The 922,746-nt window shown below is 65.2% G+C and carries 662 protein-coding genes, 6 tRNA genes, 2 other RNA genes, 3 pseudogenes and 1 riboswitch (2 of these 674 running past the window's edge); of the genes and pseudogenes, 331 read left to right on the top strand and 342 right to left on the bottom strand.

What is annotated here, in order from left to right; translation table 11 throughout:
• From ACPDIT_RS03780 to ACPDIT_RS03740, 9 genes are all read left to right on the top strand, one after another.
• On the top strand, positions 1–122 hold the 3' portion of the coding sequence (locus ACPDIT_RS03780; RefSeq protein WP_423441690.1) for a hypothetical protein. It extends 67 nt beyond the left edge of the window; the window shows 122 of its 189 coding nt (coding positions 68–189); the start codon falls outside the window, past its left edge; it ends in the stop codon at positions 120–122.
• A 506-nt stretch (positions 123–628) separates the two neighbouring features.
• A complete protein-coding gene (locus ACPDIT_RS03775) occupies positions 629–1,159 on the top strand; it encodes a hypothetical protein (protein WP_423441688.1) in 531 nt (176 codons plus the stop codon).
• An 80-nt stretch (positions 1,160–1,239) separates the two neighbouring features.
• A complete protein-coding gene (locus tag ACPDIT_RS03770; RefSeq protein WP_423441687.1) occupies positions 1,240–1,572 on the top strand; it encodes a hypothetical protein in 333 nt (110 codons plus the stop codon).
• Positions 1,562–1,753: a hypothetical protein gene (locus ACPDIT_RS03765; protein WP_423441686.1), complete on the top strand. Its 192-nt coding sequence runs from the start codon at positions 1,562–1,564 to the stop codon at positions 1,751–1,753. The genes ACPDIT_RS03770 and ACPDIT_RS03765 overlap by 11 nt, the downstream gene beginning before the upstream one ends.
• Before the next feature lie 108 nt (positions 1,754–1,861).
• Positions 1,862–2,161, top strand: a complete 300-nt coding sequence (locus ACPDIT_RS03760) for a hypothetical protein (protein WP_423441685.1) — start codon at positions 1,862–1,864, stop codon at positions 2,159–2,161.
• A 186-nt stretch (positions 2,162–2,347) separates the two neighbouring features.
• Positions 2,348–2,695 (top strand): hypothetical protein, encoded by a 348-nt coding sequence (locus ACPDIT_RS03755; RefSeq protein ID WP_423441683.1) that lies wholly within the window; start codon positions 2,348–2,350, stop codon positions 2,693–2,695.
• A 14-nt stretch (positions 2,696–2,709) separates the two neighbouring features.
• Entirely contained in the window at positions 2,710–2,988 is a 279-nt protein-coding gene (locus ACPDIT_RS03750) for a hypothetical protein (RefSeq protein ID WP_423441681.1), read from the top strand.
• Positions 2,985–3,227, top strand: coding sequence for a hypothetical protein (locus ACPDIT_RS03745; protein ID WP_423441680.1), 243 nt, complete (start codon positions 2,985–2,987; stop codon positions 3,225–3,227). Before ACPDIT_RS03750 ends, ACPDIT_RS03745 begins: the two co-directional genes overlap by 4 nt.
• Before the next feature lie 1,053 nt (positions 3,228–4,280).
• Positions 4,281–4,532 (top strand): hypothetical protein, encoded by a 252-nt coding sequence (locus ACPDIT_RS03740; RefSeq protein WP_423441678.1) that lies wholly within the window; start codon positions 4,281–4,283, stop codon positions 4,530–4,532.
• 20 nt (positions 4,533–4,552) lie between these two features.
• Here the strand turns inward: ACPDIT_RS03740 and ACPDIT_RS03735 are convergent, their stop codons facing one another.
• Complete coding sequence (locus ACPDIT_RS03735) at positions 4,553–5,515, bottom strand: Ppx/GppA family phosphatase (RefSeq protein ID WP_423441676.1); 963 nt, start codon at positions 5,513–5,515, stop codon at positions 4,553–4,555.
• Between the two features lie 303 nt (positions 5,516–5,818).
• On the opposite strand from ACPDIT_RS03735, the gene ACPDIT_RS03730 reads away from it, so the two are divergent.
• Positions 5,819–6,850, top strand: a complete 1,032-nt coding sequence (locus ACPDIT_RS03730) for an aldo/keto reductase (RefSeq protein ID WP_423441674.1) — start codon at positions 5,819–5,821, stop codon at positions 6,848–6,850.
• A 158-nt stretch (positions 6,851–7,008) separates the two neighbouring features.
• On the opposite strand, the gene ACPDIT_RS03725 is transcribed toward ACPDIT_RS03730, so the two are convergent.
• The 3 genes from ACPDIT_RS03725 to lepB (ACPDIT_RS03715) form a co-directional block, all read right to left on the bottom strand.
• Positions 7,009–7,842 (bottom strand): SAM hydrolase/SAM-dependent halogenase family protein, encoded by an 834-nt coding sequence (locus tag ACPDIT_RS03725; RefSeq protein ID WP_423441672.1) that lies wholly within the window; start codon positions 7,840–7,842, stop codon positions 7,009–7,011.
• A 147-nt stretch (positions 7,843–7,989) separates the two neighbouring features.
• Positions 7,990–8,484 (bottom strand): hypothetical protein, encoded by a 495-nt coding sequence (locus tag ACPDIT_RS03720; RefSeq protein ID WP_423441671.1) that lies wholly within the window; start codon positions 8,482–8,484, stop codon positions 7,990–7,992.
• On the bottom strand, positions 8,481–9,035 hold the full coding sequence (gene lepB, locus ACPDIT_RS03715; protein ID WP_423441669.1) for a signal peptidase I: 555 nt from the start codon (positions 9,033–9,035) through the stop codon (positions 8,481–8,483). The genes ACPDIT_RS03720 and lepB (ACPDIT_RS03715) overlap by 4 nt, the downstream gene beginning before the upstream one ends.
• A 604-nt stretch (positions 9,036–9,639) precedes the next feature.
• Here lepB (ACPDIT_RS03715) and ACPDIT_RS03710 point away from each other — a divergent pair.
• The 9 genes from ACPDIT_RS03710 (at position 9,640) to ACPDIT_RS03670 (ending at position 20,489) form a co-directional block, all read left to right on the top strand.
• A complete protein-coding gene (locus ACPDIT_RS03710) occupies positions 9,640–10,302 on the top strand; it encodes a hypothetical protein (protein ID WP_423441667.1) in 663 nt (220 codons plus the stop codon).
• A 6-nt stretch (positions 10,303–10,308) separates the two neighbouring features.
• Positions 10,309–11,283 carry a 4Fe-4S dicluster domain-containing protein gene (locus tag ACPDIT_RS03705; RefSeq protein WP_423441666.1) on the top strand — a complete coding sequence of 325 codons (975 nt, stop codon included), beginning with the start codon at positions 10,309–10,311 and terminating at the stop codon, positions 11,281–11,283.
• Complete coding sequence (gene dsrP / locus ACPDIT_RS03700; protein ID WP_423441664.1) at positions 11,280–12,533, top strand: sulfate reduction electron transfer complex DsrMKJOP subunit DsrP; 1,254 nt, start codon at positions 11,280–11,282, stop codon at positions 12,531–12,533. The genes ACPDIT_RS03705 and dsrP overlap by 4 nt, the downstream gene beginning before the upstream one ends.
• Before the next feature lie 71 nt (positions 12,534–12,604).
• Positions 12,605–14,047, top strand: a complete 1,443-nt coding sequence (locus ACPDIT_RS03695) for a multiheme c-type cytochrome (protein WP_423441662.1) — start codon at positions 12,605–12,607, stop codon at positions 14,045–14,047.
• A 41-nt stretch (positions 14,048–14,088) separates the two neighbouring features.
• Complete coding sequence (locus tag ACPDIT_RS03690; RefSeq protein WP_423441660.1) at positions 14,089–14,358, top strand: chaperone NapD; 270 nt, start codon at positions 14,089–14,091, stop codon at positions 14,356–14,358.
• A complete protein-coding gene (locus ACPDIT_RS03685; protein ID WP_423441659.1) occupies positions 14,355–16,733 on the top strand; it encodes a molybdopterin-dependent oxidoreductase in 2,379 nt (792 codons plus the stop codon). Before ACPDIT_RS03690 ends, ACPDIT_RS03685 begins: the two co-directional genes overlap by 4 nt.
• 116 nt (positions 16,734–16,849) lie before the next feature.
• Positions 16,850–17,497, top strand: a complete 648-nt coding sequence (locus tag ACPDIT_RS03680) for a hypothetical protein (protein ID WP_423441658.1) — start codon at positions 16,850–16,852, stop codon at positions 17,495–17,497.
• A complete protein-coding gene (locus ACPDIT_RS03675) occupies positions 17,494–18,078 on the top strand; it encodes a hypothetical protein (protein ID WP_423441657.1) in 585 nt (194 codons plus the stop codon). Before ACPDIT_RS03680 ends, ACPDIT_RS03675 begins: the two co-directional genes overlap by 4 nt.
• Positions 18,079–18,434: 356 nt before the next feature.
• A complete protein-coding gene (locus ACPDIT_RS03670; RefSeq protein WP_423441655.1) occupies positions 18,435–20,489 on the top strand; it encodes an ATP-dependent helicase in 2,055 nt (684 codons plus the stop codon).
• A gap of 51 nt (positions 20,490–20,540) precedes the next feature.
• Here the strand turns inward: ACPDIT_RS03670 and mog are convergent, their stop codons facing one another.
• From mog to ACPDIT_RS03650, 4 genes are all read right to left on the bottom strand, one after another.
• Complete coding sequence (mog, locus tag ACPDIT_RS03665; protein ID WP_423441653.1) at positions 20,541–21,083, bottom strand: molybdopterin adenylyltransferase; 543 nt, start codon at positions 21,081–21,083, stop codon at positions 20,541–20,543.
• Positions 21,080–21,544, bottom strand: coding sequence for a cyclic pyranopterin monophosphate synthase MoaC (gene moaC / locus ACPDIT_RS03660; protein WP_423441651.1), 465 nt, complete (start codon positions 21,542–21,544; stop codon positions 21,080–21,082). The genes mog and moaC overlap by 4 nt, the downstream gene beginning before the upstream one ends.
• A complete protein-coding gene (locus tag ACPDIT_RS03655; protein WP_423441649.1) occupies positions 21,541–22,764 on the bottom strand; it encodes a molybdopterin molybdotransferase MoeA in 1,224 nt (407 codons plus the stop codon). The genes moaC and ACPDIT_RS03655 overlap by 4 nt, the downstream gene beginning before the upstream one ends.
• Positions 22,765–22,972: 208 nt before the next feature.
• Positions 22,973–23,467 (bottom strand): DUF1844 domain-containing protein, encoded by a 495-nt coding sequence (locus ACPDIT_RS03650; protein WP_423441647.1) that lies wholly within the window; start codon positions 23,465–23,467, stop codon positions 22,973–22,975.
• Here ACPDIT_RS03650 and ACPDIT_RS03645 point away from each other — a divergent pair.
• On the top strand, positions 23,387–24,823 hold the full coding sequence (locus tag ACPDIT_RS03645; RefSeq protein WP_423441645.1) for an SLC5 family protein: 1,437 nt from the start codon (positions 23,387–23,389) through the stop codon (positions 24,821–24,823). The two genes, ACPDIT_RS03650 and ACPDIT_RS03645, sit on opposite strands and share 81 nt — an antisense overlap.
• 13 nt (positions 24,824–24,836) lie before the next feature.
• Positions 24,837–28,136, top strand: a complete 3,300-nt coding sequence (locus ACPDIT_RS03640; protein WP_423441643.1) for a discoidin domain-containing protein — start codon at positions 24,837–24,839, stop codon at positions 28,134–28,136.
• A gap of 86 nt (positions 28,137–28,222) precedes the next feature.
• Here ACPDIT_RS03640 and ACPDIT_RS03635 read toward each other — a convergent pair whose 3' ends face one another.
• The 7 genes and pseudogenes from ACPDIT_RS03635 to ACPDIT_RS03605 all read right to left on the bottom strand — a co-directional run bounded on the left by ACPDIT_RS03635 (position 28,223) and on the right by ACPDIT_RS03605 (position 34,754).
• Complete coding sequence (locus ACPDIT_RS03635) at positions 28,223–29,038, bottom strand: GDSL-type esterase/lipase family protein (protein ID WP_423441641.1); 816 nt, start codon at positions 29,036–29,038, stop codon at positions 28,223–28,225.
• A gap of 73 nt (positions 29,039–29,111) precedes the next feature.
• Positions 29,112–29,690: a glycine cleavage system protein R gene (locus tag ACPDIT_RS03630; protein ID WP_423441639.1), complete on the bottom strand. Its 579-nt coding sequence runs from the start codon at positions 29,688–29,690 to the stop codon at positions 29,112–29,114.
• A gap of 153 nt (positions 29,691–29,843) precedes the next feature.
• Positions 29,844–31,118 (bottom strand): annotated as a pseudogene (locus ACPDIT_RS03625) (NupC/NupG family nucleoside CNT transporter).
• A gap of 90 nt (positions 31,119–31,208) precedes the next feature.
• Complete coding sequence (locus ACPDIT_RS03620; RefSeq protein ID WP_423441637.1) at positions 31,209–31,727, bottom strand: NUDIX hydrolase; 519 nt, start codon at positions 31,725–31,727, stop codon at positions 31,209–31,211.
• On the bottom strand, positions 31,724–32,533 hold the full coding sequence (gene rsmA / locus ACPDIT_RS03615; RefSeq protein WP_423441635.1) for a 16S rRNA (adenine(1518)-N(6)/adenine(1519)-N(6))-dimethyltransferase RsmA: 810 nt from the start codon (positions 32,531–32,533) through the stop codon (positions 31,724–31,726). The genes ACPDIT_RS03620 and rsmA overlap by 4 nt, the downstream gene beginning before the upstream one ends.
• An 11-nt stretch (positions 32,534–32,544) precedes the next feature.
• Complete coding sequence (locus tag ACPDIT_RS03610; RefSeq protein ID WP_423441633.1) at positions 32,545–33,885, bottom strand: aspartate aminotransferase family protein; 1,341 nt, start codon at positions 33,883–33,885, stop codon at positions 32,545–32,547.
• Positions 33,886–33,992: 107 nt separating this feature from the next.
• Positions 33,993–34,754, bottom strand: coding sequence for a radical SAM protein (locus ACPDIT_RS03605; RefSeq protein ID WP_423441631.1), 762 nt, complete (start codon positions 34,752–34,754; stop codon positions 33,993–33,995).
• A 246-nt stretch (positions 34,755–35,000) separates the two neighbouring features.
• Between ACPDIT_RS03605 and ACPDIT_RS03600 the strand changes: the two genes are divergently transcribed.
• Positions 35,001–35,654, top strand: a complete 654-nt coding sequence (locus ACPDIT_RS03600) for an LON peptidase substrate-binding domain-containing protein (RefSeq protein WP_423441629.1) — start codon at positions 35,001–35,003, stop codon at positions 35,652–35,654.
• 175 nt (positions 35,655–35,829) lie between these two features.
• Here the strand turns inward: ACPDIT_RS03600 and ACPDIT_RS03595 are convergent, their stop codons facing one another.
• Together ACPDIT_RS03595 and ACPDIT_RS03590 are read right to left on the bottom strand one after the other, a co-directional pair.
• Positions 35,830–39,501 (bottom strand): DUF5107 domain-containing protein, encoded by a 3,672-nt coding sequence (locus ACPDIT_RS03595; RefSeq protein ID WP_423441627.1) that lies wholly within the window; start codon positions 39,499–39,501, stop codon positions 35,830–35,832.
• 131 nt (positions 39,502–39,632) lie between these two features.
• On the bottom strand, positions 39,633–40,430 hold the full coding sequence (locus ACPDIT_RS03590) for a nucleotidyltransferase family protein (protein ID WP_423441625.1): 798 nt from the start codon (positions 40,428–40,430) through the stop codon (positions 39,633–39,635).
• 672 nt (positions 40,431–41,102) lie between these two features.
• Here ACPDIT_RS03590 and ACPDIT_RS03585 point away from each other — a divergent pair.
• The 5 genes from ACPDIT_RS03585 to ACPDIT_RS03565 all read left to right on the top strand — a co-directional run bounded on the left by ACPDIT_RS03585 (position 41,103) and on the right by ACPDIT_RS03565 (position 46,292).
• Complete coding sequence (locus ACPDIT_RS03585; RefSeq protein ID WP_423441623.1) at positions 41,103–42,065, top strand: exosortase/archaeosortase family protein; 963 nt, start codon at positions 41,103–41,105, stop codon at positions 42,063–42,065.
• Positions 42,062–42,817 (top strand): exosortase-associated EpsI family protein, encoded by a 756-nt coding sequence (locus tag ACPDIT_RS03580; RefSeq protein WP_423441621.1) that lies wholly within the window; start codon positions 42,062–42,064, stop codon positions 42,815–42,817. Before ACPDIT_RS03585 ends, ACPDIT_RS03580 begins: the two co-directional genes overlap by 4 nt.
• Positions 42,818–42,888: 71 nt before the next feature.
• A complete protein-coding gene (locus tag ACPDIT_RS03575; RefSeq protein WP_423441619.1) occupies positions 42,889–44,283 on the top strand; it encodes a sugar transferase in 1,395 nt (464 codons plus the stop codon).
• Between the two features lie 66 nt (positions 44,284–44,349).
• Positions 44,350–45,360 carry a UDP-glucuronic acid decarboxylase family protein gene (locus ACPDIT_RS03570; RefSeq protein ID WP_423441618.1) on the top strand — a complete coding sequence of 337 codons (1,011 nt, stop codon included), beginning with the start codon at positions 44,350–44,352 and terminating at the stop codon, positions 45,358–45,360.
• Between the two features lie 119 nt (positions 45,361–45,479).
• Positions 45,480–46,292, top strand: a complete 813-nt coding sequence (locus tag ACPDIT_RS03565) for a class I SAM-dependent methyltransferase (RefSeq protein WP_423441616.1) — start codon at positions 45,480–45,482, stop codon at positions 46,290–46,292.
• Between the two features lie 71 nt (positions 46,293–46,363).
• Here the strand turns inward: ACPDIT_RS03565 and ACPDIT_RS03560 are convergent, their stop codons facing one another.
• Both ACPDIT_RS03560 and ACPDIT_RS03555 read right to left on the bottom strand, forming a co-directional pair.
• The gene (locus tag ACPDIT_RS03560; protein ID WP_423441614.1) at positions 46,364–46,789 is read right to left on the bottom strand and encodes a secondary thiamine-phosphate synthase enzyme YjbQ; all 426 of its coding nucleotides are present in this window, start codon (positions 46,787–46,789) and stop codon (positions 46,364–46,366) included.
• An 82-nt stretch (positions 46,790–46,871) separates the two neighbouring features.
• On the bottom strand, positions 46,872–48,068 hold the full coding sequence (locus tag ACPDIT_RS03555; protein WP_423441612.1) for a glycosyltransferase family 4 protein: 1,197 nt from the start codon (positions 48,066–48,068) through the stop codon (positions 46,872–46,874).
• A 111-nt stretch (positions 48,069–48,179) separates the two neighbouring features.
• Between ACPDIT_RS03555 and ACPDIT_RS03550 the strand changes: the two genes are divergently transcribed.
• Positions 48,180–49,202 carry an FkbM family methyltransferase gene (locus tag ACPDIT_RS03550; RefSeq protein WP_423441610.1) on the top strand — a complete coding sequence of 341 codons (1,023 nt, stop codon included), beginning with the start codon at positions 48,180–48,182 and terminating at the stop codon, positions 49,200–49,202.
• Positions 49,203–49,276: 74 nt separating this feature from the next.
• Here the strand turns inward: ACPDIT_RS03550 and ACPDIT_RS03545 are convergent, their stop codons facing one another.
• Entirely contained in the window at positions 49,277–53,206 is a 3,930-nt protein-coding gene (locus tag ACPDIT_RS03545) for an ATP-binding protein (RefSeq protein ID WP_423441609.1), read from the bottom strand.
• Positions 53,207–53,741: 535 nt separating this feature from the next.
• Between ACPDIT_RS03545 and ACPDIT_RS03540 the strand changes: the two genes are divergently transcribed.
• The 3 genes from ACPDIT_RS03540 (at position 53,742) to ACPDIT_RS03530 (ending at position 58,887) form a co-directional block, all read left to right on the top strand.
• The gene (locus ACPDIT_RS03540) at positions 53,742–54,932 is read left to right on the top strand and encodes a Gfo/Idh/MocA family protein (protein WP_423441607.1); all 1,191 of its coding nucleotides are present in this window, start codon (positions 53,742–53,744) and stop codon (positions 54,930–54,932) included.
• Between the two features lie 365 nt (positions 54,933–55,297).
• Complete coding sequence (locus ACPDIT_RS03535) at positions 55,298–56,608, top strand: glycosyl hydrolase family 28-related protein (protein ID WP_423441605.1); 1,311 nt, start codon at positions 55,298–55,300, stop codon at positions 56,606–56,608.
• Between the two features lie 128 nt (positions 56,609–56,736).
• Positions 56,737–58,887, top strand: coding sequence for a right-handed parallel beta-helix repeat-containing protein (locus ACPDIT_RS03530; RefSeq protein WP_423441603.1), 2,151 nt, complete (start codon positions 56,737–56,739; stop codon positions 58,885–58,887).
• 154 nt (positions 58,888–59,041) lie between these two features.
• Here ACPDIT_RS03530 and ACPDIT_RS03525 read toward each other — a convergent pair whose 3' ends face one another.
• Positions 59,042–59,953: an ROK family protein gene (locus tag ACPDIT_RS03525; protein ID WP_423441601.1), complete on the bottom strand. Its 912-nt coding sequence runs from the start codon at positions 59,951–59,953 to the stop codon at positions 59,042–59,044.
• A gap of 459 nt (positions 59,954–60,412) precedes the next feature.
• Between ACPDIT_RS03525 and ACPDIT_RS03520 the strand changes: the two genes are divergently transcribed.
• Positions 60,413–61,933, top strand: a complete 1,521-nt coding sequence (locus ACPDIT_RS03520) for a sialate O-acetylesterase (RefSeq protein ID WP_423441599.1) — start codon at positions 60,413–60,415, stop codon at positions 61,931–61,933.
• 162 nt (positions 61,934–62,095) lie between these two features.
• Here the strand turns inward: ACPDIT_RS03520 and ACPDIT_RS03515 are convergent, their stop codons facing one another.
• The 6 genes from ACPDIT_RS03515 to ACPDIT_RS03490 form a co-directional block, all read right to left on the bottom strand.
• Complete coding sequence (locus tag ACPDIT_RS03515) at positions 62,096–62,746, bottom strand: acyloxyacyl hydrolase (protein WP_423441597.1); 651 nt, start codon at positions 62,744–62,746, stop codon at positions 62,096–62,098.
• Positions 62,747–62,982: 236 nt separating this feature from the next.
• Positions 62,983–63,975 carry a helix-turn-helix transcriptional regulator gene (locus ACPDIT_RS03510; RefSeq protein WP_423441595.1) on the bottom strand — a complete coding sequence of 331 codons (993 nt, stop codon included), beginning with the start codon at positions 63,973–63,975 and terminating at the stop codon, positions 62,983–62,985.
• Entirely contained in the window at positions 63,972–64,448 is a 477-nt protein-coding gene (locus ACPDIT_RS03505; protein WP_423441593.1) for a hypothetical protein, read from the bottom strand. The genes ACPDIT_RS03510 and ACPDIT_RS03505 overlap by 4 nt, the downstream gene beginning before the upstream one ends.
• A gap of 459 nt (positions 64,449–64,907) precedes the next feature.
• Positions 64,908–67,607, bottom strand: a complete 2,700-nt coding sequence (locus tag ACPDIT_RS03500) for an MMPL family transporter (RefSeq protein ID WP_423441592.1) — start codon at positions 67,605–67,607, stop codon at positions 64,908–64,910.
• Between the two features lie 99 nt (positions 67,608–67,706).
• Positions 67,707–68,435 carry a YebC/PmpR family DNA-binding transcriptional regulator gene (locus ACPDIT_RS03495; RefSeq protein WP_423441590.1) on the bottom strand — a complete coding sequence of 243 codons (729 nt, stop codon included), beginning with the start codon at positions 68,433–68,435 and terminating at the stop codon, positions 67,707–67,709.
• Between the two features lie 12 nt (positions 68,436–68,447).
• Positions 68,448–68,870: a YbjQ family protein gene (locus tag ACPDIT_RS03490; RefSeq protein WP_423441588.1), complete on the bottom strand. Its 423-nt coding sequence runs from the start codon at positions 68,868–68,870 to the stop codon at positions 68,448–68,450.
• A 227-nt stretch (positions 68,871–69,097) separates the two neighbouring features.
• Between ACPDIT_RS03490 and mqnC the strand changes: the two genes are divergently transcribed.
• Together mqnC and ACPDIT_RS03480 are read left to right on the top strand one after the other, a co-directional pair.
• Positions 69,098–70,237 (top strand): cyclic dehypoxanthinyl futalosine synthase, encoded by a 1,140-nt coding sequence (gene mqnC / locus ACPDIT_RS03485; RefSeq protein ID WP_423441587.1) that lies wholly within the window; start codon positions 69,098–69,100, stop codon positions 70,235–70,237.
• A 43-nt stretch (positions 70,238–70,280) separates the two neighbouring features.
• Positions 70,281–70,784 carry a tetratricopeptide repeat protein gene (locus tag ACPDIT_RS03480; protein WP_423441585.1) on the top strand — a complete coding sequence of 168 codons (504 nt, stop codon included), beginning with the start codon at positions 70,281–70,283 and terminating at the stop codon, positions 70,782–70,784.
• 23 nt (positions 70,785–70,807) lie between these two features.
• Here ACPDIT_RS03480 and ACPDIT_RS03475 read toward each other — a convergent pair whose 3' ends face one another.
• A complete protein-coding gene (locus ACPDIT_RS03475; RefSeq protein WP_423441583.1) occupies positions 70,808–71,374 on the bottom strand; it encodes a hypothetical protein in 567 nt (188 codons plus the stop codon).
• Positions 71,375–71,748: 374 nt separating this feature from the next.
• On the opposite strand from ACPDIT_RS03475, the gene ACPDIT_RS03470 reads away from it, so the two are divergent.
• The gene (locus tag ACPDIT_RS03470) at positions 71,749–72,867 is read left to right on the top strand and encodes an NUDIX domain-containing protein (RefSeq protein ID WP_423441581.1); all 1,119 of its coding nucleotides are present in this window, start codon (positions 71,749–71,751) and stop codon (positions 72,865–72,867) included.
• A 13-nt stretch (positions 72,868–72,880) separates the two neighbouring features.
• Positions 72,881–73,252 (top strand): dihydroneopterin aldolase, encoded by a 372-nt coding sequence (folB, locus tag ACPDIT_RS03465; RefSeq protein WP_423441579.1) that lies wholly within the window; start codon positions 72,881–72,883, stop codon positions 73,250–73,252.
• On the opposite strand, the gene ACPDIT_RS03460 is transcribed toward folB, so the two are convergent.
• The 13 genes from ACPDIT_RS03460 to ACPDIT_RS03400 all read right to left on the bottom strand — a co-directional run bounded on the left by ACPDIT_RS03460 (position 73,240) and on the right by ACPDIT_RS03400 (position 86,702).
• Positions 73,240–73,692 (bottom strand): CBS domain-containing protein, encoded by a 453-nt coding sequence (locus tag ACPDIT_RS03460; RefSeq protein WP_423441578.1) that lies wholly within the window; start codon positions 73,690–73,692, stop codon positions 73,240–73,242. The two genes, folB and ACPDIT_RS03460, sit on opposite strands and share 13 nt — an antisense overlap.
• 331 nt (positions 73,693–74,023) lie before the next feature.
• Positions 74,024–76,000 (bottom strand): Rne/Rng family ribonuclease, encoded by a 1,977-nt coding sequence (locus ACPDIT_RS03455; RefSeq protein WP_423441576.1) that lies wholly within the window; start codon positions 75,998–76,000, stop codon positions 74,024–74,026.
• On the bottom strand, positions 75,997–77,211 hold the full coding sequence (rodA, locus tag ACPDIT_RS03450) for a rod shape-determining protein RodA (protein WP_423441574.1): 1,215 nt from the start codon (positions 77,209–77,211) through the stop codon (positions 75,997–75,999). Before rodA ends, ACPDIT_RS03455 begins: the two co-directional genes overlap by 4 nt.
• Positions 77,208–79,220 carry a penicillin-binding transpeptidase domain-containing protein gene (locus ACPDIT_RS03445; protein ID WP_423441572.1) on the bottom strand — a complete coding sequence of 671 codons (2,013 nt, stop codon included), beginning with the start codon at positions 79,218–79,220 and terminating at the stop codon, positions 77,208–77,210. Before ACPDIT_RS03445 ends, rodA begins: the two co-directional genes overlap by 4 nt.
• A gap of 3 nt (positions 79,221–79,223) precedes the next feature.
• Complete coding sequence (locus tag ACPDIT_RS03440; protein ID WP_423441570.1) at positions 79,224–79,778, bottom strand: hypothetical protein; 555 nt, start codon at positions 79,776–79,778, stop codon at positions 79,224–79,226.
• 91 nt (positions 79,779–79,869) lie between these two features.
• Positions 79,870–80,679: a rod shape-determining protein MreC gene (mreC, locus tag ACPDIT_RS03435; RefSeq protein WP_423441569.1), complete on the bottom strand. Its 810-nt coding sequence runs from the start codon at positions 80,677–80,679 to the stop codon at positions 79,870–79,872.
• 43 nt (positions 80,680–80,722) lie between these two features.
• Positions 80,723–81,745 carry a rod shape-determining protein gene (locus tag ACPDIT_RS03430; protein WP_423441567.1) on the bottom strand — a complete coding sequence of 341 codons (1,023 nt, stop codon included), beginning with the start codon at positions 81,743–81,745 and terminating at the stop codon, positions 80,723–80,725.
• Positions 81,746–83,136: 1,391 nt separating this feature from the next.
• Positions 83,137–83,433 (bottom strand): hypothetical protein, encoded by a 297-nt coding sequence (locus ACPDIT_RS03425; RefSeq protein WP_423441565.1) that lies wholly within the window; start codon positions 83,431–83,433, stop codon positions 83,137–83,139.
• Positions 83,434–83,738: 305 nt separating this feature from the next.
• Positions 83,739–83,900, bottom strand: a complete 162-nt coding sequence (locus ACPDIT_RS03420) for a hypothetical protein (RefSeq protein WP_423441563.1) — start codon at positions 83,898–83,900, stop codon at positions 83,739–83,741.
• Positions 83,897–84,247, bottom strand: coding sequence for a hypothetical protein (locus ACPDIT_RS03415; RefSeq protein ID WP_423441561.1), 351 nt, complete (start codon positions 84,245–84,247; stop codon positions 83,897–83,899). The genes ACPDIT_RS03420 and ACPDIT_RS03415 overlap by 4 nt, the downstream gene beginning before the upstream one ends.
• A 43-nt stretch (positions 84,248–84,290) precedes the next feature.
• Positions 84,291–84,680, bottom strand: a complete 390-nt coding sequence (locus ACPDIT_RS03410) for a hypothetical protein (protein WP_423441560.1) — start codon at positions 84,678–84,680, stop codon at positions 84,291–84,293.
• A gap of 535 nt (positions 84,681–85,215) precedes the next feature.
• The gene (locus tag ACPDIT_RS03405; RefSeq protein ID WP_423441558.1) at positions 85,216–86,361 is read right to left on the bottom strand and encodes an RHS repeat domain-containing protein; all 1,146 of its coding nucleotides are present in this window, start codon (positions 86,359–86,361) and stop codon (positions 85,216–85,218) included.
• Positions 86,362–86,519: 158 nt separating this feature from the next.
• Positions 86,520–86,702, bottom strand: coding sequence for a hypothetical protein (locus tag ACPDIT_RS03400; protein ID WP_423441556.1), 183 nt, complete (start codon positions 86,700–86,702; stop codon positions 86,520–86,522).
• 656 nt (positions 86,703–87,358) lie between these two features.
• On the opposite strand from ACPDIT_RS03400, the gene ACPDIT_RS03395 reads away from it, so the two are divergent.
• A complete protein-coding gene (locus ACPDIT_RS03395) occupies positions 87,359–89,446 on the top strand; it encodes a hypothetical protein (protein WP_423441554.1) in 2,088 nt (695 codons plus the stop codon).
• A 592-nt stretch (positions 89,447–90,038) separates the two neighbouring features.
• Complete coding sequence (locus ACPDIT_RS03390) at positions 90,039–91,727, top strand: sodium:solute symporter (protein WP_423441552.1); 1,689 nt, start codon at positions 90,039–90,041, stop codon at positions 91,725–91,727.
• Between the two features lie 4 nt (positions 91,728–91,731).
• On the opposite strand, the gene ACPDIT_RS03385 is transcribed toward ACPDIT_RS03390, so the two are convergent.
• From ACPDIT_RS03385 to ACPDIT_RS03375, 3 genes are all read right to left on the bottom strand, one after another.
• A complete protein-coding gene (locus tag ACPDIT_RS03385) occupies positions 91,732–92,784 on the bottom strand; it encodes an alcohol dehydrogenase catalytic domain-containing protein (protein ID WP_423441550.1) in 1,053 nt (350 codons plus the stop codon).
• A 272-nt stretch (positions 92,785–93,056) separates the two neighbouring features.
• A complete protein-coding gene (locus ACPDIT_RS03380) occupies positions 93,057–94,850 on the bottom strand; it encodes a hypothetical protein (RefSeq protein WP_423441548.1) in 1,794 nt (597 codons plus the stop codon).
• A complete protein-coding gene (locus ACPDIT_RS03375; RefSeq protein WP_423441546.1) occupies positions 94,847–95,629 on the bottom strand; it encodes an ABC transporter ATP-binding protein in 783 nt (260 codons plus the stop codon). Before ACPDIT_RS03375 ends, ACPDIT_RS03380 begins: the two co-directional genes overlap by 4 nt.
• Before the next feature lie 365 nt (positions 95,630–95,994).
• Between ACPDIT_RS03375 and uvrA the strand changes: the two genes are divergently transcribed.
• The 4 genes from uvrA (at position 95,995) to ACPDIT_RS03355 (ending at position 101,717) form a co-directional block, all read left to right on the top strand.
• Entirely contained in the window at positions 95,995–98,961 is a 2,967-nt protein-coding gene (uvrA, locus tag ACPDIT_RS03370; protein WP_423441544.1) for an excinuclease ABC subunit UvrA, read from the top strand.
• Positions 98,962–99,071: 110 nt separating this feature from the next.
• The gene (locus ACPDIT_RS03365) at positions 99,072–99,866 is read left to right on the top strand and encodes a thymidylate synthase (protein WP_423441542.1); all 795 of its coding nucleotides are present in this window, start codon (positions 99,072–99,074) and stop codon (positions 99,864–99,866) included.
• A gap of 19 nt (positions 99,867–99,885) precedes the next feature.
• Positions 99,886–101,157, top strand: coding sequence for an aminotransferase class V-fold PLP-dependent enzyme (locus ACPDIT_RS03360; protein WP_423441540.1), 1,272 nt, complete (start codon positions 99,886–99,888; stop codon positions 101,155–101,157).
• Positions 101,127–101,717, top strand: coding sequence for a dihydrofolate reductase (locus ACPDIT_RS03355; protein ID WP_423441538.1), 591 nt, complete (start codon positions 101,127–101,129; stop codon positions 101,715–101,717). The genes ACPDIT_RS03360 and ACPDIT_RS03355 overlap by 31 nt, the downstream gene beginning before the upstream one ends.
• A 61-nt stretch (positions 101,718–101,778) precedes the next feature.
• On the opposite strand, the gene ACPDIT_RS03350 is transcribed toward ACPDIT_RS03355, so the two are convergent.
• The 4 genes from ACPDIT_RS03350 to rpmB form a co-directional block, all read right to left on the bottom strand.
• Positions 101,779–103,185: a cytosine permease gene (locus ACPDIT_RS03350; RefSeq protein ID WP_423441536.1), complete on the bottom strand. Its 1,407-nt coding sequence runs from the start codon at positions 103,183–103,185 to the stop codon at positions 101,779–101,781.
• A 722-nt stretch (positions 103,186–103,907) separates the two neighbouring features.
• Complete coding sequence (locus tag ACPDIT_RS03345; protein WP_423441535.1) at positions 103,908–104,882, bottom strand: dihydroorotate dehydrogenase; 975 nt, start codon at positions 104,880–104,882, stop codon at positions 103,908–103,910.
• Positions 104,879–105,679: a dihydroorotate dehydrogenase electron transfer subunit gene (locus tag ACPDIT_RS03340; protein ID WP_423441533.1), complete on the bottom strand. Its 801-nt coding sequence runs from the start codon at positions 105,677–105,679 to the stop codon at positions 104,879–104,881. Before ACPDIT_RS03340 ends, ACPDIT_RS03345 begins: the two co-directional genes overlap by 4 nt.
• A 174-nt stretch (positions 105,680–105,853) precedes the next feature.
• Positions 105,854–106,120, bottom strand: a complete 267-nt coding sequence (gene rpmB, locus ACPDIT_RS03335) for a 50S ribosomal protein L28 (RefSeq protein WP_423441532.1) — start codon at positions 106,118–106,120, stop codon at positions 105,854–105,856.
• Between the two features lie 323 nt (positions 106,121–106,443).
• On the opposite strand from rpmB, the gene ACPDIT_RS03330 reads away from it, so the two are divergent.
• The 3 genes from ACPDIT_RS03330 (at position 106,444) to ACPDIT_RS03320 (ending at position 108,367) form a co-directional block, all read left to right on the top strand.
• Positions 106,444–106,767 carry a hypothetical protein gene (locus tag ACPDIT_RS03330; RefSeq protein ID WP_423441530.1) on the top strand — a complete coding sequence of 108 codons (324 nt, stop codon included), beginning with the start codon at positions 106,444–106,446 and terminating at the stop codon, positions 106,765–106,767.
• A gap of 573 nt (positions 106,768–107,340) precedes the next feature.
• Positions 107,341–107,610, top strand: a complete 270-nt coding sequence (locus ACPDIT_RS03325; RefSeq protein ID WP_423441528.1) for a hypothetical protein — start codon at positions 107,341–107,343, stop codon at positions 107,608–107,610.
• A 466-nt stretch (positions 107,611–108,076) separates the two neighbouring features.
• Entirely contained in the window at positions 108,077–108,367 is a 291-nt protein-coding gene (locus tag ACPDIT_RS03320; RefSeq protein WP_423441527.1) for an alpha/beta hydrolase family protein, read from the top strand.
• Here ACPDIT_RS03320 and ACPDIT_RS03315 read toward each other — a convergent pair.
• The 3 genes from ACPDIT_RS03315 to ACPDIT_RS03305 are packed head-to-tail and all read right to left on the bottom strand — an operon-like array spanning position 108,352 to position 109,692.
• Complete coding sequence (locus ACPDIT_RS03315; RefSeq protein WP_423441525.1) at positions 108,352–109,119, bottom strand: hypothetical protein; 768 nt, start codon at positions 109,117–109,119, stop codon at positions 108,352–108,354. The two genes, ACPDIT_RS03320 and ACPDIT_RS03315, sit on opposite strands and share 16 nt — an antisense overlap.
• Positions 109,106–109,468, bottom strand: a complete 363-nt coding sequence (locus tag ACPDIT_RS03310) for a hypothetical protein (protein WP_423441523.1) — start codon at positions 109,466–109,468, stop codon at positions 109,106–109,108. Before ACPDIT_RS03310 ends, ACPDIT_RS03315 begins: the two co-directional genes overlap by 14 nt.
• Entirely contained in the window at positions 109,465–109,692 is a 228-nt protein-coding gene (locus tag ACPDIT_RS03305; RefSeq protein WP_423441521.1) for a hypothetical protein, read from the bottom strand. Before ACPDIT_RS03305 ends, ACPDIT_RS03310 begins: the two co-directional genes overlap by 4 nt.
• Before the next feature lie 533 nt (positions 109,693–110,225).
• Between ACPDIT_RS03305 and ACPDIT_RS03300 the strand changes: the two genes are divergently transcribed.
• The gene (locus tag ACPDIT_RS03300) at positions 110,226–110,615 is read left to right on the top strand and encodes an RbsD/FucU domain-containing protein (protein WP_423441519.1); all 390 of its coding nucleotides are present in this window, start codon (positions 110,226–110,228) and stop codon (positions 110,613–110,615) included.
• Positions 110,616–110,691: 76 nt separating this feature from the next.
• On the opposite strand, the gene ACPDIT_RS03295 is transcribed toward ACPDIT_RS03300, so the two are convergent.
• A complete protein-coding gene (locus ACPDIT_RS03295; protein ID WP_423441517.1) occupies positions 110,692–111,699 on the bottom strand; it encodes an NAD(P)-dependent alcohol dehydrogenase in 1,008 nt (335 codons plus the stop codon).
• Between the two features lie 708 nt (positions 111,700–112,407).
• Here ACPDIT_RS03295 and lepB (ACPDIT_RS03290) point away from each other — a divergent pair.
• The gene (gene lepB / locus ACPDIT_RS03290; protein ID WP_423441515.1) at positions 112,408–112,893 is read left to right on the top strand and encodes a signal peptidase I; all 486 of its coding nucleotides are present in this window, start codon (positions 112,408–112,410) and stop codon (positions 112,891–112,893) included.
• Between the two features lie 27 nt (positions 112,894–112,920).
• Here the strand turns inward: lepB (ACPDIT_RS03290) and ACPDIT_RS03285 are convergent, their stop codons facing one another.
• The gene (locus ACPDIT_RS03285) at positions 112,921–114,318 is read right to left on the bottom strand and encodes a tetratricopeptide repeat protein (RefSeq protein WP_423441513.1); all 1,398 of its coding nucleotides are present in this window, start codon (positions 114,316–114,318) and stop codon (positions 112,921–112,923) included.
• 332 nt (positions 114,319–114,650) lie between these two features.
• Between ACPDIT_RS03285 and ACPDIT_RS03280 the strand changes: the two genes are divergently transcribed.
• The 3 genes from ACPDIT_RS03280 (at position 114,651) to ACPDIT_RS03270 (ending at position 117,535) form a co-directional block, all read left to right on the top strand.
• Positions 114,651–115,676: a hypothetical protein gene (locus ACPDIT_RS03280; protein WP_423441511.1), complete on the top strand. Its 1,026-nt coding sequence runs from the start codon at positions 114,651–114,653 to the stop codon at positions 115,674–115,676.
• A gap of 779 nt (positions 115,677–116,455) precedes the next feature.
• Positions 116,456–116,869, top strand: a complete 414-nt coding sequence (locus ACPDIT_RS03275; protein WP_423441509.1) for an EVE domain-containing protein — start codon at positions 116,456–116,458, stop codon at positions 116,867–116,869.
• 6 nt (positions 116,870–116,875) lie between these two features.
• Complete coding sequence (locus ACPDIT_RS03270; protein WP_423441507.1) at positions 116,876–117,535, top strand: HAD family hydrolase; 660 nt, start codon at positions 116,876–116,878, stop codon at positions 117,533–117,535.
• A 7-nt stretch (positions 117,536–117,542) separates the two neighbouring features.
• On the opposite strand, the gene ACPDIT_RS03265 is transcribed toward ACPDIT_RS03270, so the two are convergent.
• Positions 117,543–117,618, bottom strand: a tRNA-Ile gene (locus ACPDIT_RS03265).
• Between the two features lie 388 nt (positions 117,619–118,006).
• Positions 118,007–119,038, bottom strand: a complete 1,032-nt coding sequence (gene cydB, locus ACPDIT_RS03260) for a cytochrome d ubiquinol oxidase subunit II (RefSeq protein ID WP_423441505.1) — start codon at positions 119,036–119,038, stop codon at positions 118,007–118,009.
• A 640-nt stretch (positions 119,039–119,678) separates the two neighbouring features.
• Here cydB and ACPDIT_RS03255 point away from each other — a divergent pair.
• Both ACPDIT_RS03255 and ACPDIT_RS03250 read left to right on the top strand, forming a co-directional pair.
• Positions 119,679–119,754: transfer RNA gene (locus tag ACPDIT_RS03255), tRNA-Ala, on the top strand.
• A 73-nt stretch (positions 119,755–119,827) separates the two neighbouring features.
• Positions 119,828–120,718 (top strand): MnmC family methyltransferase, encoded by an 891-nt coding sequence (locus ACPDIT_RS03250; protein WP_423441503.1) that lies wholly within the window; start codon positions 119,828–119,830, stop codon positions 120,716–120,718.
• Between the two features lie 31 nt (positions 120,719–120,749).
• Here the strand turns inward: ACPDIT_RS03250 and dnaG are convergent, their stop codons facing one another.
• Both dnaG and ACPDIT_RS03240 read right to left on the bottom strand, forming a co-directional pair.
• Entirely contained in the window at positions 120,750–122,564 is a 1,815-nt protein-coding gene (dnaG, locus tag ACPDIT_RS03245; protein WP_423441501.1) for a DNA primase, read from the bottom strand.
• A 1,347-nt stretch (positions 122,565–123,911) separates the two neighbouring features.
• Positions 123,912–124,424 carry an FmdB family zinc ribbon protein gene (locus ACPDIT_RS03240; protein WP_423441499.1) on the bottom strand — a complete coding sequence of 171 codons (513 nt, stop codon included), beginning with the start codon at positions 124,422–124,424 and terminating at the stop codon, positions 123,912–123,914.
• 376 nt (positions 124,425–124,800) lie between these two features.
• Here ACPDIT_RS03240 and ACPDIT_RS03235 point away from each other — a divergent pair, with 376 nt between their 5' ends.
• Positions 124,801–126,108, top strand: coding sequence for a 3-keto-disaccharide hydrolase (locus ACPDIT_RS03235; protein ID WP_423441497.1), 1,308 nt, complete (start codon positions 124,801–124,803; stop codon positions 126,106–126,108).
• Between the two features lie 26 nt (positions 126,109–126,134).
• Positions 126,135–127,475, top strand: coding sequence for a Gfo/Idh/MocA family protein (locus ACPDIT_RS03230; RefSeq protein ID WP_423441495.1), 1,341 nt, complete (start codon positions 126,135–126,137; stop codon positions 127,473–127,475).
• 171 nt (positions 127,476–127,646) lie between these two features.
• Here the strand turns inward: ACPDIT_RS03230 and ACPDIT_RS03225 are convergent, their stop codons facing one another.
• The 3 genes from ACPDIT_RS03225 to ACPDIT_RS03215 form a co-directional block, all read right to left on the bottom strand.
• Positions 127,647–128,567 (bottom strand): metallophosphoesterase, encoded by a 921-nt coding sequence (locus tag ACPDIT_RS03225; protein ID WP_423441493.1) that lies wholly within the window; start codon positions 128,565–128,567, stop codon positions 127,647–127,649.
• A 60-nt stretch (positions 128,568–128,627) separates the two neighbouring features.
• Positions 128,628–129,230 carry an OmpH family outer membrane protein gene (locus ACPDIT_RS03220; RefSeq protein WP_423441491.1) on the bottom strand — a complete coding sequence of 201 codons (603 nt, stop codon included), beginning with the start codon at positions 129,228–129,230 and terminating at the stop codon, positions 128,628–128,630.
• A gap of 112 nt (positions 129,231–129,342) precedes the next feature.
• Entirely contained in the window at positions 129,343–130,371 is a 1,029-nt protein-coding gene (locus ACPDIT_RS03215; protein ID WP_423441489.1) for an L-threonylcarbamoyladenylate synthase, read from the bottom strand.
• A gap of 400 nt (positions 130,372–130,771) precedes the next feature.
• Between ACPDIT_RS03215 and ACPDIT_RS03210 the strand changes: the two genes are divergently transcribed.
• The 8 genes from ACPDIT_RS03210 (at position 130,772) to ACPDIT_RS03175 (ending at position 148,621) form a co-directional block, all read left to right on the top strand.
• A complete protein-coding gene (locus ACPDIT_RS03210) occupies positions 130,772–131,605 on the top strand; it encodes a type II secretion system protein (protein ID WP_423441487.1) in 834 nt (277 codons plus the stop codon).
• 148 nt (positions 131,606–131,753) lie between these two features.
• A complete protein-coding gene (locus ACPDIT_RS03205) occupies positions 131,754–135,035 on the top strand; it encodes a hypothetical protein (RefSeq protein WP_423441485.1) in 3,282 nt (1,093 codons plus the stop codon).
• Positions 135,032–137,350 carry a pectate lyase family protein gene (locus ACPDIT_RS03200; protein WP_423441483.1) on the top strand — a complete coding sequence of 773 codons (2,319 nt, stop codon included), beginning with the start codon at positions 135,032–135,034 and terminating at the stop codon, positions 137,348–137,350. Before ACPDIT_RS03205 ends, ACPDIT_RS03200 begins: the two co-directional genes overlap by 4 nt.
• Positions 137,351–137,385: 35 nt before the next feature.
• Positions 137,386–138,969: an MGH1-like glycoside hydrolase domain-containing protein gene (locus ACPDIT_RS03195; RefSeq protein WP_423441481.1), complete on the top strand. Its 1,584-nt coding sequence runs from the start codon at positions 137,386–137,388 to the stop codon at positions 138,967–138,969.
• Positions 138,966–142,088 carry a DUF6298 domain-containing protein gene (locus tag ACPDIT_RS03190; RefSeq protein ID WP_423441479.1) on the top strand — a complete coding sequence of 1,041 codons (3,123 nt, stop codon included), beginning with the start codon at positions 138,966–138,968 and terminating at the stop codon, positions 142,086–142,088. Before ACPDIT_RS03195 ends, ACPDIT_RS03190 begins: the two co-directional genes overlap by 4 nt.
• A gap of 134 nt (positions 142,089–142,222) precedes the next feature.
• Positions 142,223–143,788, top strand: a complete 1,566-nt coding sequence (locus tag ACPDIT_RS03185) for a DUF5060 domain-containing protein (RefSeq protein WP_423441477.1) — start codon at positions 142,223–142,225, stop codon at positions 143,786–143,788.
• Between the two features lie 37 nt (positions 143,789–143,825).
• Entirely contained in the window at positions 143,826–146,528 is a 2,703-nt protein-coding gene (locus ACPDIT_RS03180; protein WP_423441475.1) for a hypothetical protein, read from the top strand.
• Between the two features lie 5 nt (positions 146,529–146,533).
• On the top strand, positions 146,534–148,621 hold the full coding sequence (locus ACPDIT_RS03175; protein WP_423441473.1) for a glycoside hydrolase family 127 protein: 2,088 nt from the start codon (positions 146,534–146,536) through the stop codon (positions 148,619–148,621).
• A 94-nt stretch (positions 148,622–148,715) separates the two neighbouring features.
• On the opposite strand, the gene ACPDIT_RS03170 is transcribed toward ACPDIT_RS03175, so the two are convergent.
• Positions 148,716–149,732, bottom strand: a complete 1,017-nt coding sequence (locus ACPDIT_RS03170; RefSeq protein ID WP_423441471.1) for a methyltransferase — start codon at positions 149,730–149,732, stop codon at positions 148,716–148,718.
• Positions 149,733–150,483: 751 nt separating this feature from the next.
• On the opposite strand from ACPDIT_RS03170, the gene ACPDIT_RS03165 reads away from it, so the two are divergent.
• Complete coding sequence (locus ACPDIT_RS03165; protein WP_423441469.1) at positions 150,484–151,347, top strand: sugar phosphate isomerase/epimerase family protein; 864 nt, start codon at positions 150,484–150,486, stop codon at positions 151,345–151,347.
• 305 nt (positions 151,348–151,652) lie between these two features.
• On the opposite strand, the gene ACPDIT_RS03160 is transcribed toward ACPDIT_RS03165, so the two are convergent.
• The 5 genes from ACPDIT_RS03160 to ACPDIT_RS03140 form a co-directional block, all read right to left on the bottom strand.
• The gene (locus tag ACPDIT_RS03160) at positions 151,653–152,081 is read right to left on the bottom strand and encodes a hypothetical protein (RefSeq protein WP_423441467.1); all 429 of its coding nucleotides are present in this window, start codon (positions 152,079–152,081) and stop codon (positions 151,653–151,655) included.
• A gap of 237 nt (positions 152,082–152,318) precedes the next feature.
• The gene (thiD, locus tag ACPDIT_RS03155; RefSeq protein ID WP_423441465.1) at positions 152,319–153,110 is read right to left on the bottom strand and encodes a bifunctional hydroxymethylpyrimidine kinase/phosphomethylpyrimidine kinase; all 792 of its coding nucleotides are present in this window, start codon (positions 153,108–153,110) and stop codon (positions 152,319–152,321) included.
• A 20-nt stretch (positions 153,111–153,130) separates the two neighbouring features.
• Positions 153,131–153,985, bottom strand: coding sequence for a prepilin-type N-terminal cleavage/methylation domain-containing protein (locus ACPDIT_RS03150; protein ID WP_423441463.1), 855 nt, complete (start codon positions 153,983–153,985; stop codon positions 153,131–153,133).
• 543 nt (positions 153,986–154,528) lie between these two features.
• Positions 154,529–155,458 carry a 2-oxoacid:ferredoxin oxidoreductase subunit beta gene (locus ACPDIT_RS03145; RefSeq protein WP_423441461.1) on the bottom strand — a complete coding sequence of 310 codons (930 nt, stop codon included), beginning with the start codon at positions 155,456–155,458 and terminating at the stop codon, positions 154,529–154,531.
• A gap of 20 nt (positions 155,459–155,478) precedes the next feature.
• Positions 155,479–157,317 (bottom strand): 2-oxoacid:acceptor oxidoreductase subunit alpha, encoded by a 1,839-nt coding sequence (locus ACPDIT_RS03140; protein WP_423441459.1) that lies wholly within the window; start codon positions 157,315–157,317, stop codon positions 155,479–155,481.
• An 805-nt stretch (positions 157,318–158,122) separates the two neighbouring features.
• Between ACPDIT_RS03140 and ACPDIT_RS03135 the strand changes: the two genes are divergently transcribed.
• The 5 genes from ACPDIT_RS03135 to ACPDIT_RS03115 all read left to right on the top strand — a co-directional run bounded on the left by ACPDIT_RS03135 (position 158,123) and on the right by ACPDIT_RS03115 (position 163,531).
• Positions 158,123–158,824 carry a YIP1 family protein gene (locus ACPDIT_RS03135; RefSeq protein WP_423441457.1) on the top strand — a complete coding sequence of 234 codons (702 nt, stop codon included), beginning with the start codon at positions 158,123–158,125 and terminating at the stop codon, positions 158,822–158,824.
• A gap of 76 nt (positions 158,825–158,900) precedes the next feature.
• The gene (locus ACPDIT_RS03130; RefSeq protein WP_423441455.1) at positions 158,901–160,223 is read left to right on the top strand and encodes an efflux RND transporter periplasmic adaptor subunit; all 1,323 of its coding nucleotides are present in this window, start codon (positions 158,901–158,903) and stop codon (positions 160,221–160,223) included.
• Between the two features lie 74 nt (positions 160,224–160,297).
• Positions 160,298–160,987 carry an ABC transporter ATP-binding protein gene (locus ACPDIT_RS03125; protein WP_423441453.1) on the top strand — a complete coding sequence of 230 codons (690 nt, stop codon included), beginning with the start codon at positions 160,298–160,300 and terminating at the stop codon, positions 160,985–160,987.
• Positions 160,984–162,213, top strand: coding sequence for an ABC transporter permease (locus ACPDIT_RS03120; protein ID WP_423441451.1), 1,230 nt, complete (start codon positions 160,984–160,986; stop codon positions 162,211–162,213). Before ACPDIT_RS03125 ends, ACPDIT_RS03120 begins: the two co-directional genes overlap by 4 nt.
• Before the next feature lies 1 nt (position 162,214).
• Positions 162,215–163,531: an ABC transporter permease gene (locus ACPDIT_RS03115; protein WP_423441449.1), complete on the top strand. Its 1,317-nt coding sequence runs from the start codon at positions 162,215–162,217 to the stop codon at positions 163,529–163,531.
• A 136-nt stretch (positions 163,532–163,667) separates the two neighbouring features.
• On the opposite strand, the gene ACPDIT_RS03110 is transcribed toward ACPDIT_RS03115, so the two are convergent.
• Entirely contained in the window at positions 163,668–165,683 is a 2,016-nt protein-coding gene (locus ACPDIT_RS03110; protein ID WP_423441447.1) for a DUF3472 domain-containing protein, read from the bottom strand.
• 727 nt (positions 165,684–166,410) lie between these two features.
• On the opposite strand from ACPDIT_RS03110, the gene ACPDIT_RS03105 reads away from it, so the two are divergent.
• The 5 genes from ACPDIT_RS03105 to arsM all read left to right on the top strand — a co-directional run bounded on the left by ACPDIT_RS03105 (position 166,411) and on the right by arsM (position 172,419).
• Complete coding sequence (locus ACPDIT_RS03105; protein ID WP_423441445.1) at positions 166,411–167,262, top strand: type II secretion system protein; 852 nt, start codon at positions 166,411–166,413, stop codon at positions 167,260–167,262.
• Positions 167,263–167,737: 475 nt separating this feature from the next.
• Positions 167,738–169,831 (top strand): elongation factor G, encoded by a 2,094-nt coding sequence (locus tag ACPDIT_RS03100; protein WP_423441443.1) that lies wholly within the window; start codon positions 167,738–167,740, stop codon positions 169,829–169,831.
• 507 nt (positions 169,832–170,338) lie between these two features.
• The gene (locus tag ACPDIT_RS03095; protein ID WP_423441442.1) at positions 170,339–170,485 is read left to right on the top strand and encodes a hypothetical protein; all 147 of its coding nucleotides are present in this window, start codon (positions 170,339–170,341) and stop codon (positions 170,483–170,485) included.
• A 1-nt stretch (position 170,486) separates the two neighbouring features.
• On the top strand, positions 170,487–170,726 hold the full coding sequence (locus ACPDIT_RS03090; RefSeq protein ID WP_423441440.1) for a CDGSH iron-sulfur domain-containing protein: 240 nt from the start codon (positions 170,487–170,489) through the stop codon (positions 170,724–170,726).
• A 379-nt stretch (positions 170,727–171,105) separates the two neighbouring features.
• Positions 171,106–172,419: an arsenite methyltransferase gene (gene arsM, locus ACPDIT_RS03085; protein ID WP_423441438.1), complete on the top strand. Its 1,314-nt coding sequence runs from the start codon at positions 171,106–171,108 to the stop codon at positions 172,417–172,419.
• Between the two features lie 108 nt (positions 172,420–172,527).
• Here arsM and ACPDIT_RS03080 read toward each other — a convergent pair whose 3' ends face one another.
• The 7 genes from ACPDIT_RS03080 to kdsB form a co-directional block, all read right to left on the bottom strand.
• On the bottom strand, positions 172,528–173,097 hold the full coding sequence (locus tag ACPDIT_RS03080) for a D-sedoheptulose-7-phosphate isomerase (RefSeq protein WP_423441436.1): 570 nt from the start codon (positions 173,095–173,097) through the stop codon (positions 172,528–172,530).
• Positions 173,098–173,201: 104 nt separating this feature from the next.
• Positions 173,202–173,672: a hypothetical protein gene (locus ACPDIT_RS03075; protein ID WP_423441434.1), complete on the bottom strand. Its 471-nt coding sequence runs from the start codon at positions 173,670–173,672 to the stop codon at positions 173,202–173,204.
• A gap of 25 nt (positions 173,673–173,697) precedes the next feature.
• On the bottom strand, positions 173,698–174,183 hold the full coding sequence (locus tag ACPDIT_RS03070) for an anti-sigma factor family protein (protein WP_423441432.1): 486 nt from the start codon (positions 174,181–174,183) through the stop codon (positions 173,698–173,700).
• On the bottom strand, positions 174,180–174,794 hold the full coding sequence (locus ACPDIT_RS03065) for an RNA polymerase sigma factor (protein ID WP_423441430.1): 615 nt from the start codon (positions 174,792–174,794) through the stop codon (positions 174,180–174,182). Before ACPDIT_RS03065 ends, ACPDIT_RS03070 begins: the two co-directional genes overlap by 4 nt.
• A gap of 37 nt (positions 174,795–174,831) precedes the next feature.
• Positions 174,832–175,494: an imidazoleglycerol-phosphate dehydratase HisB gene (gene hisB, locus ACPDIT_RS03060; RefSeq protein ID WP_423441429.1), complete on the bottom strand. Its 663-nt coding sequence runs from the start codon at positions 175,492–175,494 to the stop codon at positions 174,832–174,834.
• A 133-nt stretch (positions 175,495–175,627) separates the two neighbouring features.
• Complete coding sequence (locus ACPDIT_RS03055; protein WP_423441427.1) at positions 175,628–177,238, bottom strand: CTP synthase; 1,611 nt, start codon at positions 177,236–177,238, stop codon at positions 175,628–175,630.
• Positions 177,235–178,026: a 3-deoxy-manno-octulosonate cytidylyltransferase gene (kdsB, locus tag ACPDIT_RS03050; RefSeq protein ID WP_423441425.1), complete on the bottom strand. Its 792-nt coding sequence runs from the start codon at positions 178,024–178,026 to the stop codon at positions 177,235–177,237. Before kdsB ends, ACPDIT_RS03055 begins: the two co-directional genes overlap by 4 nt.
• A gap of 780 nt (positions 178,027–178,806) precedes the next feature.
• Here kdsB and ACPDIT_RS03045 point away from each other — a divergent pair.
• The gene (locus ACPDIT_RS03045) at positions 178,807–179,778 is read left to right on the top strand and encodes a ZIP family metal transporter (RefSeq protein ID WP_423441423.1); all 972 of its coding nucleotides are present in this window, start codon (positions 178,807–178,809) and stop codon (positions 179,776–179,778) included.
• 61 nt (positions 179,779–179,839) lie between these two features.
• Here the strand turns inward: ACPDIT_RS03045 and purM are convergent, their stop codons facing one another.
• Positions 179,840–180,922 (bottom strand): phosphoribosylformylglycinamidine cyclo-ligase, encoded by a 1,083-nt coding sequence (purM, locus tag ACPDIT_RS03040; protein WP_423441421.1) that lies wholly within the window; start codon positions 180,920–180,922, stop codon positions 179,840–179,842.
• 405 nt (positions 180,923–181,327) lie between these two features.
• Positions 181,328–182,035: a superoxide dismutase gene (locus ACPDIT_RS03035; RefSeq protein ID WP_423441419.1), complete on the bottom strand. Its 708-nt coding sequence runs from the start codon at positions 182,033–182,035 to the stop codon at positions 181,328–181,330.
• A 673-nt stretch (positions 182,036–182,708) separates the two neighbouring features.
• Between ACPDIT_RS03035 and ACPDIT_RS03030 the strand changes: the two genes are divergently transcribed.
• The 3 genes from ACPDIT_RS03030 to gatB are packed head-to-tail and all read left to right on the top strand — an operon-like array spanning position 182,709 to position 186,483.
• Positions 182,709–183,245: a DUF192 domain-containing protein gene (locus ACPDIT_RS03030; RefSeq protein ID WP_423441417.1), complete on the top strand. Its 537-nt coding sequence runs from the start codon at positions 182,709–182,711 to the stop codon at positions 183,243–183,245.
• Between the two features lie 32 nt (positions 183,246–183,277).
• Entirely contained in the window at positions 183,278–184,978 is a 1,701-nt protein-coding gene (locus ACPDIT_RS03025) for an NAD+ synthase (protein ID WP_423441415.1), read from the top strand.
• Between the two features lie 23 nt (positions 184,979–185,001).
• Positions 185,002–186,483 (top strand): Asp-tRNA(Asn)/Glu-tRNA(Gln) amidotransferase subunit GatB, encoded by a 1,482-nt coding sequence (gene gatB, locus ACPDIT_RS03020; RefSeq protein WP_423441413.1) that lies wholly within the window; start codon positions 185,002–185,004, stop codon positions 186,481–186,483.
• A gap of 961 nt (positions 186,484–187,444) precedes the next feature.
• Here gatB and ACPDIT_RS03015 read toward each other — a convergent pair.
• The gene (locus ACPDIT_RS03015; protein ID WP_423441411.1) at positions 187,445–188,287 is read right to left on the bottom strand and encodes a glycoside hydrolase family 16 protein; all 843 of its coding nucleotides are present in this window, start codon (positions 188,285–188,287) and stop codon (positions 187,445–187,447) included.
• A gap of 292 nt (positions 188,288–188,579) precedes the next feature.
• On the opposite strand from ACPDIT_RS03015, the gene ACPDIT_RS03010 reads away from it, so the two are divergent.
• On the top strand, positions 188,580–189,764 hold the full coding sequence (locus tag ACPDIT_RS03010) for an iron-containing alcohol dehydrogenase (protein WP_423441409.1): 1,185 nt from the start codon (positions 188,580–188,582) through the stop codon (positions 189,762–189,764).
• A gap of 71 nt (positions 189,765–189,835) precedes the next feature.
• Here ACPDIT_RS03010 and ACPDIT_RS03005 read toward each other — a convergent pair whose 3' ends face one another.
• From ACPDIT_RS03005 to ACPDIT_RS02985, 5 genes are all read right to left on the bottom strand, one after another.
• Positions 189,836–190,336 (bottom strand): hypothetical protein, encoded by a 501-nt coding sequence (locus tag ACPDIT_RS03005; protein ID WP_423441407.1) that lies wholly within the window; start codon positions 190,334–190,336, stop codon positions 189,836–189,838.
• Complete coding sequence (locus ACPDIT_RS03000) at positions 190,318–192,132, bottom strand: GAF domain-containing protein (protein ID WP_423441405.1); 1,815 nt, start codon at positions 192,130–192,132, stop codon at positions 190,318–190,320. Before ACPDIT_RS03000 ends, ACPDIT_RS03005 begins: the two co-directional genes overlap by 19 nt.
• Positions 192,129–193,244, bottom strand: coding sequence for an LptF/LptG family permease (locus ACPDIT_RS02995; protein ID WP_423441403.1), 1,116 nt, complete (start codon positions 193,242–193,244; stop codon positions 192,129–192,131). Before ACPDIT_RS02995 ends, ACPDIT_RS03000 begins: the two co-directional genes overlap by 4 nt.
• A gap of 127 nt (positions 193,245–193,371) precedes the next feature.
• Complete coding sequence (gene fabD / locus ACPDIT_RS02990; RefSeq protein ID WP_423441401.1) at positions 193,372–194,310, bottom strand: ACP S-malonyltransferase; 939 nt, start codon at positions 194,308–194,310, stop codon at positions 193,372–193,374.
• A gap of 370 nt (positions 194,311–194,680) precedes the next feature.
• Positions 194,681–195,664: a deoxyhypusine synthase family protein gene (locus tag ACPDIT_RS02985; RefSeq protein WP_423441399.1), complete on the bottom strand. Its 984-nt coding sequence runs from the start codon at positions 195,662–195,664 to the stop codon at positions 194,681–194,683.
• Positions 195,665–195,992: 328 nt separating this feature from the next.
• Here ACPDIT_RS02985 and ACPDIT_RS02980 point away from each other — a divergent pair, with 328 nt between their 5' ends.
• From ACPDIT_RS02980 to ACPDIT_RS02965, 4 genes are all read left to right on the top strand, one after another.
• Positions 195,993–196,853 (top strand): TSUP family transporter, encoded by an 861-nt coding sequence (locus ACPDIT_RS02980; RefSeq protein WP_423441397.1) that lies wholly within the window; start codon positions 195,993–195,995, stop codon positions 196,851–196,853.
• A gap of 32 nt (positions 196,854–196,885) precedes the next feature.
• Positions 196,886–198,175 carry a cellulase family glycosylhydrolase gene (locus ACPDIT_RS02975; RefSeq protein WP_423441395.1) on the top strand — a complete coding sequence of 430 codons (1,290 nt, stop codon included), beginning with the start codon at positions 196,886–196,888 and terminating at the stop codon, positions 198,173–198,175.
• Positions 198,176–198,441: 266 nt separating this feature from the next.
• Positions 198,442–199,365, top strand: a complete 924-nt coding sequence (grpE, locus tag ACPDIT_RS02970) for a nucleotide exchange factor GrpE (RefSeq protein ID WP_423441393.1) — start codon at positions 198,442–198,444, stop codon at positions 199,363–199,365.
• Positions 199,362–200,171 (top strand): WecB/TagA/CpsF family glycosyltransferase, encoded by an 810-nt coding sequence (locus ACPDIT_RS02965; protein ID WP_423441391.1) that lies wholly within the window; start codon positions 199,362–199,364, stop codon positions 200,169–200,171. The genes grpE and ACPDIT_RS02965 overlap by 4 nt, the downstream gene beginning before the upstream one ends.
• Before the next feature lie 33 nt (positions 200,172–200,204).
• Here ACPDIT_RS02965 and lipA read toward each other — a convergent pair whose 3' ends face one another.
• The 3 genes from lipA to gcvH form a co-directional block, all read right to left on the bottom strand.
• Positions 200,205–201,185, bottom strand: coding sequence for a lipoyl synthase (gene lipA / locus ACPDIT_RS02960; RefSeq protein WP_423441389.1), 981 nt, complete (start codon positions 201,183–201,185; stop codon positions 200,205–200,207).
• A 15-nt stretch (positions 201,186–201,200) separates the two neighbouring features.
• The gene (locus ACPDIT_RS02955) at positions 201,201–201,482 is read right to left on the bottom strand and encodes a glutaredoxin family protein (RefSeq protein WP_423441387.1); all 282 of its coding nucleotides are present in this window, start codon (positions 201,480–201,482) and stop codon (positions 201,201–201,203) included.
• A gap of 64 nt (positions 201,483–201,546) precedes the next feature.
• The gene (gene gcvH, locus ACPDIT_RS02950; protein WP_423441385.1) at positions 201,547–201,933 is read right to left on the bottom strand and encodes a glycine cleavage system protein GcvH; all 387 of its coding nucleotides are present in this window, start codon (positions 201,931–201,933) and stop codon (positions 201,547–201,549) included.
• 781 nt (positions 201,934–202,714) lie between these two features.
• Here gcvH and ACPDIT_RS02945 point away from each other — a divergent pair.
• From ACPDIT_RS02945 to ACPDIT_RS02900, 10 genes are all read left to right on the top strand, one after another.
• A complete protein-coding gene (locus ACPDIT_RS02945) occupies positions 202,715–203,419 on the top strand; it encodes a carboxypeptidase regulatory-like domain-containing protein (protein WP_423441383.1) in 705 nt (234 codons plus the stop codon).
• A gap of 30 nt (positions 203,420–203,449) precedes the next feature.
• Complete coding sequence (locus ACPDIT_RS02940) at positions 203,450–204,697, top strand: COX15/CtaA family protein (protein ID WP_423441381.1); 1,248 nt, start codon at positions 203,450–203,452, stop codon at positions 204,695–204,697.
• 3 nt (positions 204,698–204,700) lie between these two features.
• Positions 204,701–205,630: a heme o synthase gene (gene cyoE, locus ACPDIT_RS02935; protein ID WP_423441379.1), complete on the top strand. Its 930-nt coding sequence runs from the start codon at positions 204,701–204,703 to the stop codon at positions 205,628–205,630.
• Positions 205,631–205,661: 31 nt separating this feature from the next.
• The gene (locus ACPDIT_RS02930; protein ID WP_423441377.1) at positions 205,662–207,497 is read left to right on the top strand and encodes a cytochrome c oxidase subunit I; all 1,836 of its coding nucleotides are present in this window, start codon (positions 205,662–205,664) and stop codon (positions 207,495–207,497) included.
• A gap of 17 nt (positions 207,498–207,514) precedes the next feature.
• Positions 207,515–208,291, top strand: coding sequence for a cytochrome c oxidase subunit 3 (locus tag ACPDIT_RS02925; protein ID WP_423441376.1), 777 nt, complete (start codon positions 207,515–207,517; stop codon positions 208,289–208,291).
• A gap of 4 nt (positions 208,292–208,295) precedes the next feature.
• Complete coding sequence (locus tag ACPDIT_RS02920) at positions 208,296–208,616, top strand: hypothetical protein (RefSeq protein ID WP_423441375.1); 321 nt, start codon at positions 208,296–208,298, stop codon at positions 208,614–208,616.
• Positions 208,617–208,625: 9 nt separating this feature from the next.
• On the top strand, positions 208,626–208,835 hold the full coding sequence (locus ACPDIT_RS02915) for a hypothetical protein (protein WP_423441374.1): 210 nt from the start codon (positions 208,626–208,628) through the stop codon (positions 208,833–208,835).
• Between the two features lie 8 nt (positions 208,836–208,843).
• Complete coding sequence (locus ACPDIT_RS02910; RefSeq protein ID WP_423441372.1) at positions 208,844–209,116, top strand: hypothetical protein; 273 nt, start codon at positions 208,844–208,846, stop codon at positions 209,114–209,116.
• Complete coding sequence (locus ACPDIT_RS02905) at positions 209,113–209,865, top strand: cytochrome c oxidase subunit II (RefSeq protein ID WP_423441370.1); 753 nt, start codon at positions 209,113–209,115, stop codon at positions 209,863–209,865. The genes ACPDIT_RS02910 and ACPDIT_RS02905 overlap by 4 nt, the downstream gene beginning before the upstream one ends.
• 492 nt (positions 209,866–210,357) lie before the next feature.
• Positions 210,358–211,917: a hypothetical protein gene (locus ACPDIT_RS02900; protein WP_423441368.1), complete on the top strand. Its 1,560-nt coding sequence runs from the start codon at positions 210,358–210,360 to the stop codon at positions 211,915–211,917.
• A 6-nt stretch (positions 211,918–211,923) separates the two neighbouring features.
• On the opposite strand, the gene uxaC is transcribed toward ACPDIT_RS02900, so the two are convergent.
• From uxaC to lgt, 4 genes are all read right to left on the bottom strand, one after another.
• Positions 211,924–213,387: a glucuronate isomerase gene (uxaC, locus tag ACPDIT_RS02895; protein ID WP_423441366.1), complete on the bottom strand. Its 1,464-nt coding sequence runs from the start codon at positions 213,385–213,387 to the stop codon at positions 211,924–211,926.
• Between the two features lie 558 nt (positions 213,388–213,945).
• On the bottom strand, positions 213,946–214,527 hold the full coding sequence (locus ACPDIT_RS02890) for a thioredoxin family protein (protein ID WP_423441365.1): 582 nt from the start codon (positions 214,525–214,527) through the stop codon (positions 213,946–213,948).
• Positions 214,528–214,653: 126 nt separating this feature from the next.
• Positions 214,654–215,592 carry a tRNA (adenosine(37)-N6)-dimethylallyltransferase MiaA gene (gene miaA / locus ACPDIT_RS02885; protein ID WP_423441363.1) on the bottom strand — a complete coding sequence of 313 codons (939 nt, stop codon included), beginning with the start codon at positions 215,590–215,592 and terminating at the stop codon, positions 214,654–214,656.
• Positions 215,593–215,602: 10 nt separating this feature from the next.
• On the bottom strand, positions 215,603–216,394 hold the full coding sequence (gene lgt / locus ACPDIT_RS02880; RefSeq protein ID WP_423442566.1) for a prolipoprotein diacylglyceryl transferase: 792 nt from the start codon (positions 216,392–216,394) through the stop codon (positions 215,603–215,605).
• A 549-nt stretch (positions 216,395–216,943) separates the two neighbouring features.
• Here lgt and pyrF point away from each other — a divergent pair.
• Together pyrF and ACPDIT_RS02870 are read left to right on the top strand one after the other, a co-directional pair.
• Entirely contained in the window at positions 216,944–217,651 is a 708-nt protein-coding gene (pyrF, locus tag ACPDIT_RS02875) for an orotidine-5'-phosphate decarboxylase (RefSeq protein WP_423441361.1), read from the top strand.
• A gap of 1,038 nt (positions 217,652–218,689) precedes the next feature.
• Entirely contained in the window at positions 218,690–219,616 is a 927-nt protein-coding gene (locus tag ACPDIT_RS02870; protein WP_423441359.1) for a PEP-CTERM sorting domain-containing protein, read from the top strand.
• Between the two features lie 1,254 nt (positions 219,617–220,870).
• Here the strand turns inward: ACPDIT_RS02870 and trxB are convergent.
• The gene (gene trxB, locus ACPDIT_RS02865) at positions 220,871–221,800 is read right to left on the bottom strand and encodes a thioredoxin-disulfide reductase (protein ID WP_423442565.1); all 930 of its coding nucleotides are present in this window, start codon (positions 221,798–221,800) and stop codon (positions 220,871–220,873) included.
• A gap of 662 nt (positions 221,801–222,462) precedes the next feature.
• On the opposite strand from trxB, the gene ACPDIT_RS02860 reads away from it, so the two are divergent.
• Genes ACPDIT_RS02860 through ACPDIT_RS02815 form a run of 10 tightly spaced genes read left to right on the top strand, consistent with a single transcriptional unit; the run spans position 222,463 to position 233,593 of the window.
• Positions 222,463–223,131 (top strand): cytochrome c3 family protein, encoded by a 669-nt coding sequence (locus tag ACPDIT_RS02860; protein WP_423441357.1) that lies wholly within the window; start codon positions 222,463–222,465, stop codon positions 223,129–223,131.
• Positions 223,128–226,346 (top strand): TAT-variant-translocated molybdopterin oxidoreductase, encoded by a 3,219-nt coding sequence (locus ACPDIT_RS02855; protein WP_423441355.1) that lies wholly within the window; start codon positions 223,128–223,130, stop codon positions 226,344–226,346. Before ACPDIT_RS02860 ends, ACPDIT_RS02855 begins: the two co-directional genes overlap by 4 nt.
• A gap of 38 nt (positions 226,347–226,384) precedes the next feature.
• Positions 226,385–227,791, top strand: a complete 1,407-nt coding sequence (gene nrfD, locus ACPDIT_RS02850) for an NrfD/PsrC family molybdoenzyme membrane anchor subunit (protein WP_423441353.1) — start codon at positions 226,385–226,387, stop codon at positions 227,789–227,791.
• On the top strand, positions 227,788–228,336 hold the full coding sequence (locus ACPDIT_RS02845; protein WP_423441351.1) for a DUF3341 domain-containing protein: 549 nt from the start codon (positions 227,788–227,790) through the stop codon (positions 228,334–228,336). Before nrfD ends, ACPDIT_RS02845 begins: the two co-directional genes overlap by 4 nt.
• Positions 228,336–228,980, top strand: a complete 645-nt coding sequence (locus tag ACPDIT_RS02840) for a c-type cytochrome (protein ID WP_423441349.1) — start codon at positions 228,336–228,338, stop codon at positions 228,978–228,980. The genes ACPDIT_RS02845 and ACPDIT_RS02840 overlap by 1 nt, the downstream gene beginning before the upstream one ends.
• A gap of 2 nt (positions 228,981–228,982) precedes the next feature.
• The gene (locus ACPDIT_RS02835; RefSeq protein WP_423441347.1) at positions 228,983–230,260 is read left to right on the top strand and encodes a hypothetical protein; all 1,278 of its coding nucleotides are present in this window, start codon (positions 228,983–228,985) and stop codon (positions 230,258–230,260) included.
• A complete protein-coding gene (locus ACPDIT_RS02830) occupies positions 230,257–230,622 on the top strand; it encodes a hypothetical protein (RefSeq protein WP_423441345.1) in 366 nt (121 codons plus the stop codon). The genes ACPDIT_RS02835 and ACPDIT_RS02830 overlap by 4 nt, the downstream gene beginning before the upstream one ends.
• 24 nt (positions 230,623–230,646) lie before the next feature.
• Positions 230,647–232,101 carry a cbb3-type cytochrome c oxidase subunit I gene (locus ACPDIT_RS02825; protein WP_423441344.1) on the top strand — a complete coding sequence of 485 codons (1,455 nt, stop codon included), beginning with the start codon at positions 230,647–230,649 and terminating at the stop codon, positions 232,099–232,101.
• Entirely contained in the window at positions 232,098–232,991 is an 894-nt protein-coding gene (locus ACPDIT_RS02820; protein WP_423441342.1) for a cbb3-type cytochrome c oxidase subunit II, read from the top strand. Before ACPDIT_RS02825 ends, ACPDIT_RS02820 begins: the two co-directional genes overlap by 4 nt.
• Entirely contained in the window at positions 232,988–233,593 is a 606-nt protein-coding gene (locus ACPDIT_RS02815; RefSeq protein ID WP_423441341.1) for a c-type cytochrome, read from the top strand. Before ACPDIT_RS02820 ends, ACPDIT_RS02815 begins: the two co-directional genes overlap by 4 nt.
• Positions 233,594–234,007: 414 nt before the next feature.
• Here the strand turns inward: ACPDIT_RS02815 and ACPDIT_RS02810 are convergent, their stop codons facing one another.
• Positions 234,008–237,274: a DEAD/DEAH box helicase gene (locus ACPDIT_RS02810; protein ID WP_423441339.1), complete on the bottom strand. Its 3,267-nt coding sequence runs from the start codon at positions 237,272–237,274 to the stop codon at positions 234,008–234,010.
• A gap of 264 nt (positions 237,275–237,538) precedes the next feature.
• Here ACPDIT_RS02810 and ACPDIT_RS02805 point away from each other — a divergent pair, with 264 nt between their 5' ends.
• Positions 237,539–247,159, top strand: a complete 9,621-nt coding sequence (locus ACPDIT_RS02805; RefSeq protein ID WP_423441337.1) for a lamin tail domain-containing protein — start codon at positions 237,539–237,541, stop codon at positions 247,157–247,159.
• A gap of 89 nt (positions 247,160–247,248) precedes the next feature.
• Here ACPDIT_RS02805 and ACPDIT_RS02800 read toward each other — a convergent pair whose 3' ends face one another.
• Together ACPDIT_RS02800 and ACPDIT_RS02795 are read right to left on the bottom strand one after the other, a co-directional pair.
• Entirely contained in the window at positions 247,249–248,559 is a 1,311-nt protein-coding gene (locus ACPDIT_RS02800) for a class I SAM-dependent methyltransferase (RefSeq protein ID WP_423441335.1), read from the bottom strand.
• The gene (locus tag ACPDIT_RS02795) at positions 248,556–249,539 is read right to left on the bottom strand and encodes a zinc-dependent alcohol dehydrogenase family protein (protein ID WP_423442564.1); all 984 of its coding nucleotides are present in this window, start codon (positions 249,537–249,539) and stop codon (positions 248,556–248,558) included. Before ACPDIT_RS02795 ends, ACPDIT_RS02800 begins: the two co-directional genes overlap by 4 nt.
• 1,006 nt (positions 249,540–250,545) lie before the next feature.
• Between ACPDIT_RS02795 and ilvN the strand changes: the two genes are divergently transcribed.
• From ilvN to mpl, 5 genes are all read left to right on the top strand, one after another.
• Complete coding sequence (gene ilvN / locus ACPDIT_RS02790; protein WP_423441333.1) at positions 250,546–251,019, top strand: acetolactate synthase small subunit; 474 nt, start codon at positions 250,546–250,548, stop codon at positions 251,017–251,019.
• 91 nt (positions 251,020–251,110) lie between these two features.
• On the top strand, positions 251,111–252,208 hold the full coding sequence (gene ilvC / locus ACPDIT_RS02785) for a ketol-acid reductoisomerase (protein WP_423441331.1): 1,098 nt from the start codon (positions 251,111–251,113) through the stop codon (positions 252,206–252,208).
• Positions 252,209–252,401: 193 nt separating this feature from the next.
• The gene (gene metF, locus ACPDIT_RS02780) at positions 252,402–253,298 is read left to right on the top strand and encodes a methylenetetrahydrofolate reductase [NAD(P)H] (protein WP_423441329.1); all 897 of its coding nucleotides are present in this window, start codon (positions 252,402–252,404) and stop codon (positions 253,296–253,298) included.
• Between the two features lie 12 nt (positions 253,299–253,310).
• The gene (locus ACPDIT_RS02775) at positions 253,311–253,889 is read left to right on the top strand and encodes an HD domain-containing protein (RefSeq protein ID WP_423441327.1); all 579 of its coding nucleotides are present in this window, start codon (positions 253,311–253,313) and stop codon (positions 253,887–253,889) included.
• 729 nt (positions 253,890–254,618) lie between these two features.
• Positions 254,619–256,073 carry a UDP-N-acetylmuramate:L-alanyl-gamma-D-glutamyl-meso-diaminopimelate ligase gene (gene mpl, locus ACPDIT_RS02770; protein WP_423441325.1) on the top strand — a complete coding sequence of 485 codons (1,455 nt, stop codon included), beginning with the start codon at positions 254,619–254,621 and terminating at the stop codon, positions 256,071–256,073.
• Between the two features lie 491 nt (positions 256,074–256,564).
• Here the strand turns inward: mpl and ACPDIT_RS02765 are convergent, their stop codons facing one another.
• Both ACPDIT_RS02765 and ACPDIT_RS02760 read right to left on the bottom strand, forming a co-directional pair.
• Entirely contained in the window at positions 256,565–257,584 is a 1,020-nt protein-coding gene (locus ACPDIT_RS02765) for a DUF1638 domain-containing protein (RefSeq protein WP_423441323.1), read from the bottom strand.
• Positions 257,571–258,359, bottom strand: coding sequence for a DUF1559 domain-containing protein (locus ACPDIT_RS02760; RefSeq protein WP_423441321.1), 789 nt, complete (start codon positions 258,357–258,359; stop codon positions 257,571–257,573). The genes ACPDIT_RS02765 and ACPDIT_RS02760 overlap by 14 nt, the downstream gene beginning before the upstream one ends.
• Between ACPDIT_RS02760 and ACPDIT_RS02755 the strand changes: the two genes are divergently transcribed.
• A complete protein-coding gene (locus tag ACPDIT_RS02755; protein WP_423441320.1) occupies positions 258,343–258,822 on the top strand; it encodes a hypothetical protein in 480 nt (159 codons plus the stop codon). The two genes, ACPDIT_RS02760 and ACPDIT_RS02755, sit on opposite strands and share 17 nt — an antisense overlap.
• A gap of 465 nt (positions 258,823–259,287) precedes the next feature.
• Here ACPDIT_RS02755 and ACPDIT_RS02750 read toward each other — a convergent pair whose 3' ends face one another.
• The 3 genes from ACPDIT_RS02750 to lysS all read right to left on the bottom strand — a co-directional run bounded on the left by ACPDIT_RS02750 (position 259,288) and on the right by lysS (position 265,210).
• Positions 259,288–260,796, bottom strand: a complete 1,509-nt coding sequence (locus tag ACPDIT_RS02750; RefSeq protein ID WP_423441318.1) for a long-chain-fatty-acid--CoA ligase — start codon at positions 260,794–260,796, stop codon at positions 259,288–259,290.
• 106 nt (positions 260,797–260,902) lie between these two features.
• Entirely contained in the window at positions 260,903–263,530 is a 2,628-nt protein-coding gene (locus ACPDIT_RS02745) for a DNA translocase FtsK 4TM domain-containing protein (RefSeq protein WP_423441317.1), read from the bottom strand.
• Positions 263,531–263,665: 135 nt separating this feature from the next.
• Positions 263,666–265,210: a lysine--tRNA ligase gene (gene lysS / locus ACPDIT_RS02740; protein ID WP_423441316.1), complete on the bottom strand. Its 1,545-nt coding sequence runs from the start codon at positions 265,208–265,210 to the stop codon at positions 263,666–263,668.
• 107 nt (positions 265,211–265,317) lie between these two features.
• Between lysS and ACPDIT_RS02735 the strand changes: the two genes are divergently transcribed.
• Entirely contained in the window at positions 265,318–266,199 is an 882-nt protein-coding gene (locus tag ACPDIT_RS02735; protein ID WP_423441315.1) for a fumarate hydratase, read from the top strand.
• 45 nt (positions 266,200–266,244) lie between these two features.
• On the opposite strand, the gene purB is transcribed toward ACPDIT_RS02735, so the two are convergent.
• A complete protein-coding gene (gene purB, locus ACPDIT_RS02730) occupies positions 266,245–267,579 on the bottom strand; it encodes an adenylosuccinate lyase (RefSeq protein WP_423441313.1) in 1,335 nt (444 codons plus the stop codon).
• Positions 267,580–267,934: 355 nt separating this feature from the next.
• Here purB and ACPDIT_RS02725 point away from each other — a divergent pair, with 355 nt between their 5' ends.
• The 3 genes from ACPDIT_RS02725 to ACPDIT_RS02715 are packed head-to-tail and all read left to right on the top strand — an operon-like array spanning position 267,935 to position 271,733.
• Entirely contained in the window at positions 267,935–268,882 is a 948-nt protein-coding gene (locus ACPDIT_RS02725; protein ID WP_423441311.1) for a dihydrodipicolinate synthase family protein, read from the top strand.
• Positions 268,879–270,201: a DUF3748 domain-containing protein gene (locus tag ACPDIT_RS02720; protein ID WP_423441309.1), complete on the top strand. Its 1,323-nt coding sequence runs from the start codon at positions 268,879–268,881 to the stop codon at positions 270,199–270,201. The genes ACPDIT_RS02725 and ACPDIT_RS02720 overlap by 4 nt, the downstream gene beginning before the upstream one ends.
• Entirely contained in the window at positions 270,198–271,733 is a 1,536-nt protein-coding gene (locus ACPDIT_RS02715; RefSeq protein WP_423441308.1) for a sodium:solute symporter, read from the top strand. Before ACPDIT_RS02720 ends, ACPDIT_RS02715 begins: the two co-directional genes overlap by 4 nt.
• A 7-nt stretch (positions 271,734–271,740) precedes the next feature.
• On the opposite strand, the gene msrB is transcribed toward ACPDIT_RS02715, so the two are convergent.
• Both msrB and ACPDIT_RS02705 read right to left on the bottom strand, forming a co-directional pair.
• Entirely contained in the window at positions 271,741–272,151 is a 411-nt protein-coding gene (msrB, locus tag ACPDIT_RS02710) for a peptide-methionine (R)-S-oxide reductase MsrB (protein ID WP_423442563.1), read from the bottom strand.
• A gap of 225 nt (positions 272,152–272,376) precedes the next feature.
• Positions 272,377–273,132 carry a lipoate--protein ligase family protein gene (locus tag ACPDIT_RS02705; protein ID WP_423441307.1) on the bottom strand — a complete coding sequence of 252 codons (756 nt, stop codon included), beginning with the start codon at positions 273,130–273,132 and terminating at the stop codon, positions 272,377–272,379.
• Between the two features lie 164 nt (positions 273,133–273,296).
• On the opposite strand from ACPDIT_RS02705, the gene aceE reads away from it, so the two are divergent.
• Positions 273,297–275,963 (top strand): pyruvate dehydrogenase (acetyl-transferring), homodimeric type, encoded by a 2,667-nt coding sequence (gene aceE, locus ACPDIT_RS02700; RefSeq protein ID WP_423442562.1) that lies wholly within the window; start codon positions 273,297–273,299, stop codon positions 275,961–275,963.
• Between the two features lie 98 nt (positions 275,964–276,061).
• On the opposite strand, the gene ACPDIT_RS02695 is transcribed toward aceE, so the two are convergent.
• The 4 genes from ACPDIT_RS02695 to ACPDIT_RS02680 are packed head-to-tail and all read right to left on the bottom strand — an operon-like array spanning position 276,062 to position 278,128.
• The gene (locus ACPDIT_RS02695) at positions 276,062–276,604 is read right to left on the bottom strand and encodes a methylated-DNA--[protein]-cysteine S-methyltransferase (RefSeq protein ID WP_423441305.1); all 543 of its coding nucleotides are present in this window, start codon (positions 276,602–276,604) and stop codon (positions 276,062–276,064) included.
• A gap of 22 nt (positions 276,605–276,626) precedes the next feature.
• The gene (locus ACPDIT_RS02690; protein ID WP_423441303.1) at positions 276,627–277,175 is read right to left on the bottom strand and encodes a hypothetical protein; all 549 of its coding nucleotides are present in this window, start codon (positions 277,173–277,175) and stop codon (positions 276,627–276,629) included.
• A 44-nt stretch (positions 277,176–277,219) separates the two neighbouring features.
• Entirely contained in the window at positions 277,220–277,426 is a 207-nt protein-coding gene (locus ACPDIT_RS02685; protein ID WP_423441301.1) for a hypothetical protein, read from the bottom strand.
• 21 nt (positions 277,427–277,447) lie between these two features.
• Positions 277,448–278,128 (bottom strand): hypothetical protein, encoded by a 681-nt coding sequence (locus tag ACPDIT_RS02680; protein ID WP_423441299.1) that lies wholly within the window; start codon positions 278,126–278,128, stop codon positions 277,448–277,450.
• Positions 278,129–280,664: 2,536 nt separating this feature from the next.
• Here ACPDIT_RS02680 and ACPDIT_RS02675 point away from each other — a divergent pair.
• Entirely contained in the window at positions 280,665–281,315 is a 651-nt protein-coding gene (locus ACPDIT_RS02675; protein ID WP_423441298.1) for a hypothetical protein, read from the top strand.
• A gap of 842 nt (positions 281,316–282,157) precedes the next feature.
• Here ACPDIT_RS02675 and ACPDIT_RS02670 read toward each other — a convergent pair.
• On the bottom strand, positions 282,158–283,804 hold the full coding sequence (locus ACPDIT_RS02670; protein WP_423441296.1) for a hypothetical protein: 1,647 nt from the start codon (positions 283,802–283,804) through the stop codon (positions 282,158–282,160).
• Between the two features lie 738 nt (positions 283,805–284,542).
• Positions 284,543–286,351 (bottom strand): DUF5060 domain-containing protein, encoded by a 1,809-nt coding sequence (locus ACPDIT_RS02665; protein WP_423441294.1) that lies wholly within the window; start codon positions 286,349–286,351, stop codon positions 284,543–284,545.
• Between the two features lie 1,005 nt (positions 286,352–287,356).
• On the opposite strand from ACPDIT_RS02665, the gene ACPDIT_RS02660 reads away from it, so the two are divergent.
• Entirely contained in the window at positions 287,357–288,970 is a 1,614-nt protein-coding gene (locus ACPDIT_RS02660) for a LamG-like jellyroll fold domain-containing protein (RefSeq protein ID WP_423441293.1), read from the top strand.
• Between the two features lie 126 nt (positions 288,971–289,096).
• Here ACPDIT_RS02660 and ACPDIT_RS02655 read toward each other — a convergent pair whose 3' ends face one another.
• Entirely contained in the window at positions 289,097–290,047 is a 951-nt protein-coding gene (locus tag ACPDIT_RS02655; RefSeq protein WP_423441291.1) for a DMT family transporter, read from the bottom strand.
• 140 nt (positions 290,048–290,187) lie between these two features.
• On the opposite strand from ACPDIT_RS02655, the gene ACPDIT_RS02650 reads away from it, so the two are divergent.
• Positions 290,188–290,577 carry a rhodanese-like domain-containing protein gene (locus ACPDIT_RS02650; protein ID WP_423442561.1) on the top strand — a complete coding sequence of 130 codons (390 nt, stop codon included), beginning with the start codon at positions 290,188–290,190 and terminating at the stop codon, positions 290,575–290,577.
• Positions 290,578–290,674: 97 nt separating this feature from the next.
• On the opposite strand, the gene ACPDIT_RS02645 is transcribed toward ACPDIT_RS02650, so the two are convergent.
• The 6 genes from ACPDIT_RS02645 to ACPDIT_RS02620 form a co-directional block, all read right to left on the bottom strand.
• A complete protein-coding gene (locus ACPDIT_RS02645) occupies positions 290,675–290,833 on the bottom strand; it encodes a hypothetical protein (RefSeq protein ID WP_423441289.1) in 159 nt (52 codons plus the stop codon).
• 7 nt (positions 290,834–290,840) lie between these two features.
• Entirely contained in the window at positions 290,841–291,611 is a 771-nt protein-coding gene (locus ACPDIT_RS02640) for a hypothetical protein (RefSeq protein WP_423441288.1), read from the bottom strand.
• 255 nt (positions 291,612–291,866) lie between these two features.
• Positions 291,867–293,225: a chromosomal replication initiator protein DnaA gene (gene dnaA, locus ACPDIT_RS02635; RefSeq protein WP_423441287.1), complete on the bottom strand. Its 1,359-nt coding sequence runs from the start codon at positions 293,223–293,225 to the stop codon at positions 291,867–291,869.
• A 1,800-nt stretch (positions 293,226–295,025) separates the two neighbouring features.
• Positions 295,026–297,005, bottom strand: coding sequence for an ATP-dependent zinc metalloprotease FtsH (gene ftsH / locus ACPDIT_RS02630; RefSeq protein WP_423441285.1), 1,980 nt, complete (start codon positions 297,003–297,005; stop codon positions 295,026–295,028).
• Positions 297,006–297,128: 123 nt separating this feature from the next.
• The gene (gene tilS / locus ACPDIT_RS02625; protein ID WP_423441284.1) at positions 297,129–298,496 is read right to left on the bottom strand and encodes a tRNA lysidine(34) synthetase TilS; all 1,368 of its coding nucleotides are present in this window, start codon (positions 298,494–298,496) and stop codon (positions 297,129–297,131) included.
• 217 nt (positions 298,497–298,713) lie between these two features.
• Entirely contained in the window at positions 298,714–299,439 is a 726-nt protein-coding gene (locus ACPDIT_RS02620; RefSeq protein ID WP_423441283.1) for a glycosyltransferase, read from the bottom strand.
• Between the two features lie 357 nt (positions 299,440–299,796).
• On the opposite strand from ACPDIT_RS02620, the gene ACPDIT_RS02615 reads away from it, so the two are divergent.
• Entirely contained in the window at positions 299,797–300,465 is a 669-nt protein-coding gene (locus tag ACPDIT_RS02615) for a glutathione S-transferase family protein (RefSeq protein WP_423441281.1), read from the top strand.
• Positions 300,462–301,775 carry a PhoH family protein gene (locus ACPDIT_RS02610; RefSeq protein ID WP_423441280.1) on the top strand — a complete coding sequence of 438 codons (1,314 nt, stop codon included), beginning with the start codon at positions 300,462–300,464 and terminating at the stop codon, positions 301,773–301,775. Before ACPDIT_RS02615 ends, ACPDIT_RS02610 begins: the two co-directional genes overlap by 4 nt.
• A gap of 183 nt (positions 301,776–301,958) precedes the next feature.
• On the opposite strand, the gene ACPDIT_RS02605 is transcribed toward ACPDIT_RS02610, so the two are convergent.
• The 3 genes from ACPDIT_RS02605 to ACPDIT_RS02595 all read right to left on the bottom strand — a co-directional run bounded on the left by ACPDIT_RS02605 (position 301,959) and on the right by ACPDIT_RS02595 (position 305,045).
• Positions 301,959–302,600, bottom strand: coding sequence for an NAD(P)H-dependent oxidoreductase (locus ACPDIT_RS02605; RefSeq protein ID WP_423441278.1), 642 nt, complete (start codon positions 302,598–302,600; stop codon positions 301,959–301,961).
• Positions 302,601–302,811: 211 nt separating this feature from the next.
• Positions 302,812–303,714, bottom strand: a complete 903-nt coding sequence (locus ACPDIT_RS02600; protein ID WP_423441276.1) for a SphA family protein — start codon at positions 303,712–303,714, stop codon at positions 302,812–302,814.
• Positions 303,711–305,045, bottom strand: coding sequence for a TrpB-like pyridoxal phosphate-dependent enzyme (locus ACPDIT_RS02595; RefSeq protein ID WP_423441275.1), 1,335 nt, complete (start codon positions 305,043–305,045; stop codon positions 303,711–303,713). The genes ACPDIT_RS02600 and ACPDIT_RS02595 overlap by 4 nt, the downstream gene beginning before the upstream one ends.
• A 264-nt stretch (positions 305,046–305,309) precedes the next feature.
• Between ACPDIT_RS02595 and ACPDIT_RS02590 the strand changes: the two genes are divergently transcribed.
• From ACPDIT_RS02590 to ACPDIT_RS02580, 3 genes are read left to right on the top strand one after another with little or no spacing between them, the layout of a single operon-like run.
• Positions 305,310–305,462, top strand: coding sequence for a DUF5989 family protein (locus ACPDIT_RS02590; RefSeq protein ID WP_423441273.1), 153 nt, complete (start codon positions 305,310–305,312; stop codon positions 305,460–305,462).
• Between the two features lie 58 nt (positions 305,463–305,520).
• Positions 305,521–307,371 carry a carbamoyltransferase gene (locus ACPDIT_RS02585; protein ID WP_423441272.1) on the top strand — a complete coding sequence of 617 codons (1,851 nt, stop codon included), beginning with the start codon at positions 305,521–305,523 and terminating at the stop codon, positions 307,369–307,371.
• A gap of 3 nt (positions 307,372–307,374) precedes the next feature.
• The gene (locus ACPDIT_RS02580; RefSeq protein ID WP_423441270.1) at positions 307,375–307,776 is read left to right on the top strand and encodes a hypothetical protein; all 402 of its coding nucleotides are present in this window, start codon (positions 307,375–307,377) and stop codon (positions 307,774–307,776) included.
• 46 nt (positions 307,777–307,822) lie between these two features.
• On the opposite strand, the gene ACPDIT_RS02575 is transcribed toward ACPDIT_RS02580, so the two are convergent.
• Positions 307,823–309,244 carry an alpha/beta hydrolase family protein gene (locus tag ACPDIT_RS02575; RefSeq protein ID WP_423441269.1) on the bottom strand — a complete coding sequence of 474 codons (1,422 nt, stop codon included), beginning with the start codon at positions 309,242–309,244 and terminating at the stop codon, positions 307,823–307,825.
• 477 nt (positions 309,245–309,721) lie between these two features.
• On the opposite strand from ACPDIT_RS02575, the gene ACPDIT_RS02570 reads away from it, so the two are divergent.
• Positions 309,722–311,827 (top strand): hypothetical protein, encoded by a 2,106-nt coding sequence (locus tag ACPDIT_RS02570; RefSeq protein ID WP_423441267.1) that lies wholly within the window; start codon positions 309,722–309,724, stop codon positions 311,825–311,827.
• A 369-nt stretch (positions 311,828–312,196) separates the two neighbouring features.
• On the top strand, positions 312,197–313,654 hold the full coding sequence (locus ACPDIT_RS02565) for a CCA tRNA nucleotidyltransferase (protein ID WP_423441265.1): 1,458 nt from the start codon (positions 312,197–312,199) through the stop codon (positions 313,652–313,654).
• Here ACPDIT_RS02565 and ACPDIT_RS02560 read toward each other — a convergent pair.
• Positions 313,593–317,378 carry a putative Ig domain-containing protein gene (locus ACPDIT_RS02560; protein WP_423441263.1) on the bottom strand — a complete coding sequence of 1,262 codons (3,786 nt, stop codon included), beginning with the start codon at positions 317,376–317,378 and terminating at the stop codon, positions 313,593–313,595. The genes ACPDIT_RS02565 and ACPDIT_RS02560 overlap by 62 nt on opposite strands.
• A gap of 650 nt (positions 317,379–318,028) precedes the next feature.
• Between ACPDIT_RS02560 and ACPDIT_RS02555 the strand changes: the two genes are divergently transcribed.
• The 5 genes from ACPDIT_RS02555 (at position 318,029) to ACPDIT_RS02535 (ending at position 320,952) form a co-directional block, all read left to right on the top strand.
• Positions 318,029–318,436, top strand: a complete 408-nt coding sequence (locus ACPDIT_RS02555) for a hypothetical protein (RefSeq protein ID WP_423441261.1) — start codon at positions 318,029–318,031, stop codon at positions 318,434–318,436.
• Between the two features lie 105 nt (positions 318,437–318,541).
• Entirely contained in the window at positions 318,542–319,555 is a 1,014-nt protein-coding gene (locus tag ACPDIT_RS02550; RefSeq protein ID WP_423441260.1) for a hypothetical protein, read from the top strand.
• A 48-nt stretch (positions 319,556–319,603) separates the two neighbouring features.
• On the top strand, positions 319,604–320,212 hold the full coding sequence (locus ACPDIT_RS02545) for a MotA/TolQ/ExbB proton channel family protein (RefSeq protein ID WP_423441258.1): 609 nt from the start codon (positions 319,604–319,606) through the stop codon (positions 320,210–320,212).
• Between the two features lie 42 nt (positions 320,213–320,254).
• Positions 320,255–320,680: an ExbD/TolR family protein gene (locus ACPDIT_RS02540; protein ID WP_423441256.1), complete on the top strand. Its 426-nt coding sequence runs from the start codon at positions 320,255–320,257 to the stop codon at positions 320,678–320,680.
• 196 nt (positions 320,681–320,876) lie between these two features.
• A tRNA-Val gene (locus ACPDIT_RS02535) sits at positions 320,877–320,952 on the top strand.
• A gap of 1,494 nt (positions 320,953–322,446) precedes the next feature.
• Here ACPDIT_RS02535 and ACPDIT_RS02530 read toward each other — a convergent pair.
• A tRNA-Arg gene (locus tag ACPDIT_RS02530) sits at positions 322,447–322,523 on the bottom strand.
• A gap of 1,461 nt (positions 322,524–323,984) precedes the next feature.
• Between ACPDIT_RS02530 and amrS the strand changes: the two genes are divergently transcribed.
• A complete protein-coding gene (gene amrS / locus ACPDIT_RS02525) occupies positions 323,985–325,151 on the top strand; it encodes an AmmeMemoRadiSam system radical SAM enzyme (protein WP_423441254.1) in 1,167 nt (388 codons plus the stop codon).
• A 100-nt stretch (positions 325,152–325,251) separates the two neighbouring features.
• On the opposite strand, the gene ACPDIT_RS02520 is transcribed toward amrS, so the two are convergent.
• The gene (locus ACPDIT_RS02520; RefSeq protein WP_423441253.1) at positions 325,252–326,769 is read right to left on the bottom strand and encodes a M16 family metallopeptidase; all 1,518 of its coding nucleotides are present in this window, start codon (positions 326,767–326,769) and stop codon (positions 325,252–325,254) included.
• Positions 326,770–326,873: 104 nt separating this feature from the next.
• A complete protein-coding gene (locus ACPDIT_RS02515; RefSeq protein ID WP_423441252.1) occupies positions 326,874–328,463 on the bottom strand; it encodes a M16 family metallopeptidase in 1,590 nt (529 codons plus the stop codon).
• A gap of 630 nt (positions 328,464–329,093) precedes the next feature.
• Between ACPDIT_RS02515 and ACPDIT_RS02510 the strand changes: the two genes are divergently transcribed.
• Both ACPDIT_RS02510 and ACPDIT_RS02505 read left to right on the top strand, forming a co-directional pair.
• A tRNA-Pro gene (locus tag ACPDIT_RS02510) sits at positions 329,094–329,170 on the top strand.
• A gap of 224 nt (positions 329,171–329,394) precedes the next feature.
• Positions 329,395–330,009: a 3-keto-disaccharide hydrolase gene (locus ACPDIT_RS02505; protein ID WP_423441250.1), complete on the top strand. Its 615-nt coding sequence runs from the start codon at positions 329,395–329,397 to the stop codon at positions 330,007–330,009.
• Positions 330,010–330,081: 72 nt separating this feature from the next.
• Here the strand turns inward: ACPDIT_RS02505 and ACPDIT_RS02500 are convergent, their stop codons facing one another.
• A complete protein-coding gene (locus ACPDIT_RS02500; protein WP_423441248.1) occupies positions 330,082–332,004 on the bottom strand; it encodes a metallophosphoesterase in 1,923 nt (640 codons plus the stop codon).
• 1,493 nt (positions 332,005–333,497) lie between these two features.
• Here ACPDIT_RS02500 and ACPDIT_RS02495 point away from each other — a divergent pair.
• Entirely contained in the window at positions 333,498–334,250 is a 753-nt protein-coding gene (locus ACPDIT_RS02495; protein ID WP_423441246.1) for a hypothetical protein, read from the top strand.
• 558 nt (positions 334,251–334,808) lie between these two features.
• Here ACPDIT_RS02495 and ACPDIT_RS02490 read toward each other — a convergent pair.
• From ACPDIT_RS02490 to ACPDIT_RS02465, 6 genes are all read right to left on the bottom strand, one after another.
• Positions 334,809–336,011, bottom strand: coding sequence for a phospholipase A (locus tag ACPDIT_RS02490; RefSeq protein WP_423441245.1), 1,203 nt, complete (start codon positions 336,009–336,011; stop codon positions 334,809–334,811).
• A 514-nt stretch (positions 336,012–336,525) separates the two neighbouring features.
• Positions 336,526–338,103, bottom strand: coding sequence for a D-alanyl-D-alanine carboxypeptidase/D-alanyl-D-alanine endopeptidase (gene dacB / locus ACPDIT_RS02485; RefSeq protein WP_423441243.1), 1,578 nt, complete (start codon positions 338,101–338,103; stop codon positions 336,526–336,528).
• A 204-nt stretch (positions 338,104–338,307) separates the two neighbouring features.
• Positions 338,308–339,852, bottom strand: coding sequence for a Gfo/Idh/MocA family protein (locus tag ACPDIT_RS02480; RefSeq protein WP_423441241.1), 1,545 nt, complete (start codon positions 339,850–339,852; stop codon positions 338,308–338,310).
• A gap of 1,449 nt (positions 339,853–341,301) precedes the next feature.
• Positions 341,302–341,997, bottom strand: coding sequence for a prepilin-type N-terminal cleavage/methylation domain-containing protein (locus ACPDIT_RS02475; RefSeq protein ID WP_423441239.1), 696 nt, complete (start codon positions 341,995–341,997; stop codon positions 341,302–341,304).
• The gene (locus ACPDIT_RS02470; RefSeq protein ID WP_423441237.1) at positions 341,994–342,848 is read right to left on the bottom strand and encodes a hypothetical protein; all 855 of its coding nucleotides are present in this window, start codon (positions 342,846–342,848) and stop codon (positions 341,994–341,996) included. The genes ACPDIT_RS02475 and ACPDIT_RS02470 overlap by 4 nt, the downstream gene beginning before the upstream one ends.
• 425 nt (positions 342,849–343,273) lie before the next feature.
• Complete coding sequence (locus ACPDIT_RS02465; RefSeq protein ID WP_423441236.1) at positions 343,274–343,660, bottom strand: hypothetical protein; 387 nt, start codon at positions 343,658–343,660, stop codon at positions 343,274–343,276.
• 481 nt (positions 343,661–344,141) lie between these two features.
• Here ACPDIT_RS02465 and ACPDIT_RS02460 point away from each other — a divergent pair, with 481 nt between their 5' ends.
• Positions 344,142–345,284 (top strand): hypothetical protein, encoded by a 1,143-nt coding sequence (locus ACPDIT_RS02460; RefSeq protein ID WP_423441234.1) that lies wholly within the window; start codon positions 344,142–344,144, stop codon positions 345,282–345,284.
• Positions 345,285–345,513: 229 nt separating this feature from the next.
• Here ACPDIT_RS02460 and ACPDIT_RS02455 read toward each other — a convergent pair whose 3' ends face one another.
• The 4 genes from ACPDIT_RS02455 to ACPDIT_RS02440 form a co-directional block, all read right to left on the bottom strand.
• On the bottom strand, positions 345,514–348,966 hold the full coding sequence (locus ACPDIT_RS02455) for an autotransporter-associated beta strand repeat-containing protein (RefSeq protein WP_423441232.1): 3,453 nt from the start codon (positions 348,964–348,966) through the stop codon (positions 345,514–345,516).
• A 1,095-nt stretch (positions 348,967–350,061) separates the two neighbouring features.
• Positions 350,062–352,701 carry a DUF7594 domain-containing protein gene (locus ACPDIT_RS02450; RefSeq protein WP_423441231.1) on the bottom strand — a complete coding sequence of 880 codons (2,640 nt, stop codon included), beginning with the start codon at positions 352,699–352,701 and terminating at the stop codon, positions 350,062–350,064.
• 527 nt (positions 352,702–353,228) lie between these two features.
• Positions 353,229–354,140, bottom strand: coding sequence for a sugar phosphate isomerase/epimerase family protein (locus tag ACPDIT_RS02445; protein WP_423441229.1), 912 nt, complete (start codon positions 354,138–354,140; stop codon positions 353,229–353,231).
• Positions 354,141–354,221: 81 nt separating this feature from the next.
• Complete coding sequence (locus ACPDIT_RS02440; RefSeq protein WP_423441227.1) at positions 354,222–355,373, bottom strand: Gfo/Idh/MocA family protein; 1,152 nt, start codon at positions 355,371–355,373, stop codon at positions 354,222–354,224.
• 203 nt (positions 355,374–355,576) lie between these two features.
• Between ACPDIT_RS02440 and ACPDIT_RS02435 the strand changes: the two genes are divergently transcribed.
• The 7 genes from ACPDIT_RS02435 to ACPDIT_RS02405 all read left to right on the top strand — a co-directional run bounded on the left by ACPDIT_RS02435 (position 355,577) and on the right by ACPDIT_RS02405 (position 363,127).
• Positions 355,577–357,202, top strand: a complete 1,626-nt coding sequence (locus ACPDIT_RS02435) for a methyl-accepting chemotaxis protein (RefSeq protein WP_423441225.1) — start codon at positions 355,577–355,579, stop codon at positions 357,200–357,202.
• Positions 357,203–357,307: 105 nt separating this feature from the next.
• On the top strand, positions 357,308–358,567 hold the full coding sequence (locus tag ACPDIT_RS02430; RefSeq protein WP_423441223.1) for a chemotaxis protein CheW: 1,260 nt from the start codon (positions 357,308–357,310) through the stop codon (positions 358,565–358,567).
• A complete protein-coding gene (locus ACPDIT_RS02425) occupies positions 358,564–360,849 on the top strand; it encodes a hybrid sensor histidine kinase/response regulator (protein WP_423441221.1) in 2,286 nt (761 codons plus the stop codon). The genes ACPDIT_RS02430 and ACPDIT_RS02425 overlap by 4 nt, the downstream gene beginning before the upstream one ends.
• Before the next feature lie 311 nt (positions 360,850–361,160).
• Positions 361,161–361,625: a TraR/DksA family transcriptional regulator gene (locus ACPDIT_RS02420; RefSeq protein ID WP_423441219.1), complete on the top strand. Its 465-nt coding sequence runs from the start codon at positions 361,161–361,163 to the stop codon at positions 361,623–361,625.
• Between the two features lie 3 nt (positions 361,626–361,628).
• Positions 361,629–361,796 (top strand): 50S ribosomal protein L33, encoded by a 168-nt coding sequence (gene rpmG / locus ACPDIT_RS02415; protein ID WP_423441218.1) that lies wholly within the window; start codon positions 361,629–361,631, stop codon positions 361,794–361,796.
• 5 nt (positions 361,797–361,801) lie between these two features.
• Positions 361,802–362,068: a 30S ribosomal protein S18 gene (gene rpsR, locus ACPDIT_RS02410; RefSeq protein WP_423441216.1), complete on the top strand. Its 267-nt coding sequence runs from the start codon at positions 361,802–361,804 to the stop codon at positions 362,066–362,068.
• A gap of 615 nt (positions 362,069–362,683) precedes the next feature.
• Positions 362,684–363,127: an acyl-CoA thioesterase gene (locus ACPDIT_RS02405; RefSeq protein WP_423441214.1), complete on the top strand. Its 444-nt coding sequence runs from the start codon at positions 362,684–362,686 to the stop codon at positions 363,125–363,127.
• Between the two features lie 77 nt (positions 363,128–363,204).
• Here the strand turns inward: ACPDIT_RS02405 and ACPDIT_RS02400 are convergent, their stop codons facing one another.
• The 7 genes from ACPDIT_RS02400 to ACPDIT_RS02370 form a co-directional block, all read right to left on the bottom strand.
• Positions 363,205–365,607 carry an AMP-binding protein gene (locus tag ACPDIT_RS02400; protein ID WP_423441212.1) on the bottom strand — a complete coding sequence of 801 codons (2,403 nt, stop codon included), beginning with the start codon at positions 365,605–365,607 and terminating at the stop codon, positions 363,205–363,207.
• Complete coding sequence (locus ACPDIT_RS02395; RefSeq protein WP_423441210.1) at positions 365,583–366,689, bottom strand: MFS transporter; 1,107 nt, start codon at positions 366,687–366,689, stop codon at positions 365,583–365,585. Before ACPDIT_RS02395 ends, ACPDIT_RS02400 begins: the two co-directional genes overlap by 25 nt.
• Before the next feature lie 699 nt (positions 366,690–367,388).
• Positions 367,389–368,348, bottom strand: coding sequence for a sugar phosphate isomerase/epimerase family protein (locus ACPDIT_RS02390; protein WP_423441209.1), 960 nt, complete (start codon positions 368,346–368,348; stop codon positions 367,389–367,391).
• Between the two features lie 39 nt (positions 368,349–368,387).
• Positions 368,388–370,061: a polysaccharide lyase gene (locus ACPDIT_RS02385; protein WP_423442560.1), complete on the bottom strand. Its 1,674-nt coding sequence runs from the start codon at positions 370,059–370,061 to the stop codon at positions 368,388–368,390.
• Positions 370,062–370,169: 108 nt separating this feature from the next.
• Complete coding sequence (locus ACPDIT_RS02380; RefSeq protein WP_423441208.1) at positions 370,170–370,925, bottom strand: DUF3826 domain-containing protein; 756 nt, start codon at positions 370,923–370,925, stop codon at positions 370,170–370,172.
• Positions 370,922–371,962: a sialidase family protein gene (locus ACPDIT_RS02375; protein WP_423441206.1), complete on the bottom strand. Its 1,041-nt coding sequence runs from the start codon at positions 371,960–371,962 to the stop codon at positions 370,922–370,924. The genes ACPDIT_RS02380 and ACPDIT_RS02375 overlap by 4 nt, the downstream gene beginning before the upstream one ends.
• 161 nt (positions 371,963–372,123) lie before the next feature.
• Complete coding sequence (locus ACPDIT_RS02370) at positions 372,124–375,438, bottom strand: family 78 glycoside hydrolase catalytic domain (protein WP_423441204.1); 3,315 nt, start codon at positions 375,436–375,438, stop codon at positions 372,124–372,126.
• A gap of 219 nt (positions 375,439–375,657) precedes the next feature.
• On the opposite strand from ACPDIT_RS02370, the gene nikR reads away from it, so the two are divergent.
• A complete protein-coding gene (gene nikR, locus ACPDIT_RS02365; protein WP_423441202.1) occupies positions 375,658–376,092 on the top strand; it encodes a nickel-responsive transcriptional regulator NikR in 435 nt (144 codons plus the stop codon).
• Positions 376,093–376,604: 512 nt separating this feature from the next.
• Positions 376,605–377,912, top strand: a complete 1,308-nt coding sequence (locus ACPDIT_RS02360) for a glucose-1-phosphate adenylyltransferase (RefSeq protein WP_423441200.1) — start codon at positions 376,605–376,607, stop codon at positions 377,910–377,912.
• Here ACPDIT_RS02360 and ACPDIT_RS02355 read toward each other — a convergent pair.
• Entirely contained in the window at positions 377,905–379,074 is a 1,170-nt protein-coding gene (locus ACPDIT_RS02355; protein ID WP_423441199.1) for a threonine aldolase family protein, read from the bottom strand. The genes ACPDIT_RS02360 and ACPDIT_RS02355 overlap by 8 nt on opposite strands.
• A gap of 322 nt (positions 379,075–379,396) precedes the next feature.
• Positions 379,397–379,693 carry a YdcH family protein gene (locus ACPDIT_RS02350; protein ID WP_423441197.1) on the bottom strand — a complete coding sequence of 99 codons (297 nt, stop codon included), beginning with the start codon at positions 379,691–379,693 and terminating at the stop codon, positions 379,397–379,399.
• Positions 379,694–380,278: 585 nt separating this feature from the next.
• Here ACPDIT_RS02350 and hisF point away from each other — a divergent pair.
• Positions 380,279–381,094 (top strand): imidazole glycerol phosphate synthase subunit HisF, encoded by an 816-nt coding sequence (hisF, locus tag ACPDIT_RS02345; protein ID WP_423441195.1) that lies wholly within the window; start codon positions 380,279–380,281, stop codon positions 381,092–381,094.
• A 61-nt stretch (positions 381,095–381,155) separates the two neighbouring features.
• Here the strand turns inward: hisF and ACPDIT_RS02340 are convergent, their stop codons facing one another.
• The 6 genes from ACPDIT_RS02340 to ACPDIT_RS02315 form a co-directional block, all read right to left on the bottom strand.
• Entirely contained in the window at positions 381,156–381,779 is a 624-nt protein-coding gene (locus ACPDIT_RS02340) for an acyltransferase (protein WP_423441193.1), read from the bottom strand.
• Between the two features lie 532 nt (positions 381,780–382,311).
• Positions 382,312–383,043 carry a RibD family protein gene (locus tag ACPDIT_RS02335; RefSeq protein WP_423441191.1) on the bottom strand — a complete coding sequence of 244 codons (732 nt, stop codon included), beginning with the start codon at positions 383,041–383,043 and terminating at the stop codon, positions 382,312–382,314.
• On the bottom strand, positions 383,040–384,116 hold the full coding sequence (gene queA, locus ACPDIT_RS02330) for a tRNA preQ1(34) S-adenosylmethionine ribosyltransferase-isomerase QueA (RefSeq protein WP_423441189.1): 1,077 nt from the start codon (positions 384,114–384,116) through the stop codon (positions 383,040–383,042). The genes ACPDIT_RS02335 and queA overlap by 4 nt, the downstream gene beginning before the upstream one ends.
• 261 nt (positions 384,117–384,377) lie before the next feature.
• Positions 384,378–385,154, bottom strand: coding sequence for a Fe-S cluster assembly ATPase SufC (gene sufC / locus ACPDIT_RS02325; protein ID WP_423441188.1), 777 nt, complete (start codon positions 385,152–385,154; stop codon positions 384,378–384,380).
• A 414-nt stretch (positions 385,155–385,568) separates the two neighbouring features.
• Entirely contained in the window at positions 385,569–386,978 is a 1,410-nt protein-coding gene (gene hpnH, locus ACPDIT_RS02320; RefSeq protein ID WP_423441187.1) for an adenosyl-hopene transferase HpnH, read from the bottom strand.
• 18 nt (positions 386,979–386,996) lie between these two features.
• Complete coding sequence (locus ACPDIT_RS02315; RefSeq protein ID WP_423441185.1) at positions 386,997–387,191, bottom strand: hypothetical protein; 195 nt, start codon at positions 387,189–387,191, stop codon at positions 386,997–386,999.
• A gap of 454 nt (positions 387,192–387,645) precedes the next feature.
• On the opposite strand from ACPDIT_RS02315, the gene ACPDIT_RS02310 reads away from it, so the two are divergent.
• From ACPDIT_RS02310 to ACPDIT_RS02300, 3 genes are all read left to right on the top strand, one after another.
• Positions 387,646–387,909 carry a hypothetical protein gene (locus tag ACPDIT_RS02310; protein WP_423441183.1) on the top strand — a complete coding sequence of 88 codons (264 nt, stop codon included), beginning with the start codon at positions 387,646–387,648 and terminating at the stop codon, positions 387,907–387,909.
• Between the two features lie 448 nt (positions 387,910–388,357).
• Positions 388,358–389,056, top strand: coding sequence for an SCO family protein (locus ACPDIT_RS02305; RefSeq protein WP_423441181.1), 699 nt, complete (start codon positions 388,358–388,360; stop codon positions 389,054–389,056).
• A gap of 4 nt (positions 389,057–389,060) precedes the next feature.
• Positions 389,061–389,495 (top strand): DUF420 domain-containing protein, encoded by a 435-nt coding sequence (locus ACPDIT_RS02300; RefSeq protein WP_423441179.1) that lies wholly within the window; start codon positions 389,061–389,063, stop codon positions 389,493–389,495.
• A gap of 13 nt (positions 389,496–389,508) precedes the next feature.
• Here ACPDIT_RS02300 and ACPDIT_RS02295 read toward each other — a convergent pair whose 3' ends face one another.
• The 3 genes from ACPDIT_RS02295 to mutS all read right to left on the bottom strand — a co-directional run bounded on the left by ACPDIT_RS02295 (position 389,509) and on the right by mutS (position 394,609).
• On the bottom strand, positions 389,509–390,768 hold the full coding sequence (locus ACPDIT_RS02295; protein WP_423441177.1) for an AI-2E family transporter: 1,260 nt from the start codon (positions 390,766–390,768) through the stop codon (positions 389,509–389,511).
• Positions 390,769–390,796: 28 nt separating this feature from the next.
• Positions 390,797–391,624, bottom strand: a complete 828-nt coding sequence (gene proC, locus ACPDIT_RS02290) for a pyrroline-5-carboxylate reductase (protein ID WP_423441175.1) — start codon at positions 391,622–391,624, stop codon at positions 390,797–390,799.
• A 321-nt stretch (positions 391,625–391,945) separates the two neighbouring features.
• Positions 391,946–394,609, bottom strand: a complete 2,664-nt coding sequence (gene mutS / locus ACPDIT_RS02285; RefSeq protein WP_423441173.1) for a DNA mismatch repair protein MutS — start codon at positions 394,607–394,609, stop codon at positions 391,946–391,948.
• Between the two features lie 170 nt (positions 394,610–394,779).
• Here mutS and ACPDIT_RS02280 point away from each other — a divergent pair, with 170 nt between their 5' ends.
• The 8 genes from ACPDIT_RS02280 to leuA all read left to right on the top strand — a co-directional run bounded on the left by ACPDIT_RS02280 (position 394,780) and on the right by leuA (position 405,262).
• Positions 394,780–395,565 (top strand): hypothetical protein, encoded by a 786-nt coding sequence (locus ACPDIT_RS02280; RefSeq protein WP_423441171.1) that lies wholly within the window; start codon positions 394,780–394,782, stop codon positions 395,563–395,565.
• Between the two features lie 816 nt (positions 395,566–396,381).
• Positions 396,382–398,253: a DUF4914 family protein gene (locus ACPDIT_RS02275; protein ID WP_423441169.1), complete on the top strand. Its 1,872-nt coding sequence runs from the start codon at positions 396,382–396,384 to the stop codon at positions 398,251–398,253.
• A 55-nt stretch (positions 398,254–398,308) separates the two neighbouring features.
• Entirely contained in the window at positions 398,309–399,526 is a 1,218-nt protein-coding gene (locus ACPDIT_RS02270) for a 5-(carboxyamino)imidazole ribonucleotide synthase (protein ID WP_423441168.1), read from the top strand.
• Between the two features lie 10 nt (positions 399,527–399,536).
• Positions 399,537–401,234: a dihydroxy-acid dehydratase gene (gene ilvD / locus ACPDIT_RS02265; protein ID WP_423441167.1), complete on the top strand. Its 1,698-nt coding sequence runs from the start codon at positions 399,537–399,539 to the stop codon at positions 401,232–401,234.
• A 13-nt stretch (positions 401,235–401,247) separates the two neighbouring features.
• Positions 401,248–401,751 (top strand): 5-(carboxyamino)imidazole ribonucleotide mutase, encoded by a 504-nt coding sequence (purE, locus tag ACPDIT_RS02260; protein WP_423441165.1) that lies wholly within the window; start codon positions 401,248–401,250, stop codon positions 401,749–401,751.
• Positions 401,752–401,757: 6 nt separating this feature from the next.
• Positions 401,758–402,747 carry a sodium-dependent bicarbonate transport family permease gene (locus ACPDIT_RS02255; protein ID WP_423441163.1) on the top strand — a complete coding sequence of 330 codons (990 nt, stop codon included), beginning with the start codon at positions 401,758–401,760 and terminating at the stop codon, positions 402,745–402,747.
• Positions 402,744–403,046 (top strand): P-II family nitrogen regulator, encoded by a 303-nt coding sequence (locus ACPDIT_RS02250; RefSeq protein WP_423441161.1) that lies wholly within the window; start codon positions 402,744–402,746, stop codon positions 403,044–403,046. Before ACPDIT_RS02255 ends, ACPDIT_RS02250 begins: the two co-directional genes overlap by 4 nt.
• A 554-nt stretch (positions 403,047–403,600) precedes the next feature.
• Positions 403,601–405,262 carry a 2-isopropylmalate synthase gene (leuA, locus tag ACPDIT_RS02245; protein WP_423441159.1) on the top strand — a complete coding sequence of 554 codons (1,662 nt, stop codon included), beginning with the start codon at positions 403,601–403,603 and terminating at the stop codon, positions 405,260–405,262.
• 98 nt (positions 405,263–405,360) lie between these two features.
• On the opposite strand, the gene ligA is transcribed toward leuA, so the two are convergent.
• The 3 genes from ligA to ACPDIT_RS02230 form a co-directional block, all read right to left on the bottom strand.
• Entirely contained in the window at positions 405,361–407,778 is a 2,418-nt protein-coding gene (ligA, locus tag ACPDIT_RS02240) for an NAD-dependent DNA ligase LigA (RefSeq protein ID WP_423441157.1), read from the bottom strand.
• Between the two features lie 85 nt (positions 407,779–407,863).
• Positions 407,864–408,694: a trypsin-like peptidase domain-containing protein gene (locus ACPDIT_RS02235; RefSeq protein WP_423441155.1), complete on the bottom strand. Its 831-nt coding sequence runs from the start codon at positions 408,692–408,694 to the stop codon at positions 407,864–407,866.
• 12 nt (positions 408,695–408,706) lie between these two features.
• Positions 408,707–410,767 (bottom strand): PDZ domain-containing protein, encoded by a 2,061-nt coding sequence (locus ACPDIT_RS02230; protein WP_423441153.1) that lies wholly within the window; start codon positions 410,765–410,767, stop codon positions 408,707–408,709.
• A gap of 393 nt (positions 410,768–411,160) precedes the next feature.
• Between ACPDIT_RS02230 and ssrA the strand changes: the two genes are divergently transcribed.
• Positions 411,161–411,515: a transfer-messenger RNA gene (gene ssrA, locus ACPDIT_RS02225) on the top strand.
• Positions 411,516–411,808: 293 nt separating this feature from the next.
• Here the strand turns inward: ssrA and ACPDIT_RS02220 are convergent.
• Genes ACPDIT_RS02220 through ACPDIT_RS02205 form a run of 4 tightly spaced genes read right to left on the bottom strand, consistent with a single transcriptional unit; the run spans position 411,809 to position 415,836 of the window.
• Positions 411,809–412,882 (bottom strand): polyamine ABC transporter substrate-binding protein, encoded by a 1,074-nt coding sequence (locus ACPDIT_RS02220; protein ID WP_423441151.1) that lies wholly within the window; start codon positions 412,880–412,882, stop codon positions 411,809–411,811.
• Positions 412,879–413,640, bottom strand: a complete 762-nt coding sequence (locus ACPDIT_RS02215; protein WP_423442559.1) for an ABC transporter permease — start codon at positions 413,638–413,640, stop codon at positions 412,879–412,881. The genes ACPDIT_RS02220 and ACPDIT_RS02215 overlap by 4 nt, the downstream gene beginning before the upstream one ends.
• A 59-nt stretch (positions 413,641–413,699) precedes the next feature.
• A complete protein-coding gene (locus ACPDIT_RS02210; protein ID WP_423441149.1) occupies positions 413,700–414,656 on the bottom strand; it encodes an ABC transporter permease in 957 nt (318 codons plus the stop codon).
• A complete protein-coding gene (locus tag ACPDIT_RS02205) occupies positions 414,649–415,836 on the bottom strand; it encodes an ABC transporter ATP-binding protein (protein WP_423441147.1) in 1,188 nt (395 codons plus the stop codon). Before ACPDIT_RS02205 ends, ACPDIT_RS02210 begins: the two co-directional genes overlap by 8 nt.
• 707 nt (positions 415,837–416,543) lie before the next feature.
• Here ACPDIT_RS02205 and rpsO point away from each other — a divergent pair.
• Positions 416,544–416,801 carry a 30S ribosomal protein S15 gene (rpsO, locus tag ACPDIT_RS02200; protein WP_423441145.1) on the top strand — a complete coding sequence of 86 codons (258 nt, stop codon included), beginning with the start codon at positions 416,544–416,546 and terminating at the stop codon, positions 416,799–416,801.
• A gap of 229 nt (positions 416,802–417,030) precedes the next feature.
• The gene (gene pnp / locus ACPDIT_RS02195) at positions 417,031–419,409 is read left to right on the top strand and encodes a polyribonucleotide nucleotidyltransferase (protein WP_423441144.1); all 2,379 of its coding nucleotides are present in this window, start codon (positions 417,031–417,033) and stop codon (positions 419,407–419,409) included.
• A gap of 184 nt (positions 419,410–419,593) precedes the next feature.
• Here the strand turns inward: pnp and nadB are convergent, their stop codons facing one another.
• The 3 genes from nadB to proB all read right to left on the bottom strand — a co-directional run bounded on the left by nadB (position 419,594) and on the right by proB (position 423,411).
• Entirely contained in the window at positions 419,594–421,246 is a 1,653-nt protein-coding gene (nadB, locus tag ACPDIT_RS02190; RefSeq protein WP_423441142.1) for an L-aspartate oxidase, read from the bottom strand.
• Between the two features lie 56 nt (positions 421,247–421,302).
• Entirely contained in the window at positions 421,303–422,163 is an 861-nt protein-coding gene (gene panC / locus ACPDIT_RS02185; protein WP_423441140.1) for a pantoate--beta-alanine ligase, read from the bottom strand.
• A gap of 171 nt (positions 422,164–422,334) precedes the next feature.
• Positions 422,335–423,411 (bottom strand): glutamate 5-kinase, encoded by a 1,077-nt coding sequence (gene proB / locus ACPDIT_RS02180; RefSeq protein ID WP_423441139.1) that lies wholly within the window; start codon positions 423,409–423,411, stop codon positions 422,335–422,337.
• Positions 423,412–423,760: 349 nt separating this feature from the next.
• On the opposite strand from proB, the gene ACPDIT_RS02175 reads away from it, so the two are divergent.
• From ACPDIT_RS02175 to ACPDIT_RS02155, 5 genes are all read left to right on the top strand, one after another.
• On the top strand, positions 423,761–424,642 hold the full coding sequence (locus ACPDIT_RS02175) for a ThuA domain-containing protein (protein WP_423441137.1): 882 nt from the start codon (positions 423,761–423,763) through the stop codon (positions 424,640–424,642).
• A 166-nt stretch (positions 424,643–424,808) separates the two neighbouring features.
• A complete protein-coding gene (locus tag ACPDIT_RS02170; RefSeq protein ID WP_423441135.1) occupies positions 424,809–426,173 on the top strand; it encodes a Gfo/Idh/MocA family oxidoreductase in 1,365 nt (454 codons plus the stop codon).
• A gap of 31 nt (positions 426,174–426,204) precedes the next feature.
• The gene (locus tag ACPDIT_RS02165; RefSeq protein ID WP_423441133.1) at positions 426,205–426,909 is read left to right on the top strand and encodes a YceI family protein; all 705 of its coding nucleotides are present in this window, start codon (positions 426,205–426,207) and stop codon (positions 426,907–426,909) included.
• A 527-nt stretch (positions 426,910–427,436) separates the two neighbouring features.
• Positions 427,437–427,898: a cytochrome c nitrite reductase small subunit gene (gene nrfH, locus ACPDIT_RS02160; protein WP_423441131.1), complete on the top strand. Its 462-nt coding sequence runs from the start codon at positions 427,437–427,439 to the stop codon at positions 427,896–427,898.
• 6 nt (positions 427,899–427,904) lie between these two features.
• Complete coding sequence (locus ACPDIT_RS02155; RefSeq protein ID WP_423441129.1) at positions 427,905–429,368, top strand: ammonia-forming cytochrome c nitrite reductase subunit c552; 1,464 nt, start codon at positions 427,905–427,907, stop codon at positions 429,366–429,368.
• Positions 429,369–429,432: 64 nt separating this feature from the next.
• On the opposite strand, the gene ACPDIT_RS02150 is transcribed toward ACPDIT_RS02155, so the two are convergent.
• Together ACPDIT_RS02150 and ACPDIT_RS02145 are read right to left on the bottom strand one after the other, a co-directional pair.
• Positions 429,433–431,637: a response regulator gene (locus ACPDIT_RS02150; RefSeq protein WP_423441127.1), complete on the bottom strand. Its 2,205-nt coding sequence runs from the start codon at positions 431,635–431,637 to the stop codon at positions 429,433–429,435.
• A complete protein-coding gene (locus ACPDIT_RS02145) occupies positions 431,634–434,399 on the bottom strand; it encodes a PAS domain-containing protein (protein ID WP_423441125.1) in 2,766 nt (921 codons plus the stop codon). Before ACPDIT_RS02145 ends, ACPDIT_RS02150 begins: the two co-directional genes overlap by 4 nt.
• Before the next feature lie 935 nt (positions 434,400–435,334).
• On the opposite strand from ACPDIT_RS02145, the gene ACPDIT_RS02140 reads away from it, so the two are divergent.
• From ACPDIT_RS02140 to ACPDIT_RS02115, 6 genes are all read left to right on the top strand, one after another.
• A complete protein-coding gene (locus ACPDIT_RS02140; RefSeq protein ID WP_423441123.1) occupies positions 435,335–437,470 on the top strand; it encodes an IPT/TIG domain-containing protein in 2,136 nt (711 codons plus the stop codon).
• A gap of 311 nt (positions 437,471–437,781) precedes the next feature.
• The gene (locus tag ACPDIT_RS02135; protein WP_423441121.1) at positions 437,782–439,551 is read left to right on the top strand and encodes a glycoside hydrolase family 3 protein; all 1,770 of its coding nucleotides are present in this window, start codon (positions 437,782–437,784) and stop codon (positions 439,549–439,551) included.
• A gap of 350 nt (positions 439,552–439,901) precedes the next feature.
• Positions 439,902–440,528: a MotA/TolQ/ExbB proton channel family protein gene (locus ACPDIT_RS02130; protein WP_423441119.1), complete on the top strand. Its 627-nt coding sequence runs from the start codon at positions 439,902–439,904 to the stop codon at positions 440,526–440,528.
• Positions 440,525–440,971: an ExbD/TolR family protein gene (locus ACPDIT_RS02125; protein ID WP_423441118.1), complete on the top strand. Its 447-nt coding sequence runs from the start codon at positions 440,525–440,527 to the stop codon at positions 440,969–440,971. Before ACPDIT_RS02130 ends, ACPDIT_RS02125 begins: the two co-directional genes overlap by 4 nt.
• On the top strand, positions 440,968–441,753 hold the full coding sequence (locus ACPDIT_RS02120) for an energy transducer TonB family protein (RefSeq protein WP_423441116.1): 786 nt from the start codon (positions 440,968–440,970) through the stop codon (positions 441,751–441,753). The genes ACPDIT_RS02125 and ACPDIT_RS02120 overlap by 4 nt, the downstream gene beginning before the upstream one ends.
• A gap of 9 nt (positions 441,754–441,762) precedes the next feature.
• Complete coding sequence (locus ACPDIT_RS02115) at positions 441,763–441,987, top strand: hypothetical protein (protein WP_423441115.1); 225 nt, start codon at positions 441,763–441,765, stop codon at positions 441,985–441,987.
• Positions 441,988–442,001: 14 nt separating this feature from the next.
• Here ACPDIT_RS02115 and ACPDIT_RS02110 read toward each other — a convergent pair whose 3' ends face one another.
• The 5 genes from ACPDIT_RS02110 to ACPDIT_RS02090 all read right to left on the bottom strand — a co-directional run bounded on the left by ACPDIT_RS02110 (position 442,002) and on the right by ACPDIT_RS02090 (position 449,277).
• Complete coding sequence (locus ACPDIT_RS02110; RefSeq protein WP_423441114.1) at positions 442,002–443,474, bottom strand: M64 family metallopeptidase; 1,473 nt, start codon at positions 443,472–443,474, stop codon at positions 442,002–442,004.
• Positions 443,471–445,030 carry an arylsulfatase gene (locus ACPDIT_RS02105; RefSeq protein WP_423441112.1) on the bottom strand — a complete coding sequence of 520 codons (1,560 nt, stop codon included), beginning with the start codon at positions 445,028–445,030 and terminating at the stop codon, positions 443,471–443,473. Before ACPDIT_RS02105 ends, ACPDIT_RS02110 begins: the two co-directional genes overlap by 4 nt.
• A gap of 376 nt (positions 445,031–445,406) precedes the next feature.
• Complete coding sequence (locus ACPDIT_RS02100; RefSeq protein WP_423441110.1) at positions 445,407–446,006, bottom strand: RNA polymerase sigma factor; 600 nt, start codon at positions 446,004–446,006, stop codon at positions 445,407–445,409.
• 104 nt (positions 446,007–446,110) lie between these two features.
• On the bottom strand, positions 446,111–447,400 hold the full coding sequence (locus tag ACPDIT_RS02095; protein WP_423441108.1) for an argininosuccinate synthase: 1,290 nt from the start codon (positions 447,398–447,400) through the stop codon (positions 446,111–446,113).
• 1,067 nt (positions 447,401–448,467) lie between these two features.
• Positions 448,468–449,277: a DeoR/GlpR family DNA-binding transcription regulator gene (locus ACPDIT_RS02090; protein WP_423441107.1), complete on the bottom strand. Its 810-nt coding sequence runs from the start codon at positions 449,275–449,277 to the stop codon at positions 448,468–448,470.
• Positions 449,278–449,363: 86 nt separating this feature from the next.
• Here ACPDIT_RS02090 and pduL point away from each other — a divergent pair, with 86 nt between their 5' ends.
• The 11 genes from pduL (at position 449,364) to ACPDIT_RS02035 (ending at position 457,549) form a co-directional block, all read left to right on the top strand.
• The gene (gene pduL / locus ACPDIT_RS02085) at positions 449,364–450,044 is read left to right on the top strand and encodes a phosphate propanoyltransferase (protein ID WP_423441106.1); all 681 of its coding nucleotides are present in this window, start codon (positions 449,364–449,366) and stop codon (positions 450,042–450,044) included.
• Between the two features lie 53 nt (positions 450,045–450,097).
• On the top strand, positions 450,098–450,397 hold the full coding sequence (locus tag ACPDIT_RS02080; RefSeq protein ID WP_423441104.1) for a BMC domain-containing protein: 300 nt from the start codon (positions 450,098–450,100) through the stop codon (positions 450,395–450,397).
• 33 nt (positions 450,398–450,430) lie between these two features.
• Positions 450,431–450,709 carry a BMC domain-containing protein gene (locus ACPDIT_RS02075; RefSeq protein ID WP_423441102.1) on the top strand — a complete coding sequence of 93 codons (279 nt, stop codon included), beginning with the start codon at positions 450,431–450,433 and terminating at the stop codon, positions 450,707–450,709.
• 141 nt (positions 450,710–450,850) lie between these two features.
• Entirely contained in the window at positions 450,851–452,086 is a 1,236-nt protein-coding gene (locus ACPDIT_RS02070; protein WP_423441101.1) for an acetate/propionate family kinase, read from the top strand.
• A gap of 21 nt (positions 452,087–452,107) precedes the next feature.
• Entirely contained in the window at positions 452,108–452,392 is a 285-nt protein-coding gene (locus tag ACPDIT_RS02065) for a BMC domain-containing protein (RefSeq protein WP_423441099.1), read from the top strand.
• An 84-nt stretch (positions 452,393–452,476) separates the two neighbouring features.
• On the top strand, positions 452,477–452,797 hold the full coding sequence (locus ACPDIT_RS02060) for a EutN/CcmL family microcompartment protein (RefSeq protein WP_423441097.1): 321 nt from the start codon (positions 452,477–452,479) through the stop codon (positions 452,795–452,797).
• A gap of 75 nt (positions 452,798–452,872) precedes the next feature.
• A complete protein-coding gene (locus ACPDIT_RS02055; RefSeq protein ID WP_423441095.1) occupies positions 452,873–454,414 on the top strand; it encodes an aldehyde dehydrogenase family protein in 1,542 nt (513 codons plus the stop codon).
• A gap of 121 nt (positions 454,415–454,535) precedes the next feature.
• The gene (locus tag ACPDIT_RS02050) at positions 454,536–454,814 is read left to right on the top strand and encodes a EutN/CcmL family microcompartment protein (protein ID WP_423441093.1); all 279 of its coding nucleotides are present in this window, start codon (positions 454,536–454,538) and stop codon (positions 454,812–454,814) included.
• Positions 454,811–455,116, top strand: coding sequence for a EutN/CcmL family microcompartment protein (locus ACPDIT_RS02045; RefSeq protein ID WP_423441092.1), 306 nt, complete (start codon positions 454,811–454,813; stop codon positions 455,114–455,116). Before ACPDIT_RS02050 ends, ACPDIT_RS02045 begins: the two co-directional genes overlap by 4 nt.
• A gap of 13 nt (positions 455,117–455,129) precedes the next feature.
• Positions 455,130–456,200: a class II aldolase/adducin family protein gene (locus tag ACPDIT_RS02040; RefSeq protein ID WP_423441090.1), complete on the top strand. Its 1,071-nt coding sequence runs from the start codon at positions 455,130–455,132 to the stop codon at positions 456,198–456,200.
• A complete protein-coding gene (locus ACPDIT_RS02035) occupies positions 456,197–457,549 on the top strand; it encodes a hypothetical protein (protein ID WP_423441088.1) in 1,353 nt (450 codons plus the stop codon). Before ACPDIT_RS02040 ends, ACPDIT_RS02035 begins: the two co-directional genes overlap by 4 nt.
• A 16-nt stretch (positions 457,550–457,565) precedes the next feature.
• On the opposite strand, the gene ptsP is transcribed toward ACPDIT_RS02035, so the two are convergent.
• The 5 genes from ptsP to ACPDIT_RS02010 all read right to left on the bottom strand — a co-directional run bounded on the left by ptsP (position 457,566) and on the right by ACPDIT_RS02010 (position 463,461).
• Positions 457,566–459,353: a phosphoenolpyruvate--protein phosphotransferase gene (ptsP, locus tag ACPDIT_RS02030; RefSeq protein WP_423441087.1), complete on the bottom strand. Its 1,788-nt coding sequence runs from the start codon at positions 459,351–459,353 to the stop codon at positions 457,566–457,568.
• Positions 459,354–459,885: 532 nt separating this feature from the next.
• Positions 459,886–460,482: a flavin reductase family protein gene (locus tag ACPDIT_RS02025; protein ID WP_423441085.1), complete on the bottom strand. Its 597-nt coding sequence runs from the start codon at positions 460,480–460,482 to the stop codon at positions 459,886–459,888.
• A 411-nt stretch (positions 460,483–460,893) separates the two neighbouring features.
• A complete protein-coding gene (locus ACPDIT_RS02020; protein WP_423441083.1) occupies positions 460,894–461,817 on the bottom strand; it encodes a spermidine synthase in 924 nt (307 codons plus the stop codon).
• Complete coding sequence (locus ACPDIT_RS02015; protein ID WP_423441082.1) at positions 461,814–462,446, bottom strand: fused MFS/spermidine synthase; 633 nt, start codon at positions 462,444–462,446, stop codon at positions 461,814–461,816. The genes ACPDIT_RS02020 and ACPDIT_RS02015 overlap by 4 nt, the downstream gene beginning before the upstream one ends.
• A 166-nt stretch (positions 462,447–462,612) precedes the next feature.
• The gene (locus tag ACPDIT_RS02010; protein ID WP_423441080.1) at positions 462,613–463,461 is read right to left on the bottom strand and encodes an RraA family protein; all 849 of its coding nucleotides are present in this window, start codon (positions 463,459–463,461) and stop codon (positions 462,613–462,615) included.
• 275 nt (positions 463,462–463,736) lie between these two features.
• Between ACPDIT_RS02010 and sufB the strand changes: the two genes are divergently transcribed.
• Positions 463,737–465,185 carry a Fe-S cluster assembly protein SufB gene (gene sufB / locus ACPDIT_RS02005; protein ID WP_423441078.1) on the top strand — a complete coding sequence of 483 codons (1,449 nt, stop codon included), beginning with the start codon at positions 463,737–463,739 and terminating at the stop codon, positions 465,183–465,185.
• Positions 465,186–465,910: 725 nt separating this feature from the next.
• Positions 465,911–466,558 carry a hypothetical protein gene (locus tag ACPDIT_RS02000; RefSeq protein ID WP_423441076.1) on the top strand — a complete coding sequence of 216 codons (648 nt, stop codon included), beginning with the start codon at positions 465,911–465,913 and terminating at the stop codon, positions 466,556–466,558.
• A 181-nt stretch (positions 466,559–466,739) separates the two neighbouring features.
• Here ACPDIT_RS02000 and ACPDIT_RS01995 read toward each other — a convergent pair whose 3' ends face one another.
• The 9 genes from ACPDIT_RS01995 to ACPDIT_RS01955 form a co-directional block, all read right to left on the bottom strand.
• Positions 466,740–467,072: a MerR family transcriptional regulator gene (locus tag ACPDIT_RS01995; protein WP_423441075.1), complete on the bottom strand. Its 333-nt coding sequence runs from the start codon at positions 467,070–467,072 to the stop codon at positions 466,740–466,742.
• 78 nt (positions 467,073–467,150) lie between these two features.
• Entirely contained in the window at positions 467,151–467,864 is a 714-nt protein-coding gene (locus ACPDIT_RS01990) for a rhomboid family intramembrane serine protease (protein ID WP_423441074.1), read from the bottom strand.
• 7 nt (positions 467,865–467,871) lie between these two features.
• Positions 467,872–469,317, bottom strand: a complete 1,446-nt coding sequence (locus ACPDIT_RS01985; protein ID WP_423442558.1) for a phospholipase D-like domain-containing protein — start codon at positions 469,315–469,317, stop codon at positions 467,872–467,874.
• A gap of 234 nt (positions 469,318–469,551) precedes the next feature.
• Positions 469,552–470,559 (bottom strand): DnaJ C-terminal domain-containing protein, encoded by a 1,008-nt coding sequence (locus ACPDIT_RS01980; RefSeq protein WP_423441073.1) that lies wholly within the window; start codon positions 470,557–470,559, stop codon positions 469,552–469,554.
• 194 nt (positions 470,560–470,753) lie between these two features.
• Positions 470,754–471,818, bottom strand: coding sequence for an HPF/RaiA family ribosome-associated protein (locus tag ACPDIT_RS01975; RefSeq protein ID WP_423441071.1), 1,065 nt, complete (start codon positions 471,816–471,818; stop codon positions 470,754–470,756).
• A 28-nt stretch (positions 471,819–471,846) separates the two neighbouring features.
• Entirely contained in the window at positions 471,847–472,968 is a 1,122-nt protein-coding gene (locus ACPDIT_RS01970) for a M50 family metallopeptidase (RefSeq protein ID WP_423441069.1), read from the bottom strand.
• Positions 472,969–473,016: 48 nt separating this feature from the next.
• Positions 473,017–473,475, bottom strand: coding sequence for a host attachment protein (locus ACPDIT_RS01965; RefSeq protein WP_423441067.1), 459 nt, complete (start codon positions 473,473–473,475; stop codon positions 473,017–473,019).
• Between the two features lie 187 nt (positions 473,476–473,662).
• Positions 473,663–474,973: a citrate synthase gene (locus tag ACPDIT_RS01960; protein ID WP_423441065.1), complete on the bottom strand. Its 1,311-nt coding sequence runs from the start codon at positions 474,971–474,973 to the stop codon at positions 473,663–473,665.
• 793 nt (positions 474,974–475,766) lie between these two features.
• Positions 475,767–476,924: an outer membrane beta-barrel protein gene (locus ACPDIT_RS01955; RefSeq protein ID WP_423441063.1), complete on the bottom strand. Its 1,158-nt coding sequence runs from the start codon at positions 476,922–476,924 to the stop codon at positions 475,767–475,769.
• A 1,649-nt stretch (positions 476,925–478,573) separates the two neighbouring features.
• On the opposite strand from ACPDIT_RS01955, the gene ACPDIT_RS01950 reads away from it, so the two are divergent.
• Entirely contained in the window at positions 478,574–479,914 is a 1,341-nt protein-coding gene (locus ACPDIT_RS01950) for a glycoside hydrolase family 140 protein (protein WP_423441061.1), read from the top strand.
• A complete protein-coding gene (locus tag ACPDIT_RS01945; protein WP_423441060.1) occupies positions 479,911–480,903 on the top strand; it encodes a hypothetical protein in 993 nt (330 codons plus the stop codon). The genes ACPDIT_RS01950 and ACPDIT_RS01945 overlap by 4 nt, the downstream gene beginning before the upstream one ends.
• A 532-nt stretch (positions 480,904–481,435) precedes the next feature.
• On the opposite strand, the gene ACPDIT_RS01940 is transcribed toward ACPDIT_RS01945, so the two are convergent.
• Entirely contained in the window at positions 481,436–482,170 is a 735-nt protein-coding gene (locus ACPDIT_RS01940) for a PEP-CTERM sorting domain-containing protein (RefSeq protein ID WP_423441058.1), read from the bottom strand.
• A gap of 873 nt (positions 482,171–483,043) precedes the next feature.
• Positions 483,044–484,435 (bottom strand): DUF4832 domain-containing protein, encoded by a 1,392-nt coding sequence (locus ACPDIT_RS01935; RefSeq protein ID WP_423441056.1) that lies wholly within the window; start codon positions 484,433–484,435, stop codon positions 483,044–483,046.
• Between the two features lie 371 nt (positions 484,436–484,806).
• On the opposite strand from ACPDIT_RS01935, the gene ggt reads away from it, so the two are divergent.
• From ggt to ACPDIT_RS01875, 12 genes are all read left to right on the top strand, one after another.
• Positions 484,807–486,438 (top strand): gamma-glutamyltransferase, encoded by a 1,632-nt coding sequence (gene ggt, locus ACPDIT_RS01930; protein WP_423441055.1) that lies wholly within the window; start codon positions 484,807–484,809, stop codon positions 486,436–486,438.
• Positions 486,439–486,915: 477 nt separating this feature from the next.
• Positions 486,916–487,329 carry a hypothetical protein gene (locus ACPDIT_RS01925; RefSeq protein ID WP_423441053.1) on the top strand — a complete coding sequence of 138 codons (414 nt, stop codon included), beginning with the start codon at positions 486,916–486,918 and terminating at the stop codon, positions 487,327–487,329.
• 892 nt (positions 487,330–488,221) lie between these two features.
• Positions 488,222–488,533 carry an RNA recognition motif domain-containing protein gene (locus tag ACPDIT_RS01920; RefSeq protein ID WP_423441051.1) on the top strand — a complete coding sequence of 104 codons (312 nt, stop codon included), beginning with the start codon at positions 488,222–488,224 and terminating at the stop codon, positions 488,531–488,533.
• A 200-nt stretch (positions 488,534–488,733) separates the two neighbouring features.
• Positions 488,734–490,254: an alpha-L-fucosidase gene (locus ACPDIT_RS01915; RefSeq protein WP_423441049.1), complete on the top strand. Its 1,521-nt coding sequence runs from the start codon at positions 488,734–488,736 to the stop codon at positions 490,252–490,254.
• Between the two features lie 464 nt (positions 490,255–490,718).
• Positions 490,719–492,830 carry a flagellar biosynthesis protein FlhA gene (gene flhA, locus ACPDIT_RS01910; protein ID WP_423441048.1) on the top strand — a complete coding sequence of 704 codons (2,112 nt, stop codon included), beginning with the start codon at positions 490,719–490,721 and terminating at the stop codon, positions 492,828–492,830.
• Positions 492,827–493,030: a hypothetical protein gene (locus ACPDIT_RS01905; protein ID WP_423441046.1), complete on the top strand. Its 204-nt coding sequence runs from the start codon at positions 492,827–492,829 to the stop codon at positions 493,028–493,030. The genes flhA and ACPDIT_RS01905 overlap by 4 nt, the downstream gene beginning before the upstream one ends.
• Complete coding sequence (locus ACPDIT_RS01900) at positions 493,027–494,049, top strand: hypothetical protein (RefSeq protein ID WP_423441044.1); 1,023 nt, start codon at positions 493,027–493,029, stop codon at positions 494,047–494,049. The genes ACPDIT_RS01905 and ACPDIT_RS01900 overlap by 4 nt, the downstream gene beginning before the upstream one ends.
• 82 nt (positions 494,050–494,131) lie before the next feature.
• A complete protein-coding gene (locus ACPDIT_RS01895; protein WP_423441043.1) occupies positions 494,132–494,365 on the top strand; it encodes a hypothetical protein in 234 nt (77 codons plus the stop codon).
• Complete coding sequence (locus ACPDIT_RS01890) at positions 494,362–495,201, top strand: sigma-70 family RNA polymerase sigma factor (RefSeq protein ID WP_423441041.1); 840 nt, start codon at positions 494,362–494,364, stop codon at positions 495,199–495,201. The genes ACPDIT_RS01895 and ACPDIT_RS01890 overlap by 4 nt, the downstream gene beginning before the upstream one ends.
• The gene (gene motA / locus ACPDIT_RS01885) at positions 495,198–496,064 is read left to right on the top strand and encodes a flagellar motor stator protein MotA (RefSeq protein ID WP_423441039.1); all 867 of its coding nucleotides are present in this window, start codon (positions 495,198–495,200) and stop codon (positions 496,062–496,064) included. Before ACPDIT_RS01890 ends, motA begins: the two co-directional genes overlap by 4 nt.
• 12 nt (positions 496,065–496,076) lie before the next feature.
• Positions 496,077–496,853, top strand: a complete 777-nt coding sequence (locus tag ACPDIT_RS01880) for a flagellar motor protein MotB (protein WP_423441037.1) — start codon at positions 496,077–496,079, stop codon at positions 496,851–496,853.
• Positions 496,834–497,247 carry a hypothetical protein gene (locus tag ACPDIT_RS01875; RefSeq protein WP_423441035.1) on the top strand — a complete coding sequence of 138 codons (414 nt, stop codon included), beginning with the start codon at positions 496,834–496,836 and terminating at the stop codon, positions 497,245–497,247. Before ACPDIT_RS01880 ends, ACPDIT_RS01875 begins: the two co-directional genes overlap by 20 nt.
• 71 nt (positions 497,248–497,318) lie before the next feature.
• On the opposite strand, the gene ACPDIT_RS01870 is transcribed toward ACPDIT_RS01875, so the two are convergent.
• Together ACPDIT_RS01870 and ACPDIT_RS01865 are read right to left on the bottom strand one after the other, a co-directional pair.
• Positions 497,319–497,741 (bottom strand): VanZ family protein, encoded by a 423-nt coding sequence (locus ACPDIT_RS01870; RefSeq protein ID WP_423441033.1) that lies wholly within the window; start codon positions 497,739–497,741, stop codon positions 497,319–497,321.
• A 168-nt stretch (positions 497,742–497,909) separates the two neighbouring features.
• Positions 497,910–499,706, bottom strand: a complete 1,797-nt coding sequence (locus ACPDIT_RS01865; protein WP_423441032.1) for an exosortase/archaeosortase family protein — start codon at positions 499,704–499,706, stop codon at positions 497,910–497,912.
• 787 nt (positions 499,707–500,493) lie between these two features.
• Between ACPDIT_RS01865 and ACPDIT_RS01860 the strand changes: the two genes are divergently transcribed.
• Complete coding sequence (locus ACPDIT_RS01860) at positions 500,494–504,627, top strand: LamG-like jellyroll fold domain-containing protein (RefSeq protein WP_423441031.1); 4,134 nt, start codon at positions 500,494–500,496, stop codon at positions 504,625–504,627.
• Positions 504,628–505,424: 797 nt separating this feature from the next.
• Here ACPDIT_RS01860 and ACPDIT_RS01855 read toward each other — a convergent pair.
• Entirely contained in the window at positions 505,425–507,305 is a 1,881-nt protein-coding gene (locus ACPDIT_RS01855; RefSeq protein WP_423441030.1) for a radical SAM protein, read from the bottom strand.
• Positions 507,306–507,742: 437 nt separating this feature from the next.
• Here ACPDIT_RS01855 and ACPDIT_RS01850 point away from each other — a divergent pair, with 437 nt between their 5' ends.
• A complete protein-coding gene (locus ACPDIT_RS01850; protein ID WP_423441029.1) occupies positions 507,743–508,702 on the top strand; it encodes a glycoside hydrolase family 43 protein in 960 nt (319 codons plus the stop codon).
• 67 nt (positions 508,703–508,769) lie between these two features.
• Here ACPDIT_RS01850 and ACPDIT_RS01845 read toward each other — a convergent pair whose 3' ends face one another.
• Genes ACPDIT_RS01845 through ACPDIT_RS01830 form a run of 4 tightly spaced genes read right to left on the bottom strand, consistent with a single transcriptional unit; the run spans position 508,770 to position 511,769 of the window.
• Entirely contained in the window at positions 508,770–509,117 is a 348-nt protein-coding gene (locus ACPDIT_RS01845; RefSeq protein WP_423441027.1) for a hypothetical protein, read from the bottom strand.
• 26 nt (positions 509,118–509,143) lie between these two features.
• The gene (gene panB, locus ACPDIT_RS01840) at positions 509,144–509,938 is read right to left on the bottom strand and encodes a 3-methyl-2-oxobutanoate hydroxymethyltransferase (protein WP_423441025.1); all 795 of its coding nucleotides are present in this window, start codon (positions 509,936–509,938) and stop codon (positions 509,144–509,146) included.
• Positions 509,939–509,954: 16 nt separating this feature from the next.
• Positions 509,955–510,977 (bottom strand): D-glycero-beta-D-manno-heptose-7-phosphate kinase, encoded by a 1,023-nt coding sequence (rfaE1, locus tag ACPDIT_RS01835; RefSeq protein WP_423441023.1) that lies wholly within the window; start codon positions 510,975–510,977, stop codon positions 509,955–509,957.
• A 3-nt stretch (positions 510,978–510,980) separates the two neighbouring features.
• Positions 510,981–511,769: a thiazole synthase gene (locus ACPDIT_RS01830; protein ID WP_423441021.1), complete on the bottom strand. Its 789-nt coding sequence runs from the start codon at positions 511,767–511,769 to the stop codon at positions 510,981–510,983.
• Positions 511,770–512,096: 327 nt separating this feature from the next.
• Here ACPDIT_RS01830 and ACPDIT_RS01825 point away from each other — a divergent pair, with 327 nt between their 5' ends.
• On the top strand, positions 512,097–514,016 hold the full coding sequence (locus ACPDIT_RS01825) for a hypothetical protein (protein WP_423441019.1): 1,920 nt from the start codon (positions 512,097–512,099) through the stop codon (positions 514,014–514,016).
• Positions 514,017–514,132: 116 nt separating this feature from the next.
• Here the strand turns inward: ACPDIT_RS01825 and ACPDIT_RS01820 are convergent, their stop codons facing one another.
• From ACPDIT_RS01820 to ACPDIT_RS01795, 6 genes are all read right to left on the bottom strand, one after another.
• Positions 514,133–514,678: a YkgJ family cysteine cluster protein gene (locus ACPDIT_RS01820; RefSeq protein ID WP_423441018.1), complete on the bottom strand. Its 546-nt coding sequence runs from the start codon at positions 514,676–514,678 to the stop codon at positions 514,133–514,135.
• A gap of 20 nt (positions 514,679–514,698) precedes the next feature.
• The gene (gene hrpB / locus ACPDIT_RS01815; RefSeq protein ID WP_423441016.1) at positions 514,699–517,338 is read right to left on the bottom strand and encodes an ATP-dependent helicase HrpB; all 2,640 of its coding nucleotides are present in this window, start codon (positions 517,336–517,338) and stop codon (positions 514,699–514,701) included.
• Positions 517,331–518,368, bottom strand: a complete 1,038-nt coding sequence (gene tsaD, locus ACPDIT_RS01810) for a tRNA (adenosine(37)-N6)-threonylcarbamoyltransferase complex transferase subunit TsaD (RefSeq protein WP_423441015.1) — start codon at positions 518,366–518,368, stop codon at positions 517,331–517,333. Before tsaD ends, hrpB begins: the two co-directional genes overlap by 8 nt.
• 123 nt (positions 518,369–518,491) lie before the next feature.
• Positions 518,492–519,826, bottom strand: coding sequence for a S41 family peptidase (locus ACPDIT_RS01805; RefSeq protein WP_423441013.1), 1,335 nt, complete (start codon positions 519,824–519,826; stop codon positions 518,492–518,494).
• A 659-nt stretch (positions 519,827–520,485) separates the two neighbouring features.
• Entirely contained in the window at positions 520,486–520,920 is a 435-nt protein-coding gene (locus ACPDIT_RS01800) for a hypothetical protein (protein WP_423441011.1), read from the bottom strand.
• Between the two features lie 26 nt (positions 520,921–520,946).
• Positions 520,947–521,762 (bottom strand): type II secretion system protein, encoded by an 816-nt coding sequence (locus tag ACPDIT_RS01795; protein WP_423441010.1) that lies wholly within the window; start codon positions 521,760–521,762, stop codon positions 520,947–520,949.
• 583 nt (positions 521,763–522,345) lie between these two features.
• Between ACPDIT_RS01795 and ACPDIT_RS01790 the strand changes: the two genes are divergently transcribed.
• Together ACPDIT_RS01790 and ACPDIT_RS01785 are read left to right on the top strand one after the other, a co-directional pair.
• Complete coding sequence (locus tag ACPDIT_RS01790) at positions 522,346–524,730, top strand: carboxy terminal-processing peptidase (protein WP_423441008.1); 2,385 nt, start codon at positions 522,346–522,348, stop codon at positions 524,728–524,730.
• A gap of 20 nt (positions 524,731–524,750) precedes the next feature.
• Positions 524,751–525,341, top strand: a complete 591-nt coding sequence (locus ACPDIT_RS01785; protein WP_423441006.1) for a hypothetical protein — start codon at positions 524,751–524,753, stop codon at positions 525,339–525,341.
• Between the two features lie 13 nt (positions 525,342–525,354).
• On the opposite strand, the gene ACPDIT_RS01780 is transcribed toward ACPDIT_RS01785, so the two are convergent.
• The 3 genes from ACPDIT_RS01780 to ACPDIT_RS01770 all read right to left on the bottom strand — a co-directional run bounded on the left by ACPDIT_RS01780 (position 525,355) and on the right by ACPDIT_RS01770 (position 527,228).
• Complete coding sequence (locus ACPDIT_RS01780) at positions 525,355–525,801, bottom strand: lipid-A-disaccharide synthase N-terminal domain-containing protein (RefSeq protein ID WP_423441004.1); 447 nt, start codon at positions 525,799–525,801, stop codon at positions 525,355–525,357.
• A gap of 689 nt (positions 525,802–526,490) precedes the next feature.
• On the bottom strand, positions 526,491–526,907 hold the full coding sequence (locus tag ACPDIT_RS01775; protein ID WP_423441002.1) for a hypothetical protein: 417 nt from the start codon (positions 526,905–526,907) through the stop codon (positions 526,491–526,493).
• 48 nt (positions 526,908–526,955) lie between these two features.
• Positions 526,956–527,228, bottom strand: a complete 273-nt coding sequence (locus tag ACPDIT_RS01770) for a hypothetical protein (RefSeq protein ID WP_423441000.1) — start codon at positions 527,226–527,228, stop codon at positions 526,956–526,958.
• A 253-nt stretch (positions 527,229–527,481) separates the two neighbouring features.
• Between ACPDIT_RS01770 and ACPDIT_RS01765 the strand changes: the two genes are divergently transcribed.
• From ACPDIT_RS01765 to ACPDIT_RS01750, 4 genes and pseudogenes are all read left to right on the top strand, one after another.
• On the top strand, positions 527,482–528,180 hold the full coding sequence (locus tag ACPDIT_RS01765) for a response regulator (protein ID WP_423440999.1): 699 nt from the start codon (positions 527,482–527,484) through the stop codon (positions 528,178–528,180).
• Positions 528,181–528,325: 145 nt separating this feature from the next.
• Positions 528,326–529,835, top strand: a pseudogene (locus ACPDIT_RS01760) (cryptochrome/photolyase family protein).
• Positions 529,836–529,916: 81 nt separating this feature from the next.
• Entirely contained in the window at positions 529,917–531,494 is a 1,578-nt protein-coding gene (locus tag ACPDIT_RS01755) for a hypothetical protein (RefSeq protein ID WP_423440998.1), read from the top strand.
• Between the two features lie 266 nt (positions 531,495–531,760).
• Entirely contained in the window at positions 531,761–532,105 is a 345-nt protein-coding gene (locus tag ACPDIT_RS01750; protein ID WP_423440997.1) for a hypothetical protein, read from the top strand.
• 1,353 nt (positions 532,106–533,458) lie between these two features.
• On the opposite strand, the gene ACPDIT_RS01745 is transcribed toward ACPDIT_RS01750, so the two are convergent.
• On the bottom strand, positions 533,459–534,634 hold the full coding sequence (locus ACPDIT_RS01745) for a nucleoside-diphosphate kinase (protein ID WP_423440995.1): 1,176 nt from the start codon (positions 534,632–534,634) through the stop codon (positions 533,459–533,461).
• Position 534,635: 1 nt separating this feature from the next.
• Positions 534,636–534,830 (bottom strand): DUF5679 domain-containing protein, encoded by a 195-nt coding sequence (locus ACPDIT_RS01740; RefSeq protein WP_423440994.1) that lies wholly within the window; start codon positions 534,828–534,830, stop codon positions 534,636–534,638.
• Positions 534,831–535,393: 563 nt separating this feature from the next.
• Here ACPDIT_RS01740 and purN point away from each other — a divergent pair.
• The 3 genes from purN (at position 535,394) to ACPDIT_RS01725 (ending at position 537,867) form a co-directional block, all read left to right on the top strand.
• Positions 535,394–536,038 carry a phosphoribosylglycinamide formyltransferase gene (purN, locus tag ACPDIT_RS01735; protein ID WP_423440993.1) on the top strand — a complete coding sequence of 215 codons (645 nt, stop codon included), beginning with the start codon at positions 535,394–535,396 and terminating at the stop codon, positions 536,036–536,038.
• Positions 536,039–536,134: 96 nt separating this feature from the next.
• A complete protein-coding gene (locus tag ACPDIT_RS01730; protein WP_423440991.1) occupies positions 536,135–537,493 on the top strand; it encodes a dicarboxylate/amino acid:cation symporter in 1,359 nt (452 codons plus the stop codon).
• 32 nt (positions 537,494–537,525) lie between these two features.
• On the top strand, positions 537,526–537,867 hold the full coding sequence (locus ACPDIT_RS01725) for a hypothetical protein (protein ID WP_423440989.1): 342 nt from the start codon (positions 537,526–537,528) through the stop codon (positions 537,865–537,867).
• Positions 537,868–537,917: 50 nt separating this feature from the next.
• Here the strand turns inward: ACPDIT_RS01725 and eboE are convergent, their stop codons facing one another.
• Complete coding sequence (gene eboE / locus ACPDIT_RS01720; protein ID WP_423440987.1) at positions 537,918–539,090, bottom strand: metabolite traffic protein EboE; 1,173 nt, start codon at positions 539,088–539,090, stop codon at positions 537,918–537,920.
• Between the two features lie 465 nt (positions 539,091–539,555).
• Here eboE and ACPDIT_RS01715 point away from each other — a divergent pair, with 465 nt between their 5' ends.
• Positions 539,556–540,200 carry a site-2 protease family protein gene (locus ACPDIT_RS01715; RefSeq protein WP_423440985.1) on the top strand — a complete coding sequence of 215 codons (645 nt, stop codon included), beginning with the start codon at positions 539,556–539,558 and terminating at the stop codon, positions 540,198–540,200.
• A 142-nt stretch (positions 540,201–540,342) separates the two neighbouring features.
• Here the strand turns inward: ACPDIT_RS01715 and ACPDIT_RS01710 are convergent, their stop codons facing one another.
• Both ACPDIT_RS01710 and ACPDIT_RS01705 read right to left on the bottom strand, forming a co-directional pair.
• Entirely contained in the window at positions 540,343–542,319 is a 1,977-nt protein-coding gene (locus ACPDIT_RS01710) for a HEAT repeat domain-containing protein (RefSeq protein ID WP_423440983.1), read from the bottom strand.
• Between the two features lie 26 nt (positions 542,320–542,345).
• Positions 542,346–543,698 (bottom strand): Gfo/Idh/MocA family protein, encoded by a 1,353-nt coding sequence (locus ACPDIT_RS01705; RefSeq protein WP_423440982.1) that lies wholly within the window; start codon positions 543,696–543,698, stop codon positions 542,346–542,348.
• 286 nt (positions 543,699–543,984) lie between these two features.
• On the opposite strand from ACPDIT_RS01705, the gene ACPDIT_RS01700 reads away from it, so the two are divergent.
• The 3 genes from ACPDIT_RS01700 to ACPDIT_RS01690 all read left to right on the top strand — a co-directional run bounded on the left by ACPDIT_RS01700 (position 543,985) and on the right by ACPDIT_RS01690 (position 547,522).
• Positions 543,985–545,262, top strand: a complete 1,278-nt coding sequence (locus tag ACPDIT_RS01700) for a DegT/DnrJ/EryC1/StrS family aminotransferase (RefSeq protein WP_423440980.1) — start codon at positions 543,985–543,987, stop codon at positions 545,260–545,262.
• A gap of 279 nt (positions 545,263–545,541) precedes the next feature.
• Positions 545,542–546,669: a biotin synthase BioB gene (bioB, locus tag ACPDIT_RS01695; RefSeq protein ID WP_423440978.1), complete on the top strand. Its 1,128-nt coding sequence runs from the start codon at positions 545,542–545,544 to the stop codon at positions 546,667–546,669.
• Between the two features lie 52 nt (positions 546,670–546,721).
• Positions 546,722–547,522, top strand: a complete 801-nt coding sequence (locus tag ACPDIT_RS01690) for a M14 family metallopeptidase (RefSeq protein WP_423440976.1) — start codon at positions 546,722–546,724, stop codon at positions 547,520–547,522.
• Positions 547,523–547,624: 102 nt separating this feature from the next.
• Here ACPDIT_RS01690 and ACPDIT_RS01685 read toward each other — a convergent pair whose 3' ends face one another.
• Positions 547,625–548,068, bottom strand: a complete 444-nt coding sequence (locus ACPDIT_RS01685) for a hemerythrin domain-containing protein (protein ID WP_423440974.1) — start codon at positions 548,066–548,068, stop codon at positions 547,625–547,627.
• A 54-nt stretch (positions 548,069–548,122) separates the two neighbouring features.
• Positions 548,123–551,098, bottom strand: a complete 2,976-nt coding sequence (gcvP, locus tag ACPDIT_RS01680; RefSeq protein ID WP_423440972.1) for an aminomethyl-transferring glycine dehydrogenase — start codon at positions 551,096–551,098, stop codon at positions 548,123–548,125.
• Positions 551,099–551,524: 426 nt separating this feature from the next.
• On the opposite strand from gcvP, the gene ACPDIT_RS01675 reads away from it, so the two are divergent.
• Complete coding sequence (locus ACPDIT_RS01675; protein ID WP_423440971.1) at positions 551,525–552,040, top strand: hypothetical protein; 516 nt, start codon at positions 551,525–551,527, stop codon at positions 552,038–552,040.
• A gap of 532 nt (positions 552,041–552,572) precedes the next feature.
• On the opposite strand, the gene ACPDIT_RS01670 is transcribed toward ACPDIT_RS01675, so the two are convergent.
• A complete protein-coding gene (locus ACPDIT_RS01670) occupies positions 552,573–553,808 on the bottom strand; it encodes a class I SAM-dependent methyltransferase (RefSeq protein WP_423440969.1) in 1,236 nt (411 codons plus the stop codon).
• A gap of 56 nt (positions 553,809–553,864) precedes the next feature.
• Here ACPDIT_RS01670 and ACPDIT_RS01665 point away from each other — a divergent pair, with 56 nt between their 5' ends.
• From ACPDIT_RS01665 to ACPDIT_RS01635, 7 genes are all read left to right on the top strand, one after another.
• Positions 553,865–554,959: a type IV pilus twitching motility protein PilT gene (locus tag ACPDIT_RS01665; protein WP_423440967.1), complete on the top strand. Its 1,095-nt coding sequence runs from the start codon at positions 553,865–553,867 to the stop codon at positions 554,957–554,959.
• 3 nt (positions 554,960–554,962) lie between these two features.
• Positions 554,963–556,168 (top strand): type IV pilus twitching motility protein PilT, encoded by a 1,206-nt coding sequence (locus ACPDIT_RS01660; protein WP_423440965.1) that lies wholly within the window; start codon positions 554,963–554,965, stop codon positions 556,166–556,168.
• A 3-nt stretch (positions 556,169–556,171) separates the two neighbouring features.
• The gene (locus ACPDIT_RS01655) at positions 556,172–556,651 is read left to right on the top strand and encodes a hypothetical protein (RefSeq protein WP_423440964.1); all 480 of its coding nucleotides are present in this window, start codon (positions 556,172–556,174) and stop codon (positions 556,649–556,651) included.
• Between the two features lie 12 nt (positions 556,652–556,663).
• A complete protein-coding gene (locus ACPDIT_RS01650; protein WP_423440962.1) occupies positions 556,664–557,422 on the top strand; it encodes a TlyA family RNA methyltransferase in 759 nt (252 codons plus the stop codon).
• Positions 557,406–558,290 (top strand): NAD(+)/NADH kinase, encoded by an 885-nt coding sequence (locus tag ACPDIT_RS01645; protein ID WP_423440960.1) that lies wholly within the window; start codon positions 557,406–557,408, stop codon positions 558,288–558,290. The genes ACPDIT_RS01650 and ACPDIT_RS01645 overlap by 17 nt, the downstream gene beginning before the upstream one ends.
• Positions 558,291–558,292: 2 nt before the next feature.
• Positions 558,293–559,324 (top strand): LacI family DNA-binding transcriptional regulator, encoded by a 1,032-nt coding sequence (locus ACPDIT_RS01640; RefSeq protein ID WP_423440958.1) that lies wholly within the window; start codon positions 558,293–558,295, stop codon positions 559,322–559,324.
• A gap of 151 nt (positions 559,325–559,475) precedes the next feature.
• The gene (locus ACPDIT_RS01635; protein WP_423440957.1) at positions 559,476–559,886 is read left to right on the top strand and encodes a hypothetical protein; all 411 of its coding nucleotides are present in this window, start codon (positions 559,476–559,478) and stop codon (positions 559,884–559,886) included.
• Here ACPDIT_RS01635 and ACPDIT_RS01630 read toward each other — a convergent pair.
• Positions 559,784–561,100, bottom strand: a complete 1,317-nt coding sequence (locus ACPDIT_RS01630; RefSeq protein ID WP_423440955.1) for an RsmB/NOP family class I SAM-dependent RNA methyltransferase — start codon at positions 561,098–561,100, stop codon at positions 559,784–559,786. The genes ACPDIT_RS01635 and ACPDIT_RS01630 overlap by 103 nt on opposite strands.
• A gap of 325 nt (positions 561,101–561,425) precedes the next feature.
• Between ACPDIT_RS01630 and ACPDIT_RS01625 the strand changes: the two genes are divergently transcribed.
• Entirely contained in the window at positions 561,426–561,638 is a 213-nt protein-coding gene (locus tag ACPDIT_RS01625) for a DUF2905 domain-containing protein (RefSeq protein ID WP_423440953.1), read from the top strand.
• A gap of 159 nt (positions 561,639–561,797) precedes the next feature.
• On the opposite strand, the gene ACPDIT_RS01620 is transcribed toward ACPDIT_RS01625, so the two are convergent.
• The 3 genes from ACPDIT_RS01620 to ACPDIT_RS01610 form a co-directional block, all read right to left on the bottom strand.
• Positions 561,798–564,989 carry a PAS domain S-box protein gene (locus tag ACPDIT_RS01620; RefSeq protein WP_423440952.1) on the bottom strand — a complete coding sequence of 1,064 codons (3,192 nt, stop codon included), beginning with the start codon at positions 564,987–564,989 and terminating at the stop codon, positions 561,798–561,800.
• 400 nt (positions 564,990–565,389) lie between these two features.
• On the bottom strand, positions 565,390–566,316 hold the full coding sequence (gluQRS, locus tag ACPDIT_RS01615; protein ID WP_423440950.1) for a tRNA glutamyl-Q(34) synthetase GluQRS: 927 nt from the start codon (positions 566,314–566,316) through the stop codon (positions 565,390–565,392).
• A gap of 12 nt (positions 566,317–566,328) precedes the next feature.
• Positions 566,329–567,267 carry an SDR family oxidoreductase gene (locus ACPDIT_RS01610; RefSeq protein ID WP_423440949.1) on the bottom strand — a complete coding sequence of 313 codons (939 nt, stop codon included), beginning with the start codon at positions 567,265–567,267 and terminating at the stop codon, positions 566,329–566,331.
• 735 nt (positions 567,268–568,002) lie between these two features.
• Between ACPDIT_RS01610 and ACPDIT_RS01605 the strand changes: the two genes are divergently transcribed.
• The 9 genes from ACPDIT_RS01605 (at position 568,003) to ACPDIT_RS01565 (ending at position 577,514) form a co-directional block, all read left to right on the top strand.
• Entirely contained in the window at positions 568,003–569,040 is a 1,038-nt protein-coding gene (locus tag ACPDIT_RS01605) for an RHS repeat domain-containing protein (protein WP_423440948.1), read from the top strand.
• Between the two features lie 187 nt (positions 569,041–569,227).
• A complete protein-coding gene (locus ACPDIT_RS01600) occupies positions 569,228–569,413 on the top strand; it encodes a hypothetical protein (RefSeq protein WP_423440946.1) in 186 nt (61 codons plus the stop codon).
• A 376-nt stretch (positions 569,414–569,789) separates the two neighbouring features.
• On the top strand, positions 569,790–570,377 hold the full coding sequence (locus tag ACPDIT_RS01595) for a hypothetical protein (protein WP_423440945.1): 588 nt from the start codon (positions 569,790–569,792) through the stop codon (positions 570,375–570,377).
• Positions 570,272–571,015, top strand: a complete 744-nt coding sequence (locus tag ACPDIT_RS01590) for an RHS repeat-associated core domain-containing protein (protein ID WP_423442557.1) — start codon at positions 570,272–570,274, stop codon at positions 571,013–571,015. Before ACPDIT_RS01595 ends, ACPDIT_RS01590 begins: the two co-directional genes overlap by 106 nt.
• The gene (locus ACPDIT_RS01585; protein ID WP_423440944.1) at positions 571,012–571,527 is read left to right on the top strand and encodes a hypothetical protein; all 516 of its coding nucleotides are present in this window, start codon (positions 571,012–571,014) and stop codon (positions 571,525–571,527) included. The genes ACPDIT_RS01590 and ACPDIT_RS01585 overlap by 4 nt, the downstream gene beginning before the upstream one ends.
• A 491-nt stretch (positions 571,528–572,018) precedes the next feature.
• Positions 572,019–572,528 (top strand): hypothetical protein, encoded by a 510-nt coding sequence (locus ACPDIT_RS01580; RefSeq protein WP_423440942.1) that lies wholly within the window; start codon positions 572,019–572,021, stop codon positions 572,526–572,528.
• Complete coding sequence (locus ACPDIT_RS01575) at positions 572,444–573,772, top strand: RHS repeat domain-containing protein (protein ID WP_423440941.1); 1,329 nt, start codon at positions 572,444–572,446, stop codon at positions 573,770–573,772. Before ACPDIT_RS01580 ends, ACPDIT_RS01575 begins: the two co-directional genes overlap by 85 nt.
• Positions 573,773–574,110: 338 nt before the next feature.
• The gene (locus ACPDIT_RS01570) at positions 574,111–574,953 is read left to right on the top strand and encodes an RHS repeat domain-containing protein (RefSeq protein WP_423440940.1); all 843 of its coding nucleotides are present in this window, start codon (positions 574,111–574,113) and stop codon (positions 574,951–574,953) included.
• 1,442 nt (positions 574,954–576,395) lie between these two features.
• On the top strand, positions 576,396–577,514 hold the full coding sequence (locus ACPDIT_RS01565; RefSeq protein ID WP_423440938.1) for a redoxin domain-containing protein: 1,119 nt from the start codon (positions 576,396–576,398) through the stop codon (positions 577,512–577,514).
• 190 nt (positions 577,515–577,704) lie between these two features.
• Here the strand turns inward: ACPDIT_RS01565 and ACPDIT_RS01560 are convergent, their stop codons facing one another.
• Together ACPDIT_RS01560 and ACPDIT_RS01555 are read right to left on the bottom strand one after the other, a co-directional pair.
• A complete protein-coding gene (locus tag ACPDIT_RS01560; protein ID WP_423440936.1) occupies positions 577,705–578,418 on the bottom strand; it encodes a prolyl oligopeptidase family serine peptidase in 714 nt (237 codons plus the stop codon).
• 142 nt (positions 578,419–578,560) lie between these two features.
• The gene (locus ACPDIT_RS01555) at positions 578,561–579,532 is read right to left on the bottom strand and encodes a KpsF/GutQ family sugar-phosphate isomerase (RefSeq protein WP_423440934.1); all 972 of its coding nucleotides are present in this window, start codon (positions 579,530–579,532) and stop codon (positions 578,561–578,563) included.
• Between the two features lie 114 nt (positions 579,533–579,646).
• Here ACPDIT_RS01555 and ACPDIT_RS01550 point away from each other — a divergent pair, with 114 nt between their 5' ends.
• Positions 579,647–580,066: a secondary thiamine-phosphate synthase enzyme YjbQ gene (locus ACPDIT_RS01550; protein WP_423440932.1), complete on the top strand. Its 420-nt coding sequence runs from the start codon at positions 579,647–579,649 to the stop codon at positions 580,064–580,066.
• Between the two features lie 174 nt (positions 580,067–580,240).
• Here the strand turns inward: ACPDIT_RS01550 and ACPDIT_RS01545 are convergent, their stop codons facing one another.
• A complete protein-coding gene (locus ACPDIT_RS01545; RefSeq protein WP_423440930.1) occupies positions 580,241–583,021 on the bottom strand; it encodes a valine--tRNA ligase in 2,781 nt (926 codons plus the stop codon).
• 550 nt (positions 583,022–583,571) lie between these two features.
• A complete protein-coding gene (locus ACPDIT_RS01540; protein ID WP_423440929.1) occupies positions 583,572–587,696 on the bottom strand; it encodes a protein O-mannosyl-transferase family in 4,125 nt (1,374 codons plus the stop codon).
• Positions 587,697–588,122: 426 nt separating this feature from the next.
• Between ACPDIT_RS01540 and ACPDIT_RS01535 the strand changes: the two genes are divergently transcribed.
• The 5 genes from ACPDIT_RS01535 (at position 588,123) to ACPDIT_RS01515 (ending at position 594,052) form a co-directional block, all read left to right on the top strand.
• On the top strand, positions 588,123–588,476 hold the full coding sequence (locus ACPDIT_RS01535) for a competence type IV pilus major pilin ComGC (protein ID WP_423440927.1): 354 nt from the start codon (positions 588,123–588,125) through the stop codon (positions 588,474–588,476).
• Positions 588,477–588,875: 399 nt separating this feature from the next.
• On the top strand, positions 588,876–591,173 hold the full coding sequence (locus ACPDIT_RS01530) for a serine hydrolase (protein WP_423440926.1): 2,298 nt from the start codon (positions 588,876–588,878) through the stop codon (positions 591,171–591,173).
• A gap of 154 nt (positions 591,174–591,327) precedes the next feature.
• Positions 591,328–592,629 (top strand): NfeD family protein, encoded by a 1,302-nt coding sequence (locus tag ACPDIT_RS01525; protein ID WP_423440924.1) that lies wholly within the window; start codon positions 591,328–591,330, stop codon positions 592,627–592,629.
• Positions 592,630–592,711: 82 nt separating this feature from the next.
• Positions 592,712–593,500: an SPFH domain-containing protein gene (locus ACPDIT_RS01520; protein WP_423440922.1), complete on the top strand. Its 789-nt coding sequence runs from the start codon at positions 592,712–592,714 to the stop codon at positions 593,498–593,500.
• 306 nt (positions 593,501–593,806) lie between these two features.
• Positions 593,807–594,052 carry an FmdB family zinc ribbon protein gene (locus ACPDIT_RS01515; protein ID WP_423440920.1) on the top strand — a complete coding sequence of 82 codons (246 nt, stop codon included), beginning with the start codon at positions 593,807–593,809 and terminating at the stop codon, positions 594,050–594,052.
• A gap of 39 nt (positions 594,053–594,091) precedes the next feature.
• On the opposite strand, the gene ACPDIT_RS01510 is transcribed toward ACPDIT_RS01515, so the two are convergent.
• The 5 genes from ACPDIT_RS01510 to ACPDIT_RS01490 form a co-directional block, all read right to left on the bottom strand.
• Positions 594,092–594,778, bottom strand: coding sequence for a hypothetical protein (locus ACPDIT_RS01510; RefSeq protein WP_423440918.1), 687 nt, complete (start codon positions 594,776–594,778; stop codon positions 594,092–594,094).
• Between the two features lie 34 nt (positions 594,779–594,812).
• Positions 594,813–596,768 (bottom strand): biosynthetic arginine decarboxylase, encoded by a 1,956-nt coding sequence (gene speA, locus ACPDIT_RS01505; RefSeq protein WP_423440917.1) that lies wholly within the window; start codon positions 596,766–596,768, stop codon positions 594,813–594,815.
• Between the two features lie 92 nt (positions 596,769–596,860).
• Positions 596,861–598,042, bottom strand: coding sequence for an aldo/keto reductase (locus tag ACPDIT_RS01500; protein WP_423440915.1), 1,182 nt, complete (start codon positions 598,040–598,042; stop codon positions 596,861–596,863).
• Between the two features lie 30 nt (positions 598,043–598,072).
• The gene (gene accD, locus ACPDIT_RS01495; RefSeq protein ID WP_423440913.1) at positions 598,073–599,026 is read right to left on the bottom strand and encodes an acetyl-CoA carboxylase, carboxyltransferase subunit beta; all 954 of its coding nucleotides are present in this window, start codon (positions 599,024–599,026) and stop codon (positions 598,073–598,075) included.
• Positions 599,027–599,090: 64 nt separating this feature from the next.
• Positions 599,091–599,849 (bottom strand): ComF family protein, encoded by a 759-nt coding sequence (locus ACPDIT_RS01490; protein WP_423440911.1) that lies wholly within the window; start codon positions 599,847–599,849, stop codon positions 599,091–599,093.
• Positions 599,850–600,448: 599 nt separating this feature from the next.
• Between ACPDIT_RS01490 and ACPDIT_RS01485 the strand changes: the two genes are divergently transcribed.
• From ACPDIT_RS01485 to ACPDIT_RS01475, 3 genes are all read left to right on the top strand, one after another.
• Complete coding sequence (locus ACPDIT_RS01485) at positions 600,449–602,278, top strand: YhjD/YihY/BrkB family envelope integrity protein (RefSeq protein WP_423440910.1); 1,830 nt, start codon at positions 600,449–600,451, stop codon at positions 602,276–602,278.
• Positions 602,275–603,423, top strand: coding sequence for an alanine dehydrogenase (ald, locus tag ACPDIT_RS01480; RefSeq protein WP_423440908.1), 1,149 nt, complete (start codon positions 602,275–602,277; stop codon positions 603,421–603,423). The genes ACPDIT_RS01485 and ald overlap by 4 nt, the downstream gene beginning before the upstream one ends.
• Before the next feature lie 378 nt (positions 603,424–603,801).
• The gene (locus ACPDIT_RS01475; RefSeq protein ID WP_423440907.1) at positions 603,802–604,188 is read left to right on the top strand and encodes a thiol-disulfide oxidoreductase DCC family protein; all 387 of its coding nucleotides are present in this window, start codon (positions 603,802–603,804) and stop codon (positions 604,186–604,188) included.
• A gap of 9 nt (positions 604,189–604,197) precedes the next feature.
• Here ACPDIT_RS01475 and ACPDIT_RS01470 read toward each other — a convergent pair whose 3' ends face one another.
• Complete coding sequence (locus ACPDIT_RS01470; RefSeq protein WP_423440906.1) at positions 604,198–605,031, bottom strand: TatD family hydrolase; 834 nt, start codon at positions 605,029–605,031, stop codon at positions 604,198–604,200.
• Positions 605,032–605,379: 348 nt separating this feature from the next.
• On the opposite strand from ACPDIT_RS01470, the gene ACPDIT_RS01465 reads away from it, so the two are divergent.
• Positions 605,380–606,285, top strand: a complete 906-nt coding sequence (locus ACPDIT_RS01465; RefSeq protein ID WP_423440905.1) for a glycoside hydrolase family 5 protein — start codon at positions 605,380–605,382, stop codon at positions 606,283–606,285.
• Positions 606,286–606,459: 174 nt separating this feature from the next.
• On the opposite strand, the gene ACPDIT_RS01460 is transcribed toward ACPDIT_RS01465, so the two are convergent.
• Positions 606,460–607,290 carry an RluA family pseudouridine synthase gene (locus ACPDIT_RS01460; protein ID WP_423440904.1) on the bottom strand — a complete coding sequence of 277 codons (831 nt, stop codon included), beginning with the start codon at positions 607,288–607,290 and terminating at the stop codon, positions 606,460–606,462.
• A 707-nt stretch (positions 607,291–607,997) separates the two neighbouring features.
• Between ACPDIT_RS01460 and cas9 the strand changes: the two genes are divergently transcribed.
• From cas9 to ACPDIT_RS01440, 4 genes and pseudogenes are all read left to right on the top strand, one after another.
• Positions 607,998–611,093, top strand: coding sequence for a type II CRISPR RNA-guided endonuclease Cas9 (gene cas9, locus ACPDIT_RS01455; RefSeq protein ID WP_423440903.1), 3,096 nt, complete (start codon positions 607,998–608,000; stop codon positions 611,091–611,093).
• Positions 611,094–611,100: 7 nt separating this feature from the next.
• Entirely contained in the window at positions 611,101–612,006 is a 906-nt protein-coding gene (gene cas1 / locus ACPDIT_RS01450) for a type II CRISPR-associated endonuclease Cas1 (RefSeq protein WP_423440901.1), read from the top strand.
• Entirely contained in the window at positions 612,003–612,335 is a 333-nt protein-coding gene (gene cas2 / locus ACPDIT_RS01445) for a CRISPR-associated endonuclease Cas2 (protein WP_423440899.1), read from the top strand. The genes cas1 and cas2 overlap by 4 nt, the downstream gene beginning before the upstream one ends.
• An 822-nt stretch (positions 612,336–613,157) precedes the next feature.
• A pseudogene (locus tag ACPDIT_RS01440) lies at positions 613,158–613,445 on the top strand (DUF933 domain-containing protein); the annotation flags it as partial.
• Positions 613,446–613,566: 121 nt separating this feature from the next.
• Here ACPDIT_RS01440 and ACPDIT_RS01435 read toward each other — a convergent pair.
• The 3 genes from ACPDIT_RS01435 to ACPDIT_RS01425 all read right to left on the bottom strand — a co-directional run bounded on the left by ACPDIT_RS01435 (position 613,567) and on the right by ACPDIT_RS01425 (position 618,560).
• Entirely contained in the window at positions 613,567–614,451 is an 885-nt protein-coding gene (locus ACPDIT_RS01435) for a rhomboid family intramembrane serine protease (RefSeq protein WP_423440897.1), read from the bottom strand.
• Between the two features lie 117 nt (positions 614,452–614,568).
• A complete protein-coding gene (locus ACPDIT_RS01430; RefSeq protein ID WP_423440895.1) occupies positions 614,569–615,720 on the bottom strand; it encodes an aminotransferase class V-fold PLP-dependent enzyme in 1,152 nt (383 codons plus the stop codon).
• A gap of 296 nt (positions 615,721–616,016) precedes the next feature.
• Positions 616,017–618,560 (bottom strand): DEAD/DEAH box helicase, encoded by a 2,544-nt coding sequence (locus ACPDIT_RS01425; protein WP_423440893.1) that lies wholly within the window; start codon positions 618,558–618,560, stop codon positions 616,017–616,019.
• 85 nt (positions 618,561–618,645) lie between these two features.
• Here ACPDIT_RS01425 and truB point away from each other — a divergent pair, with 85 nt between their 5' ends.
• A complete protein-coding gene (gene truB, locus ACPDIT_RS01420; protein ID WP_423440891.1) occupies positions 618,646–619,401 on the top strand; it encodes a tRNA pseudouridine(55) synthase TruB in 756 nt (251 codons plus the stop codon).
• Between the two features lie 31 nt (positions 619,402–619,432).
• Positions 619,433–620,368, top strand: a complete 936-nt coding sequence (locus ACPDIT_RS01415; protein ID WP_423440889.1) for a bifunctional riboflavin kinase/FAD synthetase — start codon at positions 619,433–619,435, stop codon at positions 620,366–620,368.
• Positions 620,369–620,572: 204 nt separating this feature from the next.
• Here the strand turns inward: ACPDIT_RS01415 and ACPDIT_RS01410 are convergent, their stop codons facing one another.
• The 4 genes from ACPDIT_RS01410 to ACPDIT_RS01395 form a co-directional block, all read right to left on the bottom strand.
• Complete coding sequence (locus tag ACPDIT_RS01410) at positions 620,573–622,042, bottom strand: RDD family protein (RefSeq protein ID WP_423440888.1); 1,470 nt, start codon at positions 622,040–622,042, stop codon at positions 620,573–620,575.
• Between the two features lie 308 nt (positions 622,043–622,350).
• Complete coding sequence (locus tag ACPDIT_RS01405; protein ID WP_423440887.1) at positions 622,351–622,824, bottom strand: hypothetical protein; 474 nt, start codon at positions 622,822–622,824, stop codon at positions 622,351–622,353.
• Positions 622,821–623,381: an RNA polymerase sigma factor gene (locus ACPDIT_RS01400; protein ID WP_423440886.1), complete on the bottom strand. Its 561-nt coding sequence runs from the start codon at positions 623,379–623,381 to the stop codon at positions 622,821–622,823. Before ACPDIT_RS01400 ends, ACPDIT_RS01405 begins: the two co-directional genes overlap by 4 nt.
• A 101-nt stretch (positions 623,382–623,482) precedes the next feature.
• The gene (locus tag ACPDIT_RS01395) at positions 623,483–623,845 is read right to left on the bottom strand and encodes a hypothetical protein (RefSeq protein ID WP_423440885.1); all 363 of its coding nucleotides are present in this window, start codon (positions 623,843–623,845) and stop codon (positions 623,483–623,485) included.
• Positions 623,846–624,629: 784 nt separating this feature from the next.
• Between ACPDIT_RS01395 and rpmH the strand changes: the two genes are divergently transcribed.
• The 7 genes from rpmH to ACPDIT_RS01360 all read left to right on the top strand — a co-directional run bounded on the left by rpmH (position 624,630) and on the right by ACPDIT_RS01360 (position 629,799).
• Positions 624,630–624,767, top strand: coding sequence for a 50S ribosomal protein L34 (rpmH, locus tag ACPDIT_RS01390; protein WP_423440884.1), 138 nt, complete (start codon positions 624,630–624,632; stop codon positions 624,765–624,767).
• A gap of 7 nt (positions 624,768–624,774) precedes the next feature.
• The gene (rnpA, locus tag ACPDIT_RS01385) at positions 624,775–625,263 is read left to right on the top strand and encodes a ribonuclease P protein component (RefSeq protein WP_423440883.1); all 489 of its coding nucleotides are present in this window, start codon (positions 624,775–624,777) and stop codon (positions 625,261–625,263) included.
• A complete protein-coding gene (yidD, locus tag ACPDIT_RS01380; RefSeq protein WP_423440882.1) occupies positions 625,260–625,607 on the top strand; it encodes a membrane protein insertion efficiency factor YidD in 348 nt (115 codons plus the stop codon). Before rnpA ends, yidD begins: the two co-directional genes overlap by 4 nt.
• Before the next feature lie 37 nt (positions 625,608–625,644).
• The gene (gene yidC, locus ACPDIT_RS01375; RefSeq protein WP_423440880.1) at positions 625,645–627,468 is read left to right on the top strand and encodes a membrane protein insertase YidC; all 1,824 of its coding nucleotides are present in this window, start codon (positions 625,645–625,647) and stop codon (positions 627,466–627,468) included.
• A gap of 101 nt (positions 627,469–627,569) precedes the next feature.
• Entirely contained in the window at positions 627,570–628,034 is a 465-nt protein-coding gene (locus ACPDIT_RS01370) for a protein jag (RefSeq protein WP_423440878.1), read from the top strand.
• An 842-nt stretch (positions 628,035–628,876) separates the two neighbouring features.
• Positions 628,877–629,176 (top strand): hypothetical protein, encoded by a 300-nt coding sequence (locus tag ACPDIT_RS01365; RefSeq protein ID WP_423440876.1) that lies wholly within the window; start codon positions 628,877–628,879, stop codon positions 629,174–629,176.
• The gene (locus ACPDIT_RS01360; protein WP_423440875.1) at positions 629,173–629,799 is read left to right on the top strand and encodes a YceI family protein; all 627 of its coding nucleotides are present in this window, start codon (positions 629,173–629,175) and stop codon (positions 629,797–629,799) included. Before ACPDIT_RS01365 ends, ACPDIT_RS01360 begins: the two co-directional genes overlap by 4 nt.
• A gap of 193 nt (positions 629,800–629,992) precedes the next feature.
• Here ACPDIT_RS01360 and ACPDIT_RS01355 read toward each other — a convergent pair whose 3' ends face one another.
• Positions 629,993–631,324, bottom strand: a complete 1,332-nt coding sequence (locus ACPDIT_RS01355; RefSeq protein ID WP_423440873.1) for an aminopeptidase P family protein — start codon at positions 631,322–631,324, stop codon at positions 629,993–629,995.
• Between the two features lie 161 nt (positions 631,325–631,485).
• On the opposite strand from ACPDIT_RS01355, the gene ACPDIT_RS01350 reads away from it, so the two are divergent.
• Entirely contained in the window at positions 631,486–632,526 is a 1,041-nt protein-coding gene (locus ACPDIT_RS01350) for a TIGR00730 family Rossman fold protein (protein ID WP_423440871.1), read from the top strand.
• A 53-nt stretch (positions 632,527–632,579) separates the two neighbouring features.
• Here ACPDIT_RS01350 and ACPDIT_RS01345 read toward each other — a convergent pair whose 3' ends face one another.
• The 4 genes from ACPDIT_RS01345 to ACPDIT_RS01330 form a co-directional block, all read right to left on the bottom strand.
• Positions 632,580–634,739 (bottom strand): polysaccharide lyase family protein, encoded by a 2,160-nt coding sequence (locus ACPDIT_RS01345; RefSeq protein WP_423440869.1) that lies wholly within the window; start codon positions 634,737–634,739, stop codon positions 632,580–632,582.
• Between the two features lie 16 nt (positions 634,740–634,755).
• Complete coding sequence (locus tag ACPDIT_RS01340) at positions 634,756–635,499, bottom strand: DNRLRE domain-containing protein (protein WP_423440867.1); 744 nt, start codon at positions 635,497–635,499, stop codon at positions 634,756–634,758.
• 1,013 nt (positions 635,500–636,512) lie between these two features.
• Positions 636,513–637,640 carry a histidinol-phosphate transaminase gene (gene hisC, locus ACPDIT_RS01335; RefSeq protein WP_423440865.1) on the bottom strand — a complete coding sequence of 376 codons (1,128 nt, stop codon included), beginning with the start codon at positions 637,638–637,640 and terminating at the stop codon, positions 636,513–636,515.
• Entirely contained in the window at positions 637,637–638,698 is a 1,062-nt protein-coding gene (locus tag ACPDIT_RS01330; RefSeq protein WP_423440863.1) for a phosphate acyltransferase, read from the bottom strand. The genes hisC and ACPDIT_RS01330 overlap by 4 nt, the downstream gene beginning before the upstream one ends.
• A gap of 319 nt (positions 638,699–639,017) precedes the next feature.
• Here ACPDIT_RS01330 and argJ point away from each other — a divergent pair, with 319 nt between their 5' ends.
• Positions 639,018–640,331, top strand: coding sequence for a bifunctional glutamate N-acetyltransferase/amino-acid acetyltransferase ArgJ (argJ, locus tag ACPDIT_RS01325; protein WP_423440861.1), 1,314 nt, complete (start codon positions 639,018–639,020; stop codon positions 640,329–640,331).
• 4 nt (positions 640,332–640,335) lie between these two features.
• Positions 640,336–641,253, top strand: a complete 918-nt coding sequence (locus ACPDIT_RS01320) for an SMP-30/gluconolactonase/LRE family protein (RefSeq protein WP_423440860.1) — start codon at positions 640,336–640,338, stop codon at positions 641,251–641,253.
• A 1,411-nt stretch (positions 641,254–642,664) separates the two neighbouring features.
• Here the strand turns inward: ACPDIT_RS01320 and rplS are convergent.
• The 5 genes from rplS to ACPDIT_RS01295 form a co-directional block, all read right to left on the bottom strand.
• A complete protein-coding gene (gene rplS / locus ACPDIT_RS01315; RefSeq protein WP_423440859.1) occupies positions 642,665–643,090 on the bottom strand; it encodes a 50S ribosomal protein L19 in 426 nt (141 codons plus the stop codon).
• An 86-nt stretch (positions 643,091–643,176) separates the two neighbouring features.
• Positions 643,177–643,929, bottom strand: a complete 753-nt coding sequence (gene trmD, locus ACPDIT_RS01310) for a tRNA (guanosine(37)-N1)-methyltransferase TrmD (RefSeq protein WP_423440858.1) — start codon at positions 643,927–643,929, stop codon at positions 643,177–643,179.
• A gap of 33 nt (positions 643,930–643,962) precedes the next feature.
• Positions 643,963–644,211 (bottom strand): KH domain-containing protein, encoded by a 249-nt coding sequence (locus tag ACPDIT_RS01305; RefSeq protein WP_423440856.1) that lies wholly within the window; start codon positions 644,209–644,211, stop codon positions 643,963–643,965.
• A gap of 9 nt (positions 644,212–644,220) precedes the next feature.
• The gene (gene rpsP, locus ACPDIT_RS01300; protein WP_423440854.1) at positions 644,221–644,481 is read right to left on the bottom strand and encodes a 30S ribosomal protein S16; all 261 of its coding nucleotides are present in this window, start codon (positions 644,479–644,481) and stop codon (positions 644,221–644,223) included.
• A gap of 871 nt (positions 644,482–645,352) precedes the next feature.
• Positions 645,353–646,867 carry a TolC family protein gene (locus ACPDIT_RS01295; protein ID WP_423440853.1) on the bottom strand — a complete coding sequence of 505 codons (1,515 nt, stop codon included), beginning with the start codon at positions 646,865–646,867 and terminating at the stop codon, positions 645,353–645,355.
• 932 nt (positions 646,868–647,799) lie between these two features.
• Between ACPDIT_RS01295 and ACPDIT_RS01290 the strand changes: the two genes are divergently transcribed.
• The gene (locus ACPDIT_RS01290) at positions 647,800–649,212 is read left to right on the top strand and encodes a Gfo/Idh/MocA family protein (RefSeq protein WP_423440851.1); all 1,413 of its coding nucleotides are present in this window, start codon (positions 647,800–647,802) and stop codon (positions 649,210–649,212) included.
• A 256-nt stretch (positions 649,213–649,468) separates the two neighbouring features.
• On the opposite strand, the gene ACPDIT_RS01285 is transcribed toward ACPDIT_RS01290, so the two are convergent.
• Together ACPDIT_RS01285 and mqnE are read right to left on the bottom strand one after the other, a co-directional pair.
• Positions 649,469–650,221 (bottom strand): transporter, encoded by a 753-nt coding sequence (locus ACPDIT_RS01285; RefSeq protein WP_423440849.1) that lies wholly within the window; start codon positions 650,219–650,221, stop codon positions 649,469–649,471.
• Between the two features lie 663 nt (positions 650,222–650,884).
• On the bottom strand, positions 650,885–652,042 hold the full coding sequence (gene mqnE / locus ACPDIT_RS01280; protein WP_423440848.1) for an aminofutalosine synthase MqnE: 1,158 nt from the start codon (positions 652,040–652,042) through the stop codon (positions 650,885–650,887).
• A 2,017-nt stretch (positions 652,043–654,059) separates the two neighbouring features.
• Here mqnE and pilM point away from each other — a divergent pair.
• The 6 genes from pilM (at position 654,060) to ACPDIT_RS01250 (ending at position 662,958) form a co-directional block, all read left to right on the top strand.
• On the top strand, positions 654,060–655,127 hold the full coding sequence (pilM, locus tag ACPDIT_RS01275) for a pilus assembly protein PilM (protein WP_423440846.1): 1,068 nt from the start codon (positions 654,060–654,062) through the stop codon (positions 655,125–655,127).
• A gap of 4 nt (positions 655,128–655,131) precedes the next feature.
• Positions 655,132–655,812, top strand: a complete 681-nt coding sequence (locus tag ACPDIT_RS01270; RefSeq protein ID WP_423440844.1) for a hypothetical protein — start codon at positions 655,132–655,134, stop codon at positions 655,810–655,812.
• On the top strand, positions 655,809–656,390 hold the full coding sequence (locus ACPDIT_RS01265; RefSeq protein WP_423440843.1) for a hypothetical protein: 582 nt from the start codon (positions 655,809–655,811) through the stop codon (positions 656,388–656,390). Before ACPDIT_RS01270 ends, ACPDIT_RS01265 begins: the two co-directional genes overlap by 4 nt.
• 12 nt (positions 656,391–656,402) lie before the next feature.
• On the top strand, positions 656,403–656,885 hold the full coding sequence (locus tag ACPDIT_RS01260; RefSeq protein WP_423440841.1) for a hypothetical protein: 483 nt from the start codon (positions 656,403–656,405) through the stop codon (positions 656,883–656,885).
• A gap of 279 nt (positions 656,886–657,164) precedes the next feature.
• The gene (locus tag ACPDIT_RS01255; RefSeq protein WP_423440840.1) at positions 657,165–658,841 is read left to right on the top strand and encodes a secretin N-terminal domain-containing protein; all 1,677 of its coding nucleotides are present in this window, start codon (positions 657,165–657,167) and stop codon (positions 658,839–658,841) included.
• A gap of 163 nt (positions 658,842–659,004) precedes the next feature.
• Positions 659,005–662,958, top strand: a complete 3,954-nt coding sequence (locus tag ACPDIT_RS01250; RefSeq protein ID WP_423440838.1) for a hypothetical protein — start codon at positions 659,005–659,007, stop codon at positions 662,956–662,958.
• Positions 662,959–663,041: 83 nt separating this feature from the next.
• On the opposite strand, the gene ACPDIT_RS01245 is transcribed toward ACPDIT_RS01250, so the two are convergent.
• Entirely contained in the window at positions 663,042–663,341 is a 300-nt protein-coding gene (locus ACPDIT_RS01245) for a gamma-butyrobetaine hydroxylase-like domain-containing protein (RefSeq protein WP_423440837.1), read from the bottom strand.
• Between the two features lie 890 nt (positions 663,342–664,231).
• Between ACPDIT_RS01245 and ACPDIT_RS01240 the strand changes: the two genes are divergently transcribed.
• Both ACPDIT_RS01240 and ACPDIT_RS01235 read left to right on the top strand, forming a co-directional pair.
• Positions 664,232–667,783, top strand: a complete 3,552-nt coding sequence (locus tag ACPDIT_RS01240; RefSeq protein WP_423440835.1) for a M6 family metalloprotease domain-containing protein — start codon at positions 664,232–664,234, stop codon at positions 667,781–667,783.
• A 283-nt stretch (positions 667,784–668,066) separates the two neighbouring features.
• On the top strand, positions 668,067–671,702 hold the full coding sequence (locus ACPDIT_RS01235; RefSeq protein ID WP_423440833.1) for a M6 family metalloprotease domain-containing protein: 3,636 nt from the start codon (positions 668,067–668,069) through the stop codon (positions 671,700–671,702).
• Positions 671,703–671,945: 243 nt separating this feature from the next.
• Here ACPDIT_RS01235 and ACPDIT_RS01230 read toward each other — a convergent pair whose 3' ends face one another.
• Positions 671,946–672,974, bottom strand: a complete 1,029-nt coding sequence (locus tag ACPDIT_RS01230) for an agmatine deiminase family protein (RefSeq protein ID WP_423440831.1) — start codon at positions 672,972–672,974, stop codon at positions 671,946–671,948.
• A 304-nt stretch (positions 672,975–673,278) separates the two neighbouring features.
• Between ACPDIT_RS01230 and ACPDIT_RS01225 the strand changes: the two genes are divergently transcribed.
• Both ACPDIT_RS01225 and ACPDIT_RS01220 read left to right on the top strand, forming a co-directional pair.
• The gene (locus ACPDIT_RS01225) at positions 673,279–673,974 is read left to right on the top strand and encodes an O-methyltransferase (RefSeq protein ID WP_423440829.1); all 696 of its coding nucleotides are present in this window, start codon (positions 673,279–673,281) and stop codon (positions 673,972–673,974) included.
• 268 nt (positions 673,975–674,242) lie between these two features.
• A complete protein-coding gene (locus ACPDIT_RS01220) occupies positions 674,243–675,619 on the top strand; it encodes an APC family permease (protein WP_423440827.1) in 1,377 nt (458 codons plus the stop codon).
• On the opposite strand, the gene ACPDIT_RS01215 is transcribed toward ACPDIT_RS01220, so the two are convergent.
• Positions 675,604–677,352, bottom strand: coding sequence for a sugar phosphorylase (locus tag ACPDIT_RS01215; RefSeq protein WP_423440826.1), 1,749 nt, complete (start codon positions 677,350–677,352; stop codon positions 675,604–675,606). The genes ACPDIT_RS01220 and ACPDIT_RS01215 overlap by 16 nt on opposite strands.
• A gap of 218 nt (positions 677,353–677,570) precedes the next feature.
• On the opposite strand from ACPDIT_RS01215, the gene secA reads away from it, so the two are divergent.
• Positions 677,571–680,666, top strand: coding sequence for a preprotein translocase subunit SecA (secA, locus tag ACPDIT_RS01210; RefSeq protein WP_423440824.1), 3,096 nt, complete (start codon positions 677,571–677,573; stop codon positions 680,664–680,666).
• Between the two features lie 45 nt (positions 680,667–680,711).
• Here secA and ACPDIT_RS01205 read toward each other — a convergent pair whose 3' ends face one another.
• Entirely contained in the window at positions 680,712–681,344 is a 633-nt protein-coding gene (locus ACPDIT_RS01205) for a response regulator (protein ID WP_423440822.1), read from the bottom strand.
• Complete coding sequence (locus ACPDIT_RS01200) at positions 681,341–682,813, bottom strand: response regulator (protein WP_423440820.1); 1,473 nt, start codon at positions 682,811–682,813, stop codon at positions 681,341–681,343. Before ACPDIT_RS01200 ends, ACPDIT_RS01205 begins: the two co-directional genes overlap by 4 nt.
• A 662-nt stretch (positions 682,814–683,475) precedes the next feature.
• Here ACPDIT_RS01200 and ACPDIT_RS01195 point away from each other — a divergent pair.
• Entirely contained in the window at positions 683,476–685,422 is a 1,947-nt protein-coding gene (locus tag ACPDIT_RS01195) for a tetratricopeptide repeat protein (RefSeq protein WP_423440818.1), read from the top strand.
• Between the two features lie 618 nt (positions 685,423–686,040).
• Here the strand turns inward: ACPDIT_RS01195 and ACPDIT_RS01190 are convergent.
• The 8 genes from ACPDIT_RS01190 to atpB all read right to left on the bottom strand — a co-directional run bounded on the left by ACPDIT_RS01190 (position 686,041) and on the right by atpB (position 692,563).
• The gene (locus ACPDIT_RS01190; RefSeq protein WP_423440816.1) at positions 686,041–686,451 is read right to left on the bottom strand and encodes a F0F1 ATP synthase subunit epsilon; all 411 of its coding nucleotides are present in this window, start codon (positions 686,449–686,451) and stop codon (positions 686,041–686,043) included.
• Between the two features lie 15 nt (positions 686,452–686,466).
• The gene (gene atpD / locus ACPDIT_RS01185) at positions 686,467–687,876 is read right to left on the bottom strand and encodes a F0F1 ATP synthase subunit beta (protein ID WP_423440814.1); all 1,410 of its coding nucleotides are present in this window, start codon (positions 687,874–687,876) and stop codon (positions 686,467–686,469) included.
• A 12-nt stretch (positions 687,877–687,888) separates the two neighbouring features.
• Positions 687,889–688,767: an ATP synthase F1 subunit gamma gene (gene atpG, locus ACPDIT_RS01180; protein ID WP_423440812.1), complete on the bottom strand. Its 879-nt coding sequence runs from the start codon at positions 688,765–688,767 to the stop codon at positions 687,889–687,891.
• Positions 688,768–688,788: 21 nt separating this feature from the next.
• Positions 688,789–690,321 carry a F0F1 ATP synthase subunit alpha gene (gene atpA / locus ACPDIT_RS01175; protein WP_423440810.1) on the bottom strand — a complete coding sequence of 511 codons (1,533 nt, stop codon included), beginning with the start codon at positions 690,319–690,321 and terminating at the stop codon, positions 688,789–688,791.
• Positions 690,322–690,403: 82 nt separating this feature from the next.
• Positions 690,404–690,799, bottom strand: coding sequence for a F0F1 ATP synthase subunit delta (locus tag ACPDIT_RS01170; RefSeq protein WP_423440808.1), 396 nt, complete (start codon positions 690,797–690,799; stop codon positions 690,404–690,406).
• A gap of 33 nt (positions 690,800–690,832) precedes the next feature.
• A complete protein-coding gene (atpF, locus tag ACPDIT_RS01165) occupies positions 690,833–691,333 on the bottom strand; it encodes a F0F1 ATP synthase subunit B (protein WP_423440807.1) in 501 nt (166 codons plus the stop codon).
• 10 nt (positions 691,334–691,343) lie between these two features.
• Positions 691,344–691,550, bottom strand: coding sequence for an ATP synthase F0 subunit C (locus ACPDIT_RS01160; RefSeq protein WP_165105514.1), 207 nt, complete (start codon positions 691,548–691,550; stop codon positions 691,344–691,346).
• A 95-nt stretch (positions 691,551–691,645) separates the two neighbouring features.
• Positions 691,646–692,563, bottom strand: a complete 918-nt coding sequence (atpB, locus tag ACPDIT_RS01155; RefSeq protein ID WP_423440806.1) for a F0F1 ATP synthase subunit A — start codon at positions 692,561–692,563, stop codon at positions 691,646–691,648.
• 524 nt (positions 692,564–693,087) lie between these two features.
• Between atpB and aroC the strand changes: the two genes are divergently transcribed.
• From aroC to ACPDIT_RS01130, 5 genes are all read left to right on the top strand, one after another.
• The gene (gene aroC / locus ACPDIT_RS01150) at positions 693,088–694,167 is read left to right on the top strand and encodes a chorismate synthase (protein ID WP_423440804.1); all 1,080 of its coding nucleotides are present in this window, start codon (positions 693,088–693,090) and stop codon (positions 694,165–694,167) included.
• A 372-nt stretch (positions 694,168–694,539) separates the two neighbouring features.
• Positions 694,540–695,829 (top strand): phosphopyruvate hydratase, encoded by a 1,290-nt coding sequence (gene eno / locus ACPDIT_RS01145; protein WP_423440803.1) that lies wholly within the window; start codon positions 694,540–694,542, stop codon positions 695,827–695,829.
• A gap of 239 nt (positions 695,830–696,068) precedes the next feature.
• A complete protein-coding gene (locus tag ACPDIT_RS01140; protein ID WP_423440802.1) occupies positions 696,069–697,658 on the top strand; it encodes an ArnT family glycosyltransferase in 1,590 nt (529 codons plus the stop codon).
• A gap of 401 nt (positions 697,659–698,059) precedes the next feature.
• Positions 698,060–699,157 (top strand): 3-dehydroquinate synthase, encoded by a 1,098-nt coding sequence (aroB, locus tag ACPDIT_RS01135; protein WP_423440800.1) that lies wholly within the window; start codon positions 698,060–698,062, stop codon positions 699,155–699,157.
• A gap of 1 nt (position 699,158) precedes the next feature.
• A complete protein-coding gene (locus ACPDIT_RS01130) occupies positions 699,159–699,752 on the top strand; it encodes a hypothetical protein (RefSeq protein WP_423440798.1) in 594 nt (197 codons plus the stop codon).
• 37 nt (positions 699,753–699,789) lie between these two features.
• Here the strand turns inward: ACPDIT_RS01130 and ACPDIT_RS01125 are convergent, their stop codons facing one another.
• The 13 genes from ACPDIT_RS01125 to ACPDIT_RS01065 form a co-directional block, all read right to left on the bottom strand.
• Complete coding sequence (locus ACPDIT_RS01125) at positions 699,790–701,262, bottom strand: NADH-quinone oxidoreductase subunit N (protein ID WP_423440796.1); 1,473 nt, start codon at positions 701,260–701,262, stop codon at positions 699,790–699,792.
• The gene (locus tag ACPDIT_RS01120; RefSeq protein WP_423440794.1) at positions 701,259–702,881 is read right to left on the bottom strand and encodes a complex I subunit 4 family protein; all 1,623 of its coding nucleotides are present in this window, start codon (positions 702,879–702,881) and stop codon (positions 701,259–701,261) included. The genes ACPDIT_RS01125 and ACPDIT_RS01120 overlap by 4 nt, the downstream gene beginning before the upstream one ends.
• A 7-nt stretch (positions 702,882–702,888) precedes the next feature.
• On the bottom strand, positions 702,889–704,670 hold the full coding sequence (locus ACPDIT_RS01115) for a Na(+)/H(+) antiporter subunit D (protein WP_423440792.1): 1,782 nt from the start codon (positions 704,668–704,670) through the stop codon (positions 702,889–702,891).
• On the bottom strand, positions 704,663–704,923 hold the full coding sequence (locus tag ACPDIT_RS01110; RefSeq protein WP_423440790.1) for a hypothetical protein: 261 nt from the start codon (positions 704,921–704,923) through the stop codon (positions 704,663–704,665). Before ACPDIT_RS01110 ends, ACPDIT_RS01115 begins: the two co-directional genes overlap by 8 nt.
• On the bottom strand, positions 704,920–706,395 hold the full coding sequence (locus tag ACPDIT_RS01105; protein WP_423440789.1) for a monovalent cation/H+ antiporter subunit D family protein: 1,476 nt from the start codon (positions 706,393–706,395) through the stop codon (positions 704,920–704,922). The genes ACPDIT_RS01110 and ACPDIT_RS01105 overlap by 4 nt, the downstream gene beginning before the upstream one ends.
• 4 nt (positions 706,396–706,399) lie before the next feature.
• A complete protein-coding gene (gene nuoK / locus ACPDIT_RS01100; protein WP_423440787.1) occupies positions 706,400–706,720 on the bottom strand; it encodes an NADH-quinone oxidoreductase subunit NuoK in 321 nt (106 codons plus the stop codon).
• Complete coding sequence (locus ACPDIT_RS01095; protein WP_423440785.1) at positions 706,717–707,250, bottom strand: NADH-quinone oxidoreductase subunit J; 534 nt, start codon at positions 707,248–707,250, stop codon at positions 706,717–706,719. The genes nuoK and ACPDIT_RS01095 overlap by 4 nt, the downstream gene beginning before the upstream one ends.
• On the bottom strand, positions 707,247–707,696 hold the full coding sequence (locus ACPDIT_RS01090; protein WP_423440783.1) for a NuoI/complex I 23 kDa subunit family protein: 450 nt from the start codon (positions 707,694–707,696) through the stop codon (positions 707,247–707,249). Before ACPDIT_RS01090 ends, ACPDIT_RS01095 begins: the two co-directional genes overlap by 4 nt.
• 2 nt (positions 707,697–707,698) lie before the next feature.
• The gene (gene nuoH / locus ACPDIT_RS01085; protein ID WP_423440781.1) at positions 707,699–708,688 is read right to left on the bottom strand and encodes an NADH-quinone oxidoreductase subunit NuoH; all 990 of its coding nucleotides are present in this window, start codon (positions 708,686–708,688) and stop codon (positions 707,699–707,701) included.
• A 127-nt stretch (positions 708,689–708,815) separates the two neighbouring features.
• Entirely contained in the window at positions 708,816–709,943 is a 1,128-nt protein-coding gene (locus ACPDIT_RS01080) for an NADH-quinone oxidoreductase subunit D (protein WP_423440779.1), read from the bottom strand.
• Between the two features lie 4 nt (positions 709,944–709,947).
• Positions 709,948–710,481 (bottom strand): NADH-quinone oxidoreductase subunit C, encoded by a 534-nt coding sequence (locus ACPDIT_RS01075; RefSeq protein WP_423440777.1) that lies wholly within the window; start codon positions 710,479–710,481, stop codon positions 709,948–709,950.
• On the bottom strand, positions 710,478–711,008 hold the full coding sequence (locus tag ACPDIT_RS01070; protein ID WP_423440775.1) for an NADH-quinone oxidoreductase subunit B: 531 nt from the start codon (positions 711,006–711,008) through the stop codon (positions 710,478–710,480). Before ACPDIT_RS01070 ends, ACPDIT_RS01075 begins: the two co-directional genes overlap by 4 nt.
• A complete protein-coding gene (locus ACPDIT_RS01065) occupies positions 710,981–711,376 on the bottom strand; it encodes an NADH-quinone oxidoreductase subunit A (RefSeq protein ID WP_423440773.1) in 396 nt (131 codons plus the stop codon). The genes ACPDIT_RS01070 and ACPDIT_RS01065 overlap by 28 nt, the downstream gene beginning before the upstream one ends.
• A 611-nt stretch (positions 711,377–711,987) precedes the next feature.
• Here ACPDIT_RS01065 and ACPDIT_RS01060 point away from each other — a divergent pair.
• The gene (locus ACPDIT_RS01060; RefSeq protein ID WP_423440771.1) at positions 711,988–713,559 is read left to right on the top strand and encodes a hypothetical protein; all 1,572 of its coding nucleotides are present in this window, start codon (positions 711,988–711,990) and stop codon (positions 713,557–713,559) included.
• 35 nt (positions 713,560–713,594) lie between these two features.
• On the opposite strand, the gene ACPDIT_RS01055 is transcribed toward ACPDIT_RS01060, so the two are convergent.
• The 3 genes from ACPDIT_RS01055 to ACPDIT_RS01045 form a co-directional block, all read right to left on the bottom strand.
• The gene (locus ACPDIT_RS01055; RefSeq protein WP_423440769.1) at positions 713,595–715,139 is read right to left on the bottom strand and encodes a beta-galactosidase; all 1,545 of its coding nucleotides are present in this window, start codon (positions 715,137–715,139) and stop codon (positions 713,595–713,597) included.
• A 613-nt stretch (positions 715,140–715,752) separates the two neighbouring features.
• Positions 715,753–718,947, bottom strand: coding sequence for a sugar-binding domain-containing protein (locus ACPDIT_RS01050; protein WP_423440767.1), 3,195 nt, complete (start codon positions 718,945–718,947; stop codon positions 715,753–715,755).
• 231 nt (positions 718,948–719,178) lie between these two features.
• A complete protein-coding gene (locus ACPDIT_RS01045) occupies positions 719,179–720,066 on the bottom strand; it encodes a hypothetical protein (protein WP_423440766.1) in 888 nt (295 codons plus the stop codon).
• Positions 720,067–720,713: 647 nt separating this feature from the next.
• Here ACPDIT_RS01045 and ACPDIT_RS01040 point away from each other — a divergent pair.
• On the top strand, positions 720,714–721,043 hold the full coding sequence (locus ACPDIT_RS01040; RefSeq protein ID WP_423442556.1) for an HU family DNA-binding protein: 330 nt from the start codon (positions 720,714–720,716) through the stop codon (positions 721,041–721,043).
• Positions 721,044–721,952: 909 nt separating this feature from the next.
• On the opposite strand, the gene ACPDIT_RS01035 is transcribed toward ACPDIT_RS01040, so the two are convergent.
• The 8 genes from ACPDIT_RS01035 to ACPDIT_RS01000 form a co-directional block, all read right to left on the bottom strand.
• Positions 721,953–722,846, bottom strand: coding sequence for a PEP-CTERM sorting domain-containing protein (locus ACPDIT_RS01035; protein WP_423440764.1), 894 nt, complete (start codon positions 722,844–722,846; stop codon positions 721,953–721,955).
• A 150-nt stretch (positions 722,847–722,996) separates the two neighbouring features.
• Positions 722,997–724,373: a glycoside hydrolase family 28 protein gene (locus tag ACPDIT_RS01030; protein ID WP_423440762.1), complete on the bottom strand. Its 1,377-nt coding sequence runs from the start codon at positions 724,371–724,373 to the stop codon at positions 722,997–722,999.
• Complete coding sequence (locus ACPDIT_RS01025) at positions 724,370–725,533, bottom strand: substrate-binding domain-containing protein (RefSeq protein ID WP_423440761.1); 1,164 nt, start codon at positions 725,531–725,533, stop codon at positions 724,370–724,372. The genes ACPDIT_RS01030 and ACPDIT_RS01025 overlap by 4 nt, the downstream gene beginning before the upstream one ends.
• Before the next feature lie 161 nt (positions 725,534–725,694).
• Positions 725,695–726,552 (bottom strand): SDR family oxidoreductase, encoded by an 858-nt coding sequence (locus ACPDIT_RS01020; RefSeq protein ID WP_423442555.1) that lies wholly within the window; start codon positions 726,550–726,552, stop codon positions 725,695–725,697.
• A gap of 20 nt (positions 726,553–726,572) precedes the next feature.
• Positions 726,573–727,844, bottom strand: coding sequence for a lactate racemase domain-containing protein (locus tag ACPDIT_RS01015; protein WP_423440759.1), 1,272 nt, complete (start codon positions 727,842–727,844; stop codon positions 726,573–726,575).
• Between the two features lie 162 nt (positions 727,845–728,006).
• Complete coding sequence (locus ACPDIT_RS01010; RefSeq protein ID WP_423440757.1) at positions 728,007–730,979, bottom strand: alpha-L-rhamnosidase C-terminal domain-containing protein; 2,973 nt, start codon at positions 730,977–730,979, stop codon at positions 728,007–728,009.
• A gap of 1,889 nt (positions 730,980–732,868) precedes the next feature.
• Positions 732,869–733,525 carry an SAM-dependent methyltransferase gene (locus ACPDIT_RS01005; protein WP_423440755.1) on the bottom strand — a complete coding sequence of 219 codons (657 nt, stop codon included), beginning with the start codon at positions 733,523–733,525 and terminating at the stop codon, positions 732,869–732,871.
• A 1,105-nt stretch (positions 733,526–734,630) separates the two neighbouring features.
• On the bottom strand, positions 734,631–736,628 hold the full coding sequence (locus tag ACPDIT_RS01000) for a tetratricopeptide repeat protein (RefSeq protein ID WP_423440754.1): 1,998 nt from the start codon (positions 736,626–736,628) through the stop codon (positions 734,631–734,633).
• A gap of 67 nt (positions 736,629–736,695) precedes the next feature.
• On the opposite strand from ACPDIT_RS01000, the gene ACPDIT_RS00995 reads away from it, so the two are divergent.
• Together ACPDIT_RS00995 and ACPDIT_RS00990 are read left to right on the top strand one after the other, a co-directional pair.
• Entirely contained in the window at positions 736,696–737,718 is a 1,023-nt protein-coding gene (locus ACPDIT_RS00995) for a DUF362 domain-containing protein (RefSeq protein WP_423440752.1), read from the top strand.
• A gap of 381 nt (positions 737,719–738,099) precedes the next feature.
• Complete coding sequence (locus ACPDIT_RS00990) at positions 738,100–738,984, top strand: hydroxypyruvate isomerase family protein (protein WP_423440750.1); 885 nt, start codon at positions 738,100–738,102, stop codon at positions 738,982–738,984.
• 1,533 nt (positions 738,985–740,517) lie between these two features.
• Here ACPDIT_RS00990 and ACPDIT_RS00985 read toward each other — a convergent pair.
• The 14 genes from ACPDIT_RS00985 to ACPDIT_RS00920 form a co-directional block, all read right to left on the bottom strand.
• Positions 740,518–741,489 (bottom strand): NAD-dependent epimerase/dehydratase family protein, encoded by a 972-nt coding sequence (locus tag ACPDIT_RS00985; protein WP_423440748.1) that lies wholly within the window; start codon positions 741,487–741,489, stop codon positions 740,518–740,520.
• Positions 741,490–741,558: 69 nt separating this feature from the next.
• Positions 741,559–742,827 (bottom strand): glycosyltransferase family 4 protein, encoded by a 1,269-nt coding sequence (locus ACPDIT_RS00980; protein ID WP_423440746.1) that lies wholly within the window; start codon positions 742,825–742,827, stop codon positions 741,559–741,561.
• Between the two features lie 61 nt (positions 742,828–742,888).
• Complete coding sequence (locus ACPDIT_RS00975; RefSeq protein ID WP_423440745.1) at positions 742,889–743,842, bottom strand: glycosyltransferase; 954 nt, start codon at positions 743,840–743,842, stop codon at positions 742,889–742,891.
• A gap of 497 nt (positions 743,843–744,339) precedes the next feature.
• Positions 744,340–745,641 carry a glycosyltransferase gene (locus tag ACPDIT_RS00970; protein ID WP_423440743.1) on the bottom strand — a complete coding sequence of 434 codons (1,302 nt, stop codon included), beginning with the start codon at positions 745,639–745,641 and terminating at the stop codon, positions 744,340–744,342.
• Between the two features lie 480 nt (positions 745,642–746,121).
• Positions 746,122–747,549: a hypothetical protein gene (locus tag ACPDIT_RS00965; RefSeq protein ID WP_423440741.1), complete on the bottom strand. Its 1,428-nt coding sequence runs from the start codon at positions 747,547–747,549 to the stop codon at positions 746,122–746,124.
• 409 nt (positions 747,550–747,958) lie between these two features.
• On the bottom strand, positions 747,959–748,168 hold the full coding sequence (locus tag ACPDIT_RS00960; protein ID WP_423442554.1) for a hypothetical protein: 210 nt from the start codon (positions 748,166–748,168) through the stop codon (positions 747,959–747,961).
• The gene (locus ACPDIT_RS00955) at positions 748,110–749,105 is read right to left on the bottom strand and encodes a glycosyltransferase (RefSeq protein WP_423440739.1); all 996 of its coding nucleotides are present in this window, start codon (positions 749,103–749,105) and stop codon (positions 748,110–748,112) included. Before ACPDIT_RS00955 ends, ACPDIT_RS00960 begins: the two co-directional genes overlap by 59 nt.
• Before the next feature lie 166 nt (positions 749,106–749,271).
• Positions 749,272–750,582 carry a polysaccharide biosynthesis C-terminal domain-containing protein gene (locus ACPDIT_RS00950; protein ID WP_423440738.1) on the bottom strand — a complete coding sequence of 437 codons (1,311 nt, stop codon included), beginning with the start codon at positions 750,580–750,582 and terminating at the stop codon, positions 749,272–749,274.
• 47 nt (positions 750,583–750,629) lie between these two features.
• Positions 750,630–752,669 (bottom strand): FkbM family methyltransferase, encoded by a 2,040-nt coding sequence (locus tag ACPDIT_RS00945; RefSeq protein WP_423440736.1) that lies wholly within the window; start codon positions 752,667–752,669, stop codon positions 750,630–750,632.
• A 58-nt stretch (positions 752,670–752,727) separates the two neighbouring features.
• Positions 752,728–753,867 (bottom strand): non-hydrolyzing UDP-N-acetylglucosamine 2-epimerase, encoded by a 1,140-nt coding sequence (gene wecB / locus ACPDIT_RS00940; RefSeq protein WP_423442553.1) that lies wholly within the window; start codon positions 753,865–753,867, stop codon positions 752,728–752,730.
• Between the two features lie 890 nt (positions 753,868–754,757).
• On the bottom strand, positions 754,758–755,174 hold the full coding sequence (locus tag ACPDIT_RS00935; RefSeq protein WP_423440735.1) for a GxxExxY protein: 417 nt from the start codon (positions 755,172–755,174) through the stop codon (positions 754,758–754,760).
• A gap of 980 nt (positions 755,175–756,154) precedes the next feature.
• A complete protein-coding gene (locus ACPDIT_RS00930) occupies positions 756,155–757,273 on the bottom strand; it encodes a DegT/DnrJ/EryC1/StrS family aminotransferase (protein ID WP_423440733.1) in 1,119 nt (372 codons plus the stop codon).
• Positions 757,274–758,667: 1,394 nt separating this feature from the next.
• Positions 758,668–759,831 carry a hypothetical protein gene (locus tag ACPDIT_RS00925; protein ID WP_423440732.1) on the bottom strand — a complete coding sequence of 388 codons (1,164 nt, stop codon included), beginning with the start codon at positions 759,829–759,831 and terminating at the stop codon, positions 758,668–758,670.
• Between the two features lie 271 nt (positions 759,832–760,102).
• Entirely contained in the window at positions 760,103–760,648 is a 546-nt protein-coding gene (locus ACPDIT_RS00920; protein WP_423440730.1) for a GbsR/MarR family transcriptional regulator, read from the bottom strand.
• A 1,350-nt stretch (positions 760,649–761,998) separates the two neighbouring features.
• Here ACPDIT_RS00920 and ACPDIT_RS00915 point away from each other — a divergent pair.
• Positions 761,999–764,356 (top strand): heavy metal translocating P-type ATPase, encoded by a 2,358-nt coding sequence (locus ACPDIT_RS00915; RefSeq protein WP_423440728.1) that lies wholly within the window; start codon positions 761,999–762,001, stop codon positions 764,354–764,356.
• Positions 764,357–765,903: 1,547 nt separating this feature from the next.
• Here ACPDIT_RS00915 and ACPDIT_RS00910 read toward each other — a convergent pair.
• Complete coding sequence (locus tag ACPDIT_RS00910; RefSeq protein WP_423440727.1) at positions 765,904–766,470, bottom strand: hypothetical protein; 567 nt, start codon at positions 766,468–766,470, stop codon at positions 765,904–765,906.
• A gap of 2,472 nt (positions 766,471–768,942) precedes the next feature.
• Between ACPDIT_RS00910 and ACPDIT_RS00905 the strand changes: the two genes are divergently transcribed.
• The gene (locus ACPDIT_RS00905; protein ID WP_423440725.1) at positions 768,943–771,582 is read left to right on the top strand and encodes an immunoglobulin domain-containing protein; all 2,640 of its coding nucleotides are present in this window, start codon (positions 768,943–768,945) and stop codon (positions 771,580–771,582) included.
• Positions 771,583–772,089: 507 nt separating this feature from the next.
• Here ACPDIT_RS00905 and thiC read toward each other — a convergent pair.
• The 5 genes from thiC to ACPDIT_RS00880 all read right to left on the bottom strand — a co-directional run bounded on the left by thiC (position 772,090) and on the right by ACPDIT_RS00880 (position 779,091).
• Positions 772,090–774,072 carry a phosphomethylpyrimidine synthase ThiC gene (gene thiC / locus ACPDIT_RS00900; protein ID WP_423440723.1) on the bottom strand — a complete coding sequence of 661 codons (1,983 nt, stop codon included), beginning with the start codon at positions 774,070–774,072 and terminating at the stop codon, positions 772,090–772,092.
• A gap of 62 nt (positions 774,073–774,134) precedes the next feature.
• Positions 774,135–774,238: riboswitch (TPP riboswitch) on the bottom strand.
• A gap of 135 nt (positions 774,239–774,373) precedes the next feature.
• Positions 774,374–776,338, bottom strand: a complete 1,965-nt coding sequence (locus tag ACPDIT_RS00895; protein WP_423440721.1) for an alpha-L-fucosidase — start codon at positions 776,336–776,338, stop codon at positions 774,374–774,376.
• A gap of 31 nt (positions 776,339–776,369) precedes the next feature.
• Positions 776,370–777,242 carry an adenylyltransferase/cytidyltransferase family protein gene (locus ACPDIT_RS00890; protein WP_423440720.1) on the bottom strand — a complete coding sequence of 291 codons (873 nt, stop codon included), beginning with the start codon at positions 777,240–777,242 and terminating at the stop codon, positions 776,370–776,372.
• Positions 777,239–778,024, bottom strand: a complete 786-nt coding sequence (locus ACPDIT_RS00885; RefSeq protein WP_423440719.1) for a hypothetical protein — start codon at positions 778,022–778,024, stop codon at positions 777,239–777,241. The genes ACPDIT_RS00890 and ACPDIT_RS00885 overlap by 4 nt, the downstream gene beginning before the upstream one ends.
• Positions 778,025–778,041: 17 nt before the next feature.
• Positions 778,042–779,091, bottom strand: a complete 1,050-nt coding sequence (locus ACPDIT_RS00880; protein WP_423440718.1) for an NAD-dependent epimerase/dehydratase family protein — start codon at positions 779,089–779,091, stop codon at positions 778,042–778,044.
• A 185-nt stretch (positions 779,092–779,276) separates the two neighbouring features.
• Here ACPDIT_RS00880 and ACPDIT_RS00875 point away from each other — a divergent pair, with 185 nt between their 5' ends.
• From ACPDIT_RS00875 to ACPDIT_RS00820, 12 genes are all read left to right on the top strand, one after another.
• Positions 779,277–780,152 (top strand): AraC family transcriptional regulator, encoded by an 876-nt coding sequence (locus ACPDIT_RS00875; protein ID WP_423440717.1) that lies wholly within the window; start codon positions 779,277–779,279, stop codon positions 780,150–780,152.
• A 1,658-nt stretch (positions 780,153–781,810) separates the two neighbouring features.
• A complete protein-coding gene (locus ACPDIT_RS00870; protein ID WP_423440716.1) occupies positions 781,811–783,100 on the top strand; it encodes a citrate synthase in 1,290 nt (429 codons plus the stop codon).
• A gap of 988 nt (positions 783,101–784,088) precedes the next feature.
• On the top strand, positions 784,089–785,339 hold the full coding sequence (gene sucC / locus ACPDIT_RS00865) for an ADP-forming succinate--CoA ligase subunit beta (protein WP_423440715.1): 1,251 nt from the start codon (positions 784,089–784,091) through the stop codon (positions 785,337–785,339).
• 24 nt (positions 785,340–785,363) lie between these two features.
• Complete coding sequence (gene sucD / locus ACPDIT_RS00860; protein ID WP_423440713.1) at positions 785,364–786,263, top strand: succinate--CoA ligase subunit alpha; 900 nt, start codon at positions 785,364–785,366, stop codon at positions 786,261–786,263.
• 53 nt (positions 786,264–786,316) lie between these two features.
• Positions 786,317–787,210: a hypothetical protein gene (locus tag ACPDIT_RS00855; protein ID WP_423440712.1), complete on the top strand. Its 894-nt coding sequence runs from the start codon at positions 786,317–786,319 to the stop codon at positions 787,208–787,210.
• Positions 787,211–787,452: 242 nt separating this feature from the next.
• Positions 787,453–788,871, top strand: a complete 1,419-nt coding sequence (locus ACPDIT_RS00850) for a putative porin (RefSeq protein ID WP_423440711.1) — start codon at positions 787,453–787,455, stop codon at positions 788,869–788,871.
• A gap of 743 nt (positions 788,872–789,614) precedes the next feature.
• Positions 789,615–790,604 (top strand): AAA family ATPase, encoded by a 990-nt coding sequence (locus ACPDIT_RS00845; RefSeq protein ID WP_423440709.1) that lies wholly within the window; start codon positions 789,615–789,617, stop codon positions 790,602–790,604.
• 244 nt (positions 790,605–790,848) lie between these two features.
• On the top strand, positions 790,849–791,832 hold the full coding sequence (locus ACPDIT_RS00840) for a DUF58 domain-containing protein (protein ID WP_423440708.1): 984 nt from the start codon (positions 790,849–790,851) through the stop codon (positions 791,830–791,832).
• Between the two features lie 72 nt (positions 791,833–791,904).
• Positions 791,905–792,528: a DUF4381 family protein gene (locus tag ACPDIT_RS00835; RefSeq protein ID WP_423440706.1), complete on the top strand. Its 624-nt coding sequence runs from the start codon at positions 791,905–791,907 to the stop codon at positions 792,526–792,528.
• Complete coding sequence (locus ACPDIT_RS00830) at positions 792,525–793,523, top strand: VWA domain-containing protein (RefSeq protein ID WP_423440704.1); 999 nt, start codon at positions 792,525–792,527, stop codon at positions 793,521–793,523. Before ACPDIT_RS00835 ends, ACPDIT_RS00830 begins: the two co-directional genes overlap by 4 nt.
• Positions 793,524–793,607: 84 nt before the next feature.
• Entirely contained in the window at positions 793,608–795,464 is a 1,857-nt protein-coding gene (locus tag ACPDIT_RS00825) for a VWA domain-containing protein (protein WP_423440702.1), read from the top strand.
• 949 nt (positions 795,465–796,413) lie between these two features.
• Positions 796,414–796,593: a hypothetical protein gene (locus ACPDIT_RS00820; RefSeq protein WP_423440700.1), complete on the top strand. Its 180-nt coding sequence runs from the start codon at positions 796,414–796,416 to the stop codon at positions 796,591–796,593.
• Between the two features lie 792 nt (positions 796,594–797,385).
• Here the strand turns inward: ACPDIT_RS00820 and ACPDIT_RS00815 are convergent.
• Positions 797,386–800,841 carry a DUF748 domain-containing protein gene (locus ACPDIT_RS00815; RefSeq protein ID WP_423440698.1) on the bottom strand — a complete coding sequence of 1,152 codons (3,456 nt, stop codon included), beginning with the start codon at positions 800,839–800,841 and terminating at the stop codon, positions 797,386–797,388.
• A gap of 729 nt (positions 800,842–801,570) precedes the next feature.
• On the opposite strand from ACPDIT_RS00815, the gene ACPDIT_RS00810 reads away from it, so the two are divergent.
• Positions 801,571–802,104 carry a shikimate kinase gene (locus ACPDIT_RS00810; protein ID WP_423440696.1) on the top strand — a complete coding sequence of 178 codons (534 nt, stop codon included), beginning with the start codon at positions 801,571–801,573 and terminating at the stop codon, positions 802,102–802,104.
• Entirely contained in the window at positions 802,070–803,254 is a 1,185-nt protein-coding gene (gene queG / locus ACPDIT_RS00805; protein WP_423440694.1) for a tRNA epoxyqueuosine(34) reductase QueG, read from the top strand. The genes ACPDIT_RS00810 and queG overlap by 35 nt, the downstream gene beginning before the upstream one ends.
• 841 nt (positions 803,255–804,095) lie before the next feature.
• Here queG and ACPDIT_RS00800 read toward each other — a convergent pair.
• Both ACPDIT_RS00800 and ACPDIT_RS00795 read right to left on the bottom strand, forming a co-directional pair.
• Positions 804,096–807,269 carry a PA domain-containing protein gene (locus ACPDIT_RS00800; protein ID WP_423440692.1) on the bottom strand — a complete coding sequence of 1,058 codons (3,174 nt, stop codon included), beginning with the start codon at positions 807,267–807,269 and terminating at the stop codon, positions 804,096–804,098.
• A 42-nt stretch (positions 807,270–807,311) separates the two neighbouring features.
• A complete protein-coding gene (locus tag ACPDIT_RS00795; RefSeq protein ID WP_423440691.1) occupies positions 807,312–807,677 on the bottom strand; it encodes a hypothetical protein in 366 nt (121 codons plus the stop codon).
• Between the two features lie 686 nt (positions 807,678–808,363).
• Here ACPDIT_RS00795 and ACPDIT_RS00790 point away from each other — a divergent pair.
• Entirely contained in the window at positions 808,364–809,122 is a 759-nt protein-coding gene (locus tag ACPDIT_RS00790) for a type III pantothenate kinase (RefSeq protein WP_423440689.1), read from the top strand.
• Between the two features lie 28 nt (positions 809,123–809,150).
• Here the strand turns inward: ACPDIT_RS00790 and ACPDIT_RS00785 are convergent, their stop codons facing one another.
• The 5 genes from ACPDIT_RS00785 to ACPDIT_RS00765 all read right to left on the bottom strand — a co-directional run bounded on the left by ACPDIT_RS00785 (position 809,151) and on the right by ACPDIT_RS00765 (position 815,328).
• Positions 809,151–810,887 (bottom strand): GspE/PulE family protein, encoded by a 1,737-nt coding sequence (locus tag ACPDIT_RS00785; RefSeq protein WP_423440688.1) that lies wholly within the window; start codon positions 810,885–810,887, stop codon positions 809,151–809,153.
• A gap of 6 nt (positions 810,888–810,893) precedes the next feature.
• Positions 810,894–811,757, bottom strand: coding sequence for a hypothetical protein (locus ACPDIT_RS00780; protein ID WP_423440686.1), 864 nt, complete (start codon positions 811,755–811,757; stop codon positions 810,894–810,896).
• Positions 811,758–811,981: 224 nt separating this feature from the next.
• Complete coding sequence (locus ACPDIT_RS00775) at positions 811,982–813,088, bottom strand: LptF/LptG family permease (RefSeq protein WP_423440684.1); 1,107 nt, start codon at positions 813,086–813,088, stop codon at positions 811,982–811,984.
• 70 nt (positions 813,089–813,158) lie between these two features.
• Positions 813,159–813,929, bottom strand: coding sequence for an acyl-ACP--UDP-N-acetylglucosamine O-acyltransferase (gene lpxA, locus ACPDIT_RS00770; RefSeq protein WP_423440683.1), 771 nt, complete (start codon positions 813,927–813,929; stop codon positions 813,159–813,161).
• Positions 813,930–813,954: 25 nt separating this feature from the next.
• Positions 813,955–815,328 (bottom strand): bifunctional UDP-3-O-[3-hydroxymyristoyl] N-acetylglucosamine deacetylase/3-hydroxyacyl-ACP dehydratase, encoded by a 1,374-nt coding sequence (locus ACPDIT_RS00765; RefSeq protein WP_423440681.1) that lies wholly within the window; start codon positions 815,326–815,328, stop codon positions 813,955–813,957.
• A gap of 855 nt (positions 815,329–816,183) precedes the next feature.
• Between ACPDIT_RS00765 and msrA the strand changes: the two genes are divergently transcribed.
• The 3 genes from msrA to ACPDIT_RS00750 all read left to right on the top strand — a co-directional run bounded on the left by msrA (position 816,184) and on the right by ACPDIT_RS00750 (position 822,559).
• Positions 816,184–816,744 carry a peptide-methionine (S)-S-oxide reductase MsrA gene (msrA, locus tag ACPDIT_RS00760; protein ID WP_423440679.1) on the top strand — a complete coding sequence of 187 codons (561 nt, stop codon included), beginning with the start codon at positions 816,184–816,186 and terminating at the stop codon, positions 816,742–816,744.
• Between the two features lie 949 nt (positions 816,745–817,693).
• Positions 817,694–818,809, top strand: a complete 1,116-nt coding sequence (locus tag ACPDIT_RS00755; RefSeq protein ID WP_423440677.1) for a hypothetical protein — start codon at positions 817,694–817,696, stop codon at positions 818,807–818,809.
• 42 nt (positions 818,810–818,851) lie between these two features.
• Positions 818,852–822,559, top strand: a complete 3,708-nt coding sequence (locus ACPDIT_RS00750; protein ID WP_423440675.1) for a UvrD-helicase domain-containing protein — start codon at positions 818,852–818,854, stop codon at positions 822,557–822,559.
• A gap of 1,131 nt (positions 822,560–823,690) precedes the next feature.
• On the opposite strand, the gene ACPDIT_RS00745 is transcribed toward ACPDIT_RS00750, so the two are convergent.
• Entirely contained in the window at positions 823,691–824,242 is a 552-nt protein-coding gene (locus tag ACPDIT_RS00745) for a hypothetical protein (RefSeq protein ID WP_423440673.1), read from the bottom strand.
• 1,144 nt (positions 824,243–825,386) lie between these two features.
• Between ACPDIT_RS00745 and ACPDIT_RS00740 the strand changes: the two genes are divergently transcribed.
• Together ACPDIT_RS00740 and ACPDIT_RS00735 are read left to right on the top strand one after the other, a co-directional pair.
• A complete protein-coding gene (locus tag ACPDIT_RS00740; RefSeq protein ID WP_423440671.1) occupies positions 825,387–826,166 on the top strand; it encodes a glycosyltransferase family 2 protein in 780 nt (259 codons plus the stop codon).
• A gap of 82 nt (positions 826,167–826,248) precedes the next feature.
• Positions 826,249–829,251: a bifunctional fucokinase/fucose-1-phosphate guanylyltransferase gene (locus ACPDIT_RS00735; protein ID WP_423440669.1), complete on the top strand. Its 3,003-nt coding sequence runs from the start codon at positions 826,249–826,251 to the stop codon at positions 829,249–829,251.
• A 144-nt stretch (positions 829,252–829,395) separates the two neighbouring features.
• Here the strand turns inward: ACPDIT_RS00735 and ACPDIT_RS00730 are convergent, their stop codons facing one another.
• The gene (locus ACPDIT_RS00730) at positions 829,396–830,559 is read right to left on the bottom strand and encodes a glycerate kinase (protein WP_423440667.1); all 1,164 of its coding nucleotides are present in this window, start codon (positions 830,557–830,559) and stop codon (positions 829,396–829,398) included.
• A gap of 393 nt (positions 830,560–830,952) precedes the next feature.
• Between ACPDIT_RS00730 and ACPDIT_RS00725 the strand changes: the two genes are divergently transcribed.
• On the top strand, positions 830,953–831,882 hold the full coding sequence (locus tag ACPDIT_RS00725; RefSeq protein WP_423440666.1) for a sugar phosphate isomerase/epimerase family protein: 930 nt from the start codon (positions 830,953–830,955) through the stop codon (positions 831,880–831,882).
• A 303-nt stretch (positions 831,883–832,185) separates the two neighbouring features.
• On the opposite strand, the gene ACPDIT_RS00720 is transcribed toward ACPDIT_RS00725, so the two are convergent.
• From ACPDIT_RS00720 to ACPDIT_RS00705, 4 genes are all read right to left on the bottom strand, one after another.
• Positions 832,186–832,989, bottom strand: a complete 804-nt coding sequence (locus ACPDIT_RS00720; protein WP_423440664.1) for a response regulator — start codon at positions 832,987–832,989, stop codon at positions 832,186–832,188.
• A gap of 1,173 nt (positions 832,990–834,162) precedes the next feature.
• The gene (gnd, locus tag ACPDIT_RS00715; RefSeq protein WP_423440662.1) at positions 834,163–835,632 is read right to left on the bottom strand and encodes a decarboxylating NADP(+)-dependent phosphogluconate dehydrogenase; all 1,470 of its coding nucleotides are present in this window, start codon (positions 835,630–835,632) and stop codon (positions 834,163–834,165) included.
• A 48-nt stretch (positions 835,633–835,680) separates the two neighbouring features.
• A complete protein-coding gene (locus ACPDIT_RS00710) occupies positions 835,681–836,766 on the bottom strand; it encodes a PfkB family carbohydrate kinase (RefSeq protein ID WP_423440660.1) in 1,086 nt (361 codons plus the stop codon).
• On the bottom strand, positions 836,687–838,057 hold the full coding sequence (locus ACPDIT_RS00705) for a tagaturonate epimerase family protein (RefSeq protein ID WP_423440658.1): 1,371 nt from the start codon (positions 838,055–838,057) through the stop codon (positions 836,687–836,689). Before ACPDIT_RS00705 ends, ACPDIT_RS00710 begins: the two co-directional genes overlap by 80 nt.
• 309 nt (positions 838,058–838,366) lie before the next feature.
• On the opposite strand from ACPDIT_RS00705, the gene ACPDIT_RS00700 reads away from it, so the two are divergent.
• The 5 genes from ACPDIT_RS00700 to ACPDIT_RS00680 all read left to right on the top strand — a co-directional run bounded on the left by ACPDIT_RS00700 (position 838,367) and on the right by ACPDIT_RS00680 (position 844,283).
• Positions 838,367–839,797 (top strand): glycoside hydrolase family 28 protein, encoded by a 1,431-nt coding sequence (locus ACPDIT_RS00700; RefSeq protein ID WP_423440656.1) that lies wholly within the window; start codon positions 838,367–838,369, stop codon positions 839,795–839,797.
• Positions 839,798–840,010: 213 nt separating this feature from the next.
• Entirely contained in the window at positions 840,011–840,319 is a 309-nt protein-coding gene (locus ACPDIT_RS00695; RefSeq protein WP_423440654.1) for a FeoA family protein, read from the top strand.
• Positions 840,312–840,560: a FeoA family protein gene (locus ACPDIT_RS00690; protein ID WP_423440652.1), complete on the top strand. Its 249-nt coding sequence runs from the start codon at positions 840,312–840,314 to the stop codon at positions 840,558–840,560. Before ACPDIT_RS00695 ends, ACPDIT_RS00690 begins: the two co-directional genes overlap by 8 nt.
• A 3-nt stretch (positions 840,561–840,563) precedes the next feature.
• Positions 840,564–842,873 carry a ferrous iron transport protein B gene (feoB, locus tag ACPDIT_RS00685; protein WP_423440650.1) on the top strand — a complete coding sequence of 770 codons (2,310 nt, stop codon included), beginning with the start codon at positions 840,564–840,566 and terminating at the stop codon, positions 842,871–842,873.
• Between the two features lie 609 nt (positions 842,874–843,482).
• Entirely contained in the window at positions 843,483–844,283 is an 801-nt protein-coding gene (locus ACPDIT_RS00680; protein WP_423440648.1) for a hypothetical protein, read from the top strand.
• Positions 844,284–844,447: 164 nt separating this feature from the next.
• On the opposite strand, the gene ACPDIT_RS00675 is transcribed toward ACPDIT_RS00680, so the two are convergent.
• The 5 genes from ACPDIT_RS00675 to mtnA all read right to left on the bottom strand — a co-directional run bounded on the left by ACPDIT_RS00675 (position 844,448) and on the right by mtnA (position 853,683).
• A complete protein-coding gene (locus ACPDIT_RS00675; RefSeq protein WP_423440647.1) occupies positions 844,448–845,605 on the bottom strand; it encodes an HD domain-containing phosphohydrolase in 1,158 nt (385 codons plus the stop codon).
• Positions 845,602–846,807: an HDOD domain-containing protein gene (locus ACPDIT_RS00670; protein WP_423440646.1), complete on the bottom strand. Its 1,206-nt coding sequence runs from the start codon at positions 846,805–846,807 to the stop codon at positions 845,602–845,604. Before ACPDIT_RS00670 ends, ACPDIT_RS00675 begins: the two co-directional genes overlap by 4 nt.
• Positions 846,804–849,563, bottom strand: a complete 2,760-nt coding sequence (locus tag ACPDIT_RS00665) for a PAS domain S-box protein (protein WP_423440644.1) — start codon at positions 849,561–849,563, stop codon at positions 846,804–846,806. The genes ACPDIT_RS00670 and ACPDIT_RS00665 overlap by 4 nt, the downstream gene beginning before the upstream one ends.
• 329 nt (positions 849,564–849,892) lie before the next feature.
• Entirely contained in the window at positions 849,893–851,026 is a 1,134-nt protein-coding gene (locus ACPDIT_RS00660) for a glycosyltransferase family 4 protein (protein WP_423442552.1), read from the bottom strand.
• Positions 851,027–852,522: 1,496 nt separating this feature from the next.
• Complete coding sequence (gene mtnA, locus ACPDIT_RS00655) at positions 852,523–853,683, bottom strand: S-methyl-5-thioribose-1-phosphate isomerase (RefSeq protein WP_423440642.1); 1,161 nt, start codon at positions 853,681–853,683, stop codon at positions 852,523–852,525.
• A 1,273-nt stretch (positions 853,684–854,956) separates the two neighbouring features.
• On the opposite strand from mtnA, the gene ACPDIT_RS00650 reads away from it, so the two are divergent.
• The 9 genes from ACPDIT_RS00650 (at position 854,957) to ACPDIT_RS00610 (ending at position 873,358) form a co-directional block, all read left to right on the top strand.
• Positions 854,957–855,559, top strand: a complete 603-nt coding sequence (locus ACPDIT_RS00650) for a hypothetical protein (protein WP_423440640.1) — start codon at positions 854,957–854,959, stop codon at positions 855,557–855,559.
• A 465-nt stretch (positions 855,560–856,024) separates the two neighbouring features.
• Positions 856,025–856,564 carry a hypothetical protein gene (locus tag ACPDIT_RS00645; protein ID WP_423440638.1) on the top strand — a complete coding sequence of 180 codons (540 nt, stop codon included), beginning with the start codon at positions 856,025–856,027 and terminating at the stop codon, positions 856,562–856,564.
• Between the two features lie 1,374 nt (positions 856,565–857,938).
• Positions 857,939–859,606 carry a peptidylprolyl isomerase gene (locus ACPDIT_RS00640; protein ID WP_423440636.1) on the top strand — a complete coding sequence of 556 codons (1,668 nt, stop codon included), beginning with the start codon at positions 857,939–857,941 and terminating at the stop codon, positions 859,604–859,606.
• A 67-nt stretch (positions 859,607–859,673) separates the two neighbouring features.
• Complete coding sequence (gene guaA / locus ACPDIT_RS00635; RefSeq protein WP_423440635.1) at positions 859,674–861,266, top strand: glutamine-hydrolyzing GMP synthase; 1,593 nt, start codon at positions 859,674–859,676, stop codon at positions 861,264–861,266.
• A gap of 730 nt (positions 861,267–861,996) precedes the next feature.
• Positions 861,997–862,185, top strand: a non-coding RNA gene (gene ssrS / locus ACPDIT_RS00630) — 6S RNA.
• 1,155 nt (positions 862,186–863,340) lie between these two features.
• Entirely contained in the window at positions 863,341–864,258 is a 918-nt protein-coding gene (locus ACPDIT_RS00625; protein ID WP_423440633.1) for a type II secretion system protein, read from the top strand.
• Between the two features lie 1,163 nt (positions 864,259–865,421).
• Positions 865,422–866,930 (top strand): MraY family glycosyltransferase, encoded by a 1,509-nt coding sequence (locus ACPDIT_RS00620; protein ID WP_423440631.1) that lies wholly within the window; start codon positions 865,422–865,424, stop codon positions 866,928–866,930.
• Between the two features lie 727 nt (positions 866,931–867,657).
• Complete coding sequence (locus ACPDIT_RS00615) at positions 867,658–870,681, top strand: immunoglobulin domain-containing protein (RefSeq protein ID WP_423440629.1); 3,024 nt, start codon at positions 867,658–867,660, stop codon at positions 870,679–870,681.
• Between the two features lie 1,174 nt (positions 870,682–871,855).
• Complete coding sequence (locus tag ACPDIT_RS00610; protein WP_423440627.1) at positions 871,856–873,358, top strand: amino acid permease; 1,503 nt, start codon at positions 871,856–871,858, stop codon at positions 873,356–873,358.
• A gap of 39 nt (positions 873,359–873,397) precedes the next feature.
• Here ACPDIT_RS00610 and ACPDIT_RS00605 read toward each other — a convergent pair whose 3' ends face one another.
• From ACPDIT_RS00605 to ACPDIT_RS00580, 6 genes are all read right to left on the bottom strand, one after another.
• The gene (locus ACPDIT_RS00605) at positions 873,398–874,324 is read right to left on the bottom strand and encodes a cellulase family glycosylhydrolase (RefSeq protein WP_423440625.1); all 927 of its coding nucleotides are present in this window, start codon (positions 874,322–874,324) and stop codon (positions 873,398–873,400) included.
• 176 nt (positions 874,325–874,500) lie between these two features.
• Positions 874,501–874,971 carry a Uma2 family endonuclease gene (locus tag ACPDIT_RS00600; protein ID WP_423440623.1) on the bottom strand — a complete coding sequence of 157 codons (471 nt, stop codon included), beginning with the start codon at positions 874,969–874,971 and terminating at the stop codon, positions 874,501–874,503.
• 278 nt (positions 874,972–875,249) lie between these two features.
• Positions 875,250–876,323 (bottom strand): M42 family metallopeptidase, encoded by a 1,074-nt coding sequence (locus ACPDIT_RS00595; RefSeq protein ID WP_423440621.1) that lies wholly within the window; start codon positions 876,321–876,323, stop codon positions 875,250–875,252.
• Positions 876,324–876,464: 141 nt separating this feature from the next.
• Positions 876,465–877,931, bottom strand: coding sequence for an exodeoxyribonuclease VII large subunit (gene xseA / locus ACPDIT_RS00590; RefSeq protein WP_423440619.1), 1,467 nt, complete (start codon positions 877,929–877,931; stop codon positions 876,465–876,467).
• Between the two features lie 58 nt (positions 877,932–877,989).
• A complete protein-coding gene (locus ACPDIT_RS00585) occupies positions 877,990–879,138 on the bottom strand; it encodes a phosphotransferase (RefSeq protein WP_423440618.1) in 1,149 nt (382 codons plus the stop codon).
• Positions 879,135–880,481 carry a dTMP kinase gene (locus ACPDIT_RS00580; protein ID WP_423440616.1) on the bottom strand — a complete coding sequence of 449 codons (1,347 nt, stop codon included), beginning with the start codon at positions 880,479–880,481 and terminating at the stop codon, positions 879,135–879,137. The genes ACPDIT_RS00585 and ACPDIT_RS00580 overlap by 4 nt, the downstream gene beginning before the upstream one ends.
• A 488-nt stretch (positions 880,482–880,969) precedes the next feature.
• Between ACPDIT_RS00580 and ACPDIT_RS00575 the strand changes: the two genes are divergently transcribed.
• The 6 genes from ACPDIT_RS00575 to rfbB all read left to right on the top strand — a co-directional run bounded on the left by ACPDIT_RS00575 (position 880,970) and on the right by rfbB (position 886,806).
• Positions 880,970–881,887 (top strand): DUF6599 family protein, encoded by a 918-nt coding sequence (locus tag ACPDIT_RS00575; protein ID WP_423440614.1) that lies wholly within the window; start codon positions 880,970–880,972, stop codon positions 881,885–881,887.
• A 501-nt stretch (positions 881,888–882,388) separates the two neighbouring features.
• Positions 882,389–882,778 carry a hypothetical protein gene (locus ACPDIT_RS00570; protein ID WP_423440612.1) on the top strand — a complete coding sequence of 130 codons (390 nt, stop codon included), beginning with the start codon at positions 882,389–882,391 and terminating at the stop codon, positions 882,776–882,778.
• 635 nt (positions 882,779–883,413) lie between these two features.
• A complete protein-coding gene (rfbA, locus tag ACPDIT_RS00565) occupies positions 883,414–884,292 on the top strand; it encodes a glucose-1-phosphate thymidylyltransferase RfbA (RefSeq protein ID WP_423440610.1) in 879 nt (292 codons plus the stop codon).
• A complete protein-coding gene (rfbC, locus tag ACPDIT_RS00560; protein WP_423440608.1) occupies positions 884,289–884,837 on the top strand; it encodes a dTDP-4-dehydrorhamnose 3,5-epimerase in 549 nt (182 codons plus the stop codon). The genes rfbA and rfbC overlap by 4 nt, the downstream gene beginning before the upstream one ends.
• Positions 884,834–885,730, top strand: a complete 897-nt coding sequence (gene rfbD, locus ACPDIT_RS00555) for a dTDP-4-dehydrorhamnose reductase (RefSeq protein ID WP_423440606.1) — start codon at positions 884,834–884,836, stop codon at positions 885,728–885,730. The genes rfbC and rfbD overlap by 4 nt, the downstream gene beginning before the upstream one ends.
• A gap of 29 nt (positions 885,731–885,759) precedes the next feature.
• Positions 885,760–886,806 carry a dTDP-glucose 4,6-dehydratase gene (gene rfbB, locus ACPDIT_RS00550; protein ID WP_423442551.1) on the top strand — a complete coding sequence of 349 codons (1,047 nt, stop codon included), beginning with the start codon at positions 885,760–885,762 and terminating at the stop codon, positions 886,804–886,806.
• Positions 886,807–886,858: 52 nt separating this feature from the next.
• On the opposite strand, the gene mnmA is transcribed toward rfbB, so the two are convergent.
• The 3 genes from mnmA to trpS form a co-directional block, all read right to left on the bottom strand.
• On the bottom strand, positions 886,859–887,941 hold the full coding sequence (gene mnmA, locus ACPDIT_RS00545) for a tRNA 2-thiouridine(34) synthase MnmA (RefSeq protein WP_423440604.1): 1,083 nt from the start codon (positions 887,939–887,941) through the stop codon (positions 886,859–886,861).
• A gap of 170 nt (positions 887,942–888,111) precedes the next feature.
• Positions 888,112–888,993 (bottom strand): acetylglutamate kinase, encoded by an 882-nt coding sequence (gene argB / locus ACPDIT_RS00540; protein ID WP_423440603.1) that lies wholly within the window; start codon positions 888,991–888,993, stop codon positions 888,112–888,114.
• Positions 888,994–889,027: 34 nt separating this feature from the next.
• Complete coding sequence (gene trpS, locus ACPDIT_RS00535) at positions 889,028–889,993, bottom strand: tryptophan--tRNA ligase (RefSeq protein ID WP_423440601.1); 966 nt, start codon at positions 889,991–889,993, stop codon at positions 889,028–889,030.
• Positions 889,994–890,577: 584 nt separating this feature from the next.
• Between trpS and asnS the strand changes: the two genes are divergently transcribed.
• Positions 890,578–891,939, top strand: a complete 1,362-nt coding sequence (asnS, locus tag ACPDIT_RS00530) for an asparagine--tRNA ligase (RefSeq protein ID WP_423440599.1) — start codon at positions 890,578–890,580, stop codon at positions 891,937–891,939.
• Positions 891,940–892,890: 951 nt separating this feature from the next.
• Positions 892,891–892,966 (top strand) — tRNA-Lys (locus tag ACPDIT_RS00525).
• Positions 892,967–893,592: 626 nt separating this feature from the next.
• Here the strand turns inward: ACPDIT_RS00525 and ACPDIT_RS00520 are convergent.
• Both ACPDIT_RS00520 and ACPDIT_RS00515 read right to left on the bottom strand, forming a co-directional pair.
• Positions 893,593–894,159, bottom strand: coding sequence for a hypothetical protein (locus ACPDIT_RS00520; RefSeq protein WP_423440597.1), 567 nt, complete (start codon positions 894,157–894,159; stop codon positions 893,593–893,595).
• A gap of 644 nt (positions 894,160–894,803) precedes the next feature.
• A complete protein-coding gene (locus tag ACPDIT_RS00515; RefSeq protein ID WP_423440595.1) occupies positions 894,804–895,517 on the bottom strand; it encodes a VPDSG-CTERM sorting domain-containing protein in 714 nt (237 codons plus the stop codon).
• A gap of 1,056 nt (positions 895,518–896,573) precedes the next feature.
• Here ACPDIT_RS00515 and ACPDIT_RS00510 point away from each other — a divergent pair.
• Positions 896,574–897,878, top strand: a complete 1,305-nt coding sequence (locus tag ACPDIT_RS00510) for an aspartate aminotransferase family protein (RefSeq protein WP_423440594.1) — start codon at positions 896,574–896,576, stop codon at positions 897,876–897,878.
• On the opposite strand, the gene ACPDIT_RS00505 is transcribed toward ACPDIT_RS00510, so the two are convergent.
• Positions 897,875–898,846 (bottom strand): tyrosine recombinase, encoded by a 972-nt coding sequence (locus ACPDIT_RS00505; protein WP_423440592.1) that lies wholly within the window; start codon positions 898,844–898,846, stop codon positions 897,875–897,877. The genes ACPDIT_RS00510 and ACPDIT_RS00505 overlap by 4 nt on opposite strands.
• Before the next feature lie 391 nt (positions 898,847–899,237).
• The gene (locus ACPDIT_RS00500) at positions 899,238–901,088 is read right to left on the bottom strand and encodes an ABC transporter ATP-binding protein (protein ID WP_423440591.1); all 1,851 of its coding nucleotides are present in this window, start codon (positions 901,086–901,088) and stop codon (positions 899,238–899,240) included.
• 1,240 nt (positions 901,089–902,328) lie between these two features.
• Here ACPDIT_RS00500 and ACPDIT_RS00495 point away from each other — a divergent pair.
• Complete coding sequence (locus ACPDIT_RS00495) at positions 902,329–903,990, top strand: hypothetical protein (RefSeq protein WP_423440589.1); 1,662 nt, start codon at positions 902,329–902,331, stop codon at positions 903,988–903,990.
• Here the strand turns inward: ACPDIT_RS00495 and ACPDIT_RS00490 are convergent.
• From ACPDIT_RS00490 to leuS, 6 genes are all read right to left on the bottom strand, one after another.
• On the bottom strand, positions 903,966–904,676 hold the full coding sequence (locus ACPDIT_RS00490; protein WP_423440587.1) for a hypothetical protein: 711 nt from the start codon (positions 904,674–904,676) through the stop codon (positions 903,966–903,968). The genes ACPDIT_RS00495 and ACPDIT_RS00490 overlap by 25 nt on opposite strands.
• 413 nt (positions 904,677–905,089) lie before the next feature.
• Positions 905,090–905,614 carry a DUF2726 domain-containing protein gene (locus tag ACPDIT_RS00485; RefSeq protein WP_423440585.1) on the bottom strand — a complete coding sequence of 175 codons (525 nt, stop codon included), beginning with the start codon at positions 905,612–905,614 and terminating at the stop codon, positions 905,090–905,092.
• A 42-nt stretch (positions 905,615–905,656) separates the two neighbouring features.
• The gene (locus ACPDIT_RS00480) at positions 905,657–908,275 is read right to left on the bottom strand and encodes a M16 family metallopeptidase (RefSeq protein ID WP_423440583.1); all 2,619 of its coding nucleotides are present in this window, start codon (positions 908,273–908,275) and stop codon (positions 905,657–905,659) included.
• A gap of 124 nt (positions 908,276–908,399) precedes the next feature.
• Positions 908,400–908,834, bottom strand: coding sequence for a Minf_1886 family protein (locus ACPDIT_RS00475; RefSeq protein WP_423440581.1), 435 nt, complete (start codon positions 908,832–908,834; stop codon positions 908,400–908,402).
• A gap of 4 nt (positions 908,835–908,838) precedes the next feature.
• Positions 908,839–908,976 (bottom strand): hypothetical protein, encoded by a 138-nt coding sequence (locus tag ACPDIT_RS00470; protein WP_423440580.1) that lies wholly within the window; start codon positions 908,974–908,976, stop codon positions 908,839–908,841.
• A gap of 23 nt (positions 908,977–908,999) precedes the next feature.
• Positions 909,000–911,783 carry a leucine--tRNA ligase gene (gene leuS / locus ACPDIT_RS00465; protein ID WP_423440578.1) on the bottom strand — a complete coding sequence of 928 codons (2,784 nt, stop codon included), beginning with the start codon at positions 911,781–911,783 and terminating at the stop codon, positions 909,000–909,002.
• A gap of 968 nt (positions 911,784–912,751) precedes the next feature.
• On the opposite strand from leuS, the gene ACPDIT_RS00460 reads away from it, so the two are divergent.
• Together ACPDIT_RS00460 and ACPDIT_RS00455 are read left to right on the top strand one after the other, a co-directional pair.
• Positions 912,752–914,050 (top strand): FAD:protein FMN transferase, encoded by a 1,299-nt coding sequence (locus ACPDIT_RS00460; protein WP_423440576.1) that lies wholly within the window; start codon positions 912,752–912,754, stop codon positions 914,048–914,050.
• Entirely contained in the window at positions 914,047–915,165 is a 1,119-nt protein-coding gene (locus ACPDIT_RS00455; protein ID WP_423440574.1) for a response regulator, read from the top strand. The genes ACPDIT_RS00460 and ACPDIT_RS00455 overlap by 4 nt, the downstream gene beginning before the upstream one ends.
• A gap of 313 nt (positions 915,166–915,478) precedes the next feature.
• Here the strand turns inward: ACPDIT_RS00455 and ACPDIT_RS00450 are convergent, their stop codons facing one another.
• Complete coding sequence (locus ACPDIT_RS00450; RefSeq protein ID WP_423440572.1) at positions 915,479–916,669, bottom strand: phosphotransferase enzyme family protein; 1,191 nt, start codon at positions 916,667–916,669, stop codon at positions 915,479–915,481.
• Positions 916,670–917,053: 384 nt separating this feature from the next.
• On the opposite strand from ACPDIT_RS00450, the gene ACPDIT_RS00445 reads away from it, so the two are divergent.
• On the top strand, positions 917,054–918,268 hold the full coding sequence (locus ACPDIT_RS00445; protein WP_423440570.1) for an AGE family epimerase/isomerase: 1,215 nt from the start codon (positions 917,054–917,056) through the stop codon (positions 918,266–918,268).
• 73 nt (positions 918,269–918,341) lie between these two features.
• Positions 918,342–919,004, top strand: coding sequence for a PEP-CTERM sorting domain-containing protein (locus ACPDIT_RS00440; protein WP_423440568.1), 663 nt, complete (start codon positions 918,342–918,344; stop codon positions 919,002–919,004).
• Positions 919,005–919,204: 200 nt separating this feature from the next.
• Here ACPDIT_RS00440 and aat read toward each other — a convergent pair whose 3' ends face one another.
• From aat to ACPDIT_RS00420, 4 genes are all read right to left on the bottom strand, one after another.
• On the bottom strand, positions 919,205–919,876 hold the full coding sequence (aat, locus tag ACPDIT_RS00435) for a leucyl/phenylalanyl-tRNA--protein transferase (RefSeq protein WP_423440566.1): 672 nt from the start codon (positions 919,874–919,876) through the stop codon (positions 919,205–919,207).
• A 24-nt stretch (positions 919,877–919,900) separates the two neighbouring features.
• Entirely contained in the window at positions 919,901–920,380 is a 480-nt protein-coding gene (locus ACPDIT_RS00430; RefSeq protein ID WP_423440564.1) for a hypothetical protein, read from the bottom strand.
• A complete protein-coding gene (locus ACPDIT_RS00425) occupies positions 920,377–920,685 on the bottom strand; it encodes an ATP-dependent Clp protease adaptor ClpS (RefSeq protein ID WP_423440563.1) in 309 nt (102 codons plus the stop codon). The genes ACPDIT_RS00430 and ACPDIT_RS00425 overlap by 4 nt, the downstream gene beginning before the upstream one ends.
• Positions 920,686–921,055: 370 nt before the next feature.
• Positions 921,056–922,746, bottom strand: the 3' portion of a protein-coding gene (locus ACPDIT_RS00420; protein ID WP_423440561.1) for a SpoIIE family protein phosphatase. 334 nt of this gene lie beyond the right edge of the window; only the last 1,691 of its 2,025 coding nucleotides appear in the window; its start codon lies off the right edge, out of view; it ends in the stop codon at positions 921,056–921,058.

The raw sequence follows: 922,746 nt of genomic DNA, 5'->3' as shown, positions 1-922,746 counted from the left end.
GTGGGGGGACGGCAATAGCGTGTTGGATTCCCACCACGCGTGCCTGCTCGAAGAATCTCTGGATCAACGGAGTGTCCTGTAAGCTCTTCCATGAGGACGCTGATTATCGCTGGGTGACCTGAGCACTGCCGAGAACGTCAGGTTGGACACGCGTCTGGACGGACAGAGAGTGACCGCTGGTGTTTGTTCGAGTGTCAGGGCCAACCGAGATTCGTCCGGCTTTACACTTCAGCTTATCCCGCCGGCGGTCGATGTCTGGGACAAGAGCCAAACGTGTAATAAGGGAAGCAGTTTGACGAACGAAACGATCTTCGAATCCGCCTGCGGAGAGCCAGGACGGCTGGCAGGTCGAGCCCGCTCCACCTGATGTGCCTCTGGGGCCTCTCGATCCCCGGAGTGAAGCCCGGTGGATGCGCAAGAACACTCCTCGACAGGGCCGGGCAACTCCATTTAAACCAAGTCCCTACTCGCCTTGACCGCGTACATTTGGGAGACGACAGACAAGGGGTGGCGGTCCAGAACCGGCTCGGTCGAGACGGTAAGGTTGTATGACTTCTGCACCATGAACACATCGCAATGCCCTCGGCAGCTCCCCTGGCCCCGGTCGCGGATTACCATGGGCCCAGAGATGCGGAGTCAGAACCTTGGCAGCACTGCGGCCCGGTGGGCCTTGATCCTTCATCTGTTGGCTGCCGGGGCTGCCCTCGCAGTGGAGGGATCCGACAAGCCTTTCGATCCGAACCGTGAACCGGCCGTGGTCTTCCGCGAGTTTCTGGCTCGGACTCCGCCGATTCGGTTCATCGCCCATCGCCGATCCTTTTCGAGGTTTCTCATGAGCGTGGCTGACAGGCCAGGGTCCAAAGAGTCCATTCTCCGCCCGTTTGTGTTGGAGCGATTCGAGGCCGGCTGGCAGCCGGAAGGATGGTATTTGCGGGATCTGGGGACGGAAAAGGGCCGATGGCGTCCCCGGCGGGACGGTTCGATCACTTATCGCCCCATTTCGAATGGGATGGCGCGAGTTCGAGGGAGAAACAAGGATTACTACTGGTTTTTGTACGACGGCCACGAGAGACTTTCGATTACCTTTCGGACCAACACGCCGGGCGGGGTCAGGGTGCGTCTCAGGTCAATGTCATTACCCACAATGCGTAAGTGCTGAGCGATCTTCGGCTCGGATTGGATGAGCTTGGACCGGATCCATTACGCTGGGTTAGCGACACGGAGCTCGAGGTCGAACCCGTGAAGGCATTCCGATCCTACCCGGGTGGCTGGGCCAGGATCGAGCGGTTCGACGAATACGGCCGCCCGGCAGAGATTTCATATCAAACGAAGGATTACGACGGCCGCCGGCGGCTTTGGCGGGTCTCGTACGTGTACCTGCCGGAGCGACCGTTTCCGCCGTGGTTGTACATTGTGGAAGACCGGGACGAGCGGTGGGGGTTGTTACATCACACGAATTATGTTGATGACATCGAGTTTGAGGGTGGATCCCGCCGCACCGAAGGGCTATTTCCCGGAGATGTTTCGACGGAAGACGGAACCGCTGGTGAGGTTTCTCGTGGTGTCGAATGACGTTGACTACCTGGTGGATTTGGCGGGACGCTGGCACAAGGTGGAGGAAGAGCCGTACGAACCGTTGCCGATGTTGGAACCAAGGGGCTGGCGCCGGTGGGTGGTGGTGGCGGTGCTGATGGTGGGAGCCGCGGTGTTGGTGGGAGGACGGTGGAGGCAGCGGCGGCGGGCGGAGAATTGAGACGGGGAGGCCGGACGCGACGAAAACCGTGGGCGATCCGGGACCGGGGGTGCCCGGAGTTCTGCGCGTCCCAGCGTATCAAGGAGTGGGAATCCGTTGACGTGTGTTATGAGGCAGGCGCAGCAGGCTGACGGTGCGGGGTGCGGGGGACGGTGGTGGGATGTCCGCAGGGTGGTGCAGGTGGCGGGTTGCGGGTTGGTGGGGCTCGGAGTGGCGAAGCTGGTGGCCGTGGGTCTGGGGGAGCCGCAGCGGTTGAGTGGGGGGCCTGAACGTGTGTCCAGTGCCACGCACTGGGCCGTGGTGCAGGGGGTGGGAGAGATCGGTGCCGGCGCGGCGGCGATCTGGTTGCCGGCGCCGCTGAATTGCGCGGTGCTCACGGTGGTGGGATCCGGGTTCCTGGTGTGGTAACTTCTCGAGCCTCCGGACTCGGGTCCTTGTCCCTGTGTGATCGGGATTCAATCGTGGGCGGGCTGGGCGCGGGGTCGGGAACAAGAGTGGAGGGTGACCCTGGCGTCCTGGTTTTTTTTTGACCGGCTTGCTGGCCTGGCGGTCGCTTCCACGGCAGTCATGACGAGCGGGGTTTAAATGCGCGGCGTGGCGTGGGGTTGGGCTCTCATTGCGGTGGTGTTGGCGGTCGGTTATTGCCCGTTTCGCCATGCTTGGGGCCCGGGAGGGGGCGATGGATGGGAGGTGATGAAGATTCACTTTGCGGTGCGGCAGCCCGACCAGTTGGCGCGGGTTTCGAACGATCAGCCGTGGCAGCACACCTTGTTGAACGCCTGGTTGGTTCGCTGGTGCGGGGAGGGACCGCAGTGGCCCTGCCTGTTCAGCGTGGTGTCAATGGCGGCGATGTGGGCTGCAATCGCGTGCATGGGCGTCGGGTCCGGGGGGTGTGGGGATGATTACGTCGACGTTTGCTGTGGGCTTGGGGAGATGGGCTGACACTGACATTCAGTGTGATGCTCGAGCCTGTGGCGTGGGCGTGGGCCTGGGTGGCCGCGGCGGTCTTTTATGCGGAGGGCGGGAATCTGCCCTGGTGGCGGGCGGCGTGCTCGGGGGTGGTCATGGGGGCTGCGATGCAAATAAAACTGACGTCGGCGGTGGTCGCGCCGGCCCTGGTGCTGTTGAGCTTGCGGCTGTACGGGCTGCGGGGCTCCGTGCGCGTGGTGGGTCCATGGCTGCTGGGTTGGGCAGCAACCTTTGGGCTGATCGCGTGGCTGTCGCCGAACTTATGATGGACTGGTTGCTGGAATCGCACTGGGCGGCGAACCAGGCAGCACCGCTGGATCCGACCCGGCAGGGTGTGTCCGTGCCGCTCCTGACCGCTGAAACCCTGACGGCGTGGGTGGCTGGAGGATTTGGTGTTCTTGCCTTACGAAAACCGGGTTGGCCGCCGTTGGGAGTATTCGCCGTGGGTGTGTTGTTGGGTGGGTGGATGTTCAGATCCGTGGCAAACCTGTGGCGGTATTATTAAGGCCTGCATTTTGTGGTGCCCTTGTCCGTGCCGGGTGGGATGGCAGTGGCCGATTCAGTGCGGGTGCTGCAGCGGCACTGGGTGGAGGCGCGGGCCCGGGCCCAGACGGCGGGGACCAGGAACCTGCACGATCTCCTCCGACGGTGGCGGATGCGGTTCTGGGGCTGTCCACCGTGGGCGCGTTGTGCGCGGGCGTGGGCAGTGGAGCGATCCTGAAACGGTGGACGGCACTGACAAGGTTGTCGCCCCGGCCCGATCCGATTCTGGTGCAACAGTTGCGGACCGCTGCAGCTTCCAACGAGGTGTGCCACGCGTTGAGCACGTATTACCACGAGTTCCTGGTGGCGGGAGCGTTTCCCCCGCCGGAGCTGTTAATCCTGCCGTCGAAACGGCTTCTGAGCGGACGCATGACCTGGCCGGGTGTGGCGGAGCTTCTGGAGAGCAACCGGGCGCTGCGGCTGGTATTGGAGCGGAACCCGGGAGCTGGCTCAGCCGGGCTTTGTGAGCTGGCGGACGCAGCATTACGCGCTCGTGCAGGTTCAGGGAACTACAGAGGTCGGGCGGCGCGTGGGCCCCGGGGAAACGCCGCGGTCGGGTGTGGAGACACGGCTCGGACAGCCGTGACGGGCCACTCGATCGGCGGGCGACCCGACCGGGCTTGTGCGCACTGTCGGAGGAGTGAGGGGAGCCCGCGGCCCGGCGGGGAGGGCGGCGAATTCCCCGGGCCCGGCCAACGGACAGCCTCATGACCTTGCAGTCGGTTTTGGGATGACCCCGCTGAAGTCGCCCTGGTTCCTCGCTTGGATCGAGGATCTGACGGCTCAGCCTGCCAGTGTTGAGCCCGGGGCTGCGGTCCGGGAAACCCTCCCGATCGGCGGGCCGCCCGGCTCGTGATATCGTGAAATTGGGCAGGCTCAGCGAACCTTTGGGCGGGTCGATGGGTCCTTGGGGAGGCGTGTTGGCTCGGCCTCGTAGCGAGGCGCCTCTGCAGGGCTCAAGCAAGTTCGGAAACCCCTTGCCAGGCCTGCGGGGCTGTCTCATGCTTGTCGGCCCATGGTTTTGCCTGATCAACCGGTGACTCTGACGCCCGAACAGGTTGCGGCGCTGAACCAGAAGCTCTCCGCGATGCGCCACGACATCAATAATCACCTCTCGCTGATGATGGCAGCGGTGGAGATGATTCGACTCCGACCGGAGGACGCACCCCGGCGGTTGGCGACCCTGGCGGAACAACCGGCTCGGATTTCCCGGGCGCTGGCGGAGTTCTCGGCGGAGTTCGAGAAGGCGTTGGGGATTACCCGTTGAGCAGGGCGGTTCGCGGGGGCTCAGGACCCGGGAGGGGCATTCCGCAGCGCTTGGATGGCGCCGAACCGGAGGCCGCGCGTGCTGACGCGCCAGGCCTGGAGATCCAACTCAGCTTGAAGCTGTTCGTAGATCACTGCGCCGGTGAGGATGACGTCCGCCCGTTCCGGTGGGAGGCCCGGAAGTTGACGGCGCTGGGCCAGGGGCAGGGTCCAGAGTTGTTCGACGCGGCGCTGCAATCGTTCCGGAGTGAGGAGTACGGATTCGATCCGGTCGCGGTCGTAGCTGTCCATCTGGAGTTCCATGCGCGCCAGCGTGGTGGCGGTGCCACCGACGGCCACGGGCAGGGGTTGGTGATGTTGGCTGTGTCGGGCGGTTTCGCGTTGTAACGCGTCCAAAAGGAGGTGCAGCGCGTTTTGTTTCAGGAAGGATCGAACCTGTTGGCGGGCCTTGGCCAGCTCTGCGGGCTTTGGGGGATCGGACACTTCAAGCTGTTCCCAGAGCCGGACTGCGCCGAGAGGATAGCTGTCACGGAAACGAATCTGGTCCGCCTGCCCGACGAGGATCTGGGTACTGCCGCCGCCCACCTCCACCAGCACGATCGGCTCCGTTGCCCATTGCGGGTGGGTGCGCACGCCGTGGAAGGCCCACTCGGCTTCCTGTTCGCCGGAGATGACTTTCACCGGCAGCCCGGCGGCGGCTTCCAGGGCTCCGAGCAGCGCGTCCCGGTTCCGTGCTTCGCGGGCGGCGCTGGTGGCGAATACCTTGAGGCGTTGCGCCCCGGCCTTCCGGGCCTCATCGGCCAATTGCCGCACCGCGGCGGCCGTGCGGGCGATGGCCTCGGGCTGCAAGCGCCGGTCCGGGTAAAATCCCTGGCCCAGCCGTGTCTGAATGCCCCGCTCCAGGACCGGGCGGACGCCGTCGTCCAGATCGGCGACCAGCAGTTTTACGGAGTTTGTCCCCACATCGATGACTGCGGCTCGCACGGGTCGCACGGGTTGTATTAGACCTGGTTGCGGGCCCGTGACCAAGCGCTTTTCCCGCAGGCAGTTGGGTGAACCGCGGGCGGAAAAGGGTTTGGCGGTGCCCGGAAGAAAAACCCCTTTGGCGCCCGGCTGATCGCCGGAAGTTACTGGAGAGGTGCCGCGGAACTCGGCCGATGACCTCGGCCCCACCACCGAACCCCGCCGTGCCCCACGATTCTGTTTTAAGCCAAGTCCTGCTTGCACAGATCCTGTTTTCCGACCACCTTGGGGCAGATCGAAACGCACTCAACCAACCCCAGTCCCATGAAACGACGTGAATTCCTCAAGACGGTGGGCGGCGTCGCAGGTTGGGCCGCACTGGCCGGTCCTCAGGCGTGGGCCGCTCCGTTGACGGAGACCGTGGCGGGTTTGCCCCGACGCCGGTTGGGCCGCACAAACGTGAACCTCTCCATCGTCGGGTTTCCCGGCCTGGCGTTGATCCATTACGAGCAGGATCGTTGCACGGCTGCCGTGCGCGACGCGCTGGAGCGCGGGGTCAATTACTTTGACGTCGCGCCGGCCTACGGCAACGGGCAGTGCGAAACCAAGTTGGGGATGGCTCTGCAGGGCGTGGACCGCGCCCGCTATTTCCTGGCGTGCAAGACGAAAAAACGCGACGCCAACGGTGCGCGTCAGGAACTGGAGAACTCGCTGCGCCTGCTCAAGACGGATTACTTCGATCTCTACCAGCTGCATCATCTGGTGCGGCCCGAGGAAGTGAAGCAGGCCCTGGGACCGGGCGGGGCCATGGACGCCATCCTCAAAGCACGCGACCAGGGCAGGGTGCGTTGGATCGGGTTTTCCGCGCACACGACCAAGGCGGCTCTGGAGGCATTGCGGGGCTTTCCTTTCGATACGGTGATGTTTCCCATCAACTTTGTGGAATTCTACACGCGCGGTTTTGGCAGGGAGGTGCTGGCGTTGGCGGCCGAGCGGGGCGTGGCAGTGTTGGCGATCAAGCCGATGTCGTACGGCGCGTGGCCCCAGGGGATGGAGCGGACGCGTCAGTGGTGGTACCGGTCCGTGGAGACTCCGGAGGACGTCGAGTTGGCACTGCGGTTTGCGCTCTCGCAACCGGGCGTGGTGGCGGGCTTTCCTCCTGCGTTTCTCGATCTCCTGGATCGTGCCATTGAGGCGGCCAAACGCTTCAAGCCGTTGGACGAGGTGGCGGAGGCCAGGCTCAAGGCCATGGCTGCCAACTGCGGGAGCATCTTCCTGCGGGAGGAACAGCAGGTGGCCCTGGGTGGCGCACCGGCGGCCTCTGCCTGGCCCGGCTGCCCGTACGCCTGCGCGTGAAGCACGGCGGGGACGTGGGTGTCCGATCCTGCGACGGCGGGCGCTTTCGTGGGTGGAGCGGAGACCGGAGCCGGGCCCGGTGTTGTCTCCGTTGTGAGTAGCGACCTGAGATAAGGCGGTTGCTTCCGTGGCTTGCTTCAGCCTGCAAGAAGAGCGACTCACGCGCTTCTCGGGCGCCCAGAGGAGCAAGGCAGGCCGGTTGCAGTGCTCCATTCGACCGGGTCCCCGGGTCGCAGCCCGTATTTGTCGGCCGCAGAGCCGCCGTGGACGGCCAGTTCCCAAAACCCGCTGGAACCGGGCACGGCAACCGGTCGGCCCCGGGACACCGCGCCGTAGAAGGCGTGCGCGGGAAACCTTGCTGAAGACCGTTTCCTGACCATGAACACACCCCGGATGCGCGGGGCGCCCCGCGGCGACAGCTCGACCGGCAGGTTGGTGATGGCGTTGCCGAACCGGTCCACGTAAAGGACCTCGCCCGACGCGGCGTCGGCACCGGATCTGATCGGGTCCGGCCGTGGCAATCGAATCCAGTCGTCTGCTTCGGGACCCACGCGGGACATGCGGCCTCCCCGACAAAGATAAGCGGCCACCGGGGCAAAGATGTCGCGTCCGTGAAAGGTTTGGCTCACCGGCTGCAGGAACAGTTCGGAGTTCTCGATCCACCGGGCTTCCAACACTGGATCCTGGCTCACCGCCCAGCTCAGCACGCCATTGTCCGGCCCGACGTAAAAGGCGCGCCGGGTCCGCACGGCCAGTGCGCGGCGGGAACTGCCCACGCCGGGGTCCACGACCGCCAGATGTACGGTCCCCGGGGGAAAGTAACGATGTGCATTCATCAGCACGAAAGCTCCGGCGCGCACGTCCCCCGGGGCGATTTCGTGGCTTACGTCGATGAGCAGCGCTCGCGGGGCGCGGGTCAGAATCACGCCCTTCATGATCCCCACGAAGCCATCCCGGTGCCCGAAATCCGTGGTGAGCGTGATGCATTGCACGGTGTCAGCATAACGGGGCGGAAGCGGGCGGCCAACCCCTGGCGATGGGGGAACGGCTGCGGATGGAGGCCGGGACGCCGGCGGCGTGGTGCGGTCCTCTCGCCACCGGGCGGTGGATTTCCCACCACGGACGGCGTTGACTCTTCGTCATCGCAGGGGCTGGACCGTCTCCGCCTGGGCAATGCGCCACTGCCGCCCGTCCCGGCGGAGCCAGAGCTTCATTTCCTGCAACCACACATCGGATTCTCCGGGCAACCGCGCCTCCACGGTGAGGAACACCACGGCCGACGTGCGGTCGGGGCCGATCTCCACGCGGATATCCGGAAACTCCACGCGGGCCCCGTTGAAGCGCTGCCGATACACCATCAAGCCCTCGCGAATTTCTTCGCGACCGCGAACGGTGCGTCGGCCAAACCCCCGGGCATCCACCCGCACCTCGACGTCCGGGGTCAGATGCGCGCACAACCGGTTGATTTCGCTGAGGGCGTTCAGGGGCGGCTCGTTGGCCGGGAAGGACAACAACTCGGCCACTTCCTGAAGCTGCCGGCGGATGGTCCGTTCGTGCGAGGGCCACCCCAGCCAAACGAACCCGGCACAAACCAGGGCGCCGGCGACCAGCAGCCATGACAGGGGCAGCCTCATCGGACCAGTTTGCCCACGATACGCCAGCGCTCCGTGATGCCATGCATGTGATCTTCGCGCGGCATGCTGCGGTTGTCGCCCACGACGTAGTACTCGTCGGGCCCCAACTGTCGCTCGGGCTCGTTCCAGTCGCAGGGGGTTTTCACGTAGGGTTCTTCGAGCGGCCGGCCGTTGACGTAGAGACGGCCGTTGCGGAACCCGACGGTCTCGCCCGGCAGGGCCACGATTCGTTTCAACAGCATCACGTGTTCGCCGGCGGTGAAGCGGACGCAAACGACGTCGCCCCGACGCGGTTCCGACCAACGGTAGGCCAGCCGGTTCACCAACCCCCACTGGCGATCCTGGTAGGTGGGCCACATGCTGATGCCCTGCACCCGCACGGGCAGCAGCACGTAGCGAAACACGGCAATGGTAAGAAGCGCCAGCACCACCGCCCGGACCAGGGTACGGCGGGGGTGTCGCCCGACGGCCAGTCGGACCAGCCAGTGCTGGCCGGACAGGCGTGTCGCGGCGGAGTCCTGTGGACCCTGGACTGCTTGGCGTTGCTGCACGACCCTTGAGTGTCGATTCCTCCGGGATCACTGACAAGTCTCCAGCGTGAGGCCGGGTGGCAGGAGCTGCCACGGTGCACCCTGAACCCGCACCTTTGGGCTCGGCCGGGCAATCCCGGGTTCCGGACTTCTCATCCGGGGGAGTGGCGCCCGAAGCCGGGGAGTTGTCCGTTGTCTCCAGAATGCCTGCAAGGCGCGATCCCGAAAAAGGGCCTGCGCGACTGAAACCTTCCCACGGCCGCCATCTGCTGCCCTCTTCGTTTGCGAACACACCGGGCATGGACCGGGGGTGGCCGTGGTGGCCGGGGCGAGCCGCTGGAGTGGCAGGGGAGCGGTTGCGATTCACCATTCCTCCGGGGGGTGCCTCAATCCCGGGCAGGATTCTCCGGCGCAAGGCCCTTCATCGAGGCTTCGCAGTGCGGCTTGTCCGGGTTCGGCTCGACCGGGGATCTCTTTGACTTGCGTCAAGGACGGCATGCGCAGATTCGATGCATGGTGGAGGCGAATGAGGACGGGGATGCAACAAGAGCCGGAGCGGCCGGCTCGGGGCTGTCCTCGCATGACCCGCCAACGCCGCTGGTGCCTCGCGTGGGTCTGCGGGCTCATGTTGTTGGTTTGCCGCGGGGACAACACGGGCTCGGCCGGGGCCGTCCGGGCCGCGGAACCCGCGCGTCAGCCCGAGGCTTCCACCGCGAGCAGCCCGGCTCCGGGGGGGCTTCCCAAGCTGCCCGCGGTCTCGCGACCCTTGGCCTCCCAACCCCCGGTGGGGCTGCCGGACGATGCGCATCTGGATAAAACCCCGCCGCGGGCCACGAAGGGGTTGGACCTGGTGAAGCTGGGCTGGACGTACAACTGCATGGAGTGTCACAAGCTGCTGCCGGCCCGGTGGCATTACGACCGGCCGATGGTGGAACACCAGGACATCCGGCTGGAGCACGGCAACAATCGCTTTTGTCTCAATTGTCATCACCCGACCAACCGAAACGCCTTTGTCGACTACGACGGGTCGGAAATTGCCGAGTCGGACGTGGTACTCTTGTGTGCCAAGTGTCATGGCACGATTTATCGGGACTGGCAGGCGGGGGTGCACGGTCGGCACAACGGGTATTGGGACACGCGGCGCGGGCCGCGGACGAAACTGCGTTGCATCCAGTGTCATGATCCCCACCGGCCGGCCTTTCCGTCCATGCGTCCGCTGCCCCCGTTGCGGTATCCGCCCCGGGCCGCGCGGCCCTCGGCTTCTGCAGGGGGCGGCTCCGGTCATTGAGGCGCCATGAACGATCCAGGTCCAACCCCGGCCACAGCCCGGTCGCTCGAGGAGGTGTACCGGCCGATGACCCGCCGCACCTTTCTCAAGGGTGCCGCGGCGTCCCTGGTGGGCATGACCGGTCTGATGGCGGCGCTCCGCCCGCTGCTGGAGCTGGAACGGGGCGAGATCACCGTGGACGAGTTGTTGCAGCGGCACTACCGCGAGCTGACCCCGCAGGAGCTCGAGCGCATCCTGCGTGCGCTGGAGGAAAAGACCGCCCGGGAGTACGGGGTCCGTCCCCACATTCGCGACATTCGACCGCAGCCCGGCGTGGAGTTTGCCTACGCCCTGAACCTGACCCGGTGCATCGGTTGCCGCAAATGTGCGCATGCCTGCCTGCGGGAAAACAACCAGTCGAGGGAAACGCCGGACGACATCGAGATGTCCTACATCCGCGTGCTGGAGCTGCAGAAAGGGGCCATCAACCTGGAGACGTCGAACCTTTACTACGACCCCGAGCGGGTGCCGCAGCCCGACAAATACTACATGCCGGTCCAGTGTCAGCAGTGCCGGCAGTCCCCCTGCACGAAAGTCTGCCCCGTACAGGCGACCTGGCAGGAAGCCGACGGGATTGTGGTGGTGGATTACAACTGGTGCATCGGCTGCCGTTACTGCATGGCGGCATGTCCCTACGACGCCCGTCGGTTCAATTACAAGAAACCGACGCTGCCCCCGGAGGCCGTCAACCCCAACCAGAGTTATCTGAGCAACCGGATCCGACCGAAGGGCGTGGTGGAGAAGTGCACCTTCTGTTTGCATCGAACGCGGGAGGGCCGGTACCCCGCCTGTTTGGAGGTTTGTCCCACGGGGGCCCGGGTGTTCGGGAACCTGCTGGATCCCGACAGCGAGATCAGTTACGTGCTCCGGAACAAGCGGGTGTACATCCTCAAAGAGGAGGTGGGGACGCTGCCCCGCTTCTACTATTTCTTCGAGAAATGAAGGAGTACCTCGTCTTTCTCTATCGGGTGGCCCGGCTCTCCTTTTACGGGAGCGCGCGGTTTTATGCCTGGATGGGGTTTCTGACGGTGCTGGTGTTGTTGGGACTGCATGCCTGGGCCCGGCAGTTTGTCGAGGGCTTGCAGGTCACCGGGCTGACCAACCAGGTGAGCTGGGGGGCCTACATTGCGAATTTCACCTTTCTGGTGGGGGTGGCGGCCGCCGCGGTCATGCTGGTGATCCCCGCCTATGTGTACCGGCAGGAACACATGCACGAGGTCGTGGTCTTCGGCGAGCTCATGGCGATTGCGGTCATCGTCATGTGTCTTTGTTTCGTCATGGTCGACCTCGGACACCCGGAGCGCTTCCATCACATGATCCCGCCGTTCGGCATCTTCAACTTTCCCGGGTCGATCCTTTCCTGGGACGTGATCGTGCTGAACGGCTATTTGCTGCTGAACCTGCACATTGCGGGCTATCTGCTCTACTGCCGCTACCGGGGGCGCAAGCCGGCCCGGCCGTTTTACATTCCCTTCGTGTTCATCTCGATTGCCTGGGCCATCAGCATCCACACCGTGACGGCCTTTTTGTACGTGGGCCTGGCCGGGCGCAGTTACTGGCACCATCCGCTGGTGCCCTCGCGCTTCCTGGCCTCGGCGTTCGTCGCGGGTCCCGCGTTGATGATCCTGACCTTCCAAATCATTCGGCGGGCCACGGAGTATTTCATCGGCGACAAGCCCTTGTACACGCTGCGCATGATCATGACGGTGGCCATGATCATCAACATGTTCCTGCTGGGCTGCGAGTTGTTCACCGAGTTCTATTTTCCCACGCAGCATGCGGCGGCGGCGCAGTATCTGTATTTCGGCCTGCACGGTCACCGGGGGTTGGTGCCGTGGATCTGGACGGCGATTATTCTCGATACCGTCGGACTGCTGCTGCTGATCACTCCGGCCAGCCGTCGCATTGGGTGGCTGAACCTCGCCTGTGTCACGTGTTTTGTGGGCATTTGGATCGAGAAGGGGATGGGGTTGATCGTGCCGGGGTTTGTGCCGACGCCGCTGGGGCAGGTGGTGGAGTATCTGCCGACCTGGAATGAGACGCTGGTGTGTGTGGGCATCTGGGCGTTGGGGGCTTTGCTGTACTCGTGGATGTTGCACGTGGCGGTGCCGATCATGAACGGATCGCTGCGGGCGCGCCCGGCGGACGCCGCGTCGCTTCCGGGAGATGCCGCTTCCGTGGCGGCGGCGTGAGGCAACGGGGAGACGCGAATGCCGGGCAGGAAAACGCAAAGAGGCCGTATCGAAACAGGAGAGACCGGATTATGAGAACGCGTTGTGGTTCATGGTGGGTGACGGTGGCGGCTCTGCTGGCCGGCGCCGGGGCGCAGGCGGGATTCACCTTGAAGGAACTGTCGCCGCAGAGCGCGGCGTGCGTGGCCTGTCACAAGAAGGAGAGCCCCGTGATCTATGAGCAATGGGGCAGTTCGAAGCATTTCCGGGCCAATGTGGGCTGTTACGAATGCCACATGGCCACGGAGAAGGATCCGGACGCCTATGAGCACTACGGCCAGCTCATCGCGACGATCGTGACGCCCAGGGACTGCGCCCGCTGTCACGAGAAGGAGGTCCAGGAATTCAGTGATTCGCACCATGCGAAGGGTGCACGCATCCTGGGTTCACTCGACAACATCCTGGCGGAGGTGGTGGAGGGCAACAACGGCTTTCGGACGCCGGCGTTTCCCCACGGCAACAGTGCGGCGGCCGTGTTGGGTTGCTGGCAGTGCCATGGCAGCGAGGTGAAGCTGTTGCCCAACGGCCGACCCGATCCGGCCACCTGGCCGAACACGGGAATCGGGCGCATCAACCCCGACGGGTCGGAGGGCTCCTGCACCGCATGCCATTCGCGTCACGCATTCAGTGCCGCCCAGGCGCGCACCCCGGACACCTGTGGCAAGTGCCACATGGGGCCCGACCATCCGCAGATCGAGATCTACAACGAGTCCAAGCACGGCATTGCCTACCGGGCGAACGTGGACAAGATGGCCTTGAACAATCCCAAGTGGGTGGTGGGCGAGGACTATTCGGCGGCGCCCACGTGTGCCACGTGTCACATGAGCGCCACGCGCGATCAACCGATCACGCACGACGTGGGGATGCGCATCTCCTGGAACAACCGGCCCGAGATTTCGGTGCGGCCGGAGGTGGCCGATGCCAAGCTGGGATTGCCGGGCAAGGATGTCCCGTGGGAGAAACGGCGGGCCAACATGATGAATGTCTGTCTCAACTGCCACAACGCGAATTACGTGAACGCGTTCTATCAGCAGTACGATGCGCTGATCGAGCTGTACCATCAAAAGTTCGCCAGGCCCGGGCTGGCCTTGTATCAGGCCGCCAAACCCCTGCTTCCCGGGCCGCAGTTCTCGCACAAGATCGACTTCATCTGGTACGAGATCTGGCATCACGAGGGCCGCCGGGCCCGTCACGGGGCCTCCATGATGGGCCCCGACTACACGCACTGGCACGGGACCTACGAGGTGGCGAAGCACTTCTATTCGGAGTACATCCCGGAGCTCCGCGAACTGGCGGAAAAGAACCTGCACTCCCCGGATCCGGAGCGGCGGGCCGCGGCCGAGAAACTCCAGAAGCTGCTGGACGAGGTTCTCAACCACGACAACCACAAATGGTACCTCGGGAAGATGGATCCCGAGGAAAAGGCCCGACGCGAGGCCCAGATTCGGGAGTTCCAGAAACGATACAGCAAGTAAACGCGGGTCCGGCCGCGCCGGCCCAGGCGGGGGATTCTGCCATGCCCGTCTCGGCGTACATCCTGTTGTGTCCCGTGGCCGCTCAACCGGCGTTGCGGGAAGCGCTGGCCCGCTTGCCGGGGGTCGAGGTGGGAGCGGCTCATGAACGGGGCCTGGCCGTGGCGGTGGAGACACCGGACGAGACCGCGGCGGAGGCCATGGGACGTCAACTGGCGGCGCTTCCCGGCGTCCGCGAGGCGGTTCTGGTGTATCACCATTTCGAGGACTTCTGGAGTTCCAGTGCGCGTGAAGAGGTTCATTCAAGCCCATGAAAACGTTTCGTGACGACAAGCAGGGGGCTTCCAGCCGGCGGGAGTTTTTGAAGCAGATGGCGCTGGCGGTGGCCGGCAGCGTCCTGACCGGCGGCCGGATTCCGGTGGCCGCGTCGGCCTCGGCGGGCCCCGAGGGACTGACCTGGCAGAAGGCCCCTTGCCGCTTTTGTGGCACGGGTTGCGGCGTGTTGGTGGGGGTGAAGGACGGCCGGGTGGTGGCGGTGCAGGGCGATGTGGAGAGTCCCGTCAACCGCGGGCTGTTGTGTGCCAAGGGTTATCATGTGGGCCTGGCCCTGTACGGCAGGGACCGCCTGACCACGCCACTCCTCCGGCGCAACGGAAAGCTGGAGCCGACCACATGGGAGGAGGCCATCGACCGCATCGCGCGGGAAATCCTGCGGAGCCCGTCCACGTTTGCCTTTTACGGATCGGGGCAGTGGACGATTTGCGAGGGCTACGCGGTGATGAAGTTCATGAAGGGGGGGCTGAGCAACAATCACGTGGATCCGAACGCGCGGCTGTGCATGGCCAGTGCGGTGGTGGGGATGCTGACGACCTACGGCGTGGACGAGCCCAGCGGGTGTTACGATGATTTCGACCTGGCCGACACGGTCATTCTCTGGGGCAACAACATGGCCGAGATGCATCCGGTGCTCTGGTCCCGGATCGTGGACCGGCGCACCCGGGGCGAGAAGGTGGAGATCATCGACCTTGCCACGCGGCGCACGCGCACGACGGAGGAGGCCGACCACTACATCGAGTTCAAGCCCCAGGGGGATCTGGCCATCGCCAACGGCATCTGCCATCTGCTGATCAAGTCCGGTCGGTACGACCGGGAGTGGGTGACCCGGCACTGTCACTTCCGCAAGGGCGGCGACGCCGAGGGCGAGCCGATGACGTTCGAGGAGTTTGCCGAGTGGCTGGAAACCTACACCCCGGAATACGTGCGAAAGGTGGCCGGGGTGAGGCCGGACCAGTTGCAGTTACTGGCCGATCGATTTGCGGACCCGCAGCGGCGCGTGTTGTCGCTCTGGTGCATGGGGGTGAACCAGCACACCCGGGGCACGTGGATGAACAACCTCATTTACAACGTGCATTTCCTCAGCGGCAAGTTTGGCAAACCGGGCAGCACGGCCTTTTCGCTGACCGGTCAACCCAGCGCCTGCGGAACCTGCCGGGAGGTGGGCACGCTGGGCCATGCGTTGCCCGGAGGCCGGTTGGTGGCCAACGAGGAACACCGGCGCCAGTGCGAAGAACTGTGGAAGCTGCCGCCCGGTCGCCTCAACCCCACGCCCGGCCATCATGCCGTGGCCCTGTTCGAGGCCCTGGCGCGCGGCGAGCTGACCGGAGTGTGGATCCAGGTCACCAATCCCGCGCAGTCTCTGCCGCATCTGGGCAAACTGACGGATCGCCTGCGCGAACGGTTCGTGGTGGTTTCCGACGTGTATCCCACGGCAACGACGGAGCTGGCCACGGTGGTGCTGCCCTCGGCGATGTGGGTGGAGAAGAACGGGATGTACGGCAACAGCGAACGGCGCACGCAGCAGTGGTTCAAAATGGTGGAGCCTCCGGGACAGGCCCGGGACGATGTCTGGCAGGTCATTGCCGTGGCGCGGCGGCTTTATGAGCTGGGGCATCCCGGCATGAAAAATCGTGACGGCGAATTCCTGTTCACGTACCGGGACGAAACGGGCCGACCCCTGGAGATCTGGAACTGGGAGGTCTTCCGCAAGGTCAACGTGGATCGGCTGCTCTACGAGGAGTACCGGCCCTTCACGGAGATGAAGAAGTATTGCCTGGCCCCGTATGACGAGCTGGTGAAGGCCCGCGGATTGCGCTGGCCGGTGGTGCGCGACGCCTCCGGGCAATGGCGCGAGACGGCCCGCCGGTTTGTCGAGGGCGAGGATCCGTTCGTGACGCCGGGACGGGGCGTGGATTTTTACTGGGGCAAGCTCAAGGACGGCAGGGCGCTGATCTGGGCCCGACCCTACGAGCCGCCGCCCGAGGTGCCCGACGATCAGTATCCGTTCTGGCTGTGCACGGGCCGGGTGCTGGAACACTGGCACACCGGGACCATGACGCGACGTGTCCCGCAGCTGCATCGTGCCATGCCGGCGGCCTATGTGGAACTCAACGCGGAGGATGCGGCGCGGCTGGGAATCCGCAATGGCGACCGGGTCCGGATCCGTTCCCGTCGCGGGGAAATTGTGTTGCCAGCGCGGATCCACGGGCGGGGTTCCCCGGCGCGCGGTTCGGTGTTTGTGCCGTTTTTTGCGGAGGAATCGCTGATCAACCGTTTGACCCTGGAAGCCCACTGTCCGCTGTCCAAAGAGCCCGATTACAAGAAATGCGCGGTTGCGATCGAAAAGGTCTAGGCGCCGTGCCTCCGGCAGCGGTGGGGCGGAGGGCCGGTTCCGCGGGCGGGCCGGGCTTCGCCGGCTTGAGCCGGGCCGGGAGGCCACGGCGGCGGACCGTGAGAAACAATTGGACCATGCAACTTGCTGTGCGCATGTGGGCATTGGGTGGGTGTCTGGCGATGGTGATCGCCGCATGGGGAGTTCGCGCGGCGGACCCCGGGGCCGGGAGCTCGACGGCTGAAGGCTCGGTCGGGGGACCGGCCGCGGCTCTGGTGCAGCGCCCGGTGGGCAAGCCGGGGCCCGATTCGAGCGCGGATACCAACCGCTCTTCCACGCGTGCCTTTTGGGGAGCGCCGCCCCTGATGCCCCATGCCTTTGCCGGGGACCGCGACGGCCGTTACTGCCTGGAATGTCACGCCCGCGAGGACCGGATTGAGAAACGCCAACGGGCCATCGCGCCAGTTCCCCATGCGGAATTCACCCAGTGCCAGCAGTGTCACGTGAGCGGCGTCCAGCGCGACCTCCCCCCGTTCCGGGAGAATGTTTTCACCGGAAGGACGCCGCCGGGCAAGGGCAGCCGGGCGCATCCCTGGGCTCCGCCCACCGTTCCGCATGGACTGTTCATGCGGGAGAACTGTCTCAGTTGTCATGGCCCGGCAGGGCATCAGAGGATTGCCACCTCGCATCCGTGGCGGTCCCAGTGCCTGCAGTGTCACGTGGCCGAGGCGGACCGGGAGCCGGGGTTGCCGGTGATGGTTTGGCGCAGGGATTCCTTCCCGTGAACGAGGACCGGAGAAAGGAGTTCGAGACTTCTGCCGGGTCTGCAGTACCGGAGCCGGCGGATGCGGCGGCACTGCGGCGGTTGTCGGCGGAGCAACTGGAGGCGCTGGGACAGACCAGCCTTCGGGAACATTTGCGGGCTCAGGCGGTGGTGGCGCATGCCAGGTACGCACCGTTGACCGCCGAAAAGCTGCCGACGTTCCTGCGGGATCCGGACTGTGTCCGGTATCCGGTGCGGTTGGTTTTCGAGTTCGGCGAGATGGCGGCGCACCAGTTTGCCGAACCGGGCATGGATTTTCGGGATCCGACGGGGCAGGGCCGGGTGCTGTACTTGCGTCCCTGCCTTCGGGAACGCCCCGAGTGGGTGGTGCTGGCGGTGGCGTACATGATCCCGGTGATCAATTACGGACCGGTGATCACGGACGAGCACTGCCTGCTGTATGGGGCCACGTTGCTGGGCCTGATGGAAGAGGAGTTCTATCGTCGGGTCTGTGAAATGGCGGATGGGTGCGGTGTGGAAGCCCGGTGGCCGGAGCAACCCGGCTGCGGTGCCGGCGGGACGTTCCGGGGCTCCATGCGCTGAAGCCCCGGGCGCGATGTTGCTCCGGAGGGCAGACCGCGCACCCGGGCCCGCGGAGCGGATGGTGCCCAGGGGGTTCGGGCGATCCGTGTCCCGGACCGGCGCTCTGCATCCCTTCCCCGAGCGCCTGCCTTCCAGAGTTCGTGTCACCGGTGATGGACGGGGGACCGGAGGCACGGGTTTCGGCAGATGGCGTGTTGAGACCGCCCGGCGGGATTGAACACTCACGGGGACGGAAGGGCGTCCGCCGCCGGCCGGTCTTCGGCCAGGGCGCCACCGGGCCGAGCTTAGGGTTGCGGCGCGCGTCTGCGAGGCGTGGCTTGCCTTGGATGGTTCGGGATCTACACTCCGCGCCTCGCATGTTGGACCTGAGCGTGTTGAATCCGCAGCAGCGGGAGGCGGTGGAGACGTTGGACGGACCGGTGCTGGTACTGGCCGGGGCCGGCACGGGCAAAACGCGCGTGATCACCTACCGGATTGCCCATTTGATCGCGCGCGGCGTGCCGCCGGACCGGATCCTGGCGGTTACCTTCACCAACAAGGCCGCCCGGGAAATGCTGGAACGGGTGAACGAGTTGTTGAAGGCACGGCGGGCGGGGCGGGGCGGTCGGGAGACGGCCCGCGATGCGCGGCCGTTGCTCTGCACGTTTCACAGTTTTGGGGTGCGGCTGTTGCGGCGGTACATCGAGCGACTGGGGTACAAGCGCAACTTCGTCATTTATTCGGAATCCGATCAGTTGGCACTGGTCCGGAGGATCCTGGGCCGGTTTTCCGGGACCGGGCCGGCGGTCGATCCCGCGGCGGTCCTGGCCTGGTTGAGCCGGTGGCGAAATGGCGACCGGAGCGTGCCGGATCGACTGGGCGAGGAAACGCGGCCGCTGGCGGAGCGGGTTCGGGCGGCCTACGAGGCCGGGCTGCGGGCGTGCAATGCGGTGGACTTCGACGATCTGCTGTTGTTGCCGCTGCGTTTGTTTCGCGAGCAGCTGGACGTGCTGGCGGAGTGTCAGGAGCAGTATCGGTACGTGTTGGTGGACGAGTACCAGGACACCAATGCCGTGCAGTTCGAACTCCTGCGACTGCTGGCCGGGCGCCATCGGAATTTGTGCGTGGTCGGGGATGACGATCAGAGCATTTATGGGTGGCGCGGCGCGGAGCTGTCGAATCTGCTGGATCTGGAGCAGCATTTCCCCGGGCTGCGAGTGATCCGGCTGGAGCAGAACTATCGTTCGACGAACACGATTCTGCGTGCGGCGAATGCGTTGATTCGCAACAACGCGCGACGGCGGCCGAAGCAGTTGTGGTCGCGCAAGGGGGAGGGGTCGAAGATCAAGGTGCGGGTGTTTGCGAACGAGGAGGAGGAGGCGGCCGGCGTGGTGGAGGAGATCGAGGCGCGGCGGTTGGGGCGGCGGATACCATGGTCGGCACATGCGATTCTGTTCCGGACGAACACGCAGGCGCGGCCGCTGGAGACGGCGCTGCGGCGGGCGGGAGTGCGGTATCGGGTGGTGGGGGGGCAGAGCTTTTTCGATCGACGGGAGATCAAGGACGTGGTGGCGTGGATGAAGACGCTGGTGAATCCGGAGGACGACATCAGCCTGTTGCGCATTGCCAATGTGCCGCCGCGGGGGCTGGGGGAGGAGACGATGGAGCGGTTGTTGGCGCGGAGCGTGGAGCGGCATTGTTCGGTGTACGCGGTGTTGCAGGAGGCGGTGTCGGACGAGGCCCTGCCGGGTCGGACCCGGCAGGCGGTGCAGGGGTTGGTGGGCTTGATCGAGGGGGCACGGGCAGAATTGGCGGGGCTGGACGGGGCGGAGTTGCCGGAGTGGCTGCAGGGGTTTTTGGATCGGCTGGGCTATTTTGCGCTGGTGCGGCGCACGGAGAAGGATGCGGAGGCAGGGGAGAACCGGGTACGGAATGTGAAAGAGTTTCTGGCGGCGCTGGGAGAGCCGGAGAATTCGGGCAACGGGGCGCCGGAGACTTCGGTCGAGCGGCTGCAGCGGTTTCTGGAGGAGGTGAGTCTGGATGCGGAGCGGCAGGAGGAGGACGAGGCGGCTTCCGCGGGGGATGCGGTGACCTTGATTACGATGCACAGCTGCAAAGGGCTGGAGTTCCCGCACGTGTTCATCGTGGGTTTGGAGGAGGGGTTGTTGCCGCACAGTCGCTCGGTGGCGGAAGGCTCGATCGAAGAGGAGCGACGTTTGTTTTACGTGGCAGTGACGCGCGCCATGGAGACGCTGCATTTGAGCCATTGCAGCGCGCGGCGGAAGTACGGGGAGTGGACGCCGTGTCATCCGAGCCGCTTTTTGCGGGAGTTGCCGACGGAGCTGCTTGAGACGGAGTCGGGGCGGTCCAAGCCGGTGGATGCGGCGGCGGCGCGGGACTGGTTTGCCCGGATGCGCGAGGCGGTGGGCTGAAGGGGAATGCCCGGGGACGCGTCCCGGCGGGAGGCGTGGGGCGGGGTGCCTTCAAGGGGCGGCGTGGGGATCTTCGCCGCGCAGGTGGGCCAGGGCCTCGAGGATGGCGGGCCGGAGGATGTTCAGGCATTCGCGGACGGCGGTGGGTTTGCCGGGCAGATTGATGATGAGGCAACGGCCGCGTGTCCCGGCGGTGGCGCGCGAGAGGATGGCGGTGGGGACGCGGGCAAAGCTGTGGAGGCGCATGGCTTCGCCGAAGCCGGGCAGTTCGCGTTCCAGCACGGCGCGGGTGGCTTCGGGCGTGACATCGCGCGGGGTGATGCCGGTGCCGCCGGTGGTGATGATGAGATCGCAACCTTCCTGGTCGGCCCATTGTCTCAGGCAGGCGGCGATTTGGTCGGGCTCGTCGGGAACCACGGCCGCCAGGAACGTGCAGGGCATGCCGAGGGTTTCGCGGAGGATGCGTTCGATTTCGGGGCCGCTGCGATCTTCATAGATGCCGGCGCTGGCGCGGTCGCTGGCAGTGAGGCGGCCGATGCGGATCGGGCGGGGCTGCGCCGGCTGCGGGGGAACCTGGGCGTGGGGACGACTCATGACTTGGTTTTTTCCAAAAGTCGGATCTGGTCGATGCGCATGGTTTTGTCCACCGCTTTGCACATGTCGTAGAGGGTGAGAGCCGCGACGCTGACCCCGGTGAGGGCTTCCATTTCGACGCCGGTGGGTGCGGTGGTTTCGGCGGTGCAGGTGACTTCAATGCGGTCGCGCCGGACGCGGAATTCGACGGCGACGTGGGTGAGGGCGAGCGGGTGACAGAGCGGGATGAGCTCGGCGGTGCGTTTGGCGGCCTGGATGCCGGCGATTTGGGCGACGGTGAGAACATCGCCCTTGGGCAGGGCGTGTTTCCGGAGGGCGCGGATGGTGGCCGGTTGGCAGAGCAACACGCCGGTGGCGACGGCGCGTCGGTGTTGTGCCGGTTTCTGGCCGACGTTGACCATGTGGGCCGCGCCGGTGGCGTCCAGGTGGGTAAGGGCCGGTTTGGGTGGGGTTCGTTTCATACTGGGGCGTCCGGGAGAAAGGCCACGCGACTGCCGGCCTGTGGCGGCACGGTTTCTGCCGGCACGCGCAGCAGGGCATTGGCGGTGGCCAGGGCCGTCAGGTCGCCGGAGCTTTGCCAGCGCAACGGGACGATTCGGGCCCGACCGTCGGGGTCCAGTTCCCAGCGGGCCGGCCAGAAGACCTCATGGGCGCTGGTCGACTCGGGCAGGGAATCGGCAAGGGTGGCGGTTTGCCAGGGTTCGGGCACGGGCCGGGCGCCGTCCCAGGCGAGCAATGCGGTCCGGACGTAAAGGTGAAGGCAGACGAAGTGGGCCAGGGGATTGCCGGGCAGGCCGAAGGCGAGGGCCGGGCCGCGGCGGGCAACGATCAGGGGTCGGCCCGGTCGGGTGCGGATCTTGTGCAGGAGGATTTCGTAGCCGCATTGTTCGAGGAGGCGGCGGGTGAAGTCGTGCGGGCCGACGCTGGCGCCGCCCGAGATCAGGAGCAGGTCCACGGGTTCGGATTGGCGGCGGATGGGTTCGAGGGCGGCCAGCGCGACGTGCTCGTCTTCGGGCAGGCGCAGTTGGAGGGGCTCGATGTTCCAGCGCGCAAGAAAGGCGCGTACGAGCGTGGAATTGGAGTCGCGGATCTGGCCGGGGTTCGGTGATCGGGCAGGCTCGACGAGTTCGTTGCCGGTGACCAGGTGCCAGACCCTGGGGCGACGCGTGACCGTGGGTTGGAGGTGGCCGACGCTGGCCAGGAGGGCAAGTGTGCCAGGGCCGACGAGGGTTCCTGCGGGCGCGAGCAACCTCCCAGCCGGCGCGTCCTCGCCACGGCGACGGATGAATCTTTCCGCGGGACGGGATCGCAGGAGGATGGTGTCGCCGTGTTCCTCGACGAACTCGCGGGGAACCACCTGCAGGTCGGCAGCGGGGAGGGCGGCGCCGGTGGCGATGGCCACGGCCTGGCCCGGTTGGAGCTGGCGGGGGCGCCAGTCGCCGGCGCGCAGCCGATCCACGATTTGGAACCGTGGCCCGGGGTCGTCCCAACGGATGGCGAAGCCGTCCATGGCCGAGCGGTCGAAGGGCGGGAGATCTTCCGGAGCCAACACGGCCTGACGCAATCGCCGACCGAGCGCGGCTGGCAGCGGCACTGTTTCGGCGGGCAGGGGTGGGCAAAGCTCGACGAGCAGCCGTCGGACGGCATCTGCGGTCCAGTCCTGGGTGGTGCTGGAGGTCATGATCGCATCGTTGGACTTGCCCCGGGGCGCCGCAGCGGGCGTCGGGGTTGCGACGGTACGGAGAGCGGGCAGCCGAGGCAAGCGCGTGCGTCGTGGGAGGGAGCAGGCACGGGCTTTTGGTGGATCGGGCGCGTTTTCCGAACGGAGAAGCGCCGTCGGTGCGCGCGCGGAGTGGGCGCGGCCATGTATGGTCCGTGAGCAGCGGCCTTCAGACGTCGTATTTTTTGAAGAATCGCCTTCGGGACTCCGATTCGTCCTCCGAGGCCCGGGCCGGTCCGGTGGTGGATGTGGAATCGGCGGGGGTCGCAGAAGGGGCGGGCTGTCCGGGGGCGGGGGCGTCGGCCGGACCTTCGGGGGCTCGGGATTCCGTCTGGGCGCCGGCTTGTTCCACCGCATCCACGAAGGAGAGCCGCAGCTGCATGAGGGTGTCGCGGAGCAGTCGGGACTCTTCGGGCAAGAGGTTCCCGCGGGTTTTGACTTCGAGCATCTCGAGCTGGTCGATGAACATCTGGGCGGCGTCGAAGTCGCGGTGGGTTTGGCCGGTCTGGGGGTTGGGGACGCGTCCCATCATGACCATGGCCAAATCGGCCAGCTGGAGGACCAGGCGAGCGAACAGGGCGGAGTGCCGTTCGGAACCGGGCGACGACTCCCGTGGCCCCTCATCGGCATTTCCATTGTCGCGGCCAACATATCCACCGAGCAAATGGTGGGCATGGCCGGTCAGGCGGCGGGTGCGGTCGGCCTGGCCGTCAGCGCCTGGCAACTGGTGGGGTCCGTGGGGATCGTGATCATCGCCTGGACCCTCTGGCCCCGATTCTTGCGAGCGGGGATTTACACCATGCCGGAGTTCCTCGAGTACCGGTACAACGCCGCCGCACGGGTGCTGATGGCCACGCTGACCGTGCTGATCTACGCGTTGGTGATGTTGCCCGCCGTGCTGTATTCCGGGGGCGTCACCCTGCGCACGTTGACCGGACTGGATCTGCGAACCGCGGTTTGGACCATCGGCACGATCGGCGCCCTTTACACCACCCTGGGCGGCCTCCGCGCCATCGCCTGGGCCGATCTTGTGCAGGGTCTGGCTTTGCTCGTCGGCGGGCTGCTCGTGTTCGGTCTGGGCCTGCACGCCGTGGGGGGCTGGACCGCCTTTCGGGCCTTTCACGCCGAGCACCTGCACATGGTCCTTCCCGACAGCCACCCGGAACTCCCGTGGACAGGCATCGTCTCCGGCATGTGGATCGTGATCCTCTACTACTGCGGCCTCAACCAGTTCATCGTTCAGCGCAACCTGGCGGCACGCTCGGTCGCCGATGGCCAGCTGGGCATGATCCTGGCCGGCGGACTCTGGCTGTTGGTGCCGTTCGCCATCGTCATGCCCGGCCTGATTGCGCGCCAATTGTACGGGACGGAGTTGGGCGACCAACCCGACCGCGCCTTCCCCCTGCTCATTCGCGACCTCGTTCCTCCCGGCCTGCGCGGATTCATCTGCGCCGCCGTCGCCGGCGCCGTCATCAGCACGCTGGCCTCCCTGCTCAATTCCGTTGCCACCATCGCCACCATGGACATTTACCGGCGCTGGCTGCATCCCGGAGCCTCCCAGCCCACGTTGGTCTGGTGCGGCCGCCTGCTCACCGTCCTGAGCATGACTGTGGCCTGTGCCATCGCCCCGGTGCTGGAGGAGCCCCGCTTCGGCGGGGTGTTCCGTTTCATCCAGCAGTTTCAGGGCTATATCTGGCCCGGCGTGGTGGCAGCCTTTCTGTTCGGGTTGCTGGTGGAACGCGCGCCCGCCAGCGCCGGTGTGACGGCCCTCGTGGCCGGACCACTGTTGTACGGGCTATTCCAACACTTTGCCCCGTCCCTCCATTTCCTGATTCAGGTGGCCCTGGCCTTCAGCCTTGTCCTGGCCCTGATGAGTCTGTTGACTCTGTGGCGCCCACTGGCCCAGCCCCGCCGGTTGCCGGAACGACCCGACCTCGACCTCCGGCAGTCCCCGGCGGTCACCTGGGCGGGCTGGATGGTCATTGCCGGGGTTGCTTGGTTCTTTTTGGCCTTTTGGTAAACATGGATCGCCCATGACAAAGCCCCTGCTGTTTGCCCTGGCCCTGGGCCTGGTTCCGCTGGCCGGATCGGCGCAGGTGCACCACCTGAGCCTGGCGGGACGATGGCGCTTCGCTCTCGATCCGGAGGATGTCGGGGAACAACAAGCCTGGTACACGCGTGTCTTGCCCGACCGCGTCCGCCTGCCGGGAAATCTCCCGGCCCAGGGCATCGGCGACCCCATCTCCACCAACACTCCCTGGACCGGCAGTATCTTCGATCGCTCCTGGTTCCACGCACCCGAGTACGCGCGCTACCGCGAACCGGGCCGGGTCAAGGTGCCGTTCTGGTTACAGCCCGACCGCTACTACGCCGGGCCCGCCTGGTATCAGTACGACCTGCACATCCCGCAGCGCTGGTGCGGCCGTCATGTGCGCCTCGTCCTGGAGCGGCCCCATTGGGAAACCCGGGTCTGGATCAATGAACGGGCCGTGGGGACCAACCGATCCCTCAGCACGCCGCACGTGTACGACCTCGGACCGCTGCCGCCCGGACGCCACAGGGTCACCCTCCGCGTGGACAATCGCCGAATCGTGGATATTGGCGAGAACTCGCATGCCATCAGCGACCACACGCAAGGCAACTGGAATGGAATCGTTGGACGCGTCGAGCTCCAGGCCCTGCCCCCGGTTTGGGTGGAAGGGTTGCAGGTGTATCCCCAGGTGCCGTCCAGATCGGTGCGCGTCCGGGTCACGCTCACCAACGCCACCGCGACCTCGTTCGAAGGCACGCTGAGCCTGGAGGTTCGGCGATCCGACCGGCGTTCCGTGCCCGCCCGGACCCATCCCGTGCAATTCCGTGGAGCGCAGTGGGAGGCCGAGTTCGAAGTCCCCCTCGGGGACGATGCTCCTCTCTGGGACGAGTTCCATCCCGCGCTGCACACCCTTCAGCTCCAGCTCCGCGGCCGCCTCGGGGACCAGCCCCTGCACCACTCCCGCGCGGTGCGTTTCGGACTCCGCGAAATCCACACCGACGGCAACCGGCTTCTCATGAACGGGCGCCCGTTGTTCATTCGCGGCACGCTCGAGTGCGCCATCTTTCCCCGGACCGGCGATCCGCCCACTGACGAAGCAGAATGGCGCCGCATCATCCGGGTGGCCAAGGCGCACGGCCTCAACCTGTTTCGATTCCATTCGTGGTGTCCCCCCGAAGCCGCCTTCACCGCCGCGGACGAGCTGGGGTTTTACCTGCAGGTGGAAACCTGCTGGCCCAACCAATCGACGACTCTGGGCGACGGCAAGCCCGTGGACGCATGGGTGTACGAGGAAACGGATCGCATCCTGCAAGCCTACGGCAATCACCCGTCCTTTCTCTTCATGGCCCACGGCAACGAGCCCGGCGGTCGCAACGCCAACGCGTTCCTCCGCAAATACGTGGCCCACTACAAAGCCCGCGACCCCCGCCGACTCTGGACGAGCGGTTCCGGCTGGCCGCAACTGCCCGAAAACCAGTTTCATGTCAGCCCCGACCCGCGCATCCAGGCCTGGGGCGCGGGCCTCAACTCGCGCATCAACGCCCGGCCGCCGGAGACCACCACCGATTACCGGGACTACATCGCCCGCCGCTCCGTGCCGGTCATCAGTCACGAAATCGGGCAATGGTGCGTCTATCCCAACCTGGCCGAGCGCAGCAAATACACCGGCTATCTGAAGGCCAAAAACTTCGACATTTTCGAGGACCGTCTGCGCGAACAGGGCCTGCTCCCCCTGGCCCCTGCATTTCTCCACGCCAGCGGTCGCCTCCAGGCCCTTTGCTACAAGGAAGACATCGAAGCCGCCCTGCGCACCCCGAACATGGGCGGATTCCACCTGCTGGATCTTCACGATTTCCCCGGCCAGGGAACCGCGTTGGTGGGTGTCCTCGACCCCTTCTGGGAACCGAAAGGCTACCTCACGGCCGCCGAGTTTCGCCGCTTCTGCAACGCCACGGTGCCGTTGGCCCGGCTGGCCCGACGCGTCTTCACCACGGAAGATTCCCTGGAGGCGCATCTGGAGGCCGCCCACTTTGGCCCATCCCCCCTCTCGCAGGTGGAGGTGCGTGCCCGCCTCCTCACCGATCAGGGCCGGACCCTGCGCTCCGAAACGTTCCACCTCGCGCACCTGCCCCTGGGCAACGGCCTGCCCCTGGGACGGATCGAATGGACCCTCCATGATCTGCCCGCACCCGCACGGTACCGACTTGTCCTCAGCCTGGCCGGTCGAACCGAGCGGCCCGACGCGCGGAATCGACCCGCCGGCTTCGAAAACGACTGGGACGTGTGGATCTACCCTGCGAAGCCGCCCCCCGACCCGGACGGTGTCCTGGTGACCAACCGCTTCGACGCCACGGTCCGGGCCCACTTGGCTGCCGGGGGGCGTGTCCTGTTGACGGTACCCGGTCGCCTGGTTCGGAACTATGACGAGGCTCCTGTCAAACTCGGGTTTTCCAGCATTTTCTGGAACACGGCGTGGACGGGCCGCCAGGCGCCAACCACGCTGGGCATCCTCTGCAACCCACGCCACCCGGCCCTGGCCGCCTTTCCCACCGACAGCCACAGCAACTGGCAATGGTGGTACCTCGTGCACCGCGCCGGTGCACTCCGCCTGGATTTGTTGCCGCCGCAGACCGATCCCATCGTTCGCGTCATCGACGACTGGTTCACCGCACGGCCCCTTGCGCTGATCGTGGAGGGTCGTGTCGGTCCGGGTCGCCTCGTCATTTGCGGGTTCGACTTGACCGGTGCTCTGCCCGATCCCGTCTCCCGGCAGATGCGCGCCAGCTTGACCGCCTATCTGGCGTCCTCTCGGTGTCGCCCCCGCACGGAGTTCACGCCGGCGCAGATCGAGTCGCTGTTCCGACAGCCGCGGGACGAGGTCCTCTCCGCGGCAAGGATCTTCGCCTCCAGCGAACAGCCGGGTTACGAAGCCGCTCGCGCCATCGACGGGGATCCTGACACCTTGTGGCACACGCCCTGGGGTGAGCATGCGCCTGCATTTCCCCACGAATTACGGTTGGAATGGCCCACGCCACAACGCATTGCGGGAGTCACAGTGCTGCCGCGCCGGGACGGAAACCGCAACGGATGGATCCGCCGCTGGGAAATCTGCGTGCGTGAGCCGGGCCGGCATCAATGGAGTCCACCCCTCGTCTCCGGCCAATGGTCTGCCGATGCCGAGCCCAAAACAGTGCGCTTTCCCCGGCCTCTCGAAGTGGAAGCCCTGTTGCTCCGCGCCCTGGACGGACACGCTGACGGTCCCTGGGCGTCGCTGGCCGAGCTCACGGTCCTCGGCCCCTGACATCATTCCCCACGAAAGCCGGCGCCCGCCAGGGCACGCGAAACGGACTCCGGAGCTCGGGGCTCGGGACGGCGTCGTGGGACCTTTCAAGACGGCTTCTGGCCGGGTGCGGCAGCGGGCAATCCCGGCGACTCTCGCAAGATCGGCTCCAACGCCGCGGCCCACTTCGCGTAGCCCGCCGCGTTGGGGTGTAACAGGTCGGGAAACTCCTCCGGCCGGGCATTCCCCTCGGCATCTGCAAAGGGTGTCCAGGTGTCGCACCGACGACACTGTGGAAACTCCCGCACCAACTCATCCACTCGTGCGTTCAACCGTTGGATCTTGTCCGCCGGCCGTTGTCGGCTCGCGTGGCTCGGCATGACCTTGCACACGATCACCGGCATTTTCGGATTGGCCTTGCGACACGCCTCCAGAATCGCGCGCAGATTCGCCACCACGTCCTCCGGATCCGCGCCCAGACCGATGTCGTTGGTGCCGATCAACAACACAATCGCCGCGGGATCCAGATCCAGCACGTCCTCCTGCAGCCGATACAACACCCCGCGCGTGGTGTCCCCGCTGATCCCGCGATTCGCGCATTTCCACTGCGCAAATCGCCGGGCCAGGTCATTCCACCCTTGCGTGATCGAGTCGCCCAAAAACACAATCGCCCCCCGATCCGCCTCCCGGCGCGCCCGAAACTCGGCACGTCGCTGCGACCACACCTTGTCGAACCAGTCCCCACGCTGCACCGGGCCCCGACCCGGCAGCATTTCCGCAGTCGGTGCACGGTCCACGCCCGGCCGCAGCTCTGCCGGTGCCTGCGCCAGCGAGGCTGCCCCCGCCACAACCATCCATCCCGCCACGATCAGCAGCCGCCATGAACGGCCCCCGGTTTGTTTGCCCATCACGGTCGAGTTCATCGCATCTCCCTCTCGCACATCAGCCGGAATCGATCTTCCCAAACGGATCCGCCGTTGCCCGGCGCCGCGGAATTCATCCGCGAGGGGAATCCCGCCACGGTCCCGCGCTCGCATCGGGGTGGCCCGCCGGGGGTTCCTCGCGGAACTGAATGTCCACGATCAAATCCTCCGCGATCTGCTCGATGCTTTGTCGCAACGCATCCAACGGACATCGCGGCGGCAACGCCACCAGAAACGTGGCCTGGAAAATGGGTTCGCCGGACATGGCCGCGCTGCGGCATTCGCTTTTGAGTTCCTCCACGTTCACACCGGCTTCCGCCAGGGCATGCGCGATCTGCCGCACAATCCCCGGTCGATCCTGCCCCACCACCTCCAAATGTCCCGCTCGCCAGCCCGAAGGCCGCTCCAGGGACTCGTCCGCGTGCACCACCACGGTCAACCCCTGCTCCGCCAGATCGGCCAGCGCCCGTTCCAGGGCCGCCCGCTGCTCCACCGGCACGCTCACCCGCAGGATCCCGGCAAACTGCCCGCCCAGACGCGCCATCCGGCTTTCCAACCAGTTGCCCCCGTGCCGTGCAATCGCCTCGGCCACCGAGTCCACCAGCCCGGGGCGGTCCCGGCCCAACACCGTCATCACCAGCAGGGCCTGCATGGGTCCACTGGTAGGAGATGCTCCCGCATCTGGCAAGGCCGCAATCCCGCTGCCCATGATCCGCCGAACCCTCGGGTCAAGAGGCCGTGGGCCGCAGCAGAGGCCGCCCTTGCCGCTCCGACATGGCCGCAACCCGTTCGCATTCTGCAGCGCTCACAGCAGCATCCCCGCCACGCAGGCGGTCGAGTAAGTGGCCAGCACCCCGCCCAGCATCGCTCGCACCCCCAGCCGCGCCATCTCCGGCCGCCGTTCCGGTGCCAGGGAACCGATGCCGCCCACCTGGATGGCAATACTGGTGAAGTTGGCGAAGCCACAAAGCGCATAAGTCGCCAGGGTAAACCCGCGGTCGGTCAGTACCGTATCCGGGTGCGTCAGCGTGGCGTAGCCGATGAATTCATTCAGCACGATTCGCTCCCCCAGAATCCGTCCCACCATCACGCAATCCTGCGCGGGCACGCCCAGCAACCAGGCAAACGGCGCGTGCTACCAACCCAACAACCCCTGCAGGGTCACCGGCTGCTCCACCCCCAAGCGCGTTTGCGGCCAGGCCAGCAGTGCGTTCACCAGCGCCACCACCGCCACGAACGCAATCAACATCGCCAGCACGTTCAACGACAGCCGCAAGCCCTCTGCCGCTCCCTGGCACAGCGCATCCAGGCTGTTCACCGTGGTTCGGGGTGGGTCCTGCAGATGGCCCGCCGCCGTTTCGCTCACTTCCGTCTCCGGCACCAGAATCTTCGAAATCAGCAACGCCGCCGGCGCGTTGAGCACCGAGGCAGTGAGCAAATGGCCTGCCATCTCCGGGTGTCCCGCCTCCGCTCCCATGCGCGCATACACCGCCGCCACCCCGCCCGCGATCGTCGCCATGCCACCGGTCATCAAGCAAAGCAGCTCGCTCCGCGTCATCCGCGGGATGTACGGTCGCACCAACAAGGGGGCCTCGGTCTGACCCATGAACACGTTGGCCGCGGCCGACAGCGTTTCGGCCCCGCTGGTGCCCATCAGCCGCCGCATCCCCCACGCCATCGCCCGCACCACCCGCTGCAGCACGCCCCAGTGATACAACAGCGACGACAGACTCGAGACCAGAATGATCGTGCCCGACACGAGAATCGCAAACACCAGTCCCCGCCCGGCGAACACCTGGTTCATCGCCGCCGAATCCGCCAGGGGCCCGAAGACAAACCGACAGCCCTCCTCCGCAAAAACCGTCAACGCCCGAATAGCCTCCCCGGTCGCCCGAAACACCGCCTGTCCCCAGGCCGTCCGCAACAACAGCAATGCCAGGCCAAACTGCAGCGCCAGACCCCACAACACCGTCCGCCAGGGAAAGCGCCGACGCGCACTGGACAGTACCCACGCCAGCCCCAGCCAACACCCCAGACCCAGCAGGCTCACCAGCCTCAACCCCCAGGCGCTTTCGTCCATGGTCGATTCCCCGTCCCTCGCAACTCGCTTCGCCCGATCCGTCCGGAGGCCCCGCGGTCAGGCCGCCGGCCACCCGGCAGGTCTCCCGGTTCAGGGCTCCGCTCGCCCGCCCCGGCGCTCCACTTCCGCCCACAAATACCGAAACGAGCGCGCAAACATCGCTGGTTCCGTCCGCACCCACCGCGAAATCACCCCCGGATCGAACCAGGCCCCGTCCTCGATCTCTTCCGAGGACCACTGAAACGGCCCGCCATGTTCCAAACGGTACACCCAGACGAATTCCTGATCCGTCTCCGGACAGGCCTCGAGTTTGAACCATCGCTGCGGCGGCGCCGCCAACTCCACCCCCAACTCCTCCCGCAATTCCCGCACCGCCGCCGCGTCGTACGCTTCGCCCGCATCCACATGCCCCGAGGCCGAGGAATCCCACAAGCCCGGCTCCCGGTCCTTCCAACGCGACCGCTTTTGCAGGAACAACTGACCCCGTCCGTTGAACACCAGCACATGCACCGCCCGGTGTCGCAACCCCCGCGCGTGCACCTCCGCCCGGGGCGCCCGGCCCACCACCTCATCCCGCTCGTTCACCACGTCGAACCATTCCATGCTCATGCACTCAGCTCCCGCGCCAGGGCAACGTATTGCTCCAGCGTCACCGCTTCCCCGCGCACCTCCCGCGACAACCCCACCGCGTCGAACGCCCGTACCAGCAAAGACTCCGGCCACTCCGAACGCAACAATTTGAACATCTGCTTGCGCCGTTGCGAAAACGCACGTCGCACCAGACGCAAAAACACCCCGTGCAACGCTTCCGGCACCCGTTCGGGTTCGCACCGCTCCAAGACCACGCACGCAGAGTCCACGCGCGGCACCGGGAAAAAACATGCGGCCGGGATCCGGAACCGCTGCCGTGGCTCATACGAACGCTGCACCAACAGGCTCAACAGCCCGTAGGCCGACTCCCCTCCGCGCGCCATCAGCCGATCCGCCACCTCCGCCTGCACGGTCACCACCAGCCGGCGCGGCCGCTGCGGCAACCCCGCCATTTCCACCAGCAGCGGCGACGCCACCGAGTACGGCAGATTCGAGACCACCACCCACGGCCGCCAGTCCCGCTGTTCCCGCCGCAAAAACGCCAGCGCATCGTCCACCACCAATTCCAGCTCCTCCCGCGGCCCCAGCCGCTGCCGCAACAACTCCGCCAGACGCGCGTCCTTCTCGATCGCCAGCACCCGACACCCCTGCGCCAGCAAACGCTCCGTCAACGGCCCCAACCCCGGCCCGATCTCCAGCACGGGCGTGTCCGGCCGGAGTTCCGCCATCGACACCATCCGGTCCAGCACCCGCCCGTCATGCATGAAGTGCTGCCCCAGCCGACGCGTCAAACGCACGCCGTGCCCCTCCAACAACGCGCGCATCTCCGAACGCTTCATCGCCTCCCCCGCGTCCCCGCCGTTACCTGCCGCACCGCCTCGCGCAGCGATTCCTCCAGCGCCGTCACCGCCCGCTCCAACCATCGCTGCGGCACCGTCAGCGGCGGCGTCCACGCCAACACCTCGCCCGCCGCGCCCTCCGGCAACATCAGGAATCCCCGTTCCAGCATGCGCTTCAACGTCTCCACCACCACGGCCGTCGCGGGCCGGCCGTCCCGCCAGCGAAGTTCCATCCCCACCATCAGCCCCAATCCCCGCACCTCCCGTTCCAGGCCGGGCAGCCCCGGCAGCGCGCGCAACCGCTCCATCAACCACTCCCCCACACGGGCTGCGCGCGCCGCCAGCTTCAGCCGATGCAACTCCTCCAGGTGCGCCAGCGCCATCGCGCATCCCACCGGATGACCTTGGAAGGTACTCGTGTGCAGGGCCTCCCCTTCCGACGCCGGCCACGCCGCATCCATCACCTCCGCCCGCCCTACACACGCCGACAACGGAAAACCGCCCGTCAGGGCCTTGCCCAAACAAATCAAGTCCGGCACCACGCGGGAATGCTCACACGCAAACCACGCACCCGTCCGCCCAAACCCGGTGAAAACCTCGTCCACCACCAACAACGCTCCCCGCGCCTCACACCACTGCCGCAACATCGGCAAAAACTCCGGAGGCGGCACCCGAATGCCTCCCCGACCCTGCACCGGTTCCACCAACACCGCCCCCACCGGACGGCGCCGATGGGCCCGATCCAGTTGGACCCACACCTCGTCCAAATCCGCCGCTCGCCGAGGGTACGTCACGAACGACCCGAACCTCCGCAACTGCGCCTCGAACGGGCGCCAAAAATACTCCCGGTGCGTCACGTTCAACGCCCCATATCCCAGCCCGTGATAACTGCCCTCGAACGCCACCACCCCGGCGCGCCCGGTCGCCCGCATCGCGGTCTTCAACGCCACCTCCACCGCCTCGAAGCCCGAACAACCTAAGATCACCCGCCCGTGCGCCCGCCGCGTCGTCCCGCGCGTCCAGCGCTCGTAGGTCCAACGGCTCAACGCCCGCGCCAGTTCCACCTTCGGCGGATGCGGATGCACATCGCCCATGCCATGCAACAACCGCCGTGCCTGGGTGCAGGCCGCCCGCACCACCTTCGGGTTCGCATGCCCCGCCGCCGCCACCCCAAATGCCGCCGTCAAATCCAGGTAGCGGCGGCCCTCCACATCCCACACCCAGACCCCGCGCGCCCGCTCCCAGACCACCGGCCAACGCCCGTCCGGATCCACGAACGTCACATTCCGCGCCTCGTACCGCGCCAACCGCCTCAACCAATCAGCGTTGCCGCCCATGGCCGTGGTATTCAAAGCTCCGGTGGCCGCGTCCAGGACACGTCAATCCCCCGCCGACCTTCCGACCGGGGCCGCTCCGATGCCTGCATGAACACGCCTCCGCCACCCTACACGCCCCGTTGATCCGCGGGCCAGATCCACTTGTGCAGCTGGGCCTGAAATCGCACCGGCAACGCATCCGCCAGAATCCGCTCCGCCAACTCTCTCCGTGTCAGCGGCCGGTGCCCCTCCGGCACCGGCTTCAGGCTTGGGTCCATCTGCGCCGGCGTCAGCGGATGGACCCACGAAATCAACACCGGACAACGACGGGCCAGGTCCCGACTCCGGATTTGCTCCCGCGCCCACTCGTAATCCTCGACCGTCCCGATCACGAACTTGAGTTCGTCAGTGGGCCGCAGCCACTCCAGGTTCTCCCATCGATTCCGATCCAGCTCGCCACTACTCGGACATTTCACGTCCACGATCCGGTGCACCCGCGGATCCACCCGGGAAATGTCCAGAGCACCACTGGTCTCCAGCAACACCGTGAACCCGTCGTCGCACAGCTCCCGCATCAGAAGCAGCGAACCGGCCTGCGCCAGAGGTTCCCCACCGGTCACTTCCACCAGGGGCAGGCGCACGCCCGGGCCGTCCTCCCGACACACGCGCAACCCCGACCGCCGAAACGGCTCGGCCAACGCGTGCACCCGCTGGCGCACCTCGGCGCGCGTCATGCGGCGCCCCTCCCGAAACGCATAAGCCGTGTCACAATACGAACAGCGCAGCGGACAACCCGTCAGCCGCACAAACACACAAGGCAGCCCCGTCCAGCTGCTTTCGCCCTGGACACTGTAAAAGATTTCGTTGACCACCAGACTGTCGTCCGACATCGGCGCCTACTCTTCCGCAACCGCGGCCGGTTGACAACCGCGAACCCCCCGGGTGCACGCCCCACCGACAGGACAGGGAATCGACCCGCAGCCTCCGCGCCGGCGGCCCCGGTTTGGCGTTCCCACGCCGATCGACCCAGCCCGTGCCACAGCCCTTGCGCTCTGCCCTCGCACCGCCTCACCCCTTGCGCCCGCGGGCAGGTCCCCTAAATTGACGGAGTGAACGTGCCCTGTGAACTGCCGATTATGATACTGCCGGAAGCAACGCTGTTCCCGCAGTCGTTGCTGCCGCTGTACATTTTCGAGCCCCGCTACCGCCAGATGCTGGCCGACGTGTTGGCCACCCACCGCATGTTCGTCGTGGTCATGCAACGCCTCTACACCACGCGCGAGATGCCCCTGCCCGTCGGCGGGCTCGGACTGGTGCGGGCCGCCGTCACCCACCCCGACGGCACCTCGCACCTGATCCTGCAAGGGCTCAGCCGGGTCAGAATCTGCGAGACCGTCCGCTACAAACCTTACCGAATCCAACGCATCGAACCCTTCCCCAGCGAGCCCGCCCCCGCCGAAGTCCTCAAACCCCTCCTCCAACAAGTCCAGCACCTCGTCCGAAAGCAGATCCAAACCAATCTGGCCCTCAACGGTACCCCGTTCTGGTTTTCCAACGGAGAAAGCACCCCCCTCGGTCCCTGTTCCGAAGTCACCGCACGACAGCTTTTGGAATTCGTCTCCCGGTTGCACGACCCCGAATGCGTGGCCGACCTTGTCGGCGCCACTCTCGTTCGTGACCCCTGTATGCGCCAGCTGTTGCTGGGCACCGCCAACGTGGCCCAGCGACTGGAAATCCTGGCCGGGATCCTGCGCGAACAGCTCGCCCAGGGCCCGGGCAAGAAAGGCTGAATCCCCTCGTCGAGACGATGCCCGAGACCGAAACAGCTTCCCAGCACCAGCCCGAGGCCGGCCAAAAAGTAATCCACGCTGGTCCAGGAACTGCCCGGCGCGCGACGGCTTTTCCAGGTGCCGAGTCCCACCACGAGGGCAAGAAACCCCGCGAACGTGGCCAGATCCCAGAGGGTCAGCTGCATGGGGCACTCCCGGCTGGCATGGGGCACGTTCGGTTTTGCAACTCCTCCCACAGGTCGAGTGCCTCGGCCTGGGCGGGATCTTCGCGCAGGATGCGTCGTAGCAGAGTCCGGGCGCGGGCGGGATGGCCGAGCCCCCAAAGTGCCTGTGCCTCCATCAATCGGCCGTGATTGCGCTGCCGGGTCCGGAGGTCATCGACGAAAAGCAGCATGGTGGGCAGGGAGGTGGCGAAATAATCGATGCGCGCGGGCTGACGTTGGCGGCGGCGGGCATAATCGAGCAGCGCTTGCAACAGTCGGCGCGCGCGGTCGGGGTGGCCCAGGCGTTGCCATGCCAGCGCAGCGTAAACGGTTTTTTCGCTGAAGGGTTGGACGCTCATCTCCTGGAAATCCCGTTCCAAGGCCGCGGCTCGTCGCCAATGGCGCCGGGCCACCCCCGAATCGCCCAATGCGGCCCGGGCGCATCCCAGCCAGTAATGGACGTCCGCGACATTGGCCAGCAAATGACGCGCCTCGCCCAGGTTCGGCGGTGGTTCCAGAGCGGCTTGGAAGTGGGCGGCCGCCTCGGCCGAGCGGCCCTGGCGCAGGGCACGGCGCCCCAGGACCAGATGCGTCCGCATCCACTGGCCCAGGACCTGACCTTCGCCGCCTTCCCAGGGTTGGAAGCGTCGGCGTTGCAGAAGTGACAGCGCCGCTTCAGGCCGACCGGTTTGGTTCAAGAGGGCGCAGAGCTCCACGGTCAGGTCATCGCGCTGTTGGACGAGGGCCGGATGACGTTGCAGCTCGCGGAGGCGCCGACGGGGCGAGACGCGGAGGCGTTTCCAAAGTTGGTCGCGTTCGTAGAGCAAGCGGGCGTCCCCGGGGTTGAGCGAGAAGGCGCGCTCATAGGCGCTGCGCGCGCGCCCGGGGCGGTTTTGGACGTTGTAATAAGCAATGCCAAGGTTGCGCCAGACGATGGGAAAGCGGGGATCGAGCCGTGCACTGTGTTCCCAAAGAGCGATGGCTTCTGCGTAACGGCGGCGGTCGAACAGGAGATTGCCCAGGTAGTAAGGGGCCCGCGGGTCTCGTGGCGCGTGGGCCCGGGCGAATTCCAGGACGGCGATCTCTTCCAGACGTGCCGGGAAGCAGTACTCGGGCGGCTGTTTGGCCGCCTGACGGAGCGCTTGTCGGGCTGAGGCCGATTGGCCCTGTCGCCCGTGGAGCCAGGCCAGCGTGTAATACACCAGCGGCGCCACTCCCCAATTCTGGTCGGGCAGCCGGTCCGGCTGCGTTTGAGCCTCGAGAAGTGCGGGGAGATTGGCAGCCACGGCGTGCAGGAGTTCGATGGCTTCCTGGTCAAATCCGGCACGGGCCAGGTCGTGGACGATGTCGAGGGCCGCCTGGGCATCGCGGGTGAGTTCGCGGCGGTGGAGCCATCGAGCCCAGACGTCAAGCGGATCGAGGGCCAGCGTATCGCGGAGGATCTCGACCGCTTCACGATGGCGCCCCAGTCGGCGAAGGACCATGACCTTGAGATTCCGGGCACCGAGGCAGTCGGCATCGAGGCGCAGGCATCGATTCAACTGCTCCAGTGCCCGGTCCCAGGCATGGTTGCAGCAATCCATTTCGGCCAGGGCACGGAGCGCCGCGGCGGCCCAGGCCCCATCCCATGCGGCCTTGGCAAACATGGCCCGGGCTTCGTGCCGGAGGGCTTGCGGATCGGGGTCCGCACCTGCGGCGGGGCGGGCCGCCCTGCCGGATCGGGCCAGGCGCAAGTCGGCGGCAAACCGCAAGCAGAGCCCCAGATGATAGAAAGCTCCGGTGTCTTCGGGGTTGGGATTCCGTGTGGTAAGGCGTTGGATGGCACGGCGGAGGTGGGCGGCGGCAGCGTCGAATTCGCCACGGCCGAGGTGCCAGCGCCCCATGGCCTCATTGCATCGGGCATCGAGCGGATCTCGACGGAGTGCCTCGCGCCAGTAGAGCGTGGGACACCGCGTGGCGTGCCGGTATTGGTCGAGATGGCGGCCGGTGAGATAGAGTTCATCCGGGCTGCGAATCTTTTCCGGGGGTGGCGGTTCGGTCGCCGGCTGGGGAGGGGGTGTGTGCGGGGGCGGCGCCGGCGTGTACACGAGCAATTCCGCGCCGTGGGCATCCAGCACGCGCAACGTAAGATCCGTGAGCCGCGTGTCCGGCGGGAGGGCAACCTGTCGGAGGAAGGCCCGGTCCGGTGCCAGGTCGCATTGAAACCTGGCCCACGGCTTCGCCTTGCGTTCCAGCACGATTTCGAGTTTGGGGTGTGGGCGGGTGACGCAGACGCCGAGCTGAGCGAGGAGGGCGCCGACCCGGGTCGGGCCCCTGGCCCCGGCTGCGAGGTCCGGCGGGTTGGCTGCTTCCCGGGTTGGATGCAGATGCAGGGAGACCGCGGCCTGCAAGTTTGCCTTTTGCACGGGGCCGATGTCGCGAATCGGGTACCAGTACTGGCTCCAGGTCTTGGTCTCGCCCGGGCGGAGGAAACTGAAGTCGGGCTGGTTATCGGTGTAGACGCCGGCCATCAGCTCGATGTAAGGCGGGTAGATGCCAGATTCGTCCGGCTCGGTGAGGTTGCGGTCCCAGGCATACCCGAATTCGTGGTTGCCCCACGTCCACTGTTTCTTGCCGGGGGCGATGTGAGGGTCGGCAACGTGCACCAGGCCCAGGCCGGTGCGGTGGTCGTAGCCGCCGAAGAATTCCCCTTCAGACCGCAGGCACATGTAGCTGCAGGGAGTCGGAATGTTGGCGTACCACCTCAGGTCGTTGGGCGGGTAATCCGGCATCCATGGAGGTGTCTCGACGGCAGGCGCGCGCAAACAACTCCGGCAATGAGGCGGGACGAACTGGCGGGGGACTTCATCCGCGGGCACGCCGTGCCGAGCCCGGCGGGCGTAGTCGATCCCGTAATACGCGCCCCGGGCCAATGGATACGACACGACGGCACGTTTGGCGTGATCGGCCACCCAGGTGACATCGGGAGGAAAGAAGCTTTGATAAGCCTCGTGCACCCGAACCGCCGCGTTGGCCCACCAGAGGAAGGTTTGCACGAACGGCGTGCGATTGTGAGCCCGGACCTTCAAGTGCAGCACGGCCTGATCCGGGTGCAGACACACGCCATGCATGCCTTTCATCCGCTGGAGGGGATCATGGTCGCTGCACCACACGGTGACACTGCCGTCGGGGTGCCGTTCCACGGCGGTTTCCACGGGCAGAAACGTGGCGGGCCGATGGTGTTGGGGCCAGTTGAATTCGATGCCGCCCGAGATCCAGGGGCCGGCCAGTCCCACCAGTGCGGGTTTGATGACCGGCTGGAAGTAGATCAGATCGGCACCGGAGGTTTTGTCCCGGAGTCGGTGCACACGACCGCCCAGCTCGGGCAACACCCAAACCTCGAGCCATCGGTTCTCGAGTCGGACCACCTCCCAGGCCCGGCGGACAGGGGCTTCGGCGATGCGATCGGTGAACGGCAGGGGATAGACCCGACCACTGCTGCCCTGGTAGACGCGTCGTTCCAGAAACATGGGGTTGGGATCCGGTCGCGCGGGCAACCAGGTGGGCAGCTCCAGTCGGAACGAATCTACCCGGACGGCCGGGGAGGGAGTCTGAATCGAGGCCGGTTCGCAAGCGGTGGAGGGGAAGGCGGCGCGGGCCTTCATGGGCGGCGTTCGATTTTGGGTTGGGGCAAATCTCGGCTTGGATTCTTCGGACGCGGTTCAAACTTGCAAGGTCGGGGCCCGGGCGCAAGCCGCGCCCGGCCATACGAGTCGGTGGAGTCGGGGCATCCTCATCAGGTCCCGTGCGAGTCCGGCGTGTCCGTTGGCCGGGGTTGAGAGCGGTCCGAGGCCAACTGTCGGAACAACCGGTCGGCCTGCTCCAGGGATTCGCGGGAACCTATGTCGAACCACAGACCGGGCACGCGCCAGGTGTAAAAGGGGACCCGCGGATACATCCACTGGACCAGCCGACCGGGCTGATCAGGGTTGTTGCCTTCGGCGATGTACTGCTGGATCAGCGGGAGGCTGGCCCGGGGATAGAAGTACAGCGCAATGCCGGTGAGGGTGCTGCGGGGTTGGGCGGGTTTCTCCTCGAAGAACGTGATCCGGCCCTCGGCGTCGGTGCTGATGGCATTGTAGTGGCGGATTTGTTCGAGGTTGCCGACGTCATAAACGCCCAGCACCGGGGCCTGACGCGCCAGGCAGTATTCGCCGAATCCGATGAGGGGCTGGCTGAAGAGATTGTCGCCGGCGACAATGACGAGGTCGTCCTGGAGTTGGTGGGTTTGCAGGACGAAGTGGATGTCACCGATGGCCCCGCGCTTGTTGGCATCATCGGTGGTGCCGTCGTTGATGATGGTGCAGGGGAACGGGGTGCGGCCGGCCTGGGAGCGGGCCCAGGCTTCGAACTGGGGGGCGAAGCGGTCGTTGGTGACGATGTAAACGAGGTCGATTTGACGGAGCGGGGCCAGGGCGCGCAGGACGTGGTTGAGCATCGGTTGGCCGGCGATGGTCAGGAGGGGTTTCGGGGTGTGTAGGGTCAGGGGGTAAAGTCGGGTCGCGTAACCGGCGGCCAACACGATTGCTTTCATGGAGATGGATTAAGGGCTGGAGGGGCAGAAGAAATCAATGGCAAAGCTGCCGGTGGCGCCGCCGGACATCCGAGCTCCTGGAGGTCTTCACTCGAACTGGTGCGATCGCCGTGGAGAATGCCTGCAAGCCGTCTGGCGAAGGGGTCCCATCGCAGGGGATTGCACGGTTGACCCGGTCCCGTGGCGATGCGGCCGAGGGCCTGCGCGGTTTCACCGTCTGGGTGGGGATGGGAGTGCGCAGGGCATCGGGCCCGCGTTGGGGATTTGTGGAGAGGTCGGCCAGCCGGGGGTTCGGCCGGTGTGGCCGAGGGTTGATCAGATCGGTGGTGGACGACGTCGCGCCCGGGAGGCGCGTTCGGCTGCGGCCAGAGCGTGCAGGAGCTGGCTGAGCGCGAGCCGGCCCGGCGGCGGGCCGGGGGCCGGGGCTGGGGAGGGGCAGGACGGGGAGTCGGGTGGCGGGGCCGGCGGACCGCACGGTCGCCGGGGCAGGGGGTCAAGGGTGGGAGGGATGTGCATCGAGGAGCGGCCAGGGTGGCACCATCGAGCCGAGAGGGCGTCAGGGGAGGGTACAACGCCAACGCAGCGGACGCCCTGCCGTCCGGCCGGGGCGGCCAGAATGTGTTTGAGCGCGGCGCGCGGATGGGGTATCGGGTGGGTCTTGCATCCGAAGCGATGACCGAGTCGAGACAGCTGGGCGTGTTGGAGGAGTTCCGACTGGAATTCCAGTCGTACTGGCCCCGCATTCCGCGCAAGGGGCTCGTGGCAGCGCTGCTGGCGGGGTGGATCCTGCTGTTCCACCTGCTCGGCAATTCGACGTTCGGATACATCCGGACGCCCTCGTTGCTGGTGTGGATGTGGAACGCCTATGCGGCGAACGACTGGGACGAGGGTCACGGTCTGGTGATGCCGCTGGTGGTGTTGGGGTTGATGTGGTGGAAACGGCGGCAGCTGTGGGGCGGGCATTTGGAGATGTGGCCCCCGGCTCTGGGCCTCGTGGGCGGCGCCCTGGCTTTGCATGTACTGGGCTATCTGATCCAGCAGCCGCGGATTTCCATTGTGGCCTTTTTCCTGGGGATTTACGGGCTTCTGGGGCTCGCCTGGGGTCGAGACTTTTTGCGCGCGTGTGTCTTTCCGTATGTGCTCCTGGTGTTTTGCGTGCCGTTGGGGTCGCTGGCGGAAAACGTCACTTTCCCGTTGCGCATGCTGGTGACGTATCTGTCGGTTGGGATCGCCCAGTTCCTGGGGTTCGATGTGCTGCGGGAGGGATCGCTGATTTTCGATTCGCAGCGGTCTTATCGGTACGACGTGGCGCCGGCCTGCAGCGGGATTCGCAGCTTGATGAGCCTGCTGGCGCTGACGGTGATTTTCGGGGTGACGGCCTTTCGGACGGCGTGGCGGCGGTGGGTAATGGTACTGGCGGCGGTGCCGTTGGCGGTGGTGGGCAACGTGGCGCGGATCACGTTCACGATTCTGGTCACGGAGCTGTTTGGGCAGTCGTACGGGGTCCAGATCGAGCAGCGGTTTGGGTTTGTGACGTTTGCGGTGGCCATCGGCTGTTTGTTGCTGTTGGAGCGGGCCTTGCGAGAGCCGCCCGTGCCCGCCCCGGTGCATGCCACGGGAGGGGACCACGTATGAACCGGAGGATGTGGTTGTGGACGGCGGTGGCGGGACTGATGATGGTGGGCACTGCGCTGGTCCTGGCCCGATTGGACGCCGTGCAGCGGCTGGGACAGCCGGGGGTGCGGACCCGTCCGCTGGACGACGGCACGATTCGCGTGCAGGTGCTGTTGCCGGAGACGGTGCCCGGGTACCGGTCGGAATGGGTGGAGCAACAGAAAGAGGTGATCGAGGCATTGCCGCCGGACACCAGTTTTGGCCAGCGACATTACAAGGCCGACGACGGGTTCGAGGTGTTGCTGAACGTGGTGCTGATGGGGACGGACCGGACGAGCATTCACAAGCCGCAATTCTGTTTGACCGGCGCCGGTTGGCGGATCGAGGAGACGGTGCGCGATCGGGTCCGGATCCCGCGGCCGCATCCCTACGACTTGCCGGTGGTCAAGTTGGTGGCGGGTCGCGAGATGAGCGTGCAGGGGCAGACCGTGCCGGTGCGGGGGATCTACGTGTACTGGTTTGTGTGCGAGGATGGGCTGAGCGGGGAGCCGACGGGTTTCGAGCGGATGTGGTGGATGGCCCGGGAACTGGTGCGGCGCGGGGTGCTGCAGCGGTGGGCGTACGTGACATGCTTCGCCGTGTGCCTGCCGGGGCGCGAGGAAGCGACCTATGAGCGGATGAAACAGTTTTTGGCCCTGGCCGTGCCCGAGTTCCAGTTGGTCAGTGGGCCTTCGGTGACCGGGCCGGACCACGGGGAGGGATCGCCGCCATGAACCGGCACGGGGCCAGTATGGACCGGGGGCATGGCCGGGCCGGCCACGGTCCGACCGGGATGGGATGAGCCATGGCAGCGCGCGAACGACAGATCCGCTTGCTTTTGCATCAGTGGGTGGACGCCTGCCTGTTCGGCTTGAGCTTCTGGCTGGCGTACGCGTTGCGCACGCACCCGCGGGTGTGCGAGTGGTTGGATTTGCCGCCGGTACCGATTCCCTTCGATGCCTATTTGTGGGTGTATTTGCTGCTGATTCCGGCCGGGCCGTTGACGTTGGAGGCCCTGGGCTTTTATCGCCGGCCGGTGCTGGGCCCGCGCTGGCAGATGACCTGGTGTTTGCTGCGCGGGGTGGTGCTGGTGTGCATGGGGCTGACGCTGCTGCTGTTTTTCACCCAGTTGGTTACCCCGCGCTGGATGGTGGTGTGGTTTGGCGGGCTGGCGTTCGGGCTGGTGTACACCAAGCAGGAGCTGCTGCGCTGGATGTATCGGCGGCGGTTGACGCAGCCCCAGTTTCGTCGGCGGGTGGTGCTGGTGGGCGTGCCCTCCGAGTTGGCACGGCTGCGCCGGCAGGTGGAGGCGCATCCCGATGAGGGCATGGACGTGGTGGCGGAGCTGGACGTGACCCGGGAAGACCCGGCGCGGCTGGTGCAGTTGCTGCATGAGCACTCGGTCAACGGGGTGATCATCAGCGCGGAGCACACCCATTTCGAGCAGGTGCAGCAGGTGATCCGGGCCTGTGAAACCGAGGGGGTGGAGGCGTGGTTGATGGCGGAGTTTTTCCGCACGGAGATTTCGCGCACCACGTTGGACGATTTTTACGGGCGGCCGGTGCTGGTGTTCCGGGCCACGCCGGACAAGCCGGTCCAGTTGCTGTTGAAGCGGGTGGTGGACGTGGTGGGGGCGCTGGTGTTGTTGACGGTGCTGGCCATTCCGCTGTTGGGGGTGGCGCTGCTGATCCGGTTGACTTCGCCGGGCCCGGTGTTGTTCCGGCAACAGCGGGCCGGGCTGAACGGTCGGCCGTTTACGATGTACAAGTTCCGTTCCATGGTCACGAACGCCGAACAGCTCAAGCACGAGCTGGAACAGCTGAACGAGATGTCCGGCCCGGTGTTCAAGTTGACCAACGACCCGCGCGTGACGCCGATCGGGCGGTTTTTGCGGCGGTACAGCATCGATGAGTTGCCCCAGCTGATCAATGTTCTGCGGGGGGAAATGAGCCTGGTGGGGCCGCGGCCCCTGCCGCTGGATGAGGTGGCGCGGTTCGATGACGTGGCGCATCGACGGCGGCTCAGCGTCAAGCCGGGGTTGACCTGTCTGTGGCAGATCAGCGGCCGGAGTGAGCTTCGCGACTTCAAGGAGTGGGTGCGGTTGGACTTGGAATACATCGATCACTGGTCGCTCTGGCTGGATTTCAAGATCCTGCTGCGCACCATCCCCGTGGTCCTGACGGCCAAGGGGGCCAAATGAGTCGGGGGCTCGAAGGGTTCCGACGGCCCACCGGCCACGGCTTCAAACGGAATCCGACGTTCTGTTATGAAGAAGCAACCCAGTTCGGATAACAGGGGCAAAGGCGCCGCGTCCCGGTCGCGGCGGCGGTTGGGTCGGGAACCCGTCTCGGTGGTGACCGGGGCGGCGGGGTTTTTGGGCTCGCATTTGACGGATTATTTGTTGGCGCAGGGCCATCGGGTGATCGGCATCGACAACCTGATCACGGGCAGTGTGGCCAACATCGAGCATTTGGCGGGGGAACCGCGCTTCCGCTTCATCTGTCAGGATGTGACGGAGTATTTGTTTCTGGCCGGGCCGGTGGATTACGTGTGGCATTTTGCCTCACCGGCCAGTCCGGCCGACTACATGAACTATCCGATCCAGACGCTGAAGGTGGGTTCGCTGGGGACGCACAAGGCGCTGGGGTTGGCGCGGCACAAGGGCGCGCGGTTCCTGCTGGCGAGCACATCCGAGGTGTACGGGGATCCGGAGGTTCATCCCCAATCGGAGGATTACTGGGGTCATGTGAACCCGGTGGGACCGCGGGGCTGTTACGACGAATCCAAGCGCTTTGCCGAGGCGCTGACGATGGCCTATCAGCGGGAGCACGGGCTGGAGACGCGCATTGTACGGATCTTCAACACCTACGGGCCGCGGATGCGCCTGAATGACGGCCGCGTGGTGCCGAACTTCATCACCCAGGCTCTGCAGGGCAGACCTCTCACGGTGTTCGGCGACGGATCGCAAACGCGCAGTTTTTGTTATGTGTCGGATCTGATCGAGGGGGTGTATCGGCTCATGCTCAGCGACTACGGGTTGCCGGTCAACGTGGGGAATCCCACCGAGCTGACGGTGCTGGAGTTTGCGCGGGAGATCCTGCGGTTGACGGGTTCGAAGAGCCGAATCGTCTTCAAACCGCTACCCCAGGACGACCCGCGGCAGCGGCGACCGGACATCACGCGAGCGCGGCAGTTGCTGGATTGGTCACCCCGCGTGCCCCTGGAGGAGGGGCTGCGCCGCACGATTGAGGACTTTCGCAAGCGCCTGGGAAAATGACCGCGCCGGAGCCGGCAGACGTCTGGTAGGCGGGGGCGCCGGCGGCCTCCGTTTTTTCCGTTTCGTGACCCGCCTCACGTTGCGCAGCCGCAGTGCGTGGTTTATTGTGCCGGGCGAACATGCGAGCGCGCAGCTCCAGATACATCGAGCGGACCTGGGCCACCTCCCCGGCCGGTCAGTTGCAGCAGCAATTGCTGGAGGAGCGGGCGGCGCGCCTGGTGGCCCAGGCAGCGGCCAACGAAGCCGCCTGGCTGGAGCAGTTGCGCGGGGATTTTTCCCGAATCCTGGAGCACTTGCAGCACTTGTGGGGGCTGAAATTCCGGGGACGGATCCTGGAGATCGGCGCCGGGGCCTGTGCATTTAGTGCGGAACTGTCCAAGCTGCCGCAGGTCGTGGAAGTGGTGGCGACCGATGCGTCGCGCCGGTTGCTGCAGGAACTGGCGCCGCGGGTGTTGGCGCATCTGGGGGCGCAATCGGAAAAGATCGTGCGCATGCCGGCTGATTTTCATCGGTTGCCATTTCCCGAGGGCCATTTCGATTTCGTGGTTTGCTCGGCCACCCTGCACGAGACGGTGGACGTGGTGGGTGTGCTCCGGGAGGTGCGCCGGGTGCTCAAGCCCGGCGGTCGGATGGTGGCGGTGCGCGAACCGCGGCCGACGCGTGTCTCCGGCCGATGGCGCTGGGGGCGGGAGCAGGGACCTGCGGACGTTCGACGGTCCTACTCCCTGGCCGAGTACGAGGCCTTCTTTGCCGCGGCAGGCTTGCAGCTGCAGGCTCGACCTCTCTGGCCGGAAGGCGGGTTGCGCGCCTACGTGAGCGAGGTCTGGGAAGGGCTCGAGCGCAAGTCGTACGTGTTTGTGGCGGTGCGGCCACCGGAGCGGAGCCGGAAGCCCGCCCGGAGCGTGCCGGCCGCGGCGGGCCCTTCCTGGTGAAGCAAACGGCGGACGTGCCCGGGGCCTGTCCCGGTCCGGACTCATCGCGGGGGCGGGCCCACCCCACTGGTTCAGCCGCCGCCCTCGCCCAGCACGGTAACCAACACCCTTCGGTCGCGGGGCTTGATGTCGCACTCCAAATGGAAGATCTGCTGCCAGGGACCCAGGACCAGGCGGCCCTGGCGCACGGGCACGGTGAGCGAAGGTCCCAAGAGGGTGGCCTGGAGATGGGAGTGGGCGTTGCCGTCCTGCCAGGTTTGTTCGTGACCGTAGTGGCGGCCCGGTGGCAACAGTTGATTGAGCACCTGCGGCAGATCGCGTTGCAGCCCGGGTTCGAACTCGATGGTGCCCACGGCGGCCGTGCTGCCGATATTGAACACCTGCACCAGGCCCTGCGTGATCCCGGAGCGGGCAACGATTGCGGCGACCTGCTCGGTCAGGTCGTGCATCTGGCCAGCATGGGTGGTGCGAAGGCGGATCTCCTCCTGGTAGACCATGGAGACAGCTTAGCGGCGGAACACGCGTGCGGCGATGCATTTGCGCATCTCGGCAGGCCGACACGGACCGGCGCAGGGCTTGTCAGGGGGCGTGGCGGGGGACAGTCTGCAGCACATGTTGATAGGCCTCGAAGAAGCGCCGGGCCATGGTTTCCGGGGAAAGATACTCGCGCATCTGGGCCAGGGTCCCGGCCTCCACTTTGCCGTGGCGGAAGAGGGGATGGTGGCAGGCCTGACGCAAGGCTCGCACCAGTTCATCCAGGTTCCCCGGCTCGAGCAGCAAACCGTTGCGGTCGGGCACGACATAATCGGGGATGCCGCCCACCCGGCTGGCGACCACCGGGACACCGGCGGCCACGGCTTCCTTGACGGAATTGGGGCTGACGTCGACACGGGTGGGACAGACCAGGAGCGTGGCCCTGGCCAGCTCCGCGGCAACCTCTTGCGGCGTAAGGTCTCGGCGGAACTGGATACGGTCCCAAAATCCTGCGCCCAACTCCGAACGCAGTTGATCGGCCAGAGGGTTCAGCGGCGGGCCGATGTGCACGAGCTCAAGGGGGAGCTCCGGCTGCAGTCGGTGCACCGCGCGCAGCAACAGGTCCGTGCCCTTGGCGTAATGGAACCGAGCGTTGGCCACCAACCGGATCCGGTCGGGTGCCGGTGCACGCTGCACGCGATGGAACAGAGGGTCGGGCGCATGCTCGATCTGCATCACGGCCCGGGGACGGAAGCGACCGCGGATGAAGTCCACGGCGAATCGGGACTCGGTGGTGACCAACGGGGCCCGTGGCAGGCTGCAGCGTTCCAGCCATGCTGCGAGCCGGTTGTAAGGGGTGGCTTCGGGCACCACCCGGCAGTACCAGCTCATGAGTCCCTGGACCGTCACGAGGAAGGGCCAACCGAGTCGCGCAGCCACCAGGGCGGCCCCGTTTTCCGTGCCCCAGGCATGGACGAGATCCGGTCGGATGGCGCGCAGTACCTGGCGCACTTTCCAAGTGTCGTACCAAAACAGTGTGGGGGCGCGCAGGCCGCCCGTGGTGCGGACACAGTAGAAGCGGGCCGGCCCCACCCGAAACTGCAAGGAGCGGGGAAACTGCTTGCGCAGCGCCACAATGTGGAGTTCGAGGCCGGGATTGTTCTCCAGCCAGGAGCGCAAAAGGACCCGTTGCCAGGAGGCGGGGTGGTGCCTGGGCAGGTTGCGGAGTTCTTCCGGTGCCTCGGGCAGCCATTCCACCGGGAAATACGTGATCCAGGCAACCTTGATTGGCGGAGTCGTCATGGGGTTTCGGCACGGGCAAGGTCCCACGTCTTCGCGCGGCGGTTGAAGACGCGGCGGCAGATTCCATGCCCGGCCTTGCTGCGGTGCGTGCAGGTGGAGTAGAAGGTGCGCATGACGTTGGCCGGCAAGAAAAACCCGGTCCGGCTGTTGGGTCAAGCGCTTGGATGCTGGTGGGCGCTGCGCCGGACCGGGGCCTTCGAGTGGCACGATGCGTGGATGAACTGGCGGCATTGGCTGTTGCCCGGCCGGATCACCTATCGGGCGGCGGGTGTGGCCCTGGCGCGAGCGGTCGAAGCCACAGAGGTAGAGGCCGGGATTCATCGGGTAACGGTTCGACCGGCGGGGGTCACGGTGTTTTGGCTGGGCCCTTGGACGCCCAATGTATACCACGCAATCGCCCAGGAAATCGATCCCCGCCATCCGCATTGTTATACCACGCCCCCCGTGGTATTGCGCCCGGAAAGTCTGGTGCTGGATGTGGGAGCATGCGAAGGTTTGTTTGCCTGCCGGGTCCTGCGGCAGGGTTTGGCCGGGCGGGTGATCGCGTTCGAGCCCTCGGCGCGCACGGCGCGGTATCTGGCGGAGGCCGCCCGCGTCAACGGGGTGGACGACCGGCTGGCCGTGGAAGTAAAGGCGGTTACGGCGAAGTCGGGCCGGGTCCGATTTGTCGAGGGGGCCGCACCGGAGGCGAATCGGATCGAGGCCGGTTTTCCGGAAGTCGGGGAGGCAAGTGTGGAGGCGGTTGCGTTGGACGATTACTGTGACGCGCGGGGCATTCGGCTCGGGCCGTGGGACCTGATCAAAATCGACGCCGAGGGGGCGGATCTGGACGTGCTGCGCGGGGCGGAGCGGTTGTTGCGCGAGGGGGCGCCGCAGGTGGCGGTGACGACATACCACGTGGAGAGTCACGCGCGGGAAATCTGGGAATTCCTTCGCTCGGTTCAGCCGGCGTACAAGTTCCGCATCAAGGGGCTGTGGTTGTTCGGCACGGTGCGTTTTTTTGGTGGGGCCCGGTTGCGTCCGGTGCTGTTGCAGGCCGCAGTGCCCGTGGAACAGCGGGCCGAGTGGGCACCGGGGCCTGCCCGGAGTGTGGGTCGACCAGGCGAAGGGGTGCGGTCGATTCGAACCGGATAGATCTCCGGAGGGAAAACGGCTCCGGCGGGCGGGAGGACTTCGCGGGAGAACTTCTTCCCGCGGACAAGTGCAAGCTATCGGGCAGCGCGGTCCGTGCCGGCCAGTGCCGACTCGACCTCACCCAGGGGGCGGCCATCCAGGCACGCGCGGACGATTGCCGCCAGTTTTTTCGGCGTGTAGGGCTTGGGTAGAAACGCCCCGGCAAGATGTTCCAGACCCTCGGCGCTCAGCTCGTGGCTGTAACCGCTCGAGAAAATGACTTTCAGATCCGGGCGATCCTCGCGCAATCGGGCTGCCAGTTGTCGGCCGTTCAAGCCGCCCGGCATCACCATGTCGGTGATGACCAGGTCAATGCTGTCGCGGTGGGTTCGCCACAGTTCCAGAGCCTCCGGCCCGCTGGCGGCGGCCAGGACCTGGTAGCCGAGCCGGCGGAGTCCGTTGACCAACATCAGGCGCAGGGCGGGCTCGTCCTCCACGGCCAGGATGGTCTCCCGGCCCTTGTGCAGGTCGGCCGCCTCGGCGGTTTTGGCACGGGCCGCGGTGGCGGGCCCGGGCGGGAAGTACACGCGGAAGGTGCTGCCGCGCCCGGGCTGGCTTTCGACCTCGATCCATCCGTTGTGTTGTTTGACGATGCCGAAGACCGTGGCCAGACCGAGCCCGGACCCTTTGCCGAAGGGTTTGGTGGTAAAGAACGGTTCGAAGATGTGCCGCATCGTTTCGGCGTCCATGCCAATCCCGGTGTCGGTAACGCTGAGGCAGACGTGAACGCCCGGCACCGCTTCGGCGCAGCGCTGCAAGTGCGTGTCGGTGACGGTGACGCGTTCGGTCCGGATCGTGAGCGTGCCGCCTTCGGGCATGGCATCCCGGGCATTGACGGCCAGATTGACGATCACCTGCTCGATCATGGCGACATCGGCCCGGATGCTCGGCAGGTCCCGGGCCAGTTCCCAACGCAACTCGATGTGTTCTCCCAACAGGCGCCGGAGCATTTTGCCCATGTCGCTGACAATCTCATTGAGATTGGCCGCCTGAACGTTCATGACCTGCTTGCGACTGAAGGCCAGCAGTTGCCGGGTCAGATCGGCGGCGCGCGTGGCGGCGCGCTGGATTTCCTGAAGAGACTCCTGGACCGGAGCAGGCCATTCACCTTCGCTCAACAGCAGGCCGGTGTGCCCCAGGATGACGGTCATGATGTTGTTGTAATCGTGAGCGACCCCGGCGGCCAGTTGCCCGACTGACTCCAGCCGTTGCATTTGTTGGAGCTGCGCCTCCAGCCGTCGACGTTCGGACAGGTCCCGGGCGACGCATTCAAAGCCCACCTGATGCCCGTTTCGCCGCAACAGTTGCAGGTGCAATTCGAAAATGCGAGTGACGGAGCCGGAGGACGCGGCTCGGGCTTCGAACGGGGCGGCCGTTTTCCCTGCGCGCAAGGCCGCCATGACCTCTTCGATGCGCGACCGGTCGTCCGGATGAAACAACTCCAGGAACGGCCGACCCAGCAGGGCGGCCGCCTCGGTTTGGAAGGCCGCTTCCGCGGCGCGGTTGGCGGCCGTCAGTCGCCCGTCCGCATCGGTCACCAGGATCACGTCCCCGGCATGATCGAACAGGTCCTGGTACCGTTGTTTGAGCTCCAGCTCGTTGTGGTAGCGCTCTTCCAGTTCGCGGGTTTGCTGACGGACCTTGCGACGCAGGGCGATCACCCAGGCGAACGCCAGCGCGGCCGCGCCCGTGGCCGCCGCCCCTGCCCAGGCCATCTGACGTCGGGTGATCCGCGGGGGGCCTGCCAACAGCGCCACGTCCGTGCCCTCTGCGGCCCAGAGCCGAAAGGCCCGGGGCTGTCGCCATTCATCGGTTTGCACCTGACAGACGCCGGTGACCGCCACGCGACTGCCCGGCTTCAGGCGCGCCAGTTCGGGTCGGGGCGCGTCCTCGGCGAAAAAGACGTGGAACACCGTGCCAGCTTCCTGCAGGGTGAGGTACGGGCGGGGCAACTGGCTCAGATTCTCCAACAGGTGGCCTTCCACCTGCACGCGGCGTCCCTCCAATTCTCCACTCAGGAGCGCCTCGGGTGCGGCACGGACGGCCTCCGGGAGCCGGGCCGGACCTACGATCCGCAGGGCAGGCCTGTCGAGGGTGGGTGACAAGCTTCCGGGTACGGGGAATCCCACGACTTCGACGCGTTGACCCGGTGTCACCGACACGGTCGGCGATCGCAGCCACAGCCCGCCCGTTTCGTCCTGGAGGGCGATGGATCCGTTGGTGTGCGCGAAGGTGACCACCCCGGACACTTTCACCGGCCGGGGATTGGCCTGGTCGCTGCGAAAGGCGAGCAACTGGCTGATCGCTACGGTCTCACGGGCGAACGGGTCCGTGGGAACCGGCTCGAGAAACTCGAGCCACGCTTCTCCGGGGATGTGAAGGGTAATGCCGGTCAATTGACGTCGGGCGTTGGCGCGGGCCCCGACCACGCCAATGGCTCGGGCTTCGAGGCCGACCCAGGCCTCGGGCACCGGTTGGTTACCCCAGCCTTGCAACCAGGCGGTCAGTCCGCCCCGCCGTGTGGCCAGGTCGAGCTCCAGATTTGGCCCGACACGCCTGACCCCTCGCACGGTGGCCCGCAGCTCCACCCACTGGCAGTCCAGCAAGCCGGAGAGCAGACGCATTTCGCTCGGCTGCTGCGGAGGCGGCGGATCGCCCCGCCCCACAAAGGTGACTTCTGCTTCGGCAATGACGGGGGCATACCCACCAGGGGCGGTCACCCCGCGAATTCGAACCCGATCCCCCACGGCCAGTTTCGAAAGATTGCGAAGATAGCCGACGAAGACACCATGCCCCTGCTCAGCCACGAACAGTACCCGCCATTCCGGGTCGTGGTAGGTCACCACCGCCTCCAGGGCCACTGGCCATTGCGCCGCGGCCTGCTCCGGGCTGAGGGCGCGAATCTCCTCGATGGAGCTCAGAACTTTGTCTCTTCGCGGGGGAGGTGTCGTGGGAAGGCTGGAAACAAGGCGAAACATTGCCTCGTCGAGCTGGATGGCTCCCGACGCATCCGACGAGACATACCCCACGGCCTCGACCTCTGCGCCGTTGGTGATCAAGAGGGCTTCCGTGCTGCGGACCTCGACCCGGCCCGTGCCATCCTCCAAAAAGAACGAACGGCCGACCACCTGATCGAAGGCGCGCCCGCGCACGCGCCGCAAAGGCACGGGCAGGCCCGAGCCGCGGAGCGCGATCAGGTCCCGCACGGTAATCAACGGGGCGCGGTAGGGATCCTTGGGGCCGGCTTCGAGGACGGTTAAATCGTCCATCCCCAGCACGAAAAGTTGGACAGGTGCCAGATCGGCCTCGGGCTTGGGCAAGGGGAGGCGCAACCCCGTCACCTCCACAAACCCCCGGTGAATCTGCTCCAAATCGGTGAGGCTGGCATGGCGGATGTAGGCCCGCATTCGCACGGGTCCCAAATCCAGAACCAGTCGCCCTCGTTGGCCGTCCAAGGGTTCTGCAGTTCGCACCACACCCGTGACGCGGACCCGCTGCGCTTCGGACGTGGTGTTGGTGAGCAGATGGAGGGGTAGCCGCACGGGCGAAGGGAGCTCGGCCGGTCCCAGGTCCTCCACGCGCAGGTCGCGGATGTGCCGTGCTTCGCCTTCCACGGCCGTTACGCCAGTCAGTCGCACCTGGCGTCCGCCCGTCAAATCCGTCAGGTGCCGGGGCGGCGGCAGAAAGAGGATGCCGGTCTCGTCTTGGAACAACAGCATGGCCCACTCGGCATCTGCGTACAGAAGGAGCCCCTCCATGCGGACGGGATGGCCGCGGGCCATCTGATCTGGCGGGAGGGAATAGAACTGGACGACGGAGTTGACCAGGGGCAACGGGCTGGGGCCTGGCGAGCCTTCGGTGCCCGGCGCGGCCCGAGCACCGTGCCGCCCCAACAACACCCCCCACGCTACTGCCAGGAGCAGGGCGTGCCACCAACCCCCGCCAATCTTCCGGCCTGTGTTCAAGGTCAGTCGGTCTGTTCTGAGCCCGGTCAATCTCCATCATCGGCAGGCGAGGAGGGGAACTTGAGAAAAAAACAGAGCCCCGGCCAGGCACAGGGGCTCGGGAGGCACCGGCGACGGGCTCCCGAATGAGAACTCGGGAATCAGCGGTCGGTGGAGCGTGGATCTGTCTTGTTGGACCGCCGCGCGGGAAACCGACCAGGGAAAGGTGGGCCTGAGGGGCGTGGTCGATCGTTCGACCCCGTCGCGCGACCGCGGGGCGGGGGATCCGCGGAGGCTCTTCCTGCGGCCGTTTGGGTCGGAACTTCCCCGGGCCACTTGGCGCGGGTTGTGGGGGTGCCCGGCTGCGAACATCTCGACGGGTTTGGTCATTCACAAGCGGCGAACGCAGAGCGGCGGCAAGATGAAAAAATGTTTGGCAGTTTGGCGGCGGGCCCGTTTATTCTGCGGCCGCAGGACGCGCGGGCCCGGGCCGGGGCAAGGCCGGTCGCGCAGCCCGCATCAAAACCAATCACCGAGCACAACGAACCAGCAGCCTATGTCAAAGAGACCTCTCAATGTCGGCCTGGTCGGCGGTGGACGCGGCGCGTTCATCGTCCATCCCCATCAACGAGCCATTCACATGGACGGCACCCGACGGGTGGTTGCCGGTGCGCTCTTCCCCGATCCCAAGGTCGCGCTGGAAGAAGCCGCCAACTGGCCTTATCCGATCCGGGGTTATGGATCCTACGACGAGATGATCGCGGCCAACGCCTCGCTTCCGGAGGAGGAGAAGCTCGATTACATCCTGATTGTCACGCCGAATCACGTGCACTTTGACCCGGCGATGAAGGCCCTGAAGGCCGGCATTGCGGTCTTCTGCGAAAAGCCGCTGTGCCTGAACCTCAAGGAGGCCAATGCGCTCGTCAAAATGGTCCGTCAGACGGGCATCCCCTTCGGGGTGGCGCACACGTACCTGGGGCATTGGACCACCCGGCTGTCCCGGTACATCGTCCGCAGCGGATTGTTGGGCGAGATCCGCTGGGTGGACAGCTACTATCTGCAAGGCTGGCTGGCCACCAAGCTCGAGGCCACCGGTCAGCAACAGGCATCCTGGCGGGTGGACCCGAAACGTGCCGGCCTGTCCGGTTGCGGCGGAGACATCGGTACCCACGCCCTCATGCAGCTTCGGTATGTGACCGGGCTGGAAGTCACGCACGTGAGTGCGCAGTTGGAGACGTTCGTGGAGGGGCGGCCGCTCGACGACCACTTCACCGTGTATTGCCGGCTCAGCAACGGCGGCAAGGCCCTCGTGCGCGCCTCCCAGATCTGCATCGGGCACAAGAACGATCTGGGTATCACCATTGCGGGGACCAAGGGCACGTTGGAGTGGCGTCAGGAAGACCCCGAGCGGTTGGTCATCTACCTCAACGGGCAGCCGGATCGTGTGTACTGGCGCGGCGCGGTCACGCCGGGGGACGGTTTCCTGCCCAAGGACATGCCGGCGGATCTGCTGGCGGAGAGTACGTTGCCGTCCGGGCATGGCGAGGCCTTCCATGACGCCTTCGCACGCCTGCACCGTTGTTTCGAGGCCGATGTGCGTGCGTGGAAGGAGGGCAAGGAATTCAAGTGTGACGGCTCCAAGTACGCCAACGTGGAGGACGGCTGGATGGGCATCGCCTTCATCGAGACCTGCGTCAAGAGCAGCAAGAAGAAGGGGGCCTGGACGGCCATGCCCAAGAAGATCTGATGGGATGGGCCGCTGCGCCCCTGCGTGGCGGCCGGGTTCTTGTGGCCCGTGGGCGCTGGAGCTCACGGGCCTTTTTTGTGGCGGGCCCCGCGCGGCGTCGCGACCAACTCAGGGGTCGCGGGGAACTCTTGTCGGTGAACCTGTTCGGCCCCCGGGCACGGTGGCCTTTCCGGGCCGTGCGCATGGCCTTGATTGCCCGGAGTGGGCCTGACCTGCTTGCGCCGGACGCGAGTGTGCAGACTGAGGTTCGTGCGGGCATGGGGCCGGATCTTGAACCTCGCGAGCGCTGCCGGTGAGCGGGCCGGGCCCCGGCGCGGGGCGGTTGAGTTTGCCTGCCACGCCGGGCTCCCCTATGCTTCCGGGTCATGCGAACCAGTCCGAGACCGCTGCCTCGAGCTTGGGGGATCCTTCTGCTGTGGTCGGGTGCCGTGGGACTCGCGGCCGGCACCGATCTTTTCAATGTGCTGGACTTCGGGGCCGTGGCCGACGGCCAGACGGACAACACCGCGGCTTTCCAACGGGCCCTCGACGCCGCCGAGAAAAACGGCGGCGGCATCGTGTACGCGCCCCGCGGCAACTACAGATTTGCCGGTTCCCTGCGCGTGCCGCCGGCGGTCACGCTGCGGGGCGTGTGGGAATCCGTCCCTGCGCACAATGGCATTCGGGACCGCGGCCTGCCCCGGCCCACGGACGATGGAACGACCTTTTTGGTCACCGGTGGGGCCGGTTCCGAGGACGGTCCTCCGTTCATCACCCTTCATCACAACAGCACCCTCAAGGGCGTGGTGATTTACTACCCCGACCAGGATCCCGAAACCGAGCCGAAGCCGTATCCGTGGGCCATCGCCATGCGCGGCAAGAACCCGGCCGTCCTGGCGGTGGAATTGCTGAATCCCTACAACGGCATCGACGCTTCGCAGAACGAACGGCATCTGATTCGGGATGTGCACGGTCAGCCCCTGCGCCGGGGCATTTACGTGGACGCCATCTACGACATCGGTCGCATCGAGAACGTGCACTTCAATCCTTGGTGGAGCTTGCGGCCCAAAGTGCGGGCCTGGCAGCAGCAGCACGGCGAGGCGTTCATCTTCGGCCGCAGCGACTGGCAGTACGTGTTCAACACGTTCTGCTTCGGATACAGCGTGGGATACAAGTTCATCGCCACGAAAGCCGGCGTGTGCAACGGCAATTTCCTGGGCATTGGAGCCGACGACTGCCACACGGCGGTCCTGGTGGAGCAAAGCGCGCCCTATGGCCTGCTGATCAGCAATGGCGAGTTCGTGTCCTTCAACGGCCCGGACCCGACCATGGTGCGGGTGGAGAGCCGGCACACCGGGGCGGTGCGTTTCGTCAATTGCGCCTTCTGGGGCCCGTGCCATCAGATCGCCCGGGTGTCGGGACAGGGCACAGTGGGGTTCAGCGACTGCACCTTTGTGCAGTGGGACCGGAAAAACGAGGGCCGCGCGGCGTTGCAGTTCGAGAGCGGACGGGTTCTGGTGCGCGGGTGTGAGTTTCAGGCGGACAAACCCCAGGTGGAATTGGGCGAGGGAGTGCAACGCGCGGTCATCACGGGCAATCTCATGCGCGGCCGGCTGCAAATTCGGGCGCCGGAGCGACCGGGCATCGTCGTGCGGGACAACGCTGCCGAGGAGCCCGGCGACCGCGGCGGGCGCTGAGGATCGCCCTGCTGTGACGGGGAGTACGACGTATGAGCGGGTTGGATCGAAGCAGAACCATTGCGGGTGCGCAAACAGGCAGGCAGCGGAGGAGACGTCCGGGCCGCCCCGGTGCGGGCTGGCGGGCTGTGAGCTGGGCGGGCTTGGGGTGGGTGGGCGCGATCGGGCTCTTGAGCGGCGTTGCGGCCGGAGCCCCATCGGAGGGCAGCCGTATCCCCGACCCGGGCGCTCCGCGTCCCATCGTGTTTTACGTGGCCACCAATGGCAACGATGCATGGTCCGGCCGGCAATCGGTCCCGCTCCGGGGAGGTGAGGATGGCCCGTTTGCTTCGCTGGCCCGGGCCGTCCAAGCGGTGCGGGAGCTGCGCGCGAAGGACACGGCGGCTGCCCGTGCCCGCGCCGTGATTCAGGTGCGGGGCGGCACCTACTTTTTGCCAGAGCCCCTGGTGTTGACGTCGGTCGATTCGAACCTCGAGATCGTGGCGCACGGGAACGAGCAGCCGATCTTGAGCGCCGGACGGCGCATCCCCGAGTGGCAGGTGGAAGTGCAGGGGGATCGCACCTTGTGGATCGCGCCCGTGCCCGGGCTGCGCGAGAGCCGGGAACCCTTCCGACAGCTCTGGATCAACGGCCGCCGTGCTGTGCGTGCGCGCCATCCCAACCGGGGTTATCTGGCCGTGGAATCCCTGCCGGATCGGACTGCGCAGTGGCACGAGGGCCAGCGGCGCATCCGTTACAAGGCCGGAGACGTCCCGCTGGGGCCCACCCTGACCCTTGCCGAAGCGGTGGTGATGAGTCGGTGGACGGACTCTCATCTGCCGATTACGGAGGTGAACGCGGCCGAACGGATTCTCAGCTTTGGCAAGCGATCCGTGTTTCAGATGGACCCCGGCGACCCGTACTACTTGGAAGGAGCGCGCGAGTTTCTGGATGCTCCCGGCGAATGGTGGTGGGAGGCGGAAACAGGTCGACTCCTGTACCTGCCGCGGCCGGGCGAGACGCCCGTGGGCAGCGAGGGGATCATCGGTGGGTTGCCCGCGGTCGTGGAGATTCGCGGGCGGCCCGAGGCGGGGGAGTTTGTCGAACGAGTTCGATTCGCCGGGTTGACCTTCGCGCACACGGAGTGGTGGTTTCCGCGGGACGCCGAGGAGGCGCGCCGGTTGGCCATGGCCTGGCCGGCACCATCGCACGAGGTGGGCGGGTTCGCCCAGGCGGCGGTGGGTGTGCCGGCGGCGGTGCGCGCGACGGGCTTGCGGGACAGTCGCTTCGAGGGTTGCCGATTTGTTCAGCTGGGCACTTATGGCTTGGAACTGGGCCGCGGCTGTCAGTCGAACCGCGTCGTGGCCTGTGAGTTCGCCGACCTGGGCGCCGGCGGGATCAAGATGGGCGAGACTCAGATCCGCACCCGCGCCGAGGAAATCGCCCGGGCCAACGAAGTTGCCGATTGTCATCTGCATCACGGAGGCCGGATCTTCCACAGCGCGGTGGCCATCTGGATCGGCCAGTCTCCGGACAACCGGATCCTGCACAACCACGTTCACGACTTTTATTACACCGGGATTTCGGTGGGTTGGACGTGGGGCTACGATCCGCGGGCCCTGGCGACCAACCAGCTCGTGGCCGGGAATCACGTCCATCACATCGGGGTTCAGTCCGATGGCGACGGCCCCATCCTCAGCGACATGGGAGGCATTTACACGCTGGGCCGCCAGGTGGGCACGCGCATCGTGCAGAATCTCTGGCATGACATCGCGGGTTTGCGGTACGGCGGGTGGGGCATTTACTTCGACGAGGGCACGGCCGGGATCCTGGCCGAAAGCAATCTGGTGTATCGTACCACCCACGGGGGGTTCCACCAGCACTACGGCGCGACCAACGTGGTGCGGAACAACATTTTCGCCTTTGCCCGCGACCATCAACTGCAGCGCTCGCGCGAGGAGGAGCACATCAGCTTCATTTTTACCAACAACATTGTGCTGTTCGACCAGGGCGTGTTGCTGGGGGGCAGCTGGAACAACGATCGCTTTGTGATCGATGGCAACCTGTACTGGGACCTTCGGCCGGGTGCCAATTGGGAGAACTGGAAGTTCGGCAGCCGTAGCTGGGCCGACTGGCGGGCACGGGGCCACGATCGGCACTCGCTCTTTGGCGATCCCCTGTTCGTGGGTGCCCGCGAGGGTGATTTTCGTCTGGCTCCCGGCTCGCCCGCGCGCTTCATCGGCTTTCAGCCGTTGGACCTGCGCGGTGTCGGACCGCGATCAGCGCGGCGGACCTGGTGAACTTTGCCGGGGACCGCAGCCCGGGCGGGCACGGGAAGGAGTCCCGGGCCGTTGGCCGGTCGCGGAGCGCATGGCATGGACGGCTCGCGGGCAACGTTCAGCGGTGCCAACAGGAACGGAAGCCGGGGGCCACTCCACGGGGTCGCGCACGGGGTCAGGCCCAGCGCGCCAATTCGATCGCGCCAACCGGGACCGCGTCCCGGCCCAGGGCTGACAAGGCAATCTCCGGCCCGGGTCGAAACACCTCCATCAGGTGCCGGGGCAACGCGGAGGCAATGCCCGCCCGCAGCGGTTCGCCCAACCCGGAGAGTCCCCCGCCGAGGATGATGACCTCGGGATGGAACAGATGGACCACGTGAGAGAGTCCGAAGGCCAGGTCCTCGACGATTTCTCGCACCAGCGCCGCGGCCAGGGGGTCGCCGTCGGCCAGCGCGGCAGCCAGGTGCCGCGCTTCCTGTCCGGGATCCTCACGCACGCGGCGCGCGAGCGATCCCTCGGAGCCCCGGGCCACGGCAGCCCGGATGCGCTGGTCCACCGCCCAGCCGGAACAACGCGATTCCAGTGTGGTGCCCTCCCGGTCCAATCGGACGTGGCCCACCTCCGCCTCCCCGGGTGGCTTGCCATGGTAAATGCGGCCGCCCGTGACCAGGCCGCCTCCCACGCCGCTGCCCAGCGTGATGTAGAAAACGGGATCCCGATGTCGGCCGGCACCGTGCCATGCCTCGCCGAGGGCGGCCGTGTTTGCATCGTTCTCGATGACCACCGGCACTTTGGCGAGTTGATGCAGCCATTCCTGCAACGGGAATCCCGCCCAGCCTTCGATCTGGTGCGAACGCGCCACACACCCGCGTTTGCGGTCCACGGGTCCTCCGAAACCCACCCCCACGGCGCTCACCTGGTGTGTCTCCAGCAATGACGACAGCTCCCGGGCGATCCAGGCGCGGATGCCCTCCGCACCCTGCGCGGCCTCCACCCGCGTTTCTCGCCGCTCCAGAATGTGAAAGGGCGTTTCCGCGACGAGCATTTGGAGTTTGGTCCCGCCAATCTCGATTCCCAGGTACGGCATGGCCCCAGCCTAGGCAGGCTCCCCGGACCTCGCAACCGAGGCGTTTCGGTTGGGCGCGTTGGATCTTCCCCAGAGACGGTGCGGTTGTGCCGGGCGCCTCGTGGCGAAGCGGTGTTTGGGCAGCTCGGACTTTTCGGTCTGAAAGTGGCGGCCTGGGGCACCGCCGGGGACACTGCCCTGCGGCATGCCGTGGTTTCCAAGCCGGGTGCACCCGGGCCAAGGTTCGATCAGCCCGCGCACGGGAGCGTTTTCAACGCGTGGCCGGCGATCGACGATGAGGACTTTTCGAGGATGGGATGCTCTCCAGCGTGCACAGGGCCCGAGCCGAAGTTTCGGCGGTCCCTGTGGAGGCAATCCCGCCGGGAACTCCTCCCAAATCGCCGAAAGATTCGGGCTCCGGCGGATGCCGCCAACGGCTTTGACGTTGACACTGGCGGCCGTCCCGATAGCAGTGGCGGCATGAAACGAGCGTTCCAGTTTGTCCTCGGTACGACTCTGGGGTTGTGGCTGGTCTCCGGTCAGGGCGTGCGGGCGGATTTTCAGCTGGCTCCGGTGTTCACCGACCACATGGTCCTGCAGCAGGGGCAACCCGTGCCGGTTTGGGGTTGGGGCGATGACGGCGAGAAAGTCACGGTGCGCCTGGGCCGGCAGGCACGAAGCACGCGCATCGAGAACGGCAAATGGGAGGTGCGCCTGGCGCCGTTGCGGGCCGGTGGTCCCTACGAGATGGTGGTGGAGTCAGCCAGCCGAACGCTGCGGCTGACCAATGTGCTGGTAGGGGAGGTTTGGCTGTGCAGCGGCCAGTCCAACATGGAATGGCCGTTGGAGCGGAGCTTTCAACCGGAGGCGGACATTGCCTCGGCCACAAACACCTGGATCCGGTTTCTGGACGTGCCGAATGTGAAGGCGGACGCGCCCACGATCCGACTGAACGCCCGTTGGGAGGTATGCACTCCGGAGCGGGCCAGGTCCTTTTCGGCGGTGGCTTATTATTTCGGAAGGGCGATCCTGCAGGCGCGGCGGGTTCCCGTGGGTTTGATTCGATCGGATTGGGGCGGGTCGCCGGCCGAGGCATGGATGAGCCGTGAAGCCCTGGAGATGCGGCCGCGGTACGTGCGCGAGATCCTGGAGACCTACCCGGAGCAATACCGGCAGTACCAGGAGGCGCTCCGTGCCTGGGAACGCGAGCGGGACGAGGCGCGCCAGGCGGGCCGGGAATTCAAACGCAATGCACCCTGGCCGCCCTGGAAACCGTCGGAGTTGTACCATGGAATGATTTCGCCGCTGATTCCGTACGGCATTCGGGGCGTGATCTGGTACCAGGGCGAATCCAACGTGGGTCGGGCGGAGCAGTATCGGAGCCTGTTCCCGGACCTGATTCGCAACTGGCGTCGGGACTGGCGGCAGGGCGATTTTCCGTTTCTGGCGGTGCAACTGGCGCCGTTCCTGCCGATCAAGGACGAGCCGGCTGAGAGCGCGTGGGCCGAATTGCGCGAGGCGCAGATGCTGGCCATGCGGCAATTGCCGAAGGTGGGCGTGGTGGTGACCACGGATGTGGGCGATCCCAACGATATTCATCCGGTTTGGAAGAAGCCGGTGGGCGAGCGTCTGGCGCTGGCGGCGCGGTCCATCGCATATGGCGAGAAGATCACCTGGTCCGGGCCGTTGTATCGCAGTGTGCGTTTCGAAGGAGATCGGGCGATTGTCTCGTTCGACTTTGTCGGGCGCGGCCTGGAAGCCCGCGGCGGGCCGTTGAAGGGATTTGCGATCTGTGGAGAGGATCGCAAGTTCGTTTGGGCGGAGGCGCGCATTGTGGGCGACACGGTCGAGGTGCGAAGTCCACAGGTGCCGCGGCCGGTGGCGGTGCGCTACGGATGGGCGGATTGTCCGGTGGTCAATTTGTGGAACAGAGACGGTTTGCCGGCATCGCCGTTCCGGACCGATGATTTCCCCATGGTGACCGCCTCGCGGAGGCCGTGAGAGGGACCGGCGCATTTACCCCGCGGGCGGACGAACTGCGCCGAGGTTGGCAGCCGTTGCCGGGAGCTGGTTTTTCTGTCACGCGCTGCTCAACCGCCGCCGGGCGTGCGGGCGACCGGCTATGCGCCCCTTCGGGCCCGCCTGCCCGGCACCCGCACGTTCTCAGAATCGGTAGTACACGGTGAAGGTGTGGCTGTTGAGGCCGGGGTTGCTGGAGCTGAGGCTTGCGTTGGACATGTGTTCGAATCGGTACCCCAGGCCCCAGTGTCGTGAGATGTCCCAGTTCATCCCGGCGTAGCTGGTGAACTGGAATCCGATCCCGAGATCCAGGCCCCCGAAGGTATGCCGAGTGAGCACGGTCGGGCTGATGCCCAACTCGATCCAGAACGGGGCCCCGGGCGGTCGCAGGGAGAAGGCCGGTCCGGTGCGGAAACTGCCTGCGGTGGCACCTCGCCCTCCCAGCCAACCCAAGCCGGCCGTCAGGTGCGATTCCACCTGCCAGCCCGATCCGAGCGTCCATGCCCAGGGAAGCCGCCACCAGGCGAAGGCTTCCCCCGCGCCCATGTCCCGCCCGCGCTGATTGATGGCCAGGGAGGCGTGCCAACCCACGGAGTGCGGCTGCAGATCCCACGACTCGGCCCGGGCGGAACCTGTGCCCAAAAGGAAGGCCACCAGCATCCACACCGCGCCTCGCGGGAGGGCCGATCCGGTTGGGCACAGCCGTCCCACCGGGGTGGCTGCGGTCAGGGATTCCTCGGCGGGCCCGGGCTGGATCCGAAACCCGGCGATGCAGGATTTGGAGGTCTTGAGCATGGCCCCACCTTACGAACGCATCGGGTTCGGCGCAACAGGGGCAATTCACTGTTCGGTGCCTGAGCCACGACGGCGGTGCGGCAGAAACCCGCGCTGCGGGTCCGAAGTCCCTGTCGATCGACACTGCCCCGGCCGCCTTCCCGGAAACACGGTGCATCGGTGTCGGCCTGCCGGGGTCGGTCCGTGCCATGGGGCTGCGTTGGAGGCGGAGCCCCGACGCGGTGGGCGGGCGTCTGTCAATCTTCGGAATGGAGGGTCAACAAACGCTGCGCAGCGTCTCGGACCCGAAGCACGAGTTCGCGCGGTTGCAGAACGCGCGCCTGACCGCCCCAGCTCAGGACCCAGGGGGCGATCTCTTCGAGGCTGGTGAGTTCCAGGTGCAGTTCCAGGCTGCCATCCCGACGTTCGCGGATCCGCTGTGACTCGTGCCATTTCTTTTCGCGGATGTAATCCGCGGCCGGGGGGACGAAGTGCAGGACCACATGGTAATGCCCCGTGCCGGAACGAACGCCGAAACTGCCGCGCAGGATTTGGTCCGGGGAAAACCGGGCGGGTCGGGCAAACGTGCGGCCCGTGGGCCGGACTTCGAGGATGCGCGCCGGGACAAAGGTCCGCAGCGAACCGCGGAGGTGATCGTGGGCAAAGAGGTACCATTCACCGTTGATGTTGGCCAGGTGATAGGGATCGATGCGGCGGCGCTCGGCCTGACGTTGGCCGGGTTTGCGATACAGGATTTCGAGTTGCTGGCGTCGCGTCACCGCCCGGCTGAGCGCATCGAAGATCGCCAGGTCGAGCCGGGGCTCGGCCCGTTGACGGAAGGAGAAGGCGCGCTCCACTTCGGCGAGGTTGACGGAGATGGTGTCGGGCAGGCCCTGCTCCATTTTTTGGATGGCGCTGAGCAGGGGCCGCTCGAACGGCGTGCCCCGATATTGTTGCAGCGCTTTCTCGGCCAGCACGAGGGCGACCAGTTCACCTTCGCTGAGCTGCACGGTGGGGAAGGAATCCACCGGCTCGGTGTAATAGTACCCGAACCGGTGGGGATCGTAGGCCAGGGGCAGACCAAACCGGTCTCGCATGAATTCGAGATCGCGTTGGATGGATTTGACGCTGACCTCGAGCTGTTCGGCCAGGGTGGTGGCGTTGGGATAGCGACCGGCCTGGATCTCCTGATGAATGCGGAGCATCCGCTCCAGCGGCGGTCGAGAAGCTGCGCGACGCCTCGATTTCATGGCGATCCCCGGTGGCTCATCTGCGGGGATCCTGCCTGCGGGGTCAAGCGTGAATCGTCCAAAATCACCAGCCCGTCCACTTTCCGGACACCTTCGCCTCGCAAACAGACAACTCTCCGAAACCCTTCCGAAAAGAGCAGATCCTTCCAACCCTCGATCAGTCGGGTTCGTTCCTCCGCATTGTAACTGATGCCGATGATCACCACGGCCAGATTTCGATCCACCTGCAGGCGACGAAGGTGCTCGCTCAGGTTGGTTCGTGCCACCGGGACGAGAAAGCCCTCCTGCCGATAGTCCGGACGCAGGATGTGGGAATGTTCCCAGCTGTAAAACTGTACGATCAGGTTGGCCTGCGCGGCTTCATGAAACCGAGGCTGGGAGGTTGATTGCGGGTCCAGCGAGCTGCACCCGCACCAGCCCAGGCAGGCCAGCACCCCCAGGAAAGCGATTCGAGCTGACCAGGTGAATTTCATAAGTTTACCTCCACTCACGCTCGCTGCGAGCGAGCGAGACCCAGCAAAGCAAACCGCGGGCCAGCGCCGGCCCGGGGCTGAGGAACGGGACCGTCCAGGTCCCGGAGTTCACCAACTTTGATCCGTGGGCAGCAGGCGCTCCCCGACAGTTCGGGTCGTTCGGCGGAGGCTCGAACCGGATCGAGTCCGCCTCGCAGGCGGGGGCGGTTCGACCGGGTGTGCTCAGCCGGGGACTGGGACGGCACGCAACGTCCGGCCGGTGGGTCGGGGAGGAACTTGCGGACCGGGGTCGGTCCCCTTGACAAACCGCCTCGGCGTTGCGGCGCTCAAGACATCCTCTCGGTGCATCAGCCGCAACCGGTGGGCGAATGCCAGCCCGAGAGTCGGTGCCTTGCAGATTCCCGGGCACACTTCGGCAAGTCCGCGTCGCCGCAGTGGCGGGCTCGAAGCGGCAGGCCTTTACCGGCCGCGGGAGGAGCCGGGCCCGGCCAGCAACACGAGTAACGCGGGCAACACGGCCAGTCCGGCCACCATGCACGCCGTAACCCCGGTGCTCATCACAAAGCCCAGGCTGGCGATGCCCTGGTGATCCGCCAGCATCAGACTGCCGAAGCCGGCCACGGTGGTCAGCCCGGAAACCAAGACGGCCTTGCCGGTGCTTTTGGCCAGCAGACCTGGTTCCTGCTCCTCGGCGAAGCGATTGAGGATGTGAATGCCGTTGGTGACGCCGATGCCCACGACCAGGGGCAGGGTCATGATGTTGGCCGGATTGAACGGCACCTCACGCCATCCCATCCAGCCTGTCATCCAGAGCATGCCCAGGCCCACGGGCAGCAGCGCCAGCACCACCGCCAGCGGACTGCGGAAGTGCCATGCCACCAGCACCGTAATGGCCGCCAACGCATACCAGGCCGCCGTTTCGTAGCTTTGTTTGAGCAGCGTGGTGTACTCGTAAAGTTGCACGGGGGTTCCGGTGGCGTCCGGATCCACCGTGCGCAGTTGCCGAACGAATTGCTCCTGAGGTTGCCGCTGCCAGACGTCGTCCTTCGGAAACACCTGCAAGAGCAACTTTCCGCTTTTGCCCACGAACCGTTCCCTCAGGGCGGGAGGCAAATCATCCAGTTGCATCGGGCCGGAGGGATCTTGTTCCTGCAGGGCCCGGAAGGTCTGTTGCAAATCGGTGAAGAAGGCGCGTTGATAGAGGCCGAGTTTGCGGGCGCGGTCGGATTCGGGGCCCAGCGATTCATCGAGCATTGCCCGCCGCGTGTCGATCACGGTGTGGCGCAGGCGTTCGAGTTGAGACGCCAGGGCCGGATCGTTCGTGCCGACGTTTTCCAGGGCCAGACCGAGATAGCCGGACAAGCCCCAGAGGGTCCGGCTCAACTCGCCCAGCGCCACGGGGGTTGCATCCGGCGGGTTCAGCCGCACCGTGGCGGCCAGCTCGCGAATCTGGCAAATGAGGTTGGACTTGGGCCCCGGTTCTGCCGCCAGGAGAGGTGCCAAGCTTTCCACACTGGCCACGGCGGGCAACTGTTCCAGCTGCGCCTGGAGTCGCTGCGCTTCCGGCAGGGAGTCGGCAATCACGACTCCGTAGAGGAGCGAGCGACCGGCGGATTCGATCAGTTTTTTTTCGAAGACGACCGCGGGCAGGCTCTGGCTTTGCAGATTGAGCAGGTTGTAGTCGAACGGGACGCGGAGGGCCTGTCCGGCGGCCGCCACCGTCAGGAGCCCGCTGATGCCCAGGACGGTCCGGGGCCGCCTCAGCCAGAGTTGCTCGATGCGGGCCCGCACCGGTGGACGTACCGAGGTTTCATCCCAAAGGTTTTGGCGACCGGCCAACAGCAGTGCCGGCAAAAAGGTCAGCGTCGTCACCAGACAAATGAGCATGCCGCCGCCGCAGATCCAGCCCATCTCCTGAATGCCTTTGAACTGCGTCAGGCTCATCGCCAGGAATCCTCCCGCGGTGGTCAGGGCCCCGGTGCAAATGCCCTGGCCGGTGTTGACCATGGCGCGTTCGAGGGCCTGGACGCGGCCATGGCCCATCCGGAGTTCCTCCTCGTACCGTGTGACCAGGTGAATCCCGAAATCGATGGCCAGACCGACCAGGATCGGCACGAAGGTGATCGTGAGAATGTTGAGGTGCCCGACGGTGGCGGTGGCGAAGGCCAGGGTGTGGGCCACGCCGATCAGGAGCGTGGCCATGGCTTTCAAGGGGCGGCCCGTTTCGCGATAGCCCGCAATGAAGAGGGCCGCGCACAGCACCAGGGCCCAGACGCTGGCCTGCGTGGTGTCGCGTCGGGCCTGACGCATTTCGTCGTGCTCGAGCACGGTTTCGCCCGTGACGCCCACATTGACTCCGGGCACCTCCCGGCGGGTTTCCTCCACCAGCTGCCGCAGACGATCGATGGCTTCGACCTCTTTTTGTACGGAGGGCGGGTGGGTGGTCACCAGAAACAGGCGGCCCCCGTTGTAGGCCAGGTACTCGGCGTGCACGGCTTCTTCGCCGGCATTGAACAAAGCCGACACACCGGGGGAGGGCGGCAGGCCGGGGCGATGCAACGAGGCGGCCGCCTGGGACAGGATGCGTTCCAGCGCCGGCAGGGCCTCCAGCAACGCCTGCTGTTGTTCGGGGGCCGCGTTGCGCGAGGTCCGGAACCACGTGTTCACCTGGTCGAAGAGCGACACTAGGTTGGTGGCGCCGGCCAGGGACCGCAGAAACGGCTGATAGGCCTGCAACTGATCGCGCAGGGATTGCAGCTGGCTCTCCGACAGCAGATGAAGGGCTTTGTTGCCCAGCAGCTTGAGATCGCCCTTGTAAAAGACGCGGGGAAACAGCTCGGGCTCCCGCTCCAGCCGCGCGGCGAGGCGTTCGACGAACTGGCGATTGGCCTCGGCATCGTCGCTCTCCACCACCACCACCAGGTCGTCGGGCTTGGGGAACTCTTCGCGGAATCGCAGGAAGTTCTGGTGGTAGCGGAGTTGTTTGCCGACCAGGTTGCCGCGGCTGGTGTCGAACTGCAGATGCTGAACGGTGTACAGTACGCCCGCCGCGGCCAGCACCAGATGCGCGAGGAGAAACCAGCGGGGTTGGCGACAGACGGCGCCGGCCAACCGGTGCAAGAGCGAGGGCAGCCAGCGGTCCAGCCGCAGCGTCTTCATGGCCGGCAAAAACAGCGCAGGGCCCCGCGCCGCGGGTCCGAGCCGGAGCCGGGAGGGCGGGTCACCGGGCCGACGGGCATGAGGGGGAGAACCGGCGCTTTAGTTGAGGAACTCGGCGTTGGAATAGACCTCCTTGACGTCGTCGTGATCCTCCAGCGCCTCGATCAGGCGATTGACCGCGGCGATCGCTTCCGGATCCCGCAGGGGCACCGTGGTGATCGGCAGCTCGGTCACCTCGGCCACTTCGCATTTGATGCCGCGCTGTTCCAGGGCCCGGTGCACCGCCTCGAATTTCGAGGGTTCGGTGATGATTTCGTAGCCCTGTTCATCGGCCCGGAAATCCTCGGCCCCGGCTTCCAGCGCGATCTCCATGAGGGTGTCTTCCTGGGCGTTTTCCCGGGCCACGATGATCTGGCCCTTGCGCTGGAACAGGTGGCTGACGGCGCCGGTGGTGGCCATGGAACCGCCATTGCGCGTGACCAGACTGCGGATTTCGGCGGCAGTCCGGTTGCGGTTGTCCGTGCTCACCGGCACCAGCAGGGCCACGCCGTGGGGGGCGTAGATCTCGTAGGTGATCTCCTCATAGTTGCCCGATTCGGCGCTGCCCGTGGCCTTGGCGATGGCCCGCTCGATGTTCTCCTTGGGCATGTTGGCGGACCGACACTTCAACAGCACCATCCGCAGTCGGGGATTCATCTCGGGATCGCCGCCCCCCTGTCGGGCGGCGATCATGATCTCCCGCGCCAGTTTGGAGAACAATTTGCCCTTCTTGGCGTCCAGGGCGCCTTTGAAGTGCTTGACCTTTGCCCATTTACTGTGTCCAGCCATAGGCGTAACAATCTAATCCCGTTGCCCTCGGTTTTGCCAGTCGCACGATCCGCCGGTCAACGACGACGACGGAGTGCCGGTCACCGGCTCCACGCGCACCGCCGTCCCGTAGCACAGCACCTCTGTCACGCCCGAACCCAGCTCGGTGGCATCGTAGCGAACGCCAATCACAGCGTTGGCTCCCAACTGCCCCGCGTGGGCCAGCATCTGATCGAAGGCCTCTTGCCGGGCCCGCTCGCACAACCGGGTGTACAGCGTAATGTTGCCCCCAATCAGGGTCTGCAGACTGGCGCCCAGATTTCCGAACAGGCTTCGAGACCGGACCACAATGCCTCGCACCACTCCGTAGTTTTGGACCACCCGGTACCCGGGCAGTTCGAACGCCGTGGTCGTCATGGCATGGGTCTCACTCATGGTGCGCCCATTGAACATCATCCGCTCTCCGGAAGAAAGCACGTTCCCACGCAAAGCGGCCCGGCGCATTGCCCCCTGCACGGTGCCCTCGGCCGGGCCGCGCGGATGCGGGACCCGGTCCCCCAACCCCTCCGTGCCCGGAGGCCCGTCCGGCGTGCCCACGCTTCCCCGAACGCCCCGCTGCGGGACCGAGGGTGGCCAAGATGCGCGTTGCGCCCGGCGGGCGCACGGCTACATTCGAGCCTGGCATGGACGCGACCCCATTGGACACGTTGCTGCAGAAGGTCTGGAACGGCGAGCGCATCCAGCCCGAGGAGGCCCGGCGGCTTTACGACTTGCCGCTGCCGGAACTGGGGATGCTGGCCGACCGACGACGCCAACTGGCCAAGGCCCGGGCCTACGAGGGCCGCGGCGCCCAAATCGTCACCTACATCATCGACCGCAACATCAATTACACCAACGTCTGCAACGTGTACTGCAAGTTTTGCGCCTTCTATCGGACCACACGGGATCCGGACGCGTACGTGATCAGCTTCGAAGAGCTGGATCGCAAAATCGAGGAAACCCTGGCCCTCGGGGGCACGCAGATCCTGTTGCAGGGAGGCCATCACCCCGGATTGTCCAAGCAGTGGTACCTGGACATGCTCCATCACATCCACAGCCGCTTCCCGCAAATCAACATCCACGGATTCAGCCCGCCGGAATTCATTCACTTTCAGAAGGTCTTCGAGGAGCCGGTCGAACAGATCCTGCGGGATTTCCGAGCTGCGGGACTGGGTTCGATCCCCGGCGGGGGGGCGGAGATTTTGGTGGACCGCGTCCGCCGGCGCATCGCCCCGCTCAAAGCCACGGCGGAAGAATGGCTGCACGTGATGGAGACAGCCCACCGACTCGGCCTGTGTTCGACCGCCACGATGATGTTCGGTCATGTCGAGACGGTGGAGGATCGCATCGAACATCTGGAACGCCTGCGCTCGTTGCAGGACCGGTCCCTGCAACGGGCGGGCAACGCCCGTGCCACCGGCCCCGGGGCCCCCACCGGCGGATACTTCACGGCGTTCATCGGATGGACCTTTCAGCCGGAAAACACCAGGCTGCGATTGCCCCGGGCCGGGGCCCAGGAGTACCTGCGCACCCAGGCACTGGCGCGGATTTACCTCGACAACTTTGAGAATGTGCAGAGCTCCTGGGTCACCCAGGGGCCCGAGATTGGCCAGTTGGGTCTGCGTTTCGGCGCCAACGACCTGGGCAGCATCATGATCGAAGAAAACGTGGTGCGCCAGGCCGGGGCGGCCTTCCGGATGACCGTGGCGGACATGCACCGGTTGATCCGGGACCTGGGCTATGAACCGCGCCAGCGCGACAACTGGTATCGGTTGGTCAACTGAGCCGCATCACTCGCCTTTCCCTGCCGGCGTGCACGCAGACCGCATGGACGAGCTGGACTATCCCGACCGGCACCGGCTCACGGCGGCCCTGGGTTGGATGGAACTGGGCCGCCTCGAAGAGGCCGAACAGGAACTGCTGCCGCTGCTTCATCAGCCTCAGCCGCACCCGGATGTGCTGGAGTTGCATTGGGCCATCCTGGCCGCCCAACAACGGTGGGACGAGGCGGTGCAAACCGCCGAAGCGCTGGTGCAACGGGCCCCCGATCGGCCGAGCGGCTGGCTGCACCGGGCCTACGCGTTGCGTCGAGCGCGCCAGGGCGGACTCGAACGCGCCTGGGAAGCGCTGCTCCCGGCGGCCGAGCGATTCCCGCGGGAGGTCCTCGTCGCTTATAACCTGTCCTGTTACGCCTGCCAGATGCACCGGCTGGACGAGGCGCGGCATTGGCTGCGACGGGCATGGGCGATCGGAGATCCGGCCGAGCTCAAGCGCATGGCCCTGCAAGATCCGGACCTGGCGCAACTTCACGCAGAGATCGAACGTTGGTAGATGCTCCCGTCCGCCTTGCCCGCTCACCCGCGGGCCGGGTACCCGTTCCGAAACGCCCACAACGTTACCATGGTGAACGGCGCCAACACCGCGGCCAGAGTTGCCTCGGCCACTCGGCCCCAACATGCCCCCAGCCAGAGGAGGTTCCAACCCACCCACAGCAGAAACGCCCCGACCGGAGGCAACGAGGGCACGGGCCGTTTGTCCAGCAGTGCCGGCACCGCCCCCGCCAGGGCCAACAGATGCGCCAGCCACAACCCGGGCAACCAATCGAAGACAATGCCCTCCCACGCGCAGCGCGGCTGGCTCCACTCGTAGGCTCCCCACACGCGTCGGCAGAACAAATCAATGGCTGTCTGCGGGATCAACGCCAGGGTTGCTGCCACCAGCCAGAGTCGGAGGCCAGGATTCGAGCCCGCCCGGGCCCGGGCCAGGAGCCATTGAGCAGCGAACCGGGCCGACAAAAGACTCAAAGGCCAGGCCACGAGCACCAGCCCGGTCAGCTTCTTGGCCGCCACTGGCCCATCCAAGATTTTGCTGCCGAGGGGCCAGCCTCGGGCGCGATTCCACGTTTCCACACCCCAACCCACGGCTGCCATCACCAAAGCGGCGAGCAGTAGGTTCTGCAGCGGCAGCCAACCTCGTGAGGGCGTTCTGCCGGTCTCTGTGCTTTCGGGATCGTTTCCCATCGATAGCGACGCCCGTCACTTTGACGGGTGACACGGCCGAACGGCAACGGCGGAATCAAGGCTGTCGTCGGGCCGACCACGGCGGCTGTTGGCGAAAGTCCCCGGGGTGCCCTTTCCTGCAACGGCGCCCGGCACTCCAAGCCCTGTCGTGGCAACCAGGCCGGCTTGCGGCGGGGGCCCCGGCACACGACTCGGTCTCCGGCTTCCGCCACGAGGGAGCGGGGTGCGCTCGACCGAGGTTGTCTCGGTCCGAGCAGCGGCATTAGACTCGCTGCGTGATTCGGAACGTGATTTTGGACTGGTCGGGCACGCTGGTGGACGATCTGGAGGCGGTGTGGGAGGCGACGAATCATGTGCTGCGCCGGGCGGGCCGTTCGGAGATGGATTTGGAGACGTTTCGGGCCGAGTTCTGTCTGCCCTTTGTGCGGTTTTATGAGCGGCACGTGCCGGAGGTCCCGCTGGCACAACTGGAGCGTTGGTTTCACGAGCATTTCGGCCGGGCTCAGGAGCGTGTCGTGGCCCTGCCCCATGCGCGGGAGTTCCTGAGGTTTTGTCGCGAGGCCGGGCTGCGCACGTTCGTCTTGAGCACGGTCAAGCGCGAGTACTTCGAGGTGCAGGCGCGGCAGACGGGCCTGGAGCGCTGGCTGGACGCGGCCTACGTCGAGGCCTGGGACAAGCGTCTGTGGATTGGTCGGCTCTTGTCGGAGCAGCAAGCCGCTGCCGGGGAGACGCTCTTCGTGGGGGACATGCAACACGACATCGAGACCGCCCGGCATGGGGGCGTGGGGGCCTGTGCGGTTCTGACCGGTTACAACACGCTCCCCCAGCTGCAGGCGGCGAAGCCGGATCTCATCGTGGAACATCTGGGAGAATTGGAAGAGTACCTGGAGCTCTTCCAGTTTGCCTGGCCGCCACCGGCGGCATTTTCAGCCGCCCGCGGGCCCGTGGTGACGGTGGGGGCGGCAGTGTTCAATGAGCGGGACGAGGTCCTGCTGGTGCGCACGGCCAAGTGGTCCGGCCGCTGGGGCATCCCCGGCGGCAAGGTGCGGCGGCAGGAGCGTTGCGAGGAGGCGTTGCGCCGCGAACTGCGCGAGGAGACCGGCCTGGAGGTGAGCGGGATCCGGCTCGTGGGGGTGCAGGACTGCATTCGGCCGGAGGAGTTCTATCGGCCCGCTCACTTCGTGCTGCTTTGTTACACGTGTCGTGTGGTCGGCCGGCCGCAAGTGCGGTTGAACGGGGAAAGCCAGGCCTGGAAATGGTTGCCCCTGCAAGCGGCTCTGGAGGAGGATCTCAACGAACCTTCCCGGCGTTTGTTGCAAGCGCTGTGGCAACGAAGCACGGCCGACGCGGACCCCATGGACCGTTCCCCCTTGGCAGAAGGCTTGGCGCTTTGAAAGGGAACCGTGCATGGCCACGATTACGGTCACAGACCTGGAGGTTTTTTATCGTGTAGGCGTCACTGAGGCGGAACGCGCGCACCCGCAACGGCTGTTGTTGACGGTCGAGTTGGAGGTGGACGAATCCGCCGCCGCGGCCACGGATGACCTGGCCAATACCATCGACTACTACGAATTGACGCGGCAGCTGATCCGGTTTGGAGAGGGTCGGAACTGGCGGCTGCTGGAGCGGCTGGCCGCCGAGATCGCCGACTTCATCCTGACGCGCTACCGTCCGCTGGCCGTAACCGTGGAGGTGAAAAAGTTCGTACTGCCCGAGGCCCGGCATGTCTCGGTGCGGGTCGGCCGCCGCGGTCCGGCCGCTCCGGTTCAGCCGGGATAACCCCCTGCAATGTAGGTCTCCAGTTGCCGGATGGTCTGGCTCTGCTGATTGATGACCCAGTTGACCAGATCGCCGATGGAGACAATGCCCACGACTTTTTGATTGTCCAACACGGGCAGATGCCGGATGCGATGCTCGGTCATCAGGCGCAGTCCGTCCTCCACCGAGTGCTGCGGGCTGACGCAGATCACACGGTCGGAGAGAATCTCCCGCACGCGCGTCTCCTTGGAGGAACGGCCGCGCAGGGCGACCTTTCGGGTGTAATCGCGCTCGGAGAAGATTCCCACCAGCCGGTCCCCGTCCATCACCAGCAGAGCCCCGACGTTTTTCTCGGCCAGCCGCTGGATGGCCTCGAACACAGTGGCATCAGGCTCGATGGTCCAGACCTGGTGTCCCTTGTGATTGAGGATGTCGCCGATGGTGCCGGTGCACTGGATCATAGGCTGGTTCCGTGGTTGCGTGTGCTCGTGTTCGGGGGCTTGCCGCGGACGGACTCGCACTCCGCGGGCGGCCCACACGCTCAATCTAGTCCAGACCGCAAGGGCTGCCCACGAAAAAGTTCGTGAATTGGAAGGTACGAGCGGCCATCCCAAGGGCCCGCCCCCATGCCCTGCCCTCCGTCGGGCTGCCGTTCACGGCAACCGGTCCGACCGACCACCGGCCTCGGCCGGCTCGGGACCGACAGGGCAAAAGACGGGCCGGCCCGCGGCCCGGGGGTCTCGCGGGCCGCGGGCGCCCCGGCTCAAAGAAGTCGGCCGGGGATCGTCCGCTTCAGGACTGTTGCGGTGGCGTGATGTGGGCCAGTTCCTCGTTGGTCAGCGCGTTGAACACGCGGAATTCCTCCAGGTGCAACGAGGGATCGGCGCGGAAAGTAAGTTTTCCAAAGTAGCGTTTTTCGAGCTCGATGAGGAGCTTTTCGTCCTCGGTTCGCAACCGTTCCAGCACCTTGGGGTGGACCAGGATGCGCAACTGGAAGTCGGACTCGTCGCGGGGGCGACGCCGAAGGATTTCGGTCAGTTTGCGCTGGATTTCCACGCTCATGCTGAGGGCGCTCTTGACCTTGCCCCGGCCGCGGCAGTAGGGGCAGTCGTCGTAAATGGCCGCCTGAACGCTCTCGGTGTGACGCTGGCGGGTCATCTCCATGAGACCGAGCTGCGAGATGGGCAGGACGTGCGTTTTGGCGCGGTCCCGTTTGAGGCCCTCCTTGATCCGCTGGTAGACCGCCTGCTGGTCGCGCCGCGATTTCATGTCGATGAAATCCAGGACGATCAGCCCGCCCATGTTGCGAAGGCGCAGCTGCCGGACGATCTCGTCGGCGGCTTCGAGATTGGTGCGCAGAATGGTGGATTCTTGGTCCTTGCCGCCGAGCTTGTGACGGCCGGTGTTCACGTCGATGGCCACCAGGGCCTCGGTTTCGTCCACGACAATGTACCCCCCGCTCTTCAGGTGCACCACGCGGGCGAAGGCGGTCTCCAACTGCTTGGTGATGCCGAACCGATCGAAGATGGGCACCGGATCGGTGTAGAGTTTGACCTTGTTGACGGAGCGCCGCGAGATCCGGCCGATGAGTTCGCGGATGCGCTGCTCGGCCTTGGGGCAGTCCACCACGATGCGTTCCACATCGTCGGTCAGAAAGTCCCGCACGGTCCGCTCGATGAGGTCGGGCTCCTGGAACACGCAGGAGGGCGTGGGTTGGGTCTTGCAGCGTTCCTCGATTTGACGCCATTCCTCCAGCAACCAGGCCAGGTCCCGCACAAAGTATCGCTTTTGCTGGCCCTCGCCGGCGGTGCGCATGATCACGCCCATGCCCTCCGGGATGTTCAGCTCCCGCAGGATCTTCTTGAGTCGCTGACGTTCCTGGGGATTCTCGATCTTGCGCGAGATGCCGCTCTGATCGGCGTGCGGGAGCAGCACGAGGAACCGGCCCGGCAACACCAGATTGGTGGTCACGCGGGGGCCCTTGTTGCCGATGGGGCCCTTGGTGACCTGGACGATGATCTCGCTGCCGGGCGGATACAGACGCGGCACGTCCTTCTGGGTGATGCGCGGGCGTTCCCGTTTGCGACCCTCGCGCTCGACGATTTCGACCCCGCTGTCGAAGGGGTTCGGGATGATGTCCCAGTAGTGGAGGAAGGCGTTCTTTTCAAAGCCAATGTCCACGAAAGCCGCCTTCAGTCCGTCCTCGAGGTTGCGCACCCGGCCCTTGAAGATGCTGCCCACGAGCCGTTCCTCGGTATTGCGCTCGATGTTGAATTCCTCGAGCTGACCGTTTTCCAGCACGGCCACACGGGTCTCCAGGGCCTCGACGTTGATGATGATTTCCTTGTGGACCTTGGGCGCCGGCTTGATGAGGCGCTGCACCTTCTCGACGATCTTCCCGGCCACGGCCCGAATCGAATCGAGGATCCCCTGCGGCGGGGGCTCCACCGGGATGGGTTCATATTCTTTCTCCTCTTCGACCTGTTCGGGCACTTCGGGATGAGGCTCGCGAAATTCGCCGCCCAACGGTTTGGGTTCGGCCGGGGCCGGTTCCCCTTCTGGGGGCAGGCCATAGGCCAGGTTTTGGGCCCGTTCAATTTCCTGTTCGTGGCGTCGGTCGAAGACCCGTTCCGGTTCCGCTCCCGGCGTCGTGGCGGCCGCCCGGGCCTCCTGCGCCTCGGCCTGGGCCTTGGGCGAAACGGCTCCCAACCCGCCGGAGGGACGGAAACGCAAACTGCGGCGCCGACGTGAAAAACTGCGGTCACTCATGGTCCGTATCCTTTGCGATGGAGATAGACGTTCTGCAACAAGCCCGCCGCGATCAACGAGGTCACCACTGAAGACCCGCCGTACGAAAGCAGCGGCAGTGGCACGCCCGTCACGGGCATGAGCCGGATGTTCATGCCGATATTGAGGAAGACCTGGCTGAACAGGAGCGTTACAACACCCACTGCCATCAGCCGTCCCAGGCGATCGCGTGCCTGGCGGGCGATGTGCATTCCACGCAGCAACACCACCCCGTACAGCGTGAGCACCGTCACGCTGCCGATAAAACCCTTCTCCTCGGCAATCACGGAGAAGATAAAGTCGTTGTGCGCCGCCGTGCGCGGCAGAAATCCCAGGGCAATCTGGGTGCCCTGGCCCCAGCCCTTGCCCCACCAGCCCCCGGAACCCACCGCGATCAGGGCCTGGCGCACCTGATAGGATCGGGCTTCCTGCAAGGCACGGGCCCGCTGGCGCTCCTCCGGAGTGGCATCCGGCGGGGCAAAGTCCCGGCCGAAATACACAAGCAACCGTTGCCGCTGGTACTCCTCCAGCCGGATTTGCCAGGCCGGCGGGGCAAAGAGCACGTTCAAAACCAGCAGACCACCCACGAGCACGCAACCCGCCACCAACCGCTGGATATAGCGACGCGGCACCCCCGCCGCCAACAACATGGCCAACGTGGGCGGTACCAGCAGGAGCGCCGAACCCAGGTCGGGTTCCTTCAGGATCAGCACAAAAGGCAGGGCCATCCAGCCGAGCGCCTTCCACAACACCTCGGGACGGCGCAACTCGTCGGCGGGCCGACTGAGAAAATGGGCGAGCATCACAATGAGCACCAGTTTGGCGAATTCCGAGGGCTGCACCTGGAAGGGGCCCAGATCGAGCCACCGCCGCGCGCCGTACCGCACGGCCCCGATTCCCGGTACCAGGACCAGGGCCAACACTCCCATCAGGCTCCAGTAGGCCACGGGGGCCCACCGGGCCAGAACGCTGTAATCCACCGAACTCAGGGCGACCGCAGCCGCCAGGCCCACCCCGTACCAGATCGCCTGTCGGAACCAGCTACGATCCCAGAGCGCCAGCTGGTTGTGTTCTTCCGCGGGCGCGGTGGCACTGGCCACGAACAGCAGCCCCAGCACCATCAGCCCGCCCACGGCCAGCCAGAGCGGCCAGTCCAGGCGCGGGTTGCGAGGTTGGAGCGCAAGGTCACTCATGGCAGGAACCGGGCGGCGAGTTCGACGGGTTCGTGTTGTGCCCGCTGTTGCAGGGCGCGAAAGACCTCGCGAGCCACCGGGGCGCACGTGGCGCCGCCACTGCCCCCGTCCTCCACCATGACCGCCAACGCGTACCGCGGTTGTTCATACGGAGCGAACCCGATGAACCACGTGGTATACCCGCGCAAACGTCCCTCGGCATCCATCATTTGCGCGGTGCCGGTCTTGCCGCACACACGGAACCCGGGGACCGCGGCAGCCCGACCCGTCCCCTCGGGGTCCTCGGTGTCGGCCAACATGGCTTCGTGCAAGACGCGCAAATGCTCGGGCCGCAGCGTCAGCCGGTCCCGCACCCGACCGGCCGGGAAACGCTGGGGCGCTCGGCCGGGGTGCAGTTCCGGCGGTTCCAACCGATCCACCAGGCGCGGCCACAAGACCCGCCCACCGTTGGCCAGGGCGGCCGTCACCACGGCCATTTGAAGAGGTGTGACCGCCACCGGCCCCTGGCCAATGCTGAGATTGGCTGTATCCCCATGGCGCCACGATGCGGATTGCACCTGCGCGAACGTGGGGAACACTCCGGCGGTTTCTTGGCGCGTGGGCAGGCCGAAGGGTTGGCCCAGGTGCAATTGCTGGCCCAGTTGTACCAGGCGCTCCAAAACGCCGGGTCGAAGTCCCCAATGGACGAAGTAGCTGTTGCTGGACCGAAGCAGGGCGCGGCGCAAATCGTAGTCGCCAGGAGGTGCGGTGTCCCGAATCTTTCGGTTCCCAACGTATATGCAGCCGCGGTCGGGGCGAGCCGGGTCGGGCATCACCGTAAAGCGTGAGGCAGGGTCCAACCCGCATTCCAATGCGGCCAGGGCCACCAACGGCTTGAGAATGGAGCCCGGAGGATAGTGCTCCTGGGTGGCCCGGTTGATCTGAGGCCGCAAAGTCTCGTCCATGAGCCGGCGATATTCCCCGGGCGGAAATCCCGAGATGAAATGGTTCGGATTGGGCGCGGGCAGGGACACCATGGCCAGGACATCGCCGCTGTGCACATCCATTACGACCACGGCCCCCCGGACGTTGGCGCCCACGCGCAGCAGCGCCTGCTCGGCCGCCTGTTGAATCCGAAGGTCCAACGTCAACACCACGTGCCAGCCGGGCTCCGTCGGATTCCACACCTGTTCGGCCTGCTTGTATCCGAGGTGGTTGACCAGGACCGATTTGGCCCCTGCGCGCCCCCGCAATACCGCATCGTACCCGGCTTCGATCCCCACAACCCCGCGAAAATCCGGCATCCGATACGAGTAATCCGCGTCCTCCCCCTCCCAGGACCGGTCGTCCCGGGTCAGGTAGCCAACCAGATGCGCTGCGGTGGCCTGGTAGGGATACACGCGCAACGACTGCACATCCAGATCCGCTCCGGGGGGCAGCATCGGATACTCGGCCAAACGAGCGACCTGGTCGGCACGAAGGTTCATGAGCACCGGAAACGGCAGAGCCCGCTGGGTGAGGAAGTGCCGGCGAAAACGCTCTGCATCGAACGGAATCTCGTGATGCAGAATGCCACTGAGCTGATGAATCGCGTTGCTCACCACCCGGGTTCGTGCCTGCCATTCCAGGAGCTCGATTTGGTCCCTCGACAACCGCACCGACTGGGTCACCACGCTCGAACCGCCCACCCATCCGGCCCAGGCCACGTTGCGTCGTACGACGCGCACCGGGCGCAGCCGCTGGTACTCGGCCCGGAACTCTCGACTCAACTCCTCCAGGTACAGGCTCAGAGTGAACGCCGGCCGGCTGTCGGCCAGCACCACGCCATGCCGGTCCAGGATCTTGCCGCGCACGGCCGGAACACGCACGGTACGGATGGCCTGAACCTCGAGTTGGCTCTGGTAGGTGTGTCGAGACGCAATCTGGACCCACCACAGCCCCCCCAGCAGCACCCCCAGACCGGTCAGCATTCCCCGGGTCAGCCACCGCAGGCTTTGATCCTCGCGCAGGATGGGGTCCAGGATCTGCATGGTTCAAAAGCGCCCCCGTCGGATCTCCCGGTCGGGTCGAAATGCGCCCGGACCGACTGGGGAAGGGGCGAACCAGCTCTGCATGCGGCCGAACAGACGAAAGATCACCGGAGTGACTGCCGCACTCCAGGCGCTCAGCACCAGCCATTGCCAGAGACTGCCCCAGCCCAGGAGGGGCTCCCGCCCCAAGCTCAGCAGCAACACCACCGTCAGGGCGGGCACCGCCGCCCCTGCCCACGCTCCCAAAACCGCCTGGGCGAACAGTTGGTCGCGCAACACCAGTTCGCGCCGGAAATGCAGCAACAGCCCCACCGCCAGAAGCGGCAAACACGACACCCCCGGCGGGTTGGCCGAGAGAGTGTCGATCGTCAGTCCGCCAAAGGTGGCCAGGAGCACGACATTCACCAGGTTTGTCTGCAACGCGGCATGGACCATCAGGGCCGGCACAACGTCGGGTTGCACTCCCAGCCAGGGGCGCAAACCGTCCAGAGCAGCTTGGAGAAACAGTGCCAACCAGGCCACGAGAAGCGTGGCGACCACCTGAAACGAGCTCAGCATGACGAGGACATCGTTCTCCGGCGGGGCCGGCGGGTCCGGGTTGGAATGGGACGTTCGAATCGAACGATTCTGACGCAACAGGTTCTCGGTTTCATGGCCACAAGACCCAGACTTCGTGCAGGGCGTGCAATGGCGCCGCCAGTTTCACCCGGGCTTCCAGATACAGTCCGTTTTCCACCGGGCGCACATCCACCACGGTGCCGATGGGAATGCCTTTCGGGAACAAGCCGCCGAGGCCGCTGGTGACGACCCCCTGGCCGGGGCGAACCACCGCGGCCCGCGGCAGGTAGCTGAGGAGGACCAGGTCGGGGTCCAGAGGCCCCGCGGGAATGATCAGTCCGGTGTCCCCGGTTCCGTTGAGCACCTGGGCCGAGACCCGGCAGTTGGGATCTCCCACCAGCACGACCCGCGCATGAAACGGCCCCACCTCGGCCGTTCGACCCACCAGGCCTTCGGGCGTGAGGACGGGCAAGCCGGTGTGGACGCCGTGGCGACTGCCCAGGTCGATGGTCAGCGACCGCCACCACGGGGTGGGATCGCGCAACGTCACCCGCGCCAACCGGAGCCGATCCCTCCAGGGGGACTGTTCCTGCCAGCCCAACAGGCGGCGCAGTCGGGCGTTTTCCCGGGCCCATTCGGCCGCCTGCAGGGCCTCCAACCGCAGTTGTTGGTTTTCGCGGCGCAGCTGCTCGTTTTGGCGCAACAGCTCCCGGCGGCTGAGGAGCATTCCGGTGGCATCGGGAACGGCCTGCTGCGCGGCCCCGGCCAGCCCGAGCAACGGCAGGTAAAGCGCGCTCCAGCCAACCTTGAATCGGGCCGCCCATTCCTCGGGCAGGCTCAGCAAAGCCAGGCTGAGCCCGGCCACCAAGCCGAGCGCCACCGAGTGCGATCGCTTCCACATGCCGTTCCTTCGTCGCACGGTTCCGTCACCGAGCGCGAGGAACTCACCCGGAATGCGTGACGCGTTTGAGAAATTCCAGATGCTGCAGGACTCGACCCGTGCCCTCCGCCACGGCACTGAGGGGGTCTTCGGCCACGTGCACCGGCAGGCCGGTCTCCTCGGCCACCAGCCGGTCAATGCCTCGCAGCAAGGAACCGCCCCCCGCCATCACAATGCCCCGGTCCACCAGGTCACCCGCCAGCTCGGGCGGACAACGCTCCAGGGTGAGCCGGATGGATTCCAGTATGGCGTTCAGCGGTTCGCGCAGGGCCTCCCGAATCTCTTCCGAGCGGATGGTCAAGGTCTTGGGCAATCCGGTGCTCAAATCGCGTCCCTTGACTTCCATGGTCAGTTCCTGTTCCAGCGGGTAGGCCGAACCGATTCGGATCTTGATCTCCTCCGCTGTGCGCTCGCCGATCAACAGGTTGTAGGCGCGCTTCATGTGCGCAATGATCGTCTCGTCCATTTCATCGCCGCCCACCCGAAGGCTGCGACTGAAGACGATGCCCGCCAGCGAGATGATGGCGATCTCACAAGTGCCACCCCCGATGTCCACAATCATGTTGCCGGCCGGCTCGTCCACCGGGAGGCCCACCCCGATGGCCGAGGCCATCGGCTGCTCGATCAGGTACACCTCCCGGGCCCCGGCGTGCATGGCCGAGTCCTTCACCGCCCGTCTCTCCACCTCGGTAATCCCCGACGGCACGGCCACCACCACCCGCGGCGCAATCAGCTTGCGGTGATGCACCTGCTGAATGAAATGCCGCAACATGGCCTCGGTGATCTCAAAATCGGCAATCACACCGTCCTTCATGGGGCGAATGGCCACAATGTTGCCCGGCGTGCGCCCGAGCATCCGCTTGGCCTTCTCCCCCACCGCCAGGACATTCGTGGTCCCGGCCTCGATTGCCACCACCGACGGCTCGCGCAACACAATGCCGCGGTCACGCACGTAAACGAGGGAATTGGCTGTGCCCAGGTCGATCCCGATGTCGTTGGAGAACAGACTTTTCAGTTGCGCAAACATGAAATGTCGCCCACTGGGGTCCAACCTAGGGTTGCGCCTCCGGCGGGGTCAAGAGGATTAACGTTCAAAAACCTGCTCCGGACCATCAAGGCCGCTGTTCTCCAGCCCGGCACACGCCCCCGGGCATCGTCCCGGCACTCAACCGGGTCCACCGCTCGCCTTGTCCCGATTCGACCCGCGAAGTGCCGCTCCCCTGTCCGGTTCGCCCCGGACTTTGCTGAACGCATGCTCCATGCGCCGTCTCAGGTACGTCCCTGCCTTCATACGCCAGCGCTGCGCCACCGGCCATCGTTGGAACGATTCCCACTTGACCGAATCGGGGTCCCATCGGTGCGAACGGATCCCGCCGCTGCAGAGCCCTCGAGGGTCGCCCGTGACTGCTGGCCCGCAATGCAGTCGCTGGCACTCCGGAGACCCGGGATCTGACTCCTTCTACCCTGGGGCGGAGCCGTCTGGAGCGCGCGATGGAAACGGGCTTCCCACCCGCGCGCGGCAAGGGCCGGGGTGCCGACGGGTTCGCGGAAACCCTGGCGGAGTCGTTACCTCCGCGCCGTCGCAGGATGCAGCTTCGGCGCTCGCGTCCCCGGCTCGGACCGTTGCCAGAGCGTTCCCACCGGGCCGGCTCCTATCCGCAAGAAAGGGCAGGAACACCCCGCAGGCCTCGACCCTGCCCGAGAAATCCGCAGCTCCCTCGGGTCGGTCGTTTCTCCGACCTGCCCCACACCCCCACCGACCATTCCCTTCGGGTCCAGTTGCCAAGGTCCGGCCCCGCAGCTCCTGTCCACTGCGAGGCCACCGGCGGTGGGGAACGGCCCGCGGTGGCCGCCTTCCACCGGACCGGTATCCGCCTGACCGTGCTCAGCCCCGCCCGGATCCGGCCCTTCGCCCGGGCCCGGGCCAGCAGGCCCAAACTGACCGCTTGGACACCGCCGTCCCCGAACTCCTCAAACGAACACAGCGCACCTGGATTCGGCATTATGCGCCGGGGAGAGGTTCGGGACCCGGACCGGGCGGTCTGGAGGATCGGGACCGCGCAGGGTATTATTGCCGGCCTTGGAGTCCAAGGTTGGATGGCCCCATCGTCCACAAGTGGGTAAGGGTTTTCTTCTCCCCTTTCCCTGGTGAAGGCGCGGCCGATCCGGCACCCAAGGGCCGGGCTGAAGGAACGATACTCGTAAAAGGCCAACCCAGTGGCCGGGTGGATGCGTTCGGTGCTGAACCAGAAGGGCGTGAAGAGAGCGGCGGGCCGGGGGCGCGCAAGGGCTCGCCGAAGAAACCGTATTCACACCGCGCGGTCTCCGTGCTGGTGGAAGCAGAGACCAACTGCCAGACGTTCGCGTTGCCGTCGCAGGCGCAGAAGTGTGTGCCCGCATTCGATCCGGCGTGCCGCGTCAGCCACGGCAAGCCGCGTACGCCGCCAACGCCCATTGGCGCGTCGGGCATGAACCCACCCGTGGGTCGGATCGGCTCTCGAGCTTCACCGACCGATTCCCAGCGTCCCACGTGCAGGTCCGCCGCCCATTGCTGGTCAGATTCCCATCCGCGTCGTACGTAAAGGCTTCCGGCGTCTTGGGCACAAACACCTTGCCCGTGATGTTGCTGACCACGTATTGGCCAGAACCAACCGGCAGCACCGCCACATTCGTGATCCCCAGCCAGACGGGATTGGCCGAATTGTCCACCGCCAACTCCGCCCGGAAATAAGATGGGTCGGGTTCGTGTTCACCGACACGCTGGCTGCATTCGTCGCCTCACCGAAAATGATTATGTAGCCAGGGAATGTCTTGCTGCCAGGTTGGCTGACAGATCTCGTCGTGCGCTGACGAACAGTTCAAGTTCAATCTGATGTCGGTTAACACATTTCTCCCCCACTCTGCCGCGAAGACGCAGTGCCGGGGCTGTGCGGCAGGCGCGGGTGGCCGACTTGCTCACCGCGGCCTGAGCGGTGCTAAATTCTTTCACACCACTTAGGGGGACAGCCGAGGCGATTTGCTTATTGACCAACCAGATTCTTCACCGCGTTCAGCAACCACGTTCCGAACTTTCCGAACAGAAGCAAACAGACCACGAGCACAATGATAAACGCTTCAACGGCAATAGCTGGTCGCAAACCAAAAAAGCGTTTCCAATTGCTCTCGGGTGGTTGGTTTTTCATGCGCCGCCCTTCTTGCCAGTGCAGATGACAACAAGCTCGTCGTGGCAATCGCCGTTTTGGTCCTTCCAGAGATGCAATCGAACTGTGCCAGGCCCATTGCAATACGTTTCGATAGTGGCAGTGATTACAGCACTGAAGTGCGCGAGGATCGCCGTTGGCGTCCGAATGTAAGCCTCCTGACCTCGCTTAAACGCACAAACAGAATAAATCCTGACGCCAAATTCGATAGCGACTGACCCTGCAATGATGATGACGACGGGGGCGGCTGGAACTACTCTGCCATCCGGGTCGTACTTGTTGACCGGATCGTTAAGTGCAAAGCGGTAGAGGTTGTTTTCTTCCTGCAAGTTGAAGGGCTGAACCCGGCGCGTGAAAAGCTGGAAGCCCGGTTCATAAATGGGGTCTCTGTTTGGCCACCACCCCCGTGCTGGGCGAGTAAACGCGGTATTCGTACAGGACCAGGTCGATTGTGTCGTGCGTCCGCTTGGTTGAGAAACGGAAGAGGTTTTCTCTGGCCATCGGGCCAGTGAGCCGAATCGGCTCGCCAAACGGACCGTATTCGGAGCGGCCGGTCTCGGTGCCGGTGCTGGCGGAAAACAATTGCCCTGCGTTGCCGTTGCCGTCGCAGGTCACAAAATGCGTCCCCGGAGGCGGACCGCAGGCCAGCTGCACCCACAGCCATCCACCAACACCGCCTGTACCGCCAATTGTGGCATTTAGGTCCAAGCCCCAGGCGTAGGTGGACACGAGCGAGTTGTTGGCGCCGATCAATCCAGCCATGTGCTTATGAGAAAGAATCATTGGTTCTCAGAAAGAACCGCTATATATTAGAACTGGTTGTTCCAGTTATACATGAGCGATGTGTTGTTGGTAGTCTCAGTCAGGAACCCCCTCTTCGCATTGCGCCATTGGCCATGAACATGCGTTATACACGGAGGAAACTAATGGGCGGTAAGAATACGCAGTAATGACCCATAGGCAATACATACCACCAGCGGCAACAGGTATACAAAAACGCGCGCCCAAAGCCTAGACAAGATACCGGTCGCACTCCCAATGACATGCACCCCAATATCGACGGCGATGTAACAAGCTATTAAGCCGCCAATAGGAGAGAAGCGCCCCTCTGGATACTCACCGAAGCTCAATCCCGCAATGATCAATAGTTGGATAACAACTGTTACGAGTAACGTCTCTCGCGCCTGCTGTCGTGGAAGCCGCACACGCAGACTCTGCATTGTTATGGAATGTGAATGCTCTGTCCGTGTTACCTGACAACCTTGATTGTTCGTACGCTTAATATCCATGTGCTTCTTTACTGCTCCAGTAGGACCGATTCACTACCACCCATGGTCTCGTTCGCACAATTCTCCCCTCCCACGATCCAACAGCAATGATTAGCTAACTCGTGGATGAGAAGCGCAGCTATGCCGGCGGATCGATAACCGGTAAGGTTCGCAGGACATAGGCCAATCCCAAAACCCGGATAGGTCCACGCCAAGCCGCCAAAAAGACATACCAATGTGCATTTCCCATGGCACCGCACCGGATACTCCTCACCATGGGATCCATGGTCCCGAAACCATTTCGCACATTCCCCTTTCTGGATTGCACGATTCGCCAAAGCTATCGCACTCTCTACCGCCGAAAGTCCCTTGCAACTCTTCCCTGTGGATAAAGTAGGCGGATCCTGGTGCGGTGTGGCAGTATAGCACTTTCGGTACCACTGACCACACAATGGACATGTGGTTGCAGTGAAGCGACCGTCAGTGTCAACGTAATCCAAGAGGTCATTGGCGGGGAATCTGAAAAGATGGCTTCCCCCACCCTCGTAGCGTGGAGCGGGGCTCACCCACCGGCCGAGACCCGGGCTGCAGGCGCGGTATTCATAAAGGACCGGATGGGTCGTTTTACACGTGCGCCTGGTGGAGAAACGGAAGGGATGCTCTTTGGACATCGGCCCAGTGACACGAATCGGTTCGCCAATGGGCGCGTATTCGTACCGCGTCGCCTCCGTGCCGGTGCTGGCGGACACCAACTGCCACACGTTCCCGTTGCCATCGTAGGTCACAAAATGCGTCCCCGAGGCAGGACCGCTGGTCATTCGAGCCCAGAGCAGACTGCCCACGCCACCGGCACCGTCCATCGTCCCGCTCAGATCCAAACCCCACACGTAGCTGCGCACCAGCGCGTTGTTCGTCGCGTTCAGCTCCACAATGTGCCGGCCGAACAGCATTGGATCGCTCACGAATTTCAGGTCTTCCGTCACCACCCAGACCCCGTTGCTCAATACATAGCTTGTTTGCCTCGTGCGCCGGCCCAATGCATCGTACGTACAGTCCACCCGACGCCAACCGGCCCGATCGCTCGCCCCACAGATCATCCCCCGCAGCAGCCGGTTCTCAGCATCCCAACTGTACATCCGGGGCCCCAGCGGAACAAGTTTCGCGTTACCCGCCATGGACCAAGGCGGCGCATTTCGGGTTTTCCGAAAATCCCGAAAGCGCGGCGGAATGCCGGGCGTCACCGGCGCGGGAGGCTGAGGGACACCGGCATTTCCTCCGATACACGAATCCCGGGTTCAATTTGAAACGCGGCCGGATGCAGAGTTCAGGACCTCTACGCTTCAAAGTCCTGGCGCACCTCCGACTGTACCCGGCCCGGATTGCCCCGCACCACCCCCAGGTTCGTCACCACCACCCACACCCCGCCGGTCCGATTGTTCACCTGCGCCTCCCCGTACCAGTACCGCCCCTGCCGCACCGCCGGTGCCCATTCGTTGGTGCCCCACCAGAACGTCACCGTCGCATTCGTGGCCGCCTCCCCGGACACCGGCAAGGTACGGCGGCACCGTCCGACTGGTGTACTGGTTGAGCCGATTGACCGTGTTGGTGCTCCAGTGCAGGCTCTGGCCCCGTTCGTCCCCGCCCCAGGTCCCGGCCGTCCCGTTCCCCCTCGCATCGTGTCGATGCTCGAGCTGTCGGCCCGCCACGGGAGTAGCGCCGCCCCAATATTCCTTCTTTTGACCCGGGGCACCGGAGCACGCAATCCATCCGCCAGCGTTGGCATTGCGGGCGTTGATGCGGTGGTTGTCAGCTTTCCACCGGCGTCCATTGAGACAGCCCGGAGATCCGAGGCGGGTGTCCCAGCCCGCGACAGATGTCCGCCCATTGCTTTGCAGGGCGTTGAAAAAGAGCCGGAGTTCATGGAAGTCCCTGCGCAGCCTGTCGGTCTGGAAGCGGCGTTTCCTCGAGCTACCGTTTTTCAACCACCTGCGCGGGAGGCAGAATCGTCGTCATTGGTCGCTGCGTGCGCCGCTTGTTATGGGAACGTTCGGGCGATTCGGCAGGTCTCACTCCCACCAGGTTGGGCCTGTTCAAGGCTTGACGCCGCACCCGGAAGGGCCTACAACCCCCCTCGACAAGCCTGAATGAACCCAGTCCTTCGAACTCCATGCTATGAAAACCATCCCTCCTTGCCGTCCAACGGGCGCATCCTCCGCGAACAACCTCCGGGGCCGGAGCCGGCTTATCGGTTTCACCCTGGGTTGCCTGGGGTTGGTATGGTGGGGCATCGCGCCGCTCCAGGGGCAGCCCGTGATTCAGGACAACTTCGACTCTTATGGCACGGTTTCCGACATGGTGGCTGCCGGTTGGCGGCTGTCCGCCCTGAACCCGGCGCTGGTGACCACCACCTTTCCCGCATCGGGTCAGGGGAAGGCTCTGCGACTGCAGGCCAATCCCGTCCCGAACACGGCGCCGGCCGTAGGGATGTGGTATCGCACCAACGAGTACACCGAGTTCTTCGTGGCCGTGGACCTGGTGGACTGGCCGGGTACGGATAAGAACCAGGCCATGGTGGTGTTTGGGCATCTGACCGACGCCAACACGGGCACCATCCCGCCCAATCTCAACCCCGCCACGGCACAAGGTGTCATCTGCAACTATGACGCTTCGCAGTATGGAGAAAATCCGACCGACCGTCGCCAGGGACAATTCCAGATCAACGTGGTGAACGCGGGCTTCGCCACGCGTACGCTGGCCGTGGCCGAGGTCACGTTCGAGCCGGGCCGATCGTATCGGATCACTTTCAGCGGTCGGGCGGGTCGATATGTGGCCAAGGCCTATGATCATCACGATTTGACCCGGCCGCTGGTGGTGTTGGAGGCCGAAGATTATTCGTTCTCCTCGGGCGCATGCGGTTTCCTGGGGTTCAGCCGACAGGGCACGGTCGGCACGGTGGATGCCACCTGGGACAATTTCTACTGTGGGCCCTCGGATCCCAACACGGCCCCGGAACCGGCCCTGGCGCATCCGGTGCCCGGCACGCCCCAGGTCATCAGCCGCAACCCGACCAATCGGTTCACCAACTTCCACCCGGCATCGCAGGGGATCCGGTTTACCGCGTCCACGCTCTCGGACAACGCCATCAATGCCGCGGCGACCCGGCTCTACCTGAACGGGCAGGATGTATCGGCCGCCCTGCAACCCTTGCCCGCCAACGGGCCCACGCTGACCTTTGCCACTGCCCCCGGCACGCTTCAGCCCAACCAGGTCTACGCTGCGCGGATCGAGTTGCAGGATGTGTCCGGCACCCGAAGGTCCACCAACACCTTCTGGTTCGACACTTTCAGCGAGACGATTCTGGAGACACCGCCGTTCAAAACAGTCGAGTGTGAGGACTACAACTACGACAGCGGCCAGGCCCAGACCGAGCCCATCCCGTTGTCCGGATGGAAATCCGACGGATCCAAGGTCAACGGGGATGGAGTGGGGTACCTGGACCTGGTCGGCACGCCCGGCGTGGATTATTTCGACAACCGCACGTCGCCCGAGGGAGGATGGAACGATTACCGCTTCTGGGATGCGGTGGGCACTTCCACGGGCAATCAGGACATCAGCGACCTGACGCGAGCCATCCGCGACCCCTTGCCGCCCGAGCTGATCCGCTCCAAATATGCGGCGGTGGGATTGCAGGAGTACGTGGTGGCGCGAACCGAACCGGGCGAATGGCTCAATTACACGCGAACCTTCGTTTCCACGAACTACCTGGTCTATTTGCGGGTGGGCAGTTTCGGCGCCACCGAGGCCGAGCTGGGCCGCGTAACCAGCGATCCCACCCAGCCGGACCAAACCGTCGTCCCGTTGGGCCGGTTCTCGATTCCCAACAACCTCATGCACATCCACTACACGTACGTGCCGTTGATGGACGGCGATCGCCCGGCGAGGGTGGCCCTCGGGGGGCGGGAAACCCTGCGCCTGACCATGAGGGGCACGCCGGGTCAGGACAACCGGAAAGTGTACCTCAATTACCTCCTCTTTGTGCCGGTGCCCGCGCTGCCTCAACCGGTTTCGCTGGACATCCGTCGCCAGGGAGACCAGGTGCTTCTCTCCTGGCCCGACGGCCCTTGGCGGCTGCAAAGCAGCCCCACGCTGGATCCCTCCGCTTGGACAGACGTCACGCAGGGGATCAGCCAACAGGGTGATCGTCGGCAATTCAGCACGGTGCCCGAAGGTACGCGGTTCTACCGGTTGGTGGCGCCCTGAGCGCAGGGCTCCGTTCGGGGTGCCCCGAAGGCCGTGAGTTCTGCGTGCGCGGCTGGACGTTCGGACCGGCCGCGCATGCGTTTTTTCCTGGTGGTTCGGCGCCGCCGCGGTGCTACCCGGCTTCGGAGCCGAAGTGGCCGGCAAGAGTTCCGCTCCTGCGCCATGCACCACGCTCCTGCGCATGGGGGAGCAGCGAGGGAACGAAAACCGGCCCGAGCGGTCCCACGGTGGAACAGCGCGGAAGCGCATGAGAGGCAGGCAAAGGAGGTCGGGCGGCCCCGGTTCAGGCGTCGAAGCCCGAGCTTGTGGCGTCGGGTCGGGCGTGGGGATCCGGGCGCCGCGGAAGACGCGCGGGATTCGGGATTGACAGACTGCCGGGGAGTGGATGAACTGGGGCGGTCATTACTGTGGAAAGCTTAGAAATCGCCTTCCGACCGAGTCTTGGCCTGTTCCGCGCGGAGCGGGGCACGTGGTTCTTGCGCCTGCGGGCCGGGGGCGGAGCGCTTCTCCACAGACTCATCTGGCAGACACCGGGGCCCCTTCGGGGCGCTGATCATCCCGGCCATAAAACCCTGCAACCGGAGCACCTCCTATGCACTGGCTGGATTGGATTGTCATCGCGCTGTACTTCGTGCTGATCGGCTGGCTGGCGTGGTGGTACGGTCGACATCAGCGTGACACGGTTGACTACTTCCTGGCCGGACGCAATGCCGGTTGGGTCGTCATCGGTGCTTCCATCTTCACATCCAACATCGGATCGGAACACATCGTCGGGCTGGCCGGGCAGGGGGCTTCCACGGGGATGGCGATGGCGCACTGGGAGTTGCACGCCTGGTGCTTGATCGTGCTGGCGGGATTGTTCGTGCCCTTCTACTACAAATCCGGCGTCGCCACGATCCCGGAGTTTTTGGAGAAGCGCTTCAGTGCCCGGACGCGCTGGATCCTTTCGTGTGTGTCCCTGGTGGCCTACGTGTTTACGAAGGTCAGCGTGACGGTGTATGCGGGAGCGATCGTGTTTCAGGCGCTGTTGCCGGACACGTTTGGCAGTCCCCAGAACGCCTTCTGGGTGGGCGCGTTCACCACGGTGATCATCACGGGCATTTACACGGTGTTTGGCGGCATTCGGGCCATTTTGCACACCGCCACGCCCCAGGCGGTGGTCATCTTGCTCGGCTCCTTCATCATCACCGCCATCGGCCTGCACAAGCTGGGCGGCTGGGGTGAGTTGGTGGCCACCTGCAAGACCAACGCGGCCAACTTTGCGCTGTGGCGTCCGCTGAGCGACCCGGACTTTCCGTGGCTGGGCGTCGTGATCGCCTCCCCCATCATCGGATTGTGGTACTGGTGCACGGACCAGTACATCGTGCAACGCGTTTTGTCGGCGCGGGATTTGCCCACGGCCCGACGGGGTGCTTTGTTCGGCGGTCTGCTGAAGGTCTGGCCGGTGCTGATCTTCCTGATTCCGGGGATGATCGGCTGGGCCCTGCATCAGAAGGGCATTATCCAGCTGCCGCCGAAGATCGTGGGGGGCGAGATCGTCGCACCGATCGATGGGGATCAGGTCTTCCCCTCCCTGGTGAAGATGCTGTTGCCGCCGGGGATTCGCGGCTTGATCGTGGCCTGCCTGTTGGCGGCCCTGATGAGTTCGCTGGCCTCCCTCTTCAATTCGAGCGCCTCGCTCTTCACGGTGGACATTTACGAGAAGATTCGGCCCGGCCAGTCGGAACAGCACCTGTTGACCGTCGGCCGGATTGCCACGGCCACGGTGGTGGTCCTGGGGATCATTTGGATTCCGGTGATGGCCAAGGTGTCCGGGGGAGGCCTCTACCAGTACTTGCAAAGCGTGCAGGGGTATCTGGCCCCGCCCATTACGGCGGTGTTTTTCCTCGGTTTGTTCTGGAAGCGCTTGAACAGTGCCGGGGCCACCTGGGCTCTGGCGACGGGATTCATCCTGGGCATGTTCAAACTGACCGTCCAGGTCTTCTTCGGCGAGGGCAAGACCTTCCAGGAACCGGCCTGGCTGGTCTGGATCGGCGAGCTGAACTTCCTCTACGCCACCGGCATCCTGTTCGCCATTGCCGCCATCGTCATGGTGGTGGCCTCCCTGCTGACCCCGCCGCCACCTGAAGAGAAAATCCGGGGCCTGACCTATGGCTCCATCCACAAGGAAGCGGCCGACGAAATCCGCAAGAGTTGGGACGCCGGCAACATCGCCATGGCGACCATCATTCTTTTGGCGGTGGGCGGGATGTACCTGTACTTCAGCTTCTGGCTGAACTGAGGGGTCACCCGCCATCTGCCAGGGGGGACTCGGGACAGATCAAGATTTTGCCCAGGGCGCGCCGGTTCCGCAGCCGGTCCAACCCCTCCAGGGCCCTGGACAGGGCGAACACCGAGTCCACGACCGGTCGCAACCGGCCGGCGGCCGCCCACTCCAATGTACGCAAGAGCGAGGCACGGTTCCGGCCGTAACTGCCCACCAGGCGGTGCTGCTTCACGAAAAACGGCCAGAGGGCCAATGTCGGTTGCCGCCCCAGGGTGGCTCCGCAAGTGACGACCGTGCCGTTGCGGGCCAGGCATTGAAACACCTGTTCCAGGATTGGCCCTCCGAGGTGCTCGACCACCACGTCCACGCCCCGGTTGCCGGTGTGTTTGCGCACCGTGCGCGGCCAGTCGGGCTCCGCCGGGTCCACGGCCAGTTCCGCTCCCAACCGCAGTCCCAGCTCCCGTTTGGCGGCCGTGGAGCCGGTGGTGATGACGCGCGCGCCGAGCTCGCGCGCGATTTGAATGGCGGCCGATCCCACCCCACTGGCGGCGGCCATCACCAGCACCCATTGGCCGGGTTGCACTGTAATCCGGTGAGTCAGCATGTGCATGGCCGTGCTGGCCGCAAGGGTCAGGGCGGCCGCATCCCGGCAGGACAGCCGCTCCGGCAGCGGCACCAGCGCCCGGGCCGGAACGCGCACCCGCTCGGCCAGACCGCCATCCACATCCACCCCCAGCAGCCGGCCTCGCAGACAGGTTGATTCCTCTCCTGCCCGACAGAACTCGCACTCACCACAAAACAGGTTGGATTGGATGGCCACCCGTTGCCCGGGGTGCCAGTCCCGGACGTTCGCCCCCACGGACTCGATCACGCCACTGACCTCGGCCCCCGGGACCCGGGGCAGGGACACCGACACCGGCAAGGCCCCCTGTTCCAGCCAAAGATCCAAATGATTGAGCCCGCAGGCGTGCACGCGCACCACCACCTCGTCCGAACCGGGTTGAGGGTCGGGCAACTCCTGCCACAAAAACTGTCCGGGCCGACCATGCTCTACCAACTGCCAGGCTTTCATGCGGTTGTTCCGAGACGGAACCCGAGGTTGAGGCTTTCGTCAATCCGCGGTCAAGGAGGGGCCGTGGGATCGGTCGAGGAGACAAACTGGCTAACCGGGGTCCGGATGCAAGCCGGGGCCTGCGCGGCGGTGGGTGGGCGCGGGGATTCTGAGGGTGGGGAATCCGTTTGCCCGCGGAAAGCCATGTCTTTGCGAAGAAAAAAAGAAAGCTGAAGCATGCCGCCGTCGCTTGCGCGACGCAGCACGAGCCGAGTGCCTCGTTCGACCCCGACTCATTCGGCGCGAGTGGTGACGGCCTCCAAAATCCGCTCTTGGCGAGCGTGCAACATCCGCCCGAGGGCCGGCAGCAGGATCGCGTACAGGCCGGCTGCCAATCCGGTCAACACCAGAGACGCCAGAAGAAGCACCGCATCTTCGGCGGGCCAACCCATCCGACGCCACGCGGTGGCCGTTAACGGCGGCAAAAACAGAACCCCCAACGCCACGGGGGTCACCACCAGTTGCAGAAACAACGAGAGCCACCGGCTCACCACGGGCGGACGGGAGGGGAGCAATGTCCCCGGGCTCACATGGTACGGAGCCAAAATCGATGCCAGGTTGCCCACCACACACAGCAACAGAAACCCGGCAGCAAACAACGCGACCCCCGCCGCCCCGACGACCGGCGGAAAGCGCAAGAGCCAGCTCACCAGCGCCAGGACGGCGAGCGCAAACGGGAACAGGAGGCCGAAAAAGCCCAGGTTTTTCCCCAACAGGACTGCAGGACGGGGCGCCGGACACAGCATCAGTGCGCGAAACCCGTCGCGGTCCAGGCCGAACTGGTTGGACAAGAGAAGCACGGTCCCGAACAAAAACCACGCCACAAGACCCGCACACAAGAATGGCTGGAGTTCCGGATCCGGCGAGAACCGGCCGCGGAACAGGCCGAGGACCACCAGGCCGAGCAGGAGCAGCTGATGGGTGATGGTGTTCGCCCGGACCTCGGGGGCGCGGGTCAAAGAACGCAGTTGGGCAAGCGCCACGGCAGCCACCGGACCCGGGAGCCACGGCAACGGCCGCTCCAACCAGGTGCGACGCTGTGGACCTCCCGAAGTCCGGGAACGGAATCGACCCAGCGAAGCTCGTACCGGCTCCTCGGCCAGGTAGGCTCGCAGAGTCGAGCGCCAGCTCCAACGCAGGCCCAAGCCCGCCAACCCTGCCGTCGCCACCAGCAACACCGCCACCGGCCCAAACTCGTTGCGTGCGGCCGCCTGTGCCCCGTAGCCGGGCCACAGCAGGGGAATCCAGCGATGCAACGGGACGAGCGCTCGAGCGGCCGACTCGTTCAAGAACAGCGAATCGCCCTGCTCCCGCATCCGTTGGCTTTGCCCCCCAGGGTGGGGTTGGGGCGAGCCCTCCGCATCCACGGATGCTGCCGACCGAGAGGATGCGTTTTCTGCCACCCGACCACCAAGGACCCAGAGGTTGGGCAGTTGACTGACCAGCAGGAGGCTCAACCCTGCGTACGCCAGCACGGCCCGGCGCCGGCGCCCATCGCGCATCATCAGTCGGGCGAGCCACCCCCGCAGGGCAAACAACCACGCCTGCACCAGCACAATGTAAGCAACCGTCAGAAGCAGGAACGGGGCCATGCGGGGGCCATGCGCCAGACACAAACCCAGAGCCAGCCCGATCAATCCCGAGGTGAACACGAGAGCAACGGGCGATACCAACGTGGCCAGGAAATTCAGCAGGAAGACATCCCACACCCGGAGGGGAAGATACAAAAACCGGCTCAGATCGAAGGGCTCCGATTTTTGCACCTCCAACAAAACCCCCAGCACCAGATAGAAAGTGAAGAAGAAGGAAACGAGGTCCCAGACCAGCATGAGTGCCGTGGAGGTGACGTGCGGAAGCACGAGCCAGCCCACGGCCAGGCCGCAGACGGCGAAGAAGAGACCGCCCACCAGGACCATGGCCGTCCCGAACAGGTGGAGGAACTGCGCCAGTGGGCCCTCGCGGTAAAGGCGTCGCCACAGGAGGCGCCAGCGCAACCAGAGAACCGCCTTCCATTGTTCGCGGCTCATGTCTCTTCCAGCCAGGTGAGTCGTTGGGCCTGAAGATGCTCGCGACCCACGGTGGCGAGGAAATGGTCCTCCAGTGAGCCGGTCTGTCGAATTTCCTCCATGGTGCCCTGGAAGACGAGCCGGCCCTGGTGAATGATCGCCACGTCGGTGCAGAGCCGCTCCACAATTTCCAGCACATGCGACGTCAGGAACACCGTCGCCCCTCGCGCCACGCATTGTTGCAAAATGTCTTTGAGCAGACGGGACGAGACGGGATCCACCCCCTCGAAGGGCTCATCCAGAAAGAGCAGGTCGGGCCCGGGCAGGAGGGCGGCCGCGAGTGCGAGCTTCTTCTTCATCCCGTGGGAGAAGTCCAGGGTCAGCTTGTTGTCCTCCTTGGCCAGCCCCATGAGCGCCAGGAGTTCCTCGGTCCGTTGGGCCACCACGGGCAGGGGCAGGTCGTACATCCGGCCGATGAACAGGAGGTATTCGCGGGCGGTGAGGTAATCGAAGAGCGCCAGGTTTTCGGGCACCACGCCAATGCGGCGGCGCAATTGACGGGCACATTCCGGGTCGCTCGTGTCCGCGCCGAAGAGTCGGATGCGCCCGCGGCTGGGGGCCAACATGCCGGTGAGCATCTTGAGCGTGGTGGACTTGCCAGCGCCATTGGGGCCCAGGAAACCGAAGAACCGACCTTGCTCCACCCGGAGATTGAGATTGTCCACGGCGCAGACCGAGCCAAAGATCCGGGTCAGGCCCTCGGTTTCGATCACGCAATTGTGACCTGTCGAGGCAGTCATTCGGGCGTGCGGGCAGTTTGGACAGGGAACGGGGGTTTTGCAAGTCACGTTCGGCTCAGGCCCGTGTGCGGCTCGCTCGCAGCCGCCGGGTCGCTCCTCCGCATAAACTGCCCCCCCGCCCCGGGGGAGATGGGCGCAGGTGAGGCACATTTCACTGTCTGCGCCCGGGATTCAAGGGTTTCCGGGAAGCGCCCCTTTCCCTCCGTTTTCCCACATTCAGCATGGTTGATATTCCGCGAAGCCTTCGAAGGTCTTCCGAATTTGAAATCCGGCCGACATGCCCGGCCGCCATCTTCCCGGCCTTGCGCGCGGGAGGGTGGATTTTTAGGCTTCGAAGTTCCGGCCATCACAAAAACGGGCAGGCCATGGCAGAACGCTTCATACGAATCGGCGGCGCGCGGGAGCACAACTTGAAGAATCTGACCCTGGAGATTCCGCGCGACCGACTGGTGGTGATCACGGGGCTGAGCGGCAGCGGCAAGTCATCGCTGGCCTTCGATACGCTGTATGCCGAAGGCCAGCGCAAGTACGTGGAGAGTCTCTCCACCTACGCGCGGCAATTCCTCGGCCAGTTGCAAAAGCCGGACGTGGACTACATCGAGGGGCTCTCGCCGGCCATCGCCATCGAACAGCGCAGTTCCGGTGGCAATCCCCGTTCCATCATCGCCACCACCACGGAGATCTACGATTACCTCCGCCTGCTGTACGCCCACGTGGGCCAGCCCCACTGTCCGGAAACAGGGGGGCCGATCGTGACCCAGACGACCAGCGACATTGTGGACCGACTGCTGGCACTGCCGCGGGGGACCCGACTGCAGCTGCTGGCACCGGTGGTCACGCAGCAAAAGGGCGAGTTCCGCGACGTGCTGGAGCGACTGGCCCGTGAGGGCTTCGTCCGCGCGCGGGTCGATGGACAAATGGTGGAGCTGGGGGATCCCCAGCACCGGATCCGGCTGGATCCGCGTCAAACCCATACCATCGAGGTGGTCGTGGACCGGTTGGTGGTGGACGAGCGGGTGCGGGTGCGGTTGCAGGATTCGGTGGAAACCGCCCTGCGATGGGGCGATGGACAGATGCGGACCCTGCACCAGTTGCCCGGAGCCCAGGATCGTCCCGCCGGCAGCGGCACCGGCGCAGGGCGGAGCCAGGATTCGTGGATCGAAACGCTGCATTCGAACCGGCGCTTTTCACCGGCCACGGGCAAGAGCTATGAACCCCTGACTCCCAAGCATTTTTCGTTCAATGCCCCTGCGGGGGCCTGCCCCGTCTGCCATGGTTTGGGGCAGAAGATGGTCTTCGATGAGGGTCTGGTGGTGCCGGATCCTGACAAGTCCCTGGAAGCCGGGGCCATTCAGCCATGGCGCCGCGGGGGCAAGCGCATGATCACCTATTACAAGGCCCTTTTGCGCGGGGTGGCAGCCCACTACGGCCAAAGCCTGGAGACCCCGTACAAGGAGCTGCCGGAGCACTTCAAGCGCGTGTTGATGCACGGCTCGGGCTCGGAGGAAATCGAGTTCCGATTCTGGCGGGCCGGCACGCCGCAGGTGGTACGGCGGCCCTTCGAAGGGGTGATCCCGAACCTGGAACGGCTCTACGCCGAGACGGAAAGTGAATTCACCCGCAATCGTCTCAAGGCCTACATGAGTCCGCGTTTCTGCGATGCCTGTCAGGGCAAGCGACTCAAACCCGAGGTGTTGGCGGTGACCCTCACGGACGGGCGGCCCGACCGACGCACCCGGTTGGGGCCGGGCAGGCCCGAGATCCCGGGACTCTCGATCATGGACTTCTGCGCTTTGACGGTGGAGGACGCCGATGCGTTCCTGGCAAACCTCCAGTTGAGCGAATTCCAGTGGAAGATCGCCGGCGAGGTGGTGCGGGAGATTCGGTCGCGTCTGGAATTTTTGAAGAACGTGGGCCTGGGGTATCTCACGCTGGACCGCGAGAGCGGCACCCTCAGCGGTGGGGAAGCCCAGCGGATCCGGCTGGCCACCCAGATCGGGGCCGGTCTGGTCGGCGTCCTTTACATCCTGGACGAGCCGAGCATCGGACTGCATCCGCGGGACAACGAGAAACTGTTGCGCACGCTCGAACGGCTCCGGGATCTGGGCAACTCGGTGATCGTGGTGGAGCACGACGCCGAGACCATCCGACGTGCGGACTATATCATCGACATGGGGCCCGGGGCAGGGGTGCACGGCGGACAGGTGGTCGCCGCGGGGACGCTGGCAGAAGTGCTGGCCCATCCGAGGTCGCTGACGGCCAAGTATCTGCGGGGCGAGCTGAGCATTCCGGTGCCGAAACAGCGGGTGGCGCCGAGTGCGGAACGCGGCTGGCTGGAGGTGCTGGGGGCCCGGGAGAACAACCTCAAGAACCTCGATGTGCGGTTTCCCCTGGGCACGTTGACCTGTGTGACCGGGGTGAGTGGCTCGGGCAAAAGCACGTTGGTGGACGACGTCCTGCGGCGGGCGCTGATGCGCCGGTTCTACGGGGCCAAGGACCCGCCCGGGGCCCACCGCGAGATCCGCGGCTACGAACGGCTCGAGAAGGTCATCGTGATCGACCAGGCGCCCATCGGCCGAACCCCGCGGAGCAACCCCGCCACCTACACCGGAATCTTCAACGAGATCCGGGAATTGTTTGCCCGTCTGCCCGCCGCCCGGGTGCGCGGATACGGCCCGGGACGCTTCAGTTTCAACGTCAAGGGCGGCCGTTGCGAAAAGTGTCAGGGCGACGGTGTGCTGGCCATCGAAATGCATTTTCTGCCCCCGGTGTACGTCACTTGTGAGGCCTGCGGCGGCAAACGGTACAACCGTGAAACCCTCGAGATCACATACAAGGGCCGCAACATCGCCGATGTTTTGGCCATGACCGTGGACGAGGCCGTGACGTTTTTCCGCGCGGTCCCTTCGATTCACGAGGCCTGTCTCACCCTGGCCCAGGTCGGCCTTGGTTATTTGTGCCTCGGGCAACCGGCCACCACCCTCAGTGGGGGAGAAGCCCAGCGGGTCAAGCTGGCGGCGGAATTGGCCCGACGCTCGAGCGGCCGGACGCTTTACATTCTGGATGAGCCGACCACCGGTCTTCACTTCCACGATGTGGCCAAGCTGCTGGAGGTGCTGTTCAAGCTGCGGGACGCGGGCAACACGCTCATTGTCATCGAGCACAACCTCGACGTAATCAAGGCGGCCGATTGGGTGATCGATCTCGGTCCGGAGGGCGGCGCCGGCGGGGGCCAGTTGGTGGCCGAGGGCCCGCCCGAGGTGATCGCCGCCTGTCCCCGGAGCCACACCGGACGGTTCCTCCGACCTTTGTTGGGATTCCCTCCGGCCTGATCGCGGAGCCGGATTGTCGCAGGCCGATGGCCCGCGGGTTTCGATTGGCCGGCGACCGGCCGTTCTGCTACCACACTCGCCACGAACGAAAAGAACGGCGAGGCAAGCCCATGAAGCAGTACCTCGATTTGTTGCAGTATGTCCTGGAGCACGGCCGCTACAAGGCCGACCGCACCGGCACCGGAACGTATTCCGTCTTCGGTGCCCAGATCCGTTTCCGCCTGGACGATGGCTTCCCCCTGGTGACCACGAAGAAAATCCATTTCAAATCGGTGGTGTACGAACTCCTGTGGTTCCTGCGCGGCGATACGAACGTCCGGTGGCTTCAACAGCACGGGGTCACGATCTGGGACGAATGGGCCGGACCAGACGGCGATCTGGGGCGCATCTACGGCGCCCAGTGGCGGGACTGGCGCACCGCCGATGGCCGTTCCATCGATCAGCTGGCCCGGGTGGTGGAGGAAATCCGGCGCAACCCCGACAGCCGCCGTCTGATCGTCACGGCATGGAATCCCGGGGAGCTGGACCAGATGGCCCTGCCGCCCTGTCACACCCTGTTCCAGTTCTACGTGCTGGACGGCCGCTTGAGCTGCCAGCTCTACCAGCGCAGCGCGGACATCTTCCTGGGCGTGCCCTTCAATATCGCCAGCTACAGTCTCCTGACCCTGATGGTGGCCCAGATCTGTGACCTGCAGCCCGGAGAGTTCATTCACACCTTCGGCGACCTGCACCTGTACGCCAATCACGTGGAGCAGGCGCGTCTCCAGCTCAGCCGCACCCCCCGGCCCCTGCCGACCGTCCGGCTCAACCCCGCCGTGCGTCGACTGGAGGATTTTCGATACGAGGACATCGAGTTGATCGGTTACGATCCCTGGCCGGCCATCAAGGCACCCGTGGCCGTGTAGGGGTCGTCCGGAAAGATCCATGGAATTACCCCCCTTCTCTCCGACAACGGGCGCTTCCGGAATCCTTTCCGAGGCGGAGCTGACCCGGCGCTTCGGCGGTCCGGACTTCTGGGCGCTGGAACCGGGGATCACCTTCCTGAACCACGGCGCCTTCGGCAGTTGTCCCCGGCCGGTCCTGGCCCGGCAACGGGCCCTCCAGGAACAATGCGAACGACAGCCTGTGCGATTCTTCGTGGAGGAGTTCGAACGTTTGTGGGACGCCGCACGCGCCGCCCTGGCCGACTTCGTGGGCGCTCGACCCGAGAACCTTGTCTTCGTCCGCAATGCGACGGAGGGCGTCAACATCCTGCTGCGCGCGTTTCCGCTGGCCGAGGGCGACGAGGTGCTGGTGACCGATCACGAATACAATGCCTGTCGCAATGCCCTGGATCAGGTGGCTGCGGAACGAGGGGCACGCGTGCGGGTGGTCTCCCTCCCGTTTCCCTTGTCCGGGCCTGCGGAGGTTTTGGAGCGGGTGCAGCAGGGCATCGGGCCGCGGACGCGCCTGGCTTTGCTCGATCACGTGACCAGTCCCACCGGATTGGTGCTGCCGGTGGAGGATCTGGTGCGCACCCTGGGCGAGCGCGGCGTCGAGGTCATCGTGGACGGTGCGCACGGTCCCGGCCTGGTGCCCCTGGCGCTGGAACGGCTGGGCGCATTCGGGTACGCGGGCAATTGTCACAAGTGGCTGTGCGCGCCCAAAGGAGCCGGAATGCTGTACGTCCGGCCCGATGTTCAGCACCGGGTTCGTCCGTTGATCATCAGTCACGGCGCCAACAGCCCCCGCACCGATCGCAGTCGGTTCCTGCTCGAGTTTGGCTGGATGGGCACCATGGATCCGAGTCCGTGGCTGTGCGTGCCGGAAGCCGTGCAAACCCTGGCGACCCTGGTTCCGGGAGGGTGGCCGGCCCTGCAGGTGCGGAATCGCGCGCTGGCGCTCCGGGCGCGCCGTTTCCTCTGTGAACAACTGGATCTGGAATTGCCTGTGCCGGATGCCATGCTTGCGGCGATGGCCGCGTTGCCACTGCCCAAAAGCACGCCCGACGAAGTCCGCGCCATCCATCACGGCCTGGACCCGCTGCGGGACTGGCTCTGGCAACGGTATCGGATCGAGGTGCCCGTCTTTCCCTGGCCGCGGCCGCCGCACCGCGTCTTGCGCATCTCGGCGCACCTCTACAACGCGTGGCCGGATTACGAACGATTGACGGAGGCGCTGCTCCAATGGCGGAAGGAACGACCCAGCCAGTGTTGACCGTCGCATCTCCGGCCACGATGGTGCCGGCACCCCCTGCAGGGGATCGACCGTTCACGGCCATTGCCGCCATGGCGCAGAATCGTGTCATCGGCATGGGCAACCGACTGCCCTGGCATTTGCCCGAGGATTTCCGATGGTTTCGGCAAACCACGCTCGGCCACGTGCTGGTGATGGGACGGCGCACCTTTGAATCGATCGGACGGCCCCTGCCGGGGCGCGACACCATTGTCCTGAGCCGTCAGGCCGTCGGTTGGCCGGGCGTGCGCGTGGCCCGCGGTTGGGACGAGGTCCTTGCCTGGACGGTGGGACGTCGCGTGTTTATTTGTGGCGGGGCGGAGGTGTACCGGCAGGCGCTGGCGATGTGTTCCGATCTCTATCTGACGCTGGTGCTGCGCGACGTGCCGGGAGATGCATTCTTCCCGCCGTTCGAGGACCAGTTCGAGCTGGTGGGCGAGATCCTTGCGACCGAGGCGTTCCGCATCCTGCACTACCGGGCGCGGCCGGCGGGCCCGGCGCGGGCGGGGTCGCTCCCGAGTGCGGGAGAGCATGCCTCTTGAAAATGCCGCCGCCGGAACGCAAGAATCCCGGCGGCGGCCGGCCTTAGAATCTGTCGCCCGCTTACTTGGTCGCCTCGGCCAGCGGTCCGCTCACCGGGACCACCGGCGTTTGCAAGCCGGTCTTGGCAGCCGCGAAATAGACCACCAGGCCCACGATGAACGCCAAAACGGGCGCCGCCGGTATGGCCACGCCGAAGTTGGGCAGGATGCCCACGACGAACCCCAGGGCCCACGCCAGCCACCCGGCGGGGTTAAAGCCCGCGCGTGGCCCCGTCCACCGTCCATGGTTGAGCAGGTAATCGGCCACCATCGCCCCGCAAATGGGTCCAAACGAGGCCCCGATGATCGTGAACACGGGCACCACTTTGCCCGCCCAGCCGAACAGAGCCAGCACAATGCTCACCACGGTGCCAATGCCCACCGAAACGAACGGATTCACCTTCGGCAGCGTGGTCTTGAAACTGTTGGCGGCGATGAACGAGGAGAAACAGGCCGGCGGGAAGGCCGCCAGGGCCAGCAAGAGCCAAAAGATCTTGGCCGTGTTCGGTCCCATGATCGATTCCATCAGTCCCGTGGCCGTCACGGCCGAGGGCGGATTGGCCCCCGCCTGCCCGTAGGCGCCGGCGACAATCATCAGGCTCAATCCTGCCGTCAGGAGAATGGCCAGCCCAATGCCCACCAGGCCGCCCATCTGGACGTCCTTCTTATCCCGGTTGTTGAGGCCGAAGTCCACGCCCGCGGCGCCCGCGGTGGCAAAGAACCCCACGACATAGGTCAGCATCAACGCAATCACCCCGGCGGCACTCAGGGGTTGCGCAATCTTCTGCGAAGCGATCACCGTCTGCGGATCGAACCGGCCCACGCCGCTGACCGTTTTGGCGAACAGGATCAGCAGGATTGCCAGCGGCAGCAGCGGCAGATAGGTGGCCACCCGGGCCACGTACTGGATGCCTTTCAAACCCATGAACGCCGCCAGGGCCGCCCAGATCACGACCAACAACGCGTGCCCGGGCACCGGATAGGTGGAGTCGGGCGAAAGGGTTGTGCCGGCGAAGGTGTTGTAAAGCAGCATGGAGGAGAAAAACGCGTTCACGCCCAGCCAGCCGAACTGCAGCACCCCCATCAGGAATCCCGGCATGATGAAGCCGCCCTGGGCGCCGAAGGTGGACGTGCCCACGATGTACAACGGCAGGCCGGTGCGCATGCCGAACAAACCGGGCACCAGGTAGAACAGATAGTGGCACGCCAGCGCCGCCAAAAGCAGGCCCAGCAGAGCGGTGCCCAGACCTGCCGCCAGGGCCTGCCCGCCACTGGTCACCGGATCCCAGAACACGAACCAAAGGAAAATCCCCGCATACGTGGGAGCGGTGTTCTTGTACCACGGCGCCCGTTTCTCGGGCGGATTCGGACTGGCGCTGGTGATGTAGTTCGGCAACGAGGTCGCCGGTTGAGGTGTGGTAGCGTTCATGAGACGGGTGTCAGGTTGTAAGGATGTTCGGGACAACCTCCGTCATCCGCAGCGGTGCGGGTGCAGCCGAACGACGGATGCCGGGGATCGTTTCCATCGCGTTGCGCTTCCGATCGGGGCGCGGTCGAACTCGGAACCATCCCCGCGCCCGGTGAGCCTTTTCTAATGAGCCGGGTTCGAACTGTCAACCGAAAGCTGGGAGCAGGGCACTCGAAAGGCGCATTTCACCTATTTGGTGCCCCCACAAAAGCTTGGCGCGATTTCGGGCGTCCTCCACACCGAAGAGCCCGGGGAGAACGACATTTCCCTGAGATTCTCGAAGCCCGAACCCAAAGACGGGAACGCGCCCGGACGCGAAAGGCGCAGCCCCGGGAACCTGGCACCCGTCCTCGAAGAACTCGACATCCTGTCGCCAGAAGGGCCGGAGGCACGCATGACCGCAACTGCGGGGCCCACGAAGTCAACGGGATTCGACTGACCACCAGCCTGCGGCTGGCCACAAGGGCTGGCCACCCACGTCTTCACGCGGTGCCGGTGTCGGACCGAGTCCTTTCCGGCCGCGGAAGTTCAGGCGGCACGCCTCCCACAGATTGGCACGCCTCTCGGAGAGATGCTGATGGCGCTGCGAACCACGCTGCTTGTTGCCAGGATAAAGATCGCAGAAGCTGAAAGGACATCGCGTTGCGGGTTCGTCCTGCTCCGGGCCGCGTGATCCCGGCGTTTTATTGCTGCATCCGGGACTCTGCGGGAGTGCAGGTGTTTTCCGATGCCGCGGGTCCCGCTGCCCCGGGCATGTCCACCCGGCCGATGAGATCCCGCACATCGGTGAGGCCGTGCCGCTGCATGTAACGCTGAAGACCCTCGATCACTTCCAGGGCCGTGCGCGGGGCGTAGAAGTTTGCCGTGCCCACCGCCACGGCGGTGGCACCGGCCAGCAGAAACTCGATCGCGTCCTCGGCACTTTGAATGCCGCCCATCCCGATGATCGGGATTCGCACCGCCCGGGCCGCGTCGTACACGAGTTTGATCGCAATCGGCTTGATACACGGCCCCGTCAGGCCGCCCACCCCGTTGGCGAGCCGCGGCCGACGGGTTTCGATGTCGATGGCCATGGCGGGATAGCTGTTCATGATGCTGAGGGCATCGCTGCCCTCCTGCTCCGCCGCTCGCGCGTAGGGTACGATGCTGACGACGTTGGGGCTGAGCTTGGTGATGAGCGGCAGTCGCGTGGCCTTGCGGCAGGCCGCCACCACGCGCGCCAATAATCGGCAGTCCGTCCCGAACTGGGCGCCGCCCTCTTTGATGTTGGGGCAGGACACGTTGAGTTCGAGTGCTCCGACTCCTTCGAGCTGGTCGAAGCGGCGCGCCACTTCGGCGTACTCCTCGATCGTGGTGCCCCAGATGTTGATGATGGTCGGCACCCGGAGCTGGCGCAGAAAGGGCCAGTACTGACGGATGAACCCGTCCACCCCGGGTCCCTGCAGGCCGATGGCATTGAGCAGGCCGCTGGTTACCTCTGCCGTTCGCGGCGTGGGGTTGCCGCGCACCGGGCGAAGACAAATGCCCTTGACCGTGACGGCCCCCAGCTGGTTGAGGTCCAACAGACGGGCATACTCCACCCCGTAGCCGAACGTGCCGGACGCGACGGTGACCGGGTTTTGCAGGCGGAGGGGCCCCAGTTGAACAGACAGGTTCATGCCGGGATCTCCCAAAGGACCTGGCGCGCGTCGAACACGGGGCCCTCCGTGCAGGCCCGCTGGTATTCCCAGCCGCCATCGGTGCGCACGGGCACCACGCAGGTGAGGCACACCCCCATCCCACAGCACATGTGTTCGTCTAGAGAAAGTTCCGCCGGCAGGCCAAAGGCCTCGGCCAGCCGCGCCACGGCGCGCAGCATGGGCGTCGGCCCGCAGGCATACAACTTGCGGTGGGCGGCATGCCGTTGGAGCTCGACCTGAAGGGGTTCGGTCACCAGCCCGCGCACGCCGTAGCTACCGTCCTCGGTGGCCGGACGCACCTCCCAGCCGAGTGCGCGAAATTCCGCTTCGCACAAGATGTCGGTGCGTCGGCGACCTCCAACGAAAACGATCCCGCGACGCGGCGACCGCTCCGCCAGCAGGTAGAGAGCCGCCATGCCGTAGCCCCCGGCCACGAGAATGGGTTCGGGCCCGTCCGGGCTCGGCAATGCAAAGCCGTGTCCCAACGGCCCCAGGGCATCCAGTCGTTCCCCCGGCTGCATGCGTGCCAGGGCTGCGGTCCCTTTGCCGACCACCTTGTAGAGGATGGAAATCGTGTCTCCGCGGGCCTGATAGATGCTGAACGGGCGGCGCAGGAGGGCGTCAGGACGCGACCAGATCCGAAGATGCGCAAACTGGCCGGGCTGCACCCGCGGGGCGATGCCGGGCGCACGGAGGGTCAACAGGTAGTACGACTCGGTCACCCGCTCGTGGGCCAGAATCTCCGTCGATTCCTCGACCATTGTGGACGGCAACATGCGGGGCGAAACTCCGAGTGTCAACGGCGGGGCGGCTCGGGCCGTCGCCTGCCGGGCGCTTTGCCCGCGGCAGAAAAGCAAAAGGCGAAGCATTGGCTTCGCCCTTGTGCGAAAGCTCGTCCTCGTTCCGGTCGACCGAGATTACGCAGCGTTCGGTCCCACCGGGTCCCGGCGTCAAGCCTGCGCGGTCTCGGGCTTTTTCCAGTTGCGCTTCGGCGGCTTGACCACCAGGCCTTTCTTGATGGCACTGGCCGCCACACGGATGTAGCGCACCTGGCCGTTCACCACCGCCTTGACCCGCTGCAGGTTCGGGAAAAAGCGGCGTTTGGTGATACCGGTCACGTGCGTACCGATGCCCCCGGCCTTCTTGGGCTTGCCACTTCGCCAAATGATGCTGCCCTTGTGGGGCCGTTTGCCCGTCAATTCGCAAATCCGTGCCATACGTGTCCTTTTTCCATCCCGCGTTTCAGAGCAGTACAGCATAGCCAACGGCGGTCCTCGAGCAAGTCCTTTCCATATCCCGCCTCGAAGCGGCGTGCGTTTCAGGTTTGGGACATCCCCGAACGCTCGGCGGGATGTCGGGTGTCCCCGACACGGAATGACCCGGGGAAAGCGGCGTTTCCCTCGGATTCCTGAATCCGGGGCTCAAGAACGGAAATGCGCCCGGCTTCGGTGGCCGCACGAGGACTCGGACTTGCAGGTCAGCCGAATCAATCCCGGGTCGAGGGCGTACCTGCAAAACCAACCCATCCCGGGTCCCGCGTGTGGCCCGGGCGGCTTTTTCCAAGTTTGTGGTTTCCCTCAACTCACTGGCCGAGCTGCCGCCGCTGATTCCGCGGGAGGTGCAGTTCGGCAATCCCGAACGCGTCAGCCACAATTCGCCCGGGGGCAGACGCCCGGCCCGGGTGGCGCTGCTTACCAACAACCTGCTGCAAATCCGGGTCGGCATCCCGGGCCGAAACGATGACCGCATCGTCACCGCCGATCCGAGGCGCGCCATCCGCACCTCCACGGGGGCCGGGGACAGCCACACGTTGCGTTGTCCCTGGGACCCCACGAAGTCGAGAACTTTCAAGCTCACGGCGTGACTCTGGCCTCGGGCAATGTGCGCAAGCTCACCGCCATCCGAGGCGTGCGCGCCGGCATCGTCGGCACACAACCGGGTTTTCCCGACGCGGTCCTGGTCAGTCTCAACGCCCGCAACCGGACTGTCTTCGACGTGAATTGGGTGAACTGTCGGATCAGCGCGCGTCCTGGACACGTCGAACCCGGGCGACGTGGTGGGCTGGCGTTTGGATCCCCAATTCCGCATCCGCGCGGCCAGCGTCAGCACCCTGATGGCGGCACCAGGCTGCGCGTACATGACGATTCCTCCGCGTCCTGGCGCAGGGTGTTCAAGGTGGGTTCGGACTCAAACCACGGGCTCCATGACTTCGCCCCCGATGGCCAGGGAGCATTCCGCGAATCGTCCCACGCCCGGACGCGACCGCCGTCCTCGAAAAAGGCCCGGTGACCGGCAAGGAAAACTTGCTCGCCGCGTCCGAAGAAGTGGATGCCGGCTCGGTCAAGATTCACTCGGCTCGGCACGCGGGGGGCGGCGGTTTCCTTCGAGCCGGGCCGGGCCCCTTGGAAAGTGATCGACCCGGCTGTACAGGCGGGCCTTGAACATCCGGCAATTGCACGGCGACGATTCCCGGGTCGTCAGCCGCTCCCGGGCGCACGATCACTGGCGGGCCTGGTTTCATCGTGATCGCAGCTCGCCGCGCTCTCACCCTTGGGATCGCAAGCAACGCCGGTGCGAACTCCTGCTCATCGCTCGGCCGAAGCTGGACGACTGCATGCTGGCGCCGATGATGCCCATAGGTATCAAGAGCCGCCACGGCTTGAGCTTCCATGCCCATCTGACACGGCCCTTGGTGGCGCCGCCGTAGAACCTGCTCCTGGCCCGGCATGGGCATGGCCGCCCGTGGTGGCGCGACAGTTGGGGCTCAATCGCTGGGCCCAAACGGTGTGCAACCCGTTTGTTATGCGGTGTTGCAGGTGAGTATCCGCAGCTCGACCGATTAGGGGATCTTCAACACCGGGAGCCGCCCGTGGGACTTGGAGATGCGCGATGACCTCATCGGCGCGGTTCAGCGGGCCCTCTGGGAAGGCATAGCTGGTCAGGGGAAAGGGGCCATCACCGGCCGCTTGTGAGGCGGCAACGCAACGATGAGCGGCCCGGCGTTCGTGCCGAAGGTTCTCGTTCGACGGCCGGGCGTTGTCGGCCCTTCCAATCTTTGGCCCCTCCCGAACATCGATCCCCCTACTGGAAACCCATGCGCGCGATGTTCGACGTGCGCGTCGGCCACACGGACGACCCCAACGACGCCGACCTGAGCCGGAACGCATTGCCGTTTGTGCAGGGCTGATCGAACCGAGCGCCCCCTGCTCATCGCCCAGGGATCCAATGATCCCCGAGTCAAGCAGCGGGAATCCGAGCAGACTGTCGCGGCCATCCAAAAAACCGCGGCCGGGCCAGCTGCGTGCTGCATCCCCGACGGAGGCCATGACTTTGCCCGGCCGGAGAACCGGGTTGATTCCCGGGCGCGAAGGACAGTTCCCGGCCGAACATCCGGCTCATGTTCCCTCGGGCAGGCTCAAGGTTTCCGGCAAGTGCGAGCCGGTGCAACTCATTGGCCGGCGTGACGGGGTTGGCGTTCCCGCAACCGGTGCCGGTTGGCCTTCCCCAGAGAGACCACCGGCGCCCCCAGCTTCGGCAATACCCCCAACACCTCCGTTTGCGCCGCCGGATAGCTCTCGGGCAGGCGCCACAGCCCCAACTCCGGATCTCCCAGGCACACCAACCGCACCCCCTTCAGCCGCTCCACCGCGTCTTCCACCGTCAGCCCCAACGGCGCCACCCGCCGGTCCAGCGCCCGCGCCAGCTTCAACGCCAACCAGCTCACCACCGCATGCCCCCGCGTCCGGTCTGCCCGCCGCAGAAACACCGGCCGAAGCTTCAACAGCCCCGTCTTCAGCGTCCGAAAGTCCCGCTCCACCTGGCTCAAGCCCAGATACCGCTCCTGCACCGCCTGGGTGCTGGCTGCCGCCACCGGCAGGTCCGTCTCGGTCATATAGCATCCGTCCCGTTGCGCCTCGGCTTCCCGTGCCGCCGCCTCCTCCGTCCACACCACCTGCCGGCCCTCCAGCCGCACCTGCACCCAGCCGCCCAGCCGATAGCGGGCCAGCCGCTCCTGGGCGCCCCGCAGCGAACAGGCCGGGTCGCACCGCCCCGAACGGGCCACTTCGGCGTTGCGCGCCTCGATCCACTGCCGCACCCGCCGCCACGGGTCTTCCCGCCGTGCCCGCTCCCGCGCCCGCCTCTGCGGATTGCACCGCAGCACGTAGCGCCTGGCTCCCACCACCACTTCGGCCGGCTGCTCGTCAAACAGCTCCATCTGCAACCCCCCTTTGTTTCAGCAGCGCCCGCACTTGCGGCTCGGTCAGGGCCGTCACGTACCGAAAGCGCGCCTCCCCCAGCGCCGCCTTGCCCAGGGCCTTGATCATCCCCCGATCCCCCACCAGCGCGATCTCCTCCGCCCCAAAGCGCACTTTGAGCTTCTCCACCGCGTCCCGGAAGGTGGTCGGAGCGGCCGTGTGGCCCCGATACAGTTGAATCGACAGCGGCTCGCCCGTGCCGTCGGTCAACAGCCCCACCACCCGTTGCTTTTTGCCCCGTCGGCTGTCCCGACTGTAACCAAAGTCGACCAGCTCGTTGTGCTGCCCGTGGAAATACGCACTGGTCACGTCGTAGAGAAAGACCGCGCCCGGCGCCGGCCGGCCAGCGCGGCCTCAGTGGCGCCCTGGGGCTTGGCCAGGAATTCCAGCGCGGCGTAGAGGTCCTCCTCGTCAAAGGCGCCCACCCCCAGGACCTCGCGCACCGCATGGTCCTCACTGGCCCGGACGGCCGACAGCCGGCTGCCCCCGAAGGCCAGCCGTTGCAGGCGGGTGGCCTCGCCCACCGCACGCACGATCCCCAACTCGCCGGCCAGGGCGTGCAGCCCGGCTGGCCGACTCCTGCCGGGCGGGGCCGGCCGGCTCGGCCCGGCCGCGGCGGCAATACCCTTCGATCGAAGCGCTCCAGTGGGCCGGCAGGTGCGAGAGGTTGGCAAAGGGTTTCGTGGACCACCACCGTCTTGGGGTGGGAGGCCGGCGCGGGGCAGACTGGGCGAGCGTTTGGGCGGGAAGCGTTTGCCCTGGACCTCCGAGGACCCACTCATAGATCTTGCCGGCTTGCCTGGTGCGATTGCGTTTGATGAACACGCCGGGGCCGCGCGGTACCAGGCAGCGGGAGAGACAAGAGCCATGAGCAAGCGGTAGAGACAACAGTCTGACCGCGAGAGTCACCCCATTTTTTGGGCATCTTGCACCAATACTCGGCGGAAATGCGGAAAGGTCATCCGGAGTTCTGGTCAGCCGGCCGCTGACCAGGCTCGCGGGTGCGGCGGGCCGGCCGCCTGCGAAAAGGGCTGCGCGCAGCAGAGGCTTGTGATAAGGGGTGGCCATGCTGAAGACGGGAATCCTGAATCCGCACGTGTTGTCGCTGCTGGCCCGCGTGCGGCACACGAACACCCTGGTGATCGCCGACCGCGGGTTTCCCTATTGGCCGCAAATCGAGACCGTGGATCTGTCCCTGGTGGACGACATTCCCACGGTGCTGGACGTGCTGCGGGCGATCCGGCCGAATTTCCGGATCGGCCGGGTCTGGATGGCCGAGGAGTTCCGAAGAGAGAACAGCGCCGAGACCCAGGCCCGGTTTGCCGCTGCCCTGGACGGGTTGACCGTCCTGTTCGAGCCCCACGTCCAGTTCAAGTTGCGCGTGCCTCAAGCGATCGGCCTGATTCGCACCGCCGATACGGTTCAGTACGCCAACATGATCCTGGAATCCGCCTAAAGCGGTCCGCCCGGCTACGTCAGGCCCGGAAGCCGAACGTGGGCCGGCAGGTCCGGGGAACGAGCACCACGACTCGTCAGACCAGAAGCACGGCGCGGTACCGGATTGTGTTCTGGCGGACCTTTTCGATGGCCCGATTGACCTCGGCCAGCGGGAAGGTTTCCACCCGGGGTCGGATGCCAAACAGCGCGGCCAGTTCGAGCATCTCGCGAATGGTGGCCCGAGTGCCAATCGGGCTCCCCATGATCCGACGTCGTTTGACCAGCAGGGGCCACACGGGCACCGTCAGTGGCGCCGTCGGGGCTCCCACGTAACACAGCACGCCGTCGGACCCCAGCAGGTCCAGATAAACATCCACGGGCGTCGGCACCGGTACCGTGTTCAGCAGAATGTGCAAGGGCCGTGCCGGTCGGCGATCTGGTTTGCCGTCGCGAATGATGATCGCGTCGTGAGCTCCGAGCCGGGTGGCTTCCTGCGCCTTGGCTTCGGTGGTGGTGAAGGCGGTCACATGGTTGCCCAGCCGACTGGCAAATTGGATGGCCAGATGCCCCAGGCCGCCGACGCCGATGACGCCGATGCGCAAGCCGGAACCCATCCCGGCGGCGCGCAGGGCCGAGTACACGGTGATTCCCCCGCACAAGAGGGGGCCGGCGGCCTCGGTCGGCAATTCCGGGGGCAGGGGGAAGCAGTACCGACTGTCAATGACCAAATGGCTGGCGAATCCGCCATGGCCGTGCGTGATGACGCCCGTGCTTTCCTCGCACAAATGGTCCTGCCCGCGGAGGCAGTCATCGCACTGGCCGCAGGACGATCGCTGCCATCCCACGCCCACCCGTATGCCCGGGGTCAGATGCGCGACTCCCGGACCGCATTCCAGGATCTCGCCCACCACCTCATGGCCGGGCACCAGGGGGTACCGGGACATTTGCCAGTCATTGTCGATCATGTGGATGTCGCTGTGACAGATGCCGCAGGCGTGCACGCGGATCAGGACCTCGCCTGGTCTCAGCGACTCCACTTGATACGACCAGGGCTCCAGGGGTCGGCCCGGTCCCAACGCAGCGTAGGCTTGCACCTTTGTCATGAGGGACAAATTGGCGAGCTGCGGGTGGCGATGCAACTGATGTATGCCCTGACCCCGTGCGCAGGGTTGCCTGCTTGACGCTTTGCCGTGTCGGCACAGGGTCGAGAACAGGTCACCGAATCGAACAGGCGTGCAAGCCCTTCTTCGCGCAGCGGTGGGGGACCAGGTCGGATGAGGGGACCGTTGCCGAGATTTCAGGCAGGGTCAATCGGACAAGCTCGAGCCGCTCCCGGGCCCGGGAAAGTGCTCGGAGGAGAATGGGGCCCGGGGCTTGCGATTTGCGGGGCGACAGGCCGGTGGCTTCCATGTGCTCGCGTTGACCGGGCAGGACCGGATCCGCTCGAAGCCCTTGAGAATCGCGGTGCTCACCCGCGGCCCCCCGACTTGGTTGACAGGGCCGCAGAGTGCACTGGACCAGTGGGGCCCGTCGGGGTTTGGGCCATGCGTCGCGGGGTTCAACCGGATAAGAATCGTGGAATCCGGGCCCATCCGTAGAATGCCCGACAAGTCGAATCCGTGGTTTCCCCGGATTGAGCGCCCCGGGAAGCAGCGTCCACAGTATGGCCGTCCGTTTTGGGGGATCCGGTCCACGGGCCGGGTGCGACCAGACCCATGCGAACGCGAACAGAAAGGTGGATCCTGCGAGCCCTTGGCCCGAGGGGCATTGCCGGGCAGGGCAGGCCGCGGCGCCGCGCGCGAGGGGAGGCGATGCTGTTTTCTGTGCTCCTGCAGGGGCTGGCATTGCTGGCACTGGCGGCCGGTTCTTACACCACCTGCCGCACCTACCTGGTTCGGTCGGTTTGCGTCCAGGGCACGAGCATGCTGCCGACACTGCGTGAGAAACATTGGTACCTGGCCAGCCCTTTGGTGTTGCGGTGGCGGGAACCCCGTCCGGGGGACATTGTGGTGTTGCGGGACCCTGCGGAGGGCTCGTTGGTGGTGAAGCGGGTGATAGCGGCAGCGGGCGACCGGGTAGAGTTGCGGGACGGCGGGGTGTACGTGAACGGGCGACGGTTGGAGGAACCGTATCTCTTGCCGGGCACGACGACCTGGCCGGTGCGCCGGCAGTGGAGTCGTGTGACCTGCGGGCCGGGAGAGTATTTCGTGTTGGGGGACAACCGCGCGGTGAGCGCGGACAGCCGTGAATACGGGCCGGTCCCGCGAGAGGCCGTGTTGGGGGTTGTGCTTCGGTAGGTGCGGACCCGGGCCGCAGCCGTTCGGTCACTGGCTGGCATAATAGGAGTCCACCTTGGCTGCGACGTCCCGGTAACCGATGTCCACCTCGTAGATCTGTTTGAAGTACTCGATGGCTTCGTCGCGCTTCCCCATGGCCTCCAGCACGCAGCCGAGGTTGTAAAGGAGTTCCTTTTTTTCCTCGTCGAAGGTGAGCTTCTCCTTCAGGGCGTTCTGGAGGGTGCGGGCGGCGAGGTCGTACATTTTGCGCTGGGCGAAACAACGGGCCAGATAGTTGAGGGCCGCAATGCGTTTGTGGGGATTGTTCTGGGCCTTTTGGAACTCGGCGATGGCTTCGGTGATGCGCCCGGCTTCGAACAGCAACTGGCCGTACTCGAAACGAATGGTGAGGTCGGTGGGGTATTTTTCCACGCGTTTCCGACATTCCTCGAGGCGGAAGGCCTGTTTGGCGGCCTGGATTTCGGCGGCCCGCTCGGCGTAATCGGGGGCGGCGGGGTCGAGCTGGGCCAGCTGGTGATCGAACCGGCGGACGATGGTTTCGGCGATGGCGCGGTCGAGGCTGGGGTCCTGCCCGGCCTCGGTGTTCTTGAGCCGCTCGTAGTACTCGAGGGCCTTGTCGAACTGTTGTTTTTGGGTGTAGAGCTCGGCCAGGGAGCGGAGCAGGCGGAGGTTTTGAGGTTCGCGCGGAAGGCGCGCCTCGTACTCGCGGATGAGGCGGTCGGTGGCGTCTTCGGCCTTGTGGACCTTTTGCTCGTCTTCCAGGAGCTTGGCCTGTTCGGCGTCGCGAAGCACGTCGCGATATGAACCGGTGCCGCTTTCCAGGGCCTCGTAACCGGCTTCCGTGAGCGTTCTGCGGGCGGAAAGGTTCTTGAGTTCTTGGGCCAGCTCGGGGTCGCCGGGGTACAGACGCACGAGGGCAGCGAGGACCTGTTCGCCCTTGCTGATTTCCCCGGCATCGGCCAGGGCGTGCGCATACTGGACGGCCAGATCCCGATCGCGCGGATCATGGGCGAAGAGAACCTCGTAAGAGAGCAACGCCGTGCGGGTGAGGCCCGCGGCCCGGGCCGCCTCGGCGAAGATCTTATGGGCGGTCATGTTGTTCGGGTCGCTGTTGAGCACCTCCTCCGCCAGTTGCATGGCTTCCCAAGGGTTGGAGCGCAGGGCCAGGCGGGCGCGGGCCAGTTCGGGGGAAGCCGTCGCAGTGCCCAGGACCCGCTTCAAGAATCCGGTGCCCTTGGCCGCGGCCTTGCGCTGTTGGGCCTGGCGGAGGGCCTTGCGCGCCTCCAGGAAGGCGGGTTCTTTCGCGAGCACCTGGGTGAGGAGCATCTGGGCGTATTCAACATTATCCCGTCGGAGGGCTTCCAGCCCACGCTCGTACATTTCCCGGACTTCGCGGGAAACCTGACTGAGAGCCTTTTCGGACATCGTTCCCAGTCTAGGACACCGCGGGCCAGGGTGCCATTCAAAACCGGCGCCAGCTGGCTACTCGGGCGACGGTTTGGGCGGGGGAGGCGAGGGCTTGGTCCTGCTTCGGGCGCGCGCTCCTGGATTGGGGCGGGTTGTGAGGAGTCTCGTGCATCCTTCCGGCGGGGGTTCCGAGGCGTGGGCCTGCGGCCGAACACGCCTTGGCATTTTTTGTATTGGTTTTGGCAGGGATCCAATTCAAATCCCCAGCCGGTGCCGGTATCAAGGATGCTGTCAGTGAGTGCAAGCAACCCTGAACGAAGCGCGGTCAACGGCAACCGGACAGTGGTACCATGAAAAAGCAGCTCACTTGGTTGTTGGCAGGACTTCCCCTTCTTTTAGCATCCCCCACAGCACGGGCTGTCCTTTTGGCCTATGAAGGGTTCGATTATACACCGGGCTGGACCTTTGTAGGAGGAACCGGCGGGTTCGGGTTCGAAACTCCGTGGCTGGCGGCCAACAACAACATGGCCTCCAACGCCATCGTGGTGGCGGGGAGTTTTACATACACAGACGCCTTCGGCTTTAGCGTGCCGGTGTCGGGGCACCGGGCGTGGGTTACCGGCCACGGCACCGCAGACGGGGACAACTTCCCGGGTGGGGCGGCGGCCACCTCGAATCCGTGGCGCCGGCTTGCGTTCGCACGCGGACTGGATTCCACCCCGACGACCACGTGGGCGAGCCTGATTGCCATTCGCACCGGGCAGCCCTGGGCGTACACGAATGCCGGCGGAAACGTTGCGTACTTCGGGCGTGGCGTGGGGGCGCTGCAGTTCTTCTATAACGCAACCCCCGGGAGTACCGTGCAGGGCAACGAGATGGTGGGCGTCGGCCGGGGCTCCGAGAATACCTCAGGGATCAATCCCAACCAGAACGTGGACACATGGGCGATTCTGAACCGCGGCTCCGCGGCCCAGCAAAAGACTTCCACGGTCCACTTCACCAACGAGCCTCCCGACTTCCTGTTGATCCGCATCGATCACAACCCGGGGATCGGTCCACACACGAACGCAGCGGAGGCCGACCGGATTTACCTGTGGATCAATCCGAACAACCTGTTGCAGGAGCCGGACATCAACTCGGCCGACGTCACTCTGACGCCCATCGAGCTGTCGGCCAGCAATGACCGGGATTACATCTTCAATGTGATCCGTTTGTTCGGTGGGAACTTCAACACGACCGTGGGTTACAGCTCGGTTCAGGTGGACGAGATCCGGATTGGCACCGAGTGGATCGACGTGGTTCCGGAACCCTCCTCCGCGGCGCTGGCTTTGTTGGGTGGTTTAACCCTCTTGTTGTGGCGGCGACGAGCGGGTTGAGACGGCATCCTGGCTCCCTTGGATCCTGACCCGTTCTCGCTCCCAACTGGGTCACGGCCACGAGTGGCTGCATGGCTTCTCGTGGCCGTCTTCGTTGGAAGGGACGGGATTCAGGGGCGCCAACGGTGTGGGACCCTGCCGGAGGCACCGTCGCTGCCGTGAAAGATTGGGCCCAAAGGTGCAGGATGGATCCCGAACCCGAGTTCCCCGCCCGTCGGGTCGGCAGAGATGTCGCACGGTTGCCCCATTGGGCACGCCCATGTTTCCGACCTGACGGGAGGCGGGCAGGGCCAGGGTTCTCTCCGCTAAAGAAAGCCGCCGAGCGGCGCAGGACTGCCTCCTGGCTGCGGGCGAGACCAGATCTGTGCCAACGACCTTTTCAACGATTGGTCCAGGAGCGCCGTGAACAACGTGCACTTTGGCGGGCTCGGCAAACAGGTCCACGTGCCACGACGGCAGACGGCGCCCTCACCGGGTGGCGAACAGCTGCGGCTTTGCCGGCTCGTGCGGAGGCGCAGGAGGAGACAACCCAAGGGGGTGACCAAGGGGCGGAGGTGGAAAGGGCGTGAGACCGTTCGGGTACCACGTCACGCACAGGGCGGCGGGACGCCTGCCTGGCCGGTTCCGGAGCCGGCCCCGGGGCAATGCCGTGCTGCCGGTCCGAACGCCACGGTGCCCCAGGAGGCGGCCCTCTCCGGCCGGGGATTCGATTCCGGGCGATGCGTCCCTGAGGCGTTTCGGCGCTGACAGCGCCCGGCGTTTTGGGCAAGCTCGCGCCCGTGCAATACTGGTTGGTCAAGCAGGAGCCCGGCGAGTATTCATGGGCTGACTTTGTTGCCGAGGGTGGCACCGCCTGGACCGGCGTGCGGAATTATCAAGCCCGGAATCATCTACGGGCGATGCGAAAGGGAGATTGGGTGGCCTTCTACCACAGCGGATCCGAGCGAGCCGTGGTGGGGCTGGCCCGGGTGCGGCGGGAAGCCTATCCCGATCCCACGGCACGCGAGGGGGACTGGGTGGCCGTGGATCTCGAGCCGGTCAAGCCACTCGCCCGACCGGTGACCCTGGCGGAGATCAAGAGCGATCCCGAGCTGCGTAACATGGCGTTGGTGCGGCAATCGCGGCTGTCCGTCCTGCCGGTGACGGCGGCGCAATGGAAGCGCCTGCTGGCCCTGGCGCAGACGCAAGTGTAGGGGTTCATGGTGCCTGCGGCGGTCATTTTCGACATGGACGGCGTGATTGTGGACAGCGAACCGCTGCACGAACGCGCCACTCGCGAGACTTTGGCAGCGCTGGGTTACCCGGATGGGGGCGGAATCCGTTTCCGCGACTACGTGGGGCGATCGGACGGCGAATTGTGGGCGGACTTTCTCCGGCGGCACCGGCTGTCGGTGTCTCTGGAAGAATTGCTCGCGATGAAGCGCCGGCATTTGCTGGCCCTGCTGGCTTCTCGGCGACCGTTGTTTGGCGGCGCGGTGAACTTGGTTCGCCGCTTGCAGGGCCGGACCCTTCTGGGACTGGCGTCGGGCTCGGAGCGGCCGGTGATCGAGGCCGTCTTGGATCTGAGCGGCTTGCGGGATTGCTTTGCCGTCACGGTCAGTGGAATGGAGGTGCCGCGGGGCAAGCCCGCCCCTGATATTTTCCTGCACGTGGCGAACCGGCTGAAGGTGGAGCCGCAACAGTGCTGCGTCATCGAGGACTCTCTGCCGGGAATCGCCGCGGGCCGCGCCGCGGGCATGCGCGTGGTCGCCATCGCCAACACGCATCCCCCCGAGGAACTCCGCGACGCAGATTACGTCGTTCAGGATTACGAAAGCCTGGCCCGGTGGTTGGGGTTGGAGGACTCCGCGGACCGCTGAGAGAAGCTGGTGGGCCCAGCAGGATTCGAACCTGCGACCAAGCGATTATGAGTCGCCTGCTCTGACCCCTGAGCTATGGGCCCGCACCCCGTTCTACTCTGACCCGATCTTGGGATTCCCACAAGCCCGAAGGCCCGGGGGACAGTTCGTTGCCGACCGGACACTTCCGGGCCGGAGACCCCGGCGATGTACGCCCGGAGGCCCGGGGTCCGGGTGCGGCGGGCTGAATCATGAGTTCCGGCTGCGCGGAACGGAAGGATGCCCACGGACGTCGCACCCGGGCGCGGTTGGGGCCTCCGCTGCCGACGCACCCGACGTTTTTGCACCAGGGTCGCGCCCCGCATGCGGAGGGGATCCACCACACCGGTCCCGGCACTCACCGGGCGCCCGGGCAGGTGGGCGGCCCACAGGGGGTTCTGAGTAGAGCGCCGGGCCTCTGTCGGAGGCGAAAAGATCCGGCTTTGCGGAGCTTCAATAACTCATGCGGTCCAGCCGGACCTTGCCGCGGAAGATCCAGTAAATACTGACCGTGTAGGCCAGCACGATGGGCATCCCGATGGCGGCAATGATCAGCATGATCGTCAACGTCTTCGGGGACGAAGCGGCGTTGTAAATGGTCAAACTGTGGGCCGGTTCCGGCTGGCTGTAGATCAAGTGCGGATACATTTCCAGCCCGAACAAGCTCATCAGGGCCACCATGGCCACGCACGAGGACAGGAAGGCCCGTCCGTCGCGCCCGTGGTGAATCTCGCGCGGGATGTTGGCGATGGCCAGCATGTTGACCAGTGCCAGGCCAAAGAGCCAGGGATGGGCCCGGACGCGAGCCGCCATGTGCGGCACATAAATCAAGGTGGCCATGGTGGTAATGCCGTAGCAGATGATGAAGAAGATGATGCAGCGGGTGACCCAGACGCGCAGTGTCTCATGGAACGGCCCGTCGATCTTCAACAGGGCATAGATGCACCCGTGCATCATGAACAACGCCACCGTGGTGACGCCCAGCAACAATGCGTAGGGATGAAACAGGTTCCAAAAGCCGCCGATGTATTCGCAGTTTTCATTGAGGGGAATGCCCCAGGCGATGTTGCCCATCACCACGCCGAGCAAAAAAGCCGACCCAACGCTGCCCGCGGCGAACCCCACATCCCACATCTGCCGCCACCACGGCATGGGCTGTTTGCTGCGAAACTCGATCGCCACCGCGCGGAAGATGAGGGCGACCAGCAGCAGAATAAACGGAAGATAGAACCCCGAGAACACCGTGGCATAGACGTGCGGGAAGGCGGCAAACAGGGCCCCGCCGCCCGTGACCAGCCACACTTCATTGCCGTCCCATACCGGCCCGATGGCGTTGAGCAGGAGGCGACGCTCCTCATCCTTGCGGGCGAACAGATGAAGGCCGCCGATGCCGAGGTCGAATCCATCCAGCATCGCGTACCCTGTGAAAAGCACGCCGATCAGGATGTACCACACGGTCGGCAGGTGCAGCGACTCCCAGCTCATCGTCGGTTGCCTGTTTGTTGATCCTTGCGGTGTCCCGGGGGGCGGCCGCCTTTCCGAGGGGTCGGTGTGCCCGGACCGCAGACGCCTCCATGTTGGAGAGCGCTGCGGTTGCGGGCAAGCAGAAGCAAAACTGGTTTGGACATCCGTTACGATGGATTGCTTCTCATTGCAGCTGTCCTGGCGGAACGCGGGCCGGTCAACATGGGGTCGGCCCCATGAGGTCGCTGCATTTTCCGGGGCCCGGGCACGGGAGGAGCTCTTGGCGCGCTCGGGCTGTTCGAGTCCCGACAGGCAGCCCCGGGGGGATGAACTACGGGAGAACCGTCGGCACGTGAGCCTTGCATGTGCTATACCAGGCCGGCCTGCCCTCGCGCCGGCCACCGACGGGGCACTCGGAAGTACGTTGCGGGCGGGACGAAGCTGCAAGACCGCGGAGGCCGCCACCCCGAGATGCAGCCCGGGGCCCGGGTCGGCCGGTCCCTGAAAAGGGCGGGGAGCCGGGTGGCTCTGGCGACTGTCCGGCGGTAGGATTTGAAAGCACTTGCGCAGGGCTGCGGCTGGAGCATATTGATGAGCGCCGGTACGGACTTCTCGAAGGGTCCGTAGTGGCCGGAGCCGCTGCAGCGCGGCGGTCGAAGGTGGGGTCGTAGCTCAGTTGGTAGAGCGTCTCGTTCGCAATGAGAAGGTCAGGGGTTCGAATCCCCTCGGCTCCACCAATCTCTTTTTTTTTGAGGCTTCTTGGAACGGAGGCGGACACGCAAGGAACTGCCCCGGCCGGTCTTGTGTCAGATGAATCCCCAAGAAGGGCAACCTTCATTCGAGTTGGTCCGTTTGGCGTCCGGTGCCTGGGCCGTGCGGGACGAGGCGTTTGGCGAGATCATGCATCCGGGCTGTGGTCCCGCCGTGGAGGCCGCTCGATTGTACGTGGAGCAGTTGCGACTCGCGCAGCGGTTTGCGGCCCAGCAGGGCAGGGAAGTGGTCCTTTGGGATGTGGGGCTGGGGGCGGGAGCCAACGCGCTGGCGATGCTGCAGGCGGCATCAGCCTGGCCGGTGCGGGTGCGATTGTTGAGTTTTGACCTGTCGTTGGAGCCGTTGCGGTTTGCCCGGAGGCATGCCGGGCGCCTGGCTTATCTGGCGGGTTGGCAGGGGGTGTTGGACGTGTTTGTGGAGGGCCGGGGATGGAGCGGGACGATCGGGGAGGCAAAAGTCCAATGGGAATTCGTTTCCGGCGACTTTGCCGTTCGGATGGCCGAGCCGGACCTTGCGTTGCCGGCGCCGGATGGCATCGCATACGATCCTTTTTCGCCGCAGCGAAACCCGGAGCTTTGGACGGCGAGGCTGTTTCGGCAGGTGTTTCGACGGCTGGACCCGACGCGGCCCTGCCTGCTGGCGACGTACTCGCGGAGCAACCGCGTCCGTGTGGCCCTGCTGTTGGCGGGCTTCTTCGTGGGCCGCGGCTGTGCCGTGGGGATGAAGGAGGAGACCACGGTGGCCTCGAACCGCTTGGAATGGTTGGACCGTCCGCTGGATGTCGATTGGCTGGCCCGGGTACGTCGGTCCGCGACGGCCGAGCCCGCTTGGGAGCCGGGGGAGCCGCCGGGGCCGCTGCGACCGGCGACCTGGGAAGCCTTGCGGCGACACCCGCAATTCGCGGCCGGACCTGAGGGCGCTTCCCGATAGATGGAGCGAATCGTCAGCGGCGTGCCCCTCGTTACTCGATCAGGTTTGCGGGTAGCGGCAGGTCGGTCAGCTTCTGGGCACGCAGTTGTTGGATTTCTTGGAGACAAGCGAGCCGTTCCGATTCCGGGATGCCGGGTTGCGCGAGTCGTCGGGTGCGGTCCCGGATCTGTCGATCCAGATGGGCGTTGCGCAGCCGCAGGGTGACATCCCGCAGTTGCCGCGCCGGTTGTGGCAGGGGGCGATCGTCCACGGCACACGCGCTCACGAGCGATTGCAAGGCGGGTTCGGGCAGGGTCTGAATGAGGTCCGCCACTCCCGTCCAGCGTCGTTCGCGGTGGAGTTGGAGGCGCATTTGAACGGCCCTGCGCACGCCTTCGTGCTGGAGCCAGTCCGGAGACAGATGCTCTGCGACCCACTCCACGGCGGCCTCGTTCGTGAGCAGGAGCCGGAGCAGCCATTCCTCCAGCGGAGGGGGTGCAGCGGGGGCCGGAGGCCCTGCGTGCGTTTGGATCGTCTCCGGGGTTGCGGGTTCGACGCGATTTCGGCCGTGACGGCGAAACTCGCTCAGGACGGCATCGGGGCTTACGCCCAGGACATGGGCCGTTTTGCGCGCGTGCGTCTCGATGAGCAGGGCATTGTCGGTTTTGAGGACGGCTTCGGCCATGCCCTCCACAATGGCCAGGCGGCCGCGGTCGGTGTTGAGATCATATCGGCGACAGAGCTGTTTCAAGTGGTATTCAAAGAAGTCTTGGGCCGCGGCGACCAGGGCACGGAAGGCTTCGGAGCCATGGGTGCGGATGTAGCTGTCCGGGTCGTCCGGGGCCGGCACGACGGCCACGCGCACGACCATGCCCGCCTCCAGGAGGGGGTCGAGGGCCCGCACCATGGCTTTTTGACCTGCCTCGTCCGAGTCGAAACAGAGCACCGCCTCCTGAACGTAGCGGCGGAGCAGTCGTGCATGGTTCGAGGTGAAGGCCGTGCCGAGGGGGGCGACCACGTTTTGCACGCCGGCTTGATAGCAGGCGATCAGATCCAGTTGACCTTCGCAAATCACGGCGAAGCCGGCGTCGAGGATGGCGCGTTTGGTCTTGTCCAGCCCGTAGAAGATCCGGCCCTTGTTGAAGAGCGGAGTGTCCGGGGAATTGATGTATTTGGCGGTTGGGGCCTCGGCTTCGAGAACTCTTCCGCTGAAGGCCACCACACGGCCCTGTTCGTCGCAGATGGGGAAGATCAGCCGGCCCCGGAACCGGTCGTAATAGCCGCTTCCGTCTTCGCGGCGAACAATCAAGCCGGCTTGCTCGACCAGTTCCAGGTCGAACCCCTTGCTCCGGGCCCAGTTCACGGTGTCGTCCCAGGCCATGGGGGCGGCGCCCAGCCGGAACAATCGGATCATTTCCTCCGGCACACCGCGCCGGGCGAGATACTCGCGCGCCGGCTGGCCCGCGGCTTCGTTGGCCAGGACGTTTTGCCAGCGGCGCGTGATTTGTTCCAGGAGATCGTACAGCCGTTCCTTGAGCTGGCGCGTGGCGCGGGCGGCGTCGTCTTGGTCCCAGGCCAGCGGAATGCCCGCGCGCTCGGCGAGTCTCCGCACGGCCTCGGGAAAGGTCAGGTGTTCGATCTCCTGAACGAAGGTGAAAACATCGCCGCCCTTGTGACAGCCGAAGCAGTGGAAGATTTGTCGCTGGGGATGGACGTGAAAGCTGGGGGTTTTTTCCTTGTGAAAGGGGCAGAGCGCCACGAAGTTGGCGCCGCGCCGCTTCAACGGGAGGTATGCGCCGATGACTTCGACGATGTCATTGGCGGCACGGATTTGTTCCAGCGTCGTTTGCGAGAACACTCCAGCCATCGCACTGGCCCCGTGGCCGACCAGTCCGACGCACCTGCACGCCGAAAGCTGATCGTTCGTGAACAGAATCTGTGCGGCGTCGGCGGAAAGTCCAGTCTGGCGATGCAGCGCCCTGGGTTGCCGAAGTGGGCAGCGGGCTCGGTTCCATGAAGGCCCGGCAAAGTTGGTGTCGGGGAGGACCGCCCGATGGAGCCCAACAAATGAGCTCGCAAATGCCCGGGGGAGGTTGGGGCAGTTGGCAGGCCGGGGCTGCCGCGGGCGTAGCGCATTCAGCGGTCGCACGGGGAACGCGCCGCCCGATCCCGGACCATACGGACGGGGGCCGACCCGGGAAGCCAGAGGGCTCTCCCAAGAGTTGAGGGGTTGCGGGCTGCGTTTGCCGGTTCCGGAGCTGCATCTGCGCGGAGCGACCTCAAAGGTGGGTGCTGGCGGCATGGAGGCCCGTGGACCGAGCGCCGGTGGGTCGGCACCTGACGAGATCCTGCGTTGGGCCGGGGCGTCGTTCAGCGACCTGGGGCCGAACCTCGGGGTCGGGCTCGAGGGCTCGGTGAAATGCGCCTCCAAGCGGACGAGACGACGGTTATGGCAGAACACGTTTCGTTACCGGGGGCGATCCGATCCGCGCAAAGGAACGGGCCGGATCCCGAACGGATCCGGCCCGGCACAGAGACCCAAAGCACTCAAATTGTCTCGCGTTCGATGCGGCGCGGCAGCTCTACGCCTCTTGGCATGCACACGGTTTGCCCTTTTGCATCGCCAACCTGCCCCTACCTTAAGCCCCTCCGAGCAATGGCACAGTCCCCAATTCTGGTGACAAAGCCGCCGGCGGGTCGGACGGTCGACGCATCCGGGGCAGCTGGGAATTTCGCGTCGCGGTTCTGCCGCGGTTTGGGGACGCCCCGACCGGAGTGCCCTGGAGAGCGAAACGGCCCGGGCAAATCGCGAGCCGCAGGCGACACGGCAGGCACCGGTGATGGGGCGGAGCCTCTCTGCATTCCGTGCGGCGGACTCTCGCGCTCTCCGATGGGGCATCACTCTCGGACGGGTGACCCACGAGCGGCGGGCCATCGACTTGATGGAGAGTCGGCGGGAAGGCCGCGGACATCGACGGCTCGGGATCGGCCACCGGCGGATCGAATCGTTCGCGAGGACAGAGCCCGGAGGCGGATGAGTCCTTCGCGTCGGTCGCGGGCGGTTGTTGAGAACCAGGCCCCCGATCGACTTTGCTGGTGCACCCGCCCGGGTGGTTGAAGGCCGGCTTTCTCGAAACGGCGTTCTTCCAGCGGAGGCAGTTGCTCCGGCCGTTTCTTTGAGGCCCGGCCCGTGCGAACCGTCCCGCAAACGCGCTCAGTACTCGTAGAGACCTTCGTCGCGCGTGTAGCCGCCGAACCCGCCGCCAAATTCGTCCTCCTCGCCTTCCGGTCCGAGGAGGTCGCCCAGGACGTCGCCCATATCCTCTTCGATCTTCTCGGGGTCTTCCCCGGCTTCCAAACGTTTGATGGCCACGTCCAGTTCTTTGGGCACGCTGCCCGGCGGCATGAGATCCTTCATCTTGCGCATGACGTAGGCCATGTGGCGCGGATTGTTTTCGTCCAAATGCTCCATGTCCCGTTCCAGCTCCTGCATGACCCGTTCGACGCGGGGATCATCGAAGTCCGGACCCGGCGGCCCCTCCTCGGCATCAGCAGCCTTGCTGGTCGGTTCGGGGACCCCCTTCACGAAGGCGAACCGGCTGATCTGCTTGACCAGGTCTTTGTTGCCGCATTTCGGGCACACGGGTGTTCGGTCGGGGTTCACCCGCTTGGACAGGAAGCTGTAGATGCGCCGGCATTTGGGACAGGCAAACTCGTAAATCGGCATGGCAACTTCGATGTAAACCTGATTCTCAGCTGGCGGGCCGGGCCCGCCGACTTGTTTCCGGCAGCCGCCGGGCGGCTCCGGCATGAACAGGCCCACTTCTGTGGGCGGGCAATAGCATTGATGGAACGGCCGGGCTTTGCCAGGCAACAAAAATGTGCGGCCTGCAACAGGGGTGGGCCGGGCGAAACCGGCCGGGGCGGCTGGATTCCGTGGCCGGCGGCGCGCAGGTTCCCAGCAGGCTGGCCGGCAGTGCACCCCGCGGGTTTCGAGGCCGGCCTTGACTCTGCGGCCGGGTGCGCCCCAGCCTCTCCGGGTGCAAGGCCGTCACGGGCGAAGGGGCGGCAAGGGTCCGGAAGCGGCCAAGCCTACTGATTCTATGCATAAGAAATCTCCCAGGGTCGGACGGTGGGGTTGGTTGGCATTGGGGATCGGGGCCCTTTGCGTTTGTAGTTGTACCGGCCCGAGGGTCGAACCGGGATTCGAAGCGCTGTTCGATGGCCGCTCGTTGGATGGCTGGCAACACGTGGGCGGCCCGCCCGACGGTTACGTGGTGCAGGACGGAATCCTTCACTGCACCCCCCGGGGTCGGAACCTGTTTACCACGCGCCAGTTTCGCGACTTCATTCTGAGGTTCGACTTCAGGCTGGAGGAGGGCTCGAACAATGGCGTCGGCATTCGGGCTCCGCTGGAAGGCGATGCGGCTTATGCGGGGATGGAGATTCAGATTCTGGAGGAGACCGCGGCCTTGAAGGGCAAGTGGGGGCGGTTACGGCCCGAGCAGTTTCACGGTTCGATCTACGACGTGGCCGCGGCGCGCCGGGGGGCCCTGCGACCGCCGGGACAATGGAACACCGAGGAGATTCTCGCCGATGGCCGGCACATCCGGGTGCGCGTCAACGGGCAGACCGTTTTGGACGTGAACCTGAACGAGGTGCATGACCTGGACGTGCTGCGCCGGCATCCCGGCTTGTTCCGCGAGCAGGGTCACATCGGGTTTCTCGGCCACGGGGATCCGGTTCAATTCCGCAACATCCGCATCAAGGAATTGCGCCGCAGCGAATCCCGGGCCCGAGACGGGTTTCGCCCGTTGTTCAATGGCCGGGATCTGACCGGATGGAAGGGGTGGGTGGATCCGAGGGAGTGGGCCCGCATGACGGAGACGGAGCGTGCTGCGGCCCGGGCGCGGGCGGATGCCCTGATGCGCGAGAACTGGCGCGTGGAAGACGGTGCCCTGGTATACCGGGGCAAGGGATTCGACAATTTGTGCACGGAGCAGGAATTCCGAAACTTCGAATTTGTCTGCGAGTGGAAGATCGCGCCTCAAAGTGACAGTGGCATCTACCTGCGGGGCGTCCCTCAGGTGCAAATCTGGGATCCGTTCACACCCCCGGTGGGCGGCGGACGCGAGGTGGGCTCCGGCGGCCTTTATAACAACCAGCAACATCCTTCGCGACCCCGGCTTCGCGCCGACCGGCCCGTGGGGCAGTGGAATCGCTTCCGCATCGTCATGATGGGAGACCGCGTCCACGTTTTCCTGAACGACCAGTTGGTGGTGGAGAACACGCCCCTGGAAAACTACTGGGAGCGCGGCAAGCCGCTGCCACCCGCCGGGCCGATCGAGCTGCAGGCGCATGGGACGCCGGTGTGGTTCCGGGACCTCTGGGTGCGGGAACTGCCGGATTGACCAAGGATGACTGAGGAGGACGGGCGATGAAGGGACAACGGTTGAGTCGTCGGGAGTTTTTGCAACGCATGGCCGCCGTAGCGGCTGTCGTGGGAGGAGCGGGCTGTACCGGGCGGGGTCGGCTCCGTCGGGTGGCTCCTTCGGAGACCATCCTCCACGCTTGCATCGGCGCCAGTGGCATGGCGGCCAGCGACCTCAACAGCATCACGCATCATCCCTTCGTGAAGCTCGTGGCCATTGCAGACGTGGATCTGCCGCGGGCGGAGGCGTGGCGCCAGAAGTTTCCGGGCGTGCGGATCTACCAGGACTGGCGGCGGTTGTTGGAGACCGAAAAGGAGCTGGACACCCTCAACGTCTCCACGCCCGATCACATGCATGCACCGATTGCCATGGCCGCTCTCCAGCGGGGCGTGCATGTGTATGTGCAAAAGCCGTTGACGCACGATGTCTACGAGACCCGTCAGCTGACCCGGGTGGCACGTCAAAAGGGATTGGTCACCCAAATGGGCATTCAGATTCACTCCCTGCAGGAGTATCGACTGGCAGTTGCCCTGGTGCGCAGCGGCGTAATCGGCAAGGTACGGGAGGTCCATCTGTGGAGTGACAAGGACTGGGGCGATCCGGGTCCGCCACCGCAGCGAAGCGATCCGGTGCCGCCCGGGCTCGATTGGGACGGTTGGCTGGGGGTGGCGGCCTGGCGGCCGTACATTGGCGAGGGGTATTACCACCCGGGCAACTGGCGGCGGCGCCTCGATTTTGGCACGGGCACGTTGGGCGACATGGGCTGTCACATCTTCGATCCAGTGTTCAATGCCCTGGCGCTGACGGCGCCCGTGCGCGTGCGATCCGAAGGCGCTGCGCCCAACGCGTGGAATTGGGCCTCCAATGCGCGGATTCACTACACCTTTCCGGGCACCGCCTACACCGCCGAGGCCACGCTGCCGGTGACCTGGTACGACGGGACCCAGAAGCCACCCCCTGAGGTGCGGGCGCTCATCGAGGATGAACCCTGGCCGGCTCAGGGTTCGTTGTGCATCGGGACGCGAGGCGTCATGTTGTTGCCTCATATCGGGATGCCCAAGCTGTTTCCGCGAAAGCAGTTCGAGGGCTTTCACATGCCCGGGATCGAAGGCGCAAATCATTACACGCAATTCCTAGAAGCGGTCCGGGGCAACGATCGTACCACGGCCGGTTTCGATTACTCGGGGCCGTTGACCGAAACGGTGCTGCTGGGATGCGTGGCCACCCATTTTCCGCAGACCACCCTGGAGTGGGATGCGGCCGCGCTGCGCTTTAAAAACCTGTCGGAGGCCAACGCGTATCTGCGGCGCCGGTACCGTCCGAGCTGGGAGGTGCGGGGTCTGTAGGCCGGAACGGAGGGCCTGAGCGCGGCGTGGGTTGCGCAAGCTTGTGAACCGAGCGGCGTCGGCAGGCTCGACGCCCGTGTGCCGGGCGAAGCTCGGGAACCGGCTTCAAGGTCAAGGGGCGACTCGAGCCCTTGGGCAGGCCGGCAGAGGGAGAGACGCAACGGGCCCCGGTCAACCGGGGCGCCAGGTCAATTGAACCTCGCGGCCGTGCTCCGGATGCCGATCGTTGAGGCACCAAAGTCGGAGGTCCAAGCCATCGGTGCGCACCCGGGCTTCCACCCATCCGGAGGGGAACTCTTCGCGGAAGACATACGCGGTGGGGGGAAGATTGATCATGTGAATGCCGCTCTCGTCCCGGCTCAGGCCCCAGCGATGGGTGTGGCCGAAAATGCAGGCCTTGACCTGGGTTCTGGGCCGAATGACGGCCAGCAGGGCTTCCGTGTCCTTGAGCCCCACCGTGTTCGGTGCCAGGTCGGGGTGATGATGGAGGAGGATGATGGCGGGCCGGCGACGACGGGCGTCCAGAGCCCGGCCCAACCAGGCAAGTTGGTCGGGGCCCAGCAGGCCGGGCGTGGAGAGGGTCACCTCCAGAGAGTCGAGAATGAACCAATTGACGCGCGGGGAGGGCACCACGGCGCAACAGTGGGACCGCAAGGGACGGTCGGGGCGCACCGCCCAGGGGACGGCCTCCAGAAACCGGTCGCGGTGATCGTGATTGCCCAGGGCCAGGTGCACGGGCAGCCCTGCAGCACGGAGCGGTGCCAACAGGTCGACCAGTTGTCGGTAGTCGCCGGTCTCGCCCTGACTGAAGGCCAGGTCGCCGGCAATGAAACTTGCAGCGGGCACCGCGGGCCGGGTGAGGATTTGGCGAACGGTCCTCTCCAGGTGCTCGGCCATGACGATACCGCCGTGTTGCCGGGTGCGATCGGCGGCAATGTGGGTGTCTGCCATCAAGGCATACCGGTGGAGGTCCTGTCGGCGACGCCCGACACCCGAACTGGCAAGACACGGAGTGGTGGCCAGGCCGAGGCTGGTCCAAAGAATCCGGCGCAGGAAGGATCTGCGGCTGAGCGGGGGCAGATGGACGGGCATGGGTCGTGGATTACGAGGTGCCGGGGAGGACGGACACGCCACTCCTGCCATATCCCCGGCTCACGGTTTGGAGGGTGTGCTGCTCGTGGAGGCCGGGGCGTTGAGGTTGAGTTGATCGAGCACGGCCTGCGTGATGTCGTTGTCGCCACTGTTGTACAGAACCACGGGCGTGTTGCGGATGGAATCGGCAGAGACATCGATGACCAGCGCGTAGCCGGCGGCTTTGGCGCGGGATTGGATGACGGTGCGGATTTCGCTGAGGAGATTGTTCCGCATCCGGTTGCGTTGTTCCTCGATCGTCGCGCGGGCTTGGCGCTCGAACTGGGCGATCGACTCCTGAAGCTCGCGCATTTGTTTGAGCTTGGCCTCGGCATTCTGTTTGCGCCGCTCGCGTTCCTCCTCCGAAACCGCCTGGTCGCCGGCCGAGGCCAGAAGTTTCTGGTACTCCTCGTTATGTTTGCGCAGCTCTTCGACCATGCTCTTGTGGTCCTGCTCGAGCTCGGCCCCCCGCTTTTTCAGCGCGGCTTCGGCTTCCTTCGTTTTCCAGTAATTGTCGAACACGCGCGTCAGGTCCACGGTGGCGATGCGCCCTTGCGCCGCGGCAGGGAGCACACTCCAGGTCCCACAGGCCAGTATGCAAGCCAGAATCAACCCTCTGTTCATGCGGTCAGTTAATCAGAAAACCTCCTGTCGGCAATGGCAAACGGGGCAGCGGCGGTTCCAGACCGGGCGGTTTGGGTGCGGCCGGGCGACCGGCACCTTGCTCCGATGTTGCTCAGGCCGGAGGGGAAGCCAGACCCTCGGCGCGGCGGAGGCGGTCGGCGATTCCGGCCCACGCGGACTCTTCCGGGACGGCTTCCATGATGATGAGCCGCGCGCCCTGTTGGTCGCAGCGGTGCCAGGTGGCGTACAGGGCGCGGGCATAAGCCACCGGATCGCGCGGCAGGACCCAGACGTCGGCGAATGGACCCTTTTGGGGGATGGTGGTATGCGCCAAGACGTGGGCTGCGGCGGGATCGGCGCCGAGTTTACGCAATTGTTGACAAAGATGCTCGGGGCTGGTCCAGGAGAGAACCCGGACGGGCGCTGCCGGCGCGTAGTGCTTGGGGAAAAGGCCCGGGCTTGCGGGCGCACAAGCCTCAAGGGGCATGTGCGGTGCTTGCCCGAGGCCGGGCAACAGGGGCGCCAGGGCCTCGGCGTGGATCATGCCCGGGCGCAGGATGCGCGGCGGTTGACGGGCCAGGTCGATCACGGTGGACTCGATCCCGACCGCGCAGGGTCCTCCATCCACCACCAGTGGGATGCGGCCATTCAACTGGGCCAGAACGTGCTCGGCTGTGGTGGGAGAGACGCGGTTGGCCAGGTTGGCACTGGGGGCGGCCAAAGGAAACTGGCATTCCAGAATGACGGCCTGAATGAAGGGATGAGCGGGCCACCGAATCGCCACCGTGTTGCCACCCCCGGTGACCTCCGGGGGAATCGAGTCAGCCTTCGGCAACACCAGGGTCAGCGGCCCGGGCCAAAACGCGCGGGCCAGCCGCTCGGCCGTCTCCGGCCAGGCCGAGACACAATCCCGCGCCATCTCCAGCGAGGCCACATGGACGATCAGCGGGTTGGAGGCGGGTCGGCCCTTGACCTCGTAGACGCGGCGGACCGCCACGGGGTCCAGGGCGTTCGCGGCCAGCCCGTACACGGTTTCCGTGGGCAGAGCCACCACCTGGCCCTGCCGGAGCAGAGCGGCGGCGGCTTCGACCGCCCTGCGGAATTTCTCCGGGCTGTCGGCCTCGAGCCGTTGGGTTGTCATTTGCTCCTGCACAAGGCAACCGGAAACTCCTGCCCGCGCCGGGTTGGCGGTCAGGTGAACGGCCTTTTGGTGTCGGCGGCCGTTTCACAGGATGTCCGGTGGACGGCAAGGGGGGCAAGCCGGAGCGGGGTATTGCGGAAAATGCCCGGGCTTGTTGTCAGGATTCGCAAACCTTTTGGCGCGATTCACATTACCCGGTTTTCCGGACTCCGCTTATATTGCACGCGTGGTTTTGGTGGTTCGCCCAGGCCCAGTGGCGCAGTGCCGGCACGATTGGTCCGGTCGAAGGGGTGGTGTCTACTGTGCCGGGGTGGGGGCGGATCGGAGTGCAAGGCTGCCTTGGGTTTGTTCGAGCTTGTTCTCCATCGTGAAAACTTCCTTTTTCAGACAGTGCGTTTCCATGAAGTGCGGGATTGAATCGAGTCGGACGGCGCGGGTGGGGTTGCCCAGCGGCGGGGTGCAACGTTGCCGTCACGGGTTTACCCTGATCGAACTGTTGGTGGTCATTGCCATCATTGCGATTCTGGCGGGCATGCTCCTGCCGGCCCTCTCCCGGGCCAAGGGCAAGGCACAGGCCATCGCCTGCATGAGCAACACCAAACAGATCATGACGGGCTGGATGCTCTACGTTTCGGATCACGACGATCGCATGCCACCCAAGTTGGTGGCCAATGGAGTGGACTGGGGAATGAACCCCGACAATACCAACGCGTGGAAGCTGGTGGATCCGCAGCAGTCCCTGCTGGCGCCCTATGTGCAGCAGCCGGGCGTCTACAAATGCCCGGCCGACACGGTGCCCTCCGACAACGGTCCGCGCGTGCTCAGCATCTCTGGCAACGCCTTTCTGGGGGGCATCAGCGTAACGGTGTACAATCCCAACCCCTACGATCGAATCTACCCGGACCGCGGCTTTACCAAGGTGACGCAGCTGGTCAAACCGGGGCCGGCCATGACCTTTGTGACCCTGGACGAGCACCCGGGCAGCATTGACGATGCGGTCTTTCATTCGGTGGCGGGCGCGACCCTGGCCAATGCCGTGTTCCGCAATTTGCCGGCCAGCTATCATGCCGGGGGTGGCGCGAACTTTTCCTTCGCGGACGGCCACTCCGAGGTGCATAAATGGACGCATCCGGGCACCAAGCGGCCGGTGGTCAAGGGCGTGATCGAGCGGAACGTTTCCGCCCGGGGCAATCCGGACTATCTCTGGCTGAACGACCGGCTGCCGTACAACTGAGCCGGGGGACGCAAGGAACGGCCGGGCGCCCGGGGCGCGCTGCGCGCGAAGCTTACAGTGGAGGCGGACGAAGCATAACCGTGGAAAAGGAGGCACAATGGTGAGCGGCCAACGAACAGGAAGTCGTGGAGCCACGCGGCATCCGGACATGTTACCTGCATCGATGCGACGGTGGCTGATCGGATGGGCTCTGGCGGTGATGGCGGCGGGCGCCGGCTCGCTTTGGGCGCAGACGGTTCAGTTTCGAGCGGTGCAGTTGCGCCACACGGTGCCGGTCGGCTCGTCGGGCTCCATCGTCTGGTCCAATTACGCCGTTTTGACCGGGGTCACGGAACCGGTAAACGTGACGGTGGAAGGGCTGCCCACGGGGGCCACGGCCTCGGTGAATCCCGGTTCGTTGACGGCGTCCGGGGCGGTCTTGCTTACGTTGAACTGGGACAATGTGGCGGAAGGCGAGCATCCCTTCCGTTTGGTCGGATCGGGCGGCGCCACCAACGCCCTGATTCTGACCCTGCAGGTGGCCCGTTTCTGGGCGGGTGCCGATCAGGTGCAGGGCCGGTGGTCGGAGCCCACCAACTGGCTCGGCGGGCAGGTCCCCCCCGAGGGCGCGGAGATCGTGTTTGGCGATCCGGGCGGACAGACGGCCGCCTTTACCAACGTGGTGGTGGACCAGGACGTGACGGTGGCGTCGCTGCGTTTCGCCACGACGAACGCCACCCGCTACTACGGACTCTGGATCGAACCGCAGCGAACGCTCCAGGTGGTGGGCCCGGGCGGGCTCCGGATCCTCCGCGATTATGTGAACGAATGGGCCGGTTTGGGTAACGGGCCCACCGTCACGATTGCCGGGCCGCAGGGGCGTCTGGTCGTCAGCAACATGCAGGCGGAAATCGCCGTCACGTTGGACGGCCAGATCGCGCACGAACTGAACCTCTCGGGCCTGGGCACCCTGGTGGCCGATGTGTATCGGGTGGGCCTGGGGGATTATGCCAGTTATCCAAATTACTGGAATCTGCTGGACAACGGGTACACCGGCGCGCCCCGTCGTTTCGTGCCGAACGTGTACCTGGCCCGCACCAACATCATTCGCGCCCACTACACCGATCCGGAGAACTACCAGAACCCGGAGCGCCGGATCTTTTCCATGGCCTACATGCGCAGCGGCATTTCCGGTACGACGCAGATCCGGGACCTTTATCTGGGCGCGTACAATGAGTTTTACATGGAAAGCATTTGTTTCGTGGGGGCCAACCAGCAGGGACGGGTTCGTTTCAACGCTGCGTTCGCCAACGACAATCCGGTGGCGATTTTCCGGAACGTGGACGGCGGCCGCATGAAGGTTTTTGCCGTCTCGGACAACAGTGGCCCGGGCGGCGGGGTCAGCAACATCAAGAGCTGGCTCTACTTCGGCGACAACAACGGGAGCGTGGACATTCTGGCGGACCTTTTCTACATCGCCCGGGACCGTCCGTTCCTGAACGGTGACCCGAATTTCCAGGGGCAAATGTTCGTGGGCCGTGGCGTGGTGGATGTGAACCGGGCGGTGCTCGGGTTCCAGGACGGCGGCACGCGGACCAACACCGGGGTTTACCGCGGCTATTGCCAGGGGACTCTGGTCATCAGCAACACCGCCCTTTTCCGTGTCAACGAGGTGCTCGAGTTGGGGTACAACACCGAGACCAACCCGGGCGGCGAGCCATGGAACACTTGGGGTCGGCTGTTTGTGGGCCCGGGCGGGACGGCCATGATCAACCGCGTGGACGTCGGCGGGCCCGCCGGCTTGTCCGGCGACAATCAACTCGTGGTGACCAACGGCGGACACCTCATCTTGTCCAACACGATCGCGGGTCCCAACAAGAAGCTAACCCGGCTGACCCTCAACGGCGGCACGCTGACGCTGCACGTGGACGGGAGCCGAGGGGAACCCTACATCTACGTGACCAACTTCACCGCCTCCGGCACCGGCAACCAGATCCGTCTGGCTGAAATTCGCAACCTGGCCCAGGTGCCGGCCGAGATCCCGCTGATTACGTATGATTCGGCCACGGCGAATCTCACCTTGGACCTGCCGCCCGGTTTCTACGGATACCTGCTGGACGACCCGAGCCGAAAGCTGCTCGTGGCCGTGGTGGACACGAACCCGCCGGCCCAGGTGGTTTGGGAGGGCACGGTCAATGGGCAATGGGACCAAACCACGGCCAACTGGAGGGGCAATGCACGTTTCCTGAACGGTGCGCCGGCCGTGTTTGACGACACGGCCGCCGGAACCACCACCATCACAGTCGTGGGGAGCGTGGCACCGGGCCCGGTGCTCGTGACCAACCAGAGCAAAACCTACAGTTTCTCCGGCGGCACGATCGCAGGCACCAGTCAGATGACCAAGCAGGGCACGGGTACGATGATCATGGACGCGACCAGCCAGTTGCCGCTGGTGGTGGAGGCGGGCACGGTGCAGGGTAGCGGTTCGGTCGGCACCACCACGGTGGGCCCGGCCGGGACCCTGAACTTTGCGGGCACCATCAACGGCCTGGCCTCTTCGGGCACCGTGGTCAGCTCGGGCACGATCCGCAACGGGATCACGATCCAAGGGGGTACGTTCGACAGCAGTGGTCTCATCGAGGGGCCGGTTACGATCGCCGGCGGCACCGCTCGGATCACCGGCACGGTCAATGCCGTGGGCACCTCCACGGTGGAATCCGGTGCCGTGCTGATCCTGGACGGGCGCTTCGTCAACACCACCGCCCGGCTCAACATCAACGGCACGTTGATGGGGGAGGGTGTGGTGAGTGACCCGGATGGCTACAGCCTTGGTGCGGATGGTCGGCTGGCGATCAACAACGGCGGCGTGCTGTCGCCCGGCCACTCGATTGGCGTCTTTTCGGTGGAGGGCCGCTTCGACCTGAACCAAGGGGCCCGGCTGGTGATCGAGGTGGACATGAACCATCCGGCACGCAACGACGTGGTGGCGGTGGACGTGTTCGGAAACATCCGCGGGATCATCACCATGACCAACATTGGGAATGTGCCCTTCGCCGTGGGTCAGACCTTCCTGGTGGTGAGCAACAATTTCAACCTGCCCAACACCCCGTTGAATCCGAACATTGACTTTGTTTTCGAGCCGGCTTCGCCCGGCCCCGGGATGATGTGGGACGGCAGCGAGTTGGCCACCAACGGGATTGTGAAGATTGTGGCGGCGCCGCTGGAGCCGCCCCAGGTGCAGGTGGTGTGGTCGGCCGGTCAACTCACATTGCAGTGGCCGGACAGCCACATCGGTTGGGTCCTGCAGCGGCAGGTGCGCTCTCTGGCTGAAGGTCTGAGTCTGCGTCCGGAGGATTGGGAAACGATCGCCGGCTCGGGGCAAACCAATCGCTACACGGTCACAGTGGGCACGGCCGCAGAAGCGGTCTTCTATCGGCTGGTCCAGCCGTGAACGGGCCGGCGAAGGCGGTTCGCTCGTGTCCGGTGGGCAGTCCGGACGGGGACGACGCACCGGTTCGGCAGGGTTCACGCTCCCCGGGCCGGGGCGGCGCCGCAATCGCTGCGTGGGTTTTCCTGCTGCTTCTTGCGGGCGGAGTTCCGGGGCGGGCCGGGGTATTGCGCGTGGACTTGAACCCGGCCGAACGCCGGCGGGATGTGGAAGCCGTCGGTTGGCAAAGCTGGCCCTGGCAGCCCGGAACCGAGCAGCGCCGGAGCTTTGGCCCTGTGACGATCACCCTTCGCGCCCATCCCTCGAACCGCTTGGAAATGGTTTGGGTGAAGGGTTTCTTGGATGAAGGGGTGCGACTGGGATCGGATGGTGTGACCGTCCATGGCCCTTCGGGCCAAACGTGGCTGGAGCTGGTCTTGGAAGGTCTGCCGCCGGGCCGACACAGCCTGGCCACTTGGCACAACGAACCGCGGTCGATCGAGCCAACCCCGTTCGAGGTATGGGTGGGCAACGAAAAACAGACGGGCCCCATTCGACCCAGCAGCCGGGCACGGCACGACGATGACCTGGCCACGGCATGGGTGGAGTTCGCGGCCGAGGAGGGGCGTTCGGTGCTCGTGCGGTTTCAACCGGCGCACGCGGATGCGGGAGAGGCTGGAATCGTGTTGAATGCCTTCGCCGTGGACGTACCCGACCCGGCGCGGCAAGCGCGGCATCCCTGGCCGGAACGCGAGGATGAGCACGTTCCCGCAGAGGCCGGGGGAACCGTTACGCTCCGGTGGCGCCCGGGGCGCGAGGCCGTGGCCCACCACCTCTACTTTGGTACGAACCGCGCCGCGGTGGAGGCCGCAGGTCCGGCGGACCCTTCTCATCTGGGGCGGCTGACGAGGGCCGAGTACCGCCTCACGGGCCTGAGTCATTTCGCAGAATACTTTTGGCGGGTCGATTCCGAAGACGCGGCGGGTCGGATCACGCGGGGGGAGATATGGCGGTTTCGCATCCGTCACCGGGCCTTTCCCACGGCGGAGGGGTACGGAGCATTTGCCCGGGGCGGGCGTGGCGGCCGCGTGATCAAGGTGACCAACCTCAACGACGACGGTCCCGGCAGCTTGCGCGCGGCCGTGGAGGCGGAAGGTCCCCGGACGGTCATTTTTGATGTTGGCGGGACGATCACCTTGGAATCCCGGCTGGTGGTGCGGAATCCGTATCTGACCGTGGCGGGGCAGACCGCGCCGGGCAAGGGCATCTGTATTCGCGGCTACAACTTTGGCGTGCTGGGCACGCACGATGTGATCATTCGGTACCTCCGCGTGCGACCCGGGGATATTTCCGGGGAGACCCTGGACGGGATGGGCCTGGCTTCCAGCGACCACTGCATTGTGGATCACTGTTCGATCAGTTGGACGTTGGACGAGGGATTCAGTTCCCGCGGCGCGCGGGACATTACGCTGCAGCGCACCCTCATCGCCGAAGCGCTCAACGAGGCCGGTCACCGCAAGTACCCGCCCGGCACGCGCCACGGCTACGCCGCCAGCATCGGCGGGCACATCGGCAGTTTTCATCACAATCTGTTGGCCCACTGTGCCGGTCGCAACTGGAGCCTGGCCGGTGGCCTGAATCAGAGCGGCCGTCATGCCGGCTGGCTGGATATTCGCAACAACGTGGTTTACAACTGGCACCACCGCGCCACGGACGGCGGGGCAGCGAAGGTACAGTTCGTGAACAACTACTACAAACCAGGACCGGCCACGGAGTGGTTCTGGATTCTGCGGCCCCAGCGGGAGGGCGTCCCGAGATTCGGTCCGCAGGACTATTACGTCGCCGGCAACGTCCTGGAAGGTCGCGTGGGCCCCGAGGAAAAATGGGGTGGCGTGCGGTTGTGGCCGGGGGAACCGCCCGAGCAGTATTTGTTCGACCAGCCGTTTTTTGATCCCATGGTTCAGACGCACAGTGCCTTCGAGACGTTCACGAACGTGCTGGCAAATGTCGGATGCAACTTCCCGGTTCAGGACGACCTGGACCGGCGAATCTTGGAAGAGGTCAGGACCGGCACCGCCCGTTTCCGCGGCAGTCGGACCGGCTTGCCGGGTTTGCCCGACTCCCAAAACGACGTGGGTGGATGGGAAGAGTATCCGGAGATTCGCCGGCCACCGGATTGGGATTCGGACGACGACGGCATGCCGGACTTTTGGGAACGTCGCGCCGGGCTCGATCCCCGGGATCCAGTGGACGCCCAGCAGGATCGCAACGGCGACGGCTACACGAACCTGGAGGAGTACCTGGGCTGGCTGGTGGGCGAGTTTCCGGATCCGGACTGATCTCCGGCGGCCCGGCGAATCATTGAGAGGCACCCATGGTGCGAGCCCGATCCGTGCACCTGCGTTGCGGCAGCCGTTGGCTCGGCCTTCTGGCCGTGGCCGGGGGGCTCTGGCCAGGTTCGGCTGTGTGGGCGCGGGCATCCTCGCCGCAGGTGCTTCAACCGGATTCATTTCGGCCCTGGATTGAACGGTTCAACGCCCTCGACGACGAAACCGTCACCAACGCCATTCCCAACGCGGAGGCCTGGTCCTGGCTGGAGTCCCGCATCCCCTTCTTCGAATGCCCGGACGCAGAGGTTGTGCGGACCTACTATTTCCGCTGGTGGGTCTTCCGCAAACACTTGCGCCGGACACCGACGGGCTGGGTGGTGACGGAGTTTTTGCCCCCCGTCAGCCACGCCGGCCCCTACAACACGATCAGTTGCGCTCTGGGCCATCATCTGGCCGAAGGCCGGTGGTTGCGCGATTTCGAGATTCTGGATGGGACCCTTCGCTTCTGGTTGCGCGGACATCAGGGCGGACCCCAACCGCATCTGCACCGCTACAGCCAGTGGCTTGCCGCCGCGGTGTATGAACGTTTCCTGGTGGAGGGGGATCCGAGCGGCGCGCTGGTTTGGTTGGAGGATTTGGTGGAGGACCATCGACGCTGGGAGCGGGAGCAGGCACGGCCGGACGGCTTGTTCTGGCAGTACGATGTGCGCGACGGCATGGAGGAATCGCTGAGCGGGTCGCGCACGGAGCGTCATGCGCGCCTGCCGTTGAACTGTTACATGTACGGCAACGCGCGGGCCCTGGCCGCCCTGGCCCGCCTGGCGCGCCGCGAGGACCTGGCCCGGGAATTCGAACAGCGCGCCGACCGGCTGCAGAGTCTGGTGTTGGAGAAGCTCTGGGATGAGTCGGCCGGGTTCTTCAAGACCTTGCGGGAAGACGGTCAGCTTGCAGACGCGCGCGAGGCCATCGGGTTTCTGCCGTGGCGCTTCGGCTTGGTGCCGCCGGGCCGGGGGTACGAACGGGCGTGGCAACAACTCATCGACCCGGCCGGATTCCGGGCCCCGGCGGGACTGACCACGGCCGAACGACGGCATCCGCGCTTCCGCTCCCATGGCGTGGGACGTTGCGAATGGGACGGAGCCGTCTGGCCGTTTGCCACGGTCCAGACGCTGGATGCGTTGGCGCGCGTGTTGCGCCACGGCGCCTCCGTGCCCGTGCCGCCCCGTGCGTGGTTCGACGCCTTTTTGACCTACACGCGCAGCCATCAACATCGCGGCCGCCCGTGGATCGGGGAATATCACGACGAGGTTACGGGCGACTGGATCAACCGGGGGCGGGATCGCAGCAAGGACTACAATCACTCGACCTATGCGGACCTGCTCATCGCGGGCGTGGTGGGACTCGTGCCGCAGCCGGATGCCACGGTCCAGGTCTGGCCGTTGCTGCCCGATGGGGCGTGGGATTGGTTTTGTCTGGATGGCGTGCCCTATCACGGACGCTTGCTGACGGTGATCTGGGACCGGGACGGCTCTCGGTACGGTCGTGGGGCCGGGCTGCAGGTCTGGGCCGACGGCCGGCGCATCGGATCGGTGGACGGACTGCGACCTTTGGAGTGTTCCCTGCCATGAGCCGGAGCGGGCGGGTAACGTTGCGAGCTTGGATCGCGGCACTGCTGTGCGCCGCAGGGCCGTTGCTGGCGGCGGAGGCGGTTCGCGGACCCGATGTTTCGCTGGGACCTGACGGCCGCCTGAGTTGCGTACCGGACCCGCTCGGGAACCGGATTCCGGACTTTTCGCATTGTGGCTATGCCGGCGGGGACCGACCTGTGCCCGAGGTCCCGGTGGTGTGGGTCCTCGAGCCCCAACCGGGGGACAACACCGCCCGCATTCAGGCTGCCCTGGACGAGCTGGCTGCACGTCCCTTGGATGACCGGGGCTGGCGGGGCGCGTTGCTGCTGTTGCGCGGTCGCTACGAGATCGCCGGCCAGCTCGTGCTGCGTGCCTCGGGAGTTGTGCTCCGGGGACAGGGCATGGGCACCAACGGGACCGTGTTGGTGGCCACGGGAACGGATCGTCGCACCCTGGTGCGCGTCTGCGGAGCCGGGGATCGCACGTTGCGGACGAACGCTTCGTGGACCGTGACGGACGCGTATGTCCCGGTGGGCGCGACCGACTGCCGGCTGCGGGACGCGGCGGGGTTGGAGCCGGGCCAGAGGATTCTCGTGGTGCGTCCATCCACGCAGGCGTGGATCGAGAAGCTCGGCATGCAGGAGTTGGGCGGTGGTGTCGGCGCGCGGTGGAAACCCGGCAGTCGGGATGTCGCCTGGGAGCGCACCCTGCTCGCGGTGGAGGGGGATCGCATCCGGTGGGACGTCCCTCTCACTACCCCTTTGGAGGCGGAACTCGGCGGTGGATGGATCGCGCAGGTGGACTGGCCGGGGCGTTTGCGGAACGTGGGAATCGAGAATCTGTGCCTCGAACTGGCCCGGGGTCCCGAGCGGCCATGGGACGAAGACCATGCCTGGTGCGGGATCACGCTGGAGGCGGTCGAGGACGCGTGGGTCCGGCAGGTGACCGTCCGGTTTTTCGCCGGTTCGGCCGTGGCGGTGTACGAGACGGCACGGCGCGTCACCGTGCAGGATTGTGTGGCGCTGGACCCGGTCTCCGAGTTGGGCGGACACCGGCGCGAAACGTTTTTCACCGCAGGACAACAGACGTTGTTCCTCCGCTGTTTTTCGCAACGGGGCCGGCGGGATTTCGGGGTGGGTCATGCCGCGGCCGGTCCGAATGCGTTTGTGCTCTGCCAGGCCCTCGAGGCCCACGGCGACAGTGGTGCTCTGGGCAGCTGGGCCAGCGGGGTGGTGTTCGACAACGTCCAGGTGGATGGCGGCGGATTGAACCTGGGCTTCTGGCCCGGGAATCACCAGGCAATTGGATGGGCGGCGGCCTACTCGGTGTTGTGGAATTGCAGCGCGTCGGTGATCCGGTGTTGGAACCCGCCCGGGGCGTGGAACGTGTCGTTTGGTTCGTGGGGCGGGTTCGAGGGCAACGGAATCTGGCGGCAGTCCAACGAGTTCGTGCGGCCGGAGAGTTTGTGGCGGGCGCAGGTTCGAACCCGCCTGGGTCCCGAGGCCGCCGCGCAGGTGGCGTGGTGGTCGAAATCTCGTGAGGAAGTGACCAACCCGACGCCCGAACGGGCCGCGGAACTGACACGGCAGTCGCGAGAACCCGCAGGAACCTTGAGGTCATTCATCGAATCTTTGGCGGAAGGGAACCCCGGTCTTGCGGATCCGGGGGAGGCGCCGCGGTGGAGACGAGGACCGATCTCGGGCTCGGCCCCGTCGCATCCGGCTCGGCCCGTGCAGATCGTCCGGGGCTGGCTGGTGGTGGACGGTCGGTTGCTCACGGGGGGCATCCTCAAGACGGCGTGGTGGCGCGGGAGTTTGCGACCCGAGGAGGCGGCGCAGTCGGGACCCGCACTGACCCGGTTCGTGCCGGGGCGAATCGGGCCCGGCTGGACCGACGATCTGGACGATGTGCTGCATGCAATGGCACAGCAGGGCCGTCCCGTCTTCGAGCATCATCACGGCTTGTGGTACGATCGACGCCGCGACGATCACCAGATGATCCGACGCCCGGACGGGGAAGTGGTCGCGCCGTTTTTCGAGCAGCCGTTCGCCCGCAGCGGGCAGGGTCGCGCCTGGGACGGGCTCAGCCGGTACGACCTGACCCGCTTCAACCCGTGGTACTGGTCACGGCTCCGCGATTTTGCGGTTCGCTGTGAGTCGCGCGGGTTCGTGCTCCTTCACCAGCACTACTTTCAGCACAACGTCCTGGAGGCGGGCGCGCACTGGGCCGACTTTCCGTGGCGCACCGCCAACAACATCAACGACACCGGTTTTCCGGAGCCGCCTCCTTATGCCGGCGACAAGCGAATTTTCATGGCGGAGGCGTTTTATGACGTGACCCATCCGGTGCGTCGGCCGTTGCATCGCCGGTACATCCGGCAGTGCCTGGAGGCCCTGCGGGCCCGCGCCAACGTGCTGCATTCACCGGGGGCCGAGTTCACCGGGCCGGTCCATTTTGTGAGGTTCTGGCTGGATGTCGTGGACGAGTGGGCCGGCGAGAGCCGTGAGGACCCGGTGGTGGTGCTGTCGGCGCCGAAGGACGTTCAGGATACCATCCTCGGCGATCCCCGGTATGCAGCTCGCGTGGACGTGATCGACTTTCGGTACTGGTGGCGGACGGCGCAGGGCGAGTTTGCGCCGCCCGGAGGTCAGCATCTGGCGCCGCGCCAGTGGGAACGCCGGTGGCGCGGGGGGCGACCCCGCGACGAAGATCTCGCCGCGATAGCCGCGGAATACCGGCGGCGGTTTCCGGACAAGGCGCTTCTCTGTGACTTTGACACGGCGGGTTGGGCCTGGCTTTGCGCGGGCGGTTCCCTGCCCCGTCTGCCGACCTCCACGGATCCCGAATTGTTGCGGGCCGTCCCCCGCATGCTGGCCCAACAGGTTCAAACCGCCGCGCCGATGCATGTTCTGGTCGAGGCCGGGCAGCAGTGGCTGGTGTGGACTGCGGAGCCCGCCGTGTTCACTCCGGGCCGCGCCGGAGAGACCTGGGAACGCCGCGAGGTGAGCCCCCAAACCGGGCAGGTGGTCCGACGGGAAACTGTCGACGGCGCGGCGCGGCTCGAGCTCGGTCCGGGTACCGTGTGGTGGTTGGTGAAGCGATCGGATCCGAATTCGTGAGCGTGCGTGCGATCTCGAACCTCATGAAACCGACACGAGAAAGAATGGTTGGGATGGGACTCTCCCGGGGTCCGTGCCTCCGGAGATGGCGCACATTTGCGATCCTTCCGGCGGCCCGGGCGATGGAATGCTTGATGGTCGTTGCGTTCCTCCTTGGGCAGAACGGCACGGCGGCAGAGATGCCGCCCACCGTGGAGCAGTGGGGCATGCACGAAATCGTGTTGTCCGGGCCGCAGTCGGGCAACCCGTTCGTGGAGGTGCGTCTGCACGCTCGATTCCAGCAGGGCTACGAGGTCGTGGAGGTGGGCGGGTTTTACGACGGGGAGGGTCGGTACTGCGTGCGGTTCATGCCACCGCGGACGGGTCGGTGGCAGTGGCGGACGGAGAGCAATCGGCCCGAGCTGGACGGTCGGGCGGGAGAGTTGCTGGTGACACCGCCGGCCGCCGGGAATCACGGACCGGTCCGCGTCGCACACCGGTATCATTTTGCGTACGCCGACGGCACCCCCTACCGGCCCGTCGGGACCACGGTGTACGCCTGGATTCATCAGCCCGAGGGCTTGCAGCGCCAGACCCTGGAAACCCTGGCGCGCAGCCCGTTCAACAAGGTCCGTTTTTGCATCTTTCCCAAGCGATACGCCTGGAACACGAACGAACCGGATCTTTACCCGTTCGAGGGCCGGCCCGGGGCCTTCGATACGACCCGGTTTCACCCGCCGTTTTTCCGTCGCCTGGAGCAGCGGATTCTGGAGCTCCAAAAGCTGGGGATCGAAGCTGACGTGATTCTGTTTCACCCGTACGACGAGGGGCACTGGGGCTTCGACCGCATGACACCGTTGGAAGATGACCGGTATGTGCGCTATGTGGTGGCGCGGCTGGCGGCGTTTCGCAACGTCTGGTGGTCCCTGGCCAACGAGTTCGATTTCATGACGCAAAAGCGCGACGAGGATTGGGAGCGCATCGGCCAGTTGGTGGCTCGATCCGATCCGTACGGTCATCTGCTCTCCATTCACAACGGCAAGCGGCTGTTCAATCAAACCCGACCCTGGCTGACGCACGCCAGTATTCAGAACGGCTCGGCGGTGGAAACGGCCGCGGCCGCCGTGCTGTATCGCGATGCCTTCGAGAAACCCGTGGTGTACGACGAGATCAAGTACGAGGGGAATTTGCCGCGGCGGTGGGGGAATCTGTCCGCCGAAGAACTGGTGCATCGTTTCTGGAATGCCACCGTGGCCGGCACCTATGCCACGCACGGCGAAACCTATCTGAGTCCGGATGACGTCATTTGGTGGAGCAAGGGTGGGGTGCTCAAGGGACAAAGTCCGCCCCGGCTCGCGTTCCTGCGTCGCATTCTGGAGGAAGCACCCCCGGAGGGCATCGAGCCGGTGGACAAATGGCAAAACCCGGAGTACGGCGGCCGGCCGCCGGATTTCTACCTTGTGTATCTGGGCAAGGCGGCGCCCCGGGCCTGGCCCTTCCGGCTCCCGCGGCCTCCCCAGGGCATCGGCGGCCCGCCCGCGGATGGGATGCGTTATCAAGTGGAGATCCTGGACACCTGGAACATGACCGTCACGCCAGTGCCGGGGACGTTCACGATCACGCGCCAGGACGATTATTTCCATGCCGATCGCCAGGGACGGGCCGTGGAACTGCCGGGAAGGCCGTACCTGGCCTTGCGGATTCGGCGCGTCCCGGAGTGACAGGGATCAAGGAGGGAGGCTGGTGGGTGTGACGACGATGTCCGTGAGGCGAACGATTCAGGTCGGGTTGCTCGCAGCGGGGTTGCTGGGCGCGGGCGGCGCCTTCGGGGCGGATCCGGCAGGTGCGGCGCTGCGGCCGGGCCCCGGAGTGCGGGTCGAAATCCACGGGCCCGCAGACATGGGCCCGCGCGTGAGGTACGGGGTCCAGAAGCTTCAACAGGCCCTGGAGGCCCTGGGCTGCGAAGTGGGCGTCGCGAGCGCCTCCCCTTCCCGGGCCGTCCTTCACGTGAGGCTGGAACCCCCGCGGCGGCTGGCCGGCGTGCCCGAAAGCTTCGCCCTCGAGCCGGGGGAGAACGGCTGGCGGTTGCAGGGAGAGGACGAGACCGGCTTGTTGTATGCCTGTCTGGAGCTGGCGGAGAGATTACGCCGCGACGGAACCGGACCGGCGGAGCGTCTGTTCGACAGCCCGGCATTGCGGCTCCGGGGCGTCTGCGTGGGGCTGCAGAAAACCACAATTCTCCCCGGTCGCCAGGTGTACGAGTACCCGTGGACCCCGGAGTTGTTTCCCTGGTTCTACGACCGGGCGTTGTGGACCGAGTTTCTCGATTTCCTGGTGCGTCAACGCTTCAACACGTTGTATCTCTGGAACGGGCACCCGTTCGGCTCCATCGTGCGCGTGCCCGAATACCCCGAAGGAATCGAGGTTCCTCCCGAGGTGTTTTCTCGAAATGTGGACATGATGACGTGGCTGGCGAACGAGTGCGACCGCCGCGGCATCTGGCTCGTGGTGATGTTTTACAACATCCTCCTGCCCCAACCCCTTGCCGAAAAACACGGATTGCCCACGCAGTTGGATCGGCCCCATCCCGTTGCGGCCGATTACACGCGTCGGGCCATCGCCCGCTTCATCGAAAGCTATCCACACGTGGGTCTGTTGGTCTGCCTGGGAGAGGCCCTGCAGGGGACGGAACATCAGCTGGCCTGGGCCACGAACGTGATTCTGCCCGCGGTGAAGGAGGGCGCGCGCGCCGCGGGACTGCACGAGTTGCCGCCCCTGATCGTTCGCACCCATGCCACCGACGCAGAGCGGGTCCTGCCGGCCTGTTTTGCCCACTACACGAATCTCTTCACGATGACCAAGTTCAACGGCGAATCGCTGACGGTGGACCGGGTGCGGGGTCGCTTGCGGGAGCTGCACCGCCGCATGGCGGCCTTGGGGCCGCACCTGGTCAACGTGCACATCCTGGCGAATCTGGAGCCCTTTCGGTACTTCGCCCCGGCATTCATCCAGCGGTGTGTGCAGGGTGCGCGGGACGACCTGGGCGCGGCCGGTCTGCATCTGTATCCGCTGTGTTATTGGAACTGGCCCCATGCACCGGATCGTGTGACGCCGGCGCTCAAACAGTGGGAACGGGATTGGCCCTGGTTCGAGGCGTGGGCACGGTACGCATGGAATCCGGACCGTCCCGAGGTGGAGGAACGAGAATACTGGCGTGGCCGGATCATGGAGTGCTTTGGTTGCGACGGCGAGGCCGCGGACTGCATTGTCGAGGCGGGCAATGCCGCGGGGCTGGTTGCGCCCATGCTGTTGCGCCGGTTCGGCATTACCGAGGGCAACCGCCAGACCCTGGCGTTGGGGATGACCCTGGATCAATTGGTGCACCCCGAGCGGTACCAGCCCGTGCGCGATCTGTGGGAGTGCCTGGCGCCGGAGGGGGAACGATTGCAGGACTCCGTGGCCGGGCAGCTCCGCGGAGAGCCGGGCTCGGGGGAAACCCCGTGGCTGGTTCGGCTGGAGGCCGTCCAGCGGGCCCGGCGGGCGGTGGCGCTGGTGGAAGGGCTGGCCGAGCGGATCGGCCGCCATCGGGAGGAGTTTCTGCGGTGGCAAAACGACCTGCGCGCGTTGGAGGCCATGGCGCGATGTTACGCCCACAAGGCCGGCGCGGCCGAGATCGTCCTGCGCTCTCGGGCCACGCGAAACGCGCGAGAACTGCTGGCCGCAGCCGACCTTTTGGAGGCCAGCCTCCGGGCCTTCGAGGAACTTACTCACCTGGCCGGCCCGGCTTATTGGTTTGCCAACAGCCTTCAGACGGGTCATCGTCGCATCCCGTATCCGGGCGTGGTTCGCGGTGTGGTCACCAATTTTCACTGGTCGCACGTGCTGCCCTTGTACCGCGCAGAGCTGGAGCAATTCCGGGAGCGAGTCCGGCGTCGGCTGGCGGGAGCCGTGCCGGAAAACGCGCCACCCCCGGCACCCTGGCGTCCGGCCCGCGTGAAGGTGACAAGCGAGCGGGCCGAGACCTATGAAGTTCGACCGGGGGCCCGACCTTTCACGGACCGCAGCTATCAACTTGTGCAACTGGCGCCGGAGCTCGTGGGCCTGACGGGAATCCGGTTCTCGCACGAGGAAGCCAAAAACGGGCGCTATCAGCCGGTGGAGTTCGAGGTGGAGGAGCCGGTGCAGGTCTTGCTGGGCCTGTTCCGGGACGATCGGGAGATCTGGTTGCAACCCCCGAACGTCGATGCCGCGGCGCACTGGGCCGAACAAGGAAGCCCCGAGCCCGTACTGAGGTACGCGGCGCGCGTGGAGCAGTGTCCGGTTGTGGACGTCTATGTGCGAAGATTTCCCGCGGGACGCAACCGTCTGACCGTGCCCGGCAGGGGGAGTTTCGTGGTTCTGGGCGTGGTGCCGCAGACCGAGGTCCTGCATCCCCGGGATGTGGAGGAGGACTGGCCCTGAACAATATGCGACCTGGCACGAACGCGCTGCAGGAACTGGGAGGGGCGCGAGGTCAAGCCAAGTGCCGCGCGCGCGGGGGACTGCGCATCTGGACGGTGTTGGCATGCGCGCTTCTATCAATGGGCGGGGCTGTTACGAGGGGCGAACCCCACGCGAAGCTCGGCCTGCTGCCGACGGGCGCGGTACGATGGACGGAGGGTTTCCTGGCCCAGTGGTTCGAATTGTGCCGGACCCAGAGCGTGCCCGCGCTGGATCGGATCCTCTCCGGGACCAACTACAGCCATTTTTGGCGTAACTTCGAGATCGCCGCCGGACGTGCGCAGGGGCCCAACCGCGGCGCGCCCTTCAACGACGGCGAGTGTTACAAGTGGCTGGAGGCCGCGGTGGCCTTGCTGGCCGTGCAGCCGGATGCGGCTCTGGCACGACGGGTCGAGGTCTGCATCGAGACGATTCAATCCGCCCAGGAACCGAGCGGGTATTTGCATACGCGCATTCAGATCCGCGCCCGGCAGGGGCAGACCAATGCCGTGCCGTTTGCCGACCGGTTCCAGTTCGAGCTGTACAATCTGGGCCATTTGATGTCCGCCGCTGCCCTCCATGTTCGGGTCACCGGACAGACCTCGTTGCTGGCGGTGGCCGAGCGTGCCGCGGCCTGTTTGGAAGGGATCTTGACCAACCCGGCCCCGGAGGCCGTACGGCGCCCGGTTTGCCCCTCGCATTTCATGGGGTTGATGGATCTTTACCGGGCGACCGGCCGGCAGCGCTGGCTCGAACTGGCCCGACGCTGTTTTGAGCTGCGTCGGGGCGTGCAAGACGGAGGGGACGACAACCAGGACCGACTCCCCTTCGATGCACATGAGGAGGCCCTGGGTCACGCGGTGCGAGCCAATTACCTCTACGCGGGCGCGGCGGATTTGTATCTGGACACGGGGGATGCTTCGCTGCTGTCCCCGCTCCTGCGGGTTTGGTCCAACGTCGTGGAAAAGAAGCTCTATCTCACCGGCGGTTGCGGCGCCCTCTACGACGGGGCCTCCCCGGACGGGGCGCGGGACCAGGACCGGATCACCCGCGTGCACCAGGCCTACGGCCGGAATTACCAGTTGCCGCAGCTCACCGCTCATTGCGAAACCTGTGCCAACATTGGATGGGCACTGTGGAACTGGCGCATGCTGCGGGCCACGGGGGATGTGCGCTTCGCCGATGCCCTGGAACAGGCGCTGTATAACAGCGTGCTTTCGGGCATGAGCCGGGACGGCACGAACTTCTTCTACACCAATCCGCTGCGCGTGACCGAGCCGTTGCCGTTCGAACTGCGCTGGCCTCGCACACGAGTGCCCTTCCTGGGTTCGTTTTGTTGTCCGCCCAATCTGGTGCGGATTCTGGCCCGGTCGCCGGAGTGGGTGGCTGCTGTATCGGACCGGACCGTTTGGGTGATTCTCTACGGGGGCAGCCTCGTACGCGCCGTAATTGGCTCCGGGGAGGAATTCATCCTGCGTCAGCAGACGGAATACCCGTGGAGTGGGCGGGTGCGCCTGGTGGTGGAGAAGGCCCCCGAGCGACCGGTCGCGTTGCGGCTGCGCATTCCCGGGTGGGCCGATCGGGCGCACGTGCGCGTGAACCTCGGGGCCGCGCGTGCGGTGGACCGGTTCGGGACCTGGTGGGAGATCGAACGGATTTGGCACGCGGGGGATATCGTGGACCTCGATTTGGCCATGGAACCGGTGTGGGTGGAGGCCCATCCCTGGGTGGAGGAAACGTTTCATCAGGTGGCCGCCCGGCGCGGGCCCCTCGTCTATTGTTTGGAGTCGGCGGATCTGCCAGCGGGAGTGAGCCCGTTGGACGTGGCCGTGATGCCGGAACGCGATCTGCGCGCGCGTTGGGACGGGCGGTTGCTGGGGGGTGTGGTGGTTTTGGAAGGGATGGCATGGATGCGCCCTCGGGGCGACTGGTCGGGCCGCCTGTACCGCCGCTGGGAGGTTCGGGAATGGAAGCCGCTGCCGTTGCGGCTGGTGCCTTATCCGCTCTGGGGCAATCGCGGGCCCGGCGAGATGAGCGTGTGGTTGCGCGCATTATCCGCAGCTCCGCCGGAATAGAACCCGCGCAGGCGCGCGGTCGCGCTCGGTCTTTCGCAGTACACGGTGTTCTGGTAGGGGGGTGTCCGCCCGGGCCACGGACCACCTGTGCGGTTCATGGCGCCGGCTTGCGGGCCAGGACCATGGGGGACGGAGCGGGCACATTCAGGGTTTCGACAGCTTCAAACCCGGCCTCCTCCAACCAGCCTGTCAGTTCAGCCAGCGTATAGGTATCCCCGGCTTCGGTATTTACCAGCATGTTCACTGCGAACAGCAAGGGCAGCAGAGGTCCGCTGCGGTCGTCATCCGGGAGGAATTCCTGGATGGCGACAAGTCCGCCGGGCCGCAGGGCGTCGCAACTTCGCCGGAGCAGCGTTCGCACGCCCTCGACCCCTTCCGCATGAAGCACGTGTCCCAGTACGACCAGGTCATACCCGCGGCCGAGGGGCACCTCAAAGAAACTGCCCTCCACCCAGCGGAAGCGGTCCGAGACCCCGTAGGCGGCCGCCTTCTTCCGTGCGATGAGCAGGACTTCGGGCCAGTCCACCGCCGTGACCCACACCTGGGGCGCACCTTCGGCCAGTGCAATCCCCCACACGCCCGAACCTGCCCCGAGATCCAACACTTGAAACGGCTCCTTTCGACCGGCCAGTTGGAGGTGGCGTTGCAGGGCCTTGGCGGCGGGATAGTTCGACGCAAAAAGCGATTCCACGAATCCGGCGTAGCGATGAGCCGGACACTGAGGCTCACGTACGGGCCACCCGGTGCGCACCACCTCCGGCAGCTGGAGCCAGCGGGGCAACAGATGCTCCACATGATGCAAAAACAACCCTCCTCGGTACTCGGGTTGCTCCGGGACCAGGCAGGTCGCACTTTCCGGCGTCAACTCGAACCGTGAGCCATTGCGCCGCAGAAGACGCAAGCCCACCAAAGCCTGGAGCAGGATTCGCAATCCGCGTTCCGACAATCCGGTGCGCCGCACCAATTCTTCGATCGAGGCACCCCGGTGGCCAATCGATCCAAATAATCCGTAACGGACCGCCGTGGCGATCACCACCGGCGCTGCATAGCCCCAGGCAAGCTCCATCAACCGACCCGCATCCGCCGCGGCCCGGCCTTCCGTCCTTTCCATGCGGGGGACTTTAAATGCAGTGCGGACCTTCCGGCAATCTGCGTGTTTGCCGTGTCTCGGCAAGGGCGGGTCCCGCCGGCAGGAACGCGCAAACTTTCGAGGCGCCAGAAGCGCTCCAGACCGGATCTTTGCCATGCCCCGCGGGCTCTCCCTGCCCTGACTGCACCGTTCCTTTCGGGGGCTGCTGCCACTGCCGCGACTCGGACACGGGCCCGCGTCGGGGGGAAAACCGGACTGCGCTCCATCGCAGGGGCCGTCTCGCGAGGGGGCGGGGCTTATCGGATCGAATCCCGCCCTTGGAGGGCGGCATGCCCGGGAAAAGCCGGTTTTTGAGGGAATCCCGTCCCCCGGTCCGCGGCCCTGGGCTGGCAAATGGCCGCCCCCATGGTCGGATATGGGGCGCGCAAAAGAGGGTGCCAAGGGTCCGGGATCGCGCCATTCGCCTTTTGTCCATGGCACTGCGCTGGGAGAGTGCCTCTGCGCGTCATTGGGGCTAATCCACCGCGCGTCGAAGGCGCGAAACCGTGTCTGGTCGCCACCTGCCGGGAGACGTTGGGTGGTGCGACCTCTTTTCCCCGAAAACGGCGCGGTTCGTGCAACCGGTGCAGGCGACCCGAATTTTCTTGGACACAAGCCGGCCTTGCGGTAGCCATGAAGCACGGTTTTTTGGATGGTGAACCGGCCCGGCCGATCGCGGCCCTCGAAGAAAATGCGATCGGCAGGCCGCGTGCCATGGAAAGCGAGGCGTGCGATGAAGCTGATCCAGCAGTGGTGGACATGTGCTCTGATAACGTGGGTGGGCGCCGTGGGGATGCTCGGAGCCGGGCCCATTCCCGAGGAGGTCAAGATCGGCGGATTTGCCGTGGGATGCCAGGCGTGGACCTTCAACCGGTTCAGCGCCTTCGAGGCAGTGGAAAAGACGGCCCTTGCGGGCGGCAAAGTCATCGAGTTCTACCCCGGGCAGCGGTTGCGCCCGGACAGCGATGCCCGATGGGATCACCATGCCCCGGATGAAGTCATCGCCCAGATGAAGGAACATCTGGCCCGGCACGGCGTTCGTCCGGTCAATTATGGCGTCGTGGGCGGCCGGGATGAGGCCGAGTGGCGCCGTATTTTCGAGTTCGCCAAAAAGTTGGACCTTTATGCCATCACCACGGAGGACGTGGACAAGCTGGACCTGTTGGAACGCCTGGCCCGGGAATACGACATTCGCGTCGGCATCCACAATCATCCGCGTCAGCCCAACAACCCCAATTACCGCGTTTGGAGCCCCACCAACGTGCTGGAAATGATTCGAAACCGCGACCCCCGAATCGGCGCCGCAGCGGACACGGGCCATTGGGCCACCTCGGGAATTGTCCCTTTGGACGGTTTGCGGCTGTTGGCCGGCCGGATTGTCAGTGTTCACTTGAAAGATCGCACGGCGATTGGTCGGCAGACGGCCGACGTGCCGTATGGCGCCGGCGTGGTGGAGGTGGCAGCCCTGCTGGATGAACTCAAACGACAGGGATTTGCCGGCAACATTTCCATCGAATACGAGACCAAGTGGGAGAACAACGTCCCGGACGTGGCCCAGTGCATCGGGTTCTTCCGCGGTTACGCCAGCCGGCGTTGAACGGGGGCGCGACCTTGGCAACGGGGTTTCCGGGCAGGGCGGGTTCTCGACCTGAAACGCTCCCGCCAAGAAAAGGCTGGTGAAGCCTGATTGGCAGGCGGGGGTCACTTTGGTTGACATTCTCCGTTGCCCTTGTTGCGCGGCTCGGCCCTGGGGGGCCGGCAAAAGGAGGGCTCGGGGCGTTTTGCCGGGGGTAAACCTCCTCGACCGCGTCGTTCTGTTCGGCCAGGAATGGCTGCGACACGATGAGCGGCGGCTCCCGGCGACGGAGCCTCGGGAGCCAGTTCGAGAGGGCTCGCAGCCTGTTAGTCCCAGAGGCGGTACGGCAACGCGTTTTGTTCCATGATGACCCCGCATTTGGGGCAACAGTCCGGCCGGCTCCAGGGGCGGACGCTGTGCCAGGCGCCCTTGGGACAGAGAAGCGGGAACTCGATCCAGCGAGAATGCCGAACTCCCCGGGGCCACAGGCGATTGAGGGCCTGCAAAAACGGCGGCGGGTGACGGGGCACCGACGACGCCTGCCGGGTGAGTCGGGACAAGGTGGCCTGAACCGGCCAGCCGCGTTGGAGCGGCGGGGTCCACGGCACGCGCAGGCGGACCACCGCGTCGTGCAACTCCTTGCACTGCTGGCAAAGGATGGTTTGGACCGCGACGTGAAAACCACCATCCGCGCCACCGGCTACGTAGGCGCGGTACTGGCATTTCGGACACTCGAACACGAACGTTCGGCCCATGATGCGTGGTGTCCCGGTTTTCGACCCGCTTTTACGCTAGCCGAGCCGGTCGGGAAGGCCAAGTCGTGAGGCCCGGCATGCAGAGGTCGGGGCCGGACGCTTCGCCCGGGCCTGCGGACCGGCGATTTGCCAGCCCTGCAAGGCCCCGGGCAGACGCCACCGTTCCGGCCGGATCAACGTTTCGGATTGGCTTCCGGCCAAAGCTTGAGGCCCGCGGCAGGGGGACTTCCGGATGGCTCAAAGGGCCACGTGCAGCACGTCGTGATGGGCCGCACGGTAGGATCGCGCCAGGGCACGAGTGATGAATTGTTTCGCTGCCGCGACGGCGCGGGGCAGGGTGAGCCCTCGTGCCAGGTGCGCAGTAATCGCCGCGGCGTAGGTGCAACCGGTGCCGTGCGTGTGCAGGTTCCGAACCCGCGGCGCCAGCAGGAGCAGCTCCGTGCGGCCGTCGTAGTACAGGTCCACGGCTTGTGACACCCCCCGCAGGTGACCCCCTTTGAGCAACACGGCACACCCGAAGCGGCGGTACAGCGTTCGGGCACCGGCTCGCAGCTCGTCGACCGACCGCAACGGCGCCTGTAACAGAAGTTCCGCCTCGGGGATGTTGGGGGTAATCAGCGCGGCCCGCGGCAACAAGAGCCGGACGAGTGCACGCAGGGCCCGGGGGTGCAAGAGCGGTGCGCCGCTGGTGGCCACCATCACGGGATCGACGACCAGCGGCGGCGCTTCCGGGAAGCGGAACCGGGCGACCTGGCGAATGAGCGAGGCTGAATACAGCATGCCCGTTTTGACTGCGCGTGGCGGCAACTCCGCACACACGGCTTCCAACTGGGCCCGCAGGATCGAGGGCCGGACCGCCTGGACCGCGCGCACCTCGCGCGGGTTCTGCGCCGTAATGCAGGTGATCGCAGAAGTGCCGTGCACCCGCAATGCGGCAAATGTTTTCAGGTCGGCTTGAATCCCCGCGCCGCCCCCGCTGTCGGAGCCGGCGATGGTGAGTGCGATGGGCCAGCGTTCTCGGTGAGGCATGGTGGAGCGGGTGGGCAGAATTACCTGGGCACCGTGGCGTGCTGGCGCAGCCATTGAAGATCTCCAGAAGGCTGGAACGCCCAGTTGAGGTGGGTCACGAAGGGCGTGCGTGCCATTTGAAGGGTCCACGGGTCGCGCCAGCGGTGCGTGGTGACATGGCCGTCGGCAAACGAAAGCGGCGAGGCCGGTCCGTGCTCGACGCTGGGGAACTGGTAGAACACACCGATCATCGCGATGCCGAAAGCGGCATGACAGAGCCACTCCGGCGCCACGTCCACAAACTGCAAACGCTCGGCCGGAGACGCGGCGCTCACCTGTGAAAGCCGGGTAAAGTTCTGGTGAAAGGGGCTGAGCGGACATTCGCCTCCACCGTCGGGGAGGGCCCAGCCGAGGTAGCTGTTCAACGCGTAGGAGCGCACCTTGGGCTGGCCGTCGATCCGAAGTCGGTCCGCCGGGCACTTGTACACTTGAGCAGCCGGCAGGTACGGCGCAAACGCCGCGTAGCGGGAGTCGGTGAGCAACGCGGCGTTGGTGAGTGTGAGGCGGTGGGCCGCCTCGGCCCGGTGAGTTCCTCCCAGAACCCACAGCCGCGTGTCGGCAAGGGTCTCCGGCGTGGCATAGCCGTTGGGCACAAGACGGTCATTGGCGTCCTGGGCGTACATCTGCCAGGCCAGGGCAAGCTGTCGGAGGTTGTTGATGCACGCGACCCGGCCGGCACTGGCTTTCCCCCGCATCAGCGCCGGCAGCAGGAGTGCGGCCAGGATCGTGATCACCGCCAGAACCACCAACAGCTCGAGCAAGGTGAAACCGTCCGGCGGAACCGTCCAAGCACGGTTTCGGAGCTCCTTGCAGGTGTTGTGCGGGGCTTCAGGCACCTCGCAGCGAATATAACGGGGGCCGGCTCCCCCGACAACGGAACGGATCCCGGGCCGTGTCGTGCGCAGACTTCGCAACGTCGGCGCAGTGCAGGGGAGGATCCCAAAAACCCGCCGGGGGCGTTCGACGGACGAGGGACCTTCCGGGAAGAGCCGGAGGGCCGACGGCGTCCGGGGCGGCAGAGGCAACACGCCGTTCTTCAGGGTGAAGCGGTGTATGGCCGGGCCGAATCCGACGCCCGAGGCGGGCTCCAGGGGTTCGAGTTGCGGCCATATCGGACCCTGCTTCTGTCTCGTGAGCCGGCCCTGGACTCCGGTTGGCGCGAACGGCCCACCGGAAGTGACTTTGAAGTCCCGTGAGCCGGCGAACGGCTCCGCCAGGGGCGGAGGCGCGCGGTGCCCGGGAGGATGATCGACGGTCCGGGCGATGCGAGGTTCCGAGCCGAACAGAAGCAGGGCTCTCGAGTTGGCGGCAGGTCGCAAAAAAGCCCCGGTCGAACGCAGCGCGCCGGGGCCACAGAGCCGGGAGACCGGGAACGGCGATTATTTCATCCGGTCGAACGTTTGTTGCAGAATCTGCCAGTCCTGCAGGTGTTTGACCTTCTCGCGGGCGGCCTGAATGATTTCCTGCTCGCGCTGGTTGCGGGTGGGGCGTTTGACCTGGTAGAAGATGCCGAAATACCCGGGGAACGGTGCGTCAGCCAGCTGGTAGGCGGCCACTTCGTCGGTGACATCGTGATTGGCGGGGACGGTGTTGAACACGCCGCCCTTGCGCGGGTTGGCGGCATCGAAGGCGCCCTCATAAAACTCGACGCACTCGCTGAGGCACTCGATGAAGCTGAACCCTTCGTGCTGCAGGGCAGCTTCCATCATCTGCAGCAGGTGATTGGGGTTGGTGTGGGTGGTGCGGGCCACGAAGGTGGCGCCGGCGGCGATGGCCTGTTTGATGGGATTGAGCGGTTGATCCACTGCACCCCACGGATCGGTCTTGCTCTTGAAGCCGGGCGGCGAGGTGGGCGAGGTCTGTTTCTTGGTCAGGCCGTACACCTGGTTGTCCATCACGACGAGGGTCAGGTTCACGTTCCGGCGTGCGGCGTGAATGAAATGATTGCCGCCGATGGAGAACGCGTCCCCGTCCCCGCTGAACACGAACACGTGCAGATCGGGTCGGGTGAGCGAAACCCCGCTGGCAAACGGCAGGGCCCGGCCGTGAATGAAATGGGCACCATGGGCCTGGACGAAATACGGGAACCGGCTGGAGCAGCCGATGCCCGAGACGGTGACAATATTCTCGTGCCGGATCCTGGCCCGCTCCATCAGCTTGAAATAGATCGCCAGGACCGAAAAGTCCCCGCAACCGGGACACCACGTGGGGTGATCCGCGGCGAGTTCCTTCTTCGTCAGCGGCTTGGGCTCCTCGGCGGCGGGCGCCGGGGGACGTTGCTGATTGGTGGTGAGAGTGGCAGTGCTCATGGCTGTAAAAAGCGGTGAGGTCAGGCTTGAAGGGTCACCGGCTGGCCCTGCAGGCCGGCCAGTTTCTCCTGCAGACGCTCCAGAATCTCGCGCACTTTGAAGGTAAGGCCGTCCGTTTTGTTGATCCCGCGGATGTTCGGGTTGCAGTACCGCGCCCGAAGCAACGCGGCCAGCTGGCCGTAGCCGTACAGCCCTTCATCGTTCATCTCCACCACGAAAATGTGGCGGAACCCGGCGAAGATTTCCTCCAGTCCGTTCGGCAATGGGTTGAGGTACCGGAGGTGCAGGGCCGAAACGTTCAGACCCTGCGCACGCGCGCGGTCCACCGCTTCCCGGATGGGGCCGCGGGTGGAACCCCACCCGACCAGCAGCACGTCGCCCTGGGCGGGGCCGTAGGGTTGCGGCCGCGGCAGATTCCGGGCGAGGGCCTGGAGTTTGCGACGCCGTTTGGCGGTCATGGCCATGTGCATCTTGGGCGACGCCGAGGGATGGCCCATTTCGTCGTGCTCCAGCCCCGGCAGGACCGGGTACTTGCCGTTGAGGACCTTTGTGCCGGGGGGAATGTGGTGGGTGATCCCGTCGGGGGCGCTCAGGTCATAGGGCTTGTGCTCGGGCACGGGGGTGAAGTCCGGCGAAATGTCCTGGCAGACCTTTTCCAGCTCCGGTTCAGGGAAGGCCTCGATACGGGTTGCGATCGACTGGTCGCTGAGAATGAAAACGGGGACGCTGTACTGACGGGCGATGTTGACGGCCTCGATGGCGGTGTAAAAGCAGTCCTCGACATCCGCCGGCGCCAGGACGACCCGCGGCGCGTCTCCGTGACTGCCGAAGCAGGCGATGTACAGATCCGACTGCTCGACGTTGGTGGGCAGCCCGGTGGAGGGACCGCCGCGCTGGATGTCGATGATCACCAGGGGGACTTCGGCGTTGACCGCCCAACCCACCGCCTCGCTCTTGAGCGAAATGCCCGGGCCGCTGGAGCCGGTCACCGCGACCCGACCCGCGTAACTGGCACCGATGGCCATGGAAATGGCGGCAATCTCATCCTCGCACTGAATGAACATGCCTCCGTACTTGGGCAGCTCGCGGCGCAGGGTCTCCATCACGTCCGACCACGGAGTGATGGGGTAGGCGGCACCGAACCGGACACCGGCGGCGATCAGTCCGTACGCCAGCGCCTCGTTGCCGTTCATGACCACCTGCACCCGCTCCCGCTTCCGGCTCTCTGCCAACCGGAAGATGTCCTGCAGATGATTGGCCGCGTAGGCGTAGCCGGCATGAAACGCCAGCAGCGCATTCCGAACCACGCTTTCGTCCTTGCCGCGGAAACGTTCGTTGATGAGCTGCTCCAGCTTGGGGACGTTCAGATCGAACATCCGCGCCACCACGCCCAGGGCGAAGATGTTCTTGCCCTTGTCCCTGGCCGTGCCGCCGATGGCCTCGATGGTCTGCGTGGAAATGGGGACGCCAATGTGAACGTAATCCTTCTGCCACTCCGGCCTGGGCTCCACGTGATCGGTGTCATACAGCACGATGCCGCCCTTGCGCAGGGAGTGAATGTGCTCCTCGTAAGAGTGTTGGTAGAAGGCCAGCAAAAAATCCGCCTCGTCCCCCGCGCTGAGCACCTCGCCCGACCCGATGCGCAGTTGAAAGATCGAAGGCCCGCCCGAGATGGTGGACGGAATGGTCATGAACGTCATGACCTCCTGCTCGGTGCGGCCGGCCAGCCGGGCCAAGATGCTGCCCATGGCCTGAATGCCGTCCTGAGAGTTGCCGGCAATCCGGATGACGGCCTCCGGAATCAGATGCGCCCGGACCGTCGCCTCCGGTGACGGGGTTGTCTGCGTCGTTTCGCTCATTGTCCCTTGATTCCCTGTTTCTGGAGCCACGGATGCCCGGGGACCGCGTTGGGGTGGATGTCCCCCCGCCGCCCCGAGCCACCGTCGCAAGGTAGCCTACTCCTGCTGAACATCGTGTCAAATTCTAATGGATCGGCTGCGGCCTGCGCCGTCGCCGCTCCGCATGCCTCTCTTCGCTCCGGATGGATCCTCGGGGAGAGGCAAAGTTTCACGGGACCCTGGACTGGAAAGCGTTCTGCCGCGCAGGGGCAGCGGTCCAGAAAGCCCGGATCCCGGCACCGGAGGCCCGAGTGACTCGTCGACCCCCACTGCGGCGGAAGATCCCGGAAGCAGCACGGCAGGTGTCCGTGCAGAATCCCCGTTCCCTTTGGCCCATCGCACGTTGCGGAGAGGAAGGGCGTTGGACGGGCCGTTTTTGCAAACCTTCCAGGTTCTCCGGGCCCGGAAAAGCGGTTTGCCATCCGCAAGCCCCTTCGAGGTGCGCGGGGAGCAGCTTGCTAGGAAGCCGACAGGGACTCCCCAAAGACCGCCCCGGGGCCGGAGGGTGGGGCGGCCGGCCCTCTGCCACGGCAACTGGCGGCAGGTGCACCGGGCTGGCAGGAGATCGGGCCGGTCTGCAAGGTGGCAGGTGTCGCGTCTCGTCGGCTCGACAAAGGGTGTGCCCTTGAGTCATGGTGGTGGTCCCGCGACCGTGCGGCGCGCGGGTCAACCTCAGGGTATGTCGACGGACGAACCACCCGTGTTGGGGCCACAAACTCCTCGGACCGAGTCTTGGGAGCCGGCGTCCTACTCTGTGCTGGCGCGCATGGTGAACGTGTTTGCCGTGCCGGGCGAGGTTTTTGAAGACGTGCTTCGGTCCCGACCTGACTGGGGCAATTGGTTTTGGCCGGCGTTGCTGGCATTTCTGGTGGGATTCTGGGGTGGGTGGAAGCTGTGGCCCGACCCCGCGGTGCGTCATCAAATCGTACGGCAGCAGGAGGCGGCGCTGAACGCCCGGGTCGAGGCCGGCCGCCTGACCCGCGAACGGGCGGATGCGGCGTTGCAGCGTCTGGAGCAAGTGTTTGACTCGCCGCTCCTGCAGGCGGCGGCGGGCGGCGTGGCCGGCCTGGGAAGCAGCTTGCGCTTTGTGGTTTGGGCGGTGGCCTTGTGGGGCGTGAGTCGGTGGGCATTTGGCGGCAACGTGTCGTTCGGACGCGCTTGTGAAGTGGCGGGGCTGGCCAGTTTGGTGGGAGTGCTGGGCACCTGGCTGGAGTTTCTGCTCTGGACGCCCGGAGCGACGGCACCGCTCGGGCCGGAAGGGGGAGGGCCGGGACCGACGCCTGCGCCGCCGAGGCTGCCGACCACCCTGGTTTGGGTGCAGAGCATTTTCGGGTTCTGGCAGGTGGCGGTGATGGCCGTGGGGCTCTCCAAGTTGGCGCGGGTGCCGTGGGTGCGAGGCTTTTGGCTGCTGATGGGGTTGTGGCTGTTCTGGCTGCTGGTGTGGGCAATGGCCGGCGGGGCGCGGTGAAGAGGGCCGGGCCGCGCAATGCGACTGTAACCGAAACCGCTTCTGCGGTGTAAGAATGGGGAAGGGTGCATCCAATATGCATACACGGGGAAAACAACGGACCTGGTGGTGGCTGGGCGGCGCGGCCCTGGTGCTGGTGGCGGTGCTTACGGCGGCGTTTCTGTGGCGGCAGCGGGGCCCGGTTTATGTGGTGCAGACGGAAAAGGTGACCCGCCGGGACCTGACCGAGGTGGTGGTGGCCAACGGACGGATCCAGCCCGTGGTGCAGGTGAAGATCAGTGCGGAGGTGAGCGGGGAGATCGTGGAGCTGCCCGTCAAAGAGGGGCAGAGCGTGCAACAGGGGGATCTGGTGGCACGGATCAAACCGGACGTGTATCTGGCCAACCGCCGGTCGGCGGAGGCGTCGTATCAGGCCGCGCGGTCCGCCCGCGACCAGGCAGAGGCGAACCTTCGCAAGGCAGAGCTGGAGTTTCAACGGCAGGCACAATTGTTCCGGGAGCATTTGATTTCCGAGTCGGCGTTTCTGGAGTACCAGACGGCCCTCGATGTGGCGCGCGCCCAGCTGCAACATGCCGAACATCAGGTGGAGGTCGCCCGGGCCGCGCTGGCGCGGGCGGAGGAGGAGCTGGCCAAGACCACGATTTACGCGCCGATCAGCGGTACGATCAGCAAGCTGAGTGTGGAACGCGGGGAGCGGGTGGCCGGCAACACGATGATGGCGGGCACCGAGCTGATGACCATCGCTGATCTGAACAACATGGAGGCCCGGGTGGAGGTGGGCGAGGCCGACGTGGTGTTGCTGCGACCGGGCCAGAGGGCCTGGCTGGAAGTGGACGCCTTTCAGGGGCGCAGGTTCACCGGATACGTCACGGAAATCGCGAATTCCGCGCGCAATCTCAATCCCCAGGTCGGCTCCCAGGAGGCCACCAAGTTCGAGGTGCGCATTCGCATTCAGGAGAAAGAGGCCTTCCGACCCGGAATGTCCGTGACGGCGGAGATCGAGACACGGTATCGGACGAACGTGCTGACGGTGCCACTGGCCAGCGTGACCACGCGCCTGCCGCGGACCAACGACGTGGCCCGGGGAGCGTCCCGCCTGCAATCGGAACGCGCCGCTGCCGGCAACCCCGCCGAGGAGCCCGAACGGGCCGCCCACCGCAAAAGGAGTGAAACCGTCAAGCCCGTGGAAGTGGTGTTCGTGGTGGAGGGGACCCGGGTCCGCATGGTGCCGGTGAAACTGGGCATCAGCGATGCGGATTACTGGGAAATCGTGGAAGGGTTGAGCGAGGGGCAGGAAGTGGTTTCGGGCGGTTACAAAGTGATTCACCGGGACCTGGAAGACGGGGCGCGGGTGCGCGTGGTGCCCCCCGGAAATGCCGCGGGCAAGAAGACAGGGTAGGGAATCGCCAGGGCCGGCGGGCACGGCGGCCACGGGGGCCGGCCGTAAAGCCGGGCGGGCGCAAGCGAGGGAGCATGAGTCTGATCCGACTGGTTCAGGTGAGTCGATGCTATCGCATGGGCAGTGAGACGATTCACGCCCTGCGGGAGGTGAACCTCGAGATCGAGCGCGGCGAGTACGTGGCCATCATGGGCCCGTCCGGATCCGGCAAGTCCACCCTGATGAACATTCTCGGTTGCCTCGACACCCCGACGGCCGGCCGCTACGAGCTGGACGGAATCGACGTCAGTCAAATGGACGACAATCAGTTGGCCGAAGTGCGGAACCAGCGAATCGGTTTTGTGTTTCAGACGTTTCATCTGTTGCCGCGTTCGACGGCCCTGCACAACGTCGAGCTCCCCCTGATTTATGCGGGTTACCCGGCCGAAACGCGCCGGCGCATGGCCCTGGAGGCCCTGGCCCAGGTCGGCCTGGCCGACCGCGTGCAGCATCGGCCCAATGAACTGTCGGGGGGCCAGCGGCAACGGGTGGCCATTGCGCGGGCGCTGGTGAATCGGCCGGCGTTGCTGCTGGCCGACGAGCCCACGGGCAACCTCGACTCGAAAACGGGCGAGGAAATCCTGGCCCTCTTCGATGCCCTCTGGCGCCAGGGCCACACCATCCTGATCGTCACGCACGAGGAGGACGTGGCCCGGCACGCGCGGCGCATTGTGCGGATCCGCGACGGGCGGATCGCGGCCGACGAACGGTCTTGCGGCTCATGAAACTGGCCACCGAACTGGGGGAAGCGCTGCGCATGGCGCTGCAGGCGCTTGCGGCCAACAAGCTGCGCGCCGGCCTGACCACACTGGGCATCGTCATCGGCGTGGCCACCGTGACGCTCATGGGCACCGCCATCGAAGGCCTCAATCGTTCCTTCCTACAGAGCGTGTCCAAGATCGGGGCCGATGTGTTGTTCGTGGACCGGATGGACTGGTTCATCGAATCGCGCGAAGTCTGGCTGCGCATGCAGAAGCGGCGTCCGATTGATCTGGCGGATGCGCGGGCCCTGGCGCGGGAAGCGACCTTTGCCCCGGCCCTGGCCCCGGTGGCCCGCGCGTCTTTGCCCGTCCGATACGAGAACCGCCGTTCGAGCAGTGTGTTCATCGTGGGCACCACCGAACAGTATCAGGAAACCGCGGGCGTGCGCGTTTCTCTGGGCCGGTTTCTCAGCGCTGCGGACGTGGCCGGGGGCCGGCCCGTTTGTGTCATTGGCACCGAAGTGGCCACCAATTTGTTGCGCCGCGACCCGCCTCTGGGCCGTCGGCTCAACATCGGGGGCCGCACCTTCGAGGTGATCGGGGTCCTGGAGCGCCAGGGCACCTTTCTGGGCGCATTCAGTCTGGACAATCAGATCATCCTCCCGCTGTCGGCGTTCGTGGCTTCCTTCCAAAGCCGGCCGGAGCTGCAAATCCAGGTGAAGGTGGGCAACGTCGCCCATCTGGAGGATGCCCGGGAGGAGCTGCGTCAGGCGATGCGGCGGGTGCGCGGCCTGGCCCCCGGGGAGCCGGACGATTTTTCCATCAACCAGCAACAGCAGTTTGTGCGACTGTTTCAGCAGGTGGGCGGCACCATCGCGGCGGTGGGACTGTTCATCACCGGCCTGTCGTTGTTCGTGGGCGGCATCGGCATCATGAACATCATGTTCGTGTCGGTGGCCGAAAGGACACGGGAAATCGGCATCCGCAAAGCCGTGGGGGCCAAACGGCGGGCCATCTTGATGCAGTTTTTGTTGGAGGCGGCCGGCATTTGTTTGATGGGCGGCTTGTTGGCGCTGGGGATTGCCTGGCCGTTGACCTGGGTGATGCAGTGGTTCCTGCCGGCGGCGCTGTCGTTGCGAGTGGCTGCCCTGGCGTTGGGCGTGGCGGTGACCACCGGGTTGGTGTCCGGCTTCATGCCGGCCTGGCGGGCCGCGCGACTGGACCCGGTGGAAGCCTTGCGGGCGGAGTGATATGAATCCGGAGCTCCCGAGTCGGCACGCAGTCCCGCCGGTCCTGCCGGCTCCGGCCATCCGACGTTCACGGGCGTGGTCGTGGGCCGAAGTGGCGGAGAGTTTTCACATGGCCATGGCCGCGGTGGCCGCCCATAAACTGCGCTCCGGGCTGACCCTGCTGGGCGTGTTGGTCGGGGTGTTTTCCATCATGGTCACCATGACGGCCCTGCGGGTGCTGCAGCGCAACGTCGAACGAGAAATGAGCCAGTTGGGGGCCCACACGTTTGCGGTGCGCAAGTGGCCGGCGGTGTATTTTGGCGGTCCGGAAGGGTTCGAGAAATATTGGCGTCGGAAGCCGATCACGTGGGAACAGGGGCAACGAGTGGCCCGGCGGGCGACCCTGGCGAGCAGCGTGGGGTTGGAGGATGAGTTTTGGGCGGGCGAAGCCCTCAGCGTTTACGGGCGCACGCCGCCGACCGTTCGGTTGCTGGGCGTGACCCCGGGCAGTTTCCCGGCCCGAAACTGGGTGGTGGCCGAGGGTCGGGCGCTGATGGAGGCGGACGTGGAAAACGCGCGGGACGTCTGCGTCCTGGGCGATGCGCTGGCCCGGAGTTTGTTCCCACACGGTTCCGCCGTGGGCCAGACCATCAAGATGGACGGAGTCCCGTATCGGGTGGTGGGGGTGCTGGAGCCGAAGGGCACGACACAAGGAGGCGAACAGGACAACTTTGCGGCCATTCCCTTGAGCACGGCCATGAATCGGTACGGTCGCATGGGGCGGAGCCTGACCCTGTTGGTTCAGGCGCGGGAGGCGGCGGTGTTCGAGGATTGCGTGGAGCAGGTGCGGGGACTGTTGCGGCTGGCGCGAAAAGTGCCGCCCGGAGCGGAGGACGATTTTGAGATCTTTTCCAACGACTCGCTGATCCAGCAGTTCCAGGCTTTTACCCTGGCGGTGCGCGTGGGAGTGGCGGTCATCAGTTCCATTGCCCTGCTGGCGGCCGGCGTGGGCATCATGAACATCATGTTGGTGTCGGTGACCGAACGCACCCGCGAAATCGGAATCCGTCGCGCCGTCGGGGCCAAGAAACGCCACATCCTCGTCCAGTTCATTCTGGAGGCGGTTGTGTTGTGCGAACTGGGCGGGCTGTTGGGGATCGTGCTGGGGATTGCCGGGGGCAACTTGACGGCCTGGTACTTCAAAGTGCCGCCGGCGATTCCTCTGGATTGGACACTGATGGGTCTGCTGAGTTGTTCGGCCGTGGGGATCGTTTTCGGCACGTATCCGGCTTGGAAGGCGGCGCACCTCGATCCGATTGAATCGCTGCGGTACGAGTAGCCGGCCCGGGGCCGGCGTGGTGCCGGGAGCGCTCCGGACGAGGCCGCGGTTTCCCGGCGGTCCAACATCGAATGGCTTCCGCGTCCGGCCCCGACGTGTGCCGGGGCCACGCTGTATGCCCCGGGTCCATGCGACCTCAGCGAAGCAAGTGCGAGGGATCGACCGGTTGGACGCCCCAAGGCCCTTTCCGGGCCAGGCGGTCCAATTCGCTCAAGTTGAACCGAACCGTTACGATAAACGGGCTTTGGCCTTCGACCCAGTGACCGTACGAGGTGGCCACGATCGTGCCCTCGGGCAGGCAAACCACCCCGGCGTAACCGCAATCGTGACCCGAACGGTTGTCCAGGAGCCGGACCCGGTACTGCCCGGGCCGCCCATGGACCAAATCCTCCCAGGTTCCAACCCAGCCGACCCAGTCGCCGTGTGTGGGCGATCCCGGGGCCATGTCCCGAAAGCTGACGAATAGCCGACCGTCCGGCGCATACACCGCCACATGCCGGTCCCCGGTCAGCTCTCGGGGCAGTTCGCGCGGAACCGACCATGACCGTCCTTCGTCGGAACTGAACATGACGTGGGACAGGCGCACGCGCCGGTTCTCGCGCAGCAACGCCGCCAGCGTGGTCCCGTCCGGCGAACGCACGAGCCCGGGCTCGCAGAGGTGAATCGCGGTGTCGGAGTAAACCGGCTGCGGACGGCTCCAGGTGAGCCCGCCGTCGCGGCTGAACGTCTGGTACAGGGTCATGACGGCCGGGCTGTGGCGCTGCGGCTCGGCTTGGAAAAAGCGACCGTCGTCATGAAACATGGCCAGGCAGTGTCCCGGGCGTTCGCGCAGGGCAACCACGCTGCTCATGACGACGATGCCGCCCCAGTCGCCCGCAGGTCGAAGCTCGGACCAGCTTCGTCCGTCGTCCTCGGAAACAGCCAGGCGTGCGGGATACAGACCCGACCAGAGCAGAACCCTGCGCCTGCCCCCGGCGTCCACGACGCGGTGCAGGGTGGGCGTTTCCAGGCTGGTGGCCCATGAGGAGGGTGTGGCCAGCCGTTGGCTCCAGGTCCGGCCTCCATCCTCGCTGCGCTTGTACACGATGGCGCCACGGCCATGGCCCTTGGGATAAACGCACAGGATCGTGCGCCCGTCTTCCAACAAACAGGTGCTCGGATGGCCGAGGTACTGACCGGGCTCGCGGTCCACCACCACCTGCAGATCCGCCCGGGGGGCCAGGTCCAGCAAAGGAGTATTGAAGGAACGAAGGCCCAACAAGGGCTCGAGATCTGCGGGCGGCTGGTTCGTCTCCGCGGATCCGGTCAGGATGGAGCCGAGCGGCGGATGCGCGCGATCTTCGCCCCCGGTTTCCAGGAAAAAGCCGTTGGCGACCGTTCCGCCGCCGATGTTGTCGCGGGACTCCCACGGGGCATCGGAGGCGGTAAAACGCGCCCGGGTCACTGCATGCCAGCGGGAGTCCGCATCCAGGATCCACACGTTGGCGAACTCCGCGCGACGAAACTCGTGCACACTCCGGCCGTCCCGCCGGAAATCTTCCACGAAGGAGTAATACCCCCGCAGCCATTGTCCGCCCGTGCGCGTGCGAAAACTGGCCAGGTGTTTCCACTGCTTTCGTTCGGCCAACCAAAAATACGCTGCGTAGGTGGTCCAATCTTCACTGGGTTCGGCCCGCACGAAAAACCGATAGGTGCGGCCCGTTTCCCAGGCATAGGGCCACATGCACTGGGCACCGGTTCCTTCGCCGCCGAACCTGCGGATGCGTACGTCCGGGTCGCTGTGCCAAACCTGGACACGCTGGTCCTCGGGCACCGCGTTGGGGTCGTCGCCCCGGGTCGGATCCCACACCGAGAACAACACGACCCTGTTCGTGGCGGAGCTCAACTCCTGGATGCCGAAGTAGCCCGTGTTCCAGCCGCAGGCCATGAAATAACTGCCCCGGGTGGACTGGCGCACGGTCATTTCCAGGTAAAACCCGCGGCCTTCCGGTCCGTCCCAGCCCAGATGGACCGATCGCGCTGCCCGGATTTCCGGGGTCGCCCCGAAAGCCATGGACACCCCAAGAATCCAGCCGGTGGAAAGGAGCGCCAAGAGGCCGGGACCAAATGCCCGCGCACCGCAACGTTCCCGGACCCGTGGAACCTGGTTCATGGCGTGGCAGGGTACAACGTCTGCTGAACGGCTGCACGTTTGTTTGCGCCGGGTGCAGGAAAACGCTGCCGGCGACCGCTCCCGGTAACCGGCGCCGTCCGGCGGCGGCCGGGCGTCCGAGTAAGGAAAAACTTCCGTCGTGGGTGGTGGCGACCGCCGTAACGCGATGGCTCTCGCAGTGTCCGCCGCCTGGGGAGCAGGTGTCGTCGCAGCGGGAATGCGGTGAGTGGTATCCAGGTGAACTGCCCGCCGACTTTCATCGGCGACTACCTTGTCCGGCTGCCCATGGGGGATGGGGCCTCGTTCCAGAGCCAGGCCGGAATGGAGACGGTCGGTGACGGCGTTCCCACCAGCCGCGCAGATCGAATTCCCGGACTTGATGAAGAACGCCGCGTTTCCCTGAAGCACCTGCGAGAGTCGTGGATTTGGCAGAGCTGTCGTCCGAAAAAACCGGGTTTTCCAACTGCCCGATCGTCACTCGCGATGCATGAACAGGCTTTGAAACAACGGGATTTTCGGAACAGGACCGGCGACTCCTTGGGAAGATGCACATGCCGTTGGTCCGCGAAATGAGTTTTCGACCGCCCGTTCTCCGGGGTCCATCGGACGGTTGGCGCGCAATGCGGTCGGCCCGACGAAGTCCGGACTCGGACTTGACCGGTCAGAAACCGGGGCGTTAGGGTGAAACTGCATGGGCAGGCAGGCATCAGCGATCGCGAGGGTCCGAGTGCCGCGGTTTCCCGTTTACGGCCGGCCCACGAGGCGGGCATTCACGCTGATTGAGCTCCTGGTCGTCATTGCCATCATTGCGATTCTGGCGGGGCTGATGTTGCCCGCTCTTTCCAAGGCCAAGGTGCGGGGTCAGCGGATTCAATGCTTGTCGAATCTGCGCCAGCTCGGCACCGCCTGGGCGATGTATGCGGGGGATAATCTGGGTCGGCTGGTCGGCAACTACCCCATTCTCTCGGCAGGGGTGCCACACCCCGACAGTTGGTTTTGGGGCTATGCCTCGTGGCCGCATGATCCGTTTTACGGTCCGTTCCCGCAGTACAGTGCGACCAGCATTTGGTGCGTCACCAGCTCGAAGCTCTTTCCCTACCATGGGAGCATCGACGTCGCGCGCTGTCCGGCGGATACCCGCGTGGTGGGTGGTTTGCGGGTGGTCCGCAGCGTGTCGATGAACAGCTGGGTCAACGGCCGGTCCTTTGGCGATCCCACCGGAGAGTCCACGTATCTGACCCCGGCCCAGGACCGCACCCTGACCTACCGGCTTTTTCGCAAAGAGGCGCAGCTCATTCGGCCGGCGGAGACCTGGTTGATCATCGACGAGGACGCCAACCCGGCCAATCCCAGCATCAACGACTCGATGTTCGTGGTGGACATGGGGGCCGGCACCGGGCTGGCCGACCTCATGGCGCGCCGTCATGGCAACGCCTATGGCCTGAACTTCACGGACGGCCATTCCGAGATCTACCCGTTGCGCGATCCCCGCACCATCCGCGCCCCGGGGCCCCCGGTGCCCCGGCAAAACAATCCGGATTGGGCTGCCCTGGCCCGGGTCACCACGCAACGCAACTAGCCTCCCAAACGGGGGGCCGGGGCCGGGGGCAGCGCTCGTGCCGATTCCCCGGGCAGTTGGTGGTGCGTTCCGCCCACCCCTGGCGGGGAGGGGAGTGCCTTCCGCGCTCCGGGCCGGACCTCGATCGTGCGTCGGCACCAACCGAAACAGCGTTGGTCGGCTGGAGTCGAGGGGGAGTGGGGCCTCACCCTGGTTGCGGATGCAGGGGCGCACTCAACCCTCTCACCCGCGCCGTCAGGCCGCTGGCCGGAGCAGGAAAACCGCCCTTCGAGACTCGCGGCGTTGACGCGATCTGCGGGCGCGTCCTAAGCTGCGGGCGTTGTCGAAACGAACGCGGCGCCGCGGCGGACCCGCGGGCGGGAAAGCCCTTCCGGGCTCCGGCTCGGGGCGTGCCGCAGGGCGCTCGCATGGGTGGGAGTCTCCGGGTTCGCGGACCCGCAGATTCCCGGGGTGAGAGTCTCGAACGCAACAGGGCATGAAAACGTATCAACCTTCGGACATCCGAAACTTCGCCATCGTCGGCCACGCTTCCTCGGGAAAGACCATGCTCAGCGAGTGCATGCTGTTGTGCGCCGGTGTCATCAACCGGCTCGGCAGCGTGGCGCAGGGCTCGACGGTCTCCGACTACCACGAAAACGAGCGCGAGCGGAAGATTTCCATTCAAACCTCGATGCTCCACTTGGAGTGGCTGGGGCGGAAGTTCAACATCCTCGATTGTCCGGGGTACCTCGATTTCATCGCCGAGGCGCTGGGGGCCCTGCGTGTGGCGGACCTGGCTGTGATCGTGGTCGATGCCAAGGATGGTCCCGGCGTCGGCACCATGCAGGTGTGGGAATGGGCCACTCAGTTCGGACTTCCCAAGGTGTTCGTGATCAACGGCGTGGACAGGGAAAACGCGGATTTCGAGCGCACCCTGGCCCAGATCCGGCAATTTGCCGGCGAGCGCGTCTTTCCTCTGAGCCTGCCCCTGGAATCGGGACCGGGGTTCCAGAGGGTCCTGGACGTGCCGCGCAGCGAGATCATCACCTACGCCGCGGATGCCAGCGGCAAGTTCACCGAGGCGGCCGCCACCGGCGCCGAAGCCGAACGGGTCAACGCGCTCCACGAAAAACTGATGGAATACATTGCCGAGGCGGACGATTCCCTGACCGAAAAGTATCTCGAACAGGGCCGACTTACGGAGGAGGAACTGCGGGGCGGCCTGCACAAGGCCATCCTGCAGCAAAGTTTCATCCCCCTGTTCGCCACCTCGGCCGAACGCAACATCGGGGTGGCCCGGTTGATGGACTTCATCGCCAAATACGGCGCGGCCCCCACCGATCGACCCAAGGTCCCGGCACGGGATGCCAATGACCAGCCCATCGAGGTCAGCCTCACCGACCCCGAACCCGTGGCGTATGTGTTCAAGACGGTCAGCGAACCCAAGTTCGGCGAGGTCTCCTTCTTCCGTGTCTACGCGGGCAAGGTCGCCGTGGGCACCGAGCTGCACAACCCCCGCAGCCGGGTCACCGAAAAGATCGGCCAGCTTTACCTCCTGAACGGCCAAAACCGCGAGCCGATCAACGAGATCCCCGCCGGGGACATGGGGGCCACGGTCAAACTCAAGGGGACCCATACCTGCGACACCCTTTGCAGCCCCAAATTCATTTGCCGCCTGCCGGGCGTGCAATGGCCCAAGCCGAGCATCCACGCCGCCATCGAACTGAAGGTCAAGGGCGAAGAAGACAAGCTCTCCCAGGGCCTGGCCGCGTTGCACGCCGCCGATCCCACCTTCACGTACGTGGTGGATGCCGAACTGCGCCAGACCATCCTGTCCGCCCAGGGCGAGCTGCATCTGATGGTGATCACGGACGAACTGAAAAAGCGGTTCCGCGTGGATGTGGAGCTGTTGCCGCCCAGGATCCGATATCGCGAAACCATCAAGTCCAAAGGGGAGGCCAAGTACCGACACAAAAAACAGACCGGCGGTGCCGGACAATTCGCCGAGGTCTGGATGCGCATCGAACCCAGGCCCCGCGACAGTGGCTTGGAGTTCACCGAATCGCTCGTGGGGCAGAATGTGGACCGTGTCTTCGTCCCGTCGGTCGAGAAGGGCGTGCAGCGCGCGGCCATGGAAGGCATCCTGGCCGGCTACCGCGTCACGGACGTCAAGGTGGACTTTTACGACGGCAAGATGCACCCGGTGGATTCCAAGGACATCGCGTTCCAGATCGCCGGCTACGAGGCCTTCAAAGAGGCCTTCCGCTCCGCCAACCCGATTCTCCTGGAACCGATCCAGAACGTGGAAATCCGCGTGCCGGAGGAGTACATGGGCGCCGTCATGGGCGATTTGTCCAGCCGCCGGGGCAAGATCCTCGGCATGGAAAGCCTGGGCAACCTCCAGATCATCCGTGCCCAGGTGCCTGCCGCCGAGATGTACCGCTACGCCGTGACGCTTCGATCGCTGACGGGCGGCCGCGGAGTGCATTCCGAGGAATTCAGTCATTATGAGGAAATGCCCGCGGCACTGGCCCAGAAGGTCATCGAAGAAAGCCGGCGCCAGCGGGAACAACAAGCGGCGGAAAAATAGGCCGGTGCTTTGCGCCCGGCGGTTTTCCTCGCCCGCAGCGCTGCCTTCAGGCGGCGGTCCCTCGCAAGACCAGAAGATCGCATTGCCGGTCGAACCGGAGGACGGTCTCTTGCCGGGAAACGGGGCAGGGGCACCAGAAGGAGTCGGCTGCGTGATTCGGCCGGGCCTCCGCCACCGGAACTCCTCGGGTTGCACCCTTTGGCAGGGCGCGGCGGGTTTGGAGGAGGGAGTTCCCGGGACGCTGCCGCGGGTTGGTAGATTGGATGCACCTTCGGCGCGTGGCAGGGCCCGTGCGATCCGGGACTACGGAGGGCGCATTTCCGTTTTTGAGCACCGGATGCAAGGAGGCCGAAGCGAGGGTGCTTCTCCCGGTTTGCGCGTGGCGCACACGCCCGGAATCCGCCGACCCATCGAGGGCGTCCGAAACCCGAAATGCGCCGTTGGGACGGGTCGGGCGAGACCGCGCCTTTACATGGCGGATCGGGGGTTGCATCTTGAAGGGCGGTTATGGACAAGTTTTGGAGCATTTTTTGTGTGCCGATGGGTGTATTCCTTTGTTTCGGTCCGGCTTTGATTGCCTGGGTGTGGGCCGAGCGGAAAGAAGCACGCCAGGCCAAGGTCACCCAAGGGCCGGGCCGGTCGAACCCGCACTAACATGGCAGAGCCTCGGATCGCATCGCGCCAGCCGTTCGTGCAAAAGGTTCAGCCCGGCACCTACTGGTGGTGCGCCTGTGGCTTGTCCAAGGAGCAGCCATTTTGCGACGGTTCGCACAAGGGCACCGGCCTTGGCCCGGTGAAAGTGGAAGTGGACACGGAACGGACGGTGGCCTGGTGCGGATGCAAACACTCGGGCAGTGGGGCCTTTTGCGACGGCACTCACGCACGGTTGGGCTGAGGGAACCGGCATTTCGGCTTGGCGTCGCCCGGGTCGGGCCGACGCGTTTGTTCGCGTTCGAACCCGCGGCAGCAGAGTCGATTGCCACCGCCATGTTTCTTCAGGGGATGGGGGCCGACTTCTTCTCGGAGAGAAGGCGGGCCCTCGGGAGGCGTTTGAACAATCCATTTTGCGAAGGCCAAAACTGCGGATTTCCCCGAGAAGCCGAAGCTCGTTTTGGCGCACACGCCTCTTTCGGCGGCTTGTGAGAACCGCAGCAGTCGCTGTGCAACCGAGACCGCCTGCTGCGCCCGGGGTGCCGGGGGACGTGGACCGGTTGGAAACTTGGCGCTCTGCCGTTTCGGCGTAGGTTGATGGAAGCAAGGATACGAGGTCTGCGATGAAACCAACGGTGTTGATTTTGTGTACGGGAAACTCGTGTCGGAGTCACATGGCCGAGGGGATCTTGCGGGCGGCGGCAGGGGACATCTTGGATGTCCAGAGTGCCGGTTCGGAACCTGCGGGCCATGTCCATCCCCTGGCCATTGCCGTCATGCGGGAAATCGGCATCGACATTTCCGGGCATCGCTCCAAGTCGCTCAGGGAATTCCTCGGCCGACCGGTCGAAACGGTCATCACCGTGTGCGGCAACGCTGACCAGGCATGTCCCACCTTCCCCGGGCAGGTGAACCGTCATCATTGGCCATTTGACGACCCGGCCAAAGCCACGGGATCGGAGGAGGAACGCCTGACGGTGTTCCGACGCGTGCGGGACGAAATTCGGCGGGTCTTCGAAGCTTATGCAGCCGGGCGAAGAGACCAGCTTCGGGCCGGCTCAACCCGACCGGCGGCTCCCCCGGCACCTACGGTCGATGAAGTGCGGGAAACGGTTCGGGCCGGGTATGCCCAGATTGCCACCGGCGGCGGCTCGTGTTGCGGTCCGGCAACGTCCTGCGGGTGCGACGGGGCCGGGGCCGGCGCGGAAACGTTGGCGCGCCAGTTGGGATACCAGCCGGAGGAGCTGGCCGCGCTGCCCGAGGGCGCCAACCTGGGATTGTCTTGCGGGAACCCCACCGCGTTGGCGGGCCTGCGACCGGGCGAGGTGGTGCTGGATTTGGGTTCCGGTGCGGGCTTCGACGTGTTTCTGGCGGGTCGTAAGGTCGGACCGACCGGCCGGGCCATCGGGGTGGACATGACGCCGGAGATGGTCGCGCGGGCCCGGGCCGGCATTCCCGCCTACCGTCAGCGCACCGGATGGGACAACGTGGAGTTTCGGCTGGGCGAAATCGAACATCTGCCGGTGGCCGACGCGAGCGTGGACGTGGTGATCTCCAACTGCGTGATCAATCTCTCGCCGGACAAGGCCCGGGTCTGGCGGGAGATTGCCCGGGTGCTGAAGCCCGGGGGACGCGTGGCGGTGTCGGACCTGGCCCTGCTTCGGCCGTTGCCGCCGACCGTCGTACGAATGGTGGAGGCGTTGGTCGGATGCGTGGCCGGGGCAGTATTGATCGAGGAAACGGAACGGATGATCCGCGAAGCCGGCCTGGACGAGGTTCAACTGCGCACGCGGCCCGAGTATGTGCAGGCGCTGGAGAGTTTCGAGGATCCGCTCTATCGGAAGGTGGCCGAGCATCTGCCTCCGGGGACGAAGGTTTCGGATTACCTGGTGAGCCTGGAAGTGACCGCGCGGAAGCCGGAGCGCTCGAGCGCCTGAGCCGCGGAGCGAACCGGACGCAAGGATCCCTGCAGCTTCGAGGCTGGCTCTGCCGAACGCGGTGTCGGCCTCGGCACGGCAGCTGCTCGGCGCGAAAACCTCAACCGTTCAGGCCCCCCATTCCGGATGCTCCATGAACGCGTAGCAGGCCAGATGGAGAATGGTCATGTGGGCATCTTCGACGCGTCCGTAGTGGGTATCCGGGATGGCCAGCACCAGATCGGCCAGTTCGGCCAACCGACAGGGCCGGCCGCCGACCAGAGCCACGGTCCGCAGCTGGTGGTCACGGGCCCATTCCAGGGCACGCACGCAGTTGGGTGAGTTGCCGCTGACACTGAGCGCAATGGCCAGGTCATGGGGACGGGCGAAGTTTTGCAGGGGGCGAACGAAGACTTCCTCGTACGCATAGTCGTTGGCCAGCGCCGTGAGCCAGCTGAGGTTGTCGGTCAGGGCCATGACTCGAAAACGGCGGGCGAGTCGGTCGGATGCGCCTTTGCCCAGATCCGTGGCAAAGTGGGCGGCGGACGCGGCACTGCCGCCGTTGCCGAAAACGAAAACCTGTCGGTCGTGGCGAAGCGCTTCCTGCAGGAACTCGATGAGTCGCGCGACACCTTCGATGGGAATGGCCGCATGCGCGGCGGCCTGGGCCCGGAGATAACCACGGATCCATTCGTTCATGCGGGGGACACTCTACCGGGTGCCCCGTCGCGGGGGAAGGACGGGGCGCGGCGGGGGAACAACCCGGAAAGGATCGGAGGTCGGCCCGTGCCCGCCGCCGGGACCTAGTCCTTGCGCTGGAGCACCACGAACCAGGCAGTGTAGTTCGGTGCATTCCCGCCCAGGACCAGTGTCTCGCCCCGGGGCAGTTTCTGGGTGATGCGACCGACGCGCTTGCCCTTGCCGTAGAGGATCAGCTCGACCTGGTCGTTCTCGGCCTGGCGCACGCTGATTTCACACTCGTCGCTCATGGCGACGCGACGGGGTTGGTCACGGGGCACGGTGAATTCCTTGCGGTTGACCTCGAAGTAGTGGGACCACTTGAAGGGGAGGTCCTTGAGTTTCTTCGCCACCTGCGTCTCCACCGGTTTGTGCCGGGGATCGGGGGACTTTTCCTCGTTGGTGCCCCAAATGAGCAGGGCCTCCAGCTTCAATTCGCCGGCGAGGCCGGTGACGCAGGCCGCCAACAGGCAGAACAGCCACACGCGGACACGAAGGAGCCGACTCCGCAGGAACAGAATCGGGCGAGGACTCATGGGCGACGGGATCATGGGCGGAAGCTCAAGGGCTTTCGGGAGGGTAGCTGAACCACACCAGGGTCAGGAGCCGTTCGTCGTCGCGGTAGGTGGTCGCGTAGTTGTCGGCCTGGGAGACGTGGACCTCCGGGTAATCGGATTGTCCGTGGCCCGGCAAACTCAGGGTGAGCACCACGGCCAGGCTGGCCAGCACGGCTGCCGGGGCCAGCCACCGCTTCCACTCAAGCAGCCATTGCCACAAGCCGCGGGTCACCGGCGCCGGCGCGGGCGCCGGCCCGGCTCCGGCCTCGATGGCCCGCGCGATCCGGCTCCAGTAGAACTCGCGAGTTTCGGGCACGCGGAGCTGGCCTTCATCGAAGCGGCGGAGGGTGCCCTGCACGAGGCGCAGCTCCTCCAGGAGCGCCTGAGCCTGCGGATCCTCGGCCCAGCGGACCGCCCAGGCCTGGCGCTCGGACTCGGGCAGCTCCCCGTCCAACCAGGCTTGCAACTTGAGTTGTTCGTCGCGCGTCATGGTTTGGGTTTGGAATCTTCGGAGTCTTTCAAATCTTTCAGGAGCCTGGCCATGTGGCGACGGGCGTAAAAAAGCCGGGACATGACCGTGCCGATGGAACAGCCCATCACCTCGGCGATCTTGCGGTATTCCATACCCTCGAACTCATGGAGGATCAACACGGTCCGATGCGCCGCACTGAGCCGTCCCAGGGCCTGCCAGATCCGCGCCTGCAGCTCGGCCCGCTCCAGGCCGGCCGTCGGATTGACGGTGACCGGGGGCAGGATGGCATCCCGCAGGCCGGTCTCTTCTTCGAGCGCTTCGAGCGACTCGACCGGCAGCCGCTTTTGCCGGCGCAGATGGTCCAGACATACATTGATCACAATGCGCGTGATCCAGGTGGCGAAGCTCGATTCGCCCTGGAACTGCTGCAACCGTTGCCAGGCCTTGATCCAGGCTTCCTGGGAAAGATCCACCGCATCTTCCTCGTTGTGCAGGATCGTCAGGGCTCGCGCGTACACCTTGTCCCGGTGCCGTGCTACCAGTTCTTCAAACGCCTCCAGATGCCCCTGTTTGGCCGCCTGCACCAGCGCCTCGTCGGAAACCGAGGAGAGATCGCGGTTGTTCTGCATGGTTCGACGCGGCCGTCGGCCGGGCTATTCAACCCGTTCAAAGCCGGCCCTTGGTGCTGGGTAAAATGCCCTGCAGGCGCGGATCCCGCTGACAGGCCTGGTCCACGGCCCGGGCGAACGCTTTGAACAGGCTTTCCACAATGTGGTGGGGCTCGTCGCCATACAGCAGTTCCATGTGAAGATTGCACCGGGCCTCGTTGGCGAAGGCCTGAAAAAACTCCCGCGCCAGGCCGAACCGAAACGCGCAGGCCGAATCCTGCTGTTTCCAGTCCCGGGGCAGCCGGGCATAGGCCAGGTCATCGAGCCCGCGCCAGACCAGGAAGGGCCGGCCGCCGAAATCCACCACGCAACGGGCGAGGCATTCATCCATGGGCACGTAAGCCTCCCCGGTGAAAGGGTTTCGGGGATCGAACCCGGTGCCGTAGCGGCGGATGCCGGTTTTGTCGCCCAGGGCTTCGCGGAAGGCCTGTCCCAGGGCCAACCCGCAGTCCTCCACGGTGTGATGTGCGTCCACCTCCAGGTCTCCCTGACAGCGGAGCGTGAGGTCCATGACCGCATGCCGGGCGAACAGTTCGAGCATGTGGTCGAAGAAAGGGATCCCGGTGTGGACCCGGGCGGTGCCGCGTCCGTCCAGATTGAGGCGGAGGCGAATCCGGGTTTCCCTTGTCACGCGTTGGACACGGGCCAGCCGTGGTTTCATCGCGGGGCCATTAAAGCGGGCGGTCAATCGGCAACTCAAGGGGGAAACGTCACTGCCGGATCTGCCCGACCGCCGGGCAGGGGCCCCGGGGAGGCGCGGCGTTCCAGGAGCGGGTCGGACCCGATCTTGAACCTTAGCGCCCCTTCTGGGTGTGCAGCAGCGCGGCCCCCACAAACCCCCGAAACAGCGGGTGCGGCTGGTGCGGTTTGCTCAAAAACTCCGGATGAAACTGACTGGCCAGGAAGAACGGGTGGTCGGGCAGTTCGATGAGTTCCACCAGCTTGCCATCCGGGGACAGGCCGCTGAAGACCATGCCGGCCTGCTCGAAGGCCTCGCGATAGGCGTTGTTGAACTCGTAGCGATGCCGGTGCCGTTCTTGCACCAGAAATGCCCCGTACAGTTGAGCGGCCCGGGTCCCCACCTTCAACTGGCAGGGCTGGGCGCCGAGCCGCATGGTGCCGCCCTTGCGGGTGATTTGACGCTGTTCGTCCAGCAGCGCGATCACTGGATGCGGCGTGTCCGGGTCGAACTCGGTGGAGTGAGCCCCGTCCAAACCGAGCACGTGGCGGGCGAATTCGATGCAGGCCACCTGCATGCCCAAACAAAGGCCGAGATAGGGAATTCGGCGTTCCCGGGCGTACCGCACCGCCAGAATCTTCCCCTCGATGCCCCGTTCGCCAAAGCCGCCCGGCACCAGGATCCCCGCCAGATCCTTCAACAGCGCCTCCGGACCGTGTTTTTCGATTTCCTCGGCCTCGATGCGGGCGATTTCCACGCCGCAGTCATGGGCGATGCCGCCGTGGCTGAGGGCTTCGTACACCGATTTGTAGGCATCCTGGAGGCCAATGTACTTGCCCACCACCCCGATGCGCACCCGATGCTGCGGGGCGATCAGTTTGCGGAGGATTTCCTGCCAGTGGCTCATGTTGGCCGGCGGCGTGTCCAGGCGAAGCAGCCGGCAGACCAGCTCGTCCACCCGCTCGCGCTGCAGCATCAGCGGGACCTCGTAGATGGTGTGGTCCACGTCCTTTTCCTCGACCACCGCCTCCACCGGCACGTTGCAAAACATGGAGATCTTTTGACGCAGCTCCTTGTCCAGCGGTCGCTCGCAACGGCAGACGATGATGTGGGGCGTGATGCCGATTTCGCGGAGTTTCGCCACGGATTGCTGCGTCGGTTTGGTTTTCAGTTCCCCGGCCGCCTTGATGAACGGCACATACGTCACGTGCATGAAGATGGCATTGCCGGGCCCCACTTCGTGCGCAAACTCGCGAATGGCCTCCAGAAACGGCAAACCCTCGATGTCGCCGGTGGTGCCCCCGATCTCCGTGATGATCACGTCGGCGCCCGTGTGTTCGGCCAGCAGCCGGATGCGATTCTTGATTTCGTCGGTCACGTGGGGGATCACCTGGACGGTTTTGCCCAGGTATTTGCCCTCCCGTTCGTTGTTGAGGACGGTTTGATAGACCTGGCCACTCGTCAGGTTGTTGAGCCGGGTGAGCTTGGTGTGGGTGAAACGTTCGTAATGCCCCAGGTCCAGGTCGGTCTCCGCACCGTCGTCCAGCACATAGACTTCCCCGTGCTGGTACGGGCTCATCGTGCCCGGGTCCACGTTCAGGTAGGGATCGAACTTCTGCAGGGCCACGCGAAGTCCGCGATTCTCCAGCAGAGTCCCCAGCGCCGCGGCCGTCAGGCCCTTGCCCAGGGAACTGATGACGCCCCCGGTAATGAAAATGAATTTCATGGTGACACGCTCGAAAGGGGTTGGACCGCGGCGGCATCCGCAGCGTTACCGGCAGCGGCCAGAAGCTGTTCGACACGGGCCACATCCTCCGGGACATCCACGCCCACCCCGGCGTGGGCCACGCGCACAACGGCGATGGCCACATCGTGCTCCAGGGCGCGCAACTGCTCGAGCCGCTCCGCCTGCTCCAGGGCCGACACGGGCCAGCGAACCAGTTGCAACAGGGTGGCCCGGCGGTACCCGTACAACCCGACGTGACGCAGAAACGGAAACCGGCCCAGCTGGACCGGCACGGGCTGGTCTGCTGCATCCCGCAAATAGGGCAGGGGCCGTCGCGAAAAGTACAGCGCCCGACCCGACAGGCTGACCACCACTTTGACCACGTTCGGGTTGTGATAGTCCTCCGGTTGCTCCAACGGGGCGGCGGCCGTGGACATTTCCGCCGACTCCAGAGCCCCGGCCACCGCGTCCACCACCGCCGGGTCCACCAGGGGTTCGTCCCCCTGGATGTTGACCACGGCCTCGCACTCCAGTTTCTCCGCCACTTCGGCGACGCGATCGGTCCCACTGGGGTGATCCGCACGGGTCATCTCCACCCGGCAAAAACGCGCGGCCACCTCGGCGATCCGGGGATCGTCCGTGGCCACCACCAGGTCGGCCAGCCGCCGGGCTTGGCGACATCGCTCGATCACATGTTGCAACAACGGCTTGCCGGCAATGGGAACCAGAGGCTTGCCGGGAAACCGCGTCGAACCGTACCGGGCCGGGATGATGCCCACCGTTTTCACGCCCTTTTCTTCTAACCGAGGACGCATCCCTTTGCACGGAAGAAAACGCGCCGTTCGACCCGGGCGAGCCTGTGCCCCTGCCGTCCGAAGAACCGCACGGCCCGGAGCCACTCCTTGAGCGGGTTGTCCGTTGATCCAAGGCGTTTGACAGAAGTACGGCGGCGGCACGCTCCCGGTCTGCACCGGCGGAGACTTTGAGCCCGCTGCAGGTATGGGCACTCGCACGAGATGGGTCAGCCCCGGGCCGGCCTGTTGTCGATCGTTCCCCCACTGGTCTTCGTGGGAACTTGCACGCGTCGTCCGGGATTGTTCGTGCGGGCAGGTCCGGGGGCACTGTGACGTTCAGCCGGTGTGCCTCCTCGGAGATCCTGTGGGAGAGATTCGCGGGCAAACGCCGCGCTGGCGGAACGCGCCGTGAGAATCCAGCACAAGCAGAGTCGGCAGGTGCGGTGCATTCGTCGCTTTCCATGGAGCTCGGGACTCTCCGACGCATTTGAGGTTTTCGACCGCCCGAAGGCTCGACGGGATTTCGGGCCTCACCGACCCGGGAAGGCCGGGGGAGAATGTCATTTTGCCGGGATTCTTGAATCCGGGGGCTCGAAAGACGAAAGCCCCCATGACCCTTGGTGCCGAGGGAAAAGCCTGTTCCGAAACGGCGCCAGGCCATAGGATGACGCGGGTGCGGAGCAGGCCGGGACGCTGTTGACAGCGATCGTAACCTTGGTGGGCAAGGGCTGCCCGGGCTGGCGCAAGCCGGGTCGGTTTCAAGACGGGCAGGGCATGAGCGCGCCGCTGGGAAGCCGGGCAGAGGGTTGGGGGCTGGAGTCGGAGAACAAGACCATGAACGACATCGCCGTGTCACCGTGGGTTCAATTGCTGGTGTCCTGCGTGGTGGTGGGCGCTGCCTCGTTTGCGGGGGGCGCGGTCCCGTTTTGGCTGGCCCTGACGCATACACGGTTGCAGGTGGCGGTGAGCATGGTGGCGGGACTCATGTTCGGTTTGGCGCTGCTTCAGCTGTTCCCTCACGCGGCCGGGGCCATGGGGTCGGTCGAACAGGCGGCGGGCTGGTTCGTGGCCGGCTTCCTGGTCATGTTCGTCCTGCAAAGATTTCTGCCTTTTCATGAGCATGATGTGCTGGAGGGACAGCCCGCTTCGGCTTGCGGCCACGCCCACATGCCCTCCCTGCTGCGAAGCGGTCCGTTGGGTTGGATCGGCGTCGCTCTGGGCCTGTCGCTCCACTCGATTTTCGACGGCCTGGCGCTGGCGGCTTCCGTGGCGGCCGCCGATCACGGTCACGGGCATGGCCTGGGAGTGGGGACGTCCCTTGCGGTGGTGTTCCACAAGCCGTTCTGTGCGTTGTCCGTGACCACCCTGATGGTGGCGGCGGGCACGCAACGCCGTTGGTATGTGCCGGTGAATCTCGCGTTTGCGTTGGTGACGCCGCTGGCAGCCCTGGCGTTTTACTGGAGCGGACAGTCAGTGTGGGAAGCGCACCCGGCCTGGCTGGGAGCGGCTCTGGCGTTTTGTGCCGGTACCTTCTTGTGCATTGCCTGTGCGGACCTGCTGCCGGAGCTGCAGTTCCACGCCCACGATCGGACGAAACTGACCGTGGCTCTCGTGGTGGGCGTGGCCCTCGCGGTCTGGATCGGTCGGCACGCCCATCCGGAGCATGGATCCGTTCCCCATGCGCACGACCCGGTGGAATCCCCCCATTTGCCGGCTCCGCAGGGCTCCCAGGGCCACGGGCATTGAATCCCTCACTGCTCCCTTGCGGCCGGGGCGGCCCGCCCGAGCGCCCGCCCGCCGGGCTCCGCTATTCGATCCGTGTCCGCCCCTGCCCGCGAACCACTTCGCCGATGCACCATGCGGCGTGGCCGTGCCGACGAATGGTACGGACGATCGCATCGGCCTCTTCCGCCGCCACCAGCGCCACCAGACCGATCCCCATGTTGAAGACGTGAAACATTTCGGACTCGGGGATGCGCCCACGCTCTGCCAGGTAACGGAATACGGGAGGCACGTCCCACGTCCCCTTCCGGATCACCACGTCGCAGGAGTCGGGTAACACGCGGGGAATGTTGTCGATAAAACCGCCCCCGGTGATGTGGGCCAGGGCGTGAATCGCGCCTTTGTTGCGGGTGCGCGCCGTTCTGGAAGCCGTCGCCCCTGCGTTGAACTTGCGCAGCAGCGTCCGGATCAAGGGACCGTAGCTGAGGTGAACCTTGAGGAGTTCCTCGCCGACCGTGGTCCCCAACTCGGGCACGTAGCTGTCGGGACGCAGTTTCAATTGTTCGAAGAAGACTCGACGCGCCAGCGAATACCCGTTGGTGTGCAACCCACTGGAAGCCACACCCACGACGGCATCCCCTCGGCGCACCTGTCGGGGCCCATCGAGGATGGCGGCCTTCTCCACGAGCCCGACGATGGCGCCACACAAATCGTATTCGCCGGGGGCATAAAAGCCGGGCATTTGTGCAGTCTCGCCGCCGATGAGGGCGCAGCGGTTGGCGGCACACGCGGCGGCCAGACCGCGTACGAGCGCTTCGAACACCCGCGGTTCGAGTCGGCTGGTCCCGATGTAATCCAGGAAAAACAGGGGCTCGGCCCCCAGGACGGCGATGTCGTTCACACAATGGTTGACCAGGTCCTGCCCGACCGTGTCGTGTCGGTCCATCGCAAACGCGATCTTGAGCTTCGTGCCGACTCCGTCCACGGACGACACCAGCACGGGCTGGCGATAGCGCCGCGTGGGCAAGGCAAACAGTCCGCCGAACCCCCCGACCTTGCCCAGCACCTCGGGTCGGCGGGCCTGCGCCAGCAGCCGGGGCAGGTTGGCCTTCAGCCGGTTGCCCAGCGCAATGTCCACGCCTGCCTGTGCATATGCACTTCGTTTCATGGGGGCAGCAGTAAAGACCGCCGCCTCTCCGTTGGCCAGCGCAAAACGGGGAAGGGAGCGGAGAACGGCCCGCGTGCCGGATCTCCCGGTCGGTGAGCGGCGCAGAAATCGAGCCGGCAGAGGCGGTCACCCCGGGGCCGTATTCCAACAAGGCCGTGATCGCTTCCGGCAGTTGCACCAGCAGCACCGAGTGCGCGCGCTGCCATGCCTTTCTGTGGATGGCACCGACGAGGTGAAACCGGCGCGCTCAGAGGGTGATCTCGCGCCCGACATCCTGCCGCCCCGCTCTTCGCGGGCGTCTGGCGCGGGAAGGGTTCAGGGCTGCGCAATACAAGCGCTCTTTGACGCTTCTTCGAGTGGTGCGGCGGCGGAGCAACGGATGGGCAGATCAGGCGTGGCCGGGGGTCAGGCGGGTCGGCGGGCGTAACGCTCGGCCACGAATTCCCAGTTCACGACGTTCCACCAGGCGGCCACGTAGTCGGCACGGCGGTTCTGATACTTGAGGTAGTACGCATGTTCCCAGACATCCACCCCGAGAAGCGGATGCGCCTGCTCTGCCAAAGGGGTGTCCTGATTGGGCGTGGTCAGGATGCGCAACTGGCCGCGCTGCCACACCAGCCAGGCCCAGCCGCTGCCGAAGACGCGCAAAGCCGCGGCGGTGAACTGTTCTTGGAAGGCGGCCAGGCTCCCGAAGGCGGTTTCCAGTGCCCGGGCCAGTTCGCCCGCCGGCGAGGTTTTGCGCGGGCTCATCATTTGCCAGAACAAGGTGTGATTGTAGTGGCCGCCTCCGTGGTTTCGGACCGTGGTACGCACGGATTCGGGTACGCGGTCCAGATGGCTGAGCATTTCTTCCAGGGGACGTCCCTGCAACTCGGGTGTGGCGAGAACGGCCTTGTTCAGGTTCGCCACATAGGCGCCGTGGTGTCGCTGGTGATGGATTTCCATGGTTCGGGCGTCGATGTGCGGCTCCAGCGCGTCCACCGGATAGGGCAGTGGAGGGAGGGCGAACGGTTCGGCCGGGGCCGACGAGGTTTGGGCGCGCGTGTGGCTGGCAGCGGCCAGTCCCAAAAAGGCCATGGTCGTCCGTTTGAGGGCTTCCCGTCGTGTCAGCATGCCCGATAGTTAGATCGGTGGTTGCTGCGATGCAAGCGCCCGGCGTGCCCAAGGCCCGTTCAATTCGACAGCCGGGGGCAACGCGCCGAAAATTCGGTGCCCGAACCACGACCGCGCCCCGAACGGGCGCCCCTGGATCATCCCCGTCGCGAGGGCCCGGCCTGGCCCACCGAATTGCCTCCCGTTCAGGGCGCGATGGATTGCGCCAACCTGGGCACCCGGGTCCCTGCCCTGGGGGTTGCATTCTCGCCGCGTTGGCGCGCAGACAACACTCGGGAGGCGCGGCCATTCAGCCGCTGTTGAGGCAGCGGGGTTGCTCGAGGCGTCCCCCCTGGCGGATGCGTCCGCGCCGCCTTCGGGGCAAAAGCCACCACGTGCCGAAGACGCGCGTTTGGTGGGGAGTTGCCGGGGCGGGGTGGGAAGGCTTTTGCCCGAGCGTGGGTGCAGGCGGGTCCAGCGGCCGCCGCAGATCCGCTGTCCGACGCATTTCTTGTGTTGGACAGCCCCGAAAACTCGGCAAGATTCGGGCCACCTCGATCAGGGGAAACCGAGCGGAAGCGGCATTGCCCCGGTTTTTTTGGACCCGGGACCCAAAAAACGGAAATGCGCCCCTGCGGAGGCGCGCAGAGGCTTCGGTTGAATTGCGCAGGGGGATCCGTCATGCTGAGCGGCTGTGAGCCGTTGGATCATGGCCTGGACCGTGGTGGCGTTGGGATTGTGGGGCGTCGGAGCGGGTTGTGGGAAACCACCCGAGCCGGCGGGTTTGGCTCCAGAGGTGGACCCGGTGCACGGCCACCTGCTGCATGCTCAGCCGCCCCTGCCCACGGTGAAACTTTGGTTGGGCAGTCAGGAGCTGGTGGCCGAGGTGGCGCGGCGTCCGGTGGAGATCGCCACGGGTATGATGTTTCGGGAAAGCCTGCCGGAGGGCCACGGCATGTTGTTCGTGTTCCCGAATGCGGATCGGCGGAGTTTTTGGATGCGAAACTGTCGCGTGCCGCTGTCGGCCGCCTACATCGATCCTGAAGGGGTGATTTTGGAGGTGGTGGATTTGGAACCGATGGACGAGCGGCCGGTGCCCTCGCAGTCCGATCGGGTGCAATATGTTTTGGAGGTGCCGCGGAACTGGTTCCGGAAACACGGACTGGGGCCCGGGACGTTGATCCGCACGGAGCGGGGCAGTTTGCGCGAAACGTTTTTCGGGCTTCGATGAAGGGCGCTTTGGCGTCGAGGGGCGACCTGTATATGCGGCTGCTGCTGGCACAACTGAATCCCACCATCGGCGATTTCGCCGGCAACGTGCGCCGGCTGCTGGAAGTGTACCGGGAGGGGGCGGCCGCGGGCGTGGATTTGGTGGTGGCTCCGGAGCTGTATGTGACCGGGTATCCGCCGCGGGACCTTCTGTACGACCGCAGTTTTTTGGCTGCGAACCGTGCCGCATTGGAAGAACTGGCGGCGGCCGCGGGCACGACGGCATTGCTGGTGGGCTTTGTGGATGAAAGCGCCTCGCGTCCGGGGCGGGGTCTGGCCAATGCGGCGGCCTTGTTGCAGTCGGGCCGCGTGGTGGCGGTGCGACACAAGACGCTTCTGCCGACGTACGATGTGTTCGACGAGGACCGGTATTTCGATCCGGCGCCCTCCAACCCGCCGGTGGACTTCCGCGGTCGGCGTCTGGGCATCACGATTTGCGAGGACATCTGGAACGACGAGGATTTCTGGCCCGAGCGACGGTACCGATCCAATCCGCCGGCGGACCTGGTGGCCGCGGGCGCAGAGATCCTGGTGAATTTGTCGGCGTCGCCGTGGTGGCTGGGCAAGACCCGGACGCGGTACGCCATGTTGCAGTCCCTGGCGCGCAAGCTCCAGCGGCCGGTGGTTTTCTGCAATCAGGTCGGTGGCAACGACGAGTTGGTCTTCGACGGGCACAGTCTGGTGTTCGACGCGCAGGGACGCCTGATCGCCGAGGGCCGCGCCTTCGAGGAGGATTTGCTCTGGGTGGATCTGGAGGACGCGCAGCCCCGGGCGTTTTGCGAGCCTTCCGAGGAGGCCATGGTGTGGGCGGCACTGGTGCTGGGCACGCGGGATTACTTTCGCAAGTGCGGCTTCCAGCGGGCGGTGCTGGGGCTCAGCGGAGGCATCGATTCGGCCCTGACGGCTTGCATCGCCGCGAGGGCCCTTGGTGCGGAGAATGTCCACGGCTTGTCGTTGCCTTCGCAATACTCTTCCCCCGGCAGTTTGCAGGACGCGCGGGAGCTGGCCCGGCGGCTGGGCATTCGTTATGACGTGCTGCCCATCCAGTCGGTGTTCGAAGCGTGCAGGGCCCAACTGGCACCCCTGTTTGCCGGGCTGGCGGAAGATGTCACCGAGGAAAACCTGCAGGCGCGGATTCGCGGACTGTTGCTGATGGCGCTTTCGAACAAGTTTGGCTCGCTGCTGCTGACGACGGGCAACAAGAGCGAGCTGGCGGTGGGGTACTGTACCTTGTATGGCGACATGAACGGTGGGCTGGCGGTGATCAGCGACGTGCCCAAGACGATGGTGTATCGCCTGGCGCGCTGGGTGAACCGGGAGCGCGAGATCATTCCGGAGGCCTGTTTGACCAAGCCGCCCTCGGCGGAGCTGCGGCCCAATCAAACCGATCAGGACACCCTGCCGCCCTACGAGGTGCTCGATGCGATCCTGGAGGCCTTTGTCGTACGCGGGCAGACGATGGAGGAGATGGTGGCGGCCGGGTTCGATCGCGTCACGGTGGAACAGGTGGTGCGGATGATCCAGCGCAGCGAGTACAAGCGACGGCAGGCGCCGCCCGGATTGAAGGTGACCACGAAGGCCTTCGGCATCGGCCGACGGGTCCCGGTGGCCCATCGGTTCGATCCGGTGCAGGCCGCCCGGTTCCTGAAACCTGCCGGGGCGGGAACGGCGGCTGATTGGGTGCGGCCGGTCTGAGAAGGGCCACCTTTTCTGATGCCATGGAATACGAAGCTGTCATCGGCCTGGAAACTCATGTGCAGCTGAAGACCCGGTCCAAGATGTGGTGTGGTTGTCCGAACCAGTTCGGTGCCCCGCCCAACACGCTGGTGTGCCCGGTCTGTCTGGGTTTGCCCGGTGTCCTGCCCGTGCCCAACGAAGAAGCCATCCGCCTGACCCTGCTGACGGGCATGCTGTTGAACTGTGAATTGCCGTCGTACGCCAAGTTCGACCGGAAAAGCTACTTCTATCCGGACATGCCGAAGAACTACCAAATCACCCAGTACGATCGTCCCTCCACGCGGAATGGTTATGTCGAGTTCGAGTTCGAGGGCCGGGTGGTGCGCGTGCGGATTGCCCGGGCGCATCTGGAGGAGGACGTGGGCAAAAGCTTTCACTTCGAGCGGCACAGTGGGGTGGATTTCAACCGCGCCGGGGTTCCCCTGTTGGAGATTGTGTCGGAGCCCGATATTACCAGCGCCGACATGGCCTATGCGTATTTGACCGCGCTCAAGGAGATTCTGGTGCAAGGCGGTGTGAGCGATTGCGACATGGAGAAGGGCATGGTGCGCTGCGACGTCAACGTGAGCGTGCGGCCGCGGGGCAGCGACCGGTTGGGGGCCAAGATCGAGATCAAGAACATGAACAGCTTCTCGGGGGTGCGTCGGGCGCTGGAGTACGAAATCCAACGGCAGATCGCCGTGCTGCGCTCCGGAGGCACGCTGGTGCAGTCCACGCGGCGCTGGGACGAGGCCACCGGCACCACGGAAGAGATGCGCACCAAGGAGGAGGCGCACGATTACCGGTATTTCCCCGACCCGGATCTGTTGCCCCTGGTGCCGGAGCCGGCCTGGCTCGAATCCATCCGCGCCCGCTGCATCGAGCTGCCGCTGGCGCGCAAGCGTCGGCTGATGCAGCAGTACGGCCTGCCGGCCTCGGACGCGGAGGTGTTCAAGTCCGATCCCGCGTTGGCGGCGTATTTCGAGCATCTGGCATCGCGGACGCGGAATCCCAAGTTGCTGGCCAACTGGATCATCAACAATTTGCGGGCCAAACTGGCCGAGGCGCACGAGGCCCGGATCGCCGCGGCCCGCGCGGCCGATCCGGAGGCGCCCCTCCCGCCGCCGCCCGCCCTGGAGTCCCTGAAGTTCCCGCCGGAGGCCCTGCTGGAGCTGATCCATCTGATCGAGAACCAAACCCTCAGCAGCAGTGCGGCCCAACAGGTGTTTGCCGAGATGTTCGCCACCGGCCGATCCCCCGCGGCGATTGTCGAGGAGAGAGGGCTGGCCCAGGTCAGCGACGCCACGCAGTTGGAGGCCCTGTGCGATCAGGTGCTGGCTGCGCATCCGGGGCCGGCGCAGGATTATCGCAACGGGAAAACTGCTGCGCTGAACTTCCTCAAGGGCCAGGTCATGAAGTTGAGCAAGGGGAAGGCCAATCCGGTGCTGGTGGGCGAAATCCTCGAGCGCAAGCTCCGGAGTTGAGGTCGGTCGCGACGGGCGGCTCGACCGAGGGCCGGTGGAAGAAGGTTTCCTTGACCGGCGAGGGAGTGCCGTGGATCGGGGGGCCGGGCCTGTCCGGGGCCCGTGGCGAAAAGGGCAGGCCCTTCAGGGCTGGATTGCCTTGCAGGATTCGACGGGCGGATTCGAGGTGCGGAATTGTCGGCGGCGGGTCCGACGAAGCGAGGAGATCTTTTGCATGCGCAGCGGCCTGGTGCCCTCGTCGAGCTCGGGGACTGGGGAAACTCCAATCGACGGCGATGGCGAGGGCCTCGAGCTTGTCGCGGGTTGCGGAGGCGCGCGGAATCCATGATCTAGCTGCCAGCGGATCGGCCGCACCCGGGCCCTTGCCTGAGCCGACGCTTCCTGCCGATGGGCTCCCCAAGCGGCTCCTGCAAACCTCTCTCACCAAATCAGCAAGGGTCGGGACGATTTCGCGCCTTCGCCACGCCGTGGTTTTTGCTCCCAACGGGCCACAACGCACCGGCCAAGGACGGCGGCCCCGGGCAACGACATTGTCCCAATACCGGCTGAATGGCCGCGCCCCCTGCGTTGTCTGGGCGCCCCAGCGGGGCGTGAATTCACCAGCCCAGGGCAGCGCCCTGGGTGCCTTGGTTCGCACAATTCATCCCGCCCTGAAGGGGCGGAATTCAGCACGGCACACCCGACTCTCGAGAAGGGCGTCATCGGGTCGCGCCACTTCAGGGCACGGTGGGTTGTTGGGCACCAAATTGCTCCGGGCGTTGCCCCAAGCTGGTGGATCGGATGCACCTTCGGCGCGTGGTCGGCCCTGTGTGCTCCGTGGGCGGCGATGGGCGCATAGCCGTTGTCAGCTCCGGTGCCGGCATTTCAAGGAAATGCCCCGCGCTCGGGCCCTCGCGTGCCGAAGTGGCGTGAATTTCCGCCCAGCTCGGCGGGGTGCAAAACCTGGAATGCGCCGGGGCGGTCAGTTCGGAGACTCGACCTTTTGATACACCCGGACGTAATCGATCTCGTATCGCCGGGGAAAGATGGAGTCGTCCACGCCCTTCTGCCCGCCCCAGGTGCCGCCGATGGCGAGGTTCAGGATCAGGTACTGCGGTGCGTCGAAGGGCCAGGAGTCCGGGCCGGTGCCGTCGTTTTCCAGTGTGAAAAACTTGCGGTCGTCCACGAAGAAATCGAGACGTTGCGGGGTCCACTCGAGGGCGTACACATGAAAAGTCTGTTCGGCATCGGGCACGCGTATGCGCGACCCGCGGCCGTTGCCGCGCGTGTGGTTGAAACCGCGGGTGTGCACGTTGGCGTGGATGACACCGGGTTCGTGGCCGACGTATTCCATGATGTCGATCTCGCCACAGGCGGGCCAGCCCACCTGCCGGATGTTGGTGCCGAGCATCCAAATGGCGGGCCAGGTGCCGCGTCCGGAGGGAAGCCTGGCGCGGATCTCGAATCGACCGTAGGTCCAGGCGGCCCGGCCCTGGGTGGTCAGGCTGGCGGAGGTGTATTCGGCGTGCGGCCGGCGCTGCTGCCAGCGGCCTTCGGGGGCATCGGGTCGGTGCCGCGGATTGGGATGGCGTTCTTTGTGGGCCTCGATGATGAGGCGTCCGTTTTCCACGCGCGCATTGTTCGTGCGCGCCACGGTGTAGTACTGAAGTTCCTGGTTGCGGATGAAGCCTTCTTCGTAAGTCCATCGGGAGGGATCGGGCAAGCCGTCCCGATCGAATTCGTCGGCCCAAACCAGTTTCCACGTGTTGCCCGGACTGGTGAGGGCACTGGCGAGGACGAGCAGAATGCACCACGCATTGCGCATGGGCCCTACTCAATCACAGAACCGACGCGAGGTAAAGGCCGGCTGGCGAAGCGGGCCCGGGCGGAGATTCCACGGGAGGGCGGGGTGTCAACCGACAAGCCGGACGCCGGCAACGTCAGGCCGGGGCGGCCCTCCGAGAACGGTCTGTGGCGCCGGCGAGACCGGATTCGATGGACGAGGGCGTGTGATTCAGCAAGCGTGCGAGGTGGCCCGAGGGACGATCGCGCGGCCGGTGTCGCCACGGGGTGCACGCTTGACCGAGCTGCAGGCCCTGTTCCCAATGGTCGTTGTCATGGACAACGCGACTGGCACATCGAATCGCTTGCAGTTCGAGTTCGCTTCGGCGGGGCGCGTGTTGTTCGGATGCGGGGTGCGCGCGGAGTTGCCCGCAATGGCGCGTGCATTCGGGCGGCGTCCGTTGGTCGTCACGGGGCGGAATTACCGTCGCGCGGCCACGGTGCTGGAGATGTTGAGTGCCGCCGGTCTTCAGCCGGTTCGTTACGCAGTCGGGCAGGAACCCGAGGTGGCCACTGTTCGACAAGGGCTCGGGCTGGCGCGGCAGGAGCAATGTGATTTTGTCATCGGGTTCGGCGGCGGGAGTGCGCTGGACACGGCGAAGGCCATCGCGGGTTTGCTGCCGCAGAGCGGGGAAATCGAGGAACACCTCGAAGTGGTGGGGCCGGGTCGGCCGTTGCCGCGCCCCGGGGTTCCCTGGGTGGCGGTGCCGACCACGGCGGGCACCGGGGCGGAGGTGACGCGGAACGCGGTGCTGGCGGTGCCGGAGCAGCGGGTCAAGGTCAGCTTCCGGAGTCCTTTCCTGGTGGCGCGGGTCGCGTTGGTGGACCCCGAACTGACGATGGACTGTCCGCCGGAGGTCACTGCCGCGGCGGGGTTGGATGCTCTGACGCAGTTGTTGGAGGCCTGGGTTTCCCCGCGGGCCACGTTTTTGACAGATGCCCTTTGCGCGGAGGGCCTGCCGCGAGTGGCCCGCAGCTTGCAGAGGGCGTGGGCGGACGGACGGGATGTGGCGGCACGGGAAGACATGGCGTTGGCGGCGCTTTTGAGCGGATGGGCGCTCAGCAATGCCGGTTTGGGCGCCGTGCACGGGTTTGCGGGGCCGGTGGGCGGGCTTCTTCCGATTCCGCACGGTGTGGTTTGTGGCGCGCTGCTGGTGCCGGTGACGGAACGCAACGTGCGCGCGCTGCGGGAACGGGCCCCGGATCATCCGGCCCTCCAGCGTTATGCACGGGCCGCGCAGTGGCTGACCGGTCGTGCCAGGGCCCAACCGGAAGACGGGGTCGCCTGGTTGCGGGAGCTGACGCGGGCGTTGCAGATCCCGAGGCTGTCGCAGTTCGGGTTCACTGCGGAGCTCGTCCCGGAAGTGGTGCACCGGGCGGCACGCGCCAACAGCATGAAGACCAACCCCATTGCGCTGACTCCGGACGAACTCACCGGGGCTTTGATGGCGGCGCTTTAGGTGCCGGGCTTGAAAACGATCTCCGGGGACGAAGGCAGAATGCGTCCCTGTCGGGGGCTGCCCGGGCTGCCTCACCGTCGCAAGGGCATCAGCCCCACGTGCAGCACCAACCAGGCCGGCAGCGCGAACAAGACGACGGCGCCCAGCCGTTCCCACGTCCAGGTGAGGTGACCGGCTTGAATGGGAAAGATGGCGATCATGAAGTAATTGGCGAACCGGCTATGCCCCAGGAACCGGGTTCCGCGAAAGAAGCGCCGGCGCAGCCCGCCTGCCAGCGCCAGGGCACCCAGCGTCGCCACGCCCGCGGTCACCAGCAGGTTGAGCAGGGGCAACTGCTCCCACAGGTGCGTCAGTGTCCAGCTCCGCCCGGGTCGGACGTACGGATAGAGCCAGTGAGCCGCCGACCAAAGGAAGCTGAACCCGGTCTGGATGGCGGTCCGGAAGTCTGCCTTCGCCGGCGTGGTCTCGTTCAAAAGCAGCCCGAAGTACAGGGGCACGATTCCCCACACCAGCTCCGTGTGCCGGAAGGGCGTGACGATCAACTCCTGGAAGCTCAACCAGAGGGCGTGCATGTGGGCGCGGACCCCGGGGGATTGCCGGTCTCGGAGTCAACGGCGGCGGGCAGGATGACACGGACGCGCGTGCCCCCGGCCGGAGGCGATTCCAGCCGGACGCGTCCCCGGTGGGCCTCGACGATCCGTCCCACGATGGCCAGACCGAGGCCCGTGCCGCCGGGGCGACCGGTTTGCAGGACGGTGCGGAAGGCCAGCCGGCGCTGTTCGGGACTCATGCCGGGACCGGTGTCCTGCACCGTCACAACGACGTGCTGCGCTTTGCGCCGGGTGGCCAGCGTGAGGGTGCCACCCTCGCTCATGGCCTGGGTGGCGTTGAGCACCAGGTTCAGAAACACTTGTTCCAGTTGCCCGGCGTCGCCGTGGACCCTGGGATCGGTCGGGTCCGGCCGCCAAACCAGTTCGATGCGTTGTTGTCGCAGTTTGTGGCGCACGAGCCGGGCCAGTTCTTCCAACAGGGGGTTGATGGCCACGGGGGCGAAGCGCGGCTCGCCGGAGCGGGCCAGATCGAGGATCCGCTCCACATTGCGGTTGAGCTGCTCGATTTTGCGCCCGAGCACGGCGGCATCCTCGGCCCTCGGATCTCCGGGCGGAAACTTCAGGTCCAGGGAGTGATAAAGCATCTGGATGACCGTGAGCGGATTGCGCACTTCGTGGGCCACCTCGGCGGCCAACAGACCCAGGGCGGCCAGCCGTTCATTGTGCCGCAACTGTTCCTCCACCTGCAGCAGTCGCTCGTGCCATCGGGCACGTTCCAGCGCCTGGGCGGACAGATCCGCAAAGGCGCTGAGGACCGAGACCTCCAGGTCGGAAAACACATACGGCCGGTCCTTGTACACGTTGAGCACGCCCACGCAGCGTCCGGCGGAGATCAGGGGGACGCTGAGCAGCGCCACCAACCCTTCCTGTCGGGCCACGGCGGTGTGCTGGTATCGACCGGAGGTTTGCACGTTGGCGATCTGCATGGGTTGGCGACGTCGCACAACCACGCCAATGAAGCTTTCGGCGACGCTCAACCGGGGCTTGTTCCGGTAGGCCGGCCCGCCGCCCCAGGCCGCCTTCAGATCCAACCATTGCCCCTCGGCGTCCACAAGAAACAGAGAACAGAGTCGGGCTCCCATGAGCAGACCGGCTTCGCGGGTGATGGTGCCGAGAGCCTCCTCGAGGCTGTAGGCGGCATGCACCTTCGGGCTGACCCGGACGAGCGTCTCGAACATCTGCGCCTTGAGCTGGAGGCGTTCCAGGGCCCACAAGCGCCGGATTGTGCTGCTGACCTCCCCGGCGCATCCCTGCAACAGCGCTTCGTGCTCCGGGCCAAACGCCGCCGGGCGATCGGCCAGTATGGCCAGCACTCCCCGAACGGGATCGGCCACCTCCAGGGGCACGGCCAGCAGGGAGCGTGCGCGGGATCGCAACGGCTGGGCGCGCGGGTCGACGCGCAGGTCCGGGACCCACGCCGGCCGGCCGGTGCGCGTGACCCAGCCGAGGATGCCCTCGCTGACCCGCAAAGGCTGCTGCGTGACACGTCGCGGCAGACCCACGGCCGCCTGCCATTCCAGGAATCCCGTGGTCGGGTTCAACAGCACTACCAGTCCTGCTTCGGCCCGGGTGGCTTGCTGCAACACGCGCAGGACGGCCTCCAGTGCCGGTCCGGCGGTCTCGGCCTCGGCGGCGGCTGCCTGCACTGCGCGCAGCCACTCCAGCAACACCCGCCGACGCATCACCTCTGCGGGATCGCGCAGCAGCGGAGCGTCATCCGGCAACGGGGAGGCAGGGATGGACCCGGGAGAGTTCATCGAAAGCGCCAGATCATCCATGCGCCGGTGGCGGCAAACAGGAGGTTGGGCATCCAAGCGGCCAGCCAGGGGGGCAGGTGTCCTCCGGTGCCCAGGGCCAGACCCAGTTGTTGGGCCACGAAATAGGCGAAGGTGACAAAGATGCTGCCGGCCACGCCATGGAACACGTTGCGGCGACCCGGCGCGGCGCCAAAGGGCATCGCAATCAGCACAACCACCACGCAGGTGGCCGGCAGGGCCCATCGACCGTGCAGCTGGGTCTCCAGCCAGGCACGCTCCTCCGCAGGCAGGTCCGGATGCAACCGCTCATACTCCCGCAGCGTGCGGATGGGCAGATCCAGCTTGCGCGCCACACGTCGTTGCAGTCGTCCGCTGACCACGTGTGCGCTGCGCAGCATCTCCGGGGTCTCGTTGAATTCCGGCATCGGCAGTACCGGGGCACGCCGGACCGGCGTCAGCCAGGGTTCTCCTCGCGGATCGCTGTCGTACTCGCGCGCCTCGTAGAAGACCCAAACGCCGTTTGTATACACGGCGCGCGTGGCGAACAGCCAGCGGCGTGTACCCTCCGCGGTCCGGTAGTCCACCTGGGGGGCGGTCATTTCGCCGGTCAACAGGTGGTAGGCGTCCATGTGCCAGGAGCGCTGTGCGCGCCGGTTCATGAACCCGAAGTTGCGGACGAGGCCGGGATCGGTCTGTTGCCCGCTGCCCGGTCGCAGCACCTGTTCCGCCTTTGTGGCGGCCTCGGGGGCCAGCTGTTCGTTCAGGACCCACAGGCCGGCGCTCGAGATTGTGCCGACGAGCAAATAGGGAGCCGCGATGCGCCACAGGCTCCAGCCGGCCGCACGCATGGCGGTGATTTCATGATGGCGGCTGTGCCGGTGCAGGGCGTAAAGCAATGCCAGCAGCAGGGCCAGCGGCAGGACGACACCGAGGAATTCCGGCACGCGCCACAGGTAATACAGCGCGACCCGGCTCCAGGGGAGGCCCCGAGCCTGCAGATCCTCCATGCGCTCCAGAAGATCGGCGGTCACCCAAAAAATGAGAAACCCGGCCAGACAGGCCGCCCACGGCCCCAGAAGTCCGCGCAACAGATACCGGTCCAACAAACACACGGGCCGGCAGGCTACGCAGTGGTTTGCAAGCGGCGCAAGTCCCGGGGGCGCCGCCGCCGGAAGGTTCGGGACCCGGCGAGCCGCGGGCGCTCCATGACCTGCGCGGCGCCCCCCGGCCGCGCGAAGCTCAGGAGCCGTGCTGAATCGCCTGCACCGTCGCGGCCAGCGAGGCCGTGTCGGAGACGTTCAGCACCTGCACGTCTTTGCGAATCCGCTTCAGAAACCCGCTCAGCACCGTGCCGGGGCCCAGCTCGATGAAGCGGTCGAAGCCGGCTTCCAGGAGATACCTCATACCGGCCTCCCACAGCACCGGGGCCGTGACCTGTTCCACCAATCGGGCCCGGATGGTGGGCACGTCTTCGTGAGGACGGGCCGTGACGTTGGAAAGGACGGGCATGGTGGGCGGCGCCATGGGCACGGACTCCAGGGCTTCCCGCAAGGCCGGCTGCGCCGCAGCCATGAGAGGGGAATGATAGGCCCCGGCCACCTGCAGGGGCACAACCTTGCGTGCGCCGCGGGCACGGGCCAGTGCCCCGGCCCGTTCCAACGCCGTTTGCTCCCCCGAGATCACGATCTGGCCCGGACAGTTGAGGTTGGCCATGGACACCCCGGCTTCCTCGCAAACTTGTCGGGTGGTCTCTTCGTCCAATCCGATGATGGCCGCCATGCCGCCCTGGGTGGTCTCGCAGGCGTGTTGCATCCACCGACCCCGGATTTGGACCACCCGCAAGCCGTCCTCGAATCCGAACACGCCGGCCACGGTGAGCGCTGTGAACTCGCCCAGGGACAGACCCGCCACGGCGTCCACTCGCAAGTCCGGGCAGCGGCGACGCAACAGCTGCCATGCCACCCAGCTGACGAGGAAGATGCCCGGCTGGGCATGTTCCGTGCGGGTCAGGACCTCCTCCGGGCCCTCGAAGCAGATGCGGGCCAGGTCGTAGCCGAGCACCTGCTGCGCGCGATCGAACCAGCCTCGAGCCTCCGGTTCGGTTTCGGCCCAGTCACGGCCCATGCCCACGTATTGGGCGCCCTGGCCGGCGAATAACAGTGCGGTTTTGCCACTCATGACGGCCCTTACTGAATCCGAAAGCCCGCAGATGGAAAAGCCCGGAGTGAGGAGTGGCCGCGCCGACCGGACCCGGCCCCGCGCCGTTGGCCCGGAAGGTTCGCGTTTCTGTGCCCTGGACTAGATCGCCGGGCCCCGCCGCCCCTTGCGGAGCCGGTGGCCGGGGTCGCATCCCGGCCGGGTTGCACGCGCGGGCCGTTGCGGCGAACCACGGTGGGCGTGCGTTTTCGGAGACCGTGCCCCGGATGTGGAAGGTTGCAGAATCCGACGCGGGTTGGAACTCCGGGTCCCTGGTTGACGGAGCTCCCGCTTTTGCGAATTCGCAGGGTCGAGCCGGTGCGCAGAATGCCGCCCGCCCGGTCCGGACGGTTTACCATCCCAGCACGCGGGCGAAGATCAACGGGGCAATCACGGTGGCGTCGGATTCGATGACGAAGCGCGGCGTGTCCGGCCCCAACTTGCCCCAGGTGATCTTCTCGTTCGGGACGGCGCCGGAGTAACTGCCGTAGCTGGTGGTGGAATCGCTGATTTGACAGAAGTACGCCCACAACGGGACGTGGGTTCGTTTGAGATCCTGGCGCAGCAACGGCACCACGCAGACCGCAAAGTCGCCGGCGATGCCCCCGCCGATCTGGAAAAAGCCGATGGGGTGGTGCGCCGAGGTTTGCTCGTACCAGCGCGTCAGTTCGAGCATGGCTTCCAGGCCGGTGCGAATGCACTGGACTCCCTGGAGCGAGCCGTCGGCCACCCGCGCCACGAAGAGGTTTCCCAACGTGGAATCCTCCCAACCCGGGACGAACAACGGGAGGTTTCGCTGGGCGGCAGCCAGCAACCAACTGTGCCGGGGATCGGCCTGGTAGAGCGGCTCCAGCTCGCCGCTCCGCAACAACTCATAAACGTACTCGTGCGGGAATTTGCGCTGGCCGGCTCGTTCGGCCGCCTGCCACCGGGGCAGCAGCCGGTCGTGCACCTGCATCATCACATGCTCCGGGATGCAGACGTCCGTAACACGGTTCAGGCCGCGGCGCATCAGGGCTTCTTCCTCGCGCGGCGTCAGGTGTCGGTACTCGGGCACCTGCACGTAATCCCGCTGGCCGATGAGATTGAAAAGATCCTCCTCCAGGTTGGCTCCGGTGCAACAGATGGCATGGACCTTGTCGCGCCGGATCATTTCGGCCAGGGAGCGTCCCAGCTCGGCCGTACTCATGGCGCCCGCCATCGCCAGGAACATGCGGCCGCCCTGCGCCAACAGCTCCACGTATGCCTCGCCGGCGCGGACGACCACCGCGGCGTTGAAGTGCCGAAAGTGCTCCCGCACGAAAGCTCCGACAGGCCCCAGGGTTGCGGAAGTCATGTGGTTTTGCGCTTGCATTTGAGATCTCCTCCGACCTTTCGCATGAACTTCCGGCCGGGTTGCCCACCGGGTTGCTCCGGCCGATGCTGTGTGCGGATTTTTCCAAATCAATGGGAATTTGTGAATCAAAAGTTGCGCGCTCCGCAAAAAAAGCCGGGATGCCATGCGGTCCCGTGCGGCTCTCCGAACCAGATGTCGCAAACGAAACTCGCGCTGCGGCCCGCTGCCGTCGATCGAAGCAGGTCCGGGGCGGATCGAATGCCTCGTCCAGGGGCGCGCGCCGGGAGCGGAAGCGGAGCGGGGGTGTGGGGGTCCTCGAGGCCCGCGCATGGCAGGGTTTGCAATCCTCGGGGGTTTCACGAGCATGACGGGCATGGACGCATGGCCGTGGTTGCTCCTGGCGGGTGCTGCAGCCGGCTGGATGGATGCGATTGCGGGCGGCGGAGGGCTGATCACGGTTCCCGCGTTGCTGGCGTGCGGCCTGCCACCGCAAGTGGCCCTGGGAACGAACAAGCTCCAGGCCATCTTCGGTTCGGGCATGGCCGCCTGGCAGTACCGGCAGGCAGGTCTGGTGTCGGCGCGGGCCTGTGCTCGTGGCATCCTGCTGGCCTTTGCCGGAGCGGCCCTGGGAGCAGCAACGGTGCAAGTGTTGGGCGCCGACATACTGCGTCGGTTGCTTCCGTTGTTGTTACTCGGCGCGACCCTTCTGATCGCGCTGCGGCGCGACTTCGGCGCGGCGGTGGGGCGGGCCGGATCGTCGGGCACCCGCGTGGACCGAGTGGCGGCGCCCTTGCTGGGCTTTTACGACGGGTTTTTCGGGCCCGGGACGGGCACGTTCTGGACGGTCGTGCTGGTTCGGTGGGGAGGCTTGGAACTGACGCGCGCCACGGCGCGCACCAAAATGATGAACTTTGCCAGCAACGCCGGGGCCCTGGCCGTCTTCGCGGTGACCGGCGCCCTGGATGTGCGGATCGGGTTGCTCATGGGTTGCGCCCAGGCCGCCGGTGCACAGTTGGGGGCGCGGATGGCCGCCGCTCGTGGGCGGAAGTTCATTCGGCCGATCTTTTTGGCGGTGGTGGTGGCCCTCACGATTCGCGTGGCCTGGGACGCATGGCGCAGCTCACCCGGGGCAGAACCCCGCGGCGCGGAGACCTCCGGGAAAGTTTCCCGGGTGGCGCCGGCGCCTTGACGGCGCAGCCCGCCGCGAGTTGTGTAGGGGCCATGCACTGGCAACGTGTCCTCACCTGCCTCGGCCTGATGGCCCTGCCGGCCGCCGCGCAACTGCCCCCGCTGCGATTGCCGGAAGGCGTGGGCGTCAATATTCACTTCGTCACGGGTCACGAAGCAGACCTGGACCGTCTGGCGGCAGCCGGGTTCAAGTTCGTGCGCATGGATTTCACCTGGGAAGCCATCGAGCGGCGCCGGGGCGAGTACGACTGGTCGGGCTACGACGCGCTGACGGCCAACCTGGAACGGCGCGGCCTGCGGGCGCTGTACATCCTGGATTACTCGCACCGGTTGTACGAGGACGCGGTCCAGACCACCAACCCCATCACGGGTCGACCCGAGACGAATGTGGCCTCCCCTCGCAAGCCGGAAAGCGTCGAAGCATTTGCACGTTGGGCGGCTGCCGCGGCGGCGCGTTACGCGGGCCGGGGCGTCGTGTGGGAGATCTGGAACGAGCCAAACATTTTCTTCTGGCGACCGCACCCGAATGTGGACGACTACGTTCGACTGGCCCGCACCACGCTGCAGGCGATGCGGCAGGCCGACCCGCGGGCCACGGTGGTGGCGCCCGCCGTTTCGGGCTTCGATCCGCCGTTCATGGAACGCTTTTTGGCTTCCGGTCTCCTGGCCCAATTGGACGGCGTGAGTGTCCATCCCTACCGGCATCGCCGTCCGCCGGAAACGGCCGAACCCGAGTATCGGCGGTTGCGAGAGCAAATCGAGCGACACGCGCCGTCCGAGCGCCGCGGGCGGATCCCCATCGTCAGCAGCGAGTGGGGCTATTCGACGGATGGGCAGGATGTGTCCTTGGAAACCCAGGCCGCCTACCTGGCCCGTCAACAATTGTTCAATCTCTGGATGGGCGTGCCGCTGTCCATCTGGTACGACTGGAAGAACGACGGGCCGGATCCGCATGAGCGGGAACACAATTTCGGCACGGTTTATCCGGATCTGACTCCCAAGCCCGCCTACCACGCGGTCCAAACCTTGACACGCGAACTGGCCGGCTACGCCATTGCCGAGCGACTGCCCATGGAACGTTCCCAGGACTGGGTCTTGGTCCTGACCAATCAGACCGGCGAGACCAAACTCGCCGCCTGGACACTGGAGCCTCCATGGGCAGTGACTTTGGTCGTGGAGGGGCCGCAGCCGCCGGACGGCTGGCGGCTGGTGGAGGGCACCGGGCAAACGCGCCGACTGGAGCCGGATCAAAACCGGCTGCGATTGGAACTCGAGGCGATGCCCCGGTACATCTCGCTGGGACGGGGACGGGTCCGACGCTGATCGCCCGCAGCGGAAAACACGCCGGCGACGCGTCCGACGAGACTCGGTATCGGCTCCGGTGAGCGGCTCGGGTGAGCCGCTTCGGGGGAAGGGAAGTCGGCTTCTTCTTGCCGGTGTCGCTGCCGGCAACTCTGATTTGGGAGCGAGCGCCGATCCCTCTCGGGGTGGCATCGCGCACATCCGCACGCGCCCGGCTGCGGAGTCGCAAGTGGGCGGCCTTGAATCCGGTGCGGAGGCGGGGCAGACTCGCGCCCATGCAAGAAGACATGCCATGGCGGCTTCCCCGATGGGTGTTTTTTCTGGGGGACGCGGTTTTGCTGGGGGCCGGTGTGTATTGGATCCTGCAGGCGCAGGCTCCGGTGCCGGGCACGGTGATTTGGGGTAGCACGCTTTGCCTGGTGGCGGGCGCGGCCCTGGGAGTTTTGCCATACCTGCTCGAGCACCGCGCGCTGTGCCGACAAATCGAGGCAGCCACACTGGCGGAGGGATTGAGTCACGCCCGGCACGCCGAGACGGTGGCCCGGCGCATTGCCGAGGCCACCGACAACTGGCAGGCGATTCAGGAACAGGCGGCCAAAACCGCCGGACAAGCCCGGGAAATCGCCGAGCGCATGGCGGCCGAGGTCCGGGACTTCACCGCCTTCTTGCAGCGCGCCAACGATACCGAAAAAGCCACCTTGCGGCTCGAAGTGGAGAAGCTGCGCCGTGCCGAGGGAGAGTGGCTCCAGGTTTTGGTTTGGATCCTCGATCATGTTTTCGCCCTGTACACGGCGGGACTGCGCTCGGGCCAACCCCGCCTCATCGAGCAATTGACCCAATTCCAGAATCATTGCCGGGACGCGGCAAGACGGCTGGGGGTGGTGCCATTTGTCGTGGCCCCGGGCGAGGTGTTCAACCCGGAGCGGCATCAGACGCCGGATGGACAAGCGCCTCCAGAAGGGGCGGTGGTACGGGAAACCTTGGCCACGGGCATTACGTTCCAGGGCCGCCTGGTCCGGCCGGCCATCGTGGCCGTGGACCCCGCGCCCGGGGCCGGTACGGTGGCGACCTCACTCTCAGACGCAGGCCCCGCGGTACCGGGCACGGTCGGGTCCACGTCCCGGGAACCGGACTCGATGGGTCTCGCTCCGGAGACCGATCAGACCGCCGGCCCAACCGACGGCCGGTCGGCCCCCGACTCGCAGGTATGACCCAGTCCAGTCGCTACGTGCACGTGCTCGGGGCACCCTTGCTGGTTACCACCTATGCCGATCTGACGGCGCGGTGCGTGGACTGGGCGCAACAGCCGCGCCCCACCTCGGTGGCATTTTCGAACACGCAGATCGTCACCATGATGCGGCACGATCCGGACTTCCGCCGTGTCATGGACACCTTCGATTATCTGGTCTCTGACAGCACGCCCTTGACGTGGTGCATGAACTTTGCCGGAGCAGGGCTGCGCGACCGGGTCTACGGGCCGGCCTTCATGCGGTACTTCCTGGAACACGCCCCGGCGGGCAGCACGCATTACCTGTTGGGGGGGAGCGCCGAATGCGCCGAGCGACTGCGAGCGCGGTTCTCCGCGGTCAATCCGGGCTTGCGATTCGTGGGCGGTTATCATGGCCGCTGCGATGCGCAGGGGCGCCTGGATCCGGAGGAAGAATCGCGGGTGCTGGAGGAACTCAACCGGGTGGGGCCCGACTTTGTGTGGGTGTGCTTTGGAGCGCCCAAACAACAGCGGTGGACGGCCCACTACAAATTGCGACTCCGCCGCGGCGTGGTGTTGGTGGTGGGCTTTGCCTTCGAGGCCAACGCCGGAATCAAACCTGATGCACCGATGTGGATGCAGCGGGCGGGTTTGACCTGGCTGTATCGGATGGTCACCGAACCCCGTCGCCTGGGCCCGCGTTACATCAAGTACAACTCCCTGTTCCTCTGGTACCTTCTGCGCGATGGGTTGCGGGGCCGGGCGTGGGGAGCGTGGCCGACACCGGCGGAGGTCGGTGGACAGGGTTGAGCACTCGACTTGCGCGCCGGACGCAACGGGTCCTCAACACAAGGCGGTCGGGTCAGAACTTTCCCCCGGGGGTCGTGAGGGTTCCGCGCCGGGCGACAGGAGCGACTCCGGGAGCTGAAAGTCGTCCGCATGATACGAACTGCGCACCAGCGGCGCGCTCGCGACGTGCCGGAAACCGAGGCGACGCGCCTGTTCGGCATACCAGGCAAACTGCTCCGGGGTCACGTACTCGACCACCGGCAGGTGCTCCCACGTGGGCCGCAGGTACTGACCCAGGGTCACGATCTCACAACCCACCGCACGCAAATCACGCAGGCTTTGCAACACTTCGTCCGGGGTTTCCCCCAGCCCCAGCATGAGCCCCGACTTGGTGATGACGCGACCCTCGCCCAGACGGAGTGCCTTGGCAAGGACGCTGAGCGAGCGGTCGTAGGTGGCCCGGTGCCGCACCTGCGGGGTCAGCCGCCGCACCGTTTCCAGATTGTGATTGAAGATGTGGGGGCGTGCTTCAAGGACGGTGGCGATGGATTCGTCGCGGTCGTTGAAATCCGGCGTCAACACTTCGATGACGATCCCGGGATTGAGCCGGCGCACCGCCTCGATGGTTCGACGGAAATGCTCGGCGCCGCCATCGGCCAGATCGTCCCGGGCCACCGCGGTGATCACGACATGCCGCAGTCCCAGGCGGCGGGTCGCCTCGGCGACCCGCAGCGGCTCTTCGGGATCCAGGGGCTGGGGTTTGGCGGTGGTCACGGCGCAGAACCGGCAGGCCCGTGTGCAGCGGTCGCCGCCGATCATGAACGTGGCCGTGCCGCGGCTCCAGCACTCCCAATGATTGGGGCACCGGGCACTTTCGCAGACCGTGTGCAGGTTCAGCTCGCGTAGCAGCGCCTGCGTCCGTGCGAAGGTGGGGCTGGTGGGCAGGGGGCGACGCAGCCAGACGGGCAGGCGCGGTCCGGCCGGATTCGGGCCACTGCCGCAACCTGCCGGAGGAGGATGGATTTTGACAGCCATGGCGGGCGGCAACCATCAACGCGAGGAGCCCGGTCGGGCCTCGCAACTTCGGGCTTCCAACCCTTCCCAGAACCGGGCCAGTTCTTCCGGACCAAAGTCGGCCAGCACGGCGCCGTCCACGTCGATCACCGGGGCCAGCGTTTGCCCGGACAGCCGGACCATTTCATCCCATGCCCGCGCGTCGCGGCTCACGTCCAGCCGCTCGTACGAAATGCCGCGATCGCGCAGCCATTCTTCGGCGCGGTGACACCACGGGCACCAGGGCTTGATAAAGAGTCGAACCCGTTTCGGTTGCACAGGGGGAAAGTAGCAGGCTCGGCGCCGGCGGCAAATCCCCGCCCGGTCGAGCCGGTGGCGGGCCTCACACCCCTTCGATTTGCGCCCGGTACTCCTCGGGGCTGAGCAAACCATCCCACTCTTGCAGCTGACTGGGAGCCAGCTTGAACAACCAGCCCTGCCCGTAGGGATCCGAATTGATCCAGCCCGGATGATCCGGGAGGGCGCTGTTCACCTCCACGACTCGGCCGGTGAGCGGACTGTAAAGGTCACTGGCGGTTTTGACCGACTCCACCACGCCACAGGCCTCGCCGGCCCGCAACTCCCGGCCCACCGCCGGCAGCTCCACAAACACAATATCGGTCAGCTCCCGCTGCGCATGATCCGTGATGCCCACCGTGGCCACCCCGCCGTCCAGTCGCACCCATTCATGCGTTTTGGTGTATCGCAACTCGCCCGGAACGTTTGCCATGGCCCCATTCAGGCATTGAGCCGGAAAAGGGTCAATTCCCTTTGAGCCGAAGATCTGCCGGAGGAGTTTGTGGAAAGCCATGCCGCGGGAAGGTGCGGCATTCAACCCGCTTCCGCTCGAGGTCGGGTCGCGACAGACTTGCCGTCATGCTCGGTTCGGGCGCCTCCTGCGCGGCTGCGGGCGTGTTCGGCGCAGATGCATCCCCGGAGGAGCAGGCCTTTGGGATCGATTCCCGAAACGCGCGTACAAGGGACCTGCTGCTTGGACTCTCGCTCCGTTCAATGAGGTTCCGTGGGTCTTGGCTTCTCAGGGTGCCGGGGAGTTCGAGAAGGGCAGGGGAACCGGCGAGGCCCGCTTTTTTGATCATCCAAAGAGGCATACAGAGGAGGGCGGGTTGAAGGCTTGCGGGGAATCTGGCGCGCACGCCGAGGCGAAGAGCGGTTCGGAGTGGCGAACCGCCAGAGGGCCCCGTCCGTGTGAAGGAAACCCGCTCCGCGGCCTGCGCAGACAAGAGAAAAGCCTGAGACCGCCGGGAAGAGGCCCGGCGCCGGACGAATCTGCGGGTCTGAGGGCTCCGGACGCTCCCGGGGCGGACCACGAGAGCTGAATTGCGCAAATGCGCACGTGGCGGGCCAACGGCTTGGACGCCCGATGCTTGCGGCGGGCGCGGCAGGAATCGGGGCCGCGGAGCCGTACGGCTTCTGGGCCGGACCCGGCGTGTATCGCTTGACCCGCAGACCGCGGTGGCTACATTACCGGTCCAACAGGGCAAAATCTGCATATGAAAACGCAAAATCTGGGTCTTGTGGTGGCGACGGCGCTGGGATTGGCCATTCCGGCTGTCGCCGGGGAAATCCGGGGTAAGGTCACCTTGAAGGGCACGCCTCCGCCCAATCCGGTGGTTAAAGATCTCTCCGCCGATCCGAACTGTAGCAAGCTCGTCAAGGAAACCGTGCACGTTCCAATGTTCCGCGTGGGCCCCGGGGGTGAACTCGCGGACGTGTTTGTGACACTCGACGGCATCACGGGCAAAAGTACGGGCGCGTCGGCACCGCCGGCCGTGCTGGATCAGAAAGGTTGCCAGTACATTCCTTACGTGTTGGCCATCCAGACCAAGCAGACGCTTCTGGTGAAGAATTCGGACCCGTTGCTGCACAATGTTCACGCCACGCCTACTGTCCCGGGGAACAAAGAGCGCAACGAGGCCCAGCTGGCCGGGGGCCCCGATCTCAAGTTTACCTTTGACGCTCCGGAGAAATTCCTTCGTTTCAAGTGCGACGTTCACCCGTGGATGTTCGCTTACGTGTGCGTGTCGGATCATCCGTGGTTCGCCTTGACGGGCGCGGATGGCACGTTCGTCATCAAGGATGTCCCTCCGGGGAAATACACGCTGGAGGCTTCGCATCGAAAGGCGGGCACGCTCAAGAAGGACATCGAGGTCACCGACGGGGTGGTCGAGGTTGACTTCGTGTTCGAGCTCAAGTGACAAGACAAACTTTCGGGGCTGCCGCGGACGATGCGGTGGGGCCGCGGCGGTCCCTTCGGGTGTGTGGGGTACGTGGTGAGTTCGGATTTTTCTTCCCTTGCGCTGTACCGGTTTGCGGGGCTGACCGTGCTGGCCGTGTTGGTGCTGATCGGTGCCGGCGGCTTGGTCACGAGTCACGGCGCCGGTATGGCGGTGCCCGATTGGCCCAACACCTACGGTTACAACATGTTTTTCTTCCCGATCTCTCAATGGATCGGGGGGATTTTTTATGAGCACACCCACCGTTTGCTGGGGGCCGCGGTCGGGCTGTTGACCCTGGTTCTGGCCATTTGGATGCAGGGAGCTCCCGCCCGGCCCTGGCTGCGGCGAGCCGGATGGGCCCTGCTTGGCGGGGCGCTGACCGTGTCCCTGATTTGGCCGGCGCGGTGGCAGGACGCAGTGGTGTTGGGTGCGACCGCTCTTGCTGCGCTGGGCGCCTCGGCTTTCTGGCCGCGCTGTGCCCCGCAATCGGCCGTCTTGCGCAGGCTGGGCTGGATCGCCGTGGCGATGGTCATTTTGCAAGGCATCCTGGGCGGCCTGCGGGTGACTCTCTACAAGGATGAGTTGGGGATTGTGCACGCCACGCTCGCCCAGTGTTTCCTGGCGTTCATGGGCGTGATTGCCCTGATGTTGTCCCCCTGGTGGCGGAGGCGAGAAACCGCACCTGCGGCGGATCCCGAGGTCAGGTCCTTGCGCGGCGTTTATGCCCTGGCCACGGCCCTGGTTCTGGGGCAGCTCGTTCTCGGGGCCACGATGCGCCATGAACATGCAGGGCTGGCCGTGCCCGACTTCCCTCTGGCGTATGGTCGGCTCTGGCCGGCCACGGATCCCGAGTCGATCGCGCGCTACAACCAGCAGCGGTTGGAAACCCGCGCCCTCAACGACATCACGGCCACGCATATCTACGTGCACATGGCGCATCGTCTTCTGGCACTGGGGGTGTTGGGGGCGATCGGCTGGGCGTGGATTCGTACGCGTCGTTGCCTGCCGCGGGACCATGCAGTGCGTCGCCTGGCGGGTGTCTGGTTGGCGCTGGTGGGGATGCAGTTTCTCCTGGGCGCCTGGACGGTGTGGTCCAACAAGGCCGCGGATGTGGCCACATTGCACGTGGTCACGGGGGCCGTGACCTTTATGTCCGGTGTTTTGTTGAGCGTAACCGCGTTTGCCCCGCGGGTCCACGAACGGGTGCAACCGTGGGGTCGAGTGTCGTGGGCGGCACAGGCCGCGACAGGAGTTTGAGCCATGGATTCCAAAAGTTCCGCCAAGTTCGCCGCCTCCGTGCTCAGCCGGGGCCTGGCACGGGAGTCCGGCGCCCTCGCGATGTGGGCCGAGCTGGTCAAGGCGCGGCTGAACTCGCTGGTGCTTCTCACCACTCTGGTGGGCTTTTATCTGGCGGATGCCGGTCCTTTGAACTGGCCGGGCTTGATGCACGCACTGCTCGGGGTGGGCCTGCTGGCCGCAGGCGGGGCGGCGCTGAACGAATGGATGGAACGCGAGGAGGATGGTCGAATGCCGCGCACGCAGCATCGCCCGTTGCCTTCCGGCTGGATGCAACCGCGCACGGCCTTCGGCGTGGGAACGGGACTGGCAGCGGTCGGCCTCGGATATCTGGCGTGGACGTGCAACGGACTGTCCGCACTCCTGGGGGCGGTGACATTGGGCTCTTATCTGCTTCTGTACACCCCCTTGAAACGCAGGGTCTGGTGGAACACCTGGGTGGGCGCCATCCCGGGCGCGCTGCCCCCGGTGATCGGCTGGGCCGCTGCGCGAGGCAGCCTCGATGCGGGCGCCTGGGCGCTCTTCGGGATCGTGGCGTGCTGGCAGATGCCCCACTTCTTCGGCATCGCTTGGATGTACCGGGACGATTATGCGCGGGCCGGCTTCCGGATGTTACCCCAGTTCGATCCCACCGGGATCCGCACCGGCCGCCAGGCGGTGGGGTGGACGCTGCTGTTGTTGCCTGTGAGTGGATTGCCCTGGTACCTGGGCCTCACGGGAGATTTGTATCTTGGGGCCGCGGCGGTTCTGGGGTTGGCGTACCTTGGCGCGGCGTTGCAACTGGCCCGGCAACGAACCGACCGGGCGGCCCGGCGACTCTTTTTGGCGTCCATTCTCTATCTGCCCGTGTTGCTGGTGTTCCTGGTCCTGGACAAGGTGCGATGGACGCCCTGAGGTGCCGCGCAAGTGGAACACGGATACGACCATGCAAGCGACCAGTACCGTTCTCCCTCACCTGAAACACGCGGAGCACAGTGAAGCTCCCGGTGGTTTTTGGCGTACCTATGTCTTCTCCACGGACCACAAGGTCATTGGCATCCAGTACGGCCTGACCGCCTTGTGTTTCCTGTTGCTCGGGTTTTTCCTCATCCTGACCATGCGCTGGCAGATCGCCCACCCGGGCGAGCCGGTGCCCGTGGTGGGCTGGTTCCTCGAAAAGGTGCTGGGCAGCCCGGCCAGCAAGGGGGTGATGTCCCCCGACCTCTACAACATGTTCGGTGCCATGCATGGCACGATCATGGTGTTCCTGGCGATCGTGCCGCTGGCGGTGGGGGCCTTCGGCAACTACCTGATCCCGCTCATGATCGGCGCCAACGACATGGCCTTCCCGCGCCTCAATATGATGAGCTATCAGCTCTACTTCCTGGGGGGCGTCGTGATGCTGGCCAGCTTCTTGATCCCGGGCGGGGCCGCTCAGGCGGGCTGGACCTCCTACTCGCCGCTGGCCACGGTGATCCCGACCGACGGTCAAACGTTCTGGCTCATCGGGATGATCCTGTTGATTACCTCCTCGCTGTTGGGCTCGGTGAACATCATTACCACGATCGTCCAGCTGCGGGCCCCGGGCATGACCTGGATGCGCCTTCCGTTCTTTGTCTGGGCCCAACTGGTTGCCTCGTTCCTGTTGTTGCTGGCGTTTCCCCCCTTGGAAGCCGCTGGGATCCTGCAGCTGATGGACAAGGTAGCGGGGACGAGCTTTTTCCTGCCCACCGGTCTGGCGGTGGGCGGGGCCACGGCCAACATCAGCGGCGGGGGCAGCCCCTTGCTCTGGCAGCATCTGTTTTGGTTCCTGGCGCATCCGGAGGTGTACGTGCTGATTCTGCCTGCATTGGGCATTGTGGCGGAGATCCTGTCCAACAACATTCGCAAGCCCTTGTGGGGTTACCGGACCATGGTCTACGCCGTTCTGACCCTGGGCTTCCTGTCCTTTCTCGTGTGGGCACATCACATGTACCTGACCGGTATGGGAACGAGGATTTCGACCTTCTTCCAGACCACAACCATCATCATTTCCATTCCGTCGGTCATCCTGTTGACCTGCCTGCTGATCTCGCTGTGGGGCGGGAGCATCCGCATCAATACGCCGATGTTGTTTGCCCTGGCCTTTCTGCCGATGTTCGGGATCGGCGGGTTGACGGGCCTGCCCCTGGGCTTTGCCGCCAGTGACATCCAGTTGCACGATACCTACTACGTCATCGGCCACTTCCACTATGTGGTGGCTCCGGGGACCATCTTTGCCCTGTTTGCGGGCATTTATTACTGGTTCCCGAAGCTCACGGGGCGGCGGATGAACGAGTTCTGGGGGCGGGTGCATTTCTGGTGTTCGTTGTTGTTCATGAACGCGGTGTTCATGCCAATGTTCGCCCAGGGGTTTGCCGGGATGCTGCGGCGCATGTCGGACGGCGGCTTGAGTTACTCGACGCGGGTCGCCCCGGGCGTGGAGGGCACGTTGAGCGACTTCATTTTGGGACTGAACAATTACATCTTGTGGGCGGCGGTTGGCCTGGGGCTGGCGCAGATTCCGTTCATTGTGAATCTGTTCCGGAGCATTTGGCGGGGCGAACCCGTGCGGGACGACAATCCCTGGCAGAGCACCACGCTGGAGTGGCAGACACCCACGCCACCGCCGCACGGCAACTTCCTTCGGCCGCCGAGTGTGCATCGCTGGGCGTACGCGTACGGGCCCCGGGCGGACGGCACGGATTACCTGCCGCAGAGCGTTCCGGAGTCGGCCTTGTCGGATCAGGCAACTCGTTCCTGAGATTGGGGCATTGATCCATGGAAATCGCTTACACCGTTCAACCGCGGCCCGACACGGGCGTGTACAACGCCAAGTTGGGCATGTGGCTGTTTCTGGCCTCCGAGGTGATGTTGTTCGGAGGGCTGTTTTCGGCGTACGTGTTTTTGCGCATGGGCGCTCCGCCGGACACCTGGCCGCACGGCTGGTTGAGTGTCCCGCTGGGCACCTTGAACACGCTGCTGCTGGCGGCCTCGGCGGTGACGACCCTGTTGGCCTGGGCCGCCTGCAAGGCCCGACGGTTCGACCGGTTCAAGCTGCATCTGGGCCTGACCCTGATCCTGGGCACGATCTTCCTGGGCATCAAAGGCTACGAGTATCGCGACAAGTGGTTGCATTATGAGGTGCAGTTGAAGGATGGCCGGATTGCGGACGGTCACCTGGTCCGGGCTCGAACCACGGCGGAAACCGTTGTCCTGCATGGACGGTATGTGGCGGACCGCCGGGAACTGCTGGATGGACGTCGGAAGCACGGTCCGCACGAGGAACTGGTCATCCCTCGGGACCAAATCGTGCGGATGCAGAATTACGCGCCCCGCCACAACACGTTCATGGCGATTTATTTCACCCTGACCGGCTTGCACGGCCTCCACGTGCTCGGGGGCCTGGTGGTGTTTGCCTACCTCTGGGGGCCGGGAAGCCGGCTGTGGCATGTGGACCCCGAGCATTTCACCAACCGGGTGGAAGTGGCGGGCTTGTTTTGGCACTTCGTGGATTTGGTGTGGATTTTCCTGTTCCCAGTGTTGTACCTGACCTGAACCCATGAAAGAGGCCCTGTCGAAAGAAGATGTGTATCGAGCCGCGGTGGTGCGGTGTCGAACCGTGTTGCTGGTGGTGGCTGCGGTCACGCTGTGCATGGTGGGCGCCGCCTATGCGCCCCTGGCAGAGCCCGGCCTGCGGACGGGCCTGATCCTGGCCGCGGCGGGTTTCAACGCGTTCCTCGTGGCGGGACACCTGATGCACCTGCTCCAGGAGCGGAATGTCATCTACTCGCTGCTGGCCTTCACGGTCTTGTTTTTTGCGGCATTGATGGGACTTTGCATCTGGGCGCACGGCGACACGCCCGCCCCCGGAGGCGTCTGATAGGTGCCTATGTCGTTGAAGACGGTGCATGTGGTGTTTGTGAGCCTGTTGAGCGTGCTCTGCTTCGGCACCGCTGCGTGGCTCTTGGCGCAGGCGTTCGGGGAGGGCGGGCAACGGTCAGATTTATGGCTGGGATTGGCGAGTGGCATGGGCGGGATCGTCGTGGTGGTGTACGGGGTCTGGTTCCTGCGCAAGCTGAAGTCGGCAGCCTATCTATGAGCCCGAGCATGCGTGTGGTGAAGAGTCGGGGGGCAAAGGCCAGGGTCGGTACGGCGATGCTGGCCGGGTTGGCGCCCTGGTCGGGAATGGCTTGTGCCGTCTGTTACGGGGACCCGGGGGCACCGGCCTCGCGGGGGCTGGCCTGGGCGGTGGTGGCCCTGGTGGGCGTGGTGGCGCTGGTGTTGACCGGCGTGGTGGCATTTTTCGTTCACGCGGTGCGACAGGAACAACGAAAAGCCGGAGCGGTTACCGGCCGGGGGAACGTGGAGGTGCAACGATGACCAGGTGGTTGGGAATCCCAGAGGTGGCTTCGGCTCACGGGGTGGCCATTGACCGGTTCATCAGTTATGTGCACTGGCTCATGGCGATCCTGTTCGTGGGCTGGTTGATTTACTTCGTTTACGTGCTGTGGCGTTTTCACCAGCGGCGTCAGCCCCGGTCCGCGCCCGAGGGTCTGCGGAGCCATGTCTCCACCTATGCGGAGGTGGCCGTGGCCACGGTCGAGGGGTTGTTGCTGGTGTTCCTGGCGGTGCCGATCTGGGCGCGGGCGGTGGAGTCGTTTCCCTCCGAGAAAGAGTCCACGGTGGTGCAGGTGGTGGCCCAACAGTTCAACTGGAACTTCCGCTATCCCGGCCCGGACGGACAGTTCGGCCGGCAGGACATGAGGCTGGTGAACGAGACCAACATCTTTGGCGTGGACCCTTCCGACCCGGCCGGTCAGGACGACGTGGTGGTGTTGAACGAGATGCATGTGCCGGTGGGCAAACCGGTCATTGCCTACATCAGCTCCAAGGACGTCATCCATTCGTTCAAGATTCCCTCGATGCGCCTCACCCAGGATGCGATTCCCGGGATGCGGGTGCCGGTGCATTTCACGCCGACGCGGGAGGGACGGTTCCGCATCTACTGCGCGCAACTGTGTGGCAACGGTCATGCCGCCATGGCGCAGGGGGTGCTTGTCGTGGAAACGCCGGAAGCCTTCGAACAGTGGCTGGGCTCGCGGTCCGGAGGCTCGGTAAGTTACGAATAACGTCGGCTGGTCACGGGAGATTCTCCCCGGTCATCCGACGACTCGTTGTGCCAGCCGGGACTGGCCCACTTCCCGGACTGGATCCTTGATCTCGGGAAGGACTTCGGCAGGCATTCGGAGGACTTTCCCCCTGGGATGCCGGCGGTCCAGTGGACGGGGCCCAGGGAGGAGCTCCGGGCCTCACGGACGCGGAGCCGGGGCTGGCGCGGTTGGCGGGCGGGCAGCGCTGGTGCCGGCCCGAACCGGGATCGCCCGACCGGGCTTCCACCGGGCACGTGGAGGCTTCTATGCGATGGGGCGGGCGCATTTCCGTCATTCAGCCCCGGGTTCACGGATCCAAGAGAACTGCCGTTTCTCCTCGGCTTTTTCCTGCCGGGGGTGCCCGGAATTCCGCCGAGGGTCCGGGGTACCCAGAAGCGAGATGCACCGCGGTAGGGCGCAACCGCTTTCGCTGCGTTGACCTGCCTTTCGAGGGCCTGATAGGGTGCGCTTATGAAGTCCGATCCCCAACGTCCCCATGCCCGGCGCTGGCTGAAGCGCTTCCTGAGTCTCGTTGCAGTGGCCCTCTGCGTGCTGGTGGCCGGCGTGACCCTTCGAGCCCTGGTCGCGTTCCGAGATCGCAGCCCGGGATACGAACTGGCCCTGGCCCTCCCCCAGGAGAGGCCCGAGGCGGGTGCGCTGCGCGTGGGTTTTGGGAGGAGCCGAATTACACCGGAAGTGACGCCGGATGGTCGCCCGGTGTATCTGGCCGGGTTTGGGCAGAACCGCCGGGCCACACGGGTGCACGACGATCTGTGGGCGGTGGCCTGTGTACTGGATGACGGTCGGCGCCGGCTGGGGTTGGTCGCCCTGGATGCGATTGGCTTTTTCCATGACGACGTGGTGCGCGTCCGGAGGAGGCTCCCGGAATCGTGGCGCCTGGACTACCTGGTGGTTTGCAGCACCCACAATCACTCGACGCCGGATCTGATGGGGCTGTGGGGCCCGAGTCCGTGGCGGACCGGGGTGGATCCTGCATATTTGGAGCAGGTCCGAGGGGCCTGTGTGGCCGCGGTGGGCCAGGCCGTGTCGAGCCTGAGGGCGGCGCGGCTGGTATTGCACGAGATTCCCTGCCCGCCCCGGGGCCTGTTGACAGATACACGCCCGCCGGAGGTGTACGACGCCGACGTGCGCGTGATGCAATTTGTGTCGGCGGAGGAGGGGCGGACGCTGGGCAGCATCATCAATTGGGGCAACCACCCGGAAACGCCCTGGTCGCGCAATCAGGAGGTGACGGCGGATTTTTGCGGTTTTTTGCGCGAGGCCTTGGAACGGGGCGTCCGGCTGGGGGACCGGGAAGGGTTGGCTCCAGTGGGCGGGATTCATTTGTTTGTGAACGGGGCGGTGGGCGGGTTGATGACGACCTCGCCCGGGGTGACGGTGGAGGATCCATGGACGGGAACGCCGATTCGGGAACCCTCTCACGAGAAGTCGCGGGCCGTGGGGCATCAGTTGGCCGCGCGCATTGCACCGCGATTGCGGGCGGGCGAAGGCGAAGGGACGCCGCATGCAACCGTTGGGATTTGGGCGCGTACCATCGAGGTGCCGGTCTCGAATCGCTTGTACTGGTTGGCCGGATGGCTCGGGGTGTTGGACCGGGGCTATGTGCGCTGGCCGCGGGTGCGGAGCGAGGTGGCGTTGTTGCGCGTCGGAGATGCATCCCTGGCGTGTGTGCCCGGCGAATTGTATCCGGAAATCGCCAACGGCGGGGTGGAGGCGCCGGCTGGGGCCGACTTTGGGATCGCCCCCGTGGAGGTGCCCCCGTTGCGGGCTCTGATGCCGGGCCGGTTGAAGTTGGTGGTGGGTCTGGCCAACGACGAGCTGGGCTATCTGGTTCCCAAAAGTCAGTGGGACGAGAAACCGCCGTACACGTATGGGCTGAGCCGGCGACCGTACGGGGGAATCAATTCCTGTGGGCCGGATGCGGCCGCAACGGTGTACCGGGCCCTGGCGGAACTGTGTCGGGCCGCCGGCGCGGAGCCCGCAACGGGGGTGACGACCATGGACCGCTGAACCGGCTCAGCCCCGGACGCGCGACGGCTTGGGCCGGGTCGTGTCGTTCGGAGCAGAGTCGGGCAGGTCGTCGAACCCGAAGTAGCTTCGGGCGTTGCGGTAACAGAGGTTGCGAATCAACGGCCCGAGCAGCGCATCATCGTTCGGCAGTTCCCCGTTTTCGACGTCGCGCCCCAGGAGATTGCAGAGCACGCGTCGGTAATACTCGTGCCGTGGATAGCTCATGAAAGAGCGGGAATCGGTGACCATGCCGACGAAACGGGACAACAGACCGAGGTTGGAAAGCGCGTTCAGTTGCCACTCCATGCCTTCTTTCTGATCCAGGAACCACCAGGCGGGACCGAACTGGATTTTACCGGGGACCCTGCCGTCCATGAAATTGCCGAGCATGGTGCCGAAGACGTAGTTGTCGGCCGGGTTCAGGTTGTAAAGGATCGTGCGGGGAAGGGCGTCTTCCTGATCCAACCGGTCGAGAAACGCAGCAAGGTTCCGGGCCTGAGGGAAGTCGCCGATCGAATCGAAGCCGGTGTCGGGACCGAGCTGTTGGAAGCGACGGGTGTTGTTGTTGCGCATGGCGCCGAGGTGGAGTTGCATGACCCAGCCCTTGGCCGCGTTGAGCCGCCCGACATGGAGCATCACGTGCGTGGCGAAGGCATCGCGTTCCTCCGGTGTGACGGGCTTGCCGGCGCGGGCCTTGCGGAAGATGGCGCGGAGACGGGCCTCGGTGGTGAAGGTGGCAAAAGCGGTTTCCAACCCGTGATCGGAGGCGCGGGCGCCCAGCCGGGCGAAGGCCTCGTGGCGGCGGCTCAGGGCCTCGAGGAAGTCGTCCCAGGAGGCGATCTCGACGTCGGCGGCGGCGGCCAGTTTGTCCACCCACGCATTCCAGGCCTCGGTTTGATGGATCTGTAGGGCCTTGTCGGGGCGGAAGGTGGGGACCACTTTGAACGGCAATCCGGCCTGCGCCAGCTTCGCATGATGCCGGAGATCGTCGGTGGGATCGTCCGTGGTGCCGACGAGGCGCACGTTGAACCTGCACAAGATGCCCTGCGCAGTTAGTTGAGGCGTCGCCAGGCGGGCGTTGGCCCGTTCCCAAATGATCGGTGCCGTTTCCTCGCTGAGGAGCAGGTTGATGCCGAAGTAGCGTTTCAATTCCAAATGCGTCCAGTGATAGAGGGGATTGCGCAACGTCTGGGGCACCGTGCGTGCCCAGGCCAGAAACTTCTCATAAGGGGTGGCGTCACCGGTGCAGTAGCGTTCATCGACCCCGTTGGACCGCATGGCACGCCACTTGTAGTGGTCTCCCTCGAGCCAGATCTCGAACAGGTTGGCGAACCGCCGATTTTCGGCCAGGTCGCGCGGCGGCAAATGGCAGTGGAAATCCAGGATCGGCTCCGCCTCGGCGAACTTGTGGTAAAGCCGTCGGGCCGTGCGCGTCGTCAGCAGAAAATCGTCATGGATAAACGGTTTCATCCGGCCCAGCAAACCGCGGCGGGCTCCGCCGGGCAAGGGACAATTTGTGCACGGAACGATGGCTTTTTTGCACGACGCAGCTGCGCCCCGGCCCGGGGGCGGGCGACAGGGAGACGGCCCGCGTCGAGGTTGTTGGGCCCGCCGGGGAGGCAGTGAATCGGGATTCTTTTCCTCCGCCGCCGGCCTGAGTGTCAACCGCAGCGGTGTTACGCTCGGTTGGCTCGGCCGGGAATCTTCAAGCCCGACGCCGGTCGTGCGTGACGGCTGCGGCGGGTCGATCCCCCGTGGTGGGGCCGCTGCCAATTCCTCCCAGGGAGCGCCGGTCGGTTCGGGTGCGGGACCGACCGGGAGATGTGGATTCAGGCGGTTGGCCCGTGGGCGTGAACGCGTTGGGCCGGGCTCGTCCGGCCCCCAGTTGCCGGTGGATGTGGGTGACTCGGGCGAGCCCTTTCGCTGTTTCCCCGCTGCGACTTGCGCTCGGCCGCCGTGGAAACCCCGGGGGCGAGCTTCCGGTGCCGCGCGGGTTCGCGACGGCGCGGCGGGCCGAAGGGACCCGGGTTACTTGTAATAATCCGGCTCGTTCCCCGGCTTCCACTTGATGTTGCAACCCATGCTGGGTTTCTGGTCGGTGGGCACAGGGCGCCCCTCGAGTACTGCGTCCAGTGCGGCCCGGAGGTCCCGACCCGTGACCGGAACGCCGTTACCGGGCCGGCTGTCGTCGAACTGGCCGCGGTACACCAACTTGCGGTTGCGGTCGAACAGGAAGAAGTCGGGGGTGCAGGCTGCGCGGTAGGCCTTGGCGACTTCCTGGGTTTCGTCGAAAAGGTAGGGGAAGGTGTAGCCCGCGGTGCGCACCTCTTCTTTCATGCGTTCGGGGCTGTCCTCGGGATAGCGCTCGATGTCGTTCGAATTGATGCCCACGATGGCCACGCCCCGTTTCTGGTACTCCCGCGCAAATTCGGCCAACGCGCTGCGAATATGCTTCACATACGGACAGTGGTTGCAGAGAAACATGACCAGATAGGCCGCGGCTCCGGGAAAATCCGCCAGCGAAACCCATCGGCCATTGGTGTCCGGCAGGCGAAACTCCGGTGCCGGCGTGCCCAACGGCAACAACATGGTCGAAGGTGTCAGTGCCATGGCCCCAAAATTGTGCGCGATTGCCGTGGTTGTCCAGTGGTCTGCGGGTGCGCTGACAGGTCCGACACGGTCAGGGCAGCCGGGAATCCGGGCGCGCGGGATGTGTACCGCTCTGCCCGGCTCGGGCTACTGCTCTCGGCGCAACTCTGTGAGGATGCGGTCGGCGATTTCCGAGGGCGTGGCGCTGGCGGGTACGTTGATCCAGCGCAGCGGCATTTGCCCGCGGAACCAGGTTCGCTGGCGCTTGGCGAACTGACGGGTACGCAGCTTGACGAGGGCGACGGTCTCCGCCAGAGAGCGCCGTCCCTCCAGGTATTCCAGCACCTGACGGTACCCAAGCGCCTGCAAGGCGGTGGAACGGGGCGACACGCCCTGGTCGAGCAGCCGACGCGTTTCTTCGACCAGCCCGGCCTGGAACATGCGATCGACCCGGGCCTCGATGCGTTGTCGCAGGTCTTCCGGAGTTCTCTGGAGGCCGAACATGCGGCCCTGCCAATGGGCCGGCCACGCGTCGAGACTCCAACGGGCGCGTTGGTCCGAGAAGGGTTGACCCGTGAGGCGAATGACCTCCACGGCGCGGATGACGCGGCGGGGATTGCGTCGGTCAATCCGCGCGTAGGTGGCGGGATCGCGCAGGGCCAGTTCCCGGAGCAGATCGGCCAGAGGGGTGGCTTCCAACTCGGCGCGCAGGCGGGGATCCGGCGCGGGCGCCTCCCCCAGGCCCTGGGCCAGCGCCTTGAAATACAGGCCCGTGCCGCCGCACAGGATCGCCGGCTTCCCTCGTCGGGCCAGGTCTGCCAACACTTCCCGGGCCAGCTCCACGAACCTGGCCACATCGAACGATTCGCGGGGATCGACCACGTCCAGCAGGTGATGGGGCACACGCGCCCGCTCTTCCGGAGAGGGTTTCGCCGTGCCGATGTCCATGCCGCGGTACACCTGCATGGAGTCCACCGAGACGATCTCCCCGTCCAACCGTTCCGCCAGTTCCAGGGCCACCTCGGATTTCCCCGAAGCGGTGCAACCCGCCAGAACCACAACCGAGACGTCAGGCAGAGCCCCCATCGATCCCCACTCAGGACGCCGCAGTGCCGGAAGTCTTTCGAGCCGCGCGGGCCCGCCAACACAGCAGGCCAACGCCGGCCAACAAGATCCACACGCTGAACTGTTGCGCAGGTGTGAGGCCCAGCCGGATGTGTTCGGCCGGATAATCTCCCCGGAAACACTCCACGAAAGACCGCGTCACCGCGTAGCCGATCAGGTAGAGCGCGAACACCTGGCCGTCGAAACGACGTTTGTCAAAGACGCGCGCAAGCCCACCGTACAGGGCCAGGCTCAAAAGCGAATCGTAAATCTGGGTGGGGTGCACAGGGAAGGTCGGCGGGGACAGAGGGTTGTCCTCGGGATACGTCACCGCCCACGGCAGGGAACACGCGCGGCCGTAGCAACAGCCGTTCATCAAGCAGCCCAGACGCCCGATGGCATAGCCCAGCGCGATGCCGGGGGCCAGGACGTCTGCCATGCGCCACAGGGGCAGCCGCCGGCGCACCAGGAACAGCCACGCCGCCAGCGTGGCGCCGACCAGGCCGCCATAAAACACCAGGCCACCGTGGTGGACCATGAAAACCTCCCACCAGGGCGCAGCGGCGAACTGCTCGCGCCAGTAGCTCGCCACATACCACAACCGGGCGCCCACCACGGCCCCGAGGATCAACCAGGGCCCCAGATCCGCCACCGCCTCCCCGGGAAGCCCCGCGCGCGGTGCCCGCCGGGCCGCGTTCCACAACCCCACCAGAAACCCCAGGGCCACCAGCACACCGTACCAGTGGATCGTCAAGGGACCGATCTGTATGGCCACCGGATGCATCAACGGCGACCAGAGTAGCCGCAGCCGATCTGCGAGGAAGGAAATTTCCCATGGCCACCGGCGATGCGGCATTTCCCGCGCCGGTCTCGTTTTGCCGCCTTTTGCAGTCCCGGTATCCGGGCTCCGGGCGCGCCTCCCTTGGCCGGCAAGGCTGCGCTTTCTTTCGGAGGCGGGCCTGCAGCGCGGTCCAACCCGAGCTGGCGCTTCCGGTTCCTTCTCAGCGCCGAAACCTGTCGAGCAACACGGTGGCCCGGAAGACCGCGGAGGGTCGAGGGAACGATGGACCAGGCTTGGACCGGCTTTCGACCGCGCACAAACGGTGGCCGGTCCCTGGCCGTGAAAAATGCTGCACGGTTGCCCGCCGCGCTTCGGCCGGTGCAATCGCCTGCGCGGACCCGTCTGCTCGTGTAGTTTTTTTCTCGTTGGCTTGTGCAGTCGGCGGGTCGGGCTCCCGTCGGCCCGAGTGCGGGGCACGATCGTCCGCAACTCGAGGATCCGCATGACACTTGGCCATTGTCGGTGCGCTTGCCGGCGGCGCATACTCCCGGCATGCGCAACCCGGTTTTTGTCGCGCTCGACGTGCCCACGGCGGAGGAGGCGTTGGATCTGGTCCGCGAACTGGCGCCGGCGGTGGGCGGATTCAAGATCGGCAGCGAACTGTTCACGGCTGCCGGACCGGACATCGTGCGGGCCGTGCGGCGAACGGGCGCACAGGTCTTCCTCGATCTCAAATTCCACGACATCCCCAACACCGTGGCCCGGGCGGTCGCAGCGGCGGTCCGACTGGACGTGCAAATGCTCACCGTGCATGCCAGCGGTGGGTTGGCAATGCTGCAGGCGGCCGAAGAGGCCGCGCAGCAAACCGCCGCACAGACCGGTCGCAACGCCCCGCTGGTGCTGGCTGTCACGGTGTTGACGAGTCTCGACAGCGCCGCTCTGGCCGAAGTGGGCTGCGACGACCATGTGGGCCGGCAGGTCGAGCGGCTGGCGGCCCTGGCGGTGCGGGCCGGCTTGCGCGGCCTGGTTTGTTCGCCCTTGGAAGTTGCGGGATTGCGCCAAATGCTCCCTTCGCACGTGCAGTTGGTGACTCCGGGCATCCGACCCGAGGGCGGGGGTGCAGACGACCAGCGCCGCACACTGACCCCTCGACAAGCCCTGGAGGCCGGTGCGGACTGGCTGGTGATCGGTCGGCCGATCACCGCCGCGCCGCAACCGCGGTTGGCCGCCGAGAAGATTCTGCGGTCCCTGGAGCTTTGAGACGGACCCGCGGACGGGGCATCCAACCTCGCATGGTCGCCGGGCTCGTCTCCGCTCTTCATGGTCGCCAGTCGTCAATGGGCCCGCTGAGCGCCTTTGCCGGGAGGGAGGGGGCTTCTGTGTCAGTTTGTTGCTCGGGCCTCTGTTGTCAGGTTGCTCGGGAGGAAAGGGCGTCGTTTGGGGGATGATCGCCAGGGCGGTTTGTTCGAAAAGGGCTCTTTAGCCATGAAGGCACGTGGACAGGTGCAAAGCATCGAGGGTCGTTCTCGGACAACTCCGCTTTTTTCCGGGCGTGCGGGCCGGGGACAACTTCGCACGATTCTTGCTCGAACGCCGGCGGGGCCAGACGACCATTCGAGGAGGATTTGAATCCCGAATGGACTGCCGCTTCGACTGCCGGTGCGCCTTTGCCCTCCCGGCTGAGCCATGTCGGATTTCCTTCGCGAGTGAATGACCCGGGATCGTCGGCCGTTCCGACCTGCCGGGGCGTTGGTCTGTGGGCGTTTTGGGAGAAAGCCACCACTTCGGAGGTGGACGGGTCCCTTTCGCCGGATTGAGAAACGTTTCCGCCGCGAAATGCGTTCCCCTGTCAACGGATTGCGCGGGCGCGCTTCGGAAAAGCGACCCTTTTGGGACGTCCGGGCAGAGGGAACGAGGTGGCACTCGGTTTGGCGGCGTACCGGAGTCGGGAGTGCAGTGGTGACCTCTGCTCGTCTTTCGAGGTGTGGGCGGGCGGGTCTGTGCGAACCGGTCACACCGGAGACCCCGCCGGCTCGGGACTGCTCATTCGGGGACGGGCAGGGCGGTGGTTGTGGTCAATGTCCTCTGGCTCAACAGCTTCCGAGTCCGGGGAGGGTCGGCCTTGCGGACTTTTGGTACACGGCCGGGGTACGGTGATCGGGCTGCGGCCAAGGGTTGGGACCGGCGCCTCGGCGCAACGTTACGGTTTTGTAAAAAATTGTTGACGACCTTTGTGCCCTTCTCTACAAAGGGCGGCGTCAGCGCAAGCATCGGTCAACCCTGAACAATCGAGAGCATATGTGCAAAGTCCCCACGATCATCGGGGCCGTAGTCTTGGCAGCGACCGCGGCATTCGGGCAATACACGAACATTGCATGGATCAGTTTTCATCCGGGTGATAATCAGCCCACTACAAATGCTGCCGCGCGGGGCTTCACGCAAGCGCCGGATGCGGGCTATACGCAGCTTCTTGCCAATAACGGTTACAGCGTCACCAGATTTGTGACGCAGGACAATCCTCCCCAGAGTCTCATCGACCAGCTCAATACTTTTGACTTGATCATCATCAGCCGGTCGGTGAACAGCGCCCATTATCAGCAGCCCAATGAGACTCTCGCGTGGAATTCCAGCATCACAAAGCCTTTGATGATCCTGGGCGGTTATGTGTTGCGGGAGAGTCGATTGGGCTATGTGACCGGCAACACCATTCCGGACACCACCAACGCGATCCGCTTGCAGATCGAGCAGCCGTCCCACCCCATCTTTCAAGGGATTGCCCGCGACGCTCAGAATGTGATGCTCAATCCGTACGCTGACATCGTCACCTTGGTGGTGAGTGGCACGAATAATGTTCAGCGGGGCATTTCAGTCGTGACCGATCCCCTCGACGGCGGTGGCACAATTCTGGCAACGGTGGCCCCTGCGGACGCAGGGCCCGTGGGCGGAACCCGAATGATCATTGCCGAGTGGTCGGCGGGCGCGACTTTGACGCCATCCGATGGCGGGGCACGAAATGAGGTTCTGGGAAGCCGCAGGATGGTGTTCCTCACGGGCAGTCGCGAGAGTGCCACGGTAGGAACCTCTGAAGTGGCAGGCGTTTTTGATCTCATCGGCGATGGTCCGCAGCTGTTCTTGAACGCGGTGGCGTACATGATTCCGGAGCCGTCCAGTGCGGGGCTGCTGCTGTTGGGTGGGCTGCCCTTGCTGCTCCGGCGCCGACGCTAACGCAGCTTCCGATCAGCCCTTTCTTCCCTTCTCAACCGGCGAAGGTTTCTCCTTCGCCGGTTGCGTTTTCTGGGGATCCTCCCGTGGGGGCTTCGGTTGAGCATACCTGCGGCCCGGCAATACAGGGATGCAGGTGCGTTGCGCACCAGGCCCGGGTGCCGCGCGGTTTCTCACCTCGCAGCCCGCGAAGCCCGGCCCGGACTTGAACGCTGCCTTCAGTCTGGGCCCCACGAATGGCCGACCGGCCGGGAAAAACGCCAAGATGCCCCGGACGGTCCGCCGGCAATCGCTGATCGCGAGATCTTACGCGAAGGATTCGAACCGGTCGTCCGCATCGGGGCGCTCGGCTCCGTCGATCGAAACCGCGTAGGGCTGGCAACCCGGGACCTCGGGATTGTGGGTTTCCCTTGGGCGGACCGTGCCGAGCCTCCGAAAGCTCGACGGTCCGGGGGATGGACACGCCGTCAGTGGGGAACACGGTGACAGGGGAGCTCTGGGCCGAAGCCGAAGCAGCCTCAGACTCCCACGTCACGCATCTCGGGTGCGGAACTGGAACAGACACACGGACACTACGGATTTCTCATCGAGTGGGGGAGGGATCAGAAAAGCAGCGGGCGAAGCACGCTGCAGCGGGTCGAGGAATCCGCCTCTGGATGTCCCCGGATTCCACGAACGGCAGAGCATCGTGGGCGTGGGCTTGGGATCGGTCTCGGCGCCGGGCAAGTTCGGTTCCCCTGCCGTGCCCGGGCCTTCGCAGGTAAAGCAATCGAGGCCGGTCTCGAGCCCACGGTGGGCGGGGCTGCGAAGGCGGAAGCACGTCTTGCGCAAAGATCAGCCCCGAAGTCGATGGGCTCATGCAGATGGAGACCGTTTGGATTCGATCCAGGGGCCCGCCCGAACCGGGAGGGAACCTTGCCGCCTCTCGTCCGGCCGTCTTTGTCGGAGTGCGCGAGGGGTTTCAGGAGGATCGCGATGGGGCAGGCCCCAAGGGGACACGAGCCCTGCGCTTCGAGAAGCGGGCTTCCGACATTGAAGGGAGCAGGCTCTCCTCTGGGATCCCTCTGTCGCCACGGGGCTCTGGCGCTCCTCCAACCGGAGATTTCGCGAAGTCACGATGCGGGAGCCCCGGGGCGTGGATGCGGCTTGGGCGAACAGAGAATCTTCCCTGTTTCCGCCCGGCGTTGCACGGCGAGTCCGCGCCCGCCGACGTGGGATCCGGGAAGTCGCGGGCTGGCCGGTTGATGGAAGCCGGCCTCAGCGACTTTCGGCGGCCAGGAACCGTTCGGCCTCGATGGCGGCGGCACAGCCCATGCCGGCGGCGGTGACTGCCTGGCGATAGTACGGATCGGCACAATCGCCCGCCACGAACACACCCGGGACGCTGGTCAACGGACCGCGCCGGGTGAGGATGTAGCCGGCTTCGTCCATTTCCAGTTGGCCTTTGAACGGGGCGGTGTTGGGGACGTGGCCGATGGCGATGAACACACCGGCACACTCGAGCAGTCGTTCCTCGTTTGTTTTGACGTTTCGAAGTCGCACGCCGGTCACGCGGTCCTGTTGCACATCGAGGATTTCGGTGACGACGCTGTTCCAGACCGGTTTGATCTTGGGATGGGCGAGCGCACGATCGGCCATGATCTTCGACGCGCGGAGCTGGTCGCGTCGGTGGACAAGGTAGACCACGGATCCGAATCGTGTGAGATAGAGGGCTTCTTCACAGGCGGAGTCGCCACCGCCCACGACCACCAGGGGCTTGTTTCGGAAGATCGGGAGCGCGCCGTCGCAAGTGGCGCAGTAGGTGACGCCCTTGTTTTCGAGTCGGGCCTCGCTTTCCAGCCCGAGCTTCCGATGGGTGGCGCCCGTGGCGATGATGAGTGCGCGGGTCCGCAGTGTTTCGCCATCGACCACGAGTTCGAAGGGACGTGTTTGCAGGTTGGCGGCTTCCAGGGAGGCCATGCGGACGCGGGCGCCGAACCGCTCGGCCTGCTTTTGCATGCGGGTCATCAATTCATAGCCGTCCACACCGTCGGGGAAACCGGGGAAGTTCTCCACGATGGTCGTGGTCGTAAGCAATCCGCCGGGCAGATGGCCCGTCAAAACCAGGGGCTTGAGATTGGCGCGCGCTGCGTAAAGGGCCGCAGTCCAACCGGCGCAACCGGAGCCGACAATGACGACATCTTCCATGGCGCGGCAGGGTACAGGGGCGGTCGGCTGGTGCACAAGATTGAGCGGCGCGGGCAAACTTCCCCGACCTTCCCGGGCTTGGAGCAGGGCGGAGACCGGGGCGGCGAAGGTGCGATGACCGGCGGGCTGACCCTGGGAGGCGATCGTGCTGGATCGCACCGGCGGTGGGGCTGTCTCTTGGTGGGCCCGTCTCCGAGGAAACGGAACACATCGAATCGGTCGTGCATGGCCCGCGGCCCGGGCCGGACAGGGGCATTGATGGCTCGCGATGCACGGGCTGCAGCCCGGGCGGGCGGAAAACCGCTGAATCGCCGGCGAGAACCGGGCGAGGGTCGAGGCTGCACTCCTGGTGGAAAACAGGCGTCGACATCCGGCTGGCGCGGCGGGCGCTGGACATTTTTCGCTCGAGGTCCGTCCAAGGCCGTCTTTGCCTGCACTGCAATTTTTTTCGCCGATTTTGCTTGCGCGGAGCGACGGGACCCGAGTAACGTCCGGGGCTCGAACGTCGGGTGCAGGTGCGCACTGCCGGGGCTGGTCATCCCTCAACGTCCCAGTTGCGAGTGGTGTTTGACGCCGACCCGCTGCCGGGAAGGGTTGTTTCTCGGGCTTTGGATCACAGGTAGTGGAACCGGAGTTGCCCGTGGACTCGCGGGCTGCGACAAATGTCGGCCGTTTTTCCAAAGTGGACGAACCGGCTACCGCTGATGATCCTGACCGGGCTGGTCTTGGTCGGGGGCGGAGTGGTGGCGGGGGTTTGGTATTACTTCACACCGAAGTACACGCGGGTGGGGTATCAACCGCTGCAGCCGGTGGCCTTTTCCCACAAGGTCCACGTGGACCAACTGGGTCTGGACTGCCGCTACTGTCACCACGACGTGGAGCGGTCCTGGTTTTCGAACATCCCGTCCAGCAGCACCTGCATGAACTGCCACAACCAGGTGTTGAAGGATGATCCGCGGCTGGCTCTCGTGCGGGAAAGTGCCGCCACGGGACGTCCGATCGCCTGGGTGCAGGTGCACAAGGTGCCGGACTATGTGTACTTCAACCATGCCGTCCACGTGAACCGGGGAATCAGTTGCGTGGAATGCCACGGCCGCGTGGATCAGATGGACGAAGTGTTCCATGCCAAACCCCTGAGCATGGCCTTCTGTCTGGATTGTCATCGCGATCCGGCCTCGTTCGTGCGGCCGCTCGACAAGGTGACGGATCTGGCCTGGCGCTGGAGCGAGGACCCGGCTGAACATGCGCGGCAGCAACAATCTCAGGGCCGACGCATGGTCGAGCACTGGCGCATCGAATCCCTGCAGAATTGTTCCGCGTGTCACCGATGAAAACACCGCCTCCGCCCTGTCCCGAACCGGAAAGCGGGCGCCGGTACTGGCGCAGTCTGGACCAGCTGGCTCGCACCCCCGAGTTCCAGCAATGGTTGGAGCGGGAGTTTCCCGAGGGCGCCAGCGAGTGGCAGGACCCCGTCTCCCGTCGGCATTTCATGCGGATCATGTCGGCTTCGTTCCTGCTGGCCGGGCTGGGGTTGACGGGCAGCGGTTGCCGGCGGCCGGAAGAGCGGCTGATGCCGTTTGCGCAACATCCGGAAGGGTACGTGCACGGCCGGCCGGAGTACTATGCCACGGCCATGCCGACCCGCACCGGGGCGATCCCCCTGGTGGTCAAGTGGCATGAAGGTCGTCCCATCAAGATCGAGGGTAACGACCGGTATCCGGATGGCAACGGCGGCACCGACCGCTGGGCGCAGGCATCCATCCTGAGCATGTACGATCCGGACCGGGCCCGGCGGGTAACGCACAAGGGGCAAACGGTGCCCCGGCAGGAGGGGTTGGACTATCTGGCCCGGCTGGCTGAGGAACTGAAGGCCCGTCGGGGACGCGGACTGGCGGTCCTGGCCGAACCCTCCACCTCGCCGTCGCGGGCGAGGTTGCGTCGGGAGCTGCAGTCGCTTTATCCGGAAGCGACCTGGTACGAGCACGACCCGCTGGATCTGGCGGTCCACCGGCGCGCCGCCAGTCTGGCCTTCGGGCGACCGGTGCAGCCGCGGTTCCGATTCGATCGTGCCCGGGTGGTGGTGTCGCTGGACTGCGACTTCATCGGCACCGAGGACGATGCCTTCCAGCACATCCGACGGTTTGCGCAAAGTCGGAAATTGGAAAAACCCCAGGACGAAATCAGCCGGCTGTACGTGTTGGAGGCCCTGCTGACCCTGACGGGCGCGCAGGCGGACCATCGTCTGCGGCTGCCCGCCAGTCAGGTGGCGGCGGCAGCCGTGGTGTTGGCCCGCCACTGTGGGCTTCAGGGTTTGCCCGAACCGTCCATGGAAGGCCTCTGGATGGAGTGGCTGGAGGGATGCGCCAGGGATTTGATGGCGCATCGCGGGCAATGCCTGGTGGTCGCCGGACATCGCCAGCCGCTGGCGGTTCACCTGCTTGCCCATGCGATCAACCACGCCCTGGGGGCGGTGGGCGAGACCCTGGAGCTGGTGCCGGCCGAGCCCGCGTCCGAAGACGGGTTGGCGGCTCTGGCAGAGGCTTTGCAGCAGGGGAAGGTGGAAACCCTGGTCATCCTCGGGGCCAATCCGGTCTACACGGCTCCGGCAGATCTCAATTGGGCCGCGGCACAGCAGAAGGCGGGCACCGTGGTGCGACTGGGGTATTACGAAGACGAGACCTTTCCCTTTTGCCATTGGCATTTCCCGCAGGCGCACTTCCTGGAGAGCTGGGGCGACGCCCGGACCAGCGACGGCGCCTATCTGGCGATCCAGCCGTTGATCCAGCCGTTGTTCGGCGGGATGTCCGAGCTGGAGTTTCTGGCGCGGTTGTTGGGTCGAACAGAAGTGCAGCCGTACGAAATTGCGCGCGAGACGTTCCGCGCCGAGGCGCAGCCGGCAAATTTCGAGGAGGAGTGGAAGCGCTTTCTGCATGATGGTTTCTGCGGGGGTCCGGCCCGGCCGCTGGGTCGTCTGCCGCTGCAGGAGGTTGCGGTACGCCGGGCGGTGGCCGGGCTGGCAGTGGAGCGGCCGACGCCCGAGCGGCTGGAGGTGATCTGGCATCGGGACCACAGCGTGGATGACGGCCGGTATGCCAACAACGGCTGGTTGCAGGAGCTGCCGGATCCGATCACCAAGATCACCTGGGACAATGCGGTTTTGATGAGCCGACGCACCGCCGCGGCTCTGGGCATCCAGAACAGCGAGCTCGTCGAGGTGCGCGTGGGCGAGCGGGTGGTACAGGGACCGGCCTGGATTCAACCGGGCATGGCCGACAACGTGCTGGGGCTGGCCCTGGGTTACGGACGGGAACGGGCCGGCCGGGTGGGGCGTCGAGTCGGCTTCAACAGTTACGCGATTCGCCCGCACGGACAGCCGCATTTTGCGGTGGGGGCCACCGTCAAGGGCACGGGACGCAAGTATGTCCTGGCCTGCACGCAGGATCACTGGTCCATGGAGGGGCGGCCGATCATTCGGGAGGCAAACCTGGACCAGTTCCGGAAATATCCGGACTTCGTGAAGCGGCTGAATCTGCACGAGCCGCCGGTGGTGGCGCCCCTGTATCCGAATCCGCTCGACAAAGAGAAGCCGCGGGCGTTGCACCAGTGGGGGATGTCGATCGATTTGAACGCCTGCGTGGGATGCTCGGCCTGTGTGATCGCCTGCCAGAGCGAGAACAACATCCCCATCGTGGGCAAGGACCAGGTGCGCCGGGGCCGGGAGATGCACTGGATGCGGATTGACCGTTACTACGCCAGTCACCCGGACAAGCAGCAGGACAAGAGCGTCTGGCGCGACTCGCCGCATCAGTGGAAGGAGTCCTGGATCGAGGACGTGCAGGTGGTGATGCAGCCGATGCTTTGTCAGCATTGCGAGGCCGCGCCCTGCGAGAACGTCTGTCCGGTCAACGCGACCGTGCACGATCACGAAGGGCTCAACGTGATGGTGTACAACCGCTGCGTGGGCACGCGGTATTGTTCGAACAACTGCCCCTACAAGGTGCGGCGGTTCAACTTCTTCGATTACAACAAGCGTCCGCTGGACGGGCTGTACAAGGGGCCGTTCGCGCGGCGGCCGCAGGAGGAGCTGGACCTGATCAAGATGGTGAAGAATCCGGACGTGACGGTGCGGATGCGCGGCGTCATGGAGAAGTGCACCTTCTGCATCCAGCGGATCGAACAGGCCAAGATCGCACGCAAGGTGCAGGCGCGGGATTCGGGCGACGTGGTGGTGCCGGACGGGGCCTTCACGACCGCATGTGCCCAGGCGTGTCCGGCGGGGGCGATTGTGTTTGGCAACGTTGCCGATCCGAACAGCCGGGTTTCGCAACTGAAACGGCAGTTGCGCGATTACACGGTGCTGGAGTTCTTGAACATCAAGCCCCGGACGACCTACCTGGCGCGCATTCGCAATCCGAATCCGGCGATGCCGGATTATCACGAAATGCCGATGACCCTGGCCGAGTACACGCTGCGGTCGGGCGATCCGTTCGCGTCGGGGCACGGGGCTCACTCGTCGGGCGCGCCTGCGCCCGCCGGGGGCCATTGAACGGGGGGAAGCTTGCCATGGCCGAGGGAGTTCTTTCCATGACACCGCCACCGGTGCCGCGGGAACTGGAGCGGCCCCCGCTGGTGGCCAATCAGCGAAGCCTGGGTTGGATCTCGGATCACATTGCGGGTATTGCCGAGGGCCGGGCCCCGCTGTGGTGGTGGTTGGCCTTCATCCCGAGTTTTCTGATGTTCCTGTTGCTGATCGCGATGCTGGCGTACCAGATCAGCACGGGCGTCGGGGTCTGGGGCAATCATCACCCCACCATGTGGGGGTGGGACATCATCAATTTCGTGTGGTGGATCGGCATTGGACACGCCGGCACGTTGATTTCCGCCATTCTCTTCCTGCTGCGGCAGCGCTGGCGGACGGCGGTCAACCGTGCCGCCGAAGCCATGACCATCTTCGCGGTCATGTGCGCCGGCATCTACCCGGCGGTCCACGTGGGCCGCGTGTGGTTCGACTGGTATCTGTTCCCGATTCCCAACTCCAACGGGATCTGGCCGCAGTTCCGCTCGCCGCTGATGTGGGACGTGTTTGCGGTGTCCACGTACTTCACCGTGTCGGTCTTGTTCTGGTACATGGGCCTGATTCCGGACCTGGCGGTGATGCGGGACCGCGCGAAGACGCGGATCCGCCAGATTGTTTACGGGCTCCTGGCCCTGGGTTGGACCGGCGGGAACCGGCAGTGGACCAACTACGAGAAGGCCTATCTGATCCTGGCCGGCCTGAGCACGCCCCTGGTGCTCTCGGTGCACTCCATCGTGTCGCTGGACTTCGCCGTGTCGCAGCTGCCGGGCTGGCACACGACGATCTTTCCGCCGTACTTCGTGGCCGGCGCCATTTTCTCGGGATTCGGCATGGTGCTGACGCTGCTGGTGCCGCTCCGGAAGCTGTGTCACCTGGAGGACATCATCACCCTGCGGCACATCGACGTGATGTGCAAAGTGACCCTGGCCACGGGCAGCATCGTGGGCTACGCCTACGCCATGGAGTTTTTCATCGCCTGGTACAGCGGCAGTCCGTTCGAACGTTTTGCCTTCATGAACCGTGCGCTGGGCCCCTACTGGTGGGGGTACTGGCTGATGCTGTTCTGCAACGTGGCGGTTCCGCAGCTCTTCTGGTTCCGCAGTGTGCGGCAGAACCTCTGGCTGGTCTTCATCATCTCGATTCTGGTGAACGTGGGCATGTGGTTTGAACGGTTTGTGATCATCGTGATCTCGCTGCATCGGGAGTTTCTGCCGGCCAACTGGGGCTACTACATGCCGACGTGGGTGGACGTGGCCACGTTCCTGGGCACGTTCGGGTTGTTCTTCACCATGTTCCTGTTGTTCATGCGATTCTTGCCGATGATCGCGATCTCGGAGGTCAAGGGGGTGACGCCCTATGCGGATCCGCATCATCCGCTGGGGGGCGCCAAACCGAAGGGAGGTGGGCACGCATGAACAGCCATTCGGTCAGGGCCTACGGGGTGCTGGCGGAATTTGCCACGCCGGCCGATCTCATGCATGCCGCGGAGAAGGTGCGGGATGCCGGGTACACCCGTTGGGACGTGTACACGCCCTTTCCGGTGCACGGGATGGACCACGCCATGGGGCTGAAGAATTCCAAGGTCGGGTGGTTCGCCTTCCTGGGTGGTCTGACCGGCTACACCACCGGGATGCTGATGATCTGGTACATGAACGCGTGGGATTACCCCATTGTGGTGGGGGGCAAACCCATGTTCAGTCCCTTCTCCGCGTTTCCGCCCTCGTATGAACTGACGATTTTGTTCGGGGCGTTCGGGGCTCTCGGGGGGATGTTGATTCTGAATCGGTTGCCGCGCTGGTATCATCCGCTGCTGAAACATCGCCGGTTCATCGAACGCGGGGCCAGCCACGACAAGTTCTTCCTGGTGATCGAGGCGTCCGATCCGAAGTACGACGAGGCGGAGGTGCGGGCGCTGCTCGCCGGATTGGGGGGCCGAAACATCGAGCTGGTGGAGGAGTAATGCGCTACTTCCTGCTCATCTACGCCCTGGTGGTGGTCGTGATCGTGGGCATTGCGGGCACGCGCGGAAGCCTGTCGCGCAAACCGCCGATCGAGGTGTTTCCCGACATGGACCGGCAGTTGAAGCTGCGGCCGCAACAGCCCAACGCGTTTTTCCCGAACGGCATCAGCTCCCAACCTCCGGTGCCGGGAACGGTGCGACGAGCCAGTCCCATTCTGACGGCTGCCGGCCCGGTGCTTCCGTTCGAGGATGCGCCGGTGAACACGGGACGGCTTCCGGGTTCGACCAATTTCGTGGAGTTGAATCCGCTGCCGGTGACGGGGGCGTTGCTGCGGCGGGGGCAGGAGCGATTCAACATCTACTGCGCGCCCTGCCACGGGCCGCAGGGGGATGGCAACGGCATTACGCGCAAGCTGGGCATGACGGTGGTGGCCAACCTGCATGACCAGCGGATCGTCGAAATGCCGGATGGCGAGATTTTCCACACCATCAGTTACGGGAAGAATCTGATGCAGGGCTACGCGGCCCAGATCCCGGTGGAGGATCGCTGGGCGATCGTGGCCTATGTACGGGTGCTGCAGCGCAGCTGGCTGGGGCATCCGGAGGAACTTCCGCCCGAGTTGCGGGCACAACTGACGCGCTGAGCATGAGCGAGAAACACACAAGCCTGGGCCCGCCCTTGGACCTGGAACGGTGGCGAAGCCTGCCGGACAGGGCGATGTGGATCGGCGGTGCGCTGGCCCTGCTGGGAGCCCTGCTCGATCTGAAAGAGTTTGCCCATGCGTGGCTGCTGGGATTCATGTTCTGGCTCAGCATCGGACTGGGCGCGCTGTTCCTGGTGATGATGCATCACCTGTTCGATGCCGGGTGGTCGGTCCCGGTGCGGCGTCAGTGCGAACACGTGGCCACCCTGCTGTTTCCGTGGCTGTTGCTGCTGTGGATCCCGGTGGGGTTGCTGGCACGCCAGTTGTACCCCTGGATGAGCAGCGATCCGCAGACCGACCACGCATTGCATGCCAAATGGCCGCTGTTGACCCTGCCGGCGTTTTACGGGATCTCGCTGCTCTGTTTCGGCGCGTGGGGGTTCTTTGCCCATCGACTGCGGCAATGGTCGCTGCGACAGGACGAGACGGGCGAGGCGTTGTGCACCTACCGGATGCGCTTCTACTCGGCACTGGGCATCTTCGTCTTTGCGATCACGCTGACGCTGGGGGCCATTCTGTGGATGAAGGCGATGCAGCATCAGTGGTTCTCCACCATGTACGGCGTGTATTACTTCGCCGGCAGCGTCTGGACCACCCTGACCACCGTTTATGTGATCATCGCGGTGCTGAACCGTCAGCGCGTTTTGACGCATGTGCTCCACGATCATCAGTTCTACTTCCTCGGCACGTTGATCTTTGCCTTCACGGTCTTTTACGCCTACATCCACTTCAGCCAGTACTTCATCATCTGGAACGCGAACATTCCGGAAGAGACCTTCTGGTACGTGATCCGCGAACGGGGCGGCTGGTTCTACGTGGGGCTGGTGATCATCTTTGGCCACTTCTTTCTGCCGTTCCTGGCGTTGCTGCGAATTGACGCCAAGAGTCAATGGTGGCTGATGGCGCCGTTGATGGTGTGGGCCTGGCTGATGCACTGGGTGGACCTGGGCTTCAACATTTATCCGGTGATCCATCCGGAGGGCCCGCCGCTGCGGTGGTTGTGGCTGCCCCTGGGCTGCTGGGCGTTCATGGGCGGTTTGCTCGCGAAGGTGTACCTGGCGAAGTACGCGTCGGCGGCTCCCTATCCGGTCAAGGATCCCCGGCTGATCGAGGCGATGGGGATGTATCACCCGGTGCCCACGCAGATTTCCGGGGGCGAGCTGGATCAGGTGGATGATCTGCCGGATGCGCCCCCGGCGACGGAACGAGGTGCGTCATGATGGGGAACGGTCGAGGCTTCTGGAGCTACGTCCTGGCGGCCGTGGTGGCGCTGGGCGTGGTGGCGGTCATGGTGTGGGCCACGCGTCGCGTGATGACGCCGCCGCCCTTGAACGCCGAGCGCGTGGCGGAGCGGTACAAGGCCTTGGAAGAGGTGCGGGCCACGGCGCATCAGGTCCTCACGACGCCCGCATGGATCAACCGGGACAAGGGCATCGTTCGGCTGCCCGTGGACGTGGCGATGCAGGTGGTCGAGCGGGAATGGCGGGATCCGGCGGCGGCGCGGTCCAACTTGATCGAGCGGGTGCGAGCAGCCCACGCCGCGCCTCCTGCGCCTCCGGCCCAGCCCAGTCCCTATGAGTAGCAGGGAGCGTTTGCCTACGGAGTGATGAAACAGGCGTTGGAGGAGCCGATTCTCGTGGCCAGGTCCACCCCGCGCCCCGTCGCCGCCGCATCTGCGGATTTCTGGCCGGTGATGGCCTGGGCGGCGGGGGCCGCGTTTTGGTGGGTGGTGGCCGGAGCGCTGGCCCTCGTGGCCTCGATCAAATTCCACGGGCCGGGCTTTCTGGCGGATGCACCATGGTTGACGTACGGTCGCGTGCGCGTCGCAGCCACGCAGGCGGGCTGGTTTGGCGGTGTCATTCCGTTGGCGTTGGGTGCTCTGCTGGGCTGGTTGGCCTGGTCGGGTCGCTCGCGTATTGCCTGGGGAGGGCTCGCGTTTCTGGGGGCCAAGCTCTGGCATCTGGGGATTCTGGTGGGTGTGTTGGGAATCCTTTCGGGTGACGCCACCGGCCATGATGGTTGGGGATTGCCCGCCTACGCAGTGTGGGTGTCGGGGCCCGGGCTGGTGCTGCTGGGTGTGTCCGCCCTGGCCACGTTGCACCGGCGACAAGACCGCTTGCTGGAGCCGCCGCACTGGTTTTTGCTGGCCGGACTGTTCTGGATGGCCTGGGCGATCTCGACGGCCTGGGTGTTGTTGGGCTTGCATCCGGTCCGGGGCATGACCCAGGCGGTGGTCGATTGGTGGTTTCAATGGAATCTGCAGGGTGTCGTCGGAACGATGTTGGCGCTGGGGTTGGTTTGGGGTTGGTTGCCGATCTGGACAGGGCGGCCCTTGTACAGCCGGTACTACGCGATGCTGACGTTCTTCGGGCTGTTGGTGTTCACCAGTTGGGCGTGTGTGCCGCCGGGTGCGGCCGTGCCCGCCTGGTTGCCCACGGTGGGAACGGTGGCGGCGGTGCTGAGCGTGGTGCCCTGGCTGGCCGCCTGGCTGAACGGGTGGGGATCCACGCGGGAGCGTTGTGGACAACTTTGGTCCGATGGAGCCGGGCGGTTTGCCATGGCTGCGTTTCTGGCATTCACGGTGGCTTCGGTCATGAAGCTCTTGCTGCACGTGCCGGGTCCGGGTGCGGTGCTGGAGTTTACCTGGTGGGGCCTCGCACAACAGAACCTGCAGGTGCATGGCTGGCTGGGGTTGGCGTCCGTGGCTGCGCTGTACGCATGGCTGCGACATGCGTGCGGACTGCCCGGCGGGGGAGGCGGAGTGCGCTGGCACTTTTGGTGTGCCGTCGTGGGCCTGGTTGTGAGCGCCGGATCTCTGGCCGTGGCCGGGGTGCAACAAGGCCTGGCTTGGCAGGATGCCGCGGTCTCAAATGTGGAGGTGTTGAAGCGCACGCTGATGGCCCTCCGGATGAGCACGGTCGGTGATCTGGTTTGGTGGATGGGAACGCTGTTGTTTGCGGTGAACCTGGGGATTGTGATTGTCGGGGTGGCCGGGGCGCAGTGGAGACATTGGCGAGCCTTGGCGCTGGCACCGGTAACACAGGAGGAGGTGGGCCGATGAACCGGGGTGCGTGGGTGTTCGTCGTGTCCCTGCTGGGCCTCACCGGTTCCTGGTGCGGTCTGGTCTGGTATCCCCAGGTCCAACTGGGGCAGCAGAAGGAGACAACCACGGTGCCGGACAAGCAGCTTTATCCCGTGGCCCGGCCCGGTTTGGCGGCCCAGGGGCGGGAGGTTTACCGCTCCGAGGGTTGTTACACCTGTCACAGTCAGCAGGTGCGGCAGAAGGCTGTTTCGGTGGGGCTGGCGGTGACCGAAGCGGGGACGAATTTGACCGAGTTGGTCGAAGCGATTCTCACCGTGGCGCCGCAGTGGAGTCGCGTCCGCGTGGCCGAGGCGGTGACCCGTTTGCCCTTTCAAGTGCTGGAGGGTGTGGAGGTGGCCGAGGCGGACCGGGCCCGACGCCAGATCGAAGTCACCGGAGCGAAGGCGGTGGTGACCGTTCGGCCGGTGGGGCCGGATTTGGAGCGGGGCTGGGGTCGCCGTCGAAGTGTGGCTGCAGACTTTTTGTGGGACGACCCGGTAATGCCCGGGATGCTGCGGGTGGGACCGGATCTCGCGAATGTGGGCGCGCGAGTGCCTGATCCACGCTGGTTGCTGACCCACCTGTGGGATCCGCAGATTCAAAGTCCCGGCTCGATGATGCCCCCCTACCGGTACTTGTTCGAGGTGCGACCTGCGGGTGAGCGACCGAGCGCAGACGCGCTGGTGTTGCCGGCCGGCCATGGACCGGGGCCGGGCTGGGAGGTGATCCCGCGGCCGGAGGCGTGGGCGTTGGTGGCCTATTTGCAAAGTCTGAATGCCTCGCCGGCTTTGTTTGAAGCGCCGGTCCAGTTGCCCACGGCACGTCGGGCCGGCACGGAAACGAACACCGCGGTTTCGGCACAGCCATGAGCGAAGGGGTTTCGAGGGAAGGGACGGCGCACGAGAACGGGACGGGAGCGCGATCGGGCACGGTGACCGTGCCGATGTGGCTGGTGACCGTTCTGGCAGTGCTGGCTTACTGGGGGATGTTGTATTTCGACCAGCGCAGCGGGTGGTTTCATCCCCAGGTGTATGCGCCTTTTGAGTCGGTGACGGTCGTGGCGGCCCTGCAGCCGGCTTCGGACGCGGACGCGTTTTTGAACCGGGGTCGCGTAGTGTACGAGACGACCTGCGCGCTGTGTCACGGCGTGGATGGGGCGGGCAAGCCGGGTCAGGCACCGCCGCTGGCCGGCTCGGAATTTGTGGTGGGGCCGCCGGGCCGTTTGATTCGAATTCCTCTGCACGGTTTGGTGGGCCCGATCGAGGTTCACGGCCAGGTGTGGAATCTGGCCATGCCGGCCATGGGCGCCGCGTTGTCGGCTGAGGACCTGGCGGCCGCGCTTTCGTACATTCGGCAGGCGTGGGGGAACAAAGCTCCGGCGATCACCGCCGCCGAGGTGGAAGCGGTGAAAGCGGCGACCGCAGGCCGGAGCCAGCCCTGGACGGCCGAGGAATTGAAAGCGATCCAGTAGCGCAGGTGCCGCGATCGTGCGGGCCGGGGGCTGCCAAAGCCCACGCAGCGTCATCCAGCAAGCCTTCGGGGAGGGATCGGAAGAAGACTCATGTCGCCAGGCCCGCAGGAGCGTGCGTCATCGGTATCCTGCTCGGTTGCCCTGGCCGGGGTATTCCCAACCGCCGGGGCATTTCGGGAGAGAAAAGTCGGCCGCACTCCACCAGTCCAGGGTTGCACTGGCCTGCTGCGGGGCGACGCGAGCACCGGTTTTTCCCAGCCTGCCTGAAGGCTCATGGGAGGCCACGGGCCGGCGGGTCCGGTGACTGTGCCGCCATGTGAAGACTCGCAGGAGGGGCCCGGGTGTCCGTGGAAAAGGTGGCCCTGAAGTGCCGGATGGCTTTCGTGCCGGGCGCAGGTTTGCGAGGCGGTTCGTTCAATCCTCGGCGAAGAGATACTCGAGGTCGGCCTGGGTAAGGCTGCGGGCGAAGCCTTGTTCGCCCAGAACGTCGGCAATGGTCTGGGCCTTGCGTTGTTGGAGCTCCCAGATTTTTTCCTCGACGGTGCCGGGGGCGATGAGGCGGTACGCGTTGACGGTGTGGGTTTGGCCGATGCGGTGGGAGCGGTCGATGGCCTGGGCTTCCACGGCGGGATTCCACCAGGGATCGTAGAGGATGACGTAGCTGGCGCTGGTGAGGTTCAAGCCGGTGCCGGCGGCGCGGAGGCTGAGCAGGAAGACGCCGGGTTCCGAGTCGTTTTGGAAGGTGCTGACCAGTTCCTGACGGTTCTTGGTCTGGCCGGTGAGGAGGTATGTGGGGATCTGGTGGCTGCGGCACTCCTCTTCGAGGATTTGGAGCATCTGAACGAACTGGGAGAAGACGAGCACTTTCTGGCCCTCGGCGACGAGAGGGTCGAGCAGCTCGAAGAGAGTCTCCGTTTTGCCGCTGGGGGCGTCGCTGCCGACCAAGCGCGGGTGACAACAGATCTGGCGCAGGCGGGTGAGGGCGGCCAGCACGTGCATATGGCTTTTGTGCAGGCCCTGGGTTTCGACGGCCCGCATGACCTGGTCGCGGCTCCGCCGCAGTTCGGCCAGGTAGAGTTTGCGTTGTTCGTCGCCCAGGGGACAGTCGCGCCGTTGTTCGATACGGTCGGGCAGGTCGCGGGCGACGTGTTTCTTGAGGCGGCGCAGGAGCAGGGGGCGCAGTTTGGCGGCGAGACGGCGTCGGGCGATGCGCTGGGCAATGGCGGCTTCCTCGGAGCTGCCGGTGGGCTCGTAGGTTTGAAGGAAATGTTCCTGGGAGCCGAGGTAACCGGGCTGGATGAAGTCCACGATGCTCCAGAGATCGAGCAGGCGGTTTTCAAGGGGCGTCCCGGTGAGGGCCAGGCGGTAGTCGGCTTTGAGTTGTTTGACGGACTGGGTGACTTGCGCGCCCGGGTTTTTGATGAACTGGGCCTCGTCCAGCACGAGGGCGCGGAAGCTGAATTTTTGCAAAGCCTCCAGGTCGCGGCGGAGGAGGGCGTAATTGGTGACGATGAGGTCGTGGTGGGGGATTTGACGTCGGAGGTTGTGCCGCTCGGCACCGCTCTCGAGCACCAGGACGCTGAGCTCGGGGGTAAAGCGTTCGGCTTCGCGCCGCCAGTTGTGCAGGACGGAGGCGGGGCAGATGACCAGGGAGGGTTTGGGCGAGCGCGGGTGGCGTTCTTTGAGCCAGAGCAACCACGCCAGGGTCTGGAGGGTTTTCCCCAGGCCCATGTCATCGGCCAGAATGCCGCCGAGTTTGAGTCGGCTGAGGTGGCAGAGGAAGTCGAACCCGGCTTTTTGGTAGGGGCGCAATTCGGCCCGGAGGCCGGCGGGGACGGGTTCGCTGGGGATGCCCTGGAAGGACTTGAGGCGTTCCCGCAGTTCGCGGGCCTGCGGGGTGTCGGCAAAGCGCTGGAACTCTTCGTCGGCAAGGTGGGCGGCTTGTTCGAGCCCGATTCGCACGGGTACGGGGGCGAGGCTTTCCAGGCCCAGATCGGCCATCGTTTCGTGGGCTTGTTGGACGGCCTCGACGTCGAGTTCGACCCAGCCGGCGTTGGGCAGTTTGACGTAGCGCGTGGTGGCGGTGGCGAGGCGTTCGAGATCGGCCTGGGTGAGTTGGTAGCCCTCGGCTTCCCATTCGGCGGAAACGGCCAGCCAGTCGATGCCGCTGCCGCGAACCAGCAGGCGGGGGCGAAGTTTCCGCGGTTGCAGGAAGAGACGGTGGAAGGCGGGGTTGCCGAGGTACTCGGCCTCGGGTGGACGCTGGGGCCAGGCGCGGGCCAGGACGTTGAGAAAGTTTTCGTTGGGATCGCCGGTCCAGAGGCCGGGCTCGGGGGAGAACCAGTCCAGTTGTTTGAGCCACTGCACGGCGGGTTCCAGGCGCGGGTCATCGAGGATTTCCAGTTTGTCTCCGGGGGCCGGCGGGTTGAGCCGGCGCCACTCCGTGCCGGTCCAGGTCCACAGGCTGCCGTCGCGTTCGCTGCGGGCCTGGAGGCGGAGGCGCACGGAGTCCTCGAGCAGCTCGAAGACGAATTGCGGTTTGGCGGCGTGCGTGGTGAAGAGACTGTCCCAGTTGGTGCCGTTGCCCCGCTGCGCCTTGCGCAGGTGATGAAGGAGACGGTGACTGAGCTTGCGCACGGGGACGGAGCGCCGTGTGGCCCAGTGAGCCAGGACGCCGGCGGGCGGGACATTCCGCAACAGATAGAACTCGTGATCGGCCAGTACCAGGGGTGGTTGCTGGGTGAAGAAACAGAGTCCCTCGAGGGAATGGAGCCGGCCGTCGGGACACCGCAGGCGATGGGTGAAATGGAGTTCGCCGTTGCAGGGTTCCAAGTGGGGTTCGAGTTCGGCGACGGCTCCGTGGAAGCGCAGGGGTGTGCCATCGGGTGTCTCGAGCCGGCCGTTGTGGCCCCAGCGGGTGAGCCAGTGGAGCAGGTCGGTGTCGGACAGGACGAGGGGTTCTTCGAGGGGCCGACGTGGTTTGTAGGTTTGGGCCAGCCAGGTGATGAATTCCCAGTCCGAGGGAGCGAAGAGCTCTTCTTCGTGCGCGGCGCGGGTGTGGAGGTCGAGGATCTCCTGCAGGGAGCGGAGGCGTTCGCCGGTGCGGGGCCGGGTGAGGGCGAACTCGATGAGGAGCTCGTGTCGGCCGGGGGCGTTTGGGCGGGGTCGCGGCATGGCCAACACGCGGAGCCGGGCGCGGGGTTGGTCGAGGAGGGCGGGTTTACGGGGGGCCAGCCAGTTCTCCAGTTCCTGCACGAGGGCGGCTTCCTGGGCGTCTTGTTCAGCGCGGGCGAAACGTTCGGCGTTGGCGTGGGGTTGAAGTTCTTTGGGCAGGGAACGTTTGGCGCGCAGGAAGAGGAAGGCGAGCTGTTCGAGCCGGGCATGGTCGCGGGCCGCTAGCAGTTTGGGCCACCAGTCGTCGCCGGGAAAATCGCGGCGACTCAGCCCGAGCCGTTCGAAGTAATCCTCCAGCAGCAACCAGGCGCGTTGGGGATCGGGACAAGCGGCGAATTGGGAAAGCAGCTCGGTGCGTTCGGCCACCAGGGCCGGGGTGTCTGACAATTCCCGGCGCAGGTCGGCCAGGGCCCCGTAGGCCTGGGACAGGACCGAGTGATGTGCATCGTATTTGCTGCCGGCCGTGCGGCGCGGCCCGTTTCCGCTCTGACTGGCGTGTCTCGGCATTTCCTGCAATCTCAGACGGTAATCCCCTAGGGTCCTACCATCTCGGCACAAACCGAACAGTCCGGTCAATCTTAAATGGCAGGCGACGCGGAAGCCGCTTCCACGAACCCATGCGGTGCGGCAATTCGGGCTGGCTGGTTGCGCGGTTGTTGAGTAGATTTTCCCAGCCTGCGCACTGCCGGCCGGGGTGAGTCGGACCCCACCCGGCGCTGACAGGCCCAGGAGCCAGGGGGTGCGACAGTGCCCGCCAGAGACAAAACGCGTATGAGGAGACGACCGTTTCGGTGCCGGGTCGTGGCAATCGAAGGCTTGCTGTGGTTGTGGCTGGGGCTTGCGGGAAGCGGCATGGCACAGGGACTCCTCCGGGAGGTGTGGGAAGGGCTGCCGGGATCTTCGATTCCGGATCTGACCAACGCCCCCGCGTTTCCGAACAATCCGACCTCCACCAACTACGTCACGGACTTTTTTGAAGCGCCGGTGAATGCGCTGGACAATTACGGCCAGCGCATGCACGGGTACGTGTCCCCCCCGGTGACCGGCGACTACATATTCTGGATCGCCAGCGATGATCAGGGAGAACTGTGGCTCAGCACCGATACCTCTCCGGCCAATCGCCGCTTGATCGCCTGGGTTTCGGGCTGGACCGATTCCCGCCAGTGGGACAAGGAGCCGAACCAACAGTCTGCGCCGGTCCGCCTGGTGGCGGGCCAGTACTATTACATCGCGGCCCTGCAGAAGGAAGGAGGCGGCGGAGACAACCTGGCCGTGCGCTGGCTCCGCCCCGATGGGGTGGACGAAGGGCCCATCCCCGCGCGGTATTTCGTGCCCTACGGCATTGCACTGACGCCGCCCGTCATCCGGCAGCAACCGACCAACACGACGGTCATGGAAGGCCAGCGGGCTGTCTTCGTCGTGCAACTGGTGAATCCCGAAATGGTCAGCTACCGGTGGCAACGAAACTTCGTGGACCTGCCCGGCGCCACCGGGCCGGTGCTGGAGTACGGACCGGTTCGGTTGACCGACCACGGGGCGCAGTTCCGGGTGATTGCCACGAACAGTCAGGGCAGCGTCACCAGTGCGGTGGCCGTGCTCACGGTCACACCGGACACCATTCCGCCCCAACTCCTGGCCGCCCGCAACGAAGGGCGCACCCAGGTGCGAGTCTGGTTCAGCGAACCGATGGCGGCACCCGGGGCGACCAACCCGGCCAACTACCGTTTGGACCGCGGCCGTGGGGTGGTGGCGGCGCAGTACGGTGCCGATGCCAGTCAAATCCTGCTGATCACCACCGAGCTCGCGTATGGGGAGACCTACACCCTGACGGTCAGCAACCTTTTCGACCAGGCGGCCACGCCCAATCCGCTGCCGCCCGGATCGCAAGTGCAATTCACGGCCTATGAGTTCGTCCCGCAGAACATTGGCAACCCTGCCTTGCCCGGCAACACGGTGAGCGTGCCGGGCGGGGTGGACGTCAGCGGCAGTGGGAGCACCATTGGCGGTGCATCAGATCAATTCCACTTCGGCTGGCAGGAACGAACCGGCGATTTCGATCTGGAAGTGCGCGTGGCGGGCCTGACGGTGCCGGATCCGTTTGTCCGGGCGGGCCTCATGGCCCGCGAGACGCTGGAAGCGTCGGCACGGTTCGCCGCGGCCTTCGCGGGCTCGGTCCAGCTGGGATGTTTCTTCCAAGCCCGCCTTACCAATGGCAGCACGGCCATCCTCAGCTCGCCACGCAGCGGGGTTGCGGTGAATTACCCCTACACGTGGTTGCGGTTGCGACGGAGCGGCAGCACGTTGACCGGGTTTGCTTCCCTGGACGGCCAAACCTGGACGCAGTTGGGCACGGCCACCCTGTCGGGCCTTTCCAATCGGTTGTACGTGGGGTTTGCCGTGTGCAGCGACGCCACCAACGCGGTGGCCCTGGCCAGATTTCGTGACTTCGGCCCCACGCGGAGCCAGGTCACCGGTACGACCAAACTCGAGCGCGAACCGGTGGGCCCCTCCAGCCGGACCACGGGCCTGATCTTCAGCGAGATCATGTATCATCCCGCGCCGCGGACGGACGGACGGAACCTGGAGTTCATTGAAATCCACAACGCCCGTTCGATCTTCGAGGAACTGACCGGTTGGCGTATCGGAGGCGACATCGAGTACCGGTTCCCCGATGGGTTCGTGTTGCAAGCCGGCGAGACGGTGGTGATTGCGGCCAGTCCCGATGACATCCGGGCCGTGTATGGAATCACCAACGTGCTGGGGCCCTACACGGGCAACCTGCCCAATGACGGAGGCCGCGTGGTCTTGTTCAACAATGCCGGTGCGATTCGGCTGGCGGTGGAGTATTCCGATGAGCCGCCCTGGCCGGCCGCAGCCGACGGAGCGGGGCATTCGTTGGTGCTGGCCCGGCCCAGCTATGGTGAGAACGACGTCCGTGCGTGGGCAGCGAGCGAACTGCGGGGCGGATCGCCCGGTGAACTGGATCCGATTGTGCCCCTGCCCCAGAAAAGCGTGGTGATCAACGAGTTCCTGGCCCACACGGATGATCCGCAGCTGGACTTCATCGAGCTGTACAACCGCTCGAACCAGAGGGTGGACCTTTCCGGGTTGGTCCTCACGGACGATCCCTGGACGAACAAGTTCCGCATTCCGGATGGGACCTTCATTGAACCGGGATCTCACCGGAGTTGGGATCAGAATCAGCTGGGCTTTGCGCTCAACGCGGCCGGAGAGACGATCTATCTGCTCAGCCCGGACGGCTCGCGGGTGTTGGATGCGGTGCGCTTCGGCGGCCAGGAAAACGGGGTCTCCACGGGCCGTTCTCCCGATGGTTCGCCGGACTGGCGGCGGTTGGCCTGGCCCACGCCGGGTGCCGCGAACGGGCCCCGGCGCATCGAGCCGGTGGTGATCAACGAAATCATGTATCACCCGATCAGCGAGGATGACGATGACGAATACGTGGAACTGCACAACCGCGGTACGGAGGCGGTGGACGTCAGCGGCTGGCGCTTCGTGCAGGGCATCGATTTCACCCTGCCGCCCGGGACGATGATCGCTCCCGGTGGCTTCCTCGTCGTGGCTCGGAACAGAGACCGGCTGTTGAGCAACTATGCGCAACTGAATGCCGCCAACACCGTGGGCAATTACTCCGGCCGACTCAGCAATGGCGGGGAGCGTCTTGCGCTGGCCAAGCCGGATTGGATCGTCATCACCAACCAATCGGGCGAGGTGAGCAGCAACCGCATCTGGATCACCGTGGCCGAGGTGGCCTATGTCGATGGAGGCCGATGGGGACTGTATTCCGACGGCGGCGGATCGAGCCTGGAATTGATCGACCCTCGCGCCGATCCCATGCTACCTTCGAACTGGGCGGACAGCGATGAAACGGCCAAGGCGCCCTGGACGAGCCTCTCGATCACCGGCCGGTTCGACCACGCCAATACCAGCATCAGCGCCAATCGACTCTACCTCGGACTGCTGGAGTATGGAGAGTGCCTGGTGGACGACGTGGAAGTGCTCCGCTTTGGCCAGAGCAACGTCGTGGCCAACGGGGGCTTCGAGAGTGGCAGTACGGGCTGGGTGTTCAGTGGCAATCACAGCACTTCGCTGGTGGTGTCCACAGGGGCCGTCAGCGGGGCCAACTGTCTTTATGTGCGGGCCACGGGGGACATGGACACCGGTCCCAACGCGATTCGAACCAGTCTGACCACGGCTCTGACGCTCAACACCACGAATGTGATCCGGGCCCGGGCCCGTTGGCTGGCCGGCTCGCCGCAGATCCTCTTCCGCATCCGGGGCAATGGACTGGAGCTGGCCGGGGATCTCATCGTTCCCAAAAACCTGGGCACACCGGGTCTGCCGAACAGCCGCCGGGTGGCCAATGCCGGCCCGGCCATTTACGAGGTGCGCCACGATCCCCCGCTGCCCGAGGCCAACCAGATCGTCAAAGTGACCTGTCGTGTTTCGGATCCGGACGGGGTGTCCCTGGTGCGGCTGCGGTATCGCATCGATCCTTCCTCCTCGCTGACCACGGTGACGATGGTGGACAACGGCACGCAAGGGGACGAGGTGGCCGGGGATGGCATTTACACGGCGCAACTGGCCGGCCGCAGCGCCGGTACCCTCCTGGCCTTTCGGATTGTCGCCACCGACCTGGCGGGTGCCTCCTCCACCTTCCCGGCCCGCGCGCCCCAGGAGGAATGCCTGATTCGCTGGGGCGATCCTGTCCCCTTCGGCACCTTCGCCCACTATCACCTGTGGTTTACCTCCGCGACCGCCTCGGCTCGGACGAACGGACTCGACAACACCTGGCGCGACAGCACGCTGGTTTATGGAAACCACCGGGTCATTTACAACACCGGCTTCCGCGACAAGGGCAGTCCCTACCATGCCGGCCGCGGCGACATCACCGCCCAAACCCCGGCGGACGAGCCCCTGTTGGGGGCCTTGCGCCGTGTGTTTGCCTCCACGGGCAACGGAGGTTCGGAAGCCACCGGAATCCGCAGTCAACTGGCCGCCTGGTATGCCCAGCAACTCGGCATCCCCTACCTGCACGCCCATTACATGCGGCTCTATTTCAACGGCAGCCTGTTCCGCCCCGACATCATGGAGGATCTGGAGGAACCGAACCACGATTATGCGGAACTGTGGTTCCCTGCCGACAACACGGGCGACCTGTACAAGATCGCCGTCTGGTTCGAGTTCCAGGACAACAATCGGGATTTCAACGCCACCAGCGCCACGATCGAGCGGTTCGTCACCGTGGACAACCAGTACAAGCTGGCCCGGTACCGGTGGAACTGGCAGCGGCGCACCCGGGATGGCGATGCCAACAATTACCGCCAGTTCTTCGACCTGGTGACCGCCCTGAATGACACCTCTCCGAATTATGTCTCCGGCGTGTTGAACCTGGCGGACATGGAGCAGTGGATGCGCGTGCTTTGCTTCGATTTTGCCATGGGCAACTGGGACGCCTGGACCTACCGCGTCGGGCAAAACATGTACCTGTACCGGCCCGCGGGAGGGAGGTGGGTGCTGATTCCCTGGGACATTGATTTCACCTTCGGCCTGGGGGATTCCAGCACCACCGCCCTGCGCGGAGGTCAGGACAACACGATGAACCGGGCCTATGCCAACGCCACGTTCCTGCGGATGAACTGGCGGGCCTACCAGGACACGATCAACGGGCCCTTCCGGCCGGAACGGTTCCAACCCCAGATCGATGCACGGCGTTCGATCCTTTTGAAGAACGGCGTCACCGGGCTTTCGCATCCTTCGGTCATCACTTCCTGGATCAATGCCCGGCGAAGTTACATTCAGAGCCAGTTGAACGCCGCCGACACTCCCACCTTCGCCATCACCTCCAACGGCGGTAACAACTTCACGTCCAGCATTCCGGCCGTGACCCTGGATGGCACGGCGCCCATTGCTGTGGCGACCATTGAGGTCAACGGGATTCCCTATCCGGTCACCTGGACGGGGGTACGCACGTTCCGGATCCAGGTGCCGTTGACCGGGCTGACGAACGTGCTGCAGTTCGTGGGGCGCGACCGCCTGGGCAATCCGGTGCCGGGGGCCCAGACCAGCATCACGGTGTATTACCTCGGAGCCATTCCCCGACCCGAGGACTACGTGGTCATCAACGAGATCCATTACCAGCCGGCCGCCGCGGAGGCTGCCTCCAGTTTCCTCGAATTGTTCAACCGTTCAACGACGACCAGTTTCGATCTGAGCGGATATCGTCTGCGAGGGTTGAATTACACTTTCCCTGCCGGGTCCGTAATGCAGCCCGGGGCCTACTGGGTGTTGGTGGCGAATCGAACGGCCTTCGAGGCGGTGTACGGGGGCGGCGTTCCGATTTTTGATGTCTATCCCGGCGGGCTGGCGGATGAGGGCGAACGGATCGCCCTGGTGCGACCGGGGGCCCTTCCCGGGACGGAAGAGCTCGTCACGGATGTGCGGTACTGGCCACGGTTGCCGTGGCCCACCAACGCCGCCGGTCTGGGCTCCTCCTTGCAACTCATCGACCCCGCCCAGGGCAGTTGGCGGGTCGGTAACTGGGCGGCCACCCCGACGAATCACCCGAACCGAACCACCCCGGGCCGCGCCAACGCCGTGGCAGAGACGCTGGCACCCTTCCCGCCCATTTGGATCAACGAGGTCATGCCGGAAAACGTAAACGGTCCGGCCGATGGTGCGGGCGAGCGGGATCCATGGGTGGAACTCTACAACGCGGGAGACCAACCCGTGGATTTGAGCGGATACTTCCTCACCCACACGTACACGAACCTCACCCTCTGGACCTTCCCGACGGGCACGGTCGTCCCACCGCGCGGGTTCCTGCTGATTTGGTGTGACGGCCAACCCCAGCAGAGCCGGTCCAACGAACTGCACGCCAGCTTCCGTCTCACGCCCGGATCCGGCGCGGTTGCGCTGACGCGACGTCAGGGTACGGCCCAGACCCCGGCCGTGGTGGACTACCTGGAATACGAGCAGCTGACCTCGGGTCGATCCTTTGGCAGTTATCCCGATGGCGAGCCCCGACAGCGCCGGCCGTTCGTCCACACGACGGCCGGACAGCCCAACAATCCCGAGATGCCGCCCGTCACCGTGCGGATCAACGAATTCATGGCCAGCAACGTTCGTTCCGTGCCCGATCCGGCCGACGGGGACTACGACGACTGGCTGGAGTTGTACAACGCCGGCACCAACGAGGTGGATTTGTCCGGTTACTATCTCACGGACGACCTGGAAAGTCCGACAAAGTATCGCATCCCCGCCGGCACGCGCATTCCGCCCGGCGGCTTCCTGTTGGTTTGGGCGGACGAGGAAACCGGTCAAACGCAACCGGGTGGGCCGTTGCACGCGAACTTCCGCTTGAGCAGGTCCGGCGAAGCCCTCGGCTTGTTTGCTCCGGACGGCACGTTGGTCGACGGGTTCACCTTCGGTCCCCAACAGGACGATGTGAGTCAGGGCCGATTTCCGGACGGCGCGGACCTGCCCTTGTACGAGCTGACCCGGCCCACGCCGGGTGCGCCCAATGAGCTGGCCGGAGGAAACCGTCCACCCGTCTTCGATCCGCTGCCAGAGCTGACCGTCGACGAGGGCGGTCTGCTGACCTTCACCGTGGTGGCTCGAGATTCGGACTCCGGTCAAACCATAACTTATCAGCTGGGTGGAGATGCCCCGGCGACGGCAAGTTTGGATCCCGTCACCGGGCAATTCCGCTGGACGCCGGACGAGGCGGATGGTCCGGCCGTCCACACGTTCACGGTGTTGGCCGTCGACAATGGCACGCCACCCCGGACCGCCGCGCTCCCCGTGCGGATCACCGTGCGGGAAGTGAACGCGGCGCCGGTCCTTCCACCGGTGGCGGATGCCGTGGTGGACGAGGGGACCTTGTGGGTGCTGCAGTTGGAGGCGTTGGACCCCGATTTGCCGCCGCAGCGGCTGACGTTTTCGCTGGCGGAAGGCCCCGAGGGCATGGCGGTGACCGCGGAGGGACGCCTGAGCTGGGAGCCGGGTCTGACCACGGGAGGCCAGAGCTTCCGTGTCACCGTGCGCGTGGAAGATGATGGAACGCCGCCCTTGAGCGCCACGCGCAGCTTCACCGTGCGCGTGGTGGACGTGCCCAATCCGCCGGTGATTCCGTTCATTCCCGCCCTGCAGGTGGACGAGGGGCAGGTCTTCGACTTCACGGTTGCCGCGTATGACCCGGATGAACCGCCGAGTCCCTTGCGGTTCAGCCTGGATCTGGCACCGCCGGGGGCCACCATCGATCCGATCACGGGTCGAATCCTTTGGCCCACCACGGAAGCCGACGGCCCGGCCAATCACGTCTTCATTGTACGTGCCACGGAGACCCTGCCGCCGCAGGACAGTTCGGCTCGCACGTTCGCCGTTTGGGTCAACGAGGTCAATCAGCCGCCGCGGTTGCTCCCCCTGCCGCCGTTGAAGGTTGGCGAGGGCCGGTCCGTGGCCGTGCGCGCCATCGCCGAGGACGATGACCTGCCGCCGCAGCAGTTCTGGTTCGATCTGGTCTCGCCACCCCCGCCCGGGATGGCACTGGATCCGGTGTCGGGCTGGTTGACCTGGACCGTTCCGGCCGACTTTGGCGCCACGAACCTGGTGCTGACGCTGCGGGTTCAGGACGACGGACCGGGGCTGCTGACGGCCACCCAGCAATGGCAGTTGCAGGTCGAGGTCCAGCCTCACCTGGTCATCAGCGAAATCCATTACCGGCCGGCCCAGCCGGGGACCGAATTCATCGAAGTGATGAACAATTCGTCCCGCACTTGGGAACCGCTGGAGCAGGTGTTGCTGACGGGAAGCAACCTGGTCTTCCAGTTCCCCGCGGGCATGCAGTTGGGCCCCGGACAGCGCGCCGTGGTGGTCCGAAACCGCCCGGCGTTTGAGCAGTTCTACGGCACGGCCCTTCCGGTGGCCGGCACGTGGACGGGCACACTGGGCACGGCCGGCGATCACCTGCGACTCGTGCGCCGTCCACCGTCCGGCCCGCTGCAGATTCTGAACGAAGTGCGGTACGAAGCGGCGCTCCCGTGGCCGCAGGCGGCCAACGGCGGCGGTGCTTCCCTGCAGTTGATCGACCCGACCCAGAACAACGGGCCCGTGGCCAACTGGGAAGCGATCCCACCCTCGCCCGCGCAGCCCTGGCTGTTGTTCACCTACACGCAGGCCTGGCGGTACAATCAAACGGGCGTCGATCTGGGCGACGCCTGGCGAAGGCCCGAGTACGACGACAGCGCGTGGCCCGTCGGCGCCGGCCTGCTGTACGTGGAAAATGCCGCCTTGCCGGCGCCGAAGAGCACGCCGCTCACGTTGGGACCGACCACCTTCTACTTCCGCACTGCCTTCCATCACTCCGGACCCGTACTGGGCACGCGTCTCATCGCCCGGGTGATCGTGGACGACGCGGCGGTGATCTACCTGAACGGGCAGGAGGTCCTGCGGGTGGGCTTCAGTCCCGAGACGCCGGTCACTCACGGCACGCTGGCCGAGCGTACCGTGGGCGATGCCGCGATCGAGACCTTCGAACTGGATTCGACCTTGCTGCGGCGGGGCCGCAACGTAGTGGCCGCGCAGGTGCATCAGGTCAGTACCGGCAGCAGCGACATCGTTTGGGGCATGGAACTGGAGCTGCAGCTCGTGGCCGAACCGAGCACGCCGGGGCGTCCGAACTCCATCGCCCGCTCTCTGCCTGCATTCCCGCCACTCGTCCTGAACGAGGTGTCCGTGTGGAACACCCGGGGTCCGGTGGACAACCTGGGCGAACGCGAGCCGTGGATCGAGCTGCATCACGCCGCGCCCTGGCCGTTGAGTCTGGAGGGTTGGTACCTCTCGGACTCGCTGACGAACCTCACCCGCTGGCCATTCCCCTCGGGCGCGGTTCTCCCCGCGTATGGATTCCCCGTGGTGTGGGCCGACGGGGAGGCCCAGGAAACCACTGCGGAGCACTGGCATGCCAACTTCCGGCTGGGACAATCCTCGGTTGTTTGCCTGGTGCGTGAGCAACCGGGTGGGCCGGCAGTGGTGGATTACGTACGGCTGCCCGGGATGGGCGCAGACGAATCGTACGGTTCGCTGCCGGACGGACAGTCGGTGCAGCGCCAGCTCTTTTCAGCACCTTCGCCCGGACTGCCCAACGCGATTTTCACGCCCCCGCTGCTGGACGCGCGCGTGCCCGGCGACGGAGGCGCCGTGGAGGTCGGTTGGGTCACCCTGCCCGGCGTCCGGTATCAGCTCCAGGTCACCGACAGCCTGCAGCCGGCCCGATGGCGGACCGTCGCGGACCTGGTTGCGCCGGGCGAAAGCTTGTGGTTCCGGGAACCGCGCAGCCAGGGACCGCGGTTCTATCGGGTGATCCTGCCCTGAGCGCCGTGTCCCTGCAGGAGCCTTGCGGCAAGTGCCACCCAGATTGACACTGCCGGCAGTCCTCATCGAGCGCGGACCGGGCAGCAGGCTCACGGCGCACGACCCCTTCGCCGGACCGGACCGGTCACCTCCAGGTAGATGCACTTGAGGTACTCCGCCTCGGGAAAGCTTGCCGGATGATCGTCGGGCTGCCGGGTCGTGCCCAGCTCCTTCCAGCGGCGACCCGATTGCGCGGCCACTTCTCGCACCAGGCCAAAGAAGGTCTCGGGCCTGACATGAGCCGTGCAGGAGGCCGCCACCAGGATTCCCCCGGGGCGCAGCAGATGAATCGATGCGCGGACGAGCTGGCGATAAGCGCGCAGCGCGTTCTGCACGTCGGCCGCTTGCCGGGCCAGCGCGGGCGGGTCCACCACGATCAGGTCGAATTTCGCCCCGTGCGCTTGCCGGAGCCATTCGAAGGCGTCGGCCTGGATGGTTTGATGATGGCAACGACGCACCCCGGGATGGGATGCATTGAGCGCGAAGTGTCGGCGTGCAGCTTCCAGGGCCGGAGAGCTGAGGTCGAGGTCGGTCGCCGCGCAAGCCCCACCGGCGGCGGCGGCGACCGAAAAGGCCCCGGAAAAGCTGAACAGGTTGAGCATGTGCCGGCCGGCGGCCAGAGCGCGAACCCGTTGTCGGTTGTCGCGTTGGTCGAGGAAAAAGCCGGTCTTTTGGCCCCGGCACACGTCGGCTTCGAACCACAGCCCGTGCTCGCGAAAGAGAACGGGTCGATCGACGGGCGGACCGTACAGGACCTGGCCATCGGACAATCCCCGGCGCTGGTGTGCCAATGGCTGGAGGTTGCGACTGAGCCGGAGCACCAGGCTGCGCGGCTGCAACGCCTCGCGGATCAACGAGACGATCATGTCCAACCAGGGCAGCCAGGCGGCGGTGTAAAGTTTGAGCACCAGCACGTCGCTGTAGCGGTCCAGGACCAGCCCCGGCCAACCATCGCTTTCGCCGTGGATCCATCGATGGCCCGTGGTGTCGGAATCGAATCGGCCCTGCCTGCGTTGCAGGGCCAGATGCAGCCGTTGGCGCCACCAATCCGGCTGCACCGGCACGGGCTTTCCCACATGGAGTACGCGCACGCGCAGGGGGGAATCCGGATCGAACAAACCCAGGGCCAGAAAGCGATTCTTCCGGTCGTAGAGGGCCGCCAGTTCGCCGGGTTCCCCGGGCCGGTTCTGCTTCTGAATGCTCTGATCGAAAACCCACGGATGTCCGGCGCGCACGGCCTCCTCAGCGGCCGGTTTGAGGTGGATGCGCAGCCGGGGTGTGCGAGCGACGGGCGTCTCCGAATCCGCGGCCCCCTGGAGATCCTGTCCCGGAGGGGTTGTGGAGGAGGACGGGGAGCTCATGGCACCAGAACCGCGGCCCCGACCAGGCGTCCGGAGCGAAGTCGGTCGAGCGCTTCATTGGCCGCGGCAAGGGGAAGAACCGTGGTCTCCACCTGAAGAGGGCACTGGGCCACCAGCCGAAAAAACTCTTCGCCATCGCGACGAGTCAGATTGGCCACCGAGCAAAGGGAACGTTCTTCCCAAAGGTCACGATAGGGAAAGGAGGGGATGTCGGACATGTGAATGCCGCCGCAGACCACGATGCCGCCCTTGCGCACGGCCCGCAGGGCCCGCGGCACCAGTGCACCCACCGGGGCAAAGACGATGGCGGCGTCCAGGGGCTCGGGCGGCGACTCGTCAGACGAGCCGGCCCAGACGGCGCCCAGCCGGAGCGCCAGTGCCTGCGCAGCGGTGTCGCCGGGACGGGTGAAAGCGAAGACACTCCGTCCCTCGTGCCGGGCGATCTGCGCCACCAAATGCGCAGCGGCGCCGAACCCGTAGAGGCCGAGATTGCGAGCCGGGCCGGCTTTGCGCAGGCAGCGGTAGCCGATCAGCCCTGCACACAGCAACGGCGCGGATTTGACCGGATCGAGGTCCGGGGAAAGCGGGAAACAGTATCGCGCATCCGCGCAAGCGTACTCGGCGTAACCTCCATCCACGGTGTAACCGGTGAATCGGGCCTCGTCACAAAGGTTCTCCCGGCCCGAGCAACAATAAGGGCAGTTGCCGCAGGTCCGGGCCAGCCACGGGATGCCCACGCGCCGGCCCGGCTCCAGCCCGGTGACGCGTTCCCCGGTCTCCACCACCTCGCCCACAATCTCGTGCCCGGGGATCAGGGGAAGTTTGGGATGAGGCAACTCGCCGTCCACCACGTGCAGATCGGTGCGACAGACGGCGCACGCCAGGACCCGAACCACGACCTCGGTGGGACCGGGCCGGGGGCGGGGGACCTGCCGCAGTTCCAGGGGCCGACCGGGTTGCTCCAGCACCATGGCGCGCATCATGTTTTTCAACATGCGCCGACTGGTGGGAAAAGCAAACCTTACGGAGTCGGAGGGCTGCAGGGCGATTCCCGCAACTCCGGAGCAATCCCCAATCGAGACCGGGCCGGGTCGCTTGCTTCCGGTGTCGATGCCCGCGGCAAAGAATCGGCTCCGAACGCACAGGGGCGCGGTTCCGTATTGAACTCCGGACCCGGGAATCCCAAAGGAAGGGCCTTTTCCATCGGCCTTTCCCTTCCGAGGACACTCAGATTCCGCCGAGCTTTTGGAGCCGGGCAAAACCGGCAATGCGCCGTACAGCGGATCCGCGGCACCCAGGGCCCTGAGTGCGCCGCCGCTGCGAGCGACAGTCCTCCCAAGCAGCCCTTGGCAAAGCCATTTCCTCCAAGGCCGTCAAGGATCGAAAAAGGTTTCGCGTCCCCCGGAGTGCTGTAGGTTTGCCCAGCCGAGCAGGCGCCAGCCCAGGGCGCGGGCCGAGCACGACGGCGCACTGTGCGATCCCAGATCCATGGCTCCCCTCGGCAGCGCGCCGTGTGTCCGCCCCAGCGGAGCAAGGATTCATCAGCCCAGGGCAACGCTCCGGGTGGGCAGCCAAACCAGATTCACGCCGCCCTGAAGGGGCGGAGTTCAATGTAGCGTGCCCAACCTTTGCGATGGGGGCATCGGGTGGCGCCCTTTCAGGGCACGGCGAGTTTGCGGGACGGGGTGCTCGGCCCGCGGCCTGGGGCTGTCGGACGGGCTGCGCCGTGGGGGGCGTGGATGGGCCCGTGCGATCCAGTGGACAGCGGGGGGCGCGTTTCGGCGTTGGAGCCCTGGATGCATGAATCCCGAGGGATTCCGTTTTCCCAGGCTCACCCTTGGGGGATTGCGAAACGCTGGCGAGCTTGTCGGGGGTGTTCAAAACCTGAGTTCCCCCGACCAACGTGCTGCTGCGAAACACAATTTGACCCGCTGTGTCGGACCGGACTAAGCTGGAAGCCCGGTCAAGAAAGGACCGGCCAGGCGTATGCGACACACGATTTCCGTGCTGGTGGAAAACCGGTTTGGCGTGCTGACCCGGGTGGCCGGGTTGTTCAGTGGCCGCGGTTACAACATTGACAGTCTCAATGTGGCGCCGACCCAGGACGCCACCGCCTCGCGCATGACCATCGTCACCCGCGGGGACGATGCCACGTTGGAACAGATTGTGAAGCAGTTGCAGAAACTGCCGGACGTGATCGAGGTCCGTGACTTTCGCGAGGGCGAGTTCGTGGACCGCGAGCTGGTCCTGGTGAAGGTGCGGGTGGATTCCACTTCCCGCGCCGAGGTGATGCAGATTACGGACATTTTCCGGGCCAAGATCGTGGACGTGCAACCCCAGAGCCTGACCATCGAGGTGACAGGCGACGAGAGCAAGGTGGAGAAATTCATCGAGTTGATGAAGGCCTTTGGCATTCTCGATCTGACGCGGACCGGCCGGGTGGCCATGCCGCGGAACTGAAGGCCCGGAAGGACGGGTGCCGCGGCGCCTGGATCCCGTTCGGCACCCGGGAGGTCCCACAAGAACCATCGCAACATCGAGGAACCCACGTATGGCGAAGATTGATTTTGGCGGAACGATCGAAGAGGTCATCACGCGCAAGGAGTTCCCGCTGGCCAAAGCCCGCAAAATCCTCAAGGACGAAACGATTGCCGTCATTGGCTACGGCGTCCAGGGGCCGGCCCAGGCGTTGAACCTCAAGGACAACGGCTTTCGCGTCATTGTCGGAAGCCGTTCGGACGGCAAGGGCTGGAAACGCGCACAGGAGGACGGTTGGAAGCCGGGCAAGACCCTCTTTGACATTCCGGAGGCGGTCGAGCGCGGCACAATCATTCAGTTGCTGGTGGCGGATGCGGTGCAAAAGGAGATCTGGCCGGTGGTAAAGCCGCGGCTGAAGGAGGGGGATGCCCTGTATTTCTCGCACGGCTTCGCCATTGTGTATCAAAAGCTGACCGGCGTGGTCCCGCCGCCGTTCGTGGACGTGATCATGGTGGCGCCCAAAGGTTCCGGCACGTCCGTGCGGCGAAATTTCCTCAGCGGCGCCGGGATCAACTCCAGCTTCGCGGTGGCCCAGGACTACACGGGCCGTGCCCGGGAACGTTGCCTGGCCCTGGGGATTGGCATCGGTTCGGGCTACCTGTTCCCCACCACCTTTGAACACGAGGTATTCAGTGATTTGACCGGGGAGCGGGGAGTGCTCATGGGTGCCCTGGCCGGGATCATGGAAGCCCAGTACGAGGTGTTGCGTGCCCATGGCCACACACCCAGCGAAGCGTTCAACGAAACCGTGGAGGAGTTGACGCAGTCGCTCATCCGCCTGGTCGATGAGAAAGGCATGGACTGGATGTACGCCAACTGCTCCGCCACCGCTCAGCGAGGGGCGCTGGACTGGAAACCGCGTTTCAAAAAGGCCGTGTTGCCGGTGTTCAAGGAGCTTTACGAGCGAGTGCGCACCGGCAAAGAGGCGCGCCGCGTCTTGCAGGCCTGCGGCCGACCCGATTACCAGGAACAGCTCCAAAAAGAGCTGAACGCCATGCGGGATTCCGAAATGTGGCGGGCGGGCGCTGCGGTCCGCGCCCTGCGGCCCAAGGAACCTGCGCGCAAGCTCGGCAAGGGCGTCAAGGGCATCGCCGGCCGCGCCAGCAACTGAAACTCCCGCACTCGGCCGGGGCACGCCGGCGGCGGTGCGCGGCTTTCCCGCGCCGGCGCCGAGGTTCTGTCGTTTCCCGGGCCGGGGCCGAGGTCCGCGAACCCGTGGATCCCCCGCGCGGTCTGCGGCGCGCTCGGGACGCGACAAGGCACGGGCTTGAAATCCCGGTTCACCGCGACCAACTTGGCCCGCCATGCACGGACCCCTCTTGATCCGGGATGTGTTGGCGCAGCGCCAGGCGCAACGCCGCGCTGCGGTCTCCTTCGAATTCTTCCCGCCGAAAACCGAGGAAGGCGAACGCACATTTTTCGACGTCACACTGCCCCAATTGGCCGCCCTGAAACCGGACTTTTGTTCGGTGACCTATGGCGCCGGTGGCAGTACCCGCGACAAAACCCTGGCCATCGTGGAGACCATCCAGCGGCGCTACGGGCTGCCCAGCATGGCGCATCTGACCTGCGTCGGCTCGACGGTCGAGCAGTTGCGGGAGATCATTCGTCAGGCCCGGGCGCGTGGCATCGTCAACATCCTGGCCTTGCGCGGGGATCCACCCGCCGGCGCCCGGGAATTCACGCCCCCGCCCGGCGGCTTCACGCACGCGTGGCAACTGGTGCGATTGCTGCGGGAGATGGGCGACTTTTGCATCGGGGTGGCCGGCTTCCCCGAGGGTCATCCCGCCTGTGCGGAGGGCAAGTACGCCGACTGGCGGTATTTGAAGGCCAAGATCGATGCGGGGGCGGATCTGGTGATCACGCAGCTCTTCTTTGACAACGCCGACTTCTGGGAATTCCGGGATTACCTGACGCGACTCGGGGTGCGCGTGCCGATCCTCCCCGGCGTTTTACCCATTCTGGGGTTGCAGCAGGTGCAGCGACTGACGCAGTTGTGCGGGGCCCGGATTCCCGACCCCCTTCGAAGCCGTTTGGAGACCCTGGCCGACGACGAGGAGGGCTCGATTGCCTTTGGCATCGAATACGCCTCGCAACAGTGCCAGGACCTGTTGCGGGGCGGGGTCCCCGGCATCCATTTCTACACGCTGAACCGGGTGCGGTCCACGCGCCAGATTCTGGCCAATCTCGGCCTGGTGTGACATGCTGGGCGCATGACACGCACCGAGGCGCTCGCCCTGTTGCACGAGTGGGTCCACTCCGAGTCCCTGCGCAAGCACGCCCTGGCCGTGGAAGCCGCCATGCGCCATTACGCGCGACGCTTTCAAGAGGACGAGGAGCGCTGGGGCCTGGTGGGACTGCTGCATGACCTGGACTACGAACGTTTTCCCGAGCCTCCCCACCATACACGCGAAGCGGCCCGGGTGCTGCGGCAACGCGGCCTGGACGAGGAATTGGTCGGAGCCATCCTTTCCCACGCTCGCTGGAACCGGGACGAGTATCCCCTGGACCGTCCCTTGCGCCGCGCCCTGTTTGCGGTGGACGAACTGTGCGGGTTTCTGACCGCCGTCGCGTATGTGCGTCCGGAACGACTTCAGGGACTGACGCCGGCCAGTGTGCGCAAGAAGCTCAAACAGAAATCCTTCGCCGCGGGGGTCAGTCGGGAGGACATCGAACAAGGGGCCGCAGGCCTGGGACTGACCCTGGACGAGCACATTGCGGAGGTCATCGCGGCGATGCAGTCGGTGGCGGCAGAGCTCGGACTGGCGGCTCCGCCCGGCCCGACGGCCTGAGGCAATAGAAGGGAGGGCAGGGACACGGGGCCTTGGTGCCCCGCGTGGTCGAAACCGCCGCTTTTTGTTGTGTGTGCCAGGTCTCGGACGCGCAGGGAGCCGCCTGCCTCGAGGCACGGGCGCCGCCGACCGCGACGAGAACTTTACAGAGACGCTGGGGAACACACCCACTCCCGGGACGCGAGAAGGCGCCGGGTTTTTCGTCAAACCACCCGCGCAACTCGTGGGTGGGAAAGGGCGGTCCTTCGACGACACACGTCTTCACACCACCTGCTCCGGAGGGCGCAGGGTTGCGGTGTCCGGACCCATCCACTCCAGTAGTCTGATTCACCGAAGTGGGCCCCGGTTCCGGAAGACCCGACTCGGGCCGAGGAACGCCGCAGCGCTCGGTTGGCAGTTGGAAGCCTGTAGCCCAGGGATTGACCCGTTCTGAGGCCCGGGGGCGCCGGCGGCCGGCCCTCTGTGCCCAAACAGCCTCGGAAATCCGCGGCGCGGCCCACCGGCGGCAGAATCCATTGGCCCGGCAGCGGGGCAGGGCGGACCCCGCATCACTGACTTTCCGATTGGATCACAGGAAGAGTCCCCGCCCTCTCAAGGTCGTCCGTGGGCGGCCAAAAAGAGGCAGGCTCACCGGTCAACCACCCCAGCCGCGTGCGGATCCGGCCAACTTCGGTCCCGAAACACTTCCCGCTTTTCTGTGGGTCGGAATTGCCTACAGTGCCCGGACGTATGTGGGGCACGATTCGTTCGGTGCATTTTGTGGGGATCTGTGGGACGGCGATGGCATCCACGGCCGTGGCCTTGAAGGAACAAGGCCTGACGGTGACCGGCTCGGACCAGAATGCCTATCCGCCGATGTCCACCTTTCTGGCGGAGCACGGCATCGAGGTCATGTCGGGCTATGCCGAGGCCAATCTGGCGCATCGGCCGGACCTGGTGGTTATCGGCAATGCGATTTCCCGGGGCAACCCGGAGGCGGAATACTGCCTGGAGCACAGGCTTCGGTACTGTTCTCTGCCGGAGCTGCTGCGGGAGCAGTTCCTGCGCGGCAAACGCACCATCGTGGTGGCGGGCACGCACGGCAAAACCACCACCACGGCGCTGCTGGCCTGGGTCTTCGAGGTCAACGGGTTGAAGCCGGGCTTCCTCATCGGGGGGTTGCCCCTGAATTTTCAGCGCGGCTGCCGGTTCACCGACAGCGAGTGGTTCATCATCGAAGGCGACGAGTACGACACGGCTTTCTTCGACAAGCGGAGCAAGTTCGTTCACTACCTGCCGGAGTGCGTGATCCTCAACAACCTGGAGTACGACCATGCCGACATCTTTCCGGATTTGACGGCCATCCAGCGTTCGTTCGAACAACTCATCCGCCTCGTGCCCCGCAACGGGGTCCTGCTGGCCAATGGCGACGATCCGAATCTGGCACCCCTGTTGAATGTGCGGTTTTGCCCGGTCCGCCAGTTCGGTTTGGGCGAACACAACGCGGTCCGTGCCTTCAATGTCCAGTTGGGAGCCGGCGCCAGTACGTTTGAGCTGCCCAGCTATCGGTTCCACCTGAATCTCCCGGGCGAGTTCAATGTGCGAAATGCGCTGGCCGTGGTCGCCTGCGCCAAGCACTACGGCCTCTCGAACAAACAAATCCAGGCCGCCTTCGACACCTTCCTCGGTGTGCGCCGTCGCATGGAAGTGCGAGGGGTCGCCGACGGCGTGACCGTGGTGGACGACTTTGGGCACCATCCGACGGCCATTCGGGAAACCCTGGCGGCGCTGCGGCTGAAGTATCCGCGACAGCGTCTGTGGGCCATTTTCGAACCGCGCAGTAACACGACCCGACGCCGTGTCTTTCAAAAGGAGCTCGCGGAGTCCTTTGCGGGAGCCGATTGCGTGGTGGTCGCCCAGGTCGCGCGTCTGGAACAATTGCCCCCCGAAGAACGGTTGAATCCGGAACAACTGATTGCGGATTTGCAAGCCCGGGGAAAGACGGCGGCTTATTTACCCGACGTGGACGCGATTGTTTCGCATGTGGTGCGCCACGCGGAAGGCGGTGACGTCGTGGTGGTTTTCAGCAATGGAGGGTTCGGCGGAATCCATGATAAACTCTTGGACCGTTTGAACCGCCGGGCGGCCCAGAGTCGGGCCCTGGGCCTGGCGTCGCTCGAGCGAGCCCGCGGCCGCGGCCACTAGAGGGGCGGATGCGATGCGGTCTTCCGCGGGCGGGGAAGCCGGTCACAAAACGCTCGCGGCGCCTCGTTGCTCCCGGCTTGGGAGGGTTCCCGAGTGCTGAGTTGCCTCACCGGGTTGGTGCTGCTCGGTGGCCAAATGGACCGGGCCGTGGGGGAACCTAGGGCCTTCGAAAGCCTCCGAGACCGGGCTTCCTCGGAGGTCCGGAGGCCGCTGGTCATTCCGCGACCGATGAATCGGGCAAGAATGGGCAAGAAGCTGGCCAAGAAGGATCCCCGGCCATCCAAAGAAAAGACGAGAGCCGGGAAGGTTTCCCGGCTCAAGTGGTGATGAGGTTTCGACGCCGTCACCCCGGCGCTCAGAAGGGTGGTGCGGCCAACTTGGAGGGTCGCTGTTCGCACCGCACCACAAGTAAAACCTCTATACCAACCCTAAGCGAACAGCGAAGTCTTTCGCGCCGTTCAATCAGTTAGACGGACGAGCCGCCGGAACGTTCAAAATCCAGCGGGACCCCCGGTTGCAGGCTGGTCTTCCCGCCGCTGCGCTGTTGCGCTGGAGCCGCTTACGCCGACAGCAGCCGCTCCACCGTGGGTCACATCCGCCCCGGGTTCCGTAACGGGTTCGGCACGGACGATGTCCTCGTCGAAAGTTGCAACAATTCGATGGCCCGGCGGCACCATCAGGAATTCTTCCGGACGCCAATCACCCTCGAGCCAGCGGTGGAGCAGGCCGAGGTCCCCTTCCCATTCCTCGAACTGCCACCCTTGACGTGCGCAAATGGCTCGCACCTGCGCGGCCAGACCGAGCGATCGGGTGAAATCGAATTCGATGAGCACCCCGTGGGTGTAGTGGGCGGTCCATTCCCGGAGGACCTCCATCAGGGCTCTGGCCTTGCTCTCTCCGTGCTGTCGAGTCCAGGCCTCCCAGTTCGGGAGGGTGGCCCCTTGGGAAAGGATCGGGGTTGCGAGGGCGGATCCGGAGCCTGCCCGGGACCGTTTTTGCGCGCATTCCACCCAGCCGGACGTGAAGTAGTACGTGCCGGGCCGATGGAAAAAGGCCTTCTGGTACCGTTCCTTGGAACCGAGGAAGAAGGTGATACAGTCGTGGGCTCGCGGGACCACCAGGGGCGTGTGCCGGGCGGTGATCCCTTCCAAGAGTCGGCCGCAGAGGCCGTAGCCCAGGAGAATCGCGTCATAGACTCCCGGGGGCACCGCATCCAGCCGTCGCTGGACTTCCAGGCGGCCCCGGGCGGGATGGTCGTGGAGCCCTTGGGACACGAACTCCAGATCGAGCAGGTTTCGACTCCGCGCGGCCAGGTGGCAAATCTCGCGCAGCGCGATCTCACAAGCGATGACCCGAAGATGGCGCGGTGCCGAAGAGGCCGCCGGCACCGGGGGGGCACCGGCGCCGGCGACCGGGTTGGGGGACGGGGAGGAAGTCGCGGTTCCGGCCAGATCGGCCGGGTCTTGCGGGCCGCAGGGCTCGGCATGCGACGTGGGATCAGAAACCTGCATAGTTGGTGCGGGCGGCCTCGGTGACGGCCCAGAGATTGATCGGGATCAAGCTGCGACCGAATTTGAGGAACCGCACGCTGCCGTCAATGAAGGCAAAGTTCGAACCGCCGGAACGGGTCTGCGCACCGGCGCCGGAATGCCGGCTTTGTTCCACCTCCTCCACGTCGTTGCCGTTCCCCTCGTAGAAGTCCATGTAGTAGTGCGGCGAACGGGTCTCCTTTTCTCCGAAGAGAATGGTATCCGAGGGATAACGGACCCAGAGCTCCTTCAACCCCTGCGGATAGTTGGCTTGAACGTAAGCCTGCCAATCGGCCGCGCTCAGGACCGACTGAAAGTAGTCGTTAAACGCGTTGATGAGATAGCTCCGGGGCGCGCCGTCGGCCGGGTAGAGGTTGGTATTGGCCGGCTGGGTGGCCGGGTTGGGCCCGTCACTCGGGCAGACGAGCAACCGCAACTCGCGGTAGTACGGCTGGAGCCGATGCGGCCAACGGCCGTTGACCAACCGGGGCGGAAAGAATCCCTCGTGGTCGTCCACGTACAGCCTCGCGGCCAGGCCCAGTTGGCGCAGGTTGTTGTTGCAGGAGATGCGACGAGCGGTCTCTTTGGCCCTGCCCAGAGCGGGCAGGAGCATGCTGGCGAGAATGGAGATTATGGCGATCACCACCAGCAGCTCGATGAGGGTAAACGCCCGGGCGAGGCGATCCGCCGCTCGGCCGGCCTGAATAGATGTCCCGCGTGTGCGTCCATTCAGACAGGCCATGTCAACCAAGAACATCGTTCTCATCCTCGTCGTGGTGATGCTGTTGGGACTCACTGTCTACCAACTAATGGACTGGTTTCGGCCGGCGGATATTCAAATCGTGCACACGATCCGACCCAATCCGCGGGCCCAGGCCGAGCGTCCGGGGCGGCGGATGGGCCCCACGCGGCTGCCTTATCTGGTCTCCTTTGCGCTGGACCGGCCGGTCCGGCTCAAGGAAGTGCGAGTCGTCCCCACAAGTACACTGGCCACGAACAAATACGCGTCGGGCCTGTGGCACCTGGTGTCGGATTCGAACTCGGTTCCGGTGCGGGCCATCGTGTATGGGCAACCCATCCGCGGGATGCGACCCCATGTGCGGGGGGCATGGGCCGATCCTTTGCAGCCGCAGACAGACTACACGCTGCTGTTGGAATCGGATCAGGGTCGCGTGCGTTACGAGTTTCGCACCCCGGCAAACCTGCCGGTGCCCCGGTGAGACACGTCGGCTGCAAGTGGTGGTGCAAAGACCGGGAGGTTCAAAACGGTGCTTGCGCAGCTGGGCAAGCGGGGAGAACCGCTCCAAAGCTCCTCCAAAAACGCTGCGGGGGTGCCCCGCGACGGACATGTTCCGCCCCTTGCGGGGAAGAGGGCAGTTTTCCTCTCAGGCTGCTTGCGCGGCGGGCGAGCGGATTCGGTCGGGCGGATGAATCGCAGCTCTCTCATCGACCCGGAATTGGAGCCCCGTTTGGGCGGGGCCCGGACCCGGCAGAGCGGCGGCCCGGGGGTAGTGACGGGACCGCGGTGTCGGCCCAATGCGTGCGGGCCACCGGTGAGGGCCGGAGCCGGTGACGGCTGTCCGCGGGGATGTTGGCGGCGGCCCCATGCGCACTGGTGTGCTGCGGCGGACCCGATTTCTCGCTGAAAAGCGGGCGCTTTTCCGGACCGGGGACGCAGGATTGGATCAGCCGAGTTCCTCGACCGGCCCGACGTTGCTGGCCATCTGGCGAAGGGTGGTCTTGAGGATTTTGCCCGTCGCGTTGCGCGGCAGGGTTTCCATGAAAACGATCCGGCGCGGCACCTTGTAGTCGGCCAACCGATCCCGCAGGAATTGGACGATGGGTCTCTCTTCGAGGGTGACGCCTTCGGCCGGGGCCACAAAGGCCAGCGGTTGCTCGCCCCGGCGACGATCCGGAATCCCGATCACCGCGGCCTCCTTGACTCCGGGGTACTGGTAGAGGACCTCTTCGATTTCACGCGGGTACACGTTGATCCCATTGACCAGGATCATGTCCTTCTTCCGGTCGGTGATGTAGAAGTACCCGTCCGCGTCCTGATACCCGATGTCCCCGGTCAACAGCCAGCCGTTGCGCATGACCCTGGCGGTCTCCTCCGGCCGATTCCAGTAGCCCATCATGACGTTGCCGCCGCGCACGCAGATCTCGCCGACGGTGTGATGGGGCAGGAGATTGCCCTGATCGTCCTGGACGGAAACCTCCACGTTGGGAATGGGCAGGCCAATGGAGCCCGGTTTCCGGCGTTCGATGGGATTCTTGGTGACGACGGGGCTGGCTTCGCTCAGTCCGTATCCTTCGAGCAGGGGAATGCCGAACTTGGCCTCGAAGTCTTTGAGCACCTGGACCGGCAGGGGGGCGGCCCCGCTGATGCAAAGCCGCAAGGGCAACGGCGGTTCAATGGGCGCGCTGACCATGGCCCGGTAAAACTGTGGAATGGCCGGCAGAATCGTGGCCTGCCGTTGGAGAATCTCGGCCAGGGCATTCCGGGGCGGATGCAGGGAACGGACCAGCACGATGCTGCCGCCCACCAGCAGCGGCAGCAACACCCCCACGGTGATCATGTAGCTGTGGAACAGCGGCAACAGGACGGCGATCCGATCGGCTTGCACGGTGCGCAGGACCTGCCGACAGCTCTCGACATTGTGGAGCAGGTTGCCGTGGGAAAGCATGGCCCCTTTGGGACGGCCCGTGGTGCCGGAGGTGTAGATGAGCACGGCCAGGTCCTGCGTGGTGCGATTGGCGCCGGGGTTCTCCTGCCCGGCCGGGGCGGGGGCCAGCCAGGCAAACTGTTCGACCGGCAGCAGCTGCAGTTGCGGGTGCACGGCCTGGAGCGCGGGCGCCTGTCGGGCCAGTTCCTCCTCGGTGATGAGCACCCGGATCCCGGCGTCGCCGAGGATGTAGTTGACCTCGTCGGGCTTGAGAAAATTGTTGATCGGAACGGCCACGGCTCCGCTCTGGAGGATGCCGAACAGGGCCGTGATGAATTCCGGTCGGTTTTTGAGCCACAGGCCGACGCGATCGCCGGGCTGCACCCCGAGCCGGGTGGTCAGATGATGGCTGACGGCGCGGCTCTGGTGCCAGAGGGCACGGTACGGGATCTCTTCCAGCCCCCAGAAGACCGCAGTTTTTTCCGGGTGGGCTTCGACGGACGCGGCAAAGGCAGCAGGCAAATTCATATGCATCATGTAGGCTGGTGACACCGTGCCGGGCAAGCGCAACCGGCGGGATGCAGCGCCCGCGGAGGGGGACACGCCCGGGCCGGGCGCGTCACAAGGGAGGGCCTCACGCGGGCCCGGAGGCCGAGGAGGGATGGCCCGGAGCGCCCGGTGCGTCGAGGTCGATGAGGATGTCGCGCGGCTCGGCCCCTTTGCTGGGGCCCACGATGCCGCGTCGTTCCAGTTCGTCCATGATACGGGCGGCGCGGGTGTAGCCGAGGCGCAACCGGCGTTGCAGCAACGACACACTGGCCTTCTGTTCGCTGCGGATGACCTCGATGCATTGCTGGATGAGGGCCTCGTCTTCGTCCGCACCCTCTTCCGTGTCGAGGGCCGAGGTCGGCCTGGACAACTGCTCGTGGATCTCGAGGTCGTAGTTGGGTTTCCCCTGCTTGGCAATGAAGTCCACGATGCGCTGGATTTCCTCGTCCGTGATCAGGGCTCCTTGGGCCCGGATGAGCCTGGCCGAGCCCGGCGGCAGGTAAAGCATGTCGCCCTTGCCCAGGAGTTTTTCGGCGCCCATGGCGTCGAGGATGGTTCGGGAGTCCACGCGGGAGGCGCATTGGAAGGCGATCCGGGCGGAGATGTTGGCCTTGATGACGCCGGTGATGACATCGACGCTGGGCCGTTGGGTGGCCACGATGACATGGATACCCGCGGCCCGGGCCATTTGGGTGATGCGGGCGATGGCCATTTCGACATCGGCCGGCGCGACAAGCATCAGATCGGCCAGCTCGTCGATGATCACCACGATGTAACTGAGTTTGTCGGGGATGATGATGTCCTCCTCGCGGGGCACGACGATTTCCTCGTCCACCTCCACGGCGAAGCCGTCGGCGGCAGGCTCGATTTTTTCACGTCGCGCTTTCAAGGGCAGCTCGGGCTCGCGCTCCGGCAGGGGCTTGTGTCGCGGGCGACTGTTGAACGAGGCGATGTTCCGGACGCCGACGCGCGCGAAGATCTGGTAGCGCTTTTCCATCTCGTTGACCACCCACCGGAGGGCCAGGACCACCTTTTTGGGGTCGGTGACCACGGGCACGACCAGATGCGGCAGCACATTGTACTGTTGGAGCTCCACGACCTTGGGGTCGATCATGACGAACCGGAGCTGATCGGGGGTGAACCGGTAGAGCAGGGAGGCGATGATGGCGTTGATGCAGACGGACTTTCCGGAGCCCGTGCTGCCGGCGATCAGCAGGTGGGGCATCTCGGCCAGGTCGGCGATGATCGGTTGCCCGTACACGTCCTTGCCGAGGGCCAGCGGGATGCGTGCCTTGGTGTTGCGCCATTCGTCCGTCTCCAACAGGTCGCGCATCATCACCTTGGTCTTGACGCGGTTGGGCACTTCCACGCCGACGGAGCTCTTGCCCGGGATGGGGGCCAGCACGTGAATGCGCTCGGCCTTCAGCGCGGCGGTCAGGTTGTTGGTCAGGGCGGTGATCCGCTCCAGTTTGACTCCCGGCGCCGGGTGCAGCTCGTAGCGGGTGATCGTCGGACCCTTGGTGATGTCGCCCAGCTCCACGGGAATGTCGAACTGTGCCAGGGTCTGCTGTATGAGACGCGCATTGGCCAACAGCTCCTCCTTGGATTCGGTGGGCCGGGTCGAGAGATCCGGCGGATGCAAAAAGTCCAGGCTGGGCAACTGGTAATTCCCAATGACGGGCGGGGCGGCCACGGCCAGCGGCTTGGTTTTGCGTGGCCTGGCTCCGGCGGGCTGAGCCGTGGCGGCCACGGCAGGGCCGGGAGGTTCCTTGGCCGGTGTCGGCGGCGCTGCAGCGGCAGGGGGTTCCCCCGTGCCGGGCGCCACGGGCTCGGCGGAGGGGGACGCCGTGGCGGCCGGGGCTGGCGTTGTGCGGGCGGGTTCGCCGGATTCCGGAGGCGCCATTTGTGCCTCGACCGGCGCTGCGGCGGTGTCGGCACCGGCGTGTTCCTGGAGGGGCGCCGTAGCAGGCAGGGTGGCCGTGGGTTTGGGCTGAGGCACACTCAGGTCCCGAATGCGCGGCTCGCGCGGAGGTTTCCGCTCCGACTCCACACCCGCCCGCGCCAGTTCCTCTTGGAGGGCCTGTTTGCGTTCTTCGAGCTCTTGCGCGCGGCGTTCCAGGGCCGCCGCGCTGGTTTCGTAGCGCCGGCGCAGCTGAACCAACGCGTTTCGAATCCACTCGCCGATTTGGAAGTTGGTGAGGTAACAGAGGCTGGCGAGGTAGAGGGCGCTGTAAAGGATGGTGGCTCCCACCGGGCCCACGGTCCAAAACCCGTAATCGTAGCTGATCGACCCCAGCAAGCCCCCCGCGCTGGGGGCCCCGAGCGCCAGACGCCATGTCTTCAACAAGGGCCAACTGTCGGCCAGGTGCAGCAGCCCGGAACCCGACAGCAACAGCACAAGGGCCCAGAGCCAGCGACGCCGCAAAAAGGACAAGGGCGCCCACCAGCACCCCAGTGCCACAAGGAGCAGCGTGGGGGGCAACAGAAAGGCGGTCACACCCAGGAGGAAGAACGTGGCATTGGCCAGATGGGCACCGACAGGGCCGGCCAAATTGTGCACCGGTTGGTTGGGCGGATGGCGATGAATGGCCAGATCGTAGCGGTCGAATGACCACTGCGCGACCAGGAGCAGCAGTGCGAAGGCTGCCAGCACCAGGCCGAGGAGATCCCGCGGGACACGGGACGATTCTGGCTGAGCTGTTTTCCGCGCCATGCAGGCACGCTAGCACGGAAAGGGGGGCGGCGGAAGTCTCCGGAAGGGCTTGTGCCGAGGGCCCTTCTCACGGGGTTGAGCCCTGGTGGGGACCGAAGCTCCCGGCCGGTGTGCTGCGGGGACGGTGCGCCGGGCTCATCCATCCTCGCGGGATGTCTCCGGCTGGGGCCGCTCGGGTGTTGACTGGGATCCCGGGGCGGGTGTCGCGGGTCTTGCGGAGCCTCCCGCCGGCGCCCTGGGTCGTAACTGAGGAAACAGAATGACGTCGCGAATGCTTTCCTGACCGAGCAGGGTCATGCAGAGCCGGTCGATGCCCATGCCCATGCCGCCCGCCGGGGGCATGCCATGCTCCAGAGCCACAAGAAAATCTTCGTCGAGTTTTTGTCGTTCCCCGCCGGCCTGATGTTCGAGCCGCTCCCGTTGTTCGATGGGGTCGTTTTGTTCGGTGTAGGCCGGGGCCAGTTCCTGCCCGTTCATGCAGAGTTCGAAAACCTCGACCGTGGACGGATCCTCAGGCGAGAGTTTGGCCAGCGGGATGAGTTCCTTGGGCAGGTGGGTGACAAAAACGGGCTGGATTAGGGTGGGCTCGATGAGCTTTTCGAACACGGCCTGGGTGACTTCGAAGTCCTCGTAGTCGGGGCCGATCTCGGCACCCCACTGGAGAGCCCGTTCCCGGCGCTGCTGGGGCGTCAGATCGAACCAGTCGCTGCCCGCCCGCTCGCGCACCAGATCCTTGTAGCGGACGCGCGGCCACGGCGGAGTGAGGTCGATGGTACGGACGACCCGGCCCTCGGGGTTGCGGTGTTCCAGCCGCAGCGTGCCGAGCACGGTTTGCGCCACGTGCACAATCATGCTCTGGACCAGTTCCATCATGGTCTCGTAATCCCCGTAGGCCTGGTAGGCTTCCAGCATGGTGAACTCCGGGTTGTGCCGGCGCGAAATCCCCTCGTTGCGGAAGGTGCGGCCCAACTCGAAGACGCGATCGAACCCGCCCACAAGGAGGCGCTTGAGGGGGAGCTCCAGGGCGATGCGCAGGTAGAACTCGCAGCCCAGGGCATTGTGCCACGTTTTAAAGGGGCGCGCCGCCGCGCCGCCGGGGATGGGCTGCAGGATGGGGGTCTCGACCTCCACGTAACCCCGGCTGTGTAGAAAATCCCGGATGGTGCGGATGATCTGGCTGCGTTTGAGAAACAGGTCTTTGACCTCCGGATTGGCGATGAGATCGAGGTAGCGCTGGCGATATCGGATCTCGGTGTCTTCCAGGCCGTGCCACTTGGCCGGCGGCGGCCGCAAGGCCTTGGCCAGGAGGACACACTCCATGGCCTTCACGGAGATTTCCCCGGTGCGAGTGGTGAACAGGGTGCCCCGCACCCCGAGGAAGTCGCCGAGGTCCAGGTGCTTGAGCAGGTCGTAGGCATCGTCGCCGACGACGTTTTTTTGTGCATAGATCTGAATGCGCCCGCTGCCGTCCCGGAGGTCCAGGAACAGGCTCTTGCCCATGTCGCGGTGGGCCGTCACGCGACCGGCCACCGCCACGCTCAGACCCTCCACATAGTGGGTGCGGGCCTCGGCACAGGTGTGCGAAGGGCTGAACTTGTTGCGGAACGGGTCCAGGCCGCGCGCCCGAAGCGCGGCCAGCTTCGCCTTGCGCTGTTCGATCAGGGCATTGGTCTCGTCCATAGGCTGCCGGGGATGAAACACGAGTCGGACCGGAAAACCAAGTGCCGGGTGCGGGCGCGGGTTGGTGCATTGCGGCGGGAGGCGGCGGGCTCTACATTGAGCCGGTCATGAACGACGCACTGCAGGCTTCGTTGGTCGAGTTGATCCGGCGGACCTCGGCGGAAATGCCCGACGACGTGCAGCGGGCGATTTTGTCGGCGCTGGAGCAGGAGCAGAAGGGCACGATCGCCGAGTCGGCCATGAAAATCATCCAGGCCAACATCGAGCTGGCACGGCGCAAGTCCCAACCGATTTGCCAGGACACCGGCAGCATCCTCTTCTATGTGGATTGTCCGGTGGCGTACGACCAGATCGCCTTCGAGGAAACGGCCCGGGAGGCGGTGAAACTGGCCACCCGCAAGGGTTATTTGCGCCAGAACTCCGTGGACTCGCTGACCGGCAAGAACGACGGGACCAACGTGGGGCCCGGCTCGCCCACGATCCATTTCCACCAGCACCGCTCTCCGGAGATTCTGGTGCGGTTGATCCTGAAGGGCGGCGGCTGCGAAAACGTCGGCGCGCAATACTCGTTGCCTGACGAGAGCCTCCAGGCCAACCGGGACCTGGCCGGCGTGCGAAGGGTCATCCTGGACGCGGTGCTGCAGGCCCAGGGCAAAGGATGCGGTCCCGGCGTGTTGGGCGTGTGCATTGGCGGGGATCGCGCCACCGGCTACGAGTTCAGCAAGCAACAGTTCCTGCGCCGGCTGGACGACCGCAATCCGAACCCGGTCCTCGACCGACTGGAACAGGACATTGTACGCACCGCCAACGAGCTGGGCATCGGGCCCATGGGCTTCGGAGGACGCACGACGCTGCTGGGGGCCAAGATTTGTGCCGTCAACCGTCTGCCGGCGTCGTTCTTCGTCAGTGTCAGTTACATGTGCTGGGCGTATCGCCGACAGGGGGTCAAGCTCGACGCGGAGGGCCGGATCCTGGAGTGGCTGTACTGACCCGGTCCCTGCGGGGTCGGCGGGCCCGTGACGGAGGCGGCCGGCTCAGAGTTTCAAGGCCCGGAACCGCCGGGGCAGGTGCCGGAAGTGAAACTCCAGGGAGCAGAGCCGCTCCAGTTCACCCGGCTCGAAATGACGGGCCACTTCGGGATCGCTGCGCAGCGTCTTCAGAAAATCCGCGTCATCGCGCCCGGCCTGTTTGACCTGCCACGTCTTCATGGCGTTGCGCTGTACTAGGGCGTACGCCTCCTCCCGCGTCAGGCCCTTGCGAATCAGGGCCAGCAACACGGTCTGGCTGTGCCACATCCCCAGCGAAAGCGCCAGATTCCGTCGCATGTTTTCGGGATACACCTGGAGACCCTCCATGAGACGGCGCAGCCGGTCGAGCATGTAATCCGCGAGCATGCAGGAGTCCGGAAAGATGACCCGCTCGACCGAGCTGTGGCTGATGTCGCGTTCGTGCCAGAGGGCGACATTCTCCAGGGCAGCCATGGCGTTGGTGCGGAGGAGACGGGCCAGACCGGTGAGTCGTTCCCAGGTGATGGGATTGCGTTTGTGGGGCATGGCACTGCTGCCTTTCTGGCCGCGGCCGAAGGGTTCTTCCGCCTCGAGCACCTCGGTGCGCTGCAAATGCCGGAATTCGACCGCCCATCGCTCGATGCTGGCCCCCAACAGGGCCAACACGGTCTGAAACTCGGCATGCAGGTCCCGCGGGACCACCTGGGTCGCCACGGGTGCCGGTCGGAGACCCAGCTTGCGGCACACATGGACTTCCACGCGGGGCGGAAGATGCGCGCTGGTGCCCACGGCGCCGCTGAGTTTGCCGACCGCCACGGCTTCCCGCACCGACTCCAGCCGGCGCCGTGCCCGACGGAACTCGTCGTACATGCCGGCCAGTTTGAATCCGAAGGTGATGGGTTCGGCATGGATGCCGTGACTGCGCCCGATGCACGGGGTGGCTTTGTGTTCGCGCACACGGCGGGCGATGACAGGCAGCAGCGCGTCCAGGTCGGCCAGCAACAGGTCGGCGCTTTGCACCATCTGCACCGCAAAGGCCGTGTCCAGCACGTCACTGGAGGTCAGACCGTAATGCAGCCAGCGGCTGGCGCGGTGAGCGATCTTCTCCGCCACGGCCGTGGTAAAGGCGATCACGTCGTGCTGGAGCGTCTCTTCCAACTCGCGCTGCCGCGCCAGCAGCCCGGGGAGGTCCTTTTGACAAGCGCGACAGCCGGCGCGGATGCGTTCGAAATCGCTCGCGGGCACGATGCCCTCCCGGACCAGGGCCTCGGCCGTCAGCAGCTCGATCTCCAGCCAGAGCCGCAGCTTGTTTTCTTCCGACCAGATGGCCCGCATTTCGGGCCGTGAATAGCGCTCGATCATGCCGGCATGATCAGGAGAGGCAGCGAACGGGGCAAACGCGAAAGCGCAGCGTCGATGGGCCGGTCCTGTAGCCTCTCTCCAGGCCGCCTGTGGTCCGGCCCCGCGCCAGAAGAGCCACCCCGGGTGTGACCAGGTTGGTCCCGGACCGGACACGGGCAGCGAAAACACCGAGCCCGGGCTGCGCGGCTTTGGCGGATCGGATTCCCGCCGCTCGACGCGAGGTCGGGCGCCTCTGCGACGAGAGGACGGGCTTTTCCGCCAGGCCGCGGCCGCATTCAGGGCCCGGCCAGGGAGCCGATGCGCTCCGCGGGCTTTGCCCTTGCTGCCAGCGGAGGGTTGCGCTAGCTAGCCGGGCGTGGGCCGGACATTTTGGCAACCGGTGGAGGGCATCATTCCCCCCTTGGTCACGCCACTGGCGGGGCCGGAGACCCTGGACCACGAGGGATTGGCACGTCTGGTGGAGCGGGTGATCGCGGGCGGGGTGAGCGCCCTGTTTATTCTCGGCACCTCTGGCGAGGCACCCTGCCTGAGTTACCGCCTGCGGCGCGAGCTGATTCAACGGGTCTGTGCTCTGGCGCGGGATCGACTACCGGTGTGGGTGGGCATCACGGACACGGCCATGGCGGAGGCCGTTTCGCTGGGTCGGTTCGCGGCGGAAGCCGGGGCCCGGGCGCTGGTGACCGCCCCTCCGTATTACTTCCCGGCCGGTCAGCCCGAGCTGGTCCATTTCATCCGGCAATTGGTGGCACAACTGCCCCTGCCCCTGATTCTCTACAACATGCCGCAGATGACCAAGGTCCGATTCGAACTGGACACCCTGGCACAATTGATGGAGTTGGAACCGGTCGTGGGATTGAAAGACAGCTCGGGGGACATGGAGTACTTCGCGCGCGCCGTGGAGTTGGCTCGGCGCCGGCCCGATTGGCGGGTGTGGGTGGGCCCGGAGGAATGCCTCTGGGAGGCGCTGCGCCGGGGAGGACACGGCGGCATCAACGGGGGCGCCCAGATCGTTCCGCAATGGTTCGTGGGGCTCACCGAGGCCCACCGCGCCGGCGACGAGACCCGGGCTGCGGAGCTGCAACAAAAGATTCTCCGGTTGGGCGCGATCTACCGGGTGGAGCGACACGCATCGGCGGTGGTGAAAGGTTTGAAATGCGCACTGTCGCTGCTCGGTGTCTGTCGGGATGACATGGCGCCCCCGTTCGAGAGTTTTCGCCCGCCGGAACGCGCCCGGGTCCGGGCGATCTTGGAGGAACTGGGGCTGCTGGAGCCCCAGCCGGGCGCGATGCCGTCCAGACCATGAACGTCCGGGGCTTCGAACGACCAATCACTCGCGGACCCGGGGGGCGCATCCTCACCCACACCCGCGTCTGGTCACCGGACGGTCAATGGCTGGTGTACGACACCCGCAGCGATCCCGCCGGAGACGTGTTCGACGGCCTCACCATCGAGATGGTGCACGTGGAGACCGGCGAGGTGCGGGAATTGTTTCGGGCGCGAAACGGGGCGCACTGTGGTGTGGCCACTTTTCATCCCTTTGCGGACCGTGTGGTGTTTCTTGAGGGCCCGGAACATCCCACCGCGGACTGGTCGTATGGTCCGGCGCATCGGCAGGGACGGATCGTGGAGCTGAGTCAAACCGGCCGGGCGCTTCCGTTGGATGCGCGGGACCTGGGGCCGCCGTTTACCCCGGGAGCCCTGCGGGGAGGCACCCATCTTCACGTCTGGGATGGCCAGGGCGAATGGATCAGCTTTACTTACGAGGATCATCCGTGCAGCCGGTTCCCGAATCCCACCCCCGAGCAGGACGTCAACCAGCGGAACGTGGGAGTGAGCGTGCCGGTCCCGGATGGGGTGCGAGTGCCGCGAACGCATCCGCGGAACCACGATGGAACACACTTCAGTGTGCTGGTGACGCGTACGACCGGGCTGCCACGGCCCGGGTCCGACGACATCGTGCGGGCATGCGAAGAAGGCTGGGTCGGGGTGCGGGGCTACGTGCGGCCGGACGGGTCCCGGCAACGCCGCGCGCTGGCGTTTCAGGGCACCGTTCTGACTGCTGGAGGCCGGCGGGTGTCGGAGGTCTTCATTGTGGACCTGCCGGAAGATGTGACGCGGCCGGGAACGGGACCTCTGGCCGGCACGGAGCGACGCCTGCCCCGCCCGCCCGAAGGGACGGTCCAGCGCCGGCTCACCTTCACCACCGAACGCAGGTATCCGGGCCTGCAAGGGCCGCGGCATTGGCTGGAGAGTTCCCCCGACGGCTGCCAGATCGCCTTTCTCATGAAAGACGACGCCGGCGTGGTCCAGCTTTGGACGGTCTCTCCGTGGGGCGGGCCACCCCGACAGGTGACGCACAATCCATGGCCAATTGCCAGCGCGTTGAGCTGGCATCCGACCGGCTCGTGGGTGGCGCACGTCATGGACGGCTCGGTGTGCGTGACGAACGTGGCGACGGGCCGAACCTGCCGGCTGACCGGCCGAAGGGACGGTCCTGCCGCACCGCGGCCGGAGGCCTGCGTGTTTTCCCCGGACGGTCGGCGCATTGCCTTCGTGCGACCGGAACGAATATCGGACCGGTGGTACAACCAAATCTGCGTGGTGGAATGGGAGGTGGCATGAACGAACCGGGCCTGCCCGTCTTGGATCTGTGCGTCCTGGGGCTTTACCTGGCTGGAATGGTCGGGATGGGTTGGGCCTTCCGTCGGCGCAGTGCTTCCAGCGATCAGTTCATGCGGGCCGGGGGACGAGTGCCCGGATGGGCCGTGGGCCTCTCCATCTTCGGCACCTACGTTTCCAGCATCAGCTTTCTGGCGCTGCCGGGCAAAGCGGTGGCCGAGAACTGGAATCCCTTTGTGTTCAGTCTGAGCCTGCCCGTGGCGGCGTGGGTCGCCACGCGGTGGTTTGTGCCGTTTTTTCGCGCACGCGGGGAGGTGTCGGCCTACCATCACCTGGAGAGCCGCTTCGGACCCTGGGCCCGCTCTTACGCCGCCCTTTGTTATGTGCTGACGCAGCTGGCGCGGATGGGGACGATTCTGTATTTGCTGGCCCTTGCCCTGGCGCCGTTGACCGGCTGGAGCGTGCCCACGGTGATTCTGGTCACCGGGTTGGTGACGCTGTTTTATGCCTGGATGGGCGGGATCGAGGCCGTGGTGTGGGCCGACGTGATCCAAAGCGTGGTGCTGTTGGCCGGGGCGCTGTGCTGCCTGGTTTTGCTGGTGGTCGGACTGCCCGGCGGCGTGGGACAGCTCGTGCGCGTGGCGGCGGAACACGACAAGTTCAGCCTGGGCAGTTTTGGTGTCACGCCGGGGGAAGCGACGTTTTGGGTCGTGCTGCTGTACGGACTGTTCATCAACCTGCAGAACTTTGGGATCGATCAGAACTACGTCCAACGATACGCGGTGGCGTGCTCGGAACAGGCCGCCCGGCGGAGCGTATGGTTGGGGGCCTGGCTGTATCTGCCGACCTCTGCGCTGTTCTTGCTGATCGGCACGGCGCTGTTCGTCCGTTACACGGTTCAGCCGGAGCTCTGGGGAGACCCGACGCCGTGGCTGGCGCGGCCGGACGCCGTGTTTCCTCATTTCTTGCGCACTGGGCTGCCCGCCGGAGTCACGGGTTTGGTGGTGGCGGCGCTGTTTGCAGCGGCCCAGTCGACCCTGTCGAGTTCGATCAATGGCTGTGCCACGCTGACATTGTGTGACGGGTATCGGCGGTATCTCCGACCGGAAGCCGGTGAACGGGAATCGATGTGGGTGTTGCGGGGTGCCACCGTCCTGTATGGCTTGGGAGGCATCGCGACGGCGCTGGCCATGACCCGAGTGAAAAGTGCCCTGGACGCCTGGTGGCAGTTGGCCAGCGTGTTCAGCGGCGGGATGTTGGGGCTTTTTCTGCTGGGACTGCTGGCCCGTGGGGCTCGAGGCACCGCAGCCGCGGTGGGCGTGGGCGCCGGCGTGCTGGTGATCGCATGGATCAGCCTGTCGCGTTATTTGCCCGCCAGCTGGCGGAGTCCATTCCACGAATTCCTCGCCGTGGTTGCGGGTACCTTGGCGATTCTGGCCGTGGGATGGCTTTGGGGCATGGTGACCGGACGGGTGAGAGCCCGGCCGACTCCTGAGCAACCGGTTGCTTCGCCGGACGAAGGCGGCAGGTCGTAATCCCGGCTCAACGCTTTGCGTCGACCGCCTTCTCGAAGCGCAGGGCGGCCGAGTTGATGCAGTAACGCAGCCCGGTGGGCCGGGGACCGTCGGGGAAGACGTGCCCCAGATGACCCCCACACTTGGCGCAGAGAACCTCCGTGCGAATCATGCCGTGACTGTAGTCCGGCTGTTGCACGATGGCGTCGGGACTGGCGGGCGCATAATAGCTGGGCCAACCGCAACCGGAATCGTACTTGGTGTCGGAGGTGAACAGGACCGCGCCGCAGCCGGCGCACCGGTACACGCCCTTTTCCTTGTGATTCCAGTAGGCGCCGGAAAAGGCCGGCTCGGTCCCTTTCTGACGCAGAATGCGATACTGTTCGGGGGTCAATTGGGCACGCCATTCGGCGTCGGTTTTCTTGATGGGAAAGTCCATGGCTTTCTTGCGGGGCGGCGAAGCAGAACCCGGGCGGTTGGTGATCGGCTGGCCATGCAGGAGGCCGGCCGGCTCGGCGCCCAGCAGCACCGTCAGCAGCCCGATCGTCCAGAATGTTGGAATGCCGTGGACCCTCACGAGGTGCAATTTCTCCCAGAATGCGGCGGAGTCAACTGGGGGAGCCGCGATTGCGACGGTTCGCGGATTGCGCGACCGGTTTCCTCCTCAGGAGGGATCAGCGGCCGGCAGAATGGTCCAGTCGCCATGGAGGTACCGGCGGTAGAGGAAGTGCTCGACGAGGGCCGCGGGCGGCGGCAAGGCGGGGGCGTCGGCGTCCCAGGCCTGAATCAAGGCCTGCCGGACCCGGGAGGCGACCGCAGGCAGGGCTGTGAGGAATTCTGCGTGCGAGCGGTTCTGGCGATAGTCCGGTTGGCGGGAGGGCAGGGGCAGCACGGCCTCCATGAGATCCAGGGCGGGTTCGAGCAGGATCGTGCCATGAAAGAGCAGACAAGCACGTCGTCGTCGTTGGGCGTTGCCGGAGAATTTCCGGTTGTCCAGAGCCAGGTCCGTCTGCCCGCGCCATTGGACTCGGTGGTCGGCCAATCCGAGCATGCGGGCGAGGGCCAGGCGGTGTCGTTCGAGGATGAACTGGTTGGTGCGCGTGATGGATTCGGTGGGACTGCCGGGTTGGATCCGCAGCACCAGGGTGTAATTGAGACAGCCGGGCGTCTGCAGCACGGTACCGCCCCCGGAGCAGCGTTTGTACACGGGCAGGTTCAGGCGCCGGCAGGCCTCCAGGTTCACCTCCCGCTCGGGCTGTTGCCCGTAGCCCACGACGACGAAGGGTCGATCGGGGATCCAGAACCGCAGCCGCTCGACGTCGGCCTCCGTGCCGGCGTGGGCCTCGGCCCACTCCAGCAGCGCCTCGTCGGCGGCTAGGTTGGCCTCCGGGGTGGGCAGCGTCCAATCCAGATGTTTCATGGGCCCGGGACTGTGCTACGTTTGGGGCTGACAAGGCGCCCGATTTGGGTTTGCCTATCAGTCCGCTCCTGCGTGGACGCCGCGACGGCCGGACTGCGCGGCATTTGCGCGCGGAGCAGCAAGGGAATGCATCATACAACGTGAAAACGCCAGACAAAGTTCAGATGGCCGGTGCGCTGGCGGCGGCGGGCCGCCCGCGGCAATGGTACGAGTCGCTCGACACCGTGGTGGAAAAGGCCCTCGAACCGTACGGGCCCGAGGTGGCCGGTCGTTTCCTCCAGAGTCTGACCCGGCGGTTGATCCCCCCGGGGCAGAGCGGATTCCGCCCGGTCAGCACCCCCTACATCAACACGATCCCGCCCGAGGAACAGCCCGCCTACCCCGGCGATCGCGAACTGGAGCGACGCATCAAGAGCATCGTGCGCTGGAACGCCATGGCCATGGTGGTTCAGGCCAACATGCGCACCAACGTGGGCGGGCACATCTCCAGCTTTGCCTCCAGCGCCACGTTGTACGAGGTGGCCTTTAATCACTTCCTGCGCGGCCCCACGGAAGACTTCGTGGGCGACCTGGTGTTCTTCCAGGGGCATTCCGCACCGGGCGTCTACGCGCGGGCGTTCCTGGAGGGTCGCCTGACCGAGACCCAACTGCGGAACTTCCGTCAGGAACTGGCCCCGGGCGGGGGGCTCTCGTCGTATCCGCATCCCTATTTGATGCCGGATTTTTGGCAGTTTCCCACCGTCTCGATGGGGCTGGGGCCCATCGTGTCGATTTACACCGCCCGGTTCATCCGCTATTTGCGCGACCGGGGCCTGTTCACCGGCCAGGAACCGAAGGTGGTGTGCTTTGTGGGTGACGGCGAGACCGACGAGCCGGAAACGCTCGGTTCGATCTCCCTGGCGGCCCGCGAGCAGCTCGACAACCTGCTCTGGGTGGTCAATTGCAACCTGCAACGCCTCGACGGCCCGGTCCGGGGCAACGGCAAGATCATCCAGGAACTGGAAGCCGTCTTCTCCGGCGCGGGCTGGAACGTCATCAAGGTCATCTGGGGGTCGGACTGGGATCCGCTGCTGGCCGCCGACAAGTCCGGGCTCCTGCTGAAACGGATGGAAGAAGCCGTCGACGGCGATTACCAGAAGTATTCGGTCGAGCCCGGCAGTTACACCCGCCGACATTTCTTCGGCCGCTACCCCGAGCTGCTCGAGCTCGTCAATCATCTGACCGACGAGCAGATCCGCAAACTGATGCGGGGCGGTCACGATCCCGTGAAGGTTTACGCCGCCTACGCCGCTGCTTTCGCGCACAAGGGCCAGCCCACGGTCATCCTGGCCAAAACCATCAAGGGCTACGGCCTGGGCGAGGCGGGCGAGGGCCGGAACATCACCCATCAACAGAAAAAACTGAACGAAAAGGAACTGCGCGAGTTCCGCACCCGTTTCGGCATCCCCATCAGCGACGAAGAGATCGCCGAGATGCCCTTCTACAAGCCGCCGGAGGACAGCCCCGAAATGCGCTACCTCCACGAGCGGCGCCGGGCCCTGGGCGGATACCTGCCCCAGCGCCGCGTCGTACCCCAGACGCTGCCCGTGCCCCCGCGGGAGTTCTTTGCCGAGTTTTTCAAAGGCTCGGGGAATCTCGAGGTCTCCACCACCATGGCGTTTGTGCGCATCCTGAGTCTGTTGCTCCGGCACAAGGAGATCGGCCGTCGCATCGTCCCGATCATCCCGGACGAGGCGCGGACGTTCGGTTTGGACGCGCTGTTCCGCGAAGTGGGCATTTACTCTTCCAAGGGCCAGTTGTACGAGCCGGTGGACAAGAAATCGCTGCTCTACTACCTGGAAAAGAAAGACGGCCAGATTCTGGAGGAGGGCATTACCGAGGCCGGCGCCATGTCGTCGTTCATTGCCGCCGGGACCTCATATGCCACGCTCCGCCTGCCCATGATCCCGTTCTACATCTACTACTCGATGTTCGGGTTCCAGCGCGTGGGCGACCTCATGTGGCTGGCCGGCGACATCCGGGCCCGCGGTTTCTTGCTGGGGGCCACTTACGGCCGCACCACGCTCAACGGCGAAGGCCTGCAGCACCAGGACGGTCACAGTTTGTTGCTGGCGACCACCATCCCCACGTTGCTGGCCTACGACCCCGCCTTCGCCTACGAGCTGGCCATCATCATTGCCGACGGCCTGCGGCGCATGTACGTGAACAACGAGGACATCTTCTACTTCATCACGCTCTACAACGAGAACATGGCCATGCCGCCCATGCCCGCCGGCGTGGAAGAGGGCATTCTGAAAGGGCTTTACAAGTACAAGCCCGGCCCGGACGGGCTGAAACTCAGGGCCCACATCCTCGGCAGCGGCACGCTCATCCGCTCCGCGCTGCGGGCCCAGGAAATCCTGGCCGAGAAATACGGCGTGTCGGCCGACGTCTGGAGCGCCACCAGTTACAAGGCCCTGCGGACGGACGCACTCCGGTGCGAGCGCTGGAACATGCTCCATCCCACGCAGCCGCCGCGCAAACCGTACGTGGTGGAGCTGCTCGAACGCGAACAGGGTCCCTTCGTCGCGGTCTCGGACAACATGAAGATGGTACCCGACCAGATCGCGCCGTGGGTGCCCGGCGGATTGACCACGCTCGGCACGGACGGGTTTGGTCGCAGTGACACGCGACCGCGGCTGCGTCGTTTCTTCGAGGTGGATGCAGAGTGCACCGTCATCGCCACGTTGTGGGCGCTGGCGAAGAAGGGCATGGTCAAACCTTCGTTGGTCGAGCAGGCCATCAAAGATCTGGACGTGGACCCGGAGAAGGCGCACCCGGAGATCGTGTAGCAGGCAGCCGTGCCGCGCAGGGCGGACAAAGGCGATCCTTCGCCGGCGCGGGCCGCGCGCCGCGGCCTTCCGACGGCGATGGCACTGGAAGCGCCACCTCAGGACGGCCCGGGCACGGCACCCGGAACACCTTCCATCGCCAGCAACAATTGTTTCCACACCGGCCCCGCGCTGAAGCCTCCAAGTCCTCCGCCCGCCCGCACCACACGATGACACGGCACCAGCAGGGGGATCGGATTGGCCGCACAGGCCTGCCCCACGGCCCGGGCCGCCCCCGGCTTGCCGAGGGCCCGGGCGACTTGCCCATAGGTGCGCACCTCGCCGCGCGGAATCGCCTGAAGCGCTTGCCACACTCGTTGGTGGAAGACCGGATGGCCCGTCCAGTCCAGCGGGGGGAGGCCGCGGGGCCTTTTACCCTGCAAGACGGCCCGCACGGCCGAAACGGTCTGCCCATGCCAGCGCCGGACCTGTTCGGGAATCCGACGTACATCCGGCGCTGGAGAGCTCACCCGTCCCTTGGGGAACTCCAACCTGGCCAGCCCGCTCGGCGAGTACCGGGCCCGGAACACCCCCTGCTCCGTCACCACCGGCAGCTCCCAGAAGGGCGGGTTCGATGAATCCGCGGTCCGAGATGTTTTCATGCAAGACAATGGGTTCGATGACTCACGGGCTCCGGAAAATGGCCAGCAGAATCCCGGCGACCACCAGGGCCAGCCCGATCAACAGGGCAAGGGCCCGGTTTCGCGCAATTCGTTGTTCCACGCGGAGAGACCGCAACCCTGGCGCTCCGCCAGCGGCCAGCAACTGAACCAGTTCCGGGCTGGACGCCCGGGCACCGCGCAGTCTCTCCCGCCACCGACGCCACGCGGCGGGCAGGTCATAGCGCCGTACCCCGAACTCATTGTACAGTTCAGGGGTCGGTGGAGAGGAGGGCCCCAACCGGGGGCGCACCGGACGAATCTCAACCAACGCCGGCTCCTTTTCGCCGACGGCAGGTAGGGCTCGTTTGACCTCCCCGAATCTCGCGCCCGGATCTCCCGGAGGGGCATCCTCGGCCGAAGACGACGCACCGGAATCGCTTCCGACCCCACCCGCAGCGTTGCTGAGGCGCTGCTCCAGCAGGCGAATTTCCTGCTCCAGGGTGAGGATGCGGCTTTTCAGCTCGCGCTCGCGCGCCTTCCACGGATCCCGCTTGAATCTCCACCAAGACATGGGGACCTTCCGCATCCCAGGACCGTTCCTGCGCGGAGCTTACACTAGGTCATGGGTTCCGACGACTTCAAGGCGGCGCGTCGCAGCCACATGCCGAGCGCAAGCAGGCAAAAACCCGCCAGGCCTTGAAAATTCAGGAACATTTGCGAACGCGGCCAGGCTGAGGAGGGAAGGCCGGCCTCCAACAGGATGGCCGCGCCGGAGGCCATCAAGAGCCAACCCGTAACCAGCCGGATCAGACGGTTGCGCATATCTTGCCGAACCGCGCAGGTCTATCGCAGCCACTGAGCGACCATCCAGCCCAGGCCCAACAAGAGCAAGACCGCCGCCACGGGCCACGTGAGCGCCAACCCCAGGCGCGCCAATCGGCCCCAGCCGAGCTCGTCCAAGCTTTCGACCCAGGTGGGCGGCCTGCCGGACGCAGAGTCGGCCCGCGAAGGGGCACCCGAAGAGTTGAGGATCGGAAACTTGAGGCGGGCACTGTTCCATTCCATCCGGGCGTTTTCGAGCACCGTCAGGGCCCGCGTCAGCTGCAGGTTCAAATCCTCCGGTGTCCAATCTTCTTCCCGAATGGCACGGATTTTTTCCAACGCATCGCGGAAGGCTGCCAGCGACCTCGCCATTTGTTCGGCTTGTTGTCGGGCTTCCTGTTCGGCCTCTTCCAGCAGCCCAATGCCCCGGGTGAGGTTTTGAAGCATTTCCTCGCGGCCGGTGTGCCATTCGGTCTGCCGCCGACGCAGCTCCTCGAGGGCCGCCCGCTCTCGTTCGAGTGCTTCCTGCTGCTGTTTCAACTCGGCCAGCCGCTGTTGGGTCTCCAGGACCCGCGCTTCCACCTCCTCGCGCTTCACGGGACGGTCCGCCCCTGCCCGAAACGTCGCGGCCGTGCCGGCGCCCGGACGCCCCACCTGCATGTCCGGGTCCACGAATTCGGAAGGATCAAACGCCGCTGCCATGCCCGTGACTCTAGGTCTTCTCTGGCAACCAGTAAAGCGGGAGCGATGCATCCCAACGGACGCAGGCGCGTATCGCGTTTCGGGCACCCCGAGAGCTCCGCGGCATTCCGGGCTTCCCGGCACGGGAACGCCGCGGGAAAAGTGCATTCTCTCGGGATTCTTGGGTGCGGGCTCCAAATCGGAAATGCGCGCATCCCACACGAGACGGTCGAATGCCTGCAGGGCACGGAAGCCTCCACGGTGCACGACGCCAGCCGTAATTCCGATGATTCGCCGTCGTTGCTTTCTGATCGCAGCCGGCGCACGGGTGATCGAGTGTGCCGAAGCCACGACCCTGCACGGACACGGTCGGCGGTCGGGCGCGCCCGCTCCCTCTGCGATCCGGCGAGTTGCTCGGGCCGTCTCCGGGCCGCTGGACCGTGTGGAACAAAGCAGCTCCCCCGTCTGGCACGTCGTGACGGCCTCCAGATTCCCGCCTTTCAGTGGCGGTGGACTGGCGCGCGGACCCGGCCCCTGGGGGATCGAGCGGCTTGGGCGTCATCCCCGCTGCGAGGGATGGGGTCTGATGGCACCTGAGTGCCGGCGGCCACGCCGCGCAGGCCGCCCGTCCTGAACCGAGCCGCAAACGCCGTGCCGAGCTTGGACCGGATCCTGACCTCTGTTCTGGCCGCGACTACAATGGGCACCGCGGCCCCGTCGATCCCATGGCCCGGCCACAGGGAACATGGATTACATGGCCTACGCCCCGCCGCCGAAAACGGTCTGGGATCCCTGCAAGATTCTCGCGGACCGGAGTGGGCGGCCCGCTACAACCGCCGCCCCGTGTGCTGCGCCAAATCCGGGCCATCCTCCGTCGTGATGTTCTGCGCGCCCGGCTGATCCATCTTCGGGCCGAGCCCTGCACGCGGGTGGAAGCCGCTACCAGTCACCCGTTGGGGGCGCGGTGGTTCATCCCTGGTGCCCGCGCACCTCAGGCGGGACCACCAGGGCCTTTCCGGCCGGGTCAGGGAGAAGAGACTCACGTCGCACAAAAACCTGGTCAGTCTCTTCTTGCCTCTTTCGCCACGCAAGCCCGCCGTGCCCACGAGCCCCGCCTTTCCGGCGAAGAAAAACCGGGTATCCAGCCTGCCACGCCCGGCTGAGCTCCTGAGTTGCGCGTGTAAGCCAGTTTTCCCCGACTCATAAGATGCGGGTTTGGCTCGATACAAACTGTTCGGTGACGCGACGCGGCAAGACCAACACGCACCTGATGAAGTGGATTGTTCTCGGGAGTGCCCTGTTCCAAGGCGGGTGGTTCATGTTTGATGGCGGTCGTGCGCTGGTCATCGCAGATCACGTGACGCCGACCTCCGGACCACGTGCGGGCCAGCCTGGCCCTCGGTCACGGATTGGATCTGCGGTTGGGTTTGAGCCGCGGAGCACTTCGATCAAGTGCCTCCCCCTTTACCCGGGCATCGCGTGGCTCTTCGGCTTGGCCGCTTTCGTGATATGCCCGCGGACGGGCTGGTGGGTTGTTCTTTGCTGCGGCATTGCGAGGCTTGGGTATTTACCGATGGGCCCTTTCCTGAGCATTGCGGCAGTGGCGTTACTGCTCCCGCGGCAGCTTCGGAGTTCATGGTGGGAGGGTTTCAGCGAACATGATCAGTGACGCGGACAGACAGCCCGCTTCTCTCAATTCCAGGTTGGCCGGCTTCTGCCGGTCACGAGGCGGGGTCGCCCAGGGCGGGAGCCCCTCGATCCACTCACAGCCGCACACTCCAGCTTGCGACGAGCGCAGCCACGCCGTGGATCGTGGCTCGATCCGACGACATTCTGTGGCCGCTGCCGGAAGGGGGCGGATAATCCGGAGGGAGACCTTTGGCCGAGCGCCCGGCGCGGCTGGTTCATTGAAATCCGCCGACTTCCGCCGGCGGCCACGGGGCTGGAACTGGAATCCGTTGCCACAAGACCAAGGGCCGAGGATCCCAAGAGAGAGGATTGCACCGAATGGCACCCCTTGGGGCAACGAGGCGGATCGTTAGGAGATCCGCCGACTTCCGTCGGCGGCTACGGTGTTGAATTCGCACTGGGCTCTGGATTCCGCCCGAAGACCGGTAGAATTGGTTCTTAACCTTCTCAGCCAAGGGGAAGCTGCCCAAGTGGGACCCGACCTGCTTTCCAGAGGTCCGCCGTGCACATGACACTCGACTTCCGCTTTGCCATAAGGCGCGCACATCCGGTTCCCGGTGTGTTCAGACCACGCCACCTTTCCGAAAAGCATCCCGCAAGTCCCGGCCCTGGAAGGACCGTCAGCTTCAGAACAGGTCCTTCCACTGCCGGGCGGACCCCGGGCATGCAGGAGGCACCGGCGCTGCGCTTTGCGCTGGGGACTTAATGACGTTGGGGTTCACGACGGCTGGCATGATGTGTTGATGGTTCCCGACGCCCCGGGCGATGTTGTCTTGAACGGAGAGGCCGACCGGACTTATTTGGAGATCGCAGGACTTGTTTTCCCGACAGCCGGGCCGCGCGGGCTGTGGGACGAAGGCCGGACGTTATGCGAGCAGACAATTCAGTGCGCAGCTTCATCGAGTTCCTTTTTGACCGGCCCGTACCGTATGAATGGCCGGAGGAAAGGGACGCACACCCGCGCGAGCCGGAGCAGATCGCCCTCCTGATCGCGGAAATGTTCGAAAACTCCGGCCGGCTTCTGGAGCGCTTCTCCGATGCGCAGCTCGACCAGGGGCTGTGGTTCGTGGTGAGCGGGGACGGCTCCGAGTTCATGTTCTCATTGGTAGAAGAAAAGGTTCCTCTGGCGGTACGGGTCCGCGCGCTTCGATCCTTTGTTCCCCTCTTCGAGCAAGTGATGGCTCTGCGTTGCTCGCCCGTTTTGTGTCATCTGGACGAGCCCGGCGCAAAACCGCTCAATGACGTTTGTTACATGTGGTGGGATATTCTCCCGATCCATGGTCGTCCCGATCTGCCGGAGCGCAGAGCCTTCGATGCCGAGGTTCTTCTCGTACTTGCGCGACTCCTCGCCATTCCCCACGACGCCTGTCGCGAGAGCGCCCTCCATGGCATCGGCCACTGGTGCATCTATTATCCCGAGCTTGGCCGGGTCGTGGACGATTTCCTGGCACGGACTCCGGACCTGCGCCCGGAGCTTGTGGCTTATGCAGAGAGAGCGAGGGATGGATGTGTTTTGTGATCGTGATGCGACTGGCGCAAAGCGGCCGGGAACACCAGGGTGCGGTGTGGTCCAGTCCTTTCGGCACTTGTGGAGAGGTTTTGTGGGGTCCAGAGTTATCGAAGGAGCGGGGTCGGGGACGGTTGATCACCGGAACCATGACGAATCCCATGCCGAGGGAGGTCGAGTCATGGATCCCCACCGGGCATTTGAGGCTCCGGTTCATCTCTGGCCCGGGTCATGTCCCCGGTTTGGCATCGGGAGAAGAAGACGTTGGTTCATCGGGCGACCGGTCGGGAGCGTAATCTCGGATGTTCCATCTACCGAAGGCCTTCGAGCTTGGGAATTCGGCGCGGCGAGCGGGATGGTCATGCGGAGCGGGAACCGAGCATTGCGAGATGCCGTCGGGTTCACTGGCGCGAATTGAGCTCACTTCCCGATTCATTGGAACGCGGCTGGCGGGAGACGCTCTTCCTACGATCTTCTTCGCGAGGCTCAGGTTCGCTGAGGTGACTCGGCGGGTCAATCGGTTGGCTGCCGCAAAGATCGGGGACGGCGGAAGGCATGCCGTCGCGGAAGAAGCAGCTCGAGCCGCAGCGTCCACCCGAGGTGCAGTCGCTGCGCCGGCCCTCTTTGGCTGGAGCACGCCTGAACCGCTTCCCCGTCCCTTGTCGCACGGCGTCGTTCGGATCGGGGGGCACGGGGATCCCTGATCGTTCTCGAACCGCGAGGTTGTTGGGATCGTGGTTTCTCTTTGCTGACAGGGTCCCTTGTGGCTTCTCGACCGACTGGAGCGATGCCGTCCGGGCCTCAAGGCGCCATGCCCACGTCTGCCCTGACTCGCTTCGATCCGTCGTCGGGATTCATTGTGCCCTTTGGCTCGTGACAATGGGCACGTAGCCCACGTCCAGACCCGGTGGCGGCGTGACCAGCAGGCCGGGATCCAGCGATACCAGTTTGCCGCGCGTGGGCGGCGGCATGTAATCGCGATCCGGGGGCCAGCAAGCATGGATTCTCTCGACGAGCGCCTGGAGTTTTTCCTTCTTCTCGCGAGTCCAGTTGTATTGCTGGAAGGCGGGCTGATCGACGAAACGATACCACCAGTAGGTCACCACCGAACCGTCTCTGAGCCTGGCTGTGAAAGGGCCGAGCTTCGGGCCGGGCCGGGCCCAGGCGCCCGTGGCGGGTGAAGTGTAGGGTCCGCCCACCCTGGCCAGCGTGAACTGCTGCGCATGCAGCCGGCTTTCCGCTGGCACTTCTGCAGCCGGAATGGCGATGCGCTGGTCGCCGGTTTCCCTGTAGTATTGGGGGAACGATCCAGCGGGGGCGATGTCGTTGGTGAACCATTGCAGGCCCCAAACGTTACCCTCGAAGATGCGTGTGTCGAACACGCGCTCGATGCCTGCCACGCGTTTGCCGGCCTGGGTGTAACGAGGAGTGCGCGTGGTCAAGCGGGGTTTGAAAGCGCCTTTGAGATCGAAGCGGCCCGGGCAGTTGGCACCTCCGTCGCGCCAGGCTTTGAACGGGTCGTAGAGCGCCGCCTTTGAGTAGTAAGTGACGTCCTGGACCAGATACGCCCGGCCCTGAGCATCCACGGGCCACTGCAGCCGGGGAATCCTGGAGTAGGTCGTTCCCCGGCCGTCCCGGGCGTCGAAGCGCGGAACGGTGTTGATCTCCATTGCGCCTCCGCCCATGATGGCGGGTCGCGTATCGAGGCCGCGTCCGTAAAGAAAGGGATAACGGAAGAGCTTGCCAATCTTGCTCCACGTCTCGGGGATGTAATAGGCGATGGGGCCCTTGAAGTTGGCCGTGCTCAGGAAGCAGGTCCAGCTCTGGTCACCCGTCGGCGGGTCGTCGGAGGAGGGATCGGTCAAGGGCAATGCCATCCAGGAATAGCCGAAAAACTCACCGTTCGGATTGCCATCGAACGGCAGCCCGTCGGGCGGGATGAGAACGCGATTGCTGAGCTGGGCGATGCCGAGGCGGTCGTCCGGCAGGGCCTCGTTGCTCTGGAAAAACGACCAGCCGGGCGAACCGATTTCGTAGTCGTAGCATTGCGGGGTGCCGTTCATGCTGAACTTGGGTGGTCCGTAACGGAAGTGGTTGCCGGCCCAGTAGCCCAGGCCACCTTCGATGGTCTGGAAGACGGTACTCCACGTGGGCCCCCGCTCCTTCCATCTGCGGGCGAGCGTGCCCTCCGGGCACAGCGGCACGTCTTTGTTGTCCGAGTTGTCCGGTTGAATCCAGGAACTCGGCAAACCGATCTGGAAGTGGGCCAGCGGTTGGTCCACCAGGGTCCAGACCGCCACGTAGAAGCCCATGCCGGCGTGATAGCCGCCTTCGGCCGGCAACGGTTCATGGGCGAAACCGATGTAACCGTGCAAGGCCTCCGAATCGGAGATGATGTGGAACGACGCAGGCTCGCCGTCGCGATTCGGCTCCCCTCCCTGGGACCAGCAGGTTGCAGCCAGCAGGATCGAACTCAGGATCTCCAGAATCAACCTTCTCATAAGCAAGCTGGGAGCTTCGTAACACTTGCCCCACCCGCGATCTGGCTCCGGCTCATTCGCGACGTCGCTTCGCCGTATGCTTTCGCACTGTGCAGGAGACATCATACCATCCGGCTTCCTCGTTCGCATTGAAGCGTCTGGTTCCGGGTTCCAGGGGCATTCCGGGACGACCTGAGCCATCCTGCCCGTGCAGATTTCCAGCGCCCGCCTCCCGGCATATTTGGGCCCTGAGCAGCGGTCCTGATCCTTCCAGCTGACCTGCGTCAGTGGTCTTGCCCCCAACGCACTCTGGAACCTTAGAGGACGGGGAGGTTGTTCTGTAGGAAAGAGCTAACAAGGGCTTGAAAGCGGCACGCGTTTCCCCAGAGCGTATGCACAAGGCATTGTGGGAGGAGAGCTGTTTCTCCAGACCACCGTCTTGCAACCTCCTGGTAGCGAAGCGGAGCCGGATCGGATCTCCAGGGGCGGGCTCGTTCCAAACATGCCGACCGCGAGCAAGAAGGAGCCACATCCTCTGAGAAGAAGATGCCAGCCCGGACGCGCCGGGCCGCGCAGCTTCTGCGAATCTGACAGGGCCAAACCCGAGGTTGTCGAAGTCTCGCGCGGGCAACATCGTCGGGGGCGTGGTCATTACATGTCCAGGCGCGGGCAAGAACTGCGGGCCTGTCATGGCTTCGGTTGTCGTGGTTTTGTACACGGGATTGGCGTTGTGAGGTTGGTACCTGGTGGGAACACGGCTCATGGCTGCAGCAGCACCACCCAGTCCTCTTGTATGTCGGTGGGCGGCTGCCCCAGCGACACCCGGCCTCCCCCATGCACGCGCGTCACCGAACCAATCTGCAGGGAACCTCCGGCGCGAGGGTTGAACCACCGCACAGCGAACTTCCCCCCGACGCCGGTCAGGTCCAATTCGGCGGTGCCACCGCGGGGCAGGTACACCACGTATGGGCCCCCGGGTCGGGCGAGGCAGAATCGGGTGTTTTCGTTTCCGGGGTTGTCCACCAGGGTGTTGGCACTCCGCATGTCCCAGAAGGGGAGGTTGTGGTTACGGAAGAACTCCAGGGCGATGCGGCCGTAATCCCAGGAGCGCTCCCGGCTGCGCCAGTCCTGACAGAGCAGGTCGTTCTCGGGCAGTTCGTAGCCAAAGTAGTATTCGACACCTGTGCCGCCGGCCATGAGGTTCCCCCAGAGGGTAAGTTTTCGGATGTCGTTGAGGTCATAGCCCACTGGATGACCGTTGCGCCTCAGGCCGGCATAGCCCTGGTAACCGGGGTCCGGCGGTACCCCCGTGTCTGCGTTTCCCTGCTCGTCATTGGCAACCACCCAGGGGCGGCCGCTGCGCGCCGATTCCGTGACCCACCGGAGTGTCCAGCGATGGACTTGATGCCAGGCGCATTGGACGGACGCGCCGGTGAGTGCGGATTGTTCTCCCAAGAGAGGACCGTACACCTCCGCTTGCTGATGTGGGTAGGTGTGCAGAACGCGAGGATGTTGGTAGGGATCGGTCCGGCGAAGGAATTCCGCCATGGCGCGAATCTCCTCGGAAGTTTGTGTATTTTCTTCGCCGAGGTTCCAGTTCAGCGCCAGCAGATGGCCGAAACGGGCGATGAGTTCGCGCAGGTAAAGCTTGCGCTCGAGGCCCAAGCGGCCCCCGTCCAACGCTTCGGGCACACGTCCCGGGGTGCGCTCGGGCCCCAGACGTTCGTCGTCGTTCTCGGTTTCCTGGAGCTTGAAGTGGAGAAAAATGCCGAGGCGGATGGCATGGTCGAACACGATCCCCCATTGATCGAGTTTCGAGCAGTCGTAGTGCAGTTTTGCGTCTCGCGCCACGAATGGCCAGACGTTGTCGCCGTCGCCACCGGCGTTGTAGGTGAGGAAAGAGACGGCGTTGCCACCCCGGCTGGCGAGGTAGTTCAGCGCGCCGATGAGGCCCTTTCCCTTGACGTTCTTCCAGGTCGGATCGCCGGGGCGCCAGTCTTGTACATGGGGCTCCCACGTCTTCAGGGGCACGCCGTTTTTGCGAGCCTCGGTCCCGTCGAAGTCCGCATAGGCGAGCAGGGTCTCCGGGGAGTCTGCTCCGACTTTGAGGAAGTACGTACCCGAACCTGCGAACCGCAGGTGGTGGCGTCCGACATAAGCCAGGCGACCATGGGCGCGAAAATCCCGGCCGGTCTTATCCGTCGGCGTCACGGTGAAACTGCCGGTCTTGCCGTGATATGGCGCCAGGGGCTCACCTGTCGGCGTGTCATCGACGGCCACGAGCGGGCCTTTGAGGAGGGAAATGGTGTACGTCCAGACACCAGGCTTGTCGGGCGCGAGGTGGGCGCGCCATTTCGTGCCCGACTCGGCCGAGGTTTCGGCGGCCTGCCCATCGGCAGCGAAATAGCCGGGCACCAGGTAATCCGGTGCACCGGATTCGTGTCGGAAGCGCACGGCGAACCGGTAATCCGTAAATGGATTGGGCGAGGTGTCGCGTCCGTGTGCGAAGGGACCATCCAGCGTCAGCGTGACCTTGTGCCATTGCTTCAACTCGCCCGAAATGCTCACGGACCCGTTGCCGTCCGGTAGCCGGGGGTGGTTCAATTCGGAGCGGGCGACCCGCATCTTCCCCGGGGAAGCAGACGTTGTCCCGCCGTGCTCGCCGGGCGGACGCGTGTGAGAGGTCGTCCCGGTCGAAGTCTGCTGCGCCATCCAAGGTCCGGCGGCGCACTGACAAAGCCCCATCAAGATCGCCGCGCCCGGGCGGACCCAGGCAGCGATCCTGGTCAAGAACCGTAGACCCCTGGAGGTGGAGGCGCCGGAACATCGAAATGCTTTTTGTCGCCGGATCTCGCCCAGCGAAGATTCCCCGGGCTGGCAGGTCCGGGCGGTGGCGGACGGACCTTCGATTGCTGGCTGGAGGTGGGGATGTTCGTCTCGGGCCGGAGCCATGCCGTAAAGCTACGCGGAGTTCCCCCGGGCGTCCAAGTTGGGATTTTGCGCAGGAATCCGGTCTGTGTTCCGCAGGGATCCGGCGCGGCCGGCCGCGGATCGGGGTGCCACAAGATGGTTGGCTGAGCCTGCCCTGGCCGGTCGAGGCTTTCAACACCCTGGCGCAGGAGGCTGCCTCCGCATGCGCCGGTGAAAATGGGGCTCTTGGGCGGGGCGGGGCGCGATGACACAGGAACTGCGGTGTGACAGCGGACGGGCGTTCGGAGCGTGGGGCTCCGAAGGATTTTCGTTGCGTGGAATCCATCGCCCGCGGGCTGCGGGAATCTCGTGAAAAGGTCCCTCGCGCCTCTTGGGAAAGACACGGCAGCACGCGATGTGCTGGAAACCCGTAGATGGGTGTGCGGATGCAGGGTCAGATCCGATAAGCAGCCTGAGGGGGATGCGTTTCAGGGCAGCGGCCTGAGCCGGGGGCGGGAGTGTAGGGCGGCGCCGGACGGGCTCTTCCATTTGGCGCAGGGCAGGGATGCCATGGGTTGACCGGGCCGGGGATCCGGGTTAACGAGGTGGCGTCCCGTTTGCCTGAAACGATGCGAAGAGAGGGGGAAGAAGAACATGCCCTCGATGGTGGCAAGAAAAGGCTCAACACTTCAGATTTGCAGTGGTTGGGTGTGGATGCTGGTCGTTGCTGCGCAGATGCACGCGGCCACGGTGGCGTACTGGCGGTTCGAAGAGGGGCCTGCCGACGGGCTGGTGGTGCATGCCGGGGCGGATGGCGCGTTTCATGGCACGGTGCGGGATGGATCCGGGAACGGGAATCATTTGTCCGCGTGGACGCAGGGTGGATATGCCGGGTTTGCCTACCGCACGAACGTGGCTTCGGGGCGCGTACCGCAGTTCGGATGGACGAACCGCTTCAGCGTGCAGAACACGGGCAATTACCCGGCGATGTTTACTTCGGCCCAGCACAGCCGGCCGTCCGGGATCAATCTGGACGCGATCCTGCCGGTGCAATTCACCGTGGAGGCATCTTATCGAGCCGTGGCCAGCGGCGGCTACCGCACCGTGGTGGGTCGTGACGCGCGCAATGTATCGCGGTCGGATCCGAATTTGGCGGCCTTTTATTTGCAGGTGCGTCCGGATGACAGTGTCGCAGTGGTGTTCACCGATGTTTCGGGCTACACCCATCGGGCCTTTTCGCCGCCGGGCTGGGTGTATGGGATCAGTCCGGGTGGTGCGGAGGCGCCGTGGTATCACCTGGCGGCGGTCAGCGATGGCAACACTTTGAAGCTCTATGTGAACAATCTGTTGGTGGCGAGCACGGATCTGGTCGCCAGCGGCAGTCCGAATCGTGCACTGGTCCGGGGCTCCGGGACGGGGCCGGATTGGGTGGCGGGTGCTTGGTCCGTGGGACGGGGGTTGTACGCGGGTGTGCACACGGATCGGGCGTACGGCTTCATCGACGAGGTCCGGATTTCGGACCGGGCGCTGGAGCCGGGCGAGTTCCTTTTCGCGCCCCGGCCGGTAGCCTCGATGGGCGGCGTGGTTGCAGGGTCCGTTTCCCTGGAGGTTGCCCATGGTCCGCCGGGGATGAGTTTTCAGGTCTTGCATACCACCGACGCCCGTCTGCCGTGGAGTCGGTGGAGCAACCTGGGGACCCACGCCTTCGACGCGCAGGGCCGGGCTGTGGTGAGGGTGACCGGGCTGCCGGTGGAGCTGCCGCATTTTTATGCGATTCGGACCGCGGTGGTACCGCCGCCGCCAGGGCCGCTGACCTATTCGTTGGCGCCGGGCTGGCAGAACTGGCCGGCGGACATTCGGGAGCGCATCGTGTATGCCATGGAAGGCGCGGTGGCGCAGTACAACAAATGGGGCACATTCCGCAAGCATTTGACCGTGAATTACAATCCCGGGGTTCCCACGGCGCAGGCCAGTTACAGTGGCTGGATCGATTTCGGAGGTCAAATCGGGTACCGGACGGCGCTGCACGAGATTTCGCACACACTGGGGGTGGGCACGACGTGGCAGTGGCAGGCAAACCTTGCGGGTGGGGTCTGGCAGGGCCCGCATGGGCGCCAAAAGATCCAGGAATTCGACGGCCCGGGGGCGGTGATCTACTCGGACGGGACGCATTTCTGGCCTTATGGATTGAACTATGACAACGAGGCCAGCACGGAGAGCATTCGACGTCACGTGTTGCTGGTGGAGGCGTTTCGGAAGGACATGGGTTTGGAGTGATTGCGCAGGGCAGGGTGTCGCGGCACGGGCGGATCCCGCCTCGCGCCCGGGGCCGGGGTTGGCGAGGTCTGAATTCGCTGCCAAGGAGAACCGGCCCCTGAACAGGTGGGCCAGTGGGACAACGGTTCAGGGTGCGGCTGCCGGGATCGGTGGCTGGGGCCGACTTTCTTGCGGCGGGGCGGGTCGGGGGACGGGTGTCTGGCCCAGCCAAACTCCGCCCACGATGAGCACCAGTGCAAAGGCGAAGCGGACCGTGACGGGTTCTTCCAACCACCAGGCGGCCCAGGCCATGGTGGTGATGGGGATGAGGTTGTTGAAGAGGAGGACGCGGCTGGCCTCCCAGTGCCGGAGCGCATGGGTCCAGAGACCGAACGCGGCCACGCCGCCCGCAAGGACACAGTAGAGTTGGACGGCGATCAAATCCGGCCGCCAGGGGAGAGGGCGACTCAGCAGCTCTGCGGTGGACCAGGGCAGCAGCCACACGGCGGCGCGCCACATGCTGTGGGCCGTGACTTCCGCGCTGTTGAGGTGTTGGCCCAGCCAGCGGCACTGGCGGCCGAAGTGGGTCCACAACACGCTGGCCAGCAGTCCCAGGAGTTCACCCTTCCAGCCCCAGTGGTCCCGGGTCAGGGCCGGTGCGGTCAGCACGGCAACGCCGCACAGTCCCAAGAAGGCGGCCGCGTAGCGGCGCAGGATGTGGTGCGCGGTGGGTGTGCGGTGTTCCCACAGGAGCGCCCAGATGGGGGAGGCCGCCAAGAGCAATGCCACGTGAGAGGCGGAGGTGTGTCGCAGCGCCTCATTGAACACCACGATATAGGCTGCGAGGCTGAACCCACCGCGCCACCAGAGGGCTCGTTGCAGACGAGCCGGGACGGGTTGCCAGTCGCCCAGCCAACGGGTCCACCGCAGAACGGCCAACAGCAGCAGGCCGGCGGCCAGAAACCTCGTGCTGCCCGTGAAAACCGGCGGCCAATCGCGGACCAGGTAACGGACACCGGTGTTGTTGCAGCCCCACAACAACACGGCCACCAACAATCCCAGGACCAAGCGGCTTGTGGCGGGAGGGACGGTATTCATGGGGAGCCTTCGTGCGGGATGAAAGGACCGTGCGGTTGGCTATCGGAAGCGGGAGCCGCGGGGACAGGCCGGGAGCACCGGCGGCGGGGCGGCGCCGGGTGACGCTTGGAGAAACCGGCATGCGCACGTATGCTGTGGACATGAAGCATTCACCGGGCTTTTTGGCGCTGGTCAACGAGGCCAGGAAACACATTCGGGAGATCACGGTGGCCGAACTGCGTGCGCGCCTCGAAGTCAATCCGCAAGCGGTCCTGGTGGATGTGCGCGAGGATCACGAGTGGAACGCGGGTCATGCCCGGGGCGCGGTGCATTTGGGTCGGGGGATTTTGGAACGCGATATCGAGCGCCGGTTTCCGGACAAGGAGACCGAACTGATTTTGTATTGCGGAGGCGGCTATCGGTCCGCCCTGGCGGCGGAGGCGGCGCAGCGGATGGGCTATCGGCGGGTGGCTTCATTGATCGGGGGATATCGTGCACTGCTTTTGGCAGAGTGGCCCATCGAGTCCGGGGAAGCCCCGCCCCCGCAGTGAAGGTTCCGGGCGAACGCGGCCTTGGGGCAAGGGGCTCCGGCAGGGAGCGGTGAATGGTTGGAAACACCAGAGCCGCGGACCCGGACTCCGGTACGGGTCACCGGCCTTCCAGGATTGCGGAGGGCAGCCCGGTTTCCCACTGCTTGGGGGTGTTCCACGGCCGCGCTGAACGGTTGGCGGGGTCGGCGGAAGCACAACCCCAGCCCGCGGCCACGGCCAGCAGCAGGAACCCGGCTAGCAGCCAGGAGCCTTTCATGGGCGCATCACGAGGCGGGATGGGCCGGGAGGACTTCGTCTCCCTCCACGGGCTCGGCCAATTTCCACCCCGGCACGACGTTGGCGATGGCGCGATTCTTCTCGACAGTCCGCACCACCACCTTGGCCACGAGTTGACCGTTGCGACTCACCAGGAGTTCACCGTATTCGAGGACGCCGTTGGCTTCTCCGACGTCGACGACCACGAACTCCCACTTCGGATCATACGCCACCACCTTGCCGCGCAACTGGGCGGGCAGGCGCACCACGTAATCGCCACCGCCCAGGATGCGGGCCAGTTCGTTGGTGAGACGGGCATTGGCGCGGATGAGAGCCTGGATTTCCTCCTTTTGCACGTCCACCTGTTCCAGCAGGCGCCGGTTCAGGGCCACGACCTCTTTCACTTGCTGCACCGGGATTCCGAGGGCGGTCCATGCGGCCAGTTCGGCCTGGGCGTTGTCTCGTTCCTGGCGGGTTTTGTTCAGTTCGTCGTTGAGCTGGTTGGCCCTGCGGGTCTGGGCTTCCGCCGTGGCCACGGCTTCGTCACGTTCCTTGGTGGCCGTGGCCAGCTCGGTCTGCGCCTTCTTGAGTTGGGCGGTGGTTTGGTCCAGCTGCTGACGGGTGGACGCGAGCTCGGTTCGCGCTTGCTCCTTTTCGGCCCGTTCGTTGTTCCGCTCGGTTTTGAGGGTTTCAATTTTGTTCCGGACGGTGAACAGATTGATGCCCGCGGTGGCCAGTCCGGCGACCAATGCAATGATGAGACTGATTCGGATCAGCATGTGTGCGTCCTCTCCACAGCAAACGTCGGTGCGAGCCTAGGTCCGGGGACCGAAGGTGTCAATGTTGATTCCGACGGGGCGTTTGGTCGGTCGGCGGAAGGGTTGGCGCAAAAGGAGTCATCGGATTCGCGGGGCTGGACGCGCTCACTGAAGGGATGTGCGTTGCGTGCACCGGCGCGGGTACGGGGGAATGCCTCGGTGCGCTCTTGCGGCGGGCCCCGTGGCGCGACGACCGGGTGTCGGGGTGCGGCAAGGCTACTTGAGCAGATCGCGCTCCAGTTGGTGGACCTGCTGACGCACCTGCGAATCGACGTCCATGCGGTCCTTGACCAGGCGACAGGCGTGCAGGACGGTGCCGTGGTCGCGGCCCCCAAAGGCCTCGCCGATGGCGCTGTAGGAGAGGCCCGTCAGACGCCGGGCCAAATACATCGCCACCTGGCGGGGGAAGGCGATGTTCTCCGGGCGCCGCCGACTGGTCATGTCGGACAGTCGGATGTCGTACCGCTCGGCCACCACCTTCATGATCCGGTCGATGGTGACCGTGCTGCGGCCTTCTTCATGCAGGATTTCCCGCAAAAGCATCTCCACATTGGCCAGGGTCAGCGGCTTGCCGGTCAGGGAGGCGAAGGAGGCCACCCGGATCAACGCCCCTTCCAGGCGGCGGATGTTGCTGCGGATGTTGTTGGCCAGGAAATTGAGGATCTCCTCCGGCACCTGCGCCTCCATCAGGGCCGCCTTCTTGCGCAGGATCGCCAGCCGCATTTCCACATCCGGCGGTTGCAGATCCGCCACCAGGCCCCATTCGAAGCGTGAGACCAGACGTTGTTCCAGCCCCTGGATCTCGTTTGCGGGTCGGTCGCAGGTCAGCACGATCTGTTTGCGTGCCTCGTGCAATGCATTGAAGGTGTGGAAGAACTCCTCTTGAATCCGCTCCTTGCCGGCCAGGAAGTGGACGTCGTCGATCAACAGCACGTCCGTGTTCCGATACCTTTTTCGGAACTGCATCAGGCTGTTGTTTTGGAGCGCGTCGATGAATTCGTTGGTGAATTTTTCGCACGAGACGTACGCCACCCGGGCCTGCGCCTTGTGGGTGAGCACGTGCTGGCCGATGGCATGGAGCAGATGCGTTTTACCCAGCCCCACGCCGCCGTACAGGAACAGGGGGTTGTACGCTTTTCCCGGAGATTGCGCCACGGCGAGCGCGGCGGAATACGCGAGGTTGTTGTTGGCGCCGACCACGAAGGTCTCGAAGGTGTTTTTGGGGTTGAACTGCACCTCGCGGACTTCGGGCGGCCGGGCCGCGCGGGACCCCGGCGGGCGGGTCCGGGGAACGGAGGAGGTCACCGGCGGGGCCGGTGGGGGCGGATCGGCCGCCACTTGGAAACGGATCGTCATGCGCCGACCCGAAGCCAGTGCCACTGCATCTTCCAGGACCGAACGATAGTTCTCCTGCAGCCACACCTCCCGGAATTCGTCGGCCACCTCCAGGACCAGCAGGTCGTTCTCCAGGTTGACCGCGCGAATGGGGGCGAACCACAGGTTGTAAATGTCCGGCGCCAGAAGCGTCTGAAGATGCTTCTGGGCCGCCGACCAGATTCGCGCTGCTGCTTCCATGAGTCTGCCACAACCCGGCTTCAGCTGCCGGTTTTCCGCGGTTTTTATTCACCTGGCCGGTTTGCAGGCCACCGCGCCACCCAAACCGGCCCGGCACATAGCACCAAATCCGATTCCGGGCAACACAAAGATCCCTTTCCGGATCGAGGCCAAAAGACCCCTCCCTCGGCCTCTTTAACCTGTTGCCGTTCAACAACTTGGGAAACAGCCCTTCGCGGCCTGCCCACGCCTGTGCAGCGCCGTCGTGGCGCTGCGCTTCCTGCCGCGAAAGCGATGCCCCTTGTAGCTGAAGAAGGCCGGGATGGGAAGAGCAAGATGTCACGAGTTATTGACCGGTTGTTCACAGCCCGGGGCGTGTCTGCCCTCCGGACCGGCGGCACAAAAAGTGAGCCCAAGATCGGGCGATGCCCCTTTGTTGTCTGGCGGCGGCAACACGCAGTTCACAGCCTCGGGGAACAACTCGTTCGAGTTTTTCACCTGTCCATGTCTTGAAAGGGCGGGGGATGATCTGCGCGCGAACCCAGTCTGCGGCGCGGGCACGAAACACCGGCGATCGAACGCGGCACTCCATTCTTCGAATCCGTCCGCGCATGACCTTCATCTTCGGTGCGGCGATCGCCCTCGAAACCGAACCCGTGTGGGGCAAGACTTTCGCTGGGAGAACCCCCACTGTTGGTTTTCTCGCCGACCGTGCTTCGAGCATTGAGCAGTCACTGACCACTGTCGGTGAATCTGGACGAAGAACGCCACCGGACTTTGCGGATCCCGAGGCGGCGTGCGAGCCGGACGGAGGTTCTTCAGATCCCGGCGGCGAAGAGGCGGCGCGGCCGCGATCGCGTTTGCGCCCTGGGGCCACATGCAGAGCTCTCGGACGCACGAGACGCCGCGACCGGAGGGGCCGGCGTTTGGGAACGCGCGACGGTCAGCGGATCACGACCGGTCTGCTGTTGGTTTCGCAGTACTCGACTGTGGACGCGCTCGAGTTCCGCGTGTGGGCTTCGAGGCTACGGTGGCTTGTTGGTGGACGTCGAACGTTCTCCCACGTTTGCCCGATTGATGGAGTTGGGATTCGTGTCTTCGCCCTGCCGTGCGTTTCGCTCATCAGGGCGTGGATGCACCCGCCCGGGCCAGCGCCCCGGGCAGGTAGCCCCTCGAGATGGGGCCCACCCGTAGGGGGCCGAATTCAATGGGGGCGCCCGGCTCTCCCGGTGGGGTCATCGGGTTGGGCCCTTTCAAGGCGCGCCCGTAGTGGGGACGTAGTTCGCGGAGCGTTGCCCCGGGCTCACGGGTTGCAGCGCCTTCGACGCGTGGAGTGGTCCGTGCGATCCGTGAACAACCGGGATCGCAGCTCCGTTCTTGAGCCCCGGGGGCCAAGCCTCTGAGGAAAACGCCGTTTTCGCTCGGCTTTCCGCGTGCCGCGGCCGCCCAAAAAATCTCGCCGAGTTTTCGGAGGATCCAGAAGCTCGGGCGCGCCCGTCGAGAGCCGCTGCGGAGCAGAAGGCGGTTTCAGGACTTTCGGCCTGCAGCTTCTCCACGCGTGGACTCATGGGCTGCGGCCGGAGCAGTCCCGGCCCGGTGCAGGCCGTCCTGCAAGGTCGGTCGCGCTGGCAGGGCTGGGCGGTGTCTGTTCGTGTGGGATCTGGTCAGGTCTTCGCGTGCCGGAGGCGGGGGCCCTGCGCTCCGCTTCCGGCGCGGAAAGGGTGAGAGGTGCCCCTGTGTCGTGGAGGCGAAGTTACCGGTTTGCGCCGATTCGCGAATCTGGGATTGCTCCGGGCAGCCCGGGCGGCCAGCTGCCCTGCTTCAGGCGGTGGCGGGGGCGGGACTGCCCAAGCCGGGTAGCGTGGGGCTGGCGGGCTTGGGGGGTATCTCGGGCAGCGGCGTACCCGCGGGCGCGCCCATGGGTGGTTCTCCCCTGGGTGCGGGCGGCCGGACGGTGAGCCGGCCGGTGCGGATGATTTCCTCCACCTGGCTGCCGTCGAGGGTTTCGTATTCGAGCAGGGCGTTGGCGATCAACTCGAGTTTGTCCCGGTTGGCCTCGAGGAGTTGTTTGGCCACCTGATATTGTTCGTCGATGATGCGTTTGACTTCGCGGTCGATTTCCTCGGCGGTGCGTTCGCTGTACGGGCGGTGGCTGGCGATTTCGCGGCCAAGGAAGATGTATTCGTCGTCGCGGCCGTAATGGACCATGCCGATGCGCTCGCTCATGCCCCACTGCGTGACCATGGCGCGGACGATGTTGGTGGCCTGCTGGATGTCCCCGGCGGCTCCGGTGGAGATGTCGCCGGAGATCATTTCCTCGGCGATGCGGCCGGCCATCATCACGGCCACGGTGGCCAGCATTTCTTTGCGGCGGCGGTTGAGGACATCGTCCTTGGGGAGGGACATGGTGGCGCCCAGGGCCTGACCGCGGGGGATGATGGTGACCTTGTGAAGGGGCTGCGTGTGCGGCAGCAGCACGTTGACCAGGGCGTGGCCGGCCTCGTGCCAGGCGGTGCAACGCTTTTCCTCCGGGCTCATGGCGAGGCTGCGACGTTCGCGGCCCCAGCGAACCTTGTCACGGGCCTCTTCGAGTTCCTCCATGCCCACGGCTTTCTTGCCGGCGCGGGCGGCCAGCAGGGCCGCTTCGTTCAGCAGGTTGGCCAATTCGGCCCCGGAGTAGCCCGGCGTGCTGCGGGCGATGACCGACAGATCCACATCGGGGGCCAGTTTGATGTTGCGGGCATGGACCTTGAGGATGGCTTCGCGGCCGCGGACGTCGGGGAGGTTGACGACGACCTGGCGGTCGAAACGGCCGGGCCGCAGCAGGGCCGGATCGAGGACGTCGGGGCGATTGGTGGCGGCGATGATGATGATGCCCTCGGTGGTGTCGAAGCCGTCCATTTCGACCAGCAGGGCATTGAGGGTTTGTTCGCGCTCGTCGTTGCCGCCGCCCAGCCCGTGACCGCGGCTGCGGCCCACGGCATCGATCTCGTCAATGAAGATCAGGCACGGGGTGTGTTTGCGGGCCTGTTCGAACATGTCGCGAACCCGGCTGGCACCGACGCCGACGAACATTTCCACGAAATCCGACCCGCTGATGCTGAAGAAGGCGGCGTCGGCTTCTCCGGCGATGGCCTTGGCCAGGAGGGTCTTGCCGGTGCCCGGGGGCCCGACCATCAGCACGCCTTTGGGAATGCGTCCGCCGAGGCGCTGGAACTTTTTGGGGTCGCGGAGAAACTCGACCAGTTCGGCCACCTCCTCGATGGCTTCGTCGATGCCGGCGACATCTTTGAAGGTGGTTTTGTTGCGTTCCTTGGTCAGCAGGCGGGCTTTGCTCTTGCCGAAGGAGAGGGCGCCCTTGCCGGCCATTTTGATCTGGCGGATGAAGAAGAACCAGATCAGGAGCGCGATCAGGACGATGGGGAGGATGCTGAGCAGCACGTTCATGACGACCACGTTCTGCTCGTGCGGCTCGAAGTTGGGCAGCCGCAGCAGCCGATCCTCCATGGCCTCGGTGAGCCTTGCCCGGGCATGGAAACGGATCTCCTTGTCACGGCCGTTTTCCTGGATGCGGTTGCCGGAAGCGTCGGTGGCGTAGTAGGTGCCGACGATTTCCGTGAGGAAGGGGGACTGGGCGCTGTAGATGATTTTGGCGCGCGCAACGAGGTTGGACTCGACCAGTTGCAGGAAGCGCGCCTGGGAAATCTCCACGGCCTGCTCCTGGTTGCGATTCCGCAGGGTCATCAGCACGATCACGCCGGCGACGATCATGACCCACACCACCCAGGTGCGGGGTTGCATACGGAACTCCGGGGACCGGTGCGACCCGCTGTTATCGCCTCGGGTTGGATTGGACTCAGCCATGTTTGAAGTCGTTAATGCCGGGGCAACCTATCATGGCTGGCGAGGGGCTGCAACCAGGCTTTACCCGGCCCGAGACCACTGCCAACGCAGGCGGCGGCGGGTGGTGGGCGTGAGCTTGAACGATTCGCCCGGGGGCAGGCCCTCAACCCAGAAGATCTCTCCCCGGGCGGTCTCGGCCAGCAGACGCTGACGTCGCTCGGCGGGGGGGACACGTCGTGCGGTGAACAGGTCCTGGAGTTTGGCGGGCTCGGGCATGCCCAGGGGTTGAAACCGGTCGCCGGGTCGCCAGTGACGCAGTCGGATGAGGGAGCCGACGCGATCGGCGTCGAAGTACTCGAGACCGGGCTTCCCCAAGAGTCGCGGCGGGGCGGTGTGCGGCCGGATTTGCCAGCGCACCTGCACGTGGTCAAAGATGGCCTGTCCGCGTGCCGTCAGGGCCAGCGTCAATTCGGCGCTCCGGAACGGGCCGGGTGGACCGGCTTCGGGTCGGACCCGGCCGGCCGGGTCGCGGATGTACCAGCGCGCGGGGCCGGCGTTGATGCGCCGCTGCGGATACAGGCGCAGTTGTTCCACGAGATCCCAGGTCGGCGCTTGGCCGAGCCGGCGGAGTTGAAGGCGCAGGGCCGCACGCTGGACGGCCTCGGGCAGTTGGTCAAAGGCCGGCTGGCCGGTGCGAAGCCATTGTTCCGCCCAGATCCGTACCGCGGCCGCCTCGGCGCCGACCAGCTCCATGAGACGCAGGATCGCGGGGCGCAGGGCCGGTTGGTAGTGGGCTTCCAGCAGCGGCAGCAACTCGTGACGAATCCGATTGCGGAGGATCCGGGGCGAGCGGTTCGTGGTGTCCTCGCGGAAGGGCAGGGCGCGGAGCTCTGCGTAGCGGCGCAGGCTGGCGCGGGAAAGGTCCAGCAAGGGCCGAATCCAGAGAGGGCCGGGTCCGGAGGCTTCGGTCTCCGGAGCTGGAACCGGGGCGGGACTCTTCCAGCGCATGCCTTCCAGCCCTTCGCCGCCGGTGCCGCGCAGAAGCCGGAGAAAAAACAGCTCGACCTGGTCGTCGGCGTGGTGGGCCAGGGCTACGGCCGCAGCAGCCCACTGTCGGCCGGTGTCCGCCAGGAAGCGGAGTCGCAACTCTCGGGCGGCCATTTCGAGGGACAGGCCGTGTTGACGGGCCCAGCTGCGCACATCGCCCCGGCTGGAAAAGAAGGGCAGATTGCGCAACTGAGCCTGGTGGCGGACAAAGACCTCGTCGGCGTCGCTTTCCGCGCCGCGGAGTTGATGATTGAAATGCGCCACGGCGAGTTTCCATTCGTAACGCTCCGCCAGTCGGTGCAACAGCTCCAACAGGACCATCGAGTCGCACCCGCCGGAGACGGCCACCAGTACCTTTTGGCCGGGGGCAATCAGACCGTGGCGCTGGATGGTCGAGGCCACGTGACGCTCGAGGCTCTCCGGTTTTGAGAATGGCGCGGAGTGGCGAGCCATGGATCAACCCCCGGGCGCAGTTTTTCCCTGCAGGGCCGGGCCGGCGTGGGGAGGAGGTTCTCCGAGGTTCAGCCGCCTCGAACCTGCGGGGATTCGGCGGACGCGGTCTCGGCGAGGGCTGTTCCGTGTGGGCCGGGCCCCGGGCCCGGGGGCGCGCCCGGAGTTCTCAGCGACGTCCATCGTACCAGACGGGACAAGCATCGCGACAGGTCATGGTTTGGCGGGGCGCACGGAGGGCCTGCCACCAGAATCGGAGGTGTTCACCCGGGCCATAGAGCCGGACTTTGCGGTCCGAGGTCAGCAGCGGGTGGCGGTGAAGGATGACGATGGGCCGGCCCGCTTTTCGCGCCAGGCGCTTGAGCCGCTGCGTGAATTCAATTTCCTCCGCCACATAGAGAGCCTCGTTGAACCCGCCCAGCTGCCGGAACGCGGGGGTCTCGATGAAGATGAAGGCCCCGGCCAACCAACCACCCATGCGGCTGAGCAGATTCCAACCGGCCAGGATCCAGCGGGCCACGCGGTGCGAGGTTTGCATGGTGAGCGTGCAACCGCCGGCGATGGCGCGGCCGGCCTCGATGACGCGGGCCACTTCCTCGAACAGGGCACGCGTGGGTTGGGAGTCGGCGTCCAGGAAGATCAGCCAGTCGCCCGTGGCCGCGGCGGCGCCGCGATTCCGGGCACGCGCAATTTGGTTGACGGGCTCGAAAACGACGCGAGCGCCCGCGGCGGCTGCGATCCGGGGGGTGGCATCGGTGGAATTGTTGTCACAGACGATGGTTTCCCGGTCCCAGCCGCGCGTGAGGAAGGCCGCCGAGGCCTGTTGGACGGCTTGCAAGGTTCGGCCCAGCAGGCGCTCTTCGTTGAACGCGGGGATGACAACGCAGATACGCACCGCAGAAGAGTGTGACGCAGTGCGCCCTCGGGGACAATAGCGAGTTGGCCGGTGTCGCGGGGGCCGGGCACGGCTTGCAAAGCCGCGGCGAGGTCCTGCGCGGCCGCGTCGGCGGACGCCGGTCCGGCATCGAGGGACCGGTTGACCGTGCGCGGGTGCGAGCCGGCAATCCTCGGCATGAGGACGTGTCCGGCGCGGCGGTGTGGGCCGGCCGAGGTGTGTGCGGGGCGGGCTCTGGGGACGCACGGGGCAGGGGCTGCGTGGGGCCCGCCGGGCCCGGGGGCCGGGCAATGACCTTGTGGGGCGCGGCGGGTCGCACTAGAGTGCGGAATGCAATGGCGCAAAGGAAGCAAGGTCATGATCGAACTGATCCAGTTTCCGTGGAGCCCGTTTTGTCTGGTGCAGCGCCGCATCTTGGAATTTGCGGGCGTGCCCTTCAAGATCACCAACATCCCCAGCAACGATCGGTCCCTGGTGTGGAAACTGACGCGGGGCCGGTATTACCAGGTGCCGGTGGTGCGGGACGGGCGCACGGTGGTCTTCGAGGTGGCGGACGATTCCCAGGTTATCGCCAAATACCTCGACGTGAAACTGGAGCTGGGCCTGTTTCCGCGGGCGTGGGACGGTGTTCAGGACATCTTGTGGCGGTACATCGAAGATGCCGTCGAGGCGTGCACGTTTCGGTTGAACGACATTCACTGGCGCCGGTTTGTGCCCCCGGCGGAGCAACTGGACTTTTTGCGCTTCAAGGAACGGCGGTTCGGCCGGGGCTGCCTGGACCAGTGGCGTCGCGAACGGGCGCACTGGCAGCGTTTGCTGGTGGAGCGGATCCTGCCGTTTGAACGAATGCTGGAGACGCGCCCGTTCCTGTTGGATGCGCGGCCGCGCTTTGTGGACTTTGATTTGTGGGGGATGCTGGCCAATTACTTGTACTCGGGGCAGTACCGACTGCCGGCGCGTTGCCCGCGGCTGCGGGCCTGGTACGATCGCATGGAACGAGCGCAACTGCGTCAGTTTGAGCCGTGAAAACCTACGTTTTGGACACCAATGTGCTCCTGCATGATCCGCATTCCCTGCTGCAGTTCCAGGACAACCAGGTGGTGATCCCGATCGAGGTCATCGAGGAGATCGACCGCTTCAAACGCGAGCCCAGCGAGTTGGGACAAAACGCGCGGACGGTGTCGCGTCTGTTGGACAGCCTGCGCAGTCAGGGCCGGTTGAGCGAGGGGGTCCCGTTGCCCAATGGCGGGCGATTGCGGATCGTTTGTCCCAAGAAGCCGGCGCGCAACGGGCGCAACGGACGCGCGACAGAGATGTCGGTGGACGATCGGATTCTGGCGCTGTGTTTGCAGCTGCAAAAACAGGCGCCGCGGCATCCGACCATTCTTGTCTCCAAGGACATCAACCTGCGGGTCAAGGCTGATGCCTACGGACTGGCGGCCGAGGATTACGAGAGCGACCGTGTCTTCATCACGGACCTGTACACCGGCATGATCGAGCTCACCGTCAGCCCGCAGGAGATCAACCGGTTTCGCGCCAATGGGGAACTGGAGTTGCCGCCCGGACACCATGCGTATCCCAACGAGTACTGCACGCTGGTGGACGAAACCAATCCCAAGCGCACCGCGCTGGCACGGGTGGATGTCAGCGGCACGCGGTTGATCCCGATCCTGGACACGCGAGAGGGCGTCTGGGGCATCAAGCCGCGGAACCGCGAACAGCATTTCGCCTTCGATGCCCTGCTGGATGACCGCATCAAGCTGGTGACCTTGATGGGGAAGGCCGGCACCGGCAAGACGTTGCTGGCGATGGCGGCCGGGTTGAAGCGCACGGTGTTGGACCGGGAATTTCGTCGGGTGGTCGTGGCGCGGCCGACGGTTTCCATGGGGCGGGAGCTCGGTTTTCTCCCGGGCACGCTGGAGGAGAAACTGGCGCCGTGGATGCAGCCGATCCACGACGCGCTGGAGCTGTTGAGCGATCTGAACATGGGGCAGGACCAGCGGCGCAGCACGGATCTGCTGCGTTCCGGCAGCATCGTTGTGGAGGCGCTCAGCTACATCCGCGGCCGCAGCATCGCCAATCAGTTCATGATCATTGACGAGGCCCAAAATCTCACCCCGCTGGAGGTCAAAACCATTGTCACGCGGGTGGGCCCGGGGACCAAGATCGTGTTCACCGGGGACCCCTACCAGATCGACAATCCGTACGTGGATTCTTCCTCCAACGGGTTCAACTACATCGTGAGCCGGTTCCGCGAACAACCGATTGCCGCGCACGTCGAGTTGCAAAAGGGCGAACGCTCCGAGCTGGCCGAGCTGGCGGCCAACCTGTTGTGAGGGCCCGGGGAACGCCCCGTGCTGCGCGAATACCCCGGTGACGAGCTGGAGCCGGAGACGGTGCCGGCGCGTGCGGATCCGGTGCCCCCGTGGCACGGCCCCGGTCGCGGGCGGCAAGCCCCGCTCCAGACCCCCTCGGGCCGACATGCGATTCGCCCGGGGCCCACCCGACCTCCGCGAGCCTCAGAGATGGCGCACCAGCTCTTCCCTGGGCGCGCGCACCTTCGCCAGCCGCGCGTACTTGTCGGTTTCGTCGCGGTAGCCGAGGGCACAGCAGACCACGGAGGTGAAACCCTGCTCGGGGAGCCGGAGAATGCGATCGAACTCGGCCGGAACGAAGCCTTCGATGGGACAGGCGTCGATGCCCAGCACCGCGGCCGCGGTGAGCAGATTGCCGAGGGCCAGGTAGGCCTGTCGGGCGGCCCAATGCACCGCCATCGGTTGGAACGACGGATCCAGCAGCATGCCGGTCATCATGGACCGATAGCCTTCCAGGGATTCCCGCGACACCTTCCGGACCTCCACGATGCGGTCGAGAAACCGGTCAATGTCGGCCTCGGTGATCGAGGTGCGCACGGCAAACACCACCAGATGCGAGGCATCCACGATTTGGCGCTGGTTCCATGCATGCGGCATCAGTTGGGCTCGCAACGCCGGATCCTCCACCACCAGGAACCGGTAGGGTTGCAGCCCAAACGACGAGGGCGACAAGACCATGCAGTCTTCCAACGCCGACCAGATCTCGGCGGGGATTTTTCGGTTGGGATCGAACACCTTGGTGGCGTAGCGCCACCGCAACGCTTGGAGCAACGCTTCAGTCGTCATAATCCGGTTCCCTGCTTCTGCACCGGGCGGGGGACCCTTACGACGGGACAGCCGCGGTCCGTGCAGGGGCAGACGTCCCCACCCGGGGCTGATCGGTGTGGGGGCCTGCCCGTTTCTGGCTGCACTGCCGGTGCAGAGGCCAATCCGTTAGCCCGCGGCGCGGGTTCTGTCAAATGGTGCCGGGACGCGGCCGCTCGGGCCGCCCGCGCACTCAGAAGCGCCGGGTCAGAGTGATCACGCCGGTGTGACCCTGCAGCCGGTCCTCCGCCAGAAACTCGTAGTGATAGCGGATGGAGGTGAACAGGCCCAGCCTGGAGCAGAACAGCACCACTTCCGGGCCGATGCCGGCCACTTTGTCTTTGGCGGCCGAGGGCGAGTCGCTGCCGCGGTTGCGCGTGGTCTGGGTTTGGAAGTAACCGGCCAACCCGACGTCGATGGCCGGCGTCACGGCATAGCTCAGGCCGTAATCCACGGTGAAGACCTGACCGGGCCGGAAGTCCATGTCGCGCTTGTCGTGGTTGATCTCGTAGCGGCAGAGAGCCGCGAGGGCCCAACGTCGCTCGGGGTCCATGTACCAGGTCATGCCGGCAGTGAACAGGTGGGTCCAGAAACCGGCGCCGGGCGCCGTGGGATCCGTGGCGGACGAGTCGCCGGTGGGCGCCCAGGGCCCGTAGCCGATGGCAAAGTCAGCCTGGGGGAGATGCCACGAGACGGTGACCTCTGCGAAGAGGTCGCCCACGCCGAAGGTGCTGTCGTCGACGCGCCCACCCGGGGTGTTGATGCGCAGGTCGGTGTAGGTCAGAGGCAGGAGAGCATCCACACCCACGTGACCGCCCAGCAGCTTCCAGTCCGTGATCCACAACAGCCGGGGCACATTGGCGTAAATGAAGGCGCGCGGATCGGCCGCCGCGATTTCATCGCCCCCGGCATCATTGCGGCGGTCAGCGTAGTAGAACAGGTTGTAATCGCGCAGATAGACGCCGGGGGGCGGCAGGGTCCCTGCCTTGATGCCCTCGATCCCTGGCGGATAGTGGGCCGAGGGTTGGGCATGAGTGCGGGAAACCGCGACCGCCAGGAGCCCGGCGGTCCCGACCAGAAGCAGGAGGCGTTTCATGATTGGGCGTTGCCGTTGCCGTTGTCCGTGTCTTTCATCTGCCCGCTCAGGTAAAGGTCGTAGGCAGAAAGATCGAGCAGGCCATGGCCGCAGAGGTTGAACAGGATGACCCTGGGTTTGCCCTCCTCACGGGCACGAATGGCCTCGTCGATCACGGCGGCGATGGCGTGGGAGGGCTCGGGGGCGGGCACGATGCCCTCGGTGCGGGCAAAGAGCACCGCGGCTTCGAAGACGCGGGTCTGCGGATAGGCCACGGCGTCGATGAGGTTGAGTTTCTTGAGATGGCTCACCAGCGGGGCCATGCCATGGTAGCGGAGCCCACCGGCGTGGATCCTGGGCGGAATGAACTTGTGGCCCAGGGTGTACATCATGAGCAGCGGCGTCATCTCGGCCGTGTCCCCGAAGTCATACCGCAACTCGCCCTTGGTGAGGGAGGCGCAGGCGGTGGGTTCCACGGCCACGATGCGCGTCGTTTTCTTTTCGGTGATTTTCCGGCGCACGAACGGAAAGGTCAGTCCGGCAAAGTTGCTCCCGCCGCCGACGCAGCCGATGACGACATCGGGTTCTTCGCCCGCCAGTTCCATCTGCTTGAGGACCTCCTGTCCGATGACGGTTTGGTGCAGACAGACGTGGTTGAGGACGCTGCCGAGCGAGTACTTGGTGCCGGGATGTTGGAGGGTGTCCTCGATGGCTTCGCTGATGGCGATGCCGAGGCTGCCCGGGCAGTTGGGATCTTCCCGGAGCACGCGGCGACCGTACTCGGTCTGCTCACTGGGACTGGCGTGGACCGTGGCGCCCCAGGTTTGCATGAGCAGTTTGCGGTAGGGCTTTTGCTGGAAGCTGACCTTGACCATGTACACGACGCATTCCAGGCCGAAGAGACGGCAGGCAAAGGCCAGGGAAGAACCCCACTGGCCGGCCCCGGTCTCGGTGGCCAGACGACGCGTCCCGGCCTGTTTGTTGTACCAGGCCTGGGCGACGGCGGTGTTGGGCTTGTGACTGCCGGCCGGGCTGACCCCTTCGTACTTGTAGTAGATGTGCGCCGGGGTTTGGAGGGCTTGCTCGAGCCGCACGGCCCGCAGCAACGGGGTGGGGCGCCACAGCGCATAGACCTGCCGAACCGGCTCGGGAATCTCGATCCAGCGCTCGGGGCTGACCTCTTGTTGCACCAGGTTCTCCGGGAAAATGGCCGTGAGCATGTCCGGCGTCACCGGCTGACGGGTGGCCGGATGCAGGGGCGGGGGCAGGGGCTCCGGCAGATCGGCCAGCAGGTTGTACCAGGCGGCAGGGATTTCCGACTGTGGCAGGGTGAACTGAATGCGTTGACTCATGGATCGGTTGAGTTCAAAGGCCCAAAAAAATGTCGCCCGCCATCCATACCCGGCTGCCCGAGGGGACGTCAACGTGAATTTGTGAAGCCAGAAGCACCGACCTGCGCGGAGTCGGCGCAGCGGCACGGGGGCGGCCAGACTTTGGGTTGCGACGGCCAAGGTGGGGCCATGGCGTTCAGTGACGGCCGCTTGCGACCAAGCGGGGCGTGGAGAAGGGATGTCGGTTGTCAAAGGGAGGCCCAGGCCGTAAGGTGGGAGCGGTTCATGTGGGCGTTGCTCAAAGAGTTTCTGGCATTTGCGCGCCGCGAAAAGAAATGGTGGCTGGTCCCGTTGGTCGTGTTGTTGTTGGGTGTGGGTGCGGTGCTGATCTTTACCTCCAGCGGCGGAATCGTGTGGGCGTTGTATCCCTTCATGTGACGGTCCCGGGCGGCACGCGCGTGCGGCCGCCCCAGCCCGGCCACTGGAGATCCGTGCCGTGACAGCGGTCCCCCGCCATATCCTGGGCATTTCGGCGTATTACCACGACTCGGCAGCCGCCTTGTTGCAGGACGGCCGCATCGTGGCCGCCGCCCAAGAGGAACGGTTCAGCCGACGAAAAAACGATCCGGATTTTCCGCGCCAGGCCATTGCGTACTGCCTGCGGCAGGCGGGCCTGTCGGAGGCGGACCTGGACCTGGTGGTCTTCTATGACAAGCCGCTGCTCAAGTTCGCCCGTTTGCTGGAGACCTACCTGGCGGTGGCGCCCGGAGGGTGGCGAACCTTTCCCGTGGTTTTGTCCAGTTGGTTGAGCGAGAAACTGGATTTGCGCCGCACAATTCGAAGGGCCCTGCCCGGGCTGCGGCCCGACACGCCCATTGTCTTTACCGGGCACCATCAGGCGCACGCGGCCAGCGCGTTTTACCCTTCCCCGTTCCGGGAAGCGGCAATCCTGACGGTGGACGGGGTGGGCGAGTGGGCCACCACCACGATCGGCGTGGGACGCGACCGTTCGGTGGAGTTGTGGGAGGAACTGCGTTTTCCGCATTCGTTGGGACTGCTGTACTCGGCGTTTACGGCGTATTGCGGGTTCCGCATCAATTCGGGCGAGTACAAACTCATGGGGCTGGCTCCCTATGGCCAGCCGCGCTTTGTGGAGACGATTCTCCGGGAACTCGTGGATCTCAAACCGGACGGCTCGTTTTGGCTCAATTTGGAGTATTTCAATTTCCTGACCGGCACGACCATGACCAACGAACGGTTCCACCGGCTGTTCGGCGGCCCGCCGCGCATGCCGGAGGGGCCGATCGAGCCCCGGCACATGGACGTGGCGCGGTCGATCCAAGTGGTGACCGAGGAGATCCTGCTGCGCTTGGCACGGCGGGCGCGCGAACGGACGGGGCAACGGAACCTCTGCATGGCCGGCGGAGTGGCGCTGAACTGCGTGGCCAATGGCCGGATCTTGCGGGAGGCAGGTTTTGAACGGCTGTGGGTGCAACCGGCGGCCAGCGATGCCGGGGGCGCTTTGGGCGCGGCCCTGGAGGCCTGGCATCAGGCACAGGGACCCAGGTGGTACGAAGCCCTGCAGGATGCCGAGGAGGACCGGCTGGAGCGGGACGCCATGGAGGGGGCCCTGCTGGGCCCGGAATTCTCGGATGAAGAGATCGAGGCCGTGTTGCGCGAGCATGGAGCTGTGTACCGCCGACTCGACCGGGACGCTTTGCTGGACGCCACGGTGGAGCATTTGCTGCAGGAGAAGGTGGTGGGATGGTTCCAGGGCCGAATGGAGTTCGGTCCCCGGGCGCTGGGATGCCGTTCGATCCTCGGAGACCCGCGGTCGCCGCGGATGCAGTCGGTGATGAACCTGAAAGTGAAGTTTCGGGAATCGTTTCGACCCTTTGCGCCGGCGGTGCGGCGGCATCGGGTCTCGGAGTTTTTCGAGCTGGAGGTGGAATCGCCGTACATGCTCCTGGTGGCGCCGTTGCGACCGGAATGGCGTCGGCCCATCCCGGAGGGGTTGACCGGTTTGGAGTTGTTGAAGGCGGAACGGTCGGTGCTGCCGGCGATTACCCACGTGGATTATTCGGCGCGGATTCAGACGGTGGACGCCCGGCGGTTTCCGTTGTTCGATGCGTTGTTGGAGCGGTGGGAGCGGGCCTCGGGTTGCCCTGTCCTGATCAACACCTCGTTCAACGTGCGCGGGGAGCCGATCGTCTGCACACCGGACGACGCCTACCGCTGTTTTGTGAACACGGAGATGGACACGCTGGTCATCGGAAGTTTTCTCCTCGAACGAGCGGCCCAACCGCGCCGGCGGGTGGAACGGCGGGTGGCCCTGCAACCGGATTGAGTCATGCGCCTGGAGTATCGAGAGGATCCCCGGGAATGGCGGAAGTTCACGCTGCTGACGCTGCCGCCGCCCTGGTTGCTGAGCGGGTATGGTGCCTGGCGGGGTTGGATTCCCTGGGGACTTTGGGTGGGGATCACCCTGATCCTGGCGGGCGTGGCGGTGGTTGCGTGCGTGCGGCCCGAACGGTTCCGCGGGTATTATCGGGCCGGGGTGTGGGTGGGCTTTCAGGTTGCGCGGGCGCTGGGTTATGCGGTGCTGACGATGATTTTCTGGCTGGTGGTGGTGCCCATGGGATGGCTCCTGCGCCGTCAGGGTCGGGACTTGTTGCGTTTGCGGCGCGATGCAGGGGCTTCGTCGTACTGGCACAAATCGCCCCCGCCGACGTCGTTGGAACGGATGTTTTGAGAAAGGCCGCGGGTCCGGCCGCCCTTGCCGGTCGAGTCCGGACTGCTCAGCGGCGGAGGGTTTCGAACCAGGCCAGGGCGTCCAGCAGGCTGGGATACACGCAGGCGCCGTGATCGCCGCCGGGCAGGGGATTGAGCAGTTGCACGTGTGTGGCGCCCTGTTGATGGAAACTTTGCAGGGCCACGGTGGAGTTGGCGTAAATCACATCTCGATCTCCGGAACAATGGTAGAGTCGCAGGGGTCGGGTGGGGCGCCAGCGATGCAGATCGTTCTGGCGCAGGGCCAGCCGCAGGGGATGTTCCGGATCGGCGCGAAAGGCGGCCAGGACTTCCGGCTTGAGGATTTGCAGGGGATCGGAGGGCAGAATGGCGTTCAGCTCGCTGCCGCCGTAGTTCCCATTAAACAACGGTGGCAACAGCGTGTCATAGGGGGGCGCGAGCAGGTCGGCCAGCCGGTTGGTCAGTTGATACACGCTTTGGTAGGCGGCCAGCAGGTAGGCAAAGTAGTAGGGGTTTGGTTGGGGCCGGCCGCTGAGGACGTCGTCGGTGGTGACACCGGACAGGTCGTAGGCGCCGGCCATGGGGGCCGAGGCCGTCAGGTCAAATTCGTTGGTGTGAAAGAATTCGATTTCGCGGTGGAGGGCCAGAGTGGCGTGGCCGCCCTGGGAATAGCCGGCCAAAAAGAGCTGGCCGTTGAGGGGGATGGATTGTTGGGCGCAGAGCGTTCGGGCGGCCCGCAGGGCATCGAGGCCGGCGGTGGCCTCCGACCGGGCATGATGATACGGGTGCAGGCCGGGGGAATCGCCCAGCCCCAGATAGTCCGGCAGGACGGCGACGAACCCGCGCGCGGCGAAGACAACGCCGACGCCGAGTTCACCCGTGAGATTCATGCGCGAGGGGGCGTCGTTGGTCCGAACGATGGTGCCGTGCTGATAGCTCAGCAGGGGCCAGGCGATGCCGCGCGTGGCGGGGACGGCCAAAGCTGCCGAGGCAAGGGTGCGTTCGCCCCAGGGGCCGATGGTTTCGTACCGGAAGCTGTACAGGTGCACGTCGTGGAACGGGGTCAAGGGCACGCCCGCCAGTTGCAGGAGCAGACTGATCTCGAACCGACTCAGCGTGCGTTGAAACTGGCTGGCGAGCAATCGACCCCGGTCTGCCGCCGGAACCACCAGCAGCCGATAAAAGCGGCTCGACCGGGCGGCAACCGGGTCGGTCCATTGCGTGGATGAAACCGGCCAGTCGGTGGTGAGATCGGGCAGCAGCCAGAGCCCGCCTGCCAGGCGATCCCGGGCTTGGACGGTGTAGGCCAAGCCCGTTTCGACCCGGGTCCATCGCAGGGTGATTCCCTCCGGGGTGTGGGCCGGGGGGAGGAGCTGAACCTGTGCCGGCAGGTTTGCGGGCTGGAACAGACACATTAAGCCGGCGCTCAGGGCCGCGTGAGGGAGCCACGCGTGCAGGCTGCGTTTCATGAGGACCCATGTAGCCCCCGGGGCTGCAGTGTGGCAAGCCCGGGGATGCGATCAGGAGAGTCCTTGCGTCTCCGCGGGCGTCCCGCCGGCAGCCGTCGGTGCACAACCGAAGGGACACTGTGCACAAACGCATGTTTGGGACCCGCAGCACGGGGTGTAAATTCTTGTCTGCGAATGGCCGCGAAACCGCCTGCTGTTGCCACAAGGAGGAAAGCCTGCACGGCCGACAAACGGCCGGCTTCAGAGCGGGAGGATGCCCCTCCTCTCCCGCGTGGGGAAAGGCCGGGGCCCCGGAAGGCTGAGACGGCCGGCCCAGACTCGGGCGCGGACGAAACCGGGAATGTCGGGCCGCGGAGTGCTGTGGCAACCGAGAGAGTCGGACCCGGCACGCGGCCCGGGGGTCGCTGGCGAGCATGCCTGGTTTCCGCCCATGGTCGCTTTCTGCCCTGGCTGTTGGGCTGCGGGCTGGGGTGGGCGGTGGCCACATGGGCTCAGCCGGCCTTTCCGGGTGCCGTGGGGGCAGGGGCGGGCGCACGCGGTGGGCGGGGCGGGGACGTGTATTATGTGACGAACCTGGCCGATTACGTCAGCTCCAGTGACCCGCGCCGATTTGGAACGTTGCGTTACGGGATTGCGTCGGCCAACGGGCCGCGCACGATCGTCTTTGTGGTCTCCGGCACGATTACCCTCAGCAACGATCTGCGGATCAACAAGAGTTATCTGACCGTGGCGGGGCAAACGGCCCCGGGCGAGGGCATCACGTTGCGACGACGGTCCCTGATCATTACGGATGCCCGCGACGTGGTCGTGCGGTTTCTTCGGGTGCGGCCCGGGGACCTGGATCCCAGTTTCGAGGGGGACGCCTTGTCCATCGTGCGTGCCACGAACGTGATCGTGGATCATGTGTCGACTTCCTGGAGTGTGGACGAGTGCCTCTCGGTCACGCATTCCACGCAGGTGACGGTGCAAAACTGCTGGATCACCGAAAGCCTCAACATCTCGCAACACGACAAAGGGGCGCACGGGTACGGCTCGTTGCTGCGGTATGGAGACGGGATCTTGACGTTCTTCGGCAACCTGTATGCGCATCACAACAATCGGAATCCGCGGCTGGGCGACCGGCTTCGGGTGGAGTTCGTGAACAACGTCATCTACAACTGGGGCAGTCGGGCCGGCTATTCCGGCGACGACGCCACCGATCTGGCCGACAACCCGCAAGGGTTCACCAACCGGCTCGCTTACCTGGGGAATCATCTGATCGCCGGGCCGAGCACCCGCACGCCCTCCACCGCCTTCCAGGGCGGCACCACCAACACCTGGATCTTTCAACAGGACAATTGGATCGATGCGGATCGGGACGGGCGGTTCGATGGCGTGAACACCGGCTGGGGCATGTTCGGCGGACGGTACACGCGTCTCGATTCCTGGCCGTGGCCCCTGACAGTGACGGCTCAGGATCCCGGATCGGCAACGCTGCGGGTGCTCACTCTGGGTGGCGCCTCGCGGGCCCGGGACGCCGTGGACGCCCGGATTCTGGGCACGGTCAGGAATCAGACGGGCCGGCTGGTGGACGCGGTGGGGGATCCCTCTCAGACGCAAGATTACGAAGTGCGCACTGTCAATGGAACCGACCTTGTGTTTGTGCGGGGTTGGCCCGCGCTGGCCGGCGCCGAGGCCCCGGTGGACAGCGATCTGGACGGCATACCGGACTTTTGGGAGCTGGCACTGGGGTTGAATCCACGCGATTCGTCCGATCGCAACTTCATCGGGCCCACCGGTTACACACGCCTGGAGGAGTATTTGCACTGGCGGGCCGTGCCGCATGCCATCTGCCCGCGCAACGGTACGGTGGAAATGGACCTGACCGGGGTGTTGGGCGGCTGGACCGGGCTGCAGTTCGAAGTCCAATCGGGCTCCAACGGCACGGTGCGGCTGGAGGGCAACCGGGCCATCTTCGTCGCCGCTCCGACAGCCGTGGGCTTGGCAGATTTCCGGTTGTGGGCGACGGATCCGGCCACGGGCTGGCGACTGGGGCCGGAGACGGTGGTGGTGCTGATCAGCAGCACGAACGCGCCGAATCGGCCCCCGGCCTGGGAGCCGGTGCCTCCGCTGGAGTTGATGGCCGGCCAGCAGTGGTCGTGGCTCCTGCGTGCGAGCGATCCGGATCTGCCGGCGCAAAGTCTGCGATTCTCCTTGCTGAGTGCGCCCATGGGAATGGCGTTGGAGGAAGAAACGGGGTGGCTTCGCTGGCACGTTCCGGTGAGCCTGGGCGGCACCACTCAGACTGTCGCAGTCGCGGTCATGGACAACGGCGAGCCGCCCCTGTCCGCCACGCAAACGCTGACCCTGATCGTGCGGCCGATCCCGGAACCGCAACTGCAATTGGCGCGGGATCCCGAGGGTCGCCTGGTGTTGACGGTGGCGGGCGCCCCGGGCCCGGAGTACGGACTGGAGGAATCCCACGACCTGCAAACCTGGAGCCCGGTCCTCTGGACCAACCCGGTGGCCTTTCCATGGGGCTGGGAGTTGATCCCCGATCCCAACTCCGGGCCGCGATTTTACCGCATCCGACTTCGGCCGTGAGGGGTGCCGCGAACCGACACTGTGGTACGGTTGCCCGTGTTGTTGTCTGCAGGGTGGGCGCCATGCAGAGGGGCCGCGGAGCGCCCGGGCGGGCTCTTCGCATTCGTCCTTGCAGGCCCGCCAGACGCCGTTGCACGAGCCCGCCTTCTCACGGGCTGCTCGTCAAGAAGCAGGGCGGGGTCGCGGCTCCATCGGGCTTTGCGATTCCCGCCCGAAGGATCGGCCGCGTTCGCCTGCGCCGGCACGCAGAGCCCGGAAAAATCCCGCCGGCGGTCCTTTTCGGGCTCCGCGTCCCATCGGCCCAACGGCGCGGCGGCGGGCAGGGGCCGTTCTCGACTTTGAGCCCCGGGCCGGGCCATCGTGGCGGGGATGGAACGTTCGTTGCGCGAAGTGGCCCGTGGGATTGTGGAGCGCCTGCAAGCGGCAGGCCATGCGGCTTTTTGGGTGGGAGGCTGCGTGCGCGACATGTTGCTCGGGCTGGAGCCGGAGGATTACGACGTGGCCACTTCGGCGCGGCCCGAAGAGGTCGAGGCGCTGTTTCCCCGGACCGTCGCGGTGGGCAGGGCTTTCGGGGTGGTGCGCGTGATCGAGGGCCCGCACGTCGTGGAGGTGGCGACCTTTCGCGCCGAGGCAGATTATCAGGACGGGCGGCGACCGGGCCGGGTGACGTTTGCCGATGCACGCGCCGACGCGTTGCGACGGGACTTCACCGTCAACGGACTCTTTTTCGACCCCGTGCGCGGGGAACTGCATGACTGGGTCGGGGGACGGGCGGATCTGCAAGCGCGCCTGATTCGCACCATCGGCCGACCGGAAGACCGGTTTGCCGAGGACCACCTGCGGATGCTGCGGGCGGTGCGTCTGGCCGCGCAATTGGATTTCCGCATTGAGCCCGCCACCCTGGAGGCGATTCGCCATCATGCGCGGTTGCTGGAGCGAATCAGCGCCGAGCGAATCCGCGACGAGCTGGAGAAACTGTTCGCTCCCCGCTGCGCGGCCCGGGGACTGCGCCTGCTGCAGGAGGCCGGACTTCTGGAGGTGATCCTGCCCGAGGTGGCGGCGCTGATCGGCTGCGAACAACCTCCCGACCATCATCCCGAGGGCACGGTCTGGGAGCATGTCCTGAGGATGCTGGAAGCCATGCCTCCGGAGGCCGACCGGCTTCTGCCCTGGGCGGTGCTGTTGCATGACGTGGGCAAGCCGGTTACCGCGCAGCGCGACCCGGCCACGGGCCGGATTCGGTTTTTCGACCACGAGAAGGCAGGCGAGGAGATCGCCCGGAGCCTCTTGGAACGGCTGCGGTTCCCGCGAAAAGACATCGAAACGTTGGCCTTTGTGGTGCGCCATCACATGCAGTTCAAGGACGTCCCTCAGATGCGGAAGGCCACCTTGCGACGCCTGCTCTTGCGGCCGACCTTTCCGCTGGAACTCGAGTTGCACCGACTGGACTGTCTGGGCTCGCACGGGAAGCTGAACATTTACGACCTGCTGGTGCAGGAGCGGCAGGCACTGGAGGCACAACCCCGGTTGCGCCCCCCTTTGTTACGCGGGGATGACCTGATTGCACTGGGAATTCCGCCGGGGCCCGCGATGGGGCGGTTGCTGGCGGAGTTGCGCGACAGGCAGCTGGCGGAGGAGCTCACGACGCGCGAGGCCGCGCTGGCCTGGGTGCAGGACCGGTGGCGAGACCTGTGCTCCCGGGGAATTGAGCAGGCGGCGGCCCGGGAGAATCCGCCGAAGGCCGCACCCTCCCGCTCGCGCGAATCTACCAAACCGCCACCCGGTAATACGCCGCCGGCATCGCCCAGGGCGGGCTCGGATCGGTGACGATGACTTCGCCGCCCGTGCCCGCGAAATCCGGCGTGATTGCCTCCCAGCTCTCCAGGTCGGTGGACCGCTCCACGCGGTAGAACCGGCGCGCGGAGGTGGGGAAGGCGACCTGATGGAAGCTGACCCACGGCACGGCGGGGAGAAAGCGCAGGGCCAGGACGGAGCCGGCATCCCGCGGATCCGTGTCCGCGCGGTACTCCAGCCAGGTTGGCATCCCGTCCCCGTCGGGGTCGCCCAGCTCCGCGGCGGCGAGGTTGTTGGTGAAGCCGTGCAGGAAGAGCCAGGGCACCGGAGTTCCCAAGGGCAGTGGCGGATAAGCGCGGCTGAACTGGTTGCTGTTTTCGATCATGAGCCGTTGCGGGCCGGTGTTGGAGTACAGGGCATTGTCCACTTCGATAAACGCAAAGGCGTTGGAGAGACTGTCCAGTTCGCGGAAGGTGAATTGCAACAGGCTGCCGAAGGCGCCGTAGGGCAGGCTGGTTGCAAGGTTCGTCGGATTGGGGCTGCTCAGCAGGGCAATGCGCAAGCCGTCCGGTGCCTGCGTTTCGGCTAGGGACCAGCCATGGAGCAGTTGGCCGGGCTCCGTGGAGAGCAGGGAGACAGTGCAGGGCCAGTTGGGTCGGTAGCGCAACTGGATTTGGCGGATGAACCGCGGCAGGTAGAGAGCCCGCAGGGTGAGGGCGGGCTCGCCGTCGCGGTCATCGGGCACCAGACGGAGCCGTCCCAGCGTCACGTCGCCGGCGTGATCGGCGGGGATGAACCAGCCGATGATGTAGTTGGTCACAAGCGGATAATTGGTGGTGGGCGGCGTTTCGTTGGTGTCGATGATGGGGTTGTCGAAGTTGGTCCAGACCGGGTTGGTGGGTGAGTAGGCGATGAGTCCCTGGTAGTGCACCTCGAACGAGGGCATTACGGCGGTGGATCCGCGGCGGAGGCTGGCCCAACGAAGGATGTACTGGCCGCTGACGTCCTGCGCGAGCTGGCCGATCTGAGCGACCATCTCCTCGACATTGGTGGCCAGGACCAGTCGCCCGGCGGTCGCGGTGGTCAGCCGTTGCAGATCCGTGGGATCCAGTTCCAGTCCGAAGCCCAAACCATAAATCCGCACGTTGGCGTTGGTGGCGGTCGTGATCAGATCGTCGACCGTCGTGCTGCTGGACTCGTCGCGGCCGTCGGACACGAACACGACGTAATGCTGTTCGTCTGCGTTGGAGGCGCCCAGCATGGAGATACCCGCCGCAATGGCGTCCCACACGCGGGAGCCGGCGGGGAAACCCTGAACGTGGTTGGTCCAGATGCCGGCGATGGCGTTTTGCACCGACACCACGTCCGCGCTCAGGGGATGCACGATGGCCGGGTCCTGATCTTCCCGATGGAATTCGACGACGCCGACTTGGGAACCTTTGGGGAGTCGGGCGACCAGGTCGCGGGAGGCGGCCACCATGGCCTCCAGGGCGTCGGAAATGCCGTTGTCGTTGGTGTCACCGTTGGCCAGGGAGGCCACGCTCCAACTGAAGTCCAGCACCAGCGCCACCTTGATCAGCTTGCCCAGGCCCGCTCCCGGAGCCAGCAACCAGGCCGTCTCATTCGTGCTGATGGGTCGGTCGTTTTCCTTGGCGACCACCCAGAGGTTCGTGGGCGGCACCACCACGGGCCGGGCCACACTGGGATCGTCGCTGTCGTACAGGGAGAATTGAAAGTCCAACAAGTACGGTGTGCTGTACGTGTACGTCACGTTGGCGATGGCCAGGCCGGCCAGCTGCCGTGGGGCGATGCTGAAGCGAATGGTCGAGCGTCCCTCGCCCCACGGGTTGCGGGCGAACACGGTCACATCGAACTCGCCGGAGACGGCGGGCACCCCACGGATCTGGCCCGTGGTGGGATCGACCGCCAAACCGGCCGGCAGATTCTCCGCCCCGTAAAGCGTGGGCTGTTCGGTCGCGGTGATCTGGTAGGTGAAGGGCTGGTCTTCGGCCCCCTGGGCCAGGGGCGGACTGGTGATGACGGGTACCGAAGAAGCGATGCGCAGGGTCAACGTGGCCGTGGCATGGGTGCAGGCATTCGTGGCGCTCAACAGGACGGTGTAAGTCCCCGGTTGGGTGGGAATGCCGCTGATCACGCCGTTGGTGGGGTTGAGGCTCAGGCCCGGGGGCAGACCCCAGGCACCGAAGGACTCGGGCGAATACCGCGCGCGCACCGTGGCGGTGAACGGCACACCCTGTTTGCCATTGACCGAGGAGGGGCCGGTGATGGCAGGCGGCTCGACCCGGACTGTCACCGTGGCGGTGCGACTGGTTGCCGCGCCATATTCGCTGGTCACGGTTACCCAGTACGCACCCGCGGAGGCAGGAGTTACCCGCGGCAGCAGCAGCGTCCGGTTCGTGGCCCCCTCGAGGGGCGTTCCTTCAAAGAACCACTGGAACTGCAGGAGACCGGTCCCTTCCGCCGCGGTTTCGAGAAGGGTGCTCTCGCCACAGACCACCGAAGTATCAGAGGGCTGGAATACGATCGCAGGTGCCATGGGCCGGACCGTCAGGCGTGCCACCGCGCTGGTGACCGTGCCCAGCGCGTTCGAGACCACGGCGAAATAGAGTCCCTCGTGCTCGGGTGCGGCATTGTCGATTCGAAGACGGGAACCGGTGACATTCGACAAAAGGGTGCCGTCCTTGTACCAGCGATACTCCAGAGGGGCTTGGCCGGCGGCCATGACCGCAAGTTCAACCCGTTGGCCCAGCATCCCGGTGCGGGACCGAGGGGGGACCGTGATGACCGGGCGACCGTCTCCGACGATGGCCAGCGAATGATACAGCCCGCCGGAGATGGCCACCACGCTGCTCAGTCCCGGGGGTGGAGTGGCCTGGCCGAAAGTGTTGTCGCCCCATCCCACCACGGTGCCATTGGCCCGGAGGGCCAGACTGTGCGCACTTCCTGCGGCGATGGCCACGACATTGCTCAGACCGGTTGGCACCGTGGATTGCCTCTTGTCGTTCGCGCCCCAGGCCACCACGGTTCCATCGCTGCGCAGGGCCAGGTTGTGATGATCGCCGGCGGCGATGGCGACCACGTCTCGAAGACCGGGCGGAATGGCCAGCTTTCCGGCCGTGTTGTCACCCCAGGCCACGACCGTGCCGTCGTCCTGCAGGGCCAGCGAGTGCCCGCGCCCGGCGGCAATGGCCACGACATTGGTCAGCGGGCCGGGGAGCTCGGGGGCATTGCCCCAACTGACCACCGTGCCATCGGAGCGGAGAGCCAGGGCGTGATCATAACCGGCGGCCAGGGCCACCACAGAGCTCAAACCGGGCGGAACGCCCACGGCCGGACCAGTTCCCCAGGCCGCGACCGTGCCGTCCCGACGCAGCGCAAGGTTGTATCCGTAATTCGCGGCGATCGCTGCCACGTCGTCCAGGCCGGCAGGCACGTTGGTTTCGCCCAGGACATTCCAACCCCACGCCAGGACTTTTCCGTTGGCCCGCAATGCGATGCTGTGCAGTCCCCCGGCCGCGACCCCTACCACGTCGTTCAGGACTGTGGGAGGCAGGCTCTGTCCTTCGCTGTTGCTGCCCCACCCGCGGATCGTGCCGGAGGCAAAAAGCGGGACGCACGGACCGAAACACAGGAGCGCCAGCGTCAGGACCACCACCAACGTTCGATGGGAAGAGGCGCAACGGCGATCGTTGCTCCAACGAGCTTGATGCGGGGTGAGCATAACCTCTCGGGCCATTAGGGCATCTCAGGGCCAAGGTGGCAAGAAAAGAACTCGGGGAAGCGCAGCTGCGTCCGTATCCGCGAAGTCGCGCCCGGAAAGAATCCAATGCGCGGGGCCGGATCGCGTGCCTTTGAGGAGGACGCTCTTTGACCCCATGCCCGCTCGGAGACGCGGGGCCGGAGCCCGCCCACGGGCGTAAGAAGAACCCTCGAGGTGTGCGGCTTGGCGCCGGAGGGTCGGCACGGTCAGCCAACGACTGCAACCAGGCACGTTGGGCCCGAGTGAGGGTGTCTCCGGTCTTCGACAAGTATGAGTGCCGTTCGGCAACGCAGGCAAGAGTCGGACTGCCGCCTGTTGAATGACCGGGGCCGGGCTCAAAGGTCGGCTGGCGGAAGACTGCGAGTGGTGGCAGGGTTCCTCGAGGGGCGGCCCTCACCCGCGTCATGGATCCAGCGGGTCCTCCGGTGGAGCGGCCGCAAGCCACGGGTCATGCCCCCTGGTGGACCATGCGCGTCCCGGGCGGGTGGGCGACCGCGACGAAAAGCCGCGTAAGGTGTTTGAATTGGCATGAGGCACAGTTCGGTCCGCCCCGGGCGAACCGGGTGCCCGGACCGCGGGTCGGATGGCTGACCCGCGGCTTGGCAGGAACAGGCAAACACAGCGCCATGAACTGGAAATGCATCGTATCCCTGGCCGGCTGGCTGGCCGCAGCGGTGATGGCGCAGGCAGGGCCCGCGGTGCCCGCCGGGTTGGAGAAAAAGTCGGCCCCACCCGGCCCTCCGTCCGCATGGGAGCAGCACTTTCGTTCTTTGCGCGATCGGCTGCGTTCCTGGGAGGACCGATGGAAGCAGTGGGAGCGGCAATGGCGCAGCCGGCCGGAGACCCCGCGGGGGCCGTACTGGCTGGTGCCCCCATGGGAGCCGCCGGAGGGTACCGGCGGCCGAGTTTGGGAACCGCCGTGGAGGCCGCCTCCCCCGCCGCAAGGCCGCGTGTGGGGCTCGCGGACAGTCAATGGTTGGACCGTGTGGATCATCCCGTGCGGTCCCCACACGGGAGGGGCGGTAACCCGATAGAACCGCGCCCGCACAACTGCTTGCTGCCGTGCGGGTGACGAAGCAGGGCTGATCCGGAAGCCGACAGGTTGCGCCATCCCCGGAGCTCGGGCAAGCTATTCGGTCATGAATGGCGCGGCAGCAGCCGGACGTTGGACAGTGCGCTGGAGCCGCCGGGAATGGTCCCGGCTGCTGCAGGCCTTTGGCTTGTCGGTGCTGCTGCATCTGTTTCTCTACGGCGCCTACGCTCTTGCGCGGTACTGGCAACTGCCACCGGATTTCCTGCTCCCGGCCAGGCTTCGTCACACCCATCAACTGCAGCAGGCCATCGCCGCTCGGCGCGAGGCGCTCGAGCGGGAGGAGTCCCCGCTGGTGTTCGTGGAGGTCAGTCCTCGTCAGGCCACGGAAGAACCGCCTCCGGAGACCCGGTTCTACTCGGACAAGCATTCGCGCGCGGCCAATCCGGAAGCGGATCAGGACACCGGCCAGCCCAGGATCACGGGCACTCAGGATCAGGTGGCGAAAACCGAGACCGTACCCCCCGCCGAGACCTATGAACCCCTTCAGCCGGCGGTGACCCCGCCCCAGCCGGCGGAACCGCCGCCCCCTGCGCCGCCGTTGGTCACTCCCACCCTGCCCCGTCCGGAGGGCGATCTGGAGGTGGGCCGACCTGATTGGGTTGAGCGAAGAGGAGACTCGGAGACGCCGCGTCCGCGCCCGCGGACGTTGGCCGAGGCGCGAGCCCGCCAAAGTCCCGCCCTGCTGCCGGGCGAAAAAATGCGCCAGGAAGGGGGTGTGAAGAACCGGCTCGAGTTCTCGGCCCTCGACGCCAGGGCCACGCCCTTCGGGGATTATGACGCGGCCCTGGTGCGCGCCGTAGCGGATCGATGGTACGCGCTGCTGGACGCCAAACGTTACGCCGGCTATCAGCGGGGTCGGGTGGTCGTCCGCTTTTTGTTGCACAGCGACGGGCGCGTCACGGATCTGCAAGTGGTCGAGTCCACCGTGGGCCTGGACCTGAGTTTGATCTGCGAGATGGCGGTCCTGGATCCGGCTCCCTATGCTCCGTGGCCGCGTGAGTTGCGGCGGCTGGTGGAGGGGAACTACCGCAAAGTGCAGTTCACCTTTTACTACAATTGATCCCGGGCGGCCGGCCGCGGCGGCGCGCGTCCTGAACGAGAAGGTTTTATGGAATCGGTGGTGTATGGGTTGTTGGTGCTGACGTCGCTGGTCAGCCTGACGGTGATCATTGAGCGGGGTCTGGCGCTGCGCTGGCGCAAGGTGGTGCCGCCCGAGGTGGAAGCAGCCGTGGAGTCGTGCCAGGCCCGGGAGGACGTGCCCATGCTGCGTCGAGTGTGTGAACAGCACGGCTCGCCCCTGAGCCGGTTGTTGTTGCTGGCCATCGAACACCTCCATTTGCCGAAGGAAGAGGCGGTCAGTGCCCTGGAGACCCGTGCGCGGCACGAAGTGGTGCAACTGGAACGCGGGCTGGTCGTGTTGGAAGTGGCCGTCGGGGTGGCACCCCTGTTGGGGCTGGTGGGCACCATCGTCGGCATGATCACCTTGTTTGCGGACCTCGGCCATGCAGGGCTCGGAGACGCCGCGCGGCTGGCCCAGGGAATCGCTTTGATTCTGAACGCGACGCTGCTGGGCTTGTTGATCGCCATTCCCTCGCTGGTGGCCTGGTGCTATTTCAACCGGAAAATCGAGACCCTGTCCGTCGAGATGGAGACCTTGTGCGACGAATTCGTGCGCCGGCAGTACCGACTCCACGAGTCGTTGGCGGTTAAATCCTGAGAGCCCGGGGCGCGCCCCTGGAACACGAGGCTTCCGGAACGCATGCGGTTTTACGTCAAATCCCGGCGCCAGACCCCCACGGTGATCATCGTGGCGCTTATCGACGTGCTCATCGTGCTGATCATCTTTCTCATGGTCACCACGACCTTCAAACAACAACCCGCGGTGCGGCTGGCGCTGCCCGAGTCCACCCAGGCCCAGCGCCCCGGCGTGCAGGAGGATGCACCGCTGGTAATCGCGGTGGATGCCGAAGGGCGGTTGTGGTGGGGCACGGAGACCCTGCCGGTCACAGCCGAAAGCCTCGTTCCACGGCTGAAAGAGGAAGCCGCCCGGCGGCCCAACTTGCGCCTGGCCCTCAGTGCGGATGAAAAAGCGCCGTTCGGCCAGATCATCAAGGTCATGGACGCCGCCAAGGAAGCCGGTGTCCGGACGGTCAGTGCATTTGCCCGGGAACCCGGCCGACGATAATCCGCCGCCGCAAGGTTCTCCCCCAGGCTTTGTGGAACGCCGGCGGGTCCGAGTCTCCGACGCCTTGCAGGTCCTGAGTCGCAGGGGCCGCAGCGCCGGGCCTCCCGGGGGTGAAGCCGAACCCCTGCGGCCCCACGGGCGAGGATCCGCATGGCCGGTTGTCAAGCAGGCCGGCGCGGAGTAAGGTGGACCGCGTGGGCGCTTGGCGCAGCGGCTAGCGCATCTCCCTTACACGGAGGTGGTCGCAGGTTCGAATCCTGCAGCGCCCACCATTTGCTTTCCCGTGAAGTCGAGGCAGGCCTCCGCAAGGGATTTGGCAAATCCCACGGCGGACCCTGTAATCCCGCCACGACAAGTCACTCCCCACCAGGCGCTGGCTCCCCGACGCCGAAGCGGGCCATCGCCTGCCCGGCCCAAGGGGGCTTTGAAAACACCGATGTGCCGACAGTCAGCATGCGCAGCTCCTCGCAGAGTCGGGAGCGGGCTTCCGAGCTTTTTCGACCGCCCGGGAGAAGGCGGGCGAGAGATGAAAAAGCCAGCTGCCGACGAAGGGAAGCAGGAGCTTGGTCTGCGGACGGTGGATCGCTCCAGCCGCGATGGTGGGGGTTGATGTTCGCGGCGTCCGCAGGCTGGAAGCCGGCGATCCGGCCGGTCGGGAGACCCGCATCGCCGAGGTACGATGGGACTCGCTTGAGCAGAGGTGCTGCGGCAGGGTTCCCAAGGAGCTTTCCCGACGACTCACCCGGTTCTTGTTTTCTGCGCGCTCTGCACAATTCCCAGGTCTTTCGCTTCTGCGTGGTCTGTATGATCTGGGGGCTTTCCCGTCCGAAGCTACCGACGGGAATCAGCGTATAGATGCCCAGTCCGCCCTGCATGGGCATCCACCCATGGCGCATGGCGATGCGGAAGTGGCTGCCCTTCGGTTTTTGGGGCCGCTGATCGAATCAGTAGTCCGCCGCCTTACGGCGGCGGCTACCGGTTTCCGATTCCGTAGCCGCCGACGGAAGTCGGCGGATCGACTCCCAATCCGGCCCGCTTGGGGATCCACCCATGGTTCATGGCGATGCGGCGGTGGTTGTCCTTAGGTTCCTGGGGCTGCCGATTCGGATCAGTGGTCCGCCGCCTTACGGCGGCGGCTACCGGTTTCCAATTCCGTAGTCGCCGACGGAAGTCGGCGGACCCACCTCCGATCCGCCGCGAGTGGGAATCCATGGGTGGTCCATCGCGTGAGCGTGGTGGCTACCGTTCTCATCGCGGCTCCGGACCCGCCTCTCGAGGACCGGCGGCGCGCGGGGCATAAGACCCTCTGCGGCGGTGGACATACGTCCCGCGGCTGCGGGGCGCAACCGACCCCCAAAGCGCGCTCATTCTGCGCGGATTCGGACAAGGACGAGCCATCAAAATCCCACAGTTGGGAGGACAGCACTTTTTTCAAGCGCGGGCAGCGGCGACGGGGATTGCCAGAATCCGCGGGGGCCGGTGAGGCAATCCGCTTTGCTCGAAACCGAAGGCCCGGAAGCGTCCGGAGAGTACGGCAATGGAGCGAGCAAAGCCCGGGGGCGTGGGTGAGGGGCGAGCGCTGGGGTCGAAACGGCCAGGCGTTCGAGGATCGCGTCGGTGTTACCGCACTCCGCACATGACGGTCCGGGAAACGACGGATGGCTTCGACTCGATTGCACCCGCAGGCCGACCAAACCATCGAAAATCCAAAGGCCAGCCAATCGCGCGGGACGGCAATGGCCAAATGCAGGAAAACCGGAAACCATTGGCGCGCCCGGCAGGATTCGAACCTGCGACCACCTGCTTAGAAGGCAGATGCTCTGTCCAGCTGAGCTACGGGCGCGCTCCGGACCGCGGTAATTCGGTCACACCGTTTGACGCTGGCACCTTTCGTAGCCTGACCCGGGGTCGCTGGAAAGACGCGCGCTTCCTCGACCCCGGCGGCGCGGTCGACGGCCGAAGGCGATCGCAGCCATTCCGCTGCGGACCACAAGCCGGGCCACCTGCCTCCTTCACTATGGCCAGAAAATTCCGAAGGGCAAGGCTGCGATCCGTTGCCGGATCGGAACGCCCATTTCAGGTTCGGGAGCCCTCCAAAAGCTTGGCGGAGTTTGGGCGTGGCTCGGCTCGGGAAAGCCGGGGCAAACGGCTTTTCCCAGGGATCCTTGAATGCCGGCCGCGACACCAGAAATGTTTCCTCCCGTCTCCATGAATCGCACTGCCCCATCCCCGCGCCGGAGACGCAAGCCCTTCACCGCCCCGGGGGCTGCGCCCCGGCGAATTCAGCCCCCAGGAACTTCTCGTCCCCTGCAAGGGCGCCCCACCGGAGACCTCCCATCGCGAAGGCCGGGCCTGCCATACCCAATTCCGGCCCTTCAGGGCGGGACGAATTGCGGAATCGGGTCACCCAGGGCATTGCCCCGGTTTGTGGAACCGCCGGCCCCTTGAGGCGGAGGCCAAAGGTGCCAAAGCTGGAACCATTCATTTCGGTATCGGCTAACCCGGTGATGTCCCAGCCGTTGGCTAGAACCGGTGCATCCTCGCCCCGTTCGGGCAAACCCAGGGCGCGCCGCGAAGGCGCGAGACCTTGCCGACCGTTGAGGCGTTTGCGGGGACCGACTTCTCATAGGGCGGTTTTGGAGGATTGTCGCCTGCAGTGCAGGCGCAGGGAGGGTCCCCGGCACCGCGGGTCTCCTGCCGAGGCGCTTTTCAGGTTCTGGACATCTTCAGGAAGATCGGTTGCGTTTCGGGTGCCTCGGCAACTGATAGGCCGAAGAAAATGACAATTCCTGAGTTGGTGAATCCAGCGCGCAAGGACCGGGTTGCGGCGACTCCGAACGGGTCGACCCCGAAAGCGCCGGCACGTTTGCGGTGAGTCGGTGCCGTAACGGTGCAACGATTTCGTGGCGGTCTCCAGGAAAGCAGCAGCAAGATCGTGGATGGCGTGGCAGGCCTGGTGCGCCCGGGGGCGGCCCCCTAGAAACGTTGGGACCCGAGACTGCGCAAGCGGTCGCTTCGCCCGCCTGGAGACGAACTCGCGGGCGGGATCCCCGTTTTTTTCAGAGGTGCCGTGGCCCGCGCAGTTCAGCGGGGGAAAACCGACTCCAACACCGGCGGCCGGTGTGGCTGGCCCGCCGGCGGGTTGGGGCGAGAGAAACGGATGGCGGTGACCTGATCTGGGGTCGTCTGCCTCAGAGCGCCACCGGGTCCGCGGGACCTTGCGACGAACGGGCCGCTGCCCACAGCGCTTGCACAGGCGACGGGTCGGGCCTAGGTTGCTGCAAACCTTTTAAAAGCCGTTCGTATGAACAGCCCTGAAGTGTCCACGACAGCCGAGGGCAGCCGCAGCCGACCCGCAGGGGTGGCCGACGTGAGTCTGGCCAGCCTGTTGGATCGCCACACGGTCCCGGGGACCTTGTGGCGGCGGGAGGACGGGAAGATTCGGTGTGTCGCCTGCGGGCACCGCTGCCTGCTGGCGCCGGGCCGCCGCGGGATCTGCAAGGTGCGCTTCAATCAGGATGGCGAGTTGCGGGTGCCCTTCGGGTATGTGGCCGGGGTGGCCAGCGATCCGATCGAAAAAAAGCCCTTCTTCCATGTGCTGCCGGGGACGGATGCCCTCACGTTCGGCATGTTGGGATGCGACTTTCATTGCGCCTATTGTCAGAACTGGATTACGAGCCAGGCACTGCGGGACCCGGTGGCGCAGGCACCGATTCAAGTGGTGACGCCGGAGCAACTGGTGGCGGCCGCGGAACGGACCGGGGCGCGGTCCGTGATCTCGAGTTACAACGAGCCGTTGATCACCGCGGAGTGGGCAGTGGCCGTGTTTCAGCAGGCGACAGCCCGGGGGCTGATCTGCGGGTTTGTATCGAACGGCAACGCGACGCCGGAGGCGCTGGATTTTTTGCAACCCTGGATCCGGTGTTACAAGGTGGATTTGAAGACGTTCGACGATCGGAAATACCGCTCGCTGGGAGGCACGCTGGGGCACGTGTTGGAAACCATTCGACAAGTGCATGCGCGCGGGCTGTGGCTCGAGGTGGTGACCCTGGTGGTGCCGGGGTGGAACGACAGCGAGTCGGAGCTTCGTGACATTGCGCGCTTTCTGGTGTCGGTGAGTCCCGACATTCCGTGGCACGTGACCGCGTTTCATCCGGATTATCGCATGACCGAGCCGCGGGCCACGACGGCGGAGGATTTGGTGCGGGCGGCGGAGATTGGGGCTGCCGAGGGACTTCGCTTCGTGTATGCCGGCAACCTGCCCGGCCGGGTCGGGCCCTGGGAAGACACGCGTTGTCCGGACTGCGGTCGGACGGTGGTGGCTCGGGTGGGGTATACGGTCCGCCGATACGAGGTGCGACCGGACGGCACCTGTCCCGGCTGCGGCCGTGCACTGCCCGGCCTGTGGCACCGGGAGGTCGAGCCCGTGGTTTCGGCGGGCTGGCGGGTGCCGCGGGCGGTTCGATTATGACCGTGCAGGGCCCCGCGGGGGCACGGGTTCGCAGCGCCAGTCCCCCGGGCTGCGAATGTGCCCGACCTCCGGGCCCCGGGGATTTTCAGGATGGGGCGGGTCAGTTGCGGCCCGGAGTGATGCGAGTAGGTTGGCCCAAGGGTTTCATGGTCAACGGATCGCGCAGCGGCAACTCGGTAATGCCGCCAGGGGAAAGGTCGAAGAGGCTCACGGCGTGGTCGGGATGGCCCTGCAGGATTTCCTCCTTGTTGCCGACGATGAGGATGACCAGCCGGTCCAGGGGCAGGTGCGCCCGGGCTACGCGGAGCACGTCCTGTCGTGTGACGGCCTCGACGCGGGGACGAAAGCGTTTCCAATAATCGGGCTCCCGCTGGTAGCGTCCGGTCAATTCGTCCTGGGCGAAGACATTGGCCACCTGAGCCTTCGTAGCGAAGCGGCGCGGGAAGGTGTCGATGAAGGCCCGTTGCGCAGTGCGGAGTTCCTCCTCGGAGACGGGTTCCCGGGCGATCCGGCGCATTTCTTCGATCACCAGAGAAGTGGCATAGGCCACGGTCCGGGACTTGGTTTGGAACCCGGCGCGGAAGGGCTGCGGAAAGTAGATGCCCCCCGGCAGGCTGGATCCGGCGGCGTAGGCCAGGCCTTCGTCCGAGCGCACGCGGTTGACAATGCGCGAGGTGAACCCGCCGCCGCCGAGGATGTCGTTCATGATCATGAGCGGGAAAAAGTCGGGATGATCCCGGAGGACGCCCGGTAGCAGGAGGGAGACCCGGCCCTGCGGGATGTCCTTGGAAACAAGGTAAATCCCGGGAGACGCAAAGGAGGCGTTGGTGGGGATGGGCGGGGGTGGCTCCCCTTGGAACGGCCAGTCGGCGAAGAGTTGCTCCAGCTTGGCGATGAACGCTTCGCGGTCGAAATCGCCGCTGGCCGCAATGATGAAGTTGGAGGGCCAGAACCACCGGCGGTGAAAGGCGATCAAATCGTCGCGCTGGATGCGGTCGATGGAGGCCGCGGTGGGATGCCGATTGAGCCAGAAGGACTCCCCGTAGGCGAGAAAGCCGATCTCGCGTTGTTCGATGGCCGCGGGGTGATCGTTGCGCTCCTTCATCGTTTGCAGCAATTGTTGCTTGCGCAAAACCAGTTTGTCCTCTTGGAAGCGGGGCCAGGCGAGGACCTCCCGCAGGATGGCAAGTCCCTCGTCCAGATCCTTGGACAGCCAGTTGAGACTGACCGACCCCTGCGTGTCGCCCACACTGGCGTTCAACAGGGCCGCCAGGAACGCCAGCCGTTCCTCCAACTCATCCGCGGCCCGGGACCGCGTGCCCCCTCGGGCCAGCAAATAGCCGGTCAGATCCGCCAACCCCTCTTGTCCGGGCGGATCCAGATACGCACCCGCGCGGACGAAAACCACCAGGTTGACCAACGGCAGTTCGCGGTCCGGCACGACGTATGCCACGGGTCCGGAGCGCAGGGGAACCCGATACCGGGCCGGGTCTGGCGGCTCGTACACCAGGGGTGGGAACTGCAGTTGCTCGGGGCGGTCGGGGATCGGGCTGCCGGGGCCGGGGGACTGCGCGAGCGCGCAGAACCAGGGCACGACTCCGAGGATCCAAACCCACATGGCGCCCCGCGACCATTCGGGTGCAAAAAGCCGACGCGCGGTGTCCCGGAATCTTCGCAATGGACACCGGGACCGGGCAAAGATGCAAGGAGCAGGCTTCGAGGTCATGGTTGTGCAGGACCGGCTGAGGCGGAGTTCGAAGAGGCCGGTTTTCGCGTGTAGATCGCCACGGCCCGGGCTTCTTTCGTAAAATACTTGCGCGCGACGCGCTGGATGTCTTCCGCGGTCACGGCCTGATATCTGGGCCCGGCTTCATTGATCTCCCGCCAGTTGCCCAGTCCGTCATAGATCAGCAACTGAACGAGAATGGCGAAGTTCGAGGTGAGCTTGCGGTACTCGGCGGCGGCGAAGTTGTTCTTCACCTTCTGAAGTTCTTCCGGCGGGACCGGTTCGTTTTGCAGCCGTTCCAGCTCTTCGTAGATCGCCTTTTCGACGGTTTCCGGGGGATGCGGTTCGCGTGCCTCGGCCTCGATGAAAAAGTTTCCGGCCCACTTCTGGGAGTTCTGGGAGGCGCTGACCCGGGTGGCGACCTGCCGCCCGAGCACGAGACCTTTGTAGAGACGCCCCGTGCGGTGCGAAAGCAGCTCGGCCAACAACGCCAGAGGATACGAATCGCGGTGACCGAACGGGACCGTCAGCCATGCGATCTGGACCTGGGGATTGGCCTCGGCCTCGGCATACATGCGACGTTCGGCCACGGGCGGGACCTCCAGCGTGACAACTTCCGGCGGCAGGCGCGGTCCGGGCGGGATGCGACCAAAGTAGCGTTCGGCCAGGGCCACCGCGCGGGTCGGTTCGAAATCGCCCACCAGCACCAGGGTGATGTTCTGCGGAATGTAGTAGGTGGCATAAAACTCATCGGCCTGCGCCTTGGTAATGGCCGGGATGTCCGAGGGCCAGCCCACGACCGGCCAGTGATACGGGTGCGACTGCCAGAACATCGCATTGAACGCTTCTTCGAAACGTCCCAGGGGAGTGGATTCCGTGCGCAGGCGGCGTTCCTCGAACACCACATCCCGTTCCGCATAGAACTCACGGAACACGGGTCGGTACAGGCGTTCCGACTCCATCCACATCCACAGCTCCAGCTTGTTGGCCGGCACCGTAATGAAATAGGCGGTAAGATCTTCCGTGGTGAACGCGTTCATTCCGGAAGCACCGGCGGCGGTGTAAATGCGATCGAACTCGTTTTTCACCAGCAACTGTCGCTGCTCCTCCACCAGCTTCTGGAACGCCGCCTCCAATTCGCGCAGCCGGGGGGTTCGATGTTCCGGTTTTTGCCAGTCGTCGATTTCGCCGCGGCGCCAGGCTGCACGCAACAGGGCTTCTTCCTTTCGGATCTCCTCTCGCAGGCGCTCCTGTTCTTCGATGATCTGCAGGTCGCGTTCCGGATCCCGCGTCCCGATGGTGCGCGTGCCCTTGAACATCATGTGTTCGAAGAGATGGGTGATGCCGGTCATCCCGGGCCGTTCATTGGCACTGCCCACGTGCGCCACCCAGCCCCCGGCAATGGAGGGTTCATCGTGACGTTCGACCAGCAGCATGCGCATGCCGTTGGAAAGGGTGACTTCGACCACGGGCACGTGCTGGGCGAAGCCCGCGGACAGGGTTGCTCCCCAGAACAGGACCAGCCACCACAGCGGCGGCCCCGGCGGGCGAGGGCGAAGCCTTGGTTGACACTCTTTGTTGTGCACGGCAGCGAGCTTAAGGACCGACGGCTTGCGCGCAACAGGGAAACCCGCCGCGCCCTGAAAGGGCGCAACTCGAGGACCCCCATCGCCATGGTCGTGCCCGCTACCCTTGCATTCCACCCTTCTAGGGCAGGATGAATTCCGTGGACCCGGTCACCCAGGGCGTTGCCCCGGGTCAGGGAATCGCCGCTCCGTCGGGGCGGACACACGGCGCGCCGAAGTCGGAGCCAATCATTCGGTATCGGCGAATCGGATTCTGTCCAAACAGCTGGCTCGGGCCGGTTCATCCATGTCCCATTGGGGGCGAACCCGGGGCGCGCGGGGGGCGCGAGCCCTTTCCGCCCCTGGATGGGGTTGGCGGGGACGAATCTGCATGGGGCTGCTTGGGAGGATTGTCGCTTGGAACGATGGCGCTGCCAGGGCCCTCCGGCGCCCCACGTGTGCCGTCCGGCGCATTTCGGATTTGGACCCCCACCGATGGCCGGGGGATGGCGGCTCTCCTCGGCCCGAGAGAGCCGGGAAAAGGGCGTTTCCTCGAATCCCGGGCTCGAAAACGGAAAGGCCTCCGAGGCTCTGGGGGCGAAATCCGCGTTGCACGCAGCTGGGGAGCCGTGCCACTATACGTCCAGAGGTCGGAGCGTAGCTCAGCTTGGTAGAGCACCAGCTTTGGGAGCTGGCCGTCGCAGGTTCAAATCCTGTCGCTCCGACCAGTTCGTTTTCGAGCCATCGTGCACTTGCCCTCGGGGGGCGGCTTCGCGCAAGATGCGGGCCCGTGAACGCGGTGTTCGACCGTAAGCATGTGCGTGCCGCATGGAGCGGCTCCGGTCCGGTGTTCTCTCGAAGCACTCTGGTCCCCGTGGCGGGGGCACGTTTCGACCCCGACCCCACTGCGGCCCCATTCACCCGCCCGCGCGGTCGCGGAATCCCACGGCGAATGTGGATTGGATGCACCCTGGGGCTCCTTTGCATTTGGGCCACCCTCGCCCCGGCCCAGGAGTGGACCCCGCTTTTCAACGGCCGCGACCTGGCCGGTTGGAAGGTGCCGAATCCGAACCCCTTTTGGCGCGTGGTGGACGGCGTTCTGGTCGGGCAGAACGATCCGGCCCTCAAGGGGAACGTGTTGTGGACGGAGAAGGAGTACCGCGATTTCGAGCTGGAGTTCGAGGCCCGCTGGGACGGGGAGATTGACAGCGGGGTGATGTTGCGCAAGCCGGAGCTGCAGTTGCAGATCGGCGTCTCGCGCACCTTGAAACGCGACATGACCGGTTCCTTTTACACGGGGGGCAGCGAGCGCTACCCCGAGGCCGGCCAGGCCAAAGAAGCGGACAAGGTCCTCAAGCCCGGACAGTGGAACGCCTTCCGTTTGCAGGCGCGGGGCAACACGTTCACCGTTTGGATCAACGGCCGACAAATGGTGGAATACACGGACGGTCGGTTCGCCGACCCGGGGCCCATCGGGTTGCAGATCCATGCGGGCGTGGACATGCGCATCGAGTTTCGCAACCTGCGCATTCGGGAGCTCCCCGCGGCGGCGCCGTCCGGCTCCTGAACCGCCGCCCGGCGACAAATCCTCCGAGTTGACCCGCGGCTGCGGCCCCGCGGAGGGTGGGTTCGAGCTGCCTCACCTGAGCCATCGCAGCCGGAAGAATGCGGCGCCCGAGGTCCCCCCCGGACCGGGCACGGGCCAGGAGGTTTGATACTCGCCGGCCTCCACAGTTGCCACGGATTCCCAGGGCCCCTGGGGCGTGGAGGCACTCAACAGCTCGTAGCGTTGGCCGGGTGCGCTGTTCCAGCTCAATTGCCACCGCGGTCCCGGAACACCACTCCATCGCAGCGTGGGCGGGGCCACACGTGGCACCACGGCCTGGTCGAACACCACGCCAAAACGGTCCCGGGCCACGATGCGGAGTTCGTCCCCGACCACTTCGCACTCCAGATGATGAAAGCGCGCCTGAAAGAACTGGCTGAGCCGATCGCGCTCGGTCAAACCGTAGAGCACGTAGCCGCCGCCGCCGGAGACGAAAAAGTGGACACTTTGGACAGGGCCCAACCGTTCGTAGCTGTGATCGTGGCCGCTGAAAACCACCTGCACTCCAAAGCGTGTCAACAGGGGCAGCAACCACGCCTGCAGTTCCAAGCGGTCCTCCACGCCGTTGAAATTGAAATCGTCGAATCGGTGTCCGCCGGAGTGGAACAGCGGACTGTGCAGAAACACCACCCGCCAGGGCCGATCCGTCCGGGCCAGATCGTTGCTCAGCCAGAGCCATTGGGCACTCCCCGGCTCGATCGAGAACGCGGCGTGATCGCGAAAGGGCGTCAGCGTGGGCACAAACAGCGAAACGAAATGCGCGTCCCCGTAATCGAACGAGTAGAAATGCGACGTGCCCGTTACCTCGTTGGTGGGAAGCGACCAGGCTTCCCAGTAGGGCGTCAGCAGTTCCGGGCCATAAAGCTCATGATTGCCCACCGTGGGATACCAGGGGATGCGCCGCATCATCGGCGCGTACACGCTGAGACAACGCAGGTCGGCCAGTGCCCTCGTAAAGGCCGGATACCCCAAATCCCCCGTGTGCAACACCAAATCCACCGCGGCCGTGGCCAGACACGAGGCCACCTGCAACTGCGGCAGTGCGCCCGAGCCCGTGTCGCCCACGACGGCGAACCGTACCGGTCCCGAAAGAGGTGCCGTGCGGAACGACGCGGTCGGCGACACGGCCTCGTCATTTCCGGCTCGGACGCGTACGCGATAGAAGCACTCCGCACCGGCCGGCAGATTTGTCAGCCAAATGCGGTGCGCCATCTGCAGCTCGGGCTGTTCCACCCTCCAGGGCATGTCGGGGCCGGGGCCATACTCCACCACGGCAGTGGCAGGGACGACGGTGCGCCAGAGCAGATGCGCCCGATGCGGTTCGACCTGCTGCACGTAGGGGCCCCGCGAGAAATTCGCCCGCAGCTCGGCAACCAGGGCCAGGGCCGGGGCGGGCTGCATATAAGCGTGCACCTGGATGGCCAGCACGTTGGTGCCGGCGACCAACGTCGTTCGCGCCTCCGTCAGATCCCATTCCTCCGTGGCGTGCCGGCCCCGGAACGGCACGAGCTCGTCCCATGCGGGCGGTTCGCTCACCGGACCTCGTCGGGCCACCTCGCGACCGTTGAGCCACGCCACAAACCCGCTGTGGTAATCCAGACGCAGCAACAGCCACCGCACGGCGGCCGGATCGTCCAGCACAAAGCGCGTCCGAAAACAGGCGGAGACCAGGTTGGTTCCCGGGAGTACCGTGGCTTCGTCGCCTAGGCCGGTGCCGAAACCGGACGGGCCCGCCGGCCAGGCGGAATCATCGAAGTCCGCCGCCATCCAACGCTCCGGCGGGCCGGAGTCCCCCATCCGGTTGACCCAGAAACGCCACACCCCGCCCACCGGCACCAACACGGGATCGACAACGGGCGACCGGGCAACGGTTGCCAGGGGCACGACCCCGCCCGCGAGCCACGCGCAAAACGCCATTTGCCGCGTCCAACCGCGGAGGAACTCGCCCGCTCTCATGCGACTGAATTTGCGAAGAGCCGTGTCCACTCACAAGCGGACTCGATGGCCGGCGGGTCGCAACGCCCCGTTGGCTGTTGGAAGGGCGGAGCAGTTCGCCAGCCAGGCATCGAAGCGGCTGAAACGGAATGCCGATCCCCTTCCCCGGAAAGGCACAATTCGCGATGCATCCAGGTCGAGCTCAGGACCGGAGCACTTCCGCCAGTGGGCTGCGCTTGGTTTGCCGTTCTCTTATAGGTCCGCCGCCGCGGGCGCCGGGGTCAGGGCAGGTGTGCCGAATCCTTGCCCGGAAAACGACCTGCTCCGATTCCGCGTTGGCCCGGTTGTCACCTGCCCGCGGGAAACGTGGCGCCGGACACGCCCCCAGCGCCCCGGAGGCCGCGATTCAGGGGCAGTGCGGAAACACAGGCTGATTCGTCCCCGGCTCCGCCTTCAGCAGTGCGGTCGGTGTCCGACGAACGCAGAGCCTGGCTTTGCGGGGCCCGATATACGCGGCTCTTGGAAGTTAAAAGCCCCGCTGTCGACCTTGGCGATGGTCCCATGGGCAGAACTCCGGCCGCGATTGGTTACCCGGGCCCCTCCTAATGGGGTAAAAACCTTCTTGTGCAAAGAAGGCCTTGCAAATCCGCCCCTCGAACGCCGCACAACGGCCCTTTCCCAACAGACAGCGAACCGTTTGCTGAATCCTGTGTTCCCTCGAAACACGATCCCCGTGAATCAAAAACCTCGGAGGCTGCCTTTCGAAAGGGAGCCCCGTTTTCACCAGCCTGATGGCGTTCCAATCCACCAGGGTCAATCTCCCGTGCGAGCGTTTCGACAACCTGGCATGCCCGGGGTTGGGGTGCGCGGTCGGACCGATGGAGGCCGGTTTTGTTTCCTTCGCGCCAGGGAGCAGCGGCTGATGGCTGCAAGGTGAGCCGACGCGTCCGAGGGGAAAGACCGAAAAACGGGACGCTACAACCTTGCCGGGCATGGGTTGCGCGAGCTCATGGCCTTCGACAAGCTTTGCCCGGTGGATAGTCTCGCCAAAACTAACATCGAATCCCGTGAATCGATGCAACAGGCCATGTAACCCGATCGAAGACGACAATGTGGCCGCGATTCTCATCCGATGCTTGCGGGCCGAGAAGGGGCAAGATGCGCGACACGAGCGCTGTGCTGCATTGGGTTGACCGGCTCGTCGTCATCAAGTCCTGCAAGCTTCAGTGGGCATGCCAATGCGCCATGGATGCCCGGCGGCACGGAGGCAGCGCATCCGTTCAGCGTCCGCCGGAGAGTCGTTTCCGTACACGGTGCGGCAGATTGGCCGGCAGACCGGCGGCACAGGTGATGCTGCGTAAACAACTGCTCAACAATGGATTGGCGTCTTGACCAGACAGCCTTGGCTCGGAGGATCGCCATGGTTGACTGTCGGTGTACCATCCGCAGACGAAAGTCGTGGCAACGTCGAGCGAGGCGCGTTGCGGCGATGGTACTGGTAAGTCGCCACAAGCATGCAGTCGGCATGGGCGGGGTATAAAGCCGAAGGCGGGTTTGTGTATCGCAACTTTGTTTCAGCCTCGGAAGAGCACTTCCGCTTTGAAGTTCGGGGCGGAAAGAACGGATGGTTGATCATAACGAGACGGGATGGCGTCTTTCGCCAGTTCGGTCATCACGAAGTGGGTGGTGACGGTACCAACCTCTTTCGTGTTCTTTATTTGAATTCTGAGCCCTCCGAAACGGCCCGTGCGCCGACCAACCATGCCTTTGTGAACGGCTTGGTAACGCAGGGCATAGTGCCACAACCAGACCCTTCCCACGCCCGGTTTGTGTGGTTGGCGTTGGTTGCAGTGCCATCGCGCCGATGGTCGAATTCACTGCCGTGCCGTCTTTTCTACGACGGGCTTTCCCCTACTTGCACACTGCCGGCGAGGGTTTTGGAACGGGACGAATCGGGAAGGGGCGTCAAAACGATGCTGGTTCTCAATCGGGGCCTCATGGATCGTATCGATGGAGAGCCACTCCCGCTGCAGCCCCCATACGATGAGGGATACAAATTGTTCGAATACCGAGCGCACGCCACTGGGACTCTAGATGGTTTCTGCATCCCTCTGTCATGGGAACTGAAGCACTTCATCGCCAAAGCGGTCGGCGGCGTGGACTCTGAGGATCTGGATCCCGTTTGCGCGGTCGAGTTGCGGGTGGACACCGTCTCCTCGATTTCCGACAAGGTTGCTGTGGTGCCCCGATTGAAGATACAGCATTGATCTTTGATTCACGGAGACCTGATCCAATGGAGGTTCGCGAAGGGCATCTTTCGTTCAGGGGCTGGATTGATCTCCCTCCGCCCCGGTCGAAAAGGCGCGAGGGCTGCAAAAGCGAGCTTCGCAGGGGTCTCCCATGGTGCGATACGTAGTCCTCGGGGCGATGGCAGTGTTGAGCACCGCTGTCCTGTGGGCATGGGTAAAGAAACGGCAACAGGTCTTGAACCATGGCGCGAAGACGCAGGATTCTTGAGCCGAATGCAAGCCGGGCGGGTGAGGCACGGTTTTGTTCTTCGGTTGCCCATTGTGCCGGAACGGATTGGGGCTCGCCGGAATTGCTCGGGTGAGGACGAGCCCACGGCGGGGGCTGCTCGTTTCACCGGCTCCGCTTGTGCCTGGAGATTCGGTATCCCCGGGCTTTCAGAATGTCTCGGACCTCGGCGCCGCTCCCTGAGAGGCTAGCTGCGGTGCGCGCGCAACGCGGGATTACGCGATGGCGGCTGCGGGGGTTTCTCTGCAGCGTCCCGCCCCGCCAAGGAACCGGGGGGGGGAACGTTTCTTTCATCGATAGAGCGACAGCCCCACGCGGAACATTTCCGTGCGTTCGCGGTAGTCCAGAAGGCTCTCTCCGTATCCCGTGAAATACTGGGCATGCAAATACAGGCTGAGGCTGCCGGTCAGCACGCGCATCATGGGATACGTCAGGTCCAGTTGCAGACTGCCACGGTTGGCGTCATCGCCGAGGCGGCCCAGCGCGGAGATCTGCAGGCCGCGCGGCCAGCCCAGGACCAGGCGGAGATCCGCATATCCGCGGTAATCCGCCAGATCCGGATTCTCCTCCAGCCCACCCACGTACACCCACAGTCGCGGCTGGATCTTGAGTTGGAGGGCATCCGGCGGCCCCAGGGTCAACGAGGGACGAAGATAGGCGATGTTGAGACTGCGCGAGTCCGCCCCGGCTTTGCCGTTGGATTCGTGTTGCACGCCGCCCTGCAGGTCCAGGCGCATCCAGCCCTCTGCCCCTCGAACAGGCCCCACATCGTCCCAGCTCCAGAGCACCTCGGGCTTGTAACTGCTGTCGAAGAACGGCTTGGACTCGCTGTTCCAGTCCCACAGCGAGGTTTGCGTGTAGGCCAGGTGGAGTCCCTGCAACAAGGGCAGACGGGCGGCCAGTGGACCCTCTTCGTTGAGGACCCGATATTTGAAGCTGATCTGGAACTTGGCATTGGGCGACTCAGTGCCGGCGATGAAATAGAAGGGTTCATGCGCGAAGAAGTGCTCCTTGAAAAAGCGGCCCGGCTCCAGGGCGGTGCCCGCGGCCTCGGGATCCGCATCCCGCAACCAACGCGGCCAGGGTGAATCTTGTGGGGGAGGGGCGGACGCGGGCGCGATCACGGTGAGCCCGACCCGGGGCAGGTGAGGCCACGACCACTCCACCATGCCCGTGCCGCGCACTCCGGCGGGAACGACCACCCGATAACGCCGCAGTGCGAAGGAACCCTCTGACAGCGAGGCTTGACGACCCCGGTCCTGCTCCTCGACCTCGGCCACCAGCTCCCACTGCCGAACGTCCAGCTCCAGTCGGCCGATCAACTTCGCGGGAAAGGCGCAGGCGACTGGCGTGGGCGCCGGATTTAAGGCTGCCAGGGTAAACGCGAACGATTCTCCGGCAGCGACCCGGGCCGGCCAGTCCACGAGCGTCCAAGTTACGGAAGCAGGGCCGGATTCGTTCTGCGCCCCGACAAAGAAAGCACCGAGGAGCATGGACGCCATCCATGCCGTTCTGCAGCGAAACGTCTTTACGTGCATGCCGGGCACCATGCCCCGCAACGCTCGGCCCGTCAAAACACAATCCGTGCATCGGGTGGGCGCACCTCACCCGACGGCAGAGGACCGAGAAGGCTTGCGCACTGTAGGGTGGAACAAGTGCGAGGACCGGACCCGGCTTGAGGACCCCAGATCTCTCGCACAGGGGTTTCAGCCTCGGCGCGGCTGGTCCCGGAGCTGCAGATCGTGCCCATGGGTGCCCCACGGGGACTCGCCGCACCTCTCATCTCGGCCTTTCGGAGTCGGGCCGGAACCGTTGCCATCATTCAGGCTTCGATGGTGAATGTGGTTGCAAGGGCAAGTGCGGGGCCTGGTACAAACGCGGGCCGCAGGAGCGAGCGACGGGCCTCGTCAAGGTGGCCATTTGTACTCCCGACTTGGCCGGGAAGTGCGGGTTCTTCCCCGCCGACGCTGGTTTTGGACGGAAGCAGGCGCGGGATCAAAAAAGGCGTCACGGGATTGAATCTGACGAGATTTCGACCAGGCACTCCGCGAGTGCGTCCAACTCGGCCGGCGGCGATGGATCCGAAGGTCCGGAGGTATAACGGTTCAGCAAGAGGCAAAACACGAGAGGCGATCCCGTCGGGGGGTTGACGTAGCCGGCCAGCCCGTGCGCCCACCGCAACGTACCTGTCTTGGCGCGGACCCGACCTTCTGCAGGGCTCCCTTTCATCCGCCCGGCCAGAGTGCCGTCCACACCGGCCACGGGCAGGCCGGATTCAAATGTCTTGCCCGCGGGATGCCGGCGCATGGCTCGCAGGAGGGCCACCACGGCACGAGGAGTTACGAGATTGTTCCGCGAAAGGCCCGAGCCTTCCTCCAGGTGCACCTCATCGGCCGGGATCCCCAGAGTTGTCAGAAACCTCGAGAGTTGCGCCTGGGCAACCTCGTCCGGGGTCGAACCAGGGCGGGCCTGCGAGCCCTCGCACTTCAAGCCCACGGCTGTCCACAGGAGCGCCGCATGCACATTGCGCGAGTCTTTCAGCATGGTCCGGACCAAAGCCTCCAGAGGCGCCGATTCGGTGCGACCCAGTTCCACAAGCTCCGCATCCGGAACGACGTGATGCGTCGACAAGGGGTCCCTGTGGACGTCCAAGGGTCCGGCCACGCGGATGCCCTCTTGTTCGAGCGCCTGCCGGAACAGCTCCAGAAACAGGTACGCCGGATCCGGCACGGCCACGTCCGTTTCCCAGCCGGGATCGTCGGAGGGCAGACAGCCTGTGACATGCAGCGTGGGCCGCCCCGCCATGCGTCGCAGAGCGATCTTACGAGGCCCTCCAAGATCTACGGTCCGGGTCGCGTTTTGGATTTGAAGTCCCCCGGAAACCGGATGCAAACGAATGTCACAAGGTTTTCCGGGCCCGGCTCCCGGACGGACCCGGACTCGGACCTTGCCTTCGTTGGCCATTAGGCCGGACAGCGCGGCTCCGTAACCGTGAATCAGATCTTCCCAGGTCCAACCCGGCCCGAAACGCGGGCCGCCTGCGGGCGAGGAGGCGCGGTCAAATCCGTCCACCGCGACGATGCCTCCGCACAGTTCGCGGATACCGGCTTCGCGGAGGATCTCGACCAGAGGTTGAAAGGATCGCAACGGGTTCGGGGCTTCCTCCTCCCAGACGAAACCCGGGTCGCCGTGGCCCTCCACTATCAGCGGCCCGGCCAGCACCCCTTGAGCCAACCGCGCCCGCTCGCAGCGGAGGATCGTGGAGAAACGATGCGCGGGACCGAGTCGGTCCAGGGCCAGGGCGGCGGTGAACAGCTTGGTGATCGACGCAGGACTGAACAGCTGGTTGGCGTTGTGCTCGAAGACGGTTGTTCCGGAATCCAGACGCTGAACGCAAACGCCCCACTGGGCATGGGCAAAGCGCGGGTCTGCCAAGCGGGCACGCAGTTTCTCGACGAGCTCGGCCTTTGGTGGCTTCGCAGGGGTGATCCGGTTCGTTGTTTGCGGAGCTGCCGGGTGCGGTATCCCGCATGCCAGTAGCAGCCCCAGATATACGGTCGGGCCGATCCTCGCGAAGCGTTTCATCGTTCCTGCCGGCAACTTACCGGAACGGACGGCGATGCTCGAGCCTCATGCTTCCGCCGGTGGGGGCGCGAAGGCAAAAGAGTTGCCGGGAGGGCTGGACCGACGGGGAAGGCTGCTGCTTTCGCAAATGGAGCCGACGGCCGGGGGGCGAATCCGTGAGAACCGGGCCGAGGACGCATTCGATCGCTCGGGTTGCGGTCCGTTCTAAATGGCCCAGCCTTCGCGGGCGGGTGGGGCCACCCATGCCCGAGCCCGGGCTGATCCCCGCAACTGCAGCGTGGCGCTGTCCCATTCCAGAGGCTCGCCCGTGAGTACGGCGAGATTGCCCAAACAGAGCGCCTCGGTCACGCGGGCGCTGAACTCGAAATTCGCCCCGGTGCGTTTGCGCCGATCCAGAATGGCCTCGACCCACTCGCGCTCGTTGCCGGGCGAGCGGGGCAGCGTCCGGGGCGGCTCCCGGAACGACTGCCGGCGCGAGGCGGGCAACAACCGGGGACGTCCTCCGACAAAATCGCACAAGATGGAGCCTTCCTCGCCCACGAAAAGCAGCCCTTCCGCCTCCCAGGTTTGTCCCGCATCGAGCTCGGGCCGGCGCCAGGGGCGCAACCCACCGTCGAACCAGTGGAAAGTGACCGGAGAGCCATTCCCCCGGGCGGCCAGTTGCAGGGTCACCAGAGAAGCCTGGGGAAAGCTGGCCTCGTAGCGGTGTGTGAAGCTGGCCTCGGCGCGCAACGGCCCGCTCAACTCCAGCACCCGGTAGACCGTATCCAGGCTGTAACAGCCCATGTCTCCAAGGGCGCCGCACCCGAAGTCCACCCAGCCCCGCCATACGAACGGCAGGTAAGCGGGATGATAGGGACGCCATGCGGCGGGCCCCAGCCAGAGGTCCCAGTTCAGTTCCCGTGGAATCGGAGGGGCGTCCCGGGGAACCGGGATCCCTTGTGGCCATAGCGGGCGTGTGGACCAGTTGAGCACTTCGCGAACCCGTCCGATCGCCCCGGCCGCCACCCACTCTTGCAACCGCCGGGTATCTTCGGAAGCCTGGGGACCGACCGCCACTTGAGTTACCACGCCCGTTTCCCGCGCCACCTCCGCCATCCTTCGCGCCTCATGCAACGTGCGCGCCATGGGTTTCTGGCAGAACACATGCTTGCCGGCGCGCATGGCCGCCACGGACACCACGGCATGCAGGTGATCCGGCGTACCCACCACCACGGCGTCGAGGTCCTTTACGGCAGCCAACAACTCCCGAAAGTCGGCAAAACTGGCGCAACTTCGGGAGGAGACGAGGCCCTGACGTTTGGCATTCCATGCCTCCACGATTCGGCGGGCGGGTTCCCGACCGCAGACTCCGGCGGGCACCCGCAAGGTTGGCGTCAATTCCAGCAAGGGTTCGTTGGGGCTGAGCCACTGCCAGCCGGTCCCGGTCTCCAGGAGTTTATGGACGGCATCCGCGAACTCGTTCGGCGCCCACTGGTGGTAGTTGGAGGCCGATTCCACCGCGTCGCACACGGCCACGGCCTGTACCTCGGGCATCCGCAGAAACTGAAGCATCACCCGCAACCCCTGCGATCCGGTTCCGATGAAGGCCATGGTGATGCGACTGTTCGGCGCAGTATGTCCGTTTCGTCCCAGAACAGCCGCCGGGACGATGTTCAGGCCCGCCAGGGATGCGGCGCTGGCGACGAGGAATCGACGGCGGCTGCACGCCCCTCCGGAGAGGTGTTTGGAAGAAGGTCGAGGTTTCATACTGGCGCCGTCGAGCCTAGGCTCAAGCCCCGCGGCTGCCAATCCCGCAGTTGCTGCGGCCGCCGCGGCCCGGCCGCTGATGCAACTCGCAGTGTTGGGAGTCAGCACGAAAAGACTTGAAAAGATCCCGCAGCCAAGCTGCCGCTGTTCGGATCCACGCACGCGGGAGGCGTTGCAGCTCGTCAACGGCCCGCTTTCACCCCGCTTGTGCAGGGCACGCGCATGCTGTCGTCGGCCGCAAGAGTCCATCGGATTGGTTGTCCGGTGGAGGCCAGTCCCCTGCACGGTCATTCACCGCAAGCAGGAAGAGGGTGCATCGGACTTCCGCGATATGCGCCTCGGAACTCCGGGAGCTGCATGTCGGAAGCTCCGGGCAATGCCGATGGCAGCAGTCTTCGCTTGGCACAGGGGCGGATCCCCCAGTGCCGCGATGTATTGAGCGCGCAATTCGAGCGTGCGAAAGACCCTGATCCTGTGTCGCGAACCGGGCCTTTCCGGACAGGGCCGCGTCTGTGCCCACACGCGGAGGGCTCTGTGCAGGTGGTTGAAAAACCAGCTTCTTCGAAAAGCGGCGCTACAAAAGATGAGCGGATCCTCCGCACTCCACTCGCATTGCCGCGGAGGCGACCCTCCCGGGCGGGTCTGTTCTCCCATCCCTGGTCCGCCGCCGGACAGCGGCGGCTACGACGCCCCCAATCCGGAGGCGCCGACGGAGGTCGCTGCAAAGCCAGAGGATCTGCCCCCGTGTTGCTGCGGCGGTTACCGAACGCGGAAACGGCATCCCTGGGTGTTCCGGCGAATCCTCAGTCAAGTGCCCTGGTGGCGGCGGGGGTGTGGAGGGGTGCCGGTCCGAGTCGGGCAACTTTCCCTCGGAGGTGCGAAAGGCACCCGCCAGTCCACCAGCTCGCAAAGACGGTAGAACGTGGGCGCGAGCTGAACGGGGTGGCCCCCAATGGGAGTCGGCTGATCCCCCGGAGCCACTCACGTTGCTGCGGGGGCTGTGCTCCCAAGTGGGGCATCTGTCTTCGGCGTCTTTGGTCCGCCGCCGGACAGCGGCGGCTACGACGCCCCCCAATCCGGAGGCGCCGACGGGAGTCGACGGAAGGCTCTCCCGCGGATCGGCCGCCACGTTGCTGCAGCGGCTACGGTACAGCAACGGCATTCGTGCTTGTCCGACGGCGACGTCGGGCAAACTCGGAGGCATCACCCATTGGTCCACAAGGTTCGAAAAGTTGTTTGCAAAAGCGACCGCGCATGGCGTCGATGTCCATGGATGTTTTTCTCGAGAAAAGCCTTGTTCAACAGCCTGCTGGAGGCATTCCCTGGGCTGCGACTCTGGGATGGCCACGGCTCTGCGCCTGGTCGCCTGGCCGGCGAAAGAATCGGGGCTGCGCCTCGGCGGCCGCACCCGGGCAGGGCGCGAATTGGTGAACCCGGGGACACAGCCTGTCACCGACCTGGGTGCCACAGATCGACGCCCTGCACAGGAGAATAGGTGGTTTCCAGGGACGTCCGCTCGGTATGTCCGTCCACAAACAGATAGTTGGCGCGCCCGGCATGTCGCTGGTGGGCCACCTCGACGGCATCTTCGGGACGCGCCCAAAAGTTGGGCATGAGATGATCCGCCTGTGACCGATTCTCTGCGAACAGGATGGTCCGAGAGGGCCGGGTAACGGAACCGAATCGACGCCAGGTTTGTGGTTTGCCTTCGTAGTCGTCCTCCGGACCGAGTTCAAAGTACACGTTGATTCCGTAACTCCAGGCGCCGACGCGGGAATCGGACGGGCAGTGATACACCGTGGCCAACAACTGCGTCCAGGATTCCGTGCTTCCTCCCAGATAGGGAGCCAATGCGCTTCCCCAAGGTCGCTCTTTGTGGGCGAAAGCAGAGTGCTGGCTCCGCGGCAGGAAATCGTCGTGATCGGTCGCATAGAGCCGTACGGCGATTCCGAGCTGACGGAGTTGCCCGGCGCAGACGACACCCTGAGCCCGGGCCCTGGCACGGGCCAGGGCGGGCAACAGGAGCGCCGCCAGCAGACTCACGATGGCCAGGACCACCAGAAGCTCGATGAGGGAAAAGGCGCGGGCGCCGGCGGGCCGGTGCCCGCGCCAACGACCCATTCCCAGGGACGGGCGCGTTTTCATGGAGCCGGTCGGAGCCGATAGAACCTTGCTGCGGCCCGAGGTTCCACCCACACGGCCAGGGAGTCACCCTGTTGCACCGGCTCAACCGGGACGGTCACCCAGGCGCCGGAGTTCAAATCATCCGTTTGTTCCAGCACCCACGCGCCCGGCTCGGCGGTCCAGCGCAGCTCCACTTTCAGGGCGATCGCCAACGCCGGTCGTCCGTCGGGCACGTTGGTCCATTCGAGTGTGAACGGTCCGGTCGAGGAATGAGGAACCGGCGTCCCGGTGGCCCGGTGGACGAGATAGGCCTCGAACACCGCACGATACCGGTTCGTGCCCGGCGGCGCGGTTACCGCAGGGTGGAACATCATCCCGTTCCACTCGAGGGCGTCGGGCGACCCGGCGGTGCCAAAGATCGGCTGCCATAATTTGGGCGCGGAACCGGAGTACCGATAAAATCCGAGCTCCGGCGGCCCCTCGAGCTTGCGAAGGTAAATCACGGTCCCGTCCGGCAGTGGATCCGTCATGGTGTCCATCACGAACCCATAGCGCCGGCTGAACGAGAGCCCGCGTCGCGTGGGATCCAGATCGTCGAACCACGGATCCGCGGGATCGAATCGGTCACCGGAGTGACTCACCAGAAGTGGCGTCAATTGTGGGATCTCGGTCGGCATGGTTACATGCAGATGGCCGTGTTCGGCATGGTACGAAATCATGGGCATAACCATGCTTCCTTGCATCGGAACGGTCGTCAGCACGGCGGCCGGGCTGTTGGTGGCCAAGAGCCCTGCAACGAGCACGGCGCCCGCCAGATTCCTCTCACGTCGAGACAAACGATTCAGCAGAAGGTCCAGTACACTTCGTTTCATGGCTCCGTTACGCGTTTCACGGGCAGGCCGATTTACTTCCATCGCCAAAAGCAGCTTTTGCACCCTGGAGGCCGGCTTGCGGTCCCTGGCCTGCCCGGTGTCAGGGGACCCGGGAGCCCGCTTCCAAGGCCTTCACTTCGGGGCCGTGGCAGCTCTGCCCGTTGTTCGGAGGGGTCGACATTCTGGATCGCTCTCGGTGCGGGTTAAATGCGGTCATCGGGCTTGTATTCCCCGTGACCGAAGCCCCCGCGTGCAGCGATCGCGGCTTTTGGGCGCATGCCCACGGTTGCCGGGCTGTCGGGCCGGAGATCATCCAGGGAACCGAGTGCCAGGTCCCCGACGCTTGCGATGATGGAGTTTTTCCCGCCTTCAGCCGCGGCGCGGGCGGGCAGCCATGCCCGCTTCGAACCCGGGCAGAAACCGCCTCAAGCGCGGCTCCGAGGTGGGGGGTGAGGAGGTTCCCAGGTCAGCGTTGGGGGAGTCGGAAGCTCGATCATCACCAGGGGAGCCACCGAGGGCGGCCAGCAGGCAGTGTGGGTCAGGCCGGGAACGGCCGGGTCGAGTTTGGAACCTGCAAACCAGGGGACGTGTTTCTCTTTGTCTCGCTGCTCGGCCTTGCTCTGCGCGATAACTTTGCAGAGCGAGCAGGGATGTCGGCCGTCGAAGGTCTTGGCAATGGCTTCGGCCAGTGAACCCTCCCGGCTGTAACGGACGAGCATCCCGGTCCAGGCCACGGTCTGAAGCAAAGCCCAGTGCAGACCCAGCGAGAGGGTCAGCACCAGACAAATCCCGATCTTCGACCGTATGCTCACGCGGCGAAATGCTAGCGCAGGACGCATACTTGTCAAAACTGCACGGACTCCGGAGCTCGGCCTTGCCGAGGGATCTTCGGCCCTTCGGATCACGGATGAAAAAGTGGAGACAGGTCGCGTAGCGAATGGTCTGCGAACCGGGTCGCCATGGCGGCTCCTGCGCGGGTGCCTGCGGAACGTGTTTTCCGAAGTCGGCTTTCCGGGGTGCGCGGGCTTTTGTCGGCCGACCGACCCAGGCATGGACATTGACCTGCATCAAGCTGCAGAGCGGGGACGCGTCGTACCATGGTGCCAACGAACTGACGGGGACGGGCCGAACACCGGCTGTGAAGATGCAAATACAGTCCGGGCCCGGTAGAGTCAGAGCTGCGTACCGGATGGATGCCCCGCCGGCGCTTTCGACGAGGCGCGTTGTCGCGACGCAAAAGGTTGCATCCCCGGAATCGGAAACAGAAGGCGCCGACATGGAGCGGATATGGCCATGAGGCTCGAATGGACAAAGCGGCCGTGGGTACAGCGGGCCTTGCGGGTCATGCTGTTGTTGATGGGCATTGCCAGTATGGTGGCCGGTATTTGGGGCGGCTTGTTGCGCGCCATGCTCCCGCTTCCGCTGCCCGTGAACCATGCGAACTGGCTGACCTTTCATGGACCGCTCATGGTGTGCGGTTTCCTCGGCACGCTCATCGGCTTGGAGCGTGCGGTGGGACTGCGTGCGGGTTGGGCGTATTTGTCTCCCTTGTTGTGCGGCCTGGGGGGCGTGCTGGTCGCGGCCGGGATGTTGGGAAGCGGCCCCCGCTGGACCCTGACCGTGGGCAGCCTAGTATTTGTGGCCGTAACCCTCCGCATTTATCGGATCCAGCCGGCCTGGTCGAACGCGCTGCAGGGATTGGGGGCGCTGGTGTGGCTGTGGGGGAACCTGCAATGGGCCCGGGGACGGGAGATTCCCCAGGTAGTGCTTTGCTGGCTGTTGTTTTTGTTGTGGACCATCACAGGCGAGCGGCTCGAACTGACGCGGTTCCAAAAGCCCGTCCGCGGAGCACGGGCGTTGCTGGGCTTCTTTGTGCTCGTGGCGCTGGCAGGTTTGGCGATGGGCAGCTGGGATGCTCGCGGGGGCGGGATCCTCCTCGGAGCGGCGGTTGCCGCCACGGCCCTGTGGTTGACGCGATTCGACCTGGCATGGCGCACGCTGCGGTTCCCGGGTTTACCCCGCTTCATGGCGGTGTGTTTGCTGACTGGTTACCTCTGGCTGTTCCTGGCCGGCGTCTGGATTGCGCGCGTATGGCCCCTGAGCAGCGGGGTTGCGTACGATGGTGCGTTGCATGCCTTCTTCGTGGGATTTGTCTTTTCGATGATCTTCGGCCACGCCCCGGTAATCTTTCCTTCAGTGCTCGGCTTGCCGGTCGTGTTTCGGGCCTGGAGCTATGCCCCGCTGGTCGTTCTCCATGGGTCCCTGGGGCTCCGATTGATGGCGGATGCCGCCGGTTGGGCTTCCGGCCGCGCATGGGGTGCGGCGGGCAACGCGGTGGCGATCGGTCTGTTTTTCCTCACGATGCTGGGGTCCCACGCTGTGGGTGCCACCCGGCCGGCCAGGTCGCCCCAACCCCGGGAAACTGTGACAAGCTGAACCTGCGTCCCGCCGCGGGGCCCGACCGGGCCGGCCCCCGAAGAAGCCCAGGGGGACGCAGGATTATTCTCGAAGCCGGGCTCGGGGAGGCGCTGCGCTGCCGCCCCACTCGCAGAAATCTCGACGCCGAGGGCCGCGTCGTCCTGCCCGTGCCCCCGAAGGCAGACTGCGGGAGGCTAGGAGCGGTTTCGCCTGGGAAGGCTCCGGGGGCCTTTCTCGAATCTCGATTTCAGGCCCGGGGGATGTGTGGAAGCGTCTTGTTCCGTCGCAGCCTCCAGGCCAGCGCGCCGACCCCAATGAGCGCCACGATCGAAGGCTCGGGTACGACCAGTGCGATTTGGCGAGCGCCGTGGTAATTGTAATCGATCATGTAACCCGGGGGCAAACCGCGCACGTCCACGAACCGGCCCCACAAGCTTTCGTAGGACGCGAAGATATACGCCTCGTCATCCACAGGCCTCCATTCCTGGATCTCCAGGGTGGCGGTGGGACCGAGCGTGAGCGAGCCCAACACCGTCAGCAGGTCGGTGAAGCCCGAACCCGTGCCGTCCACCTCAATGCGCAAGGTGCCTGAGAGTGCGACGTCCCCCCAAATGGTCAATGTGCCAAGGGAAAGTCCCGGAGAGAGTACCGAGTCGGACTCGACGAAGACGGTTCCCTCCAGAATCCCGGTGCCGCCCAACCGGGCGGGCTGACCGAACCCGCCGACTCGATATTCTCCGCCTCCCTGGTTGTGGCCCTCGATCAGGAGGCTGCCCTGTTCCACCCGGGTCGGTCCTTGATAGGCGTTCTCCGTAGAAGCAAGAACAAGCACTCCGGGGCCCTGCTGGACGAGACCTCCGCCTCCCTGGATGGGAAAGTCGAAGCGGACGTCGTCTGCCCGGTTAAAGGCGATCGTGGCTTCGGCTTCCACGGTCACGGGTGTGGCAATCCAGCCTGAAGTGCGACCGTTGCCGATCTGCAAGGTGCCCTGCCTCACGAGAGTGACCCCCTCGAAGGTGTGGTCCCCGGTGAGTGTCCAGGTGCCGGAGCCCACCTTGGACAAAGTGATACCCGCTCCGAGAATCCGGCCGGAATATTCCGTGCTGGTGTCATTGGCTCCGACGGCCAGACCGATCGGTCCGCGAAGCATCAGGTCGCGCTCGCCCTTGAGACCCCCGAGGACAAGCGTTTGGCCCGGGGACAAGTCCACGTCCAAGGTGCCTTTGTCGCCGGCTTTCATCTCCAGGGTGCTGTTCTGGAGGGCCCGGGCATGTTGAACCCACAAGGTTCCGCCGAGCAACCGGGTATCTCCCGTGAAGGTGTTCGATGCCGCCAGGGTGACCGTACCCTCGGTGCTCTTGAGCAGGTCGGCGGGACCGCCCAATGTGGCGCGGACGGTGCCGCTCCAGAATTCAAACCGGTTCGTGCCGTGCAACCGACCGTCTCCTTCGATGCGCGCGCCTCCGGCCAGGGTCACGGACCCGACCGTTTCCGAAAATCCGCCCAGGTCCAAGACTGCTGAAGGTCCCTGCAGGACGAGTGCTTCGCTGGCCAGCGCGTCATCCGTGGCGTAGCGCAGGGTGCCTTCGAGAATGGTGGTCGGCCCGGTGAAGGTGTTTTTGCCCGCCAGCACCAGCGTGCCGGGTCCCACCTTGGTCAAGCCGCCGGTGCCCACGACAGCGCCGGCGAAGTTGCCACCGCCAACCGTCAAGGTGCCGGACCCGAGCCAGACAAATCCGCCGTCGGCCCCGCCCCCGGAGAGCGAAGCAAGGGTTTGGTTGAAGCTCTGCAAATCGAGCGCTGCGCCGGGCTGGTTGGCCAACACCACTGAGGTCCCCGGAGGCAGAGCGTTGACCGTCCCGAGCTGCACGACGCCATCATGGATCAGGGTGGGGCCGGTGTACTGGTTGGCGCCTCGCAAGGTCAGCACCCCCGGACCCGTTTTGGCCAGACCGCCCGCTCCTGTGATGACACCGGAAAAGTCGCCGCCGCCCACCGTCAGCGTCGCTGTGCCCAGGGCAATCGTGCCGCCGCCGGCCAGCGATCCGATCGCTTGCGGGAACCCATCGAGATCCAGCGTGGTTCCCAGGACTTCGCCAAGCTCGACGGTGGTTCCCGGGGGCAGGGCATTCGTGGCACCCAGGCGGAGCACCCCGCCCTCGAGCCTGGTCGGGCCCGAATAGAGATTCTGCCCCCTGAGTACGAGCGTGCCCGGACTCGTCTTGGTGAGACCTCCGGTGCCCGTGATCACACCTGCAAAATCGCCGAGACCCACGGTGAGATTGGCCGTGCCGAGGAGAACATGGCCCCCGGCGGCTCCACCGCCGCTCAGTCCGTTCAGCGTTTGGTCGTTGTCGTTCAAATCGAGGTAGACGCCCGGCGTGTTGCCGAGCGAAACGCCGGCGGAGGAGGCGATGGCATTGGCAACGCCGAGCCGAAGGACGCCCTCTTGCACCGTGGTCAGTCCGGTATAGGTGTTCACCCCGCGCAGCAGAAGTGTGCCGGGGCCAGTCTTGATCAGGCTGCCCGATCCGGCAATCACGCCCGCAAAATCCCCGCCCCCCACCGTGAATGTGGCGGCGCCCAAGATCACTGTTCCTCCGGCCGGGCCGCCACCCCACAACGAGTCGACGGTTTGCGAGTACTGGTTCAACTGCAGCGCGGTCCCGGGGGCGTTGGACAGGACCAGGGTCGTGCCGGAAGGCAGAGCGCCCGCGGCGCCCAACAGCAGAGTGCCCTCCCCGACGATGGTGGGGCCGCCATATGCATTCGCCGCATTGAGAGCCACCGCACCGGGACCGGTTTTGATGATGCCCCCCGGGCCTGTGATGACGTTGTTGAAGGAAACAGCGCTGCTGTCGGTGTTGGCGGAGACCAGGCGTGCATCCCGATGCAATGTGATGATGCCCGTGAAGCTCGAAGACCCGGTGCTCTGGTGGCCGCCCAGCACGGCGCGGACCTCGTGGCCCGGGTAACTGCGCACGGTGATGTTCTGGCCAATCTCAACTCCGGCGGCGTCCGTGAGCAAGCGGGCCCAGGCACCGTCGACGACGGACGCGTCCCCGCCGACGTCGAGGCTCGAGCCGGTCAATGCATTGCTGTGGCGGACCAGCAGCGTGCCCTGGCGGAGATAGAACGAGCCGGAGACCATGGTGCTCGGAGCGTCGAGACGCACGGTTCCGGTGTCACTGGCGGTGGGATCGAGCGAGTCGATGACCGGTGCGTAGCCGCCGCGCAATCCCCGGGCCAGCACCACCGTGCTCCCGGAAGCTGTCATTATGGCTTGCTGCGGCTCCAGGAAGTGCACCCAGACATCCAGCAGGTTCAGGCCAACGCCACGACTTACGATGGCCACGCCCGAGAAATAACGGCCGCTGTTGAAATACAGGGTGTTACTGGTTCCCGGCGTGTTCCGAATCCACCATCCGGCCGTATCGAATTCGAGCCTGCCAAGTCCACCTCCGAGGTTGCCCGCCACGTCCTGGTCCAGGAGCGGAGAGTTGTCCGCCGGCAACGTGTCAAAACGGGCCCGATCGGTTTCATCGTCCGGGATACCGGTCGCCCCGATCCAGTTGTCCGCCGAATGCCAGAGGAACCCGCCGGTCCCTGGATCCCAACGAAACTCGTTGGTGGCGCTCCACAGCGTGGCCGGCAGGCTCAAACATCCCCAGAAGATTCGCAGTAGGAGCGAGGTTTTCATCGTGGGATCCTCCGTGGTCCGAGTCTGGAAAGCGGGGCCGCTGGACGGGAGCAGTCGGTCGCTCCGACGGTGCGAGGGAAGGCGGGATCGGTTCCGGGTTGGTGCGTTCCTTCGTTTCCCCTGTCCGGACGAGCCCCCGATGATGGCTGAGCGGTTTCCATCGCCTGACCCCGGACCTTTCAGCTTGGTATTCGCAATGTGAATCGAACAGACAAAAATAGCAAGGAAAACTGTTCTACGGGCCGGCACCGCACGTGCCGCCCCGAGCATACCGGTTCCAAGGATGGAGAGTCGGGTAGCTCTGCCGGAATCTGCTTGGCGGATCCCGAACCCGGCGAGGTCGAACCGTGAGATCAGCTCGGGGGCCCCGAGGGACCCGTTCGGGAGGGGCGGCCATTCAGGTTGGAACTGAAAGACGAGCGGTGGTTGTGGCGGGCACCGTCGCGTTTGTGGCAGGTGAAGACCCGGGATCGGATGAGAACGGATACCCGGGAGCTTGCGTTGCCCGGTTCGTAGCCATGCTGGCCGGTTCCCGATGGGACAGGACCGGTACCCACCCTGCGTGCTCAAGTGCGGCCCACTACAATCCTCCCCGGGAGAGAGCTCGGGCAGTTCAGGAGACACGGGAAAGCCGTGCAGGGACGGCTTTGACGCCACGGGCCCGGGCCATGATTTGCCTCGGGAATTCGCTGGGAGGGACCACCGTACGTGCGCAATTCACAGCAACCAAGGCTGGCGGGTCATGGATCGACTCGATGCTGTTGGAGAGAGCCGACCGGACGTATGAGAGGGGCCGAGCGCTACGCGCTCGACAGGGACGTGGTGGACGGATCTTCGGGCTCGGCGAGTTGACGGAGTGGAACGGGCCGACGTTGCGAAGCGACGTGAGGTCGATCCGGTGGAGATCCGACTGCCTGGCAAACCCCGGCGTTGCGGCTGCCCATCGACTTTCTGCGGTGGACAGGTTTCGGGCTTCCAAGGGCGCGGCGCTGGGGGCCGTGGAATCTCCCGGCTCCTGCCCTGGGGACTCTCTGGAACCGGCCGGAGAGAACAGGCAGAAGGGCAGGCCTGCCATGGAAGGGCTCGAGAGCCGGATTAGAGGAGTTCAATGAGGTAGAAGCCCCCCGCCCGGCCAGGGTCCATGGGAACGTCGAGCTCAAAAGCGGCCGCTTGCGGAAAGGCATTGGTCAGGATCGGCGTCCACTGCGAGAAGGACGTATGAAGTTCCGGGCTGTAGCGCACGCGGTAAAGGGCACGAGGAATGTGACCTTCGCCGCGCAGACGCAGTCGATCGCTTTGGAGCAGGATCTGTTGAAAGGCGGGCCGGGGCACAAGTTCCGGCGGTACGGTGAGCAGGAGTTGGGGGCGCAGGAGGGGCTCGGGGTATTCGGAGGCGGCGTAGTCGGCATAACCGGTCGGGCCCGCGTCTTGGAGAGCCGCGATCTGGAATGCGAGCGACCGTGAGCGGCTCCACGCGCCCTGCACCCACGGGGTCAGACCCAACAAGACCGTTTGGCGCGGCTGCGGCAACCACGTGGCGATGCGGGAAGCTGCGGTCGGGCGGGTTTGCCAGGTGAGGCCGGCCGCGGGCCAGGTTTCTTCGGGAACCGGGGCCAGGGCATGTTCGACAGCGGTGCCAACGGTCAGCGGCGTCAATTGAAGGGCGGCGTGAAGCAGGTCGGGTGCCGGCGGGGCCGGGAGTTCGGGCAGCTGCCACCGAAGGTAAGCGAGACGCGTATAGCCGGGCGTGCGGTCGAGTTTGACCGCCAGCAGCGGCTCGGCGCCGAAGTGGAAGGTGGCAAAGGTTCCATCCCGAACATGGGCGTCCTGTTCCGGCAGGATGCGGAGGGTGACGGCACCGGCGGCAGCGGACAGGTGGAGTTCGAGCAGGGCCCAGTCCACGCCCCAGTCACCCTGCAAGGCCAGGTTCAGTTGCCCGTCCCTCAGTGTGTCGAGGGCCCCATCGAGGTCTACGAGATAGACCCGGGCACCATTCGTTTCGACGGGGCCGGGGATGAGCGAAGGGCCGGGCACGGCCCGCTCCAGTTGGTCGAGGTAAAGCTGTGGGGGCGGGCGGTTGGAGGTGGCGGGCTTGAGGCACAATTGGAGGGCTGCGGCGTGGACGACCCGACCGCGATCCAGGGCGAAGTGGAACGTGAACGCCAGCCATTGGGAGAGCCCCACAGTGTTGAAGGTGTTCCGGGGCTCTGCTCCGGCACGCGCGCGCACTGACGTCCGCCAGGCCGGATCGACCTCCACGATTTCGATCGCGTTGTCCGGCCCCCCGAATGCATCCCGCTGTCCGAGCCAGTATTCCCGGACCTGCACGTTGGGGGCGGACAGGCGGTTTTGCAGCTGGGCATAATACAGGCTTTGCGGAAAAACGTTGGAGCCGTGGCGGTCATACGTGCCGGGGTCGTGAGGGCCCACGTAGACAGTGCCGGTGCGCAGGTTGCCCACGGAACCGATGAGCCAGTTGCGGGCACCGGGCGGGTTTTGAACGACGAAGTTGCGGGCGCGGCAATTCCAGACGACGCAGTTGGCTCCGGCCCATCCATGGCCGCTGCCGAGATTGCCGCGGTTTTGCACGTTCAGGTCATGTCCCTCCACCTGAACGTTGTCCCAAAGCGCGCCTGTGGCCCATCGATGATGGGGGCCGGCGTCGGACAATGCATTCTCGCTGCGCCCGTCGACGAACACATTGGGGCCGGCGGTGAGGGACTGGGTGACGAACTGGTGCCGGTCGCTGCGCGTGACGCAATCGCGGACCAGGCACAGCTCGCAATCATCCATGACGAAGGCGTACCGTCGGCCCCCGGTGACCTGGGAAACGGGGTCCAGGCTGGTACAGTGACTGACGGTGACATGTCGGGCCCCCCGTCCCAAACTCACGGCGGCGAAGCCGAAATGTCGTGCGGTCACGCGCCGCACCCACGCATGCTCCACGGCCTGGAGGTGAATGAACGTCCAGGCATGATCCTCGTCTTCCGGGCCGGCGAAGTCAGAAATGCCTTCGAGGTCTTCAATCCCGACGTGTTGGATGCGGCCCGGCCACGAGTACAGTCGGAGGGTGCCGCCCGCGTACCGCTGCTCGATGGCGCAGGGGAGGGGAGCATCCAACACCACGGAGCGGCCCTCGATCGCAACAATGCCCCGGTCCAGGTCCATGTGGTACCCGGCCGGCGTCCATGGGTTCACGTCGGGCGGACAACACAGCAGGTCCATGCCAAGGTCATGGATCCATGTGTCGGTGGCGATGCGACGGATCAAAACCCTGTCTCCGACGGAGAGCCCGCGGGTGTGTTCGAGTTCAAGGCTGCGTGCACCCACGGGAACATAGGTGTCGGTCAGCAAACGCGTGCTTTCCGGGATGGTTTGGGGCGAGCCGCTGCCGGTTACCACGATCAGTGTGCGCTGGCCCGGGCCAGTGGCCCGGAGAACGGTGTCGTTGGTCCCCTGGCCCGCCCCCCGGAGCACGACACCGCTGGCGGTGATGGTGATCTGGTTGGAGATCTGGAACTCGCCGGCGGCCAGATAGACGGCGCCGCGGAAGCCGTCGGCACCCAGCGGCAGACGCTGGACCTGGTCAATGGCGCTCTGAATGCGCGCAGTGTCGTCTCCGGGGCCCGGGACGACCGTGACGCGGACGGGCACCTCGGGCGGCTCTTGAGCTCCGCCCCGATAGCCGACGACGGAGAAGTCGGGAATGCGGTTGCCAAGGGGGTCGGCCAGCATCCAGACCCGGCCACGGGGACTGACGTGGACCCAGGAACTTTGAGGGGGTGTGTCCTGGCCAGGGGCAATGCCCGTCCAAAGGCCGAAAAGAACCCCCGGGATGAGCCTCCCAAGCCTGGAGCAGAGCCGAGAGCGGAGCAGGCCGAAGCGATCGAGCAGTGCAAAAAGGGTCGGCGATGCTGATGCTGTGCAGTTCCGACCCGCGGCCGGCGCGCGTCGGGTTCGCTCTGAGGGGCCTGTCTTCACCATGCCTTGTGGTCTGTTCTCGGCTCAATTGTGGCGGGATTGTCCCGGTCCAGCCATCCGGCGTTTGTTGGAGGGACCTTGTCGGGGTGTGGGGAGGAGCGCATCCGGGCGTGCCAAACCCGGGCACCCGCGGGGGCACGGCGCGGGCTGCCACTCCGGGCAGGGCCCGGGGCTGATTGACGCCTTCCCTGTCGCCCGGGCCCGGTGCACGGAAGTGCGCGTCTGGCGAAGACGCCTGTGACGAGTCCAACGGGCGACAATGGGCCGACGCCGTGGGGCGTTCAGGAACGCCCGGCGTTTGCCTGGCGCAATTCCTGCCGCAATGCTTCGATCATGGCCTCGAGACGACGGCCATACTCGATGAAGTTACGTCGCAGGGCCTCGTCGTTGGCGGCTGCCGCGGTGGGATCGTGGAACACGACAACCATGTGCGGCTCGATGCTGATTCCGGCGTCATAACCGCGGGCCAGGGCGTCTTTCAGAATGTCGCGGACGCGTCCCTGACCTTCGCCCGGCCAATGGTAGGTGGCTTCGTTGCGCTCCGGCACCCAAGTGGCATCCTTGACGTGGATGTGCACCACGTGGTCGCGGATGTGTTCCCAGAACTCCCACGGGTCCTGTCGCGGCCAGGGTCTGGCCTTGGAGCGGTCGGGGTTGAGGATGGGGTTGGCGGTGTCGAAGACCCATTTCAGTCCCGGGCATTTGTCCAGCAATTCCAGCGCGTGTTGCCAGCTCATGCCGCCGTAGTTCATGCAGTTTTCGTGGACGGGCTGCAGCCCCTGGTCGAGAAACATCTGGGTGACTTCGCGCACGCGCTCGAAGACCTTGGTGGGGATCTTGTACTCGTCGTCGCCGGGCTTGAAGCTCATGATGCGGATGTAGCGGGCGCCGACGCGTTTCATGCGCGGAATGGCGCGGCGCACCTCGGCCAGGGTCACCTCGTACGGCGTGTCGATGGTTTTGGCCCAGTTCATGATGGTGGACCCGAAGCAGTATGGCTGGATGCCGGCCTTTTCGAGCTGGGCCACGGCCGCGTCGAAGGCCGGGTCGGGGATGTCGTGGAAGTTGCCCTTGGGGTATCCGGCCACCTCCACGGTACGGGGCTCGATGAAGGTCCATCCGAGTTCGCGCAGGGCGGCGATCTGACTCTCGATGCGCACGCCCGCCTCGTCACCAATTCCCATGAGTTTCATGGCTCTGTTGCACAGGGGTTGCGGCAGCGGTCTCGGCGACCCCGTGGGAGCACCATGCGGGCCGCGCACCGCCGCGCGGGTTCAACGTCGAAAGGATGCGGTAAAATCGGCGGCCTCGACCTGCACGACCCTCTTCTCCTTTTTGGACTGGGCGATCAATTCCCGGAGTTTGGCTTCCCAGGCGGCGCCGTCCATGGGCAGGTCGAGCGTTCGATCCAGCAGGGCGGAGAACACGATGGCATTGGCCAGCTCGACCGAATGGATGCCCTCGGGGCCCGGGGCGATGAGGGGTTCCCCGTCCAGGATGGCATTGACGAAGTTCTGGACCATGATGGCATGGGGCAGCACGGCGTCCGTGAAGGGGATTTCGACATTCCAGACGTCCGGTCGTGCAAACGCTTGTTTGGCGGTGCGACTGAACTCGATCATGTCCACTTCGTTGCGGGTGAAAAACAGACGGTTGTTCTCCAGAACCACCTTGCCCCGCGTACCTGCAATTTCCAGCCGGTTGGTGCCGGGGCTCTCGCCGGTGGACCCCAGGAAAACGCCGGTGGCACGGTTCGGCCACTCCAGATAGGCGGTGACGTTGTCCTCGACTTCGATGTCATGGTAGCGGCCGAATTGACAGAAGCCGCGGACGCGGCTCGGCATGCCGCAGAGCCACTGCAGGGTGTCCAGATTGTGAAGGCACTGGTTCAAGAGAACGCCCCCACCCTCGCCTTTCCAGGTGGCGCGCCAGCCGCCGCTGGCGAAATAGATCTCCGTCCGATACCAGTCGGTGTTGATCCAGTTGACGCGGACGATTTCTCCCAGCTCGCCGCTGGTGATGAGCCTGCGCAGTTTCTGGTAGCGCGGCTCGGTGCGGAGCTGGAACATGCCGGCGAAGACCAGGTTCGGATGTTGCCGGCTGGCGGCGATGAGGCGTTCGGCGTCGGCCTTGTGCGAAGAGATCGGTTTTTCGACCAGGATGTGAAGGCCGGCCTCCAGGGCGGCGATGCCAAGCGTGGTGTGCTGATAGTGGGGGGTGGCAATGAGGACCGCATCCACGCAGCCCGACCGGAACAGGGCTTCAGCATCCGTAAACCTCTGCAGCGCGCCATAACGGTCCAACGGAGCCACGGGATCGCACACCGCCACCAGTTCGCAGCGCTGGACCTTGCCCTGCAACAGATAGTCGGCATGGTAACGGCCGATGTTGCCCAATCCGATGATGCCCAACCGTACCTTCTCCATGTCGTGTACTGTAGGCCGGTGGGGCAACGAGCCCAAGCAAAAGCGTGGTCGGTGGGCCGGTCTGCCCCCAAAGAACAGGCTTGAGCTGCTGCCGCCAACCGGCCACTCTGACGCCGTTACAACCCCTGTCTCCGGATCGAGCTTGCGCGTGCCGATGTGGGACAGGCGTGCAGGAGCCGGGATGAAGCAAGAGTGACGCGGGCATGGTGGCGCAGCCCAGCAGCAACGAAGACCGGCGCCGGTTTGGGCCGCCCGATCGGGTGGGGGCCCTTGTAAGCGGTTTGGCTTTGGTGTTGGCGCTTGCCGCCGGGCTTTGGGCAGATCTTCGTCGTGCGCAGGTGGAAGGCGAGCTGCGTGAAGTGCAGCGCCTGGCACAACGCGTGCAGCTCTTCCAAACCCGGGTGGAGGCGGCCGGACGGGACCTGCTGCAGGGTGGGTCGCGTCCCGGGCCGGCGGTTTCCGAGGGGCCTGACTCGCAAGAGCTGGCGGCATTGCTGGCGCAATCGCAGGCGGACTCGAACTCGGACCCGGCGGTGCGGGAGCGACTGCGCGCCGCGCTGGAATTGATCCGGGAATGGATCGCCTCCCAGGCGCGAGTGCTGGCGACCGTGGAGGCCGAAGGCCCGGCGGCTCGCGCGCGGTACGCCGAATTCCATGGCGCTGCCGTGGAACGGTGGCAACGACTGCTGCCCGAGTTGCAGTCGTGGGAGCAGATTCACGCGGCCGCCCAAGAGGCAAGGCTCCGGCGCTTGCGATGGACGGGTTGGGGCGCGCTGGGATTGGCTGCCCTGGCGGCAGGAGGCCTTTGGTGGTCGGGGCAACGGGTGTCCCGACGCATCGGCCGGGCACTCACCGGTTGGGCGGAGGCAGTGGAGCAGGGGCAATGGCGCACGCCCTGGCCTGTCGTGGGCAACGGGCTCTGGGTGCGTGTGGGAGACCGGTTGACCCGCGCGGTGGGGCGCGCGGCTGAAATCCATGAAGCGGTTTGCGGCGCAGGCCGCCGGGTCAGGGATTTGCGTGAGGAATGCGGGCTGCGGCTCCGGGAACTGGAGGCCCAGACAGCGGAGGTCCGCACGCTGAACGGGCAGGCGCGGCGGACGCTGGAGGCCCTGGCGGCCGAGTTGAAAAGGTGGACTGAAGAACTGCAGGCCGCGGCGGAACCGGACAGCACACAGGCGGCTGTTGCCGCGCGCGCAGAGGCCCTTGGCGGAGACCGCGGGTTGCGGCGAGCCGGGGAAGACTGGATCCAGCTGCGCGGACGTCTGAACCGCCTGGTCCAGGCGGTCGAGTCGATGCAACGGGCCCTGGTGATGATCGCCAAGGCTGCTGACCAGTCCCAGTTACTGGCGGTCAATGCAGCCATCGAGGCGGAAAAGGCCGGTGAATATGGGCTGGGCTTTGCGGTCGTGGCGGCGGAGGTTCGGCGTCTGGCCGATCAAACGGCGGTGGCGGTGGGGGAAATCGAGCGGGCATTGCAGCAGGTGCGCGAGGACGCCGAAGCGGGGGCGCGGGCCTGCGAAAACGCGCTGCAGGCCGGCTTATCCGACCTGTCCGGACCGGACGCGGGCCGGACCATGCCCGACGATTCGGTTTCCCGCGCCGAAGCCGCAAAACGACTGCGGCAACGGGGACAGGAGGCGACTCTGCTGGCCGAGCGGTTGCGCGGGTTGGTCGAGCTGTGCGAACGCAGCACCGAAGCTTCGCAGCAGGCCGAACGGGCGGCCCGTGAAGCATGGCGCGTGGTGGGAGGGCTGGACGAGCTGGTCATGGTTTTGATCCGTTGTCCGAGCAGGGTCGACGAGCAGGAGGAGACAACAGGGACCCGGTGACGAGGTTTACCGGGGACGACCGGGGAGCGCGGGCGCTGGGCAGGTAGTGAAGCCTCCGCGCGAGGATCGGGAGTGGGCAGGCCCTGCGAGGGCGGGGAGTGCGCCATGGTGGGTTTGGAGTATCGGTTGGACGGGCACCGCTTTGTCGTCGAGGCAAAACGGATCGAGGGGGTGTTGCCCGGGTCGTGTCTGCTTCCGCAACCGGGGGCACCGGCGCCGTGGACGGGCTGGGTGCGTGTTCGCGACCGGTTTTGGCCGGTGGTGGACATGGGGGCCTGGTGGCTCGACCGTCCCACACCTGTGCGCTCGCGCTCGCGCATCCTGGTCGCACTGGTTCCAGACGGCACGGGTCGCGAGCACAGAGCGGGCTTTTTGGTGGACTGTGTTTGGGGCGTGATTCGGTGTCGGGCGGAAGATTTCGTCGAGCGGGACTCGGGTCGGAAGGATTGGCCCCTGGTGCCGCGGGTGGTGTTGGACGAACAGGGCTTGCTTCACTGGGTGCGTTGGGAAGAGCTTTGGGGCGCAGGGCTGGGGCATATGGTTCGCAGGGCCATTGAAGCCGGCCCGACTCTGAGGCCCCGCGCGTTGCGGATCGAACTCTGCACGCAACCGCTCCACGGAGGCCGATCGGGGCTGCCCCTTTGCCGCGGGCAAGGCGATTCCGCGCAGGTGGTCGCCGCGCAGGCTGTCAGCCTGCCCGGTTGTTGGCGGACGGAGGGCTCACTGGGCAGTGGCCAATGCCCGCAACTGGAACGCGTGCGGAACTGTACGGCCTGTGCGGTGTTTCAGGCGGCCGCCCAAGTGGTGTTGGATGCCCTGGCTCCGGCGGCGGAACCGGGGAGTTTCGAGGCGTGGCTGAGCCGGCCTTTGCGAGCCGGTCGCTCCCCCGCGACGGGCGTGGTGGTGTTTGCGTTGGACGGGGAATGGTGGGCCGTGCCTGCCCGGCATGTGGCCGAGATTACCGGGCCCCTGGCGATGCACCGGCTGCCCAGGTTGCGTCCGGGGGCGGTCTGCGGCCTGGTCCAATGGCGAGGGGCGGTGATCCCCTGCCTGTCGTTGCGATGGATGCTGGGTCGCGAGGATCCGGTGGTTCGTTGCGGCGGCGCGGCGGGCCCGTGGGTAATGATCGCGCAATCCGAGCGTGGCCCGTTCGCATGGCCCGTGGATCAGTTGGTGGACGTTGTGCGGGTGGGCATGGAGCAGATCCAAGAGGCGCCGGTCACATTGTCCGGTTCGATCGGGCGCTCCACTTGTGGCATGTTCCGCTACGCGGACCGGTGGGTGGGATTGTTGGACTGGGATCGGGCATCAGGGGAGCTGGAGATCGAATGGACTCAGGATCCACGAAGGCAGATTGGGCGATGAATCCCGAGGATCAGTCGCTGCTGGAACTGTTTGCCCGGGAAGCAGAGCCGCAGATGGCGCTGGTGGTGCAGCGTCTGTTGGAATTGGAGCAGGCCCCCGATTCCCAGCCGCTCGTGGACGAACTGTTACGAGCCTTGCATTCTCTGAAGGGAGCGGCGCGGGTCGTGGGATTGGATCCCATCGTGCGGGTGGTGCACGCCATGGAAGACTGTCTGGCTCTGGTGCGGGATCGGCGGTTGTCGGTGGGGTCGGGAGAAGTGGACGTGTTGCTGCGGGCGGCGGATGGCATCCAGGCCATGGCCCGGCAGGCGCCCAGGGATTTGGCGGCCTGGCTGGAAAGCCATCGTTCCGTGGTGCCGGACATTCTGGAAAGCCTGGCCCACCTGGTGGCGCAAGTGCGCGACCCGCTGAAGGTCCGCAAAACGGGCCCGCCCGGTGCCGGAGCGGCGGAGGCGGGCGCGGCGCAACCGCTGATGAGCGCCGGGACCGCCCCGATGCCGGCATCGTCTTCCCTGCCGCAACCCTCCTCGGAACCGGAGCCGGCGGGGATGGCCTGGAGCAAGCGCTGGGAGGCAGAGCGCCTCAATCGCCTGATGACTCTGGCCGGCCAGGCGCTTTCCGATGCTCGGTGGCTGGGACCGTTTGTCGACAAACTGCAGGCCTTGCGACGTCGTCACGCGGAGGGGGATCGTCTGCTCGGACAGTTGCGCGGTGCAGAACCGGGGACGGCGCCGAGCCCGGTCCCCGGGCTGGTGGAAGACCTGTCGAAGCTGTGGGCGGATTGCGCGGATTCTCTGGGATCGTGCTGCGAGGCCCTGCGGGAGCACGACCGCCGTACGGCGCAATGGTCGCACCGGTTGTACCTGGAGGTTTTGCTGGCCCGAGTGCGGCCTTTTGCCGAGGCGGTGCGCCGTCTGCCGCGGCTGGTTCGAGATCTGGCGCGCGCGACCGGCAAAGAGGTGCGCCTGGCGATCGAGGGACAAGGGACACGGATCGACTGCGAAATCCTGGAGCGCGTGGAACAGCTGCTGATGCACCTGGTGCGCAATGCAATCGACCATGGTTGCGAACTCCCCGAAGAGCGTCGGCGGGCGGGCAAACCGCTGCCGGCGGTCGTCCGTGTTGAAGCGGGTGTGGAGGCGCATGAGCTGTGGATCCGTGTGGCGGACGACGGGCGCGGAGTGGATCTGGCGCGATTGCGGGATTGCGTGGTTCGTTCGGGTCGCGCTTCGGCCGAGGCTCTGGCCCGGATGAACGAGGCTGCGCTGCTGGAGTTCTTGTTCGAGCCCGGGTTCAGCTTGAAGGAATGTGTGACCTCGGATTCCGGACGGGGCGTGGGCTTGGACGTGGTGCGCGAGGCCGTGCATGCGATGCGGGGACGCATCCAGGTGTTCACGCAGCCGGGTTGTGGCACGTGTTTTGAACTGCGCTTGCCGCTGACGTTGTCCGTGGTACGGACCCTGGTCGTGGAGGTGGCCACGGAAGTCTACGCGTTTCCGTTGGACCAGGTGGAACGCGTCACGCGGGTCATGCCGGAAGACGTGGACGGTCTGGGGGAACAGCCCTTCGTCCGGGTGCAGGGACAGACGGTGGCCCTGGTCAGCCTGGAAAGTCTCCTGGGATTGGAGCCGCGACTGTCCAGCGCCGGTCCCTGGTGGGCCGTGATGGTGCGAACCGCTCAGGGCATGTACGGCTGGTTGGTGGACCGGTGCCTGGGCGAGCGAGAACTTCTGCTGCAGCCCCTGGATCCCCGACTGGGTCGCTTTCCCGGGTTGAGCGGAACGGCGGTTCTGGAGGACGGCCGGCCCGTGGTGGTCCTGGCGCCGCTCGAATTGGCGGCGGCAACGCAGGGCGCCCGGAACTGGCGAATTGAAATGCGGCCGGCCCGTGCCGCCCACCCGCCCGCGGGACAACGGCGCATTCTGGCCGTGGACGATTCGGCCACGGCGCGAGAGATGACACGCCGTCTGTTGACGCAGCGCGGCTACCAGGCGGACGTGGCGGGGGACGGGTGGGAGGCCTGGCAGGCCCTCCACCAGCATCCTTATGACCTGGTCCTCACGGATTTGGAAATGCCCGGGCTGGACGGGCTCGAACTGATTCGACGAATCCGACGGGATCCGCGACTGCTGCATCTGCCGGTCATCTTGATGACGTGGCGGGCTGACGAGGCGGGCCGACGGCGAGGATACGAGGCCGGCGCCAACGTTTACGTCGTCAAAGACGGACAGGTGGCGTCCATGCTGATGGCTGCGGTGGAACGGTTGCTGGCCCCGTCCTGACGGTCTTCACCGCCTCCTGCGGCCCCGCGCTGAAACGCGCCCTGCGATCCGGGGACTTGGCCCGGCGGCGGATCCCTGCTACAAATTTTCTTCTGGCGTCCGATGTTTTCTTTGGTACATTCGCCCACCCTCCATGGGGCGGGGGCCCCGGTGGAGGAAGGAGTGAAGCGAATTCAACGGCTGGGTGTGTCCGAACCGTGACGGCGAAAAAGAAAACCACCAACAAGGCGGCTGCCACCGGGAAGGTCCGGGGGGCAGCCACGGCAGATGCCATTCTGGGAACGTCGCCGGCCCGTGGGGCCAGGGCGGCGATGCCGAAGATCAAACCGGAATGGATGAAGTATTATCAGCGCCTGTTGGACCTGCGGGAACAGCTCATCAAGCAACGGGACGGGTTGGCCAAGGAATCCGCCCAGGAGCTGCCCACCTACAGCCTGCACATGGCGGATACCGGCACGGACAACTTCGATCGGGACTTTGCCCTGAGCCTTTTGAGCTCCGACCAGGACGCCCTCTATGAGATCGAGGCGGCCCTCAAGCGCATCGAGAAGAACACCTACGGCATTTGCGAATTGACCGGCAAGCCGATCCCGAAGGCGCGGCTGGACGCGATCCCCTGGGCCCGCTACACTGTCGAGGCGCAGGCCCAGTTGGAGCGCGAAGGCATGGTCAAGCAACGTCGCCTGGCCTCCCTGGGCGCATTGGACCTGGTGGCCCCGACGGAGACGGAGAACTCCGAGGAAGAGGGCGAGGACAAGTTGAAAGAGAAGGAGTGAGCCATGCCCCGTGAGATTATCATTTTGGAGTGCACCGAGGCGGCCAAGGAAGGCAAGCCGCCCTCGCGCTATACCACCACGAAAAACAAGAAGACCAAGACCGAGCGGCTGGAGCTGAGGAAGTACAATCCGTTCCTCCGCCGTCACACCCTGCACCGCGAGATCAAGTAACCCGTATGCCTCGCAAAACCCATTTGGAATCCGAACGCCGGGTGGATCCCCGGACGCTGGCCTTGTTGCAGGAGCGCCGGCAGGCGCGGCCGAAGCCCAAGATCGACTTCACCATCGAGGCCCTGGACTACAAGAACGTCAACCTGCTGAAGCAATTCGTCACCGAGCAGGGTCGGATTCTCCCGCGCAAGTACACCGGTCTGCCGGCCCATTACCAGCGGCGGCTGGCCCGGGCCATCAAGCGCGCCCGGCAGATGCTGCTCATGCGTTGATCACCCCCGCCACCTCCGGATGCGACCACCCGGGGCGGGGAGGGAACAACGCATCGTGACGCGGCAGCGCAGCACTGCGGGGCGAGGCCCTGCCAAGCTGCGATCGCAGCGGCTTTCTCACGTCTTCCCCGCCACCAGGGGGACATGCTGATAACGCCGGCCAGGAAGTTTGGCGGTCGGCGGTTTCCTTCTGTTCCGGCAGATTCGCGCGGGTCGTTGCGGCCATGTCCGACGATCGGGTTTTCGGGCGGGAGTCGGCATGCATCAGCGCGGAGGCGTCCTTCAACCCCGACTTGTGATTCTTTCGCAGTAGCATCAGCGTCAGGACAGCGCCATCCGACTCGATCCCGCCTGAGCCGGTTTCTCCTCGCTCCGCCAAAAGGGGCAGATCTCGAGCGTCGGGGGCTGCGAGTGCACGGACCCGCCACCCCAAGGGACAACCTGTCTTTGTGAAGTGGATCAGGGCACCGGCGCCGGCCGGCCCCCACGTGCCCCCGGGCCCCCCTCTCGGATCGATTTCCACGAACCGGGGTCGCGGGCCTGGGTTCTTGCCAGCGTGCACTCGACAGTTCTGCCCCGGCTGTGCTCTGATCGCAGCGGGCAGGCGACCAGAACATGAAACCGACCTGTGTGGCCCCGTTCGAAATGACCGTGCGGGTGAAACCCGAGGACATCGATCCTCTGGGCCATGTGAACAACGTGGTGTACCTGCGGTGGGCGCAAGAGGTGGCCGTGGCCCATTGGCAGGCCCATGCGCCGGCAGAGGCACAAGCGCGGCTGGTCTGGGTGGTCTTGCGTCATGAGGTGGATTACAAACATCCGGCGCGACCGGGCGACACCGTCAAGCTGCGCACGTGGGTGGGGGCAGCGTCGCGATTTCGGTTTGAACGCTTCACAGAGATGACGCGGGCGCCGGACGGCAGGCTGCTCGCTCACGTCCGTACCTTGTGGTGCCCGTTGGACCGGGCAACCGGACGACTGGCCGAGGTGGGTTCCGAAGTCCGGAGTTTGTTCTCCACGGGGGCGGGTCCGGTCCGGGTGCAGCGCGAACCGGTGTGAACGGTCGGTGGTTGGAGGGGGGAGCCACACCGCGGGCCGGGCGAAGGAAAACGCCGCTGCCGGGCCCGGGGCGGCCGCTATGGCCCGGACTCGACCGTGGTGGCGACGGCCCCGGCGAGTTGCCGGGCCAGCTGGCGCACCGCGCAGAGGTCGAGTTTGCCACTGCCCAACAGGGGAAACGCCTCGACGCGATAAAACTGGTCGGGGCGGGGCTTCCACAGGTTGGGCAGGGCCTGCGTGGTGGCCAGCTCCTGCAAGCACGCCCGCAGCCGGGATTCCTCCAGGCGATGCAACACCACAAGTCGTTCACCGCGCGACTCGTCGGGGACACTGGTCACGACAAAGCAACGCTCGGTTGCACCGGCCAGTTCGTGCAAGACCTCCTCCACGCGCAGGTGCGGAACCATTTCACCCCCGATTTTGCTGAAACGTGCCAGCCGATCGGTCAAATACACGAACCCGTCCTCGTCCAACCGCGCGATGTCGGCCGTGACGTACCACCCGTCCCGAAAAGCCGCAGCGGTCAGGTCGGGCCGCTTCCAATAACCCTCCATCACGTTGGGGCCGCGGACCAGCAGCAGGCCGGGCTGGTTGGCGGGCAACGGCTCGAAACTGCCCGGATCCACCACGCGCACCGCCACCCCGGGCAGGGGCAGCCCCACGCTGCCGGGCTTGTGGCCCACTTGATGGAACCCCGGCGCCTGAAAGTCGGGCACGTTCACCGAGACCACCGGACCGCATTCGGTGCAGCCGTACCCCTCGAGGGGTTGGACGCCGAAGGCTTCTGTGAAAGCACGCGCCAGCCGCGCCGGCAGTTTTTCCGCGCCGGTGACCACCAACCGCAAGGTTTGAAAATCCGCGGGGTTCACACCCCGCAGGTAGAACTGCAAAAAGGTGGGCGTGGCGATCAGCAACGTGAGCTGCCAGCGCCGGACCAGCTCCCCGATCGCCCTGGCGTCGACGGGATTCGGATGAAACACCACCGGCACGCCCAGGAGCGCGGGGAGGGTCAGCCCCACGGTGAAGCCGAAGGAGTGAAAGAAAGGCAGGATTCCCAGCAGCCGATCGTTTCGATCCAGCGCGATCACCCGGGCCACCTGCTCGATATTGGCAAGGATGTTCGCCTGAGACAGCACCGCGGCCTTGGGTTCGCCCGTGGAGCCGGAGGAGAAAACGAGCGTGGCCATGCGCCGGGTCGCCGTGGATGTCCGCGGAAGCACCGGTTTCCCGCCCAGCCACCGTTCCAGCATCCTTGCCGGGAAAAACCACGCTGCGACCGCGGCGAGCATTTTTTCCCAGGGTCGGATCCCCGCCAGCACGGATTCCAGGCACACCACCGGCACGGAGAGTTGCACGGGCATTTTCTGGAGAAACCGCTCCGAGCTGATGACGAACCGCAGGCCCGCCTGCTGGACGCACGCGGCCAGCGTGTCGGCGGCCAGCGTGTAATTCAAGTGAACCGGGACCTTGCCCGCCAGGACCAGCGCCCAATGGACAAGGGCCGCGGGCACGCAGGGTGGCAGCAACACGCCGACCCGCTCCTGGCTGCCCCAGTGCCGGCGAAGACGCCGCGCCACGAGCACGGCCCCCGTCACGACACGTGCACAGCTCAGCGACCCGCTGCGTTCGTCTGCCATGGCCAATCGCCACGGATGCCGCCGCGCCCGGGCCAGGAAACGTTGCGAGAGAGACGACCCGTGTCGAAACCGCCACTGCCATGCCTCTGCCCAGGCTTCTTGCACGGCCAGCCGCACTTGAAAGGCTGTGGCATGGCCGGGTAATGGGCGACCGAACACAATCGTGACCGGCTGGAGGAGCCGACGCGGCCACTTCACCTCGGTGCGCCGGCGCTGGAAGCTGAACGGGCTCCCCCAAACGCCCTCGAGGGCCACGGGCAGAATCGGTGCGTCCAACCCTTCCATGATTTTTTCCAGACCTCTTCGGAACGGCAGCAAGTGGCCCGTCCGCGTCATCTGTCCCTCGGGAAAAATGCAGACCAGTTCCCCCGCACGAATGGCCGCTCGCGCCTGCTCGAGCGATGCTCGAAGTGCGCGGGGGCCCAACTGCGGTGCAACCGGAATGACCCCCAAAGCCCGGGCCCAAAACTTCAGCCAGGGCTGTTCGTAGTGCCCATGATACATCAGGAAGCGAATCGGCCGTCCCACCGCGGCCCGCAGCAGCATCCAGTCCACCAGCGATTGATGATTCGAGGCCAACAGGGCCCCGCCTGTCTGGGGCACGTTCGCCCGGCCGAGGACGTGAACCGGATGCAGGGTGTGCACCAGAATCTTCTCCGCCAGTCGAATGAAGCTTTCCGGCATGGCCCAGACGAAGGCCGCCAGCCCCGCAAAACTCAGGGTGGCGCCGACCAGGAAGACGCCGCGCGGCCCGAGTCCCAGACCCGCGGTGAGCACGTAGTACAGCGGGCCGCCGGCCAGGACGATGCCCGCCCAACTCAGCAGGGCTGAAACCGCCAGCACGCCCCCCGCCGCTCCGGCACCGGACGCGCCTGCAACAACGCGTTCAGGGGAACCACGTACAAGCCCCCGGCGAATCCGAGCCCTCCCACGGCCGCCACCGCACCGTAAAAACTCAGATCGGACATGCCCAGCACGGCGCCCAAAGCAGCCAGGCCCAGTGCGCCCACGGGCACCAGCGCCAGTTCGATGCGCCGCCCCGACACGTATCCCGCGGCCGCGCTGCCCAGGCCGATGCCCAGGGCCAGACCGGCCTGCAACAAGCTGGTGTGCCATTCCGTTCCCCGCAGCACGTCCCGACAGTAAAAGATGAGTGCCGGTTGGAGCAGGGCCCCCAGAAACCACAAGTAATCCACCGCCAGCACACAGCTCAGTAACACCCGGTCCTTTCGCAACCATCGCCATTGCTGGAAGAACTCACTCCACGGATTCCACTGCAGCGGGCGTTCCGGGGCTGCCGCGGGCAGACGGCGAATCCCCAGACTGGCCACGGTCCCCACCGTGGCCAGCCCGACCAGGAGCCACCCGGACGCCGCCTGGTGCGTGCCCCAAAGGCTCATGAGCCCGCCCGCGGCCATCGTGCCCAGGATGATCGCCAAGAAGGTTCCCAACCCGAGCCATCCGTTGCCCCAGGAGAGTCGGGACTCGGGCAGCAGCTCGGGCAGCAGACCGTACTTGGTGGGGCCGAACAAGGCGCTCTGCGTGCTCATGAGAAAGACCGCCACCAGCATGAGCGGAATCGAAACCCAGCTCAGCGCCGCAGTGGCCAGCAGCATGACCCCGATTTCGGCCACTTTCACGCCCACGCAGACCGTCCGCTTGCTGAACCGGTCGGCCAACCACCCGCCGAGCATCGAGAACACCAGGAACGGCACGGCAAACAGGGCATTCACCAGGGGCACGAACGCCTGTTCCCGGGCCTGCGACAGCCCCATCCCCAGCGCCAGATACAGAACCAGGAACTTGTGCAGATTGTCGCTGAAAGCGCCTTGGAACTGCGCGATCCAGAGGCAAATGAAACTGCGGCGATCCTCTTGGGGACCCACGGAGGAAGAAGGCGACGCCAACGGGCTCGGGGGGTTCATGAGACCAGGGCTTCGGCGCCGGTGTTCCGGGTGCAGCAGCCCGTCTCCGGGACGTGCCGAGGGAAAGCCCGGCGAGGAGGCCGACGACTCCGGCCGTCCGGCGACGCTCCCGTTGGGGCTTTGACCACGCCTTTCATAGGGAGTTGTCGCCGCATACATTAGCCCAGGCCGGGGCGTTTGGAAACCCCGGAGGGCTGTTGTACCTCGAAAAAAGCAGGTTCTCCAACTGCCGCCAGCTCCCGGCATGAGCCGGCGCAGCATGCGGAGGCCGCGTCGCGGCGCCCCCGGTGCCGGGCTCGGAGCTCAAGGACGCTGCTGTTGGATGGTGGGCTCTCCGCCGGGGTTCGCCAGGACGCCGGAAGACGCCTGCCACCTCGAGTCCGTTGCGGAATTCGAGCTCTCCACTCAACCCCGGACGATCCCGCGGCCAACCGGCTCGCCCCCGGAGGTGCACGCTCGGGCTTTGCACGTGGTCGAGCGCGCCCCAAAGACGCCGGCCCTCGCAGGTGGTCGCAGGATCGAACCTGGCGGGGGATGCGAATTTCGGCACCTGCAGAAAACCGCGGCGTGTTGTGGAAAGAGGAGGCTCGGTGGGCTCCGGGCTGCGTGCGACCTTTGACCCGCCGAACCCCGGAGGCTGCAGGTCCGGAGGCTCACGTCGGACGCGGCAGCGGGTTGTCAGGGACGGCCCGTCTGCCTTCAACGAGATTCCGACGCGTCTTGAAACACACGTTTCAAGTACGCCACGTTCGCGCCAAAATTGGCTCGCACATCGCGCGGGTTGCGGGCGTCCCGCGATCGTTCCACGACCAACCAACCCCGCCAGCCCAACCGGTCGAGGGCGCGCTTGATCCGCGGCAGGTCGAGCCCGGGGTCATGCTCGAGAAGCACGCCATCTTCGTTGGTGGCGTGGATTTGCACGAGCCGCTCGGCTCCCAGCGTCTCCAGTTCCGTGACCACGTCCCGCCCGTGCTTGAGCGCCTGGGCGAAATTGAAATAGCTCCGCACGGCCGGGGAGCCGACCGCTTCCAGCAGGCGCACTTCGTCCGCAGCAGGCAGGGACGTCTCCACGCCAATCACCACCCCGGCCGGCTCGGCAAGGCGGGCGGCCAGCCGAAGTCGCTCCACCACGGCCGGGCGAAGGTGCGGATTCTGTTGCAGGTCGGACGGCACACCCAGGGGCAGGAACAGCACGCGGACCCCCAACGCCCGGGCGGTGCGAACCGCGTCTTCGAGCATGCGCGCCACGGTGGGACGCTCGGCGAAGGACTGGGCGTAGAAGCCCGACATGGCGATGGAACAGATGGCCACGCCGTGCTCCCGGGCGGCAGCGAGGAACTCGGCTTGCACTTCCGGCCGCGCCAGCGCGTTGTCAAAGGTCTCCCGCTGCCCCAGCGGGCCCATGTCCACCTCCAGCCCGTCAGCGCCCAATTCGCGGGCCAGGCTGAACGCGCGCACCTTTTGGCGCTGGAGGATCATCCAGTCACATACCGCCACGCGATAGCGGGGCTTTGAAGCCGCAGGGGATTCGCCCTGACCCCCGAGGCGCGAGGCGGTCCAGCCCAGCAGGGTCAGGCCGCCGAGCTGCTTGAGAAAACGCCGGCGGGATGGCCCATGCGCTTCGGGGGAGAGAGGCACGGATTGCGGTTGCGGGTTCATGGACGGCTGGGACTGGAGAAGGACGGTTGCGGGGAGGCCTCACCGCGTGGGGTGCATTCGCGGGTCCAGATTGTTGCGGAGGTCGGTCCAATCCCGGGCAGGGGCGCGGGGGTCCAGACCGTTGATGAAGTCTTCAATGTTGGTGTAGCCGTCGCCGTTGAGGTCGTTGGTCGCGTCGGCGGGATCGCGCGGGTCCAGGCCATGGGCCAGTTCCCATGCATCCGGCATTCCGTCGCCGTCCGTGTCGACATATGGTTCGCCGCGGTAGTTGGGGTAACCGCCGACTTCGTCCGGGTGAGTAATGATGCCGAGGGGCACGAGTCGCTCGATGTTGGCGATCGTCGCCTCCGTGTATCCCACCGTTCGCAACAGCTCGCGCAGTCCGGGCCAGGGCCGCGCCCCGGAGGCTTGTCCGGACCGCACCATCCCGATGATTCGTGCGTCCACGGCATCGCGCCGGGGCAGGGTGGCGCCCGCGTGGCGCAACACCTCCTCGAACGCCTCGGCGGCCGATTGCACCCGCAGCGGGGCATGGGGAAAGGGTTTCTCCGTCCGGATGCGCCGCAACACCTCGGGCAGCGGATCTCGAACCGGATCCGGTTGGACGCCCCCGTGCCAATTGTCCCGCGTCACGCGCGGGTTGTCCTCGACCACGTTGCCCTGCACGAAGGCGAGGCCGAAGTTGTCCAGATTGGTCCGGCTGCGTTCGGACTCGGGTTTGAGAATGCGCCAGGCCACCGGTTGGTCGCGCGGCGTGGCCGGGCCCGGCTTGAAGTAATTGTTGAGAATGGTGAAGTAGCTCCGGTGATCGCCGCCATCGATGGTGCGGTGGACCCAGTTGAAGAGCACGTTGTTGACGAAGGTAAAATCGCCGTACATTCCCACACTGGGGTTGCGCCCGCTGTTACAGGCCCAGAGGTTGTGGTGGAAGGTGCTGTTGAGACCTCCCAGGGTGCTGCCGAACGCGTGATTGTAGGTGTTGAGGGCCTCGCTGAAGATGGAATACTGGATGGTCAGATTGACCGTGGGCAGCTTCAGCTCCGGGGTGGTCGGGTCGCCGTCGTGGTCATACATGTGACGATACAAGGACATGTTCTCGTCCAGCCCCCAGCTGGCGGAGACATGGTCGAGGATGATGTTGCCCACCGGATTCCCGCCCAGGGCATCGTCCCGTTCTCCCACCCAGACCTGGCCGCGTCGAAACCGCATGTGCCGGATCACCACGTCGTGGGTGTCAATGTGAACACTGGCCCCGGCAATGCACACGCCATCGCCGGGTGCCGTGTTGCCGGCGATGGTGATGTACGGCGCCCGAATGCGGACGGGCGATTCCAACCGAATGATCCCTGCCACGTTGAACACCACGATCCGCGGACCGCCCGCCTCGCAGGCCTCCCGGAACGTTCCCGGACCGCGGTCGGCCAGATTCGTCACCACGAACACCCTTCCGCCGCGGCCGCCGAAACTGTACATGCCGCCGCCCCAGGCCCCCGGGAAGGCGGGAATCCTGGCCTGCGGCAAATCCGCCGGCACGGCTGCGCCGGGTCGATACGGTTTGCCCCTGGCCGCCCATTCTTGCACCTCCGGCAGGGCCCGCTGCCAGGCTGCGTCTGCGAGTCGGCGGGCCTCGGCCTGACGCCGCTGGGCCTCGGCGGCCACATCGGCAGGAATCCGCGGATACTGCGCCGCAGCCCAGAAGCCGCTCAAGCCCACTGCGAATCCCAGCAACCGGGCCGGTGACGCAAAGCGCCCTGGCTTCGGATGTGACTTCGTTTGGTTCAGACCGCAGAAGGAAGTTGACCGGTGCATGACTGGATCTGCTTACTCCGCAGGGGCCGGGGCGGACGCCGGTGCCTTCGAGGCCTCGCGCAGTCGGCGTTCGGCCGCCTTGAGGTCGTAGCCGGCCGCGGACAGGTAGTTGTTGATGCGGCCCTTGTAACGATTGAACACTGCGTGTTTTTCGCGGGCCGTGCCCTCGTCCATGGCCAGTTCGCGGGCTTCCAGCAGCCACGAACGAATCTGCTGCTTTTGCGACTCGCTCAGTTCCGGCAAAAGACGGAGATACGCCCGGTAGGTCACCTCGACCAGATTGTAGGTCATGCCGTCCTTCACCTGATCCACTTGTGCGGGGGTGAGCTCGCGGGCCAGCGCCTGGACGAAGTTCGTGTGCAACGCATCCAGTTGGTGCCGCGTGGCCTGCCGGATCCGACTTTCTTCTGCGGCCCGGTCGGGGGCGCCCGGGGAGGCGTCTTTGAGGGATCGGAGCGCTACGTCGCGCTGATCATGGAGGTCGCGCAGGTTTCGATAGTGACGCATCAGAAGGGCGTGGACGCGGTTGGAAGTGTCGAGGTCCTGCAACTGCAGCGGCCGCAGAATGCGCTCGGCCCGGGTTGCGATGGTCTGACGGTAGGCCTCCTCCTCCGGTGCACCGGGAGCAGACAGGCCGGGTTCGGCGGCCCCGGCTCCGGCAAGCAATCGGCCCAGCAGAAACACGAAGCCGAGGATTCTTCCAGACCGGTGGCCGGGCGGAATCCGGTTTCGGCGGGGTTGTTCGCGATCGGCGGATACGAGTTTCATTCGGGCCACAGGAAGATCGTCTCCGTCATTGGCACCAGACGGAGGCGGTCCGGATCCAGGACGACGTGTTTGATGCGTTGGCGCTTCCATGTGTAGGTGATGTGGACAAGACCGTCACGGGTCTGAATCACTGCGGGATAGGCGAACCCGTTGGGCGCCGCGGGATCGTTTTCCAACACGAGGGCGGCAAACCAGCGCCGACCATCCGGGGAGACGGCCACGTTCAACGGCGAGCGCAGGTTCGGTCGGGCCGCATGGTTGTACACCAGCAATTGACGACCGTCGCGCAGGGTCACGGCGTCGGTGCCGGCGTTGGGGTTGGGCAGTGCGGTCAGCCGCATGCGGTCCCAGGTCCGGCCGCCGTTGCGCGACCAGATTTCGAACAGGCGTCCCTGTCGAGTCCGCCCGAGGGCCTGCAGGCGATCCCGGGAATGGACAAGGATGCTGGGTTGGATGGCGGCGATGGTCTTGCCGTCGTTGAGCGGTGGTGTGCGAGTCCAGGTCCGTCCCAGGTCCGGCGTTCGCTCGAAATGCACCCGCCAACCTTCCCGTCCCTCGGTGCTTGAACCGCACAAGAGCTCGCCGTTGGGCAGTTGCACCGGCTTGTTCTTGATGGGACCGAGAATGCCCTCCGGCAGTCGCTCCGGTTCCGACCAGGTGCGCCCCCCGTCGAAGGACCGTTTGAGCATGCCCCACCAGGTGCTGGGGCTGGGTCCGACCTTGTAAAAGAGCAGCAGGGGCCCGTCGCGGGGCTGGAACAGCACGGGATTCCACGTGGGGTAACGAACCGTGGGCGACTCGACTCCATTGGCCACTTCCACCGGAGGCGTCCATTGGCCGTTCTCGTGTCGGGACACCCAGATGCCCACGTCCGGATGCCGTTCGTGCGTGCCGCCGAACCAGGCGGCCACCAGACCGGAGGGGGTCTCGACGATGGTGGAGGCGTGACACGACGGAAACGGGGCCGTCTCGAAGATGAACTCCGTGCGCACCACGCCGGGCGGCGGATCCCCGGAGGATGCAGCCCACACTTGCATACACCAGCATAGCATCATTGCCGGGATCCATCCGGGCGGGCGACCCGCCGGGTGCCGGGGCCGCGCAGAGCCAAGGACCGTTCGCCGACGGGTTCCCCGGGACGCGCCGGTGACCGATTCGCCGCAACCGGCCGGGGCAGCGGAGGAAGGGATGCTGGATTTCATGGACAGACAATATGGTAGCGACCGCTGCCCACGCGCAATTGCAGGGTTTGGGCCTCGTGCGCCGACTGGAGCACACCCGGTGCTTCGTGAGGGGCGAGCCCGTTGACCCGCGCTTGTTCAGGCGCTCGAGTGGGCACCTCCAGACGCGCGAGGCTGTTGGGGGGCACCTCCACCTCCCATTCAAATCGGTCGGCGTGACGGCGCCACTCGCTGTGCACCCAGCCATACGGAGTGAGCCGGCGCGCCTTGACCCAGGCCAGACCGGGCACGGGATGCGGCCGCATGTGGAGCTCTTTGAAGCCGGGTGCGCCCTCGGCGGGAGCGATCCCGGCCAGGCATTCGTACAGCCACAGCACCAGGTCGCCCACCAGCATCACGTGATTGCCGGAGTTCATCGCCGGGTCGGCGGTGTCGCCATTCCACAGCTCCCAGATCGTGGTGGCTCCCTGGCGGACCATGTAACCCCAGCCGGGATACTCGGTCTGGGTGGCGATGCGAAATGCCAGGTCCGCACGTCCGAACCGGGTGAGCGTGCGCATCAGATGCTGGCCCCCGATCAGGCCGGTGCCGATGTGGCCCCGGGTCACCTCTTCGATGTTCCGGACCAGGCTGGCAAAAACCCGCGACCGCTCCCGCTCGGGCGCCAGGTCCAGGGCCAGGGGCAGCACGGATGAGGTTTGCGTGCCGTTGTCGTACTGCCCGCGCTCCGGATCGTAGAAGCGTTGATGGAAGGCCGCTTGCATCTGCCCGGCTTGATGGTCCCAGTCCCGGGCCTCGTCCTCGCGGCCCAGCATTCGGGCAAAGCGGGCCAGCAGCCGGAGATCGTGGATGAAATAGGCCGTGGCGATGAGCGTGGGATGGGTTCGGCGCGCCGGGTCACGCGAATGAATCAGGGTGGGGTCCTCGGGTGGGACGCACCAGTCACCGTAACTGTCCCGATGAACCAATCCGTTCGTCACGAATTGGCTCATGTAACGGATCCATCGCACCGCCGCGGGATACGTCTCGGCAATGAAGCGCTCATCCGCGTACTGGCGGTACAACACGTGCGGCGCAATCAGCAGGGTGCTGGGCCAGGTGACGTTGTCGGAGTAGATGGGCCAGTAGGCGGGGGCCACATCCGGCACACTGCCCGAGGGCCGTTGCGCATCCACGATGTCCTGCATCCATTTCCGGTAGAAGTTGGCCACATCGAAGAGATATGCCTCCCCGGCGCATTCCTCGGAACGATCCCCCAGCCAGCCCTGTCGCTCGTCCCGTTGCGGACAGTCGGTGGGGATGCTCCGGTAATTGCCGCGCACGCCCCAGACCACGTTTTGGTAGATTCGGTTGAGCAACGGATAGGAGCAGGCGAAATCCCCCGCCGGCCGGAGGTCGTCGTGAACCACACAAGCGGTCAGGGTTCGAAGGTCGGGTTGCCCCGGATACCCGGTCAGCTCGACGTATCGAAATCCGTGGTAGGTGAACCGTGGCTCGTAAACCTCCCATCCGCTGCCCCGCAACGTGTAGCGGTCGGTCTGACGTGCTCCGCGCAGATTGGCCATGTCGAGCAAACCGTCCGGACCCAGTCGCTCGGCGTGGCGCAACTGGACCGTGGTTCCCGCGGGGCCGCGGACGCGCAGGCGACACCATCCGACCAGGTTTTGCCCGAAATCGTAAATCCACACCCCGGGGCGTGGCTGGGTCAATCCCACCGGGGCCAGCTGCTGTGTGACGCGGATGGGCTCGATGGGCTGCGCCTGCAGCGTGCCCGGCCAGGGGGCGAGTCGTTGGGCAGGTTGCCAGCCGGTGTCGTCGAACCCCGGCTCGGTCCATCCGGGCCATTCGCGGCGGGCGTCATATGCTTCGCCGTCGAATTCGCTGTTGGCGCGGATCGGGCCCTGGTCGGTGATGCGCCACGTCTCGTCGCTGACGATTTCTGTGACCGAGTCGTCGGTGTGTTCGATCCGGAGATGCAACAAAAGTCTGGGGAACCCGAAACTGATGGTGCCCGCGTAAACCCGGCTCCGGTCGGCGTAGAACCGGCCGTTGCCCAAGATCACCACGAGGGCGTTCCGGCCGCGGCGCAACAGGTCGGTCACTTCATGAGAGACGTAATAGACACGGCGGTCGTACTGACTGAGCGCCGGTGAAAGCACGGCGTCGCCCACGCGGCGCCCGTTCAGGTAAACCTCGGACAGTCCCAACCCGGACCAGTGCAGCAGTGCACGTCGCACGGGGCGGTCCAGTGCGAACTCTTTGCGCAGGTAACGCGCCGGCAGGGTGCGATCTTCTGCTGTCCACACCGGGCCCCACGGGTCCATGCCCACCGGTCCCACAACCTGCGCATTTTGCCAGTGCCGGTCGTCGAAGTTCAGTTCCTGCCATCCGGGCTCCTCCCGGTCGCTGACCTTCCAATGCGCGTCGGTCGGTACGACCAGCGGCGGACCGGAATCGAACTCGACCACCAGGCGTCCCACGACGCCGGCGGGTTTGCCGTCCTGCTCGTTGCGTCCGGTCAGCCCGAGCACGTAGGTTTGGCCGGGGACGAGTCGCGTGGTCAGGTCGTTCCACTTGACGCGGCGGGGGTTGTTGCGCGCCCCCAGGTCACGACCATTCAGCCAACCCCGGCATTCGTTGTCGCCCGTGTACTCGAAGATCGCCCGGACAATACGGCGCCCGGCCGGCAGCGTGACCACTCGCCGGAACCAGTTGGTCCCGGCCGGAGCCTCGAGGGCGCGAGGCACCTGCGGGTGCCAGATCCAATGAGTTTCCGCCAGCCAGTTGGTCGTTTCCCGGCCCTCCAACCCGATCCAATGGGCGCGCCAACCGTCGGGGTCCAGGATTCCCATGGTCCAAGAGGCGGGTTGGCTCCAGGCCGAAGCACATCCGTGGTTGTCCCAGACGCGTACACGCCACCAAACGGTTTGATGCGAACCCAGGGGGCGGCCCTGATAGGGCAGATACAGGGATTGGTCGGAGGAGCACGGTCCCGTGTCCCACAAGTCCGGCCGGCCCGCAAGGAGCAGGTCCGGGCGCGAAGCCGCCTGGATGTGGTAGGCGGTTTGCAGCACGTTGGGATGGTCGGACTCGATGCGCCAGCTCAGTCGGGGCGCTTGTTGGTCCACACCGCAGGGGTTGCTGCGGCCTTCGCAGCGCAGGTCTACAACGCGCAGTGCTCCGGCGGCGCCCGGGGATGCCGACAGCCACACACCGGCGCAAACAAATCCGGCGTATCGAATCCACTTCCCCAGAGCCGACCGCCTTCCGGGAACGGCCGGAGTCCACGGCCCGGGCGCTGCGGGATCGGCGTCGGTACGGACGCTCCTCATGGGCTCATGAATAGGTCGGGACCACCCTTGGCCGCAACGCGCGATGGGCGTGGGCCGCTGCTATTTTTCATGCGGATTCTGCCACGTGCGCGCACGGGGCCCGGAGCCGGCAGCCCCCGGCAGCCCGCACAGCCCGGAGGGCGGGGAGTGCGCGGGACAAGGAGTTGTCTGCAGGCCGCCCGTTTGACAGCCGCGCCGATCTCCCGGACCATGAGAGGCATGGCAAGAAAGAAAGTCCCGGTGGCCCGCTTTACCGTCTCCGTGCCCGCGGAACTGCTGCGCGAGCTCGACCGGATGGCGGCCGAGAAAGGGTACAACAACCGTTCGCTGGCCGTGGCGGACATGATCCGTGACGAACTGGTCGAGCACCGTCAAAGAACCGGCCAGGGGGAAATTGTGGGGACCCTGACGCTGGTGTATGACCATCATACCCGGCACGTGCAGGAGACCCTGACCGAATTGCAGCACGAGCATCACGAGCGGATCATTTCCACCGTCCACGTGCATCTGGACGCGCACCATTGTCTGGAGGTCCTGCTCATGCGAGGACCGGCGCCACAAATCAAGCGCATCGCCGACGCCCTGATCGCCGCCCGCGGCGTGAAACACGGGAAACTCACGGTGACGACCACCGGACACGATCTGCCCGGCTGAACTCCGGTCCGGGGCGAGGGACACACAGGGAGTCCCCTGCCTGCCTCTGTTCCCGAGCCCAGCCGGCCTTCTCGCCCGGCCGTTCCGTCGCCCCGCGCCGGGATCGGTGGCGACCTCCCGCTGGTGAGCCGACCTGTCGGAGAGGTTGCCGAGCTGCCAGTGAACAGGCGCCCCCCGATTGAACACGAACCGCCCCGGTTTTTTTCCCGACCCGGGCGCCGGTGCTCCCCTCCGGGAGGGATTGGGCCGCTCTCGTCACGGGATTCGTCCGGCTGGAGGGGCTGGCAAGTCGAGGCAACCGGGCGTTCGGGTCAAAGCAGACCGGTAAACACCGGCCGTGCCCCGCCGGCGGTTTGCACCCGGGGCCGTTGTTTCAGACCGGGTCGTCGGACCGGGGAGCGTGCTCCGATCCGGCTTGCGCCCGGGCCGCCCGCGGCACCGAAGCGGCTTGTCGGGTGCAGGCGGGTCCTCTACAGTGCCGGTGGCCGCAGGACACAACACCGAGGTCGCCTATGCCGTACACCTCCAGACAATCCTACAATTCCAGCCAGGTGCTGGCCGTCGTCATGGGCGGCGGACAGGGTACGCGACTGTTTCCGCTGACCAAGTACCGGGCCAAACCGGCGGTGCCGTTGGCGGGGAAATACCGAATCGTGGACATCCCCATCTCGAACTGCATCAACTCGGGCATCCTCCGGATCTACGTGTTGACCCAGTTCAATTCCACCTCCCTGCACCGGCACCTGTCGCAGACCTACAAATTCGACCAGTTCAGCGGCGGCTTCGTCGAGGTGCTGGCCGCGCAACAGACTCTGACGGACAGTTCGTGGTACCAGGGGACCGCGGATGCCGTGCGGAAGAACCTCGTCCATTTCATGAACCACGAATGGGACTACCTGCTGATCCTGAGCGGGGATCAGTTGTACCGCATGGACTTCCGTGAACTGATCGCCCAGCATGTGGAGACGCGGGCCGACATCACCCTGGGCGTGGTGGCGGTGCCGAAGGAGGAGGCCCATCACTTCGGTATTCTGCAGGTGAGCGAGGACTGGCGGATCCACCGGTTCGTGGAAAAGCCGCGTGATCCGGCCGTGCAGGATTCACTGAAGCTGGACCCCGCCTGGCAGGCCCGGCTCAACCTTCAGACCCGCGGGGAGGTGTTGCTCGCCTCCATGGGCATCTACGTCTTCAACCGCGATGTCATCACGCGGGCGCTGGACAACACGCTGGTGGATTTTGGCAAGGATGTCATTCCGGCCATGATCAGCCAGTACCGCGTGTTTGCCTTCCTCCATAACGGGTACTGGGAGGATATCGGAACCATCCGCGCCTTTTTCGAGGCGAACCTGGACCTGACGGCGGACCTGCCGCGGTTCAACTTTTTCGACATGACGGCACCGATCTTCAGTCGGCCACGGTTCCTGCCGGGCTCGAAACTCAACAGTGCGCACGTGGATCACGCCGTGGTTTCGGACGGCTGCATCATCAACCATTCCCGCATTTCCCACAGCGTGATCGGGTTGCGCAGTCTGATTTCGGAGGGCTGCGAACTGCGTCGGGTCGTCCTGTTGGGCTGCGATTATTACGAGTCGGCCGAGTCGATTCGGGCTCATGAACAGGCCGGCATCCCGCGGATCGGCATCGGTCGCAACACGCGCATTGAAAACGCGATCATCGACAAGAATGCGCGAATCGGCGACAACGTGGTGATCTCGCCCGCCGGCAAGCCCGAAAACCTGGACCACGAGCTGTATTACATCCGGGACGGGATCGTGGTGATCCCGAAAAATGCCGTGATCCCGCACGGCACGGTCATTTGAGCGGACCTGTTTGCGGCGAGGGCGGCCGGTGTACCGACAGGTCCCTCGGCGCCGTCGCGGGCGCCGCGGTCAGGGGCTCCGCGGCGACCGCCCCGGGCAGCAGGATTTCCCGCAGGTCCGCCAGGAAACTGTCCACGTCCTCTTCCGTGGTGTCCCAGCTGCACATCAGCCGCGATTCTCCCGGGGAGATGACACCCGTGTAAAAGTGCCATCCCCGCCGGTGCATCGCCTCCACCACGCCGGGGGGAAATCGCACGAAGACGGCGTTGGACTCCACCGGGTAACAGATCTCCACGCCGGGAAGGGACCGCAGCCCTGCGGCCAGCCGTTGCGCCATGGCGTTGCTGTGACGTGCATTGCGCAGCCAGGTGTCCTGCTGGAGCAGGCCCAGCCATGGCGCGGACAGAAAGCGCATCTTGGAGGCCAGCTGCCCCCCTTGTTTGCAGCGGTAATCGAATTCCCGGGCCAGCTCCCGGTCGAAAAAGACCACGGCTTCCCCCACCGCCAACCCGTTCTTGGTCCCGCCAAAGCACAGCACGTCCACGCCCACCCGCCAGGTCAGATCGGCCGGCCGCACCCCCAGGTGCGCAACCGCATTGGCAAACCGTGCGCCGTCCATGTGCACCCGCAATCCAAATCGGTGTGCGGTCTCGCACAACGCCTGCAATTCCGCCACCGTGTACGCCGTCCCCAGCTCGGTGACCTGGGTGAGGCTGAGGGCCCGCGGCTTGGGGTAATGGATGTCGCTGCGCCGGGTCACGGCATGCGCCACGGCCTCGGGCTGCACCTTGCCCAGGGGGCCCGGCAACAGCAGGATCTTGCTGCCGTTGGCGAAAAACTCGGGTGCCCCGCACTCCGAGGTCTCCACATGCGCCAGCTCGTGGCACAGAATGCTGTGGTAGGACTGACACAGGGTGGCCAGCGCCAGCGAGTTGGCCGATGTCCCGTTGAACACGAAGAACACCTCGCAGTCCGTCTCGAACAACTCCCGGAGCCGGTCCGACACCCTGGCCGTCCAGGTGTCCTCCCCGTAACTGAATTCGTGACCGTGGTTGGCTTCCGCCATGGCCGCCCACGCCTCGGGACAAATCCCGGCATAGTTGTCGCTGGCGAACTGGCGGATCCGCCACGGACTGTTTTGGACCCTGCGTTGATTCGTCATGCGTACGTATGTACCGCCAGGGACGGTGTCCAAGAAAGCCTTATATTGTCGGCACTCTTCTGGAAAGCCGCCGTCCGGAACCACCTCGTCATCCCGGCAGGCCCGAACAGCTTCTCCCAATCAGGGGCGGAGAAATCGGTCGTGGGCACTGGTCTGCGGAAAAAAACGCGTTCTCCAGCGAGGGTGGGGAGAGGGATCTGAAAAGGGCCGCACCGGCCCCCTGTTTGACGGGGCGTCTCACTCGGCGCCACTGTTTCGCGACAGGGCGCGATCCCCTTTTTCCGCCCCGGTCGGGGCCGCGGCGTTCAAACGGGGCGGGCCGTCAGGGACGGGGTCCGACCGGGTTGGAGGGACGGGGCCCTCCGGCGGCCGGCCAAACCGAACCGGCGCGTCGCAGCATGTGGTAGATGTGGTCTTTCAGCTTGGCGCGACGCATCTTGAGCTCTTCCAGCTCCTGGTCGGTCGCGTATTCAATTTCTTCCTCGATCCGGTACACCGCGTCGTCGAGCCGATGATACTCCTCGTACATCTTCCGGAAGTGCTCGTCACAACCCTTGAGGTAGCGAATGGTGTCGCGGTACTCCGGGAACTCCTTGAGGATCGGATGGTGCAGGTCCATGGTACATCATCTCCGTTCCGGACCAATCGGTCGGCTTGTATCGTAACCGTTTCTCAACATTCGACAAGCCCGCATCGATTCGGTTCAAAAAGAAGGGCACATTTCAGGTTCCGGATACCCCCGACAGCTCGGCAGCGTTCTGGGCGTCGCCGGCACGGGAAGACACGGGAAAAGGGCATTGGCCCGGGTCCGTGAATTCGGGGCTCAAGAACGGAAATGAGCTCCATGAAGATGGTCGTTTGACTCCGAGGAACGTGGCGCAAAGCCCTCGGGTCAGGCTCACCCGCCCAAGAACGAGCGGGTCGGCCCGCAACCGGGTGCACTTCAGAGCGTTGCGTCCTCCACCCTGCCCGCCTCAGCCGCGCGGGCTCAAAAGACTTGCGGACCCTCCGTGAGGAGGACGTGCCTGTCCCTTTGAGCTCTGCAGACCGGCGTTCCTGCAAAGGGCGCTTCAACGAGAACTGCCGGGGTGGGCCCGGTCCGGCACGATTGCAGTTCCCGACCCCCCGCGACGGGGGCGTGCGGAAGCGGCCGGGCCCACTCTCGCGTTGCTCCCCGCCACAAAAGCCCGTTGAATGGAACGCGATGTTGGCAAAACGTGTCATCCCGTGCCTGGACGTGCACAACGGCCAGGTGACCCGTGGCGTCCGGTTCGGTCGGGCCGAAGCGGGCGAGCTGCGCAACGTGGGAGATCCGGTGGAGCTGGCCCTGCGCTACAACGAACAGGGTGCCGACGAGATGGTGTTCTTCGACATCACGGCCAGTGCTGAAGGGCGGGCGGCCATGGTGCAGGTCATCGAGCGGACAGCCGAACAGTGTTTCATGCCGCTGACGGTGGGCGGCGGCATCCGCACGGTGGAAGACATGTATGTCATGCTGCGGGCCGGGGCAGACAAGGTCAGCATCAACACCGCCGCGCTGGCTCAACCCGACCTCATCCGGGCCGGCGCAGAAAAGTTCGGCAGCCAGTGCATCGTGGTCTCCATCGATTGCAAACGGGTGGGACCCGACCAATGGAGGGTTTTTTCCCACGGCGGGCGCCGGCCCACCGAGTGGGAGGCGGTGGCCTGGGCCCGGGAGGCGGTCCGTCTCGGCGCGGGCGAAATCGTGCTCAACAGCATTGACGCCGACGGTACCCGCGCCGGCTACGACCTGGAAATCACCCGACGCGTCAGTGAGGCGGTCAACGTGCCGGTGGTGGCCAGCGGAGGCGCCGGTTCCCTGGAACACATGGCCCAAGTGCTCCTGGAGGGCCGGGCCGATGCCGTGCTGGCCGCCAGCATCTTCCACTTCGGCGATTACACCGTGGGCGAGGTCAAACGTTACCTGGCATCTCGCGGCATTCCCGTACGGTTGGAGCCGGAGATCGAACTCGACCTGCCCCGATCGCCTCGCGGCTGAAGGGCGAGTCCCCGCCCCTGTGCCATTGGACTCCCCGCAACCGAGGTGCGTGGTTCCCGCCTCAGGCGGTGTTTGCCGCGCGCAGGGGTCGCACCACGACCGGATTGCCCACCGCGAGATGGCCGGCTGGAACGTCGCGTGTCACGACCGCTCCCGCCCCCACGACGGCGCCGTCCCCGATGGTCACCCCCTTGAGCACGATCGCCCGCGCGCCGATGAACACACCGCGGCCGATCCGAATCGGTTCCGCGGCTTCCGGCCCCGCCACCGCCCATGTCCCGGACGGGCCGGGCACGTGAAAATCGGTGTCCATCAGCATTGCTTCGGCGCCAATGATCGTGCCCTCTCCCACCCTGATGGACCGTGCTGCGCACAACACCGCCGCACTCAAACCGCTGCGCGGCGCCAGATGAATCTCCGCCCCCGCATACAGCGTTCGCAACGTGGCCGGGCGAGTGCTCCCCAGCGGATTGCTGCGAAGTGCACTGTTGAGCTGAACGCCGTCCCCGAGCACGATGCGTGAGCCGGGCGCCCGCGCCAGACACGGTCGTCCCCGAAACCGCACCGCCCGGCCCAGGTCGACCCCCCGGAGGCGGGCTTCCAGCTTCCACAGCCATTCCCACCCGCGCCAACGAAGCTCCAGTATCCACCGGGCCGCGGAACGCACGGCACTGCCCGAGTTCATGAGCCGGATTGTCCGGGCAGCCCGCCCCCGGAGCAAGGGGAACCGCGCTCGGGGGTTGGCCCGGACGGCCGGCAGGAGCGGTGGTGGTGGGTCGCAAACCGTTGGCCGGCCGGATTGCGAAACCTCCATGCGCAGGGCCGTCGCCCGCCCGAGACGTGTTCACCCCTGCACAGTTCACCCGCTCGGAAACCGGCGGGTCGGCCCCGAAAAACCCCTGAGCCGAGCTTTCGACCCCCATGGATCCCGCGACCGGGGCCCCGGGTTCCCGACCGACTCCTCAGGGCTCGGGCGCCGGTTCTGTGCCAGGCCCTGCCGATTTGGGCGCACGGGGCGCCGCGGAGGGGTGCGTGGACGGAAGGATCCGGGATCGGGACAGGCTCGAGGCTTCGCAACCACCAATTTTGACGCCTCGCGGGGCTGGCTGACGGAATCGGGGGCGCTTCAGCAGCTTCGGGGTTTCTGTCTTGCGAGGGGTTTCTTCGCCCCGGCTTGCGCGGACGGCGCCCAAAGAAACCTGGCCCTCGCCGTGGGCTCACAGGTCTGCGCGAAGAAACCGCAAAAAAAGCTCGTCCCCCACCCGCTGCCGGCGAACACAGCGCAGGGCCAGGGCCTCGGCCAGGCCGGGGAAGCCGAGGCCGTCGCAGATCGTGGGGGCGGCGCGGCCGCCGACGATCCATGGACAGATCGTGAGATAAAGCTCGTCCACCAACCGCGCGCGGAACAGTCCGTCATTGACCTGGCCGCCCCCCTCGCAAACCAGGCGTCGCACGCCCCATGCTCGGTGCAGCCACCGCAGGGCCGCCGGCCAGTCCAGTTCTTCCTTACCGAACACCTCCACGGCGTCGGCCACCCTGCGCAGGCGGGCCAACCGCTCCGGCTCGATCCGCTCCGTGGTCAAAATCAGAATCGGCGAAAAGCGCTTGCGGAAGAGGTGAGCCCGGGTGGAGAGGGAACCGGATCCGCTCACGACCACGCGGAGGTTGTACTCGGCCAGGCCCCGGCGCAGGCGCAGTTGCCGAAACCGCCGCGGCCCGGGACCGAGATCGATGGCGCCGGACTCCACCGTGCGTGCCCCGGCCAGGACGGCATCTGCCGTGGCGCGCAGCGCCAGCAAATGCTCGTGGTCGGTGGCGCTGCCGAAGCTGGCAATGCGGCGGTTGGCCGTGGCGATTTTCCCGTCGGCCGACATGGCCATGTTGACCACGACCCACGGTCGATCGGGCCATGCGTTCCGCCGGACAGGGGCATGCACAAGCCGCGTCACAGAATCAGCATCGCGTCGCCGTAGCTGAAAAATCGGTACCGCAATCGAATGGCCTCCGCATAGGTCTCCAAAATCAGGTCGCGCCCCTGGGTGCCCCCCGGAGCGGCGAAGGCGCTCACCAGCATCAGCAGGGTCGAACCGGGCAGGTGGAAGTTGGTGATCAGCGCGTCCACGACGCGAAAGGAATACGGCGGGTAAATGAACAGCCTCGTGCGCCCGCGGGTGGGCCGGATCTCGCCGTCATACCAGGAAGCCACGGTCTCCAGGACCCGCACGGTGGTGGTGCCCACGGCGACGATGCGACGCCCCTCCCGCCGGGCCGCAGCCACGGCCTCGGCCGTCGCCTCGGGCAGCTCGAAGCGCTCCTCGTGCATGACGTGCTGCTCGATCCGGGGCACACGCACCGGGGCAAACGTGCCCAAACCCACGTGCAGCGTCAGAAAATGAATCCGGACCCCCTGGCGCCGCAGCGTTTCCAGGAGCTCCGGCGTGAAATGCAACCCGGCCGTGGGCGCGGCCGCCGACCCGGGGACACGGGCGTACACGGTTTGATATCGCTCCCGATCCCCGGGCTCCTCGGCACCGTCCTGCCGCTGGATGTACGGCGGTAGCGGCATGTGCCCGAGACGATCGAGCTCCGCGAAGATGTCAGCGACACCGGAAAACCGAACCCGGTGCTCGCCGCCTTCGCCTTTCTCGACCACCTCGGCAACAATGGAAGTGGGCCGGGCATGCACGTCCAGCAGCTGGATGCAGGTGCCGGGCCGGGCGCGCTTGCCCGGACGCAACAGGGCCTGCCAGTCGTTGCAGGCGTTCTGCTCCAGCAACAGCAACTCGAACGCACCGCCGGTGCGACGGTTGCGCCCTTGCAATCGCGCGGGGATGACACGGCTGTCGTTCAGCACCAGTACATCTCCGGCCCGCAGATAGGCCGGCAAATCGGCGAACTGGCGGTGCTCGCGAATTCCGGTGTGCCGATGCAGGACCAGCAACCGCGATGCGTCGCGACGTTCCGCCGGGTGTTGCGCGATCAGCTCCGGCGGCAGTTCGTACTGGAAATCTTCCACCCGCATCGGCTCCGATGCTAACGCCCCGACGGCCGGTGGATCGATGCCAAAGCGCCGGGCCGGGGCGCGGGGCCGAACGGCTCGGGACAGAAGGTTCGCCGCCGGCGACCGAACCTCCGCCGCCTCTTCGGAAAGCAACCGTCCCTACAGGGTTCCGCCTCCGCAGGGACCGTTTCCCCGGCGACCCAGACCGTCAGGGGCGGTCGGCCTGGTGCCGGCTGTCCGGCGCGGGACGATGGGCCGCCGCCGCGAAAGGGTGCGACCGGCTCAGGCCACGGCTGCCGCCTCGGATTTGACGATCCAGTCGTAACCCTTGGCCTCCAGCTCCAAGGCCAGTTGGCGATCCCCGGACCTGACAATGCGCCCGTCCACCAACACGTGAACGAAATCGGGGATGATGTAGTTGAGCAGGCGCTGGTAGTGCGTGATGACCAGCTGGGCATTGTCCGGCCGGCGCAGCTTGTTGACGCCGCTGGCCACGATCTTGAGGGCGTCGATGTCGAGCCCCGAGTCGGTTTCGTCCAGGATGGCCAGTTTGGGTTCCAGGAGCGCCATCTGAAAAATCTCGGCGCGTTTTTTTTCACCGCCGGAAAAGCCCTCGTTGACCGAGCGCTTGAGCAGTTCCTCGGGCAGGTCGAGCAGCTTGACCTTCTCCTTGACGAGGTTGAGGAACTCCATGGCGTCCAGCTCCGGCAGACCGCGGTGTTTTCGAATCTCGTTCACCGCCGCTTTGAGGAAGTAGGTGGTGTTGACGCCGGGGATTTCCACCGGGTACTGGAACGCCAGGAACAGCCCTTCCCGGGCGCGCTCCTCCGGGTCCATTTCCAACAGATCGCGACCGCAGTACCGCACCTCGCCACCGGTGATTTCGTATCCCTCGCGTCCGGCCAGGATGGCCGCCAGCGTGCTCTTGCCGCTGCCGTTGGGACCCATGATGGCGTGCACCTCGCCGGCGTGAATCGTCAGCGTCACGCCTTTGAGAATCTGACGTCCTTCCACGCCCGCGCTCAGATTGATGATCTCGAGTATCGGTTCTTTTGCCATGTTCGTGAATGCTCCCCAAAGCAAACCGGGCGCCTCGAGGCCGGCGTCCGCCGGCTGGAGCGGCGGGTTCCGTCCGGCCCGGAGAACCCGGAACCGCGGCCCTGACTCCGCGTGGTCACCACGCAGGCGCCCCGTGCACAGCCGCCTCTGCGGACACCTGCCCGCCGGCCGGCCGGCGACGTGAGCCGCATTTTGTCACAACTCCCGCCGGTGTGCAAATCCACGCTCAACAGGGGAACGACCCGGATGTATTCCACCGGTGGCGCTGTCCGTGGTCCGATGCTCCGGACACCCACGCCGGGCCGGTGGGGCGCCCTTCAGTTCGGGGAGCGGGCCGGCATGAAACGGAGCCGGTCCCTTGGGCGACGGACGTCGGCGCGGGGAAAACCCCGGTTCGGATCCGGGCGCTTGCCGTCAGGATCGGGGAGGGCTGGCGGGATCAGCCGCGGGTCGGGCGGGCGCACCCGCTTCGTGCGGCGCAGCCGGCGAGCGGTCGCCGCAAAACGTGCCGACATGAGGGGGGTGGCCGCCGTTGTTGCCCGCCGCAACCTGGGTGCGCACCTCGGCCGCCTTGCGCGCCGCGGAAAGATGTCCCCGCCCGATGGAACAGCCGTTGAAAGCCTGCACCCTGGCCCCGTCGGGCGACGGTTTGGGCCGGGGCCGAATGTTGTAGAGAAAATTCTTCCAGTGATCACCGCGGCGATAACTGGTGCCCAGAGCGCCGCTGGGATCGTAGCCGCAGTGGACCATGCAGTTCTCGCACCTGGGATCCCGGGCCACGCCGTTGACCACGCCGTACTTCTCCCAGTTCACCTTTTCCAGCATTTCGGCGTAGGTCGGATAATGCGCGTCGGTAATCAGGTAGCAGGGCGCCTTCCAGCCCTTGATGTTGTAGGTCGGGATGGCCCAGGCGGTGCAGGTCAGTTCCCGCAGCCCGGCCAGGAATTCCTGGTACACGGGCGTGCCGAAGATGTTGAACTGCCGGCCCCACTCCAGGATGCGGGCGAATTTCTGGCGCGTCATGGCGCGCGTCAAAAAGAATTCTTTCGGGTCCTTCCCCAGGCGCTTGATCATGTCCTTCTTGGCCGCGTCGTAGTCGTAGCCGGGGGAAATGGTGTGTCCGTCCACGCCCAGCCAGGAGAAGAACCGGAACATGTCCTCGATCTCCTGCACGTCGGTCTCGCGGTAGACCGTCGTGTTCGTGGCGACCTGGAACCCGAGGCGTTTGGCCATTTTGATGGCCGCCACGCATTCGCGGAAAACCCCTTCACGCTCGACGATCAGATCGTGAGTGTATTCCAGGCCGTCGATGTGGACGTTCCAGTAGAACCAAAGGCTGGGCCGGATGACCGGGCGCCCGTCGCTCTTGCCCTTGCGGATGGTTTCGCGCTGCGCCGGGGTGATGAGTTCCTCGGCCAACAGTTGCTCCAGCAGGGGCTCCTGGGCCGGACTGTAGGTGGCGGCCAGGTAATCGCAAAGTTTGCGACGCATGAACACGCCGTTGGTGCAGAGATACACGATGCGCCCCTGCTGCAAGAGGCCCTCCACCAGTTCCTCGATTTTCGGATAGATGAGCGGTTCGCCCCCGCAAATGGACACCATGGGCGCATCGCATTCGGCTGCCGCGGCCAGGCACTTTTCCAGCGGCACCATGTCCTTCAGGCTGGTGGAGTATTCCCGGATGCGCCCGCAGCCGGTGCAGGTGAGGTTGCAAGTGTGCAGCGGTTCCAGCTGCAGCACCATGGCAAACTTGGGCGTGCGCCGCAGTTTGTGTTTCAGGATGTGACCGGCAATCTTGAGCGTCAGAGGCAGGGGAAAACGCATACGGGCTCCTTGGAGGGTTCAAGACACCAAAGGCGACACCCGCGGGGCCGACTCCGGGCTGTCGACGACCGGCTCCGTGCCCGGCGCGGGCTGCTGGATGAACCAGAGCGGGGAGACGGGAACATTGGCGTTGAATCCCCCGCAACCGGTACCCAACCAGGCCACCAACCCCAGAGCCAGGGCGGTGATGCTGCTGATGTTCGCTCGCTTCACGTGGTGGCAACTATAGAACGGGAACGCGGGCCTGCAACCCAGAACTCGGGACGCAGCCCCGGAGACGCCGGTTTTCAGTTGCTTTTTGGGGCGGTCGGCCCGCTTCATGATGCGGATGTCAATGAGCGAGGAACATCAGGCGCATCCCAACGGGGAAACCCACGGCGTGTCAGACAGCCCGAATCCTTCCGGCCGGCGACGGCGTGGAGGTCGCGGCCGGCGCGGGGGTCGCCGCCATCGCGATGTTCAGGGACAAGCGGACGCGGAATCTGCAGCGGCCTCAACAGCGGGGAATGAACCTCCCTCGACGGTGAGCCAGGAACCACCGCCTGCGCTCCGCGAAGTGCCGGGGGACCGGCCCCCGGAAACAGAAAGCGAGCCTGCGGTGGCCGCGGGGGAACCTCCCGCCCAGCCGAAGGAATCGGTCCCCGGTTCTCCCCGCGCGGCTGTTCCTGTGGCCCGTTCCGGGTCCTCCGCCGCGCCGGGGCCCACCGCGGAGGCCCGCCGACCCGCAGCCCTCGACGAGGCCCTGCGTCGGCTCAACGACATTGTCCGTCAGCTGCGCGAAGTCCTCGAGGACATGGAAGAAGCGGCAGATTTGCTGGACATGGCGGCCGACCAGAAGCAGGCCACGGAACAGGAACTGGAACGGCTGCACCGGGCGCTGAACCACTTGCAGCGCTCCCGATCCAACGAACGGGCCGGAGCCGCCCGTTGATTGGCTCAGCCCCGGGCAGATCGCCCCGGAGTGCAAGAGACCGCGCACCGCTCCGGCCACGGCCCCGCCGCTCCGGTCCCATGGACTCTCGGAGGGCGACATGTGTAGACGCCCTGGCGCTGGCAGGTGCCCCGCCCGTGGGGTCGCCTGCTTTTCGTGAAACGGACTGCTGCCGCCTCGACCTTTCCGGACGTGAAGCCGTGTTGGTTCCGAAGTTCGTTGAATCAGGCTGGAGAGACTCCACTCCGGCAGTGGCGGGGGACGCAAGGCCGCGCTGTCCCGCACACGAACGGCGCATGGCTGCGCGCAGAAAGGTGGAACTGCGATGAATCCCCGCCCGAATGCCCGCGGGAACCGGCCCGAGCCCGCGGCCGCCGAGCTTGCCATTGGACAGCAGGCGCAACCTGGGTCATCATTCGGCACCGTTTGGTCCGGGGTGACCGGTTCGATGCAAAGCCAAAGGACAAGTGGGACACGGCTCGGTTCGCTGCACACGCTGACCATCGGCGTCGTGTTGCTGGGGCTGACTTTGATCCTGTTGCTGGCGCTGATGGTGATGAACCTGGGCAGCCGCCCGGCCCAACCGTTGCCCATCCTTTCCACCGTGCCGGACTTCGTGCTCACCAACCAGGCCGGCCAGGTGGTGCGGCGCGTTGACCTGCTCGGCCAGCCGTGGGTGGCGGACATCATCTTCACCCGCTGCGCCGGGCCCTGTCCCCTGATGACGCGCCGCATGAAATCGCTGCAGGATGCGCTCCCTCCGGATGCGCGGGTCCGATTGATCACCCTGACCACCGATCCCGCCTACGACACCCCCGCGGTGTTGCGGCAGTACGGAGAACGGTTCGGCGCGGACTTTCGGCGCTGGTGGTTCTTGACAGGGGCGCCCGACCAGATCGCGCGCCTGGCGATCGACGGCCTCAAGCTCACCGCCGTGCCCATCCCGGAATCCCAACGGACCAATCCGGCCGATCTTTTCATTCACAGCACCACCTTCGTCGTGGTGGACGCCGAGGGCCGTGTCCGCGCCAGCTTCGAAACGGTGGGAGAAGACTTCAACTTCACCCCGGTGCGCCGACAAATCGTCCGGACGCTGCGCCAGTTGGAACGGGAACCAGCGGACGCAGCCACAACAAATCGGCCTTGAGCCCATGAGTGTCCAGGACTTGCCGTGGGTCAATGCCCTGTTGAACGCCACCAGTGCCACGCTGGTGATTACCGGCCTGCGCATGATCCGGCACGGCCGCCGCGATGCGCACCGCGTCTGCATGCTGGCCGCGGTGGTGGTCTCGGCGCTCTTCCTGGTCAGTTACCTCTATTACCATGCACACGCGGGTCGAACGGTCTTCCGTGATCCCGCATGGTTTCGCCCCGTTTACCTCGGGATCCTCCTCACCCACACCGTGCTGGCCGCAGCGATTGTGCCGATGGTCCTGATTACCGTGACCCTGGCGCTTCGACAGAGGTGGGAGGCACACCGACGTTGGGCCCGCTGGACTTGGCCGGTCTGGTTGTATGTCTCCCTGACCGGTGTGCTGATCTATCTGCTGCTGTACCAAATCTTTCCGCAAACCGGCGGCGGGTGATCGGACCGGGGCTTCACGCCCGGCGGTTCGAATCCCCGGTTCGCGCCGCCCAGATATAGCGCATCAACAAGACGCGCAGCACCGCCGCCAGGGGAATGGCCAGGATCGCGCCCAGCAGTCCGCCCAGCAGGGTGGTTCCCGTCATGATCGCCACAATGATGACCATGGGATGCAGCCCCACCCGCGAGCCCAGGATGCGGGGCTGCAATACGTAGCCCTCGATGGCCTGCACGATTCCGAAGACCAGCAGGACCATCAGGGGATGTTGCCAGTCCCCGAAACTGACCAGCGCAATGATGAGCGCGGTAAAACAGGTCACGATGGCCCCCAGGAAGGGGATGATCGTCAGCACCATCGCCAGGGCGCCGATGAGAAACGCGTACGGCAGCCCGACCAGGGCAAACCCGATCCCGTACAGGACGCCGTCGCACATGGCCACCAGCACCTGGCCCCGGAAAAAGGCGATCAAATGCTCGTTGACCGAACGAAGGATGAACACCACTTCCTCCTTGAGCCGGGAATCCCGCAGCGGCAGGTAGCGGGTCCAGGAATCCGTGATCCGGCGTTTCTCCACCAACAGATAGAACAGGTAGATCGGAATCAGGGCCAGACCGGCGACGATGCCGAACAAACCGGTCAACCGGGAGAGTTGATCGGCCAGCCAGTTGCCCAGCGTGCGCAGGGCACGTCCGGTCCATTCAGCCACGCGCTGCACGGTGGAGGGGTCGAGCTGGTCCCACCAGCGGCCCGGCGGGGGCTCCGGCGCCGGACCGGGCGCGGGCGCAGGCGGTGGGGCCGACTGCGGGGCGGCCGGCTCAGCCGTGTCCGGCGGGCGGAACCAGGGCAGCCCGGCCCGACGCAGCGTCTGCTCCAACACCGCCGGTGGGTGGGTGGCCCAGTGTTGCAGCCGGGCTTCCAGCCGCGCCACAAACGTCGGGACATTCTCGATCAACTGCCGCGTCTGCACCACCAGCCGCGGCACGGCGATGCCCAGCACGCCCCCCAGCAACGTCACCGCCAGCAAAAACACCAGCAAAACCGCGCGCACCCGCGGGATTCTCCGTGCTTCCAGCCAGTCCACCACCGGATCGAGCAGGTAGGCGAGCACGCCGGCGACTGCCAGCGGCCAGAGCACCGGGGAAAGCACGTCCAGCACGCGGCCCAACGCCCAGATCAACGCGGCGACCAACCCCACCAGGGTCGCCAGGGCCAAACCGCTCAGAGCAGCCCAGATCAGCCGCGATTGCAGGGGCGTGGGAGGTGGCAGGGCCATGAAGCGTTTCGCGAAAGCGAGCTCCGGATCAGTTCGTCGAAGCCGTCTGCCCCAGCCGATGCGCCTTCTCGGCGGCCACACGCACGGCGTTCATGACCGTCCCATGGAAGCCGCCCTGCGCCAGGGCCTGCAAACCCTCGATGGTGGTTCCGCCGGGACTGGTGACCATCTCTTTCAACGTGGTCGGGTGCATGCCGGTTTCGACCAACATCCGCGCCGTACCCAACAGGGTTTGTACCGCCAGTCGCCGGGCCGTTTCGCGCGGCAGGCCGCAGGCCACGCCCCCATCCGTCAATGCCTCGACGAACTGGCAAACGTAGGCCGGTCCGCTGCCGCTCAACCCCGTGACGGCATCCATCAGACTCTCCTTGACCCGCAAGACCAGGCCGACCGCAGCGAACAATCGCTCCACCAGTGCCTCGTCCGCCCGGGTGGCGTGGCGCCCCGCGCAAAAGGCCGTGGCCGAGGCGCCCACCAGGGCGGGGGTGTTGGGCATCACGCGAATGACCCGTGACTGCGGGGGCAGGGCCGCTTCCAACCGGGCCGTCGGCACCCCGGCGGCAATCGAGATCACGAGATGACGCGGCGTAACACCCTCGCGCAGCTCCTGCAGCACCGGGCCGACCTGATCCGGCTTCGTGGCGATCACCAGCACCTGGGCGGCTTGGGGCAGCTCCCGGTTGCGCCCCACCACACGGGCGCCGGTGGCCTGGCTGAAGCGCTTGCGTGCCTCGGCACTCGGGTCGCTGCCCAGGATCTGGCTCGGACGCAGCAAACGGGCCTGGAGAAATCCCCGCGCCAACGCGGTCGCCATCTGGCCGGTGCCCACAAAGCCCAGGGTCAATCTGGCAGGCATGGCCGATCTTGTAGCAGGCCGGCCCCTCCGCGGCAAAGCGCAAAACGCGTTCGCTCGTTACCGGTCCTGGCCGCGGAATCCGGGGAAACGAACGTCGTCCACGCCAGCTCCGGCAAAGGCCGCCCGGGGACCCGCATAAGCGGGGCGCGCGAATCCTGGGAACCCCTGGAAGTTCCGGGATCGATGACGCGCCCCGGCCCTCGAAGTCGGCCCGGCCCGGGCCAGCCGTTCGCCTCCTTTGCGCGCCAGGCCACCTCCACCGGCACGCGGCGCTGCCGAGGCGGCCGGCGGGCGCGCACCGCGGCCGGTCCGGCGTTGCGGTTAGCCAAAGAGATCCAACTGCGTAAACGGCGCCAGTTGGCGCAGCTTTTCGCGATCCCGCTGGCGACGCGACATGGTTTTGGGCGTGCCGTCCGGATTGAGCTCGGCCTCTTCCAGATTGGCCAAGATGACCTTGGCCCGTTCGAGCACCGGCTGCGGCACGCCGGCCAGCCGGGCGACGTGAATGCCGTAACTCTTGTCCGTGGCCCCCTCGACGATCTTGTGCAGAAACACGATCTGATCACGCCACTCCCGCACTGCCACATTGTAATTCTTGAGCCGCGGCAGGCGGGCCGCCAACTCCGTGAGCTCGTGATAATGCGTGGCGAAGAGCGTCTTGGCCCCGATTTGGTTGTGGATGTACTCGACGATGCTCCAGGCCAGACTCAATCCGTCGAAGGTGCTGGTGCCGCGCCCGACCTCGTCCAGAACGATGAGGCTTCGCGCCGTGGCATGTCGCAAGATGTTGGCGGTCTCCGTCATCTCCACCATGAACGTGCTCTGGCCGCGGGTCAGATCGTCCGAGGCCCCGATCCGTGTGAAGAGCCGGTCCACCAGATCGATGCGGGCCGATCGCGCAGGCACGAACGATCCCGTGTGCGCCAGCAGGACCAGCAGAGCCACCTGCCGAATGTAGGTGCTCTTGCCGGCCATGTTCGGTCCGGTGATGAGCGCGATCTGGGGCGGGGCCCCGGCGGCCGGGCCTTCCGGGGCGTCCTGGGCCCGTCCGGCCGCCGGGCCGCTGGCCAGCCAGGTGTCGTTGGGGACGAACCGTTCGTCCAACAGCGTTTGTTCCAGCACGGGGTGGCGCCCGTCGCGAATCTGAATCAGGCCTTCATCCCGCACCTCGGGGCGGCAGTACTGGTGCACCCGGGCGGTTTCAGCCAGGGCGGCCAGCACGTCGGCTTGGGCCAGCGCCGCGGCGGCTTGTTGCAACGGGACCAGATGGGCCAGCACCCGTTCCCGGATCTGTTGGAACAGTTCGTATTCGAGTTTGAGACTGCGCTCTTCGGCGCCCAGGATGCGGGCCTCGATGTCCTTCAGTTCGGGCGTTATGAACCGTTCGCCGTTGGCGATGGTCTGCTTGCGCTGGTAATGCGACGGCACGCGGTCCAGATTCGCGCGCGTCACCTCGATGTAATAGCCGAACACCGAGTTGTATCGGACCTTCAGGGAGGGAATGCCGGTGCGCTGGATTTCCTCGGCCTGGTACCGGGCGATCCATTCCTTGCCCTCGCGCATCGCCCGGCGCAGCTCGTCCAGGGCGGGATCGAAGCCGTCGCGGATCAGGCCGCCTTCTTTGACGGACAGGGGCGGATCGTCCACGATGGCCTGCTGAATAAGATCCACCAGCTCGGGCAGGGGCACCAGTTGGCCGGCCAGGGTCTGGAGCAGGGGTGGCACGACGGGGGCGGGGGCGGGTTCGCCCAGCGGCAAGGCAGCCTCGGCCGAGGGAGCGCATCGCAGTCCGAGCAACTGCTCGCGCAGTGCGGGGAATTGCTCCAGAGCCAGGCGGAGGGCGACCAGGTCCCGCGCGTTGCCGCTGCCGGCGCTCAGACGGCTCAGCGTTCGTTCCAGATCCCGGACCTCCGCCAGTTGCCGGCGGAACGCGTCCAGAGTGCCGGGATGATCGAGGAAGGCCTGAATGGCCTGTTGGCGCTGATGAATGGGAGCCAGCGTGGCCAGCGGCTGCGAAAGCCAGTCCCGCAGTCGTCGGGCCCCCATGGGCGTGACGGTGCGATTGATCGCGCCGTAGAGGCAGGCCTGTCGGGGTGCATCCCGATGCAACGGCTCGAGCACCTCCAGGTGCCGCAAGGTTGCGGTGTCCAGGCCCAGGAAATCGCCGCGCTGGTAAAAGGACAGTTGCGTCAGATGCCGCACGTCGCGATGCAGATGCTGCGTCAGGTAATGCAAAATGGCGCCCGCGGCCCCGGTCGCCCAGGGGCGGCCTTTCAGACCGAACCCGTCCAGAGTGGCCACCCGGAAGTGGTCCCGCAGGGCAAACTGGGCGGTCTCGGGCGCGAAGGCCCAGTCTTCGTGCGGATTGACCACCCAGCCGAATCGGGTGGGTCGCGGTGCGCCGATCTCGGTGCCGGACCGGGACGGTGTCCCGGCAGAGGCGTCGACGGGCGTTTCCCCGAGCAGCTGCGCCCGCAGGGTGGCGGCCTCTTGCGGCAGGATGATCTCGGCCGGCCGCAGCCGTTCCAGTTCCGTCAACAGGGCCGAAAGATCCTCCAACTCGGTCGCGCGAAACTCGCCGGTGGTCAGGTCCACCACCGCCAGACCGAAGCGCTCGGTGCCGGGGCAGACCGCCGCCAGGAAATTGTTCTGCTCCTGCGTCAGCAGCCGTTCGTCAAAGTGGGTGCCCGGAGTCAGGATGGCGGTGACCTCGCGTTTGACCAGCTTGCCGGGCCTGGCTTCCTCGAGCTGATCGCAGAGCGCGACCTTGTATCCGGCCCGCAACAGCCGGCCGATGTAGGTGGACGCGGCATGGTAGGGCAGGCCGCACATCGGCACGCCGTTGCGACGCGTCAGGGCCAGGCCCAGAATGCGCGCTCCGACCTGGGCGTCCTCGAAAAACATCTCGTAAAAGTCGCCCAACCGGAACAACAACAGGGCGTCCCGGGGCAGTTCGCCCTTGATCCGGCGATACTGCGCCATCATGGGCGTAAGTGCGGTGTTGCCGACCATTGCTGCGATTTTTTCCCGGGGCAGCGGCCAGGGCAAGGCGATTGCCGGGCCGGTGGACGGAGCGCTGGCTGTTGCACCCGTGCGGTGCCGGATGGTACCTTGCGCTCACGGAGGACGCGGACGGACAACGGGATTGCAGAGTCATGCATTGGAGTGACTCCGATTTGCAGTTTGTCGTCGAAACCGTCGTGACGCACCGCAAGGACCACGACCGGGTGGTCGAGCTGCTGCGGGACAAACCGGATCTGGTGGCGCCGATGCTGGATGACCCGCGCCTGGTGGATCGCCTGCTGCAGGAGAAAGAGGCCCTCGTGCGCATCTCCCCGCGCCTGCTTTTCACGGTGTTGCTCCGCCGGGTGCGACGGGACCTGGAGGCGCACGGGCTGGTCTATGAACGGGACGCCGGCCATCGCATCCCGGTGTTTGCCGGCTCGCAAGCGCGGGCGCTGCTCGATCAGCCGGGCATCTTCGACTACCTTGTGGACCTGCTGTGCTCCTTTGTGCGGACGCACTCCGGCACGCTCTACTGGAAGGAGCGGGGGCTCTGGCGCAAACGCCGGTTCAGCGATCTCAACCTCGACGACATGGTAGCGGTCTGTCATCTGGTGGCTCCCGAGTGGCGTCCGCGGATTTACAAGCGCATCGGCGACCTGGCGCTGTTCCTGACGGGCGTCTTTCCGGATCACCTGTCGCAACTTTTGCAGGGGGTGCGCCGCCGTTTCTCCCAGGGGCGCTCTCTGGCGGACTACGAACGAGAGGGGCGATACTTTTACCGGTTGGCGGCGCGGCAGGCGGACGCGCCGTGGTCCTCAACGGTGCTGCAACAGTTGTCCGATCAGTTCACCCTGGCCCGCGAGATCCTGACCACCCTGAGCGATCGATACCTCCGCCCGCTCCGCGAGCACTACTTCGGGTCGCCCGCGGCGTGAACGGCAACCGAGCCGTGGGGCGAAATCACCGCGCAGGGGCGCGACCTTTGCAGGGCCAAAATCGAACACTCCGGGAAGGGGTCATCGCGGTCGGGGATTGTCGCGCCGGCTCGGGGTTCGAACCGTGGTGGGTTTGCGCAGCTCCGGCCCTGTAAGGGACGTGCAGTCTCGCCAATCGGCTGGTCGGTGGCGCGGGCCCTGGTGACCCGGCCCTCTGATGACAGTCCATTGAGGCTGCGGAGCGGGCCAGGGCTCGCCAGGCCGCGCGGACACCGCACCTGGCGCACCCTGCACCTCGAATCCGTGCGCCAACTGGCTTGCTTACCTTGGCAGTGGGGCTTTCGAGCTTTGGCGGGCTGAAGCCCGACAACCCGGCCGTCCTGGCTCAGGGCAGGCAAGACGGCCAGGCGTTTCCGAGAAGTGTCGTTCCCGGATGAGCCCGCCGGGCCCTTCGGCCAAGCGCCAGGAAAAGGCCCGACTCATCACCTGCCTCGGCCTTGATGCGCCGGCCAGGGCTCAGCGCGTGGGATGAAGGAGTCGCCGGGTCGGGCCGCGAGCCGGTGCCCGTAAATCAGACCGGAGGGATGCGGCGTTGGGAGGTGCTTCATTTGACAGGTTGTCCACGGCTGCGCTAAGCTCGGCGGCGGTTCCGGTCAGGGGACGGTCGCCGCGGGGTGTGGGGGCATCAGGAACGCTGCCCGGAGGGTGGACACTCATCGGTCCCGGTATGGACGGTGGTGTTGTGTCCGGGGCTCATCTTGCGCCGCCGGCGAGTTTCCGTGATCCTGACGAGGCTGGAGCAGGACGAAGAAACCCATGCGAGAGTTCGACGTGTATCATCCGCCGCCGGAGGCGGCCGAGATTCTGGCGGCCTGTCCGCGGCTGATCATCGCCGAGACGACGGAGGAGCTGGTGGACCTGGCTTGTGGCGGGCCGGGTTCGGACTGGTTCGAGGTTGCGTACGAGGTGCCGGGTCGGGGCAGGGTGGTGGAAGCGACGGTGGCCCGGGTGCGCAACGGAGTTTGCGCGAATTACACCGAGCCGTACATGCGCCGGCGGGATCCGGACTGCATGGTGATCGGCGATGACACCCCGACGGACAAGACCACCTTTCGGCAGCGTTTCGGGACCAGTTTTGCTCCGTTGCGCCAGGCGACGTTTGACTGGCTGAGGCAGCAGGAACTGGCGATGTTCGGCTTTCACGCGGGCGGCCCCGGGGTGGGACTGGATGCGCTGGTGATCGCGCCGGCCAACGCGGGGTTCTTCGCGCTGGGACTGGCCCTGCTTCAGGGAATTCTGCGCCGGGATGAACTCCGCCCGGACTTTCGCCCCCGGGCCGTGATTTACGTCGCGCCACCCTTTCGCCATACCCACTTCCAGGGCCGTCAGGTGGTTGTCCACAACCGGCGGGACGGTCTGCACGAGCTGTTTTCGTACAACCTCTATCCGGGGCCGAGTGCCAAGAAGGGCATCTACGGGGTCTTGCTGGGTCTCGGCGAACGCGAGGGCTGGGTGACCAATCACTGCTCGACGGTGCAGGTGATCACGCCATACGACAACGTGGTCACGATCATGCACGAGGGGGCCAGCGGGGGCGGCAAGAGCGAGATGCTCGAGCACATGCACCGGGAGCCGGACGGACGCCTGTTGCTGGGCGAGAATCTTCTGACCGGCGAACGCCGCTACGTCCAAATCCCGCGGGCCTGCGAACTGCGGGCGGTCACCGACGACATGGCGCTCTGTCATCCCTCCGTCCAGGGCGGGGATGGAAAGCTCACCTTGATGGACGCGGAGAGTGCGTGGTTTGTCCGCGTCAATCACATCGAACACTACGGCACGGACGTCCACCTGGAGAAACTATGTGCCGAGCCGCCGGTGCCCCTGTTGTTCCTCAACATCGACGCGGTGCCGCGCAGCCGGGCCCTGATCTGGGAACACATCGAAGACGCGCCGGGAGTGCGCTGTCCCAACCCCCGCGTGATCATCCCGCGCAAGATTTATCCGGGGGTGGTGGACGGTCCGGTCACGGTGGACATCCGGAGCTTCGGGGTGCGCACGCCGCCGTGCACGCGGCAGAAGCCCACGTATGGGATTCTCGGGATGTTTCACATCCTGCCACCGGCGCTGGCGTGGTTGTGGCGGCTGGTTTCCCCCCGGGGTCACGCGAACCCCAGCATCGTCGAGACGGAGGGCATGTCCAGCGAAGGGGTCGGCTCCTACTGGCCCTTCGCCACCGGGCGCAAAGTGGATCAGGCCAACCTCCTGTTGCGTCAGTTCCTCGACAGTCCCCGAACGCGGCACATTCTGTGCCCCAACCAGCACATTGGCGCCTGGCGGGTCGGGTTCATGCCACAGTGGATCGCCCGGGAATACCTGGCGCGCCGGGGCGTGGCGCGGTTTCGGCCCGACCAGCTCCGGCCGGCGCGGTGTCCCCTGCTCGGCTACACGTTGCATCAACTGCAGGTGGAGGGCGTCCCGATTGCCCGCTGGTTCCTGCAGGTCGAAACGCAGCCGGAGGTGGGCGAAGAGGCCTATGACCGCGGGGCGGCCATCCTGCGGGCGTTCTTCGAGAAGTGTCTGCGAGAGTTTCTGGTGCCGGACCTGGACCCGTTGGGCCGCGAAATCATCACCTGTTGTCTGGATGGCGGGCAGGTGGCGGATTTCGAAAAACTGATGCCGGGGGGCTGAGATGGGGCCGGGAAACGGGCCAGCGAACGTAACGGGTCCTTCGGAGCTTGTCCAAATGTCGGGAGCAATCCTCGCAACGGAGCGAGCGACTGCACGTGTCGCAGGCGACGTCGTCGGGGGCGCGGTGCCCCGGCTCGGGATCCTGGGCGGCGGTCAGCTGGCGAAAATGCTGGTGCAGGCGGCGGCGCAGCTGGGTTGCCGGACGGTGTGTGTGGAAATGGAGCGCGACTGTCCGGCGGGGTTGTTGACGCCGGTGGAGGTCGTTCCGGGCTGGGACGCAGCGGAGGAGGTGGCACGGGTCCTGGAAGCCCTGGAGGTGGTGACCCTGGAAAATGAATTCATTCCCGAGCGCACGCTGGCCCTGTTGGCCAGCCGGGGCCATCGAGTCCTTCCCGGCCCGGCAACCATGGAGCGCATTCGCGACAAGTTTTTGCAGAAGAGCACGCTGGCCGCCGCGGGCCTGCCGGTGCCGGCGTTTGCCGCCGTCGAAAATCCGGAGGAGCTCGTGGCGCGTGGCCGCGAGTGGGGCTGGCCGCTGGTGCTCAAGGCCCGGTGTCACGGGTACGACGGGAAGGGCAACGCGACCGTCCACGGGCCGGAAGACGTTCGGCCGGCCTGGCAACGACTGGGCGGAGACCGCGGCCGGGCGCTGTACGTGGAGGCGTTTTGCCCTTTCGAGCGGGAGCTGGCCGTGATCGTCACCCGGGGTCGGGACGGCCGGTGCGCCGTGTATCCCGTCGTCGAGACCTGTCAGAAGGATCACATCTGCCATCACGTGGTGGCTCCGGCGCAGGTGCCGCCGGCCCGCGCGGCGCGTGCGGCAGAGCTGGCCCGGGCGGCGGTGGAGAGCGTCGGTGGGATCGGCAGTTTCGGCGTCGAGCTGTTCCTGGGGCCGGACGGCGGCGTGTGGATCAACGAGTTGGCGCCGCGCGTGCACAATTCGGGCCATTACACGATCGAAGCGTGCGAGTGTTCGCAGTTCGAGAATCACGTGCGCGCGGTGTTGGGTTGGCCGCTCGGCTCGACCCGGATGCGCACGCCGGCGGCGGCCATGGTGAACTTGTTGGGACGGCGTCACGGCTCCGGACGTGTGCGGGGGCTGGAGCAGGCCCTCGCCATGCCCGGCGTCCACGTGCACATTTACGGCAAGACACGGTGTGCCCCCGGCCGCAAAATGGGCCACGTTACGGCGTTGGGTGCCACGCCTGATGAGGCCCTGGCGCGGGCCTTGGCGGCGGCACAGGTTCTGGATTTCGGCGATGTCCAGCCGTGAGGTTGCACCGATGAACCCGCTTCCTCGTCCCTATTCAAGCCGGATCTTCGACGGCCCCGAACGGGCCCCCAGCCGGGCGATGCTGTATCCGGTGGGATTCCGACCGGAAGATTTCTCCAAGCCCCTCATCGGGATCGCCTCCACGTGGAGCCAGGTGACCCCGTGCAACATGCATCTGGATCAGTTGGCGCGTGCGGCCGAAGGGGGCGTCAGTGGGGCGGGCGGTAAAGCCATCATTTTCAACACCATCACCATTTCCGACGGCATCTCCATGGGCACGGAGGGAATGAAGTATTCGCTGGTCTCGCGCGAGGTGATTGCCGATTCCATCGAGACGGTGGTGGCCTGCCAGGGCATGGATGGGTTGGTGGCGTTGGGGGGATGCGACAAGAACATGCCCGGCTGCCTGATTGCGATCGCGCGGTTGAACCGACCGGCCGTTTTCGTGTACGGCGGCACCATTCTGCCCGGTTGCCTGCCCGGGACGAATCAGCGCCTCGACATCGTGTCGGTCTTCGAAGCGGTGGGTGCACACGCCCGGGGCAGGATGCGTGCCGAAGAGCTGGCCGCAGTGGAGCGCTGCGCCATCCCGGGGCCGGGTTCCTGCGGGGGCATGTACACGGCCAACACGATGGCCAGCGCCATCGAGGCGCTCGGGATGAGCCTGCCCAACAGCTCGGCCCAGAACGCCGTGTCACCGGCCAAACTCGAGGACGCCCGGCGGGCCGGGGAAGCGGTGGTCAACCTCTTGCGTCTCGGGCTGTGCCCCCGGGACATCCTCACCCGAAAGGCCTTCGAGAATGCCATCGCCGTGGTCATCGCCCTGGGCGGTTCCACCAATGCCGTGCTGCACCTGCTGGCCATCGCCCATGCGGCCGGGGTGCGCCTGACGTTGGACGATTTCGATCGCATCGGGCGCCGGGTTCCGGTGCTGGCGGATCTCAAGCCCAGTGGTCGTTTCTGGATGAGCGATTTGGTGGCCATTGGTGGGATCCGGCCCCTGATGAAGCGCCTGCTCGAAAAGGGGCTTTTGCACGGCGACTGCCGCACCGTGACCGGCCGGACGCTGGCCGAAGATCTGGCCGGGGTGCCGGACTATCCGGCGGATCAGGAGATCATTCGGCCCTTTGACCGGCCCATCAAGAAGGACAGTCACCTGGTGATTCTGCGCGGCAATCTTGCTCCGGAGGGAGCCGTGGCCAAGATCACAGGGAAGGAGGGGCTGCGCTTCGAAGGTCGTGCGCGGGTTTTCAATTCCGAAGAGCAGGCGATGAAGGCGATTCTGGGCGGGCGCATCCGCAAAGGGGACGTGGTCGTGATTCGGTACGAGGGCCCCCGTGGCGGGCCGGGCATGCGCGAAATGCTGGGGCCCACCTCGGCCATCATGGGGCAGGGATTGGGTGCCGAGGTGGCCCTCATCACGGATGGCCGGTTTTCGGGCGGCACCCACGGTTTTGTGGTGGGGCACATCAGTCCGGAGGCGTACGTGGGTGGGCCCCTGGCGCTGGTCCGCAACGGAGACCGGATCGTGATCGATGCCCGGCAGCGCACCTTGACGCTTCTGGTCCCGCAGAAGGAATTGGCCGCCCGCCGGGCACGGTGGCGTCCGCCGCGGCCGCGTTATCGCCGGGGAGTTTTGGCCAAGTACGCGCACACGGTCAGCTCGGCCGCCCTGGGCGCGATCACGGACCTGCATCTGAATCCTTGAAGGTTGTTTTTGCATGAAAGCACCCCGCTCCGAAACGCCGCGGGTCGGCATCATCATGGGCAGCGATTCGGACTGGCCGACGCTGAAGGCCGCCGCCGAGCTCTTGGAGGAGTTCGGGGTGCCGCATGAGGTCCGGGTGGTCTCGGCGCATCGGACCCCGGACGACATGGCGCGGTACGGCCGCACGGCCGAGTCGCGGGGCCTGCAGGTGATCATCGCCGGGGCCGGCGGCGCCGCGCATTTGCCCGGCATGGTGGCCAGCCACACGGTCCTCCCGGTCATCGGCGTGCCGATTCCAACCCAGGCCCTGCACGGGTTGGATTCGCTGTTGTCCATTGTGCAGATGCCGGCCGGTGTGCCGGTGGCCACGGTGGCCATCGGGAATGCGCGCAATGCGGCCCTACTGGCCCTGCGAATTCTGGCCGTGCAGGACGAAAACCTGCGGCGCAAGTTGCACGAGTTCAAGGCGCGCATGGCGCGCGAGTCGCGGGCCAAGAACCGATCCCTGTCCCGGTAGCCGGTCATGGATTGGTGGGAAGGCGTCCTGGCGAACCTGGCCTCTCCTCCCATTGTGTTTTTCGCCCTGGGAGTTTTGTCGGTTTTGTTGCGGACGGACCTGCGCCTGCCCGAGCCCGTGTACACCGCGCTGGCCACCTATTTGCTGATGGCCATTGGCTTCAAGGGTGGCGTGGCCCTGGCGGAGTCCGGGTGGAGTCAGGTCTGGCGCCCGGGGCTGGCGGCGGTGCTGTTGGGGTGCTGCATCCCCTTGTGGTGCTACCCGGTGTTGCGCAGGCTGGTGCGGTTGAGTCCGGTGGACGCTGCGGCGGTTGCGGCCCATTACGGTTCGGTCAGCGCGGTGACCTTCGTGGCGGCGGTGAATTACCTCAACGAGCTTCGCGTGCCCTACGAACCCCATGCCAGTGCGTTTCTGGCGGTGATGGAATCGCCGGCCATTGTGGTGGGAGTCTTGCTGGGACGTCTGACGCAACCGCAGGCGGCGGCCGAGGGCGGGCTGCCATGGCGGCAGGTGTTGCACGAGGCGCTTCTGGGCAGGAGCGTGTTTCTGCTGCTCGGGGCCCTGGCGGCGGGAGCCATTTGCGGTGCACGCGGGGAAGAGGCCACCCGTGGCTTTTTCGTCGCGCCTTTTCAGGGAGTCCTGACGCTCTTTCTCTTTGAAATGGGCATGGTGGCGGCGCGGCGTTTGGGAGAACTTCGGCGGGTGGGGTTGTGGTTGATTGCCTTCGGGCTGGTCATGCCCATGGTGCACGGGGCGGTCGGGGTCGTTGCAGGGCATTTTGCGGGGCTCAGCCCCGGTGGGGCCTTTTTGATGGGCGTGCTGGCTGCCAGCGCTTCGTACATCGCGGCACCCGCAGCCATGCGACTGTCGTTGCCCCAGGCGAATCCCACGCTCTATTTGACCGCTGTCCTGGCCGTGACCTTTCCCTTCAACGTGACGCTGGGCCTGCCCCTGTACTACCAACTGGCCCGGTGGTGGCTGGGAGGTTTGCCATGAAAACGCACCCGATGAAGTTGGTCACCGTGGTTTGCGAGGCGCTGGCGCGGGTGCCCCTGTTGCAACTGCTCAAGTCCCACGGGGTGCACGGCTACACGCTTTTCCCCGTTGAGGGCACCGGTGCCAGGGGCGAGCGGCCCGCGGACATCGAAGAGTTTGCCAATATCCAGGTCGAGGTCATCGTCCCTGCGGCCGTGGCAGATGCACTGGTGGAAAAACTGCATCGCGATTTTCTGCCGCAGTTTGCCGCCATCGTGTACGTCACGGCGGTGGAGGTCCTGCGCCCGGAAAAGTTTTGACCCGTCGCGGTTCGAGGACCCCGGCCCTTGGCGAACGGGGAGGGCTCGAGGGGCCCGGAAAGCGGCGGCGGGCCCCCGGGTGGCGCCCTTCAAGCATCGGTTGGCTGCGAAAAATCGGCGGGGATGTTGGGCGTCCTCGGCGCGTGAAAGCCGAAGGAAAACGGCACTTTGGTGAGCCCCTCCCCAGGGCCGGGCCTGCCCCATCGAATTTCGCCCCTTCAGGGCGGGGTGAGTTGCGCAAACCCGATTCCCAGGGCGTTGCCTTGGGCTGGTGAATTGCCGCCCCGATGGGGCGGCCCAATGGTAAGACGAGCGCCGCGCGCTGGCGGGCAAGAATGCGTTTGACCCTGACGGCAGGGTGGGCTAGGCTGGGGTCGCAATGAACGGATGGCTGAACCTGCTGCTGTTGTCGGGCGCGCTGCGGGGTCGCGGCGCGGCAGTCGGGTTTTAGCCCCGGTTCTCGGATTCCGGAAAAACCCCCACTGCCGGCCCGGCGGTGGGGTTTGCGATTTTTTCCCGCCGCGGTTTCCCCGGCAGTGACCTTTGAAACGCGTATGCTCAAAGAACCCTGGACGAAATACCGACCATTCCCGCCGGTGCACCTGCCGGATCGACAGTGGCCCAACCGGGTGCTGACGCGGGCCCCCATCTGGTGCAGCGTGGATTTGCGCGACGGGAATCAGGCGTTGGCCATCCCGATGAACGTGAGCCAGAAACTGGAGATGTTCCAAGCCCTGGTCAAATGCGGCTTCAAGGAGATCGAGGTCGGCTTCCCGTCGGCGTCCAACACCGAGTTCACGTTCAACCGGCGGCTGATCGAGGAGAATCGAGTTCCCCCGGATGTGTGGATGCAGGTGCTGGTTCAGGCGCGGGAGGACCTGATCGAGCGGACCTTCGAATCGCTGGTGGGGGCGCGTCGGGTGATCATTCACATGTACAATTCCACCAGTCCGGCCCAGCGGCGGGTGGTGTTCAACATGACCCGGGAGCAGATCATCCAGATGGCGGTGCGCGGCGCCCAAATGATCAAGGATCGGCTGCCCCGGTTGAAGGGCACGGAAGTCCGGTTGCAATACTCTCCGGAGAGTTTTTCCGCCACCGAGGTGGAATTCGCCAAGGAAGTGGCCGAGGCGGTGATGGAGGTGTGGCAGCCCACTCCGGAGCACAAGATGATCCTCAACCTGCCGGACACGGTGGAGGTGGCCATGCCCAACGTGTATGCCGACCAGGTGGAATGGATCTGTCGCAACATCCGCAACCGGGACTCCCTGATCATCAGCGTCCACACGCACAACGACCGCGGCACGGGCATCGCCAAGACGGAGCTGGCGTTGTTGGCCGGGGCCGATCGTGTGGAGGGAACCCTGTTCGGCAACGGGGAACGAACCGGCAACCTGGACATCGTCACCGTGGCGCTGAACATGTACATGCACGGCATCGATCCGGGCCTGGATTTCAGCGACATCAACCGCTTGCGGGAGATTTACGAGCGTTGCACCGGCATGACCGTGCCGCCCCGGCAACCGTACGCCGGCGAGCTGGTCTTCACTGCCTTCAGCGGATCGCACCAGGACGCCATTCGCAAGGGCCTGCGCGAGTGGAACGAGGGCCGTCGGCAGTACTGGGATGTCCCGTACCTGCCGATCGATCCGCGGGACATCGGCCGCCAGTACCGGGAGGTCATCCGGGTCAACAGCCAGTCCGGCAAGGGTGGCGTGGCGTATTTGTTGGAGAACGAGTACGGCATCGAGCTGCCCAAGGAATTGCAGCGGGAATTTGGCCCGATCGCGAACGACGAGGTCGACCGGCTGGGACGCGAGGTCAGCGGCGCCGAACTGAAGGCGATGTTCTGGCGCGAATATGTGGAACGGACCCGGCCCTGGGAGCTGGTGGGCTTCGAAACGCAGAGCCGGGACGGGCGGGTTACCTGCCTGGCCCGGCTGCGCCGCAATGGCGAGCTGGTGGACATCCGGGGCGAGGGCAATGGTCCCCTGGCCGCCCTGGTCCATGGCCTGATCCACCACGGGGTGCCGCGCTTTGAGATCGTGCACTACAGTGAGCACGCCCTGAGCGCCGGCGAGGAGGCCAGCGCGATCGCCTACATTCAGATCCGGTTCAGCGACGGACGCACCCGTTGGGGGGCGGGCGTGGACACGAACATCGAGCTGGCCGGCGTCAAGGCCGTGCTGAGTGCGTTGAACCGCGCTTCCGCCTGAACCGGGTGTCCGGGCCCGGGACATCCCGAAGGTTCGGGAGAACGATTTGCCCGACAGCGGTGCCTGCGACCCAGGGGGCAGGCCAACGGGTTGCCAGGTCAAAAAAGTTCCGGTTGCGCTGAACCGCCGCGCGCGGGTGAAGAAGCCGCGCCGGCTTCTTCCAGGAGTCGCCGGAATTCTGCCTCGTTGAGCACGGGCACGCCCAGGGCCCGGGCCTTGTCGAGTTTGGACCCCGGATTCTCGCCCGCCACCACATAGTCGGTGTTTTTGCTGACCGAGCTGGCCACATGACCTCCCGCCTGCCGGATTCGCTCGGCGGCTTCTTCGCGCGTCCAAGCCGAAAGCGTGCCCGTCAGCACAAAGGTCTTCCCCGCCAAGGGGCCCGTGCCGGCCCGGCCCGGAGTCGAGCCTTTCGGGCGGATCCCCAGGGCGCGCAGGCGTTGCAGCACCCGGCGTCCCAAGGGGGAGGCAAAGTACTCCAGCACACTGCGGGCGGCGACCGGCCCGACCTTGGTCACGTAAGCGGGCAGCGGACCTTCGGATCGGGCGGCAGGGCGGGCGAAGCCGGCGGCCATCAACTCGCGGCCAATCTTTTCAACCTCCGCCCGCAACGCCTCGAACTTTTCGGCGCGATGCCGTCGCTCCGCTTCCGTCCGGGGCGGGTTCTTGCGCGAGTTGGGATTGAGGGCTTCGGCCTCCGCCCAGGCCTCGTCCAGCCGCACCACGCCGCGCAGCAGAGGCGACTCGGCCACGCTCTCCAGATCCGGATGGAACGCGGCGATGTCATGGGCGGTGACCTCGCCCACATTCGGGATGGCCAGAGCGAAAAGCCAGCGGGCCAGAGGCAGCGTCCGGGCTCGTTCCAGCGCTTCCAACACCTTGCGGGCATTTTTCTCGCCGAAGACCCGGGGGGCCTCCTCGGTGCCCAGGTTCAACCGCGCCAGCGTCTCGAGGTCCAGGTCGAACAGGTCCAGCGGCTCGTCCACCAGCTTTCGTTCCACCAGTTTCTCGGCCACAATGCCGCCGATGCCCTCGATGTCCAGGGCCTTGCGCTGCGTGAAAAACTCCAGGCGACGGATCTTTTGGGCGGGACAACCGGCGATGTTCTGGCAACGCCAGGCCACCTCTTCGCCTTCTCCGGTCGCCACTTTCTCCTTGGCGATGGGCCCGCCGCAGGCCGGACAGCGCCCGCCCACGTGCGCGTAAAGGTCGAACGGCCTGGCATCCGGCGGGCGTTTGCTCTTGACCACCTCCACCACTTCCGGGATGACCATGCCCGCCTTGCGGATGACGACCGTGTCCCCGATGCGGATGTCTTTGCGGCGGATCTCGTCCTCGTTATGCAGCGTGGCCCGCGAAATGGTGGAGCCCTGCACGAACACCGGCTCCAGTTCCGCCACCGGCGTCAGGACCCCGGTCCGCCCCACCTGCACGGTGATGCCCTTGAGCACCGTCTCGGCCGGCTCGATCCAGTGGATCGGTTTGTGCACGATGGCGTACCCCGGGGCACGCGCCTTGGCGGGAATCCGCGGCCACAGGGAGAGGTCGTTGACCTTGATGACAATGCCGTCGATTTCGTAGGGCAGGCGGCGACGCAGATCACGTTCTTCATCGTAATCGGCCACCACCTCGCGCCGGTAGATCTCCAACAGATGCTCCACGTCCCGGCAGAGCCACCAGTACGGTTGCGTGGGGAGACCGAACCGGCGCAACGACTCCAGCACTTCTGCATGGGTGCGGAACTGGATGCCCTCACAGAGGCCCAGTCCGTAGAAGACGGCGCGCAGGGGGCGCTGTGCGACCAGGCGCGGATCCAACAGTTTGAGGGTGCCGGCCGTGGCGTTGCGGGCGTTGGGGAACGGTTCCTCGCCGGCCTGCTCGAGCTGGCGGTTGAGTTTTTCAAAGTCCGCTTGGGCCATGTAGGCCTCGCCGCGCACTTCGAGATACGCCGGCGGATTGCGGACCTCAAGGACCAGGGGAATGGAGCGAATGGTCCGCAAGTTGGCCGTGATGTCGTCGCCCGCGGTGCCGTCGCCGCGCGTCACCCCCAGAACGAAACGACCCTTCTCGTAGTGCACGCTGATGGAGACGCCGTCCACCTTGGGCTCCATCACATACTCGAGCCGCTCGCGGTGCAGCAGCTTCCGGAGGTTCAGGTCCCAGTTCAGCAATTCACGCAGGGTGTTTTGGTCCTGGCGCTGCTTGCGCCGCGCCTCGTCCGGCTCCTCGGCCCGCGTGGGATGATCCGCGGGCCGCAACTTTTCCAGCGAGAGCATGGGGATGCGGTGCTGGACCCGGCGGAATCCTTCGAGCGGGGCGCCCCCGACCCGCTGCGAGGGGGAGTCGGGCGTCACAAGCTCGGGAAACTGTCGCTCCAGGTCCAGCAGTTCCTGGAAAAGCCGGTCGTACTCGCGGTCGCTGATCGTGGGGCGCGCCTCCACGTAATAGGCGTGGTCGTGGGCGCGGATCTCGGCCACCAACCGGGCATGACGGGCACGTGCTTCGGCAAGGGTCATGGTACCTGGGCGCAGCTTGCCGCGCGGCTTCCGACGGGGCAAGCGCGAACCCGAGTCGGCCCGGGCGCGCGCCGCGAAGTCGGGCCTACGGAGCTTCGGCCGGCGCGGGGGCCGGCACCTGACGCGCCACTTTCGCCACCTCGGCGGCGGGCAGAATCACCGCCGTGGTGCGGTCGGCGTGCATGCCCAGCAGGGACGATCCGCCACTGGCGCCGGGAACACTGCGCATGACGCAGAGACCCAACACCCGACCGTCCAACAGGAACGCCGGGGATCCCAACGTGGTGGTGGTGATCGTGTCGTCCGGGACATAGAACAGTCGCGGTCGTTGCACCACCGCGCTGATCCGTTCGTAGGAGGCCGCGTGGGCGCGCCCGCCCGCCCGTCCCAGCCTCGTGATGGTGATCACCGGTTCCAGCACCTCCGCCGTACCCGCCTGGTCCAGGTCCACGTGGGGCATGGGCCGGGCCGGCGGGGCTTTGGGCCGGATGAAGACCAGGTCCAGGTCGCGGTCGCGCAACACCACCTCCGCTGCCAGATCCGAACCGTCCTCCAGCAGGATCTTCACGTCGGTGATCTCCGAGTCCATCTTGAATCGGGATTCCTCGTCTCCCAGGCCGGCCATCAGGTTGCCCAGCAGGCTGGAGGGATCGGTGGCGGCGAGCGAAAGCACGGTCAGACCCGAGGGCGCGATGACGGTGCCGGTGGCTTCCTGGCGGGTTTCGCCGCTGGTCTGGCTGCGCCCGCCGAGGCTCATGCGGGTTTTCAAGACGATTTGGACGGTCACGACCGCCTGCCGGTGTTTTTCAAAGACGGGTCGGCCCAGCCGGGCAATGTCATCGGCCGGGGCTCGAAAGACCGAGCAGGTGAGACTCAGGACCACCAGGGCCAACCAGGAGCAGATTCGGGGAGGCATAACGTTGGGGGATCACCGATCCCATTTGGGTTCCAGTTCGAGATAACGCGTGTGAATGCCCCGCAACACTTTGAAGATGACGGGGCTTCGACGGGCCGCCGCGGCCTGTTCCAACCGTTGTCGAAGCGAGTCCACGTCCGTCACCGGCTGACCATCGACCTCGACGATCAGATCGTCCACCAGGAGCATGCCCAGATCGGCCCAGCCCCCGCGCCGCACCTCGGTGACGCGGACGCCGGTTTGATCTTCGGGCCACTGTTCCTCCGCCCGATCAAAGAAGGAGAGGTCGCGGGCGGTGAATTCGAAATCCGGGTTTCGATAGGTCTTCATTTCGCGGGGCAGCCGCGGCGAGGCCACCAGTTCGACCGGGACTTTCAGGGTTTGGCCGTTGCGCAAAAGGGTGAGGGTGACGGTGCTGCCGACATCGTACTGGCGGACGAGTGCGCCCAGTTCGTCGGCGTGTTCCGCGCTGCTGGCGGTCAACGGTTCGCCGTCCACCGCCACGATCAAGTCGCCGACCTGCAGACCCGCCCGCGCCGCGGTGGAGCGGGGATACACCCGGGTGATGTAGAAACCGCGCAGGTCCGGCCGCCCCAGTTGCTGCGCCAGCGGCCGCGTCAACACCTGCACTTCCACGGGCAGCCACGCCTTGGTGACCTCCCGTCCGGGATCTTCCAGCTCCGTAATGCCCAGTCGCACGACCGTGAGAAACCGCTTGTCGCCGCGCTCAAAGGTGGCGAGTACCGGCACGGGATCGGCGCGGCCCTGGGTGAGCTGCTCGGTGTGGCGCACGAGGTCTGCCAGACAGCGCACCGGTTGATCGTTGACCGCCACCAGCACATCTCCCTCATCGAGCGGCGGCCGCGCATCGCCGGCGGGCCCGCCGGCGCGCACGGAGGTGACCGCCACCCCGTTGGTGTCCGGCCGTTTCATCTCGCGCGCGGACAGGGGCGTCAGATCGCGGGCGGTGATGCCCCAGGCCTTCAGTTCCCGCGGCCGGGCCAGGAACTCGCCGCGTTCCGCGGGCACGACGTGAAGCGTGATCTCCCGCCCCGCGCGTTCGACCACACAAGGCACCGACTGGCCGATGGGCAGGCTGCAGACCAGTCGCATGAATTCCGGCATCTGTTCGTCGAAGCGAACATCCACCGGCCGGCCGGCAAGCGCCACGAGCAGGTCCCCTGCCTGCAGTCCGGCCTGCTGCGCGGGCGAATCCGGCAACACCCCGGCCACCAACACGCCCCGGCTGGCCTCGGAGCGTTTGAAGCGCGGCTGTACGTCCATGCCGAGCCAGCTCCGGCGCACGCGTCCCTCGGCGATGAGTTGTTGAGCAATCTCGCGGGCCAGGTTGATCGGGATGGCCCCGCTCAACCCCAAGCGCATCTCGTTGATGCCCACCACTTCGCCCTGCAGATTGACCAGGGGCCCGCCCGAATTGCCGCCGAAGATCGGGGCGTCATGCCCGATCCATTTCACCAGCGACCCCACATCCTCGCCATCGAGTCGCAGGCGCGCCGAGGGGCCCATGAACCGCGGCATGATCATTTCCGTGTTGCTGACGATGCCCAGCGTCACCGATTGCGACAGGGCCATGGGACTGCCCATGGCCAGCACCGGATCGCCCACGCGCAGGCGGCTCGAGTCCCCCAGCCGGGCCGGCGTGAAGCGCATCGGACGGTCGGGTTTCAGCTTCACCACGGCGATGTCGGTCAGTGCGTCGGTCCCCACCAGTTCGGCTTCGACCTCCTCCAGATTCCAGAGGGTGCAGAAGATCCGCGTGGCCCACCCGGCCACGTGATGGTTGGTGATGAGGTAACCGTCCTCCGTAATGATGACGCCGCTGCCCACGGATTGCGTTTTTACCTCGCGCCCGTCCACGTAGTCCGTGCTGACCACGCGAAGGCGAACCAGAGAGGGACGAAGTTGGGCGGCCACGCGATTGAGCTGGGCCTGGGTCAGCGTGGGCTGCCGGGCGGGCGTCACGCAGCCCGTGGGCAGCAGACCAACGGCCAGAATGCATACCAGCGCCTTGAAACGGCAGCCGGCAATGCGTGGTGCGGGCCAGCGGCTCATGCGCCCGTTTTAGCGGCCGCCCCTGGCAATGCAAGCCTGAAGGGCCGCGAGCGAACCATCTTCCGGCGCATTTCCGGTCCTGAACACTTCCCGCGCCCCGGGGATTGCAGGCGTCCTCGACGTCGCAATGCCGAGGGCAAACGGCCCTTGCTCGGGGTTTCCGAGTCCGCCGCTCGACCATCAGACGCGCCCAGTACTCCCGCAACCGGGCTGCTGCCCCACGAAAGGCGAGCGCGGGCGGCACGGTTTCCCAAGGAACGGGCTTTTTCCGGTCTCGGGACCGCTGCGAAAGGTGCCTGCGGCGTCGTTGACCGATGAAAGCCGTGGCGGCTGAAGGGTGGGGGAGGGCTTGACGAATCCCGGGGGAGGGGTATGGTCATGGTGCCGTTTCGTGGGGGCGATCCGGTTTCGACCTGGCCCGGACGCCAGAGGCGGCATGCCGAGGACGATGCGTTGGCCTCGTTAATCATCGCATCAAAAGAAAACTGCTAACGAAGAGTTGGCTCTCGCGGCCTGAAGTTGCCGCGACGTTCGCCGGCTGACGCCTGCTGGGCCGGACGAACGCCATAGCAGGCTGGGATCTGCGCGGAGACGGCGCGCGCGGGTCCGAGATCCTTCCCATGCTGTCTGGGGCAGTCGGATGCGGGTCCGCAGGCGACCGGCTGCCGACACCTACTGCGGACTAAGCATGTAGTCGCGGCTGGCTACCGAGTCAGGGACGGGGGTTCGACTCCCCCCGCCTCCACCATTGTTTTTTCCGGCAGTTCGTTTTCCCCACAAGGCCGATCGGGTCGCGTTCATGCCGTCCGCCCTTGGGAGGCCGATCTTATGCCACCCGCGGCCCTCCAAAGCCCGCACCGGCTCCGCCAGCTGGGGATCCCCGTTTTCGTTCTGTGCGCGCGCCGGATGGGCGGCGGGCATGGTTTTGCGAAACTCTCCCGGGCTGCGAAAAGGCGACCGACGGACCAAAAATGCCCGTCCGAAAACGTATCGGCTCCCCGGACGGGCCGCTGGGGCCGGCCGGGAGGAAAGCGACGAAGCTCAGCGCGCTTTCAGTTGCGTCCAGGCTTCATCGTACAGGCGCAGCGCCGGACCGAGGTCGCGGAGATACTCCAGCCGCGCGAACGCCTCTTGCGGCGGATAAATGGCCGGATTGTGAAGGTCGGCCGGGTCAAGGAAGGGCCGGGCGCCCTGATTGGAGGAGGCAAAGCGCGTGAACCTCGCGATCCTCGCGGCGTTGCGCGGGTCCAGGACGAAATTGAGGAACTGCTCGGCCAGTTCCCGGTGCGGCGCCCGCGCCGGAATGGCCAGGCTGTCCACCCACAGAACGCTGCCCTCGCGCGGCAGCAGGTAAACCAGGTTGGTGTCCATTTGCATGGCCCGGGCGGCCTCGCCGCTGTACACGATGGCGACGCGCACGGCACGACTGAGAACCTTGTTCATCCCGCCGACGCTGCCGTCGAAGCCCACGGCGCGTTTTTTTGCTTCCAGCAAAAGATCCCGGGCCCGCCGCAGGTCGGCGGCGTTGGTGCTGTTCAGGCTGGCGCCCTGGTAACGGAGGGCGGCCGCGAAGAGGTCACGGGCCGAGTCGATCAACACGAAGGGGCCGGGCTGGAGCGCGGGGTCGAACAGCAGCCCCCACGTATCGGGCAGGCTCTGCCCGGGCCGCGGCCGGGCCAGCAGTCCCATCGTGCCCCACAGGTACGGTACCGTGTAGCGCAGCTCCGGATCATGCGCGGGACGACGGAACTGCGGGTCCAGGTGAACCAGGTTGGTGAGCGATTCGTGCCGCAGCGGGGCCAGCAGTCCGCGCCGGATCATCACGGGCACCACGTTGTCGCTGGGCACCACCACGTCATAAAGCTTGTCGCCCCCGCTGAGCATGCGGGCCAGCATGCTCTCGGTGTCCTCGTAGAGGTCCATGATGACGCGACACTGGTACTGTCGCTCGAAGTCGGACACCACCGCCGGGTCGATGTACTCGGACCAGATGAACAGTCGCAATTCCCGGCGCGCGGCGGCGGATTCTCCGGCGCCCAAAAGGAAGGGGCAGAGGAGGAGCAACGCTCCGAACACCGGGTGCACCCGGACCAACGACAAACCGTGTGGCTTCATGAGGGAATGGGTGGTTTCCGATACAGGGCGGTCAGTGCCAGCGTCAACACCAGCGCCGCGAGGATCAGCAACGAAGACAGGGCATGGATCTCCGGGGACAGTCCGCGCTTCACCGAGGCGTGGATGAGGATGGGAAGGGTGGTCGCCCCGGGGCCGGTGGTGAAAAAGCTCACCACGAAGTCGTCCAGACTCAGGGTGAAGGCAAGCAGGGCTGCGGCCGCGACCGCCGGACTCAGCAAGGGCAGCGTCACGTGGCGAAACGTTTGCCAACTGGTGGCCCCCAGATCACGGGCAGCCTCTTCCAAGGTCGGATCCAAACCGGCCAGCCGTGCCCGCACGACGATGGCCACGAACGGGATTTGGAAGGTCACATGCCCCACGATCATGGCCGGCATCCCCGGCTCGAGACCCAGACCCAGCTCTTGTGCGGTGGCCACAGCCAACAGCAGCCCCACGGCCAACAGGATGTCCGGTACGAACACCGGCACCGATAACGACCTTTCGATCCAGTCCCTTCCGGGAAACCGCCATCGAGTCAATCCATAGGCCAGGGATGTGCCCAGGAACGTGGCGATCAGGGTGCTGACCGAGGCCAGGATCAAGGTGTTGAGGACGGCCTGCAGGGCGGGCTGATTGTGGAGCAACTGCCGGTACCAGTGCGTCGTGAACCCGACCCATTCGGTTCCGAACCGGGCGGCATTGAAGGACTGGACCAGCACTGCCAGCAGCGGCGCGTAGAGAAAGAGGTAGACCCCCATCACCCACCATTGCGCGGGCCAGCCGGTGAATCCGTGGCGCGTTCGGGGATGTCGGGTGTTCATGGGCGATGCGTTTCCTGTCGGGCTGCACTGCGCGCGCGCCACGCCAGCGCCAAAAGCATCAAACCCAGCGTCGCGGTGGCCAGCGCCGCGCCAAACGGCCAATCCCGGCTCGGGCCAAATTGCTGCTGCAGCAGATTGCCCAGAAACGCAAGCTTGGCGCCCCCCAGAAGATCAGGAACCACGAATTGTCCGGTGGCCGGCAGGAAGACCAGGATCGAGCCGGCGGCCACCCCCGGTCGCAGTTGGGGCCAGACGGCATGGCGAAAGGCCTGCCAACGATTGGCTCCCAGGTCCATGGCCGCTTCCACCAACGTCCAATTGAGTCGCTCCGCGGCCACGTAGATCGGCAGCACCATGAACGGCAAAAAGTCACAGACCATGGCCGTCAGCACAGCGCCCCACCCGGGGTACAGCCCGGCGCCCGACTGCCCGATGCCCACGGCGTTCAAGAGCCGGGTCAACGGGCTGTCCGGAGAAAGGAGCACCTGCCAGGCGTAGGTGCGCACCAGGAAATTGGTCCAGAACGGAATCACCACCAGCGTCAGAGCCATGAGTTGCCACCGCCTCGGCAGTCGGGCCAACCAGAGGGCAAGCGGCAGGGCGCTCAGCAAACAAAGCAAGGTGGTGGCGGCGCCCAACAGCAGGCTCCGACCCAGCACCACCGGATAGAACGGGTCGAAGCCAAGCTCTCCGAAGCCGAGCAACCTGCGGTAATTCTCCCAGGTCAGAGGCGGCGCAACCTCGCCGTCGGGACCGCGGCTGAAAAAGCTCATGACCGCCAGGCCGAGCAGGGGGAACAGAAAAAACAGCAGCATCCAGAGCACGGGGACGCCGCAGACAAGCGCAGCGGGCCCGAGCCCCTGTCGGAGCGGAGTGTCCGTGCCCGTTCGGTCGCAGACGGGGGATCCGCGCGAGACCGGGGCGCAGGGTGCGACGTAAGACGGCTCAGTCATCGAGGGGAATCAACGCTTCCGGCGGCAGTCGGCAGATCACGCGTTGCCCCGGCTGACAGGCCGCGGCCGGGCTTGCGTCGTTGGGGAGGGAGACCGTCAGGGTGCTTTGATCGGGCAGCACAACCCGGTATTCGACCGCGGCTCCCGTGTACACCCTGTCCTGGATGCGCGCCACAACCTGGTTGGGCAATGGCTGCCGCAAGGGGCCCGCGGGCAACAGCTGGATTCGTTCCGGTCGGATGGCCAGCGTGACGCGGTTGCGGCAGGAGACCCGGGGAGGAGTTTCGATCGTCTCCATCCTCCCGGTGCGGGCTCCGGGGGGCCGCACCTCCAGGAGTCCCCAGGGCGTGTCGACCCGCCAGTCGAAGGCGCTTTGCGGCAGGCACTCTCCCTCGATCAGGTTGCACTGGCCGAGAAACCGGGCGACGAAGCGGTTGCGCGGCTGCTCGTACAGTTCCCGGGGCGTCCCCAGTTGTTCAATGCGGCCGGCGCGCATGACCGCCACGCGGTCGCTCAGCGCCAGCGCTTCTTCCTGGTCGTGAGTGACATGAAGGAACGTCAGCCCGAGCCGACGCTGCAGCTGGCGCAGTTCGGTTTGGAGCTGGCGCCGCAGTTGCAAGTCCAGGGCGCCCAGGGGCTCGTCCAGCAACAGCACCAGAGGTTCGTTGACCAGGGCGCGCGCCAGGGCCACGCGTTGTTGTTGACCCCCGGAGAGTTGAGCGGGACGGCGATGCTCCAGCCCCTCGATCTGCACCAGGCGCAATGCGCTCCTGACCCGCTCCTCCACGTCGCCCGCGGCCACCCCCTTCATGCGCAGTCCAAACGCCACGTTGTCCCACACGTTCAAGTGAGGGAACAGGGCGTACGACTGGAACACCGTGTTCACCGGACGGCGGTGGGGCGGTGTGCGGGTCATCTCCACGCCGTCCAGACGCACCCACCCGGCGTCGGGCCGGTCCAGTCCTGCCAACACGCGCAAAAGGGTGGTCTTGCCGCACCCCGAGGGGCCAAGGAGGGAAAAGAACTCGCCCTTGCGAATCGCAAACGACACACCGCTCAGAGCGGTCACGGAACCGAACCGCCGCACCAGATTCTGACATTCCACCGCCGGGTGCGGCGGTTCCGGTTCTGCGCCCGCGGCCGGCTCCGAGCTCGCCACAGTCAAGGTCTCCTGCTGCACAAGCTGATATGTAGCAAACCCGGCGCGATTGCCAATAGGGGATCGAAGGACCGCCCCCGGATCGGCCCGGCGGGCGCCTCCTACGCCCCTGCAAGGGGCTCGATCCGACCGAGAGGCCGGCGGCGCGGCGGCCTGGGGCAAAGGATTCTTGGTAGGGCCAGCCGCGTGGCGACCCCGGCTTTCGACGGTTCTGCGGATTTCATGATCCGGCGACATGCTTTTCCGAGCGGTTGGTGCCGATGGCCCGTCCACCCACCGGCATTGAGCTGTTCGGTGGCGGGCTGCGGGTGTTGGGACGAGCCGGACCAACGGGAGGGAGGGCACCGGGCGTGGGGATGGGCCGACGCGCTGGTCGAGGACCCGGGCCACAACTCGCAGGAGGCCCGGAGGCGATCCACCCGGCCGCACCCGGTGCGAGCAGCGTTGACAGCCACGGCCCCGGGCCTTCGCGGCCGGGTTTGGAGATTCGAGAGACCGCCTTGCTCCGGGCACAGAATTGGAGTAAGAATGGTCGCCTGCGGCGCGGCCGCAGGCCCGAGCGACATTCGCAGCAATTGCCGGACTGAAACCCTGAAGCGCTGTGGAGTCGGGCAGGGACGCACTCCGGACCGGGGCCGGGCGCCGGAGCGCGCCGGGTCGGAACCGACCGGTGAAAGAGCTTTACACAGCGGAGGCGGCGGGCCTAGGTTTGCCGTGGAAAACGCGTTATGGATTGGAAGAAAAAGACGATCGACAGCTTCAAGCTGCACGAGCGCGACACCGGGTCGGCGGACGTGCAGATTGCGCTCTTGACGCAGCGGATCAACCATTTGACGGAGCACCTGCAGAAAAACAAGAAGGATCACAGCTCGCGTCGGGGGTTGTTGATGATGGTCAGCCAGCGGCGACGCCTGCTGGACTACTTGCAGCGGACGGCGTACGACCGGTACGTGGCGATCATCAAGAAGTTGAATTTGCGTCATTGACCCGGAGCGGTGTTGCACAGGCCGGCCCGCGCGTCGTGGGGACGCACGGGTCGTCGCATTTTCCGAAGCCAGCTTTCGGGATGAAGCGCGCGAGCATCCCGCAAGCCGGAGGACACATGCCTCGCGCAGAACCCGGCCCCGTTGCCGCGGGCAATTTCCCTCAGGTCCGAACGCACGGCGGGCTTGATGGAAGTTTCTCGGCGGCAACGGTGGCCTTCGCAACCTGGACATGCATACACAAGTGACGGCCCTGGTGGGCGAGGCGCCCATCGTGATTGAAACGGGCAAGATAGCCAAGCAGGCGGACGGCGCCGTGACGGTGCAGTTGGGCGAAACCATCGTCATCGTTGCCGCCGTTGCCGCCACCAAACCGCGAGAGGGAGCGGATTTCTTTCCGCTCACCGTGGATTATCGGGAGAAGGCCGCGGCTGCGGGGCGATTCCCCGGGGGATACTTCAAGCGGGAAGGCCGCCCCACCGAGAAAGAAATCGTTACCTCCCGCATGATCGACCGGCCGATCCGGCCGTTGTTCCCCAAGGGTTGGTTCAACGAGGTCCAGGTCCAGGCGATTGTCCTGAGTGCGGATGGCCAAAACGACCCGGACGTGCTGTGTGTCAACGGGGCCTCGGCGGCGCTCATGGTCAGCGACATTCCGTGGGCCGGACCGGTCGCAGCAGTGCGCATCGGCCGCATCAACGGCCGGTTCGTGGTCAATCCGACTCATGCCGACCTGGAGCGCAGCGACCTGGACCTGGTCTATGTCGGGACCGAAACCCAGGTCATCATGTTCGAAGGGTCCGCCAAAGAGATCAGCGAGGCGGACTTCAACGCTGCGTTGCAGTTCGGCCAGCAGGCCATCCAGCCCCTGATCGCCGCCCAAAAGGAACTGGCCGCCAGGGCCGGCAAACCCAAGCGACCCATCACCGTCCAGGTGGTGCCGGACGAAATCCTCAATCGGGCCCGTGAGCTGGCCGGAGATCGCGTGGTCCCCGCCCTGTTGACCCCCGGCAAGCTGGCCCGGGAAGCCGCCGTCAACGCCCTGTTCGAAGAGGTTTGCCAGAAGCTCACCGAGGAATTCGGCCCGGAAAAGATCACCGAGTTTGTCCGGCGCGAAGTCCAATACCACATCCAACGCGCCGCCATCCGCGACCTGATCCTCAACGAAGGAAAACGCCTCGACGGCCGTGCCATGGACGCGATCCGTCCCATCTCCTGCGAAGTGGGCCTGCTGCCGCGCGCCCACGGCTCGGCCCTGTTCACGCGGGGCGAGACCCAGGCCATGGTGCTGGCCACCCTGGGCACGGAAGAAGATGCCCAGGAATTCGACGCCTACACCGGCGGCGCCACCGAGAAACGATTCATCCTGCATTACAACTTCCCGAACTTCTCCGTGGGCGAAACGGGCCGGATCACCGGACCCGGCCGGCGGGAGATCGGCCACGGAAACCTGGCGGAGCGTTCCCTGGCGCCCTTGCTGCCACTGGATGACTACCCGTATGCCATCCGGGTGACCAGCGAGATCATGGAATCCAACGGGTCCACCTCGATGGCCACCGTCTGTGGCGGCTCGCTGGCGCTGATGGACGCGGGAATTCCGCTGCAGCGGCCGGTGGCCGGCATCAGCATCGGGCTCTGCACCGAGTACGACGCGGAGGGTCGCCTGACCCGGTACCAACTGCTGACCGATATCATCGGGGCCGAAGACCACTTCTGTGACATGGACTGCAAGATTGCCGGCTCCGAGCGGGGCATCACCGGGTTCCAGCTGGATCTCAAACTGCCCGGGCTGCCGTTGTCCGTCATTGCGGAGGCGGTGGAACGCGCCCGCGTGGCCCGACTGGCCATCCTCCAGGAGATGAACAAGGTGCTCTCGGCGCCGCGCCCCGAACTCAGCAAATACGCCCCGCGTATTCTCACCCTCAAGATCGATCCGGAAAAGATCGGCACCCTCATCGGCCCGGGCGGCAAGAACATCAAGAAACTGGTGGAAGAATCGGGTTGCGAGATCGACATCGACGACGATGGCACCGTGCGGATCTACTCCGTCTCGCCGGAGGGCATGCGCATCGCCAAGGAGGCCATCGAAGCGCTCTCGGCCGAGGCCGAAGTGGGCAAGATCTATCGGGGCCGCGTGGTCACCATCAAGGACTTCGGCGCCTTCGTCGAGTTCCTTCCGGGCAAGGACGGGCTGGTGCACATCAGTGAACTGGCCAACTTCCGCGTCAAGAAGACCGAGGACATAGTCAAGATCGGCGATGAAATCTGGGTCAAGGTGCTGGGCGTGGACGAGAAGGGTCGGGTGCGCCTCTCTCGAAAGGCGGCCATGAACGAGCGGGACGCGCAGATGGCGGCTCAGGCCGGGGGAACCACCGGCTCAGCGGGCTCCGGCACGGCGCCCGCCGAGGGATCCACCGCGGCCGGTCCCGAAACGCCTGCGGCCTCCGGCGAGCCTGCAGCCGCGGCGGCCACCCGGCCGGCGCCCGCCCGCAGTCAGGAATCCCGGCCGCAGCGTCCGGAGCATCGCGAACGTGGCCAGCGCCAGGAGCGTTCCCAGTCCCGCCAGCGCCACGGCAACCGGGGCGGTCACCGCGGTCGGGACCGTCGTTGAAGCGGGGTTCCCGACAAACTTCCAGCCCGGACAGGCGGACCTGTCCGGGCTTTTCGCTTTCCGGGATGCAGACCGTCGACGTCGCGTCGCCCGTGAACCCTGCCCCGGGCGGTTGGAAGGAGCGTCGCCGTCCTCGGAACCGCCCGGCATGCATCCCCGAATGGCGTGCCGCCGGGCCGGATGGTCAGCCGTCTCCCGAGGAGGAAGGTGCGGCGGCGTCCTGGCTTCCACTCCCGGGCTCGGGTTTGCGGACGATGGTGTCCCGCTGGGCCCATGCGGGGTCGGGATGCGGATAATCCAAAGTGTAATGCAGCCCGCGACTTTCCGGGCGTTGCAGGGCGCACTGCACGATGATTTCTGCCACAGTGGCAAGGTTCCGCAGCTCCAGAAGGTCAGAGGTGACGATGAAGTTCCAGTAATACTCCTGGATCTCCTGCTGGAGGTTGGTGAGGCGCTTTTGGGCGCGCAGCAGCCGCTTGGTGGTTCGCACGATCCCCACGTAGTCCCACATGCAGCGGCGGATCTCGTCCCAGTTGTGGGAGACCACCACCAGCTCGTCCGGGTTGGTGGCGTGGCCGGTTTGCCAGGGCGGAATCTCGAAGTCGACCGGAGGGAGGTCGGAACGGATGGCGTGCTGCGCCGCGCGGTGCGCGCAGACGACCGCCTCCAAAAGAGAATTGCTGGCCAGGCGATTGGCCCCGTGCAACCCCGTGCAGGCCACCTCGCCAATGGCATACAGGCCGGGCAGTTCGGTGACGCCATCCACGGTGGCCACCACCCCGCCGCACTGGTAGTGGGCCGCCGGCACGACCGGGATGGGCTCCTTGGTGATGTCGATGCCGTAGCGCAGACAGGTCTCGTAGATCGTGGGAAAGCGACGGATAATGAACGGTGCGGGTTTGTGCGTGATGTCCAGCAGCACGTAATCGGCCCCGGTGCGCTTCATGACGCTGTCGATGGCCCGGGCGACGATGTCGCGGGGCGCGAGCGACCCGAGCGGATGGACGTCCTTCATGAACTCGACGCCGTCCACCGTTTTGAGCACGCCCCCCTCGCCGCGGACGGCTTCGCTGATGAGAAAAGACTTGGCCTTGGGATGATACAGGCAGGTCGGATGAAACTGGATGAACTCCATGTTGGCGATCGGCACGCCCGCGCGGTAGGCCATGGCAACGCCGTCTCCGGTGGCGATGTCCGGGTTGGTGGTGTAGAGATACACCTTGCCGCAGCCCCCCGTGGCCAGCACGGTCACGCGGGCGGCAAACGTCTTGACCTGGCCGGTGGCTTTGTCGAGGACATACGCCCCCACGCAACGGTTGGGCCCGGGCCGGCCCAGCTTCCGCGTCGTGATGAGGTCGATGGCGAAGTGGTTTTCGAACAGGGTGATGTTCGGCTGCCGCGCCACGGCCTGGAGCAGGGCGCGTTCGATTTCCCGACCGGTCATGTCGCGGGCGTGCAGGATCCGGCGCTTGCTGTGGCCCCCTTCACGGCCCAGGTCCAGCTCCCGTCCCCCGTCCTCGCCGGGCGCTTCGCGTTCGCTGAACCGTACGCCCAGCTCCATGAGCTCGGCAATCCGGGCCGGCCCTTCCTCGATGACCGTTCGGACGACCTCCTCCTTGCACAGCCCGGCCCCGGCGTTGAGCGTGTCCCGCACGTGCAATTCGAAGGAATCCTCTTTGCTGGTGACCGCGGCAATGCCGCCCTGGGCATAGTTGGTGTTGGATTCGGCGCGATCTTTCTTGGTCACGACGGCGACGCGGCCGTGGGGCGCCACTTTGAGGGCGAACATCAACCCCGCAATGCCGCTGCCCAGCACCAGATAGTCGTAGCGTTCCATGGACATCTGCAGGTTCCGCGGGCGGTCGCCGGCTCGGGGATCCGGCCGGGCCGGGTTCAGAGTTTGGCGTTGTCGATCAGACGCGTGTTGCCGACGAACACCGCCAGGGCCATGTGGGTGCCGGGCCGAACCTGCGGGACCGGCTCCAGCGTGTCCGAATCGAAGAACTCCACATAGTCCAGCCGTGCCCGGGGTCGAGAGGCCACCAGCCGGGCAACGTCCTGTTTCAATTGGCGGGCGGGCTTCGGTCCCGACCGAACCTTTTGGCGGGCCAGCTGAATGGCCTCGAACAGAACGGTGGCCTGCCGGCGTTCGTCGGGATTCAGGTATGCGTTGCGGGAACTCATGGCCAGACCGTCCGGCTCGCGCACGGTGGGGGCCACAAGGATGCGCACCGGAAAGTTCAAATTGTCCACCATGCGCCGAATCACCGCGGCCTGCTGCCAGTCCTTGGCCCCGAACACCGCCACATCCGGCAGGACCAGGTGGAACAGTTTGGCGACGACGGTGGTGACCCCGCGGAAATGGCCGGGACGGGCGGCCCCTTCCATGCTCCGAGACAGTTGTTCCTCGACCACGTAGGTGCTGTAGCGGCCTTCGGGTAGCCCGGGATACATGCTCTGGTCATCCGGCGCAAAGACCACGTCCACGCCCGCCTCGCGACAGAGTCGCAGGTCCCGCGGCAGATCCCGAGGGTAACGGTCCAGATCTTCCCCGGGGCCGAACTGTGTGGGATTGACGTAGATGCTGACGACGACGCGGCCGCTGCGGCCCACGGCGCGGCGGGCCACCTGCACGAGGCTCAAATGCCCCTCGTGAAGATACCCCATCGTGGGCACGAAACCGATGCGAACGCCCTCCCGCTGCCAACGACGGGCCAGGCGCTGCATGACACCGGGCTGTCGGATCACCCGCATGGCGATCAAATTGCCCGAGGGTCCGGCGTCTCACAATGCCGTTGTCGAGGGGCGCCCGCGTCACCGGAGCGTTCGGGCCGGGTTCAACGGGCAGGCACCTGAGCCCCGCCCCTTGGGCAAGATCGGCGACAGCAGAAGCAAGAGGGTCGATTCCCGCCCCGCCCGGCGGCTTTACAGAATGACCAGGTTGTCCCGGTGCACCACCTCCACGCCGCGGAGTTGACGGGATCGGATCTGTTCCGCGCTGAAAGAGGCCAGCCCCCGCGCGAACTCGGTGCCGTCCAGGTCGCAGATACGCACCACGTCGCCGGCCTCGAATTCCCCTTCGCAGCGTGCAATGCCCGGGGGCAGCAGACTCTTGCCGCGTTCGCGCAGGGCCGTGCGCGCCCCGTCGTCCACATAGAGCGTCCCCTTGGGATGGTGAAAAAACGCGATCCACCGCTTCCGGCCCCGCAGTTTCGTGGCCGCCGGCACGAACAGGGTGCCTTCCACCTCGCCGGCCAGGATTCGTTCCAGCACGTTTTTTTTCCGACCGGAGGCGATGACCATGGGGATGCCGGAGCGCATGACGATTTTGGCGGCCTGGATCTTGGAGGCCATCCCGCCAACCGCGGTCGGGCTCTGGGTGCCGCGCGCAATCTTCTCCAGGGAGGCATCGATCTTTTCAATCACGGGCACCGTCCGGGGGTTGGCCTGGCCGAAGTTCTCGATCACACCGTCCACCGTGGTCAGAATCACCAGCAGGTCGGCGGGCAGCAGCACCGTCACGAGTGCAGAGAGGCGGTCGTTGTCGCCGAACTTGATCTCCGTGTAGGAAACGGCGTCGTTCTCGTTGATGATGGGCACCACGCCGTGACGCAAGAGGGTGACCAGCGTGTTGCGCGCGTTCAGGTGGCGATCGTGATGTTCCAGGTCGTCATGGGTGAGCAGGACCTGGGCGACGTGAAGACCGTGGGCGGCGAAGAGTCGCTCGTACATCGCCATGAGGCGGGATTGTCCCACGGCGGCACAGGCTTGCAGTTCGCTCAACTCCGTGGGCCGCCGCTCGTACCCCAGGGCGCCCATGCCCGCGCCCACCGCCCCGCTGGTGACCAGCAGCACCTCCCGGCCCGCCTTGCGTTGGGCGGCCAGCTGGGCGACCAGTTGCTCCATCTGGGCCGGGTCCGGCTGTTTGCGGCTGTCCGTCAACACCCCCGTGCCCACCTTCACCACCAGACGCGCGACGTTCTTGAGTTGATCCCGTTGCACAGGTTGCCAGAAAACGGCAAACCGTTTCGCCGCAAAAGTCGAAAAAATCGGGACCCGGCTTTCGGCTGCAGCCGGCCTGGATCCGGCCGGTCGGTGCGGTCCGCGGTGTGCGCGGTGCCAGCGCGGGGGCGGAGTCAGCAACGCCGGAGAGGCCTGAAGACCACCCCGAAGCCCCGGCCGGGCCCGGCGGCGCGGGTGCTGCGCCGGCCCTCGCTTCCCCCACGGCCGGATTTCGATCATGCGACGCAGGTCCGGGGCGTGAACCGTGCTTGACGAGGCCGCGAGGAATGAATCTTATGAAGCCCAAGGTCGTCCAACCCAACGGATGGCTCAACCACGAGGCCTTGACATGAAAACGGATGATTTGCATCGAAGCCGGCGTTTCCTGCGGAACTGGGGCTGGGCACTGGTCCTGAGTGTCGTTCTCGGCGCATCCGCGGCTCCGAAACGCGTGCTGGTGGTGGGAGTGACGGAAGGCTTCCGGCATTCCAGCATCGAAGTGGGGATGCAGGTGATTTCCCAGTTGGCGCACGACACCGGGTTGTTCACGGTGGACATTGCGAATGTGAATCCGAATGCCCCGGAGTTTCGCGGGCCGGACGGCAAACCGGATCGCGCCAAGGTGCAGGCGGCCAACAAGCGCCTGCTGGCCGAAAAGATGAGCCCGGCGGCCCTGGCCAATTACGATCTGGTGATCTTCAACAGTACCACGGGCGACCTGCCCATTCCGGACATGCAGGCCTTCCTGGATTGGATCCGCAGCGGCAGGGGTTTTGTGGGCGTGCATGCCGCCACCGACACATTCCGCGGTCATCGCCCGTTCCATCCCTACGTGCAAATGATCGGAGGTGAATTCAAGTACCACGGACCCCAGGTGGGGGTTGAGATCATCAATCAGGATCCCGCGCATGCCGCCTGCCAGCACCTGCCCAATCCCTGGAAGGTCTTTGACGAGATCTACATTTTGGACGGGTTCGAACGGGCGGCCGTGCATGGCCTGCTTACGTTGGACAAGCACCCGAACGAAAAGACCCCGGGTGACTACCCCATTGCCTGGTGCAAAACCTTCGGCAAGGGCCGCGTGTTTTACACATCGCTGGGCCATCGCGAGGACGTATGGGATCCGAACTGGCGGGATGGCAACGGCCAACGCGCCAATCCGCCCGAGGTCGCGGTGGCGTTCCAACGGCATCTGTTGGGAGGGATCAAGTGGGCCCTGGGCTTGCCGTGAGCAGGGCACGTTTGCCGGGGTGGTATCGCAAGCCATTCCCGGTCCGGTTGCTGCACGGGCTGTTCCGGGACACCTTGCACAGGGCAGGGGGCTTTCGCGCCGCAGGGGCAGCGCCAAAGGGCGCCAACCATGGACCGCGGTGCCGCCACACGATAGCCACAGAAATATGAGCGAGACGGAACGACTGTTGGATTGGAATCGAAGAGAGTTTCTGCGGGGCAGTTCCCTGATGGCACTGGCCACGCTGCTGGGCGGGGTTCGATTGATCCGCCCCGAGGCCGCCGCGGCCGAGCCGGAGCCGGCCCCCACGGAAAAGGTGAAGGTGGGATTGATCGGGCTGGGGCAGTGGGGTCGGGAGTTGCTGGACCAGCTGTTGCGGCTGCCGCAGGCGGAGGTCGCAGCCATCTGCGACAATTACCCTGCCATGTTGCGGCGCAGCGCCAAACGCGTGCCCGACGCCATGGCCACGGAAGATTACCGCGCTTTGCTCGAGAACAAGGAGATCCCCGCCGTGGTGGTGGCCACGCCCACCCATCTTCACAGGGACATCGTCCTCGCGGCATTGGAAGCCGGCAAACACGTTTACTGCGAGGCCCCGCTGGCCCATACCGTGGAAGACGCACGGGCCATTGCTCAGGCGGCCCTGAAACACAACCGGCAGGTTTTCCAGCCGGGCCTGCAACTTCGGTCGGATCCCCAGCGCCATTTCCTGCTGCCCTTTGTGCGCTCGGGGGCACTGGGCCGCATGGCCATGGCCCGCGCGCAATGGAACAAGAAAACCAGCTGGCGTCAGACCTCCCCCAACCCGGAACGCGAAGCCGCAGTCAACTGGCGCCTGGCCCGGGAGACCTCGCTCGGTCTGCTGGGTGAGGTGGGCATCCACCAGATCGACCAGGTGAGCTGGTTCTTTGGTGCGATGCCCACGGCGGTGCACGCTTTTGGCACGGTGGCGTTCTGGAGGGACGGTCGCGAGGTGCACGACACCGTCCAGGCCGTGGTGGAGTATCCGGAAGGATTGCGCCTGCTGTACAGCGCCACCCTGGCCAACAGCTTCGAATCCGAGGCGGAAATCTATTACGGCAGTGATGCGGCCGTGATGATCCGGGGCAGCAGTGCCTGGATGTTCAAGGAGGCCGACGCTCCGTTGCTGGGCTGGGAGGTGTACGCGCGCAAGGACGCCTTCTACAAAGAGACCGGCATCTCGCTGCGTGCCGACGCCTCCAAACTGCGTGCCCAGGGCGACCAGGCCCAGGCCCAGGCCGAGGCCACGGACCCGCCCGTTTACTTTGCGCTGCAATCGTTCCTGCGAAATTGTCGCGAGGTGAGCTCCGCCGTGCAGGATTTCGTTTCCCTTTACGGGGACAGTGATCCCCAGGCCCTGGCCGAGTACCTGGCCAAAGAGGTCCGGCGTCTGCCGGCCGCGGACGCGCTCGACGGGTACCGGGCCACGGTCCTGGCCATCAAGGCCAGTGAGTCCGCGACCACGGGCAGGCCGGTTTCCCTGCCGGCAGAACTGTTTGAATTGAGCTAGGGTGTTTGCGTCCAAACTTATGATGACAACGATGAAGCGAACATTGGCCCGTTTTGTCCGCCCCGCAGGTCGGGTCGGCACCTCCCGATCGCAATCCATGCTGGCGCATGCCACCGCATGGCTCCTGCTGTTGAGCCTGTCTCTCCAGGCAGCCGAGGGCTGGACGCGATTCGGGCCCAAACCCGGGGGCAAATCCAAGATCCGCATCGAGGGCACCTCCACCATCCACGATTGGCAGGTGGAAAGCAGCCTGGTGGGTGGGACCCTGGAGGTGGGGCCGAATTTCCCGAAGAACCAGGGTGAGGTTCAACCGGGCAAACTGGATGTGCGCGCCGAGGTGTTCGTGCCGGTCAGCTCCCTGAAGAGCATCAAAAAGGACGGCACCCCCTACAGCACTGCGATGGACGACATCATGCATGAAAAGCTGCTCAAAACCCAGCATCCGCGCATTGTGTATCGCTTGCAGGAGCTGACCCTGAAGGGGAGTGGAGGTGCCGCGGGCACGTACAATGCGGAGGCCGTGGGCGACCTCGTCGTGGCCGGAGTCACGAATCGGATCACCATGCCGGTGCAGGTGCAGGTCCATCCGGACAACCATCTGCTCATCAGCGGCGAGGTGGGGTTGAAAATGACCGACTTCAAGATTGACCCGCCGGCTCCCAAGGTCGCCCTGGGCCTGATCAAAACGGGCGACGAGGTCAAGGTGTTGTTCCAGTGGGAAGTGTTCCCACGGTGAAGTCAGACAGGGCCACGAGGGCTCTGCATCGGGATCGATTGGGCCCGGGTCGAACGCACGACCCGGGCCGTTTTTTGTAGGCTGGAAGGCGCGGGGGACATGCCGAAGGGCCGGAGTCATTACCGCACCGCCGACAAACATGCGCCCTGGCGGAGGCGAAACCAGGGCGCGAGTTACACCGACTCCGTTTCGTTTGCGCGGGCGCAAGCGTGCGGTTCTCGATCCCTGAGCCCCGGGGCGCGCAGCCTTGCCGCGGGACGCAACGCGGGGTGTCTGACCGGCGTCGCCGCCAACTCGCGCAGGCACACCCCCGGGCCACCCGTTGTGCGGAGGGCGTTTGACCGAGGGGGAGAGGCCCCGGGATGCCTTCGGCGGGGGGCGAGCGTCGTGCGGCCAGCTCCTGATCCTTCAAAACGGCGCAACGGAATTATTCATTACTCTTATCGAAATAGATGTTGACATAAGTCAAAAGGCTCGCTGCGGCGCTTCTTGCCGCAAACCTCGGTCTGGGCCAAATTGCGCGCGGCATGAAGGCGCAGACCTGGGCAGGGATCGCCGTGGGGGCCATGATGGGTGTGGCGCTGGGCACCAGCGCCTACACGTTTCTCTATGCCCGGGGGTATTCCTACCTCACCGAGGACCCCCGGGCATGCATCAACTGCCACATCATGCGGGAGCAGTACGATTCGTGGCTCCATTCCAGCCACCACGCGGTCGCCACCTGCAATGACTGTCACACCCCCTCCGGGTGGGTGGCCAAGTACTGGACCAAGGCCCAGAACGGTTTTTGGCACTCCTATTACTTTACGCTCGGCACCTATCCCGATCCGATTCGGATCACCGAGCGGAATCGCCGCGTGACGGAGGCGGCCTGCCGGAAATGTCACGCGGACATTGTTCACGGGATTGAGGGGCCCGGGGGCGCCGCGGATCCGGCGCAGCGGGCCTCCTGTCTGCACTGCCATCGGGATGTTGGCCATTTGCATTGAAGCACTATGAAGCGAATCCAATCCAACAACCTGACCCCGACTCCGCCTGGCGAGGTCCGTCACCTGCGCGGGGCACAACTCCTCAAATACGGTGTGGCCACGGGCGCGGCGGCGTTGCTCACGGTGGGGGCGCTGGCCCTGTTGCTGAACATCCTGGAACGCAAACGCGAGGCGCAGAACCCGTTCTTCCGCGTCGTGGAGTTGACGGACGACACGACGGATCCCGCCATTTGGGGGAAGAACTTTCCGCAGCAATATGACAGTTACCGGCGGACGGTGGATCAAGTGCGCACGCGCTATGGGGGGAGTGAGGCGCTGCCGCGGACGCCCACGGCGGCCGATCCGCGCTCCGTGGTGGCGCAGTCTAAACTCGAAGAAGATCCCCGCCTGAAGACGATGTGGGCGGGTTTTGCCTTCTCGCTGGACACCCGGGAGGATCGGGGCCACGCCTACATGTTGGACGACGCCACTTTCACCGGGCGGCAGGCGCGGCCGCAGCCGGGGGCCTGCCTCAATTGTCACTCCTCCGCCTATGCGGCTTACAAAAGCCTGGGCGAGGGCGACATCATGAAGGGCTTCGAGAAATTCAACGCCCTGCCGTTTGCCGAGGCTCGCAAACTGGTGGAGCACCCCGTGGCCTGCATTGACTGCCATGATCCGCAAACGATGCAGCTGCGGATCACGCGCCCGGCCTTCATTGAGGGCATTCGCGCCCTGAAGGCACGGGAGGGGATCCCGGATTACGATGTCAACCGCATGGCGACACGGCAGGAAATGCGTTCGTTCGTCTGTGCGCAGTGTCACGTGGAGTACTACTTCAAGGGCGACGCGAAGCGGTTGACCTTCCCGTGGAGCAAGGGAGTCAAGGTCGAGGAAATCCTGGCCTACTACGACGAGGTGGGCTTCAAGGACTGGACGCACGCCGAGACGGGCGCGTCGGTGCTCAAGGCCCAGCATCCGGAGTTCGAGCTGTGGAGCCAGGGAATTCATGCGCGGTCGGGCGTGGCCTGCGCAGATTGTCACATGCCCTATCAGCGCGTGGGCGCGTTCAAGGTCAGCGACCATCACGTGCGCAGTCCGATGCTCAACGTGCATCGGGCCTGTCAGACCTGTCATCCCTGGCCGGAAGAGGAACTCAAGGCCCGCGTGCAGACCATTCAGGATCGCACGCACCAGTTGCGGGACCGTGCGCTGGACGCGCTCATGGATCTGATCGCCGACCTCAAAGCCGCCCGGTCGGCCGGACACGGGGAGGAGCAACTGCGGGAGGCGCTGGATTACCACCGCAAGGCGCAGTTCTACATCGATTTCGTGGAGGCCGAGAATTCCAGTGGATTCCACGCACCTCAGGAGGCCGCCCGGATCCTGGCCGACGCGATTGACTTCTGCCGCAAGGGTCAGCAGGCGTTGCGGAAACTCGGGTCCGGGACCACGGGAGTCGCGGCCACCGCTGCCACTGCCGCGCCATAGGAACCCCATGCAGCCGTTGGCCGGGTGGCCGACTCCGCAGGCGACCGCGCCTCGCTTCAGCCTCCTAGGTGCAGGCGGCCGTGGCCGTCCGGGTCGGGCTGCGGGCCGCATCCGACGATTGGATTGCGCCGCTCAGACTTTGCTGGAGGGCCTGGAACAGGGCCTGCGGGTGGTACGGCTTGGGGAGGAACACCACGCCGGGCTCGCGCTCCATCGCCTCGCGGATCACGTCCGGGCTGTATCCACTGGTGTAGATGACCTTCAGGGCCGGGTTCAGGCACTGCAGGGTCCGGGCCAGGTCGTGGCCGTTCATGGTGCCCGGCATGACGACGTCGGTGAGCAGGACATCCGGCACCACCCCGCACGATTCCCAAATGCGCATGGCCTCGTCGGCATCGGCCGCTTTCAGGACACGGTAGCCACGCCGTTTCAGGAGTTCGGCGGTCAGATCCCGCACGGGCAGTTCGTCCTCGACCAGCAGGACGATGGGCCCCTGCCCCTGGGGAGGGCCGGCGGGGGAGAGGGCGGCCGGAGGCGGTGCTGCGGGGGGTTCGGCCTGGGGGGTTGCGGCCACGGGGAGGTACACACGAAAGCTGCTGCCCTGGCCGGGCTGGGTCCGGACTTCCACCCAGCCTTCGTGTTGTTTGACGATGCCATGCACGGTGGACAGTCCGAGCCCGGTGGCACGGCCGAAGCCCTTGGTGGTGAAAAACGGATCGAAGATGCGCGGCAGAACGTCCGGCGGGATGCCGCAGCCGTGGTCGGTCACCTCGAACCAGACGAATCGACCGGGGCGGGCGTCGGGGATCTGCGCGGCGGTGGCCTCGTCCAACTCGACCTGGCCGGTGGTGATCTGGATGGTGTCCCCCTGAGGCGCGGCGTCGCGAGCATTCAGGAGGAGCTGCACCAGCACTTGTTCCATGCCATGGGGGTCGGCCATGACCGGAGGGAGCTCGAGGCTGGTGCGTAACTGCAGGGTGTGTCGGTCGCCGAGAGCCCGGGCAAGCGTGGGGGCCAGTTTCTGCAGGGTCTGACCCAGGTCCACGGGTCTGGGCTGGAACCACTGTCGCCGGCTGAAGGCCAGGAGTTGTTGGGTCAAGCGTGCGGCACGCTGGGCGTATTCGGCCGTGCGCTCCAACAGGGCCGCTTGCAGGGCGGGGTTGACGTCTCCGCTTTGGAGGAGGGAGACGTTGCCGAGGATGACGGTCAGGATGTTGTTGAACTCGTGGGCGATGCCGGCGGTGAGCTGGCCCACGGCCTCCAGCTTCTGCGTTTGCCGCAATTGTTCCTCGAGCCGAATCTGGGCGGTGATGTCTTCGGCTGCCAGCAGCAGGCAGGGTTCGGCGCCCAGGACGAAGGGCTGGGTGCTCAGGAGCACACGGCGTTCCTGGCCATCGGGTCGCCGCAGCAGGCAGGGGTGTTGTCGGAGGGGTTTTTCCGGATCCATCCGAATCGGTGCCGCCGAAGGGCCCTGGGTCAGCCATTGCAACCGATCCTCGGTCGCGGCCATCAACTCGGCGCGCGAGGCACCGCACAACTCCGCGAAAGCCGGGTTGACATCCACGTACCGCCAGGGATTCGTTCGCAAGAGGGCCAGGGGCACGGGACTGAATTCGAACGCGCGGCTGAAGCGGGCCTCGCTTTCCCGGAGGGCCACCTCGGCCCGCAGGCGTTCGGCCACTTCGCGTTGGAGCTCCTGGTTGGCAGCGACCAGTTCCGCGGTTCGTTGTTGGACCAGTTTGTCCAGGTCGGCGATGCAGAGACGCGCCTGCCGCGCCAATTCCCATTTCCGGGTCAGCGCGTGCGCCAGTTGCAGCACCTCGATGGTTTCGAAGGGTTTTTTGAGGATCAGCAGGCTGTCCGTTTTCCCGAGCCGCCGCACGAAATCGTCCCAGGCGTAATCGGAATGCGCGGTGCAGATGACGGCCTGCAGATCGGGCGCCACCTGCCAGAGCCGTTCGAGGGTTTCGACGCCGTCCCACCCGGGTGGCATGCGCACGTCCACGAACGCGAGTTGGTAAGGGTCTCCTTCTTCGAGGGCTTTGCGCACCATCTCCAGCGCTTCCTGGCCCTGATGCGCGGAATCGAGTCGAAAGGCGTCTTGCGCCGTGGCGACCTCCGGCTCGCCGAAGAGGGCGGCCTCGGCGGCGTCGAGATGAGGCGCGGTCCCGGCCGAGCCACCCAGGATTTTGCGAAAATCCGCGTGGATCGCGGGGTTGTCGTCCACGATCAAAATGCGCGGGGGACGTGGGGAGGGCGAGGAAGTCATGGAGTGGCCTGAGGCTTTTTATAGGGAATGCGCAAGGTGAATCGCGCGCCCTGTCCGACGCCGTCGCTGTGCGCCTCCAGGGAACCCCCGAGGGCTTTGGCGGCCAGGGCACTGCTGTGAAGACCGAAACCGTGACCCGTGGGCCGCGTGGTAAAGCCGTGGGTGAAAATCTTCGTCATGTTTTCGGGCGGAATTCCGATGCCGTTGTCCTCGATCTCCATGACCAGCCAATCGTCGCCGTCGCGTCGGATCCGGGCCACCACCTGCTTGTCCGGTCGACCGGAGTCGCTCACGGCGTACTTGGCGTTGCGGATGAGGTTGACCAGGATCTGCAGCACCTTGTGCCGGTCCACCAGGATGGGGGGAGCGGACTCGAATTCCCGGACCAGCTGCACCGTGTGGCGGTTCAGGGCCGCCGCATTGATGCGGAGAGCGTCCTCCATGAGCTGCACGGGCTCGACCGTTTCCTCGACGCCGGCCATGCGGGCGTAGTTTTGCTGCATGGCGACGATTTGTTTGATGTGCTCCACGTGGTCGCGGAGCTGGGCCAGTTCGGCCAAAAGGAATTCCTGTTGTTCGGCCAGGGCCTTGCTGACCGCCTCCAGATACCCGGGCAGGTGTTTACCGCGTGGATCCTGCGTGAGGAACTCGTCCAGGTGACCCAGATGGGCTCGCAGCAGTTCGGGGACCCTGGCCAGATTGGCGAACCGATTCTGCCGCACGCGATCCAGGAGCAGCGAGCAGGAGACGTTGATGCTGGTGAGCACGTTGCCCACGTTGTGCAGGACGTCACTGGCGACCTCGGCCATGCCGGCGAGTCGGGAGGCTTCCACAAGGCGCTTGTGGGTGGCTTCCAATTCGGCCTCCGCCTGCTTGAGGGCGGTGATGTCCTTGGAGATGCCGAAGGTGCCGATGATCTCTCCCCGGGCGTTGCGCCAGGGCATCTTGGTGGTCAGGCACCAGGTGATGCGACCGTCCTTGTGGGTTTCCTTTTCCACCTTGCCGATGATGGGCTCGCCCGTGGCGATGATGCGCTGTTCATCTTCGAAGGCGGCACGGGCGTGTTCCTCGGTGAAGAGATCGAAATCGGTCTTGCCCACCAGCGCGTTGGGATCGTCCAACTGCATGAGCTTTCCGAAGGTGGCGCGACTGTACCGGACGAAACGGGACTGACGGTCCTTGAAATAGATGGCGTCGGGGATGTTGTCCAGGAGGGCCTGGAACAGTTCACGTTCGTAGCGCAGTTCATCTTCGACCTGTTTCCAGGCGGTGATGTCCTTGGAAATGCCGAAGGTGCCGATGATCTCTCCTTGCGCGTCGCGCCAGGGGACCTTGGTGGTCAGGGCCCAGGTCACCCGTCCGTCGGCATGCGTTTCCTTTTCCAGCTTGCCCACGATGGGCCTGCCGGTGCGCATGATCTCCTGTTCGTCTTCGAAGGCCGGCCGGGCGTGCTCCTCGGTGAAGATGTCGAAGTCGGTCTTGCCGATCAGTGCGTTCGGGTCGGTCAGACCGTAGCGCTCGACGAAGGCCCGACTGTAGTGTACGAACCGCGACTCACGATCCTTGAAATAGATCATGTCGGGGCAGTGCTCCAGGAGGGTCTGAAACAGGTTGCTGGTTCGCTCCAGGGCCGCCTGGGCCTCTTTGATGGGAGTGATGTCTTCGTAGCTGCCGAGCACGCCCACGATTTGTCCCTGGGCATCGCGGATGGGCACCTTGTTGGTGCGCAGCCACGCCAGAGAGCCGTCGGGTCGCGTTTGGACCTCCTCATAGCCCAGCTTGGGCTCTCCGGTCTTCATGACCTCTTGATCGTCCGCCACGTACTGGTTCGCCTGGTCCCGCCAGACCAGGTCGAAGTCGGTCTTGCCCACGATTGCGTCGGGGTTTGGCAGGCCGCAGTCCTGGGCAAAGGCACGGTTGCAGCCGAGGTACACGGAGTTCCGATCCTTCCAGAAAATGCGTTGCGGCGTGGTGTCCAGGATGGAGCGCAGCATCTGCGTCGAGCGGAACAGCTCCTCCTGCATCCGCTTCCGCGCGGTGATGTCGCGTCCGATGCACTGGACCGCCGCAGCGCCGTCCTGTGTCCGGGTCCGGCGCAGGGACAGTTCCAGACACAGGGTCCGCCCCTGCGGCGCGCGCAATTCGGTTTCAATGCGCAGGGGCGCGTCCGAAGCCTCCGGATCTTGCAGCAGGCGTTCGACGGTTTGCCAGCATTCCGGGGAGAGAACCTCGGCGGCGACCACCGTGCCCAGATGCTCCGGGATGATGCCCAGGGCACGGCACAGCGCCGGATTGGCGGAAACGAATCGTCCCTCGGCATCCAGGGCGAAAATGAGGTCGTGTGCTTGTTCGAACAGTTCCCGGAAGGAGCGTTCCAGGGCCAGCTCACGTTCCATGCGTTCCTGCAGCTGGCGGGTCTGGCGGGCCACCTGGCGGCGGAGTGCAAAGCTCCAAACACCCGTGCCCGCCGCCAGGGCCGAGAGCAGGCTGATGACCGTGACGGAATGATTCAAGGTCCATCCGGCCGGTACACTCACCTGTCCCACCGCCGCACCTGTTGGGTTGGGGGAGGCGGAACCTGGCGCTACTGCGTTTGTGGTCCCCGGGTGAGAAGCCCGTGCGCTTTGCACCAAGCCCGGTGCCTGGCTCCAGGCAACCATTAAGGACAGGCAGGCCGTGGCCGTGCCCACGATGAACCACCAGCGGCCCGGCAACGGGGCAATGCCGGGCTGAACTCCCGAAGTTGCACTCTTCCTGGCCATGTGGCGTTTTCCGGAAATGGGTTGTCTGGCCCTGCGGCAGGGCGGGCTCGCCTTCCGGTCCCTTACCCGCAGCCTGCCCCCGGTTCCGCCCGTCCGCCGCTCCGTGGCGGGCTGCCCGGATCCCCGCCGAGGACATGCGGCTGGCGCCGGATGAACGCCGCCCGGGCAGGCAGATTCCCCGTGGCTGTGGCCGGGGAAACCCGGTCATGGGCGCTCATGGCGTCACGGCCAGACACACAATGTCCTGCTAACGCAGCTATCGGCAGCCGGTTGGGGAACTTGAGCTGAAAAGGAGCTCGAGGTGGCAGGTGCAGGTTTGCCCGTTACCGCGGAAGGCCGGGTTGGCTTTTCCCCGAGCAGCATTCGTTCGCGGCCGGGTCCCCTGCAGGCCGGTTCGAGAAGTCGGGCCCGTCTGCTGCATGGACGGCATGGGCGGAAGAAGCTGGATTGTCCGCAGCGGCGCCCGAATTGTCCGGAACCCGCACTCGCCGGGACCGGCGCCCTCGGGTTGGTGGTCGGGCGTGTGAGTGGCAAAAGTCTCTCGGCGCAGATCGGCTGCCCACCGCGGCCCTGGTGGTTGCGCCCGCGCCGGATTGAATCCTGCGTGTGCGTGTCCGTGGCTCGCGGCCGCGGTCAAAAGGCAGTGCCCGGCACGCCCGGACGGCGGGCCGTACCGCGACCCGAGACCCTGCACGATCATGTCGGGCTGGCGGAAACGGGGAACCGAACGGCGAACCATGAGGCGGGCGCTGCTCCGAGCGCACTTGGGATGTGCGTCTTCCCCGGGCGTTTCTGCGGGGGGTGCGGCGCGTCTTGCCCGAGATCGGTCGTTGACGACCGACATGGAGACGCTGTTCCCGGTTGAGCCGGGATGGGGTTTGGTGTAAGCATGCACGGGCAGACACAGAGAGGTGGAGTACAATCAGCGGTCATCCATGCACTGGAACGCAACCCCATTCTTGAGTCGAAAGTTCCGAACTCTTGCGGCGGCCGGCGCGCTCTGGCTGGGCGGGAGCACGGCGCTGTTGAGCCAGGTCATTACGAACTTCACGCCTGCCTACGGACAACCGGGCACCTGGGTGACCGTGTACGGGAGCGGCTTTTATTACACCGGCTATACCGTGGATCCGGTAACAGCCGTGCAATTCGGCACGCGGCCGGCTCAGTTCAGTGTGACGGCCGACAATCAATTGGTCGCCATGGTCCCGACCGGGGCGACCACCGATTACATCCGGGTGGGCAAACCCGGACGCAGTTGGGTCTACAGTCCGCGCCCTTTTACCGTGATCGGCCCGGGGCCGTACATCACCGGTTTCTCTCCGGCCAACGGCAACGTGGGGACCCTGGTGACCATCGAGGGCGTGCAATTCACCGGAGCCACCACGGTACAATTCAACGGGGTGCCCGCGTCCGGATTCTTCGTGGCCAGCGACACGCTGATCCAGGTCAATGTGCCGGCGGGTGCCAGCACCGGACCGATTGCCGTCGGCCGGGCCGGGGTGGGGACCAACGTGAGCTCGACGTTCTTTTACCTGCCGCCCGTGATCGACCGGTTCGAACCGACCAATGGTCGGCCGGGCACGCTGGTCACCCTGTACGGGCGCAATTTGCGGGGTGCGACGGAAGTGCGCTTTCAAGCGACCCCTGCCACCTTCGAGCCCCCCACGACGAACACCATTTTGCGTGCGGTGGTGCCCCTGGGAGCGCGGACCGGGCCCTTGCGCGTGGTCACGCCGGGTGGGGTGTTCGTTTCCAGCAGCTCGTTCGTGGTGCGGCCGGCGATTACCGGGTTCAGTCCAACGGCCGGCCCCCCGGGCACGGTGGTGACCATCACCGGGGCGAACCTGGACGTGGCGCCGGTCTCGGTGCGGTTCGGGGACGTGGCAGCGACCGTGACACAGGTGAGTTTCGACCGTTTGACGGTGACGGTTCCGGCGGGAGCCACGACCGGCCCCATCACGGTGACCACGGCGGATGGAAGCGATGTGAGCACGGACCTGTTTTATCTACCGCCCCGGGTGGACAGTTTCCTGCCCACCAACGGGCCGCCGGGTACGCCCGTGGCGATCGCGGGGCAGAATCTGCTGGGGACTTCGGCTGTGTTGTTTGACGGCGTGGCCGCCACGTTTTTGCCGCCCACCTCCAGCACCGGCCTTGTCGCATATGTCCCGGCCGGGGTGACCACCGGGCCGCTCACGGTTGTGACGCCCGGAGGCTCGACCAACACGGGGTCGCGGTGGTTCTATGCCGCTCCGGTGATTCACAGCTTTTCTCCCATGCATGGCTTGCCGGGCACCAACGTGGTCATCACGGGTGCGAATTTTCGTGGCACGACCGCCGTGCGATTTAACGGCGTTCCCGCCAGCTTCATGCCTCCCACGAACAACACGACGCTGGTGACCACGGTGCCTGGCGGCGCGCAGACCGGCCCCATCGAAGTGGTCACTCCCGGTGGTCAGGCCGTCTCCGGAGTCCCGTTCGCCCTCGATTACACGGCGGACCTTCGATTGGAAGGGGCGCCAAATGTGATTGTTACCCGGTTGGGCAGTAATTTCACCGCAACCCTGAATCTGCGGAACACGGGGCCGTATGTGGCCACGAACGTGCTCTTCGAGATCCAGTGGCCTGCAGCCCTGCAATTGCGCTCCGCGACCGCCACGCAGGGCTCCGTTCAAGTCGAGCCGAATCGCGCGCGCCTGAGCGTTCCGTCACTGAATCTGGTCAATCCCGTGAGCGTGACACTGACTTGGGCGGCCCTGGGATGGGGATGGTTTACCAACCTGGCAACCCTCACCGGCGCCTACACAGATCCCACCCCGGACAACGCCCGCTGGGCCGTCGTGGTGCTGGTCGAACCCCTGCCGTTGTTGAGCGTGCAGGCCCTGCCGGATGCCCGGATTCGGGTCTCCTGGCCCGTGGCCTTGACCAACTACGTGCTGCAGTACCGTTCCCTGGTTTCACCCGGCGTCTGGTCCAATTACCCGGTGGCGCCCAGCGTGGGAACCAACGAAAGGTTTGTGATCGAGCCGATCCAGACCAACGGCCGGATGTTCCGGCTGCGGCGGCAGTGACGAAGACCGCCCAAGGAAGGGTGGCTCCTGAGCCGGATCTCCTCGGGTTGTCATTGCCCATGGTTTCCACCTCCCTCGACCGGAGACGGGGCGACTCGCCGGGGCGGGCCGCCGCAGGGGTCTCCTGCAAAAACCGTTGACCCGGAGGAACCCTCCCGAAAGCATTGGGCATGCGAATGCTCGAAGTGGACCGCGAATCCGCGGCTTGGGCCTCCACGGATCCACGGGTTGTTTCCGGCAAAGACGGGAATTGTCGCGCGCTCGGCGTCAGGCCGTTATGCGCGCTGCAGAGGTTGGCTCTGGTCTGGCTCATGGTGTGTCTGGCTGTCTCCGGTCTCGCTGCGGGAGAGGAAAAGCGCGTCGAAGATCTGCTCCGGCAAATGACCCTGCAGGAGAAGCTGGGGCAGATGACCCAGGTGGATCTGGGGGCCCTGAAAGATCGCACCGACATCGCGCGCCTGGGACTGGGCTCCGTTCTGTGCGGGGGCAACACGGATCCGGAAAACAACGAGCCGGCCACGTGGCGGCGCACCGTCGTTCAGTGCCAGCAGTTGGCGCTGCAGAGTCGCCTGGGCATTCCGCTGCTGTTCGGGGTGGACGCGGTGCACGGGCACAACAATGTGCTGGGGGCGGTGATCTTTCCGCATCAGATCGGCCTGGGCGCCACACGAAATCCGCGCCTGGTGGAGGAAACGGCTCGCGTGACGGCCCGCGAAATGCTGGCCACGGGCATTCACTGGGCGTTTGCTCCGTGCCTGGCAGTGGCGCAGGATCCGCGTTGGGGGCGCACCTACGAGAGTTACAGTGACGATCCGGAACTGGTGGGGCAGCTGGGCGCAGCCGCCGTGCGCGGCCTGCAGGGGGGAGCACGAGTCCGCACCTGGCGCGCGCTGGCCTGTGCCAAGCATTACCTCGGAGACGGCGGGACCACCGAAGGGGTGGATCAGGGCAACACCGAATGTGATGAGGCGACGTTGCGGCGCGTCCATCTGGCCCCGTATCGCGAGGCCATCCGGGCCGGGGTGGGTTCCCTCATGGCCTCGTACAGCAGTTGGAACGGAGTCAAACTGCACGGCCACCGGTATCTTCTGACCGATGTGCTGAAAGGCGAGCTGGGGTTCGAAGGCTTCGTGGTGTCGGATTGGGCGGCCATCGATCAGCTTTCCCCGAATTACAAGGAAGCCATCGAGCGAGCCATCACTGCGGGGGTGGACATGGTGATGATCCCCAACGGCCCGGGGCAGCCCAACAATTACCTGGAGTTCCTCCGGCTGCTGGCCGAGCTGGTAAACGAAGGACGCGTGGCGGAGAGCCGCATCGATGACGCGGTGCGCCGGATCCTCCGCACAAAAGTGCGGCTCGGGTTGTTCGAGCGACCGATGACTCCGGAGGGCCTCCTGTCCCGGGTGGGCGCGCCGGAGCACCGGGCGGTGGCGCGGCAGTGCGTGCGGGAGTCGCTGGTGCTGCTGAAAAACGAACGTGGTCTGTTACCGCTTTCGAAGCGTGCCCGGCACATCCATCTGGTGGGTCAGGCGGCCGACGATTTGGGATTGCAGTGCGGCGGCTGGACCATCTCCTGGCAGGGGAGCACGGGTGCGGTGACCCGGGCCGGCACCACGCTGTTGCAGGCTGTGCGCAGCACGGTCGGCCCGCGGACCCGCGTGACTTATTCCCGGGACCTGGCCGGGGGCACGGCGGCTGACGTGATCGTGGTGGTGTTGGCCGAGCCGCCGTACGCCGAAATGATGGGAGACCGCAAGGATTTGAGTTTGTCTGCGGAACAGCTCGGCCTGGTGCGTGAGGCGCGGGCCTCGGGCCGACCGGTGGTGACGGTGCTCTACTCCGGGAGGCCGCTGCTTCTGGGGTCCGCGTGGGAAGACTCGGACGCATTCGTCGCCGCGTGGCTGCCCGGCACCGAGGGACAGGGGATCGCCGACGTGCTGTTCGGGGATGCCCGTCCCACGGGCAGGTTGCCCCGGGTATGGCCGAAGGATCCCCGGCATCTGCGCAGCTCGGAAGCCGCCGCAGACCCCATGTTTCCGCGCGGGTTTGGGTTGACCTATCGGACCCGCGGGCGGTGATTCCGGGCGATTCCGCCGGGGTGCCCGGCGCCGCGGAGTGCTTGCAACCGCCCTCACAAGACCGGGGCCGCGACGCCTGAAGGACCTGCACGCCGGGCCGGTCCGGAGCAGGCGAGGGCAGATCGACCGATGGCCAGCGGCACGGGTGCTTCAGCCGGCGCGGTTATGTCGAAGAAGCCTCCCCCGGTTCCGGTCAGGACCGGTCGTTGGACCCTCGGCAGCAAGCGGCACTGGCAAGGGCCGGGGTCTTCGGCTCTCCGCAACGGTGCCTTTGTGCCGCGCCCGAGAACGAAGACGGCGCGACGGACTTTGCACTTTGAACGAGCGGAGTTCGTCCGTATAAGGGGCGTGTGTTACCGACGATCCTGAATCAAGGCGGGCCGGTGGCCATCCTGCTGCTGTTGCTGGCCGTGGTGGCGCTGGCCGTGTTTATGGAACGAGCCCTTCACCTGCATCGGGCACAGATCAATGTGGTGGAGTTTTTGAACGGGATTCGGAATGTCCTCCGTCGGGCGAACGTGATGGAGGCGGTGGCCATCTGCGACGCCACCCCCGGGCCCGTGCCGCGGGTGGTGAAAGCGGCGATCCTGGCCCGGGAACAGGGCCGGGAGCGGGTGCGGGAAGCGGTGCAGGAGGCCGGAGCCGCGGAGATTCCGATGCTGGAGCGGCGACTGCATTTCCTGGCGACGTTGTGCCAGGTCACCCCGCTGTTGGGGCTGCTGGGCACGGTGCTCGGGTTCATGGACGTGTTTGCCGAGCTGGAGCGGCAGGGGTTGTACGCGCACGTGAACCAGTTGTCGGGCGGCATTTGGCGGGCCATGATCAGCATGGGATTGGGTCTGGGCATCGGCATTCCGTTGTATGCCGGTCACAACTACCTGGTCAGTCGGGTTTGCGCGCTGGCCAATGACATGGAACGGGCGGCCATGGAGATCGTCCATATTGTGGCCGACGGCAACGGGGCGGCACAGTCATGAGGTTTCAGGTCACAGTTCGTGCCTTTCAATCTCCGTGGGAGCCGGCGGCCTGGGTGGGCACCTTCCTGCTGGTGGTGATGTTCGTACTGCTGGTGCCCCTGGTGTCCACCCCGGGCGTGCGGGTGGAACTGCCGATCGCCGACGACCTGCCGGGGGTCGAGGGACCGGTGCTGGCCGTGGCCGTGGACCAGTACAGCCGGTTTTATTTCCAGAATCAATTGGTGGACGAGCCGACGTTGCGGTCCCGGCTGGCGGAGGAAGCGAAGCGGTTTCCCGCGCCGCCGCCGCTGTTGGTGCAGGCAGATCGGCGAACGCCGTACGAAACGCTTGTCCGACTGACGGTACTGGCGCGGCAGGCGGGCCTGACCCGGGCGGTGATGGCGACCCTGCCGGCAACTGGAATCGGGATGCCCGGCAATCGCGCGGCAGAGGTTCTCCGATGAAGCCGGCGGCTGCTCGAGCCGACTCTTGGACCTGGCGAACCTGGGGGACGGTGGTGCTGGTGCTGCTTCTCCTGCATGGGGCCGGGTTGTGGAAGTTCGGTCGCGGCGATTTGCCGGCGCCCCGACCTATCGAGGCCGCGCCCGAGTGGAGTTGGGCCGACCGGGGCGCGGAGGATTGGGTGGCGTGGTTCGATCCAACCTTCTTCGTCCACGGACACCCGCAGAGTTTTTCCGGGCCCGGTTGGATGCTTCAACCACGGGTGGGTTACAGCGCGCCTCTGCCGTTGGAGCCCCCGCGATTTCTCGAACCTGCCCAGTTGGTGCGGGAAGATCCTCTCCGATTGCTGGTGCGGGCCGCTGCCTGGACGCCCTCGGTGATGAGTCTGCGGGCGAGCGCCTCCCCGCAGTTCGGCAGCCTGGCGCCCCGTGAGCCACTGACACTCCGGTCCTCACGTCTCCGCATTGTACCTGCCGGTCCTGCGCGGCGTTTGCGTCAAAGCCCGGAGCCATTGCCGGGTTGGCCTTCGGCAGAGCTGCTGACCAACAGCGTGGTGCGGTTGCTGGTGGACGGCGCGGGAAGGGTGCTCACGGCTGCTTTGTTGGTCTCCAGTGGACTGCCGGCAGCGGATCAAAAAGCTCTGGAAGTGGCCCGTCAATTGGAGTTCGAGCCCGACTCCGGGATGGCAATTGCTCCCAAGGAAACCCCGAATCTGACGCCGGTCCTGGCCGTGTTCGAGTGGCAAACGCTGCCGCCGGATCGCCTCGATTCCACCGCCCGTTGAAATCGGCCGATGCGCACGTCCTCGCTGATCCTGGCGTATGTCCTCCTGCTCTTGGGCGCCCTCGGTCTGCTCACCGTGATAACCGAGATGCGACGGCGCCGATTCGAACCCGCGCCGAATCGCGACCGCATCTTTCGGTGCGAACAGTGTGGCGCGGTGTACACGGACGACCCGGACGTGGATCTCTCCCGCTGCGCTCACTGCGGGAAGTTCAATCCGCCGTATGAGTTCTGATGCCCGCACCCGCCTCACGGCTGGCGGACCGCGCGATAAAAGGCGCGGCTGCTGCCCGGAGGGGGAGTGTTGGTGTAATCCCATCGACCCGACCACGGGGCATTGGTTGCCAGGCTCTGCCAGGTCCGCAGGTCGGTGGACATCTCGAGGACCAGGGAACCGCCGGCCGTTCCGAGCACCGTGAATCGCCATCGTCCATCGGGCAAAAACTCCGGATCGACCAGGCGCAGTTCGGGAATCGAGATCTGCACCTGCCACGAACGCGTCGCGCGCAAGCGGCCCTCGGGATCGGTGCGCACCCAGGGAGTGGGATCCCGTACCCACACTTCCACAGTGTGCGTCCCGTTGCCCAGGGCTTCCGGGGACAACTCGAGCTCCGGACCGGCCGCTCCCGGTACCCCCACCCCGTTGGTCTTCCACTCCACCGCCAGCGGGCTTTGTCGCGGCTGGACCAGATCCAAACGAAATCGCACAGGCGCCGCCGAGGTCCAGCTGATCACACTGGACGCGGGCTCCACACCGTCCCAGGGACGCACCCTGGCATAGATCGCGCGGATGATCTGTTCTCGGCAGACCTCGCAGAACGGCATGCCGAGGGTGCGCATCTTGCAGTCGAATTTCGGACGATACCATCCGGTGGCCTGGTATTGTGCGCCTTCGAACAAGCCCACCACGTCGGCCCACGACCCGTCGTTGGGCGTGGGCAGGGGAGTGGAGGGCTCGATCCACGCCCGCCAGGGGATCTCGTTGCGGTTGGTCCGCTGCGTGGCGTTGGGCGCCTCGACGGGCGTGTAGCCGGGGTAGGGATTCGAGTACTCGTCCACCAGACCGGCAAAAAAGTGGCCCGACTCGTGCACCACGATGTCGGAGTAGGGCCAGTAGGGATTCAATGCGGTGATGATGGGACGCCGATTGCTCACGCCGGTCGGGCCGCCGACGCCGGAGGACCCGCCGGGTTGGATGTCGTTCACCAGCAGGATGACGATGTCCGCCTCGGGCAGCCAGGTGTTGATCAGGTGCTCGACCCTGCCCTGGCCGTTGGCGGGGTTGGGGTCGAGCCCGTTCGGCGGAATGGTGATGACGTAGTCGTAAAACTCGTAGGCGCTGTTGAAGTAGGTGTTGCGAAACGGACCGCCGGTGGTGGGATGGTCGGAGCCCGACTCTGCAGAGGCAACGCTGATGGCGTAGGCATTGAAATGCTGCCGGTATTCCGCGTAGGGCGAGGCAGTCAGGAGGGTTTCCACCACGTTGGTGGCGTCCCGCAGGAACTGCGACAATTGCGGGGCGGTGTAACCCTCCGAAAGCACCACCACGTTGATCCGGTTCGTGCGCGGGCCGTGTACGAGCAACGGGGTGAGGGTTTGCGACCGGGCGGACGTCACCACCAACGCGCAGACCAGGAGCATGGCTGCGGCCCGGCCCGGCCGGGCAGCCCGATCGCGGGCAGAGCTGCCCAACATCCCGAGAAGATCCCTCGGACCGGTCATGGTTGGTTCGACGCAGGGGTTCCCGGATTGGGCGAATCGCCGGAGACCGCTGCGGGAAGGCGGTTGGTGGCTGCACCGCCGGGGGCCTGCACCTGGGGCGGCGGTCGAATGGGCCAATCCGGAGCGTCCACGCGAGCCCGGGCCAGCAAATCTTCGATTTTTGCGACAACGTCGGGATGTTGCTCCGCGACATTGCGCCGTTCGCCGGGATCTTCCCTCAAGTTGTAAAGCTCCAAGGGGCTGCCCCACTGCGGACGCACGGCCTTCCAATCACCCCAGCGCAGTGCCTGCTGGAAACCGCGCTCGTGGAATTCCCAATAGAGATACTCGTGCCGGTTCGTCTGGGTCTCCCCCACCCAGAGGGGAAATACGGAAATGCCGTCCAGTCCGGCGGGTGCATTGGTGCCGGCGGCCTCCGCCAGCGTCGGGAACAAATCCCAGTGGGCCCAGACAAAGTCGCTCACCTGACCGGGGCGGATCCGTGCGGGCCAACGGACAATCATCGGGACACGGATCCCGCCCTCGTAGAGGTCGCGCTTGATGCCGCGCAGCGGACCGGAGCTGCCCAGGAACGCTGGATCCACACCACCCTCGCGGTGCGGCCCGTTGTCGCTGGTGAAAATGACGATGGTGTTTTCCTCCTGACCGGACGCCTTGAGCAGTTCCATGATCCGACCGATGTCGGCGTCCATGCGCGTGATCATGGCCGCCTTGTTTTTTTCGGGCTGGGGCCAGGGACGGTCGGAGTACGGCGCGTCTGTGGGGACCTGCATGCCGTTGCCGGTGCGGCGGCCTTCCTCATTGTTGGCGTGCGGGGTGGTGTAACAGAGCATGAGGAAAAACGGCCGATACTGATTGTACCAGTCCGGCTTGTGGATCCGGATGAAGTTGGTGGCGGCCTTGGTGCAGAGGTCCGGAATGTAGGTGCGTTTGGCCCCGGCGAAGTTCTCGATCAGGGTGACTTTGCCCTCGTAAGGGGTGACCGGATCGTAGCGCCAGAGATACGTGGTGTAGTAGTCGTGCGCATGGACATTGTCCAGATAACCGACGAACTCGTTGAACCCCTTTTTCCAGGGCACCCCGGGCAGGCCTTCCTCGGCCAGGCCCCACTTCCCAATCAAGCCGGTGTGATAGCCGGCAGCCCGCAGCCATTCGGCCAGGGTCAGCTCGTCGGCTTGCAGAGTGGCGCCGCGCCGGTTGCCCCGGAGATTCAAGTGCCCCGTGTGTTTGCCCAGCATCAGGGCGGCCCGCGCAGGCGCGCAGACGGTGCTGCCGGCATAGAATTGCGTGAAACGAATGCCCTCGGCCGCCAGACGATCCAGGTTTGGCGTTTGAATGCGCGTGGACCCGTAGCAGCCCAGATCCCCGTAGCCCAGGTCGTCGGCCACAATGAGCAAAATGCTCGGCCGCCGCGGTGCCGGGGGGCGGGAGGGACGGGCCGTCTCGTTGGTGGCTGGCGGTGCGGAGGAAGGGAGCTCCGCCGAAAAGCCGGTCGCGGCCCACACTGTGGCCAGAGCGACCCCCACCACCTTGACTCCCACACTGAAGCAACGCATCAGGCCCGGATTGTGCGGACCGGGCGCTCCCGGTGGCAAGCCTTACCGGGGCCGCACATGCCCTTTCGGACTTCAACCCGGGTCAAATGCCTGGCGCTGGGCCCGCCCTTGTGTGCGGAGGACTCGCATTCGCAAACCTCGGCTGTCCGTGCCACTGGTTTGCGCTGCAGAGTTCGCCACGGGTTTCGAGACCTGGCTTGTCAGGGTCGGCCGGGAGGGACAGGTCGAACAGGGTGGCACGGATCGCGTTGCGCGGGCAGGGAGCGGGGCTGCGGGTCGGGCGCGCAAGGCATGACTCACGCCGGGGCCATCCCATCGGCTCCCTGCTATTGCGTCTTCGGGAATGCGGCCATGCCAGAGCCCGGCTGGCACGGGATTACGGTCCCCAGATACCCGAGCGCAAATAGGGCTTCAGACGCCGCTTGAGCGTCTCCCGGGCCCGGAAGATCAGCGACTTGGTCGCGGAAATGGAACATCCCAGCACTTGAGCGATCTCCTCGTAGGACCAGTCCCCCTGGCGACACAACAGCAACGCGGTACGCTGATTCTCGGGCAGGGCCGCGATGGCCTCTTCGATCTTTTCTTCGAGCTCGGCCTGAAGGAGGGCCTCGGTGGGTGGGGCCGCGTGCAGATCCGGCAGGGTTCGCTGCGGTGCCTCGGATTCTGCGGAGGGTGGCTCCAAGGGCTCGGCCGGATGCCGCGCGCGACGGCGCAGTTCGTTGAGACACAGGTTGCGGGCGATGGTGAACAACCACGTGCGAAACGGCGCAGTCGGCTCGTACCGGTGCGCCGATTTCCAGACCTGCACAAAGACGGCCTGCGTGATGTCTTCGGCTTCGACCGGGTCCTGCAGCGTGCGCGTCACCAGGTTCAGCACTGCCGGCGCATGACGCTGCAGCAGGGTCTCGAACGCCTCCCGATCCCCGCGCTTGACGCGCAGCATCAGATCCGCATCGGCGTTCGGGACCGAATCCATCGGAGCCCGAGTCTAGAGCCGGCCCGCGTGGGGAACAAGGTGCCCGCGGTGCGGTGCGGGGAGCGGAGCTGCGCCGCACCTGTGCATCCGGACCCTCCGACGGGTCAACGGGAGCGGCGCTTCCGCCCGGTGCCCCCTGGTTTGGCGGGCGCTTTGGCACCCGTGACTCCTGCGCCCAGACCTTGCACTTGCGCCGCAACCTTCAAACGCAGTGCGTTGAGGCGAATGAATCCCGTGGCGTCGTCCTGATTGTACGCCTGCGTGGGATCGGCCTCCATGGTGGCAATGGCGGGTTGATACAGGCTGACCGGCGATTTGCGCCCGGCGACCATGATGTTGCCCTTGTACAGCTTCAGCCGAACCGTGCCGGTCACGTTTTTCTGACTTTCGGTAATGAACGCCTGCAGCGCCAGGCGCTCGGGGCTGAACCAGTACCCGTAGTACACCAGCTCGGCATAGCGGGGGATCAGGCTGTCTCGAAGATGCATCACTTCCCGGTCCATGGTGAGCGATTCCATCTGCCGATGGGCGAAGTGGAGAATGGCTCCGCCGGGCGTCTCGTACACGCCCCTGGACTTCATGCCCACGTAGCGGTTCTCCACCATGTCCACTCGCCCGATGCCGTGTTTGCCGCCCAACCGGTTGAGCACTTTCATCACCCCCAGAGGCGTCAGACGCCGGCCGTTCACGGCCACGCATATGCCCTTTTCAAACTCCAGCGTCACGTATTCCGGCTGGTCCGGCGCGTCCTCCGGGGCGACCGACAATTTGAACATGTCCTTGTTCTCCGGGGCAAAGGCGTCCATCCACGGATCCTCGAGGATGCCCGCTTCGTAGGAGATGTGCATCAGGTTCCGGTCCATCGAGTATGGCTTCTTGGCGGTGGCCTGGACGGGGATGCCTTTTTGCTCGCAATACGCGATCATTTCGGAGCGGCCCGGGAACCGGCGACGGAACTCCGGATCGCGCCACGGGGCGATCACCTTCAAATCCGGGGCCAGGGCCGCCACCGTCAACTCGAACCGAACCTGGTCGTTGCCCTTGCCGGTCGCACCGTGCGCCACCGCCTCGGCCCCTTCGTTGCGCGCGACCTCGATCATCGCCTTGGCGATCAACGGCCGCGCGATGCTGGTGCCCAGGTAGTACTGGCCTTCGTAAATGGCCCCGGCCTGGATCATGGGGAAGATAAAATCGCGCGCGAATTCCTCCTGCAGATCCTCGATGTAGCATTTGCTGGCGCCGGTCCGGAGTGCCTTGGCTTTCAGCCCCCGCAGCTCTTCCTCCTGCCCAATGTTTGCGCAAAACGCGATGATTTCGGCCTGATAATGCTCCTTGAGCCAGGCCAGGATCACCGATGTGTCCAGTCCACCCGAGTATGCCAGCACGATCTTCATAGACCCGCCATGATGGCCGCCGCCTCTCAAGGGCCAAGCGCAAAATGGATGAGAATTCGGCGGGCGGCCCACTCCAGGTCCCGGGTGCCGGCAAAAGCTCGGCCTTATCCCCGACGTCCTCGGCACGGGCCGGCCGAGCGGAGAACAGCATTTTCCTCGGCGACCTTGAACCGGGGACCCGGCAAAGGAAATGGGCCCTGCACTGTTTACGGATCGCACTGGTCATGCACGCGCCGACAGAGCATCCCATCCACCTTTCCGGCGGAAACGCACCCGAGCAATGGGTCTCTCCAAACCGGCCGCGCCCTGAACCGGCGCAACCCGTGGCCTCCCATCGCGGCAGTCGGGCCTGCCACACCGGACCTGCGCCCCGTCAGGGCGGGAAGAATGGCGGAACGCGGTTAATCAAGTCGGCGCCCGGGCTGCTGAATTCCTACTCCGCGGGCGCAGACGTACGGCGCGCCAAAACCGGAACCATTCATCCCGGATCGAGCAATCCGGTTTTGTCCAGGGCGCTCGCTCGGGCTGGTGGATGCACGCCCCGCGGGCGCAAAGTTAGGCCTGCCGACGGCGCGAACACCTTCCGACCCGTGTTGGTTTTGGCGGGGATGAATTCGCATGGGGCGGTTTTGGAAGCGTGTCGGACGCACCGATGAGCAGGCAGCGGCCCCGGTGCCGCAGCTCCGCTGTGCGGTGCTTCACAGGTTTTGGCCGCTGCTCAGAGTCGGTGGAATCTGAGGGCATCCTCGGCCACGAAAAAGCCGGAAGAAAACGGCGTTTCGGCAGGATGCTTGAATCTCGTGCCCACCCACGGAAAGGCACCCATGGGAAGGCCCGGTTGTGCCGTGACTCTCGTCGGCGCGAATCCGGATGGCCGGACCCAAGGGGGCATGGATCACCGGGAGCCTGTTGCCCGCAGAGCGGAACACCGGCCGGCCTTGACCGTGAGCCCGCGGCCTTCGCTCCAAGAGCCCGAGGTCGAATTTGGTGTTAGCGGCTTCTTCGCGCGGACGGACCAATGCAAGCGATCGAGAGCCGGAGTTCGAAAGCCCCGCGCAACCGGGCGGTTATCCGCTCGACGAAGAGGCCGGTGGAGTGGCGGCCTCCTGACCGCCGGAAACCGGGGCCACCACCACTTCGATCCCCTTGCTGCGAAGTCCCTCCACAAGCTCCGCCGGGGCACCGCTGTCGGTGACCACCACGTCGATCGGCTCCAGGTCACACAGAAGTGCCAGCGACCGCCGACCGAACTTGGTGTGATCGAGACACATGATGACACGTGCGGCGGCACGAATCATCGCCCGCTGGATGTCGACCAACAGACTGTGCGAGTTGGTCAGGCCCTCCAAGGTGATGCCCCCGGCGCTCATGATCGCCACGTCTGCGTGAATCTTGGAAAAGGTCTCCACGGCCAGGGGCCCCACCAGGACCCCCAGGCGCGGATAAAGCACTCCGCCGCTCAAGACCAGTTCCACCCGGTTGGCGGAAGCGAACAAGTTGGCCACCGGCAACGAATTCGTCACGATCTGGGGGGCCTTCTCTTCCAGGTACCGGGCCACGTGATAGACCGTGGTCCCCGCATCCAGGATCAGGCTTTGATTGGGATGGACCAGCGCGGCACAGGCCTTCCCGATGGCTTCCTTTTCTGCCAGTTGATGCGTGTCGCGAGCGGAAAAGGTGAATTCGTCGCTTTTCGGGGTTAGAATGCGTGCCCCGCCGTGGGTGCGTTTGACCGTGCCGGCCGCCTCCAGCAACGTCAGGTCCCGGCGAATTGTGGACAACGAGACACCGAATGTCTTCGCCAGCTCGTCCAGGGAGGCAAACTCGACCTTCTGAAGGTACTCCTCGATGCGGTGCTGACGTTCTTGCGCAGTCATTCGTGCTCGAATCTGAAAGATTGTGCGAGATTATGCAAGAATTTTGTTGACAACTCCGCTCGTTCGTGCTGTAGTTTTGGCGGATTATGACAGGAGCCGTATCAGCGCCGCCGCGTGCGGTGGTTGAGCATTGGGTGCGCCAGGCCGTGTACACGCGCTTGGGCAAGCCTTTGCCGCGCATTGCTCAGGCGCCGAACCCGCTGGTGGTGAACATCAGCGCCCGACACTGTCACCTGACCCAGGAAGCGGTCGAGGCCCTTTTTGGCAAGGGCTACCAGCTGCGGGTCCTGAAGTGGCTTTACCAGGAGGGCCAGTTCGCTGCTCAGGAAACGGTGACCCTGATTGGCCCGCGCAGCCGCGTGATTTCCAACCTTCGGATCCTGGGCCCCTGTCGGTCCCTCAACCAGGTGGAGCTGGCGTTTACGGACGCCATTGCCCTGGGGTTCGACGTGCCCTTGCGGTTGTCCGGGGACATCAAGGGCACGCCGGGATGCATGTTGATGGGGCCGGCCGGGTTTTATGAACTGAAAGAGGGGGTGATCCGGGCCGCCCGACACGTGCACATGCATCCGGATGATGCGGCGTTCTACGGGGTCAAGAATGGCGACTACATGCGCCTGAAAGTGGGCGGCGATTGCGGTCTGGTGTTCGAGAAGGTGCTGGCGCGGGTGGATCCGGCCTTTCGATTGGAGGTGCATTTGGACACCGACGAGGGCAACGCCTGCAATCTGCAGCCGCACACGCCCTGTGAGCTTTTGAAAGCGTGAACCGGCGGGGGCCCGGGATGGGTTCCCGCAAGGAGGAAACCGGAGACGACTCTATGAGCGAAGCACTCGGCATGATCGAAACCAAGGGCTACGTGGGCAGCGTCGAGGCCAGCGATGCCATGGTCAAGGCGGCCAACGTGAGCCTGGTCAAAACCATCCCCATTGGCGGCGGACTGATCACGGTCCTGTGTCGTGGGGACGTGGGCAGTGTCAAGGCGGCGGTGGACGCCGGGGCCAAGGCAGCCGGCAAGGTGGGCGAGCTGGTCAGTGCCCACATCATCGCCCGACCTCACGAAGATCTGTTGGCCGTCTTTGTTGGGGAAACCTCCAACAAGACGGGCAAAGGTGGCTGAAGGGAACCAGGGACGCTTGGAGCAACAACGCTTATGGCACAGCAAGCAGTCGGCATGATCGAATGCAAGGGCCTCTGCGCCCTGTTGGAAGCGGCGGATGCGGCCCTGAAGGCTGCGAATGTCACGCTGACCGGTTGGGAGAAGATCGGCAGCGGATACGTCACCGCCTTTTTCCGGGGTGACGTGGCCGCGGTGAAAGCGGCTACGGATGCCGGGGCGGCCGCAGCGGCGCAGGTCGGCCAGGTCATCAGCGTCCAGGTCATTCCGCGGCCGCATGAGGGGTTGTCGGGACTGGGCAAGTGGCTGCAGTGAGCCGGGCCCGACAGCCCGTGGGCGGCGGCCCGGGTGCGTCGGGGCGTCCCCGGTGCGTGCGCTCGGGCTTCGGGCTCGCCGGCGGGCTGCGCCCGCGCAGGGAAAAATGCCTCTCGTGGCGGTGACTTCCTCTGGTGGCGCATGAGAATCCTGGTGGCCAATCTGGGCAGCACGTCGCTCAAATGGCGGCTGTTCGACCTTTCGGACGGCGCGGAGCGGCTGCTGCATCGGGGCGCCCTGGAGCGGGTCTCCGATTATGCAGGGGCCATCGAGACTTGTCTGCGGCAGTTGGCCGAAGCCGGTCACGTACGGTCGGACGGCGACCTGGCTGCCGTGGGGTTCAAGGCAGTGGTGGCCAGGGGCATCACCGGTTGCGTGCGGGTCACCGAGGAAGTCTTGCGCGCCATGGAGGAATGGAACTGCCTGGCGCCGGCGCACAATCCGCCCTACGTGCTCGGGATGCGCCTGTTCGGTCAACGGCTGCCCCAGGTCCCGATGGTGGCGCTGTTCGAAACGGCGTTTTACCAGTGGGCCCCGCCGGCGGCCATGGAGTATGCAGTGCCCGAGCGCTGGCGTGCGGCCGGGGTGCGGCGCCTGGGATTCCATGGAGCCAGCCACAAGTACATCGCGGAACGGTCGGCGGAGTTGCTGGGCCGGCCGGACGTGGCGGCTCGCGTGCGCAACCTCTACGTGGACGGCGGGCGCCTGCCCGTCTCCGGCCCGCCGCTGCGGGTGATCTCCTGTCATCTGGGTGGCAGCTCCAGTGTGACGCCCCTGCGGGACGGGCTGGCGCTGGGCAACAGCCTCGGGCTCAGCCCGCAATCCGGGCTGCCGCACAACAATCGAGTCGGGGACCTGGACAGCTTCGCCATCCCGTTGGTGATGCGCACGCTGGGCCTGAGTCTCGAGGAAGTCGAGCGTCAACTCTGCCGGGAAAGCGGCCTCAAGGGGTTGAGCGGGTTGTCCAACGACATTCGGGACCTGCTGGCGGCTGCTGCGCAGGGGCATGCGGGTGCCCGCCTGGCGTTGGATGTGTGGGTGCATTCCGCCCGCCACTACATCGGGGCTGCGCTGGCCCAGTTGGGCGGGGCGGAGGCCCTGGTGTTCACGGCAGGCATCGGGGAGAACCAACCCGGCCTGCGCGCGGCCATTTGCGAGGGCTGGGCGGAGCTCGGAATCGAGCTGGACCCGACCCGAAATGACCAGGTTCGGTCCGCGGAAGCCCGGATCAGCTCGGACCGGTCGCGCGTACAGGTCTGGGTGATCCCCACCAACGAGGAATTGGTGGTGGCGCGCGAGGTCAAACGGCACTTGGAATCCTGCGGTGCCGGCGGCCGGAGTTCCGCCCTCTCCGCGCGGATTTCTGCAACCAACTGAACTCTCAGCACAACAACACCTATGGCACAACAAGCAATCGGCATGATCGAAACCCGGGGCCTGGTGGCGTTGGTCGAAGGGACCGACGCGATGCTCAAGGCCGCCAACGTGGAATTGGCCGGGCCCATGATGCAGGTGGGCAACGCACTGGTGACGGCCGTGGTGGTCGGCGACGTGGCCGCGGTCAAGGCCGCCACGGACGCCGGCGCCCAGGCCATCAAGGCCATCAAGGGCGAGCTGGTCAGCGTCCATGTGATTGCGCGCCCCCATCCGGACGTGGACGCGGTGCTGCCCAAGAAGAAGTAGCGCAATGTTCTCCGCACCGACCGTCGGCGTCCGGGTGGGTGCGCCCCACCGGGTCGACCCGGCGGTCCCACCGGCTCCCAACCCATGTTCCTGGCCCGCGTCGAAGGCACGGTGGTCGCCACCAAAAAGGACCCCAACATGCAGGGTCGCAAGTTGCTCCTGCTGCGGCCGCAGTTGGTGGACGAAAAGGACCCCACCCGGTTCCGGCCCGGTGTCAACACCATCGTCGCGGTGGACAGTGTGGGCGCCGGGGTGGGGGAGATGGTGATGTTCACGCAGGGCAGTTCCGCCCGTTTGGCGCCGGGCATGCGCGATGCCCCGGTGGATGCGGTGGTGATCGGCATCGTCGACACCGTGGACGTCCTGGGCAAGGTGATCTACCACGCGCGAGCGGCCTCGGCGTGATCGTGGAAGCCCACGGCGCAAGCCCGCGGCGAAAGGTGCCACCGGCACCGAGGATTCGGAGAAACGAGAATCGCCATGAGCGCACTGAACGAAACATTGATCCGAGAGGTCGTGGCGGAGGTGTTGGGCCGGCTGGGAGGACCTGTACCACCCACGGACGGCCCCGGCCGCACCGGCACCCCCACCGGAGGGCCGACGGCTCCCGCAGAGAGCGTCTCGACCCCTGCCAGGCCCGCCTGCGGCTGTCCCGTCTCGAGCCCGAGCGGTCCCAAACCGAGCCGCGGTCGCTTTGGCGTTTTTTCCGACGCCAACGAAGCCTGCGCCGCAGCCCAGGAGGCGTTTCTGCAATTGTCTGCGGCCGGCGTGGCAGGGCGGCAGAAGGTCATCCAGATCGTCAAGGACATCTGCTGGGCCCGGGCCGAAGAATGGGGTCGGTTGGAACTGGAAGAGACGCGCATCGGCCGGCTGGACCACAAGATCGAGAAGCTCCGGGCGCAGCGGGCCGTGCCGGGCGTGGAATTCCTGCAACCGTACGGTCTCAGCGGCGACCACGGCATCACGCTGGAAGAGTATGCGCCGTTTGGCGTGATCGGCGCCGTGACACCCAGCACGCATTCCATACCCACGCTGGCCTGTAACATCATCAGCATGGTCGCCGCCGGCAACGCGGTCGTCTTCAACGCGCATCCCGCCGCCTACAAGTGTGCCGTGACGGCGGTGCGGACCTTCAACCAGGCGATCCATCGCGAACTGGGCATTGAGAATCTGGCGTGCATCATCGAACCGCCCACGCTGGAGTCCTTCCAGGCCATCGCGAAGAACGAACACGTGCGGTTGCTGTGCGTGACAGGGGGCCCGGGCGTGGTGAAGGCGGCGATGGCCAGCGGGAAACGGGCCATCTGCGCCGGGCCGGGCAACCCCCCTGTGCTGGTGGACGGCACGAGTTGTCTGGACCGCGCGGCCCGCTGTGTCGTGGAAGGGGCCGCCTACGACAACAACCTCCTGTGCATCGGGGAAAAGGAGGTGTTTGTGTTGGAACCGTTCTTCGACCGGTTCATGGCGGCGCTGGAAAAACACGGCGCCTTTCGGTTGAACGAGGCGCAGATCGAGCGCCTCACCCGTGCGGCCTTTGTTTTCCCGGCCGGGCAGGGCGCCGGCTGTCCGCATCCGACTGTCAATCGCGAGTTGATCGGCAGGGATCCCGAGGTGCTGGCGCGCGCGGCCGGCGTCCAGATTCCCGCCGGCACGCAGTTGTTGGTCGGGGAGACGCCCGCCGATCATCCCTTTGTGCTGGAGGAGCAGATGATGCCGTTCCTGCCGGTGGTGCGGGTTCGATCCGTTGAAGAGGGCATTGAAGCGGCCAAACGCGCCGAGCACGGGTACAAGCACTCGGCGATGATTCACTCGCTGGACGTGGCGCACATGACGGCCATGGCGCGTGCCCTGGAGACCACGTTGTTCGTCAAAAACGGCTCGTGCCTGGCCGGTCTGGGCAACGGCGGAGAGGGATACCTGAACTTCTCCATCGCCACCACAACCGGCGAGGGCATTTGCAATCCGCGCACGTTCACCCGCGTGCGCCGATGCGTGATGGTGGATCAGCTGCGCATTTTTTGAAGGGCGCCACCGGTTGGGAAAAATGGCCATGATCCGGAAGCGCAGTTCAAGGTTCGGAGCCGGACACCGCGCCCGGCGGTTTGCGCCCGGGGTTGGCGGTGGGCCGGGGGAGGGCTGAGCCGTGTTGCTGGCGCGTGTGGAGGGACACGTGGTGGCCGTGCGCAAACATCCCAGCCTGGAGGGCTGGCGGCTGGTGGTCTGCCAGCCCATCGGAGCCAGCGGCCAACCCGAAGGAGCACCCCAGGTGGCCATCGACGCCCTGGGGGCCGGCATGCACCAACAGGTGGTGATCTCCTCCGACGGGGCCGCGGCGCGACGGGCCGTGGGCGACGAAAAAAGCCCCGTCCGCTGGCTGATCATCGGGGTCGTGGACGAGCGGGTGCCGGGAGAACGCGTATGAAGCTGGGCCGCGTGATCGGTCGCGTGACACTGAGCCGGACCATCCCCTCTTTGCAGGGCGGACGGTTCCTCGTCATCAGCCCCTTCGGCCGCGAACAGTATGCCATGGGATTGGACGGCCCTCCTCGACTCGGACCGGATCCGAGCCTGGTGGTCTACGACAACCTCGGCGGAGCGGTCGGGCAGGTCATCGGCTACGTGGAAGGCCGCGAAGCCGCGCAGCCTTTTGACCAGCCAACGCCCGTGGACGCCATCAACGTGGCCCTGGCCGATGAACTCTTCTATCGCCCGTGGACGGGCTAATGCGCTTTCTGCCATGAAACAGGTGATCAGCCTGCGCGATCTGGAAAACCTCCTGCGTCAGGGACGGGATCTGCGGCAACTGCCCGCCGACGCCATCCTGACGCCGGCCGCCCGCGACTTTTTGCGCGACTGGGAAGCGGCCCAACAGCAGGGCCGCAACGCTCCGATACCCGCCACGGCCCCGGCCGCCCCCAAAACCTCCGGCTCCCCGGGCTCCCCGTCCGATCTTTCCTCCCAATCACCCGCAGCCGAGATTGAGGCCTTCTTTCATTCGGCGTGGTGTCAGGAATTGAAGGAACAGATGTGCGACATCGGCCGCCGCCTCTGGCTGCGCGAATATGTCGACGGCAACGGGGGCAACCTGGCCATTCGCGTGGGCAAAGATCTGGCGCTCTGCACGCCCACGCTGGTCAGCAAGGGGTTCATGAAGCCCGAGGACATGTGCCTGGTGGACTTCACCGGCCGTCAATTGTGCGGGCAAAAAAAGCGGACCAGCGAGATTCTGATGCATCTGCAGATCTTTCAGCGTCAGCCCCGCGCCGTGGCGACCTGTCACTGTCATCCCCCCTATGCCACGGGTTTCGCCGTGGCCGGACTGGTGCCGCCCACCTGTCTCATCCCCGAATTCGAGGTGTTTGCCTCCGTGGCCGTGGCGCCGTACCGCACGCCGGGCACGCCGGAAATGGGCCAGCTCGTGGCCGAGCTGGTGGATCAACACAACACCATCCTCATGGCCAACCACGGGGTGGTCAGTTGGAGTCACCTCGGTCTGGAGGATGCCTATTTCAAAATGGAGATTCTGGAGGCGTACTGCCGCACCGTGCTGGTGACCGCCCAATTGGGCAGGCCGCCCCAGACCATGACGCCCCAGCAGCTGCGGGATCTGCTCAAGATCAAACAGGAGCTGGGCATCCCCGATCCGCGCTTCGGGCTCAAGGAATGCGAGCTTTGCGACAACGACCAGTGGCGCCCGGGAGTGACCTGCACGGTCCCGCCCCGGCCCGCGCCGGAGGCGGACTTCGATCCTGAAGCCGAGAAGGCCGTCCAGATCATCACGGACGAGATCCTGGCCCGGTGGAAATGAGCTCGCCCGGCCCAGCTGCCTCCGCACCACCCGGTCCGGAAAAATCCCTGGACCGCAAACTGGCTGAGATCCGCGCCCACCCGCAGGGGCGAACCTTCATTCTTGCGGATGCGAAGGATGCCGACATGGCCTACGGGGTACGGGCCCCCGGCCCGCGCTCGTGGTTGTCGGCCCGCGGGGCCCGGCCCGCCCAGTTTTCCCCCGAAGTGTGGACACGCGAGGAATTCGGCTACCGCAATCTGCCGGAGTTTCTCGATATCATTCGCGAGATCGTGCACCAGGGGATCGTGGACATCATGTTGATGTCGCCCTATGTGAACGATCTCCTGACCATTCAGGAGGGCCTGTTTCGGCGGTCGACCGTCACTCCGGCCGCCCGGGCCAACGACACCACGGACATTTGGGCGGTCCGTCACGGTTGTTACACCGCCGAGCCCTCCCGCCCGTTCCGCACCGCCACCATCGATCAGATCCAGTGCGGCCGTGTCGAATGCGACCGGTCCACCCGCGACTTTCCCGGGGCCAACCTGGGCCTCTACTCCGTCACCTTCCTGAACGACCTCGAACGCGACCGGGAAACCCTGCTCGCGTACAAGGCCTTCCGCGAAGAGGCCGAGCGCAAACAGTTCCGTCACTTCCTGGAAGTGTTCGATCCCAACGTGGACCCGGGCCTGCCCCCGGAGAGGCTTGCCGAGTTCATCAACGATCAGATCCTTCGTACCCTGGCCGGCGTTCCGGTGGCCGGTCGGCCGCTCTTTTTGAAGATCGTTTACCACGGCCCGCGCGCGCTGGAGGAACTCGTCCAATACGACCCCAATCTGATCGTCGGCATTCTCGGGGGCGGGGCCGGCACCACCCATGATGCGTTCCTGTTGCTGCACGAGGCCCAGCGGCATGGCGCACGTGTCGCCCTGTACGGTCGGAAGATCAACCACGCCGAACACCAGTTGGCGTTTATCGAGATGTTGCGGCTCATCACCGAGGGACGCATCGGTCCGGAAGAAGCCGTGCGGGCCTATCACGGCGTTTTGCAGGCCAGGGGAATCCGGCCGCGGCGCACGCTGGAAGAAGACCTGCAGATCACCGAACCCGCCTTGCGGGCGGATCGCACCGGCCGGCCTCCTTCGGCTGTTTCGATCCGCAACAATCCGCTGGGACAGCGTTCGGCGGTCGATGCACGCAGTGCCGCCTCCGCTTCGCCAGGGATCCCTCGAAGGCATGCTCCCGAGGGCACGGCCCGTACCGGAGCCCTTGCCGGGCCTCCGGCCCCCGCGCCCGATTTCTCGCAGATGACTCCCGAGCAGCGCCGGGACTATCACCTGGAGCGGTTGCGGCGCCGGTTCGGCTGAGCCTCGGGGGGCTCCTTCAAAGGGTTACCGTTCGTGCCTCGAACAGCAGGGGGGCGGCTTCCCGCGCCAGATCCCGGCTTCGCTGCAGGATCTCTCTGGCCGACTCGCACTCCAGAGCCCACTGCGCCAGGGCCCGGGCCTCGGCCATCCGGATGCGGCGGATCACGTACTTGATGCGGGGCACGAGGGGAGGGGCGGCGCTGAGCTCATGGACACCGAGGCCCAGTAACAACGGCACCAGGACCGGCTCCCCCGCCATCTCGCCGCACACGCTGACCCGCAGCCCCTGGGCTTCGGCGGCTTCGACCGTGCGCCGAATCAGCCGCAGAATGGCCGGGTGGGTCGGTTCGTACAAATGCGCGATGCGCTCGTTCATCCGATCCACCGCCAGCGCGTACTGAATCAGATCGTTGGTCCCGATGCTGAAGAAACGCACCCGCCGGGCCAGTGCGTCGGCCACCAGCGCCGCGGAGGGGATCTCGATCATGGCCCCGATTTCGATGGACTCGTTGAACGGCTGGCCGCGCTCGCGCAGCTGGGCCTTGCATTGCTCCAGCAACTCGTTGGCCTGGCAGAGCTCCTCCAGCCCGGAGATCATGGGGTACATCAACTTCACGTTGCCCTCGGCGCTGGCCCGCAGGATCGCGCGCAGCTGCGCCCCGAACATCTCGGGCTGCTGCAGACAGAGACGGATGGCGCGCCAACCCAGGAACGGGTTCATCTCCTGTTGCGCGACCAAATGAGAGAGAAACTTGTCCCCGCCCAGGTCCAGGGTGCGCACGATGACCGGCTGGGGCCGCAGGGCCACGGCCACCTTTCGATACGCCTGGAACTGTTCCTCTTCGTCCGGAGGGTGATCTCGGTTGATGTACAAATACTCCGTGCGAAACAAACCCACGCCCTCGGCGCCGCTGAGGCGCACCGCCTCGACGTCCTCGGCCTGCTCGATGTTGGCCAGCACCCACACCCGGTGTCCGTCGAGCGTGACCGCCGGCTGGTCCACCACTTCCCGCAGCTTTTCCTCCAGCGTGAGTTGCCGGCGGACCAGCTGCCCGTACTCGAAGAGGGTTTGATCCGAAGGATGCAGAATCAGGAGCCCGTTGAACCCGTCCAGCAGGGCATACTGGCCGGTTTCCAGCTCCCGCAGGGCGTGGGGAATCCCCACCACGGCGGGCAGGCCCAGGGAACGGGCCAAAATCGCCGTGTGGGACGTCTGGCTGCCCACCTCGGTGGCAAAGCCCAGCACCTTGGACTTGTCCATCTGCACGGTGTCGCTGGGGGTCAAATCATGGGCCACCAGGATGACCGGCTCGTGCAGGTGCGCCAGCTCCACGCCGTGGGCCCGACCCATCAAATGACTGAGGACGCGGGCGGTGACATCGCGCATGTCGGCGACCCGCTCCCGCAGATACTCATCCTCCACGGCGGCCAGGGCGGCCATGTATTTCTGCGCCACCAGGTGGTAGGCGTACTCGGCGTTCAGCCTTTCCTCGGTAATCAGGCGGGTGACCTCGTCCACCAGGACGCGGTCTTCCAAAACCAGCAAATGCGCGTCGAAGATGCCCGCCTCCTGTGCGCCCATGACCTCGCGCACCCGTCGCTGCACATCCAGCAACTGCTGCCGCGTGGCCACCAGGGCGCGCTCCAGGCGTTCGATCTCGGCAGGGATTTCGTCCTCGCGCAGCTCCCAGTGTGGAACCTCTGCTTCTGCCTTGCGCCAGACCAACAGCTTGCCGCGGCACACCCCGTTGGACACAGGGATGCCCCGCAGCACGCGCTCGCCTTCGTGACTCACGGCCGCCACAAAACCCTATTAACCGAACCCGGTAGCCGGCGAAACGAAAATCTCCGCGGCTGCCCGGCTGCGCCGGAACTTAGCCGGGCTGTCAGCTTCCACGCAGCCCCGCGCTCCCTTGTGAACCCAAGCTGGCTGGTCGCGGCAGAGTCTCGCCGGCCTCTTGCCGGGCCTCTCGGCATCCCCGGAGTCGGCGACCGGAGGGTACAAACCAAGGGTCGACGGCGCGGGGGGATCGAGGACGCCTCTCGCCTGCGCAGGTGGATCCAACACCGGCTCCGGCCCGTCGAGGTTCGAGATGAGGCCTCGGTCAAAGAGGTTGCGAGCCGATGCGCCGGCATTCAGACCACCCTAGGGAATCCCTGCCGGCCACCCGGAGTCCAATGGCTCGGACGGGGATCTCGTGCGCCTTGCGCGCGTTTCCATCCACCGCCGGGACTCTTGGAGATCGGTCCTCGGAACGGACCGGAGCACAGGGGAAACGGGCACGCAAGCGGAGGGTCCTTCGGCCCCGCACCAACTCCGGCCGCGACTCCGCGGCTCACGCGCAGTGCGGATCCGGCACGCGCAGCTTGATTTCTTCGCCCACGGCGAATGCGCGCGCCACAAACTCGCCCAGCGCGTAATAGGCTTGTGTGTCCGGGGCAAAGGCCAGCGGCCGGAGCTTTTCCGGATCCGTGCGGCCCTCGCCATTGAGCACGGATTCGTCGGCTTTCACGTCGAGGATCTCTCCGATGAACAGCGTGTGCAGCCCCACTTCCACGCTTTGCAACAGACGGCACTCCAGCACCAGGGGAAACTCTTCCACATACGGGGCATCCACAAGCAGGCTGCGGGCCGGCGTCAACCCGGTCGCGGCGAACTTGTCCACGTCCCGCCCGGATGCCAACCCGAAGTAATCGGCGTAACGCACCTGGGTTTGCGAAGGAATACTGATGGTAAAGGCGCGACGCGCCAGGAGATTCTCGTACGTGTAGGTGGCGCGGCGCAGAGCCACGGAGACGCACGGAGGTTGCGAACAACACACCCCGGCCCAGGACGCGGTCATGACGTTCGGCCGACCCTGCGCATCGTACGTGCCCACGACGAACACCGGGGTGGGATGAACCAGTGTTTGTGCCCCCAAGGATCGTTTCATACCCTGCGCGGAGCTTAAGCCCGACGGCGGGGCAATCCAACCCGGAATTTCAAGGGGACGATCCCCGCCCGGGGTCTGGAACAGCCGCGAGGCCCGGGGCCGCACCCGGGGAAGGTTCCGATTGGCTGGCGAAGCCTCTTTTCGTACGCGGAGCCGTCCACCGCTCCATTTCGCATTCCGGTGCCTGTCGGGACGGCCCAGGTTGTCCCCGGATGGGGTCGTTCCGGCCCGCCGCCCGGGGCGGGGCCAGAGCCTGCGCGGCCCGGCTCCCGCCACTGAAACATTCGGTCCGGATTCAGAACCCATCCGCGTCCATGGCACCTCGGGAGCATCTGCTTCGCTGACGGGTTTTCCCGTCGCGGGGGGCGAGAAGGGGGTGGGCGGGCGCAACCGTGTGCCACTGGCACTTCTCTACCGCCCCCGGGTCAACAAACCGTCCACGGGGGCGAAGTCATCCGTCAGCACGCCGCATCGGGCGAAATGCCCGGGTGGTTCCTCGCGGAGGGCCCGCACGCGGCTGAGAAACCCCGGCATTCGAACCCGGCCCGACGTCTGCAGGACGCGCGCCATTTGTTCGAGTTCCAGCCGTGTCCGCCGCCGCGAGTCCCGGGTCGCCACCAGCACGATGTTCTGACTGGTTTGCGCCGGGAACAGATACACCTGGGGGAACACCTCGCGGAGTGTTCGATACAGGGAACCGATGACGTCGGACTGCCAGGCGTTCAAGGTGCCGATGGCGTTGTAGGCCACGATGCCGTTGGTGGTCAGGCGGTCGCGAGCCAGTTCAAAAAACTCCCGGGTGGCCAGATGATAAGGGATGAATGCGCCGTAACGGTTTTCCGTGTACGCATCCACCAGCAGCACATCCCAGCGTTGACGGGACCGCCGCAGATACATGCGCCCGTCCTCGACCACCACCCGTTGGTTGGGACCTTCGCGAACCCCGAAGTATTGCTGGGCCACCTGCACCACCAGGGGATCGATCTCCACGGTCTCGAAATAAACCTCCGGATAATAGGCCGCCCACTGACGCTGGGCGCTGCCTCCGCCAAGGCCGATCATCAACACCCGCGCAATCTGCGTGTTCCACAGCCACGGCAGGTGGAAGTACTCGATGTATTCGAAGTGTCCCTCCAGCGGATTCCGCAGGGACATGCGCGTCTGCAGCGTGCCGTCAAAGGTCAGGAGCCGCAGCCCGCCGCTGTCCTCCACGCGGATGTTGTGATAGGGCGAGGTGGCTTCGAACACCACCTGCGCCGTGGCAGAAGCCACGCTCAAAACGGCCACGAGCAGCCATCCCGGGCGCCCGGGCCCCACTTGGCTCCCTGGTCTCATGAAGATGTCTCTGGGGGAACTGTCTTCGCTCCCGGCTCGGCCCACCAACAGACCCCGCCCAGCAGCAGGATCAAACCGCCGGTCCACCGAAAAATCGCCGACAGTCCCAAATGGTCCACCAGAACGTACCCGGCCACAAAAACCCCTGCAATGCTGCCCACCGTGCTGGCGGCGATGATCAACCCACTGACGCGGCCCACATGGCTGAGTTGCTGACTGGTCAGTCGGATCAAATACGGCGACAACATCGCCAGGATGAAGCAGGGGAAGAAAAAGATCACCCCGCTTCCGAGGGCAGGATCCAGTTTCTGCCAGAGAGGGGGAATGGGCTCATCGGCGGGATGCCGGTTGACAATCCAGTCCAGCACCGGTGGGGCCAGCCACGGGATGGCGATGGTAAACAGGCCGGTGGGCCACAACAGCCAGGCCAACCGTCGCAGCTGCTGCCAGCGGTCCGCCAGGGCCCCGCCGACGTAGTAGCCCGCCGCCAGCGCAATCATCACCACGCCGATCTGACTCACCCACACATAGAACGAGCTGCCAAAATCCTTGGCCAAGTACCGGGCGCCCACGATCTCCAGCACCAGAATCGCAAACCCGCCCGTGGCGGCGATGGCGGCGGCCGGCAACGGACGGAGCCGTGCTCGCGGACTCGTAAGGCTGGACTCCGACGGTGCACTGCGCGGCAATGACGAGGTGCCTGCCCCCGGGAGGGCCGTGCCTCCGCGAGCACGGGTGCCTGGCGGGGCGTCCTTGGAACGATCGGGTTTTCCTGCCGACGGGCCCACGGCCGCATCACTCCACGGAACGATCTTTCGGCAGACCCAGCGCCTCGTACAGGCGCCGCCGGGCCGACTTGTCCTGTTCCAATGTGGCCCGTGCGTAGGCAGCCACCTCTTCCGCGCGGGCCCGCGGGACCACGATCACACCATCCCCGTCTGCGACGATGACGTCCCCGGGCCTGACCAGCACACCCCCGCAGACAATGGGCGCATTCACAGACTCGATCTCGTTGCGCCCCGGCCGGATGCCGCGGCCCGGCCGCTTGAAGTACAGGGGGATTCCCTGAGCCTCGATCTCATCCGTGTCGCGGGCCGTGGCGCTGCTGACCACGCCCACACAGCCGCGCTGTTTCCAGGTCAGGATGTTGTTGGAGCCGATCGAGCCGGTGTCATGGCCGTGCTCCTCGATGACCAGCACCGTTCCCGGGCGCAGCAGCGGCACAAACGGCTCGCTGCTCCGGTCCCGATACCACGTCGCCACCCACCGATCGAAATCCGCGGTTTCCCGACGTCCGGCCGGTGGTTCCTGCGTGGGCACATACCGGGCCGTGACCGCTATGCCCACGATCCGGTGCCGGAACGTGCGCGTGTCCTTCCACAGCGGACGAATCTCCGGATCCATCAGCCCGAGGTTGTGCAAGCCCGCCTTGTCCATGCCGTCACAGACGTCAGCCACGCGCAGGCCGTCGAACAAGCGCAGGATCCGGGCGTCGTCCTCCTCCGAATACACGGGGGTGGGAATGAAATGTCGGCCGCGTCGCAGTTCCGCGGCCGCATCTGCATTGGTTTGCGCCCATACCGCCGGCAACAGCAAAAGGCCGGCCCCGATCAATCCCATCCTGAAGCCGTTGGCGGTGTTCATGACGCCAGAAAAGGCGATCCCGGCCGTTTGCGCCAGTCTGAAATCCACGCGTGCGCCGGAGGCGCGGCGCCGGGCCCCGGGCCGCGATTCCGGCCCCGGTGGGCCGCAGCGAGCCGTAGACAGGAGCGGCACCCGGTTGGCGGAGGTCTGCTGAGGGCACGTTGACAGGGAGTTTTCGTGCACTAATTTGTGCTTGCGCGAGTCGCCGGCAGGACGTCAAGAGGGGCCAGTCCCCGTCTCGTCCTGCCCTCTCCGACTCGCAGGAGAGGCAACGCATGAGCACGGCGGTTGAGACCATCGAAAGTCTGGTCAAAAAAGAGTACAAGTACGGCTTTTACACCGACATCGAGACCGAGTCGGCCCCGCCCGGCTTGAACGAGGACATCATTCGGTTCATCTCGGCCAAGAAGCGGGAGCCCGAATGGCTGACCGAGTGGCGCCTGAAAGCCTATCGGCACTGGCTGACGATGGCGCCGCCCAACTGGCAGTTCGTCAAATACCCGCCGATCAATTTTCAGGAGATTGTCTATTACGTGGCCCCCAAGAGCCGGGCCGACGGCCCCAAGAGCCTCGAGGAGGTGGATCCCAAACTGCTCGAGACCTACGAGAAGCTTGGCATCCCGTTGCGGGAACGGGAACGGCTGGCCGGGGTGGCCGTGGACGCGGTGTTCGACAGCGTCTCCGTGGGCACCACCTTCCAGCGGCAGTTGGCCGAGAAGGGCATCATCTTCTGCTCCATGAGCGAGGCCGTGCGGGAACACCCGGACCTGGTGCGGAAATACCTCGGCAGCGTGGTCCCCTATACGGACAACTTTTATGCCGCGCTCAACTCCGCCGTCTTCAGCGACGGTTCGTTTGTGTACGTGCCCAAGGGCGTGCGGTGCCCCATGGAGTTGTCCACCTACTTCCGGATCAATGCGGCCAAGTCCGGCCAGTTCGAGCGCACCCTCATCATCGCGGATGAAGGCGCTTATGTGAGTTACCTGGAAGGCTGCACGGCGCCGATGCGCGATGAAAACCAGCTCCACGCGGCGGTCGTGGAACTGATTGCTCTGGACAATGCGGAGATCAAATATTCGACCGTGCAGAACTGGTATCCCGGTGACGAAGAAGGCCGCGGCGGCATCTTCAACTTCGTGACCAAACGGGGCCTTTGCAAAGGTCGGAATTCGAAGATCTCCTGGACACAGGTGGAAACCGGCTCGGCCATCACCTGGAAGTACCCCAGCTGCGTGCTCCTGGGCGAGAACTCCATCGGTGAGTTCTACTCGGTCGCCGTGGTCAACGGGCGCCAGCAGGCCGACACCGGCACCAAAATGATCCACATCGGTCGCAACACCCGCAGCACCATCGTTTCGAAGGGCATTTCGGCCGGACGTGGACAAAACGTCTATCGCGGGCTGGTGGAGATTCGCAAATCCGCTGCGTATGCCCGGAATTTCTCGCAATGCGACTCGATGTTGATCGGCGACAAGTGCGGGGCCCACACGTTCCCGTACATTGATGTGCGCAACTCCACCTCGTCGGTGGAACACGAGGCCACGACCTCCAAGATCGGGGAGGACCAGATCTTCTATTGCAACCAGCGCGGCCTCTCCACCCAGGACGCCGTGAACATGATCGTCAACGGGTTCTGCAAGGAGGTCTTCAAAGAGTTGCCCATGGAGTTTGCCGTCGAGGCGCAGAAGCTGCTGGGAGTCAGTCTCGAAGGCAGCGTGGGGTGAAGTCCGCGCCGGCACCCCCGGACCGGGCCATTCTTGCGCGAAACCGCACGGGCACGCACTCCGGGCAGGGCGGAGACGATCGGTGGGCGGCGTTGTGCCGACCCGGGCACATGCCGATGTGCCGGGGAACGGAGTCTCTTGGTTTCCCCGTCACCGGCGGGGAACCGGGATCGGGCGAACCGGGTCGGGGCGTCCGCCGGTAATGCAGATCTGAAACCCGCCGTTTGTGGCCGGGGCGACCCATTTGGAACCGGTCCACCCTGTGTGTTGCTTGCGTACGGCCAATCGGCGCATCCGCACGGATACGAGGCGGGGGATGGCACGTGACTTCCGCCGGCCGCGCGGGTCGAAACCGTCCGATTTGCCAGCCCATTGGCAGAACTCGTTCGACCTCCTAGTTTGCGGAAACTGCGTTCGAGAGGAGCCGGAGCAACACCCGGGACGATCGATTCTTTCGATTTGCACGCCCGTGGACTTGACGGAACCGGATGCACGTCCCAGCTTTCCGCAGGTTGGGCGTGGATGAGGCGAGCATTTGGCCGGCCGGCGTGAGCACACGAGGATTCTGCCGCCCATCGCGAAATTCGTTCGGGCGACGCTGCCGATGTGGAGAGCGCTGACGCGTCGAGCGGGGTGCCGGGGCGATCCCCACAGGGGAACCCGAACGGCAAAGCATCACCGAGGGCACGATCATGGAAAACCAATCCGCAGCGCATCCGAGGGGCATGGACACACAGGTTCGCCGACGGCGTCGGACCTGGCTTTGGTACGCCGGCCTGGCTCTTGTCGCATTGGCAGGACTCGGGCTCGCGGCAGTGACGGCTCTGTTTTTGTACTGGCGTTCGTTGGTGCAGACGTACACCACCCCCACGCCGGAGCCGCTGCCCGCAGTGCGCGGGACGGAAATGGACCGGACCGCCCTGGTGGTGCGGTGGTCGCTCTTTTTTGAAAACGTCCGGCAGGGCGTTCCCACCCCGCCTTTCGAGATCACTGCGGACGAAATCAACCTCCTGCTCGCTGCGGATCCGCAGGTCGGAGACCGGCTCCGGATCGAATTGACCAATGGCAGCGTGTTCGGTCGGTTCACCTTTCCCCTCGCTCAGAGTGGCAAGCGGGAACTTGCCCATCGGCATTTGAACGGCCGTGCCCGGCTGCAGCTGGATCTTACCGACGGCTGGCTGACCGTGACCGTGGCCGAAATGGAGGCGAACGGCCGGCCCATCCCGAACTGGCTGTTGCGCCGCCTTCAGAGGGAAAACCTGCTCCGGGACGTGGATCGTCAGCCGGAGATGCTGGAGTTTCTTCGACAACTGGCAGCCATCGAGGTGGTGGGGGATCGGCTGATCCTGCGACCCGTGGTCGCGGAGCCGTGAGCCTGCGGGGGCGGTCAAGCCCCGCGAGACCGCTCCTCGAACCCTCCACGTTTCCTCGCACGCACCCGGCCTTCCGCGGGTAACGCCGGTCCGGACACGGCTCTCACAGCTCAAAGCCAGCCCGGGCCTCCCCGGGGACCCGACGCCGGCAGGGGGCGCAACGCATCCGACCTTTGCGAATTCAGAATCCCCGCCAGAAGCGCAGTTCCCGCCGTAGCTCCTCGACCTCCTCCATCAGGTGAAGGAGGAGGCGGATGGCGCGCGGATTCATCCCGCACACATGGAAGAGATAATCCACGCGCCGTAACATGTGCAGAGCCTCGTCGTTGAAGAACCAGCCTCCCAGGGCGGGATCATGGACAGGGGCGACCAGCCCGTGGCGGTAATAGAGCGCGATCCGTCGACGCGGGATTTGCGTCAACTTCTCCGCCATCTCGATCGAGTAGAGCAGGTCAGGATCCGGCTGGTAAACCTCCACAGCCAGGGGTTCGGTGGCTCGCGGCTGGAAGTTCATGGTTCTCTCTCGGGTCTGCCGCAAGGCGCCCCGCGTCCGGATCGGAACCTCCGTGGGACCGTACCGGGCCCGTCCGGATTACCAGGGCATGTCCTCATCTTCGTAATGTCTGCGATAGAATCGCTTGACCTTGATCACGCTGCACAGCAGCGCGCCAAACACAAAACCGCCAATGTGGGCCCACCAGGCAATACCCCCGGCGGCCTCTGGATTGGACAGCAAACTGAGCGTGCCGTTGAAGAATTGCAAGATGAACCACCAACCCAGGAACACCACGGCCGGCACCACGAAATACGGCCCGAGGAAGAAGGGCGGGATCACCATTTCCACCCTGGCGTGGGGATAAAGCCGAAAATAGGCCCCCATGACGGCCGCAATGGCGCCGCTGGCGCCGATGGTGGGAACCGTGGACAGTGCGTTGGTGTGAATGTGCAACAGTGCCGCAGCCACCCCACCGGCCAGATAGAACCACAAATAACGCCAATGCCCCAGCCGGTCCTCCACGTTATCGCCGAACACCCACAGGGTCCACAGGTTGCCGAGCAGGTGCGTCCACCCCCCATGCAGGAACATCGAGGTGAGGAAAGGCATCAACTGTTCGGGCCACGTAAACAGCCGTGCCACTTCCGGCACGGTGTAGCGGACCGGGACGATGCCATACACCAGGAACGCATCGCCCAGGGCCGGGCCCAGGCTGAGTTCCCAGACAAAGGCAACCAGGTTCACCAGGATGAGGAGCCAGGTCACGATGGGGTATCGTCGGCTGGGGATGTTGTCGCGCAGCGGAAGCATCGGTTCCTCACAGGTACGGGGCAAAGAGGCGGGCCACGCCGTCGCGGAGCTTTACCGGCAGCGAACGGCTGTCCACCTCGGCCTTGGTAAGCGGTCGAGCCGTGGCACGGACCTGGTCAAAGAGCCGGGCCAGCTGGTTTCCCAACCGCGCATCATAACACTCCACGTTCAGTTCAAAATTCAACCGCAAACTTCGGGCGTCCCAGTTGGCCGAACCAAAGGTCGTCCAGTGCTCGTCCACCACCAGCAGCTTGGAGTGATCGAAGGGAGGCGGGCGAAGCCAGACGCGGCATCCATGTTCCAGCACCTGCCAGATCTGGGCCATGCACGCCCACTGTACAGAGGGATGATCCAAACGGGCCGGTAGGAGGATGTCCACTTCCACGCCCCGCAGGGCCGCGGCACTGAGCGCTGCCACCAGGGAGGGGTCGGGGACAAAGTATGGTGTCCAAACACGGATGGACTGGCGGGCTGCATTCAGGGCCCCCAGGAACACCCAGCGCAAGCGATCCAGACTTTCATCCGGCCCCGCTTCAATCGCGCGCGCGGGGGTGGTGCCCGTTGGTTTCGGTTCCGATTCCCAAATCTCCCCGGCCAGGGTTTCGCCCGTGCTGAACTGCCAGTCTTCCGCAAACACGGTGGTCAGTTGTTGCACCACCGGTCCCTCGAGTCGAAAATGGAGATCCCGTTGGGCCCGTTCCGGGGCTTCGGGACACCAGTACGGCGCGTGAACATTCAGCCCCCCCGTGAACGCCAGGCGCCCGTCCACCAACAGGAGTTTTCGATGATTCCGCAGGTGCGCGGCCTGGAGGCGCGCGGGGACGAGCGGGGGATTGAACACGGCCACGGGCACCCCTGCTCGCTGAAGCGGTCGGAACGCCGACCCGCGGGAAAACCGCACGTACACATCATCGATCAGCACGCGTACCGTCACGCCCCGCCCAACGGCCTCCGCCAGCGCTTGCACGAACTGCCCCCCGATTCCGTGCCCGTCGAAAATGTAACTGGCCATGGCGATCGAGCGGCGCGCCTCTCGGATCGCCTGCAACATGGCGGGAAAAGCCTCCTCGCCATTCACCAAAGGCTCGATCCGGTTGCAGGGGACCAGCGGCAGCGCAGTGACGCGGCCCACCAGGGCCGCCAGACCTTCCAACGACTCCGGCAGGCGAACCTCTGTCGGAACGCAGGGACCAGGAGCTTCGGCCGACGTGCCGGCGCTCGAACCCAGCCGGTGCTCGCGCAACGCGCTGGCGCGGCGACGGACCCGGTTGATCCCGAGCAACACGTACAGCAGCGGCCCCACCGCCGGCATCAACCAGATCACAATGACCCACAACGCGGCGGAACGAGGGTCGCGTTTGTAGATGACGGCGTGGCCGGAAGCCCAGACGGCCGCCGCCAGCGCCACCGTACTGCCCAACGCCGACCAAAGGGCCCAGGACGTCTCCAGAATCGCGGCGACCAGCGGCTCCGCGAGTGGGCAGGTTGGGGCTGGAAACCCGCGCATGGGCGGTCAGACGTTGTTCCAGAGCAGGTCGGCGACGCGTGACCTCGCGGCGAGTTCCAGACCTGTGGCCGGAGGGCGCATGCGTCGCGTGCTCGGGATCGAAATGCACCTGCGAGTGCCGGGGCGAAACCTTTCGCCCCTGGTTCGGCGCCTTGAATGCAGGGTCAGATGCATGCTCCGTCACTCACCCGTCGGTCTGGGTTGGAAGCGCGAGACCTGGCGGAGCCGTTCCCACAAGTCCCGTTCTTCCGGGGTCAAGTCTCCGGGCTCCGGAACCTGCACCGTGGCCACCACATACAAATCTCCTCGTTGGCCGGAACCGCCGCGAGGCAGGCCGCGACCGCGTACGCGCAACTGGCGTCCGGAGCCGGTCCCGGGTGGAACGCGGATGGTCACCGGGCCGTCGGGCAGGGGGATGGTCACCGTGCATCCCAGCACGGCCTCCCACGGTGCCAGGGGCAGATCGTAGTACAAATCGGACCCCCGGACGCGGAAATCCGGATGGGCCGCCAGGCGCACACGCAGATAAAGGTCTCCGGGCGGACCGCCGCCCCAGCCCTCTGCCCCTTTGCCCGGAACACGGATCATTTGGCCTTCTTGGACCCCGGGCGGGATCCGCACCTTGAACGTGTGCGTCTCTGTCTGCCCGGTCCGTGGATTCACCTTTTGCAGCGAGACCGTCCGGACTGATCCATGAAACACCTCCTCCAGGGTGACGAGGATGTCGCCCTCCACATCGGCCCCGCGTCGGGCAAAAGTGCGGTCCGTGAAATCGGGCCCCGGGCCCGGTTCTTCCGCAACAAAGGGTTCGAAATCCCGGAATCGTCCGCCGCCGAAGAATCGCTCGAAGAAATCGCTGAACCCGGTCCCGCCAAAATGAAACTCGAAGTGTTGCGTCCCATCCGGACTGGTCCAGGCGCGTCGCTCCCACCCGGGCGGGGGCGTGAAGGCTTCCCCTTCCCGCCAGTGCGCCCCCAGGGCATCGTATTTGCGGCGTTTCTCCGGGTCGCTCAGGACCTCATAGGCCTCGTTGATCTCCTTGAACTTCTCTTCTGCGGCCTTTTTGTCCTTTGCCACGTCCGGGTGGTACTGACGGGCCAGCTTCCGGAAGGCCTTCTTGATTTCCTCCTCCGAGGCGTCCCGCGGGACGCCGAGGATGGCGTAGTAATCTTTGAACTCCACTGGCATAGGCTTGCATGGCCGGTCGAATCCACGTCAGCCCTGTGGGCCTCAGGGCTCCCCGGGGTCCGCTCGCGGGTGCCGGCCGCTTTTGACCATGCCCGCAACGGCCGCGCCCTGCAACGGCGCTTCTGACCGGTGGAAGCCTCCCGGGCGGCGGTCCGGGCCCCGCCTGCGAACCCGCACGGGGCAATGGCCTTCGCTCACACCAACGCCAGATCGAGCAGGGCCTGTCGGAGTCGCTGTTGCACTTGTTGGACCAGGGCTCGGCCTTGCGCCGGCGATACACCCAGGATCATGGCCACCTCCTCCGGCTCGAATCCTTCCACGAAGTGCAGTTCGAAGGCCTCTCGTTCGGGCCGGGGCCACTGGCTGACCAGCCGGCGCATTTCCGCCAGCAGCTCCCGTCGGGCCACCGCCTGATCCGGGGGTTCTGTGCGTGGGTCGGCCACCAGCTCGGCCTGTGCGGCTACCGGCGGTTCGAGCTGGCGTTCGATCAGGTCCAGCGGTTGGTCCGGATCATAGCCTTCGGCCAAAAGCTCGTCCGGCAGCAGAGTCTCCTGCTCCAGGGGTACCGTCTGTGCCTGCTGAACCTGCAATGCCTTCCGGCGGCGTGCCAGTTCCTGACGCGCCAGCACGTACAACCACAACACCCAGTTCATGCCGGCGGGTTTCTTGCCCGGCTCCCGCAGGGCCCGCCGGGCCACGTCGTCCACCACCGCGCGGGGATCGATGGCCCCGGCCGGGATCTCGCCGGCCGTGATGTCGTGCCACAGCTGCCGGCGCACGAAACGCAGCAGACGGGCGTAATGATCGGCCAGCCACGCCCGAATCACGTCGCGCAGATTCTGCGGGCCCTCACCCTCGGGTTGCGGGCTGGGAGCGAAGCCGGCGGCTTTCATCTCATGCAACAGCGCGCGGCGCCCCCGGCGTTTCCAGAACATTTCCCGCCGCAATTCCGCCTTGAGGCTTTCCAGTTCCCGCAACAGCGTCTTGACGGCCTTGTCCAGGGCCTGGATGACGTCCGCACCGGCCTCCTCGGCCCGCAAAATGTTCGACGGAACACGCAGGGTCAGACCGGCGCGGTATTCCGGCCGGCGCGGATGCTTTTCCAGCAACACCTGCAGGTGCACCGTGCCGGGGGGGAACCGCCTCAAGTGCCGACTCAGTTTGTTGATCTTCTGGTGGAGCTTTTTCCGCAACAACTCGTGCCCGTGCAGATTGCGGGTGACGAGGTTCCAAGGAAGGGTGAAGGTTCGGGATTCCATAAGCGTTTCGAAGGAGCCGGGGGAAACTTCACAGGGGCCACGGTGCGGCGCGCCGCCAGGGCGGACGGGCCTCCCGCGGACGCAGGGCGTGCACCAGCATCAGTTCCCCCACGTTTTCGGGAGTAATCAGTCCCACAAACCGTCCGGTGCCATCCACGACCGGCAACGCCGGACAACCGCATTCCTGCATGCGCCGGAAGGCCTCCTCGAAGGGAGCGTAACTGTAGACCACCGGCAGGTCGCGCCGCATCACCTCGGTCACGGGGTGGTGGGGACCAAATCGTTTGAGCGCCGCGATCAGGTCGTCCCGCGTGAGCACCCCCAGCACTCTGCCGTCCGCATCGAGAATGGGAAACTCGTGCTGTGCGGTGCGGAGCAGGGCCTCCACGGCGTCGTCCAGAACGGCGTGCGGGGGCAGCGGCACCAGATGGGTGACCATGGCTTCTGCGACCGGCAGACCCCGGCTGATGTCCTTGATCTGTGCGGCGGCAGCCTCTTGCTGCGCACCCAGGAACACAAAAAACGCAATGAAGATCAGCATCGGATTGGTGAACAGCCCCACAAAGCCCAACACAAAGGCCAGTCCCTGCCCGATGGTTGCCGCGATCTGGGTGGCTCGGCTGTAGGGCAACGCCATGGCCAACAGGGCGCGAAGGACCCGCCCCCCGTCCATCGGGAAGGCCGGAATCAAGTTGAACAACACCAGCATGATGTTGACGGTGGCCAGCTTGGCCAGCAGTGCCACCCCGGGCACGTTCAGCCGTTCCAAATGCTCGAAGGAAAGCTGTTGACCCAGCAGGAAGATGAGCACTGCGGCAATCACCACGTTGACCAGCGGGCCCGCCACAGCGACCACCAGTTCCTGCCAGGGCTGGTCCGGCATGCGCTGCAGCCGCGCGACGCCTCCAATGGGAAGCAGCGTGATGTCGGGCGTGCGAATCCCGAACATCAGGGCGGCAAAGGCGTGCCCGAATTCATGCAGTAACACGCAGCCGAACAGGGCGAGCATGAACAGGATCCCCTGCCACGCGACCGCCGGCCCGCCGAGGTGGTAGTAGCTGGCTCCGATCCAGGCCAGAAACAGCAGGAACGTCAGGTGCAGACGCACCTCGATCCCCGCCACTCGGGCAATGCGTATGGACCATCGCATAAAAAACGCCCCCGGGGCCTGCCGGGCTTCCAGGCGTCGCCGGCTGCCTCAGGCGGTGCGCAACCTCGGAAATGCGGCCAGAACCTCGCGTTGGCTGGCCTTGGTCAGGTCCCGCGCGAGGTTGGCCTCCACCCGGGGCCGCAGGCGGGCCGGCAGCTCGTCCAGGATCAGATGATTGATCTCCGCGGGCGCGGCCAGCCACAGGGGGAGATCGGGATGCTGCTGCATCAGCTTCACGATCTTGCCCGCTATGGTTTTGACCAGACGCCGCCGGGTCTCCAACTTGAGATTGTGCGCGTCGGCCATGGGCGCACCCCAGTGTTTCTGGACCGGTGCGGCGTGCCGCCCCGCCAGGTCGGTGACCTTGTCCACAACCCGGTTGGGGTACAATTCAAGCCGCGTGTCCTCCAGCGGCTCCAGGCGCGGGGTCCCCCGCATCGTGGTTTCAAATCGGGCTGCCTTGAAGTGACCCAGGTCTGTCAGGACAACAAGTCGAGGTGCCTTCATAAGATTCTGTGAGACAGGTTGCCTGAGACGGCAAACCGCCGCGCTCAACTGCAACCAAATTGGCCGAAAGGAATGTCGTTTGCCAAGCTCGGAACCGACGTATCCAAGGGCTGTCCGGGCCGACCGCCGGGCGCGGGGAAAAAGCCGAGGCGTTCGGACGGACAGGAGGGTGGCTCCGCGACCGACCTCACCCTCGTTCCTCGATCGGTACATAGTGCCGCAGGGTCGGCCCGGTATAGATTTGGCGTGGACGGTAAATCTTGGGTTTTGGCGCCAGCAGGATTTCCCGGAAATTGGCGATCCACCCCGGCATGCGGCCAATGGCGAAGATGACCGGAAACATTTCCTTGGGCAGGCCAATGGCCCGCATGATGATGCCGCTGTAGAAGTCCACGTTCGGATACAGCTTCCGCTCGATGAAATAGGAATCGCTGAGCGCCGCTTCTTCCAGCCGCCGTGCAATGTCCAGCAGCGGATCCCGGATCTGCAGCGCGTTCAGCAGATCGTCGCACGCCTTCTTGATGATGCGGGCGCGCGGATCGTAGTTCTTGTAAACCCGGTGACCGAAGCCCATGAGACGTCGCCCGCCCTGCTTGTTCTTGACCGCTTCGATCAGTTCCCGGCCGTCGCCACCGGAGGCATGGATTTCCTCCAGCATTTCAATCACCGCCTGATTCGCCCCGCCGTGGAGAGGGCCCCAAAGGGCGCACACGCCCGCCGAGGCACTGGCAAAGAGATTCGCCTGGCTGGAAGCCACCATTCGGACCGTGGAGGTGGAACAGTTCTGTTCGTGGTCCGCATGCAACAGGAAGATCAGATCCAGCGCCCGCACCACCTCCGGCCGCAGCGGATAGTCCTCGTACACGTCCGAGAACATCATGTGCAGGAAATTGGCGGTGTACTTGTACTTGCGACGCGGGTAAATGATCGGCAGGCCGCGCGATTTGCGATACGCAAAGGCGGCAATCGTGCGCACCTGGGACAGCAGCCGTGCCGCGTGGACTTCGAACCGCTCCCGGTTGGCCGGACCCATCAGCCCCGGGTAAAAACAGCTGCTGGCGTTGATCATCGAGGACAGAATGGCCATGGGGTGCGCCGTGGCGGGGAAGCCTTCGAAATGATGCTTCAGGTCCTCGTGCAGATCCTGGTTCTCCGTCAGAAGGTCCGAGAACCGCTGCAGCTGTTGCCGCGTCGGCAGCTCGCCGTAAATCAGGAGCCAGGCCGTCTCGATGAAGTTGGATTTTTCCGCCAGCTCCTCGATGGGGATGCCCCGGTACCGCAGAATCCCCTTCTCGCCGTCGATGAACGTGATGGCGCTGGCGCACGACCCCGTGTTGGCATATCCGTCGTCCAGGGTGATGTACCCGGTCAGCTCGCGCAGGCGACTGATGTCAATGGCCTTCTCCCCCTCCGAACCGACGACGATCGGCAACTCGTACACCTGACCGTCCAGCTCCAGCTTGGCCACTCGCTTCGACTCCATGGGTTCGTTCCGCATCGTTGTTGAACTCGTTACATCCCCGGACTGTCCCGGGGGCTCTCGGCCTTATCCTCGACCGCTCCCGCGCGCGGCAGCCGCGGCCCACCACCATGCCGGGTGCCGGGTGCGTGGCCCGGGCCGGGAGATTGGAGGCTCGGCGGTCAAGGTTCGCATCACTCATTGCCCCGCCTTTTGCCTGCGTTGTCCGCCCGGACGATGTGGGCGCCCCCGCCGCACTTGCAGTCCGGATGGCGGAGCATTTCCGATCCCTCAAAAACCGGAGAGCACCTCTCCGGCAGTCCACGGGTCAACCAGCGCTCCGAAAAGGGAAAGGCTTTCGCTTTCCCGGCGTCCCGGCCCCCAGTCGCACGGCTCCGGACCGGAGACCTACAGGCTATCCACGGAGCGCGACATGTCAAACTTTCACCCCCGCCGGGGCAGCGGACCGCCGCATTTCAGGTTTTGAGCACCTCCGAAAGCCCGGCACAGTTTCGGGCGTTCCCCGGCCTGGATGGGCCGAGGGAAAAGTCCGTTCCGTCAGCATCTCGAATCCGGGGCTCAAAAACGGAAAGCGCGCGGTGAAGGGTCGCCGTCGAGAGCTGCAACGGGGGGACGAGGGATTCGGCACGGAGACCGGTTGGGACCTGCTTCCCCTGAGCTTCCGAAAGACAGGTCAGCCGGGCGGCGCAAGGCCGCGGGATCTCTTCCCGTCACCGTCGTCTTCCTGAGATCGAAAGCGTGAGCGAGGCGCGCCAAATGAAAACCCCTCCCGGTTGCACCGGGAGGGGTCTGTCAAATCAGCTCAACGAGGTTAGAACTTGTAAATCACGTTGGCTGCGAGCAGGACCGAGTTCCGGCGGTTGAAGCCGCTGTCGGACGAGAAGTAGGTGCCCTCGTCAGCATGATCCCAGCGCACTTCCGCCCGGGTCAGCACGTTCTGCCACAGGTCGTACTGGACCGTGCCGGTGAGAGACCACACCTGGTTGTTCTCCGCGCCGGAGGCAAGACCCGGCCACAGGTTCGCCACGGAAGTGGCCAGTTCGCCACGGACATGGAGGCTGAGCTTCTCGGTGGCGGCGTACGAGCCATAGACGCTCACCGCCCAGGCGTCGCCGGTTTGGTCATGCAGATCCAGCACGTCCCAAGCCGCCCCGAAGCGCAAACCTTCGATCGGGGTCGCAACGGTGGCACCCACGTACCAACTGGTCTGGTTGTCGTTGATGCCGGAGCTGAACCCGTTGACAACGCCGCCGTACAGCGTGGACCCCGCCAGGAAGCTCCAAGTGTCCGGGGCCGTCAAAGCGATCGAGCCCATGTAGGTCTTGTACGACTCGGCCTTGGTGGGCCAGGCGCGGCTGTTGATCTGCGGACCCACCGTATCGGCCACGCCCGCGGACAGGCTCACCAGCTCATTGACCCGGTACGAGGCCAGCACGCCGGTATGAGTGGTCGGCTCGATCGTCCGGCCATAGGACCGGGTGAAGTTCGGATTGTCCACGGCTGCGATGGATTCGTAGCCGATGACACTGTCGAACACACCCATCTTCAGATCCACACCGTTGCCGACCGGGGCGCGCAACGCGACGTAGGCCTGCCGGATCGCCAGATCACCCGAGCCCGTGCTCAGCGTGGACTGGGTTCCCAGGCTGTTGGCGTCCGGTCCCAGCCAGAGGTCCACCCGATATCCCGCCGCCCAGTCGGTCTCGTCCAACGGCTTGGAGATGGACAACTGGACCACATTCAGGTTGAACCCGTCGGCCTTGTCGACTCCTCCGAACAGCGGCGGCAAAACACTGTTCCCCGTGCCCGTGCCGAGGTTCCACTGGGCCGACGTGTCCACGTAACCGCTGATCACGGTGGATGAAAGCGCCGTCATCAGGGGGACAGACGCCTCCTCCGCCCGGACGGCCGAGGAGAGGCTGATCACCCCCATCGCCGCCAATCCCAACGTCCACTGATTCAGTTTCATTCGGTTCCTCCGTCTTCGGTTTGGTTCAATGGTTTCGATCGCACAGCAGGAAGGCCCTTCCGCCGGTCCTTCCTGCCCGAACTCGGTGCATCTGGCGCCTTGTTTATACGCCGCACCGGTTCGACGCAACATCTTTTTGGCCTATTCACGGCCTTTTTCGCATCCTCCCATCGAAGACAAACTCGCATGTGGGGCGCGTCCCGCCTGCAACGCGGTGGCCCGGAGGCAGCGCGTACGTCACCCGATCTCCCGCGGCTGGTCGGCGCCAACGAACGCAACGGCCGGGCCCGTGGCAGGCGAACAGGCGCCATGAGTGCACCTCATGGCCACCCGACTCTTGCCCCATCGACCGTTGTATGCGCAGCTGCCCGGCGGGATCCGGGCGGAACCCCTGTGGGGTGAAAGCACGGCAGATGGCTCGTGTCCATACAGATGATCTCGTCAGAGGGATGGTTCTTCGACTCGCCGGCTCGACTGCCTACCGCCTCCGCGTCGAGCCGGCACAGCACTTGGCGTGGACAGGTCAGCGGTGGTCGGGGCTGACTTTGCCCTCGACAGGGGCCGGCGGGAAAATGGCTCGAACCCTCCCGCAAAGCAAGGGACGGCCCGGCGAGGAATTTGCCCATAAACCTGAGGCATTGGAGCCTCTTTTGGGTGCCCGTGGGTCTCTGCAAGGTGCGGCGTCAAAAGCATTGTCCTTCCGGGGATGTCGCGCAAAAGGCCCACTGATTCCGCAGTTTGTCGGATTCTCATGCATTGCCGCGGGTTGAGAATCGCGCCCGGCGAGCGGACGGGAAGATGGACACACCCAGCATCATGGGGAACGCAACGAGGCTGTGAGGCAGGATCTTGGTCCGTCAGGGACTCGCGCGTCGGCTCCTGAACGATCGAGCCCTGCTGAACCCGTCTGATGGGTAAAACGCAGGTAGGGGCATCAACAGCCCACCCCGTTTGATGAATGACATGGGCGGCTCCTGAAGGGGCTGCATGGGCGGCCAAGGTGTCATCAAGTTTTCATTCCATGGCGCACCGCTCCGCGCCCAGGGTGTCTGGTATCGGAGAAGCCCAAGCCGGGCCTCGCAACTCGTAGCGCAGCGGAGGCGGGCTACCATCTCCCCTGGTGGGCCGTGCCTCCGGCCGCTGCCCGCCTCCGACAGGAACTTGGGCGCGGGGTCTCGCCGAGCCTCAACGGAGGCGCTCTTGCTGGCTTGGCCGGGCGCAGAGCTTCTGTGGCTGAAGCGAGTTTGCTCGGAACAGAATCTTGGGGACCGGGCCGGAGCCCTGGTGAAACACCCCAGAATGGTATCTGCCACCTGGACGCTCGTTTTGGTCCGGGGGGCTCTTGCGTGTGGGGTGCATGAACCGGCGGCACGGCTGGCGCGGCGTTTCCGCTTCCAGCCAGGTCGCGCTTGACACCTGCCGCGTGACTGACGATCTGGAGTTGCCCCGGGGCCGCATGCGCTGTGACGGCCTTGAACCAGACCTCGACTGAACGACGAAACCGATCGAATGCCATGACCCCAGCTGACCGCCGGTTCGACCTCGAGACTCCCTTCCCTGCCGGCCTGCACCGAGCAGGCGCGGTTCTCGTTGCTTGCGTGGCGATGGTGACCAGTGCCTTCCACGCAGCCGCGTCTTCTTTGCCTCGCTTGAAAGTTTCCGACAACCGCCGGTTCCTCGTGACCACCGACGGGCGACCGTTTTTCTGGCTGGGTGACACGGCGTGGGAGTTGTTCCATCGGCTGAACCGCGAGGAGGCGGAGCTTTACCTCAAAACACGCGCGGCCCAGGGATTTACCGTCATCCAGGCCGTGGCGCTGGCGGAACTGGACGGACTGAACACTCCCAATCCTTACGGCCACCGCCCGCTGGTCGAACATGATCCCACCCGACCGGAGGTGCGGGACGGCCCTGACAACGACTACTGGGATCATGTGGACTGGATCGTGCAGCGGGCCAACGCCCTGGGGCTGTACGTCGGGTTCCTGCCCACCTGGGGCGACAAGTGGAACAAGAAGTGGGGCGTGGGCCCCGAAATCTTCACGCCACAGAATGCCGAGGTCTACGGGGAATGGCTGGGCCGGAGGTATAAGGACGCGGGGCTGATTTGGATTCTGGGCGGCGACCGGCCCGTCGAAAACGACACGCACCGCGAAATCATTCGCGCCATGGCCCGCGGCCTGCGCCGGGGCGACGGCGGGGCCCATCTGATCACTTTTCATCCCATGGGCGGTCAGGGCTCGGCCCAGTACTTCCATGACGAGGAGTGGCTGGATTTCAACATGCGCCAGAACGGCCACGGCACGGAGTTCACCGGCCGCTACGACCAGACGCGCAAGGACTATGATCGCACCCCGGCGAAACCGGTGCTGGACGGCGAACCGATTTACGAGGATCACCCCGTGTCGTTTGACCCCGCCAAACTCGGGCACTCCATCGCCGCCGATGTGCGCCGGCCATTGTACTGGGACCTGTTCACCGGCGCCTTCGGCCACACCTACGGTCATCATTCGGTCTGGCAGATGTGGGCGCCGGGTCGGGACCCCGTCAACCATCCCCTCATGCCCTGGTCACAGGCGATTCATCAACCCGGCGCCGCCCAAATGCAGCATGCCAAACGGCTCTTGCTGTCGCGCCCGTTCCTGACCCGCATCCCGGATGACTCCATGATCGTGAGCGATCGCGTGCCCACCAGTGTGCCGGGCGCGGGCCGATATCGGTTCGTGGCCACACGGGATACCGACGGAACCTATGCCATGGTGTACGCGCCGGTGGGCCGGTCCTTCAAAGTGCGGATGGACGTAATTCGCGGCGCGAAGGTGCGGGCATGGTGGTTCAATCCGCGCGATGGCACGGCCCGGCCCGCGGGAACTTTTTCCAGCACCGGCCAACGCGAGTTCATCCCGCCGGACCCGGGCGAAACGCTCGATTGGGTCCTGGTGCTGGACGATGCGGTCGGGAATTATCCGCCCCCGGGGAAACGGCCATGAACGCTGGGGCTCAACTCTGCTTCCTGTGGCTGGCTGCCGCCGTGCTACCCGCCACCGCGGTGGCGCCGGCCTTTCGAATCGTCGAGAGTGCGGTCCAGTTGGAGGGCGTTGGTCCGGACAACCCGATCCTTTACGACAACGACTGGTGGTTCGACGTTTTCGACAACAACTATCTTTGGGCCCGGGTGTCGCTGGGCCGGGCCGATCTTCGCGGCAACATTGTCACCCGCGACATGTGGGACTGGGAGAAGGGTTACCTCTACAAAATGGAGCAGTGCCTGGACGATGCACGGAAGGCGATCGCGCTGGCGCGGGCCTCGGGCCTGCGGGGCATTCCCGATCCGGTGCGAGGGGCCGACGAGGTGTTGGTGCGGCCGGCCAGCGGCCGCATCGAGGATACAGTGCCCCGGGAATCGCCGGGGGCCCGGCTCATCATCGAGGAGGCGCGGCGGGCCTCGCCGCACAAGCCTCTGTTGATCATCGCGGGCGGTCCGTTGACCACCGCGGCCAGCGCGTTGCTGTTGGCGCCGGAAATCGCCTCGAACCTCGTGGTCTTCAACCTGACCGTCAGTTCATATGGCTACAACGGCAAGGACGGCTGGTCGGCTTACATCGTGGCGAAGAAGACCCGCTACGTGGACTGGGGCGGCGGTGCGTTTTGGGACAAAGATTCCGTGTTCACCGCCCGGGACTTCGAGAGGCTGCCGGAGAATCCCTTCACGCAGGACATGAAGCGGCTCATCCGCACCGATCTCGGCCGCGCCAACCAGCTCGGTGACGGCGCCCCGCTGGTGTGGCTGTGGCAACCCCGATGCTGGACGGCCGCCGAGGTCCGACGGGCCGAATTCCGGGGCAGGCCGGTCGAATTTCTTCAGGTCGAGCCCGGCCAAGCGGGCGACCTCTTGGTGATCCCCAAGTCAGCCACCGACCTGGCCGCCTGTCGCGAGGAATTCCTCCGCGTTCTGACCGATCCGAGATTGTTTCCCTGAACAGGCGCACACGCCGGCCGCCGCGGTTCCCCGCGCGGGGAGTCGTGGCTTCCGACGTGATCAGCAGCCCGGGTAGCACGGACCCACGCTGCTCGCGGTGGGGGCCCGGGCCAATCTCCAACCCCGCTCTCGGCTGAACCGTGCCGGCGGGTTGCGCGGGGCATGCATCGCAAATGCAATTCGGCGACCCTCCGGGCAGAGCGCGCCCAGATGGCACGCGCCGCCTGGAATCGAAGCCGATGAAGTGGCTCGACACGCCGGCCCGCTCGAACCGAACGAGGGGCCGTCCGTCCCGGACACGCGGGGGCCCTCGAACCTTTCCTGGGGACCTGCCGGCCCGGGTATCCGAGCCACGGCCACCGCCGGTTTGTGCTGCGCTCCAGTTCGCCTGCAGACCGACGGGTCTCCCAAGACGCGTCCGCAGGAGACCGGTTCGGGGGCAGCGGGTGCGCGGCCGGTGTCCGATGGCAGGAGCCGGATCGACCCATCCCCCTGTAGTTCTCTCGTACCGGTCCGGCCCTTGAAGAGCCGGTTACGGGCGACCACTGCGGAGTCGGCTCATCAGGCCCAGAAACCCGCCCCCGATGAGCAGCAGCGTCGCCGTGCCGGGTTCGGGAATGGGGGTGAAATCAACTGTCACGGCCACGCCGTTGAGGGAACCAACAGTCTGGCCGGCGGACTTCTGAAACTGGAACCGGAGCGTATCGCCGGCATTGACCGCCACATCATTGAGGGCGACGCGCCAGGGATTGTTGCGGTTGCTGTAGGAGGTCCGAGAGATGGTGGCACTGCCCAGCGGGGTCGAATTCAAGAAGATGCTCACCGCGTTGGCACGGTTGACCACGGAATGCGCGTACCAGATGTCGCTGGTGAAATCGATGGACCCTGCTTCCGGAGCAGTCCATTGAACCGTGAGGATGCTGGTGGCGCTGTTGGGGCTGTGAATCAAAATGTCGCCCTGAAGGAAGTCGGCATCGGTCTCGCCCGCGGACGAGCCGTTGACTCCGGCTTTGATGACCATCGGGGTGTCCGTGTTCAGGTTGGGCCCGGTGGCGAAGAAACGAGGAAGCACGGCCGGGTAGAGTGCGTTGCCGTTGTTGAGCGGCACCTGGTTGGGTAGAAGCGAGGAATTATTGAAATAGGACCAGCCGCCGGCGTTGGGATTGTTGTTATGATCAAAATCCCCGGACAGGCTGAAGACTTCGGCGGAAGCGCTCAGGGGCAGAATGCAAGACAGCAATGCCCACAGTCGTTGGATGCGTTTCACGGCGGATTCCTTTCCATCTCTGATTGGTTACGGTTGACAAATGGCAGGGGGAACAACGCCGTCCCTTCATCCTGCCCTCCCGGGGAGATACATGGTTCCATCCGCGGGTCATGTTGGCCCCCCAGCAGCGGCAGGCAACCTGGCCATTTGCTGGTGTGATGGCAAGAACAATTTTTCCTTGGCCTCAGTCTCGAAGCTTTCGGCGACTTCGTTGGAAGGGGAGTATTGGAATGGCAAATCACTGTCTTCGGAGCACCTGCCTGTGTGCAGCGGTTCAAGCAGGCCATAAGGTATCCGGACAAACCCTCGCTTCGTCTCCAGCCAGACTCCATAACTGCCCGATCCGCTGGAACCGGCAGTGATCCTGCGCACACGTCGCCTCCTTTGCCCCGCTACCCAACGGCTCCTTCCGCCGTTGCGCGCTCCGGTCGTCCGTCCGGCCGTGGCGCTGCCGCAGCGGGACATTCTCGTAGCCCCCGTTTCCCATGCGGGACTGGCCGCGCCCCGTTCGCCCGGCCATTCCTCTGGGACTGCCCGATTCCCTTCACCGCCGATTGTTTCGTCGGTTGGTGTTCCACGGCTCCAGCCAGGCCCGGGCGTCGGCGCTTCCCTCCCCACAGCGTGCCAGTTTCGCCGCCGCGAAGTGCCCGACAGCGCTCCAGGATATAAGCCGCCGCCGCACTTAGGTGCCGGTCCTCGACTCGCCGCCACAACCGTTCCGCTCGATCCTCGAGAGTGGGTATCCCGGCTGTCCCACCGCAGCCCGCGGCGCAACGCCCTGGGCTAATGTCGCACGCCGGATCGCGTGCACTTGATGTCGCCCGGCGGGGCCCGAATCCATCGCGGTCTTTCAGCTTGCGTGCCGACGGCTCCTCACGGTGGGAGCGTCCCAAGGGTCAGCCAGCCCTCCAGATGGCGGTCCTGTTCCTGATTGGCGAAGCGCAACGGCCGGCCGCCCGGCATGGGATTGAGTGCGCGCACCAGCAGACGAGTGCCCGGCGTGGCCCACGCGTCCTTCGGCAGATGGTGTTGCCACACGCGCGCCGGTTCCCCCGGCAGAATGCCGGTCAGTTTCCAGTCGGTTTTCCAAGTGGCCCTGATTCTGCCGGAGACGTCCAGGGCGCTCAGTTCCACCGGCCAGTCGTAGTAGAACGGCGCGACGCCGGTGTTCGTGACCCACAGCGTGACGGTGTACCCGCTGTCCGTGCGATCCGTGGTCGCGCGGAAGATGTGAACCTCATAACCCATCCGCCGGGCTGCACGCAGGGCGCGGTCGCGCGCAGGGCCCTGGAAGTCGGGGCGAAAGACGCCCTCGTTGCACAGCCACGAAACGTGCGTGGCTTGCACGCAGCGATCGAACTCCTGTCCCCGGGGTGCGCACGATGGCTCGTCGAACAAGCAATGCCAGACTTCCGGCCGGACTTCGCCGCCCATGGGTTGCGTTCGCCATTTGTTTGTGGCGCCCGCGCGTCGCAGGAGGGTTTCGAAGAACCACTCGTCTTCGCTGCGTCCGGTATGCACCGTGGCCCAGGCGAACGAATCGTCGTGGTAGCCCAGGGGACGGGTGCTGTTGTCGGCGTAGCGGGGGTGGTCGGGTCCGGCCGGGTAGCGGACCAACAGTTTTGTCCGGCGAAACGCCGCCTCGTACGCATCCAGCAGTTCACGCTGGACCGTTTTGGAGGCGAACCATTGGTGGTTGGGGTGGTTATGCCATTCGCCCCAGGTACCCAGCAGTCCCACCTGCACGAACGCCAGGCGCGGGTCGCCGTCGTAGCGCGCTCCGAAGGCGTGGATGAAGTTCGTCAGTGCGGTGCGCAGCCGCGGGTCCTCGTAGTCCGGCGTGTGATCCACTGCGGCCGGCCATGGTTGGGTGTTGGTGTTGGTCCAGGTACGCAGCAAAAGACCGGAATCGAGAAGAAACCGGGGCACGCCCGTGCTGCGGCCGGGCCATTCCAGGTAGAACCGCGCGATGAACTGGCAGCCGCGCGCCGCGGCCTGCTGCAGCTTTCGTTCGAAAGGGCCCCAATCGAAGTTCGTCGGACCGGTCATCACCGCTGCCAGGGGGATGTAATCCCACTCCAGGCTGCGCGGGAAACCGGTCTGTGGGCGAGGATACGAGACAAAGCCCTTGAGCGGATTGTCCGGCGGGGCCGGCGCATAATGAAGAAGGCCGGACGTGTCCTGAGGGCCCTCGCGCGGATCGACGGCTTGTCCCCGGGCCACAACGGTCAGCGCAGAGAGCATCAGCACCCTGAAAGGTTTCATGTTCATGCCAGGGGCGGGTGGGGAACATGGAGCGTCCATGCCCGTTATACGGATGCAGGTTCGCCGCGAGCTGGGTCACGATCAAGCATGATTCCGGTCCGCCGAGTGCGGGGAACGGCCTCCGGCCGGCTGCAGGCTGGTGAGCATGCGGACAGGTCTCGTGCCCCGCGGGCATGGCGCGACGGGGAGTCCCGGGCACCAGCGGCGGTCATTTCATGCATCGCAACGTCTGGTCCGGGCGCAGTGCCGGCCGCCCAACCCTGGGCTCGATTCGGGCTGGTTTCCGCGAACGTTTTGACCATGCTGGCAGCATGAAACAAACCCGGTGTGCTGCCCCCGCCGCGGGTGCGCTCGCGCTGGCGGTCGCTTTTATGTCTGCACTGCCGGCCGCCGCGGAACGGGTCCAGGGTCGTTCGCAGGTCATCTCCCGTCAGGGCATCGTCGCCAGCGAGCATCCGATGACTTCGCAGGCCGGGGCGCAAGTCTTGGCCGAGGGCGGCACCGCCGTGGACGCGGCCATTGCCGCCAACGCCGTGATGGGGGTGGTGGCCCCCATGACCTGCGGGATGGGTGGCGATCTTTTCGCCCTGGTGTACGAGGCCGGCACCGGCCGGCTCTACGGCTTGAACGCCAGCGGCTGGGCACCGGCGGGGTTGAACCCGGAGCTGCTTCGTACGCGCGGTTTCACCGACATGCCGGAGCGGGGCGTTTGGTCCGTCACCATCCCGGGCTGTGTGGCGGGTTGGGACGCGCTCCATGGTCGGTTCGGCCGCAAGAAATTCGCCCGCCTGCTCGACCCGGCGATTCGCCTGGCCGAGGAAGGCTTTCCGGTGTCGGAAATCGTGGCGGGCTACTGGAAATCCAGCGAGGCATTGTTGCGGGGGGACCCCGTGGCGGCCCGGACATTTCTGCCCGCGGGCCGCGCGCCGGAAGTGGGTGAGGTTTTCCGCAATCCCGACCTGGCCTGGTCGCTGCGACAAGTGGCGCGCGGCGGCCGACGCGCCTTCTACGAAGGTGCGGTGGCGGGCCGCCTGCTGGCCTGCGCCCGGGCCCATGGTGCGCCCTGGATGCAGTCAGACCTGAGCGAATTCCGACCCGAATGGGTCACGCCCCTGGCCACCACCTACCGCGGCTGGACGGTCTATGAGCTGCCGCCCCAGGGGCAGGGCATCGCCGCGTTGATGATGCTCAATCTGATGGAGATCTTCCCGCTGTCGGAGTGGGGCCGCGACGACGTTCGAACCTGGCACGTGATGATCGAGGCCAAGAAACTGGCCTACGCCGATCTGCTCCGGTACGTGGCCGATCCGCGCTTTGCGCGCGTGCCCGTGGCCGGTCTGCTCGACAAGGCCTATGCTCGCGAACGCGCGCGCCTGATCGACCTCCAACACGTCAGCACCCACGCGCCTCCCGGCCGGCCGCCCGCGGCGGGGGCCGACACCACCTACCTGTGCGTGGTGGATGCGAAGGGAAACATGGTTTCGCTGATTCAGAGCAACTACCGGGGGTTCGGCTCGGGGTTGGTGGCCGAGGGGACCGGTTTTGGCCTGCAAAACCGCGGCGGGCTGTTCACGTTGGACCCGGCGCATCCGAACGTGCTGGCGCCCCGGAAACGACCGCTGCACACCATCATTCCCGCCCTCATGGAGCGGGGCCGGGTGCGGATTGCCTTCGGCATCATGGGCGGATGGAATCAGGCCCAGGCGCACGCCCAGTTCGTGGCCAACGTGGTGGACTTCGGGCTGAACATTCAGGCCGCGCTCGAGGCGCCGCGTTTCACCAAGCTCACCTTTGACGGTGCGGATGTCGAGATCGAGACGCGGGTACCTGAAACGATCCGTGCCGCCCTGGCGGCCCGCGGCCATCAGATAACCACTCTGCCGCCCTTTGCCGACGCGGTGGGCGGCGGCCAGGCGGTCATGCGCGACGATGCGCGCGGGATCAACTACGGCGCCTCGGACCCGCGCAAGGACGGCGCGGCCGTGCCCGAGCCGATCCGATGATGCGGAGCGCCCAGCCGGCACAAAAGCTCATTCGTAGCGTGGAGGGAGCTGAGACGCGGCAACGGGCCAGCCCGCAGCCCGATCCGGGGGGCGGGAGGCCCGTCGCAGCCGGTCCAGGAGCGAGGGGGAAGGACCGGAATTCCGTCGCTGCCCGATCCGGCACTTGTCTCCAGAACTCTCGCAGGCACAGGATTGGGAGGCGGATCATGGGGAAGAAGCTGACCAAGAGGCCGTGCTGGGCCGTGGCAGTCGCTTTCGCTGCGCTTGCACTGGTGCTGACCGGGCTCCTGAGGTGGCGAGCCGCCTTTCCCCATGGGCCGAGCCACGCATGCTCCAAACAACTCGGGCTGGCACTGCGGCTTCATGCGGCTGACCACGGCGGGTGGTTCCCTTGTGGGGAAGCAATGCCGGAGGGGTCCATGGGGCTAATTGGCACGGTGGGACCCGACCGCTCCTGCGTTTCTCGGGGGAAGACACTTGGCGCGCGAGCTTGTCGAGCAGGCTCTGGCTGCGGGCGGGCTGGACCCGGCCAGTTGCGGTTGGCACTACGTGGAGGGGCTGCGCGACGATGACGACCCGGAACTGGCGGTGGCTTGGGATAAAGTGGAAGGGCTCGATCATAACGGCCAGCGTCGGCCGGGTTTGGCTCATGAGGTCGTGTTTGTGGACGGAAGTGTGCGATTGGTCACGGTGCGAGACTGGCCGAACTTCGCGGCGGAGCAGCGGGAGCGGCTGGCCCGGACGAAAGCGACGCGCTCGGCCGGAGCGCCGCGGATTCGCTGGAGCGACGAGGCGACCCTGGGACCGAATCCTGAAAAGGGGCGCGCCGATCTCCAGGAACGCAGCGACGCCGAACACGAAGCGAATCTGGCAGCGCTCGTGCCAAGGTGAAGCCGCGGGCGTGCAATAAAACGCGCGAAGCCGACCCCTGACCGGACCCGGGAGTCGGGGCAGGATTCAGCCGGGTTCCTTGCAGTTCCTACCCAGGGCAGCTGCTTACGCGGCAAGTCGTTCCGATCCGGGGTCATGGCTGGGAGTCAAGTGCAGCCCGGGCAGGGTGTTCGCTCCATTTGGGCCTCCGGCGGACCCGCTCCAGATCAAGACTCGTTCCCAAGGCGGTTCGGCTCTCTTGAGTCATCGAGGACAGGTCCCTCCGGTGATTGGCTGGGAAACACAGCCCCCGTCGGGGCGTAGGGTATTCCAGGGTTCCCCCGACCGTGGTGTCCGGCGACTGCGGACCGGGCTGCGACCCGTGCGGCATTAGCGTTGCCCTTCCAAGTCGATCCCGGGGGCACCGCACCGGCTGGCTTTGCCCCAACTCCGAAATACCGACATTGCACGCGAGCGAGTCGCTCCATGATGGAAGGCGTGGGAAAGTCGGAACCTGTATTCCCCGTATGACAGAAGGGACCTCTGAGGACAGGCTGGTTACGGGTCGGAGGTCACCGTTGGCGCCGTGCAGCCGATACGGCGAGGGGATTCGGTGGTTTGAAAAGGCTTTGGGGCAGGGCCAAGCATGCATGACAAGGGAGGTTCACGCGCCGGCCGAGGAGATTTTTTTTTTTAGCCCGTCGGGGCGATCCAACCGCTGATGATGGCCATGAAGGGACTTGACGAAGGGGGCCGTTGTGGTATGAAGGTCGCGTCTGTTCGATGGCCGAACAGAAGTCGGTGTCAGGTTCGACAGATTGTCCGCGAGTGAAGACAGTGTGACATTCCGCAGGTCTGCCGGTGCAGTCCTCCCACCTCCGTCCGGCACGTCGATCAGACAAGGTTCGTGACCATGAATCCCACCAGACTGTTCGTTGGGAATCTCTCCTATCAGACGATGGAGAGTGACCTGCAGGAGTACTTCTCCCAAGTGGGGGTGGTTACTTCGGTGAACGTGATGTTCGACCGCGTGACGGGCAAGTCGCGCGGATTTGCGTTTGTCGAGTTTGCCACTCCGGAGGAGGCGGCCCGCGCGGTGGAACAGCTGCACAATCGCGAGTTCCAGGGGCGGACGCTGACGGTAAACATCGCCCGGCCTCGCGAGGACCGACCCCCGCGGTCGGAGCGGCCCCGATTTGAACGGGGCGGCCGGGGCTCGCGTTGAGCGCATCCCATCGAACGTGAGGGGCCGGAGCGCCAGCTCCGGCCCTTCCGCATTTTGGGCCCGGCGCCGGCGCACCGGGGGCGCGGCGGGAAATGCGCCAGCGACCCCTCCCATCGACGGGCCAGATCGCTGGCCTGCAAGGGACAGGCGACTGCAGGTTTCGGTTGCACAGGGCGCTGCATGGTGGCAGTGAAGGGGCCATGAATGACTGGACGATCGGGCGGCAGGGTGGGCCGGGGCGGCGGAAAAGAATCGGACCCGGGGCAGTTTGCGCGGCGGCCTGGGTGGCGGCAGCAACCTTCGCCCCAGAAAGCTGCGCGGCAGGCCCGCCGCAGCCGTACGGGCCGACGCCCACGGAACGACAGCTGCGCTGGCACGAGATGGAGTTCTACGGCTTCCTCCACTTCGGCGTGAACACGTTCACGGACCGGGAGTGGGGCTATGGGGACGAGGACCCGGCCGTGTTTCACCCCACGGCGTTCGATGCCGATCAGATTGTCACCGTGGCGCGGGCGGCGGGCATGCGCGGATTGATTCTCACGGCCAAGCATCACGACGGATTCTGCCTGTGGCCCTCGGCCTACACGGAGCACTCCGTGAAACGGTCGCGCTGGCGGGACGGCAAAGGGGACGTGGTGCGAGAGATCAGCGAGGCATGCCGGCGGCACGGACTGAAGTTCGGCGTGTACCTGTCCCCGTGGGATCGCAACCATCCCGAGTACGGGCGGCCGGCCTACCTGGAGTATTACCGGAATCAACTGCGCGAGCTCTTGACGGGCTATGGAGAACTTTTCGCCGTATGGTTCGATGGCGCCAACGGAGGCGACGGCTATTACGGCGGGGCCCGCGAGACGCGCCGCATCGACAACCGGACTTATTACGACTGGCCACGCACCTGGGAGCTGGTTCGATCGCTGCAACCCATGGCCTGCATGTTTAGTGATGCGGGACCGGATTTCCGGTGGATTGGCAACGAGCGGGGAATTGCCGGCGATCCATGCTGGGCCACGCTCGATCTGACCAGGCCGGGCCGGTATCCGGGCGGCAGTGCCGAGGGTTTGCCGAACGGAGAGCGACCCGGGACGGCCTGGGTGCCGGCCGAGTGTGATGTGAGCATTCGGCCGGGGTGGTTTTATCATCCGGCCGAGGACGAGCGCGTCAAGAGCCCGGAACAGCTGCTGGAAATTTACTACGCGAGCGTGGGCCGGGGGTGCTGCCTCAATCTGAACATCCCCCCGGATCGGCGGGGCCGGATCCATGAGAACGACGTTCGTGCCCTCATGGCGTTCCGTCGAACTCTGGATGCGACGTTTGCGACCAATCGGGCGGCAGGGGCTCGAGTACGAGCCTCGGCGGTTCGGGGTCCGGAGCCTGCGTACGCTCCCGGCAACCTGTTGGACGGCCGGCGGGATACGTTTTGGTGCGCGCCGGACGAGGAGTTTACCCCGTGGGTGGAGTTTCGGTTTGGAGGTCCGGTCCGCTTCAACGTGGTGGAGTTGCGCGAGTATCTGCCGTTGGGGCAACGGATCGAAGCGGTCGCCCTGGACTGCTGGGAAGGCGACCAGTGGAAGGAGTTTGCCCGGGCGACGAGCATCGGGAATCGGCGGTTGATACGGCTGCCGCAGGCGGTCGAATCGGATCGGGTGCGCTTGCGCGTCACGCGTGCAGCTGCTTGTCCGGCGTTGTCGGAGTTCGGCCTCTATCTCGAGCCGGGCAAATGAAGCTTGGGACCGGGGCTGGGGGATAGAGGTTTTGGAGTCGGCTTAGGCGGAGGGATCCCGGTTGGCGCCTGCGCCACCAGATCGTCTACCGGGGACAATTCGGACGGCGGCGGCGACCCGGGTTCCACGTGCTTGCATACGACGCGGCGTGCCAGGTCACCGCACGGGCCTGCGGTGGAAAACGCTCTCTGGCAGTATCACCTTGCGACCCAAGGTGTTGCTGCAAGGGGCGCGACGGGGTGGGGGAATTCTTGATCCGCTCGCGGCGGGTCATCCTTACCGGGCGCCCAGCGGTGGGCGCAGGCACGCCGCTGATCCGGGTTTGGCTCAGGGATTCGAAGTTGGCCAGGTTCCTGCTTTGCCGCGGGCAGACCGTTGGACGTGCTCCAGGGTGAGGCGCCGGACGGGAGGTTCAAGGGGCGGACCTCGGGGCGCGCCAGCGGCACGGACGTTGGAACCTGGTCATGGGCGTATGGAGTGATCGGCTGCGCCGTCTGGCGCGATACGGCGATCTGTGGCTGGTCGTGGCCCTGTTCGGCACGATCCTGCTGCTGATCCTGCCCGTGGCACCGGCGGTGCTGGATTTGCTGCTGGCGCTGAGCATCAGCATCTCGCTGTTGACCTTGCTGGTGATTCTTTACCTGCGGCAGCCGGCAGATTTTACCGGTTTTCCCACCCTCTTGTTGTTCATCACCCTCTACCGGCTGGCCCTGAACGTGGCCTCGACCCGGTTGATTCTGCTGGACGGGTACGCCGGGCACATCATCGAAGCCTTCGGAAACTTCGTGGTGCGCGGCAATTACGTGGTTGGCTTGGTGGTGTTCTTCATCCTGGTCCTGATCAATTTCGTGGTGATCACCAAGGGCGCGGGGCGCATCGCCGAGGTGGCGGCGCGGTTTACGTTGGATGCCCTGCCGGGCAAGCAGATGGCCATCGACGCGGAACTGAATGCGGGCCTGATCAACGAGGCCGAAGCGCGGCGGCGGCGGCGTCAGGTGGAAGAGGAAGCGGACTTTTACGGGGCCATGGACGGCGCCAGCAAGTTCGTGCGCGGCGACGCCATTGCCGCGGTGCTGATTACCCTCATCAACATTCTGGGCGGATTTGCCATCGGGATCCTGCAAAAGGGCATGACCATGGCCGAGGCACTGCAGCGGTACACCATTCTGTCCATCGGCGACGGTCTGGTGTCCCAGGTGCCCGCCCTGATCACGTCGACGGCAGCGGGCGTGTTGATCACGCGGGCGACGGCGCGAAGCAGCCTGGGACACGAACTGGGGCGGCAACTGCTGTTTTACCCGCGGGCCCTGACGATTCTGGCGGTGATGCTCGGGTTCATGGCGCTGGTGCCGGGGCTGCCGATGTTGCCGTTCCTGGCGATGGCGGCCGTCACCGGATCCCTGGCGCACGTGCTGCACCGTCACGGCGGGCTGCAGCCGGCTCCGGACGAGGTCGCCGAACCGGGGGCAGCCGCGCCTCCTTCGGGCAAAAACGCGGCCGGAGCTGCCACGGCCGCCGAAGCACGGGCCCAGGAGAAACTGGAAGACCTGCTGACGTTGGACCCGCTGCAGATCGAGCTGGGGTACGGACTGGTGCCCCTGGCGGATCCGCGCAAGGGCGGGGACCTCCTCGAGCGCATCACGGGCGTGCGGCGCAATTTCGCCCTGGAGATGGGGATCGTGATTCCGCCGATCCGACTGCGCGACAATCTGCAGCTGAGCACCAACGAATACCGGTTCGTGTTGAAGGGCAATCCGGTGGCCCAGGGTCAGTTGATGCCCGGCCATTGGCTGGCCATGAACGCCAGCAACAGCAAGGTCACCCTCAAGGGGGTACCGACCGTGGAACCGGTCTTTCAGTTGCCGGCGACCTGGATCACGGATGCGGAGCGCAAAACCGCCGAGGCGGCGGGCTACACCGTCGTGGACGCCGCGTCGGTGCTGGTGACGCATTTGTCCGAAACCCTGCGTCGGCATTGTCATGAACTCCTCGGACGCCAGGAGGTCCAGCAACTGCTGGATCACTTGAAGCAGACGCATCCGGCACTGGTCAACGAACTCGTGCCGGCCCAACTGACGCTGGGCCAGGTGCAGCGGGTCCTGCAGAACCTTTTGGCCGAGGGCATCTCGATTCGGAACCTGGCCGGCATTCTGGAGAAGGTGAGTGACTATGCCGCGGTGACCAAGAACCCGGACGAGTTGTCCGAGTACGCGCGCCGGGCGCTGGGCCCGCAGTTGGTGCGCCCCTATCAGACGGAGCAGGGGACGTTGCGGGTGATCACGCTCGATCCGCGCCTGGAACAGCAGCTGGCCCAGGGGGTGCGCCAGACCCCCACGGAAATCGCGCTGGTGGTGGAACCCCGGCTGGCCCGGCACTTGATGGACCGCCTGACGAAGTACGTTCAGCAGATGCTGGCCTCGGGCCATCCGCCGGTGGTGTTGTGTGCGCCCCAGTTGCGCCTGGCCTTCCGACGTTTCTTCGAGCACACGTTTGGGGATTTGGCGGTGCTCTCGTACGCCGAGATTCCTCCCCGCGTGCAGGTTCAAAGCGCGGCCGTGATCCCCGCTCCCGAATGAAGCGATGGCGTTTCCAGATCCTGGATCGGCGCAGGCGGGCAGGGGCGCGCCCGGGGCTGGAGCTGGATTGGCGTCTGATGGCCGTGGGCTTGCGGGACTGTTTTGGCGGGAAACATGCCACGCACGGAGACCCGGCTCGAGAGGCCGCGCCTCGGGGTGAGGTGCGGCTGCCTTCAGGGATCGTATTGCGCAAGCCATGAAACTGGTCACGATCACGGCCGAGAGCACCGCAGAAGCCCTGGCGCGCGTTCACGCGGAGTTGGGGCCCGAGGCGGTCGTGGTCAATGTCCGACGCCTGCCCGTGCACGGGCTGGCGCGGTTGTGGCAGCGACAGGGCCCGATCGAGGTGGTGGCCTTTGCCCCGGACCGGGGCGAGCGGCATTGGCAGGCAGTGGCCGGACAGCCGGACGCCTACGTGCCGTTTGAAGATCCGACCCCACCCAGAGCGGCCGCAATGCAGGGGCGGCGATCCTGGCGCAGCATCGCCTGGTTGGAGTCCATGGGACTCTGGCGCGAGTATGCGGACCGGTTGGAATCAGCCGTGACCGCGCGTCATGGCCCCGAGCCCCCCGACATGCCGGTGGCGGAGTGGAGCGGAGTTCGGGAGGTGTTGTCCGGATTCTGGCGACCCTGTCCGCCGGTGCACCGGCAGTTGCCGGGCCCCCATGTATTCATCGGTCCTCCGGGGTCGGGCAAAACCACCGTGCTTTGCAAGTGGCTGACCCAGGCCGTGCTTGCTCAGGAGCGCCGGGCGCGGGTTTGGCGATTGGACGGGCTCACCACCAACACCGCTGAATTCCTCACGCTCCACTGCGAAATGTTGCACGTGCCCGTGCACCGCTACGGAGTGGAACCGGCCCGGGAGGAGGAGATGCTGTTTGTGGATTTGCCCGGGATCGATCCACATGATCCGCCTTCGGTGAGCGCCCTGCGGGAGCAACTGGCATCCCTGCCCTCGCCCTGCGTGCATCTGGTTCTGAACGCCGCCTACGAGACCGCCCTGTTGTTCGAACAGTGGTCGGCCTTTTCCGTGTTCCGACCGGTGGACCTGATCTTCACCCACTTGGACGAGGAACGGCGGAGGGTAAAGCTTTGGAATTTTGTGCTGGGGACGGATTGCCCCATCAGCTTCCTCAGTGCCGGGCAAAAAATTCCGGGCGAGTTCCGACCGGCCGAATCGGACCTGCTGTTTCCGCGCCCGGCCGGGGCACAACTGTAGAGGTCTTTTTTGAGGGAGGCAGGCCTTCATGACGCACAACGGGGTTTCTGGCAAAGCTCCTGCTCCGCGTCAGCCGGGTGCTATGAAAGCGCTGACGATCCTGGGGGCCATGATCGGGCTGTTGACCGGCGTGGGGCTGGCCCTGGCGGCTCAGAGTCCCTGGCCCGAGGCGTTCTGGCGCGGGATCGCAGCGGCGGTGGTCGGTGGGTGGTTGCTGCGCTGGTGGGGCCGGCTGTGGGTCGAGAGCTGGCAACAAACCCTCCGGGCACGTCAGCAGGCCGGGGCCAAACCTGCAAGTGAGACCAAGACCGTATGAACCGTGCCACATGCGATCCTCCCGCACCGTCGGAGCCCGCTCCGGTGCCGCGGCCCACTCCCCAGGAACTTTGGAAGCGGTACCATCGGCAGGCCGACAGCCAGACCGAAAACGCCCTGGTGGAGCAGTATCTGCCCCTGGTCATGAATGTGCTGGGGCGGCTGGCCATGACCCTTCCGGAGCACGTGGACCTCGAAGATCTCAAGAGTGCCGGGCTGGTGGGACTGCTGCAGGCGCTGCGTCATTACAATCCCGCCTGTGGCACGTCCTTCGAGACCTACGCGCGCACGCGCATTCGCGGCGCCATGTTGGACGAGCTGCGGCGCATGGACTGGGTGCCGCGCACCGTGCATGAAAAGGCCCGTCGTGTGCAGGACGCCATGGCCCGGCTGGAACAGGAACTGGGCGGACCGCCCACGGAGGCCCAGGTGGCCCGGGCCCTGGGGATGACGGCCGAGGAGTATGGCCGGCTGCTGGACGAGATCCGCCCCGCGGCATTTGTCTGTTTGGATGCCGCCGGTGGGGAGGACGAGACCGGAGCCTTGTACGATGTCGTGGCCGATCCGAACGGAGAGGGCCCGGACGAGGTCGCCGCACGGCGGGAACTGAAACAGATCATTCTCCAGCGCCTGCGGGAAATGCCCGAGATCCAGCGCAAGGTCCTGGCGATGTATTACGTGGAGGACCTGCGACTGCGCGAGATCGCCGAGGCGTTCGGGCTGACCGAGTCGCGCATCTGCCAGATTCATGCCCAGGCCATTCTTTCGCTGCGCGCGTATTTGCAGCGGTACGAGGCGGGCCTGGTTCAACCCTTTCGTGGACGCTCCGCGGCATGATCATTCTCATTGGTTCCATTGTCGTCGTGGTCTGCGTGTTCGGAGGGTTCGTCATCGGCGGCGGCCACCTGGGCGCCCTCTGGCACATCAACGAGCTCATCATCATCGGCGGCGGCGCGCTGGGCGGGCTGATCGTCATGTCGCCGAAAAAGGTCCTGGTCGACATGGTCAAGGGCTTTCTGGTTTGCCTGAAGGGTCGGCCTTATGACCGTGCGGCGTATGAGGAGCTGCTGAAGGTGCTCTACGAGTTGTTTTTGTTGGGCCGGCGCAACGGGATGATCGCGCTAGAAGAGCACGTGCTGGAACCGCAAAACAGCTCCATCTTCAAACGGTATCCCAGGTTTTACGCCAACAAACACGCGGTGGAATTCCTCTGCAACAGCCTGCGACCGATCATCGACGGCAAGATCAAGCCCGACCAGTTGCGGCTGCTCCTGGACACCGAGCTGGCACGACTGGAACAGGAACATCACGCACCCGTGCACGTGCTGTCCAAGACGGGGGACGCGCTCCCCGGCTTCGGCATCGTGGCGGCGGTGCTGGGGATCGTGATCACCATGGCCTCCATCTCGGGTCCGATCGAAAAGATCGGTGAACACGTGGCCGCGGCGCTGGTGGGCACTTTTTTGGGGATTCTCATGTCCTACGGATTTGTCAATCCGCTGGCCATGAACATGGAGTTCAACGGCGAGGCCGAGCTGGACTATCTGCGCTGCATCGCCGCCTGTGTCACCGGATTTGCCAGCGGCATGGCTCCCATCACGGCGGTCGAGCTGGGCCGGCGCGGCCTGAGCACCGACCTCCGACCCAGCGCAGAGGAACTGGAGGCCATGCTCAAGGGCATCAAGGTCGGCGGCAAGTAAGTCCCGGATCCCATGGCGGGCAAGAAAGGCCATCACGGAGGCGCATGGAAGGTTGCCTACGCGGACTTTACCACCGCGATGATGGCCCTGTTCCTCTGCCTCTGGCTGACGGCCCAGGACACCAAGATCAAAGAGGCCGTGGAACGCGCCTTTCGCAATCCGTTTTCGGCCGTGACCAAGGAATCCGTGGGCATCATCCCCAACAAGGACACCACCGCCACGTACAAGGCCGAGGGCGAATTCCAGTCCATTTCCGCGGTGGAAATCGAGACCATGCGTCGCATCAGTGAGGAGCTGGCCCGGATCCTCCAGCAGGAAGACGCCCTGGAAAACACGGTTCGTCTGGAGCTGACGCGTGACGGCCTGCGGATCAACGTCTTCGATCGATCCCAAAAGCCCGTGTTCGAGCCGGGCACGGACCGATTCACCCCGTACGGCGAGTGGGTCTTCAGCACGCTGGCCTGGGAAATCGCGCGGTATCAGTCCTTCAAGATCGAACTGGAGGGACATACCACGCGTGCGGCCCCGCAGGAGCGTGAGATGTTGCGCCCGTGGGAGCTGTCCACGGAGCGGGCCAACGCCGCCCGGCGTCAACTGGTGCAACACGGCGTGTTGCCCACCCAGATCTGCAAGGTCTCCGGCTTTGCCGACACCATGCCGATGGCCGACCTGCCTCCGGACAGCGAGGCCAATCGGCGCGTGACCATCCTGTTGAAACTGAAAGAGACGGCCGATGCCCTCTCGGCCGCACAGACCTCGGCGCTTTCCCATGCCGCCCGCGTCCCCTGACACGTTCGTTCCACTTTTCGAGATCAACGGCGGTGTGCCCGCCGCGCGGCCGGTCCGGCTCCGACTGGGCGCGGCCAACCTGCCGGTGCGTCCGCTGCGTGAATGGGGCAACGGTGAGCCGGCTCTCCGCCCGGGTGCCCCGAGCCCCCCGAGTGCTACGGCTTCGCCCTTGTCGGCCTCGACCGCAGAGACGCCCGCGGCGCCCCTGACGCCGGGGCCCTGCGCCAGTCCGTCGCAGCCGATGGTCACGGTATGTCGCGACGGCGACCGCGTGGTGGCCCTTCAGATCCGCTGTCGCTGCGGGGAGGTGATCAACCTCGTGTGCGCGTACGAGGAGGGCTCCCGGGAACCGTCCATCCCGCCTTCCTCCGGTTGCGGACCCGGTGGGGCGTGACGGCCCCGCCCTGCGACCGCGACGCGGTTCTTTTCCACCTCCGCAGAAACCACCGGACAGAACCTGCGGGCTCAGTGCACGGGCATGTGGTCGGAAGGATTCGGGCAGGTCGGCGTAGCCGGCAGGTGCCGGGGTTCTGAACGGCTCCGGATTCCCCACCCGACATGCCTGGGACCGACTCCATCGAGAAACAATTCCCATCCCAGGATCATCGCGCAGCCCAGGACCGCCCCCAAAACGCTGGCCGAGAAATCCCAAACACTGCACGTGCGACCCGACCAGGGCTGGGTCCATTCGTCCAATGCGGCAAACGCGGCGGCAAGGCACGTAACGGCGAGCAATGCCCGACCCCGTCGGGGCCACCAGGGTTTTGTGCCCCTGAGCAGGAGAGCCGCCCACGCGGCATAAGCCAGCAGGTGTCGCGCCTTGTCATCGCCCAGATTCACCACCCACGCCGGTACGCGATCGTTGGGGAGGTGAGACAGGAGCAGCATCGTCGCAGTAAGGAGCGCGGCCCCAACCAAACAAAGCACGGCTCGGCGCACACGGCGGTAATGCCCGGCGATCGGGGTATCCCTTTGGTTCTGTTCTACCACGTCTTTCTCGAATGTGCAGCGTTGTTCACCTGACTCGATCGAGCCTCGACGACCTTTTCTCGTATGTCAATCCAACGCACCGTCCCCGAGCCGCCCCGTTGCAGACGTGCTGTTCCCTGACGGCCGAAGTTTCACCCGGAGGCGGCCCGCCAATTCCTCGCGCAACCTTGCCTCGGCGGTTTCGAGCTCGCGGATGCCCCACACGGCCACCACCAGCACCCTCTGACCACGGCTACCCCGGCCCATCCACACGCTGCTCAATCGGCTCCACGGTCCGGCCGTTTCGTGGCTGAAACTTTGCCGGGCAGCCCCTTCGTCCCAACGCGAATACAGCACGTGCACCGGACCGGCCTCGGTTCCAAAGCGATAGAGCCGATAGGGAAGCTGCAACCCTTCCACCGGCAACAGACGCACGGGCGAGACAGATTCCACCGGATAACCTGCAGCGGGCATGCACACCAGCGGACTGTGGCTCTTGGCCAGGTAACCGGCCGCCCGGCCCGGCGCCCATCGCAGAAACAGGATCTGCCAGGAGGTGCCGTCGACATGGTTCCAACGCACCTGACGTGCCTCGTCGTACTGCAGGAGCTCCCGGGCGGCTTTCGCCATGGCTACTTCTTGGAGGGCCGGAGCATCGCTGGGCCAGTGGAGTTCCCAATCCGGCCCAGGGGTCAGGTCACGCTCGGTCCACCGGTACCACCCCGCGACTCCTGCGTCGACGAGGATCACCCAGAGCAACCAAGCCATGCCGGCACGGCCAAAGCGTTGAGTGAAGCGTGTTGCTGCGGGCCCCACCCCCACGGGGTCGGGTTGGGTTTGTGGATCCGACGGAGCCGCAGAAGATGCTTGCGTCGCCGTAACCGGAGCACGCGGCGGCGATGGCGGGGGCCTTGTGGAACGATGCAAGGCATGGGCTGCCCACCACACCCCGGCACAACAAAACAGCAGAATCGAAACCCCCGCCGGATCGTGCCAGGCCGCGATGGCTTCCTCGCCCCGGCGTGCCGCGACCATCGTGAGAGTTAGCGTCCGCTCCAGATTGCCTGTCAGGGCCAGGCCCAGCCCGATGCCGACAAGCGCGCACCGCCGCGCCACGCTCAGGAGATAGAACTCGCCAAAAAACAGCGACAGCATCAACGTTCCCTGGAGCGAGCGAATCCCGCTGCAGGCCTCGTCCACACCCACCTTTCCGGTGGCCAGCTCGATGACATTGCCATGTTGAACGGCGGGAATGCCCACCCACGCCAACACTTCGATGGTGAAGGTGGTGTTCCAGCGGGCCAGCGCCTGGATCACCGGCTCGGTGATCGTGTAGGGCCAGGGCACGGCCACCAGCAGAAACGCCACCGGGAAGACGAACTGGCGCCAATCCAGTATGCGCGAACCCGGACCGCGGCGGACGCGGAGTAGGTGACCGGCGCCCGAGAGAAACCAAAGCACCGTGCCCACGAAGGCCAAGGAGAGCATCCAATGCACCAGCGACCACCACGGATTGGCCTCTTGAAGCAGTCGCGCCGCAGCATAAAGAAGGGCCAGGCCACCGGCACACAGGCCACTCGCGACAGTCGGCCATGAAGTCGAACCCTCGGAAGCCGCCGGGCCGGTTCCGGGTCGGGCCACAACGACGAGCGACGGGCCCGGAGGGGATACCGAGCTGCTTGTCTCCGAGCGGGCTCGCTCCCATCGTTGCCAGGCCAGATACCCGCAAAGCACGGGCACCGCCCAACCGTAGGCGTACTGCGGATTGAGCGACCAAACCAGGCCCAGGCCTTCGAGCAGCCGGAAGGCCATCCACCCGACCGCGAGCAACGCAGGGGCCCAGAGAGCCGCATCACGGCGTTGGGCGCGTTCCAGCCAGGACATCGTCTCAAATCCAGTTCATGCAGTTGTCGTTTGGGGCGTACGCAGGCCCACGCCCGGCCCGCGTCCCGCTGGGCAATCCCTGCGAGCGGGGCTGTGAACCGGGGCGTCACCCCCGTGTGCCTGAAATCTTTCGCGAGAGCGCTCCCGCTCGCCAAGCCGAAAGCCCCGGCGACACGGACGGGTGAATCCTGAATGGATGGTCGCAAGAGGCTGCAGGGTGCAGGGGCCGCGCTTCACCACTTTTCCCCGGTGCGGCAGTTCCACATCCCGGAGCCCGGGGGATTGGTGGGGATCGCCTCTCTAACAGGGGCACGATTTTCCACGAGACCCAGGCCTGCCCGCTTGCCGCGGCCCTCACGCCATCGTGTGCAGGAGGCAAATCCTGCCTGGTACGGGTTCCGCGGGCGCACTCGGAGGAAAACGACGAGGGCCCGTGTGTCGTCCTCGAGGCATGCACCCGCGGATCGGATGTGCGCAAGGGAACGTTTCAGCCGAGGGGGGCGGGGCTGGTTGAGTCGCGATCCGGCGGTTTGCCACCACCCGGGGAGCGGTACGATCCTGCCGTAGCCTCTGATTCTCGCGCAGGCGACGGCTTGGATGTTCCGCAGCCCACGCACTTCCGCCCTTGACACTCCGCAAATCCGGTGGCATGAGTCCCATGACGATTTATATGTCAAATCAACCGCACTTCTGCACTCGGGGGACGCCTGGTTTCGTTCCTGCGGTCCCAGAGTTCCGAAATCCCTCCCGAACCACCCGTATCCTCGGTCTGTGTCTCGTCGGCCTGTTGCCTCTGGCCGGGTGGACGCAGCCGATCTCGTGCTTTCAAGTGCCGCCCGGCCTGGTGGCCTGGTGGCCCTTGGACGATGCTACGAACCAGACGGTGGTGCTCGACAACTTCAGTACACACCACGGCACGCCACGGGACAGTAACAACAACACCATTCCGGTGGGCATCCCCACGCTGTGGCAGTTGCCGGACCCGGCGGTGTTCAATGGAACGCTGTTACCCGTGGTGGTGGATCCCGCGACCAGTCCCCCACGCGGTGCGTTTTTCTATTCGGACACCTACGTGGAGGTGCCCCATCACGCAAACCTGAACATCGGCACCAACGGGTTGACGATCGTGCTCTGGGTTTGGCCCAGCCTGGGCAGTGGCGATCCCCAGCCGTTGGTCGAGAAATACGACCTGACCACTACGGACGGTTATTCGGTGTACCTCGATCCGTTGGGTCCGACGAGTTTTGTGGTGCGGATGAACCTCAACGGCACGGTGGTGACCGGGCCTACCATCTCCACGTCCATGACCCCCTCGGATTGGTGGTTTGTCGTGGCGCGAGTAACTCCCGGCGGAGCGGTGACCCTGGGAGCGTGTGACATGGCCGGCAATTGTACCAACATCTCGGCGGTGACAGTGCCGAACTTCCTGACGGCCAACACTGCGCCGCTCTGGCTCGGGCGCAGTGTGGTGGCCTCACCGACCGGGATGGATCTGCGAGCGATCCGCCTCGGCATGGACGAGGTGGAACTTTTCGGCCGGGCCCTGTCCCAGGCAGAGGTGCAGACGATTTATGCCGCCGAGGTGACAGGCTTGCGCAAATGCACCCCTGCACCGGGCAGCGGGCAGCTCTGCGTTCGCAAGTTTCATGATCTGGATGCGGACGGGACACCGGATCCGAACGAGCCGTCGTTGCCGGGCTGGCAGTTCGTGGTGACCGATGCGGCCAGCAACGTGGTGGGCGTGGTCACGAGCACCCTGTCGGGCACGGTGCCGGGCTGCCTGACGTTGCCCCCGGGCACGTATGTGATCACGGAAACCCTGTTACCGGGTTGGACCAACACGACACCCCTGAGCCAGACGGTCAGCTTGCAACCGGGCCAGACCACGAACCTGGTGTTCGGCAATGTGGGCTGTCTGGTGCCTCCGGTGGGTTTGGTGGCATGGTATCCGTTGGACGAGCCGGCAGGGGCGACTGCGGTGCAGGACATCGCACCGGCGCCCTTTTCGACCGTGAACGACACGGGTACGACCCAGCCGGGGCCCATCGGGGGGAGCGGCCCCACGCCGGTTCCGGGCAAGGTGGGCAGCGGCGCGCTGTACTTCTTCGGGCCTCACATACAAGTGCCGCACAGTCCGGACCTGGCCTTTGCCGGGGATTTCTCCATCGATGCTTGGATTCGGGTCGTGGACTGTGGCCATGGCCAGCCTCCGGGTGGAGTCTGGGCGCCCATTGTGGATAAGTGGGATCCGGCGACGCAAACCGGCATCGCATTCTTTGTCGATCAGCCGGCCCCGGCGACCGGCGTTCTCAAGTTACAATGGAACAACCTGGTCTTTACCAGTACGGGTACGTTGCCGGCCTCGGCCAATCCCCCGGCCAATGTGGGGCCGTGGGTTCACGTGGCGGTAACCGTGGATGCGACCAGCGGGCAGGGCGTCTTTTATATCAACGGCACGGCGGCGGGGACGTTTACCGTGCCTGCGGGGAGCGCGGCAAACACGCTGCCGATGTTGATTGGCGAGACTCGCCTGCCGGGGGGCCGATGCGAGATCGCCATCGATGAGCTGGAGCTGTTCGATCGGGTGCTGTCGTCGCAGGAGGTCCTGGCCTTGTACGCTTCGGACAGCGCGGGCAAGTGCCGACCGACTCCGAAGCCGGACGCGCAGATCTGCGTGGACAAGTTTTTGGATCTGAACGCCAACGGGACGTGGGATCCGAACGAGCCCCCGCTGTCGGGCTGGCAGTTCGTGGTGACCGATGCGGCCAGCAACGTGGTGGGTGTCGTCACCAGCACGCCCCCGGGGACCGTGCCCGGCTGCCTGACGCTTCCCGCGGGCAGTTATACCGTGACGGAGACTCTTCAGCCCGGCTGGACCAACACCACGCCCTTGAGCCAGACCGTCACCTTGCAGCCGGGTCAAACAACGAACCTGGTCTTTGGCAACATGGGTTGCTTCCAACCTCCGCCCGGCCTGGTGGCTTGGTGGCCGTTGGACGATGCCATCAACCAGACGGTCGTGCAGGAGTGGATAGGGGGGCTCAATGGAACTCCCAGAAACAGTGCCAACGTCACCATTCCGGTCGGCATCCCGACTTTGTGGCAATTACCCGATCCGGGCGTGTTCGGGGGAACCCTGTTGCCGGTGGTGGTGGACCCGAGCACCACTCCGCCGCGCGGTGCGTTTTTCTACTCGGACACCTTTGTGGAGGTGCCGCACCACGCGAATCTGAACATCGGCACCAATGGTGCGACCATCGTGCTCTGGGTGTGGCCGACCCTCGGCACGGGCGGACCGCAGCCGCTGGTGGAGAAGTTCGACGCCGCCTCGACCAACGGGTACGCGGTGTGGCTGGACAATCTGGGTTCGGGGACGTTCGGCCTGCGCCTGAATCTGAACGGAACTCTGGTGACCGGTCCCTCCTTCTCTGTGTCCATGCAGCCGTCGGATTGGCGTTTCATCGTGGTCCGGGTGGCTCCCGGAGGCGCAGTCGTGCTGGGCGCATGCGACATGGTGGGGAATTGCACCAACAGCGCGGCGGTGACGGTCGCGAATTACCTGACGACCAACACGGCTCCGTTCTGGTTGGCGCGCAGCGACGTGGCTTCGCCGGCTGGCACCGTGCGGGCCATCCGCGTGGGCATGGACGAGGTGGAGATGTTCAACCGCGCCCTGTCCCAGTCCGAGCTGCAGACGATTTACACGTCCGAGTTGGCCGGGTTGCGCAAGTGCGCGCCGCCCACGGGCGTGGCCGAGCTCTGTATTGCCAAGTTTCACGACTACGACGGCGACGGCATCCAGGATCCCAACGAGCCGGGCCTGGCCGGGTGGTCGTTCCTGTTGAATCCGGCCCCGCCGGGCCTTGGAACCAACGTGGTAACCACCGGTCCGGGCGGACTGGTGTGCATCCCCGTATTGGCGCCGTTCACCTACAGCATCGCCGAGATGATCCAAAGCGGCTGGACGAACACAACGCCCGGCACACAAACCATTACCACCGCACCGGGCCAGGCGACCAACGTGGTGTTCGGGAACATGCAGACGCCCACCGGAATGGCCGAGCTTTGCATCTTCAAGTTCCATGATTACGACGGCGACGGGGTTCAGGATCCGAACGAGCCGGGTTTGGCCGGCTGGCAGTTCGTCGTGAACCCCGCTCCCCTGAGCACCGGTACCAATGTGGTGACGACCCTGGCGGGGGGCGCCATCTGCATGGGGGTGAGCGCACCCGGGGTGTACACCATCACGGAAATCGCACAATCGGGTTGGACCAACACAACCGCGACGAACCTAACGATCGCGGTTTCGCCCGGGCAGTTGACGAACCTGTATTTCGGGAACGCGCTTACGTCGGGTCCCGCCCGGATCTGCGTGCTCAAGTATCATGACTGGAACCTGAATGGCGTGCACGATCCGGGTGAACCGGTGCTGCCGGGCTGGACCATTCTGATCAAGGACCCCCTGGGGAACACGAACCAGGTGGTGATTACTTCCACGAATTTTGTTTGCGTAACCGTTCCAGCCCCGGCCGTGTATCATGTGTCCGAGGTTCTCCCCCCGCCGATCGGCCCGTGGGTGCCCTGGACGCCGACCAGCCCGGCTTCGGGGACATATTCGAATGTCACGGTGGCCCCGGGACAGACGGTGAACCTGCTGTTTGGCAATCGCAAGAACATCAAATGGTGGCCGCCCGTGGTGAATCCCAGTCCGCTGCGGCTGATCCTGCGCGCGTCGGTCGAGCCGGGTGAAAGTTACCAGTTGGAGTATCGCGAGAGTCTCGATCCGGATGCACCGTGGATTCCGGTGGGCGAGCCGGTTTTGGCCAGCGAGCCGGAAGTGGTGTTCGAAGTGGCCATTCCAGCGGCGCAGCGCCAGGGCTATTACCGCGTCAAGGAGATGTTGAAGGGAAATCCGGATTAGTGGGCGGTTGTAGGGAGGCTTTTTCCCGGGCCGGTGCGCCGGGTGGATGGAGTGGGATCGAAACAGGCTTGCGCCCGTGCGCAGTTTGGCTCCTTGACACCGCCGAGCGGGGCACTCTTGGCTGCTGCCGGAGCGTTTGTCCCTGACGCCGCCAACCCCGCTGATTCCGTGCGGCCATTCGGAAACCGCCACGGCAATCCGGCGGATGTTCCGCCGGTGGAGATTCCGCCGATTTCCGCCGGCCGCTGCCGACTTCAGGGCAGGGTGGCGGCAGGTCGGAGGACCCCGGCGATATCCGCCGACTTCCGTCGGCGGCTGCTTTCTTGGGTTTGCGGTCCCTTGTAAGGACGTCTTGCGGCCGGGATTGTCGACTCGATGGCTTTCGCGCCGAAGGATCAGTGATCAGGGTCGGCCAGCCCGGTTCCAGAGCTCCACTGCCAGCGTGAGATTTGACAGTGGCTTTGTCTCGAAGCGCGCAGAACCAGGGCTCAGATGCTTGATAAAGAAAGAGACGTTCTTTCCAAAAGTTGCCTGCGCAGGGCCAAAAGCACCCGCGCAACTCCCCAGTGTGGCCCGGCTGAGTTCCAAAGCAACCGGCGTTTCATCGGCGGGTGGTCCGGGGCGACGGCATCTTCGGGTGCGTGGTCGGCGGGCGCAAGACGTGCGAGGGCCCATGGCACCGGGGAGGCAATCGGTCGGGTGAGGGCTGGTGGATTCCGCAGCCCAAAGGCTACCCTCGAGGTCCTCCTCGCATCCCGCGGATGCGAATCGTGTCCGGGAGGTCGGCGAAAGGTTCTTCACCCTTGGGCAGGCACGAGCGCCAGCTCGAAGCGAGACGAATCCACGTGGACGCGCTCGCGAAGATGCTCGTGGACGACGATCCGGATGCGATCTCCGTAGCGGGCCAGGCGTTGGAGCAATCGATCGAGCTCGCCGGTGTGGAGAGTGTGTAACTCCTCCAGGTAAAGGGTCAACCCGGCTCGCGACCGCCGGAGCCATCCTTCCAGAGGGCCCCGGATCCTCCGGAAGAGGGCTGCGTCTTCTGCGTGGTGGGTGCGGATGGACAGGATGAGTCGGGCGGCGGGCTCTTCCACGAGGGCCACGCGAAGGCTGCCTTTCTGTCGGAAATGATGGAGGGCGGCTTCCACGCGTCGCAACAAGACGGTAAGAGGTAGAGGGTTGGACTGTTCCGCAGAGGCGATGTGCCTGCGGACATAATCCTGCATGGACAGCCCCACGATCCAGTCTTCCACAGCGGCGGCCATGAGATGCGGTCGCAACCAGGGCAACGACCGAAGAAAATGCCACAGGCGTCGGGGCCCGCCGGGGAGCAGGCCGTGGCGAAGGAACCGGTGCAGAATGGAGCTGGATTCCCGGAGGCTGCGTCGGGGCCCCGGGGCCGGGTCGCGGAAGTAACGCAGCTTTTGACGGAGGCGGCCCGCAATGGCCGCATCCGTGGTCAACTGCCGGTAAAGGCGCCGGTAGCCGGTCACCAGCGTTTCGTAGGACATCTGCCTGGGCAGGACATTGGTGTCCGGACGCGTGTTGTCGACGGCGTGGAACTCGTTGCGCAGTCTGCCTTCCCGTTGGAGGCGCTGATGGAGCGGCGTGCGCGGGGCCGCGGTCAGCAGTCCCACCATGGCGGCCTGGGTTCCCGAGGCCTGGATGAACTCGTACTGGCGTTCAAAGGTGTCCACGGTGTCGTGGTCGAAGCCGACAATGAAGCCCGCGTACACCTCCAGGCCGTGTCGGTACAGCGTGCGCACGGACGCAAGCAGGTCGTGCCCGGTGTTCTGCAGCTTGCGGGTTTCCCGAAGACTTGCTTCGTCGGGGGACTCGATTCCCACGAACACCCAGCTCATTCCTGCCCGGCGAAAGAGATCCAGCAGCTCGGCATCGTGAGCCAGGTTCAACGAGGCTTCGGTGCCAAACCGGAAAGGATACGCGTGTTCACGCTGGTAGGCGCCCAGGAAGCGCAGCAATTCGCGGGCCTGACGTTTGTCCCCGACGAGATTGTCGTCCACGAAGAAGACATTGCGCGCACCCAGGGTTCGCAGGGCCTCCAGTTCGCGCCGGATCTGTTCGACCGACTTGGTGCGCGGCTTGCGGCCAAACATCACGATGATGTCGCAGAATTCGCAGAGGAAAGGGCACCCGCGCGAGAACTGGACCGTCATGGCCTGGTAGCGATCGACCTGGAGCAGATCGAAGCGTGGCACCGGGGAATCCGCCAGGGACACCACGCCGGTTTCCTGGTAAACGGGGGCGGGTCGGCCCGCTTCGAAGTCCCGGCAAAAGCGGGGCCAGATGTACTCGGCTTCTCCGCTGATGACCGTGTGGGCGAGGTCCTGGTAGAGCTCCGGGCACAGGGAGGCGTAACTGCCACCGGCCACGGTGTAGCAACCCCGGCTGCGGTAATAAGCGAGCAATTCTTTCTGACGTCGGAATTGCACGCCCATGCCGCAGATGCCCACGACGTCCGCGTTGGGATGCAGGGGGACCGACTCGATGTTTTCGTCCACGATCCGAACCTCCCAGCCGGGGGGAGAAAGTGCGGCGATGGTGGCCAGGCCCAGGGGTGGGTTGACGGTCTTGTGACCGGGCACGACGTTTTCAAGGGCCCATCGGAAACTCCAGAAGCTTTCCGGGAAGCGCGGATTGATCAGCAGCAGGCGCATGGATGCAGGCAGGTGCACGAGCGTTTTCCAGGCCAAGTTCGACCACACGGGAGACGTTGTCAACCTGCATGGGGTGCCCCGGGTGTGACCTGCGCAGCCGGCGGATGCGGTTTGGGCCACCGGCAGGCGCCGAGGCCGGGTGACGCGGTGTCGACAAATCGGAAGTCGGGAACCGAGGTTCCGACCGTTCCGAGAGGAACCGCGTGCCGCTCGTGCCCGGCGCCGAAGTGGAGAAGAGCAACGGAACCCGTCCACCCGGGGTGGGACACAGATGCGATGGGGATATGCGGCCAGAAACGGCGGCCTCCGCAGGCGTGTGGTGCCCGTGACATGGCGGAGACACGGAGGCAGTGGCTTGCGGCGCCCGAGGGGCGAGGGGTTGCGAATGGCCTTGACCCGGAGGTGGTGACGGTTTGAGATGCGGGCCGAGGGAGACGATGAGCTCGAGGCACCGGGTGCAATGCGTGGTTCTCAGCGGGCTGGTGAGTGCGCTCCTGCTGCAGGGGCGACTGCACGCGGCGGAGGCATTTCTCTTTACGTCCTTCCGAAACAACGGGGAGAGCGGACTGCACCTGCTTTGGAGCACCAACGGCTATCACTGGGCGGTGCTGCGGCAAGACCGACCGTTTTTGCGGCCCGAGGTGGGCGGCTATCGGCTCATGCGCGATCCGTGTCTGGCCCAGGGCCCGGACGGGACCTTTCATCTGGTCTGGACGACAGCGTGGACGGCCGACCGCGGGGCGGAGATCGGGTATGCCTGGTCGCGGGATCTCGTCCACTGGTCACCGCAGCGGGCGCTGCGTTTGATGGCGCACGAACCGCAGGTGCGCAATCTCTGGGCTCCGGAGCTGTTTTACGACCGCCGGCGCGGGGAATGGATTGTGTTCTGGTCCAGCACAATCCCGGGACGGTTTCCCGAGACGGACGACACGGGCGACGACGGCTACAACCACCGCATCTATGCCACGACCACACGGGACTTCGTCCATTTCACCCCGACGCGTTTGTTCTTCGATCCCGGTTTCAATGTGATCGACGCCACATTGCTCGAGGTGCCGGGCGGCTATTTGCTGGTGTTCAAGGATGAACGGCTGCGGCCGCTCCAAAAAAGGCTTCGTTACGCCTTCGCGTTGGATCCCCAGGGACCGTTCGGTCCGGTGTCCGAACCGATCTCGATCGACTGGGCGGAAGGGCCCTCGGCCATCCGGATCGGGGACGAGTTCCTGGTTTATTACGACCGATATTCCCGCCGTCGGTACTACGGCGCGTTGCGATCCCGGGATCTGCGGCATTGGGAGGACTGCTCCGCGGAAATGCGATTTCCCGCGGGGCACAAACATGGGACCGTACTGCGGGTGTCGCCGGAACTGCTGGAGCGTTTGCTGCGGATGGAGTAGCCGGACACGCGGGCGGTGAGATGGGTGGGCATGCCCGCCCGGGTCCGCTTCGAAGGGGAACGGTGTTTCAGGGTTGAATCTCGATGCGGTCGCCGGGCAGCAGGGCCCAGTCTTCGCCTTCGAGCAATCGGGCGGGGTCGATGGGGATGGTGATGGTGCCGCGATGGAGGAGGATCATGCGCGGCTCTTTTTCCGGGATGTACTCCGCGGCCAAGAGGGCCCGGGCCAGCGTGAGGTTCCGGTGCCAATCCAGGACGGGCCATCGGACCGGGCCGAGGATCCAGACGACGGGCTCGCTCAACGGTGGCAGGTTCGGCGGAGGTGAACCGGCCTGCGGGGTGGGAGACGCCGGTTGGGACAGGGGATGGGCACATCCTGCGCCGAGAAGTGTCAGCCATGCCGTGGTCAGGGCCATCCACCCCGTTGCCAACCACCGGGGGCTCATGATGCGGACGAGGCGTGTGGGGGATGCCTGAAGGTTTGGATCTCTTGATGCCAGCGGCGGGCGGTTTCGATGATGGTCTGTCCGAGCTCGACCATGGGACGGGCGTGCCGCAGGCGAACCCAGGGCAGCAACCCGAGCAGGTCATGGGTGACGAGAATCTGGCCGTCGCAGTGCGGCCCGGAGCCGATGCCGATGGTCGGGATGGGGAGCAGGCGAGTGATTTCCGCCGCCACCGGCGGTGTCACCAGTTCCAAGACAACCGCGAAGGCGCCGGCCCGGGCCAGCGCTTCGGCATCGGCCAGCAGTCGGAGGCGTTCTTCCTCGGTCCGACCCTTGACGTGGTACCCGCCTTCTTGGTGGACGGATTGGGGCAGCATGCCGAGGTGACCGAGGTAAGGGATGCCGGCTTCGACGATGGCGCGGACCTGGGGCAGGATGTTCCGGCCGCCCTCGGCTTTGACCGCTTCGGCGCCCGCGGCGACGAGGCGTCGGGCGCTGGCGACGGCCTGTTCGGGGGTGTCATAGGAGTGGGCGGGCAGGTCGGCGGCCAGGAGGGCACGAGGACGGGCGCGCGCCGCGGCCCGGACGTGGTGTTCCATGTCTTCGAGCGTGACATGGGTGGTGTCCGGATACCCCAGCAGCACCATGCCGAGCGAGTCACCCACCAGGAGCAGCGGAATCCCGGCCTCATCCAGCAACCGGGTCATGGGGTAATCGTACGTGGTGAGCGCGGCAATGATTTCGCCCCGCGACTTCATGGAGCGGATGGTTTCGGGAGAGATCTTGGCCATAGACGGAATCTCGGGCTCAGACGCCGCGGGCCGTGTAACTGGCCAGGAGTTCCTGTGGGGAGGCGGTGGCGGTGCCGAACTTGCCCACGACAATGCCCGCCGCATGGTTGGCCAGGCTTGCCGCCTCGGCCGGACTGGCGCCCGCGGCGATGGCCAGGGTGAAAGTGGCAATGACGGTGTCGCCGGCGCCGGAGACGTCGAACACCTCGCGGGCGACGGTGGGGATGTGGAGCGGCGGCTGTTGGCGATGGCAGAGCAGCATGCCCAGTTCCCCGAGGGTGATGAGGAGGAGGGCCGGCTGAAGCCTTTGCAGCAGGTGCTGAGCGACCTGCAGCAGCGGCGGGTCTTGCAAGGGCTGCGGGGCACGCACCGTGTCGCGCAGCCCGGCCAGTTCGAACGCTTCGCGCCGGTTGGGTGTCAGCAGAGACAGGCCGGTCAGATCCAGGGCATGGACCGGTTTGGGGTCGAGACTGAGCCACAGCCCGCGCTGGCGGCAGAGGGGTTTGAGCTGGGCCAGCAACTCGTCCGTGACGACCCCCTTGCCGTAGTCGGCCACGATGACGGCGTCGGCTCGGGCCAGCGCCTGGCGCAGTCGTTGCATCAGGGTTCGGGCGGTGCGCGCCTCCAGGGGACCGTTGCTTTCGCGGTCGAGGCGGACGACCTGCTGTTTTTGTGCGACGATGCGGGTTTTGACACTGGTGAAGCGGTCCGGGCAGGTCAGCAGGCCGCGGCAACCGATGCCCTGCTGTCGGAGCAGTTGGCGCAGTTGATCGCCCTCGGCGTCGGGCCCAACCACGCCGAACAGTTCGGCCTGACCGCCGAGGGCCACCCAGTTGCGGGCCACATTGGCGGCGCCCCCGGGCATGAAGCTTTCGCGTTCGAACTCCACCACGGGCACGGGAGCTTCGGGCGAGATGCGGGACACCTGACCCCAAATGAAGCGGTCCAGCATCACGTCTCCGACCACCAGCACGCGCAGTTGGCGTGCGCGCCGCAAGAGGACCCGGACCCGACCGGGCTGGAGAGGGTCAGCGGACATGGTTCAATCCAAAAACGCGGTGAGCGGGCTGGTGGGACTGGCCTCCCATTGGGCCGGGGCCAGGCCGATTTCATAAGCGGCCCGCCCGGCTTCGACGGCCAGTTTGAAGGCGCGGGCCATGCCGCAGGGATCCGGGGCCACGGCAATGGCCGTGTTCACCAGCACGGCGTCCGCGCCCATTTCCATGGCTTCGGCGGCATGGCTGGGGGCTCCCAGACCGGCATCCACCACCACGGGTACCGTGGCCTGTTCGATGATGATCCGGATCTGATCCCGGGTTTGCAGGCCGCGGTTGGAGCCGATGGGCGATCCGAGGGGCATCACGGTGGCGGTTCCGATGTCCTGGAGGCGCTTGGCCAGGACGGGATCGGCATTGATGTAGGGGAGCACGACGAAGCCTTCCCGAACCAGAATCTCGGCGGCCTTGAGGGTTTCGATGGGGTCGGGCAGGAGATACCGGGGATCGGGATGGATCTCCAGCTTGACCCATTTGGGCAGGCCGGCCGCGGCAGCCAGGCGGGCGAGTCGGACGGCTTCCTCTGCGTTCAGGGCTCCACTGGTGTTGGGCAGGATCAGGTAGCGTTCCGGGTCAATGAACTCGAGAATGTTGGCATAGGGATCGCGTTGGCCGCTCAGGTCCGCCCGGCGCAGGGCCACGGTGACGATTTCGGCGCCGCTGGCCTCCAGGGCATCGCGCATCAGTTCGGGCGAGGCGAACTTGCCCGTGCCCAGAATCAGCCGCGACCGGAACGTCCGGCCCGCGATCACCAGATTGGATCGGTCCTTTGACATCGCCGGGCAATGTAGGCGCAAAAATCCGGTGGTGTCGAGCCGTCGGGGGCACTGTTTCACGCGCCCCGGGTGCAAAGGCTTCGGTCCAAGTGTGTGGGGAGCCCAAATGCGAAGAGGGAGAGTCGCGACGGAACCTTCGAAGTCGCCCGCGCGGGGTGCCGGGTCCGGGCCATTTCGGACCCTGCGTGGAGGAGGGCGTTTGGGACGGGCCCGCAGGTCGAGCGGGCAAGCGCTTGAGCTGCGGGAGGCGGGTCGGACACATTGGCGGCGCCTCGGCAGGGGGAGAAAAGGTGCGCTGACAAGTCCCCGGGCGGGGGCTGGTGAATCATGAATCACGAGACGGTTCTCCGTGCGGCGGAACGATCGGCAGCCTTTCTGAAGGTGGCCGATCAGTTTCAGTTGGGTCATCTGCTCACCGAGAGTTGTCATCCGGTCACGGCCCATTTGAGCGAGGTGGCGAGGAACGACCTGGAAGAGGCACTGCGGCTGTTGTTCACGGTGGATGGGGAGGTGGTGGAGCGGTATCGCCAGGAGGTCGAATCGGGGCGGATTCTCCAGGTGGCGTCCGAGGTGGGAGCGGCACTGGAGCGGGGCGGGCGGCTTTTCTTCACCGGCTGCGGGTCCACGGGGCGGTTGAGCATCCTGTTGGTGGCGATGTGGCGCGACTTTTGGCAGCGCGTTCGTGCGACAGGAGAGGTGGACGCCGACCGGGCTCGGGAGTGGGAGGACCGGGCGCACGCGGTGATGGCGGGCGGGGATTATGCCCTGATCCGCGCCGTGGAGGGATTCGAGGATTATCCGGGTTTCGGACGCAAACAGCTGGCCGATCTGGGCGTGCGCGCCGGGGACGTGGTGTTCGCCATCACCGAAGGGGGCGAGACGCCTTTTGTGATCGGCACCGCATGGCAGGGGTTGGAAGCGGGGGCGACGGTTTACTTCGTGTACAACAACCCGGACGACCAACTGCGGGCCCGCATCGAGCGCAGTCGGGCGGTGTTGGATGAACCGCGCATTCGGAAATGGAACCTGACCACCGGGCCCATGGCCATCAGCGGCTCCACCCGCATGCAGGCCACCAGCATTCAACTGGCAGTGCTGGCGACGGTCCTGGAAATCGTGTTGCGCCAGCGTCACGGGGGCGGGCCCGGCTCGGGCGCCGGAGCTGCAGACGCCGTGGCGGCATTGCCCCGGCGAGTGCTGAGCGGGCTCCGGCAACTGCATCAGAGGCTGCTTTCCGATCCCGTGCGACGCGCCCTCGCAGATTGGGTGCGGCTCGAGAGCCGGACCTATGCCGCGGGTCGCAAGGTCAATTATTACGCCGATTCGCTGGCGACGGATCTTCTGACGGACACGACGGAACGGTCGCCAACTTATTGCGTGCCGCCCTTTCGGAAATTCGACGACCGAAACGCGGCCGACTCCTGGGCGTTCCTGTTCGTGCCGCGGGCCGATTCGGCCTCGGCCTGGGAACACGTCTGCAAGCGCCGGCCCCGTTGCATCGAATGGGCCGAGCACGAGGTGCGCGAATTGGTGCCGCGGGAGAATCTGGCGCGAACGTTGGAGACGGTGCGTCGCATCGGGTACGGCGAATTGATGCGCTACCGGATTGGCGAGGATGGCCTGGAGACGCGCCCGCTGCAGTCGGGCGACGCGGCAGTCGTGGTGATGGGAGGAGCTGATGCGGGCCTGTTGGGCGACCGCACGGGCTTTTTTGCCCGGCAGCTCGCTGCGGCGCAAGCCGCGGGTGCTGCGGGCTGTGTGGTCTGTCTGGGGGACGCGGGGGTTCTGCGTGAGGTCGGGCGTCTTTTGGACCGTTGGCCGCGCGGTTTTCTGACGCCCGTCTTGATCGAGACGCCGGCGATGGATCTGTGGCTCGACGGCCTGACCCACGTGGCGGCGAAGCTGGTTTTGAACGCCGTTTCCACGGCAACCATGGTTCGGCTCGGTCGGGTCATGGGCAACATGATGGTCTGGGTGGTGCCCAGCAACCTGAAGCTGGTGGATCGGGCGACCCGCTACGTGCAGCGCCTGACCGGCCTGGATTACGCCGCGTCCAACCGGCTGTTGTTCGAAGCCCTGGAATACGTGATGCCGCGCATGCAATCGGACCAGTCCCATCCTCCCGTGGTTGCGTTGGCAGTGTGGCGGCATCGCCTCGGACTGGATTGGGCTGAAGCTGAACGCCGGCTCTGGTCGGAGTTGGACCTGGCCGAACCAGGTGCGGCAGACCGGGGCTCGACGGGGTAGCCGCGGAGCGGAGGAATCCCGTTCCCGAGCGCCACGCCGCGCGGTGCAGGAAGGTGCGCTCGCTGCGGATGCGGGAGCGTGGCAGTGCAGTGCGAACCGCGGGACAAGACCGGGGTTCACGGGCGGCTCTGGGAACCACGCGGCTTCCGGACCGGGGCAAGAAAGTGGCGCTCCAGGGTTCGGGCCAGCCGCTGCACCGCCAGTAAAAGTCGGCGTCGGGTGGCCGCCGCACGCGGATCGGCCAGGTCCAGCGGTTCGGCCAGGGCACGCGCAACGCGTCGATGGAGAGGCAGGTGCGGGGCCGGATCGCCCGCGCTTCTCAGGGCTTCCAGTACCCGGGCCCATTGTTCTCGCGCTTGTGTCACGATGCCGCGGGCCGTGGTCAGGTCGATCCGGCCCTGCTGCAGGCGCTGGAGCAGGGAACAGGTGAAGGTGCGACAGCGTTCGGGGCGCTCGGCATAAATGCGGCAGAGACGGCCGTCGAAGCAGGAGCAGGGTTGCAAGAAACGTTGCCGCCCGGGTGGCCCGTGCAACCCCAGGCCCAACTGCGCGAGCCGTTCCGGGACATCACCCGGTCGCAACCGGACATCGCCGAACAACACCCCGTTGCAGCAAAAGCCGCAGTGCGGACAGAGGGCCCGCGCGGCCCGCGAGGGAGACATCGGCGCAGAAGACCCGGGGTTCAACGCCATTCGTGTTTCGGATAGCGTCGTTGGAGCTCTTGTCGGAGGCGCGGGTAATGCTCGCGCCAAAAGTTGTTCAGGTCCTGCGTCACCTGGACCGGTTTCATGCCGGGGCTGAGGATCTGGACGACCAGCGGCACGCGGCCCAGCGCGACCCGGGGCGCTTCCTGCACGCCGTAAAGTTCCTGGATGCGGAGGGAGATCCGGGGCGGGCCGTCGTTGCTGTAAAGGACACGCGGCGTCCGACCGTTGCTCAGGCGCACGCGTTCGGGGGCGTGCTCTTCGAGCAGGGCCTGTTGTTGCGGAGACAGCCAGGACCGCACCAGGGGGGCGACATCCCGCTCTTTGATCTCTTTGTAGCTGAACGCACCGTGGCAGAGGGTTTCGAGCACACTGCGGCGGGCTTCTTCGGTGAACGGAGGGAGCCCGAGCTCCGGACACGTGCGAGCCAAAAAGTTCAATCGGGTAATCCACTGTTCCACCGCATGGTCCCACGACTTGAGCGGCAGGCGTCCGGCGAGGAGTTCCTCAGCCAGGAGACGAGCCGCCTCTTCCGGGGGCGGTGGTTCGATCCGGCGCTGTGCCACCAGGACACTCCGGAATCGGGTTTGCGTTTCGGCGCAGACCCGGCGCGTGGATGGGTCGAACCAAACACGGGAAACTGTTTGCAGGTCTCCGGGAAACGCTTGCTCGATCCAGCCGGGATCGATGGGGGCCAACAGGGACAGCACCGTCTCGGTGGAGCCGTGGGAATTCTGGACTTCTCGGACCTCGGCGGCCACCACCCATGCCGAGGTTTGCACGACACTCTCCGGATCCAGGACCCCGCGCCGGCCCCCGGTCAGTTCGCAGCGTCGGCTGCCCGGGTCGAGTCGTCGGGCCAGGTGATCGGGAAAGGCCGTGAGCAGGGTACGGGCCAGGGCCGAATCCGGTGCGGGGGTCGATCGGATCTCGAGGCCTTCGCGGCGTGCGATTTCCAGGAACTGTTCGTAAAGCTCTTCCACCTGGAGGGCGGCCCCACGATGGACCCCCAGTCGCTCGCAGAGCTCGAACGGGTATCCCTGCTGCCGCACATACTCCCAGGCGCGCATCAGCCGGTGAAAATCGCTGCCGAACCGGGTGCCGAGATGGTCGTCGCGCGCCGCGGCCACCGCCGGAGGGGCGCCGCGCAGAAGGAGCTCGCGGCCCTGAGTGAGCGCAGCCGCGAGGCACGCCTCCCGGACACAGCCGTGGTCCTGTGCGGCCAGCAGCATGCGCGCATAGCGCGGATGCACGGGGAAGGCCAACATTTTCCGGCCCAGCGGAGTGATTCGTGTGATTCGATGCCCCGCGCGGGAGGCCGAAGTGGACGGCCCAGCACCGCAAGGGGACGGTGCCGCCTCCACCCACTCGAGAGCGCCCAGTTCGACCAGCAGGTCTTCTGCGCGTGCCAGGGCGGCGGCATCGGGCGGCTCCAGCCACCGAAACGAGCTCAAATCCGAGACACCGGTTGCCTTCAGGAGCAGCACGACCTCGGCCAGATCGAGGCGGCGGATTTCCGGTTCTTCCTGAGCGGGTCGGCGCAGATGGTCGGCGGTCGACCAGAGGCGGATACAGAGGCCCGGACCGGTGCGCCCGGCACGGCCGGCCCGTTGATCGGCGGAGGCGCGACTGATGCGTTCGATCCAGAGGGTGTTGATCCCGCGCACGGGATCGTACCGGGGGATGCGCGCCAGGCCGCTGTCGATCACCAGGCGAATGCCGGGGATGGTCAGGGAGGTTTCCGCCACGTTGGTGGCCACGACCACTTTTCGCCGCGCGGAAGGGCGCAGGGCGGCGTCTTGCTGGGAGGGCGGCAGTTGTCCGTGCAGGGGCAGGAGGGCGAAACCGGCGGACTCGGGCCGCCGCTCCAGCGCGCGCAGGGTCTGCTGGATTTCATAGGCCCCGGGCATGAAGACTAGGACATCGCCCTCGCCGCCCTGGCGCACATAGTCGGCAAAGACGTCGGCCGCTTTCTCCCACACAGGCGGTTCGTTTCTTCCGGGTGAGCCGTCCAGGTGCCGCACGTGGACCGGGAACAAGCCCCCCTCGGATTCGAGGACTGCACAGCCGGGTTGCCAGGGCGCAGGCGGCGGTTGTTGCCAGCGTTCCAAGTAGGGTCGGAGCAGGGTCACGTCGAGCGTGGCGGACATGACCAAGACCAGAAGGTCGGGCCGTTGTTGTTCCTGGAGGTCGAGGGCCCGGGCCAGGGTGATGTCGCCATACAGATGCCGTTCGTGAAACTCGTCGAAAATCAGGGCGGTGATCCCGGACAGTTCCGGTTGTTCGAGCATTTGGCGAAGCAGGATTCCCTCGGTGACGAAGCGGATGCGCGTGTGCGGGCCGCTCTGGTTGTCGAAGCGGATCGTGTACCCGACCTCGCGACCAAGACTGACGCCCAGCTCCTGGGCCACCCGGGCGGCCAACAGCCGCGCCGCCAGTCGCCGCGGCTGCAGAATGACGGCCTGGCCGTCCCCCAGCAATCCGTGCCGCAGCAGCATTTGGGGAATCTGCGTGGACTTGCCGGATCCGGTCGGCGCCACGACCAGTAGGCGTCGGCGTTGCCGGAGCTCCCGGATCAGGTCGGACTCCAGCTCATAGATGGGCAGCCTTTCAGGCATGAGCGGCCTCCAGATCCCAGTCCGGCAGGATCTCTGCATCCTCGTCGGTCGGCGGCTGGCCGAGTCGGTGCAGGTGCTCGGCCAGCACGGCCACCATCGCGGCGTTGTCGGTACAAAACGCCGGCTCTGCCAGCAGCAGGCGCAACCCGGCTTCGCCACAGGCACGGGACAGTTCGCGGCGCAGAGCCCGATTGCAAATGACCCCGCCGGAGGCAGTCACCAGGCCGACCCCGAGACGCAGCGCCGCGCGGACTGTCTTGCTCACCAAAACCTCCACGATGGCCGCCTGGACACTGGCACACAAGTCCCGGCGGGCCGCCTCGTTCGTGAGCACCTCCGGATGGTCCCGCAAATAATACCGCACGGCCGTCTTGAGTCCGCTGAAGCTGAAGTCGTCGCCGGGATCGTCGCGCAAGGGGCGGGGAAAACCGTGGGCGTTCGGATTGCCCCCTTCGGCCAGCCGGTCGATCCACGGACCCGCTGGGTAGGGAAGACCGAGCAGTTTGCCGGTTTTGTCGAAGCACTCGCCCGCGGCGTCGTCCAGGGTGGAACCCAGCAGCCGATGCCGGCCTTCGGCCCATACGTGCACCAGGAGTGTGTGCCCGCCGCTCACGATCAGCGAAACGTGCGGCTCGAAGTCCTCGAAGCTTGCGCGCGGCGGCCGACCCCGGATCCAGGGCGAATACAAATGGGCCTCGTGATGGTGGACCCCGTAAAAGGGCCGGTTCAGGGCGAAGGCCAGTGCCTGGGCGGCTCGCAATCCAATCAGAAGGGCGGTCGGCAGACCGGGTCCCCGCGTGGCTGCGACCAAATCCACCTCCTTCGGACTCAGGTCGGCCTCCCGGAGGGCCGCTTGCGCCACGGGAATCAGGTTGCGCAAGTGTTCCCGGGCCGCCAGTTCCGGCACGACACCGCCGTATTCGGCGTGCAACCGAATTTGCGAGGCCACCACGTTGGCCCGCACCAGGCCGCCCTGCACCACGGCCACGCTGGTTTCGTCACACGAGGTTTCGAAGCCCAAGACAGTCATGGCATCCGATGCTCCCGGGACGATGCGATTCACGGTGGAGCGGCCCGGCCGCGCGAGGGGTGCGCCCGGCGGTCACGGCGCAGTCGGCCGGGAGGTTGGGGAGGGCAGCGAGGCTCCACATGGTCACTGCACTGCGGGGACAGCCACGGCGGCCGCGGAGGTGCCGTTTCGTTCCAGGGCCAGGTGCAGAGCGCGCAGCAGATCCCGGGCCCGTTCCAACTGCGGATCGCGAGCCTTGCGGGCGCGCTCCTGGTCCTCGGGCGGCAGGCTTTCCAGCCCGCCGGGGGAACGCAGCAGCAGGACGTCCCGTTCTTCTTCCTCGCTCAACGGGACGACGATATCGGGCGTGATCCCGCGTTCGTGGATGAGCCGGCCGCTCGGGGTGTAGTACTTCGCGGTCGTCAGCCGCAGAGCCGCACCGTTGGGCAGGGGAATCACACTTTGCACACTTCCCTTGCCAAAGGTCTGTTCACCCAGGATGATCGCCCGCTTGTGGTCCTGCAAACAACCGGCGACGATTTCCGCGGCACTGGCCGTGCCGAGGTTGACGAGCACCACCATCGGGACCCCGGGCAATTGATCCCCGCGGCCCGTGGCAATGTGCGTCTGGTTCTGATGGGGATTCCGACCCCGCGTGGTGACCACCAGCTGGCCCGGGGCCAGAAACTCCTGGCTGACCGCCACGGCCTGCTCCAGCAAGCCCCCGGGATTCCATCGCAGGTCCAGAATCAACCCGCGCACCTGCTGGGCCTTCAGTTTCCGCAATGCCTCGCGCAGCTCCCGATCCGCTTTTTCTCCGAACTGCGTGATCCGGACATAACCGATGCCGTCGGCGGACACGGGAAAATCCTTTCGATTGTTCAGGTCCTTGACCATGTCCACCTGGATCACCGCACGGCGGAGGGTGAGCGTGAAGGTGTGATCCGTGGAGGGACGGTACAGGGTGAGGGTGACGCTGGTGCCGGGGGGACCGCGCAATTGACGCACCGCTTCCTCGAGGCTCATGCCCTCGGTGGACCGGTCTTCGATGCGCAGGATCCGATCGCCGCTGAGGATCCCGGCTTTAAACCCGGGGGAATCCTCCATGGGGGAGATCACGGTGAGCTTGCCCTCGCGAAGTCCCACCACCAGCCCGAGACCCCCGAATTCGCCCTGGGTGTCATCCTGCAGGTCCTGGAAACGGTCCGGATCGAGGAACTCGCTGTGCGGATCGCCCAGCGTATTCAGCAGGCCGTCCAGGGCCCCTCGCACCAGTGCTCGATACGTGAGATTGGTGCCGTCGGCGTAATCCCGACGTACGATTTCCAGCACCGTCGAAAACAGTTCCAGATGCGGGTAGGGCGAATCGTCTGCCGAGCGATGAGCCTGGCGGAACATCCGCGCGCCCACCACCAGGTTCACCGCCAGCAGGGCCGTCACCACCCCGTACAAGATCTTTCTGCGACCCGGGCCTTTCATGACCTCTCCGGAAGCCCCAACGCTAAACAGATTCCCTGCGGTTTTCGAGCAAAGTTTGGTCGGTGGCCCGGTCTGCGGAGCGTGGCGGGGTTTTGACACCCTGAAAGACCGGCGGGTAATCGAGCGTCCTCGGCCTGGGACGGCCGCGGGGAAACGGCGTTTCCTTGAATCCGGGGGCTCCAGGGATGGAAGAGCTCTCTGCGGTTCACGGGTCGCACGCGCCAAACCCCGCCGAGGGGGCATCGCGACGCTGAATCTTGGGCAACGGTCGCGGAGCTCCGGCTCCCCAAAGGTCTCCGCGCCCTGACAGGACGCACCCCAGTGCCTGCCAACACGAGGGCCGGGTGTGCCCCACTGGCTTCCGTCGCTTCAAGGCGGCGTGGATCTCGGTTTGGCCCGGGTGCACAGCCCGGGGCGACGGGCTGGTGCGCTTTCCGAGCGCTGGCACCGGCCTTTCCCGCAAGGCCCACTGCCGGGCCGCGGGTGTCCGAAAAGCCGAAAGGCGCGGCCCGGGTGGGGGAAAGGGTCTGTTTCTGCTCCCGGCCCTGGTGGCCCGGTCCCGAAAGAGATTCATCCCGATCGCCGCCGAGCACGCCCAAAGATTTGGGCGTCTGTGCCGTGGTCGTGGTCGTTCCCTCTCGGGCCGGCCCCCCGGAGTGTTAACGGACCGTTGCGGCTCGGCGCAGTCGTTCTGCCGCGGCTTTGGCACGGGGATCGCCTGCGGCAATGCCGGCGGCCAGGTCGGCCTGCAACTGGCGCATGCGCTCGTAGTAAAGTTGCGCCTGCTGTTCGGTGAGCGCACGCCTTTGTTGCTGGATCGCCAGCATGGCTTCCACGGCCTGTTCGTATTCCTTTTGCCGGGCGGCCAGTTCGGCCTGGCGCAGCCGTTCCATGGCGGCTTGCTGGGCCGCCAGATCCGCCGCGGTGGGACCGGCGGCCAGGGGATCAGGAGACGGCTGTTGAGGCTGATTCTCGGCGGTAACCGCCTGTGCGGTTGGCGGTGCCGGTGCCTCTGCTTCTTTCTTGGAGCAGGCGGTGAAGCCGAGGGCTGCAGCGGCGCAGGCAACGCAGAACTGGACAAACTTTCGCGACATATTCGTGGGTTGGGGGCGAAACGGGATTAGAATCGGCCCTGGGGATGCCCGGGGTTGTTCCAGGCCCGATTGGGCAGCATGGTCGGCGGAATCGAGGAGCCGCGGGCCTCTCGGGTTCCCGCAAATTCCCAGCTGTACCACCGGGCCACTCGAATGGTTTCGGTGCTTCCGCCAAACAGGGCCACCGTGGCGGATTTGCCATGGCGCGCGGAAATCCCTTCATCCGGATAGCTCGAGGTGTCGTTGAAGTAGAACGGCGTGTACTCGTCCGTTTCCCACATGAGGACGTAATGCGGTTTGAACGAGGTGATCTTGTACGTATTGCGCCGGCCGGGCGGCTGGTTTTGGAGGGCTCCATACCCGCAAACCGACCCGTTCCAGACGTAACTGGTGAAGAGGATGTTCCGCTGTACGTACAGGTTGTCGATCTTACTGTCTGCGGGGCACTTCATGATCTTCGCGTCACGCAGGTACTCGTAAAGCTGGCCACGCGTGAAGTAGACGAGCTGGTTCGACAAGGCCACCGGGAACATGGGGATGGAGGTGTTCCCGGGTGGGATCCCGGCGCCGTAGGCCCAGCACGGAACGCTGGTCCCCCAACCGGGGGAGGGCAGGTAGTCGTTGTTGTCGTTCACGTACATGTGGGTGGCCTGCAAAATCTGGCGGTTGTTGTTGAGGTCGGCAGTCTTCTGGGCCCGGTTTTTGGCCGAGGAAAGCGCCGGCAACAACATCGACGCCAGGATCGCAATAATGGCGATGACAACCAGCAGCTCGATCAGGGTGAACGCTCTCCGAGCCCGCGGAGGCTCGCACGTCCGCTTCAGCGTTGCATTGGGTTTCATGGAAACATCCTGCGGTTGCCCGGCCGAAGACCTTTGCTCACCTGGGACACGGCCCGCTTCGCTTTGCGCCGACTCCTCTCTTCTGCGCGCTCTGGCTCCGCGGTTCCATGCCCCATCGCCTGCCAGTTGCCCCGGCCCTCTGCGCCTGTTCTGGGGTTGCTTCAAGCCGGTCTCCGACAAGGGCCGTTTTTCGTTCGCACATTTTAGTTAACACAGCAGCATGCGGTTGTCACGTCCCCTTTTTGTTGGAGGCTCCGGGGGATCGGCGCGGGTTTCCAGCACGGAAAACACGGAGGAGTGACAGGGTGGCAGAAGACAGGCGAAGAGGTGGGCGCTGCCCGTTCTCGCCGGTGCGCCGGCCCGGGGCGCGGAGGTTGGCGCCTTGTGGGTCGAAGGGAATTCCGGGCCGGCGAATGGCTTCGAACGGGGCTGGCGATGGCTGAAGATGCGGCGCCGACGCCGGGGCTGAAGACGTCCCCGGCCGGCTCATTCGATGGCGTCGTGCATTTCATCCCTTTCAAGCTGAACAATTCGCGCTATAGTTGGGTCAAAGAACAGGCAAGGCATGCAACGCGACTCGGCAATGCGAAACGGAACCCGTCGGGGCGGATGGCTTGGCTTCTGGCCGTGGATCGGAGGGATCGGGCTCTCCTGCCTGGTGTGGCTGGGGCAGGGGGCCTCCGCCCCCGAAGTGCAGGTTGGCTCGGACCGGGCCGCCCCGGAGAAGCCGATTGTCCGTCCCCAGCTCAAGCCCACGCCGGCGGAGGGACGGATAGCGTACGTGGCAGCCCGTCTCTTGGAGAGTCAGCACTACACGCGGCAGGCGTTCGATGACACGGTCTCTTCGCGGTTCCTCGAGCGCTACATCGAATCGTATGACCCGCAGCACCTTCATTTTGTGCAATCGGATCTGCGGGAGTTCGAGTTCTACCGGCACCGTCTGGACGATTACATCCTGCGACGGCAGGACACCACGCCGGCGTTCGAGATTTTCGACCGCTTCTTCGAGCGCCTTCAACAGCGCGTCGCCTATGTCGAGGAATTGCTCCGGACGGAAACCTTTCAGTTCGACACCGACGAGCGTGTGCAGCTGGATCGGCGCAAGGCCCCCTATCCCAAAGATCTGAACGAGGCCCGGAAGCTGTGGCGGGACCGGCTCCGCTACGAATACCTGCAAGAGAAGCTCAACGGGGAGAAACCCCAGCAGATTACCAACACGCTGCTGCGTCGGTACCATCGGAACCTGCGCATGTTCGCCGAATGGGACAATGCGGACGTCCTCCAAGTGTATTTGAATGCGCTGGCGCACGTGTACGATCCGCACTCGGACTACCTGGGCAAGCAGCAAATGGAGAATTTCGCCATGGGCATGAACCTGGCCCTGGAGGGCATTGGGGCCGAGCTGACCTCGCCGGACGGCTATTGCACGATTCGCCGGCTCATCCCCGGAGGTCCCGCCGAGCGCAGCAAGAAACTCAAGGAAAAGGACCGGATCGTCGCCGTGGCCCAGGGAGACGGGCCGTTTGTGGACGTGGTGGACATGAACCTGAACAAGGTGGTTCAGTTGATCCGCGGCCCGAAGGGCACCACGGTTCGCCTGATGATCATCCCCGCCGACGCGCCCGATCCCTCGGTGCGCCGAGTGGTCACCCTGGTGCGCGACCGCATCCGTCTGGAAGACCAGGCGGCCAAGGCCCGCGTGGTGGACTGGCCGGAGGAAGGCGGCGGCACGCGGCGAATCGGGATCATCGATCTGCCCTCCTTTTACTCCACGATGGATTTCGTGGGGACCGAGGACCGGTCCGACTACCGCAGTTGCGCCGCGGACGTGGCCCGGTTGATCGAGAAGCTCAAGGCCGAGGGCGTGGAGGGGTTGATCCTGGACCTGCGCCGCAACGGGGGCGGGTCGTTGGAAGAGGCGATTCGCATTGCCGGGTTTTTCATCCCGCGCGGCCCCATCGTGCAGGTGCGCGACGGTGACGGCCGGGTGACGGTCAAGGAGGACCGGGACCCGCGCATGCTGTGGGAAGGGCCCCTGGTGGTGTTGACCAGCCGCTTCAGTGCCTCGGCTTCCGAGATTGTGGCGGCCGCGTTGCAGGATTACGGTCGGGCCGTGCTCGTCGGCGACGCATCCACGCACGGGAAGGGCACCGTGCAGGCCCCCAGTCTGCTGCGCAACTTCATGCGGCCGAGCACCATCCTCACGAACGATCCGGGGCTGCTCAAGTACACGGTCAGCAAGTTCTACCGGGCCAATGGGGAATCCACCCAGCTGAAGGGCGTCGTGCCCGACATCGTGTTGCCCTCGGTGCTCAATGTCTCGAAAGACATTGGCGAGAGCGCGTTGGATAATCCGCTGCCCTGGGACACGATCGAGAGTGCCAAATACGAACGCCTCGACTGGGTTGCCCCGTACCTGGAAGAGCTGCGCCGCCGGTCCGCCTCCCGGGTTCGTGCTTCCCGGGACTTTGCCTACGTGCAGGAGGACATCGAGCAGTTCTTGAAAATGCAGGAGGATCGCTCCCTCTCGCTCAACGAGCAGGCCCGGCTCAAGGAGAAGGAGGAACAGGAAGCGCGGCGCAAGGCGCGGGCCAGGGAACGAATGGCCCGGAACGAACCCGAGATCCCCGTGCGCGAGCTCACGCTGGCGGATGTGGACAAGCCGGGCTTGCCGCCGCCCATCTCCCGGACCAACCGGTTGAGCCAGGCTTCCGCCGGTTCTGCGGGCGGTGCGGACACCAACCATTTGGTGGCCGCCAATCCGACCGCCCCGGCCACTCCTGAAGAGACACCGGTCCCCGGGGAATCCGACGACTTGCTGGAGCCCGAGGAACCGTTGGCGCCCGCCGCCGATTTCGTGCTCCGGGAGGCGGAAATGATCCTGGTGGATTACCTCCGACTGTGGCCCAGGGAAAAAGCGCTCACCGCCCAAAAACCAGCCCCGGCCACGGCACCGTCCCAACCCTGAACCTTCGCTTGCCTCCAGCCATGAAACGCTTTCTTCTCATCCCCGTCCTGGCTCTGGGCCTGACGCTGCCCACCGGTTTGCTGGCTCAGGCAGCCGCCGTCATCGCCAAACAACGCGCCAAGGAGTTGCGCGACCAGAACAATGTGCGCCAGGGCGTCCCCACGCCGGCGGCATCGCCGAGCGCCGCCCCGAATGCGGGCGGAAACCCCGCAGCGCCCGGGGCCACCTCGAAGCCGTTGGAGTCGGCACTGAAACGCCTGGTCGGCCAGGCCAACCCTCCCAGTGGCGCCAAGGAGGCAGTTCTGCAACAGTTGCTGGCAGCGGCGCGCGGTCCCCAGAAGCCGGGTCGAGCGGCCCTGCAGGGGTTTGTGGACAGCCTGGCTGCCTGTCTGAGTACGGCGACCCTCGAGGACACCGAGGTTCAGCGGTTGGCGACCGACCTGTTTGCGCTGATGAACAGTGCCACCCTGTCGGCCGAACGGTTGCAACAAGTCCTGGCGGATGTTCAAGCCATCCTTCAAGTCGGCGGCGTGCGCCGTGCGCAAGCGGTTGCGGTGACCGGCCAACTCCGGCAGATTGCGCAGTCGCTGCAGCAGCCCGCCACGCCTTGAGGGCGGCCGCGGTTTACGGGGCGGCATCCGGATTCGGCTGGGGCGAGGGAGGCGCCGGGGCCCCGGGTCGATCGAACAGCGGAGCGCCGCAGGCCATGCAGAACCTCGACCCGGGCGGACACCGTTGTCCGCAGCCGCCACATTCCAGGTGCGCGTTTGCGTGTCGATAGTGGATGACCAGGTTGCGGATGTAGGGAATCCAGGTGAACAGGTAGGCGAAGATGAACACCGAATCGCGCTGCCGCAGCGCATAGACCAGCAACAGGAAGGATCCGGCCAGGCTCAACCACCAGAACGCCGGGGGGACCACCACTCGTTTCAGTTTCTCGGTCGCATACCACTGCACAAAGAAGCGCGAAAAAAAGATCAGATTCCCCGTCCAGCCGATCACCTTCCACACGCTCCAGCGGATGCCCAGGAACTGCCCGCCCGGGAACAGCACTTGGTCCAACCAGTTCATGGTGGGATTCTAGAGGTCATGTCCGCGGTGCTCCAAGTCTGCTCGAGGGCGGCGCGCACCGGAGGCGGGGCACGGTTCCGGGGCGCGGAGCGTTGTTGGGGAATCCCGCGGGGCTCTCGGGACCCGGTCGCGCGTGCCGCGGCCGGTAAGGAAGCAAGCCTTGCCTCTGTCTCCAGCTTCTTCGTTCTTGGGCCGGGTGAGGGGACCCGGCGCGGCCGGGACGCTGCCGCGTTCCCGGTGGGACCCCGGTTGCCCCGCCGGGGATGCACCCGTGTCGGCCCGTACCTGAAGCGCCGTCCGGGCGGTGTTCCGGTGCAGGACCGCTCTGCCAGCCTGAAGGAGTGTTCGCGAAAAGCCGGACTTCAACGGATGTTCATCGGCGCCAAAGAATGGTTCGCGGGTTCCGGCTTCGGTGAAAGGTCGAGACACGAACATTAGCCTGGCAGCAAGACGAGACCACCTCCGAGCGGCCGGCGGCGGGGCTCTGAACATCGCAATCTGCCCGCCGAATTCGGGGCTCCCGAGACTACACGGAACGGGCAGGGGTCGGGATAAACGGCGTGTTGGGCAAGCCGACAGCTTTGGCGGAAGCTGCGCCGCCGGTCAAATCTGCCGCGTATGGCTCCTGGACAGCGCCCGGGAAGAGGGCAGCCCGGCCGGAGTCAGACACCTTCTGAGTGCCTCCCCTCTCAACGCCGCGGTGAAGCGGTGGGCGGGGCTGAGCCGGTTGCGGCCGGGGCCGACGCCGGCGGGGCGCCCGTGCCCGGGATGACCTGGACCTGGTACCGGTTCAGGATCGGTTGAAAGTCTGGATGTTGGCGCGCAAACTCGGTCAGTTGCCCCAAAAAGGTGCGGGCGAGCGGGATGGTGACCTTGTCATAAACGGCCATCATTTGGCCCACTTGCGGTTCCAGGACGGCCACGTCTTTGCGCAACGCCACGTATTGTCGGAGCAGATAGATGTTCAATGCCCCGGTGATCATGATCAGCAGGATCAGAGTGGCCTGCAACTGAACCTGCAGGGTGGCCACCGCCTCGGCCAGGCCTTGAGGGGCGGTGGTTTCGGAGGTGGACGGTTGCGGCTTGACTTCGGGCGTCTCGTTCATGGCACGAACCGGAGTTGGCAGAAGTTGGGACGGCTCATGGGCGGCGGCTCAGCGGTTGCCGCCGGCCGGGTTGGTCGGGCCCGGCTTGAGCCCGACCGAAATGAGGATGGGATCGATGGCCCGGTTGGTTTGACTGTAGGCAATGGCGTCCCGGGCCAGCGCGTCCAGCGTCACACGTACGTTGTTGATTCGGTTGGCCACGTCCTGGAGGGAGCGGGCCTTGCGGATGAGCTGGACGTTGGCATACGTCAGGCCCAGGGTGCCCAACGCGAAGACCAGCAAAACAATCAGCAGCGCCGGTGTCAGCGCACTTTTTTTCATACGCAACGGGCGCACTGTAGCCGGTCCCGGATTCGCCTCCAAGCGATTTTGTGATCGTCCGTCCAACCCGAGGGCGGGCTCGGCCCCGGCCGTGGAGGCCGGGCCGGGCTGATCGCGTATGATCTGCGGTGTCGAACTGGACAGGCCCGGGAGCGACCCCGTTGCGGAGGGGCGGGAGCGGTTTTCAGATTGCAGGGGCTTCCGGAGTGAGGCAGGATGCCCACTGAGGTTGACAGCGGCGCTTGGAAGGAACATGACACAGCGGCATCAGGCCCGACCTGCCGGGAAAAAGGCCCGGATTCTACTGGTGGACGATCACGCCGTGGTGCGGTTCGGGATCGCGCAATTGATCAACCGGCAGCCGGACATGGAAGTGTGCGGGGAGGAGGAGGATGCCGGTGCGGCGCTTTCGGCGGCGGAGCGACTTCAACCCGACCTGGTGATCGCCGACCTCTCGCTGAAAGACAGCAGCGGGCTGGAACTGGTGCGCAACTTGAAGGCGCGCTTTCCGAACCTGCCCATCCTGGTGCTGAGCGTGCATGATGAATCCGTGTATGCCGAGGTGGCCTTTCGGGCGGGCGCGCTGGGTTACCTGATGAAGGACCAGGCCCTCGAGAAGGTTTTGGAGGCCATTCGACGCGTGCTCGGCGGGTCGGTGTACGTCAGCGACGCCCTGGCGGTGAAGCTTCTCCAAAAACAGTTGCAGGGCCATGGAACGGCCGGCAACTCGCCGGCGGAACTTCTGAGCGACCGCGAACTGGAGGTGTTCGAGTTGATCGGGCGCTGGAAAACCACCCGCCAGATCGCGCAGGAACTGCACATCAGCGTCAAGACGGTCGAGTACTACCGCGAGCAGATCAAGCGGAAGCTCGGGCTGAAGAACGCAGCCGAGCTCGCACAACATGCCACTGCCTGGGTGGAGCGGACCACGTCGCAGCCGCCTGCAGGGTGACAGGGCCGGGGCAGGGAAAACCCGCGCCGCCCTCCGTGTGGAACCCTCGAGGGCACCCGGCCGCCGCCGACCGTCTTGGAGCCCGGCGAGCCACCATGATTTGCGCTTTCCTCGTCGGGGTTGCTTCTGATCCTCTCCGGGCGCCATGAAGGTGCGTGTGGAAGAAAAACACCGGCCGGTCGTGGTGTGGTTTCGCCGGGACCTGCGGCTCGCGGATCAGCCTGCGCTGGCGGCGGCCCGGGATCGGGGCTGCCCGGTGATCCCCGTGTTTGTATGGGCGCCGGATGAGGAGGAACCCTGGCCACCCGGGGCGGCCTCGCGGTGGTGGCTGCACGGCTCTCTCGCGTCTCTGGACCACTCGCTGCAGCGGCTGGGGTCCCGACTGATCCTGAGGCGCGGCCCCACGGTGGACGCACTGCGCGGCTTGATCCAGGAGACCGGGGCCGGGGCCGTTTACTGGAACCGCCGCTCCGAACCCGCGGCGCGCCGACAAGAACAGCACGTGGAAACGGCCCTGCGTGCCTGGGGAATCGAGACGCAATCCTTCAACTCGCACTTGCTGTTCGAACCGGAGGGAATTCGGACGGGTTCTGGTCAACCCTTTCAGGTGTTTACCGCCTTCTGGCGGCGGTGTCTGACCACGGCGGGTCCGGAACGTCCTGCCGCGGCGCCCACGGGTTTGCCCGCGCCCACCCGATGGCCGGCCTCGGTACCGCTGGAATCGTTGGAGCTGTTACCCAGGCCCGACTGGGCGGCCGGCTTGCGAGCCACCTGGCGGCCGGGGGAGCAAACGGCATGGACCCGGCTGGAGCAGTTCCTGTCGCAGGTGGGTGATCGTTATGCCGAGCTGCGAGATCGGCCCGATCTCGCCGGTACGTCGCAGCTTTCGCCTCACTTGCATTTCGGGGAGATCTCACCGCGTCAGATCTGGCATCGGGTGGCCGAGTGGGCGCAAGGGCGGGGTGGCTCCCGCTCTTCGTGGCGAGACTCCGCCTTTCTTCGGGAGCTGGGCTGGCGGGAGTTCGCTCATTACCTTCTCCACCATTTCCCGCACACGGCGACCGAGCCCCTTCGCCCGGAGTGGAAGCGGTTTCCGTGGCGGAGCGATCCGGCCGGTTTGTGTGCCTGGCAACGGGGACGGACGGGATACCCGATCGTGGACGCGGGGATGCGTCAGCTCTGGGAAACGGGCTGGATGCACAACCGGGTGCGGATGATCGTGGCCTCGTTCTTGGTGAAGGACCTGCGAATCGGCTGGTGGGAGGGAGCCCGGTGGTTTTGGGACACGCTGGTGGACGCGGACCTGGCCAACAACACGCTGGGCTGGCAGTGGACGGCCGGGTGCGGCGCCGATGCCGCGCCGTATTTCCGCATTTTTTCATCCTGTCTTGCAGGGAAAGAAGTTCGATCCGGAGGGAAACTACGTACGACGCTGGTGTCCGGAGCTGTCGCGACTGCCGGCACGCTGGATTCACGAACCCTTCGAGGCACCGTCCGACGTGCTCCGAGATGCGGGCATTCGGCTGGGTGTGGACTATCCTCGTCCCGTCGTGGGTCATGCCGCGGCACGTGTGGCGGCCCTGGCCGCATGGCAAGCCTTGCAGACGGGGAGTTCCTCTGCGTCGGATTTGAATCTCCCCGGGATTCAGCCCTGAGCTGCCCGCGCGTTCGGGACCGGGACGGGAGGGGTTGGAAAATCAGTTGCCGCGCCTGCGGTCAGGGGTTTGACTGGGCGCGTGCTGTGGTGGGTTTTGGTGGACCGGGAACTGCGGGCAGCCGCTCGCCGCGCCGGCACCTGGTGGTGGCGCGTCGGAGGAGCGCTTGCGCTGTGCGTCGGGGCCCTGATGCCGGCCCTGCCTTTCCTTCATGATGCGCCGCCGGCCTTTCAAGGCGAAGTCCTGTTTACCGCGCTGATCATCCCCCTGTGGTTCAGTTGCTGGATGGCCGGGATGGTGTTGACGGCGGACTCTCTGGCCCGGGAGCGTCGGGAGGGCACTCTGGGACTACTGTTCCTGACCGACCTGAGCCCGGCTACGGTGGTGGCCGGAAAGCTGGCTTCCGGGTCGTTGCAGGCTTTGGGGGCGGTGGTGGCAGCGCTGCCTTTGCTGACTCTGCCCATTTTACTGGGTGGAGTGAGCCCGGGGCAGTGGTCGCGGGCCGCCCTGGTGTGTCTTCTGACGCTGTGGGTTTCCCTCAACGTGGGGTTGTTTTGCTCGGCATTGAATCTTCGGGTGGTGGATGCCCTGGGCTGGACGTTTGTGGTGCTGGTGATCCTGAGCGCCATCATTCCGATGGTTGTCGGAGTGAGCCTGGGTTTCCTGGATTGGCATGCGCTGGATTTTCTTCCCGCAGTGTGGACGCCGGCCGGGGGGTTGTTCCTGATCGGCGATACCGCCTATCGTTCGGGGCCCGGCTGGTTCTGGGCCTGGGCTGCCGTACAGTTCGCGCTGGGGCTTTGCGCGTTTACGGGCACCCGAATGTTGGTGGATCGATTGTGGCGGGAGACCGATGCACCTGCCCGGCTGGGCACGATCCGCAAGTGGCGCGCAGCCTTGCATCAGTGGATGCGGATACGAAATCCGGCGGAGCGAGCGGTGTGGCTGGATCGGGCTCCATATGCCTGGCGGTTGTTGCGCACGCGCGGGGATCGATGGATGCCCTGGTCGGTGCTGGGCAGCATGGTCCTCCTGTGGATCTGGATTGCATGGAGATGGGAGTGGACGGTAGGTGCCACCTGGGTCTTTCTTTTCGTAGGGGGCGCGCTGGTCAGAGCGGTGACCCTGAGTCAGACCATCAGCGTGCTTGCCGAAGACCGACGAGAAGGCGGAGCCGAGTTGGTGGCGACCTCTCCCCAGGGCCCGGAGGGCCTCTGGAAAGCGCACTGGTTGGCGCTGCGCCGCCTCTGGTTGTGGCCGTTGTTGCTCTTTACGTTGGCAAGTTGCCTGATGGGGTGGGGGCTGGCGCAGCGTGGAACCTCCATCAGCCCCCATTTCGCCACCTCGTTGGTTCTGGTGTGGGCGGATGTGGCGGCTCTGGTTTCCGCGGGCACATGGATGGCTATGTCGGGTCGCTCGGCGTTGCTGAGCATGGTCCTGACGGCGGGCCTCGTTTGGGGCATTCCATGGGCGCTCATGTCGGCGGCAGGAGCAGTCCTCTTTGTGGCAGATCTGATGTTCCGCAGCATCGGTCAGGGGGTGGGAGATTGGGTGTGGTCGCCGTGGATTTATTTTGGGATGCGGCTGGGGTTGGACTTTCTCGTTGGCGGCTTTGCCTGGCACCAATTGTGTCGGCGCTTTCGAACCTCGCTGGGTTGAGCAGCGCCCGGAGCGCCGGGAGCCCGGCCCGTGGCCCGCGGGTGCTTGGAGGGCAACCCCGGCGACGAGAAGAGGTGGGAAGCGGGTGTGCGTGGAAGAGGACAGCTTGGACGGAGCCGGGTTCGAAGTGTGAAGGCGAAAAGTTGCGTGAACGACGAGAGCCCGGGCAACCAGCGGGCCTGTGGGGAGGTTTCGCCGGGCTGAGGTGAGGGGATGAAAACCCATCTCCCCGGGTTTTTCGTGAATCGGCCCAAGCGTTTCGGGCCGTGGGTTGGTGCCTTGTAGTGGAGCGGGAATTGCGGGCGGCGGCGCGTGGGCCGGGGCTGTGCCGCTGGCGAGTGGCGTTGCCGACGGCAGTGGTCGTGCTGACGCTGCCCAACTTCATCGACTGGAGCAGGGTGGGGTCACGGCGCCGTGGGGACCGGGCTGGCGGCTTTTCGAGTTTTTGGAGTGGAATCTTCCTGGTGGTTTGCCGGTTCTCCGGGGTGGTCACTGGCGATTGCATCAGGCGGGAGCGCCGCGAGGGTACGCCGGGACTCCTGTTCTTGATGGAAGTGAAGCCGGGGGCGGTGCTGACGGGAAAGTGGTTGGCCCGGTCGCTCACGATCTAGTGGACCCTGAGGGTCTCCCACCCGCTTCTCACTCCGGCGATTCTGCTGGGCGGGGAGCGACTTCAAGAAGGGTTCGCTGCAGGGGCTGTTTGTTTTCAGGCGATGTTCCTCTCGCTCAGTGTCGGTCTCATGGTCTCCACGTTCTAGGAGGAGGCGGGAACGTGCCTGCTGGGCAGAATGGGCGTCATGGCTGCGTTGGCAGTTGGGCGCCCCATTTTTGGCGCACGGCTGCCTGCAACCGCTGTGTGGGAATGGCTGGACCGGTTGGCGGATTTGGTTTGGTTGGGCACGGCCATGTCGTTGGCTCGGAATCGCAGAGGGGCGAGCGGGGTTGGACCTCGAGTTCTGGTAGTGCCTGGGGATCTCGCATGCGCCGGGGTGGGCTGCGTTGTGGGTGGCATGGTTGCGGATGGGACGGATCTGGCGCGAGGCTCCAGGAATGGCGCACCCCGGGGTTTTGGGACCCCTGCGAGACTGGTATCGACGTCGTGTTCTCCGGCGAGATCCTCGGAGTCGGCATGCATGGCTCGACCGGGCTCCGTATGCGTGGCGGGTCTTGCGGACGCGGGAACACCAACTGGAGGCATGGCTGGTGATTGGAACAGCGACGGCCATGTTTCTTCTGAGTGCCGCCACCCGCCATGCACCCCCGTGGGAGGATAGTTTGCCCCCTCTTGATGGATTTGCATGCCAATGGTTGAAGGTTTTGTGCGCCATCGGGAGCATCGAAGGGTCGATGCGGGAGGGTCGAAGCGGGGCCCTGGAGCTGTTGGCCGCCACCCCGCCGGGGATTGCGGGTGTGTGGCGACAGCATTTCCGGGGTTTGATGCTCAGCTACCGGTGGTCCGTGGGATGGATGGCTTCCGTGGCGCTCGTTGCTTCGGTAGCGATTGAATCTCTGGATTTGTTCGACCCGGCCTTTTTGCTGTGTGCGACGGGGTGGCGCCGGCCTTGTTGGGGACCTGGCTGGCTTTACGGTGTCAATCGGTGGAGCAGGCCGCGGGGATTGCCCTGGGGGCCGTCCCGGGCCCGCCCTAGCTGACCTGCGCGATCATCGAATGGCACACCACGGGCGCCGATCCAGAGCTGGCACTGCTCTGCGTGGGATTCGCGGTGGATGTTGTTGCGGCTTTGTGGGCGTGGAGGCAGTTGACGCGTAACGCTCAGGCGACGTTGGCGCGGCCTTGAACTCGACTGGTCCTGCCAGCCCGGGCACCAGGCCGTTGGGAGAGCAAATCCGGGGCCGGCAACCCGGCGACCGAGAGGGGCATGCTCTCCGGCCCGGAAGCGGAGTTCTCCGAATCCGGGGCTTGCGATGAATGGGCGGCCCGCCGCAGCGGGCGGCGGCACGGTTCATACGACCGGGCCGTACGCCTGCTCGATTACCTGGCGGAAACGGTTTTCTTCCGGCCGCACGATGCGCATCTCGCGCTGCGCGTTTTCGGGCGAATCGCTGGCGTGCGCGGCGTTGACCATGACGTTGGACCCGAACTCGCGTCGGATGGACCCCGGCGGGGCCTTCGAAGGATCGGTCGGGCCGAGCACATCGCGGATCTTGGCAATCGCTTGATGCCCTTCGTAGACGAGGGCGATGCATTTCTCGGTGCCGGGTTCGTTCCACTGATCGCGGGGGCATTCGGAGGGCGCCCGGCCGGACATGAAACGGACGATGTTCTCGAACTGGTTGTCACCGAACAACGGCCCCAACAGTTCTCCCAGAGAGTTTTCGGTCTCTTGCGGAAGGGGGAAGCCCAGCTCCTTCTCCAGTGCGGCCCGGGCGCGGGCGCCCACCATGCCCTTGAGCTTGGTGCGGAGCACTTCCCGGACCGGGCCATAGAACTCCACCGCCTCGGCCACGCTCATGCGGTGCACCTTGATGGCAACGATGTAGAGGCCGGTGCGGGAGAAGAAGTCGATCACGTTGCCAGGCCGGCCGGTGGGGAAGCGGAAATTGTCGGGCTTGAGCAGGACCAATGTGCGTTCGGGTGTCTGGTCTGGCGGATACTCGATGACGTTTTCCAAAAGGCCACCATCGGTGTCGGAGTAACGCGCCCAGAGCTTCAAATGTGCTTCGGCCTGACGCGGGCTGACCGGCGCCAGGACCGCCGGTTCGAAGTACCTTACCTCACCGGCGTCGTCCAGGACCAGGTCTCCGTAAGTGTCCCGAATGGTTTGCCCGGCATAGCGGTTCCGCTGGAAGTAACCCACCACCTCGGAAAGCTTCCGCGTGGCCTCGGGGCCCTGAAATACCAGCATCATGACGCGCCGGCGTCGGCCGGTGCGGGCGTCCGGTGCAAGGTGGGTTCGCACGTACTGTTGCAGCAGCTGCTGGATGAGCGGCTCTTGGGGATCTTCGGGCGAGGGGATTTGTGCGGCGTATTCCTCGGCCAGTGCGGGCGAGGGGGCAAACATGCGCGCGGCGACGAAATCCAGCCCGGTTCGCGCGATCAGCCGGCTCAGAATGCCGCCGGTGCGGGATTTTAACAACGAATAGGGGGTGATGATGGCGTACGTCAGTTCCGTGCTCATGTCACTCGGTTGGATTGGGCAGAGACGAGGAAACCGGGGAGGTACTGGGCGCCTTGCCGCCCAGGATCTTGAACATCACGGTGCCACAGGTCGGGCACTTGCCCTTGATCGCCTTCCGACCCGTTTTGGTGGTTTCCTCAACGGCGTCGGCGATCTCCTTCTTGGCTTTGCACTTGATGCAGTAACCTTCTGCCATCGGAAATCCTTCGATGTTCCGGCGCCCCACCGCGGCCCGGATAGCGTTCCCAAGGTAGCGTTGGGTGGGGGACAGCGTCAACGTCAAAGGGCAGCGAGATCGGGCTGGTTGCCTTGCAAAATGTTGCTGTGCAACAGGTTATGCCGTATCCGGCACGGGCCTTCCAGGGAACGTCTCGAATCGCCAAGGCGCGAGAGGCCGGTGACGGCCCTCACAGCACCGGCCGTTTTGGCCGAACGGGGATTCACAGATGGGCAAGATGGCATGCGGTCCGATCCGCCGGTCTCTGAATGTGAGACGGGCGGGGCGAAGCCGAGTGGCCGGAGGGGTCTGGCCACACCGAGGGCGCTGTGGCGCCGTGAGATTCCGCCATTGAATTGGGACGCTTGGGGGTCGGGGCGGGAGCAGTAGTTTCCCAACAGCTCCCTCCCGAGTCGCCGTCTGGCGGGAGGCTGGCCGCTGCCAAATCGAATCGAGGTTTGGCTGAAAGCCGGGGCCGGGCCCGTCGGGCCGGGGGTCCGTGCCGGCTTGCGGCGGTTCCCGGGGGTGGCTACAACCGGGGCGTGCAATCGAACGAGGGCGAGGCCCGATTGGGCGTGTTGGGTTCCGGAGCCGGGACCAACTTTGTGGCCATTGCAGAGGCGTGCGCGGCCGGGCGCATCCCGGCGCGGGTGGCGCTGGTGCTCAGCGACGTGCCGGATGCCGGCATCCTGGAGCGGGCTCGCGAGCGGGGCATCCCTGCGCAGTACCTGCCGCCGGGACCGTTTCGGACCAAGTTGGACGAGGCGGCAGAAAGGGCCTACGTAGCGGCTCTGCAGCAGGCCGGTGTGCAGTTTGTGGTCCTGGCGGGGTTCATGCGCGTCTTGAAATCCACGTTTCTGGAGGCTTACCAGGGCCGGATTGTGAACATTCATCCCTCGTTGTTGCCCTCGTTTCCCGGGCTGGCTGCGTGGCGCCAGGCGTGGGAACACGGGGTGAAGGTGACCGGTTGCACCGTGCATTTCGTGGATGCCGGGGTGGATTCGGGGCCGATCATCGGACAGCAAGCGGTGCCCGTGCTGGACGAGGATACGCCTGAGACATTGCTCCAAAGGATTCATCAGGCTGAGTACGAGTTGTATCCCCGCTGCATTGCTGCGCTGGTGCGGGGGGAGCTGGTGGTGCAGGGGCGGCGGGTCCTGTGGCGGCGGAGCGGGCAAGGTCTGTGAGGCCGGGATGACGGCACGGACAGGAAGATGTCGGCATTCTGAAGCCTCGGCTGGCTGCGCCCGATCCTCCGCGTGCGGAAGGGAGGCATGGCCGGCATGATGGCAGAGCGAAAGCCAGCCGGTGACCGTGCCCGGCACTTGGGGTGGGGCCTGCTGATCGGGGTTGGCGTGGGGCTTGGTTTGCGCGCGGCGGCTGAGCAGGGGTGGGGAGGCGCAACCCTGCCGGAGACAGTGGCCCGGGAAGTGTTGGATCCGGCGGGCCAAATCTTCTTGCGTTTGTTGCTCCTGGCCGTGGTGCCGTTGGTGTTTGCTTCGATTGCACTGGGGGTCCTGGAGCTGGGGCGAAGTCGCGGCCTGGGTCGGATGGCGGGGCTGACCTTTCTTTTGTTTGGGTTGAACATGTCCGTGGCGGTGGGCTTGGGCTTGGTGGGGATGAACTGGGTCGAGCCGGGGCGGGGCGTCTCGGCCATGGAGGCCGGGGCGGTGGAGAGTAACGTGGGAGGGACCAGCCCCGATCGAGAGGGCCGAAGGCCGGAGCTTTCACCGTCGGCGCTGGTGGACATGTTCCTTCCCAAGAACTGGATCCGCGCGGTGGTGGACTTCCAGTTGTTGCCGGTCATCACGTTTGCGTTGTTGTTCGGCTGGGCCGCGCGCACTGTGGACGGCCCCTCTGCGGCCCGGGTGCAGGAGCTGTTGGCCGCCCTGGTCCGGGTGATGTTCCGGATGGTGGATCTGGCCATGGCGCTGGCGCCGGTCGGGGTGGCGGCGTTGGTAGCGGTGGCCGTGATGCGGATGGGTCTGGAGTTGTTGGCGGCTTTGGCGGGATTTGTGGCTGTGGTGATCGGCGCCATGCTCCTGCACGCGGTCGGGGTGCTGGGATGGGTCGTGTGGCGCTGGGGCGGCTGGTCACCCCTGCGCTTCTGGCGAGCGACACGACTGGCTTTGCTGACGGCCTTTTGTACCAGTTCGAGCGCGGCCACTCTGCCCACCAGCCTGGCGGTGGCCCGGGACCGGCTGGGCCTTCGAGCCGCCACGACGGCCTTCGTGTTGCCGCTGGGGGCGACGATGAACATGAGCGGCACGGCCTTGTACGAAGGCTGCGTCGTGCTGTTCGTGGCGCAGGTCTATGGTGCGGACCTGGCCTGGGTGGATCAGCTGACTCTCTTGGTACTCGCGGTCGCCAGTGCGGTGGCCGTGGCCAGCGTGCCGGGCGCTTCCCTGCCGGTCATCATGGGGCTCCTGGCACAATTCCGCCTGCCGCCCGAGGGCATTGCGCTGGTCCTGGGCGTGGACCGGCTGTTGGACATGGCCCGGACGACGCTGAACGTGGCGGCCGATCTGGTCACCGCCTGCGTCGTGGACCGTGTCACCGGGCGCGCGGACTCGGATGAGATGCAGCAGGGCCGGCCGGCGGATGTGGGATCCGGCTCGGATGCGGTGGCGGATCAGGGTTGACGGCCGCAGCAGCCCGCCTTTTGACTGGGGGCATGCAACGTGTCTGGGTCGCGGCACTGGCGCTGGCGCTGGCAGGGGTGACGGTTTCATGCGCTTCCTGGCGAGCGAAGAAGGCGGAGGGGCAAAAGCCATTGCTGGTGACTCCCGACCTCAGCCTGACGGGTCGGGTGGTTTCTGTGAACCTGGTGGGACGATTCGTCGTCCTGACTTTTCCCTCGGGCCGGTTACCGGCGATCGGCCAGGTCCTGTCGGTCTATCGTGACGGGCTCAAGGTGGGCGAGGTCCGGGTGAGCGGGCCGCAGCGCGACGATCACATTGTGGCGGACATCGCGGCCGGCGAGGTGCGTGTGGGCGATCAGGTCCGGTCGCCGTGAGCCGGGACAGGCGGCGAGTCAGGATCGTCCGGCAAGAGGGTCGGGAGGCTTCACAACACAGGGGTCACCCCGCGTTCGTTCAGACGGGTCAGGACCCAGGCGTAATCGGCGGCAATTTGGTCCGGCAGGGTTCGCTGACGATGCTCGGGGGGCAACACCTCCCATGTTTGGGTTTCGATCTCCAGGTGGCGACACAGGGAGGGTTCGGCGGCCACCAGGTCCAGCAACGTCAGCACGTGGTCCTGCGTCAACAGAAACCATTCGCCGTCGGGGCAATGGAGGGGAGCATGAAGGTGGATGCGGCACTCGACGGCGGGCAATCCGGCCCGGACGGCCAGGCGGGCCTCGGCCAGGGTGCGATAGAGGATGCGCTGTCCGTCGGGCAACCAGGCCACCACGTGGTGGTGATAGTCGGTTTCCCGCAAGGGCTCCAGGAACTCGCACAGCTCCGGGCTGGGGCAGACGCGGAGGGCGACCCCGAGCTGGATCTTTCCGAGTTTGATGTGATGTTCGCGGAAGGCGCTGACGACGGCGCCGGGATCTTCGTATTCCACGGCAAAATGCACCGCGTCGTAGGCAACTGTAAGGAACTCGATCAGGCGCGAGTCGTTCATGTGTTCGCGGCGGAACTGCAGGAAGAATTCGATCACCTCGCCGCTGGTCTCCAAAAGACAATAGGGCGTGGGCTCCAACGCCAGGCGGATGATGCGGCCGGTGCGCTCGCAGATCCGGCTCAGGTGTTCAATGCACTGCCAGAGGTGGTGACGGATCAGGGCTAGTTCCTCCTCGGAATAGAAGGCGCCCTTGACGGCGCCCGGCAGCGTGCTGATGGACCCTTCCACACCCGGGGGCAGCAGTTGGACCAGCAGGTCGCAGAGCATGTTCGTGTAGGCCGTGCGCTCCGGAGAGGTCCAGTCCGGCACGAACACACGCGGCTCCACCGTGCGGTCTCGAAAATGACCGCACGGAAAGCTGTGCACGCTGAACACGTAGGCGTGTTGCTGCTCGAGCCATTTGCGAAAGGACAGCAAGGTCGGAGGATCGGCCAGTTCGCGGGCCGCGCGGCCACTGAGGCGCAGGCTCAGGCCCAGCGGACAATCCGGAGCGATTCGTTCGCGGATGCGCGGCAGGTGTTGGGCCAGCCGGGTCCAGGTTTCCGCCCACGTATCCCCGCGGTACAGGTTCGTGCAGTAAGCCAGGTGCAGGCCCTTTTGGAGCTTCATGGCTTCCAAGCAACCATACGCCTGCTGGGGGAAATGGCAACCGGCGCGCTTCTTCGTTGCCCGCGGGGATCCTCCGGCCGCAAGCCCTCATGGCCCCGGAATCGCCCGGCCCCGGCGTGTGGGCGGGATTGCGGCCCGCTTCACCTCCGGATGGAGATGCCGGGTCGGGTCGATCACCGGCGCCGAGCCCGCGGCCACGGCGGGAGAGCCATGGCGCCAGCGCAACCCCGATCCGGCTTGCCCTTGCGGCTCGGTTGGGCATCGTCCGAACCCCGACGCCAGTGGAAACCCTCAGGAAAGGGAGAAGCCGGCCGCGATCGGAACATAGGCTTATTGGTGCCCCGACGTGCTTCCGAATCCACCCGGCAGCCGACGGTGAGCCCGGAGCGCGTGGTCCCGAATTGAGACGGCACGCCGCGAAGGGGGCTCGACGCGGGCCCGGCTGCGCCCTACGCTGAACCGAGCATGGATTTGAATCAGTTGATCGACGGCCTGATTCTTTATGTGGGCCTGCTGGTGTTGCTGACCTTCCACGAGTATGCGCACGCCTGGATGGCGTGGCGGTGCGGAGACGACACGGCGCGGCTGCAGGGTCGCTGTTCCCTCAACCCGTTGGTTCACATCGATCCCATCGGTACCGTGGTGTTGCCGTTGTTGATGATCTTCCTGCCGGGGGCGGGTCGGTTTCTGGTGGGCTGGGCCAAGCCGGTGCCGGTGAACCCGTACAACCTGGGTCATCCGAGGCGCGACGAGTTGCTGGTGGCGATGGCCGGGCCGGCCATGAACGTCATTCTGGCAGTCGTCTTGTTGGGCCTGGCCAGGGTCCTGACCTGGACGCCATGGACCGCCATGACGGAGTTCCTGATGTTCCTGGCGTATCTGAGCCTGCTGTTGTGCTTTTTCAATCTGATTCCCATCCCGCCACTGGACGGTTCTTATCTGCTGCGCCACTTCACCGGGATGTCCCACGAGACGTACCACAAGCTGGCGCAATACGGATTCTTGATCCTCATTCTCGTGCTGCAGGTGCCGGGCGTGCGGTCCACCCTGGCGGGGGTCACGAGCTTTACGTGGATGTTGATGGCTCGGGGCTGGGGGTTGTCGGCGTGACGGCTTTCCCCGATCGAACCGGCCGGGCATCTGGTTTTCCCGGGACGACGCGAGCGGGCCTGCGTGGGCAAGATCGGTGGAGGCGCGATCTGCAGGCGCCTCCGGTGTCGGCGCGACTTCGATTGGTTCGACGGCCGGGGCGTCAGGTTCCGGGGTTGCGGAGGGCCTGGGCTCGCTTGGCCAGTTCTGCATTGCTGGTCATGCGAGCCACGGCGTCGAGGGCCTGCAGCACGGGCTCTGGCAGTGCGCGGTTCTCGGAACGCTTGCGGAGCCGCTCGGCCACCGCGACCACGGCGGCACAGGCTTCTTCCCTGGTTTCGGGCGAATCCAACAGCGGGCGCACCAACGGGATGACCTCCCCCTGGCCAATCGTGCTGAGAGCGGCCAGGAGTTGTTTTTGACCGGCCGTGTCTTGGACGATGCGGTGGGCTTGGCGGCACATGGCCAGTCGCCGGTCCTCGGGCAGCTCGGGATCACTGGCCCACTGGAGGTAGCGGCGCAGCGCGTCCTGGCGGCGTCGGGGATCCCCGGCCTGCTCGGCAAACCACAGGAGTTCGTCAGCCACGTCCGGCGTTCGCCACTGCAAGAGCGCTTGGAAAGCGGCCGTTTGTTGTTCCGGGGAGCCGGTCCGGGCGGCGGCGGCGGTGACTTGCAACGGCTTGGTGCCGCCCAGTTGCGCCAGCAAGTGATAAAGCACGGTTGCCTGGGCGGGAGAGGCTCCATGTAAGGTCGTCAGAACCGCCTCGGTCTGCGGTCCCCCGGCACCAATCCGTTCTGCCAAGTTGACGAGGGCATCTCGCGCGGTGGCCAGGTCCTCCGGTGAGGAAAGCTTCCGAATCAGATCCAGCAGGGCGTTCCAATGATGGACGGCTCCCAGCTCACCGACTTGTTTGAGGGCCGCCTGGCGGACGGCCGGCTCCTCCGCGGTAGCCAGACGCAACAAACGCGGCAGGGCCGCGGCCAGGCGGCGCCGGGCAACCAAATCCAGCCCGGCCAATTGTGTGGCTGGATCGCTGCGGTCCAGCATGCCCAGGATGAGACGGTCCACTCCTGCCCCGGGCAGACTGGCCAACGCGGCCCGCGCCAGCTCGCGTCGTTCGGGGTCGGAATCCATGATCCAAGAGGTCAGGGGTCCGGCAGCGCGGGGGTCGCCCAGCTCGCCCAGGGCCCGGAAGGCCGTTAGCTGGACGGCTCGGTCGAGCGAGTTGGTGGCCCGCAGCAAAACCGGCAGCGCCTGTGCGTCCCGGCGCACCGCGAGGGTTTCCAGCACCAGCAGCTGCCGCTCGGGCTGCAGGCGCGGGAGTACGTCGGCCAGGGCCCGGGTGACCGCTGGGTCCGGCATCTCCATGGCCGCTCGCAGGCCGGCGTGCACCACGCTCAGCTCAGGGGACTCGATCGCCTGTTGCAGCACCGCAACCTCCCTGGATCCCCGCACGAGGATGGCTCCGCGCCAGGCGGCCGCCAGGAGAGGCGGTGGCAGGTCGGCCCGGGCACGGAGTTGTTCGTAGATGTTCAGGGCCGTGCGTCGATCTCCGTCGGACGACCGGCGCTCCGCGGCGCGCAACAGCCCCTTGACGAGGGACGCGCGCCCGTGCGCGTCCGCACGGACCAGTGCGGATTGCAAGGCGCCTACGGCCGGGAGCGTACCGATGTTGCCCAGTGCGAGAGCCGCGGCCTGCCGAATGTCCGGGTCCGAGGCGGACAGGAACGGCTGCAAAAGTGGCACGGCGTCCGCATCCCGACGTACCCCTAGCGACGTGATGACCCCGACCAAAGCGCGCCCTTTGGCCTGGGAGAGGGCTTGCCGCAACGCCTGATTCGCTTCTTCACCGGGCAACGGTTCCAGGGCATAGAGCGCCATGTGCCCCAACTGGGTGTCGGTCAGCAGTGCGGTCAGAACCGGCACGGCTCGCGTCGACCCCACGCGGGCCAGTTCGCGACATGCATCGGCCTTGTCTTTGAGGGAGGCGTCCGGGGATTGCAACGTGGCCAGCAGGGCCGCTTCTTTCGGGTGGGGTTCCCGGGGCGGTGGAGTGGCAAAGCGAGGCGGCGGCGCCGAGGCGCATCCCGCCACCCACAACGCCAGACCGAGATTCAACAGAGCAGGCAGGGTTTTCATGGAATGAGCCGGCGTGAAGACTTCGTTCAGATCGTCCAAGGTGCGCGCATGGCGCGGGACCGGAGCCGGTTGGCTTCCGGATCGTTGAACTCCTCTTTGACCGGATCAAACACGAGGTCGCGTTTGAGCCACATGCAGATGTTGCAGGCATGCACCGTGGTCATGGAATGATGCATGACGGCAGCGTTGGCCACGGGGAGGCGACGCGACTTTACGCAGTCGAAGAAGTCCCGCACGTGACTCATGGGCCGACCCGTCCGCGCCATGTAATCGCTCACGACACGCCGGAGTTCACCCAGCAATTTGGGCGAGGAAACCTCGGGCTTGGAATACCCGTCGGCGCAGGAGGCCCAACCTTCCGTGCCCTCGAAACGCATTCCACAGGAGCCGTGCCACCATTTGTCTCCCCGCGACAGGATCAGGCGCACTCCGTTGGCGAACTCGGCGACCATGCCGTCCCCCGTTTCGTTGGGAACGTAGTGGTAGTGGGTCGGGGAGGTGTGTTCCATCCCGATGCCGGCCTGAGCCTGGGCGAAGGTGTGAGCCCCCCACTCGCCAATGCAACTGGTATGAAAATCGTAGTGGCCGCGCCAGCCGCCCGCCACGTAGTTGGCATTGTAAGGGCGCCATGGGCAGGGGCCCAGCCAGGCGTCCCAGTCCACCTCTTCCGGCGGCGGTTCCGGTTGGGCCGGCAACCAGTCGTGACGCATTTCTGCAGCGTCCCAGGGCGCGATGTGGGCGTACACGGTGTGCACCCGACCCAGCAGTCCCTGTCGGGCCGCTTCGATGCAGAAGACGAAGTTGGCCTCGCTGAGCCGCTGGGTACCGGTCTGATAGATCCGGCCGTACCGGCGGGCCGTTTCGAGAACGGCACGCCCCTCGGCGATGGTCATGGAAGAGGGTTTCTCCACATACACGTCCTTGCCGGCCCGCATGGCCCAGATCGAAGCCAGCGCGTGCCATCGGTCCCCGGTGGCGATCAGCACCGCGTCGATGTCCGTGCGCTCGGCCAAGAACTCGCGAATGTCCCGGTACATCCGGCAGTCCTGGTTGCCGTAGTGTTGGTCAATGGTTCGCTTGACCGCCTCGCGGGCGGTCCGTTTGGCATCGCAAACGGCCACAAATTGGACGTCCTTTTCCGGGAGCATCCAGCGCAGCACGAACATTCCCCGGCTGCCAATGCCAATGGCGCCCATCACAATCCGTTCACTGGGAGCCACTGCACCGTTGCGACCCAGAGCCGAGGCCGGAATGATGGCGGGGCACCCGAGGACGGCGCCAACGGTGGCCACACGCTTCAAAAACAAACGTCGGGAAATGCCGGAGGCACGTACCGCGGCCGCGGTCGCGCGCGAGGTGGAGGACACCGGTTCTCGCATGCGCAAAGCCTACGGAATGCCGGGGCCGGGCGCCAGTGGAATTCTTGCGCGGTGCGGTCCGGGTTGCCCGGGGATGGGGGAGATGCAGCGATTTGGCGCGGTGCGAAATGCCGCGCCCAGGTTGGAGCCGGGAGCGGGGCGGGTCCGGCAGGTTCGCGCAGGCGTTCGCTGTTGAAGGACGGCATGGCTTTGCCGGGACCTGAAGCGGCGTCGCGCCGACGAGGTGGAGACCCGCAAGGGATCCACCGTGCTGGACATGGTCACTGTCTGCTCGGAGGATGGTGTCATGCGCGTTTTGAAAGCTGGCGAATTGGCGCTGTGGGGCGGTGAACCCGTGCGGCGGCGACCTTGGCCCGAGTGGCCCGAGCGCGGCCCGGAAGGGGAACGTCGGTGGATGCGCCTGGTCCGGGAGGGGCGCTGGATCCGCACCCGCGGGCCCGAAGTGGAATTGTTCGAGCGAAGGTTCGCCGGCAGTCACGGGTGTCGGCACGGGATCGGCTGGATCAGTGGCATGGCGGCGTGGCGCGCGGCCCTGCGGACGGCGGGTCTGGAGCCGGGCGCGGAAGTGGTCCTGCCCGCGTACGGTCCGGTGGAGCTTCTTGCGGGCGTAGTGGAGCTGAATCTCGTGCCTGTGTTTGCCGACGTGGAGTTGGGGACCGGAATGGTGACCCTCGAGCGGGTCGAAGGGGTGGTCAGCCCCCGCACTCGTGCGGTGGTGGTGGCCCATCTGGGTGGGCTGCCGGTGGACATGGCTCCGTTCCGAGAAAGGGCCGGCGCATCCGGCTGGCTCCTGATCGAAAGCGCCGGGCAGGCCGTGGGGGCGGTCTATCAGGACCGGCCTTGCGGTTCCTGGGGCGACCTGGCGGTTTTTGATTTTGGATCGCACGCGCCCTTGAGCGCCGGTTCCGGCGGCATCGTGCTCACCAACCAGGAAGCGTTGGCGGCCAGGGGTCGCGACTTGCAGAGGGCCGTGCTGCCCTCGACTTCCGGCAACGCCGGAGGTGACCTGCCGGCGGGAAACGAGGCCATGACCGAGTGGCAAGCCGCCCTGTTGAATGCCCAGCTTGATCGGCTCGAAGCGCGGGTCAAACGCCGGGACGCCCGGAGTCGCCACCTGGCCGAGCGACTGGCCCAGATTCCGGGAGTGCATCCCCAGGAACGAACCCCGGGTTGTTCACGACTCGGCTGCGGCGCTTTTGGCATCCGGGTGGACGCCGAAGAGTTTGGTGTGCCGCGAGACGCGGTGGTTGCCGCATTGACGGCCGAAGGGATTCCCTGTTCGGTCGGCGCCCCGGCGGCCCTGCCTCAACTGCCGGCCATACGAAACAGAAACTTTGGACCGTTCCTGCCCGGGGCTCTGCGCGAGGCGGTCCGAACCAGGCCTGCTCCGAATGCCCAGAAGTGGGGGCGGCAGGCGATCTGGTTGGAGCACTGGCTGCTGCTGGCCGACCAACGGGACATGGACGATATCGTCCGGGCGTTTGAAAAAATCCATGCGCAGCGACAGCGCTTGCGACAATGGGCCCGGGAGCGCGCAGATTCCGGCCGCCAGCCGCCGCCATGAGGCGAAGACACTGTCTCGGGGGGCCGGCCACCAACTTCGCCACCCCCGCGAGATTGCGAGCCCTTGGCCGGCGGCTCCGGGGACGCACCGAAGCCGACGCGGCGGCAGCCGGCTGCGGCCCCGGACCAGCCCGTGGTCCGAGGGGCGGGCCATGCGCGGTTTGGCTTCGGGCCAGTTTCGCAATGTCGGCCCTCTTCGGGGCGCGTCATGACCCGAGGGCCGGGTTCTTTGCCAACCGTCGGCTTGCCATGCCGGGATGCCTCGCTATGTTCGTCAACCGTGAACACGATCATGGTTGACGCCGGAAAATCGGAGCGCATCGCGGAGCTGGGCCGACGGGTGCTGGCCGGGGGCGAAATCACCCGGGCCGAGGCCCTGGAGCTTTTCCATCTGGAATCGAGCGCGGACATTTACGACCTGATGGCCTGGGCCAACCGGATTCGGGAACGGTTCAAGGGCAACCGGGTTCATCTCTGTTCCATCGTCAACGTCAAGGCCGGTGGCTGTCCGGAGAATTGTCGGTTCTGTGCGCAATCGGCACTGTATCAAACCGGCGCGCCAAGGTACGGCCTGCTGCCGCTGGATGAGGTGCTCACGGCTGCGGAGGAGGCCGGGCGGAACGGGGCCGTGGGGTTCGGTCTGGTCGCCGCCTGGCGGGGCCTGGAAGAAGGGCCGATGTTGGACGCGTTGTGCGAGCAGTTCCGGGCCCTGAAAGCCCAGGGCCGGGTGCGTCCGGATGCCTCCCTCGGGATCATCAAGAGCCCGGAGGTGGCCCGACGACTGAAGCAGGCCGGGTGCGAGTGTTACAACCACAACCTGGAAACCTCCCGCCGGTTCTTTCCCGAAGTCTGTGACACCCACACGTACGAGGAACGCCTCCAGACGCTTCGGTACTTGCGGCAGGCCGGGATTCGGATTTGCTCCGGCGGGATCATCGGTATGGGCGAAACGCGCGAGGATCGTTGTGACCTGGCTTTTTCGCTGAAGGAAGTCGGGGCCAGCATCGTGCCGATCAACATCCTGAATCCGATTCCCGGCACGCCGTTCGCCAATCGACCGCCCTTGCCGCCGCTGGAAATCCTCAAGACCATTGCCTGTTTCCGGTTCATCTTGCCGCGTCAGGAAATCATGGTTGCCGGGGGCCGGGCGGTGAACCTGCGCGATCTGCAGAGCATGTGTTTCATGGCGGGTGCCAGCGCCCTGATGATCGGGAACTACCTCACCACCGTGAACCGCCCCGTGGAACAGGATCTGCAAATGTTGCGGGACCTGGGACTCGATCCGCACTGGAAAGACGATTCCTTCAACGACACCGGTTCCGGGGAAGCGGACTCCGGGACAGCCGTGGGCAACGGGCCCGGGGCCGTCCAAGCCACGTTGGCCGCGTCAACCGCGGCCCTGCATTGACCAGGCGACACCGTGGCCCGCGTGCCGGACAGTTCCCGATGGCCTTCCGCCCATGGAACGGTTGTACCGTAACCGCGGGGGTTACCGCGGCGAGACAGTGGATCCGGCCGCGCTGTTGGCGGCTTGCGAGTCTGCGGGACGTCGCGAAGGTTGGCGAATCGAACACCTGTCGGTGGCGGGCCGCGACCACCCCCTGGTGGTGCTCCGGCGCGAGGCACGCCGCCAGCCGACCGCAGGGCCGAGCCGGCGCATCTACTTGAGCGCGGGCATCCACGGAGACGAACCCGCCGGGCCCCTGGCGGTGCAAACCTTGTTGGAATCGGGCACCCTGCCGGACACGCATGCTTTCTGGGTGGTGCCGTGTCTGAACCCGGCCGGGCTGGCCGCCAACCGTCGTGAGAATCCGGACGGGATCGATTTGAACCGGGACTATCGCCATCTGCGATCCCCGGAGGTGCGGGCGCATGTGGCTTGGCTCCTGCAGCAGCCCTCTTTCGACCTGTGTTTCTGTCTGCACGAGGACTGGGAGGCGTCGGGATTCTATCTGTACGAGCTCAACCCGGACGATCGCCCCTCTCTGGCTCCTGCGATGTTGCAGGCGGTCCGCGAAGTCTGTCCGCTGGACCTTTCGCCGGTGATCGAAGGCCGGCCGGCCCACGGGGGGCTGATTCGACCGGACATTCGCCCGGAAACGCGGCCGGAGTGGCCGGAAGCCTTCTGGCTGCTGCAGCAGGGCCACACCCGGTGGTCTTACACGCTGGAGGCACCCTCGGATTACGCGTTGCCCGTGCGTGTGCAGGCACTGACCCGGGCCGTTCAAGCCGCGCTGCACGTCTTGGGGAATACCGGCTGACGAAGCCGTTGCAGGCGCGGGCCCGGCGGCGGTGGGGCCACTCCGAGGATCCGGCTTCGCGCAACGGGACGGGAACGGATGGCCGCGTCCCGACGGATTGGGTCAGGCGGGAAGTGCGTCGCGTCGCTTCAACCACGCCTGCCCGAGCTCCTTGAGGGTCGACGCCTTCATGACCTTTTCGGCCAGCGGAAAGACGATGCGCTCTTCGTGGTCGAAATGTTTGCGGGAGTAGGTGACGGCATGCTGGAGCAGCCGGCGCGCCTCGGCCACTGTGCGGGCCTTGTGGACGCGCAACAAGTGTTCATCGATCTCGTGGTGCTCGTGCTCGAAGGTGTCGCGCTGTCCCATCTGTTCCAGACAGTGCTCCAACGGCGCCAGAACCAGATCGTCTTCCGTTTTCGAATGGCCGCGCAGGAGTTCCTCCAAAAGCCGGGCCAGGAGTCGGGCTTCGGCCACGGTCTTCAGCTGCGGAAGCTCCCGCTCGATGAAGTCGAAGATGTTGTGGAACACGATATGCTCGGCGAGCAGGATGTCGGTGATTTTCATGGCGCCAGAAATGGATCGTTGCCCGTTCTACTTAACCACAGTGCACCGCGTTGCTCAAGGATCGGCGGCAAAATCGGCCACGCTGCCACAGGCACAGACCGGGTGGCGGTCGCCGTACACGTTGTCCACGCGCGCCACCGCCGGCCACCACTTGTGCTCGCGCAGCGAGGCCACGGGGAAGGCGGCCTGCTCTCGGGAATACGCGTGGGGCCAGGTGTCGGCGGCCACCATGTCGGCCGTGTGCGGCGCGTTTTTCAAGGGATTGTCCCGGGCATCCATGCGGCCGGTCTCCACCGCCAGGATTTCCTCATGAATGGCTTTCATGGCGTCGCAGAACCGATCCAGCTCCGCCTTTGATTCGCTTTCGGTGGGTTCGACCATGAGGGTGCCCGCCACCGGCCATGACAGGGTGGGGGCGTGAAACCCGTAGTCCATCAGCCGTTTGGCGACGTCTTCGGCCGTGATGTGATGGAACCGCCGCAGGTCCAGGATGCATTCGTGCGCCACCAGTCCTGCCGGGCCCTTGTAAAGCGTCGGGTAACAGGATTCGAGCCGGCGGGAAATGTAGTTGGCGTTGAGAATGGCCACCTGACTGGCCCGGCGCAATCCGTTGGCCCCCATCAGGGCGATGTAGGCCCAGGAGATCAGCAGGATCCCCGCGCTGCCCCACGGCGCGGCGGAAACCGGCCCGACGCCGCGCGCCGGCCGCCGGGCGCCCGGCATCAGCGGGTGATCCGGCAGGAACTCTCGCAGGAACTCCGCCACGCCGATCGGACCCGCACCCGGACCTCCGCCCCCGTGCGGAATGGCGAAGGTCTTGTGGAGGTTCACGTGGCAGACATCGGCGCCCAAGTCCGCCGGGCGGCACAAACCCACTTGCGCATTCAAATTGGCGCCGTCCATGTACACCAGCCCGCCGTGCTCATGGACAATCCGGCAGATCTGGCGAATGCCCGGCTCGAACACGCCGTGCGTCGACGGGTAGGTCACCATCAGACACGCCAGCCGGTCCCGGTGCGCCTGGGCCTTGGCCCGCAAATCCTCCAAATCCACGTTGCCCTGGCGGTCGCAGGCCACGGCCACCACTTTCAGACCCGCCATGGCCGCACTGGCGGGATTGGTCCCATGCGCCGAAGTGGGGATCAGACAGACGTCGCGATGACCCTCCCCGCGATGTTCGTGCCAGGCGCGGATCACCAACAATCCCGCGTATTCGCCCTGGGAACCTGCGTTGGGTTGCAGCGAGATGGCCGGGAACCCGGTGATTTCGGACAGCCACTGCTTCAGCTCCTCCATCAGCTCGTGATAGCCGCGGGCCTGTTCGAGCGGGACAAACGGGTGCAGCCGCGCAAACTCCGGCCATGTCACCGGCATCAGCGCCGCCGTGGGGTTGAGCTTCATGGTGCAGGAGCCCAGCGGAATCATCGTCTGGCAGAGGGAAAAGTCCCGCGACTCCAGCCGGCGCAGATAGCGCAGCAGTTCGGTTTCCGAGTGATACCGGTGAAAGACTGGGTGCTGGAGGTAGTCCATCGGCCGGAGACGACTCTCGTCCAGCCCGGGCAGGAGCTCCTGCACGGCAAAGTCCACGGGGCGGTCGTCGTGAAACACCTGCCAGATTTCGCGGACGTCCTGCGGAGTGGTGGTTTCGTCGAGGGACAAACCGATGGTGGTGTCGTTCACGCGCCGGAAGTTCATGCCGTGTTCGGTGGCACGGGCGTGAATCGCCGCGGCCTGCGCGGGGGAGACCGTCACGGTGATCGTGTCGAAGAAGGGCAGGGGCGTTGCGCCCGATCGGGTCGGGTCCCCGCCGGAGGGCCGGGGACGGACCTCGTATCCAAGCCGCTCGAGTCCCAGCGCCAGCGCCCGGGTGAGCTTGTGGATCCGCAGGGCGATGCGACGCAGCCCGTGCGGCCCGTGGTACACGGCATACGCCGCCGCCACGATGGCCAGCAACGCCTGGGCCGTGCATATGTTGCTGGTGGCCTTTTCACGGCGGATGTGCTGCTCGCGAGTGCCCAGGGCCAGACGGAGAGCCGGCCGCCCCCGCGCGTCCCGCGAAATGCCAACCAGCCGGCCCGGCATCTGACGCTTGAACGCATCCCGGGTGGCCAAGAAGGCCGCATGCGGACCCCCGTAAAACAGCGGCACGCCCAGGCGTTGGGCGCTGCCCACGGCCACGTCGGCTCCCCAGGCCCCGGGCGGCGGCAGCAGCGTCAGCGCCAGCAGATCCGTGGCGGCCACCAGCAACGCACCCACTGCATGGACCGCCTCCGCAAACGCGCGGTAGTCGCGCACCGCGCCGTCGGTGGCCGGATATTGTACCAGAGCCCCGAAAAACGACCCGTCCAGGCCCACAGCGCCCACGTCACTGCAGACGACCTGGATCCCCAGCGCGCGCGCGCGGGTTTGCACCACGGCAATGGTCTGCGGGTGACAATCTGCAGCGACAAAAAACCGGTTGCGTTCCGGGCCACCCCGCAACCGGTGACACATCATCATCGCCTCCGCTGCGGCAGTGGCCTCGTCCAGCAGCGATGCATTGGCGATCTCGAGGCCGGTCAGATCCCGGACCATCGTCTGAAAATTCAGCAGGGCTTCCAGGCGCCCCTGCGAGATCTCCGATTGATAGGGAGTGTAGGCCGTGTACCAGCCCGGGTTTTCCAAAATGTTGCGCTGGATCACGGGCGGCGTGATGCAGTCGTAATAGCCGAGGCCAATGTACGAACGGAACACGCGGTTGCGACTGGCGCGCTGTCGCAGGCATTCGAGCACCTCCGCCTCGGTTCGGGCGGGCGGCAGTTGCAGGGGCCGCTCGAGCCGAATCTCGGGCGGGATGGCTGCCTCGGTAAGTTCGTCGAGGCTCTGAAAGCCCAGCGTGGCCAGCATCTCGGCCACGTCGGCCTCCCGGGGGCCGATGTGGCGTTCGGCAAACGGTTGAGCTTCCCACCCTGCTTCGTCATGGCGGGAGCCCCTGGTTTCCGATCCGGCCGCTGCTCCGGCCGATGCTCTCGTGGACGATGAATCGCGCACGGCGCGAAAGTAGAAGGAGCCGCTCCTTGCGCAAGCTTCCTTTCACAGGCGGCGCGGGCGGCGAAGCAAGGCCGGGCGCCGAAGTTCTCCGCTCTCGGCCCATGGGGGTGCGCACAGATGCGCCGGGCCGGGAGGCCGCTTCCGCAGACCTGCGAGCCGATAGGCACTTTGCGCCGTGACGCGGCCCTTGCATCTCTGGGACGTCCCCGGGCGCGGCCGATCCCGCCTCCGTGCCGGAGGAACCTGCGGCGCGGCGCATCGTTGTCCTTGGGGTGCCCGGCCCGGCAACCCGGCGGCCCGAGCGAGACAGTCCGGGCTTGCCACCGGCCGGGAAGCCGGCACCTTGAGCCCCGGGTCCCGCGGGTTGGTCGGCACCACCACCCGCGGATCCCTCCGGCGTCAACTCAACCAGAGCAAGCAGAACCTATGAAAAAGCTCCTGATCCTGACCACGTGTGTGTTGCTCGGCCTCCACTGCCACGCGCAGGCCCAGCGGTCCCTGGCCGATTTGGTGGCGGAAGCAGGTGCGGAATGGATGATCGGCGAATGGGTGGCCCACACCGGCAACGGGGACCCGATCACTCAGAAAGTCAGTTGGGACCTCGACAAGCACGTCGTGACCATGCACGTCCAGTCGCCCATGCTCGAGGTCAAGTCCATGACCGGTCTCGATCCGGCGACGGGCCAGGCCAGGTATGTGGGCTTCAGCAACCGGGGAGGCGCTCTCACTGGCACCTGGCAAGAGGAGGGTGGCTGGCCAATGCTTCGGCTCCAGGGGACCAACCCTGACGGTCGGGCGTGGAAAATGGCTCTGGTGTACAAGCGCGTGGACGAGAACACCATGGCGGTCGAGATCTACAGCTTGGACGAGTCCGACAACGTGGTCCGGCCGGCGCGGAACGTCACCGAGTTCAAACGCAGGGACAAACCGCCAAAGAGTTGAGTGGGGCCCTGCGGCCTTTCTTTGGTGGTGGGGCCGACCACCTCCGGCCGGGGACCGAAGAGGACGGCCCTTGCCGGGGCACTTCGTGGTGTCCGAACGGGCTGACGCGACCCCGGGTTGCGGAGCGTCGCGCCTCCGGCTTCCACGTGACAACGGAAACACGAATGCAAGGGGCGGGTTCGAGACTCCGCGCCTGAGCGCGACGGAACAAAGTCAGAGGAGAAGTGCTCCGCGGCTGAAGGGGAGCTTCCAACCTCCCATCCGAACGTGGGATAAGCGCCGCATTGCGGACGTCCTGGCCCGGCGTCGTGACGCGAGCCCTGGCTCCCTCGGTGCGCTGTTTTGCCTTACCCGGGCCGTGCCTCGTGCGGGGAACTTGAGGGCCCGGTCAGACGCCCGTTCCCCGGGGGTCCAACCGGCAGGGATCGGCCCTTGCCGTGGGGCAGTGACGGGTGCGCCTGCACCAGGAACCGTCGGCCCACGCTGGATCAAACGGGGACTCGTGTGAGACTGGCATCCACCTTTGCCCTGTTCATCGGGCCTTCGATTCTGGCGCCTCGGCGGTGCGGGTGGAGCTTTCGGGTTTGGACGGCATGGCGGCGTCCTCCAGCCCCGGAGTACATTGCACGAACACCTGAAAAGCACGGCCCAAATGTTCGGGGTGAACCAGCGTGTGGAACTGCCGGAGACGGGCAGGGTCCCAGGGCAGCCGGCCCCCTGCCCATGCGGCCCAACGCTCGGCAATGCGGATCAAGAACGACTCCTGGCGTTGCCACAGGACGGTGCACAGTCCGGCCGCTTCGCCGGCTCGCTGGAGCGCGCTGAAAATCACGTGTGCGGTCAGGTCTTGTTCTCCGGGGCGGAGCAGCGGATCACTCACCAGCCGGTGACGATAGTAGGCCCGGAGTGTCCCGGCGCGACGGTGGGGCTGAAAACATTCTTCTGCCGTCAGGCCATAATCGATCGTCATCAACCATCCGACCTGCAGGCTGCGGGCGGCGCGGCGCCACCAGTCAACCGCCCCCGGACTGATGTCCAGGGTGAAGCCATCCGGTAGAATCGCCTGCACTTCGGGGGGCGGCTCCAGTCCGAGCGCAGTCAACAACTGGAGGCGTTCCCGGGTGTGGTCCGGATTGTCTGGCATGCGGACTTGCACAAATCTGTTTTGTGCCCACGCCACCCCCCACTCGGACCACTGGCGGGCGCGGGCATCCCAGCACAACCGGCGTACGGGGAAGGCGTCCAGCAGTTCGTTGGAGAAGACGACGCCGGCGATGCTGTGTTGGGGCAGCGGGAGCCAGGTGGGTGCATCGGGATCGGACAGATCCGCCGGTTCTCCCGGCCAGTCCACCTGTTCGGCCCAGGGCCCGAGGGTCTTCCGTTGCCAGGCGCGACGGCGCTCGGACGGTTCCAGAATGACGTAACGGAGGCGTCGGCTCAGGTCGGGGCGATGCTGCGCAAACCACTCAAGGATCCGGCGCGCCAGCCGACCATCATGAGCGGCGGCTTCGACGCATCGGAGTGGTGCCTCGGGCTGCCGTCGGGCCAACACGGCCAGCCAATCGGCCAGTTGGAACGCAAGTAGCTCTGCGAACAGGGGGCCGACGTGAACGCTGGTGAAATAGTCGCCGTGCGGACCGGGATTGTCCGGTTTCTGTTCATAATATCCAGAACCCGGACAGTACAAGGCCAGGCCCATGAAACGGTCGAACCGCATCGGCGAGCCCTGGCGCAGCGATGCCAGAATCGTTGGGACAACCGTGTTCAAGGTTTGCAGGCGTCCGGACCTTGGGCTACCAAGGGCCGGGGCGCTGATGTCACGCTATGGCGAAGATTGACGCATTTTTCAACTTGATGTTCGAGCAAAAGGCCTCGGACCTGCACCTTTCCTCGGGGAACGTCCCGATGCTGCGCATCAACGGGGAGTTGCATCGCATTGACCATCCCCCTCTGGACCCGGACGAGCTCAAGCGCATGCTTTACGAGATCACGCCCGACTACAAGATCAAGATCTTCGAAGAAACGGGGGACGTGGACTTCGGGTACGAGATCCCCAACATCTCCCGGTTCCGCGCCAACTATTTCATGCAGAAGAACGGCATCAGCGCCGTGTTCCGCCAGATCCCCACCCGGGTGCTGTCCTTCGAGGACTTCGAGAAAATGGATGCCCCACTGCCGCCGGTGCTGAAGAAGTTCGCCATGCTGGAAAAGGGCCTGGTGGTGGTCACCGGCCCCACCGGCTCGGGCAAGTCGACCACCCTGGCGGCCATGATCGACTATGCCAACCGCAATCGCCGCGATCACATCATCACCCTGGAGGATCCCATCGAGTTCGTCCACGAGAGCAAGAACTGTCTGGTCCAGCATCGCGAAGTTGGCGTGCACACCAAGTCGTTTGCGGCCGGCCTGCGCGGCGCCCTGCGCGAAGACCCGGACATCATCCTCATCGGCGAGCTCCGCGATCTGGAAACGATCGAGCTGGCGCTGATTGCGGCCGCCACGGGGCACCTGGTGTTCGGCACCCTGCACACCCCCAGCGCCGCCAAAACCGTGGACCGCATCATCGACGTCTTCCCCGCCGAGCAGCAGAACAAGATCCGCGCCACCCTGGCCGAGTCCCTCCGCGGCATCGTGGCCCAGAACCTGTTCAAGCGCATCGACCGCAAGGGCCGCGTGGCGGCGTTGGAAATCCTGGTGTTCACCACGGCCATCGCCAACCTCGTGCGCGAGGGCAAAACCCATCAGATCCCCGGCATGATCCAGGTGGGCAAAAAGCTCGGCAACCAGCCGCTGGATGACGCCATCATGGAACACCTCCGGATGAAACGGATCTCGCCCGAGGAAGCCTACGAAAAATGCCTGGACAAGAAACGGTTCCGTCCGTTCCTGTCCCACCCACCCGACGACGAGGAGGTTTGAACCATGCGCCGCCCCGAGCTCGATTACATCCTGACCACCATGCTGCAGAGCCAGCCGGAGGTCTCCGACCTGCTCTTCACGGTGGGCAAACCGTTGCAGGTCGAATCCTATGGCGAGCTCAAGCCGGTGAACATCGACCCTCCTTTGGGGCCCTTGACGCCGTTCCAGACCGAGATGATCGCCCTGAACCTCATCGGGGACAATCCCTGGCACATCGAGGCGTTGTTGCGCCACGGCTCCTGTGACGCCGCCTACACCCTCGGGGATCTGGCCCGGTTCCGCATCAACGTCTTTTCCCAACGCGGGCATTACTCCGTGGTGCTGCGCAAGTTGAACACCAAGATTCCCACCCTCGACGAGCTCAAATTCCCCGAGGTGATGAAGCGCATCCCCGAGGAAAAGACCGGTCTGGTGCTGGTCACCGGCGCCACCGGCTCGGGCAAGTCCACGACCCTGGCGGCCATCCTCAACGAAATCAATCGGACCAAACCCGTGCACATCGTCACCCTGGAGGACCCGATCGAGTTCGTTCACCAGCACGACAAGGCCACGTTCAACCAGCGCGAGTTGGGCACCGACTTCGACACCTACGCCAACGGTCTGCGCGCCGCCCTGCGCCAGGCCCCCAAGGTCATTCTGGTGGGCGAGATGCGCGATCAGGAAACGGTCAAAATCGCCCTCAGTGCCGCCGAGACCGGACACCTCGTGCTGAGCACCCTCCACACCATCGACGCCGGCCAGACCATCAACCGCATCCTCGGCATGTTCGAGCCGGAGGAACAGGATCAAATCCGACCCCGCCTGGCCGACGCACTGCGCTGGGTGGTCAGCCAGCGACTGGTCCCGCGGATCGGCGGCGGCCGATACGCCCTGCTCGAAATCATGGGCACCAACCTCCGCGTTCAGGAGACCATTCGCCTGGGCGAGAGCGAGGGCAAGACGTTCTACGAGATCATCGAGGCCAGTCAGCCCTTCGGCTGGCGCACTTTCGATTACTCCTGTCTCGAGGCGTTCGAACAGGGGTATATCACCGAGGAAACCGCCATTCAGTACTGCACCAAACGCAGCGTCGTCAGCCGCGGCATCGACAACATCCGCAAGGCCCGCGGGGAACCCACCACCACCCTGACCGGCCTGCGCATGAAGATGCCCCAGGAGGGGGCCGCCGGCACGCCGGCGCCAACCCCCACCTTGAAACTCAAGCTCTGAACCATGGCCGAGACCTTTGAATTCATCAGTGCCACCGACAAACCCGCGCTGGTGGCGTTTTCCACCCCCGAGTGGCTGGAGGCGGTCCGCGCCGCCCTCCTGGAACTGGGCTACAAGGTCCACACGGCTGCCACCCACGGCGATTTCCTGGCCAAGTTCAGTCAGATTCGTTACCAGGTCGTGGTGCTGGAAGAGTTGTTTGCCGCCAACACCCTGGAGGAAAACCTCAGTCTGAAAGCCCTCCAGCAAATGCCCATGAGCCAGCGCCGGCACGCCACGGTGATCCTGCTGGGAGATTCCTTCCAAACCTTCATGCCCCTGCAGGCATTCCAGCAGAGCGTGCATGCCGTCATCAACAGCGCCGAAATGTTCCTGCTCAAGCAACTCATCGAGAAGGTCGTCGCGGACAAGGAACTGTTCCTGCACGCCTACCAGACCACGTTCCAGCGCGTCCTTGCCTCGCCCGGGACGACCCGTCTCTGACCCCTCTGTGCCGTGAAATCCACGGGCGCCACCCGCCTGGATCAGGCCCTGGTCGAGCGCGGCCTGTGTGCCAGTCGGCAGCAGGCGCAGCGCGCCATCCTGGCCGGTCGCGTTCTGGTGAACGGGCAGCCCGCGCGCAAGCCCAGCGACCGCGTGCACCCGGGCGACACGGTGAGTTTGCGGGAACCGGAACGGTACGTCAGCCGGGGCGGCTACAAGCTCGAGGCCGCCCTGCGCCAGTTCGGGCTGGATCCGACCGGCTGGCGCGCCATCGACCTGGGAGCCTCCACCGGCGGTTTTACCGATTGCCTCCTGCAACACGGGGCGCGCCAGGTCTATGCCGTGGACGTCGGGTGCGGCCAACTGGCCTGGAAACTGCGACAGGACCCCCGTGTGGTGGTCATGGAGGGCTGCAACGCCCGCCATCTCACCCCTGCTTCCTTCCCCGAGCCCTTTGCGCCCGTGGACCTGGTTGTGGCGGACTGTTCCTTCATCTCCCTCAAACTCATTCTGCCTGTTACCATTGCTTTGCTGCGCCCCGGCGGTAGAATCGTCGCGTTGGTCAAACCGCAGTTCGAGGCTGGCCGAAAGGAGGCCAGTCGCGGCCGCGGGGTAATACGCGACCCCGCCGTCCATCGTCAGGTGCTGGAGGAACTGCGGCGCTTCGCCGTCGAGCAGCTCCAGCTCCTCTGGCACGGCGTGATCGAGTCGCCCCTGCGCGGACCTGCGGGCAACGTGGAGTTCCTGGTGTCGCTTGAAAAGCCGCGCTGAACGCATCCGGTCCGTGGGAGTCCTGGGCAACGTGGAAAAACCCGACTGTGCCCGCGTCGTTGCCCAGGCCGCTCGTCTCGTCCGCCGCGCCGGCCGTCAGGTGGCCACCGATCAGGCCACCTACCGCCTCGCCCGCACCGACGGCGCCGTCTATCCCGATGCCGCCACCCTGGCCGAACGGGTGGACCTTCTGCTGGTGTGCGGGGGCGACGGCACCATGCTGCGCGTGGCCCGGGAAATCGCCGGCCGATCCACCCCCATGTTGGGCATCAACATCGGAGGACTGGGGTTTCTGACGGCGGTGTCCTCCCGACAGTTGCCCGAGGCGCTGCAGCGCGTCTGGGAGGGCCGTTACTCGTTCGAACGTCGCACCCTGCTGGAGGCCACGGCCCGCCACGCCGGCCGCCGATTCCACTGCCGCGCCCTCAACGATGTCGTCATCAGTCACGGCACCGAATCCCGCCTCGTCGAACTGGATGTCCGCATCGACGGCGACCCGGTCACCTGCTACCGGGGCGACGGTCTGGTGATCAGCTCGCCCACGGGTTCGACCGCCTATTCCCTGGCCGCCGGGGGCGCCATTGTGCTGCCCACCGCCGCGGTCATCGCCCTCACGCCCATTTGCCCCCACACCCTGAGCAATCGCTCGCTGATCCTGAACCACAACGCCCGCATCGAAGTCCAGGTTCTGACCCAGCGGCCCACCGCCATCCTGAGCGCCGACGGCGAGGGCATCACCGAGTTGGTGGCCGGCGACCAGGTCTTGGTGCGGCGCAGCCGACACACCATCCGGCTCATGCACCTGGAGGGCAGCTCGTTCTTCGAGGCGTTGCGATCCAAACTGCACTGGCGCGGAACCACCCTCTGACCATGGTGCGCTTGAAAGACATCGCGCTGCGCGCCGGCGTCTCGGTCATGACCGTGTCCAAGGCGCTCCGAGACGCTCCGGACGTGGCCGAAGCGACCCGCGCACGCATCCAGGCCCTCGCCCGCGAAATGGGGTACGTGCCGGATGCCGTGGCCCAGGGCTTGCGCACCCGTGCCACCCGCCTGTTCGGCGTCATCATCCCGGCCGTGACGCACCCGGTGTATGCGCGAATCCTGCTGGCCCTCGAAGAGCGAACCCATGAACTGGGATACGATCTGATCTGCGCGCACACCCTGAACCTGCTCGAGCGCGAAGAATACGCCATTCGCCGCATGCTGTCCCGACGCGTCGAGGGCCTGTTTCTCTGTCCGGTGCCCCGGCTGCAGGGCGAAGCACGCATCTATCAGGAGCTGGCCGCCAGCCAGACCCCGGTGGTCCTGTTGGGTCAGCCCCCGCCGCACTGCGAGCAGTTCCCCAGCGCCGCGGGGGACGACGTCACGGGCGCCTACCTGGCCACGCGCCACCTCCTCGAACTCGGCCACCGTCGGATCGCTTTCCTCGCCGGGCCCATCGCCGCCCCTTGGGCCCAGGAACGGCTGGAGGGCTACCGCCGCGCCCTGCGCGAGGAGGGCATCGAACCCGAAGATCGCCTCCTGTTTCCCGGGGGCACCACGATCGAAGACGGCGTGCACGCCGCGCAGCACCTGTTGACGGAGGCCCCGGATGCCACCGCGGTGTTCGCCTCCAACGACCTCACCGCCATTGGCTGCGGTCATTACCTGTTGGAGCACGGAGTGCGAATTCCGCAGGACATCTCCCTGGTGGGCTATGGCAACACGCTGGCCGCGGAGTACTTCCGGGTGCCGCTGACGACTCTGCGCCAGCCCAAACGGCGCCTGGGGAACGCCGCCATGAATCTCATGTCCCGACTTCTCCGGCGGCAGAGCGCCGAGTCGATTCGGCTGCCGGTCACGCTCGCCGTGCGCGCCAGCACGGCCCCGCCGCGCACCGGTCCGTTGCGCCCTTCCTCATGAGCAGCGGCACGCCCGGCCCGGCAAGCCCCGGGCCGGAAGCCCTTCGTGTCGGACAGCTTGCTCTTGGATGATCCGACGCCCGGACGGGCCTTCTGACCGACCCAACCCCGGCTCCGCAAGGTTTGGCATTCAACCTGCCTCTTTGGCAGGTGTGAAGAAGGTACTGTGGGCGATTCTGGCAGGCGCGGCCCTGTTGGGGGCCGGTTGGCAGTCTTTGCGGTGGTCGGCGCAACGCATGGATGCTCAACGGGCCAAATTCGTCGAAGACGCCGGCAACCTTTTGCTGGCCCTCCAGCAGTACAAGGAGTTCACCGGACATTACCCCACTGGCCAGAATCTGGACATTGCGCGGGCGTTGTCGGGACAGGGACCGGAGAAAGTGGTGATTCTGACGGTGCGCAAGAACGACCGAAACGCCAAGGGCGAACTGGTCGATCCATGGGGAACGCCCCTGGCCTTCTATTTTTCCGGCAATTCGGTGCTGATCCGCTCCGCCGGACCCAACAAGGTTTGGGAAGGCAGCGCTTCGCCGGGCTCGGACGACTTGTTCCGGTCGAACTGAGCAGAGCCGGAACCCGGCGCGGTGGGCTCGTCTGTCTTTCGGCGCCGCCAGGCGGCGATGAACATCCCGTTGCCGCCCGTGTCCTGCGGCCAGAGCATCAGGGTGGGCGTGTGCCAGTCCGGCAGCCCGGGCAGCGGCCAGCGCAAGGGCAGGGGCTCGAACTCCGGATGAGACGCTTGAAACGCCGCCACCACTTCGGTGGTCTCGGCCCGCGTCATGGTACAGACCGCATACACGAGCCGGCCGCCGGGCTTGACAGCGGGGGCGACGTGCTCGAGCAGCCGCTTCTGCAAGGCGCTCAGTTCCTGGACGTCCTCGGGCCGGGTGGTCCAGCGCGCGTGGGGATTGCGCTGCCACGTGCCGATCCCCGTGCAGGGGGCGTCCACCAGAACCCCGTCGAACAGAATCGTCATCGGCCGCTGCGGGCCGCCATCCCACACCGACGCCTGGTAGTTGAAAACCTTGGCCCGGGCGGCGCGCCGACGCAGCCGCTCGAGTCTCCACTCGGCGGTGTCCGTGGCCCACACCTGGCCGCGGTTTTGCATCAGATCCGCCAGATGCAGCGTTTTGCCGCCCTCGCCGGCGCAGGCGTCCCACCAGTTTTCCCCGGGCTGCGGTGCGCAGAGATGCCCGACAATCTGGGAGGCGATGTCCTGGATTTCAAAACGGCCGTGGGCAAAGTCGGGCGTGCGGAACAGGTCCTTTTTGCCCTCGTAGATGTAGGCGTCCGGAAGGTACGTCTTGCGCAGGTGTCCCAGGCTGTCCATCAGGGCCCGGCCCTGGCCGGGGCGGGCGCGAATGAACAGCCGTGGTTCCCGTTGCAAACTGCGCAGCCAGGCATCCGAAACGTCCATCACCTCGTGAACCCACGACGGCACCGCTTTGGCCCGCAGGGTTTCGGCGCGCAGGCTGAAGGGATTCTTCTCGAACCGTTCCGCCAGTTCCTCCGCCTTGCGGATTTTGCGCACGAGGCCCCGCTCGTCCTTCAACCAGCCCTTCCACCGGTAAAACTGGAACACCCACCGGCTCACGCGCGTGGCGCCCGCCTGCGAGAGGCTGGACTCCCGATGCAGTACCTCGCGCAGGACCCGATCCGCCGGGTGATCGCGGTCGGCCCGCTCCAACACCTCGACGGCCAGGGCCAACAGACGCTCCTCCGGCTCGATGCCGGTGGTCATTCGCGGCGCCCGATACGACATGGATCTCGAGTTCATGCCCGTTTGCCCAGACACGCGGCAGCTACGGCAGCCTCCCGCCCGTCTCCGGTGGGCGGGCCCGAGCAACCCGGTTTCGGGTGACTGCCGCTTTTCTCCGACGGGCCTCCTTGCCCGGGAGGACGTTACCGGCCCGGGCGGGGCCCCGGAGTTCGGATCAACCCGCGCCGGCGTTCCAAGTTGCTCGCCAAACGCACAAAACGCAACCCGTGAGCCGGGTGCCGGACTTGCCGGGGAGCGGATCTTCCGCTTTCTTGAAACGTTGTCCCGGCATGCAAGATGCCCGGACCCGTGGGGTCGGGGCCGGGGACAAGGACGGCGTGTTATGAATGAATTGGGCAAACTGCTGGTCATCGCGGGACTGCTCATGGCAGCAGTCGGCGTGTTGCTTTGGACCGGCTGGGATCGCGGCTGGCTGGGACGATTGCCCGGCGACATTCATTACACGCGCGGCAATTTCAGCTTTCACTTTCCCATTGTCACCTGCCTGCTTTTGAGCGCGGTGTTGACACTGCTCCTGTGGCTGTTCCGCCGCTGAAACGGGCGCCGGAGGGTGGTGGGAGCCGTGCCACACTGCCAAAAAAAACCGTGGGCAGGGAGTTGACCCAGAGGGACCGGTTTCTGAAGGGAAACGCCTTCCCGGGCTCCTGCTGCGAAACCTGCGCCTGCGGCGGAGGGAAGGATCCGCTCCCCTGGCTCAGGCCGCTGCTCCCGTGCCATCGAGCGTCTCCCGCACCAGTTGAGCGAGGCGCCCCGGCGGATAGGGTTTTTGCAGGTACACCAGGCCGGGACGCAGTACGAAATCCCGGCCCACCACGTCAGCGCTGTAGCCGCTGGTGAAGATCACCTTCAGCTCCGGACGATCCTGCCAGAGCCGCTCCGCCAACTGCCGGCCGTTCATCCGGCGCGGCATGACCAGGTCCGTCAAAAGCAGGTCGATCTGCGGGCCGTGTTGCTGCCACAGCTCCAGGGCCTCCGGGCCGTGCGCCGCCTGCAATACACGGTATCCGTGATGCTCCAACAGCGTGGCCACCAGCTCGCGCACGGAAGGCTCATCCTCCACCACCAGAATGGTCTCCCGGCCCTGCGGACCGAGCTGCGGCTCCTCGCGCGCCTCCGAAGTGGGTTGGCCGGGGACCTGATGGGGGAGAAAGACTCGAAACGTGCTGCCCTCGCCCACGCGGCTTTCCACCTCGATCCACCCCTGATGCTGCTCCACAATCCCGTACACGGTCGCCAGACCCAGTCCGGTGCCCTTGCCCACCTCCTTGGTCGTAAAGAACGGTTCGAAGATGCGTTTGAGGTTCTCCGGCGGGATTCCGCAACCGGTGTCGGTGACGCTCAGCTCCACGGCCGGCCCGGGGCGGGCCTGGGGATTGCGTTCGAGATGCTCGGGTGTGACCTCCACGATTCGGACGCTCACATCCAACTGGCCCCCTTCGGGCATGGCGTCGCGCGCGTTGACCACCAGGTTCAAGACCACCTGCTCCAGCATGCCCGGATCCGCCATCACCCAGGCCGGTTCGCGGGAGAACTGCAGCCGCAGGACAATGTCCTCGCCCAGCACTCGTCCGAGCATCCGACTCAGTTGATGCACCAGCTCGTTCAAATCCAGCGTGCGCGGTTGGAGGACCTGGCGCCGACTGAAGGTCAGCAACTGACGCGTCAGATTCGCCGCGCGTTCGGCGGCCTGACTGATCTGATGCGCAGCATGCCAGTGGGCAGGGGGCAGGTTGCCGGCACTCAACAGCAACGTGGCATTGCCCTGGATCACCGTCAGCAGGTTGTTGAAGTCGTGCGCCACGCCGCCGGCCAACTGGCCGATGGCCTCCATTTTTTGGGCGTGCCGCAGTTGCTCCTCCAGCCGGCGTTGTTCCGTCAAATCGCGAAACAGACTCAGCAGCAACGGCGGACGCCCCGGCGCCTCGATGAAGGTGTGGCTCAACTCCAGCTCGCGCACGGCGCCGTCGGGCAGCGTGAGCCGGTGGTGCGCGCGTTTCTCCAGGGTGCGAAGTCGGAAGCCGCGACGGTATTGCTCCAGCAGCGCCTCGGTCTCGGGTCCCTCGGGATACAGGACGGTCAGCAACCGGCCCTCCAGGTCCTTGCGGGGCCTTTGCACCAACCGGCAGAAGGCCTCGTTGACTGCCACGATCCGTCCGGCGCCGTCCGTCAACCGCATTCCGTCCACGGAATTCTCCCACACGGAAAAAAACAGCCGCTCCGATTCGCGCAGGGCCGACTCGGCCTGTTTGCGCGCGCTGACGTCGCGCACGTGCAGCAGGATGGACGGCTCCCCGGCGTGGTCCACGGGACGTGCCAGAAGCTCCACCGGCACACTGCGCCCGTCCACGCGCAACCAATGGCCTTCGGCATGATCGGGCGGACGCCCGCCGTTTTCCTGCTGCCAGGCCATGCGCAGGGCGGGCCGTTCCTCCGGCGGGACAAACTCCAGCCACGACCGCCCCAGCAGCGAGGCCACGGGGGCTCCCGCCAACTGCCCGGCCGCCGCGTTCGCATCCCGCACCCGCCCCTCCATGTCGAGCACCAGGATCGCGTCGGGCGAATTCTCGAACAGCCCGCGGTAGCGGCGCTCCGCCCGACGCAGGGCCTGCTCGGCCCGCAACCGTGCCAGAGCGCCACTGCAGTGGTCGGCCAGCGAGACCAGAATCCGCAGATGGCTTTGTTGATAGGCGGCAAACCGGTAACTCTGCACCGAGAGGAGACCCTCGACCTGCCCGGCGTGCCGGATCGGCGCCCACAAAAGCGAAGCCGAAGGCCGATCCACGTCGCCGAACATGTGGGTGTCGGTCGGATGCGTCAACGGGGGCTCCCGAAGCAACAGCAGCGGCCCCTCTTCTAGGACCCGGAGGGCCAGAGGGCTGGGGGACTGCGGCGCGGGATCGGGCGGGATCTCCACGCGTTGGCCCCGGACGGTGTCCACCGCCAGGACGGTGCTGAGCCGCTGCGACTTCGCATCCCACAACGCCAGCACGAACGCGTCCCAGGCCAGCAGGTCCGAGGCGGCCCGAGCGATGGCCCGGGCGGCCTCGAGGAAACTCGGTGCGGCGTTGAGCTGACCTCCCAGCCGGGCCAAAGTCGCCGCTTGAAGCTCGGCCTCCTTGCGCTCTGTGATGTCCCGACAGGTCATCACCAGACCCGCCAGATCCGGTTCCTCGATCCGGTTGCGAACCACGGCCTCCAGCAGGCGCCATTGACCGTTTCGGTGACACATGCGGAACTCCGTCCGGCACGTGGGCGTCTCCGCATGTTTGGCGGCTTCGAAGCAGGCCCGCAGCGGCCCCACGTCCTCCGGATGCACAAACTCGAACCAGTCCTGCCCCGCCAGTCCTTCATGCGGGTACCCCAGCACGAGCTCCGCAGACGGGCTTGCATAGGCAATTCGCCCGTGCCCGTCCAGGAGAACCACCAGGTCGAGGACGTTCTCGGTGAGCGCCCGCAACACGCGCTCGCGGCGTTCGACTTCCTCCTGCAAGCGCCGCAGGCGTTTGCGTTCCTGCGCCTGATGCAGCGCACGCCGAATCGTGGGCACCAGCCGATCAGTCCACTGCTTGAGAACGTAGTCCGTGGCCCCCTGCCGGAGACTTTCGATGGCCGCGGCCTCGCCCGCGGTTCCCGAGGCCAGCACGAAGGGCGTGTCGGGGCATGCCGTTCGGGCCACCGCCAGTGCATCCAAACCGGTGCAGCGCGGCAAATGGTAATCGCTCAGGATGAGGTCGAACTCATTCCGCTCGAGCGCCTGCTGAAAGGATTCGAGGTCCTGCACCGCCGTGATCTCCGCTGATATGCCCGCCTCCTTCAACCAGGCTGCCACCAGCGCTGCATAGTCCACGTCATCTTCCAGGTGCAGAATCCGCAGAGGTGCCTCCATACGCGTCGCCTTGTCGCCGCCCGTGCCATGTGGTTCCAGCACAAGCAAAAACGATACCAGCGACCTCCCGCCCCGGACGGTCCCGCCTTCGCCCGACTTTGGGGGCAATCCGACGCACTCCGAAAGAACCGCGCAATGTTGCGCCGACCCCATGTGTCCAGGAACCGGGCAGAGACGTCTTGTTTTAAGCCGGACCTCGCGACCCTGGCGAAATGCAGCGCGGCCGCATGCGCGCCGGGCCCGGGTTCCCCCGTGCAAACCCGGCGTGCCTCTCCACAGGCAAACCCGGTGCACTACCACACCTGAACGAACACGCCGCGTGCACGACGAAGAGGCGCATCCGATGGCCGGGCCCGCTCTGGCAGCAGCCCCGTGGAAACCGGGCGCCCGCGTCTCCGCCTCACGGCCCCTGGGCCTGCAGCAGGAGCGGCAGACCTGCGTCCGGTTGCGCCCACAGCGCCCGCAAATGCTCGGGGCGCCATCCCCGCTCCCGCAAGGTTCGCAGGCTCAGCGCCGCGTGGCGCTTGGCGAGTCGGCGCCCTGAGGCATCGGTGAGCAGCGGACAGTGATAAAAGCGGGGCGGATCCCAGCCGAGGGCTCGATAGAGAAGAAGCTGACGTGCCGTGGACCGGAGCAGGTCCGCACCCCGCACCACTTCCGTGATTTGCATGCACGCGTCATCCACGACGCAGGCCAGCTGGTAGGCCGGCACCCCGTCGCTTCGCCAGACGATGAAATCGCCGAAGTCCTGCCCGGCCACGAACCGTTGCGGCCCGTGACAACCGTCCTCGAACTCGATCACGTCGCCGTCGGGCACGCGAAATCGCCAATGGAACCGGCCCTCCGGCGAAGGTGCCACCCCGTCGGCTCGTGGCCGGCACGTGCCCGGATAGATCGGTTCATCCTCGTCCTCGGCATGGGGCGCACGCGCAGCAGCGGCCACCTCCCTGCGCGAACAACGGCAGGGATACACCCAGCCGCCGGCCTGCAGTCGTTCCAGTGCACGTTCATAGAAGGCCCGGCGCTCGCTCTGCCGGTAGGGCCCCCACGGCCCGCCGACGTCCGGACCTTCCTGCCATTGGAAGCCAAACCAGCGCAGGTCCTCGAACAAGGCCTCCATGAACTCCGGCTTGCAGCGCGGCCCGTCCAGGTCCTCCACCCGCAGCACCAGCATGCCCCCGGCCTTACGGGCCCGGATCTGAGCCGTCCAAAACGTCCGTGCATGCCCCAAATGGAGGTAACCCGTGGGCGAGGGTGCCAGCCGACCGCGATACGGACGTGGACCTTGCGCGGCGGCGGGCAAGATACTTTGGCAATGGCCCTCCATGGCCCTGCACGTCTAGAAGGAACCCGGGGGCTGCAGGGCCAGCCACTCGCGAAACTTCGGCATTGGCTCCCCCAGCAACGCCTCGGCTTTGTGGCAGTCCAGGGACGTGTCCGCCGGCCGGGGCGGACCCGCGTAGTCCCGGAGCGATTCGGGCTGCAGCCGCGGTCGCAGCTCCAGCCACCGCGCAGCCAGCAGACAGCCCAGCTCCCATCGCGACAGCCGTTCCCCGCCCGCCACGTGGAACGTCCCGCTCGCACCCCGCAGGATCAACTGCCAGACCCTGCGTGCCGTTTCCGTGGCCGCAATGGGACAACGATACTCATCCACAAACAACGTGGTTGTTTCACCGGCGGCCCACGCCCTGCACAACTGCTCGTTGAACCCCCGATCGCCCGTGGGCGAACGTCCCCCGTTCAGTGACGTCCGCACAATCAGATGCCGGGGATGGGCGCGCACCACCTGTTCCGCCGCCGCTTTCGTCTCCCCGTACACATTCAGCGGGTTCGGCGGATCTTCCTCCCTGTACCCGCCCTTCCGACCGTCGAACACCAGATCGCTCGAGAAAAACACGAAGACGGCCTCCCCGGCCAGTGTTACCAACCGGCGCGTGACCTCCACGTTTTGTTCCCAAGCCAGCCGGGGTTGGGCCTGACACACCGGCGACCGGCTCAGCGCGGCGCAATGAATCACCAGCGCGGGACGGTCCCGATTCCAGCATGCTTCCACCGATCGGAAATCCGCCAAATCGACCTCCTCTCGCGTCAACGGCCGCAGGATCCAGGGCACCCCGAGGGCCCGTCCCACCTCGACCAACGCATGGCCCAACAGACCGCCGGCGCCCGTGATCCACGCCGTTGGGAGGGACTCCCTGCTTTCACCGTCGGCTTCTTTCCGTGCCTCGTCGATCACGCGGAACACATCGAAGCACCCGCAACCCTCTGGCAAGTCCAAAGGCAACCCGCAAGGTTGGGAAGCCTGCGCGACACACCGGGCGGCTTGCACGCGTCCTTGAAAGGAGCCGACGAAGCACGTCTCCGGAAAGCCCACAGAATATACAGACTACACAGAAAACCCAGGATGAGCAGGGACCCGGGCGCGCCGGATCCGGGATGCATTCCAAGATGACTTCGGCATTTCCTGGCTTCTGTGTGTTGTGCGTGCTCTGTGGGCTTGAAAAACCTTCATGCTCCCGATGCCCGGACCAAGGGGTTGCGTTTGCTGCGGTTCGGCGGCTTGTCGGGGTCGGGCTGATAAACTGCTGCCCGCTGCCGGCGCGGGTAGGGTGCAAACCAGCGATCTGCGGGTGTGCGCCGCATCGGCGGGGTGTGGGTGGTGGTGACGAACCTGGGGGTGGTGCGGGGCAATCTGGACCGGGTGCAGCCGGAGGTGCGGTCGGACTTTGGGGCGTAGAGTCATGGGCCTTTCCTCTGGCCAGATTGCAGTTTTTGGGCACCGGCTCCGTGTATCGGAGGAACGCCGTTTTCCCATAGCCTTCCCGCGACGATGACGCCCGGACTCCATACCGCGCTTTCTGGCTGTTCGAAAAATCTGAATTCCCCCGGGTTGGTTCGTAAGGCTGACGAGAACCTTGTCCGCGACGCGCGGCTGATGTAAAGTTGGGACGCGGAGAACCGGCCGGTGCCGGTGATGAGCTAAGGGGCTGCGGATCGGGCCAGTTGGCGTCGGGTGGACTGGGCGTACGATGCGCTGGGCCGGCGCATCCGGCAGACGAGCTACATGCTGAGCAACGGGGTTTGGGTGGTGACGGAGGACCTGAAATTGGTGAGCGATCCGGTCTGGTTCGGCCGGCACATTGCGGAGCTGAACGCGACGAACCATGCGCTGGTGCGCAGCTACGTGTGGGGCCTGGACTTGAGCGAGACGCTGGACGGTGCCGGTGGCGTGGGCGGATTGCTGTGGGTGCGGCTGGCCGGTGGTCCGGCCTCGGGTGCGCATTTTGTCACCTACGACGGCAACGGGAACGTGTGGCAATTGGTTTCGGCCAGCACCGGCACGGAGACCGCGCATTACGAATACGGTCCCTTCGGCGAGCCCCTCCGCACCACCGGCCCCGCCGCTCCCTCCAACCCCTTCCGCTTCAGCACCAAACGGGCGGACCCGGCAATGGGGCTGGTACTCTACGAATACCGCACATACAACCCGAACCTTGGGAGATGGATTAGTAGGGATCCGATTGAGGACCAAGTTGTTCCTCGCCTGCGGCTAATCAGTCGTCCTTCACAAGTAGAGCCTATCTACGCGTATTGTTTAAACAGGCCAGCATGTGAAGTCGATCGGCTTGGGCTCAAAACTATAAAGGTTGCCAAATGTGAGATTATAGTCGCATTCGGCCATGGGCCGTATTCTGATCCGCACGAGTTTGTTTTTGACCACGCCTGTTCGGCTGGACATTTTGTCGGCTGCTGGAGCCAGAATACGAATGACAGAATACCTGAAGGGCATCGGATTCCTGGTGCGCCTTCGTCCGACAAGGAAGTTATGAAGGATTGTATGGCACCTGATGGAACGTATGACCCTGACGAAGATTTCTTCTGGCTATTAAATGCATCTTGGGAAGCTGCATCGAGACACGCCAAAGAGCTATGTAAACGATCCGACTGTTGTTGTAAATCCATAGTGGTGCGTACGAGGTGTATTGAGTCGTGGCTTACGTGCCTTTTTCAGTATCCCAGTGGACGGAAGAAAGAAGTGGTGTGCCGCTGAGGGGAAATCCTGAAATATGGAAATAAGGGCAAAGGCCTGGCCATTGATGGTGAGCATGGTCGTGTGCTCGTTAATTATGGCGTTTTTCACCTATGCAATTGCGCGGGTGGAATTTAATTACGCATGGTGGACGTTGAAGAGCGCTGGCGAGTTTCAGTTGCCACGTATCACTTGCTATTTAAAAGCTGTGTTCATTTACGTGTGGGCGCTGCCTGCATTCACGGGCGGGGTGGCGACGGCGGTGATCCTTCGCAAGGTGGTCAATGAGACATTGATAGGCACGCTTTTGGGGGTCATAGCGATTCTGCATGTGTTGTGGTTCTTTTTTTGGCTTAGTGGACTGTATGCCGTCCACCAAGTGTTCCACGGTTAGCGCGCTGTTGTGAAGCGAGGTCTCAATCAAAGCAGCTTGGGGTGGTTGAGAGAAGATGCATGTTTGTGGTTGGCAAAGTGACGTCTTGGGGGACCTGCTGGAGGGCAGCTGGGTGGAGGGGAGCGCGCTGGGACGAAGGGCGCGACTGTCTCGGCGAACGCGCGCATGGCGCATTGTAGGGATCCTTATTGCTGGCGGCAGCGGCGTTGGATGATGCGACGGGCGCCGTCTGGCTGGGCATTGGGAAGGTGGCGGGCGTGGCGGCTGGCTGTAGCTGATGTGCGGTGGCCAAGATCACGGGCAAAGTGTTGGCGGGCAGGGCGCCTGGAACGCTCAGCGACAACAGCATGGCAACCTTGTACGGGATGGGCGGTGGGTGTACAGTTGGGACGCGGAGAACCGGTTGGTGCGTGTGATGAGCTACGGAGCGGGCGATCGGGCCGGTTGGCGTCGGGTGGACTGGGCGTACGATGCGCTGGGCCGGCGGATCCGGCAGACGAGCTACGTGCTGAGCAACGGGGTTTGGGTGGTGACGGAAGACCTGAAATTCGTGAGCGATGCGGTGTGGTTCGGTCGGCACGTGGTCGAGCTGAACGCCACGAACCATGCGCTCGTGCGCAGCTACGTGTGGGGCCTGGACCTGAGCGAGACCTTGGACGGCGCCGGTGGCGTGCGCGGTCTGCTGTGGGTGCGGCTGGCCAGCGGTCCGGCGTCCGGGACGCATTTCGTCACGTACGACGGCAACGGGAACGTGTGGCAGTTGGTTTCCGCCAGCACCGGCACGGAGACCGCGCATTACGAATACGGCCCCTTGGGCGAACCCCTCCGCACCACCGGTCCAATGTCTAAAGAGAACCCATTCCGTTTCTCCACCAAGCGCACGGACAACGCAACGACCTCGTCCTTTACGAACACCGCGTTTACTCGTTCAGCACGGGAAAGTGGTCAAATAGAGACCCGTTAGGGGAACATGGGCGCAGCAATCTTTATGGGTTTGTCGGAAACTCACCGCTAAATCGAATTGATCCAACTGGGCTCAAAGGCATTGAGATCATTAGTGCATTTGTCAATTGTGGATTATCTTTATTATCCAACGCAATTGACAAGTGGCTGGATCAGCGGCTTGCATGCGCTGAAGTTGCAAAACGATCCCGACATGGGTCCGTGCCCAATCCGGGCGAACCTGATTCATACGATATTGACTTGTGCCAAGGGTTTTCCTTTCAACCGAACACCCTCATACCAACGCATAATCCAAAATCTCTTGCCAAGCTGCTCGGCGATTGCATATGGAAATCTCTGAAGGGTAGGGCAATTGAGGAGGTGCTCAAGGCGGAGGTCAGTGATGAGACGGAGCGAAAGATATTGGCAGCGCTTCTCAATGAGGTGTCGGATCTCAAAGCCGAGGCAAGGTTCACTGTTACCGTAAATGCAAAGTGCGATGGGCCAAGGCTGGTTGCGACCGCTGAGTATGCCATTACTGCCGAAGCGGGTGGTTTGGGCATGACTAAAGCAGTGAAATCGCTAGGACCATTTCGCTGCCGGGCCCTTGATCAAGATTGGTGTTCTTGTAAGTATAATCCGTGGAGGTATAATCAATGAAGCTCGTGGCGCTATTGCTATGGCTCTTCATGGCATGTGGATGCTGCTCTCACAAGCACTACCACCCCGCAGTGCGTGAGTTTCAGAGGAAGCATCCGGAGGAGTTCAAAGAATATGCATTTATTTATCCCATCACGCTGGCTACTCACATGGCACTGATAGCCGACAGGATTTCCGATGTGTGCCATATTGCGGAACGACTGCAGAGACAATTCGGCGGCGTGCCAGGGATCTCCGAGTTTGCGGAAGAGATTATTAAGCATGAACAAATGATTCGGCAAAGGGCTATAATAGAGGCACAGGAGATGGAACGACTAAAAGGCAGCAGCGGGGCCATCTGCCAGTTTGAGTGGAGCGACGGGTACACTAGGGAGGTGGGTTTATTAGTGCTCAGGGACGGAGATGTCGTGAAACGTGAAGTATGGTTTGAAGAATATGTGGGAGGGAAGGCGGAAGAATGGTTGAGGCGAGGGGTAGCACAGCCGAACAAGGGAGTGTCGAACAAACGGTGATGAGGAGGCAACATGGCAGTGGTAGTTGGAAAGTGGGCGGGCAGTTGCAGCTGACGCACCAGGTTTGTCGCTGAGGCTTCGGGGTGAAGTACGGAACGTGCAGAGCCACATGCTGAAGGCCGTCCCGGAGTTCCAAGCTTCTCTCCGGGTTGTCCGATGAGCGAGCCCCCGGCCGGTTTCAGTTAGCAGCCCGCGGGCAGGAAAGGGCAGGCGGGGCGTGCGGTCGCTGGGAGTAGGAATACTCGAGGAAGGAGCAGTTATTACGGCACTCAGTGTAGGCGAACGCAGAAACGGTGAGACAAGCGGGACGGGGGCACGAGGCGACTCGCGCCGGAGAGATGTGCGATCAAGGGCGTCGATTGGGAGCGGGCAGGCAGTGGGCTGCGCCGCAGGGCGCGCTCTGGTCGTCGTGAGCGCTCTTCGATTATGCCTCGGCCTCACCGATTTCGCGTTTTTGGATGCGCAGGTTACCCTGCTCACGACCACCGGTTGTGGCCACACAGAGGCGCAGGGCAGCAGCTCTTGACGCATTTAAGGAGTCAGAAGCGCCTACAGGGCTAGTCAGCCGGCTGCGCTGGACCTACGACGAACGGGGCCAGCGGGTGCGGGCCGACTGGGCCGACGGGAGCTGGTGGGTGTACAGCTACGACGCCCACGGGCAGTTGCAGTCGGGGCGACGCTACTGGGCCGATGGCAGCCCGGTGGCGGGGCAACAGTTCGAGTACCGGTACGATGCAATTGGGAACCGGACGGCCGGGGCCTGGGGCGGGGACGAACGGGGCCAGCGCCTGCACTGGAGCACCAACACGGTCAATCGGCTCAACCAGTACACCAGTCGGACGGTGCCGCCGTACCTGGCGGTCTCGGGCGAGGCAGCGACGAATGCGACGGTGACGCTGTGGTGGGGGACCAACGAATGGGCGCCGGTGGTGCGGCAGGGGAGGCACTGGTATGGGGAGGCGGTAGTGAACAACCGGACCGGTGGGTGTGCGTGGTGGTGACGAATCTGGGGGTGGTGCGGGGCAATCCGGACCGGGTACAGTCGGAGGTGCGGTCGGACTTTGTAGCGCAGACTCCCGAAACCCTGATCTATGACGCGGACGGCAACCTTGTTCGGGACGGGCGGTGGGTGTACAGTTGGGACGCGGAGAACCGGTTGTTGCGCGTGATGAGCTACGGGGCGGCGGATCGGGCCAGTTGGCGTCGGGTGGACTGGGCGTACGATGCGCTGGGGCGCCGGACGCGGCAGACGACGTATGTCCTCAGCAACGGGGTTTGGGTGGTGGTGGAGGACTTGAAGTTCGTCAGTGATCCTGTGCTTTTCGGCCGGCACATTGCAGAGCTGAACGCGACGAACCTCGCGCTCGTCCGGAGCTACGTCTGGGGTCTGGACCTGAGCGAGACGATGGACGGCGCCGGTGGTGTGGGCGGTTTGCTGTGGGTGAACCACCATTCCGGCCCAAACGCGGGCGCGCACTTCTGCGCCTACGACGGCAACGGGAATATTGTCGGCCTGATCGCCGCGTCCGACGGCTCGCAAACCGCCCACTACGAGTACGGCCCGTTTGGGGAGCCGATTCGCCACACTGGACCGATCGCGGAGGAAAACCCGTTTGGGTTCTCGACCAAACGGACGGACAACTCGACCGACCTGGTGCTCTACGAATACCGCGTTTACTCGCCCAACACGGGCTGGTGGCTCAGCCGCGATCCGATCGAGGAGTTGGGAGGAAGAAATCTTCATGGTTTCGTTCTCAATGATCCACTCAACAAACTGGACGGGGACGGACGGGCAATCGTAATAGGAATTCCGATTGCCGTCTTGATTAAGGCCACAGCGGAAGCCGCCGCGGTGCTGGTGGCGTGCGCGGCAGCCAAGGCGTGGTTGGAGACACCCCAAGGTAAGCAAGCGATACATGATATCGTTGTCGCGGCAACAAACTTGGCAGATGCGATCGCAAGGGCCGTGATAGAAGCCGACAAGCGCTGCAGTCGTTGTTTACGCAGGACCAAGGGTTGTTTGCCATGCGTTCCACCGGTCGGCACGATTATGGGAAAGGTGGATCCGAATCCTGGGCATGGGGTAGACGGACCACATGTAGACCTGTACTTGGTCATGCAGAGTCCGTACCCCGAATGTCGGTGCTTCCTTGACCGTCACTTTGCTCCACCTGTCCCTGGGAGTACCTTGCCTCCTGGCATTCAGCCGGTGCGGCCGGTTGTAGGCGGAGGACCAATGCCGTGAAAAGGCACCAACGCAGATTTGCGCTCAAGTATAAGAACGGCCAAAGGATGCGTGCGGGGGACATCGTGCTTGTGGATGGCAACCGCCGGGCGGTCGTGGAAGCGGTATTGAGACCTCGGAGCAAATGTGCGCGGGATTATTATGTTGAGCAAGAGGGAGGAGTTCTCCTACGGTTTGAAGATGGTAGTGTGGAGGTCTGGGTTTTGCAGCCCTGGTGGAACGTAGCAGACGAGATCGAATTCCTTGCGCGAGGCTAGCTGCATGTGGATCTCAGTCAAGGGCTCATAGGACGGCGTAGGTCATGGCGGACGAACTCCGGGTGGAGCAACGGAGTCTGGGTGGTGACGGAGGACCTGAAATTCGTGAGTGACCCGGTCTGGTTCGGCCGGCACATTGCAGAGTTGAACGCTACGAACCACGCGCTGGTGCGCAGCTACGTGTGGGGCCTGGACCTGAGCGAGACGCTGGACGGTGCCGGTGGCGTGGGCGGTCTGCTGTGGGTGCGGCTGGCCAGCGGTCTAGCGTCCGGGACGCATTTCGTCACGTACGACGGCAACGGGAACGTGTGGCAATTGGTTTACGCCAGCACCGGCACGGAGACCGCGCATTACGAATACGGCCCCTTCGGCGAAGCCCTCCGCACCACCGGTCTTGCCGGCGCTTCTAACCCCTTCCGCTTCAGCACCAAACGGGCGGACCCGGCAACGGGGCTGGTACTCTACGAATACCGGGCCTACACCTTCCACATGGGTCGCTGGACCACCACAGATCCACTCCCAGAGCTGGGATGTGAGGCGCAGTGCCGTAATCCCGCTTCGCGGAATGCCGGACAGGTGTCTGGGATCCATATTGTGTGGAATGATCCGATCCTGGTTGTAAATCGATTGGGTCTCCCTCACAGTATCACGTTGCGTTTCCTTGGATGCGTCAGGGCTGGCAATCCGCCATCGTTTTGCGCATCTGTCCTTGCTGCGGATTCGGAGGAATGCGACCAGAAGTATGGCGCGTGCATCGATGCGATCGGGAGGGCTCCGAATCCGAAAACCGGTAAAATTGAGGAGCGCAAGTGGGAGGACATTTGCAAGTGCGCATGCAGCGTGATGTTTCCGGAGGCGAATCAGGGGAAGAAGAAAGAGAAGTGCCAAAAAGCTTGCCTGAGGAGGTTTCCTACGTGTTTGTGAATCTGCTAAGTGGAGGAACTGCAATGAGCACATGGGCACAAAGGACTAGAGTTATCTTTGGGGCCCTTGCCAGCTGTCTAACGAGGTCAAGGTGCTGGCATGGGGTGGTAAGCGTGGTGTTCCTGACCGTAGGTCAGACGGGCTGGTGTCAGCCGGTCACACCCGAGTTCGCCCTTGTGGGCCGCAGCGGGCACAGCGGGGGCAAACTGTGGTCGGAGACGCTGCCAAACCCTCTTTTTCCCAGACAAATCGTTTTGGATGTGAATGAGAGCGGGACATTTTACGGCTTTGCGTGCGAGTATCGCTGGGAGGAGGGTGTATGGAGCCAGCTTCGAGAAACGATGGAGAGGAGGCCCGGGATGCAACGAAAGGCGACTGGCGGCACCTTTTGGGCATGGCGGGACGAAGGCAACAAACTAGCGATCTGCATGTTCCGTGATGCCGAAGCGGAGGCAATCAAACTTATCGTGGTATCCACGGACTCGAGCCTCAGAGGGCAGTCCTCGAAGGGCAGCGGAACAATCTCTCCCGGTCATGAGGGCGGGACGGAAGAGTCTCCCCGGAGGGCTCCTGGTGCAGAGACCATGCGTGAAGCTCCCTTGGGCCAGGGTAGTCCTGATTCTGAGGAGCCAAACAGCTTGTCTACAGGGAACGCCGCTGTGGAACGCCAAGGAGGACGGTGACGAGAAGTCCGAATGGCTTTCCGCGAAGTGCAGAATGGTGTGGTGTGGGATGGCTCTGTGGGACTGGTAGGCTACACCCGAGCCCCAGGCCACGTTGCGGCGGGCCTTGAACGGCTGTGGCGACGCAAGCTCCAATTCGCATTTGCGGCGCATCGGCCGGCGAGGGCACAGCACCCCTTGGAAGGCTCAGGCCACTGTTGATCGAACGGGACGAAGCAAACGTCCGACCCGGCATGCCCGCGTAGGGACTGTTGAGGTCAGTTTCCCGAGCGTGGTTTACCGTTTGTGCAGTCGGATGTGCGGTCGGACTTTGTAGCGCAGATCCCTGAGTCGGTCGGCGGCGAGAATGCGGCGGGCCGCTGCCGAACGGTGTGGGCGTTGTCGCGTACAGCATTGGAAAACCACAATCGGTGTCTTCTGCGGAATGTCGGTCATCGACGGCTCGGCAGGGAACGCGGCGGAAAACGGGAGGCAGCGGACGTGCATCGGCGATCCGGGCCTGAAGAGGCGTGGGGGCAGAGGGAGGTGAGACTGGGCGGGCGGCGGCACGCTCGAGGCCGGGACCGGGCTGATCTCGGGGCGTCGGTGGCGGTCCAGCATCAAACCGCCCAATGTCGTGGCGGGTGGAGAGAGAAGGTGGATTCTGCAGTCGACGGGCGGCGCGGTTCGAGCCGGGAGCAGCGCGGCAGGCAGCTGGTTTCATGGACTGGCGGGGTGGGAGACTTGCGCGGGGCGTCGGCGACACCGTAAGGTCGGGGCATGAAACGGATCTGTGCAGTGGGACTGGCGTGGTGTCTCGGCTGGATGGCGTGGGCGGCGGAGAATCCTCCTTCAACGTTGCCGCTGGGGGCGACAGCGCCGGATTTCGATTTGCCCGGCGTGGACGGTCGACGCTGGGCGCTGAAGGACTTTGCACACGCGCGGATCCTGGTGGTGGTGTTCACCTGCAACCACTGTCCCACGGCCCAGTATTACGAGCCGCGATTGAAGCAAATCGTCGAGGATTACCGACCGAAGGGCGTTGCGCTGGTGGCGATCAGTCCCAATGCGCCCGACGCGGTTCGATTGGACGAGCTGGGTTGGTCGGACATGGGCGATTCCTTCGAGGAAATGAAGCTCCGGGCCCGGGAGCGCCAGTTCAACTTTCCCTATCTCTATGCCGGGGATGCGGAGGAGACGGCGCGTGCGTACGGCCCGGTGGCCACGCCGCATGTTTTCGTGTTCGATGAGCAGCGACGGCTCCGGTACGTGGGCGCGGTGGACGATTCGGAACGGGTCCAGAACGTGAAACGTCATTATCTGCGGGAGGCGCTGGACGCGCTGCTGGCGGGGCAGGACCCACCGGTCAAGCAAACCAAGGTGGTGGGTTGTTCGGTGAAGTGGCCGGACAAGATCCCGCAGAACCGGGCTTTCCTGGAGAAACTGGCCCGGGAGCCGGTGAGTCTGGAGCCGGTGGACGAGGCGGGTTTGCGCGCGCTTCGGAGGAACGAGGGGACGGGCAAGTTCCGGTTGGTGTCGTTTTGGGCAACGTGGTGTGCCCCGTGCGTGGCGGAATTCGGAGATTTCATCACCACCTGGCGGATGTACCGCCACCGGGACTTCGAGCTGGTCACGGTGTCGCTCAACCGGCCGGAAGAACGACCGCGGGTGTTGGACTTTTTGCAGCGTCAGCAGGCTTCGTGTCGCAATCTGATTTTCGCCAGCGAGAATCGCGAGGTGCTCATCGACGCGTTCGATCCGACCTGGCAGGGGGTGGTGCCGTATACCGTGCTGATCAATCCCGAGGGACAGGTGATCTGGCGGGAGACGGGCAGCGTGGATTTTCTGGCGTTGCGGCGGCTGATCGTTCGGTCCATGAACGAACGCAAGCCGTGGTAAGGTGACCCGGAAGAGGCGGCGAGAGTTGCGCAGCCGGGGCGGGAAGCTCGCCGGCGGCCGGGGAAGCTCGGGAATCGTGGGCAGGGTGTTGAAAAAACCGCGCTTTTCGGAACCCTCCGGTGCCGGTCCCGGATTCGAAAAGCCGCCTTTCCCGAAGAAAACGTGCCTCGCTGCCTTGTGAAGGGCCTTGTTAAGGAGTCCCCGGCCAGTCGGCATCGGGTCGGCGGTGCTCCAACATCCAGCGATAGACTTCGGGGTTCTCGTAAGTGACGGTCCAAGAGTCGTGTTCGGCCTCGGGATAGACGGTGAGCCGAACCTCGCGGGCACCGGCGTCCTTCAGAGCTTGGACCATGCGCTCGGATTCGCTCAAGGGGACCACGGGGTCCCTGGCACCGTGGAAGGCCCACACGGCAAGGCTGCGGAGTGCTTCGACCCGGCTGCGAGCCGCCAGGCGGACATCGATCCACTCTCCGCCGCCGCAGATGGGGACAATGGCCGCAAAGCGATCCGGGTAGGTGAGGCCCAGTTTCCAGGTGCCATAGCCGCCCATGCTCAGGCCGGTGACGTACACGCGGGTGGGGTCCACGGGCAGCCGATGCACGAGGTGCTCCAGCAACGCCATCAGGCCGGGCGCGTCCCACCGTTGGTCCTCGGGACACTGGGGCGCCACCAGAATGAAGGGGAAGTTGGTCCCGCGCTGGACCAGGGCCGGAGGACCGTGAACGGTTACCCGGCGCAGATCCTGACCCCGTTCGCCGGCGCCGTGGAGAAAGAGTACCAGGGGCCAGCGCCGCGCAGGCGACGCGGTTTCGGTCCCGGCCGAGGCGTCGCGGGGAAGGCTGAGCAGGTAACGGTACCGAATGTCGCGTGTGATGCGGGTTTCGAAGAGATTCTCTTGAAACATGGAAGTTGTCGAAGCAGGGGCCGCGAAAGCGGGCAGCCAAGCCAAAGCCAGGCACAGAAGCCACCGGGATGGAGTTGGACGGAGCCGGGAGCAGACGTGCGCGTTCATGAGGGCGAGCGATTCGTCTCGGGCCCGTGGCGGGCTACATGAGCTTGAGCCTGGGCAGGTCCTGGGAATCGACCAGGCCGACCGGTTCGCGTTTGGCATTCACGACGATCAGATCGTCGATGTTGCGTTCGTTGAACACCTTCAGGGCTTCTGCGGCCAGGGCGTCCATGCGGATGCAGACGGGGTTGCGGGTCATGACCTCGCGCAGGGGCCGGGTGAGGAGATGATCGTCTTCGGGGATGCGTCGTCGAAAGTCGCCGTCGGTGAACACACCGACCAGTTTGCCGCGCTGGTTGACGATGCTGAGGCAGCCGGATTTGGCGCGGGTCATGAGCAGGAGCCCGTCGCGCACGGAGAGGGTCTCGGGGGCGACGGCGTGGCGGTTGCCGGTCCGCATGATGTCGGCGACGCGCAGCAGCATGGCCCGGCCGATGGCCCCGGCGGGGTGAAGTCGGGCGTAGTCGCTCTTTTTGAACCCGCGGGCATGGAGCACGGCCATGGCGAGCGCATCGCCCAGGACCAGCATGGCGGTGGTGCTGGTGGTGGGAGCGAGGTTGAAGGGACAGGCCTCGCGCGGCACGTGCACGTTCAGGACCACGTCGCTGTATCGGGCCAATGTGGACCGTGCGCTGCCGGTGAAGCTGATGAGCCGGATGGAAAACCGGCGCAGCGCCGGCAGCAGGTTGATCAGCTCGTCGGACTCTCCGGAATAGCTCAGGGCCAGCACCACGTCCCCGTCCGTGACGATGCCCAGATCGCCGTGCAGCGCGTCCACGCTGTTGAGGACCACGCTGGGCGCCCCCGTACTGGTGAGGGTGGCGGCGATCTTATGGCCGATGTTGCCGGACTTGCCGATGCCGACCACGATGATTTTGCCGCGGCGCCGGAGCGTTTCCACGATGAGCTCCACGGCGCGGTCGAAGGCTTCGTCCAACCGACGCCGGACGGCTCGCAGGCCGGCAATCTCGACGTCAAAGACTTTCCGAGCGTGAGCAAGATGACCCACGGCGCGCAGCTTGCCAGACCCGGTTCGGCCGGGCAACGTTGGGGTGGGCCGACGCCGTGCAGGCGGGCGCTCGGCGGCCCCAGGGCGGTCGGGCACGGAACCTTTCGAGGACGCATGCGCCAATGGATGCACGAATTCATCGTGGCCACCCGCGGACGCGGGTTCTATGAGCTGACGCGCGACGTGGCCGCCTGGGTCGGGGACATCGGAGTTCGGCAGGGCCTGTTGACTCTGCACATCCAGCACACTTCCGCGTCGTTGTTGATCCAAGAGAACGCCGATCCCGAGGTGCGCCGGGATCTGGAGAGATTCTTTGCGCGGCTGGTGCCCGATGGAGATCCCCTGTTTCGGCACACGGTGGAGGGGCCTGACGACATGCCGGCGCATGTGCGGAGTGCTCTGACGGCCGTGAACCTCAGCATCCCGGTGCGGGACGGGGCTCTGGCCCTGGGGACGTGGCAGGGGATTTACCTGTGGGAACACCGACACGAGCCGCACCGGCGAAGCGTGTTGGCCCATTGCATCGGGGAATGAGTTCCCGGAAGGCCCGAAACGGCCGTTGCGGGGTTCCCTGAGGGTGGCCGGGGCGCGCTCTGCTGCCGGCGCAGGATTGGAGGGGCGAACCCGGCAGCAGCGTCTGTGCGCCATGTCCCTCGAGGTCGGGAGCCGGTGCGGATCGCTGCGCCGGGGCGACAGGATCGGCCGGGTCTAGGATTGCAAGAGCGCGAGTGCGGCGCGGGCGTGATCGGCCCGATCGCGCCACTCGGCCAGTCGCCGCCGATGTTCGTCCAGGACGTGGGACGGCGCCTTGGCGGTGAAGTGCGGGTCTCCCAAACGCTGCTCGATCCGGGCGATTTCCGCCTGGATTTTCTCCAGTTCACGTGTGAGACGGGCGGTTTCGGCGGCGACGTCCACCACGCCCTCCAAGGGCAGGAACAGATCCCCGAGGGCGGTGCGGCAGGTGGGGGTGCCCCGCCGGGGTTGCGCCCGGGGATCGAGTTCCAGGGACTCCGCCTGCAACAACAATTGCAGCACGGCGCGGTCGTGGTCGTCGAGTTCGCGCGTCGGTTTGAGAATGAAGCGGACCTTGCGATTGGCGGGGATGTTGGCCAACCGGCGGAGGTTGCGGCCCTCGGTTACCAGCGCGTAGCGGGCATCGACGAAGGCGGCGACAGCCTCGTCGAGTCCGTGGCGGAGGCGGAATTCCTCGCTGAAGGGCTGGGGCCAGGGGGCGAAGAGGATGGTGCGGCCGCCGCGGTCTTCGGGGTGCTTCCGCGCGAAGCCCAGTCCGTGCCAGAGTTCCTCGGTAATGTGGGGGAGAAAGGGATGGAACAGTCGCAGCGTGTGATGGAGGACGAAGTCCAGCACGGCCAGGGTCTGCTGTTTGCGCTCGGGGGAGCTTCCGTACAACACCGCCTTGGAGGCTTCCACGTACCAGTCGCAGTACTCGCTCCAGAAAAAGCGGTAGAGGGTTTGGGTGACCTCGCTGAACCGGTACTCGGCGAAGGCGGCATGGATTTCGCGGATGGCGGTGTCGAGTTTGAGGAGGATCCAGCGATCGTCCACGGTGAGGCCGCGGGGCTCGAGGGAAGCGTCCGTGGGCGGGCCCTGAAGCTGGCGGAATCGGCACGCGTTCCAGAGTTTGTTGCAGAAGTTGCGACCGAGCTCGACGTCCTTCTCATCGAACAGAACGTCCTGTCCCAGAGGTGCGCTGCGCATGGTGCCGAACCGGAGTGCGTCGGCCCCGTACCGGCCAATCAGGTCGAGCGGGTCGGGCGAGTTGCCCAGGCTCTTGCTCATCTTGCGGCCCAGTTTGTCCCGGATGATGCCGGTGAAATAGACGTTGCGGAAGGGCACCGCGTCCATGAAGCGCAATCCGGCCATGATCATGCGGGCCACCCAGAAGAAAATGATGTCGGGTCCCGTGACCAGGTCGGTGGTGGGATAGAAGCGCTGGAGCGTGGGGTTTTGGCGGTCGCGGGCGGGGTCGCCGGTCCAGCCCATGGTGGCGAACGGCCACAGCCAGGAACTGAACCAGGTATCGAGCACGTCCGGATCCTGCGTCCAGCCCTGTTGGGTGAGCTGGTGTTGGAGGGATTCCTCGGCGGTGGCCGCGTACAGGGTCAGTTGGTCGCGTCGGATGGCCACGGCGGGTCCCCAGGTGGCGAGCTCGCGCTCGGCGGCTTCGAGACTGGCGACATCGGGAAAGCTGCGGGTCCAGACGGGGATTCGATGACCCCACCAGAGCTGCCGGCTGATGCACCAGTCCTTCAGGTGAGTCATCCAGTGGGCGTAGGTCTTGACCCAGCGGTCCGGATGGAACCGGATCTCTCCCTGTTCCACGGCGCGCAGCGCACGTTCGACCTCCGGATAGCGCAGAAACCATTGTTCACTGAGGCGCGGTTCGATGGGGACATGGCTGCGCTGGCTGTAACCCACGCGGTGGGTGTAATCCTCGACCCGGGCCAGCAGTCCGAGCTTTTCGAGATGCGCGACCACGGCCTTGCGCGCCTCCATGCGATCCAGGCCGGCGAAACCATCGCCCGCCTCGGCCGTCATGCGTCCATCGGGCCCGATGACGACGGTCAACGGCAGGTGATGTCGGACGGCCATTTCGTAGTCGGCAGGGTCATGCGCGGGGGTGACCTTGACGCAGCCGGTGCCGAATTCGGGGTCCACCGCCTCGTCTGCGATGACCGGAATGGGCTTGTTGCGCAGCGGCAGAAGGACCCGGCGACCGATGAGGTTCTGGTAACGTGGATCGCCCGGGTGAACGGCCACTGCCTCATCCCCGAGCATGGTTTCCGGGCGGGTGGTGGCCACCACGACATACTCCCCGGACGAGGGCCGGCCGTCTGCGTCCAGAAGCGGGTACTTCAGGTGCCAGAGGTGACTTTTTTCCTCGACCCACTCCACTTCCTCGTCGGACAAGGCGGTTTGCGCGGCCGGGTCCCAGTTCACCATGCGCAGCCCCCGGTAGATGAGCCCGTCCCGGAACAGCGCCACGAAGACCTTCTGCACACAGCGGGAATACTCCGGATCCATCGTGAACCGGAGCCGGGTCCAATCGCAGGAGCAGCCCAGTCGTTTGAGTTGCTGGATGATGATGTCGCCGTGCTTTTCCTTCCAGGCCCACACGTGTTCGAGGAACCTTTCGCGGCCCAGATCGTTGCGATGCTTCATCAGGCCCTGTTTGCGCAGCGCTTTCTCCACCACGGCTTGGGTGGCGATGCCGGCGTGATCCGTGCCCGGCAGCCAGAGCACTTCGTAGCCCTCCATGCGGGCTTTGCGGGCCAGGATGTCCTGAATGGTGTTGTTGAGCACGTGGCCCATGTGCAGCACCCCGGTGACGTTCGGGGGCGGAATGACGATGGAGTACGCCGGCTTGGGCGAGGCAGGGTCGGCGGTGAAAAAGCCGCTGCGCTCCCAGGTGTCGTACCATTTTTGTTCGACCAGCCCGGGTTCGTAGGCTTTTGGAATCTCACTCATGGCCCGCGCACTGTAGCAAAGCGCGCGTTGGTGCGGCAATCTTGGGTACGTGCGGCGCAGCCCGCGTCGCTGGTCACGCGGGCGCCACGGCGCGTCGAATCAACGATCTTCGGCCGAGGAGGCCCGGAGCCCTGCGGGTTTTTCCGGGCGAGGGGGAGGGTGCCCCGGCGGAGGACCGGAAGGCCACCGGGCATGGCGCGGGTCCGGTGGAAGAACCACGGTTGCGCCGGCAAGCTCCGAGGCGCTGCCGCCCACGGTTCCGCCGCGCGAGTGCGTGCGTCGTCGGGGGAGGGCTTCGGAACGGGTGCATGAGCGCCAACGGCGCGTGCGTCGGTGACAGGTTCTGGACCGCGCCGTGCTGGCTCGTATCTCCCCGAAACCCGGCAGGTCGTCCCGGGCCCGCCTCTCGCTCGGGTTCTCCCCAGCGGTCCGTTCCCCCGGACCGTGGGTCGTGTGGGGCGGTCGGTGCCAATCGGCCCGGCTCAATGTGCGTCGGGCCGTTCCATCAGGGGAACCGAGCTTTCGGGGCCCCGCCCGGGGGGCGAGGGCTTCACGGGGGCGGCGTTTCCAAGAGGCTTTGGAACGCAGGGTTCTGGCGGAGGTGCTGGAAGCGCGGATCTTTTCGGAGTTCATCTCGCAGGTTGCGTTGCTTGGGATCCGTTTTGAGTCGGGCGTCGCTGAGTTCGAGGGCGCGGCGGAGAGCGGGGATGGCCTCGGCAGTTTTCTGGAGGATGGCTTTCATGGCGGCCAGGTCGTACCAGGCTTCGGGCTGGGTGGGGCTGAGCTGGACGAGGCGTTCGAGGGTGGTTTCCAGGCGCGGGTAATTGCCGAGGGTGACGTAGGCCTGGGCCACGGCCAGCACGGCGCCGGCATCGGCCTGGGGATGCTTCACGATCCCGTCGAGGATTTCGAAGGCGCGATTGCTCTGGCCCAGGGACAGGTAGGTGGCGGCCAGGTCCAGAGCCGTCTGGAAATTGGTGGGATGTGCGGCCAGGGCGCGTTCCAAGCCGGCGATGTCGGGGGCAGCGGGCAGAGCAGCGGCGGGCGTGGCGTCCCGAACGGTTCGAAGCCGGCGCGCCAGATCGTCCACCTGCGCGTTGTAGGGGTCGAGTTTGCGGCAGGTTTCGGCGATCAGGTAGGCATCCTCGTAACGCTGCAAGGAGATGAGTAACTGGCAGTAACGGAACACGGCCTCGGGGCTGTACGGGCAGAAGGCAAAGGCCTGGCGGAAGGCGAAGTCGGCCTCGCGGATCATCCGGTCGCGCACGGCGGTCCAGTGGGCCAGCTGCTGTTGTTGAGCGACCGGATCGGGCAGGGGCCGTGCGTGCAGTTCGGCCAGTTTGGCATTGGCCTCGGCCACGCGCCAGGCGTACACCCCCCCGATGGAACTGCGGAGTTTGGAGAACGATTTTTGCGCCTGGTCGTCGCGCACGAATTTGGGGTCACCCTTGAAGCCCTTGAAATTGCGGCGCAGATAGACACGTTCGGCAAACTCGACGATTTCCCGAACCGGGGTGTCGTATGTGATCCAGTTGCCGATGAGACGTTCGGAGTAATGCGACCAGAAGTGATGATCCCGCGCCACGATTTCCTCGGTGAGCTCCGGCAGCGGCTGGCGATTGACCTTCATGATGATCCCGAACGGCGTCAGATAGGGATACATCCATTCCAGGGGAAAGCTTTCCTCCACGTAGAACTCGTGCTCCGGATTCTTGTCGAACATGACCTTGGCGATGAGGGCATTGATGGCCATGACGGAGACCTGACCGGAGACCTGGACCTTTTGCTCCGCCCCGCTGCCCACCAGCTGGACGTTTTCTCCCGGCCGGAGCTGGTTGAGTCGCAAGCGGCGGGCGGCGTCCTCGATGTATTGGTTGAAACACTGTTGGGATTCCTCCGGCGTGGCGATGTGGATTTCGAGGTCGGGGTATACACCGCCCTTGCTGCGGGCCAGCAAGCCGGGATAGGCCTCCTCGAGGAGCAGTCGGTTCAGTCGGATCCGGCTGTGGAGCCGGGGATTCTGGCGGAGGAACCGCTGCACATACGGCGACAGCTGGACGTGAGCGAAGCGGGCCGGCGTGTAGAGGGGTTCGGTCCGTTCCAGGGTTTCGATCCGCTGCTGCAGCGCTTCGCGTTGCCGCTGCTGCCGCGGCGTGGGCGTAAGGCCCAGGAGGCGGTCCTCCAGGGCGGCCCGCTGGGCGCGGAGTTTTTCAAGTTCGCGGAAGACCCTCCAGTCGCGTTCAATCACCGAGTTCAAATCCCGCGCCAGCGCCTTGAGGTCGGGTTGGGTCTCGAGGCTCTGCCGGGTGCGCTCGGTCAGGTTGGTGTAAAGAAAGGCCGAAAGGGGATCGGCCCGGGAACGAAGTCGCTCGACGAAACCGGGGAGGAAGTCGGCGGGGGTAAAGTACGAGGAGCCCGCACGACGCCGCTTCTCCACCGCATCGCCCAGGGCGCTCAGCGGCCGGTCGATCAACCGACAGGCCAGACGTGCCAACAGGTTGGTTCGGTAATTGAGCCGGGATTCCTCTTCGCTGCGGAAGAGTTCCTGGAAGAAGGGCGTGTCGTACTTGATTTGCTCGCTCTTGTTGTAGTGGGCCCGGATGTACATGAGGTATGTGCCGTCTGCGAGGGCGTTCTGCGTAATGATGTACACGTCGCGTCGGTCGAAGTTCGGATCCCGCGGTTTACATTCCGGGGGAATGAAGCTTTCGCAGAAGATCGTGTAGGTGGGGCAAAACCGTCCCGGATCGGTTCCTCCATACAAGACCGCGTGGCGGGCCATCTCGGGGTAAACGAATTTGCGCTTCTCCGGATCCTGCAGGTATTGGGCCCGCAGTTCCGGATCGTAGGTCAGCCTGCCATCGGGTCCCACGAAGGGCGGGCTGAACATGTCGTGGCCGAACCAGTATCCGAAGAGGTGACCGCGCTGCTCGTTCTCGAACCAGTTGTTCATGAACGAATAGCCGGGCATCAGGGCGAACATGGCCAGGGTGATGGCCAGGGGCGCGCGATGTCGGTACAGGGCGCAGCCTCCGATGAAGGCCAGGGTCATGCCGGCCAGCATGAGTCCGGCATAAATGGGCAGGCCGTATTGCTCGGGCTCGAAAGCCTGAACAAGGCCGCCGAGAAACACCTGCAGGGGGCTCTTCTTCGGATCGCCGCCGAAGAGCTGGTCGGTCTTTTGGGCCAGGGAAAAGACCGCCAGGGCAAACGCCACGCCACCGCCCAGCAGGCCCCAGCGACGGAACTGGGCGAAGTGGGTGGCCATGTAGGCGGCAATCAGGGTCAGGCCATAGCCCACCAACAGCGCCACGCAAACGTGCGAAGCCGTGAAAAACACCCGCACCAGTTCACGCGCGGCGCGATCCGGGGGCGGATTCAGCAGGATCATCAGCAGCACGCCCAGGCAGAGGTAGATGGCCGTGATGCCGATGATCCAGGCACGTTCGCGCGGCTGCATGCGGCGCAGGAAGAAAAACGGCACCAGTGCGATGAACATGAAGACCCAGCTGAATTCCTCCGCGACGCCCTCGACCAACATGCCGAGCTGGGTCAGGAACCGCAGCGGGTCGTTCAGGAAATTGGTCGGATTGGCCTTTTCGTACTGGCCGCGGGTCAGTGCGTGCCAAAAACCCTCCTCGGTCCGGGGATACCCCCACTGCATCGGAGGGTTGGTCATGCCGGCGATGGGCATGTAAAGATAGAACGAGACGCCCAGGAAAAACAGCAGCCCACAGATCAGTACGGGCTTCCATTCGGTACCGAGCTTCTGCGTGCGCACAAAGAGCCAGGCCAGTCCGCCCAGCGAGGCCAGCCCCACCATGTTGAAGATCACGAACATCATGTTCAGCTGGCCCGGCGGGCTGGCGAACGTGGGCAGTTTGCCCATGGCGTAGGCCAGCAATCCCAGCAGGTACACCAGTGTGTTGGCCAGCAGGAAGTCCCGGCCCAGGGCAGGCCTGGCGGCGATGATGGCCACCTCGATGCCCATGGCCGCCACGAGCAACGACTGGTGGTTGGTGAAGCAGATGCCGAAGAGGAAAAAGGCCCAATAAAGATAGCGGCGCTGTTCCGGGGCGTAGATCCAACGCAGCAGGAACAGCAGAACCAGAACCAGCGACAGCACGCTCAGGGAGTACACCTCGACGATCACCGACTGGCTCCACATGAATCCGTTGAAGCCCAACAGCCCCCCGGCCACGAACCCTGAAACCATGCAGATGGCGCTTTCCCATCGGCCGGCCATGGCCTTGAGCTCTTCCAACCCCTCCATGAGCATGCTGCTGCCCCGCGAGACCAGCAGGGCCAGGAAGCCGCAGGCCAACGCCCCGGCAAACGCGCTGGCCAACGCCACGCGCCAGGCGATGTTCGACCACGGCAGGTGCGTCCAAAGCCACGTGTACAAGGTCCAGACCGGATAGCCGGGCGGGTGGGGAATGCCCGCGTAATAGCTGGCGACCGCCAGTTCCCCGCAGTCTTCCAGGGTCAGATCCGGAGCCAGGGTCCAGAGGTAACCCACGAGGACTGTCACCGTGGTGACCGCGAACGTGGCCCAGTCGACCGCACGGAACAGGGGCGGCAGAGTCGGCCGGACATCTGCCGTGGCGGGGGCCGTTGAGGTCGACACGGGTGCACTGCCCCCGGGTTTGGTGCCGGTTTGTTTGGTCTTTTCCATGCCGTAAGCCGATCGTTGGCTCGATGCCCAAGAACGATGCATCACTACAATGGACCTGCCCCGGTCTTGTCCATTCAAAACTGGCCGGGCGATCGGGGAGGGGTAGGGTCTGCGTCGAGGCCGCATGCGACGCCTGTTACGGTGCACCGCTGACGCTTGGAAACCGTCGGAGACGCGACAACCCGCCCGACAAGGACGGCTGTGCCGGGGGTGCGGATTCGAGGGCGGATCCGGCAGGCCGGCGAACGGGAACCGTTGCACCACCCAGGACCGGCGCGACTTTTGGCGGGAGGAGGGTTTTTCTTTTGAGGAACGTGGCGCTCCGTTAAAGTCGGTGCCGCCAAACGCGCTGATCGCAGCGGTTCCGGCGGGGGAAAGGTCCCGGGGCCGCTGTGGGTGGGAAACATTGCCGGTAGGAAGCGAGCCATGAAAATGCTGAATCGCCGCCAAGCGGGCTTCACATTGATCGAGATCATGATCGTGGTGGCCATCATCGGTCTGTTGATGGCGGTGGCCATCCCGAACCTGGGGCGCGCACGTCGAACCACGCAGACCAAGGTGTGCGTGGCAAATCTGCGCATGATCCAAAGCGCCAAGCAGCAGTGGGCCCTGGAGAACGGCAAGAGCGACAGTGACACGCCCACGGAGCAGGAGCTGTTGCCTTTCATCGAGAACGAGGTGTTCCCCAAGTGCCCGGCGGGCGGGACGTATACGATCAATCCGGTCGGGACCTACCCGACTTGCAGCAAGGCCGCGGATGGGCACGTGGTGGGCAGGTGAACGGGGCGGTATGGGCCGCACCCGCGCCGGCTTTAGGACGGGCTCGGGCCAGCGCGGGGCCCGGAGTCAACCCGATGCGACCCCGCGGGAGATCGCACGATAACGGAGGAGAAACGCCCGGGCGCTGGAACCGGGTTCGGGGGCGCGGCCCGGCCCGGGCTGACAGCGATGGCCGCCCTCGGCCAGGGGTGCGGTCTCGGTGCGGGACCGGAGCCGTTTCGATGGTGAGACAGGGGAAGCATTCCCCGGGGTCGCCGACCTTGAGAAACGGAGACCCCTGATCCCCAACTGCCGAGGGTCGAGGGTTTCGGCCCGCGTTTGGGCCGCCGGAGGTGCGGGTGGGCTTCTTGCTGTGTCGGGTTTGTCATTTGGGCCGTAGCTTGGGCGGGGGACCCGGCCATGGCGCAGGACGGCGCAGAGGCGGTTTTCTTTTCGGAGAAACTGCGGCAGATCGACGAGGCGATCGAGACCGCGATTCGCGAGGGCCGGATTCCCGGTGGTGTGCTGTGGTTGGAACGCGCAGGCCGGCAGTACGTTCGCGCCTACGGTCAACGGGCGCTGGAGCCCGCGCGGGAGGCGATGACCGTGGATACGATTTTCGACGTGGCTTCGTTGACCAAGGTGGTGGCCACGACTCCGGCGGTGATGTTGCTGATCGAGGATGGCCGGCTGGCCCTGGATGAACCGGTGGCGCGGTATTGGCCCGAATTTGCGGGCGGGGGACGCGAGGAGATTACGATTCGGCATTTGCTCACGCACACATCCGGATTGCGACCGGGCCTGCCGCTGCAGCCCGAATGGTCCGGCGCGCCAACGGCGCTGGCGATGATCACCCGGGAAAAGCCGCTGGCCCCGCCGGGGACCGCGTTCGTTTACAGCGACCTGAACTTCATGATCCTGGGCGAATTGGTGCGGCGGATCAGCGGGCAGGGCCTGGACGTTTTTTGTCGGGAACGATTGTTTCGGCCCCTGGGCATGGTGGACACGGGATTCTGTCCCCCGGCCGAAGTTTGGTCGCGCGTTGCCCCCACGGAGCGTTTGCCCTCGGGCCAGGTGTTGCGGGGGACGGTCCACGACCCGACGGCTCGACGCATGGGCGGAGTGGCGGGGCACGCGGGATTGTTTTCCACCGCGGCGGATTTGGCCCGCTTCGCACGGATGTTGTTGGACCAGGGGCAGCTGGACGGCCGCCGCATTTTTCGGGTGGAGACGGTGCGTCTCATGACCACGGTCCAGACGCCGGGCACCGTGCCTGTGCGGAGGGGGCTGGGCTGGGACATCGACTCGCCGTACAGCGTGCCCCGGGGTCGTTGGTTTCCGCTTGGGAGTTACGGACACACCGGTTGGACGGGCCCGAGTTTGTGGATCGACCCGTTTTCCGGGACGTTCGTGCTTTTCCTGTGCAACCGGAATCACCCCACCGAGCAGGGCAGCGTGCGGGATTTGCGTTACGAGTTGGGGACCTTGGCGGCGGAGGCCGTGGTGGGATTCAACTTCGCCCATGTACCCGGCGCGTTGCCCCGGCGCGAGGCCGGGGTTCCGATGCGGACGCGCGCCTCGCGGGCCGGCACAGAGCCGGTGCTCAACGGGATCGACGTGTTGGCCCGGGAGGGATTCGCTCCTTTGCGCGGCAAACGGGTGGGCCTGATCACGAATCATTCCGGGCATGATCGGAACCGGGTGCTGACGGCGGTGTTGTTGAAGGCTGCCCCGGAGGTGCAGCTGGTTCGCCTGTTCAGCCCCGAACATGGCTTGCAGGGCGGTCGTGACGGACCTGTGCCGGACGAGATCGATCCCGTGACCGGACTGCCGGTGGTCAGTCTTTACGGACCGAATCGAAGGCCGCGTCGGGAGCACCTGATCGATCTGGACGCGCTGGTTTTCGATGTCCAGGACATCGGGAGCCGGTTTTACACGTATGCCGCCACGTTGGGCCTGGCGATGGAGGCTGCGGCCGAGCTCGGCAAGGAGGTGGTGGTTCTGGACCGCGTGAACCCGATCACGGGCCGGCATGAAGAAGGGCCCTTGCTTGGGGCGGCTCCCACCTTTGTGGGGTTTTATGATGTGCCGATCCGTCACGGGCTGACGGTGGGGGAATTGGCAGAGCTGTATCGCCATGAGCAAGGGTTGCCGGTACCCCTGACGGTGGTCCGGTGTCGGAACTGGCGGCGCAGCCAGTGGTTCGACGAGACGGGTCTGCCGTGGACGAATCCCTCGCCCAACATGCGCAGCTTGACGGCGGCGCTGTTGTATCCCGGCCTGGGATTGCTGGAGCAGGCCGTGTCAGTGGGACGGGGGACGGACCGCCCCTTCGAATGGATCGGGGCGCCGTACATCGAGGACGTCCGGTTGGCCGAGGAGCTGAACGCTGCGGGGCTGCCGGGCATTCGATTTGTGCCCGTGGAGTTCACCCCCACCGCCAGCGTGCACGCCGGGGAGCGCTGTCGCGGCGTGGCTTGTGTGGTGACCGACCGTGAAGCGGTGCGGCCGGTGTTGGTGGGGCTGACCGTGGCGTCGTTGCTGGCGCGGTGGTATCCGGAGCAATTCCCGGTGGCCAGACTGGAATCGCTGCTGTTGCACCCGCCGACGCTTGCGGCGGTGAGGCGCGGTGCATCCCCGGAGGAGATTCGGTTGCTGTGGCAGCCGGAGCTGGAACGGTTTCGGCAGCGCCGCCAGTTTTCCCTGCTTTATGATTGAGCCGCGCCCTCGCCAGAGGAACGGATTCCTGCGCGGAGGATGCCCGGGACGTGGGAACGTCCTTGCGAGGGGACTTTCCGGGGACGGGTTTGTGGGCCGACCGATTCCCCTTGCTCCGAAGGGCCAAGGGCTTATGTTGGCCTCAGAAAGATCCATGAGAATCCGGCGGACAGTCGAAGCGGTCTGGTTGACCCTGCTGATGGTTGCGGGGTGGGCGGGGAGCGTCCCGGCCGCCTCCTCCACCGTGGGGTTGATCCGTGTCCAGGGCGCCATCGGTCCGGCCACGTCGGGATACATTGCCCGCGCGATCGAAGTGGCGACCGAGCGGGGCTACGAGGCTTTGATTCTCCAGCTGGACACGCCCGGCGGGCTGCTGGACTCCACCAAGGAGATCGTTCAGGCGTTTTACGCCTCGCGCGTGCCGGTGGTGGTGTATGTGGCGCCCGAGGGGGCCAACGCGGGCAGTGCCGGCTGTTTCATCACGCTGGCGGCGCACGTGGCGGCCATGGCTCCGAACACCAGCATCGGGGCGGCGCATCCCGTGGCGCTGAGCCCGGTGGGTGGCAGTCAGGGCACGGACGAGGTCATGAAACAGAAGCTGGAGAACTTCGCGACCAGCTACATCGAGGCCATCGCCCAGAAACGCGGGCGGAATGTGGAATGGGCGAAGGCGTCGGTCCGGGAAAGTGCTTCCATCACCGCGGAAAAGGCGCTGGAACTCAACGTGATCGAGATCATCGCACGCGATGTGCCGGATTTGCTGCGTCAACTGGACGGGCGCAGCGTGGAAGAGCGCACTCTACGGACCGCCGGAGCCGAGGTGGTGGAGATCCCCATGCTGGCGCGAGAGCGCTTGTTTCAGCGGTTGTGGCGGCCGGAGGTGATGTTCATCCTGATGCTGATTGCCATTTACGGCATCATCGGGGAGTTGAGCAATCCGGGTGCGATCTTCCCCGGGGTGGTGGGAGCGATTGCGCTGATCCTGGTGCTGTACATGGCCGCCATTTTGCCCGTGAACCTCGCCGGCCTGGCGTTGATTGCCCTGGCGATTTTGTTGTTCATTGCGGATGTGTTTGCCCCGAGTCATGGCGTGTTGACGGTGGGCGGGGTCGTGGCGTTTTTGCTGGGGGCGTTGATGTTGTTCAACCGGGCGGAGCCGGGTTTTCGGCTTTCCTTGAGCTACATCGTTCCGGGCGTCATTCTCACCACGGCGTTCTTTGTCTGGGTGGTGGCGGCCGGGCTGAAGGCCCAGTTCCTGCCGGTGAAGGTGGGTCGGGAGAGCATGATTGGTCTTCGTACGACGGCGCTGACGCGGATCGACGCCTCGGGGGGCAAGGTGTTTGTGGAGGGGGAGTACTGGACGGCCGTGAGCGACTCGCCCGTGGAGGAGGGGACTCGAGTGGAAATCGTGGGGGTGGAGGGACTCACACTGAAGGTCAAACCCGTGACCGGTTGACGGTTCCGCGGCCGGTGCGGAGCGAGAGGCTCCGGCCGAACCGGGGATCCGGAAGCCCGGTCCAAACGCAGGAGACACGCTTATGGAAGAGCTGATCGTTCGTCTACTCAACCTGGGGTCGTGGGTGGTGCCGGTGATTCTCCTGGGGGCCCTGGCACTCCCGCAAATGTTCCGGGTCCTCCGCGAGTACGAGCGCGGGGTGATCTTTCGGTTGGGCAAGCTCATCGGGGCCAAGGGACCGGGCCTGGTGATCCTGATTCCGCTGGTGGACCGGATGGTGAAGATCGACCTGCGCGTTGTCACCATCGATGTGGCCAAGCAGGAGATCATGACGCGCGACAACGTGCCGGTGACCGTGGACGCGGTGCTGTATTTCCGGGTGGTGGACCCGGTGGCCGCCGTGGTGAAGGTGGAGAACTTCTGGAAGGCCACCGCGTTGCTGGGGCAGACCACGTTGCGCAGTGTTCTGGGCCAGGCCGAGTTGGACGAGTTGCTGGCGCACCGGGAGAAGATCAACCAGAAGTTGCAGGAGATCATCGATCGCCAGACCGATCCGTGGGGCGTGAAGGTGACCGCGGTCGAAGTCAAAGACGTGGCCCTGCCGGACGGGATGAAGCGGGCCATGGCCAAGCAGGCCGAGGCCGAACGGGAGCGGCGTGCCAAGATCGTCAATGCCGAGGGCGAATTCCAGGCAGCCGAGAAGATGGTGCAGGCCGCCCAGATGATCGCCAAGGAACCCATCGCTCTGCAGCTGCGGTATCTTCAGACCATGCGAGAAATTGCCAGCGAACACAGCACGACCACCTTCATCCCGCTGCCCCTGGAACTGTTCTCCACGTTCACGAATCGCAGGCAGGGCTCGGGCTCCTAAAGGCAGGCGGGTCGGACCGGGCCGCTGCGCCGAGCCCTGGCGCGATTGCAACCTTCGCCGGTGCCCGGCAGGGCAGGATGGTTCGATGGAAGTCCAGTCTGTTCCGGCCCGCGCCGGGTCGGCAGTGCAGGGAAACCCGTCGGAGCTGGACCGCGGCGGTCGGCGATCAGACGCTTCCCGGGGACCAGGAGGCTCATGACGGGCCGGAAAGAGGGTCCCTCACGGTCGCCCCGCTGCGCCTTCTCCGGTTGCATTTCCGGCGGCCCCGGCCGATGATATGTGCCGGGGAAGAGATCCTAGGGGTCTATGCCACTGTACGAGTACGAGCTGTGCGAAGGTGACTGCGCCGTGTGCGGCGGGCGTTTCACCCTGATGCGACCGGTGAACGCCCCGGAACTGACGCGTTGTCCGGCCTGCAAGCGGCCGGTGCGCAAGGTCATCAGCACGTTCAACACCCCGCAAAAACTCAAGCCCTTGTCGATTGTGGATGCCAAAAAGGCCGGATTTACGGTGTTCAAACGGATCGGCAAGGGCGAATACGAACGCCAGTAGGGCGGTTCGGAGCCGATGGGGGAAAGCGGGGCGGGGGCGTCAATTCGTGCCGGCCCGGCGGAGCAGAGCGTTCCAGGCGGCAGCCTTCGTTTTCCACAGCAGGGCCAGGGTCATGGCCAGCGGGGCCAGGAGAAACACCACCCAGAAAAGGAAGCTGTGCCGATCCAGGACGGTGGCAATCCGAAGGGCTGCGGGGTGAGCGGTCTGGAAATGAGAGATCGCTTCGGCCAGGAGCAGCAGGCCCAGGCCCGCCCGTAGCCAGGCCCGGTTCCACGGCACCAGGACAGCCATTTCCTTGTGCAGGCCGGGGTCGGCCAAAAGGGGGGCCAGTTCGCGCAACCAGCGGTTGAACTGCAGAAGGAGGAGGACCCCCACCACCGCGGCCACCAGCACCATGGTTTCGAACCAGGGCTGCTGCGGTAGGCGACCGTGCCAGTAGAGGAAGGGACTCGAACCCCAGGCTATCAAAGCCAGCAGCCGGATCTTCTCCAGGGTCGGAAGCCCGGCGTGGCACGACTCGATTTGGGCGAGCCGGTGAACCGCACCCCACACCAGACCGGTGGTCAGGACCGCGGGCCAAAGCCCCCAGGCCCGGAGCCAGTCCGTGCGCGCGGTCTGGACACAGATCACCACGGCCAGCGGCAGAGCCCAGCAGAGAAGGGACAACCCCTGGATCAGTGGGCCCAGTGCGGCCGGCGGCAGGGTGGAAGGGGGGCCCGAAGTCATGGTCCGGCATCCGCCGAAGCGGCGCGTGAGCTCCTCAGAAGGAGAGGTACGTGTACTCGCGCAGGCCGCGCTCGTATTCGTCCAACAACCGCATCGCCTCGGAGGGTTTCATGCGGTCGGAGCGGATGGCCTCGTCCACTTGCGCCTTCATCTGCCGCTTCAGCTCGTTTTCGTCGTACTGGACGGAGGCCAGGGACTGGACGATGGTGGTTCCTTCGATGATTTCCTCGATGTAGTAGCCGGCGGGTTCATCCGGATCCAGGAAGACATGCACTTCGTTGACCCGACCGAAGAGGTTGTGCAGGTCGCCCATGATGTCCTGGTAGGCTCCCATGAGGAAGAAGCCCAGGTAATAGGGCTCGACCGCGCCCGGGCTGCCGTTGGGTCCGTTGCGTCGCTGCAGGGCGTGCAAGGGCAGCGTGTCGCGCACGTCCTCCAGATCGATGAACTGTTTGACCTGGCCGTCGGAATCGCAGGTGATGTCCACCAGGGTGGCTTCGCGCGTGGGCCGTTCGTTGAGGCGGCTGATGGGCATGATGGGGAAAAGATGGCCCAGGGCCCAATGATCCAGGAGTGACTGGAACACGGAGAAGTTGCACAGGTACTGGTCGCTGAGGCTGTCTTCCAGTCGGCGGATTTCCTCGGGCACGTGAGGGCGGCCCTTGTAGTGGGCCACGACGGCGCGGCTGATCTCCCAGTAGAGCGTTTCGATCTTGGCCTTGTCCGGCAGGTCCATCAATCCGAGGATGAACATGTGGTGCGCGTCCTCGCGGCGCTCCTGGGCGTCGTGGTAGGCTTCGAGTTTGTTGAGCCGGTCGAGGTTGCGTCGGATGTCGAGCAGCTCGCGCACCAGGGGATGTTCCTGCTCGCCGTATTCGAACCGCGCCTCGGGCGGGCATTTTTCGATGGCTCCGAAAACCTCCACCACCAGCACACTGTGATGGGCCACGATGGCGCGGCCGCTTTCGCTGATGATGTCCGGATGCGGCACGCCCTCGGCGTCGCAGACATCGGCGATGTAGTAGACGACGTCGTTCGTATACTCCTGGAGCGTGTAGTTGGTGGAACTTTCGAAGGTGGAGCGGCTGCCGTCGTAATCGACCCCGAGGCCGCCGCCGACATCCAGGTATTGCAGCGGGAACCCCATTTTGCGGAGTTTGGCGTAGAACCGGGCCGCCTCCTGCACGGCTCGCTTGATGGTCAGGATGTCCGTGACTTGCGAGCCGATGTGGAAGTGCAGCAGCCGGAAGCAATGCGCCAGGTTCTCCGAGCGCAGGATTTCGCAGGCGGCGAGAATCTCGGCCGTGCTGAGGCCGAACTTGGCGTCTTCGCCGCCGCTGCCGGCCCAGCGTCCGGAGCCCTTGGTCACCAGGCGCACCCGCAGGCCGATGATGGGTTCGACGCCGGTCTGGCGGGACTGGGCGATGATGTGACGGAGTTCCTCCAGTTTTTCCACGACCAGGATGACGGTTTTGCCGAGCTTGGTACCCAGCAGGGCCATGCGGATGAACCCGGCGTCCTTGTAGCCGTTGCAGACGATCAGGCTGCCAACGGCCGGCTGGAGCGCCAGGCCCGCATACAGCTCGGGTTTGCTGCCCACTTCCAGGCCGAAGTCGTACGGCCGCCCGGCATCCAGGATTTCCTCCACGACCTCCCGGAGCTGGTTGACCTTCACCGGGAAGACCCCCCGGTAGCGGCCCTGGTAATTGAACTCCTGAATGGACTGTTGGAAGGCCTTGTTGATGGCCTCGACGCGGTGGCGCAGGATGTCCTGAAAGCGGATGAGCAGGGGAAACTTCAGGCCGCGTCCGCGCGCCTCTTCCACCACGTCGGTGAGGTCCACGGCGGCCCCTGCCTCCTGCAAGGGACGCACGATGACGTGCCCCTCCTCGTTGATGTCGAAGTACTTCGCCCCCCAACGGTCTATGTGGTACAGCTCCCGGGCCCGGGCGATGTCCCAGGGCTGCCTCTCATCGGTCGGTTGGCTCATGTTGTTTGTTCCGAACGGCACGCACTATAGAAAGCCGTGGCAGGAATTCAATCCGGCGTCGCATCGGCGACGGAGGGAGTCGGCCGATCCGCTCAGGCGCGGCTGAGGCGCCGGGCGGGCTTCTCGTAGAACAGGGCGTGGGCTTCGCGCAAAATCCCGGGGATGCGGTCGGCGAACGGGCTGTCCCGCAGGCATTCGCGCAGTGCGACCTCGTCCAGCTGCGCGGCATTGTTTCCGGGAAACCAGTGATCGGCCTGTCCCAGCAGGTTGTAACGCATGCGTGCCCAGGCGAGCAATCCGAGCGGCCTGGCATAGGTCCAGAGCCGCAGGATTTCGAGCACATTGATCTGGCCGGGTACTTCCGTGTATTCGGGCAGGCCCTCGAACCAGCGCGCGCACCAGTCGGCGCCCAACTCCGCCTTCATGGCGGCGCGGATCCGAGCTTCGATCGGGGCCACCACTTCCCGGATTCGTTCGTAGTGTTGCAGGGCCTGGACGTGTTCGTCGAAATCGCCCGGCCGCGCCACGCCACAACTGAGGGTGTGCACCTCGGGCCGCGCCAGACAGTAAAGGTCGTTGAACTGCATGGGGGTCAACGGCGCGCAGAGGGCGCGCATGCGATCGGAAGCCTCGTACAGCCTGCCGCCTTTGTCGTTGGGACTGATGATGAAAACCCCCAGGTCTCGTTCGGCCGCCGCGCGCACCGCCGGCCAGGTCAACGGATTGACGAAGTACCAGTGCAGGTTGACGTAGTCGAACTCCCCGGTCTGAATGGCCTCCACGATCAGGCCCGTGGGGGCGTGGGTGGAGAAGCCCACAAACCGCACGCGGCCCTCTCGCTGCAACTGACGGGCAGCGGCCAGACAACCGCCCGGCCGGAGGGTTTGGTCGAGCAACTCCCGGTTGTTGATCCCGTGAATGGCCAGCAGATCCACGTATTCCAAGCGCAGATTCCGGAGCGAAGTCTCGAACTCCCGCAGGAAGGCCCGCGCCGAGGGTTGGGGGGCCACCTTGGTTTGCACCAGGATCCGGTCGCGGGGCAGTTGCGGCAACACGCGGCCCAACTGCAGTTCCGAAGTGCCGTAGCCGCGGGCGGTTTCGAAATGGTAGATGCCCAGCTCGTACGCCCGCCACACACACGCCTCCAGGTTCTCCTGGTTGTCACGGGGAATCTGCAGCGGATCGACATCCTTCCAGGCGTGCTGGAAGCGCATCCCGCCGCAGGAGAACACCGGCATCTGCAGGCCCGTACGACCAAAGCGGCGGTAGTACATGCAATGGGGTGGCGGCGCCGGACGGCCGGCTCAGGCCGCGGCCGGGGCGGAACGGCGCGAGGCGGTCAGGTAGTTCAAATAGGTGATGAGGCGCGAGCGCAGTTGGGGACGGGGCACGATGGCGTCGATCAGTCCGTGTTCCAGGAGGAACTCTGCCGTCTGGAAGCCCGGGGGCAATTCGCTTTGCGTGGTGTCCTTGATCACGCGCGGCCCGGCAAACCCGATCATCGCGCCGGGTTCGGCCAGGATCAGATCGCCCACAGTGGCGAAGCTGGCCATCACGCCGGCGGTGGTGGGGTGGGTCAGAACGCTGATGAACGGCAGGCCGGCGCGGGCATGGTAGGCCAGCGCCCCGCAGGTCTTGGCCATTTGCATCAGGCTGAAGAGTCCCTCGTACATCCGGGCCCCGCCGCTGCTGGAGACGATGATCAGGGGCAGCTCACGATCCGTGCAAACTTCGATCAAACGGGTGAGTTTTTCGCCCACCACGGAACCCATCGACCCGCCCAGGAATCCAAAGTCCATCACGCCCAGCCCGCAAAAATGCGGGCCAATCCGGCAGAGACCCGTGACCACCGCATCTTTCAGTCCCGTGGCGCGCTGGTATTCCTCCAGCTTGGCGGTGTAGCTGGCGGTTCCCGTGAATCCGAGGACGTCCACGCTGGCCAAATCGGCGTCCATCTCCTCGAATGTGCAGGTCTCCACCAGCGAATGGATGCGTTCCCGCGCGCTCATCTGGAAATGATGCCCGCATTTGGGACACACCTTCAGGTTCTCATCGAGTTCCTTGTCGAAGACCATGGCCTGGCACTTGGGACACTTGGTCCACAACCCTTCCGGGATGTCGCGTTTGCGTCCCTTGCTGGCCAACTTGGGCTTCCGCACGAAGGTGGTCCCGGGGTCCCCATTGGGGGAAGACGCCTGGGGAACCGCATCCTTGGGTTCCGGCCCCACGGGCTTGCGCGTGAAACTGGTCGTCGCCATGGGCGATTTTCGTTTGGATGTTGACACAACGTTGCGCCGCTGCAATCGGGACCATTCTAGCGGATTACAGCCCGCGTGCAACCGTCCAAACACAGACCTCTGCCGCCCCGGCCCTCCGGAGCGCCAGGGCGCAGGCGCTGGTCGTGGCTCCGGTGGTCAACACATCATCCACCAGGATGATGCGGCGACCCGACACGACGGCGCCGCGTCGCACGCGAAAGGCCTCCCGGACGTTCCGTTGCCGTTCGTCCCGACTCAACACGGTTTGGGTCGAGGTGGGTTTGCTGCGTTCCAGCCAGCCGGATTCGACGGGCAACCCTGTGGCCCGACCCAGCCACTGCGCCAGCCGATGCGCCTGGTTGAACCCGCGTTCCCGCTGCCGCACCGGGTGCAACGGAACCGGCACAATGGCGTTCCAACCCTCTCTTTGCACCGGACCGGCTGCGGCCCGCACCAGCAGTCGGGCCAGGAATGGCTCGAACCACAGGGCTTCCTGATACTTGTATCGATGGATCACTTCCAGGACCACGCCGTCGGCGGCGACGGCCGCCCGCGCATAGCGAAAGTGGAGAGCCAGCTCCCGACAGTTGGCACATTCAAAGGGAACGGTGGCCTCTCCCGGGATGGGCAGCCCACACTTTGCACACCAGGGCGGCCGGAGCCACCGCACCTGCTGACAGCAGCGTCGGCCCACGTAACCCCGGCCGGGCCCGGCTGGCTCCTGCCGACAGACCTGGCAAACGGGCGGATACACCAGACCCAGCAGGGCTTCCCAATACCGCTGCCACCTTCTCCATGTCGCCCCTGGTTTCTGGCTCCACATCGGCCTTGCGAAGCGGGAACGCCCGGCAACGGTTGGAACGCCCGGCGACGGTTATCCAGAGTTTCGGCGCGCACTGTACCGGGCATCCCCGGCAAGGCAAGTGGGATCCACGGGTGCCCGGTCGGCCACTTCTCGACGCGGGTTTCGAAGAACGGAAAACCTGGGGATCGGTTGCGGCCGAGGATCGTTGCGATGAATGGGCGCGATGCTGCATTCGCTCCGGTGGTTTCTTACCTGCCCGCGCGGATTCGTTGGTTTTGAGGGTGGACTGGCGGAGGCTTTCCGGCCGGTCCGCGGCCGGCTGTCGAATCAGCCCTTCGACGGCTCGAAGCGCGGGGCGCGCACCGTCCTGGCCGGCGTGTGGCCGGGAATGAAGCAGCCGACCCCTTGGGTGAGCCTGTTCTGCCGCCTCGGGGGTCACTGGCCGGCTCCCGCTGGGTGGACTTGGGTCCGCGCTGCCGGGTTGGGCGAAGCTCTTCGGCAGCGGTTATAGGCTCGGGGGACGTTGCGCGTGGAAATCGCCAACAGGACTTGTCACCGAGTCCGCAGCGCTCGGCCGGCTTCGTTGACAGGGCTTTCGGGTTTGTTAGGGTCAACTCGTGCACGCCCGAGGAAAGGAAGGGAGCGCGACCGAATCCTGGACCGGCCGACTGCGTCAGACATGGATCGGGGAAGCCGACGCGGGATTTCACACGCGCGCCTGGTGGGAGCGGACGGCGCAGTTCTGTGTGCTGGTGGTGCGGGGGTTTTTGGAGAATCGCGGGCCGGTGCGGGCGGCGGCCTTGTCGTATGCCACGCTGTTGTCGCTGGTCCCTTTTTTGGCGGTGGTGCTGGGCGTAACCAGCAGCCTGCTCAAGGGCCGAAGCGAGGCCAGCATTGAAGCCTTCGTCGATCGGCTCGTGCATGCCGTGATTCCGCCGGCCCCGACCACGAATCTCCCCCCCAGCGCCCAGTACAGCCTGTGGTTTTCTCAGTTGCATGCCGGCTTGTGGGCGCCGGGACTGGTGGGGAGTGTGGAGCCCTCGGATGCGACCTCCCCCGCCGCGGGAGCGACCGCCGTCGGTGACCCGGTGGCCGTCGGTGGTTCTTCGGTTGCCGATGCGGGGGCGGCCCGGACGGCCGTGCCCGTGGCATCCACGTCGGAAATGCGGGATCTGCGCCGTGCGGTGGCCCAGCGCATCCGCGCGTTCATCCATCAAACCCGCAGTGCCGAGCTGGGTGTGACCGGGAGCATTGCGCTGGTTCTCATGGCCATCCTGCTGCTGGCCCGGGTGGAGAACACGATGAATGACATCTGGGGCGTTCCGCAGGGGCGGCCCTGGTTTCTCCGGGTGGTTCTGTACTGGTCGTTCATGACCCTGGGCCCGCTCCTGGTGATTGGAGCCATTGCTCTGGGCTCGGGGCCCTATTGGGAGGCGACGAGTGCGTGGTTGGCCCGCATGCCCCTGGTCGGGGGACTGGTGTTTCAGGCGCTGCCGGTCTTGCTTCTTTGGTTGGTGTTTGCCGGATTGTACAAACTGGTCCCCAACACGCGCGTGGAGTGGTCCGCGGCCCTTCTCGGAGGACTGCTGGCGGCGGTCTGTTGGCACCTGAACAACCTGCTCAACGTGTTGTACGTTTCGCGCGTGGTCACCAATTTCAAAATCTACGGCAGTCTGGGGTTGGTACCCGTGTTCATGGTGGGACTTTATGTGGCGTGGGTGATCCTGCTGTTGGGCGCGCAGGTGGCCTACACGTGGCAGAATCGTCAGGCCTATTTGCAGCAGCAACTTTCCCGCCGGATCGACCAGCGGGGCCGCGAGTTTCTGGCCTTCCGCATGATGGCTTGTTTGGGGCAGGCCTTTCAAAACGGCGAGCCGCCTCCGTCGGTGAGCGGCCTGGCGGCAAGCCTCGGAGTTCCGCCGCGCCTTTGCCGGGAGATCCTGGGACAACTGCAGAGGGCCGGATTGTTGTGGGAACTGGCCGGTCCCGAGCCCGCGTACGTGCCGGCTCGTCCCTTGGAAACCATCAGTCTGCACGATGTGCTGCTGGCCATGAGAACGGAGAACGGCAGTCCCATGGCGCCCGCTTTGGAGCCGGCCGGCGGGGAGATCTGGGGCGAGTATCAGCGGATTCAGGCCGCCGAGGAACAAACCGCCGCAGCCATTACGCTGCGGGAACTGGTCCATCGCCTGGGCGCGCGGCCCGTGCTTGCGCAGGGGATCGTCCCTCCGCTGAAGCTGGCTCAAGAGGCCGGGTCGGGCGCACCGACACAGGCCGGAGGGGGCGAACAGCCGCCGCTTTCGGGGTCTGGTGTCCCCGGCGGGGCGACCGGCGCCGAAACGGCCCAGCCCGCCGATTCCCCAGACCCCGGTCCGGCCCGGGTTCCGCCGGGCTCCCAGGGCTCCGCGGCGGCGATCCCGGAGGACGACCGCGGCTTTCCCTTATGACCATTGGCGTGCCCAAGGAAATCAAGCGGCAGGAACACCGGGTGGCCCTGTCCCCGTCGGCGGCTTATCAGTTGTGTCGGCGCGGACATCGCGTGGTGGTGGAGCGGGACGCCGGCGTGGGCGCCGGGTACTCCAACGCCGAATACGAGCAAGCCGGCGCCGTGCTGGTCTCCGAAGCCTCGGCCGTGTACGCCGAAGCCCGGCTGCTCGTCAAAGTCAAGGAGCCCCAGCCCGAGGAATACCCCCTGTTGCGTCCGGACCTGATCCTGTTTTGTTATCTGCATCTGGCGGCCGATCGCACCCTCACCGAGGTTCTCCTGCGCTCCGGGGTGACCGCGATCGCCTACGAGACGGTGGAGCTCCACGGACGATTGCCGCTGTTGGAGCCGATGAGCGAGATCGCCGGACGGATGTCCGTGTTGGTGGGCGGGTACTACCTGGCCCGCCATCACGGGGGCAGCGGCGTCCTGCTCGGCGGTGTGCCCGGCGTGCTGCCGGGTCGCGTGGTGGTGCTCGGGGGCGGGACGGCCGGCGTCAACGCGGCGCGCATGGCGCAAGGGTTGGGGGCCGACGTGACCATCCTCGAGGTCGATTTGGAGCGGATGCGTTTCCTGGACATCACGCTGCATACGGCGCACACGCTTTACTCCAACGAAGCGCATTTGATGGACCTGTTGCCTTCAGTGGATCTCCTCATCGGGGCCGTGCTGGTGCCGGGCGCCCGGGCCCCGCGGTTGATCCGACGCGACATGCTTCGTCGCATGCGACCGGGGAGTGTTCTGGTGGATATTGCCATCGACCAGGGCGGCTGTGCCGAGACGTCCCGTCCCACGACGCACGACGACCCCGTGTTCGTGGAGGAGGGCGTGATTCATTACTGTGTCACCAACATGCCGGCCGCCTACGCCCGCACGGCCACCCAGGCGCTCACACACGTCACGTACCGTTACGTCGAAGCCATCGCGGATTTCGGACTGCCGGAGGCCTGTCAGCGTCATCCCGGCCTCCTCAGGGGCATCAACATCATGGCCGGCCGGGTCACTCATCCGGCCGTCGCCGAAGCGCATCAAATGCCCTACCATCCACCGCCCATCCATGTGGATCCCGACCCGTACCGGCCCGACGCGGGCACTTGCCGACCTTGAAACCTGCGAGGAGCCTCCCTGCGTGATTTGCCGCCGGATCTTCGGTGGCCATGCAGGTCCCTCGAGAGATGCGTGGTTTCGATCCCGGGCGGGGATGCGGAAATCCAGCGCGACTCCGAGAGCTGGGAGGTGCGCTTCCCAGGTCGCGACGTTCGTTCTGACCCCGGAAAAGCCCGGCCCCCTTTGCCTGCATGGCCGCCTCGACCGCCGTGGACCCCGTGCCGGTCGGTCGCACCGGCCGAGGGGCTCTTGCGTTCCCGGGCCCCTCAGACGCGGAGAGAATCAAGTGCGCGCCGGCTTCACACGGGTGCTTGCCGGGTCCCGTCTCGACCCGGTTACGCCGGAGGCGGGCGCGGCGTCTCTGGGACCTGCACAGGCATGAATCTCGACCCCCGATCCACACCGCAGGGCTGGATTTACTACGATGCCCAGTGTCGATGGTGCACGCGATGGGTCCGCCGCATGGGTCCCGTGTGGATCCGGCGCGGTTTTCAATTCGAGCCGCTGCAGAGCGCGCGAGCACGGGCCGCCCTGGCCGGAAGCGCAGCCGCCGCGGATGAACTGAAAGTCCGGACGTCCGACGGACGCATTTACGGAGGCGCGGATGCTCTCGCCCACCTGTGTCGCGCCGTCTGGTGGCTGTGGGCGTGCGGATGGCTCATGAGCCTTCCCGGCATTCGAAGCCTCGCCCGTTGGATGTACCGCCAAGTGGCATGCCGGCGGCCGACCGGCTCTTGCATGCGTCCGCCGGCCCTGTCCGGCTGAGGCGCCTGCTCAGTTTTTCTGTCGCATGCGCGGAAAGAAACGTTCGGCAGTGGCGCAGGTGCAGCGGCTCAGTTCGTTCAGGGTGATTCCCTTCACCGCGGCCACGGTGCGAGCGGTTTCCACCACGAAGGCCGGTTCACAACGTTGTCCTCGAAAGGGCTCCGGTGCCAGGTACGGGGCGTCCGTTTCCAGCATGAGCGCGTCCAGCGGAGTGGCGGCCACCGTGGCCCGCAAGCCGTCGTTTTTCCGGAAGGTGGTCATGCCCGTGTAACTCACGCGGGCGCCGAGCGCCAGCAGCCGCTCCAACGCGGCGACCGGTTCGGCGAAGCAGTGAAACACGGCCCGCACCTGCGGCGCATACTCGGCATAGACGGCCACGGTCCGATCGAAAATGGCTCGTTGGTGCACCACGCAGCCCAGCCCGGTCTCGGCCGCCACCTCCAGATGCTGTCGGAAAAGCCGCTCCTGAATGTGCAACACCGGTTCGCGTTTGGTCGGATCCGCCGGCAGCCGGAAGGCATCCATGCCGGTTTCTCCGAGCGCGACCACCTTGGGGTGTGTTGCCAGTTCGCGCAGGGCGGGGCGCAGGTCCTCCGGCGCCTCTGCGGCATGATTGGGGTGCCATCCCACCACGGCATACAAATCGGGATGACGCTCGGCCAGTTCGATGCAGCGGCGGCTTTCCGTCAGGTCCGTGGCAATGACCACCATGCCGCGAACGCCAGCAGCCCGGGCCCGGTCCAACACCGCCTCCAAATCTCCGGCAAAGGCCGGATCGGCCAGGTGACAATGCGTGTCATAAAACACCGCCTGCTCGATCGCAGTTTCCACGGGGTCCAGCATGGCTGTTCGTGCGGTTCCGGGCAACCTCCGGGCATTCGAGGTGGCAGCAACTCCCAGTGAAATCCGCTCGGCCGGGGACAGGTTTGGGGTGCCGATTCGATTTCGGCATGGCGGGCTGCGATGCCCGAGGCCGCCGGTGATTCGGGCCCATGGGCGGTGTCCGGGCCCCTGTCAGGGCTGGGCCGGGCGAGTCGGCTGCCTCCGTTGAATAAACCGGCCCGTGCGCGCGTCTGGCCCGGCATGAGACCAGTCCTCGTGGCCTGCCTTTTGTCAGCACTCGCGACAGTCATCCCGGGTCCGGCGCAGCCTGCGGATGCATTCGCGCAAAACCAGCGTCTCGGACGGGGCGTGAATATCCTGGGTTACGACCCCATCTGGCGGGATCGACAACAGGGGCGCTTTCAGGAGAAGCATTTTCGCCTCATCCGGGAGGCCGGATTCCAGTCCGTGCGCATCAACCTTCATCCCTTCCGCCACATGGATGCGGGTGCTTCCTGGGCCCTCCGGCCCGCCTGGTGGGACACCCTCGAGTGGGCCATCCGCCATGCGACCGGGCAGGGGCTTCAGGTGATTCTCGATCTTCACGAGTTCAACGCCGTGGGTGAGGACCCGGAGGGCACGAGGGAACGGTTCTTGGCCTTTTGGCGGCAGATTGCCGCCCGGGGAACGGCCTGGCCGGATTCCGTGATGTTCGAATTCCTCAATGAGCCCTGCAAGAAGCTGACCCCTGCGCTTTGGAATCAGTGGCTGCGGGACGCCCTGGCCATCGTTCGACCGCAGCATCCGCATCGGACGGTCATCATCGGACCGGCGTTTTGGAATTCGGTGGATCATCTGCACGAGCTCGATTTGCCGGCCTCCGATCGCCAGATCATCGTCACGGTGCATTATTACAAGCCGATGGCCTTCACCCATCAGGGCGCTGCCTGGACGGGCCAACAGAATCAGGTCGGCATCGATTGGAAGGGTACGGAAGAGGAAGTGGCCGCCATTCGACGCGACTTCGACGCGGTCGCGGCGTGGGCACGGGAACACCGACGGCCCGTTTTCCTGGGCGAGTTCGGCGCTTACGACAAGGCCCCCATGGAGGCCCGCGTGCGCTACCTGCGAACCGTGGCCCGCGAGGCCGAAGCGCGCGGTTGGAGCTGGGCCTATTGGCAATTCGACAGCGATTTCATTCTTTGGGACATGCAGAAAGACGACTGGGTCCGGCCGATTTTGGAGGCGCTGATTCCGGAATCCAACAAGCGCTGAATAGGTCGTCCCGTCGAGCGACACGGCGCCCGGCGTTCCGATCCTGGCCCTTGGGCTTCATCGACCAGGGGGCGTAGACTCTATGGGGGCGCGGCCATGCCTCGGGGCGTAGCAAGGCTTGGATTGGTCGCACCGACGGCCCATCAGAATACCCGGGCACCGGGCCGGCCTTCGCTAACCACCTGGCCCCTCGTGGCGGACCGGGGAGAGGGCCGCGTATCTTCGCAACTGCTTCACGGCCGCTTCGAGGTCGCGGGGCCAGGGCGCCTCGATGCTCACCGGTTGACCCGAGACCGGGTGAAGGAACTGCAAACGCTCCGCGTGCAGCGCCAGACGCGACAGCAAGGGGCGTTCGGGCTCCCCACGTTTGAACCGGTATCCGGGCTTGATCCGCGACAGGTACAAGGGCTGACCCCCGTAGAGTTTGTCGCCCACCACGGGCCATTGCCGATGGGCCAGATGAACGCGAATCTGGTGCGTCCGGCCGGTCAGGGGCCGACATTCCAGCAGCGTGTAGCCACGATAGCGCTCCCGCACCCGGAACTCGGTGACGGACAACTTCCCCCGTTTCCGGACCACCAGAATCCGTTGAGGCTCTCTGGGGTCGGGAGCCAACCGGACTTCCACGCGGAACGTCTCCTCGTTCACTTCGCCGTGGATGAGGGCTACATATTGTTTTTCCGGGTTGCCGAGCTCGAACTGTCGGGCCAGTTGGACCAGGGTCTCGCGGGTCTTGGCCAGTAGCAGCACTCCGCTGGTTTCGAAATCCAGCCGGTGCACGTTGGCCAGGTAGGTCAGCCCGCGAGCCGTCGCCCAGGCTTTGCCCTGGGCAATGCCCTCATGGAGCAGTCGCATCAGATTCGGGCGCTGCGGATCGTATCGGTCGGGCGAGCTCAACAGCCCGGCCGGCTTGTCCACCGCCAGCAGGTGGTCATCCTCGTAGAGCACGGGAATTTCCCAGAACTCCCGGGTGTGCGGAGAAGACAATTTGATGGGAGGGAACACGGGTTCGGCGGGATGGTGGTTCAGGGGATTCGATGACCCCGGGAGGCGACGCAGAACACGGTCAGGGGGCACAAAGCCCCGCTCTGGACTTCTTGCAGACACGGCTGGAGTTGCCGACCCGAGCGGTCTCGGGGCCGGTGACGGGAGACAGTCATGGATGCCGCCGACCTAGTGTGTACGCTCATCACTCTGGAGAGCATGCTGGCCACGGGCGGGCTGGGCAACCCCACGCCGATTGTCTTCTGCTTCGGGGTACGTGCTGGGAGGCGCTGTGTGTTCGGGCCTTACGGTCATGGAGGCCCACCTTCACCTGAACGAGTCTCTGGACCAGGTGGGTAGGACGAAACGGGGTGGGGTGGGAATTCCGTCCATTGGGTCCACTCTTTCTGTGGGGGTGGGGCTGCTCTCACTATTTGCGCCAGGGGATGAACGGTAGCGCTGGCTGTCAATGAGACTTCGAGCTTTCGGCTCGGTTGAAGAATTCCAGTAAGCTTTGCCTCGTCAGAAAACGAACTTCAAAGAACACGCGGCTCCGGCCCGGGGATCATGCCCCGGACGCGAAGCCGCTACCTGGTCCCATCAGAGGACCACAGTTCCGGGACCAAGGTCCCTTGCTGTGAATGCAGGACACTTGGCCGCTCTGATACACTCTGGTAAGTTTTCTACGCAGTCTGTGCAACTTGTCAACAAAAGAATGCAACCACCATATGCTCATCCCGAATGATTCCCTGGTGCTCGGGTTGGACATTGGGTCCTCGTCCGTTGGGTGGAGTTTGATTCAAAATCGCGGTGAGGCCGTGGAGATCGTTGCGAGTGGAGTCCGCGTGTTTCCTTGGACGGTAGATGAGCAAACCCTGATGTCCCGTAGCGTGGAGCGGCGGAGGGCGCGACAGCGTCGGCGGCAGCTCGAGCGGCGGGCTCGCCGCCGTCGGTTGGTGGCCAGCTTGCTGCAACGCCAGGGGTTCCTGCCCCCGGGCCCGCCCGATCATCGCGATCCCTCGTGGAAGGCGGTCCTGGCGATGGATCCATACGAGCTGCGCGGCCGGGCGTTGGAGACGCGCCTCGAGCCCTGGGAGTTCGGCCGGGTCATGTATCACCTGGCCCACCGGCGAGGCTTCGCTGGTTCTGGTCGGGGCGCTGACGATTCGGAGACCGGAGTCATCCAGGAACAGATCGAAAAGACCGCACGGGAGATGCAAAAGGTCAACGCCCGGACCCTCGGGGAGTTTCTCGCTCAGCTCGATCCACGTGAACGTCGCCGTCGGGGATGGCACACGGCTCGAGAATGGTACCGAACCGAATTTGAGGCCATTGTGCAAGCCCAGCAACGAATGGGTCTGAACTTGGATCCCGACTGGGTCAAGCGGCTTCGTCGCGCGATCTTCTTTCAGCGCCCCTTGCGGACCTCGCCCCGGGCCGTCGGGCGTTGCGGTCTCGTACCGGGCCGGTTGCGGGCTGCATGGGGCCTTCTGGAGGCCCAACGTTTTCGGTACCTGCAAAAGCTCAACGACCTGAGGGTCTTATTGCCCGACGGCCAGGTTCGGCCTCTGACCCCTCAGGAACGGGAGCTTGTTCGTGGAGAGTTGGAACGATCCGAACGGTTGACCTTCGACCGGCTGCGCAGGCTGTTGTCATCTTGCGACCCGTCCGAGGCGTTGGGCGAACCGTCAACCGGGAAGGCGGGGAATTGCGATGAAGATCCGGGGGCTCGCTCGACCTCGGACTTTTCGCGCCAGAAGGCGGGGCTTGCGTTCAACCTGGAGTGTGGCGGGCAAGATTGCCTCCCCGGGAACACGACCGCAGCACGAATCCGGAGCGCCATCGGTCAAAAGTGGGACCAGGCTTCCGAAGACGTGCGTCGTGCCATGGTGGAGCTGCTGCTCGGAGTGAAGGACCGGAAGCTCCGGGCGCGCCTGGCTTTACGGCGAAAAGAGTGGGCTTTGAGTGATTTGGAAGCCGAGCGTCTGGCCCAGGTCAATTTGGAGCCGGGCCGTTGTCGGTTCTCCTCTGCTGCTTTGCGGCGGTTGGTTCCGCATTTGGAGGCGGGTTGTGCTCTGACCGAGGCGATTGCACGGGAGTTTCCCGAGCATGAAGCCCGCTTCCGCACCGAGGCCGATCCCCCGCCGGAGACACCGGTGACCAACCCACTGGTTCGCCGTGCCCTGGCCGAGACACGCAGAGTGGTCAACGCGATTGTCCGGACATGGGGCCTGCCGGGTCGGATTCACATCGAGCTCGCGCGTGAATTGCGCAAACCCCTGAGGCGGCTGCGGGAGCTCCTTCGAAGAAATGAAGAACGCCAGCGGCAACGGAAACATGCGATAAAGTACCTGATAGAGAAGGGTATCCAGGATCCCCGCCCCGATCAGATCGAGAAGTTCCTGCTTTGGGTGGAATGCAAGCAGATCTGTCCGTATACCGGCCAGTCCATTTCCGACGTCGACCTGTTTGGCCCGCTCCCGCGGTTCGACGTGGAACACATTATTCCCTGGAGCCGCTGTCTGGATGACTCGTTTGCGAACAAGACTTTGTGCGAGGTGGATCACAATCGAAATCGGAAGCGCAACCGGATGCCTACCGAGGTGTACAGCCAGGATGAGCTGAGCCAGATCCTCCGACGCGTTCGAGCCTTCCAAGGCCCTTACAGATTTGAAAAGCTGCGGCGCTTCCAAATGACGGAGGCCGATCTGACCACGGAAACAGGGTGGCTTTTGCGGGGCGATCAATTGCAGGCGACTGCGCATGCCGCGCGGTTGGCCGGACGGCTCCTCGGGCGTTGGTATCCAGCGGAAGAACGGCTTTCGAGGATCCAGATCACGAACGGGGCAGTCACCAGCTGGCTTCGCGTGGCCTGGGGTCTGAATCAACTGCTCGGAGTGGCCGACGAGAAGAATCGCTCGGATCATCGGCATCACCTCGTGGATGCCACCGTGATCGCCCTCACGACCGCCGCGACGGTGAAGGCCCTGACGGAAGCTGCTCGTCGCTCTGCTCGACCCCGGCGCTTTGTCGACATGCCCGTGCCTCCGGGGCTTGTGGACAGCCTCAGGCAGCAGCTGGAGACCGTCATTGTGTCGCATCGGGTCGATCGCCGGGTTCAGGGCCCCCTGCATGAGGAAACATTTTACGGTCGCATTCAGACGCCCCCCACTGGCGAGTCCCGAACCGTGGTGCGAAAGCGCATCGATGCTCTTTCGGCGACCGAGGCCCAGCGCATCGTTGATCCGCGGGTTCGTGAGCTGGTTGCGCAGGTTTGCAACGGCCGCGCGCCGAAAGAGGTTTTCCGCGACCCCAGCCTGATTCCCGAGGTGCCCTTCGGATCGCGCAAGGTCCGGATCCGCCACGTTCGCATCTGGGTGAGCGAGAACCCAATCTCGCTGAAGGATGGGGACCCGAGACTCGTCCTGCCCGGGTCGAATCACCATCTCGAGATCTTCGATTGTCGCGAGGGCCCGCGGCCGGGTTGGCGCTGTGTTGTGGTGAGTCGTTGGGAGGCCATGCGGCGGTTGCGAGCCGGCAAGCCGGTGGTGCGCCGGTTCGATGAGCACGGTTGTCCTCTGGTCTGCTCCCTGGCCCGGGGGGAGACGGTGAGGCTGAACCTGCCCGGCGGGCCCGTCATTGCGGTGGTGCAAAAGCTTTCCCAGGACGATTACAACTTTCGCTTGCACACCGACGGACGGCGGGCAGCGGACATTCCCGCCAGCGAGAGAATCCGAATACGCAGCAGCAAGGCGTTGAAAAAGTGCCTGGGTTGCAAACTGGTTGTGGATGTTTTGGGGCGTTGCCATGTCAGCCGAGATTGAAAGGATCATGGATGTTTCCGAAGGACCGGCCCGGTTGCGACTGGAGAATCGCCTGCTGGTGTTGGAAGGGCCGGAGAACCGTTGTTGGAGTGCGCCAGTGGAGGAAATCGCAGTGGTCGTCTTGAGTACGGAATGGGTGCGATTGAGTGCACCCGTCCTTACTGCTCTGGCGGCGCATGGCGGCGTCCTGATCGCGTGTGACCGGCGCGGGCTCCCTGTGGCCACAACTCTGCCCTTGCGTGGGCACACGCTGTTCCCGCAGCGGCTGCGCTTGCAAATCGCCGCCGGGCGACCGTGCCAGAAACGGGCGTGGAAGGCGTTGGTGCGGGCCAAGATTCGGGCGCAGGCGGGTGTGTTGCGACGCTTGCATGGCGAGGACGGCGGGTTGGAGACCCTGGTGGAGAAGGTGCGGTCCGGGGATCCGGAGAACGTGGAAGCGGAGGCTGCGCGTCGGTATTGGCCCCGCGTGTTTGCCCTACCCGAGTTTCGGCGGGACCCGGATTCGGCCGAGGCGCCCAACAACCTGCTCAATTACGGGTATGCGGTTTTGCGGGGTATGGTGGCGCGGGCACTGGTGGCGGCCGGCTTGACTCCCGCGTTGGGGTTGCATCATCGGCACAGGGAAAACGCCTTCGCTCTTGCGGATGATCTGATGGAGCCTTTTCGGCCGATCGTCGATGAGCAGGTCGCGCGAATTCTACGAGGGACGGGGCGTGAGGTCGGCCTGGACCAGGAGATCAAGCGGCGCCTTTTGGAGCCCATGGTGGGGCGATATTTTTATGAGGGGGCCTGGCGCAAGCTTGCCACGATTCTGCATTGTTTGGCGGCGCGCCTAGTGGACGTCTTTGAGGGTCGGGCCAATAAGGATTGGCCGCTGCCCACCTCGTGGGATGGGGTGTGGCGATCGGAATGATGAGTTTTTCCGCCTACAAGGGCATGTGGCTGATGGCGTTTTTCGATTTGCCGGTCGACACGCCCGACCGGCGGCGGCAGTACGCCCGCTTTCGGAAGGCGTTGGTCCAGGACGGTTTCATGATGCTGCAGTACTCGGTGTACGCGCGCTATTGTCCAAACGAGGATTTCTGTCGCATACATGCCCGCAAGGTTCAGGAGGCGGTACCGCCGGATGGGGAAGTTCGGTTGTTGCGGGTCACGGAGCGGCAGTTTGGGGGGATGGAGGTGTACTGGGGAAAAAAGCGTGTGCCGGCAGAGGAAAAGCCGGTCCAGCTGGAGCTTTTTTGAAAGTAAAACAGGCGTAAGGCCCGTAACCCCAAGAGGTTACGGGCCCACTAGTGTATCAGAGCGGCCAGTCCCTGCCAATCACAGCCGAGCATGCACGCAGCGTGTTGGTCGCGGCAGTGTATCAGAGCGGCCAGTCCCTGCCAATCACAGCGAGAGCCAGGAAAACATCTTCGACATCGAAGTGTATCAGAGCGGCCAGTCCCTGCCAATCACAGCGAGTGCCGGCGTCGGAGGCGGGCCGTGATGAGTGTATCAGAGCGGCCAGTCCCTGCCAATCACAGCACAAGAGGGGCGGTTGCTCCCGCAAGCTCCAGTGCACCAAAGCCGCCAGACCTTACCGATCAAAGCATGGCAAGGTCGGCCTTGACTTGAATGCTCCGGTTGCCGCGTAATGCGCCCCCTCGTATGAAGATTTGTGCACTGGGCATCCCGCAACTGGTCGTCGGACGGCACAACGTGAAGGACCCGCGTCTGGACGCGGCCGACCGACTGGTCGAAGCCAAGAAGAAGACCTACGTCCAGGTGGATGTGGTGGGAGAGGACGCGTTGTCGACGGCCGACGTGTTCGTGGTGGCGCCGGAGCGCCGCCCCGATCTATTGCTGCAGGACCTGGAGTTCGTCGAGACGCGGCTGGGCCGAACGCCTTCCGAAGTGGAGCGCAGCGCCCTGCTGAAGCTGAAGGCCGCCTTGGAACAGGATCGGTCGGCGGCCGAGGCGGCTTTGTCCCCGGACGAACGCCAGGCCATGGCCGTGCATGCGGGACTTTTGACGGCGCGGCCCTTGGTGGTGGCGACCCCCGAGGAATTGGAACGACCCGAGCTGCTGGTCTTGCGGGCCTACGCGGCCGCCGGTTACATCAGCTTTTTGACCGTGGGCGGCAAAGAGAATCGCGCCTGGATGATCCGTAAAGGGGCCACGGCTTGGGAAGCGGCAGGGGTCATCCATTCCGACATCCAGCGGGGCTTCATCCGGGCCGAGGTGATCAGCTACGACGACCTGATTGCGTACGGCGGCGAGACCGGGGCCAAGCGCGCCGGGAAACAGCGGTTGGAAGGCCGGGATTACGTGGTGCAGGACTACGACGTCATGCACTTCCGCTTCAACAAGTAGGCGCCTCGACCGCCGCCGGAGGCAGGGCCCGAGTGGCAGGGACCGCGGTGCGGGGGTGCGGTGCCACGGGGCATCCACCCCCGGGGCTCCAAAGGCGACGCTGACTCCGGCGAGACGCGAGTCAGCGAAGCGCCAGATACCACGCCAGGATGGTGAGTGTGGCGGCGATCCAGCCGGCCAGCAGATTGAGCGCGCCGCTTCGTGTGCGGGTGAGGTGGGGCACCAGGACACCGCCCAGGAGCAGTCCGGCACCGAAGCCGCCGCCGTGGGCCAGCAGGTCGCTCTCGGGCGCCGCGCCCAGCAACACGAACAACATCAGTCCGGCGGCCAGTGCCGCAACCGCCCAGCGGGGTCGCACGTGGACGCGGCGGGACCACCACACCCCCAGGGCGGTGAGCAGTCCCAGTGCACCCAACACCATCCCGGAGGCTCCGAGGCTCCGATGTGCCGGTCCGGCCACCGCGAGTGCGGCGGCGTTCCCGAGGATACCCGCGAGCAGGGCTGCCAGGAATCCGCAACCCGAGCCGTAACCTCCCATGGCCAGGGCCAACAGGGGAATGCCGAAGCTCAGGTTCATGGCCAGGTGCGCGGCGTCGGCGTGCAACCAGATGGCGGTGAGCAAGCGCCACCACTGCCCCTCCCATACCGCGGCGCCGTCCAGGAAACCTCGTTCTCGAAGCAAGGGGAACCGATCGGCCAGCAGGAAAAAGGCGATCGCCACGAGCGCCCATGCCACGGATGCCCAATCGAAGATCAGTCCGGTCCCGTAAAGTTCCCGTTGCCAGGGTCGGGGCCGGTTTTCCGCCTCGTACCTGGCCAGCACGGTTTGTGCGGTGGACAGCGATGCGGCCGGCACGCGCAACCGCCAGCCTTCCGGTGCGTGGACGATCACGCATTCGATGCCCTGGCTGAGCAGCACCAGGCTCCAGTCCATGGCCTGCGCCGCGGAAGCGGCCGGCAATTCTGACCAGCTCTCGGTGCCGGGGTCGGCAGGTGTATGCGTCACGGCTTAGGGCTGCAGATGTTGGACCAACGGGTCAGGCTCGAGAGATTTGCTTGGGCGCTCAATGCCCGCCAGAAACGCGCCGGGTCGGGCGCGCAGGCCTTCCGGCGACCCCCGGGGTCACAGCAATTCGAGGAGCCGATGCAGTTCGGCGTCCGTGTTGTAGAAATGGGGGGAGACGCGGATGTAGCGCTGTCCGGAGCGGTCCGTGCGCAACGAAGTGACGATCTTGCGATCCAAGAGCTTTTGGTGAAGGTCTGCCATCTCCGCGCCCGGTTTGTGGAAGCTGACGATGGCGCTGGCGCGTTCCGGTGGTGCGTCTGCGTGCAACACCACATAGCCCCTGGCCTGCAGGGCCGGCACCAGCCAGGCCCGCTTGCGCAACAATTCCCGCGCGATGTTTTCCACCCCCACTTCGAGCAGCAGTTCCAGGGCGGCTTTCAGGCCGACCAGACCCAGGAGATTGTACGTGCCCGGCTCGTAACGGGCCGGGCCGGACCGGAACTGGATCTCCTCCTGGGCGATGAAATTCGGGCAGCGCACGTTGTTCCAGCCGTACCAGTTGGGGCGGAGACGTTCTTGCAAGTCCCGCCGGACATAGAGCAGACCGGCGCCGCACGGGCCCAACAACCATTTGTGCGCGTCCGCGGCCAGGAAATCTGCGGCGCTGGCGGGTGTGGGAAACGCGCCCAGCGTCTGGATGGCGTCCAGGCAAAGCAGAATCCCGCGCTGCCGCAATTGGCGGCCGATGGTTTCGTGATCGATGCGGTAGCCGCTGACGAAGTGGCAGGTGGCCAGGGCCACCAGCCGCGTCTGTTCGTCCACCTGGCCCAGCACGTCCACCGGTCGGATCCCGCCCAGCGAACGGGTGTTCAGCAGCCGGACTTTGACACCGCGTTCAGCCAGGGCCATCCACGGGTACACGTTGGAGGGGTAATCGTCGAAGTAAACGACGATGTTGTCCTGTCGGCGCCAGGGCCAACCGGCGGCCACCAGGCTCAGGGCGAGGGAGGTGGGCCCCACGAAGGCCACCTCGTCGGCCGAGCACCCCAATAACCGTGCGGCCAGGTGCCGGGTTTCGCTGAGGATTTCCGGATAGACGATGCGCTCCTGATCATACTCGGCCGCGGCGCGGGCATATTGCGCGAGGGCCTCGGACACGCGACGGGGCAGGGGACAATCCCCCGCGTGGGCCAGGAACACGCACTTGGCCGTCACCGGAAACTCGTGTTGGCGCAGCTCCTCGTTTTGGAGGATTTCCTCGATTGTCATGGGCGGGAAAGTAACGGCAGTTCTACCCGAGCGAAAGTCGGCAGGCCACCACGGTGCTGCGGACGCAAGGTGCCGCGCCGGCCGGGTGTTTTGCTGGACCCCTGGGCTGTTTCGGATGCTCAAGGAGGCCGGGGAGGGCGGCGGCAGGTACGGGTCACGGCGGGCGGCTCAAAGATTCCTTCCGAAGTGACAACGTGCGTCGGGGCTTCCGGACGGCTCGGCCTGTGTGGCCCGGTGACCGGTTGCGGTTCGATTTGGTGCGGAGCGAGCGTCGGCGGGTTCCGCGGCGACCGGAATCAGTGCCTGCGCAAGATGAGCCGGTGATCCACACGCCGTGTCTGGTGCGGCTCCAGCGGTGGCAGGTCGGTCAGCGTGGGAGAGTTGGTCTCTTGGAGGATGCTGCGGGCCAGGGCCTGGAGGGCTTCCCATCGTGGCCAGGGCAAGGCCGGGGCATGGGAGATCTGGCGCAGCAGGCTGCGCCATTCGATGATCATGCGGTCGATGTCACCGATGCCCACGGATTCGTTGACCCAGCCGTGTTTGCTCTGGGGGTCGCGGTGGACCGAGGCGGCGATTTCGGCCGCGCCGGCGCCGTACTTTGGGGGCACGCCGTGCTCGAGGTAGCCGGGGATGGTTTGGAGACCGTAGCGGTCGCGGCAGACGGCGGCGAGTCGGCCGCCCCAACGATTGTCCTCCCCGGCGAAGCGGTAGCCCGCATCCAGGTTGGCCAGATCGTACACCAGTTCCTCCAGCGGATAGGACTCGTCTTCGAGGGCGGCCGCGAGGGCCAGTCCGTGGCCTTGAGAAAAGAAGCTGACCAGACGCCCGCGCAGGGTGGGTCGGCCGTGCTCATCGATCAGTCCCAGTCGGCGCCAGATCCAGACGGTGGCCGTGGCGGGGGAGAGACTCTTGCAGGTTTGGACCCAGGCGCAGCGGGCACAGTCGTAGGGTTGCACTTCGCGGACCAGGGGACGCCAGAGGGGCACGCCGTGTCGATCCACCGGAACGCGCAGCGTCAGTTCGGCGAGGCTGACGATTGCGAGGAGTCGATGTTCCTGCTGCGCGATGCGGAGGAGCGGGGTCCGCCGTTCGGCCAGCCGGCCCTCCAGTCGGGGGAGAATCTGTTGCTCCCAAACCGCGCGGGCCACCTGGCGGGCATTCCAGCCGACCAGACGGCGGACCCATTTCTGGAGCACGACCCGGTCGTTGGCCAGTTGCTCCGCCACGGTCAGCGCGCGACCGTAGATCCGGCCGTGCGGGGTTTCCTCGATGGGGATGAGCGTTCCGGTGCCGAGTTTTTCCAACGCGGCAGGCACGGTGAGTGCGGGGACGAGGGAAAGGGGGCCGTTGATGGTTGCGGCTGCGGTGGCGTTCGGGGGTGGCACTCCCGCGGGCAGCCCGGGCAACGCGGGCACCTGCACCTGGCGGACGGGCACTTCCCGGGGCGGCGGCACGGGTTCCCATTCGCCGGCACTATTGAGCATTTCCCGGATGCGCCGCCGCACGTGCCGGGCTCGCTCGGTGTCGGTTTTGAGTCCGCAGGGGGCGTCGGGATGCCGCAGCGCAAACTCCACGCCCAGGGTGATGGGTTGAGTGGTGAACAGGCGCTCCTGCAGGCGGACTGCCTCGGGAAGGGGATCGCGACCGGCGTCGGCTGCGGCGCTCATGACGCTGAGCAATGCCGCCCAGTCCACCAGCCCGCACCGGTGAAGATGGACCGGGGCGGCGTCGCGCAGGCGCAATTGGTTGCTGGTCACCAGGATGAACCCGGTGGTGTCCAGCCCGCGGCGGCCGGCGCGACCGAACATCTGCAGGATTTCGTCCGGGCGCAGAGGGGTCTCGACCTGGTCACGCCGATAGGAGTCGGCGGCCAGGGCCACGCTGCGCAGGGAAAAATTGATGCCGGCGGCCAGACCCATGGTGGCCACCACCACGCGCAGTTGTCCGGCCTTGGCCAGGGGTTCCACCACTCCGGCCCGGGCGGCGTAACTGAGGCCGCTGTGATGGTAGGCGATCCGGCATTTCAGCAATCGCGCGAGGTGTTCGCCGACGAGCTGCTTTTGCGTCGGGCTGAGGGTGAGCGGGTGGGGATTCGGGAGTTGCCGGGCCAGCTCCACGGCGAGGGCCTCGGCGGCCTGGCGGCGCGGGGCAAAGATCAGGATCGGTCCCAAATCTTCGGCCAGGGCTTTGGCCACCAGACGCGGCCAGTAACCCGAGATTTCCGACGGAACGTGATAGCTGAGCTGGTGGGGATCGACCTCCTCGAGCGGGACGGGCCGTTCGTCGTGGCGGATGAGCACGGCCCGCCGTCCCAGCCGCTCAAGCCAGCGGACGACGTGATGGGGGTTGGCCACACTGCCGCTGAGCAACAGGAGTCGCGTATGCGGCGGCGCCATCGCAATGGCCAGCTCGTAGTTCAGTCCGCGGTCCGGATCGGCCAGCATTTGGTATTCGTCCACCACCAGCAGGTCGGGGCCTTCGCCCCGGAGCAGCCGGGCTTTTTGGGTTTCCAGGGTGGCGACCAGCACCGGGGCGGTGAGATTGTCGGACAGGTCACCAGTGGTGATGCCCACATTCCAGCCGCGGGCCCGCCATTCGGCGAGTTTGTCGTTGGCCAGGGCGCGCGTGGGCACCGTGTAGATGGCCTGTCCGCGGCATCGGCCGTGGTTGGCCCAGAGCTCGAAGATCAGTGTTTTGCCGGCGCCGGTCGGGGCCTGAACGACCACATCGTGGCCCGCCCGCAATGCTGCCACGGCCTGTTGTTGCCACAGGTCCGGCACGACCATGGCATTCCAACCCGCGCTCGCAGCCGGCCATCCCTGTTCTGCCAAGGACTGCACGGCTTCAAGATACGGCAGGCGGGCACGGCCGCGAACCAGTTTTTGCTTCCCAAACTCCGGACGGGCGGCAACTTTAAAGCTTCCGATGATGCAGACATTGACGCCTCTGGACGGCGCCTTGTTGGTGGACAAGCCGGTGGGGCCCACGTCGCATGACGTGGTGGCGGCGGTGCGCCGGCGTTTTGACCTCAAGAAGGTGGGGCACTGCGGCACGCTGGACCCGAATGCCACGGGTCTGTTGGTGCTGGTGTTGGGCCGGGGCACCAAGCTGGCGGAAAAACTGATGTCCGACGACAAGGTGTACGAGGGCGAAATCAAGTTCGGAGTGACCACGGACAGTTATGACGCCGACGGCACGGTCACGGCGACCGCTCCGGTGCCGCCGTTGACGCTGGAACAGCTGAACCGATGGGCGGCGGAGTTCGTGGGGGACCTGATGCAGGTGCCGCCCATGGTTTCGGCCGTCAAGAAGGGCGGCGTGCCGCTTTACAAGCTGGCGCGCAAAGGGCTGGAAGTGGAGCGAGAACCGCGGCTGGTCCACATCTACCGGTTTCGCTTCCTGGAATACCGCGAACCCATCGGGCGTTTCGAGCTGGCCTGCACCAAGGGCACGTATGTGCGCAGCATCGCGCATGAAATCGGCCAAAAAGCCGGCTGCGGCGCGCATCTGGCCACCCTGCGGCGGGTCCAGTCCGGCAACTTTCACGTGCGCGACGCCACGCCGCTGGACCGGGTCCTGCAGTGGTCGAAGGAGGAACTGGAGCGTCACGTGATCCCGCTGCTTCAATTGGCGCAGGCGGCGGGGCTGTTTCCGCCCAACCCGGCGCAGGTGCGGCCCTGAGACGAACTCTGGCCGGCGCGGCGCGATCTCCATGGCCGAGCCTCTCGTGATTTCCAGCCCCGGGGCATTGCCGCGGCGTGACGAACAACCGGTCTGCGTGGCGCTGGGATTTTTCGATGGCGTCCATCTGGGCCATCAACAGGTCATCCGGCAGATGCTGGCCGAGGCACGCCAGCACGATTCGCTCGGCGTGGTGATCACCTTCGACCAACATCCCAACACCGTCGTGGCCCCGCAACGGGTTCCCCCGTTGCTCCAGACGCTTTCTCAGAAGCTTCGCTCGCTCGGCGCCCTGGGGCCGGACGCCATCTGGCTGATGCGCTTCGATCGGGCCCTGAGCCGGCTGAGCCCGGAACAGTTCGTGCAGCAGCTCCGGGAGGGTCTGCCTCGACTGCGCAGCGTGTATGTGGGAGCCAACTTTCGATTCGGCCACCGGCGGGCCGGCGATGTCGCGCTCTTGCAGGCGCTGGGGCAACGATTCGGATTTGCCGTGCATGGTTTGTCCGTGCTGGCCCTGGACGGCAGCGTCATCAGCAGCACCCGGATTCGCCAGGCCATCGCCACAGGCCGGCTGGAGGCCGCGGCGCAAATGCTGGGCCGACCCTACGCGCTGGCGGGCCGGGTTGTCCGGGGCGACGGGTTGGGTCGTCAACTCGGGTTCCCCACGGCCAACCTGGACACCACGGGCCTGGTGTTGCCCCCGCGGGGTGTGTATGCCGCGCGTTGCGAAGTGGATCAGCAAGCGTATCGGGCCGTGCTGAACATTGGGACGCGCCCCACCATCACACCTCATGCACAGACCTGGCGCGTGGAAGTTCACCTGCTCGATTTCACCGGAGAACTGTACGATCGCGAAATCGAGGTGGTGGTGCTCGACAAACTGCGCGAGGAGCAGCGGTTCCCGTCCCTGGAAGCCCTTCGCCAGCAGATCGAAGCCGACGTGGCCCGGGTGCGGGCGGATCGGTAGGACGGCAACGCAGCGTGCAAGGGCGCAATCAACGGCTGGGAGAGATGCGAGAGCGCACGCCGCGCGGACCGGCCCTTGCCCACTTTTCGCGAGCGGCTTCTAAAAGCATTCCCGGGAATCCGTCCCCCCGTCACCCTGGCCACGTCGCTGGCCCGGATCCCCGCAGGAGAACACCGGATGCCTCGAGCGCCGTCCCCCACGACCTCAGAAGCAGACCAGGGGTGGGTTTTGGGGAAGCCGCACCACCACCGTGCCCGCCAGCTTGTCGTGCCACGCCTGTCGATCTTTGTCCCATGCAATCCAGAGGAAGCCCAGAAACACCACCAGCATCGACACAATGGCGCCCAGTGCGCGCACGAGGGCCACTTGGAACTGCAACGGCTGCCCATCCAGCCGGACGACTTTGAGCTTGAGAATCACGCCCCCCAGCGTGGTGCCCCGCCATGTCCACAATCCCACAAAATAGGCCAGCGCGACCAGCCAACCCCACGGCGGCCCTCCCACCAGCGCCATCAACAGGGAGACCACCACAAGATCGAGCAGCCCCGCGGCCATGCGCTCCCAAAACCCGGCGCGCGGAAACGCCCACGCCTCCGGAACCGGCGGCGCGGTCGTCACAGGCGGGGGCATGGACAGCGAAGAGACGACGTTCTCCCCGGGAGGGAGGCCGGGGTTGCCCGGGGACACTGTCAGTGGCGACGCCGACGCGGCACCACTTGTGGACCCGACGCTTCCGGCAGGCGGTGCCGGGGCGGTGTAGCCCGCTTCGGAAGAACTGTCGGTGCGGCTTGCCGGCGGCAGAGACCCGGGCAGCCCCTGGCTCGAACGGACTTCCTGCCGGACCCCGGCCCACAGCGCCGTCGCCGCTGCGCCCAGGGCCCACAGCCCGGTCAAGGCCAGCGTAAGGAAACCGATCACCGGAACCAGATACAGCCCCGTGACGAACGCCCCTCCCGCCACGAACGCTGCGAACAAGGGGGCGGTTTTCCAGCCCAGCAGGCCCAGCAGTCGGCGTCCCAGGAACACCAGCAGCCCGACCTTGCCAAAGATGCCCGCGGCCATCACCACCACCAGGATCAAGGGCAGAATCAGCAGGCCGAGCCCGGTCAGGAGCAAAACGAACCCCACGACGGGCACGAGCATCTTCGTCAGCAAACCCACCAACAGGGTCGTGACCGGCCGGGCATCGACGGCCCGGGCGCAGGCGTCCACCCCGCGCGGGAAGATCAGCAACAGCAGCACATAAAACAGGTAAACGACACCGAGCGCCGGCCAGACCCAGCCGACCCGGAACGACAACGGTCGCAGCTTGAAGACGCACTCGTGCAACCATGTGGACAGCCCCGTCCATTTCAACGGGCCCAGCGCCACTTCGTGCATCTGGCCACGGACTTGAGCTCCGGGTTCCAACACCACCTCGCGGCCCACGCTGACCACGTCCCCCTGCACCGTGGCTCCCGGCCGAAGACGTACGGAGCCCCAAACGGCCACCACATCGCCCCGCACGTTACCCGAGACCTCGGCGTCGCCCCCCACGGCCACCACGGTGTCCAGCACGCGGCCCTCCACGCGGGCATTGCCCAGAATGGCGACCACCACTTCCGCGGTCTGATCCGCCGGCAGTTCCGCGTCGCTGCCGAAGGCGACCACGGTGTCCCGACGGATTCCACGCATGGCAGATTCAGCCGGAGCTGCCACCTCCGCAACGGCTTGGGTGGATGCGGGGCCCGACGTGTCAGACGACGGCGGGGGCACAGGCTCCTGCGCCGTCAAAAGGAACGCCAGCCCCAGGAACAACGCCCCTGCCAGCCAGCGAAACTTTTCTTTGCGATTCCCTTGCGCCGCGGTTCCGGGGTGCCGGATGGCACGCGGCCGTCTCCGGCCCGTGGAGCAAGAACCGGTTCGCGGTGAGATGGCACCCGCTTGCCCCGTGTACAGGCCGGGGCGGGTGCGGCGAGCTCTCGCACTCAGCGCTGGAGTTTTCATACAGAGATTCCTTTCTCCATTGGTGTGGTGAATTGCAGCAGTCGAACGTAACAGGAGCCGAGCAACGCGGTCAGGGCCACGGCCAAACCGGCGAGGGCAACCGCGGAGTACCACCACAGGGGCGGCAGCGATTGTGCCTGTGTCAGCATCGCCTCTGCCATCACGACCACCGCGCGGCCCGCGGCCCACAGCGGCTTCAGGGTCGCCCCCAACTGGGCGGCCGCCGGCTGCAGCACATACAGGGTCAGTGCCCAACCCGCGGTCGTCGCAGCCCCGGCCAGCCCTGCCAGGGCGGGCCACCGAATCCACACAGGCCACGCAGGCCAACCTCGAACCGCTGCGACCGGCCGCGTTTCGGGCAGGGCCGCCATCACGCGGCCCACCAACGTGGGCGGCGCGGGCACCGGACGCAGCCCTTCCAGCGCTCGGCGCACGGCCGCTTCCAAGCGGGCATCAGGTTCGGGCGTCATGGGTTGGATTCCTCCAGTTCATTGCCGAAATGAAGGCGCAGCTTGCGCCGCAACGCCTCGCGGGCGCGATGGATGTCGGTCTTGACCTTGCCCAGGGACACGCCCAGGTGACGGGCAATCTCCTCGTAGCTGCAGCCTTCCAAATGATAAAGCACCAGGGGCACACGTTGATGGTCGGGAAGGGTCAGAAGCGCGCGGTGCACGATTTCGTGTCGATCCGCCTGCTCGGAGGCCGCGCCGGCGTCCCGTGCATCCGCAAACTGCGGCGGCCCGGAAGCGCCGTCGTCGTCTTCGGTTTCGGTAAACTCGGAAAAGAACATCCAGCGGCGTCGATACCGCGTCAGGTGGTTGAGTGCCAGCCGGGTTGCCACCGTGCGCAACCACGCGCCGGCTGACGGACTGGCCCGGAGCTGATCGAAATGCTGATACGCACGCAGGAACACCTCCTGGGCGACGTCCTCGGCTTCGGCGGGCTGGGCCAACAAACGCAGCGCCGTGCTGTACACCAGGTCCTGGTACTGCCGCACGAACCCCTCGAATGGATGGGCCTCGCTCATCTCGGCCACCGACGCTCCGGGTCATGAGCCTAGGACGACGGCTGCACCGCCGGCAAAGTCCAAATCTCTCTTCGCTTTGATGGATGTTCCATGACATGATCTCATGCTCCCCACAAACGCCCCACCCAGGCCTCGAACACGGGCCAGTTTTGCAGCCGCAGCCACACCTCCAGAAAGGCCCACACCACGGCGCCCATCCCGCACAAGGTGAGGACGGCCAGCATCATCCGTTCCGTAAAACATTGGGCCGCGGCGCGTTGCCACGCTTCCCGCAGCGAGCCGGCAGCCGTCGGCGCGCGGTCCGCCGGGAAAGGAGCCGTGCGGGCCCGCCGCGCCGGAGAGGGCCGGAGATTCGCGGATCCCGGCCGGCTGGATGCGTGTTTTGTGGGCCGGTTCCACGGCTGGGGAATGCCGGGCGCGGTTTTGCCTGCCGCCTGCGTCCAATCATTTGCAATTGCGCTCATGCCCATGAAACCCGCGGGACGGTTCGAAAGTTTCAGTTTTTTGCGGTGGACGGGAGGGCTTGCCCCGCCCGGCTGGTGAGCGCGGCGGGACCGGCCCGGCCATGCCCGTGGCAAACCGGAATGGACGCCCCAGAGCGTGAACCCTGTTCCAGATCGAGGAACATTGAGAGCATCGAGAGATTCTCTGTTGCGGTGGCGACGCACCTGGCGGCGCCGATTCCGGCAACACCCTCGGGCCGTCAATCGCGGGCCAGGCGAGGACGGACCGACGGGCGGGCGACGTACCAAGCGCTGCTCCGGGCCGGCCAATCCCGCGTCCGTCAGGGCGCCCAGCGCATGAAAGATTGGCGGGATCGGGGAGCGGAGGCGGCTGCTGCTTCGGAAAAAACCGTCCTGCTGCGGCCCCTGGCCGGGTTCGGCCCAATGGATCTTCTTGTTCCGGTTCGAAGGTCGTATTCTTTTGCCGGCTCTTTTCCAGGGGCACCTTGAGGGCGGACCGGGCTTCGCGGAGAAGCGCGCATTTCGGCTTGCGCGTCCCGAATTGCCGATCCCGGGGAAATGCCGTTTGCCTCGGGTTTCGCGGTCCGAGGGCGCTTGAGATTCCGCCCGGCTGCCGGGAAGCCAGTAGCTGAGGTGCGCCGGCTTCGTGGAAGGATGAGCCGGGGTTGCTTGACAGGTGGAGGGTGATGGGTAGCCTGAAGAGCTCCGGACCACGAGGCGGGCGGTGCGGCCGGTCGGCTTTGCCCGCTTTCCCTGCCGGACTGGTCGGAGGAGGCAAGCGTGTATGAAGCGAACCTACCAACCATCGAGGATTTGTCGGAAACGCCAGTACGGGTTCCGGGCACGGAACTCGACCAAGGGAGGGCGCGCCATTCTGCGCCGACGACGTCGGAAGGGTCGGAAACGGCTCACTCCGGTCTGAGGCATTCATGTCTGCCGAGGTCTCGAGGCGATTTCGGCTGGGGGCAGCCCAGCGCTTGCGATGGAGCCGGGAATTTGCCCGGATCCGGACCGCCGGCAGACGGATCGTTGCAGGGTGCCTGATTGTAAACTGGGCGCCGACCGAAGGTCCCGCCCGGGGCTCGCGCTTGGGCGTGGTGGTGGGCCGCAAGCTGGGCAAAGCGACCGTCCGCAACCGGGCGCGCCGACTCCTGCGCGAGGTGTTTCGACTCCATCAGTGGGATTTGGCCCGGCCGGTGGACCTGGTGCTGGTGGCGCGGCCTTCGATCGCAGGCAAAGGGTATCGGGAAGTCGAAGCCGACTTTCTACGGGCCTTGCAGCAGGCGGGGTTGCTGCGCCCGCAGGAGAGGCCGACCGCACATGCACAGAACGAACGCCCGGGGCAGCTTGATGGGGCTCGCGCACAAGCGAACACCCCGGGTTCCTCCTCAGACCCGCCGGAACAACCTGTGGCGTGAATCCGGTTCGATCCATCGTAGTGTGTGGCCTGCGACTGTATCGGTGGGTGGTCTCGCCGGTCCTGGCGGCTTTGGCCGGACCTGGCCTGGGTTGTCGGTTTCATCCCACCTGTTCCGCCTACGCATTGGAGGCGGTTCAGCGGTTTGGTGTGTGTCGGGGTGGATGGCTGGCCGCCAAACGGCTGATGCGCTGCCACCCCTGGGGCGGCTTCGGGGAAGATCCCGTGCCCGAACGCTTCTCTCTCCGCAACCGGACGCGCGGTCCGTGCGGAATGGACACTCGACAAGCCGCAAATCGGTTGAACAAGCATGGGAGTCCTGGTTTGCAAGTAGAGTCGGCCTGAGGGTTTTCGAGACGGGCATCCAACACGAGAACGTTTCATGGATCGAAAGTCGATAGTCATTTTGGCGATTTGTTTGGGGCTGCTGTTGTTGTGGCCGACCATCGTCGCGCGACTGTATCCACCGGTCCCCCCTGCGCCACACTCTGATCCCGGCACTTCCGGCCCGGCCTCCCACCTGACGGCCCCGTCCACCTCGGCGCCCGTGGCAGAACTTCAGGCGGCTTTGACCTCGGCCCCTCCGATCCTGAACGCCCTGACCTCCGCCCCTGTCAGCGCCCTCCCGCCGGGGGAAGAGGAGACTCTGGTGGTGGAACTGCCGGAAGTGCGATACACCTTCACCTCCCGGGGAGGCGGCCTGAAGCGGGTGGAACTGCTGAAATACCCCGAGACCCCGGGGCGCCGCAGCCGCGTCAACGGCCGAACCAACGAGGTCGCCGAGCTCAACGGCACTGCCAGCATCCCCATGCTGGCTCTGCTGGGCCATCCCGGCTGGATCGAGGATGGGCAATTCCGGCTCGCACAAACCGGCTCGGTGGTGCGCGCCGAGAAAACGCTCGCGAACGGTGTCCGGGTGGTCAAGGAATTCGAACCGGGCAGCAACTACCTCCTCAAGGTCCGTTTGCGGCTGGAGAATCTCCGGTCGGAACCGGTGACCTTGCCCCCCCAGGAGTGGGTCGTGGGCACGAGTGCGCCCATGGGAGCGGACGACGATGGCAGCCGCGTGGGGTTGATGTGGTTTGATGGATCCGACACCCACGAAGTCCTGGAGCCGTGGTTCCAAAACCGCGGTTTCTGGTCGTGCCTGGGGCTGACCCGACCCCAGCCGCGATCGGAGTATCGGGGCGGCGAAAGCAACGTGGTCTGGGTGGCAGCGCAAAACCAGTTTTTCGCCATGGTGCTGATGCAGGACCAGCCGGCCGTGCGGGTCGTGGGCCGACATGTGCAGCTGCCCGTGTTCGAAGCCGTGGACGGCCCGGTGCGGGCACGGCCTCCCCCGCATGGTTGCCAGACTGCGGTGGTGTATCCGGAGGAAACCCTGGCTGCGGGTGCCGTGCGCGAACGTCAATGGCACCTCTACGCCGGGCCGAAGGAGTATCGCACCCTGGCCCGCATCGCCAATCGGTTCCAGAACGAAGTGGACCTGATCATGGGGTATGGCGGCTTCTTCGGGTTCTTCTCGAAAATGCTGCTGCTGTCCATGAACTGGCTGCACCATGCGCTCGGGTTGTCCTACGGCTGGGCCATCATTGCCATCACAGTGATCATCAAGATCCTCTTTTGGCCGCTGACCCAGGCCAGCATGCGCTCCATGAAACGCATGGCCGCCCTCCAGCCGCAAATGCGGGCACTCCAGGAGAAGTACAAGGACGACCCGGCCAAGTTGAACAAGAAAATGATGGAGTTCTGGAGGGAGCACAAAATCAACCCCATGAGCGGGTGCCTGCCGCTGCTTTTGCAAATGCCGGTGTTCATCGGGTTCTTTTACATGATCCAGAGTGCCATCGAACTGCGCGGAGCGCGGTTTTTGTGGGTCGCCGATCTCTCGAAGCCGGACACGCTGTTCTATGTCTTTGGCTTTCCCATCAATCCGCTGCCGTTGTTGATGGGGGCCACGATGCTGTGGCAGTCGCATTTGACGCCGCCGTCGCCCGGGATGGATCCGGTTCAGCAAAAGCTCATGCGCTGGATGCCCTTGCTCTTTTTGGTGTTCCTCTACCATTTTTCCGCCGGTTTGACGCTTTACTGGACGGTGCAAAACCTGTTAAGCATCCTCCAGATCAAGCTGACACGGGCCATGGAACCCGCTCCAGCCCCGGCCCCGTCCACCCCGACGGGTTTGCCGCCGAAGAAACGGAAATAGCCGGAAGATGCGCCTGCATCGGTCAAAGCCCCGGGCACGCCGCCGGCCCGCTACCGGGAAGATGCCCGGCCCCGGTGGACGCGGCGCGGCCGATGAGATTTATGCCTGCCAATCCTAAAGCCACCCTGGAACGACTGCTGACCCTGCTCGGGTTCGAAGCCACCGTGGAGGAACGGCAGTTGCCCGAAGGTCTGATGCTGGAGGTGCATACGCCCGACGCGGGGCGCCTGATCGGGCGACAGGGCCAGGTGCTCTCGGATCTCCAATATTTGACCAACCGCCTGTTGTATCAGCAGGACCCGCAGGCGCCCAAGGTGACCGTGGACGTGGGAGGCTACCGTGCCCAGGCACGCGAGGCACTGGTGCGAAAAGCGCGCGAGGCGGCCGAAAAGGTGCGCCGCTGGGGGGACATTGTCGAGCTGGAACCCATGAACGCCTACGAGCGCTGGGTCGTACATCAGGCCCTCAAAGACGATCCCTCCGTCGAAACGTCCAGCGTCGAAGTGGAAGGCTCCGATTTGAAGGCGGTGCTGATACGGCCCCGCCGCACTCCGGCCCAGGCCTGAGCCGCAGCTTGTCCACGATCCAGCCGGACCGGGTTGCGTCCGGTCCGATGGGCCGAAGCCGGGTTTCAACCGGGTCCTGAGATCGTCGGTTCCGGACTTGCCATCGCAGCGCCGGGACGGAAGAGCGCCCCGCCCGGATCTGGGTCGGACCTGCAGACGGACAACGGAAAGAATCGACCATGCATCCACCGTGGATAATACCCGGACGCGCCAGAGTCTCTCGGACGGTCTCATTCGCATTTCCACACAGTGTCCATCCGGATCTGCGCGGGCTCGTTTTCCAGGGGCCTGCTCAGTTGGGCGTCCACTTTCGGTGTTGGTCCAGCCTTCCTGATTGTTCGTTTTTGGTGAGCCCATGGAGGAGGCTCTCTTTTGGCGCTTCCATGCGCAGAATGACTCGATTTGCGAAGGGGAGTTTCTCGTTGGTTCCGGCCGGAAGACGTCCACGAGACCTTGCAGAAAGGCTGTAAAGCCGGGGCAAACCCCGCCAGAGGACATCGAGTAAGTCCGTACCCGTGGGACGCAGCCCGGTTGCGGACCTCGACGGGACGCCGCGGAATTCGACTCGAGCGTTTGGGTTTTCCCCCCGGACTTTGGCAATGCTTCCGCAGGAAACCTCATGGCAACGCCCGTGCCCCGGCCGAGAGGCATGCACCATTTGGACTTTTCACCGGCTACTGTTTGGGACTCCGGCCGGGCCCGATGCAGAAGGCCCGGATTGCAACCCGCGAATTCCGCGTGGGTTCGGGGCGGCTGCGCCGATCGGAACTCCGAGACCTGCAAAGGCCCGAACGCCCGAGCCGTTTGCAAGTGCCTCTGCCCGCGCTATGTTTGGCCGCCTTATGAAGCGTCGGCCGAGCTGGCGGAGCCTGTTGCGCACCGTGGCCCTGGGGATGGCGATGGTCGGTGTGGGCATGTGGTGGGCCGGGGGTGCTCATTGGGGATGGACGCAAACCAGCGTGCCGGTCCGCACGTTGGACGAGGTCACCGGACTGGAAGCCATTACCTACCGGCCGAAGTTCGTGCCGGGCGTGGATTTTCTGGCGGCCAGTCTGGTGGCCGCCGGCCTGGTGGCCGGTGCGTCCTTTGTCATCCGCCGCGACGCCAATGTTGGTGCCAAATCGGAGGTGGATTCACCATGATGGGCAGGTTCCCGAGCATGCGGTGGGTATTTGGAGCATGGGTTGTGGCCGCGAGCGCCTGTGCGGCACCGATCGAGTTCGATTTCAAGGATCCCAAGGGGGTCAACAACGTGGTGTTCCGGTTGGACGCGCCCCTGGAGTCCATCAGTGGCAGCGCCACGGGCATTTCGGGCAAGGTCGTGTTCGATCCGGAGAACCCGGCGGCGACACGAGGCCGTTTGGTGGTCTCCGCCGAGTCCCTCCATGTACCGAACCCGATGATGAAGCAGCACCTGCACAGTGGACAGTGGATGGATGTGGCCAGGTACCCGGAGATTGTGTTTGAATCGACCGCGCTGGAGGACGTGCAGGCCCGGGGGGATGAAGTAACGGCCCGGGTGCGGGGCCGGCTGACCATCCGCGATGTGACCCGGGAATTGGTTGTGCCGGTGCGGCTGACCTACCTGAAGGATAAACTGGGCGCCCGCTCCAACGGTCAGATGCAGGGTGACCTGCTGGTGATCCGATCCCAATTCACGATTCGGCGCTCCGATTTCGGCATCAACCCGGCGGCGCCCCAGGACAAAGTGGCCGACGAAATCGAGCTGACCTTCAGTCTGGCCGGCATCGCGCCCCGGAAGTGAGCCGGACCCGTTGAGCCGGACGTCTGCTCCGTGGAGGACATCCCCCGGGTGGGGGCCGCCCGGTGGATTTCACACGGTGCCCGGCTTCCCGGCATGCCGAACGCGCCGGCCGGGATGCCCGCGGACCACATGGGCTCTGCCCGGTCCGTGGGGTTGGGTCAGACGAAGGACGGGAAGCGATCGCTGCCGGGCATCAACCTGTCGAGAGAACTCTGCGGGAGCGTTTGCCGGGTTGCCGGGGCCGCATGAGGGCCTCGATGGCCTCGGGCTCGATCGGAATGTCTTCCATGAGATCCTCGGCCCCGTGCTCGGTGATCAGGACGGTGTTCTCGAGTCGGATGCCGAAGCCCTCCCCGCGAATGTAGATGGCCGGTTCACAAGTCATCACCCAGCCCGCGGCAATCTTCTGGCCCGGCTGGAGCACGTCGTGGACGTCGAGCCCAATGGGGTGGGCCACCCCGTGCATGAAGAACGCGCGCACGGGGGACTCGTCCGAGTCGGTCCGGCGCCGTGTGCTCCGGCCCAGTAAGCCCAGCTTCTTGCACTCCTCGGCGATGAGCTGTTCGGCTTCCTCGCGGAGCTGGTCGAGGGTTTTCCCGGGGACCATGCGGGGCAGCATCTGTCGAAACACCCGGAGCACGGCCTCGTATACCTCGCGTTGGCGCCGAGTGAACGTGCCGCTGACGGGCACCGTGCGCGTCAAATCCGAATTGTAGCCTCCGTAATTGGCTGCCACATCCAACAACAGGAGTTCACCCGCACGGCATTCGCGGTCGTTGCGGGTGTAATGCAGGACGCAGTTGTTCGGTCCCGAGGCGATGATCGGGGGATACGCGAAGGTGGCCCGTTGCCGGAGGAAGGCGCGGGCGAACTCGGCCTCCACTTCGGCTTCGTTCACCCCCGGTCGCACACAGGGAAGCACCTGGCGGAACGCCTCGCCCGTGATCCGGCAGGCCCTGCGGATCAGATCCACCTCCAGCGGCGACTTGACGGTGCGCAGCCGGTGCATCAAAGGGGCCAGGCGGCGGTACTGGTGCAGCGGGTACTGGCGCTGGCACTGGCGGATGAAGCGCTCGTCCCGGGTCTCGACCTGGGGCATGGCGCGATAGTGCTCGTTGCTGTTGAGGTAAACGAATTCCATCTCGCACATGAGCTGCCGGAACACGACGGGGAACTCGTCAAGCCACCGCACCTCCTGGATCCCGGAGATGCGCCGCGCCTCCTCGCGACTCAGCTTTTCACCTTCCCAGATCCGGGTGTGATCGTCCGGTCGGCGCAGGAAAAGGATTTCGCGATGACGCGGGTTGCTGGCATCCGGCGCCAGCACCAGGATGGTTTCTTCCTGCAAAATGCCGCTCAGGTAAAAGAGATCGGCGTTCTGCACAAAGCCGAGCGTGGCATCGGCGTTGCCCGGCATCACGTCGTTGGCGTTGAGCACGGCGAGGGATCGTGGCGGCAGCAACTGGCGCAACCGCTCTCGATTCTGCTGAAACAGCTCTGCGGGGATGGGTACGGGTTTGATCATACATTGCCGTTGGGCCCGAGGGGCCGAACGCCCGTCAGTAAAGGCCGAGGGGAGCGGTGGGTCAAGCGGGCAGAACGATCGAACACCCGCGCAGGCGGGTGCCACCGGGGGGGAACCTGCTCGGCCGTTGCGGTCGGCCCGAATCTGCTTATCCTTGGGCGATGCCTGTGACGGAAAAACGAGAGAAACCGCCGCCGGATCCCGAACTGCAGCGCCGGATCCAGGAGCTGATCCGCTACAAGGGCGGGGGGTACAACGAGGCCGCGGTGGCGGACATCATCGAGAACGCGCTGAAGCTGCTCACGGACGTTGCCCACAGCGGCGACGTGCGCGTCATTCAGATCGCCAACCGGGAGCTGCGCTACGCGTTCCGGCTGTTCGCGCCCTACGCCCACGTGCGCAAGGTCGCCGTGTTCGGCTCGGCCCGGACGGCGCCGCACAAGCCCGAATACCAGCAGGCCGTGGAATTCGGCCGCAAGATCGCGGCGGCGGGTTACATGGTAATCACCGGGGCCGGCCCCGGCATCATGCAGGCGGCTCACGAAGGCGCCGGCCCGGAGATGAGCTTCGGCGCCAACATCCAGTTGCCCTGGGAACAGAATCCCAACCCGGTGATCCGCGAAGACAAAAAGCTGGTGACGTTCAAATACTTTTTCACCCGAAAGTTGATCTTTATTCGGCATGCCGATGCGGTGGTGTTGTTTCCGGGCGGGTTCGGAACGTTGGACGAGGGGTATGAGGCACTCACCCTCATGCAGACCGGCAAAAGCCAGTTGATGCCGCTGGTGTTGATCGATCGCCCCGGCGGCACGTACTGGAAAACGTGGGACCGACATGTGCGGGAACATCTCCTGCGTGATGAACTCATTTCGCCGGAGGATCTGAATCTTTACCGGATCACGGACAACGTGGACGAGGCGGTGCGGATCATCACACGGTTTTATCGCAACTTCCATTCCACGCGGTTCGTGAAGGATCTCTTTGTCATCCGCCTCAAACACCCGCCCACGGATACCGCGCTGGCCGCGTTGAACGAGGACTTTGCCGACATCATCACCGGGCCGCCCATCCAGCGGATCCCGCCCACCCCGGAAGAACAGGAGGACCAGGACCACCTGGAGCTGCACCGCATCGCCTTTGGCTTCAACCGAAGGGACTACGGCCGGCTGCGCCAAATGATCGACGTGCTCAACAGCCTGTAGGCGGCTGGGCCATCGGGCCACGCCGGCCGACCCGCACGCCGTGGTTTGCAGGCTCAGCGAAGGGGCCTTGTTCCTTCTGCGGGAGACCCCGCCCTTGTGTCGCCCGGTTCGTCCAGCTCCAGTCGCAGATAGTCATACAGCACCCCCTGGGTCCATGACCGGGCCGGCAGATGCAGAGTGATCCGGTTCTCTCCGACCCGGAGCAGGCCGGCGTCGAATGCAATCCGGCGCTCCGTCCAGTATCCCTCGATCCCGTCGCGGTGCATGGTGCTGGTGGGGGGAAGCCAACCAGTGTCTCCCACGGGCTCTCCATTGACGGCCACCTCGATCCGGCAGCCGGGGCCGGCCCCGCAAAACGCCATGCGCAAAAACGCCCGACCCCGCGGGGTTTCCGACAGTTGAAACCGAATGGTCCAGGTGGTCGGGAGGACCTTGACGCCGACCGCGTTGGAAGAACCATTCCCCGGGGATGCTGTTTCGGAATGTTCATCCTCTTCGCCGAGAGCCACCTCGGGCGATTCCAGAATGCGCGGCGGTTGAACGTAGTTCCAATCCACGCGCCAGTCGCTGCGGCCGATTTCGAAATCCACGTCGTTCGGGAACTCTTCCGGGTATCGCAGGTACAGGCCCCATTGCCAGTAATGGTCGCCGTGTCGAAACTCCCGCGCGGTGCGGTCCGGCACCCCGATTTCCCACAGGGTCCGTCCCAGCCGGGTTGGCCGCCAGATCAAGGTCCCCAACTCGAGCCTGGAGCCGGACGCCACGGCCACGTTTTCAAGCACGAACTCTCCGAGCACGCCGTCGGCGATCGCATGCAGGGTGTAACGGCCGGGCCGCACATGGCGCAGTTCGAAGCTCCCGTCCGGACCTGCGCGCGTCCAGAACTGGTAGTGTTTGGCGTCTCTCTGCCAATCCACCAAAGGGGGGAAACCGCCGAAGGGAGGCAGCCCCGGGGCATTCGTCCCGCCTGCGGCTCTATGAACAGGCGGGCGCAATCCGGCTCCGACGGTGCGTGGACCCCGCCGTCCAAAGGTCACGGGCGGTGGTGCATAGTCCGGCGCGGTCAAGCCCACCCAGAGATTGCTGATGGAATCGAGCCGCAACAGAGGATCCTGCAGCCGGATCTGCCCCCGAACCGTGGCCCGCTGCGCTGCCGGCGGATACTCGGGGTCCTGCACCCAGTCGTAGGGCCAGCGTTCAGCCTCGTCGCGGGCCCGGTCCAAAGCATCCTTCCAAAGCCCCTCGGGGTCTTTGCCCTCATTGCAGTAGAGCACCAGGGGACCGATCATCTTGCTCCACGCCTCGTTGGTTCCCACCACCAGCGAACTGCCGCCGTAATGGCTGCCGAGCCACATGTGCAAAAGCGTGGGCGTGCCGCCCGGATTCACGTCCAGGTGCCCGGTCAATTCCACCTTGGTCGGCCCCCCCGCGATGAACTCGAAGCCGGGCTGGACGATCCACAGTCCCACCGCGTGCCGGGTGCTGCACCAGCCATAGGCGGGGATTTCATACAGTCGCGCGGCGTAGTCGTACTTGTGCTCGACCGTGCCGGCGTGCGCGCCGGTGACCAGGCGCCGCGCCTCCTTGAGATTGGTGGGCTGGCCCCGGTCCCAATCCTCCGGGCGCGGCATCTGGCGCTGGCGGCGCGCGTCCACCGAAAGGAAATCGAACACCTCGGGATGCAGTTTCAGGGCGTAACGGGCTTCACCGACCCGAAAACCCGGGTCCCCGGGACGGTGTCGCCAGACCGAACTGACATAGAGGCAGGGCTCGCCCCGGCGCAGGGCATAGCGGTGACTCATTTCGACCGCCGCGGGCGGACGCGCCGGATCCTGCAGGAACTCGGTGGCAACCTCTGCCAACTCCCCGCCGTTGTGGGTGGGGTCGATCCGCACCCGGGGCTCTCGCCGCGGGCCCACGGTGATTTGTCCCACCCAGGACCAGTAACCGCCCAAAGCGCCTCCGCGACTCTGCTGCGCCAACAGTTCGCGCCCCTTGTACTGAAGAGAGACCAGCACGCCCGAGGTGGATTCGATCCGCGCCGTCACCAATCCGTTCTCCAGCACAAACCACCGGTCCGTCACCGTCAGGGTCACGGGCGCGGACTCCCCCGAGCCGGAAAATGAAAAAATGAACCACCCGGCCGCCGCGATCCCTGTTGCGAGGGACCGGGTCAGCCGGGCGGTCCAGCGGGTCCTTGCCCAACGTTTCAATGTGAAGCGGTGCGGGCTATCGGAGCCGTCGATGCCATGCCAGGAGCAGCAGCCCGCCCAGGGTCAACAAAGCAGGCATGCTGGGTTCGGGAATCCAGGCCACGGTCAGTTGCGGGCGCGCATCCGGATTGCTGTTCTCGCGCGAGCCAAACGCGAATCCGCGTCCGCCCTCGGTGGTGGCAAAGTCCACGATGAACGTGACCAGCCCGCCGGCGGCCAGCCGGCTGCTGAGAAAACTCACCAGGTTCGGCCCGCCGATGGAGGCGATGCCCGTGGTGTTGTCCGCGACCTCATTGGCTCCGTCCAGATCGGTCACGCGCGTGGTGTCATAGGTGTTGGCGGAAACCCACTCGGAGCCGATCGTGTTGAAGGTCAAGGTCAACTCGTCCCAGGTCTGAGGTGTGTTTCCGGCCACGTCGTTTAGACCCAGGACGCGGAATCGCCCCGTGGTGAGCGTGTCGTTGCGCGTGCCTCCGGCCACCTTGGTGAATCGCAACGTTGCATCGAGCAGTTGCGCGTCCTGCGGCAGCGAGGACAAGTCGAACCGCACGTACGCAAAATAATCGCGCGCCGTACCGTTTCCGTAGAGATCCAGGAATTCTAACGCCCCGTAGTTGACCTCTTGGTTGATCCCGAACCGGACAAAGGTGTCGGCACTGGGAAGAAAGGCATTGGTGGTGGCGGCCTGAGTACGGCAAAGGCCCCAAACAGCCAGCAGCACCGCCCAGGCAATCCTCGGGCTCCGCACAGGTCGTGTCATGGTCTTTTGCATCGTCGTGTGTCGGGTTCGAAACTACGCCAGCTCTGATGTTCCAAAGGTCGAGGACCCATTCAGGTCCCATTTCATTGGGAAGTGTGCCCCATTGGATCTCCGGCTGGCCATGGCCAATTCTGGTCAGGGCGAGCCCTGTGGTTGCGGCCGCGACAGCCGAAGCCTGCTTTGCCCTGGTAGCCCGTATGACGTTCAGCATCACCAGCTTGTGGACGAGCCATGAGTCCGGGGAGCCCTTGGAGGGCGTTTTGCCCGGTGTCCACGCATGGGATTGTCGCATCCATGGGTTGCTTCTAGCGAAGGCGATGCCCGCGGTCCGCCACGCGAGCTTCCTTTCAGAGGTCTGCTCACTCTTTGTCGCGGTTCGAGCCCGCGGTGCGGCCGGGGACTTTGGGAGAACACCGCACGGGCGCAGCTTGCGAAGACCGCGTGGTCAATTGGTCCGCGCCGCTCCGCAATGCCCCGGCAGAGCGCTGGATCCGGTGAGGGCAATCCAGTGGAGCGCGACTGTGCCGGCGTCGGCAGGAGCCGAAGCTGTCGCATGTCCGGGGCGGCACAAGGGCCTCGATGGGACCCGCGGATTTGTTTTCTCGACCCGAAGGTTGAAAAGGTCGTTTTGCCCGCGATGCCATGTTCCATGAGAATCCAGGCTCCTCCTCGCAACGCAGCCACTTTTCCAACAGACTGCCACCCTGCGCACATGGGGCAGGGGAGGTACTCAAGCTGCTTGGTGGCCCCTTGACTGCTGGACGGGCCTGTGCGCGTGCGCATGGATCCGGGGGCCAACCCGGGTCAGAGTCCAAGGCTGTGCCGGGAAACTGCTGGTCACATGCTGTTCGAACTCTTTAACTCCAGACCCGGCTTCGCCGCTGGCTGCCTGCGATGGATTCCGTGCTTCTCTCGCCGCGGCGGCGACAGAGCAATGGCCACGCCCGAAAGTCCCCCTTGCGTCCAAGGAGGCTTCCGAAGAAGGACGATGGTGTCCGGACGAATGGGCCGGCTCAGTCCCTAGTGGTGGCGGCGGACCCGTTGCGCAGCACTTTACGAAGAGCCTCCAGGCATCGAGCGTTTTCTTCCGGCGTGCCCACCGAAATGCGAATCCATTCGGGCAGATCGTACGCGCCCATGGGGCGAACGATGACACCTTGGCGTTGCAGGGCCTCGAAGACCGTGGCGCCGTCCCCGACGCGTACCAGCAAAAAGTTCGCGGCCGAGGGAATGTAAGGGAGACCCAGCTCGCGGCAGCCGGCCTGCAGCTGCTCCAGTCCTTGGCGGTTGTTGCGACGGGTCCGCTGCACATGCTCCTCGTCGTCAAGGGCCGCCAGGGCGGCCACTTGAGCGAGCCGGTTCAAATTGAAGGGTTGCCGGACTTTTTCCAATGCCGCGATCAATGCGGGCACGCCGATTCCGTAGCCCACGCGGAGTCCGGCCAGACCGTAGATCTTGGAAAACGTGCGCAGCAAAAGCAGGTTGGGCCGTGCACCCGTGCGCAGGTCCGGCAGAAAGTCCGGGGGATCCTCGAGGAACTCGATGTATGCCTCGTCCAAAACCACCAAGACGGTGGGCGGAATGGATTCCACGAAGGCCCGCAACTCTGCGGCCGGCGCCCATGTGCCGGTCGGATTGTTCGGGTTGGCCAGAAAGACCACCCGCGTCCGCGGGGTGATCGCTGCGCGCATGGCGGCCAGGTCGTGGGCGTGGTTTCGCGCGGGGACCGTGACAAGGTTGGCTCCGAACATCCGGGTCACCAGCGGATAAACAGCAAAGCAGTACTGGGACACGACCACATCGACCCCGGGTTCGAGGAGAACGTGTCCGATGAATTCGAGTAATTCGTTGGAGCCATTGCCAAAAATCAGGTGCTCGGGGGTCACGCCGAGCTTTGCGGCGAGTCGTTGGCGCAGCGCAAAGGCGTGTCCGTCCGGGTACAGGTGGACGGTCTCCAGGGCCTTTTGCAGTGCCTCCCGCGCGCGGGGCGAGGGACCCAGTGGGTTTTCGTTGGACGCCAGCTTGACAATCCGATCCGGGTCCAACCCGTATTGCCGGGCGACCTCCTCGATCGGGCGGCCCGGCTGATACACGGGCAGATCCTTCAGGTGAGCCAGCAGGAGCAGGGACAGCGAATTCATGAGCGGGTCTCGCCGGGAAGAGAGGCCCCGGCACCGGGATAGAGCACTTGGTAATGAATGGCCTGCACGCCGACAATGGCGGCAGCGCCCAAAATGTCCCAGGCGGTTGAACCCCGGGGCACGTTGGCCGCAGGCCGGTCCAGTCCCAGCAGGACCGGCCCGTACAGCTCGGCGCGGGCCACGTGATGCAGCAACCGCGCGGCAATGTGGCCGGAGTTCAACTCCGGAAAGATCAGGACATTGGCCGGGCCGGGCAGGGCCAGGTCCGGACACTTGCGTCGGCCCAGCTCGGGCATCAGAGCGGCATCGACCTGCAATTCCCCGTCAATGGCTGCCTCCAGTTGTTGCTCGCGCGCCTTCTGCCGTGCCAGCGCCGTCGCGGCCTGGACGCGTCCGACCGACTCGTGCTGGGCGCTGCCCTTGGTGGAAAACGACAGCAGGGCCACGCGAGGTCTGGTGCCGAGCAGATGGCGCGCCAGCCGGGCCGTGGAGACGGCGATCTCGGCCAGCTCCTCCACGGTCGGTTCGGGGATGACTGCGCAATCGGCCAGAAAGAGCACGCCCTCCTCGCCGAAACGCGGATTCTCCAGCTCCAGGACCGCACAGCCCGCCACGGTTTTTGTGCCCGGGGCATGGCCCACGATCTGGAACAGGGGCCGCAGCACGCTGGCAATGGTATGAGCCGCGCCACTGACCAGGCCGTCGGCATGATGCATGGCCAGCATCATCGCCGCGAAGTAGTTGGGTTGCAGCATCGCCTCGCGCGCCTCGGCGTCCTGGAGGCCCTGGGCACGGCGCAGGCGATTGTAGCGAACGACGAAGTTTTCCAGGTCGTCGCTTTCGGCCGGGTCCAGTACGCGGATGCCGTCCAGCGAAAGTTGATGCTCCAGAGCCACCTGCTGGATCCGGGCGCGATTCCCCAACACGATGGGAGCACCCAGCCGCAACGCATAGAACTGGCGAGCCGCCTGAAGCACCGACGGCTCGGTGCCTTCCGGAAAGACAATGCGCTTGGGATGTCGCTGCAGCTTTTCGATCAGGCTGGCGATGAAACGCATGGGGCTCAACTATCCGAGGCACCGGCAAAATGCAATCGGCAAACGCGGCCGCTGCTGCGTGCGGGGCCATGGTTCCAGTCCCCCCGGCAGAAGTTTAAGGCAGCTTCCTGCAGCGAGGCTGCCGACCAAGACGGCGCTTGCAGGGATGACCATCATTGCCGTTTACTGCCGCTGCCGCACGGCGCAGAGGGGCGGCCCCCGGTTTCGCGCACCCCGGAGATTCTCGAGCTCCGGCCCATGGAACGCGCGGGACAAAAACGGGAAACGGATCCCGTCCCGGCAATGTCCGTGCGTGCCGTTTCCAGGCTGCTTGGCGATCATGCGTCAGATTGAAGGGTCCATCGTTGCGCCGCAGGGTTATCGGGCGGCGGGAGTGTTTTGCGACATCAAACGACTGGGCACGGGCAAGGGCTCGGATCGCGGGCCGAAGCGCGACCTGGCACTCATCGTTTCGGACAGGTTGGCCGTGGTGGCGGGCATGTTCACCACCAACCAGGTTTGCGCAGCACCGGTGAAGTGGTGCCGGGAAGTGGTCCGACGCGGACGCGCGCAGGCCATCGTGGCCAACTCCGGTAATGCCAACGCCTGTACGGGGCCGCAGGGCCTTCGCGACGCCCGGGCGATGGCCCGGGAGGCGGGTCGAGCCCTCGGGCTGCAACCCGAACACGTGTTGGTGGCCAGCACCGGGCGCATTGGTGTGCCGCTGCCTATGGCCAACGTTCGCTCCGGCATCCGGCAGGCGGCCGGGATGTTGAGCAGCGAGTTGGCTGCCGCGGCGGCGGCGGCGGAAGCCATCATGACGAGTGACACCCGGCCCAAGCAGGTGGCGTTTGAGTTCGAAGTGGGAAGGCGCGTGGTGCGATTGGGCGGCATCGCCAAAGGGGCCGGAATGATTCATCCGGGAATGAGTCCCACGGGACGTCGCCCGGCCTCGCGCCCCCGGCACGCCACCATGTTGGCGTTTCTCACCACCGATGCCGCAGTGGAACGGACCGCACTTCAGTCGGCGTTAACCGAGGCCGTGGCGGCCAGTTTCAACCGCATCACCGTGGACGGAGACATGAGCACCAATGACACGGTCCTGTTGCTGGCCAATGGCTGTGCCGGCCACGAACCTTTGCGGCGAGGGGACCGGGCGTTTGCCCGGTTCGAGGCCGTGTTGGCCGAAGCGTGTCTGCAATTGGCCAGGATGATCGTCCGGGATGGCGAGGGCGTCCACCGCGTCGTCACCGTGCGTGTGTTCGGGGCGCGGACCCCCGCCGAGGCCGATGCCGCGGCCCGGGCCGTGGCCAACAGTGCCCTGGTCAAGACCAGTTGGCATGGCGGCGACCCGAACTGGGGTCGGGTCATGGACGCCCTGGGCTACAGCGCCGCACGCGTGCAAGAGGACAAAGTGGATATCGGATACGCCCCGCCCGGTGGCAAGGTCACCGTCTGGAGCGTGCGCCGTGGTCGGCCGACGGGCGTGCCGTTTGCCCGTCTTTGCGAGGCGGTGGCACCCGCGGAGTTCGAGCTCCACATCCGACTCAACCTGGGGCGGGCCGGGGCCGTGCTTTATGCCGCGGACTTGACCGAAACCTACGTAGAGTTTAACAAGGGCAACGTGAACGACCCCTCCAGTCTGGGCGGCTGAGTTTATGAAGACCTCCCTCGACCTCCTTGTCCTGCTCTCTCTGAGTCTGGCGGCGATCACCCGGGCAGAAACCAACGATTCCCTTGCTCGGGTTCTGGCGCCCGAAGCCACGGTCCAAAAGCTCGCCGGCGGCTTCAAATTCACCGAGGGCCCCACTTCCGACGCATCCGGCAACGTCTATTTCACCGACCAGCCCAACGACAGGATCATGAAATGGAGTGTGGACGGGCAACTGACCACCTTCCTGCAGCCGGCGGGTCGTGCCAATGGAATGTGTTTCGACCGGCAGGGCCGGTTGATCGCCTGCGCGGATGAAACCAACGCCCTCTGGCGCATCGACGTTGACCGTCGGACGGTGACCGTCCTGGCCTGGCAGTACGAAGGTCGGCCCCTCAATGGTCCCAATGACGTCTGGGTGGCGCCCAACGGCGATCTCTACTTCACCGACCCGTACTACCAGAGACCGTGGTGGAAACACAAGGAACCCCCTCAACGTGGCCAGCATGTGTACCGCCTGAGCGCCGACGGCCAAAGGTTGACCCGGGTGGCCGACGACCTCCAACAGCCCAACGGCATCACCGGCTCCCCCGACGGCAAAACCCTTTACGTGGCCGACATCCGGGCCGGACGTACCTACGCGTACGACATCCAGCCCGACGGCTCGCTGACCAACAAGCGTCTCTTCTGCGAGGCCGGCTCGGATGGAATGACAATCGATGCAGCCGGAAACCTTTATCTGACCGGTCGGGGGGTGCTCGTCTTCGACCGAACCGGCAAGCGCCTCGGGACCATCGAAGTGCCCGAGAACTGGACCGCCAACGTGGCGTTCGGTGGCCCGGACCGCCGCACGCTTTTCATCACCGCCAGCACGGGACTCTACTCCATCCGCACGCGCTTCCCCGGCGCCAATCCGGGCAAGTAAAGCCTCCGCGGCGCGGAGGCGCATGGGTTGCAGCCTCGGACCGGCCTCATCGGGAGCAGGTGAATGCGACCACCGCTTCTCGGGGCGCGAGACACCCTCCGACCGTTCCCCACCGGGCGCATTTCCCCTTTTGAGCCTCAGATTTGAGGGTCCGAAGGGAACGCCGTGATCCCTCAGTTACCCGGTGGCGCGCATGTTCAAAACCCCGCTGGGTCTTGGACAAGCGTCGCAAAGCCTCGAAAGTGGGCCGGACAGCGGATCGAGGGGTCTGAGGCCCTGCTTGCGGCACGCTGCAAGCGACCCGCTTCCAACACGGCCCCCTGCACAATCTTTCCCGGCCATCCTGCCGAGGGTCGGAGAGGTGTTCACGCCCAGGGGGTGCCGTGGGCTTGCCCCAACGGGGCGAGCATTCGCCAGCCCAGGGCAACGCCCCGGGTAATCGGGTCCACGTGAATCATTCCGCCCTGAAGGGGCGGGATTCGGGTATGGCGTCCGGCCCTCGCGATGGAGGTCCACGGGTTGTGCCATTTCAGGACGCAGTGGTTTCTTGCGAGCCGAATCCGCGGGGCGTTGCCCCCGGCTGACGAATTGAATGTGCCTTTGTCGCCCCGTCTTTCCGAGGCCCCCCGCGAGCCGGTGGCTGGGATGCGCCTCTGGCGCGGGGCTTGCCCCGTGTGGTCCGTCAATAACCTATTTGGGCACTGGCAAGCCCGGACTGCCCGCGCGCCGCAGGGGACAATACTTCAAAGCAGCCCCGGGCAAATCCAGTTCCTCCAAACGCATCGAAGATCGAAAGGGTTTCGCGCCCTCGGGGCGTCGAAGGTTTGCTCCAGCGAGGTGCGGAGGCGCCGGCTCAGGACACGGGCCCAGCCCGAAACCCCATTGCGCAATACGGAATCCATGGCTCTACCGCCGACGCGCTGGATCCGCCCCAACGGGGCGGGATTCATCAGCCCAGGGCAACCCCTGGGTCACCCGGGTTCCGCAATTCACCCCGCCCTGAAGGGGCGGAACTCGAGTGTGACAGGCCCGGCCTTGACGATGGCGGTCATCGAGTTGCGCCCTTTCAGGGCGCAGCAGCTTCTTGCGGGCCCAAAGCCCGGGGCGATGCCCCGGGCTGAGGAATGGATGCGCCCGTGCGGAACCGGGGACAGCACAGCGGCGCATCTCCGTTTTGGAGCTCCGGATGCGAGAATCCAATACAAGGCCCTTCGCGCTCGGCCTTGCCGTGTCAGGCACGTCCCAGATTTCGCCCAGCTTTCGAGCGATGTCCAAAAACGGAAACGCGCCGCTTCCCACCTCTTTTCCCGAGAGGGAGCCGGTGGACAAGGAGAGGTCACCTCCGGGAACTCCCGGCCCGGAAGGGGCGGGTGCCCTTCGGCTGCTCCTCAACCCCGCAAACCAGAGGATTTCAAGCCGACGCGCTCTTGGAAGACTCGGCCTCGCCCGGGGAAGTCGAACCGGCTTTTGCGGCCGTTTCCTTGGCGCTTTCCTTTTCCCGCACCAACAGGGCGCTCTTGCCCACGCGTTTGCGGAGATAGGTCAGCTTGGCGCGTCGAACTTTTCCGCGGCGTTCGACCTCGATCTTCTCGATGCGCGGCGAATGCAGCGGGAAGACCCGTTCGACGCCCTCGCCATAGCTGATGCGCCGGACGGTAAAGGTCTCGTTGATCCCTCGGCCCCGGCGGGCGATGACCACGCCGGTGAAGACCTGAATTCGTTCCTTGTCGCCCTCGACGACGCGGGTGTGCACCCGCACCGTGTCGCCCACGGCGAAGTCCGGTTTGTCCTTGCGGAAATGCTCCGCTTCGATTTTGTCAAGCAGTGCCTGGTTCATGGTAGCTCACTCGTGCATTAGACTTCTCAGGCGCGGAGACCGGTCAACCGGGGACGGCGCCCACGGACCGCACTCGATGGGCCTGCTCAGCCGGGATTTTCGGCTGCCCCTTGAGAACCCGTACGGGTTCGGGAGCTGTCACCGGCTGCGTGTTCTGCCAGCCATCGTGCCCAGAGATCGGGCCTTCGTTCCGCGGTACGGCGCCGGGCCTGTTCCGCTCGCCACTGCGCGATGGCCGCGTGATTCCCGGACAACAGCACCTCGGGCACCTTCATGCCACGAAACTCGGCCGGTCGCGTATATTGAGGGTACTCGAGCAGGCCCTGGCTGAAGGATTCGTCCAGGGCACTGGCTTCATCCCCGAGAACCCCGGGCAGCAGGCGCGTGACGGCATCGATGATGACCATCGCGGGTAGGGCGCCATTGGTCAGTACGTAATCGCCGATGGACAGTTCGTCGTCCACCAGCGCCTGCCGAATGCGTTCGTCCACGCCTTCGTAGCTGCCGCAGATCAGCAACAGTCGCGGCCGCTGCGCCAGTTCCCGCGCGATGCCCTGATGGAACACGCGGCCGGCCGGGGACAGCAGGATCACCCAGGGCGGCTCTCCCTCGGCCTTCAAGGTCTCCACGGCTTCAAAGATCGGTTCGGGCTTCAGGACCATGCCTGGCCCGCCGCCAAAAGGGCGGTCATCCACTGTGCGGTGCCGGTCATGGGTGAAGTCCCGCAGATTGTGAATCCGCAGGTCCAGCTTCCCCGTGGCCCGGGCCCGCTTCAAAATGCTCTCGTCCATCGGGCCGGTGAACATGCCCGGGAACAACGTCAGCACATCGATGCGCATGGTTGTGTCCCGGCTCCCCGCGGCCCGGGAGGCTCACCCTCCGGTGGGAGGGGCCTCGCTGATTTCCACCGCACACCGCAGGCCGCGCTTGCCGCTGCCGGCCTGCAGCAGCGAACGGATCGCGTTGATGGTTACGCCGTTTTTGCCAATGACCTTCCCCATGTCGACCGGGTCCACGGTCACTTCGTACACCGTGGTACCGGCCCGCTTGACCGGGTGAATGGTCACGGCCTCCGGCCGCGAGACCAACCCCTTGATCACATATTCAAGGAATTCCTGCATGGGCCTCCATCAGCCCTGCGCAACCTGCGCCGCCTTGTGCCGCAGACGGCGGATGAAGCTGGCCACCGTGTCCGTGGGTTGAGCCCCGCGGCTCAACCAGTAGTCCACCCGTGCCAGGTCCAGCTTCACGTTGTCCCCCTTCTGAAGAGGGTTGTAGGTGCCAATCTCTTCCAGGCACTTGCCGTCCCGACGGCTGCGGCTGCCCGCCACCACAATCCGATAGGCGGGTTTGTTCTTGGCCCCAATGCGCTTTAACCGGATTCTTACCATAACCAAAAGCCTTCCCCACAACGTCCGAATCCAGGCCCTCGGCCCGGATCCCTCATCCTTTGGGTTTAAGGGCCGGGCACCATAGCGTGAGCGCCTCCCGGTGGCAAGCCTTGTTTTTGGAGGCTTCGCAACGCAGTTGCCCATGCTTTCTCAGCCCGGGACTTGCAAGGATCCCAAGGGGGTGACCTTTCCCCCGGCCTTCCCGGGCCGAAGGACGCCCGGAATTCCGCCCGGCTTTCGAGGTTGTCCGGAGCCCAAAGTACAGCGGACAGCGGGACTCCGACGTAAGGGCCCCAGCCCAGCGACACGCTACAAGCGGCAATTCGCCAAGGCAGCCCCGGCAGTCCATTGCCCCCCAAACCCATGGAGGATCGAAAAGGTCTCGCGTTTTCGGCGCGCTGGAGGTTTGCCCCAGCGAGGTGCGGAGGCGCCGGCTCAAGACACGGGCCCAGCCCGAAACCCCATTGCGCAATCCCGAACCCACGGCTCTATCGTAGACGCGCTGGATCCGCCCCAACGGGGCGGGCATTCGCCAGCCCAGGGCAACGCCCTGGGTGACCGGGTCCGCGCAATTCATCCCGCCCTGAAGGGGTCGAACTCGAGTGTGACAGGCCCGGCCTTGACGATGGGGTCATCGAGTTGCGTCCTTTCAGGGGACGGCGGGTTTTGGGGTCCGACTGCCAGGGCGTTGCCCGGCACTGACGAACAGATGTGCCTTCGACGCGCCCTGGATCCATCCCGTCAGGGTGGGGAATTCACCGGCCCGCGGCTTTGCTTGCGCGGCTGTAAAGCATGTTAAGCGGCGCAAACGGTTGCGCCTTCGGTGCGTCGGGTGTCCGCCCTGTTGGGGCAGCAATTCACCAGCCCGGGACTACTTGAATTCCAATGTAATCCCGTGCCGTTCGAGCGTGCTCCCTTCGGCCTGGGCCAGCAGCGCCAACGAACGACGGTACTGCACCAGGGCGCTGATCTCGTCGGCGCGGGCGGCCGTCAAATCCCGCTGGAGTCGCAGCACGACGAAACTGGTGCTCTTGCCGCTTTCCAGCTTTTTCTGCTCTGCGGCCAGCGCGGCTTCGGCATATGCCCGGGCTTCGCGGGTGGCCGCCACCCGTTCATAATTGGCCTGGGCCAGCTTCACCGCGTTGTCGATCTCGATCATGATGTCCTGCTCCAGCTTTTTGAGGGCCAGAAGTCGCTGTTCGTACTGGGCCTTGCTGGCGCGGTAGGCGTTCAGCGCCGAGCGATTTCCCAGCGGATAACTGATCTGGCCGCCGACAAACCAACGGGGTTGATCGCGCTCGGCGATGTCGCCGAACACGCCACTGAACTCGGCTGTGGACCCGGCATAACCACCCCCCACGCGCAAATCGACCTGGGGGTAGAGCTGATTGCGGTTGATTTTGACCTGGTAGCCCTGTTGTTCCAGATCCAACTGGGCCTGCAGGAAATCCGGTCGCAGACTCAACCCTTTGGCCCAGCTATCCTGCACGTCCAAAACGGGCGGAGGTGCGTCCAGTTCGGCCGAGGGCTCCAGCCGGACGTGCGCCCAAGTGGCAAAATCGTCCGTGAGAAGTTGCTTCAGATTGTTTTCCAGAACCGCCAGATTGCGCTGCGCCGCAATCAGGTCGGCCCGGCGCGCCGCCACGTCGGCTTCGGCCTGTTTTTCGTCGAGTGGAGCCAGGGCGCCGACTTCGACGCGTTTGCGGTTTTCGGCCAGGAGTTGTTCGGCCAGTTGGAGGGCTGCCTGTTGAACGCGAACGTTTTCGTACGCGGCTTTCAGATCGTAGTAGGCCAGTTCGACGCGCGTGGCCAGGTCGATCATGCGGGCCCGCAGACCCTGCTCGCTCCACTTGAGGCGGTTCTTGAGAATTTGGATTCGGAGCCGGGTCGGGTTGTACCAGAAGTCCCGCAGCAGGGGCTGGGTCACGCTGATGTCCACCGACCCGCTGCTGTCTGAAAAGGGGAATTCCACAATGCTGTTGCCCGGACCCAGCCCATAGCGAATTCCATCCGTATCGCGTGCGCTGAGACTGATATTGTAGAGGGTTCCCCAGGGCAACTGACCGCTCAATCCGCTGCTGATGCTGTTGACCTCAAGCTCGCGGCCGGGAAGGGTGAATGTGCCTTCCAAGAGCGTTTCGCCGGCCTTGTTGTAATCATGCTGGACCGAGGACCGGAAGACCGGGTCGTAGGCACCGTAGCCCGACCGCAGGTTGAAGAGGGCCAGCTCGGGGTTGTAGTGTTCGATGCGCAGCTCGAGGTTGTACTCCAGACACTGCTGAATGCAGTCGGTCAACGACCAGCGGCGCAACTCCACCCGGGCTTCCTGGCCCGTCACCATCAGAAACGTTGAGAACACCCCGGCGATGATCCACCTCGTTTTCATCGGACGCCCAGCTTGCGCCAAACCCCGCCGGCGCGTCAAAAGCAAATGCTTCCGGTGTTGGGCCAATGGCGCATTTCGTCAGTTGAGCTCCGAAGTCGGGAATCCAAAGGAAATGCCACCGCCCTTCGGCTTTCCCGTACTCCGGACGACCGGGGTTTGCGCCGGTCCTTCGGAGGTCTCCAAAACTTGAAATGCGCCGGAGCGCGAATCCGCGGCGTTGGTGGCCCTGCCTGCGCCAACGCTGCGAGGGAGGATCCTCCGAAGAAGCTGTTGCGTCTTGATTCTTGCGCAACCCATCAAGCATCGGAAGGGTTTCGCTCCGGGCACGCCGTGGGTTTGCCACCACGGGGTGCGAATGAACCAGCCCAAGGCAAGGCCCGCGGCGACCGGGTTGCCTCGACCCCGGGTGAATGTTTGCGCCTCCAGCGCGGTGTATCGCTGCCCCATCGGGGCCCGAGTTCAACAACGCTGGCCAACGCCCTGGGCAATCGGGTTTGCGCATTTCCTCCCGCCCGAAGGGCGCCTTTCGACAGGACAGGCCCGGCCCGCGCGATTCGTGTCCTCGGGTTTCGCCCTTTCAGGGCGCGGCGGGTTCTGATGGCCGGCTCCGGAGGCGTTGCCCCGGACTGGTGGATAGGATGCGCCTTCGCAGCGGACGTGGCCTCGTGGGAGCCGGGGACAGCAGAGGGAACAGTTCCGTTTTTGAGCCCGGATGCAAGCGACAATGCCCTTTTCGCCGGCCCTGCCGCGCCGGGGACACCCGGCATTCCGCCGGGCTTTCGCGCGAGCCCGAAACCTGAAATGCGATCCCCTCCGCGCGGCCCGGGAATTCTCCATTGCGTCTCTCGCGCGCGGCGCTAGCTTGGTTGCACGAGGCGGCCCAACCAGTCGCCCGGGCCGCGTCGCCAGCAACCAGGAACCATGTCCCAACCATGAAAGACCCGAACGCACGCAAACTCAGTCGTCGTCGTTTCCTCCAGCAGAGTGTCGTGGCCACCGGCTTGATGATCCTTCCGGCCCGGGTGTTGGGGCGGGACGGCGGCCCCTCGGCGAACAACCGACTCAACATCGCCGGCATCGGCGTGGGAGGCCAGGGCGCCGCGGATCTGCGTCAAATGGAGTCCGAGAACATCGTGGCCTTGTGCGACGTGGACTGGAGCCACGCGGCCGGTACGTTCAAGCGGTATCCGAATGCCCGCCGCTTCAAGGACTACCGAAGAATGCTGGACGAGGTGAAGGAGATCGACGCGGTGGTGGTGGCGACACCGGATCATCATCATGCGTTTGCCGCCATGGAGGCCATCCGCCGCGGCAAGCACGTGTACTGCGAGAAACCCCTCACGCATTCGGTGTGGGAGGCGCGGCGTCTGGCGGAGGCGGCGCGCGAGGCCAAGGTCGTCACGCAGATGGGCAACCAGGGCCAGGCGTCGGAGGAAACCCGGCTGCTCTGCGAGGCGGTCTGGGCCGGCGCCATCGGGCGGGTCCGCGAGGTTCACATTTGGACGGACCGCCCTTCGCGCGGACTGTTCGACGAATACTGGCCCCAGGGCGTGGATCGGCCCAAAGAGTCGCCACCCGTGCCTGAGACGCTGGATTGGGACCTTTGGTTGGGTCCCGCGCCGGCACGGCCCTACCATCCCGTCTACGCCCCCTTCCGGTGGCGGGGCTGGTGGGATTTCGGAACCGGCGCCCTGGGCGACATCGGCTGCCACGCGTTCGACCCGGTGTTTCGCGCGCTGAAACTGGGTGCACCCCTCACCGTGCAGGGCTCCTCCACCCGCGTGAACGCGGAAACATTCCCCCTGGGCTCCATGGTCACCTACCACTTCCCCGCACGGGATGCTTCCGTGCAGGCCAACAACCCCCACATCCGGGGTCTGAGCGGGCCGGGCGCCGGTGGGATTCCCATGCCGCCGTGTAAACTGGTCTGGTACGACGGCGGCCTCCGTCCGCCCCGACCCGAAGGTTTGCCGGACGGCCGGCTGATGGGCGACAATGGGCGACTGCTGATCGGCGACGAGGGATTCATTCTCGGCAACACCATCTACCCGGAATCCCGGGCGAAAGAAGTCGGTCCCATTCCCAAGACCATCCCGCGCTCGCCGGGCCATTACATGGAATGGATCCAGGCCTGCAAAGGCGGGCCCCCGCCGGGATCGAACTTCGATTGGGCCGGACCGCTCACCGAGACGGTCTTGCTCGGCAACATCCCGCTGCGCGTGCAACTGCGCGAGGATCTTACCCGGTTTACCCTCCGGTGGGACCCGGTGGCCTTCAAGTTCACCAATCTCGAAGAGGCCAACGCCTTTCTGCGGCGCGAATACCGACCCGGGTGGAACCTGTAGTCCCACGAGGGCGAGTTACGGCTTGAGGCCCCCCAGCGTTTGCAGACGCGGGTGTGGACGCGACGCACGCCTGCGTGGCCTCAGCGGACGACCCCCGTGGCGAGCTCTTGCCTGAGACGGTTCGCCGGTCGGCGTCCTTTCTACGACGTCGGACCTCCCATTGCGAACTGCTGCAGGCCGGTTGGGCACCGATGGAATGCGACGCGCGCCGCATCCCGGGCATGGCGTGGAAGGATGCGGCACGGCGGCCCCTGCTTCAGCGGGGCCGCCACAGCAGGTGTTCCACGGAAAGATACAAGAACACGCCGTAGTCCGGAGCAGATCCCGTCAGACCGACCGGCGCCGCCAATCCGAAGACGACCTGCATGTTTTCTGACGGGTTCAGGGCACACCGAATCCCCGGCGAGATCCAGGAAATCCACTCATGACGGCGCTGCCCTGCCGCATTGAGTCCATGCTCCCAAAGGCCCACCCATTCGAGGAGCACGTGCAGGTCGCGATGCAGAGCGTAATTGAGCGCCGCAGCCAGAGTGTAATGCACCAGGTCGCGGTCCCGGGCGGAGGCCGCGTCCGGCAGGGCGGTCAATCCGGCGTTGGCATGCAAAAAGGCGTTCTCCCCAAGGAGCGTGCTGAACGGGAGGTTGAACTCGGCCCCCACGGTCTCCTCGCCCAGATCCCGGTCTGCGTCGCCCGTCGGCAGGATGACACTCGCCCGGGGAGCCAGGGCGGTGTACCGGTCGGGGCTCAGCCAGACTTGACGGCGATAATGAATCATGATGTCTCCCCAACCATCGATCCACCGACCCTGTTCGCGGCGAAACAGGTAGGGAAGCGTGTAACTCAATTGATGATCCTGGCCGTGGATCGGCCATTCCTGGGTGAAAGCGAGGTGCCAGAGCTGAACATCCGGCCCTGCTGCGCGATCCACTTGGTAATTGCCCGTGGTGATGTGTTGGACCACGCCGGGTTCCTGGTTGTAGGCTTCTTCGACAAAAAAGGAGTTGTCCATGATGCCCGTGGCACGGGGTTCCCCGGCCGGGAGCACACCCGGACCAGCAGTAAGAGCCATCACCAACCCGGCCAGAGCCCGAACTCGCTGAAGCGCCGCTTTTCGGGAACCCGTGCCTCTCGGGCGCCGCGCCGGTGCGTTCAGGGTTCCCAGACCTGACTGCTCTCGGCCCGCCCTGCAGGAACCAATCCCGGGTTCTCTCCGGCGATGGAAGGCGCGGTCCCTCTTCGGATCAGGGTTGCTCCTCTCGCGCATACGTCATGGTCCTTCGTGTGAACTTTTGTGGGTGCTGCACCAGCCCCCACATCCGGCGCCGTGTAACTCCCTTGCCGCGCCGCCTCTCCCCGCCCCAACCGTGCGCGTCGTGGACAGCGACGCGGCGGCATCTTAAAGACCCCGGGTTCCTGTCGCAACCGTGGCGGAAGCCGGGTTCCGAGCCATGCCCGCACAGCTCTGCGGCGGCTGCGAACCCCCACTCGGTAGCCGCCGACGAAAGGCGGCGGAAAGTCCCCCTGGGGGTATCTGCCGTGTTCCTGCGGGAGGTGCTGAATGGCTGCCGAGGACCGGCGGTGGGGAAATGTGTCATTGCAAAAGGCGAAGAAGTAACCCGGAAAAGTGCGCACTCGAGATGGGTCCGAAAAGCCGCGCGTTTTCCAAAACCTGTCACTGCCGGTTCAGAGAGGCAGCCGCGAGCGCAGGGACCGTTGCGGGATGCTCCAGATGCCGAGGGGCATCCTCCAAGGGTTCGTAAAAGGTGTTCCTTCGCACGGGAATCCGTCCGGCCTCGCGAATGACGCGGACCAGCTCTGCCTCCGGCAGATGCTGCGGCGACCGTGCCCCGGCCATGTGAAAGATGTGTTCCTCCACAATGGTACCGTGGAGGTCGTCGGCACCGTAGCTGAGCGCCACCTGGGCCAGCTTGGTGCCCAGTCCCACCCAGTAGGCGGTGAGGTGGTCGAAGTTGTCCAGGTACAATCGGCTGACCGCCAGCGTCCGCAAGCTGTCATGGCCGGTGGGCGGGTGACGGACCTCCAACTGGTTGTTCTCGGGCTGGTAGGGCAGGGGAATGAACGCGACAAAGCCACCGGTCTCGTCCTGCAGCTCCCGCAGGCGCCGCAGGTGATCCACCCGATCGGCCAGCGTCTCCACGTGCCCATACAACATCGTGCAGGTGCTGCGTCCGCCCATCCGATGCCAGGTTCGGTGCACTTCCAACCATTCTTCGGCCGATTCCTTGCCCCGGGCGATCGTCTGCCGGACGCCGGGCGCGAAAATCTCGGCCCCGCCACCGGTCAGGCAATCCAGACCGGCCTCGCGAAGCGCCATCAGCGTGTCTTCCACGGACTTCCGTGCCAGCCAGGCCAGATGCAGCACCTCGATGGCCGTGAAACATTTGAGCTGGATGCGCGGATCGAGGGCCTTCAGGGCGCGCAGCATGTCGAGATAATACGAGAAGGGCAGAGAGGGATGCAGACCTCCGACGATGTGCAGCTCGGTGATGCCGAGGGCAAGCGCCTCCCGCGCCTTGGCCACGATCTGCTCCACGGTCAACTCGAAGCCGTCCGCATCCCGTTTCTTTCGAGCAAACGAGCAAAAGCGGCAGGAGAGGATGCAGTAGTTGGAGTAGTTGATGTACCGATTGACAATGTAGGTGGCACGATTGCCCACCTTGCGCGCCCGGACGCCGTCGGCCAGCGCCCCCAACATGTGGAGATCTCCGCTTTGCCAGAGCCTCAAGGCTTCGGTCTCATCCAGGCGCCGACCGGATTCCACCTTCTGGATGATCTCGCGCCATTCACTTTGTCGCCAGACCCACTGCATCGACGTCAGAATTAAGCACTTTCGGCAATCCGAGGCAAACTTCGTCGGGCCCGGCGATTTGGTGCCCTCGCGAAGGCCGCGGCAGACACCGGCCGGTCGAGAAACATGCACGTTCGCTGGCTCTGACCGGTGCCGCGCCGAGCGAAGCCCGCGTCAATGTCCAGGCCACCACGATCCGCACTGCCCGCCATGATACCCACTACCCCGGGGGTCCGCCCCCCGGCGCAAGACTCCCGCGGAGGACCCCGGATCGTCGGCTTCCGGTTCGGCGTAAACAGCGCATGGGAAGCGACAGCCATTCCCAGGTCAAAGATCGGCACACCGATCTGTGGCGAGCGGTCACTGCCTCTTGGCGACGAGGAGACCGGTGAAACCGCAAAAGCGCACCAAGAGGTCTCCGGGAAGGCAGCCGTCCGATGACCGGTTTGGTTCCTCCAGCTCATCGATCACCCCGGGCTGGGCGACGGCCGTGCGGTGGCGGCGCTCGAGCTGCCGACCGCAACTTTCACGGCGTTGAGCGGCCGGGGCACAGGCTCCTGAGTTGTGATTGGCACCACGCGCCAGCGCACGCGGGCGCCCTTTGGCCCTGGGCGCGGAAACCGATTCTCACGCAAAAACCCCTAAACCCCACCGGGGGTTGGACTCAATCCGTTGCATGGCTGCGAGACTCCGGACCGGATTCGCGTTCTTCCAGCCTTTCCGCTGGAGCGCGCCCGGCAGGAGTGTGTTCCTCGGACGAGTGACAACCCTGTCCCGCTTTCGGACGGACACACAGGCGTTCAGATGTATGCGCGGGCGCCAGGGAACTCGCGCGCAGCGAACGAAAGTCGCGCTTTTTCGTTTGGATGGTCGGGACGAGGGCCGGCCCACGAGGGTGCACCTGCGCCCGGGCTTTCGAAGCCCTTGCCATGGAAGGCAAGGAACTCAGGCCCGCATTCGTCGAAGTCGCAGAGGGTTTGTGTCTCCGTGTCTCTGGGGGTTCGCAAACAGCCTCCCGATCCTCGCACGCAAGGGCAACGAGGATGGCCGTGACTCGCCTCGAGCCGTGACTGGAAAGTTGTGTTTAGCTTTCCCCCGGGTTGCTCGACCGAAGGCGCGGTTTGCGACTTCTGATTCGGGCCTTGGGACCCTCGGGGGTGTGGCCCTGCTCCGAACTGAGAATGCCCGGGCACGAACCTCCTCAGAGGACTGTGGACTTTTGGCCATCCGGAGGATGCAGATTCCAGCAGGCGAAGAACCTCATTCACGAGCCCTACCGGCCGGTTTGCCAACACGGTCCGGCAAGCGACGAAGCTTCATGCCGAGTCGAGACCGGGCCCGCAGCCCACTGGCCAGCAGCGATGGAGCACTCTTCTTGCGACGCGACGCGACGTCAGGAAGGTCAAACCGGCCGTGCCGGGAATACTTTGCACTTTAAGGGCTGCCTCCAAGGCAGCTTTTGCCTCCTAAAGGGACTCGAAGGTTCTGAAGGGGCAAAAATTGCCCGAGCATCGAGGCTGGAGAGGAGGGCTTTGGATCTGTGTGTGAGTGTCGGACCCTCAGAGGACTGGCTCATCATCTTTACAGGGGCGGCCATCAAGAATGTGCAGAGAGGGTTGAAAAGTCTCGGGCCCACTGTTTGAGGAATCCCGACTTCCGCCGTGCGACACGAAGGGAGCTAAAGTGTCCAGATTTGGGATGGAGGTTGGGCTGAGGCCTCTGACCCACTCGGGTGTTGTGGCTTCGCTGCTGGCGTGACTCGGCTGCGCCCGGCCAAGGAGATCAATCTGGCACCGGCTCCGGAGGCAACAGTGGCGTCGAGTCGCGTCCGCCCGAGGCCCGATCCTCCAGGATTCGCGGCAGACCTGCCTTGGGAAGCTGATCTCCGAACGGAGCCAGGTTGTCCGGAGACCCGTGGGCGTTGTGCCCACTGCGGGTTGGAACGCCGGGCCCCCGGACTTGGCCCGCCACTTGCTCTGCTGGAAGCCGATTCGGTCGAGTACATCGATCGTGGACGAAGCTGACCTGAGGACACGGCATGGCACTGGCGTTTTTCCGACCCCGTTCGCAGCGACGGGATGAGGTGGTGGCAGTCGACCTGGGGGCCCGCTGCTCCAAGGCCGTCTGGGTACAAACCCGTCCGGACGGGTTGGCTCTGCTGCGGTATGCCATCCTCGATGCGCCGGTGGCAGAGAAGGAGCCTTCGACAGCGGCGCTAGCCGAGCATCTCCGCAGCCTCCTGCAAGCCCTGGAGACCCGCTGCCGTCTGGTCTCCTTGGCCCTGGGGGTAAACGACGCCATCGTTCGGTACGCCGAGCTGCCTCAGATGCCCCTCGCCGACATGCGGCAGGTCCTCAAAACCAGCAGCAAGCTGTATTTGCAGCAGGAGCTGCCCGGTTACGTGTTCGATTGTTGGCCCGTCAACGGCGCCGAGCGGGCCCCTGCGGAGAAGACCAAAACCTCCACAGTGCCCAAGCAGAAGGTCCTGGTGGCGGGAGCTCGGCAAAGCTGGGTCGACACGCTCTATGAGGCCTTGAAACAGACGGGTTGCACCGCCGGGAATGTTCTTCCCGGTTTGGTGGCTCCCATCAATGCACTCGAAAGTGCCCAGCCGGAGTTGTTTCGGCAGGAAGTGGTGGCCCTGGTGAATCTGGGGTTCCGGCACTCCAGCATATGTATCTTGCAACAGGGCGAACTGGTGCTGAGTCGGGTGCTGGGCATGGGCGGGGATCATGTCACCCAGGGACTCGCCAATATGATGGGCATCAGCTACGCGGAGGCCGAGGGCATCAAGCTCGGAATGCCGGGCGAGGTGCGCGAACAGCTTCAATCTCTGCTGGCTCCCCTGGCTCGCGAACTGAAGGCCTCGATCGACTTCTACGAACACCAGAACGACCGGCCGGTCAGCCAGGTGCTCGTGTCGGGCGGCAGCGCCCTTTCGGACTGTGTCCTGCAACTTCTCCAGGCCGAACTGGTCACGGACTGCCGTCCATGGGATCCAACGGCCGGACTTCAGAGGTCGTTGCCTCCGCAACAACTGGCCGAGTTGGAACAGCTGGCCCCCCATCTCACGGTGGCCATCGGTACGGCCCTCGCCACTCTTTGAGCATATGCCGATTCGATTGAATTTACTGGCGGAAGCGCTGGAGCGGGAAGAGGAACGGCGCAAAGACCCGGTAAAGCGCGCCTTGTTGGGGGCGGTGGGGATCGTGATCGCAAGCCTCCTCGGAAGCCTGCTGTATTACTCGCAGCTGCTGGTCAAAAACAGCGAATTGGCCCGCCTGCAAACCGAGTGGGAACTGCTGCGCAAAGAGTACGAGCAAACCCGGGAAAACGAGAAGAAACTGGCGGACGTGCGGCAGCGCCTTGCCGCGCTGGAGCGGCTCGCCACCAACCGTTTTCTCCACGGGAACCTGCTCAACGCATTGCAAAAGGCGGCCATCCCGGAGGTGGCATTGACCCGGTTCAAAGTGGAGCAGTTTTATACCCTGACAGAACCCACGCCGGCCCGAACCAACGCCGCCGGCCGGGTTACGCAACCGGCGAAACCGGCCACGGCCACCGAGCGCATCCTGGTCACCCTGGACGCCCGGGATGAGAGCCAGCGGCCGGGCGACATGGTCACCGACTACAAAGACCGCATCGCCTCCGTCCCGCTCTTCCGGGAACTCCTCGGAACCAACGGGGAGGTGGTGCTCCGCAATTTGTCGGCACCCCTCCAGGACACCCGATCCGGACAATCGTACGTCACGTTCAGCCTGGAGGTGCGCTTTCCGGAGAAAAGCCGATGAAACGTCTCACGCGTGAGAAAAAACAGCAGTTATTGTTGGTGGCGCTGGCCACCCTGGCGGCACTGACCGGCGTTTGGTTTGGCCTCGTGCGCCCCCAGCGCGTCGGATTGGAGCGCGTGGCCCGGGAGATTCTGCAGGCACAGCGTCAGTTGGACGAGGCACGGAAACTGTTGGCGCGCGCGCCTCAAATCCTGGAGGAGTTGGACAGCGCCTCAACAGTGCTGGAGCAACGAGAAGAGCAAATGGCCGCGGGCGATTACTATGCCTTCGTCATCAACCGCATCCGGCAGTTTCGGCTCGACTACGATGTGGACATCCCGCAGTTCGGCACCATCATCGGCCCGGCCCCGGTGGATTTACTGCCGCGATTTCCCTATCAGCAGGTGAGTCTCACCATTGCGGGGAGTGGTTTTTACCATGAGATCGGCCGTTTCATCGCGGATTTCGAGAACCGGTTTCCCTACTGCCAGATTCGCAATGTGGAGTTGGAAACGCCGGGTGGGGGGTCGTCGGATCCGACGGGAGAGCGGCTCTCGTTTCGCATGACCCTCGTGACCCTGGTTCGACCCGGATCTTGATGGAGGATGGCCATGGTGCGTGCGTCGAAACAACGCCGTTGGCAGGGACTGGTGATGCTCCTTGCGGTGCTGAGCTGCGGTGCGGCTGGAAGGGCGGCCGAAGCCTCGAGTGGCAGTCCCACCCCGGCGGTCCCGGCACCGATCATTCCCAGGTCTGTCTTCGAGATTCCCGGTGATCCGTCCCAGGGCCGGGACCCGTTCTTTCCACGGTCCCAGCGGCTGTTCGCCGGTCGGACCGGCAGCACGAATGTAACTCCCGTGGCCCGGATCCAGTGGACACTGCGAGGCCTGGCCGGCACGCCCCAGCAGCGCCTGGCCACGCTCCGTACCAGCGGGGATCGCCCTCGTACCCTCATCCTGGCCGAAGGGGAGGAGACCAGTCTGCCTGCGGCCGGCGGGGAGGTGCGCGTCCGTTGCGTCCAAATTCGGGACGACACGGTCGTCATCGAGGTCAATGGTGTGCAACAAGAACTGCGTCTCAGAGAGGGTTTCTGAGGATGCAAAGGCTCCCGCAGGACGGTCGGCGGCTGTTCGCACCCTCACGGAAGGGGCAAAGGGGAAGGTGGAAGCCCGTGTCGCTTTCATGTGGCCTGCAAATTGCTGCCAACGGCCGCAGGAGGCGTGAGACAGGAATCCCATGGAATGGGACACGCCTTTAGAACCGATGCAAGAGGCAGGTTTCATACGCAGTCAAGTGAACGGAGTTGCAATCGACCTGACAGGATGCCCGCGCCTCCGGAAGGGGGCGGGAGAGATCGCAGAGCAAGCCAACGTATGAAAACGAAATCGTGGAATCGCCGCACGACATGGGCGCTGGCGCTGGCCTTCACCCTGGGCGTCGCCTCTGTCCGTGCACAAGACACCAACGAACAAGCCGAGACAGCGGCCTCCGGGGCCACGACTTCAGCGAATGCCGCTCCGGCCGGGGAGACGGCCACGCCGGCGGCGGCGTCCGCAACCAAATCCGGCCGGGCGGCGGAAGTCATTCCACTGATCGTGATGGACGACCTCCCGTTGACCGACGCGATTCGGAACCTGGCACGTCAGGCGGGGATCAATTACCTGATCGACCCCAAAGTGGCCTATGGCGCGCCGGGCCCGGATGGCAAAGTGGTCCCCATGCCGACGGTTTCCATTCGGTGGGAGAACGTCACCGCCCAGCAGGCCCTCGAGGCATTGTTGAACAATTATGACCTCCAACTGGTTCAGGATCCCAAGACCGGGATTGGCCGCATTACGGTGAAAGATCCTTCGGCCCCTGAACCGTTGGTGACTCAGATCATCCAGCTGAAATATGCAAGTCCCACCAACGTGGCGCTTGCCATCCAGGGCGTACTTATGGATCGCCGCAGCAAGGTGATCCCCGACGTTCGCACGCGACAACTCATTGTAGCAGCCACGGAACAGGAGCACCGTGCGATCGAAGACATCGTGGCCCGACTCGATGCACAGAGCAAGCAGGTGCTGATTGAGGGGAGATTACTGGAGGTGTCAGTGTCACCGAAGTCCATTAAGGGCATCGACTGGTCGGGCACCTTGGGAGGCCAGCGGGTTGTTTTTGGGAACGGTACCACGATTGCACGATCCACGACAACCATACCTGGACAAACCACCACCACGACCCTGCCGGGTGGACGGACGATCACCTCCCAGTCGCGTTACAGTGAGCAAACCGAAATGCAGACCGTTTTCGATCCCCTGGCAGGCGGCGGCCTGTCGCTCAACACCTTCCGGGGTCTGACTCCCAACATTGGTTTTCTGAGCGCGGACGGAGTCAGCGCTGTTCTTTCCTTTCTGAACTCGCATGCAGAGTCCCGGGTGCTTTCGGCTCCCAGAACGGTCACCCTGGACAACGAACCGACGTTCATTGAAGTCGGTCAGATGTATCCCATTGTGAATGTGACTCCGGGGACGGTGCAGACAGCCGGGGGCTCCCAGGTGACGTACAGTAACCTCACCCTCCGCCTGGAAGTCACGCCGAGCATTTCTGCCAACAACGTCGTCAACCTCAAGGTTCGGCCGAGCATTCTTCGACTCGGCCCCAGGTACACCACAAAAGTGGGTGGGGTGGAAAATGAGGTGGACTCGTTCTTCAAGCGGGAAATGGAGACGCGGGTGCTGATTCCCAGCGGACATACTCTCGTCCTGGGGGGGCTGCTGCAGGATCAGATCTCTTCTGGAAGCACGAAGGTGCCGGTCCTGGGGGATCTGCCGCTGTTGGGCGCGGCGTTTCGCAGCCGCTCGAAGGATCGCGACAAAATGAATCTCCTGATCTTCATCACGCCTACGATTGTCGAGGACAAGGATTACCAGGAAACGCCCACAGATTTTCTGTCGACGCGTCCACCGGCGGGCGAGGCCCTGGAGGATGATTGGTCGGCTTGGGACAGCGGCGAGCCACTGCGGTGGAGCAAGCGTCCGGAGCGAAGCGGAGGCAGGGTTACTCCCTAGGCCCGGTTGCGCAACACAAGGCGCAGCTGTGCAGCACTCAACGAAGGACCAAAGGATTTCGTGTATGAAGCGCATGCGATCCGGAACTGTGCAGAGGCGTCCCCAGCCTGCGAGCTCGTTCTGGGCTACAATGACCGTTTGCGGGCTGTTTGGGGCGATGTGTATGCGGGGATGGGCCTTGCCGGAAGTGCACACCGTAAGCGGCGGGCCAAAGCAGGGCACCTGGACACCCCATGGATATGCCGACGGACGCGCCACCACGGACGCGCAGTTCCATCGACCGGTGGCCCTGGCCTGGGCCGAAAGTGGAGCGGCAGGGGGTCGGCTTTACGTGGCGGACGAAGGAAACCATGCAGTGCGGGTGCTGGAGGAAGGCTGGGTTTACACCTTCCTGCCGAACGATGTGGTGGGACCGACATGGATTCGAGGCCCGATTGGAGTCGCGGTTGACGGGGAGGGCGTCGTTTACGTTCTGAATCGCGGTGAGTCGGGCAGGGGCTGGCTTCTGCGGGTGGACGCCCACGGACACCCCGCCGGCGCTTCGTGGATCGTGGCCACAAATCTGATGCATCCGCAAAGTCTGGCATTGGATCGCAGGGGAGGAGCTTACGTTGTGGTCGGAGACAGGCAAATCCTGTGGATCGGTCTGCGGAATGAAGGTTCGAGGCTGGTGGCAACCGTGAGCGCGCCGGGCGCCCAGCTTCGAGGTTTGACAATGCGACCGGATGGGATGCTGGCGGTTTGCGATGCGGGTCTGCATGGCATCTGGCTGGTCAATCCGACGAACGGCAGTGTGATGCCGTTGACCGGCTTCAACGGCCCTGGCGATCGCTTCGGGGCGGCCGCTTACGCCCAGTTTCGGTGCCCTGAGGGCATTGTGGCAGCAGGGAACAATGCCGTGGTGGTTACCGACCGTGGAAATCATCGGGTGAAGGTCGTAGATCCGGCTGGCGCGGTGTACAACCTGTACGGGGTGTGCTCGAATCTCTGGGTGGGGCCTTATAATCCGACGGCGGGCGTCTTCCCAGGGTGGTATGATGGCGTTGGCTGCGTGACGATCCATGCTTGTGACATGTGTGCCAATTATGCGGAGGCGCGTGATCCCCACGGGATTACGTTTGCGCGTGACGGAACGCTGTTTGTAACCGAAACGTATTATCATATTTTGCGGCAGGTCAGCAGTGCAGGTCTACCCCCTCCACCCCCGTGGCCGCCAGCCGCGCCGCAGGAGGTTGTGGCAGAAGCCACTGTTGACGGAGTAACGGTCGACTGGAGGCCCGTACGAGGCGCAGTGCGCTATCGGGTGAAGCGATCCACTACTGCGGGAGGCCCTTACAGCGTGCTTTCAGAAGTTGTGTCGCCGCCATTCCGGGATGCTGGCGTGCTGCCGGGCACGACCTATTACTACGTCGTCACTGCCCTCAACGACGGAGGCGAAAGTCTCCCATCGGCCGAGGTGAGGGTGAGCATACCGAGACCTCCGGTACAGGATCCTCGTATCGGCTATGTGGAATTTCCATCGACGGCGAGCCCTCCATACACGTCGGTATTTCGCGCGGGCCAGTCGTTTGTCTTCAACAATGACGTGCCGATTGTGATTGTAGGCGAGGCCGGCGCGCAAACGTTCTACACCTATTCAAACACGTTGGACCTGGCTCAGGTGGCCAACCCCACCGACGAATCCGCAACAGCCCCCGCGGGATATCGAGATGGCTTGGACCCGGTCGATGTGGCCCGATTCGCGGTAGTGCCGGTGCAGCCGGTCGTTGCAGTGAAAGCTGTCAGCAAGAAAACAGATGGAAGTCCGGACAGTCAAATTGTGGGCGCCGTCCTGCAGTTCGTGACTGCGAACCCGGTCGTGGAGGGGGACAATCCCGCGGATTTGCGGGTACGCGTGGCAACGGCGTGGGCAAGATTGTTCTACACGCTCGACGGATCGGATCCCGGGCCAGAAAATCTGCGGGCCGTGGATGCAGGGCTGGTGGGTGATCCTCGCGAGGGATGGTCCCTGCGGCTGTTCATCAGCAGCAACACGATGCTGAGGCTGCGGGCGTACAAAACGAATTATCAGCCCAGCGCCGTGGTGAGCAAGCTTCTCAGCCCAACGAATCTCGTCGTCAATCGAATTGGCTTTGGATTCGAGCGAGGTGTGGGTGCCACGGAGTTTATTGCGGCTCCGGGGCAGCTGTTCTATGCGCCAGTGACCATGACCGTGTTGCCGGATACGAGCATCTATAGTTTGCAGTTTTCCCTGATGGCGACCAATGCCGGTCCACTTCCCGGACCGCCCATTCCGCGGAACGGCTTTACGTTCGAATCCCTTTTGGTGAAGCCGCGAGAGGGAGTTGCGGGCGCCTTCGAGCGGATCCCGCCGCTCATGTACGTGGCCAGGAATACAAATGGAGTGCCGGACGTGATCACAAATCGCGTCGTCGCGTATAACAACGGCTGGTTCATGGAGCTTGTGTTTACGAACTCCGCGATGAACCTTTTGGGCGTTGGATGGCTCGAGAGGCGGTGGCAATTCGGCACGAACCTGTACAATACCACCGCGCAGGATCTGATCAGCTATTCCATGGCGCATGATACGCTGCTGGTGAAGTCGGACGGAAGGGTTCTGGTCGGTGCCTACGGCATTCGGGTTCCGAGCAACGCAAAGCCAGGGCAGACCTATGTGATTCAGGTGGATCGGCCCACGGCAACATCTGACGGTATTGGAGCGCCCGGGTCTGATGTTTACATCGAAGCGCCCGCCTACGGCGTTTTGGGGAAGGGCCCGTTGAACGGGGTCAAGGTGTTGACCGTGGGTCAGCCGGGCTACATCGTGGGTGACGTGTATCCTTTCCGGTGGTTCAACGCGGGCGACTTCGGCAAGGGATGGTTGGCAAATGCTGATGTCATGCAGGTATTCCAGGTGATTGCCTATGGATTCAACGCACCGCCCGCGGGGAGTGATCTGTTTGATGCGATGGATTCGTGTTGCGGAGTTTTCACCAACGCGTCATGGGACACGAATCTGTTGGTCAAGGTGGGGGATGGATCGCAGCCCATCGTGCGGGAATCGCTGTTTGACGGGAACGATACGGATATCAATCGGATCGCTTTTGGCGACGGGCAGCTCGACGTCTGTGACCTCTTTGTGACGTTCCGACGCTCTCTGGACCCGTCCTTGGCGTGGTTCAAGCGACTCTGGACCACGAACGGGCAGGTGGCGGTCGTGGCGACAAACAACTTCCGGGGACGCTTGGACCCGTGGTTGGGCCCATGGGATTTGGGACTCGAGGACAGCAGCCTGAGCGGGGAGCCACCGGCGGTGGTGATCGAAGGTCGGGAAGTGATCGGTCAGGCAGGAGCGTTGGTGGAGGTCCCCGTGGTCGCCAGTGTTTTTGGGCCGCATCCGCTGCGTGTCCTGGCCATCACCTTGCGCGTCGTGCCGGCGGATGGCTCTCCGTGGCTGGAGGAACCGGTACGGTTCGAGCCTTCCGTGTTATTGGGAGCGCCGACTTTGGTGGATTCCTCTCGAGGGGACACCTATGCTGCAGCGTGGTTGCGCAACGACGGGACGGGAATCGTGGGCACGAACGCGATCGTGGGCTGGTTGCGCTTGCGAATCCCGGCATCGGCCAGTGGCAACGCCGCTTATGTCATCCAGATGTTGCACAGCTCGGGGTCGCCCAACGGGTTGGCGCCATTCTCCACCCGGGCGCGCAACGGCGTGGTTGCTCTCCGAGATCGCAGCGGCTCGTCTTGGGGAGACGGTATCCCTGACTGGTGGCGTCTTCGGTATTTTGGATCGATTGCGGGGATCCTGGGGGCTGCGGATGCCGATGCCGACGGGGACGGAGTTCTCAACCGGTCAGAATATGAGACCGGCACGGATCCCACAGATCCCACAAGTCATACGCGAATGACTGTGCTCCCACGAGGGCGTGGCGATGCGCTGCTGCTACTCTGGCCCAGCATCCCGGGACTGGAATACATCCTCGAGGAGGCCGTGAATCTAGGGGGCCCGTGGACGCCCGTTTTCACGCAGCGGGCCACAGGATGGAAGATGAGTTACCAACCGTCAGCGCAGGAGGGGCCCCGGAAGTTCTATCGGGTTCGTTTCAACCCCTGAACCCGAACGGGTGAGGCTCGGATGGAGCCCCAGTTCGAGGGGGGATCATATTGTGCTCTGGCGCGTTTTGCCGGGGCCCCGGCTCATATGTCGCCGAGCCGACGCAGGTATTCGAAGCTGTAAATGCCCGTATGATGGCCATCGGCCCAGAGGGGCTGGAGTCCGTACGCGCCCACGGGTTGGATCCGAATGAGCTGAAAAGAGGCCGGTCCCAGCGGGGCCGCCGGGGCGCGATGCAGCCGGCCCAGGACATCGCGTTCCCCCTGACAGCCGGCACAGGGACAGGCCCTCCGCAGTTTTTCCAACGAAATGAAAGTCTCGGTGCCATCTGACCAGCGGATGGCGAGTTCTGTCCCAATCACTTGGATGTCTTCCGGATGCATGGCGCGAGCATGCCTCAGGCGCGCCCCTGCGTCCACTCGGCCCGGTCGCCTCACGGCCACGCCGGCTCCCGGCGACCCGGCGAGTCGTTCGAACCCATTGGCAAAGTGCCTCTCCCCGTTCATGCCGTGGCGGGGTCAGGAGCCGGGCCCTTTTCCATCACCCTCGAGGTAGAAAGGCCTTGATCGTCGGCGGCAGGCGTGCGGCGGTGCCCTGCGGGTGAGCCGACCGGGTGGTTCTTCGTCGGGGTGGAGTGTCATCCGCGGCTCCCGCGGATGTCCGCCGCCTTCCGGGAGGGGTGCCCATGGTGCCGGGTGCATCAGGTCGCTTTGGGGAAAGTTCAGCTTGGACTCGTCGCGGGATTTCCGCAGTCAGCTGGAGATGGAGGAGCCAAAGCGGGTCGCGGCCGCTTGCGATTGGACCGGCCCCGGGATCGTGTGCGCGGTTACAGGCTGCGCAGACGCGGTCGAGGTGAGAACCGGTGTCGATTGCGGCACGGCTTTGAAAAGGTATTGCCGGGCGCGGCGCAGGCGCGCCGTACCGAAGCGCCCGGATCCGCCCGAGTGGCTCGCGGGTCATTCACAGGTCTGGGACCAGCCGGAGGCTCGGTGGTGCTTCGGGCGTCTTCGGCATGGGTAAGCCGAGGCAGGGCGGCATTTCGTTGGGACTTCTGGAGTCGGGGCTCACAACCGGACGCGCGGCCCTCGGCTTGCGATGCTGGGAAAGGACTTGATGCCGCCAGAAAGGCGGGATTAATTGACCGTGATGCTCCATGCACAGCGTTGAACGCCGCAAGACTCGGTGCCGGTGGTTTCCCGGCCTGCCTTTGCCAGGGAGGTGGTTGCTCGGCCAGGGGGGACGGTGGCCGTGGTGTCTGCTGCTGGCCTGTTCTTTGGGCGCTGCACCGTTCAAGGGCACCTTTGAATTCCGGCAGCCGGACGGCACTCTCATTGTCGTGCGGGGGGAAGGCGACGAGTTTTATGCGCACTTCGAGACGCCGGACGGCTACACCGTGACTTTCGATCCCGCCCTGCGGGCCTACTGTTACGCCCGCGTGTCCCCCGAGGGCCGCCTGGTGTCCACGGGAATTCCGGTGCACCTGGCGCGGCCCGCCGAATTGGGATTGGAACCCGGCTTGCGGCCCGACGCCGCCGTCATTCGTACCGAAGCGCAGGAACGGCGGCGGCGCTGGGAGGAAGCCATGGAGATCGACGTGCGCTGGGAAACTCTCAAAGCCCTGCAACGGGCAGCTGAGGCAGGCGGGCCCGAGGATGCGCCGCCCACCGCGCCCACGCTGGGTGTGAAAGTGGGTCTCTGCCTGTTGATCGATTTTCCGGACGAGCCCGCCACCGTGCCGCGTTCCGAGATCGAGGCGTTCTGCAATGCCGACCAGTACTCCGGCTACGGGAACAACGGTTCGGTCAAGAAATATTTCCAGGAGGTATCCAACGGTCTCCTCATTTATTCGAACGTGGTGACGGTGTACGTTCGGGTGCCGCAGCCCAAGAGTTATTACAATGACGTCACGAAGGACAGCGGCGAACAGGCGAACGAGTTGATTCGTGACGCAGTGGCGGCGTTGAGGAGCCTTCCCAATTTTCAAACGGAGGTCCTGCCCATGTTGCAGGGCTTGACGGTGGACAATCAGAATCGGGTGGTGGCGTGCAACGTGTTTTATGCCGGCGACAACGGCGGGGTTTGGTCCATGGGCTTGTGGCCCCATGCGTGGACGCTGGTGAGGGTGGGAGCCCAGGAACTTTGGCCGGGCGGCAAAAAGATTTGGCGATACCAGATCAGCAACATCGGTCAGCAGCTCGAGTTGGGAACGTTTGTCCATGAGAACGGGCACCTGCTGTGCGGTTTTCCGGATCTCTATGACTACGACTACGACTCGAAAGGCGGCGCCGGAGTTTTCTGTTTGATGGGCTACGGGTCCTTTGGGCCGAATCCCGTTCAGGTATGCGCCTATCTGAAGCGTGCGGCGGGTTGGGCCACGGTCACCGACTTGACGCGGACTTCGGCCCTGTTGGCCACGGTGACGGCCACCCCCGGGCCGGGATTCAATCACTTTTACCGGTACCGCAAGCCGGGTTCGTCGACGGAATACTTTTTGATCGAAGCACGGTTCCAGACGAATCGAGATGCCCGGTTGCCGGCATCCGGGGTGGCCATCTGGCACATCGACGAACTGGGGAACCGGGACGACCAGCGCCGCGATCCCAACACCCGCCATCAGAATTTCGAGGTAACATTGATCCAGGCCGACAACCGCTGGGATCTCCATCGCAACGTGAACGCGGGAGACCGCGAAGACTTGTATTATGCCGGCAATCCCGCCTCCGGGTATCGAAACGTTTTTTCGGACGGCTCCGCTCCCGCGGCGCGGTGGTGGGACGGGACGTCCAGCGGGTTGCTCCTGCAGCACTTTGGTCAGCCGGCACCGACCATGGAATTTGTGGTGGGGAATCCCCAGCTGGCACCGCGAGTGGTTGTTGCCCCGCAACCGCAAGTGGTTCGGGAGGGGACCAACGTGGCGTTTCGTGTTCAAGCGGAGGGCATCGAGCCTCTGAGTTATCTTTGGCGCAAAGACGGCCAGCCTGTTGCCGGTGCGACCACCAGCCGGTTGGTGCTCGATCCGGTGCGCATGGAAGACGCGGGCTTGTACAGTGTCGCGATCAGCAATCGGTTTGGCGGCGTGACCAGTCCGGACGCGGAACTGGTGGTGTTACCCGCGATGAGTCTGGCGGCGGCGCTCGATGCGGAGGAGCTGGACTGGCAAACGGACGGTGCGTTTGGCTGGTACGGACAGCATTGGACCACAAGTGACGGCGACGACGCGGCAGCCAGCGGGTTTCTGAGAGACGGCGAGGTCTCCCGCCTCTGGACGGTGTTGGCGGGTCCGGGGACGCTGACGTTTTGGTGGCGAGTGTCCTCGGAACCGGGACGGGATCAGTTGCAATTCCTGTGGAATGGCACGCCGCAAGGGGTGCTTTCCGGGGAGGTGGACTGGAGCCGGGTGTCCCTGGAACTTCCGCCGGGCTGGCAAACGGTGGAGTGGATCTACCGCAAGGACGGGACCGGGCGAGCAGGTGAGGATCGGGGGTGGGTGGACAGGGTCACCTTTGTGGAGCGGCCGATGCCCCCGGTGATTCGGTCCCAACCCGCGGATCAGGGAGTTGTACGTGGTTTTCCGGTGACGCTCACCGTGGTCGCAGAGGGAACGCCGCCGCTGCACTATCAGTGGTTCCGTGAAGGCGGCCCCATTGCCGGCGCAACCGCCTCTGTTCTGGCGTTTGCGGAGATGAGCGAGCGCGAGGCCGGCAGATACACCGTGGTGGTCAGCAACCGGTATGGAACGGCCCTCACGACACCTGCAGCCGTGACGGTAACCCTGACAGGGACCACGGGGGATCATTCCCTGGGACAACGGAGTCTTCCGGCGGGCGCGACGGAGGTGGTCGCCGTGGCGGCCGGCTTGTGGCACTCGGTGGCGTTGCGTGCCGACGGTCGGGTGGTCGCGTGGGGTTACAACCATCACGGACAGTGTGAGGTGCCCTCCGGAATAACGAACGCGGTCGCGGTCGCCGCAGGGGGGTATCACAGTCTGGCCGTGCTTGCGGATGGAACGGTGGTGGGTTGGGGCGCCAACGGGTCCGGTCAGGCCAGCCCCCCATCGGGCTTGCGCGGGGTGGTCGCCGTGGCGGCCGGGCACTGGCACAGTTTGGCGTTGACCGAGGAAGGGCGGGTGGTCGCATGGGGCGATGGAAGTGGGGGACAGCTGCACATCCCGACGGGGCTCCGGGACGTGGTGGCGATAGCGGCGGGAGCGCGACACAGCCTGGCCCTGACGCGCCAGGGACGGGTGGTGGCCTGGGGCGACAATCGCAACGCATTCGGTCAGTGGGTGGGACAGGCCACCGTGCCTGCGGGCCTGTCTGATGTCGTCACGGTGGCGGCCGGTGCGTATCACAGTCTGGCGGTTCGCGCAGATGGCCGCGTCGTGGGCTGGGGGGACAATTCGCAGGGCCAGCTCGCCTTTCCCTCCGATTTGAGAGGTGCCGCCGCGGCTTCGGCGGGAGTGGAACATAGTGTGATTCTGCTGCGGGACGGGTCGGCGATTGCATTGGGAAACAATTGGCGCGGCCAGTGTGATTTGCCCGCGGGCCAGCGGATGGCCTGGGTGGCCGCGGGGGGATATCACACGGTGTATGTGTTGGAGTCGGTGCAGGTGCCGCGGCTGGTGCGCTATGGGCGTGCGGACACGGGTTTCCGGCTGTGGGTGCAAGGCTCGCCGCGCTGGCGTTATGGATTGGAATACGCGGAACGTTTGAACGCGCCGAGCTGGACGGCGCTGCCGGCGGTGCGCGGGCAGCCGGGCCTGGTGGGTTTGGAGGACCCGGGTCCGCTGCCGAGCCAGCGATTCTACCGCGTGCGGCAGGAGTAAGCCTGAGGTTCATACGTCGGGTGCGGTGCGGCGAAGGGCAGAGTGGGCTGTTCGGGCGCTGCATCGAGGCAAGAATCACCGGAAAAATTCCGTAGGGTCTTTGGGGAATGTCCAACCCGGGTTGCTGCGCCTCAACTAGCGGAGCGCGGTGGCGGGCAAGACTCACGCCCAAACCATAGAAGTTCGGGGGTCCGATTTCCTCTTGACTTGGGGTTGCAGACTCCCTACAAGCGGGGCACGGCTTTAGGTGGTGCTGTCGAAAGGAACCTTCACGGACTCTCCCATGGCTGGATTACCTCGATTCCTCGGGCGAACCCACGTGGCTGGGCTGGCTTTTGTCGTGGCGGGTTTGATGCGGGTGGTCGGTGCGCCCTTTGCGGGTGAGTTTCAGTTCCGCCAGCCGGATGGCACTCTGATCCGACTGTTGGGCGAGGGTGACGAGTTTTATGCCCATTTCGAAACGCCGGACGGATACACCGTGGTGTTCGATCCCCGCTTGCGGGCATACTGCTACGCCAGATTGTCGCCACAGGGGACCCTCGACTCGACGGGAGCCCCGGTGCATCTCGTGGCGCCGGAGAGCCTGGGTTTGGTACCCGGCCTGAGGCCCGCCATGGAGTCGGTTCGCGCCCAGATTCGGGAGCGGCGGCGTCTTTGGGAAGAAGGGATGGAGATCCAAACCCGCTGGGAGCAGTTGAGATCCCTGCACCGTGCTCGAGAGACCGCGCAAGGCGAGTATGAGCCCCCGACTTCACCCACGGTGGGCACCTTCGTGGGGCTTTGCTTGCTGGTCGATTTCCCCGATGAACCGGGAACGATTCCCCCGTCCGAGATTGAAGCTTTCCTGAACGCAGATCAGTACACGCGTTACGGCAACAACGGATCCGTCAAGCAGTACTTCCGCGATGTGTCCAATGGAAGGCTGACGTATTCCAACGTGGTGACGGTGTATGTCCGTGTCCCACGACCCAAGAGCTACTATGACGATCCAACCAAGGACGACGGGGAACAGGCGAACGAGCTGATTCGGGACGCCATCGCCGCGTTGAAAGCGTTGCCGAATTATTACACGCAGATTTTGCCGCGGTTCCAGGGACTGACAGTGGACAGCCAAAACCGAGTGGTCGCCTGTAACGTCTTTTATGCCGGCGGAAACAGTGGCGTGTGGAGCCAGGGGCTCTGGCCGCATGCCTGGGCCCTGTACAGGGTGGGTGCCCAGGAGCTCTCCCCCGGCGGCAAAAAGATTTACCGATACCAGATCACGGACATGGGGTGGGAACTTGAATTGGGGACATTCGTGCACGAAACGGGCCACCTGCTCTGCGGATTCCCCGACCTGTATGACTATGACCAGGACTCGCGAGGCGGCGCAGGCATGTTCTGCCTGATGGGCTATGGAAGCCACGCGCAGGGGGGAAAGAATCCGGTTCAGGTGAGCGCCTATTTGAAGGTGGCGGCAGGCTGGGCGACGGTGACGGATTTGACGCAGAGTTCTGCCATGCTCGGCACGTTGACCGCCGTGCCGGGCAGCGGTTTCAACCATTTCTACCGCTACCGGAAACCGGGAGTGAGCACGGAGTATTTTCTGATGGAGTGCCGTTATCAAACGAATCGAGATGCAGGGCTTCCCGGATCGGGCATTGCGATTTGGCACATTGACGAGCTGGGAGATCGAGACAACCAGAGTCGGGTGCCCAACACAAGGCATGAAAACTTCGAGGTTACTTTGGTGCAGGCGGACAACCGATGGGACCTGCACTACGATGTGAACTCCGGCGACCGCTATGACCTCTGGTACCTGGGGAATTCCTCGTGGGGCTATGCGAATGTGTTTTCCGATACCTCGGCACCGGCCGCCCGGTGGTGGGACGGGACGGCCTCCGGACTCTATTTGCATCAATTCAGTGCGCCGGGCCTGCGCATGGAATTCGTGGTGGGGAATGTGGACCTGGCCCCGAGGATTCTCTCGGCGCCGTCGGACATGGTGCTCTATGAAGGCACGAATGTGACCTTGAAGGTCACGGCTACGGGTTTGGCTCCCTTGTCCTATCAGTGGCATCGGAACGGCGCGGCGCTGGCGGGGGCGACGACCAGTGAGTACCGGTTGCAACCGGCGAGCTTCTCCCACTCGGGGCGGTACAGCGTGATGGTGTCCAACCGGTTTGGGGTCGCATGGTCACGAGAGGCTGTCGTCACGGTGGTTGCGGCCACGACGTTGGAGAACGCGTTGGATACAACCGGGTTGACGTGGCAAACGGATGGGAACGCTGCGTGGTACGGCCAGCTGTGGGTGACCAAGGATGGTGTGGACGCCGCAGTCAGTGGCGTCATCGGCCCCAACCAGTTCTCGCGCGTGTTCACGACCGTGGCGGGACCGGGGACCGTGAGTTTCTGGTGGAAAGTGTCGTCTGAACCGGGTTTTGACCTGCTGCGGTTTCTGGTGAACGGGCAAGAGTGGGCGGTCATCTCGGGCGAGATCGACTGGACAGCTCGGTCTTTTGAACTGGGGCCGGGCCATCAGACGCTGCAATGGGAATACAGGAAGGACGGTTCGGTAAACGGGGGACAGGATCGGGGATGGCTGGACCGCGTGGTCTTCGTGGCGCGGCCCATGGCGCCGGTGATCCTTGCCGGACCGCGGAGCCAGGGGGTTATGCGGGGCGGGTCGGTGACCATGGAAGTCCTTGCAGAGGGTACGCCACCCTTGTGGTATCAATGGTTGCGGAATGGAAGTCCCATTGCCGGAGCCACTGCGGCGAGGCACGTGGTGACTTCGGTGTCGGACGCGGACGTCGGCGTTTATGAGGCTTTGGTCCTGAACCCGTACGGCGTGGCTCGCAGCGCTCCGGCGCATTTGTGGTTGATCCTCGTCGGGGCTGTGGGGGACGGGTCTCTGGGACAAACCAACCTTCCGGCCGAGGCGGTGGAGGTGCGGTCGATCGCAGCAGGACTGTGGCACAGTTTGGCGCTACGGGCCGACGGGAGGGTGGTTGCGTGGGGATACAACCAGCAAGGCCAGTGCGATGTCCCGGCCGGGCTGAGCAACGTCGTGGCGATCGCCGCGGGGGGTTACCACTCTCTGGCACTGCGCAGGGACGGGACCGTGGTTGGATGGGGCGCGAACGACGTGGGCCAGTCACGTCCTCCGGGCGGTCTGAGCAATGTGGTGGCTGTTGCTGCCGGTTTGTGGCACAGCCTGGCGCTGACGGAGGATGGGCGGGTGGTGGCCTGGGGCGATAACGGCGTTGGACAGTGTGCCGTTCCGCCGGGGTTGAGCAGTGTCGTGTCCATCGCAGCCGGCGGCACCCACAGTGTGGCCCTGATGCGCAACGGGAGGGTGGTCGCCTGGGGCAACAACCGCAACGCGCGGGCCGAATGGGTGGGGCAGGCGATCGTGCCGATTCACGTGACAAATGCCGTCAGCATAGCTGCCGGCCACTATCACAGTGTGGCCGTGTTGGCGAACGGTCGGGTGGTGGCATGGGGGGACAACAGCCGGGGGCAGCTCGGGCTTCCCGCCGGTTTAACCAACGCGGTTGCGGTTTCAGCGGGGGCGGAGCACAGCGTGGCACTGCTCGCGGATGGAAAGGTTCTGGCGTGGGGGGACAATCGCTGGAGCCAGTGTGATTTGCCCGCGGGCCAGCGGATGGCCTGGGTGGCCGCGGGGGGATATCACACGGTGTATGTGTTGGAGTCGGTGCAGGTGCCGCGGCTGGTGCGCTATGGGCGTGGGGACACGGGTTTCCGGCTGTGGGTGCAAGGCTCGCCGCGCTGGCGTTATGGATTGGAATACGCGGAACGTTTGAACGCGCCGAGCTGGACGGCGCTGCCGGCGGTGCGCGGGCAGCCGGGCCTGGTGGGTTTGGAAGACCCGGGTCCGCTGCCGAGCCAGCGATTCTACCGCGTGCGGCAGGAGTAAGTGCGGGCCGCGGAACCCGAAGATGCCATCGCGGTTCCCCCGCCCGTGACCCCTTGCTGCGCAAGACCGGATGCCCCGTGAGCGTGCCAGGGCCGGGGCCCGGTTCGGCGCCGCAGCTTTTTCGAGACTGTTGCCCGGCCCCCCGGCCGGCTGTCGGGTCACGGGATGGATCGCCCGCCGCATGTCGGGCCCCGGCCTCGGGTGGCCTTGTAAGTTTGGCAGTCGCGGGACGCGGTCCCGGTCTCAAGCGGGCTGTTGCTGAGTGAGGCAGTGCAAGGTGCCGAGCCCGAGGACCAGGTCTGCCGCGTGGATCCCGATGACGGGACGGTCCGGAAAAAGTTCGCTCAAAATGCCCAGGGCGACGCGGTCCTGGGGATCGTTGAAGGTGGGAACCAGGACGGCTGCGTTGGCGATGTAAAAGTTGGCGTAGCTGGCCGGGAGACGCTGTCCCTCGAAGAACAGGGGCGCAGGCATGGGCAGGGCAATGAGCTCGGGGCGGGAGCCGTCGGGGAGCCGAAAGCCCCTGGCGATGTCCCAGTTTTCTTCGAGGATCCGGTGATTCGGATCGCGGGGATTCGGCTCGCGGACCATGACAAGGGTGTGCGGGTTGACGAAACGGGCCAGGTCATCCACATGGCCGTGAGTGTCGTCGCCCTGGATCCCCCGTTTGAGCCAGAGCACTTGTTGCACGCCCAGGTAGGATTGGAACACGGCCTCGTAATCCGCCCTCGTCATTCCGGGGTTGCGGACCTGGACTTCGGGATCGAGCAGGCATTCCTCGGTGGTAAGCAGGGTGCCCCGGCCGTTGACTTCGATGGCACCGCCTTCGAGTACCACGGGACGTCCTTTGTGGATGACGGGGAAGAGCGGTTTGCGCAAGAGGCGCGCAGCCACCACCGGGACCTGACGGTCATGGCGCCAGTTCGGGTACTTTGCCCAGCCGTTGAAATGGAACTGCAGGATCGCGTGCCGGGGGCGGGGTTCGGGGCGGCGGACGAAGATGGGACCGGAATCGCGCGTCCAGCTCCGGTTGGTGGGGTGGTGCACGAAGCGCACGCGTTGGAGCGGGCAACCGGCCTGTTGGAGATACCGGCGGGCGAGTGCTTCCTCGTCGGCATGACGCACCAGCAAATAGACGCGCTCGCCCGGCACCAGTTTGCGGATGATTTCGGTGTACACCCACCGGATGGTGTCGAGCTTGCCGGGCCAGTCGGAAGCCAGGTGAGGCCAGGCCAACCAGGTGGCCTCGTGCCGTTCCCATTCGGCCGGCATGGCATATCCGAGTTCCGAGGGCGCAGTTGTGTCCCTCGCGACCGATCCGTTCGACTTGGTGCGCATGGCGGGCCCCAGCATAGGAACGCCCGGGGGAATGCCAAGATCGGTGCGCGACACCCCGCACCACTGGCTGCGATGGCAAGCGAAGCGGGAGTCCATCGGTGCGGTCAAGGCGGGCTTGGCCCCCGGGGCCGCAAGATCGAGGTGCGGGAGGGGGGAAGGGAGATGGTGTGGGGAAACGTCGATTGCAGGATCTGCGTTTGACGTGCGGCCGCGGGATGGGGATGATGGCCCCGGTCCTATGAAAACGAGTTGCATTTGCTGGTGGGCATCGATGCTGGTGGCAGTGTGGAGCACGACTCCGGTGGTGGGCCAGCCGGGACGGGGACCGGGGCGGGCAGAGCGCGAACCGTTCGTGGCGCAGACCCTGCCGAAGGACGAGTCGGAGGAGCGGATCTTGTCCGTGATCGAGGACGTGGGGCGCAACCAGCGTCAGGGGACAATGATTGTGCCCGAGCAGGACGGTCGGATTCTGCGGGTCCTGGCGGAGTCCATCGGTGCGAAGCACGTGGTGGAAATCGGGACCTCGGTGGGTTACTCCGGCCTCTGGTTTTGTTTGGCTTTGGAGCGGACCGATGGGCGACTGACGACGTTCGAAATCGACGAGGGCCGCGCGGCCCGGGCGCGGGAAAACTTCCGGCGCGCCGGGGTGACCAACCGCGTGACCATCGTCATGGGGGACGCCCATCAGACGGTTCTGCAGCTCAAGGAACCGATTGACCTCTTGTTTTTGGACGCCGACAAGGAGGGCTATGTGGATTACCTGAAGAAACTCCTGCCGCTGGTACGGCCGGGCGGTCTGGTGGTGGCGCACAATATCACGCCGGGCATGGCGGATCCCCGCTATATTCAGGCGATCACGTCGGATCCCAATCTGGAGACGATCTTCCTCAACCTGCATGCCTCCGGGATCAGCGTGAGCCTGAAAAAGCGATGAACCCACCGGAGCGGGGTACGCGCTGCCCAACCGACAGGCAAGATACCCTCGAGCGGTCGCAGGGGTTCCGGGCCGGGCAGAATTCCACTGCACCCCCACGACCGGAAGAGATCGGGCCGGCGGCGATGCAGTCGCCCGTCTGTCCCGGTTCGGGCAGCCTGGTCGGCAAGCTTTCCCGCCCCTGGCCTGGCGCGGAGCTCCGGAGAGGAAGGCCCGCGCGGTTTGCGTCCGGACCGGAGGTCATTTGTAATTGAGCCCTGGAGGGATCATGTCCACGCCTGCGCAGCCCAAACCGGTGTTGAACCTGCTGGATTCCACCTGTTTGATCGTGGGGATCATCATCGGCGCGGGGATTTACCAGATGGCGCCCGAAATTGCCCGGGGCGCGGGTGGGCCGTGGGGACTGATGGGACTGTGGCTGTTGGGCGGGCTGCTGTCATTGTGCGGGGCGCTGTGTTATGCGGAGCTGGCCGCGGCCTACCCACGGGAGGGGGGTGACTATGTGTATTTGAGCCGCGCCTACGGATCGTGGGCGGGCTTTCTGTTCGGATGGGCACAGTTGACGGTGATCCGGCCGGGCGACATCGCCGTCATGGCCTTTGCGTTTGCCCTGTATGCACGGGAGCTTTTCGGGGCCTGGACCGCCGGCTGGGGATGGAGCGCGGAAACGACTCTGAAGGTGTATGCCTGTGCGGCCGTGGGGGCGTTGACATGGATCAATGTGCTGGGGGTCCGGGCCGGAAAATGGACGCAGAACCTGTTGACGTTGGCGAAGGCCCTGGGATTGCTGGCAATGGCGGCAGCGGCGGTGGCCGCCGGGCCGGCCGGGTCCCCGGCGGAGCAGGCGGCTTCGGTGGATCCCATTCCGTGGACGCTGGCGCTGATTTTCGTCCTGTTCACCTACGGGGGCTGGAACGAAATGGCCTACGTGGCGGCCGAGGTCAAAGATGCGCGGCGTAACATCGTGCGCGCGATGGTGCTGGGCATGGCGGCGGTGACCGGCCTGTATCTCGTCGTGAATGCGGCTTTTTTGTACACGCTGGGGTTTTCGGGCCTGGCCGGTTCGCAGGCGGTGGCGGTGGATGTGGTGCGGGCGGTTTGGCCCGAGCAGGCGGCGGCGCTGGTTAGTTTGTTGATTTGCATCTCGGCATTGGGCGCGGTCAACGGACTGGTGCTGACGGGGGCGCGGATTTCCTACGCCTTGGGGTCCGACTACCGGGTCTTTCGTTGGCTCGGCCGGTGGCATCCCCGCTGGGGCACCCCCGCCGCGGCGCTCCTGGTGCAGGGCGCGCTTGCGTTGGGACTGATTCTGGTACTGGGCGATTTTGTGCAGACCGTGTTGTATACGGCCGCGGCGGTGTACACGTTCTACCTGGGGTCCACGCTGGCCGTGTGGGTGTTGCGGAGGAAGGAACCGACGGTCGAGCGACCCTATCGAACCTGGGGTTATCCTTGGACGCCCTGGCTGTTTGCGGTGGTCTGTGGGGCATTGATCTACAGTGCGGTGACATACAAGCCGCTGCTGGCCGGGGCGTCGGTTCTCCTGATCCTCACGGGGCTGCCGGTGTGGTGGTGGAGCCGAAGAACCGCGCAGCGAACTTCCGGCACCGACCCGGCAGAGGCCGAAAGTCAGACGGGTTCTTGAAATCCCCACCAGCTTTGCCACGGCTCCAATGCCAGTTCGGTCGCACCCGCGGGGTGGCCGAGGCTGCGTCCGTCGGTTCCATCGAAGCATGTCACTGGCAGCCGGTGCCAGGAGGTGGGCAGGGAACACCTCACGGGCCGGGGAGAAACGTTGTGGAGACAAAGTACCGCGTGGCCCGAGTCGGGGTCGAGCCGTTCGATCACAAACAGGCGCGGGTCCAGATCGTGGATTTTGAAGGGCGCGGCCGGGGCGAATGCGGGCGAGGCTTTCCGCAGGCGGAGCCACCGGGCCAGGGTTTGGTACACGCGCGCGGGCAGATAGTCAGGGCGATCCAGTTCCCGCTCGAGGGTGCGGCGCTGCAGCTTTTGCCGGTTGATGCGGCGCGGGATGCCGGACGCCAGCGCTCCCTCACGATCGCCCCGGGATCCGAAGAGCGAGTGGAAGTACAGTGCGGGCATCCCGGGCAGGCTCAACACAATGGCATGAGCCGTGGCAAACTTGCGGACGGCGACCGGGTCGGGTTCACGGGCCGGCGGCGGACTCAGTGCATCCAGGTAGTTGATGTTGAGCTCGTAGGGGACCCGGGATCCATCGGGCGTGGCTCGTTCCGAGACAAAGCCCCCTGCCTCGCGGGTCAACCGTACCAGCGAGTCGATCGCGGCGGGGGCCAGAATGCCCCGAGCGGGGTTGAGTCCGATGCCGTCGTGCGAGGCGAGGTAGTTGAGAAAGGCGGTTTCCGGGGACGGCGTGACGAGTTGGCGAGCCCACTCGGTCAGCTCGCGGGCCTGGCCCGTACGAAAGCTGTGGAGCACCAACGGGGGCAGCGCGAAATTGTAAACGAGATGGGCCTCATTGGTGCCGTTGCCAAAATAGGCAACGTTCTCGGCATGGGGAACGTTGGTCTCGGTGACGAGACGGACATCCGGGGCCAGGTCTGCCAAAAGCGTGCGGAAGAGTTGAACGATCCGGTGGGTTTGGGGCAGGTGGAGACAGGACGTGCCGGGTTCTTTCCAGAGGAAGGCGACCGCGTCCAGGCGCAAAAACCGGGCGCCGTGACGGACGTATTCGAGGAGCACGCGAAGCATCTGCAGAAGCACGGCGGGTTGCCGGTAGTTGAGATCCACCTGGTCGGCGCTGAACGTGGTCCAGACACGGCGCAGGCCGGTCGGCGTGGAGAACGGGGTCAACAGCGGGGTGGTACGGGGCCGGATGACGGCGGTGAGGTCGGGCTCGCCCTCCACGGTGACGTAGAAATCCTGATAGGCCGGATCGCCTTCCAGGAACCGCTGGAACCACTCACACCGGGTGGAGGTGTGGTTGCACACCAGGTCGAACATGAGGTCGAACCGGTCGCCCAGACGTTCCACGTCGCTCCAGCGCCCGTATCGCGGGTCGACCGCCAGATAGTCCACCACGGCAAACCCGTCGTCCGAGGTCCAGGGATAGAAGGGCAGAAGGTGAACCGCGCTGACGAGCCCCCGGATGTGTTGGTCGAGGAATGCTCCGAGGGCACTCAGTGGGGAAAGCCCGTCGTCGAGGACCTGGTCCGCATAGGTGATCAACAGGCTGTCATGCTGGGTGAGGGGCCGGTATGGCCGGGGCGGCACGGTGGCGCGGTAGGATTCCAGGAGCTCGAGGAGCGCGGGAATGAGCCGGGGGCCCCGGGAAGGACCGTAGAGGAAGGCGAGATGATCGCCGACCTGTTTCTGGAAGTCAGCTTTGGGAGAGGTCATGGAGGTGCGAGGGGTGGAGGACCGGGCGTGGAAGAGGCCGGGGCCATTCAGGGGACCGCCGCGGATTCCCGACGACCGACGCCCGGCGGACCGGCGAGAGTGCAGGAGGGAGGCCGGCCGACCCGAAGGGCGCAGGATTGCCGGGGTGGCTTCGCATTTGACGGTGTGCCGGGCTTCTCGTAGCGTTGGCACTGCCTGATTTATTCGCGGGAACAAGCATGATCGGCTTTATAGTCAAAAAACTCATTGGGTCCAAGAACGACCGGGAGATCCGGCGACTCCGCCCGCTGGTGGCGAAGATCAACGAGATCGAGGCGGGGCTGAGCGCGTTGTCGGACGATGACCTCCGCCGCAAGACGGCGGAATGGAAGGCGCGGCTGTCGGCGATCCGGGACAACGCCGAGCTTGCGGCCGCGCTGGACGCCCTGCTGCCGGAGGCCTACGCCGTGGTCAAGAACGTGTGCCGCCGCCTGACGGAACGGCGGGCCGAGGTGGTGGTGCGGGGTCACACCATCGTCTGGGACATGATCCCGTTTGACGTGCAGTTGATCGGGGCGATTGCGTTGCATCAGGGCAAGATCGCGGAGATGGCCACGGGCGAGGGCAAGACCCTGGTGGCCACCATGCCGGCCTATCTGAATGCCCTCACCGGCCGCGGCGTCCACATCGTGACCGTCAACGACTACCTGGCCCAGCGAGACAGCGAGTGGATGGGGGCCATCTACCGGTTCCTGGGGTTGACGGTGGGCTGCATTGTCCACGACCAGCCGCCGTCCGTGCGACGGGAGCAGTACAACTGTGACATCACCTACGGGACCAATGCCGAGTTCGGCTTCGATTACCTCCGGGACAACGGCATGGCCCTGCGCAAGGAGGATCAGGTTCAGCGCGGTCACTACTATGCGATCATCGACGAGGTGGACTCGATCCTCATCGACGAGGCGCGCACGCCGTTGATCATCAGCGGACCGGCGGTCCGAACCTTCGACGATCAGTATCCCCGGTGGAAGCCCGCGGTCGAGGCCCTGGTGCGGGCGCAGCAGCGGTTGTGCGACCAGTTCCTGGAGCAGGCGCGCGCGTTGATCCGGCAGTTGCATCCCCCGGACGGCCGACGCCCGGAAAATGCCGAGGAACTGGAGATGGAGATCGGGCTGTTGCTCTACCGGGTCAAGATGGGTCAGCCCAAGTCCGAGGGCCTGCTCCGGTTGTTGGAGGATCCGGAGAACCTGAAGCTGATGCACCGGGCGGAACTGGAGCTGCACAAGGATCAGCGCAAGGTGGAACTGTTCCGGCAAAAGGAGGAACTCTACTTCGCCATCGACGAAAAGACCCACGAGGCGGACCTGACGGAGAAGGGGCGGCAGTTCCTCAGCCCGCACGATCCGGACGCGTTTGTGTTGCCGGACATCACGGTGGCCCTGCACGAGATCGACAGCGATCCGAAACTGGATGCCCGGGGCCGGCTGGAAGCCAAGACCCGCCTGCAGCAGCAGTTCGAGACCAAGGCCCAAACGATTCACGCCATCTCCCAGTTGCTGAAGGCCTACTGTCTGTATGAGCGGGACGTGGAATACGTGGTGCAGGACAACAAGGTGATCATCGTCGATGAGCACACCGGCCGGTTGATGCCGGGCCGGCGGTGGAGCGATGGCCTGCACCAGGCGGTGGAAGCCAAGGAGGGGGTGACCATCGAGCGGGAAACCCAGACCCTGGCCACCATCACGATCCAGAACTACTTCCGCATGTACCAGAAGCTGGCGGGCATGACGGGCACGGCGGAGACGGAGGCGCAGGAGTTCTGGGACATTTACAAGCTGGGCGTGCTGGTGGTGCCGACGAACAAGCCGGTGCGCCGGATCGATTACAACGATTCGGTGTACAAGACCAAGCGCGAGAAATTCGCCGCGGTCCTGCGGGAGATCAAGGAGATCCACGCGCAGGGCCGACCGATTCTCGTGGGTACGATCTCCGTCGAAGTGAGCGAGATGCTCAGTCGCATGCTGCAAAAGGAGCGCCTGGTGCACTCGGTGCTGAACGCCAAGTATCATCAGCAGGAGGCGGAAATCATCGCGCGGGCCGGTCAGCGGGGTGCCATCACCATTGCCACCAACATGGCCGGCCGCGGCACCGACATCAAACTGGGCCCCGGCGTGGCCGAGCTGGGCGGACTCCATGTGATCGGCACCGAGCGGCACGAGGCCCGGCGCATCGACCGGCAGCTGCGCGGACGTTGCGCCCGGCAGGGCGACCCCGGCAGCTCGCATTTCTTCATCTCGCTGGAGGACGATCTGATGCGGCTGTTCGGATCGGACCGCATCGTCAAGTACATGGAACGCATGGGCCTGGAAGAGGGCCAGGAGTTGCAGCACCCGCTGTTGAACCGGTCGATCGAGCAGGCGCAAAAGAGGGTGGAACAGCACAACTTCCAGATCCGCAAGCGGACCCTCGAGTACGACGACGTGATGAACAAACAGCGGGAGGTCATCTACGGCTTCCGCAACGAAGTGCTGCATGCCGACAGCGTCCGGGACCGGTTGCTGGAGATCATGGAGGAGGTCGTCGTTCAAAAGGTCCAGCAGTTTACCAACGACGAGGCGGACTTCAGCGGCTGGAACGTGCGCGGGCTGGCCGACTGGGTCAACCTCACCTTCCCGCTGGGCCTGCCGGAGCAGGAGATCTTGAACGTGGCCCAGCAGGCCCACGAGCGGCCTCCTTCGGATTCGATCTATGATGGTCTGAGCCCGGCGCAGTACGCGGTGGCCCGGTTCATCGTGCAGGGGGTGCGGCGGGCCTACGAGCTGAAAACCAGCTTCGAGGATCCCGAACAGCTGAAGGTGCTGGAGCGCTACACCATCCTGAGTGCGGTGGACCGGTTGTGGCAGGAACATCTCTACGAGATGGACAGCCTGCGGTACAGCATCGGGCTGCGGGGCTACGGTCAGCGGGATCCCCTGATCGAGTACAAGGCCGAGGCGTACAAGCTGTTCCAGGATCTCATGACCAACATCAAGTCGGAGATCTGCCACAACATCTTCCGCAGCGCCACCAGTCTGTTGGCCTTCGAGAATTTCCTCCAGAGCATTCCCAAGCAACTGTTGCATCAGAGCACCAGCGCGTTCGGGCAACCCGCCCCGGCCGCGGCGCCGGCCACCAGTTCCAAGGCCAGCGAAGTGGTGCGAGAGGCGGCGGCAGTGGCCGAGAAAGTGGCGGCGGCAGAGAAGGCCCAGCCCGTCCGCGTGGGGCCGAAGGTGGGCCGGAACGACCCCTGTCCCTGCGGCAGCGGCCGCAAATACAAACACTGCCATGGACGTTGACTTCGAAGCCGTCCAGGGCCGAAGGGTGCGCCCCGCGGGGTGGCATCAGGGCCAGAGCCTTGCCTGGCGGGCGTAGGCGGCCAGATCGCGGGCGGTTTTGAGGCCCAGTTTGCGGAGGAGGCGGGTGCGATAGGTAAGGATGGTTTTGGGTTGGACCCCCATGTGCCGGGCCATGTCGGCCACCGTTTCCCCGGCTGCAGTCCGGCAGAGGACTTCGAATTCACGATCGGAAAGCGACTCATGGGGCGCGGCGGTGCGTTGTCCGGCGGCGTGATCGCGCAGTTGTTGCAGGAGGGTCGGGCTCAGGTACGTGTCCCCGGCGTGCACCGTGTGGATGGCCCGGACCAGTTCGGCCGGGGCACTTTCTTTGTTGAGGTAACCATTGGCCCCGGCCCGGAGGAGACGCAACGCAAACTGCTCCTCGGCGTGCATGCTCAAGATGAGCACCGGCATGCGCGGCCAGAGCTGGCGGACTTCTTTGAGGACGTCCAGGCCACTGCGCCCCGGCAGACTCAGGTCGAGGATCAGTACATCCCAGGGCCGCTGACGGATTTGAGCGAGCGTTTCCTCGCTGGTGGCCGCCTCGCCCGTTACGACAATGTCGGGGGTTTCGGCCAGGATCTCTCGGAGACCGCGGCGGACCAGGGCATGATCATCAGCGATGAAAACCTCGATCATGGGCGGGGTGGCGGCGTGCAGGGAGCCAGGGGAATCGTGACCCGAATGCGGGTGCCGCGACCGGGCTGGCTTTCGATGCGGCATTCGCCGCCGAGGCTGTGGGCCCGTTCGTGCATGCCGAGCAGGCCGAGACAGCCGGGGCGACGCAACTGAGCGGGCGTAGCGCCCTGTCCGTTGTCCTGGATTGTGAGCTGCAAGGTGGTTCCGGAGGACTCGAGCCGGATGTGGACCTGGGTGGCATGCGCGTGTCGGGCCACGTTGGTGAGGGCCTCCTGCACGATCCGGTAAAGCGCGATTGCGGCGAGGCGATCGGGGGGCGCGGTCACACCGGGGGCGGCTTCGAACCGACAGGCGATCCCTGTGCGGCTGTGGAACTGTTGCGCTTCCCATTCGAGCGCCGCCGCCAGGCCGAGCGTGTCGAGCATGCCGGGACGCAATTCATTGGCGATGCGGCGCACCGTCTGAACGGTTTCATCGAGCAACTGCGTCATGCCGCGCAGCCGGCCCTCCAGACCGGCGTCGGCAGTCGGGGCCAGCCGGCGCTCGAGCCAGGCAAGATCCATCTTGAGCTTGGTGAGCATCTGTCCCAGCTCGTCGTGAATCTCGCGGGCAATTCGTCCGCGTTCGTCCTCCCGGGTGGTCTCCAGATTTCGCGCCAGGGCGCGAAGTTGCTGTCGGGACTCTTGCAGCGCGGCTTGATAGCGTTTGCGTTCGGTGACGTCGCGGAAGACGAGGACCGTTCCCAGCAATCCGTGCACCTCGTCGCGGAGCGGAGCCCGGGTGACCTCGACAGGAATGGTTTCATTCCGGGCCGTCAGGAGGAGCGCTTCCGTGGGCGGAGGGACCGCGGGCCGGTCCGAGGTCATCTCCCGGGCACGGAGGAAGGCGGTGTCGGATTCGGGTGCGGCGTCTTTTTGTTGAAACACCCTGGCCAGGGGCTGACCAATGGCCTCTTCCCAGGACCAGCCGGTAAGGCGCTCGGCGGCAGGATTCAAGTACGTGATCCGCTGTTCGGGGTCGGTCAGGATGACCCCGTCGGCAGCGCAGCGAATGGCGGCGGAAAACGCCCGTTCCAACCGGGCCAGGTGCGATTCCCGGGCGTGCCGTTGGAGAGCCAGCTCGAGGCACGCTTTCAATTCCTGGGGGCGAAACGGCTTCAGGAGGTAACCGAACGAGCCGGATTGGCGGACCTGCTGCAACGTGGCCTCGTCACTGCGCCCCGTCAGGAAAATGCTCGGGATGTCGAGTTCCTGCCGGAGCCGTTGGGCCAGTTCAAAACCTTCGGTGCGCCCGTGCAATTCGATATCGAGCACGGCCAGGTGGGGGCGGGCCGAGGCGGCCAGGGCAAACCCCTGCTGTGCGGAGTCGGTCACCCCGACCACGTGGTAACCGAGGCGTCGGACGGCCGCCACGATCATTTGCGCCACCGGCGCTTCGTCCTCAACGATCAAAAGACGGTGTGGCTCCATGAGACCCAAACCCCGCCCTTCCACACGGCTGCTCCCCGTTTAGAGGAAACGGCGCAGATGGCAAGTCGAATCGCCGTTGAACATTCGTGACAAGCGCATCCGCAGCGGCGTTTCGCACCTCGGAAGAGAACAGAGGACGGTCGGGCGCGGTTCGATGTCCGGGCCTTTGGGAGCCCCGATGTTGCCCGCACTGATCAACCATTCATGGCCTTGAGCCGCTGAAGAAACCTCGAATTTTCGGTCGCTCTGGGCTGCCAGGGAGACCGGCCTCCTTGCCGACCCCGGCGAGCAATCTCCGTCCCCAGCATGGACGCGTCCTTCCCTGGTCCGCGCGCCGGCCGGACCTTCCCGTACCCATCAAGGGCAGCTGCATGGGAACCGCCGCCCTGCCATCCTTTCGCGACCGGGAGGGAGGAGCCGCGCGCGTCCATGGGTCGCAGGTCGATGCGGAGAAAAGGCGCGCCACGGCAGCAGTCCCGGTCAGGAGTCCCTTGTCAAGGCCGCCGGATCCACACCACTCTGGGCCCATGAGCGGGCAGACGGGATCTGCAGAACCTGCAGCACTGCGACCGTTGGCCGATGTTTTCGCTCGATGCCGGGCGTGGCTGCGGGCTCGGGGCTCCCGTGACTCAAGGATCGACCTGTGCCTGATCGGCACGACCTTGCTCCTCTACGCACCCGTGCTGGCCCGGGGCGACTTTGTCTGGGACGACACGGTGTTGCTCGATCGCAACTCTCTGGTCACAGGGGAGGCCACCCTGCGCACGGTTTGGACGCGGGAGGATTTTCCGCTGAGCCTGGCGGTGCTGGCCGGGCTCCACGCATTGTGGGGGAAATCTGCGTTGGCCTTTCACTGGTTCAACGTCCTGCTGCATGCCCTGGCCGCGGTGCTGGTGCGCCACGTCCTTTCGAGGATGGGCCTCCCGGCGGCCACGGCAGCGGCGATCTGGTTTGCGTGGCATCCGGTGGCGGTGGCCTCGGCGGCGTGGATCTCGGAAGTGAAAAACACCCTGTCGCTCACCCTGGCCCTGGGAAGCGCGCTTGGGTGGATCGCATTCAGCCGGCGATGGCTCCCAGAGGGGGCCACGGTGCCGGAAAGGCAGAGCAGGTTCAAACAGGCATCCAGCCTGGCCACGGCCTGGACGGCTTTTGCCCTGGCGCTTCTGGCCAAGACGTCGGTCGTGGGCTTGCCCGTGGCGCTCCTGGCCTGGGTGTACTGGAGAACGGGGCGGTGTCCGAAGTGGGCCATGGCGGGATTGTTGCCGCTGTTTGCCCTGGCATTGGCCATGGGATTGCGGACCGTGTGGCTCCACACCCACCAGGTTTTGGCCGGGGCCGTGTTGCCGGAAGCCGACGGAATGCCGCTGGGGCTTCGGGTAGCCCGGACCTGGTGGTTTTACGCAGTGCAAGCGCTGTGGCCGGCCGAGCTCTGCCTGATTTATCCCCAATGGGAGAGGGGGGTCTCGGGCGGGATCGTGGCGTGGCAGTTGGCCGGGCTTGTCGCGCTGGCGGCGGGGGCGCTGGCGGCGGCATGGCGCGGGTGGCGGGGATTGCTGGCATGGCTCGGGGCTTATACGGCGAGCGTGTTCCCCTTCCTTGGCTTTTTCCCGATTTATTTTTTTGCCATGGCGCCGGTGTCCGACCACTTCGCGTACTTCAGCCTGGCGGTCGTGGCTGCTGGGGTGTCCGGTGTGTTGTCCTCGGGCGCGCGCTGGGCCTCGGAGTTCTCGGGCAAACGGATCCGGCGGGTCGGGATGGTGGGGCTGGGCCTGGGACTGGTGTTGCTGGCCGGGCTGAGTCACCGGCGGGTTCAGTTGTTCGTGGACGACTTTACGTTGTGGCAGGCCACGTTGCGTTGCAACCCGCGGGCCTGGGTGGCCCACAACAACTTGGGGACCTTTTTCGCGGAACGGGGAGATCTGGGACGAGCCGCGGAACATTTTCGGCGTGCCCTGGAGATTTATCCGCACAACGCGGCCGCCCAGCAAAACCTGGGTCGGGCGCTGGCGGCTTTGGGGCAATGGGGCGAGGCAGCGGAGCACTACGGCAGGGCGGTCGCGCTGCAGCCACGCAACGTGGCTGCGCGGCGGGGATGGGCGGAAGCGCTCGAGCAACTCGGGCGACTTGAGGAAGCCGCTCGGGTGCTTCGTGAAGCCCTCGGGATGCAGGACGATGTGGCCATTCGGCTGGATTTGGCTGCCGTCTTGCGCAGGGCCGACGACCTGGCAGGCGCCGTCGCGGAGTTGTCTGCTGCCCTCGCAACGCATCCCGGGGATGCCGACGTGATGAACAACCTGGCCTGGTTGCTGGCGACGGCTCACGACGCGCGGCTCAGAGATCCGGCCCGCGCAGTGGAGCTGGCCACGCGGGCTTGTGAGCTGGATCCGGACAATCCCCGAATGCACGGCACACTGGCGGCAGCCCTGGCGGCGGCGGGCCGGTTCGACCAGGCCGCGGCGGAAGCAGAGCGTGCAGCCGAACTGGCGCAACGGCGCGGGGACGGCATGTTTGCAGAGTTGAATCGGCGACTGGCCGCGCTTTACCGGCAAGGGCGTGCTTATGTGGACCCGCCGGTGCGGCGCGTAGATCGGCGATTTCCCACGCAATAATCCCTCGGGCGGTGTGTCGACGGAGCGAGCCGCGGGACGCCGTCGAGGGAGGTGTTTCCGTTTTTGCGTGCCGGATTGGAGAGTCTCGATGAAATACCGGGTTACTCCGGCTTGCCCGCGGCGACGGCGGCCGAGATGCCGGCGAGGTTTCGGGGGCGTCCAACAACCTGAGATGCACCGGCTGTCGAGGGCAGGGCACCCCTTACCTGCAGGGCGGGCGTCACGGGAAATTGAAAAGGGGCGAACTCGCAACACGCGAGTGCACAGGCAGCTGTTGTGCACACCTGTGGTTTGGGCGAAAGGATCCTTCCAAAACTTCTCAGGATCCGCATGGCCTTGACGGGCCTGCTTCGAACTTTGCGGGACCCGGGTGACGAGGCACGAGAGCAGTGGCAAAAACCGCCTGGCGAGCCTGGCAGGCCGAGCTCTTTCGAGCCGTGGAATGGTCCGAGCACCTGTTCAAGCCAGGCAGGCCGGGCAGGGCCACGTCGGGCGGCTGCCCTGAGCGGGTCGTACGGGATGGACACGAGACCGGATCACCATGAGCGTCGAGGGGCGGGGCTGAGCACCTGACCCGCCGAATGGGACAACACCCGAGCGCAGGGCCCGGCGTGGGTTCTATCGCTTGCGCGCTCGCTTGACCTTGAGCTGCGCGGTGGCACGGGCGAGGGTGGCCTGGACCAGGGCGGCATCCTCGGCACTGAGTTTCTCGGCCAGGCGCGCTTCTGCGCGGCGTCGGGCCTCCTCCACGGCCGCCTCGTCGATGCTGTCGGCCTCGATGGCCATGTCCGTGATGATGGTCACGTGATCGCCGGTGATTTCGGCGAAGCCCTCGCCCACGGCCATGTGGGTTTCCTCGGTGCCACGGCGCAGGACCAGTTCGCCGGGCTCGATCTGAGTCATGAGCGGGGTGTGCATGGGAAACACCCCCAATTCTCCGTCCACGCCCGGGAGAGTGACCATGTCCACCTCGCCGGAGAAAACCTCGGCTTCAGGAGTGACGATGGTGAGACGCAGGGTGTTGGCCATGGCACGGCGGTGAGCTTAGGACTCCTGCAGCACTTCGTCGATGCCGCCCTTCATGTAGAAGTTGGCCTCGGGGACGTCGTCGTATTTGCCCTCGAGGATCTCCTTGAACCCGCGCACGGTTTCCTCCACGGGCACCTGTTTGCCGGGACGTCCGGTGAAGACTTCGGCCACCGAGAACGGCTGGCTGAGGAAGCGCTGGATTTTTCGCGCGCGGAAGACGGTCAACTTGTCTTCGGGCGACAGCTCGTCCATCCCGAGAATGGCGATGATGTCCTGGAGGTCCTTGTAGCGTTGGAGGACACGTTGGACCCCGCGGGCCACTTCGTAGTGTTCGCGTCCGACGATTTCCGGGGTGAGCGCACGGGACGTGGAGGCCAGCGGGTCCACCGCCGGGTAGATCCCCAGCTCGGTGAGACCGCGGTCCAGCACGATGGTGGCGTCCAGGTGGGTAAAGGTGGTGGCCGGAGCCGGATCGGTGATGTCGTCGGCGGGGACGTAAATGGCCTGGAAGGAGGTGATGGAACCCTTCTTGGTGGAGGTAATCCGCTCCTGGAGGTTCCCCATTTCGGCGGCGAGGGTGGGTTGGTAGCCGACGGCGCTGGGGGTGCGGCCCAGGAGCGCGGACACCTCGGAACCGGCCTGCGAAAACCGGAAGATGTTGTCGATGAAGAGCAGCACGTCCTGGTTGCGTTCGTCGCGGAAATACTCCGTGATGGCCAGGCCGGACAGAGCGACGCGGAGACGGGCGCCGGGCGGCTCGTTCATTTGTCCATAGACCAGGGCGATCTTGGACTTGCTCAGGTCCTTGAGGTTGATGACGCCGGCCTCGATCATTTCGTTGTAGAGGTCGTTGCCTTCGCGCGTGCGCTCGCCGACGCCCGCGAAGACCGACACACCGCCGTGGAGTTTGGCGATGTTGTTGATGAGCTCCATGATCACCACGGTCTTGCCCACTCCGGCGCCGCCGAAGGCCCCGACCTTGCCGCCCTTGAGGAAGGGACAGATCAGGTCGATGACCTTGATGCCGGTTACGAGGACCTGGGGCGAAGTGGACTGCTCCGTCAGGCTGGGCGGAGGACGGTGAATGGGATAGCGCTTTTCGGCCTGGATGGGGCCGCGTTCGTCCACCGGGTCCCCGGTGACGTTGAGGACGCGTCCCAGGACGGCCTCCCCCACCGGCACGGTGATGGGCCCGCCGGTGTCGATGACTTCATAGCCCCGCTTCATCCCGTCGGTGGAACCCATGCAGACGGTGCGAACCCAGTTGTCCCCGAGGTGTTGCTGCACTTCGAGCACGCGTTTGACGCGGCCCTCGCCCGGCACGTCGTATTCGACGGTCAGGGCATTGTATATGGCCGGGACCTGCCCCGGGAATTCGACGTCCACGACCGGACCGATGACTTGGACGATTCTGCCTTTGTTCATGGGGAAGTGGGATCAAGACATGGCCATTTGGGCGGTGGCGATTTCCAGGAGCTCCTTGGTAATGCCCGCCTGGCGCAACTTGTTGTACTGCAGGGTGAGGTCTTTGACCAGTTGGTTGGCGTTTTCGGTGGCGTTCTTCATGGCCACCATGCGTGCGCTGTGCTCGCTGGCTTTCGCCTCGAGCAGCACCTGGTAAATGCGAAAGTTGATGTAGTGCGGTAACAGGGCGCCGAGGACCCGTTCCGGACCGGGCTCGAAGAGGAATTCCGTGGCTCCCTTGAGCAGCTCTGTTCCCAGTTCGGCTCCCTCGGGCTCGGAGCTGACCCCGCGAATCTCCCGCAGGGGCAGCAGCGGCAGCACCTCCGGCCGCTGGATCAGCGTGGAGACAAAGTTCATGAACAGGACGTCCACGCGGTGGAACTCGCCTTTGAGGAAACCTTCCTGGAGGAAGCGGGAGATGGCGCGCGCCTCGGCGAACTGGGGGTGGTCCTTGTAGGAGAACTCCGCCAGCAGCGTGCGGCGGGCGCGGGCCAGGAATTGGGCCGCCTTGCGGCCGGCCGCGACAAACACGGTTTCCCGGGGATCGAACTTGATGGCCTCGCGGAAGAGCGTGCTGTTGAGCGCGCCGCAGAGCCCCTTGTCCGTGCTGACCAACAGCACGCATCGCCGGCCCCCGGGGCGTTCCTCCATCAATGGGTGGGTGAAATCGGTGACCGTGGGCAGGAGCTCGGCCAACATGCGGTTCATGGCCCGGGCGTAGGGGCGCCCCGCCAGTGCGGCCTGTTGGGCCTTGCGCATTTTGGCCGCGGCCACCATCTGCATGGCCTTGGTAATTTGGGCCGTGCTCTTGATGGAGCGGATGCGGCGGCGGATGTCACGGAGACCAGCCATGGCGGCAAATCGAGCAGGGGATCAATGCCACGTTTGTTTGAACTCGGTGACGGCGGCCTTGAGGTCGGCCACCGAGGCGTCACTGAGAGCCTTCTCGCGGAGAATCCGGCCCAATAGTTCGGCCTTCCGAGTGGTCAGGTAGTCCACCAGCCTGGCCTGGAATTCCTTGATGCGCTCCACGGGCACGTCGTCCATGAAGCCGTTCTGGACCGTCCACAGAACGGCCACCTGGATCTCGACCGGGATGGGATTGTACTGCTCCTGCTTGAAGACCTCGACGATCCGCTTGCCCCGCTCGATCTTGGCCTGCGTGGCCGCATCGAGGTCGGACCCGAACTGCGCGAAGGCGGCCAGTTCACGGAACTGCGCCAGCTCGCCCTTGATCCGGGCGGCCACCTGTTTCATGGCCTTGATCTGCGCCGAGGAACCGACGCGCGACACCGACAGACCGACCGAGATGGCGGGGCGAACGCCCTGGTAGAAGAGGTCGGTCTCCAGATAGATCTGGCCGTCCGTGATCGAAATGACGTTGGTGGGAATGTAGGCGGACACGTCGCCCAGCTGGGTTTCAATGATCGGCAGGGCGGTCAGCGACCCGTTGCCGTAGTTTTCGTTCAGGCGGGCGGCGCGCTCCAAGAGGCGGCTGTGCAGGTAGAAAATGTCGCCGGGATACGCCTCTCGACCCGACGGCCGTTTCAGGACCAGGGAGACCTGGCGGTAGGCGACGGCGTGCTTGGAGAGGTCATCGTACACAATCAGGGCGTCCATGCCGTTGTCCATGAACCACTCGCCCATGGCACACCCGGCGAAGGGAGCCAGGTATTGATTGGTGGCGGCATCGGAAGCGGAGGCCACCACGACGATGGTGTAGGGCATGGCCCCGTGCTCCTCCAGCACGCTGATGATCCGGGCAATGTTGGACTGTTTTTGCCCGATGGCGACGTAAATGCTGTAGAGGGGGCGGTAGGAGGTGTCCCCGGCCTGTTCCGCGGCGCGGTTGAGCCGGGCATTGTTGATGATGGTATCGATGGCAATGGTGGTTTTGCCGGTGGACCGGTCGCCGATGATGAGCTCGCGTTGCCCCCGGCCGATGGGGATCATGGCGTCGATCGCCATGATGCCAGTCTGCACCGGCTGGTTCACCGAGCGGCGTTTGATGATGCCGGGCGCGATTTTCTCCACCGGATAATACGTGGTCGGCTGAATGGGACCTTTGCCGTCCAGGGGACGACCCAGAACGTCCACCACGCGGCCCAAAAGTCCCTTGCCCACCGGCACCTGCAGGACCTTGCCGGTGGTGCGAACCTCGTGTCCTTCCCGCACGCTGGTGAAATCGCCCAGCAGGATCGCGCCCACCTCGGTTTCCTCGAGGTTCAGGGCAATGCCCATGATGCCGTTGCCGAAGTCCAGCATCTCGTTGAGCATGGCGTCGTCGAGTCCCTCGATGCGGACGACGCCGTCGCCGACTTCGCGAACGATGCCGACGTTCTGGCGCCGGGCCGTGGTTTTGGCGCCGGCAATGCGGGCTTCGATCTCTTGTAACAATTGGCTCATACGGTTGTTTCTGTCGTTTCCATGGCCCCCGGGTCAAGGGGCCGGTTCCCGGGCCGGGTCCCGGGACTCATCCAAGGCCCATTCAGTCGAAACTCTCAGCCAGCTCCCGGAGCCGGCCCTGAACACTGGCGTCATAGACGTCGCTGCCCACGCGCAGCCGCAGGCCGGCGATCAGTTCGGGGGCAACCTGGTACTCCCACAGCAGGCCCGGGCCGTACCGTTGGTGAACCCGCTCCTGCAAACGGGATTGCAGCTCCGGATCCAGCGGCACGGCGCTCTCGACGCGCGCCGTGCGACGCTGGAGCTCCAGTTTGACCAAACGGTGAAAATACGCCAGCAGGCGCAGGTAGCCCCGCGGGCGCTCCGCCAGCACCAGGTCCAGCACCTGTCGAACCCTCTGCTCGTCCAGCCGCCCCTGCACCAGGCAGGCTCGGTAGAGTCGTTTGGCGTCGCGTCGAATTTGACGGGTGCTCACCATGGGATCGAAAACGCGCGGTGGCTGCCCGGCTGCTCAGGCCGCCACCTGCCGGGTCGCCTCCTCCAGAATGCGCCGCTGGTCTTCCGGCGTCAGGACCTTGCCCGTGACGGCGGCGGTGGTTTGCACCACCAGCCGCCCCACCTCTCGCTTGAGCTCGGCCAACATCCGGGCGCGGTCCAGCGCCGCCGCTTCGCGCGCCTTGGCCAAAATCTGCTCCGCCGTGGCCACCGCCCGCTGGGTTTCCTGGGCGTGGAGCCGGGCCGCCGCCTGCCGGGCCTCCTCGATGAGCTGCTGCGCCTGGGCATGGGCCCGCTGCAGGATCTCCTGACGCTGTCGCTCCGTGGCCTCCAGTTCGGCGCGGATTCGCTCCGCCTGGGCCATGCTCTCCGCGATCTTCTCCCGGCGCAGTTCCAGCATCCGCAGGACGGGCTGGTAGGCCCATTTCCAGAGGACGAACAGGACGATGGCAAAGTTGATCGTCTGCGCGATCAACTTGGGCCACTGAATGCCCAGCGTCTGAAGCGTTTCGCCCATAACTCAGCCATTACCGGGGCACGACGAAATAGATCAGAATCGCCAGACCTTCCGCCAGCGCCATGCCGATCAACGCCGTGGTAAAGACCTTGCCAAAGGCCCCCGGGTTCCGACCGATGGCTTCCGACGCCTTGGCGGCGGCGATGCCAACGCCCAGGGCCGCTCCCATGCCCACCAGGCCGATGGGCAGATTTCCGGACAATTCTGCGAGCATCATAGGTGTTCTCGTTCTCCTGTTTCGTGGTTGATGGTCCTGTGTTTCCCGGCAGCCGTCCGCGCGTTGCACGGTCCCGTCTGCCCAAAGCCGTTCCCTCAATGTTCCGCCCCGTGCGCGTGTCCCTCCTCTTCCACGTGCGAACACAGCGTCCCGATGAATGCGATGGACAAGAGGGTAAACACGAGGGCCTGAACCACGGCGACCAGCAGTTCCAGGAAATAGAACGGCAGCGCCCCCAGGCCCAGGGGCGAATGGGTGAGCATGATCGTCAGCACGCTTTCCCCGCCGTAGATGTTCCCGTACAACCGCATGGCCAGCGCCACGGGACGAATGCAGATCGAAATGACCTCGATCAGTCCAATGAACAGAAAGATCAACGACAAAGGAATGACAATCCACCCGGTCATCCCGCCCTTGACGCCGAAGATGTGTTTCAGCAGACCAACCGGGCCGTTGTAGCGGATGGCCCACCAGGTGCTCATGATGAAGAACACCGCCGCCATGGCCACCGTCATGTTCGCATCCGCCGTCGGCGGCCGCAGCAGGGGACGATCCACGTGCTCCACCCCCAATGGCCCCCCGCCGGCAGGTCCCCAACCAATACTACCCACGCCCGGCAACAGGCCCATCAGGTTCGAGACCACGATGAAGAGGAAAAACGTCGCCACCAAGGGGAAGGTCCAGCGAGCCACTTTCGGTTCCAGAAGCCCCTTGGTCAGTTCTTCCAGACTCTCGACCGCGGTCTCGATGACGTTCTGAATGCCCGAGGGTACTTCCTGCATCCGGCGGGTGCCCAGGCGCACCACCAAAAAAATCACCAGGGCGATGATCCAGGTGTACACCATCGAATTGGTTACCGGCAGCGGGCCGACGTGGAACAAAACCGGTGCGTCCGGACTCACCGGCGGCGCAGCCCCCGTGCCGTGGTGACTTCCGGCTCCGGCCGCTGTCGCCCACCAAGGCAACAGCCAGACGCAAAGAGCCAACGCTGGTGTGAACCCTTTCCGCAACATTCCGTGTCAATCCCCGGTGTAACAACCGAATGGACAATCCGCCGGCGAACCCGATGTGGACGCGCCAAGCGGCAAAGCGGCTGCGAAGCTGGAGCAGGCAACAGATTTTCTCAAGTCTTTTCTTCGACTTCGGTGCAGTTTTTTGCGCGCCCCCCATGCGACCCTCTTCCCGTCACACCTGCCGAGGGCTGCACCCGGGTTCGGCTGCGGCCCGTGGGCATGCTTGCCCCCCTGGAGGGCCGACCAGGCGGCCTCCGCCCCGTGGTGCCCACAGGTCTTCAGTCGTTCTTATGGTCGTAGGTGAACCGTAACGGGCTCCGAATTATCCCGAATCGTCGGGCCGCCTCCTGCCTCGCCGTGCGCATGGGAACGGCACCGCGGCACGGAGCCTGCCCGGGCACAACGCTCCAACACGGTCGCCGCGGCGGGGGACGTGGCCCCTGGCCGGACCCATCCGGCCCAGTACGGATCCCGCCGTTGGCGGGTTTGACCGTGCAGGAAGGTTTGCGCATGCTGGGTTTGACATGGGCAACACGTTTGGCCACCTGTTCCGCGTCACCACCTGGGGCGAATCCCACGGAGGCGGCGTGGGCGCCGTCGTGGACGGATGCCCGCCGCGGTTGCCGTTGACCGAGGCGGACATCCAGCCGGAGCTGGACCGGCGCCGTCCGGGCCAGTCGAATCTCGTGTCGCCACGCAAGGAGTTGGACCGCGTGGAGATCCTGAGCGGCACGTTCGAGGGACTGACACTGGGCACGCCCATTTGCCTGTGGGTGCGCAACGAAGATGCCCGACCCGAAGCCTACGCGGAGATGGCGCGCAAGTTCCGCCCCTCCCACGCCGATTTCACGTACCAGGCCAAATACGGCATTCGGAACTGGCAGGGCGGCGGCCGCAGCAGTGCCCGGGAAACGGTGGGCCGGGTGGCGGCCGGGGCCATCGCACGAAAATGGCTGCGCTGGACCTACGGGGTGGAAATCGTGGCCTGGGTCGCCCGGGTCCACCGGATTACCAGTCGCGTGGACCCGGAGCATGTCACGCGCGAGGCAGTGGACGCCACGCCGGTGCGTTGCCCCGATCCCGAGGCCGCGCGGCACATGATTCAGTTGATCGAAGAAGCGCGCCGCGCCGGCGATACGGTCGGGGGCATCGTCGAGTGCTATGTGCGCGGTGTGCCTCCCGGGTGGGGCGAACCCGTTTTCGACCGACTCGAAGCGGACCTGGCCAAGGCCATGCTCAGTCTGCCGGCCTCCAAGGGATTTGAAATCGGCTCGGGCTTCGCCTGCGCGGAGATGACCGGCCGCGAGCACAATGATCCCTTCCGCGTCCGCAACGGCCGCGTGGTGACCACCACGAATCACTCGGGCGGGGTCCAGGGCGGCATTTCCAACGGGATGCCCATTCGATTCCGCGTGGCCTTCAAACCGGTGGCCACCATCATGCAGGAACAGGACACGGTGGACGTGGACCTGCAGGAGACCACTCTGCACGGTCGGGGTCGACACGATCCGTGCGTGTTGCCGCGGGCCGTGCCGATTGTCGAGGCCATGACGGCGCTGGTGTTGGCGGACCATGCCCTGCGGCACCGCGCCCAGTGCGGCTGAGGTCCGGCCAGCGGTTCCTGCATGTACGGCAATCGGCTTGCGCGGCAGCCCTCCCGTCGCTCCCCGGCGACAATTTCCAACCAACCACGTCAACCCCCTGCCGGACCGGAGCCTGGCCCGGCAGCCGGATGCTTCGGACGCGCGGTTTCTTGGGGATCGACACCCGATTCGTTGCGCCCGGGCGCACCTGCAGCCCGGCCCGCCCCCGTCCATCCTGCGAGTGGAATCGGCATGCACCGGGCGGCACCACCCGTTGGCGCCGGGGCAACGCGCCGGCAATCGTCGGGGACTCCGGCCTTTCCTTGACCGGATGTCCGGCCTGCTTATCATGCGCCACGTTTTGCAATTTCGTTCGAAAACCAAAGGATGATTATGACCAACATCGAGAACATACGGGCGCGGGAGATTCTGGACTCGCGTGGCAATCCCACGGTGGAAGTGGACGTGACCCTGACGTGCGGCGTTGTGGGCCGGGCCGCGGTGCCCTCGGGCGCCAGCACCGGCGAACACGAGGCCCTCGAACTGCGCGACGGCGACAAAAAGCGGTACTTGGGCCGGGGCGTGCGCAAGGCGGTCGAGAACGTAAACAAAAAAATCGCGCCCGAACTCCTCGGGGTCGATGCACTGGACCAGTTGACGGTGGACCGGATCATGCTGGAACTGGACGGCACGGAAACCAAGTCCAAGCTGGGCGCCAACGCCATCCTGGCCGTTTCGTTGGCCACGGCCAAGGCCGCCGCCGCGGCCCTGGATCAGCCGCTGTTCCGCTATCTGGGAGGTCCCAACGCCAAAATCCTGCCCGTGCCCATGGCCAACGTCATCAACGGCGGTGCCCACTCCGATGCCCCGATCGATTTCCAGGAGTTCATGATCATGCCGCTCGGACGGCCGACCTTTAGCGAGGGGCTCCGGGCCATTACCGAAACCTTCCATGCGCTCAAAGGAGTCCTCAAACAACGGGGCCTGAGCACGGCCGTGGGGGACGAGGGGGGCTTCGCTCCCAAACTCGACAGCGTGGAGGACGCGCTCGAGGCCATGATCCAGGCCATCAAGCTGGCCGGTTACAAACCGGGCAAGGACATTTACCTGGCGCTGGATGTGGCGGCCTCGGAGTTCTACGACGGGAAGGGCAAGTACACCTTCAAAAAGAGCACGAAGGAAACCGTGACCGGCGACGACCTGGTCGACCTCTACGAGAAGCTGGTCGCAAAATATCCCATCGTCAGCATCGAGGACGGTTGCAGCGAGAGCGATTGGGACACTTGGAAGAAACTGACGGCGCGCCTCGGCAGCCGGGTGCAGCTGGTCGGCGACGATGTGTTTGTCACCAACGTGAAGTTCCTTCGCAAGGGCATTGAAACCGGGGTGGCCAACTCGATCCTGGTCAAGGTCAACCAGATCGGGTCGCTGACCGAGACGCTGGACTGCGTGGAGCTGGCCAAGACCCACGGCTACACCGCCGTGATGAGTCACCGGTCCGGAGAGACCGAGGATGCCACCATCGCCGACATCGCCGTGGCCACCAACTGCGGCCAGATCAAGACCGGCTCGTTGAGCCGCTCCGATCGGCTGGCGAAGTACAATCAGCTCCTGCGCATCGAGGAACTGCTGGGACCGAACGCAGTGTACGCCGGGACCAGTGCCCTGCCCAAGGGTGCCTGAGCCCGCGTCGTTGGGACACCCCGTTGGGGGCGCACCCCTCCGCCCCGGCACAACAACGGTTCCGGATTCGAAGCGCCTGCTGGACACCCTCCCGCAGGCGCTTTACGTTTGCCCACCCGCGCCGCGGACCTGGTGTCGCGGCGAACCCGATTCCAATGAAGCAGCCCATCTCCAGCAGCATCGAAACGGGCCCGGCCCCCGACGCAACAGGACGCCCCAGCGCAAGCGGAATGAAGCCCGTGCTTTGGCTGACAGGGGCACTCGCTCTCACGTGGCTCTCCGGATGGGCCCGCGCCCTCGGCTGGCCTTTGCTGCCCGTGGACGAAACCCGGTACCTTTCCGTGGCCTGGGAGATGTGGTTGCGGGGAGAGGTGTGGGTCCCGCACCTCAACGGAGCGATCTACACGGACAAGCCCCCGCTCTTGTTCTGGCTGATCCACTTGGGCTGGGCCGTGGGGGGTGTGGGCGACCTATGGCCCCGGATGCTTCCCGTTTTGGCCGCGACCGGCGCCGTGCTGTTGACGGCGCGCCTGGCACGCGTGCTCTGGCCCCGAGAGGCACCGGTCCACGCTGCGGTCTGGATTCTGGTCACCAGCGGGTTGTGGTTTCTCTGGAGCGGACTGGTCATGTTCGATCTGGTCTTGACGGTCTTTGTGCTCTTGGGCTGGAACGCGTTGGTCCATCCGCCCCGGGGACAGGCGCGGTGGTGGTGGTGGGCGCTTGCAGTCGCAGGGGGAGTGCTGACCAAGGGACCGGTGGTCCTGCTGTTTCTCCTGCCGCCGGCGGCCTTGGTCCGACTGTGGCATCCTCGCGCGTCTCACGCCGACTGGCATCGTCGATGGCTCACTGCCACCGGGGTCGGCCTGCTGCCGGTGTTGATCTGGCTCATGCTGGCGGTGCGGCGGGCCGGATGGCACTACGGCCTGGCCGTCGGCTTCCATCAAACGGCCCACCGGGTGGTCCACAGTTACGCCCACCGCCGACCCTTTTGGTGGTACTTGCCCTTGCTACCGCTGATCACGATGCCCTGGGGTCTCCGTCTGCTGTTGTTTTGCAATGCTCCATGGCTCCGCACAGCTGCTTCCGATCCGGGCTTGCGCTTCCTGGCCGCGGCAACCTTGCCGGCATTTGTGATGCTGAGTGCCATCAGCGGCAAACAGGTGCACTACCTGCTCCCTCTGTTTCCCGCCCTGGCGCTCGCCCTGGCGCGTCACGCACACGCCTGTGAGTCGGGGTGGTCCCGGATCTGGCGATGGGCGTGGGCCGGTCTGTTCACCTTTCCCCTGGTTGCGTGGCTGGTGGGGCGGTGGGGACCGGTTCCGACGATCTGGCTCCAATGGGTGTCCGGACTCCCGGCCTGGTCTGTGGTGCTACCTGCGGCTCTGGGGACAGTGATGACCATGATTTCACGGCGGCATCGAAGTTTTCGGATCGAGACCTGGGCATGCACAGCAGGGGTGGCGATGTGGATATGGACCCTCGGGGCCGGGCCGTCCTTGAAGGCGCATGTTCAGCTCGATGCGCTGGCACAGGAGGTGCGCCTGCTGGAACAGCAAGACCGGCCCGTCGCGTGGATGGGGCATTATCAGGGACAACTCCATTTCCTGGGACGTCTCGAGCGACCGCTGCCCGTACTGGGGACCGAAGAAGTGGAAGAGTGGATCGCCGCGCATCCGGACGGTGTGGTGCTGGTCTCCCTCAAACACCGGCCGCAAGCGGATCTACCGGAGGGAATCCGCTGGTTCTGTGTAGAACCTGGCGGCATTGCCCTCGTACCGGCACGGTCGTGGGGGCAAATTGCCCCGGTTGTCTGCCCGGGACTGCGCTGACGCTTGGGCTGACGGCGGTTGGGCCACAAAGACATCGGTTTTCAACCCCGGGAGGATGGTACTGGCTACGACGTGACTCCGATGGGCTGCCCCGCGGCGTTTCGGCTTCGCGCTCTCGGAAAAACGGGTTGGGGCTCGCCACCTTTCCCCAGAAACGATTCCCCGGGCGGCAAGGAGCTGCATCGGATCCCAGTGAGTCCACGGTCCAATTCGATGTAGCCAAGCCGGGATTGCGTCCGGCTCCAGGAGCGGGAACGGCCCCTGGCAGAACCAACGAAGCGCATGGTGCTTCGCCTTGAAGATCGGAAGCCGTGCGCCAGTCCTTCAGCGGCCTCAAACGGACCCGTCGAACCGGCCCCGCCTGCTTTACAGGTCCGGGTGGGCCTTCCTATGCTGAGCGGGTGCGTAATGTCCGTGTTTCCCTGGGCGCGCGCAGCTACACCATCCGCGTGGGCACCGGCTTGCTGCGGGAGCTGGGCCGGGAGTGCCAACGGCTGGCCATGGGCCGTCGTTGCGCAGTCATCACGGATTCCAACGTGGCTGCCCTTCATTTGCCGGCCGCCCTGGACTCGTTGCGAGAAGCCGGATTCGAACCGCTGGCCGTGACCGTACCCGCCGGCGAACCGGCCAAGCGATTGTCCGTGGTGGGAAGCTGTTATGATCAGCTGGCCGCTGCGCGACTGGAACGCCACTCTTTCATCGTGGCCCTGGGGGGCGGGGTTGTGGGCGACCTGGCCGGTTTTGTGGCGGCAACGTATCTGCGCGGCATTCCATTCGTCCAGGTGCCCACCAGCCTGCTGGCGCAGGTGGACAGTTCCGTGGGCGGCAAGGTCGGAATCAACCTTCGGGCCGGCAAGAACCTGGTCGGAGCCTTCTACCAGCCCCGGCTGGTGTTGGCGGATCTGGACACGCTGCGGACCCTGCCGGAGCGCGAATACCGTTCCGGGCTGGCCGAGGTCATCAAATACGGCCTCATTGCGGATGCGCGGTTGTTTGCACGTTTGGAGCGCGACCTGCCGCGGGTGCTGGCGCGTGACCCCGAAATCTTGGAGAGCGTCGTGGCGCGGTGCTGCCAGATCAAGGCCGAGGTGGTGGCGGAAGATGAAACCGAGTCGGGCCGACGCGCCATCCTGAACTTTGGCCACACGGTGGGCCATGCGTTGGAAGCCATCACCGGCTACGGCCGGCTTCTCCACGGCGAGGCCATTGCCATTGGCCAGGTCGCCGAGGCCCGCCTGTCCGCTCACCTGCTCGGGCTGCCGTCCCCGTGTGTGGACCGAATTGAGCGGCTCTTCGGCGCGGCCGGCCTGCCGACGCGTACCCGCTGGACACCGTCGCGCTGGCAACGCCTGCTGGCGGCGATGCGCCTGGACAAAAAGGTTCGGGACGGCCGGATTCGGTTTGTCCTGATTCCGGCCATCGGCCGGGCCACTTGGGGCCACGCAGTGGAAGAGGCAACGCTCCAGCAGGTCATCGGGCCCGCGACCTCCGCATCGTGATATGGCCAGCGTGACCGAAACCATCGTACGGGAGTATTTCGAGCACCTGGGATTCTTGGTGCGACAGGAGCGCAAGTATGTTTCGCCCGCGCGCCGGGACGAGGAGGACGGGGATTTCCTGGTCGTTCATCCGCAGCCCCGGCCCGCCCCGGAGAGTCGGCCATTTGTCCTGGATTCCGCTTCTCTGCAGAGCGTGGCCCGGGCCGTCGTCGGCGTCAAAGGCTGGCACACCGAGGTGATCAGTCCGGCCCGTCTGGAAACCGCCCCGGAGATCCTCCGGTTTGTCGAAGCGCCGGCCTGGCGGCGCGCGTTACGTGCCCTGGGGGCCGAACCGCCGCCTTTGAAAATCCTGGTGCTGTCGGGCCTGCCCCGCGCAGAGCGCGCCCGACAACAGACCATCGAGCTGCTGCGCAGCAAGGGCGTGGACGGAGTCCTCCCCTTTCGCACGATTCTCGCCGACCTTGTCGCAGCTGCCGAACCCAACCGGAATTATCTCAAGTCCGATCTCCTGCAGACCCTCCGGATTCTGAAGCGCTACGGCTTCTTGGCGCCGCCGCAGTTGGAATTGTTCGGCCGTCGCAGCGCCCCGGGTTGACGCGCGCCCCGGTCGCCCGCTTGGCTCGTGCCTCCGGTCAGGGATTCGGTGCGCCCGGCGCCGAGGGACCGACCAGAGAGGGGACAGCCGGACGCGCCCCGAGCGTCGCCACCACACCGTCCGACAGGCTCTGGAAGACTCGTCCCGGCGCCACGCCCAGCCCCACCGTCACCACGATCAGCCCCAGGCACAGCCCTTTGGTCGCCGGACTCAACGGCAACGGCACGAGGGCTTCCGCGTCGCGGAAACAGGCTTCCCGCACCAGGACCAGATAATAGTAGGCGGCGATGGCACTGTTGATCACCAGTGCGATCGCCAGCCAAACATGCCCCTGCGCCCAAATCGCCTTCAAAATCGCCAGTTTGCCCATGAACCCGACGAAGGGCGGCACGCCGGCCAGGGCAAACACGCCCGCCAACAGGGTGACCATGAGAAGCGGGGCTCTCCGGTGCAGGCCGGCCAGCTCGTGCACGGCCAGGTTGGCGCCATCCGTGGAGACACGGCACACAACCACGAAGCAGGCCAGCACCATGAACACATAGCCGGTCAAATAATAGAGCGCCGCCGCATAGCCCGCTTCGTTCCAGGCCACCAGCGCCGCCACGGCATATCCCGCCTGCGCGATCCCCGAAAACCCCAGCAGCCGCTTCACGTCCGTCTGCCACAGAGCGATCAAGTTTCCATAAAGCATCGACGCCACCGCCAGCACTGTCAGCAACACAACCAGCGCGTGCGAGTCGGGCGAAGTGAGCGCGGTCAACCGCACCAGGACGGCCGCGGCACCCAGTTTCGGCAGGGTGGCCACCAGGGCTGCCACCTCGTGCGCCGCTCCCTGATACACGTCCGGCGTCCAAAAATGGAAGGGAAACACCGCCAGCTTGTAGAACAACCCGCCCCAGGTCAGGACCAGGGCCACCCAGACCAACGGCTCATCCAGCCACGGCTCCAATCGGCCGGGCATTTCCAACAGGGAGGTCGTGCCCGTGAACCCGAACAGGTAACTCATCCCGAACAACAGGATCCCCGTGGCCGTGATTCCAAAGACCATGTACTTCATCGCGGCTTCCATCTGGGCGCGCCGGCCCTCGGCCTCTCGTCGCATGGCCACCAGCGCGTACAGCGGAAAGGAAGAAAGCTCCAACGCCACCACCAGGGCCACCAGATCCACACAGCTCACCAGCGTAACCAGGCCGGCGACACAAACGGTCGCAAAGAGGTAGAACTCTGCACGCACATCCGGACGCACATCGGGCAGTGCGTCGCTCAGGAGAACCCAGGCCCCATACCCCGCGCCCAGCACCAGCTTCAAGAGCTGGGAGAACAGGTCCACCCGGTACGCCCCGTCGAACAGCAGGCCCTCGCGACCCAGCGTGGCCGCGGCGGCCACGACCACACCCAACGCGGTCAAACCCGCCACCCGCCGCGCCCATCGGGCCCGGTCGTCCCCCAAACACAGGACAAACAAGGCCAGCAGCCCTGCGGACAATGCGAGTTCAGGCAGAAAGTTCATAACCCGGGGATCTTCTCATGTGCCAGGCCGGTCCCGCGCCCGGTGGACTGGGGGCGGAAGGCCGTCTGTGCGGGGACCGGGCCGCGGCTTGCCACCGATGGACCGTCCCCGACACGCGTGACCTCCGCGCGCCGGAGCAGATGTTCGACGCTGGCCTCGGTCATGCGCAGCACCGGCTGCGGGTGAAGTCCGATCCACACTACCGCCGCCAGCAGGGGCAGCAGCATTGCGATCTCGCGCAAACCGAGGTCCGGAATGCCGCGATGATCCGGATTTTGCGGGCTCCCGTAAGCCACGCGCTGCAGCATGCGCAGGTTGTACGCGGCCGCCAGCACCACCGCGGGGATGAACCCGACCAGCAGTCCCAGCATCCATCCGGCCGGCTCGGATCCAACCCATCGAACGGCACCCGTCAACACCAACCATTCTCCGATGAAACTGTTGGTGCCCGGAAAGGCCATGGAGGACAGGGCAAAGATGCCGAGGAACGCCGCGAAGACCGGCATCTGGCGACCCAGCCCGGCCGCCCGATCCAGTTCGCGCGTATGCAACCGCTCATAGATCAGCCCGACCGCCATGAACAACGCTCCCGTGGTCACGCCGTGATTGATCATCACCAACATCGAGCCCTGAATGCCCTCCGGGTTCAGGGCAAAGATTCCAAAGGTGGCAAATCCCATGTGCGCCACGCTCGAATAGGCCACCAGGCGTTTCAGGTCACTCTGGGCCAGCGCGGCCAGCGCCCCGTACACCATGGCCACCACCGACAACCCCAGCACCCACGGGCCCCATTGCCGGGTCGCCTCCGGCATCAGCGGCAGACAAAACCGCAGGAACCCATAAGTGCCCATCTTCAGCAGAATGCTGGCCAGAACCACACTGCCCGCCGTGGGTGCCTCGACATGCGCCGCCGGCAACCAGGTATGCAGCGGAAACATCGGGACCTTCACGGCAAAGGACAAGGCAAAGGCCAGGAACACCCAGGACTGAAACGCGGAATCGAACCGGTGCAGCATCAGATCGGGCACCGAGAAGGTCCCGGTGCGAACATACAGGGCCACGATGCCGACCAGCAGGAACACCGAACCCGCCATGGTGTACAGGAAGAATTTCAGCGCCGCATAAACCCGGCGCGGCCCGCCCCAGATCCCGATCAACAGCGCCATCGGGATCAGCATCGCCTCCCAAAACACGAAAAACAGCACCAGATCGAGAGCGGTAAACACCCCGACCATGGCGCTTTCCATCACCAGCAGACACACAAAGAACTCCTTGACCCGGCTCGTGATGTATCGCCACGAACACAACACACACAACGGCATCAACAAGGTGGTCAGCAGCACCAGACAAACACTGATGCCGTCCACCCCCACGAAATACTCGGCGCCAAGCCACGGAATCCATCGCGCCCTCTCGACCCACTGAAACGCCGCCGTGGCGCGGTCGAACCCCCACCAGAGTTTCAGCGAAAACACGGCCAGCGCCAGCGTGGCGGCCAGCGCACCCGCACGGATCCACGACTCCCGGCGCAGCACCGCCAGAAGCAGGGCGGCCGCGAGCGGACCGAAGATCAACACCCGCAGCACGGGAACGGTTTCCTGGGAGAACTGGAGTTCCATGGATCCCTCAACGCCACAACCACCACACCAACAACACCCCTGCCGTCAGCACGGCCAGGCCCACCGTCAGACTCTCCTGCACGGGACCCCGCTGGAGCGTCCGCAGCCGGCTCCCCACCCAGCCGATGCGCACCGCCAGCCCGTCCACCAGCCCGTCGATCACCACCTGATCGAAGGCCCGCACCCAGCCCGCCACCACCTTCAAACCGGCCAGCCCGCACCGCCGGTAACATTCCGAGAGCCGGTCATCCCAGGTGCGCACCGGATGTCGGGCCCACCGAAGGAACACACGCCCGCCCATCCGGTAAAACCAGTCCATGTCCAAACTGATCGTCGCCTCGGGTTCCAGTTTCCGGAGCAACAGAAAGAACCCCACGGCGGTGAACAGGAGGAGCTGGAGCGTCTCGGAAACATGATAGGCGGTGTACGGTTCATAGTGCACCGGGTGGGGCAGCATCGAATAGAGATAGGGCGTGTAGGTGCCGATGAAGATGCACAGGAACGAAGCCACGGCCATCGCCAGGTTCATGTTCCAGGGTGCCTCCCGGGCGCGTTCCCAGGTCTCGGGTCGGCACCGGTTCTTTCCGAACCAGATGAAATAGGGCACCTTCAGTCCCGTATGGAGAAACGTGCCCACGGACGCCAGCATGAGAAGAAAAGCCGCCAGCGCCCGGTGATCCTCGAACGCTGCGGCCACCACCATCGACTTGCTGACAAACCCGCTGAACAACGGGAAGGCCGAAATCGAAAGACCCCCCACCAGCGTGAACACGAATGCCCAGGGCATCTTTTCCCACAGCCCGCCCAGCTCCGTGAACTTGCTCTGGCCCGTCATGTGGAGCACGGCCCCGCACCCCATGAAGAGAAGCCCCTTGTACAGGATGTGGGCGAACGCATGGGCACAGGCTCCGTTGATGGCCAGTTCCGTGCCGATGCCCACGCCGGCCACCATGTATCCCACCTGGCTGATGATGTGATAGGCCAGCAACCGACGACAGTCGTTCTCCAGGACGGCATAGACCACGCCGTACAGCGCCATGATCACTCCCAGGGGCACCAGCACCTCCAGCCCGGCAAACCCCCGACACAACGCGTACACGGCGGTCTTGGTGGTCAGGGCACTGAGGAACACCGACCCGTTGAACGTGCCCTCGGCATAGGCATCCGGAAGCCAGGCATGCAGCGGCGGTACGGCCGCATTCAACAGGAAACCGACCAGAATCAACCACTGGGCCGGGCCGGGCGAGGCCACGTCGAACCCCTCGAAGGCCAGACTTCCGGTGCGGCCGAAGTGCCAGATGATCCCCGCCAGCAAACTCACCCCGCCGGCCAGGTGCACCAGAAGATAGCGATAACCCGCCTCCAGGGAATGCCGGGTGCGCCGGTACCAGATCAAAAACACGGAGGCCAGGGCCATCAATTCCCAAAACAGGAACAGCGTAAGCAGGTCACCGGCCAGGATCGCCCCCAGCGACCCGGCCGCATAGGTCCACGCGGCCACGTGTTGCCCGCGTTCGCGCACGTGCAACCCGTACAGGGTCGCCACGCCGGTCATCAGCGCCATGATGTAGGCAAAAAGCCGACTCAGCGCGTCCACGCGCCCGAAGACCAGCGTGAACCCCAGGGCGTCCACCTGCCCGAACTCCCCCGGCGTCAGCGTCAATACCCGGGCGAAGGTGAGAAGCGGGACCGCCATCAGCCACGCGGGTATCCAACGCCGCGGAAACACCGACAACAGCGCCGCGCCTCCCAACAGGATCCACGAGGGATGCAGCCAGAAGTCATTCATCGTAGTAGTCCTCCCGCTGCATGATGCCGGCGTGCCCCAGCCACTTGGAAACCACGATCAGAAGGACGCACCCGAGAAAGCCGAACACCGCCCAGAACCCCGGCCACCGTTCCACCGCGGTGTGAGCGTGCTCCTTGTTCACCACGCCCGGGATCGCGTCCACAATCACCAACAGCGCCAACAACAGACAACTGCCCTGCACCACGCGGCGCAGGTGACGGCGCAACCAGGCAAGGAAAAGAACCAGGTTCATGGCAACACACGCTGGGTCAGATTCAGGATCCAATCCGGATAGAACCCCAGAGCCACGGAGATCAGCGCGGTGAGCACCAGCGGGATCACCATGGCGGGCGACGCCTCCCCATGCGGATGCGGCTCCTGCGCGGCCGGTGGCTCTCCGAAAAACGCCTGATACACCACCGGGGCGAAATACGCGGCATTCAGCAGCGTGCTGGTCAACAACACGGCCATGATCCCGAGCGATCCCGCCTCCCAGGCACCCAACAGCAGGGACCACTTCGAAACGAAGCCCCCCACGGGAGGCGCCCCGATCATGCTCAGAGCCGCCAGCGCAAACGCGCCGAACGTCCAGGGCATGACCCGTCCCAGGCCGCGCATCTCGGAGATGTTCTTGCGGTGGCTGGCCACGTAAATGGCCCCGGCACAGAAGAACAGCGTGATCTTTCCGAACGCATGCGCGGCAATGTGAAACAGGCCGCCCTCGATCCCGGACGGGGTGAGCAGCGCAACGCCCAGAATGATGTAGGATAGCTGGCTGACGGTGCTGTAGGCCAGCCGGAGCTTGAGATTGTCCTGGGTCAGGGCGATCACGGAGGCCAGCAGGATGGTCGCCGACACGAACCAGGCCGTGGGCAGGGCCAGGCCCAAATCGGCGATTCGCTCCAGACCGAACACATGCAGCATCACCCGCACCGTCGAAAAGACGCCCACCTTGACCACCGCCACCGCATGCAGCAGGGCACTGACCGGGGTGGGGGCCACCATCGCTCCCGGCAGCCAGTGGTGCAACGGCATCACCCCGTTCTTCGCGAACCCGAGCAGGAAGGCAAGGTACAAGCCGGTCTGGAGCACGCGGGAAACGTCCGCGGGCAGGATGCCGGGGCCGGCCGTGGTGGCAAAGTCGAGCGTGCCACAGAGGACATACACAACCACCAGAGCCGGCAACAGCAACGCCTTGGCCGTGCCCGTCAAATACACGAGATACTTCCGGCCCCCTTCGTACCCCTCGTCGTCCTGATGATGCGCCACCAGGGGATACGTGGTGATGCTGACCACCTCGTAAAAGAGGTAGAGGGTCAGCAGATTGTCGGCAAACGCGCATCCAATGGCCCCGAACAGGGCCAGGGCAAAACAAACATTGAACCGCGTCTGACAATGCTCCTGCAGGCCGCGCATGTAACCGGCCGAATAAAACACGGTCACCATCCAGAGAAAGGAGGCGCTCAACGCAAAGATCATCGAGAGCGCGTCGGCCCGCAGCGCCAGGCTGAGGCCGGGCAACAACGGCAGCAGGGTCAGGCGCAGGATACGGCCCTGCAGCACCGCCGGCAGGAGGGAGGCCACCAGACCGAACAACGCCGCCGCCGCCAGGAAGGAGCAGGCCTCCCGAAGATTCGGGCGCCGTCCGGTCGCCATCACCAGGCCGGCGCCGACCAGGGGCGCCAGTAGCGCCCAGAACAGTCGCGGCTCTTGGATGACCTCCATGGCTTCAGCCCTGCAGTTCGGAAAGTTCCCTGGCGCCGATGGATCGGTAGTTGCGGTAGACCCCGATGATGATGCTCAGGGCCAGGGAGACCTCCGCCGCCGCCAGACCCATGATGAACAGGACGAACACCTGTCCCACGGTGGGATCCGCGACATAGAACCGGTTGACCGCCACGAAATTCAGCGCCGCCGCCGAAAAGATGAGTTCCCCGGCGATCAACATGCCGATCAGGGTGCGGCGCCGGATCAGTCCGAACAAACCACACGCCAGCAAAAACACCGCCGTGAGCAGATATGGATCGGGCTGTCGATAGTCGAGCGTCATGGTCGGGTCCTCCCGTATCGGGCCACCAGCAAGGCGCCCAGAATGGCCACCACCAACACGACCGAGATCAGTTCGAAAGCGAAGCCGTAGGTCGTCAAAAGCGCCACGCCGAGGTCGTGCAGCGTACCGTCCCGAAGGCGGTGGGGGGGCGACGGCCATGGATGATGCCGCACCAACCAGCTCAGGCCGGCAAACAGCAGGACCCCGAGAGTGCCGGCGATGGCTCCCCAGGCGCGGGCCGCCCGGCGACTTTCAGCCGGCGGCAATTCATCCGGCTCGGCCAGCATCACGGCAAAGACAATGGTGACGCACACGGCCCCGATGTAGATGAGAATCTCCATCAGGGTCAGAAAGGGACTTTCCAGGAAGTAATACAGCCCGGCCAGCCCCAGGCAACAGAGCGCCAGGCCGCACACGCTGCGAATGATCCGTCGCGTGGCCACCGCCAGGATCGCCCCCGCCACGGTGGTCAGAAGGGCCAGGCCGAACATGGCCTGCACGATCCGTTCCGCTCCCGGCATCCCGCTCATTGCTCGCTCCCCTCCATGACCTGCTGGTAAAGGTCAATTTGATAAAAGGCCGTCTTGGTGGTGCTGGCCAGATTGTATTGTTTGGAGAAGGTGATGGCGTCCACCGGGCAGACCTCCACGCACGAACCGCACAGACTGCACCGCGTGAAGTCCAGTTTGAACTCGGTGACCGACTTGCGCTTTTCCCCCTCCCGTTTGATCCCTTCCACCACAATGCAATCGCTGGGACAGGCCTTTTCGCAGGACTTGCAGGCGATGCAAAGGGCACGACCCGTCTGCGGGTCGCGGACCAGGACAATGTGCCCGCGATACCGCGGAGAAATCGGCAGCGTCCGGTAAGGGTAGGGGACGTTCACCGTGGGCCGGAAAAACTGGCGCAGGGTGATGCCCATGCCCACCAGCAGGCTCTTGAATCCCGTCCACAGTTCTCGGATGGCGCGCCCCATGGTCAGAAGAGTTTCAGCATCACCGCCGTGAGCATCAGCGTGCCCAGGGAGATGGGAATGAGGGTTTTCCACGACAGATTCAACAACCGGTAGAACTGCGTGCGGGGAAACGTCCAGCGCACCCAGATCACCGTGAATACGAGCAGATACAGTTTCAGCAAAAACCAAAACAGACCCGAACCGAGGCCGATGGGACTGTCCCAACCGCCGAAAAACAGGACGGTGGCCACGGCACAGCCCACGACGATGTTGGCATACTCGGCCATGAAGAAGACGCCGAACCCCATGCCGGCGTACTCGGTGAAGGCCCCCGCCACCAGTTCGCTCTCCGCCTCCGCCATGTCGAACGGCGCCCGGTTGGTCTCGGCCAGCAGACAGATGAAGAAGATGACAAAAGTGACGGGCATCAGCGGATTGCTCAGCAGGCGCAGGATGTTCCATCGCCAGAAGCCGCCCGTCTGTTGCTCGACAATCTCGCGCAAGTTGGTGGTGCCCGTGATCATCAGCAGGGTGATGACCACCAGGAGCATGGGCACCTCGTAGGCCACGTTCTGGGAGACCACCCGCGCGGCGGAGATGATGGCGTATTTGTTCCGCGAGGACCAGCCGCCGATCATCAGGGCCAGGACATTGATGGCCCCGAAGGCAAACACAAGCAACAAACCCAGGTGGAAATCGCGGGCGCCGAGACGTGCCCCGAAGGGAATGGTGGCCAGGCAGATCAACGCCGGCGCCATCACCAGCAGCGGCGCCAGGCGAAACAGCAGCCGGTCGGCCTCGGGCGGCACCAGCACCTGCTTGCTCAGCAGCTTCAAAGCGTCGGCGATGGGTTGCAACAGCCCGGCCGGACCGACCTCCGTGGGGCCCGGCCGGCGTTGGAACCGGCCGGCCGCTTTCCGTTCCACCCACACCAGGTAGGCCGCGTTCAATCCCACAAAGCCCAGGATCCCCACCAGGTAGGCCAACAGCCGCCAGGGTTCGGGCAGGGTCATGGCCACCTCCTTTCCGGAACCGTCACGGTGTCCCCCCGGGCGCTGGCAGCCGTACGGGCCAGCCCCGGCGCCTCGACGTCGGCGGGGCGCGGCATCCATCCCATATCCGGGTTGAGCGCGACGGCGTTCATCGGTCGATGTCAGGGATCACCAGATCCAAACTGCCCAGGAGCGCCAGGGCGTCCGGTAACAACATCCCGCGCACCGCCTCGCCGAACAGGCTCAGGTTGCCAAACGACGGCGTGCGCAGGCGCACACGATAGGGGATTTCGGAGCCGTCACTGACCAGCCGCACCGCAAACCGTCCCCGGGCGGCTTCCACGGCAAAGTAATAGTCGCCGGGCGGGGGTTTGATGGTTTTGGGCACCTTGGGATTACGATAGGGACCGTCCGGCAATCGTTGGAGGGCCTGCTCGATGATGCGCAAACTCTGGGCCATTTCTTCCATGCGCACCAGGTATCGGGCCATGCAGTCGCCCTCCGGATGGGTGGGGATGTCGAATTCCAGTTCCGGATACACCGAGTAGGGCTCGGTACGCCGGACATCGGCCGGGACCCCGGAACCGCGCAGGACCGGTCCGGTGGCGCCGTACTTGCGACACAACTCGACGCTGATCGGTCCGATGCCCTCCAGGCGTTTGCGCAGGATGACGTTGTCGGTGACCAGCTTGTGGTACATCTCCAGACGTTTGCGCATGTACGGGACGAACTCACGGGTGCCGTTGAGAAACGCCTCGTCCACGTCGTTGTACAGGCCCCCGAAACGATAGTAGCAGTAGGTCAGCCGGGCCCCGGTGATCCCCTCCAGCAGATCCAGAATCTTCTCGCGGTCGTCGAACGCGTAAAGCAGCGGAGTAAACCCGCCCAGGTCCAGCAAGAAGGCGCCGAACCAGACCAGGTGACTGGAAATGCGGTTCAGCTCGGAAGTGATCACCCGGATGTACTCGGCCCGCGGCGGCACTTCGATCCCGGCGGCCTTTTCCACCACCGCCACCCAGGCGTGGGTGTAGTGCATGGCCGAGAGGTAGTCGATGCGGCTGGTGTTGGGGAGGAACTGGGCGTAGGTGCGGTTTTCGCCCATTTTTTCGTGCATTCGGTGGATGTACCCACAGACGGGCTCGGCCTCCAGAATGTATTCCCCGTCCATGGTCAGCTTGACCCGCAACACCCCGTGCGTGGCCGGATGTTGCGGCCCCAGATTCAACACGAACGTTTCGCGACCCGGCTGGGTCGCGGATCCGTCCGACGTTGTCACCTTCTCAAGCAGCACCTTGAAAGTCCTTTCGCAAGGGGTGATAGGTGGCGTCTTCGGGCAGCAAAAACGGCGTCAAATTCGGATGGCCGAGGAAACGAATGCCGAAGAACTCATGAGTTTCGCGCTCGTGCCAGTTGGCGCCCGGAAACACCTGGTGAATCGACGGCAGCTCGGGTTGTTGCCGGGGCACCCGCGTGCGAATCACCAACCGCCAGCCCTGAAGCCGGTGATGGAAATCGTACACGATCTCCATCTGATCTTCCCGGATCCAGTCCACGCCGGTGACCGCGTCAATGGAAAAGCCCAGCCGGTCTGCAATCTTCGCTGCCTCCACCACTTGGTCGGGTCGGACGACCACGTCCAGGTGATACCCCTCCCGTGTAAACTCCGCTTCTCGAACACGGGGCACGAGCACGGTCGCCACCGGCGGCTCGGGCGTCTGCTCCGGACCGGCCGACGGAGTATCCGCAGGGCCGGCCGGGGCACCGGCCAGCCACTGTTCATAGGCCGCTTTGACCGTGGAGAGATCGGAATTCATTCCGGTTTCACCCTCGGCCAACGGCGTTTGCCGGTCAGCTTCTCCTCGAGCGTGAGAATCCCCTCGATGAGAGCCTCGGGGCGAGGCGGACACCCCGGCACGTACACGTCCACCGGAAAGAGCTGGTCCACCCCCTCGACCACGGCGTATTGCCCGGGATAGACGAACGGCCCTCCGGAAATGGCGCAATTGCCCAGCGCAATGACCCACTTGGGTTCCGGCATCTGGTCGTACAGCGTCTTGACCGCCTGGGCCATCTTTTTGTTGACGGTCCCGGCCACGATCATCACATCGGCCTGGCGCGGGGAGGGACGAAACACTTCCGCACCAAAACGAGCCAAATCGAAACGCGACGCCCCCGCAGCCATCATTTCGATGGCGCAACAGGCCAGCCCGAAGGTCAGCGGCCAGAGCGAATTGGCCCGCCCCAGCGCCAACAACTGTTCCAGCCGGGCAAACCGGACCAGCGGCGAGCAATCCGGCGGCGGCTCCGCAATGGTTATCGTACCTCGCTTTTCCTGCGCCATTCGAAAAACCCTTTCTTCCACGCGTACACGATCACCAGCGACAGAATCCCCACAAACAGGGCCAACTCGATCAGATCCCGCCAGGCAAACACGCGGTCATACACCACCGCCACCGGGATCAGAAACAGGACGTCCACGGCAAACGCCACGAACACCAGGGCGTACAGGTAATACACGGCGCTGTAGCGAATCCACGCATCGCCGATGGGATCCACCCCGCATTCCACCGGCTGTTCGGTTTTCCGGGCCACGGAACGGGTGTGACGGGCGGCCAGCAAATGAACCAGGACAAACGGCCCGGCGGCGAACAGCAGGCCGCCCAGGCCAAAGGCCGCCAAATAGATCAGGTCCAGTTCGAGACGGTTCATACCCACTCCAACACCCGAGCGTAATAGAGCCGGAAACGGGCCCGGTTTCTTGCCTTTGGTTGGTCAATCCTACTCATCTTTTGGCCCGGACAGGGCAGCCGCCGGATGGCTGATGTTGTCACGAGATTGGATCGGCAACGTCCGGACGACATGGAGAGACGGGCGGTGGGGCTCCACCCCGGCACCCGCCACACGCGAACCTTTGGTCGGATCGGCGGAGGTTCGGACCCGGTGCTGCCCGACGGCTCCAATGACCTGCCCTGGGAGGTCGGGCGATGTCGTTGCTTCGGGACCGGAACCCTGAGGGGCCCCGTTGATTCTCATCGGCCGAGGCACTGGCGCTCTTGGGAGCACCCCGCTTGGTCGAGTGGGACCGGAGGGGGTTGGAACTGGCGCCCGACGTTCGCACAGCCCCCGGGACACCGACAAAGGTCCGTGGCAGACCCGGGATCCCAGGGCCACCGGAACCCGGCACGCAGGTCCGGCGCCGCAAAAAGCGCACGGATCTGGAAGGATGGTCCGGCGCCGGCCGTGAAATTGTAAACGGAAGACTGGAAAGGTTTTCATCCCCCCTTTAAGCTTGGCCGAAAACTGGTCGAGTAGGGAACTTCATGACTGACCCGCGAACGGTAGTACGGTCGGCGCTGGTGTACACCATCTGCCTGCCCTTGGCGGCAGTGCTGGGATATTTTTTGGCCAGCCCGTTGGATTTCACCTCGTTCCTGGTATTGGGGGCGGTGTTCTTGGTGCTCCTGATCCCGGTCCTGCTCCAGTGGCACCAGCCATTGTTGATCCTCTCCTGGCACACGCTGGCAGTGGTGCCGTTCCTGCCGGGACGACCTCCGCTGCGGCTGGTTCTGACCGCCGTCAGCCTGGTGATCATCCTGCTGATGTATGCGTTGGACCGGCAACAGAAGCCCATCTGGGTGCGTTCGGTAAGCTGGCCCCTGGTCTACCTGAGCGGGGTGTTGCTGGTGACGATGGCCCTGACCGGAGGCGCGGGATTCGGATTCTTGGGATCGGAACTGGGCGGGGGCAGCCGTTACGTGATGCTGGCCGGCGCGATCCTGGGGTACTTCGCCATCAGCGCCAGGCCCATCCCGCCGGAGAAGGCCATTCGGTACACGGGGTACTTCTTTTTGGGGGGCCTGACGCTGGCCCTTAGCAGCGCCGTCACGGTGATCCCCGAGTGGCTCCGCTACATCTACTACTTCTTCCCGGTGGAACGCTCGGTGTTGTACGCGCCGACGCCCCACGGGATGCAGGTGGGCCGCTTGTACGGCGTGGCCACCGCTTCGTTGTGCGGTCTCTGGTATATGACGGCGCGGTACGGGTTGCGGGGAATTTTCGATGTGCGGAAACCCTGGCGACTGGCCCTCGTGATTCTCTTCAGTCTGGGCGTGGCCTTTGGCGGGTACCGCAGCTTCGTGGTGCTGGCGGCGCTGATCCTGGCATTCCAATTCTACCTCGAAGGGTACTTGAAGGTGCGGTACCTCCCCCTTTGGGTCGCCCTGTTCGGACTGTTTGTCTCGCTCCTGCCCATCTCCCACAAGTTGCCCTACCAGGTGCAACGGTCGCTGGCATGGATCCCCTGGCTGGGCATCGAGCAGGTGCGCGAAGACGCGCGATTGTCCACGCAGTGGCGGTTGGATCTCTGGCGCCGGGTATCGGTCGATGTCCCGAAGTACTTCTGGCTGGGCAAAGGGTATGCGTTGAACGTGCGGGAGCTGGAGCTTGCCCAGTTCCGACGCTTCGACCCCTTGCGCGGCCGGGGTGAATTGACACCGGGCGAAGTGGCCGAGCTGGCGGGCGATTACCACAGCGGTCCGCTGTCCATCATCATTCCCCTCGGCGTATGGGGCGCAATCGGCGTGGTCTGGTTCTGGTATGCAGGATGGCGCGTGTTGGTGCAGAATTACCGATACGGACCGCCCGAGCTCAAGACGCTCAACACGTTCCTCCTCGCGCTCTACTGTGCGCGGGTGGTCCATTTTCTGGCGGTCTTCGGCGCGTTTTACGCAGAATTTTATTACTTCACGGGTCTGGTCGCCTTCAGCGTGGCAGTGAATCGCGGCGTGGCGGTGGCGCAGCCGCAACCGGAGCCGGTCCGGGTCGAGCCTGCGCCGGCCTCGACCCCGTCTCTGCCGCCCGTACCCGTGCCCCCGGTGCCGGTGCGGATGTAATGGCTTGATCGGTAGGGCGGTCGCGGCTCCAGCCGTTACCTATGAGGTTCTGCCCCGGTATGGGGCGCTCCCCGAGTCGCGTCCGTCGGCGAAGGTTGCGTCGGGCGGGACAGAGCCCCCTTGCGAATCTCGTGCCACTCTTGCAGGAACCGCCGCGCAGCCGCGGTGCTGGTGAGGCAGTCGTCCCAAGCGAGGAGGGGACCCTGCCGCTCGGGCGGTGCGGGACAGGGTTGAGGCGCCGTGCGCTCGGCCCATCGGGCAAAAACACGGCCCCACTCTTTCACCCTTCCGGTCGTTGTCCAAAGGCCACTCAACTGCGTGACGTCTCGGGCTTCCGGATGGTCATAAAGCCCCCAGTTGAGCCAGCCGCAAACCCAAGGGCTGCTGACCTCCAGTACACGCCCACACCAGCGCGCCTGGTCGGTCTCCGAGGCCGGGGGGTGATTGCCGAAACTGAGAGCTCCGCCCCCGTACCAGCCGAATTCGGCCAGCACCACCGGCTTTCCGGGCGCGGCCACTTCGCGGACGACCGCTTCCAGATAGGCCAGGTTGAGGATCTCGTCCTGCGGGTCGTACCGATAAAAGCCGGCGGCCAGCGGATAGAAATGGATCTCGAGGAAATCCAACCAGGGCGCCACGCGTTCGGGACGAAACCCGGAATAGTGCCAGGGCCCGGCCAGCGCCAACGGCACCGACCACTGTATCAACCCCACGGTGACAAGGGCCCGGGGATCGGCCTTCCGAATCGCAGCCGCCTGCCGGCGCGTCCATTCGACGGCGAGGTCTTCCCGAAAGCGTTGGAAATCCAGGAGCCGAGGGCAGCGCGGGCATTCTTCTCGAGGGGGCACACCGATGCGGCCAAAGGCCACTTCACCGGCGGGCAACCCCCAGGCTTCTGCCAGGCGTTCGACGGTTCCATATCGCCCTTCGAGCCAGCGATTCCAACGCGTCCGAAGCGCCGGCGTGTCCCACGGGATCTCGGGTTCATTCAGCAGATCATAGGCAAAAAGGACGGACCGGTCGCGATAACGCGCGGCAAATTCGCGCCAGAAAAACTCCAATGCGTTCAAAACGGTCTCCTCCCCGTAACGGTCCCTGCGCGCCCAGTCGGGCAGCCCTTCCCAGTGATCCGGACCGGTCGGATGCACGTAAATGCCGGCCTCCTCGGCGATCTCAAGGAACCGGTCGAACTTCGCGAGCCCCTCGGGATCCAGCCGATTCGGCTCGCGCAAAAACGAGCCGAACGTCAGAAAGACGCGCACACAGTTGAAGCCCTGCTCCCGAAGCCGCCGCAGGTCGCTCCGAGCGGCTTCCGGGTCGAACCGTTTCCACAACTGAGGCGCCCATCCCGTGCCCGGCCGAAAATAGTTGACGCCGATCGGACAAAACGGTCGGCCGTGCTCATCCCGGAAACAGCGAGAGTCAGAATCCACTCGAATCCGCGGCAGGGACGGCCGGCGCGGCGCTTCGGGGGAGGGATCCTCCGCAGCTTGCGCGGCCCCGGGTGCGGTGGCGAACCCGACCACCAAGATCAGCCCGACCGTGACCAGACGAGTTTTCCTCGGGGGAACACTGAACATGTCGCATTTCAGGGAACACCCCTGCGGCGTCCAAAGCAAGGCAGCAGCCAACACGAGAAGGAGCGCGCACCCATGTTGGGCTCCGGACTCGAGAACCCCCAAAGAATCACCGATGTGGCTCGACTTCTCCGTCCTGCAGACGCCCCAGACGCTGCCGAGTTTTTCAGGGCTGCTCAACAACGGAAAAACGCCGCACAGCGGACCTGCGGGGCCGAGGGTCCCTGCCTGCGCCGACGCTGCAGGCGACATTCCTCCAAAGCAGCCTCTGCCAAATGCGTCCCCGCCAAAAGCCGTCAAGGGGCGGAACCCCCGCCAGCGCGGCATATGGCTGCCCCATCGGGGCAGCAATTCGTCAGCCCAGGGCAGCGCCTTGGGGAGCAACGCCCTGGGCAGGGCACCGGATTCCCCAAGATTGATCCCGCCCTGAAGGGGCGGCAATCGGCCTGGGCATGCCCGACCCTCGCGATGGGTCGTCGTGTTTGGCCCTTTCAGGGCGCGCTGGGGATTTGCGGGCCGTGAACCCGGGGCCTTGCCTCGGCTGGCGAGGGTATGCGCCTTCGGCGCGCTGATTTGCTCCTGCGATTCGTGGACGGCGGAGGTCGCGTTCCCGTGTTCACGGCGTCCACCGAACAAGCGCAGGCAACTCCGCCAACGGAGCCGTCCCCAGGTACACCGGGCGGAAAATCCCGCCCGCTCCCTGCCAGTCCACCACCCGCACCGCGAGCAGAACGGGCCCCTCCGGAAGCACAAAGGGATCGATCCGGTGACTGCGAACCTCGCTCAGGGCATCCCGCCGTAGAACAGGGTCACCCCCGCGGCCGGCCCACTGTCCGTTCACGTACAATTCATAGGCGTCGTCCACGCCGGTAAAGGTCACGTAAAGACTTTTGCCGGCCCACTCGGGCGGGAGCTTCAGCGTGCAGTAGTACCAGGCGGCTCCGTCAAGGGAAGGGTACCCTTGCGATTCCCACCATTGCCCGATGGTCACGGTGGGGAGCTGCTCCAGGGATTCCCCAGTGGGACAAGCCCGGGCGGCATCGGCAGGAGATTCCGGCGTTTCCGGACGGAACCGCCACGGTGCCTCGTCCAGAGGCCGTTGCTCCGAGGCCAGCCCGCGCCGGAGGGCCTTCCAGATGCGGTCCGGCAGACCTTGTCGGGGCTGCGGCCCCGACAGCAGTTCCCGCGTCCAGAGATCGAGGAGCCAGCGCCCGGCCGCGTTTCCCGCACCGTCATGGCGAAGGGCACTGACCCAAAGGGCACCTTCGCCCACGCGCGTTCCGAACACGAGCCCGTGCGTCACCACCGTGTCACGGTCGTGTGTGTCCCAAAGCAACAGCACCGGATCGAATGCATCGAGGGGTTCCAACGCCGGCACGACCGGACCGGCCAGGTCGAAGTGTTGGAGTTCGATCCAGAACTGCCGGGGAATCTCCGTGGTCCACGGCGTGTGAAAAACCACGGGTGCACCTCGCAAAAACCAGTGGTCTTGCAATCGCACACTGTGCAGCCCGCCGTCGGGGAGCAGCAACACACGCCCGCCACGCTCCAGCCAGGTCGCCAGCTCCGCGTCCAACCGGCTCGCCAGAACGAGCGAGTCGCGCGGTGTTTCCGGGCCGAATTGCGGGACGCCGACCAGTTCGGACCGAACGGGATGCATGGCCATCGAACGGTGCTGCACCACGCGCGGCCGGGCCAGCGGCCGGGGCCGCGGCACCACCCAGAATGACCACGTGTTCGAGACAAGCCCGCCGCGATGCTGCAACTGCACTTGCAAATAAATCGGCGTCGGCTCGTCGCAAGCGGGGAGGGGCCAGTCCAGATCGGCCGCGACGCCCAGGGTCCCGATGTTCTGGCGCGGATGCGCCCGGGTTGCGTGCCCCAGGAGCGCGCCTCGCTCGTCTGCAAGGGTGGAGACGAGCACGGCCCTTTCCAGCGGCTCGGATCCGAAATGGCTCACGAACACCCGTGCGCGGAAGCGTTCGCCGGAGAAAAACGAGCGTCGATCCTCCGGAGTTTCCAACAAGCACACCGTGTCGCCCTGGAACGTCCAGCCGTCCGCATCCCACTTGGGCTGTCCCGTGTAATCGAGCAGTCCCATGGAAGCCTTGGGGATGTCCCGAAGCACGCTCAGGACATAACCGCTGTACGGCAGCTCTCGGCGGAACACCTCCACCTGGAACTTGCGCATCAGCCAGGCGTAGTGGAGCGAGTCGCAGGTCAGCGAATCCACCGGCTGCCCGGTGAACCGGGCCAGAGTCTCCACCCACCGGTTCATCGCTTCCCAGGCCGCAGGCGTCCACCAGCTCCGCACCCCGCGTTGAGACCGCGCCAGCGCAGGCAAATCCGGCCAGGTATCGGCCGCCATCGCCTCGCCGAGGATCAGGGGTTTGAGCCCGTGACCGCGAATGTGGTCGCGCAGACGATGCAGGGTGGCCTTCCAGGTGTGGTTGTTCCCGTAGGGATGATCGTCATAGAAGTCGTGGACGCGCTGCCAACCGATCCAGCTCGAATCGTCCACCACCAAACCGCCCGGGGCCGTCCCATGAGCCAAATCGTACAGTCGCTGCAACACCTCCAGATCCGCCCCCGGACCGGTTTCGCAGGTGAGACTGCGCAGAATCACCGAGGGATGAACGCGGTCGTACTGAAAAAACTCGAGAAACTCCCGCTCCAGCACCGACAGATGCTCACGCTTCAGCGGTGCATGCCACGTGGGATACTCCATCCACGCAAGCATCCCCATCTCGTCGGCCAGCTCGAGGTATCGCCGCGGAGGCACCCAGAGACAGAACTTCATCAGGTTGAATCCGCACCGCCGCGCAAACTCCAGTTCCTGCCTCCAGACTGCTTCACCGGCCCGGGGCGCCGTCAGCGGAGGTGAATACCCCCAGTTCAGCAGGCCGCGCAGGGCCAGCGGCCGGCCGTTGAGACGCACCTCCGGTCCCCGGGCTTCCACCGTGCGGAACGCAGTGCGGGTGCGCACCCGGTCGGGAGTGGTCGTGCCCAGTGTCACTTCCACTTCCAGGAGATTCGGGCGTTCGGGCGACCACCAGCGAACCTCCGGCACGGCCGCCTGCGCCATGAGCAATCCCGCCTGAAACGCAACCCGCTCCGGGTCGAGCTTGAACCAGTTGGATTCCCCCAGCCAGCGCGCGCGGACGATCAGGGGCGCCGCGTCGGAAACCGGGTTGCCGGCCAGGGGCAAATGCAGCCGCACCGCGCGCTCCTGGGGCAATGCCTCGGCCCACAGCCGAAGATCGTCAATGTACGTCTCCGGCACGACCCACAGCCCGACCGACTGCCACAGGCCCCCAAAGTGCGGCGCAATCACGGGCAAAAACCCCTGCGTAAAATGCCCCACCTTTTCGTCCACCCGGACGACCAGTTCGTGCGACTCACCCGGTCCGGCGGATCGGATCGCCTCGGTGACATCGAACCGAAATGGAGTCCATCCCCCCAGATGCGACCCCACGCGCTTCCCGTTCCACCATACCTCCGTTTCGGTCGCGGAGGCCTGGAAATGGAGCAGCACGCGGAATCCCCGCGGTACCTCGATCGACTCGACCTTCCGGCGATACCACCCCACGCCATCGAACCGCGGGCCTTCATGCTCCTCGAAACTCGACGGCACCGCGACGATCTTCCAGGCGTCCTGCGGCGATCCCTCGGCGCGGAACTCCCAGGCTCCATCCAGGCTGAGGAACCTGCGGGTATGCAGTTCCGCCTCCTCGGCGCCCGGGGCGGGAAGCATTGGGGAAGGTGCGGCCAGCCATGCGCACAACAGGAAAAGACGTGTCCGGTTTCGCATCGAGGTGGCAGTTGGCACCGGAACAGACATGGCAGCTCGGAGCATGCGGAACCGGCCCGGCAGTTGTCAAAGCGGCCACGCACCCGGGCGTGCGTGTGCGGTGCCACCCCGGACCCGGCCGGGGCTCGAATTGCAGCGGCAGTGATCCGTAGCGCTCGTCGAACCCGGACAGCAGGCCGGTGGGAACAAGGCAACCGCCCCTCCCATCCGAGCAGCCGCGGCCGGCCGCCTTCAGTTGCCCGGCATGGGAGGAACCGGAGGGGCACCGGGATTCGGCGCGGGTGGAACCGGAGGAGGCACCGCCCCGGGTGGAGTCAATTCGGTGGGCGGCAAAGGAGGCATCAAGCCCCGGTTCACCTGCTCTTGGGTCGCCTGACGTTGCAGCTCGATCAAAACGATTTGTTCCTCCAACGACAACTGGGATTGTGGGTTCGGGTTGGCCGGCGCCGTTCGCACCGGTCGGGAAGGGAAGCCGGGCAGATTCGCTGCAGGGGACTGAACGGGAGTGCCAGCGGACGGTGTCCCGGTCGTGATTTGAGCCGAGGGATTCCCCACGATCACCGTGGGCGTGCTCCCGGAAGCCGAAGCGACCGCGGGGCCGGGCCGCGGCAGGTTGGCCGCAGGGACCGGGGTGGTCGGCCTTGCCACCCCGGGCGCGGCCGGAGTGGCGGGCGGCGCCGGAGTTTTGGCGATGAAATCCGTCAGCTTCAGCTTCACCGGATTCCCCGAGTCACGGAACTCCACCTCGCGTGCCACCGGATCGATCCGCACAACCTCGATGGGACCGTGACGTTCGCCCTCGCCGAGGATCAGGGAACGTTCCTTCGGCGGTTGCCCGGGCGCCGGCGGTTCCGGGATCTTCAACAGGACTTCCTTCCGACCGAACAACACCGTGATGCCCTGCAGCGTAATCTTGGTGGGCGGCGCCGGGGGCGGCGGCGGGGCCAAATCCTCCGGTTTGGGGATCGGCTTGAGGTCGAACATGTTTCGCTCCGCGACCACCAGGTAGGGATTCTCCCCGGGCGTCGCCGGCGCAGCCAGGGCCTGTGCCGTGGCCAGCACGCCGATACCGGCCAGAACATTCAGCAACCGACACTGCCGTCGAAGGATCTTGTGCATCTGCAGGGACTCTACGCTCACACTGCCCAAAACACCAGCACCCGAAAGGAGTTGCGCACGCCGCGCCGCCCGGCCGGCTTCGCGGCCACCCGGTCCTCCGGGCTCGCCACCTCGGTCCCCGGCGCGTCAAAGAATCGAGACCCGACGAGCGCAGTTCCCGTTTCACGTCGCTCTCCTCCCGCGGCTGGTGCCCTCCAGGCGTTAGAGAAACTTTCCAACCGCGCAAGAACATCCAGTCGTCCCGATCCGGGCGGCGGTCCGCCCCATCGGCGCGCGCACACCCGACGTTCCCGATGGGCTCCTCGTGTTTCGCCCTTCCAGGGCGTACTGGCGATTTGTGGGCCGTAAACCCGGGGCCCTTGCCCCGGGCTGGTGAACGGGATGCGCCTTCGCCGCGCGAATTCGCCCGTGCGATTTGGGGACGGCGGACGGCGCATTTCCATCTGCGAGCCCCGGATTCACGGCTCCCGAAGGAGTGCCCTTTCCCCTCCGTTTCCCCATGCTGAGAACGCCCAAAATGCCACCAGGCTATCGGAGGGGTCCAAAACCTGAAACGCCCCGGAGGGCGTTGCCCGGGAAAAACCGCTTGACCCGGGCCCGTTCGGAGCGTAAAAGGACGATGCACCAACGCAAGCGGCCGGGCAACCATCCAATTCAATATGACGGTCACCAAACGGGATCTGGTCCTGTCCATTAGCGACGAGACCAAGCTGAGCCAGCAGGCAGTGCAGACCGTGGTCCAGTCGGTTTTGGACAAGATCGCGGCGGCCCTGATTCGCGGCGACAAAATCGAGCTGCGCGGATTTGGTGTCTTCGAGGTCAAGGTGCGGAAGGCGCGGGTGGGACGGAACCCGAACCAGCCGGAAAAGGACATCCCCATTCCTGCTCGGGCCGTGGTGCGATTCAAACCGGGTAAGGAACTGCGCGAGGCGGTCCTGAAACTCACTCCGCCTCAGGAAGGAAGTCCCTCGCAGTAGCCCGGTTTGCTCGGTCAGGGCCGGCAACCGGGCGGCGTGCTCTGTGGCCTGATTCCCTTCACTGCAATCGTGGGGCGCGGGCAGGGCGGCGGGTGCGACCTGCTGCGTGCGCTCCGCCTGTGTGGCCGCACCATGGCCGCGAGGGCGAAGGAGACCGTGGCGCGGTGATTCGTAGCCGCCGACGTGAGTTTGCGGAAATTCCCGCTCCATTGACAGAGCCCACAGATCACGCAGATGACACAGAAGGGTTTTTTCTTTGAAACCTTGCAGCCGCCGACGTCAGTCGGCGGACGCTAATCACGTAGCCACCGACGTGAGTCGGTGGATTCCCTAACCATCCGCCGCCTTCCGGCGGCGGCTACCAACCCCCAAATCCGTAGCCACCGACGTGAGTCGGCGGACTGATCGAATTTGGGTGTTTTCTTCTGCGTATTCCGCGTGCTCTGTGGGCTTCTGTTCTGTGTGCTCTGTGGGCTTTTTCTTTCCGTGTATTCTGCGTGTTCTGTGGGCTAATTCTCGTAGCCGCCGACGTCAGTCGGCGGACCGATTCAATTCAGGTGTTTTCCTCTGAGTGTTCTGCGTGCTCTGTGGGCTTTTCTTCACGTCTCGTAGCCACCGACGTGAGTCGGTGGAAAGCTACCCTCGAGTTTCGTCCGCCGCCTTCCGGCGGCGGCTACCGAACCCTAAACCCGTAGCCGCCGACGTGAGTCGGCGGACTGATCCAGTATATGGTTTCCGTTCTGCGTGCTCTGTGTGTTCTGTGGGCTCTTTTTTCTGCGTGCTCTGTGGGCCCTCGACTCCGAATCTTCCGCCCGATCCGCGGACGCCCAGGCTCTCCCTCCAAACCAAACGCCCTTCCGCGGGGAAAGCCCGCAGAAGGGCGTCGGACCGACCATGCCTCAACCAACCTCAACCCTGACGAAACCGGCGCAACCGCCACAGTGCCAACCCTCCGAGTCCGAGCAGCGCGGCCGCCGACGGCTCCGGCACGACCACCGACGCCCACGTGGTGCCGACGCGGAGCTCGTCCAACGCGTAGGTACCGCCTCCGTTGTATTGGGCCTGCCCCGTGGAACGCACTGTGAAGTGGAAGCTGTTGATCCCGACATCGTCCGCGCCCGTGGTGGTCACGACCGTGGGCGCCGGGACGGAGGATTCTGCCGCACCGAACGAACCGGCCGGCGGGTTCACCCACAAGGCCAGCTCGTCATTGTCCGCACCATCGACATAGCGATACCGCCAAACCACCAGGTACACCTGCCCGGACGTCAGCGGGTCGGCCGTCCACGCAATGTCATTGTTCGCGACCTTGGCCACGCCCAGTTTCAAATCGGTCCCGACAAACAGCCCGCCGGACGGGGTGAATCCACCGCCCCCGCCCGTGCTGTCCCGATAAGCACTCAACAGGCGCGGGTTCCCCGTGGGACCTTCATCCACCCGGAGCAGATAGGACACATACAGCGCGCCCAGATCCGACCAGTTGGCAAGGCTGTTGATGTCCGGCGCGATCACCACGCCGCGGTCCCGGTTGCTGCTGGGCACGCCCGTGGACAAAACACCCAGGCCCCCGAGAGACGGCAGGCCGGGATACGTGAGGCTGGCGCCGGAGGCAATCGTGGCGGACCCGGTCCCGGTGCTGTTGCCCGCGGTCCAGTTGACGCCACTGGTGGTTCCGCCCAACCGCTCGCCCTCTGCGTAGTTAAATCCGTCGGCGTAGGGCAGGGGCACAGCGTACGCTCCGTTGAGGCATGCCACAACTGCTGCGGCCAACGCGCCGCTCATCCATCCTTGCCGCGTCTTCATAGGCGTTCGGTTCATCGGGATTCGGGGTTTACACTCGGGCTTGTTGCAACCTTCAGCTCCCATCATACGCTCGCAAGCCCTCGTCGGTCACTTTTCAAGATTTGCACGACACCGTGAAAAAAGGGAACCGGCCGGAGACGTCCGAAGGGATCAGGGGAGCCCGACCACCTCGGCGTCGCGCGTCAGGAAGGCCGCCCCGCGCCCGGGGCGAATCGTGACGTTTTGCAGCCGCGCATTGCGGACATGCCGGAACTCCAGGCCCGTCCGGGCGGCCGTGATCTCCACGTTCTCCAACGTCACCGTGTCGATGGGCGCCTCGGGCAGCCCGATGATGACGCCCGCATTCTCGTAGCAGGTGGCCGTCAGATTCCGGACCACGATGCGAGCGTACCGCGGTGTTTCGGGCGTCACGGGCTGGGCCGTGTCCTCGGCCGGAATCCGCGGATAGTAGGCCGTAAACGTCAGGGCGCGCTCGACGTTGGTCATGCGAATGTCCTCGTAGATCAGATCCTCCACCGCTCCGCCGCGCCCGCGATACGACTTGATGCGAATCCCGTTTTCCGTCCCCTCGAACACGCAGCCGCGCACGCGCAACCCGCGCACCCCGCCCACGGTCTCGCTGCCTATCGACAGGCCGTGCCCGTGGTAGAAACGGCAATGGACCACGGTGATGTCTTCGCAGCCGAAGGCCCGATCGGGCAACCGGCGCCCCGATTTGATGGCGATGTTGTCGTCACCCACATCGAACACGCAATTGGTGATCACCACCCGACGACTCAGGCTGGGGTCGATGCCGTCGGTGTTGGCTGCATGATCGGGCGCCTGCACCGTGAGGTTCTCGATCCACACATCCTCGCATTCCACGGGGACGAAGTGGAACGTGGGGGCGTTGCGCAGGGTCAGGCCGCTGAGGCGCACGTTCCGACACCGCGTCAACACGATCAGCCGCGGTCGGGGCAGGGTAAATCCGGGCTGACGACGGCGCGCCTCTTCAGCGGCCGGCCACCAGACCTCGCCCGAGCCGTCGATGATGCCCTGGCCCACCAGCGCGACATTGGTCAGGTTGCTGCCCCCGATCAACGGCACGAAATCGCCGCTGCTTTTGGCCCGGAGCCAGTCGCCGGGCACCTTCATGAAATCGCGCGGCTCGCGCGAGGCTTGCAGCACTGCGCCGGACTCCAACAACAAGGTGGTATGACTGCGCAACGTCAGCGGCTGGCAGACATACACGCCGGGCGGGACCCGTACCACGCCGCCCCCGGCCCTGCCGCAGGCGTCCAGCGCCCGTTGCACGGCCTCCGTGTCGAGGGATTGTCCGTCCCCCCGGGCTCCGAACTCACGTACGTTGAATTCCCGCGCTCCGACGGAGGCGACAAGCCCGAGGCACGCGACCAGCCCCGGGCCCAGGGGGAGCCTCCGAATCCGCGCCGATTCCCCGACACGGCCGTGAACCCCGGACGTAGGCCTCGACCCTGCAAGATGGGATGCCCTGCGGCAGAAACGGCGGAACCAGGACGTGCATTTCATTTGGCCAGGCTTTCGCGGAATTGTTTGGGTGACATGCCCACGGCGTGTTTGAACGCGACACAAAAACTGTTCGTGCTCTGATAGCCGCAGGCACGGGCGATCACATCGAGTTTGTCGTCGGTCTCCGCCAGCAGTTTCCGCGCCCGTTCGATGCGGACCCGATGCAGCTCCTGACCCGGCGTGCGGCCCAGATGCTCCACAAAAGCCTTGTGCAGGGCGCGGCGCGACATCGCCGCCACGCCCACGAGATCCTTGACCGAGATGGGTTCGTGACTGTGTTCCCAAATGAACCGCAGACTGCGCGCCACGCCGGGGTGCGACACGGCCAGCAAATCGCTGCTTTTGCGCACCACCACACCCGCGGCCGGGATGCGGATGGGCTTGGTGGGCGGTTTGCGGCCGTCCATCAGCTGATCCAGCAGTTCCGCCCCGCGATACCCCAACAGCTCCAGGTTGGTGTCCACGCTGGAAATGGGCGTCTGCATGGCGTCCGGCGCCAACAGATAATTCTCCGCCCCGCAGATGGCCACCTCGTCCGGCACCTTCAGGTCCGCCACCTCGCACGCCTCCAACACGTCGAGGGCGTGCTGGTCATTGGCGGCGAACACCGCCACCGGCTTCGGAGCCCGTCGCAACCGCGTGGCCAGCCAGAGCCGCTTGCGCGACCATTGTTCCCGATCCTCCCGAAACCAGGCGGACTCGTGCCACTTCAGCCACACACACGAGTAGCCGGCCTCGGCCAGCGCGGCGAGGAACCCCTGTCCGCGTTCCTCGTACGACCAGTTCGGCGAATCGCTGTAGAAGATGAAGTTCTTGAAGCCGCGGGACAAAAAATGTTCCGCCACCAACCGCGCCGCGTGCGCGTGATCCTCCAGTACGCGCGGAAACTGCAGGTGCGGCCGCCGATAACTGAAGTCCACCGTGGGCTTGTTCTGGCGCTCCACGAACTCGGCCAGTTCATCCCAGGCTCCCAGCCAGGCCAGAATGCCGTCGCCCTCCCAGCCCCAGGGAAGAACCTTCTCCCGGGCCAGGTTGGCCGACAGCGACCAGCCGTGTTCCTCGGCATAGCGTTCGATGCCCCGGTGGAGCCGGTAATCGTACCAGCCCAGCGCGACCAACACCCGCCGCGATCGCCGGTCCTGTTTGCCTTTCCGTTTCATGGGGCCATGAATGCTGACAGCGCCGCTCCCCGGCAACAGAGGACCGGATGCTCCGGAGCCGACCGGCCAGGGAGCCGCAGCTCCGGACTCCTCGTGTCTCGGCCAGAGAATCTCGCGCCTGAAAGGCCCCACGGCAAGTCCCACCGGCGACAGGCCCGGGCTCACACGCCGCTGAAGGCCGCAAACCCGCCGTCCACCGGCACCACCACGCCCGTTACGAACCCGGCAGCCTCGTCGGATACCAACCACAGGAGGGTCCCCACCAGATCCTGCGGCTCGCCGAACCGCCCCATGGGCGTGTGGGCCAAAATGGTGTGCGCCCGCGGCGTCCACGAGCCGTCCGGCCGCGTCAGCAACGAGCGGTTTTGCTCGGTGACAAAAAAGCCCGGGGCGATGGCATTGACCCGAACCCCGACGCGGGAGAAATGCACGGCCAGCCACTGCGTAAAATTGCTCACGGCCGCCTTGGCCGCACTGTAGGCCGGAATCTTCGTCAGCGGCCGAAACGCGTTCATCGACGAGATGTTGATCACCACGCCCCGACCCCGGGCGGCCATCTCGCGCGTAAAGGCCTGCGTGGGCAGGAGTGTGCCGAGGAAATTCAGGTTGAAGACGAACTCGATCCCCTTCGGATCCAGATCGTAAAACGTGATCACGTCCTGGACGGCGCCCTGCAGGTCCTCGGGGCGCAAATACTCGTGGGTGGTGGTGCCCTTCGGATGATTGCCGCCGGCTCCGTTGATGAGGATGTCGATCGGCCCCAGCTCGCGTTTGACCGTCTCGTTGGCCGCCGCCAGGCTCTCGCGCTGGAGGACATCGCAAGCCACGGCCATGGCCGTGCCGCCCTCCCCGCGAATGACGGAGACGACCGCTTCGGCCGCCTCCTTTTTCAAATCCGCCACTGCCACACGGGCCCCGCAAGCGGCCAGCGCCCGCGCCATCACACTGCACAAAACGCCGCCGCCGCCGGTGACCAGCGCAACGCGTCCCTCCAGGTTGACTCGAAACGGTAATTGCATCGCTGCCATGGTTGTTGAGTTCACGCAAAACGCCCGCGCCAGGCCCACAAGCCCAGCGCCGGGTTCGAGATGAAATACACCCGCTCGCCATCCGGCAACGTGTTCCACCCGTCGCGCAGACGATCGGGCGGGTACCGTCGCAACATCGCGGCCAAATCGGCGTACTCGAACCCCACGCCCTCGATCTCCTCGCGCGACAGATGGCCCGGACAGTAGATGATGCGGAACCGACCCTCCGAGCTGCCATGGATCAGATGGGCGGCGGCGCTCAAATTGGCCTGCAGCTCCGGTTGTTCGCGCACCGCGCGCAGCGTGGCCGGCGTGCCCCGGTACCCGTACTTGCGGATCAACCGATCGATCTCCGGATCCTCGCCGAACTCCCGCAGCCCGGGCGCCAGCACGATCAACTCGCCCCCGTCGGCCATCGCCATTCGCGTCCGGTAAATGCTCTTGTTGCCCAACCAGGTGCTCTTGAACTCGGCCGGATCCAGGTACACCACCACCTTCGAGAGCGGCTCGTCCAGCATCTGAAAATTCACCTGCAGGGACAGCGCCGCCGCCTTCTCGAACCCGGAACGATCATCACTGATATACAACCCGCGCACCCGGAGCCCACCCTCCTCGTCCCGGCTGACCACGGTGTGCACATACACCACCGGGAGGTGCCGAATGAAATGCTCGGACGCATAATCCAAAATCCGGCGCACCGGCGTGTCGGCGCGCCCCATCATCCGCTCCATCCCGTAAGCGGCCCCGATGAAGTGGCTCTTGTTGATCCCTTCCGCCCCGCCGGTCCCCACGAACAGGTTCTTGTTGTAACTGGCCATCCCGATGACCTCGTGGGGGACCACCTGGCCGATCGACAGAATCAGGTCGTGACCTCCCTCCCAGATCAACCGCGCCAACTGGGCCGGCCACGCAAAATCCACCGCGCCCTCCGACACCTCCCGCACGAACGCGGCCGGCACCTCGCCCACCGTGACCACCCCCGTGCGCCAGTTGTGCACCCGAAACCGTTCCGGCGGCACCCCGGCGTACATCTCGGCAATCTGTTCCGGTGTCATGGGCGTGTGCGTGCCCAGCGCCGGTAACACGTCCGTCAACCGGTCCCCGTAATACTCGTACACCAGCCGTGTCAGCAGACCGGCCTGCGAATGAAACCGCGTAAAATCGGGCGGCACGACGAGCACCCGTCGCCGCGGCCCCAGACGGTCCAGCGCGGCAAACAATCCCTCCCGCAACTGCGCCTCGGTCAGTTGCGCTTCCGCCGATCCTGCCTCGAAGTACAACATCTGTGCATCCCCGTTCGAACGATGCGACTCAACCTACCGCGGATCGGAGCCGCGCAAAATCACGATTTTTTGCGCGGCACCTGCGGTTTTGTGCACTGCGGTCCCCGCCGGGGCACGGGCGGCAGAAGCCGGAGGCGTTCCCTGCGCCCCGATCGCGCGTCCTCAGGGGTTGGGCCCCTCCCACGCCTGCCCATTCACGATGAGCTTCAGACCCGCGTGCCAGGCATTGGGCTTGAACGTGGCCCGGACCCCTTCGGGCACGCGGTAATCGATCCGGAGCGTCTGACCCTCCCGCCGCCAGGAAACCGTCACCGGTCCGCGCACAGTGGCCGTTCGACCCTCCGCCCACGTCAGGTCGTAGAGCCGGGGACTGATCTCCACGGCGGTGGCGCCCGGGGCCGTGGACGCAATCCCCAGCACCAGCCGGTTCAAGAAATACACCGGCGCCGAGGACCACGCGTGACAATGACTGCGCGTGGGAAACCGACCGCCCCCGGTCGTGCCGCTGGGAAAGCTTTCCCACACCGTCGTCGCCCCCGCCTCCAACATGGGCAGGTAATGCCGGTAAATCTCCGCCACAATCCGGTCGCTCAGCCCGTATTTCTCCAGCGCCTCGTACAGGTACAGTGCGGCAAAGGGCGACCCCACCTGCACCATGTCGGGCGGGGGATTGGTGAGGTTGCGCAACGCGGCCGCGCGATGCTCCGGCGGCACCGCATCGTACAACAGGGCCAGAAAACTGGTGTGCTGACTGTGCACGGGACTGATCGAGCCGTCGTCCCGAATCGCGTCCGCATAAGCTCCCCGTTCCTCGTTCCAGAGCCGTCGCACGCCGCGCACCAAACGCTCCCGCAACGCCCGCAGCCATGCCTGTCGCTCCGTATCCTCCAGAACTTCCGCCTCGCGTCGGGCAGCGTCGATGGCACCGATGAGCAGCAGCGTGTTGTGCAGCACCGTCCGATGGCCCTGGTCCAGGTTCACCCAGTCGAAAAAGTTCCAGAAGGGCGCCGAAAACAAATCCCGGTCGTCCACGAACCGGGCCGCTCCCTCCAGATTCCGGATCACCGCCGGATACACCTGCCGCAGCCAGTCGCGATCACCCGTCTCCCAGTAATAATCCCAGGTCGAAATGCCCCAGAGAAAACTCCACGCCGGAATCAACACGTCCCAGGAGGAGGGCGTTTGACAGCCGGCGATCGGAAAGCGCTCCAGCGATTCGGCCGTCAACCGAATGCACCGCCGCGCCAGATCGTGCGCGCCGAACACCCCGTAGGCCAGCAAGGCCTCGTTCCGGGCATCGCCCACCCAGTGCGTCTGCTCGTACAACGGACAATCCGTAAAGGTGTCCTCCATGCAGAGCTTCAACGTCCGGGCCGAAATGTCCCAAATCTCGTTCAACCGCGCGTCGCTGCACCGGAACCACCCGCGATACGCCACGGGATACGTGGACTCGACAAGGCCCACATGCCGGATCCGCACCGGGCCCTTCTGATTCCGCAGGGTCAGGAACACATACCGACCCGACCGCCGTTTCAGCGAGACGTACTGATTCCGCCCCTCGCGGGTCACATACCGCAGCACGTTCCGATTCCCCCAGGGAAACTGAATCCGGCCATCCGGCGCCAGGTACTCCACCGCAGCCAGATCCACCGTCACCCCCGCTTCCGCCCACAAATCGAACGTCCAATACCCGCAATTCTGCTCGCCCAAATCCAGCAACAACTCCACGTCGCCGGCCGGACCCGGCCGCACCGTGGTCACCTCCGCGTTGTCGTGCAACAGCGCTTCCGCATGCTCCACCAGACCCGCGGCCTCCCCCACCTCGCGCCGTTGCGTAAACTGCCAGAAGGCGTCCTCCACGAACATCCTCTCGGACGGCAACTGCTCGCAACGCCCCCCCAGCAGCTCCCGCAGCCGATCCGCATCGCGCACCTCCTGCAACCACCGGTCGGTCACCTGCTGATATTCGCGCGCCAACCCGCCCAGACGGGGATCCGAGTCCCGGAACTGCACCCAGAGCAGGTCGTTCGTGGCGACCGCATACTCCGGCAGGCGGATGAACACCCAGGGATTGCGCTGACGCGGATCCAACGGGTTGACCAACCGGAACCCCTGCGGCTCCAGAAACCGCACCGCCTTCTCCTTGTCGTGCCCGAACAGATTCCGCGAAAACCCCAGCAACAGATGCCGGCCGGCAGGAAGATGCACCTCGCCGCGGACTGGCTCGCCGTTCAGGGCCAGCTTCATGCCCTCCTGTTGAATCCGCACCGGACCGGGCTTTTCGACTTCCAAAACCGTGGCCATGCCGAAACCGCAACTGGCGTGGTGGTTCGCCTCGATGACACCCGGGTTGACCAACCGCGCCGCCGGCACGCAGAAGTTCCATCCCTCGGCCCGCACCAGGCGCGTGTGGAGCACGCGTTTGAAGGGGAAGGGCCGGCGCGTCAACAGCGCCACGTCGCGCGGCCGCAGGTCCCGCCACGGACCCGCCCCGGCCGGGAACAACACCCGCGCCCGACGGAACCTCAGCGGCTCGGCCAGGCGCGCGTCGTACCACTCGCAGGGCTCCATCTGAATGCTGACCTTCGGCGTGCGCGACAACAGGGCCGGCAACCGGGCCGCCTCCCACGAGCCGTCGGTGCCCAGAGTCACGATCCGACCATCGGCCCCTTCCACGTCCAACTGCGCCAGCAACCCGGCCTGTTGAGGGATCCGATGAAAATCGCCCACGCCGAAATAACGGGCCAACACCCGAATCTCGTTGCGCCCTTCGCGCAGCCAGGGCGTCACGTCCAGCACATCGTACTGATAATGCTCCGGCCAGCTCCGGCACGGGCCGTCGTTGACCCACGCATCGTTGATCCAGAGGCGATACCGGCTGTCGGCCGTGATGCGCAGGGTCGCCCGCGTGAAGGCGCCCAGGCGAAACTCGCGCCGTGCCACCATGGCCTCATTGTAACCGTGCACGTCGCTGTCGCGTGCCCAGATCCAGGAAGCCTTCCAACTCGGACCCGGGGCGGGTGTATCGGCCTCGAGTTCGGCCCTTGCGAGCGACCCGAGGATGACAAAGAGGAGGAGGAACCCTGGGGCCGGAACCCAGCGCCATTGCAGATGCAAGCCATCAACCGGACGCATGACTCCCCTGTAGGCTCGCCACCGCCCGCCGGTCAAGCGCGCCGGTGACGCCGCCCCGGTTTCTCCCACAGATGCCGCAACCTGCCGGCGGCCCTCCCCAGCCCGGTGAACCCCCGGGGCGTTCTTCGCGGAGCCCACAGAACCCGCAGAACAGGCAAAATTCTTATTTTTCAGCCCACAGAATACGCAGAACACACAGAATCCTTTTCTGAAAGCCCACAGATCACACAGAAGGGCTTTTTCTTCGAAGCCGCGCAGCCGCCGACGCGAGTCGGCCGATCTCGATATGGTAGCCACCGACGTGAGTCGGTGGAAAGCTCGCTCGGGTCTCATCCGCCGCGTCCCCGCGGCGGCTACCAAGTCCCAAACCCGTAGCCGCCGACGTCAGTCGGCGGACCGATCCAGTATAGGGTTTCCGGTCTGCGTGCTCTGTGTGTTCTGTGGGCTTTTCCTTTCTGCGTGCTCTGTGGGCTCTGCGCCTCGTAGCCGCCGACGTCAGTCGGCGGACGGATCCAGTATATGGTTTCCGTTCTGCGTATTCTGCGTGATCTGTGGGCTTTTTCTTTCTGCGTGCTCTGTGGGGTGAGTCTGGTAGCCACCGACGTCAGTCGGTGGAAAGCTCGCTCGCGCCTCGTCCGCCGCCTTCCGGCGGCGGCTACCAACCCCCATGTCCGTAGCCGCCGACGTCAGTCGGCGGACTGGTCCGGTATAGAATTCTGCGTATTCTGCGTGTTCTGTGGGCTAATTCTCGTAGCCGCCGACGTGAGTCGGCGGACTGATCCGGTATAGAATTCTGCGTATTCTGCGTGCTCTGTGGGCTTTTCTTCGCGTCTCGTAGCCACCGACGTCAGTCGGTGGAAAGCTCTTCTCGAGTCTCATCCGCCGCCTTCCGGCGGCTACCACCCCCCAAATCCGTAGCCGCCGACGTCAGTCGGCGGACGGATCCAGTATATGGTTTCCGTTCTGCGTGTTCTGCGTGATCTGTGGGCTTTTTCTTTCTGCGTGCTCTGTGGGCTGATTTTCGTAGCCACCGACGGTAGTCGGTGGACCAATTCTCCATCCGCCGCCTTCCGGCGGCGGCGGCTACCGAATCCTGAACCCGTAGCCGCCGACGTCAGTCGGCGGACCGATTCAACTCAGGTGTTTTCTTCTGCGTGCTCTGTGGGCTTTTCTTCGCGTCTCGTAGCCACCGACGTGAGTCGGTGGAAGGCTCCTCTCGAGTCTCGTCCGCCGCCTTCCGGCGGCGGCTACCAAGTCCCAAATCCGTAGCCGCCGACGTGAGTCGGCGGACTGGTCCGGTATAGGATTCTGCGTATTCTGTGTGTTCTGTGGGCTAATTCTCGTAGCCGCCGACGTGAGTCGGCGGACCAATTCTCCCTCCGCCGCCTTCCGGCGGCGGCTACCGAACCCTAAACCCGTAGCCGCCGACGTGAGTCGGCGGACTGATCCGGTATAGAATTCTGCGTGTTCTGCGTGATCTGTGGACTTCTGTTCTGTGTGCTCTGTGGGGTGAGTCTGGTAGCCACCGACGTGAGTCGGTGGACCATGATTGCTCGTCGCCGCTGCCGGCAGCCCGCGGATTTTATCCAGGACCCGCCCCCTTTTCGGCGCTGGCTTCCAGCCCTCAGATCCGTAGCCACCGACGGTAGTCGGTGGAAAGCTCCCCTCGAGTCTCGTCCGCCGCCTTCCGGCGGCGGCGGCTACCGAATCCTGAACCCGTAGCCGCCGACGGGAGTCGGCGGACTGATCCGGTATAGAATTCTGCGTATTCTGTGTGTTCTGTGGGCTTTTTCTTTCTGCGTGTTCTGTGGGCTGCCGATCGCAAAAAAGGAAACGACCCGCAGGCGCTCGGCCTGCGGGTCGTTCCACGTTGGCTCCCCCGCGGTTTCCTACCGCGAATCGTTCCCGCTGCGCGGCGTCTCGGGTTCCCACGGCACCACCCATTTGTAGATGGTGTGGGAACCGTACTCAAAACGACTTTCGCGATCGGTCACCTCCCGTCCGGTGGGCGGATCGATGTTCATCCGGTACACCAGCACGGGTTTGGCGCCGCGCATGTCGAAGTCATGCGATACGATCCGGGACCCCGGTTTCATCTTGGCCAGCTGCGGCATCAGCCGCACGTTCAACTCCGGCAGCAGGTACAGCGTCACCACCGTTGCCTCGCTCAGGTCCAGCGTGAAAATGTCCGCCTGCTTGATCGTCACCAGATGTTCCACCTTGTTGGACCGGACGTTCTCGAGGGCCTCCTTAACCCGTTGCGGATCGATGTCGAAGCCCACGGCCTTGACGCCGTATTTCTTGGCGGCCGTGACCACGATCCGGCCGTCGCCGCAACCCAGATCGTACACCACGTCGCCCGGCTTGATTTCCGCCAGCTCCAGCATCTTTTCCACCACGGGCATCGGGGTGGGCACGAAGATCACGTCCGGCTCGCGGGCCGGTGCGGACGGCGCGTTCGTCTCCGCGCCCGTGCAGGCCGGGGCGATCAGGCAAAGGGCAACCGCGAGGAGTTGGACCAACCGGACAAGACGACGTGTTTTCATGGCGCCCACCAGTTAGCGCGGTTCCCCCGTCTTGGCAACTCGGAAAGAGCGCCCGCGGAGCCCGCGGCATCGGACCCGGGGATCCCGCAGATTTTGAGCCCACAGATCCCGCAGACCCCGCGGATGACCGTTTTTCAGGGCCCACAGAGCGCGTGGAACAGGCAGAATTCTGATTTTTGAGCCCACAGAACACGCAGAACACACAGAATTCTTTTTCTTGAAGCCCACGCAGCACACAGATCCCGCAGAACGCCTTTGAAAAAGCCCACAGACCACGCAGATCACACAGAAGGGCCTTTTCTTTGAACCCTTGTAGCCGCCGACGTGAGTCGGCGGACCAATTCTCCGTCCGCCGCCTTCCGGCGGCGGCTACCGACCGGATTCTTTTCCTCAGCCCACAGACCACGCAGATCACACAGAAGGGCCTTTTCTTTGAACCCTCGTAGCCGCCGACGTGAGTCGGCGGAAACTTTGAGCGATGGATTCCAGAGGCTGGGGCTTGCTGACGGTTGCAATCTATCGAGGAATCACCGTGTATGCCGACTGGAAGCGGGGGATCCGGCAGGTCGGAGGCCTGCGCTGCCAGAAATCCGCCGCCTTCCGGCGGCGGCTACCAGGCCCTGAGATCTGTAGCCGCCGATGGGAATCGGCGGATTCATTTGGGATCCACTGGCAATCCCGTCGGGAGCAGCCTTTCAGGTCGTGGATCAGTAGTCAGTGCTTGGGTCCGCCGCCTTCCGACGGCGGCTACCGAACCCTAAACCCGTAGCCGCCGACGTGAGTCGGCGGACCGATTCAACTCAGATGTTTTCTTCTGCGTGTTCTGCGTGCCCTGTGGGCTCTTTTCTGCGTGTTCTGTGGGCTAATTCTCGTAGCCAGCGACGTCAGTCGGTGGAAAGCTCCCCTCGAGTCTCGTCCGCCGCCTTCCGGCGGCGGCTACCAAGTCCCAAATCCGTAGCCGCCGACGTGAGTCGGCGGACCGATTCAACTCAGATGTTTTCTTCTGCGTGATCTGTGTGTTCTGTGGGCCTTTTCTTTCTGCGTGCCCTGTGGGCTTTTCTTCTGCGTGCTCCGGGGGCCCGTTTCCACGTGCTCCGCGGGCGGCTCATTCGGGGTGTTGGGCCAGCCAGTACCGAATCGCCTCCGCATCCGGATGCCGCGGCTCCAATTCCAGCAGGCGCAGGTAATGCACCCGGGCCCGGTCGGGCTGACGCAACTGCTGCGCGTACAGATTGCCCAGGGCCAGCCGCGCCCGCGTGTCGAGGGGATATCGACTCAGCAGCCGTTCCAACTCCTCGGCCGCGTCGTGGTGGTAGCCACCCTGGCGCAGCGCCAGCGCAAAGTTGTATCGCGCATCGCGCGAGTTGGGATTCAGCGCCAGGGCGTATTCGGACGCCTCCAGGGCATCGCGCACCCGTCCCGCCCGCAGGGCCGCCAGCGCAAAGTTGTAGTACGCCTCGAAAAAGGCCGGGTTCGCCTGAATCGCCGCCTGGTAGGCCTGCAAAGCGTCCATGAGCCGGCCGTCCTTCTGGGCCTCCAGGCCACGGGCAAACCACGCATTGGCCGTGTTCGCGTCCCCGGGCGCCGGAGGCGTCGGACGCCGATACGGGTAACGCGGATACTCCGGCGGCGCCGGCTCCGTACGTTCCGGCTCCGAGCTGGGCGCCGCGGATTCGGTCCGTCTCGCTGCGGGTTGGGCCCCTGGAGCCGGGGTGGGCGCTGCTGCAGCAATCTCGCGCTCCTCGGCCGGCGGCGCGCTCGGCCCCGGCGGCAAAGGCGTCGGACGCCGTTCGGTTTCCGAACCCGATCGGAAGAGCGTTGTCGGGTTGACCCGTTCCCACCAGCGCGTCCGCCGGGCTGTTCCAGCTGAAGGACCCGGGGGCTGAGTCGGGCCTACGACCTCGACCTGGTTGGGAGCGGCATCCGGCGCGGGGGCGGTCGGCTGCGCGGCCTTGCTGACAGCCGGAGTTGCGGCTTCAGCGGGCTCTGGACGGGCCATGGCCGCCTGCCCGGGCTGCACGGCTGGCGAAGCTCCGGTGGGAGCGGTTGGTGTCGGCCGCGGCGAAACCAACGCCGGCGGCGCCGCCGTGGGTGTCGGAGGTGCCGTCGACGGCGTCGGACGGGTCGGCCCAGGGTCGGTTCTCGCGGTCGCACCAAGATTGGGCCGGCTCTCCTGGGGTTGGGACGGAGTCGGCCGCGGGGCCGGGGCGGGCTCGCTCGCGATCTGCGGTTGCGCGGCTGTGCCCGGGGTTACAGTGGTCGTTGTGGGAGTCGTGGGCGCGGCGCCCGGGCCAACCGGGGGCCCTGTGCCCTGGGCGGCGGCGAGCTGGTTGGTGACGGGCAAGGCCCTGGCCAGCGCCAACTCCAGCGAATGAGCCGTCTCCAGCACGGCCTCGTAGTTCGGCGGGCGAGGTTCCAGCGCCAGGTACTCTCGATATTGCTCCAGTGCCGCCGACGCGTTCCGCAGGTACTGATGGTAGGTGACCGCCAGGTTGAGTCGCGCTGCCGGATACGCCGGGTTGGCTTGCAGCGCCGCGGTGAAGTATCGGACCGCGTCCTGGGCCCGTTGGCGTTGCAGCGCGGCCAGACCCAACCCGTTCAATGCCCTCGGATCGCTCGGATGCAGCCGCAGCATCTCTTGGAACGCGCGCTCGGCAGCAGCAGGCTGGCGCAGGCGCAGTTCACACAAGCCCAGCCGCCACCAAGCCTCGGGGCGACTCGGATGACGGAGCGTGTAGGTTGTGAAGGCCGACCGGGCGGCGTCCCATTGCGCGCTTTGCATCCACAAACAGCCCAGATTGTAATGCGCTTCGAGGAGGTCGGGATTCAACCGCAGGGCCTGCTGATACGCGGCAGCCGCGTTCGACAACAACCCGACGCGGTGGCAGGCAACGCCATACTCGTTCCACGCCACCGCATTCGTCGGTAAAAGCTGGACGGCCCGATGGAGTTGACGCAGTGCATTGGTGAGATCTCCGGCGACCAGACTCTGCTGGCCCTGGCGCAGGGCCTTGTGGCCCGCGGGCGCGCACCCGGTCCACACCCCTGCCACGGCACCCAGCAGCAGTCCGCATGCGATCGCCCGTTTTTTCGTGGCCACCATCGAGGCCGGTGGTAGCATCCCGGACTTCGAAGTGTCAAGAAACCCAGGTTCATGGTTACGCGTTTGGTTGGGGCTGACCATCGCAGCCACGGGCATCGGCAACCCCGCTGGATGCCGATCGGCAGCCGCCGCCGAACTTTCTCCGCCGCGCGCGCAGGTGATCGTGGTCCACGATCCCCGTGCGATGGAAACCTATCAGGCCAATCCGATCCGGATCCGACAAATGCTGGATCGGGCCCTGCGTCGGTGGACGGAACAACCCGACGCAGCCGCGGCCTGGCGCAGCCTCGTCTCCACCGGCGACGTCGTCGGCATCAAAGTGGCCTCCGCCCTGGGTCCCACCTTCGGGACACGCCCCGCCGTGGTGGCGGCCCTGATCGAAGGCCTTCTGGCCGCAGGCATTCCCGCCACCAACATCATCGTCTGGGACAAGTACTTGTCCGATCTGCGCCGCGCCGGCTTCGAGGAGCTGGCGACCCGATACGGAGTCGAGTTGGCGGGCGCCGTGGAAAGCGGGTTCGATCCCGAGGTGGCCTACGACTCGCCCCTGTTGGGCAATCTGGTCTGGGGTGACCTGGAATTCGGGCAACATCTGCCCGGCGCGGGCCGCAAATCGCACGTCACGCGGCTGCTGACCCAACGCATCACACGCCTGATCGTGGTCAGTCCCATGGTCGCCCACGTCGAGGCAGGAGTGACCGGACTGCTGTACACGCTGGCCATGGGCAGCGTGGACAACTTCCAGCGCTTCGAAGTCGAGGCTGCCCGGCTGGCTCAGGCCGTCCCGGAGATCTGCGCCTTGCCCCCGCTGGCGGACCGGCTCGTCCTCTGCGTGGTGGACGCCCTCCTGTGCCAGTACCTGGGCGGCAACCGCGGCCTGTTGCATTACTCCACCGTGCTGAACGAACTGCGTATCAGCCGCGACCCCGTGGCGCTGGACGTCCTGTCCTTACAAGAACTGGAACGCCAACGCCGGCTGATGAACATCGCCCATCCACCGGTGAGTCGGGACCTGTACGAAAACGCCGCCCTGCTGGAACTGGGCGTGAGCGATCCGACCCGCATTGAAGTCCTGAGATTGCCCGAGTAGGCCCGGATAGTTTGCGCGTTGCGGTCGTCCGCCCCATCAAGGCGGACTTCGGTGGGGGCAGGCCGCGCATCGCGATGGGTTCGTTGAGTTGCGCCCTTTCAGGGCGCGGCGGGTTTCGGGGGGGCCGGATTCCCGGGGGGTTGCCCCGGGCCGGTGAGTCGATGCGCCTTCGGCGCACCGTCTCCCGCCCCAACGGGGCGAGAATTCGTTGGCCCAGGGCAACGCCCTGGGCAGGCCAACACCCTGGGTAACCCGGGCTTGCACAATTCACCCCGCCCTGAAAGGGCGGCATCCGGTGGGCACGCGTGGCCCGGGCGACCGAATTCGAAAGGAGTTGGCCGCGCGGCCCCGTTGTGTCACATTGCGCGCATGAGCGCGCGCATGAATCGTCGGTCTGCCTTGAAAACCATGGCCGGCACGGCCGCGGCCGTCGCCGCCGCTTCGTCCCTCCCCGTCTCCTTGGCCGCCCAGGAAACCCCTGCGGTCAAACTCAAAGGTCGCATCCGGCACAGCGCCTGTCGCTGGTGCTACAGCGGCATCTCGCTGGACGATCTCTGTCGGGCCGGCAAGGAAATGGGCCTGGAGGGCATCGACCTCCTCAATCCCAACGAATTCGACACGGTCAAGAAATACGGCCTGGTCTGCACCATGGTGAGCAACCCCACCATCGACGGATTGGGCGGCATCACCCGGGCCTGGAACCGGGTCGAGCACCACGACAAACTCGTGCAGGCCTACGAGCAGCGGATCAAGGAAACCGCCGCGGCCGGGTTCGAGCGTCTGATCTGTTTCTCCGGCAACCGGGACGGTCTGGACGACGAGCAGGGCCTGGAGAACTGTGTCATCGGCCTGAAGCGGATCCTGCCCGTGGCGGAGAAGTACAAGGTCACCCTCTGCATGGAACTGCTCAACAGCAAACGGAATCACCGCGATTACATGTGCGACCACACCGCCTGGGGGGTGGAACTGGTGAAGCGGCTCAGCTCCGAGCGCTTCAAGCTCCTCTACGACATCTATCACATGCAGATCATGGAGGGGGACATTTGCGATACCATCCGGGAGAACCGCCAGTACATCGATCATTACCACACGGGCGGCGTGCCGGGTCGCAACGAGATCGATGAGACCCAGGAGTTGAATTATCCGCGGATCATGCAGGCCATCGTGGCCACCGGGTTCAAGGGGTACGTGGCCCAGGAATTCGTGCCGCGCCGACCCGACAAACTGGCCTCGTTGCGGCAGGCCATCCAGATCTGCGACGTCTGAGACCACGGAGCACGCGGAAGACGGAGCCCACAGAACCAGCAGAACTGTTGTTTTCAAGCCCACAGAACACGCAGAACACGCAGAATATTTTTGGGCCCACAGAACACGCAGATCACACAGAATTCCCTCAGAAGCCCACGGAGCACGCAGAACACACAGATGAAGGGGAATCGTAGTCGGCGACGTGAGTCCCGGAGCCGCACACGATCCGCCGCCTGACGGCGGCGGCTACGATTTTTTGAAGCCCACAGACCACGCAGATCACACAGAAGGGCTTTTTCTTTGAACCCTTGTAGCCGCCGACGTCAGTCGGCGGACCGATCGAATTCAGGTGTTTTCTTCTGCCTGATCTGTGTGTTCTGTGGGCCTTTTCTTTCTGTGTATTCTGCGTGTTCTGTGGGCTAATTGTCGTAGCCACCGACGTCAGTCGGTGGAAAGGTCCCTCGAGTCTCGTCCGCCGCCTTTCGGCGGCGGCTACCAAGTCCCAAATCCGTAGCCGCCGACGTAAGTCGGCGGACCAATTCTCCCTCCGCCGGCTTCCGGCGGCGGCTATCGAACTCTGAACCCGTAGCCGCCGACGTCAGTCGGCGGACCGATTCAACTCAGGTGTTTTCTTCTGCGTGATCTGTGTGTTCTGTGGGCCTTTTCTTTCTGTGTATTCTGCGTGTTCTGTGGGCTAATTCTCGTAGCCACCGACGTCAGTCGGTGGACCAATTCTCCATCCGCCGCCTTCCGGCGGCGGCTACCGACCGGATTCTTCTCCTCAGCCCACGGATCACGCAGATCACACAGAAGGGCTCTTGGAATGGCCCATCGAGCAAGCGGATGGGCACTGGCGTTGGGCTGGCATGGACCGACCCGCTGGCTCCCTGGAGGCACAAACATCCTGTGGACAAAAACGCTGGAGGGACGACGTCGCCGCCGTCCCTCCAACCTTTCCCGTCGTCTTTCGGCCCCTGTGCCTCTGGCCCTTGTCTGCTGCCCTCTGTGCAGTCCGCGGACTTCGATGGCTATGCGCTCCGGTTGATCGGTGGGCCGAGTCTCGTAGCCGCCGACGTCAGTCGGCGGACTGGTCCGGTACAGAATTCTGCGTATTCTGCGTGCTCTGTGGGCTGATTTTCGTAGCCGCCGACGTCAGTCGGCGGACCGATCCAATTCGGGTGTTTTCCTCTGAGTGTTCTGTGTGCTCTGTGGGCTAATTCTGGTAGCCGCCGACGTGAGTCGGCGGACCGCCCCAGTGTAAATCTTTCTGTTCTGCGTGTTCTGCGTGTTCTGTGGGCTAATTCTCGTAGCCACCGACGTCAGTCGGTGGACCAATCCTCCATCCGCCGCCTTCCGGCGGCTACCAACCCCAAAGTCCGTAGCCGCCGACGTGAGTCGGCGGACCGATCCGACAGACAAATCTCTTTTCTGCGTGTTCTGCGTATTCTGTGGGCTTTAAAAGCCGTTCTGCCTATTCTGCGTATTCTGCGTGCTCTGTGGGCTTCTGTTCTGTGTGCTCTGTGGGCCTTGCTTTCCGTGTGCTCCGTGGTCTCATTCGCGGCCCCCGCCGAATTCGTATCGAATCGTCCGTTCCAGTGCCTCGATCAATCCGTACGGCCGCACGAACCCCGACCGTTCCAGCCGTTCCGTGTTCACCGTGGTCTCGGCACAGAATTTTCGGATCCGAATGCTGCTGACGGGCAGGGACCGTCCCGTCACGGCCGCCACGGCGTCGGCCATCCATCCCAGCGGCAGGGCCACGGCGTAGGGCAGTCGGATCCGGGCCCGCCAATCCCCGTCCCGACCCATCACCCGTCGTGCCAGGGCGACCAACTCCGCCGTGGTCAGGTCCGGCTTGTCGGCGTAATTGAACACGTGCAGTCCCGGGGGCAGGCGCAGGCACCAGTGGAGGAACGCCGCCACGTTGCCCACGTAGGCCATGGACTTGCGATTCCGGCCCGACCCCACCATGACGAACCGGCCTTCGTGGATTTGGCGCAGGAGATTGTACACGTTGCCGCGGTTGCCCTCGCCGAACACCACGGAGGGGCGCACGATGACCGCGCAGCGGGTCGGGTCTTCCTCCGCCCAGGCCCGGACCAGCGCTTCGGCCTCGGCCTTGCTCCGGCCGTAGGCGTTGAAGGGGGCCGGGGGATGATCCTCGGCGGGGCAGGGGACGTCGAGGGGATAGACCGCGACCGTGCTGGTGAAGATGACGCGTCGGCATCCGACCTCGCGGGCGGCGCGCAGGACATTGCGCGTTCCTTCCACGTTGACCTCGTGGTACAGCCGCACCGGCCGCACGTCGTCCCGATGCTCGGCTGCCAGGTGAACCACTGCCGCCGCGCCCCGGGCCGCCTCTCGCAGTCTGGGGAACTCGAGGATGTCCGCCTGCCGCGTCTCACCGCCCTCGAGTTCCACCGGTCGGCGATCCAGTCCCCTTACCGAATCGCCGTGGGCGAGGCACTGTCGCACCAGGGCCCGACCGATCGTCCCCGCCACACCGGTGACCAGGACTCTCATGACCGGAGCCTCGCGACAGCGGCGGGAGCAGCCGCATGGCACGGCCGCCGCGTGGTGCCCGTGACGGACTCAGCCCCCATGGGCCGGGTGGTGAGACTCCTGCGCCACGCTCACCAGAAGCTCGTGATACTGCCGCGTCACCGCCGCCCGGCCGTAATGCCGTTCCACGAACCGCCGCGCCTCGGCGCCGCGTTGCTCCCAGAAATCCGACTGATTCCGGATTTCCTCGACCGCCCGGGCCACTGCAGCGGCGTCCGTGGGCGACACCACCAGACCGGCGCCGGATTCGAGGACCAGCCGCCCCAGATCGGAGTCGGGTTCCGTCGCTGCAATCACCGGTCGGCCCGCGGCGAGGATCCGGTACACCTTGGACGGCACACCGTCTGTGCTCGTTCCCCCTGCTTGTGGTACGTAACAGATGTTACTGCAGGCGTAGATCTCGTTCATCCGCGCATAAGGCTGGTAGGGCACGAACTGAACGTTGGGCAGCGCGAGGTCCGCTGCCAGGCGCTGGAGGACTGGCCGCTCAGTACCATCGCCGATCAGCAGAAAACGGAGGTCGGGCACGGACTGCAGCCGCGCCGCCGCCCGGACCAGCGTTTCCAGGTGTTGAGGTTTACCCATGTTGCCCGCGTAGCTGATGACGAAACAGTTCCCAAGCCCGTATTCGCGACTGAACCCGTTGTCCCTGGGCACGGGCTGGATTTGCGCGGTGTCGGCGAAGTTCGGGATGAGCGCGAGTTTTGCCGCGGGCACACCGCGCGCGAGCAAGGCCTCGTACATCCGACGGGAAATGACTGTAACGCGGGCTGCCCGGTCGTAGGTAAAGCGCTCGAGTCGGCGAAGCCACCGGATGAGAAGGGGATTCCTGACAAGCCCCAGGTTGATCGCCACATCCGGGTACAGCTCTTGAACGTTGTACACGAACGGGATCTGGAACCTTTGGGCCAGAGCCCAGGCCACGAGTGCGACTGTCGGTGGAGGCGAAGGTGCGAGGATCACATCGGGTCGCCACCGTGACGGAAGGGCAGCGGCCAGCGTTCCGGCATGGAGCCACGCCCACGCCAGAGCCCTGGGCAGGAGCGACCGGGGACGTCGGGGCATCCAGCAGCGACAGATCCGGAGTCCGTGTTGCACGGAGGTTCGCCACGGAAAGCCGGTGCGCAGACCGGCGCGCCATCGGGTGGCGAGGGGGTCGTCGCTATAATAGGCCTTGGAGGTGAACACGCGCACCTCGTGTCCGTGAGCGACGAGGTCCAGCGCAAGGTCTCCGTACAACTGCGCCGTGGCCACGTTATCGGGCGGAAACACCTGGACCACAATGGCGATGCGGGCCATGAACGGAAGGGGCGATGGGTTCTGGGAGCGCGGGGGTGGATGAGGAGGCGCTACGTGTGACTCAGGAGACGGCCTGTGGCCGAGCGATTCTACGCAGCAACTCCACGTAACGCTCGGTGACCTCCGCCCAGGTGGGGAAACCCTGCTGGAGGCGTCGGCGACCGGCCTCGATCAACCGCTCGCGCAATCCGGGCTCGTCACGCAGGCGCAGGATGGCCTGCACAATACTGTCGGCGTTCAGCGGATCGAAGTAAAGTGCCGCGTCACCACACACCTCACGGGCGAAATCCCGGTCACTCGTCAGAATGGGACAGCCGGCCCTCATGGCCTCGAGGTAGGTCAGACCGAATGTTTCGAGCAAGGTGGGAATGAGACAGGCCCAGCTTTGTCGGAAGCAGTGGTCGATCTGGCCCGGTGGGACCGGGCCGACGTTCAGAAACCGCGGCCTCGGCCCGAGGGTGTGCCGCTGCATTTGCTGCAAGAGGCGCTGCGCGCCCCGGTCCTGGTCGGGCGCGATCGTGGTGACGATGGCGAACTCCTCGAGTCGGAGCGCCTCGAGCCGGTCGGCCACCTCCTTGAGGATCCGATGGTTTTTGTGCGGATAATACAGGGCCAGGTAGAAAAGGCGCAGGGGCCGCTGCAGAGAAGCCATTTGGCGGGCTTGCGCACCGGGCGCCGGGTCAGGAGCACCTGCCAGATCCGGGGCGTTGGGGACGACATGGACCTGTTCGGGCCGGAGTCGGTACATGGCCAGGAGGCGCTGGCGTACCCATCCGGTCTGGACGGTGACAGTTGCGTGCTGAATGGCGTAACGGAAGTACAGACGCTCGAGCCGATGCTGGACTTGCTCCCGCAGCGTCGGTAAAATCCGGCGCAGGGGTTCGCTTGAAATGAAGTGGGCTTTGTGAAAAAGCACGAGCTGGGGCACGGGAGGAAACGATGTCGCCATGTTGCCCATGGAAAACAGCGCAGCAGCCTGGTTGGCACGGCAGAGCTCGGGGACTGTGTCGTTCATGAAATAAAGCCGTCTCGCAAACCCGAACTCCGGCCACCTGACGAGCTGGACTTTAACATGGGGCACCTCCAGGTTTTCGTAGCCGACACCAGGGGAAGCAAAGACCAGGAACCGCTCCGGACCTTGCCTCAGAGCGAGCTGCCGGACGACGTTCAGCCCAACGCTTCGACCACCCCCGTGCCGGAGTGCCGCACAGTTAAGGACAAAAGTGCACCGCATGGCAACCAAATTCATTCATCCGGGAATCTGAAAAACATGACTGAACGGCCGCTGATAAAGGCGGACGTGCGCCAACCTTGTCCCCGCTGCAAGTAACGGCCCGCAAGAGGCTAGGATCCCCAAGATCTGCATCAGGCGACGATGAAAAAACACGCCTCAGAATTTCAACGCTACATACACACGCCAGTGAACGGACTGACACAATCCCTGGGCGACCGTACGGCTCATTCCGTACGAGAAAACCATTCGTTGTCAACGGTATGACGGTTCAAACGGGCTTATTGTGCGATGTAATTACCATCCTCAATCACACCACGAAGCACCGAGTCCCAAACATCGCCGAGTGTATCCCAACTACATTCCTTCGGGGGAGTGTAGCGTTTCGGGTCGCGCCCGAGTAGGGACCTTAGATATTCGGCCATGTCCGTAACCTCGTCAGCGCAGTAGGCTTCACCGTGCCCAAAAAGATATTCCCGCGCTTCTGCGTTCCGTGGAGCAACCATGAGGATGGGTACGCCAAGCCCGAGGAGCTCAAAAAGTTTACCGGTAAGAACGCCCAGCTCGGTCGCCGCCTCACTGTTGACTGACACAACCACAACGGCACAGTGCGCTCCTTTCAGTGCGGCCACCGCCTCGGACCACGGAACGCGGCCGTGACACGTCACGCGCGAAAGCATGCCCAGCTCCGCAGCGTCTTTTCGCACCAGGTCACCCTGGGCCCCGTAATAATGGAACTGCCACCTTAGTGTGGGCGTATCAAGGCGCTTCAAGGCCATGAGAACCGGCTTCAGAGTCCTCAGCGGAGGATACAAGGTCCCTGCATATACAATGGCAGGTTCGTCAAACGTCGCGGAGGGAACATTCTGCAATCTGTGCGCGTTGTAGCCGTTGGTTATGACGTGGACCTTGCGAGGCGGCAGGCTGAAGGCGCTCATCAACGTGCGCGCCAGCCCATGGGACACTGTGACAATTCCTGCCGCATGTTTGACAAGCTTGCGCTCGATGGGCCGCTGCCAGTAGTTGTGGAAGGTCTGCTTGTGCGGGTTTCCTACGCTCCAGAGGTCCCGATAGTCAAGTACATAGGGAATTTTCCAGTAGCGCGCCAGGGAGTACGCCGCCAAGTAGCAGCCGAGTGGGGGGCCGCCGTCGGCGAGAATTAGATTCGGCCTCCAGGAGAGCAAGGCACGAGCTGCGCGGTGAGCCGCGAAGCCCCAGGCGTGGACGACCAAGGTTTTGAAGGGGTTGAACGGCCGTACGCTCAAAAGATACAGAGGGCTGAGGAGGTGGGGTGGCGTTGCTGTGTAGAGGTCAGGGTTCAAATAGGCGAGGGGCGGGGACGCGTGGATGAAGTGGAGAGCGGTACCGGGGCGGTGTGGCGAGGGATGGTCATCAGCGTTTCTATGGCGCCACATGGTTGGCGGTACAGTAAGAACTGTGACGTTCCATCCGCGGGCTGCAAGTGCGCAGGCTGTGTTCCAGGTCCTGACGGTGGCTATAGCATTAAGAGGAGGAAATATTGCTGCTATGTAGAGCACGTGGAGCTTGGGATGTGGATCCGGACTCGCGTGATTCACGTGCATGGTCTGGGGCATAGGAAAAGCGTTTCAGGGTTAGAAGCGCTATCAGTTGTCAAAGGGACATTTTCCTAGCCAAAGGGCTCGCGCCAGAAAAGCTGGAACTCAAGATGTGCCCGTCTCGGCGCGTGGGTGACGGTCGAGTGCGCTATTCAGCGGGCGGTGTTGACGTGGTCGCGACTGGCTGTGTGCCGTGGGCATCTGGATTGAGATTCCATTGAAAGCCGCAGAAAGCGGGCTCGTGTTGGAGTGCGGTCAGTATTGAGGACTTGGTGCGCGCGAAGGCAGTGGTTCTCGATGAAGCGTCCAAGTGCGCTAGGCTCGCGATGAGGCGCCAAGGACCCTCGACACACGGAATCAGTGCCCCAGTGAAGGCCTGGCCTGGTGAAAAGAATGCGCATACCTCACAAGGGCCGTTGGTTGCAAAGCAAACGACCGTGCAGCGGAGGCTTCTTCTGATGTGCGAGCCTAAGTAGCCAGGCGGGCTCAGGGACGGCAGTGTCCAGTCGGAGCCGGCATCGCAAACCCTTTAGGATTCTGGTGGCCAGTAGGACGGGGCGCCGAGAGTGCTGTTGGCCTCGAAAGAAGTGCGCAACTGAATGCAAGCATAAACCACACGGGGACGGACACACGGTTCATGGTCAGCGTCGGTCCCCCGAGGGCAGCGCCAAGGAGCAACACGAGTAAAAGGAAAGACCAGAGGGCCAATGGACGGCGATGGAGGCGGCCACCCCAGGCCGCAACGCAAAAAACAAGATGAACAAGCAGGTATAGAACCAAGGAGATAAGGCCTCCCCTGTATAGGAACTCCAAATAACCGTTGTCCAACGGCACATCCGGTGGCGCATAGCCAAAGCCTCGAAAAGGTGCTGTGGAAAGAACGCGCTGCATGAGCTGCAAATTTACTGCAGCCCCTGCGAGACGATGGGAGGTAAAATGAGCGATTGCTCCCATTGGAGAGTCGATAGGCTGATCGAGAAATTTTCGAGCATAACTGCCGCCGATCGTCGTTTCACTGAACGTGATTCCCGCCAACAGGCTCAGCAGGGCGAGGAAAAGAGCAGCGCAGACAGTCAACGCGCGCCGGCTTCTTTTGAGCCCCAAAAGTACAGCAGTTGTCAGAAAGAGTGGGATGCCTCCGAGGAGAAAAGTCTTGGAGGCCGCTAAGACGCCGCCGAGGAGCAGCAGTGGTAGGGCTGCGAACAGTAGTGCGGTCCGCCGTCCCTGGGCGAAAACCAGAAATGCCCACGCCAACAAGGCAACGGAATATCCGAGTCCGGTCTCCAGAGGCTGATCAAAGATGCCGGTGTAGCGGCCCGTTGAAAGCGCGTTGGCCCATACCGACTGACCGGTTTCAGTGATGCTGCGGACGAAATATGGTGCAAGGTCCAAAAGATAGCCCCGCGACATGGCGAAGGCGAGCAGGGCGTTGAACGAAAAGACCGCAAGTGTGCCGTAGCATGTGGACGTAAACAAACGATTCAGTTGCAGCTGCGTAGTGTTCTGGATCAACGCCATGGCTATGCAGAGGGTCAGAAGTGGCTGCAGGAAATTGTCCAAAGCGGACAGCATGTCGGTGGAAAGCGACGTGTAAGCGATTGTGGTTGCAAGGCACCAAACGACGTTCGCGCCAAGTAAGCCTGCAACAAATAGCAGAGGAACGGGTATTGTGTAGTATGCGGTTGGGAATAAGCGGACGATCGAGACAATCCCCAAGGGATAGATGAGAAGATGGTCCAAGCGCAACGGGCCGAGGATGTAGGGGCCCAGGGTGCTTGCGAGGAGAACCGCAAGGATGAGCCTCGTGGTGGTGGTCGGCTGACCGGGATCTGGTTTGAGCGATCGCGTGCCACGACTGTCGTGGCAGGAATGTTGTCGGGATCCATAGCTGAGGCTGGGCTGCTGCGAGCGCATGATGAGGTGATCCTGGAAGGCGTGGGTGCCTACGGTTCCGCACAGGTGCATGCTTAGCGGCGCCTCATGGGGCGCTGCGTCCTTTTAGAAAAATGTGCGAATGTATGCGGTAAAGGCGCGGACATTGGATTTGTCGGGGCGGGAGCGGTAGTTAGCCGCATGCCGACCATGCGAACGGTCACCGTTTTGTACGGGCCGCCGCGGTTGGAAAGTCACGTCGAAGTGTTTCGCGGTGACGGTGAAAGCGGTCAAAGCCACCGACGTCTAGAATCCATAACCGACGTCGCCGGTTTTTGCCTGTGCCAAATCGGGAGCAGGGACAAGGAGAGAGCTATTCATCACAAGCCTCGCCGGGAAGGTGTGGCGTTGCGCAGGTTGCTGGCGATCGCAGATTTCACGGTCCGCTCTGCTAGGTTGATCCACGAGGACCTGCCGAATCGGATCTTCCGACTTCCGCGTTTGCGGGTCGAGCGCTGGAATCCTTGCCCTGGCCTTGTGCTTCAGCTCGTCGTAGCGGTCGAGCCGGCACTCCGACCAAAACGCTACCTGATGGAAAGCTCCTAGTGACGACGGCACCGGCCCCGACAATGACGTCGTCGCCGAGTTCGACTCCCGGCAGGATGACGGCGTTGGCGCCAATCCAACAGCGCTTCTCCGTAGCATGTCACCCTGTGGGCCAGCGAGTAGAGCCGAGCACTACTTTGAACCAGATGAGCTTGCAAGCCATAATAGTGGAAGCGCCACGGCAAGTCGTCGAGGTCCAGTAAACGCAGCGCGGCAAGGAGGGGGTCCAAGGTGCGCAGGGGCGGATAAAGAGTGCCAGCGTAGACGACCGCCGGCTCGGGAAATACGGTGGGGTCAACGCGGGCCACGACTTCAGGGTCGTAGCCGTTCGTGATGACTTCTGGACGTCGAGCCAAGTGCAGATGAGCTTGCAAGTTGTCCGCGAGCCCGTCGGAGACGGCCACTACCAGAGAGGCGTGTCGGGCGTAGCGGCGTTCCAGAGATGTCTGCCAGGCGCTGAGGCGTGACGAATTGTGAGGGTTGCCCGTTGTCCACAGGTCTCGATAGTCGAGTACGTAGGGGACGTTCCAGCGTCGGGCCAGGCGATTGGCCAGATAGAAGGAGGAGAGAAACGGGCCTCCCGTTGCCAGAACAATGTGCGGTGGATCGGTGTCGAGAGACTGGGCTGCGCGCAAGGCCGAGGGAATCCAGCCGATGGAGAGCTCGATACCCAGCGGGCGGCAGAGACGTCGAAATGGAGCGCCCGCCCACCAAGTGAGCTTGGGGCTGAATTGACGCCATTGATCGGTGTTGAGCCAACGAAGACGAGGCCGGACGCGCAGAACACGGAGGATATCCTTGTCAATATCGCGAAAGTCGGAAATGGTGTCGTCGACGCGTTGCCACACGGATTCGTCCAGCGTGAGAACGGTGACTTTCCAACCCAGAAGCGCGAGGTGCTTGGCCAGGTTGCGGCTTCGGTGGCACGCCACGGTCCTGTGCGGCGGAAAATGGTAGGCAATGAAGAGGAGGTGGGGGCGCGGTTGCGGCATGGGTCGAAGGCTTGTCGAGAGTTCGGGCTCGGTCCAGGACGCACGGCTTATGTGTTGAGAGGCAGGCGATCCCCCCACGTGACGCGCGGCGGCGATGGCACCTCGCATTGTGCATTCGCAGCCGGCGGTCTATCCGTAGGATGTCCGGGTTACGCCGAGACGAATCCTACCGGAATCGCAACAGAAGCTCGAGGCGGCTTCGGTATAAGACCCAGTCGGCGGCCCGCGGGATGAAGGTCTCTTTCCAACTGACCTGGGTAATCCGGGCGTAGAATCTTCCTGCGACAGCGAGGGCGAGGAAGTACGAGACGGAGGAGGCGAAGCCGGCGCCGACCATGCCCCACTTCGGAATCCACAAAAGGTTAAGCACAACGTTGAGGGCCAGGGCCGCGGCCCCGACGACGATGTTCAGGTGCGGTCTGCCGTACCCCGCCAGGAAGTTGCACAGCACGCGGGTGCCGCTCATGGCGACGATGCCGGGCAAGATGGCGTAAAAGCCAGAAAGGGCCGGCATAAACGCCGGGGGGAAGCACAGGACGAAGACCAGCGGCGCGCAGCAACTGAGGACCAAGGCGGCAAGGGCGGTAGCAAGAACGGTGGTGCGCATGAGAAGGCCCACGAACGGATCTGTGGGTTGCTGGCTTGCCGCTGCCGCTACGCGTGGTAGAAGGAGGGTCGCCCCTGCCTGGGAGATCATGTTGAGAGACTCGGCCGCAGCCACGGCAAGTGAGTAGAGGCCCACCGCGTCCGGGCCTTTTAACGAATTGAGAAGCAGGAGGTCGACGCGGTACAGGAGCATCGCAAGTATGTTTGCCACGTGGGCCTTGAGCCCATAGCCGAGCGCCTTGCGGACATAGGAACAACGCAGACGCAGGTCGACGGTTCCGGAGCGGCGGAGGAGGAGCACCAAGACGAACACTGCTGCGAGCCACCAGGCAAGCAAGATGGCTGACAAGGAAACAGCAACTGAAGGAGAAAAGGCAAGGAACGAGATTGCGAGGACCGTGACGATGAGGAGGGACTGGGCGACCCCTGCGGCGTTGTAGCCCTTGACCTCCCGGTAACCCAGAAGGATGGGCCTCATGAATGTGTAGAGCGTTTGAGGAACAAGAGCGGCGAAGGCCAGCAGGAAGTGAGTGGGTTGCGGCCCTTTGAACATGGAGTCAGCGGAGAGAAGTAGTACGAGGGCGCCAACAAGCGCTGAGGCTGCCGCGGCCAGCAGCCCAAGAAGAATGTTGTTCCCGATGATGGCGGGGGGCGGTAGCTCGGCACGAGCAGCGTAATAAATGGTCGCTGTCGGCAGGCCCAGGTTGGCCACAGCGACGAGGATGGAGGGCAGGAGTAGAGCAACTGTAAGCAGTCCGCGGCCTTCAGGGCCCAGATAGTGCGCGGTGAGCAGGCTGGACGCAAAGCCCGACAGCGCGCCGACCAGGCTTACTCCCAGTGTCGAGGCCCAATCTCTCGTGAAGCTGGCCATTCAGAGGTGCACGTGGTCCGGGCGGCGAAGCCTTGGGGTATCCCCGACTACTTGTCGGCTTGGATGTACGTGCTGAATGGGAGTCGCTGGATGCGAAAGCCGTGTCGACGCAGGAGGTCCATGATCGCTTCTTCGTCGTTCGAGCACTCAAGGACAACGCGCTGAGTTTTAGCAAGGGTCGCGGCCGCCCCTTTTAGCGCTTCGTACTCAGCGCCCTCAATGTCCAACTTGAGCACTCTGATGTGGGGGACTGCGGCGCAAATGTCGTCCAGACGTTCAGTGGGGACAGTTGCGGGGCTTTGCACGGACGACTCGGAGGTCTCGTTGGCGCACAGAGTGACTTGGCCCCAATGGCCTGGCTGAAAATGGAAAGTCCGCCTCCGTCCGGACTCGCTCCATGCAGCAGCCTGAACAATTCGAACGTTGTTCAGGCAGTTGAGGGCAAGATTCGTTTTGAGAGAGTTGGCCGTGTCGGGAAAAGCCTCCACAGCGATCACGTGTCCCATGGGGCCAACCCGCTTGGCGGCCAAAACCGTGTAGTATCCGACGTTTGCGCCGACGTCAACAAAGGTGTCTGACAGGCCTAGGAGGTCAAAGATGGCAGTCTCGACCGGTCCTTCGCGACGGGGCAGGACCGAATAGATGTCGTCGCTGCCGGGACGGATGCGGAAAACCACGCTTTTGGAGGTGTCACGCACCGTGCACGGAAGAGCACAGCGCGGGTTCCGAACTTCAGCAGGGTGGAAGAGGCGGTCGCAGAGATCAATGCATGCCGACAGGCACAAGGAGAGTTCGTCCCGGGTTGTTGCGCCGCGGAGGCGTGCGAGGATTCTGGCCCAGGTGCGAGTCGCGCCCTTGAGGTTTCTGAAAGCGGCGCGGATGGCGGAAAGCGCCCGAAGAAAAGGACCAGAGGGAGCGTTTTCCTGTGCCGTAAGTGCCTCATGGTACAGTTCCGTATAGCGGTGCCCGACGGTTTCGCGCGAAAACTTGTTCCGCAATGCTGCAGCAGCACCAAGAACGTTGAACTCTGCGTGGTGATCCAGCATCCGATCGACCGCGGCCGCAAGAGCCTGTGTGTCGCCCGGGGGTACCAGGAGTCCGCAGTCAGGCGTAACGATCTCTGGGAATATGCCCACGGTGGTCGCGAGCACGGGCTTGCCGATGCTGAGAGCCTCTATGGGGGCGATCCCGAACGTTTCGCATAGAGATGGATGGACCAGAAACGAACACTCGCGCATGAAGGCCGCGACCTCGGCTTTGCTCTTGAGACCGTGAAAGCGCACCACGTCCGCCAAGCCCAGGCGTGCGGTCTGGAGCTCGAGGTCGCTACGGGCCGGGCCGTCGCCAAGGATGTCCAGCACGAAATCGGTTCGCTTTGTGCGCAGTTGAGCAAGCGCGTCAAGCAGATGGTTGATGCCCTTGATGGGGCTCAGAAGTGCGACGACAAGGATGCGCTTGGTTGTCTGTGGCGGAGCCGGGGGAGCCTCAGTCGGGGTGAACAAGGTGGTGTCGATCACGTTGGGTACCACTGTGATTCGTGAATGTGGAGCAATTTCGCGGATATACTTCGCAAGGTACTCGCTCACCGGACAGACCCTGTGGCAGGAGTGAAACACTTTTCTGGCGATTCGCTGGTGCCTCGGCTTTAACAGCCGACGCGGAAAGACACTTGCGTGTTCGGTCACCAGTAGGGGTCTGCGATGCAGCCGTGCAAGAAGAAGGCCGGCGGCACCGGCGTACCACACGTGTGCGTGAATGATATCCGGTTTAAAGCGTCGGCTTCTGAGGTAGCGATAAGCAGCAAGGATTGACCATGCATAAGACAGAAAGGCGGATTTTGGAAAGGGAAGGCGGGGGTAGGAAATCCGCAAGGTCCGGATTTCATGCTCTAGGGAGTCGGAGATGTGCGGCTTGAAGCCGATCCGACGGTTGCGTTCTGCATACACAACCGCCACATTGGCGTAGAGGGCGGTCGCACGCACATGCTCCAGAATGAAGACACCGGCGACGGGGTGTGCGGGGGTTGGATACCACGCGGCGATGTGTAGAACGCGGAGGGTGCGCTGCGACGAGGATCTGGATTCCATAGGGCCTTGGATTTCGAAGTCCAGCAAACAGGGAGAGGACCGGCACGCAAGGGGCGTCCTAGGAGAGGTGATTGCGCCCGAGCAGAGTGGCGATGAGCCCGCTCGCCCTTGCGGGAACCTGCGGGTTCTGCCGAGTAGGCCGAGCTAGCTGCCGGGAGATGGCTCGCTCAATGTGAGTCGGTTCGGTGCCGGCCAAGACGTTGGCGCCGTGGGCGAGGGTTTCCACCCATTCCGTTTCGTCCCGCAGCGTGACGCACGGGACGCCGAGCCACCAGGCCTCCTTTTGCAGGCCGCCGGAGTCGGTCAGGATCACCCGCGCCGACTCCGTCAGGCGGAGCATGTCCAGGTAGCCCAGGGGCGGCAGGAGGCGCAGGTCCGCCCCGGGCACCGGCCGTACCACCGGGAGGTCACCATCCGCACAGTCCGGCTCGCGCAGGTGGGCCAACTCCTCGGACAGCCCCAGACGGGTCAGAACCTTCCGGGTGCGGGGATGCACGGGAAACAGCACGGGTCGTTCCCGGGCCAGCTCCGTTAGTGCGGACCATATCCCGGCCAGGCGGGTCGGTTCGTCCGTGTTTTCCGCCCGGTGAACTGTCACCAGAAAATAGGACCGGGGCTCCAGACCGAGCTGGTCGAGAATCCGCGACCGTTGCGCCGCAATCTGACGGGCCTCCAGGAGGGCCTCGTGCATGACGTCCCCCACCAGATGCACGCCCCGCGTGATGCCTTCCCGGGCCAGGTTCTCCACCGCCGTTTGTGTGGGACAGAACAGCAGGTCCGAACAGTGATCCGTCAATACGCGATTGATTTCTTCCGGCATGCGCTTGTTAAAACTGCGCAGGCCGGCCTCCACATGAGCCAGGGGCAGGTGCAGCTTGGCCGCGGCCAGGGCACCCGCCAGCGTGGAGTTGGTGTCGCCATAGACCAGAACCCAGTCGGGTCGGTGCTGGAGAAGGACGGGTTCCAGGGCGACGAGCATGCGGCCCGTCTGCTCGCCGTGCGAGCCGGAGCCGATGCCGAGATTTACGTCGGGCTCCGGCAGACCGAGTTCCTCGAAAAAAACGCGCGACATCGCGTCGTCGTAGTGCTGGCCGGTGTGCACCAGGATCTCGGTATGGCCCGCCTGACGCAGGGCACGGCTGACCGGCCAGGCCTTGATGAACTGGGGACGGGCCCCGACGATACTGACGATTTTCAAACTCACAGAATCCGGTGGGTTACAAACCGCAGAGTCCGTGGATCAAGAAGCCTACAGAGCACGCGGAAGACACAGAGTGTCTTTAAGCCCACAGAACACGCAGAACACACAGAATTCCTTCAAGCCCACAGATCACACGGAACACGCAGAACAACCCGCTTGTCTTGGATCGGTCCGCCGCCTTCCGGCGGCGGCTACGCTTTTTTCAAGAGCCCACAGAACACGCAGATCACGCAGAAGGACTTTTTTTGAAGCACCTGCCGAACGCGCAGACGAGCCAGCAAGCTGGCTCGGAGCCCGGGATTATCCCTGAATGCTGCGGAACCGGGGCGTCAATGTAGCCGCCGACGTCAGTCGGCGGAAACTCGGGCCTGGAATGGTCCGCCGCGTTCCCGCGGCGGCTACCTGGTTTCCCAAGAGCCCACAGATCACACGGGACAGGCAGAGGGCGCGCAGTAGTCACTTGGACTCCATCCGCCGCCTGACGGCGGCGGCTACCAGTTCTGAATCCGTAGCCACCGACGGGAGTCGGTGGATTTACCCATCTCGTCCTTTTTGAAAACCCCACCTGTGGATGCTCCTTGATTCTTGTTCCGGGTATTCTGCGTTGTGTGGGGTCGTTTCTGAGAATCTTCTGTGTGCTCTGTGGGCTTTTTCTTTCTGCGTGTTCTGCGTGGTCTGTGGGCTATTCTTTCTGTGTGTTCTGTGGGCTTCCTCGTAGCCGCCGACGTGAGTCGGCGGAAACTCGGGCCTGGAACTGTCCGCCGCGTTCCCGCGGCGGCTACGGAGACAGCCTCCGGAAGGCTCTGCATGATCTGTGGTTTCTGTTTTCTGCGTATTCTGCGTGTTCTGTGGGCTATTCTTTCTGTGTGTTCTGCGTGGTCTGTAGGCTATTCTTTCTGTGTGTTCTGCGGGCTGTGCGCGCGCGGACCGTGAACAAAGCGTTCATACTCCAGGCCCGGGTGGTGTCCGAAGTTGACCAGCAAGCCCACGGGGAGCCCGGTGGCGTGAAGATAGTTCAAGAGCTGGGCCCGATGTTCGTCGGCCAACGCGCTGACGGCCTTCACCTCGACCAGCACGGCATCGAAACACACGAAGTCCGGCTGATAGGTCTGGCGCAGCGGATGGCCTTTGTACTCCAGGCGCAACAGGGGCTGGGCGGCGAATGGAATCTGGCGCAGCCCGAATTCAATGGCCAGGCATTCCTGATACACAGCTTCGAGAAAGCCACAGCCTTTCTGGCGGTAGACCTCGAAACAGGCCCCCAGAATGGCATGCGTTTGGTCCTTCCAGGGAAACTCGCTCATGTCAGACCGCAGATCACGCAGAAGGACTTTTCCCGGAAGGACCCGCCGAGCCCGCAGAATGGGTTTTTGAGCCCACGGATCACGCAGAACCCACGGAATGTATTTTTAAAGCCCACAGATCACGCAGAATACACAGAACTCAAAAACTACAGAGCAGGGGGAATAGCCAGAGTCCTTTTCTCAAAGCCCACAGAACACGCCGAACACGCAGAACCCACAGAATCCTTTAGGCCCACAGATCACACGGAACACGCAGAACGACCCAGCATCTTGGATCGGTCCGCCGCCTTCCGGCGGCGGCTACGCTTTTTTTCAATAGCCCACAGAGCACGCAGAGTACACAGAAGGACCTTTTTTCAAGCACCTGTCGAACGCGCAGACCAGCCAGCAAGCTGGCTCGGAGCCCGGGATTATCCCTGAAAGCCGCGGAACCGGGGCGTCAATGTAGCCGCCGACGTGAGTCGGCGGAAACTCGGGCCTGGAATTGTCCGCCGCGTTCCCGCGGCGGCTACCTGTTTTTCCAAGAACCCACAGATCACGCAGAAGGCGCGCAGTAGTCACTTGGACTACATCCGCCGCCTTCCGGCGGCGGCTACCGGTTCTGAATCCGTAGCCACCGACGGGAGTCGGTGGATTTACCCATCTCGTCCTTTTTGAAAACCCCACTTGTGGATGCTCCTTGATTCTTGTTCCGGGTATTCTGCGTCGTGTGGGGGTCGTTTCTGAGAATCTTCTGTGTGCTCTGTGGGCTTTTTCTTTCTGCGTGTTCTGCGTGGTCTGTGGGCTATTCTTTCTGTGTGTTCTGTGGGCTTCTTCGTAGCCGCCGACGTGAGTCGGCGGAGGCTCTACCCTGAAATGGTCCGCCGCGTTCCCGCGGCGGCTAAGGAGACAGGCCCTTGAAGGCTCTGAATGATCTGGGGTTTCTCTGTTCTGCGTGTTCTGCGTGGTCTGTGGGCTTTTTGTCCTGCGGATTGCGGGCTTTACGATGAGTTCTCTGCAGTCAGGGCGCGGGCGAGGGCGTCGATGACGCGATCCTGATCGGCCTCGGTCAGGAACGGGTGCATGGGCAGGCTCAATACCTCGCGCGAGGCGCGTTCGGCCACGGGGAAATCGCCCCAGCGGTAGCCCAGGGAGGCGAACACGGGTTGTTCATGCAGGCATTTGGGATAATAGACCGCGGTGGGGATTCCCTCGGCCTGCAGCCGCTGCGCGACGGTGTCGCGATTCGGCACCCGAATGGTGTACTGGGCATAGACGTGGGTGTTGCCGTCGAGAACCTCGGGCACGGCATGGGGCAGGTGGAGCAGGGGACGGAGTCGTTCGGTGTACCGGGCGCCGAGTTGGCGTCGCCGTTCCAGCTCGGCGTCGAAATGCGGCAGTTTGGCCAGCAGGACGGCGGCCTGAAGGGTGTCGAATCGGCCGTTCATGCCCAACAGGGGATGATGATGGCGCTGCAGGCCGCCGTGGGTGCGGATGGCGCGCATTTTGTCGGCCAGGGCATCGTCGTTGGTAAACAACGCGCCGCCGTCGCCGTAACAGCCGAGGGGTTTGGCGGGAAAGAAGCTGGTGCTGCCGATGGTGGTGACCCCGCAACTGCGGCGGCCGTGGCGGGTGGCACCGAAGCTTTGGGCGGCGTCCTCGATCACCGGCAGGCCGTGGCGCGCGGCGATGGCGTTGATGCGGTCGTAGTCGGGCATCTGGCCGAAGAGGCTGACGGGCAGCAGGGCGCGGGTGCGGGGCGTGATGGCGGCTTCGAGTCGGTCGAGATCGATGTTGTAGCTGACCGGTTCGATGTCGACGAAGACGGGTCGGGCCCCGACCAGGGCGATGGCCTCGGCGGTGCTGATCCAGGTGAAGGGCACGGTGATGACCTCGTCGCCGGGCCCGATCTCGAGGGCGCGCAGGGCGATCTCGAGGGCGTCGGTGCCGCTGGCCACGGTGATGCAGTGGCGGACGCCGACGTAGTCGGCCAGGGCGGCCTCCAGTTCGGCGATTTCCGGGCCCAAGATGAACCGGCCGTGTTCGAGAACGGTTCGGATGCGACGGTCGATCTCCGTTTGATAGGCCCGATACTGAGACTTCAGGTCGATGAATTCCATGAGAAAGCCTGCAGATTGCGCAGCGGGGGGTGGGCTCCGGATCCCGCAGATGCGGTTTTAATCTTGCTCACCGGCACGCGCGGAGCATGCAAAATGCGCCCACGGAGCACGCGGAACACGCAGAGGGGGAGAACCCGTAGCCGCCGACGTGAGTCGGCGGAAGCTCGGCCTTGAAATGGTCCGCCGCCTTCCGGCGGCGGCTACGCTTTTTTGAAGCCCACAGATCACGCAGAGCACGCAGAAGGGCTTTTTTTGAGCTACCTGCCGAACGCGCAGATCAGTCAGAAAGCTCGCTCGAAGCCAGGGACTCTCTCGGAAAGCTGCGGAACCGGAGCGTCAAGGTAGCCGCCGACATGAGTCGGCGGAACCTTGACTCTCGAATTGTCCGCCGCGTCACCGCGGCGGCTACCAAGCACCGTAGGTAGCCACCGACGGGAGTCGGTGGAAACTCGACCTTGGAATTGTCCGCCGCGTTCCCGCGGCGGCTACACTTTTTTCAAAAGCCCACAGATCACACGGAACACGAAGAACACCCCCTGTTCTGGATCGGTCCGCCGCCTGACGGCGGCGGCTACCGGTTCTGAGTCCGTAGTCACCGACGGGAGTCTGTGGATCGAAACAAGGGTCCACCGCGTTCCCGCGGTGGCTACGAATCACAGAGGGGGAATTCGTAGCCGCCGACGTGAGTCGGCGGAACCTTGACTCTCGAATTGTCCGCCGCGTCACCGCGGCGGCTACCAAGGGTGGAGACCAGCCACTTTTACCGCTTGGAAGCCGGCGATCCGGCAGGTCGGAGACCTGCGCTCCGAGAATCCGCCGCCTTCCGGCGGCGGCTACGGTTTTTCCGAGAACCCACAGAGCACGCAGAATTCCTCGAAGGCCCACAGATCACACGGAACACGAAGAACACCCCCTGTTCTGGATCGGTCCGCCGCCTTCCGGCGGCGGCTACGCTTTTTTGAAGCCCACAGAATACGCAGAACACACAGAATTTCCTTAAGGCCCGCGGAGCACGCGGATCACGCAGAAGGCGCGGAGCAGTCACTTGGAGACCATCCGCCGCCTGACGGCGGCGGCTACCAGTTCTGAATCCGTAGCCACCGACGGGAGTCGGTGGACCTGGCCATGTCGTCTTTTTGGAAAACCCCACCTGTGGATGCTCCTCGATTCTTCTTCTGCGTGTTCTGCGTGCTCGGTGGGCTGTTTCTGAAAATCTTCTGTGTGCTCTGTGTGTTCTGTGGGCTTCCTCGTAGCCACCGACGGGAGTCGGTGGAAAGACGCTTCGACTTCGGTCCGACGCCTTCCGGGGGCGGCAGGTGAAAGGTCTTTCTCTGTGCGCCGTGGCCTTTCCGCCCTGCGTGTTTTGTGGGGTTCCGTCTGCGTCGTTCGGGGTCTCAGTCGAATTCGTAGGACAAGTACACGGCCACGCCGAGACTGCGGGCGTAGTCGGTCACCTTGCCGCTGGTGGTCATGTGGGCGACCACCACCGGGAAAATGGAGCCCAAGGTGGCCTCCAGGGGTTTCACCCGACTCGCCAAAAACAGGTCGATGTCGTTTGCCGAGAGCTGGACTTTGCTTTCGCCCAGGATCCAGAGTTCGCGGTTGTCGCGGCGCGCCCGGCCCAGGATGTTGATTTCCAACTCGCGGCCGGTGCTGTCCACGAGGTAGCCGCGACGCAGCGGCTCGAGCAATTGAAGTCCGTGGTCGCGCTGGAGGAGTCGGGGCAGGGCTTTGTAGGCAGTGTTCTCGAGGCTGTAGCCCACGGTGGCGGCCAGGCCACCCAGCTGGCGATTGGTTTCGTCGATGCGCTGGTTGGTTCGGTCGAGGGCCGAGACCAGTTCCCGCACGGTCCGTTGCGTCTCTTTGAGAGACACCGCCAGTTCGTCCACGCGCTGTTCGGTGCGCTTCTGAGCTTCGGCAAGTTCACCGAGGCGTTCTTCAGTCTTTTTCTGGGCCTCGGCCAGCTCGTTGAGCCGTTCTTCGGTCTTCTTTTGCGCCTCGGCCAGCTCGTTGACCCGTTGTTCGGTCTTCTTTTGGGCCTCGGCCAGCTCTTTGAGCTGACGTTCTGTTTGTTTCTGGGCCTCGGTCAGTTCATGGAGCCGCTGCTCGGTTCGTTTCTGCGCCTCGGCCAGCTCGTTCACCCGTTCTTCGGTCTTCTTTTGGGCCTCGGCCAGTTCATTTTGGGTCTCGGCCAGCTCGTTGAGGCGTTGCTCGGTTTTGCGCTGGGCTTCCGCGAGTTCGGTGATGTGTTGCTCCGTCTGCTTCTGGAGCCGGGCGAGTTCCTGGATGGCCGCCTCGGCGCGGCTGAGCCGTTGCTCGGCCTGTCGGTGGCTCTCGACGAGCCGATCCAGAATGGACTCGACCCGGCTGAGGCGGCCGGCCAGGTCGAGTTGGGCCTCGGTGAGCTGCGACACGCTGGTGCGGACGGATTCCAGTCCGCGCAGCACTTCTGTCTGGGCCCGTTCGGTGACGACCGTTTCGACCAGCGCGGCCACCTTTTGGGACGCCTCCGGGCCCAGGACGGTCTTGAGGTCCTCGTATGCCTGCAGCGTCGTCATCGGCCTCGGCTATCATGCTTGCCGGGATCCCGCCTGTCAAAGGGCACAGGCTGGCGGGGGGCGGCGTGAAATCGGGTGGGACCGGATGAAGACAGGCTGCCGCCCTTGGCGGTTTGCCGGGGTTTTCCGGCAAACGCCGTTTGGCGTCTGACATGTTGTCCCCGACGTCATGGGTCGGGTGCGACGGATCGACCGTCGCTTGATCCGTGCCGGCCGCGGATCGGCGGCTGGGGCACGACCGTGTGCCGGGGGCACGCGCTGCGGCCGCGTCTCAACTGCCCAGGACCCGCAAGATCAGGGGCAGGACCCGCCGGCTGTTGCGACTCCAGCTGCGCAGGAGGCGGATCCGATCGCGGGCGGGCCTGCGGGCGTCTTCGGGCAGGGTCTCGACCAGCACGGTCATCCGGTCCAGTCGGGTTTCCCCGTCCCTGAGCCGGGGTTCCACCCGCTCCCGGAGGAATCGGCCGGCCAGGCGCCGCAGTTCGGCGACGGCCTCGTAATGTGTGCGGCGGTCGTCGGGACGCTGGACCCTCCGGACCGCGCCCAGGGTATGGAGGAAGCGGAGTCCCTGACTGGCGGAGCCCTTGCTGATTTGCAGGCGCTCGACCAGTTCGTCCATCGGGAGAGGGCGCGGGGAGATGAACAGCAGACCGTAGATCTGCCCGAATGACGCGGGCTGACCCAGCAGGCGGGAAAGGCGGACGAAGAATTCGACCACCTCCCGTTCCAGCGCGTTGAGGCCCGGGGTCCGGGAATCGTCCCGGCCGGGCGCCATGCGCGGCGTTGTGCGGCGTGTCACCAGCACGTTTCCTCGCATAGAACATCGCAGTGGTTTGTTCAAGCCAAAATGAACAAAAGCCCGCGGAGGACGCAGAACGGGTTTTAAGCCCACAGATCACGCACAACACACAGGATTTCCTTAAGGCCGACGGAGCACGCGGAACCCACGGAACGTATTTTTAAGGCCCACAGATCACGCAGAATACACAGAACTCAAACACTACAGAGCAGGGGGAAGAGCCAGAATCCTTTTCTCGAAGCCCACAGAACACGCCGAACCCGCAGAACAACCCGGCATCTTGGATCGGTCCGCCGCCTGACGGCGGCGGCTACGGTTTTTTTGAAGCCCACAGAGCACGCAGAACACGCAGACGGGGGGAACCCCGTAGCCGCCGACATGAGTCGGCGGAAGCTCGGCCTTGAAATGGTCCGCCGCGTCACCGCGGCGGCTACCTGTTTTTCCAAGAGCCCACAGATCACACGGAACACGCAGAACACCCTCTGTTCCGGATCGGGCCGCCGCCTTCCGGCGGCGGCTACCGGTTCTGAATCCGTAGCCACCGACGGGGTCGGTGGATCGAAACAGGGTCCACCGCGTTCCCGCGGTGGCTACGAATCGCAGATGGCCGGAAATTGGTAGCCGCCGACGTGAGTCGGCGGAGACCCCCGGCGGGAATTGTCCGCCGCGTTCCCGCGGCGGCTACCAAGGGCGGAGACCAGCCACTTTTACCGCTTGGAAGCCGGCCATCCGGCAGGTCGGAGACCTGCGCTCCGGGAATCCGCCGCCTTCCGGCGGCGGCTACGGTTTTTTTGAAGCCCACAGAGCACGCAGAACACACAGGATTTCCTTAAAGCCCACCACGGAGCACGCGGATCACGGGGAAGAACCCGCCTGTCTTGGATCGGTCCGCCGCCTTCCGGCGGCGGCTACGCCTTTTTTCAAAAGCCCACAGAATACGCAGAACACGCAGACGGGGGGAACCCGTAGCCGCCGACGTGAGTCGGCGGAGCCCCCGGCGGGAATTGTCCGCCGCGTTCCCGCGGCGGCTACCAAGGGTGGAGACCGGCCACTTTTACCGCTTGGAAGCCGGCGATCCGGCAGGTCCGAGACCTGCGCTCCGAGAATCCGCCGCCTGACGGCGGCGGCTACGCTTTTTTGAGGCCCACAGAATACGCGGAACACGCAGAACAACCCCTGTTCTGGATCGGTCCGCTGCCTGACGGTGGGGGCTGCGGAGGCAAGAACTTCGCCGCGTCCGCCGGCTGGAAGCCAAAGATCCGGCGGATCGATAACCTGCGCCAGGGGACGGGCTTTCGAGAGGCCAGCCGGAGGAGATCGACGGCTTTGGCATGGCGGGAGAGGGCGGGATTGTGCTAAGGGTAGGGCATGGAACAGGCGGCAGGGGCGAGGAACACAGGGACCGGCGAGGGGGAACGACCGCGCCGTTGCCTGGCCCGCGCGATTCTCGGTGCGTTCGACGGTCACCCCGCTCTGGAGGCGGTGACGGTCGATCCGGAACGCAGGTTGGTGGAAGTGGCGACGCTGGGTCGGACGGACCTGGCGGGCTTGCGGGCGCGCGTGGAGGCGTCTTTGCAAGAGGCGCGGGATCTCAGACCCGACCCCGGCTGCGCGATCCTTGCCGGCAACGGCAATTGCAGCACCTGTGGACAGCCGTTGCCGGCCGAACAACGGGAGCAGTTCCAGATCCTCCAGAACGGCCGAGCGATCACGATTCGTCGGGTGACCTGTCCCACGGCGCCGACGTTTTGGCGGTGGCGTCGGTGGCCGCTGCCCCGGCTGATCCAGCGGGACGCGGATGTTTCCGATTTGGAGGAGCATCTGGGCGAATGGCGATGGCAGTTGCTGGCCTCGGTCTTGTGCGGGTTGTTCACGGCGGCCGCGGTGGCCGGCGAGAAACTGGGGCTGTCGGGGCCCGGGACCCATGGTTTGTACCTGCTGGCGTATCTGGCAGGGGGCTGGTTCGCGGTGGAGGAAGCCTGGGAACGGCTGCGTCGGCAGGGGGGATTGGACGTTCACTTTTTGATGCTGGCGGTGGCGGTCGGGAGCGCAGCGGTGGGACAGTGGAACGAGGGGGCGATTCTGCTGTTTCTGTTTTCCCTGGCGGGGGCATTGGAGCACTACGCGCTGGAGCGGACACACCGGGAGGTCCGCTCCTTGTTTCACAGCGCGCCCAAGACGGCGACGGTGGTGGATCCCGAGGGCCGGGAACGTGAGGTGGCCGTGGAGGAGATTCGACCGGGGATGCGGTTGCTGGTCCGGCCCGGGGCCCAGTTTGCGGTGGATGGCGAGGTGGTCCGGGGGCAGAGCGCAGCGGACGAATCGAATCTGACGGGCGAGTCGGTCCCGGTGGCCAAGGGGCCGGGGGATCTGGTGCTGGCGGGCACGTTGAATTTGTGGGGCGCGTTGGAGGTGACAGCGTTGCGGCCGGCGGCGGAGAGCTCGTTGCAGAAGATCATTCGCCTGATTCGCGAGGCGCAGCAGCAGAAGGCGCCGGCGCAACGGTTCACCGAGCGGTTCGGCGCCCTCTACACCTACGGCGTGCTCGGCCTCACGGTCACCATGTATTTCGTGTGGTGGTTGGGTCTGGGGCTGGCGCCGTTCCGTGCGCCCGAGGGGGCCGACCCGGGCCAGAGCGCGTTTTATCGGACCATGACGCTGTTGGTGGTGTCCTCGCCGTGCGCCCTGGTGTTGTCCATCCCATCGGCGATCCTGGCGGCGATCGCCTGGGCGGCCCGACACGGGATTCTCTTCCGGGGCGGTGCGGCCGTCGAGAAGCTGGCGGAGATCACCCTGGTGGCGTTGGACAAGACCGGCACCCTGACCACGGGGGAACTGCGGGTGGATCGGGTCGAAAGCCACCCGCCCGGACGGGAATCGGAGGTTGCGGCCCTGGCCTGCTCGGTGGAACGATGGTCGCAGCATCCATTGGCCCGCGCCCTGTCGCGCTACGCCAAACAACAGAACCTCGCCCTCTGCGAGGTGAGCCGGTTCGAATCCGTCACGGGTCAGGGCGTCAAGGCATGGTACAACGGTCATCCGGTGTGGGTGGGCCGCCGCGAATGGATCCAGTCGGAACAGGGCGGAGGGACGGGGTTGCCGGTCGACTGGACGGCCATGCCGGAGACGCCCGGGCAGGTGGTGGTTTGGGTGCATGGCAACGGGCTGTGGGGGCGGATCTGGCTGCGGGATGAGATCCGTCCGGAGGCCGGAGAGCTGGTGGCGCGGTTGCGGGGGGCCGGGCTGCGGGCCGTGGTCCTGACGGGGGACCGGCAGGCGGCCGCGGAGCATCTGCGACGGACCCTGGGGCTGGAGGAGATTCGGGCCGAGCTCAGGCCGGAACAGAAAGTCGAAGCCATCCGGGCCTGGACGGCCTCCGGAGAGCGGGTGGCCATGGTGGGCGACGGGGTGAACGATGCGCCCAGCCTGGCGGCGGCGCATGTGGGCGTGGCGATGGGGGCCCGGGGCGCGGACGCTGCGCTGGAACAGGCCGATGTGGTGCTGATGCACGATCGGCTCGAGAACTTTCTGCGGGCGTACGAGTTGAGTCGACGTGCGCGTCGGATCATTCGACAGAACCTGGCGGTGTCGCTGGGCACGGTGGCCGTGCTGGTGGTGTTTGCGCTGCTGGGCAAGATTCCGTTGCCGGTGGGGGTGATCGGGCACGAGGGAAGCACTGTCGTGGTGGTGATGAACAGTCTGCGATTGTTGTTCCAGAGCCGCTGAGGGACCCACGGAACACGCAGAGTTCGAAGCCCACAGGGAACACGGATCACGCAGAACCCACGGAATGTATTCTTAAAGCCCACAGATCACGCAGAATACACAGAATTTTTTCAAAAGCCTACGGTGCCCACGGATCACGCGGAAGGCGCGGAGCAGTCACTTGGAGACCATCCGCCGCCTGACCGCGGCGGCTACGCCTTTTTTCAAAAGCCCACAGAACACGCAGATCACACAGAATTCCTTTAAGGCCCAGAGAGCACGCAAAACGCCGGTGCGAAATTGCGTCCGCGTCTTCGGTCCGCCGCCTTCCGGCGGCGGCTACCAGTTCTGAATCCGTAGCCACCGACGGGAGTCGGTGGATCGAAACAGGGCCCACCGCGTTCAGGGTCCACCGCGTTCCCGCGGTGGCTACCTCTTTTTCGAGGGCCCGCAGATCGCACAGAACCTGCAGAACGCCTTTTTAAAGCCCACAGAATACGCAGAACACGCGGAAGGACTTTTTTTGAACGAGCTGCCGAGCGCGCAGAAGGCGCAGAAAGCTCACCTAGAGGGCGGGAGTATCTTGGAAAGCTGCGGAAACGGGGGCATGAATGTAGCCGCCGACGTGAGTCAGCGGAAGCTCGGCCCTGGAATTGTCCGCCGCGTTACCCCGGCGGCTACCTGTTTTTGCAAGAACCCACAGATCACGCAGAACACACAGAATCTCCTTAAGGCCGACGGAGCGCGCGGATCACGCAGAAGCTGCGGAGTAGTCACTTGGACGCGATCCGCGGCCTTCCGGCGGCGGCTACGCCTTTATTCAAAAGCCCACAGAACACGCAGAACACGCAGAAGGGCTTTTTGGAATGATCCGGCTAACACGCACAAGAGACAGAAAGCTTGTGCGGAGCCCGGGAATTATCCTGGGGAGCTGTAGAACGAGGGCATGCATGTAGCCGCCGACGTGAGTCGGCGGAGACTCCCGGCGGGAATGGGCCGCCGCGTTACCGCGGCGGCTACCAAGCACCGTAGGTAGCCACCGACGGGAGTCGGTGGACCTGGCCATGTCGTCATTTTGGAAACCCCGACCTGTGGATGCTCCTTGGTCCTTCTTCTGCGTGTTCTGTGGGCTTCCTCGTAGCCGCTGACGTGAGTCGGCGAACCGCCTCAATGTAAATGTCTCTGTTCTGCGTGCTCTGTGTGATCTGTGGGCTTTTTCTTTCTGTGTATTCTGCGTGCTCTGTGGGCTTCTGTTCTGCGCGTTCTGTGGGCTTTAATAAACGGTTCTGCCCATTTTCCGCATTCTCTGTGCTCTGTGGACTTTTTTGTGAGAATCTTCTGCGTGGTCTGTGGGGTTCGTCGTAGCCGCCGACGTGAGTCGGCGGACTTAGGCATGTCGTCTTTTTGGAAACCCCCACCTGTGGATGCTCCTCGATTCTTCTTCTGCGTATTCTGCGTGTTCTGGGGGCGTTCAAGAAGACCTTACCTCATGTTTCGGTTGTTCCGGGGATGTTGAAACAGGGCAGGCGGGGTGGCCGGACGGCCACCCCGCCGCGTGAATGCACCCCTTACGGGGTGATCTGCCGGGTCTCGGTTGTCACATTACCCGGACGGTCGGCCGCAGCGGCCGTCACCTTGAGGGTCTGTCCGGCCGGAGCGGACGCCGTCGTGGTGTAGAGCCAGACATCACCCGCTTCGCGCGTCGCGTGACCCTCCTCGACGAGACGGTCGTCGGCGGTCGCGATCGTGACGCGCACGGTTTCCACCCGCACCGCGTCGGTGGCGACGATGCGGATGGTCTGGCCGATCTGGCCCGTGTAGCCGCTGAGATCCACCGAAAGGATCTCCGGCGGCCGCATGTAGTCCTGGATGCACAGGGCCGTCCACGGCAGCTTGCGCGCACGGGCCAGGACCTCGTATGTTTCCTTCAGCGCCGGGTCCGCATCGACGCTTCGGGCGTATGCTGCCGCCCGTCGGAAACGTTCCCGGTGCGCTTCCTGGCTGGGCGTGGGAGGACGCCCGGCCAGGTCCGGTTTCCGGGCGACCACGTTCTGATCGCCCTGCTTTTTGAACACCAGATCACCGATTGCCCCCTGGATACTCTCCAGGGCCGGGTTCAATTTCGTTTTTGCCATATGAGTTTTCAGGTTACGACCGGAGCATTCTCCGGCGAGGTTGTTGTTCGGACCGTGGCCCGTCCTTCGGTCTTCCTTCGGAGTTCCTTCGGGGAACCTTCGGACAACCTTCGGCCGAAGGACCGGCTCCTCGGGAGACCGGCGAAACGGGTGCCGACCCGCGGCAGCGATCCGAACCGGGCCACCGTCCCACTCGGAATGGTGCGGCTCGGTCTGCCAGAGTAACAGCGGAGATACACCCTCTCTGTTACTCTAAGACACCGATAGGTGCACTTAGAAAAGGGCGCAAGCGAAAAGTGCAAGGTCGTGGCAACCGGGTTCCCGGAGATAGTAACATCGACCCGATGATGACAGGGATGGCATAAGATCCAGCGGCGAAAACGCAGATTGTGTATCGTGGGAAAGTCGTCAGCCGGTGGTGAAACCGGTCCTTCTCCGCACAAAAACCATGCGGGCGCACCCGAAGAGGCGGGGTTGACCTGCTCGGAACGCCGGGTGGGCACGAGCCTGTGGGTCGGGCCGCCCGGCGATGCAGAAGACGCCGCGTCGCCCCCGGGAGTGCTGCTGGAGATCCGAGGGAAGGGGGGTGAGGCGTTCGTGAGAAGCCCCCGGATCACACGGAAGCTGGAGAACGTTCTTTTAAAGCCCACAGAGCACGCAGAGCACGCGAAGTCTTTAAAGTGCCCGGAGCATGGAGAACACGCAGATGCGCGGAAATCGTAGTAGGCGACGTGAGTCCCGGAGCCGGACGGAAGCCGCCGGCTGACGGCGGCGGCTACACTTGTTTTTCAAAAGCCCACAGAACACACAGAACACGCAGAAGGACTTTTTTTTTTTTTTTTTTTGAACGACCTGCCGAGCGCGCAGACCAGCCAGCAAGCTCGCTCGGAGCCCGGGAGTTATCCTGGAGAGCCGGGGAACCGGGGCATGAATGTAGCCGCCGACGTGAGTCGGCGGAACCTAGACTTTCGAATTGTCCGCCGCGTTCCCGCGGCGGTTACGGTTTTTGAAGCCCACAGATCACGCAGAACGCTTTTTGAAGCCCACAGAACACGCAGATCACACAGAATTCCTTGAAGGCCGAGAGAGCACGCAAAACGCCGGTGCGTGATTGCCTCCGCGTCTTCGGTCCGCCGCCTTCCGGCGGCGGCTACGGTTTTTTTGAAGCCCACAGAACACGCAGAACACGCAGAATTTCTCTAAAGTCCACGGGGCACGCGGAACACACGGAACACCCCATCTGTTCTGGATCGATCCGCCGCCTGGCGGCGGCGGCTGGCTGACTTGAGACTCGTAGCCGCCGATGAGAATCGGCGGACTTTTGGTGATGAGCCCCCGGTGCATGCCAGTGGAAAGTCGCGTTGCGGATCGCGCGCCCCGTGACTGCCCGCGGCTACCCTGCGCGGGCCGGGTCTGTATTTCGGATCTTGGGTCCGCCGGCTCACGCCGGCGGCTACGTATTCAGGTCCGCCGCCTTCCGGCGGCGGCTACGGTTTTTTCGAAAGCCCACAGATCACACCGAACACGCAGAAGGACTTTTCTGAGCGGCCCGCCTAACATGCAGAACAGGCAGAAAGCGCGCCCGGAGCCCGGGAGTTATCCTGGAGAGCTGTGGAACCGGGGCACGAATGTAGCCGCCGACGTGAGTGGGCGGACCGCCTCAATGTAAATGTCTCTGTTCTGCGTGCTCTGTGTGATCTGTGGGCTTTTTCTTTCTGTGTATTCTGCGTGCTCTGTGGGCTTCTGTTCTGCGTGGTCTGTGGGCTTACTCGTAGCCGCCGACGTGAGTCGGCGGAGGCTCTACCCTGAAATGCTCCGCCGCGTTCCCGCGGCGGCTACGGAGACCGGCCCTTGAAGGTTTTGCATGATCTGTGGTTTCTCTTTTCTGCGTGTTCTGCGTGGTCTGTGGGTTTCGTCGTAGGCGCTGACGTGAGGCGGCGGAGACGCCCGGCAGGAGGGGGCCGCCGCGTTGCCGGAGCGGCTGCCGAGGGACGAGCCCCGCGCTGTTCGCCGGCCGGGCAGGACGATTCGGCGGGCGGAAGCTGTTCGATCCGGGTTGGCGCCGGAGGGGGCCGGCGGGGTGAGAACGCGGCAGCAAACGGCGGCGCTCTGCGCACAGACCGGATTCGGTCATTTCTGCGTGATGGCCGTGGTGCGCAGCCATTCTCTGGTTCAGTAGGGCTGCCGAAGGGGGCGGAGTTGAACAGGCCGGTCGGCGTGGATGGCTTCTGTTTGGGCGAATGGCATGTGCCATTTTTTCAAGGAACGATGCAAATCTTCGAAGGTGCAACCGCGGGAGGTGTCTTTCAGGGTATCTGTGGTCCAGCAGGTGAGGTGGGAGAATCGCGCCGCGGGAAGGGCGGGAGCGCGTCGATGCTACTGGCTCACGCAGTCCGGTCGGGAATGGTACGGCACAGCAGTGCGGGGATGCGGCGACGGCGCTTCGGGCACGGGTCCAGGAAGGAGATGATCATGAGCAAGGTTCCTCAAGCTGGAAAGGGCAGGGTGCGGCAATGGCGGACGGCGGGAGAGTGGGGGCGCAGCGTGGGTGCCGCGCGCCGGCGTTACGGAGAGCCGGCATTGGCCGGTACCAGCGCGATGATGCTGGGTTACGCGGTCGGCATAAGTATCATGCTTACAGTCGCATCGAGTCGGGCTGTTCCCCTGCCGTTTTACGACGGGTTTGGTTATCCCGAAGGTAATCTGAATGCAGTGGCAACGCCGGTATGGGTGGTGGGCAACGGGAGCACGACCTTCGAGATCGCGGTGTCGAATCTGGCAGCATTGACGGGGCCTGCCGGGTTTGCCCCGAGCACTGGCCGGGGTGTACGGCGTGCGCCCAGCGGAACGGCACGGCGCTCGGTATTGGCGTTCACCCCGGTTGTGGCGGTTCCGGGGAACACCGTCTATGTATCGTTTTTATTGCAAGTGGTGACACCCCCGACCGGGACGGAGTTGATCGGTTATCTGGACAACAACAATACCAGTCAAGGGGCTCCCCAATGTGGGATCTTTGTGGCGGCCGGCCCCCGGCTGGGGATCGGGAAGAAAAGTTCGGCTCCCGGGTTTCTGATGTCGAGCAATCTGGGGCCGGGGACCCACCTGGTCGTGGCGCGCTATACATTTCAGTCCGGCAACGATGCGGTGGACTTGTGGGTCGATCCACCGGCGAGCACGTTCGGGTTGATGGAGCCGCCCCCGCCGATTGGGGGAGCCACGGGAGGATCGGACCCGGCTCAGCTGGAGTATTTCCAGATCGTGACGTCGGCCGGGGCGGGCAGTGTGATGTATCTGGACGAATTTCGCATCGGCACCCGCTGGGCGGAGGTGGTCCCGCAAGGAGACGGTCCGGGAGGAGGCGGAGGGGACGGTGTGGTCGAGGGGCCGGGGATGGAGGCGGTTGGAATGACTCCGGACGGCGTTGTGGTGGTGGGCTCGCGAGGAACCCCCGGCGGGTTCGTGCAGATTTTGGGATCGCCGGATCCTTTTCTTCCGTTGGCGAACTGGATGCTGGTCAATTACGGCACATTCGACGCGGGCGGAAGGGTGGTGTTTACCAATCCGGTGTGTCCGGCGCTGCCACGGGCGTACTATCGGCTGCGCGTGGGCGATTCGAGCACCAAACTGGATCCGCCGTCCATCTTGATGCCGCCGCAGCGTGTGACGGTCAGTCCCGGGGATCCGGTTCGGCTGTCGGTTTCGGCGCGGGGGCCGTTGTTGCAGTACCTGTGGTTCCGGAATGGGGAGCCGGTACGCGGAGCAACCCGGTCCGTGCTGGAGATTCCTGCGGTGCAGGAGGAAGATGCGGGAGAATACCGGGTGATGGTGGCGAATCCCGGGGGTTACGTGATCAGCGCACCGGCCACGCTGGCGGTGGCGAACGAGCCGCCGCGGATTCTGGCCGAGCCGGTGGATCAGACCACCTTCGAAGGGGGCTCGGTTGTGTTTGTCGTGGAGGCGGCCGGGACGGAACCGCTGGAATATCAGTGGTATTTCAGTGAGGGGGAGTTGCTTCCCGGGGAAACGAATGGCGTGCTCAGCTTGCGCGGGGTGCGCGCGGACCGGGCGGGACCCTATTGGGTGCTGGTCCGAAATGCGTTCGGATCCGTGCGGAGCCGAGCGGCTCTGTTGCAGGTCGAGGCCACGCCCGGCGGACTGCCGCCGACCAATGTCATGGGTTGGGCCGCCTTTGCCGGGGTTACCGGTGGCAATCACGGCGGGAACACGAACAGTGTGATTGTGACGGATTATGCGGCCTTTCGAGCCGCGGTCCGATTGCCCCAGCCTCTCCACATCCTGGTTTCCGGCACGATCGTGAGCACGGAGAATTACACCTACGTGTACGGTCCGAACAAAACCATCCTTGGCCTGGGAACGAATGCCGCTTTCGTGGGCAATCTCCGGATCCATGCGACGAACCTCATCGTGCGGAACCTGCACTTTTCCAATCCCCGCAGCGGGTATGATACGCTGACGATCGACAGTGGCAGTGGCGGGACCGGCCGGATTGTTTGGGTGGATCACTGCACATTTTACAATGCGCCGGACGGGGCGCTGGACATCACGAAGGGAGCGGATTATGTGACGGTGTCCTGGTGCAAATTCCATTATGCTCCAGCGCCACCCGGTCAAACCACGCATGAGTTTGTGAATCTGATCGGGTCGAGCGACTCGGACAATTATCCTTTCCGGGTCACCTTCCACCACAACTGGTATGGGGAGGGGTGCCGGGAGCGGATGCCCTCGGTGCGTTTTGGTCGGGTGCACGTGTTCAACAACTTTTACGATTGCCGGTACAACAACTATTGCATTCGGACGCGCATCGACGCCGAGGTGCTGGTGGAAAACAACTATTTTCTGAACGTGCAGAATCCCTGGGAACGGTACGTGACCGGCGGAACGCCCGGAAAGCTCCGGGCCGTGGGAAACATCCTCAACAACTGCACGTGGTCGGCCACCTGGACCCGAGGGGTCCAGCTGATTCCGGGTGAGGACGAGTTGGGTCCGGAATTGAATCCGCCGCCTTATCCGTACGTGATGCACGAGGCGGCCGCAGTGCCTTTTTACGTGCAGAACTACGCCGGCGCGGGCAAGTGGCCGTTCGGGCCGTGAGGGAAGAGCCGGGACCCCGGCGGACGCGGCGGCTACAAGTTGTTTCCAAGAGTCCACGGAGCACGCAGAATCCAGGGATTCTCTTAGAGCCCACAGAACCCACAGAGCACGCAGAACGCTTTTTAAAGCCCACAGAACACGCAGATCACACAGAATTCCTTCAAGGCCGAGAGAGCACGCAAAGCGCCGGTGCGAGATTGCTTCCGCGTCTTCGGTCCGCCGCCTTGCGGCGGCGGCTACGGTTTTTGAAGCCCACAGATCACGCAGAGCACGCAGAATCTCTCTAACGTCTACGGAGCACGCGGAACGCAGAGATAAGGGGAACTCGTAGCCGGCCGCGCGGGTCGGCGGGGGCTGCGGAATCGTCCGCCGCGTTACTGCGGCGGCTACCAAGGTGGAGATCAGCCGCTTGTGCCGGCGGGAAGGCGGCGAGTCGGCAGGCCGGGAAGATGGGCCAGAGGAAAGTCCGCCGCCTGACGGCGGCGGCTGCAGCACCCGGCGCTGGCGTCAGGCTTTTGTGTAAACCTCGGCACCCTGTTGGGTGAACTCGCGGGCTTTTTGTTCGAGACCCTTCTGCAGGGCCTCGTCCTCGGTGAGGCCGTGTTCGGCGGCGAATTTGCGGACGTCCTCGGTGATTTTCATCGAGCAGAATTGCGGGCCGCACATGGAGCAGAAGTGGGCCAGCTTGGCCCCTTCGGCCGGCAGGGTTTCGTCGTGGAAGGCGCGGGCGGTGTCCGGGTCGAGGCTCAGGTTGAATTGATCCTCCCAGCGGAACTCGAAGCGGGCCTTGCTGAGGGCGTTGTCGCGGTATTGGGCGCCGGGATGGCCCTTGGCCAGGTCGGCGGCGTGCGCGGCGATTTTGTAGGCGATGACGCCGTCTTTGACGTCCTGTTTGTTGGGCAGGCCGAGGTGTTCCTTGGGGGTGACGTAGCAGATCATGGCGGTGCCGTACCAGGCGATGAGGGCGGCGCCGATGGCACTGGTGATGTGGTCGTAGCCGGGGGCGATGTCGGTGGTGAGCGGACCGAGGGTGTAGAAGGGGGCTTCGCCGCACCACTCGAGTTGGTTGTGCATGTTTTCCTCGATGAGGTGGATGGGGATGTGGCCGGGGCCCTCGTTCATGACCTGGACGCCGTGTTCCCAGGCGCGGCGGGTCAGTTCGCCCTGGACCTGGAGCTCGGCGAACTGGGCTTCATCGTTGGCGTCGGCAATCGAGCCCGGCCGCAGGCCGTCGCCGATGGAGAAGGCGATGTCGTAGGCGGCACAGATTTCGCACAGTTCGTCCCAGTGGGTGTAGAGGAAGTTTTCCTGGTGATGGGCGAGGCACCATTTGGCCATGATGGAACCGCCGCGGGAGACGATGCCGGTCATGCGGCGGGCGGTCAGGGGGATGAAGCGCAGCAGCACGCCGGCATGGACGGTGATGTAATCCACGCCCTGTTCGGCCTGCTCGATGAGGGTGTCGCGGAAAATCTCCCAGGAGAGTTCCTCGGGTTTTCCGCCGACTTTTTCGAGGGCCTGGTAGATGGGGACGGTGCCGATGGGCACGGGGGAATTGCGGAGGATCCACTCCCGGGTGGCATGGATGTTCTTGCCGGTGGAGAGGTCCATGACGGTGTCGGCGCCCCATTTGATGGCCCAGCGCATTTTTTCGACTTCCTCTTCAATGGAGGAGGCGAGGGCGCTGTTGCCGATGTTGGCGTTGACTTTGACGAGGAAGTTGCGGCCGATGATCATCGGCTCGAGTTCCGGGTGATTGATGTTGGCCGGGATGATGGCGCGGCCGGCGGCGACTTCCTGTCGGACGAATTCGGGGGTGATTTCGTCCGGGATTCGTTGGGGGAAGCGGCGGAAGACGGAGGGTGTGAAGGGCGAGTCGGGCAGTTGAGCGGCGCCGAGGTGTTGTTTGCGGAGGTCGTCGCGGACGCGGTCTTTGGCCAGGTCGGCCATTTGGGTTTTGAGGTTGTAGAGTCGCATGTTTTCGCGGATGGCGACGAACTCCATTTCCGGGGTGATGATGCCCTGGCGCGCGTACCAGAGCTGGGTGACCGGGTGGCCGCGGGAGGCGCGGAGGGGTTTGCGCCGCGGGGCGGAGAGGCCTTCGAGGCGGTAGGGGGTTTCGTCCTGGCGTTTGGCGCGGGCCAGGCGTCGATGTTCCTCGGAGAGGTAGCCGTCGTCGATGGGACGGACGGGGCGGCCCTCATATTCCTCGACGTCGCCGCGGGCGAGGATCCAGGGACGACGGATGGGCGGCAGGCCCCGGGTGACGTCGCCGTGAAAGTCCGGATCACCCCACGGGCCGCTGGTGTCGTAGACGCGGACGGGCTCGTTGACTTCGAGGGAGCCGTCGGCGCGCCGGGTGGGGCTCAGTTCGATTTCCCGCATGGGGACGCGGATGTCGGGATAAAGCTGGCCCGAGAGGTACACGCGCCGCGATTTGGGCAGAGGCGCGCGGCTGTCCGTGGCGAGCGACTGTTTGTCAGCGATCATAAAAAGACCTCGTTCCGTTGGTGTTGTTCGACGGCCGGGCCGTCGGACCGGGTGGGTGCGGGAAGAGGTCAACTCGGGATCCCTTCGCCGGCATTACCCGGATCAGGTTCAACGGGTCGGCACGGCCCCCGCCGTGCCCTCTCAGCCTTCGTCCCGGCCCGCGTTTGGGCCCGGACTGGTTAGCTCCCCATTTCAACTGCTTGGTTACACCCGATGGCGGGTGACGTCAAGGTGCCGACGGAACGGGGGGAGCGGCCGGTGAAGGACGGGGACTGCGGGCAGGTGGGGCCGCAGGGTGTTTTCACGGGGCGGGCAAGACTCTGACCTCCCGGAGATTGATGGGGCGCCAGGTACTGGGCGCGTCGGGTCGGGCCGACAAGGTATGGACCCCGGGCGCCGACACCTCGACGACACCGAGCTCCACGGGCTGGAAATCGTCCCACGAGCCGGTGGCGGGGATCCTGCGGGTGAGGGATTGGCCGGCGATTTCGATGCGCAAACGGGATTCCCCGTTGGCGGCGGCGCAAAGGGCGGCGATTTGGAATCGTCCCGGTTGTGGGATTTGGAGTTTCCACGAGACCCATTCTTCGGCGCGGTCCCAGTACCCGATGTTGGTCCGGCCGCCGCGTTCTTCGGTCCGTAGATGGTCGCCGTGGAGTTCGGCCTCGGCCGCGTCCAGAATGTAGCGTCCCTGGGCGTCGGGCCGAACCGGGGGCGGCGAGGTTTCGAAGGGGACGGGAAACAGGTTGCGACCTGTGATGCGGAAGGCGGCGGTGTGGGGAGAAACGGGTTTGTCCGGCAGGCGGATGGTCAGTCCGTTGGTGGTTTGGGACCAGTGGACGCGACCGGGGTGGCCGAGGAGCTGGACCGACTGGATCCGGTTGGTGGACGTGCCCGGAACGGAGGCGAGCGATCGGATGACGATCTGGCGGTCTTCGGGCCAACCGAGGGCGATGGCGTAGAGGGTGCGACCCCTGGTGGTGAAGCGGATGTCGCGGGCGGTGAAGGGGAAGTCCTCACGGAAATGGCCACCGCGGGGTCGGACGGGGCCCTCGCCGAAGACGTACCACGGGCGGGTGGCGTAGATGGCCTCGCCATGGACGGCGACCCAGTCGGCCATTTCCTCCAGGGCCTGCTCGACTTCGGGGTCGAGGGTGCCGTCGGGGCGCTGGACGACGTTGAGGAGGAGATTGCCGTTTTTGCTGACGATGTCGACGAGCAAGTGGATGATCCAGCGGGCGGGCCGGTAGTTCCACTGGGTGTTGTAGAACCAGTCGCCGAGGGAGGTGTCGGTTTGCCAGGGTCGGGGCTGGATGCCGGACAGGACGCCTCGTTCCACGTCTTCCACGGCAGCGCCGGGGATGAACTCACCGGAGCCGGAGTTTTTGCAGGTGTACACGGCTTCGAGGCGCCCGTGTTGGCGGAGGTTGGCATTGTAGAAATGGGCGATCAGGCTGCGGCCGACGCCGCCAAAGGGGATGCCACCGTCGGTGTAAAGCAGGTCGGGCTGGTAGCTGTCCACGAGGTCTTTGATGCGACGGAACCAGGTGAGGTGCCACTGGCGGTTTGTGCTGTACCATCCGCGGTCGTGGGGATCGGCGGGTGGATGATAGAGGTCCCAGGATTTCGCGTCGTTGCCGTCGTAGGGCACGCCGGCCAGGGGACCCGTCTTATCGGCACCTTTGGCGGTTTGGAACCAGGTGTAACTGGTGCCCAGGTGCTCGGACACGCCGAAGCGCAATCCGTATTTGCGGGCGGCCTGTTGCCAGGCGCCGACGATGTCGCGTTTGGGCCCCATTTGGACGGCGTTCCAGCGATGATGTTTGGAATTCCAGAGATCGAAGTTATCGTGGTGGACGGCCATGGAGACGAAGTAACGGGCGCCGGCCCGTCTGTAGAGGGCCATGAGCCGGTCCGGGTCGAACCGTTCGGCGCGCCAGAGGGGGATGATGTCTTTCCAGCCGTTGGTCGAGGGGTGGCCGTAGTGTTCGAGGTGATGCTGGTATTGGCGGTGCCCCTGAAGGTAGAGGTTGCGCGCGTACCAGTCGCCGGCCATGGGGACCGATTGCGGGCCCCAGTGGGCCCAGATGCCGAATTTGGCGTCGCGGAACCAGTCGGGGCAGACATAGTTCGTCAGGGATTCGGCCGTGGGCAGGAACGGCCCGGAAGCGATTTGCAAGCGGAGGGTCTCGCTGTGGAGCCAAGTTTGGCCCAAGAGCGGGAGGAGGGCCAGGGCTCGGAGCATCTGGTGCAGCAAGGGTTTCATGGCAACTCGAGGATTGTGCGGTTGGGAGAAGTTAGAAGCCCCGGAGCTGGGTGCTGGAGCGGGCGGGCAGTCCGGGGGCCGGAGTGCGTTTTAGCACGACGTATTCGATGCCCATCTGCCGGCAGTATTCGCGTTTGCCTCCTTTGTCTCCGTCTTCGTTGACTGCGTAGATGTGAGGGCGGAGCCGGCGGATTTCGGGGTCGGCGTCGAGCCAGCCATGGCCGCTGGAGATGAGCGTTTCGGTGACATGTCGAATCGCCGCGACCATGTAGCGGCGTTCCTCCTGGGGCTGCAAGGGATGACCGGGGCCTTTGAGGGCGCGGATGTTGGCGTCGTGACCCACGATGACGTAGAGGTTTCCGAGGGAGCTGACCTCTTCGAAGAAGCGGACATGTCCGGAATGCAGCCAGTCATAGCAGCCGGTGACGACGACGTTTTTGCGGCCGGGGTCGGGAGGCTGCGGCTCGGGCAGGGGGAACCCGTGCAGCAGGTCGGGAGGGATGGCGTGATACTCGAGGCCGAGGTTGCGGCAGAGGCGTTCGTGGTGCGAACCGGCCTGGTGGGGTGGATCGATCCAGAGGGTTCCCGGGGCGAGTATACCTTCCAGGGCCGGGGTTATGGGATCCGGGTGGGGCCAGGGGCGGATGGCATGGACGAAGCGGAGCGCTTGAAGGAGATAGTGCCGTTCGGCGAACGGGAATTTGGGTGGGCGGCCCGTGTGGTGCTGCACCACCTCGTCGGTCCAGAGCAGAACGGTCACGGGCCCCCAGCGGGCGGCTTCTTGAAGAAACCGCACGTCTCGGGAGCGGAGATCGTCGAAGGAGCCACTGACGACGACGGGGTGGCGTGCGGTCAGGGCTCGGGCAGCCGTCGGCGAATGGGGGGAGGGTCTGGGGGCGGTCATTCGACGCGGATTTGCACGTGGAAAGAGCCGGGGACGGGCTCTTCGGAAACGACGAAGAGGTAGCCGCCGCCGCAACCGGAGTACATGGCTCCCGGGTAACGGCGCTGATAGGCCCGCAACAGGGCCTTGAGATCCACACGCAAGGTGGGGTGTCGGACCGTGTCCGGGAGGATGGCCTCCCAACAGGCCATGCACTCGTTGAAGCTGCGACCGAGGGCGTGGAGGTCCCGATGGCGGATGGCCTCGAAGCAATCGCGACCGGAACGGCCCAGCCGGGCGATCCAGGCCGGGTCGAGATTGCGGTGGCCCAGCGGGTAATAGCCTTCGGGCCGGGGCTCGACCGGCAGGACGTGGAGGACGCGTTCGAGCCAGCGGACCACGCGCCGGTCGGTGAGGGTTTCGATGTGGGCGGGGAAGATGCCGCCTTCGACCCGGTAGTCGTAATCGAGCCGATTGATGCCGGGATAGACCAGCCCGATCATGTCCTGCGAGCCGCTGGGGTCGGTGCGCCCCTGGTTCTCGGCGGCATAGAGTTCCCGCACGAGTTGATCGGGTGGGCGTCGGGGCAGTCGGCCGTTCCAAAGTCGCATGGCGACGGCCCGGGTGCCGGTGGCGAAGCCGGCGCGGTCCATGGGCCGGAAGTTGGGAACGAGGGAAACGACCACCATGGATCCGGGCGGATCCGGGTTGTGACGGGAGACAAACGGTTGGTCGATCCAGCCGCCGGCCAGGGCCATGCGCAAGGGAATCCGGCCCAGATACGTTTGCAACGGATCGGGCATGGTGTTCCGAGGGGGTGTTATTCGACGACGCGTTTACCCTGTTTGCGCGCCTCGTACTGTTCTTTGATCCACTGATAAGTTACGCGCAAGCCCTGTTCCAGCGGGGTACTGGGTTCCCAACCGAGCACCTGTTTGATGAACGTGTTGTCGGAGTTTCGGCCGGCGACGCCGCGGGGCGCGTTGAGGTCGTATTCGCGCTTCAAGGTGACGCCCGCGATGCGTTCGACGATGCTGACCAGGTCGTTGATGGAGACCAGCTCGCTGGATCCGAGGTTGATGGGGGTGGCGATGAGCTGGTCGCAGTGCATGATCCGGTCGATGCCGTAGACGCAATCGTCGATGTACATGAAGCTGCGGGTCTGCCGGCCATCGCCCCAGATGGTGATGCGGAGGTCGTTGCGGTCGATGGCCTCGATGACCTTGCGGCAGATGGCCGCGGGTGCCTTTTCGCGGCCGCCGTCCCAGGTGCCGTACGGTCCATAGACGTTGTGGAAGCGGGCAATGAAGGTCTTGAGCCCGCGCTCGGCCCAGTACTCCTGGCAGAAGATTTCGCTCATGAGCTTCTCCCATCCGTAGCCTCGCTCGGGCCAGGCGGGGTAGGCATCCGATTCTTTGAGGGCGCGGGCATTGGGGTCCTGCTGGAGCTGGATGTTGTAGGCGCAGGCGGAGCTGGAGAAGAAGTAGCGACGAACGCCGGCGCGCCAGGCGGCCTCGATGAGGTGCGTGTTGATGAGGATGGAACGGAGGCATTCGACGCGGTAGCGCTCGATGAATCCCATGCCGCCCATGTCGGCAGCGAGGTTGTACACCTCGACGGCGCCTTCGACGGCGCGCCGGCAGTTCTCTTCCTGACTGAGGTCCAGGCAGAGATTCTCGACGCCGGGTTCCCGGACATACCATTCCGGGAGGGGTTTTTTGTCCACCGCCCGGATGCGACGGAAGCCCTTGCGGCGGAAGTAGCGGACCAGGTTGCCTCCGATGAATCCGCCGGCTCCCGTGATGACCAGGAGGTCGTCCGGTTGCAGCGGCGGATCCGGTTCCACGAGTCGTTTGGTTTCGATGCTCATCGTTGCGCCTGTTCAACCGACGGCCCGGGGAGGGTTCGATCGAAGCGGAGCCCCGGAGCCGATCTCGCGTTTGACGGCGCAAGCTTATGGCAGGGAGGCCGGGGAGGGAATGTTGATCTTTGATCCGGGCATGACGATTCTTGATCGGCGAAGGTATGGCGCGAAAGAGGGCGCAGCAGGGTTCGATGAGCGCGGGCCCGCCCGCGTTTTTTGCCACCGAGGTCAAAGGGGCCCGACGATTCTACCGGGACCTGGCTCCGGATCCCCGTGCGCAGTTGGTGGTGGTTTGTGGCGGGCGCGAAGAATGCACGCCGGCCTACCGAATTCAGCGACGGGGTTTTCCGTTCTGGTCGTTGGAGTATGTGGTGGCGGGCCGGGGTCGGGTGCACCTGGAGGGGCGCTGGCGGGATTTGGGTCCCGGGGATGTCTTTTCGTATGGGCCCGGGGTGCCTCACGAGATCGTGACCTCGGGCGACGCGCCCCTGGTGAAGTACTTTGTGGACGTTGCCGGGAGGCATGCGCGGAGGCGGCTGCAGCAGTGGGGGCTTTGGCCGCCCCGGCTGGCACGGGTCCATCCCCCGGATGCCCTGCAGCGACTGTTCGAGGAGTTGATCGATGCAGGGTTGCGGTCGGGCCCCGGGGGCGACGCGTTGTGTGCGGGCCTGTTCGGATGTCTGGGGATCAAGCTTCGAATGGCGGCCGCCCCGGCCGAACAGATGCTCACTCCGGCGTTTCTCACTTATCAACGATGTTGCGCGTTGATCCAATCCGACCCTGCGAAATTTCGGAACCTGGCGGATGTGGCGCGTGCCTGTCACGTGGATCGGGCGCATTTGTGCCGGCTGTTTCGGCGGTTCTCTGGCGAGACGCCGTACCGGTATCTGATGCGGCAAAAACTGGCGGGAGCGGCGGCCCGATTGTGTGAGCCGGGCGCGCTGGTGAAAGCGGTGGCCTGGGAGGCGGGGTTCAGCGATCCGTTTCATTTTTCGCGCGTGTTCAAACGGGTGTTTGGGGTCTCGCCCTCGGTATTTCGTTTGTGGCGCTGCGGCCGTGAGGGCTGAACGGCCCGGGGCGGTCCCGGACTCTGCGGAGACGCAAGGTTCCCGGAGCCGGTCGGGGATCCTTTGTGAGCCCACGGAATACGCAGAGCAGGCAGAACGATTTTTAAAGCCCACAGATCACGCAGAACACACAGAATTTTTTCAAAAGCCCACGGTGCCCGCGGATCACACAGAAGGCGCGGAGCAGTCACTTGGAGACCATCCGCCGCCTGACGGCGGCGGCTACACTTTTTTGAAGCCCACAGAGCACGCAGAACACACAGATGAAGGGGAATCGTAGTCGGTGACGTGAGTCCCGGAGCCGCACACGATCCGCCGGAGACTCGTAGCCGCCGATGAGAATCGGCGGACTTTTGGTGATGAGCCCCCGGTGCATGCCAGTGGAAAGTCGCGTTGCGGATCGCGCGCCCCGTGACTGCCCGCGGCTACCCTGCGCGGACCGGGTCTGTATTTCGGATCTTGGGTCCGCCGGCTCACGCCGGCGGCTACGTATTCAGGTCCGCCGCCTGGCGGCGGCGGCTCTACGGTTTTTCAGGAGCCCACAGAATACGCAGAACACGCAGAAGGAGTTTTTTGAACGATCGGCCGAGCGCGCAGAAGAGGCAGACGGCTCGCTCGAACCCGGGGCTTCCCCCGGAAAGCTGCGGAACCGGGGCGTGAATGTAGCCGCCGACGGGAGTCGGCGGAGGCGCCCGGCGGGAAGGGGCCGCCGCCTTCCGGCGGCGGCTACCAAAGGCTCCACTGCGTAGCCGCCGATGGGAATCGGCGGACTTGGCGTGGGATGCAACATGGTGTGGTCAGAGCTGCCATCCAACGACCGGGTGTGAATTCTCGGTCCGCCGCCTGACGGCGGCGGCTACGGTTTTTCAGGAGCCCACAGAATACGCAGAACACGCAGAAGGAGTTTTTTGAACGAGCTGCCGAGCGTGCAGAAAGCGCAGAAAGCTCACCCGGAGCCCGGGATTATCTTGGAAAGCTGCGGCACCGGGGCGTGAATGCAGCCGCCGACGTGAGTCGGCGGAGGCGCCCGGCGGGAAGGGGCCGCCGCGTGACCGCGGCGGCTACCAAAGGCCCCACTGCGTAGCCGCCGATGGGAATCGGCGGACTTGGCGTGGGATGCAACATGGTGTGGTCAGAGCTGCCATCCAACGACCGGGTCTGAATTCTCGGTCCGCCGCCTGACGGCGGCGGCTACACTTTTTGAAGCCCACAGAGCACGCAGAACACACAGATGAAGGGGAATCGTAGTCGGCGACGTGAGTCCCGGAGCTGCACACGATCCGCCGCCAGACGGCGGCGGCTGGCTGACTTGAGACTCGTAGCCGCCGATGAGAATCGGCGGACTTTTGGTGATGAGCCCCCGGTGCATACCAGTGGAAAGTCGCGTTGCGGATCGTGCGCCCCGTGACTGCCCGCGGCTACCCTGCGCGGGCCGGGTCTGTATTTCGGATCTTGGGTCCGCCGGCTCACGCCGGCGGCTACGTATTCAGGTCCGCCGCCTGACGGCGGCGGCATCTGGGTTGGGGTTCGCCAGCTCGCGTCGGTGGGGATCGGCTCGGGACCCGCGTCCATGGGCGTTGGGCCGGGTTTTCTCTTGGCGTGCGCGAGGGCGGTTTTTATGGTGAGGACACTTCGTCAGGAAGATGGGTGAGGGCGTCATGAACCAAGTAGCGGAGATCAAACTGGAAGGGCGGGTTTACACGTTCCCCGTGGTGGTGGGCACCGAGCAGGAAAAGGCGATCGACATCCGGGAGCTGAGGAACCAGACGGGTTACATCACGCTGGATGACGGGTACGCCAACACGGGCTCGTGCCGCAGCGCCATCACGTTCATCGACGGGGAGAAGGGGATTCTGCGTTACCGGGGCATCCCGATCGAGGAGCTGGCGGAGCAATCGTCGTTCATCGAGGTGTCGTATCTGTTGATCATGGGCAGGCTGCCGACCCGGGCCGAGTTGCGGCGGTTCTCGGACCTGCTGACGCAGAACCAGATGCTCCACGAGGACATGAAATTCCATTTCGAGGGGTTCCCTCCGAATGCGCACCCGATGGCGATTCTGTCGGCGATGATCAACGCCGCAGGGTGTTATTATCCGGAGCTGCTGCGCCGGGACATCTCGGACCACTTCGAAACGCTGGCGGCCCGGCTGTTGTCGCAGGTCCGCACCATCGCGGCCTTTGCGTATCGCAAGTCGCGCGGCCTGCCGTTCATTTATCCGAAGACGCAGTACAAGTATGCGGCGAATTTCCTGCACATGATGTTCTCGCATCCCTCGGAGGACTGCGAACTGAAACCGGAAGCGGTGCGGGCGCTGGACCTGCTGTTTTTGCTGCATGCGGATCACGAGCAGAATTGTTCGACCTCGACGGTGCGCATGGTGGCCTCCAGCGGGGCCAATTTGTTCGCTTGTGCGGCCGCCGGGGTGTGTGCGTTGTGGGGTCCGTTGCACGGCGGGGCCAACCAGGCGGTCATCGAGATGCTGGAAGAGATTCACCGCTCGGGGGATGACGGGCGGAAGTTCCTCGAGCAGGTCAAGAACAAGAGCAGCGGACGGCGTCTGATGGGTTTCGGCCACCGCGTGTACAAGAACTACGATCCCCGGGCGCGGATCATCAAGCGGCAGTGTGACGAGTTGCTGGCGAAGCTGGGCCGCACCGATCCGTTGCTGGACATCGCCAAGCGGTTGGAGGAAGCGGCGTTGCAGGACGAGTACTTCATCGAGCGGAAGTTGTATCCGAACGTGGACTTCTACAGCGGTATCATCATGCGGGCGCTGGGCATCCCGGTGAACATGTTCCCGGTGATCTTTGCCATTGGGCGGATGCCGGGCTGGATTGCTCATTATCGGGAGGTCGCCGAGGACCCACAGGGTCGGATCTATCGACCGCGGCAGGTGTACGTGGGACCCACGCTGCAACATTACGTCCCGATCGATCAGCGCACGTGAGCATGGGGGCGGGGACCGGCCGATCCACGGAGGGAGGCGGCCCCGGTGTTCAGGGCGAGCCGGGCCGTGGGGATCCCAGGGGTGCGGTGCGTCCGTGACGGCCGGGCGGGTTCTGTCCGTGGGGACCCGCGCCGGTTGGGATAAGCAAGCGAGCCGGGAGGCGCAGAAGGGCGCATTGCCGTTTTTGAGCCCGGATGCAAGGATCCCTGGAAATGCCGTTTCCCCGCGGCTTCCCCACCTCGAGGAGCGTGGTTTTCGGCCGTGCTTTCGGGGGCTGTGCATAAACCTGAACCAGGCCCGGCAGCGGATCTGCCGCGCGTGGGGCCCCGCGTGCGCCCACTCTGCAGCCAACCATCTCCCGGAGCTGCGTGATGCAAATGCATCGCGACCAGGCACGAGGAGGGTTGGACTGGTGTTGCGCCTTCGGCGCGCCCTGGCTTCCGCCCCACCGGGGCGCAGGTGCGCCGGTTCAGGATGGCGCCTCCGGGGCCGGTCCGCCCTCGCTGCCGGGTGAAGCCTCGCACCTTCAGCGCGTTGTAGGAGTGCTGTGTCGGCGCAAGAACTTGCGAGATCAGGGCACCGGAACGCCCACTGCTGCATCGCGGCCTGAGGGGGCAGAAGCCGGTGTGGGGGCCGGCCGTCGCGATGGGGGCAGGGAGTTGTGGCCTTCCAGGGCACGATGGGGTTTTACGGGTCGAACCCCGGGGCGTTGGCCCGGGCTGGCGAAAGGATGCGCCGTTGCCCCGTGGATTGCCCGGCGCGATTCCGTGGACCGGGCAGTGGGGATTTCGGTGTTACAGCTCCGAATCCATAAGTCCATGCAAATGCCCTTGTCCGCCGACTTTCCCGTGCCGAGGAAGGCCGAAGTCCCGGCCGAGCTGTGGGGGCGTTCGGATCGGAGAGGCGCCGGCGCCGGCGTTGCCTGCCGGTTTTGGGTTGCCTTTTACCGGGCAGCTTCCTTCAATCGCGGGCACATCGGCTTTGCGTCATGAATATTCACGAATACCAGGCGAAACGGTTGCTGGCGGAACGGGGCCTGCCGGTGCCGCCGGGCGAGGTCTGTGACACGGCCGATCAGGCGCGCGCGGTGGCGGAACGATTGTTGGCAGAGGGGGCGCAACAATTGGCGGTCAAGGCACAGATCCACGCAGGCGGCCGGGGCAAGGGGACTTTTGTGGACGGCTACAAGGGCGGGGTGCGCCTGGTGCGGACCGCCGAGGAGGCGGAGGTCTGTGCCCGGGCCATGCTGGGCAACGTGTTGGTGACGCGTCAGACAGGGCCGGCGGGGCGCAAGGTTCGCAAGGTGCTCGTGGCGGTGGCTCCGGAAATCCGACGCGAGTTGTATGCGGCGGTCTTGCTGGATCGTGCGCGCGGGTGTCCCGTGGTGATGGCCAGCACGGAGGGGGGCGTGGACATCGAAGAGGTGGCGGCGCGGGCTCCGGAAAAGATTCTGACGGAGCCGGTGGATGCGGTGCTGGGCTGGCAGGCGTATCAGGGCCGGAAGTTGGCGGTGGCGCTGGGGCTGAGGGGGCCGTTGCTCGGACCTGCGGCGCAGTTCTTTCAAGGTTTGTACCGGACCTGGTGGGAATGCGAGGCGTCGCTGGTGGAGGTGAATCCGCTGTGCGTGGTGACGGGCCCCGGCGGGGCCGATGCCCTGCTGGTGGTGGATGTGAAGATGTCGTTGGAGGACAACGCGCTGTTTCGGCATCCGGATCTGGCGGCCTTGCGCGATCCGAACGAGGAATCGCCGCTGGAGGTCGAAGCCAGCAAGTATCACCTCAACTACATCAAGCTGGACGGCAACATTGCCTGCCTGGTCAATGGAGCGGGGCTGGCGATGGCCACGATGGACATCATCAAGCATTACGGGGGTGAGCCGGCCAACTTCCTGGATGTCGGGGGCGGCGCCAGTGTCGAGCAGGTGACGGCCGCGTTTCGCATCATCATGCAGGACCCGAACGTGAAGGCGATTTTGGTGAACATTTTTGGAGGGATCATGGATTGCGACGTGATCGCGCAGGGGATTGTGGCGGCGGTGCGGGAGACCGGGTTGCGCCTGCCCCTGGTGGTGCGATTGGAGGGCAACAACGTGGTGGCGGGCAAGCGGACGCTGGCCGCCTCGGGGTTGTCGGTGATCAGCGCGGACTCGATGGCGGATGCAGCCGAGAAAGTGGTGGCGGCGGCCCGTGCCGCGGAGGCGTCGGGTGCGGCGCCGGCCGGGGTTATGCGCGGGTCATAGGGCATCGAACGCGGAGGTCTTCTCATGGCCATCCTGGTGCAACCGGACACGAAGGTTCTCATTCAAGGGATCACGGGCAGTTTTGGTGCGCGTCATGCCCGTTTGTCGATCGAGTACGGCACGCAGGTGGTGGGTGGCGTCACCCCGGGCAAGGGCGGTCAGGTGTTTCAGCATAACGGTCAGGAGGTGCCGATCTTCGACACCGTGGCCGAGGCGGTGCGGGCGACCGGAGCCACGGCGTCGACGATTTTCGTTCCCGCTCCGTTTGCGGCGGACGCGATTCTGGAGGCGGCGGACGCGGGCATCGAGGTGGTGGTGTGCATCACGGAGGGGATTCCGGTGGCGGACATGCTGCGGGTGAAACGGGCCCTGGCGGGGCGGCGGACCCGGTTGATTGGTCCGAATTGCCCCGGCATTGTCACTCCGGGCGAGGGGCCGGACTCCCGCGGGGGGTGTCGCATGGGGATCGCACCGGGTTACATCCACAAGAAAGGGCACGTGGGGGTGGTGTCCCGCAGTGGAACGCTGACGTACGAAGCGGTTTGGCAATTGACGCGTCGCGGGGTGGGCCAGAGCACGTGTGTGGGCATTGGGGGGGATCCGGTGCCGGGAATGTCGCATTTGGACGTGATCAAATTGTTTGTGGAGGACCCGGACACGCACGCGATCATTCTCATTGGTGAAATTGGTGGGAGTGCCGAGGAAGAGGCCGCGGCCTGGATCAAGCAGCATTGTCGAAAGCCCGTGGCGGCATTCATTGCAGGAGCCACGGCTCCGCCGGGCCGTCGCATGGGACATGCCGGGGCCATCATCAGTGGAGGGAAGGGCACTGCCGCGGCGAAGATCGAGGCGTTGCGGGACGCGGGGGTGGCGGTGGCGCCAACACCGGCGGAGATCGCCGATACGTTGCTGCGTCTGTTGTAGGGCTTGCCCGTGTCCTGTGGCCGCCAGGCAGGCGCGGAGCCGGGAGAGGGGTCGTGATGGCGTGGTTGGACAGCCTGCTGAACCTGGCCTGCCTGTTGTTGGGATGGGCGGCGTGGTCCCTGCGGGGCGAACTGAAGCAGCGGGGCCGTCCTGCCACCCTGGCCGGAACGCTGCGGCCGGTCCTCGTGCCGACCGCGCGGGTATGGTTTTGGGCTCTGGGCGCGGTGGGGCTGCTGGGGTTGCGGGCGTTGCTGGTCTGGCACGGCGGTCGTGCTTCGGAGTGGGTTCCCCGCCTGGATTTGGGGGTGGTGAGTGTGGCCTTTCCGGTGTTGCCGGGCTGGAGCGGGCTGGGGCTGGCGATGGTGCACGCGGTTTTAAGTTTCGGGGTGCTGTGCACGGGGTTCTGGTTGTGGATGGTCTTGCTGGATGGGTTGGCAGAGGGCGGACCGGCGGTGAACCCGTTCGTGCAAATGGCGCGCTCGGTGGTCGGGCCGTGGCGCCGCTGGCCGGTCCCGGTCCGGCTGTTGGGCACGCCGTTGGTGGTGGCTGCGCTGTGGCTGGGAATGGAGCCCGTGTTGGTGGCGTTGCGCCTGCTGCCCGAGCCGGCCCCCTGGCCGGCTCGAATGCTTCAGGCGCTCGTGGTGGGGTTGAATGCGTGGCTGGTATGGAAGCCGTTGCTGACCGGGCTGCTGCTGTTGTACTGGCTGAACCTGTACATCTATTTCGGATCCCATCCGTTCTGGGAATTTGTCGGCTGGTGCGGGCGTCGTTTGGTGGCCCCGTGGCGACGACTGGGTTTTCAGATTCGGCAGTTGGACCTCACGCCCCTGGTGTTGGTGGCCGGGGTCTGGGGAGTATCGCATGTGGCCGAGCACGGGATCTTGTTTCGAGGTTTGGATCGGGGGATTCCCGGCCTGGCGGAGGTCTATGTGATGTTGGCGCGGTGAGGCTCTGCAGTGCGCCGCCGGCCCTGCGCATCGGAAGGGGACGGTTGATTTCGGGGGAAGCGACTCTTTCTGCCGGGGCGAGGGTACAAGTTTCGCTTGTCACATGGTTGTAACATGCTTTCACTGAACCCGCGCGAAGGCCGCCGGGCTGTCTCAGGGGCATGCGGGCAGCCGCGAACGCCCATCCAGAACTCCGGACGTAAATTCGCCCGAGTGGCCGGTGGAAACGGGGAGCATTCGAGATGCAGAAGTCGATTGCAGCGAGAATTGGGACGACCCGAGTGCGGGGGAGCGGCTTTGTCTCGGCGGTTGCGAGGTGGACGGGGCTGGTGCTGGCCTGCAGTTGGTGTGTGGCCCGCGCGGGCTCGGGCGGACCGGGCGACTCGGAGGCGATGCTCCTGCTGGATTTGCTGGAGCGGAAAGGGATTCTCACCCGTCAAGAGGCGGAACAGGCGCGAACCGAATTGGCCAGCCGCCGCACGGTGTCCCTGGAGGAGTTCGCGCGGCAGTCGAAGGTGCAGTTCTCACGGTGGGTGGACCGGGTGGATTTCTCCGGGGATGCGCGGCTGCGGTTCGAACATCGGAGTGGCGAGAATGGTCAGGCCGGTGGCGGTGACCGCCTGGAGATGAACCGTTGGCGATACCGTTTGCGCGCAGGGGCGCAGATCGAGTTCTCCGAGCAATTGCGTGCGGGCGTCCAGTTCCAATCCGGCACGAGCGGGCGCTCGGGCAACGTGACCTTTGGCGGGGACAGCGGGCCCTGGGGCCGCGGGGATGACGGAGTTTATTTGAACCAGCTTTATCTCCGGTGGACACCGGTCTCGTGGTTCGGCGCGACGGCCGGGCGGCAGCCGAACCCGTTCCAGGTGACCAGTCTGGTTTGGGATCCCGATTTGCAGCCGGAAGGGCTGAGCGAAACGTTTCGGTACGCCCGGGGCGGTTGGGAGTGGACGGTGACGTTGGGACAGTTCTTGTATGACGAAGCGCCACGGGACAACCCGTTCGGTGGGGGGCCGGCAGAGGCAGACGCGTATCTGTTCATGCAGCAGGTCGGCTTGCGATATCGTTTTCACGCCAACTGGTCGGCCGCCGTTTCGCCGCTGTTGCATGTGTACAGCGGGGGTGGCGACAGTTTTCGCGGGCCGTTCGTGGGGACCACCCCTGCAAACAGCGTCGGGATCAACGACCTGATGGTGTTGGAAGTGCCGTGGGAGCTCCGTTACTCGGGTGGCCCATGGCCGGTTCGCGTGTATGGAGATTTCGCGGTCAATCTTCAAGGGCAGGAGCGCGCGCGTGCGGCGGGGACGCCGCGGTACGAGGACGAGAAGTACGGCTGGCTGGCCGGGGTGGAGGTGGGATCAGGGCGGCGCAAGGGCGAATGGCGCATTCGGGCGGCTTACCAATGGAGCGGGCTGTACGCGCTGGATCCCAACCTGGTGGACACGGACGCATTTGATTCGCGGGTGAACATGCGGGGTGTGATTGTTGAGGGCACCTATTTGTTCACCGATTTCCTTCAGATGAACCTCACGTATGCCCATGGCGAGCGGAATCGGAAAGCCCTGCCCACTGGGGCCGTGGGGGATCTTGGGGGTACAGCCGGCACGGCTTACCTGGATGACTACCGGCTGTTCCAAGCGGATCTGAATCTTCGATTCTGAGGAGCGTTTCCGGGCCGAGGGCTCGCTGGAAAAAGTCGGGCGCAGCCTTCGTCAGGGACTGGTACGGATCGCGTGCCGAGCGGACCTTTTGGCTTTCCTTTGGCTGCCGGGCAAAGCTGCCGGCAGCCGCTGCGGGAGCGCAGTTGCGGGCGGTGGCCTCCGCAGGAGGGGCTCGCTATGGCCGGATGCCGAGCACGGTTTCCCACCGGAGACGCGGCCCAGGATCCCGGGAAGCGGCCTCCGGCAACGAGCTCCGGTTCTCCAGCGGCGCTTTCAGGGTGCCTGACGTCCGGGTGGATCGATGTGAAAAGTTGTGCCTTTCCGCTGCAGGGGGACCAAGGGCTGCGATCGAACATCACAAATTCTTCGCCGATCTGATTCCCCGGGTCTTTATGAATCGTTAAGGTGCGACTTCGGGACCGGGCTGAGCCTCGGGGCACCGGTCGCAGCGGAGGGATTCGCCGCTCCGGCGAGTCTCTGTGACGGTTGGTGTGACCCCGGGGCAGGGAACGATTTCCCCTGGCAACGGCGGGGAGGGTTTTGCACCCGCCGCCGCAGCGACGGGGCGGCGGGATACACGGCGCAGACGCGCCCAGGTGCGCAAAAGGCGTCGGGTCCGAGAGCTCTCGGGGAGCGTGACCTTGCTCGAGGGCACCGGATGCTTCATGCTGGCCGGGCGTTTGCCGGCTTTGAACAGGGCAGATGCCAGCGTTGTCTTTGGAACCGGGTTGGAACGAGAAATCATGAGCATGACCATCAGTGCCATCAATGCCGCGGTGCAGGAAGCGGGGGCCTTCCTTCGACCGTTGTTCCAGGAAATGAGCAAAGTGATCGTGGGCCAGACGTACCTGACCGAGCGGTTGGTCATGGGTCTGCTGGCCAATGGACACGTGTTGCTGGAGGGGGTGCCGGGGCTGGCGAAGACCCTGGCGGTGAAGACCCTCGCGCAGTGTTTGCAGGTGAAGTTTTCGCGGCTGCAGTTTACGCCCGACATGCTGCCGGCGGACGTCATCGGCACCCAGATTTACAACCCTCACACCGGGACGTTCAGCACGCGCAAGGGACCGATCTTTGCGCATCTGGTGCTGGCGGACGAGATCAACCGGGCGCCGGCCAAGGTCCAGAGTGCGTTGTTGGAGGCCATGCAGGAGCGACAGGTGACCATCGGGGACCAGACGTATCGCCTGGAGGAACCGTTCCTGGTGCTGGCCACGCAGAATCCCATCGAGCAGGAGGGGACCTATCCGCTGCCCGAGGCGCAGGTGGACCGGTTCATGATGAAGCTCCGGATCGGGTATCCCTCGCGCGGTGAGGAACGACAGATTCTGGAGCTGATGGCGCGCACCTCCGGATTGCCCACCGTGCGCCCGGTGGTGGAACCGGAGCAGATCCTGCGGGCGCGCGAGGTGCTGAACGACATTTACGTGGACGACAAGGTGAAGGAGTACATTGTGGACGTGGTATGTGCCACGCGGAATCCGGAGGAATACAAGATTGACGTCAAGCATTACATCCAGCTGGGCGCTTCTCCGCGGGCGACGATCAACCTGACGCTGGCGGCCAAGGCACACGCCTTTCTGCGGGGCCGTGGGTACGTGATCCCCCAGGATGTGAAAACGGTGGGTCTCGATGTGTTGCGTCACCGCATCATGATCACCTACGAAGCCGAGGCAGAGGAGAAGACGGCCGAGGCCGTCCTGCAAAAGATATTCGACGAGTTGCCCGTGCCATGAAGGAGCCGTGGAGATCGGGGGCAGCGAGTGCCGGAGCAGGGCCCGCAGGGAACGGGCGGAAAGCCCTCGCCACCGCGGTTCCGGCCCGGCCCGGTCGCCGGGTGGGTGCCCGCACCGTGGGACACGACGGACACGTGGAACGGTTGGGAGCGGCCGTGCGCTGCCGGCGGCCGGGGATGGGCGAAAGGCCGGAGGCGCATCGGCAGTCGGACCGGTCGGCACGGCCCGGGAGAGAGTGCAGAGCATGATCCCGCGCGAGATTCTCAAAAAGATTCGGCAGATCGAGCTTCGCACCAATCGTCTCGTGACGGAAACGCTGGCGGGGCAGTACCACAGTGTGTTCCGGGGCCAGGGCATGAACTTCGAGGAGGTGCGCGAGTATCAGCCGGGCGACGAGGTGCGGGCGATCGATTGGAATGTCACGGCCCGGATGAACCATCCGTTCGTGAAGAAGTTCGTGGAGGAACGGGAGCTGACGGTGTTGTTGGTGGTGGACGTGAGTGGTTCGGGCTGGTTCGGATCGGTGGAGCCCTCGAAGCGGGAGCTGGCGGCCGAGGTGGCGAGTGTGCTGGCGTTTTCGGCGCTGCGGAACAACGACAAGGTGGGCCTGGCGCTGTTTTCGGAGGAGGTGGAGACGTTCATCCCCGCGCGCAAGGGCCGTCGGCACGTGCTGCGGGTCATTCGGGAAATCCTGTATTACGAGCCGCGCGGGCGGGGCACGAACCTGCCCGGGGCGCTGGAGTTCATTCTCCGGGTGGCGCGACGCAGGGCGATTGTTGTGTTGATCTCGGATTTCCTGGCGCCGGAGGGGCCGCCGCGATCCGCGGCCGCGACCGGCGCCGGTGCGGGCAGGTCGCGCGGCGCCTTCGGGGCCATGCTGCAGTTGGAGCCCTTTTCGCCTTCCACCCTGAGCCTGCTGCGGCAGGTGAATCGCCGACACGACCTGATCGCGGTGCAGGTGCTGGACCGGTATGAATGTGAACTGCCCGCGCTGGGACGTCTTCTGCTGGAGGATGTGGAAACCGGGGAGATGGTGGAGGTGAACACGGCCGATGCACGGCGGCGCGCGGCATTTGCGGAGCATCAGGCGGCGCGCCAGGCCGAGTTGGCGCGGGCGTTGCGCGCTGCAGGGGTGGATGCGATTCAGTTGCGGACGGATCGGCCCTATGTGGGGGAACTGGCCCGGTTTTTCGAGATGCGGGAGCGGCGGCGGCACCGGGGCGGTTGATCGGGGTCGCCGCCGGGGTGCGGTCGAAACGATGGATTCGAGGCACGGGTCGTGGATGGATCGCCGATGGGGATGACACAGGGAACGCAAACTCTGGCCCGGGCAGCGGTGCCGGCGGGAACCGGCCAGGACATTCGGGACATTGTCCCGCCGGTGCCGGTTCCGTCGGTGTGGGACTGGCTGGGTTGGATGTTGGCGGCGGTGGTCGCCGCGGCGCTGGGGTGGTGGCTGTGGCGCGTTTGGCAGCGGCGGAAGGCACGCGTCCCCGTGATCCCTCCGGTGCCGCCGCATCGTCGTGCTCGTCAGCGACTGGAGGCGGCCCTGGCGCTGTTGGATCGGCCCAAGGAATTCTGCATCGCGGTTTCGGATGCCCTTCGCTTCTACCTGGAGGAGCGGTTCGAGTTGCGGGCGCCTGAACGGACGACGGAGGAGTTTTTGGTGGAACTGCAGCGCTCGGATGCCCTGTTGCCGGATCAAAAGCAGGTGCTCGGGGAGTTCTTGCAAAGGTGCGACCTGGTCAAATTCGCCCGGTATGAACCGACGCGCTCGGAACTGCTGGAGCTGCATGGAGCGGCGCTGCGGCTGGTGGAGGAGACCGAGCCGTGGGAGCCGGCGGGCGGGGCGGGTCCTTCCGAGGCCCGGGGCACCGCAGCGCTCAGCCCGGCCGGAAACGAAAGTCGGAGGGAGACGGGATGAGTTTCGCTCTGCCCTGGCTGCTCTTGTTGGTGTTCTTGTTGCCGCTGCTGGCGTGGGCACGCCGCCGGCTGGGAACACCTCCGGCGTTTTTGTATTCGTCGGCGCGGCTGATGCGGCCGTTGTTGATGCTGGGGGGGCGGCAGCCCGGCCGGTGGCTGGCCATGTTGCGGGGCCTGGCGCTGGTTTGTGGCGTGGTGGCCCTGGCCCAGCCGCGCCTGACTCACAGCGAAACCCGCGTGACGGCCAGCGGGGTGGACATCGTGGTGGCCTTTGACATGTCGGGCAGCATGGCGGCGGAAGATTTCGTCGTGCAGGGGCAGCGCATCAATCGCATGGAGATGTCCCGTCGGGTGCTGCGACAGTTCATTCAGCGTCGGCCCAATGACCGGATTGGCCTGGTGGTGTTTGCCACGGATGCCTACGCGGCGGTTCCCCCCACGCTGGATCACGAGTATTTGCTGCAAGTGCTGGACCGGCTGGAGCTGGGGACCATTGCGGCGGATCGGACCGCCATCGGGATGGGTCTGGCCAGCGCGTTGAATCGATTGCAGGATCTGCCCAGCAAGAGCCGCATCGTCATTCTCATGACCGACGGCCAGAACAACGCCGGCAAGATCGATCCCCGCACCGCCGCCGAAGCCGCCCAGGCTCTCGGCGTCAAGGTGTACACCATCGGTGTGGGCACACGGGGTCGCGCTCCGACGCCCGTTCAGGACGTGTTCGGCCGCAAATTGTACCGGTGGGTGGACGTGGACATTGACGAGGCCACGCTGCAGTTCATCGCCGATCACACAGGCGGGCGGTATTTCCGGGCCGACAATGCGGAGCGATTCGAGGAGATTTACCGGGAAATCGATCGCCTGGAAAAGACGGAGGCGGAAGTGAAGAAGTATGCGCGGCATCGGGAATTGAGCGGCTGGTGGATTGCGGCGGTCCTGGTGTTGCTGGCGACGGAAGTGGTGCTCGGTGAAACCGTATGGCGACGGCTTCCCTGATCAGGCCGAGGTGGTTGGGGGCTGCCGGGGCCCGGGGCAGCGGGCGAAGCCCCCGAGGGCGGGTTTTGGAGGCAACGTAGACCGATGCAGTTTGCGCAACCCCAATTCCTGTGGCTGCTGCTGGTGATCCCACCGGCGGTGGCGTTGTTTTTGCTGTGGGGCGCACGGACGCGTCGCAAACTGCGGGAACGGTTCATCCCGCCGCGCCTGCTGCCGCAATTGCTGGCCGGCTGGTCGCCTGCTCGACAGCGGGCGCGGATCCTGGTGTTGACGGCCGCCTGTGCACTGTTGCTGGTGGCGCTGGCGCGACCCCAATGGGGGTACACGTGGGAAGAGGTCCGGCAGCGGGGACTGGACATCGTGGTGGCCGTGGACGTTTCGCGAAGCATGCTGACGGCCGACGTTGCGCCGAACCGCCTGGCGAGGGCCAAGATGGGCGTGCAGGATCTTCTGCGGATCGGGCGCACGGATCGCTTCGGTCTGGTGGCTTTTGCGGGATCGGCGATTCTGCTGTGCCCGTTGACCTGGGACGACACCGTGTTTCGGCAGAGTCTGGACGCGCTGGAAGTGGGCACGGTTTCGGATACCGGGACTCATCTGGCCGCCGCGTTGGAAACCGCCCTCCGGGCATTCCAAGAGGACACCGACAATTATCGGGCCATTGTGCTGCTCACCGACGGCGAGGACCACGAGGGAGGTGCGTTGGAGGCGGCCCGTCGCGTGGCGGCCCGGGGCGTGCGCATTTTCACGGTCGGAGTGGGCACCCCGGAAGGAGAACTGCTGCGCGTGCGCGATCGTCATGGTCGGGAGGATTACGTGCGGGACGCCGCCGGCAACGTGGTGAAATCGCGATTGAACGAGGCGCTGCTGCAGCAGATCGCCGCCGTCAGTGAGGGAGGTTTTTACCTGCCCCTGCAGGGACCGCGCGCGATGGAAACCCTGTACGAACGGGGATTGGCCCCGTTGCCGAGGCGGGAAGGAACGGAGCGGTTCGTTCGCCGATACCGGGAACGCTATCACTGGCCGCTGGCCCTGGCGCTGGTGCTGTTGGCGACGGAATGGGTCTGGCCGCAACGGCGCAGGTCTTCTCGCGACCGTGGGGGCGCAGGGGTGGCCGCCGCAGCAACGGCTTGGCTCGTACTGGCGTCTGCGGGATCTGCGGTGGCCGTGTCGCCCGCGCACGCCCTGCGGGAATACGAGGCGGGCCGTTATGACGCGGCCCGACAGGAATTCGAACGGCTGCTGGAGAAGCGGCCCCGGGACGAGCGGTTGCATTTCAACGCCGGTGCGGCTGCCTACCGGCAGGGTGCCTACGACCAGGCGGCGCGCCACTTCGACCAGGCCACTCGCAGCGAGGATTTGCGGCTGCAGGAGTGGGCCTACTACAACCGTGGCAACAGCCTGTACCGACTGGGCGAGGCGGAGTCGGATCCGGCGCGGCGACGGGCGTTGTGGCAGGAGGCACTCCAACAGTACCTGCACGCTCTCCAGCTGAACACGAACAACGTCGATGCTCGGTACAATCACGAGTTCGTCCAGCGGCGTTTGGAGGAGTTACCGCCGCCTCCGCCCCAGCCACAGGGCGGGGGCAACTCCCGGGAGCAGCAGCCGCAAGAACAAGACCGGTCGGGCTCGGAGCAGGGACAGGACTCGCAGCAGGATCGAAGCTCCACGCAGCCGAACGAGGCGCAGGCCCAAGAGACCCCCGGCCAACCCCCTCAGCCAACGGGGTCGGATCAGCCCAAACCGTCAGGCTCGGAAACCGAAGGACAAGCCGAGAGCACAGACCCGTCCGCTTCCGGTAGTCCGCCGTCGCGACCGATGACACCAGCGGAGGCCCGGCAATTGTTGGAGAGTCTCAAGGGCGACGAGCGGCTGCTGCAGCTTCCGCCGCAGGACAAGGGACGGCCCACCACGACCCGCGGCAAGAAAGACTGGTAGTGTCTTTGCCGGGCGAGGTTTTGAGGAGCCCGCAGAGCACGCAGAACTCACAGAACGCTTTTTAAAGCCCACCGAACACGCAGACCACACAGAATTCTTTAAGGCCTGGAGAGCATGCAAAACTCCGGTGCGAGATTGCCTCTGCATCTTCGGTCCGCCGCCTTCCGGCGGCGGCTACGGTTTTTTCATGAGCCCGCAGATCGCACGGAATCCACAGAATGTTTTTCTCTAAGGCCCAGAGAGCACGCAGAATACACAGAACTCAAAACCTACAGAGCACGCGGAACAGGCAGAATCCTTTTCTCAAAGCCCACAGATCACACAGATCACACAGAACTTCTCTAAGGGCCCACGGAGCACCCGGAACACGCAGAAAGTGAGGGGGACTCACCTGGCGCCGAACCCTCGAGTCCGTAGCCGCCGATGGGAATCGGCGGATTTGGCGTGGGATGCGGCACGGTGTGGCTAGGGCCGCCATGCAGCGACCGGGTCTGAATTCGGAATCTCGGTCCGCCGCCTGCCGGCGACGGCTACGGTTTTTTTAAGAGCCCACAGAGCACGCAGAACACGCACAAGGACTTTTTTTTGAACGACCCGCCGAGGGCGCAGAGCAGGCAGAAAGCTCGTTCGAACCCGGGGATTCCCCAGGAAAGCTGCGGAACCGGGGCGTGAATGTAGCCGCCGACGGGAGTCGGCGGAGACTCCCGGCAGGAATGGTCCGCCGCGTCACCGCGGCGGCTACCAACTCCAAACCCGTAGCCACCGACGGGAGTCGGTGGACTTACCCACGTCGTCTTTTGGGAAACCCCACTTGCGGATGCTCCTTGATTCCTCTTCTGCGTATTCTGCGTGGTCTGTGGGCTTTTTATGAGAATCTTCTGCGTTTTCTGTGCGTTCTGGAGGCTTCCTCGTAGCCGCCGACGGGAGTCGGCGGAGGCTCGGCCTTGGGATGGTGCGCCGCGTCACCGCGGCGGCTACCAAGGTGGAGATCAGCCACTTCACCCGGCTGGAGGGCAGCGATCCGGCAGGCCGGGGAGGTTTGCTAGAGGAAGGTCCGCCGCCTTCCGGCGGCGGCTACGCTTTTTCCAAAAGCCCGCAGAATACGCAGAAACGGCAGAACGGTTTTTAAAGCCCACCGAACACGCGGATCACACAGGATTTCTTTAAGGCCCACGAAGCACGCGAAACACGCAGAGAGCAAGGAGGACTCACTTGGCGACCCTCCGCCGCCTGACGGCGGCGGCTACGGTTTTTTCAAGAGCACGCAGAACACGCAGAAGGACTTTTTTTGAACGACCCGCCGAGTGCGCAGAACAGGCAGAAAGCTCGTTCGAACCCGGAGATTCCCCAGGAAAGCTGCGGAACCGGGGCGTGAGTGTAGCCACCAACGTGAGTCGGCGGAGACTCCCGGCAGCAATGGTCCGCCGCGTCACCGCGGCGGCTACCAACTCCGAACCCGTAGCCACCGACGGGAGTCGGTGGACTTACCCACGTCGTCTTTTGGGAAACCCCACTTGCGGATGCTCCTTGATTCCTCTTCTGCGTGTTCTGCGTGGTCTGTGGGCTTTTTATGGGAATCTTCAGTGTGTTCTGTGGGTTTCCTCGTAGCCGCCGATGGGACTCGGCGGAAAGTTTGAGGACGACCAAACGCCGCGTTTCCTCGCTGGCTGGCGGTGACGGGCTGCCCAGGGCTTAAGGTAGCGCGGGCTTCCAGCCTGCTGTATCGCAGACCTCTGGCCTGCGGGCGTTGCGGAGTTGCACGAGGGCCGCAAGATCAGCAGCCCTTCGGAGGTTGCCTGCGCTGCGTGATGGTGTCTCTGCAGGGCTCAGACAATCCTTATGCCTTTTGTAGCGTGCGCCGTCTGCGAGCCGACGATCTGGCAGCTGGAGAAAGCAGCGCGACGGGAAGAGCGCCGGCGGTTCAGGGGCGCGGTGGCCGGAGCAGATCGAGAAGGCTGGGCGGTGCGTTGGTTCGGGGGGGCGCGTTGGTCGCGGCCGCATTGGTCGAGGTCAGGGGCGCCGGCGCGCCGAGCAGTTGCCCCAGTGTGCCCAACACATTGCCTGCCTGTTCGGTGGTGGCGCTGCCGAGATTTCGGAGGAGGGAGGCGCCGCTGGCGGCGGCCAACCCGGCCAGGGCCAGTCGGTTGACCTCGGCTTTGGGAGCGACCAGTGTGCCGCGGAGCGTAAGAAAGTCCGGCATGGGCGTATAAGGTTGGTTGGGAACGGATGCCAGGCCGATGCGCTCGGCGAGGCTGCGTTCCAGCGCCACGCGCACGGGAATGTGGAGGGTGGATTGGGCGAGGTCGGGGGCCAGCATGATATCGCCGGCCGCGTGGGCCTGGAAGGCTGCGCTGTGGACTTCGGCGGTGGCCACTTGCACCCGGCCTTCGCCCGCCCGGGCCTCGACTCGTAAACCCTGGATGGGTGCGGCAGCGAGTTGTTCCATCCAGCCGGCGCGGGGTGCGGCCGTTCCGGTGAGTTGACCGAGCAGCCGACCCACGACAGCGGTGGGATTGCGGATCAACTCCGGCAGACCGAGGACGACGTCGAGCAGGCTTGCCAGGAGCGGGTTCCGGACCTGGGCCACGGCCAGGTTCAGGTTGGTGGCCTGGAGACTCACCTCGCCCCGCAGGTTTTTCTGGAGACTCGGACCCGTCAGGCCGGCTCCCTGCAACTGGAGCCGAACCGAGGCGGTGCCGTGGAGGTGATCGCGGCGTTCGGGCAGGAATGAGGCAACCCACGGTGTCAGAGGCACGGCTTCGGCCTGGAGGGCAAGGTCGTATCCGAATCCCGGAACCCCCAGGTTGACGTCTGCCGTGACCTGAAGAGGAGCCCCGTTGATCCGGGCGCGAAGGGGCTGGAGGCGGACACGGTTGCTTTGCACCGCGGCGGACAGTTCCACGTCGCGGATGTCCAGCTCCCGCAAGAGGAGTCGGCTGATTCGCGCGTCGGACTGCACGTGGTGGATGGGCAGAACCACCGGAGCCGGCTCCGTCGGGACGGACCGGGGCGTTGTGGCGGGGGCGGTGGCGGTGGGGCGCAGCGTTTCCCAGAGATCGTAGTACCGGGTCAGATCCAGAGATTCCGCCGTCAGTTCCAAGCGTCCGGACCATGGCTGCGCGTCGGTGCGCTGCAGATGGCCACGGAGGATGCATCGATTGGTGGCGCGGGGCGTGGGGTCCAGAGCCACGAGCAGCTGCCGGATTTCGAGCTGCGTTGGCGCGCCCACGAGATCGACTTCCGCCCGGGCGCCCAAGGGTGCCCAGGGCGCTTGTGCGTTCGGCGGCTGCACCACCAGGTTGGTCAGGGTCAGGGCGGCTTGGAGCCGGGAAGGGCCGTGGGCGTTCCAGGCGCCCTGAAAGTTGCCGTCGCATTCGAGGGCCAGGAGCCGGGTTGGTCCGAGCCACGGGTCCAACCAGGGTCGCAGGAGCGCCTGTTGGACACGTTCCAGGCGGCCGGTGAACGTACCAGCGGGTCCGTCGAGGCGATATTCACCTTGCAGAGCGAACCGTCCTGCCGACTGACCGGTGACACGAGACTCCAGCTCCAACCGGGACAGCCGTGCCAGTTTGCCGTCCCAGCCGCCCGAAAATTGTGCGATCAGATCCGTGGGGGGCAGATGGGTGGCGCCGAACCGTCCGCTCGTGCCCTCGAGCCGGGCCTCACCGTCGGCGTGGATTTGATTGTTGTGGCGACTGATTTTGGAGGTCAGGTGAAGTGTCCCCGTTTGAATCAAGACGTTGGTTTGGCTTGGCAACAGTTGCATGCAGGCGGGCAGTGCGAGCGTGGCCTGAAGGAGTCCTTCGACCGAGGCAAGGGGCAGGGAACCTTGCGCCTGCAAGTGGGCGGTGGCAACGGGTCGGGCCTGGTGGGTCAGGTGGATCTGCGCGTTGGTCAGAATCCATCGCTGCCAGTCGTCGAGTTCCGCGGTCGCCCGGAGTTCCAAGCCCAACCCGGTCCAGTGATTCGTGGTCCAGAGGACCGAAACTTCTTGAAGCTGGCCACGACTGTGGAGTCGGAGATTGCGTCCGGCGTTTCGGGCCAGGAGGTCCAGTTGCAATTGTACCCGGCCGGTGGGGAGATTGGACCCGACAAGGGGTGCCCAGTCCTTCAGGTCCAAGTCCCGGATCTGGATGCGGAGCGCAGCCTCATCCACCGCTGCCGCGGCGTTGGTGGACCAGTTCAAGTGCATGGGGGCGGACAAGGCGATGTCCAGCCAGGTTTGCGCCTGGCGCTGGCCGGTGAGATGGAACTGCTCCAGCGTGAGAGCCTGTTTCACCAGATCCAATGTCGCGGCAAACCGGCTTTGGATCTGGAGCTCGGGCATTGCCAGGTTGGCGCGACGCACCTGAAACGGGGCAATGTGCCAGTGCCCCGCAGCGGAGAGTTTGCGTCCACCGTCGGCCAGGGTAAGCGTGGCCTGTAACCCGGTCTCCGTGCGCCCGAAGTCGATCCCGAAAGCTGCGCCCAGGAGGTTCAGCAATCGCGCGTCGACGCCTTCCAGACCGACCTCGAGGGTTCCCTCGCGTCGCAGCAGACTCAGGGGCCCCTGCAGGGTAAGTTGTCCCAGAGCCGTGGGGCCGCGGGAAAATGCGAGGGCCACGCGGCGGACCTGATCGGGTTCGACCTGACCGCTCAGTTGAATCCGTGCGTCCTTCCAGGGGGCCCATGCGCCGTCGGCCCGGCTGACGCTCAGCTGTCCGTCTGCGGTGATGAGAAGCGGTTGGAGGGATGTGTCCAGGGCCATCGTCCCGCTGAGCTCGAGGCGGCTGGCAACCCGGCCGGCAAGGGTGGCGTTGGGATGCTTTCGCTCGGCGGCGATACTGGCTGCGACCCGGACGCTGCCGGTTTGTGCGTTGCCCAGGTGTTCCAAATGGAGCTCGAGGTCCGCGACTTCGGCCAGGAGACTTTCCTCCGGGGAGACCGAATGGCGGACCTGCACGACCCCCCGATGCAGGACCAGCTGCCCGACTCGGAAGACGCGCGATTCGGCACCACGGGTGGCGGGCTGTGGTGCAGCGGGTGCCGGCTTTTGAAACGCCGCCAGCACCGGGTCGAGGTTGCTGCGCCCGTCTGGCTCGAACCGCACAGCCAGCCTGGGTTCTTCGAGGACGCACTCCTCGATTTCGATCCGGCCGTCCCACAGGCCACGCAGGGAGTAACGCACACGCAATTCCGTGGCTTCCAACAATGGTTCGCGATCATCCGTTCGGATCTGAACGCGGCGCAGGGTGATGCCACGGAAGGGCCGGATTTCGGCCTGCCCAACCTCCACCCGGGCGTTCAGAGTGCGGCTGACGCGCGGCAGAATCGCCGCCTGGAAAAAGGCATTGCTGGTGATTACCCACCAGGCGACCGTCAGGAGCAACAGCAACACTGCCGCACCGAGCCCGATCCAAAGCGGCCATCGTCTTCTCCGAGGTTTTGCCAACGTTTCCATCATTTCTGCTTCGTGTGCGACAAGGGTTCACCCTGCCTCCTCGCTGATCCTCTGGGGCCCATCGGCCGAGTGATGGAGCAGGGCGTGAAAAACTCGCCGCTGGCTCCAACATAGGGTTGAAAGTTCGAGTTGGAAAGCACCCCAGAGCAGGCCGCGTCGTCGGCGAGGAAGCGAGGCGGCGAATTCTTGAAGGCGCGCGCCGTTCAAGGCCAGCAGTTGGCGAAATGGCAGCCCGCAGAGTGCGAAGGTCGGACTTCGCTTTGTTCGGGATGGCGGGACAGCGGGGTTCGGGCAGAGGCGTCTTCTCTCGGTCTACAGATCTCGTGGGCCGGTTGGGGTGCTCCGTTGGGCGGGCTTGCAGGCTGACGGTGCGCGGTCTGGTCCTCCCCGAGGGCTTCCCTGCGGTGGGGATTCGCCTTTTTGGCGCAGGATGGCCTTTTCGAACTCCGCAGCAGTTGGCCGCAGGTAGCGCCAAATCCGGTCGGTTGAACCACGCCGTACCAAAGGTCGCGGGCGTTTGGCTTTTGCGGCATTTGAGACCCTCTGGCGCCACTGCGTTTGATGGGCGGGCGGGATCCCTGGGTGTGCGTCCGTCTGGCGCGGGACCGGGCCGGCGGATTCTGCGTGCGCGCGCGCCCGGATCGGGCTATCCGTGGGATGGCAAGCATGCCGCGCGAGATTCGGAATTTGGCGTTGATCGGGTTCATGGGCTCCGGCAAGACCGCCGTGGGCCGGATGGCGGCCGCGCAACTGGCATTTGAATTCGTGGATACCGATGCGTTGATCGAAGCGGCGGCCGGCATGAGCATCCCGGAGATTTTTGCCCGGGAAGGCGAACCCGGGTTTCGCGAGTGGGAACGAAAGATTGTGCGCACCCTGGCCGAGCGGTCGCGTACGGTGATCGCCACGGGCGGGGGATTGCCCACGTATGGAGACCATTTGGAGCAGCTCAAGCAGCATTCGCTGGTGGTTTGTTTGTGGGCATCACCGGAGGTGTTGTACGAGCGGGTTCGCCATCACGATCACAGACCGTTGCTGCGAACGCCGGATCCCCTGGCGCGGATCCGGGAGCTGTTGGCTCGCCGCGAGCCGTATTATCGACAGGCGGACGTGTTGATCCAGACCGAACACCGCCCCATCCGCGAAGTGGCGGCCCAGGTGGTGCATGCGTTTCGAATCCATCAACAGAGTGTCGTGTGAGTCCTCCCAGACACCGGCGGCCGGGACGGGTGCGGAGGAGGCTGGCTCGACGGCTGCCACCGCGAATCAAGCCCAAGAGGACGGGGGAGCTGCCGCATGGGAGCAGCTGGAGCAGGCCCGGGAAATCATCCGGGCCCGGGCGGTGGCACTGGGCTTCGACGAATGCCGGTTTACCACGGCGGCGCCTCCGGCGCGTGCGGCCCACCTGGATCGCTGGCTCGAAGCGGGTCGGCATGGCCAAATGCACTGGTTGGCGCGGAATCGCGAGAAGCGGCAGGACCCGGCCCGGGTCCTGCCGGGGGTGCGAACGGTCATTGTGGTGGCCGTCAATTACGCAGCGGAGCCGGCGGCCGTGGCCCGGGATCCGACGACGGTGACGGGGGTGGTGGCCCGGTACGCGCGTGCATTGGACTACCATGACTGGATGGGCACGCGCCTCAAACTGCTGGCAGCGTTTGTGGAGGCGACCGGTCCGCCGGGGACACGGGCGCTGTGGTATGTGGACACGGGTCCGGTGCTGGAGCGGGAACTGGCCGAGCGTGCGGGTGTGGGCTTTGTGGGCAAACACACGAACCTGGTGAGTCGTCGCTGGGGTAACTGGTTGCTGTTGGGCGAGGTGTTGACCACGTGGGCATTGCCGCCGGATCGGCCGGAGGTGAATCGGTGTGGTCACTGCACCCGTTGTCTGCAGGCCTGTCCGACCGGGGCCATCGTTGCGCCGTTCGAGCTGGATGCGCGTTTGTGCATTTCCTACCTGACGATCGAGTTGCGCGGTTCCATCCCGGTGGAGCTTCGGTCCGCGATTGGAGATCGCATCTTTGGATGTGACGATTGCCTGGCGGTGTGTCCCTGGAACCGGTTTGCCAGGGCCGGTCGGCTGATGCGAGAGTTCCATCGGCCGGACCTGGAAGTGCCGGATCTGCTCGAGCTGCTGCACATCAGCAAGGACGAGTTCCAGAGGCGGTTTGGGGGGACGCCGTTGGCGCGTGCGAAGCATAGCGGATTGCGACGAAACGTCTGCGTGGCTCTGGGCAACGTGGGGGACGAACGGTGTCGCGCCCCGTTGGAGCGGGCCGCTCGGGACCCCGATCCGGTGGTGGCCGAACACGCCCGCTGGGCGCTGGCCCGTCTCGAGGAAAGGGGCTTCTGATGGATTCCGCAGGCCGGGCTTCGCGGCTTGGGGAAAGATGGGGAGGGCCCTTCATGCTCTTTTTTCCAGGGCCCGGCCGGTGAAGCACTTGAGAATCGGACCTGCCGTCCACGCGAGCCGACCGGTATTGGGACCTAATCGGTTATCGCAGGTCTGCTTATACTTTGCGAACTCCATTTGACATTTGCTGGCGTTCATGGTTACCTACGCCCGTCACCGCAACACAAAGGCGGGCGCTCTTTGAGTGGGATCCGTGCTTGGATCCGGACCGGATTTCGGTCAGGGCTCGGTACAGGTCCTGACCGAGTTCTCCCTGATCCCTCTGTGTACTGTTCGTTACTCCCCGGGCCTCTCGGCCACCCCCTGGCCGCTTGGCCCGGTTTTTTTTGCTGCTCAAGTCCCGGGTGCAGAGTGCCAAGAAAGGTGCGGGGAAGGAGGTTTGCCGAGGGAACGGATGCGGAACCATGCCGAGGGTTCGCCCTGCCCTGCAGGACCTGAAGCTCTGGTTGGTCGGCATTTACCGTGGTTTTCGATCGTCGTGTGGTGGCCAACCCTTGCAGTTGCCCGGATCCTCGGCGCCATCTCGAGCCTTGCGGAGGTCTCCACGGGTGAAGGGCCGTGGATCGCCATGCCGGGGATTTGCAGCAGACCAAGCCCGGTGCTGGATTTGTCAAGCAAGCGGTTTCTTCTGGGGCAGCCGCCTTGCCCGGCGGCCAGGGTTCCCGGTGGTGCGACACACGCCCGGGTTGGGGGGGCCGGAGGCGCTCTGGCCCAAAACAAAACGGGCGGTCTGTTGCCAGACCGCCCGTGCTTCAAGCCGGGTCAAAGCCCCGGCCCGGGTTTAGTTGCGGGCACGATAGAACTTCGCACCCGGAGTGATGTTCACCCGATAGGGCGAGGTGGCTCCGGCCACGTCGGTGTACGGGCCGGTGACGTTGTCCGCCTGCTGCAAGGTTCCGGTGAAGGTGAGGATGATCTGGTTGCCTTCCCGGGCGATGGACAGCGTGGGCGGCGGTTGGACCGTGACAGCACGGAAGGCCTTGAGGGAGTTCGGATTGTTCGGGTCGTTGATGAGGACCCGGGTGCCGTCGGGGGCGAGACTGAACCACTCGCAGTTGTCGCCACCACCACCTTCGAAGTACATCAGGCGCAACGGATAGACGCCGGCCTGCGGAACCAGGATGTTGAACAGGGTATCCGAGGACCCACGGCCGCCGTCGAAGAACCCGAGAGCACCTTCGGCATCCCACGAGATCGGGATTGGGTTCAGGGTGGCGATGACGTCGTTGGTTGCCGCGGCGGCGATGAGTTTGTTGCCGTGCTCGAGCATGATCATCGCAGCCGGGATGTCCTGATAGCCTTCGGAACCAACACCCATTTCAATCGGGATGGGCCCGTTGTTCCCACCGCTCTGATCCACTTCATCGCGGTTGTTCACCACGATCACGGCCACGGCGCCGGCTTGCAGGCAGTTCCGGATCTTGGCGCTGAACGAAACTGCGCCGCGCCGGCAGATGGCGATGTTGTTGGAGACTGCGGCCGCGTTGTTCAGCGGCGTGTTGGCCAGGATGGGATCCGTGGGCACCAATTTGGCCGTGATGGCCGCATTGGTCAGCGGACGGGCCGTGCCCGCCGGGGCGTGGATGGCGTAGTAGCCTCCGGCCACGGCGGCAGGTGCGCTGACGATCAGGGCACCGTTCTTGGCGGGCCGCTGATGGCCCTGCGTGACGAGGAACCCGTCGTCGCTGTTGACGCCCAAGGTGTAAGCACCCGCTTGCGGGAAGACCACATAGGTCAGCACTTCGACGGTATATCCGGCCTTCGTGAGCAGGTCACTCTGTGGGATGTTCGGATCCGACAGGCCGGGCAGTCCGGGTGGGAAGCTGTCCGGATAGTCCGGCTCGCGGAAGTTGCCCTGCTGGTTGGGGCCGCCGCTCCACGGTACACCGTCCAGCTCACCGTTCCAGTTCACCACGCCGGTATACTCGAAGTAGCCGTTGACCATCTGGTTCTGGTCGCGCGCGCCGTTGGGCCGGAGATAACCGGCCAACAGCTGCTCGGCGGCGTAGATCCGGGTCAGCGGATAGACGCCGTCCCATTCACCCGGAGCGGTCCAGCCGAAGATCGGCTTCCAGGTCAGCACGCGGAACCCGGGTTTGGTCGTGTCCTGCGCTCCGAGCGGCAGCCCGCCGGTGAGGGTCTTGTACGCGCTGACGCGGAAGCTCCACGTGTAGTTGTACTGGGTACCGGCGCTGTCGGTGAAGGACAGCTCGATGGTGTTGCTTGAGCCACTCGGCCAGTACCCGCCGGGGCCGATCGCCGGGTGCGTCACCACGGTGGTCGCACCCGAAGTCACGGTGGGCGTTACGGTGTTGCCATTGACCCGCAGCACGATGGAGCCCGCGTTCACGGTGGTCGAGCCGTTGGCCAGCTCGATGCGGATGCTGCGGTCCGGCCGTACATCTACCGCGTCTCGCACCGGGATGGCGCTTTGCACGTAGCAGCCGACGCCGGTGGCCGAGACCCAGGCCTGCAGGGCCTGCGGCGTGGCGTTGCTGTTGATCAAGTAAAGGTTGTCCCCAACCCGGGTATACCACTCCACGTTGAACCCGCCGGCCCGGTTGTAGATGATGCCGCGGATCGGATAGACCCCCGGTTGATCCACGATGACCCGTTGCTGCGTGCCGGCGTTGACGCCCGTGGCGTTCCCACGGCCGCCGTTGAAGAAGGAGATGATATCGCCCATGCGGTCGCGGGCGTTTCGTGCGGTGGTCAGACGGAATCCGTCGTCACTATTGACCACCATGATGTATTCGCCGGCGGTCGGGAAATAGACGTAGGCGAACCATTCGATCGTGCCGTCGTCCGTGCTGGTCTTGGCCGGATTGGATCCGAAGCCGAGGTCACGCAGATCGTAGTCAACCCCTTCCCACAGGTTGATGAGGCTGCCACCCTGCTGGAAATTCCCGTTCGGCGTGCCAAACGGCCCGCTGTTCTGGTAGTCCAGCACATCGGTGGAGGTGGGCAGCGTGCCCGTGATCAGGTTGGTTCCCCAGAGACCGAGGATCTGTTCTTCTGTCCAGTTGAGCTGGTTGTCGCCCAGACTGTTACGGTTTTCGGCGATGGTCTGGTAGATGGCGCCGAAGGCGATGCCGCGTGGCTGTCCCGACACGGCGGACAGCGGTAGCGCATATGCCGGGGGCATCACGAAGTAGTTGGGCGTAGTGGCATTTGCCGTGCTGACCAGCGTCTGACCGAGACTGGTCTGGAAGGTGACGCGAACCACGTTGGGCGAGTTGGGTGGGAAGCGGTTCGCCTGGGTGTAAACCACGCGGGTTTCGTTGCCAGCCTTGGTGACGGAGACGTTGGCGGTGACGTTCTGGTCGTTCCAAATGACCTCGGTCACATTGGTCAAGACGCTTGGAAGGGTGTCCTCGAGGACCAGCGTCCAGCCGCGAAGATCGGCATTGACCGAGAGCGATTTGACAACGGGTTCGATCGCGGGGGTGGTCTCCAGAGTGATGTTGTCGAAATGGACGTACTGGTTGTTGCCACCGGTACGACCTGCGAGGATCAGCCGACCCTTGTGAACTGAGTACTCTTGGAGCTGGAATCCGTCGAGGATTCGACGGCCTTTCCAAGTCACATAAACCTTGTTGTCGACGGTTTTTTCCACTTCGAGCCGGCACCACTCCAGGTGCGTGTAGCTCTGGCCGCCGTCGTTCAGCCAGGCGCCGGTTTGCAGCGAGTCGGTGACATCGCAGCCGCCGCCGTTTCGGTTGAGCATTTCAACCTGAATCAGGGTCCGATCGTCCACGCGAACTGCGAGCCCTTCCCGGTCTCGAAAGTCCGGGGTATCCGGCAACCAATTTCCCTGCCAGGCATCGAAAATTACGGCCACGCCCGTCTTCGAGCCGTTTTCGGGCAGACCGCTTCCGGCCGGGCTTTGCGCGGTGGCAAGGTCGTCTCCGCCGGCAAAGCCAAAGACGATGCCGCGCCCTGTAACAGGATCCACGTATTGCACGATGTTGCTCAGGGCCGGATCGTTTTCTCGGACCTAGCTGATGCTGAACCCGTCAGCCGGACGCTCGGCCGTGCCATTCCCGGCGCGGACGTCCATCGTGAGCCGGAAGGCCTTGATGGGTGCCCCGTTGTCGATGTCCGGAAACACGACGGCCAGGTTCCGGCTCCCGACGGCTGGAGTGAGCTGCAGGAATCCCCCCGTCGGCGGATTGCCGTCCGTGTACCTTTTCCAGTCCTCGTTGAAGATCGTAGTAGCGTCTCCGGTCACCACCAAATTGGTCAATGACGGGTCATTCCAGTCATCGAAGTTCCACGTGGCGGTTCCGGCGCCGACACGGAAGGAGGCAAGGGACACGACCAGGGCCGCTCCCAAGGCAAGGGTTGAGGATCGGGTTCGCATAGGACGTATGGTTGCCTATTGTTGGGTTGGTTCTGACTTGGACTACAACTGGTTTGCAGATCCACTTTTAGCACCGGGCCCGGTCTTGGCAAGAGAAAATTTTTATGACACGCAGCCATGCCGATCGTGCTTGCTAGCAGGCTTGCGCACGTGCTTCTGCGCGTTGCCGGACTCTGCTGCAGTGCAACGGTGGATCCCGAGCGGGGCCGCCGAGGGGACGGGGGACCAGACGCCCCCGTTGCGTCGCTGGTTCTGGCCGGGCGGGCCTCGAGCATCAGGACCAACTCCTCTCCGGTTCGCAAACAACCGGGCGCGGTCTCGGTCTGAATTCCTGAAAGCGTACCGGCCGTCTGGTCACCCGGGCCTCCGCTTGGGGCGAGAGCCTGAAGCTTGCTGAGAGCGGGGAAAGGCAAGCTCTGACCCCGGAGGAACGTGGCGTTTCGAACCGCTTTTGGAGACCATGATGTTGTTCCGGCCTGCGTGCGGTGTGATCGGGCCGGATGGCCCGGCTTTGGCGACCGGGCGCTGTAGCCGGGGTTCTTGGACTCGGTCGGGCAGGCGCGCCCTGTTGGCGGCCGGCACGGGTACGGCTTGTGCCGGGCGCTGTGCCCTTCTACTTTCGCGGCGCGTCGGAGCTCCGGCGTCGGGCGCCGGCTGGCGGCTCGGCAAGCCACGAAGGGGATGTCATGTGGTTGTTGGTGGACATTGGGAACACGCACACTCACCTGGGGCTGGGGAATGAACGGAGGGTGGTCCGACGGGGCCAGGTTCGCACCGCCGACTGGGCCTCGGGCCGTGCGGAGGCAGCCCTGTGCCGTTGGGTGGGACGGACGTTTGTGGCCGGCGCGGTGGTGGCCAGTGTGGTGCCGCGGGTGACACCGTCCGTGCGGCGGGCGGTACGGCGTCATTGGGGCGTTCCATGTTTGGAGTTGAACGCGGGCACCCTGCGGGGGCTGCGCATTGATTATCCCAGGCCGCGCACGATTGGCGCTGACCGTCTTGCCAATGCGCTGGCTGCCTGGCATCGGGTGGGAGCGCCCGTGGTGGTGGTGGATTTTGGCACGGCGGTGACCTTTGACGTTGTGGACGAGCGCGGCTGTTACATTGGGGGCGTCATTGCCCCGGGACTGGAGGCCATGACCGACTATTTGCATGAACGCACCGCCTTGCTGCCACGCATCCGGGTCCGCCGCTGCCGGAGTGTCGTGGGACGAAGCACGGTGCAGGCCATGCAGGCTGGTGCGTATTACGGGTATCCGGGGCTGGTCCGAGCGGTGTTGACGGAGATTCAGCGGCAGATGGGTTGGACGGGGGCCGCGGTGGTGGCCACGGGTGGGTATGCGCGGCTGATGGCCGAACGGGTGCCGGAGATCCGGCACGTTTGGCCGGACCTGACGCTGGAGGGTTTGCGGCTGACCTGGCTGGCGCATCAGGCGCCGGCCTGAGATTGCGCATTGGCGGCGAGGCTCGCGGTCAGTACGCCATGGTCAAGACCAACACCTGTTCGAGGGTGGAGATTCCCTCCCGGGCGCGCTCGAGCGCGACCATGCGGAGGGTTTTCATGCCCTGCTGGATGGCCAGGTGCGTGATTTCGTGGGAGTTGGCCCGGGCGATGATCAGGCGCCGGATTTCGTCGGTGACGGTCATCGCTTCGATGATGGCCATGCGGCCGGCGTAACCCGAGTTTTTGCAGCGTTCGCAGCCCCGGCCGCGGTAGAGGGTTACGCCCTCGAAGAAGGCAGGGTCGATTCCGAGGTCCTGGTACATTTTGGCAGGGTAGGTTACCGGCTCCTTGCAATAGGGACAGATCTTGCGCATCAGGCGTTGGGCGCAGGACAGGATGACCGAGGAGGAGATGAGGAAGGGGGCGATGCCCATGTCGTCGAGCCGTGCGATGGCGCCGGCAGCGTCGTTGCAGTGCATGGTGGAGAGGACCTGATGTCCGGTGAGGGCGGCCTCGATGGCGATTTCGGCCGTTTCCGTGTCGCGGATTTCGCCGATCATGATGATGTCCGGGTCCTGGCGCAGGATGGAGCGCAGGGCGTTGGCGAAGGTCAGGCCGATTTCCTTGCGGACGGGGACCTGGTTGATGCCGGGGATTTGGAATTCCACCGGGTCCTCGACGGTGATGATGTTGTAGATGGGACTGTTGAGCTCGTTGAGGGCGGAGTAGAGGGTGGTGGTTTTGCCCGAGCCGGTCGGGCCGGTGACCAGGATGAGGCCGTGGGGGGCATCGATGGCCGCTTTGACCCGCTGGTAGGTGTGCGGGTCCAGGCCAAGCTGGTCCAGGCTGCCGGAGAGGTTGGACTTGTCCAGCACGCGCAGGACCACTTTTTCCCCGTGGACGGTGGGCAGGATGGACACGCGCAGGTCGTAGTCCTTGCCGCCCACGCGCACGCGCATGCGGCCGTCCTGGGGCAGACGCCGCTCGGCGATGTCGAGGTTGGACATGATTTTGAAACGTGAGACCAGCGGCAGGTACATGCTCTTGGGCGGGGGGGTGACGTCGGTGAGCACGCCGTCGATGCGGTATCGGAGCCGGACCGTCTTTTCGAAGGGCTCCAAGTGGATGTCGCTGGCGCGGTCCTTGATGGCCTGGACCAGGATCAGGTTGGCCAGTTTGATGACCGGGGCTTCTTCGCTGGAGGCGGCCAGTTGGTCGAGGTTGACCTCCTCGGTGGACTCGCGCGTGACCTCGACCTGGTCGGCTTCGGCCTCCGCCTCGGCCTTTTGGGTGTCCTGGATGAACTGCTCGATGCTGCCGCTCTTGGCCGCGTCGAGATGGCTCAGTTTTTCGAGAATGGCCCGTTCGGGGGCGATGAGGGGATGGACCTCCAGTCGCGTAATTCGTTTGATGTCGTCCAGCGCCAGGACATTGAGGGGGTCGGCCATCGCCACGAAGAGCTTGTTGTCGAGGCGGGCGACGGGAACCAGTTTGTGGTTCTGGGCCAGGTCGCGCGGCAGCAGTTCGGCCACCTCCAACGGGATGCCGATGCGGGCGAGGTTGATGGGCGGCACATTGAGCACCCGGCCCATGGAAACGGCCAGGTCCACCTCGCTGACGTAGCCCTTGTCCTGGATGAGCTTGAGCAGGCGGGTGCCGTCCCGACGCTGTTGCTCCAGGAGTTCTTCCACCTGCTGTGGCGTCAGCAGGCCGTCTTCGATCAGTGCGTCGGCGATACGTTCGCCAAATGTTTTCGGAGGAGGCATGGGCGATCAGCGAAACGCTTTGCGGAGGTACTTGAGGATCTCGGCGGGTGCGGCCAGGTACCATTGCAACCGCTGCGGCCATATGGCGCCCAGTTCGCGCACGGCCTGTTGATTGAACGGGTTCGCCGTGGCCACCAGCAGGGCGCGCCCCATGGTGTCGAAGGGCAGGATGCACCAACGCCGACACAGCGCGGCGGGAAAACGACGGGCCAGGTCCGGGTCCGCGTCGTAGCGCTCCAGGGGCAGGAAGGGCAACCGGCTTCGATCAATCAGGAGAGTCAGGGATCGTTCGACGGGGACAAGGCCTTTTTCGGCCAGGTTGTGGATGAAGGGGGGCACGGGTTCGGACGGGACGACGGTCAGATCGGGCTGGGGCCAGCAGGCGTCGAAATCCGCGGCGCTGATGACTTTCCCTTCCACGAAGATCTTGCGCATGGCGGACCGGCCGTCTTCGACGCTGGCCGGCACGGGTGCGGCTGCGGGGGCTGCCGTTCGTGAGGAGGGCGTGCCCGGGCGGGTGGGCAGGACGTCGGTGTCCGTGGAGGCCGGCGAAGCACTGGTGAGGTTGGCCGCGCGGGCTTCGATGTCCCGCAGGGCAGCCCGGACCTCCTGGTCGTCGGGGTGACGCTGCAGGATCCCTTCGTACTCGAGAATGGCGGAGGAAAACTGCCCCAACTGGACGTAGGCTTCCGCGATGCGCTTGGCGGTTTTGACGACCTGCTCTTCCTGGCCCAGCTTGGCATACGCCTCCTTGAGGATTTCCAACGATTGATAGTCGAGGGGTTGCGATTGAGTGATCACCTCGAACATCTCAATCGTCTGCATCAACTGCGCGATTTCGCCCTGACTCAACGTGCTTGCTGCGGCCATGCGTATGTTGCATCGGCTCCGGAATCCCGATTCCCGGGCCCGTTGCCGGGGAGTCCGAGGTTGACGCCTTTTCTGGGAAACACCGGGCAGCCGGAGGCCGATTCTCCCCCGGCCACACCGGCCCCGGGCAATGCCGTCGTGTTCCCGCGAATCTTCCCGACTCTTCCTGTCCAGTCCCTTATCGGCAGGAAGGGACGGAACTATAGCCGCAGTTTGGGCCCGGTTCAGGGGGCGTGATCCATGCGCCACAACAAGTAGGCCCCGATTCCCTGGAACAGGAAGTTGGGCAGCCAGACCAGGAGGTGCGGGTATCGTTCGGGCCGGGTGTCCCACGCGTTGGCCAGGAGGAGGAATCCGAAGTAAATCGCCACCAGGACCAGGGCGACGGCCACCCCGACGTTGGTTTCTCGCCGATGCAGCCGGGCTCCCAGCGGGATGCCCACCAGGCAGAAGGCAAAACAGGCGAAACCGAAGGCCACCCGCTGATGCAGTTGCACCACCACCGGCGTGGCCTCGATGCCCTGGTGTTCCCGCGACCGGCGTTCCTCCAGCAGTTGCCGCCAGGTCATTTCGCTGATCTTCGGGGCCCGGGCGGGCCGGCTGGCGGGGGGCTCCAAGGTGTAGACGAGCGTACGGGCGTACCCGGCGGGGACCCAGCCCTCGGGTGTGCGTCGGGCCGCCACCACGTCGGTCAGTTCCAGTCGGAATCCTCCGGAGTCGGCTGCAGATTCCAGGCGGCCTCCCTCGGCCCGGAGCTTGTACTCGGCGCGGCCCTGATCGTCCAGGCGCCACACCAGGACCTCCTCCAACCGGGCTTCCCGGATGCGCCCGATGTACAGCACGAGACCTTTGAAGTCATGGATGTACTGGCGTTCCGGCAGAATGCCCTGGCCCATTTGCAGGCCGATGCGCACGAGCAGTGCCTTGTACGCCGTGCGGCTGCGGGGGGCCCACTCCGCGTTCAACAAGACGGTCACCGCACTGAGCACCAGCGCCAGGAAAAGCAGGGGAGCCACCAGATGGGTCAGACTGAGCCCGCTGGCGCGCGCGGCCGTCAGTTCCTGATCCGCGGCGAACCGCCCGAACACGAGCAGTGCCGCCGTGAGCAGGCCCATCGGCAGGGCAAAGGGCGCCACGTAGGGCAACAGGAGCCCCACCGCCTCCAGCACGCTCGCCAGGCTCACCTGCCGATGCACCAACAGCAGCAGGATTTCCCGCAGCACATTGCCCAGCAGGAGGACGAACACGAACACCGCCACGGTCATGGCGAGCGTGGCCAGCATTTCGCGGAGGAGATGGCGCTGCAGGATGTTCACGACGCGTGGGCGCAAGGAATCTCTCGTGCCCTCGGAAGGCAGGCGTTGAAGGCATCCAGATGCAAGGTCGGTTTTCCCCGGAACTTCATCGGCTGATGCCCCGTTCGCTGGCGCGGATGAACGCCACCAGATGCTGCACCTCGGGCAGGGGGGGCAGTTCCGACTCGATCCGGGCCAGTGCGTTGGGGATGGTCAGGCCGCTGCGAAAGAGCAGGCGATGCGCCTGGCGAAGAACGGCCTGGACTTCCTCGGGAATGCCGGCCCGTTCCAGTCCCACCTTGTTGATGGTGATGGTTTCTGCCGGACTTCCGTCCGCCAGCATGAAGGGCGGGACATCCTGCACCACCTTCGAGCAGCCTCCCACCATGGCCAGGCGGCCGATGCGGCAAAACTGGTGCACCGCGGCGTAACCGGCCAGCACGGCCTGGTCCTCCACCTGTACGTGGCCGGCCAGGCCGGCGTAACTGGACATGACGATGTGATTGCCGAGCACGCAATCGTGCGCGATGTGGCAGTAGGCCAGGATGTGGTTGTCCGATCCGATCACGGTGGCGCCGCCGTCTTGAGTGGCGCTGTGGACGGTGACCCCCTCGCGAAAGGTGTTCCGATCCCCGATCACCACGCGCGTCGTGCCCCCGCGCCACTTCAGGTCCTGCGTCCGCAGCCCGATGGCAGCGAACGGGAACACTTCGTTGTCACAGCCCAGTCGCGTGTGGCCGTCGATGACCACATGGGAATGCAGGCGGCAACGGTCCCCCAGCTCCACGTGCTCGCCGATCACGCAATAGGGTCCGATCTCGCAATCCGCCCCGAGTTGCGCCCGGGGATGAATGACCGCCGTGGGATGAATGCGCATATGCGTGGCAGGAACCCGCTCCGGCCTAGGCGTCCATGAGCATGAACGTCACCACCGCCTCGCTCACCACCTCGCCCCGCACCTTGCAAACCCCGCGCGCTTTGCCCACCTTGCCCCGCGCTTTCAGAAGGTCCACCTCGATCACCAGGGTGTCGCCCGGCAGCACCGGCTTGCGCCACTTCACTTCTTCGGCCGACATGAAGTACGCGATTTGCGGCTTTTCGGCAAAACGCTTGCGCATCAGCACGCCCGCCACCTGGGCGATGGCTTCCAGTTGCAGCACACCGGGGAAGATCGGGTGCCCGGGGAAATGGCCCTGGAAGAAGGGCTCGTTGATGGTGACATTTTTGATGCCCACGATGCGGTCCTGTTCCAGCCGGGCGATGCGATCCACCAGAAGGAACGGGTACCGGTGCGGGATCAGCGCCATGATCTGCGACACATCCATGACGCAGCCATCCAGGGCCGGATCGTGCGCCGCGGGCGGTGGCGGCGGCGTCGGCTCCGTGGAGGGGGCGGGCGCGGGTGCCGAGGGCACAAACGGCGGCGCACCGCCCGCCCGGCGGCACCGCATCTCCAGCTGTCGGACCAACTCGCAGTTGGCGGCATGACTGGGCCGCACGGCCACCAGATGCCCCTGGATCGGCCGGCCGAACAGGGCCAGATCTCCCACGATGTCCAGCATTTTGTGCCGCACGAATTCTTCCGGATAACGGAGCGGCTCGGTGGTCAACACGGCATCGTCACGGATGACGATCGCATTTTCCAGGCTGCCTCCCTTGATCAACCCGTTCTTGATCAGGTACTCGATTTCCTCGAAAAAGCAGAACGTCCGCGCGTGTGCCAACTCACGCTCCCAGCTTTCGGGAGTGACGACCAGGGAAAAGAACTGGGTGTATCGGCCGGAGCGATCCGCACTGGTGCAGGAGATTTTGAACTCGGGGGCGGGCACCAGGTGCATGATGGTATCGTCCAGTTGCAGGGCCAGGGGCTCGGTTACCGCGTAGGGTTGCCGCGGTGCGTCCTGCGGCTGCAACCCCGCACTGTGAATCAACTTGCAATACTCTCGGGCGCTGCCGTCGGCGATCGGCGGTTCATTGGCATCCAGCTCCACGATGGCGTTGTCCACCCCGCATCCCCGCAGGGCTGCCAACACGTGCTCCACCGTGTGGATCCGGACGGGCCCCTTGCCGAGCGTGGTGGAGCGCTGCGTGTCCACGACGTTCTCCACGCGGGCCTCGATTTCGGGCCGGGCTTCCAGATCCACCCGACGAAAACGAATCCCGTGCCCGGGAGGTGCGGGCAACAGCGTCATGGTGACGCGATTGCCGCTGTGGAGCCCGATGCCTGAGTAGCTGACGGAACGCTTGATCGTCTGCTGCGGAACCACGGCCGGCATTACATCAATCTGTCCCGGGCATGGCAAGGCGGGAGGTCGTCGGCAGTCCGATCCCCGGGGCTTTTCCGAGACCCCACAGGCAGCGACCGTTACCGGGTCAGATCGTCCAAGGACCGGCGGCCTGCACCGGTTGGAAACACGGTTCCGGTAGAAAGGCGCTTCCTTGGAATCTCTTGCGCCGGCGAACCCGTCGGCCCCCGCCGGGGCTCGCGGCTCAACTCCGGCGGGCGCGAGGCCGCACCCTGGCTTGAGGACCGACCCCGCCAGCAGCCCTCCCAGATCAGTCGTGCGCCGGCCCGGGTTGGCATGGATCCGCCCCGACTTGATGTGTTCAGCCTCGTTGCTGCTGCGTTTCGGACGGGTTCGGCGTAAAAACACAGCCGTTCCCGTGGCCCGGCTGGTTCGGTCAGGGGGCGAAGAAGGATGATTCCGGAGCAGACGTGCGGCGGGGCAACTTGGACTTGCGCCCCATCCACTTCGGCCCGAACCGAGACAAGCCGGGCGAGGTCCAACTCAACGTGCCCCATGGGCCCTCGGGCGTGGCGCGCGCGGGGGCTGACCGCCGGTCGGACGCAGCGGGGGCGAGGGAAGTCGGGAGCGGCGCCCTCCGGCTGCAGGGTTCCTTCTGCCCGAATCCCTGATGAGGTCCGGTGTTCGACTCGGGGACACGTCCTCTGACCGATTTGTTCCGGGCGCGAGGGAACAGACGCGTCGTGCTGAGTTCCGAGCCGCTGCTGGCAGAGACGAGCGTTTTGAATTAGATTCGTGTCCGTCATGCGGACCCAACGGAGCCATGGCATGGCCGGGCGATGGTTCCCGGCCGGGCTGTTTCTTGTCGCATGGATGGGGTGGACCATGAACTCCCAGACACAATCGCTGCAGACCAATACGCCATCGCGCACGGCCACGGCGGTCTTCGGTGGCGGATGCTTCTGGTGTATGGAGGCCCTGTTTGAAACGATTCCGGGGGTCTTGTCCGTCACCAGCGGATATGCCGGCGGTCATGTCCCCCATCCCACGTATAAACAGGTCTGCAGCGGCACCACGGGTCACGCCGAGGTGATTCAGGTGGTTTACGACCCGGCTCGCATTCGTTACGAGGATTTGTTGGAGGCCTTCTGGGAAGCGCATGACCCCACGACCCTGAATCGGCAGGGGAACGACGTGGGACCCCAGTATCGCTCGATTATCTTGTACGCGGACGAGTCCCAGCGCCAGGCCGCGGAACGTTCGAAGGCCCGGGCAGCGAAACGCTTCTCGCGGCCCATCGTCACGGAGATTGTCCCCCTTGATCGGTTTTACCCCGCGGAGGCCTATCACCAGGATTACTTTCGCAAGAATCCGACGGAGGCGTATTGCCAGCTTGTGATTCGGCCCAAACTGGAGAAGTTTCAAAAGCGTCACACGTCGCGGTGAAGCTCCGCGGGACACGATTCCTGCCGGGCCCATAACGCCGGCCCCGTGGCCCGGGGGCGCTAAAGGGAGGCAGTGTGGCGGCCTTTGTGGAGCCGTTGGGTGGGAATCGGAAAACGGAGCCAGGGGCGATGGGCAAGCCGGACTCGTCGAGGTACGGCTGCTGGGTCGATCCCAACCCCTGCGCGAGGGAAGGGGCGGAGGGACCACCCTGCGGGATCCTGCGGTGGTAGAGTGCTTCTGATTTGCTTTGCTGCATCGAGCGGGGTTCCGCCCCGCCAGGGCCGAGGTTCCCGCGGCATAACTTCAGGGATGCTCCTGTCGCAGGGACGCAAAGAAGACACGAGGGCTTGCGAGGATCCTGGGAGGGCGTGAAGCATCGGAAGTTCTCGCGCCTCTGCATTTCCAGGTGCCGCCCGCCCCGGAGTGGTTTGCCGGAGACCGACCGCAACGCCGAGAGGTGGGGGCCGGAGCAGGACCCTTTGGAGTCCGGCTTCCGGCCGGGGGATCCGCACCACGGCGCTCGGCGGGTTCAGACAATCAGCAAGCGTGTTGTCCCGCGGAATCGCATCAGCCGCCCTGCATTGCTCGGCGAATTCTCCCGCTCGCGACGGTCACTTGCGCCGTGCTCTTGATCCGAGCCAGTGGGCAGGCCTGGTTGCGCACCGGTGGGTCCGGCACTTGTCGAGCCACTGCCAAGAATTGGATCGGGGGTTGGTGCAGGGACAGCCTGGGGACGGGGCTGAGCCGGCACAACACGCGGGGTTTCGCGGAGGGGCTCTGTTGCCGGGGCCGCAATGTTTGTTTCCGGGGCTGGCAGGGGTGGACGACCAGGTTTGCGCGAGTTGCGGGTGGGTGGCCGGTTCCACGGCCCTGGCCGGGCCTGTCGCTTGACACGCTCCGGGGAAGGTGTTTGCGTGGGCGCATGCATGCATCAGGGTCCGGTCCACTCATGAACCCGGCGCTTCGCCTGATTGTGGTGTTGGGATGCTGGATGGGGACCCCGGGAACACCCGGCGAGGCCGCGAGCCCGGCCGACACGCAGATCACCTGCCTGTCGATCCGTGTCAATCGTGGTACGGAACCTTTCGATCTGTTCGCTCTGGATTGTTCGTCGCTGCCCGATCGGATCAACGGGGAGCTGTTCCCGGTCTGGGGCGCGGATCCGTACACCCACGGCGCTTTGTTGACGCTTACCGACCTGGCCTGGTTCGAAGAGGTAAGGGGCAACCTGTTGCTCGAAATTCCTCTGCAGGACGACGACAGGAACGGTGTTCCCGATTTTTTCGAGGTCCGCCGCGCGGTCCTGTGGCAGGGCAGTGGAATTTATCAGTTGCAAGGGTTCGGCTCCGGTTCCGTGGAAGCGCGATGGACACGAGCTGCCGGCGATGCCACCGGAACCTGTGTGCTGAACCTCAAGATCAACCCGTTTCAGTCTCTGGCGGTTTTCACTCACAGGTTCGAGCTGCTGGAGTATCGGGGCAGGCTGAGCTATGCGAACGGTCCCCGCGAAATTGAGGGGTATGTCGAACTCCACGGTGCGGGGCGGCCCGGCGCCCGGTGGACCGGGCCGGTGCGGTTGCATCGAACTCCGGAGGCTCCCGCGGTCGAACTGATTCTTCTCCCGGGGGCCTGGACGAACGAATGGGACCAACCCCTCCCGTATCCCACGAACCATCTCGTTCGCGACGTTCGCACGGCCACCAACTACGCGGGCTATTTCGACTTCGAAGACGGGGAACCGGCCACGCCCGAACCGGATTATCTGACCTGGATCTGGACGGTGGCCGACCCGAATGATACGGATGGCGACGGCATCCCGGATCTGAGCGAGGATCCGGAGGCGTTGCCCGGGCCGGTGCGGTTGTGGATTCGGAAACAGGGCGATGCATGGGAACTTGCTGTTGAAAGCGCGCGGCTGGGGCTTTGTCAGGTGTTCGAGGCCACCAACCTCGAGAACCCGTTCTGGCAACCGGTCTTGACCGTGCCTCTTACCAACGCGAGCCAAACGATTCTGCGGATTCGTCCCGGCGCATCGCCCCGCTTTTGGCGGGTACGGGTGGATTAGGCGAACCGCTGCGCGCGGGTTTCCCAGGCAGGCTCCCTTGCCATGTTGACCGAAGCACAAAAGCGGGCAGTCGAAGCTCCGGGCAACGTCCTGGTGATGGCCGGGGCGGGCACCGGCAAAACCCGAACCCTGGTCGAGCGGGTGCTGCGGGTGCTGGTCCCGCCAGAGGATTCGGATCGGCTCACGGCCGGGGTGGAGCGGGTGTGCGTGACCGACTTGCTGGTCGTGACCTTTACCGAGGCGGCGGCGGCCGAACTGCGCGAACGAATTCGGCAGCGATTGGAGACCCTGGCGGGGCAGGAAACGGACCTCTTCTGGCACCAGCAGCTGGCCCTGCTCGACAACGCGTTTATCGGGACGCTGCACAGCTTCTGTTACCGGCTCGTCACCGAGCATTACGCCGAGTTGCACCTGGATCCGAAGCTGGTCGTGTTGGATGCCGGTGAGGCCGCGTTACGAAGCCATGAAGTGTTTCATGAGCTCCTGGAAGAGGTTTTGAGCGAAAGCTCTCCCCGGGCGGAGGCGCTGCGCTTTGTGTTTCGGGAGTATTTCGACGCGAATGAAGCGCGGCTGCGCGACCAGGTGCTTCGCGTGCATGCCTACAGCCAAAGTTTGGCAGACCCGGATGCCTGGTTCGAATCCCAGAAAGCCTACCTGGAGGATTCCAACCCCACACGTTGGCGCGAGTGGCTGCAAGAGGCTTTTCGTGCCTGGCAGGCGCGTTGGAAGGAGTGCATTCTGGCGCTATCCCCGGACGATTCAGGGGCCGCGTGTTGGCGGGAGCTCCTGGACCGGTCTGCGGCGCAGGAACCACCGGCCGGGTTCCTGGAGGATTGGGCGGTCCGCTACCGCCGTTTTCAAGCCGCTCTGGCGAAGCCTGCGAAAGGTCGTTCAACGCCCAATGCCCGTGGCGGGGATTTGAGACGCTGCCTGGAGGAGCTGCAGTTTCTGGGTTCCCTGCTTCCTGCAGCTGCCGGAAGTTCTCCGGAGGGTTCCCGGACGGATCCGCTGGGGCAGGACTGGGAGCAAATGCGCAAACCCATGGCGGCTCTGCTCGACCTCGTCCGGCGCTTTGACGAGGCCTATACCGCCGCCAAGCGTCAACGGGGCGAACTGGACTTCGCCGATCTGGAGCAGATGGCGCTGACGTTGCTCTGGGACCGCCGCAACCAGCGTCCCCGCCCCCTGGGAGAGCGTTTGCAACACCGGTTCCGCTGGGTCTTCGTGGACGAGTACCAGGACATCAATCCCGCCCAGGACCTGATCCTGCGCGCGGTCAGTCGTACTGCCGACCCGCCCAACCGCTTCCTGGTGGGCGACGTCAAGCAGAGTATCTACCGGTTCCGACGAGCCGACCCGGCCATTTTCCGGCAATATGCGGAAGCGTGGGCCCGGGCGGAGGACAGTCATGTGGTGCAGTTGACGGAGAATTTCAGAAGCCGGGCGGGATTGCTGGAGTTCGTCAACGAGGTGTTTTCCGTTTTGATGCATCCGGAGGTGGGTGGGGTGACTTATGGGCGCGAAGCCTGGTTGCGGAGTCCGTTGCCTCCGGAGAGTCCCCATGCGGACGAACAAAATGATCCGCCTGTGGAAATTCATTTGTGGACTCCGCCGCGCAAGGGCGCGACCGGGGCCGGAGAGGCGGTGTCGACGGAGGATGCGGAAGCGCCGGCCGAGGAGTTCAGCAAGGCCGAACGAGAGGCCAGGTTTCTTGCCGGGCGGCTGCGCCAGTTGCGCCAGGAACCACTCTGGGTGCGCGACCCGCAAACCGGTGAGCGCCGGCCGGTCCGTTACTCGGACATGGCGGTGTTGTTGCGATCGCCATCGCCGAAGATCGAGGCGTATGTGCGGGCCTTCGAGGCGATGCATGTGCCCCTGGAGGTCGCGCGGCGCGGGTTCTTCGAGACCCGGGAGGTGGCGGACCTGATCCACCTGCTCCAAATCCTGGATAATCCGCTGCAGGACCTGCCCCTGTTGGCGGTCCTGCGGTCGCCGCTGGTGGGACTGTCCCTGGACGAACTGGCGTGGATCTGTCGTCAGGACCGATCCTTGCCGGTCTGGTTGCGTCTTCACCGCTGGCTCGCGGCAGCTGGGAAGGAAGATCCGGCGGGCCCGGATCTGCGTGCGACGCGGCTGGTGCTGACGCGTTTCCTGCGCCGATACGAGCGGTGGCGTCAGCTGGCCCGTCAGGGGTCCGTAAGTCGATGTCTGGAGGAGATCCTGAACGAGACGTGTTATTTGGCGTGGATCGCCACCCAGCCCCGCGGCCGACTGGCCCGACAGCACGTGGAGTGGTGTCTGGAATGGGCGCGGCAGTACGACCGCTCCCGCGGCGAAGGACTCCATCATTTCCTGGCTCGAATGGAGGACTTCCAGGAAGAGGCCATCGAGCCGGAAGTGCCGTCAACCCCGGGGGTCGACGCCGTTCGGCTCCTGAGCATCCATCAGAGCAAGGGACTCGAGTTTCCCGTCGTGGTCGTGGCCGATCTGGGCAAGTCCTTCAACAAGCAGGACCTCCAGGGCGATGTCATCCTGGACGAGCAGTACGGCCTGGCGGCTCGATTGCGTTCGAGGGACGGCACCCGCACCTATCCCAGCCTGAGTTACTGGCTGGCCAGGCAGCGACAGACGAGGGAGATGCTGGGCGAAGAGTTGAGACTTTTGTACGTGGCGCTGACGCGTGCCCGAGATCGTTTGATCCTCAGCGGGGAAACCTCGAACCCTCAGGGGAGGGAAAGACAAGCCTCTTTGCGCAGCAACGTCATGGACCTCCTGAGCGCACGGTGTGTTTTGGACTGGCTTTTGCCGCGGCTCCGGGATCTGGGGTTGCCATCGGCGGAGGAACGTCTCACGGGCTCTACGCGGCTGTTTCAGTGGACATGGCATGAAGAAACCGGCCCTGGCCCCAGGGAGACTGTGGATGCGCACGCGGCCGGACCAAACAATGAGGAAACTCCTTTCCAGGTGACTCCGGAAATCGAATCCTGGGTGGGGGCCGAAGCGGAGCGTCTCTTGGGCCAACCGTATGCGTGGATGTCGGCGACCCGCGTACCGGCGAAAACCTCTGTGACCGCGGCCCAGAGGCAGGTTGAGGAGGAGCCCATGGGGCGGTTGTATGTCGGTCGGGCTTCCGCCCAGCGGCGGTTTCCCCGGCCGCCCCTGACGGCGGTGGAACGGGGCACGGCGCACCATCGGTTTTTGCGGTGGTTTCCGCTGGATACAGAGCCCGGGGTCGCGTCCTTTCGGGCTGCAGCGAACACGTTGGTCCAGCAGGGCCGACTCACCGCTGAGGAGGTCGCGGTCCTGGATTACGAGGCCCTCGTGCGGTTTTGGGGGTCCGATTTGGGGCGGCGTTTGCGCGCCGTGGCCGGCGCCGTGCACCGCGAACACGCGTTTACAGTCGCCCTGGAGGCCAACGAGATTCGGCGCCTGGTGGGGCAGCCGGTGGATCCGACCTTGGAGGGTGAACGCGTCGTGGTTCAGGGAGCGGCGGATCTGGTCGCGCTCCTGCCGGATCAAGTGTGGGTGGTGGACTTCAAGACCGACCAACTGAAAGAGGCCGAGTTGGACCGGCGCGTGGAGACTTATGCGCCGCAGTTGCGCCTGTATGCCCTGGCGCTCAGCCGCATTTATCGGCGTCCGGTCCGCCGACTTTGTTTGCATTTTCTCTCCGTGGGCAAGAGCGTGGAACTCTTGGGCGGAGGCGAAACTGCGGCCGGCCCGTCCGCGAGCGTCCCCGTCGGGAATTGACGCGTCCGCCCCTCGGTGAGGTTGCCGGCCTTGGCGCCGCCCGCGGTTCCTGACGAGCGGCTGGACTGAGGCGAGCAGGATGAAGTTCGCCGGGCACCCATGAAGATTCGAAGGCCGGGTTCGGGGACCGCCGGAACCGGCGGTGGTCTAAGTGGGGCGTTTGGAAAAGAACCAGAGGGTCGAGGACCGCCCGGCCGGCTCTTTGCGCGATGAGAACAAGCGTCGGGGCATGAGCGCCTGCCGGGAAACGGCCGAGCCCGGGCTCGGGGCCTGCCGCGGTTGCAAACTTCCTTCGCGAACTCTGGAAATGCCAATTGTCACGAAAACCGGCTTCCTGCACCTCCAAAGCACTTTCGCGGGCGCTCTTTCGCGGGGTTCCCTTTCGGCCGGCTGCTCGATTCCCTTTCTCGGGACCACATCTGGCCCGGCTCATCCCTGCGCACAGATGCCGTCGGAAAGGGTCGCCCTGCGGGTAACCAGGGAATTCGGTTTTTTCCGCCGTCCGAGAATTCGGAGGCGAGTTCCTCGCTGATGCCGGCATTCCGGACGGACTCGGGTGCGACTTGGACAGATTGCCGAGAGCCGCAAGGTATGCAACCAACCGAGCCCGGCTCCCGCACCCCTGCGCGGGCGGCGACGAGGTTCAATCACGTGGCCTCCGACGGAAAGCAGCAGAAGGTCCACCTGTGGAGTCGCCACTGCATGACGGCGGCGGTTCTTGGGAGGACGATGGGAGGCGGAGCTGGCCGCCGGGGAGGTGGAAACCGAAGACTTTCCAGGCAAAGGTGCGCTACCGGACACCGAATGGCTGACGACGGCGCTCGCCGGCGCCGGTTTGCAGAAAAGCACGCAATGCGAGTGATATCCGCGGGCCGGGCAGAGCCGCCGTATCGGCTCTTAGGGAGGCTCGCGAACAAAAAACGTTGCGTCGAACTGCACCCGTGGATGGCGCTCGTTTGCAGAGGTGCTTTCGGGCGGGGACCGGGTGATCGGTGCGACTGTCGCGGTGCCCCGGATCAGGTCACGAAAAAGGTTCGTTGGCCGGGTTGGCGAGATGAGCGTTTCGATGGGGGCAAAGGACGTGTGCACACCCCGCAGCGATGATCCGTTTGAATAACAGCTCTTCCCGGCTTATTCCTCTTCGTCGGACTCGTCGCCGCGCTCCCAGGTCTCCGTGTTCCATCCCTGGGCTTTCATGTGCCGCAAGAAATCCTCGGCGATTGGGATGTAATGTGCATATTTGGCTTCATAATCGATGCTGACCCGGGGCTCCGCCAAAAGCTTGGCCGTGAAGAGGGCCAGGGCCTGGTGGCGAGGCAGGCGGGCTGGAAGGGAGCTCAGGACCCATCGCAGCGTCCGGCCCGGCTCGCCGAGGTCATACCCCGCGGATTCGTCCACGATCACCAGCTCCCATTCGCGGAAGGATTTGCGGAGGCGAAAGTACAAGTCCCCTCCATAGCTCCAGGGCGGTCCCGCACTGTAGTGGAAAGATCCGAGTAATACGGCTTTCTTGCCGAGACGGATGTTGTCCGGTGCCTCGCAGCTGACGGCCACGAAGGCCTCGCGCAGCAGGTCCGGGGCGTCCTTGGGGAAATACCTTCGCCAACGCGGGGGCGACGTTGGTGCGGGAGGCTGATTGGGGACTTCGGAAGAACCTGGAGCGGAACTAACGTTGTCACTCATGCGTGAGATCCTTGCGGCCTCCGTCGCTCATGTCAAGCCCGGAAATAGGTCGCGGACAGCGTCGGGGCTCCAGGGACGGCCTGGGACGGCTTCCTGAAGGGGGGCAGGAGGTGGAGGCACTGGAAGAGAACTGGGTCTCGTGCCCGGCTGCCCGGCTTGGCGGACCTCAGGATTGGTGGCCATGAGGGACTGACGTAATGTAAGGGAAACCTTCAAGGCTGATCTTGTAGCGCGCCGAACTTCGCGGGGCGGGCAGGCTGCCGAGGTCGCACCTCCCGAGGTTTCGAACGGGGGCATGCGACATTTCATTTAAGTGTTGCGTTCGGGAGTCAGGCCAGGAGGGCGCAGAGGTCAATTGGCGACATGGGTGGCGGGCAGGAGCTGGATGGATGGCGCATTTCGACAGCATCGAAAGACAGGAATGTGGCAGGAGTGCTTTTGGGCGCAGGGTCTGAGGACCGGCGAGAGTGCGGTGATGAAACGTTGTCCTCGGGGCAGTGCGGGGAAGTGAATGGAATCGGGCGAATGGCTCGCCCAGGTGCGTGTGGCGGTGGGGTTGCGGCCGGCTGCCGGGGCTGGATCGGGTCCACCGGAAGGATTGGGTGACCCGGGCGCCGAGGGGGCGCGGTGTCAGTGCCGCGGCGTGAGGAGCCGACCGGATGCCTGTTCAAGTGGCTCCCATGCCGCGCCCGGATGGGTGGAGGGTCCGACCTGCCGCGCCATGGCCGAGGGACGTGGGATGCCATGGGGGAAGTCGGACGGGCAGATTTGCGGAGTCGGAGATCGTCGAAGGGGGACACCGGCAAAGACGCAAGAGCTGAAGAGGCGGCGAGCAGCTCGTGGGCGGGAGGGAATGGCCGTTCTGGGCGGGATGGGATTCGAGGTGGGCGGGCGTGGAAGGCCGGGCGCACGGGGAATGTGCCCGGTGGGTGGTCCCGGGCCGGCTTCAGACGCGGGCCAGCGCGTCAGCGCGCTGGTTGCTGGCGCAGCGTGAAACCGGGTCCGTGTCGGCTTCGGCCATTCGAGGGGTTGAACATCCGGAGGAAAGAGCGCGGTTGCGGGAGGGGACGGGCTGATTTTGGACTTCTCAATTCGGGGTGAGTTTCGGCAGCTTGGCGCGGCCTCGGGCAAGGTCGGACAAACGATGTATCGGGGAAGGAAAATCGTGGTGGTGATGCCCGCGTACAATGCGGCGCGGACGCTGCGTCGGACGTGGGAGGAGGTGCGTGCGCAGGAGATCGTGGATGAGATCATCGTGGTGGACGACCACAGCCGGGACGACACGGTGGCGATTGCACGGTCGCTGGAGGGGGTGCGGGTGCATGTGCATCCGGAGAATCGCGGCTACGGGGGAAACCAGAAGACGTGTTATCGCCTGGCCCTGGAGGCGGGAGCGGACATAGTGATCATGATTCATCCGGATTACCAATACACGCCGGCCTTGATCCCCGCGATGGCCTCGATGATTGCCAACGGGGTGTACGCGTGTGTCCTGGGGAGTCGGATCCTGGGAGGTCAGGCCCTGCGGGGCGGGATGCCGTGGTGGAAGTATGTGGCCAACCGGATCCTGACGCTGGTCGAGAACCTTCTGCTCGGGGCCAAATTGTCGGAATATCACACCGGATACCGGGCTTTTTCGGCGGAGGTGTTGCGCAGGATCAACTATGGGGTGAACTCGGACGATTTCGTGTTCGACAACCAGATCCTGGCACAGATTCTCTGGCATGGGTATGTCATCGGGGAGGTAAGTTGTCCCACGAAGTACTTTCCGGAGGCTTCCTCGATCGACTTTTGGCGCAGCGTCCGTTATGGGTGGGGTTGTCTGCAAACGGCGGTGGTTTATCGGTTGGCGCGGTGGGGATGGGTGAGGTCGCCGTTGTTTCCTCCGCGTGAGAGTGCGGCTCCGGGAGCGGGGGCGGACTGATCGGGGGACGGAAGACGCACCGGACACGGCCCGGACCGGCGCCGGGTGAAGGTGTGGAAGCTCCGGCACAGGCCGGGCCCGGATGAGCGAGTTACTGGTGGGGCATTTGTGCCGAGAAGAGATCGAAACCCATCGGGCGAGGGGAATGGTCTCGACAGGTGGGTCCGAGCGCTTCAATTTGCGCGGGCGTATGGGGAGCCGGGATGTATCCGTGCAGTATTTGATTTCTCTGCCTCCGGCCATGGCAGCGGCATTTCCGCGCCTGGAGGGGCGCGGGTTGCCCGCGTGGGTGGTGGCAGCGGATCCGCCGGGGCCCGGCATGGGCTCGGGCGCGGCGACGGCCCATTTACTGGCAACCGCATGGCGACTGACCGGCGCAGACCGGGGTTTCGAAGCCTGGTTGCGGGAGGGGCGCAAGTTGGTGTTGCATGCGGGGGGACAGAGTCGGCGCTTACCGGCGTATGCTCCGGTGGGCAAGCTGTTGCTGCCGTTGCCGGTGCTGCGCTGGAGCCGGGGGCAGCGACTGGACCAGACCTTGTTGGATGTACAGTTGCCCGAGTATGAGCGGCTCCTGCGTCATGCGCCCGAGCCGGCCTGTGTGTTGTTGACAAGCGGGGATGTACTGGTCCGGTTGGGTCGCCAGCTGCCCGAGTTTCCGGCGGTGGACGTGGTGGCGGTGGGGGTGCGGGTTCCACCGGAGGTGGCGCAGAACTTCGGCGTGTTGTTCTGCCCTCGGCGGCAGCCGGGGCGCCTGGCGTTCGCGCGCCAGAAACCTTCGGCAGCGGAGATCCGGCGGATGTCCCTGGAGTATCGTTGGAGCGTCGACACGGGGATTTGGTTGTTGAGTGCGCGGGCGGCACGGGTGTTGATGCGGAGATGCGGATGGGAGGAAGAATCCGGCGGGTTTTCGGAGGGGCGGCCGGTGTCCTACGAATTCTACGGAGGCTTTGCGTTGGCGTTGGGGACGGATCCGGTCCGGGACGATGCGGAGATTCGAGCGCTTTCGTGTGCCGTGGTCGAGTTACCGGAGGGGGAGTTTTACCATTTTGGGGCGACGGCCCAGATGATCGAGTCGGTGGTGTCCCTGCAAAACCGGGTATCTGGGGAGTGGACGGACCAGCGGCATCCGGACCAGGTGCTGCAGAATTGTCGGGTGGCGCCGGTGCTGGACCGGGAGCGGCACCATACGTTGTGGATCGAGAACAGCGTGGTGAGTGGGGCGTGGCATCTGGGACATGAGCAGGTGATCACCGGGGTGCCGGAGAACGACTGGCCGTTGCGATTGCCCTCCGGAGTTTGTCTGGACCTGGTGCCCGTGGACGAGGAGGCCTGGTGTGTGCGGGTGTATGGCTTTCGGGACGGTTTTCGGGGCGCATGGAATGAGGCAACCACGCGATGGCTGGGTCGGCCGGCGTTCGAGTGGTTCGTGCGGCGGGGTCTGGATGGCAGCACCGCCGGACTGGCCCCGGGACTGGACTTACAGTTTTGTCCGTTGTTCCCCGTGGTGACGGAGCGCGAACTGGATCCGGAGTTCGTGCAGTGGTTGGTCTCGGGCGAGGGAACGCAAGGGGATCGATGGGCGCGGTTTTGGCAGCAGGTGGAACGGCTGTCGGCAGCGCAACTGGCGCTGCGGGTGAACCCCGACCGGTTGTACGCACAGCGGGAACGATTGCGACGTGAGGCGGCGCGGGCGTTGCGGCGGCATTGCCGCTGGAGTGTGTTTTCGCGGTTGGATCTGGAGGCCACGGCGCGGCTGGTGGCGGCCGAGGCCGACGGGTGGGAGGCGTTGGCGTTCGGGGACGACGACCCGCCGATGTTGGCGGTGCGGGAGGCGATGTTTCAGGCGGCAGTGAGACGGGTGCGGGGGGAAGCCGACTGGGAGGGGTTGGAGCGCCAGGCCTTTGAGCGCTTGCAGGAGATGCTGGTGCGCGAGGCGCAAGTGACGCCGGCGAATCCGAGGCGTGTGGTGTTGGAGGATCAGATCGTGTGGGCACGCAGTCCCGTCCGGTTGGATTTGGCAGGGGGTTGGACCGACACACCGCCCTATTGCCTGGAACACGGGGGACGCGTGGTCAATGTGGCGGTGGATCTGAACGGGCAACCCCCCATTCAGGTCTTTGCGAAATGCATTCCGGAGCCGGTGTTGGTGATCCGGTCGATCGACCTGAGTGCCGAGACGAGGCTGCGGACGTTTGCGGACCTGGAGGCGTATGGGGAGCCGGGAAACCCCTTCGGGTTGGCGCGGGCTGCCTTGGCGCTGGCGGGGTTTCTGCCGCGGTTCCATGTGCATGGTGGATTCGCGAGCCTCGAGGAGCAACTGCGGGAATTCGGGGGCGGGATCGAGCTTTCGCTGGTGGCCGCGGTGCCCAAGGGCAGTGGGCTGGGGACGAGCAGCATTTTGGGGATGACGCTCCTGGCCGCCCTGTCGGATTTGTGCGGGCTGGATTGGGATCGGGAGACGCTTTGCCAGAAGACGCTCGTGCTGGAGCAGTTGCTGGGGACGGGGGGTGGATGGCAGGACCAGGTGGGGGCGATGGAGCGCGGAGTGAAGTTGATCGAAACGCGGCCCGGCTTGCGTCAGACCCCGCAGTTGCACTGGCTGCCGCAGCACTTGTTGGAGCAGCCCCCCGTGGCGCAGTGCTTTTTGTTGTATTACACGGGGCTGACGCGACTGGCGCGCAACATCCTCGGCGAAGTGGTGCGATCGATGTTTTTGAACGACGCCCCATCGTTGGCAGTGCTGGAGGAGATTGGCCGGAATGCAGAGCGGGCTGCACTGGCAATTCAGCGGTGCGATGCAGCGGGGCTGGCCGAGTGCATCCGGGAAAGCTGGCGCCTCAATCAGCAGTTGGATCCCGGGACCAATCCGCCGGGGGTACAGGCGATTCTGGACGCGGTGGCGTCCGATCTGGCTGCAGCGAAATTGGCCGGTGCGGGCGGGGGTGGCTACCTGTTGATGTTGGCAAGAGATCCGTTCGCGGCGCAGCGGATTCGGGAGCGATTGACGCGGAATCCGCCCAATCCGCGGGCCCGCTTTGTGGACTTCACGATTTCCGCGACCGGCTTGCAGGTCACGCGAAGTTAGCTTCTCACGGAAGCCACTGCCGGTGCGCGTCAGGTCGGGCCCGCGAGGTTGTTCCGGCATTACCTCGCGGCCGAACCGGGTGCCGATACACAGGGGCTTGGGTGTTCGGAGCCGGGGCTGCGCAGGGAGGAAGTCAGGCCGGACTCAACTGTCGGCACGCTTGCGCGTTTCGGCCGGCGGGTTGCTCACGAGATCAACCGACCAGTCGCGGGCTGCGCGTTCGGCCAATTCTGCGAGGGCTTCGGCGGCCCGGGTTTGGGCCCGAACTTCGTCGAAAGCCGAGGTGAGGGCATAGGTGCGCCGGAACCACTCGGAAAGGTCCGGCCATGGGGTGAGCCGGCCCACCAGGGCGAGACACGGCACGCGGCGGCGACGGCAGGCAAGGGCGATTTGGCCGACTCCTTTGCCCATGAGGCTGGAACGATCGAGGCCGCCTTCACCCGTGATGACGAGGTCCGCGGCGCGGAGCCGTTGCCAGAGGCGGGCGTGGCGGGCCACCCAGGCAAACCCGGGAACCAGTCGGCCCCGGGCGAAGGCCAGCACGCCGAAGCCCAGTCCTCCGGCAGCGCCGGCTCCCGGCTGGTTGGCCAACGGACGTCGCCAAAACTCCTCCATGACCGTGGCCAGCCGCCGCAGGCAACGCTCCGCCAGCGGGAAATCCTCGGGACGGAGGCCTTTTTGGGGGCCGTAAATGCGCGTGGCCCCGCGCGGACCGAGCAGGGGATTGGTGACGTCCACTGCGGCGGTGAGACTTCGGAACAGCGCGGGGCACGGCGGGGGTTCGACGCGTGCCAGCCGGGACAGTTCCGTCCAGCGCAGCAGCTCGCGGCCGCGTCGGTCGTAGAACCGCCAACCGAGTGCGCGGCCCAGGCCGAACCCTCCGTCGTTGGTTGCACTGCCTCCCAGCCCGAGGAGCACGCGGGAGGCTCCACTGCGGGCCACGCGCCGCAGGAGTGCACCCAGGCCGGACGTGTCGAGTTCAAACGGATGAAACCGCCCCGGTGGCAGTCGGGCCAGTCCGATGGCCCGGGCGGACTCGACGAGCGCGAGGTTGCGGGAGGGAACCCACCACCAACGCACCCGACAGGGTCGGCCTGCCGCATCGATCGTGCTCGCATGCCGGGTTTGGGCGCCGAGCAGGTGCCCACACACTTCCCCAAATCCATCGCCACCGTCGCTGATCGGCAGAAGATCGAGCGTGTCCCGGGGCCGAACCCGGTGCCAGCCGCGCGCGATGGCTCGGGCTGCTTGCAGGGCGGTGAGGGTGCCTTTGAACTTGTCCGGACAGATCAAGACGTGGCAGCGCACGCGGGGAAGATCAGCAAAGGGCAGGCTCGGGGCAATTCTCGAGTCCGGCGGAAGGTTCTCTTCCCGCTGACGCCGGCCCCGAAGATCCCGGTCTTTGGGCCCATGGGGCCCGGGGACGTCAAAACCGTTCTGCCGCCGGCCGTCGAGGAGGCTCCTCCGCCATTGGGCCCCCGACGGGGATCACACCCCTTGCGATTCCGACGACAAACCACGCGGAGAGCCCGGCCGACACGAAAAGTGTGTCCAAAGGCTCCCTGCGCAAGGATTCATGGCCGAGGAAGGTGCGGGTTCATGGAAACAAGGCCGGGAAGGGTGGCGACGGGGGGCAATGGGCAGGCGAGCGTGGACAAGGAGTCCTTGTACAGACATCGATGCCGGGCCACTCTGGTGCTCATGAGCGTTCACGAGCGTTTGACCCGGCGAGAGTTCGTGCGCACCTGCCTCGGGGTCGGAGTCTGGGCGGTGGCCTGCCGAAGTCGGGCAGCCGAATCGGCGTCTCGGCCCATGCCGCCGGTGGCGTTGTTTGACAAAGTCTGTGTGCAGGCCGGCTTGAGCCTGGAGGAGACGGCCGACCTGGTGGCTTCCAGCGGGGCGGACGGAGTGGATTGTGCGGTACGGCCCCGCGATCGAATCGAGCCCGAGCGCGTGCGCGAGGATCTACCCCGGTATGCGGAATTGCTTCGGGCCCGGGGAAAACGGGTGTGGCTGTTGACGACGGCGATTCTGTCGCCGGAGTCTCCGCACGCCCGGGAGGTGCTGGAGACGGCCCGAGGTTTGGGCGTGAAGTACTACCGGGTTGGGTTTCTTCGGAAGGATCCCGATCAACCGACCGAGTCGCAGCTTCGATGGGTGCGGGAGCGGCTACGGGCGCTGGCCGCGTGGAATCGTGAGCTCGGCATGTGTGCCCTGTTGCAGAATCACTCTCCGGCCGGGTCGAGCCAGTACCTCGGAGGCGACCTGCGCGAAATGCTTGCGCTCGTGGAAGGGTTTCCTCCGGATACCGTAGCGGTGGCGTTCGACCCGGGGCATGCGTTGCTGGTGCACGGGGACGAGTGGCGGGACCACTTCGAGCGGCTGCGATCGCATGTGGGCGTGGTGTACGTCAAGGACACCGATCGGAAGCGCCGCTTCGTGCCCTTCGGAGAAGGGGAGTTCGGCCGGATGAGGCTTTTCCCTCGATTGCGCGAGCAGGGGTATGCCGCGCCGTTTTCCCTGCACATCGAGTTCGACTGGGTCGGGTCGGGGCAGCGCACTCGCGAACGCCTGGAGCAGGCGGTCCGGGAGAGTCTGCAGGTGCTGCGGCGCTGGTGGGAGACGGGGTGAGAGGGCGGCCCCGAGAATCGGGGAACCTCATGTGGGTTGGCTCCGGGGTGTGGGGAAACGCCCCGTGGGTTTATCGGGGTCCGGGTTCTGACAGGATCCGGTTCGGGACCGCCGACGGGGCCGAGTCGAGGCGTGCTGCGGAAGGTTGCCGGAACCACGGCGCGCAAAGGTGGCCGGTCCGGAAAGGAGCTGGGAAGGAACCGAAGGTGTCTGGCGCCGGGTTGAAAGGGAGCGCCCCTGAAACGTGCCGTGGACAAGTGGGCAAACGACCAGGCAAAGGACGGCCTATTGCGGTCCGGAGCTCTAGCTGGTGGTGGCCGTGTGGTTCTGGGGTGGAAGGTGTTGGGCCGACACCAGTCCCTTGGCCACGGCGTAGCGGGTCAAGCCGGCGACGGTGTGGATCCCCAGTTTCTCCATGATGTGTTGACGATGGGTCTCGACGGTGCGGATGCCCACGCCCAGGCGTTCGGCGATTTGTTTGTTGCTGAGCCCTTCGGCGATCCCGATGAGCACCTGCCTTTCTCGCGGTGTAAGTTCGGGGACGGCACTGGCGGCGCCTTCGGACAACACCATTTGTTGCAGCGCCAGCCGCGCCACATCGGCACTGAAAAAGGATTCGCCACGGTAGACGGCCTGGATGGCCTGGAGGAGTTCCTGGGGGTCGGCCTCCTTGGAGACGTATCCGCGGGCCCCGCTCTGGAGGATGCGCAGGATGTACTCCGTGTTCGCGTGCATGGAGAGGATGAGGACCTTTACGTCGGGGAATTGACGCCGCACAGCCTCCGTGAGGGCCAGGCCGTCCATGCGCGGCATGTCCAGGTCGGTCAGGACCACGTCCGGCTGCACGGCGGGGATGAGCTCCAGGGCTTCCTTTCCGTCGGCGGCCTCGCCGACCACGACCAGGCCGGGCTGCCGTTGCAAACAGGAGCGGATGCCTCGACGGACGACGGGATGGTCGTCCACGACCAAGATGCGGATGGGACCAGACGTCATGACCGGGATGGGTGTTGGGCTCCGAGCTTCCATGGCCGTGGCAGTATCGGCCAGCGTGCGGAAGAACCGGATCGCCACGTCATGTTGGAGGGTTTCGCATACATCACCGTTCACCTCGTTGCAATGTACCCCAATTCCCATGTTCCGCTCCCGGGTCTCGTTCTCGAAGCGTGTCCTGTTGCGCCGGCGGGTCCGGGTCTGTGACGTCGCCCTGCCCGGTCGGGCATGCCGACTCGTGATTTCGGATTTCGATCTCTGCGGCCATTGCGGACAGGATTGCCGAGAACGCCCTCCAGACTAACAGCGCGAGCGGGCTTCACAATCGGGAATGAACCCTGATGTTGTCCCGGGAAAGTTCCGGTCCTTGGCCGGGGGGAAACCGGGGAATCGTCCGTAAGAAACCGTATCAGGCATCGGGTCAGGACCGGACAAGCGGGCGCAAAAACTGAGGAAGACGGGCGCGTCGACCACGGTGTGTTACGGAGCATGGGGTTGGATCGCACTTGGAATCGAAGCAGCGGTCACGCGGTTGCGTTACGGGCAAGGCGCTCGCGGCAAGCTTGGTTGAGGTTCTTGCGGGATGTCGTGCCTTTTCAACCCGCTTCCGTAATCGGCCATGACAATTGCCGGACGGGAGGTCTCTGGCCCTTGCGAACGCGTGGGTGTGCCGCCCATTGGCTGCCCGCCGGGGTGCGAGGATGAAGATTCTGGCGATGGGCGAGCAGGCGGGGCTGCGGCGCTTCGGGGGCCCTTGGGGCGGCTGCGGATCTCAATCCATGGCAGCCTGGGGAACCCTTTTCCCGCGGAAAACGCCCATGCTCCAAACGACCTGGGCAAGATGCTCTTGGCAAAGGCGGCATCTCCTGGGCCTCATCGGACTGCGATCCGTTCGGCTTTCGACAAATCAGCCGACGAGTGGCGTGCAGGCCGCACAGTTCCGGGAAGAGGCCGGGCCATGTGGGGGATTGCGTGGGGGGATGAGGGCCGTGAGCCAATCATGCGGCCTCCAGATGCGTTCGAAAGGCGGGGGATATCATAGCCGCCGACGGGCGTTGGCGGACAACCCGCCGGCGGGCTGTCCACGCGTCTCCGGGGTTTCCCTTTTGAGGCCACGATGGGTCTTGAGGGCTCGGGTCCGCCGCCTGGCGGCGGGGGCCGGCAGTTCCCAGATCCGTAGCCGCTGACGGGAGCCGGCGGAAAACCCATCCCGGCGCGATGGAGCGCGGAAAAAAAAACGCCCGCCCGGAGGGCGTGGCTCTCCCGGGCGGGCGTGAAATGTTCGATGGGTCAGACGGTGTAAGAACCGCTCGCGACGCGGCCGCCGTGGCCGGTCCAGTTGGTGTGGAAGAACTGGCCGCGCGGCCGGTCGATGCGCTCGTAGGTGTGGGCGCCGAAGTAGTCCCGCTGGGCCTGGAGCAGGTTGGCGGGGAGGCGCTCGCTGCGGATGCCGTCAAAGAAGGCCAGGGCGGTGCTGAAGGCCGGCACGGGGATGCCTTTCAGGGCGGCGGTGCTTACCACTTTCCGCCATGAGGTCAGGCCGCTCTTGATGGCCTCGGCGAAGAACGGATCCAGGAGGAGGTTGTCGAGATCGGGATTCTTGTCGAAGGCCTTTTTGATTTCGCCGAGGAAGACGCTGCGGATGATGCAGCCGCCGCGCCAGAGCAACGCGATGCTGCCGTAGTTGAGGTTCCAGCCGTATTGTTTGGCCGCGGCCCGCATCAGCATGAAGCCCTGGGCGTAGCTGACGATCTTGGAGGCGTAGAGGGCGCGTCGCAGATCCTCCAGCCACGTTTGCCGGTCGCCCTCGAAGCGGGCGGGTTGGCCCGGGAACACTTTGGCGGCCTGCATACGATGTTCCTTGAAGGACGAGACGCATCGAGCGTACACCGCCTCGGCGATCAGGGTGACGGGGATGCCGAGTTCGGCCGAGGACATGACGGTCCACTTGCCCGTACCCTTTTGGCCCGCGGTGTCGAGGATTTTATCCACGAGGGGTTGGCCATCCTCGTCCTTGAAGGCCAGGATGTCGCGGGTGATTTCGATGAGGTACGATTGGAGTTCGGCCTGGTTCCACTGACCGAAGACGGCGCTCATTTCGTCGGCGCTCATTCCGAGGCCGTCTTTCATGATGTGATAGGCCTCGGCGATGAGTTGCATGTCGCCGTACTCGATGCCGTTGTGAACCATTTTCACGTAGTGGCCGGCGCCGTTTTCGCCCACCCAATCGCAGCAGGGTTCGACCTGCCCGGTTTTGGGATCGGTGACCTTGGCGGCAATGGCCTGGAAGATGGGTTTGACGTGCGGCCAGGCCGCGGGGCTGCCTCCGGGCATGATGGAGGGGCCGTGGCGGGCGCCCTCCTCGCCGCCGCTGACCCCGGTGCCGATGTACAGGAGCCCCTTGCTTTCGACGTACCGGGTGCGGCGGATGGTGTCCTCGAAATTCGAATTGCCGCCGTCGATGATGATGTCGCCCGGCTCCAGGACCGTGAGGAGCTGTTCGATGAACTCGTCGACCGGCGGGCCGGCCTTGACCATGAGCATGACGCGGCGCGGCTTTTTGAGCAGGGCGGCCATTTCCTGCAGGGAATGGGCGCCGAGGACGCGCGTGCCCCTGGCCTCGTTGGCGAGGAATTCGTCCACCTTGGACGTGGTGCGGTTGTAGGCCACGACGGTGAAGCCGTGGTCATTCATGTTGAGGATCAGGTTCTGGCCCATGACGGCCAGCCCGATGACGGCGATGTCAGCTTTCGGTTCCATAATTGCGCAAGCACGGGTTGGTGGTTGCAGGTGGGCGGGGCCAAAGACTCAGCGTTGGATGCGGGCGGAGCCCCCGCGGGCAAACGCCTCGACCTGTTCGAGGGTGACCATGGTGGTGTCGCCGGGCGTGGTGGTGAGCAGCGCCCCATGGGCCCAGCCCAGCCGGACGCAGTCTTCGGGGGACCGGCCGGTGAGCATGCCGTAGAAAAGGCCGGAGGCGAAACCGTCGCCCCCGCCCACGCGGTCGTACACGTCCAGTTCGCACGTGGGCGCCTGATACACCTTGCCGTTGATCCAGGCCACGGCGCTCCAGCGGTGGCGGTTGGTGGAGAGCACCTCGCGCAAGGTGGTGGCCACGACGCGGATTTGGGGATAGGTCTTGACCACGGTGTCCATCATGCTGATGAACACCGCCGGATCAAGCTGGGAGGTGGCGTGCACATCCGGCCCCTTCAGCCCGAGGCCCTTTTGCAGATCCTCCTCGTTGCCCACCAGCACGTCCACGTGCTGCACGATCTCCCGCATGACGGCCACGGCGCGGTCCTGACCACCCCAGACATCCCAGAGTTTCTGGCGATAGTTCAGGTCGAAGGAGGTGACGGCTCCAGCCGCCTTGGCCGCCTGCATCGCTTCGATGATCAAGGGTCCGGTGGTTTCGGACAGGGAGGCGAAAATGCCGCCGCTGTGGAACCAGCGGACCCCCTGGGCGAAGATGCTCTTCCAGTCGAAATCGCCCGGTTTCAGCAGGGCACCGGCCTCGTTGCTGCGGTTGTAGAACACCACCGGGGGCCGAACGCCGAAGCCGCGGTCGCTGTACACGATGGCGTGGTTGGGTCCCCGCACGCCGTCGTGTTTGAAGCGTTTGTAGAAGGGTTTGACGCCCATGGCCCGGACGCGTTCGGCAATGAGATCGCCGATGGGGTATTCGACCAGGGCGGTGGCAATCCCGGTTTGGAGACGGAAGCAGTCCGCGAGGTTGGCGGCGCAGTTGAATTCACCGCCACTGACGTGGATTCGGCACTCGGTGGCCTTCCGGAACGGCACCACGCCCGGATCAAGCCGGTGCACCAGGGCACCGAGCGCCAGGAAGTCCAGCGAACCGGTCTTGGGGATCTTCAGTCCGTAGTCGTTCATGGTTCAAGGATGTTGGGTGTTCTTTGGGATGCTCGCCCACAAAGATGGGGCGCAGATGACGTTCGTAGAGGTTGGCTGTGACGAGTGAGGCAATGTGCTCGCTGTGTTGCTCGAGCAAATCCAGAAAGGCACGGCCCTTCCGGGCGGCCAGTTTGTAGCCGACATGGAAGAGCTGGCGCAGGTGAGGGTTGAACGCGGGATGCCGGGGGTCGTGTCGCAGGGCGGCGGCGAATTCCTCGGGGCTCCACCGGTTCACCTGTTCCACGGACGGAAGCCGGTGCCGATCGATGTCGATGACCGCGGCGTACGGGGCGCAAAGTTCGTCGATGTGCGCCAGGGCCTCGGCGTACAGCGTGCGGGCCAGGGCCAGGCCCGCGCCGCCGGACTCGATCAGGCCCAGAAGCTCTTCCAGCCAGGTGGTGCCCGCGGTCTTGACGTGGAGGCCGACGTCGTGTTTCCGCATCACGCGGTGCAGAATGGGGTACAGGGAAAACTTGTCGCTGCCGGAGTGGACACTGAGCTTCAGGTTCGGCGGCAGACCGTAGTGGGTCCGGGCAAATCGCAGGACGGCCAGGAACTCGTGCAGTTGCCGCTCGAACGCCTGCAGGTCGCCCACGTAATCCACGCCCTTGTTGAAGCGGCCCACAAACCGGGGCGCCACGGTTTGAACGGGCACGCCGGCATCGGCCAGTGCGGCCAGGATGACGAGCAACTCGAGGGCCGTCTGGGGCTGGTCGGTTTCGTCCATCGAAACCTCGACGATGAAGCTGCCCGGGGGCTTGGCGCCGGCGATGATCCGGTAGGCCGTGGCGGCGGATTCGACGGCCTGCAGGTAGCGGCAGGCGGCCTGCTCCACTTCTCGGGTACGGACCTCCAACGGCGTGTCCAAGCCGGGGAGCTCGAGCCGGTCCGACAATTCCGGGTGGCGTCGGAGGAAATTGGTCACGCGGTCGGTGGGGGCGGGCCGGCCGATGGCCTCGGCCACGTCGAGGGTGAAGTAATCGCAGTGGGGAAGGTAGGGCTCGACAATGTCCGGGCGAATGTGGTCGGCATCCACATGCCAGGGTCGATCCCAGCCGGCGGCTCGCACGGCAGCCTCGGCGGCCGCCCGCACGCTTTCGGGCCGCGATCCGATGATTTGGTGTTCGCGGTGAGATTTGTTCCAGACGGGAATGACCTCCACGCCCGCGGCCAGGGCCTGTTGACAGGCGGCCAACTGCGCGCGGGCCTGGTGACCGAACCGGTCGCCCACGCCCACCGAGTATTTTGCCAACTGCAGAGACGTTTCCATGCTCGCGATCGGGCGCTTATGTGCTGACAAGCGCCACCGTGAAACAGCTTATCCAAACGGGCATCGGGCGGAAGCTGTGAATTTGTGCATGGGGGCTTGAGAAAATTGCAAGGGTGCGGCCGGCGTGGTCGGACGCGTGCCCAAATTTCAAGGCATCTTGCAAAAACTCGGCAGGACAGTCTCGGGTCCTTGGCCTAGAATGATCGAGGACGCCCGGCGAGGGGACAGCCCAGGCATGGACGCGTGGGCAAGCGGCCTTGAGAACGCTGCCTCCTCCCGCGGCCGGATTTGGACTCAGAAATGAAGCCTATGCAGATCCTGAACCGGGGAGCGCGTCGGACCGGGGCCTTGAAACTCCTGAGCGCGTGGGCCGGCGTTCTTGTTTGGAGCGGATGCACGGCACCCGGCCCCCGGGCGCCCCAGGAGTTCTCGACCCCCGAAGCGGCTTGGCGCGAGGCGGCGCGCATCGTGGCGCGCGTTCAACCCCCTCGCTTTCCGGACCGCAGCTTTTCCATTCTCGACTTTGGTGCAGTTCCGGACGGTCGGACGGATGCCACGGAGGCCATCCGCCGGGCGATCGCAGCCTGCGTCGCCGCCGGGGGAGGGCGCGTGGTGGTGCCACCCGGAGAGTATGTTACGGGGCCGATCCATCTGCGCAGTCGGGTCAACCTGCACGTGGCCGAGGGGGCCGTTCTGAAGTTCAAGACGGATCCGCGCGCCTATCTGCCGCAGGTCCTGACCCGCTTCGAGGGCATGGAATGCTACAATTACTCACCGCTCCTCTACGCCCATGGGGCCGAGCATGTGGCGGTGACCGGCCGGGGCCTGCTGGACGGGCAGGCGAGCTTTGAAAACTGGTGGGCATGGAAAGGGCGGTGGAAGGGCCGTCCGGCGCAGGGCCCGGACCAGACGGCGGCGCGCAATCGCCTGGTGGCCCAGGTGGCGGCCGGCGTGCCGGTGGAGCAACGGCGTTATGGCGAGGGCGATTATCTGCGCCCCAACTTCATCCAGTTTTACCGGTGTCGCAACGTTTTGATCGAGGGCGTTCGCATTCGGCGCTCCCCCATGTGGGTCGTCCACCCGGTCCTTTCCACGAACGTCCTGGTCCGGGGGATCGAGGTGGTTTCACATGGGCCCAACAACGACGGCTGCAATCCGGAATCGTGCCGGGACGTGGTGATCGAGGAATGCGTGTTCGACACGGGGGACGACTGCATTGCCATCAAGTCCGGCCGCAACGAGGACGGTCGCCGGCTGGGCGTGCCCTCGGAGAACATCGTGGTGCGGAAATGCCGGATGCGCGACGGCCACGGCGGGGTGGTGATCGGCAGTGAAATCTCCGGCGGCTGTCGCAATGTGTTCGTCGAGGACTGCGAGATGGACAGTCCGAACCTGGACCGGGTGATCCGTTTCAAATCCAATGCGGTTCGCGGCGGACTCGTGGAAAACATCTTCGTGCGCAATCTCCGCGTGGGCCAGGTGGCCGACGCGTTGCTGCAAATCGATTTTTTGTACGAGGAAGGCGCGCAGGGACCGCATCGGCCGGTGCTGCGTCGGTTGCGCATGGAGCAGGTGGATGTGCAAAAGGCGGCTCGCGTGCTGGACGTGCGCGGGTTCGAGGGTGCCGAGATTCGGGACGTGCGGCTGGTCCGGTGTCGGGCGCGCGGGCTCACGCGGGAGGACGTCGTGCAACATGCCGAGGTGCACATGGAGGAGTGCGTTTGGGAGCGAGCGCGCTGAGGGAGCGTGCCCGGGCGGGGCGAGCGTGGAGCTGCCGGGCGGTTGGGCCGGGCGGTTTGCCCGGGCGGGTTGGGACTGCCCGATGCGGCAGCATCCGGAGTGGGGTGCGGGAGAGCGGAGTGGCATGGGCCGCTGCGTGGGGACGGGCCCGTGAGGGGAGGATCCGGGGGTGCGCCTTGCAGGGGCCGGTGGGCTCGGCTAGTGTTGGGGGCCGTGAGTGACGCGCAGAAACCGTGCGAGATTCTGGAGGGCCATTGCGCCGAGCCGGGCGTATGTCCGCTGAGCCTGATGGCCGAAGGGACGGAGGTCTGCATCCGGCAATTGCTTGCTTCTCCGGAGGTGCGGGCCCGGCTGCGGGAGCTGGGGCTCGGGGAGCAACAGCGGATCAAGGTGCTGAGCCGGCAGGCCAACTTCATCTGTCAAGTGTGCAATGCCCGGCTGGGGATCAGCGAGGAAATTGCCCAGGCCATCCTGGTGGAACCGGTTTCCGAACCGCCGTCCTCCGGTGTAGCGCATGGTTGAGACGCTTCCTTCCCTGGCGTCGCTGTCGCCCGGGACCCGGGCGGTGGTGGCGGAGATTCAGTTGCCCCCGGCGGAGGCCCGGCGGCTGATGGAGTTGGGGCTGGTGCCGGGGACCCCGGTGGAACTGGTTCGCTTTGCCCTGTTGCGAGATCCGGTGGAGATCAAGGTGCGCGGCTCTTGTTTGAGCCTTCCCCGTCAGGAAGCCGAGGCCATCCGGGTGCGCCTGCCGGACGGGACTTGAGCCATGGCCCAGACGAGTCCGGTTTCGGGCAAGACGGCCTCCGCTGCGCCCTCCGTCGTGGAGGCGCGTTACATCTTCATCACCGGAAACCCCAACTGCGGCAAGACCACCGTCTTCAACGCCCTGACAGGCCTGCGCGCGAAGGTCGGCAATTACGCCGGCGTCACGGTGGAGCGGAAGGAGGGCCCGCTGCTGGGGGCATCCAGGGATCGGCCGGTCCGGGTGCTGGATCTGCCCGGAACCTACAGCCTGAGCCCGCACTCGTTGGACGAGCAGATCGCCCGCGACGTGCTGCTGGGGCGGTTGCCCGAGTTGCCGCCGCCCTCGGTCATCGTCGTGGTGGTCGACGCGTTCAACCTCCAGCGCAACCTGTACTTTGCCACGCAGGTGATCGAGCTGGGGCATCCCACGGTGGTGGCCCTCAACATGGTGGACGTGGCCGAGGCCCACGGGATGCGCGTGGACGCGGGCAAATTGGAAGAGGCACTGGGTGTGCCGGTGGTGCCGGTGGTGGCCAGCACGGGCCGGGGCATTCCCGAGTTGCGGGCCCGGATTCTGGCCTTGTTGGAGAATCCCGCGCCGCCGGCGCGGCGCCGGTTTCCCGTCCTTCCCGAACCCCTGGTGCAGGAGGCGCAGAAACTTGCGGCCCTGCTCACGTGGAATTTCCAGGAGCGTCGGGTGCAGGCCGATGCGGAGGCACTGTTGCTCCTGAGCAACGAACAAGCCCTGGCTTCCAGCCGATCCCATTACTCGCCCGGCATCCAGCAGGCAGTGGCCGCGGCCCGCCAACGGTTGGAGGCGGCGGGTGTGGACTGGCGGAGTGTGGTCATCGACGCACGGTACCAGGCCGTGGCCCGGATCGAATCGCAGGCCGTCACCCGGCTGTGGACTCCGAAGGAGACCTGGAGTGACCGGGCCGACCGCATCGTCACGCACCGTGTCTGGGGTACGCTGATCTTTTTCGGGCTGATGGCCCTGATGTTTCAGTGCATCTTCGTATTCGCGCGCATCCCGATGGAGGCGATGCAGGCGGGTGTGGACGCCCTGGGACAGTGGGTGCGGGAAACGCTGCCGCCGGGGGATTTGACCAGCCTGTTGAGTGACGGGGTCATCGCCGGGGTGGGTGCGGTGGTGGTGTTCCTGCCGCAGATCCTTCTGTTGTTCCTGTTCATCGGCTTTCTTGAGGACACGGGCTACATGGCCCGGGCAGCGTTCCTGATGGATCGGTTGATGAGCAAGGTGGGGTTGCACGGCAAGAGTTTCATTCCCTTGCTGAGCTCGTTTGCCTGCGCCATCCCGGGCATCATGGCCACCCGGACCATTGAGAATCACCGGGATCGGCTGGTGACGATCCTGATTGCGCCGTTGATGAGCTGTTCGGCGCGTCTGCCGGTGTACACGCTGCTGATCGCGGCCTGTATTCCACGGCAGAAGGTATGGGGCCTGTTCGATTTGCAGGGGTTGACGTTGCTGGGACTGTATCTGCTCGGCATTGTGGCGGCGCTGGTATTGGCGTGGGTCTTCAAGAAGACGCTGCTGAAGGGCGAGCCGCCGCTGTTGATCCTGGAATTGCCGCCCTACCGCCGCCCCGTCCTGCGCGTGGTCTTGCACCACATGTGGGAACGATCCAAGGTGTTCCTGCAACGGGCCGGCACGGTCATTCTCGGGATCAACATTCTGCTGTGGTTTCTGGCCACCTACCCGCGCAGCGCGGACCTCGAAGCGCGTTTGCAGACGGAGCGGAACTCCCTGATTCAGGAGCTGGCCCAAGCCGAGGAGGATTTGGAGCGGGCCAAGCCCGGGGAACTGGCGACGATTTCAAACCGGGTGGCGACGCTCCGGGCCCGGGTGCAGGAACTGGAGACCGCGCAGGCCTCGGAGCGGTTGCGTTACAGTTTCGCCGGCCGGTTGGGTCACCTGATCGAGCCCTTGATCACGCCGTTGGGATTCGACTGGAAGATCGGCATCGGCATCATCACCTCGTTCGCTGCACGAGAGGTGTTCGTCAGCACCATGTCGGTGGTGTACAGCGTGAGCGGGGATCAGAATGAGGATGGGGAAATCGGCAATCTGGCCCGGGTCATGCAACGGCAGACGCGACCGGATGGCGGCCCGCTGTACACGCCCCTGCTGGGGATGTCGTTGATGGTGTTTTACGTGTTTGCCCTGCAGTGTGCCAGCACCGTGGCCATCGTACGGCGCGAGACGAATTCGTGGCGTTGGCCCTTGTTTCAGTGGTGCTATCTGGGGCTGCTGGCCTGGACGGCCTCCTTTCTGGTGTGGCAGGGCGGACGGCTGCTGGGGTGGGGTTGAGCCCTCTGGCAGAGGGCCGCTCGGCCGGTGCGGTCCGGCCGGAGCGCTGATCCGTTCAGGCCTTTGCGGACTGGAACGTGCCGGGGACGGCAGTTGGGGGCGGGCGCGTCGGGGGCTGCCTTGAGGGACCCGCGGTGTCATCAGCCGCGGCGGGGTCATTCGACCACACAGGGGATGGCAACTGGTGATTCGGCTGCGGCGAGGGTCGATCCGTCGCAGCCCTGGGCTGCGGGGGCACGGCAGGGTGGTTTTTGCGGCCCACGGGCTGCAAGCAACAGGGCTGAAAGGCGTCCGGGCCCAATAGGCACCAGCTCGAGGTTGGTGTGTGGAGCGGGCAATCGCGCCGAATTCCGGGACACGACGGCGTGGAGAATGCCGGCGGCCAGGACCGTTGCAGGGTGGGGGCCAGCTTGCGGGGGCTTGCCGCCCCGGACCCAAAGGGCTCGGGCTCCGCTCCGGGTGGGAGTTTGACCCGGCGACATGGTGGTGCTTGCCCCGGGGCTCCGGTAGGGGCGTCTCCTGTGCAAAAAGTTTTCCGAAAATCACTTGACGCAAAAGGAAACCGGGACTAGAAGAACGGCAGACATGCACCAAAGAGGTCGAGTAAACATGAAACGCGCATCTGACCGAATCCCGCTGGCTCTGGCGATTCTTTCTGTCACTGTCTCCATTGGCATGGCCGCGCCGATGGACGTTTCTACGGCTCGCAAGGCGCTCCGAAATGTTCCCGTGGCGGAACTGCCGGCGCAGGCGGCTGCCTTGTTGGGCCGGGCTTCCGGGGAAGACCTGGCCGTGAGTGCGGCCAACATCCTCAGCGCGTCCCATGCGATTCGTCCCGCGGCCACTGTGGCCGTGGTGGGCGCGCTGGCCCGGCAGGCCCCCGTAGCGGCTCCGGTCGTAGCGGCCCGGGCGGTGACGTTGCAAAGGAAGCCGAGTGCAGAGTTTGTGGACCAGGTTGCAGCAGCCGCCGCGGCGGCGGCGCCTCAACAGGCGGCGGCCATCGTGGAGGCCCTGTGCAAGGCGGTCCCGCAACACTACACGGTGGTGGCGCTGGCCGCGGCGACGGCGGCCCCGCAGGCAAAGGATCAGATTCTCGCCGCGGTGACCCGGGCGTTGCCCGGCCTGCAGCCGTTTGTGGATCAGGCCCGCAGCCGACTGGGTGCGGAGGCCCCGTTGGCCACCGTGCTCCAACAGGCCAACGTGTTGCTCACCGCCACAGCCACGGCAGCCCGGACCAAGCCGGAGATCCTGATGGCCGGAGGGAATTCGGGTGGCCTGGGTTCGCCGGTTCCGCCCCCGACGTTCGGGCCTCCCTTCACGCCGTTGCCTCCGGGTGAGGTCACGGAGATCACGCGTTCGACCACCCGGGTTGCCAAGCCGGGCGAGGGCCGCGACTATTCCACGCCGTAAGCGGACTCCCGGGTCCGGCAAGAACCCATTTGCTGCCGGAGGGCTTTGCCCTCCGGCATTTTGTTTTTTGGGGGAGGGGGATCGAGACCCGTTGGGAGACGCGCAAGTGTCTTTTTCCCGGAGGAAAGAGGAGGCTTGGCGACAGGGCGGAATGGTCCCGGGATTTAGCCCATCACGTAGATGGGTTCCTTCACCGGGTTGAGGGCGGCGAAGTTGCGCAGCCGCTGCAGGACGACGGCCGTCAGTTCCGTGCCGGATTTGAGCACCAGGATCCCGTCTTCGGTTTCGACGTCACTGGCCAGCACCTGCCCCACGGCCAGCTCGTCCAGGGTGCGGGAGCGGATGGTGGGTTGGTCGGCAGGTGTCTTGTGGAGGAACACATCGAAGCAGGCCGCCGCGCTCTGGAGTACGCGGGGATCGTACCATCCCTGCCGTTCCTGCAGGATCGCGAGGGCCTGAGAGCGATCCTGTCCCTGCACTTCGAGTTCCACCATGTCGCGCAAGACCTTGAACACCCGCGCCGCCGCCGGGATGTCCTCGCCGGCGATGCGATCGGCGGGCAGGCCGGAGCCATCGTAGTGCTTGTGCTGATAGCGCAGGATGGCGGCCACGCTTTCCAGCCGCGGGATGTGCGCCAGGAGGTTCGCACCCATTTCCGGGGTCCGTTCCACGAGCTCCTGTTCTTTGGGGTCCAGAGGCAGACTGCGCACCAGCTTGTCGAGGACCGCCGGCGGAAGAGTGAGATGACCGAGGGGAAACAGCAGCGCAGCAGCCTCGAGGTCCCACGACTGTTTGAGTTTGAAAAAGGAGGCGTATTCCCGGACCGCCTGACGCAGGCGCTGGCTGATCTGAAAGGCCACGGGATGGGCGGAGGAAAGGACTTCGGTCAGCAATCGAATCGTGCCGTTAAGAGTGCGCTCCAGGAGTTCTCGTTCTGCAGTGATGAGTTGATATTGGTGAAGGGCCGCCTGGAGGGTTTGGGCCATTAATTCCACCGGGCAGGGTTTGTTGAGAAAACGGAAGACATGTCCCCGGTTGACCGCATCCACGGCGGTCTTTTGATCCGCGTTGCCGGTGAGCATGATGCGGACGGTGTCCGGGCTGCGGGCTTCCACCTGCACCAGCAGCTCGAGCCCGTTCATTTCGGGCATCTGCATGTCCGCGACCACGACCGCGTAGGGCCCGTGTTGTTCCAGTTTCTGCAACGCCTCGGGACCGCTGGTGGCGGTGTCGATCTGGAAACGCTGGCGCAAATTGCGCTGGAAGGCGGCCAGCACGTTGGGTTCGTCGTCCACCAGCAGGATTTTCAGATCCGGTCTCATGGGCAGAGCGAAAAGTTTGCAAGGTGTTGCTCGAGCGTCGGGCGATCGGGCAGACCCAGTCGCTGGAGATAGCCGACGTCCGGCCCCCGGGGATGCTCCTCCGGAAATGTTGCATTTGGAGGTCGAAGAGTTTCCGCCAGATGAACCGCGGTCAGGGCGGAGAACTCCGGGGAGGCCGGATTGCCGGGTTGATGGTGGTGGGCGATGGCTTCGACCACGGGTTCAGGCAGGCCCCAAAGCCCCAGGAGGTAACCGCCGACTTCCGCGTGCGTGGTGCCGAGAGCGGCCTGCTCGGCTTCGTCCAGGGGCAGGGTCTGTTGGCGGGCCTCTCGCCAGATTTGTGCGTATTCCTCCCCCAGATTGACGGCCAGCACGAGTTGCCCGACGTCGTGGAGCAATCCGGCGACGGCGGCCTGTTCGGCCACGTCGGTCGACGCGTGCATCTCTCGGGCCCACTGACGGGCCCGGGCGCCCACTTCGAGACTGTGACGCCAGAGTGTTTCGTAGGGAAACCAGCCCAGATTTCGGCTTTCGTACTGATGAAAGGCATGCAGGGCCAGGACCAGCGTCTTCAGGGTGTTCAGACCGAGGAAGCCCACGGCCTCCTGAATGTCGGCGACGGTATGGGGCAGACCGAAAAAGGCCGAGTTGACCAGCTTGAGGATCTGGGCGGTCATGGCCGGGTCCCGTGCCACCACCGCAGCCAGCTCTTCGAGGGTGGTCTCGGGATCCTCCAGCTTCTGAAGCAGCTCTTCGTACAGCCTGGGGACGCTGGGAAGGTGGTCGAGCCGGCCGAGCAGTTGACGGAGTCGAGGGTTGTTCAGGGAATGGCCGGCCAGGGTGGCGCGGTGGATGGCGGAACGCAGCGATTCGGGGTCGCACGGCTTGGCCAGGTACTGATGGGCCAGCCCGACGCACTGAAGGATCTGCTGTTCATCGGCCTGGCCGGAAAGGATCAACCGCACCACCTCCGGCCACCGTTGCATCACTGCCCGGAGGAGTTCGACGCCGTTCATGCCGGGCATGCGCATGTCGCTGACCAGCACGTCGAAAGGACTTTTTTCGAGGCGGGCCAGTGCCTCGGCGCCGCTGGTGGCAAATTCCATGATCCATTGGGTCCGCATGGACCGCAGGGCCCGGCGCAGGCCGTCCAGAACCATGGGCTCGTCGTCCACGAACAGGATGCGCAGCGGCCGGTTCATGGCTTCTGCACCGACGGGGCTTGCAGAGGCAGGCGCAGGGTGAACGTCGTCCCCTGGCCGACCTGACTTTCGAAATCGATGGTGCCGCCGTGCTTGTCCACAATCACATTGCGGACGATGGGCAGTCCCTGTCCCGAACCCTTGCCGACGGATTTCGTCGTAAAGAAGGGTTCGAAAATGCGGTGGCGAATGGCCTCGGGGATTCCGCAGCCGGTGTCGGAGATTCGGATCTCGACCCAGGGATCGGCGCGTCGGGTCTGGATGGTGATGCGACCCTTGGTGGTCGGGTGGGCGCCGACGCGTTCGGCGATGGCCTGGGCGGCGTTCACGATGAGATTCAGGATGGCCTGATTGAATTCTCCGGGCAAACACGGCACCAGAGGGAGTTTGGGATCCAGATCCAGTTCGAGGTCCGCCACGTACTTCCACTCGTTGCGGGAGACGGTGACCGTGGTTTCGATGGCGTGGTTGAGGTCGGTGGGCGTCTTCTCGGCAGTGCCCGGGTGGGAGAACTCCTTCATGGCCCGCACGATCTTGGTGACCCGGGCCACGCCCTGCAGGGTTTGCTCGATTGCCTTCGGGATTTCCTCCAACAGATAGTCGAGGTCCGCCTCGCGAGCCCCCTGCCGGAGCTGCGCCAGAACCGCCTCACACGGAGGGCCGGATTCGGAGTCTTCGGGCAGCGCATGGATCTGCCGGAGGAGGCCGGCCAACTGCTGAAAGCTGTCCTGAAGAAATCGCATGTTGTCGCCCACGTATTGCATGGGGGTGTTGATTTCGTGGGCGATGCCGGCGGCGAGTTGACCGATGGCCTCCAGTTTCTGGGCCTGGCGGAGTTGGATCTCCATGCGGTCACGTTCTTCACGGGCGCGACGCAGTTCGGTGATGTCCTCCTTCATGGCCAGGTAGTGCGTCACGCGGCCCTGTTCGTCCTTGATCGGGGCGATGACGGCCTGTTCCCAGTACAGTTCGCCGTTCTTGCGACGGTTGAGCAGTTCCCCCCGCCAGGTCTCGCCGCGCGCCAGGGTCTCCCACAGGTTTCGATACACCGCGGGATCCATCTTGCCCGACTTCAGGATGCGCGGATTCTGGCCACGGACCTCGTCCAGGGTATAGCCGGTCAACTCGGTGAATCGGGGGTTGACGTACTCGATGCGGGCCTCGGCATCGGTGATGACGACGCTCGCAGGCGACTGTTCGATGGCCTGGGAAAGCATCCGCAGACGGGCTTCCGTTTCGCGTCGGGCGGTGATGTCGCGCCCAATTCCCACCAGCCCGATGATGTTGCCCTGCTCGTCGCGGAGGGGCAGTTTGGTGGTTTCCAACCACTGCTGGCCGCCGGCGCTGTTGACGATGAGCTCCTGGCGGTTGATCACCGGTTCGCCGTGGAGAATGACCCGCATGTCATCGGCGTAACAGGCGGCGGCGATGCGGCGGGGCAGCAGGTCGTAGTCGGTTTTGCCCAGAACCTCGGCTTCGCTGGTGGCACCCAGCGCTTTCAGGTCGGCCTTGTTCGCCAGGGTTTTGCGCGCCAGGCGGTCCTTCACGTAAACGTTGTACGGCAGTGCATCAATGATGGTGCGCAAAAGAATGCGTTCCTGCTGCAACTGCCGGGTCAGGGCCTGCTGACGGGTGATGTCGCGAATGATCCCCACCCAGTGGCTGCGCCCCTCCAACTCGACGCGGCTCAGCCGCAACTCGATTTCTGCTTTCCGGGCATCGGGGCATTGCACCACGAGTTCCTGCGGCCCGTGCCGGGCGCAAGCTGCGACAGCGTCGAAAACCGGTTGACCGTTGTCGGCGCGAACGATCTGTGTGGGCCGCCGCCCGAGCAGGTCGGCGGCCGTGCAGCCGAGGATCCGTTCCGCGGCCGGATTCCAGAACAGCACGCGTCCGTCGGCATCCAACAGGACGATGCCGTCCGAGGCGGCCGTGGCAATGGCGCGGAAACGGGCTTCGCTCTCGCGGAGGGCCTGCTCCACCCGTACCTGATCGCGCAGGTCATGACCGATGAAGGCGTAAAAGGTGGCCTGACACGTTTCGGAGTGATGGGCCAACAGGGTCGCGGCAGCCGGGACGGGACGGCCCTCGGCATCCCGCAGCGAAAGGCGCCCGCGCCATTGGCCCTGGCTGGCCACCACGGTAAGGATCTCGGCGAAGAGACTTTGCGATAACTCGGCACTGAACAGCTCGGGCAGGCGATGCTGGGCGTGACTGTCGCCGGGCCATCCGAAGAGGATCTGGCCGGCTGGATTCAAATACGCCAGACGGAGGGTGGGCGCCTCGGCCAGGGCGATGACATCATTGGCGGCCTCGAGAATGGCGCGCCACCGCTGTTCATGGGCGGCGAAGCAACGGCGTTGGCCCTGTTGCCGGGCCAGGCGGGTGCGCACGGCCTGGACCAAACGCTCGGCGCTGAATGGTTTGGTCAGGAAATCGTCCGCGCCCAGATCCATGGCCTGGCGCTGGCCGTTCAGTCCCGCCAGCGATTCATCGCCCGTCATCAGAATCACCGGGACATGGGCCGCGGTCGGGTGCTGCCGCAATTCCGACAGAAAAGCAAAGCCGTCCTGCCCGGGCATCTGCACATCGCACAAGATCAGGTCGGGCGACTGTTCGACCGCCAGGCGCAATCCCGCCTCGGCGTCTCCTGCGTCGCTTACCTGCCAGCCGGCCCGGGTCAGGATCCGACGGATCACCGTCCGGAGGCCGGGGTCGTCGTCCACCACCAAAATGCTCCCTCGCCCTTCCACCATGCCTCTTGTCTCTGTCGGCGACGTCATGTTCCGGAATGGTCCGCCGTGCAACGAATTGCGGCCAAGGGGACAAAACCGCGCTTGCAGACGCGAGAAACTTGCCCCGTCCGGTGTTTCGGTCACTCCATGTCAGGTATCGGCGGAGTCGGGCTCGGCTTGAGCAAATTGCGTGCCGCGGCGCAGCTGCGAGACCAAATGTTCGAACATCGGGATCCTCGGGCCCCTCTCCCTGGAACCGGGCGATGGACAAACGGGGGCGTCGTGCGTCCTGCAAAGGCACGGGTCATGCCAAGCCCGCCGAGGGGGTTGGCCCGGATCGCTGTCGGGACCTAACCGCCCGCAGGCTGCTTCGTTTCGTGGATTCGGTTGACGACGGCTGCCGCCGGCCGTGCCTGGGCTTCCAACCAGTCACAGACTTTCGGCAGTACCACAGACCACTGGAACTCGTGCGCGCGACGCCACGCCCGCTCCCGGCACGCCGCGTACCAATCCGGCTGGTGCAGGAGCGACCGCACCATCTCAGCCAACGCCTCCGGCGTTTCGCGGGAGACGATCCATCCGGTCTGGCCGTGCACTGTGGAATCCACCAGGCCGGCCACCGGATACACGACCGCCGGGGTGCCCATCGCATTGGCCTCGATCACGTTCAGTCCCCAACCTTCGCGCACCGAGGCGTGCAGCAAAAAATGTGCGCGACGCAGTTCCTCGTTCTTGGCGGATTCGGGCAACGGACCGGTGAAGCGGACCCGCGGGGACAGCCCCAGGTCCTGCACCAGCTGTTTCAAGCGCATTTCCTCGGCGCCTCCGCCCACCACCGTGAGCTCGGCCGGCACGCCGGCTTGCACCAGCAGCTGCAAGGCGCGGACCGCGTGGTCCACGCGTTTGTTCGGGGCCAGCCGGGAGACCACCACCAGGCGAATGGGCGGCGTCAAGGGTTTGGGATCGAGGGTGGCCAGCGGCACCGTGTCGCACCCGTTGGGCCAGACGACCACCTGCCGCACTCCGTGAGCCAGCAGAGCCCGGCGCGTCGAATCCGAGGGCACCCAAAAGGGAACGTTCCGGTACAGCCAATGCGTCCAGCGTTCCTGCCACTGACCGATCCGACCCAGCAGCCCCGGATAAAAGACCTGCCAGATGGGGCCCAGCACCTCGTGGATGTAGGCGATGCACCGCGTGCCGCTCCACCAGGGCGCATACCAGGGGATTCCGTGATGTTGGTCGATCACCAAATCGAACCCGGGTTGGCGCCGATACCAGCGCCAGGCCGCCCAAATGGAGGTTCCCTTGCCCCCGCCGCGCAGGAATTGAATCCCGTCGCGCTCATACCGGGGGGCGGCCCCGGGGAAGGCATTGGAAAACCAGAAAACTTCGTGCCCCCGCTCCCGAAGGGCGCGCATAAAGGCCAGCGACACCCGCTCGGCCCCACCGGCTTCGGGGTTCTCCGGATCCCGCCAATTCAACATCAAAAAGCGCATGAAGGGCAGGGATGTTGTGCTGCTACAGTCCCATCCACCGCCCGGCTGGTGCAAAACAGCCGGGAACACCCAGTATGCCGGCGGGGCGTGCGCGGCCCAAGCGGAATTCCTATGCCCACTGTATGCGCTTTTGGCGCGTGGGGTTTGCCCGGGATCTGCCCTGGACCGACGAATCGGCGCGTCGTGGCTCTCCTCCAACGGGGCGCGGAGGCACCCGCTCAACGGAGCGCCCTGGGCCACCGGATTACCCTGCTAGCGGGTGAATATTTGCGCCTCCGACGCGTTTTGTGGCTGTGCACAGGGGCGAGAGCTCGCCAGCCCAAGCCGACGCCCCGGCAACTGGGCTTGCACGAATTCCTTTCGGCCTGAAGGGACGGAGCGCGGTTTGGCAGGCCCGGCCCTCGCGATGCGCATCCTCGAGTGGCGCCTCTTCAGGGCGCGGCGAGGTCTTGGGACGCAGTCCCCGGGGCCTCGCCCCGGGCTATGGAGTGGGTGCGCCTTCGGGGCGTGGATTCGCTCGCGTGATCAGGGAGTGGGGCATCACGAGGTTGGCCACGGTCGAGAGCCGCCGGACGGCGGGGGCCTTGCCTGTCCCAGCCCTGGCAGTGGGTATTCTCGAATCCAACGTCATCCAAACCGGTTCCACCTGAACGTAGCAAGACCCGGATCATGTTTTGCACCTTCGGCGCGTTGCACGTTCGCCCCATCGGTGCCGGAATCCCTCAGCCCGGGGTGACGCCCTGGGTAATCGGGATTCCGCAGTTTACACCGCCCTGAAGGGGCGGAACTCGGTGTGGGCACGCTCGGCCCTTGCGATGGGCATCCTCGAGTGGCGCCTCTTCAGGGCGCGGTGGGTGGGGGAGCCCGAGTTCCCGGGCGCTGCGCCGGGCTGACGGATCGAATGCGCTTTCGGCGCGTGGATGGGATGGTGCAATTCGTGGGTACCGGCGGGTGTCTTTCCAGGATTGAGCCCCGGATTCAAGGGGCCGAGGCACGACCGTTTTCCTTCGGCTTTCCCGTGCCGAGGATACCCGACATTTTTCGCGACTTTGCGCGGGCAAAAACCTGAATTGTGGCGGGGTTGTCCGGCCGCTCCGGCTGCGCGCCTCCGCGAGCAATCCTGTCTGACCCCCTTGCATGCGGGCCGCGCCGAGACGCGAGCGCGATTCTGTAGCCTGTTTCACGGAGGGGTTGGCTCCGGGAGCGCCGGCGAATCCGGCGCGGTCAAGAAATGTGCGGGCGGAATGAACGGACAGGGCAGGCGCTTGTGATCGCCGGCGCACGCGCGTGGCGCGGCTTTTCCCGGGCGGTCGATCGGATCCGCGGGCCACGATGCGGCAGGGTGCTGCGCGCAGTCCGTGCGATGCGGCCTGCCTCGCGGCTCTTCACACTTTTATGAGTTGGTTGGTTCACCGGGAACGGTGCGTTGGCAAACCCGGGCCCGGCCCCCGAAAATCCAGGGAACGTCCTGCGTCGCCGGGGCGTCATCGGCCGGTGTCGGCTTGCCTGAGATCTGCCGGATCTGTTCGCAGCCACTCTCGCCGAGCCCACAGCTCCTGTGGCCTGAAGAGCCCCCGGGGAGTAAGAATCCCCGTTACCAACTCCGCGGGTGTCACGTCGAAGGCCGGATTCCAGGCCGGACTGCCCGGGTTGGCCACGCGTACATAAATGCGCGAGGCCCGCGAGCCGGGCCGACGAGAGCTCCGGCCCGGATCCGGGGAGTCCGGAACACCCCAGGCGCCCAGCACTTCCGCAGGAGCGCGCTCTTCGATCGGAACCTGCTCGGCCGACCCGAGCGACCAGTCGAGCGTGGACAACGGCACCGCCACGTAAAACGGGATCCCGTGATGTTTGGCCAACACGGCAAGGTTGTATGTTCCGATCTTGTTCGTGACATCTCCGGTACGGGCCACCACGCGGTCGCTCCCCACCAGTACCATGTCCACACGGCCGGAGCGCATGAGCAGCCCGACCGCCGTGTCCGCGATCACCGTGTGAGCGATGCCCTGTTGCGCCAGCTCCCACGCGGTGAGTGCTGCTCCCTGGGACCTCGGACGGGTCTCCGCACAGTACACATGAAATCGAATGCCCCGCGCATGGGCCAGGTAGAGCGGCGCCGTGGCCGTGCCATAATCCACGCATGCCAGCCACCCGGCATTGCAATGGGTCAGGATCCGGGCCCCGTCACGGATCAGCGACACCCCTTGCTCGCCCAGCGCGCGACATTCCCCGGCGCTCCGGTGGGCGAATTCCTCTGCCGCCGCCAACGCCAGAGCCTGCTTCTCCGAAACCGTGCGTCCCGCGCGCATGGCGGCCAGGACCTCCGCCATCGCATGGGCCGGATCCACCGCGGTGGGGCGCGCCTCCAACAAGGTGCGGTGCACCTGACGCACGTGTTGGTCAAACCGCCGACGGTCGTCCCCGGCAAACGTCCGGACCCCCTGCGCCAGACCATAAGCGGCGGTGGCGGCAATCGCCGGAGCCCCGCGCACGACCATTTCTCGGATGGCCTGCGCGGTTTCCTCGTGGGACTTGCAGCGGAGGATGCGAAACCGGTGGGGCAACTGGCGCTGATCGATCAAACAGACGGCATTCGCAGCGGCGTCGAACGTCACACTTCGAAACGACCGGGTCCTGCCTGCCATCGTTACGTTCATGCGTCAAAAAAATCATTCCCCGGGGTCATTGCCAATCGCTTTTGCCGGCCGCGGTGGGTTTCCGGTCCGGGCCCGCGTCGCGCCAACTGAGTGGCCACCGGCGTGGGATCCGTGGCCATCAAACCTGCTCTTGGGAGTCCTGCGATTTCAGCCAAAGATCCGGCGCCGCGGTGTTTCTGAGAATGCCAACAACGCTGGTCAACAGCCTCCCGCGCCTGCAACGCCGCCGGTCGAGTCCCTCCGGCCTCCAGACGGCTTGCCCCGGGTAAGATCCAACGGTGCTGCTGGGTCCTCCTTCGGCCGGGAAGGGACGACAGCCACGATGCGTCGCTGCTCGTGACGCAGACCGGCGCAAACTCCGAAGCCGTCGGGAAAAGTCCCGGCTGTGAAGGCATCCGCATTTCTGAGTTGACCTTTTCTTATTCTTTATTTTGGCTGTGGCAAAGCTTGGAGCGAATCGCCATGAATCGTCGGGAGCGATGTGCACTTTCCGTGCGCCAGGGCGGTGCGGCTGGGCACCCGCATTGTATTTGTTTCCTGCTGCCGGCCAAATCCCGCGTGGGTTCTGAACCGGAGGGTGGACCGGCCTGCGGCGGATTCGTGGCGGTTGGTCTCACTCCTTATCGGCGCACGCCGCATTCCTCGGCGGGGGAAGTGGCCGGCCTTCAGGCCGAGCCTCTTCCCCCGGGGGAACGGTGGACAGGCCGTGATGTGTGCCGTGGCGTCGCTCTGGTTGTGGCCGGTGACAGCAGGGTGGGGTGCGATTGCGGACGACGACCCCGGCATCCGAGTCATGGGCCGGGTGCGAAACTCGTTGCCACCACCCCCCGCCCGTGTGTTCGACAGTGTGGTTGGATTCGAGGGGGTGTCAAAGGGGGCTTGCTGGAACCTCAGGGCGTTTTACACCAAACAGCAGCGGATCAGCATTCATGGCGGCGATGGCTGGAATGTGTTCTCGTTGTGGCTCGGGCCGGTGCGGTTTGCCCCGTCTTCGAACGGGGTTGGCCACGGGGTCGGTCCGTCACGGATGCTGGCCCGAGTCGGGCATTCGGTCGGAAACCGTGATCTGGCTGGCTTATTGCTCAGGGAGGGTGTTGGAGGAACGTGGGTTTTGGGGGGGAGCTGGCCTCCCATTCCGGCTCCGTGGTGGGTTCCGCTCCCTTTTGCGCATCTGTATCGAGCTCAAGCTGAGTCATTGCAGGATGGCCAGGGCCATGCCCGGCGAACGGCGTTCCTTCCCGATCCGGAGCGGGTCTGGTGGATGGTCGAGAGGGGAGCCGTGGAGGGCGCCCCGACGGCCGCAGGCTCCGCAGCGCTTCGGGACCATCTGGTCAGGCGGGCCCGGCATTGGCTCGATGGGGAGAAAGGGCACGCGGTGTACGAGGTGCTGCGGACGGTGCGGTGTGGTCCGTGGGAAGTGCCGGCGGTCTGGCGACTGCGGACGTTCGACTTGTTACGGTCCGGGCCTTCGGGCGAGCCGCTCGAGGCGATGAGTTACCGGGGCGAGATCGAGTGGGCCGAGCCGATCGCGGAAATGGACTACTTGCCGCGTTGGCCGGGGTACACGAAGGAAGTTCAAGTCAGTGATTACCGCCTGGCCGATCCGGCGCGGCGGGTGGCGTTTGTCGGATACAAGATGAAGAACTGGGCCTGGCGGACGGACGAGCGGGATCCGTATTTGCTGGAGTTGCAGGCGCGTCAGGCGACGTGGGCGCAACGGAATGCGGCGGTGCGGAAGCTGCCGCGGGAGGTTGCGGCGGTGATCTTCGGGGTGGCACTGGTGAGCCCGTTGTTGTTTCGCGGGGTGCGGACCTGGCTGAGGGAGCTGGTCCGGTCGTGGATGCGACCGGAGCCGGGAACGTGAAGGGCGATGGTGGACGGTGTCTTGCCCGGTTTTCTGCATGGATCGGGCGGGGCGTGGAGGGCGAACGATGCGCGAACGAGCGAATTGGACGCGATGCGGCGACGGGAAGACTTGGTGGAGACCCTGCTCGAGGGTGTGAAAGATCCTGGCGGGCAGGATCGGGCCGGCGGGGCTTGAAATGCCAGGATCCTTTGCACCGGTGATGGACAGCGTTGGAAGCAGCAGGGATGGCTCGACTGATGGATGCGTTTGCGGGCGGGATCACAGGGTCGGCTCCCGTGTGTGGCACATCCCGGATGGGTGCGATTGGATTTGCCAGGGCGCGGCTGCCGCGGTGAGGAAACGATGCGAAGCGCGTGTGCGTATCAGCAGTGGCAGCCACGCCGGACCGGGAAAGGTGGGCCAGGGTGACCCATCGCCTAGGAACCCGGGAAAAGCCGTGCACGCCCAGGGCAAAAGAGGTCCATGAAGCTGGAACGGCACATGAAGATTCAGGCATGGTTCGGGCTCGTGGTGCGGAGCCTCGGGATTTGCTTTTTGACCGTGGGCTTCCTGAAGTTGATGGCCCTGTCGCGGGTCGATCTGGTGTACGGGACGATGCTGTCGGCGCCGAATCCCATCTTTGGTTTTTGGTCAAACCGCGGGGTCTTGTTCCTGGCGGCCGTGACGGAGATCTGGGTGGGCGTGCTTGCGTGCCTGAAGGGGCCACCGCTGGGGATCCGGGCGGGTGCGCTCCTGTGGTTCGCGTGTGTGTCGCTTTTTTACCAGTTTTTGCTGGTCTGGGTTCGGTACGACGGGCCCTGTGGATGCAGTTATGGCCTGCATTTGCTGCCGATCCCGGCCTTTGTGCGGGACGGGCTGGTGGCTGCGCTCACTCCCGTGACGATCGCGGTTTGCGGCGGTGGCTTGTGGCACCGAAGTTGGCTGGAAAGGCGGCGAGCCCGGCCCGATTGCACGTCAGCCGCTGGAGTGCCGGCTACCCACCAGGGCTCGAGGGGCTTGTAAGCGTTTGACCGTGTCGGGAGACTCCGGCGGTTGCCCGGGCGGAACAAGCGTCAGGGCTGCCCTGGCATATGGTGGCGTGCTGGTGAACAGAGGGCGTTTTCCCGAGAGGTTTTGTTCGGAGGATGGATGGTTTTCCAAGTGGGCGACTCGGGCGGAGATTCGGCCCGCGGGGGAACGATCTTGGGTCCGCGGGCGTTGGCGATTGCGAGGACAAGGTTCCGCGTTCGCGAAGGTGCCTGGTCGGGCAGGGAACGTTGCGGTTTGGGGGCAATCGGCTGTTTTTCTACTCGGTGTTCCCCGACGCAGCCGAGGCGGCAGCGGCTTCGAGAACCGAAGTGGGGTAGGCCGCGAGGTGTTTGCGGAGCCCGGAGCGGTCGGCTGGCACGGTCGAGCCCGGACCAACTCATGTGCACACCAGGACCGTCAGGACCTTGGGACGTCGGCACCGGGTCTGCAGGGATTGAAGGAAGTGTTTTTGCGTTGGGCGGGCATGAGATTGCGAATCGAGACCGGCGGTTCAGGCTGTACTCAAGCGTCGCCGCGGGCGCATTTCAGCTTTGAAGGCTCGGAATGGTGAATCCCGAGGAGACGGTGGTTTCTCTCGGCCTTCTCCTGCCGAGGACACGCGGAATCGCGCTGAACCTTCGGGGGGTCAGGACTGAGAACTCGCCGTACAGCGGATCTGCCAAACCGGGGGCTCTGCCGACGCGAACCATGCACCCGGGACTCTTCCTGAGCACCTCCGTAACAACACTCCCGCCCGAACCCATCCAGGGTTGGAAGTTCTTCGCTCATTCCGTGGGCCGTGGATTTCCCCTTGGCGGGGCGCGGAGTCACCCGCCCAAGGTGGCGCCTGGGCAACCGGATTGCCTCCCGAGCAGGTGAGTGGTTGCGCCTCCAGCGCACCTGATGGCTACGCCTTCGGCGCGAGAGCTCACCAGCCATAGGTAACGCCCTGAGCCGCCGGGTCTTCCCCGCGCAATCTGCCCTGAAGGGATGGAATTCGGTCTGGACAGACCCGGCCGTCGCGATGGTGAACCTCGGGTTGCACCCTTTCAGGGCGCGCTGGGTTTGGGGGATCGGATTCCCGGGGCTTGGCCCCGGGCTACGGAATTGATGCGCCTTTGGCGCGCACGGGCCCGTGCGGTCCGCGGACAGCCGAGGGCGTACCGTTTTTGAGCTCCGGTTTCAATGATCCCCGGAGATGCCGTTTTCGCTCAGTTGTCCAATGTCGGCGCCCCCAGACCCCTCGCGCTTTATCGATGTCCAATAACTTGTACTGCGCCCCCTGCGCTTGCGGGGCTTGTTTTGGTTTGACCCCTCCCGGCCCCGGCGGGTAGGGTTCGGGCTCCGGTCAAGGGACCTGGCAACCTTATGTTTGGCACGATTCGGAAGCATCAGACGTGGCTGTGGGTCATCATCATCGCGGTGACCGTGGTGGCGTTTGTGATTTATTTCAACCCCACCACGCAGTTCGGCGACCAGCCCACGGTGGGTGATCTGGGGCGAATCCGCGGCGAAAAGATTACGCTCGACAAGTTCCGTGCGGCGCAAAAGGAGGTGCTGCTCCACTACCTGGTGCGCACGGGGCAGTGGCCCGACGAGGGGGGGCGCGACTCGGGCTTTGACGTGCAGCGGGAGACCTACGCGCGGCTGCTGCTGCTGCAGTTCGTGCGCGACCTGAAACTGGAGGTGAGTCCGTCGGTAAGCGCCCGGCTTGCCCGGGAGATCCTCGAGGCATTTGGCGGTGGCAATCAGGCCATCCCGTTGTCGGCGCTCGTTCAGCAGCGACTTGCTCCTCGGGGCATCACGGTGGAGGATTTCGAACGCTTTGTCCGTCACGAAACCGCCCTCCAGGCCCTGGTCAATCTGGTGACCTTCCCGGGCCAATTGATCACCCCGGAGGAGGCCCGAAACCTCTATCGGCGCGAGCACCAGGAGGTGTCCGCCCAGGTTGTGACGTTTCTTGCCGTCAATTACCTGCCGCAGGTCATGGTGACCACCCAGGCGGTGGCCCAGTTTTATTCCAATCAGATGGCCCGGTACCGCATCCCGGAACGGGTGCAGGTCAGCTACGTGGCCTTTCCGGTCTCGAACTACCTCGCGGAGGCCGAAGCGGAGTTGGTCCGGACCAACCTGGACGAGCTGGTCCAGGCGAACCTGGATCGGCTGGGGACCAATTACGTCCGCTTCGGCGCCACCCAGGACGAAGCGCGCAAGAACATCCGACAGGAGCTGATTCGCGTCGAGGCCCTGCGCAAGGCGCGGCGCGTTGCCAACGATTTCGCCACGGCCCTCTTCAATCTGGAACCGGTCCGGCCGGAGAACCTCAAAACGCTTGCCGCCGAACGAAAGCTGGAGGTTCGCACCCTGGAGCCGTTCGGATTGGAGGAGGGCCCTGCAGGCATCGACGGGGGTCCGGAGTTTGCGCGGGTGGCGTTCCGGCTTTCGGCGGACAATCCTTTCTCGGCTCCTGTCATTGGGCCCGACGCCGTGTATGTGCTGGGCTTTGAGAGACGGTTGCCCAGCGAGATCCCCGCGCTGGAGGACATTTTGGGGCGGGTGTTGGGCGACTACCGTTATGAACAGGCCGTGCAACTGGCCCGGCAGGCCGCCGAGGCGTTTCGCACCGCCCTGACGAATGCCATCGCACAGGGCAAGGGCTTTGCCGAGGTTTGCACGGCGTCCAACCTCCACCCGGTGCTGCTGCCGCCGGTTTCCTGGAGCACACGGGCGCTGCCCCAGGTCGAACAGGACCTGCCCCTGGCCCAGTTCAAACAGGTGGCCCTTTCCACTCCGGTCGGCGGGGTTAGCCCCGTGGTGCCGACCCGGGACGGCGCGATGCTGATCTATGTACAGTCCCAACTGCCCTTGGACGAGGCCAAGATGAATCAGGAGTTGCCCGGATTTATGGCCTATTTGCGGCGTTTGCGTCAGAATGATCTGTTCAACGAGTGGTTCCGGCGTCAGGCCGAGGTGGCGTTGCGTGACACCCAGCTGGCGCGACGTGCGCCGCCCGTGATGTCGGTAGGTCAGCCGTGACGGTCGGTCGGTTCCTGTGCGTCCCACGGTGTCCAGTTCGGTTCGCCGCCAATCCGTCCCCCTGGCCGTGAAGTCTCAGAATGCGCCCTCTCCCGTGGCCCCCGCGGCTTCCTCCCCCGGACAGGAACAGATTGTCATCCTTGACTTCGGCTCCCAGTACACGCAGGTGATCGCGCGCCGCGTCCGCGAATGTCAGGTGTACTCGCAGATCCTGCGATTCGACACGCCTGCAACCCGTTTGGCGGAGCTCCGACCCAAGGGGATCATTCTCTCGGGTGGTCCGGCCAGCGTGTACGACGCCGACGCGCCGTTGCCCGACCCGGGCATCTTTGAGTTGGGCATCCCGATTTTGGGGATCTGCTACGGTGTCCAACTGCTGGCGCATTTTCTCGGAGGACGCGTCGAGCCCGGCCAACAGCGGGAATACGGCAAGGGCACGCTCCACGTCAAACGGCCCGGATGTGCCTTGTTCGCCGGTTTGCCCCGACGCCTGCAGGTTTGGAATTCGCACGGGGACCGACTCACCCGTCTGCCGCGGGGCTTTGTCGTGGTCGCGACGAGCGAGAACTCGCCCTACGCCGCCATCGAACATCCGCACAAACGGTTTTTTGGCCTGCAATTTCACCCCGAGGTGGTGCACACCCCGCGCGGACGCGAGCTCCTGGCCAATTTTGTCCACAAGGTTTGCGGCTGCGGCCGGCAATGGACCATGCGCAATTACCTCGAACAGGCCGTGGAGGAGATCCGGGCTCGCGTCGGCCAGGAACGGGTTTTGCTGGGTTTGAGCGGGGGAGTGGATTCCAGCGTGGCAGCGGCGCTGTTGCATCGCGCCGTGGGGGACCAGCTCACGTGCATCTTCGTCAACAACGGCCTGTTGCGCGCCCGCGAGCCGGAGGTCGTCCAGGAGGTCTTTGGCCGTCATTTCCAGATTCGCCTCCAGTACGAGGACGCTTCCGAGCTGTTTTTGCGACGGCTTCGTGGGGTGACGGATCCGGAGCGGAAACGCAAGATCATTGGACGCACGTTCATCGAGGTGTTCGAGGCGGCGACGCGGCGGGCCGGGCCGGCCCGTTTCCTTGCCCAGGGCACTCTGTACCCCGACGTGATCGAATCCGTGCCCATTGGCGGCAACCCCGCTTCTTTGATCAAAAGCCATCACAACGTGGGTGGTCTGCCCCGGAGGATGCGGTTCGAGCTGATCGAGCCGCTGCGTTGTCTCTTCAAGGACGAGGTCCGCAAGTTGGGCCGGGCCCTGGGCCTGCCCCGCGAGATCCTCTGGCGCCAGCCCTTTCCGGGTCCGGGTCTGGCCGTCCGATGCCTGGGCGAGGTCACGCCCGAGAAGCTGGCCATTCTGCGCCAGGCGGATGCGATTGTGGTCGAAGAAATGAAACGAGGCGGCTGGTACTACAAGACCTGGCAGGCCTTTGCCGTGTTGCTTCCCGTCCGCAGCGTGGGTGTCCAGGGAGATGAACGCACATATGACTGGACCGTCGCGGTGCGCGTGGTCGAGTCGCAGGACGGCATGACGGCCGACTGGGTCAAGCTGCCGTACGCATTACTCGAACGCATCTCCACCCGCATCACCAACGAAGTGCGGGGGGTCAACCGCGTGGTCTTCGACATCACGAGCAAGCCGCCCGGCACCATCGAGTGGGAGTGAGCCGTTTGCGTCGGGGCCGGGTCGTGACAGGTCCCGGCCGTGGGACAGGTCCGGGCCGCCGCGAGGTTCTTCTCCGGGGTCGCACCGCTCCCTCACTCCGACCCGAAGCGCAAAACTCTGGCGGCGGACCGACCTTGCTCCATGAATCCGGGTCGTCCCGAAGGACAAGACGGTTGACGAGCGAGCCCCTTCAGGCACTGCCCCGCAGACCGGGCAGGACAGTCTCCGGCGACGGCACGGATGCCGAGTCGGAGGCCGCTTGGGCGCGGATTATTCGCGGGGTCCGGCGAGACGGCGAACGGCCCGGCCGCGCATCGCTTCCCGCTCCGCTCACTTTCCCCGGAAAGACCGCACAAGTGCCGGCTCGGAAAAACAGCTCCGGGCTCTTCCATCGGCCAGCCAACGTCTGGTGGGGTATTTCGTGCCATGCGGGGCAAGGGGTACGCGAATTGACTGGCGGACAGCCGGGCCCCCTCGAGCGCGAAGGCTGCAAACGTTTCAAGCCTCCCGGACGATCCAGGCCTCCGACGTGAGAGAACGCGGCCCTTGCCGTCGTCTAAAAACTGCTGCCAGGTGCCACGGCACCTCACGGGTGGCAGTGCTCCCGCGCTCCGCACGAGTTTTTTTTTCACTTGAGTTTTGACCCCGGCCGGCCGATTTATGGGGTGGTTGGCGGTGATGCCGATGTCACCTGCTCTTTGGCACAGCAGTGGAGGGAAAAGCAAACGGATTTACCCTGCCTTGCGCGTGATCCGCAACAAGGTCCTTGAACCGTACTAAACGTTCCTGGGACACAAGCCGCGCAGGCTGTGGCCGACAGGCCTTCCGGAGCGAAGGAAGTCGAAAGCAGCCCGGCCCGTCCCACATGTTGCACGACATGTTCAAAGGAATAGTTGCCCACGGCAAAGGCGGGGTATTTTTTTATCCTGTGCCAACGGCTCGGTTCCTTCCCCGCGCCGGGTTTATGCCGCCGCGCAGCAGGGGCGATTCCTCCCACGAACCAGACCCTCGCGATGCGGGTCGCTGAAAGCCAGGTGGACTTCTACGGTGGGGGGGCGGGTTGGTGACGAAGACTGGGCTTGTCGCCACACGCGGTGATCAGGGCGCCAAGGTTTTCCGGTTGGATGAGACGGGTTCGGCGAGGCTTCGGACCTCGAATTCGGCCGGTCGGCCGGCCCGAACCAGTGAAGCCAGGAGGAAACGACACCTGCCTCTGTGCTTGCCCAGGGCATGGCGTGGTCGGCGGAAAAGATCGATGTGTGCAGGGCGGAGTTGCCCTGCACGGGGTGGTTCATCGCCAACCCGGCATGATCGTGCTCACCGAGTTTTGGCTGTGCCGTTGGCTTTGTGCAGAGACCTGGATGCCTGTGAACCCGCAGGAGGTCAGTCCTGTTTGCACCCTCAGCGGAAACGACCTTGGGACCGGGCACTGCAGCCCTTCGCGCTGTCCCCCGGACTGCTGGTGGAATCGCAAGGGGGCTTCAGGGTTGGTCGCGTCTCCGGCGTTCGCCTGCTCCAGTCTGGCGTTGATCGAAAAGACGTTTGCGAACTTGGGAGAAGCAGGAAGGACAGGGGTGCTGGCCTGTTGTGCGCACAACCCCGTGCTGTCCGGTGTGGGGAGTCGGTTGTTCCGGTCGCTTGGCTCCGCCCTGGTCCGTTTTTCTTTCCCGCAGACCATGGGCGCGGCAAGTTGGTTTTTGAATCCTACCAGGTCTTCCGGATGGTGGGGCAGGTTCGGTGAACCAGGACGGGTGGACCCTGACGCCTGCCGGTTTGGTTCGTTCGCCGCCGGGACCTCTTGGGCTTGGGTTGAGGTTTGCCCTCGGGATGCGGCTGCGGAAGATGGCACAGTGCGCGCTTCTGGCTGAACGAACCGAGGTCCAGGCCGCGTTTGGAAGGGGCTCGAGCTGCCGGGCGGGTCTTGAGTGGCGCGCAACCGGACTGGAAAGCTGTCGGTCAGCCCAAGGTTGCCATGGGCCGGCAAGCGGCGTAATGATGCTCGCAAGGTTGTCTAAAGTCGGAAGGCCCCGCATCGGGGACCCCACTTTGGGCGAGCCGGTATGGTCCTCGGCCTATGAACGCATTGCAGAACACGCCCGGGCGCGTCCGTCCCGCTGCCACGGGAGCCTTCACCCTCATCGAGCTGCTGGTGGTCATTGCGATCATCGCCATCCTGGCGGGCATGCTCCTTCCCGCGCTGAGTCGAGCCAAGGGCAAGGCCCTTGGCATCGCCTGTCTCAACAACACCAAGACCCTGACGACCTCGACCCTCCTCTACATCGGCGACCACAACGATCGCGTGCCGAACAATTACGGAGTGGCGGAAACCATCGACGCCATCAACAACGGTCGTCTGGACAACTGGGTCAACAACGTCATGACCTGGGGCGCCAGCGGCAGTGTCGCCGACCGCAGCAACACCAACCTGCAATGGATTGCCAGCGGGGTATTGGGGCGATACACCGCCGCCGCGTTGGGAGCGTACCGCTGTCCGGGCGACAATTACCTCAGTCCCATCCAGCGTGCAGCGGGGTTCCCTTACCGGGTGCGCAGCTATTCCATGAACGCCCTGTTCGGGCGCTTCAGCACGGCCGTCAGTCCGAGCACGGATCCGACCATCGGGGGCCGACACTGGGGGGACCAGAATTATCGGCAGTACCTCAAGATGTCGGAAGTTCCGGTCCCGGCCAAGACGTGGCTGTTCATCGATGAACATGCCGACTCGATCAACGACGGCTACTTCATCAACAACCCGGCCGCCGCCAACTGGCAGGACCAACCCGCCAGTTATCACAACGGGGCCTGTGGGTTCGGCTTTGCGGACGGACACTCCGAAATCAAACGTTGGCTGAGCCGCACCTCCCGCTACACCGTCCGGTACAGTTACGTGGCCATTCCCTTCGATGCGGCCGGCCGCCTCGATTTTGCGTGGTACCTGGAGCGAACCGGTTACACCCTTTACGCGACGGGACGGCGGATGTTCAACTACTAGAGCGCCCGGTTCCAAAGGTGCGACGTTTCTGCCCATGCCCGCGTTCACCGGGGGCCGTACCGGTGCGGGGACGAACGCGCGGCAACCTCTCCGGGAAGTGGGCCTTCCACACGGCACCGTGACCTTTTGCCAGCGCCGGGTGGCCTCATGAACAGGCTCGAAGCCAGTTTGCGTGGACGATTGAAGCGGTTCGACTCGTACCGCAGGGCTTGCGACAGCCAACCGCCCGAAGCCCGGGACCGGGCCTTGAGTCCGCGCTTCCATGCGCGATTGCACACACCGTCTGCGCACGGGCGAGGTGGTATGGAAGAAGCCGGGTCTTCCCGTCGTGGCAGCCGTGGAAAACCCCGCCCGGGGCGGCTGATGCATTTCCGCGGCCATGCCCGGTTCTGTCCCCCTTGAGCGTCGCGCGGTGCTTCAAGGCGCCCGGCCATCCACGGCAACGCCGGATCAAGCGCTCGCCGCCATTGATGGCCGGTGGGACGCTCAAAATCCTTCCCATCAGACCCATGAAGGGCCGGGAGCACTGCGCGCGCTCAACGCGCTGTGGGGGTTCTTCCAGCATGGCGCGGAGCGACCAGCCCCGGGCCGCCGCGGACAACCGGACTGCGTCGCTGCCGCGTGAATGGTTGTGTCGCCGGGGCGCTTTATGGCCGCCTCGTCGGGCGTGAATTCACCGGGCCGTGTCAAGCCCCGGGGTTTGCGCGATGCACCGGCCCGGAAGGGGCGGGATGCGGTGGGACACTTCCGGCTCTCGCGATGGGGCCATTGGGTCACCCCGTTTCATGGCGCGGCAGGTCGGCGGGACGGCGTTCCAAGGGGCGTTGCCCCGGGCTGACGGCCGGGTGCGCCTTCGGGACGGAGATGGGCCCGTGCAACCCGTGGACAGAGGGCCCGCTTTTCGATTCTTGAGGCCCGGATTCAAGAATTCCGAGCAGATGTCGTTTTCCCATGGGATTCCGCTGCAAAGACGCCCGAGATTCCGTCAAGTCCTCGGGAGCGTCCAAAGGCCTGGATGCACCCGCTGCAAGACCCTGGCTCCTGAGCGATTGACTCGGGCAGGTGCGCCCGCTAGATGTCATCGCAAGTACGCGCAACAGCGAAGGAGGTTGGAGCCCTTCGATGAGATGACCGATCAGACCATGGGTATCGGAGTCTAGAGCTTGAACGCGACGGTGACATTGCTCTGCCTCGGCCTGGGGGTGGCGCTGGCGTGGCCCTTGTATCCCCTTGTGATTCGATGGTTCCAGCCGCTGGCGGAACAGCGGGCCGCCTCGTTCCACCAGATCCACGTCCGGCCCGTGCCCCGTGCGGGGGGACTGGTGCTTGCCGCGGTGTTCCTGATTGTCGGCATCGGTGCCCAGCTTTTCCTGCCTGTTCGTCCGGATCGAGTGGCCGAAAACTGGGGGATTCTCGCGCTGAGCGTGGCGATGTTCGCCCTGGGATTCTGGGACGATTTGCGTCCCCTCGGGGCGCGCAAGAAGCTGGTGGGCCAGATCCTGATTGCACTGGCAGCCTGTTACCTGGTCGGACGGATCGAACTGGTGCGCCACCCCGTGACCGGCGAGGTCATGGCGCTCGGGTTCTGGGGAATTCCGCTGACGGTGTTGTGGCTGGTTGCGTTCACGAACCTGATCAACCTGATCGATGGGTTGGACGGGTTGGCCGGAGGTCTTTCTCTGATGCTGATGGCGCTCTTGGCCTACGTGGGCTTGTTCACCGAGGCGGTGTTCCCCACAGCCGTCGCCGCGGCCGTGGCCGGTGGATTGATCGCGTTTTTGCGCTACAACTTTCCCCCGGCGCGGATCTACCTCGGCGATGGTGGTGCGTATTTTCTGGGCTTTTTAATCGGCTTGCTGGCCATGCGCCTGTCCCACAAGGGCACGGTGGCTGCGGCTCTGGTGGCCCCGCTCTTTGCCCTGGCGTTGCCGATCATTGACACCTCGTTGGCCATCCTTCGCCGGGGCCTCAAAGGGCTGCCGCTGTTCCGACCCGACCGCAAGCACATCCACCACAAACTCCTGGGGGAGGGGCTCAACCAACGGCAAACGGTCTTGGTGCTTTACGGATTCTCGTTGGTGGCCCTGATGCTGGCTTTCGGGGTCTTCGTGGCAGGGGAACGAACGACACCCCTCTTCCTGGGGGTGCTGGTGTTGGTGGTTTTGCTGGCGGCCACGCGGCTCAACTTCGCACGCGAATGGTTTGCGGTGGGGCGGCTCCTGGGCAGCACCATGGAGGTTCGCAAAGCCGCGCGCTACGCCCTGGCCTTGTGCAATTGGTTCGAGTTGGAGGCCGAGCGCTGTCGGTCTCCGGAAGCGCTCTGGGAGGAATTCGGTTTTGTCTTGAGGAAGTTGGGCTACTGCCGGGTCCGATTGCTTGGTCCGGCGGGACCGGTACGGACCTGGGAACCTCCGGAGGCGCCTTCCGACACACCCGTGCAGCAGGGGCGCATTCACCTCCCGCATTGCGGCGGGATGGTGATGGAGTTCTGGGCCGATGCAACGCTGCCCGAACGCGTCTTCGATGTGCAAAACGAGCTGGCCGCGGAGGCTTGGGGAAAGGCCATGGCGAAGTGGGGAAATGGACTGGTGATGCCGCGTCCATCGGAGCGGACGTCGCCCCCCGAGGCCGCCCGGACGATCGCGCCGGAGGTGGGGTCGCGCACCCGATAATCCCGAGCCTTGAGGCCGGTGGCGACTTCCTGGTATCAGCTCTGGCTCCATGCCTCTGCAGTTCCCGTCTTGGTTCGGGACCCGGACAACCAGGTTCAGGTGGAGGACGAAGGCGGGTGTGAAGACAATGACCCAACACGTGTCTGCCTTGCGCGCCCCGAGAAGGGATTGAGGTCTCTCCGATCAGGCATTGGGCTTCGAGGGGGAGTACGGAGGAAGAGGGCATCGGGAAGTGAACCCCTCTCGCGGCACTCATGAGGCCCCGGGTCACTTTCCCTCGTTGCATCCATGAGAACCGGGGGTGCGTAACCCGGTCGGCGGTGCTCCCGAGCGGATCCTGGATGCACGTTGACACAGGGTCGCGGCTCGCCGCTTCCGGTTCGGAGCGGGTCCGCTGGAGAGACCCATCGGCCAATACGTGCTGCGTGTCCAAGGCGATAGTTGACACTACGGAGCAATCCGGCTACCACAGGGCCATGCGTTGTTGTGCACTGCCTCGGCCGGGTGCCACACGGCGCCCGAGCAGGGGGGCCAGCGACGCGGAAGGTCCCGGGGTTGTTCAAGACCGCCCGGCTGGCGGGGAGCGAAGGAACGACACCAGTTTCTTTCCCGGTCGCCGGTAGAGCGGCGGTCAGGAACGGCTCGGGCCGTTGTCGGGGCAGGTGTGGATGAAACACCGCAAAACCAGTCGAACCCTCAACCGGAACGTCTCGCAAACGAAGAACCCATGAAAGCACGTGTTTTCCTGCTGGGCACATGGCTGGGGACCTGCCTGGTCAGGGCAGATTTTCAACCCATCGAATTGCGGCCCGAAAGCTTCAACGCGGATGTGGTGGTGGAGAAGACCGCACCCAAGCCGGTGGGCGCCTTCGTGACCGCCACCATGGACGGGGGCACGAACAACAACGCCTGGACATGGTATGAACAGGGCTACGACCCGACCCGGCCGACGACGGGTTTGCCCAGGGCCGGGACCGTGTTCACGGCACCCGGCGACCCGAACCGGTCCTATCGCATGCCCGCAGATTATACGGCTCCGAATGCGTTGCTGGTGTATTCCGCGCTGCCCAGTGGCCGGTTAACCTTCCCCAACCCCGCTGCCTACAGCTCGTTGAGCGTGATTAGCGCTGCCGGCGGGGGCACGGCCACACTGGACTACACGATTCGTTATCAGAACGGCGCAGAGCAAACGGGGACCCTGAACGTCTACGACTGGTTCAATACGCCGGCCGAAATTGCCTGGGTGGCCAACGGACGCGTCAACACGGACAACGGCCAATTGGGATCCACTTACGGAAACAACCCGAAGCTGTTTTACGCGGATATTTTCCTCCAGGATACCACGACACCCGTGCGCGAGATCGAGTTCCGATATTCCAGCGGTAACGGCCGGACGGCCATCTTTGCCGTGAGCGGTTCCTCCGACGGCGCGACCTACGTGCCATTGGACGTGCAAGGATTTACCCATGACATGATCATCGAAGCCGGTGCCCCGCTGACCGGTGCGCTGTTTGGGTACACCACCGTGGTGATGGACAGCGGAAGCACCAACAACGTGGGCAACACCTTCTATGAAATCGGTTTCAACCGGGACGCCCCGACCACGGGCCTGCCCCCGGCGGGCAGCACCGTCACCAACCTCGGGCGCGCCTTTACCTTTGCTGCCAGCTATACCAACGCCAATGTCTTCTATCTGGGGCCTTATGAAGGCTACGACACCGCCACGATGACCTTGGTGGAGCCGACGGCGTTCCAGGCGTTGTCGTTGCTCCATTGTGCCGGTAACGGGCCCGTCATGCTGGACGTGGTGGTGCGGCACGCTGACAACACCACGGAGCAATTCCAGATCAGTTCGCCGGATTGGTTCAACCAGCCGGATCCCTTCTATGTGTTGAACGGCCGCTTCGACCCCAGCACGCTCGGATTGAACAACGTCAACAGCGGCAACCCGCGGCTCTATACGAACGACCTGGTCCTGGCCAATACGGCCAGTCCGGTCACAGCGGTGGAATTTACCTACATGGGCGGAGGACGTGCCGCCGTCTTTGCTTTGGCAGGCTTGCGACCGGGCGGGGACATGTTCCTGCCGGTGGCCGTGACCGGGTACAACGCCGACGCGGTGGTCGAGGCCAGCGCACCGCGGTTTCCCATGGCCCTTACCAACGCCACCACCGTCTCGATGGACGGCGGCACGAACAACACCGGCAACACCTGGTACGAACAGGGCTATTACCCGCAGTTCCCCAACTCGGGTTTGCCCCCGGCCGGTTCGGTGATCACCAGCCTGGCCCAGCCGGATCATCACTACCGCATGCCGGCCACCTACAGCGGGCCCAACGCGGTCTTCGTGGATTACGCCCATCCCGAGGCGAATCTCATCCCGGTCGATCCCCAACCCTACTCGGCCCTCTCGTTCCTGAGCGCAACGGCCAACAACAACGTCACCAACGAGGTCGTTGTACAGTACGCTGACGGCACCTCGGAGACCAACACCTTCACCTCGCGCGACTGGTTCAACAACGCGCCCTACGCCTACTCAACCCTGGGACGCGTCAACCTGAACACGCGGACCATCAACAACGACCCCGGCCGGACTGCGACGCCGAATCCGCGGCTCTACGAGGCCCAGTTCCCGCTCAACAACACCACTAGTCCGGTCACCAACATCGTGCTGCGGTTCCTGGGGGCGGTGAATCCCACGACCGGACGCATGGTCGTCCTGGCGGTCAGTGGGACCCTGGGCGACTTCTCGCCCATTCTGGCACCGCTTTCGCCCGGCTCGATCAACCTGTATGAAGGTTCCAATCTTACCTTGGGCAGTGTGCTGCTCGGCGGGACCGAGCCGGTGAGTCTGCGCTGGCAATACCTGGCCCCCGGGAGCACGCAGTGGGTCAACGTGGACAATGGCGGAAACGTTTCCGGGGCCGACAGCACGAACCTGGTCATCACTGCCATCACGCGTGCCCAGTCGGGTCAATACCGACTGACGGCGACCAACGCCGCCGGCTTCGCCCTGACCGACGTCGCCACCGTCAATGTGGTTTCGCGGATGCAGGACGTCACGCAGCCCGGAGACTTCATCTACATCCTCGACGGCAGTTCGCCGGCGGCTGAGACGGTGGACCACGCCATTGACAACCTCGTGCAAAAGTACCTGAACTTTGACGCATTCGACACGGCCGCGCCGTTTGTGGGGCCGCAGGGCTTCGTGGTGCAACCTTCGGTGGGACCGACGGTCGTGCGCGGGGTCCGCATCTACACGGCGAACGACCAGGAACCGCGGGATCCTGCCGACATCGTGCTGGAGGGTTCCAACGACGGAGGAGTGACGTGGACCCTCATCAGTTCGAATGCCCTGGCCCTTCCGTCTGGTCGGAACACTGTGACCACGGAGACGATCGATCCTCTGCGGCATTTCAACCAGGAGGTGATCTTCCCCAACGCCACGGCCTACACCAGTTATCGGGTCCAGTTCTACAACGTGAAGAATAACGCGGGGGCCAACAGTGTGCAGATTGCGGAAATCGAGCTGTTGGGCGCGGTGCCGTCGGCAGAACCGCCTTCCCTCACAATCCAAGTGGGCGCCAACGGCACGCTCGTGCTCACCAGCTCGCAGCCGGGGACCTTGCAATCCACGACGGATCTGACACCGCCCGTTCAGTGGGTGGACGAAGGCCCCATCTCCGGAACTGTGACCCTGGTGCCATCCCCGAACACTCCGGCGAAGTATTATCGAGTCCGCGTCCCGTGACGGGGCGGGGGATGATCTGAACGGGGCCGGACGACTGCGGCAGTCGTCCGGCCTTTCGTTTTGGAGGCAGCCGGGTCCGGAGGGTAGTGCCCCGGACGGTGACTTTTCGCGCTCGACTCGCACCGCCGGATCCGCCACACGCCAACGGTCGTGCTCAGGCAGGTCCAGGGCCCTGAGGCGTGGTGCTCCGTGGACCGGGGACGCATCACCTGCCGATGCCCGCATGGATAAGGTTCGCGTTCGCGTACCGGTCCCCATGCCCGCGTCACCGGTGTCTGTTTGCAGGGTTTTTACCTGGCAAGCCATTTGATCGCCTTCACCGACTGCCGCGGTGGGGGACGGTCCTCTCGTCCGTCGGGCTGTTGGCTCGGCGCCCCTCGGTGCAGGGGCGCGAACTCCCCCGCACATGGCGCCGGGGAGGTGTCGCGTCGTCAGCCCTTGGCGATGCCGGGGTGGGCCGGGAGTGAAACGCCGGGGTACTCGAAGCCTGAGCGGTTGGTGAAGCGTGTGCCAGCCCCGGGCCCGAACTTCGGCGACCCGCGCCTGGCGACCGCGTGTGCGCTTGCGCGGTCCGGCGGGGCGAGTTCAATGCACCGGCTCCGTGCGGCGCAGGTGTCCGGCCGGGAACACGTTCGGGAGGATCGAAGCACGATTGCGCCGATCGCGGATGGGCCGGCACCGAAGGTTGCTGCGGCAGAAGCGGGGCGGCGGTCGGTCGGAGGGCTCCGGATCGCCGCGAACCCCCCCGGGCTCTCCGAAGTTCGCGAGGCCGACAACGGTTGACCTCTGAACTGTCGGACGCCGGCCGCTCAAACCCGTCGGCCACCGCTTTCGACTCCGGCAAAGTTGCCCCTCCACGCCACGGATGGTCCGCAATGGCGACCCATGGGCGTTTGACAGATGGCCCTTCCGCCGATGAGGGCGCCGCGGAAGAGACCGATCGAAGGCGAGGTCTGTTTGCACGTTTTCCGTGCGTTGGGCGGACGCCTGGTGCCGACCCCGCAGGCAGTTTCGGAAAACAGATCTCCGGTCATTCACCGGAGCAGGGCAGATTCGGCCGACGCCAACCCGGGGCCCTCGGGCACGCGAGCAAATTGAGTTCTGGGGAGTGCATTTCCTTGACTGCGACCCTGGTTCCGGTCATTTAGCAGGGCCAACGACCAACGAGTTTCGCATGAGCTTATTGCGGCGGAAACGAGTGGAGGACCTGCAGGCGGAGGCACTGGCCGATCAAAGTCTGCATCGGGCCCTGGGGCCGATGAACCTGGTTTTTCTGGGAATTGGCGCCATTATTGGAGCCGGGATTTTCGTTTTGACCGGCAAGGCAGCGGCCAACTACGCCGGCCCCGCCATCGTGATTTCCTTTGTGCTCGCGGGGTTGGCCTGCGCCTTCGCCGGGCTCTGCTATGCGGAATTCGCCTCGATGATTCCCATCTCTGGCTCCGCGTACACCTACAGCTATGCCACCATGGGGGAATTGCTGGCCTGGATCATCGGCTGGGACCTGATCCTCGAGTACCTGTTTGCGGCTTCCACGGTTGCTTCGGGTTGGTCGGAATACATGGTGTCGTTTCTTGCCGACTTTGGCGTCCACATTCCGCCGCAATGGTGTGCGGCGCCCTGGAATCACGTCGTACCGGCGGATGCGGGTTGGAATCTGTGGCGGGTCTTTACCGAGGGCTGGACCCGGACCGGGGCCATTCTCAACGTGCCGGCGATGGTGATCGTGGGCGTGATCACCATCCTGCTGGTGCTGGGCATCAAGGAGTCGGCCGCCTTCAACAATTTGATCGTGGCGGTCAAAGTTGGCGTCATCCTCATGTTCCTTGCGGTGGGGGTGGCCCACCTGAACCCGGAAAACTGGACACCCTTCATTCCGCCCTCGGAAGGGCCCGGCAAGTTCGGCTGGGAAGGGGTTTTCCGTGCCGCCGGCGTCATTTTCTTCGCGTACATCGGCTTCGATGCCGTGTCCACCGCGGCCCAGGAAGCCAAGCGTCCCCAGCGCGACATGCCCATTGGAATCCTGGGCTCCTTGTTCATCTGCACCTTGCTTTACATCGGCGTGGCGGGAGTGCTCACCGGCATTGTGAAATACGATCGGTTGGACGTGGGCGCGCCGGTGGCCGTGGCGATCGACTCGCTCGGGCCCGGATGGGACTGGCTCAAGACGTGCATAAAAGTCGGTGCGATCGCCGGCCTTTCGTCGGTGATCCTGGTCATGATGATGGGCCAGCCGCGCATCTTTTACGCCATGGCCCGGGACGGGCTGTTGCCCCCCATCTTCGCCCGCGTACATCCCCGGTTCCGAACCCCTTACTGGGCCACGATCCTGACCGGGCTTTGCGCCATGCTGCTGGCCGGCCTGCTGCCGATCGGTCTTCTGGGTGAACTGGTTTCGATCGGGACGCTCCTGGCCTTTGTCATTGTGTGTGGCGGGGTGTTCGCCCTGCGGTTTACCGATCCGCACATTCCGCGTCCGTTCCGCGTACCCGCATTCTGGCTGGTTTGTCCGCTGGGCGTGATCTTTTGCGGGTGGCTGATGATAAGTTTGCCGCCGGACACCTGGGCCCGTTTGCTGGTCTGGATGGGGCTGGGCCTGTGCGTGTATTTCCTTTACGGGCGCAGACACAGTCGACTGGCGCAATCCGGCAAGGAAGCCTCGCCTCAACTTCGGTGAGCCGGTGCGGCCATCCCGGGACCGGGCAGCTCGCGCTTCTCAAGGCCCGGGACGATGCCCCAGTCCCAGTAGCTGCCACCGCACCAACCAGTCGTGCGTCCACTGCTCCTGGAAGGTCGTTCCCCGGGCCAGTTCCTCGGCTGATTGTCCCCAGTAAAACGTGATCCAGCCCGCGGCCCAATCGCGATGTTCCTGCACAAACGTGGCCAGCTCGGCCGGGGACATCGGCAGCGGAAAAATCTCTTCCACCACCAGGGGCTTTCCGGTTGTGCAGGCCCGGAGGACCGCACGCGCCTCCTGCCATTGGCCCGGCTTGGGATAGAGGTGCACACTCAAGAAGTCCAGCTCCTCCGCCATCACCGCCGGGTCGAACCCGGAAAAGGAACCGGTCGGACGCGTTTCCGGCAGGAGCCCCACGGTGATCAGGGCTGCGGGATCCTCCTGGCGGATGGCCCGGCTCAAGTGGCGGACCCAGGCACGCGCGATCTCCGGTCGGGGCCGACCTGCCGGATCGAGCGTGATGGCCTGTACGTAACTGAACCCGCCCAACTCTCCCGCCAACCAGTCGCCCGCCGTTCGTGCCGTCCCCGGCACGAAAGGTTCGTTCATGAGGTTGTAACAGAACAGTGCCGGGCTGTCGGCCGTCACCCGGGCCACGGCGCGCCAAAACACGGCCTGGGCGTGCCATCGGTCGGATTCATTCAGGCGATCGTACCACCGGGGCGATTGGGCACGACGGTAACAACCCAGTCCCGTCAAATCCACGCGCAGGCCCGTGCGTTCCGCCAGCCTCAAGAGACGGCGCAACTGCCGCAATGCCCTCGCGCGCGGAGTCACGGGGTCCTCGAGGAACGCCGCCACCTGCAGGTGGATCCGGACCACGTTGGCGCCCAGCCGTTTCATTTCCGCGAAATCCTCCACCACGGTGGCCCAGTCCGTTTCCCAATACTCCTCGAGCAAGCGCATGCGGTGGTCGCGGTCGTAGTTGAAACCCCAGGGCCGAAAGGGGTGACCGGCCGGAGTGACGAAGGACCGGGAATCTGGAGCGACGCGAATTCGCTCGGCCGACCCCGCGGAAAGCGGCTGGACCAGCAGTGCCGCCGTTAACAGGGCGAGAACCGACGCCGAGCCAACGGTCCGGATCAGGGCGCAAACAATTCGCGGATGGAAATCTGGAACCCCGGCCACAGCGCTTCCGTGAGCAATTCGGACCCGGCCAGGATGGACTGCAACGCCAGTCCAAACGGCGTGGCATGGTAGACCTCGACGTTGTCGTACCGCGGATCGATCATCCACAGCCGCGCCAGGCGGAGATCTTCGTAGATGGCCTTCTTGATGACAGTGTCGGTGTGATGATCGGCGGGGCTGATGACTTCCGCCGCCAGCCACAGCTTGCCGGAGGCTGCGGTGATCACGGCAACGTCCGGACAAATCGCCGTGGCAGAATTGATTTGGATGCGGGTGCGACACGCCAAAAGCTGCGCGGCCGGACAGGCGGCCAGGGCCGGAGCCAACCGCTCGTGTAATCGCCGGCAAATCCGCTCATGGCGTTCCCCGGGGGGCGACCGCAACGTCGGAAGGCCGTCCAGGATTTCTTCGTAAGACTGGCTCATCGCAAGCTCCGGCTCACGCTAGACGGCCTGCACCGGGTCTGCAAGTGCGGCGCGAACGCCGGGCCCCCTGTGCGGTCCCATTCAGGTCCTGGACACCCTTGAAGCCCCGGCGCGATGTCCGGCGCCCTCGCCACGGGAAAGCCCGCGGAAAACGGCCTTGCCTCGGGCCCGTTGAATCCGGGGCCAAAAGCCCTGTTTCACTGCGGCACCGCGCCGCATCTCAAGTCGAGCCGGTCGAAAGCGCCCGGCCCGACTGCTTCGGGACCGCGCCCCCGGGCTCAGCCGAGTTTTACCTTGAAGGTCTCGCCCTTCTTGAGCGATTTCGCGAATGCGGCCAGGAGCCGGGGAATCGCCTCCAGATCCTTCAGGTGGATCACCTCCACCGGGGAATGCATGTAGCGGTTGGGCAAACTCACCAGGGCACTGGGGATGCCGCCGCGCGTCCAAAAAATCGCGTCCGTGTCCGTACCGCTGGTGTTGGACATGGCCTCGTGCTGGAGTGGGATGCGCACCTTGCGCGCCACTTCTTCCAGGCGCGCCACCACCTCGGGGTGGTTACACCCCCCATGCGTCAGGGTGGGGCCCTTGCCCAATCGCACGTCTCCGTGTTGGGCCTTGTTGATCGTGGGATAATCGGTCGCGTGGGTCACGTCCACCACCACCGCCACGTCGGGCTTGAGGCTGTAGGCAATTTGCCGGGCCCCCAGCAATCCCACTTCTTCTTGAACGTTTGCCACGGCACAAACCTCCGCTTCGAGCCGCGCATTCGACTCCCGCAACAAACGAAGCGTCTCCGCCACGGCGAAGGTCCCGATTCGGTTGTCGAACGCCCGGGCGATGGCCAGGTCCCCGCGCAACAACTCGAATTCGTCGGCCAGCGTGACCGGGTCGCCGATGCGGACCAGTCGTTCCGCCTCACGCCGACTCGATGCGCCGATGTCGATGAAGAGCTCGTGGATCTTGGGCGGCTTGGGTTCGCCCTCTTGTTTGGTGAGATGGGGCGGCACGTTGCCGACCACCCCTTTCACCGGACCGTTGCGGGTATGGATCACCACGCGTTGCGCCCGGGTGATGGCCGCGTCCACCCCGCCCATTCGACGCACGTACACAAATCCGTGCTCGTCAATGTAATTGACCACCAGCGCGATTTCGTCGGCGTGCGCAGCCAGCATCAGGCGGGGCGAACCTCCCTTGTTCAGCACCGCGACGCAGTTGCCGTAGGCGTCCCAGAAGGTCTCCTCGGCGAAGGGGCGCACGTATTCCAACCACACCCGCAAGCCACGGGTTTCGTGCCCCACGGGACTGGGCGTGTTGACCAGTTGTTTCAGGAATTCCAGCGACTCGGTTCGCATGGGGCAGAGGCTATGCCGGGGCCGGCAGACAGGTCGAGCCCTGCCGTTCCCGAGGACGCCTTCGGTCCAGCGGCAACGCTCGGCCCGGTCGAGTGTTCCAGCGGTCCAGATCGCCACGAACGGCCGCCGTCCCTGGGTCGACTACGGTTCGGCAGCCGCAGACGGAGGCTGGACGTCCTCCACCCGGCTCACAAAGGCGCCCCGGTGCACGCGGGTGCGCAAAAGCTGACCCGGCCGAATCTCCCCGACGTCGCGGACGATCCGTCCCGACGGTTCCTCGAAGGTGACCGAGTATCCCCGGGCGAGCACCTGTTCGGGGCCGAGCAAGATCAGGCGGGCGCGTTGTGTCTCCCAGCGCTGGCGCCGCAGGTGCACCTGGTGCCGCACTCGTTCCCGCAGACGGGCCAGGAGCGATTCCAGGCGTTGCCGGTGCTGTTGCAGCTGCCGCCACGGCCGGGCCTGGTACAGGCGGCGCGTCAAATGCAGCCAAAGGGTGTGACGCTCCTTCCAGCCGTTGCGCAGGGCCCGTTGCATCCGCGTGTGAAGTTCGTCCCAGTGTTGCCAGCCTTCTTCCACGCGCCGGCGCGGATGCGCCCGATGCAGGCGGGTCCAGCATCGTTCCCATGCCTCGCGGCAGTTCTGCAGGCGCCGCCGGACAAGGTCCGTCAGCCGTTGGGGAGCCAGCGCCAGAAAATCCCGGCTGGCAAACACGTCCTCGGTCAGGATCTCGGCGGCGGCACTGGGCGTGGCCGCCCGCACGTCGGCGACGAAGTCGCTGATCGTGAAATCGATCTCATGCCCCACGGCCGAGACCACGGGAATGGCCGAAGCCGCGATGGCCCGGGCGACGATCTCTTCGTTGAACGCCCAAAGGTCTTCCAGGCTGCCCCCGCCGCGCGTCACCAGGATCACGTCCAGGCGCGGCGGCGGCTCGGCGAGCAATCCCGTGGCCCGGGGTCGTTCCGGGACCGGCGCCAACGCAAACTCGTTCAGCAGTCGGATGGCGGCGGCAATCTCGACGGCTGCCCCTTCGCCTTGCACCCGGCACGGAGCCAGCACGATTTCCAACATCGGGTTCCGCCGACCGGCCACATGCAGCACGTCACGGATCGCGGCGCCCGTGGGAGATGTGACCAGTCCAATGCGACGGGGATAAGGGGGCAGGGGACGTTTCCGCTCTGGAGCGAACAGCCCCTCGGCGGCCAGCTTGCGTTTGAGCTGCTCGAAGGCCAGTTGGAGGGCACCCAGCCCTTGAAACTCCACGGCTCGAACCACGAGCTGGTACTGCCCCCGCGGCTCGTAGACGGTCAGGTCGCCCAAAACCAGCACCTTCTGACCGTCCGCCAGCAGGTCCCGCCGTGCCACGGCCTCGCTCCGAAACAGGGCACAGGCGATCTGGGCCGCCGCGTCCTTCAGCGTGAAATAGATATGCCCGGAGCTCTGGAGGCGCAGGTTGCTGATTTCCCCGCTCACCCACACCTGACCGATCTGTTGCTCGAGCAGTCGCCGGATTTGTCCCGTGAGCTCGCTGACGGTCCAGACCCTCCGGGTCTGCGCAGCGGCAAAGAGATCCCCGAAGTCCCACTGGTGTTTGGCCACTTTCCCCATGTGCGTCCGGCAATTTGACGCCTTTTCGCTTTTCCCGCAATGTGCCGGGTCCGGAAATTCACCCGGGCCCGGGTGGCGCATCGGCCGGGCCGGGACGCGCGCTCCAGCGCTGCTGCAAGGCTCGCAGCAATGATGCCCAGGCGTCTGCCCGCTCCGTCGGTGGCCAGAACAGGTAGTGGTACCACAGGCCGCTCAGCACTACGGTTCGGGCAATTCCGTGCACGCCGGCCCGGGTCAGGTAACCCCGAACCGCGGGCCGTTCCAACCAGGCCTCGAGTTCCTTCATCATTCGCTCCGGTGACCAGCGCCGGACCAGCAAACCCACCTGGACCACCCAGTACGCCCAGTCCCAACCGGCCAGCCCGCCCTCCCGGCCGCGTTCCCAGTCCAGCACCCAGCACCGGCCCGTCCCTCGTTCCACGCGCAGATTCCAAGGCGCAAAATCCCCATGCACCAAAGCCGGAGCCACTTGCACCTCTGCGAGCCTCGATCGCGAGTTTGGAAACCGAACGTCTTGGGGTAACCGTGCCTCCAGTAGCCGCCACAACGGCAAAGCAGCCACGGGCATCTGGCGGCTCGGATCCAACCACCCGGCAAGCAGCGTGGCCACCAGTGTCTCGGCCGGGTGACGGGGACAGTCCCCCGGCGCGTACGACTGGACCATGGCGCGCAAGGGCCCATTCTGCCAAACTCCTTTCAACGGTGGTGCGCGCAGTCGTTCCACTGGGTGCGCCCGGAGCAAGGCCGTTTCTGCCTCCAAACGGGCGTGGGCTGCAGGGTGATCTCCGGCCTTGATGATCGCATCAGGCAGGTTATCGGACCCGAAGCGCAGAAAAACAATCCGCCGACCTTCCGCCCGAGGGTTGCCACAAAAGATGCCGAAGCGGACCTGATCAGGCGATTGTCCGGACCCCGCCAGCAACGGGAGGAACGCGGCGTCCGCCGCCACGGAGAGGGTCAGTCGCCGGAGGCCTGGTGCGCCCGGCAAGCCCACGGCCCAGGAAACCAGACGCCGCGCCCACCGTGCGCGCCGGGTTTGGGCCGGGTACAATCGGAGTGTCTGCCGGGCCAGCGCGGCCTCTGCCGGAATCCATAACAACGGCTCTCCATGCTTGGTCAGCAGCCAGCCGCGAAAGTTCACTGCAGGGGTACCCGGCTGCGGTGCGGGCAACAGCTTCTGCCAGGGCAGCGTACCCTCCGCATTCATCGGTTTCCGGTCGGTTCCCCTCGACGCACCAGGTGTTCCAGAATGGTGCGCCGCATCGTTTCCACCACGGTGGAGAGGGGCTGACTTGCGTCCACCAGATGCGCCCGGGGCAGCCGCGTCGCCAGTGCACGATAGGCGGCTTGTTGTCGTCGAGTTTCCTCTTCCGACACTTCCGTCTTCCGCTGTCGCAGGACCTCTGTGGGCGCGTCCAACACGAATACCAGATCCGGCTGGGGCAAACACCGGAACCATCGTTGAACCCGCTCGGGATCCACATCCAGTCGGTACCGCCGCGGATCCACCTCGAAGTCGTAGTGGTAGCGGTCCATGAGCACAAGGCCGTTGCGGAACAGCACGGGACGGAACCGGACCCAGTAGCCCAGTCCGTACTCCAACCAGTGCAGGGCCAGCACGATCAGCGACATCCACCGACTCCGAGGCGGTCGGGCGTGCGGGGTGGTTGTCGGACCGCGACCGGCCCGATGGGGCAGGGGAAAGATCATCGGTTTCCAATGGCCCAGCAGACTTTTGTCCGGCTGGAAGGTCGGTGGCAACGAGGCAAACAACTCGCGCGCCGCCGCGGATTTCCCGCTGCCGTCCGGGCCCAACAAGACCACCCACAGTCCCGGCGGCCGGCGCCAGCGGCGCAACAGTCGCCGCAGGTCGTGCCCCACCGTGGCCAACGTCGGCCTGGGCCGCGTTTGGAGGGAATGGGCCAGTAATGCGAGTCGCCAGAGCCACGTCCGGGATTCGATCGCCTGCCAGTCGCGGGCCAACACCCAACCGGTCATCTGGGCCGCAGCCGATGCGCCCAAAACCTCTGCCAGCCGGCGAACGAACGTCGCCGCATCCGTTTGTGCGGCCCGATGAATGCCCTCGCGGTACTTCTCTCGTATGCGGCCCTGATAGAGCAGGCGCACCAACAGGTTCAGCACCGCTTCGTCCCACGGATCCGGAATGGCGAACTCGCCGCGCGACTGTCGGCGCCGCAAAACGGCTTCTGCATCCAGCAGCGGAACGCCGCGCCAGGCCAGTCGCCCAAACAAATCCACCTGCACCTGGTGCCATGTTTCTGCGTGGTGGAAAAAGAGGGACACCGGGTCGAACTCGGCGCGATGATGGAGCCGATAGCCCACGGCAGTGGCCGCTCGGACCAAAAGCCTCTCGGCCTCCAAGAGACGGTCCGGCCCCACCAGCACGTCCACATCGTTGCTGGTGAAATCCGGCAACCGCTCGTAGTTGCGAAGCACGACAAACGGGATGCCCGCTTCGTTCCATGCACGAAACGCTTCCTCCAGGAAGGGACGCAAAGAGGCGGAGTTTTGGAGCAACTCCACGTTCATGAACGGAGATGCTTCACCCGCAGAAGAGGCTCGGGCATGTCCAAGGTGTTCCCCCTCCGGGCATTCCGGAAGGCATGATGAACAGCCGGGCTGCCTCCACGAGGCCGCCGGCCATCCAAAGAGCGGCATGTCCCCGGCTCCCGGGCGCAAGGCGCGATCGCAAGACCGCGGCGGATCTCCCGGGCCAGAGCGGAGAAATGCAGCGCAACCGCCACCATGGCGTGTAAGGGTGGCTGCAGATTTCCCCTCTGCCAATCTCAAAGGCGCAAGTGCGTGCTGACGGGCCCGGGGCGGAGCGTCGCGAGGCCACTGGAATGGCCTGCTCCCAGGCCCCCGGGCATTCCCTTTTTCCTGCTGGACCGGCTTTCGCCTTGACCCGTCATTTGCTGCCCGCGCAGATTGCTCAAGAGACGGCGTCAGAAATGAACAGGCGCACGGGCGGGAGGCCGGTGCGGTTCGTGGGTGGGGTTTGCAGGGGTTCCATGGAAATGAACGCTTCGAGTTTCGTCCTCCTGGCCGCAATCGCGGGCTTTCTGGTCGCCGGTTGTGTTGCGCCTTCGCCGCTGCTGAACGTCAGCCGGCTCCTGCCCGGTTCGCTGGCAGAGTGGCAACCTGCCGGAGCCCCGCGAGAGTACAACGCCGATACGCTCTACGACTACATCGACGGCGCCGCCGAGGTGTACCTGCGGTTTTCCTTCCGCCGTGTGGCAGTGCAGGAATACCAACACCCCGAGCTTCCACCGATCACAGTCGAGGTCTTCGACATGAGCCACCCGTGGGCGGCCTACGGGATGTTCACCTTTTCCCGCGAAGGCCCCGGGGTGGGCATAGGTACGGACTCGGAGTACGTCCCTTGTGTGCTGCGGTTCTGGAAGGGGAGGTTCCTCGTGGTCATTTACGCCGACCATGAAACGCCGGGAGGGAAGGCAGCCATTTGGGAATTCGGGCGCCGGATTGCTGACGCAATTCGTGAAGAGTCGCCCCGGCCCGCACTGGTGCGGTGCTTGCCCCCGGCCGGCCTCCTTTCTGCAAGTCTCCGCTACTTCCGCGATCCGTTCTGCCTGAGTTACCACTTTCCCCTGGGCGGGGAGAATGTATTCCAGATCACGGCTGACACCGAAGCCGTGTTGGCGACCTACGAGCGCGACGGTACCCGCAGCCGGCTGTTACTGGTCGCGTATCCCAGTGTGGCCCGAGCTGCTGCAGCTTGGGAAAGCGTGGCTGCGCATTTCCAATTCAATCCCGAGGGTTTTTCGTGGGTCAATGACCGGCAGCCGTGGACCGGAGGCCGGCAGGTGGGGCGCTACCTGGTGGCGGTTTTCCAAGCCCCTTCGGCCGCAGCGGCCCGGCTTTTGCTCGACGAGGCAACCCGAAACCTTCCGGCAACTACGGAGACCACGCCATGAGAAACGATGCCGACATCAGCTATGCGGGGATGACCCGACGAGAATTCATCGTGCGTCTTTCGGCTCTGGCGGCCGGGGCCGGGGCAGCCAACCGGTTGCTGGCCCGGGACGACCGGCGTGCCAGAGTGGTCCTGGTCCGTCACGAAAAGGTCCTGGACGACGAGGGCCGCATCCAGCCGCAGATCCTGCAGGAAATGTTGGACCAGGGGATCTGCGCTCTGTTCGGGACCCGTACCGCTGCGGAGGCATGGCGCCAACTGGTTCGTCCGGCTGATCAGGTCGGCATCAAATCCAACGTTTGGCGGCCGCTTCGCACACCGGTGGAACTGGAGGAAGCCCTCCAGCGAAGGATTCAAGAAGCAGGCGTGGCATCCGAACGGATCCGAGTCGACGACCGCGGTGCGCGGCAAACCCTGGCGGATTGCACCGTGTTGATCAACGCCCGCCCCCTGCGGACGCACGCCTGGTCGGGGGTGGGGGGGGTGCATCAAGAACCTGATCATGTTCGTCGAGAAACCCTCCGCGTACCACCCCGACATGTGCGCCGACCTGGCCACCATCTGGCAGCTCCCGCAGGTCCGGGGCAAGGTCAAGCTGAATGTGCTGGTGGTCCTGACCCCGCAGTTCTACACCGCCGGCCCGCATCACTACGAGCGCCAGTACACCTGGGCCTACAAGGGGCTGTTGCTCTCGACGGATCCGGTTGCCGTGGACGCCGTCGGTGTGAAACTGCTGGAGCAAAAGCGCAGGGCCTTCTTCGGGGAGGAGCGGTCCTTGCAGGAATTGGCGCGGCATGTCCGCATCGCCGACGAAAAACACAAACTGGGCGTGGCGGACCTGGGTCGGATCGACCTGGTCAAGATTGGCTGGGAGCATGAGATCCTCCTTTGAGCGGGCCCCCGCTCGGGCTGCGTCTCCGGGCGCCGGCACGGCGCCATCGAAAGCGGCCGGGGCACCTGCGGCGCTGAAAGTGCATGTAACACCCCAAGAGCAGGCCGGGCATTTCCCGGGTGCACGCTGAAAGATGTGTCCCTGGCACCGCCGCCGCATCTGATCAGGTTTTGATGGACGACTCCTCCCCGACCAACCGAGGCAGGGGCCTCTCTCTCGGGGTCCCGGTCGTGTGGTCTCGTCAAAAGTGAGTGTTTCGGCCCATGGCCGCCCCTGCGGGAGCGCCGGGCCAGGTTGGCGGACTGCAGGGTACGAGTCCCCCGCCGCCTGAGGAAAAATGGGTGCGGTTCCTGCTCAGCCCCGGTCGGGCCCGTCCGGCAGGACGATCGAGCAGCCCGAAAGTGTTTCCTCTTGGTGCCGGCGGATGGCTGCCCCGAGGGTCACGCGCCAGGTGGGAGCGTGGTGAACACTCCGCCATGCCTCGCCATGTCCGGACAGGCGCAACCCTCGCCCGGGCTGCGACACGATTCGAAACCCGAAATCTCCAACCACCGACGGGAGACCCGTACACGGGCTTCTTCCTCTCCCACAGATTCGGATTGCCGTGTGAAAACCGCTCACTATGTTACCAGCGCATGAAAGGCATTATCCTGGCTGGCGGAGCCGGCTCGCGCCTGTACCCGTTGACGCTGGTGGCCAGCAAGCAGCTGCAGCCGGTGTACGACAAGCCGATGGTTTATTACCCCCTGACCACCCTGATCGAAGGGGGTATTCGCGAGATCTGCCTGATCTCCACACCGCAGGACCTGCCGCGCTTTCGGCAGTTATTCGGGGACGGGCGGCAATGGGGCCTGCAGATGGAATATCGCGAGCAACCCCGGCCAGAAGGCATTGCCCAGGCGTTTTTGATCGCCGAATCGTTCATCGGGAAAGACTCCGTGGCCCTCATTCTGGGCGACAACATTTTCTATGGTGGCGACAGTTTCCAGCGGGCGTTCAACGAGTTTCAGGGCGGTGCGGTGATCTTCGGGTACCACGTGAACGATCCCCAGCGATATGGCGTCGTGGAGTTCGATGCCGCGGGCCGGGCCATCTCCATCGAGGAAAAACCCAAACACCCGCGCAGCAACTACGCGGTTCCCGGACTGTACATCTACGACAACCAGGTGATCGAAATCGCCCGGAACCTCAAACCGTCGGCTCGCGGCGAGCTGGAAATCACCGACGTGAACGTGGAATACCTCCGGCGGGGACAGCTGCGCGTTTACCGGCTGAGCCGCGGTTTTGCCTGGTTGGACGCGGGCACCAGCAGCAGCCTGCACGACGCCTCCGCTTACGTCCAGACCATCGAGAAACGGCAGGGCATCAAAATCGGGTGCCCCGAAGAGGCGGCCTTCCGCCAGGGCTTCATCAGCCTGGAACAGCTCGAAGCCCTGGTGGCGCGAATGCCCCGCTGCGAGTACCGCGACTATCTCGAGCAAGAGGTCATTGCCGAGGCACGGCGGCTGAAATGAACGTCATCCCCTGCGAACTGGAAGGCGTGTTGTTGATCGAGCCCCGCGTGTACGGCGATGCGCGCGGGTACTTCCTCGAAACGTGGAACGAGCGACGGTACCGCGAGGCGGGCATTCCCGGCCCGTTTGTGCAGGACAATCTCTCCTTCTCGCGACGCGGAGCTGTCCGCGGCCTGCATTTCCAAAACCCGTCGGCCCAGGCCAAACTGGTGTACGTGCTGGAAGGGGAAGTGTTCGACGTGGCGGTCGATTTGCGCCGACGGTCCCCCACCTTCGGACGCTGGTTTGGCGTCCGCCTCTCCGCCGAGAACAAGCGTCAGCTGTACATCCCCGTGGGGTTCGCGCACGGATTCGCCGTGCTGAGCGAGACCGCCCTTTTCGCATACAAATGCACCGAGTTCTATGCCCCGGAACATGAGGTGACCCTGCTGTGGAACGATCCGGATCTTGGCATTCCCTGGCCGGTGGATCAGCCGGTCCTCTCGGACAAGGACCAGCGCGGACGGCGTCTGCGGGACTTGCCTCCGGAAAAGCTTTTCCCATGAAGCCGATCACCGATTCACGCCCGCGAATCCTGCTCTTGGGCAACCGCGGCCAGGTCGGGTGGGAACTCCAACGCACCCTGGCGCCCCTGGGCGAGGTTCATGGGTGGGACTACCCGGACATCGACCTGGCAAAGCCGGAGGATCTCGATCCGCTGGTCACGAAGATTCACCCCCAGGTCATTGTCAACGCCGCCGCTTATACCGCCGTGGACAAGGCGGAGAGCGAGCCGGATCGCGCCCGCCGCATCAATGCCGAAGCCCCCGCCCGTCTCGCCGAACTGGCCCGACGCCTGGGCGCCTGGCTCGTTCATTACTCCACGGACTACGTGTACGACGGCACCAAGTCGACGCCGTACCTGGAAGACGATCCGCCCGCGCCGCTCAATGTGTACGGCCGCACCAAGCTCGAGGGAGACCGGGCCATCCAGGCCTCCGGCTGCGCTCATCTCATCTTCCGGCTTTGCTGGGTGTACGGCACGCGGGGCCAGAACTTCCTGCTGACCATCTTGCGACTGGCACGGGAACGCGAAACGCTCCGCGTGGTGGCGGATCAGATCGGAAGTCCCACCTGGTCTCGCTGGATCGCCGAGGCCACGGCCCTGTCGGTGCAGCAGGTGTTGTCCCAACCGGATCCACAGCGTTTCAGCGGCATCTACCACCTGCGCGCCGACGGCCAGACCTCGTGGCACGAATTCGCCTCGCGCATCGTCGAATGGATGCCCCCCGCCGAACGGAAGTGCCGGGAGGTCATCCCCATCCGCACCGAAGAATACCCCACGCCCGCTCGACGACCGGCCTGGTCGGTGATGTCCTGCGAAAAGCTTTGGCGCACCTTTCGTCTGGCGCTGCCGGACTGGGAAACAGGCTTGCGCCAGGCCCTGGATCGCGGCTGACTGGCACCACGGAACCATCTACAGCCATGATGAACCTGTTGGTTACTGGAGGGGCCGGATTCATCGGCTCCAATCTGATCCATCACATCATTGATCGGCCGGAGATCACCCGGTTGGTCAACCTGGACTGCCTGACGTACGCCGGACACCTGGAAAACCTCGAGCGCGTGGCCGGCCACCCGAAGTACGTCTTCGAGAAGGTCGACCTCCGCGACAAGGCCGCCGTGTTCGACGTGGTCCGCCGCCACGGCATCACCCACGTGCTCCATCTGGCGGCCGAGTCCCACGTGGACCGTTCCATCACCGGCCCCGGCGACTTCATCCACACCAACATCGTCGGTACCTTCCACCTGCTGGAAGCCTGCCGGCTCTGCTGGCTCGAGGGACAGGGCAGCGTCAGTCCGCCGCCGGGCGGGTTCCGGTTCCATCATGTCAGCACGGACGAAGTGTACGGGTCCCTGGGGCCCACCGGGTACTTCACGGAGAGTTCGCCCTACGCACCCAACTCGCCGTACTCCGCCAGCAAGGCCGCCTCGGACATGCTGGTCCGTGCCTATCATCACACATACGGCCTGCCCACCGTCATCACCAACTGCTCGAACAACTACGGCCCTTATCAGTACCCGGAAAAGCTCATCCCGGTCGTCATTCTCAATGCGCTGAACCGGCGGCCCATCCCCGTGTACGGCGACGGCATGAACGTGCGCGACTGGCTTTACGTGCTGGATCACGCCGAAGCCTTGTGGCAGGTGCTCACCCGCGGACGCGTCGGGGAAACCTACAACATCGGCGGCAACAACGAATGGCCCAACCTCCGCATTGTGGAGAGGATCTGCGATCTCGTCGATGAATTCCGTCCCGACCTGGGTGGGAACTCCCGCCGACTCATTACCTTCGTCAAAGACCGCCCCGGCCATGACCGCCGTTATGCCATCGACGCCAGCAAGATCCGCCGGGAACTGGGCTGGACCCCGGCCCACTCCTTCGACGAAGGCTTGCGGGAGACGGTGCGCTGGTACCTGGACCACCAGGACTGGGTCCGTGCAGTGCTGGGCAAGCGGACAGGGGCCGCGTAGGGAGAGGGACGGGGCCTCAGCGGAGCGGAGGGGCCCGGGGTGAGCCCGGGGGTCACCGACTGATCCACCCGCCGCCCACGACCAGGTCGCCTTGGTAACAGACGGCGGCCTGACCGGGGGTGATGGCCCGCTGCGGTGTGTGCAAGCGAACCCGGGCGCGGCCGTCTTCCAGCGGCTCGACCCGCGCCGGCGTGCCGGGGTGGTTGTACCGAATCTTCACGGTTACCTCGATCGGTTCGGTGAGCCGGTCGAAGGCGATCCAGTTGCATCGCTCAATGACGAACGTGTCGGCGACCAGCGCCGAGGCGTCTCCCACGATCACCCGGTTGCGCTCCGGATCCAGATCCACCACATACAACGGACGACCCGTCGCCACGCGGAGGCCACGCCGTTGACCGATGGTAAAGAACTCGATGCCCTCGTGGTAGCCCAGGACACGGCCCTCCAGGTCGACGATCTCGCCCCGGTGCGGCTCCACCAACCCGGCCTGCCGCAGGAAACGCCCATAATCGTTGTCGGGTACGAAGCAAATCTCCTGGCTCTCCACTTTCTCGGCCGTCTTGAGCCGACAATGCCGCGCCACCTCGCGCGCGTCCGACTTGGTCCGATCCCCCAGGGGGAACATGGCCCGCGCCAGCTGATCCTGCCGCAGCGAGAACAAAAAGTAACTCTGATCCTTGCGCGGATCCCGACCCCGCAACAACAGGGTTCGCCCCTCCGGCGTCCGCTCCAGTCGCGCGTAATGTCCGGTGGCCACATAGCGGGCCCCCAACCGGGTGGCCCGCTCCAGCAATCGACCGAACTTCAGCTGCTGGTTGCACACCACGCACGGGTTCGGCGTCCGCCCCGCCTTGTATTCCTCGGCGAAATAGCGGATCACGTGCTGCTGGAACTCGGCGGATTCGTCAATGAGGTAGTACGGAATGCCGAGCCGGTCACAGACCGCGCGGGCGTCGCTGACCGCCTGCGGACCGCAGCATTTGTCCTCGGCGCGATTCACACAGTCCTGCGGCCAGAGTTTCAAGGTGATGCCAATCACCTCGTACCCCTGTTCCAGCAACAACGCAGCGGTTGCGGAGGAGTCCACCCCTCCGCTCATGCCAACCACCACGCGGATGCGACCATTCTCAGCCATGGGAGATCAATATACCCGTCGCCGCACTGGAGTAAAACGGCCGCTCCTAATCCTCCCGAGGCGTTGCAGGGCCACCCCGGGCGGCCGGCTTACGGGGAGCTCCGGCCGAACGCCGCGGGGGGCGGGAAACCGCGTGCCAGAGACGCACCGGCAGAGGCGCTCCCGTGTTCTCAGGGAACCAACATCGTGCCCACGCCTTCGTCGGTGAAGATCTCCAACAGAACCGCGTGCGGAACGCGGCCGTCCACGAAGGAGACCTTCTCCACACCGGCACGCAGGGCCGCCACGGCGCTGTCCACCTTGGGGATCATTCCCCGGTCGATGACGCCGGCCCGTTTGAGTTCCTCGACCTCCGACACGCGCAGGTGGGTGATCACGGAGTCGGGATCGCCGGGGTCCCGCAACAGGCCCGGCACATCGCTCATGAACACCAGACGGCGGGCCTTCAAGGCGATGGCGGTCTGCGCGGCTGCCACGTCCGCATTGCAGTTGTAGATGTGACCGTCCTCACCGCGGGCCGTGGGGCTGATGACCGGGGTGATGCCCTGTTCCAGGCATTCCAACAGCGGTCGAGTGTCCACCTGCGTGACCTCGCCGACGTAACCGATGTCCAACCATCGGCCCGGCTGCTGACGGTCTTCCACCAGGAGTTTGCGGCACCGAAAAATGTCCGGTCCGGCAAACCCCCGTGCCAGACCGCCCAGGGCATTGATGGTGGCCACGATCTCGGGGTTGATCTGGCGGGACAGAACCTCGTCGACGATGCGCACTGTGACTTCATCCGTCACGCGCTGGCCCTGGATGAATTGCGGGGTCAACCCCGCTTTTTCCATGGCCCGGTTGATGGCCTTGCCCCCGCCGTGCACCACCACCGGGTTGATCTCCACCGCTTCGAGAAAAACGATATCCCGGGCCACGCTGGTGCGAACTGCGGGATCGGGCGAGTCCATGAACGATCCGCCGTATTTCACGACGAACGTTGCCCCGCTGTACTTCTGGATGTAGGGGAGGGCCTCCAGCAGAGTGGCGGCCTTGGCAATCAGGTCTTGCATGGCAGAGGGATGAGCAGCCCGGAAACCGGCCCGGTCAAGCCAACCCGCAGGCTCGACGGGCTCGATCGAGAACTTCCCGGGCTTTGGCACGGGCCCTGGCGGCCCCTTCCCGGAGCACCTGTTCCACGTAATCCAGGTTTGCAGCCAGCTCCGCCCGTTTCTTGCGGGCTGGTTCGAAGTAGGCCCAATAAAAATCGAACAGGGCTTTCTTGAGATCGCCATAGCCCAGGCCCCCGGCGCGCAGCCGATCCTCGTACCGCTGGGCTTCTTCGGGCGGTGCCACCAGTTTCATGAGCTGAATCGCCAGGTTCCGATCCGCATCCGGCTTGGGTTCCTCCGGCGTGCGGCTGTCCATTTTGATGCTCATGATCTTTTTACGGAGCACCTTTTCGTCGCCAAAGATCTCGATGGTGTTCCCGTAGCTCTTGCTCATCTTTTCGCCGTCGATACCAGGAACCTTGGCCGTGTCCGGCCGGATCAGGGGCTCCGGAATCACGAATGTCGGCCCGTACAGGTCGTTGAATTTGCCCGCGATGTCCCGGGTGACTTCCACATGCTGTTTCTGGTCCTGCCCCACCGGCACCAGATTCGAGTCGTAAATGAGAATGTCGGCCGCCATCAGCACCGGGTAGGCAAACAGGCCGAAGTTGGGCGAGATGCCCTTGGCGATTTTGTCCTTGTAGCTGTGACAGCGCTCCAGCAGCCCCATGGGAGTGACCGTCCCCAGCAGCCACGTCAGCTCACAAACCTCGGGTACATCCGACTGACGAAAAAACACCGCCCGTTGCGGGTCGAGGCCGCAGGCCAGGAAGTCGAGGGCCACCTCCAACGTGTACCGACGCCGCGCCTCGGCGTCGAACAGCGACGTCATCGAGTGATAATCCGCGATGAAATAATACGCCTCCCCCTGCGTCTGCAATTCGATCGCAGGTTTCATCATCCCGAAATAGTTCCCCAGGTGCAATGCGCCCGAGGGCTGAATCCCGGACAGAATCCGCATGCCTATACCGTAGTGAGGAACCGGGGGAACTGGCAAGGTTGGAGGCGGCCCGGCTTTCGTAATCCGCACGGTCGCGTCTTCCGGCTCACCCGCAGCTCTGCTGGTGCCGCAGACGCGTCCCATTGTGTCTGTCGCCCGACCGACAAAATCCGCCAGTGCCCGCCGCGGTGAGGGGCGTGGAACCGGCATCGGACCGCTGGGCGCTCGGCCAACTCGAACCCTTGATCTCCGGGCGATCGGCTGGCATACGGCATGCGCAGAAACAGGGCGCTGCTCGGAGTGGATGGGGCACCTGCCCCCAGCAGGCCCGGAGTTCCGGGCGCAGAGGTCCACGGATTTGGATGCCGATGGCTGCTCCGGATCGGATGGGGCAGGGGAGCGACCCGCCGTAAGGCAGAGCCGGGATGGGGGCGCAGGGGTCCTTTTTCGCATCGGACACACGGAGCCATGACCACCATCGGGCCTGACCCCGGTGAATCCGGGGCGGGGTCCTGACGGACACACTCCCTTTGCCCTTGCAGACTGATGCGCCCGCGGGCAGCCTGCAGCGCCGGTTCGGTGCCGGCGCTATCAAACGGACAACCATGCGAACGCTGGTCAAGGATCTGTTGGGATCGAACGTACCCCGACCCGGAGTGCTGGTCCAGGGATGGGTGCGCACCCGGCGGGATGCGAAAGGGTTTTCTTTCCTTGAGATCAATGACGGCTCGTGTTTGCGGAATCTGCAAGCCGTGGTGGACGCAGCCACGCCGGGAGCGGAAGCTCTGCCGCGCTGCACCACCGGCGCCTCGGTCTCCGTTTGGGGCGACCTGGTCGCCTCGCCCGCCCGGGGGCAACCGTGGGAGTTGCGGGCCACTCGATTGGAACTGATCGGGCCCGCCGATGCCACCTACCCGTTGCAAAAGAAGGGCCACTCGCTGGAGTTCCTTCGCACCATCGCCCATCTGCGGCCCCGCTCGAATCTGTTCGGCGCCGTGTTCCGTACACGAAGCCGGCTGGCACAGGCCGTCCATGAGTTCTTCCAAAGCCGCGACTTCATCTGGGTGCACACGCCGATCATCACCGCCAGCGACTGCGAGGGTGCCGGCGAGCTGTTCCGCGTCACCACGCTCAAGGGACACCCGGGCGAACGTCCCGAGGACGATTTCTTCGGACGGCCCACCTACCTGACGGTGAGCGGGCAGCTGGAAGCCGAAGCCCTGGCCTGTGCCCTGGGCCGCGTTTATACGTTCGGACCGACTTTTCGTGCCGAGAATTCCAATACCGCCCGACACGCCGCGGAATTCTGGATGATCGAGCCGGAAATGGCGTTCTGCGACCTGGAGGGGGACATGGACCTGGCGGAGGCCTTTCTCAAGGCCATGGCCCGGCACATGCTGGAGACCGGGGGTGAGGACCTCGGCCTGTTTGAGCGCTTTGTGGACAAGGACCTCCGGGCCCGACTCGAATTCGTCGTGGAACGACCCTTCGTCCGAATTTCCTACGAGGAGGCCATTCGAATTCTCCAACAGTCCGGTCGGTCCTTCGAGTTTCCTCCGGAGTTCGGACAAAACCTGCAATCCGAACACGAACGCTACCTGACCGAGGAACATTTCAAGGCTCCGACCACCGTTTTCAACTATCCGCGGACCATCAAACCCTTTTACATGCGACTCAACGACGACGGACGCACGGTGCGGGCGATGGACGTCCTGGTGCCGGGCATCGGCGAGGTGATCGGCGGCGCCCAGCGGGAAGAGCGACTCGAGGTGCTGCGCGACAACCTCCGATTCCACGGTTTGTCAGAAGAAGCATACCAGTGGTACCTCGACCTGCGGCGGTACGGCACCGTGCCGCATGCGGGGTTCGGCGTGGGATTCGAACGCCTCCTGATGTTCCTCACGGGCATGGGCAACATCCGGGACGTCATCCCGTTCCCGCGCACGCCGGGACACGCCGAGTTCTAGCCGGGACCGAAACGAGAACCGGCTCCGGGTAGCACCGGGGCAGCGGATCGATTGCAGGAGCCGAACTTCGGAAACCCCGGCTTCCCGCAAACAGCGGGAACCCAAAAGGGTCGCGGCGCTTGACGCTCCCGGCCGCCGTCGGGTCCGCGCCCGAGGAAAGTTTTCAAGCTCCGGAGTGGGAATCCCAAGGGGATGCCGTGTGCCCCCCGGGCTTTCCCGTACTGCGGACGTCCGGGATTTCGCGGGGATTGCAAGAGTGCCCAAAACCTGCAATGCGTGCGGCAGCGCATCTGCAGTGCCAAGGGCCCTGGTTGCCCGAACGCCGCCAGCCACAAGCCTCCAGGGCAGCCCCTTCAACCCTGTCCCCCACCAGGCCAACTGAGGGGCCCGAAGGTCTCCCAGCCTCGGTGCGAGGTGAGCTTCTTCAACCAGGCGCGGTGGATTGCGCCCCAACGAGCATCTTCGGTAACCGGATGGCCGTTAAAACCCGGGTCGGCGATTGCGCCTGCAACGCGCCCTATGGCCTGCCCTTTTGGGGCGAGCATTTACCTGTCCAGGGCAACTGCCGGGGCAACCGGATCCCAGGAATTCAGCCGGCTCAGATGAGGCAGAATTCGGTGCGGGCAGGCCCGGCGCTCGCGTCGAAGCCTCGAGGGACGGCGTTCCCAGGCCGTTGCCACCGGGCCGGTGAAATGCGAAGCGCCTGCGGCGCGGGAACGAGCCTGCGCAGTCCGTGGAGGGCGGAGGGCGCATGTTCGTGGCGAGCTCCGGATGCCAAACCCCTGGAGGAGGCTGTTTCCCCGGGTCTCTGGTGTGCCGGGGACGCCCGAAACTTGCGCCGAGTTTTCCGGCGTTGTCCATCCCTCCAAAATGCGCCGTCACGGACAAAGGAGCGCGCCAGCCTCTTGACAACCCGCGCCGCCGGCGGGCAGATTATTGGCGCTTCTAGGTGCCTCGGTAGCTCAGTTGGTAGAGCAGCTGACTCTTAATCAGTAGGTCCCAGGTTCGAGTCCTGGCCGGGGCACCAATTTTTTTGACGCAATCCCGCTTGTGGAGAGGTCGCGCTTCTGGCTCTGGCGATGCCGCGGCACCAACGCATGTGCGGGCACCGAAGCCGAGTCACGGCCTGCGAACACGGTCAGCCCCGCGAACCGGCGTTCCATCCCGCCGCTGAATGCCGCCTCGATTGCCTCTGCAGCGCACGGCACAGCACCGGGCACGTGGGAAAACTCCCGTGCCCTTACCGGCTTCTTGGCCGGGTTTGAGCTGATCGCGTTGACTTCTCGCGAATCCTCCCGACCCGCGGAGTTCCCGTGCGGAATTGGGCATGACCATTCCTCGGCCCCATGCCTCTCAAATGCGAGCGGTGGCGCCGGCTGGCCTGCCGGCGGGTGGTTGATCGCGCTCGCGCCCGTGGAGCCCTCCCGGAGACGCCGGCCAATCCAAGGCTTTGCCCTGTCTGCCCTGAGCGGCGCCGAGATCCTGGTTGGCGTCCGCAGGCTATTCAGCACCGGAGCTTGCTGGGCAAAGGGGGGAGACCTGACCCATTGGTCCGCCGACCCCTTGCTCCGACAGCGAGTGGCGCCAAGGCCGAGCCGATCCGATCCGGCGAAACTGGAAGGAAGCTCCGGCAAAGGGCTGATGCGGTCGTCCCTACTCGTTCAGACCGAAAAAGCGATACGGCACCGGGCCGGCAAGGACATCCCTCAAGACCGGGGTCACCACGTGCTCCCTTTGATGCAGGTCTGCGAGCATGGCGGCTGAGGACGTCTCGGCATCCCCACCGGTGGCACCGTGGAAGCTTGCCAGCCAGGTCAGTCCGTGGCGGCGCGCCAGTGCCTCCAATTCACTTGCGAGCAACGTCGTGGCCGAGGAAGCCCTGGGCGGCGTCAGTAATGCCAGAGCGGCGTCCGGCACGCTGCGACAGGCCGCCCACACTTCGAGCCATCGCTGGACGGGCGAGGGAAGGAATACCGTGTGGCCCAGGGCGAGCAACATGAGCTCTGCGTCCAACGCGTCCGCAAGCGCGGCGTCTGCCAGTGCGGGTTCGTCCAGCAAATCCGCACGCCACGGGTGCACCTTGCAGTCCGATTCCCCACAATGGGCCGCCGCTTCCTCGAGGCGCCCCTTGGCCCGCCGTGCGAGGATGAAATCGTCGTACAACAAAAACGCTTTTAGACAGGCAGATGGAACACTGGTGATGTCTTCGCCGCTGTTCATGGTGACCTCGCGCCTCTTGGACACTTCCCGCATCCCTGCCGCTCGGCCATCAGCATTTTGCTGAAAATCGCCTGAGCCGTTCCCCGATCTCGGTTGGGCAGCCGGTTTAGCGGACCCCGGCGGCGCGCGACAAACGAGGTCAATATGCCAGTGCGGGGGTCTAGCCGATCGGATCCCAAGCGCCGTAATCAAACACTTCGTCCGGGAGCAGCGCCCGACAAGCCCCCTGATCAAGGCGGGCCGCTCCTGCGAAGGAGAACGTCTGAAGGAGGTCGTGTAGCAAACAAGGCGACCGGGGCGGGCCCAAACCGCCGATTCACAATGGAGCGGGCGCGACCGGAGATCATGCGCAAGCCCGGCAGGACTTCAAGCGACGCATCGGAACCGAAACCAGAAGCTTCGAGATGCTTTGCTGCGCCCTGGCGGAGTCCGAGATTTGTCCCACCCGTGTCGGCAACTTGCGGCGACAGCCTCGGGCGGTATCAGCGAGCGGTGCTTGCCGCGATGCGATAACGGCATCTCGGCGGGGCGGGGAGATTCTGCGGTGGACCCGGTGCGCGGCATTCGAGTTTGGCGGCCAAACGAAAAGGCCGCCTCTCCGGAGGCGGCCCTTGGGAATGGAGGCTGGAAAGCCCGAGGCGCGGTCAATGCCTCCGACGCAACCCAGCCAGCCCGGCTACGGAGAGGGCCAACAGGATGGCCGTGGCACCGGAATCGGGGAGGACGTTCACCCGGATGGCTGTCCTTGCCACCTCCACATCATCCTTGTCGCGCAACACCAAGGCAAATGTGTATTCGCCCGGTATGTTCGGATTGAAAGAACCGGAGGGCGGTGTCAGCACAAAGTTCGTGCCGCTGGCCTGCGCGCTCAAGAATGCCATACCCAAGTTCCAAGAGTCCTGCCAGGCATCTTGGGCTTTTGATACGCTCGGCAGCAGAACGCTCAGTCGCCCATGGGCAGATTCGTCCGTGCCGGCGCGAGGATCGAAGTCATAAAGCAAATCCAAGTACATGTGACTTGAGTTCGTGTTCAGGGCGTAGAACGCAAAGTTCCACCGCGCAAAAGCCGGATTTGAGTTGGTACCGCTGTAAGTGTCGCCGTCTTTGACCGCATAAAAATCCCCAGCCCCATTGTTTCCCACGGGTGGGTTGGAGTACCGCTGATGAGCGGTCAGGCCGAGAGTAACGCCGTCGTAGGTGGTGATGGCGACGGCGTGGTTCGGGATGCCCGAACCGCCAAAGGTAGCCCCTGGGAGGGGACCAAACGTGGTGAAGGTGGGAGTGATTGGAGCGGCGCTCAATGTGAGAGCGCCCGCAAACGCTGTGGCGAGGAGTGAGCGGATGACGGATGTTTTCATACGCATCATTTTTGATGAGTTTGGTACTCGGACATAAGCACGTGGCGTGCCGCGAAAGTGCTTCTTGACGGTTCCGCTACTCCCCTCAGCCGTGGTCCGTGCCAACCTACTGGGCGACAGCATGTTGCAATGGATCCTGCGAGGACGCCGGACATCTCGTCTGTCGGGCCTCAACCGGACAGGATCCCGTTCGCTCCGGACTGTAAAGTTCTCCGTCAGTTTGGAGTGGAGCTGTGCTCCATCGTCGGCCCTGTTCGGGACTTTGATCCGCCACAACATGCTGGATTGCAATCGATTAGAAAAATCTTCTCGCCGCCTCGCGGAAGTGTAAAGAATCCCGACTTCGTTTCTGGAGAATCTTACATTCGGTAACGATATAGGGCTGACCAGTGGCGCAGAGGGGACCAAGCTTACGGGTCAACGCACTGGAGCCAAAAGAGTTGAGGCAGCAGCCGGTTCTACAAATGAGGAGGTTCAGGTTCAATGGCCACGGAAGGCTGCGCCCCCCGCAAGGAAGAAATCGGCTTCGAAATCCGTACCGTTCCTGGTTCAACCGCCGCTCTTGACGTCACCCCCTGTGGGCCGTCGGACCCGACCCCCACATGCCCCCGACCACTACCTTGCGCCTCGAGCGATCCCGAGCCTTCATGACCCCGGGGGATCCTAGGAAAGCACCACCCAAGGAACGAGACAGGGAAACTAGCAGGACACCTCACCGTTTCCCCTCTTGGGGACGTTTGCTCGGCCTCTCCCTTGGCCCGGGGTGACTTTCCCCGTGGGGGTCGGATTGGGGTGTCCGGGAGATCGAATCAAGGGCTGTGATGGGATCTTTCGCAAGCCACAAGCCCCAAGGGCAGGTTCGATGTCGTCTTTCAACCTTTGGACAAGGTTGAGGGCGCGGAGCAACGCCCTGTGTCCCCAGCGCGCGCAGGTGCGGGAAACCACGATTTTCCCGGGAGGTTCGGACCCGGAGCTGTTCAACCGAGTTCGCTCGTGTGGGATCAAACACGCCTTTGACCTTGCGTCGGTCAAAGGGGATCCCAAGATGGCGGGCCAATGACCAAACTCGAGGTTCAGGGAAACGCGACCAACGGGCAGCGGTGCGATTCGGCCGGCTCCGGCCCCACCGTTCGGGCCCTGTACGACCACTACGTGGTGCCGACCTACGCGCGGCTGGGGGTGGTTTTCACGCGCGGTCAGGGCAGCTATCTGTTCGACGAGCGGGGCCGGAGGTACCTCGACCTGGGCGGCGGTATCGCAGTCAACGCCCTGGGGCACGCGCACCCCGCCATGGTGCAGGCCCTGGAACGGCAGGCGCGGCAGCTGATCCATTGTTCGAACTACTACTACACCGAACCCCAGGGGCAACTGGCGCGGGAACTCGTTGTGCGCACGGGGCCCGGGAAGGTGTTTTTCTGTAACAGTGGCGCGGAAGCGAACGAAGGACTGTTCAAGCTGGCCCGAAAGTTCGGACACGCCGAGGGTCGGTTCGAGATTCTGACCACGTATCAATCGTTCCACGGTCGCACTCTGGCAGGCATCTCCGCCACCGGCCAGGACAAGGTCAAACAGGGGTTCGAACCCATGGTCCCGGGATTTCGCCATGTGCCTTACAACGACCTTGCCGCAGTGGAGAGGGCCCTGTCTCCGGCCACGGTGGCCGTGTTGATCGAAGGCGTTCAGGGCGAGGGGGGCGTGAATGTCGCGTCGCCGGACTACCTCCTGGGTCTCCGCCGCCTGTGCGACGAACACAAGTTGCTGCTTCTCATGGATGAGGTGCAGTGCGGGTACTTCCGCACCGGTCGGTTCCTGAGCTGGCAGCGCATCCTGGAGGGTGTTCCCGGAGCCGACGGCTTTTTGCCCGACGGCGTGGCCATGGCGAAGGCCCTGGGAGGCGGGTTTCCCATCGGGGCCTTTTGGGTTCGCGACGCTTACGCGGACTTGTTGGGGCCGGGCAGTCACGGCACGACGTTTGGCGGAACCCCCCTGGCGTGTGCAGTCGCGTTGGAAGTGTTGCGCGTGGTGGAAGGTGAAGGGCTGGCCGCGCACGCGCGGCGAGTGGGGGAGCTGTTGCTGGCCGGCCTGCAGGATCTGGTGGCGCGGTATCCGCGCGTTCTGGCGTCGGCACGGGGGCTGGGGCTCATGCTGGGTCTGCAATTGCAGCCCGAAGTGCCGTCGCTGAGCGGCGAGCCCGGAAAAAGCCCGGCCGCCCGTCTGACCACCATGTTGCTGGAAAGCGGACTTTTGGTGATCCCCGCAGGGACGCACGTCATCCGGTTGTTGCCGGCGTTGAACCTGGGCGAGGACGAGGCCCGTGAAGGCCTGCAACTGCTGGATCGGACCCTCCGGCAGCTGGGCTAGCCCGGTGAACGCGGCTGCGGCGCTTCGGGCTCGGCCGGTTTGACGGCTCGAGGATGAAACCTCCGGTGGATGTCGCGAAGCCGCGAGGCGCCGACGTGCGTGTAGATCTCCGTGGTCTGGATGCTGGCATGCCCGAGCAGCTCTTGGATGACGCGAAGATCGGCCCCATGCTCGAGCAGATGGGTGGCGAAACTGTGCCGGAGCATGTGAGGCGTCAGGGGACGCTGAATACCGGCCTGGCGGGCGCGTTTTTTGATGCGGCGCCAGAGGGTGGTCGCATGAAAGGCCGTGCCGCGGCTGGTGAGAAAGACGGTGCCCGGGGATCGGGGCCGAACCAGCTTCGGGCGACCCAGCTCCAGGTAGCGTTGCAGGGCGGCGACGGCCTTCCGGCCAACCGGGACGACGCGCTCCTTGTTGCCCTTGCCAACCACGCTCAAAAAGCCGCTTTCAAGGTGTAGTTGCTCGAGTCGGAGGGATCGCAACTCGCTCAAGCGCAGACCCGATGCGTAGGCCAGCTCCAGTATGGCTTGATCGCAGAGACTTTCGGGCGTCTCAGGGTCCGGAGGAGGTTGAAGCAGACGCTCGATTTCGTCCAGGGAGAGTGCCTTGGGCAGCCGCATCCAGCGTCGGGGGAGGGCAATATGTTCGGCGAAGTTGCAGGGCAGGTGTCCCTCCCGGACGGCGTACCGGTAGAAAGCCCGCAGAGCGGCAAGGGTCAGGTAGAGGGTTTCGCTGCTGAGCGGACGTTGACGCGGGCTCTTGCCCGGGCCGTGCGCGGGACGCTGGCGTTCGTGGTGCAGGAACTGCAACAAGTGCTGGAGCGTGACCTGCCGCCAGTCCTGCAGCTGATGGGCAGCAGCCCAGGCGATAAAACGTCCCAGGGCGTGGGCATAGGTTTTTTGCGTGGCCTCGCTCTGGCCGCGTTCGTGCCGCAGGTGCACCAGAAAATCCTCCACCAGCGCATGCACAATCCGCAGCGTATCACCCGACTCCGGGCGCTGCAGCTGCGAATTGCCAGGACAGGAGGAGTGTCGGTCGAGGCTCGCCAGGGGGAACCGCGGCTTGCCGCCCTGCGCCCCGGAGCCGGCCAGCTCGGCTGCGGTCCTGTTCCGAACGTCCCGGGGCCGAACGGGAGCCGGCTGACCGGCTTTTTTGTCTCGGAACACCTGCGGCAAGAACGAGGTTCACACGGACGACACCGGGTCGTGCATCCGAGCACCCTGGCCCGACCCTCCTGCGGTTGCAAGAGGATGAGAATGGCGCGGGGCAGGGGAGGGGGACATCGCGCGGCAGGGATGAGATTTGTCGCCGGGACCGCGCCACTCACCGGTGGTGCGGACGGGCGCGGCCTGTAGAACTTTAGCCGAGGCCGAGGCGGACGAAGCTCTCCTCGATCGACCGGGTATCTTGAATGCGTGCCAGCCGTGCGTACAGCCCGTCGGCCGCCAGCAGTTCTTCGTGCGTGCCCCGCTCGACGATTTCCCCTTGGCGCAGGACCAGGATCTGGTGCGCGCGGCGCACGGTGCTGAGCCGGTGAGCGATCACAAAGCTGGTGCGCCCGGCCAGCAGACGGTCCAATGCCTCCTGGATGAGGCGTTCCGTGGCGGTGTCCACACTGGCGGTCGCCTCGTCCAGAATCAGAATGGGCGCATTCTTCAGAAGGGCGCGGGCGATGCTGATCCGTTGTTTTTCCCCCACGCTCAACTTGACGCCGCGTTCGCCCACGCGGGAGTCGTATCCTTCGGGGAGCCGGAGGATGAACTCGTGGCAGTTGGCCGCCCGGGCGGCCGCGATCAGTTCCTCTTCCGAGGCATCCAGACGGCCGTAGAGGATGTTTTCGCGCACGGTGCCGTTGAAGAGAAAAGGCTCCTGGCTCACGATGCTGATATGGGCGCGCAACGAGTCGAGTCGGATGTCCCGGATGTCCTGCCCGTCGATGAGAATCCGCCCCGCGGTGGGCTCATAAAAGGCCGGCAGCAGATGCACCAGCGTGGATTTGCCGGCCCCCGTGGGCCCGACTAGGGCGATCATTTGGCCCGGCTCCGCTCGCAAATGAATGTGGCGCAGAACCGGGCGGCCCCGGGTCACCTGACCGTTCTCGTCCACGGCCGGATAGGAGAAGCAGACATCCTCGTAGATGACCTGACCGCGGACGGGACGCCGTAGCGTGGCGCGTCGGTCCGCGCGTTCCGGTTCGGCATCGAGGATATCGAACACGCGCGCTGCCGCCGCTCGGGCGGCCTGCAGCATCTGATTCAGACCGTGCAGGCGTCCGATCGGTTCGTAGAAGAACATGCCGGCATAAAGCATGAAGGCCACGAGCTGACCGACTTCCATCCGACCCTGCAGGACCAGTCCGCCGCCCACCCACAGAATCAATCCGATGCCGAGGGCGCCCAGGAACTGCATGCCGGGCCCGTACCAGGCCCAGGCCAGCATGACCACCAGGGTACCCTGGCGGAGGGCATCGGCCCGCGCGGCGAACCGCTGGTCCTCGTGCGCTTCGCGGCCGAAGGCCTTCACCTCCCGGATGCCCTGGAGGTTGTCCATCAACAGGGCATTCATCGCGCTGGCGGCCTCCCGCTGCCTGCGGTATCGCCGATGTGCTGTTAGCGTGTACCAGAGCGCGCCGGCCACCAGCAAAGGGGCCGGTGCCAGTGCCACCAGGGTCAGCGTAGGACTGTAAAGCCACATGAACACCAGGGCGCCAGCGATGCTCAGCAGCGCCACGGTTCCCTGCTCGGTGCCGTCGATCAACAGGCGCTCGACCTGGTTCACGTCCTCGATCACCCGGGTCATGATGTCGCCCGTGGCCCGTTGATCGAACCAGACCACCGGCAGCCGCTGCAGACGCGCATACACCTGGCAGCGCATGTCGAAAATCACGTTCTGTTCGAGCCGGTTGTTGATCCGGATGCGCAGGCTGTTGAAGGCTTCGCGCAGGAAAAAGGCGGCCAACAGCCCGAGCGCCGCCGGCGTGAGCCATTCCCGTCGGCCGGCGCTGATGACCTCGTCAATGAGCAGCCGCGTCAGCTTGGGATAGGCAAGACCCGCGGCCAGCGAAAGCACGGCGCACAGCACCGTGCCCAGCGCCATCGGCCAGTAGGGACGCAGGTACACGGAAACCCGGCGAATCACCTCGCCCGCCGGACGCGGTGCCGAGCGAAAACTGGGATCCGTGTGAGCGCCAAAACCAGGATGCGTGCTCATGCAGGAACGCCCCGCAACGGCCTTCTCGACGCCGCGTGGCCCGGCCGGCAGCAGGCGCCGGTCGATCGAGTGCCACGATCCACCCAGATTGCGAACCGACGGAAAGCCGGAGCTGACAACGCTCGTTTCATGACCACCAGTTTGGGCGAAACCCGGCTGCCCTGCAACCGGACCTCAGGGAACCACGGCTCCGGATTCCGGTTCGGGGAGGGGCCGAATCCTGGTGGGTGTGGGACTCGCAGAATGCTCTTCTGGTCCGTGAGGAAGAAACCCCGACGCCTCGCCTGCGGCCGGGCAGAGAGGAGGACAACCCCAGCAGGCTGTTGCGAGAGGCCTTGTTGGAAACTACGAGCCACGGTTTTTTCGAGGAGATCTCCGTGCTTTGGTCCAGAAACGACTCTTGCCGCGGCCTCCTGGTGTTCTTTGACTGGCGGCCGGGACGGAAAAGACGGAGGCGAAGCGGACGTGCCACACACGGCCGAGCCCGTTTCAGGAACGGTGCGTTCCCCAGTCTTCGTTTTTGTCACCACCCCGGGAACGGTCGGCTTGCAAAAACGTCCATGATCGGGAAACCGCCATCCTGGGGGTCACCCGCGCTGCAGGCCGGCAAGCTGTAACTGCTGGCTTTTGGCGGACCTTGGCAGAAGTAGTTCCACTGGCTGGCCCGCCCGATCTGGAACGCCGCCAGCCACGCGGTCTTGGAGGCGCTGCGCGCCGGTCGCCTGCCTCCTCAACGGCGCAGGGAATCTCAGGCACGTATGAACGATCTGCTGCGTCATCGCGAAGGCATTGACCCCTGGCGGCAACTTCTCGCTTCCCCGCGTGCGAGCTGTACGCCGGGCGCTCGCGATTGCGAGTGGTTCGCGCGCAGGGGCATGGACCTTGAAGGGGAAACCAACCGCCGATTCCAACGCCGGGGCCGCAGTTGCCATTCGATCCGGACCGGTCGCCTCTCGCAGGTCCGACAAGCCGGCACAGCTCCAGCACGAGCCGGACCAGTGGAATCCCAAAGCCCAATGCCACCTCCAACCCGAGCTGCCTCAGTCCCCCCGCAACTCACAGTTGCGGAACGCTGGCCTCTGGCGGTGTCGACGGACTCCGGCCTTGCGTCGCAGGGCTGCTCGAGCTTAGGGTCTCACCCGCAGTTGGGGAGCCAGAGAGGAAGCGGTGACATCGGAACGGGCGAAGTCAAAGGGACCGGTGCGTGAGGGGGCTGGCCATCGAGACAAGTGTCCGAGCCATGAATCTGATTCGAGGATGTCGAGGGGTTGGTAAAATTGTGCTTCGATTCCGTCTCCCGGGGCTCATCGTGTGGTTGGGATTGTCCGGGGCGTGGCCCTGGCTCGGGACGGCACACGCCAATGTTTATGCCACGCACATTCGGCTTTTCGGCAGCCTGCAGCCGGACTCCGGGGGCACGGTGGAGATCCGTTACGTGCTCAACGAGCCGGCCACGGCAGGGGTAACCCTCGAGATTCTCCAGGGAAACGTACCGGTCCGCGTGATGTCCCTGGCCGGCGGCGGACCGGGCACGGTCCGCGGGGAAAACACCGTCGTGTGGGATGGGAGGGACATGTTCGGTCAACCGGTTTGTTGCGGGAGTTATCGCGTGCGCGTGACCGCGGCCGCGCATGGATTCGAGACCTGGACCCAGACCAGCGACGATTTCAACCTGGGCAATTACGTCTACGCCCCCACGGGCATTGCGGTGCACCGGGATCCGACGAGTCCTTTTTACGGTCGCGTGTTTGTGGCCAATGGCAGGGCGGGTCCGAATGCCGAGTTCATGGAGGGCGATCGGCCCGGCATTTTGAGGTTTCACGCGGATGGATCGCCCGTGGAGGAGGGTGCGTGGACCGACGGGGGCTGGCCCTGGGCTGCGGACGGGACCAGTCCGGGCGACTTGGAGGTGGGTGCCAACGGTTGGCTCTACGTCTGGGATGGGGCGCAACAGCTGTTGCTGCGCTTTGGCCCGGAGGTGTCGTCTGCGAGCCGGCGGGTGGCCTGGGGGCCGGGGAATTCGCCCCAGGCAGACGCCTCGATGACCGGCTTTGGACTGAGTCCTAGGAGCCAAATGGTCCGCCTGTGGATGGCGCAAGCGGTGACCAGTGCCGGTCCAGGGGTGTACGGGTGGTTCTTGGACGCCGAGGGCGTGGCAGAGGCGAACGATCCGGGGGTGTTGGCCGTGGTGGCTGGTGCAGGTTCGGACCTGACCGTGGCGCCTGCGGATGTGGCGGAGGGGGCTGGGGGTTGGCTGTTTGCGGTGCAGCCCAGAACGGCCAGTGGGGATCCGGCGCCGCGCGTGCTGGCGTTTTTTTACTGGACCAACGAGCCGGTGGGGTTGCGAGAGGCGACCTGGACCGTGGGAGCCGGGGACGACAATTTGCGTGGCGCAACGGCCGTGGCTGTGGATCCGATGGGGCGGTATCTGGCCGTGGCGTTTCGCGGGGTGTTTTCCGGTGGAATCCATCGCGGGGGCCGCGTCATGATCTTCGATGCCGTGACGGGGGAGCCGGTGGCGACTTTGCCCCGGACCGACCAGGCCTACTCGGCCGTTGCCTGGGACGCAGTGGGGAACCTTTACGTGGCCTCGCTGAGCGAATCGGTCTGGCGCGTGTACTCTCCCCCTGGCGGCAATGCGTCCAGCACCCTCTCGATCCAGACGGTGGAGGTGACGGAGCCGTCGCTCCGACCCGTGTTGGAAGCCCTGCGTTATGAAGCCGGCCAGTTATGGCTGGCCCTTCGCGGCCGCACCAACACCAGCTATGTCGTGGAGGGATCCGCCGATCTGCGCCAATGGAGTCCGGTCACCACGGTGAATCTGGGCTCCAGCCCGCGGCGCGAGTTTCCTGTGTCGGCGGAGCAGCCGCGGCAGTTTTATCGAGCCCGACCCGGTCCGTAGTGGCCGTGTGGACAGGTCCGGCGGGCCTGCGGCTTCTGCGATCTGGCTTTCATTTCCCAGATGGATGTATCGAGGTCTTTTGGGGAAAGGCCCAGAGCCGCGCAGGCTTTCTCCATCAGGTGCAGCGCGTCTTCTGCCGTGACGCTTTGGCCCACTGCCCCGGCCACGAAGCCTTGAAGATGGCGATCGGGCTTGATCGTCGAGGCGCCGAGGAGCATGCGCAGGTATTGGAAACCAACCAGGGCAAATCCACGGATGCCGAGTGCCCGGTGCTCGTGGGGCCCGGCCTGTTCAGCCCAGCGTCGCAGGCTGGCCGCCTGTTCGTCTTCCGCGGTTCCCTTTGCGATGCTGAGCAGGAACTCGACCACACGCGCCAGCGTCTCGGCACGGCCGGCGTTACGCGGGCGAAGTTCAGCGGCGAGAAAGAGGGCGGGTGTGGGATGGCGCTGAATCAACGCCTGAAGTTGGGCCAGCGTGGTGAGGTCGGGGTGAGCGCGTTGGAACGTTTGAACCCGCGGCGCCACGACCGAGTCATAACGGAGTCCGAGTGAGAGAACGCAGTCAACCACGCGGAACGGGATGGCCATGGACCAGACCGGGTCCTGAGAGGGCTTGATTTGGGGCCTCAGATTTTCGAGGGCCGCAGTCAGGCGGGCAAGGTCTGCTTCGGTGACGTTGTGCTTCATACGAGCCAGCGAGCTGGACGTTGGCGTTCGATTCGGGCGCTTGAGTTGGCGGGGGTCGTGACCGGCACAGACATGGCCATTGAAGCCCAACGGTCGTTGCCTCCGTTGGGCAGGATCCCTCATGGCCGGGTGAAGACCTGTTCCTCCGGTCTACGGACCGGCCGTGCCTGCTTCCCGAGCCCCCAAGGGGTATCGGCATCGGCAGGGGGCGAATTGAGCGAATCGGGGCAGCGGCGGAGGTAAGCGCCAGATCGAAACCTGGAGTTGACCGGACCGAATCGACGGCTGCCCCGGCCCTGTGAAGCACTCGCAATGTCTGGAAACCGATCCGCACGGCCGTGAAGCACGGTTGTCGCCGCAGCATCAGGTCCGCGACAGGGAGGAGTGCCGCCCGCGATTGCAGCAGCGCCGTTTCAGGGTGGGTGATCCCCGGACGATCGAAGCCACGGGTCGAGCCGGGCGCGCAATTCCGAGGGCGCGTAGGCTGCGGCTGCGGGAATGCGCAGCAACGGAATCCCCGCAGCGGCCAGCGCGGATGCCACGAACTGATCGCGCGCGGCGCGGTGTTTCCAACGGTGCGAGCGATCGTCCAACTCGATCACAGCCACAACGCGAAGCCAGTCCGGGTCGCAAAGAACGAAGTCCACATGCTTGCCGAGGGTCCGATTGAAAGCGCGTCGATTTGCCGGGCGCGAGAGGCCGGGTCTGGGGCGGATCAAGTCGGCCAGCCGGACTTTGGCGAAGACGACGCACCTTCCGCCCAGGACTTGTTGGAGAGCTCCGTAGAAGGATCGCTCGGCAGGGCTGAGCAGCACGGGGACTCGAACGTAGGGCGCATCCAGGGACCGTGAGGGCGGTAACAGGTGTCGTCGCAGGAGGAAGGCGACGACGGCCAGGGCCAGCACGGCCACAAAAACCGGCAGGGCCGACGAGGTCATGGGCGGGCGTTGCGGCGGTGCTGTTCGGCCGCTGAAGGCTGTTCAACCTTCCGGTTGCTGTTTCCGCTTGGACTCGGGTTCGAGAATGGCCAACACGTAGCGGTCGGGGTCGAGATACCGGGCGGCCACAGAGCGAACTTCCTCCAAGGTAACGGCTTCGATGCGCGCGTCTTCGGCGTCGAAGTTCTGGTAGCCGAGGCCGTAGAGCTCGTCCAGGGCAGTGAGTTGTGCCAGGTTTCCGAGTTCCTGGCGGGCGATTTTCTTTTGGCCGAGGAGCTTGGCTTTGGCGCGCTCCAATTCCTCCGCAGTAACCCCGCGGTCGCGCAGCAGGCGGGCCTCGGCTGCCAGCTCGCGCTCGACGCGGGCCGCCCTGGCCGGGTCGGTCCCGGCGTAAAAGGCGAAGTAGCCCGGGGACAGTCCCATGAAGTTCTGGGCGCCGACGTAGTAGGCCAGGCCGAGTTTTTCCCGGACGCGTAAGAAGAGCCGGGAACCGAGGTCGCTGCAGAGTTCCTGGATCAGTTCGAGGGCGAAACGGTCCTCGCTGTCCAGGCGCACGCCCGGCCAGCCCATGACCAGGACCGCCTGTCGTTTCTCATGGGTTTCGCGGATGCGCTCCGCCTGTTGGGGTGAGCGGGGCGGAGAAAGGTGCAGGCTTGGAAGGGAGGACGCATTGGGCCACCGGCCCAGAACCTTTTCCACGGCTTTGTGCGTAGTGTCCGGATCGATGTGGCCGAAGACGGCGAGCACACAGTTTTGCGGCAGGGTCCATTGGCGATGGAAATCGCGGACGAGGTCGCGGTTGAGCCGGGCGAGGCTGGTCTCGGTGCCGAGGGTATCGAGGCCGTAGCCGGCCGAGCCGAACAGACCGCGGCGCAGGGCCAGCAGAGCCCGGGTGAGCAGGTCGTCCTTGCGAGCGCGGAGTTTGGCCAGTTGAACCTCGCGCTCGTGCGCGAAGGCCGCTTCGGGAAACGTGGGTTGCAAGAGGACCTCGGCCATGAGTTCCAGGGCCAGGGGGAGATCGTCGTGGAGCACCTCTGCGCTCACACCGAAACTGTTGTTGCCGCTGTAGGTGTCGAGGGGACCGCCCACGGACTCGATGGTGCGCGCGATCTGCTCTGCGGAACGTCTCCGGGTGCCCTTCAGGAGAAGTCGGGCCATGAGGGCGGTCAACCCGTTGGTCTCGGGGGTCTCCGCCAGGACGCCTCCCTGGAAGACCGCCCGCAATTCCACGAAAGGCAGGCGCTGGTCCGGTTTCAGAAGGAGACGCAATCCGTTGGCCAACTCCACCTTTTGAATGGGTTCACTCCGGGTGCTGGGGAGTGTGACGGTGGCCCGGGGAACGCGACCCTTGGGCCAGAGGCCGTACAGGGTGCGGTTTTCGGGCACCAAATAGGTGCGGGCCACGCGGAGCAGATCGGCGGGCCGCAGGCGCTGAATGGCTTCCAGGTAGCGCTGGGAAAAGCCCAGATCGTTGGCCAGCAGCCAGCAACCGCCGAGGTCCTGTGCCTGCCCGGCCATGGTTTTGCGCGTGGCCAGCAAAGCCGTGGTGCATTGTTTGACGGCTTTCTGCAGCTCGCTCTCGGTGACCGGACGGTCCTGGAGCCGCTGGATCTCGGCGAAGATTGCGCGTCGGGCCGAGTCGAGTTTGTCGGGCTCCATGGTGGCGCTGAGGCCAAAGAGCCCCGGGAGGCTGGTGGTGTAGGTCCAGGCATCGATGCTGGTGACCAGCTTCTGCTTTTCGCGGATCTGTTGATACAGCCGGGAGCTGCGACCCTGGCCCAACACGGTCGCCAGGACTTCCAGCACGGGCAGATCGGGATGACGCGCATCCGGGATATGCCATGCGACGTGGAGGTGGCCCAGTTCGATGGGGGCCTCTTCCAGGATTTCCCGCGGCGCGGTTTGGCGGGGTTCCTCGGGGAGGACCTCCGGCGGCAGCGGTTTGGCCCGGGATTGGGCGTATGCCTGCTGGATTTGCTCGAGCACGGCGGCGGCGTCCACGTCGCCAACGACCACGTAGAAGACGTTATTGGGGGCGTATTTTTCGCGATAATAGGCCAGCAGATCCGCACGCCGCACGGCGTTAAAGAGGTCGGGATACCCGATGATGGTGAAACGCAGGGGGCTGCGGGTGTAGGCCACCTCGAACAACCGTTGACTGGACCGGCGATGGGGATCGTCCTGGCACATGTCCATCTCGCGCCGGATGACGTCCTGTTCCTTGGCCAGTTCGGCCGCCGGCAGCGTCGCGTGCTGCATGATGTCGCAGAGGACGTCGAGGGCCACGCGGGTGCCCGAGGAGGGCACATCGATGTAAAAGACCGTACGGTCGAAGGACGTATAGGCGTTGATATAGCCTCCGGCGGCCTGGACCTCTTGATCGATGCGGGAGGCCGGGCGGGTCTTGGTGCCCTTGAAGAGCATGTGCTCCAGCAGATGGGACAGGCCGGCGCCGAGCCATCGACCTTCGTGGACGCTGCCGGACATGCACCAGGCTTGCGCGGACACGACCGGGGCGCTGTGGTCCTCGCGCACGATGATGGTCAGGCCGTTTTGGAGAGAAACGAGTCGAATGTCGGGCGGGACCGCCGGCAAATCGCGGAGGGGCCGGGGCGGGCTGGCCACCAGACGGGTGGATCGGAGAGGGGGAGATTTTCTCACGGAAGCTCCTTCGGCCGTTTCGGATCGGTGGATCCGGCCGCCCCTGCTTTTAAGAGGGATGCCCGCCGGCAGGGGGCGGCCCGGATTGCGCCGGGGCTGGACGACGAGTGGGGTTTGTGCACAGTCAGTGGCCGGCGGAGGCGGTTCTGCGTTCCTTTTCCCAGGCCGCCTGTTTGCTGGGCGGCAGGAAGGGCTTACGGAAGGCCTCTTCGAAGTCGTAGCCGTTCTCGAAGTCGGCCCGGCTGTCCTGTTCGGTTTTGGCCAGAATGCCCGCGTCCACCATGTTGAAAACGATTTCGCCGAAGTCGCGACAGGAACGGATGTTCCATTCTTCGAACACGGTCAGTGCCATGGGACCGAACTGCTCGATGGCGTAAGCCCGAATGCCGGCCAGGAGTTCCTGCCCGGTGACGTGGCGCAGTCGGCCGCGCTGACCGCGGCTGACCATTTTCTGGGTATACTCCAGGGCTTCGCGAACGAAATGGTAGGCATCCCGCGGATACCGCGGGTCTTGAGCCACGATCCGATCCAGTGCCTGTTCCAATGCCACTTCGTGCATAGTGTCAGGGTCGGGTCGGCTCAACCCACGCCGGTTCGGGTGGAGGTCGGGTTTGCCGCAGGGTGCGGACGGCCCATCCCACCAGCAGCAGGCCCAGGATGACGCACAGGACCTGTTGTTCCCGGCGGGTCAAGCGCCACATACCGCTTAACCATAGCGAAGGGATCAGCTCACCGCAATGTTGACGAGGCGACCGGGCACGACGATGACCTTGCGAACGGTTTTCCCGGCCAGGTAGGGCTGCGCCTTTTCGGCGGCCAATGCGGCTTTTTCAACGGTGGCGGCATCCGCATCGCGGGGCACGCGAATTACGTCGCGGACACGCCCGTTGACCTGCACGGCCATTTCGATGGTCTCTTCGATCAACAGGGCGGGGTCGTAGGCCGGCCACGGTTCGTAGGTCAGGCAGGGTACGGGCGCGGCGGGCGCAAAGGTGCGGTGCCACAACGCCCACAGTTCCTCGGCCAGATGTGGCGCAAACGGGGCCAGCAGTTGGAGGAACGTCCGCAGGGTGCGGGCCGGACGCACCTCCCAGGTGGAAGCGGTGTTGGTGAAGATCATCATGGCGGAGATGGCCGTGTTGAAGCGGAGCGCCTCGAGATCCTCGGTGACCTTCTTGATGCAGGCGTGGAGGGCCCTGGCCTGGGCGGCGTCGGCTTCCACGTCGCGGATGGAAGGGTGCATTCGCAATTGCGTCAACAGGCCCTCCTGCTGCTCCGCCGGAGTCACGGTGAGGGCCTGCTCCAGTTCGGTTTCACTGGCCTCGTCCACGAAGAGTCGCCAGACGCGGCCCAGAAACCGGTAGACGCCTTCGACGCCCTTGGTGCTCCAGGGCTTGGTGTCCTGGAGCGGGCCCATGAACATCTCGTACAATCGAAAGGCGTCGGCGCCGTACTGGGCCAGGATGTCGTCGGGATTGACCACGTTGCCGCGTGATTTGGACATTTTCTGGCCGTCCTCCCCGAGGATGAGTCCCTGGTTGACCAGTTTGTAAAACGGCTCGGGTGTGGACACGTGGCCCAGGTCGTAGAGGACCTTGTGCCAGAAGCGGGCGTAGAGCAGGTGGAGCACGGCGTGCTCGGTGCCACCCACGTAAAGGTCCACTCCGGGGGTCCGGCCTTCGGCGGGATCGCTGCCCATCCAGTAGCGCTCGGCCGTCGGATCCACAAAACGCTGGCTGTTCCGAGGGTCCAGGTAGCGCAGGTAGTACCAGCAACTGCCGGCCCACTGGGGCATGGTGTTCGTCTCACGACGGCCGCCGTCGGGCAGCTCCACCCAGTCCCGCGCGCGGGCCAGCGGCGGCTGGCCGTCCGGGGTGGGTTTGTAATCGTCCAGTTGCGGGGGCAGGACCGGGAGCTCCGATTCCGGGACGGCCTCGTGATACCATTCTCCGCGGGGGTCCTGACGCCAGACGATGGGGAACGGTTCGCCCCAGTAGCGCTGGCGGCTGAAGAGCCAGTCCCGCAGCTTGTACTGGACGGTCCGGCGGCCCAGGCCCTTGCTTTCCAGCCATTCGACGATGCGTCGTTTGGCTTCCGGTGTGGGCAGGCCGTCCAGGCAGATGTCGGGACCCCGGGAGTTGACAGCCACGCCGTCGCCGACGAACCCGCGCCAGTCGGTGCTGTCATCCGGCGGTCGAACCACCTGCACAATGGGCAGGCCGAATTTTTGTGCGAACTCCAGGTCGCGCGTATCGTGGGCGGGCACGGCCATGATGGCTCCGGTGCCGTAACTGAGCAGCACGTAATCGGCGATCCAGATCGGAATTCGACGGCCGTTGACCGGGTTGATGGCGTGGGCGCCGGTGAAGACGCCGGTTTTTTCGCGAGCCAGGTCCGTGCGTTCCAGATCCGATTTGCGCTGGACTTCCGCCTGGTAGGCTTCCACGGCGGCCCGTTGTTCGGGGCGGGTGATCCGGGGCACCAATGGATGTTCCGGCGCCAGGACCATGTACGTGGCCCCGAACAGCGTGTCGGGTCGGGTGGTGAACACGCGCAACTGACGTTCGTGGGGCGGCAGGTCCGGATCGTCGATCGTAAACACGACCTCTGCGCCTTCGCTGCGGCCGATCCAGTTGCGCTGCATTTCCTTGAGCGAGGGGCTCCAGTCGATCAGGTCCAGGTCCTCGAGCAGGCGATCGGCATAGGCGGTGATGCGGAGCATCCACTGGCGCATGGGCCGGCGAACGACGGGGTGGCCCCCCACTTCGCTGCGGCCGTTGACCACCTCCTCGTTGGCCAACACGGTTCCCAGGGCGGGGCACCACCAGACCGGAGCTTCGGCCACGTAGGCCAGCCGACGCGCGTCGCGGTAGGCGCGACGTCGTGCTTCCAGTTCCGGGTCAGCCCGCTGCCCGGGAGGCAGCTCCAGTTCCGGTGGATAGCGCAAGGTGTGGATGGGCTCGGCCCGCCGTGTCTCCGGATTGAACCAGGAGTTGTAAATCTGAAGGAAAATCCACTGCGTCCAGCGAAAGTACGCCGGATCGGTCGTGTCCACCTCGCGGGTCCAGTCATAGCTGAACCCGAGGCTCTTGATCTGGCGACGGAAGGTGGCGATGTTGCGCTCGGTGGTGATGCGCGGGTGCTGCCCGGTTTTCAGGGCGTATTGTTCCGCAGGCAGACCGAAGGCGTCCCAGCCCATGGGATGCAATACGTGCAGGCCCTGGGCGCGACGGTACCGCGCCAGGATGTCGGTGGCGGTGTAGCCTTCCGGATGGCCCACGTGCAAGCCGGCCCCGGACGGGTAGGGGAACATGTCCAGGATGTAATACTTGCGCGGGAGCTGATGGCCATTGACCCGGCCGGCCAGGCCGTGTCGGCGCGCGAAGGGATGGTCGGCAGGGATCTCCTCGCCCGGATTGAAGGCGCGGAAGGTGCCGGTCTGCTCCCAAATCCGTTGCCATTTGGGCTCGATGAGATGGAACGGATACAGTTTACGCACGTTACCCATACAGGGGCCGCAGTTTGGTCAAGGGCAAGGAGCGGGGCAACGGCAGAATTGGCATGGGGGCGGCCGGGCCTGTCATGCGGAAGAATTCGGGGCCGCGGCCGGCCCGCGAATCTCTTTTCCCAAGCGACAGCGTCCCTGCCTCCGCTGCGCTTTCTTTGGTTCGCAGCACATGCCGCCTTCGTATCGGGATGGAGAAGACACGAGCCCGCGCCCGGTTCGGATCCCGGACTCGGCCGCGCGACCGATGGGTTGAAGCGCTTTGGGGTGCATGCAGGTGCGGTCCTTCCCGGACTTTCAGGCGCGGCGTTCCCCACCCGGCCCGGGCATGCGTCGCAACTGTACGGCCCCGGCCAGGCAGTCGTCAGGCGGGCTCGGGTTTTGTCCCCAATTCATGCCACATGACGAACGGATGCGCTTCGCTTAGTCAGGGAGTGAGAGTTCAGGAGCCGTGGAAGCATGGCTGTAACGCGCAAAACGCGAACCGTGCAGCGAACCATGCGGATCGACTTCCGCGCCGTGCAGTTGCCCGAAGAATACGATTGTCGGAAGCAGAGCCAGACCCGCGCTGCGCGAGAGGGTAATTGTCGCCATCTGCAACGACTTTTTTGCGGTTTTGTCCTCAACCAACCATGTCGAATCCCTCTCTCGGCAACCATGTTGCCAACCCGACCCGGCAAAGCGGGCCGGTGAATCATGGGGACCGGCCCCCGGGACGGGCATGTGAACTCTGAGGGATTCGACGAGGATGCAGGACGGGGTGACAGACGACCGGGCCAGTCTGTCACCCCACACTTCTCCGAGTTGAACGAGCCGGCCTCGGAATGTTCGGGGCCGGCCGTTTTACTCTGCTTCCGTGGACTGCCCGAACCTCCGGTGGCCGGAGCCGACGTGAATTGGCCCCGGAGCCCTTGATGGGGTCCGGGAAGAGCGACTTGTCCCGGCGCGTCCGGTTGCGGAAACTTCTCGCTGTGCAAGTGAGGCTGGAGTTCGTGCATTGGTTGCGCCGCGTCGGTTGCTTCGGTCCCCTGGCACTGGGTTTGGGCCTTTTGCTCGCGGGGTGCACCGCATGCGCCGGCCGGCGGCAATCCGCGGGGTGGACGCGATTCGAGTTTTCCGAGCCACAGATGGGCATGGAATTCCGCGTGGTGTTGTACGCACCCGACGCCGGCACTGCGCGTCATGCCGTCAACGCGATGTACCGTCGAGTAACGGAGCTGAACCTGATTCTGAGCGACTACGAGGAGGACAGCGAGCTGACCCAACTCAATCGGACCGCGGGCTCGGGTCGTGCGGTGCTTGTGAGTCCGGATCTGTGGCGGGTCCTGGAGGAGGGACAACAATGGGCGCAGCGCACGCGCGGTGCCTTCGACATTACGGTCGGACCCGTGGTCCAGCTCTGGCGGAGAGCGCGGCGTCAGCACGAGCTGCCTCCTCCCGACCGATTGGAACGGGCTCGCGCGGCCGTGGGATACGCATACCTGGAGCTGGACCCGCCAAGGCGCGCCGTCCGCTTGACTCGACCGGGGATGCGGCTGGATCTGGGCGGGATTGCAAAAGGGTACGTGCTGGATGAGGCGGTCCGGGTGCTGGAGCGGCACGGGCTGCGACGGGTCCTGCTGCAGGCCGGCGGTGATCTGGTCGTGGGCGATCCCCCGCCGGGGCGACCCGCCTGGCGGGTGGAGACGAGTTCCGCGAGCGGACCGGGCGCCCCACCGGCCCAATCCCTGCTGCTGCGGCGTTGCGCCCTGGCCACCTCGGGCGATCTGTTCCAATATGTGGAGATCGATGGAGTCCGATACTCGCACATCGTCGACCCGCGGACCGGGTTGGGGCTGACGGATCACAGCCTGGTTTCCGTGATTGCGCGTCGGGGTATGACCGCCGATGCGCTGGCGACTGCGCTGAGCGTGCTGGGCCCGTCAGACGGAATCGCGTTGGTGGAGGACACGTCCGGAGCGGCCGCCCGAGTGGTCCGGAAGGTGTCGGGTCGGTGGGAGATTTGGGAGAGCCGCCGCTGGGCACGTTATCCTGTGCCAGCGGCACCGCCCCCGAGTTCTGCCGAAGCGGCGCTGGGCCGGCTTTTGCCCGCCTCCCAGGGTTCCTGTTGCCGCCCGCCGTGTTCCTGCTTACGTTGGGCGGGTGAGGCAAAGGATGGACGGAGGCATGCCGGGCTTCGACGCCCAACCGGCCGAGGTAGTGCCCGGAGCGGATCGAGACTGGCCCTGCGTTTGCTCTGTTCTGACCCGTGGCGCCCATGGGCGGGATGAAGAAGATCCTGGTGATTGATGACGAACCCGGACTCCGGGAAATGGTCCATGCGGTCCTGACCCGACGCGGGTTTGCTGTCATCGAGGCACCCGATGGCAGGGAAGGGGTGGCGTTGGCCCGGCAGCAGCAACCGGATCTCATTCTCTGCGACATCAACATGCAACACATGAACGGGTACCTCACGCTGGCGGCGTTGCGGGAAGATCCGGCCACCGCCGCCATCCCGTTCATTCTCATGACGGGGTATGCGGATCCCGCCGGCATGCGGTACGGCATGGAGCTTGGCGCGGATGATTATCTGCCGAAGCCCTTCACTCCGGAACAACTTCACGCGGCGGTGGAGGCCCGCCTCCGTAAGGCCCAACAAATCCGGGAAGCGGCCGAGCGCAAGCTGGCCGATTTACGGGACAGCATCAGCCTTGCCCTGCCGCATGAATTGCGCACGCCGCTCAACGGCATCCTGGCCTACGGCGAGTTGCTCAGCAGCGAAGCGGCCTCGCTGCAACCGGAAGAAGTGGCCGAAATGGGCCAGGTCATCGCCGAGTCGGGCCGACGTCTCATGCGGTTGGTGGAGAACTTCCTCATTTACGCCCAGCTGGAATTGCTCGGCACGGATACGGAACGAGCGGCGGCCCTGCGGCAGAAGCGGACGGAACAGGCGCACCTGATCGTGGAAACGCGGGCGCGCGAAGTGGCCAACCAGTTCGGACGGTTGGAGGATTTACGGTTGGAACTCCAACCCGGGGTGGTGCCGATGGCGGAGGAATATGTGGCACGCATGGTGGAGGAGCTGGTGGGCAACGCGTTCAAGTTTTCGAAGAAGGGCACGGAAGTCACCGTGCGCCTGGAGAGCACTGCCCAGGGCTGCTGGTTGCGCGTGAAGGATCAGGGCTGCGGGATGACGGCGGAACAGTTGTCCCGTATTGGCGCCTACGTGCAGTTCAACCGCAAGGTGCGCGAGCAGCAGGGGCTGGGGCTGGGCTTGACCATCTGCCGGCGGTTGGCCGAGGTCCACGGCGGCGCCCTCACCGTGGAGAGCGAGCCCGGCGTCGGAACCACGGTGAGCGTACAATGGCCGACGTCGGAAGCCGCAACGCACTCGCAACCGCTCTGACCGACGCCCGACTGCCGAGGGCCCCGCTTCCCCATGGCCGGATCGGGTGACTGCCGCCCCGCCCAACGACAGGCGATGCGTCGCCGCGGAGAACGAGCACGGGGGTTCCCTCCCGATCCTCGCCGGCACATACCCGGGCGGGCGCCGGAAAGGCAAGGCGGCCCCGGGGACTCGGACAGTCTGCCGGAGGACTCGGGCTTTCGCAGATTGGCCCTCGCATCTTCCGGGGAGATTGTGTGCCTTTTGCCGGTAAAATGAGTTCCCCTCCCGCCAGCCGGGCACCTTCGAAACCGGCGCGTTGCCGCGTGGCGGGTCAGCTTTCTGCCGTCGAGTGGCCGGCCACGGAACGCCGCCCGACCCGCAATTGCCGGGGCCGCCTGCGGGTGGGACCGCCGTCCCAGCGATCCACGATGCGCTGCATGGCCTCTTCCTGTTGCTCGATGGATTCCACCAGTTTGAACTGGGTCCGACACCGATCGAGGTTGTGACCGGGCCGGTGGATGCGGAAGTACATGTCGCCGGTGAGGAAATCGGTCAGGAACCGGAGTCCCGTTTCGAACGTGATCAGTTTTCCGGCAAACGGCAAAAGCCGGCGCTCGGCCGGGGTGAGAAACGCGCCTGCGGCGCTCAAATAACCTGCGACGAGCTTCTCGAAGACCGGAAGCTGCATGCGCACTTTGCTCAGATCCCGCTCGTCTTCCAGGGTCGGACTCGTCGTGGTTCGGACCATGTCGCCGAAGTCGTACAGCGCACATCCCGGCATCACCGTGTCCAGATCCACCACGCACATCGCTTCCCCGGTGGCCACATCCATGAGCACGTTGTTGAACTTGGTGTCGTTGTGGGTGATGCGCTCGGGAATGCGGCCGCGCGCCATGGCGTCCAGAATGACCCCGGTGATGGACTCGCGGCGCAGGGCAAACTCGATCTCAGCGCGGGCCTCCCGGGCGCGATTGGCCGGGTCTTTCTCCACGGCCTCCAAGAAGGCCGCGAACCGCTTCCGCGTGTTGTGGAAATCGGGAATCGTCTCGTGCAGCCGGGGCCCGGGCAGATCCACCAACAGTTGCTGAAACTCTCCGAATGCGCGACCCGCCTCGAAGGCTTGCCCGGGAGATTGCACGGCCTCGAACGTCTGAACTCCCTCGATGAACAGGAAGGTCCGCCAGTAATCGCCGTTCCGATCCACGTAATAGGGCCGACCGTCCCGGGCCGGAACGATGGTCAAACACCGGCGGGTGATCTGCGACACTCCGCGGGCCTCCAGCTTCTGGCGCAGATGGCGGCAGACCCGTTCCAGGTTCTCCATGACCGCCGGCGGATCCTTGAACACGTGCCGATTGATCTTCTGGTGCACGTACCGGACCCGGGTGCCGCCCTGATCGTAGGTGGCGGAGTAGGTTTCGTTGATGTGGCCGATCTTGCAGGTTTCGGCATGAAGGATTTCTCCGTAAATCTGGAACTGCCGCGAGATCTCCTGCAATTGCTGCTCTTCGTAGACGGGCATAGCTTGCAATCGCCTGCCAAGTTGCCGCACGCCCCGCACCGTTGGCAACGGCAAAGGCGAGCAGCATGCATGTGAGGGGGGCGCAACGAGGCCGCATGGCGAACCTCCGGCCCGGGCGACCGCTTTCCCCGGGCCCACCCCGGGAAAGGATTGCGCGGTTTTCAACCGACCGGATCCCGGCACCACCGGGCACCACCCGGCGCCTCGAAGCGACAGGCAGGTGGTGCCGCGGCCCACACAGGGATCGGTGGTCGGCTCCGGATCCAACGAACGGGCTTTGTGTCGGCGCATGGAAGACTTGACGGCCGGGGCCGAACCGGGTGGCGTGGTGCTCGGCAGGAGCGATCCCACCAGGGCGTCGTTCCAGCGCATCGAGGGAACATCATGATTCCGACGGAACAGGCTGCTTGGGCCACAGAAATCGAGCGGCATCTCTTTGAACACATCCTCCCCTTTTGGGCCGGCCCGGCCATGGAGCCAGAGGGCAGGGGTTGGCACAGCTGGCTGACTCATGATTTGAAACCGGATCCGTCCCGGCCGCGGGGCCTGGTCCTCAACACACGCATCCTTTGGACCTTTGCGGCCGTACATGACCGTCGACCCGAAGCGCTTTTCCATGACCGGGCGGAGGTTGCGTTGAGGTGGGTTCGGGACCGATTTTGGGACGCCGAGCACGGGGGCGCGTTCTGGCATCTGGATGCCGCGGGGCGGGTGCGGAACGACACCAAACAGATCTACGGCCAGGCCTTCGCCGTGTACGCGATGACGCAGTATCATCTTGCCTTTTATGCGCCGGAGGTGCTCGAGCAGGCCCGCACGCTCTACCGGCTCGTGGATCGCCACGCCCGGGATGGGCGCCACGGAGGGTATTATGAGGCTTTCACGCGCGACTGGTCCGCGCGGGCCGTGTCCCTGGTGGGCGGACAGGAACTCGGCGCGGCCAAGTCGATGAACACGAATCTGCACGTGCTCGAGGCGTGGACGACGCTTTACCAGGCCTGGCCGGAGCCGGAGCTGGCGTCGCGCCTGCGGGAGTTGCTGGTGCTCTTTTTGGAAAAGATTCTCAATCGACGCACCGGCCATCTGGAACACTATTTCGCGGAGGACTGGCGCGTGCTGTCGGACAGCTACACCTACGGTCACGACATTGAAGCCAGTTGGCTCTTGTGCGAGGCGGCTGAGGCCCTGGGCGATGCGGAGTTGCGGAAGCGGGCCGGGGCGGCTGCGGTTCAAATGGCCGCGGCGGTTGAGTCCGAGGCGCTGGGGCGGGACGGAGGCGTGGCCTACGAGGGGCGGGAGGGCCGCGTGATCCACGCGCACCGGGACTGGTGGGTCCAGGCAGAGGCACTGGTCGGTTTCCTCCATGCCTGGCGCCTTTCGGGACACGATCGCTACTTCCAGGCGGCGCGGCGGGTGTGGGGCTTCATTCGCGACAGGGTGGCCGACGCCGAGTACGGGGATTGGCATTGGCGGCTGGACCCCGCGGGACGTCCGGACCGATCCCAACCGAAAGTCAGCGAGTGGAAGGGACCGTACCACTCCGCACGGGCCTGCCTGGAGGCGGTCCGGAGGCTGACGCAGCCTCACGGGGTGTCGTGATTTCTGATGACATGACAGCGCCACGGCGTGACCTAAACTGGGGTCTGCCAAATCGCAACCCAATGGTACGATTATGAGAACCCGCATCACAACGCTCGCCGGTTTGCTCGCGACAAGTGTCGTTCTGCAGGCGCAACCCCAACTTCTCTACACTTTCGATTCCGGGGTGGAGGGGTTCCAAAACGTGGTGTGGCGTCCCAGCGACCCGGCCGGTTGGGCCGGCGGCGCGACCATCCAGCAGAACCACACTGCCGGCGGTTGGCAGAATCTACTCACCAAGGAGTTCAGTTGGGGGCCGGGCGGGGGTTCGGACAATCAGCAACTGACGATGCAGGCCATCGTCAATTACGGCTCGCTGGCACGGATCAGCTTCGATGTCATGGTGGATGGCAAGAGCTTTCCCCCGGATGCCTCGGGTTGGTTTCAGCTCACGATTGTGGGCAACAGCGACGGATCCGCGGGGTGGACGCAGCGGGAAAATCAGTTCACCCCCACTGGCTGGCACAATGCCAACGACAATACTTTGATCACGCTGCACGTTGACCAGGAGGTTTCGTGGCTCGGCTGGGAGCCGGGCGACACGTGGTTCCAGCTCTGGACCGGGGCCAATTCGGACTCGGCCTTTCCGGTGAACTTCTATCTGGACAACGTCCGGATTTATGTTGTCCCGGAGCCGGGCATGCTGGCGCTTTTTGGGTTGGGCGTCGGCATGCTCCTGCTCCGCCGAGGTCGCTGAGAGGGTCGCCTGATTCTCAAGGGTCGGGCCGCTCCGGGTCTCCGGAGCGGCCCTTGCTTTATGCAAAGGGGGATGACCGGTGTAGCCGGAGCCCTCACTGGAAACGCCAGCGGCGGGGTCTGCGCTCTCGTTCGATGGCATCAGCCGGCAGCGGCGACAAGCAGGGGCGGGGTGGTCAGGAATGCGCCGGTGCTGCGGGCTCAGAAGCGGCAGTCCTTTTCAAGCGCTGCCGCAAGCCGCCGGAGATACTCATCGCGCGGAATCTCGGTGGCCCCCAGGAGACGAGTGACCGGCGTGAGCATCTGGGTGTCGAACAGTACATAGCCCTGTTGCCGCAGATGCTCCAGCAGATGCACCAGCGCCACTTTCGACGCATTGCTGACGCGATGGAACATCGACTCGCCGGCAAAGAACCCTCCCAGGGCCACGCCGTAGATTCCGCCGACGAGCTGGCCGTCCAACCACACTTCCACGCTGTGCGCATACCCCAGTCGGTGCAAGGTGGTGTACGCCTGGATGAACGCGGGTGTGACCCAGCTTTCTTCCCGCCCCGGCGCCGGTGCGGCGCAACCTTCCATGACCTGGCGAAAGGCGCGATCGTGGGTGAGCTGGAAGGGGACCTGACGCATGACCTTGCGGAGGCTGCGCGGCACGTGCACTCGATCGAACTCGAAAATCCCGCGCGGGTCCGGTGACCACCACGTGATGGGGTTGTCGGTCCATGGAAAGATTCCGCTGCGATAGGCCAGCAACAGGCGCTGGGGCGAAAAATCGCCGCCAATGGCCACCAGGCCCTCGGGCGGGGCCGTACGGGGGTCGGGAAACCAGAGCCGCTCCCCGAGCAACGTGGGCAGTGGACGCCAGGTGCGCATGGACGAGTCCTTCGCGAGACCAAATCAGGGAGCCGGGCCCTGTTGCACCTCCTGTAACAGGCTGATTTCAAACCAGCCCGCCAGCTCCATCGTGGCCGCGTGGTGTGCCTTCTCCGGGTCGGAGGGGAGCTTGTCCGGCAGGGGATCGGGACAGCCCAGGGCAATCCAGCTGCCCACGCGCACGTCGTTCAGTACCTGCAACAGGGTTTCCAGGTCACCGGGTCGGAGGTGAAGGACCCAGCCCTGGGGCTGGCGTTGCAAGACCTCCGGGTTTTCCAACAGCTGCAGGATTTGCCGGCGCGTGGCGGCTCGTTGCTCAGCCAGTGCCTCGGCCAGCAGGGTTTGGATCTCGGCGGACTCGGGATCTTCCGAGGCGACCGCCCGGTGACGCACGTGCGCGGGGGGAACACAGGGATAGGCCTTCACCAGATCCAGCAGCACGACTCGCTCGGTGGCCGACAACCGGAACGTCATCCGGTCCCCGTCAGTGCGGATCAATTTCATTCGGCGCGCTCCAGCGTGGCGTGGAGATTGTAGTGTTGAAGTTGATGAACGTAATGTTCGGCCTTTTCGAGCGTTTCCCGCGTCAACACGCTGCGGCCCTGGTGATGAACCTGCAGCATGTGGAACTCGGCCTTGTGCCGTGGCCACCCGAACACCACCTGAAACACGTGGGTGACATAATCCATGTAGTTGACCGGGTCGTTCCAGCAGACGACCAGCCAGCCGGGATCGAGCTCCGACTTCGGGCGGTCGGAGACATCCGGCTCCAGATCCGGTTTGGACGTGGTATCCGCCGCGTGTGTCATCGCTTGTAACCATAGGACCGGCGGGAAGGTTTGTCGAGGGACCCGACCGGCCGATGGACCCGGGGGCAGATGACCTCAGCAGGCCCGTTCCCCATTCCCCGGGGCGAAGGATCCCTCCGCCACCCAGTTGCTGGGGGCCGCCGGGTGGGGGATCGGCCCTGCACGGGTCTGCCATACGCGCCGGGGCTGCGACGACCGGGATTGTCGCGCCGGGGCGGAGCCGGCGGCGGGCGCCCTTCGGAGGCAATCGAGACGTGTTTTCGGGTGAGCCATACCGCCGGGAGCGCGTGGCCCGGGCAGAAGGCAAGGGAGGCGCATCGGCCATCTCCAGGGCGACACAGACACAGCGGCGCGCCGGCCGGCCGGGTTGTCACGGATGCCCACGCGAATGGGGAATCGGATGCCGGAACTCCAGCCCGAGCAGGCAAACGTCATCCTCGAAACTGCCGGTTTCACTGAAGTTCTGTGCCTCGGCCAGCAGGGCATCGAACAGCTGGGCCGTCGGCTGATGCAGGCGGGCCTGGATGGCCGTCTCGAGCAGCTCGGTGGAGTAGAGCTGCTGGGCTGCGTTGTGCAGCTCGTACAAACCGTCCGTGTAAAGCATCACCAGGTCGTGCGGTTCCAGGGCAACTTCCGCACTCTGGTAGGTCACCGACTTCAGAAGACCCAATGCAGGCTGGGGCGCCGCGGCCGGCCAGGGGAGCAGGCGCACCTCGCCGGCGGTCCGCCGAATGTGGAAGGGGCGCGGATGTCCGGCATTTGCGTAGCGCAAGAGGCCCGTCTCGGCGTTGGCCGTCAGGCAACACGCCGTGGTCATCAAGCCCGTGTCGTCGTGACGCAGGATCGTAAGCAGCTCCTGATTCAGGCGGGTGAGCAGCATTCCCGGGTCGCCCGCCAGGGGTTTGAGCTCCTCCAACAGGGCACGGATGACCGCGGTTACCAGCGCCGAACGCACGCCGTGGCCCGCCACGTCGCAGAGAAACACCGCCGCTTCGACCTCGGAAAGGGCCGCAATGTGGAAGAAGTCGCCTCCCACCTCCCCCGCCGGCCGATACCGTTGCGTGAAGTGAAACGCACTGTCGGCCGGCGACGCGCCGGAGGGGAAGACCGGGTGATGCTGGGGCAGCAGCGCCAGCTGCACCTCACTGGCCATGCGAAGTTCCTCGGCCATCTGCAGGTTCTTCCGCTGCAGTTCGGCCTGGCTCCGCGCCAACTCTTCATTGGCCTGGCGGATGCGTTGTTCGGCCAGTCGTTCCTGGGTGATGTCCCAGAAAATACCCTGCAGGCCGATGATCTGATTATGGGCGCCGCGGAGCGGCGTCTTGATGACCTGCACGATCATTTTCTCCCCGGCGGGGGTTTGATGTTCCTCCACCAGTTTCAGGGTCTGGCCCGTGGCGAGGACGCGGGCGTCATCGCGCTGGTATTTGCTGGCCAGCTCGGGCGGGAACAGGTCGTAGTCCGTCTTGCCGACAATGGCTTCCAGGGGACGGCCCACCGTGCGGCAGAACTGTTGGTTGGCGAAGGTGAACCGGCCCTGCACGTCCTTCCGGAAAATGTTCTGCGGAATGGTCTCGACCAGGGAATGGTAGAGGGCCTCGGAATTGCGGAGGCGTTCCTCGGCGCTGCGACGCTCGGTGATGTCCCGCACCGTGCCCTCGTAATAGAGGAGCTTGCCGGATGCGTCGCGAACCGCGCGGCAGTTCTCGCTGATCCAGATGATGCGACCGTCGCGGCGAAACACCGCGGATTCGAAGTTGGTGAGCACCTCGTGCTCCTCCATCAGGCGCATGAACTCCTCCCGGCGCCCGGGCTGCACGTAGAGCGTGTCGCCGATATTGGTGATGCTGCGGATCAACTCCTCGGGACTGGAATAGCCGTAGAGACGCGCGAGGGCCCGATTCGCCATGAGATAGCGGCCCTCCGGCGTGGTCCGAAAAACGCCCTCCGTGAGATGATCGAACATCTCGCGATACCGCGCCTCGGCATCCAGCAAGGCCATCTCGGCGGCGTGCCGCTCCATGGCATAACGGAGAGCGCGTCGCAACCACCGCGCGTCGA

It is taken from the genome of Limisphaera sp. VF-2 (genome assembly GCF_049537125.1).
Classification (GTDB): Bacteria; Verrucomicrobiota; Verrucomicrobiia; order Limisphaerales; family Limisphaeraceae; genus Limisphaera.
Note: the sequence above shows the minus strand (reverse complement) of the source record. Positions and strands in the feature narration are given on the sequence as shown.

Coding starts and splice junctions, on each gene's coding strand:
- ACPDIT_RS03775 (WP_423441688.1), top strand. CDS start 629: ATGCGGAGTCAGAACCTTGGCAGCACTGCGGCCCGGTGGGCCTTGATC.
- ACPDIT_RS03760 (WP_423441685.1), top strand. CDS start 1,862: ATGAGGCAGGCGCAGCAGGCTGACGGTGCGGGGTGCGGGGGACGGTGG.
- ACPDIT_RS03745 (WP_423441680.1), top strand. CDS start 2,985: ATGATGGACTGGTTGCTGGAATCGCACTGGGCGGCGAACCAGGCAGCA.
- ACPDIT_RS03740 (WP_423441678.1), top strand. CDS start 4,281: ATGGTTTTGCCTGATCAACCGGTGACTCTGACGCCCGAACAGGTTGCG.
- ACPDIT_RS03730 (WP_423441674.1), top strand. CDS start 5,819: ATGAAACGACGTGAATTCCTCAAGACGGTGGGCGGCGTCGCAGGTTGG.
- ACPDIT_RS03720 (WP_423441671.1), bottom strand. CDS start 8,484: ATGAGGCTGCCCCTGTCATGGCTGCTGGTCGCCGGCGCCCTGGTTTGT.
- ACPDIT_RS03710 (WP_423441667.1), top strand. CDS start 9,640: ATGTTGTTGGTTTGCCGCGGGGACAACACGGGCTCGGCCGGGGCCGTC.
- ACPDIT_RS03705 (WP_423441666.1), top strand. CDS start 10,309: ATGAACGATCCAGGTCCAACCCCGGCCACAGCCCGGTCGCTCGAGGAG.
- dsrP (WP_423441664.1), top strand. CDS start 11,280: ATGAAGGAGTACCTCGTCTTTCTCTATCGGGTGGCCCGGCTCTCCTTT.
- ACPDIT_RS03695 (WP_423441662.1), top strand. CDS start 12,605: ATGAGAACGCGTTGTGGTTCATGGTGGGTGACGGTGGCGGCTCTGCTG.
- ACPDIT_RS03690 (WP_423441660.1), top strand. CDS start 14,089: ATGCCCGTCTCGGCGTACATCCTGTTGTGTCCCGTGGCCGCTCAACCG.
- ACPDIT_RS03685 (WP_423441659.1), top strand. CDS start 14,355: ATGAAAACGTTTCGTGACGACAAGCAGGGGGCTTCCAGCCGGCGGGAG.
- ACPDIT_RS03680 (WP_423441658.1), top strand. CDS start 16,850: ATGCAACTTGCTGTGCGCATGTGGGCATTGGGTGGGTGTCTGGCGATG.
- ACPDIT_RS03670 (WP_423441655.1), top strand. CDS start 18,435: ATGTTGGACCTGAGCGTGTTGAATCCGCAGCAGCGGGAGGCGGTGGAG.
- mog (WP_423441653.1), bottom strand. CDS start 21,083: ATGAGTCGTCCCCACGCCCAGGTTCCCCCGCAGCCGGCGCAGCCCCGC.
- moaC (WP_423441651.1), bottom strand. CDS start 21,544: ATGAAACGAACCCCACCCAAACCGGCCCTTACCCACCTGGACGCCACC.
- ACPDIT_RS03655 (WP_423441649.1), bottom strand. CDS start 22,764: ATGACCTCCAGCACCACCCAGGACTGGACCGCAGATGCCGTCCGACGG.
- ACPDIT_RS03640 (WP_423441643.1), top strand. CDS start 24,837: ATGACAAAGCCCCTGCTGTTTGCCCTGGCCCTGGGCCTGGTTCCGCTG.
- ACPDIT_RS03635 (WP_423441641.1), bottom strand. CDS start 29,038: ATGAACTCGACCGTGATGGGCAAACAAACCGGGGGCCGTTCATGGCGG.
- ACPDIT_RS03630 (WP_423441639.1), bottom strand. CDS start 29,690: ATGCAGGCCCTGCTGGTGATGACGGTGTTGGGCCGGGACCGCCCCGGG.
- ACPDIT_RS03620 (WP_423441637.1), bottom strand. CDS start 31,727: ATGAGCATGGAATGGTTCGACGTGGTGAACGAGCGGGATGAGGTGGTG.
- rsmA (WP_423441635.1), bottom strand. CDS start 32,533: ATGCGCGCGTTGTTGGAGGGGCACGGCGTGCGTTTGACGCGTCGGCTG.
- ACPDIT_RS03610 (WP_423441633.1), bottom strand. CDS start 33,885: ATGGGCGGCAACGCTGATTGGTTGAGGCGGTTGGCGCGGTACGAGGCG.
- ACPDIT_RS03605 (WP_423441631.1), bottom strand. CDS start 34,754: ATGTCGGACGACAGTCTGGTGGTCAACGAAATCTTTTACAGTGTCCAG.
- ACPDIT_RS03600 (WP_423441629.1), top strand. CDS start 35,001: ATGATACTGCCGGAAGCAACGCTGTTCCCGCAGTCGTTGCTGCCGCTG.
- ACPDIT_RS03595 (WP_423441627.1), bottom strand. CDS start 39,501: ATGAAGGCCCGCGCCGCCTTCCCCTCCACCGCTTGCGAACCGGCCTCG.
- ACPDIT_RS03590 (WP_423441625.1), bottom strand. CDS start 40,430: ATGAAAGCAATCGTGTTGGCCGCCGGTTACGCGACCCGACTTTACCCC.
- ACPDIT_RS03585 (WP_423441623.1), top strand. CDS start 41,103: ATGACCGAGTCGAGACAGCTGGGCGTGTTGGAGGAGTTCCGACTGGAA.
- ACPDIT_RS03580 (WP_423441621.1), top strand. CDS start 42,062: ATGAACCGGAGGATGTGGTTGTGGACGGCGGTGGCGGGACTGATGATG.
- ACPDIT_RS03575 (WP_423441619.1), top strand. CDS start 42,889: ATGGCAGCGCGCGAACGACAGATCCGCTTGCTTTTGCATCAGTGGGTG.
- ACPDIT_RS03570 (WP_423441618.1), top strand. CDS start 44,350: ATGAAGAAGCAACCCAGTTCGGATAACAGGGGCAAAGGCGCCGCGTCC.
- ACPDIT_RS03565 (WP_423441616.1), top strand. CDS start 45,480: ATGCGAGCGCGCAGCTCCAGATACATCGAGCGGACCTGGGCCACCTCC.
- ACPDIT_RS03560 (WP_423441614.1), bottom strand. CDS start 46,789: ATGGTCTACCAGGAGGAGATCCGCCTTCGCACCACCCATGCTGGCCAG.
- ACPDIT_RS03555 (WP_423441612.1), bottom strand. CDS start 48,068: ATGACGACTCCGCCAATCAAGGTTGCCTGGATCACGTATTTCCCGGTG.
- ACPDIT_RS03550 (WP_423441610.1), top strand. CDS start 48,180: ATGACGTTGGCCGGCAAGAAAAACCCGGTCCGGCTGTTGGGTCAAGCG.
- ACPDIT_RS03540 (WP_423441607.1), top strand. CDS start 53,742: ATGTCAAAGAGACCTCTCAATGTCGGCCTGGTCGGCGGTGGACGCGGC.
- ACPDIT_RS03535 (WP_423441605.1), top strand. CDS start 55,298: ATGCGAACCAGTCCGAGACCGCTGCCTCGAGCTTGGGGGATCCTTCTG.
- ACPDIT_RS03525 (WP_423441601.1), bottom strand. CDS start 59,953: ATGCCGTACCTGGGAATCGAGATTGGCGGGACCAAACTCCAAATGCTC.
- ACPDIT_RS03520 (WP_423441599.1), top strand. CDS start 60,413: ATGAAACGAGCGTTCCAGTTTGTCCTCGGTACGACTCTGGGGTTGTGG.
- ACPDIT_RS03515 (WP_423441597.1), bottom strand. CDS start 62,746: ATGCTCAAGACCTCCAAATCCTGCATCGCCGGGTTTCGGATCCAGCCC.
- ACPDIT_RS03510 (WP_423441595.1), bottom strand. CDS start 63,975: ATGAAATCGAGGCGTCGCGCAGCTTCTCGACCGCCGCTGGAGCGGATG.
- ACPDIT_RS03505 (WP_423441593.1), bottom strand. CDS start 64,448: ATGAAATTCACCTGGTCAGCTCGAATCGCTTTCCTGGGGGTGCTGGCC.
- ACPDIT_RS03500 (WP_423441592.1), bottom strand. CDS start 67,607: ATGAAGACGCTGCGGCTGGACCGCTGGCTGCCCTCGCTCTTGCACCGG.
- ACPDIT_RS03495 (WP_423441590.1), bottom strand. CDS start 68,435: ATGGCTGGACACAGTAAATGGGCAAAGGTCAAGCACTTCAAAGGCGCC.
- ACPDIT_RS03490 (WP_423441588.1), bottom strand. CDS start 68,870: ATGATGTTCAATGGGCGCACCATGAGTGAGACCCATGCCATGACGACC.
- mqnC (WP_423441587.1), top strand. CDS start 69,098: ATGGACGCGACCCCATTGGACACGTTGCTGCAGAAGGTCTGGAACGGC.
- ACPDIT_RS03480 (WP_423441585.1), top strand. CDS start 70,281: ATGGACGAGCTGGACTATCCCGACCGGCACCGGCTCACGGCGGCCCTG.
- folB (WP_423441579.1), top strand. CDS start 72,881: ATGGCCACGATTACGGTCACAGACCTGGAGGTTTTTTATCGTGTAGGC.
- ACPDIT_RS03460 (WP_423441578.1), bottom strand. CDS start 73,692: ATGATCCAGTGCACCGGCACCATCGGCGACATCCTCAATCACAAGGGA.
- ACPDIT_RS03455 (WP_423441576.1), bottom strand. CDS start 76,000: ATGAGTGACCGCAGTTTTTCACGTCGGCGCCGCAGTTTGCGTTTCCGT.
- rodA (WP_423441574.1), bottom strand. CDS start 77,211: ATGAGTGACCTTGCGCTCCAACCTCGCAACCCGCGCCTGGACTGGCCG.
- ACPDIT_RS03445 (WP_423441572.1), bottom strand. CDS start 79,220: ATGCAGATCCTGGACCCCATCCTGCGCGAGGATCAAAGCCTGCGGTGG.
- ACPDIT_RS03440 (WP_423441570.1), bottom strand. CDS start 79,778: ATGCTGAGCTCGTTTCAGGTGGTCGCCACGCTTCTCGTGGCCTGGTTG.
- mreC (WP_423441569.1), bottom strand. CDS start 80,679: ATGTGGAAGCGATCGCACTCGGTGGCGCTCGGCTTGGTGGCCGGGCTC.
- ACPDIT_RS03430 (WP_423441567.1), bottom strand. CDS start 81,745: ATGTTTGCGCAACTGAAAAGTCTGTTCTCCAACGACATCGGGATCGAC.
- ACPDIT_RS03420 (WP_423441563.1), bottom strand. CDS start 83,900: ATGAAAAACCAACCACCCGAGAGCAATTGGAAACGCTTTTTTGGTTTG.
- ACPDIT_RS03410 (WP_423441560.1), bottom strand. CDS start 84,680: ATGGCTGGATTGATCGGCGCCAACAACTCGCTCGTGTCCACCTACGCC.
- ACPDIT_RS03405 (WP_423441558.1), bottom strand. CDS start 86,361: ATGGCGGGTAACGCGAAACTTGTTCCGCTGGGGCCCCGGATGTACAGT.
- ACPDIT_RS03395 (WP_423441554.1), top strand. CDS start 87,359: ATGAAAACCATCCCTCCTTGCCGTCCAACGGGCGCATCCTCCGCGAAC.
- ACPDIT_RS03390 (WP_423441552.1), top strand. CDS start 90,039: ATGCACTGGCTGGATTGGATTGTCATCGCGCTGTACTTCGTGCTGATC.
- ACPDIT_RS03385 (WP_423441550.1), bottom strand. CDS start 92,784: ATGAAAGCCTGGCAGTTGGTAGAGCATGGTCGGCCCGGACAGTTTTTG.
- ACPDIT_RS03380 (WP_423441548.1), bottom strand. CDS start 94,850: ATGAGCCGCGAACAATGGAAGGCGGTTCTCTGGTTGCGCTGGCGCCTC.
- ACPDIT_RS03375 (WP_423441546.1), bottom strand. CDS start 95,629: ATGACTGCCTCGACAGGTCACAATTGCGTGATCGAAACCGAGGGCCTG.
- uvrA (WP_423441544.1), top strand. CDS start 95,995: ATGGCAGAACGCTTCATACGAATCGGCGGCGCGCGGGAGCACAACTTG.
- ACPDIT_RS03365 (WP_423441542.1), top strand. CDS start 99,072: ATGAAGCAGTACCTCGATTTGTTGCAGTATGTCCTGGAGCACGGCCGC.
- ACPDIT_RS03360 (WP_423441540.1), top strand. CDS start 99,886: ATGGAATTACCCCCCTTCTCTCCGACAACGGGCGCTTCCGGAATCCTT.
- ACPDIT_RS03355 (WP_423441538.1), top strand. CDS start 101,127: ATGGCGGAAGGAACGACCCAGCCAGTGTTGACCGTCGCATCTCCGGCC.
- ACPDIT_RS03350 (WP_423441536.1), bottom strand. CDS start 103,185: ATGAACGCTACCACACCTCAACCGGCGACCTCGTTGCCGAACTACATC.
- ACPDIT_RS03345 (WP_423441535.1), bottom strand. CDS start 104,882: ATGAACCTGTCTGTTCAACTGGGGCCCCTCCGCCTGCAAAACCCGGTC.
- ACPDIT_RS03340 (WP_423441533.1), bottom strand. CDS start 105,679: ATGTTGCCGTCCACAATGGTCGAGGAATCGACGGAGATTCTGGCCCAC.
- rpmB (WP_423441532.1), bottom strand. CDS start 106,120: ATGGCACGGATTTGCGAATTGACGGGCAAACGGCCCCACAAGGGCAGC.
- ACPDIT_RS03315 (WP_423441525.1), bottom strand. CDS start 109,119: ATGGAGCTGTTTGACGAGCAGCCGGCCGAAGTGGTGGTGGGAGCCAGG.
- ACPDIT_RS03300 (WP_423441519.1), top strand. CDS start 110,226: ATGCTGAAGACGGGAATCCTGAATCCGCACGTGTTGTCGCTGCTGGCC.
- ACPDIT_RS03295 (WP_423441517.1), bottom strand. CDS start 111,699: ATGACAAAGGTGCAAGCCTACGCTGCGTTGGGACCGGGCCGACCCCTG.
- lepB (WP_423441515.1), top strand. CDS start 112,408: ATGCTGTTTTCTGTGCTCCTGCAGGGGCTGGCATTGCTGGCACTGGCG.
- ACPDIT_RS03285 (WP_423441513.1), bottom strand. CDS start 114,318: ATGTCCGAAAAGGCTCTCAGTCAGGTTTCCCGCGAAGTCCGGGAAATG.
- ACPDIT_RS03280 (WP_423441511.1), top strand. CDS start 114,651: ATGAAAAAGCAGCTCACTTGGTTGTTGGCAGGACTTCCCCTTCTTTTA.
- ACPDIT_RS03270 (WP_423441507.1), top strand. CDS start 116,876: ATGGTGCCTGCGGCGGTCATTTTCGACATGGACGGCGTGATTGTGGAC.
- cydB (WP_423441505.1), bottom strand. CDS start 119,038: ATGAGCTGGGAGTCGCTGCACCTGCCGACCGTGTGGTACATCCTGATC.
- ACPDIT_RS03250 (WP_423441503.1), top strand. CDS start 119,828: ATGAATCCCCAAGAAGGGCAACCTTCATTCGAGTTGGTCCGTTTGGCG.
- dnaG (WP_423441501.1), bottom strand. CDS start 122,564: ATGGCTGGAGTGTTCTCGCAAACGACGCTGGAACAAATCCGTGCCGCC.
- ACPDIT_RS03240 (WP_423441499.1), bottom strand. CDS start 124,424: ATGCCGATTTACGAGTTTGCCTGTCCCAAATGCCGGCGCATCTACAGC.
- ACPDIT_RS03235 (WP_423441497.1), top strand. CDS start 124,801: ATGCATAAGAAATCTCCCAGGGTCGGACGGTGGGGTTGGTTGGCATTG.
- ACPDIT_RS03230 (WP_423441495.1), top strand. CDS start 126,135: ATGAAGGGACAACGGTTGAGTCGTCGGGAGTTTTTGCAACGCATGGCC.
- ACPDIT_RS03225 (WP_423441493.1), bottom strand. CDS start 128,567: ATGCCCGTCCATCTGCCCCCGCTCAGCCGCAGATCCTTCCTGCGCCGG.
- ACPDIT_RS03220 (WP_423441491.1), bottom strand. CDS start 129,230: ATGAACAGAGGGTTGATTCTGGCTTGCATACTGGCCTGTGGGACCTGG.
- ACPDIT_RS03215 (WP_423441489.1), bottom strand. CDS start 130,371: ATGACAACCCAACGGCTCGAGGCCGACAGCCCGGAGAAATTCCGCAGG.
- ACPDIT_RS03210 (WP_423441487.1), top strand. CDS start 130,772: ATGAAGTGCGGGATTGAATCGAGTCGGACGGCGCGGGTGGGGTTGCCC.
- ACPDIT_RS03205 (WP_423441485.1), top strand. CDS start 131,754: ATGTTACCTGCATCGATGCGACGGTGGCTGATCGGATGGGCTCTGGCG.
- ACPDIT_RS03195 (WP_423441481.1), top strand. CDS start 137,386: ATGGTGCGAGCCCGATCCGTGCACCTGCGTTGCGGCAGCCGTTGGCTC.
- ACPDIT_RS03190 (WP_423441479.1), top strand. CDS start 138,966: ATGAGCCGGAGCGGGCGGGTAACGTTGCGAGCTTGGATCGCGGCACTG.
- ACPDIT_RS03185 (WP_423441477.1), top strand. CDS start 142,223: ATGGTCGTTGCGTTCCTCCTTGGGCAGAACGGCACGGCGGCAGAGATG.
- ACPDIT_RS03180 (WP_423441475.1), top strand. CDS start 143,826: ATGTCCGTGAGGCGAACGATTCAGGTCGGGTTGCTCGCAGCGGGGTTG.
- ACPDIT_RS03175 (WP_423441473.1), top strand. CDS start 146,534: ATGCGACCTGGCACGAACGCGCTGCAGGAACTGGGAGGGGCGCGAGGT.
- ACPDIT_RS03170 (WP_423441471.1), bottom strand. CDS start 149,732: ATGGAAAGGACGGAAGGCCGGGCCGCGGCGGATGCGGGTCGGTTGATG.
- ACPDIT_RS03165 (WP_423441469.1), top strand. CDS start 150,484: ATGAAGCTGATCCAGCAGTGGTGGACATGTGCTCTGATAACGTGGGTG.
- ACPDIT_RS03160 (WP_423441467.1), bottom strand. CDS start 152,081: ATGGGCCGAACGTTCGTGTTCGAGTGTCCGAAATGCCAGTACCGCGCC.
- thiD (WP_423441465.1), bottom strand. CDS start 153,110: ATGCCTCACCGAGAACGCTGGCCCATCGCACTCACCATCGCCGGCTCC.
- ACPDIT_RS03145 (WP_423441461.1), bottom strand. CDS start 155,458: ATGAGCACTGCCACTCTCACCACCAATCAGCAACGTCCCCCGGCGCCC.
- ACPDIT_RS03140 (WP_423441459.1), bottom strand. CDS start 157,317: ATGAGCGAAACGACGCAGACAACCCCGTCACCGGAGGCGACGGTCCGG.
- ACPDIT_RS03135 (WP_423441457.1), top strand. CDS start 158,123: ATGGTGAACGTGTTTGCCGTGCCGGGCGAGGTTTTTGAAGACGTGCTT.
- ACPDIT_RS03130 (WP_423441455.1), top strand. CDS start 158,901: ATGCATACACGGGGAAAACAACGGACCTGGTGGTGGCTGGGCGGCGCG.
- ACPDIT_RS03125 (WP_423441453.1), top strand. CDS start 160,298: ATGAGTCTGATCCGACTGGTTCAGGTGAGTCGATGCTATCGCATGGGC.
- ACPDIT_RS03120 (WP_423441451.1), top strand. CDS start 160,984: ATGAAACTGGCCACCGAACTGGGGGAAGCGCTGCGCATGGCGCTGCAG.
- ACPDIT_RS03115 (WP_423441449.1), top strand. CDS start 162,215: ATGAATCCGGAGCTCCCGAGTCGGCACGCAGTCCCGCCGGTCCTGCCG.
- ACPDIT_RS03110 (WP_423441447.1), bottom strand. CDS start 165,683: ATGAACCAGGTTCCACGGGTCCGGGAACGTTGCGGTGCGCGGGCATTT.
- ACPDIT_RS03100 (WP_423441443.1), top strand. CDS start 167,738: ATGAAAACGTATCAACCTTCGGACATCCGAAACTTCGCCATCGTCGGC.
- ACPDIT_RS03095 (WP_423441442.1), top strand. CDS start 170,339: ATGGACAAGTTTTGGAGCATTTTTTGTGTGCCGATGGGTGTATTCCTT.
- ACPDIT_RS03090 (WP_423441440.1), top strand. CDS start 170,487: ATGGCAGAGCCTCGGATCGCATCGCGCCAGCCGTTCGTGCAAAAGGTT.
- arsM (WP_423441438.1), top strand. CDS start 171,106: ATGAAACCAACGGTGTTGATTTTGTGTACGGGAAACTCGTGTCGGAGT.
- ACPDIT_RS03080 (WP_423441436.1), bottom strand. CDS start 173,097: ATGAACGAATGGATCCGTGGTTATCTCCGGGCCCAGGCCGCCGCGCAT.
- ACPDIT_RS03075 (WP_423441434.1), bottom strand. CDS start 173,672: ATGAGTCCTCGCCCGATTCTGTTCCTGCGGAGTCGGCTCCTTCGTGTC.
- ACPDIT_RS03070 (WP_423441432.1), bottom strand. CDS start 174,183: ATGACGCGCGACGAACAACTCAAGTTGCAAGCCTGGTTGGACGGGGAG.
- ACPDIT_RS03065 (WP_423441430.1), bottom strand. CDS start 174,794: ATGCAGAACAACCGCGATCTCTCCTCGGTTTCCGACGAGGCGCTGGTG.
- hisB (WP_423441429.1), bottom strand. CDS start 175,494: ATGAAACCACGGCTGGCCCGTGTCCAACGCGTGACAAGGGAAACCCGG.
- ACPDIT_RS03055 (WP_423441427.1), bottom strand. CDS start 177,238: ATGAAATTCATTTTCATTACCGGGGGCGTCATCAGTTCCCTGGGCAAG.
- ACPDIT_RS03045 (WP_423441423.1), top strand. CDS start 178,807: ATGAGCGCGCCGCTGGGAAGCCGGGCAGAGGGTTGGGGGCTGGAGTCG.
- purM (WP_423441421.1), bottom strand. CDS start 180,922: ATGAAACGAAGTGCATATGCACAGGCAGGCGTGGACATTGCGCTGGGC.
- ACPDIT_RS03035 (WP_423441419.1), bottom strand. CDS start 182,035: ATGCTGACACGACGGGAAGCCCTCAAACGGACGACCATGGCCTTTTTG.
- ACPDIT_RS03025 (WP_423441415.1), top strand. CDS start 183,278: ATGCGGCTGCTGCTGGCACAACTGAATCCCACCATCGGCGATTTCGCC.
- gatB (WP_423441413.1), top strand. CDS start 185,002: ATGGAATACGAAGCTGTCATCGGCCTGGAAACTCATGTGCAGCTGAAG.
- ACPDIT_RS03015 (WP_423441411.1), bottom strand. CDS start 188,287: ATGCGCAATGCGTGGTGCATTCTGCTCGTCCTCGCCAGTGCCCTCACC.
- ACPDIT_RS03010 (WP_423441409.1), top strand. CDS start 188,580: ATGGACAACGCGACTGGCACATCGAATCGCTTGCAGTTCGAGTTCGCT.
- ACPDIT_RS03005 (WP_423441407.1), bottom strand. CDS start 190,336: ATGCACGCCCTCTGGTTGAGCTTCCAGGAGTTGATCGTCACGCCCTTC.
- ACPDIT_RS03000 (WP_423441405.1), bottom strand. CDS start 192,132: ATGAACTCTCCCGGGTCCATCCCTGCCTCCCCGTTGCCGGATGACGCT.
- fabD (WP_423441401.1), bottom strand. CDS start 194,310: ATGAGTGGCAAAACCGCACTGTTATTCGCCGGCCAGGGCGCCCAATAC.
- ACPDIT_RS02985 (WP_423441399.1), bottom strand. CDS start 195,664: ATGACTTCCGCAACCCTGGGGCCTGTCGGAGCTTTCGTGCGGGAGCAC.
- ACPDIT_RS02980 (WP_423441397.1), top strand. CDS start 195,993: ATGGCAGGGTTTGCAATCCTCGGGGGTTTCACGAGCATGACGGGCATG.
- ACPDIT_RS02975 (WP_423441395.1), top strand. CDS start 196,886: ATGCACTGGCAACGTGTCCTCACCTGCCTCGGCCTGATGGCCCTGCCG.
- grpE (WP_423441393.1), top strand. CDS start 198,442: ATGCCATGGCGGCTTCCCCGATGGGTGTTTTTTCTGGGGGACGCGGTT.
- ACPDIT_RS02965 (WP_423441391.1), top strand. CDS start 199,362: ATGACCCAGTCCAGTCGCTACGTGCACGTGCTCGGGGCACCCTTGCTG.
- lipA (WP_423441389.1), bottom strand. CDS start 201,185: ATGGCTGTCAAAATCCATCCTCCTCCGGCAGGTTGCGGCAGTGGCCCG.
- gcvH (WP_423441385.1), bottom strand. CDS start 201,933: ATGGCAAACGTTCCGGGCGAGTTGCGATACACCAAAACGCATGAATGG.
- ACPDIT_RS02945 (WP_423441383.1), top strand. CDS start 202,715: ATGAAAACGCAAAATCTGGGTCTTGTGGTGGCGACGGCGCTGGGATTG.
- ACPDIT_RS02940 (WP_423441381.1), top strand. CDS start 203,450: ATGCGGTGGGGCCGCGGCGGTCCCTTCGGGTGTGTGGGGTACGTGGTG.
- cyoE (WP_423441379.1), top strand. CDS start 204,701: ATGGATTCCAAAAGTTCCGCCAAGTTCGCCGCCTCCGTGCTCAGCCGG.
- ACPDIT_RS02930 (WP_423441377.1), top strand. CDS start 205,662: ATGCAAGCGACCAGTACCGTTCTCCCTCACCTGAAACACGCGGAGCAC.
- ACPDIT_RS02925 (WP_423441376.1), top strand. CDS start 207,515: ATGGAAATCGCTTACACCGTTCAACCGCGGCCCGACACGGGCGTGTAC.
- ACPDIT_RS02920 (WP_423441375.1), top strand. CDS start 208,296: ATGAAAGAGGCCCTGTCGAAAGAAGATGTGTATCGAGCCGCGGTGGTG.
- ACPDIT_RS02915 (WP_423441374.1), top strand. CDS start 208,626: ATGTCGTTGAAGACGGTGCATGTGGTGTTTGTGAGCCTGTTGAGCGTG.
- ACPDIT_RS02910 (WP_423441372.1), top strand. CDS start 208,844: ATGCGTGTGGTGAAGAGTCGGGGGGCAAAGGCCAGGGTCGGTACGGCG.
- ACPDIT_RS02905 (WP_423441370.1), top strand. CDS start 209,113: ATGACCAGGTGGTTGGGAATCCCAGAGGTGGCTTCGGCTCACGGGGTG.
- ACPDIT_RS02900 (WP_423441368.1), top strand. CDS start 210,358: ATGAAGTCCGATCCCCAACGTCCCCATGCCCGGCGCTGGCTGAAGCGC.
- uxaC (WP_423441366.1), bottom strand. CDS start 213,387: ATGAAACCGTTTATCCATGACGATTTTCTGCTGACGACGCGCACGGCC.
- ACPDIT_RS02890 (WP_423441365.1), bottom strand. CDS start 214,527: ATGGCACTGACACCTTCGACCATGTTGTTGCCGTTGGGCACGCCGGCA.
- miaA (WP_423441363.1), bottom strand. CDS start 215,592: ATGGGGGCTCTGCCTGACGTCTCGGTTGTGGTTCTGGCGGGTTGCACC.
- lgt (WP_423442566.1), bottom strand. CDS start 216,394: ATGCATCCGGTGGCCATACAGATCGGTCCCTTGACGATCCACTGGTAC.
- pyrF (WP_423441361.1), top strand. CDS start 216,944: ATGCGCAACCCGGTTTTTGTCGCGCTCGACGTGCCCACGGCGGAGGAG.
- ACPDIT_RS02870 (WP_423441359.1), top strand. CDS start 218,690: ATGTGCAAAGTCCCCACGATCATCGGGGCCGTAGTCTTGGCAGCGACC.
- trxB (WP_423442565.1), bottom strand. CDS start 221,800: ATGGAAGATGTCGTCATTGTCGGCTCCGGTTGCGCCGGTTGGACTGCG.
- ACPDIT_RS02860 (WP_423441357.1), top strand. CDS start 222,463: ATGTCGGCCGTTTTTCCAAAGTGGACGAACCGGCTACCGCTGATGATC.
- ACPDIT_RS02855 (WP_423441355.1), top strand. CDS start 223,128: ATGAAAACACCGCCTCCGCCCTGTCCCGAACCGGAAAGCGGGCGCCGG.
- nrfD (WP_423441353.1), top strand. CDS start 226,385: ATGACACCGCCACCGGTGCCGCGGGAACTGGAGCGGCCCCCGCTGGTG.
- ACPDIT_RS02845 (WP_423441351.1), top strand. CDS start 227,788: ATGAACAGCCATTCGGTCAGGGCCTACGGGGTGCTGGCGGAATTTGCC.
- ACPDIT_RS02840 (WP_423441349.1), top strand. CDS start 228,336: ATGCGCTACTTCCTGCTCATCTACGCCCTGGTGGTGGTCGTGATCGTG.
- ACPDIT_RS02835 (WP_423441347.1), top strand. CDS start 228,983: ATGAGCGAGAAACACACAAGCCTGGGCCCGCCCTTGGACCTGGAACGG.
- ACPDIT_RS02830 (WP_423441345.1), top strand. CDS start 230,257: ATGATGGGGAACGGTCGAGGCTTCTGGAGCTACGTCCTGGCGGCCGTG.
- ACPDIT_RS02825 (WP_423441344.1), top strand. CDS start 230,647: ATGAAACAGGCGTTGGAGGAGCCGATTCTCGTGGCCAGGTCCACCCCG.
- ACPDIT_RS02820 (WP_423441342.1), top strand. CDS start 232,098: ATGAACCGGGGTGCGTGGGTGTTCGTCGTGTCCCTGCTGGGCCTCACC.
- ACPDIT_RS02815 (WP_423441341.1), top strand. CDS start 232,988: ATGAGCGAAGGGGTTTCGAGGGAAGGGACGGCGCACGAGAACGGGACG.
- ACPDIT_RS02810 (WP_423441339.1), bottom strand. CDS start 237,274: ATGCCGAGACACGCCAGTCAGAGCGGAAACGGGCCGCGCCGCACGGCC.
- ACPDIT_RS02805 (WP_423441337.1), top strand. CDS start 237,539: ATGAGGAGACGACCGTTTCGGTGCCGGGTCGTGGCAATCGAAGGCTTG.
- ACPDIT_RS02800 (WP_423441335.1), bottom strand. CDS start 248,559: ATGAGCTCCCCGTCCTCCTCCACAACCCCTCCGGGACAGGATCTCCAG.
- ACPDIT_RS02795 (WP_423442564.1), bottom strand. CDS start 249,539: ATGCGCGCCATGGTGCTGGAGCAACCCGGTCGGCCCCTGGAACTGCGG.
- ilvN (WP_423441333.1), top strand. CDS start 250,546: ATGCGACACACGATTTCCGTGCTGGTGGAAAACCGGTTTGGCGTGCTG.
- ilvC (WP_423441331.1), top strand. CDS start 251,111: ATGGCGAAGATTGATTTTGGCGGAACGATCGAAGAGGTCATCACGCGC.
- metF (WP_423441329.1), top strand. CDS start 252,402: ATGCACGGACCCCTCTTGATCCGGGATGTGTTGGCGCAGCGCCAGGCG.
- ACPDIT_RS02775 (WP_423441327.1), top strand. CDS start 253,311: ATGACACGCACCGAGGCGCTCGCCCTGTTGCACGAGTGGGTCCACTCC.
- mpl (WP_423441325.1), top strand. CDS start 254,619: ATGTGGGGCACGATTCGTTCGGTGCATTTTGTGGGGATCTGTGGGACG.
- ACPDIT_RS02765 (WP_423441323.1), bottom strand. CDS start 257,584: ATGCAGGTTTCTGATCCCACGTCGCATGCCGAGCCCTGCGGCCCGCAA.
- ACPDIT_RS02755 (WP_423441320.1), top strand. CDS start 258,343: ATGTCAACCAAGAACATCGTTCTCATCCTCGTCGTGGTGATGCTGTTG.
- ACPDIT_RS02760 (WP_423441321.1), bottom strand. CDS start 258,359: ATGTTCTTGGTTGACATGGCCTGTCTGAATGGACGCACACGCGGGACA.
- ACPDIT_RS02750 (WP_423441318.1), bottom strand. CDS start 260,796: ATGAATTTGCCTGCTGCCTTTGCCGCGTCCGTCGAAGCCCACCCGGAA.
- ACPDIT_RS02745 (WP_423441317.1), bottom strand. CDS start 263,530: ATGGCGCGGAAAACAGCTCAGCCAGAATCGTCCCGTGTCCCGCGGGAT.
- lysS (WP_423441316.1), bottom strand. CDS start 265,210: ATGGACGAGACCAATGCCCTGATCGAACAGCGCAAGGCGAAGCTGGCC.
- ACPDIT_RS02735 (WP_423441315.1), top strand. CDS start 265,318: ATGAACGACGCACTGCAGGCTTCGTTGGTCGAGTTGATCCGGCGGACC.
- purB (WP_423441313.1), bottom strand. CDS start 267,579: ATGATCGAGCGCTATTCACGGCCCGAAATGCGGGCCATCTGGTCGGAA.
- ACPDIT_RS02720 (WP_423441309.1), top strand. CDS start 268,879: ATGAACGTCCGGGGCTTCGAACGACCAATCACTCGCGGACCCGGGGGG.
- ACPDIT_RS02715 (WP_423441308.1), top strand. CDS start 270,198: ATGAACGAACCGGGCCTGCCCGTCTTGGATCTGTGCGTCCTGGGGCTT.
- msrB (WP_423442563.1), bottom strand. CDS start 272,151: ATGGACTTTCCCATCAAGAAAACCGACGCCGAATGGCGTGCCCAATTG.
- ACPDIT_RS02705 (WP_423441307.1), bottom strand. CDS start 273,132: ATGAAACATCTGGATTGGACGCTGCCCACCCCGGAGGCCAACCTAGCC.
- aceE (WP_423442562.1), top strand. CDS start 273,297: ATGGCCGGTGCGCTGGCGGCGGCGGGCCGCCCGCGGCAATGGTACGAG.
- ACPDIT_RS02695 (WP_423441305.1), bottom strand. CDS start 276,604: ATGAAAACATCTCGGACCGCGGATTCATCGAACCCGCCCTTCTGGGAG.
- ACPDIT_RS02690 (WP_423441303.1), bottom strand. CDS start 277,175: ATGTCTTGGTGGAGATTCAAGCGGGATCCGTGGAAGGCGCGCGAGCGC.
- ACPDIT_RS02685 (WP_423441301.1), bottom strand. CDS start 277,426: ATGCGCAACCGTCTGATCCGGCTGGTTACGGGTTGGCTCTTGATGGCC.
- ACPDIT_RS02680 (WP_423441299.1), bottom strand. CDS start 278,128: ATGGCAGCGGCGTTTGATCCTTCCGAATTCGTGGACCCGGACATGCAG.
- ACPDIT_RS02675 (WP_423441298.1), top strand. CDS start 280,665: ATGCGAGCAGACAATTCAGTGCGCAGCTTCATCGAGTTCCTTTTTGAC.
- ACPDIT_RS02670 (WP_423441296.1), bottom strand. CDS start 283,804: ATGAGAAGGTTGATTCTGGAGATCCTGAGTTCGATCCTGCTGGCTGCA.
- ACPDIT_RS02660 (WP_423441293.1), top strand. CDS start 287,357: ATGGTGGCAAGAAAAGGCTCAACACTTCAGATTTGCAGTGGTTGGGTG.
- ACPDIT_RS02655 (WP_423441291.1), bottom strand. CDS start 290,047: ATGAATACCGTCCCTCCCGCCACAAGCCGCTTGGTCCTGGGATTGTTG.
- ACPDIT_RS02650 (WP_423442561.1), top strand. CDS start 290,188: ATGAAGCATTCACCGGGCTTTTTGGCGCTGGTCAACGAGGCCAGGAAA.
- ACPDIT_RS02645 (WP_423441289.1), bottom strand. CDS start 290,833: ATGAAAGGCTCCTGGCTGCTAGCCGGGTTCCTGCTGCTGGCCGTGGCC.
- ACPDIT_RS02640 (WP_423441288.1), bottom strand. CDS start 291,611: ATGCTGATCCGAATCAGTCTCATCATTGCATTGGTCGCCGGACTGGCC.
- dnaA (WP_423441287.1), bottom strand. CDS start 293,225: ATGGAAGCAGCAGCGCGAATCTGGTCGGCGGCCCAGAAGCATCTTCAG.
- ftsH (WP_423441285.1), bottom strand. CDS start 297,005: ATGCAACCCCGCACCTGGGTGGTGTGGGTCATGATCGTCGCCGGCGTG.
- ACPDIT_RS02615 (WP_423441281.1), top strand. CDS start 299,797: ATGATCGAACTGATCCAGTTTCCGTGGAGCCCGTTTTGTCTGGTGCAG.
- ACPDIT_RS02605 (WP_423441278.1), bottom strand. CDS start 302,600: ATGACGACTGAAGCGTTGCTCCAAGCGTTGCGGTGGCGCTACGCCACC.
- ACPDIT_RS02600 (WP_423441276.1), bottom strand. CDS start 303,714: ATGAAACGCCTCCTGCTTCTGGTCGGGACCGCCGGGCTCCTGGCGGTC.
- ACPDIT_RS02595 (WP_423441275.1), bottom strand. CDS start 305,045: ATGAGTCAACGCATTCAGTTCACCCTGCCACAGTCGGAAATCCCTGCC.
- ACPDIT_RS02590 (WP_423441273.1), top strand. CDS start 305,310: ATGTGGGCGTTGCTCAAAGAGTTTCTGGCATTTGCGCGCCGCGAAAAG.
- ACPDIT_RS02580 (WP_423441270.1), top strand. CDS start 307,375: ATGCGCCTGGAGTATCGAGAGGATCCCCGGGAATGGCGGAAGTTCACG.
- ACPDIT_RS02575 (WP_423441269.1), bottom strand. CDS start 309,244: ATGAAACGCAGCCTGCACGCGTGGCTCCCTCACGCGGCCCTGAGCGCC.
- ACPDIT_RS02565 (WP_423441265.1), top strand. CDS start 312,197: ATGGAACGTTCGTTGCGCGAAGTGGCCCGTGGGATTGTGGAGCGCCTG.
- ACPDIT_RS02560 (WP_423441263.1), bottom strand. CDS start 317,378: ATGGCCCGAGAGGTTATGCTCACCCCGCATCAAGCTCGTTGGAGCAAC.
- ACPDIT_RS02555 (WP_423441261.1), top strand. CDS start 318,029: ATGAACTGGAAATGCATCGTATCCCTGGCCGGCTGGCTGGCCGCAGCG.
- ACPDIT_RS02550 (WP_423441260.1), top strand. CDS start 318,542: ATGAATGGCGCGGCAGCAGCCGGACGTTGGACAGTGCGCTGGAGCCGC.
- ACPDIT_RS02545 (WP_423441258.1), top strand. CDS start 319,604: ATGGAATCGGTGGTGTATGGGTTGTTGGTGCTGACGTCGCTGGTCAGC.
- ACPDIT_RS02540 (WP_423441256.1), top strand. CDS start 320,255: ATGCGGTTTTACGTCAAATCCCGGCGCCAGACCCCCACGGTGATCATC.
- amrS (WP_423441254.1), top strand. CDS start 323,985: ATGAACAGCCCTGAAGTGTCCACGACAGCCGAGGGCAGCCGCAGCCGA.
- ACPDIT_RS02520 (WP_423441253.1), bottom strand. CDS start 326,769: ATGTGGGTTTGGATCCTCGGAGTCGTGCCCTGGTTCTGCGCGCTCGCG.
- ACPDIT_RS02505 (WP_423441250.1), top strand. CDS start 329,395: ATGTGGATTGGATGCACCCTGGGGCTCCTTTGCATTTGGGCCACCCTC.
- ACPDIT_RS02500 (WP_423441248.1), bottom strand. CDS start 332,004: ATGAGAGCGGGCGAGTTCCTCCGCGGTTGGACGCGGCAAATGGCGTTT.
- ACPDIT_RS02495 (WP_423441246.1), top strand. CDS start 333,498: ATGCAGTCGGCATGGGCGGGGTATAAAGCCGAAGGCGGGTTTGTGTAT.
- ACPDIT_RS02490 (WP_423441245.1), bottom strand. CDS start 336,011: ATGCTCCTCGGTGCTTTCTTTGTCGGGGCGCAGAACGAATCCGGCCCT.
- dacB (WP_423441243.1), bottom strand. CDS start 338,103: ATGAAACGCTTCGCGAGGATCGGCCCGACCGTATATCTGGGGCTGCTA.
- ACPDIT_RS02480 (WP_423441241.1), bottom strand. CDS start 339,852: ATGAAACCTCGACCTTCTTCCAAACACCTCTCCGGAGGGGCGTGCAGC.
- ACPDIT_RS02475 (WP_423441239.1), bottom strand. CDS start 341,997: ATGAAAACGCGCCCGTCCCTGGGAATGGGTCGTTGGCGCGGGCACCGG.
- ACPDIT_RS02470 (WP_423441237.1), bottom strand. CDS start 342,848: ATGAAACGAAGTGTACTGGACCTTCTGCTGAATCGTTTGTCTCGACGT.
- ACPDIT_RS02460 (WP_423441234.1), top strand. CDS start 344,142: ATGAGGCTCGAATGGACAAAGCGGCCGTGGGTACAGCGGGCCTTGCGG.
- ACPDIT_RS02455 (WP_423441232.1), bottom strand. CDS start 348,966: ATGAAAACCTCGCTCCTACTGCGAATCTTCTGGGGATGTTTGAGCCTG.
- ACPDIT_RS02450 (WP_423441231.1), bottom strand. CDS start 352,701: ATGCTGGCCGACCCCCTTGGCAACCGCATTCCCGACTTCTCCGTCGTC.
- ACPDIT_RS02445 (WP_423441229.1), bottom strand. CDS start 354,140: ATGAAACTCATGGGAATTGGTGACGAGGCGGGCGTGCGCATCGAGAGT.
- ACPDIT_RS02440 (WP_423441227.1), bottom strand. CDS start 355,373: ATGGAGAAGGTACGGTTGGGCATCATCGGATTGGGCAACATCGGCCGT.
- ACPDIT_RS02435 (WP_423441225.1), top strand. CDS start 355,577: ATGGTGGCGCAGCCCAGCAGCAACGAAGACCGGCGCCGGTTTGGGCCG.
- ACPDIT_RS02430 (WP_423441223.1), top strand. CDS start 357,308: ATGGTGGGTTTGGAGTATCGGTTGGACGGGCACCGCTTTGTCGTCGAG.
- ACPDIT_RS02425 (WP_423441221.1), top strand. CDS start 358,564: ATGAATCCCGAGGATCAGTCGCTGCTGGAACTGTTTGCCCGGGAAGCA.
- ACPDIT_RS02420 (WP_423441219.1), top strand. CDS start 361,161: ATGCCGAAGATCAAACCGGAATGGATGAAGTATTATCAGCGCCTGTTG.
- rpmG (WP_423441218.1), top strand. CDS start 361,629: ATGCCCCGTGAGATTATCATTTTGGAGTGCACCGAGGCGGCCAAGGAA.
- rpsR (WP_423441216.1), top strand. CDS start 361,802: ATGCCTCGCAAAACCCATTTGGAATCCGAACGCCGGGTGGATCCCCGG.
- ACPDIT_RS02405 (WP_423441214.1), top strand. CDS start 362,684: ATGAAACCGACCTGTGTGGCCCCGTTCGAAATGACCGTGCGGGTGAAA.
- ACPDIT_RS02395 (WP_423441210.1), bottom strand. CDS start 366,689: ATGAACCCCCCGAGCCCGTTGGCGTCGCCTTCTTCCTCCGTGGGTCCC.
- ACPDIT_RS02390 (WP_423441209.1), bottom strand. CDS start 368,348: ATGAACCCGCAACCGCAATCCGTGCCTCTCTCCCCCGAAGCGCATGGG.
- ACPDIT_RS02380 (WP_423441208.1), bottom strand. CDS start 370,925: ATGAAACTCGTATCCGCCGATCGCGAACAACCCCGCCGAAACCGGATT.
- ACPDIT_RS02375 (WP_423441206.1), bottom strand. CDS start 371,962: ATGCAAGTGTGGGCTGCATCCTCCGGGGATCCGCCGCCCGGCGTGGTG.
- ACPDIT_RS02370 (WP_423441204.1), bottom strand. CDS start 375,438: ATGAGGAGCGTCCGTACCGACGCCGATCCCGCAGCGCCCGGGCCGTGG.
- nikR (WP_423441202.1), top strand. CDS start 375,658: ATGGCAAGAAAGAAAGTCCCGGTGGCCCGCTTTACCGTCTCCGTGCCC.
- ACPDIT_RS02360 (WP_423441200.1), top strand. CDS start 376,605: ATGCCGTACACCTCCAGACAATCCTACAATTCCAGCCAGGTGCTGGCC.
- ACPDIT_RS02355 (WP_423441199.1), bottom strand. CDS start 379,074: ATGACGAATCAACGCAGGGTCCAAAACAGTCCGTGGCGGATCCGCCAG.
- ACPDIT_RS02350 (WP_423441197.1), bottom strand. CDS start 379,693: ATGGACCTGCACCATCCGATCCTCAAGGAGTTCCCGGAGTACCGCGAC.
- hisF (WP_423441195.1), top strand. CDS start 380,279: ATGTTGGCAAAACGTGTCATCCCGTGCCTGGACGTGCACAACGGCCAG.
- ACPDIT_RS02340 (WP_423441193.1), bottom strand. CDS start 381,779: ATGAACTCGGGCAGTGCCGTGCGTTCCGCGGCCCGGTGGATACTGGAG.
- queA (WP_423441189.1), bottom strand. CDS start 384,116: ATGCGGGTGGAAGATTTCCAGTACGAACTGCCGCCGGAGCTGATCGCG.
- sufC (WP_423441188.1), bottom strand. CDS start 385,154: ATGGCAAAAGAACCGATACTCGAGATCATCAATCTGAGCGCGGGCGTG.
- hpnH (WP_423441187.1), bottom strand. CDS start 386,978: ATGCGTTTTCCCCTGCCTCTGACGCTCAAGATTGCCGGTCACATCCTG.
- ACPDIT_RS02305 (WP_423441181.1), top strand. CDS start 388,358: ATGCAAAGCCAAAGGACAAGTGGGACACGGCTCGGTTCGCTGCACACG.
- ACPDIT_RS02300 (WP_423441179.1), top strand. CDS start 389,061: ATGAGTGTCCAGGACTTGCCGTGGGTCAATGCCCTGTTGAACGCCACC.
- ACPDIT_RS02295 (WP_423441177.1), bottom strand. CDS start 390,768: ATGGCCCTGCCACCTCCCACGCCCCTGCAATCGCGGCTGATCTGGGCT.
- proC (WP_423441175.1), bottom strand. CDS start 391,624: ATGCCTGCCAGATTGACCCTGGGCTTTGTGGGCACCGGCCAGATGGCG.
- mutS (WP_423441173.1), bottom strand. CDS start 394,609: ATGATGGCGCAGTATCGCCGGATCAAGGGCGAACTGCCCCGGGACGCC.
- ACPDIT_RS02280 (WP_423441171.1), top strand. CDS start 394,780: ATGCATTGGAGTGACTCCGATTTGCAGTTTGTCGTCGAAACCGTCGTG.
- ACPDIT_RS02275 (WP_423441169.1), top strand. CDS start 396,382: ATGCGAGAGTTCGACGTGTATCATCCGCCGCCGGAGGCGGCCGAGATT.
- ACPDIT_RS02270 (WP_423441168.1), top strand. CDS start 398,309: ATGTCGGGAGCAATCCTCGCAACGGAGCGAGCGACTGCACGTGTCGCA.
- ilvD (WP_423441167.1), top strand. CDS start 399,537: ATGAACCCGCTTCCTCGTCCCTATTCAAGCCGGATCTTCGACGGCCCC.
- purE (WP_423441165.1), top strand. CDS start 401,248: ATGAAAGCACCCCGCTCCGAAACGCCGCGGGTCGGCATCATCATGGGC.
- ACPDIT_RS02255 (WP_423441163.1), top strand. CDS start 401,758: ATGGATTGGTGGGAAGGCGTCCTGGCGAACCTGGCCTCTCCTCCCATT.
- ACPDIT_RS02250 (WP_423441161.1), top strand. CDS start 402,744: ATGAAAACGCACCCGATGAAGTTGGTCACCGTGGTTTGCGAGGCGCTG.
- leuA (WP_423441159.1), top strand. CDS start 403,601: ATGCTCAAAGAACCCTGGACGAAATACCGACCATTCCCGCCGGTGCAC.
- ligA (WP_423441157.1), bottom strand. CDS start 407,778: ATGACCCTTGCCGAAGCACGTGCCCGTCATGCCCGGTTGGTGGCCGAG.
- ACPDIT_RS02235 (WP_423441155.1), bottom strand. CDS start 408,694: ATGCCTCCCCGAATCTGCTCCTGGTTGGCCCTGGTGGTCCTGAGTCTC.
- ACPDIT_RS02230 (WP_423441153.1), bottom strand. CDS start 410,767: ATGAGCCGCTGGCCCGCACCACGCATTGCCGGCTGCCGTTTCAAGGCG.
- ACPDIT_RS02220 (WP_423441151.1), bottom strand. CDS start 412,882: ATGAAGCCACACGGTTTGTCGTTGGTCCGGGTGCACCCGGTGTTCGGA.
- ACPDIT_RS02215 (WP_423442559.1), bottom strand. CDS start 413,640: ATGGGGGTCTACCTCTTTCTCTACGCGCCGCTGCTGGCAGTGCTGGTC.
- ACPDIT_RS02210 (WP_423441149.1), bottom strand. CDS start 414,656: ATGACTGAGCCGTCTTACGTCGCACCCTGCGCCCCGGTCTCGCGCGGA.
- rpsO (WP_423441145.1), top strand. CDS start 416,544: ATGGATTGGAAGAAAAAGACGATCGACAGCTTCAAGCTGCACGAGCGC.
- pnp (WP_423441144.1), top strand. CDS start 417,031: ATGCATACACAAGTGACGGCCCTGGTGGGCGAGGCGCCCATCGTGATT.
- nadB (WP_423441142.1), bottom strand. CDS start 421,246: ATGGAACGCTACGACTATCTGGTGCTGGGCAGCGGCATTGCGGGGTTG.
- panC (WP_423441140.1), bottom strand. CDS start 422,163: ATGCGGGTGATCCGACAGCCCGGTGTCATGCAGCGCCTGGCCCGTCGT.
- ACPDIT_RS02175 (WP_423441137.1), top strand. CDS start 423,761: ATGAAAACGGATGATTTGCATCGAAGCCGGCGTTTCCTGCGGAACTGG.
- ACPDIT_RS02170 (WP_423441135.1), top strand. CDS start 424,809: ATGAGCGAGACGGAACGACTGTTGGATTGGAATCGAAGAGAGTTTCTG.
- ACPDIT_RS02165 (WP_423441133.1), top strand. CDS start 426,205: ATGAAGCGAACATTGGCCCGTTTTGTCCGCCCCGCAGGTCGGGTCGGC.
- nrfH (WP_423441131.1), top strand. CDS start 427,437: ATGAAGGCGCAGACCTGGGCAGGGATCGCCGTGGGGGCCATGATGGGT.
- ACPDIT_RS02155 (WP_423441129.1), top strand. CDS start 427,905: ATGAAGCGAATCCAATCCAACAACCTGACCCCGACTCCGCCTGGCGAG.
- ACPDIT_RS02150 (WP_423441127.1), bottom strand. CDS start 431,637: ATGACTTCCTCGCCCTCCCCACGTCCCCCGCGCATTTTGATCGTGGAC.
- ACPDIT_RS02145 (WP_423441125.1), bottom strand. CDS start 434,399: ATGGCCAGGAAGAGTGCAACTTCGGGAGTTCAGCCCGGCATTGCCCCG.
- ACPDIT_RS02140 (WP_423441123.1), top strand. CDS start 435,335: ATGCACTGGAACGCAACCCCATTCTTGAGTCGAAAGTTCCGAACTCTT.
- ACPDIT_RS02135 (WP_423441121.1), top strand. CDS start 437,782: ATGGTGTGTCTGGCTGTCTCCGGTCTCGCTGCGGGAGAGGAAAAGCGC.
- ACPDIT_RS02125 (WP_423441118.1), top strand. CDS start 440,525: ATGAGGTTTCAGGTCACAGTTCGTGCCTTTCAATCTCCGTGGGAGCCG.
- ACPDIT_RS02120 (WP_423441116.1), top strand. CDS start 440,968: ATGAAGCCGGCGGCTGCTCGAGCCGACTCTTGGACCTGGCGAACCTGG.
- ACPDIT_RS02115 (WP_423441115.1), top strand. CDS start 441,763: ATGCGCACGTCCTCGCTGATCCTGGCGTATGTCCTCCTGCTCTTGGGC.
- ACPDIT_RS02110 (WP_423441114.1), bottom strand. CDS start 443,474: ATGACCGGTCCGAGGGATCTTCTCGGGATGTTGGGCAGCTCTGCCCGC.
- ACPDIT_RS02105 (WP_423441112.1), bottom strand. CDS start 445,030: ATGCGTTGCTTCAGTGTGGGAGTCAAGGTGGTGGGGGTCGCTCTGGCC.
- ACPDIT_RS02100 (WP_423441110.1), bottom strand. CDS start 446,006: ATGGATTCGGTCCCGAACGCCGATGCGGATCTGATGCTGCGCGTCAAG.
- ACPDIT_RS02095 (WP_423441108.1), bottom strand. CDS start 447,400: ATGAAGATCGTGCTGGCATACTCGGGTGGACTGGACACATCGGTGATC.
- ACPDIT_RS02090 (WP_423441107.1), bottom strand. CDS start 449,277: ATGACTGCGCAAGAACGTCAGCACCGCATCGAGGAGTACCTTCAGAAG.
- pduL (WP_423441106.1), top strand. CDS start 449,364: ATGACAGGAGCCGTATCAGCGCCGCCGCGTGCGGTGGTTGAGCATTGG.
- ACPDIT_RS02080 (WP_423441104.1), top strand. CDS start 450,098: ATGAGCGAAGCACTCGGCATGATCGAAACCAAGGGCTACGTGGGCAGC.
- ACPDIT_RS02075 (WP_423441102.1), top strand. CDS start 450,431: ATGGCACAGCAAGCAGTCGGCATGATCGAATGCAAGGGCCTCTGCGCC.
- ACPDIT_RS02070 (WP_423441101.1), top strand. CDS start 450,851: ATGAGAATCCTGGTGGCCAATCTGGGCAGCACGTCGCTCAAATGGCGG.
- ACPDIT_RS02065 (WP_423441099.1), top strand. CDS start 452,108: ATGGCACAACAAGCAATCGGCATGATCGAAACCCGGGGCCTGGTGGCG.
- ACPDIT_RS02060 (WP_423441097.1), top strand. CDS start 452,477: ATGTTCCTGGCCCGCGTCGAAGGCACGGTGGTCGCCACCAAAAAGGAC.
- ACPDIT_RS02055 (WP_423441095.1), top strand. CDS start 452,873: ATGAGCGCACTGAACGAAACATTGATCCGAGAGGTCGTGGCGGAGGTG.
- ACPDIT_RS02045 (WP_423441092.1), top strand. CDS start 454,811: ATGAAGCTGGGCCGCGTGATCGGTCGCGTGACACTGAGCCGGACCATC.
- ACPDIT_RS02040 (WP_423441090.1), top strand. CDS start 455,130: ATGAAACAGGTGATCAGCCTGCGCGATCTGGAAAACCTCCTGCGTCAG.
- ACPDIT_RS02035 (WP_423441088.1), top strand. CDS start 456,197: ATGAGCTCGCCCGGCCCAGCTGCCTCCGCACCACCCGGTCCGGAAAAA.
- ACPDIT_RS02025 (WP_423441085.1), bottom strand. CDS start 460,482: ATGAAACGATCCTTGGGGGCACAAACACTGGTTCATCCCACCCCGGTG.
- ACPDIT_RS02020 (WP_423441083.1), bottom strand. CDS start 461,817: ATGAGACCAGGGAGCCAAGTGGGGCCCGGGCGCCCGGGATGGCTGCTC.
- ACPDIT_RS02010 (WP_423441080.1), bottom strand. CDS start 463,461: ATGAACACCGCCAACGGCTTCAGGATGGGATTGATCGGGGCCGGCCTT.
- sufB (WP_423441078.1), top strand. CDS start 463,737: ATGAGCACGGCGGTTGAGACCATCGAAAGTCTGGTCAAAAAAGAGTAC.
- ACPDIT_RS02000 (WP_423441076.1), top strand. CDS start 465,911: ATGGACACACAGGTTCGCCGACGGCGTCGGACCTGGCTTTGGTACGCC.
- ACPDIT_RS01995 (WP_423441075.1), bottom strand. CDS start 467,072: ATGAACTTCCAGCCGCGAGCCACCGAACCCCTGGCTGTGGAGGTTTAC.
- ACPDIT_RS01990 (WP_423441074.1), bottom strand. CDS start 467,864: ATGCTTCCGCTGCGCGACAACATCCCCAGCCGACGATACCCCATCGTG.
- ACPDIT_RS01980 (WP_423441073.1), bottom strand. CDS start 470,559: ATGCCAGTGGAGTTCAAAGATTACTACGCCATCCTCGGCGTCCCGCGG.
- ACPDIT_RS01975 (WP_423441071.1), bottom strand. CDS start 471,818: ATGGAATCCCGAACCTTCACCCTTCCTTGGAACCTCGTCACCCGCAAT.
- ACPDIT_RS01970 (WP_423441069.1), bottom strand. CDS start 472,968: ATGCGATGGTCCATACGCATTGCCCGAGTGGCGGGGATCGAGGTGCGT.
- ACPDIT_RS01965 (WP_423441067.1), bottom strand. CDS start 473,475: ATGAAGGCACCTCGACTTGTTGTCCTGACAGACCTGGGTCACTTCAAG.
- ACPDIT_RS01960 (WP_423441065.1), bottom strand. CDS start 474,973: ATGCGGAACGAACCCATGGAGTCGAAGCGAGTGGCCAAGCTGGAGCTG.
- ACPDIT_RS01955 (WP_423441063.1), bottom strand. CDS start 476,924: ATGAAACTGAATCAGTGGACGTTGGGATTGGCGGCGATGGGGGTGATC.
- ACPDIT_RS01945 (WP_423441060.1), top strand. CDS start 479,911: ATGAACGCTGGGGCTCAACTCTGCTTCCTGTGGCTGGCTGCCGCCGTG.
- ACPDIT_RS01935 (WP_423441056.1), bottom strand. CDS start 484,435: ATGAAACCTTTCAGGGTGCTGATGCTCTCTGCGCTGACCGTTGTGGCC.
- ggt (WP_423441055.1), top strand. CDS start 484,807: ATGTCTGCACTGCCGGCCGCCGCGGAACGGGTCCAGGGTCGTTCGCAG.
- ACPDIT_RS01920 (WP_423441051.1), top strand. CDS start 488,222: ATGAATCCCACCAGACTGTTCGTTGGGAATCTCTCCTATCAGACGATG.
- ACPDIT_RS01915 (WP_423441049.1), top strand. CDS start 488,734: ATGAATGACTGGACGATCGGGCGGCAGGGTGGGCCGGGGCGGCGGAAA.
- flhA (WP_423441048.1), top strand. CDS start 490,719: ATGGGCGTATGGAGTGATCGGCTGCGCCGTCTGGCGCGATACGGCGAT.
- ACPDIT_RS01905 (WP_423441046.1), top strand. CDS start 492,827: ATGAAGCGATGGCGTTTCCAGATCCTGGATCGGCGCAGGCGGGCAGGG.
- ACPDIT_RS01900 (WP_423441044.1), top strand. CDS start 493,027: ATGAAACTGGTCACGATCACGGCCGAGAGCACCGCAGAAGCCCTGGCG.
- ACPDIT_RS01895 (WP_423441043.1), top strand. CDS start 494,132: ATGAAAGCGCTGACGATCCTGGGGGCCATGATCGGGCTGTTGACCGGC.
- ACPDIT_RS01890 (WP_423441041.1), top strand. CDS start 494,362: ATGAACCGTGCCACATGCGATCCTCCCGCACCGTCGGAGCCCGCTCCG.
- motA (WP_423441039.1), top strand. CDS start 495,198: ATGATCATTCTCATTGGTTCCATTGTCGTCGTGGTCTGCGTGTTCGGA.
- ACPDIT_RS01880 (WP_423441037.1), top strand. CDS start 496,077: ATGGCGGGCAAGAAAGGCCATCACGGAGGCGCATGGAAGGTTGCCTAC.
- ACPDIT_RS01875 (WP_423441035.1), top strand. CDS start 496,834: ATGCCGCCCGCGTCCCCTGACACGTTCGTTCCACTTTTCGAGATCAAC.
- ACPDIT_RS01870 (WP_423441033.1), bottom strand. CDS start 497,741: ATGCTGCTCCTGTCTCACCTCCCCAACGATCGCGTACCGGCGTGGGTG.
- ACPDIT_RS01865 (WP_423441032.1), bottom strand. CDS start 499,706: ATGTCCTGGCTGGAACGCGCCCAACGCCGTGATGCGGCTCTCTGGGCC.
- ACPDIT_RS01855 (WP_423441030.1), bottom strand. CDS start 507,305: ATGCGCCTGCTGCTGATCAATCCGCGCTTCCCGGAAAGCTTCTGGAGT.
- ACPDIT_RS01850 (WP_423441029.1), top strand. CDS start 507,743: ATGAGCTCGAGGCACCGGGTGCAATGCGTGGTTCTCAGCGGGCTGGTG.
- ACPDIT_RS01845 (WP_423441027.1), bottom strand. CDS start 509,117: ATGGCCCTGACCACGGCATGGCTGACACTTCTCGGCGCAGGATGTGCC.
- panB (WP_423441025.1), bottom strand. CDS start 509,938: ATGGCCAAGATCTCTCCCGAAACCATCCGCTCCATGAAGTCGCGGGGC.
- rfaE1 (WP_423441023.1), bottom strand. CDS start 510,977: ATGTCCGCTGACCCTCTCCAGCCCGGTCGGGTCCGGGTCCTCTTGCGG.
- ACPDIT_RS01830 (WP_423441021.1), bottom strand. CDS start 511,769: ATGTCAAAGGACCGATCCAATCTGGTGATCGCGGGCCGGACGTTCCGG.
- ACPDIT_RS01825 (WP_423441019.1), top strand. CDS start 512,097: ATGAATCACGAGACGGTTCTCCGTGCGGCGGAACGATCGGCAGCCTTT.
- ACPDIT_RS01820 (WP_423441018.1), bottom strand. CDS start 514,678: ATGTCTCCCTCGCGGGCCGCGCGGGCCCTCTGTCCGCACTGCGGCTTT.
- hrpB (WP_423441016.1), bottom strand. CDS start 517,338: ATGCCTGAAAGGCTGCCCATCTATGAGCTGGAGTCCGACCTGATCCGG.
- tsaD (WP_423441015.1), bottom strand. CDS start 518,368: ATGACTGTCTTGGGCTTCGAAACCTCGTGTGACGAAACCAGCGTGGCC.
- ACPDIT_RS01805 (WP_423441013.1), bottom strand. CDS start 519,826: ATGAAAGGCCCGGGTCGCAGAAAGATCTTGTACGGGGTGGTGACGGCC.
- ACPDIT_RS01800 (WP_423441011.1), bottom strand. CDS start 520,920: ATGTCGCGAAAGTTTGTCCAGTTCTGCGTTGCCTGCGCCGCTGCAGCC.
- ACPDIT_RS01795 (WP_423441010.1), bottom strand. CDS start 521,762: ATGAAACCCAATGCAACGCTGAAGCGGACGTGCGAGCCTCCGCGGGCT.
- ACPDIT_RS01790 (WP_423441008.1), top strand. CDS start 522,346: ATGCGAAACGGAACCCGTCGGGGCGGATGGCTTGGCTTCTGGCCGTGG.
- ACPDIT_RS01785 (WP_423441006.1), top strand. CDS start 524,751: ATGAAACGCTTTCTTCTCATCCCCGTCCTGGCTCTGGGCCTGACGCTG.
- ACPDIT_RS01780 (WP_423441004.1), bottom strand. CDS start 525,801: ATGAACTGGTTGGACCAAGTGCTGTTCCCGGGCGGGCAGTTCCTGGGC.
- ACPDIT_RS01775 (WP_423441002.1), bottom strand. CDS start 526,907: ATGAACGAGACGCCCGAAGTCAAGCCGCAACCGTCCACCTCCGAAACC.
- ACPDIT_RS01770 (WP_423441000.1), bottom strand. CDS start 527,228: ATGAAAAAAAGTGCGCTGACACCGGCGCTGCTGATTGTTTTGCTGGTC.
- ACPDIT_RS01765 (WP_423440999.1), top strand. CDS start 527,482: ATGACACAGCGGCATCAGGCCCGACCTGCCGGGAAAAAGGCCCGGATT.
- ACPDIT_RS01745 (WP_423440995.1), bottom strand. CDS start 534,634: ATGAGCACGGAACTGACGTACGCCATCATCACCCCCTATTCGTTGTTA.
- ACPDIT_RS01740 (WP_423440994.1), bottom strand. CDS start 534,830: ATGGCAGAAGGTTACTGCATCAAGTGCAAAGCCAAGAAGGAGATCGCC.
- ACPDIT_RS01730 (WP_423440991.1), top strand. CDS start 536,135: ATGATGGCAGAGCGAAAGCCAGCCGGTGACCGTGCCCGGCACTTGGGG.
- ACPDIT_RS01725 (WP_423440989.1), top strand. CDS start 537,526: ATGCAACGTGTCTGGGTCGCGGCACTGGCGCTGGCGCTGGCAGGGGTG.
- eboE (WP_423440987.1), bottom strand. CDS start 539,090: ATGAAGCTCCAAAAGGGCCTGCACCTGGCTTACTGCACGAACCTGTAC.
- ACPDIT_RS01715 (WP_423440985.1), top strand. CDS start 539,556: ATGGATTTGAATCAGTTGATCGACGGCCTGATTCTTTATGTGGGCCTG.
- ACPDIT_RS01710 (WP_423440983.1), bottom strand. CDS start 542,319: ATGAAAACCCTGCCTGCTCTGTTGAATCTCGGTCTGGCGTTGTGGGTG.
- ACPDIT_RS01705 (WP_423440982.1), bottom strand. CDS start 543,698: ATGCGAGAACCGGTGTCCTCCACCTCGCGCGCGACCGCGGCCGCGGTA.
- ACPDIT_RS01700 (WP_423440980.1), top strand. CDS start 543,985: ATGCGCGTTTTGAAAGCTGGCGAATTGGCGCTGTGGGGCGGTGAACCC.
- ACPDIT_RS01690 (WP_423440976.1), top strand. CDS start 546,722: ATGGAACGGTTGTACCGTAACCGCGGGGGTTACCGCGGCGAGACAGTG.
- ACPDIT_RS01685 (WP_423440974.1), bottom strand. CDS start 548,068: ATGAAAATCACCGACATCCTGCTCGCCGAGCATATCGTGTTCCACAAC.
- ACPDIT_RS01675 (WP_423440971.1), top strand. CDS start 551,525: ATGAAAAAGCTCCTGATCCTGACCACGTGTGTGTTGCTCGGCCTCCAC.
- ACPDIT_RS01665 (WP_423440967.1), top strand. CDS start 553,865: ATGGCGAAGATTGACGCATTTTTCAACTTGATGTTCGAGCAAAAGGCC.
- ACPDIT_RS01660 (WP_423440965.1), top strand. CDS start 554,963: ATGCGCCGCCCCGAGCTCGATTACATCCTGACCACCATGCTGCAGAGC.
- ACPDIT_RS01655 (WP_423440964.1), top strand. CDS start 556,172: ATGGCCGAGACCTTTGAATTCATCAGTGCCACCGACAAACCCGCGCTG.
- ACPDIT_RS01640 (WP_423440958.1), top strand. CDS start 558,293: ATGGTGCGCTTGAAAGACATCGCGCTGCGCGCCGGCGTCTCGGTCATG.
- ACPDIT_RS01630 (WP_423440955.1), bottom strand. CDS start 561,100: ATGAACTCGAGATCCATGTCGTATCGGGCGCCGCGAATGACCACCGGC.
- ACPDIT_RS01625 (WP_423440953.1), top strand. CDS start 561,426: ATGAATGAATTGGGCAAACTGCTGGTCATCGCGGGACTGCTCATGGCA.
- ACPDIT_RS01620 (WP_423440952.1), bottom strand. CDS start 564,989: ATGGAGGCACCTCTGCGGATTCTGCACCTGGAAGATGACGTGGACTAT.
- gluQRS (WP_423440950.1), bottom strand. CDS start 566,316: ATGGAGGGCCATTGCCAAAGTATCTTGCCCGCCGCCGCGCAAGGTCCA.
- ACPDIT_RS01585 (WP_423440944.1), top strand. CDS start 571,012: ATGAAGCTCGTGGCGCTATTGCTATGGCTCTTCATGGCATGTGGATGC.
- ACPDIT_RS01575 (WP_423440941.1), top strand. CDS start 572,444: ATGGGCGCCGGTGGTGCGGCAGGGGAGGCACTGGTATGGGGAGGCGGT.
- ACPDIT_RS01565 (WP_423440938.1), top strand. CDS start 576,396: ATGAAACGGATCTGTGCAGTGGGACTGGCGTGGTGTCTCGGCTGGATG.
- ACPDIT_RS01560 (WP_423440936.1), bottom strand. CDS start 578,418: ATGTTTCAAGAGAATCTCTTCGAAACCCGCATCACACGCGACATTCGG.
- ACPDIT_RS01550 (WP_423440932.1), top strand. CDS start 579,647: ATGCGCCAATGGATGCACGAATTCATCGTGGCCACCCGCGGACGCGGG.
- ACPDIT_RS01545 (WP_423440930.1), bottom strand. CDS start 583,021: ATGAGTGAGATTCCAAAAGCCTACGAACCCGGGCTGGTCGAACAAAAA.
- ACPDIT_RS01540 (WP_423440929.1), bottom strand. CDS start 587,696: ATGGAAAAGACCAAACAAACCGGCACCAAACCCGGGGGCAGTGCACCC.
- ACPDIT_RS01535 (WP_423440927.1), top strand. CDS start 588,123: ATGAAAATGCTGAATCGCCGCCAAGCGGGCTTCACATTGATCGAGATC.
- ACPDIT_RS01530 (WP_423440926.1), top strand. CDS start 588,876: ATGGCGCAGGACGGCGCAGAGGCGGTTTTCTTTTCGGAGAAACTGCGG.
- ACPDIT_RS01525 (WP_423440924.1), top strand. CDS start 591,328: ATGAGAATCCGGCGGACAGTCGAAGCGGTCTGGTTGACCCTGCTGATG.
- ACPDIT_RS01520 (WP_423440922.1), top strand. CDS start 592,712: ATGGAAGAGCTGATCGTTCGTCTACTCAACCTGGGGTCGTGGGTGGTG.
- ACPDIT_RS01515 (WP_423440920.1), top strand. CDS start 593,807: ATGCCACTGTACGAGTACGAGCTGTGCGAAGGTGACTGCGCCGTGTGC.
- ACPDIT_RS01510 (WP_423440918.1), bottom strand. CDS start 594,778: ATGACTTCGGGCCCCCCTTCCACCCTGCCGCCGGCCGCACTGGGCCCA.
- speA (WP_423440917.1), bottom strand. CDS start 596,768: ATGAGCCAACCGACCGATGAGAGGCAGCCCTGGGACATCGCCCGGGCC.
- ACPDIT_RS01500 (WP_423440915.1), bottom strand. CDS start 598,042: ATGTACTACCGCCGCTTTGGTCGTACGGGCCTGCAGATGCCGGTGTTC.
- accD (WP_423440913.1), bottom strand. CDS start 599,026: ATGGCGACGACCAGTTTCACGCGCAAGCCCGTGGGGCCGGAACCCAAG.
- ACPDIT_RS01490 (WP_423440911.1), bottom strand. CDS start 599,849: ATGTGGAGCCAGAAACCAGGGGCGACATGGAGAAGGTGGCAGCGGTAT.
- ald (WP_423440908.1), top strand. CDS start 602,275: ATGACCATTGGCGTGCCCAAGGAAATCAAGCGGCAGGAACACCGGGTG.
- ACPDIT_RS01475 (WP_423440907.1), top strand. CDS start 603,802: ATGAATCTCGACCCCCGATCCACACCGCAGGGCTGGATTTACTACGAT.
- ACPDIT_RS01470 (WP_423440906.1), bottom strand. CDS start 605,031: ATGCTGGACCCCGTGGAAACTGCGATCGAGCAGGCGGTGTTTTATGAC.
- cas9 (WP_423440903.1), top strand. CDS start 607,998: ATGCTCATCCCGAATGATTCCCTGGTGCTCGGGTTGGACATTGGGTCC.
- cas1 (WP_423440901.1), top strand. CDS start 611,101: ATGGATGTTTCCGAAGGACCGGCCCGGTTGCGACTGGAGAATCGCCTG.
- cas2 (WP_423440899.1), top strand. CDS start 612,003: ATGATGAGTTTTTCCGCCTACAAGGGCATGTGGCTGATGGCGTTTTTC.
- ACPDIT_RS01430 (WP_423440895.1), bottom strand. CDS start 615,720: ATGACAATCGAGGAAATCCTCCAAAACGAGGAGCTGCGCCAACACGAG.
- truB (WP_423440891.1), top strand. CDS start 618,646: ATGATGCAGACATTGACGCCTCTGGACGGCGCCTTGTTGGTGGACAAG.
- ACPDIT_RS01415 (WP_423440889.1), top strand. CDS start 619,433: ATGGCCGAGCCTCTCGTGATTTCCAGCCCCGGGGCATTGCCGCGGCGT.
- ACPDIT_RS01410 (WP_423440888.1), bottom strand. CDS start 622,042: ATGCGTGGAATCCGTCGGGACACCGTGGTCGCCTTCGGCAGCGACGCG.
- ACPDIT_RS01405 (WP_423440887.1), bottom strand. CDS start 622,824: ATGACGCCCGAACCTGATGCCCGCTTGGAAGCGGCCGTGCGCCGAGCG.
- ACPDIT_RS01400 (WP_423440886.1), bottom strand. CDS start 623,381: ATGAGCGAGGCCCATCCATTCGAGGGGTTCGTGCGGCAGTACCAGGAC.
- ACPDIT_RS01395 (WP_423440885.1), bottom strand. CDS start 623,845: ATGAGCGCAATTGCAAATGATTGGACGCAGGCGGCAGGCAAAACCGCG.
- rpmH (WP_423440884.1), top strand. CDS start 624,630: ATGAAGCGAACCTACCAACCATCGAGGATTTGTCGGAAACGCCAGTAC.
- rnpA (WP_423440883.1), top strand. CDS start 624,775: ATGTCTGCCGAGGTCTCGAGGCGATTTCGGCTGGGGGCAGCCCAGCGC.
- yidC (WP_423440880.1), top strand. CDS start 625,645: ATGGATCGAAAGTCGATAGTCATTTTGGCGATTTGTTTGGGGCTGCTG.
- ACPDIT_RS01370 (WP_423440878.1), top strand. CDS start 627,570: ATGCCTGCCAATCCTAAAGCCACCCTGGAACGACTGCTGACCCTGCTC.
- ACPDIT_RS01365 (WP_423440876.1), top strand. CDS start 628,877: ATGAAGCGTCGGCCGAGCTGGCGGAGCCTGTTGCGCACCGTGGCCCTG.
- ACPDIT_RS01360 (WP_423440875.1), top strand. CDS start 629,173: ATGATGGGCAGGTTCCCGAGCATGCGGTGGGTATTTGGAGCATGGGTT.
- ACPDIT_RS01355 (WP_423440873.1), bottom strand. CDS start 631,324: ATGATCAAACCCGTACCCATCCCCGCAGAGCTGTTTCAGCAGAATCGA.
- ACPDIT_RS01350 (WP_423440871.1), top strand. CDS start 631,486: ATGCCTGTGACGGAAAAACGAGAGAAACCGCCGCCGGATCCCGAACTG.
- ACPDIT_RS01340 (WP_423440867.1), bottom strand. CDS start 635,499: ATGACACGACCTGTGCGGAGCCCGAGGATTGCCTGGGCGGTGCTGCTG.
- hisC (WP_423440865.1), bottom strand. CDS start 637,640: ATGAATTCGCTGTCCCTGCTCCTGCTGGCTCACCTGAAGGATCTGCCC.
- ACPDIT_RS01330 (WP_423440863.1), bottom strand. CDS start 638,698: ATGCGTTTCATCGCCAGCCTGATCGAAAAGCTGCAGCGACATCCCAAG.
- argJ (WP_423440861.1), top strand. CDS start 639,018: ATGCGTCAGATTGAAGGGTCCATCGTTGCGCCGCAGGGTTATCGGGCG.
- ACPDIT_RS01320 (WP_423440860.1), top strand. CDS start 640,336: ATGAAGACCTCCCTCGACCTCCTTGTCCTGCTCTCTCTGAGTCTGGCG.
- rplS (WP_423440859.1), bottom strand. CDS start 643,090: ATGAACCAGGCACTGCTTGACAAAATCGAAGCGGAGCATTTCCGCAAG.
- trmD (WP_423440858.1), bottom strand. CDS start 643,929: ATGCGCATCGATGTGCTGACGTTGTTCCCGGGCATGTTCACCGGCCCG.
- ACPDIT_RS01305 (WP_423440856.1), bottom strand. CDS start 644,211: ATGCAGGAATTCCTTGAATATGTGATCAAGGGGTTGGTCTCGCGGCCG.
- rpsP (WP_423440854.1), bottom strand. CDS start 644,481: ATGGTAAGAATCCGGTTAAAGCGCATTGGGGCCAAGAACAAACCCGCC.
- ACPDIT_RS01295 (WP_423440853.1), bottom strand. CDS start 646,867: ATGAAAACGAGGTGGATCATCGCCGGGGTGTTCTCAACGTTTCTGATG.
- ACPDIT_RS01290 (WP_423440851.1), top strand. CDS start 647,800: ATGAAAGACCCGAACGCACGCAAACTCAGTCGTCGTCGTTTCCTCCAG.
- ACPDIT_RS01285 (WP_423440849.1), bottom strand. CDS start 650,221: ATGGACAACTCCTTTTTTGTCGAAGAAGCCTACAACCAGGAACCCGGC.
- mqnE (WP_423440848.1), bottom strand. CDS start 652,042: ATGCAGTGGGTCTGGCGACAAAGTGAATGGCGCGAGATCATCCAGAAG.
- pilM (WP_423440846.1), top strand. CDS start 654,060: ATGGCACTGGCGTTTTTCCGACCCCGTTCGCAGCGACGGGATGAGGTG.
- ACPDIT_RS01270 (WP_423440844.1), top strand. CDS start 655,132: ATGCCGATTCGATTGAATTTACTGGCGGAAGCGCTGGAGCGGGAAGAG.
- ACPDIT_RS01265 (WP_423440843.1), top strand. CDS start 655,809: ATGAAACGTCTCACGCGTGAGAAAAAACAGCAGTTATTGTTGGTGGCG.
- ACPDIT_RS01260 (WP_423440841.1), top strand. CDS start 656,403: ATGGTGCGTGCGTCGAAACAACGCCGTTGGCAGGGACTGGTGATGCTC.
- ACPDIT_RS01255 (WP_423440840.1), top strand. CDS start 657,165: ATGAAAACGAAATCGTGGAATCGCCGCACGACATGGGCGCTGGCGCTG.
- ACPDIT_RS01250 (WP_423440838.1), top strand. CDS start 659,005: ATGCGGGGATGGGCCTTGCCGGAAGTGCACACCGTAAGCGGCGGGCCA.
- ACPDIT_RS01245 (WP_423440837.1), bottom strand. CDS start 663,341: ATGCATCCGGAAGACATCCAAGTGATTGGGACAGAACTCGCCATCCGC.
- ACPDIT_RS01235 (WP_423440833.1), top strand. CDS start 668,067: ATGGCTGGATTACCTCGATTCCTCGGGCGAACCCACGTGGCTGGGCTG.
- ACPDIT_RS01230 (WP_423440831.1), bottom strand. CDS start 672,974: ATGCCGGCCGAATGGGAACGGCACGAGGCCACCTGGTTGGCCTGGCCT.
- ACPDIT_RS01225 (WP_423440829.1), top strand. CDS start 673,279: ATGAAAACGAGTTGCATTTGCTGGTGGGCATCGATGCTGGTGGCAGTG.
- ACPDIT_RS01220 (WP_423440827.1), top strand. CDS start 674,243: ATGTCCACGCCTGCGCAGCCCAAACCGGTGTTGAACCTGCTGGATTCC.
- ACPDIT_RS01215 (WP_423440826.1), bottom strand. CDS start 677,352: ATGACCTCTCCCAAAGCTGACTTCCAGAAACAGGTCGGCGATCATCTC.
- secA (WP_423440824.1), top strand. CDS start 677,571: ATGATCGGCTTTATAGTCAAAAAACTCATTGGGTCCAAGAACGACCGG.
- ACPDIT_RS01205 (WP_423440822.1), bottom strand. CDS start 681,344: ATGATCGAGGTTTTCATCGCTGATGATCATGCCCTGGTCCGCCGCGGT.
- ACPDIT_RS01200 (WP_423440820.1), bottom strand. CDS start 682,813: ATGGAGCCACACCGTCTTTTGATCGTTGAGGACGAAGCGCCGGTGGCG.
- ACPDIT_RS01190 (WP_423440816.1), bottom strand. CDS start 686,451: ATGGCCAACACCCTGCGTCTCACCATCGTCACTCCTGAAGCCGAGGTT.
- atpD (WP_423440814.1), bottom strand. CDS start 687,876: ATGAACAAAGGCAGAATCGTCCAAGTCATCGGTCCGGTCGTGGACGTC.
- atpG (WP_423440812.1), bottom strand. CDS start 688,767: ATGGCTGGTCTCCGTGACATCCGCCGCCGCATCCGCTCCATCAAGAGC.
- atpA (WP_423440810.1), bottom strand. CDS start 690,321: ATGAGCCAATTGTTACAAGAGATCGAAGCCCGCATTGCCGGCGCCAAA.
- ACPDIT_RS01170 (WP_423440808.1), bottom strand. CDS start 690,799: ATGGTGAGCACCCGTCAAATTCGACGCGACGCCAAACGACTCTACCGA.
- atpF (WP_423440807.1), bottom strand. CDS start 691,333: ATGGGCGAAACGCTTCAGACGCTGGGCATTCAGTGGCCCAAGTTGATC.
- ACPDIT_RS01160 (WP_165105514.1), bottom strand. CDS start 691,550: ATGATGCTCGCAGAATTGTCCGGAAATCTGCCCATCGGCCTGGTGGGC.
- atpB (WP_423440806.1), bottom strand. CDS start 692,563: ATGTTGCGGAAAGGGTTCACACCAGCGTTGGCTCTTTGCGTCTGGCTG.
- aroC (WP_423440804.1), top strand. CDS start 693,088: ATGGGCAACACGTTTGGCCACCTGTTCCGCGTCACCACCTGGGGCGAA.
- eno (WP_423440803.1), top strand. CDS start 694,540: ATGACCAACATCGAGAACATACGGGCGCGGGAGATTCTGGACTCGCGT.
- ACPDIT_RS01130 (WP_423440798.1), top strand. CDS start 699,159: ATGGCCAGCGTGACCGAAACCATCGTACGGGAGTATTTCGAGCACCTG.
- ACPDIT_RS01125 (WP_423440796.1), bottom strand. CDS start 701,262: ATGAACTTTCTGCCTGAACTCGCATTGTCCGCAGGGCTGCTGGCCTTG.
- ACPDIT_RS01120 (WP_423440794.1), bottom strand. CDS start 702,881: ATGGAACTCCAGTTCTCCCAGGAAACCGTTCCCGTGCTGCGGGTGTTG.
- ACPDIT_RS01115 (WP_423440792.1), bottom strand. CDS start 704,670: ATGAATGACTTCTGGCTGCATCCCTCGTGGATCCTGTTGGGAGGCGCG.
- ACPDIT_RS01110 (WP_423440790.1), bottom strand. CDS start 704,923: ATGAACCTGGTTCTTTTCCTTGCCTGGTTGCGCCGTCACCTGCGCCGC.
- ACPDIT_RS01105 (WP_423440789.1), bottom strand. CDS start 706,395: ATGGAGGTCATCCAAGAGCCGCGACTGTTCTGGGCGCTACTGGCGCCC.
- nuoK (WP_423440787.1), bottom strand. CDS start 706,720: ATGACGCTCGACTATCGACAGCCCGATCCATATCTGCTCACGGCGGTG.
- ACPDIT_RS01095 (WP_423440785.1), bottom strand. CDS start 707,250: ATGAGCGGGATGCCGGGAGCGGAACGGATCGTGCAGGCCATGTTCGGC.
- ACPDIT_RS01090 (WP_423440783.1), bottom strand. CDS start 707,696: ATGGGGCGCGCCATCCGAGAACTGTGGACGGGATTCAAGAGCCTGCTG.
- nuoH (WP_423440781.1), bottom strand. CDS start 708,688: ATGACCCTGCCCGAACCCTGGCGGCTGTTGGCCTACCTGGTGGGGATC.
- ACPDIT_RS01075 (WP_423440777.1), bottom strand. CDS start 710,481: ATGAATTCCGATCTCTCCACGGTCAAAGCGGCCTATGAACAGTGGCTG.
- ACPDIT_RS01070 (WP_423440775.1), bottom strand. CDS start 711,008: ATGGCGCAGGAAAAGCGAGGTACGATAACCATTGCGGAGCCGCCGCCG.
- ACPDIT_RS01065 (WP_423440773.1), bottom strand. CDS start 711,376: ATGAACCGTCTCGAACTGGACCTGATCTATTTGGCGGCCTTTGGCCTG.
- ACPDIT_RS01060 (WP_423440771.1), top strand. CDS start 711,988: ATGACTGACCCGCGAACGGTAGTACGGTCGGCGCTGGTGTACACCATC.
- ACPDIT_RS01055 (WP_423440769.1), bottom strand. CDS start 715,139: ATGTTCAGTGTTCCCCCGAGGAAAACTCGTCTGGTCACGGTCGGGCTG.
- ACPDIT_RS01050 (WP_423440767.1), bottom strand. CDS start 718,947: ATGCGAAACCGGACACGTCTTTTCCTGTTGTGCGCATGGCTGGCCGCA.
- ACPDIT_RS01045 (WP_423440766.1), bottom strand. CDS start 720,066: ATGCACAAGATCCTTCGACGGCAGTGTCGGTTGCTGAATGTTCTGGCC.
- ACPDIT_RS01035 (WP_423440764.1), bottom strand. CDS start 722,846: ATGAAGACGCGGCAAGGATGGATGAGCGGCGCGTTGGCCGCAGCAGTT.
- ACPDIT_RS01030 (WP_423440762.1), bottom strand. CDS start 724,373: ATGAAATGCACGTCCTGGTTCCGCCGTTTCTGCCGCAGGGCATCCCAT.
- ACPDIT_RS01025 (WP_423440761.1), bottom strand. CDS start 725,533: ATGAAACGGAAAGGCAAACAGGACCGGCGATCGCGGCGGGTGTTGGTC.
- ACPDIT_RS01020 (WP_423442555.1), bottom strand. CDS start 726,552: ATGCAATTACCGTTTCGAGTCAACCTGGAGGGACGCGTTGCGCTGGTC.
- ACPDIT_RS01015 (WP_423440759.1), bottom strand. CDS start 727,844: ATGTTGTACTTCGAGGCAGGATCGGCGGAAGCGCAACTGACCGAGGCG.
- ACPDIT_RS01010 (WP_423440757.1), bottom strand. CDS start 730,979: ATGCGTCCGGTTGATGGCTTGCATCTGCAATGGCGCTGGGTTCCGGCC.
- ACPDIT_RS01005 (WP_423440755.1), bottom strand. CDS start 733,525: ATGAAAACACGTCGTCTTGTCCGGTTGGTCCAACTCCTCGCGGTTGCC.
- ACPDIT_RS01000 (WP_423440754.1), bottom strand. CDS start 736,628: ATGGTGGCCACGAAAAAACGGGCGATCGCATGCGGACTGCTGCTGGGT.
- ACPDIT_RS00990 (WP_423440750.1), top strand. CDS start 738,100: ATGAATCGTCGGTCTGCCTTGAAAACCATGGCCGGCACGGCCGCGGCC.
- ACPDIT_RS00985 (WP_423440748.1), bottom strand. CDS start 741,489: ATGAGAGTCCTGGTCACCGGTGTGGCGGGGACGATCGGTCGGGCCCTG.
- ACPDIT_RS00980 (WP_423440746.1), bottom strand. CDS start 742,827: ATGGCCCGCATCGCCATTGTGGTCCAGGTGTTTCCGCCCGATAACGTG.
- ACPDIT_RS00975 (WP_423440745.1), bottom strand. CDS start 743,842: ATGAACGACACAGTCCCCGAGCTCTGCCGTGCCAACCAGGCTGCTGCG.
- ACPDIT_RS00970 (WP_423440743.1), bottom strand. CDS start 745,641: ATGCACGTGAATCACGCGAGTCCGGATCCACATCCCAAGCTCCACGTG.
- ACPDIT_RS00965 (WP_423440741.1), bottom strand. CDS start 747,549: ATGCGCTCGCAGCAGCCCAGCCTCAGCTATGGATCCCGACAACATTCC.
- ACPDIT_RS00955 (WP_423440739.1), bottom strand. CDS start 749,105: ATGCCGCAACCGCGCCCCCACCTCCTCTTCATTGCCTACCATTTTCCG.
- ACPDIT_RS00950 (WP_423440738.1), bottom strand. CDS start 750,582: ATGGCCAGCTTCACGAGAGATTGGGCCTCGACACTGGGAGTAAGCCTG.
- ACPDIT_RS00945 (WP_423440736.1), bottom strand. CDS start 752,669: ATGGAATCCAGATCCTCGTCGCAGCGCACCCTCCGCGTTCTACACATC.
- ACPDIT_RS00935 (WP_423440735.1), bottom strand. CDS start 755,174: ATGAGCGAGTTTCCCTGGAAGGACCAAACGCATGCCATTCTGGGGGCC.
- ACPDIT_RS00930 (WP_423440733.1), bottom strand. CDS start 757,273: ATGGAATTCATCGACCTGAAGTCTCAGTATCGGGCCTATCAAACGGAG.
- ACPDIT_RS00925 (WP_423440732.1), bottom strand. CDS start 759,831: ATGACGACGCTGCAGGCATACGAGGACCTCAAGACCGTCCTGGGCCCG.
- ACPDIT_RS00920 (WP_423440730.1), bottom strand. CDS start 760,648: ATGCGAGGAAACGTGCTGGTGACACGCCGCACAACGCCGCGCATGGCG.
- ACPDIT_RS00915 (WP_423440728.1), top strand. CDS start 761,999: ATGGAACAGGCGGCAGGGGCGAGGAACACAGGGACCGGCGAGGGGGAA.
- ACPDIT_RS00910 (WP_423440727.1), bottom strand. CDS start 766,470: ATGGCAAAAACGAAATTGAACCCGGCCCTGGAGAGTATCCAGGGGGCA.
- ACPDIT_RS00905 (WP_423440725.1), top strand. CDS start 768,943: ATGAGCAAGGTTCCTCAAGCTGGAAAGGGCAGGGTGCGGCAATGGCGG.
- thiC (WP_423440723.1), bottom strand. CDS start 774,072: ATGATCGCTGACAAACAGTCGCTCGCCACGGACAGCCGCGCGCCTCTG.
- ACPDIT_RS00895 (WP_423440721.1), bottom strand. CDS start 776,338: ATGAAACCCTTGCTGCACCAGATGCTCCGAGCCCTGGCCCTCCTCCCG.
- ACPDIT_RS00890 (WP_423440720.1), bottom strand. CDS start 777,242: ATGACCGCCCCCAGACCCTCCCCCCATTCGCCGACGGCTGCCCGAGCC.
- ACPDIT_RS00885 (WP_423440719.1), bottom strand. CDS start 778,024: ATGCCCGATCCGTTGCAAACGTATCTGGGCCGGATTCCCTTGCGCATG.
- ACPDIT_RS00880 (WP_423440718.1), bottom strand. CDS start 779,091: ATGAGCATCGAAACCAAACGACTCGTGGAACCGGATCCGCCGCTGCAA.
- ACPDIT_RS00875 (WP_423440717.1), top strand. CDS start 779,277: ATGAGCGCGGGCCCGCCCGCGTTTTTTGCCACCGAGGTCAAAGGGGCC.
- ACPDIT_RS00870 (WP_423440716.1), top strand. CDS start 781,811: ATGAACCAAGTAGCGGAGATCAAACTGGAAGGGCGGGTTTACACGTTC.
- sucC (WP_423440715.1), top strand. CDS start 784,089: ATGAATATTCACGAATACCAGGCGAAACGGTTGCTGGCGGAACGGGGC.
- sucD (WP_423440713.1), top strand. CDS start 785,364: ATGGCCATCCTGGTGCAACCGGACACGAAGGTTCTCATTCAAGGGATC.
- ACPDIT_RS00850 (WP_423440711.1), top strand. CDS start 787,453: ATGCAGAAGTCGATTGCAGCGAGAATTGGGACGACCCGAGTGCGGGGG.
- ACPDIT_RS00845 (WP_423440709.1), top strand. CDS start 789,615: ATGAGCATGACCATCAGTGCCATCAATGCCGCGGTGCAGGAAGCGGGG.
- ACPDIT_RS00840 (WP_423440708.1), top strand. CDS start 790,849: ATGATCCCGCGCGAGATTCTCAAAAAGATTCGGCAGATCGAGCTTCGC.
- ACPDIT_RS00835 (WP_423440706.1), top strand. CDS start 791,905: ATGACACAGGGAACGCAAACTCTGGCCCGGGCAGCGGTGCCGGCGGGA.
- ACPDIT_RS00830 (WP_423440704.1), top strand. CDS start 792,525: ATGAGTTTCGCTCTGCCCTGGCTGCTCTTGTTGGTGTTCTTGTTGCCG.
- ACPDIT_RS00825 (WP_423440702.1), top strand. CDS start 793,608: ATGCAGTTTGCGCAACCCCAATTCCTGTGGCTGCTGCTGGTGATCCCA.
- ACPDIT_RS00820 (WP_423440700.1), top strand. CDS start 796,414: ATGGTGCGCCGCGTCACCGCGGCGGCTACCAAGGTGGAGATCAGCCAC.
- ACPDIT_RS00810 (WP_423440696.1), top strand. CDS start 801,571: ATGCCGCGCGAGATTCGGAATTTGGCGTTGATCGGGTTCATGGGCTCC.
- queG (WP_423440694.1), top strand. CDS start 802,070: ATGCGTTTCGAATCCATCAACAGAGTGTCGTGTGAGTCCTCCCAGACA.
- ACPDIT_RS00795 (WP_423440691.1), bottom strand. CDS start 807,677: ATGCGAACCCGATCCTCAACCCTTGCCTTGGGAGCGGCCCTGGTCGTG.
- ACPDIT_RS00790 (WP_423440689.1), top strand. CDS start 808,364: ATGTGGTTGTTGGTGGACATTGGGAACACGCACACTCACCTGGGGCTG.
- ACPDIT_RS00785 (WP_423440688.1), bottom strand. CDS start 810,887: ATGCCTCCTCCGAAAACATTTGGCGAACGTATCGCCGACGCACTGATC.
- ACPDIT_RS00780 (WP_423440686.1), bottom strand. CDS start 811,757: ATGGCCGCAGCAAGCACGTTGAGTCAGGGCGAAATCGCGCAGTTGATG.
- lpxA (WP_423440683.1), bottom strand. CDS start 813,929: ATGCGCATTCATCCCACGGCGGTCATTCATCCCCGGGCGCAACTCGGG.
- ACPDIT_RS00765 (WP_423440681.1), bottom strand. CDS start 815,328: ATGCCGGCCGTGGTTCCGCAGCAGACGATCAAGCGTTCCGTCAGCTAC.
- msrA (WP_423440679.1), top strand. CDS start 816,184: ATGAACTCCCAGACACAATCGCTGCAGACCAATACGCCATCGCGCACG.
- ACPDIT_RS00755 (WP_423440677.1), top strand. CDS start 817,694: ATGAACCCGGCGCTTCGCCTGATTGTGGTGTTGGGATGCTGGATGGGG.
- ACPDIT_RS00750 (WP_423440675.1), top strand. CDS start 818,852: ATGTTGACCGAAGCACAAAAGCGGGCAGTCGAAGCTCCGGGCAACGTC.
- ACPDIT_RS00745 (WP_423440673.1), bottom strand. CDS start 824,242: ATGAGTGACAACGTTAGTTCCGCTCCAGGTTCTTCCGAAGTCCCCAAT.
- ACPDIT_RS00740 (WP_423440671.1), top strand. CDS start 825,387: ATGTATCGGGGAAGGAAAATCGTGGTGGTGATGCCCGCGTACAATGCG.
- ACPDIT_RS00735 (WP_423440669.1), top strand. CDS start 826,249: ATGAGCGAGTTACTGGTGGGGCATTTGTGCCGAGAAGAGATCGAAACC.
- ACPDIT_RS00725 (WP_423440666.1), top strand. CDS start 830,953: ATGAGCGTTCACGAGCGTTTGACCCGGCGAGAGTTCGTGCGCACCTGC.
- gnd (WP_423440662.1), bottom strand. CDS start 835,632: ATGGAACCGAAAGCTGACATCGCCGTCATCGGGCTGGCCGTCATGGGC.
- ACPDIT_RS00710 (WP_423440660.1), bottom strand. CDS start 836,766: ATGAACGACTACGGACTGAAGATCCCCAAGACCGGTTCGCTGGACTTC.
- ACPDIT_RS00705 (WP_423440658.1), bottom strand. CDS start 838,057: ATGGAAACGTCTCTGCAGTTGGCAAAATACTCGGTGGGCGTGGGCGAC.
- ACPDIT_RS00700 (WP_423440656.1), top strand. CDS start 838,367: ATGCAGATCCTGAACCGGGGAGCGCGTCGGACCGGGGCCTTGAAACTC.
- ACPDIT_RS00690 (WP_423440652.1), top strand. CDS start 840,312: ATGGTTGAGACGCTTCCTTCCCTGGCGTCGCTGTCGCCCGGGACCCGG.
- feoB (WP_423440650.1), top strand. CDS start 840,564: ATGGCCCAGACGAGTCCGGTTTCGGGCAAGACGGCCTCCGCTGCGCCC.
- ACPDIT_RS00680 (WP_423440648.1), top strand. CDS start 843,483: ATGAAACGCGCATCTGACCGAATCCCGCTGGCTCTGGCGATTCTTTCT.
- ACPDIT_RS00675 (WP_423440647.1), bottom strand. CDS start 845,605: ATGAGACCGGATCTGAAAATCCTGCTGGTGGACGACGAACCCAACGTG.
- ACPDIT_RS00670 (WP_423440646.1), bottom strand. CDS start 846,807: ATGAACCGGCCGCTGCGCATCCTGTTCGTGGACGACGAGCCCATGGTT.
- ACPDIT_RS00665 (WP_423440644.1), bottom strand. CDS start 849,563: ATGGTGGAAGGGCGAGGGAGCATTTTGGTGGTGGACGACGACCCCGGC.
- ACPDIT_RS00660 (WP_423442552.1), bottom strand. CDS start 851,026: ATGTTGAATTGGCGGGATCCGGAGAACCCCGAAGCCGGTGGGGCCGAG.
- mtnA (WP_423440642.1), bottom strand. CDS start 853,683: ATGGCAGGCAGGACCCGGTCGTTTCGAAGTGTGACGTTCGACGCCGCT.
- ACPDIT_RS00650 (WP_423440640.1), top strand. CDS start 854,957: ATGGTCGAGAGGGGAGCCGTGGAGGGCGCCCCGACGGCCGCAGGCTCC.
- ACPDIT_RS00645 (WP_423440638.1), top strand. CDS start 856,025: ATGAAGCTGGAACGGCACATGAAGATTCAGGCATGGTTCGGGCTCGTG.
- ACPDIT_RS00640 (WP_423440636.1), top strand. CDS start 857,939: ATGTTTGGCACGATTCGGAAGCATCAGACGTGGCTGTGGGTCATCATC.
- ACPDIT_RS00625 (WP_423440633.1), top strand. CDS start 863,341: ATGAACGCATTGCAGAACACGCCCGGGCGCGTCCGTCCCGCTGCCACG.
- ACPDIT_RS00615 (WP_423440629.1), top strand. CDS start 867,658: ATGAAAGCACGTGTTTTCCTGCTGGGCACATGGCTGGGGACCTGCCTG.
- ACPDIT_RS00610 (WP_423440627.1), top strand. CDS start 871,856: ATGAGCTTATTGCGGCGGAAACGAGTGGAGGACCTGCAGGCGGAGGCA.
- ACPDIT_RS00605 (WP_423440625.1), bottom strand. CDS start 874,324: ATGCGCTTGCTCGAGGAGTATTGGGAAACGGACTGGGCCACCGTGGTG.
- ACPDIT_RS00600 (WP_423440623.1), bottom strand. CDS start 874,971: ATGAGCCAGTCTTACGAAGAAATCCTGGACGGCCTTCCGACGTTGCGG.
- ACPDIT_RS00595 (WP_423440621.1), bottom strand. CDS start 876,323: ATGCGAACCGAGTCGCTGGAATTCCTGAAACAACTGGTCAACACGCCC.
- xseA (WP_423440619.1), bottom strand. CDS start 877,931: ATGGGGAAAGTGGCCAAACACCAGTGGGACTTCGGGGATCTCTTTGCC.
- ACPDIT_RS00585 (WP_423440618.1), bottom strand. CDS start 879,138: ATGAATGCGGAGGGTACGCTGCCCTGGCAGAAGCTGTTGCCCGCACCG.
- ACPDIT_RS00580 (WP_423440616.1), bottom strand. CDS start 880,481: ATGAACGTGGAGTTGCTCCAAAACTCCGCCTCTTTGCGTCCCTTCCTG.
- ACPDIT_RS00575 (WP_423440614.1), top strand. CDS start 880,970: ATGAACGCTTCGAGTTTCGTCCTCCTGGCCGCAATCGCGGGCTTTCTG.
- ACPDIT_RS00570 (WP_423440612.1), top strand. CDS start 882,389: ATGTTCGTCGAGAAACCCTCCGCGTACCACCCCGACATGTGCGCCGAC.
- rfbA (WP_423440610.1), top strand. CDS start 883,414: ATGAAAGGCATTATCCTGGCTGGCGGAGCCGGCTCGCGCCTGTACCCG.
- rfbC (WP_423440608.1), top strand. CDS start 884,289: ATGAACGTCATCCCCTGCGAACTGGAAGGCGTGTTGTTGATCGAGCCC.
- rfbD (WP_423440606.1), top strand. CDS start 884,834: ATGAAGCCGATCACCGATTCACGCCCGCGAATCCTGCTCTTGGGCAAC.
- rfbB (WP_423442551.1), top strand. CDS start 885,760: ATGAACCTGTTGGTTACTGGAGGGGCCGGATTCATCGGCTCCAATCTG.
- mnmA (WP_423440604.1), bottom strand. CDS start 887,941: ATGGCTGAGAATGGTCGCATCCGCGTGGTGGTTGGCATGAGCGGAGGG.
- argB (WP_423440603.1), bottom strand. CDS start 888,993: ATGCAAGACCTGATTGCCAAGGCCGCCACTCTGCTGGAGGCCCTCCCC.
- trpS (WP_423440601.1), bottom strand. CDS start 889,993: ATGCGGATTCTGTCCGGGATTCAGCCCTCGGGCGCATTGCACCTGGGG.
- asnS (WP_423440599.1), top strand. CDS start 890,578: ATGCGAACGCTGGTCAAGGATCTGTTGGGATCGAACGTACCCCGACCC.
- ACPDIT_RS00520 (WP_423440597.1), bottom strand. CDS start 894,159: ATGAACAGCGGCGAAGACATCACCAGTGTTCCATCTGCCTGTCTAAAA.
- ACPDIT_RS00515 (WP_423440595.1), bottom strand. CDS start 895,517: ATGAAAACATCCGTCATCCGCTCACTCCTCGCCACAGCGTTTGCGGGC.
- ACPDIT_RS00510 (WP_423440594.1), top strand. CDS start 896,574: ATGACCAAACTCGAGGTTCAGGGAAACGCGACCAACGGGCAGCGGTGC.
- ACPDIT_RS00500 (WP_423440591.1), bottom strand. CDS start 901,088: ATGAGCACGCATCCTGGTTTTGGCGCTCACACGGATCCCAGTTTTCGC.
- ACPDIT_RS00495 (WP_423440589.1), top strand. CDS start 902,329: ATGAATCTGATTCGAGGATGTCGAGGGGTTGGTAAAATTGTGCTTCGA.
- ACPDIT_RS00490 (WP_423440587.1), bottom strand. CDS start 904,676: ATGAAGCACAACGTCACCGAAGCAGACCTTGCCCGCCTGACTGCGGCC.
- ACPDIT_RS00485 (WP_423440585.1), bottom strand. CDS start 905,614: ATGACCTCGTCGGCCCTGCCGGTTTTTGTGGCCGTGCTGGCCCTGGCC.
- ACPDIT_RS00475 (WP_423440581.1), bottom strand. CDS start 908,834: ATGCACGAAGTGGCATTGGAACAGGCACTGGATCGGATCGTGGCTCAA.
- ACPDIT_RS00470 (WP_423440580.1), bottom strand. CDS start 908,976: ATGTGGCGCTTGACCCGCCGGGAACAACAGGTCCTGTGCGTCATCCTG.
- leuS (WP_423440578.1), bottom strand. CDS start 911,783: ATGGGTAACGTGCGTAAACTGTATCCGTTCCATCTCATCGAGCCCAAA.
- ACPDIT_RS00455 (WP_423440574.1), top strand. CDS start 914,047: ATGAAGAAGATCCTGGTGATTGATGACGAACCCGGACTCCGGGAAATG.
- ACPDIT_RS00450 (WP_423440572.1), bottom strand. CDS start 916,669: ATGCCCGTCTACGAAGAGCAGCAATTGCAGGAGATCTCGCGGCAGTTC.
- ACPDIT_RS00445 (WP_423440570.1), top strand. CDS start 917,054: ATGATTCCGACGGAACAGGCTGCTTGGGCCACAGAAATCGAGCGGCAT.
- ACPDIT_RS00440 (WP_423440568.1), top strand. CDS start 918,342: ATGAGAACCCGCATCACAACGCTCGCCGGTTTGCTCGCGACAAGTGTC.
- aat (WP_423440566.1), bottom strand. CDS start 919,876: ATGCGCACCTGGCGTCCACTGCCCACGTTGCTCGGGGAGCGGCTCTGG.
- ACPDIT_RS00430 (WP_423440564.1), bottom strand. CDS start 920,380: ATGAAATTGATCCGCACTGACGGGGACCGGATGACGTTCCGGTTGTCG.
- ACPDIT_RS00425 (WP_423440563.1), bottom strand. CDS start 920,685: ATGACACACGCGGCGGATACCACGTCCAAACCGGATCTGGAGCCGGAT.